Genomic DNA, 922746 nt, shown 5'->3' on the forward strand with positions numbered 1-922746 from the left:
ATAAAGGCGTGTTTTACCCGCAGGCGAAACAAGCTCTCAGGCTCGCCGTTGAAGCGCGTGACGTCGCGCTGCCAGGCCCACAGTTCCAGGATGGACAGGTGGCAGGTGTCAGCGTCGAACTGCAGGTAAGGCCAGCGCAGCCACTCGGCGGCCTGTTCCCACCAGAGCTGGGCGGTGGCCACCAGCTTGCTCAGCTCCAGCCCTTCGAGCCAAAACGGCAGTTTGAGTTTGATCATTGCAGGACCACCGCCAGGGTGCTGATCCGAGGAATGTTCAAGGCCGACACGATGTCGCTATTGGAGAACTGCAACGAGCTGATATTCGGAAACTGGGCGTGCAACTCTTCGGTCAGCCGGCTGAAACTGAAGCGCGACTGAGGAAACGTGCGAGTCGGTGCATAGTCGCTCTGCGTGCTTTCGCGGAAGGCAGCACGGATGAACAGCCCGACCTCCGTCTGCAGCGTCTGCAGCTGGAGGACGGTTAGGTTGGACACTGGCCAGACTTTGAGGCTGATCGCGTGCAACGTCTCGGGCATGGCCATCGCCAGCAGATCATCGCCGTGGCCGTGGTTACCGCCGTCACGGATGTGCGTATTGATCTGCTCCAGAAACGTCGCGGCGGGCACGCCGGCGTCGAACAGCACGAAGGCATTGGCACTGCCTGGCCCACGCGGCGCGCCGTGTTCAAAGTACACGCCGTCCGCCGCAACCCCCGGAAACCCGGTGATGATTGCCCGGTACACCGCATCGGTATGCCACTGATTCACCGCTGAGAACTGGTTGCGCACGCGCAGGCGCAACTGGTCGTCATGCTCGGAATCCGCCCCGGGCGTCTGCAGCCAGTCGGTATTGTTCACCACCTGGACGATGCCCGGTACCGACTGGGGCAGCACGGCGTAATAACCCGGCGCCAGGTTGTAGCCGCTGCCGGCGCCCACGGCCTTGACCGGCACCACCAGCTGGCTCTGGCCCTCTTGAAAGCTGCGCGGCTCGGTGGTGACCAACTGATAAATATGACCATTGAGGGTCGGCGACTGGACGACAGTGTCAATCGGGACTTCCAGTTCGCCACCGGTGTTGGCCCGGGTGAACAGCAATTCTCCGCTCGCCACCGTGGCCGCCTTGCGCTCGATGTTCACCGCCCAGGCCAGCATGTCCAGCCACTGTTTGCCGGCAGTCTTGACGAAGAAGTTCGGCAGCACCGTGCCGCTGACGAACTCCAGCAGCCACAACACTGGCTTGGTAACCAGAGCCGTGATGATCCGCCAGAACGGGCTGTAAGTGCTGGTGTTGCTCAGCGTACTGCCTTGCTCGACGGCCAACTTTTCCCAGGCCTGTTTGAGCTGCGCCTCAGTGGTTGGCACGCCGGAATCACTGAGTGCCTTTTTGAAGTCGACGGTCACAGGGTGATCTCCAGCAGGCCGAATTTCACGGTCGTGGCGGTGACCAGGAACACACCTGGGGCGCTCTGAACGATCTGCGCAGTGCCTGGCACCAGGCGTTCGTCCGCTTCCACCAGCAGCTCCATTTGCTGAATGCAGTCGCGTTGACGTAGCCGGTCACGCTCGGCCACCAACGTGATCAACAAACCGCTTTCCCGGATCAGATGGGCGATGTCCTGTGCGATCGAGGCGCGGTCAGTCACCAGGAGCGGCTGCCGGGCTGGGTCGAGTACCAGGTCGTTATTCATGATCAACAGATCCACGTACTCGCTCATCAGCCGCCCACCGACATGGCGACCATGTTTTCCAGCTCCAGCGGGGTCATAGACTTGGAGGTATTGATATTCAATGTCTCGACGTGGGTGCCGGGGCGCTGGTTGGGGTTCATCGCGTTGCTCTGGTTCTGGAAGCTTTGCATCAGTCCTCCTTTCGGGACGGCCTCGGGCTTGGTGGGGCTGATCGACGTATTGGCGTTGATCGCCTTGCGGGCTTCGATGCCTTTGTCCGTCTTGGCGGGCAGCTCGATGACCTTCTCGACGCGCTCCGGCAGTACGTTTTTGGGCTGCTTTGAAAACGCCAGGTCAGCGGATGCCGGCGGCAGAATGATCGGAGCGGCATGGTTTATCTGAGGGGCAGGCATTTGCAACGGCTTGAAGGGCAGCACGTTGGGTTGCGGCATCTGCGCCTGGGGCGCCATGGCGTTCAGCATCGGCGTGACCGGTGCCGATGCCTTCGGTGCTGCAGCCATCACCAGTGGCGGCGCCTGGATCGGCGGCTGGGCTGCGCTCACCAGTTGCGGCAGCAGCGGCGCCTCGACCAGCGGAGCCGTGATAGAGGGCAGTTCCGGCGCCACCGGCATGTCGCCAAAAGCCGCGTCGATCTGCACACCGGGAATCTTGTTCAGCATTTCAATCAAGCCATTGATGGCCTGTTTAAAGATGTTGATGATGCCGTCCCACGCGGCCTTGGCCATGCCAGACCAGCCGCCCATAGAACTGAACCAGTCAGACAGGGAGGTCAGCTGTTCGCTGATCCACTGAAACGCAGCGGTGTTCATCAGCGCCGCGCAAAGCTCATCCCAGTACACGACAGCCGCGACCACGGCGGCGGCCAGCAGAACGATACCGGCCACGATCAGCAGCACCGGGTTGGCCAGCATGGCGGCGTTGACCAGCCAGATCGCGCCCTGCCACAACAACATGCCGACCCGAACCAGACCCATCCAGGTGTAAAGCACCACCAGACCGGCAGCGAAGGCCGCGACCAGAACGGTGTGGAACAGGAACATGGCGATGGACTTAAAGCCCTGCCAGTTGAGCAGCTTCCACACCGTGAGCATGCCCAGCCAGACCATCTTGCTGCCCCCGACAACAAGGGTCAGCAACGACATGGCGGCGATGAAACCAAAGACGATCAGCGTGGTGATGCCGATGATCCGCGTTATGTTCGGGAACAGCTGCGTCCAGCGGGTCAAGGTCCTGGCGATGCCCACCAGACGTTCCATCAACGGGGTCAAGGTCGGAATCAGGGATTGGCCGAACGCGATGCGCAGCGCTTCGACGGCTTTGCCGAACTGCTGCCACGGGTCGACCATCGCCTTGGCCATCTTTTCGGCGTTCTCCAGACCTCGGACCTTGCCCAGCTCGCTGATACCGTTGCGCAGCCGATCGGTGTCCTTGGCCAGCGCGCCGATCACCTGGGCACCTTCACCGCCGAACACTTCCGTTAGCTTGGTGCCGGCGGCAGCGGTGGTAAGGTCGCCATACTTGGCGGTCAGCTGGTCCAGGATCTGGATCATCGGCAGCGCATTGCCAGCGGCATCGGTGAACGTGAGGCCGGTTTTCTCAGCGGCTGCGCCCATATTTTCGAAGAACGCCTTGTAGCGCCCGCCGGCGTCGCCGCCTTCCATGGTGCTAGACAGCGTACCGATCACGGCCATCTGCTCGGCCACGCTCACACCGGCCTGAGTGGCAATCGCGCCTACTTCCTTGAACGCGTCCTTGAGCTGGGCCCCGTCAGTGCGGAACAGCTTCACCGCAAGCGCCGTTTGCCCGGTCAACTGCTCGACCCATTCGACTTTGCCCATCTTGTCGGCTTCGGTCTTGAACAGGTTGTACATGGTGCCCAGGTAGGCGCCGGTGGTTTCCGCGTCCGCCTTAGTGACCTTGGCCAGCAGGTTGCTGGAACTGGTGATGGCGGCCAACTGACCGCCGACCAGGCCCTTGATGGCCCCATCGATGACGCGTGACGAGGACACAAATTCGGCGGCACTGGCCGCGTAGTCGATCGAGAATTCCAGGGCGCTCCGGTTCAGCGACGACAGTGCGTCCTCGGCAGTCCCGAGGGCGCGCATGTCACCCAGCGCCCGATTGACTTCCAGCGCCGGTTCCAAAGATTCGGTGATGGCCACACCTGCACCCACCAGACCGGCCAGGCCTGCACCCATCTGAATGATGTTCTGCTGACTCTGGGCGGCAAGGTCGCTAAAGCTGGTTTTCACCTTGCCCAGGGGGGCGCTGACCTTGTCGGTCAGATTGAGGATGAAAGCCAGGCGGGCGGATCGGTCAGCCATCAGGGTTATCCGTTAAAGGCAGTAGAAATGCCGTTGGCGACGGCAATTTCCATGCGTCTCCAGTGTTCGTCTTCCAGCCACTTGGCGGTGCCCATGCTCTCGATGGTGGGTTCAGCGCCAGGCAGCCAGCGTTGGGTCAGGGCCAGCAGCTGGCCCAGCCCGTCTTCGGTCAGTCCTTCGGCGTGGTCGAGGGCTTTTTTACGATCACTTCAACGTCCGGCGAATACTCTTCCAGCAACGCACCGGCGAGGGTAATGGTGGTGATCGGGTTTTCCAGCAGCACTTTAAGTGCGGCCTTGTCTTCATCCTTCACCGTGCCCATCAGCAGGTTGTGGGCCGGGGCGACCTTGTTGGCCTGGGTGGTGGCGTTGAAGTACTTGGTGATGACCTGAGGGGTCAGGGAGAACGTGAACTCCTTGTCGCCACGTTCCAGAGTGATGCTGCGGTTTACTTCGCTCATGTCTGTATTTCCGTAAGGTTGGGTTGCAAAGGGTCAGGGTTGTGCCGGCGTGCGTTGCACGACCTGGCGGATGTAGTCCTGCAGGCCGAGGATCATTTGCCGGCTTAAGGCGAGCTGATCTCGGAGGGTGAAATAATCAGGTCGAGCATCTGCTGCGAGTTCGGCGCGTCCTGCATCAGCCACGCGGGTGGTGCCGGCGGTGGCGGGCACTGACTCAGAGGCGGGACAGGTGGCACGGATCCACAGCCGGCCAGAGCCATCGCCAACAGCACGGCGCAGGCGTTCGTTTTCAGTAAGTGCATGGCTCAATTCCGTGGTGTTTCGTTGATCAATCGCATCTCGCTCGGCGAGCATCTCACCACTGAGACGGGCCGCTTCGCGCAGACCTGCAGCTTCGGACTGAGCGCTATCACGCTCGCGACGGGCGGTGTCGCGCTGATCCTCCAGCAGGTCGAAACCAATCCAGCCCGCCAGGCACAGCACCAGGACAAACAACGCGTCACGCAGCATCACAAGCCCGCCCTGCACAGATCCGCTTCGGCCAACCGCCGCGCATGCAGGCCACGGACCAGCACCTTTTTGCCCTGCGCATTGGTGACAAAGGCCCAGACGGGAGTTTTGCCATCTGCCGCCCATGCCAGGGCCTGGCACCCGTCCGCGATGCGGCCGGCGTTGATCAGGCCGACGGCCCGACTCGCGCAGGTGCCCGGCACGCCGACGTTGTGCGCATGGCTACTCAGCGCGTCGAAGGTGTTCTGGCCCACTTGCTGATTGGTGATGCAATCAGCCAGCTGCAGTTGCCCTTTCTGGATCACCATTTGTTCCACCTGGTCGCATCGAGCAGCGGACCAGTAGTCACCGACCACGACCGGATCCGGGCTGGTATGGCGGGTGATGCCTTTGCAGACCGTAGGCAATCCACCGGCCAGTTTGTCGGCATACACCACGTTCTGGCCGTTGCCTTCCCAGTCGCCCAGGAACGCGGTCAACGTGCCGCTGCAGAGCACCAAAACGCCGGCGACGATTTTGTTGCGCAGGCTCATACCTTGGCCTTCCAATCACGCAGCATCTGGCGGTACTTAGGGACCAGCAGCAGGATCTGCAGCACCATGTAAAAAGCGGTCAGCATGTAGGCCACTGCCGACCAGTCGACAGCACCTGTCGCACCAGTAGCGGCGACGCCGATGGCAGGCGACGCCTTTACCAGGGCAATGGCGGTGTCCTGAGCAGCCTGATTCGTGCTCATCAGCGAAGTCCTTTTTCGGTCAGGGTTTGGCAAGGTACGCAACGGGTCATGCCGCCCAGCGCCTGGCGCGCTGGCGGGATCTCCTTATCGCAATCCTCGCAATGGGTGAGGCTTGGCCCGCTCGCTCGCGACTTGGCCAACTGGGCTGCAATGGCTTGGTCGCGTTGTCGCTGCTCCAGAGCCTGCGCACGATCGAACGGGCAGACCATTACGTCAGGCCTTCGATTTCAGCAGCGGCCAGGTACGGCACACCGTTGATCTTGATGAAGTCCGGACTGGTGACGTCGAAAGGCACCTTGTGGGTGTTCTTCGCGCCGCCCTTGGGATCGATACTCAGCAGGCTGGAGACGCGAACCTTGCAACCGAACGCCTCGATGCGCAGTTCCTCATCGCCGGCCTTGGCGAAAAACACGATGTCGAACGGTTCCAGCTCACGGAAACTGCCGGATGTCTTCGCCTGCTCGACCAGCAGATTGAAGTTGGTGGTGTCCAGCTCCAGCTCGCCCGCTGCAGCGACATCGCCATCAACGTGGCCGTTGGGCACGCCCTTGGTCTGGGCCACGGTGCTGTTGTCCGTGATGTCCAGAGTGCCGGCCTCTACGTGAACGAGCAGATCGCCCAGGTTCACGTCGAAGTTCTTACCGCCAATTTTTGCGGCCATGGGGTTACTCCGAATCCGTTACGGAAAGATCGAGCGCGATGTTTGCGGTCAGGTCTTTCGGGCAGTTGAGGGGGCGCAGCTTGAGGTAGGCCACGACAGAGGTTTTGCTTGTCCAGGTCAGCACGATGTCGCCGTCCTTGGGCTGCTCGATCTCGCCCGGGAACACCTGACCGGCGAACTTGGTGGACTTGGCCATCGCACGCAGCGGGGCCATGAGCTTGGAGGTGGTGGTCGCCATGCTGTTGGCCGAACTGTTCAGGCTCCGATCGCCCACATAGCGAATCAGCAGGATCCGCACGCGACGGGCAGCCTTGTCCACGACACGCAGGTTTTCGATCACCTGGAAGTCACTGCCCGGGGCGTCCAGCAGATTGCCGTCGCCCCAGTAGGTGCCGGGATAGTCCGGGTAGGTCTGCGGCACCGACAGGCGCGCTGCGTCCAGTTGGGTCAGTACGGCGGACGTCAGTGCTACGCCGTCCAGATCCTTGGGCTCAGGGCCCAGGCCCACTAATGCGCCAGTTGCTACGCGCATCGGCGTGTCGGCCACGCTCACGGAAGCGTTGGCCAGACGACCGGCCAGAACCCCCAGGTTGTTGCCGTGCAGTTGCGGTACCGGCAGAACCCGAGGCGCAGCCAGGCCGTCGAGAATGGCTTTCTGCTCGATGACGTAGGCGCTCCAGGTCAACTGCTGGGCAATGCCGGCTGTGGCAGCCATCACAAAGATGCGGCGGCCCAGTTTGTTGCTCAGCTCAGTGGCCGCAACGTGCATTGCTGACAGCTCGGCCTGGGTGGTCGACGGCTTGACGACTACCACCGCTTCGAAGGAATAGGTGCGGGTCGCGCTTTCCAGAGCCTGTTGCCAGGTGATGTCATCCGCGATCGGAGCGGCCACGCAAGCCCAGCGATCGCCGCCGTTAGCACGCGCCGCCAGGATTTGGGTTTTCAGGTCGCTGACCGGAACGCCCAGCTGGACGTCCAGATCGCTATTGGTATCCAGCGGGAGCAACTTGCCGACGTTCTTGGCGGCGGGACCGATGAACAGGAAATAGCGTTCGATCTCGGTCACGGCACCCTGGCCGAGGTTGAGATTGTTAACGCTGACTTTGCCGAGTGCCATAAAGCGGTGCCTCGTTAGCGGGGGGAATTAAGGATTTGTTGCAGCACCAGATTCACCAGTTGGCTGGTTTCACTGTCGCTTGCACCGAGGAACTGACGTGCGGGTAGCCGGATGTCCCAGCTTTGCGCGCCGGCAGATTCGGCTCGTTGGTCGTCCAGGACGCGGATCAACAATCCCGCCCGGGCGTAGTTCAGGTGTTGCTGAATCCACGCCACGGATGGGCGTGTCAGGGTCTTTTTGCCGGTCTGGCGGGTTTTAAAGCCCAACCGACGCAGGCTCTTGGCCTGCTTTTCAGTGGCTGCGGTGCCCGGAGGGACCTTGTTCCACGCACGCATCTGCGCGGCGGTGCGCCGTTCGGACACGCCGTTGTGTTGCTGCGAGGCAACCCAGCGGGTCAGGGTGTTACGCCAGCCCAGTTCGGCCTCGGTTCCGCTCAGGCGGGTGACATCGAGCAGCTTGCCCAGTCCCGCCTCCATCTTTTTCTTGCCCTTGGACGTGTCCTTGCGGGCTTCAAACGGTGTGCCGTCCAGGTTCTGCTGGTTGCGGATTCGCTGGCGGCTCAGGCTGCGCACGCGCTTGGCCACGTTGTTCAGCAGGCGCTTGCGCTTGGGCGTCGGCAACTCCATCAAAGCCAGCAGATCCTGGGCTTCGAGCATGCCGCGAATGTCCAGATCAAAGGCCATGGCCGGTCACCTCGCCGGTTTCCGCAACCCACAGTTCGAATGGCACGAATGACCAGGTCTTTCCGAAGGCTTCGATCTCGCCTTCCAGATCCTCGGCCAGGTACTGGGCTTCGGTGAACTGAAGCTTGATGTCGACGTCGGCCAGGTCGTTGTCGAGCATGACCACGTCGAACACGACATTGGGCAGACCGTCACGGTCCTGGTCGTGGGTTTCCAGCCAACTGCCCACCAAGGCAAACAGGCGCGCCGGGTGATCCGCGAACCGCTCGATCGCGATTGTCGCGCCATAGTTCATGTCACCCATGTGCATGCCCTGGGTGTCGGACTTCCAAACCAGTTCGACCTGGACCTGGTCGGTCCAGCTGTCGAGCTGTTCAGGGGCCACCAGGCGGCGATCAATGAGGTAGGCCGTCAAAGCCTGCAGCTTGATCACAGCAATGCCGCCGTGATGCGTCCACGGCCCTGCATCGATCGGACGGCTTGCTGACTGAACCCCAGGAATGTCTCGCCACGCTCGGGCAATTCTTTGCCGACGTTTTCAGCGCTTTCACGGCGGTTTACGGTGGCGAACTGCGTGAGAAGGCTAGATTTGGCGCGTGTGTAAACGGCACGCTTGTACAGCATCACCTTGTAGGCGTAGGCCCACTCAACAGGGGTAGCCGCGCCGGCTACAGCCTCTAGGTTCGATACTCCAGCAACAAGTAGGACGGATTTCACGGTTGCCAGATCAGCGTTGACCTCGATCATCGCCGTGGTCAATTCAGTGACCAGCATGTCTACCAGGTACTCCGCCGGCAGGCGGTAGCCTTTCTGCAACTCGGCCACGGAGAGGTTCGGCCAAAAGCCGTCGTTCTCGATCGCCTGTTCCACAAAGGTCGTGGGTTTCCCGGAAAAGCTCATCGCTGGCCGCTCAAATGGGGCGGGGAGACTGTTTTTCGTGGGGCTGGCCATAAATGGTCGACACACGTCCACAGTTCCCCGCTGGGGGGGGGTAGTCGGTTATTGGGCGCCGCTGGTGGCGGCTACTTGTTTGGCGAGAGCCTTGCGGCACTTCTCAATGCGGGTGTCATTGCCGGCTTTGGGATACAACTCAGTGGAGCGTTCAAGATGCTTGAGCGCGGTTTCCCACTGCTCGGCCTCCATGGCGCGCATGCCAATCAACTTGTGGTACTTGCTGGGGATCTGCTCCGTCAGATTCCATTCACCGTCCACACGGGGCAGCAAGTCAGACAAGTACGGCTCCGGGCTGCGGTTGGCGCTGTACTCGGCATAGGCCCACTCGATTAAGGCATCCGCGACAAAGGTCTGGACGTCGCGGCGCTTGAAGCGCTCCGGCATTTGCTGACCCTGAGCGATGGCAAATTCCGCCAGCTCCAACCCGTCTTCGAACTGATCGGTGTCAAACAGCCAGACCATCACCTGCACCAGGACGCGGTTCGGAAAATTCAAGCCGGACTCGATGTAGCGCTGGATGTAGTCCTGGTACTTGGGCAGCAATTCGTCGCGCTTGAGCAACTGGCGACCGGCCAGCGCTCCTTTCATTGCACTCAGGCGCTCCAAGTCCTGATCCAGAGCCGCTTCCTGCAGCAGCAGGTGTTTGCGCGCATTGGCCGGACTGCTCAGCGCATCGCCTGGGGTGTAGGCCACCGGCAACGCTGCAGCAGCGGCTAAGGCAGCGCCGCCCGAGGCGAGAATGCGGCGCTTGTGCGCCAGGGCCAGGCTCACTTCACCAGCTCCACGTTCTCGGTCATCGCGAATTTCTCCAGCTGCTCGATCACATAGCCCTCGTTACGGCTGTTGTAATCCTCGACGCGGGAGCGCTTCGGGTTGTCCACGGTTTGCTTGCGCCAGCTGGAATCCTGGAAGTAGATCGACAGGTTGTCCCAGCTGGTAACCACCACGCCGTTGACCGGGAAGAACGGCACGCTGAAGCTCGGCAGACCGCCGTAGGTGGCGATCACCTGGGCATCTTCAATGCGCTCTTTTTCGGTCGGTACGTCGCCTTGTTTGGCGTACAGCTTCGCCTTGTCGGCGGCCAGCAGATCGGTGCCGATGATCGCGATCAGGTCGCCGGCATCACGCACACGCTCGTCCACCATTTGCTTAGTGTCATGCACCAGAGCGTCCAGGTTGGCGTAATCGCCGCCCTCGCCCATCAGCACCTTGCCGGCGGTTTTGCCTTCTTTCAGCACTTGGGCCGGGATCTGCTCACGCGCCTGCTGCAGCCAGCCTTTGTTCACGTCCTGCAGCATTGGATAAGCGGCGATATCGGTCTGCGCAGCAGCATGCGTGCCGTGGAAGCCGACCATGATGCGGTCCAGGGCGATCTGCTTTTGCACGGCAGCGGAATAACGCTGATGGAAGTCCGGGAACTTGGCCCAGGCATCGATTTTCGCGTATGGCAGGCCGACGTCGGATTCGGTCGAGGACAGTTCGTAGTGAGTGTCATCGAGCGCCGAGGCGTCCTTGGCTTCACGGTCGGTGGTCTTGGTGTTGGTGCGGCCAGTGACCGGGCCAGAAACGCCAATGAAGACCTTCTGACCTTTGATCTCGGTCACCGGAATGACGTTGATGCGCTGCAGGAAATCCGACTTGGCGGTAATCGCGTCGTTCAGCTCCTGGGCAACGGTCGGCTCTACACTGAACTGCTTGCTGGACAGCTCCACACCGTAGGTTTCGGCGATGGCGAGCTGCAGCTCTGCGTACATTTTCGCGCCGTAGGCGCTCAAAGACTGGGCCATGTCAGAGCACCCGCGCTTTGGTTTTGTCGGCGGCGCCGGTGGTGCGCGGCAACTGACGACCCGTGGTGGTGTTTTGCAGTGTGCTGAACTGTTTGGACAGGCTCGACAAGGCAGCCAGCACAGCTTTGTTCGTTGCTCCGCCGTTGCGACTGAATTCGCGCTCTTCTTCTGCAGTGGTGACGATCGCGTCCACTGCAGCGCTCACATCATCAATCGGGGCTTGCTCGGGTTCGGGTGCTTCTGCAGCAGCAGGCTCAATCACGGCCTGGATGCCGGCAGCGACGACCAGCAGTTGCGCCAGCAGGGCTTTTAAAGCCGTTGCGGTAGCTTCATCCATTGGGGGTTTGCTCTCGGTAGGGGTTTGCGGGGTGGTGTCGGTGGGGCTGTCTTCGGCGCTGAAACGCTTGAAGAAGCCAGTGAGCAATGCGGTCAGCTTGCCCAGCTCGCCTTTGGGCTCGTTTTCGCTAAAGGCGCCCAGCTCAACAGAAGACGCGAAGTACGAATTCCGGCTGGTACGGCTGGAAAAGTAGAGTTCCTGAGTGCCGATGCTGGCGGGCTCGTCAGTAACTGCGATACCGGTCATGTAGGCTTTGCCACGGCCACGAAAATTCGGGCGAATCTCGATGCTGGTGAAGACCTTTTCCCCGGCATCGTTCAGGCGCAGCAGCTTGTCGTTAGGCTTCAACTGCGCTTCAAGGGCGACTTGACCAGGTTCCAGATCCTCGGTGTCCTCGATCAGGCGGACAGCGAAAACCGTCCCGTGAGATCCGAACCAGCGGTCGTGTTCACACCAGATAACGGCGGTGTACAACGTCGGGTTGTAGGTTTCCGCGATGTCGCGCAGTTCCTGGGGCAGGATCTCGCGGCCATCAACGGTCGGGCCGCTGGTGGCAACACGTTTCCAGTAGGAGACAAGGGAACGGGGCATGAGTGATAACTGCGCTCAATCGTTGAATGAGCCGCCACGATAGGGAGCCGTTTGCCCCCAAACAAACGCTTTGCTGCGGAGCCATTCGTAGAACTTTCTTTCACGAACAACACCGCTTTTAACCCCGCGTTTCCAACGTTTTCGCCGCATAGACTGCGGCCCATGAACTATCCAACCGAAGTCAAAGAAGCTGCAAAACGCCTCTACCTACGCCGCTGCTCGGTGAAGGAAATCCAGGCGCATTTGAAGCTGCCCAATATCCGCATCGTCTATTACTGGATCCGCCAAGGGTGCTGGGACGAGATGCTGACGGACGAGGAGCCGCTATCCGCCATCAGCCGGCGGATCACCCTGATCCTGGAGAAAGTCGACACGCTCACAAAGGGCGAACTCGACGAACTGGAGCGCCTGACCACCCTGCGCGAACGTCTGATTAAACAGTCGTCGAAACCCGCGCCGGCGGCGCAGTCCGACAGTCCGGACGAGCCCCGGGATCGCCCGTCAGGCCAGCGCCGCGATCGGAGCGACGGCGGCGGCAAGAAGCGCGAAAAAAAGGTCAAGAACGACATCAGCGGCCTGACCGAAGTGGACTTCCTGGATAAGTTCATCTCCAAGATGTATGGCTACCAAAAGGAGCTGTTTGAAGCGAAACAAAACCCGCTGACGCGCCGGGTTCGGAACATCCTGAAAAGTCGTCAGGTTGGCCTGACCTACTACTTTGCCGGCGAAGCGTTCATGGACGCGGTGCTAAGCGGTGACAACCAGGTGTTCCTGTCGGCCAGCCGCTCGCAGTCGGAAATCTTCCGCAGTTACATCATCCAGTTCGCCCAACAGTGGTTCGGCATCGAGCTAACCGGCAATCCGATCACGCTCAGCAACGGCGCCGAACTGCGCTTCCTTAGCACCAACAGCAGCACCGCCCAGGGCTACCACGGCCACGTCTACGTGGATGAATACTTCTGGATCCGCGACTTCGAAAAACTAAGCACCGTGGCCAGCGCCATGGGTACCCACAAGAAATGGCGCAAGACTTACTTTTCGACGCCCAGTGCGGTGTCGCACCAGGCCTACCCGTTCTGGTCGGGCGAAGAATTTCGCAACAGCAAACGCGGCAAAAAGGCCGGCGGTGTCTGGCCCACGGAAGCGGCCTATACGCAGGGGGCGCTGTGTCCGGACGGTCAGTGGCGCAAGACCATAACCCTTGATGATGCCATCGCCGGCGGCTGCAATTTGTTCGACCTGGAACAGCTCCAGCTGGAGTACGACGAGGACAAATTTCAGCAACTGTTCTACTGCAAATTCATCGACAGCACCCAAAGCGCATTCAGTCTCAAGGATCTGGAGCGCTGCTACTCGGACCTGTCGTTGTGGGAAGACTACAACCCGGAACTTGATCGACCATTCGGCAACAGCCCGGTCTGGTTGGGCTACGACCCGAGCCGAACCCGCGACGATTCCACCTGTGTGGTCATCGCGCCACCGCTCGAACCCGGGGCGAAGTTCCGCATCCTGGAAAAGCACAGCTGGCGTGGGCACTCGTTCACCCACCAAGCCGCCCAGGTCAAAAAGCTGACCGAACGTTTCAACGTGCAGCACATCGGCATCGACGTCACCGGCGTGGGCCACGGCGTGTTCGACCTGGTGCGCGACTTCTACGCCAAAGCAACGCCGATTCACTACAGCCTTGAGGCCAAAAACACGTTGGTGTTGAAAGCCCAAGACACGATTCAAGGCAGCCGCATCGAGTGGGACGCGGGCTGGACAGACATCGCCCAGGCGTTCCTGACGATCAAGCGTGGTGCCACCACCAGCGGCCAGATCACCTACAGCGCTTCGCGCACCGATGCCACCGGCCACGCCGACATCGCCTGGGCGATCATGCACGCCCTGGCCAACGAACCCCTAAACACCAACAAGCGGCGCCGCAGCCGCTACGTGACGAGCACCCACAGCAGCCATGGCCAACAAACGCAGAAAACCACCGCAAGTTCCAAGACCACAGCAGCCAATGCGGTCCTTTACGTTCGGGGAGCCCGAGCAAGTACTGTCCGGCAACATTGGCGAGTACGTGGGGGTGTTTCCCAGCGACGACGGCAAGATCTACAAGCCGCCGGTGTCGCGTGTCGGCCTGGCCAAGCTGTTGCGCGCCAACGCGCACCACGGCGCCATTCCCAAGTTCAAACGCAACCTGCTACTGCGTGAATTCATCGCCTCGGCCGGCTGCACCACCGAGACGATGGGCCGCGCCGCACTGGACTACATGGTGTTCGGCGAGGCGTACCTCTACAACGACACTAACGCCTTTGGCCAGGTGCTCCAGTTGCAGCACTTGCCGGCCATCAACATGCGGGTAAAGGTCGACGGCGGCTTCGTGATGCTGCTGCCCGACAACAAAGAAATGGAGTTCGACCAGGACGAGATCTCGCATGTCCTGGACTACGACGTGGAACAGAACATCTACGGCGTTCCGGACTACCTGGGCGGCCTGCAGGCGCTGCTACTCAACGAAGCGGCGACCCTCTTCCGCCGCCGGTATTACAGCAACGGCGCGCACGCGGGCTACATCTTCTACACCAATGACCCGGACCTGACCGAGGACGACGAAGAGGAGCTGCGCGCACAGATCAGTGCCAGCAAGGGTGTGGGTAACTTCCGCTCGATGTTTGTCAACATTCCCAACGGCAAGGAAAACGCGATTCAGATCATCCCCGTGGGGGACTTCCAGGCCAAAGACGAGCTGGAGAAGGTGAAAAACATCACACGTAACGACGTTATCGCGGCGTGGCGAATGAACCCTGCCCTGGCCGGCATCATTCCGGAAAACAACGGCGGATTTGGCGACATCGAGAAGATCGATCGCGTGTACACCAGCAACGAAATCCGCCCGATCTGCCAGCTGTTCAGCCAACTGAATAACAAGCTTCGCGATGACAGGCGATTCACCTGGAAAGAGCAACAACTACCAGTCGATACCACTGCTTGATCTCTTACTAGAAGAGATAACCACTAAATATTGTGGCAACATGGTGGCGATTAGCGGCCCTGGGGAGGGACATATGCGAGTGACATGTAAGTGCGGGAACAAGGGGTTAATCCGGGATAGCAAGCCACAGTCGCCGGACTTTGTGACGCTTTACTGCCAGTGCCTGGACGTCCTGTGCGGGCACACATGGGTGGCCCACTTGACGTTCTCCCACACGCTGAGCCCATCGGCGCAGACATTCGACCGGTTGTTGTTTGATCGACTGAGGGAAATGCCCAGGGCGAAACAGCGGGAGTTGTTCGAACAACTCGGCGCGCAGGCGGTGGCGTGACGCGCAAACCGCCGACTCTGATGCGTCGGCGATCGGTTACACCAAATCGAGATTAAGCGATCGGGAATCAGCTGTTGACTGACTCTTTAGGATTGGTGGCAAGAACCTCGAAAAGCCGGTGAAGCTGACCTCGCTCCTGTTCACCCAATGACCGGTAAAGGCCAATGAAACGGCGTTCCGCTATGGTCAGGTCGAGCCGTTCAAAATCGGCGTACCCACCACACACGGGTTCTTTTTTGATGCGATCCAACATGCGTACGACTCCATAAAGTGCATTGCTGAATCGGCGTTATCGGGGGCGGGGGCTGGCTTTGAAACGAGGGGGTTAACGATTTCTGCACAAGCTTTGTTACAAGTTAATTCTGCTGACGAGCAGCATCATCGGCCATCGCTTTCAGAAATCGACGGATCGCTTCTTGATCGAACGGCGTAATGCTTCTGAACTGATTTATCAGTTCCTCTTCTTCCGCTGTAAACAGCTGACCGATCGGCGTGGAACGGCGGCCAGTCAGAACATAAGCCGCATCAATACCTTGTTCTTCAAGCGCAGAGACATAGCGAAGGTCAAGCGAATTCGCTCCCAGCTCATAGTTCTTTTGTGTCCCCCGACTGACTCCTAAAAGCACTCCAAACTCTGTTTGATTCAACCCTAGGCGGTCGCGCTCTTCCCTTAGGCGTTCACCTACTCGATCAGCTATGAGCATTTTTTTAGTCACCACCATTGACTTGATCATTTTTTTGACCAAGAATCACCACAGACAAACACAAGTAAACACAACTGAACAGAGTGCGCACTATGCCCGCCACCGTTACAACCGAGCAAGCCCGTGAGGCGTTAGATCGCAGAGGAATGAGTATCGCGGAGTTCAGTCGAAAGCACGGACTGAACAAAAATTTAGTCAGCGACCTGTTGAACGGAAGGATCAAAGGTCGCCGTGGGGAGGCACATCGCGCCGCCGTACTACTCGGCATCAAAGACGGCGTTATCGAACAGTAACGGCACTGACCAACAGGGAAAAGTAGAAGATGAAAAGCCCCGTTCTAGAGACGCGCAAAGCAGCTATGCGCGAGATCATTCGCAGCTACCCCGATGGACGTGAAGGCGCTGCGGCTCGCTTGGGAATGAAAGTCAAAAAGTTCGATAACCACGCCTATGAGAATGCCGGTTGCAGTCCGCTGAGTGATGCTCAGGTCTACGTGCTGGAACAAGAGCGCGGCACCTGTCACTTCCCGAACTATGTGGCGCAGATGTACGGCGGGTTATTCGTACCGGTCGCCGACCCTGAAACACTGGATAACGTTGAACTGTATGCCCGGTCGGTGCAGGTTTCTGCGAAGCGCGGCTGTGTTGACCAGGCCATTGCCCGCGCGCTGGAAGACGGCTCGATCAACGCAGAGGAAGCCGAAAGCATCCTCAACGCTCACAACCTCCACATGGCCGCACGTCACGCTGAAGTGCTGGCAGCCATCGACCTGTATCGCGCCAAACCAGGGAAAGGCAAATGAACAATCTGCCTGCAGTACAGGAGTATCAAGACATGCTCAAAGCCGTGGCTTTTGCGTTCCTCGAGCGGCATCAGTGCGAACACCTTGGCGACGATCAGCAACTGTTCCAACGTGCGGTGCAGCACCTAGTCGCGGATTACAACGCCGTAGCTCAGCACGCCGAACGATTGGTTCACCTGGCCAGCAGCGAAATGTTAGCTGTGAGCGATCGGCAGCGGTTGGACATTGTCAGCAGCACGTCCACCCACACCGTCATCATCGACACCGCCACGGGCAACGCCTGGGCAATCCCGGTCAGCCTGATCTACGAACGAATTCTGATCGCACCGGACAACGGGCGTTTCCGCGTCACCGCTTCGTAATACCCACCCAATAAATCGCCTGTCCCACCGTCGTGGGTTTGGGTGAGCTGCGCCCGAAATTGAGGTTTGACGATGGAAAACGCCATGAACATCAACGCAAAACTGACGCCTGACCAGGCTCAAGCGCTCTTGGCCAACTTGCGCGAGCAGTACCGTCTCAGCCTCAACGAACTCTGGTACGCAGACCAGTACCGCCTGATTCCCGATGGCTTGCGCCACGGATCGATCCTCGCCAACAGCCCTGTGATGGCCGCTCAGAAACACCTGATCGGTGCCCTCACCCTCTGCCTCAAGAAAGCGAAGTAACCCATGAAAGACGACCTGCGCGGCGACGTAATCGAGCGCCTAAAACGAGATTACGGGCTTAAGCATCGGGCAAACACCGACTACATGCGCGGAGGCACCTGTCCGAAGTGCCGTCAGAAAACCTTGTACACGCGTCACTCGGCGCCGTGGCTGGTGATCTGCGGCAGGCCTGAAAAGTGCGCTCACTCCCTGCATGTGAAGGAGCTGTACGACGACCTGTTTGAAGACTGGAGCAAGCGAGCGCCGGCAACCGATCAACACCCGAATGCAACCGCCCGCGCCTATCTGGAGTTTGCCCGGGGCTTTCGGATCGAGCTGATTCAAGGCTGGTTCACCCAGGAGAGCTTCTACTCCGGCGAACACAATGCCGGCAGCGCCACCGTTCGCTTTGCCCTGGAGAAAGGAGGCTGGTGGGAACGCCTGATCGATAAGCCGTATCGCTTCGGAAAGATGAAGGCCCGGTTCAAATCGAAGGACAGCTATCGCGGCGTCTGGTGGTGCCCGCCCTGTGTGGATCTGCTGGAAGCTAAAGAGATCTGGATTGTCGAGGGCATTTTTGACGCCATCGCCCTGGTCCACAACGACATCGTCGCCGTATCGGCCATGTCCTCCAATGCCTTCCCCGAGGAGTCGCTGCGAGCGCTCGCCCGTAACCGAGACGGGAAGCTGCCCAAGCTGGTTTGGGCGCTCGATAACGAATCTGGTGCCCACGCCTACACCAAGCGATGGGCGAAGCAGGCGCGAGCTCTGGGGTTCGTCTGCGAGGCTGCACAGATCCCACTCCGTGACGGCCGGAAGACCGACTGGAACGACCTGCATCAGCGCTGGGGTTTCATCGAAGACGAAAGCGAACGAGCCGACCAGGTCACTGCTGATCTTAAACAAGCACGCCACCAGGGCGCCCTGCTGCTGGCTGAGAGCGCGGCCGAGAAAGCGCTGCTGATGTACGACTGGAACAAGCGCGGGGAATTCCACCTGGGCTTCGGTAGCCGCCTGTACTGGTTCAAGTTGGACATGGAGAAATTCAATCGGGCGATGCAGGACATCGAGGACAGCGAAAACCACGACGACCAGCTGCTCAATCAATCACAGCAGCGCGAGAAAGCGCTGCAGCAGTCGGGCAGCGTCGTCGAGATCGCCAACTGCTACCCACAAGCTTTGTATTTCCAGCGCAACGAAGTCACGGACGAGTCCTGGTACTACCTGCGCGTTGATTTCCCGCACGACTCCGAAAGCGTGAAGAACACCTTCACCAGCGGTCAGCTTTCTGCTGCCAGCGAATTCAAAAAACGACTACTCGGTATGGCCGCTGGCGCCATGTACACCGGGAGCGGTCAACAACTGGACAAGCTTATGAAGGATCAACTGTTCGGCATCAAAACCGTCTCGACGATCGATTACGTGGGCTACAGCAAGGAATACGGCTGCTATGTCTATGGCGATATCGCAATCAAAGATGGCGTCTCCTACAAGGTCAACAGCGAGGACTATTTCGAGTTCGGGAAACTCCGTCTGAAGACGCTGCAGAAAGGCGTGCCTATCAAGCTGCAGCGCGATGGAAAAGACTTCAGCGAAGAATGGCTGCCGTTGCTGTGGACGTGTTTCGGCGCTCAGGGTCTGGTGGCGTTGGTGTTCTTTTTTGGTTCGCTGTTCTGCGAGCAGATCCGCGGACGTTACCAGTCGTTTCCTTTTCTGGAGGCCACTGGCGAGGCCGGCGCCGGCAAGACAACCCTGCTGAACCTGCTATGGAAACTGCTCGGCCGCGAAGGTTATGAAGGCTTCGATCCGATGAAGTCCACGAAAGCTGGCCGATCACGACTGATGGGGCAGGTGTCCGGGATGCCGGTCGTTTTCCTTGAGGCTGATCGTCACGGCGACGATCGATCCCACGCCAAGACGTTCGAGTGGGACGAGCTCAAAGACTTCTACGGCGGCGGCACCCTGGCCACCAAAGGTGTGAAGACTGCCGGCAACGAAACCTATGAACCCCCTTTTCGCGGGACGATCGCTATCAGCCAGAACGCGGCGGTTGTCGCTCATGAGGCGATCATGACCCGGATCGTGAAACTGCATTTCATCCGGCCGACCGTCACCCCGAAAAGCCGTGTTGCGGCGGATAAGCTGAACGCCCTGGACGGAAGCACGCTGAGCCACTTTCTGATTCGAGCGGTTGGCAAAGAGTCCGCCGTCCTTGAGCTTTTCGCCCAACGCATGCCCGAACACGAAGCCAAGCTACGTCGCCTGCATACCCACTGCTTTGCTTGCGGTACAGAGTATCCCAACGAACAAGGCAACTGCAGCAGCTGCGGCTATGACCTGCGCGGGTACATCCGCGTAGAGCGGATCAGCAAGAACCACGCACAGCTCCTTTCCCTGCTCGATGCCTTGCGATTGATCCTGAAACTGGACGAACCGCAAGTGGCAGCGACCCAACGTCAGATCGTCCGCATGGCGATCGAGCGCCAGGCCTCAATCAGCTCTGACCACCCGGCTGTTGCTGAATTTTGGGAGGTCTACGACTACCTCGAATCGCTTAGTGAAGATCCTGTAGTCGACCACAGCAGCGATCCAAGCGTCATCGCGATCAACCTCAACGAATTCAGCGAGCGCGCCGCCGAGCACAAACAGAAGCTGGCCGATGTGGCCACCCTGCGCGACCTGCTGAGGGAATCTCGATCCCACAAATTCCAGGAAGCAAACAAGGCGGTACACAGCGCAGTCCGCGCTGCGATGAACAGCAAAACACCACTGGCACCAGGTCGTCCCACGACGGTCAAGTGCTGGGTTTTCAAAGCGTAAGGGAGGCTATTCCGATGCAAATCCAAGTCTTTATGGGCAATGCCAGCGATGGCAAAACGAGCAAGCTGCAGGAGATCCAGGACCGTTTGGAATGGATGGGCGAAAGCCATCCGATCATTCAGGCAGGTGCATATGGTGGGAATGGTTTGCTGCAGATTCTGGAAGTTCGTGCCGCAGCTGGCCAGCGTGAAATCCTGGTAGACGAGTGCAACCCACAACAGATTTTGAGCGTACTGGAGTGGCAAGCGTGCACTGAGGAAAATCCTGATTTCGTTGACCTGGTTATCCACCTCGCCCGCCAGGACTGACAGAAAAAGAAGCGATGTCGAGGAGTTGGCCCTCCCCGACATCAACCACCACTGAGGGCAACACCATGCAAGCACAGCACCTAAGCAGCAGTGATTCGAAGGCTAACACATTGACCAACATCGACGCCCAGTCCGCCCGGCATCTAATGGCTGTTCGGATCGTCGGCACGGCTTTGTTCGAATACCAGATACGGAAAACCGACGATGCGCGGATCCGCCTTGAATGCCTCACCGGCTTTGCCAAGGAGCTTGGCGACATTGATGCGGCCGAATGCGCCGTTGTAGCTCAACTGTTGGCAGGCCATTCATCGACTAAGCAGGACACGACTGTTCAGACTTTTCCACTTGTAGGAGCAACACTATGAAAACGTTATTTGTCCTCATGGCCCAATACAACGGTCAAGTGGTTATTCCCTTAGAGCGAGTCTGTCAGGATTACTTCACTCATCTCACCACGGACATGTTTCAGCGCAAGGTGGGGGCTGGACAAATCAAAATTCCCATTACGCGTATGGAATCAAGTCAGAAGAGCGCAAAGGGCATTCACATTACAGACCTTTCCGAATACCTGGATGCTCAGCGCGCTGCCGCCGTCAAAGAAAACAATCAGCTAAACAGCGCGCCACGCAGTAGCTAATTCACCTCAGTGTCCTGGCGCCCAACTTTACGGGCGCCTGTAGGATTTTCTCGAACCATTTCCAGTTTTCGTAGGCGTCACCGCGTCCGCGTAGGTGGGTGTAACGCCGCATCGAGTTCCAATCGCGATGCCCCGATACACTCGCTACCCGAGGAATGTCCCAGTCCATTTCGAACAACCGGCTCACGCCGTCGTGGCGCAGATCATGAAAGTGCAGATTCTCGATATCAAGTATCTGACAAGCCCTGGTCCATGACGTGGATACCGACTCGGCACTGTAAGGAAATATCTCCGGCAGCACTTTCGGCATGGTTTGAAGAATGGCCCAGGCCTCCGGTGGTAAATGGCACCAAACGTCGTTGCCGATCTTCTGGCCAGGGTTTTTCATGTCACGCACCAGTATCCGCTGGCCCACCTCATCGAGATCCGTCCACTGGATTCGCGTAATTTCCTCCTGGCGGCGTGTTGAGAACAACGCGAATCCAGTCATCTTGAGCATGTTGATCGACGTGGGGCGACGCTTTTGGATGCCCTCGAAGTGCGTGAGTAGCTTGTCGAGTTCATCCAAAGTGGGTCGCCGGTCGCGCTCGCGACTTTTCATGTTGTACCCCAGCTTTTTCAAGACCCGTCGGGCATCCGTCATTGCGTGCGGATCGACCGCATAACCCCAGGCGGGCCGAGCGATCGACAGCACCGCACCCAGGTGCGCCAGATCATTACCTGCCGTCTGCGCCTGTACGCTCCCGCCCTCTTCACCCATGCGCCACAGCGCGTACTCCACCAGCACCTGGCTGTTGATGTCCTGGTCATTCAATTTGCCCAGGTACGATTCGCTGATAGCCTTAAGCGTGGCGAGCTTGGTCTTACCCAAAGGTCGGACCTTCTCCATCTCAGTCAAATAACGCTCGATCATCTCCTTGACCGTCGCGCCCTTGCGGTTTGCCCGTTCAATCGCGCCGGGCTCAGCCAGCTCCGTTTCGCGTTTTCGAGCCCATGCCAGGGCAGCCTGTTTCCGGGCGAAGGTCTGGCACTCTTGGTAGACTATTGCCCCTTTGTTTTTAAGGCGGATCTGGACCGTATAACTGACCGATCCGTCGGCCTTCTTTCTTGCTCTAATGGTTGCCATCGTTCCAGTGGTACAAATGAGAAAGTGAGTGGTACATTTTACCACCGGCCTTTAAAAAACGTCTGAAAACGCCCAAAAACGGCCCAGAATGCGCAGAGAAAAATGCTAGCTAAAACAGTCATTAACCCACAGAACACAAGCTCTGCACTGTCTCGGCGGTTTAGCGTTGCGCCCATGATGGATTGGACCGACCGCCACTGCCGTTTCTTCCTACGCCTCCTATCCAAACACGCCCTCCTCTACACCGAGATGGTCACCACTGGCGCACTGCTCAACGGTGATCACGACCGCTTCCTACGCCACAACGAAGCCGAACACCCGCTCGCCCTGCAACTCGGTGGCAGTGTTCCGCTCGACCTGGCCGCCTGCGCCCGCATGGCGCAGGAGCACGGTTACGACGAGGTGAACCTCAACGTCGGCTGCCCGAGCGATCGTGTTCAGAACAATATGATCGGTGCGGTGTTGATGGGGCATCCGCAGTTGGTGGCGGATTGTGTGAAGGCGATGCGCGATGCGGTGTCGATTCCGGTGACGGTGAAGCATCGGATCGGGATTAACGGGCGGGACAGTTACGAGCAGTTGTGTGATTTCGTCGGTACGGTTCGGGATGCGGGGTGCACGAGTTTTACGGTGCATGCGCGGATTGCGATTTTGGAGGGGTTGTCGCCGAAGGAGAATCGGGACATTCCGCCTTTGCGGTATGACGTGGCGGCGCAGTTGAAGAAGGATTTTCCGGAGCTGGAGATTATTCTCAACGGCGGGATCAAGACGCTCGAAGCTTGCCACGAGCATTTGCAGACGTTCGACGGTGTGATGTTGGGTCGCGAGGCGTATCACAATCCTTATGTGATGGCTGAGGTGGATCAGCAGTTGTTCGGCAGCACGGCGCCGGTGATTACTCGGGCCGAGGCGCTGGCGCAGTTGCGGCCTTATATTGCGGCGCACATTGATGCCGGCGGTTCGATGCACCATATCACCCGGCATGTGCTGGGGCTGGGCACCGGGTTTCCGGGGGCGCGCAAGTTTCGGCAGTTGTTGTCGGTGGATATCCACAAGGCGAAAGAGCCTTTGGTGCTACTGGATCAGGCAGCGGAGTTGCTTGAGGGGCGCTAACCCCTCTCTTCTATTAAGGACGGTCAGGCCGCTGTGGCTGCCGTCCAGTTCACCCAGCCGAATAGCCAGGTCGCCAGAATCAATAAGCCGAAGCCAATCCGGTACCAGGCGAAGACCGCGTAGCTGTGGCTGGCGATGAACTTGAGCAAACCGCGCACGGCGATCATCGCGAAGATGAACGCGGTGACAAAACCCAAGGCAAATACCGGCAGGTCGCTAGCCTGGAACAGGTCGCGGTACTTGTAGCCGGAATACACAGCGGCGCCGACCATCGTGGGCATCGCCAGAAAAAACGAGTACTCGGTCGCGGCCTTGCGCGACAGCCCAAACAGCAATCCGCCGATGATGGTCGAGCCTGATCGGGACGTGCCCGGGATCATCGCCAGGCACTGCGCGAAACCTACCTTCAACGCATCCGGCCAGCGCATGTCATCCACATGCTCGACGTGCACCACGTGCTCCCGCTGCTCCGCCCACAACATGACGACTCCGCCCACTACCAGAGCGACAGCGACGGTAATTGGATTGAACAAGTACTCATGAATGTTATCGGCAAACAGTACGCCCAGAATAACCGCTGGAAGAAAACCGATTAACAGGTTCAACGTAAAACGTTGCGCCTTAAGTTGGGTTGGCAGGCCTTTGACAATCTCGAATATTTTTGGACGAAACTCCCAGACCACGGCCAAAATGGCGCCCAGTTGAATAATGATGTTAAACGCCATGGCGCGTTCACCACCAAAGCCCAACAAGTCTGCAACAATAATCTGGTGGCCCGTACTGGAAATAGGCAAGAACTCTGTCAGCCCTTCTACTGCGCCCAACACCAGTACTTGTATAAACGTCAAAAACTCCATAAATCCTCCGCTAGGCTATTCTTATTGAACGCCCATTAACCGTATCTAGTTATTAAATAACTAAGCAGCAGACTCGCACTTAACGCCTACTAAATAATTAAAAGCTTGGGCGAATAGTAGGTCTTATCAAACCACCGCCTCAAGTATTGTTAGTAATCGTCCGGCTAACGGACTATCGGAACCGTCGGTATAGAGAGAAGAATCCCACCCGAGCAAAACGTGATGCAGCACACATATTCATCTTATTTAAGGGCTAATTCCCCGTAATCACCACTCAAGACCGTGATGGCCTTTTAGAGGCAAAAACGAATCGCCATCGGCTAAAAATAGTGGCACTATTGCATATGGCCATCACGCTGAGACGCCATTTCGTTAGTTCAGCTGATCACAAGAAGCAATTAAAAGATTGTTTATGTTAGAAAACTCGCTCGCAACGCCTGAAAATGCGTTTTGAATGTTACCAATTGTCAGTCACAGATGAGAACCGGTGCTTTAACATCCTGATGTCAGCACCCATTCGAGTCAAAAAGCATGATGCTTACAGGGAAATTAGCGACTAGAAGCCAGCGCGCGACAAATGAGGAACCCGGTGTTCTCACCTTGGGTCGTACCCGCAGCGTGGCTGAAAATTTTAGAGCGTTAGTCGCAAGGCACGTGCAATCCGATATAGCTCTTGATGCTAGCGCTTACACTAATTTACATAAGAAGAATGAACACCCGGATTTGTATCGGGCTATCTTCATCATTATTGACAGCCCTCATGCACTCGATGAGAGCCTGGCATTGGTGGAAAATCTTCGTTCTACCAACTTGAACCCACTCATATGTGCCGTTATCACGGGACGCGGCACCTATAACAAGATGAAGTTTTATCTTGCTGGCGCCGACTGCTGTATCAAGATCAATACATTGTCGGACGAAAGCACTGCGTTTTTGTCCGAATTCTTCAACAGTGAAGAGTGGCAACGGGACGTCAATCTGGTGTTGGACCCGACGCGTATATGCCTGATGGGCACACGCAAGAAGCTGGAGATTTCGTTTGCAGAAATGAAAATTCTGGAGGCATTTGCGCAAACCAGTAACCACATATTAAGTCACGATGAAATCGCCCGAATCATGGGGCTGAACACCAATTTTTACGACCCCAGGGCTTTGGAGAAGTCCATCAGTCGTCTTCGCGGAAAAATCAAAAGCATGTATGGCACCAATGCGATTCAAAGCATTCGCGGGTATGGATACCGTTTGATGAGGGGTCTGATCTCGACCGCCTGATTTACCTATGGAAAGGAGTTGTTGCATGAATGCGACTGGAGGTATTTCCCCCGCAAAGGCCCCGTATCGCTATCTCACCCGGCAACTGATCCTGTCACGTGATGATCGCCCGTTTGCCAGTGAGATAAGCACCGGCCCTCTTCCCGCTACGTCGTCGTGGACGACGCAGGCGGGCCAATTGTGTGAGCGCTGCAATGAACCATCGGTGCACCTGCGCCGGGAGCCCTGCTCCCTGAAGGATCGCCGCTCGCACAGACCGGAAAAATATCTGAACCGGACACTCCTCAGTCTGTCTGAACCGGGCCTTGCCAGCTTTGCGCTGACCAACGAGCTGATCCAGTTCGGCAACAACCTGCGCGATTTCGGCCACACACTGGTCGTGTCACTCAAGGGGCGTGCATTCTGGGAAGTGGATTCCAAATATAAAAAAAACATTATTTATCATATGTATCACTTGAAAGATCATGGTATAGAAATCGCGTTGGATGACTACAACATCCAAAGGGAAGCACTAACACGCTTCAATACTCTGAACCTGTTCAACTACATCAAGGTATCGATTTCATCCTTGGGCCAGTGTTTGAAACTCAATAGTGATCCTGAGTTTTTCAATCGACTCCATGACCACATGGTGACACTGACCCACCACAACAAGATTTCGTTTATTGCCGATCGAGTAGAGCATATCGAGAGCCATTCATTGGCCCGGGCGCTGCCCTTTGATTACTTTCAAGGGAGCTATTACTCCCCTGCCGATCATCTTTAACAAAACTTTGGCGACTACTTTAGGAGAGCGACGTGGAAATAAGTACAACCCTCCCCAGAAAATATTTTGTTGTCGTGACTCACAGCATAAGTTCCCAGCGTGAGCTCGAGACCATACTGTCCAGCGAGCGTTTCAACTCGTTTGGTACATCCCAGGCACAAATGTTTATCGAAGGTGTTGCCCCGCCCTCTTCCGCACCTGTGCTGATGGAGTTCACCTACCCCAGTGGGACAAGGAAAAATGTCGCCCACACGATCGAACATGAAACCCAGAACATACTCGCTACCCTCGAGGCGGAATGGCTGGCGGCACAATCCGGGGCGCGTCCCGTTGTGCTGCCCAATCAAGCTGAACGCGGCGAAACACCCCGGGAAACAGAGGACACCGACGCTTACAGCGAAGCCTGGCAACTCGACGATGATCAAAGTGTGTTGGTCAAAGAGAACGTCGAGATCGCCCTTACTGGACTCGAAGCTGCTCTCGTCAAGAAGATGCTCCATCATGAAGATCGTGTCGTCAGCCGGGATGATCTGATCCTAAGTATCGGCCGGGAACCAGAGCAATATCGCGGCCTGGAAATGTGCTTGAGTCGATTGCAGGACAAGTTCAAAAGCGCCAGCAAAGGTGAGCGATTATTTCGGGCAGTGAGAAATCGAGGTTATTGCCTTATCCAGGAAGTTGTCTCGGAGGCGCACCACGCCTGACCCACTTTGTACAAACATGTGACAGTGCTATTACAATAATAAAAAGTGCACTTTGTTTGTGACTCCCTCGCTCCAGATACCCCTTCCTAAATTTCGACCTTTTCTAACACTCCGCACTTTCCCGCTCAAAAGTTGGCACTTTGCCATCTTGTTATAACTCGTCAGACAGCCCTCCCCATCAATAACTTAATCTATTGACTGACGACAGTTCGACCTCTCGGCGTTGTTAGTCTCAGGGCATTAGTTAAAACAATAACAATCCTGCTTAAACAACTCGCGGTGCGACTGTCGATACCTGAATGGACGTATTTTGGGGATATCGCATGGATCTTACACTTCGTATCAATCGAAATACCGGCCTCAAGGGACTTACCTTTTGGGGCCAATGGGCGCTGGCGCAGGGCTTTGTCGTTACATTGCTGTTTGTACTCGCCGAACAGCATACCGGAGCGGTGGAGTTCTATTACCGAGTGTGCGCGGCATTGAGCGTACTGGCCTCGGTGCCGGCCTACACGTTCAGCGGCGTTTACCGCAAAAGAGACAGCTATCTGACGGGGTTGGGCCGCCTGTTCATGGGCTGGTCCATGACCATGGCGGCACTGGCCTGCATGGCTTTTATCTGCAAGGCCGATGAGCTGTTTTCGCGGCAGGTGATTCTCAGTTGGGCGGTGTACGGTTTCCTCGGGCAGGCTCTGCTGTACGCGCCGTTGCACGGGTTCTCCAAGTACTATCAGCGCTCACGTAAAAGCGAGCATCGGACCCTGATCGTCGGCACTGGCGAACTGGCGTTGGGCCTGGCCAAGAAGTTGAGCAGCGTCGAAAACCTGCCGTTGGTAGGTCTGGTCAGCAACGGCGCCGTTGCCCCGTTGGAGCCGGATGCCCCGCACATCGTCGGTGTGCAGGAGGATCTTCTGGAGCTGATCAGCTTCCATGACATCCGACGCTTGTACATCACCCTGCCGCTGAGCGAAGCGGCGAAAATCGAAGCCATGTATGTCGATTTGCTGGGTGCCAATGTCGATGTGGTCTGGGTGCCGGACTTGAACAGCCTGACGCTGCTTAATCACTCGGTGCGGGTCGTGGACGGTCTGCCGGCAATCTATTTGAATGAAAGCCCATTGACCAGCCAGCCCACCGCCGCGCTGAGCAAGAGCCTGGTGGAAAAAGCCGTGGCGCTGCTGGCGATCATTCTGCTGAGTCCGGTTCTGGCGGCGCTTGCCTTGGCCGTGAAGCTCAGTTCGCCCGGCCCAGTGTTCTTCAAGCAGGACCGCCATGGCTGGAACGGCAAGGTGATTCAGGTCTGGAAGTTTCGCTCGATGCGCGTCCACGACGACCATGAAGTGAAACAGGCCAGCCGCAACGATTCGCGCATCACCGCCGTCGGCCGCTTTATCCGCCGCACTTCGCTGGATGAGTTGCCGCAACTGTTCAACGTGCTGCAAGGGCACATGGCCCTGGTCGGTCCACGGCCTCACGCGGTCGCCCACAACAACTACTATTCGGGGAAGATTCTGGCCTACATGGCTCGTCACCGAATCAAGCCAGGGATTACCGGGCTCGCGCAAATCAATGGTTGCCGTGGCGAGACTGACACCATCGACAAGATGCAGAAACGCGTAGAGATCGACCTCAAGTACATCAATAACTGGTCGTTGTGGCTGGACCTGAAGATCCTGGTGAAGACACCCTTTACCTTGCTCTCGAAGGACATCTATTGATGGCGTAACGGTCGAAAACAGCAGCACCACAAGGGGACGAAAGTCCCCTTTTTTGTGGCTGGGATTAATCGGTGGCAGTTATTCATCATAACCGTCCATACACAAATCCCCATGTGGGAGCGGGCTTGCTCGCGAAGTGGCCGTGTCAGTCAACATACAAATTGACTGACAAGCCGCCTTCGCGAGCAAGCCCGCTCCCACAGGGGTTTTGGGTCGTTCAGAAAGACCGGGCCCAACCCGAACGAATGTGGGAGCGGGCTTGCTCGCGAAGAGGCCGTGTCAGTCAACATACAAACTGACTGACACACCGCCTTCGCGAGCAAGCCCGCTCCCACAGGGTCCGGTGAAGATCGTTACTCGGTGATCTTCTCGAAGTTGCGGTAGAACATGTCGTTGTCGCGACTGTCGGTCATCGAGTGCAACTGGAAGCTGCGATTGAGCCGCGCGCCGCCGTCACGGGTCAGTGGCGACCAGACCAGATTGGCGCGGCGCATGGTCGACATGCTCATCAATTCATCGAACGGAATGGAGAGGTACAGGCCCTTATCGAAACTACCTTCGCCATATTCGGCACCGGTGGCAGTGGTGATCGTCGCCCAGGCACCAAAGCGCACGCCGTTGGAGAATTCCCGCGAGAGATCGATCGTGGTGCCCCAATCCCCCGCCAGATATCGTCCGACACTGACCGCCGCCAGTGTGTCGTAGGGCAAATCGGTGTAGCCGGTGATATGCCCGGTGACAACCGAGTAGTCCCGCAGGCCGAAGCCTTGGTCGAATTCGCGCTGACGCACGTAGTTCAAATCCGCACCGACGGACCAGCGCTGGCCCGTCGGGCGAAACAGCACTTCGCCGCCAACACCGGCAAACATTGACTCCAGATAACCGCCGTAGACCATGCCATACAGGTCTTTGTCCAGTTGCTCGGCGTGGCTGACCTGAAACAGCGGCATGGTGACTTCAGACGTGGTCAGGTACTGGCGCAAGTCCGTACGAACTCGTGGCAAACCACTGGGTGCGTCGTATTTGAAGCCGTCGAAGTTGTTCAGCAGATTGGCGCTGATCAGGCCGCTCCACCAGGTGTTGCGGTTGAAACGATATTCGGCGTCCGCATCGGCACTGAACTGATAGAAAAAGCCGTCAGGGCCGCCGACGTTCTGCTTGAAGCCCAGCCCGGCGCCGTAGCTGAAGGGGTCGCGGGCTTCGGTGTAGAGGGTCTTTTCGTTGTGCGGCATCGCCGGGTTGATCTCGGTGGTGCGGTGCAACGCTTGCAGCGGCTCCTCGTTGTTGAGCACTTCGCGAAAGGTCTGCCGAGGTACGCTGGTTTCTTCCAGCGGCAGGTCGTAGCGCTTGTTCACCAGGGTGAACCAGTCGATATCGGCGTTGACGCTGTTGTCCAGAATCCGGCTGGCACGCCCGACCGCTTTGGCCGAATGGAAATAGCGGCCCTGCTCGCCGTAGACGATCAACTCGGAACCGCGCTGGCTGATGCGCTCGACCTTGTAGCCGGCATTTTGCTGCAGGCGCCGCGACACTTCAGGCCAGTTGACCTGATCCATCGCAACGGTCGGAGCCTTCGCCGGCAAGGGCTCTGCCGGCGGATCGAAGCTCTTGGCCGGGGCCTTGCGGCTGACGAAGTTGGTATGAAAAGTCAGGCCGAACATTGCGGTGTTGCCCCGCTCCCACGCCGCACTCACGTCCAGCGAATCAGTCACCTTGAACACGGCACCGAGGTTGATCGGTGAGTCCTGCTGGATCACGTTGTCCTTGGGCTCGTGTTTGTAGTCGTTGCCTTCGTACTCGAGCTTCAGGCTGAGCCGATCCCAAGGTGTCTGGTAGGTCACGCCGCCAAACAGCGAAGGCTTGCCGCGAAAATAGGCGCCCGCGTTGACGTCGCCAGTGCCTTCCATGTTCGGCCGGGTCTTGAAACGATCATCGAGCCAGCCTGCCGGGTTATCGAAGTCGCCGCGATTGCCCAGGTAACCCCAGGCAATCCCGGCACTGAAATCAAAATTGTCATAGCGCTTGTTGGCCACCAGAAATTCACTGGAGAACAGGCCGGTACCGCCGATGTCCCGGAAGCCCAGCGCCACGTCGGGCGCCCAGTGGGTTTCCTGCCATAGCCGGACTTTGAGATCGACCGCCTTATCCTTATAGCTCTGGTTGCCGCTCAACGATTCGGGGCCGTAAGGACGGTTGGTGATGGCGGTATAGCGGAACGCGCCTTCTAGCCAATCGAACGGCTGCAGCGCCACGCTATAACGGCTATAGGGCTCGGTGCGGTTGGCGTTCACGCTCAACTCACCAGCAGGGGACATCCGCGCGGTGGGTGTCTGCCACAAGCCAACGCCGCCGAAATCATTCTGGGTCAGGCGCGGTTCGGCATGCACCAGGCCACAAGGCAATAACAACACAGCTGCAAAACGTAAATTCAATGAACCACCTCAGCCAATTGCGTGGCAAGAAATTCGGCCAACTGCTGATTCAGTTCAGGGATAGGCGGATCGAGATCATCGTTCTTGACCGGCACCAGGATCTTGCTACCAGCGGCAGGCACCTGCCCGCTCTCACGATTCCACGGCGCGATGCCGACCTGGCGGGTGACGCCATTCGGCTGGATCAGCCACAGGTAATCGGCCTCGGCATCGTCCAGGGCTGCGCAGGATTGCAGGTAATCCCGCGCCTCCTGCCCGACGACATGCGGTAACCGGCAGGGCTCGACGACGGCGCCGAGCACTTCAACTTCATCGACGCGCAACGGATAGATCAGGCGATCGCCGTCGCCCAGACGGACGTTAGGCGCGAACCCGACTTCGATCGCCACCGGGTCCAACACCGTGACCTGGCGCCCGGTGACCGGCATGGCGCTGACTTGCTCGTACAGATGTGTCGCCAGTTCGGCTCGGCCGGATCTGTCGAAGATCAAGGCTTCACGCTGCAACACCTGCAAGTCGAACAGCACGCCGGTCTTGAGCCGGGCCTGTTCTTCCAGCAACGACTGACGCAGCAACGCCGCCGCCAGCCAGTAGCTCTCGGCATTGGGCACGGCGACGCTGATCACGTCCGACAATCGTCCACCTGGCGGCAGGTCCACCGGCCCGGGGATTTGCACATCACCGGTAACGGTGACCGCCGCCTGACTCACGCTGGAAATCAACAGCAGGCACGCCGACAAAAACCGCAGCCGCTTCAACGGGCAAACCTGCGTTCTGGGGTCAGTTGCACGATCTTGACCCGCAGGCGCGTGGTCAGTTGTTGCTCACTCTTCAAGATGAAACCGTCAACCGGATCGACCCAATAACGATTTGTCGCACGCAGGCCTATGGCCGGGGCGTCAATCTGTTCATCGACACGTAGCACGGCGTATTCCTTGTTGAGGATGTCGAGGGTTTCCATGGATTTTCGCGAGAAGCGGCTGTTCAGGATCACGCCCGTTTCGCTGCCTCGATACAGATCGATCCAGCGCTGGCTGGTGTAGCCATCCGGCAGCGTGTGCAGGCCTTGCTTGAACGGCGAAGTGGCAGACAGCCGCGTGCCGTCGAGATCGCCTTCGACGCCCAGGCCGATGCTGCGCACCGCGAGTCCGTCGCGCAGCAGCAACACCTGTTTGCCGGACGCGACCCAGAACTGCAGATCGCCGCGCTCACGCACCATCGCCAACACCCCGGAGCCGGACGGCGTGGTCAAAGTGAGCTGGGGAAACTCGACCCGGGCCACTTCGGCTTGCGTGACTTCCAACTCATCGGGGCCGACCACCGCTGCCTTGAAGTTGCTCAAGGACGCGGTCATCAGCGGGTTACAGCCACACAACAACACGGCCGCTATCAAGCCGACGCCAACATTCAACGTTTTCACAGACCTGACCTTATTTGCCGTTATCGCGGACTTCACTCAGGTTCTTCGCCGAGGAAGCGCCCACGCCGAGAATGGCCGCCGATGGCACCAATTGGCTGATGAAGCGGTTCCAGCGCGTCACGTTGGCAGGGCCCACGTAGACGATGTCCTGGGGCCGAACATTGAAGTGCGTGGCGAGCGCCATGGCGGTCGGCGACTCGGCTTGCAACTGATAGATTTTCGCCGGTTCCACATCGAGGTTTTCCACCCCGCGAATCACGTACACGGCGTTGCCGTTGGAGGTGGTCTGGCTCAAGCCGCCGACCGAGCCGAGGACATCGGACAGGTTCATGGTGCCGGTCTTGAAGGTCAGCGCGCGCGGCTGATTGACTTCGCCCATGACGTAGATGCGCTTGTTGTCGTTGTACGGCAGGTACAGCTGATCGCCCCCCTTGAGGTAGACGTTCTGCAGCTCGGAATCCTGCTGATTGAGTGCATCGAGATTCAGAGGATAGACCCGCCCGTTACGCGTCAGCAGCAGGCCGGACAAATCCGCATTCTGCGGGTCGATGCCGGCGGTGCCGAGGGCTTCGACAACATTCAGCGGGTTGGTGGAAATCGGTTGCGGACCGGCCTTCGAAACCGCCCCCGACACCACGACTTTCTGGCTGGCGAAGCGCAACACCGCGACGTCCACTTGCGGATCGGCAATGAACGCCGACAGGCGTTCGGAGATATCCGCGCGCAGTTGCTGGATGGTCCGACCGGCAGCTTGGACTTCCTTGATATAGGGGTAATACAGCGTGCCGTCGGAGCGCACCAGGCGACCATTGGCATCGATCTGCTGTTGCGCGCCGGAAGGTGCGGTCAGCTCGGGATGGTCCCAGACCGTGATGTACAGGACATCGTTGTTGCCGATGCGGTATTCGCCAGGCGTCGCCAACAATTCCGCCGGCAGCGACGTGTGTTTCTGCGTGGCCCGGTCCATCGCAATGAGCTTGGGCGTGATCGGAATCAGCTCCACGCGGCTGCTTTCACTGGCGCCCTGGCGCGTGATATCGCTGGTGCTCAGGTATTGCCCCGGGGAAAACATACAACCTTGCAAAGCGATACTGGCCAACAACAAAAAAGGAAAACTACGATTCATAATGGCACTACGCTATTCAAGGGCAAATCCAACAAGGTCACCCGACTTGCATCGGGCGACCTTGTATTACACCTGCAGAGAGACTCAGTTACTGGTGCCGGTTGTCCCGGTAGTCCCTGTGGTCCCGGTGGTTCCGCCATTGGCGTTGCCACCACTGTTGGAAGCGGCCACTGCACCCGCAACCATCGCCGTACTGGCCGCAGGCGCTGTGGAAGCGGCTACGTTACCGGCGACATTAGTTGCTTGTGTCAGCGGTGCTTCCGCCGCGGACGCCCAGTTGCCAAACATCGACAACAGGGCAATTGCCATGACTTTCTTCATATCAACTCCTTTCTAACGTTCTGCTATGTTAGGAAACACAGCATTCAGTTAGAGGTGGAAAGATCAAGCCGCAAAAGTGCGAACAAGATCCGTTGCTCATCCACAATCAAACTTGATTGATAGATGTCGAACGGCAGGGCTTATATCTACGGATTTGCCGGAAGTAACTCCAGCCTAATTTCCCGACGTTACTTAACATTCCTGTCGGTTTATAACATTCGGCACAATCACTACTTATCCGAGGTAACCCTTCGGATGATTCGATTGCCAACGCCAAGTGTCAGTCATCATTTGCTGCAAACTGCGCGTCGCCTTCCAGCCCAGTTCACGGGCAGCCTTGGACGGGTCGGCCAGGCTTTCGGCAACATCACCCGAGCGGCGCGGCAATATCCGATACGGCACCGGCCGCCCCGACGCCTGCTCAAACGCATGCAATACCTGCATCACGCTGTAGCCGTCACCGGTGCCGAGGTTCCAGATGTTGATGCCGGTGGTTTGGGAAATCGACTGCAAGGCCTTGAGATGCCCGTCCGCCAGGTCCACGACGTGGATGTAGTCGCGTACGCCGGTGCCATCCGCCGTGGGGTAATCGTCGCCGAAAATCGACAACTCTTTCAGGCTGCCCACCGCCACTTGGCTGATGTAGGGCACCAGGTTATTCGGGATGCCATTCGGGTCTTCGCCCAAGTGGCCGCTGGCATGGGCGCCGACCGGATTGAAGTAGCGCAACAGCGCAATGCTCCAGCGCGGCTCGGCCACACACAGATCGCGCAAAACGTTCTCGACGATCAGCTTGGATTGGCCGTAGGGATTGGTCGGATTGCCCGTAGGGAAATCCTCGCGGATCGGCATCTGCTCCGGCGCGCCATACACCGTGGCCGATGAGCTGAACACCAGGCGAAACACCCCGGCAGCGGCCATCGCCTGGCACAGCGTGATGCTGCCGCCGACATTGGCTTCGTAATACTCCAGCGGCTTGCGCACGCTTTCGCCGACAGCCTTGAGCCCGGCGAAGTGCAGGACCGCATCAATCGTGTGTTGCTGGAAAATCCGGTCGAGCAAGGCTCGGTCGCAGACATCCCCGTGAATCATCAGCGCACTTCTGCCGCAGATGGCTTCCACGGCATGCAGCGCAGCGTCGGAACTGTTGGAAAGATTGTCCAGCACCACCACCTCAAAACCCGCTTCAAGCAGCGCAAGTGTAGTGTGCGAACCGATATACCCGGTGCCACCCGTTACCAGAATCTTCATAGAGCGGTCCATAGTGGGGTCGTGAAGTACGCAATAACGTGTGCCGATCAATAATTACTTCGACCAGACAGTCATACCGGGTACTTATTTAGCACTCTGAAACGCTCACCACTATCAACAGATACCGACGAAAAATAACTAACGAACCGTCGACCGACAACTCATAACATTACGCTGTTATACACCTGACAATAATTGCCATTAACAACCTATGTCAGGTATTAAAGTAGCCGCTTAATTGTGAAACATACAATGACTGTTTAGCTGCGCCCATGACTTCCAGGATATTTTTATGATTCGTAAATGTTTATTCCCCGCCGCGGGTTATGGCACGCGCTTCTTGCCGGCCACCAAAGCCATGCCCAAGGAAATGCTGCCAATCGTCAACAAACCGCTGATCCAGTACGCGGTAGAAGAAGCACGGGACGCCGGCCTGCAACACATGGCCCTCGTCACTGGTCGGGGCAAGCGCGCATTGGAAGATCATTTCGATATCAGCTATGAGCTGGAGCATCAGATTCGCGGCACCGACAAAGAGAAATTCCTCGCCGGCACCCGCGAACTGATCGAAAACTGCACCTTCTCCTACACCCGCCAAGTCGAAATGAAGGGCCTGGGCCACGCGATTCTCAGCGGTCGCCCGTTGATCGGTGATGAACCCTTCGCCGTGTCGCTGGCGGATGACCTGTGCCTGAACCTGAACGGCCCTAGCGTGCTGGCCCAGATGATCCAGCTCTACAAGAAATACCGCTGCTCGATCGTCGCCATTCAGGAAGTGCCCCGTGACCAGACGCACAAGTACGGTGTGATCGCTGGCGAGTTGATCGCCGATAACGTTTACCGCGTCAGCAGCATGGTGGAAAAGCCCAACCCGGAAGATGCACCGTCCAACCTGGCGATCATCGGCCGCTACATCCTGACGCCTGACATCTTTGATCTGCTCGCCGATACCCAGCCAGGCAAAGGTGGGGAGATCCAGATCACCGACGCGCTGATGAAGCAGGCGCAAAACGGTTGCGTGCTGGCCTACAAGTTCGACGGCCTGCGCTTCGATTGCGGCGGTGCCGAGGGTTATCTCGACGCGACCAACTTCTGCTACGAGCACTTGTACCTCAAGGGTCTCTGAGCAAGCTCTCAACCGTCGCTCACTCTTCAATCAGGCAGGCCATTATGAACATTGCAAAAAACTCGGCAGACATTGAACAGGGCAACGTCGGGGTGATGGCCTGGTTGTCACTGAATCCGTCTTTGCCCTCCCCGGCCGAGACCTGGCTGGGCTCGCTGCTGATGGTGGAACGCATCGGGGTGTTTCCTTCGTCAGGGGAAATCCGCCGTCCCATTCGCGATCCTGACGCCCTCCTCGCCTACCTGAAAAACCTTTACGGCGAGCAGGCGCTGGATATCGACGAACGCGCCGGGCTGAAAGTGATTTTCAGCGACTGGCGATTTCGGGCGCGTGTTGTTGGCAGCGATCCTGCGATCGTGATTACGGTAGAAACCCGCTGTGATCCGCAGCTGATGCCACTCAAGACAGCGGAGTTGTTGAGTCAGTTGGAGCGCTTCGAGAAAGGCATGCTCTGAAGACTGATGCCTGACACCGAACCTGTGGGAGCGGGCTTGCTCGCGAAGAGGCCGTGTCAGTCACCATCAATGTTGGCTGACACGCCGCCTTCGCGAGCAAGCCCGCTCCCACAGGTGTCCTGCGGCGAGACCGCTTTATTCCCGCCAACGATCAGACGATAGAGATAATCCGCAATCACCCGCCCTCCCGCTCCCGGGATCGGGTGAATCCGGTCCGGGCCGATCATCGGCGCAGGTCCGCCCAAGGCATAGCGTTTGACGTCGGCACCGAACGCACATTGCATATTGGCGTAACCCAGATGTTCCTTGTGCGCCCAAGGCTCCAGCACCTGCGCATAAGCCGACATCGGATAGGCACTTGAGCGTGTGGTGTCCTGGCGCAGGATCAGGTTGATGCTCGCGGCCGGATGAATCTCGCGCACCATCCGCACCAGCCCTTGAATGTTTGCCAGATACTGTTCGGGTTTCACGCCGAAGCCCTGGTCATTACCGCCCAGCATGATCAGGTAAATGTCCGCCGGAATCTTCGACACCACGGCTTTCCATTGCGTCTGCCACTGGGCATCGCTGTGATAAAAATCTGCGGAGGCCGCGCCGGAAGCTGCGAGTTTGGAGACCCTGACGCCGCCCTCGCGATTGCTCAGCCACAAGCCGAACAGGGTGGGCGCGCCTTTGACCACTTCGAGTCGAAACGCCCAATCAGCCGTGTCAGCCGCACCAGGCAGCGGCACCTCCTGGACACCCGAACCGCCAAGCTGCAATGAATGCCACGAGTCTGAAGCCGTCCAGCGGTAGCGCACCTCACTGGCTTTCCCATCCCCGAGATACAGCAACTTCGCCTGGGCGATGGACGTGTCAACGCTGGCTGTCGGGCGCGCATCGATCTCCAGATAAGCGCCGGGCTGGCCGGTAATCGTGCGGCTGTCAGGACTGGCCTGGCCAAGACCGGACACGTCCCAGTCACCGCCGAAAAACTTTTCACTGCCACGGGTGTATTTGTAGTGAGTGCCGCCAAGCGCCGCGCCATGGTTGAAACCGACATAACCCGGCCCGGCGAAACCCGCCTCGTGGGTGAGCCGCTGGACGAGCTTGTTCAGGTAAAAATCCTGCCCGGCGCTGTAGCTGTCGCCAATCACCGAGATGGCCAACACCTTCCCCGCCTTGCCTTCGCGCCATTGCGCAAAGCGTTCGCGAGCGTCACCCACTTCGATCACCGAAGCCGGTGCGGGACGCACTTCATCAACTGCAAACATGCGTCACTTCCTTATCCGTCACCACGGCGACAGCCAATTGTTGGTTAAACACCCTTCTCGTAGCAGCTGCCGAGCACCGCGAGGCTGCGTTCGGCGGCGAAGCCGTCGTGAGATCGAGCGACGCGGTGTTTCAGGAAAACCGCGCGCTCAGGTTTTACGACGGCTTCGCCGCCGAACGCAGCCTCGCGGTGCTCGGCAGCTGCTACGGGGAGCATTACGGGTTAGCCATTGCGATGATCGGTGGTTTTTTGCGGGTGGCGCGCTCACCCAGGAATAGCACGGAGGTGAAGTTGAACCGACTGAAAAGGCTCGACAACAGCACCGGCCCCAGCAAGCCACAGGTCACGCCGCCGAGCACCAGCACACTGTCAGCCGTCACGCCCAGACGCGCCAGCACGAGGCGCGAAGCTGCGGCAAACAGCACATGAAACAGGAAAATCCCGTAGGAATAACCACCGAGCCAGATCAACCATCGCGCCTGCAGGTTACTCGACAGCAGCGCCACGCAAGACACACACCCTACCAGCAAACCCACCAGGCTACGGCGATCCACGATCAGCCCGCGATCCACCGTCGCCACATACAGCAGCACCAGCGAGATCAACACGAACACCAACGGCCCGATCACCCGGAACGTTTGCCTGATCTCGCTAACCTTTTCATGGCCAATCATCCCCAGCACAAAAAACGGCAACAAATAGACCGCGCCATTGATGCCGAACGCGTCCACCGCAAACGGCGGCAGCAGAAAAACCGCCGCCGCGAACGCCAGCAACAGGTACTGACGCGTCACCGTCTGCAACAGTCCGCGCCACTCCAGCAGCCCTACAAACATGAAGATGATGAACACCGCCTGCAAAAACCAGAAGTGGTTGACCGGCACATAGAACGACAACAGCGCATCAATCACGCCCACCTCTTTGTTCACTCCGGGACCGACCGCTTGCAGCACCGAGAACGGCACACCCACGCAAAACAACGGCACGATCAGCCGCCGAACCTTGCCGGCCACGTAGGCCTGGAAGTCATTGCCACGAATTTTGTAGAGGGAGTAGATGTAGCCCGAGATGAAGGTGAACAGCGGCATGCGCACGTAGACCATCGAGTCGGCGATCACCCGGAACGGCGATCCGACGTCTATTTTCAGGCCGCCTCCCAGCGGCCCGATCACGTGATACAGCACCAGCAACAGGCAGGCCAGGCCGCGCAGGGTTTCGATCTCCAGCGACTTTTTCTTGCTCGACATAACGCACAACCTCAGCTCAGGATTCTTGCTTCAACCGGCACAGGTTTCTTCGCGCGCAGCTGCAAACCCAGGCCCATGAACAGCACCGGCACCACCATGGAAAAATGCCGCGCGAAGGAACCGAAGTCCGGTTCGAACAGCCCCTGCACCAGCAAAAAGGACAGGGGAATGGCGATCAGCTCTCTGACCTTGGTGTCGATGCGCACGCCCTTGTAGTCGCTGGACGTGATCATTTTGAACATCAGCAAAGACGTCATCATCATCAACACCACGAAGATGATCTGGCCCAGGCCGGACAGCAAAATCAGCTCCACGGGAAACGACAGGCGAAAGAAAATGATCATCGAGTCCAGCGCTTGCGACACGAAGTCGCCGCCGCTGAGCCAGGACACGATCAACGACTTCGAGCCCTCCTCGCCCGCCGTGCGCAGCTCATTGTTGCTGGCGCGAATCGACGACACCGAATAACCGACTACCAGTTGAATCGCGGTGGCGATGGCCAGGTAGAACAGGAACAGCATCAGGAAAAACGTGAGCCGCGACACGTACTTCTTCATCACACACACGCCGAACCACGCCAGGGAAAACAGAATCCAGTAGGGCCGGATCAACACGCCGTAAATCACTGCCGAGCAGAAAAATCCGCCGCGATACCGCCGGGAAAACGAGAACAGCAGAATCGAAATCATCGCCACCGAAACGATGATTTCCTTGGTCAGGTTTTCGAGGAAAAACGAGCGCACCACGCCCCACAAACACAGGGTAAAAAAGATCGTCAGCGGCATGCGCCGGAACATCAGCACCGGCACTGCCGTCAGGAACAAATTGCACGCCATCCCGTAGGCCCAGGCATTGGTCAGGTTGATGCCGGTGGGTCGCAGCAGGTACGCCGAGCATTCGTAGGAGGAGCGATCCGGCGAGAACGGATTCCAGAAGTTGCAGTTGTCGGCGCGGGCGTAGGACGACCACAACGTCATGGCATCGGGGCCCGGATCGCGGTGCATCAGCAGCGGCATGGCTACCGACAAAAACAAGCCACTGAACAGAATCAGGAACGAGATAGACGAGTCGAGTTTTCTGCCGCGAAACTCGATGGAAGGCAGTTTCAGCGCCATTACGCGGCCACCTTCACGCGAGCAAACCGCGTCAGCAAAGCAATGACGCCGAGCTGCACGCTGATCGAAAACACATTGCCCCAGGCCGCACCATAAATCGAATAGTGCTTGATCAGCAGGTAACTGACCGGCAGCGAAACCAACAGGCAAATCGCCGCGCTGGCGAGTGATACCCGACTGTTTTTAGACGCGATCAAACCGCCCCAGACGATGTCGCCAACCGCGCGCAGGGCGAAGGAAAAAATCAGCACCGCGAGCAGGTCGTTATCCGGACGCGGCACCGTCGTCGCCACGTAATCCAGCACGACGTTGAAGAACACAACAATCATCAGCGCCACGGCGCCGGACAGCAGCAGCGCGCGCGTCACCCACTGATTGACGAACAACTGGCGGACGCTCAGCGGTTGCTGATCGTTCTGATAACGCTTGGCGAGCACCGGGATGCCCACCACCGCCACCACCGCGTAGGACAGCGCTTGCAAGGTGTTGGCCGCCGACCAGGCGTAGACGTACTTGCCGAGGCTGGCGTAGGGCTCAAGGTCGATAATCAGAAAGCGCTCGGCGTACTGACTCAACGCGATCAGCCCGGTGCCCAGGTAAAACGGTAACCCGGCTTTCCACACCGAAGCGGTGGTCAGCGCAGCAGTCACTCGTCCACGGTGAACGTTCACCACAATCAAGTAGCCGGCTACCATCACCGACACATTGGCCGCCACCCACAACCACAGCACACTGGCGATGTCGGTCACCCAGCCGAGCATCATCCCGCCCAGGGCCAACAGCGCCCAGAGGCCGGTTTTGATGAAGAACAGCAGCGCGCCCAAGGTGGCTTTCTGCGCAGAAAACACGAAGGAATTGATTTCGAACGACAGGTGCTCAGTGAGCAGCAACAGCGCTACACATACGATCAGCGCGGCGCTCGCTTCGATCCCCTGGAACAGCGAATACACCGTGACCGTCGCCAGCGACAACACGATGCCCACGGCCAGGTACAACAGCAGGACCTTATCCACCACCCAGCGCGAACTGCGACCGACGCTGATCAGCCGATTGATTTCGGAACTGAAACCGACGCTGTAGAACTTCGACGCAATCAACGAGGCAGCCACCACCACGCCGTAAAAACCCAGCGCGTCGTAGCCCAGGTAATTGGTGATGGCCAACACCAGCAGAAACTTCGCGCCTAACGCTCCGCCCCGGAGCAGTAGCCGAAATATCATCGAACGATGCCCTTGATGATCCCATCCATGACCAGGGTCTTGGCTTCGATTTCCCGGCAGGTGTCGGTCAGCTTCTGGCCAAATCGCGACAAGGCATTCGGTGCGTAAACCGTGTCGATAATGCGGTCGACATTGATGTCGCCGCCATTGATCACCCAGTCCTCCACGCCCATGTCCTGATAGGCGCCAAAGCCCTTGCGCTCATAGCTGATATGGAACGCCGGAACGCCCGCCAGCAGCGATTCGATGGCGCCGTGCAAGCGCACAGAAATCACCAAATCCGGCTGGTGTTTGGCCAGCGTTGCCTTCAACGGCAGCAGGTCTTCGGTGATGCCCAACTCGCGATAGAACGCGCCGTCATCGTTGCCGCGCACCGCGCTCTGCACCGCGCACACCACTTTGCTTTTGTTCTTCAATCGCTGCAGCAACAGCTTCAGGTTGGCCACGTAACCGGCCTTCTTTTCCTTGCTCCACGCCGGCGGTTTACGCAGCACTACGCAGACCACCGCCGGGGTTTGTGCGCAACGGGTGAACTTGGGTTGCTGCAGAATCTTGCTTGCCAGCGCCTGCACGGCCAGGTCCGGCGCGCGGTAGACATTTTCATAGGTGCCGAACAGCTCCGAGGAGCGGTTGTCGCGCACGAACACCGCGTCGGCCTGGGCGTAATGCTCGACGATTTTGCCGCCGTCACCGTGGAACGGACCGATGCTTTGCGGCAGGTACACCGACGGCACTTTGCTCAGGATCGCGGTTTCCAGTTGCTTGGCGTGCCCGAGTTTCAACTTGATATGTTCGAAAGCGCTTTTGGAACGCATGTAACCGCCGCCGACCCCGACGATCAGGTCGCTCGACTTCAATACATCCGCAAGCCCTGCGTAGGACTGATTCAGGAACAGCGCCTGCTTGACCCGTCCCAAACCCTTGGCCGCCATCACCGGCGCGTCATGGCGCTGGTACGGCAAATAATGGAAGGATTTCGGGTCCGAGGCCACGACGCTGATCGAGGTGTCGGCACCAAAGTTTCGCAGCACCAGGGCGATGGCCAGGTCCACGAGCAGGCCATCACCGGAGTTGGAGGCGCTGTAGCCATGCAAAATCGTTACGTTCATAAGCTGATATCTACTTAATAAGAGGAAGCGGAATAGGCGTCGTAGGTCTGCTTGATCATCAACGTGGCACTGAAGCGCTCACGGACCTTTTCGCGCCCCTGAACGCCGAGCGCCAGCAAGCCGGGCTTCTGGATGTTCACCAGCAGCCTGGTGAGTGCCTGATGATCGCCGGAGGGAAACACGTAGCCCGTCACGCCGTGGGTGACCAGTTCGGGCAAGGACGTGCAGTCACTGGCAATCACCGGCAGCCCCATGGCCATGCCTTCGAGCGGCACCATGGCAAAGCCTTCCCAGCGACTCGGCACGATCAGCGCGTCAGCCGCCTGATACAGCGCATTCACCTCGGCCGGTGTCACCCACGGCACGTACTCGACTCCGTCCATTTCCGGGCAATCGACGCTGTCCTCGTTGACCGCACTCCCGACCACAGTGAGTTTCAGATCGGTGCGCTTTACGCCGGCAAACGCCTTGAGCAACACATCGAAGCCCTTCTGATAGTCGAGCCGCCCGACAAACAGCAGATGGATCGGCGCCTGACCGGAGGTCTTCGGCTCATCGTCTTTGTAGGGAATGCCGTTGTAGATCAGTTTCATGCGCCGCCGCTCGATACCGAATCGCGCTGCTTTATCCAGTTCGTACTGGCTGACGCAAATGATCACGTCCGTGACCTTCTGCAACAGCCGCTCGATCAGCGAATAGACCTTCTGCTTGGCCGGCGAACTCTCCATCAAAAATGAAAAGGCATGCGGGCAGTAGACAATTTTCGGTGACCGCCACGGCCGTAAAAGTACGCACACGCAACGGCCAATCACCCCGGAAAAGGTGCTGTGCAAATGCACCACATCGGGTTTTTCCTTGAAGATCAAACGGCCCAGTTGCCAGGCGAATCGCAGCAGCGAGCGCACATCACGCTTGGTCCGGTCGAAGGTGCGGATCTGTTTTTCTTCAATGCCGTGCAGCTCTTTTCGCTGATCGAACGGGATCAGATACACCAGCTCATAGTTCGCAGCCTGGCCCTCGGGGGGCGCCGATATCGTGCGAATAACGGTCGCCACGCCACCCTTAATCGTTTCGGCCACATGCAGTATTTTTTTCACAATCCACCCATTTCCATTCAGGTAACGCCAATGCCGAATCAAGCCTTGTCGGACGCATACTCGTAGTTGTAATTGCCGTAGCCGCCGTTGCCGTAATAGCTCGACGCACGCTTCTCGACGCCGTTGAACACAGCGCCTTTCAACTGGATGCCGTTCTGGGAAAATCGACGAATCGTCAGTTCGATTTCTTTGGCGGGGTTCACGCCGAAGCGGGTGACGATCAGGCTGATCGCGGCTTCACGCCCGACGATCGCGGCGTCGGTCACCGCCAGCAGCGGTGGCGTATCGATGATCACCACGTCATACAGCTCGCTGAGTTGTGCCAGCAGCTCGCGGAAGTTCGCGTGCATCAACAGCTCTGAAGGGTTAGGCGGGACCTGTCCGCGGCTGATGAAGTGCAGGTTCTCGACCTCGGTTTCGTGGATGCCCTGCTCCAGGCTGCAACGCTTGACCAGCAGGTCCGACAAGCCATTGCTGATCGGCGTGTTGAGCGTCTTGTGCAGATGCCCCTTGCGCATGTCGGCATCGATCAGCACAACTTTTTGACCGCTTTGCGCCATGACGGCGGCGAGGTTGGACGAGACGAAAGTTTTGCCGACCTGCGGGCTCGGACCGGAAATCATGATGCGGTTATTGGTCGAGTCCAGCCCGGCGAAGTGCAGGCAAGTGCGCAAGCTGCGGATCGACTCGATCGACAGGTCGGTCGGATTGCGCAGGGCCAACAGGAATGCCTGGCGCCGCGACTCGTCACTCAGGCGCAGCTTTTTACTGTCCTCTTCCTGTTGCAACGCGCTGTAGGGAATCGATGCATACACCGGCAGCCCGAGTTGCTCAATGGCTTCCGGCCCTTCCAGGCCGCGACTCAGGGATTTGCGCACCAGCACCAGCGCCACACCGACAAATGCCCCGAGGAAGGTCGCGATCAGCACGATCAGTGCCTTACGCGGTTTCACCGGAGTGGTCTTGTCGACATCCGCCGCATCGATCAGCCGCGCATTGCCCACTGCGCCGGCCCGAACGATGTCGAGCTCCTGGGATTTGTTCAGCAGTTGCGTGTAGATCTGCGACGCGACTTCCACGTCGCGGGTCAGGTTTAGCAACTCCTGCTGGGTGGCGGGCAGGTCCTGGACTTTGCTCTCCAGACTCTTCTGCTGACGAGTCAATTCGCCGATCTGCGCCATCAGGGCGCGATAGACCGGATGCTGTTTGGTGAACTTGCGATCAAGCTCCGCCTGTTGCAGCTTCAACTCGGAAATGCGCGTGTCGAGGGTGACGATCTGTTCCAGCACCGATTGGGTTTCGAGGGAAATGTTGACCGTCTTGCCACGGGTTTGGTAACCGTTGAGCGCATCGCTGGCCTTGATCAGGTCGTTCTTGACCTGCGGCAGTTGAGCTTGCAGAAAGTCCAGGCTTTGCGCCGCTTCGGCCGAGGTGCGCTCGACGTTTTGCTGTACATACAACGAGGCGACTTTATTGAGGATCTTCACCGCTTGGGCGTAGTCAGGGCTGGCCAGGGCCAGGCGAATTATGCCCGACTCCTTGCCTTGCTCGGACACGTCCAGGTCATCCTGATAATCGAGGATGGTGACGATTCTTGGGCTGCGCACCACTTGGAAACGCGTGCCGGGATTGGCTGCCAGATCGGCGATCCGCCCCTCGATGCCGTTTTGCGCGAAGGCTTCGCCGACGACACCGTTCACCAACAGATTGTCGTTGTCATCGAACAGCTGGAATCGTTGCTGCTCGCCGGCCACCAGCGTCAGCTTCTTGCCCAACAGTTCTTCCGGCAAGTTGAGCTGTGCGATGTCCAGGCGCTCACCGCCCCAGGCGTAACTGTTCAGGCCGAAACGCGGTGGCGCAACAGCGTCGCCCTTGTAGCGTCGGGCCAGAAAACCGCCAATGACCGGGAAGGTGTTGGGCGTGACGTCGATATCCAGGTGCAGGTCGTCGACGGTTTTGCCGATCACCGCGCGGGACTTGATGATGCCGATCTCGGTCACCGACGGCGATTGCCCATTGAGCATGCTGTTGAGGTCGGAGAAACCGAGCATGTCGTTCTTTTTCGGTTCGACCTGGACCACGGCGTTCGCCAGGTACACCGGCGTCGCCAAAATCGCATAGGCCACGCCGGTCAGCATAAATGCTCCGGTGAGCGCGCCGATTAACCATTTCTGGTCAATTAAACTGCCGAATATACCGAGAAGATCAATATCATCTCGTTCGTTGTCCCGGGTGCCGACTACTGACGGTAACTGCATAAGTGAGTTCTTACCATTTACTGATCTGAAAATTATTCATCAATGCCCAAGGCGCTGCGCCCATGAGCAAACAGCATCTTCAATCAATGCATGGGCATGAATAAAAGCTGCTCTTCCTTGACGATACGGGTCCTGTATTTCTCGCTCACTCTGCCACTTGCCGAGAAGAAACACTTTGCCCCTGGCGTGCGATGCAATCTTCAGCACTTGGTTTACATGCTGTTTTTCCATGACCAGAATCAGGTCTGATTCATTGACGATGTCCGGGGTGATTTGCCGCGCCTTGAAGCCTTCGGCGCAATGCCCGTGGGCTTCCAGCACCTGGCGCGCCGCGGGTTCCATGGCTTCGCCAACGCGCGCGCTCAGGCCCGCCGAGGTGACGGCGATGGTTGAAGACGCCAGCGCATTACGCAGCAGCAGTTCTGCGGTGGGGCTTCGGCAAATATTGCCCACGCAGACGACAAGGATCTTTCTGAACAAGGCAACGCTTCCCGTGTAATGTCGAATCAACCAATGCGTAGTGGGGATTCAAATGAACCCACGGGTTCATCCCGCACTCAGAAACGGATCAACCTTGTAAATACAAGCGTATTAAGTACCACGGCAGCCAAACGCCGCCCAACCACAATAGCCGGACCAAAAATAACGAACGTTTTCTAACAATGCTTATCCGACAAAACATAACAGTCGTGCACTTAGCAGCCTTTTCGCCATCGAACTAATAGCGTCGAAAAACCAATAAACAATGTTATTTCCAGCCCGACGTGAGGAAACCCGCCATGAGCTCAGCACCTTTCAAATGTCTTGCCGCTTCGACGCTGCTGATACTCAGTAGTCAGGTTCACGCCAGCACACTGTTTCCCGTCCTGAACGCCGACAAGACTTTCGGCGTCCAGGTGAAGATCCAGACATTCACCCCCGCCGACGCCGCGCAGATCAAAACAGCGGGCTTCGGCTTTGTGCGTTTTGGCGTGTGGACGGACAGCCTCGGCGGCGCGGCGTATCAAAAACAGATCAGCGACGCGTTCGCCGTCGCCAAAGCCGCCGGATTACCGGTGCTGATGACCATTCGCTCAACCGAAGCCCTGACGGACGCGCCCGGTAATGCCGGCGAACTGGCGGCGGCCGGAACGCAGTTCGCCCAGTCGGTAGTCGCCCTGGAACAGTCCTACCGCACGCAATTGGTGGCGATTGAAATCTGGAATGAGCCGGACCTGGAAAAGTATTGGCCGACCGGCAGCTTCGAGACGACGTTCGTGCCGTTCATGAGCGCGATGTGCCAATCCCTCGGATCGAAAGCCCACACCACACCGCTGATCGGCTTCGGTTTCTCGAAAGCGCCGAGTGCGGGCTCCGCGTCGACAGTGGCGCTGAACCGGATTGTCAGTGAATACCCCAAATGCCTGAGCGCGATTTCCTATCATCCCTATGGCCTGACCGGCACGCAGATCAGTACCGCCCAGGCGTTTATTCAGCAGAATTTCCATTTGCCCGGGGTTATCAGCGAGTGGGGCGTGTCGGCGCTCAGCTCCAACGGCGGGGTCGATGGGCAAGCCAGCAAGGTCAGCACCTTCATTTCCGATGTCGAAAAACTGAAAATCCCGCTGACGTCGGTTTATGAATGGAAAAACAGTGAATCGGGCGGGAATGACCGAGAGAGAAACTTCGGCCTGCAGACGTCAGATGGTCAGCCAAAGCCGGCACAGTTGGCGGTCCAGACCCTGCTTAATGCGCAGTAGGCCACGTTAACGGTCAGTTGCTTTGAACCTGTGCCCCGATTTGGCATCGTATTTACCGATACCACGCCCCGCCATTCAAACGCCTGTTTTCAGGTTGTTGCCATTGGGGCCATCGATACGCACACCCGCCCTTGAGTGGCTGTCAGCGCTCGGGTAATGTCATCAGACCCATAGGACAGAGCACGCCCATGACTTCCAAGCTGGAACAACTCAAACAAATCACCACCGTCGTTGCCGATACCGGCGACTTCGAAGCTATCGCTCGCGTTAAACCCGTGGACGCTACCACCAACCCTTCCCTGCTGCTCAAAGCGGCGGCCATTTCCGGTTACGCCGAGCTGCTGAACGCTTGCGTTCATGACTGCAAGGGCGACGTCGGCCTGGCCAGCGACCGTTTTGGCGTCGCGGTAGGGCAAGAAATCCTGAAAGTGGTCCCAGGCCGTATTTCCACCGAAGTGGATGCACGTCTTTCGTTCGACACTGACGCCGTATTGAAGCGCGCGCACCGTCTGATCGAGCTGTACGACAAGGCCGGCATCGGCCGTGACCGCGTACTGATCAAGATCGCCTCCACCTGGGAAGGCATCCGTGCCGCCGAGATCCTGGAAAAGGAAGGCATCCAGACCAACCTGACCCTGCTGTTCTCCTTCGCTCAGGCCGCCGCTTGCGCTGACGCGGGCGTGTTCCTGATTTCGCCGTTCGTGGGCCGCATCTACGACTGGTACAAGAAGGCCAACGGCAACGACTACACCGGCGCGGATGATCCGGGCGTGCAGTCGGTAACCCGCATCTACAACTACTACAAGGCCAATGACTACAAAACCGTGGTCATGGGCGCAAGCTTCCGCAATCTGAATCAGATCGAGCAACTGGCAGGTTGCGATCGCCTGACCATCAGCCCGGATCTGCTGGAGAAACTGGCGGCGGACAACGGCAAGCTGGAGCGCAAACTGGCGCCAGGGCATGCCGGCGAAGCACGTCTGAGCCTGAATGAAGCGCAGTTCCGTTGGTTGTCCAACGAAGATGCGATGGCGACCGAGAAACTGGCCGAAGGTATTCGTCAGTTCGCCCGTGACCAGGAAAAGCTTGAGGCGTTGCTGCAAGCCAAGCTGTGATCTAGTTTCGACGCAATGCAAAAAGGGCGAACCCTCACGGGCTCGCCCTTTTTTGTATTTGGCTGGTTATGTCGCGATGAGGACCTGTGGTGAGGGAGCTTGCTCCCGCTCGGCTGCGTAGCAGTCGTAATCCGGTTGACTGGGGTCTGACTGACACCACCAGGTGAATGGTTTTAGGGCCGCTTCGCAGCCCAGCGGGAGCAAGCTCCCTCGCCACAGGCCAGCGGATGGCTTGGGATCAATGCCGCTCCAGCGCATTTACCAGATCATGAAACGCTTCACGATTGGAGTCGTTCAGGCCCATGAGGATCTTGTGTGCTTCGAGCACTTTGATCCGCACCACTTCTTCGGACTGATCCTGGTCTGGCAGGTCGGTCAGGCACTCAGGGCATGGGATCGGGCGGTCAACGATGTTGAACACTTGCTCGAAGCCCATGGACTGCAGCAGACGGGTGATGTCTTCGTGGGTGGTGACGACGGTCGGCAGCAAGCCGACCTTCTGCCGCGACAGGATCGACAGTTTGGCCAGCAGGCCCAACGTGGTGCTGTCGATGCTACGGGTTTCGGTCAGGTCGATCACGATCGCGTTGAAGTTCAACGCCGTGAAGATCCGCTCAATAGTCGCATCCAACGCCGAACACAGGGTCAGGCGAACTTCACCGACGAACTTCAGGACGAAGGTGCCGTCCTGCTCGGCGAACTGGATTCTACCGGTACTCATTAAAGATTCCTGCTCAACACCAACAGGGCGATATCATCCGGCATCTCCCCTAGCGTGGCCAATCCAAAAACCTGCCGCAGCCCATCCAGGGTGCCGCCCGCAGCCTTGACCCGTTGGGGCAACGCCGCTTCTTTCTCTTTGAGTGTGGGTTCTGGCAAAAGGTCCAGAATGCCATCAGACATCAGCGTCAGGCTGAACGTCGGAGGCAATTCCATCACGTGGTCTTCGTAGGTGGCTTCATTGAAGAGGCCCACCGGCAGACCACGCCCTTCCAGATAACGAACACTGTCTGGCGTGTACAACACAGGCAACGGCAGATGACCGCCGATGCTATAGGTCAACAAACCTGTCTCCTCGTCGATGACACCACCGACCATTGTGACGTGTTTACCCAGCTTACAACTGATCAGGCCTCGGTTGATATGACCAAGTACCTCTGAAGGCTTGAATTCTGGCAACGTGCCATTGCGCTTGGATTCGAACAGCAGGCGCGTGGTCATGAATTTCAACAGCACGGTGACGAAGGCTGAAGAGGCGCCATGACCGGAAACATCCGCCAGGTAGAAAGCTACCCGACGCTCGTCGACCCGAAAGTAGTCAACGAAATCACCCGACAGGTACAGCGACGGGATGATCTGGTGGGCAAACTGGAACTCGTCGATGGTCCAAGGACTGACCGGCAGCATGTTCATCTGCACCTGGCGACCGGCGTTCTGGTCTTCCTGGAGCAGGTTCAGGCTGGCTTCGAGTTCGCGGTTGGCCTTTTCAAGCTTGTCGCGGTAGCGCTGGTTTTCCAGCAGCAGGCGCGCACGATCCAGGGCCCGGCGCACGGAGTGCTCGAGCACGGCCAGATCTTCGAGAGGCTTGATCAGGTAGTCCGCCGCGCCCAGGCGCAGGGCCTCGACCGCATCGTTCATCACGCCGGCACCCGACACCACGATAACCGGGGTTTGCGGCGACAGCTCGGTGACCTGGCGAATGAGTTCGAGCCCGCCCATCTGCGGCATGCGCAGATCGCAGATGACCAAGTCGGACTTGTCTTGCTCGAATACCTGAAGACCCTGCTGGCCATTGCTGGCTTGCAGGACACTGAAACCACTGTCTTCCAAATAGGCGGCGAGGCTCGCGCGCACTACTTCGTCATCATCGATTATCAGCAGCGTGGCACTGGTTTTTGGCATGTGGGCAAACGGCGCCAGAATTAGGTTGGCGTAGCAGGCAGGGGTTTAATCCCGGCTCACACTACTGGATTCGCTTTCTAGCCTCTCTGTTGCACTGTTTTCGAGCGTTTGCCCGACACACAGGTCCACCAGAGGTGCCCTTCTAAGGCGCAGACGGTACTCCCATCCGCGGGGCGTTTCAAGCTCACGCCGATGGTCGCTTGACGTCTTTACTTCTCAAATCACCGGGAGTTATAAGAACAGGTAAAACCGGAACCTAATGGAAGGATCGAACCCATGAGTCAAACCGATCGGGACTACAGCGAAAAGCGCGATTTCATTCGCATGCGGGTCGATGCCGATGTCTCGCTGATTCATGAGGGCGATGAGGTGCCAGCCGTCTGCATCGACCTTTCCAGCAGTGGCATGCAGGTGGAGGCGCCGCGCCTGTTCAAGGTCGGAGACCGTCTGAGCGTGCGGATCGACTCCGATCACGCGGCCCTCAAGGGGCTTGAGGCCGACACCGAAGTGGTGTGGGTGAAGGAACAGGACGGCAGCAGCCAGAAACTCGGGCTTACAATCTTGAAGATGAAATAATCAGGATCCGAAAATAAAGAAGGCGGCCAATGGCCGCCTTCTTCGTTTTACCGGGCTGAATCAGAAATCGTCTTCGACGTGGCCGTCTTTGACTTTGAATTCGCGGTTCTGCAGGTAAGCGTTGCGGATGAAGATGTACTTGTCGCCATTGATCAGCTTCTCGGCCGACAGCAGGCTGGCGCGGGTATCGACGATGTTCAAGCCGAATACCGAGTTACGCACTGGCACGTCGTTGATGTAACGGTACGGGCCGGTGTAGCTGTCGACGAGCTTGGACGGCGCATCACGCAAAGTGCTTGGGCCGAGCAATGGCAGCATCACGTACGGACCACTGCCGACGCCCCAGTAGCCGAGGGTCTGGCCGAAATCTTCATCGCTGCGTTGCAGGCCCATCTTGGTGCCCACATCGAAGAAGCCCAACACGCCGAAGGTGGTGTTGAAGATCAGTCGTGCGGTGTCGACGCCAGCGGCGGCCGGTTTGGCCTGCAGGATATTGTTCGCAAGGTTGGTCACATCACCGACGTTGCGGAACATGTTGTGGATGCCGTCTTCCACGAACTGCGGCGTCACGAACTCATAGCCCTGGGCAATGGGCTTCAGCGCGTAGGTATCGACGAAATCGTTGAACTGGTAAATCGGGCGGTTGACGCTTTCCCAAGGATCATCTTCCGAAGCCGCCTGGGCGGCAAACGGAACCAGCAACACGCTGGCACACACACATAGCTGAGCGAGTTGATTGCTCCAGCGCATAGAAAACTCCTTGGATTGTACAAGCGCGGGCGCGCGGCCCAAGCGTAAAGGTGGCTAGTATAAGACGGAAACTCAGGTTTAGGCAGCACTGTGCGAACCTGCCTTCGCAAGTTGCAAATCGACTGTGAGCGATTCACATCAATGTCACTCAACTGTCACCGTCCTCCCATAGCCTTGTCGCTATTTCAGGGACGTTGATATGCCGCATGCCGAAGCCTTGCCCGATGCCGCACCCAGCCTGACCGCCGTGCTGTTCGGCCTCAGTGGTTGCCTGGTGGATTTCGGTGCCCGCACGCGCCAGCCCGGCGCGCCTTCTGCCGAACATGCCGAAGTCACCCCCGGTGCCCTGGATAGCTTGCGCAGTTTGCAGCGCCTGCAGATTCCTTGCGCATGGCTCGATGAGCTTCCCGCTGCCCTCAGCCACACGCTTGCCGCGAGCCTGCCGGCGTGGATCAAGCCATCGCAACATCCCGCAACAATCAATCCATGGCCGGCCCCGAATGCCTGTTGGCAAGCCTTGATGGCGTTGAATGTCGAGCGTCTCGACGGTTGTGTGCTGGTCAGCGGCGAGCCGCGATTGCTGCAAGCCGGGCTCAATGCTGGACTGTGGACCATAGGCCTGGCGTCCTGCGGCTCACTGTGCGGATTGGCACCGAATGAATGGCAAGCATTGAGTCAAAACGAGCGTGAACACCTGCGTGGCAAGGCAACGGTGCAGCTGTTTGGCCTGGGCGTGCATTCGGTGATCGATCACCTTGGCGAGCTCGACACTTGCCTGGCAGACATCAGCCTGCGCCGGCTCAAGGGCGAAAAGCCCTGACAGAGATCATGCAGGCTGCCCGTGAGTGGATTAATCTAAAGGTCAGCCATAGACCTTTGGCGTGCTGCTGCGGTCTATGCCAGTGCCTATCGATAAAAGGAAGAACGCCATGCCTGCCCGCGAACTGCAAGACCAGCTCAATACCCTGCGCGAGCAATTGGAACAGAATCCGCCGCTCTCCGAAGCCGAGCGCGAAGACCTGCACGCGCTGATGCAACAGATCGAACTCGAGCTTGAGCTGGAAACCAAAACCAAGGACTCCAACCTCGCCGACGGCGTGAACCTGGCCGTCGAACGCTTTGAACTCGAACACCCCGCCATTGCCGGCACCTTGCGCAACATCGTGCAAACGCTGGGCAACATCGGGATCTGAACCCGCCAGATGCAAAAAAGCCCTGCTAGCGATAGCAGGGCTTTTTCATATCCGGAGTTTGCAATGCAGTCCCCTTGTGGGAGCGGGCTTGCTCGCGAAAGCGGTGTATCAGTCAACATTTATGCCGGCTGACACACCGCTTTCGCGAGCAAGCCCGCTCCCACAGGGGTTCTTTATTGACGGGCCAAACGGTGGTTCGGCAGTTGGACCGTTTCAGTGCTGCGATACGGGTTGATATCCAGCCCGCCCCGCCGCACGTACCGTGCATACACGGTCAATTTCTCCGGCTTCAACAAGCGTTGCAGGTCGAGAAAGATCCGCTCCACGCACTGCTCATGGAAGTCCGAGTGCTGGCGGAAGCTGACGATGTATTCCAGCAGACTCGCGTGATCCAGCGCCGCACCACGGTATTCCACCGCCACGCTGCCCCAGTCCGGCTGACTGGTGACCGGGCAATTGGATTTGAGCAAATGGCTGTGCACAGCCTCTTCGACAATCCGCGAATCATCGCAACGCAACAGCTCTGGACGCGGGTGCTCGTAGTTGCTGACGCTGATGTCCAGCTCATCAATGCACACGCCCGGCAAGGCAACGACGCCTTCCGCTTCAACGTCCTTCAGGCTGCGAATCCGTACGCCAACCGGTTTGCCGGCCGCCGCCGACAGGTCTTTCACCAGCGTGGCTTCAAGGCTCGCGGTGTCGGCAAACGGCGTCTGGTTCAGGGAATTGAGGTACAGCTTGAATGACTTGGATTCGATGATGTTCGGCGAATCCGCCGGGATGCTGAATTCACCGATCGCCACCACAGGCTTGCCCGATGGCAGCAGCCACGACAGCTCGAAGCAGTTCCAGAAATCCACGCCTTTATACGGCAGGGTGTCCGCCGTCAGGCCCAGCTCGGCCCACTTCGCGGTGCGCGGGATCGGGAACAGCAAGGACGGCGTGTAGGTGGCGATGTATTCGCTGGATTTGCCCAGCGGCGAATGTTCGGCTGCGGGATGCATGGCGGAAACCTGACTGAAGAATCAGCGGATTCTATCAGCCTTTGCGCCCGCCTTTGAGTGCTTACTGACTGACAGTCAGTTTGCCGACCATCCCCGCCTGATAGTGACCCGGAATATTGCAGGCAAATTCCAGCTGCGTGGCTTTGGAGAACGTCCAGGTCAGCTCGGCGGTTTTGCCCGGCGGCACCAGCACGCTATTGGGGTCGTCGTGTTTCATTCCATGGTCCATTCCGGCCATCGAACCGTGGTCCATTTCCTTCATTGCTGTAGGCGTCAGCATGCCGCTCTGCTGCATCTTCAACATTTCCTGCTGGTGCGCGGCGTGCATCGCCGCGTCACCGAGGTTGAATTCGTGCAGCAACTGGCCTTTATTCACCAACACAAAACGAATCGTCTCACCGGCCTTGATACCGATAGCCTTCGGATCGAACGACATATCGCCCATCACTACTTCCACGCTGCGGCTGGCCTTGGCCGCCGGGGCCGGCTGACCGAAGTCGTAAGTCTGCGCAGGCGATGCCCACACGGGCGAACTCAACGCCAGCAAACACGCGGCCAGCACCAGACGATTGCGCAAAAACATAGCCGTACTCCAACAAGATAAGGTTCAGCCTATGGAAAACTCTAAACTGACACGCCTGCCCGCAACCTGACAGGCAGATTACAACTTTGTCAGGTTGGCCCGCATCGGCAGGCCCCACGGTATAAAGCGTCCGCTCCATTTGCCCAGAGCTATTTATTAAACAGAGCTTTTTATTAAACAGAGCTACCCATGAAACTGCTGATCGTCGAAGACCAAGCGAAAACCGGCCACTACTTGCGCCAGGGCCTGACCGAGGCCGGGTTCAATACCGAACTGGTGGCCGACGGCAGCAGCGGCCAGCAACTGGCGCTGACCGGTGAATACGCCTTGCTGATCCTCGACGTGATGCTGCCCGGCCGCGATGGTTGGCAGATTCTGCAAGCGGTGCGCGGCGCCGGCCTCGACACGCCGGTGCTGTTTCTGACCGCCCGCGACGCGGTGGAGGACCGGGTTCACGGCCTGGAACTGGGCGCCGACGATTATCTGGTCAAACCTTTCGCGTTTTCTGAATTGCTGGCCCGGGTCCGCAGCCTGTTACGGCGTGGCAGCGCCACACCTCAGGAAACCACCCTGCAACTGGCCGACTTGCGCCTGGACCTGATCCGCCGCCGGGCTGAACGCAACGGTCAACGCATAGACCTGACCGCCAAGGAATTCTCCCTGTTGGAAATGCTCCTGCGCCGGCAAGGTGAAGTGCTGCCCAAATCGCTGATCGCTTCCCAGGTGTGGGACATGAATTTCGACAGCGACACCAATGTCATCGAGGTGGCGATCCGGCGCCTGCGCTTGAAGATCGACGACGACTTTCCCAACAAACTGATCCACACCGTGCGCGGCATGGGCTACGTGCTCGAAGAGCGTGACGCCTGATGCGCCGACTGTCCTTGAGCAATCGCCTGGCGCTGCTGTTTGCAGCCTGCACTGCGGTGGTGTCGTTGTTTGCCGGGGTGCTGTTCAGCCGCGCCAGCGAAGCGCATTTCGTTGAACTCGATCAGCAGTTGCTGGACGGCAAGTTGATCGGCTTGCGCCGGGCGCTGCATGACCTTGAATCCAGTGAAAGTGAAGTCAAACTGCAAGACGAGTTGAGCCGACAGGCCGATTTGTCGCTGCGCATTACCGGCGGCGATGGTCTGCGCTGGTACGACAGCTCGATTCGACTGCCCAAGGACCTCCCGCAAACGCCGGGTTTATCGACCCTGAGCAGCGAGGGCACTGACTATCGCGTCCTCAACGCCCCGCTGTTTCCCGACAAGCCCGACTCGCCGCGACTGACGCTGTTGCTGGACATCACCCACCACCAACACTTCTTGCAACGCATGCAACACCTGATCTGGCTGACCGTCGGCCTCTCGGCCCTGGCCACTGCCCTGCTCGGTGCCTGGGCGGCACGTAGCGGTCTGCGCCCGTTGCGGCGCATGAGCGCGGTGGCCAGCGGGGTGTCTGCACATTCGCTCAACGCACGCTTGCCGGAAGCGAACATGCCGCCAGAACTTGCGGAAATGGCCCACAACTTCAACGCCATGCTCGGACGCCTCGACGACTCTTTTCAACGACTCTCGGCCTTCTCCGCCGACATCGCGCATGAATTGCGCACGCCCTTGTCGAACCTGCTGACTCACACCCAGGTCACCCTCACCCGCCCGCGCCCGATCGAGGATTATCGCGAGGCACTGCACAGCAACCTCGAAGAACTGCAATGGATGGCGCAACTGGTCAACGACATGTTGTACCTGGCCAAGGCTGACCACGGTTTGCTGATGCCCAAGCGCGAACCGCTGGAACTGGCGGAGGAAGTGGATCTGTTGCTGGAGTTCTTTGCACCGCTGGCCGAGGACGCGCAGGTGAAACTGAGCCGTGATGGCAGCGCACAGATGGAGGGCGACCGCAGCATGTTGCGCCGGGCGCTTTCCAACCTGCTGGATAACGCGCTGCGGTTTACGCCGGCCGAGGGTGAGGTTCGGGTACGGATTGTCGATCAGGCCAAAGGGTTGAGCCTGACGGTCGAGAACAGTGGGGACGGGATTGCTGAGGCGTTGCTACCGCGTTTGTTCGACCGGTTCTATCGGGCTGATCCGGCGCGCCAAGAAGGCAGTAGCGAGCATGCGGGGTTGGGGTTGGCGATTACCCAGTCGATCATTCGTGCCCATGGCGGGTTGATTCGTTGCGAATCGGCGAATGGGTGGACGCGATTTGTGATTGAGTTGCCCAAGAAGGATTGAGGCCAGCAGGGCCGGCCTCTTCGCGGGCAAGCCTCGCTCCTACACAGGGCGATGTAAACCTGTAGGAGCGAGGCTTGCCCGCGAAGACAATTTCAGGGCTTACGAATACCGCAACGCATGCGCCGGCTCGATCTTCGCCGCACGCCATGCCGGATAAACCGTCGCCAAAAAGCTCAGGATGAAACCCGCCGAGCAGATCAACAACACATCCCCGCCCTGCAATTCCGACGGCAAGTTGCTGACGAAGTACACGTCCGAACTGAAGATGTGCTGCCCGGTGACCCGCTCCAGCCAACCCACCAGCTCACTGACGTTCAGTGCCGCAATCACGCCCAGCACACCGCCGATCAAGGTGCCGACAATCCCGATCACCGTGCCCTGCACCATGAAGATCGCCATGATCTGGCGTGGCGTGGCGCCGATGGTGCGCAGGATCGCGATGTCCGCGCCCTTGTCGTTCACCACCATGATCAAGGTGGCGATGATGTTGAACGCCGCCACCGCGACGATCATCAGCAACAACAGGCCGATCATGGTTTTTTCCATTTTCATCGCGCTGAAGAGGCTGCCCTGGGTGTGGGTCCAGTCGTCAGCCTTGTAAGCGGTGCCGAGGCCATTGGCGATGTCGTTCGACACCTTCGGCGCTGCGTACAAATCCTTCACCGCCAGGCGCACGCTCTGCACCTGGTTCGGCTGCCAATGCTGCATCTGCGCGGCGTCGGCCATGTGGATCAACGCCATCGAACCGTCCAGTTCGGCGCCAACCTTGAACACGCCGACCACGTTCAGTCGCTGCATGCGCGGGGTGATGCCACCCGGTGCGCTGCTGACTTCCGGCACGATCAGGGTGATTTTGTCGCCGACGTTCAAGCGAAAGCGCCGCGCGGTGATTTCACCGACTACCACGCCGAACTCGCCGGGTTTCAAGTCATCGAGACGGCCCTGGACGATGTGCTGCGCAACGATGGAAACCTTGCCTTCCTGCGCCGGATCGATGCCGCTGACCTGAATCGGCTGCATCGAGCCTTTATAAGAGAGCATGCCTTCCATTTCGGTGAACGGCACGGCGGCGGTCACTTCAGGATTTTTCATCGCGGCGGCGGCCACGGGCTGCCAATCGTCGATCGGGTTTACGCCGACGATGGTCGCGTGGGGCACCATACCGAGGATGCGCGAGCTCATTTCGCGCTGGAAACCGTTCATCACCGACAACACCACGATCATTGCCAACACGCCCAGGGCGAGGCCGATCATCGAGGTCATCGAGATGAAAGATACGAAGCGATTGCGGCGCTTTGCGCGGGTATAGCGCGCGCCGATAAAGATCGATAACGGTCTGAACATTCGCTGGGGCACCGTATAAAAATAAAAGACCCGACGGACTATTCAGTCACGCCGGGTTTGGGCCGATCAGATGGGCGTCAGGCAACCTTCCTGCAAATGCAGGACGCGATCCATCTGGCGAGCCAGGTTCATGTCATGAGTCACCACCAGGAACGCCGTGCGCATCGAGGTGCTGAGTTCCAGCATCAAATCCTGAATGCCTTGCGCGGTGTGGGAGTCGAGGTTGCCGGTCGGCTCGTCGAGCATCACCAGCCCAGGGTTGTTCACCAGGGCGCGGGCGATGGCCACACGTTGACGCTCGCCGCCGGACAACTCCGAAGGTTTGTGTTGCAGGCGATGCCCCAGCCCTACCCGCTCCAGCAATGTGGTGGCACGCTGACGTGCTTCCGGGATCGCGGTCTTGCCGATCAGCAGCGGCATGCAGACGTTTTCCAGCGCGGTGAATTCCGGCAGCAAGTGGTGGAACTGGTACACGAACCCGAGGGAACGGTTACGCAGCAAACCACGATTTTTCTCGCTCAGGGCCGAAAGCTCTTCGCCGTCGAGCCAGACGCTGCCCTTGGTTGGCGTATCGAGGCCGCCCAGCAGGTTGAGCAAAGTACTTTTACCCGAACCCGAGGTGCCGACAATCGCCACACGCTCACCCGGGTGCAGCTCCAGTTGCAGACCGGCCAACACTTCTACCGACTCCGGGCCTTCCTCGTAGGATTTGCCCAGGTTGCGGCAGCTCAAGATTGCTTTTTCACTCATGCCCGACTCACTCATAACGTAGCGCCTCCGCAGGCTGGGTGCGCGCGGCACGCCAGGCTGGATACAGGGTGGCGAGGAAACTCAGGACCAACGCGGCGGCGCAGACCATCAACACGTCCTGGCTCTGCACTTGCGACGGCAGGTAATCGATGAAATACACGTCGGCGTTCAGGAATTTATGCCCGATCAGCCCTTCGAGCGCCGAGATCGCGGCGCTGACGTTCAGCGCGGCGAAGATCCCGACCACGGCGCCGATCAGCGTACCGACCACACCAATGACCGTGCCCTGGACCATGAAGATCGCCATGATCGAACCCGGCGTCGCGCCAAGGGTGCGCAGAATCGCGATGTCGCCCTTCTTGTCGTTCACCACCATCACCAGCGTGGAGATGATGTTGAACGCCGCCACGGCGACGATCAGCAGCAACAGCAGACCGATCATGGCTTTTTCCATGCGGATCGCCTGATACAGGTTGCCGTGGGTACGGGTCCAGTCGCGGGCGTAGTAATGGTCTTCGCCGAGTTGCTGGGCGAGGGTCCATGCTACGCGCGGTGCCTGGAACAGGTCGTCGAACTTCAAGCGGATGCCCTGGACCTGATCCGGTTTCCAGCGATGCAGCCGGGCCAGATCCTGCAGGTTGGTCACGCCCAGGTAGCCGTCCAGCTCACCGGCGCCGACATGGAAGATGCCGACCACGGTAAAGCGTTTCATGCGCGGGAACATCCCGGCCGGGGTCACGGTGACTTCCGGCGCGACGAACGTCAGCTTGTCACCAATCGATGCGCCGAGTTTGGCCGCAGCCTTGTCGCCGATGACGATGCCGAAGCTGCCGGGGGTCAGGTCGTCGAGTTTGCCCTGCTGCATGAAGTTATCAATGATCGAGACCTGGCGCTCCAGCGTCGGGTCGATGGCATTGAGCAACACCTTGGAGACCTTGCCGTTGTTGGTCAGCAGCCCCTGCATCTGGGTGAACGGCGCAACGGCCGTCACCTGCGGGTTCTGCTTGACCTTGGCGGCCAGGCTTTGCCAGTCGCTGATGGGTTCACCGGACTCGATGGTCGCGTGGGGCACCATGCCCAGCACGCGGGTGCGCATCTCATGATCGAAGCCGTTCATGACCGACAGCACGACGATCATCACGACCACGCCAAGGGCGAGCCCGATCATTGAAGTCAGGGAAATGAACGACACAAAATGATTGCGACGCTTTGCACGGGTATAACGCGTGCCAATAAATACGAAGAGAGGTCTGAACATGTCGGGGCTTGTTCGGAGGGAAAAGGAACGTCCTTGTGGCGGGGGTCGATAACCAGCTTTACACTCAGACCACCGCCGCTACCATGGGTTCGCCATGTCGACATTAGATGAAGAAGATCGCCGCGAATACTACCGTATCGAGGACTCGATCGCACTGGAAATTCGGCCCCTGTCTGCTCCCGAAGCCGCAGGCCAGGAAGTGTTGCAGGATGCTTCGCCACTATTCAACCTGCTCAGCGAACTGCACCTGAGTGAATTCGAGTCGCAGCACCTGTTGCGCCAGATCAGTGAGCGCGACCGGGCGATTGCGGCATTCTTGAAATCCCAGAACAAACGCATCGACCTGCTGAGCCAAGTGGTCGCCTTGACCGTGCTCGGGCAGATCGGCGAACCGCAACCGGTGATCATCTCCGAAGGCGGCATCGACTTTCAGCACCCGACGCCGATTGCGGTCGGCGCGCACCTGTCGGTCAAACTGGTGCTGATGCCGCAAGCGCTGGGCCTGTTGCTGCGCGCCAAGGTCACCCACTGCGACCGCAAGGGTGACGGCTACGATGTCGGCACCGAGTTCGAATACCCGACCGATGCCCAGCGCCAGTTGCTCGCCCGCTACATCTTGCAAAAGCAGGCCCAGGAACGACGCCTGGCCCGCGAACAAAACGAATCAGGCATTTAATTAAGGAAGAACCGTGACCCTCATCTACGGCCATCGCGGCGCCAAAGGCGAAGCACCGGAAAACACCCTGACCAGTTTTCAGGAATGTCTCAAGCACGGCGTGCGCCGTTGCGAACTGGACCTGCACCTGTCCATGGACGGCGAGTTGATGGTCATCCATGACCCGACACTCAAGCGCACCACGGATCGGCGCGGCAAAGTGGTCGAGCACTCCGCCAAGGATCTGGTGACCTACGACGCGCGCAAGGGCGGCCCGGGCTGGATCAAGCCGTGCCCGATTCCGACGCTGGAAGAACTGTTCGAGAAATGCGATTTCGAGCACTGGCAACTCGAAGTCAAAAGCGCTTCACGCACCCGTGCCGCAACCACCGTGCTGGCGATTCGTGAGATGGCGGTGCGTCATGGCCTGCTGGACAAGGTGACGATCACCTCGAGTTCCCGCGAAGTATTGAAAGCTGCGCTGGATCTGGTGCCGGACGTGTCCCGGGGATTGGTGGCCGAATACGCCTGGCTCGACCCGTTGAAGGTCGCGCAAAGCTATGGCTGTGAGATTCTGGCGCTGAACTGGACCCTGTGTACGCCGGAACGCCTGCAAAAGGCGCAACGTCAGGGGCTGCATGTGTCGGTATGGACAGTCAACGAGCCCGCGCTAATGCGCAGACTCGCCGACTTCGGCGTTGACAGCCTGATTACAGACTTTCCCGGTTTGGCCACTGCCACGCTCGAGAATTGCTGAAATCGGTCTCCCCGGCCGGCTCAGGCCACCGGCCGGAGCCGCTCAAAAAAGCCGGTTGAGGCCATCGTACGCCGCTACCCGATAGGCTTCGGCCATGGTCGGGTAGTTGAACGTCGTGTTGACGAAGTATTTCAGGGTGTTCAGTTCACCCGGCTGGCTCATGATCGCCTGGCCGATGTGAACAATCTCCGACGCCTGATAGCCGAAGCAGTGAACGCCCAGCACTTCCAGGGTTTCACGGTGGAACAGGATCTTCAGCATGCCCTGGGGCTCGCCGGCGATCTGTGCACGCGCCATGCTCTTGAAGAACGCCTTGCCCACTTCGTACGGCACCTTGGCCTGAGTCAGCTCCTGCTCGTTCTTGCCGATCGAGCTGATCTCCGGAATGGTGTAGATGCCGGTCGGCACATCATTCACGAAGCGCCAGCTGTTGTTATCCACGATGCTGCCAGCGGCCGAACGGCCCTGGTCGTGGGCGGCACTGGCCAGGCTTGGCCAGCCGATCACGTCGCCGGCACCGTAAATGTTCGGTACGCAGGTGCGATAGGCTTCATCGACTTCGATCTGGCCACGGCTGTTGACCTTCACGCCGATGTTTTCCAGACCCAATGCGTCGGTGTTACCGGTACGACCGTTGCACCAGAGCAAGGCGTCGGCCTTGATCTTCTTGCCGGACTTGAGGTGCAGGATCACACCGTTGTCCACGCCTTCGACGCGGTCGTAGTCTTCGTTGTGGCGGACCGTGATGTTGTTGTTGCTGAAGTGATAGCTCAGGGCCTGGGAAATTTCCGAGTCCAGGAAGCTCAGCAACTGACCACGGTTATCCACCAGCTCAACCAGCACACCCAGGCCACTGAAGATCGAGGCGTATTCGCAACCGATCACGCCAGCGCCGTAAACGATGAGTTTGCGCGGGGTGTGGTTGAGGCTGAGGATGGTGTCGCTATCGTAGATACGCGGGTGATGGAAATCGATGTCCGCCGGGCGATAAGGACGCGAGCCGGTGGCGATGATGATGTGCTTGGCCACCAGTTTCTCGACCACGCCGTTGGCGCACACCACTTCGATGGTTTGCTCGTCGGCGAAGCTGCCGGTGCCAAAGAACACGTCGACGCGGTTACGGGCGTAGTAGCCGGTGCGCGAGGCGACTTGTTTGGAAATGACTTTTTCAGCGCTTTTCAGCACGTCCGGGAACGAGAACCAACGCGGCTCACCAATGGCCCGGAACATCGGGTTGGTGTTGAACTGCATGATCTGCCGGACCGAGTGACGCAATGCCTTGGACGGGATGGTGCCCAGGTGGGTGCAGTTGCCGCCGACCTGGCGACGGCTGTCGACCATCGCCACCTTGCGCCCTGCTTTGGCGGCGTTCATTGCCGCGCCTTCTCCCGCCGGGCCGGAACCCAGCACCACCACGTCGTAGTTGTAGACAGCCATGCGTACTCCTCAGAACAGGCCGCGGCGCCATCGGCACCTGCGGCTAAATCACGCCGATCTGCGGCGTGAAGGAACAATTTGGGGCCAGTGCAGAACCCGGACACAGTCTATAGAAGCGTCAACGCCGCGCACATTAACCCTTGGTCGCGTCGTAGGCTACTTTTGCCTGCGCTACAACGCCAGTCTTCAATGCTCGGATCGCCGTAATCATTCGGTTTTGCCGCCACTGAGCCGTTCAAAAGCCTGATTGGTCCGTGTGACGAAACCTGTATCGGCACGAATCACAAAGAATGCACCGATGTTGTGTTTTTCCGCGTAGTCCCATCCACGTACCGGGCCGAGAATCAGCAACAGCGTCGATAAGCCATCGGCCATCAGGGCTGAAGGATTTATTACCGTGACCGACGCGAGGTTGTGGGTAATCGGCGCACCGGTGCGGGCATCGAAGGTGTGGGAATAGCGCCGACCGTCCTGCTCGAAATAGTTGCGGTAGTCGCCGGAGGTGGAGACGCCGTAGCCGTCCACGTTAATGATGCGCTCGGCCACTTGTTGGTCGTCCCGAGGCTCTTCCAAGGCAACTTTCCACGGGGAGCCGTCGAGTTTTTTACCGGCAGCCTTGAGTTCGCCCGTGGCTTCGGCGAGGTAGTTGTGGATGCCCATGCTGTCGAGTGTGGCGGCGATGCTGTCGACCGAATAGCCGGCGGCGATGCTGTTGAAGTCCACCTCGACCGCGGCGTCCTTGCACAGTTGATCGCCGTCGATGCGCAGGTGCGTGTAGCCGATTCGCTGCATCGCGGTGGCCAGAGCTTCGGGACTGGGGATTTTTTCCTCGCGGGCTTGTGGGCCAAAACCCCAAAGGTTCATCAAGGGTTCGACGGTCAGGTCGTAGGAGCCTTCGCTTTGCAGTGACAGTTGTTCGCCGACACGGACCAATTCGAGGATCGGCGCGCGCATGGTCTGACAGCGATTGGCCGGCAGATCGTTAAAGCGTTCGATGTCCGAGTCGCTGCGGTAGGTGGACATTTGCCGGTCAACGTCAGCGAGGATTTTTTCGACTTCGGCTTGCACCACCTTCGGCGCGGGCAAACCCTGAGTTCGCACGTACTTGATCGAATAGGTGCTGCCCATGGTCGGGCCGCCGAAGCTTTCCATGGAATCGCCGTTGCCGCAGCCGGACAGCGCAATGAACAACAACGGGAAAAACCCCTTCCGCTTCAACAATCTCAATCCCTCTGAATACCCCCGACACAGCGCCAGTGCCGACCATTATGCAACACCCCTGTAGGAGCGAGGCTTGCCCGCGAAAGCGATCAACCTGACACACCGCCTTCGCGGGCAAGCCTCGCTCCTACAGGTTTCTAAGTCGTTCAACCTCTATATCCGTGCCGGCTAATGGCTATAACGTTTAAGCAGCAGCCTAACTAGTGGTTGCCTATCCATCTTCATACACATATCGTTACAAAACTGTTCGGTGTGTGCCTGCGTGCTTGAGGCCGACAGCCAGGAAGCGTCAAGACCAGGGATTTCCAATAAGACAGCCAAAGTGAGAGCGTTAAAATGTCCTCGAATACGGGCAAAGGCAAAGCGATCTTTCGCGTTGTCAGCGGTAATTTTCTTGAGATGTTCGACTTTATGGTCTATGGCTTTTACGCCACGGCCATTGCGAAGACCTTCTTCCCTGCCGACAGCGCATTCGCCTCCCTGATGCTGTCCCTGGCCACTTTCGGCGCCGGTTTCCTGATGCGTCCGCTGGGTGCGATTTTCCTCGGCGCCTACATCGACCGCCATGGCCGCCGCAAAGGCCTGATCATCACCCTCGCCCTGATGGCCGCCGGCACAGTGCTGATTGCCTGCGTGCCGGGTTACGCCACACTGGGCGTCGCTGCGCCGCTGATCGTGCTGTTCGGTCGCCTGTTGCAAGGTTTCTCGGCGGGCGTGGAACTGGGCGGTGTGTCGGTGTACCTGGCCGAAATTTCCACCCCGGGCCGCAAAGGCTTCTTCGTCAGTTGGCAATCCGCCAGCCAACAAGCGGCCGTGGTATTCGCTGGTTTGCTGGGTGTGGGCTTGAACCACTGGCTCAGCCCGGAACAAATGGGTGACTGGGGCTGGCGCGTACCGTTCCTGATTGGCTGCATGATCGTGCCGGTGATCTTCGTGATTCGTCGCTCGCTGGAAGAAACTCCGGAATTCCAGGCACGCAAACATCGCCCTACCCTGCAGGAAATCATCCGTTCGGTCGGTCAGAACTTCGGCATTGTCATCGCCGGCATGGCGCTGGTGGTCATGACCACCGTGTCGTTCTACCTGATCACCGCGTACACGCCGACCTTCGGTAAAGCCGAACTGCACTTGTCCGATCTGGATGCGCTGCTGGTCACCGTGTGCATCGGCCTGTCGAACTTCTTCTGGCTGCCGGTGATGGGGGCTGTGTCCGACAAGATCGGGCGTAAACCCCTACTGTTGGCGGCGACCATTCTGGCGATCCTGACCGCCTACCCTGCCCTGTCGTGGCTGGTGGCGAACCCGAGCTTCAGTCATCTGCTGATCGTCGAGTTGTGGTTGTCGTTCCTGTATGGCTCGTACAACGGCGCCATGGTGGTAGCCCTGACCGAAATCATGCCGGTAGAAGTTCGTACAACCGGTTTCTCCCTGGCCTACAGCCTGGCGACTGCAACCTTCGGTGGTTTTACACCGGCGGCGTGCACCTACCTGATCCATGTGCTGGACAATAAGGCTGCGCCAGGGATCTGGCTCAGCGGTGCGGCGGTGCTGGGGTTGATTGCGACGCTGGTGTTGTTCCGTGGCAACAAACATGAACTGCGGACTGCGCAGGCGGCTGTGGTTGGTGGCGCTCGATAGATCGCATTCGCGGGCAAACCTCGCTCCTACAGGTAGCGTGCAATATCACAATTCGCGCATAACCCGTAGGAGCGAGGCTTGCCCGCGAAGAGGCCCGCCCAGACAACACATCCACAACGAGCAAAGAACGCACAAACAAAAACGCCCCGACCAAAGTCGGGGCGTTTTCATGTGCGGCTAAAGCTTAGCGCGGGAATGCAGGCGGGTTGACCCCGGCCATGTCTTCCATCACGCGAACCACTTGGCAGCTGTAACCGAATTCGTTGTCGTACCAAACGTACAGAACAACGCGGTTGTCTTGGCTGATGGTTGCTTCAGCGTCCACAACACCGGCGTGGCGCGAGCCAACGAAGTCGGTGGACACTACTTCCTGCGAGTTGACGTAGTCGATTTGCTTATGCAGATCGGAGTGCAGCGCCATGTAGCGCAGGTACTCGTTCATCTCTTCACGGGTGGCGGCTTTCTCAAGGTTCAGGTTGAGAATGGCCATCGACACGTTAGGCGTCGGAACGCGGATCGCGTTACCGGTCAGCTTGCCGGCCAGTTCAGGCAGAGCCTTGGCAGCAGCGGTGGCAGCACCGGTCTCGGTGATTACCATGTTCAGCGCGGCGCTACGGCCACGGCGATCGCCCTTGTGGAAGTTGTCGATCAGGTTCTGGTCGTTGGTGTACGAGTGAACCGTTTCAACGTGACCGTTGATGATGCCGAACTTGTCGTTGACTGCCTTCAGCACCGGCACGATGGCGTTGGTGGTGCAGGACGCCGCGGAAACGATCTTGTCGTCAGCGGTGATTTCGCCGTGGTTGATGCCGTGAACGATGTTCTTCAGCTTGCCTTTGCCAGGCGCGGTCAGCACAACGCGGTCGATACCCGGGCAAGCCAGGTGTTGGCCCAGGCCCTCGGCGTCACGCCATACACCGGTGTTGTCCACCAGCAGTGCGTCTTTGATGCCGTACTGGGTGTAATCCACTTCAGTCGGGTTCTTCGCGTAGATAACCTGGATCAGGTTGCCGTTAGCGGTGATGGTGTTGTTTTCTTCATCGATGGTGATGGTGCCGTTGAAGGAACCATGCACCGAATCGCGACGCAGCAAGCTGGCGCGCTTGACCAGATCGTTCTCGGCGCCCTTGCGGACCACGATGGCGCGCAGACGCAGGCCGTCGCCGCCACCGGTTTTCTCGATCAGGATGCGCGCCAGCAGACGGCCAATGCGACCGAAGCCGTACAGGACAACGTCGGTGCCTTTGCGCGCCGTAGCGTTTTGCTGGCCAACAACGTCAGCCATTTCTTCACGGACGAACTGCTCGGCGGTGCGGCCATTGCCTTCGTTACGGAATTTGAACGCCAACTTGCCCAAGTCTACCGAAGCCGCGCCGAGCTTAAGCTCGCTCATGGCTTTAAGCAGAGGGAATGTTTCGTGGACGGAGAGTTCGCTGTCGTCGGTGGAGCGATGGCGAGCAAAGCGGTGAGCTTTGAGAATCGCGATGACAGACTGGTTGATCAGGCTGCGGCCATAGATCGAGCTCACCACGTTGTTATTGCGGTAGAGCTGACCGATAAGCGGAATCATCGCTTCTGCGAGTGCTTCACGGTCGATCCATTCACCAAGACACTGGTCGGGCTTCTGAGTCACGGGAACCTTCCACATATGTAGGGGCAGAAAAAAGGGGCTACATTATGCCGCCGAGTGCCTCTCGTAGCAATGCGCGCCTGTCGTGCGAGTCGTAACAAATTCCGCTCCAAAAAAATTACGCCCCGCTGGAGCCCAGTAAACACGGGGCTTTCAGCGCAGTCAAATTTTTGGAGGTAGCGCTGCCTTGTCCGTAACCATCCGTAACACTGGTTGTTTTTGCCACTACATAATCGGCAATTTTCACTGAAAAACGGCCGGATTTTGTCTTTACCACTACATTTTGCCCAACCCGCGTAATAGACATATCTGCAACTGACAGCCGGCACCCGAGGCCGCTACAATTACCGACTTTGTCGCAACGCTTGGAGCTCAACCTTCCGTGCCCGTTCTGCGTCTACCGCTTCTCCCTGCCGCGGCAGGTAAACAGCACTGGGGCAACCTGCCCGGTGCCGCCCTGAGCCTGGCCATTGCCGAGGCCGCCAGCGCTGCCAAGCGCTTTACCCTGCTGCTGACCGCCGACAGCCAAAGTGCTGAACGGCTGGAACAGGAGCTGAGTTTCTTCGCCCCGGATTTGCCCGTGCTGCATTTTCCCGACTGGGAAACCCTGCCTTACGATCTGTTCTCGCCGCACCAGGACATCATCTCCCAGCGCATTGCCAGCTTATATAGGCTGCCGGAGCTGACCCACGGCGTGCTCGTGGTGCCGATCACCACGGCATTGCATCGCCTGGCGCCGACCAAGTTCCTGCTCGGCAGCAGCCTGGTGCTGGACGTCGGCCAGAAGCTCGACGTCGAGCAAATGCGTACCCGGCTAGAGGCCAGTGGCTATCGCTACGTCGATACGGTGTACGAGCACGGTGAATTTACCGTGCGTGGTTCGCTGATCGACCTGTTCCCGATGGGCAGCAAACTGCCGTTCCGGATCGACCTGTTCGACGACGAAATCGAGACCCTGCGCACCTTCGATCCGGACAACCAGCGCTCCATCGACAAGGTCGACACCGTTCGCCTGTTGCCGGCGCGGGAATTCCCCCTGCAAAAGGATGCGGTCACGCGCTTCAAGGCGCGCTTCCGCGAACGTTTCGACGTGGACTTCCGCCGCTGCCCGATCTTTCAGGATTTGAGCAGCGGGATTACGCCGGCCGGTATCGAGTACTACCTGCCGCTGTTCTTCGATGAAACCTCGACCCTGTTCGATTACCTGCCGCAAGACACCCAGGTGTTTTCCCTGCCGGGCATCGAACAGGCCGCCGAGAACTTCTGGAACGACGTGCGCAATCGCTATGAAGAGCGCCGCGTCGATCCTTCTCGTCCTTTATTACCGCCGACCGAGCTATTCCTGCCGGTGGAAGACTGTTTCGCACGCCTGAAAAACTGGCCGCGCGTCGTGGCCAGTCAACAAGACGTGGAAACCGGTGTCGGCCGCGAACGCTTCCCGGCGCAGCTGTTGCCGAACCTGGCCATCGAAGCGAAGGCCACCCAGCCACTCGCCGCGCTGGCTGGTTTCCTCGACGAATTCCCCGGTCGCGTGCTGTTTACCGCCGAGTCGGCGGGCCGTCGTGAAGTGCTGCTGGAATTGCTCGAACGCCTGAAGCTGCGGCCGAAAACCGTCGACAGCTGGCCAGACTTTGTCGCGGGCAAGGATCGTCTGGCGATCACCATTGCGCCGCTGGACGAAGGCTTGATGCTGGACGATCCGGCCCTGGCGCTGATCGCCGAAAGCCCGTTGTTCGGGCAACGGGTGATGCAACGTCGTCGTCGGGAAAAACGCGCCGACGGCAATAACGATGCAGTGATCAAGAACCTCACCGAGCTGCGCGAAGGTGCGCCGGTGGTGCACATCGATCACGGCGTCGGCCGTTACCTTGGACTCGCGACCCTGGAAATCGATGACCAGGCTGCCGAGTTCCTGACTCTGCAATACGCTGAAGGCGCCAAGCTGTATGTGCCGGTGGCCAACCTGCACCTGATCGCTCGTTACACCGGCAGCGACGATGCACTTGCCCCGCTGCATCGTCTCGGCTCCGAGACCTGGCAGAAAGCCAAACGCAAAGCCGCCGAGCAGGTGCGCGACGTCGCCGCCGAGTTACTCGACATCTATGCCCGCCGCGCCGCTCGCGAAGGTTATGCCTTTGCCGATCCGAAAGCCGATTACGCAACGTTCAGCGCCGGCTTCCCGTTCGAAGAAACCCCGGACCAGCAGACCACCATCGACGCCGTACGCGCCGACATGCTCGCACCCAAACCGATGGACCGGCTGGTCTGCGGCGACGTGGGTTTCGGCAAGACCGAAGTGGCGATGCGTGCCGCATTCATCGCGGTGCACGGCGGTCGCCAAGTGGCGATCCTGGTGCCGACCACCCTGCTCGCCCAGCAACACTACAACAGCTTCCGCGACCGCTTCGCCGACTGGCCGGTGAGCGTGGAAGTGATGAGCCGCTTCAAGTCGACCAAGGAAGTGAACGCCGCCATCGCCGAGCTGGCCGAAGGCAAGATCGACATCGTGATCGGCACGCACAAGCTGCTGTCCGACGATGTGAAAATCAAAAACCTCGGGCTGGTGATCATCGACGAGGAGCACCGTTTTGGTGTGCGTCAGAAGGAACAGCTCAAGGCGTTGCGCAGTGAAGTCGACATCCTGACGCTGACCGCCACGCCGATTCCGCGCACGCTGAACATGGCGGTGTCGGGCATGCGCGACCTGTCGATCATCGCCACACCGCCGGCCCGTCGCCTGTCGGTGCGGACCTTCGTCATGGAGCAGAACAAAAGCACGGTCAAGGAAGCCCTGCTGCGTGAGTTGCTGCGTGGCGGTCAGGTCTACTACCTGCACAACGATGTGAAGACCATCGAGAAATGCGCCGCCGACCTCGCCGAACTGGTGCCGGAAGCGCGGATCGGCATCGGCCACGGGCAGATGCGCGAGCGCGAACTCGAACAGGTGATGAGCGACTTCTATCACAAGCGCTTCAACGTGCTGATCGCCTCGACCATCATCGAGACCGGCATCGACGTGCCGAGCGCCAACACCATCATCATCGAGCGTGCGGACAAGTTCGGCCTGGCGCAGTTGCACCAATTGCGCGGCCGGGTTGGTCGCAGCCACCACCAGGCTTACGCGTACCTGCTGACGCCGCCGCGCCAGCAAATCACTGGCGACGCGGAAAAGCGTCTGGAAGCAATCGCCAACACCCAGGACCTCGGCGCGGGCTTCGTGCTCGCCACCAACGACCTGGAAATCCGTGGCGCCGGCGAGCTGCTGGGCGACGGTCAGAGCGGGCAAATCCAGGCTGTCGGCTTCACGCTGTACATGGAAATGCTCGAGCGCGCGGTGAAGTCGATCCGCAAGGGCGAACAACCGAACCTCGACCAGCCGCTCGGCGGCGGCCCGGAAGTCAACTTGCGCGTTCCGGCGTTGATTCCCGAGGACTACTTGCCGGACGTTCACGCCCGTTTGATCTTGTACAAACGCATCGCCTCGGCCACCGACGAGGAAGGTCTCAAGGACCTGCAAGTGGAGATGATCGACCGTTTCGGCCTGTTGCCGGAGCCGACCAAGAATCTGGTACGCATCACCCTGCTGAAGTTGCAGGCCGAACAACTGGGCATCAAGAAAGTCGATGGAGGCCCGCAAGGTGGCCGAATCGAGTTCGCCGCCCAGACGCCGGTCGACCCGTTGACCCTGATCAAACTGATCCAGAGCCAACCCAAACGCTACAAATTCGAAGGCGCCACGATGTTCAAGTTCATGGTGCCAATGGAGCGCCCAGAAGAGCGCTTTAATACTGTAGAGGCGCTGTTTGAGCGCCTTCTCCCGAAAACTGCTTGAAGGACGCCGTATGCGCCTGTTTCGCTCGCTGACCTTGTTGATGACGCTGATTGCTCCCTCGGCGTTTGCCGATGATCTGTATCAGGTCGAAATGATTCTGGTCCGGCAGAACGCCGTGCCTGCCATCGTCAGCCGCGCCGCGCCGGAAGACTGGGCTGCCGGCGCACAACGCCTCAGCCCCGACAGCCAGCGCACGCCAAGCCTCAATGGCGAAGTGGAGAAACTCACCGCCAGCAATGATTACACCGTGTTGCTGCACAAGGCCTGGCAACAGACCCTGGGTGAAACCGAAAGCAAAGTTGCAATCAGTGACGGTACAGAACAGTTCGGTCAGTTCCCGATCGAGGGCACGCTGAACCTCAAACTGGGGCGCTTCACCGATGTTGACGCGGACTTTTGGGTCAACCAGATCGACGGTAACGGTATGGTCACCGCCAGCGAACGCCTGAAGCAGGAAAGCCACACCAAGAACGGTCAACTGAACTTCCTCGACAACGGCCACCTCGGCCTGTTGATCAAGATCACGTCGCTGACCGCCCCTGCGCCTCGGCCAGTCCCCGATGAAATTCCGGACTGATTGACCTCCTTATGTCTGCGACCCTGAGCAAACCCCTGGGACCTTCCTGGGTCAGCCGATTCAAGGAACAGAGCCTGGAGCGCGGCCGTCGCTACGCTTTGGAAAACCGCGTCAGGATCGTCGAAGCCGGCGACGCAACGATCATCGCTGCCTGCGAAGGCTCGGGCGGTAACGTTTACCGTCAGACCATTCGCCTGCGCGAGTCAGCCAAAGGCACGCTGCTGATGATCGACGCCAGTTGCACGTGCCCGGTCCACAGCAACTGCAAACACTGTGCGGCGGTACTGCTCAAAGTCCAGGAAACCCTGGCCTATCCCGCGGCTGCGCAAGATGCCGAACTGCTGGAAAAACTCCAGACCGTACTGGAAAACCGCAGCCCGAAGGCGCCGCCACAAGTGCTGGTGGATAACGTGCAACCGGTGCCGCGCCTGTGGCTGGCGAGCATTGAGTTCAGCGCTTTTGAACCGCGTAACGGCAAGATGCAGCGCTATATCCAGCATCGCGCGGCACTGTCCTTCAGTTATCTGGATGAATACGTGTCCGGGCAGAAAAATGCCGACGTGTTGATTCGCCAGGAAACACAAACATTACGGATAAAACGTCACCCGGAAGTCGAACAGGCCTACAGGGAACAGCTACGAATCCTCGGCTTCAAGATCGCCACCCGACAAAGCAAGGCCTTGCCGGAAAGCGCCGGCGAGCTGTTCGAGATGGTCAACGACAGCGCCTGGCTGACGTTCACCCTCAATGAACTGCCAAAGCTGCGCACCCAGGGCTGGGAGTTGCAGATCGACGAGGAATTCGGTTTCGACCTGACCGCCGTAGACGATTGGTACGCCACCGTCGAACAGGCGCCGGAGCGTGACTGGTTTGACCTGGAGCTGGGGATCATCGTCAACGGTGAGCGGCTGAGCTTGCTGCCGATCCTGTTGAACCTGATGCGCTCGCACACCGAGATTCTCAACCCGGAACGCCTGGCCCGACGTCGCGACGACGAGTTGATCCTGGTGAACATCCCGAACCGCCCGAACTCCGAGTACGGTCCGCTGCAGGTTGCCCTGCCTTTCGGACGCTTGAAACCGGTGCTGGCGACCCTGGGCGAGTTCTATCTGCAAGAGCCCGGCGAAACCACGCTGCGCCTGAGCAAGGCCGACGCCACGCGACTGAATCCGCTGGAAGGCATGCCGTTGCTGTGGGAAGGCGGCGAGCAGATCCGCACCTTTGCCCAGCGCCTGCGGGACATCAAGGACTTCACTACGGTCGCGCCGGAGGGCTTGAACGCGACGTTACGGCCGTATCAGCTTGAAGGCTTGAGCTGGATGCAATCGTTGCGGCAATTGGAAGTCGGCGGGATTCTCGCGGATGACATGGGCCTGGGTAAAACCCTACAGACCCTGGCGCATATTCTCAGCGAGAAAATCGCCGGACGCCTCGATCGCCCGTGCATGGTGGTGATGCCCACCAGCCTGGTCCCCAACTGGCTCGACGAAGCGGCGCACTTCACGCCGAAACTCAAAGTGCTGGCGCTGTACGGCGCCAGCCGTAAAAAGCACTTCGAGAACCTGACCGATTACGACCTGATCCTGACCACCTATGCGTTGCTGCCCAAGGATGTTGAAACCCTGGCCGCCGTGCCGCTGCACGTGTTGGTCCTGGATGAAGCGCAGTACATCAAGAACCCCAACAGCAAGGCTGCCCAGGCTGCCCGTGAACTGAATGCACGGCAACGCCTGTGCCTGAGCGGCACACCGCTGGAAAACCACTTGGGCGAGCTGTGGTCGCTGTTCCACTTCCTGCTGCCCGGCTGGCTCGGCGATGTAAAAAGCTTCAATCGCGATTACCGGGTGCCGATTGAAAAGCGCGGCAGCGAAGTCAGGCTTCAGCACCTGAACGGTCGGATCAAACCGTTTCTGCTGCGCAGGACCAAAGAGCAAGTCGCGACCGAATTGCCGCCGAAAACCGAGATCATCCACTGGGTGGACCTCAACGAAGCCCAGCGCGACGTGTACGAAACCATGCGCCTGGCCATGGACAAGAAAGTCCGCGACGAGATCACCCGCAAAGGCGTGGCGCGCAGTCAGATCATCATTCTTGAGGCTTTGTTGAAGTTACGTCAGGTCTGCTGCGATCTGCGCCTGGTCAATGACGCCGTCCTGCCCACTCGTGGCAGCACTTCTGGCAAGCTCGACAGTTTGATGGAAATGCTGGAGGAGCTGTTCGAAGAAGGTCGGCGGATTTTGCTGTTCTCGCAGTTCACGTCGATGCTGGCGTTGATCGAGGACGAACTGAAGAAACGCGGTGTTGAGTACGCAATCCTGACCGGACAAACCCGCGACCGCCGCGCACCGGTGAAGGATTTCCAGAGCGGCAAGCGTCAGATCTTTCTAATCAGCTTGAAGGCTGGCGGCGTGGGCTTGAACCTGACCGAAGCCGATACGGTGATTCACTACGACCCGTGGTGGAACCCGGCGACAGAAAACCAGGCGACCGACCGCGCGTATCGCATCGGCCAGGAAAAACCGGTGTTCGTCTACAAGCTAATTGCCCGGGGCACGGTGGAAGAGAAGATTCAGCACCTGCAAAAGGAAAAATCCGACCTGGCGGCGGGTGTGCTGGACGGGCGTTCGGCTGGGGACTGGAAGTTGCAGAATGATGATATCGAGGCGTTGTTTGCGCCGTTGCCGGATAAGTTGGAGAAGCGTTGAGATCAGCGGTGTCTGGCCGATAGCCTTCGCGGGCAAGCCTCGCTCCTACGGGATTTGAGGGTGTTCGCAATATTGCGGCTGACCCAAAACCTGTAGGAGCGAGGCTTGCCCGCGAAGAGGCCCTCACTGACGACAACATCTATCAAGATTTGAGATGGGGCAACGGCGCAAACAGCGCCTCAATATCACTCTGTTCAAGCTTCAACCCACCCGTTGCCCCGCCTTCAAGCACCGCCCCGGCCAACGCGGCCTTCTCCTGCTGCAGCGCCTGGATTTTTTCTTCCACTGTGCCTCGGGCAATCAGCTTGTAAACGAACACCGGCTTGTTTTGCCCAATCCGGTAGGCCCGGTCGGTCGCCTGGTTTTCCACCGCCGGGTTCCACCATGGATCGAAATGGATCACGGTGTCTGCAGCGGTCAGGTTCAGACCTGTGCCGCCAGCCTTCAGGCTGATCAGAAACAGCGGGACTTTACCGCTCTGGAAATCCTTCACCGGCGTACGTCGATCCGTGGTTTCACCAGTCAGCAACGAATAGCCAACACCACGCTGCTGCAACTCTTCTTCAATCAAGGCCAGCATCGAAGTGAACTGCGAAAACAGCAGAATCTTGCGGCCTTCACTGAGCAACTCTTCCAGCATCTCCATCAAGCTGACCAGTTTCCCGCTGCCCGAGCGCAGGGCTTTGGCCGTGAGCGTCATCTTGATCAGGCGCAGATCGCAACAGACCTGACGCAGCTTGAGCAGCGCGTCGAGGATGATGATTTGACTGCGGCCCACGCCGCTGCGAGCGATTTCGTCACGCACCTTCTTGTCCATCGCCACGCGCACGGTTTCATACACATCCCGTTGCCCATCGCTAAGATCAACCCAATGCACGATTTCGGTTTTCGGCGGCAATTCGGTGGCGACCTGGTCTTTCTTGCGGCGTAGCAGAAACGGTTTGATCCGGGCTGTCAGATGCTGCATTCGCTCGCTGTTGCCGTGCTTCTCGATGGGAGTGCGGTAGTCGCGATTGAACGTTTTGCTGTCGCCCAGCCAACCGGGCAGCAAAAAGTGAAACTGCGACCACAACTCGCCGAGGTGGTTTTCCAGCGGCGTACCGGACAGACACAATCGCTGACGGGCCTGTAGATCACGGGCAGCTTGAGCGGCTTTACTGATCGGGTTCTTGATGTTCTGCGCTTCATCGAGAATCAGCACACTCCAGACCTGCGCCTGCAAAACCTCCAAGTCCCGAGGTAGCAGCGCGTAAGTGGTCAACACCAGGTCGTATTCGGCCAGGCTGGTGAAGTCTTTCTGCCGTGCCGAGCCATGCAGTGCCAGGACCTTCAATTGCGGGGTAAAGCGCAGTGACTCGTCGAGCCAGTTGGGGATCAGGCTGGTGGGCATTACCGCCAGCGCCGGACAATCGAGGCGCCCGGCCTGCTTTTCCGTCAGCAGATGTGCCAGGGTTTGCAGGGTTTTACCCAGCCCCATGTCGTCGCCGAGGATGCCGCCGACCCCCAGCTCGCGCAGGGTTTGCATCCAGTTCAGGCCTTCAAGCTGATACGGGCGCAGCGTTGCGTTCAAGCCCTCTGGCGCAGGGACATGCGCATGAGTCGACTCCCGTAGACGCTTGGCAAAACTGCGCAGCCGTTCACCGCCCTGCCAAACCAGCGGCACGCCTTCCAGCGCACTCAACCGCGCGGCATCCGGGGCAGTCAAACGCAACGAGTCGCCCTCATGTGAGCCCAGGTACAACTCGCCGAGCGTGGCCATCAGCGGTTTGATGCGGCCATAGGGCAGCGCAACTTTCACATGCGCCTTGGCACCGCCAAGCTCGATCAACAGTTGTTCGTCATCGTTGCGCTTGGCCAGACTGGCAGGATCGAGCAACTGTGGCTGGCTGCGCAGCAAATGCAGCAAGATCGGCAGCAGGCTGTGACGCTCGCCGTTAACCACGATGCCCAGTTGCAGATCAAACCACTGGTGCGCCGACTCTTCCTCAACATCGGCATACCACTGCTCTACCGGCTGCACATTGAAGTGAAAGGCATGGCTGATATCGACGTGCCAATTTGCCTTACGCAGCAGCGGGATTCCTTCCTGCACAAAGGCAAGCCAGGCTGAATCATCCGGCAACGCGAACATTTCGCCCGGGCGGTCCACGCTGCTTTTGATCGTAGCCTTCTTGAAACCGTGTTTTTGCAGGGCCTGGCGCAGGGCTTTTTCGGCGGCGGGTTTGCGCTGGATACGCTGGGTTTCGGTGCCGGAAAGGATCAACACTTCGGGGTTTCGGTCCGTGGCCGGGTGCCCGTCGTAGGTGAACACCAGCGCGGCACGGTGCTCCGCCTCATACTTCCAGTTCTTATAGCGTTTACCGCTGTTGAGCGTCAGGTGCGCCTTGGGAAAAATGTCATCGACCACCCGTTCCGTCAGTTGGTGCGGCGGGGCCACTTGCGTCGCAGAACTCATCCGATGGCTGAACTGCATCGCCTGGCGCGCCGGAATATCCGGCGCCAAGGTCAAGTGACACGCCAGTTTTTCATCCTGCTCGGTGAACAAGGTTCCGACTTGCAGTCGCTCGCGGTCAAGGTAGTACAAGGGTTCAATGGCCAGTACCGTTTCCGGTTCGACTTCGCCGCTGCTCCATTGAGGGCGGAAACTGCCGTTGGATTGTTCGGCCCAGGCAAACCGACCTGCCCTCTTCGCTCCCGAAGACAGAGGCGGCTGCTCGAAATCGAGGAACAGCCGCGCGGTACGCAGCAACATCTCCAGGAGTTCGGCGCCACTGCTGCCTTCCAAGGGGTAGCCGCCGTAATAAGCGTGATGGGAGTGAATGGCCACCAGCAGCCTGGCGATCCGAAGGTCCAGTTCGGCCAGATAGCCGGGTTGGCGCAGCAGCATTTCCGATAACGAGTACACCGGCTTGAGGTCTTGCAAGACGCCGCCCTTGAGTTGGCGGGCCTTGAAAATTTCCAGCGTCCACTTCCCCGCAACGGGAGTGGCCTTGAGCCGATAGACCAGGCGCGTGTTTGTCCCCAGCGCTGGCTCATCGAGCGTTTTGCCCGTAGCGGGAATAGCGTCGAGCCAGCGCTCCAGCTCGCGACTCAGATGGACCTGGGCGGTGCTTTCGGATGGTTTATCGCGATGATCCAGCAGGTGATAAATAACTGCGGCGCAGTGTTTGCAGTTGTATGAAACAGGACAGGTACAAATGCATCCGAACCGGAAGCCCCCATCCCGATCTTTGACGAGCTCGATGTTCTGCTCGTATTCCTGTCTTTCGGAGCCGACGCACGTTGCAACAATCATCAAGCCGTCGTTCTGTTGGATCGTTACACGATCCTCATCCGCGTACCTGCGGGCCTTTTCCAGAGCGCGATGACTGAACACCTCTGCCCAAGGTAGCGCATGAAGTTGCTCGGTTATTGTTGTCATGAAATCTACGCCGCTTGATTCAATGAATCGGCCAGACACTTTATCTGGCCGCAGAAACTCAACCCGCCAACACTCGCGCCAACGTCGACTTCACCTTGCCCATCCCGTCATGCAACGCCTGTTCGATCTCGGCCATGGTGATCACCGATGTGGACTTGCCCGCCGCCGGGTTCACCACCAGCGCGAGGCAGGCGTAATCCAGTTCCAGCTCACGGGCCAGTGCCGCTTCCGGCATCCCGGTCATGCCGACGATGTCGCAGCCGTCGCGTTCCAGCCGCGCAATTTCAGCGACGGTTTCCAGGCGTGGCCCTTGGGTGCAGGCGTACACGCCATGACTGCTGTAGCCGACGCCTTCTGCCGCCAATGCGGCGATCAACTGCTGACGCAACGGCTCGCTGTAGGGGTAGCTGAAATCGATGTGGGTGACCTGCTCCAGGTCACCGGCAAAATAGGTGTGTTCGCGACCGCTGGTGTAGTCGATCAGTTGATGCGGCACGCAGAAATGTCCGGTGCCCATCGCGGCATGAATCCCGCCTACAGCGTTGACCGCAAGAATCGCTTCGGCCCCGGCCTGCTTCAGCGCCCAGATGTTGGCGCGGTAGTTCACCTGATGCGGTGGTAAACGGTGCGGGTGACCGTGACGCGCAAGGAACAGGACTTCCTTGCCGGCGTATACGCCGATCTGCACTTCGGCCGAAGGTGGGCCGTAAGGCGTGTCCACCGCCAGTGATTGACGAATATTCAGGCCTTCCAGTTGAGTCAGGCCGGTACCACCGATGATCGCGTAAACCGTCATAACGAAAAGTCCTTATTCAATCAGTTGAGCTTCTTTGAGTGCGCCGACAGCCGTGAGCCAGCGCGGATCCTGGCGGTATTCGGTGCCAGCGAACGACTGCCCGCGCATCCGCGCAATACGCGGCGATGGCGTGACCTTCATGCGCTGGGCGGCAGTCAGGGCCAGTTCCGCAGCGGCGCGGTCGTTGCACACCAGGCCCATGTCACAACCGGCGGTCAGCGCGGCTTCGATGCGGCTGGCAGCATCGCCGACTACATGGGCGCCGGCCATGGAAAGATCGTCACTAAAGATGACGCCGTCGAACTGCAACTCGCCGCGCAGGATGTCCTGCAACCAGCGCCGGGAGAAACCGGCCGGCTGGGCATCGACCTGTGGATAAATAACGTGGGCCGGCATGACCGCGGCCAATTGCTTGCTCAATCGAGCGAAAGGTACAAGGTCATTGGCGCGGATTTCGTCGAGGCTGCGCTCGTCATTGGGAATCGCGATGTGTGAATCCGCCTCTGCCCAACCGTGGCCCGGAAAATGTTTCCCGGTAGCGGCCATGCCAGCGCTGTTCATGCCGCGAATGAAGGCACCGGCGAGCAAGGCTGCGCGCTCCGGATCGCCTTCGAACGAGCGGGTACCGACCACGGCGCTGCGCTGGTAATCCAGGTCCAGCACCGGGGCGAAGCTCAGGTCGAGGCCGACAGCGAGGACTTCGGTGGCCATGATCCAGCCGCACTGCTCGGCCAGGTATTCGGCATTCGGGTTGTCGGCGATGGCGCGCATGGCCGGCAGGCGTACGAAGCCCTGGCGCAGACGCTGAACCCGCCCGCCCTCCTGGTCTACCGCCAGCAGCAGATCAGGACGAATGGCGCGAATCGCGGCGCTCAGCTCACGCACTTGGCGCGGGTGCTCGATGTTGCGGGCAAAAATGATCAGGCCGCCCACTTCGGGCTGACGCAACAATTGGCGATCTTCGGCCGTCAGCCAGGTACCGGCGACGTCCACCATCAACGAGCCTTGCAGGCCAGCAGTCATAGGGATTCCTTGAAAACGATAAACCCGGCTCGCACCTGTTCGCCGCCGTGGGCTGTGCCCGGCAGGTCGGCGAATTCAGTGGGAAGCGGGTTCAGAACGAGAGTCGGCATGGGCGGCTAGCTTAGCGGATGTCAGCTGCCGCGCCCACCCGTGTGCGGTTAAACCTTGGCGGCAACCGGAGTCGATTTACTGCGCGGACGCAATTGCGCAGTGGCCATGGCGGTATCAGTGACGCCGGTTTCGGCACGCATGCCGGCGGCCAGGAACGGCACCATCAAGCGCATCACTTGCTCGATGGAAGTGCTGACGCCGAAATCGGTCTCGGCAATCGCCCGCAAGGCCTTGATCCCCGACATGCTGAACGCGGCGGCGCCGAGCATGAAGTGCACGCGCCAGAACAGCTCGATCGGTGGAATGCGCGGCGCGGCTTCGTTGACCAGCGTCATGTAGCGACGGAATACCTTGCCGTACATGTCTTCCAGATAACGACGCAAGTGCCCTTGGCTCTGACTGAAAGCCAGGCCCAGCAATCGCATGAATATAGAGAGATCGTTGCCGCTTCGTGGCTGAACCACCAGGGCTTGCTCGACGAGGATTTCCAGCAGCTCTTCAAGCGTCGGCTTGTTTTCCGGCTTGGCCTGACGCCGCTCCAGCTCTTTATCGAGGCTGATGCAGAACGGCCCGAGAAAACGCGAGAACACCGCCTGGATCAGCGCCTTCTTGGAGCCGAAATGATAGTTCACCGCCGCCAGATTGACCCCGGCCTTACTGGTGATCAAACGCAACGAGGTTTCGGCGAAACCTTTTTCCGCGAACAACTGCTCGGCAGCATCGAGAATGCGTTCAACGGTTTCCGACTGGGCCATGGCTACTCCGCCTGACAAACACTTGTTTGAAACATACGTTTCAGCTTGTGCATTGTCAAGCCTGCCGGTTCGTTTTGGGAATGGTCGGTCAGCTATTTAACCATACAACTCTGCGTCGTTAATCAGCGAGCTGATTGACCGTCCAGCGGCGAGCGAAAAAAGGGGCATTGCCAAGACGCTTTCACTGTATATAATCCCAGTCACTGTATAAAAAGACAGAGCGATCAATATGCTAAAGCTGACGCCACGCCAAGCAGAGATTCTGGCCTTCATCAAACGTTGCCTCGAAGACAACGGCTATCCGCCGACCCGTGCGGAAATCGCCCAGGAACTGGGGTTCAAATCGCCGAACGCGGCGGAAGAACACCTCAAGGCGCTGGCCCGCAAGGGTGCTATCGAGATGACGCCGGGCGCCTCCCGAGGCATCCGCATTCCCGGTTTCGAAGCCAAGGCCGACGAATCCACCCTGCCGATCATCGGCCGCGTGGCTGCCGGCGCGCCCATCCTGGCCCAGCAACACATCGAAGAATCCTGCAACATCAACCCGACGTTCTTCCATCCACGCGCCGACTATCTGCTGCGGGTGCATGGCATGAGCATGAAGGACGTGGGCATTTTCGACGGTGACCTGCTGGCCGTCCACACCACCCGCGAGGCCCGCAATGGTCAGATCGTGGTGGCGCGGATCGGCGATGAAGTGACCGTCAAGCGCTTCAAGCGCGATGGCAGCAAGGTCTGGCTGATTGCCGAAAACCCTGAGTTCGCCCCCATCGAAGTCAACCTGAAAGATCAGGAACTGGTGATCGAAGGCTTGAGTGTCGGCGTGATTCGCCGCTAAAGGAGGCTTTATGCAGTTCCCACATACACCACAGCAAGCCCAACTGCCGTTGTTCGAGGCGTTCATGGCGCAACCGCTGGCGCCGATCCTGAAAGACGTGGTCGAGTCGCCCTGGAGCGCAGAGCCTGAGTTCTTCAGTGAGCTGTCACTGCGTGGTGCAGCAGGGAGCTGCCTGAGCCTTCTGGCGCCGATCCTGCGGGAATTGAGCCAGGACCAGGACGCACGCTGGCTGACTCTGATCGCGCCACCTGCCAGCCTAACCCAGGCCTGGTTGCGGGACGCTGGGCTGAACCGCGAACGCATCCTGCTGCTGCAACCGCGCGGCACCCAGAGCGCTCAACAGCTGACCTGCGAAGCCTTGCGACTGGGCCGCAGCCACACAGTCGTCAGCTGGCTAAACCCGCTGAACGCTGCATCGCGGCAACAACTGATCAGCGCCGCCCGCACCGGGGACGCTCAGAGCCTGAATATTCGACTGGGCTAACTGACTTTCAATGCGCGCTTCAAACAGCGCCGGGCTTCTCCAGGGATAGAGAAGCCGATCTGTAGCGGTATCAGCAGAAACCGACGGACGGAATCAATGAAGGATGCGCGGCTCTTCATCTTTATTGAATTCGCCTTCAACCATGCGCCCTGCCATCTGCACACCGACGCTCAACATCGCCTTGGCGACTTCCACGTGGTTGCCTTGCAGGAACGCTTTGGCGTCCTCGGAGAAATCCAAAGTAACCAGAGAACCCTCGTCCTCGGCTCTGCGCAGCTCGATTCGGCCGTCTGGTAACTCAACAATTTCTAGAAAGGACGTTGGCATAAAGGTCTGTTCTCCACGAAAGGCGGGGATTATATAGGCATCGGCCAGGCTTCGCTCGGGATCTTGACCAGAAGTCATTTCGAAGAAATATCTGCTGGCACTCACCCCTGAACGGACAACCCAACGGGTCGTCCGCGACATCGGTCAATCCTTTAGCACTCGTTCAACCCTTCACGGAAGCGGATCGCCAAACCTTTAAGGTTCTGACGCCAGCTCTCCAGCTCCTCTCGACTCAGCTCTTGAGGCGCCTCTTCTTCGTCCAGGTTAACCGCCATGATCAATGGCTGCGTCACGTCACCCTTCGGTTTGTGCGGAACCCGTGGCGGCTGAAACAGTGCAGCATGGGCCGCGAGCAGCTTGGCCAACCAGGTTTCCGAATTACCTGCCAGCTCGACCATCTCGGCCATTTCAGGAATGGCGATAGCGTCCAGCACCTCACGGGTCAGCAACATCTCTGCACGCGGCGCATTGGCCTGAGGCAAACGATAGAAACCGGCGATTTCATGGCACAGGCCCAGCAACGCACCGTAAAGGTGAAACAGCGCCGATTCGCGCCCAGCCTGAATCAACGCCAGGGAGTTCATCGCCCGCCCCTCTTCGGCCCTGGCGAGTGCTTCGAGCGACAGGCCGGCGAAATAAATCTTCTGATTGGTACGGGTATAGAGTTCGTGGGCCATGACGGCAGCCTCCACAGCGAAATAATTGCGTCACACAGACCCGACAGTGTCGTGGATCACCCAAGCCGACCGCAAGCCCAAAACAAAAGGCCGCATGAAAATCCGAGGATTGTCATGCGGCCTTTTGTGTACAGCTTCTTTTAAGCTTTAGCGGCTGGACGCTTGTCTTCAACCGTCCACTTACCGCCGTCGTAGTACGCCTTCCAGCCTGTCGGCTTACCATCGACTTCAGTCTGCACGTACTGCTCTTTGGTTTTGCGACTGTAGCGGATCACGGAAGGCAGGCCATCCGGATCCTTCTTCGGTGCTTCGCACAGGAAGTGGTACTTCGGATCGATCTCATCCTTGTGCGGCACGATCTCGATCACCAGCGGAGCACGGGTCTCGCGGTTTTTCGGGAACTGGCTCGCCGCCAGGAACAGGCCGGAAGCCCCGTCGCGCAGGATGTAGGTGTCGTTGACCTTTTCGCATTTCAGCTCAGGCATCTTCACCGGATCCATCTTCGGCGGCGCCGCGTCACCGCTTTTCAGTAGTTTGCGGGTGTTCTTGCAGGTTGCATTGGTGCAGCCGAAGAACTTGCCGAAACGGCCGGTCTTGAGCTGCATTTCACTGCCGCACTTGTCGCATTCCAGGCTCGGACCTTCATAGCCTTTGATGCGATAACTGCCTTCTTCGATTTCGTAGCCGTCGCAATCCGGGTTGTTACCGCAGATGTGCAGCTTGCGCTTCTCATCCAGCAGGTAAGCGTCCATCGCCGTGCTGCAGATCGGGCAGCGGTGCTTGCCGCGCAGCACCAGGGATTCCGATTCACCCTCGTCGTCCGCGGCGATTTCGTCGCCCGGCACCAGGTTGACAGTGGCCTTGCAGCGCTCTTTCGGCGGCAGGCTGTAGCCCGAGCAGCCGAGGAACACGCCCGTCGATGCGGTACGAATCTGCATCGGACGACCGCACACCACGCATGGAATGTCAGTCATCACTGGCTGGTTGGCACGCATGCCGCCTTCAGCGCTTTCGGCTACTTCGAGTTTCTTCTTGAAGTCGCCGTAGAACTCGTCGAGCACGTTTTTCCAGTCACGTTCGCCCTGAGCCACGTCATCGAGGTTCTCTTCCATGCCGGCGGTGAAGCCATAGTCCATGAGATTGGAGAAGCTCTCGGCCAGACGCTCAGTGACGATGTCACCCATCTTTTCCGAATAGAAACGACGGTTGTGCAGCGCAACGTACCCACGGTCCTGGATGGTCGAAATGATCGCTGCGTAGGTCGAAGGACGACCGATGCCGCGTTTTTCCATTTCTTTTACCAGGCTCGCTTCCGAGTAACGGGCCGGCGGCTTGGTGAAGTGCTGGGTCGGATCAAGCTTGATCAGCTTCATCGCATCGCCCTGGGCCATGTCTGGCAGCACATCGTCATCGCCCGGCTTGGCGATTTGCGGCATGACGCGGGTATAACCGTCGAACTTCAGGATGCGGCCCTTGGCACGCAGCTCGAAATCACCGGCACCCACGGTTACCGTGGTCGACAGGTACTGCGCTGGCAGCATCTGGCAAGCGAGGAACTGGCGCCAGATCAGCTCGTAGAGCCGCTCGGCATCACGCTCCATGCCCGACAGCTTGCTTGGCTCGGTATTGGCGTCGGAGGGACGAATCGCTTCGTGAGCCTCTTGTGCGCCTTCCTTGCTGCTGTAGACGTTAGGGTTTTCCGGCAGGTACTTCTTGCCGAACTCGCCTTCAATATAAGTACGCGCCATCGTCACCGCATCAACCGAGAGGTTGGTGGAGTCGGTACGCATATACGTGATGTAGCCCGCTTCGTACAAACGCTGGGCCATCATCATGGTTTTCTTCACCCCGAAGCCCAGGCGGTTACTCGCGGCCTGCTGCAGGGTGGAGGTGATGAACGGTGCCGACGGCTTGCTGCTGGTCGGTTTGTCTTCGCGCTTGGCGATGCTGTAGCTGGAAGCCTTGAGCTTCTCCAGCGCGGCCATGGCCTGGGCTTCGTTGAGCGGCTTGAAGGCTTCGCCTTTCTCGCGGGCCACGTCGAAGCGCACGGTAGCGCCCTTGGCGGTGCCGAGATCAGCGTGGACTTCCCAGTACTCTTCCGGGTTGAACGCGCGGATTTCACGCTCACGCTCAACAACCAGTTTGACCGCAACCGACTGCACGCGACCGGCGGACAGGCCGCGAGCGACCTTGGCCCACAGCAGCGGCGAAACCATGTAACCCACCACGCGGTCGAGGAAACGACGCGCCTGCTGGGCGTTTACACGGTCGATGTCCAGCTCGCCCGGCTTGGAGAAGGCTTCCTGAATCGCCTTCTTGGTGATTTCGTTGAACACCACGCGCTTGTAGCGGCTGTCATCACCACCGATGGCTTCGCGCAGGTGCCAGGCAATGGCTTCCCCCTCGCGATCCAAGTCGGTTGCGAGATAGATGGTGTCAGCATCTTTGGCGAGCCGGCGCAGCTCTTCGATGACCTTTTCCTTGCCCGGGAGGATCTCGTACTTGGCTTTCCAGCCATGATCGGGATCGACACCCATACGCGAGACAAGCTGCTTGCGCGCTTTCTCTTTCGGCGTGAGCACCGGACCTTCACCCGCGGCGGCCTTGCCGCGCTTGGCGGCTGGCTCTTTGCTGGCGCTAGCCGAACCGCTGGTGGGCAGGTCTCGGATATGGCCGATACTCGACTTCACCACGTATTGGTTACCCAGATACTTGTTGATGGTCTTGGCCTTAGCCGGGGATTCCACAATGACCAGCGATTTGCCCATGGATCAGAAAATTCCTGAATTCTAGAAGTGAAAGGCGGTTGGCGCCTGACGCGGCACCGCTATATATAGTGGCTACAAGGTGAGGTCAAGCGCAGGGTCTTGCGCGAACTCAGCTTATGGCTTCGAAAAAAGGCTCGGTTCGGCTTGCACCAAAGCAAAGCGTGGGACCTGTTCGCCGTCAACCTCGACCGACTCCAGGAACATGCTCAAGGGACGTACCCAAAAGCCGTAATCGCCATACAGGGCTTGGTAGAAGACCACTTCTTCTTCGGTCTCGGAATGCCGCGCAATACTGAATACGCGGTACTGCGGACCTTTGTAATGTTGGTAGAGCCCAGGTTGTATCGGCATGGTTTGGCCCTCACTCAAATCTTTTCAAAATAAAAACAAAAATAAATTCAGAAAAACAAAAACCGGGGCACTTGGCCCCGGCTTCCATCAACGAGACGCTTAAACGCGTTCGAAGACGGTGGAGATGCCTTGGCCGAGACCAATGCACATGGTGGCTACCCCGAAGGTGCCGCCATTTTGCTTCATCACGTTCAGCAAAGTGCCGGAGATACGCGCACCGGAGCAACCGAACGGGTGACCCAAGGCGATCGCGCCGCCGTGCAGGTTAACCTTCTCGTTCATCTTGTCGAGCACTTTCAAATCTTTCAGCACTGGCAGGGCCTGTGCGGCGAAAGCTTCGTTGAGCTCGAAGAAGTCGATATCGTTGATCCCAAGGCCCGCACGTTTCAGTGCTTTCTGTGTAGCCGGTACTGGACCATAGCCCATGATTGCCGGATCCACACCTGCCACTGCCATCGAACGAATCACCGCCAGAGGCTGGATGCCCAGGTCCTGGGCACGCTGCGCCGACATCACGATCATGCACGAAGCACCATCGGTGATTTGCGACGAAGTACCGGCTGTCACGGTGCCGCCCTTTGGATTGAAAGCAGGCTTGAGAGCCGCCAGGCTTTCCAGGGTGGTTTCCGGACGAATGGTTTCGTCGTAGTCGAACAGTTTCAGGAAACCGTTCTCGTCGTAGCCCTGCATCGGGATGATTTCGTCTTTGAACTTGCCTTCCACAGTCGCCTTGTGAGCGAGCTGGTGGGAGCGCACGCCGAAAGCGTCCTGTTGTTCGCGAGTGATGCCGTGCATTTTGCCCAGCATTTCAGCGGTCAGGCCCATCATGCCCGAGGCTTTCGCCGCGTACAGGGACATGTGCGGGTTCGGATCGACACCGTGCATCATGCTCACGTGGCCCATATGCTCGACGCCGCCAACCACGAACACGTCACCGTTGCCGGTCATGATCGCTTGTGCCGCGGTGTGCAAAGCGCTCATCGACGAACCACACAGACGGCTGACGGTCTGGCCGGCAGCAGTGTGCGGGATCTGCGTCATCAACGATGCCATGCGAGCGATGTTCCAGCCCTGTTCCAGGGTCTGGTTAACGCAGCCCCAGATCACGTCTTCGACTTCGTTCGGATCAACCTTGACGTTGCGTTCCAGCAGTTTGCTGATCAGGTGCGCCGACATATCTTCGGCGCGGGTGTTGCGGTGCATGCCGCCCTTGGAGCGGCCCATCGGAGTACGACCGAAGTCGACAATCACGACGTCTCTTGGATTCAAGCTCATAAAATTTCACTCTCGCTCAAGTGTTGGGACGCTTAACCGAAGAACCGTTGGCCAGTCTTGGCCATTTCACGCAGCTTCGCGGTCGGGTGGTACAGCGCGCCCAAATCAGCGTACTGGTCAGCCAGGGCAACGAACTCGGCAACACCGATCGAATCGATGTAGCGCAGCGCACCGCCACGGAATGGAGGGAAACCAATACCGTAGACCAGACCCATGTCGGCTTCGGCGGCGGTTTCGACAATGCCGTCTTCCAGGCAACGCACGGTTTCCAGGCACAGCGGGATCATCATCCAGTTGATGATGTCTTCGTCAGTGACTTCGCGCTGCTCGTAAACGATCGGCTTGAGCACTTCCAGCACCGACGGGTCGGCGACTTTCTTCTGCTTGCCCTTCTTGTCGGTCTCGTAAGCGTAGAACCCCTTGCCGTTCTTCTGGCCCAGGCGCTTGGCTTCGTAGAGCACGTCGATAGCCGAACGGCGATCGTCTTTCATGCGGTCCGGGAAGCCTTCAGCCATCACGTCACGACCGTGGTGACCGGTGTCGATGCCGACCACGTCCATCAGGTATGCCGGGCCCATTGGCCAGCCGAATTTTTCCATGATCTTGTCGATACGGACGAAGTCCACACCGGCGCTGACCAGCTTGGCGAAACCGCCGAAGTACGGGAACAGCACGCGGTTGACCAGGAAGCCCGGGCAGTCGTTGACGACGATCGGGTTCTTGCCCATTTTCTTGGCGTAGGCAACGGTGGTGGCAACCGCCAGTTCGCTGGACTTCTCGCCACGGATCACTTCAACCAGCGGCATCATGTGCACCGGGTTGAAGAAGTGCATGCCGACGAAGTTTTCCGGACGCTTGAGGGCTTTGGCCAGCAAGGTGATGGAAATGGTCGAAGTGTTGGACGCGAGGATGGTGTCCTCTTTGACGTGACCTTCGACTTCGGCCAGTACGGCTTGCTTGACCTTAGGGTTCTCGACGACCGCTTCGACCACCAGATCCACGTGACCGAAGTCACCGTAGGACAGGGTTGGACGAATGCCGTTGAGCACTTCAGCCATTTTCGCCGGGGTCATGCGACCTTTATCAACGCGACCGACCAGCAGCTTGGCGGCTTCAGCCAGGCCTTGCTCGATGCCGTGCTCGTTGATGTCCTTCATCAGGATCGGCGTACCTTTGGAAGCCGACTGATAAGCGATACCGCCACCCATGATACCGGCGCCCAATACGGCAGCCTGCTTCACGTCGCGAGCGATTTCGTCGTAGGCCTTGGCCTTTTTCTTCAGTTCCTGATCGTTCAGGAACAGACCGATCAAGCTCTGCGCGGCAGAGGTCTTGGCCAGTTTGACGAAACCGGCGGCTTCGACTTCCAGTGCCTTGTCACGACCGAAGTTCGCGGCTTTCTGGATGGTCTTGATCGCTTCAACCGGCGCCGGGTAGTTCGGGCCAGCCTGACCGGCCACGAAACCTTTGGCGGTTTCGAAAGCCATCATTTGTTCGATGGCGTTCAGTTTCAGCTTTTCCAGCTTCGGCTGACGCTTGGCCTTGTAGTCAAACTCACCGGAGATGGCGCGCTTGATCAGTTCCAGGGCGGCTTCCTGCAGTTTCTCAGGTGCAACCACTGCGTCCACTGCGCCGACTTTCAGCGCGTCTTCAGGACGGTTTTCCTTGCCGGCGGCAATCCACTCGATGGCGTTGTCGGCACCGATGATGCGCGGCAGGCGCACGGTGCCGCCGAAGCCCGGGTAGATGCCCAGTTTGACTTCCGGCAGACCGATCTTGGCCTTGGTGGACATGACGCGGTAGTCCGCCGCCAGGCACATTTCCAGACCGCCGCCCAGGGCGATACCGTTGATCGCGGCGACCGTCGGGACATTGAGGTCTTCGAAATCGCTGAAAATCTTGTTGGCTTCGAGGTTGCCAGCGACAAGCTCTGCATCAGGCAGCTTGAAGTTCTCGACAAATTCGGTGATGTCGGCGCCGACGATGAACACGTCCTTGCCACTGCTGACGATCACACCCTTGATCGAAGCATCTGCCTTGATGGTGTCTACGGCCTGACGCAGTTCGTTCAGGGTTAGACGGTTGAACTTGTTGACGGACTCACCCTTGAGATCGAACTTCAGTTCGACGATGCCACTTTCAAGAGCCTTAACCGTGATGGCTTTACCTTCGTAAATCATCAACTGATCTCCACGATATGGAAGCTGAACAGTACACGTCGGACGCAGGCGAATGGCTCGGCAGGACGCTTTTCGTCGATGCTAACGCCAATCCACCCGGCACACCCGCCAACGCGATAGTCGGGATTCTGTAGGAGCGTTCTGGAATACAAACGCTCAATTCATACGCCCGTTTGATTTGGGTACGCCACCTTCACGGAATTTCCGGCAATTGTCAATCGCCCAAAATGCTGGTTGAAACGCGACTTTGCAGTCATTTCCGTAAGACGAAGGCTCACAACACGCGGATGCATGTGAGGCCATTCATAGAATCAATAGTTAGAAAAGTCGCCCTAATTCACGGCAACCTGCGTTTAAGCAGCTACGCTGGCGGGACATTGAGGAAAAAATTTGAACACTTTTGGCGAATACCCGGCGTAAGATCAGCGCCACAAAGATTTCCGGCCTGCCTGGCCAACCCCAGCCCGATGATGATGTCGGGCTTTTTATTGCTTACACAAACGCACAAATCCATGTAGCAGCTGCCGAGCCTGCGAGGCTGCGTTCGACTGCGTAGCAGTCGCCATTGTGATCGCCAAGTACTTCAGGGTTATCGTGCTGGCCGGGATTACGACGACTTCGTCGCCGAACGCAGCCTCGCAGGCTCGACAGCTGCTACGGGTTGCGCTCATATCTGACATTACGGGTTTAGGCGAGAGCTTTCAGTGTGGCGTCGATCTGTTGCAAAACTTCGGACTCACCCTTCTCGCCCCAATACAAAAAGATCATCTGCTTGTCCGCTTCGATCTTGTAGACGTTGGCCGGCAATTTTTCGAAATGATTGAGCAGCGTCCGATCCTCACAGACCTCCTGCCACTGATTGACCCACACGCCCGGCGCTTTTTGCCAATAACTCCAGCACTTCGGCTGATTGCCACGACGCGGTCGATGGTACTGCGCACACGGACTCGGCGGCTCCTGGCTCAGCCAGTGCGGCCACTCCTGCGGCGCCAGTTGCATGGCCAGACCGATGCGTCGCGCTTCCATTCGCAGAGCCATGCGGCCGCTCTGGTGGCGCGACGGCCGCAACCATGCCAATGGACTCAGTACCACCAGCAGGATTGACACCACTATCCAGACCGTCATATCTGTACTCCCGATTCTTGATGAGCGCTTTGAGTCACTTTGGAACCATCGCGCTTGAAACCAGCCATACTTACCAATATCGCAATCCTCAGGAGGAGCACCTCATGCCCTACCACCATATTCTGGTCGCTGTAGATCTAACCGAAGAGTGCGATCCTGTTATCCACCGCGCTCGCGAGCTGTCGGTGAGCAACGGCGCGAAGCTGTCCCTGGTGCACATTGTCGAGCCGATGGCCATGGCCTTTGGCGGCGACGTGCCGATGGACCTGTCCCAGTTGCAGCAGCAACAGTTCGATCAAGCCAAGGAGCGCCTGGACCGACTGATCCTGAAGTACCCGGAGCTCACCAAGGAATACAGCCACCTGACTTACGGCCAGCCGCGTCAGGAGATTCACCATCTAGCCAAGGAACAGACCTGCGACCTGATCGTGGTAGGCAGTCATGGCCGGCACGGTCTGGCGCTGTTGCTCGGTTCGACCGCCAACGATGTGTTGCACGGTGCGCCTTGCGATGTGCTTGCGGTGCGCCTGGTCAAAAGCTGACAACCCGGAACAATGTGGGAGCGGGCTTGCTCGCGAAGGCGGCTTAACATTCAACAAATGTGCTGACTGATACAGCGCTTTCGCGAGCAAGCCCGCTCCCACATTGGATCTATGGCAGCCCAGTAGATCGCATTCCATACGAAAAGCCCGGCGTTCATCTCTGAACGCCGGGCTTTTTTATTGCAGGATCATTCAGGCATCCAGCTCGGCCCAACGCTCGACCATCACGTCGAGTTCAGCCTGCAATTGCTCAAGCTGAGCAATCACCGCAGCCGTCTCGGCAGCCGGACGCTGATAGAACGCCGGATCCGCCATTTGCGCTTCAACTGCCGCAATCTGCGTTTCCATGGCTTCGATCTGGCCCGGCAGCATTTCCAGCTCGCGCTGATGCTTGTAGCTGAGCTTTTTCTTCGCCACTGGTGCTTCGACTACAGCAGCGACTGGCGCCGCTTCGGCCGTCACTACAGCGGAGGTCAGGTCGGCTTTGCCGGACTTGCTCTCGGTCACGCCCAACAGGCGCGGCGAACCGCCCTGACGCAGCCAGTCCTGATAACCACCGACGTACTCGCGAACCTTGCCTTCACCTTCGAAGACCAGGGTGCTGGTGACCACGTTGTCGAGGAATGCCCGGTCGTGACTGACCATCAGCACGGTGCCGTTGAAGGTCAGCAAGACCTCTTCCAGCAACTCGAGGGTTTCGACGTCGAGGTCGTTGGTTGGCTCATCGAGCACCAGCAGGTTCGCCGGTTTGCTGAACAGCTTGGCCAGCAACAGACGGGCACGCTCACCACCGGACAGCGCCTTCACCGGCGTGCGAGCACGCTGCGGGCTGAACAGGAAGTCGCCGAGGTAGCTCAGCACGTGACGGCTCTGACCATCGATGTCGATGAAGTCGCGACCTTCGGCCACGTTGTCGATCACGGTTTTTTCCAGGTCCAGCTGATGGCGCAATTGGTCGAAGTACGCCACGTCGATGCGCGTCCCCTCTTCCACGGTGCCACTGGTTGGCTGCAAGCCGTTGAGCATCAGTTTCAGCAAGGTAGTCTTGCCGGTACCGTTGGCGCCGAGCAGGCCGATACGGTCGCCGCGCTGCAGGACCATCGAGAAGTCCTTGATCAGGAACGGGCCGCCCGGGTGAGCGAAACTCACGTTCTCGAGGACCATCACCTGCTTGCCGGACTTGTCAGCGGTGTCCAGCTGAATGTTGGCCTTGCCGGTGCGCTCACGACGCTCGCTGCGCTCGTTGCGCAAAGCTTTGAGGGCACGCACGCGGCCTTCGTTACGGGTGCGGCGCGCCTTGATGCCCTGGCGGATCCAGACTTCTTCCTGGGCCAGTTTTTTGTCGAACAGCGCGTTAGCCGTGTCTTCAGCCGCCAGCGAGGCTTCTTTGTGCACGAGGAAACTGGCGTAGTCGCCGTTCCAGTCGATCAGGCCGCCGCGATCCAGTTCGAGGATGCGGGTTGCAAGGTTCTGCAGGAAGGAACGGTCGTGCGTGATAAACAGCACGGCGCCCTGGAAATCCTTCAGCGCTTCTTCGAGCCAGGCAATCGCACCGATGTCCAGGTGGTTGGTCGGTTCGTCGAGCAGCAGCAGGTCCGGTTCGGAAACCAGGGCCTGAGCCAACAGGACGCGGCGACGCCAGCCGCCGGACAATTCGGCAAGGGTCTTGTCGGCGGGCAACTGCAGACGGCTCAACGTGCTGTCTACCAATTGCTGCAAACGCCAGCCGTCGCGGGCTTCGAGGTCGTGCTGGACGTGCATCAGCTTGTCCAGGTCGGCGTCGGTGACGATGTTCTGGCTCAGGTGGTGATACTGCGCAAGCAGCTCGCCCACACCGTCCAGACCCTCAGCCACAACGTCGAACACGGTCCGCTCGTCGGCTACCGGCAATTCTTGCGGCAATTCGCCAATCTTGAGCCCGGGTGCGCGCCAAACGGAGCCGTCATCGGGCTTCTGGTCGCCCTTGACGAGCTTCATCATGCTGGACTTGCCAGTGCCATTGCGGCCGATGATGCACACCCGCTCACCACGGGCGATCTGCCAGGACACCTTGTCCAACAACGGCGTAGAGCCGAAAGCAAGGGACACATCGCTGAATTTGAGCAGGGTCATGAGCTTCTCCAAAAACCGGGCGCGCATTCTACCTGACTTGAGGCTTCAGAAGGCCGGCAATTTCACCTCTGTAGCACTCTGCATGACAATTGTTGCGATCTTGCACCGGCAGGCCGGCAAAGCTTTCGCCCGTTGCTGGCAAAAGGCTAAGCTACAGATTATTCAGTGCTGATCCTGTCAGCGCTTGTCATGATTTTTCTGCCCGGATGTCTCATGCGCAGTCGCCTTTTCAGTCTTTTATCGTGTTTGCTTCTTTCTGCCACTGCCGCTCAATCAGTCCAGGCGGTGGACTTGTCCACCCAACGCCAGTATTACGATGAAGCCAAGCGCGCCTTGGCCAAGGGTGATTCCGAGCCCTATTTCCGCTATAGCCAGGCACTCAGCGATTATCCGCTGGAGCCGTATCTGGCCTATGACGAACTGACCGCGCGCCTTAAAACCGCCAGCAATGCCGAGATCGAGAAATTTCTCGCCGAACACGGTGACCTGCCCCAGGCCAACTGGATGAAATTGCGCTGGTTGCGCTGGCTCGCCGATCGCGGTGACTGGGCGACCTTCGTCAAGTACTACGACCCCAAGCTGAATTTCACCGAGCTGGACTGCCTGAACGCGCAGTATCAGATCGGCCATAACCTCAAGCCCCAAGGCTACGCCAACGCCGAAAAGCTCTGGCTGACCGGCAAATCGCAACCTGCCGCCTGTGATGGCCTGTTCGGGATCTGGGCCGCCGAAGGTCAACTGACCGAACAGAAACGCTGGGAACGCACCAAACTCGCGGCCCAGGCACGCAACTACCCACTCGCCAACAGTCTGGTCAGCGGCCTGACCACCCTCGCCCCGCGCGGTCGTTTGTTGGTGGATGTGGCGCAGAAGCCCGAGCTGCTCAATCAGCCGTCACGGTTTGCTCCGGCCGATGAGCCAATGTCCGACATCGTCAGCCTCGGCCTGCGTCGCCTGGCCAAACAGGACCCGGACAAGGCCATGGACCTGCTCGACGGTTACGCCACCAGCATGCACTTCTCCCGTGATGAGAAAGTCGCCATTGCCCGGGAAATCGGCCTGACCCTCGCCCGACGTTTCGACCCGCGCGCGCTGGACGTCATGACCAAGTACGACCCGGAACTGCGCGACAACACCGTGTCCGAATGGCGCCTGCGCCTGCTGCTGCGCCTGGCACGTTGGGATGATGCCTATCAGTTGACCCGGCGCTTGCCGCAGGACCTGGCAACCACCAACCGCTGGCGCTACTGGCAGGCCCGCAGTCTGGAACTGGCGCAGCCGCAGAATCCGGAAGCGCAGACGCTGTACAAGGGCCTCGCCCGCGAACGGGATTTCTACGGTTTCCTCGCAGCTGATCGCTCGCAACTGCCCTATTCGCTGCTCAACAAACCGTTGGTGCTCAGCCAGGCGTTGATCAATAAGGTGCGCAACACACCGGGTGTGCGTCGCGCCCTGGAATTCCACGCCCGTGGCCAGATCGTCGACGGTCGTCGCGAGTGGTATCACGTCAGCCGTCATTTCAACCGCGACGAAATGGTTGCCCAGGCGAAACTGGCCTACGACCTGAAATGGTATTTCCCGGCGATCCGCACCATCAGTCAGGCGCAGTACTGGGACGACCTGGACATCCGCTTCCCGATGGCCCACCGCGACACTCTGGTGCGTGAAGCCAAGGTCCGTGGCTTGCATTCGAGCTGGGTGTTCGCCATCACTCGCCAGGAAAGTGCTTTCATGGACGACGCCCGCTCCGGCGTCGGCGCCAGCGGCCTGATGCAACTGATGCCCGGCACCGCCAAGGAAACCGCGCGCAAGTTCAGCATTCCCCTGGCCTCGCCGCAGCAAGTGCTCGACCCGGACAAGAACATCCAGCTCGGCGCCGCCTACCTGAGCCAGGTTCACAGCCAGTTCAACGGCAACCGCGTCCTCGCCTCCGCCGCCTACAACGCAGGCCCCGGTCGCGTGCGCCAGTGGCTGCGCGGTGCCGATCACCTGAGCTTCGACGTGTGGGTGGAAAGCATCCCGTTCGACGAAACCCGCCAGTACGTGCAGAACGTATTGTCGTACTCGGTGATCTACGGCCAGAAACTCAACTCGCCGCAGCCGCTGGTGGATTGGCATGAACGGTATTTTGATGATCAATGACCGGTAATGCCGGTCGCGCAGGAGCTGCCGCAGGCTGCGATCTTTTGATCTGCTCCTGAAAAAATGCCCGCATCGAGTGATGCGGGCATTTTTGTTTGTGGTTCAAAGGAAGATCAAAAGATCGCAGCCTCGTTTCACTCGACAGCTCCTACGCGGGTCTCGACGGTATTGATGCCTTGCCGTGCGCAGTCAAACGGTATCGTTGAGCAGGGCTTTTAGGTGAGTCGGGATCGGTCATTTCGATCAAACCAGCGACCAATGCCGGCTTAAGGTAATTGGCTCGGAAGGTCGCCTTATGCGCCAGACCGACCTCTACCATCAACTCATTAACCTTGAGTGGACCACCGCCATTTAGCGCCAAAAGCAGCCTTGCTACTTGGTCGGTTACTTGGTCGGTTACTTGGTCGGTCTGGGGTTCACTCCGAGCCGCTTCCGCCAGCGCAAGACTCAACGCCTTAAGCATGAACTCAACAAAAGGCGTCGATTCCGCCAACTGGTCAGCAGCAGACAACGCCGCGTAATACGCATCCTGCTGCTCACGAATCACCGCTTCGACCGGCAGATAAGCCAGCACAGGACGCCACTGACTGAGTATCAAGGTCTGCCAGAGACGCCCCATCCGCCCATTGCCATCGGCGAAAGGATGGATGAATTCGAACTCGTAGTGGAACACACAACTGATGATCAACGGATGCCAGTCAGACGCTCCCAGCCACGCCAGCAAGTCATCCATCAGATGCGCAACGCGACTCGGTGGCGGAGCCATATGCACCAATTGCTCGCCACGGTAAATGCCCACACCCGCCTGACGAAACCGCCCGCAATCATCAATCAATCCGTGCATAAGCAGTTCATGAGCGCGGAGCAAATCGGCTCGACTGCCAGGCTTCCAGTGCGGCATCGCTTCATAGGCTGTAAAAGCGTTGCGTACTTCCTGAATTTCCCGTGGCAAACCCAGTACACGCTGCCCGGCCAAGACAGCCGTTACCTGCTTGATGCTGAGGGTGTTGTTTTCGATCGCCAACGAAGCCTGAATCGTACGAATACGATTACTGCGGCGTAGCTGAGGCGTCTGTTGACTATCACTTACTGCCGACAGCTGACCGATCTGTTCACTGATCTCAGCGATCAACGCCAGTATTTTCGTGGTCAGGGTCAACGGTGGTTGGTAGCGACTCATAGCCTCATCCGGGCAACTTGATCAAGGCGACATGATGCCCGAACAAAGGGGTTCAGGCAGCCATCATTCAGAGTCAAAAGATCGCAGCCTCGTTTCACTCGACAGCTCCTACACAGCCCCTACACAGCCCCTACACAGCTCCTACGCGTGCAGGTCGAGTTCGGCTTTGCCATCACTAAACTGCAACGCCGCCAACCGCGCATACAGCGCATTGCTTGCCACCAACTCCTGATGCGTCCCCACTGCCACCAGTTTCCCTTGGTCCATCACCGCGATGCGGTCGGCGTTTTTCACGGTGGCCAGGCGGTGGGCGATGACCAGGGTGGTGCGGTTTTTCATCAGGCTGGGCAGGGCTTGTTGGATCAGGTGTTCGCTTTGGGCGTCGAGGGCGCTGGTGGCTTCGTCGAGCAGCAGGATCGGTGCGTCCACCAGCAGCGCCCGGGCGATGGCCAGACGTTGGCGTTGGCCACCGGACAAGCCGAGGCCGCCGTCGCCGAGGTGGGTCTGGTAGCCGTGGGGCATTTGCTCGATGAAGTCGTGGGCGTAGGCAATCTTTGCCGCTTCCTGGACTTGGGCCAGGGTCGCGCCCGGATTGCCATAGCGGATGTTTTCTTCGATGCTGCCGAAGAACAGCGCCGGGTTTTGCGAGACCAGCGCGAAGCAGCGGCGCAGGTCGAGCGGATCAAGCTGCGTCAGCGGCACGCCGTCAAGCAGGATGCGGCCTTCGGCGGGGTCGTAAAACCGCAGGAGCAAGTCATACACGGTGGATTTACCCGCGCCGGACGGCCCGACCAGCGCCAGGGTTTCGCCCGCGTTGATGGTCAGATTCAAGCCATCGACGGCGAAGCTTTCGGGACGTGAAGGGTAGGAAAAGCGCACATCCTGCAGCTGCAGGTTGCCCTTCACCCTTTCAGGCAAGGTCACCAGTCCGCTGGTCGGCGGCCGGATGATGTTTTCCGAACGCAGCAACTCGGCGATCCGCTCCGCCGCCCCCGCCGCTCGCTGCAATTCGCCGATGACTTCGCTCAACGTGCCGAAGGCGCTGCCCACGATCAGGCTGTAGAAGACAAATGCCGCCAGTTCCCCACCTGAAATCCGTCCGGCAATCACGTCCATGCCACCGACCCAAAGCATGACACCCACCGCACCCAGCACCAGCACGATCACCAGCGTGATCAGCCACGAACGCTGGACGATGCGTTTGCGCGCGGTATCGAAAGCCTGTTCCACGGTCACGGCAAAGCGTTTTTCGTCCTGGACCTGATGGTTGTAGGCCTGCACGGTTTTGATCTGGCCGAGAGTTTCGGACACGTAGCTGCCGACATCGGCAATCCGGTCCTGGCTCTCGCGCGACAGGCTGCGCACCCGGCGACCGAAGATCAGGATCGGCGCGATCACCAGCGGCAAGGCGATCACCACGATGCTGGTGAGTTTGGGGTTGGTGATAAACAGCAGCACGATCCCGCCAATGACCATCAGCAGATTGCGCAAAAACAGCGACAGCGACGAGCCGATCACCGATTGCAGCAGTGTGGTGTCAGCAGTCAGCCGCGACTGGATTTCGGAGCTGCGGTTGTCTTCGTAGAAGCCCGGATGCAGGTACACCAGATGATTGAACACCTGGCGCCGAATATCCGCGACGACCCGCTCACCGATCCACGACACCAGATAGAAGCGCGCAAAAGTACCGACTGCCAGGGCGAGCACCAGCACCATGAACAGACCGATGGTCTGGTTGAGCAAATGCGGCGATTGGGTCATGAAACCCTGATCCACCAACAGACGAATGCCCTGCCCCATGGACAATGTAATGCCAGCGGTAACGATCAACGCCAGCAAGGCGCCCAGTGCCTGTAAGCGATATGGCACGAGAAAACGACTAGCCAGACGAATGGCGCGACGGTGACGGGAAGAGAGCATCGGGTTCATCCAGGTTCGCGGTAGAAGCGATTGATGGGGCCAGCCTACACACTCAATGGGGTGGAACTCTGTAAATCACAATGAGTCAGGTTAATTATGTCCGCCAAGACTAGCGGCTAGACGCTATTGGTCTAAAGTCCGGGTGGCAACAATGCGGGATTTCTGGTGGACTGGAGTTGCCGCTCGGGAGAGACCGCAGGGAGTTGTCACAGCCCGGTCACCTGGCGGTTTTAGAGTAAGCACACAACCTGATGAGGAGACAGGCCATGTCCTTGCAAAACAGCAGCGAAGACAAGATTCAAGTGATCCGCACACAGCCAGACCAGTCTCTGGGTTGCTCGATTATCGATGAGGACGGGCACGAAGTACCGATCACTGAAGGCATGATCCAGGACGCCTGCCGCGAACTGGAGAAGCGATTGGTCAAGCCTGCCGAACAAGAGTGATATAGCCACCGTCTTCTTGACCCGGCCCAGGTTGGCCGGGTTTTTTATGGGTGATTATCCAGACATTGCGGTGCGGCTATTCGCGAGCAAGCCCGCTCCCACAGGGGATTTTTGGTGAACACAAATGTGGTGTTCAACCGAGATCCAGTGTGGGAGCGGGCTTGCTCGCGAAGGGGCCGACTCGATTCCTAGACGGCCACTGCACCGAGGGCCGCCACGATCTTCTGCAACACCGCCGACTCCCCCTCAATCCGCACCTGCAACCCATCAATTTCCCTGCGCGGCGGATAGTTCTTGCGCAGCGCATCAAACGCCGCACGCTGCTCGCTCACATTGCCCACAAGACTGCGGCGGAAATCCGCATCGTCGCGGCGCGGGTCATACACGCCTCGGCACAACATCGCCAGCGCCCAGGCCGGATCGCTGTCAGCGTGCAAGGTCACTTGCTTCAACCACGGCGCGGGCAGCAAATCGCTCAGGCTGACTTCGGCCGGCTGGCCGAGGAAGTCGCAATACGCCTGATAGATCTGCGCCGTGCCGCGCTGTTTGCCGTCGAGGCTGTAGCCGGCGATATGCGGTGTCGCCAGCACGCAAAGGTCAGCCAGTGCCACGTCGACCTCGGGCTCGCCTTCCCAGACGTCCAGCACCGCTTGCAGGTCTTCACGCTGCAGCAACACCTGACGCAGGGCCGCGTTGTCCACCACCGGGCCACGGCTGGCGTTGATCAGCCAGGCGCCGGGCTTGAGTCGGTTCAAACGGGGCTTGTCGAACAGGTGCCAGGTCGCCTGAGCGCCGTGCTTCTTCAACGGCGTGTGCAGGCTGATGACGTCGCATTGCTCGATGATCTGCTCCAGGCTGACAAAATCGCCGCCCTCCGCCGCTTGCCGGGGCGGGTCGCACACCAGCACGTTCCAGCCCAGACCTTGCAGAACCTTGACCAACCGCCCGCCCACTTCGCCGGCACCGACTACGCCATAGGTGCGTTGAGTCAGGTCGGCGCCTTCGATTTCAGCCAGGGTCAGCAGGCTGCCAAGCACATAGTCGACCACGCCCCGGGCATTGCAGCCGGGTGCGCTGGACCAGGTGATGCCGGCCTGTTGAAAGTAATCCAGGTCTAGGTGATCGGTGCCGATAGTGCAGGTACCGACAAACCGCACCTTGCTGCCTTCGAGCAACGAACGATTGACGTTGGTCACCGAGCGCACCAGCAATACATCGGCCTGCTCGACCATGGCGCGGTCGATGGAACGTCCCGGCACCCGGCGGATTTCGCCGAAACCCTGGAAAAAGGCATCGAGCAGCGGGATATTTTCGTCGGCAACAATCAGCATGGCGAGGCTCCTTTGGCGGATCGGCAGTGTAGTTGCAGATGACCCGTCACGCCTAGCACGCATCCCCTGTAGGAGCCATGTAGGAGCTGTCGAGTGAAACGAGGCTGCGATCTTTTGACTTTGCTTTTTAAAAAACAAGATCAAAAGATCGCAGCCTCGTTTCACTCGTCAGCTCCTACGGGGGATGTGCAGTAGGTGGGAAGAATTACAAATCCACAACACAGCGCTTTTCCTGACCAGTGCGTCAACGGGGTAGAATGCGCCGCCTTGCGCCTCAAGTACCCTGGACGTTTCGCTCGTGAATTCCGTGACTGATCACCCCGCTGCAACTCCCCTCACCCGCCCGGCCCGGATTCGCCTGGAGCTGAAGACCTTGCTCGCACTGGCGTTGCCGATCATGATCGCGCAACTGGCGACCACCGCCATGGGCTTCGTCGATGCGGTGATGGCCGGCCGTGTCGGTCCCCGTGACCTGGCCGCCGTAGCGCTGGGCAACTCGATCTGGGTCCCGGTGTTTTTGTTGATGACCGGTACGTTGCTCGCCACAACACCGAAAGTCGCCCAGCGTTTCGGCGCTGGCACCCACAACGAGATCGGCCCGATCGTGCGCCAGGCGTTGTGGCTGGCCCTGGTGGTGGGCTTGATGGCGACCGGCATGCTGATTGCCGCCGAGCCGATCCTGCACATCATGAAGGTCGACCCCGAACTGATCGGCCCGTGCATGCAATACCTGCACGGCATCGCCGCCGGTTTGCCAGCGGTTGCGCTTTACCACGTGCTGCGCTGCTACAGCGACGGCATGGGCCGCACGCGTCCGGCGATGATCCTGGGTTTGTGCGCCCTGGCGCTGAACATCCCGCTGAACTACGTGTTCATTTATGGCCACCTGGGCGTGCCCGCCATGGGCGGCGCCGGCTGCGGCTGGGCGACAGGGATTGTGATGTGGTTCATGGCCCTCGGCATGATCGTCTATACACGCTGGGCGCCGGCCTACCAGAAAAGCGAGCTGTTCAGCCGCTTCGACTGGCCACAATGGTCGGTGATCAAACGCCTGCTGAGCATCGGCCTGCCGATCGGCATCGCAGTGTTCGCCGAATCGAGCATCTTCGCGGTGATTGCCCTGTTGATCGGCAGCCTCGGTGCAACCGTCGTGGCCGGGCACCAGATCGCGCTGAACGTCAGCTCCCTGGTGTTCATGATCCCCTACTCGCTGGGCATGGCCGTCACCGTGCGCGTCGGCCAGGCACTGGGCCGCAATGAACCCCGTGAAGCACGCTTTGCCGCAGGTGTCGGCATGGGCACCGCGCTGGCTTATGCGTGTCTGTCGGCGAGCATGATGTTGTTGCTGCGAGAACACATCGCCACGATCTACACCGCCGACCCGACGGTGATTCATGTGGCGGCGATGCTGATTGTGTATTCGGCGCTGTTTCAGTTTTCCGATGCGATCCAGGTCACGGCGGCCGGTGCATTGCGCGGTTATCAGGACACGCGGGTGACGATGATCCTGACCTTGTTCGCGTATTGGGGGATTGGCTTGCCGGTGGGTTACGCCTTGGGCCTGACCGACTGGTTCGGCGCGCCGAGCGGCCCGAGCGGGCTGTGGCAGGGTTTGATCGTGGGCTTGAGTTGCGCGGCGCTGATGCTGTCGATCCGCCTGACGCGCAGTGCACGCAAGCGGATTCGTATCAGCCAGTCGATGGGTTAAGCGAGTTTCTTGCGGATCCAGTAGAGGTAGGTGCCTGCCTCTTCGTGCTGCGCCACCAGCTCGTGGTCGAGAAACACGCAGAACTTGGGAATGTCGCGCCGGGTCGACGGGTCGGTGGCGATCACCTTGAGCAAGCCGCCGGGCGCCAGGTCACGGATGTGCTGGTGCAACATCATCACCGGCTCCGGGCAGTTGAGGCCGGTGGCGTCGAGGGTGCCGTCTACCGGCGTATCAAGCATTTCACTCATGATTCACTCCTGAAACTGGCCGGCATTGTCGCGCATTGCCGGGTGTTCGGTCATCTGTGGCATGACGCCATCCCCCCTGTGGGAGCGGGCTTGCTCGCGAAAGCGGTGTGTCAGTCGACATCAATGTTGAATGTCAGCCCGCCTTCGCGAGCAAGCCCGCTCCCACAGGGGATCGCTGGTCTCAGCGGGATTTGGGTTTCTTCACATCAATCCGGCGCAAATGGCAGGTCACTTCTTCGCGGTCGTGGTACAGCTGTTTGCAGCCGATTTCGACCTTGATCCCGCGTTCCTTGAAGCCCTCGGCGATACGTTCGAGCAAGCGCTTCACTTCCGCGTAACGCTGTTTCATCGGCAGCTTGAGGTTGACCACCGCTTCGCGGCAATGGCCTTCGCCAATCCACTCTTCCAGCATTGCGGCGTTGCGCGCCGGTTTCTCGACGATGTCGCAGACCATCCAGTCCACCGGTTGGCGTGGCTTGAAGGTGAAACCGTCGGCCATCAAGTGCTGCACCAGGCCGGTGTCCATCAGACTTTCGGCCATCGGACCGTTGTCGATGGCGGTCACCAGCATGCCACGGTTGACCAGTTGCCAGGTCCAGCCGCCTGGCGCAGCGCCGAGGTCAACGCCGGTCATGTCGCTGTGCAGGCGCTCATCCCACTGGTCCCGCGGGATAAAGTGGTGCCAGGCCTCTTCCAGCTTCAGGGTTGAACGACTTGGTGCGTCGCGCGGAAACTTCAGGCGTGGAATACCCATCGGCCACATCGCCGAGTTATTCGACTCAGCCAGGCCGACGAACACTTCACGACCGCTTTTGAAGGTCAGCAGCAGGCGCGGCTTGCTGGCGTCTTCCACCAGTTTGCCGGCGGCCATCAGTGCCTTGCGCAGATGACCTTCGAATTTCTTGCAGAAGTTCGACAGTTCCTTGCCATCGTTGGTGTCGACCATTTCCAGCCACAGGCTGCCGCACACCGGGAAATCGACGATGTGCGCGAGGATCACGCTGATACGGTCGGTTTCCGGCAAATCGATGAAAATCCCGCGCGCCCATTGGCGCGGGAAGATCAGCTCGGCAAAACGCTGGCCGCGCATCAGGCGCTCGGCGCCGTCTTCTTCGGTGCAGATGAATTCGGCGCAGGCGCTGGCGGTCTTGGCCTTGGCATAACCGGCCACGTTCAAGCGTGCGGCGTGTTCGGCAATCTCGGAACAGACTTCGCCTTCGAAGCCCGGCCGGCAATGCATAAATAGGGTGTTCATTCTTACTCCTGGGCAGATGGCGAGGAATTCAGCCACTGCGCGATGCCCAGGCTTGCGGTGAAGCAAAGCCTGTAACGAAAACCGGCGCATGATAGCCGAGTTCGGAACCTTGGACTTGTCGATAGAGTCCAGTTATTAGCCAGCTACTTAAAACAGGGCTAGGTTTAATGCTCTGTTTGTCCCGTCAGTCCGTAGCCGTGCGGACCCAAAGGAGTCATTTCAAATGCCGTCCCTCGATAGCCTGAAAACCCTTAAAACCTTACAAATAGACGACAAGACCTACCATTATTTCAGTCTGCCCGACGCTGCCAAGAGCCTCGGTGATCTCGACAAGCTGCCGATGTCGTTGAAAGTCCTGCTGGAAAACCTGCTGCGCTGGGAGGACGAAAAAACCGTCACCGGCGCCGACCTCAAGGCCATCGCGGCCTGGCTCAAGGAGCGTCGCTCCGACCGCGAAATCCAATACCGCCCTGCCCGTGTATTAATGCAGGACTTTACCGGCGTGCCCGCCGTGGTCGATCTGGCCGCCATGCGCGCCGCGATGGCCAAGGCTGGCGGCGACCCGCAGCGCATCAATCCGCTGTCGCCGGTGGATCTGGTGATCGACCACTCGGTGATGGTCGACAAATTCGCCAGCTCCAGCGCTTTCGAACAAAACGTCGACATCGAAATGCAGCGCAACGGTGAACGTTACGCGTTCCTGCGCTGGGGCCAGAGTGCCTTCGACAACTTCAGCGTGGTGCCGCCGGGCACCGGGATCTGCCACCAGGTGAACCTGGAATATCTGGGTCGCACGGTCTGGACCAAGGATGAGGACGGCCGCACTTACGCGTTCCCCGACACCCTGGTCGGCACCGACTCCCACACCACCATGATCAACGGCCTCGGCGTACTCGGCTGGGGCGTGGGCGGGATCGAAGCCGAAGCGGCGATGCTCGGCCAACCGGTGTCGATGCTGATTCCGGAAGTGATCGGTTTCAAACTCACCGGCAAGCTCAAGGAAGGCATCACCGCCACCGACCTGGTGCTGACCGTCACGCAGATGCTGCGCAAAAAAGGCGTGGTCGGCAAATTCGTCGAGTTCTACGGCGACGGCCTCGCTGACCTGCCGCTGGCCGACCGCGCGACCATCGCCAACATGGCCCCGGAATACGGCGCGACTTGCGGTTTCTTCCCGGTGGACGACGTGACCCTGGAATACCTGCGCCTGTCCGGGCGTCCGCCGGAAGTGGTGAAACTGGTCGAGGCCTACTCCAAGGCCCAGGGCCTGTGGCGCCTGCCAGGCAAGGAACCGATCTTTACCGACAGCCTGGAACTCGACATGGGCTCTGTCGAAGCCAGTCTCGCCGGGCCAAAACGCCCGCAAGATCGTGTTTCGCTGCCGAATGTCGCCCAGGCTTTCAGTGACTTCCTCGGCCTGCAAATCAAACCCACCAGCAAGGAAGAAGGACGCCTGGAAAGTGAAGGTGGCGGCGGTGTTGCGGTGGGTAACGCGGACATGGTCGGCGAGGCGGACTACGAGTCTGACGGCCATACCTACCGGCTGAAAAACGGTGCAGTGGTGATCGCTGCGATCACGTCCTGCACCAACACCTCCAACCCGAGCGTGATGATGGCGGCCGGGTTGGTGGCGAAGAAGGCAGTCGAGAAAGGCCTGAAGCGCAAACCGTGGGTCAAGAGTTCATTGGCGCCGGGGTCGAAAGTGGTCACCGATTACTACAAGGCTGCGGGTTTGACGCAGTACCTCGATGAACTGGGTTTTGCCCTGGTCGGTTATGGCTGCACCACTTGCATCGGCAACTCCGGACCGTTGCCGGAGCCGATCGAGAAAGCCATCCAGAAAGCCGATCTGGCGGTAGCGTCGGTGTTGTCCGGCAACCGCAACTTCGAGGGCCGGGTGCATCCGCTGGTGAAAACCAACTGGCTGGCCTCCCCGCCGCTGGTCGTCGCTTATGCGCTGGCGGGTACGGTGCGGATCGACATCAGCAGCGAATCCCTGGGTGATGACAAGGACGGCAACCCGGTTTTCCTGCGGGACATCTGGCCGAGCACCAAAGAGATCGCCGACGCGGTGAATCAGGTCAACACCGCGATGTTCCACAAGGAATACGCCGAAGTGTTTGCCGGCGACGAGCAGTGGCAGGCGATTGAAGTGCCGCAGGCCGCGACTTATGTCTGGCAGGAAGATTCGACGTACATCCAGCATCCGCCGTTCTTCGATGACATCGGCGGGCCGTTGCCGGTGATTCAGGACGTGAAAAAAGCCAACGTGCTGGCGCTGCTCGGCGACTCGGTGACCACCGACCACATCTCCCCCGCTGGCAACATCAAGGCCGACAGCCCGGCCGGTCGTTACTTGCGCGAGAAAGGCGTGGAGCCGCGCGACTTCAACTCCTACGGTTCGCGGCGCGGCAACCATGAAGTGATGATGCGCGGCACCTTCGCCAACATCCGCATTCGCAATGAAATGCTCGGTGGTGAAGAGGGTGGCAACACGATCTACATTCCGACCGGCGAGCGACTGCCGATCTACGACGCCGCCATGCGCTATCAAGCGTCGGGCACGCCACTGGTGGTGATTGCCGGGCAAGAATACGGTACCGGGTCGAGCCGCGATTGGGCGGCGAAGGGCACCAATCTGCTGGGGGTGAAAGCGGTTATCGCTGAAAGCTTCGAACGGATTCACCGCTCCAACCTGGTGGGCATGGGCGTATTGCCGCTGCAGTTCAAGTTAGATCAGAACCGCAAGAGCCTGAACCTGACCGGCAAGGAAACTGTGGATATTCTTGGTTTGACCGGCGTCGAGGTCACACCGCGAATGAACCTGACGCTGGTGATCACCCGTGAAAACGGGACCACTGAGAAGGTCGAGGTGTTGTGCCGGATTGATACGCTGAACGAAGTCGAATACTTCAAGGCCGGGGGGATTTTGCATTACGTGTTGCGACAGCTGATTGCCTCATAAACACCGCTGCTGACAGAGACACCGCCTTCGGGCGGTGTTTTTGTTTGTGCTGAGAAGTGAACAAAAATACCCTGCACACCAGCGATCAATTGTGGGAGCGGGCTTGCTCGCGAAGGCGGAGCATCAGGCGACATTGATGCTGGATTTGATGGCCCCTTCGCGAGCAGGCTCGCTCCCACAGGGGTTATGCGTCGAACAAAAATTCCCTGAACAACACCAATCCATTGTGGGAGCGAGCTTGCTCGCGATGGCGTACTGACAGGCGGCATCGATGTTGGATGTAATGGCCTCATCGCGAGCAAGCTCGCTCCCACAGGGGTTATGTGTCGAACAAAAATTCCCTGAACAACACCAATCCATTGTGGGAGCGAGCTTGCTCGCGATGGCGTACTGACAGACGACATTGATGTTGGATGTAATGGCCTCATCGCGAGCAAGCTCGCTCCCACAGGGGTTATGTGTCGAACAAAAATTCCCTGAACAACACCGATCTACTGTGGGAGTGAGCCTGCTCGCGAAAGCGTACTGACAGTCAGCGTCAATGTTTATGCTATGCCCCCTTCGCGAGCAGGCTCGCTCCCACAAGGGGTCATGTGTCGAACACCAATCTCCTGAACAACACCAATCCATTGTGGGAGCGAGCTTGCTCGCGATGGCGTACTGACAGACGACATTGATGTTGGATGTAATGGCCTCATCGCGAGCAAGCTCGCTCCCACAGGGGCCGAGGCGCCCACAAATTTTCGGACACAAGGATTTCACATGCCCGCTCTGCCATGGCTCTACCTGGCACTCCTCTGCATCGGTTATGCCCTGGCCTTGATCTATGGCCATCTCGGCTGGCTGGCGGCTATCTCTGTCGCCCTGCTGCTATTCGCCGGATTCGCCGTGCGCCAGCAAAAGGTTCCAGTCGCCCGTTACCTCGGCCATGGTTTGTTTATCGTTCTGGCGTTGGCGCTGGCGATGCACTGGCTGCCGGGTTTCTACAATGGTCGCGGTATCGACCCACAGCGTTTCACCGACGATGCCGTGCCGTTTTCCATGTATTTGAACCAGGACAAACCGCTGATTGGTTTCTGGTTGTTGCTGGTGTGCCCATGGATTGTTGGTCGGCGCTCGCTACGGTTGTCCATCTATGCCACGGCGTTGGCGCTGACCTTGAGCGTCGTCCTGGCGTTGGGTGGCGCGCTGTTGCTCGGCGTGATCAGTTGGGCGCCGAAGTGGCCAGACCAAGCCTGGCTCTGGGTCTTGAACAACCTGCTGCTGGTGACACTGGTAGAGGAAGCGCTGTTTCGCGGCTATATCCAGGGCGGTCTGAGCCGGCGTTTCAAACATCTACCCTACGGTGAAAACCTCGCCCTGTTGCTGGCCTCGCTATTGTTCGGCCTGGCGCATTTGGGCGCGGGCTGGCAATGGGTGTTACTGGCGAGCCTGGCGGGTGTCGGCTATGGTCTGGCCTACCGATTTGGCGGGTTGGGTGCGGCCATCGCTACCCATTTCGGCTTGAACCTGCTGCATTTCGGCCTCTTCACCTACCCGATGCTTGCCGGCTGACGCAACGGTCGTTTTGCGACGCGCCGCTGATTATTGAAATTTAATTTCAATAAATCCCTGACCACGCCGACAACCTCTCAAAGCCTCACGGATTGAAATAGCCATGCGTAACAACCAACCCATTACACAACGCGAACGGACCTTCCCGGCTCAGCAACGGTTGATTTCCACGACCGACGCCAAAGGCGTGATCACTTACTGCAACGACGCCTTCGTCGAAATCAGTGGGTTTTCCCGTGAAGAGCTGATCCGTGCGCCGCACAACCTGGTTCGTCACCCTGACGTGCCGGCGGCGGTGTTCGCGCATATGTGGGGTACTTTGAAACAAGGCTTGCCATGGATGGGCATTGTCAAGAATCGCTGCAAGACCGGTGATCACTACTGGGTTAACGCCTATGTCACACCGGTTTTCGAAGGCAATCAGGTGGTCGGCTACGAGTCGGTGCGGATCAAACCCACCGCCGAACAGATCGGCCGGGCCGAAGCGCTCTACCAGCGCATCAACCAGGGCAAGTCGGCGATTCCTTCGTCAGACAAATGGCTGCCGGTCCTTCAGGACTGGGTACCGTTCATTCTGGTCAGCCAATTGAGCTTCATGATTGGTGCGTCGCTGAACTCCCACTGGGGTTTTGCCCTGGCTGCCGGTCTTTCGGTGCCACTGGGCCTGCTGGGTCTGAGCTGGCAACAGCGCGGCCTCAAGCGCCTGCTGGTCCTGGCCGGGCAAACCACTTCCGACCCGCTGATCGCGCAGATGTACACCGACAGCCGTGGCGCCCAGGCGCGTCTGGAAATGTCGATCCTCAGCCAGGAAGCACGCCTGAAAACCTGCCTGACTCGTCTGCAGGACACCGCCGAGCACCTGACCGAGCAAGCGAAGCAGTCCGACACCCTGGCGCACAACAGCTCCAGCGGCCTGGAACGTCAGCGCGTCGAAACCGAACAAGTCGCCACCGCCGTCAACCAGATGGCCGCTACTACCCAGGAAGTCGCCAGCCACGTGCAACGCACCGCTGACGCCACCCAGGAAGCCAATCGCCTGACCAGTCGCGGTCGCGACATCGCCGGGGAAACCCGCGAAGCCATCCAGCGCCTGTCGGTGGTGGTCGGTGAAACCGGTCTGACCGTGACGCAACTGGCCAAGGACAGCGACGAAATCGGTGGCGTGGTCGACGTGATCAAAGGCATCGCCGACCAGACCAACCTGCTGGCACTCAACGCCGCTATTGAAGCAGCGCGCGCCGGTGAAATGGGTCGTGGTTTCGCGGTCGTCGCGGACGAAGTGCGCCAACTGGCGCAACGCACCAGCGAATCCACCGGGCAGATCCATGCGCTGATCGCCAAGCTGCAACAGACCGCCAACACCGCCGTACAAACCATGGACGCCGGGCATCGCCAGGCCGAAGAAGGTGTGGCGCGGGTTCTGGAAGCGGATAAGGCCCTGATCGGCATCAGCGAAGCGGTGGCTCATATCACCGACATGACCACGCAGATTGCCGCTGCGACTGAAGAGCAAAGCTCGGTGGCCGAAGAAATCAGCCGCAACATCAGCAACATCTCGCAACTGGCGGACCAGACCTCGGAGCAGGCTCAACACTCGGCGTTGCTGAGTGAAGAACTGACCAAGACGGCGAGTACCCAGTACTCGTTGGTGGAGCGGTTTAACCGCTGATTGGTGCTGGAAAGACAAAAACCCGGATAGCGAAAGCTTCCGGGTTTTTTATTGCCAGCTTGAAAGAGAGGGTGCCTGTGCGGGCCTCTTCGCGGGCAAGCCTCGCTCCTACGGGTTGGGCGCCGTTCATGCGGACACCAATAACCTGTAGGAGCGAGGCTTGCCCGCGAAGAGGCCATTCGCTACACCGCAAAAATCACTGAAGAAAAGACGCCACTTTCCCCGCCGCAGCCGCCAAATGCTGCTCATGACTAAACCCGGACGCCTTCAACGGCTTCAAATCATGATCCCCCGCCACCAGCCAGAACACCTCGATGCTCGGCGACAACGAATAAGCCTCGACAGCCTCTCGATTACCCAACGCATCCCGCTCGCCCTGCACAATCAAGGTCCGGGTCTTCAGCCCGGCCAAATTTTCGACTCGCGGCTTCTCCGGTTTCCCCACCGCATAGAACGGATAACCCAGGCATACCAGCGCATCCGCACCCAATTCATCTGCCAGCAGACTCGCCATCCGCCCGCCCATGGACTTGCCGCCAATCGCCAAACGCCCAGTGACATGGCGTCGCACCTCGGCATACACCTCACGCCAGCATTCCAGCAGTTTCGGTGCCGGATTCGGCGGACGTTTGCCGCCATCGAGGCGCCGCTGCGCCATGTACGGAAACTCGAAGCGCAGCACGTTGACGCCAAGTGCAGCAAGGCGCGCAGCCATGTCGTTCATCCAGCCGCTGTCCATCGGCGCACCGGCACCGTGGGCGAGGATCAGCGTGGTCGATGACGGCGCCGAAGCCGCATCCCACAACCAGCCATGTTCGGCCACGCACCGCCCCCATTGATCCCCGTCAATACTGGCCTTGTGCTCTTTGTCCATGCTTGCCTCGCTTTTAGTCTGCCTATAACTCCAGGCGAAGGGAGCGCTTGTCTTGCGGCTTACTCGCAAAGACACGCCTCTACTTCGGCTGAACCGTGGATGGGGAACCATGAACACTTCTATCAGTACCGCCTACAACTACAAGGTGGTCCGCCAATTCGCCATTATGACGGTGGTGTGGGGCATCGTCGGCATGGGCCTCGGGGTTTTTCTCGCGGCCCAATTGGTCTGGCCCGAACTCAACTTCAATTTGCCGTGGACCAGTTTCGGCCGCCTGCGCCCGTTGCACACCAACGCGGTGATCTTCGCCTTCGGCGGCTGCGCCCTGTTCGCCAGTTCGTTCTACTCGGTGCAACGCACCTGCCAGACCCAACTGTTTGCACCAAAAATCGCCCAGTTCTGTTTCTGGGGCTGGCAACTGGTGATTGTCCTCGCGGCCATCAGCCTGCCGCTGGGGTACACCAGTTCCAAGGAATACGCCGAGCTGGAATGGCCGATCGACATTCTGATCACCATCGTCTGGGTCGCCTACGCCATCGTGTTCTTCGGCACACTGGCCAAGCGCAAGACCAAGCACATCTACGTCGGCAACTGGTTCTTCGGTGCGTTCATCATCACCGTGGCGATCCTGCACATCGTAAACAACCTGGAAATCCCGGTGAGCTGGACCAAGTCCTACTCGCTGTACGGCGGCGCGACTGACGCCATGGTGCAGTGGTGGTACGGCCACAACGCGGTGGGTTTCTTCCTGACCGCCGGTTTCCTCGGGATGATGTACTACTTCGTGCCGAAACAGGCCGAGCGCCCGGTGTACTCGTATCGTCTGTCGATCGTGCACTTCTGGGCCCTGATCACCCTGTACATCTGGGCCGGCCCGCACCACTTGCACTACACCGCGCTGCCGGACTGGGCGCAGTCGCTGGGCATGGTGATGTCGCTGATCCTGCTCGCGCCGAGCTGGGGCGGGATGATCAACGGCATGATGACGCTCTCTGGGGCCTGGCATAAGTTGCGCAGCGATCCGATCCTGCGCTTCCTAGTGGTTTCCCTGGCGTTCTACGGCATGTCGACCTTCGAAGGGCCGATGATGGCGATCAAAACCGTCAACGCCCTCTCCCACTACACCGACTGGACCATCGGCCACGTTCACGCCGGCGCGCTCGGCTGGGTGGCGATGATTTCCATCGGCGCGCTGTACCACATGATCCCGAAAATCTTCGGCCGCCAGCAGATGCACAGCATCGGCTTGATCAACGCGCACTTCTGGCTCGCGACCATCGGCACCGTGCTCTACATCGCCTCGATGTGGGTCAACGGCATCGCCCAGGGCCTCATGTGGCGCGCAGTCAACGAAGACGGCACGCTGACCTACTCCTTCGTCGAAACCCTGGTGGCCAGCCACCCAGGCTTCGTCGTGCGGTTGGTGGGCGGCGCGATCTTCTTCAGCGGCATGTTGCTGATGGCCTACAACACCTGGCGCACCGTGCGGGCCTCGCAGCCTGCCGAAGCCGCCGCTGCCGCGCAGATGGCCTGAGGAGTCCGCCATGAAACACGAAACAATCGAGAAAAACGTCGGCCTGCTGCTGTTGCTGATGGTCCTGGCCGTGAGCATCGGCGGTCTGACCCAGATCGTCCCGCTGTTCTTCCAGGACGTGACCAATAAACCGGTGGAAGGCATGAAGCCCTACACCGCGCTGCAACTGGAAGGTCGCGACATTTACATCCGTGAAGGCTGTGTCGGTTGCCACTCGCAGATGATCCGGCCATTTCGCGCAGAGACCGAACGCTACGGGCACTACTCGGTGGCCGGTGAAAGCGTCTGGGATCACCCGTTCCTGTGGGGCTCCAAGCGCACCGGGCCGGACCTGGCGCGGGTCGGCGGCCGCTACTCCGAAGACTGGCACCGCGCGCACTTGTACAACCCGCGCAACGTGGTGCCGGAATCGAAAATGCCGGCCTACCCATGGCTGGTCGCCAATCAACTCGACAGCAGCCACACCGAAACCAAGATCAAGGCCATGCGCACCCTCGGCGTGCCGTACAGCGACGACGACATCAGCGGTGCCGTCGCCTCGCTCAAGGGCAAGACCGAGATGGACGCGCTGGTCGCCTACCTGCAAGTGCTCGGCACTGCCATCAAGAGCAAGAGGTGAGCCAAATGGTCTTTGAAATGAGCAGTGGAATGATTCGCGGCCTCGGCACGGTCGTGGTGTTCGTGGCCTTCGTCGGCCTCGCGTTGTGGGTGTTCAACGGCAAGCGCAGCCCGGAATTCGCCGAAGCACGTTTGCTGCCGTTCGCCGACGAACCGCTTCCCGACGACGCCACCCAAGAAACTGAAACAAGGAGTACCCGGCCATGACCACCTTCTGGAGTACGTGGATCTGCGTACTGACCATCGGCAGCCTGATCGGCCTGACCTGGCTGCTGGTCGGCACCCGCAAGGGCGAGACCAAGGGCAGCGTCGACCAGACCATGGGCCACAGCTTCGACGGCATCGAGGAGTACGACAACCCGCTGCCGCAATGGTGGTTCATGCTGTTCGCCGGCACGCTGGTGTTTGCCGTGGGTTATCTGGTGCTGTATCCGGGCCTGGGTAACTGGAAAGGCATCCTGCCGGGTTACGAGGACGGCTGGACCGGTGTCCATGAATGGGAAAAGGAGATGAACAAGGCCGACGCCAGGTTCGGCCCGATCTTCGCCAAATTCGCCGCCATGCCGGTGGAAGAAGTCGCCAAGGACCCGCAAGCGCTGAAAATGGGCGGTCGCCTGTTTGCCTCCAATTGCGCGGTGTGCCACGGCTCGGATGCCAAGGGCGCCTTCGGATTCCCGAACCTGGTCGACAGTGATTGGCGCTGGGGCGGCGATGCCGACATGATCAAAACCACAATCATGGGTGGACGCATGGCGGCGATGCCGGCCTGGGGTGAAATCCTCGGCGAGGCGGGCGTGAAGAACGTCGCCGCGTATGTGCGTCACGAACTGGCCGGCCTGCCGCTGCCCGCCGACAGCAATGCAGACGTGCAAGCCGGACAGCAATTGTTCAGCACGACTTGCGTAGCCTGTCATGGGGCAAATGGCCACGGCACTGAAGCCATGGGCGCGCCGAACCTGACGCACCCGGCCGGATTTATCTACGGTTCAAGCCTGGCGCAACTGCAACAAACCATACGTCATGGCCGCCAGGGCCATATGCCGGCGCAGAACGAATTGCTCGGCAACGATAAGGTGCAATTGCTGGCGGCTTACGTTTTCAGCTTGTCGCAGGGTGTCAGCACCGAGCGTTTGCAGGCTGAAGGCAAAAGCGAATAATTCTTGACCGCTCTACTGCCGCATTCTCCCGGATGCGGCAGTTCCCTGCTTCTTTGCGACCCATTGTCGCACCCTCCTTCAGTCTCCCTTTCGGTTCCCCGGAATCGGGTCTACGCTTGCTCGATGCGGACTGGCAAAGTACCGGTTCCAGGTCGACCTTAGCCGATGTGTTCGACGAATCTGCTCAATGACAGGCCGCAAAGGCTGGTAGATACCGGCTGTCGTGCAAATTGCCTTCTGTCACCTGAACCTTGCGTTTGAACACACCCCGTTACAACTGACTTGAACCCCTCGCCTTTTTCTTCCGCTGCGACATTTTGTCCGGGGGCAATTTTGTCCTTACGCGGCGCATGGAAAGGCCGCAGAATCAGCTTCTGAAAGCATTGACCCAGGTCATGGTGCGTTGCAATGCCCCCCTGCTTTCTACATACTTGCGGCCGATTTTTATCCTAATAAAACACCCAAACCGTGGAACCTTAGAATGAGCACAGCAATCAGTCCGACTGCTTATAACTATAAGGTAGTCCGCCAGTTCGCCATCATGACGGTGGTCTGGGGGATCCTTGGCATGGGGCTTGGTGTCTTCATCGCCTCACAGCTTGTATGGCCGGAATTGAACTTCGGTCTGCCGTGGACGACTTTTGGACGCTTACGCCCGTTGCACACCAACCTGGTGATTTTCGCCTTCGGTGGTTGTGCACTGTTTGCCACTTCTTATTACGTCGTGCAGCGAACCTGCCAAACGCGACTGATTTCCGACAGCCTCGCTGCCTTCCACTTCTGGGGTTGGCAAGCGGTGATCATCGGCGCGATCGTGACCTTGCCGCTGGGTTACACCACCACCAAGGAATACGCCGAACTGGAATGGCCGCTGGCTATTCTGCTGGCCATTGTCTGGGTCGTTTACGGTCTGGTGTTCTTCGGCACCATCGTCAAGCGCAAGACCAAGCACATCTATGTGGGTAACTGGTTCTACGGCGCGTTCATCGTCGTGACCGCGATGCTGCACATCGTCAACCACATGTCGCTGCCGGTCAGCCTGTTCAAGTCCTACTCGGCTTACTCGGGTGCGACGGACGCGATGATCCAGTGGTGGTACGGCCACAACGCGGTGGGCTTCTTCCTGACCACCGGTTTCCTCGGGATGATGTACTACTTCGTTCCGAAGCAGGCCGAGCGTCCGATTTACTCCTATCGCCTGTCCATCGTGCACTTCTGGGCACTGATCACCCTCTACATCTGGGCCGGCCCGCACCACTTGCACTACACCGCACTGCCGGACTGGGCTCAGTCCCTGGGTATGGCGATGTCGATCATCCTGCTGGCGCCAAGCTGGGGCGGCATGATCAACGGCATGATGACCCTGTCGGGCGCCTGGCATAAGCTGCGCACCGACCCGATCCTGCGCTTCCTCGTGGTATCGCTGGCGTTCTACGGCATGTCGACCTTCGAAGGTCCGATGATGGCGATCAAGACCGTCAACTCGCTCTCGCACTACACCGACTGGACCATCGGCCACGTACACGCCGGCGCGCTCGGCTGGGTAGCGATGATCTCGATCGGCGCGATCTACCACATGATCCCGAAACTGTTCGGTCGCGTGCAGATGCACAGCATCGGCCTGATCAACACGCACTTCTGGCTCGCGACCATCGGTACCGTCCTGTACATCGCTTCGATGTGGGTCAACGGCATCACCCAGGGTCTGATGTGGCGTGCAATCAACGACGACGGCACCCTCACCTACTCGTTCGTCGAAGCGCTGCAAGCCAGCCACCCTGGCTACATCGTTCGCGCCCTGGGCGGTGCGTTCTTTGCCAGCGGCATGCTGTTCATGGCCTACAACGTATGGCGTACCGTACGTGCCTCGAACCCGGCTGAAGCCGAAGCCGCCGCTCAGATTGCTGTAGTTGGAGCTCACTGATGAAGCATGAAGCAGTCGAGAAGAACATTGGCCTGCTGGCCTTCTTCATGGTCATCGCCGTCAGCATCGGCGGCCTGACCCAGATCGTCCCGCTGTTTTTCCAGGACGTTACCAACAAGCCGGTCGAAGGCATGAAGCCTCGCCCGGCGCTTGAAGTCGAAGGACGCGACGTCTTTATCGCCAACGGTTGTGTCGGCTGCCACTCGCAGATGATCCGCCCGTTCCGTGCTGAAACCGAACGTTACGGCCACTACTCGGTCGCCGGTGAAAGCGTCTGGGACCACCCGTTCCTGTGGGGTTCCAAGCGTACCGGTCCGGACCTGGCCCGCGTCGGCGGTCGTTACTCCGATGACTGGCAGCGTGCGCACTTGTATAACCCGCGCAACGTGGTGCCTGAGTCGAAAATGCCGGCTTACCCGTTCCTCGTGGAAAACAAGCTCGACGGCAAAGACACCGCCAAGAAACTCGAAGTCTTGCGCACGCTCGGCGTCCCTTACACCGACGAAGACATCGCCGGCGCCAAGGATGCCGTGAAGGGCAAAACCGAAATGGACGCGCTGGTGGCCTATCTGCAAGGCCTGGGCACCATCATCAAAAGCAAACGGTGATTTAGATGGATATCGGGATGATTCGTGGCCTGGGCACCGTTGTCGTGATGGTTGCCTTTATCGGTCTGGCGTTGTGGGTGTTCAGCCCCAAGCGCAAGTCGGAGTTTGAAGACGCGACCTTGCTGCCTTTCGCGGATGATCCCGAAGCCATCAAGCACGTCGAGCAAGCTTCTAGGAGTAACAAAGAATGACTACGTTCTGGAGTCTGTACGTCACAGTCCTCAGTCTGGGTACGATCTTCGCCCTGACCTGGCTGCTGCTGTCCACCCGCAAGGGCCAGCGCAGCGAAGCCACCGAAGAGACTGTTGGCCACTCCTTCGACGGGATCGAGGAGTACGACAACCCACTGCCGAAATGGTGGTTCATGCTGTTCGTGGGCACCATCATCTTCGCCCTGGGCTACCTGGTGCTGTATCCAGGCCTGGGTAACTGGAAAGGCCTGCTGCCAGGCTACAACTACCTCGATAACGACAAGCAGACTGCGTTCGCCAACGGCCAGACCGGCTGGACCGGCGTTCACGAGTGGGAAAAGGAAATGGCCAAGTCGGACGCCAAGTTCGGCCCGATCTTCGCCAAGTTCGCGTCCATGCCAATCGAAGAAGTCGCCAAGGACCCGCAAGCCCTGAAGATGGGTGGCCGTCTGTTCGCCTCCAACTGCTCGGTCTGCCATGGTTCCGACGCCAAGGGTGCTTATGGCTTCCCTAACCTGACCGACGCCGACTGGCGCTGGGGTGGCGAGCCGGAAACCATCAAGACCACCATCATGGGTGGCCGTCATGCGGTCATGCCGGCGTGGGCTGAAGTGATCGGCGAGCAAGGCGTGGCAGACGTTGCCTCGTTCGTGCTGACCAACCTCGATGGACGCAAACTGCCGGAAGGCACCAAGGCCGACCCGGCTGCCGGGCAGAAACTGTTCGCCGCCAACTGCGCCGTATGCCACGGCCCGGAAGGCAAAGGTACGCCAGCGATGGGCGCGCCCAACCTGACCCACCCAGCGGCATTCATCTACGGTTCGAGCTTCGCTCAACTGCAGCAGACCATCCGTTACGGCCGTCAGGGCCAGATGCCTGCGCAAGAACAGCTGCAAGGCAACGACAAGGTTCACCTGCTGGCCGCTTACGTCTACAGCTTGTCTCACGGCGAGAAAGCTCCGGCGGCGGATGCCCAATAAGGCAAACGCTTGAAGCAACAAAAAACGGCCCCGCCAGTTCACTGGCGGGGCCTTTTTCATGGGCGCTGGGCAAAGATCGATTTCACTGGCACCGTGCGCAACAGCTCGCGTTTGCGCCACTGGTTGTCTTCCACGAAATTGATATGCAACAGTTTGCGATCCTCGGAGAAACTGGCGATCAGGTACGTCTGCTGGGATGCGCTGCCGCTGAGGAAGGTCGGCACGTTGCCCAGGTACAACAGCGCACCGCCGTCTTCATGGTAATGACCGGCAAAGATCGCCGTGACCTCGTACTTCGTGACCATGTCCTTGAAACGCTTGAGCTGGTCCCAGTTGCCTTTCCATTGGTCAGGGCTGTGCATGTTGACGATGATGGCGTAGCCCTGGGTTCGAGCCATCAGCAGGTCATTCTCCAGCCAATCCAGCGCATGGGTGATGTTGAACGTGGTCGGGTTCAACGGATGGGAAATTTTCACCTCATAGGTCGGCTCAAAGTTGAGTTGAACCAGATGCACTTCACCAATGTTCTTCGAATAGGCCAGACTGCCTGAATACAATCTGTTCAAGGGCCCGCCAGTCACTTTCAAATCAAACTCATCGACTGTTCCTTCATGATGTTCTTTATAGTCAACAATACTTCCTGCAGCACAACTATTGGTAAAACAGTCATCGACATTATTGGCGTAATCGTGATTACCCAGCCCGTACAGGAAGTCTTTATCGAAGTATTTCTTCAACGTCGAATTGATATAGGAGCGCTGCCATCCGTGACCAAACGCGGTCATGTCGCCGTTGATCATCAAGGGCACCTCCGACTGTCCCCCCGACTGCTTCCGGAAATCGGCAATACTCGCGAACTGGCTTTCCACCAGCCATTTCGCGCGCTTTTCAAACTCGACGTCCAACTCGTCGTCCCGACGATCGGTCTTGTCCGTCCACGGATATTGGGGGTCGGATGCAAACACCATATGGCGAGGTGTATTTTCAATCGAATGCGCGAGAGAAGCGATCGACAATAAACCCAGGCCAGCAAGCAGGCTCGTCACTGTATTGATATTCATAGAATTCCATTTCCTTTATTCTTTAATAAGCGCACAACCCGTTTGCGCTGCACCACTGCAAACTATTCGAGAACCCAATAAATTACAAACATCAGATCGCAACTAATTAATATGAATATATGTCCGCAACTTCCAAAGTAAAGTTATCAAGAAGAGCGATTCATTCACAGGTAATCACCAAAGAAGAAATGACCTGTCCTATTCTGGAATCAGCTATCTCAGCCACTTCAAGCAATCCTTTAATTCCGGCGCTGGCGCCTGGAAACTGCACGGGCGGCCTGGGTGGTGGTCGCCTCCCTTGAACGTGACCGCGCCTTCGCACAGTGCAGCGCCAACGCGCTTCTCTCGAAGCACATCGTGGATCGTCTATAGTCAATTGATCTGGATCATGCTTTGTTACATCTGCTACACCATCCAGGCTTTTCCCCCAACGCGACCAAAGGTCGCACCCTTGAGCTAGAGCGACAGGCGTATCATTGCGCCACTGCAACACCTCTTTTTGACCGCGGTCGGCACGTACTGACCGAGGCATTTTTCCACTGCCGTGGGATGCAATGATGAGCAATCAGATTCCGGTACACGACGTTACCCCGCCTGCCAAGAACGCGAACAACAGCGTTGACCTCTACGCCTCTCGAGAAAAGATCTACACCCGCGCCTTCACCGGTCTGTTCCGCAACTTGCGGATGATGGGCGGGGCCGGTTTGTTCCTGCTGTATTTCGGTACGGTGTGGTTGAACTGGGGCGGCCACCAGGCCGTCTGGTGGAACCTGCCGGAACGTAAATTTTTCATTTTTGGCGCGACCTTCTGGCCCCAGGATTTCATCCTGCTCTCGGGCCTGCTGATCATCAGCGCCTTCGGTCTGTTCTTCATTACGGTGTACGCCGGGCGTGTCTGGTGCGGCTATACCTGCCCGCAAAGCGTCTGGACCTGGATTTTCATGTGGTGCGAGAAGGTCACCGAAGGCGACCGCAACCAACGCATCAAGCTCGACAAGGCGCCGATGAGCGCCAACAAATTCCTGCGCAAATTCAGCAAACACTCGATGTGGCTGTTGATCGGTTTTGTCACCGGCATGACCTTCGTCGGGTACTTCTCGCCGATCCGCGAACTGACCATCGACTTCTTCACCGGCGAGGCGGATGGCTGGTCGTACTTCTGGGTCGGTTTCTTCACCCTCGCCACCTACGGCAATGCCGGCTGGTTGCGCGAGCAAGTGTGCATCTACATGTGCCCGTACGCGCGCTTCCAGAGCGTGATGTTCGACAAGGACACCCTGATCGTCTCCTACGACCCGCGTCGCGGCGAATCCCGTGGCCCGCGCAAAAAAGGCGTGGACTACAAGGCTCAGGGCCTGGGCGATTGCATCGACTGCACCATGTGCGTCCAGGTCTGCCCGACCGGTATCGACATCCGCGACGGCCTGCAGATCGAGTGCATCGGTTGCGCCGCGTGCATCGATGCCTGCGACAGCATCATGGACAAGATGGAGTACCCGCGCGGCCTGATCAGCTACACCACCGAGCACAACCTGTCCGGGCAGAAAACCCATAAACTGCGCCCGCGCCTGATCGGCTATGCGGTAGTGCTGCTGACCATGATCGGCTTGCTGGTGACTGCATTCGTCATGCGTTCGCTGGTGGGCTTCGACGTCAGCAAGGACCGCGTGCTGTACCGCGAGAACGCCGAAGGCCGGATCGAAAACGTCTACAGCCTGAAGATCATGAACAAGGACCAGCGCGACCACACTTACCTGCTGGAAGCCAGCGGCCTGCCGGACCTCAAGCTGCAAGGCAAGCGCGAGATCAAAGTCGCCGCCGGGGAAATTTTCAGCCAGCCGGTGGAATTGTCCAGCGCGCCGGAGCAATTGCCATCGAGCACCAATGAGGTGAAATTCACCCTCAAGGATGCCGATGACGACAGCGTCCACGTTGAAGCCAAGAGCCGATTCATCGGCCCACAAATTCGTTGAGAGAAGTGATCATGCCCGCAGCAACTGCCGCAAGCCCTTGGTACAAGCATCTTTGGCCGTGGATCATCATCGGGATTCTGGCCTGCTCGGTGACCCTGACCCTGTCGATGGTGACCATCGCCGTGAACAACCCGGACAACCTGGTCAACGACAATTACTACGAGGCGGGCAAAGGCATCAATCGTTCGCTGGACCGCGAACTGCTGGCCCAGACCCTGCAACTGCGCGCCAAGGTGCATCTGGATGAGCTGACCGGTGAAGTCGACCTGCGCCTGAGCGGCAACAGCCAGCCCAAGACCGTCGAACTGAACCTGATCTCGCCGACCCAGCCGGAGAAGGATCGCAAGATCACCCTGACCCGCAGTGAAACCGAACAGGGCCGCTACATCGGCCAGATGAGCGACCAGGTCGAAGGTCGTCGCTTTGTCGAATTGCTGGGCGTGCAGGACGACAAGACCTGGCGCATGTTCGAAGAAGAACAGGTCAGCCACGATAAAGACCTGCTGCTGGGCGATGAACCGCTGCAAGGCGCGGAAGACCTGAAGAGACCGTAAATCCTGCAAAACCTGTAAAACCTGCAAAACCTGTAGGAGCTGTCGAGTGAAACGAGGCTGCGATCTCTTGATCTTGCTTTTGAAAACAACATCAAAAGATCGCAGCCTCGTTTCACTCGACAGCTCCTACGGGGATGAGGCCATCCCGGAAGACATAGATCCACATCATGACCACCCCAACCCCCTGCTACCACTGCGCCCTGCCCGTCCCGGCCGGCAGCCGCTTCACCGCCGTTGTCCTCGGTGAAACCCGCGAGCTCTGCTGCCCGGGTTGCCAGGCCGTGGCTGAGGCCATCGTGGCCGGAGGTCTGGAAAGTTATTACCAGCATCGCAGCGAAGCCTCGGCCAACCCCGAATCCCTTCCCGTGCAACTGGTGGACGAACTGGCGCTGTACGACCGCGCCGACGTCCAACAACCCTTCGTTCGTCACGAAGGCGAACTCGCTGAAACCACACTGTTGATGGAAGGCATCAGCTGCGCTGCCTGCGGCTGGTTGATCGAGAAACACCTGCGCAGCTTGCCGGCGGTGGCCGAGGCGCGGCTGAACCTGTCCAACCATCGCCTGCATGTGCGCTGGGCCGACGCCCAATTGCCGCTTAGCCAGGTGCTCGGCGAACTGCGCCACATCGGTTACGTCGCCCACCCTTATCAGGCCGACCGCGCCAGCGAACAACTGGCCAGCGAAAACCGTCTGGCCCTGCGCCAACTCGGTGTCGCCGGGCTGCTGTGGTTCCAGGCGATGATGGCGACCATGGCCACCTGGCCGGAATTCAATATCGACCTCAGCCCGGAACTGCACACCATCCTGCGCTGGGTCGCGCTGTTCCTGACCACACCCATCGTGTTCTACAGCTGCGCGCCGTTCTTCAAAGGCGCGATGCGCGACCTGCGCACCCGTCACCTGACCATGGACGTCTCGGTGTCGCTGGCAATCGGCAGCGCGTATCTCGCCGGGATCTGGACCTCGATCACCGGAGTCGGCGAGCTGTACTTTGACGCTGTCGGCATGTTCGCGCTATTCCTGCTGGCCGGACGATACCTGGAACGTCGCGCCCGGGAACGCACCGCCGCAGCCACCGCGCAACTCGTCAATCTGCTGCCCGCTTCTTGCCTGCGTCTGAGTGCCGACGGCCAGAGCGAGCGAATCCTGCTCAGCGAATTGCGCGTCGGCGATCACGTGCTGGTGCATCCCGGTGCAGTCCTGCCGGCCGATGGCAAGATCCTCGACGGCCAGTCGAGCATCGACGAATCCCTGCTCACCGGCGAATACCTGCCGCAACCGCGCACCCTCGGCGATGCGGTTACCGCCGGGACCCTGAACGTTGAAGGCGCGTTGACCGTTGAAGTATTAGCGCTGGGTCATGACACGCGACTTTCCGCCATCGTTCGCCTGCTCGACCGCGCCCAAGCCGAAAAACCGCGCCTGGCGGAAATCGCCGACCGCGCCGCCCAATGGTTCCTGCTGCTGTCGCTGATCGCCGCCGCCGCCATCGGCCTGTTGTGGTGGGAACTGGATTCGTCGCGAGCGTTCTGGATCGTGCTGGCGATGCTGGTGGCGACTTGCCCGTGCGCCTTGTCGCTGGCCACGCCGACCGCGCTGACCGCCGCCACCGGCACGCTGCACAAACTTGGCTTATTGCTGACCCGTGGTCATGTGCTGGAAGGCCTGAATCAGATCGACACGGTGATTTTCGACAAGACCGGCACGCTGACTGAAGGTCGGCTGGCGCTGCGTTCGATTCGCCCGCTCGGCTCACTCGGCAGCGATGAGTGCCTGAGCCTCGCGGCAGCCTTGGAAAACCGTTCCGAACACCCGATCGCCCGGGCATTTGGTCGCGCCCCTTTGGCCGCCGAAGAAGTCCTCAGCACGCCAGGGCTCGGCCTTGAAGGCTTGGTCGGTGAGCAACGTCTACGCATCGGCCAGCCGGGCTTTGTCTGCGAACTTAGTGGCGCCAGCGTGCCGCTGATGCCGAATGAAGCCGGGCAATGGCTGCTGCTCGGTGACAGCTTCGGGCCGCTAGCGTGGTTTGTCCTCGACGACCGTTTGCGCGCCGACGCCCCGGCCCTGCTCGCGGCGTGCAAAGCGCGCGGCTGGCGCACATTGTTGCTGTCCGGCGACAGTTCGCCAATGGTCGCCAGCGTCGCCGCTGAATTGGGTATCGACGAGGCCCGTGGCGGCTTGCGTCCCGATGACAAGTTGCAAGTGCTGCAACAGCTGCACAAGGAAGGTCGCAAGGTGTTGATGCTCGGTGACGGGGTCAACGATGTGCCGGTACTGGCGGCGGCTGATATCAGCGTGGCCATGGGCTCGGCCACCGACCTGGCGAAAACCAGCGCCGATGCGGTGCTGCTGTCCAACCGCCTCGACGCCTTGGTGCAAGCCTTCAGCCTGGCGCGGCGCACCCGTCGGGTAATCATCGAGAACCTGCTGTGGGCCGGGCTGTACAATGGCCTCATGTTGCCGTTCGCCGCCCTCGGCTGGATCACTCCGGTGTGGGCCGCGGTCGGCATGTCGATCAGTTCGTTGACCGTGGTGCTCAACGCCTTGCGCCTGACTCGGATGCCGAGCACGCCCAAGGCCAGCGCCACGCCAGAAACCCGCCCGCTGCCGGCCTGAGCCGCGCGGGCATGGAGCGTTCTCATGCCAGCTCTTTACGTGATGATCCCGGCAGCGCTGCTGATCGTGGCCATCGCCGTCTACATCTTCTTCTGGGCGGTCGACAGCGGTCAGTACGACGACCTCGACGGCCCGGCCCACAGCATTCTGTTCGACGACCAAGACCCGAACCATACCGCGGCGGTCGATGAGGCCAGCGGCCATCCGGCCAAACCGGACGACAAGGCGCCACCCCATGCTTGAACTGGCGCCACTGCTGGTGTCTGCGGTGATCCTGGGCCTGCTCGGTGGCGGACATTGCCTGGGCATGTGCGGCGGCTTGATGGGCGCGCTGACCCTGGCGATTCCCAAGGAGCAACGCAGCCGGCGCTTCCGCTTGCTGCTGGCCTACAACCTCGGGCGAATTCTCAGCTACGCCACCGCCGGCCTGCTGATCGGCCTGGCCGGCTGGGCGGTGGCCAACAGCCCGGCGGCGATGTTTATGCGCGTCATCGCCGGGTTGCTGCTGATCAGCATGGGCCTGTACCTGGCCGGCTGGTGGAGCGGTCTGACCCGCATCGAAAGCCTCGGTCGCGGCCTGTGGCGGCATATCCAGCCGATTGCCAACAAACTGTTGCCGGTGTCGAGCCTGCCTCGCGCGTTGTTGCTGGGCGCGCTCTGGGGCTGGTTGCCGTGCGGGCTGGTTTACAGCACGTTGTTGTGGGCGGCGAGCCAGGGTAATGCGCTCGATAGTGGGCTGTTGATGTTGGCATTCGGGTTGGGGACGTGGCCGGTGTTGCTCGCGACAGGACTGGCGGCCGAGCGCGTTACGGCGCTGTTGCGCAAGCGCAGTGTGCGGATGAGTGGCGGGTTGCTGGTGATACTGTTCGGGATCTGGACATTGCCGGGGCCGCATCAGCATTGGTTGATGGGGCATTAGATCGCAGCCCTGTAGCAGCTGACGAGCCTGCGAGGCTGCGTTCGGCGGCGAAGCCGTCGTGAAATCAGGCAGTGCGGTGTATCTGGATGATCTGGTACTCAGGGTTTACGACGGCTTCGCCGCCGAACGCAGCCTCGCGGGCTCGGCAGCTGCTACAGGGCGATGGTTGGCAATGACACCGTTGATGCAAATCAAGATGCCCCAACGCCGCACCCCATAGACTCGCAGCCACTGCAAGCCTATCCGGGGGAATGCCCGCATGCTCGACGCCATTCGTTGGGACACCGATCTGATTCGCCGTTACGACCTGTCGGGGCCGCGCTATACCTCGTACCCGACCGCCGTTCAATTCACCAGCCAGGTCGGCACGTTCGACCTGTTTCATGCCTTGCGTGACAGCCGCAAAGCGCTACGGCCGCTGTCGTTGTATGTGCACGTGCCGTTCTGCGCGAACATTTGCTACTACTGCGCCTGCAACAAAGTCATCACCAAGGACCGCGGTCGCGCACTTCCCTACTTGCAGCGCCTGGAGCAGGAGATCCAGTTGATCGCCTGCCACCTGGACCCCGCGCAAAAAGTCGAGCAACTGCATTTCGGCGGCGGCACCCCGACTTTTCTCAGTCACGACGAACTGCGCCAGTTGATGGCTCAGTTGCGCAAGCATTTCAATCTGCTGGACGACGATTCCGGCGACTACGGCATCGAAATCGACCCGCGTGAGGCCGACTGGTCAACCATGGGTCTGCTGCGGGAATTGGGTTTCAACCGGGTCAGTATCGGCCTGCAAGACCTCGACCCGGCTGTGCAACGCGCGGTCAATCGCCTGCAAAGCCTGGAAGAAACCCGCGCCGTGATCGACGCCGCGCGAACCTTGCAGTTTCGTTCGATCAACATCGACCTGATCTACGGCTTGCCGCGCCAGACGCCCGAAAACTTCGCCCGCACGGTGGATGAAGTCATCGCCCTGCAACCGGACCGGCTCTCGGTATTCAACTACGCGCACCTGCCGGAACGCTTCATGCCGCAGCGGCGGATCAACACTGCCGAACTGCCAACCCCGGCGCAGAAACTGGAGATGCTCCAGGGCACCATCGAACAACTGACCAAGGCTGGTTATCGCTACATCGGCATGGACCACTTCGCCCTGCCCGACGATGAACTGGCGATTGCCCAGGAAGAATCGACCCTGCAACGCAACTTCCAGGGCTACACCACTCACGGGCATTGCGATTTGATTGGGCTTGGGGTGTCGGCGATCAGCCAGATCGGCGACCTGTACTGCCAGAACACCAGTGATTTGAACCTGTACCAAAACACCCTGGCTTCGGCGCAACTGGCGACCAACCGTGGCCTGCTGTGCAACGCCGACGACCGCTTGCGACGAGCCGTGATTCAGCAGTTGATCTGCCATTTCAGCCTGGAATTCGCCGGGATCGAACAGGCCTTCAATATCGATTTCCGTGGCTACTTCGCCGAACTCTGGCCGCAATTGCAGGCGATGGCCAAGGACGGCCTGATCGAACTGGACAGCGAGCGGATCACCGTTCTTCCCGCCGGACGTTTGCTGGTGCGTTCGGTGTGCATGGTGTTCGATGCCTACCTGGAACAGCAGAATCGTCAGCGCTTTTCCCGGGTGATTTAAGACTTCATGGCCAGCGACGCCGCCTTGAGGACTTGCTCCGGCGTCAGGCCTGCTTGCTTCATCGCTTTACTGAGCGCGTTGTTGGCGACGATCAAACCTCCGTTGAGGTTGTTGATAAACGCTTGCAAGGCACCGAGCTTGGCTTTTCTTTCTTCGGGGCTCAGCCGTTTATCTTTCATCACCGCCTGCATTTCGGCGAGTTTTTCGGCGATCTGCTGCTGCAATTTACGAATCATCTTCAGGATCTGCTGAATGTTGTCCGGCAAACCGCTTTGTTCGATGTCGCTGTTTTCACCCTTGGCCTCGGCGGCTTTTTCAATGCCGGCACCGGACAGCGAGACCTTGATGCCTTCGACTTTAGTCGGGGTGTCGACACTCTGCGCCGTGACATCCGAGTCATTGACCGCAGGAAGTCTGGAGGTGTCGAGCAACGACGATAAGCCGCTGCTACCGGGGTTCAACGTGCCAATGGCGGACATGAATGCGGTTCCTTGCAGGCGATCAGTTGACAGGTTATCGGCCACCCGAGCCGTGGCTTTACACGCCTGCGGCAAAATTGCCGTGCGCTGGCCTGAATGTCCTCCCGTGAGTTACCCTTACGGCTTATGTGTGTTTTCCCACAAGGATTAAAGAAATGTCCGAGCCAGTTAAACTGCGCGCTCACAGCCAGGCCCATTGCAAGGATTGCAGCCTGGCCCCCCTCTGCCTGCCACTTTCTCTGAATCTGGAAGACATGGATGCGCTGGACGAAATCGTCAAACGTGGTCGCCCGCTGAAAAAAGGCGAGTTCCTGTTCCGCCAGGGCGACACGTTCGATTCCGTTTATGCAGTACGCTCCGGCGCCCTGAAGACCTTCAGCCTAAGCGATGGCGGCGAAGAACAGCTCACCGGCTTCCACTTGCCGAGCGAGCTGGTCGGCCTGTCGGGCATGGACACTGAAAAGCACCCGGTCTCGGCGCAAGCGCTGGAAACCACATCGGTCTGCGAAATTCCTTTCGAACGTCTCGACGAACTGTCCATTCAACTGCCGCAACTGCGTCGTCAGTTGATGCGGGTGATGAGTCGCGAGATTCGTGACGATCAGCAAATGATGTTGCTGCTGTCGAAGAAAACCGCCGACGAGCGTATCGCGACGTTTCTGGTCAACCTGTCCGCGCGCTTCCGCGCCCGCGGCTTCTCGGCCAACCAGTTCCGCCTGAGCATGTCGCGCAACGAAATCGGCAACTATCTCGGCCTGGCGGTGGAAACCGTGTCCCGGGTGTTCACCCGCTTCCAGCAAAACGAACTGATCGCCGCCGAGGGTAAGGAAATTCATATCCTCGACCCGATCCAGCTCTGCGCCCTGGCTGGCGGTTCTCTCGACTGACTAGTGCAATTGCGGCTGAGCGAAACGGTTCAGCCGCCGTTATACTGCGACGTTTGCAGCCTGCCAGGACAACTCGACGATGGTCTTCGACTCCTTCGACATCAAATCCCTGATCCGCCCCGTGATCGACTTCCCCAAGCCGGGCGTGATCTTTCGCGACATCACTCCGCTGTTCCAATCGCCGACGGCCCTGCGCCTGGTGATGGACACCTTCGCCCACCGCTACGTTGAGGCCGACTTCACCCACATCGGCGCGATGGACGCTCGTGGCTTCCTGATCGGCTCGGTGTTGGCGTATCAGTTGAACAAGCCGCTGGTGCTGTTCCGCAAGCAAGGCAAACTGCCAGCGGACGTGCTGGCCGAAGGCTACGCGACCGAGTACGGCGAAGCCTTCCTCGAAGTGCATGCCGACAGCCTGTGCGAGGGCGATTCGGTGGTGATGTTCGATGACCTGATTGCCACTGGCGGAACGCTGATCGCGGCGGCGAACCTGATTCGACGCATGGGTGCGCGGGTGCATGAAGCGGCGGCGATCATTGACTTGCCGGAGCTGCTTGGGTCGCAACGGCTGGAAGATATGGGGATTCCTACCTTCTGCCTGACGCAGTTTGCGTTGTCGGAAAAGTAAGCGGCGTTTGTGAGGACGCCTTCGCGGGCAAGCCTCGCTCCTACAAGGACAGCGCAAATCCTGTAGGAGCGAGGCTCGCCCGCGAAGACGTCAGCCGCCACACCACAAAATCACAGCCCCATCTGCTTGCTGATAATCTCGTTCATCACTTCCCGCGTCCCACCGCCAATCGACAGAATCCGGTTATCCCGATACAAGCGCTCCACCAAACTCTCGCGCATATAGCCCAAACCGCCCAGAATCTGCACCGCATCCGTGGTGATGCGATCCGCCGTGTCAGTCGCAAAATTCTTGGCCATGGAAATCTCCTTGATCACACTCTGTCCCGCCGCCATTTTCGCGGCCTGGCGGTAGGTAAATTCCCGTGATACTTCCAGTGCCGTGGCCATTTCAGCGAGGCGATGCTTGAGCACCTGGAATTTGCCGATCGGTTTACCGAAGGCCTCACGCTGACGCGCCCATTTCAGGCTTTCCTCCAGCGCAAGCTGCGCGGTCATATTGGCCATCAGCGCCAGGGCCAGGCGTTCGCTCTGGAAGTTGCCCATGATGCAGGCGAAGCCCATGTTCTCGGCGCCGATCAGATTGCCTACAGGCACCAGGCAATTGTCGAAGAACAACTCGGCGGTGTCCGACGCCCACCAACCCATTTTCTTCAATTGCCGGCCGACGGTGAAGCCAGGGGTGCCCTTCTCGATCAACAACAGGCTGATGCCGCCAAAACCCGGCTCGCCAGTGCGCACCGCAACAGTGTAGAAATCCGCACGCACGCCACTGGTGATAAAGGTTTTGCTGCCACTGACCCGATAGAAGTCGCCGTCACGCACGGCACGGGTTTGCAGGTTGGCCACGTCGGAACCCCCGCTGGGTTCGGTGATGGCCAGGGCGCTGATTTTCTCGCCGGACAACACTAGCGGCACCACTCGGTCGCGGACTTCGGGCCGCGCCCACTTGAGGATCGGCGGCAAGCCAATGTCCAGGGAACCGAGGCCCGCGACCAGGCCACCGGAGCCGCAACGCATCAGTTCTTCGCTGGCCGCGACCTTGGCGAACAGATCACCTTCGTGGCTGCCGCCCAGGGATTCGGGGTAACCGATCCCCAGGATGCCGGCGGCACCAGCCTTGAGGTAGAGCTCGCGGGGGAAGCTTTCAGACTCTTCCCACTGATCGATGTCCGGCAGAATCTCGCGCTCGACGAAACGCCTGACGCTGTCGCGGACCAATTGGTGGCTGGGGTCGAAGTATTCCTGAAAGGCAGGCATCGGCGAACTCCACTGAAGGGTTCAGCGACGTTAACCGAGCGCTTGCTTGGTTTTCAACAGGATTGTGTGAATCAGGTGGACCGTAGTGCGGCCATTCGCGAGCAAGCCCGCTCCCACAGGGGATCTGCGGTGCACACAAATCCAATGTGGGAGCGGGCTTGCTCGCGAAGGCGTCGGTTCAAACGCTACAAAGCGATCGGCTTACGCCCCGCAAACGAATGCGCCAACGTCCCGCCATCCACCAACTCCAGCTCGCCACCCAACGGCACGCCATGGGCGATACGCGAGGCGACCAAGCCTTTGTTGCTCAGCAACTGGGCGATGTAATGCGCGGTGGCTTCACCTTCCACGGTCGGGTTGGTCGCCAGGATAACTTCGGTAAACGTGCCGGCTTCTTCAATCCGCGCGAGCAATTGCGGAATGCCGATAGCCTCTGGCCCAAGGCCGTCGAGTGGCGACAAATGGCCCTTGAGCACGAAGTAGCGACCACGGAAACCGGTCTGCTCCACGGCGTACACGTCCATCGGCCCTTCCACCACGCACAGCAAGGTGTCGTCACGCCGGGTGTCGGAACATTGCGGGCAGAGGTCGTCTTCGGTCAGTGTGCGGCACAAACGGCAGTGACCGACCCCTTCCATCGCCTGGCTCAGGGCCAGGGCCAGGCGCGAGCCGCCGCTGCGATCGCGCTCGAGCAGTTGCAACGCCATGCGCTGGGCGGTTTTCTGACCCACGCCCGGCAACGTTCGCAGGGCATCGATCAGTTGGCGAATCAGAGGGCTGAAGCTCATGGGGAAAAGTCCGACAAAACAACGAGACGCGGTTTATACCCGCGCCTCTGGCCAGCGTCAAATACTCAGTCCTGGGCGACCCGCACCACCAGTTTGCCGAAGTTGCGTCCTTCCAGCAGACCGATGAACGCCTCGGGCGCCTGCTCCAGGCCATCGACGATGTCTTCTCGGAACTTGACCTTGCCGTCGCGCACCCACGGCGCCATGGCACTGACGAATTCCGGCTGACGATCACCGTAGTCATCGAACACGATAAAGCCCTGGATGCGTACGCGTTTGGTCAGCAAGGTGCGCTGCAATTGCGGCAGGCGATCCGGCCCGCTCGGCGCTTCATGCGCGTTATAACCGGCTATCAGGCCACACAGCGGAATCCGCGCCTTCGGGTTGAGCAGCGGGATGATCGCGTCAAAGACCTTGCCGCCGACGTTCTCGTAATAGATGTCGACGCCTTTGGGGCAGGCCAGCGCCAGATCATTGGCAAAGTCCGGGCTCCTATGGTCGATGCAGGCGTCGAAGCCCAGCTCCTCAACCACGTAGCGGCACTTCTCGGCGCCACCCGCCACGCCAACCACCCGCAGGCCTTTGATCTTGGCTACCTGGCCGACCACCGAACCCACAGCACCGGACGCAGCGGCAACCACCAGGGTTTCACCGGACTTGGGTTGACCGATGTCCATCAGGCCCATATAGGCCGTCATACCCGGCATGCCGAGCACGCCCAACGCCATCGACGGGCTCGGCAGCCCGGACGGGATCGGGATGATGTTGCGACCATCGCTGATGCTGTGGCTCTGCCAGCCCGTTGAGCCGACCACCAGATCACCTTCGTGAAACTTGGGATTCAGTGAGCGCTCGACGCGACTGACGGCGCCACCGGTCATCACTTCGTCGATTTCTACCGGCGCGGCGTAGGACGGCGCGTCACTCATGCGACCGCGCATGTAGGGATCGAGCGACAGGTAAAGGGTCTTGAGTAACACCTGGCCGTCGGCCAGATCCGGCAGCGCGACGCGCTCCAGGCGGAAATTCTCCGGGGTCGGCGCGCCCACCGGGCGGGACACCAGGACGATACGTTGGTTGAGGGTCAATGCTTGTGGCATGTGAGCGTCTCCTTTGATCGGTGAATTCAGCGGTATAGGGAGCAGACCTTCGTGGGCCAGGCGCGTTCGATGTTTCTGTCGCATCCTGTGGCGAGGGGGCTTGCCCCCGTCGGAGTGCGAAGCGCTCCCAAAACCTGCCACCGCGGTGTATCAGGAAAATCCTGGCCGTAAGTTTAGCGCCTGCTTCGCAGCCGAACGGGGGCAAGCCCCCTCGCCACAAAAGCCGACCAACTCCATCGTCCAGAAACAAAAATGCCAGGCGCAATGCCTGGCATTTTTTTGTAGCCCATCCAACGCGCCTTGGCGAATCAGAATGGCATTTTCATACCCGGCGGCAGTTGCATGCCAGCGGTTACGCTGCCCATTTTGTCCTGACTGTTGGCTTCGATCTTGCGCACGGCATCGTTGACGGCGGCGGCGAATACGGCCTCCAGCATCTCTTTGTCGTCTTCGCTCAGGCCTTCCACCAGGCTTGGGTCGATGGTCACGCGCTTGACGTCGTGACGACCGGTCATTACCACGGTGACCATATCGCCGCCGGCCTTACCGGTGACTTCGGCGTTGGCCAGTTCTTCCTGCATCTTGGCCATTTTTTCCTGCATCTGCTGCGCCTGCTTCATCAGGCCGGCCATGCCACCTTTCATCATGGTAATCACCTCAAAGTACTTGGATAAAAACAGTGTCCGGCGACGGTCGCCGAACGCCTTCAGTTATTAGCCCTGACTGACCAGGGCTTCGACAGGTTCAATAGTATCGTTACGGATCACTGCGCCGAACTGCTCCATCATCTGCTGGATGAACGGATCACCGTGGATCGACTCCTCGGCCTCGCGCTGGCGGTTCACACGACGGCGGGACGCAGCCTGAGCCGGGGTTTCCTGCTCGGGCTTGATCAGCTCCATGCTCAAGTTCAGCGTACGACCGTGGAACTGGTTCAACGCATCGTTGAGACGACGTTGCTGGGTCGCGTTGAACAAGGCGCTGTGGGCCGGGTCCAGGTGCAACAGCCAATTGTCGCCATCGACCGCGATCAGCGTGCAGTTGGCGGCGATGCTGCCGGTCATGCCGGAAATCGGCAGTTTCGGGAACAGCTCCAGCCATTGCAGCGCCAGACCGGTGGCCGGCATGGCGGCTGGCTCTGGCTCGGGTTCCGGCGTCGGCTCGGCGGTGTGCTCGCTGGCCAGTTCGTCGAGGTAGCTGTAGGCCGAGTCGATGTCCGGCTCGATGTAATCCTCGTCCAGCGGCGGCTCGTCATCCAGATCGATGCCCGGCGTGGCGGCGTCGACTTCGGCCACGGACGGCTCGGGAATCGGCGCAGCGGCCCATTCCGGCGCGTCCGGCACCACGCTGTCAGGCGTGGGCATCGGCATCGGTGGCAATTCAGGTTGCTCGCTGGCAGTTTCCAGTACGGGCTCGACCACGGGCTGCTGGACGACCTCGGGTTCAACCGGGTCATTCCACGGCAGGTCGACGACGGCTTCGACCGCCACCGCTTCCACCACAGGCTCTGGCGCGACCACTGGCGCAACCGGCTCAGGTTCAGGCTCGGGCTCAGGGGCCGGCGCAACAACCGGTGCAGGCACAATCGGGGCAACTGCCGCAGGGGCTACCGGCGCGACTTTAGGCGCGGTAGCCACTGAATTTGCGGAATCAACTGTGGCCTGGCTGATCCCCACTGGCTTTAGCGGTTGCCTCGGGGCGTCCGCCGTGTCCGCCGGCCGGAACGCCAGCATGCGCAGCAGGACCATTTCGAAACCACCGCGCGGGTCGGGTGCCAGCGGCAAATCGCGGCGCCCGATCAGGCCCATCTGGTAATAAAACTGCACGTCCTCAGCCGGCAATGCCTGGGCCAGCGCCAGCACCCGATCACGGTCGCCGTGACCGTTGTCGACGCCTTCAGGCAAGGCCTGGGCGATGGCGACACGGTGCAATACGTTGAGAATTTCCGAAAGCACGCCGTTCCAGTCCGGACCTTGTTCGGCCAGATGACGGACGGCTTCGAGCAACGCCTTGGCGTCGCCTTCGATCAGCGAATGCAGGACATCAAACACCTGGCCATGATCCAGCGTGCCGAGCATTGCCCGCACGTCAGCGGCCATGACCTTGCCTTCACCGAAGGCGATGGCCTGATCGGTGAGGCTCATGGCGTCACGCATCGAACCATCGGCGGCGCGACCGAGCAACCACAGTGCGTCGTCTTCGAACGGCACCTGCTCGACACCCAGTACGTGGGTCAAATGCTCGACCACACGTTCCGGCGTCATGTTCTTCAGGGAGAACTGCAGGCACCGGGAAAGAATCGTTGCCGGAAGTTTCTGCGGATCGGTGGTCGCCAGGATGAACTTGACGTAGGGCGGCGGCTCTTCGAGGGTTTTCAACAGCGCATTGAAGGAATGGCTGGAGAGCATGTGCACTTCGTCGATCAGGTAGACCTTGAAGCGCCCACGGCTCGGGGCGTACTGCACGTTGTCGAGCAGCTCGCGGGTATCTTCGACCTTGGTCCGGCTCGCGGCGTCGATTTCGATCAGGTCGACAAAGCGCCCTTCATCGATCTCGCGGCACACCGAACACTCGCCACACGGCGTTGAAGTGATACCTGTTTCACAGTTCAGGCATTTGGCGATGATTCGTGCGATGGTGGTCTTGCCAACGCCACGGGTCCCGGTAAACAGGTAGGCATGGTGCAGCCGCTGGCTGTCCAAGGCATTGATCAGAGCCTTGAGCACATGGGTCTGGCCGACCATTTCGCGGAACGAGCGCGGACGCCATTTACGTGCAAGAACCTGATAACTCATCGAAAACCGTCGCAACTAAGGAACAGAAGCGGCTAATGCTAGCGGAGCAGGCCCGAAATTGCATCCGGTGTGCTCGTCTAATCTGACTAAGCTGCAGTTTGGGGGCTATTTTCGGCTCGGGGTTCATCAGTACCGGAGCGTTTATGCGGTTGGCCGTGGGGGCATTGTTGTGGATAAGTCTGAACGTCGCAGCCGCCGACGCGCCTGTGCGCTTCGTCATGGCCGACAGTTGGGCCATGCCGATGGTGCAACTGGATCGCGGCCGGCCGACCCAAGGCATCCTTTACGACATCATGCTCAGCCTCGCCACCCAGGTCGGGGTGCCAGCCGAATTTCATGTGCTGCCCCGCGCGCGGGTGCAGGGCGCCATGGAACACGGCGAAGTCGATGTGCGCTGCTATGCGGCGCAGTCGTGGCTGCCGAACCAGTCCGGGGATTACATCTGGAGCATTCCACTGTTTCTGCAACGCGACCTGCTGGTCAGCCGGCAAGGCCCGCCCGCGTCGATTGTCCCGGCCAGCCTGAAACATGAATCCATTGGCACGGTGCTCGGCTATGTCTATCCGACGCTGCAACCACTGTTCGATAACGGCCAGTTGCAACGCGAAGACGCGCGTAATCAGGAACAGGTGCTGGATAAACTTCTGGTCGGACGCTACCGCTACGCCGTCACCAATCAATGGACCCTGGACTGGTTCAACCAGCGCCTGATGCCGGGCCGGCAGTTGCAGGCGGTCGCGGTGTTGCAGGAGCAGAATGTCGGTTGCTACGTGCGCAACGACCCGAAGGTGCCGGTGCAACGGATTTTGCGCACGTTGCTGCGGATGAAAATGTCTGGGGAGATTGATGACATTATTGGGCTCTATACGGGGGCGGAACCTCGTACACCTTGAACAACACCGAAACCCTGTGGGAGCGGGCTTGCTCGCGAAGGCGGTGTGTCAGTCACATCATTGCTGAATGACCCACCGCTTTCGCGAGCAAGCCCGCTCCCACAAGGGGATTGGGGGCAGGCACAAAATATCAGCCAACTTGATCCAGCACTTGCCATTCCACCGGCGCAACAAACCCCGCAACCCAGGCCGGCACCTCGGCGGGCGGCATCGGTTTGGCAATGAAATAGCCCTGCGCCACTTCGCAGCCGAGTTCCAGCAACAATCGACCATGTTCGATACTCTCCAATCCTTCGGCAATCACTTGCCGGCCAAACGCCCGGGCCAGGCCGATCACGGCAGTAGTCAGGGCCAGATCGTCACGATCGTGGAGAATGTCGCGTACAAAGGATTTATCGATCTTGATGGTTTGCGTGCGCAGGCGCTTGAGGTAGCTCAGCGACGAATAACCCGTACCGAAATCCCCTAGCGAAAACTGCACCCCCAGCGCCTGGCAAGCCTGTAAACAGGCACTGACGTGCTGGATGTTTTCCACGGCCACCGACTCGACGATTTCCAGGTCCAGCAGTTGCGGCGCGACTTGATTATGTCGGGCAAGCACCTGCCTGAGCCGTTCAACGAAATCCGCGCGCTGAAAATGTCGCGCCGCGATATTAATGCTGATCGGCCAGCCCTGCCCCGCCTGCTGCCAGTGGTGCAACTGTGACAAGACCTGATCCATCACCCATTCACCGATGTCGATGATCAGATCCGTTTCTTCCACCAACGGCAGAAACTCGCGCGGTAGCACCAGGCCGTTTTGCGGATGCTCCCAACGCAACAACGCCTCGAAACCGACCACCTCTCCGCGACGCATGTTCACCTTGGGCTGGAAATGCAGGCGCAACTCGCCGCCCACCAAGGCCTGACGAACCCGCTCGACGGTCTGGTGCGTGGCTTTGACTTCCTGGTCGCGGGACACATCGAACAGATGAAAACGGTTACGCCCGCGCTGCTTGGCCACATACATCGCCTGATCGGCGTGGCGCAACAGGGTTTCGGCATCTTCGTTGTCGTACGGAAACAGGGTCACGCCAATGCTGGCGAACACATTGACGTCCTTGCCATGCAGCGAATACGGCGCCGAGATCGCCCCCAGCACCCGATTCAGTGCCGAGCGCAGTTCCGGCATGTCCCGCACGTAACGCAACACCAGCACAAACTCGTCACCGGCCAGCCGCGCCACCACATCTTCGCCGCGCACAATCGTGCGCAAACGCTTGGCCACTTCCACCAGCAATAGATCGCCGCTGGCATGCCCGTAGCCGTCGTTGACGGCCTTGAAGCCATCGAGGTCGAGCATGCACACCGCCAGCGGGATGTTTTCCTGGCGGGAGAACTCCAGCGCCTGATCCAGCAAATCCGAAAGGAACGCGCGATTGGGCAGGCCGGTCAATACATCATGTCCGACCCGCCATTGCAGAGAATGCAGCAATTGACGTTTTTCGCTGATGTCGAAGCGAATCGACAAGTAGCGGTCAACCCGCCCGGTGGTGTCGTTGAGCACCGGCACCATGGTGCTTTCGACCCAATACAGGCTGCCATCCTTGGCGCGATTGCAGATTTCGCCCTTCCAGATCTCACCCAAGGCAATGGTGCGCCAAAGCGTGGCGAAGAAATCGGCGGAGTGCAGGCCGGAATTCAACAGGCGATGGTTTTGTCCGATCAATTCCTCGCGGCTGTAGCCGGAGATGGCGCAGAACTGATCGTTGACGTAAGTGATCCGGCCGCTCAGATCCGTTTCGGAAAAAATGGCGGCGGCGTCCACGGCCCTGCGGTATTTCTCATCCATGAGTCAGGCTCGCCTGTCGCTAGCGGTGGTACCGCTCGACCAGCACACAATGCCCGGAAGAGATGTTTTGAAACGGTCTGCGCAGAGACACGTGCTTACTCCATGACAGCATTTGATGGCCCCGGGACAGCCGAAGATCAACTAGGCTCAAAAGCCTCGGCGAAATTGGAAACGGCGATCCAGACAACATTTTGCAAGGCATCTGGTCACTCGCGGCAACCCCACACACCTGGCAATGGAACGCAACGCTGGCAGCTCCATGTCGCCTTAACTTCTGAAAGCAGGTCACCAAATGCCCCCTTTGAGCGGCGATTCTACGAAATGCATCACATTTTGCAAAGCAAGGTGATGGATCATGCAGTTGCCTAATGCAAAAATCTATCGTTAAGTTCTTGATTCTAAATGGGAATTGAGCGATGCAAATTTCAAGTTTGGGTCCAGCCATACGACGCTATCGCAAGGTCGCGGGGCTTACTCAGGCTGAACTCGGCGAAAAAACCGGTTTTGACCCCAAAACCATCAGCCGCTTCGAAACCGGCACCTATACCCCCAGCGTGGAAGCATTGTTCCTGCTTGCCGATGTGCTGGGCGTGAAGCTGAAAGCGTTTTTCGCAGATATGGGCGATGAAGACGAACAGCGGGCGTACCTGTTCAGCGTCATACACAAAGCCACCTCAAAGGATCTGGGAAAGCTGATCGCTGCGGTTGACCAGGCCTTGTCCAAGCCTTAGTGCCAGTAATAAAAAGGCAGATCTGTCGACTCGACCGATCTGCCTTTTGTTTATTCAGGCGCCAGCAATCGCCTCGAAGAACGTGCACCGGTAATGGCCATCCGATATCCTTGCGTGAAATTAATTCAAAATGTAAGGGAATACGATGAAACGCCTCCGTCCGTTCTTGATGGCCGCAATGCTGTGCGCACTGCATAACCCCGCACAAGCGGCCACCACGCCCCCGCCAGAAACCGTCGAAGCTGCCCAAGTGGAGCAAACGCCCGAGCAGTTTCTGGCCTCCCTGAAGAAACAGCACGGCACCATCACCCTGCCCAACGGCATTGCGACGATGAAGCTCAACGACGAGTTTTATTACCTCAACCCCAAAGACACCGAGCGCTTGCTGACCGAAGGCTGGGGCAACCCACCGGGCACCGAGACGCTGGGCATGATCATCCCGGCCGGCGTGAACCCGCTGACCGCCAGCGGCTGGGGCGTGATCGTCAGCTACAGCGAAGACGGGCACGTTTCCGACGAGGATGCGGCAAAAATCGACTACGCCGACCTGCTCAAGCAAATGCAGGAAGAGGACGAGGAAGACAATAAGGAACGTCAGAAACAAGGCTATGCCGGCCTGCACCTGCTTGGCTGGGCTGAGCAACCGCATTACGACGGCGCCAGCCACAAAATGTATTGGGCACGGGAACTGAAATCCGACGATGCCAAAGACAGCACCCTGAACTACAGCATTCGGGTACTGGGCCGTAAAGGCGTACTGGAACTGAACGCGGTGGCCGCTATGGCGGACCTGCCGATGGTCAAGAAAGAACTGCCGAAAGTCATCGCCTTCACCAACTTCACCGACGGCAACCTTTATACCGACTACAGCCCAGCCACCGACAAACTGGCGTCTTATGGTCTGGCGGCATTGGTGGGTGGTGGCCTGGCGGCGAAGGCCGGGTTGTTTGCCAAGATCGGCATCTTCCTGCTGGCGGCGAAGAAATTCCTGATTGTCGGGCTGGTGGTCATCGCGGGCTTCTTGCGCAAACTGTTCAGCCGTAAAAAGACTTAAGGGCTTGCCCTTCTGCGCTGCCAGATGATCCTGGCAGCGCAGGATTCGCAAACGGCAGGCACAACAAAGCCGCCGCATGACAACGCAGCAGACAAACTAAACATTGGGAATTTTAAAACGAGGCGTATCGAAGGATGTTGCGCGCGCAAACCTCGAAACTGAGGACTTGGCGTTATGGAGGCAACCCCACCAGCCACACCCCGGCACACAATGTTCCCGCTGTGGCTGCTTCCTTCCGGATCATGCCTAGGTCGCATGCAAGCATGCTCGGGTATCGTTGCAGACGTTATAGGGTAAGGGTTTCAGGCGTTTGGGGTTGCGAGAAATCTACCGTGCGAACTCACAGCACGAGCAGTCAAAAATCCGAGGTGTAGCCGGCATTGTTCCACTCTGCTGTTCCACTTTGGTGTTCCACTCATGACCTATATAGTCCGCCGCCAGTCCGGTTACTACCTGAACATTCGATTGCCAAAGCATCTGTTTCCGAACCGCCACACCCTGCGTATGTGCTTGAACTTACGAGAGCGTCAGGCTGCATTATTTCTTGCTGCCTCACTGGCTCAGCGAGTGATCAACCACCTTTTTGAACACCCGATGACAGACCTCCAGACGCTGCGTGCGTTGTGTTCGCAGTGGCGAAACTCTACCCCCTTGCCAACAATCCAACTTACTGCACGGAAGACCACAACAAGCGCTCCGAAGATCACCAACCACAGCCCCACCCTCGCCTCCCTGTCCAAGCTCTATATAGATGAGGGCAAACGTGGTGGTACGTGGCGCGAAGTCAGTACACACGAAGTCGAACGCTCGTTACGAGATTTATTTGAGCTGATGGGCGACATGCCCGCTTCTGCATTCGATGTGAATCAAGCCCGGTTGTTGAAAGATCGTCTGAGTCGGTGTCCCCAATACTTTGCACTGTTGCCACAGTTCAAAAATAAGACGTTGATGCAAGTGATTGAGTCCGGTGGTACGTACAAAACCATCACCGCTGTGACCGTGAACAACCGCCTACGCAAGCTTTCGGCGTTTATGAACTGGTGCAAGTCCAATGGTTACGTTGCCGAGAACCCATTGATAGGACTAAAGGTGATGACGGGGCCAGCGAAGGAAGCACGCCTGTCGTTTGAGCAACACGATCTGAGCACCCTGCTCAATCTGGAAGCACTCAAGGCGGAAGCCCTCAAACATCCTTGGCGGTACTGGTTGCCGCTACTTGGAAGGTTTACCGGCGCCAGATTGGAAGAACTCTGTCAGTTGCACGTTGCTGATTTCATCACATTACAAGGAGTCGATTGCATACGGATAGACGACGGTCACGAATCTCAAAAGCTGAAGAACAGTAGTAGTCGCCGAACCTTGCCAATCCACCCCGCGCTGATCCAGCTCGGGTTGCTCGAATATGTGCAAATTCAGCGCACTCCAAACTCAGATCGTTTATTCCCTGAGCTGGAACCTGTACGTGGAAAACTAGGGCACGCACCGTCGAAATGGTTTAGTCGGTATCGGACCAAAATGGGTATCACCGATCCCAAGAAAACCTTTCACAGCTTCCGTCACACAATGATTGATGACCTTAGAGAAGCCGGGGTGCAAGACTCCCTGATCAAGCGTATTGCAGGCCATGAAGACTCTGCCGTAACCTTCGGTGTTTACGGTAGTCGCATCCCTATTAAAGCAATGGCCGAAGCAATCCTACACCTCAACTTTTGCTTTGAAAAAGTTGATGTAACTGTCTAATAAAGTTTGGACACATCTTGACAAATGCAAATGATTCGTGTTATCATGATCTTATGTGGAGTTGACGGCAACACTCTGACTAATTCAGTGTAGCCCTCCCGCTGAAGTGCTCTTACGAATCTTTTGCCATTCCTTCTTAAGGTTCGTCGTTTGTTGTTGTCCTCCCGCTAATTCATCTAAAGCCACTCCTTAACCGGTTTGGCTTTTTCTTTTCCTGCTGTAAACACTTACAGACACTTTTTAATTATCAGAGGTAAATTCTATGACGTACTGCCGTGCGTGTAATTCCCCATTGTTAAACCGACGGGCACACGCAACTACATGTAATTCCGTTTGCCGTAATCGAGCGTGGCGACAATCACGCATTACTATGTTGCCAGTACAACTGATGCTCAGTATTGCCAATCATTCATTCTTTACCAAAGCTGCTGATGCTGCTGGCGTTTCAATTAATGATCATCTACATGATCGCTTAACTAAAACCATGGAGTGTGTATAAATGCGAGTACAACTGAACGACCGAGCAGTGTTTCAACTTGAAGAGTTAATGCGTCGTGCTGGTCACACAAGTTACCAGCATTGTCTTCAAGTTTTGCTGACCACGGTTACGAACAACCTACGTCAGCAAGACGCGAAGAAAGCTTCAAACATCTAACCACCCATTCGTCCTAAAATACTTTAACCACAAGTCAGAGGGAGCAACGACCAAACAAGGAAAACCAGTGCCTAATTATATCATCGTAAACAAACCATCTCAGTTGATCCTGAAAGTAATAACAACATCTCATCAGCCAACACCTGATCACGACCATGTATTTCATCCAGTTTCAACCGCTGTGCTTAATAAATATTACAAGCTAGCTACTAAAGCGCGTCGTGCTGGCATGTTGGTCAATGTGGGTGACCTTGTTGCTGTAAGCCCAAGTTTCTTGGAATCACTTGCAAATTCAAAGCATTAACACTAAGCCATTTCATTGACCGAAATCGAATAAATATGCGTACTCCTGACTACCCTACAGGGTACGGTGTTTTGCATGTCTACACCCCTTGTAAACCGGGCATCTAAAACGCCCAAAACACCTTATTTCAGGTGTCGTCCAGCACAAACAAAAAAAAGGAATATAACAATGAACACAGTTAATGAAGTCACAACACCTATGCTTGAACGTCACCTTGCCGTTGCTCAGATAAAACACTACTTCCATCTGCAACAATCTGCTATTGCCGTCAGCGACCATCGCGAATGTCGTCGTGTCACTACACAGCTTGACCGAATGGTTAACGAATATGGTGTCAGTGCTTTGCATGAAGCTATGGAGGAATTGCGATGAGTACTACTAGTCTAGATTATTTCACGGCTGGCCTCGCAAAAGCATTCGAACGTCGAGCCAAGAAACAACCTACAAATCAACATACGCAGAAGGTTGCTGGCAATGTAGTTACCAGTAATAAAAATACCACTACTAAACTCAGTGATGAAGCATACAAATCATCTCTATTGTGCAAGATGAGAGTACGACTTGCACAAATGAAAGCAAATGATAACAGCCAATAAAACCAACATAAGGAATAATGCAATGACAAATACAGTTACCAACCCACACGCCCACATTTCGATCAGGGGTGTACCACGCAAGTATGACGCCAATGAACTACTTCAACGTCAAAAGGGCTTTCACGCTATGTATCGATCAACTGACCAAAATTGTGAGATGGTAAGGGGAGAACTTCCATATCTCTTTCTTGCCAAGGTGATCGAGAAACATACGCAAGGGTTCACCTTGACTGATCGATACCCGATGTCTATGAGTAACATGAAATATCATGCCCATATGGTTAAGCCTGAGCAACTACAGCAAGCTGATTTGGCAATCATTGATGAGCGTGTAAAAGCAGAGTACATCAGTGAACTTGAAGCTGAGCGAGAACATTACCGTCAACAGCTTACCCAGCAATTATTGCAGGCAGCCGAAACGAAAGAAGCCAAGAAGGTTGCAGACCAAAAGGCGAAACTTCTTGCTAGCATTCAGGCTGAAGTTGACCGCGTGTTCACTGATCTCGTAGTGCCTGAGTAACACAGCAACAAACGCTTCAAGCGACACCAGACAGGACCTCGTATAACGCGATACAGGCCGTTTCCCAATGCAACCCTACCCATCATGGCCCCGACAGCTTACCAAGGCTGTGCGGGGCTTTTGTTTGTTGAGATTTACCACTACGGCTCCACCGCAAGTCCACTTTCCGCTCATCTATGACGCGCCTAAGGAAAAATCTTTAGACAAGTCATTTTGTCAAGCCTTTCTTGACGAGTGGTGTGTATTCCTGTATAAGTCTCCGCTCAATCAGAACACCCAACACCTCGATGTGATCATGAGTCGATCCCGGCTTAGGCATCATGCGGAGTTTTACGTGCCTGTGATTTACCCACAACATCCGGCAGCTACCGAGAGGAATTGCCTAATGAACTGAACTAGCTAAGGAGAACATTCCCATGTCGCACCCGCTCGCCACTAATTCGCCTGCCACCAGTAAGTCCCTCCCCTTTTCCGAACTGCTCTCATCAGCACGATTGGAAGCATTGAACGCACGCTTCGCCGCTAACGCCGATCAGTGGCTGGCAGACAATGCACCGAAGACCAAAACCAAGCTTCCTCGAAAGCCGAAGAGCACACGCGGACCAAAGCCCAAGATGATTGAGAATCCCTTTTATGGGTTCATCGGCTGCACAACTTACTGGGGGCGCTATCCAGTGTTTGCAGCAAGCATTATCGAAGGAGCTGCGCGACTGGACTGGCATGATCGTCCAATCAAAAAGGGTGGGAAATCCATGCCATTGTCTGTACGCAACCTTGCCATGATTCTGGAAAGCCAGCCCTTCATCACCAACGAAACCGTTGAAGATTTGCTGCAACTAGAAGACAGGCACGCCCGGCGCTATTTCAAAGCGGTTCAGTTGATCATCCCTAGCATGATGGAAAGTCGTCCACGATCCCTGATCAATGAGATGGTTGGCATCGAGCCTGAGCCAAAAATTTGTGAGTGGGAGGACGGGGATGATCTGAGCAAGCCAAGTGCCGAAGAACTGGTCAAGCTGCACCATGACTTACGTACCCTGACCGAGTACAAGACGGCGAAAGAGTACGAAGCAGAGTATCCAATGCATCCTCATGAATCATGCGTCATAGCGTTCCCGGCCCGTCAACAGCACTTAAAGAAAGCTGAGGTGATGAGAATGCTGATACAAGGTATGGCGGTTAAGGCTATTGAGCGAGCCACCGGCGTATCGCCGAAGACGATCAGAAAATGGCGTGATGAGATGCATATTGTACAAGGCGAGTTGAACGCAGCGTGAGCAACGTTACTGGTGGGGGGGGGGGACTAATTCGGCCGCATGTATAAGAGAGCGAAGCGAACGACTGTTAAAGCGTAAGCTTTGAATAGAATATTCTCCGGTAGTTACCGGAGGCAAAGTGTTAGTGAGACAAGAAAGAAGAGAGGGGATAAAACCCCTCAAAACAAAAAGCATGATCTTTAAGGAGAATTATCCTGTCGTAACGACAGAGAATATACTCTGAGTAAACTCAAAAGAAGATCAACAGCGGGTGGACTTCGTTATCCACCTCTTTAAAAGCATTCGCCTATCGGCTCACTTGCGCACACTGATTGTATTGGAGATTCACGCATCTCTAGAGTTTACTTCTGATTGACAATCAGAACATGTCAGCAATCTCCTGTGTGAAAACACACAAAAACAAGTTTGAACAATCATCAGGGAAACAGGATGGTTATCAGAACCAGTATCAGGAGTGATAGACAGTCACAACACACCTTAATTTATGCACCAACACGTCTGGGCACCTGATTTTACATCGGCTCACATTAATTTCTGTTAAGCACGATCGCCACTTTCTCCCTGATTCCATTTCTCACGTTAGCAATTCGATTGAAATCAGGAAGAAACAGCCTCGTTTCAAGTCAATACGAAGATGCACGAATATCTAGCATAGGTTGAAATGAAATTCTAAATGTCTGGCGATCACCGGATTGCACCCACGTCGCTACCTCTCTTCTGAAGGTGCTGTTACCAGAACAGTTTGCCGCACCTTGTGGGTCTGATCCCACGCCGATCAACCTTCTACCCGGCTTCAGATAGAAGCTCGCTTTTTCGTTGTTGTCCACTCTCGCAACTAGCTTCCCATCGACGTAGACCCCAAAGAAGCACTGACCGGCTTGGAATGCTCCTTCCCTCACCACCGTGACGGAAGCGTCTTTTCCCTTGTCTTCTACTTGATAAGCCAACAGTCGGTTACTAGGAGCGGGTACAGCCACACCTCCGGTTGGTGGTGAAGCACAACCGCTCAACATGGTGACAGCGGCTATGACGAGCAATGTGCGCATATTAGATTCCTTTCCTGATTGAAGGCATAAAGCTATCACCATGGCAGCTCCAGTGCACAAAGCTTATCTCCGCCCTATCATTTGACTTGTTTCGAAATTCTCTCCCCACATCACTCAAGGACGACCCCCCCATGACCACCAATAAAGAAACCATTGCCGACGTGCTGGAACTGCTCACGTTGAATCAGGAAGCCATGAGCGCCTGTATCGAGGAGCTGGCCCTGCATCTGCTGGGGACAGGAGCAACGGAGTTGCACACTAATATTCAAGGCGCGCTCACCACGCTGGATACAAACGCCCAAGGGATCACCAGTGCAATCAGGATTCTACGTGGTCATTGAGCCCTGTACCGATACGGGTATAGATCAAGCGATACCGTTAATCGGCCTGTCTGCCCGTACCGAAAATACCCCTATCTACACCCTAATGAGCACACGTATAATCGGTACATCCAAAACGGTATAGGAGCGGTTTGAAATGTTCGTACGCGCTTACCTGAGAGCATCCACAGATTCACAGGATGCCAGTCGTGCAAAAGATTCATTGATTCAATTTGCCGCTGACCACGGCCACAAGGTCGCAGCTTTTTACACAGAGAACGAGTCAGGTGCCAAGTTCGACCGGCCTGTGTTGTTCCGCTTGCTTGATGACAGTCACGAAGGTGACGTGATACTGGTGGAAGGCATCGACAGGCTGTCTCGACTGACCCCGGACGATTGGGCGAAGTTGAAAGCCATCATTGCAGCCAAGAGGGTGACAGTAGTATCCATGGACCTCACCACCAGTCACGGTGCATTAAAAGCCAGCGACGGTATGGATGAATTCACAAAGGGTATGATTGCCGCCGTCAATGGTATGTTGCTCGACATGTTGGCCGTGATTGCTCGCAAGGATTACGAAGACCGTCGCCGTCGTCAGGCTCAAGGGATCAGGACAGGGAAGGAAGCCGGCGTTTACACAGGCCGTCCAGTTGACGAGAAACTGCACAAACGCATCAAGGAATGTCTTGCTGCTGGCATGAGCCTACGCAAGACCGCAACGTCTGTGGGTTGTGCGTTGAGTACAGTGCAACGAGTCGCCAAGTAACGCAGTTTCAGACAGTCCGTGAGCCCGCCTTGAGTGGGCTCTGTCATATCTGATGCAATGAATCAGGTGAGTTGCACACGCGATCCTGTGAAGGCTCACAGCCACTCACCCGACCCCACATTCACTCACGGATTCCTATATTGCTGAACGGGGGGATCAACCAGAGCTGGTCCCGGTTAAACACTGGCGACCTATATCCGACATTCCCTACGGATTTCAACACCGTGAGCATTCGGGTTCGACTTGAAGTCGAGACTCAAAAATCATGGGGTTGGACTTTACTCAAGGTCATCCGGTCCAACCAGCTGCGCCCGTCAAATGCACAAGATGAATATCTGACGGGGCTACAGTCCATCGCAAAGTTCTAATTGAATTTAACCCAAAAGCTACGAAAAAATATTGACCGCCGTTATTATGACTCGTCAACCTGCCGTACGAGATTAATCTTATGATCGTACATTGGCTGGTAATCCATAAACTTGTTCATTCTCAACGCCATCAATGGCGATTCATCATGCATACGTTTCAGTGCCTCAAATACTTTTAGGAACACAACTGCATAGTGGCTTTGAATATCAGCAAGCTCAGTTCGGGAGCCTAGATCGACTAACGATTGTGCATAGCTCTTAAACTTTGGCGAACCTAACAACTTAAAGTAAGTATAAAACTGGTCGGCAGTGAACGCACTTAATGACTCGAGAGCTTCGCCCGAGAATTGCTTTCCAAGATAGTTATCAACGAGTTCATCGATACTCCAAGCTTTTCTTACATCGCCAAAATACTGTTCAAGCTTCTCAGCTATATACGGATTTTTAGGCAGTCTGTACATTTCATTTCGATTAGTAAGAGAGCGGCTTTCGAAAAGAACCTTAAAATATTCGTCAACAATTGACCTGCCACGCTCTTCTAAACCAGCAGCAGTGAAGATTTCAAGAACACCATCAATCTCATAAGGATTTGCGGCACCACCTGATTCAATTACGGCTTTTTCGAACAGGTCCAATAGGTCTGCATCAGTAATCGACATATCATTATGAAATACGAACCAAGCGTCAGTGAATATTTTACGTCTCTTGCTTTTTTCGCTAACGGCAGTAATTGAGTCAATAAGTGGTACTAAAGAATTAGAATCGGCATAACCATTCTTGACTAGCTTTATGATCTCCATCGTGAAGTTGTCGGCTTCATCATACCCGTACTCGCGAAAAAAATTAACCTTTGCAATTTTTTTGTCTTCAATCGCTTTCTGCTCGACAGTCAGTTCTTTTTTGTCCGGCGGAAACAGAGACAGTCCGCCCTTATACTTTTCCAAATCTTCAATACTAACGACTTTTTCAGCACCTGAATATTTTGCATAGATTGCTAGCGGAATAAGTTTCGTTGATTCATCAAGAATTTCATCAAATTTGCCATCTACAAACGGCTTTATCAAGTTGGCGAAATATCTAACTTTACGCAACAATCTAATGTTGTTCATTTCTAGCTTCTTAACGTTCTCTACAATTTTCTTTTCGTACAGGTCAGTGGTGCTGAAAACTACGCTCGCAGCTTCATCCAAGGTCGGTGCATATCTGACCTCGTAGTCGAATACTTTTTCACTGAACGTGAAGAATTCATCGTCTTTCTGCAATGATCCTTCATTTAAAATCAGGATGACTGAACAATCTTTTGACTCGATTAGATTAGAGATTAGACCAAGGACATCCCGAGCCGACAAGGCAATGCCACGGCGTTCAAAATCATCAATACAGATTATGGTATCTTTAACCATTGCATATTGAATCGAATCAATTACCCCTCCAAAACTCCCAACGAATGGAATTTTAGCTTCTTTTCCATAGCCGAACATTTTTCGCAACCCGGTAGTTGCATCACTGAATTCAAGTTTTTTTAAGTTTTCAAAAACAGATTCCTTTGTGGTCACGCTTCCCGCCTTTTCGGTAGGAACGGAGTTTTCAAAAATAGAACGCTTTAGGTCAGGTAAAGAATTCAGACCAAACAATGAGACGTAGGAATATGTCTTACGATCAAATGATCCACGGTGTTTTTTGATAACCTTATTCCAGAGATGGGTTTTTCCAGTGCCCCACTCCCCTTTAAGAACTATTGCAGAACCTGTTTTGTGAACAGCGAAATCAGTAAGAGCCTTTTCAACTTGAACAATAGACATTTAGAGCCTCAGTACGAATCAAATTTAGGCGTCAGGCCAACATTCATTGTTGTCTTCACCGATGTCGCCACGCGATTGAACAGATAAATTCAACTAAGATTCAGGCATATGGAGAAAAAAGCATACCTGAACATACAGGAATAAAATTGTGCATTGCAATATTGATAACATAGTCACCAAGTTGGGATATTGAATAGCCTTCCAGAAGGACCATCATCATGAAGAACCCTTACAACTTCATTATCTGAAAATTTGAATCCCGCTGGCAAGTCTGACTCTATGACAGTCAAAAAATACTGAAACCCATGAATATTTGACGCAGTTCTGGCGAACTCAATGAATTCTAGCTTCTTTCGATCATCCAATGTCTCCAGTCCCCCATCATGATAAATAAATCTAATAAATTTCTCATGAGAGTACGCAGAAACGACAGCCAAATCGAAACCTATGCACAGCATTTTTTTATAGCTATGACCATCACACTCCCCCGTTATGGTTCCATCAGCGCCTATTATTCCAGCAAAGTAATCTAGATTGCCCTCACCATTTTGCTCAGTAGTTATAATCCCACTTTTATCTAATACATCCGATACAAAACTTATAAAGTAATCTTTTATCGCCTTATAAATACCATGAGGCGCGCTTACTACAGAATCACGATTCTCACGTATCAAATCAACTATATTAGTTTTTGTCCTCGCGAGATCACGATACGCATCCTCCATACCCTTTAATTCAATAGTTGCTAGCAATCTCTTTTCAATATCAGAAATCAACAGCTTAACTTCTGAAAGATTATTAGACACCTCTTTATACTTCGAAAAAACACCATGCGAATTCAGGTATGAAAGTTTTTTAGATTTTTCGGCATGCAAATGTATCGCCTTACCGTTTATCTCATGTATGCTATCTTCGAGTTCTTTAACTTGCTGCTCAATAAATTCTCGCCGCTCGTAGGTAATCCTTCTATTAAACTCGACCAACTCGTCATATGAGCGTTTGATCTGATCACCAAAAACAACTCCTGCCTCTTTGAACAACTGTGCAACTGAATCAACATCTAGTTTTCCATCGCCAAGATGGTACGTTTTCTGAAGCTTTCTTAGCCTCGCTGACAGATAGTATTTAGCCTTATTAAGCTCCTCTAACTCACCATCTATTTCGCCGGCCACTTGTTCAATATAAATACTATCTGTGCTGTTGAAATTCAGATTATCCAGTTGCCAACTCAACTTTTCAGCCAAGTTTTTCTGTGCTGTTAGGTGACCATTCAACACCTCCTCCTGATCGCCCTGAGCCGCTCCGATAGTTTGTTTTACTTCATCTATTTTATCAGAAAGCGAATCTAACTCGCTTTTTAGCTCATAGTTCTTTATCAATGGTTCAGGATTAAATCCAAGCATGTGACCCAGATATGGTTTCCAACTGATATGTCGCCCGCGAAACTGATCTAATTTGAATATTTCTGAATAGTCTTCCTGAGAGCGCAAACAGTACGCAATAGCATCGCGATAATCCCAAACCTTCAATGCGCTTAAGTCAAGGTAAGCATCAAGTATAACTTTCGCTTTGCTTATTGGAATCTCAAAGTGGTCCCACTGCGACTTATGAAGCCCGTGAAAATTTTGCATACGCTCTGAATGGCGTTTCAGTGAAATTTTGGAGTTATTTGACACGGCTCGTTTGATCGTAACAAACCCGCCAGTTTTCAACGAGACTTCCAAGTAAAATTCGAAGCTTTCGAATACTTCAAGGAATTTGAATAGAAAAAACTCCTTACTCCTACCTTTAAGCAAACAAAAATCTATCAACTCTGCGAGCTTGGATTTCCCAAGATTATGTGCGTCTTTGTTTAGATCGGTAGGATTATGAATTTGCCCAACAATTACATTAAATCCACTATTGAAATCTATGGGCAAAAACTTATCATCAACATTTGAGTATATTCTAGATAGTTTCATTTACCGATATACTCTAAAGTATCGTTTTTGATATGGTACTGAAGCAACCCAAGTAAAAAAAGCAGCTCCAAAGAAGACGTAAACAGATAAATTGCACGTTTATCGTAACTTGAAAGCTTTGAAAGCAAATCGGAGTAATTATGTACGCGATCCTTGCGCATAATCGACAGCAGAAATGAAGACACTGAAATTATGGTCAAATCCGGATGCGCGTTTTTATTCGGCAACAGCAACATCTTCTTCCCCAATATCGCAATGATAATACATATAGTAGATCATTAATCTTGTTAGAGACTTACTGACTCGTAAGTCGCTATCTCTTTCAATCAGCAACTCAATAACTTTCTCAAGAACCTGATCGAAGTCATGATTTTCCTTTCTGTATATCGCAATTTTCGCGCTCAACTCTTCCGCACTTTCCATATACAGCATCTGCAAACTGCCATTTTCTGGCATAGACAAAAAATCCTGTATTTGGAACATTTCACTGATGCGTTTCTTTATCGTTTCGCCGTAGCTTCTGTTCAACCCGTTTATTATGTTTTTTCTATCAAAGCCTACTCTCACAATTCTTTTTGTTAAATCAACCGTTGAGATAGATGCTAAATTTTTCTTCAAGGCAACGATAATCAGCGCTAGCTCATCCGGCTCAATATTCAAAGGCATATCAAATGGGTTTAGCCCAACATCCCCCGGAATGTGGCTATATTTTTTTAAAAGACTCTCCAACTGCTCCAGTCCGATCAACCCAATATTAGACTCATGAAGTCCCGTATGGCTTGATAAATGACTTTTTATAGAAGCACTTGCCGCTGCTGGTAATTTCCTGTTAGAAAACAGCATATAGTTTGAAAGACGCTCATCTTTTATTAGGCGCAATATTTTAGGTATTTCACCGTTAACTTCCGATGATGCATTATCAAAAAAATCCCCATCCGAGAATTTTTTATTATAGGCCGTAGTGTGTTTCGCTTGAATTACTGTAACACCACGCCAAGGTTCAGACTGACTAGGATAAGAATTTGCAACTCCTTCGAATCGCGAATCTTTACCACCATCTTTCCCTTCCGAAAAAGTTTCGGTACCAATGCCCAGCAACTCAAAGCATATATGAATAACTAGCGACTCAAACTGATTTGGAGATAAATGACTGTACTGAAACCTCACGTTGGCGCTCCTTGCAGATACCGGCTAAGCGCAAGGCGGTGCCGCCACATATAGTAAAATCTCAATTGTGGGTTTGCCGGCGGAATTGAATGGCCTTCGTCGTAGCACAAATTCATGATCACGGGGGAATCCTTTCTGTTTCGTGCACGAATAAATATATAGCAAAAGGCTAAAAGCCACTACAAGAAAACTAGGCTGGTCATCTCCATGCGCTTCTGCTTCTTATTGAATGAGGATACGTGCTCAAACTACTTCTAGCGGTGCATCACATTTTTTCTTGAACCTACCAGATAGGTTGCTGGTAAAAATCAGAGGGTGAGTGAGCGGGTACTTCGTTGATTTCAGTGCAAACTGAATGCATGAAAAATGCAGCGAAAGTGACGGGCGCAGCGATCAATAGTCACTGAGCACTGAGAACGTATGGCTATGAGAGAAAACGCGAGATAATATAACGCTCATGGCGACACCACTTTGGTGCACCTAAACGCTGTTCTACTTCGAATTTTTTTGCTGATAAATCCTTGTAGAATCAAGGACTTAGAGATAGGAGGCAACCCCACCAGCCACACCCCGGCACACAATGTTCCCGCTGTGGCTGCTTCCTTCCGGATCTGACCAGGTTCACGGGTAATCGTTGCGGGGGGACCGATGGGGTCACCATAACGACGTTCACCTGACGGCGAACGGCGCCATTGTACCTATCTGAGTCGAAGTTACAACCGTTCGATCCAGATTAAAAATATGAATCAGGTCAAGGACATGCGCCGCGCCCGAAAACCCGCTTCGTAGCAGCTGGCGAAGCCTGCGTTCGGCTGCGCAGCAGTCGCTTATAAGGCGCATGCAGTTTGCCTGGAGACTGCGGAGCCGGATTTTACGACTGCTTCGCAGCCGAACGCAGGCTGCGCCAGCTGCTACACAGGCTTGCATTGCTCCTATTGCGCCAACACCTCATCCGCCCTGCCGCCCTCCTGCTGGATCACCAGGTGGATAAAGTGCAGCTTGGCGATCACCGCTGGCGGCAGGACGAACGGATAGAAATCCGGCTGACCCATGCTGCGCGACAACTCGTTGAGCATACCGGCCAGTTCGATCCACGCATTGACGAACGACAGGAACGCCGCACCGCCGGGATGCTGCGGATCGTAGAGCGTGCTGGACGGGAATGGCTGGTAATCGAAATCCATTTCCCGAGCGCTCATGCCGAAGCCCAGGGCGGTGTCCACCGCGTCCATCATGTGCAGGTAGTGCGCCCAGGTTTCGGCCCAGTCTTCCCATGGGTGCATCGTCGCGTAGGCGCTGACGTACTGTTGCTGCCAGTCCAGCGGCGCGCCTTGCTGGTAGTGGCGCTCAAGGGATTCGGCGTAGCTCGCGCGCTCGTCACCGAACAGGCCACGAAACGGTTCCAGCCATTGGCTGTTGGCGATCAAGCGATCCCAGTAGTAATGCCCGACCTCATGACGGAAATGCCCGAGCAGCGTGCGATACGGCTCGTGCATCTGCACCCGGATCTGTTCACGGTGAGCGTCGTCGGCTTCCTTGATGTCGAGGGTGATCAGGCCGTTGGCGTGACCGGTGGTGGGCGGCTTGCCTTCCAGATCGACGCCGATGAAATCGAAGGCCAGGCCGGTTTCTTCGTCCACGGTTTTCGGGATCACCTGCAACCCGAGGCTGACCAGTTGCGCAACCAGACGCCGCTTGGCCGTTTCGACCTTGCGCCAGCGTTCAGGGTTTTCGGGAATCGATAGATCAGGGATGGTGTGATTCAGGCTACACGCGATGCATAACGCGTCGTGATCGTTGGCCGGCAGTAGCCAGTTACAGGCGGCCGGAGAATCGAGATTGGCGCAGCGGCGGAACACACCGGCCTCGGGATCGGCGTCGAGTAGCCAGGTGTCCGTTTGCGGGCCGGGCTGCAGGGACGACAGGCGACTCTGTTCCGGCTGATAGCCCAGCGCCGCCGAACAGGCCAGGCACTGACTGTTGCGAAAGAACAGCGACTGGCCGCAGCGGCACTGCCAGACCTTGCTGTTGCGCGAACTCTCACCGATGAAAGGCGCGGCGATGCGGGAACTGAGCTGTTCGAAGAAACGGTACATGGCGAACTCTCCCTGAGGGGTGCCAAGACTAGATCATTTCAGCTCGCTGATCGTTCCCATAATTGTGCCGGAGAGCGTTTGTCTGTGGCGAGGGAGCTTGCTCCCGCTCGACTGCGCAGCAGGCGCCAGCATCGAGGGGGACCACTTCGCGCTCCAGCGGGAGCAAGCTCCCTCGCCACAGGTCAGGTGTCAGATCGCAATGCCGTGTTTTTTCAGGAAGTCGACAAACGCTTCCTCATCCAGCACCTTCAGCCCAAGCTCATTGGCCTTGGCCAACTTCGATCCGGCGCCCGGCCCCGCAACCACGCAATGCGTCTTGGCCGACACCGAGCCCGCCACTTTGGCGCCAAGGCCTTCGAGTTTGTCCTTGGCCACATCGCGGCTCATCAATTCCAGCGAACCGGTCAGCACCCAGGTCTGCCCAGCCAGCGGCAGGCCTTCGACGACTTTCTTCTCGCTCTGCCAGTGCATGCCGAAATCACGCAATTGCTTCTCGGCTGCTTCAGCAATCTGGCGATTCTCTGCCACCGCAAAAAAATCCCGAACCGAATTCGCCTGCTTCTCCGGCAACGCCTGGCGCATATCCAGCCAGTCAGCGTCAAACACACCTTTGAGCGAACCAAACTTGTCCGCCAGTTTCTGCGCCCCGCCCGGCCCCACCGATGGAATGTGCAGCTTGTCGAGGAACCCGCCGAGGGTAGTGCTCGCAGAAAACTCGGCACCTAACTCGCCCTGATCCTGAATCTGCAAACCGTGTTTGAGCAGCTCCTCGATCACTTGCTGGTTGTGCGCATCTTCGAAGAAGCTGTGAATCTCATACGCCACTTCCAGGCCGACGTCCGGCAAGTACGTCAACACTTGCGGCAACGCCTGTTGAACCCGCTCCAGCGAGCCCAGGGAGCGCGCCAACACCTTGGCCGTCTCTTCGCCGACATCGGGGATCCCGAGGGCGTAGATGAAACGCGCCAGGCTCGGTCGCTTGCTGTCTTCGATAGCGCCGAGGAGTTTTTTGCTCGACAGCTCGGCAAAGCCTTCCAGGTCGACAATGTCTTCGAACTTCAGCGCATACAGATCAGCCGGCGAACTCACCAGGCCTTCATCGACCAATTGCTCGACGCTCTTGTCGCCCAGGCCTTCGATGTCCATGGCACGACGGGAGACGAAATGGATGATCGCCTGCTTCAGTTGCGCGCCGCAGGCCAGACGCCCGACGCAACGATACACCGCGCCTTCGCTGACGGTCTCGCGACCTTTGCTGCGCTTGACCAGTTGCGTGCGCTCCACGTGCGAGCCGCACACCGGGCACTGTTCGGGAATCTGCACCGCCCGGGCATTTTCCGGACGACGCTCAAGGATCACTTGCACCACTTGCGGAATCACATCGCCTGCGCGACGGATGATCACGGTGTCGCCGATCATCAAGCCCAGGCGCGCCACTTCATCCATGTTGTGCAACGTCGCGTTAGCCACGGTCACGCCGGCAACCTTGACTGGTTTCAAGCGTGCGACCGGCGTGACGGCGCCGGTGCGGCCAACCTGGAATTCCACATCGAGCAACTCGGTGAGTTCTTCCATCGCCGGGAATTTGTGGGCGATCGCCCAACGCGGCTCGCGGGCGCGGAACCCCAATTCACGCTGCGAGGCAATGCTGTTGACCTTGAACACCACGCCATCGATTTCATAGCCCAGCGCATTGCGGCGCTCGCCGATGTCGCGGTAGTAATCCAGGCATTCGCCGATGCCGTGCGCCAGTTTCAGCTCATGACTGATCGGCATGCCCCACACCTGCAACTGCTTGAGATTGCCAATGTGAGTGTCGGCAATGTCCGCCGAAATCTGGCCGATGCCGTAGCAGCAGAATTCCAGCGGACGGTTAGCGGTGATCTTCGAATCCAGTTGACGCAAGCTGCCGGCCGCGGCGTTTCGCGGGTTGGCGAAAGTCTTGCCACCGACTTCCAGTTGCGTGGCGTTGAGCCGTTCGAAACCGGCCTTGGACATGAACACTTCGCCGCGCACTTCCAGGGTCGCCGGCCAGCCGTTGCCGTGCAGTTTGAGCGGGATGTTGCGCACGGTGCGCACGTTGACGCTGATGTCTTCGCCGGTGGTGCCGTCGCCGCGTGTGGCGCCGCGTACCAGCACACCGTCCTGATACAACAGGCTGACCGCCAGGCCATCGAGTTTCGGTTCGCAGCTGTATTCCACCGCCGCGCCGCCGCCGAACAAGTCGCCGGCCGGCAGGTCCAGACCTTCGGTGACACGCCGATCGAACTCGCGCATGTCGGTTTCTTCGAAGGCGTTGCCGAGGCTGAGCATCGGCACTTCATGACGCACCTGAGTGAACGCCGACAGCGCTGCGCTGCCGACGCGCTGGGTCGGCGAGTCGCTGGTGATCAGTTCGGGATTGGCCGCTTCGAGGGCCTTGAGCTCATGGAACAACCGGTCGTACTCGGCGTCCGGAATGCTCGGCTCGTCCATCACGTGATAGCGATAGTTGTGCTGATCCAGCTCAGCGCGCAGCTCTAGAATGCGGGTTTTGGCGGCGGTCATGGGTGTTCTCTCATAAAGCAAAAGAGCAGCCAAGGCTGCTCAATCTCATCAAGATCAAGAGATCGCAGCCTCGTTTCACTCGACAGCTCCTACGGAAATTCGATCCCTGTAGGAGTTGTCGAGTGAAACGAGGCTACGATCTTTTGCCTTTATCGTTTCTGGGTCAGTGCGCGACGTTCGAACTCAACGATGCGCTGACGGTAGTGCTCAATCGTCTGGGCAGTCAGCACGCTGCGCTGGTCGTCTTTCAGTTCGCCGTTCAGCTCCTGGGACAGTTTGCGCGCTGCAGCCACCATCACGTCGAAGGCTTGCTTCGGATGACGCGGGCCTGGCAGGCCGAGGAAGAAGCTCACCGCCGGGGTGCTGAAATGGTCGATGTCGTCCAGATCAAAGATGCCCGGCTTGACCGCATTGGCCATGGAGAACAGCACTTCACCGTTGCCAGCCATGCTTTCGTGGCGGTGGAAAATATCCATCTCGCCGAAACGCAGACCGCTTTCCAGAATGTTCTGCAACAGCGCCGGGCCTTTGAAGCCGGCGGCGTCGCGGCAGATCACGCTGATCACCAGCACTTCTTCGGCTTGCGGTTGTTCTTTATCGCTGACAGCAGGCGAAGCCTTGGTGTCATCCGGGAAATCGTCATCACGGCTGCTGAAGCTCGGGCCGCCGTCCAGGTCCAGGCTGAGGTTCATGTCACCCTGGGAAGGCTCGGCATGGCCACGCTTGCCGCGCTTGGAACCCGACTCACGGGGTTCCCGGGCCGGCATGCTCACCGATGGCAAATCATGCTCGTCGAGCTGCGGCTCTTTATGTGTATCCAGCACCCGTGGCGGGCCCAACAGCTCGGCGCTGGTGTCCTCGTCCGGCAGGTTGGACAGACTTCGATCAAGACGGAACTTCAGTTTTCCCTTGCCGCCGCGCATACGGCGCCAGCCATCGAAAAGAATACCGGCAATGACAATAATGCCGATGACGATCAGCCACTCGCGCAGACCGATTTCCATGTAATCCCGTGCCTCTATAAAAAATGCTGAAAAATAAGGGGTTTACAACGTGCAAACCGCTTTAAAACGTGGCGCCAACTCTATGTTCTGACAGGCGTTTTGCCCACGTATACGAAAAATTGACATTAAACTAGCACGACCAAAGGCAACTTTACACCGTCTGTCAAAATCGCTGCGCAAATTGTGTCGATTTGCCATCTTCATTCAACAACCAGCGCAGACGCATGGCACGCGCAGCTCAAGCTACAAGTCGCAAGCTTCAAGCCTCAAGCTATTCCTCTTGCAGCTTAAGGCTTATGGCTTGTAGCTGCGCCGCTAGGCGTCCACCATCGCCATCGCCTCCTCGACATCCACTGCCACCAAGCGTGAACAACCCGGCTCGTGCATCGTCACCCCCATCAGTTGATCAGCCATTTCCATGGCGATCTTGTTGTGGGTGATATAGATGAACTGCACCGTCTGCGACATCTCTTTGACCAGCCGTGCGTAGCGTCCAACGTTAGCGTCATCCAGTGGCGCGTCAACTTCATCGAGCATGCAGAACGGCGCCGGGTTCAACTTGAAGATCGCAAAAACCAGGGCCAATGCGGTCAGGGCTTTTTCGCCACCGGAGAGCAAATGGATGGTGCTGTTCTTCTTTCCTGGCGGCCGCGCCATGATCGTTACCCCTGTATCGAGTAGATCTTCGCCCGTCAGTTCCAAATACGCGCTGCCGCCACCGAAAACTTTTGGGAAAAGTGCCTGAATTCCGGCATTGATCTGATCAAAGGTATCTTTGAAGCGGTTGCGCGTCTCTTTGTCGATCTTGCGAATCACGTTTTCCAACGTATCCAGCGCTTCCACCAGATCGTCGTTCTGCGCATCCAGATAACGTTTACGCTCGGATTGTTGCGTGTATTCGTCGATGGCCGCGAGGTTGATCGCACCGAGACGCGCAATGCGCGCGGCAATGCGTTCCAGCTCTTCCTCGGCCTCTTTCTCATTGGCCTCGGCCACCAGGGTTGCGATCACGCCGTGAAGGTCGTAGCCGTCTTCCAGCAATTGATCTTCGAGGGTCTTGCGCCGCACGGTCAGGGCTTGCCATTCCATGCGCTGGTGTTCGAGTTGGCCACGGATCAATTGCGATTGCTGCTCGGCCTGATTGCGGCGTTTCTCGGCGTCGCGCAATTCGCGGTCGGCATCTTCCATGGCGGTTTGCGCGGTCTTGAGTTCTTCGTCGACGGTCATGCGCTTGTCGAGCAACTCTTCGAGTTTCAGACGCAGCTCTTCCAGCGGCGCCTCGCCCTCCTCCAGGTTCAGACTGAGCTGCTCGCGCTTCTCGGTCAGGCGCTCGGACTGCATCTCCAGACGCTCAAGGGCCTGGCGCGTGGAATCGTGTTGCGCCTTGAGCGAACCCAGACGCACCGCCAATTGATGCGCGTGATCCTTGTGCTGCCGGGCTTCCTGACGCACGCGATCGAGGCGTTCACGCAAGCTGTCGCGCTGGGCCAGCAGCAGCTCGCGCTGCTCGGTGTCCAGCGCCATGCTGTCGAGGGCTTCCTGCAATTGCAGGCGCGCTTCGCCGATGTTTTCGTGTTCCAGTGAGCGCTGTTCGCCAAGCTCGGTGAGTTCTTCGTCGAGACGCGTTCGGCGCAGGGTCAGTTGTTCAGCCTTGGCTTTGCCGGCGGACAACTGCGCTTTCAATTCACCTTGCTGACGGGCTTCGTCTTGCAGCAGACGGCGCAGATGTTCGCGACCGTTTTCCTGCTGACGCTGTTGTGCCCGAAAGTTTTGCAGCTGGGTTTCCAGGGTTTCGACCGAGGCTTCGCGCTCTTCGCGCTCAAGGCCCAGTTGCTGGATTTCCTGGCCACGGGCGAGCACGCCGCTTTCCGCTTCACTGGCGCGACGCACACGTAAAAAGTGTCGTCCTACCCAGTAACCGTCTCGGCTGATCAGGCTTTCGCCAGGCTTCAATTGAGCGCGCGAGGCCAGAGCCTGCTCGAGGCTGTCCACCGGTTTGACCTGCCCCAGCCACGGCGACAGATCGATCTGCGCCTCGACCTTGTCGAGCAAACTGCCGGCCACGCGCACGCCATCGCTGGCAGGGCTGAGCAAGCGCAGATCGCCCTGGGAAAACCCGGCCAGATCGAAATCGCCGAAGTCGTCCACCAGCACCGCTTGCAGGTCGGCACCGAGCACGGTTTCCACCGCCAGCTCCCAACCGGCCTCGACCTTCAGGCCTTCGGCCAGGCGCGGACGCTCTGCCAGATTCTGTTCACGCAACCATTCGGCCGTGCCGGTGCCCGGATCAAGCGCGGCCTGCTGCAAGGCTTCAAGGGACGCAAGCCGACCATTGAGGCGCTGCAAATCGCCCTGCGCCTGTTGCTGCGCGGTCAATGCGTGCTGCAATTCCTGACGCAGTTGTTCAAGCTTTTCGACCTGAGCTTGTTCACTGGTCTGCAAATCCTCAAGCGTCGCTTCGGATTCAGCGAGCTGCTCGCTGAGTTCCATGATCGCAGCATCTTCCGGATCCGCCGAAAGCAACGCACGCTCTTCGCCCAGACGCTTCTGGCGATCAGCCAGGCGCTCCATGCTGGTTTCCAGCTGCTGGATTCGCGACTGCTGCACTTCAGACTGGCGACGCGGTTCGGCGGCGGTGAGGTTGAACGTGTCCCACTGCTCTTGCCACGCATGCATGGTGGTTTCGGATTCTTCCAGCGCGGCGGCGGCCTCTTCGGCGGCTGCGCTGGTGACTTCCTGCTCCGGCGTGAGCATGTCTAGCTCTTCGCCGAGGGTCAGCAGCAAGGTGCGGTCGTGACCCAGGTGCGACTCGGTTTCCAGACGCGCGCGCTCGGCTTCCTTCAAATCGTCCTGCAACTGGCGCAAGCGCTGCTGGCCGTGCTGGATGCTCTGCTCGACCCGGGCGATGTCGCCACCGACCGAATAGAAACGCCCCTGCACCAGATTGAAGCGCTCGGACAGGTCATGGTGACCGTCACGCAGGCGTTCAATCGCCGCATCGGCGTTGCGCTGTTCGGCGACCAAAGCTTCGAAAGTGATTTCCTGGTTGCCGATGATTGCTTCGCGCTGTCCGACTTGTTCGTTCAACGCCTGCCAGCGCAGGGCCGACAATTGGGCCTTGAGCTGACGCTCCTCGCCCTTGTATTCCTGATACTTCTTCGCCGACTCGGCCTGGCGATGCAAGCGTTCGAGTTGACGCTCAAGCTCTTCGCGCAAGTCGGTCAGGCGTGCGAGGTTTTCGTGGGTGCGGCGAATGCGGTTTTCAGTCTCGCGCCGGCGCTCCTTGTACTTGGAGATCCCCGCCGCTTCTTCAATAAAGTTACGCAGGTCTTCGGGCTTGGCTTCGATCAGCTTGGAGATCATGCCCTGCTCGATGATCGAGTAGCTGCGCGGGCCCAGGCCGGTGCCGAGGAAGATGTCGGTGATGTCGCGACGACGGCATTTGGTGCCGTTCAGGTAGTAGCTGTTCTGGCTGTCGCGGGTGACTTTGCGGCGAATCGAGATTTCCGCGTAGGCCGCGTATTCGCCGACCAGGGTGCCGTCGGAGTTGTCGAACACCAGTTCGATACTCGCCTGGCTCACCGGTTTGCGGCTGGTCGAGCCGTTGAAGATGACGTCGGTCATCGACTCGCCGCGCAGGTTCTTGGCCGAGCTCTCGCCCATCACCCAACGCACGGCGTCGATGATGTTCGACTTGCCGCAACCATTGGGCCCGACCACCGCCGCCATGTTACTGGGGAAGTTCACCGTGGTCGGGTCGACGAAGGATTTGAACCCCGCCAGTTTGATGCACTTGAGCCGCACGCTTAAGCGCCCGTCAGGGCGGAAACCACCAGATCACAGCTGCGCTGGGCGTAAGCCGTCAGCACCACGCGGATCTGCGGGAAGTCACGGGCGATCACGGCCGCGAGCAAGCGCTCGAACAGCTCCAGGAATTCGCTCATCTCGGCTTTGCGCTGTTCCAGGGCGAGGAAATACGCGCGGCTCATGGCCGGTTGCAGGTTCTCGACAGTTTCCTGCAAGTACGGATTGTTGGCGAACGGATACGCCGCGCGCATCACGCTGAAGCTGTCGTCGACGAACGTGCGGATGTCCTGACGCTCGTAGCTGGCGGTCAGGCGCTGCTGAATCTGCACGAACGGCGCCAGGTCGGCCTGGACTTGCCAGCCAGTGGCCACGGCGTTGCCGAGCAAGATGTACAACTCGCTCATCAGCGTGCACAGGCTCTGGACCTTGTGCGCGGTAAGTTCGGTCACGTGGGCGCCACGTCGCGGCAGGATCGCGATCAGGTGGCGGCGCTCAAGGATCAGCAAGGCCTCACGGACCGAACCGCGGCTGACATTGAGGGCCAGCGTGACCTTCTGTTCCTGGATGCGCTCTCCCGGCTTCATTTCGCCGCGAATGATACGTTCGGCGAGGTGGTGAGCGATTTGCTCGGCGAGGCTGTCCGGCGCCTTGAACGTCATGGTTGTCCTTCAAACTCTTCGATCTGCACAAGCGGCGCAGTGTAGCGCAATTGGTACGTCATGGCGGAGTGCCCACCCGGCGGTTTTTGGCACGAATTAAGCAAAAAGCAAGCTTTCGAGTCAGGGTCAATACTGATGAAACGTACTGTTGATCGCCAAAACGGGTTTTCCTGACCTTTAAGTCAGAAAATCATTGACCGAAAAGTCAGACCTGATAAATTCGGCTCAATCGGTTAACAACAATAATGAGTCTGCGAGGCCTTCCGTGATCCAGTTTTTACTAAACCAGGAACTCCGTAGCGAGCACGCCCTGGACCCGAACCTGACCGTGCTCAATTACTTGCGCGACCATGTGGGCAAACCCGGCACCAAAGAAGGCTGCGCCAGCGGTGACTGTGGCGCGTGCACCGTGGTGGTTGGCGAGTTGCAAACGGATGACGACGGCCGCGAACACATTCGCTATCGCAGCCTCAACTCGTGCCTGACGTTCGTTTCGTCGCTGCACGGCAAACAACTGATCAGCGTCGAAGACCTCAAGCACAAAGGCGAACTGCACAGCGTGCAGAAAGCCATGGTCGAGTGCCACGGTTCGCAGTGCGGCTTCTGCACCCCGGGCTTCGTGATGTCGCTGTTCGCGTTGCAGAAGAACAGCGACGAACCGGATTCCCATAAAGCCCACGAAGCGCTGGCCGGCAACCTCTGCCGTTGCACCGGCTATCGGCCGATCCTGCAAGCGGCCGAACAGTCCTGCTGCGGCAAGCAACCGGACCAGTTTGACGCGCGCGAGGCCGATACCATCGCCCGCCTGAAAGCCATCGCACCTACCGACATCGGCGAACTCAACAGTGGCGACAAACGCTGCCTGGTGCCGCTGACCGTCGCCGACCTGGCCGACCTCTACGACGCTTATCCACAGGCCCGGTTGCTGGCCGGCGGCACCGATCTGGCGCTGGAAGTCACGCAGTTCCACCGCACCTTGCCGGTGATGATCTACGTCGGCAACGTCGCCGAGATGAAGCGCATCGAAACCTTTGACGACCGCATCGAAATCGGCGCGGCCACCGCACTGTCCGACTGCTACGAAGCGCTGAACGCCGAGTACCCGGATTTCGGCGAACTGCTGCACCGTTTCGCGTCGCTGCAAATCCGCAATCAGGGCACCCTGGGCGGCAACATCGGCAACGCTTCGCCGATTGGTGACTCACCACCGCTGCTGATCGCGCTCGGCGCGCAGGTTGTGTTGTGCAAGGGTGAAACCCGACGCACGCTGAACCTCGACGATTACTTCATCGATTACAAAGTGACGGCGCGTCAGGAAAGCGAATTCATCGAAAAGATCATCGTGCCGCGTGCCAGCGCTGAACAACTGTTCCGTGCGTACAAGGTTTCCAAGCGTCTGGACGATGACATTTCTGCGGTCTGCGCCGCGTTCAATCTGCGCGTGGAGAACGGTGTCATCACCGACGCCCGCATCGCTTTCGGCGGCATGGCCGCAATCCCGAAACGCGCTGCCCATTGCGAAACCGTGCTGATCGGCGCGCCGTTCAATAGCACGTTGGTCGAACGCGCCTGCGCCGCCCTGGCCGATGATTTCACGCCGCTCTCGGACTTCCGCGCCAGCAAGGAATATCGCCTGCTCAGCGCGCAAAACCTGCTGCGCAAATACTTCATCGAACTGCAAACGCCGCACATCGAGACTCGGGTGACCGCTTATGTCTAATCATCACGCTGTAGAGAAGACCCAAGCCGAACTGGCTGAACTGTTCGCCAAGGACCTGACCACCGGTGTCGGCCGCAGCGTCAAGCACGACAGCGCCGCCAAGCACGTGTCCGGCGAAGCGCAGTACATTGACGACCGGTTGGAGTTCCCGAATCAACTGCACGTTTACGCACGCCTGTCGGACCGCGCCCACGCGAAGATCATCAGCATCGACACCAAGCCGTGCTATGCCTTCGAAGGTGTGCGCATCGCCATCACCCACGAAGACGTGCCGGGCCTGAAAGACATCGGCCCGCTGCTGCCGGGCGATCCGCTGCTGGCCATCGATGATGTGCAATTCGTCGGGCAACCGGTGCTCGCCGTCGCCGCGAAAGATCTGGAAACTGCACGCAAAGCCGCCATGGCCGCGATCATCGAATATGAAGATCTGGAGCCGGTGCTGGACGTGGTCGAAGCCTTGCGCAAACGCCACTTCGTGCTCGACAGCCACACCCACCAGCGCGGCGATTCCGCCGGTGCTTTGGCGACTGCCGAACACCGCATTCAAGGCACGCTGCACATCGGCGGCCAGGAACACTTCTACCTCGAAACCCAGATCTCTTCGGTGATGCCGACTGAAGACGGCGGGATGATCGTCTACTGCTCCACGCAAAACCCGACCGAAGTGCAGAAGTTGGTCGCTGAAGTGCTCGACGTGTCGATGAATAAAATCGTCGTCGACATGCGCCGCATGGGCGGTGGTTTCGGTGGCAAGGAAACCCAGGCCGCGAGCCCTGCCTGTCTCTGCGCAGTGGTTGCGCACCTCACCGGTCAGCCGACCAAGATGCGCCTGCCACGGGTCGAAGACATGCTGATGACCGGCAAGCGTCACCCGTTTTACGTCGAATATGACGTGGGCTTCGACAGCACCGGTCGCCTGCACGGTATCGCGTTGGAACTGGCCGGCAACTGCGGCTGCTCGCCGGACTTGTCGGCGTCGATTGTCGACCGTGCGATGTTCCACGCCGACAACTCGTACTACCTGGGCGACGCGACCATCAACGGTCACCGCTGCAAAACCAACACCGCGTCGAACACCGCTTACCGTGGTTTCGGTGGCCCGCAAGGCATGGTCGCGATCGAAGAAGTGATGGACGCGATTGCCCGGCATCTGGCCCTCGATCCGCTGGCCGTGCGCAAGGCCAACTACTACGGCAAGACCGAGCGCAACGTCACCCATTACTACCAGACCGTCGAGCACAACATGCTCGAGGAAATGACCGCCGAACTGGAAGAAAGCAGCCAGTACGCCGAGCGCCGCGAAGCGATCCGTCGCTACAACGCCAACAGCCCGATCCTGAAAAAAGGCCTGGCGCTGACCCCGGTGAAATTCGGTATTTCGTTCACCGCGAGTTTCCTCAATCAGGCCGGTGCGCTGGTGCACGTCTACACCGACGGCAGCATCCATTTGAACCACGGCGGCACCGAGATGGGCCAGGGCCTGAACACCAAAGTTGCGCAGGTGGTGGCCGAAGTGTTCCAGGTGGAAATGGACCGCGTGCAGATCACCGCGACCAACACCGACAAGGTGCCAAACACCTCGCCGACCGCCGCGTCCAGTGGCGCCGACCTGAACGGTAAAGCCGCGCAGAACGCTGCGGAAATCATCAAGCAACGCCTGGTGGAATTCGCTGCGCGCCACTACAAGGTCAGCGAAGAAGACGTGGAATTCCACAACGGCCACGTGCGGGTTCGCGATCACATCCTGACCTTTGAAGCGTTGATCCAGCAGGCGTATTTCAATCAGGTTTCGTTGTCGAGCACCGGGTTCTACAAGACCCCGAAAATCTTCTACGACCGCAGCCAGGCACGGGGGCGTCCGTTCTACTACTACGCCTTCGGCGCGGCGTGCTGCGAAGTGATCGTCGACACCCTTACCGGCGAATACAAAATGCTGCGTACCGACATCCTCCACGACGTCGGCGCCTCGCTGAACCCGGCCATCGACATCGGCCAGGTCGAGGGCGGTTTCATCCAGGGCATGGGGTGGCTGACCATGGAAGAGCTGGTGTGGAACAACAAAGGCAAACTGATGACCAACGGCCCGGCGAGCTACAAGATCCCGGCCGTGGCGGACATGCCGCTGGACCTGCGGGTGAAGCTGGTGGAAAACCGCAAGAACCCGGAAGACACGGTGTTCCATTCCAAGGCTGTGGGCGAGCCGCCGTTCATGCTCGGCATCGCTTCGTGGTGTGCGATCAAGGACGCCGTGGCGAGTCTCGGGGACTACAAGCATCAACCGAAAATCGATGCGCCGGCGACCCCGGAGCGGGTGTTGTGGGGTTGTGAGCAGATGCGCCAGTTGAAGGTGGCGAAGGCTGTTGAGGCTGAGCCGGAGTTGGCTTCGCTTTAAGGACCGAGGCGTGGCCATTCGCGAGCAAGCCCGCTCCCACAGGGAAATGCATTCCAAATGTGGGAGCGGGCTTGCCCGCGAAGAGGCCCGAACAGACAACACAGATGTCGAGGTGAAACATGTACAACTGGATCGACGCCCTCGCCGACCTGCAATCCCAGGGTGAACCCTGCGTGTTGGTGACCATCATCGAAGAGCTCGGCTCGACGCCGCGCAATGCCGGTTCGAAAATGGTCATCAGCGCCCACCAGACCTTCGACACCATCGGTGGCGGGCATCTGGAATACAAGGCCATGCAGATCGGCCGCGAGATGCTCGCCAGCGGCAAGCAGGACACCCATCTGGAGCGCTTCAGCCTCGGCGCCAGCCTCGGTCAGTGCTGCGGCGGCGTGACCGTGTTGCTGTTCGAACCGATGGGCCAGGTCCAGGCGCAAATCGCCGTGTTCGGTGCCGGCCATGTCGGCCGCGCGCTGGTACCACTGCTCGCCAGCCTGCCCTGCCGGGTGCGCTGGATCGATTCCCGGGAAGCGGAATTCCCGGAACAGATCCCCCACGGCGTGCGGAAAATCGTCGCAGAAGAACCGGTGGATGAAATCGATAATCTGCCCGCCGGCAGCTACTGCATCGTCATGACCCACAACCACCAGCTCGACCTCGAACTCACCGCCGCGATCCTCAAGCGCAACGATTTCACCTACTTCGGCCTGATCGGTTCGAAGACCAAACGGGTGAAGTTCGAACATCGCCTGCGTGATCGCGGTTTCGACAGCGACGTGCTGCAACGCATGCGCTGCCCGATGGGCATCGGCGAAGTCAAAGGCAAGTTGCCTGTGGAAATCGCCGTCTCCATCGCCGGCGAAATCATCGCCACCTATAACGCGAATTTCGGCCAGCAGACCGCCAGCGCCGGATCATCGATTGCCAAACTGCTGCCTGCTTCACGCCGCAGCCAAGCCTCTAATTGATAAGCCTAGAAACCGGGAACCCACATGCCTTTCACTCGCAAAGCCTACCGCGCCGCCATCCTGCACAGCATCGCCGACCCTGCCGAAGTGGGAATCGAAGCGTCCTATGAGTATTTCGAGGACGGCCTGCTGGTAGTCGAGAACGGCCAGATCAGCGCCATCGGTCACGCCACCGAACTGTTGTCGACGCTGCCGGCAGACATCGAGATCACGCATTACCAGGACGCGCTGATCACCCCAGGCTTGATCGACACCCACATCCACTTGCCACAAACCGGGATGGTCGGGGCTTATGGCGAGCAACTGCTGGACTGGCTCAACACCTACACGTTCCCGTGCGAAAGCCAGTTCGCCGACAAGGCCCACGCCGATGAAGTGGCGGACATTTTCATCAAGGAACTGCTGCGCAACGGCACCACCACCGCGCTGGTGTTCGGCAGTGTGCATCCGCAATCGGTGAACTCGTTCTTCGAAGCCGCCCAGCAGCTGGACCTGCGGATGATCGCCGGCAAGGTGATGATGGACCGCAACGCGCCGGACTACCTGACTGACACCGCTGAATCCAGCTACGTGGAAAGCAAGGCGCTGATCGAGCGCTGGCACGGCAAGGGCCGCTTGCACTACGCGGTCACCCCGCGTTTCGCCCCGACCAGCACCCCGGAACAACTGACCCTCGCCGGCCAGTTGCTCGGCGAATACCCTGACTTGTACATGCAGACCCACATCAGCGAAAACCTGAAAGAAGTCGAGTGGGTCAAGGAACTGTTCCCGGAGCGCAAGGGCTACCTCGACGTCTACGATCACTACCAGTTGCTGGGCGAGCGCTCGGTGTTCGCCCACGGCGTGCACCTGTGCGACGACGAGTGCGCGCGACTGGCGGAAACCGGCTCGGCGATTGCCTTCTGCCCGACCTCGAACTTCTTCCTTGGCAGCGGCTTGTTCAACTTGCCGATGGCCGAGAAGCACAAACTGAATGTCGGTCTGGGCACGGACGTGGGTGGCGGCACCAGTTTCTCGCTGCTGCAAACGTTGAACGAAGCGTACAAGGTCATGCAGCTGCAAGGCGCGCGGCTGAGCCCGTTCAAATCGCTGTACCTGGCAACCCTCGGTGGCGCGCGGGCGCTACGTCTTGAAGACAAGATCGGTACGCTGCATCCGGGCACCGATGCGGACTTCCTGGTGCTGGATTACAACGCCACGCCGCTGCTGAGCTATCGCTTGAAGCAGGCGAATAACATTGCCGAGACGTTGTTTGTGTTGATGACGCTGGGGGATGACCGGACGGTGTTGCAGACGTATGCGGCGGGGACATTGGTGCATCAGCGCTGAGGTTTCTTCGGGCATAAAAAATCCCCCGCGGCGGTATAGCCCCGGGGGATTTTTATTGCCTGTTGGCAAGATCAAAAGATCGCAGCCTCGTTTCACTCGACAGCTCCTACAGGATTACGAATTCCAATGTAGGAGCTGTCGAGTGAAACGAGGCTGCGATCTTTTCAGCTGCACTCGACAATCAGAGTTTGGCGGTCGAACGCCCAGGCTTTTTGGTCTGCAACAAATGCGAGAACACCGCATGCAAATCATCCGACGCGCTTTCTTCGTCGAGGTTGAGTTTGCTGTCGATGTGATCCATGTGATGCATCATCAGGTCCACCGCCAGCTCACCGTTGCGCGCTTCGATCGCGTCGATCAACTGGGTGTGTTCATCATAAGAACAGTGCGAGCGGTTGCCGCTTTCGTATTGGGCGATGATCAACGAAGTCTGGGACACCAGACTGCGCTGGAAGCTGATCAGCGGCGCGTTCTTCGCTGCTTCGGCGAGTTTCAGGTGAAACTCACCCGACAGACGGATGCCGGCACCGCGATCGCCACGGGAAAAGCTGTCGCGTTCGTCGTTGACCATTTGGCGCAACTCGGCAATCTGCTCGGCAGTAGCGTGCTGCACCGCCAGTTCAGTGATCGCGCGCTCCACCAGACGGCGTGCCAGGAACACCTGGCGAGCCTCTTCGACGCTCGGGCTGGCGACGACTGCGCCACGGTTCGGCCGCAGCAATACCACGCCTTCATGCGCCAGGCGCGACAGTGCGCGGCGAATGATGGTGCGGCTGACCCCGAAAATTTCCCCCAGCGCTTCTTCGCTCAACTTGGTGCCGGGCGCCAGGCGCTGTTCGAGGATGGCCTCGAAGATATGCGCGTAGACAATATCGTCCTGGGTACCGCTGCGGCCGGCTTTGCCTGCTCGCGGTTGTTTCTTTAGGGGCTGCAACTGTTCGTTCATGGGCACTCGAGTCGGGAGAACTGCGGCGAATAGACCGTGACTGTAATACGGCACAGTGGGTCGCTGGCAAGTATCGCGTAAAAAACACCGCGATTGTACACAATGGATGGTGGCAACACGACTGTATGGCTGATTGCGGCCACGGCTGTATTGCAACGGTCCGTTACATTTGAGTTTAGGCTTGAACCCGGAATCCGCCGCTGAAATGCAATATCCCCCTGTGGGAGCGGGCTTGCTCGCGAAGACGGCGTGTCAGTCGACATTGATGTTGGATGTGCCGACGCCTTCGCGAGCAAGCCCGCTCCCACAGGGGTTCAGTGTTGTTACAGCATCTTCACCAGAACAAGGAACACCGCTGTCATGAACGACGCCACGCAAACGCAATTGCGCCCCTTGGCCGACACGTCGCCTTCGGCCATCGTCGCCGGTTTCATCGCCATGATGACCGGCTACACCAGTTCTCTGGTCCTGATGTTCCAGGCCGGGCAAGCGGCGGGCCTGACCAGCGGGCAGATTTCCTCGTGGATCTGGGCGATCTCGATCGGCATGGCGATCTGCTCTATCGGCTTGTCGTTGCGTTATCGCACGCCGATCACCATTGCCTGGTCCACACCCGGCGCGGCGTTGTTGATCACCAGCCTGGGCGGTGTGAGCTACGGCGAAGCCATCGGCGCGTACATCACCTGCGCGGTGCTGGTGACGATTTGTGGCCTGACCGGCAGCTTCGAACGGCTGGTGAAGAAGATTCCGGCGTCGCTGGCGGCGGCGCTGCTGGCGGGGATTCTGTTCAAGATCGGCAGCGAGATTTTCGTCGCAGCCCAGCATCGCACGGCGCTGGTGTTGGCCATGTTTTTCACCTACCTGGTGGTCAAGCGCCTGTCGCCGCGCTATGCGGTGCTCGCCGCGCTGTTGATCGGCACGGCGCTGTCGGGGTTCATGGGGCTGCTGGATTTCAGCGGTTTCCATCTGGAACTGGCGACACCGGTCTGGACCACGCCGCACTTTTCCCTGGCCGCGACCATCAGCATCGGCATCCCGTTGTTCGTGGTGGCGATGACCTCGCAGAACATGCCCGGTATCGCCGTGTTGCGCGCCGATGGCTACAACGTGCCGGCCTCGCCACTGATCACCACCACCGGCATCGCTTCGTTGCTGCTGGCACCGTTCGGCTCTCACGGCATCAACCTTGCGGCAATCAGCGCCGCCATCTGCACCGGGCCGCATGCCCATGAAGATCGCAACAAGCGCTACACCGCGGCGGTCTGGTGCGGGATTTTCTACGGGATTGCCGGAGTGTTCGGCGCGACGCTGGCAGCGTTGTTTGCCGCGTTGCCGAAAGAGTTGGTGCTGTCGATTGCGGCGCTGGCGCTGTTCGGTTCGATCATCAACGGCCTGAGCATTGCCATGAGCGAAGTGAAGGAACGGGAAGCGGCGTTGGTGACCTTTATGGTCACGGCGTCGGGGCTGACGCTGTTTTCCATCGGGTCGGCGTTCTGGGGGATTGTCGCGGGGGTGTTGACGTTGTTGATTTTGAATTGGCGCAAGGCCTGAAAAGCAAAAGATCGCAGCCTCGTTGCACTCGACAGCTCCTACAGGATAAACGCATTCCAATGCAGGAGCTGTCGAGTGAAACGAGGCTGCGATCTTTCGAACTTAAAAAAACGGCGACCTTAAGGTCGCCGTTTTTTATGACATCAAGCTACCGGATTGATCGGCTTTTCCGGGTACCAGACGTCGATCAGCGGGCTGACGGTTGCTTCGGTCAGTTCGCTGCGGCCTTTGAGCCAGGCTTCAACAGCTGCACGCTGCTCTTCGGACACCGAGCCGCGTTTCTGCAGGCAAACCAGACCGAAGTCGTCGCCGCCAACATAACCCAGACCGTTGGCTTCCATGGCTTCTTTCAGGAACGCGTCGAGGAAAGCATCAATGGCTTCATCAGCCAAATCTTCTTTGAAATCCAGGTTCAGTTCGAAACCCAGCTCTTGAAATTCATCGACGCACAGTTTTTTGCGCAGACGCTGGGAACGGTTAGTCGCCATTGGAACAATCCTCATAAGTAATAACGGGCGGCACTTTAGCAGTTTAAGGCGCCAATTGCCCGTTTCACGGCGGGCACCTGCCTACCGTCGGTAAAAAAATAGCGAATTAGAGGGCCGGGGCTTGGCACACGCCGCGTCACCTTGGGGCATAATGCCGACACTTTCATGACCACTGAGGGATTTTATCTTCATGCCCTCGCCTTTTTTCCCCTCGCCCGTAGGGTTTTACTTCATATGATCAAATCTTTGCGTCCACTGTTACTCGCCAGTCTTCTTCTGCCCCTGGCCCTCCCGGTTTCCGCTGCTCAGATCAATACCTCGCTGACGCCCAACGTTGAAAAAGCCCTCAAGGCCAGCAAGTTGCAGGACAGCGCCCTGTCCCTGGTGATGCTCCCGCTCGACGGCCCCGGCACCCCGACCATTTTCAACGCAGACGTCTCAGTCAACCCGGCCTCGACCATGAAACTGGTCACCACGTATGCAGCCCTGGAAATGCTCGGCCCGAATCATCAGTGGAAAACCGAGTTCTACACCGACGGCACCCTCAGCGGCGGCATCCTCAATGGCAACCTCTACCTCAAGGGTGGCGGCGATCCGAAGCTGAACATGGAAAAACTCTGGCTGCTGATGCGCGACCTGCGGGCCAACGGCGTGACGCAAGTCACCGGCAACCTGGTGCTCGATCGCAGCTTCTTCGTGCAGCCGCAACTGCCGGAATTCAATGACGACGGCAATGACGAGAACAAACCGTTCCTGGTCAAACCCGACTCGCTGATGGTCAACCTCAAGGCTTTGCGCTTCGTGGCGCGCAACGACAACGGCAAGGTGCTGGTGTCGGTGGAGCCGCCGATTGCGACGATCAACATCGACAATCAGGTCAAGGCGATCAATTCCAAGCAATGCACCGGTGGCGTGCGCTACAACCCGGTGACCCAGGCCGATGGCAGCGTGACCGTGACGGTCGGCGGCCAATTGGGCGACGGTTGCAGCTCGCAGACCTACCTGTCGCTGCTCGACCACGCGACCTACACCGCCGGCGCCGTGCGGGCGATCTGGAAAGAACTGGGTGGCAGCATCCAGGGCAAGGATGTGCTGGGAGCGACGCCAAAAGACGCCAAGGTGCTGGCGCGAGCGTTCTCGCCGGACCTGGCGGAAATCATTCGCGACATCAACAAATACAGTAACAACACCATGGCTCAGCAGTTGTTCCTGAGCCTGGGCCAGAAGTTTCGCAATGATGCCGATGGCGATGATGCCAAGGCTGCCCAACGCATCGTGCGTCAGTGGCTGGCCCAGAAAGGCATCACCGCGCCGCACCTGGTGATGGAGAACGGTTCCGGCCTGTCCCGCGCCGAACGGGTGAGCGCGCGTGAAATGGCCGGCATGCTGCAAGCCGCATGGCACAGCCCGTACGCCGCCGAGTTCATCAGCTCGCTGCCGATCGCCGGCACCGACGGCACCATGCGCAAACGCCTGAAGACCACCGCCATGCGCGGCGAAGCGCACATCAAGACCGGCACCCTGAACACCGTGCGCGCGATCTCCGGCTTCAGCCGCGACGTCAATGGCAACACCTGGGCGGTGGTGGCGATCCTCAACGACAAGGCACCGTTTGGCGCTTCTTCTGTGTTGGATCAGGTGCTGCTGGACCTGTATCGCCAGCCTAAGGTGGCGGCAACGGCTTCGGTGTTGTAACCCTTTAAGATCAAGAGATCGCAGCCTCGTTTCACTCGACAGCTCCTACACAGCTCCTGCAGGGGGATGCAAAACCCTTGTAGGAGCTGTCGAGTGAAACGAGGCTGCGATCTTTTCAGTGAAGCTGCACCTCAACCCGATCCCTGCCCGCCTGTTTCGCCGCATACACCCCCGAATCCGCCCGCAGTAACAGCGCATCCGCGCCTTCGCCGACTTGCCAACTGGCGATCCCGAAACTCGCGGTCACCGTGCCGACGCCTTCGATCGGCGAGCTGCGCAGCGCTTGCCACAGCTGCAAGGCCAGGACATGCGCGTGTTCGCCGTTGATGTCCGGGCACAGCACCATGAACTCCTCGCCGCCCAGTCGACAGAACACGTCGGTGCGGCGCAGGCGATGGCCGATGCGCTCGCACACCGCTTGCAACACCCGGTCGCCCACCGCGTGGCCATGCTGGTCGTTGATGCGCTTGAAGTGGTCAATGTCGAGCATGATCACCGACAACTCGCCGCCGCCGCGTTCGACCCGGGCCATTTCAGTGGTCAGGCGTTCCTGGAAATAGCGGCGGTTATGAATGCCGGTCAGGGAGTCGGTCACCGATAGCGCCCGCAACTCCTCTTCAACCCGCTTCAGGTCGGAGATGTCCGAGATGTAGCCGTGCCAGAGCACACCGCCACCGGGCAATTCCTCGGGTGTCGCCTCGCCACGCACCCAACGCAGGCCACCCACCGGCAGTTGCACGCGGTATTCCTCGCGCCACGGGCTGAGGGTGTCCGCCGAGGCGCGGATCGAGGCGCGGACCCGGGTCGAATCCTGTGGATGAATCCGCGTGAAGATCGCTTCGGCGTTGAGCAACAGCACTTCCGGCTCAAGTTCATAGATGTCGCGGATGCCGTCACTGGCGTAGATCACACTGAAGCGCCCGTCGAACTCCATCTTGAACTGGTAGATGCCGCCCGGCACATGGGCGCTGAGTTTCTTCAGCAGCAAGTCCCGCGCCGCCAGGGCTTCGTGGACACGCTTGCGCTCGGTGATGTCGATGCAGATCGCCAGGTGACCGACCCACAGCCCCTGCTCATCCAGCACCGGGGTAGCCAGCATATTCACCGCCAGGTGACTGCCATCCTGGCGCACCAGGGTCCACTCGCGGGCTTCGTGACCTCCCTCCTCGCCGCCCTCGACCAGCATCGCCTGACAGGTCGGGATCAGCTTGCCGTAACGCGCGCTCAGCTCCGCCGAACGGGCAACCAGTTCCCGAGGGAAATGCAGGTTTTCCAGGGTCATGCGCCCGACCACGTCGGCGGCGCTATAACCGAGCATCTGTTCAGCGCCGGCGTTGAAGGTGCTGATGACCCCGCGCAGGTCGGTGGCGATAATCGCCACTTGGGTCGCGGCGTTCAGCACCCCGCGCAACTGCCCGTGGGTGCCGCGCAATTCCTGCTCGCGGGCGCGCAACTCCTCGGTACGCTGCTCGACCATTTTCAACGCCCGTTGCCGCTGACTGACCAACACGTAGAGCAAGGCGCTGAGCAACAGGCTAAGCAGGCCACCGAGCACCACCAGGCTGCTCACCGAAGAATGGTTGGCCGCCAGAAAGGCCTCGCTGGGCTGAATGTCCACTTGATAGTCATGGTCGGCCAGGCGCAGCAGACGACTCGCGGTCAGCTCACTGGCGGCCGGCGGATTGGTTGATTCAAACAGCACTTCATGTTGATCGCTGGTGGACAGGTCGAGAATGCGCACCGACAGATAATCGCGTCCGGCCTCCGGCAGTCCGTCGGCCAGCAACTGACGCATGCTGATCACCGCCATGACGTAGCCGAAGGGCTTGTCCGTCGCCGCTTCTGTACTTTGCCGACGATTGACCGGTGCAACCAGCAGCACGCCTCGAGCGTAAGTCGGCTCGACATGCACCAAATGCATCGGTTGCGACACCGCCATGCTGCCCCGATCCGCCCTTTCCAGGGTGGCGCGGCGCAACGGCTGGGCCAGCAGGTCGTAGCCCAGCGGCGAACCAAGACGACTTTGCGTCTGGCTATAAAGCACCACCACATACTCATCACGCTCGGCCGCGAGTTGCAGCTCGCCGGCGGGATTGAGTTCACAAATGGAAAAGTCGCTCAACCCTTCGTCGCGAACCTCACGCTCAAACGCCGGGCGCTCTTCACGCGTCACGCGCTTGGCGAACGAATACGCTTGGGTACGGTGCAATAAAGGTTCGGTGTAACCGTCGAACTCGGTGCGGGACACCGAATCGGAATTGGCAAAGAACCGGCGCAGGCCGTCGAGGCGCTGCTCCTGATCTTCGAAACGTTCTTCGATACGGCTGTAACGCTCACTGGCCAGCAGTTGGAAGCGTTGCCGCAATTGATGGTGAAACAGATTCAGCGTCGCCCAGGCCAGCAATCCCGTGAGAATCCCGCCAGCGAGCAATACCAGCATCGCGACCAGCCAGGCCGAGACGTCTTCGCTGATAAAACCCAGGATCTTGGGGCGCACGGCGTGCAACGACATAAAACGCAACTCAAAACGCCAGGTGCCGGAAAAGCCCATTGGCCATGGGTTGAGTTATAGCTATTAGCCACTAATTTGGCCAGCCCTGAAAGAATCCAAGAGCCTTTAAAAATCAAGGCTCTGTGGATCCAATCAAACCAAGTGTCAGCGGGCCGTGATTTTCCAGGCACTATGGATCTTGCCGTTGCGGGCAAAGTCCGGATCAATGGTCTTGTCGGTGATTTCCTCGACCGCGTAACGGGTGGTGAGGTTCTCCTCCAGCACGAACTTGCGGAAGTTGTTGGAGAAGTACAACACGCCGCCCGGCGCCAGACGCGCCATGGCCAGGTCAATCAACTGCACCTGGTCACGCTGCACGTCGAAGATCCCTTCCATACGCTTGGAGTTGGAGAAGGTCGGAGGATCGATGAAGATCAGGTCGTACTCGTCACGGCAGGCATCCAGCCAAGCCATCACATCGCCCTGCTCCAGACGGTTCTTGTCGGAGAAACCGTTCAGCGACAGGTTGCGACGCGCCCAGTCCAGGTAGGTTTTCGACAAGTCGACGCTGGTGGTGCTGCGCGCGCCACCCTTGGCTGCGTGGACACTGGCGGTCGCGGTGTAGCAATACAGATTGAGGAAGCGTTTGCCCTCGGCCTCTTTCTGGATGCGCATGCGCATTGGCCGGTGATCGAGGAACAGCCCGGTGTCGAGGTAGTCGGTGAGGTTGACCAGCAGCTTCACGCCGCCTTCATTGACCTCGACGAACTTGCCTTGCGCAGCCTGGCGTTCGTACTGCTTGGTGCCGCTCTGACGTTCGCGACGCTTGACCACCACGCGGCTCTTGTCGATGTTCAACGCCTGCGGAATGGCCGCCAGGGCATCGAACATCCGCGCCGAGGCTTTTTCTGGGTCGATGGACTTCGGCGCAGCGTATTCCTGAACGTGGACCCAATCCTGATACAGATCGATGGCCATCGAGTATTCCGGCATGTCGGCGTCATACACGCGATAGCAGTCGATGCCTTCACGCTTGACCCACTTGCCCAGGGCCTTGAGGTTCTTTTGCAGGCGGTTGGCGAACATCTGCCCGCCTTCGCTCAAGCGCGGTTGCTCGATCACCACCGGGGCCGGTTTGATCGGGTTGCCGTTCTTGTTGTACTTCTCGTACTTGCCTGGCGCGACGTCGTTGTCGGTGACTTCGACTTCAGCCTGCTCACGCTCGACCTGACGCTGTTCCGGGGTGCGACGCTCGCCGGTGACGAACTGGTCCGGGGTAACCTTGATCAGCAGCAGCTTGCACGGCAACGCGCCGTTCCAGAACGAATACTGTTTGTGGCTGCGGATGCCCATGCGCTTGCCCAGGTCCGGCGCACCGGTGAACACTGCGGCTTCCCAGTTCAGGCAAGCCTGACGCAGGCGCTCGCCGAGGTTCTGGTAGAGATAGAGCAAGCTCGCCTCGTCACCCAGACGCTCGCCGTACGGCGGGTTGCAGATGACCAGGCCTTTCTGGTTCTGGTCTGGACGCGGCTCAAATGTGCCGACTTCGCCCTGGTAGATCTTGATCCACTCGCTGAGGCCTGCACGCTCGACGTTATTGCGGCCCGGTTGAATCAGGCGCGGGTCAGCCTCGTAACCGCGAATCCACAGCGGTGGCTTGGCCAAACCAGCAGCGCAACGCTCGGTGGCTTCTTCGTGGAGCTTTTTCCACAGGGCCGGGACGTGGCCCAGCCAAGCGGTGAAACCCCACTGTTCGCGACGCAGGTTCGGTGCCATATCGGCGGCGATCATTGCCGCTTCGACGAGGAACGTACCCACACCGCACATCGGGTCAGCCAGCGCGCCGCCTTCGGCCGCAATGCGAGGCCAGCCGGAACGGATCAGGATCGCCGCCGCGAGGTTTTCCTTCAGCGGTGCCGCGCCCTGCTGCAAGCGATAGCCGCGCTGGTGCAGGCTGTGGCCGGACAGGTCGAGGGAGAGGATCGCTTCGCCACGGTCCAGGCGCAGGTGAATGCGCAAATCCGGGTTGAGCTTGTCGATCGACGGACGGTCGCCTTGCGGGGTACGCAGTTTGTCGACGATGGCGTCTTTTACTTTCAAGGCGCCGAAGTGAGTGTTGTCGATGCCCGAGCCGTGGCCGCTGAACTCAACGGCAAGGGTGCCGTCGTTGAGCATGTGGTCTTGCCACTCGATGTCGAGCACGCCGTGGTACAGGTCTTCGGCGTCCTTCATCGGGAAACGCTTGAGCACCAGCAGCACCCGGTTCGCCAGACGCGACCACAGGCACAGGCGATAAGCGGTTTCCATGGTGGCCATGCCGCGCACGGCAGAAGTGTGTTCACGCGCTTCTTCAAGGCCAAGCCCGACGGCTTCCTCGATGAGCAGGCCTTCAAGGCCTTTAGGGCAAGTGAGGAAGATTTCGAATTGATCGGACATTGGAATTTCAGAGCCTTTGGCTAAGTGAACCGACAACGCATTGCCGGTCCGGTTTTCAATCAGGCGCTTTTCTAAAAGAGCGCCCGCGTGGCACGAAGGTGTGCCGTCCCACCCTGACTGCTCGGTTAAAAGAGCTTAGATGCCAGGGCAGATAAAATAGTTGAAGCAACAAAATGTCATAAAGCGACCCTTCGTCGAATAGTACCCCAGCGCAAACGTGGGTCATTCTCACTAAAGGATTAACCTCGTCATACAGCGCGGAGCTGATCATACCGGGGTTTGGCCAATCAACACGGGTCAAACATCGTGTTACTTATGGCCATAGCATCTTTCTGGTTACGTCCTTATGACAAAACGATCATTCCATCAATGTGACGCATTGGTTAGAACTCAACACAGGTTGACGTCGCAACGGCGTCAACACCTTGGCTCGTGACGCCGGCAGCGAGCCGCCAACGGCAGAATTTTTCTGCCAGACCTCGATTGAGGTCAACGCGATAAATACAGTCAACAAGTGAGGGCAACACCCTATGAGAAGACTTAAGCGTGATCCGTTGGAAAGAGCATTTTTACGCGGATATCAATATGGCGTTGGTGGCAAATCCCGTGAGCTTTGCCCATTTACTCTACCGTCGGTACGCCAAGCCTGGATTAACGGCTGGCGCGAAGGACGCGGCGACAACTGGGACGGTATGACCGGCACTGCGGGAATCCATAGACTCAACGAACTTCACGCCGTTGGCTAACAAAGGGCCTGACACTGCAACACAATCATCTGAATACGTAACACATTAACCACGCACGTCCCATCCGGACGGCGGGCTCCGGCCCAGGGGCACCTTCGAGGTGCCCTTTTTTATGTCTGCTCTCCGGCCACCACTCCTGTAGCAGCTGCCGAGCCCCGCGAGGCTGCGTTCGGCGGCGAAGCCGTCGTAAGATCAGATACGCCGTCTCACAGTTACACAGTGGATGCAGGTTTTACGACGGCTTCGCCGCCGAACGCAGCCTCGCAGGCTCGGCAGCTGCTACATCAGCGCAAGGCCGCTATAGCGTCGACCGATTCACGAATCAGCGCCGGGCCTTTATAGATGAAGCCCGAGTAGAGCTGCACCAGACTCGCACCCGCAGCGATTTTCTCAGCCGCGTGCTTGCCTTCAGTGATGCCACCCACCGCGATGATAGGCAACCGGCCGGCCAATTCTGCCGCCAGGACCTTCACGGTGTTGGTGCTCTTGTCGCGAACCGGCGCGCCGGACAGACCGCCCGCCTCGTCACCATGTTCCAGGCCTTCGACGCCGACACGGCTCAGGGTGGTGTTGGTGGCGATCACCGCGTCCATCCCGGTTTCGATCAGCGCTTGTGCGACCTGTGCAGTTTCTTCGTCGGTCATGTCCGGGGCGATCTTGATCGCCAACGGTACGTGCTTGCCGTGACGCAATGCGAGTTCAGCCCGGCGCTGGGCCAGATCGGCGAGCAACTGCTTGAGCGAATCACCGAACTGCAGGCTGCGCAGGCCCGGGGTGTTCGGCGAGCTGACGTTGACCGTCACGTAGCTGGCGTGGGCGTAGACCTTGTCCAGGCAGATCAGGTAATCATCCACCGCCCGTTCAACCGGGGTGTCGAAGTTCTTGCCGATGTTGATGCCGAGCACGCCCTTGTACTTGGCGGCTGCGACGCGAGCCAGAAGGTGATCGACGCCAAGGTTGTTGAACCCCATGCGATTGATGATCGCCTCGGCTTCCGGCAAGCGGAAAATCCGTGGTTTCGGGTTACCTGGTTGCGGACGCGGGGTGATGGTGCCGATTTCGACGAAGCCAAAACCCAACTGGGCAAAACCGTCGATGGCCGCGCCGTTCTTGTCCAGACCAGCCGCCAAACCTACAGGGTTCGGAAACTCCAGGCCCATGACCTTCACCGGCACTTTCGCCGGCGCCTTGCACAGCAAGCCGTTGAGGCCCAAACGCCCGCCCGCGCCGATCAGGTCCAGGGACAGATCGTGGGAGGTTTCCGGGGAAAGTTTGAACAACAGCTGACGGGCCAGGGTGTACATGGGCGGGTTTGACTCCGATGGCGGCGAAATGAGGCGGCGATTATAGCCGGGCATCGGGGTCGCAAGCGAGGCGCACACACAAATCAGCGTTCGATGGCATATGCCTTGCACCAGCATAGGCATCAGCACTCATGCCAACGACGGGATGAGTCGACGGACAATGGCGTCGTCATCCGGTTCTGCTCGCGCGGGGATCTGGGACGACGCTTTTTTTTGCAAGGTGTTAACGATGAATGAAACCACAGCCGGCCCGCTGGCCTGGGTCAACGGCAGCGATGCCCCGGAAAAGTCCGCGATCAATATCGGCTTCATGGCCCTGAGCGACTGCGCCTCGGTGGTGGTCGCCGCCACCCAGGGCTTCGCCCAACCCTATGGCCTGACCATGAACCTCAAGCGCCAGTCGTCTTGGGCCAACCTGCGGGACAAACTGGTCAGCGGCGAACTCGACGCCGCCCACAGCCTCTACGGGCTGATTTACGCGGTACACCTGGGCATCGGCGGCGTCGCGCCCACGGACATGGCGGTGTTGATGGGTCTGAACCAGAACGGGCAGAGCATCAACCTGTCCCACGGCTTGCAAGCGCAGGGGGTGATCAGTCCTGAAGCACTGCACCTTCGCGTGCACCAAACTCGCCCAAAACTGACCTTCGCCCAGACCTTTCCCACCGGCACCCACGCCATGTGGCTGTATTACTGGCTGGCGAGCCAGGGCATTCATCCGTTGCAGGATGTCAACAGCGTGGTGGTGCCGCCGCCGCAAATGGTCGCGCACTTGCAGGCCGGGCGTATCGACGGTTTTTGCGTCGGTGAGCCATGGTGCGCCAGCGCGGTCGATCAGAATCTCGGTTTCACCTTGGCGACGACCCAAAGCATCTGGCCCGATCACCCGGAAAAAGTCCTCGGCTGCACCCGCGCCTTTGTCGAGCAATACCCCAACACCGCCCGGGCGTTGGTGATGGCGATCATCGAAGCCAGCCGTTTTATCGAAGACAGCCAGGAAAACCGTCGCAGCACCGCGCAGTTGTTGAGTGCGCCCGAATATCTCGACGCACCTGTGGAGAGCATCGAACCGCGCCTGCTGGGCGATTACGCCGATGGACTGGGCAATCGCTGGCAAGACCCGCACGCCTTGCGTTTCCATGGCGGCGGCGAGGTCAATCTTCCGTATCTGTCCGATGGCATGTGGTTCATGACCCAATTCCGCCGCTGGGGTTTGCTGCGCGAGGACCCGGATTACCTCGGCGTGGCGCGCAAGGTCCAGCAACTAGACTTGTACCGTGAGGCCGCAACAGCGGTGGGCGTTGCCGCCTGGGGTCAGGAAATGCGCAGCAGCCAGTTGATCGACGGCAAAGTCTGGGATGGTTCGGACCCGGCCGGTTACGCCCGGGGCTTCAAGCTCCACGCCATGAGCGACAGCTCGCCCCTTCTCGCCAGCCGCTGACAGGAGACCGCCCACATGTTGCGAATCCTGCTGATCAACGACACAGCGAAGAAAGTCGGGCGCCTCAAAGCCGCCCTGACCGAGGCCGGGTTCGAGGTAATCGACGAATCCGGCCTGACCATCGACCTGCCCGCACGCGTCGAAACGGTGCGTCCGGACGTGATTCTGATCGATACCGAGTCACCCAGCCGCGATGTGATGGAGCAAGTGGTGCTGGTGACCCGCGACCAACCACGGCCAATCGTGATGTTTACCGATGAGCACGACCCCGGCGTCATGCGCCAGGCGATCAAGTCCGGGGTCAGTGCCTACATCGTCGAAGGCATTCACGCACAGCGTTTACAGCCAATTCTCGACGTGGCCATGGCGCGCTTTGAAAGCGACCAGGCCCTGCGTGCGCAACTGCATGCGCGAGATCAGCAACTGGCCGAGCGCAAGCGCATCGAGCTGGCCAAAGGGCTGTTGATGAAGATGAAGGACTGCAACGAAGAAGAGGCCTACACCCTGATGCGCCGCCAAGCCATGAGCCGCCAGCAGAAGCTGATCCAGGTGGCAGAGCAGATTATTGCCATGGGTGAGTTGTTGGGCTGACGTCCTGCGGAGTCTGTGAGGCCGCCTTCGCGAGCAAGCCCGCTCCCACAGGGGAATGCATTTCAAGTGTGGGAGCGGGCTTGCTCGCGAATGGCCTCGACTCGGACTCCCTGGTTGGCACAAATCTCGCTACGTAATCCACACAGGTAACCAACGGCGGTTGCCCCACCTACGACAAAGACGTCGCTCACCTCATTCGCCCCATGGCGGATCAGGTGGCGGCGTTTTTTTGTTTTGGCCCCTGAGACCGGGGCCGGTGGTGCGGCCGTTGCGGCGCCCCACTTGCAAGCTCATGACTCCTTCTCGAGACGCTTAACAGCTGAGGTGCGCGATGAATTCAAGCTTCTGGAAATCCGGCCATGCCCCGACCCTGTTCGCGGCCTTCCTCTATTTCGACCTGAGCTTCATGGTCTGGTACCTGCTCGGCCCTCTAGCGGTGCAAATCGCCGCCGACCTGCACCTGACCACGCAACAGCGCGGGATGGTGGTGGCCACGCCGATTCTGGCTGGCGCGGTATTGCGCTTTGCGATGGGCCTGCTGGCCGATCGCCTGTCGCCAAAAACCGCCGGGCTGATTGGCCAGGTGATCGTCATCTGCGCACTGTTCGGCGCCTGGAAACTCGGGATCCACAGCTACGAACAGGCGCTGGTGCTGGGGCTGTTCCTCGGCATGGCCGGCGCGTCCTTCGCCGTCGCCCTGCCGCTGGCGTCGCAATGGTATCCGCCAGAGCATCAAGGCAAGGCCATGGGCATCGCCGGTGCCGGTAACTCGGGCACTGTCCTCGCAGCGCTGATCGCCCCGGTATTGGCCGCATCGTTTGGCTGGAGCAATGTGTTCGGCTTCGCCCTGATCCCGCTGATCCTGACCATCATCGTCTTCGCCTGGCTGGCCAAAAACGCCCCGGAACGGCCGAAAGCCAAGTCCATGGCCGACTACCTCAAGGCCTTGGGTGACCGCGACAGCTGGTGGTTCATGTTTTTCTACAGCGTGACCTTCGGTGGTTTCATCGGCCTCGCTAGCGCCCTGCCCGGCTACTTCAACGACCAATATGGCTTGAGCCCGGTCACCGCCGGTTACTACACCGCCGCCTGCGTGTTCGGTGGCAGCCTGATGCGTCCGTTGGGCGGCGCCCTGGCGGATCGTTTTGGTGGCATTCGCACGTTGCTCGGAATGTACACAGTGGCAGCGATCTGCATCGCGGCGGTGGGTTTCAACTTGCCGAGTTCCTACGCGGCGCTGGCTCTTTTCGTCTGCACCATGCTCGGTCTGGGTGCGGGCAACGGCGCGGTGTTCCAACTGGTGCCGCAGCGTTTTCGTCGGGAGATCGGCGTGATGACCGGGCTGATCGGCATGGCCGGCGGCATCGGTGGCTTCGCCCTTGCGGCGGGCATGGGCGCGATCAAGCAAAGCACCGGCAGCTATCAAATGGCCCTGTGGTTGTTCGCCAGCCTGGGCGTGCTCGCCTGGTTCGGCTTGCATGGCGTGAAACGTCGCTGGAGAACGACTTGGGGTTCGGCCGCGATGACGGCTGCTCGGGTCTGAGGCGTCATCAATGAGCCTGCAACTGAGTTTCGCCGAAGCCAGTGCCATTGGCCCGCGCGAGGAAAATCAGGACGCCTTGCGCCTGGTGACCCCGGCCCCGGCGCTGGCGGCGAGCAAGGGTTACCTGTTCGCCATCGCCGACGGCGTCAGCCAATGCGCCGATGGTGGCCTCGCCGCCCGTTCGACCTTGCAGGCACTGGCGCTGGATTACTACGCAACCCCGGAAACCTGGGGCGTGGCCCAGGCGCTGGATCGCTTGCTGTCGGCGCAAAATCGCTGGTTGCAGGCGAATGGCGGTGGCCAGCCACTGCTGACCACGGTCAGTGCTCTGGTCATTCGCGGCAGGCGTTTTACCCTGGCGCATGTCGGCGATTGCCGAGTGTATCGCTGGCACGCCGACCAGTTGCAGCGGGTCAGCGAGGATCACGTCTGGGATCAGCCGGGCATGCAACATGTGCTGAAACGCGCGTTGGGGCTCGATCAGCATCTGGTGCTGGATTTCCTCGATGGCGAACTGCTGCTCGATGAGAGCTTCGTTTTGCTCAGCGACGGGGTTTGGGCGGTGTTGGGCGATACCGCAATTGCCGGAATCTTGCGCGATCAGCCTGATCTGCAAAGCGCCGCGCAGACCCTGGTCAACGCCGCGCATCTGGCCGGTAGCCAGGACAACGCCAGCGCCCTGTTGGTGCGAGTCGACGCCTTGGGTGAAACCAGCATCGGCGATGCACTGATCCATTTGCAGCAATGGCCGCTGCCGCCCGCACTGAAACCGGGGCAGTTCTTCGAAGGCTGGCAGGTCGAGGGGGTTCTTGCCCAGAGTCAGCAATCGCTGCTTTACCGAGTACGAGATGCGCAGCAACAACCCTGGCTGCTGAAAACCTTGCCCGGGCATCTGCACGACGATCATCTTGCCGGGCAGGCCTTGTTGTCGGAGGAATGGTTTCTCAAACGCGTGGCCGGCCGGCACTTTCCTGAAGTGCATGCCGCCAGCCAGCGTCAGCATTTGTACTACGTGATGCGTGAATATTCCGGATCGACCCTGGCGCAATTGCAGGACCGAACCGGGCCGCTGCCCTTGGCGCAGTGGCAAGAACTCGCCGAGCGCCTGCTGCGGGCGGTGGGCATGCTGCATCGGCGGCAGATCCTGCACCGCGACATCAAACCGGAGAACCTGCTGCTGGGGGACGACGGCGAGCTGCGGCTGCTGGACTTCGGTCTTGCCTACTGCCCGGGCCTGTCCGAGGACCAACCAAGCGCCCTGCCCGGCACACCCAGCTATATCGCGCCAGAAGCCTTTCGCGGCGAAGCACCGACGCCGCAGCAGGATTTGTATGCGGTCGGCGTGACCCTGTTTTTCCTGCTGACCGGGCAGTATCCCTACGGCGAAATCGAAGCCTTTCAGCGGCCACGGTTTGGCGTGCCGGTCAGCGCCAGCCGCTATCGTCCCGACTTGCCGGAATGGCTGGCGCAAAGCCTGGAGCGCGCGGTCGCGGTTGATCCGCTGCAGCGCTTCGAAACGGCTGAAGAATGGTTGTTGCTGCTGGAGCAAGGCGAGCGCCGGAGTTTGAGTGTGAGACCCAGGCCACTGCTGGATCGCGAGCCACTGAAGGTGTGGCGGACGCTGGCCCTGGGCTCGCTGGTGGTGAATCTGCTGCTGTTGTTTCTGCTGTTTCATAACTGATTGTTGGCACAGCCGACGCCGTTATCCTGTGAGGAAAATTCGATGAGCGCAAAAGTCTGGCTGGTGGGTGCAGGTCCCGGCGATCCTGAATTACTGACCCTGAAGGCTGTTCGGGCCTTGCGGGAAGCGGATGTGGTGCTGATCGACGATCTGGTCAACGAAGCGGTGCTGGAGCATTGCCCGGGAGCGCGGATTATTCCCGTCGGCAAGCGCGGCGGCTGTCGCTCCACGCCGCAAGCGTTCATTCATCGGCTGATGCTGCGTTATGCCCGCCATGGCAAATGCGTGGTGCGGCTCAAGGGCGGCGATCCGTGCATTTTCGGGCGTGGTGGTGAAGAGGCGCAGTGGCTGCGCGAGCGTGGCGTTGATGTGGAGCTGGTGAATGGCATCACCGCCGGACTGGCTGGCGCGACGCAATGTGATATTCCGCTGACCCTGCGCGGCGTGGCGCGGGGCGTGACGCTGGTCACCGCGCACACGCAGGATGATAGCAGCCTGAATTGGCAGGCCTTGGCCCAAAGTGGGACGACGCTGGTGATTTATATGGGCGTAGCGAAACTGAGCGAGATCCGCGAGCAATTGCTGGCAGGCGGCATGGCAACGGATACACCGGTGGCGATGATCGAAAACGCCTCACTGCCGCATCAGCGCGAATGTCGCAGCGTTCTGACAGCCATGGAAGACGATGCCCACAGCTTCGAGCTCAAGAGCCCGGCAATCCTGGTGATTGGTGCTGTAGCGGCTTGTGAGGAGATCAAAAGATCGCAGCCTCGCTTCACTCGTCAGCTCCTACAGGAGGATGCGTTCCAATGTAGGAGCTGACTCGCGGAGCGAGGCTGCGATCTTTAAGGGCGCCGCCAAACCTTCGCCGAAACCCAAATCGCAGACAAAGAAAAGCCCGGCCTAAGCCGGGCTTTTCAGAGCTGCAAGATAATTACTTACCTTGGGCTTCAACCTGCGCTTCTACGCGACGGTTTACAGCGCGGCCAGCTTCAGTTTTGTTGTCAGCAACTGGGCGGGATTCGCCGTAGCCAACAGACTGAACGCGGGACGATTCAACACCGTACTGGTTGGTCAGAACTTGTTTAACGGCGTTTGCACGACGCTCGGACAGTTTCTGGTTGTAAGCGTCAGGACCGACGGAGTCAGTGTGACCTTCAACAGTAGTGGTGGTGGATGGGTACTGTTTCATGAAATCAGCGAGGTTTTTGATGTCGCCGTAGCTGTTAGGCTTGACTACCGACTTGTCGAAGTCGAATTTCACGTCCAGCTCAACACGAACAACTTCAGCAACTGCTGGGCAGCCATCAGCGTCAACAGTTACGTTGGCTGGGGTGTCCGGGCACTTGTCAACGTTGTCGCAAACGCCATCGTTGTCGCTGTCGGAGCAGACTTCAGCTGGTGCTGGAACTGGAGCAGCAGCAGGCTTGGAGCCGCCACCGAAGTTCACACCGATACCGACGCTTGGAGCCCACTCGGTGTCGCCCTGGTCGATGTTGTACTGAGCTTCAACGCCGGCACGGGCGTAGAAGTTCTCGGTGAAGTACAGCTTGGCACCGCCGCCAACGTTGGCGAAGGTGGAGCGGTTACGACCGGATTCGTTCTGACCGATGCTCTGATCGGAGAAACCAGCCGAAACGTACGGACGCAGCATGTCGCCCGGGTTGTTGAAGTGGTACAGAGCGTCCAGAGCGGTGTTGGCGCCCTTGATGTTACGGCCGTTGTCTGCACGTACGTTGTGCACTTCGTCGTAGCCCAGACGCAGTTCAACGTCGTCGGTCAGGAAGTAACCAACCGAACCACCGAACAGGTTGCCGTTGTTCTTGAAGTTACGAGCGCTGTCGAATTGTTCTTTCTTAGCGAAGCCTTCGATTTCAACTGCGCCTTGGCCTTGTGCCAGAGCGCCGAACGAAGTGGCAGCAATAAGAGAACCAATGGCAAAGCCCAAGGTGTTTTTCAGTTTCATCCGTTAAATCCCCATCTGGTGATTGTGAAGCAGTCCCGCAAACCGGGGGACAACTCGGCGGCAAGTCTATCAGAACTTGCCTACACGTAAGAGATATTTGCTCTGAACTAAGTTTCAGCAACGCCTGCAAATTTCTCACGCAATTTGTCTAGAGCACGTTTGTAACGCATTTTTGTTGCACTCAAACCCATGTGCATGATGTCTGCGATCTCCTGAAACTCCAGCTCTGCGACAAATCGTAGCACCAGAATTTCACGGTCAATCGGGTTCACATACACCAACCAGCGATCAAGTCCACCCTTATCCTCGGGTTTCGGCGCCTTTTCTTCTGACGCTTCCTCGAGGGGGTCCAGACTCAAAGCGTCCATCAAGCGACGCTTTCGCCGTTCTTTTCGATACTGCGTGATGCACTCGTTGTACGTGATGCTGTAGAGCCATGTCTTGAACTTCGATTTCCCCTCGAAGTTCTTCAACCCGTACAACACCTTCAACATCACTTCCTGACAGACATCGTCTGCGTCGCGATCGTTCCCAAGATATCGCGCACAGACGTTAAATAATGTTCGTTGGTAACGCCGCATCAGTTCTTCATAGGCGCGTGTTACGTGAAACAGCTCGGTATGCGAGCGCGCGACCAACTCCTCATCAGAGAGCTCGCGGGGGTCGTAGCGCGTGGAGAGCGATTGAGCTTTATTCAAAACAAGTCGGGCCGACAGTCAGGTCAATGTCCGCCGCAGTCCCTTCAGGGCAGTTTGCGGCGGCATACATTAGCAGGGTTTGCCGGATTAGCGGCTACTCACATGCTGCTCCAGGAGGATCCGATTGGAGAGAGAGACTAGCTCACCCTCGTCGGTCAGCAATGTGGTTTTAACTGTGCCGATCTCTTCGATCTGACCTTCGACCTCGCCAACACGCACTTGTTGCCCAACCTGATACAACTCACGCACATAGATTCCCGCAAGAATCTGACCGGCAATTTCCCGGCTTCCCAACCCCATGGCCAGCGCAACTGCCAGACCAACGGTAATCAATACGATCACAATCACATGGTTAAGCAGGTCAGTCTTGACCTCCAACTGGCTGATCGCAACCGACAAACTGATGATAATCACCAGGCCCTGGGCAATCCGCCCCAGGCCAGAGGCGTAATCCAGCCCTACGCCTTCTGCCGCCCCGCGCACCAGCCCATTGGCCAATTGCGCCAGCAACACACCCACCAACAACACCAGCGCGGCGCCAAATACTTTCGGCAAATACAGCGCAAGCATATCAAGCGTAGCTGAAACTCGTTCAAGTCCAAGGGATTCTGCTGCCGACACAAGAAAAATCAGCAAAACAAACCAGTAGACGATCTTGCCGATCAGGGTCGAGATGGGCACCTGAAGACCGGCACGGGACAACAATTTGGTCAGGCCGGTGCCGCCCATCAGGCGATCAAGACCCAATTTGGCGAGCAGCTTGGACAACAAGGTGTCCAGAAGCTTGGCCACGACAAATCCCAGGAGTAGGACAACCAACGCACCGAAGAGGTTCGGAATAAAATTCGCAACCTTGGTCCACAACGCAGTCATTGCAGTGACGAGGCTCTGAGTCCAGAGATCAAGTTCCATATTCAATCAGCCTTATCAGCAGTGCGAACGGTAGGTTTACGGTGACGGGAAACCGGCGCGACGTGGGCCGATCCATTGTTCAACGCGATCATCAGCGCGGGCAGCCAACGGCCCAGCAGACTGAACAGATCGCCGGCGCCGACCTGGCGGTTAGCGGTTTTCAGGACACGGCCAAGGCACGCATCGTCGTCCCGGGTGGACGGAGATGCCTTGAGCATGTCACGCAAAGACTGTTCAAACGGATCGTGCATACGCACCTCTCGTAATGTCAGTGAAAGACGCGATCAAATTTGCCCGGGTCACATGGCTCATCATCACACCCAACGCAAACGTCGGAATAACCACCACTGCCCGAGGGCCACCGACACCATCATCAGGCAGGCGATCAGGAAGCCATACGGGCTCGCCGAGAACGGAATGCCGCCGACATTGATGCCCAGCAGACCGGTCAGAAAACTCATCGGCAAAAAGATCCCGGTGATGATCCCGAAGCGGTACATCGTGCGGTTCATGCGCACGCTCAAACGCCGGTCTTCGGCCTCAAGGACCAGCCCCACCCGCTCCCGAGTCAATTCCAGTTCCTCGAGATAACGGGTCAGGCTGTTGTTCAACTCGTTCCAGTAATCGCCGTCATCTTCGACAAACCAGGGCAGTTTTATCCGCGTCAGTTGTCCGAAAATATCCCGCTGCGGAGCCAGGAAACGTTTCAGCCCGGCTGCCCTGCGACGGATCTGCAAAATGGAGCCATGCTCGGGTGTATACCGTTCGTCGGCATCCAGTTTTTCTTCTTCCTCATCGACCACTTCCGAGAGGCAAGTGACCAGATCCTGCACCTTGTTGGTGAGGTACTGAGCCATATAAAGGATGAGTTCGGAGGCGGTTTTCGGCCCCTTGCCTTCGGCGAGCTGCACCAGCAACTCATCGGTGGCGCGCAACGGACGCAACCGCAGGGAAATCACCCGCGGGGCCGAAGCGAAGATACGCACGGAAACCATGTCCTCTGGCTCGGCGCCAGGATTCAGGTTTACCCCACGCAAAAATAGCAGCAGTTCGCTGTCGGAAAGCTGTAAAAGCCGCGGACGGGTGTTTTCTTCGAGCAGCAAATCGCAGCTGAACTCACTCAGACCACTGGATTTACGCAGCCAGGTCTGGGTTTGCGGGTGACTGCGATCCCAATGCAGCCACAGACTTTCATGGTCCTGCAGCTGCAAGTCATCGAGATCAGTCCGGGCTATCGAACGCGCACCGCCTTTACCGTCCAGCACCAGGGCATGCACCAGCCCCCACTGCGCGTTTTCTTCCTCGAACATCCTCACCCCATGGCTACTACGAAAATTGGCATCGACGCTTATTCAGGCATCGTCAGCGGGCTTGGCGAGATGATCACGCCGTTGTTGTCCGCATAAATGTAATGGCCGGGATGGAACGTCACGCCCGCGAAGGTCACGGCGACGTTGAGATCACCGATACCGCGCTTGTCGGTTTTCATCGGGTGACTGGCCAGGGCCTGCACCCCCAGGTCGGTTTGCGCGATGACATCGACGTCACGGATACAACCGTAGATCACCAGCCCTTCCCAGCCGTTCTTGGCGGCTTTCTCGGCCAACATGTCGCCGAGCAAGGCGCGACGCAAGGAACCGCCACCGTCGACCACCAGGACCTTGCCGTCACCCTTGAGCTCGACTTGCTCTTTGACCAGCGAGTTATCTTCGAAACATTTGATGGTCACGATCTCGCCGCCGAAGGAATCACGGCCGCCGAAATTGCTGAACATCGGTTCCAGCACCTGCACCAGCTCCGGGTAGGCGTCGCACAGGTCAGGCGTAAGGTAATGGTTCATCGAGAAACTCCTGTGAAGAGGAAGACAATCGAGGATGTCGCAAAGTGACCAGAAAAGCTCAGTGCGTCATATCTTAGCCGCAAGCCGACGGGAGCGAAATGCCCTTGTTAGAGCAGTGCGCTCAGACCGCCGTGGCCAAATCCGGCTTTTCACCCAGCAACGGCGTCTGTTGATCGACTAGCCAGCGCGCCACCAACGGCCAGACTTCAACCTGCGCGGCTTTGCTCACCAGCATTTCAACATGACCGAAATTATCGGCGAAACCCTGCTCACGCCCCAGGTTGATGAACTGCTTGTGCTCCGAGCCGAGTTGGTCGAACAGCTTGCGACAGGCCCAGGCCGGATCCTGATGGTCACCCGCCGCGCTCACCGCGAGCACGGGCAGTTGCACCTCGGCCAAACCGGCCCACCAGTCCTTATCGGCATCGCCAAAGCGCCCGAACAGGCCGTACCAGCGCATGCTTTCCAAGGCCAGGCCAATCGGCTCGTCCTCCGGACCGCGCTTGAGCCGTGAACCGGACAGCTGGGCAAAACGCTTGAGAATAAAGCGCCCGCTCCACTCCACCGGCGGAATCTTCAGCGGCCAATAGGTACGGCTGACCTGCGTACCGAAAAACGCCGCCGACGCCACCACCGGCTCACCGATGTACTGACCACCGAGCGCGGCCGCCAGGGTGATGCCGCCCAGCGAATGACCGATCCAGTGCGGGACCTGGCCACTTTGCTCGCGCACGAACGCACCGATGGCCGGCAGATCGTAGCGGGCGTAGTCGGAAACGCGGTTCTTGCGATAGTTCTGGTTGCGCTGGGACAGACCGTGACCGCGCATTTCCGGGATCCACACATCAAACCCCAAGCGCGTCAGGTAAGCGCCCAACCCCAGGCCCTTGGGGGAAAACCAGAATCGGCGATTGGAAAAACTGCCGTGCAGCAAAATCACCGGAACGCCACGGGCGTCCGAGCCATCCGCCATACCCAGGCGCGTCACCGCCAGCTCGACGGTGCCGTCGGGGCTGTTGCCGGGTTTCAATCGATACACGTCTTCGCTCAGATCGCCGCGCCGCTCGGCGCTGATCAGGGCGACAGGAAATAGGTTGCTGCTGCTTTGCATAATGCTCTTGCACAAAAAAGGGCGGCGTCCAGAGGAGCCCGCCCTACTTGAATCTCAAAAAACGGCTACCCCCTGTAGGAGCACAGCTTGCTGGCGATGGCGGTTTTGAAGACGCCATCGCGGGCAAGCCTTGCTCCTACAGTGAGCGGTCGTTCTCACACCATCAGACCGCTGCCTGACCTTCAGCCAGGAAGAACCAGGTTTCCAGTACGGAATCGGGGTTCAGCGAAACGCTTTCAATGCCCTGCTCCATCAGCCATTTGGCCAGGTCCGGGTGATCCGAAGGACCCTGACCGCAAATACCGATGTACTTGCCCGCCTTGTTACAGGCCTGGATGGCATTGGCCAGCAGCTTCTTGACCGCCGGATTACGCTCGTCGAACAGGTGAGCGATGATCCCGGAGTCACGGTCCAGGCCCAGGGTCAGCTGGGTCAGGTCGTTGGAGCCGATCGAGAAACCGTCGAAGAATTCGAGGAACTCTTCAGCCAGGATCGCGTTGGACGGCAGTTCGCACATCATGATGATGCGCAGGCCGTTTTCGCCACGAGCCAGGCCATTTTCGGCCAGCAGGTCGATAACCTGGCTGGCTTCGCCCAGGGTACGGACGAACGGCACCATGATTTCAACGTTGGTCAGGCCCATCTCGTTACGCACGCGCTTGAGGGCGCGGCATTCGAGTTCGAAGCAATCGCGGAACGATTCGCTGATGTAACGCGAAGCACCACGGAAGCCCAGCATCGGGTTTTCTTCTTCCGGCTCGTAGAGTTTGCCGCCGATCAGGTTCGCGTATTCGTTGGACTTGAAGTCCGACAGACGCACGATCACCTTTTTCGGGGTGAACGCTGCAGCCAGGGTGCTGATGCCTTCGACCAGTTTGTCGACGTAGAAGCCGACCGGATCGTCGTAACCGGCGATGCGCTTGTCGACGCTGTCCTTGATGTCCTGCGGCAGGCCGTCGTAGTTCAACAGCGCTTTGGGGTGGACACCGATCATGCGGTTGATGATGAATTCCAGGCGGGCCAGTCCCACACCGGCGTTCGGCAGTTGCGCGAAGTCGAAGGCGCGGTCCGGGTTGCCGACGTTCATCATGATCTTGAACGGCAGATCAGGCATGGCGTCCACGGAGTTCTTCTTGATGTCGAAGCCCAGTTCGCCTTCGAAGATGTAACCGGTGTCGCCTTCAGCGCAGGAAACAGTCACGCCCTGGCCGTCTTTCAACAGCTGGGTGGCGTTGCCGCAACCGACCACGGCCGGGATGCCCAGCTCGCGAGCGATGATCGCCGCGTGGCAGGTACGGCCGCCACGGTTGGTGACGATGGCGCTAGCGCGCTTCATGACCGGTTCCCAGTCCGGGTCGGTCATGTCGGACACCAGTACGTCGCCTGGCTGGACTTTGTCCATCTCGGACACGTCCTTGATGATGCGGACCTTGCCGGCGCCGATGCGCTGGCCGATGGCGCGACCTTCAACCAGCACGGTGCCGGTTTCTTTCAGCAGGTAACGCTCCATGACGTTGGCCTGGGTGCGGCTCTTCACGGTTTCAGGACGGGCCTGAACGATGTAGAGCTTGCCGTCGTCGCCGTCTTTGGCCCACTCGATGTCCATCGGGCACTTGTAGTGCTTCTCGATGATCATCGCTTGCTTGGCCAGCTCGCTGACTTCGGCGTCGGTCAGGCAGAAGCGTGCGCGATCGGCCTTGTCCACGTCGATGGTCTTGACCGACTTGCCGGCCGTGGCCACTTCGCCGTAGATCATCTTGATGGCTTTGCTGCCCAGGTTACGGCGCAGGATCGCCGGGCGACCGGCTTCAAGCGTTTGTTTGTGGACGTAGAATTCGTCCGGGTTCACCGCGCCTTGTACGACGGTCTCGCCGAGGCCGTAAGCGCCGGTGATGAACACCACGTCACGGAAGCCCGATTCGGTATCGAGGGTGAACATCACGCCGGCAGTGCCGGTTTCGGAGCGGACCATGCGCTGCACACCAGCCGACAGAGCCACCAGCTTGTGATCGAAGCCCTGGTGAACGCGGTAGGAAATGGCGCGGTCGTTGAACAGTGAAGCGAACACCTCTTTGGCGGCGCGAATGACGTTTTCGACACCACGGATGTTCAGGAAGGTTTCCTGCTGACCGGCGAAGGAAGCGTCCGGCAAGTCTTCGGCGGTAGCGGAAGAGCGCACGGCCACGGCCATGTCAGGGTTGCCGGCCGACAGCGTGGCGAACGCGGTGCGGATCTCGGCGTTGAGCTTCTCGGGGAATTCGGCTTCCATGATCCACTTGCGGATCTGGGCGCCGGTCTTGGCCAGGGCGTTGACGTCGTCGACGTCCAGGGCGTCGAGGGCCGCATGGATCTGATCGTTCAGGCCGCTCAGTTCCAGAAAATCACGATAAGCCTGAGCTGTCGTGGCGAAGCCACCGGGCACCGATACACCGGCACCTGCAAGGTTACTGATCATCTCGCCCAGGGATGCGTTCTTGCCCCCTACGTGCTCTACATCATGGACGCCGAGCTTATCGAGGGAAACTACGTACTCTACCAAGGTGATCTCTCCACTAACTGTGTTGGAAAAGCTCAGAAGCCGGCGGCTCGGGGGAGCCTTTGCCGACTGTATGGCCTGGACCTGGAAAATAAGTGAGAATGCGGGCCAACTGGCGGCCTACAAATCGCGTCTATCATATCCAGAAATCTTCACTAGCTTAAGGCCCAAGGTGCAAATGAAACGATCTGCTTTCTTCATCTCCGATGGCACGGGTATTACCGCCGAGACCCTCGGGCAAAGCCTGTTGGCGCAGTTCGAAAACATTACCTTCAGCAAATTCACGCGACCCTACATCGACAACGTGGATAAAGCGCGGGCCATGGTACAACAAATCAACAAGGCCGCCGAAACCGACGGCTTCCGGCCGATCATCTTCGACACCATCGTCAATCAGGACATTCGTGAGATCCTCGCTACGTCCAATGGTTTCATGATCGACATTTTCTCGACCTTCCTGGCACCGCTTGAACAGGAACTGACCGAGCATTCTTCCTACACCGTCGGCAAGTCCCACTCCATCGGCACCAACTCCAATTACATGGAACGGATCGAGGCGGTGAACTTCGCCCTGGACAACGACGACGGGGCCCGCACGCATTATTACGACAAGGCCGACCTGATCCTAGTGGGCGTGTCGCGGTGTGGTAAGACGCCGACGTGCCTGTACATGGCCATGCAATTCGGCATCCGCGCCGCCAACTATCCGCTGACCGAAGATGACATGGAGCGCCTGACCCTGCCAGCCGCCCTGCGCGCCCACCAGCACAAGCTGTTCGGCCTGACCATCGACCCGGACCGCCTCACCGCGATCCGCAACGAACGCAAGCCCAACAGCCGCTATTCCAGCTATGCCCAGTGCGAATTCGAAGTGCGCGAGGTGGAGAATCTGTTTCGCCGGGAGAACATCGCGCACATCAACTCCACGCATTTTTCCGTGGAAGAGATTTCGGCGAAGATTCTTGTGGAGAAAGGCGTGGAGCGGCGGTTCAAGTAGATCGTTGTTGCCTGACACAACGCCTTCGCGAGCAAGCCCGCTCCCACATTGGATATGCGGCGTGCACAAATCCCCTGTGGGAGCGGGCTTGATCGCGAAGAACGATTACACGATCTCGGATAATGCCCCCACCAACGCCCCAAACCCATCCAGCAACAACCGATCATCCCCCACCGAATTACACACACTCGCCCGAATAAACTGCGGCACCGCCCCATGCCCCACCGCAAACGCCTCGGCGGTCGCCACCCAATAATTTTTCTCCTTGAGCTCCGCCGCAATCTGCGAAGCGCGCCACGGTTCGGGTACTTCGATCCAGAAGTGTGGGCTATGGGGATGCGTCTTGTAGCCGACTTCTTCTAACACGGTGCTGACCAACCGCTTGCGGCGGCTGATTTCGGCGATCTGCTGCCCCAGCAACTGTTCGGCGACACCGTTTTCGATCCACGCGGTCGCCAGCTCCATGGACAGCGGACTGGCCATCCAGCAGGTCCCGCGCACCGCTGCACTTAAGCGTCCGATCAACGGTTGCGGCGCGTGCAGATAACCCACGCGCAAACCCGCCGAAACCGCTTTGCTCAGACTGCCGATCAACACCGAGCGCTCCGGGGCAAAGTGGCTCAAAGGCAACGGACGCTGCTGCGCCAGCACGGCATGGGCTTCGTCTTCGATGATCAGCAGGTTGTGTTGACGACAGACCTCGGCGATTGCTTCACGACGTGGGACAGACATCACCGCCGCCGTAGGATTCTGGATGGTCGGCGTGCAGTACAACGCCGATACCCGATGCTGCTGGCAAACGTCCGACAGCGCATCGGGCAGTAATCCTTCGTCATCCATCCCTACGCCAATCAGTTTTATCCCGAGCATGCGTGCGACGCTGATCAAACCGGGGTAGGTCAAATGCTCGGTCACCAGCGTGTCGCCCGTTTTGAGCAGTGCCATCAAGACGCAGAGCAAGCCATGCTGGCCGCCGTTGACGCAAATCACCTGTTCGGCGTTAGGCACAAATGTCTGGTGTCGCAGCCAATGGGCGCCCGCCGCACGATGACGGGGTATTCCGCTGTCCGCCGTATAGCCGCTGAGCACCTGCAAAGTCTGCGGATCAATCGCCAAGGCTTGCAGGCTTTGACTGAGGAAGGCTGGTTCCTGCCCGGGAATCGGCTGATTCCGACTCATGTCGAAAAATGCCCGGGGCTCGTCGCTGACATTGCGAAAGCCTACATCCCGCGCACGTTCCATCCCGCGCTGACGCACATAAGTGCCATCTCCTACACGGGCCACCACCAGCCCGACTCGCTCCAGTTCCCCGTAAGCGCGACTAATAGTCCCGATGGTCACGCCGAGGCTGTCCGCCAACAGTCGATGGGGCGGCAATTTGCTGCCCGGCTCGATCAAGCCTTCGCCGATGCTTTTTTCCAGGGCCTCGGCCAGGCGTTTGTACTTCACGCCGCGCCCATGAGCCAAGCCTTCGCGCAGGATTGACACCGTGGCAATACTTACTTTGACAGTCATTTCCATCCCGAATAGCGTGCTGAAAACAGGTTCAATCAGGGATAGACCCTTTCCGTTATCAGGTCAATTCCGACGACTCACACAGGAGCTCGAACATGTCGATTGCCATCAGCACGCCGTCCATCACGGGAAAACCCTGGCTGGCGGGATTGATCACCAGCATCTTGTTCCTGATCGTCTGCCTGAGTTGGGGCACCACATGGCTGGGGATCAAAATCGCCGTCGAAAGCGTGCCGCCCCTGACCGCCGCCGGCCTACGTTTTCTGATCGCCTTTCCGCTGTTCTTGAGCTTCGCCCTGCTGCGTCGCGAGCCGCTGCTGTTTCCACGCAAAAGTCGCTGGTTTTTCGTGTTCGTTACGCTCTCGTATTTCAGCCTGCCGTATTACTTGCTCAACTACGGCGAGATGCACGTCTCGTCTGGCCTGACCGCGTTGCTGTTCAGCTGCATGCCGGTGTTCATCCTGATTTTTTCCGCGGTGTTTTTGCGGGAGAAAATCTATCCCTCGCAGGTGATTGGCATCGCCATCGGGTTTGGCAGTTTGTTCATGATTATCCGCAGCCAGGGCCTGCACCTGGACCACGCCGAGTTCTTCGGTGTACTGGCGATTCTGGCGGCAGCGCTGATGCATGCGCTGTGTTACGTGATCACCAAGAAACAAGGCAGTGCGATCAGCGTGATTACCTACAACACGCTGCCCATTGGTCTGGCGGGGTTGATGCTGTTTGTCGCGGGATTGAGTTTTGAGGCGCCGGTGTTCGATGACATCAGCGCACGGTCGTGGGGCGCCCTGCTCTATCTGGGGCTGGTGGCGTCGGTGGGTGGGTTTATCGTTTACTTTTTGCTGCTCAAACGGCTGAGCCCGATCATTTTGTCGTTCGTGTTTATTATTTTTCCGGTGTTCGCGGTGGTGATTGGCGCCTGGTACGAGGGACAGAGTATTTCGCGGGAGCTGATGATTTACTCGGCGGTGTTGCTGGCGGGGTTTGCCATCACCAAATTACCGGTCGAGAAATGGCTCAAAACCTGAACACGCCCCCTGTAGGAGCCAGGCTTGCCGGCGAAGGCGCCATTAAGTACGCCTTCGCCGGCAAGCCTGGCTCCTACAGGATTTAGGTCAGATCACGAACAGGTCGACAAACCGGTTAACCGGCGTTGCTTCCAGCGCAGCCTGATCCTTGCACAAGGCAAAAATTTCGGCGCTGCGCTGACCGGTGAAGCGTGTCGCCAGGTTGGCCTTGAACTTGTCTTCCAGCAGCGGAATGCCATCGGCACGGCGACGGCGATGGCCGATCGGGTACTCGACCACCACGTTCTCGGTGCTGGAGCCGTCCTTGAAAAACACCTGGATCGCATTGGCGATGGAACGCTTGTCGGCTTCCAGGTATTCGCGAGTGAAACGCGGCTCCTCGACGATGACCATTTTTTCCCGCAGCACGTCGATGATCGGATGGGCGGTATGGAAATCGTCTTCGTATTGCTCGGCCACCAGATTGCCGAAGGCCAGCGGCACGGCGGTCATGTATTGGATGCAGTGATCGCGGTCGGCGGCATTGGCCAAGGGTCCGACCTTGGAAATGATACGGATCGCCGATTCGTGGGTGGTGATGACGATCCTGTCAATTTCGTGCAGGCGATTGCGGACCTGCGGGTGCAGGGTCACAGCCGCTTCACACGCGGTCTGCGCGTGGAACTCGGCGGGGAAGCTGATTTTGAACAGCACGTTTTCCATCACGTAGCTGCCGTACTGGCGAGAGAAGCTGAACGCGCGTTTGTCGTCGGGCTTGAGCGCCAGATCGTTATTGGTATGGCTGAACAACACGTCATAGAAGCCCCACTGCTTGGCGGTCAGTACGCCGGGGATGCCCATCTCGCCACGCATCGCAATGTCCGCCAGACGCACGCCTCGGCTGGAGGCATCACCGGCGGCCCAGGATTTGCGCGACCCGGCGTTCGGCGCATGACGATAAGTGCGCAGCGCCTGGCCATCGGCAAAGGCATGGGACAGCGCCGACAGCAACTGCTCACGATTGGCGCCCATGAGTTTGGCGGTGACGGCGGTCGAGGCGACTTTCACCAGCAGCACGTGATCGAGGCCTACACGGTTGAAGGAGTTTTCCAGCGCGATCACGCCCTGAATCTCGTGGGCCATGATCATTGCTTCGAGCACCGCACGGATCGTCAGCGGCGCATCGCCATTGGCCAGGCGCTTTTGCGACAGGTGATCCGCCACCGCGAGAATCCCGCCGAGGTTATCCGACGGATGACCCCACTCGGCGGCGAGCCAGGTGTCGTTGTAGTCGAGCCAGCGCACGATGCAGCCGATGTCCCACGCAGCCTTGACCGGGTCGAGACGGAAACTGGTGCCAGGCACACGGGCGCCGAACGGGACGACGGTGCCTTCGACGATCGGGCCCAGGTGTTTGGTGCATTCGGGAAAGCGCAGGGCCAGCAGGCCACAGCCGAGGGTGTCCATCAGGCAGTTGCGGGCGGTATCGAGTGCTTCGGTGGACTCGATCTTGAAGTTGAGGACGTAGTCAGCGATGTCCTGCAGGACCGTGTCGTAGTCGGGGCGGTTGTTCAGATCGACGTTGGCGCTCATGTTCGATTCACTCGGTTAGTGCTTCGTTGATGGGACCTCGGTTCAGGGCAATGTAGGAGCTGCCGAAGGCTGCGATCTTTTGATCTTGATCCTAAAAAAGCAAAATCAAAAGATCGCAGCCTTCGGCAGCTCCTACAGGGGTTGTGTTGGTTAGAAAGAATCGCCAGGAATACGCACGAACCCTTCCATCAACACCCGCGCACTGCGGCTCATGATGGCCTTGTTCACGGTCCACTCACCGTTCACCTGACTGGCCTCGGCACCCACGCGCAACGTCCCGGACGGATGCCCGAAACGCACCGCATTGCGTTCCACACCACCCGCCGCCAGGTTCACCAACGTTCCGGAAATCGCCGCTGCGGTGCCAATCGCCACCGCCGCCGTGCCCATCATCGCGTGGTGCAATTTGCCCATCGACAGCGCACGCACCAGCAGGTCCACATCACCTGCCGCAATCGGCTTGCCGCTGGACGCGACGTAGTCCGCAGGCTTGGCCACGAACGCCACTTTCGGTGTGTGCTGCCGCTTGGCCGCTTCGTCCAAGTCCTTGATCAGGCCCATGCGCAACGCGCCGTAGGCACGGATGGTTTCGAACATCGCCAGGGCTTTCGGGTCGCTGTTGATTGCGCCCTGCAACTCGGTGCCTGTGTAGCCGATGTCTTCAGCGTTGATAAAAATCGTCGGGATGCCGGCATTGATCATGGTCGCCTTGAAGGTGCCGACGCCGGGCACTTCGAGGTCGTCCACCAGGTTGCCGGTAGGGAACATCGAACCGCCGCCACCCTCTTCTTCCGCCGCCGGGTCCATGAATTCGACCTGCACTTCAGCAGCCGGAAAGGTCACGCCGTCGAGTTCGAAATCACCGGTTTCCTGCACTTCACCGTTGGTGATCGGCACATGCGCGATGATGGTCTTGCCGATGTTGGCTTGCCACACGCGCACCACGGCAACGCCGTTGTGCGGAATGCGGCTGGCGTCCACCAGACCGTTGCTGATGGCGAACGAACCGACTGCCGCCGAGAGGTTGCCGCAATTGCCGCTCCAGTCCACGAAAGGCTTGTCGATGGACACCTGACCGAATAGGTAATCGACGTCGTGATCAGCCTTGATGCTTTTCGACAGGATCACGGTTTTGCTGGTGCTGGACGTCGCGCCGCCCATGCCGTCGATTTGCTTGTCGTACGGGTCCGGGCTGCCGATGACGCGCAGCAACAAGGCATCGCGCGCCGGGCCCGGAATCTGTGCCGCTTCGGGCAGGTCTTTCAGGCTGAAGAACACGCCTTTGCTGGTGCCGCCGCGCATGTAGGTGGCGGGGATTTTGATCTGGGGTGCGTGAGCCATGGTGCTCCTCTATGGCAAGCAAGGGACTTAAAATCCCCTGCTCGCACGTCATGATTAAACGGCGACGGCCGATTCAAGGAAGTCCTGGGCAAAGCGCTGCAACACGCCGCCCGCTTCGTAAATCGAGACTTCTTCAGCGGTGTCGAGGCGGCAAGTCACCGGCACTTCAATGCGCTCGCCATTCAGACGATTGATCACCAACGTCAACTGCGCACGCGGCGTGCGGTCGCCGATCACGTCATAAGTTTCGCTGCCATCGATGCCTAACGTGTGACGGTCGGTGCCCGGCAAAAACTCCAGTGGCAACACGCCCATGCCCACCAGGTTGGTGCGGTGAATGCGCTCGAAACCTTCGGCGGCAATCGCTTCAACACCGGCCAGGCGCACGCCTTTCGCCGCCCAGTCCCGCGACGAACCCTGACCGTAGTCGGCGCCGGCAATGATGATCAGCGGCTGCTTGCGTTCCATGTAGGTTTCGATGGCTTCCCACATGCGCATGACCTGACCTTCCGGCTCGACGCGGGCCAGCGAACCCTGCTTGACCTTGCCGTTTTCCCGGACCATTTCATTGAACAGTTTCGGGTTGGCAAAGGTCGCGCGCTGCGCGGTCAAGTGGTCGCCACGGTGGGTTGCGTAAGAGTTGAAGTCCTCTTCCGGCAAGCCCATTTTCGCCAGGTATTCACCGGCGGCGCTGTCGAGCATGATCGCGTTGGATGGCGACAGGTGATCGGTGGTGATGTTGTCCGGCAGCACCGCCAGCGGGCGCATGCCCTTGAGCGGACGCGCGCCGGCCAGCGCGCCTTCCCAGTACGGCGGACGGCGGATGTAGGTGCTCATCTCGCGCCAGTCGTACAGCGGCGTGACTTTCGGGCCGGTATCTTCGTGGATGGCGAACATCGGAATGTAGACCTGACGGAACTGCTCCGGCTTCACCGAGACTTTCACCACGGCGTCGATTTCTTCGTCGCTCGGCCAGATGTCTTTCAGGCGAATTTCTTTGCCATCGACCACGCCCAGCACGTCTTTTTCGATGTCGAAACGGATGGTCCCGGCGATGGCGTAAGCCACCACCAGCGGCGGTGAAGCGAGGAACGCATTCTTGGCGTACGGGTGAATCCGCCCGTCGAAGTTACGGTTGCCGGAAAGCACAGCGGTCGCATACAAATCGCGGTCGATGATCTCTTGCTGGATCACCGGATCCAGTGCGCCAGACATGCCGTTGCAGGTGGTGCAAGCGAACGCGACGATGCCGAAGCCGAGCTGTTCGAGTTCGCTGGTCAGCCCCGCTTCGTCAAGGTACAGCGCGACGGTTTTCGAGCCCGGCGCCAGGGACGATTTGACCCAAGGCTTACGGGTCAATCCGAGCTTGTTGGCATTGCGCGCCAGCAGGCCGGCGGCGATGACGTTGCGCGGGTTGCTGGTGTTGGTGCAACTGGTGATGGCGGCGATGATCACCGCGCCGTCCGGCATCTGGCCAGGCACTTCGGTCCACTGGCCGGAGATGCCTTGGGCGGCAAGGTCCGACGTCGCGACGCGAGCGTGCGGGTTGCTCGGGCCGGCCATGTTGCGCACCACAGAGGACAGGTCGAAGCTCAAGCCGCGCTCGTATTGCGCGCCCTTCAGGCTGTCAGCCCACAGGCCGGTGGTCTTGGCGTAGTTCTCGACAAGCGCTACCTGCTCGTCTTCACGGCCGGTGAGTTTGAGGTAGTCGATGGTCTGCTGATCAATGTAGAACATCGCGGCAGTGGCGCCGTATTCCGGGGCCATGTTGGAGATGGTTGCGCGGTCGCCGAGGGTCAGCGCCGAAGCGCCTTCACCGAAGAATTCAAGCCACGCGCCGACGACTTTCTGTTTACGCAAAAACTCGGTCAGCGCCAGCACCATGTCGGTGGCGGTGATGCCCGGTTGCAGCTTGCCGGTCAGTTCAACGCCGACACTTTCTGGCAGGCGCATCCACGACGCGCGACCGAGCATCACGCTCTCGGCTTCCAGACCACCAACGCCGATGGCGATCACGCCCAGGGCATCGACGTGCGGGGTGTGGCTGTCGGTGCCGACGCAGGTATCGGGGAACGCAACGCCGTCACGCACCTGGATCACCGGAGACATTTTCTCCAGGTTGATCTGGTGCATGATCCCGTTGCCCGGCGGAATCACATCAACGTTCTTGAAGGCTTTTTTGGTCCAGTTGATGAAGTGGAAACGGTCTTCGTTGCGACGGTCTTCGATGGCGCGGTTCTTCTCGAACGCCTCCGGATCAAAGCCACCGCGCTCGACGGCCAGGGAGTGATCGACGATCAACTGCGTCGGCACCACCGGATTCACTTGCGCCGGGTCGCCACCTTGCAGGGCGATGGCGTCGCGCAGGCCGGCGAGGTCGACCAGGGCGGTCTGGCCAAGAATGTCATGGCAGACCACGCGGGCCGGGAACCACGGGAAGTCGAGGTCGCGCTTGCGCTCGATGAATTGCTTCAGGGAATCGGTGAGCGTGGCCGGGTCGCAGCGACGCACCAGGTTTTCCGCGAGCACGCGGGAGGTGTACGGCAGGGTGTCATAGGCGCCAGGCTGGATCGCTTCGACCGCCGCACGGACGTCGAAATAATCCAGATGGCTGCCGGGCAGCGGTTTGCGGAATTCTGTGTTCATCGGTCAGGACTCGGTCACGGTAGTTGCAAAAGGGTGGGGCCTGGCTTCGGGACTGAATTGAAACCGGATCAAATGTGGGAGCGGGCTTGCTCGCGAAAGCGGTGTATCAGTCGACATCAATGTTGGATGTCAGTCCGTCTTCGCGAGCAAGCCCGCTCCCACAGGGGTTTGCGGTTTATTCAGCAACCCGCGCTGGCCGCCACCGGTCAGCGTTGTTCGATTGGCACGAACTTGCGCTGTTCGACGCCGACGTATTCGGCGCTCGGGCGGATGATGCGGTTGTTGGCACGTTGTTCGAACACATGCGCGGCCCAGCCGGTCAGGCGCGAGCAGACGAAAATCGGTGTGAACAATTTGGTCGGAATGCCCATGAAGTGGTACGTCGACGCATGGTAGAAGTCGGCGTTCGGGAACAGTTTCTTTTGCTCCCACATGGTTTTGTCGATGGCTTCGGAAACCGGGAACAACACGGTGTCTCCGACTTCGTCCGCGAGTTTTTTCGACCAGCCCTTGATCACCTCGTTGCGCGGATCGTTGTCCTTATAGATCGCGTGACCGAAGCCCATGATCTTGTCCTTGCGCTCGAGCATGCCGAGGGTGCCTTTGATCGCCTCTTCCGGCGACTTGAAGCGCTCGATCATTTCCATCGCTGCTTCGTTGGCGCCGCCGTGCAACGGACCGCGCAGGGAACCGATGGCGGCGGTGATGCAGGAGAACATGTCCGACAGGGTCGACGCGCAGACACGGGCGGTGAAGGTCGAAGCGTTGAACTCGTGTTCCGCATAGAGGATCAGCGACACGTTCATCACTTTGACGTGCAGGTCGCTCGGCTTCTTGTCGTGCAGCAAGTGCAGGAAGTGGCCGCCAATTGTCTGTTCGTCGGTCACGCAATTGATGCGTTTACCGTCGTGGCTGAAGCGATACCAGTAACACATGATCGCCGGGAAGGCGGCCAGCAGGCGGTCGGTGACATCGTGTTGTGCGCCGAAGTCTTTTTCCGGCTCGATGTTGCCCAGGAACGAGCAACCGGTGCGCATCACGTCCATCGGGTGGGCATCGGCGGGGATGCGTTCCAGCACTTCTTTGAGCGCTTGCGGCAGGTCGCGCAGCTTGCTCAGTTTGTCGATGTAGCCTGCCAATTGCGTTTTGGTCGGCAGTTCGCCGTACAGCAGCAGGTAGGCGACTTCTTCGAACTGCGCGTCAGCCGCCAGTTCGCGAACGTCATAGCCACGATAGGTCAGGCCTGCGCCGGACTGGCCCACGGTGGACAGTGCGGTTTGCCCGGCAACCTGGCCACGGAGCCCGGCGCCACTGAGTACTTTTGCTTCGGCCATTGCTGTCTCCAATCTTGAAATTTTTAGGGAATCGGCAAGTTGTGATTCATCAGGACTTTTGGGTGTTGCCGAAAAGATCGCAGCCTCGTTTCACTCGACAGCTCCTACATTGACCTCGTTCGGCAACAACCTGTAGGAGCTGTCGAGCGGAGCGAGGCTGCGATCTTTTGATCTTCATTTTTTCGCGGCAAACAACGCATCGAGCTTCTGCTCGAAGGTGTGGTAGTCGATGCGATCGTAAAGCTCCATGCGGGTTTGCATGGTGTCGATCACGTTCTGTTGCGTGCCGTCGCGGCGGATCGCGGTGTAGACGTTTTCCGCTGCCTTGTTCATCGCGCGGAACGCCGACAATGGGTATAGCACCAGCGACACGTCGGCCGCGGCGAGTTGCTCGGTGGTGAACAACGGCGTCGCACCGAACTCGGTGATGTTGGCCAGGATCGGCGCTTTCACGCGGTTGGCGAACAGCTTGTACATGTCCAGTTCGGTGATGGCTTCCGGAAAGACCATGTCGGCGCCGGCCTCGATACACGCGGCAGCGCGGTCCAAGGCAGATTCCAGACCTTCAACGGCCAACGCATCGGTGCGCGCCATGATCACGAAGCTGTCATCGGTACGGGCATCGACGGCGGCTTTGATGCGGTCGACCATTTCCTGCAGCGACACGATCTCTTTATTAGGACGGTGACCGCAGCGCTTGGCGCCGACCTGGTCTTCGATATGAATCGCCGCCGCGCCGAACTTGCTCATCGACTTGACGGTGCGCGCGACGTTGAACGCCGAGGAACCGAAACCGGTGTCCACGTCCACCAGCAGCGGCAGGTCGCAGACGTCGGTGATGCGGCGCACGTCGGTCAGCACGTCATCCAGGCCGGTGATCCCTAAGTCCGGTACGCCGAGAGAGCCGGCAGCCACCCCGCCACCCGACAGGTAGATCGCCTTGAAACCGGCGCGCTTGGCCAGCAGCGCGTGGTTGGCGTTGATCGCGCCGACCACCTGCAAAGGATGCTCGCTGGCGACCGCATCGCGGAAACGCTGGCCTGGAGTGCTCTTGTTGGAACTCATGACTCACCTCGTTCAGTGGCTGTCTTAGTGGCGCCGTCCTGGTAGTGACGGGCGATATTGCGTTTGGAGGCGCCAATGTGACGGCGCATCAACAACTCGGCCAGCTCACCGTCACGGTCGGCGATGGCGTCGAGAATCCGGTGGTGCTCGGCAAAAGCCTGGCGCGGGCGATTGGGTGTGGTGGAAAACTGGATGCGGTACATGCGCACCAGTTGATACAGCTCGCCGCAGAGCATCTGGGTCAGGGTGCGGTTACCGCTGCCCTGGATGATCCGGTAGTGAAAGTCGAAATCGCCTTCCTGCTGGTAGTAACCGACACCGGCCTGGAATGCCGCATCGCGCTCATGGGTTTCAAGGACCCGGCGCAGTTCGTCGATTTCTTCGAGGGTCATGCGCTCGGCGGCCAGGCGACACGCCATGCCTTCCAGGGATTCGCGGATTTCGTAGAGTTCCAGCAACTCGGCGTGGCTCAGGGAAACGACGCGCGCCCCGACGTGCGGTATGCGCACCAGCAAGCGCTGGCCTTCGAGACGGTGGATTGCTTCGCGCAACGGTCCGCGGCTGATGCCATAGGTGCGGGCCAGCTCCGGCTCGGAGATCTTGCTGCCCGGGGCGATCTCGCCCTTGACGATGGCCGCCTGGATGCGCCGGAAGACGTTCTCGGAAAGTGTTTCCGAATCATCCTGCGCAATGACCGGGGGATCGAGTTGATCCAGCATATTGTCGACACCTTGTTAGCCAATGCGGCAAAAACTAGCGAATACAGGCCGTAGAGTCAAAGGATAAATAGGCATTGTCGACAATCGTCTAATAACCGCCTGCACCATAACGACGCAGCACCCTTGTTTATAGCCCCCTGCCAGCGGTGGCGCCATAAAACCACCGTGCTAGAATGCTGCCCGCATTTGTTTGTCATTTGCATCTGCACGGCTTGTCATAAATAGCTGATAGGCATACGAGGGAGCTTGCGCAGCGATGCCAGGGCCTTGAATCGAAGTACGGACCGCTGCGCACCCAGGATTTATGAGACTCAAGCCCTTCCCCACCTTTCTTTATTTCTTGTTCCTGCCCGGTGTCGCCGCCGCGGGGGAAAAAACCGTGTACGGCCTCAACGAGTACGCCTCGCTGAACGGCATTGACCTGGAAGTCGCCGCCAAACTCGACACCGGGGCAAAAACCGCGTCCTTGAGTGCTCGCGACATCAAACGTTTCAAACGCAATGGCGAATCCTGGGTGCGCTTTTATCTGGCGATCGATGCCGCGCACTCGCACCCGATCGAACGGCCACTGGCCCGGGTCAGCAAAATCAAGCGCCGGGCCGGTGACTACGACCCGGAAGAAGGCAAGAAGTACACGGCCCGCCCGGTGATCGAGCTGGATATCTGCATGGGTTCGGCGTTGCGCAGCATCGAAGTGAACCTGACCGACCGCAGCGCCTTCCAATACCCGCTCCTGATCGGCTCCGAAGCCCTCAAACGCTTCGATGCGCTGGTCGACCCCAGTCTTAAATACGCTGCTGGCAAACCCGCCTGCGCCACCGACGCTCATACCGCAGAGTAATTCCAATGCGCTCTATTAACCTCCACCTGAAAATCCTGATCGCCATTCTGGTGGTGCTGGGCATTTCAGTTACGGCCTACCAGATCTTCGTGCTCGGGATTCCCGTCACCGAAGACGCCACGGACGACTTGTGGAACATCGACGCCAAGGTCGAGTTCGTCGCCAGTGCCAAGGACCCGGTCAAGATCCAGATGTTCGTGCCGCCCCTGAGCCGCGACTATGTGAGCCTGAACGAAAGCTTCATCTCCAATAACTACGGCGTGGCCGTGAACCGGGTCGATGGCAACCGCAAAGTCACCTGGTCGGCGCGTCGGGCCAAAGGTAACCAGACGCTTTATTACCGCTTGGTGCTGACCAAGCGCTACAGCGGCGAAAAATCCAAGATCAAAGGCCCGACGTTCCGCGACAGCATCGCCGTCGAAGGCGCGGAAAAAGTCGCTGCCGAAGCCCTGCTCGCGCCGATCCGCCAACACTCGGCCGACGTCGAAACCTTCGTCGGCGAAGCGATCAAGCGTGTCAACAATCTCAACGACGACAACGTGAAGCTGCTGCTCGGCGGCGATCCGTCCACCGCGAACAAGGCCCGGATCGTCGAGCTGGTCCTGTCCATCGCCCACGTGCCGGTGGAGAAGGTCCACACCATCCGTCTGGTGGCCGACCAACCGCAAACCCCTGAACTGTGGCTGCGCAGCTTCAATGGCACCGACTGGCTGTACTTCAACCCGGAAACCGGCGAACAGGGCATGCCGACCGACCGCCTGCTGTGGTGGACCGGCGACGAAAACCTGATCACCGTCGATGGCGGCAAGAAAGCCAACGTCACCTTCAGTCTGAACAACAGCGAAATGAACGCCATTCGCCTGGCCAAGCTGACCGACGAAAACACCGACGCCAACTTCCTCGAATACTCGCTGTACGGCCTGCCGCTGCAAACCCAGCAGACCTTCATGATCATGGTGATGATCCCGATTGGCGTGCTGGTGATCCTGATCCTGCGCAACCTGATCGGCCTGCAGACCCTCGGCACCTTTACTCCGGTGCTGATCGCCCTGGCCTTCCGCGAGACGCAACTGGGCTTCGGGATTGTGCTGTTTACCATCATCACCGCGTTGGGGCTGTCGCTGCGTTCCTACCTTGAACACTTGAAGCTGCAAATGCTGCCAAGGCTTTCGGTGGTGCTGACCTTTGTCGTGGTGCTGATCGCGGCAATCAGCTTGTTCAGCCACAAACTCGGCCTGGAGCGCGGGTTGTCGGTGGCGCTGTTCCCGATGGTGATTCTGACCATGACCATCGAACGCCTGTCGATCACCTGGGAAGAACGCGGTGCCGGGCACGCCTTGAAAGTGGCGATTGGTACGCTGTTCGCCGCGTCGCTGGCGCACCTGATCATGAGCGTGCCGGAACTGGTCTACTTCGTGTTCACCTTCCCGGCGATCCTGTTGATCCTGGTGGGTTTCATGCTGGCCATGGGTCGCTATCGCGGCTACCGCCTGACCGAGCTGGTCCGCTTCAAAGCGTTCCTCAAGGCTGACTCGTAATGTTCGGTTTCTGGAAGACCTGGAAGGCCCTGGAAGCCCGGGGCATCATGGGGATCAATCGGCGCAACGCGGACTACGTGCTCAAGTACAACAAGCGCAGCCTGTACCCGATTGTCGATGACAAGATCATCACCAAGGAACGCGCGATTGCCGCCGGCATTAACGTGCCGGAGTTGTACGGGATCATTTCCACCGAGAAGGAAATCGACAACCTCGACAAGATCATTGGCGGGCGCAGCGACTTCGTGATCAAACCAGCCCAGGGCGCGGGCGGTGACGGCATTATTGTGGTGGCCGACCGTTTCGAGGGCCGTTATCGCACGGTGTCCGGCAAGATCATCAGCCATGAGGAAATCGAGCACCATGCCTCCAGTATCCTCACGGGCCTGTATTCCCTGGGTGGCCACCGGGATCGCGCGCTGATCGAATACCGCGTGACGCCGGACCAGATCTTCAAGAGCATCAGCTACGAAGGCGTGCCGGATATCCGCATCATCGTGTTAATGGGTTATCCGGTCATGGCCATGTTGCGCCTGCCGACCCGCCAGTCCGGCGGCAAGGCCAACCTGCACCAAGGCGCGATTGGCGTCGGTGTGGACCTGGCCACCGGCCTGACCCTGCGCGGCACCTGGCTGAACAACATCATCACCAAACACCCGGACACCACCAACGCGGTGGATGGCGTGCAACTGCCCTACTGGGACGGTTTCATGAAACTCGCCGCAGGCTGCTATGAGTTGTGCGGCCTGGGTTATATCGGCGTGGACATGGTGCTCGACCAGGAGAAAGGTCCGCTGATTCTTGAACTGAACGCCCGGCCTGGGTTGAACATCCAGATTGCCAATGATTGTGGGCTGACGTTGCGTACCCATGCGGTCGAGGCGCGGCTGGAAGAGTTGAAGGCTCGCGGAGTGATCGAGACCGTGCAGGAGCGGGTGGAGTTTGTTCAGGAGATGTTTGGGCATATTCCGCCGGTTGAGGGTTGATCCGGGATTGAGGCGCGGCCTTCGCGGGCAAGCCTCGCTCCTACAGGTGTCCGCGCTCCTTTGTAGGAGCGAGGCTTGCCCGCGAAGACCGACTGACAGCCAACAAAGCACTCAACCTGCCAATCCCCGACATCCCCTCTAGGAGCAATTCCTGCAGAGGACTACAATCGCCACCCCGCCTCGATGGCTGATCCGCAACGCTCATGTTGACTTGTTCCGTACACCCGCTCCCCTATCGCACCAACCCCGCCGACTACTTCGCGGCGATTCGTCATGCCCCCGGCGCCGTGCTGCTCGACAGTGGCCGCCCAAGTGCCGATCGCGGGCGCTTTGACTTGCTCAGCGCATGGCCGCTGGAGCAGTTGGCCGTGCTCGCGGAGGAAAGCGGTGCCGATTTCCTGCAACGCCTTCGGGACAATCTGACACAACTGGGCGAAGCGTCCGTCCCGGATGAGTTGCCCTTCGCCGGCGGCCTGATCGGTTACCTGAGTTACGACTTCGGCCGTCATCTGGAAAACCTGCCGAGCCAGGCCCGGGACGACCTGCATCTGCCGGATGCGCGTTTCGGTTTGTATGGCTGGGCGTTGATCAGCGATCACCAGCGGATGACCAGTCAGTTAGTGTTCCACCCGACGCTGGCCGATGACGAGCGGCAACGCCTGATCACGCTGTTCGCTCAGCCTGAGGTTGATGCAGTCGAGCCGTTCAAACTGAACAGCCCAATGCATGCCGACCTCAGCGCCGGCCAATATCGCCAGGCCCTTGAGCGGATCCAGCAGTACATTCAGGCCGGTGACTGCTATCAGGTCAATTTCGCCCAGCGCTTTCGCGCGCCATGCGAGGGCGATCCATGGGCCGCCTATTGTGCGCTGCGTGCGGCTTGCCCGACGCCGTTTTCCGGGTTCCAGAGCCTGCCCGATGGTGGCGCAGTGCTGAGTTTGTCACCGGAACGCTTCGTCAAAGTCAGTGAGCGCCAAGTCGAAACCCGTCCAATCAAAGGCACCCGCCCTCGCGGCCTGACCCCGGCCGAAGACGCCGCGAATGCCGCCGAACTGCTGGCCAGCCCCAAGGACCGCGCGGAAAACCTGATGATCGTCGACCTGCTGCGCAACGACCTCGGTCGCACCTGCCGCATCGGTTCGGTGCGGGTGCCGGAGTTGTTCAGCCTGGAAAGTTATCCGAACGTGCATCACCTGGTGAGCAGCGTCACCGGTGAATTGGCGGATGACAAAGATGCCTTGGACCTGATCGCCGGCAGTTTCCCGGGCGGCTCGATTACCGGTGCGCCGAAAATCCGCGCGATGCAGATCATTGATGAACTGGAACCGACCCGTCGTGGTTTGTACTGCGGCTCGTTGGTGTACCTGGACGTGCGCGGCGAGATGGACAGCTCCATCGCAATTCGCAGTCTGCTGGTCAAGGATGGGCAGGTGTGTTGCTGGGGTGGTGGCGGGATTGTTGCGGATTCGGAATGGCAGGCCGAGTATCAGGAATCGATTACCAAGGTGAAGGTGTTGCTGGATACGCTGCAAGGCCTTTAAGAGCTTCGCGGGCAAGCCTCGCTCCTACACGGATTGTGTCGAGTCGTGATCGACACAGAACCTGTAGGAGCGAGGCTTGCCCGCGAAGGCGCCTTCGAAAACGCCTACAAACTCAAAGCGCGATTCGAAGCCTTGATAAATTCCTGCTTCAAATCCTCAAAGCTGTGCACCGCCGGGAACTGCGGGAATTCGCGAATCACGTTGTCCGGCGCATGGAACAGAATCCCGGCATCCGCCTCGCCCAGCATCGTCGTGTCGTTGTAGGAATCCCCCGCCGCAATCACCCGGTAATAAAGGCTCTTGAAGGCCAAAACCGACTGACGCTTGGGATCTTTCTGACGCAACTGATAGCTGGTCACCCGTCCGGCATCGTCGGTAATCAGGCGATGGCACAGCAAGGTCGGGAAGCCGAGTTGACGCATCAGCGGCTGGGAAAACTCATAGAACGTGTCCGACAGGATCACCACCTGGAAGCGTTCACGCAGCCAGTTGACGAACTCGATGGCGCCGTCCAGCGGTTGCAGCGTGGCGATTACTTCCTGAATGTCCGAGAGCTTCAGGCCATGCTCATCAAGGATCCGCAGGCGCTGCTTCATCAGCACGTCGTAGTCGGGAATGTCCCGGGTGGTGGCCCTGAGGGATTCGATTCCGGTTTTTTCGGCGAAGGCGATCCAGATTTCCGGGACCAGCACACCTTCAAGATCCAGACAGGCAATTTCCACAAGACACTCCCATTTGTATTGATTATTGAGTCGAGCGAGTAAAAGGACTGCCGAACTCTAGCGACTCGGGCCAGCCTGCGCAACGCAGAGGGCGCGCCAGCAGCCGTGGGATTTTGTTACCATCGGCCCCATATAGAGCGCCCAGCGCCACCGACCTGTAGGAAGCCGCCCTGATGAGCCCATCGTTCGATGTCGTGGAACTCGCCACGACCTATGCCAACAAATCCGCCCAGGACATCCTGAAACTCGCGTTCGCCGAGTTTGGCGATGACCTGTGGATATCTTTCAGCGGCGCCGAGGACGTGGTGCTGGTGGACATGGCCTGGAAGCTGAACAAGAACGTCAAGGTGTTCAGCCTCGACACTGGCCGCTTGCACCCCGAGACCTACCGTTTCATCGATCAGGTGCGCGAGCACTACAAGATCGACATTGAGCTGGTGTCGCCGGACTACACGAAACTTGAACCGTTCGTGAAGGAAAAAGGCCTGTTCAGTTTCTACAAGGACGGCCATGGCGAATGCTGCGGTATCCGCAAGATCGAGCCGCTGCGGCGCAAACTGTCCGACGTCCCCGCATGGGCCACCGGCCAGCGCCGCGACCAGAGCCCGGGCACCCGCAGCGCCGTTGCCGTGCTGGAAATCGACACCGCGTTCTCCACCCCGGAGCGCACGCTGTACAAGTTCAACCCGCTGGCGCAGATGACCAGCGAAGAGGTCTGGGGTTACATCCGCATGCTGGAGCTGCCTTACAACAGCCTGCACGAACGTGGCTTCATCAGCATCGGCTGCGAGCCGTGCACCCGTCCGGTGTTACCGAACCAGCATGAGCGTGAAGGCCGCTGGTGGTGGGAAGAAGCGACGCAGAAAGAATGCGGGTTGCATGCGGGCAACATCATTAGCAAATCCAAGGCATAACCCCAGTCTTGCGAAGATCCAAATGTGGGAGCGGGCTTGCTCGCGAAAGCGGTGAGTCAGTCGAAATTGAAGTCGACTGACACGACGCCTTCGCGAGCAAGCCCGCTCCCACAGGTTCGATTCTCGGCTTAATAAATGTGTACACACGAATGTCACCATAAGTGCCATTTATGTGTGCACTTTTTGTTTCTTCGCCCCAAAAAGTTACATACCCCTTTCCTGACTTCCTCAGTCGACGTTTCCCACATACCCCACTGATAAATAAATACCTGTTCAATCGGTCAATATATAGCGTTTTATTTTCAGTTAGTTAGCGCCTACCAATAACAAAACGAAATTAATGCCGAATTACATAGATCCAGAGATGGCATAGATCTGGCTTAAGTGCATATATGTTTTGTATACAATCCTATTCAAAACATACACACACTTTCGATCCGCAAGCCTGAAGCGCCCTATCCCGTACAGGCTGCAGATGCCCCGTAACCAGTGATTCTCGCCACCCCGCGACGAAGATTTGTCGAGCCAATGCTCATGCACAGTCATCGCGGCGTTCGAGGATCAGGAGCCTGCCGGAATGCGTACTAGCCTATCCAATAACAACATCGCGCTGGATCTGCCCTCCTCTCAACCTGCCCTCAATGTTCACGATCAGCCCCTTCAAACGCCGGTGGTACTCAGCTCGCGTCTGCACAACAAAGACCTGGCGCCGACCAAGGCTGAAGGCCGGCGTTGGGGGCGCTATAGCATCTTCGCCCTGTGGACCAACGACGTTCACAACATCGCCAACTACTCGTTCGCCATCGGCCTGTATGCCCTGGGTCTGGGCGGCTGGCAGATTTTGTTGTCGCTGGGAATCGGCGCGGCGCTGGTGTATTTCTTCATGAACCTCTCCGGCTACATGGGCCAGAAAACCGGGGTGCCGTTCCCGGTGATCAGCCGGATCAGTTTCGGCATCCACGGGGCGCAAATTCCTGCACTGATCCGCGCCGTTATCGCCATCGCCTGGTTCGGAATTCAGACGTACCTTGCCTCGGTGGTCTTTCGCGTATTGCTGACGGCGGTGCACCCCGGCTTCGCCGATTACGACCACGACTCGATCCTCGGCCTGTCGACTCTGGGCTGGATCTGTTTCGTGGCGATCTGGTTCGTGCAGTTGGCGATCCTGGCATATGGCATGGAAATGGTGCGGCGCTACGAGGCATTTGCCGGGCCGGTGATCCTGCTGACCGTCGCGTCCCTCGCCGGATGGATGTACTTCCAGGCCGATGCGACCATCGCATGGTCGATCCGCGAACCGCTGACCGGTGGTGAGATGTGGCGCAATATCTTCGCCGGTGGTGCGTTGTGGCTGTCGATCTACGGCACGCTGATTCTCAACTTCTGCGACTTCGCCCGTTCCTCGCCGTGCCGCAAAACCATCAAGGTCGGAAATTTCTGGGGCCTGCCGGTAAATATTCTGGTGTTCGCCAGCATCACCGTCCTGCTTTGCGGTGCGCAATTTCAGATCAATGGCCGGATCATTGAAAGCCCGACAGAAATCATCGCCTCAATTCCCAACACCTTCTTCCTGGTGCTCGGTTGCCTGGCCTTCCTGATCGTCACCGTGGCGGTGAACATCATGGCCAACTTCGTCGCCCCGGCCTTCGTGCTCAGCAACCTGGCGCCGAAATACCTGACCTTCCGCCGCGCCGGATTGATCAGCGCGACCATCGCCGTGCTGATCCTGCCGTGGAACCTCTACAACAGCCCATTAGTGATCGTGTATTTCCTGTCCGGCCTCGGCGCCCTGCTCGGCCCGTTGTATGGAGTGATCATGGTCGACTACTGGCTTGTACGAAAAGGTCAGATCAACGTGCCGCAGTTGTACAGCGAAGACCCCAACGGCGCTTATTACTACAGCCGTGGCGTCAATCTCCGCGCCGTGGCGGCGTTCATTCCTGCAGCCTTGATCGCCATCGTCCTGGCGCTGATGCCGGGTTTCCATCTCGTATCGCCGTTCTCCTGGCTGATTGGCGCCGGGATTGCAGGGATGCTCTACCTGATCATCGCCAAACGGCAGCCGCATTACGACGATGTCAGCGGTGAAAGCATCGCGGTCGATAACGTCAGCCATTAATCCCCTGGCGGCCCGGCAACGTCGGGCCGCAGAACCACCCCGCTATAAGGATTTCCCATGCGAATTCTCGTGGTCAACGTCAACACCACCGAATCCATCACCCAGGCCATCGCCCGCCAGGCCCAGTCCGTGGCTGCGCCCGGCACTGAAATCGTCGGCCTGACGCCGTATTTTGGTGCCGATTCCATCGAAGGCAATTTCGAAAGTTACCTGGCGGCCATCGCGGTGATGGACCGGGTCATGTCCTACGACCAACCCTTCGACGCGGTGATCCAGGCTGGTTATGGCGAACACGGTCGCGAAGGTTTGCAGGAATTGCTCAACGTGCCCGTGGTGGATATCACCGATGCTGGCGCCAGCACCGCGATGTTCCTCGGCCACGCCTACTCGGTCGTCACCACTCTGGACCGCACCGTGCCGCTGATCGAGGATCGCCTGAAGTTGTCGGGGTTGTGGGATCGTTGTGCGTCAGTGCGCGCCAGTGGTTTAGCGGTGCTGGAGCTGGAATCCGATCCGCAGCGCGCGCTGGAGGCGATTGTTCGCCAGGCGGAATTGGCCGTGCTGGAAGATAAAGCCGAGGTGATTTGCCTGGGTTGCGGCGGCATGGCCGGGCTCGATGAGCAGATCCGCCAACGCACCGGCGTGCCGGTGGTGGATGGCGTGACGGCGGCGGTGACCATTGCTGAATCGCTGGTGCGGTTGGGGTTGTCGACGTCGAAGGTGCGGACTTATGCGACACCGCGGCCGAAGACGATTATTGGGTGGCCGGGGCGGTTTGGCCGGTAGACCGCGTCATCGTTCTTCGCGGGCAAGCCTCGCTCCTACAGGGATTTGCGCAGGTCCTGTAGGAGCGAGGCTTGCCCGCGAAGGCCTCAACACGGTCAAGAACCGAATTCAAATCGCACTGAACCGCTCCCCCAACCCCCGCTCCGCAAACTGCTCAATAATGAAATCCACAAACGCCCGGGTCTTGCCCGGCAACAATTTGTGCTCCGCGTAATAGATCGAAATATTGCCATCGTCGACGTACCAGTCCGGCAAAACCCGTTGCAACGTCCCGGCCTCCAGATAACCCACGGCAAACGGCATGCTCACCAGCGCAATCCCCAAACCCTGAGCCGCCGTGGCACATGCCGCCTCCGAATCACTCATGGTCATCCGCGCCTTGAGCATCAACGGGCTGTGTTGCTGAGCGCGACTGGTCAGTTGCCAGGAGCGCACGCGACCGGTTTGCGGTGAACGGATCAGAATCCCGTCGCACGATTTGAGGTCGTCAGGTTCGACGATCGCCTCTCGCCCTGCCAGATACTCGGCAGATGCCACCAGCACCCGATGCGCCGGTGTCAACTTGCGCGCCACCACGCCCTGAGGCAGTTCGAATCCGCCGCCAATCGCCGCATCAAAACCCTGTGCAATCAGATCGACCTGGCGATTATCGAAATGCCAGTCCGGGTTGATCGCCGGAAAGCGTTTTAGAAACTCCCCCAGTAACGGCACGATATATAACCGCCCGAACACCGTGCCCATGCTGACTTTCAGCGTGCCTGCCGGGCGCCCTTCGGCACTCGCGAGGTTGGCCACGGCGTTTTGAATGGTGTGCAGGCTGGCGCTGACTTCGCTCAAAAATAACTGACCGGCTTCGGTCAACGTCAGGCTACGGGTGCTGCGTTGAAACAACCGCACACCCAGTCTCGCTTCCAGTTTGGCGACGCTCTTGCCCACGGCCGCCGGGGTCAGGCTCAGGCGCCGGGCGGCTTCGGCGAAGCTGCCAACCTCGGCGCTGCGCACGAAGCATTCGATACTGCTGAAGGTTTCCATGATCGCCACTATAAACTTTTGGTTTACACAGACTATCGCAATTACCCTCTACACAGCAGGTAATCCCGAATCGATACTAGGCTCCATCAACCGAGACATCTCGCCTCGGGACTTTGGAGATCGATATGACTACTCAGAACCTCAGCGGCAAAGTGGCTTTGATTCAAGGCGGGTCCCGCGGTATCGGCGCAGCCATTGTTAAACGTCTGGCTGCTGAAGGCGCCGCGGTTGCCTTCACCTACGTCAGCTCCACCGCCAAGGCTGAAGAATTGCAGAACAGCATCACCGGCAACGGCGGCAAGGCACTCGCCATCAAGGCTGACAGCGCCGACGCCGATGCCATTCGCAACGCCGTGACCGCCACCGTAGAAGCCTTCGGTCGCCTGGACATCCTGGTCAACAACGCCGGCGTGCTGGCCGTCGCGCCACTGGAAGATTTCAAACTCGAAGACTTCGACCAGACCCTGGCCATCAACGTGCGCAGCGTGTTCATTGCCACCCAGGCCGCGGCCAAACACATGACTGAAGGTGGTCGTATCATCAACATCGGCAGCACCAACGCCGACCGCATGCCCTTCGCCGGTGGCGGCCCGTACGCCATGAGCAAAGCGGCGCTGGTCGGCCTGACCAAAGGCCTGTCCCGCGACCTCGGTCCGCGCGGCATCACCATCAACAACGTGCAACCGGGCCCGGTCGACACTGACATGAACCCGGCCAGCGGTGACTTCGCCGAGAGCCTGATCCCGTTGATGGCGGTAGGTCGTTATGGCAAAGCAGAAGAGATCGCCAGCTTCGTTGCTTACCTGGTCGGCCCGGAAGCGGGTTACATCACCGGTGCGAGCCTGACGATCGATGGTGGTTTCGGCGCCTGATACAGGTCTGCCAACGCCAATCAATGTGGGAGCGAGCCTGCTCGCGAAGACGGTTTAACATTCAACGACAATGTTGATTGTTAGTCCGCTTTCGCGAGCAGGCTCGCTCCCACATTTTCTGCATCACGCCCATTCAAGCGCTGGCAAACCACATTCACTCGGCGTGAACGCCTTCAACGTACGAAGAATCCCATCCGCGTGTGCGTACTTTTCGTCCGCCATGGCCGCATCCGGGATCGCAATCGCAGTCATCCCCGCCGCTTTCGCCGCCGTGACGCCAAACGGCGAATCCTCGAATACCAGGCAATCCTCAGGTGCGACACCCAGGCGCCGCGCAGCCGTCAGGAAGATATCCGGTGCCGGTTTGGCTGCACCCACTTCCGGATCATCCGCAGTAACAACGAAGTCAAACAGCGCAAACCAGTCACGGTGCAACGTGGTTTTCTGGCCGAACGATTGACGGGAGGAACTGGTGCCCACCGCAATCGGAATATTGTTGGCCTTCAAGTGCCGAACCAGCTCCTCTGCACCCGGCATCGCCAGGGCCTTGGGGAAACGCTCGCGCATCAGCGGCTCACGGATCACCAGGAACTCCTCGGCGGTGATCGGCAAATCCAGCGCCTCGACCACATAACGCGCAAGGTCACCCGCGCCACGGCCGATGATGTTCTGTTTGATGCTCCAGTCGAAGGTCCGGCCATAACGTTCGACAATCATCGACGTGACCTCGGTGTAAATGCCCTCGGTGTCCAACAGCAAGCCATCCATGTCGAAAATCACGGCCTTGATCGGGCCGAACGCTTTCAGTGGTGCATTCATCGCATCTGATCCGTTCTTAAAGACATCCCAGGCGGCTCAGGTACGGCCAGTACTCGGATCGATTAAAGGGTTCAGCAGCATAACGAGCGCGGCTGGCTGAGGGCAACGTGCAATGACCGACGGGTGAAAAAACCTGTATTCCTGTGCCGCCGATGATTTAGCGATTATCCCTACAGCAATCACCTCCTTTCCCGACTTCTTTCCTCGCGCATCCCCCGCAAAGTCTCGCGCTCCTTATTCAAGCGCGCGAGTGACTGCGAATGTTCGACCCCGATGAACTCCTGGCCCTGAACAACACCATCGGCCTGATGGTGGTCGCCGCCATGAACCCGGAGCAACCCGATGTCGAAGCGGTACTCGGTGAGTTTCGCCTCTGCCTGAATGACTACGAGCGCTGGGCGGAAAACTTCTGGACCGGCTGGACACTGGATGTCGAGCAGGTGTTCAAGGTCGGCAACGATGTTCGTCTTCGCGCTCCGCTGAATACCACCACGCCAGTCAGCTCCGTGGTAACCCAATGCCCCGCCGAAGGCCCGTTGACCCTGGTGCATATGTTCGAGGCGGCGCGTTTCGTGCCGATCGGCAACACACCGGTGACACTCGAACCAGTGATCGCAGATCACAACGGTGAGCTGACATTCGGTAAACCTGTCCACAAGACCATCGGCCCGAGCGGCATTCTCGAAGTTTCCGATTGCAGTCGGGGCCAGCGTTATCGCATCACCTTCTTTCCCGATGTTTCAGCCGAGCACATCAAGGTGCTCTACGCCTCTTATCAAGGCCTGATCGGCGAACTCGAAGGCTGGCTGCGCGCGGAATGGACCAACGAGTTCGAGCCGCTGTGGACAGAGTTCGGCAGCGCCGGGTTTCGTGAGCGCTACGGCCTGCTGCAAGAAGCGGACTGGCTGGGTGTCAGAAATTCGTTGCAGGGTGTTTGGGATGACGTGAAACAGGTCTACGACCTGCTCGCGGACCTGCAAGCCAATAGCGAAAAGTTGCTGGAGTACCTGACCCAGGCCGAGCTGGACGCGCTGCTCGCGGCCTCCGCTGACGCCATCGCCAATGGCTTGTTGCTGCTGAGTGATGAGCCGCTGCTATTTATTCACCTCGCCGCGTTTACCAGTTGGCTGAGGATGCTGCCTCCACAATTCGTCGCCGAGGTGGTGGCGGAAATTCGTACAGAACTGCTGATCGCTTTCCTACTGATGGCGGTGACCCGCGGACAAGGCGTGAAGATCGCTTTAAGTGCCAAGGTGCTGGGTAAAGTCAAATCACCACGGGCACGGCAATGGCTGGCGGCCGCCACATTACGCCTGAGCGAGTTGACCGCCGAATCCAGGCTGACGACCCACGCAGATGCGTTCAAACCGCTGGCGGTCAATGCGCGCCAAGCACCCGTGAGGCCAACGCCGACAGTGCCGTTGGAGATTCGTAACGGCGAGTCACCGGTTCTGGTGGTGAGAAACCCGGCGGCCATCGCTCGGGACAAAACCGACGCACAAACGCGATTGGTCCCACACGAACCTCAGTACGACGCGCCGGACCAGGCGACAAATCCTAACGGCGACAGCGCCGATTGCGCGCCATTGACCTGCACCAATGGCTGCCCGGTGTCGATGGTCACTGGCGAAGAACTGCTGACCCTGACCGACGGTTCACTGGACGGAATCCTGCCGTTCGAGTTCACCCGGCTCTATCGCACCAGTGCGGTCGAACTCGACTGTGGCCTGGGCTGGGGCTGGACTCATTCCCTCGCCCACCGTCTGGAGCGGGACGGTCAGCGGGTCATCTGGATCGACCATGAAAACCGCCGTACGACGTTTCCGCTGCCGAGTGCCGAGCGCCCGACGATTCATAACAGCCTGTCGCGGGCGGCGATTTATTCAGGGGATGAACCGCAGGAATTGATTGTCGCGCTGGCGGGCGAGACGCCGAGGTTTTACCACTTCCGCAACGGGAAGTTGACGGCGATCAGCGATTCCTATGGCAACCGGCTACACATCACCCGCGATCGCGAGGATCGCATTCAACGCCTCGACAACGGGGCCGGGCGTTCGCTGCTGTTGTGTTACGAGCGCCGACACCTCATCGCTATCCAGTATCAGACTTTTCATCCTGCCGACTCCCTGAGTGACGCCTGGCGTACAGAACAGACGCTGGTTTCCTACCGCTACAACGCCCGTCATCACCTGATCGAAGCGACCAATGCCGCGGGAGAAAGCGAACGGTACGACTACGACGACCAGCACGTGATCCTTCAACGGCAACTGACGGGTGGGGCGAGTTTTTTCTGGGAGTGGGAAAAATCCGGCAAGGCTGCGCGATGCGTCCGCCACCGGGCGAGTTTTTCGCAGATGGACACCGCTTACATCTGGGATGACCAGGGTGGCGTTGTGGTTAAGAACGTCGACGGCAGTGAAGAAACTTACGTCCATGACGATAAGGCGCGCTTGGTACGCCGGGTTGAACCGAATGGCGGTGAGCATCGCAAGGCCTATGACAACAAGGGCCGATTGATTGCCGAGCAGGATCCGCTCGGGGCGGTGACGGAATACCGCTATGACGAAGTCGGACGTCTCGTGGCACAAATTCCGCCAGAAGGCGAGCCGACTTCCTACGAGTATCGCAACGGTTTCCTGCATGCCCGGCGTCGCGGCAAAGCGGTGTGGATGTATCGGCGTGATGCTCGGGGGGATGTCACCGAAGCTGTCGACCCGGATGGACAGGTCACCCATTACCACTACGGCGCGCAGGGGCAGTTGCTGTCGATCCGCTATCCCGACACCAGTCGGCACATGTTCGTCAGGAACGGTCTGGGACAATTGGTCGAAGAGACGTTGCCGGACGGCGGGCAACGGCGGTTTTCCTACGATGCACTGGGGCGACGGATTACCCGCCAGGACGAACACGGTGCCGTCACCCATTACCAATGGGATGCCGTCGGCCGACTGGTGCAGACGACTTTACCTACAGGCGCCACCCGCGCTTTCAGCTACAACGCCTACGGCCAGATCACCGCCGAGCAGGACGAACTGGGCCGCGTCACTCGCTACGAATATGCCGACGACCTGCATCTGGTCAGCCGCCGCATCAACCCTGACGGCACTCAGCTGAAGTATCGCTACGACAATTCGCAGCTGCTTCTGACGGAAATCGAAAACGAATCCGGCGAAAAATATCAGCTGGACTACACGCCCAATGGATTGATTCGACAGGAAACCGGATTCGACGGGCAACGCACGGCGTACGCCTACGACCTCAATGGGCAACTGCTGGAGAAAACCGAGTTCGGCGATGACGGTTCGACGCTCATCACCGGTTACCAGCGGGACTCGGCCGGGCGCTTGCTGGTCAAGACCCTGCCCGACGGCATCAAGGTCGAATACCGCTATGACAGCCTCGGGCGGCTGGTCAGCGTTGATGATGGTCACGACCATCCATTGGAATTTGCCTACGACCTGCAAGACCGTCTCATCACCGAACACCAAGGCTGGGGCACCTTGCGTTATGGCTACGACGCCTGCGGCCAGCTCAATCACATTCGCCTGCCGGACAACAGCAAACTCGATTACCACCATGCCAAGGGCGGCGCGCTGACGGCCATCGACCTTAATGGCGCACGACTGACGTCCCACACCTTCGCCACGGGTCGCGAACAACACCGCCAGCAAGGCTTGTTGCTCAGCGATTATCAATACGACGACCAAGGTCGCCTGAAAGCCCACTCCGTCAGCCAACAGCGACGACCGCTGTACCGCCGCGATTATGCCTACAGCGCCAACGGCAATCTCGACCACATCGCCGACACCCGCCATGGTCAACGCAGCTACCAATACGATCCGCTCGACCGTCTGATCCGCGTCCGTCATTCCCGTGATCACGTGCCGGAAAGCTTCGCCCACGACCCGGCGGGCAATTTGCTGATGCAGGATCGTCCCGGTTTGGCGAGCGTTAAGGGCAATCGCCTGTTGATGCAGGGTGACCGGCATTACGACTACGACGCCTTCGGCAATCTCATCCGCGAACGGCGCGGCACTGCGCAAAAACTCGTCACCGAGTATCGCTACGACTGCCAGCACCGGTTAATTAGCGTCACCTTGCCGAATGGAAGTTGTGCGAATTATCGCTACGACGCCTTCGGCCGCCGCATCGCCAAAACCGTCGATGCCAAGACCACCGAGTTCTTCTGGCAAGGCGACAAGGTTGTCGCCGAAAGCAGCCCCGAGCATTACCGCAGCTACATCTACGAACCCGGCACCTTCCGCCCGCTGGCGATGCTCGACGGCAAAGGCCCGCTACAGGCCTGCCCGTTCTACTACCAACTCGACCACCTCGGCACACCGCAGGAACTGACCGACTACAGCGGCGAAATTGTCTGGGCCGCGCAATACACCGCCTACGGCCGACTGACCCGCCTAAACCGCGATACCCATCAAGTGCTGGACCAGCCTTTGCGGTTTCAGGGGCAGTACTTCGACGCGGAGACGGGGCTGCACTACAACCGGCATCGGTATTACAACCCGGATGTTGGACGGTACCTGACGCCGGATCCTGCGAAATTGGCGGGTGGGTTGAACGGGTACCAGTACACGCCGAATCCAACGGGGTGGGTTGATCCGTTGGGGTTGAATACTTGTCCTGGAGGGGATGGGTGCAAGCGGCCGGAGATCGGGGAAGAGGATCCGGCTGGGAAGGTTGGGGTTGATGAGGGGGAGCCGCAGTTACCTGATGTGGTTCATGGCGTTGACCCAAATAGTCTAAGGCGGGCACATGCTATTGAAGGTAAAAGCTCAACAAAGCGAGTTGAAGGTCTCGCTACTCAGATGCAGAAAAACGGGTATGACGAAGATTGGCCTATTGATGTAGTTGAGCATAATGGCGAACGATATATAGTTGATGGCCACCATAGAGCATCGGCAGCAAGACGTACTCACACACCAGTTACAATCCAGTTAATCACGGACATTGCCAACCATAAAAATAGTGTTTTCACAACTATAGAAGAAGTCAAAGCATCCGCGGAATCTGTTGGACATGACAGATTGAACAGGCCAAGAAGATGAAAAATGAAGAACTGGAATATTTGATCGATGACTTCTTAGCCCAAGTCGAAAAGGCTACAGCCCTGCTGGAGGAGAAATTCGGAAAAAGGTGCATTTTAAGGCTATGGGGAACGAAGCAAATCGCCCAGCGAGGGAGTGTGAACGACGAAGTTACCTATGAACTACATGGAGTAGGTTGTCGCGTTTATTTGCCGGATGCCTGTGTCGACTTCGATTATGGACCAGATGAAAGAATCGATGGGTTTGACTCATGGAGGCTATACATATATGCAAATGAAGTCCCGAAAAAACATCCAAAATACACAGAGTTGGACCATGTAAAACGAGATCTGGATGAATATATAGCAGCAGGAAAAGTCGAGAGGATAAAAAACTCCATGTCACGACTATATTTCAAGAACAAGACTCTTTGGTAACGAACAATCCATTTTTATGCGGCTAAGGCCCGACAAATGTACGGGCCTCAATACTCAAAAAGCCAGTTTAAATAACTGCAAGGATCTCAACTCGGCTCCCCCGACCCATCCTCCCCGGCAATATCCGGATCATCGGGACTCGCCTCCACATCCCCACGCGTAACATCACTCTCCGGAACCTGCTCCACACCTGCGTCATCCTCATCATCAGGCGGACGCTGATCACGGCTCAGTGAATCAGTGGGTGAAGGCAGCGGATATTCAGGGGTTTCGTCGCCGTCAGCGACTTTCGGATCAGCGTTCATAAGCACCTCTCGAAGGACCTGAAGGGCAGGCCCTGATATTTCGAGGATAGGGCTATGCAGGCGTTCGATCCGAGGGACGATCGGTCAGTCTTCGTCCGAGTCTTCCTCTTCATACTCGGTGTTGCCCACATCCCCTGCATCGTCAGAGTCGTTAAGCGGTACGGTTGCATCGTCCATTAAGGAACCTGGATCTTCATTACCAGGATCGTTCAAATACGGCACGCCGCTGGAGTCCTCTTGCTTATCTTTGTCTTCGGTTTCAAGGGTCATGGCGCGCCTCACAGTTTCAGCGAGTTGATGAAGTTCGGGGCGTCTTACAACCAAGCATTGCAGAGCCCCTACTCACAGAAGTCCTGTCGCTAGACAGTCAAACTAGCGATGTTTGTTTCTGTGTTTGTTCTTGTGCTTGTGGCCGCCACCGGAATGGGAGCTGCCGCTGTCGCTACCCAGGTTGTTACCGACTGCACCACCCGCCGCACCACCCAGGCCTGCGCCAATGGTCGAACCGGTAGAGCCGCCCAGACTATGGCCGACCACCGAGCCGCCCGCCGCCCCGATACCGCCGCCGACGGCCGCTTCTGTGCGGCTGCCTTTGCGCGCGCCGACCGCGCTGCCTGCGGCGCCGCCCACACCCGCGCCGATCGCTGCGCCGGTGCTGCCGCCCATTTGCTGGCCGACCACATTACCCAGCGCACCGCCAAGACCACCGCCAACTGCTGCGGTACCATCGCCGGCCGCCATGGCGCCCTGAGCGACCAAAAGACCTAGAACCAACGTGGACAATGTCAAACGCATGATATGAACCTCAATTCCGTATTGGAGGAGCGCAAGTGTCTCAACCTGCTCCCACAGTACTCTGCTAGTCGAGAGGGTTGTAAGAGTTTGGAGACCCGTTGAATAAAAACGTTCAGAAACGAAAAAGCCCGGCATTACGCCGGGCTTCTTGAGCTGACCTTCAGGATCAGTGGCGCTTGTGGCCTTTCGACAGGTTGGTACCTACCGCGCCGCCAGCAGCACCGCCCAGGCCGGCGCCGATGGTTGCACCGGTCTTGCCGCCCAGGCTGTGGCCGATCACCGAACCGCCCGCCGCGCCGACACCGCCGCCGATAGCCGCTTTGGTGCGACTGCCCTTCGGAGCGGCAATCGCACTGCCTGCCGCGCCCGCTACGCCAGCACCAATCGCTGCGCCGGTGCTGCCGCCCATGTTCTGGCCGACGACATTACCCAGCGCGCCACCCAGACCACCACCGAGCGCGGCAGTGCCTTGACCGGCAGCCATCGCACCTTGAGTAACCAAAAGGCCCAGAACCAGAGCAGGCAGTGTTAAACGCATGACGAAAACCTCAAAAAAGGGGGAAACGAAAAGGCGGAGATTGAATGCTTTAGTGACGGCAAAGTCCAGACACAAACCGGCTCAACATCGCTATAGGCGACGGTTGGACAGCGTTTATGGAAAAGGTTTTATGACAGGCAAAAAAAAGCCCGCTGGGGAGACGGGCTGGAGTACTGCTTTCTAACGGATGAGCTGAGACTACGTAGGTCGTTGTGAAAAGTTTGTGAAAGAAAACCAGCAAATGTCTGCAGAAAACTCTCGAGTACCCCGCACACCAAAAATGAAAAACCCCGCTCAATGGCGGGGTCGTTTTTGCTGACGATTATTTCCTGGAAGGTGCTGCAACCTTGGGCAGAAATTTTGACTTCGGCCCTCGAGGCGCCATCGATTTGATCTTGCCAGTCTTGACCTGATCCTCGCCAAAGCCAGCCACATATTCAGTCTGGCCGCACTGCACGCAATTGTTGATTGGAAACTCAGCCCCGTCGTCTTCGATATACGGATCAGCCATCTCTTCGCCCCTTTCAAAAATGGGTCGATACCGGCAAGCCTGTTCTGCCTGAAAAATATCGACCACCAAGGCTTTTGAGACTAGCCGGTCATTACTGGACTTGTGGTTCAGATCACCCTAAGCCCGACGAATGGCCGATGCCGACGTCCTACAAATCGATCACGTAACAAACAGAAACATGTCGTACGTCCGTTCCGCCCTCAAGATTTCCAGAGACAAGCCGTTGCCCTTATTCCTACGCTAAAAACTCAGGGAGAGAACATGGAAATCAAGGGAATGCCGTCACTGATCAACACAACGCCTATCACGCTCACCCCCGAGCAGATCGCGGCGGGTAAAGCAGGTGGCGAAAAAATAAAGGAGATGATCGACTCCGGCGCGATCGACATGAAAAACCCGACGGGCACGCAGCTGACCCCGGGCGTCATCTATCACCCGAGCAATCCGTCGCCCTCCCAGCCCTCCGAGCCGGGAACGCCCATGGTCGCCATTGACGTCTACGTTGGCCGCACCGAGCCCACCAAAGACTTTCCCGCCGCTCATGACCGCTTGATGGCAGCTCATGAATACCTCAAGACTACGTACATGCAGTTTCTGGACGATTTGAAAAACATCGATCCGACACTTGAGGAAAAAGACTTCGGCTTTACCGTCGACCCGCAAGGGCAACTCAAGGCCACATCCCCTACCGGCTCGGTCAGCGCCGAAGACCTCGCTCGTCTTACCGAGTACATGAATCAATCCGACGCCTTGAAAGACGCCGCCAACGAATATGCGAGCAGCTCTTTCGAGTATGTGAAGGAAGATCGGGAATACCTGGGCACCGGCGGTTTTATTCTGAACAAGGACAACTTCGAAAAAACCATCGACCTTGGCCAATTGTTTACATATCAAAAGTCGGGCAACACCAAAATGAGCAACTATTTTTTCCTTCAGGTCTCCACCAAGGGCGAACGCGCTACGCTCACCGCCTGATCAACCTGACGATGCCCGTGCGCTAACCGCCACGGGCCGCTTCATCTCAATTTGACCGCCGTCCCGGTCACAAACACCACCACCATCCCGCCCTTGCCGGCCGGCATGCTGATCTCGAAATCAAGCCCCACCACCGCATCGGCCTGCAACGCCCGCGCCCGCTCCTTGATCTCGTCCGTCGCCTGAATGCGTGCCTCCTTCAGCGCTCGCTCGAGCGTCTGCGAACGCCCACCAAAAAAATCCCGCATTCCTGCAAACATGTCGCGGATCACGTTAACGCCCTGCACCGACTCGGCGCTGACGATGTCCAGGTAGGCTGTGATTTGCCGGCCTTCGATGGTGTGGGTTGTGGTGGTGATCATGGGGTTCCCGTGTTTGTCCTGGCGCACGTTAGCGTCAGGTAACTGGATGAAAAAATAAAAAAGCCCAGCAAGTGGCTGGGCTTTGGAATTGAAGAGACGCTTATTTTCAGGCGCCTTTTTCCGCTGAGGCATTCGCCTTCTTGATCGTCTCAGCCTTCTCAAGAACAGCTCGTTGAGAAGCAATAGCTTTGCTGATCACGGCGTTGTAGACGTCCCGTTTGGTTTCCGCCGACGCCTTGGTGAAAAAGTCAGCCAAGGGACTGGATGCTCCGTCTTTAGCCGCGCTCATGATTATGTACTCCGGTTAATAGCTCTACGAGCTCGGATTGATCATAGGTCTGGGGAATGAGAGCGTCAATTCGCTCCGCACTGACATCCCCTCAAAAAACGAAGCCGTACCATCCGTGTTCTTGATGATCAGATCTACAAAAAATCGCTCGTCGTAACATTTTCGTAGCTCAATCACGTTTCTTCTGGCTGCGAGATATTGCAAGACAAATACCTCCAAAGGAATATTGCGCCCTTCGGTGATCTCGCGAGCCTGAACAAACTGCCAAGCGAGGCTTGGTTCCTGATAGACGTATATCACCTGAGCAATTCGTTGATTAGCTAACACTCTATTAATATTTCGCTTTGCCACATCAATGTTAGCCAGTGTTCCATCAAGCAGGAATGAAATCCGCTTTTCAAAAACTCGATCTAAAACCCTTTCAAGTATCCTTGTCACACCGCGTTGATAGAGATACGAGTTGCTACCGGCGTAACCTGGAATCAGACATCTAAAGTCATCAGGATCAATCCGCAGAATTTTCTTTGCCTCAACACTGACGGTCCCCTGCTCAAGTACATCCACCATAGCTTTTGAAATCTCGGTCTTGCCTGCTCCGGGTGACCCGGCCATAAAAACGGTTAGAGGGGATACTTCCGAAGGAAATACCTTCGTATCTGCAACCCCCCTAGCCAATCTGGCTCGATGTTCCTTAGCAAACTGGAGGGCCGCCTCTTCAATGGCTTTTTCTTCAGGTGTCATATCAGCTCTCTGTTCCACTTACGCCGTCACCATCACAAGCACAGGAAGCTATCAAGCGATAGAAAGTATCTCTTCGGAATGTCCCAGGATGTGAACCGAGTTTTTCTTCCATCGGGTCAGCTGCCGTTCACTCACCTGACCTTTACTGTCCCTGTAAGAAAAAGACAGTAGCCGCACTGTTCCTGCGCCTTCCATTGCAGACATACAAACTCCTTTTTCAGTAAAAGCTCCAAATTGATATGACGAGACGCAAATTAAACAAACTTGATCAAAACCGCCGTAACCGTCGCCACCGACCCTATGAGCCCTGTCGCAACCGCCACCGGATACCAAAAAGTCTCACGGGTCATCTTCCCCGCTTCAGCATTCAACTTGCGCTGCTCCGCCATCAGCTTGACGATTTCGACATGGACCTTTTCCAGCTCGGCCTGCTCCATGGTGAGTTCCTGCATAGGGAGCGTCTTTCCATCCATCCGGGTAGAGGGGCAATCCGTGTGCGCTGCCCGCTGATTCATTCTGTACCCGGTCGGTGCAAAACGAAAAGCCCCACCCACAGACTGCTAATTTAAGGTGCCAACCTCATCAAAGCCCCGCAGCACCTGGCGCTCCAGAACCACGTCCTACGCCACCTACGTTTTTCCTACACCAGTTTCAGAAGCGTCTTTAAGCGCCCTACCCAAAACCCGGACGCCAGAAACCACAAAACCCCTGATTTCTCTCGAAATCAGGGGTTCTGGTTACATCGAATTTGGCGGTGAAGGAGAGATTCGAACTCTCGATACAATTTCTTGTATACACACTTTCCAGGCGTGCTCCTTAAGCCACTCGGACACTTCACCGTATCTCTTCAAACATGTTCTGTCTGTCGAGGCGCGCTAATGTAGTCGAAAGCTTTTCCGATGGCAAATATTTTTTTCAGAATTTTCATGCGCTTAGCGATTCAGGCGCTGCGGCGGGTTCGGGGCCATGGCAAACCGGCCAATCTCCGGCGTCGTCCCCTCTTCTATATAGAGGGGAATGCACGGCTGGTGCGGCCGGCTACGCTTGCTGGACCGGTAAAGCATGACCGGCGGGTCAGTCACGGCGCTTTACCTGGCCTGCGGCGGTGGGTAACGTCTGCCTCAACTTTCATACAAGGAATAGCGTCATGAGTGAGTTGATTTCCTACCACCTCGAAGACGGTATCGCGACCCTGACGTTGAGCAATGGCAAGGTCAACGCCATTTCGCCGGATGTGATTGCGGCGTTTAATGCTGCGCTGGATCAGGCGGTGACTGATCGTGCGGTGGTGATTATTACTGGTCAACCGGGGATTCTGTCCGGCGGTTATGACTTGAAGGTGATGACGGCCGGTCCCAAGGAAGCAGTTGCGCTGGTGACAGCGGGTTCGACGCTGGCTCGCCGTCTGTTGTCGCACCCGTTCCCGGTGATCGTTGCGTGCCCTGGGCATGCCGTGGCCAAGGGTGCGTTCCTGTTGTTGTCGGCGGATTACCGCATCGGTGTCGACGGCCCGTTCAGCATTGGCCTGAATGAAGTGCAGATCGGCATGACCATGCACCACGCCGGGATCGAGCTGGCGCGGGATCGCCTGAGCAACTCGGCGTTGCATCGCTCGGTGATCAATGGCGAGATGTTCAACCCGCAAAGCGCAATCGCGGCCGGCTTCCTGGATGTGGTGGTGTCGGCCGAGGAGCTGCAAGGTGCAGCGCTGGCAGCGGCGCGTCAGTTGAAGAAGATCAACATGACCGCGCACAAGGCCACCAAACTGAAGGTGCGCAAGGCGCTGCTGGAGACGCTGGACAACGCGATCATCCAGGATCAGGAACACTTGGGTTAAAGCCCACGCCTGCTGCAACAAAAGCCCGACCGTCGTGTCGGGCTTTTTCGTACGTGCACTGTTGAAAATCCTGCAACCGCTCTAGGCCGCGTCTGACCTACAAGTCGGAAACATGCGCTTAAACATCGCCTATCTCCCTCCTCTATAGCGGCAATTGCCGAAAACAGTGCACATCCGTACACTGCGCCACCTTTTGTCCCGGTGGGGCCTGTAAATGCTCTTTGTGTTTCGTATGTTATTGATGGGCCTGCACTTTATTCTGGCCGGTGTGCTGGGGGTGATCCTGGGTCTGTGCCGGCCATTCAACCCGGACAATAGCCGTTTGTGCGCCCGCCTGTATGCCTGGCCGGCGATGTGTATTTTGCGTTTGCGGGTGAAGACCGAGGTCGGTCCGTTGATGGACAAACCCGAGAGCTGCGTGATCATTGCCAACCATCAGTCCAACTACGATCTGTTTGTGTTCGGCAACGTGGTGCCCCGCCGCACCGTGTGTATCGGCAAGAAGAGCCTGAAGTGGGTGCCGCTGTTCGGCCAGTTGTTCTGGCTGGCCGGCAATGTATTGATCGACCGGGGCAACGCGCACAAGGCGCGCCAGTCGATGCTCACCACCACCCACACCTTGCAGCATGAAGACACGTCGATCTGGGTATTCCCGGAAGGCACGCGCAACCTCGGCGAAGACCTGCTGCCGTTCAAGAAAGGCGCGTTCCAGATGGCCATCGCTGCCGGTGTGCCGATCGTCCCGGTGTGTGTCAGCAGTTACGTCAAACACATGCGATTGAACCGCTGGCGCAGTGGGAAAATTCTGATTCGTTCGCTGCCGGCAATTCCTACCGCCGGGTTGAGCATGGACGACATGCCCCTGCTGATCGCCCAGTGCCGCGAGCAGATGCGCGAGTGCATCGCCTCGATGGATCGGCAACTGCAAGCCGCTTGAAAACCCTGTAGCAGCTGCCGAGTCTGCGAGGCTGCGTTCGGCTGCGAAGCAGTCGTCAAACCTGAGCATTCGGTCTTCCTGTAACACCGCGCTGGCTGATATTACGACTGCTTCGCAGCCGAACGCAGCCTCGCAGGCTCGGCAGCTGCTACGGGGCCTGACACAATTGCGCGCTGTCGGTGAACTCTGCAGATTTCACTGAATCTCTACAAGCAGAAGGCTAAGCTGGTCACTGCCTTGCCACTGCCAATAAGAAGCGAACCACCATCATGGGTAGAGTTGTTGCTGCTGCGGTTTATAGCGCCGGTAAAAAAATCACCAATATCACCCTCGATGAAGGCGCGGCCTGGGCGGCCAAGACCGGCCACTTTGTGTGGATCGGCCTCGAAGAGCCCAACGCCCAGGAGCTGACCAACCTGCAACGCCAGTTCAACCTGCACGAACTGGCCATCGAAGACGCCTTGGAAAAACACAGCCGACCGAAGCTGGAAACCTTCGGCGATGCGTTGTTTATCGTCACGTACTCGCCAATCCGCCACGAAGGCAAACTGGAGTTCATCGAGACTCACATTTTTGCCGGCAAGGGCTACATCATCACCGCGCGCAACGGTCACTCGGCGTCCTACGCCCATGTTCGCCAACGCTGTGAGGCACGTCCGTTGTTATTGGAGCACGGGGAAGATTTCGTACTCTATGCCATCCTCGATTTCGTGATCGAAAACTACCAGCCAGTGGGCGAAGCGATCCACGCCGAGATCGATGAGCTGGAACGCAACGTGCTGTGCAGCGCGTTGAATGAACGCGACATTCAGAACCTCCACAGCCTGCGCCGAGACGTGCTGCGCTTGCGTCGCTACGCCGCGCCGATGGTAGAGATCGGTGAAGAACTGCAAAAGCTGAGTTTCCCGTTTATCGACAAGAACATGCGCCCGTACTTCCGTGATGTGCAGATCCACGTGACGCGGCAGATGGAAGACCTGACGACCCTGGCGGACATTGCCAGCCAAACGATTGAGGTCGGGGTGTTGCTGGAGGCGTCACGCCAAAGCGTAGTGCAGCGCAAGTTTGCTGCGTGGGCGGCGATTCTGGCGTTCCCGACGGCGGTGGCCGGGATTTACGGGATGAATTTCCAGAACATGCCGGAGTTGAGTTGGCACTACGGGTATTTCGCGGTGTTGGGGTTTATAGCGGTGGGGTGTGTGGGGTTGTGGGCGAGTTTCAAGCGGTCTGGGTGGTTGTAGAAAATCATTGTGGCGAGGGGGCTTGCCCCCGTTGGGTTGCGTAGCGGCCCCCGACATTTTCGGCGGACCACATCGACGACTGCTGCGCAGCCGAACGGGGGCAAGCCCCCTCGCCACAGGTTTGTGTCAGACCGCCGCTGGCTTATGCGCCACAAACCGCATCATCCACTCCGCAACGGTAGCGCCGTGGTGCTCATGCTCAAGGCTCGCCACGCCTTTGGTATAAATCTGTTCGCCCAACGCTTCCTGACGAATGTCCAGCAGCGCCCGTGAGTAGTCGTGAATAAATTCCGGGTGCCCCTGGAAGCACAGCACCTGGTCGTTGATGTGGTAAGCGGCGAACGGGCAGAAATCGCTCGAGGCGATCACCGTGGCGTTTTCCGGCAGTGCGGTCACCTGATCCTGGTGACTGATCAACAACGTCAGCTCTTCCCGCACCGGGCTCATCCACGGCGCCTTGGCGGCGAGTTTGTAGTTGTGGATGCCCACGCCCCAGCCCTGGGTCGCCCGCTCGCTCTTGCCGCCCAGCAGCAGCGCCAGCAGTTGGTGACCGAAGCAGACGCCCAGCAGTTTGTCGCCGCGTTCGTAGCGGTTCAGCAGGTAGGCTCTGAGGGTTTCGATCCAAGGGTCGGTGCCGAAGGAATCGGCCTTGCTGCCGGTGATCAGGTACGCGTCGAACGTCAGCTCATCGCTGGGATATTCGCCCTGCATCACGTTGTAGACGGTGAACTCGGCAGCGATGGGTTGCTGCGAAAACAGACGCTGGAACATCTGCCCGTAACCCTGATATTGATCGACCAGTTCCGGACGCAGGATGTCGGTTTCCAGAATGCAGATGCGTAACGACATAAAAAATACCTGACACGTGATGGGAATAATGCACACCCCAGAGCCTGCCTTGAAACACGGTGGCAAGGCAAGCCCCGAAATGCGTCATCGGTCCCTTAGAACGCCTGCCCTTTTGCGGCTTTTTCCAGCAGCAGCGCGGGCGGCATGAACCGTTCGCCATACTGCTCGGCCAGGTACTGGGCGCGGGCGACGAAGTCTTTCACGCCATATTGGTTGATGAATTGCAGCGCGCCGCCGGTCCATGCCGCGAAGCCGATGCCGAAGATCGAGCCGACGTTCGCGTCCGCCGTCGAAGTCAGCACGCCCTCCTCCACGCAGCGCACGGTTTCGATGGCTTGCACGAACAACAGGCGATCACGCACGTCCTTCGGCGAAATCTGCCCGTCAGCCTTTTCGAAACGGGTTTTCAGCTCTGGCCATAGATGTTTCTGCCCTCCGGCCGGGTAATCGTAGAAACCACCGCCAGCAGCCTTGCCCGGACGTTTGTATTCGTTGAGCAGCAAGTCAATCACGGCGAACGCCGGGTGTTCTATCAGCGGTTTCCCTTCTGCTTGCAGGTCTTTGGCCGTTTGTTGACGGATATGGCTCATCAGGCTGAGGGAAACTTCGTCGGAGATCGCCAGAGGCCCGACAGGCATGCCAGCCTTGCGCGCTTCGGTCTCAATCATCGGCGCGCTCACGCCTTCGCCGAGCATGGCGATGCCTTCATTGGTGAAGGTGCCGAACACTCGCGAGGTAAAGAAGCCGCGACTGTCGTTGACCACAATCGGGGTTTTCTTGATTTGCAGGACGAAATCGAAACCACGGGCCAGGGTTTCGTCGCTGGTGTTCGTGCCCTTGATGATTTCCACCAACGGCATTTTCTCCACTGGACTGAAGAAATGCAGGCCGATGAACTTGCTCTGGTCCGGCACGGCAGTCGCCAGGCCGCTAATTGGCAGGGTTGAAGTGTTGGAAGCAATCACCGCGTCCGCGCCGACGACTTTCTGTGCCGCCGCCGAGACTTTGGCTTTCAGATCGCGATCTTCGAACACCGCTTCAATGATCAGGTCGCAGCCGGCCAGGTCCGCATCGTTTTCGGTGGTGTGAATCCGCGCCAGCACCGCATCGCGTTGCTCGGGGCTCAATTGGCCACGGGAGACTTTCTTGTCCAGCAGCGTCGCCGAATGCGCCTTGCCCTTCTGCGCCGCAGCAAGATTGATGTCCTTGAGCACGACGTCGATGCCCGCCGAGGCACTGACAAAGGCAATCCCGGCGCCCATCATTCCTGCGCCCAACACACCTACTCGGCGCGTCACATAAGGCGCAAATCCCTGCGGCCGCGAACCGCCGGCATTGATTTCGTTGAGCTGGAACCAGAAGGTGCCGATCAGGTTCTTCGACACCTGGCCGGTGGTCAATTCAGTGAAGTAACGAGTTTCGATCAGGTGCGCGGTGTCGAAATCCACTTGGGCGCCTTCCACCGCCGCGCAGAGGATTTTCTCCGGCGCCGGCAGCGTGCCCTGGGTTTTAGTGCGCAGGATCGATGGCGCGATAGCCAACATCTGCGCGACTTTCGGGCTCGACGGCGTGCCGCCCGGGATCTGATAACCCTTCACGTCCCAACGCTGCACAGCCGCAGGATTGGCGAGAATCCACGCCCGCGACTTCGCCAACAGTTCATCGTGATCCGCTGCCAGCTCATCGATCAAACCGGCCTGCAACGCCTGCTGCGGCCGGACTTTTTTACCTTCGAGCAAATACGGCAGGGCTTTCTCAATCCCCAACATGCGCACCATGCGCACCACTCCACCGCCGCCCGGCAACAAGCCGAGGGTCACTTCCGGCAGGCCGAGTTGCACCGACGAATTATCCAGCGCCACGCGGTGATGGCAGGCGAGGCAGATTTCCCACCCGCCGCCCAATGCCGCGCCGTTGATTGCGGCGACAACCGGTTTGCCGAGGGTTTCCAGAGTGCGCAGTTGCCCCTTCAACGTCAGCACCATGTCGTAGAAGGCTTTGGCTTCAGGCTTGCCGACCTTGATCAGCTCATTGAGATCGCCGCCGGCGAAGAAGGTTTTCTTGGCCGAGGTGATGATGACCCCGGCGATGCTGTCCTTTTCCGCGACCAATTGAGTGACGCGGGCGGCCATGGCCACGCGGTACACCGCGTTCATGGTGTTGGCGCTCTGGCCCGGCATGTCGATGGTCAGGACGACGATCTGGTCCTGGCCCTTTTCGTAACGAATGGCTTCAGTCATTTCACAGTTCCTTGAAATCGGGGCTCAGAGGCGTTCGATGATGGTGGCAATGCCCATGCCGCCGCCGACACACAGGGTCGCGAGGCCATAGCGCAGGCGCCGGGTTTCCAGTTCATCGAGCAAGGTGCCGAGGATCGCGCAACCGGTGGCGCCCAGCGGGTGGCCCATGGCGATCGAGCCGCCGTTGACGTTGACCTTGTCCGGGTCGATGGCCATGTCCTTGATGAATTTCAACACCACCGAGGCGAACGCTTCGTTGACTTCGAACAGATCGATGTCTTCAACCCGCAACCCGGCCTTGGCCAATGCCTTGCGGGTAGCCGGCGCGGGGCCGGTGAGCATGATGGTCGGGTCGGTGCTGGTGACCGCCGTCGCCACGATTCGCGCCCGCGGCTGCAAACCCAGCGCCCGGCCCTTGGCTTCGGAGCCGATCAGCATCAGTGCCGCGCCATCGACGATCCCGGAACTGTTGCCCGGCGTGTGTACGTGATTGATCCGCTCGATGTGGCTGTAGACCCGCAACGCCGTGGCGTCGAAACCCATTTGCCCCATCATTTCAAAACTCGGCTTGAGCTTGCCCAAGCCCTCCAGGGTCGATTCGGCGCGGATGAATTCATCATGATCGAGCAGGATGATGCCGTTCTGGTCCTGCACCGGCACCAGGGATTTGCTGAACGAACCGTCCGCCCGAGCCCGCGCAGCTTTTTGCTGGGAGTGCAGTGCGTAGGCATCGACGTCCTGGCGGCTGAAGCCTTCAATCGTGGCGATCAGGTCAGCGCCAACGCCTTGGGGCGTGAAGTGGCTGTGCAGGTTGGTTTCCGGGTCCAGCGCCCAGGCGCCGCCGTCGCTGCCCATGGGTACGCGAGACATGGACTCGACCCCGCCCACAACAACGAGGTCTTCGAAACCGGAACGGACTTTCATCGCGCCAAGGTTTACCGCCTCCAGCCCCGAGGCGCAGAAGCGGTTGATCTGCAGACCCGCCACGCTGACATCCCAATCGGCGACCTGCGCCGCCGTCTTGGCGATGTCGGAGCCCTGATCGCCGATGGGCGTGACACAGCCGAGCACCACGTCATCGACCTGGCTGGTATCCAGCGACGTGCGCTGCTGCAACGCCGTCAGCAACCCGGCCACCAGGTTCACCGGTTTGACGCTGTGCAGCGCGCCATCGGCCTTGCCTTTGCCGCGTGGCGTGCGCAGCGCGTCGAAAATCAGAGCTTCGGTCATGTGGTCCTCGAACCTGTGCGGGGAATAAAAGCTGAGTTCTCACCTTAAGCCCAGCAGCGCCGGATTCAATGACCGCAATGCTCACGGACGTTGACGGTCACGCTCAGACGGACGGTAGTCAGCTATCGGATTAACCGATTCAGGTGACGAAGCTGTCTAGCAAACGGGCGCCCAAGAAGCTGGCAATAGGCCTCATGCCTTTTTAAGAGCTTTTAACGTCAGGACCATACTAAATGGATCTAAACCAAGTGTGACGCGGGCTCTAAGGTGAAGATGTACGAAGTTGTCGTCGGGTTTTGCCGAGGCACTCGTCCTACAGGAAGTGCAGCGCTTTGCCGTCATGGAGATATGCAGGCAGGCATCAGGAAATAACAAAAAAAGGCGGTCAGCCATGTTCAAACATTCGAAAGTACGTCAAGCCGGACTCATCCTATTCGCCACTACGCTGTTGTTGATTTTGCCGAACCTGACCAAGGTGATCGGCTAGTCGCTGGTAAAAAAATAGCGTCAGGATTTGCTATCGCCTCATAAAAATGTGACTGGCTCGCTACCCGGGCCAGCGTGGCTGTGCCAACCTTCACGGCACTTCCACGACATGGACGGCGATCACTTGAAAGCACTTTTTCTATTGGGGGCCATGCTGGTCGGCTCGCCCCTGTATGCCGCACAGCTGAACCTGGAGCTGGGCGCGAGCAGTCGCACCTGGCAGACCGAGGAGTTGCTCAAGCATCCTCAGGCCCAAACCATCAGCATCAGCAACGACGTTTCCTACAAGCGCGACATGAGTTATCGCGCCGTGCCGTTGGCCGCGTTGTTGACCGGCATCAAGCCTGACGACCACTTGCAAGCCGTGGCGCTGGACGGTTTTGCCGCTGAACTGGCGGCGGCGCCGTTGCTCAATACGAAAGGCGCGCAGGCCTGGCTGGCGATTGAAGACCCGGCCAAGCCGTGGCCGCCACTGTCTGAAGGCAAGCACAGTGCCGGGCCGTTTTATCTGGTCTGGACCAATCCGCAGGCCGGCAATATCAGCCCGGAACAATGGCCATTCGAAGTCGCCAGCATCAAGCGCATGGCGCCAGTGGCCCAACGCTTTCCTGCCCTGCTACCTGATCCTGCGTTGAAGGCGGACGATCCGGTGAATCAAGGCTTTGCCTTGTTCCAGAAGAATTGCCTGGCCTGCCATCGACTCAACGGCGCGGGCGATGCGCAGTTCGGGCCGGATTTGAATATCCCGTTCAACCCCACCGAGTACTTCGGCGCGGATTTCCTCAAGCGCTACATTCGTGATCCACAGAGTTTGAGGCAGTGGCCGCAAGCGAAGATGCCGGCGTTTTCCGAGCAGGTGTTGCCGGCGGGGGATCTGGATTTGTTGGTGGGGTATTTGAAGCATATGGCGGGGCGTAAGGTTAAGCCTTAGCTTTGCGCTGGCCGGGCTGGCCTCTTCGCGGGCAAGCCTCGCTCCTACAGGGGATTTGTGCGGTTCACAGATCCCCTGTAAGAGCGAAGCTTGCTCGCGAAGCGGTATCCCCGATTACTGCTGCTGGACGGAGATTACCGGCGCAAAAACCGGCGTCGGCGACACGAACACCTTCGCATGCATCTGCTCGCACCCACCGCCCCGGCGCATCCCGCGCACCGGGCAGGCATCCAGGTAATCCAGGCCCACCGCCAGCTTCAGATGGCGCTCCGGTCGGGCCAATTGGTTAGTCACGTCGAAGCTGTACCACGCGTCATCCAGCCAGGCTTCGGCCCAGGCGTGACTGGCCAGGTGTTCGCTGTTCTCGCTGTACAAATACCCCGACACATAACGCGCTGGAATCCCCAGGCTGCGGGCGCAGGCGAGAAACGCATGGGTGTGATCCTGGCAGACACCGGAACGCCCGGCGAAGGCCTGGGCAGCGCTGGTATCCACTTCGGTGGAGCCCGGCGTGTAGGTCATGTGCTGGTTCAGGCCCTGCATCAAGTCGATCAGCGCGGTGCGATCCCGACGCTTCTTGCATTCCTTTTCCGCGAACGCCCGCAAGGCTTCGTCGGCTTCGGTCAATCGGGTGAAACGCAGGAACGGCAGCGCCGATTGGCTCTCATGTTCGGCTTCGCGCAGTTCATCGATATCGACCTGGCCGCGAGCGCCAATAATGATCGCCTCGTGAGGCTCGTCCATGGTCAGCACGTGCAGGATGTTGCCGAACGGATCGAGCTGCGCGCGCACCGGGCGCGGCAGGTCGAGTTGCCAGCTGAGTACGTGCTGGCGCTCGCTGTCGTGGGGTGTCAGCCGCAGGTACTGGATGCTCGCCCGCACCTGATCTTCGTAGTGATAGGTGGTCTCGTGGCTAATGGAAAGTCTCATGCAGCCTCCAGGTAGGAACTGTGAATGGCGTTGCCCAACTGGCGCACCAGCGGGATGAACTCGGTCAGCCAGGCGTGCAGGCCTTCGTCGAGAATTTCGGAGATGCCGGTGTAGCGCAGGCGCGAATCCATCTCTGCCGCCAACCGTTGCGCAGGACGGCCGTTGGCCCCCGGTAATTGCGCGAGGATCTGGTCGATTTCTTCGGTGCAAGCCCTCAGCGAGCGCGGAACATCAGCCCGCAGCAGCAACAATTCGGCCACCTGCCGGGCGCCAGGTGCATCGCGGTAGATCTCGGTGTAGGCCTCGAACGAGGACAACGCCCGCAGCAACGCACTCCACTGGTAGTAGGCGTGCGCCGTGCCATCGCTGACCGCTTCGGCCTGATCGCCGGCCATTTCGTAACGCGCGTCGAGCAGGCGCAACGTGTTGTCGGCCCGTTCGATAAACGTGCCCAGACGAATAAAACGAAACGCATCGTTACGCATGATCGTGCCGTAGGACGCGCCGCGAAACAGGTGCGAACGTTCCTTGATCCACTCGCAGAAACGGCTCATGCCGTAACGACTCAGGCCCTGCTCCGCGATCCCGCGAATTTCCAGCCAGGTGGCGTTGATGTTTTCCCACATGTCGGCGGTGATTCGCCCACGCACCGCATGGGCACTGGCCCGCGCCGAACCGAGGCAGCTATAGATGCTCGCCGGGTTGGCCGCGTCCAGGGCGAAGAAATGCAACAGCCGTTCGGCATGCAACTCGCCGTGGCGCTCCAGGTAATCGTCCAGCGTGCCGGTGATCAGCAGCGGCATGGCGAGTTCGTGCAGACCGTCACCACGGCCGTCCTGCGGCATCAGCGACAGCGAATAACTGATGTCGAGCATCCGTGCGAGGTTTTCCGCCCGCTCCAGGTAACGCGACATCCAATACAAATCCGAGGCAGTTCTACTTAGCATGGCAAGCTTCCTTCAATCCTCGACCACCCAAGTGTCCTTGGTTCCGCCGCCCTGGGAGGAATTCACCACCAGGGAGCCTTCACGCAGGGCAACACGGGTCAAACCGCCGGGTACGACCCGGGTTTCGCGGCCAGACAATACAAACGGACGCAGGTCGATGTGGCGTGGCGCGATGCCGTTTTCGACAAAGGTCGGACAGGTCGACAGGGACAACGTCGGTTGCGCGATGTACGCGTGGGGCTTGGCTTTGATCCGTGCGCGGAACGACTCGATTTCCGCCGCCGTTGCCGCCGGCCCCACCAGCATTCCGTAACCGCCGGAGCCTTGGGTTTCCTTGACCACCAGGTCGGGAAGATTGGCCAGGACGTGGGACAGTTCCGAAGGGTTGCGGCACTGGAACGTCGGCACGTTCTTCAGGATCGGTTCTTCATCCAGGTAGAAACGGATCATGTCGGTCACGAACGGATACACCGACTTGTCATCCGCGACCCCGGTGCCGATGGCATTCGCCAGCACCACGTTGCCGGAGCGATAGGACGACAGCAGCCCTGGCACGCCGAGCATCGAGTCCGGGTTGAACGCCAGCGGATCAAGGAACGCATCGTCGAGGCGACGATAAATCACGTCGACGGCTTTCGGTCCGTCCGTGGTGCGCATGAACACCTTGTCGTCGCGCACGAACAGGTCCGCGCCTTCCACCAGTTCCACACCCATTTCCCGCGCCAGAAAGGCATGCTCGAAGAACGCGCTGTTGAAGCGCCCAGGAGTCAGCACTACCACGCTCGGATTATCGATCGGGCTGGAGCTTTTCAGGGTGTCGAGCAACAGGTTCGGGTAGTGGTCGATGGGAGCAATGCGCTGCGCCGCGAACAACTCGGGGAACAGGCGCATCATCATCTTGCGGTCTTCGAGCATGTAGCTCACGCCGCTCGGTGTACGCAGGTTGTCTTCGAGCACGTAGTACGTGCCGTCGCCATCGCGCACCAGATCGACGCCGGAGATGTGGGAATAGATATCCCGGTGCAAATCCAGGCCTTGCATCGCCAACTGGTATTGCTCGTTGGCCAGCACTTGCTCGGCCGGGATGATGCCGGCCTTGATGATGCGCTGCTCGTGATAGAGGTCGGCGAGGAACATGTTCAACGCCTTGACCCGCTGGATGCAGCCGCGCTCGACGATCCGCCATTCGCTGGCGGGGATACTGCGAGGAATGGTGTCGAAGGGAATCAGGCGCTCTGTCCCCTGCTCATCACCGTAGAGCGTGAAGGTTATGCCGGCACGATGAAACAACAGATCGGCCTCGCGTCGCCGTTGTGCCAGAAGCTCGTCAGGCGTCTCGGCCAGCCAACGGGCAAACTCCCGATAATGCGGGCGGACCAGGCCGCCGGCATCGTACATCTCATCAAAATAGGTGCGGATCATGCCGTACTCCTTGTCACCCGGACATCTAGGCTTCGCAAGGCCCGTGCCATCGGCATAAACGCTTTAATTTCAATCAGTTGGATAATCGCCCCAAAAGCGCCGCACCAATCCTGTGCGGCAAACGCCCCAACCTGATCGCCCCCGCTTCATTGCGAAGCAATGTTGTCGCCTATCACCAGCATAGTCAGAGTTGATTTCACTGCCCGGGAGTTGCTGCGGATAATCGGCGCATTCGTTTCAAAACCTCTCCAACTTCCCTTTGGCCGCCTGTTTAGGCGGCTTTTTTTTGGGTTTTTGAAATGTTGTGAATCAAAAGCGAAGATCAAAAGATCGCAGCCTCGTTGCACTCGACAGCTCCTACAGGGAATGGGTAAACCGCACAAACAAAAACGGCCAACCCGAAGGTCAGCCGTTGCTGGATGTTGTCGCTGTTCATAGTGTTATGCGAGTAGCCCTCGTACCTCTTGCTTGACGCCCCATCCTTCGATGATCCCGCCCAGAGGTTCAACCACGGCCTCGAAGTCCTGCTCAAAGTCGCCGATGCCATCGTAGGTGGCGTACATCACTTTGCTCAGTTCCAGATGCCACGCGCCGTCGTCGCGCACGCTGATCTGGGCATTCAAGGATTCACCACAAAAATGACCTGCCGCCCTGCGTGCCCGCTCCTCGTCCGGGAAAATCGCGTAGAACTCGATGGGATGGAATCTTGAAAAGTCGAACCCGCCTTCCTTCATGCGGCGCAGTACGCTGGTACTGATGTCTTCTTGATAGGCTGTGCTCATGAATCGTCCTCCTAAAACCATATGGATAGACTTTCCGTACTCCCGACGCCCGCAACCGATTGGTGGAGACGATACGGCAACCAGGTTGCCGTCGGGGTTTAAGCATGTAGCTGACAAGACCAGACCTTAGCGATCCGTTCGCTGATCTCGCTTGCAGAGTAGCCCCAAGTCGGAGCCGCTGCCAAGGTCTGGATGTGAATGAGACAGGTGAGGTTCAGACAGGAGTAATGCCGAGGATTTGAATGCTGTTCTGGGTCTTGAGACTTTTTACGCTGGCGTCGTCGGTTCGCCCTTCCAGATCGTTCAGATCCAGTTCGGCAGCGACGGGCAGGAGCCGGGCCTTGATGAGTTTGGCCGCGTGCTCGTTATCCGGGCACTCGTCGCACTCAAAGACTTCATCGAGCGTTTCGCCGTGATCATCCACGAAAGTGATCTTCCACTTTTGCATCAGTGCCTCCTCGATCAAACCCGCAAATGGGCTTACAACCATCTGGACTTTTGGCCTGACTGATCGTTCAAACGAATTACCTGATACACCCTCTAAAAAACACCACAACCCATTGTGGGAGCGGGCTTGCTCGCGAAGGCGTCATGTCAGTCGGCATTAATATTGACTGACACACCGCTTTCGCGAGCAAGCCCGCTCCCACATTGGGATTGTGGATAACTTTTTAATCGTTACTTGGCTTGTTGATCGCGTTCAGCACGTATTGCGGCATCGCGAAAGCGCCGATGTGGATTTCCGGGTTGTAGTAGCGGGTGATGATGCCGCTGCCGGCGAAGCGCTGTTGCAGGGTTTCGCGGGACAATTTGCGATACGCGGTGTTGGTCGCGCCCCAGGCGAAGGTCATCGCGCCGCCGATGTAGGTCGGCACGGCCGCTTGATAGAAGTGCCAGTCCGGGAACAGGCTGCGCAGGCGGCCAGCGGTGGTCTGCACTTCGCCCAGTTGCATGAACGGTGTGCCGTTCTGGGTCACCAGGATGCCGCCTTCGTTCAGGCAACGGTGGCAAGCCTGGTAGAAGTTTTCCGAGAACAGCACTTCACCCGGACCGATCGGGTCGGTGGAGTCGGAAATGATCACGTCGAATTTTTCGGTGGTGGTGGCGACGAAACGCATGCCGTCGTCGATCACCAGGTTCAGCCGTGGGTCTTCGTACGCGCCCTTGGAGTGGTTCGGCAGGAACTCTTTGCACATGTCGACCACGGTGCCGTCGATCTCGACCATGGTGATGTGTTCGACGCTGCCGTGCTTGGCCACTTCACGCAACATGCCGCCGTCGCCACCGCCGATGATCAGCACGCGCTTGGCGGAGCCATGGGCGAGGATCGGCACGTGGGTGAGCATTTCGTGGTAGATGAATTCGTCGGCTTCGGTGGTCTGGATCACACCGTCCAGCGCCATGACCCGGCCCATGCGCGGGTTTTCGAAGATCACCAGGTGCTGGTGTTCGGTGCGCACTTCGTGCAGCAGTTTTTCCATGCGAAAACGCTGGCCGTAGCCTTCGTACAGGGTTTCCAGGTATTCGCTGGTCTTGGTGGTGCTCATGGGAAGTGCTCCGATGAATGCGGCGGCAACGGACGGTTACCCGCCCATGATGGCCAATCGAAAGGCTCGATTGCCCGGGAAAGGCGCGCATTCTACGTTGCGGAACATGACAGGTCGAACGTCAGTTGCTGACGCGGACGCAATCCCATGTGGGAGCGGGTTTGCTCGCGAAGGCGGTGTGGCAGTCAATGTTGATGTCGACTGACATTCCGCCTTCGCGAGCAAGCCCGCTCCCACAGGTCCTGTGTTCCTACAGGTAAACAGGATTCACCCGTTAGATGCGGACGTTGCCTCGTGGCCCGGCGATGGCCCAGATGATCAGGCCCAGTACCGGCAGCAGCAGGATCAGCAGCACCCAGATGATTTTCATCCCGGTTTCGGCGCCACTTTTCAGCACGTTGATGATGGCCCAGATGTCCAGGGCAAGAATGATCAGGCCAACCAGACCGTTGAACGTGGAACCCATGGTGTCGCTCCCAAGATAGTGGCATGCAGTCTTAGGATAGTCGGCCCTTGCAAGGGTTCCGTTTTATTCCATTAAACGTGGATCGCCACTTTCAGGGCTTCCAGGGAAGGCGCGGCGGCGATGCCGACCTGTGCGCACAGTTCGAGCACGCGCGGCACGTCGTTACCGTAGACCAGCACCACTTGCAGTTCATCGTCGAGCAACTGGCTGAAGTTCAGCAGCGTGTAACCGCCGTTGTCCTTGTTCATGCTGCCCATCTGCACCTGGATGCGATTGAGCGCGGTCAGGGCTTCGGTCTTGGCCAGTTGCTTGGGCTTGATGTTGAAGTCGACGCCGGGGCCGAACGAGGCAACGATTTGCGCGAACAGGTCCACGTAGGTGTCGGCCTGGAACAGCACGGTTTCCGGCAGGCTGCCCACCACGACCCATTCGCCCAACGGCATCGGGAAGGTGTCGTCGTAGTTGATGTCCGGGTTGGCTGTCAGAAAAGCCTGCGGATCGGCGTAGGCCTGGGCCGCTTCGTCAGCGATCTTCAGGATTTCGTCATCGCCCATGCACCCGGAGCTGATTTTGCTGATGAGTTCGACGAGTGCGGCTTTCATGGGGATGGATCCTGTAGCGAGGGAAATTTTAGGGCGCGAAGGATACCGCATTAACAGGCATTTTGGCGGGAACCTGTGGCGAGGGGGCTTGCCCCCGTTGGGGCGCGTAGCGGCCCTGAAATCAGACAATGCGATCTTTCAGGTAAACCGTATTCGCCGGGTTTACGACTGCTACGCAGCCGAGCGGGAGCAAGCCCCCTCGCCACAAGAGCCCCGCAGCCACAGGGGAGCGCGTCGGATCAACCGAGCAGCTTCTCAAGCTGAGCAGTGGTATCCGTCGCACCCATAGTCTTCGCCGCGTCCAGCGCGGTCACGCCATTGGCGTCCTTGGCTTTCGGGTCGGCGCCTTTGCTGATCAGGTAGTCGATGATTTCCACGCGGTTGAACATCGCCGCCATCATCAGCGCCGTGCGGCCGTCGAACGACGAACCTTCCACTTGCGCTCCGCCGTCTACCAGCGCCTTGACCACCGCCAGGTCGCCCTTGAACGCGGCGCCGGCAATCGGGCTCTGGCCGTTGTCGTTGCGGATTTCCGGGTCGGCCTTGTGTTCCAGCAACACTTTCACGGTGTCCACGTGGCCGTGGTACGCGGCCAGCATCAGCAAGGTGTCGCCCTTGTGGTTGCGCAGGTTCGGCGGCAGGCCTTTGCTCAGCAGCGCAGCCATCATGGCGGCATCGCCTTCGCGCGCTTTGTTGAACACCTGTTCGGCGAATTCGGCAGCTTCTTCGGGCGTCATCTGGCGGCTTTGGTCTGACATGGAGGACTCTCTATTCGGTCAATCGGAAAGCCGACAGTTTCCCGAGCGCTCCGGCGCCTGTCACTCCTTTTTTCTCATGACCCGCCATAGCCAGATTCAATAGCGGTACTTGCCCGCATGAATATCCGCCAACACTTCCCCCGTGACTTGCACGTAGGTCTGGGTGCCCGGCAGCCACGCATAGATGGGGTCATCGCCGGTCTTGCCGGGGTCGAAAGCTTCGTCCTTGAGTCGGGTCTTCTGGTATTTGAAGGTCCCGGTGGTTTCCATTTTCACCTTCACCCGCAGGAATAAAGGCACCGCGTAGGCAGGCATTTGCTGGCGGGCAAAACTCAGCAATTCGCTGAAATCCAAAGTGGCCAGGGACTCGGCAGGCGTAATCGCTGCCATCCCGGCGCGGCCATTGGTGTTGCGGATTTCTACACCGTAGGCCACCGCCTCGCAGATATTCGGGTGCTTCAACAGGATGTTTTCGACTTCGGTGGTCGAGACGTTCTCGCCCTTCCAGCGGTAGGTATCGCCCAAGCGATCAACAAACTGCGCGTGACCGAAGCCGATATTGCGCAGCAGGTCGCCGGTATTGAAGTAGCGGTCGCCCTTGGCGAAAACGTCGTGGAGCACGACTTTCTCGGTTTTCTGCGGATCGGTGTAGCCGTCCAGCGGCGCCTTGTCGTCGATTTTCGCCAGTAACAAGCCCTGCCCGCCCTTGGCGACTTTGCTCATCAAACCCTTGGCGTTGCGAATCGGCGCGCCGCTGTCGTGGTCATACGCCACCAGCTCCCAGGACATCAGGGAGAAACCGATGGTGTTGTCGAAGTTGAGGATATTGGTGAAACCGATGTTGCCGTCGCTGGCCGCGTACAGCTCGCAAATGTGGCTCACCCCGAAGCGCGTCTTGAACTCGCGCCAGGCGCCGGGGCGCAAGCCATTGCCGATCATCTTGGTCACGCCGTGTTTGTCGTCGTCGGCGCTGACCGGTTGATCGACCAGATAGCGACACAGCTCGCCGACATAACCGAGGGTGGTCGCCTGGTACTTGCGCACGTCGTTCCAGAACTGACTGGCGCTGAATTTGCGGCGGATGGCGAACCCCGAGGCGCCGCTGATGGCCGAGCCCCAGCACACACAAAGCCCGGTGGCGTGGTAGAGCGGCAAGGTGCAATAGACGACGTCTTGCGGCTGCATATCCAGGGCGATCATGCCGAAACTCGCGGCGCTGCGCATCCAGCGCCCGTGTTTGAACACGCCGGCCTTGGGCAACCCAGTGGTGCCGGAGGTGTAGATATAGAAGCAGGTGTCGTCGAAAAACACCTGCTGGCTGCTGGCCGGGTTGTCGTCGGGGGCGTCGGCGCAGGCCATCATCAGGTTGACGAAACGATCGGGCGAAATGCCCGGATAGCTGAAAGTATCACGGTCGGCTACGAACCAGGTGTGCGTCGCCGGGATCGATACCCGCTCGCGAACCGCCGAAAACGCCAGCACCAGCTCTTCGCCGACAATGATCGCCACCGGCGCCACCAGGTTCAGGCTGTGGGCCAGGGTGTCGCGGGTTTGCGAGGTATTAAGCAAGGCGCTGATCGCACCGACCTTGGCCACCGCGAGGATCGTGACCAGCAATTCCGGGCGATTCTCGATGAACACCGCCACCACATCGCCCTTGCCGATGCCTTGGCTGATCAGGTGATGGGCGATGCGATTGGCCCACTGATTGACCTGTGTATAAGTCAGCAGCACCTCGTCTTGCAGCAAGGCGAAGCCATCGGGATTGCGCAAAGTCGCCTGCTCGAAGCTCCAGCCGAGGCCACACGGTTGGGTCGGGTCCTTGACGTTGGCGACCTTCATGCCCTTCACCACCCGGGGAATGGCTTTGGCGATGGTCGGCAATTTGCGGAGCATCATGCCCCAGGTAATCGTGTCGCTCATGGTGGCTCCCGTTGATTTTCTTATTGTCGGGCGGCGTTGATTGAGCCCGAAAATACGTCAGCGGTTCTGAAGCTGTACACGCGGTTTTTGCAATGTTTTGTATCCGCAGTCGATACCTGTGAAAACGCGAACCCTGGCCGTGTGATTCGTTCCATCGAATTGCGCGCGACCACGCAAAATGCAGGATGCACGATGGCCATTCATGCAGTTTGCACGAAAGCAAAAAATCGACATATAAATAACTTATTGATTTATAACGACTTTTAAAAATTCAGGTGCTGGCACAATCGCTGCAACTACCTCTCCATGCTTGCTAATTAAGCGCTAACGGAGCTGATAGACATGAGCCTGATCCAAGAAAAATTTACCTCGCTGTTCTCCAACTTCGATGTGACCACCCAGGCACGACCTGACGGCGGCATCCTGCTGACACTGCGCAGCACCGAAGGCAAAGTCTTCAAGCGTTCGATTTCCTACCAGCAATTGCATGCTGGCGATCAACTGTCGTGGGTGATCAGCGCGATCCGCCGTGACCTGGCTGAACAAGCCAGTGAATTGCCGCAGATCTCCATGCTGCAAAGCCAGCAACGGTTTGCACTGCCGACTTATCATTCGGCGTAAATCGTTAGACGCTGTAAACAGACAGGCCGTGAGAGCTTTCGCTTCACGGCCTGAGTTGTATCTGGGATCGCACAATCACTGTGGAACCCTGTGGGAGCGAGCTTGCTCGCGATGGGGGCGTATCAGTCGACATGCGTATTGACTGACAGGACGCCATCGCGAGCAAGCTCGCTCCCACAGGTTGTATGTGTTGAAGGTTAGAACGTCGAAGGATCAATCCGCGCGAAGCTGTCGACGGTCACATGCCCCGCCAGCTCACCATCCTCTCGCGCCAACCCGCAAGTCGCCATGCCCGCCGTGCGCGCTGCATCCAGCTCTTCGACGATGTCGGACAGGAACAGAATCTGCCCCGGCTCCGAGCCAATCGCCTGAGTAATACGCGCGTAAGACTGCGCCTCACGCTTGGGCCCCGAGGTCGTGTCGAAATAACCGCTGAACAGCGGCGACAAATCCCCCGCCTCCGAGCAGCCGAAAATCAGCTTCTGCGCCTGGATCGAGCCCGAGGAATACACGAACAGTTGATAACCGTCCTGATGCCAGCGCTTGAGCGCTTCAACGGCGTCCGGGTAAACGTGGCCTTTCAACTGCCCGGCCTGATAGCCCTGCTCCCAGACCATGCCTTGCAACGCCTTGAGCGGCGTGGCTTTGCGGTCTTCGGCGATCCAGCCCAGCAGGATCTCGATCACCCGCTCGATGTTGGCCTCGGGTTCATTGCTGTCCCGGCGCACGGCGTCCAGTTGCTCGGCAACGTCCGCCCGCGCAGCGTGCTGGCGAACGAAGTCCGGCAGGTGTTTCGCCGCATACGGAAACAACACGTCGAACACAAAACTCACCGCGCTGGTGGTGCCTTCGATGTCGGTGAGAATCGCTTTGATCGGCATCGGCTCAGTCCTCCAGGCGCGGGAAGCGGCTGGCAATGTCTTCGCCGGTGAACTTGGCGACCCAGCCTTCCGGGTTGTTGAACAGGCGGATCGCGACGAAATGCGGATGCTCGCCCATGTCGAACCAGTGCGGCGTGCCGGCCGGGACCGAGATCAGGTCGTTTTTCTCGCACAGCACCGCGTAGACGTAATCGTCGATGTGCAGGGTAAACAACCCGCGACCGGCGACGAAAAATCGTACTTCGTCTTCGCCATGCCGATGCTCATCAAGGAACTTGGCGCGCAGTTCGGCTTTTTGCGGGTGGTCGCTGTTCAAGCTGATGACATCGACGGTGACGTAGCCACGCTCGGTCATCAGCTTGTCGATTTGTTCCTGGTACGCGGCGATCACTTCTTCCTGGCTGGCGCCGGGCTGGATTTTCGCGGTGGCTTGCCAGCGGTCGAAGCGCACACCCTGTTCGGCCAGGGTCGAGGCGATGTCTTCGAAATGGGTCAAGACCTTGTTCGGGATTTCCGGGCTTGAGACGTGATAAACGGACAGGCTGCTCATGGGGCAATTCCTCGGTATCGGCCGCGCCTTCCGGTTCTTTCAGACCGGTCAGGCCAGGCGCTTCATCAGGCAAATGGGCTACTTCTGGTGAAGTCAGCCTTGGCGGTTCATGACGCTGCGGGTCTTCAACTCGCACTCGAACAAAAATTCAAAGGCCTCGATCTGGCGTAACGCGTCGCTCATGCGTGCGCCCCAGGTGTAGAGGCCGTGGCCGCGAATCAGGTAGCCGACACAATCGGGATGGGCGTCCAGCCAAGGCTGCACCTTGGCGGCCAGGCGCGCAATATCCTGGTCATTGTCGAAAATCGGCACCCGAACGCGCGACTCGTGGGTAGATACGCCGCTGAAGGCTTTTTGCAGTTCGTAGTCTTCGAACTCGATGAAGTCTTGCGGGGTCAAGCGCGACAACACCGTGGCGTTCACCGAATGGGTGTGCAACACCGCGCCGATCTCCGGGCGCCAGCTATACAGCTGGGTGTGCAGCAGGGTTTCGGCAGACGGCTTTTTGCCCGGCTCCAGGCTGTTGCCCGACAGGTCGGTGGCCAGCACATCGTCGAGGCCCAACTGGCCTTTGTGCTTGCCGGACACGGTCAGCAGCGCTTCGGTCGGCGACAGGCGCGTCGAATAGTTGCTGCTGGTGGCCGGCGACCAGCCGCGACCATACAAAAAACGCCCGGCGTCGATGATTTCCTGGGCGAGGTGTTCTCGGGTAAGGCTCATGGCCGGTCCTCTTGCATACGTGTGGCAATGATAACGGCAGCCGCGAAGGCCGCGAGGCTGGCAATACTAAAGGTCAATGTGGCGCCGAGGGCATTCCAGCTGTAGCCGGAATACAACGCGCCGAGTGCGCCGCCGGTGCCGGCGAGTGCCGCGTACAACGCCTGGCCCTGACCTTGCTGGCGCGCGCCGAAACTACGTTGCACGAACTGGATGGCAGCCGCGTGAAAGCTGCCGAAAGTGGCCGCGTGCAACACCTGCGCAAACAACAGCACCGACAAAAATTCAGCGAATGAACCTAGCAGCAACCAGCGCAGGGCCGCCAGCAGAAAACTCGCCAGTAACACCCGGCGTACCGAGAAGCGCGCGAGAATCCGGCTCATGGCCAGGAACATCAGGACTTCAGCCACCACACCGACGGCCCAGAGCATGCCGATCACGCCACGGCTGTAACCGAGACGTTCAAGGTGCAAGGTCAGGAAGGTGTAATACGGGCCGTGGCTCATCTGCATCAGCGCCACACAACCGTAAAACGCCAACACGCCGGGGCTGCGCAGTTGCTTGAGGAAGCCCTCCCCCGTCACCCGTTCGCTCTGCACCGGTTGTGCGTTCGGCACCCACACGCTGCTGACGACGATCCCGGCCATGATCAGCACCAACGCAACGGGATAGACATCCAGGCTCAGCCATTCAAAGACCCGCCCGAGCGCGACCACGGTAATGATGAAACCGATGGAGCCCCACAAACGAATCTGACTGTAACGGGAGGTCTGGCCCTTCAGGTGCGCCAGGGTGATGACTTCGAATTGCGGCAGCACCGCATGCCAGAAGAATGCATGCAGGGCCATGACCATCGCCAGCCAGGCGTAGGTTTTGCTGACGAAGATCAGCGAGAACGTCAGCAGCGTACAGACCGCGCCGAAGCGCACGATGGCCAGGCGTCGGCCGGTGTAGTCGCCGAGCCAGCCCCAGATGTTCGGCGCCACGCAGCGCATCAGCATCGGGATCGCCACCAGTTCGCCGATGCGCGCGCTGGAAAAGCCCAGGTGATCGAAGTACAGCGCCAGGAATGGCGCTGTCGATCCGAGCAAGGCGAAATAGAACAGGTAGAAGCTGGAAAGCCGCCAGTACGGGAGCGCCGCCAACGTCGTCAGACCCCGGCGGCTTTAAAGTCAGCCATTAAAGCTGACCCAACACCGGCGTGCTCACACGCACATCGGCGTTCTGCCCACGATGACGCAGCAGGTGATCCATCAGCACGATGGCCATCATCGCTTCGGCAATCGGCGTGGCACGGATGCCGACGCACGGGTCATGACGACCCTTGGTGATCACGTCCACCGGGTTGCCATGGATGTCGATGGACCGGCCCGGCGTGGTGATGCTCGACGTCGGCTTCAATGCCAGATGCGCGACGATTGGCTGACCCGAAGAGATCCCGCCAAGAATGCCGCCGGCATTGTTGCTGAGGAAACCGTCCGGGGTCATTTCATCGCGGTGTTCGGTGCCGCGCTGGGCGACGCTGGCGAAACCGGCGCCGATTTCCACGCCTTTCACCGCGTTGATGCTCATCAGCGCGTGGGCCAGTTCGGCATCGAGACGGTCGAAGATCGGCTCGCCGAGGCCCGGCATCACGCCTTCAGCGACCACGGTGATCTTCGCGCCGACCGAATCCTGGTCGCGACGCAACTGGTCCATATAGGCTTCCAGTTCCGGCACCTTGTCCGGGTCGGGGCTGAAGAACGCGTTTTCTTCCACCGAATCCCAGGTCTTGAACGGGATTTCAATCGGGCCGAGCTGGCTCATGTAGCCACGAATGACGATGCCCTGGCTGGCCAGGTATTTCTTCGCAATCGCTCCCGCCGCCACGCGCATCGCGGTTTCCCGCGCCGAGCTGCGACCGCCGCCACGGTAATCGCGCTCGCCGTATTTGTGGTGGTAGGTGTAGTCGGCGTGCGCCGGACGGAACAGATCCTTGATCGCCGAGTAGTCCTTGGACTTCTGGTCGGTGTTGCGGATCAACAGGCCAATGGCGCAACCGGTGGTGCGGCCTTCGAACACACCGCTGAGGATTTCGACTTCGTCGGCTTCCTGGCGCTGGGTGGTGTGGCGGCTGGTGCCGGGTTTGCGGCGGTCAAGGTCACGCTGCAGATCCTCCAGGGAAATCTCCAGACCCGGCGGGCAGCCGTCGACAATGGCGACCAACGCCGGACCATGGCTTTCGCCTGCGGTGGTGACAGTGAACAGCTTGCCGTAGGTATTGCCGGACATGCGGGACGCTCCGTGAAATCGAACCTGAATACGTAATGCGCGCCAGTATACGCAGGCTATCCAAGTAGTTCATCCTCGAACCTTATGGGTGCCCGCGAGTCCAACCGGCACCTTATTGATGATGGCGTGATGATGCTGCGAGTTCTAGCCTTGAGCCTTACCCTGTTTACCGGCTTCGTTCAGGCAACTGTCCTACAACGACCGATCAGTTTGGATACCGGCACCGGAGAACTTTTCGGTTCCTTGTTGCTGCCTAAATCCGACGCGCCAGTGCCGGTTGTCCTGATCATTTCCGGCTCCGGTCCTACGGATCGCGACGGAAACAACCCCGACGGCGGACGCAACGACAGCCTCAAGCGCCTGGCCTGGGTGTTGGCCAAACACAACATCGCCAGCGTGCGCTACGACAAGCGCGGCGTGGCGGCGAGCCTGGCCGCGACCCCGGACGAGCGCAATCTGTCGGTGGAAGCCTACGTCGCCGACGCCGAAGCCTGGAGCCAGAAGCTCAAGGCCGACCCGCGTTTCGGCAAACTGATTTTGCTGGGTCACAGCGAAGGCGCGCTGATTGCCACGCTGGCGGCGCCGAGCGTCGATGCGGCGGCAGTGATTTCCATGTCCGGCAGCGCCCGGCCGGTCGATCAAGTGCTGCGCCAGCAACTGAGCAACCGCCTGCCACCGCCGTTGATGCTGCGCAGCAATGAACTGCTCGACAGCCTCAAGGCCGGCCACACCGATGACAACGTGCCGCCGCAGTTGCAGGTGATTTTCCGTCCGAGCGTGCAGCCGTACCTGATTTCGCTGTTCCGCCAGGATCCGGCGGCCGCTTTCGCCAAACTGAAGATGCCGGCGCTGATCATCCAGGGCACCAGCGATATCCAGGTCGGCGTCGGCGACGCCAAGCTGCTGAAAGCCGCCAAACCGGACGCCGAACTGGCGGTGATCGAAGGCATGAACCACGTGATGCGCATCGTGCCCAACGATGTGAAGCGGCAATTGGCCTCCTACAAGGACCCGAATTTGCCACTGGCCGCCGAACTCGGCACGCGGATCCTCGGGTTTATTGACGGACTTCGCTCCAGTTAAGCGCTGTTTAAGCGCTGTTTGCCCTCCAGTCTTGAAAAAAACGGCCGATAAGCCTTTGTCGCCAGCGCTATGACTGGCGGCAAGCAGCGCTTGGACAGGACCTCGCCGTTATGACTGATACCCCGACTTCACCCGACACCACCGCTGAAAAAGACACACCGCCAGCGGTCGAGCTGCCGTGGGCGGACGTCCACGTCGAGCACCACAAGATGCTCCGTCTGGCGCCGCTGCAGACCGACCGCAACACCGGCGGACGGCCATTGCGTTTTGTCGAGTTCGGTTACGCCGAGCGCAACGACAAGCAGCGCAGCCTGATGCGCATGACCATTTCGCTGCCCGGCCAGCGGGTGCGCAAGGAACAGAATCATCTGGACGTCTGGGTCGATCACGAAACCCGACGCGTGCATTTCGGCCCTGCCAGCGGTTTGCAGATTGAACCGATGAACCGTGGCATTGGGCGCTTCCTGGCCGCTCAAGGCATTACCTGGGCGAAAAAGCGCTGGCCCGCTTACACCGTCGACGGCAGCGACCTGAACAACAAGGATGCGCTGAACGAAGACACACGCCTGCGTCGCGATCACTTTTTGCGCATGCATGGTTTTGATGTGGTGTACGCCGACGCCCAGCATTTGAAGGGCAGCGTCAAAGAGGTACAGGTCGGCGACCTGTTGGCGGACTGGAATCGCGAAAAATTGCAACAGGTGGAAATTCTCGAAGCCGCGCAGATGTTGCAGCAGGCCGAGCAGAACCTGGCCGAGCAGGAAGTGAAGCTCAAGAAGCACGAAGAAAAGGTCAGCAAGTACAAGCGTGAAGACGCTGGGCTGCGCTTTACGATTACGTGCCTGGTGGCGTTTGCGGTGTTTCAGGCGGGGTTGTTGATCTGGATTGCTACACACCGGTAGATCAAAAGATCGCAGCCTCGTTTCACTCGACAGCTCCTACAGGGAATGTGGAAATCCTGTAGGAGCTGTCGAGTGAAACGAGGCTGCGATCTTTTGCTTTCGGGGGTCAGACGCGGGAAGCGAACAGCGCCTGATGATCGCGGCACTGCTCCGCCGTCAACATGAACACCCCATGCCCACCGCGCTCGAAATCGAGCCAGGCGAAGTCGACTTCCGGGTACAGCGACTCAACGTGAACCTGGCTGTTGCCCACTTCGACAATCAGCAAACCCTTCTCGGTCAGGTGATTCGCCGCTTCGGCGAGCATCCGGCGCACCAGGTTCAAACCATCGTCACCGCAAGCCAGGCCCAGTTCCGGTTCGTGCTGGTATTCGTCCGGCATGTCGGCGAAATCTTCCGCATCGACGTAGGGCGGGTTCGACACGATCAAGTCGAAACGTTGACCCGGCAAGCCATCAAAGCCATCGCCCTGAACCGTGTACACCCGCTCATCAACGCCATGGCGCTCGATGTTCTGGTTGGCCACCTCCAGCGCTTCGAACGACAGATCGGCCAGCACCACTTCGGCGTTCTGGAACTCATAGGCACAGGCGATGCCGATGCAGCCGGAACCGGTGCACAGGTCGAGAATCCGCGCAGGATCGTTGCCCAGCCACGGCGCAAAGCGCTTTTCGATCAACTCGCCAATCGGCGAACGCGGGATCAGCACGCGCTCATCGACAATGAACGACATGCCGCAGAACCACGCCTCGCCCAACAGGTAAGCGGTAGGAATGCGTTCCTCGATGCGACGCTTGAGCAGGCGTTGCAGATTGACCAGCTCATCCTCTTCCAGATTGCAGTCCAGATAGCTGTCGGCAATTTCCCACGGCAGGTGCAGCGCACCCAATACCAGTTGACGGGCTTCATCCCAGGCGTTGTCGGTCCCATGGCCGAAAAACAGATCCTCCCCATGGAAACGGCTGACGGCCCAACGGATATGGTCACGCAGGGTACGAAGGCGGGAAGTGATCACAGCGGCGACTCCAAATAAAACGACGGGCAGAAAAACGACTGGCAATTCTAACAGCCAAAACGCGCCACGACGACGCAGGAAAAACACCGGATCAGATGTAGGACTTATCCATTTTTCTGCCTGGCTATTGAACAGAATGACCATCTTGACAAGGCTGCAAGCCAGCAACGACGGTGCCTACGATGGTAGCGATTCACAGAACCGCTCAGCCAGAGGACAATGTCGCAAAAGCCCCACTCCAAGGAGCCCCAGAATGTCCGTTCCAAAAACGATGTTTCAACTCAGCGGTCGCGGTTACGCGGCGGCCAATCTGAGCCATGCGACCGTGGTCATCATCGATGCCCAGAAAGAATACCTCAGCGGCCCGCTGGCCCTGAGCGGCATGGATGCTGCCGTCGCGAACATCAAACAAGTGGTGGCCGCTGCCCGTGCAGCCGGTCGGCCGATTGTGCATGTGCGTCACCTCGGCACCGTCGGCGGGCTGTTCGATCCACAGGGCGAGCGCGGGGAATTCATCCCGGGCCTGGAGCCACAGGGCGACGAAACCATTATCGGCAAGCTGCTGCCCAGCGCGTTCCACGGCACCACGCTGTATGATCGCTTGCAGGAACTCGGCTCCCTGGACCTGATCGTCTGCGGTTTCATGAGTCACTCCAGCGTCAGCACCACCGTGCGCGCCGCGAAGAACCTGGGTTTTCGTTGCACCCTGGTGGAAGATGCCTGTGCGACCCGCGACCTGCCTTACAAGGGCGGCGTGCTCAGCGCCGAGCATGTTCAGCAGACCGAAATGGCGATTATGGCGGACAACTTCGCCACCCTCGCCCTGACCCACGATCTGATCTGATCGACTTCAGATGAGCGGTTGATGCCGCCGCTCATCCGCAAAAGCCTATCATTTGCTGCAATTGCCTTAGCCTCAGGAACATCCCGGTCAACTCCCGGTCGAAGGGCCGATACCCATTGAGGAAGGTCGGAATGAAGTTATCCGATGGTTTTGATGCACGCCGCTTGCGGCCCAAAGGCCAAAGCAACTGGCGTTTTCGAATCGGCGCAGCCATTGCAGCCCTGCTGGCGATGCTCGGCGTATTGATGACGCTGGCCGGTGTCGGCAGCCTGCTCGGCCACGCGCCCGCCATGGGCGAGCTGAATACCAACAAGGTCGGTTCGGCAGTGATTCTGGTGATTGGCCTGTTCGTTCTGTACATCGGTGTGTGGCTGTGGCGTCGCTGCCGTCGCCGTTCGCGCCAATCGCAAGCGCTGAACATGGCCCCGCATTTGATGAAAAAACACGACTGAATCCAGGGCCCGGCGTTGCGCCGGGCGCCAATTGTTATGGATAGCGTCTCGACTTGGGTAAACTGGCCGCCCTTCGCGGAGGCTGACATGCAAGACGACGATTTTTCCCTGTTCAAAAGTGCGATCCAAGGCGTCAAGCCGATCAAGCACGATCGCGCCGAAACCGGCAAACCCAAAGCTGACCGCGCGCAGATCGCCAAGCTGCGTCAAGCCGCCACCGTGCGCACCGATGCCACCACCGTTGACGGGTTGTCCGATCAGTTTGTGATTGATGTCGGCCCGGAAGACGAGTTGATGTGGGCCCGCGACGGCGTCCAGGAAAGCCAGATCCGCAAACTCAAGATTGGTCAGATCCCGTTCGAAGGCAGCCTCGACCTGCACGGCATGAACGTGGAAAAGGCTCGGGAAACCCTCTGGGCGTTTCTCGCCGAAGCGACCAAATTCGAAATCCGCTGCGTGCGCGTCACCCACGGCAAGGCAGTACGCCTGGACGGCAAGCGGCCGATGATCAAAAGTCATGTCAACACCTGGCTGCGCCAACATTCACAGGTGCTCGGTTTTACCTCCTGCCAACCGAAACACGGCGGCGCCGGAGCGGTTTATGTGATGCTCAAACGCACCATGATGGAAGGTCGCGACGACTAAAGCTGTCGCGCCACGCTTGCAGCGCCGTGTCCGCCACCGTACCCTTGCCCTTTGCGAAAAATCCCACAGGTAGTTTCATGTCCCTGGAACAGAATTACACCGCGATTCTCGGCCAATTGGGCGAGGACGTCTCCCGCGAGGGCCTGCTCGACACGCCAAAACGTGCCGCCAAAGCCATGCAGTACCTCTGCCGCGGTTATGAACAGACGCTGGAAGAAGTCACCAACGGTGCCTTGTTCAGCTCCGACAACAGCGAAATGGTGCTGGTCAAGGACATCGAGCTCTACTCGTTGTGCGAACACCACCTGCTGCCGTTCATCGGCAAGGCCCACGTCGCCTACATCCCGAGCGGCAAGGTATTGGGGCTGTCGAAAGTCGCGCGGATCGTCGATATGTACGCCCGCCGCCTGCAGATCCAGGAAAACCTCAGCCGCCAGATCGCCGATGCGGTCCAGCAAGTCACCGGCGCCCTGGGCGTTGCGGTGGTGATCGAGGCCAAGCACATGTGCATGATGATGCGCGGTGTCGAGAAGCAGAATTCGTCGATGATCACTTCGGTGATGCTCGGTGAGTTCCGCGAAAACGCAGCGACTCGCAGCGAGTTTCTCAGCCTGATCAAGTAATTCGCGTCACGAAGAAAACCGGCATTCATCGCCGGTTTTTTTTCGCCTGTGAAAAATCAGGTAAGCTGCGCGCCTTTCACAATTCCCACCGTGAGGCTTTCAACGTGTTCGTAAAAGCGCTTCGTGTCGGCCTTGGCCAACTGATCATCTTCATCGACTTCATCACCCGCCCGGGCAAGAAACAGCGCCCGGCCGAGGCTCAGGCTCAGGTCAACTCCGCCGCCAAGGACCTGACCCTGTATCAGTTCCACGCCTGCCCGTTCTGCGTGAAAACCCGCCGGACCCTGCGCCGCTTGAACGTGCCGGTGGCGTTGCGCGATGCGAAGAACAATGAACAGGATCGCCAGACCCTGCTGGACCAGGGCGGCAAGATCAAAGTGCCGTGCCTGCGGATTGAAGAGAATGGCCAGACCACGTGGATGTATGAGTCCAAGGTGATTATTGATTATCTGGATAAGCGGTTTGCGGCGGTTTGATGGGTTTGCGGTGCTCTGACTGACGCCTTCGCGAGCAAGCCCGCTCCCACAGGTGACCGAGTTCCTTCAGGTGAAACGCGGTCGAATGTGGGAGCGGGCTTGCTCGCGAAGAGGTACGCCACAACATCCAGACAAAAATAAACCGGCCCTCGCGCCGGTTTATTCATTTCTACCCTCCCCTCAAGCCGCTTCCGCCACCAGCGCCTGCCTGACCACCGCCGCCAACCGCTTCAACCCTTCATCCAACCGCGCCGGATCAATGTGACTGAAATTCAGCCGCAGATGCCCAGGATGATTGTCCGGGTCCGGAAAGAATGGCTCCCCCGGCATAAACGCCACATCCGCCGCCAACGCAGCCTTGAGCAAGGTTCGAGTATCCAGCGGTTGCTTGAGTGTCAGCCAGAAAAACAGCCCGCCTTGCGGCACGTTCCAGTCCGCCAGATCGGAGAAATGGGTTTCCAGTGCTGACTGGAAAGCATCCCGGCGCACCCGATAGAAGTCCCGCAATTCGCTGAGGTGCTGCTGGAATTTCTCGGTGCCGATCCATTGCAGCGCCTGCCACTGCCCTACTCGATTGGTGTGCAGATCCGCCGATTGCTTGAGTTTCAACAAGTGTGGGAACAGGTCCGGGCTGGCGATCAGGTAACCGACCCGCAGCCCTGGCAACAGGGTTTTGGACACGGTGCCGGTGTAGATCCAACTGGCCTTTTTCAAGCGACTGACAATCGGTGTGGCACTGCCGCCGTCGAAGGTTAGCTCGCGGTACGGTTCGTCTTCGATCAGCGTGACACCGAATTCGTCCAGCAACGCCGCCACCGCATCGCGCTTGGCTTCGCTGTAGCGCACTGCCGACGGGTTCTGGAAGGTCGGGATCAGGTAGATGAAGGCGGGTTTGTGCTGTTCCAGGCGCGCCCGCAACTGAGGCAGGTTCGGGCCGTCGGCTTCCTGCGGGACGGTGATGCAGTCGGCGCCGAACAGCTGGAAAATCTGCAACGCCGCCAGATAGGTCGGCGCTTCGAGCAGGATCTCGGTGCCTTTGTCGATGTAGAGCTTGGCCGCCAGATCGAGAGTTTGCTGGGAGCCGCTGACCACCAGCACCTGACTTGCCTCGCACGGCACACCTAACGCTCGCGCTTCGGCAGCGAGGGCTTCGCGCAACGCAGGCTCACCTTCGCTCATGCCGTATTGGCCCATGGACAACGGCATGTCGGCCCATTCGACTTTCGGCAGCATGGCTTCGGCCGGCAAGCCGCCAGCGAACGACATCACCTCCGGGCGCTGGGCTGCGGCGAGGATTTCACGGATCAAAGAACTTTTAAGGCGCGAGACACGTTCGGAAAAAGCCATGGGGTCACCGGTAGCGAGGCCTGAGGAAAATGAGTCAAACTGGTTGACCGAAATTACGACAGCTTGAGCGGATACGTCAATATGCTTGACCTTAAAAACCCAACGACCCAGCAACACGCCATGGAAGCGTTTTTCTTCGGCTACCAGGCGTTCACCGCCAAGGCTGACGAAATGCTTGAACGTCGAGGCTTGAGTCGGGTGCATCAACGCATCGTGTTTTTCATCGCCCGCTACCCGAACCTGAGCGTGAAGGAATTGCTCGCGCTGCTAGGCGTGACCAAGCAGGCGCTGAACATGCCGTTGCGGCAATTGGTGGAAATGCATCTGGTGGAGAGCGTGGCGTCCGAGGCCGACAAGCGTAAGCGGCTGCTGGAGTTGACCGAGGATGGCGCGCGGTTCGAGCAGTCATTGCGGCGTGAGCAGGTGAAATTGCTGGAGCGGGTGTTTGCCGAGGCTGGGGAAGCGGCGGTGGATGGGTGGTTGGCGGTGAATCTGGCGTTGGGGAAAAGCCAAGTGACCGCGGACTAAGCGGACTGTCTGTTGGATTTTTATGAATTGATCTGGCGCCTTCGCGAGCAAGCCCGCTCCCACAGGTGATCGGGTTCCTTCAGGGGAATGCGGTCGAGTGTGGGAGCGGGCTTGCTCGCGAAGGCGTCCCTCCAGGCGATATATCCCTATCGCCAGACTTTTCGTCGACAAAATCAAAAACATTATTTGCTTTATTTGTATACAAAAGCATAATCCACTTCGTGCGAGTTCCTGACCAAGAGGTCAACAAATTCGCAAGTGCCTCAAAGGGCCGCTGCCACCCTCATGGGTCCGGCCCTGGAAATAAAAATAAAACTCTTGAGGAGTACTCGCTGTGGAAAGCCGCAAATCCGAAGCCCCGTCGCTGGATCTCTCGCCGCCGTTACGCAATGGCTGGCTGGAGCGCATCTTCAAACTCTCCTTGCACGGCACCACGGTGAAGACCGAGCTGATTGCCGGTCTGACAACCTTCATCACCATGGCTTACATCATCTTCGTCAACCCGAACATCATGGCCGACGCCGGCATTGATCACGGCGCCGCGTTCGTCGCCACGTGCATCGCCGCTGCGCTGGGTTGCCTGTTGATGGGCCTGTACGCCAACTGGCCGGTCGGCCTCGCGCCGGGTATGGGCCTCAACGCATTCTTCACCTACACCGTGGTCGGCACCATGGGCTACAACTGGGAAACCGCCCTCGGCGCGGTGTTTGTCTCCGGTGTGTTGTTCATGATCCTGACCTTCTCCAAGATTCGCGAATGGCTGCTCAACAGCATTCCGGTCAGTCTGCGCTACGCCATGGGCGCCGGTGTCGGGCTGTTTTTGGGGATCATCGGCCTGAAAACCGCCGGCATCGTCGTCGACAGCCCGGCGACCCTGATCAAGCTCGGCTCCTTGCGCGAACCCGGCCCGCTGCTGGCCGCCATCTGCTTCCTGATGATTGCGGTGCTCAGCTACCACAAAGTCTTCGGCGCGATTCTCATCAGCATCATCACCGTGACCCTCGCCGGTTGGGGACTGGGCCTGGTCCACTACGAGGGCATCATGTCTGCCCCGCCAAGCCTGGCGCCGACCTGGATGGCCATGAACGTGGCCGGCGTGTTCAACGTCAGCATGATCAGCGTAGTGCTGGCCTTCCTTTTCGTGCACATGTTTGACACCGCCGGCACCTTGATGGGCGTCGCCCAGCGCGCCAATCTGGTGAATGCTGAAGGCCGCATCGAAAACCTGTCCCGCGCCATGAAAGCCGATAGCGCCTCCAGCGTTTTCGGGGCGATGGTCGGTGTTCCGCCAGTAACAAGCTATGTAGAAAGTGCCGCGGGTGTAGCCGCTGGTGGTCGGACTGGTCTTACCGCAGTGACCGTAGGTGTGCTATTTATTGCCGCGATGTTCTTCGCACCGCTGGCTGGCATGATTCCCGCTTACGCAACCGCCGGTGCGCTGATTTATGTAGCGATGCTGATGATGAGCGGCATGGCGCACATCGAATGGGATGAAGCGACTGACAGCATTCCGGCGATTGTCACCGCGATCATGATGCCGTTGACCTTCTCGGTCGCCGATGGCATCGCGCTGGGCTTCATCACTTATGTGGTGCTGAAGGCCGGCACCGGTAAGTACAAGGAAATTTCCGTCAGCTTGTGGGTGCTCTGCGCGATCTTTATCGCCAAGTTCGTTTTCTTGTAAGCGGTCATAGCTTCAAACAGCCTCACCCCGTCGGGTGGGGCTTTTGCATATTTGGAGGAAAGTGATGAGTCTGGAAACCTGGCTGCTGTTCAGCGGCGCTGCGCTGGTGGTGATCCTGATCCCGGGGCCATTGTCTTTGCTGATGATCAGCAACAGTTTGAACTACGGTTTGCGCCGTTCCTACCCGGCGTTTCTCGGTGGAGTGATTGCCTCGATTTGCTTGCTCAGTGCCTCGGCATTGGGTCTGGGCGCTCTGCTGCTGGCGTCGGAACAGCTGTTCAGCGCGCTGAAGATCGTCGGCGCGCTGTACCTGTTCTACCTCGCCTGGCAGAGCTGGCAGCAATCGCGTCAGCCATCAGTCGGTGCCGAAGTGCCCCAGGCTGCGCCAGTGCCGCGTTTTCGTGCGCTGTTTGGTCGCGCGTTCGTGCTGGGTGCGAGCAATCCGAAAGACATCCTGTTCTTCGCCGCTTTCCTGCCGCAATTCTTGAGCGCCGAGCAACCGTTCCTGCCGCAATTGTTGGTGATGATCGCTACCTGGACCGTGCTCGATCTGTTGTGCAAGTTGGCCTATGGGCTGGGCGCGCATGGCGCGGCGCGGTATCTGCGCACGGGCAAAGGGCAGAGTTGGTTTAACCGGATCAGTGCCGGGTTGTTCAGTGGTGCGGGGGCGGCGTCGTTGTTGAGCCGTTAAGCGCAAAAGATCGCAGCCTCGTTGCACTCGACAGCTCCTACAGGGGAATGCGTTTCCATGTAGGAGCTGCCGAAGGCTGCGATCTTTTGACTTTCCCAAGGACAAAAAAAAGCCCGCAGTGTGGGCGGGCAAAAGACCAAAGAAGCTTTATGCGCAGATTCTTGGGGGAGTCTAGCTTCCTCTGTAGGTCGAATAGCTATAGGGCGAAATCAGCAACGGCACATGGTAGTGATCCTGCTCGGCAGAGATGCCGAACCGCAGCACCACCACATCCAGGAACGCCGGCTCCGGCAGCTGAACGCCACGGGCGCGGTAGTAATCGCCCGCATGAAACTGAACCTGATAGACCCCGGAACGGTAGTCATCGCCTTGCAGCAACGGTGCATCGACACGGCCATCGCTGTTGGTGATCGCACTGGCGACCAATTCCAGTTGCGAGCCTTCAACGCGGTACAACTCGACCTTGATCGAGCTGCCCGGGCAACCGTGTGCAGCGTCCAAAACGTGTGTAGTCAAACGTCCCATTGATTCTGCGCGTCTGGCTGCATGCTGCAGTCAGGCCTCGCGCCTCCCGAAGTCAGTTGAAAGGAGACCGCACCGTTTCGGAGCACGAAAAGCTGCGGCGAGCGACTGATTAAGACACTTTTCAAAAAAATTGTACACAATAAAAACGACATTTTTATCCTGACCACCGCCATTCCACGATTCACGGCGAATCTGACCACAAACCATGCGTGCAGCGGACCTTCTATCCATTAGCTGACCAGTCAGGCAGGTTTCTTGCAGTAGCATCCTTTCATGACAGTCAATGAAAAATGCAAAAATTCAGGCTTACAAAGTGGATATAAAGTTGTATACAATCAGCCCATCGCTGTGACGCCAGCCTTGCGTCTGATCGCCAGGCCGCCACACAAACCTGTCAACGAATAAGAAGGAAGACTGCAGTGAGCGCTGACTACCCACGCGACCTGGTCGGTTACGGCAGTAACCCTCCGCACCCACACTGGCCGGGCAATGCCCGCATCGCCCTGTCCTTCGTGCTCAATTACGAGGAAGGTGGCGAGCGCAATATCCTGCACGGCGATAAAGAATCCGAAGCCTTCCTCTCGGAAATGGTCTCGGCGCAGCCGCTGCAAGGCGCGCGCAACATGAGTATGGAATCCCTTTACGAGTATGGCAGCCGCGCCGGCGTGTGGCGGGTGCTGAAGCTGTTCAAGGAATTCGACATCCCGTTGACCATCTTCGCCGTCGCGATGGCCGCCCAGCGCCACCCGGACGTGATCCGCGCGATGGTAGATGCTGGCCACGAGATCTGCAGCCACGGCTACCGCTGGATCGACTATCAGTACATGGACGAAGCGCAGGAACGCGAGCACATGCTCGAAGCGATCCGCATCCTCACCGAACTCACCGGCGAACGCCCATTGGGCTGGTACACCGGCCGCACCGGCCCGAACACCCGTCGGCTGGTGATGGAAGAAGGCGGTTTCCTCTACGACTGCGACACCTACGACGACGACCTGCCCTACTGGGAACCGAACAACCCGACCGGCAAGCCGCACCTGGTGATCCCGTACACCCTGGACACCAACGACATGCGCTTCACTCAGGTCCAGGGTTTCAACAAGGGCGACGATTTCTTCGAATACCTCAAAGACGCGTTCGATGTGCTGTACGCCGAAGGTGCCGAAGCGCCGAAGATGCTCTCGATTGGTCTGCACTGCCGCTTGATCGGCCGTCCGGCGCGTCTCGCCTCGCTCAAGCGCTTTATCGAATACGCTAAAAGTCATGAACAGGTGTGGTTCAGCCGCCGTGTCGACATCGCTCGCCACTGGCACGACACCCACCCGTACCAAGGGGCTGCCAAATGAGCACCTTTCAAACCCTGAAACCGTCGAGCCTGAACCGCGATGCATTCGTCGCCGCGTTCGCTGACATCTACGAACATTCGCCATGGGTGGCCGAGAAGGCCTTCGACCTGGGCCAGGACGCTTCGATCGACCAGATCGAAACCCTGCACCAGCGCATGAGCGACATCCTGTTGAGCGCTGATCACGCAAGCCAACTGGCCCTGATCAACGCTCACCCGGACCTGGCCGGCAAAGCCGCCGTCCAGGGCCAACTGACCGAAGCCAGCACCAATGAACAAGCGGGCGCCGGTATTCACCAATGCACGGCCGAAGAGTTCCAGCGCTTCACCGAGCTGAACGACGCCTACAAGGCCAAGTTCAAGTTTCCCTTCATCATGGCGGTAAAAGGCAGCAACCGGCATCAGATCCTCGCGGCGTTCGAAACGCGCATTCACAACTCGGCAGATACCGAATTCAAATGCGCGCTGGCAGAGATCAACAAGATCGCCCTGTTCCGTTTACTGACCCTATAGCGAGCCTGGCCCGAGAAACCTCATGAACGCTTGCGTTTCCCAGGGCCCTGCAAGCATCCCAAGCCAACTTATTAAAGGCAGACAAGAAGAATGAAAGCTTACGCCGTACCTTTCGAGAAGTTCGTCAACCTGGCCGACGCCCGCCTGGGCACCAAAATCATCTCGGTCACCGATGACTGGTTCGCTGATGCCAACCGCCTGTTCCAGCCAACCCCGGCTGTGTGGAAAGAAGGCGTGTTCGATGACAACGGCAAGTGGATGGACGGCTGGGAATCGCGCCGCAAGCGCTTCGAAGGCTATGACAGCGCCGTGATCCGCCTGGGTGTAGCAGGCTCGATCAAAGGCGTGGACATCGACACTTCATTCTTCACCGGCAACTACCCGCCGTCGGCCTCCCTGGAAGCCTGTTTCCTGGCTGAAGGCGAGCCAACCGAAAACACCCAGTGGGTTGAAGTGCTGTCGGCCGTCGAGCTGCAAGGCAACAGCCACCACTACCACGAAATCAATAACGACCAGGCCTTCAGCCACCTGCGCTTCAACATCTACCCGGATGGCGGCGTGGCGCGTCTGCGCGTGTACGGCGTGCCGCACCGCGACTGGTCGGCCGTTGGCGACAACGAGCAGATCGACCTCGCTGCAGCCTTGAACGGTGGCCGCGCCCTCGCCTGCTCCGACGAACACTTCGGTCGCATGAGCAACATCCTCAACCCGGGCCGTGGCATCAACATGGGCGACGGCTGGGAAACTGCACGTCGTCGCACGCCGGGCAATGACTGGGTAATCGTCGCCTTGGGTCATGCCGGCGAAGTCGAGAAAGTCATCGTCGACACCCTGCACTTCAAGGGCAACTACCCGGACACGTGCTCGATCCAGGGCGCTTTCGTGAAGGGCGGCACCGACAGCCAGATCGAAACCCAATCGCTGTTCTGGCGCGAACTGCTGCCAGCGCAGAAACTGGAAATGCACGCCGAACACACCTTCGCCGAGCAGATCAAGGCCCTGGGCCCGATCACCCACATCCGCCTGAACGTGTTCCCGGATGGTGGTGTGAGTCGCCTGCGCGTATTGGGCAAGGTCGCTAAATAAGCGCTGAACCTGTGGCGAGGGAGCTTGCTCCCGCTGGGCTGCGAAGCGGCCCCAAAAGCTTGGGAGCGCTTCGCACTCCAGCGGGAGCAAGCTCCCTCGCCACAAGAGCGGAACCAACAACACAGAACTCGGAAAAGAAGACCAGCATGCGCACACTGACGATTGAACCGCTGACCAAAGAAGCCTTCGCCCCTTTCGGTGACGTGATCGAAACCGACGGCAGCGATCACTTCATGATCAACAACGGTTCGACCATGCGCTTCCATAAACTGGCGACGGTGGAAACCGCCACGCCAGAGGACAACGCGATCATCAGCATCTTCCGCGCCGACGCGCAGGACATGCCGCTGACCGTCAGCATGCTGGAGCGTCACCCGCTGGGCAGCCAGGCTTTCATTCCGCTGCTCGGCAACCCCTTTCTGATCGTGGTCGCGCCACTTGGCGATGAACCTGTATCAGGCTTGGTCCGCGCCTTCGTTACCAACGGCAGGCAGGGCATTAATTACCATCGCGGCGTTTGGCACCATCCGGTGCTGACGATCGAAAAGCGGGATGACTTCCTGGTGGTTGATCGCAGTGGCACAGGCAATAACTGCGATGAGCATTTTTTCAAAGAGGATGAGCGTTTGATCCTCGCCCCCCACCAATAAGAGAAGGTCTGATCACTCGACAACAGAGTGACAGGCGAGAGGTAAAGACTGTGGAAGCACATCTGTTGGAATGGCTGAACCTGAGCGTGCGCTGGGTTCACATGATTACTGGCGTGGCCTGGATCGGTGCGTCGTTCTATTTCGTCTGGCTGGAAAACAACCTCAATCGGGTCAACCCGAAAAGTGGTCTGGCAGGCGATCTGTGGGCGATCCATGGCGGCGGTATCTATCACCTGGAAAAATACAAACTGGCTCCACCGACCATGCCGGACAACCTGCACTGGTTCAAATGGGAAGCCTACTTCACCTGGATGTCAGGGATCGCGCTGCTGTGCGTGGTGTTCTACTCCAACCCGACGTTGTACCTGCTGGCACCGGGCAGCACCCTGAGCGGTCCTGAAGGCGTGGCCATCGGTATCGGCTCGCTGTTCATCGGCTGGTTCATCTACTCCTTCCTGTGCGACTCGGCCCTGGGCAAACGCCCTGCCCTGCTGGGTTTCATCCTGTTCGTGCTGATCATTGGCGCCGCTTACGGCTTCAGCAAAGTGTTCAGCGGTCGGGGTGCGTACCTGCACGTCGGCGCGATCATCGGCACCATCATGGTCGGCAACGTGTTCCGCATCATCATGCCGGCGCAACGCGCACTGGTCGCGGCAATTGCCGAGAACCGCACACCGGATCCGGCGCTGCCGGCCAAAGGTTTGCTGCGTTCACGGCACAACAACTACTTCACCTTGCCGGTGCTGTTCATCATGATCAGCAACCACTTCCCGAGCACCTACGGCAGCCAATACAACTGGCTGATCCTGGCCGGGATCGCGGTGCTGGCGGTGTTGGTGCGTCACTACTTCAACACCCGTCACGACAGCCACAAGTTTGCCTGGACCCTGCCGGTCGCCGCTGTCGGCATGATCAGCCTGGCCTACGTGACCGGCCCGGCACAGATGCCGAGCGCACCGGAAGTGGCCAAGGCCCCTGGCACCATCGAGTACCAGCCGTTGCCGGAAACCGCCCTGGGCGGTGGCGCCAAACCTGCTGAAGCCAAGCCTGCCGCGCCTGCCGCTGCACCGGCCCAAGCTTCGAACCAGGGCCCGGCGTTCGACAAGGTGCACAGCGTGATTCAGGAACGCTGCGCCGTGTGCCACTCGGCCAAACCGACCAGCCCGCTGTTCAGTGCAGCCCCGGCCGGCGTGATGTTCGACACCCCGCAACAAATCCAGCAATTGGCCCCGCGGATCCAGGCGCAAGCCGTCGCCAGCCAGATCATGCCACTGGGCAACATCACACAGATGACCCAGCAAGAGCGTGACCTGATTGGTGCCTGGATCAACCAGGGAGCCCAGACCAATTAAGTAAAAAGCCATTGTGGCAGTAGGGCTTGTGTGGCGAGGGGGCTTGCCCCCGTTCGAGCGCGAAGCGGTCGTAAAACCTGCGGATGCGGTCCTCCAGAAGGCACGCAATTGCTGAGTTTAGGGCTGCTTCGCGGCCCAACGGGGGCAAGCCCCCTCGCCACAGGCCCGCTCCCACAGGTTTGCCTGTTGCACAAAATCACAAGAATAAAAAAGATCCGAGGTGTTGCATGTCCGAGCTATCCGAAGCGCGCATCCCCGACGCACCCGCCATTCAGCGTTTGCCCCTTTTGCAACTGATCCTGGTCGGTCTGCAACATGTTCTGCTGATGTACGGTGGCGCCATCGCGGTGCCGCTGATCATCGGACAGGCCGCTGGCCTGAATCGTGAAGAAATCGCCTTCCTGATCAACGCCGACCTGCTCGTCGCCGGCATCGCCACCATCGTGCAATCCTTAGGGATAGGCCCGATGGGCATTCGCATGCCGGTGATGATGGGCGCGAGTTTCGCCGCGGTCGGCAGCATGGTGGCCATGGCTGGCATGCCCGGTATCGGCCTGCAGGGGATCTTCGGCGCGACCATCGCCGCCGGATTCTTCGGCATGCTGATCGCGCCGTTCATGTCCAAAGTCGTGCGCTTCTTTCCGCCATTGGTGACTGGCACGGTCATCACCTCGATCGGTTTATCGCTGTTCCCCGTCGCCGTGAACTGGGCTGGCGGCGGTGCGGGCGCGACGCAATTCGGCTCCCCGATCTACCTGGCCATCGCCGCGCTGGTGCTGGCGACCATTCTGTTGGTCCATCGCTTTATGCGCGGTTTCTGGGTCAATATTTCCGTGCTGATCGGCATGTGCCTGGGCTACGTCGTCTGCGGGCTGATCGGCATGGTCGACCTCAGCGGCATGGCGCAAGCGCCGTGGCTGCAGATCGTCACCCCGCTGCATTTCGGCATGCCGAAGTTTGAACTCGCGCCGATTCTTTCCATGTGCCTGGTGGTGGTGATCATCTTCGTCGAGTCCACTGGGATGTTCCTCGCCCTCGGCAAAATCACCGACCGCGAAGTCTGCCCACGCATGCTGCGTCGTGGCCTGCTGTGTGATGCCGCCGCCTCGTTCTTCGCCGGTTTTTTCAACACCTTCACCCACTCCTCCTTCGCGCAGAACATCGGCCTGGTGCAGATGACCGGCGTGCGCTGCCGCTCGGTGACCATCGTCGCCGGTGGCTTGCTGGTGGTGCTGAGCCTGCTGCCGAAAGCGGCGTTTTTGGTGGCGTCGATTCCGCCGGCGGTACTCGGTGGTGCGGCGATTGCGATGTTCGGCATGGTCGCCGCCACCGGCATCAAAATCCTGCAAGAAGCCGACATTGGTGACCGTCGCAATCAGTTGCTGGTGGCGGTGAGCATCGGCATGGGCCTGATCCCGGTGGTGCGTCCGGAGTTCTTCGCGCACCTGCCGATGTGGATGAGCCCGATCACCCACAGCGGCATCGCCATGGCGACGCTGAGTGCACTGGCGTTGAACCTGCTGTTCAACATTCTCGGTGGACGTGACCGCGCAGCCATCAACGACTGCCACGCCCACACGCACTAACTGGAAAAACACAAACCCCCTTGTGGGAGCGGGCTTGCTCGCGAAAGCGTCGGATCAGTCGACTCATGTGTTTCTGACACACCGCCTTCGCGAGCAAGCCCGCTCCCACACAGGGGTCTGCACTGCCTGCGCCTCAACAATAAAAACAAGAGGAAGCAACAGATGATTTCTACCCTCTCAAGCCTGTCGTTCAACGACGCCAGGCCCACTTCCGCCAACCGTGCCCCAAACCTGTCGTCGGTGCGCTGTTGCGGGGCACTTGAGACCTGGCCAAGGAGTCAGTATTCTCCGCGGCCGCCCGAATCTGGTCTAAAAAAAAGCCCGGATTTAATTCCTGACCAAAAAGCCAACTTATCCCGGCTCTGGCCAGTACCAAGGCACCCCCGAATCGCTCTCAATCGACTGTTTTCGAACAGCCGAACGGGAGTTTTTTTGCTTTTCGAAAGCCTTGGCTCAGCTCTTGCTAACAGCATCAAAGCTGACCGATTGGATGAATTTTTACAGCAGCAACAAAAGGCGCCACACCAGAGCGCCGACCTAAGAAAAAAAACGTGGAACCACCTACTTTTTGGGAGCAACCGAATGAAACGTACGTGCACCAGCCTGATGCTCGCGGGATCTTTGCTGGCCGGGGGCCAGGCAATGGCCGGCGACCTGCTGCAATGGCAAAACAACAGCCTGACCTACCTGTATGGCAAGGACTTCAAGGTCAACCCGCACATTCAGCAGACAGTCACCTTCGAGCACGCCGATGGCTGGAAGTACGGGGATAACTTCTTCTTCGTCGACAAGATCTTCTACAACGGCGACAAGGATTTCAACGTCGGCCCGAACACCTATTACGGTGAGTTCAGCCCACGTATTTCCCTGGGCAAAGTCCTCGACCAGAAGATCGAGTTCGGCCCGATCAAAGACGTCCTGCTGGCGATGACCTACGAGTTCGGTGAAGGCGATACCGAGTCTTACCTGATCGGCCCAGGCTTCGACCTGGCGATTCCAGGCTTCGACTACTTCCAGCTGAACTTCTACCAGCGTCACACCGAAGGCTCGCGCGCGGGTGACAACGTCTGGCAGATCACTCCAGTGTGGTCCTACACCATTCCAGTGGGCGACTCGAACATCCTGATCGACGGTTTCATGGACTGGGTGGTCGACAACGATTCGAACTCCCACGGCGACTACCACGCCAACCTGCACTTCAACCCACAGGTCAAATACGACTTGGGCAAGGCGCTGAATTTCGGCGAGAAGCAGTTGTACGTCGGTGTGGAATACGACTACTGGAAAGACAAGTACGGGATCGACGACACCCGTGCGTTCACCACCAATCAGAACACCACGAGCTTCCTGGTGAAGTTCCACTTCTGATGAGTTGAAGACAAGAGACCGCAAGCATCACCTGCCACGTGCGCATCCGGGGTGGGGGGTGGTTGCGGTCTTTTGTTTATGGGTGTCTGGAAGGGCGCCATCGCGAGCAAGCTCGCTCCCACAGTAGATCTTCGTCGCGCTGAAGATCCCCTGTGGGAGCGAGCTTGCTCGCGATGGCCGCACCGCTTATCTCACGCAGGAACCACAGGCTCCGCCAACCCAAGAAACCGACACAACTCATCCCGCTTGGCCAACGCATCTCGTCGCCCGAGATCAATCAACTCGCTGCAATACCCCGCCTCGAACAGCAGATAACTCAACACCCCCGCCCCACTCGTCTTGGTCGCCCCCGGTCCGCGCAGGAACAGGCGCAGCGCCGCCGGTAATTCCTGGCGATGTCGCGCGGCAATTTCGTCGATTGGCTGGCTCGGTGAAATCACCAACACTTCTACCGGCGCCACGCCCAACGCACGGGTCGGCGTACCGTCCGGCATCAAGTGGCTGAACTGGTTGAGTCGTTGCAGCAGCTCGATATCGCTTTCCAGGCTGTCAATGAACGTGCTGTTGAGCATGTGCCCGCCGATCTGCGCCAAGGTCGGCTGCTGGCCGGTGTAGGCCCGTTGCAGCGGTTGTTCCGGATCAACCCCGCGCGGGTTGCCGCTGACGCCCACCACCAGCACCCTGCTCGCGCCCAAGTGCAGCGCCGGGCTGATCGGTGCCGACTGACGCACCGCGCCATCGCCGAAAAATTCTTCGCCGATTTTCACCGGAGCGAACAACAGCGGAATCGCCGAACTGGCGAGCAAGTGGTCAACGGTCAATTGGGTCGGCACGCCGATCCGGCGATGGCGCAACCAGGCGTCGATGGTGCCGCCGCCCTGATAAAAAGTGACGGCCTGGCCGGACTCGTAGCCGAACGCAGTCACCGCAACCGCTTGCAACTGCTTCTGCGCGATGGCCTCGGCGATGCCGTGCATTTGCAGCTTGTCATTGAGCAGGTCACGCAGCGGCGAACTGTTGAGCAACGCCACCGGCACTTGCGCGCCGATGCCGAGCAAACTGTGGCTGACGAAGCGGCTGGCCTGATGGATCACCCCCGGCCAGTCGCTGCGCAGCACCAGATGACTGCGAAAGCCCTGCCAGAACGCGGTCAGGCGCTCGATGGCGCTGCGGAAGTCCAGCGCGCCACTGGCGAGGCTGACGGCGTTGATCGCCCCGGCCGAGGTGCCCACAATCACCGGAAACGGATTGTCCGCGCCCACCGGCAGCAATTCGGCGATCGCCGCCAGCACCCCCACCTGATACGCCGCCCGAGCCCCGCCGCCGGAAAGAATCAACCCTGTAACCGGTTCAGCTGGGCTCATCGCAACACTCCATGGTGCCTAAAGGGATCGCTGGTTCAACCGCGTTTTGCGTACAACTTGGGCTCGCCCGGTGGACGGCTCTTGAAGCGGCGATGGGCCCAGAGGTATTGCTCCGGACATTCGCGCAAGGCGCCTTCGACCCACTGGTTGATGCGAATGCAATCCGCCTCGTCGGTCTCGCCGGGGAAGTTATCCAGTGGCGCATGAATCACCAGCCGATAACCGCTGCCGTCCGCCAGTCGTTCCTGGGTGAACGGCACCACCAGCGCCTTGCCCAAACGGGCGAATTTGCTGGTAGCGGTGACTGTCGCAGCCTGAATCCCGAACAACGGCACGAAGATACTTTGCTTGGCGCCGTAGTCCTGATCCGGTGCGTACCAGATTGCCCGACCGGCACGCAGCAACTTGAGCATGCCGCGCACGTCGTCGCGTTCCACCGCCAGCGAATCGAGGTTGTGCCGCTCACGGCCGCGACGCTGGACAAAGTCGAACAACGGGTTTTTGTGTTCGCGGTACATGCCGTCAATCGTGTGCTGCTGCCCGAGCAGCGCCGCGCCGATTTCCAGGGTGGTGAAATGCAGGGCCATCAGAATCACGCCCTTGCCGTCGCGCTGGGCCCTTTTCAGATGCTCCAGGCCTTCGACATGCGCCAATTTGGCCAGGCGCTTGCGCGACCACCACCAACTCATGGCCATTTCGAAGAAAGCGATGCCGGTGGAGGCGAAGTTTTCCTTGAGCAGGCGCTTGCGCTCGGCAGCGGTTTTTTCAGGAAAACACAGTTCGAGATTGCGCTTGGCAATGCGCCGTCGGTCGCCGGCCACTCGATACATCAGCGAGCCCAGGACACGACCGATAAACAGCAATGCCGGATACGGCAACTGGACAATCAGCCACAACAGCCCCAGCCCGCACCACAGCGGCCAGAAACGCGGAGAAAGAAATGCTGTACGAAAACGCGGGCGATCCATTAAAGGTTCCGGAAAGACAATGGCCGCGCATTCTACATCGTTCGACCCGGCTTGCGGCTCGCGGGCGTTCTCGTTATAAGTCTCGGCACTTTTAGTGACAAGCCGTTGTATGCCGACCATGAGCCAAACCGAACCGCTAGACCAAGATCCCGTGTTCCAGTTGAAGGGCAGCATGCTCGCCATTACGGTGCTGGAGCTGGCCCGCAACGACCTCGAGACCCTCGATCGGCAATTGGCCGCCAAGGTCGCCCAGGCGCCGAATTTCTTCAGCAATGCGCCGCTGGTGCTGGCCCTGGACAAACTTCCGGCCAGTGAAGGCGCCGTTGATCTGCCGGGCCTGATGCGTGTTTGCCGTCAGCACGGCCTGCGCACCCTGGCGATCCGTGCCAGCCGCATCGAAGACATCGCCGCCGCCATCGCCGTCGACCTGCCGGTGCTGCCGCCGTCCGGCGCCCGTGAGCGTCCGCTGGACCCGAACGAAGGCGTGGTGGTGAAAAAACCGGAAAAACCACCGGAGCCAACCGTCAAACCGACGAAGATCATCACGTCGCCAGTACGTGGTGGCCAGCAGATCTATGCCCAGGGTGGCGATTTGGTAGTGATTTCCTCGGTCAGTCCGGGGGCGGAACTTCTCGCCGATGGGAACATCCATGTATACGGCCCGATGCGCGGTCGTGCACTGGCCGGGGTCAAAGGCGACTGGAAAGCCAGGATTTTCTGTCAGCAAATGAGCGCTGAACTGCTGTCCATCGCCGGCCATTACAAGGTTTCCGAGGACCTGCGACGCGATCCGTTGTGGGGCTCGGGCGTACAAGTCAGCCTGTCGGGCGACGTGTTGAACATCATTCGGCTTTAACGGATACTGCCGCATTTTCCAAGCATCTCTAAAACGTAGCGAAAACGGCTCAAACGAAGTAGGAAAAAGGCCGAAAGCAGTGTTTACCTCAGGTACGCGCCGCCCAGGACCGGATTCCAGCCAAGGCTGTCCGACTGCAGTAGTTTTTCAAGAGATGTTTTTCAGGGGCTAAAAGTCCTTTTTCCTTAGGGGTGAAACACCTTGGCCAAGATTCTCGTGGTTACATCCGGCAAGGGTGGTGTGGGTAAGACCACCACCAGCGCCGCTATCGGTACCGGCCTCGCACTGCGCGGTCACAAAACAGTTATCGTCGACTTCGACGTCGGTTTGCGTAACCTCGACCTGATCATGGGTTGCGAGCGCCGCGTGGTGTATGACTTCGTCAACGTGGTCAACGGCGAAGCCAACCTGCAACAAGCCCTGATCAAAGACAAGCGCCTGGAAAACCTCTACGTTCTGGCCGCCAGTCAGACTCGCGACAAAGACGCGCTGACCGTCGAAGGCGTGGAAAAAGTCCTGATGGCGTTGAAAGAAGATTTCGACTTCGTGGTCTGCGACTCCCCGGCCGGCATCGAGAAAGGTGCTCACCTGGCCATGTACTTCGCTGATGAAGCGATTATCGTGACCAACCCGGAAGTCTCCTCGGTACGTGACTCGGACCGCATGCTGGGCCTGCTGGCCAGCAAGTCGCGTCGCGCCGAACGCGGTGAAGACCCGATCAAGGAACACCTGCTGTTGACCCGCTACAACCCGCAACGCGTCAGCGACGGCGAAATGCTCGGCGTTGAAGACGTGAAAGAGATTCTGGCCGTGACCCTGCTGGGCGTCATTCCAGAGTCCCAGGCGGTGCTGAAAGCCTCCAACTCAGGCGTGCCTGTGATTCTCGACGACCAGAGCGATGCCGGTCAGGCATACGGCGATGCGGTCGACCGCCTCCTTGGCAAAGAAAAGGAACATCGTTTCCTCGATGTGACGAAGAAGGGCTTCTTCGAGCGCCTGTTTGGAGGTAAATAATGAATCTTTTTGACTTCTTTCGTGCCAGTAAAAAGGTTAGTACCGCGTCGGTAGCGAAAGAGCGTCTACAGATCATCGTGGCGCATGAACGCGGCCAGCGCAGTACCCCGGACTACCTGCCAGCCTTGCAGAAGGAACTGGTGGAAGTGATCCGCAAGTACGTCAATATCGGGTCCGATGACGTGCACGTCGCCCTGGAAAACCAGGGTAGCTGCTCGATTCTGGAACTCAATATCACCCTGCCAGATCGCTAGTCGATCCAGCGGGAGCCACGGCGGCTCAGGGCCCTTCGGGCCTTTGTAGGAGCTGCCGAAGGCTGCGATCTTTTGATCTTGTTCTTAAAAGCAAAATCAAAAGATCGCAGCCTTCGGCAGCTCCTACATTGGACATGTAGGGTTCTGAGCCGCCGTTGGCGTTTGTTACGAGGCTGTTTTAATGCCGTTGTCCAATGTCCACATCCTCCATCAAGACGATGCCGTCCTGGTGGTGAACAAACCGACCCTGTTGCTCTCCGTCCCTGGCCGGGCCGATGACAACAAGGACTGCCTGATTACCCGTCTGCAGGAAAACGGCTACCCGGAAGCGCGAATCGTCCATCGGCTGGACTGGGAAACCTCCGGCATCATCCTGTTGGCCCGTGACCCGGATACCCATCGCGAACTGTCTCGGCAATTTCACGACCGCGAAACCGAAAAGGCCTACACCGCCCTGTGCTGGGGTCAGCCGGAACTGGACAGCGGCAGCATCGACTTGCCCCTGCGCTACGATCCGCCGACCAAGCCACGCCATGTGGTGGACCACGAATTCGGCAAGAACGCCCTGACCTTCTGGCGCGTACTGGAACGTTGCGGCGACTGGTGCCGCGTGGAACTGACGCCGATCACCGGCCGCTCCCACCAGTTACGCGTGCACATGCTGTCCATCGGTCACCCGCTGCTGGGCGACGGGCTGTACGCCCACGAACAAGCCCTGGCGGCCTGGCCACGCCTGTGCCTGCACGCCAGCATGTTAAGTTTCACCCATCCTCAAACCGGCGAACGCTTGCGCTTCGAATGTCCGGCCCCGTTTTAAGCGCTGCCTGAGCAGTTGCCCGCTTTAAAAGGATCCCCATCCGGATGAGTTTTAGCGATTTTCTTGAAACACCCGTCAAAAAAACCCGTCACCAACTGCTTTACCTGATCTACGGCGATCAGGATGTTTACCGGCGCGAAGCCAAGTTCAGCATCCTGACCGCACTGTCCCATGTGAAAAATGCGAAATTCCCGCGCATCAGGATCCTCACGGATCGCCCTCAGGATTATGCCGGCTGGCCGGTTGAAACCGTGTTCCTGAGCCAGGACATCCTGACCCGCTGGCAAGGCGAAAACGGCTACCACCATCGGCGCAAGGCCTGCGCCATTGCCGCGGGCCTGACGCTCGCGGAAAAGACCCTGTTCGTCGATACCGACACGCTGTTCACCAGTGACCCGAACCGGGCCTTTCGCCAGATCAAGCCTGGCCAGTACCTGATGGATCGCTTCGAGTACGACTGGCAACACGTCTGCGAGCGCCCCGAATATCAGAAACTCGGTAAGTGCCTGGACGTTTACGGCGTCACCCCGGACAACGGCTTCAAGTTGTACAACAGCGGTTTGTGCGGCGTGACCCAGCGCGATGGCCCCCTCCTCGACGAATCCATCCGGTTGATCGACGAATGGACCCGGGACGGTTTCGATATCCACACCATCGAACAGATTGCTTTGTCGTTCGCCATGCACGGCAAACCCGTGGGGGAAGCGAAAAAGTACATTTATCACTACTTCGCGGAGAAGCGTTTCTTCCACGCGATGCTGGCTTATTTCTTCGATCGGCATGGCGAACAGTTCAACCTTGAGCTGATCGAACTGTGCCGCGATGTGCCACGAATCAAACCGTTTCCATCGTCCTGGCAACGGCTGAAAATCAAATGGAAGTTGCGCAACCAGAGTGGCGCCCTGCGCAAGGTCGGTCGCGACCTGTTGTATGGCAGCGCCGCACCCGAGGGCCCGTACTATTCGGCCTGTCGCCATGAATGGTGGGAATGCGCCACACGGGAGATTCTGCGTTGGGACCAGAGCCGTCAGAAAAAGCTGCTGAGCACCCGCAGTCTCTGGCCGGAGCAACTGCCCAAACCGGAAAAACCCGAAGACGAACGGGTGATCATGCAATACCTGAAAAAACGCGTCGCGGCCGCCGGTTGATACCGGCGGCACATGTCGTGCCCAAAGCCCCAGGCCAATACGTTAAACTGCCGCCCATTGCTGTCTGGAGTTTCTTATGCGCGAAGAGTTGAACCAAGGCCTGATCGACTTCCTCAAGGCCTCCCCTACCCCGTTTCATGCCACTGCCAGCCTTGTTCAGCGCCTGGAAGCGGCGGGTTTTTCGCGTCTCGACGAGCGCGAGCCGTGGACCATTGAAAACAGCGGTCGTTACTACGTCACCCGTAACGACTCATCGATTGTCGCGTTCAAGATGGGCCGTCATTCGCCCCTGCACGGCGGCATCCGCCTGGTCGGTGCCCACACTGACAGCCCGTGCCTGAGGGTCAAGCCGCAACCGGAACTGCAACGCCAGGGTTTCTGGCAACTGGGCGTTGAAGTCTATGGCGGTGCGTTGCTGGCGCCGTGGTTCGACCGCGACTTGTCCCTCGCTGGCCGCGTGACCTTCCGCCGCGACGGCAAGGTCGAGAGCCAATTGATCGACTTCAAGGCCCCGATCGCCACCATCCCCAATCTGGCGATTCACCTCAACCGCGAAGCCAACATGGGTTGGGCGATCAATGCCCAGACCGAATTGCCGCCGATCCTCGCGCAATTTGCCGGTGACGAGCGCGTGGATTTCCGCGCCGTGCTCACCGACCAGCTCGCCCGCGAACACGGCCTCAACGCCGACGTGGTGCTCGACTACGAGTTGAGCTTCTACGACACCCAAAGCGCGGCGGTCATCGGCTTGCATGGCGACTTTATCGCCGGCGCACGCCTGGACAACCTGCTGTCGTGCTACGCCGGTCTGCAAGCGTTGCTGACCACCGAAACCGACGAAACCTGCGTGTTCGTGGCCAACGATCACGAAGAAGTCGGTTCCTGCTCAGCGTGCGGTGCTGACGGCCCGATGCTTGAGCAGACGTTGCGTCGTGTGCTGCCTGAAGGTGATGAATTCGTACGCACCATTCAGAAATCCCTGCTGGTCTCGGCGGACAACGCCCACGGCGTGCACCCGAACTACGCGGAAAAGCACGACGCCAACCACGGCCCGAAACTCAACGCCGGCCCGGTGATCAAGGTCAACAGCAACCAGCGCTACGCCACCAACAGCGAAACCGCCGGGTTCTTCCGCCATCTGTGCATGGCCGAAGAAGTCCCGGTGCAGAGCTTTGTGGTGCGCAGCGACATGGGCTGTGGCTCGACCATCGGCCCGATCACCGCCAGTCACCTGGGCGTGCGCACCGTGGACATCGGCCTGCCGACCTTCGCCATGCACTCGATCCGCGAACTGTGCGGCAGCCACGACCTGGCACACCTGGTCAAAGTGCTGAGCGCGTTCTACGCCTGCCTCGAGTTGCCGTAACCGCTTTAGGGGCTGGGTAGGACTGGTGGGAGCTGGTAGGAGCTGTCGAGTGAAACGAGGCTGCGATCTTTTGATCTTGATTTTTTAAAAGCTAAAGTCAAAAGATCGCAGCCTCGTTTCACTCGACAGCTCCTACACAGCTCCTACACAGCCCCTACAAGCTCCTACAAGTTCATACCATCTCCTACAATTTGATTATCCATTCCGACAAGGCAGTCACCCATGATCTCGATGTCTTCGTTCCACGCCATGCTGATCCCCATTCTCACCGGGATGATCATGCTGGCCATCGGCTTTAACTTCCGTGACAAGAATGCCGGCGTCTTCGCCATGTGGCTCGGCATGCTGTTGATCCTCGCCACGGTTGTTTACAAGATCCTGGCCAAACTCAACGAATAAATCCGCGCGCCCGCTCGCATTGATTTTGACGGGCTCGTACACTCGGCCGATCCGCTCTTCCCGAGGTTGACCGCCTAGTGTTCGCTCGTCTTTTCGCCCTGCCGTATTTCCTCCTAGTCTGCCTCATGACGCTGCTGCCGATGGCGCCTGCCCAGGCGGTCAGTCTGCCGGGGCTGCTCAACAACTCGGCGAAAACCCAGCCCGAAGCCCAGGAACCCCTGGGGCAATCCCTCGACGAAGTCATCAAGTCCCTGGAAAACGACCAGCAACGCAGCAAATTGCTGGCCGATCTGAAGAAACTGCGCGACGTCACCAAAAAGGCCCAACCGGCCACCGAAGAAGGCGTACTCGGCTTGATCGGCGGCACCCTGGCCAGTTTCGAAAAGCAGTTTTCCGGGGCTGACAGCCCAATTACGCGCTGGTCCGACGAGTTCGATCTGGCCAAGGAAGAACTGTCAGCACTGATGCTGCCAGCCAACGAATGGCTGCCGATCATCTTTGCCTTCGCCATGATCCTGATGGTCTGGAGCCTGCTCGCCGCCGCGCTGATCTGGGTCAGCCATCGGGTGCGCATGCGCTTCGGCCTGACCGAAGAACTGCCGCAACACCCCAAGGCCCTCGACATGCTGCGCTTCGCCTTGCGCAAGCTCGGGCCGTGGCTGATTGCGCTGGTGATGACGGTCTACATGACCTACGCGCTGCCCTCGTCCCTGGGCAAAAGCCTGGCGATGGTGCTGGCTTATGCGCTGGTGGTCGGCACCTGTTTCTCGGCAATCTGCGTAATTGCGTTCTCTGTGCTCGACGGGCCGCACCGCCATCGCGCCTTGTACATCCTGCGCCACCAGGCCTTCCGGCCGCTGTGGCTGATCGGCAGTTTCGCCGCGTTCGGTGAAGCCCTGAGCGATCCGCGCCTGGTGACCAGCCTCGGCAGCCACCTCGCGCACACCGCCGCGACCATCGCCAATGTGCTGGCGGCGCTGTCCACCGGGTTGTTCATCCTGCGTTTCCGCCGGCCGATCGCGCACTTGATCCGCAACCAGCCCTTGTCCCGGCGCCTGACCCGCCGCGCCTTGAGCGACACCATCGATATCCTCGGGACCTACTGGTACGTGCCGGCGCTGCTGCTGGTGTGTATTTCGCTGTTCGCTACATTCATTTCGGCGGGCGACACCAGCACCGCGTTGCGCCAGTCGCTGATCTGCACCGTGCTTTTGGTGTTGTGCATGGTCATCAACGGATTGGTGCGCCGCCACTCGCTCAAACCGCAGCGCGGGGTGAAGCGCCACGCGTTGTATTCCGATCGCCTGAAAAGCTTCTGCTACACCCTCGCCCATCTGTTTGTGTGGCTGGTATTCATCGAGCTCGGCCTGCGGGTCTGGGGCATGTCGCTGATTGCCTTCACCGAAGGCGAAGGGCATGAAGTCAGCGTCAAGTTGTTCAGCCTCGCCGGCACGCTGATTTTCGCCTGGCTGATCTGGATCCTCAGCGACACCGCCGTGCACCACGCCCTCACCCGCTCACGCAAAGGCCTGGCGAATGCCCGGGCGCAGACGATGATGCCGCTGATCCGCAACGTGCTGTTCGTGGCGATTTTCATCATTGCGCTGATCGTCGCACTGGCGAACATGGGCATGAACGTCACGCCACTGCTGGCGGGTGCCGGTGTGATCGGTCTGGCCATCGGTTTCGGTGCGCAGTCGCTGGTTGCCGACTTGATCACTGGCCTGTTCATCATCATCGAAGACTCCTTGGCCATCGACGACTACGTGGACGTCGGCGGCCACCTCGGCACCGTCGAAGGCCTGACCATCCGCACCGTGCGCCTGCGGGACATCGACGGCATCGTCCACACCATCCCGTTCAGCGAAATCAAAAGCATCAAGAACTACTCCCGGGAATTCGGCTACGCGATCTTCCGGGTGGCGGTGCCCTACAACATGGAAATCGACGACGCGATCAAGTTGATGCGCGAAGTCGGCCAGAAGATGCGTACCGACCCGCTGCAACGGCGCAACATCTGGTCACCGCTGGAGATTCAGGGTGTGGAGAGTTTCGAGTCTGGCAGCGCGATCCTGCGCGCCCGGTTCAAGACCGCGCCGATCAAGCAGTGGGAAGTGTCGCGGGCGTTCAACTTGTCGCTGAAGCGGCATCTGGATGAGGCGGGGTTGGATCTGGCGACGCCTAGGATGAGTATTCAGGTGGTGACGGCCGGCGGTGGCCCTCAGAAAGAACAGGAGTGACTGGGCGGGCCTCTTCGCGAGCAAGCCCGCTCCCACATTTTTGACCGCATTCCCATGGGAGTACTCGGTCACCTGTGGGAGCGGGCTTGCTCGCGAAGGAGTCGACACGGTCCCGCAGCCAATCCACCCAAGTCAAACCACATCCACCCCCACATGAATCGCATCATGCCGCCAAAACTCCAGATCACAATCGATCAACCGCTCATGCTGATCGTAGTTAACCCGGGCAATCCGCAACCCCGGGCTGCCCACCGACACCCGTAAAGCCGCCGCCGCATCCACCGACAACGACGTCGGCACGATCTCGAAGCGCACCCGCCCGTAGTGCAAATCGTAGTGCCGTGCATACAGCTCAGTAATCGACTGATTCAAATCAAAGTCCAGAATCCCCGGGAAAAACTGCGGGTTCAGGTAGTGCTCCACGTACAACACCAGTCGTCCATCGATGCGCCGGGCCCGGCATATCTGGATCACGCTCGACAACGCCGGCAACTGCAACCACTCACACACCGCCGCCGACGCCGGTTGCAGGCGCGCGGAAATCACTTCGGTGGACGGCACACGGCCCTGGGCACTGACCATCGCGTGGAAGTGGCTGCGCTGCATCAAGTTGTAGGCCAGGCGCGGCGGCGAGACGAACCAGCCACGGCGCTCCTCGCGATAAATCTGGCCCTGTGCTTCCAACTGCAACAGCGCCTCACGCACGGTAATCCGCGTGGTACCGAACAACTCACTGAGCTTGCGCTCGGCCGGCAACTTGCTGCCCGCCGCCAACAAGCCGTGGTCGAGCTGCTCTTGCAGCACCTGGCCAATCGCTGTCACCGCTTTTGTTGCCTCGTCGCGCATCAACGTTACCTATCTGGACTAGACCAGCACTGTTTCGGGGCAGAACCGCACGGTAAAACCCGCTTATCCAACATTCTGCAAGCCTAGGCAGTGCAGATGACTGAGAGATGACAGCTGCCAAACGGTCATCCCGAATCTGCCTGCAAACCTTGCAATACATCGGCCAAGTCCCTTGCCCTGCGGGCGTTTAACCATGGTCTACGCTTACCGGGCACCCGCCAATTCCGGGCAAATAAAAGTCCTGTTCGGCGACGATCGACATGAAAGTGTCATGCAGCCCCCTTAAATTGGCTCAGGTATTGCTGACCTAGACCAACACAACCGCAATCGCAGCGTTGAAAACGCCCAAAGGAGCTTCGGATGAAACAGCTTTTCCTGGCATCACTGTTAGGCTCGACCATTGCCATGTGCACCGCCGCCATGGCTGCTGATACGGATTTGAAAACCCTCGAAGCCGCTGCGAAAGCGGAAGGCGCCGTCAACAGCGTCGGCATGCCCGATGACTGGGCCAACTGGAAAGGCACCTGGGATGACCTGGCCAAGAACTACGGCCTGAAACACATCGACACCGACATGAGCTCGGCCCAGGAAATCGCCAAGTTCGCCGCTGAAAAAGACAACGCCAGTGCCGACATCGGCGACGTCGGTGCCGCCTTCGGCCCGATCGCGGTCAAGCAAGGCGTGGTGCAACCGTACAAGCCAAGCACCTGGGCACAGGTCCCGGACTGGGCCAAGGACAAGGACGGCAACTGGGCGTTGGCCTACACCGGCACCATCGCATTTATCGTCAACAAGAAGCTGCTGCACGGTTCCGAAGCACCAACCAAATGGGCTGACCTCAAGACCGGCAAATACAAAGTCTCCATCGGTGACGTGAGCACCGCCGCCCAGGCCGCCAACGGTGTACTGGCTGCAGCGCTGGCCAATGGTGGCGACGAGAAGAACCTGCAACCTGCCCTGCTGCTGTTCGCAGACATCGCCAAGCAAGGTCGTCTGTCGATGGCCAACCCGACCATCGCCACCATGGAAAAAGGCGAGATCGAAGTCGGCGTGGTCTGGGACTTCAACGGCCTGAGCTACAAAGCCAAGATGGCCAACCCGGATGACTACATCGTGCTGATCCCGTCCGACGGCTCGGTGATTTCCGGCTACACCACCATCATCAACAAATACGCGAAGAACCCGAACGCCGCCAAGCTGACCCGCGAATACATCTTCAGTGACGCCGGCCAGATCAACCTGGCGCGCGGCAACGCTCGTCCGATCCGCGCCGAACACCTGCAACTGCCGGCCGAAGTCAAAGCCAAGCTGCTGCCGAACGAGCAGTACAAAGGCGTGACCCCGATCAAGGACGCGGATGCGTGGGAGAAAACCTCCAAAGCCCTGCCGCAGAAGTGGAACGAAGAAGTCATCGTCGAAATGAAATGATGCGGTAGCCCGTCAATTGACGGGCTAATGGAGATCCCTGTGGGAGCGGGCTTGCTCGCGAAGACGGTGTGTCAGTCAACACATGTGTTGGATGTGAAACCGCCTTCGCGAGCAAGCCCGCTCCCACATTGGACCGAGTGAAATCCGGGTTTTCGAATTACTGTTTTGCGGAGTCATCGCCCCTATGAAGCACAACGTCATCCTTGTCGTGCTCGACGGTCTCAACTACGAGGTCGCGCGCCACGCCATGGGGCACCTGCAGGCTTACGTTGGCGCAGGACGCGCGGCGCTCTACAAACTGGAATGCGAACTGCCGGCCCTGTCCCGACCGCTGTATGAATGCATCCTGACCGGTGTTGCGCCGATCGACAGTGGCATCGTCCACAACGGCGTCTCGCGCCTGTCCAACCAGCGCAGCATCTACCACTACGCCACCGACGCCGGCCTGACCACCGCCGCCGCGGCCTATCACTGGGTCAGCGAGTTGTACAACCGCTCGCCGTTCGTGGCGGCCCGGGATCGCCACACCAACGACCCGACATTGCCGATCCAGCACGGACACTTCTACTGGAGCGATCACTACCCCGATTCGCACCTGTTCGCCGACGCGGAAAACCTGCGCCTGCGGCATGCACCAAACTTTCTGTTGATCCACCCCATGAACATCGACGACGCCGGGCACAAGCACGGCCTCGACACCCCGCAATACCGCAACAGCGCGCGCTTCGCCGACATTTACCTCGCGGATTACCTGCAAGGCTGGCTCGACGCCGGTTACCAGGTGCTTGTGACCGCCGACCACGGCATGAACAACGACCGCTCGCATAACGGCCTGTTGCCGGAAGAACGCGAAGTGCCGCTGTTCGTCCTCGGCGACGCCTTCAGTTTCAACGCCGGCGCCACGCCGAAACAGACCGAAATCTGCGGCACCGTCTGCGAACTGCTGGGTGTGGCCCACGACAAACCTGTGTGCCGGGAGCTGCTCAAGTGAATTCCATCTCTCGCGGCAAATGGTTGGCAGCCTTATGCCTGGTGCCCTTCGCACTGTTCTTTATAGTGTTCGAAATCGCCCCGCTGGTCTGGGTGATGATCAACAGCCTGCAATCCGAAGAGTTCGGTTGGGGCGTCGAAAACTTCACCAAGATCTTCAGTTCGAAGTTCTATTTGCAGGCGATTCAGTACAGCCTGGAGATCAGTTTCTGGTCCAGCGTGTTCGGGATCATCATCGCGGTGCTCGGCGCCTACTCCCTGCGCCGGGTCGACTCGAAACTGCGCAACTTCGTGAATGCTTTCGCCAACATGACCAGCAACTTTGCCGGCGTGCCGTTGGCCTTCGCCTTCATCATTCTGCTGGGCTTCAACGGCAGCTTCACGATCATGCTGAAACAGGCCGGGATCATTCAGGATTTCAACCTGTACTCGAAAACCGGGCTGATCATTCTCTACACCTACTTCCAGATTCCTTTGGGCGTGCTGCTGCTCTACCCGGCCTTCGATGCATTGCGTGAAGACTGGCGCGAGTCCGCCGAACTGCTCGGCGCCAACGGCTGGCAGTTCTGGCGGCACATCGGTTTGCCGGTGTTGACCCCGGCGCTGCTCGGCACCTTCGTGATCCTGCTGGCCAACGCCCTCGGCGCCTACGCCACGGTCTACGCCCTGACCACCGGCAATTTCAACGTGCTGCCAATCCGCATCGCGGCAATGGTGTCCGGCGATATTTCTCTCGATCCGAACCTGGCCAGTGCGCTGGCCGTGGTGTTGGTGGCGTTGATGACCCTGGTGACCATCGTGCATCAGCTGCTGTTGAAGAGGAGCTACCATGTCTCGCGCTGAATTAGGGCCGGTCGGTGTCTACCACCGGGTCGTGGTGTATTTGCTGTTCGCCATTCTGTTGCTGCCGCTGGCCGGGACGCTGATCTACTCGATCGCCAGCAGTTGGTCGGCGACGATTCTGCCCAGCGGCTTTACCTTCAAATGGTACGTGCAACTGTGGAGCGATCCGCGCTTTCTGCATGCGTTCGGGCAGTCATTGCTGGTGTGTGTCGGCGCGCTGATTCTGTCGGTGGTGCTGATTCTGCCGCTGCTGTTTGTGGTGCATTACCACTTCCCGAAACTCGATGCGCTGATGAACATCCTGATCCTGCTGCCCTTCGCGGTGCCGCCGGTGGTGTCGTCGGTGGGGCTGCTGCAACTCTACGGTTCCGGGCCGTTTGCGATGGTCGGCACGCCGTGGATCCTGATCGGTTGCTACTTCACCGTGGCGCTGCCGTTCATGTACCGGGCGATCACCAACAACCTGCAAGCGATCAACCTGCGCGACCTGATGGACGCCGCCCAACTGCTCGGTGCCAGCACCTTTCAAGCGGCGTTCCTGGTGGTGCTGCCGAACCTGCGCAAGGGCTTGATGGTGGCGTTGCTGCTGTCGTTCTCGTTCCTGTTCGGCGAGTTCGTATTCGCCAACATCCTGGTTGGCACGCGCTACGAAACCTTGCAGGTCTACCTCAACAACATGCGTAACAGCAGCGGCCATTTCACCAGTGCGCTGGTGATTTCCTACTTCTTCTTTGTGCTGGTTCTGACCTGGGCGGCCAATATCTTGAACAAGGACAAAAGCGAATGAGCTATGTCAGCGTCCAACACCTGCAAAAAAACTACGCAGGCACCACGGTGTTCAGCGACATCAACTGCGAAATCCAGAAGGGCGAATTCGTCACCCTCCTCGGCCCGTCCGGTTGCGGCAAGTCCACGCTGCTGCGCTGCATTGCCGGGCTGACTTCGGTGGATGGCGGCAAGATCCTGCTCGATGGCGTCGATATCGTGCCATTGAGCCCGCAGAAACGCGGGATCGGCATGGTGTTCCAGAGCTACGCGCTGTTCCCGAACATGACCGTGGAGCAGAACGTCGCCTTCGGTTTGCGCATGCAGAAGGTCAACGCCGACGACAGCCAGAAGCGCGTCGCAGAAGTGTTGAAACTGGTGGAGCTGAACGACTTCGCTGGCCGCTATCCGCATCAAATGTCCGGTGGCCAATGCCAGCGTGTGGCTTTGGCCCGCTCGCTGGTCACCCGCCCACGCTTGTTGCTGCTGGATGAGCCGTTGTCGGCCCTGGACGCACGGATTCGCAAGCACCTGCGCGAACAGATCCGTGCGATCCAGCGCGAACTCGGCCTGACCACGATCTTCGTCACACACGATCAGGAAGAAGCCCTGACCATGTCTGATCGCATTTTCCTGATGAATCAGGGAAAGATCGTACAAAGCGGCGATGCTGAAACCCTCTACACCGCGCCGGTGGATGTGTTCGCCGCCGGTTTCATCGGCAACTACAACCTGCTGGACGCCGACGCCGCCTCGAAGCTGCTGCAACGGCCGATCACTCATCGCATTGCGATTCGCCCGGAAGCCATCGAACTGAGTCTCAACGGCGAACTCGACGCGCAGATCCGCAGCCACAGCCTGTTGGGCAACGTGATTCGCTATCGGGTCGAGGCCCGTGGCGTGGAATTGGTGGTGGATGTGCTCAACCGCTCGGCGGCCGATCTGCACCCCGATGGTCAGCGTCTGGCGCTTTCCATCGATCCGACGGCCCTGTGTGAAGTAGCTTGAAAGCAGCGGCAAGCTACAAGCCGCAAGCTTCAAGTTGTAGACTGCTGACCACCTCAATTCACTCTTGCAGCTTCAGGCTTGGAGCTTGAAGCTGTTCTCGAAGAGAACCCACTGATGGCTTTGGCAATTTTTGATCTGGACGAAACCCTGATCCACGGCGACTGCGCCACCCTCTGGAGCGAACAGATGGGCCGGCTGGGTTGGGTCGATCCCGAGTCGTTCATGCGGCAGAACAACGAACTGATGGACGCCTACAGCCACGGCAAGCTGCGGATGGAGGATTACATGACCTTCAGCCTGGAGCCGATGATCGGGCGCACGCCGGAAGAGGTCGATCACCTGGTCGGCCCGTGGGTGGAAGATTTCATTGAGCCGATAATCTTCAGCGACGCCACCAAAACCATCGCCGCCCATCGCAAGGCTGGGGATCGAATTCTGGTGATTTCAGCGTCGGGCACGCACCTGGTGCGGCCGATTGCCGATCGTCTGGGCATCGACGAGATCCTCGGCATCGAACTGGAAGTGGCGCATGGGGTTTATAGCGGGCACACGGTCGGCACCCTGACCTACCGCGAAGGCAAGATCACCCGGTTGCTGGAATGGCTGGATGCGGAAGAGGAAAACCTCGAAGGCGCGAGCTTCTATTCGGATTCACGCAACGACTTGCCGTTGTTGCTGAAAGTGGATTTCCCGCACGTAGTGAACCCGGATCCGGTGTTGCTGGAGCACGCCCAGAAGGCCGGCTGGCCGATCCACCTCTGGAAATAACACATAACCCATGTGGGAGCGGGCTTGCTCGCGAAGAGGCCGTGTCAGTCGCTATCAATATTGACTGACACACCGCCTTCGCGAGCAAGCCCGCTCCCACAGGGATTGCGCTGAACCTGTGGGAGCGAGCTTGCTCGCGATGCTTTTAAAGCCTCAAACCAGACTCTCGTCGATCACCAACACCAACTTCCCCGCCACCGTATTACTCGCCAACTCCGCAAACGCCGCTTCGGCATCCTTGATCTTGAACGTCTTGGCCAATTGCGGCTTCAACCGCCCTTCCGCAAACAACGGCCACACATGCTGGCTCAGATCACTGAACACATCCGCCTTGAACTGATCATCACGGCTGCGCAACGTCGAGCCCAGCAGTTGCACACGCTTGCCCAACACCTGCGCCAGATCCAGCTTCGCCTCACGGCCGCCCATCAAACCGATCAGCACCCAGCGACCATCCAGCGCCGTCAACTTGAGATTCAGCGCGGCGTAATTACCGCCCACCGGATCCAGGATCACATCGAACGGCCCCAGATCGCTCAAGCTCTCCACATCCCCGGTGCGCACCACCCCGCCCTGGGCTCCCAGAGCTTCACAGTAGGCCAAACGCTCGGCAGACCCGACGCTCACCCAGCACGGGTTGCCGAACGCCTTGCACAACTGAATGGCGGCTGAACCGATTCCACTTGCCCCGGCGTGCAGCAGAACTTTCTCACCGGGTTTGAGGCCGGCCAGATGAAATAAATTTAACCAAACAGTCGCATACACTTCGGGCAACGCTGCCGCCTCGGCCAGCGACAAACCTTCGGGCACCGGCAGCACATGCCGTCCGTCGACAACCACTTCTTCGGCCATCCCGCCCCCGGCCAGCAAGGCGCAAACCCGGTCTCCCACCTGCCAGGACGAGCCCGCGCCGACCTCGCTGATCACCCCCGAACACTCTAGACCGAGCACCTGACTGGCTCCCGGCGGGGGCGGATAAAGGCCCGCCTTCTGTAACAAATCCGCGCGATTGAGACCCGCTGCCGCCACTCGAATGCGAACTTGTCCTACATCACAGGTAGGACTCGGCTCTTCAACCCACTCCACTTGACCGTCAACGCCTTGCAATGCTTTCACAGTGCCTCCATAGTGAGTCTGGACTGAGCCCGTAGCGGTAGCGCCGGGCTTTCTTGCATTATGTGACCGGCCCTTTGTGGAACCGGCGACTTCAAAGACGGCCTAATATGCGTGATCAATTGTCCCCGCGTCGAATCAGCATGAAGCAACTGTTTCCCAGCACCGCCCTAGCCCTATTTATTGGTATCGGCCTTTTGCCGATGTCGAGCAATTCGTTTGCAGCCAATAGCTGGGACAACCTTCAGCCTGATCGTGACGAAGTTATCGCCAGCCTGAACGTCGTCGAGCTGCTCAAGCGCCACCACTACAGCAAGCCGCCGCTCGATGATGCGCGCTCCGTGATCATCTACGACAGCTACCTCAAGCTGCTGGATCCATCGCGCAGCTACTTCATGGCCAGCGACATTGCCGAATTCGACAAGTGGAAAACCCAGTTTGACGACTTCCTCAAAAGCGGCGACCTGAACGCCGGGTTCACCATCTACAAGCGCTACCTGGACCGCGTCAAAGCGCGTCTGGACTTCGCCCTTGCAGAGCTGAACAAAGGCGTCGACAAGATCGACTTCACCACCAAGGAAACCTTGCTGATCGATCGCAAGGATGCCCCGTGGCTCAAGTCCACCGCCGAACTCGACGACCTGTGGCGCAAACGCGTCAAGGACGAAGTCTTGCGGATGAAGATCGCCGGCAAGGATTCCAAGCAGATCCAGGAAACCCTGACCAAGCGCTACAAGAATCAGTTGTCGCGTCTGGACCAGACCCGTCCGGAAGATATCTTCCAGGCGTACATCAACACCTTCGCCATGTCCTACGACCCGCACACCAACTATCTGTCGCCGGATAACGCGGAAAACTTCGACATCAACATGAGCCTGTCCCTCGAGGGCATCGGCGCTGTGTTGCAGAGCGATAACGATCAAGTGAAAGTCGTGCGTCTGGTGCCTGCTGGCCCGGCCGACAAGACCAAAATGGTGGCCCCGGCCGACAAGATCATCGGCGTGGCCCAGGCCAACAAAGAGATGGTCGACGTGGTCGGCTGGCGTCTGGACGAAGTGGTCAAGCTGATCCGTGGGCCGAAAGGCACCGTGGTGCGCCTGGAAGTGATTCCGGCCAGCAATGCGCCAAACGACCAGACCAGCAAAATCGTGCCGATCACCCGTGAAGCGGTGAAGCTTGAAGATCAGGCTGTGAAAAAGTCGGTCCTCAACCTGAAACAGGACGGCAAGGACTACAAGCTCGGCGTCATCGAGATCCCGGCCTTCTACCTGGACTTCAAGGCATTCCGTGCTGGCGATCCGGACTACAAGAGCACCACTCGCGACGTCAAGAAACTGCTGACCGAGTTGCAGAAAGACAAAGTTGACGGCGTGGTCATCGACTTGCGTAACAACGGTGGCGGTTCCTTGCAGGAAGCCACCGAGCTGACCAGTCTGTTCATCGACAAAGGTCCGACCGTACTCGTGCGTAACGCCGATGGCCGGGTCGATGTGCTGGAAGATGAAAACCCGGGCGCGTTCTACAAAGGCCCGATGGCGTTGCTGGTCAACCGCTTGTCCGCCTCGGCTTCGGAGATCTTCGCCGGCGCCATGCAGGACTATCACCGCGCACTGATCATCGGCGGCCAGACCTTCGGTAAAGGCACCGTGCAGACCATTCAGCCGCTGAACCATGGCGAACTGAAACTGACCCTGGCCAAGTTCTACCGGGTTTCCGGCCAGAGCACCCAGCATCAGGGCGTACTGCCGGATGTGGATTTCCCGTCGATCATCGACACCAAGGAAATCGGCGAAAGTGCCCTGCCGGAAGCCATGCCGTGGGACACCATCAAGGCCTCGATCAAACCGGCGACCGACCCGTTCAAGCCGTACATCGCCGAGCTCAAATCCGAGCACGACGTACGTTCGGCCAAAGACGCGGAGTTCGTGTTCATCCGCGACAAGCTGGCGCTGGCCCAGAAGCTGATGGAAGAAAAAACCGTCAGCCTCAACGAAGCCGATCGTCGCAAGCAACATGCCGACATCGAAGCCAAGCAACTGGTCATGGAAAACATCCGTCGCAAAGCCAAGGGCGAAGAACCGCTCAAAGAGCTGAAGAAAGAAGACGAAGATGCTATCGCGGCCGAGCCGGACAAAATCAAACCGGAAGACGATGCCTACCTGAGCGAAACCGGGCGGGTGTTGCTGGATTACCTGAAACTGAGTAACCAGGTAGCCAAGCACTAAGATGATGGCAATTTAATGCTGACGCTCTCCGGAGCGTCATCAAACAGTCATCATTCTGTCGTGAAATACAGGACTGGGAGCGCCTCTTGAATCAAGAGTCCGCTCCCAGTCCTTTTTTTATCGCCAGAGAACGCCATGACCACGACCGAACAGCTGAGTGCCTTGAGTTCAATACTGGCTCAAAGCGGTTTGCACAGTCTGTTCCAGCCGATCATCTCCCTCTCTGAACGACGAATCGTCGGCTACGAAGCCCTCAGCCGTGGCCCCTCCAACAGCCCACTGCACTCCCCCATCGCCCTGTTCGCCGTGGCCCGTCAGGCCGGGCGCCTCAGCGAACTAGAAATCGCCTGCCGCCAAAGCGCCTGCCGCCGATTTAATGAACAGCAACTGCCGGGCAAGTTGTTCCTTAACGTATCGCCGGAATCCCTGCTCGAAACCTCGCACCAACCGGGCCGCACCCTGCAACTGCTACAGGACTTCGGCATCCCGCCAAGTCAGGTGGTGATCGAACTCACCGAACAAACCCCGACCGATGATTTCCAACTCCTGCAAAACGCCCTGCATCACTACCGGGCGATGGGGTTTTCGATTGCACTGGACGACCTCGGCGCGGGCTATTCGAGTTTGCGGCTGTGGTCCGAACTACGGCCGGACTACGTCAAAATTGATCGGCACTTTATCGACGGCATCCACCAGGACGCGCTAAAACGCGAATTCGTCGGCTCGATCCTGCAAATAGCCAAAGCCTCACGCGCGCTAGTGATCGCCGAAGGCATCGAACTGCCGGAAGAACTCGCGATACTCACGGAAATGGGCGTCGACCTGGTGCAAGGCTATCTGCTCTGCCGCCCCCAGGAACATCCGCCACGGGATGCACGGGCGCTGATGCCCAAACAGGAAAGCACCGTGGTGGCGCTGAACGACGAAGGCAGCGACCTCAGCGCCCTGCTCAACGACCAACCCGCCGTGGCCCGCGACACCCCGACCGCGACCGTACTCGAAGCCTTCCGCCGCCAAGCCAACCTGAACTCCCTGGCGGTGCTCGACGAACAAGGCCAACCGTGCGGCATCGTCCACCGCCACTCGCTCTCCGACGCCCTGCTCAAGCCCTTCGCCACCGACCTCTTCGCCCGCAAACCCATCAGCCGCCTGATGAACGACGACTTCCTCGCCGTCGAAATGAGCCAGTCCCTGCAACAAGTCAGCCGCCTCATCACCAGCCGCGCCCGACAACGCATCGAAGAAGACTTCATCATCACCCTCAACGGCAGCTACCTCGGGCTCGGCCGCGTCATCGACGTCCTCAAACTGATCACCGAACTGAAAATCCAACAAGCCCGCTACGCCAACCCGCTCACCCTGCTCCCCGGCAACGTCCCCATCCAGCAATGCCTGACCCGCCTGCTACAACAAGCGCGGGAATCAGTGATCTGCTACGTCGACATCGACAGCTTCAAACCCTTTAACGATATCTATGGATATGGCCGTGGGGATGAAGTCCTACTGTGCTTGGCGCAGTGTCTGAATGACCGCGTAGATCCATCCCGCGACTTCGTAGGACATATCGGTGGGGATGACTTTTTGCTGGTGCTTGGGCCGGAGGATTGGCGCAAACGTTTGAACCAGTTGCTGGATGATTTTCATAGCCAGTGCCGACGGTTCTATCGCGCTGAACATCTTGAGGCGGGGTGCTTCATCGCGCCGAATCGCCAGGGCGTAAGGCAGGAATTTCCACTGCTTTCACTGTCCATCGGCGTGGTGCATCTGCACCCCGAGGCCTGTGGACAACTCGATGCAAGCCAGTTGGCAGAGATGGCGTCACAAGCCAAACATCACGCGAAGAACGTGCCGGGGTATAGCGTGCATGTGATTGATAGCCTTGCGGTGCCGGCGACAGAAAACACACTAATCGCCGGCCATCGCTGATCGCTACAAAACCCTCAGCCACCCCAAACTTCTGTGGCGAGGGAGCTTGCTCCCGCTGGGCTGCGCAGCAGACCCAAAACCTCGCAGCAAACCCAAAACCCTGAGGCAAACCCCAAACCCCGTGGCGAGGGGGCTTGCCCCCGTTCGACTGCGAAGCAGTCGCCAACCCACACTCCGCGATGCACCTGAAAAACCCGGATTGCAGGTTTCGGGGCCGCTCCGCAGCCCAACGGGGGCAAGCCCCCTCGCCACACATCAACGCCAGCCGCTACTCCGAAGGCATCGCCCGCAACCGCCGCCCCAACACACCCAACACATCACACCCATCCCGCAACGGAATGGCACACAGCAACGCAAAGTCACTGAGGATGAAGGACTCACACTCAATCGACCCACGCATGGACATATTCTCCAGCACCTGAGTTACCGCGCGAATTCGATAATTGGCAGCGTCATACAAAACATCAAGCGGCGCATGGGTATCGACGAACAAGGTCGGCATGTCATCGCAATTGCTGGTGAGCGCCATGAAGCGGCTTTTGGGATAGGGAGTTGGTTTTTCGTAGGGTGGGTCGGGGTGAAGTGTTGGCATTTTTAGAACTCCAGGAAAAATAGGAGCTGCCAGATGCCTTCCTACAGGCATGGGTGGCAGCCATACGCGGGGTAGGAATATCGAGCCCCAGAGACACTCGACCACACCGAAGCGTGCCCGCGCACAGCCGCCGCGACGGATTTTACGGATGCAATTCAGCAGCCGCAAATCAGAAGGCGACACTAATGCAGTCTTTGGGAGATTGAAGGGTTCCTACACCCTGTCACTGACTATGCAGCGACCACCAAAGCCTACCGATTGAACCCAACGCGCACCAGTTCACCAAAACCGCCGCGACGTGAAGGAAATTTCCGAAGACCTTGCCCAGAAATTTCGTTCACCAAAGCAAACGCCGAGGAAGGTTGCTTGAAGCCTAGCCTGATTTAAACAATCACCGGGTGACCACTTTCAACCCTGAAGTGGTCCTTGGTTAAATCGCCTGCTTCGCATCGAAAACGCTTTATTGGTTAAATCGAAGGAGGGCGAACAAGTATTAGTAAATTTTCGTCCAGATCATCCTGCAGGTAGAGCTCAGGGATGTCTTCCTCTCCAGGCACTTCCATAGACACCAACGCTTTGGCTTGCTGAAAAGCCTTTGGTATGGACAGTCCAAATCCAATCGCTGAATAGAACTGTGCAGAGAAGACGCGGGCGGGCAAATCGCCAACATCCCTGTTCATGCCGATAGTTGCAGGAACATGCTTTAGGCAGCCCTGAGCCTGATTGAACGAAAAACACGTATTGAAAAATACTAGTTTCACGCTTTCGGCTCCGAGAGCCATGGCACTAACAATGGCTTCCTTCGTGACATGCTTTTCCATCCCTTGATCATCCTGCAACACAAGCATGTCGGCATCAGTGCCATGACCGCTAAAATGTACGATGCTTGGTTGGAGTTCGTTAATAGCCTGAAGCACGTCCCTTGGTCTAACTGCCCAGCGAGTATGAAAGACTACTGAGTCTCGGTGCTCGGACGCTCGAATACGCTCACCTATTAGACGGGCCTCTTCATCAAGAGCTAACTTGGTTACAGAGTTGCTGCCCGGATCCGCAGCAAAAAATACTACTGTGATTGTTTCTGGAAGAGCTTTCAGGCGCCCAATCTCAATAGCCGTCTGAGCGTGGAGGCTTTCGTGTCTAGATAAACCTGCCCCCAAATTCTGCATCCTCCGATCCTGTTCCCGCGCAGTGCGTTGTTGATCGGCCAAAAGCTTCTTCTCTTCTTTCATGCGCTTGGTTTGAGCAGCGTCCAACCGCTTGCGTTCTTTCGCCACTTCATCGTCGAGACGACGCTGGGCAGTGACAATCTTGTTTTGTTCATCGGCAATTTTCTTCTCGATCTTGCCAACTTCGATCTGAGCTTTAGCTTGCTCGTCTGCATAGCGGACTGCCTCTTTCTGTTTCGAAATTGCTGTCGAAACTGAAGATGCTCGAGCGGCAGAGGCCACGGCATCTGAACTTCGCTTACCGGCTTTCGCAGCCGCTTCGACCTTCTTAGATTTATCGCCTTGGAGTTTGGCGATGTTCTTCTGGATGCTTGCCACTTGGTTGCGATACTGATCGACGCTCAAGATAAATCCCTTTTTGGCAATAGTGCGAAATGGCTACTATACCCCGATCCACTCAGGAGTAGGATGTCGACTCCTGCAAACCACTTTGGACGAGATTGCACCTCACAATGGACGAAACCATTTCATATTTGAAAGACCGCTTTAAGGAAGAGCAAGCTCGCTTTGATCAGATCGAAAATAAAAGCGCCAAATTTTTCACCGCAGTGTCTATCCTGATTGCGGGGCTAAGCGCATTGGCTAGCATGAAGAATGGAGTTCTTTTCCAGCTCCGCTCTCCCCTTTCGGTCATCACTTTTTTAGCATTTGCTATAGCCGCAGCGGCCATAGCGTGTGCATGGGCACACGCTTTAAGCTCACTGAGCATTAAGGCCTATCCTAACCTTCCCTCAAATCGAGAAACAGCAGAGTATCTAAAGGCAGTGGACGAAGAAGGTTACCAAGTACATCTGTACAACTGCTACACCGACACGCTTGAGCTACTTAAGGCGTCGATCGATGAAAAATCCAAACCGCTGAGCCTCGCTTATGGAGAGATTACTATCGCAGCAGGTGCCTTCGCGCTGCTTGTTGTATTCATTATCATCAGGGAGTTAACCGCATGACAGATGAGCAGAAACCGAAGAGCAGTGAGCAGACCCGAACACCGCCACCGCCTCCCACCACTGAGTACCAACGACGATCCAAGGAGCCTCCGCTTAGCCAGCAAGATCGAACTGAGAGGCGGTGATATTTGAGCGAAAAGGTGGCGGATTTATTTCCCCTCCTTTTTTGAAATCAAATCCGTCTCCTTTTTCCTACTTTCAATCGAAAGGATTCAAATGACATTAACAACTGCTCAATGGACGGCAATTATTGCGGCATGCGGCGTCGCAGCACAGTTCCTTATTGCCTATCTGGGTCGACGCCAGATCATGAAGCAACTTGATCTTCAGCATTTGGTCTCCCATCGCACAACGGCGTCTTTCATTGCGGACAAACGCCAGAAGTGGATCGATGAACTGCGCACAGATATGGCATTTCATCTGGCCCTTTCGCAGGAGATCGTCTGGAAATGGGACGGTATGCGTGACCGAGCGGCAATCCGAATTCAGAAGGAAGCCACAGACGCGGCTGGGAAAACCAACCAAACGAAGGCTAATCAAATTTTGCAGAATGCTGCCGATGCCTTCTCGCCAGAGAACGGTGCACGCGACCGCGAACATCAAGAACGACATATCCGGATCATGTTCCGGCTCAATCCAAATAAAGACTTACACATAAAGCTTCGCAAGTGCCTTTATGCTATCCGTACCGCGCTGAATAATACCCAAAGTGCAAACACCGTGGCCGAAACAAAGACGCTGCTTGAAGAAACGATTCGCTTGGTTAGCGAAGCTCAGGGCTACACAGAAGCTATACTTAAGGCCGAGTGGCAACGACTGAAGCAGGAGGTTGCCTATCCTGAGACGCTAATGGCGACGATCCCTAAGCCCGAGCCGAAAAAGTAACGGGAGTTCGTTTGTGGAGGCTCAGCACGAATGATTCTGACTGCATACGAGATCTCCGGAGATCGGAGGGGTCGCTTGAGAAGGGGCGTAGCACCTAAGTAAAGGTTACTGAGGCGAGGTACATGGCTGCATCAGATAAATAAGCCAATGATTCGCTTTCTTAGAGATTAATTCTACGAATAGTTTCGTTATGATCAGGGTACCCTACAGGCAGGCCTGAGGCGCTTAGCGCCTCAGGCGCTTGGAGCTGAAGTTGTTCCTACCCTGATCTTTGACCCCGTCAATCTTTATATTGCAGATACAAAAACCGGCCAAGAATGACCGGTTTATTAATGAACATTCTACCGCTCAAGCCAGATGCATTTGTCTCTGGGTGGCTTCGAAATGCCTCGTCTGATAAGGCATCAATGCCTGAACCTTCAGGCCCAAACCCTTTTCAAGCCCCCAAGATAGTGCTAGACGGTCAACACGACCTTTCGCAACGACATCATTCTGCTTGTGAAAAACAACAAGATTTAACGCACGATTAGCCTCAGAAACTCGAGAGTCTGTAGCGCAGGTAAATTGGGTCAAACGCTCAAACAGATACCCTGCACGCCTAACCTCAACATCGCTACGGTGCTTACGTAAAAACGAATTCAATGCAGTTTCAAGGTTAGCAGTCGAATACCAAAACGCACGAGCAACTCGCACCAAGACAGCGTCATCCGCTTGATCGAGGGGTTGCTTCGCCAGTCGTTCCAATTCAGTCGAGAGGACGGTGGCGCTATGGCGCTTCGTCATCATCGTTAGTCTCCAGATAATCCGCAATAATGCGCTTGAGGATTGAGTATGGTGGTTCCTTGTTGCCAACGTACACATCAATAGCTTGTAAAGCCAGTCGATTCAGATCTGTGGTCAAGATTAGCCCCATCCGTAGCAGCTTTTCAATATCTTCGATGTCTTGATCGGTAGCGCGCCCGAGCTTTGAGATAGCCAAATCCAATGGGGCAGCAATCCAAATGTGAATTGGAGAGGCTTCGTCAAATTCTTCAAGACGAATCGCACGTTCGAGATAATCCTCATGCAACGGCCCAAGCGTCGTGTTGAAGGTAAGATCATAGTTCAAGGCTAGAGTTCGCCCTGTAGGATCGATGAACGACTCTGGTGTCGCCCCCAGGCTTTCAATGAGTTCAGCCTTGCTCAGAGAGCGATCACAATGAAAAATTTCGCCGTCAATATCCACTGAAACACGGTGATGGGTATACAGGTGTACCGCGACACCGCCAAAGATAATGATTTTCACTGACCCTGACGGGTACCCGTCAAGCTCCTCCTGGACGCCTTTGAACATTGCCACGACTGCCTGTCCGAGCGGCTTGCTGGTATCAACGATGGCGGGAAGCACATCTGGAACTTCTACGGGCATAGGGTCCCCTCCCTGGAGGTACCAATTGAGCTTCATACGAGGACTGACATTGCAAATCAGTGACTCGTGTACTGATGTGGAACGACAGTAACTGAATAGACGCAGGCTTCATAGACACTATGAGCATGGACTATTAGTCATTCGACCTTTACCACCAGCGCCAGCTTTTGGCCGATTGCTGCCGGTCCTAAATGGCCTCAATCAGTCCAAAGCGTCATCCCAAGCAGCTGAACCAACAAGCTTCACTTGGCGCGACAGCGATTCCGGCGACAACCTTGGTGTCCACCGGCAATACCTAAATGCTAACCGTAAATAAAATAGTTCTTTTAGTTGCGGAGTGCCCCCACCAAAAACTCCGCAATCAACGACGTAACCTGCTCCTGAATCACCTCCCGCGCTCTCCCACCCTCCCCATCCCCACAAATAATCCCATCCCCAGGCACATCCTCCTCAAGCATCGCCACCGCCCCAGGCTTACACACCGCCATAAAACTAAAATGACTAGCATCACTAATCTCAACATAACGCTTCAACGCTTGCGGCAAACGCTTAACCAAGTCAGCAGACTCCAACTCAGCAGGAAGCTCTTCAGACGGCACCCCCGCCGCAATCACCAACGTAGGAACCGGCAACTTAGCAAGACTTTCATCAGTCATCCCACGCGACAACCCCAAGTCCAATGAAACAACGGCTGTAACGCGTTTATCGCGCAGATCGGCGGATAGCCGCGCCTTCGATTCCGGAGTGCTTGCGGGGTTCATCGCTTGGTAGGCGGTACAACTGGCCAACTTCGAATGGTCAATGCAGTCCTTGGCAAACCGATCAGGATCAAACCGCGCCCCGGCGATTTCCATAACGGTCCAGCCGCCGAGTGAATGCCCCACAGCCGCAATTCGATCCTTCGCAACCACACCAAATTTTTCCGGCTGAGCCGTGACTGCGTCGATAGCTCGACTGAGGTCAGCAGGTCGTTGCCATAGTTGTGCGGCGGCTTGGGGGTTGCGGTCTCGGCTGGTGGTGCCGGGGTGGTTGACTGCCGCGACGATGTAACCCTTGTGGGCGAGTGCGCTGGCCAGCCATGTCTGGTTGATCCAACTACCGCCGTTACCGTGGGAGATCACCACTAATGGGTGTTCGCCGGCAGTCGGTGGTGCGTTGGGCACGGCGAGGGCGCCGACGAATACGGGGTTGTCGCCGAACAGTTGCGGGGCGGCGGTGCTTGCGGTGGGGTACCAGACGACCATCTCCACCGGCCGCTGGTTTTGCGGGTCTGGCAGCGTGGAGGCTTGGAAGCCGACGGAGTGAGCGAGTGCGCTGGTGGTCAGGCCTATCAATAACAGGGCGCAGAAAGCTGTTTTCACTGTTTTATCTTCCTTGATTGGATTTAACTCATTAACACCTGACATCCGCTGTCAGGTGCATCAATGACTCTGCGGGTTAAAGGATGCCCAACGCCTTGAGTATCACCAGCGATTTCCCGGCAAACGCTTCAGCCTGTTCGGTCAGTTCGGCAATATTTTCTTCAGCCGTGGTCAGCGCGTTACCATCCTTGAGCAGACCTTCGCCTTGGTCGCTGATGATGCTCCAAGCCAGTTGCGCCCATTCCGCCGGGTGTTTTTTGCCTTGTTTGATCGATATCAGGAACAGCTGCTGGAAGCGGCTGACCGGCACGCCGCCACCCGTTACCGGGCTGGCCAGGACCTGGATTTTATTGCTGAGCAGCGAGCGTTTGCAGAGCTGCAAGTTGAGGGTGCTGCAGCGTGCCTGTACCAGCTTCTCGGCCGCTTCGCTCTGGCACGGTGCCGCTACGTTCATCCCTACCAGTACGGTGATGGCCTGCACCAGATCGTCGTAAGACATCGAGGGCACGGCCCCTGATAACTGGCGCAACGTCTTGGGCATATAGCCGCTGGCCGCCAGCGCTTCGAGTACGGGGCCATATACTTCTGCCTGTAGCGACGCTTCGCCTGCTGGCCCCTTGACGGTATCGGAGACACTGTCTGCCGCCTGCAGCAGGACAAAACGTGTATTGAACATGCCTTGGCGCTGTTCCGAAGCGGACAGTCGGTTGGCACCGCGCACGTACACATCTCGACGGAAATTCTGATTGACGAAGTAGTCACGCGCTTGTTCGCGCACGATCGGATGATCGATGCCCTCCAGAAAGTCCATGCCTTCCGCACTCAAGTTGAGCGGATCGACCGTATCCAGTGGCACGGCCGTCGTGGCGAAGTCGAGTTTGGCCGGGGCCAGGGCTTCGACCACGTCGGTGAAGTACATGCAGTTCCAGTCGCGGTTGAAGTATTCGTGGGCGACGTACTGCCGATCCTGGCCTTTGATGCTCTGCAGCTTGGCGTTCAGGTTCGGGGCCGAGGCGGCGTAATTAGGGTTGGCCGCCAGCAGCGCTTCGGAGAATTGCAATGCGGCGTCTATACGCTGGTCCGGGCTTTCGGAACGGTTTGTCCCAAAGCGGTCGTGCAGGCTGAACAGATGACGCAATGGCGCCAAAGGCGACCAGCCGGGGAAGCAGTTGTAGCTGATGTACAGCAGACCACCAGGCTTGAGGTGACGACGGGCGAATTCGACGATCAATTTCTGGTTGTCGCGACTGACCCACGTCCAGATGCCGTGCAGACTGATGCTGTCGAATTGCGGCAAATCATGCCGGGCCAGCAGTTGCTCGAAGCTGTCGTCATACAGTTGCGCATCGCTGCCCCAGGCAGTCGCAAGCGCATTGGCATGAGCCGCCTGGCCCGGATGGAAGTCAGTGCCTACCCAGGACCCTGGATTGGCTGCGGCATGGATATTGATCGAGACGCCCTGCCCGAAGCCCAACTCGCAGTGATAGCCCTCGGTTGTCTCCAGGCTGGCAAAACCACGCAACAACAAGCAATAGCGCAGGAAGACTGGATTGATTTCACGGCTGTAGCTGTAGGTGTAGCCTTCGTCGGTGAAATACCCTTCATTCCAGGCATTGCTCATGCTCGTATCCTTTTACTTCGAGAGAGAAAGTTTGCCTTTATAAGGGGTAGTCATTGCGTGCGACAAGCGTAAAGACGCGTGCGGGTATTTTTCGTGGACGATCGTAGGATTCATCCCGCAACGTCTGCTTATTGAACAATCGGCGGATCACTGCGAATCGCTATCGCTCGGCAACCCTTTCAATTTGATCTCCGCCAACGGATGCCCAGCCTTCAACGCAATTCGCCAAAACCGCGCCGCTTCCACCGGGTCCGGCGCTTTGCTCGGCGTGCCTGCCAAACTGATCACGCCAATCTGATACGCCGCTTTGCCATCCCCCGCCAACGCCGCCAGGCGCAGCAATCGCACGCCTTCCTCGCGGGCGCCAAGGCCAACGCCGCGAAAGGTCAGGATGTGGCCGTAGAAGCTTTGCGCGCCGACGTCGCCGAGGTTGGCCATGCGGGCGAATTGGCCTTCGAGCCATTTCCAGCCTCGGGGCTGTCGCACGAACCATGACCAGTGAAACAGCCTACGGGCCAGTCGGTAACCGGCCCACGCCTTGAGTCGTAAAAACACTCAGGCCTCCGCGGATTCGGGGTACTCGTATTCGAACACCCGCACCACTTCCGAGGCGTGCCACGAAGCAGCGGCGACACCGTCGGAGGGGCCGGAGAAGCGTCCCAGGCGTTCGACGCATTCAAAGAAGCCGGTGCGCGGCAGGCGGCTGGCGCCCTGGCTGATCACCAGTGAGCTGCGCAGGGGCTGCTCGGCTTTGGCGTCGAGTGCGGCGAGATGTTCAAGGGCAGCGGTGAGGGTTTGCATGGCCGGTGTGGGCAATTGCAAACGCTCGAGCAGTGCTCGGTAGGTCAGTAGATGGCGCTGGCGGCGCGCCTGGTCCAACTCGCCCAATAACCCGTCCCAATGTTGACGACTGATGCGTACGCTCACGATTCATCCCTCCACCCTGGCACCGTCAATTCCCAGGCCAGGCTGCGGCGAATCGCAGCGTCGGGTAGACGCTCGCCACTTTCGATCAAGGCCAGATAAGACGGGCTGATGCCTACCGTGCGGGCGAGCGCCTCAATGGCGATGCCCTTCCCTTCGCGCAAACTGCGGAGTTGATCCAGACCCGGAAGAATCTGGTCTGGTGTTGCCGTCGGGCGCTCTGGAGCGGCCTGCGGCGGTTGTGGATCGATGCCTGCTGCTTTCAGTAGAGCCTGATACTGAGCCCATGGCAAAACCGCATATTCGGGCTCGCCTTCGCGTGTGATTATCTGAATATCCATGACTTCCCCGTAGGACAACGACACTTAGCGAGTCGGCACTTTTCCCTTGAAGTGTAATCCTAACAGCGGCCAAGGTCGCGGGGGCATCAATCTATGGACGAAACTCAATCAATCCGGTCTTTTTTTGGCGCTTGGAGCTGAAGTTGTTCCGGGGTATCGGGCAGTCGTTCGACCACCGCGAGCTTCTCCGGCAACTGCCGATTGCGCCAGGCGCGGAAGGCGTTGAGTTCGTCGTCGAGGGTTTTCATCACCCAGGCCAGCACGGCGATGTCGTCGAGCATGCCGAACACGGGGATAAAATCCGGGATGGCGTCGAGTGGACTGAGGAAGTACATCAGGCCAGCCACGACGGTCAGGATCGATTTGCGGCTGATGGCCCGGTACTCGCCACGCCAGTAGGCCAGGCACAGGGCCTGCAACAGGCGCAGGTCGTCCTTGAGTTTGCCTAGGCGACCACCTTCGCTGGCGCCTTTGCTGGCCACGGCGAACAGCAGGGTCGGCAGGCGACCCCGGGCGAGAAGGCGTCCGGCCAATGGCAGGAAACGAGCGAAATTCCAGGGTGCTTTCATCTTTTCCTCCCGCTGAAATGTTATCCACACAAATTGTGGATAACCTTGTGAACAGAGCTGCATTTCACGGCTGAGAGCCCCGTTTTATAAGGGCTCAACTCAGATCGGGCGTTTTTTACTCACATAAAAAAACCCAAGATTTCATTGACTTGGCGGTCCGGTGCGGCTAGCCCAAGCGCTCACACTGGCTATGACTCCAGCCTACAGCATCCGTTCGCTTTCTTTGCGCTTTGCCAAATGCCAGATACAACAACGCCCCGCTTAATGCGAGGCGTTGTTTTTGTCGCAGACGTCGATTACTTGGCGGCGTCTTGTTTCGCTGGATCTTTGATTGCCAGCAGTTCCAGGTCGAATACCAGCACCGAGTTGGCCGGGATTGCCGGGCTTGGGCTTTGCGCGCCGTAAGCCAGGTCGCTAGGAATGTACAGCTTGTACTTCTCGCCGACGTGCATCAGTTGCAGGCCTTCGACCCAACCCGGGATCACACCGCTGACCGGCAGATCAATCGGGCTACCGCGATCAACCGAGCTGTCAAAGGTAGTGCCGTTGGTCAGCTTGCCGGTGTAATGAACAGTCACTACGTCGGTCGGCTTAGGCTGAGGGCCGTCGGCTTTTTTCACGACTTCATATTGCAGACCGGATGCAGTGGTCACTACACCGGCTTTCTTGGCGTTGTCTTCGAGGAATTTCTTGCCAGCGGCTGCCGACTCTTCGCTCATTTTCGCCATGCGTTCTTCTGCACGCTTTTGCAGTGCTGCGAAGGCCTCGACCAGTTCGTCGTCCTTCAGCTTTTGTTCTTTCTTGCCGACGGCATCTTCGATGCCTTGGGCTACGGCCTTGGAATCCAGATCATCCATGCCTTCCTGAGCCAGGCTCTTGCCCATGTTCAGGCCAATCCCGTAGGAAGCTTTTTGCGCCGGGGTTTTCAGCTCTACGCTGGTCTGCGAATCACAACCCGCAAGTACCAGGCTTACCAGGGCCACCGCCGCCGCCAACCGATGCTGTTTCATGCTATTTCCTTGTTCATGCGCCTAAAGGGCAATCGAATAAAGCCGCGAGCTTATCAGGCGGCCACGACCAATGGCTACCGGCATGAGAGCAGGATACTGCTGATAAGTTCAGGTCTTTTAAAGCATTTCGGGAATGAGCTGGATGAAGTTTCTGTCATCTTCTTCTTATAGACGTCGATGCCGGATCCCACAACATCTGGCGTAATGGCCACTTGCCGCCACCCATGGAGCTGAGGCATAAGAGAGCTAAAAATCGACAAGGATGTTTATCTTGCGCCTCTTATCCCGCTTGCTGGTTCTGACCGTTGTGCTGCTGGTGCTCGGGTTGGCCGTGGTTCTGTACTACATGGCCAATCCGAAGCTGCCTGACTACTCCCCCGCGCAACAGGTGCATTACCTGGAGCAGTGGAGCGCGGCTGATCGTCAGACTTACTACTTCACCCCCCAGGGCACCCAGGTCAAAGGCCTGCGTTACGACTGGTTCGAGGCGCTGGAACTGCCGTTCTCGCAGCAGCGATTCGCCGCCCCGGAATACCTCGCGCGCTTCGGTTTTCTGATCGATCCCGCGCAGAAAGCCACGCAGAACAACCCTGGCAACTTGCCCGTGGGTTTTGCCCGGCACCAGAATCCTGGCAGCCAGGAGCAATTCCTCGACATCACCTGTGCCGCTTGCCACACCGGCGAATTGCGCTTCAAAGGCCAAGCCGTGCGGATCGATGGCGGCACGGCGCAGCATGTGCTGCCGTCCAGCGTGCCGACCTTGCGCGGCGGCAGTTTCGGTCAGGCATTGGTCGCCAGTCTTGTGTCGACGTATTACAACCCGTGGAAATTCGAACGTTTCGCACGCAACGTGTTGGGCGCGGACTACGACGCCGGGCATCAAGCCCTACGCGAAAACTTCAAAAGTTCACTCGATACCTTTGTGAAAGTCGCGTGGAATGACACCCATCGCGGACTCTATCCGACCGAAGAAGGCCCCGGCCGCGCCGATGCGTTCGGACGCATCGCCAACGCCACGTTCGGCGATGCGATTTCCCCCGCCAACTACCGCGTGGCCAACGCTCCGGTGGATTATCCACAGCTGTGGGATATCTGGACGTTCGACTGGGTGCAGTGGAACGGTTCGGCGCAGCAACCGATGGCGCGCAATATCGGCGAAGCATTGGGTGTCGGCGCGACATTGAATTTCTTCGACGCCAACGGCCAGCCGCTGCAAGGCAATGCTCGCTACCCTTCGAGCGTGCGCGTGCGCGACCTGAATCTGATCGAAGAAACCCTGCAACGCCTCAAGCCGCCTGCCTGGCCGGAGGATGTGCTGGGCAGCATCGATAAACCCTTGGCCGCTCAAGGTCGCGCGTTGTTCGCCGAAAACTGCGCCGGTTGCCATGTGCCACGAGTGAAGCCCGTCGACGGACGCGAGGTGCAACAACTCAAACTGATTCCGGTCGCCGCGATCGGCACCGATCCTACCGCTGCAGACAATATCGCCAACCATCGCTTCGACCTGACGTCGCTGCAATGGGACCCGGCGGAGCTTGGGCAACTGGACGTGCAATTGCACCCCAAACCCACCGAGCCGTTGGACTTGAGCAAGCTCTCAGTGGCCAAGGGGCTCGCCTACGTCACGGCGTTCGTCGAGAACCGGGCGTACCGCGAGGCCGATGTCACGCCAGCAGAGCGACCGAAACTGGATGGTTTCGGCTTGCCGATCGGTGTTCAGGAGCTGCACGCCTATAAGGCCAGACCATTGGCCGGCGTGTGGGCCACGGCGCCGTTCCTGCACAACGGTTCGGTGCCGAGCATTTATCAGTTGCTCTCGCCTCAGGACGAGCGCGCGACCACTTTCTATAAAGGCAGCTTCGAGTACGACCCTCAACATCTCGGTTATCGCACCGAGGCCTTTAACAACGGCTTTGTGTTCGATACGCGCATCACTGGCAATCACAACAGCGGCCACGAGTTCCGCGCCGGTGAGCGTGGCAACGGCGTCATCGGCCGCTTGCTGCAACCGCAGGAACGCTGGGCGCTGCTGGAATACTTGAAAGTCCTGGGTGGTCCGTTGGAGGCGCAATTGCCATGAACCCTGTCTCCGTCAAAAGGATTTGCTCATGCTGATTACGCTTTGGCTGCGCCTCGGCGCCTTCCTCGGAAAACTCCTGCTTTGGCTGCTGGGCCTGGGCCTATTGGGTTGGGCATTGGCCACTGCGTGGTTTGCCTGGCAGCACAGTGGCGCGGTGTCCGCTGACGAGCAGATCCCGGCCGGTGAAGCGGCGATGACTCAGGACATCATCCAGACCGCCGTGCGCATCGTCGATCAACACCGTGAAAACACCCGCTATCTGCGCGATGCCCATGCCAAGGCGCATGGCTGTGTGAAGGCTGAGGTTCAGGTGCTGCCGGATCTGGCGGCGGAACTGCGTCAAGGTGTGTTCAGCGAACCGGGTAAAACCTGGCAAGCCACCGTGCGCCTGTCGAATGGCAACGCCTATCCGCAGTTCGACAGCATGCGCGATGCCCGGGGCATGGCGATCAAGTTGCTCGATGTGCCCGGCAAACCGTTGCTGGCCGATCAGGCGAATCGTCACGAGCAGGACTTCGTGATGTTCAGCCATCCGAATTTCTTTGTCAGCGATGTCGCCGAGTACCGTCAGAATGTGGCCGCGCAGGCTGACGGCAAATCGGTGATGGCGTTCTTTCCGGGTTGGGATCCGCGCACGTGGCAGGTGCGTCATTTGTTTATTGCCCTGGCGACGCTCTCCCCCGCCCCGGACAGTCCGACGCAGACTACGTACTTTTCGGTTTCGCCCTACAAGTTCGGGGAAGCCAATGCCAAATTTCGGGTGATGCCGGATCCAGGAAGCTGCCCGGCCTATAACCTGCCGAAGCAGAATCAGGACCTGCCGAACTTTCTGCGCAGTGCGCTGAATCAACAGTTATCCACAGATCGCGTGCCGGCGTGCTTCGTCCTGCAGATCCAGCGCCAGGATGCGAACAAGTACATGCCGATCGAGGACACGAGCATTGAATGGCGCGAGAGTGATGCGCCGTTCGAGACGGTCGCGAAGATCAACGTGCCGGCGCAGGATTTCGATACCCCGGCGCTGAATCTGCAATGCGATAACCAGTCGTTCAACCCGTGGTTTGGGCTGGAAGCGCATCGGCCGATTGGCGGGATTAATCGTCTGCGCAAAGCGGTGTATGAAGCGGTGAGCGATTACCGCCATAGCCGCAACGCCGAGCAATAACCCACAAATATGCACAACCCCTTGTGGGAGCGGGCTTGCTCGCGAAGGCGGTCTGTCAGCCAACATCTTCGGCGACTGACACACCGCTTTCGCGAGCAAGCCCGCTCCCACAGGGGAATCGCGGCAGTCAGTCAAATCCCAGACGACAAAAAGCCCGCATTAAGCGGGCGTTCTGTGTGGTGACCTGGCGTTCAGCGTTCCAGGTTACCGAATATGGCGCAGCGGACGGGACTCGAACCCGCGACCCCCGGCGTGACAGGCCGGTATTCTAACCGACTGAACTACCGCTGCGCGTAGCGTGAAAGTGGTGGGTGATGACGGGATCGAACCGCCGACATTCTGCTTGTAAGGCAGACGCTCTCCCAGCTGAGCTAATCACCCTTTACCTTCGTTGCGGGGCGCATTGTGCCACAGATTTTCATAAAGTGTTGATTTAATTGAATATTTTTTCAAATAAATCTGAAAACCGGTGAAACGACACGACCTGCGGGAACAACGTACAAACTTGAGGCAGAAAAAAACCCGCGTGAGCGGGCTTTTCCGTGGTGACCTGGCGTTCAGCATTCCAGGTTACCGAATATGGCGCAGCGGACGGGACTCGAACCCGCGACCCCCGGCGTGACAGGCCGGTATTCTAACCGACTGAACTACCGCTGCGCGTAACACTAAGAACGAATGGTGGGTGATGACGGGATCGAACCGCCGACATTCTGCTTGTAAGGCAGACGCTCTCCCAGCTGAGCTAATCACCCTTCGCTTCGGTGTGGCGCGCATTCTACGGAGCACCCTAACCTCTGGCAAGCACTTTTTTAATTAATTTTCTCAGGCCTTCCAAAGGCTTAGAGAAGGGTTGGCCTATGGCGCCGCGAAGAGAATAATGCCCCCCTTTGTATAAAGGAGAGACTCGCCCCATGTGGTTCAAAAACCTGCTTATCTATCGCCTGACCCAAGATCTGCCTTTTGATGCCGAGGCGTTGGAAACTGCACTGGCGACCAAACTGGCGCGTCCTTGTGCAAGCCAGGAGTTGACCACCTACGGTTTCGTCGCGCCATTCGGCAAGGGCGAAGATGCTCCGTTGGCCCACGTCAGCGGCGACTTCCTGCTGATCGCCGCCCGTAAAGAAGAACGCATTCTGCCGGGCAGCGTCGTGCGTGACGCGGTGAAGGAAAAGGTCGAAGAGATCGAAGCCACGCAAATGCGCAAGGTCTATAAGAAGGAGCGTGATCAGATCAAGGATGAAATCATCCTGGCTTTCCTGCCGCGCGCCTTTATCCGTCGCTCGTCGACTTTCGCCGCCATCGCGCCGAAACAAGGCCTGATCCTGGTCAACTCGGCCAGCCCGAAACGCGCCGAAGACCTGCTGTCGACCCTGCGTGAAGTAGTCGGCACGCTGCCGGTACGTCCGCTGACCGTGAAAATGGCCCCGACCGCCACCATGACCGACTGGGTCAAAACCCAGAAAGCCGCGGACGACTTCTTTGTACTGGACGAGTGCGAACTGCGCGACACCCACGAAGACGGCGGCATTGTGCGCTGCAAGCGTCAGGACCTGACCAGCGAAGAAATCCAGCTGCACCTGAGCACCGGCAAAGTGGTGACCCAGTTGTCCCTGGCCTGGCAGGACAAGTTGTCGTTCATGCTCGACGACAAAATGACCGTCAAGCGCCTGAAGTTCGAAGACTTGCTGCAGGATCAGGCGGAACAGGACGGCGGCGAAGAAGCCCTCGGCCAACTCGACGCCAGCTTCACCCTGATGATGCTGACCTTCGGCGACTTCCTGCCGGCGCTGGTTGAAGCGTTGGGTGGCGAAGAGACCCCACAAGGCATCTAAAGCCTGGTGATTAACCCTGTGGGAGCGGGCTTGCTCGCGAAAGCGTTGTGTCAGTCAACATCCATGTCGACTGACACTCCCTCTTCGCGAGCAAGCCCGCTCCCACATGGGTTCCGTGTGATGTTCATAATCGAATAATAAGGATCAGGCCATGCGCGCCCTCGCCGCTTTAAGCCGCTTCGTCGGCAACACCTTCGCCTACTGGGTGCTGATTTTCGCCGTCGTGGCGTTCTTGCAGCCTGCGTGGTTCATTGGCCTGAAAGGCGCCATCGTGCCGCTGCTGGGGCTGGTGATGTTCGGCATGGGCCTGACCCTCAAGCTCGAAGACTTCGCCGAAGTCGCTCGCCATCCATGGCGTGTGGCTCTGGGCGTGGTCGCTCATTTCGTGATCATGCCGGGTATGGCGTGGTTACTTTGCCAGGTGTTTCACCTGCCGCCGGAAATCGCGGTCGGCGTGATTCTGGTCGGTTGCTGCCCAAGCGGCACGTCGTCGAATGTGATGACCTGGCTGGCTCGCGGGGATCTGGCGCTGTCGGTGGCAATCGCCGCCGTCACCACCCTCCTCGCCCCGCTGCTGACCCCGGCGCTGATCTGGCTGCTGGCTTCGGCGTGGTTGCCGGTGTCGTTCATGGAGTTGTTCTGGTCGATCCTGCAAGTGGTGCTGCTGCCGATCGTGCTCGGTGTAATTGCTCAACGGGTGCTCGGCAACAAGGTGCGTCACGCGGTAGAAGTGTTGCCGCTGGTGTCGGTGGTGAGCATCGTGATCATCGTCGCGGCGGTGGTGGCGGCCAGTCAGGCGAAGATTGCCGAATCCGGCCTGCTGATCATGGCGGTGGTGATGCTGCACAACAGCTTTGGCTACTTGCTGGGTTACTTCACCGGGCGCCTGTTCAAGCTGCCGCTGGCCCAGCGCAAGTCGTTGGCACTGGAAGTCGGCATGCAGAACTCCGGTTTGGGCGCCGCGTTGGCCAGTGCGCACTTCTCGCCGCTGGCGGCAGTGCCGAGCGCGTTGTTCAGTGTGTGGCACAACATTTCCGGGGCGCTGCTCTCGACGTATTTCCGCCGGATGAGCGAGAAAGAAGACCGGGAAATCGCAGCGCGGGAAGCAACGGAGTAAGCGCCAAACTTGATCCCCGGGTTAAGGATTGGCACTCTATGGCGCAACGCGAGGACGACCTCGCGGCTCGATCGAGTCATTAATCTGGGGACGACCCCGTCAATCGATGGAGGTCTTTCATGTCCTGGATCATTCTGTTTTTCGCCGGACTGTTCGAAGTTGGCTGGGCCGTCGGCCTGAAATACACCGACGGCTTCAGCCGCCCGCTCCCCACTGCATTCACCGTCGCCGCCATGGCCATCAGCCTGGGTTTGCTCGGCCTTGCCATGAAGGAATTGCCGCTGGGCACGGCCTATGCGATCTGGACGGGTGTGGGTGCGGTGGGCACGGTGATCGCCGGGATTATTCTGTTTGGGGAATCGATGGCGTTGTTTCGGCTGGCGAGTGTGGCGTTGATTATCGCCGGGCTCATTGGGCTCAAGGTTAGCGCTTAGGCGGCTACCGCTTTCGCGAGCAAGCCCGCTCCCACAGTGAATGGGTGGCGTGTCCACCATTTGTGACACAACACATATCCACTGTGGGAGCGGGCTTGCTCGCGAAGAGGCCCTCAATCACACCCACTACCTAACGGCCCCGCGCAACTCTCCCACCATCGCCTGCAACTTCGCCGGTTCCGCCACTTCAACCGCCACCGCCGGCCCTGCCACGATGGTCACCCGCGACCACAACCGGCGGAACAAACCCTTGCCCGGATCGCGGCTGAAGAAACTCCCCCACAACCCTTGCAACGCCAGCGGAATCACCGGCACCGGTGTCTCTTCGAGAATCCGCGTCAGCCCGCCCCGGAATTCATTGATCTCACCGTCAGCGGTCAGTTTTCCTTCAGGGAAGATGCACACCAACTCGCCGTCCTTCAGGTACTGGGCAATCCGCTTGAAGGCCTTTTCGTAGATCTGGATGTCTTCCTGACGCCCCGCGATCGGAATCGTCCCCGCCGTGCGGAAGATAAAGTTCAGCACCGGCAGGTTGTAGATTTTGTAGTACATCACAAAGCGAATCGGCCTACGCACCGCGCCGCCAATCAGCAAGGCATCGACAAACGAAACGTGGTTGCACACCAGCAACGCCGCGCCTTCGTCGGGAATCAGGTCGAGGTTGCGATGCTCCACGCGATACATGGAATGGCTGAGCAGCCAGATCATGAAACGCATGCTGAACTCAGGAACGATGCTGAAGATGTAGGCGTTGACGCCGATGTTCAGCAGCGACACCACCAGGAACAATTGCGGGATCGACAGTTTCACCATGCTCAGCAGCACGATCGAGACAATCGCCGACACCACCATAAACAATGCGTTGAGAATGTTGTTGGCCGCGATCACCCGCGCCCGCTCGTTCTCGGCCGTGCGCGATTGAATCAGCGCGTACAGCGGCACGATGTAGAAACCACCGAAAATCCCCAGCCCGAGGATGTCGATCAACACCAGCCAGGTATGGCCAAAACCAAGGACTTCGATCCAGCCATGGCCGGTCACGCTGTCTGGAATACCGCCGGAATGCCACCACAGCAGCAAACCAAACACCGTCAGGCCAAACGAGCCGAATGGCACCAGGCCGATCTCGACTTTGCGCCCGGAAAGTTTCTCGCAGAGCATCGAACCGAGGGCGATACCCACCGAGAACACGGTCAGGATCAACGTCACCACGGTTTCGTCGCCGTGCATCCATTCCTTGGCGTAGGCCGGGATCTGCGTCAGATAAATCGCCCCGACAAACCAGAACCACGAGTTGCCGACAATCGAACGCGACACCGCTGGCGTCTGCCCCAGGCCCAGCTTCAAAGTGGCCCAGGACTGAGTGAAAATATTCCAGTTCAGGCGCATCTCGGGGGATGCGGCTGCCGCGCGGGGAATACTGCGGCTGGCCAGGTAACCGAGCACCGCGACACCGACAATCGCGGTGGAGACGATGGGCGCGTAGTGACCGGACGACATCATGATCCCGGCGCCAATGGTCCCGGCGAGGATCGCGAGGAACGTGCCCATTTCCACCAGGCCGTTGCCGCCCACCAGTTCCTCTTCACGCAAGGCTTGCGGCAGGATCGAATACTTCACCGGCCCGAACAGCGCCGAGTGGGTGCCCATGGCGAACAGCGCCACCAGCATCAGCGACAGGTGATCGAACATAAATCCGACCGCGCCGACCGCCATGATGGCGATTTCGCCAAGCTTGATCAGACGAATCAGCGCGTCCTTGGCGAATTTTTCCCCGAACTGCCCGGCCAGCGCCGAGAACAGGAAAAACGGCAGGATGAACAACAGCGCGCACAGGTTGACCCAGATCGAGCGGTCACCGTCGATGGTCAACTTGTACAGAATGGCGAGGATCAACGACTGCTTGAAGATGTTGTCGTTGAAGGCCCCGAGGGACTGTGTCACGAAAAACGGCAGGAAACGCCGGGTGCGAAGCAAGGTGAACTGTGAGGGGTGACTCATCTTCCGTGTTTCCCTGATGTTGGGTAGCTGATGTTAGGTAGAGAGCGGCGTGGAATTTGTTATTCGAATATCGAACGCCGATCCAGGCCACACATTACCTAATCTTTGCAGGTTATTTCTTTAATCCTGCAATGCACGGCGAGACAAACAGCTCGCCACGCCACGCGCCCTGCACGGTGCGCTTGCCGACGATCAGCCACATCACCGCCAGCAACGCCACCAGCACACAGCCGAAGACACTGAAAAAGGTGAGGTTCAAGGTGCTGGCCAGTTTCAACGTTGCCAGAGAATAGACGCCCAGCGGGAAAGTGAAACCCCACCAGCCAAGGTTGAACGGGATGCCGGCGCGCATATAACGCACGGTGATCAGCACCGCGATCAGCATCCACCACAGCCCGAAGCCCCACAACGTGATCCCGGCCACCAGCCCAAGCCCGGCGGCGATTTCGCCCATGCCCGGCAAGCCATTGGCGGCGAAGATTGCCGGGGCATCGGCGCCCAGCAGCAACATGCCGAGCGCGCCGGTGCCGATTGGGCCGAGCGCCAGCCAGCTCGAAGCGGCCATGTTTTCGTGGGGCAGTTTATGCAGCGCCATGCGTAGCAACAGAATCGTCAGAATGCTGAACGCCACCGGTAGGGAAAATGCCCACAGCACGTAGCTGGTCACCAGCACCACCAGTTGCGAGTGAGCCTCGGCCAGATGCGGCGCCAACAGGCCACCGCTGGCGGCCGCCACTTCTGCGGCGACCACGGGCAACAACCAGACAGCGGTCATTTGGTCGATGCTGTGTTCCTGGCGGGTGAACATCATGTACGGAATCAGCACCCCGCACGCCAGGGACATCGCCACATCCAGCCACCACAGCACTTCGGCTACATGAATGACCCCGTCGCCCCAACGCGGCAAACCGAACACCAGGAAGCCGTTGATGATGGTCGCCAGGCCCATGGGAATGGTGCCGAAAAACATCGAAACCGTTGAGTGACCGAAAATCCGTCGCGCCTCATCGAAGAACAACACCCAGCGCGCCGCGTACAACCCGGTAAACAACACGAACAGAAAGATGTTGAACAGCCACAAGCCCTCGGCCACCGCGTGCAAACCTGGGATGGCGACGGGCACTTGCGCCAGCGCCAACGCGAGCACGCCCGTGCCCATGGTCGCGGCGAACCAGTTCGGGGTGAACTGGCGAATCGCTTCCAGCGGACGCGGAAGAAGACTTAAAGGTTTGTAACCGGGCTTGGCAGCATTGGGGCAGATCATGGCGAACTCCTGTCCTCTGATGAGGTAGAGCCCATGGTAGATCCGGATCGAATATCTATATAACGGGTAATATCTCTAACTGTTATCTGTTTTGCAGATATACAGTCAGACGCTGCCTTCTGACTCGATCACCAAAATTCGCGCCGCGCCGATGGGATGCGCCACATGCGCGGTGCCCACCGATGCATAAAAAATATCGCCGACCTCAAGCAAGGTTTGCTGCTCGACGCCCTCTTCGCGGTAATGCATTTGCACTTGTCCATCGAGCACCACAAACACTTCCTGACCATCATTGACGTGCCATTTGTACGGCTGATCGGTCCAGTGCAAACGCGTGGTGATGCCGTTCATGTTGGCAATGTCCAGCGCGCCCCAGGCACGTTCGGCGGTAAAGGATTTGCTGCGGATGATTTTCATGCGGCGGTCCGTCGAATGAGTGGCGAGGCCAAGGCTAACTCAAACCGGCGAACAACTGCGCCAGCCAATCGATAAATACCCGCACCCGGTTGCTCAGGTGGCGGTTCGGCGGGTACAGCACATGAAACGGATAACGCGGCGGGCGCCAGTCTTCAAGGATTGGCACCAGCTCGCCGCGCTCGATGTGCGCCTGCACGCTGTAGGCGAAGGTGTGAATGACGCCGAGCCCGGCCAGCCCTGCGGCCAGATGTGCATTGCTTTCGTTGACACTGAATCGCCTCTGGCCGCGGATCTCCAGTTTTTCGCCATGGCGCTCGAACCGCGCCGGCATCACGCGCCCGGTGCGGGCCGAGTGGTAGGTGATTATGTGGTGGTTTTTTTCCAGGTCGCGCGGGTCGGACGGTATGCCGAAACGTTCGAGATAGCCCGGCGTCGCACAGGTGACCCATGACGCCGTCCCCAACGGACGCGCCGCCATGGAAAGCTCATCCAGCGGCCCGCCGCGAATCACGCAGTCGACGTTTTCGCTGATCAAGTCGACTTGCCGATCGCTGACGCCCATTTCAATCTGGATATTCGGATAACGCGCATAGAAATCCGGCAGTGCGGGAATGATCAGGAGCGTCGCCACCGAACCACCGACGTCTACGCGAACCTTGCCCCGGGATTGGCCTTGGGCGCAGGCGAAGCTGTTGTCCAGATCATCCAGCTCCACCATCAACTGCATGGCGCGCTCGTAATAAGCCATGCCATCGGCCGTGACGGTGAGCCGGCGCGTGGTGCGCTGCAGCAGCCGCACACCGAGATGTTCCTCCAACTCGGCGACCAATTTGCTGACGGAGGTTTTCGGCAAACTCAGGGAGTCAGCGGCTTTGGTAAACGACCCTGCCTGCACGACGCGGGCAAACACGCGCATGGCCAACAATTGATTCATGACGAACACCTCGGGTGACAGGCCCTGAGTATTGTCCACAACCATGTACAAACAAACCCGATTCTGGTGATTTTTCTGCTGAATCTTGAGGCATACAGTGGGTTCAACGACGCAAACCCTTGCCGACCAATTCCTACATGACTCAGCGGAGATTCACACCATGAGCAGCACCCTCAAAGGCAAAATCGCATTGATCACCGGCGGTACCACCGGCATCGGCCTGGCCTCGGCGCAAGCCTTCGTGGACCAAGGCGCCACCGTCTTCATCACCGGTCGCCGTCAGGCGGAACTGGACGCGGCGGTGGCCTCCATCGGCCACAACATCACCGGGATTCAGGGCGACGTGTCGAACCTGGCCGATCTGGACCGGATCTTTGCCGTGATCAAAGACCAGGCCGGCGCTCTGGATATTGTGTTCGCCAACGCCGGCGGCGGCGACATGTTGCCACTCGGCGCAATCACCGAAGAACACTTCGACCGGATCTTCGGCACCAACGTCAAAGGCCTGCTGTTTACCGTGCAGAAATCCCTGCCCCTGTTGAAGGACGGCGGTTCGGTGATCCTCACTGCGTCCACCACTGCCACCAAAGGCACGGAAAACTTCAGCGTCTACAGCGCCAGCAAAGCTGCGGTGCGCAACTTCGCCCGCTCCTGGTTGCTGGATTTGAAAGCACGCAAGATTCGCGTCAACGTCATCAGCCCCGGCCCGATCCACACGCCCGGCTTGACCGGAATTGCGCCGCCGGACCAGCAGCAAGGCCTGCTGGACTTCCTGACCAGCCAGGTTCCGATCGGTCGCCTTGGCGAGCCGGGCGAAGTGGGGAAAGCGGCGGTCTTCCTGGCGTCGGACGACAGCAGCTTCATCAACGGGATCGAGCTGTTTGTGGATGGCGGGTTCGCGCAGATTTGATCGGCGCCATAAAAAACGCGGCGCCTTGATGGGCGCCGCGTTTTTTTATGATTGGCAGACTTTCAATGATCGTTGGCGCAGCAATGCCGCCAACGCACCCACGGCCAGGACGATTAACACCGCGCCATAACCATCGGTGGTCGCGATCAATCCAAAGGTGCGGGTCAGGTTCCCGGCCAGCAATGACGGCAAGCAGAACGCCAAGTAACTAAGTACATAAAACGACGACATCAAACCGGCCCGTTCATGGGGCAAGGCCAGCGATACGAGGCTGCGCACCGCGCCGAGGAAACCGGCACCGAAACCGCAACCGGCCACCAGGGTGCCGATGAAAAACAGCGACAGACTGGCACTGTGGACGGCCGTCAAGATCAGCACAATGCCAATCGGCAGCAGACTGGCGCCCAAACGCAGGACCTTGTCCGCTGGCCGATTGCGCAAGGTGTAGATCATCAACGCGCCGGTCACCGTTAAGGCCGCGACGGTCGCGCCGCCGATCAGGTTCGAAGTCGAGCCAGTGGCGGTGCGAACCAGTGATGGCGCCAACGAAGCGAAGAAACCACCCAGCGCCCATACGGCGGTGTTGATTGGCAGCACCGACCACAAGGTCCGCCGTGCCTGGACCGGCACATGCAAGGTCGGCCGCAGCGAAGCCCATACGCCAGGCTGCGGGCTGACGCTTTCTGGCAGGCGCCAAACGTACAGCGCCTGCATCGCAAACAGCGCCAGCAATAGCCAAAAGGTCAATTGCAACGGCAGTGGCGCGTACTCGGCCAACAAACCACAGCCCATCGCGCCAACGGCCATGCCCAGCAACGGCGCAACACTGTTGATCAGCGGCCCTTGCTGGCGATCGGTGTCCAGCAATGCGGCGCTCAATACGGCCGTGGCCATCCCCGTCGCGAAGCCCTGAAGCACCCGGGCACTGATCAACCAGGCGACGCCGTCGGCGTTGATAAACAGCAGCATCGCCAGCATGTTGAGAAGGATCGCAGTAAAAATCACCGGTTTACGCCCAAGGAAATCCGAGAGTGAACCGACGGTCAGCAGCGCCACCAGCAAGCTGAGGGCATACACACCGAAGATCAGGGTCAGGGTCGCGGCGGAAAACTGCAGTTGATCCTGATACAGGTGATACAACGGCGTCGGCGCCGTGGAAGCGGCGAGAAAACTGAGTAAAGTGATCGCCAGAAACCACAGGCTGGAACGATTTGATGCTGGATGAGACATGGGCACACTCCGCAAAAGCTAAGTTTTTGCTTTTGCGGAGTGTGCTACTGACCAGCGCTTAAAGCAAATTCTTTGTGTTAAGGTCCGATCCATGGCTATTAAAGAAGGTTTACGCCCGGGCGGCAGAAGCGCCCGAGTGCAAGAGTCGATTCATTCGGCGGTCCGCGCGCTCCTCGAAGAGCAGGACCGCGCGTCCGTGACCGTGCCGCAAATCGCCGCGCGCGCGGGGGTGACGCCGTCGACTATTTATCGGCGCTGGGGCGATTTGTCGGTGTTGCTGGCGGATGTCGCTCTCGCCCGCATGCGCCCCGACAGCGAGCCGGCCAACACCGGCAGCCTGCGCGGCGATCTGCGCGCGTGGGGCGAGCAGTATCTGGATGAGATGAGTTCGGAACTGGGTCGCAATCTGTTGCGCGACATACAGTGCAGCACTACGCCGGGTTTGTGCACAGTGATCATTGGCGGGCAGTTGCAGACCATTCTGGATCGCTATCCGGATCAGCCGCAGCCGAGCGTTGATCGCCTGATCAACCTGATCTCGGCACCGACGGTGTTTCGCGTGCTGTTTTCGGCAGCGCCGCTGGAGGTTGAGGAATTGCATCGGTTGATTGAGATTGCGTTGAATCAGTACTGACGCCTTCGCGGGCAAGCCTCACTCCTACGGATTTTCACCGTCTGTAGGAGCGAGGCTTGCCCGCGAAAGCGTCCGGTAGATCACCTGCGACACCCCGCCACGCCACGACCTTGGTCGACACTGACGAACCCGTGCCATCGTGCGAGACTGTCTGTCCGGGCCTGAACCCCGGTGTCTTTTGTCTGGAGTTTCCATGTCGCTGTCCAGCGGGCTGATCGCCGCCGTTGCCCTGGCCTATATGGCCATCATGTTCGCCATCGCCTTCTACGGTGACCGTCGCAGCGCGCCGTTGCCGCCGCGTGTGCGTGCCTGGGTCTACAGCCTGTCGCTGGCCGTCTATTGCACCAGTTGGACCTTCTTTGGCGCCGTGGGCCAGGCCGCCGAACAGCTCTGGTCATTCCTGCCGATCTACCTCGGGCCGATCCTGCTGCTGGTGTGCGCGCCGTGGGTTTTGCAAAAAATGGTGATGATCAGCAAGCAGGAGAACATCACCTCCATCGCTGACTTTATCGCCGCGCGCTACGGCAAATCGCAATCGCTGGCGGTGGTGGTGGCGCTGATCTGCCTGGTCGGCGTGTTGCCCTACATCGCTTTGCAGCTCAAGGGCATCGTCCTTGGGGTGAACCTGTTGATCGGCGCCGGTGCTGACGCCATGGGCACCCGCGCCCAGGACACGGCGCTGATCGTCTCGCTGGTATTGGCGCTGTTCACCATCGTGTTCGGCACGCGCAACCTCGACGCCACCGAGCACCACCGCGGCATGGTGCTGGCGATTGCCTTTGAATCGCTGGTCAAGCTGTTCGCTTTTCTGGCGGTCGGCGCGTTCGTGACCTACGGCTTGTACGACGGTTTCGACGATCTGTTCGACCAGGCCATGCTCGCCCCGCGCCTGGAGGAATACTGGAAAGAAACCATCAACTGGCCGTCAATGGTGGTGCAGACCGGCGTCGCGATGATGGCGATTATCTGCCTGCCCCGGCAGTTCCACGTCACAGTGGTGGAGAACATCGAGCCTCAGGATTTGCGTCTGGCCAAGTGGGTGTTCCCGGCCTACCTGGCATTGGCGGCATTGTTTGTAGTCCCGATCGCCCTCGCCGGTCAGATGATGCTGCCGAGTTCGGTACTGCCGGATTCTTTCGTGATCAGCCTGCCCCTCGCCCAAGCCCACCCGGCGCTGGCGTTGCTCGCATTTATCGGCGGCGCTTCGGCGGCCACCGGCATGGTGATCGTGGCCAGCGTGGCGCTGTCGACCATGGTCTCCAACGACATGTTGCTGCCGTGGTTGCTGCGCCGCAATAACGCCGAGCGCCCGTTCGAAGTGTTCCGCCAGTGGATGCTTTCGGTGCGCCGGGTCACCATCGTGGTGATTTTGCTGCTGGCGTACGTCAGCTATCGCCTGCTCGGCTCGACCGCGAGCCTGGCGACCATCGGCCAGATTGCCTTTGCCGCCGTGACTCAATTGGCCCCGGCCATGCTTGGCGCGCTGTACTGGAAACAGGCGAATCGTCGCGGTGTTTTTGCCGGCCTCGCCGCCGGGACATTCCTGTGGTTCTACACCTTGATCCTGCCAATTGCCGCCCACAGCCTGGGCTGGTCGCTGAGCACTTTCCCGGGGCTGGCGTGGTTGCACAGCAATCCGCTGCACCTGCCGCTCACCCCGCTGACCCAAGGCGTGGTGCTGTCCCTGGCCGCCAACTTTACGCTGTTCGCCTGGGTCTCGGTGCTGTCGCGCACACGGGTATCGGAGCATTGGCAGGCTGGGCGCTTCATTGGTCAAGAAATCAGTGCCCGGCCCAGCGCCCGCTCGATGCTGGCGGTGCAGATCGAAGATTTGCTGCAACTCGCCGCGCGGTTTGTCGGTGAAGAACGTGCGCGCCAGAGCTTTATCCGCTTCGCCTATCGCCAAGGCAAAGGCTTCAACCCGAACCAGAACGCCGACGGTGAATGGATCGCTCATACCGAACGCTTGCTGGCCGGTGTCCTTGGCGCTTCTTCGACCCGCGCGGTAGTAAAAGCCGCCATCGAAGGTCGGGAAATGCAGCTGGAGGACGTAGTCCGCATCGCCGACGAGGCGTCGGAAGTGTTGCAGTTCAACCGTGCGCTGCTGCAAGGCGCGATCGAGAACATCACCCAAGGCATCAGCGTGGTCGACCAATCGCTGAAACTGGTGGCTTGGAACCGGCGCTATCTGGAGCTGTTCAACTACCCGGACGGCTTGATCAGCGTCGGCCGGCCGATTGCCGACATCATTCGCTACAACGCCGAGCGTGGGCTGTGCGGTCCCGGCGAAGCGGAAGTGCATGTCGCCCGGCGCCTGCACTGGATGCGTCAGGGTCGTGCCCACACCTCCGAGCGACTGTTCCCCAACGGCCGTGTGATCGAGCTGATCGGTAACCCGATGCCCGGCGGCGGTTTCGTCATGAGTTTCACCGACATCACCGCGTTCCGCGAGGCCGAGCAGGCGTTGACCGAGGCCAATGAAGGGCTGGAACAAAGGGTGACCGCGCGGACTCACGAACTCTCGCAACTCAATGTTGCCCTGACCGAAGCCAAAGGCACCGCCGAGTCGGCCAACCAGTCGAAAACACGTTTCCTGGCAGCGGTCAGCCATGACTTGATGCAACCGTTGAATGCAGCGCGCCTGTTCTCCGCCGCCCTGACACATCAGGACGACGGCTTGTCCAGCGAGGCGCAGAAACTGATCCATCATCTGGACAGTTCGTTGCGCTCGGCCGAGGACTTGATCAGTGATTTGCTGGACATTTCCCGCCTGGAAAACGGCAAGATCAACCCCGATCCCAAGCCGTTCGTGCTCAATGAGTTGTTCGATATCCTCGGCGCCGAATTCAAGGCGCAGGCGCAGGAACAAGGGCTGAAATTCCGCCTGCGCGGCAGCACGTTGCGCATCGACAGCGACATCAAGTTACTACGACGGATCCTGCAAAACTTCCTCACCAACGCCTTTCGTTACGCCAAAGGCCCGGTGCTGCTGGGCGTTCGCCGGCGCAAGGGCGAACTGAGCCTGGAGGTCTGGGACCGTGGGCCGGGAATTCCGGAAGACAAGCAGCAAGTGATTTTCGAAGAATTCAAACGCCTCGACAGCCACCAGACTCGCGCCGAGAAAGGCCTGGGTCTGGGCCTGGCGATTGCCGACGGCTTGTGTCGGGTGTTGGGCCACACCTTGCGCGTGCGCTCTTGGCCGGGACACGGCAGCGTATTCAGCGTCAGCGTGCCATTGGCCCGGGCGCAGACGCTGGCACCGAGCAACGTGGTCGAACTCAACGGCAAATTGCCGAGCGGCGCACAGGTGCTGTGCATCGATAACGAAGACAGCATTTTGATTGGCATGAACAGCCTGCTGACGCGCTGGGGTTGCCAGGTCTGGACTGCGCGCAATCGTGAGGAATGTGCCGCGTTGCTCAGTGACGGGATGCATCCGCAGTTGGCGTTGGTGGACTATCACTTGGATGACGGCGAAACCGGCACCGAGCTGATGGCGTGGCTGCGCACGCGATTGGGCGAGCCGGTGCCGGGGGTGGTGATCAGTGCGGATGGGCGACCGGAGACGGTGGCGCAGGTGCATGCGGCGGGGCTGGATTATCTGGCGAAACCGGTTAAGCCGGCGGCGTTAAGGGCGTTGTTGAGTCGGCATTTGCCGTTGTAATTCAGCAGGTTTGAATTCGCTGGTGGCTGTGCTGACGCCTTCGCGAGCAAGCCCGCTCCCACATTGGATCTATGTGGCACTGAAGATCCCCTGTGGGAGCGGGCTTGCTCGCGAAGCTTTTGACTTACTCAGGCAACTCCGCCAACCCATCCACATCGGTCATCGCCCGTTCGAGCAAATCCGCCGGCAGGCTCTTGCTTGCCCGGGCACCGAGCAGCTTCAGTTGCTCGCTGCGGCTGACCAGGTTGCCGCGCCCTTCTGTCAGTTTGTTGCGCGCCGAGCTGTAGGCTTTATCCAGTTGCTGCAAGCGATTGCCGACTTCGTCCAGGTCCTGGATGAACAACACGAACTTGTCGTACAGCCACCCGGCCCGCTCGGCGATTTCCCGGGCGTTCTGGGTCTGGCGTTCCTGTTTCCACAGGCTGTCGATAACCCGCAACGTCGCGAGCAACGTGGTCGGGCTGACGATCACGATGTTGCGATCAAAGGCCTCTTGGAACAGCGTCGGCTCAGCCTGCAACGCTGCGGAAAATGCCGCTTCGATCGGCACAAACAACAAAACGAAATCCAGGCTGTGCAGACCGTCGAGTCGCTTGTAATCCTTGCCGGACAAGCCTTTGACGTGATTGCGCAGGGACAGCACGTGCTGCTTGATCGCAATCTGGCCGATGGCATCGTCATCGGCGGCGACGTATTGCTGATACGCCGTGAGGCTGACCTTGGAGTCGACCACCACTTGCTTGTCGCCGGGCAGATAAATGATCACGTCCGGCTGGAAACGCTCGCCGTCCGGACCTTTGAGGGTGACTTGAGTCTGGTACTCGCGGCCCTTCTCCAGGCCGGCGTGTTCGAGCACGCGTTCGAGAATCAGCTCGCCCCAGTTGCCCTGGGTTTTCTGGCCTTTCAAGGCACGGGTCAGGTTGGTGGCTTCGTCGCTCAGACGCAGGTTGAGCTGTTGCAGGCGCTCCAGTTCCTTGGCCAGGGAAAAGCGTTCACGGGCTTCGGCCTGATAGCTTTCTTCAACGCGTTTTTCGAAGGACTGGATGCGCTCCTTCAGCGGATCAAGCAACTGTCCGAGGCGCTGCTGGCTGGTTTCGGCGAAACGCTGCTCGCGCTCATCGAAGATCTTGCCCGCCAACTCGGCGAACTGTGCCCGCAATTCATCCCGGGAGCCCTGAAGGTCGTTGAGACGCTGCTGATGGCTTTCCTGCTGTTCGCGCAGCTCGGCGTTGAGGGAAGCGCTCTGCGCGTCCAGGCGACGCAACTCAGCCTCTTTGCCGGCGCGTTCGATGTTCCAGGCGTGGGCCGCGTCGCGAGCGTCATCGCGTTCGATTTGCAGCAGTTCGACTTCACGGCGCAGCGCGGCCAGCTCAGCTTGCTTGGTGGAGTTGGCCTGGCTCAGGTCACCGATTTCGTCGCGGCACGCATCGAGCTGGGCATTCAGGCCGTCCTGGGCCAGTTGGGCCATGGCCAGTCGCTCTTCCAGCAGCGCCATGCCGGCCTGCCCTGCACTCGCGCGGCGCTGGATGTGCCAGGCCAGCGCCAACAATGGCACTGCTGCGCCCGCCAGACCGAGCAATATGCTGGTCAAGTCCATAGCCATAGCGACTCCTGCCGATGAGATAAAGCCTGAAGGTTAACCAAGGCGTCAGGTCTTGGACAGCTCAGTCTTCGATCAGCCCCAGTTCCTGCTGGGCGCGGCGGTCACCGGCGCGGGCGGCTTGGCGCAGCAACTCGTGGCCGATGCGCCGATCCCGGGCGTTGCCACATTCGCGGCACATCAACTGGCCCAGACGACTTTGCGCGGCCACCACGCCTTCGCGGGCCGGTTGCTTGAGCAAACGTCCGGCAAAGTGTTTGACGTTGTGGTTATCGCCCAGGCGCGGACTGTCCAGTAGCCACTCGGCCACACGCATGGAAAAGCGCTTGGGTGGGGTAACAGTCGGGGGCGTTGCGGTAACAGCGGTTGATACTGAGCGAAACTTCATAAAGCACTGTAGGGCAGATCGGAAGGCGCGCCACTCTACTCTTTTTTTCTTACAGGTAAAGTCGAAAAAAACCCGGCACGCCCGTCCTAGAGCAAGCGCTTGGGACAATCCACAGAAGCTGTGGATAACTCAGTGGACAACCGCCCTTGAACTCTCGCAAAGCCCTGTGGAATGGGGCTCGCAGTCAAACTGACGATTTTTTCACCAGTAAAAAAAAGCGATGTTTTTCATTGACTTAAATTTTCATTACAGGCACCCACTGCGATTGAAGCGAAGGTGACAGTGGCGTGACAAGCTGCGCAACTTATGTGCACAAGTACCTTTGCGACGGTTATATCAATGCGCTTTTTCGGCGCGTTTTGCAGTCAAGGCCTGGGGATAAGCCTGACTGGCGCAGGGCTCCTGTAGCAACTGCCGAGCAGCGCGAGGCCGCGTTCGGCTGCTAAGCAGTCGTAATTCAAGAGGACGCGATGCATCAAAAAGAGACCGCATGCTTAGGTCTGGCGGCTGCTTCACAACCGGAACGCAGGCTTCGCCAGCTGCTACAGGGCCCTGGCAGAGGCTTGAGCAATCTTTTTTTGCTAACACACTTCCTTTCTCAAATTCAATCCGTTAGTATCCGCGGCGTTAGTACCAAGCTGAAAGTCAATTCTGGTCGAACAAATCCCCCCGGTCAGCCTTCCCTTGAGAAGCCTCCACCGACAAAGCGGGATCGACCACCTCGATGGTTTCCAGGTAAACCTTGTGTCAACACTGCCTTTGAAATGAATGCAAAGGGTGTTGCGAAGCTCACTTACTCTGACCGAACCAGCCTGCAAATTGATCAGGATCTTCACCCCGGGCCCCGAACCTTTGCCCTTGATGTGTTGCCTGCCCTCCTAAGTACCTACCTGCCAGCCCAAGCGCGCCAATTATCAGCGCTTCAAACTGGCTGCTTTGTTCCAGTCGGGTTCTTCGTTCGACCAATGGTGGTCGTCGTCACTGGAACGTTTTAATTTTGCACGGTTCTTATCCGTGTCGCTTGTAGGAACACCTAATAATGTCTACTCAAATCCACACTCAGGATGCCATTCGCACCCTAACTAACGCTTTTGCCCCAATGAACTGCCTGATCATGGCCGCTCGCAAAGGCTGCTTCAGCTTCACTCTGGTCAACGAACACGGCATCGCCCGTCACAGCGAACGCCTGTACCCCGATCAATACTCCAGCGCTGAACCGCTGCAGGCCGTGATCGATCGTACTCGCCAGGCACTGGTTGCCTGAGACGCCAGAAAGACTGAAAACCTCAAAAGCCCTGCTCAAAAAGCAGGGCTTTTTATTGCCTGATATTTCTCATTCTCCGCTCAATGCTTAAGCACTAACCGATATAACGGTTATAACTGGCTGCCGGAAATATTTTAAAAACAGTCCTTTACGGCGCGAATATGACACTACACTTCAACTCAAGCGGCTTGATCCGCTTCCGGCGAGCCTGATTCGATTCACTGCTGCCAAGCCCCTTCAGGTATCGCCGCTCATTTCATGTTTCGAGGGCTTTATGGGTATCGCTGCCAGCGAACTGTGCCGTTATGTGATCCGCCCGACCTTGATATACCTCGGGCGCCATAGCGCAACTGCCGAATCCCTGTTGCTGGGCATCGCCGCCAGCCAGTCAGCCCTTGGCTCCGCCCTGCATGACCGCCGTGGACATGGCCTGTATCGAATTGCCGAGCCCCGTCACCGGGCATTGTGGGATCACTACCTGGCCCTCGACCCTGAGCGAGCGAGCCTGGTGCGTGGCCTCGCCAGCCAGCATGCCTTTTTAAGCAGTCCGCACCTGGAATTGACCGTTAACCTGCGTTACGCCACCGCCATCGCCTGGCTGTTGGTAGAAGAACAAAACACTCCCCTCCCCGATCCCGATGATTTGCTGGGCATGGCCCGAATCTGGCGCCAGACCTTCCAGCCTCAGGGACGCCTGCGCGACTTCACCTGCGCCTGGCAAACTTGTGTTTCATCGATGAATCAAGTCGCTTGCTGACCTCCCCGTTTCACAAGATCTCGCAACAGGACGCGAATCTGGTCTGATTGTCCTACAAAACCGCTCTAACTCAACCCATACAGGCTATAGCGCTGGAACGAAAATGTTGGTAATTTTCGCCCCGGTGATCACCAGGAGTTCTAATAATGAAAAAAGTCATGCTCAAAACCACCCTTAGCCTCGCCGTTACCTTGGCATCCACCCAGCTCTTCGCAAGTGGCTTCGCCATCAACGAACAAAGTATTAGCGGGATGGGTACAGGTTTTGCTGGGCGATCTTCCTCTGCCGATGACGCAAGCACCATTTTTGGCAACCCTGCCGGCATGTCCCGCATCAAGCGCGAACAAGTCACCGGCGGCGCTGCAATGCTCGACGCACACACCGATATCAGCAACGCCAGTTCCAGCCCGAACAGCGGCAGCAACCACGGCGACATGGTGCCGTTCATCGCCGTGCCGATGGGCTACTACGTCAAGCCTATCGATGATCAATGGGCAGTCGGTGTAGGCGTATACGCACCGTTCGGCCTGGTGACCGACTACGAGCACGGCTTCGCCGGCCGTTACTTCGGCAGCACCAGCGACGTGAAAGTCGTGACCCTGCAACCAACCGTGAGCTACGCCTTCAACGACAAGGTGTCGATCGGTTTCGGCCCGACCATCAACCGTATCGACGGCAAGCTGGAGTCGAACATCTCGGCTACCCAGGCCGCTCCGGATGGCGAAGTCAAAATCAAGGGCGACGATACCGCGCTGGGTTACAACATCGGGATCCTGGCTCAGTTGACCGACAGCACCCGTGCCGGCCTGACCTACCACTCGAAAGTGAAGTACAAGCTCGAAGGCAACACCAAGGTCAACTACGGCGTACTGGGCCTGCTGGGCCAGAACCCGAGCCAGAAGTACGACGCTTCGCTGGACCTGACCACGCCTGAATCGGTGGATTTCTCGGTCACTCACCAGCTTGATGACAAGTGGACCCTGTACGCAGGCAGCACCTGGACTCGCTGGAGCCGCCTGAAAGAAATCACCGTGGAAAACAAAGGTGTTCCGACCATTCTGAACGGTCAATTCGGCTCCATCACCGAAGAACAGAACTGGCACGACACTTGGGCTCACGCCATCGGCGCGTCCTACCAGCTGAACAAGCAATGGGTCCTGCGTACCGGTCTGTCCTTTGACCAGGCGCCGACCAACAACGTCGACCGCTCCCCACGCATCCCGACTGGCGATCGCAAGATTTTCAGCCTGGGCGCCGGCTGGAGCCCGACCGAAGACCTGACCATCGACGTCGCGTATTCGTACCTGCGCGAAGAGGCGGTGACCGTCAACAACACCAACGACCGTGGCCAGAGCTACAACGCCAAGTATGAAAACTCGGCGAACGGTTTCGGTGTTGGCGCAACCTACCGCTTCTGATGACTCACAGCGAGGCTGAACCGCTCGCTGCCTGAATCAAAAAAGCCCCGCTCTCTTGTACAGAGGCGGGGCTTTTTAGTGGGTGTCGATCAGGGTTTCGAGGCCAGGGCTTTCTCTACAGCCTCGATGAATTCAGGGTTGTCGGGCTTGGTCAGGCTGGAGAAATTGGCGATCACCTTGCCTTGGCGATCGACCACATATTTGTAGAAATTCCACTTCGGCGCACTGCTTTGCTCGGCGAGGACCTTGAACAGATGGGTCGCATCATCACCACGGACTTTCTGCGGCTCGGTCATGGTAAACGTCACGCCGTAGTTCACGTAGCAGACCTTGGCGGTCTCCTCGCCATCCTTCGATTCCTGCTTGAAGTCATTCGACGGAACGCCGATCACCTCCAGCCCTTGGTCCTTGTAGCGCTGATACAGCGCCTCAAGGCCTTTGAATTGCGGAGCGAAACCACAGAAGCTGGCGGTATTGACCACCACCAGCGGCTTGCCGGCGAAGCGCTGGCACAGATCGATGGATTCCTTGGCCCGCAACTTGGGCAACGAGCCCTGCAACAGCTCGGGACAGTCGGCCGCCTGGGCCAATCCGGTAAACGCCATCAGTAACGCGGGGACTGCAAGCCAGCGTTTCAGCATGTCGGTGGATCCTTGAAAAGTCGTCAGAAAACGAAGTTACTCGCCCTCCCATATGGCTAGCAAGCACCCATGCCCAACTGCATCAGCGCCAGCCCGCCCTGATGCCAGCCCCACCACGCCAGGGCCAGCAGCAGCGCGCCGCCAGCGACTGCAACGATTCGCGGCCAAAGACTGTTCATATCGCACTCATTTGGGTTTGCAGGCGCGCCACCGGGCGCTCGCGCACCGGCCAGTTCAAGGCTGCTGCCAACAGGCTCAAAAGAATCGCCACTTGCCAGATCAAGTCGTAGCTCCCAGTCCGGTCATACACCACACCGCCCAACCAGCCGCCGAGGAAAGAACCGAGCTGGTGAAACAGGAAAACTATCCCACCGAGCATGGACAGGTTTCGTACACCGAACAAGGTCGCTACGGTGCCGTTGGTCAATGGCACCGTGGACAACCACAAAAACCCCATCGCCATGCCGAACAGATACGCCGTGGTCGTGGTGACCGGCGCCCACAGGAACAGGCCGATCACCACCGCTCGCAACAGGTACAAACCGGTCAGCAAACGCGGCTTCGACATCCGCCCGCCGAGCCAGCCTGCGGTGTAGGTGCCGAAGATATTGAACAGCCCGATCAGCGCCAGCACCGTGGTGCCAACCGACGCCGGCAAATGTTGATCCACCAGATAGGCCGGCAAGTGCACACCGATAAACACCACTTGGAAACCGCAAACAAAAAAGCCGAACGCCAGCAGCCAGAAACCAGAGTGGGAACAGGCTTCGCGCAGCGCTTCGGACAAGGTTTGCTCATGGCCGAGGGTCGGCAGTGGCTTGTCCTTGAGCATGCTCACCAGCGGCACGATCAGCGCCACCAGCAGGCCCAGCACCAGCAACGCGGCGGACCAGCCGAGCCAGCCGATCAGCCCTAGCGTGCCGGGCAACATGGCGAACTGGCCGAACGAACCGGCGGCGCTGGCAATGCCCATGCCCATGCTGCGTTTTTCTGGCGGCACCGCACGGCCGACGACGCCGAGGATCACCGAGAACGACGTGCCCGACAGGCCGATGCCGATCAACAGGCCGGCGCTCAGGGACAAGGTCATTCCCGAGTCGGCAAAGCCCATGCAGATCAGGCCCACCGCATATAACACGCCGCCGACCAGCACCACTTTTGCCGCACCGAAGCGATCAGCCAAAGCGCCGGTGAACGGCTGCGCCAGGCCCCAGATCAGGTTTTGCAGGGCGATGGCAAACGCAAACGTCTCACGGCCCCAGCCGAACTCGGCACTCATCGGCGCCAGGAACAGACCGAAGCCGTGTCGCACGCCCAATGACAACGCCAGAATCAGCGCACTCCCCACCAAAACCCAACCGCACGTACGCCACATCGATGTCATTCTTATTCTCCGGTAGCGGGTATATACCCGCTTAAGGTCGGACTAACCGGCGTCAAGCCAGTTCGTCCAGCAATCTCAGTAAGGTTTCACGTTTTTCGGCGCCCAGACGGTCAATCAACCGCTGCTGCGCCGCTTCCCAGGCCGGCAAGGCGGCTGCCAGACGTTCTGCGCCGGCGTCGGTGAGTTTGACGATGCGGTTACGCATGTCCTCGCCCTCGACCAGCATCACCAGCCCTTCGCCTTCCAGCACGCGCAAATTGCGCCCCAACGTGCTGCGGTCCAGGCCCATGGCTTCGGCCAGGGTGGAAATACTCGGTTGATCCAGACGCTGCAAATTGCACAGCAAAGAATACTGGGCAACGTTGATCCCGAAGCCATCAAGAGCGCCGTCGTAATGCCTGCTGACGCCACGGGCGGCGCGACGCAGGTTGATACATAAACATTGGGAATCGAGCATGGTGCGTGTATATACCCGCGGTTAAATGAAAGCAAGGTTCAAAAATTGTTTAAGCCGGCAGGACGCCTTCGCGAGCAGGCTCGCTCCCACAGGTGGCCGCATTACCATGTGGGAGCGAGCCTGCTCGCGAAAGGGCCAGCACATCCAACCAATATCCATCAGAGCAGCGCCAGCCCTACGAGCACCGCCATCTCCAGCAACTCCAGCAACGCCCCCGCCGTATCGCCCGTGGTCCCGCCCAACCGCCGCACCATCACCTGGCGCAACCAGACAAACCCCACCGCCGCCAGCACGAGCGCAACCAGACCTTTGAAAACACCCGCGATCAACACACAGGCTAGCGCACTGAGTATCAGCACCTGCCATCCAGCCTTGCGCGGCAGATGATCCGCCAACGCCTGCCCCAACCCACCGGCCCGCACATACCGCGTGGTGAGGAACAATCCCAACAACGCCGCACGTCCGATCAACGGCACGATGATCAAGACAACGCCGTGCCCCTGCTCGATCAACGCCAGCAACGCGGCGAACTTCAGCAGCAACACCAACACCAGCGTGACCACCGCAATCGGTCCGCTGCGCGGGTCTTTCATGATGGTCAGGGTGCGTTCACGGTCGCCAAACCCGCCAAGCCAGGCATCGGCGCTGTCGGCGAGTCCGTCCAGATGCAGTGCGCCGCTGAGCAGCACCCAAACCGTCAGCAGCAGCGCGGCGTGCAGCATCAATGGCGCGCCCGATAACAGTCCGTTCAGCCCCCACAGCAGACCGCCGAACAGCAGCCCCACCAGCGGATAAAACAGCAGCGAGCGCCCCAATTCCTGAGGCGCCGGCATGCCCGGCAGACGAATCGGCAGACTGCTCAAGAATTGCAGGGCGATCCAGAACGGCAACATGATCAGGACGCTTCCCGTAACAACGGGCCGGCGCCGACCGACAGTGAATGCAACGACGCATGGGCGACTTCAACGTTGAGCAATTGCTCACGGGGCAAGCCACGGGCCTGGGCCAGCAGCAACTTCATGACCCCGCCGTGGGTGATCAGCAACACCCGCTCGCCTGCATAAGTCCCGTGCAGCCGTTCGACCGCCGCCAGCACCCGCGCGGAAAAGTCTGCCACCGGCTCGCCCTCGGGCGGCGTAAACGAATACGGATCGGTCCAGAACAATCCTAACGCCTCGGCACTGGTTTCCATCAGCGCCGCCGTGCTCTGTCCTTCCCAGGCGCCGAAATGCAGTTCTTGCAGGTCTTTTTCCAGTTGCACCGGCAAACCGAGCTGCCCGCCGAGTTCTTCGGCAAATCGCGCACAGCGCTGCAACGGCGAGCTGACCAGACGATCCCAAGGCCCCTGCCCGATCACCGCCGCACGCAGTTGCGCCCAGCCCTTTTCAGTCAGTGCATCGTCGAGGCTGCCGCGTAAGCCGCCGCCGAGTTCGGTTTCGCCGTGGCGCAGCAAATCCAGGCGCAAAGTCATGCCGGACGATCCGCCACCGCAGCTTCAGCGAAGGTCGCCATCTGCCCATGAAGATCGCAAGCCAGACGCAACAACGGCACCGCCAACGCCGCACCGCTGCCCTCGCCCAGGCGCAGACCGAGATCGAGCAAAGGCTCGGCGTTCAGGGTTTCCAGCACATGACGATGACCCGGCTCGGCGCCGCGATGGCCGAACAGCAACCACTCACGGCACTCGGGGTTCAAACGCACCGCGACCAACGCGGCGACGCTGCAAATAAAGCCGTCCACCAGCACCGCAACGCCTTCCTGGGCGCAGGCGAGATAGGCACCGACCAACGCCGCGATTTCAAAACCGCCGAGGTTGAACAGGGTGTGCAACGCATCGCCACGCTGGGCGCTGTGCAGCACGAGCGCGCGCTCGATCACTTGCGCTTTATGGCTGACACCCGCCGCGTTCAAACCCGTGCCCGGCCCGGTCAGATGCACCACCGGGCAATCCAGCAAGGCGCAGGCCAACGCACTGGCCGCCGTGGTGTTGCCGATGCCCATTTCGCCACCGATGAACAACTGCGCGCCCGCCGCAACGGCGCGCAATACGCTGTCGCGACCGGCCTGCAACGCCAGTTCACCTTGGGCCACGGTCATCGCCGGGCCATTCACAAAGTTCGCGGTGCCGGGGCCGACATTCAGGTGACGCACGCCGGGCAGGTTCAGCGACGGCGTGACGGTGCCGAGATCGACCACTTCCAGGGAAGCACCCAATTGCCGCGCCAACACGCTGATCGCCGCGCCGCCGGTGACAAAGTTGTGCAACATCTGCCCGGTGACTTCCTGGGGAAACGCCGATACGCCTTCAGCGACCACGCCATGGTCACCCGCGAAGATCGCGATCCAGAGTTGATCGAGACTCGGTTTGACCTGTCCCTGCAACCCGGCCAATTGCACCGCTACCGCTTCCAGCCGGCCGAGGGAACCGGCGGGTTTGGTCAGCTGCTGCTGCCGGGCTTCGGCCTGTTCGACGACGGCCGCATCGATCGGTTTGCACGGGTTCAGCCACCAGGTTTGAGTCATAACGCAGTACCTTTCAGAGTCAGGGGCAGGCCGGCGACGGTCAGGACAACACGCTGACAGCGCTCAGCCAGGGCTTGATGCAGCCAACCGGCTTCATCGACATAGCGGCGAGTCAATTCGCCCAGCGGCACGACACCCATTCCGGTCTCGTTGCTGACAAAAATGATTTCACCCGGCAGCGAAGCCAGGCAATCCAGCAAGGCGTCGCGCTCGGCGGTCAGGCGCTCGAGGTTGTCGAGCATCAGCAGATTGGTCAGCCACAAGGTCAGGCAATCCACCAGCAGGCAACGCTCGGAGCTGGCGTTTTCGCGCAGGACGCGGGCCAGTTCCAGCGGTTCTTCGATCAGCGCCCATTCGGCGGGGCGACGGGCGCGGTGATGGGCGACCCGTTCGTTCATCTCGCCGTCCAGGGGTTGGCTGGTGGCGATGTAGGTGACCTGGAGTTGACTGCCTGCCGCGAGTTTTTCCGCCAGGCGACTTTTGCCGGAGCGGGCGCCGCCGAGGATGAGTTGGAGCATGGTTTATTCCTTAACGTGTGCGGTGGGGTGACGGGCCTCTTCGCGGGCAAGCCTCGCTCCTACAGGTAACGCGGTGTTCGCAATTGGATGGCACGACGCTAACCCTGTAGGAGCGAGGCTTGCCCGCGAAGGCGCCCTCAAACCCACCTCAAAACCCACAGAGCTCACGCAGCAGCGCGGTATCCAAATGCTTCTCCACCAAATCCGCCAACCGCTCGATATCCCGCTCGCGCAAGGCGTGGTAATCCACCGTCTGCACGTTCTGCAAACCCGCCCAGCGCAACAACGCACTGCTCGCCGCTGGTGATTCAAACAACCCATGCAAATAGGTGCCAAAAATCTGCCCATCGAGGCTTTGCGCGCCATCGCAGCGACCATCGTCCAACTGCACCGCAGCGTTTTCCAGCGCCGGCCCAGTGGTTACACCAGCATGGATTTCATAGCCACTGACCTCGGCGTTTTCCAACGCCAGTCGCCCACGCACATTGCGCAATTGCTTCTCTTCTTCAAGCAACGTTTCGAACGCCAGCAAACCCAATCCGGCGCTGGAACCCGGCGCGCCTTCAAGGCCCAGCGGATCGTGAACCTGTTCACCCAGCATTTGCAGACCACCGCAAATCCCCAGCACTTTGCCGCCGTAGCGCAGGTGCCGGGAGATCGCCGTGTCCCAGCCATTCGCCCGCAGGTACGCGAGATCGTGGCGCACGCTTTTCGAGCCGGGAAGAATGATCAGGTCGGCAGACGGAATCGCCTGGCCGGGGCCGATGAATTGCAAGTCGACTTGCGGGTGCAGGCGCAGCGGATCGAAATCGGTGTGGTTACTGATGCGCGGCAGTACCGGCACCACGACGTTGAGCACTTGATCGGCCTTGTCGGTCTGGCGCTGATCGATGCCATCCTCGGCTTCCAGGTGCAGGTCCATCACATACGGCAGGACGCCGATCACCGGTTTGCCGGTGCGCTGTTCCAGCCAGTCGAGGCCCGGTTGCAGCAACGCTATGTCACCGCGAAAACGGTTGATGATGAAGCCTTTGACCCGCGCCTGTTCGCTGGTCGACAGCAGCTCCAGCGTGCCGACCAGATGGGCAAAAACCCCGCCGCGATTGATGTCGGCGATCAGCACCACCGGGCAATCCACCGCCTCGGCAAAGCCCATGTTGGCGATGTCGCCAGCACGCAGATTGATCTCCGCCGGCGAGCCCGCGCCTTCGACCATCACCACCGGATACGCTGCGCTCAGCCGTTCGTGGGAGGCCAGCACCGCTTGCATGGCGATGGCTTTGTAGTCGTGATACGCGACCGCGTTCATCGTAGTGACGGCGCGACCATGAATGATCACTTGGGCGCCGGTGTCACTGTTGGGCTTGAGCAGCACCGGGTTCATGTCGGTGTGCGGCTCCAGATTCGCAGCCTGGGCCTGCACCGCTTGGGCGCGACCGATCTCGCCACCGTCGGCGGTCACGGCGCTGTTCAACGCCATGTTCTGCGGCTTGAAAGGCACCACGCTGACGCCATGGCGCGTGACCCAACGACACAACGCCGTCACCAAGGTGCTTTTACCGGCGTCGGACGTGGTGCCCTGCACCATCAACGTAGTCATTGGATTTCCTTGGCGAAGGCTTGCAGGGCTTGTTCGAGGCGGGCCTCTTCGGCGGTATCGGCGGGCAAGCCGAAACGCAGGCTGCTGTTGTGGGTGAACAACCGCAGCAGGATGCCGCGCCGGGCCATGAACTCATGCAGTTCTTCGGCGCGCTCGGTGATCAACCATTGAAACAAGGCGCAACCGCCCTGGGGTTTGAGATCGTAGCGTTCCAGCAGCGCGGCCAAACGTTGGCTGGCCTCCTCACTGCGCAATCGTTGCCTAGAGTGGCCTGCGGTGTCCTGCAAACAGGCTTGGCCGAGTACGCGGGTCGGACCACTGACCGCCCAAGGCCCGACTTGCTCGGCGAGCAATCTGAGCAACTTGCGCTCGGCCAGGACGAAGCCCAAACGCACGCCGGCAAGACCGAAAAACTTGCCGAACGAGCGCAGCACGATCAAGCCGACCTGATTGGCAAACGGCGCCACGCTCAGTTGCGGCGTGTTGTCCATGAACGCTTCGTCGACCACCAGCCAGCCGCCGCGCTGGGCCAGTCGCGAGTGCCAATCGAGCAGGCGACTCGGACTCAGGCTCAGGCCCGTGGGATTGTTCGGGTTGACCACCACCAGCACGTCGAGGCTGTCGAGAAAGAAGTCGACTTCCTGCTCCAGCACTTCGCGCACGATATAGCCGTTACGCCGCCACGCTTCCGCGTGTTCGGCATAACACGGCGAGAGCACGCCGACCTTGCCGGACCGACGCAAACGCGGCAGCAACTGGATCGCCATCTGCGAACCGGCCACCGGCAGTACTTGGGCCGCGCCGTAATAATCGCAAGCGGCCTGCTCCAGACCGTCGTCGGTTTCCGGCAAACGTGCCCAGGCCCGCAACGGAATCTCCGGGATCGGAAACGGCCATGGCGCCAGGCCGCTGGACAGGTCGAGCCAATCGGCTTCGGCGATGCCATAACTGAGCGCCGCCTTACGCAGCCGGCCACCGTGCTCAAGCATAGAATTCAGCTCCCACGCAGAGAATCAGCAGCCATAACCATACGCCGCGCTGGACCAATTGCCAGCCACGGTCGATGGAGTCGGCATCCGCCGCCGGGCCTTCGCCGAGTTGCGGACGCTGATGCAATTCACCGTGATAAATCGCCGCCCCGCCCAACTCGACGCCCAGCGCGCCGGCACCGGCCGCCATCACCGGCCCGGCGTTCGGGCTGTCCCAGGTCGGGCCTTGAGTGCGCCAGCATTTCAATGCGAGTCGGGTTTTGCCTAGCAGCGCGTAGGTCAACGCCACCAGGCGTGCAGGAATGTAGTTGAGGACGTCGTCGATTTTCGCCGCCGCCCAGCCGAACCGTTCGAAGCGTTCGTTGCGATAACCCCACATGGCGTCGAGGGTGTTGCTCAGTCGATAGAGGACCACGCCCGGCGCACCGGCCACGGCAAACCAGAACAGTGCAGCGAATACCGCGTCGCTGCCGTTTTCCAGTACCGATTCGGTGGCGGCACGGGCGACTTCGGTTTTATCCAGTTCGCTGGTCTGGCGGCTCACCAGATAACCCACGCGTTTGCGCGCCTCATCCAGATCATCGCTGCGCAGGGCCTTGGCCACCGGCTCGACGTGCTCGCCAAGGCTGCGCATGCCGAGGGCGCAATACAGCGCCAGAATCTCGACCAGCCAGCCGACATAAGGCGCCCATGAAAGCGCCGTGGCCAGCAAGGTCAGTGGAATCACCGCGATCACCCACGCGGTGACGCCATGACTGCGCCAGCCACGGCCACCGGAATTGAATCGTTGCTCGATGCGATCGGCAAAACCACCGAACGCCACCAGCGGATGCCAGCGTTTGGGTTCACCCAGCAGCGCATCCAGCGCAACCGCGGCGACACTCAACAACGCCACACTCATTGACTCACTCCCCAAAAATTTTCATACAACATTTCACTGAGCGGACGCGCCTGCGCCCAGCCTTCGAGTACCAGCATCGGCGCCGGATAGAATTCCTTGACCGGGCCGAGGCAAAGGATTGCCAACGGCTTGGCACCGACGGGCAAACCCAACAGGTCCGCCAGGGCTTGCGGTTCGAACAGCGAGACCCAGCCCATTCCCAAGCCTTCAGCGCGAGACGCCAGCCACAGGTTCTGGATTGCGCAAGACAGCGACGCCATGTCCATTTCCGGCAAGGTGCGACGACCGAAGATGTGGCGTTCGCGATCATCCATCAGCGCGGCGACCAGTACTTCGGCGCAATCGTTGATGCCTTCGACCTTGAGCTTCATGAACTCGTCGGTGCGCTCGCCGAGGGCCTCGGCGGTGCGGATGCGTTCTTCTTCCACCAGTTGCTGGATCTGGCCGCGCAGGGCTTTATCGCTGATGCGGATGAAGCGCCAGGGCTGCATCAGGCCTACGCTGGGGGCCTGGTGTGCGGCTTCTAGCAGACGGCGCAGCAATTCGGGCTCGACGGTGCCGCCGCTGAAGTGGCGCATGTCGCGGCGTTCGGCGATGGCTCGGTAGACGGCCGCGCGTTCGTCCTCGGAGAAGGCGTTGTCGGTCATGGCCTCTTCGCGAGCAGGCTCGCTCCCACAGTGGACTGCGTTTCTTCAGGCATCCCACCTTCTAATGTGGGAGCGAGCCTGCTCGCGAAGGCGGCCTCAAGATCAGGCGCAAACAGCGCGGCAATCGCCGACGGATTCGACGGAAAATAAAAATGCACATAAGAGGCCGTCATCCGCCCCTCACGATAAACCGCCTCCGCCCCGCGCCCGCCGTTAGGGCTCAAGCCCCGAGCAATCGGCTCCAGCTCCGTGCTGGTCAACGAATGGTGATAGGTGTGCCCACGCAACAGGCCTTCCGGCAACTCGACCGCTTGCAACGCCAATGCCGCCAGACGCTTTTGCATCACCGCATCCCCGGCCAGCAACCCGACCAGTTCAGCGCGAGTACCTTCAACGTCAGTCAACGAATCGAGCAGATAAAGCATCCCGCCACATTCCGCCAGCAACGGTTTACCTGCGGCGTGATGCGCGCGAATCGCGGTCAGCATCGAGGTGTTTTGCGACAGCGCCACATGGTGCAGTTCGGGGTAACCACCGGGCAGATACAGGCTGTCAGCTTCGGGCAATTCGGTATCGCGAATCGGCGAGAAGAATGACAACTCGGCGCCCATCGCTCGCAGCAAATCGAGGCTGGCGCCGTAGGTGAAAGCGAACGCTTCGTCACGCGCCACGGCAATACGCACGCCCGCCAGCAACGGCTCGGCTTCGAGCACATCCGGAGCTGCGAATTCGACGGCCGGTGGCAACGCTACCTCGCAGCTGCTGGCCAACGCATCGGCTGCGGCGTCGAGGCGCAGATCGAGGTCGTTCAACTCGCTGGCCTGCACCAAGCCAAGGTGACGGCTCGGCAATTCGATCCCGGTTTCCCGGGACAGTGCGCCGTACCAGCGCAAGCCTTCAGTCAGGCTGCCTTCGAGCAATTGCGCGTGACGCAAAGTGCCGACGCGGTTGGCGAGGACGCCGGCAAACGGCAGGTCCGGCTGATACTTCGCCAATCCCAATGCCAACGCACCAAAGGTCTGGGCCATGGCGGTGCCGTCGATTACACCGAGTACCGGCACACCGAAGTGCCGCGCCAGGTCAGCGCTGGACGGCGTGCCGTCGAACAGGCCCATGACGCCTTCGATCAGAATCAGATCGGCTTCACCGGCGGCTTCCCACAACAGCCGACGACTTTCCTGCTCGCCGACCATCCACATGTCCAATTGATAAACCGGCGCACCGCTGGCGCGCTCGAGGATCATCGGGTCGAGGAAGTCCGGGCCGCATTTGAACACGCGCACCTTGCGCCCCTGATTGCGATGCAACCGGGCCAGCGCGGCGGTGACGGTGGTCTTGCCCTGACCGGAGGCCGGCGCGGCAATCAGTACCGCCGGGCAATGACGTATGCTTTTCATAAAATAGTATTCACAGCTCGACGCCTTTTTGCGCTTTGATCCCAGCCTGGAAAGCGTGCTTGATCACGTTCATTTCGGTGACGGTGTCGGCCAGTTCGATCATTTCCGGCTTGGCGCCGCGACCGGTGACGACGACATGTTGCATCGGCGGACGGGCCTGCAAATCGCTGAGCACTTGATCGAGATCGAGGTAACCGTGCTTGAGGGCGATGTTCAGCTCATCCAGCACCACCAGGCCGATCGACGGATCGCGCAGCAGTTCACGGGATACTTCCCAAGCGGCTTCGGCGGCAGCGATGTCGCGCTGACGGTCCTGGGTTTCCCAGGTGAAGCCCTCGCCCATCACATGAAAACGCACTTGCTCCGGGAAGCGCCGGAAGAACAGTTCCTCGCCAGTGCTGTTACGGCCCTTGATGAACTGCACCACACCGCACTGCATGCCATGGCCCATGGAGCGGGCGAGCATGCCGAAGGCCGAGCTGCTTTTGCCTTTGCCATTGCCGGTCAGCACCAACAGCAGGCCGCATTCGTTCGGCGAATTGGCGATGCGCTCGTCAATCACGGCTTTTTTTCGCAGCATGCGCGCCAGGTGGCGTTCGTCACGATCGGGGGTATCAGTCATGGGGGAGCTCTCCGTTGAGGCTGGATAACGGCGGGCAGGCACAAGAATAGACGGCAAAAAGCCTGGCATCGCCCACCGTGATGCCGCTGGATGGATCAGGCCGGTCTCCGGGCTCATGAGCGGTTTGCACCGGACTGCGCGCCTTCCCATGTCAGTCGACACAGTGGCTCAAGACGCAGCTTTCACTCATTTACCGTTGCGGGGGCAGCGCCGGGATCGTGGTTGTTCATCAATGAACAACGTCACTCACCGGCTTCCCTGTTTCACTCTGTCGACCACGGCCACAGAGCACCTGAAACAAGCCGCGAAGGTTAGAGGGTTGGGGGTGGAGCGTCAATTAAAGCCGGGACGCCACCGGGCGAATTTCTGCCGTCGATCAATTATCCGACGTCATTCTTGTGCCACACTCTGAGCAGTGATATCAAAGAGCCACAATCTCACAACACAATAATAAGGGTGAGCCACATGCAAGGCATGATCATCAGCAATCCGAAGCTGGAATTCCTGCGCCCGCTGCTGGAACGCTGGTTTGACTGTATCGACCGCTATAACGCTGTGCGCGGCGATAATGATGCACCGTACTGGTTCGACGAAAAAGCCAATATCAGCCTGCTTTCGGCCGCGGCCTGGATGGCGGAAATGGTCACGCTGCAACAGACGCCGACCCGCAAACAGACCGAAGAAGGCGAACGCAATGCTCGCGCCGATCTGTTGATCGCCGCCAGCGAAGCACGCGCTTACCTTCAGGCCACCCAGCGCTGGCCCAAGGTCAACAGCCTGAACCTGACACAAGCCTTGGTCGATATCACCGGCGACGCCAAGCGGATCAGCTACGCCAGCGACCTGAAACTCGGCTGCCTGTTCGTGGCTCCGCAAAAAGCCCAGCAAAGTGCCACCCCCGAAGAACTCCAGGACATGGTCGACGACTTGCAGAAGGAACACTCCTGCGCCGTGGCCTGGTATTTTCCCTACGCCTATCGCAAGTTGCGCAACGAATCCGGCCAGTATCACCCGGGCATTGCGGTGCTGTTCAAAGAGGCCCGTGGCTGATCGGTTGAACCATCGCGGCTGTTTGCTTCTCTAGATTAGATCAGTGCATTCATAGGGAAGATCAGCATGCGCAAACCCCAGCTCGTTCTCGTTATCGCACTCGCCGGAGGGCTTGTTGCCTGCGGCGAGACCTCCAGCCTGCAAGTCACGGACGGCACCGGTCCATCGCCCAAACTGCCAGAACCGAACAAAACCCTGATCCCGACGGTGAATATCGCCCCGGCGATCGGCTGGCCGGCTGGCGCCAAACCGACCCCGGCGGCGGGAACCCAAGTGGCGGCATTTGCTGAAAACCTCGATCACCCGCGCTGGCTCTACGTGCTGCCTAACGGTGATGTGCTGGTGGCGGAAACCAATGCTCCGCCCAAGCCTGACGACTCCACCGGCATTCGCGGCTGGGTGATGAAGAAAGTCATGGGCCGCGCCGGCGCCGGTGTTCCAAGCCCGAACCGGATTACACTGCTGCGGGACAAGGACCACGACGGTGTGGCCGAAACGCGTACGGTGTTCCTGGAAAATCTCAGCTCGCCCTTCGGCATGGCACTGGTCGGCAACGATCTGTACGTGGCCGACTCCGACAAGTTGATCCGTTTTCCGTACAAGGACGGCGAAACCTCCATCACCGCGCCAGCCACCAAAGTTGTCGATCTACCGGGCGGCACGCTGAATCACCATTGGACCAAAAACGTCATCGCCAGCAAGGACGGCAGCAAGCTGTACGTGACGGTGGGCTCCAACAGCAACGTCGGCGAAAACGGCCTGGATAAAGAAGAAGGTCGCGCGGCGATCTGGGAAGTGGACCGAGCCACCGGCAATCACCGGATCTTCGCCTCGGGCTTGCGCAACCCCAACGGCATGGGCTGGGAACCGAGCAGCGGCGCGTTGTGGACCTCGGTCAACGAGCGGGATGAGATCGGCAGCGACCTGGTGCCGGACTACATCACCTCAGTCAAAGACGGCGCGTTCTACGGCTGGCCGTTCAGCTATTACGGGCAGCACGTCGATGTGCGCGTCGAGCCGCAAAATCCGGAAATGGTCGCCAAGGCCATCGCCCCGGATTACGCCGTCGGCCCGCACACCGCTTCGCTGGGCTTCACCTTTGCCGAAGGCAGTAAACTGCCGGCACCGTTCACCAACGGCGCCTTCGTCGGCCAGCACGGCTCATGGAACCGCAAACCGCACAGCGGCTATAAAGTGATTTTCGTGCCGTTCACCGCAGGCAAGCCGACCGGGCAGCCCGTCGATGTGCTGACCGGGTTCCTGGATAAAGATGAAAACGCTTTGGGTCGGCCGGTGGGTGTGGTGATCGATCAGCAGGGAGGCTTGCTGGTGGCGGATGATGTGGGGAACAAGGTTTGGCGGGTTTCGGCGGCTAAATAAAACTCTTCCTGCCAACACCAAACCCAATGTGGGAGCGGGCTTGCTCGCGAAGAGGGTGTGTCATTCAACAATAATGTCGACTGACACATCGCTTTCGCGAGCAAGCCCGCTCCCACATTTATAAGCGTCAGCGTTTGCGGCAAAGCGTTAATCCATCGCCAATCGGCAGCAACGATAAATCCACTCTCGCATCATCCTTCAACGCTCGATTGAGCTTCTGAATCGCCCGCGTGTCGACGCTCTCGGGATTGCTCTCCAGCACCCGTCCGCTCCACAACGTGTTGTCGAATATCGCCAGACCACCCACCCGCAGCAAACGCAGGGCGTGCTCCAGATAACTCGGGTAGTTAGCCTTGTCAGCATCGATAAAGATCAGATCAAACACGCCCGGTTGTTCCAGCTGAGCGAGGGTTTCCAGCGCCGGCGCCAGACGCAAATCGATACGTTCGGCGAGCCCCGCTTCCTGCCAGTAACGCCACGCGATGGCGTTGTAGTCGCCGGGGATATCGCAACAGATCAACGAGCCGTCCTCCGGCAACGCCGCCGCCATGCACAAGGCGCTATAACCGGTGAAGGTGCCGATTTCCAGCAGACGCGTGGCGCCGGTGAGTTTGACCAGCAAGGCGAGGAACTGCCCCTGCTCAGGCGCCACTTGCCAGCGGGCCATGGGCAGCGTCTGGGTTTCATCGCGCAAGCGCTTGAGCAGCGACGTTTCCCTGAGGGAAACGTCGAGCAGGTATTGATACAGGGAATCGTCGAGATTGAGCGTGCGATTGGTCATCACAACCTCCGCGTAAAAACCTACTGATTACGCGCCAGATGCTCTGGTTGCAAGACGCGTTTGGCGCTCAGGTAGGCTTTCTGCCAATAGGCTTTGGAAAGGCTGTCGAGCTTCACCGTGCCGCCGGTGGCAGGCGCGTGAACAAAGCGGCCTTCACCGACGTAGATACCGGCATGGCTGACCTGGGAGCCGCCATTGGTGGCGAAGAAAATCAGGTCACCGGTTTGCAGGCCTTCCTTGCCGACATTGGCCGCTTGCATGCTGATCATTTCGCGGGTGGTGCGCGGCAGGGAAATGCCGGTGACGTCACGGTAGACGTAACCGATCAGGCCACTGCAATCGAATCCGGAATCTGGCGTATTGCCGCCCCAGCGATAGGGCGTGCCCACCAGGCCGAGGGCGCGAAACAACACGTCTTCCGCTTCAGGGGAGAATGCTTGGGCAGGGCCAAAAATAATCGGCGCTCGAACCACTGGCGCGGGCTGCGGCGGTGGCGTGCGGCTGGCGCAAGCGCTGAGCAGCGCTGCAAAGAGCATCAGGGTGAGGCGGGCCGACATCGTCATAAGCAGAGCATCCTGATCTGGCTGCGGCTTTTTTCTGCCGGAAAGACAGAAAAGAAAACCGCCTGCGCAGAGCACAGGCGGTTTGCCATCAATAATAGACAGGATTCTAGCGCTTATGCGCCAAACTTCAAGTAAGACTTTAAGTTCGCCTTACATAAAGTGTGCTTACTTGCGAGCGGTGACCACAGTCGGGGCCATCGCAAGTGCGCGCTTGGCTTCGATGAAGGTTTTGCTCCAGTAGCTGTCGCCCAGGCTATCGACTCGCACGCCACCGCTTTTGCGGCTGCTGGAGTGGATGAACTGGTCATCACCGAGGTAAATCCCGGCGTGACTGACACGACCGCGACGACCATTGGTGGCGAAGAACAGCAGATCACCGGGCTTGAGATTGTTGCGCGAAACCAGCGGGGCGTCCACGTTGATCATTTCGCGAGTGGAGCGCGGCAGGTTCATGCCGGCCTCTTCGCGGAACAGGTAGCCGATGAAGCCGCTGCAGTCGAAACCGGCTTCAGAGGTACCGCCGAAACGGTAACGAGTACCGATCAGGGACATGCCGCGTTCGAGGATGCTGTCAGCAAGGACCGGAAGCTGGTAAGACTTGCCGTCGGCGAAGCTGGCCAGTTCTTTTTCGGTGGCCGTTTCTTCCTGGAAAAGAGTGTCCTGATACAGGACGGAAGATTGGGCGGTAACAGAGTTTTTAACCTGCTGTTGTTGCTCTTGCTGAGTCACTGGGGAGTGAGCAGCGCAACCGAACAACAGGGTGACGAGTGCGAGAGGCACGAGGGGTGCGAAGCGATTTAGCATGGGCACGACCGTGGCTGATAGTTGTAAAGAAGCCGAGACTATGCCCGCTATCAACCTCATTTGCAAATTCAATCGAACTTAATGTGACTTCCCGGTTTCTCGTTTACATCTAAGCGCTTAAACCCGTTCTGAATCTTGACGCAGCCTGCAGCCATGCAGGAAAGCGGATTTTCTGGCGCCTGGAATATGCCAAAAGCCGCTAAAAGCCTTGGTTTACCAGCCTAAAGTCTCTTTCAGAAATGGGATCGTCAGCTTGCGCTGAGCTTGCAGCGAAGCCTGATCGAGACGTTCAAGCAGCTCGAAAAGCGCACTCATGCTGCGGGTGCCACGGGTCAAAATAAAATGCCCGACTTCGTCCGTCAGGTGCAATCCGCGACGGGAGGCGCGCAATTGCAGCGCGCGCAATTTATCTTCGTCCGAAAGTGGGCGCATCTGGAAGATCAGCGCCAGGGTCAAACGTGATTTGAGATCCGCCAGCTTCACCGGCAGTTCACGCGGCGAGGTCGAAGCGGCGATCAGCAAGCGTCGACCGCTGTCACGTAGCCGATTGAACAGGTGGAACAGCGCCTCTTCCCAATCCGCGCGACCGGCGACGGCCTGCAAGTCATCGAGGCAGACCAGTTCGTATTGTTCGAGGTTGTCGAGAATCTCGATGCCGCGATCCAGCAACTCGGCGAGCGGCAAGTACACCGCCGGTTCGCCCATCTGCTCGAACCGCAGGCAAGCGGCCTGCAACAAGTGCGTGCGCCCTACCCCGTCCTTGCCCCAGAGGTAAATCAGGCTTTCGGTCCAGCCGGCGTCGGCTTCGCATAGCCGCTCGACATAGCCGAGTGCAGCGGCATTGGCGCCTGGGTAGTAATTGATAAAGGTAGCGTCATCACGCAGACGCACACCTAGGGGCAGCTGAATCGGTTTCATGCTGACTGAACAGTTCCAAAGGAACCGTTAGTGGCCTCTATGTAAAGTTTGCGAAGTTTATACCCGTGGGGCAGCCCGCACAATGCGGCAGACCACAAGCAAAATCAAAGGTTTGCGTTAACGCACTGGTTTTGTGACAGATTCTTTGGCGGTGCATGTGACAGCCAATAGAAAGAAGCGGGCCAGCCTGGCACGTAACCAGGCCGCCCGTTAAGGGATATCAGACAGTTTTACAGCTCGGGCTCATCCATCCCACTGTACACATCTGAATCTTTATACAAATCATGCAGATGGCGCACAAGTACCATGATCACCGCCGCCACCGGCAAGGCCAGAAGCACACCGGTGAAACCGAACAGCTCGCCACCGGCCAGAATGGCGAAAATCACCGCCACCGGGTGCAGGCCGATTCGGTCCCCGACCAGCAATGGCGTCAGCACCATGCCTTCCAGCGCCTGACCGACCATGAATACCGCCACGATACCGAGCATGGGATACAGATCGCCATGGAACTGGAACAGACCGGCAATCAATGCCGCGCCAATCCCGATCACGAAACCCATGTACGGCACGATCGCCGCCAGACCGGCAATCAGGCCGATCAACAGGCCCAGTTCCAACCCGACCAGCATCAGGCCTGCGGCATAGATCACGCCCAGCGCCAGCATCACCAGCAATTGCCCGCGCACAAATGCGCCGAGCACTTCATGGCATTCACCGGCCAGCGACACCACGTGCTCTTCTCGATCACGGGGCAACAGGCTGCGGATCTTCGCCATCATCAGGTCCCAGTCGCGCAGCAGGTAGAAACTCACCACCGGGATCAGCACCAGGTTGGCCAGCCAGCCGATCAACGCCAGCCCGGAAGCCGTCGCCTGGCTCAGCACCACGCCGACAATGTCGGTGGTCTGGCCCATGTGCTCGCTGATGGCAGCCTTGAGCTTGTCGAACTTCCAGAAGTTATCCGACAGGCCGAATTTCGACTGCGCCCATGGCAGCGCCGTGTGCTGCAACCAGTCGAGCATCTGCGGCGCCAGTTCGTACAAGCGGAACAACTGCTTGGCGAGCATTGGCACCAGCACCAACAGCAAGGTCGTGAAGATCAGGGTAAACAGCGCAAACACCGCCACCACACCCCAGGTTCGCGACAGGCCGGCCTTCTCCAGGCGATCCACCAAAGGATCGAACAGATAGGCCAACAACAGCGCCACCAGAAATGGCGTCAGGATCGGATGCAATAGCCAGACAAACGCGCAGAGCAGGACCACCCCACCCAACCAGAACCAACGCCGCGTATCGGCCATGTACAACTCCCTATGCTTCTATATAAAGAAAGAAAACCTTACCAACGGAATCGCAGCTGCGGCACGGGTGCCGGAGCGGGCGCTACAACCGGTGCCGAACCTTCGGCCGGTTGAACCGGTGCGACAGGCGCCGACGCTTCACCGGCCGGAACCTCCTGCAACTTCGCCAACGACAACTGCGAGCGCAATTGCTCGGCGCTGCCATTGACCCGATAAACAATACGATCGCCATCGACGCTGACCAGTCGCCCGCCAAACGGATCCAGCAAACGCCCCAGCGACGCGTAGCGCTCCAGATTCATGCCCTGCACTTCGAGCAACTGTTCGCTCGAAGCACCGGCCTTGACCACAAAGCGCGGCGCCATGCGCTCAGCAACCGCCAGCATCACCGCATCGGCCACAGCGGCCTGATCCGCGCCCTGCACCGTGCCGGCTTCCTTCTGGTCGCCGAGCCACAAATGCCACTTGGCCTGCCATTGGCCACCCTCTTCCCGGGCATGCACCGCGAGCAAGGCGTCAGCGTTATAACGTTCAGATGCGCCACGCAATGGCGCCGCATCCGTCCCTTCAAGATTCGGCGCTGTAGCGACCAGTTGCTCACTCAAGTCCGCCAGCGGCAAGCGCAACGGCAAACCACGGTGTTGGGCCGCGCGACGCAATGGCGCGGCAGTGGCCTGACCGTCGCCGACCAGGCTTGAACCCTCGGCGGAGTCGTTCAGCCACCAACCCAAGATCGACGGCCGATTCGCGCCCCACAATGACAGCCCGGCACGACGCAGCGCCTGCTCGGTGGTGGCCGGGTCGAAATCGACCTTCAGCACTTCCGGCGGCCCGGCGTCAAAACCGTACTGACTGATGATTTGTTGCGGGTCCTTGCGGATCGCCGCCAGCCCCGGGTTTTGCGCAGCCTTGGGATCGCCGGTCAAGCGCAACACCAGCGTATCCAGTGCCTCCTGGGTCGCTTGGTCGCGCACCTCGGGACTCTGACTGCTGACAGGCTGACGCACCTGATAAAGGCCTTTCACGGTTTCGGCATGACTTGCCAGGCTGAAAAGCGACAAACAACCGGCAACTAAATATTTGGAGAAAAAACGCATGGAAGATTCCTGACGACAAGAGCGGCTGGAACTGGCCGCGTGAACGTGTTGAGCAAGGCTGTGACCACCGCCCTGGGCAAAACATTCACCCGACCCCGATAAGTTTTTGGCACTGTCCTAACGATAGACGGTTAATGGCGATACCTTATACAGGCATGAGGGAGGCGACCAACACGGGCAATAACGGTTTTTTTCGGCCGATATGCCCCTGCCGTCGGCGCGAGGATGGCCGCTGCCTCTCAAGCCTGATAAAATCGCGCGCCTTCGCAGACCGGCAACAGCCGGGCACCCTGGAACTCACGCAAGGCACTCGCCTTCGTTTGTTTCGGCGGTCCCACTGGACTCGGTCGTTACCCCTGAATCCCCCCTAAAGGCCTGGATCATGAGCAAGCAACCCTCCCTGAGCTACAAGGACGCCGGTGTAGACATCGACGCCGGTGAAGCATTGGTCGAACGCATCAAGAGCGTCGCCAAGCGCACTGCGCGCCCGGAAGTCATGGGCGGCCTGGGCGGTTTCGGCGCCCTCTGCGAAATCCCGGCCGGCTACAAGCAGCCAGTGCTGGTTTCCGGTACTGACGGCGTCGGCACCAAGCTGCGCCTGGCGCTGAACCTGAACAAACACGACAGCATCGGCATCGACCTGGTCGCCATGTGCGTCAACGACCTGGTGGTATGCGGCGCCGAGCCGCTGTTCTTCCTCGACTACTATGCCACCGGCAAACTCAACGTCGAAACCGCGACTCAGGTCGTGACCGGCATCGGTGCAGGCTGCGAACTGTCCGGCTGCTCCCTGGTCGGCGGCGAAACCGCTGAAATGCCTGGCATGTACGAAGGCGAAGACTACGACCTGGCCGGCTTCTGCGTTGGCGTCGTGGAAAAATCCGAAATCATCGACGGTTCCAAAGTCGCTGCCGGCGATGCCCTGCTCGCCCTGCCGTCTTCCGGTCCGCACTCCAACGGCTACTCGCTGATCCGCAAGATCATCGAAGTGTCGGGTGCCGACATCGAAAACATCCAGCTCGACGGCAAACCGCTGACCGACCTGCTGATGGCTCCGACCCGTATCTACGTGAAGCCGCTGCTCAAGCTGATCAAGGAAACCGGCGCGGTCAAAGCCATGGCCCACATCACCGGTGGCGGCCTGCTGGACAACATCCCGCGCGTTCTGCCAAAAGGCGCTCAAGCCGTGGTTGACGTCGCGAGCTGGACCCGCCCTGCGGTGTTCGACTGGCTGCAAGAAAAAGGCAACGTCGACGAAAACGAAATGCACCGCGTGCTGAACTGCGGCGTCGGCATGGTCATCTGCGTGGCTCAAGAGCACGTTGAAACCGCGCTGAACGTGTTGCGTGAAGCCGGCGAGCAGCCTTGGGTCATCGGCCAGATCTCCACCGCTGCCGAAGGCGCGGCTCAGGTCGAACTGAAGAACCTTAAGGCGCACTAATGTCCGCCACCTGTGATGTCGTGGTGCTGCTCTCCGGCACCGGCAGTAACTTGCAGGCCTTGATCGACAGCACGCGGACCGGCGACAGCCCGGTCCGCATCGCTGCGGTGATTTCCAACCGCGCCGACGCCTTCGGCCTGCAACGCGCCAGGGATGCGGGTATCGACACCCGCTCCCTGGATCACAAGGCTTTCGAAGGCCGCGAAGCCTTCGATGCCGCGCTGATCGAACTGATCGACGCCTTCAACCCCAAACTCGTGGTACTCGCCGGCTTCATGCGCATTCTCAGCGCAGGTTTCGTGCGTCACTACCAGGGTCGCCTGCTTAATATCCATCCCTCGCTGCTACCCAAATACAAAGGGTTACACACTCATCAGCGCGCTTTGGAGGCCGGCGACACCGAGCACGGCTGCTCCGTGCACTTCGTCACCGAGGAACTCGATGGCGGACCACTGGTCGTACAGGCAGTAATACCGGTAGAGTTGCACGATTCGCCGCAGAGTCTGGCGCAGCGGGTCCACGTTCAGGAACACCTGATCTACCCGATGGCCGTACGCTGGTTTGCCGAAGGTCGTCTGTCCCTCGGCGAACACGGTGCTTTACTGGATGACACGTTACTCGCGGCCAGCGGCCACTTGATTCGAACCTAGGAGATATTATGCGTCGCGCCTTGCTCTTCGCTTGCGCTCTGCTCGCCCTGCCCTTCGCACAGGCCGCAGACCTTCAACCTTTCTCCGCCAGCTACACCGCCGACTGGAAACAGCTGCCCATGAGTGGCACTGCCGAGCGCAGTCTGACCAAGGGCGCCAACGGCGTTTGGACTCTCAGCTTCAAGGCGTCGATGATGATCGCCAGCCTGTCCGAACAAAGCACCCTGACCCTGGACAAAGACACGTTGCTGCCGCAGTCCTACCACTTCGAACGTGGCGGCCTGGGTAAAGCCAAGAAGGCTGACCTGGACTTCGACTGGTCCACCAAAATGGTCACCGGCACCGATCGTGGTGACGCGGTCAAGATCCCGCTCAACCGCGGCATGGTCGACAAATCCACTTATCAGTTGGCCCTGCAACACGATGTGGCCGCTGGCAAGAAGAGCATGAGCTACCAGGTCGTCGATGACGGCGAAGTCGATACCTATGACTTCCGCGTGCTGGGTTCGGAAAAAGTCGACACCAAAGCTGGCCAGATCGATGCGATCAAGGTCGAGCGCGTGCGCGACCCGACACAAAGCAAGCGCATCACCGTGATGTGGTTCGCCAAGGATTGGGATTACCTGCTGGTCCGTCTGCAACAGGTTGAAACCGACGGCAAGGAGTACAACATCATGCTCCTGGACGGTACGGTCAACGGCAAGGCTGTCAAAGGCAGCTGATCCGGCTCGACACGAAAAGCCCCGCGATTGCGGGGCTTTTTTTGCCTTGGAAAAAGATGCAGTACCTTGTGGGAGCGGGCTTGCTCGCGAATGCGGTGTGACATTAAGCATTGATGTTGTCTGACACACCGCTTTCGCGAGCAAGCCCGCTCCCACAGGGTTCAGTGGTGTTCTTTACTGACAAACTAGACCGAAAACCGCGCCACCATGCTGTTCAAGTCCACCGCCAACCGCGACAACTCCTGGCTCGCCGCACTGGTCTGGTTCGCCCCCGCCGAGGTCTGCAACGCCAGGTCGCGGATGTTCATCAAATTGCGATCCACCTCCCGCGCCACCGCCGCCTGTTCCTCCGAGGCACTGGCGATCACGATGTTGCGCTCGTTGATCAAGGTGAACGCCGAGGCAATCTCCTCCAGCGCCACGCCCGCGGCTTTCGCCACTTCCAGGGTCGAACGCGCGCGGCTATTGCTCTGCTGCATCGAGCTGACGGCAGAATCGGTACCTTGCTGGATGCCACTGATCATCTGCTCGATTTCCTGAGTCGATTGCTGCGTCCGGTGCGCCAGCGCTCGCACCTCATCCGCTACCACGGCAAAACCGCGCCCGGCATCGCCAGCACGTGCCGCTTCAATCGCCGCGTTCAGGGCCAGCAGATTGGTCTGCTCGGCAATCGATCGAATCACATCCAGCACCTTGCTGATCCCGTAGACCTTCTGCGCCAAATCCTCAACCTGACTGGCATTGGCCGTCACATCGTCCGCCAGGGACTCAATGGACTGCACGGTCTGATGCACCTGCGCGCGGCCATGCTGGGCGATCCGGTCAGATTCCCGGGACGCTTCGGAAGTGGCCACCGCGTTGCTCGCCACTTCCTCCACCGCTGCGGTCATCTGATTCACCGCTGTGGCGGCCTGCTCGATTTCCAGGCTCTGCTGATGCAGGCCACGGGTCGCGTCTTCCGTGACGCAACTGAGCTCTTCCGAGGCCGAGGCCAATTGGCTGGACGAGTCGGAGATACGCCGAATGGTGTCGCGCAGGCTTTGCTGCATGCTCTTGAGCGCGTGCAACAGCCGCGCCGGTTCGTCCTTGCCGCTGATGCAGATGTCGCCGGTCAGATCACCGCCCGCCACCACTTCGGCCACCCGCAACGACTGAGACAACGGCAACACAATGCTGCGCGTCAGCAGCAAGGCCAGGCCAATGGTCATCAACGCGGCCAGCGCGACCATCACCCCAACCCACACCCGCGAGTTGCTGAACACCAGACGCGCCGCCTCGGTGGCCAGGTTGGCGTTGCGTTTGTTCAGTTCCACCAGGGATTTGAGGGTGACCGCGATTTCGTCGGCCAACGGGCTCATCTCGCCATTGACGATAGCCGCCGCGTCTTCGATCCGGCCCTGGGCAGACAGGATCATCACCTGCCCCTGAAATTGCAGGTACTTTTGCTCCGAGGCCTTGAAGCGATCGAACAGCGAACGCTCCTCGGGCAGCACGATCAACGCGTTGTAGCGCTGTTGCGCATCGCCGAGCACGCCTTTGAGTTCATTCAGTTTGCCGACGTTCTGCGCCAGCGCCGCCGGGTCGCGGTTGATCAGCAGACGCATGGTCAGGGCACGCAGCCGCAGCATGTCCTGACTCATCTCCCCGACCGCCATCACGCTGGGCAGCCAGTTGTTATCGACCTGATCGGACTGGGCGCGCATGTTCGACATTTGCGCCAGAGCAAACGCGCCCAAGCCAAATACCATCAACGCCAACAGGCCAAAACCCAGGCTCGCGCGCGGGGCAATATTGAGACTGCGGATGCTCATCGCTCTGGTTCCTTCCAAAAATGCACTGCATATCCCTGCAGCGGGTTGCTTTAGAAGGTATCGGCCTGGAGAAAATTTGCGTAAGACCAAAACGTGATATCAAAACGCCTTGCTACTTCTATCGTCCGGCGGGAACGATTCAGCGCGCAGATTTCGGCAGCACGGCTAGAAAATTATCTCGCGCGACTTTTCTCGCAACATCTTCCGGCAACGCATCGAGAAACGGGTCGAAGCTGCGCATTTCCTTACCCAACTTATCGAAGCGTCCTACGACATCCGACCCCAGCATGAAACGTTCGGGATAGCGTTCTACCAGTTTCAGCCATTCGTCCCGTGGCTTGCCCTGCTCATCCAGCAGATAGGGCGTGAGCATGCTCCAGGACAGGTCGATGAACAGATTCGGGTACGCCTCAAGCATCCGGGTCAACGTCGGCAACAGAAAATCCAGCTGCGTCTGGTGCCGATGGATTTCTACGCTGGTGCCGGCATGCGCCCAGATAAATCGGGTGTGCGGGTGATTACGCAACGGCTCTTCCATTTCAGCCAGGTACAGCGGATTTTTCTCACGCTTGGAGGTGATGTTCGAATGCAGCATCACCGGCAGGTCGTTTTCGGCGGCGAGGTGATAGATCCGCGTCATCGCCTCGTTATTGGCCCGCGGCGTATCACCCGACGTCAGCGCCGTCAGGTCATCGTGCCGGGTGAAGACTTCGCCGATGCCCTGCCACAACCCCGGATTGAGATCGAGCATGCGCTGGATGTGCGCCTCGGAGTTTTTATCGTTGGGGTTGAAGCCTGACAGAAACGGGTGAAAACGCTGACGCTGCTCCGGCGTGAGCTTGTTCACCGCAGCGGCGACAATCACGTCGGTCGCGCTGTACCAATAGGCATCGGCGTCGTCACCGGCGTAGTAACGCGGGCGTTTGGGTTCGTCTTCGTGCCATTTCTTCGCTACCGGGATGCCGGAAATCATCACGTGATCGATGGAGCTGTCAGCCATCGACTTGAGCAAGGCAGGCATTCCCGCGGTTTCCTGGAAGAAGTCCACGTAATGCAGGTGCGCATCGCTGTAGGCATAGTCGCGGGCGTCCGCGTATGAACTGCAAAGCACCAACCACCAGGCGAGACTCAAGCGGATCCGAGGCACGGGCATTCTCCAATGACATGAGCCCCATAGACCTCGCCGCGCCAATCAGGGTTCATCCCGCAAGAAAGTGGAACGCAGCACAGCACGAATGCTCTATACCTTCAGGGTCCGTTTTTGCTCGAATGACTTTTCCTACTGCCGAAGAGGTTTCCCATGACTGTTACCGTCAATACCGTTTCCAGTGAAGGCTTTCGTCACACTGTCCAGATCGATGACCACGAATTGTTTGCCGATGTACCGAAGTCCGCCGGCGGCGAAGGCTCGGCGCCGGAACCCCATGATTACTTCGACGCCGCCCTCGGTGCCTGTAAGGCGCTGACGCTGAAAATGTATGCCAAGAAGAAAGACATCCCGTTGACCGGCGTGGGTGTCGAGGTCAAACGCGACAACAGCGAAGAGCAGAAAGGCAAATATGCCCTGCACGTGACCCTCACGCTCAAGGGTGTGCTCACCGACGACCAGCGCGCGGAGCTGTTGCGAGTCGCTGACCGTTGCCCGATTCATAAACTGATGACCACTACCGACGTCACCATCGAAACCCATGCGCCACAGGGCTTCGACAGCCAGTAATTACGACGATGCCAGCGGCGGGTTATGCTCCACGCATTACCCGCCCAGCCTGGAATGCAGCATGAACACGCCCCTCGTGATCCGCCCCCGCGCCGAAGATGTCGAAGGCCAGCCAATTCTTCGCCCGTTGCCGTCAGCCAAATGCCGTAGCGTCGGGCCTTTCGTGTTTTTCGACCACATGCTCGAAACCCGTTATCCGGCGGGCAAAGGCATGAACATCCGCCAACATCCGCACATCGGTCTGTCGACCCTGACTTATTTGTTCAAGGGGCAGATCCAGCACAAGGACAGCCTCGGTTCCGATCAGGTGGTGGACACCGGTGACGTCAGCTGGATGACGGCGGGCAGCGCAATTGCCCACGTTGAACGCACGCCTGAAGCGCTGAAAGACAGCGGCTTCACGATGCATGGCTTGCAGATCTGGCTGGCGTCGCCCAAGGAGCATGAGCAAGGCCCGGGGCATTACAGCCATCATCCGGCTGCCACGCTGCCGGTCAGCGATAACCTCGGCGTGAAGATCCGCATGATCGCCGGGTCAGGCTTTTGCCTGGAATCGCCGGTGCCAGTGCTTTCTCCTACGTTGTACGCCGAACTGAACCTGCAAACCGCGACGACACTGCTGATTCCTACCGAGCATGAAGAGCGGGCACTGTATGTGCTGGACGGCGAGGTGCAACTCGATGGCGAGTTGATAGAACCGCATTCGCTTGTGGTGTTGCCGGTCGGGGAAGAGATGACGTTGTTTGCCGAGAGCGACTGTCACGCCGTGCTGTTCGGCGGCGCGCCGCTGGATGGACCACGGCGGATCAACTGGAATTTTGTCGCGAGCGATCCGGCGGCCATCGATGAAGCGCGTCGACGCTGGGCGGCCGGGGATTGGCCGACGGTGCCGGGGGAAAGTGAGCGGATTGAATTGCCCTAGGATTTTTTGCGCCTGTGACACCGCTTTCGCGAGCAAGCCCGCTCCCACAGGGAAATTCATTCCAAATGTGGGAGCGGGCTTGCTCGCGAAGAGGCCAGCCCTGACACCACCAATGTCAGAGAACGATCATCAGCCGCTAAACACTTCATCCAGCAAGTTATGCATCGACACAAACGCCCGCCCTGCGGTTTTCGCGTCATACATCATCTTGCCCGGCACATTCGCGTGCGGATCGGTAAACGAGTGCACCGCCCCGCCGTAGCTCAGCAGTTGCCAATCCACGCCCGCTGCGTTCATTTCTTCTTCAAACGCTGGCAGTTGCTCTTTCGGCACCAATGGATCGGACGCACCGTGCAGCACCAGCACCGAGCCCTTGATGTTTTTCGCATCGTCCACATTCGGCGTATCCAGCGAGCCATGGAACGACACCGCCGCTTTCACTGGCGCACCGCTGCGAGCCAGTTCCAGCGCGCAGCAACCACCAAAACAGAAACCGAAGGTCGCCAGTTTCGAGGTTTCGACCGCGACGTCGGCCTGCCCTTGCAACTGCTCGAAAGCCGCCTGCATACGCTGGCGCAGCAAACCGCGATCATTCTTCAACGGCATCATCGCCGCGCCTGCTTCTTCACCGTTCTGCGGACGCACCGACTGACCGTAAAGGTCCGCGATCAGGACTACATAGCCTTTAGCCGCCACTGACTTGGCGATCTCTTCGGCACCGGCGCTGATGCCCATCCAGTTCGGCGCCATCAGCAAACCCGGGCGCGGGCCTTTATGGTCGGCATCGAAAGCCAGACGGCTTTCATAGGACTGGCCATCTAGCTGATAGACCACGGAACGCACAGTGACTTGGCTCATCTCAAACTCCTAAGACTCAAGAATAAAAAAACCCGCCGAAGCGGGTTTTTGTACAGCTCAGTTAAACCGACAGTTCAACCAGCAACTTGTTGAGACGGCGCACGTAGGCTGCCGGGTCTTTCAAGCTGTCGCCGGCCGCCAGGGCTGCCTGATCGAACAGGATGTGCGACAGGTCGCCGAAGCGCTCGTCGCTCTGTTCGTTGTCGAGTTTCTCGATCAGCGGGTGAGCCGGGTTGAATTCGAAGATCGGCTTCGAATCCGGAACCTTCTGCCCGCTGGCTTCGAGGATCTGACGCATCTGCAAGCCCAGGTCCTGCTCACCGATGGCCAGGATCGCCGGAGAATCGGTCAGACGGTGGGAAACCCGTACTTCAGCGACGGAATCGCCCAGTGCGGTTTTCAGACGCTCAACCAGACCTTCTTTGGACTTGGCGACTTCTTCCGCGGCTTTCTTGTCCTCTTCCGAGTCCAGGTTGCCGAGGTCCAGGTCACCGCGTGCCACGTCGACAAAGCTCTTGCCGTCGAAGTCGCTGAGGTAGCTCATCAGCCACTCGTCGATGCGGTCGGTCAGCAGCAGCACTTCGATGCCTTTCTTGCGGAAGACTTCCAGGTGCGGGCTGTTTTTGACTTGGGCGTAGGTTTCGCCGGTCAGGTAGTAAATCTTGTCCTGACCTTCCTTGGCGCGAGCCAGGTAGTCAGCCAAGCCAACAACCTGCTCGCCTTCTTCGCCCTGAGTGGATGCGAAACGCAGCAGGCCAGCGATTTTCTCTTTGTTGGCGAAATCTTCAGCCGGGCCTTCTTTCATCACTTGGCCGAAGTTTTTCCAGAAGCCTTTGTATTGCTCAGGCTCGTTCTTCGCCAGTTTTTCCAGCATGTCGAGTACACGCTTGGTCAGCGCCGACTTCATGGAGTCGATGATCGGGTCTTTCTGCAGGATTTCCCGCGACACGTTCAGCGACAGGTCGTTGGAATCGACCACGCCTTTGATGAAGCGCAGGTACAGCGGCAGGAACGACTCGGCCTGATCCATTACGAATACGCGCTGCACGTACAACTTCAGGCCTTTCGGCGCTTCACGCTGATACAGATCGAACGGAGCACGGGTCGGTACATAAAGCAGCGAGCTGTATTCCAGCTTGCCTTCGACTTTGTTGTGGCTCCAGCTCAGCGGGTTTTCGAAGTCATGCGCGATGTGCTTGTAGAACTCCTGGTATTCCTCGTCCTTGATCTCGGTGCGAGGACGGGTCCACAGGGCGCTGGCGCGGTTGACGGTTTCCCACTCAACGGCTGGCTTCTCTTCACCCTCAGCGGCGGCCACTTCTTTCGGCAACTCGATCGGCAAAGCGATGTGATCGGAGTACTTCTTGATGATGTTACGCAGACGGTAGCCATCGGCGAACTCGTCTTCACCGGACTTCAGGTGCAGGACGATACGGGTGCCGCGCTCGGCTTTGTCGACAGTGGCAACTTCAAAATCGCCTTCGCCCTTGGACGACCAATGCACGCCTTCGGAAGCGGCAGCACCGGCGCGACGGCTGAACACGTCGACTTTGTCAGCGACGATGAATGCCGAGTAGAAGCCCACACCGAACTGACCGATCAGGTGCGAATCTTTCTTCTGATCGCCGGACAGGTGTTTCATGAAATCAGCGGTGCCGGACTTGGCGATCGTGCCCAGGTGGGTGATCGCGTCTTCGCGGCTCATGCCGATACCGTTGTCTTCGAGGGTGACGGTTTTCGCGTCCTTGTCGAAGCTCACACGGATTTTCAGCTCGGCGCCACCTTCCAGCAACTCAGGCTTGGACAGGGCTTCGAAACGTAATTTGTCGACAGCGTCAGAGGCGTTCGAGATCAACTCGCGAAGGAAAATTTCCTTGTTGGAATACAGCGAATGGATCATGAGGTGCAGCAGTTGCTTCACCTCGGTCTGGAAGCCCAGGGTTTCCTTTTGAGTTTCCACACTCATGGTCATCAAACTCCAATCAGATGGCAGTGGCCGCGACCTTCAGGGTCGACGGCGGGTTGTCATCAGAGTTTGGGGCTGAGTTCAGGATTTCAAGGGCTCTTCGATTTTGAAATGGCCTCGGGCCGTGGCAATCGGCTCGGATTCGGTGCTTTGCCAGGCCGTCACCGCCACGTTGGCCACCCGCCGCCCCTGCCGACACACCTGGCAGCGAGCCCAGGTATCGCGAAATTGCCCGGCGCGCAGGTAATCGAGGGAGAAGTCGATGATCTTCGGCACACCCGGCGAGCCGGTGAAGATCAACAGGTGCAACGCCGCAGACAGCTCCATGAACCCGGCAATCACGCCGCCATGAATCGCCGGCAATAAAGGGTTACCAATGTTGTCCTTGTTGGCCGGCAGGCGAAACAGCAGTTCATCACCGACCCGCGAACATTCGACGCCGATCAACTTGGCGTAGGGAATCAGGTGCAGCAGCGAGGCGTAGTCCCCTTGCGCATGGGCCTGCTGGAGTTGTTCCTTGAAGGAGTCAGTCATTTCGCACCTCCGGCGATAGTGCCACCAAAGCCTTTGGTGCCCTTGATGCCCTTGCCCATGCGCATAAAGGTGCCGACGACATGGGCGATGGGCTGCTCCGGGTCGTCCTGATACGCGAAGCCTCGGGCGAAGATCACGTCGGTGGTGACCCGGTAGCATTGGGCGAAACCGTAGACATCCTTATGAGGTTCGGCGGCGTGCATGTAGTCGATGCGCAAATCGAGGGTCGGGCAGACTTCGAATTCCGGCAAAACGCACAGGGTGGACATGCCGCACGCGGTGTCCATCAACGACGTCAGGGCGCCGCCGTGAATGACACCGGTTTGCGGGTTACCGACGATTTGCGGGCTGTAAGGCAGGACGACCGTTAGTCCGTCAGTACTCGCGCTGTGAACGCGCAAGCCCAGCACCTGGCAATGCCGCAACGCCGACAGGAATCGTGTTGCGCGCTCAAAAACGGGGTTTTCGGCCATTTGTTAAATCCCTTCTTAGTATCCCGACAAAGCCTCAGATGAATCAGGCAAAAGTTCCATCGCGTTTAAAACTTATATATCTGTATGAAATGAGGAACTTATCGATGACGGCTGTGCTCGAAAGGCCAGTAGATATATTCCATAAGGAGAAACACCCCATGCGTAAGACTTTAGCTATTGCCTTGATGTTGACCGCTTCCCTCGGTCTCGCTGCCTGCGATAAAAAATCCGAGGACAAAGCTCAAGATGCCAACCAACATGCTGAGCAAGCTCAGCAAGACATGAACAAAGCTCAGGATAAAGTGAACGACGCTGCGAAAGAAAACGCCGAAGCTGCCAAAGCTCAGGCTGAATCGAACAAAGCCGCTGTTCAAGAGTCGGCTCCAGCCGCTCCTGCTGAAGCACCTAAAAACTAAAACAGTTTTTAGCGTGACAAAAGAAAACCCGCCATGTGCGGGTTTTCTTTTGCCTGTTAGTTGGTGATTTAGAGCAACACGGTTCTAAAAGTCGGACTAATCATCAGCAATAACGAGCAGACTAATCCGATCAACCACACCAGACTGCGCTGCCAGGCAAGATCCGCCCAATAACACAATAAATAGAGGATGCGCGTGATTACAAAGATGATCGCCAGCGAATCGATCAGCCACCCTGCCGTCTGCGTGGTGTGCGCCATCAACACCCCCACCGCAAATAATATGAACGCTTCAAAACAATTCTGATGGGCCGCCACGGCGCGGGCACCGAAGCCGGTCAGTTGCGCCTGTTGCTGGCGCGGCAAGTGGTTGTTGTAGCCACCCTGCTCTTTCATGGCCCTGGCCACGGGCATGCGGGCCACGTAGATCAGCAATGCACTGATAAACACACACCAGAACGGAATACTCATCAAGCGGCCTCTTTGTTGGCTTCGGGCAATGGCGCCTCTGTAGGGGTATAGACCATCACGTCGAGAACGTCGGAATGAAACTCCCGGCGATACAACACCAGCACGACGCCAGCACTCATCAACATGAACAACCAGGGGCTGACGAACCACGCGAGCATGGTCATGCCGAAGTAGTAGGAGCGCAGGCCGAAGTTGAACTGGTTGGCCGCCATCGAAATCACCCGCGCCGCCCTTGCCGCAAAGGCTTTGCGCTCCTGCTCGGAAACGTGTCGCTCACCGATCATCGGTGCCGAACCGACCAGGATTGCCGCGAAGTTGTACTGACGCATGCACCAACTAAAGGTGAAGAACGCATAGACAAACACCAGCGCCAGGCACAGCAACTTGATCTCCGACATGCCCTGGGACGCCTGCTGCACCATGGGAATATCCGCGAGCAACGACACCGCCCGTTCAGATGCGCCGAGCACCGTGAGAATGCCTGCCAGGATAATCAGCGTGCTGGAGGCGAAGAACGAGGCGTTGCGCTCCAGGTTGCCGATTACGCTGGCGTCGGCGATGCGGTTGTCCCGCAGCAGCATGCGGCGCATCCAGTCTTCGCGGTACAGGTGCAGCACGCTGGCCAGGCACGCGGTGTCGCGGCCCTTCCACGTCGCATAACGGGTGTAACCGCCCCAGCAGATGACGAACCAGAGCGCGGCGATGAAGTGGATCAAGTTGGCGTGGATGAACGACATGCAGGTCCTTGTGAGACGTTGGTGGAGTCTGTAGGAGCGAGGCTTGCCCGCGAAGGCGGTATCACATGCGATGCATCCGTCGACTGACACACCGCCTTCGCGGGCAAGCCTCGCTCCTACAAGGTAGTGATTCGACGTTAGCCCGCGGAAAAAGACACTGCCTCATCCCCATAAAAAATGCCCCGTATCGATTGATACGGGGCATTTCTGTTTAACCGACTGCCCGCTTGTGACGGGCGATCAGGTTTACGCCAGGGCTTCGTCGCGCTTGCCCAGCATACGGTCGCACGCGGCGGCGACGACCAGGGTCATCACCGACGGCACCAGCCACGCCAGGCCTTGCTCGCTCAGCGGCAGGTGCGACAGCTGCGTCGGCATCCAGTCCGCCAGGCCGGCCCCCTTGAGCGCGTCGATCAGGCCGAAGATGAACGACACCAGCATCACCGGGCCGACAATGCGGCTCTGCTCACGCCAGAAGTCCTTGCAGAAGCTCAGCGCCACCAGTGCGATGCACGGCGGATAGATCGCGGTCAGCACCGGGATCGAGAACGCGATCAGCTTGGTCAGGCCCAGGTTGGACACAAACAGCGAGAACACGGCCAGGATGATCACCAGTGTCTTGTAGGACAGTGGCAACACGCGGCTGAAGTATTCGGCGCAGGCGCAGGTCAGGCCGACCGCCGTCACCAGACAGGCCAACGAGATCAGCACCGCGAGGAAACCGCTGCCCAGCGAACCGAAGGTGTGTTGCACGTAGGCATGCAGGACGGCCGCGCCGTTTGCAGCGCCGGCGGCCACTTCATGGCTGCCCGAACCGAGACGGAACAGGCTGACATACACCAGCGCCAGACCGACGCCGGCAATCATCCCGGCAATGATCGCGTAACGGGTGATCAGTGCAGGCGATTCGACGCCACGGGAGCGGATCGCATTAACGATAACGATGCCGAACACCAGCGCGCCCAGGGTATCCATGGTCAGGTAACCATTGATGAAGCCTTGGGAGAACGGTGCCGCCACGTATTCCGGGGTGGCCACGCCGATATCACCGGCCGGCAAGGCGAACGCGGCGATGCCGAGCACGGCCAGGGCGATGATCTTCAGCGGCGCGAGGAAACGTCCTACGGTATCCAGCAGACGGCCCGGATACAGCGAGATGAAGAATACCAGCAGGAAGTACACCGAGCTGTAGAGGAACAGCGCCAGCGGGCTCTCGCCGGTCAACGGCGCCAGGCCCACTTCGAAGGACACGGTGGCAGTGCGCGGCGTCGCGAACAACGGGCCGACGGCCAGGTAGCACGCAGCGGCCAACAGACCACCGGCGACTTTACCGATCGGGCTGCTCAAGGCATCCATGGCACCGCCGACCTTGGCCAGCGCGACCACGGTGATCACTGGCAAACCGACCGCCGTGATCAGGAAACCCAGCGCCGCCATCCAGACATGAGGCCCGGACTGCAAACCGACGATAGGCGGGAAGATGATGTTGCCAGCCCCGACAAACAGGGCGAATGTCATAAAACCAAGTGCCAGGATGTCCTGGCCTTTCAACACTTTCATTAAGGAAATACCACACTACTGAATCGGAATTTAGAGAGGGATTTCCCTGTTGGGTGAGGGAAATGCTGTCGATCCGTATAGGACCAACCCGTTTAGCGCGTAGCGGCCTTGTGGGCTGCGGACGCAAAAATGGCTGCTAGCCTAACGAATTTGCCCGACGAACGCACTGTTAGAGGGCGAACTATCCGATACGCGACATTTCTGTGTCGCGTTTACATATCTAATTTACCTGCCCAGCCCCTTGTGGCGAGGGAGCTTGCTCCCGCTCGACTGCGAAGCAGTCGTAAAACCATGACACACGGTGTACCTGACGCACCGCGACCGCCCGTCTTGGGGCCGCTTCGCAGCCTAGCGGGAGCAAGCTCCCTCGCCACAAAGGCTCTGCGATATCTCAAATCCCGGAAACGACAAAGGCCACCCGAAGGTGGCCTTTGTTTGGTGAAGCGTCAGCTAAGCGCGAGGCTTACTTGATCGCCCAACCGGTCAGCTCGGACAAAGCCTTGCCGATGTCTGCCAGCGAACGCACGGTTTTAACGCCTGCGTCTTCCAGGGCAGCAAACTTCTCGTCTGCAGTGCCTTTGCCGCCAGAGATGATTGCGCCAGCATGGCCCATGCGCTTGCCCGCAGGGGCAGTCACACCAGCGATGTAGGAAACAACCGGCTTGGTCACGTGTGCCTTGATGTAGGCAGCCGCTTCTTCTTCAGCCGAACCGCCGATCTCGCCGATCATAACGATCGCTTCGGTCTTCGGGTCTTCCTGGAACAGCTTCAGGATGTCGATGAAGTTCGAACCCGGGATCGGGTCACCGCCGATGCCGACGCAAGTCGACTGACCGAAACCGGCGTCAGTAGTTTGCTTCACAGCTTCGTAGGTCAGGGTGCCGGAACGGGAAACGATACCGACCTTGCCTGGCAAGTGAATGTGACCTGGCATGATGCCGATCTTGCATTCGCCCGGAGTGATCACGCCTGGGCAGTTAGGACCGATCAGGACTACGCCCAGTTCGTCGCACTTGACCTTGGCATCCAGCATATCCAGGGTAGGAATGCCTTCAGTGATGCAAACGATCAGCTTGATGCCGCCGAATGCTGCCTCCAGGATGGAGTCTTTGCAGAAAGGAGCTGGAACGTAGATAACGCTGGCGGTGGCGCCAGTGGCAGCTACAGCATCTTTCACGGTGTTGAACACTGGCAGACCCAGGTGCTCGGTGCCGCCTTTACCAGGAGTAACGCCACCAACCATCTTGGTGCCGTATTCGATGGCTTGCTGGGTGTGGAAACTACCTTGCGAACCGGTAATACCCTGGCAGATAACTTTGGTGTCTTTATTGATCAGGACGCTCATTATTTGCCCTCCGCAGCTTTGACAACTTGTTGAGCAGCGTCGGTCAGGCTGGTAGCAGCGATGATGTTCAAACCGCTTTCTGCCAGTACTTTAGCGCCCAGCTCAGCGTTGTTGCCTTCAAGGCGAACAACAACCGGGATTTTCACGCCGACTTCTTTCACTGCACCGATGATGCCTTCGGCAATCATGTCGCAACGAACGATGCCGCCGAAGATGTTGACCAGTACTGCAGCGACGTTAGTGTCGGACAGGATGATCTTGAACGCTTCGGTAACGCGTTCTTTGGTAGCACCGCCGCCCACGTCGAGGAAGTTGGCTGGTTTGCCGCCATGCAGGTTGACGATGTCCATGGTACCCATGGCCAGGCCAGCACCGTTGACCATGCAACCGATGTTGCCTTCCAGTGCTACGTAGTTCAGTTCGAACTTGGCAGCGTGCGCTTCGCGCGGATCGTCTTGCGACGGATCGTGGAAAGTCTTCAGCTTAGGCTGACGGTACATGGCGTTGGCGTCGATGTTGATCTTGGCGTCGAGGCAATGCAGATCGCCGTCAGCCTTGATCACCAGCGGGTTCACTTCCAGCAGAGCCAGGTCGTGATCCTTGAACAGCTTGGCCAGACCTACGAAGATCTTGGCGAACTGAGCAACTTGCTTGCCTTCCAGACCCAGCTGGAATGCCAGCTCGCGACCCTGGAATGGCTGAGCGCCAACCAGTGGATCGATAGTGGCTTTCAGGATTTTTTCTGGAGTGTCGTGAGCGATTTTCTCGATGTCCACGCCACCTTCGGTGGAAGCCATGAACACGATGCGACGGCTCGAACGGTCAACGACAGCGCCCAGGTACAGCTCTTTAGCGATATCAGTGCACGATTCAACCAGGATCTTGGTGACTGGCTGACCATTGGCATCAGTCTGGTAAGTCACCAGACGCTTGCCCAACCACTGTTGAGCGAATGCTTTGGCGTCTTCTTTGCTGCGAACCAGCTTAACGCCGCCCGCTTTACCGCGACCACCTGCGTGAACCTGGGCTTTGACAACCCATTCGGTCCCGCCGATTTTGTCGCACGCTTCTGCTGCTGCTTCCGGGGTGTCTACGGCGAAACCCTGGGATACTGGCAGGCCGTATTCAGCGAACAGCTGCTTACCCTGATACTCGTGAAGATTCATGCTTATTACCGTCTTCGTTAGGTACTGCGCATTCGGTGCTGCACTTATTCAAGTGCCGCACCACCTGTGACTGCTGCTTGCGTAGGTGTTCCGGATAACCGGTGAGACTACGCAAGGCTGCGTCCGGCGGACATTCCGCGGTGAGTCTTGCACGCAAGGCTCACGACGGGCCTTCCGCCGTGGTTTCTTATTGTCTTGTCTTAACGCTTCTTGCGGTTGGCGATGTGAATGGCGCCGCCATTCACTGCCAGAGCAGCTTCGTGCAAGGCTTCGGACAGGGTCGGATGGGAGAAAACCATCATGCCCAGGTCTTCGGCACTGGTGCCGAATTCCATACCGATTGCGCCCTGCTGAACCAGTTCTGCAGCGCTCGGGCCAATCACGTGGACGCCCAGTACGCGGTCAGTCTTGGCATCAGCAATGACTTTCACGAAACCGCCGGTGTCGTTGGCTGCCATGGCACGGCCACTGGCTGCGAACGGGAAAGTGCCGACGTTAACTTCAACGCCTTCAGCTTTCAAGGTTTGCTCGGTTTTACCGACCCACGCGATTTCCGGGTGAGTATAAATAACAGACGGGATCAGGTCATAGTTGATCTGGGCTTTGTGGCCCTTGATGCGTTCTACAACCATGATGCCTTCTTCGGACGCCTTGTGCGCCAGCATCATGCCGCGAACCACGTCACCGATTGCGTAAACGCCCGGAACGCTGGTAGCGCACTGGTCGTCAACGAAAACGAAACCACGTTCGTCGATGTTCACACCGCTGTCAGCTGCCAGCAGCTCGGTGGTCACTGGACGGCGACCAACGGCAACAATCAGCTTGTCGAACGTGATGTTCTGTTCGCCATTGGCATCGGTGTAGTTCACAACGACTTCGTCGCCGTTCACTTTGGAACCGGTGACGCGAGCGCCCAGCTTGATGTCCAGACCTTGTTTGGTCAGGGTCTTGAAGGCTTCTTTCGAAACGGCTTCGTCAGCGGCTGGCAGGAACTTCTCCAGCGCTTCCAGAACCACGACCTCGGAGCCCAGACGGGACCAGACCGAACCCAGTTCCAGACCGATCACGCCAGCGCCGATCACGCCCAGACGCTTAGGTACGGTTTGGAATTCCAGCGCGCCGGTCGAATCGACGATCACGTTCTGGTCAACCGGAGCCGGTGGAATGTCGATCGGACGCGAACCGGAAGCCAGGATCACGTTCTCGGCTTCGATGATTTCGACGGTGCCGTCTGGCTTGGTCAGTTCGACTTTCTTGCCGGCCAGCAGTTTGCCGTGGCCTTGCAGGGAAGTAACGCCGTTAGCCTTGAACAGGGTAGCAACGCCAGAGGTCAGGCCTTTGACGATGTTGGCTTTACGGCCAACCATTGCTGCCACGTCCATGGTCACGCCAGCGTGATTGATACCGTGGATCGCGAAGCCTTCTTTGGCTTCCTTGTATTTCCAGGAGCTGTCCAGCAGCGCCTTGGATGGAATGCAGCCGACGTTCAGGCAAGTACCGCCCAGAGCCAGTTTGCCTTCCTTGTCGGTGTATTTCTCGATGCAGGCAGTGCTGAGACCCAGTTGCGCTGCTTTGATGGCAGCCACGTAGCCGCCAGGGCCCGCACCGATCACTACTACGTCAAATTTCTGCGACATTCAAAAAATCCTCTTTTGGCAACAAGCTTGAAGCCGCAAGCCTCAAGCCAAGCTGCAATTGCTTGCAGCTTGAAGCTTGAAACCTGCAGCCGCTTCTATCAGATATCCAGCAGCAAACGAGCCGGGTCTTCCAGCAGGTTCTTGATGGTAACCAGGAAGGTCACAGCTTCTTTGCCATCGATCAGACGGTGATCGTAGGACAGAGCCAGGTACATCATCGGACGGATAACGACCTGACCGTTGATCGCCATAGGACGCTGCAGAATGTTGTGCATGCCCAGGATGGCCGCTTGCGGCGGGTTGACGATCGGGGTCGACATCATCGAACCGAAGGTACCACCGTTGGTGATGGTGAACGTACCACCGGTCATTTCGTCCATCGACAGCTTGCCGTCACGCGCCTTTTTGCCGAAAGCAGCAATGCCGCCTTCGATTTCAGCCAGGCTCATCAGTTCGGCGTTACGCAGGACCGGTACAACCAGGCCGCGGTCGCTGGAAACAGCCACGCCGACGTCGGCATAACCGTGGTAAACGATGTCAGCACCGTCGATCGACGCGTTGACAGCCGGGAAGCGTTTCAGCGCTTCGGTGGCAGCCTTGACGAAGAACGACATGAAGCCCAGGCGTACGCCGTTGTGGGACTTCTCGAACAGGTCCTTGTACTTCGAACGCAGGGCCATGACTTCGGTCATGTCGACTTCGTTGAAAGTAGTCAGCATCGCCATGTTCGACTGAGCTTCTACCAGACGCTTGGCAACGGTGGCCCGCACGCGGGTCATCGGTACGCGCTTCTCGATGCGGTCGCCAGCAGCGAACACAGGAGCAGCGGCGGCCGGAGCAGCAGCCTTGGCAGGTGCGGCAGCCGGTGCGGCTTTCTTGGCAGCAACAGCGGCTACGACGTCTTCCTTGGTCACACGACCGCCTTTGCCGGTGCCGGCAACGGAAGCGATGTTGATGCCGTTTTCTTCAGCCAGTTTGCGAGCAGCCGGTGCAGCAACAGGATCGTCTTCGCCTTCGGCAGCCGGGGCAGCAGCTTGTGCAGCGGCCGGAGCAGCGGCAGCAGCTGGAGCGGCAGCAGCAGCGCCGCCCTCTTCGATCGAGCCCAGGACTTCGTCGGACAGAACGGTGTCGCCTTCGTTCTTGACGATTGCGCCCAGCACGCCGTCGGCGGTAGCCAACACTTCCAGTACCACTTTGTCGGTTTCGATATCGACGATCAGGTCATCACGCTTGACGGCGTCGCCTGGTTTTTTGTGCCAGGTGGCAACGGTGCCATCGGCAACCGATTCCGGGAAAGTGGGGGCTTTGATTTCGATAGCCATTATCTGTGGGTCCTTAAATTCGGTTTCAGGTGCGCGAAGGCGTTAAACAGTAAAGGCGTCTTGCAACAGTTTTTCCTGCTGCTCAGCGTGCATCGATGCATAACCACAAGCAGGTGCAGCAGAAGCATCACGGCCGGCGTACTCGAGAACGAGTGCCTTGTTGTGATTGCCAATAATGCGGCGCATGTGGTGTTGGCTGCAGTACCAGGCACCCTGGTTCATCGGCTCTTCCTGACACCAAACGATATGTTTGAGGTTGGTGTACGGAGCCAGGACTTCGTTCAAGTCGTCCTCAGGGAATGGGTACAGCTGCTCGATACGCACGATGGCGATGTCATCACGACCTTCGGCACGGCGTTTTTCCAGCAGGTCGTAGTAGACCTTGCCGCTACACAGAACAATGCGCTCGACCTTTTTCGGGTCTTGAACATCGATTTCCGGGATAACGGTCTGGAACGAACCTTCGGCCAGATCTTCCAGGGTCGAAACGGCCAGTTTGTGACGCAGCAGCGACTTCGGTGTCAGCACGATCAACGGCTTGCGCAGCGGGCGAATCACCTGACGACGCAGCAAGTGGTAGATCTGGGCCGGTGTAGTCGGCACGGCAACCTGAATGTTGTGCTCGGCGCACAGCTGCAGGTAACGCTCCAGACGAGCCGAAGAGTGCTCCGGACCCTGACCTTCATAACCGTGCGGCAGCAGCATGGTCAGACCGCAAAGACGGCCCCACTTGTGCTCGCCACTGGTGATGAACTGGTCGATAACCACCTGGGCACCGTTGGCGAAATCGCCGAACTGGGCTTCCCAGATCACCAGCGCCTCAGGCGTGGTGGTCGAGTAACCGTATTCGAACGCCAGTACGGCTTCTTCGGACAGGAACGAATCGAACAGGTCGAAACGTGGCTGGCCCTTGTACAGGTTCTGCAACGGGATGTAGCTGCCCGCGTCTTTCTGGTTGTGCAAGACAGCGTGACGGTGCGAGAACGTACCGCGACCGATGTCCTGACCCGTCATGCGGATCGGGTGACCTTCGAACGCCAGGGTCGCGTACGCCATGGTTTCGGCGTAACCCCAGTTGATCGGCAGGCCGCCGACTTGCATTTTCTGACGGTCTTCGTAGATTTTCGAAACCTGGCGTTGAACCACGAAGCCTTCTGGAATTTCCAGCAGCTTGGCGGACAGTTCCTGCAAGGTTTTCAAGTCGAAACGCGTGTCGTGACGTGCAGTCCAGGCGTGGCCCAGGTACGGACGCCAGTCCACGAACAACTCTTTGTTCGGCTCTTTGACCAGGCTTTTCACAACATGCAGACCGTTGTCCAGCGCGTTGCGGTATTCGTCGATCTTGGCCTGTACACGCGCATCATCCACCACACCGGACTGAGTCAGGCGTTCGGCGTACAGCTCACGGGTGGTGCGCTGCTTGGTGATTTGCTGGTACATCAGAGGCTGGGTGCCGCTTGGCTCGTCAGCTTCGTTGTGGCCGCGACGACGGTAGCAGACCAGGTCGATTACCACGTCACGTTTGAACTGCATGCGGTAGTCAATGGCCAACTGGGTCACGAACAATACGGCTTCCGGATCATCACCATTCACATGGAGGATCGGCGCCTGGATCATTTTCGCGACGTCGGTTGCGTACTCGGTGGAACGCGAGTCCAGCGGGTTGCTGATGGTGAAACCAACCTGGTTGTTGATCACGATGTGCACGGTGCCGCCGGTTTTGAAACCGCGGGTCTGCGACATCTGGAAGGTTTCCATCACCACGCCCTGACCGGCGAATGCCGCGTCACCGTGGATGGAGATCGGCAAAACCTTCTCGCCGGTAGGGTCGTTACGACGATCCTGACGGGCGCGAACCGAACCCTCGACCACTGGAGAAACGATTTCCAGGTGGGACGGGTTGAAGGCCATGGCCAGGTGAACTTCACCGCCGGCGGTCATGACGTTGGACGAGAAGCCCTGGTGATATTTAACGTCACCGGAACCCAGCTCGACCTTCTTCTTGCCTTCGAACTCGTCGAACAGCTCGCGCGGGTTCTTGCCGAAGGTGTTGACCAGCACGTTGAGACGGCCACGGTGGGCCATGCCGATCACGATTTCCTTGGTGCCGTAGGAACCGGAACGCTGGATCAGCTCATCGAGCATCGGAATCAGGCTCTCGCCGCCTTCCAGACCGAAACGCTTGGTACCCGGGTATTTGGTGCCCAGGTATTTTTCCAGACCTTCGCCCGCAGTAACACGTTCGAGCAGGTGGCTCTTGATGTCGGCGGAGTACGTCGGACGGCCGCGCACGCTTTCCAGACGCTGCTGGAACCACTGGCGCTGCTCGGAATCGGTGATGTGCGTGAATTCAGCGCCGATGGTGCGGCAATATGTCTGCTGCAACGCTTCGTGAATTTCGCGTAGGCTCGCCTCCTCTTTGCCGATGAACAGGTCGCCGGCACGGAAGGTCGTATCAAGATCGGCATTGGTCAAGCCGTAATGATTGATCGACAGGTCTGCAGGTGCAGGACGCTGCCACAGCCCCAGCGGGTCAAGCTGGGCTGCCTGGTGGCCACGCATACGGTAGGCCTGGATCAATCGCAGCACTTCAACTTGCTTCTTCTCGTGCTCACTGCTCACGCTGCCGGCGGAAACCGGTTGTGCGCGGCGCTGGTTCTTTGCCAGCAAGACGAAATGATCGCGAATTGTGGAGTGCGAAACATCGGTGGCAGTGTTGCCGTCAGCAGGCAACTTCTGAAAGTAGGTGCGCCACTCTTCTGGCACAGCGTTAGGGTCGTGCAGGTAGAGCTCATAGAGCTCTTCCACATAGGCAGCGTTACTACCGGATAGGTAGGCGCTGTTCCACATGCGCTGCATCACGCTTTCTTGCATGCTTGGTCACCCTCGGTTAGGGGAACACCACCGGCGTCGACACCGAGCAAACTTGCAGAAGTCCGAATGCAGCGACTAAAACAAGCCACTTAGGATCACGCTGATAGTCCGGGTACCAGCCCGGATGCCCCTGCTTGTCTCATTTCTTCAAAATACGAGCGGCAGCTTTATGGGCTACTGCTCAGGTTAAAACTACGGCGCCGGTTGAAGCCTGCGCCGTAGCATCTACGGGTACAGCGGTCCTGCAATTACAGCCTGAATCACACGCCGCTTTGCAGCAGCATGTTACGTACGTGTCCGATGGCCTTAGTCGGGTTCAGGCCTTTCGGGCAGACGTTGACGCAGTTCATGATCCCGCGGCAGCGGAATACGCTGAACGGGTCATCCAGCGAAGACAGACGCTCGGCAGTCTTGGTGTCACGGCTGTCTGCCAGGAAGCGGTACGCTTGCAGCAGGGCAGCTGGACCCAGGAACTTGTCCGGGTTCCACCAGAAGGACGGGCAAGAGGTCGAGCAGCAAGCGCACAGGATGCACTCGTACAGACCGTCGAGCTTTTCACGCTCTTCAGGGGACTGCAGACGCTCGATGGCCGGAGCCGGCGTGTCGTTCTGCAGGAATGGCTTCACCTTCTCGTATTGCTTGTAGAAGATGCTCATATCGACGACCAGGTCACGGATAACCGGCAAACCTGGCAGAGGACGAACGATCAGCTTGTTACCTTTTACGACAGCGGACAGCGGCGTGACGCATGCCAGGCCGTTTTTGCCGTTGATGTTCATGCCGTCGGAACCGCAAACGCCTTCACGGCAAGAGCGACGATAGGAGAAACCTTCGTCCTGCTCTTTGATCAGGGCCAGCACGTCCAGCACCATCAGGTCTTTACCACCGGTATCGACCTGGAATTCCTGCATGAACGGCGCGGCGTCCTGATCAGGGTTGTAGCGATAAACACTGACTTTCAACATGGCAGCCACCCTTAATAAGTCCGAATCTTAGGTTCAAAAGTCGGAACAGTCTTCGGCGAGAAGTTCACGGCACGCTTGGTTACGCGCTTGTCACCCGGGAAGTACAGGGTGTGGCACAGCCAGTTTTCGTCGTCGCGATCTTCGTAGTCTTCACGGGCGTGAGCGCCGCGGGACTCTTTGCGGATTTCTGCAGCGATGGCAGTGGCTTCGGCCACTTCCAGCAGGTTTTGCAGTTCCAGCGCTTCGATACGAGCGGTGTTGAACGCCTGGCTCTTGTCGTTGATCTTGACGTTGGCGATACGGCCACGCAGGTCAGCGAGCTGGGCGATACCCTTCTGCATGTATTCGCCGGTACGGAACACACCGAAGTAGTTCTGCATGCAGCTTTGCAGTTCTTTACGCAGGGTAGCGACGTCTTCGCCTTCAGTCCGCGCGTTCAGGCCGTCGAGACGTGCCAGGGCAGCGTCGATGTCGGACTGGCGTGGGCGAGCGTAGTCGACGCCTTCTTTCAAAGTCTGTTCCAGGAACAGGCCGGCAGCACGACCGAATACCACCAGGTCGAGCAGCGAGTTACCGCCCAGACGGTTGGCACCGTGAACCGATACGCAAGCCACTTCGCCTACTGCGAACAGGCCAGGAATGATCTGGTCAACGCCTTCAGCGTCCTGGGTGATTGCCTGACCATGAATGTTGGTCGGCACGCCGCCCATCATATAGTGGCAGGTTGGAACGACCGGGATCGGCGACACGGCTGGATCGACGTGGGCGAAGGTCTTGGACAGTTCCATGATGCCTGGCAGACGGCTGTGCAGAACTTCTTCACCGAGGTGATCGAGTTTCAGCATTACGTGGTCGCCATCCGGACCGCAACCGTTGCCGGCGATGATTTCTTTAACCATCGAGCGAGCAACCACGTCACGACCAGCCAGGTCTTTGGCGTTCGGAGCATAACGCTCCATGAAACGCTCGCCGTGCTTGTTGATCAGGTAACCGCCTTCACCGCGGCAACCTTCAGTAACCAGTACACCAGCGCCGGCGATACCGGTCGGGTGGAACTGCCACATTTCAATGTCTTGTACCGGCACGCCAGCACGCAGAGCCATGCCGACGCCGTCACCGGTGTTGATCAGGGCATTGGTGGTGGACGAGTAGATACGACCTGCACCGCCGGTCGCCAACACAGTAGCGTTCGCACGGACGTAGGAGGTTTCGCCGGTTTCGATGCAGATGACGATCATGCCGACAAAGGCGCCGTCTTCGTTCTTCACCAGGTCGACGCCATAGTATTCGTTGAGGAATACGGTGCCGGCCTTCAGGTTGGCCTGGTACAGGGTGTGCAGCAGTGCGTGACCGGTACGGTCGGCAGCGGCGCAAGTACGGGCAGCCTGGCCACCTTTACCGAAGTCTTTCGACTGACCGCCGAACGGACGCTGATAAATGCGGCCCTGTTCGGTACGGGAGAACGGCAACCCCATGTGCTCGAGCTCGAAAACCGCTTCCGGGCCTACGGAACACATGTATTCGATAGCATCCTGGTCACCGATATAGTCGGAACCCTTGACGGTATCGTACATGTGCCAGCGCCAGTCATCGTTCGGATCAGCGGAAGCGATGGCGCAGGTGATGCCACCCTGGGCGGATACGGTGTGCGAGCGAGTCGGGAAAACCTTGGTTACCACGGCAGTCTTGTGACCACCTTGTGCCAGCTGCAGGGCAGCGCGCATGCCGGCACCGCCGCCGCCAACGATAATGGCGTCGAACGAAAGCGTATTAACTGTAGTAGACATGAATCAGATACCCCAAAGAATCTGCACACCCCAGACGAAGTAGGCGAACATCGCAACGCCGCATACTGCCTGGAAGAGGAAACGTATCGCAGTGGCGGACTTGCCGAACGCCATTGGCGTCAGGTAGTCGGTCGCGATGGTCCACATGCCGACCCAGGCGTGAGCGCCAAGGGCAACGAGGGCCAGGAGACTGAAGATACGCATCCAGTTGCTTGCGAACAGTTCATGCCATTGGGCGTAGCCGATGCCTGGGTGGGCAACGACGTATCCGATCAGGAAAATGAAATAAGCCGCGAGAACGACCGCAGACACACGTTGTGCCATCCAGTCATAGAGGCCCGAACGGGACAGGTTCGTGACGTTAGTTACCATATCCAAACTCCTGCCAGAACGATTACCACCACGGAAACGGCGATAACGATTTTCGAGCCCAGTTTGCCGCCTTCAAGCGTCTCACCGATGCCCATGTCCATGATCAAGTGGCGCACACCGGCAACCAAGTGATACAGCAAGGCGGACAGGATGCCCCAAATCACTAGCTTGGCTAGCGGACTGGTCAGACACGCTTTCACCTGACCGAAGCCTTCTTCTGAGCTCAGCGATTTGTCCAATGCATAAAGCATGATGGCCAGGCTGACAAAGAGAATGACACCGGAGATTCGGTGAAGAATGGACGTGTAAGCAGTGACTGGGAGTTTGATGGTCCTTAGGTCTAGGTTTACAGGTCGTTGGCTATTCACGGCTTTTTTTCACACTGAAGAGCCCCTAACAATCAGGGCAAAGTTGTTGGGGAGTGCACTGGTCAGGTACCCACCACCCAGGGAGTGCGACCCCCAGCAAAGCAGGCCCAAAAGCCCCTGGCGGTCGGAGGCCGAGTATAGACAGTTAGGCTACTAATGACAACGCAATCACCTTCCCCTAATAGCTCATTGCACAAGTCGGATAAAAGGCGTAAATGGCAGGTAATTTCGAGGAAAAAGTCCGGTTAAAGCCTTCTGGAGCAAGACTTTAGGCAAATTGACATTCGAATTTATCTCACTATAGTGGTGCGGGCCCTGCGTGGGGGGTCTGTCTGATGATTTCAAGCATAAATAGGAGGCCACATGGCTGACAAAAAAGCGCAGTTGATCATCGAGGGCGCAGCCCCCGTCGAGCTGCCCATTTTAACCGGCACCGTTGGTCCCGATGTAATTGATGTTCGGGGCCTGACGGCCACGGGCCGTTTCACCTTTGACCCTGGCTTCATGTCGACCGCCTCTTGCGAGTCGAAGATCACCTATATCGACGGCGACAACGGCATCCTGCTGCACCGCGGCTACCCGATCGAACAGTTGGCTGAAAAGTCGGACTACCTGGAAACCTGCTATCTGCTGCTCAACGGCGAACTGCCGACCGCAGAACAGAAGGCCCAGTTCGTCAGCACCGTGAAGAACCACACCATGGTTCACGAGCAGTTGAAGACTTTCTTCAACGGCTTCCGTCGCGACGCCCACCCAATGGCCGTCATGTGCGGTGTAGTCGGCGCCCTCTCGGCCTTCTACCACGACTCCCTCGACATCAATAACCCGCAGCATCGCGAAATTTCCGCGATCCGCCTGGTTGCCAAGATGCCGACCCTGGCAGCGATGGTTTACAAGTACTCCATGGGTCAACCCATGATGTACCCGCGCAACGACCTGACGTACGCGGAAAACTTCCTGCACATGATGTTCAACACCCCGTGCGAGATCAAACCGATCAGCCCGGTACTCGCCAAGGCAATGGACCGGATCTTCATCCTCCATGCCGACCACGAGCAAAACGCTTCGACTTCGACCGTACGCCTGGCAGGTTCTTCGGGTGCCAACCCGTTCGCCTGTATCGCCGCTGGTATCGCTGCACTGTGGGGCCCTGCCCACGGCGGCGCGAACGAAGCTGTCCTGACCATGCTGGACGAGATTGGCGATGTGTCGAACATCGACAAGTTCATCGCCAAGGCCAAGGACAAGAACGATCCGTTCAAACTGATGGGCTTCGGTCACCGGGTTTACAAAAACCGCGACCCACGCGCCACCGTCATGAAGCAGACCTGCGACGAAGTACTGAAGGAACTGGGGATCAACAACGATCCGCAACTCGAACTGGCCATGCGCCTGGAAGAGATCGCCCTGACCGATCCGTACTTCATCGAGCGTTCGCTGTATCCGAACGTCGACTTCTACTCGGGGATTATCCTCAAGGCGATCGGCATTCCGACCAGCATGTTCACCGTAATCTTCGCCTTGGCGCGGACTGTCGGCTGGATCTCCCACTGGAAAGAGATGCTCTCCAGCCCGTACAAGATTGGCCGTCCGCGCCAGTTGTACACTGGCTATGAGTCGCGTGACATTACCAAGCTGGAAGACCGCAAATAAGACCTGTCTTGCGATAAAGTCTTAAAGTTGTACCGGGAACGGCCTCTATTTATATAGGGGCCGTTTTTGTTTGTGCTGGCTCAGCGGCCTGTGGGCCGACTGGGTTTTGGTTTTGGGTTGGGTGTATATCCGTTGCTGCGGTGATGGCGGCTGGCGGTTTCGCTCTTACAGCGAGTCACTTTTGACAAACGCCTCAAAAGTAACCAAAAAGTCTTCGCCCCGGCGTACGGCACCTCGCTACGCTCGATGTACCCTCGCTACGGTGTCCATCAGGGGGCATCGCCTACGGTCTGCTTCGCGACGACCTCCTCTCGATGTGTGCGGCTTCGCCGCACGGCGCTACGCGCCTAACCCCCTGATGGACACCTTCGCTCGGCCTGCCGAAGGGGCGAGAGATCAAGGTCAAGGTCAAGATCAACATCAAAATCAAAATCAACGTCAAAAGCCACAGCCACAGCCACAGCCACAGCCACAGCCACAGCAAGATCTGGAGTTTCGGCCCGAATCAAAAGATCGTAGCCTCCGGCAACTCCGGCATCAGTACATCAGAAAGAGATGAATCGACCATCAGGCCGTCTTCGCGGGCAAGCCTCGCTCCTACAGGGGGTACGCCACCCGCCCCTCACCACTCAACAGGCCGAGCGTTAGCTCGCCTGCAGCTTTTGATCTTGCTGTGCCCGCCCCTTCGGGAGGCTGAGTGGAGGTGTTCATCTGGGGGGTGGGCGCGTAGCGCCGTGCGGCGAAGCCGCACACATCGAGAGGAGGTCGAAGCGAAGCCGACCGTAGGCGATGCCCCCAGATGAATACCGGAACGAAGGAACGCCGAGCCTCAGCGAGGGGCCGGACGCTCGGGGCGAGCCTTTTTTTGCTTACTTTTTTTTGGCGTTTGAAAAAAAAGTGAGTCGCCGTAAGGGCGAAACCCTAAGCCGCCGTTACCGCAGAAATGGATATGTACCCAATCAACAAATAATTAGGTCGGCTATCAGGCCGCCTTCGCGAGCAAGCCCGCTCCCACAATGTCCGATAACCGCCCACAAAAAAATGCCCCGATCTCTCGACCGGGGCATTTCCATTCAACGCAGCTTATATATAAAAGCCAGAAGCCTTAGTGCGAAACCGCCCCACTCGCCCCCAACCCAGTCTGCGAACGCACAAATTGCGGGAAAAACAACGCCCGCTCATTGTCAGCCGCAGCAGACTTATCAGTAATCGAGAAAAACCAAATCCCGACAAACGCAATCGCCATCGAAAACAGCGCCGGATACTCATACGGGAAGATCGCCTTCTCGTGATGCAGAATCTGCACCCAAATGGTCGGCCCAAGCACCATCAAGCCAACAGCACTGATCAGCCCCAACCAACCACCGATCATCGCCCCACGAGTAGTCAGCTTCTTCCAATACATCGAAAGCAACAGCACCGGGAAGTTACAGCTCGCCGCAATGGAAAACGCCAAACCAACCATGAACGCAATGTTCTGGCTTTCGAACAAAATACCCAAGCCAATCGCCAACACGCCCAGGGCGATGGTGGTGATTTTCGAAACGCGGATCTCGTCCTTGTCGTTGGCCTTGCCCTTCTTGATCACACTGGCATACAGGTCGTGAGACACCGCCGTAGCACCTGCGAGCGTCAAACCAGCCACAACCGCCAGAATGGTCGCGAACGCTACCGCCGAGATAAAGCCGAGGAAAATACTGCCACCCACCGCGTTGGCCAAGTGCACCGCCGCCATGTTATTGCCGCCCAACAGCGCGCCAGCAGCATCCTTGAAGGCCGGATTGGTGCTGACCAGCAGGATCGCGCCGAAGCCGATGATGAAAGTCAGGATATAGAAGTAGCCGATGAAGCCAGTGGCATACAGCACGCTTTTACGCGCTTCTTTAGCGTCACTCACAGTGAAGAAGCGCATCAGGATGTGCGGCAGGCCAGCGGTACCGAACATCAGTGCCAGGCCCAGGGAGAACGCCGAAACCGGATCTTTCACCAGCCCGCCCGGGCTCATGATCGCCTCACCTTTAGGGTGAACCTTGATCGCCTCGGAGAACAGCAGGCTGAAGTCGAAGTTGACGTGCTTCATCACCATCAGCGCCATGAACGAGGCACCGGACAGCAGCAACACGGCCTTGATGATCTGCACCCAAGTGGTCGCCAGCATGCCGCCGAACAGCACGTACATGCACATCAGGATACCGACCAGGATCACCGCCACGTAGTAGTCGAGGCCGAACAGCAGCTGGATCAGCTTGCCGGCACCAACCATTTGCGCGATCAGGTAGAACGCCACTACCACCAGCGAACCACAGGCAGACAGCGTGCGGATCTGGGTTTGCCCGAGGCGGTAGGACGCCACGTCGGCAAAGGTGTATTTACCCAGGTTACGCAGGCGCTCGGCGATCAGGAACAGGATGATCGGCCAGCCCACCAGGAAGCCGATCGAGTAGATCAAGCCGTCGTAGCCAGAGGTGAACACCAGGGCGGAAATACCCAGGAAGGACGCCGCGGACATGTAGTCACCGGCAATCGCCAGACCGTTCTGGAAACCGGTGATCTTGCCGCCAGCTGCGTAATAGTCAGCCGCCGAGTTGTTGCGCTTGGAGGCCCAGTAGGTGATGCACAGGGTCAAGCCAACGAACGCGACGAACATCAGGATCGCGGAAACGTTGAGGGGTTGTTTGTGCACTTCGCCGGTCAGGGCTTCAGCCGCCCAGGCGCCAGGTGCAAAGGCTGCGATGCTCAATAGAGCCATTAGACGCCGGATCATTGCTGAGCCTCCTTGAGAATCGCATTGTTCAGGTCGTCGAATTCGCCATTGGCGCGTCGTACATAGATTGCAGTCAGGACAAAGGCCGAAAGAATCAGCCCGACACCAATCGGTATCCCCCAGGTAATCGAAGACTCAGGACTGATTTTCGCCCCGAGAATATGCGGCCCGTAAGCAATCAAAAGGATGAATCCGGAATAGAGTCCAAGCATGATCGCCGAAAGAATCCAGGCGAACTTTTCTCGCTTTCTGACCAGCTCCTTGAAGCGCGGGCTGTTTTGAATCGAGAGGTAAATGCTGTCGTTCATTGTTTTTATCCTCGCAGCACAGATTATTGTTAGAACGTAGCCACTTTATGCGGCTGCGGGATGGGTTCCAGACGACCTTAGTATTAGAACGACATGACAGAATCGCCATTTTTCAGCATGCATCAAACATTGTGAGAGCGGGCTTGCTCGCGAAGGCGGCGTGACAGTCAACGAATAGGTTGAATGTTACGGCCTCTTCGCGAGCAAGCCCGCTCCCACAGGGAAAAACAAAAGGCCCCTTGGCAGTTATGCCAAGGGGCCTTGAGAGGTACTGACTAGACGCTTGCGATCAAATCACTTGGTCCATTCGGCAACGCGGTCCGGGTGTTTAGCCACCCAATCCTTGGCAGCGGCTTCAGGTTTGGCACCATCCTGGATGGCCAGCATGACTTCGCCGATTTCGTCTTTCGACGCCCACTGGAAGTTTTTCAGGAACTTGGCCACTTCCGGTGCTTTGGTCGCCAGTTCTTTGCTGCCGATGCTGTTTACGGTTTCAGCAGCGCCATATACGCCTTTCGGGTCGTCGAGGAAGCGCAGTTTCCACTTGGCGAACATCCAGTGCGGCACCCAACCGGTGACGGCGATGGATTCGTTTTTCTTCTCGGCGCGGGTCAGCTCGGCAATCATGCCGGCGCCGGAACTGGCCTTGAGGGTGTAGTTGCTCAGGCCGTAATCCTTGATCGCCTGATCAGTCTTGAGCATCACGCCCGAACCGGCGTCGATGCCCACGATGCGGCCCTTGAAGCTGTCATCAGTTTTCAGATCGTCGATGGTCTTGGCTTTCACGTATTCCGGCACGATCAGGCCGATTTTCGCGTCCTTGAAGTTCGGGCCGTAATCGACGACCTGATCCTTGTTCTTGGTCCAGTATTCGCCGTGGGTCACGGGCAGCCACGCGGAGAGCATGGCGTCGAGTTTGCCGGTGGCCACGCCCTGCCACATGATCCCGGTGGCGACGGCTTGCAGCTTCACGTCATAACCGAGTTTCTGCTTGATCACTTCGGCGGCCACGTGAGTGGTCGCAACGCTGTCGGACCAACCGTCAACGTAACCGATGCTCAGGGTTTTGCTCTCGGCATTGGCGAATGTGGAGCCAATCGCAAGTACCAGAGCGGCACTCGCGCCTAAAAGTCGTCGCATCTTCATCGTTACTTCCCCGAAAGTGCTGCGCCCGACGGATGCCGAGCGGCGTCAACGTATTGTTATGGTGCGAAGCGCCCCATCACGCCTCACCGCAAACTCGTTCGATCGTCAGCGTGATTTAGCAATGAGAACACTGACGCCTCGATAATCAACCTCACGACATCAGCGACCTGTGCTGCCAGCGACCTCAAGGCATCGAGAAACGACATCAGAACGCCATTAATCGTGAGCACCCTAAACAACCCGTCCGATCCGCCCGAACTTTGCATGTCAAAATCATGCAGGCCACCAAGCCCGGGGCAAATGCAGGTAACATGCGCGCCTTTGCTCCCAGACGGCCTGACCATGCCCGCGACATCACGCTTTCCTTTTTTGGCTTATCTTTTCGCCTGCCTGCTCGGGCTGTTTGCCCTCGGTGGTTTCTGGTACGGCCTCGGTAAACCGGTGATCCTGCCGGACGTCGCCAGCGCCACGCACAAGTTGCAATGCGCCTCCTACACCCCGTTCGACAAGGACCAATCGCCGTTCGACCAGCCGTTCAAGTTGCGCCCGGAGCGCATGGACGCCGACCTCGCGCTGCTGTCCAAAAGCTTCGAATGCATCCGCACCTATTCCATGACCGGCCTCGAGGCCCTGCCCGATCTGGCGCGCAAGCACGGGTTGAAGCTGATGATCGGTGCCTGGGTCAACAGCAATCCGGTGGACACCGCCAAGGAAGTCGAGCTGCTGATTGCCTCGGCCAACGCCAACCCGGACGTGGTGACCTCAGTGATCGTCGGCAACGAAGCGTTGCTGCGCAAGGAAGTCACTGGCGCACAACTGGCCAAGCTGATTAATCAGGTCAAAAGCCAGATCAAACAGCCCGTCACCTATGCCGACGTGTGGGAGTTCTGGCTCAAGCACCCGGAAGTCGCCCCGGCGGTGGATTTCCTGACTATTCACTTGCTGCCGTACTGGGAAGATGATCCGTCGAACATCGACGCCGCCCTGCAACACGTGGCCGAAGTGCGTCAGGTGTTCGGCAACAAATTTGCGCCCAAGGATGTGTTGATCGGTGAAACCGGCTGGCCGAGCGAAGGCCGCCAACGTGAAACCGCGCTGCCGAGCCGGGTCAACGAAGCCAAGTTCATCCGTGGTTTTGTCGCCATGGCCGAAGAGCAAAACTGGCATTACAACCTGATCGAGGCTTTTGACCAGCCGTGGAAACGTGCCAGTGAAGGTGCGGTCGGCGGCTATTGGGGGCTGTTCGATGCCGATCGCCAAGACAAAGGCGTGTTGGCCGGTCCGGTATCGAACGTTCCTTATTGGTCGCAATGGCTGGCGGTGGGCGGCTTGATCTTCCTCGGCACGCTGCTGCTGGGCGGTCGGGTTCGCAGCACCCGCGCCGCGTTGGTGCTGCCGCTATTGGGCGCACTGGCGGCCTGCTCGATCGGGGCTTGGGGCGATCTGGCGCGGGTGACTACCCGTTTCGCCAGTGAATGGTTGTGGGTCGGTTTGCTGACGGCGTTGAATCTGCTGGTGCTGGCGCATGCCGCGCTGACGCTGAGCGCTCGCACCGGTTGGCGTGAACGCGCCTTCAATGTGCTGGAACGTCGGGCGGGTTGGCTGGTGGCAGCCGCAGGCTTTGCGGCGGCGGTGATGATGCTGGAACTGGTGTTCGACCCGCGTTATCGCAGTTTCCCTAGCGTCGCGTTTATCCTGCCGGCGCTGGTGTACCTGTGCCGTCCGGTGAATGTGCCGCGTCGGGAGATTGCCTTGCTGACCTTCATCATCGGTGCCGGCATTGCGCCGCAGCTGTTTCGTGAAGGGCTGCAGAATCAGCAGGCCTGGGGTTGGGCGCTGGTGAGTGTGTTGATGGTGGCTGCGTTGTGGCGTTGTTTGCGGGTTCGTAAAGGCTGATCTTTAGCGCTGCTGGCGGCCTCTTCGCGGGCAAGCCTCGCTCCTACAGGGTTACCCGTTCACAAATGATGTGTACGACAAAAATCTGTAGGAGCGAGGCTTGCCCGCGAAGACTGACTGTCAGGCGCTACGCGACGCCCGGACCAACCGCAATGCCGCAATCACCACCGCAAACACCGCCAGCGTCGTGTTGTACAACGCCAACGCCGGGAACCCCAGCACCAGCGCCAACACCGCCAGCCACCACCCTGCCCGGCCCGGTACGACAAAACCGATCACTGCTGCGGCCACTGCGCCCCAGCCCAAGACCTTGAAGTGGATCATCAGCCCGAGGTTCGACCGAACCTGGCATTCCCAGCGACTCGCCTCGTCCACGCAGAGGCCGACCCATTGCGCATCCTCCATGAAGCCATAACGCGCGCCATAACTGGCGGCCAGCCATAAAGGCAGCAAAACAAGCAGCAGAATCACGGGCAGACGGCGGGACATGAAGCACTCCAATAGACGAAAACGGCCGCCAGCTTAATCCCCCGGCGGCCTTGTGCAAGCGTTAACAACAGTTAACTGGGCAACGAATCGCTGCAAAGTGTATCGTCCAGCTACTATTACTCCGAATTTAGCCCTGATTGGTGCCGATCCATGGCACTTTGGCGCAAACCCCGTGGTCATAGCCTGCGAACTTCATTCGGCACCTTTCTCTAAGGGATCTAGTCATGCTCCGTTCCTTGCGCTTCGCCGCCCTGTTTGGCGGCCTTATTTTGAGTGCGTCCGCACTGGCGGTCGATATCGACGCCGCCAGCTATGGCTACCCCTTGACCAACCCGTTCGAGGCAACAATTGCCACGACTCCACCGGAGTTGCGCCCGGAGTTGCCGGCCAACGAAGACATCAATCAGCAGGACCGCAGCGTGCGGTTGCGCCCGGAGCGTGAATTCAGCCTGCCAGACAACTTCTGGCCGGTGAAAAAACTCACCTACCGCATTGCGACCCAGGATCACGCCGCCCCGCTGATTTTCCTGATCGCCGGCACCGGCGCGCGCTATGACAGCAGCCTCAACGAATACCTGAAAAAGCTCTACTACAAGGCTGGCTACCACGTCGTGCAGCTCTCATCGCCCACCAGCTTTGACTTCATGAGCGCCGCTTCACGTTTCGCGACACCCGGTATCACCAAGGAAGACGCCGAAGACATGTACCGGGTGATGCAGGCCGTACGGGCGCAAAACCCGAAAACGCCAGTCACCGAGTACTACCTGACCGGCTATAGCCTGGGCGCCCTGGATGCCGCGTTCGTCGCGCACCTGGACGAAACCCGTCGCAGCTTCAACTTCAAGAAAGTCTTGTTGCTGAACCCGCCGGTCAACCTCTACACCTCGATCACCAACCTCGACAAGCTGGTACAAACCGAGGTCAAGGGCATCAACAACAGCACCACTTTCTATGAGCTGGTGCTGAACAAACTGACCCGTTACTTCCAGCAAAAAGGCTACATCGACCTCAACGATGCCCTGCTCTATGACTTCCAGCAGTCCAAGCAGCACCTGACCAACGAACAGATGGCCATGCTGATCGGCACCTCGTTCCGCTTCTCGGCGGCCGACATTGCCTTTACCTCCGACCTGATCAACCGCCGTGGCCTGATCACGCCGCCGAAGTACCCGATTACCGAAGGCACCAGCCTCACGCCGTTCCTCAAGCGCGCGCTGCAATGCGACTTCGACTGCTACATCACTGAACAAGTCATCCCGATGTGGCGCGCCCGCACCGACGGCGGCAGCCTGCTGCAACTGATCGACCAGGTGAGTTTGTATGCGCTGAAGGATTACCTGCACGACAGCCCGAAAATCTCGGTCATGCACAATGCCGACGACGTGATTCTCGGCCCTGGCGACCTGGGCTTCCTGCGCCGGACCTTCGGCGATCGCCTGACCGTTTACCCATTGGGCGGCCATTGCGGCAACCTTAACTATCGCGTCAACAGCGACGCCATGCTGGAGTTCTTCCGTGGCTAAATATCTCCTGCTTATCGCAGCGTTACTCTGTGCAGGCGTCGCCAATGCCGACAACAGCAAAGCCAACGCGCCGGTCGTGATCGACAATGACGGTTTCAAGGAACCGTTGAGCAAACTCAAGTTCAACCCGGGGCTGGATCAGCGCGAGTTCGAACGTTCGACGCTCAACGCACTGGCCGTCTACGACCCGCTGGAAGAGTGGAACCGCCGGGTCTACCACTTCAACTACCGCTTCGACCAATGGGTGTTCCTGCCGGTGGTCGATGGCTATCGTTACATCACCCCGAGCTTTCTGCGTACCGGTGTGAGTAACTTCTTCAACAACCTGGGTGACGTGCCAAACCTGCTCAACAGCATGTTGCAGCTGAAGGGCCACCGCTCGCTGGAAACCACCGCGCGCCTGCTGCTCAACACCACCATCGGCGTTGCCGGCCTGTGGGACCCGGCCACCGCCATGGGCCTGCCGCGCCAGAGCGAAGACTTCGGTCAGACCCTGGGTTTCTACGGCGTACCGAGCGGTGCCTACTTCGTGCTGCCAATCCTCGGCCCGTCCAACCTGCGTGATACCGCAGGCCTGGTGGTCGATTACACCGGCGAGGCGGCGGTCAACTTCCTGAACGTCTCCGAAGTCAGCTCCAACCACCCGGAAATCTGGGTCCTGCGCGGCGTCGACAAGCGCTACCAGACCAGCTTCCGCTACGGTCAGCTGAACTCGCCGTTCGAGTATGAAAAGGTGCGTTACGTGTACACCGAGTCGCGCAAGTTGCAGATCGCCGAGTGACAACCCGTGCCGCCGCCGAGTGCATTTGATGCCTCGGCGGCGGCAACTTTTCAGGCATCGACTACCAGCACCTGACCGGTGATGAAACCGTCTACCGATCGCTCGAACGCCTTGCCAACCAGACTGCCCGGTACTGGCTGGAAACCCGGCATCATCTCGCCATAAACATCCCACGCCTCGGTCAGCACGGTCGGATTGACCACGTTGATGCGGATGCCTCTCGGCAATTCATTGGCAACGCATTTGACGAAGGTATCAATCGCACCGCTGGTGGTGGCGTCTGCAATGGCCCAAGGGATAGGTTTCAAGTTCAGGATCCCGGAGATCAAGGTGAATGATCCGCCGTCAGCAATGTACTCAGCGCCTATTTTGACCAGATTGATCTGGCCGATCAGTTTGCTGCCAATGGTGGTGTCCCACTGCTCTGCGGTCATGTCCATAAACGGCGCGTACTCACAAACACCTACTGTATTAACGACTGCATCAAACTTGCCAATCGTTTTGAATAGCTGAACGATGGACGCCGGATCAGTGATATCGACTTTATAATCACACCCTCCCCCAGAGCGACTTGCGGTAATTACGCGATGTTTGCTCATGCCCGATATTGCCGCCCGGCCCATTTTCCCCTGTGCACCAATCACAATTACAGTCTTCATAAATCACTCATCATTAGAAAAAGTATTTTGTTGAAACCGCTGGCAGTCTAAAAAACCGGCGATACAATAAAAAACAATCTTTCCTTGTAAGTGATACAAGCAATCATGGTAGACCGCATCGAAATCAAGCATATGCGCGTGTTTATGCACTTGATGAAAGAAAAAAACGCGTCGCGGGTGGGCCTGCAAATCGGCCTGTCTCAGCAGGCAATCAGCGAATACCTGAAAAAACTCCGTGAAGAATTCAACGACGTCCTGTTCGTCAGAAACAGTAATGGCCTCACGCCAACTGACTTTGCGTTCGAACTGGCGATCAAGTTTGAGCGAGTACTGGCCGAAGTCGACAAGCTGAACGACGATACGCCTTATGACCTCAAGAGTTTGAAACGCGAATACACGATCATCGCCAATGAACATGCGCAACAAGCGATCATTCCGGTATTGGTGTCGAAAGTCATAGCCAGTGCACCCAACATAAGTTTCAAGATTCTTGATTTTTACCCAGAACAATACAAAGACATGTTGTTGTCGGGGGAAGCGGATCTTTTAATTGGATTCAAGGCGTTTATTGATCAAGGGCTCAATCAGATCGAGTTGAAAAAAGATCACTACGCCTGCGCGGTGGGCAATCGTTCCGACTTGATCAACCAGATTCACAGCCTGAAAGACCTCGAAAAATTCCCGCATGTCTCGGTCAGCAACCGGAAGGACCAGCTCAACGACACGGTGGACAGCTTTCTCAAAAAGCACGACATCTCAAGAAAGGTCATCGCGATATTGCCTTGCTACACCTCTTTGCAGCGTTTCCTGGACGCCAACGACGTTATTACGTTCCTGCCCTCGGCGCTGGCCCCGGGGGCCAATCTCAAGCTACTCGATCTTGATGACCAACCCGAGAGCTTCGACATTGTTGCCGCGTGGCATGGCAGATCGTCACACAATCAGTTTCACAAGTGGATGATTGAAATGCTGTTGGGTTTGAATTGAGACAACCAGTTTTCAGAACACCACTAATCCAATGTGGGAGCGGGCTTGCTCGCGAAAGCGGGGTCACATTCAACAGAGATGTTGACTGAAACACCGCTTTCGCGAGCAAGCCCGCTCCCACATTGGGTTGTGGTTATCTCTGGAGATAACCAGGTTTCAGCCTTTCACCGATTTCCAGATTTTGCTCACCAGCATCACACCGGCCAACACAATGGCACCCGCCACAATCCCAGCCACCGCATTCAACAACGTCGGCACGATGAACCCGGCCCCGCCGGCACTCGCGCTAACGCCTTCAATCCAGTGATGCACCACCGGCACGCCATGGGTCAGGATTCCGCCACCGACCAGAAACATCGCCGCGGTACCAATCACCGACAGGCTTTTCATCATGTACGGTGCTGCACGCAGGATCGCCCCGCCGATACTTTTGGCCATCTGCCCTGGCTTCTGGGTCAGCCACAGGCCGAGGTCGTCGAGCTTGACGATGCCTGCCACCAGGCCATAGACGCCGATGGTCATGACGATGGCGATGCCCGACAGCACGATCACTTGCTGGGTCAGCGAGGCGTCGGCCACGGTGCCGAGGGTGATGGCGATGATTTCCGCCGAAAGAATGAAGTCAGTGCGAATCGCGCCTTTGATTTTGTCCTGTTCGAAGGCCACCAGATCGGTCGCCGGGTCAGCCACGGCCTCGACCAGTTGCGCGTGTTCGGCGTCGTCTTCAGCCTTGCTGTGCAGGAATTTGTGCGCCAGTTTCTCGAAACCTTCGAAACACAGGTAGGCACCACCGATCATCAACAACGGCGTGACCAGCCACGGAATGAACGCACTGATGGCCAATGCCGACGGCACCAGGATCAGTTTGTTGCGAAACGAACCCTTGGCCACGGCCCAGACCACCGGGATTTCCCGTTCGGCGCGTACACCACTGACTTGCTGGGCGTTGAGCGCCAGGTCATCACCGAGCACGCCGGCGGTTTTCTTGGCGGCCATTTTGGTCATCAACGCGACGTCGTCGAGGACGGCGGCAATGTCGTCGATCAGAACCAGCAAACTGCTTCCTGCCATGAATCAGGTTTCCTTCGAATAGTGAATGCCGCGCAGCATAGCGCGAGCCGATGCGCTGCGGGGCATTCTTGAGCGCCGCGCGAGGCCGGTGCTACCATGCGCAACCGCCAGAACAGGCAAGGAACCACCTGGTTTATGAGCACTATCCGCGAGCGCAACAAAGAACTGATCCTGCGTGCCGCCAGTGAAGAATTTGCCGACAAGGGCTTCGCTGCGACCAAAACCAGTGATATCGCGGCCAAGGCGGGACTGCCCAAGCCCAACGTCTACTACTATTTCAAATCCAAGGAAAACCTCTACCGCGAGGTCCTGGAAAGCATCATCGAGCCGATCCTGCAGGCCTCGACGCCGTTCAACGCCGACGGCGTGCCCAGCGAAGTGCTGAGCGGCTACATCCGCTCCAAGATCCGCATCTCCCGCGACCTGCCCTTCGCCTCCAAGGTGTTCGCCAGCGAAATCATGCACGGCGCCCCACACCTGAGCGCCGACCTGGTGGAGCGCCTCAACGGCCAAGCCAAACACAACATCGACTGCATCCAGACCTGGATCGACCGCGACCAAATCGCCCCCATCGACCCCAACCACCTGATGTTCAGCATCTGGGCCGCAACCCAGACCTACGCCGACTTCGACTGGCAGATCTCGGCGGTGACGGGGAAGGCGAAGCTGGATGAAGCGGATTATGAGGCGGCGGCGCAGACGATAATTCGGTTGGTGTTGAAGGGGTGTGAGCCGGATTGATGGACCGAGCACACCCATTCGCGAGCAGGCTCGCTCCCACACTCGATCTTCGGTGTTCAATAATCCCCTGTGGGAGCGAGCCTGCTCGCGAATGAAGGCAACCCGGTTTCAGTTCAAACCCAAATCGCATCCCACAGCGGATAGTCACCATACTTGACAACCAGCCCTGCCCTCACTGGGTTGGTGACAACATATCGAGCAATATTCACCAAATTTTCCTCACGGCGCAGTGCTCGATCATGAAAGCCTCTCTGCCATAGACCAGTCTTGCGACCGGTGGCCAGTTTCACCGCTTTGGTACTCAGAGATTTGGTCCTTTGCATCAGCTCGCTCAGTGAGCCCCGCTGCAACTCAATCAGCCAATGAATATGATCAGGCATAACAACCCAGGCCAATGAGTTGGCACAACCTTGGTTCTGAGCAGCTCGGAATTGTTCGACCACTAGTCGGCCCAAGAAAAAGTCTTTGAAGACTGGCTCTCTGCCGAAAGTGTTGGTGGTTAAAAGATAAATTCGGTTCTGTTCGGCATAGCGCCCAATGCGCAGGCGATGTGAAGCAGCTAGATCCGGCATTCCTTTGCCCTTTCATGATTAAGTCATGAAGAAGGCTAGACCTGTAAATGCCAAAGGGTGGGGCAGACTTTTAGCAGGATGTGTCTAGGAAATTGCCTTCGCGAGCAGGCTCGCTCCCACAGGGAATTTTTGAACAATGAAGATCCAATGTGGGAGCGAGCTTGCTCGCGATGGCGGCGGTTCAGTCACCACAAATCAAGCAGTAACCCCCGCATCCGCCCGCAACCCCTGCGCTTCAATCGCGCTGATCGCACATTGCTCATCCACATCGGACAGATCCCCGCTAATTCCCACCGCTCCCAGCACATTCCCATCCTGATCCCGGATCAACACACCACCCGGTGCCGGCACCACGCTGCCCTGCCCCAGGCTGTTCAGCGCTGCAATAAACGCCGGCCGTTGCTGAGCGTCCAGCGCCAGCAAGCGGGAGCCTTTGCCTAGCGCAATGGCGCCCCAGGCTTTGCCGATGGCGATTTGCGGGCGTAGCAGGCTGGCGCCGTCTTCGCGCTGCAAAGAGATCAAGTGGCCGCCGGCATCGAGTACCGCGATGGTCAGTGGTGCTGCGGATATCGCACGCGCTGCGGCGATGGCCTGGGTGGTCAGGCTGACTGCGTCTTTCAAGGTTAAAGCGCTCATGGTGCCGTCCTCATTTTGTTATTGGAAAACGGTGGGACTGCGGTTTTGTGCCGCAGTCCGATGCAACAAATAGAACACAATAGATTATTTATTTGTATACAATAATTCTCGAAAAGCGCCACATGCGACGAAAAGCCACAGCAGAACAGGCTTCCGACGAATGAAACAGTCGCTTGAGAAAATGGATTGACCTGCGCCGTCCGCCGTGAATAAACTCTGCGCAAAGCCACTTGTATACAATTACAAAACGTAAGAGGCACCAAAACCATGAGCAAAATGAGAGCAATCGAAGCCGCCGTTCTGGTGATGCGCCGTGAAGGGGTTGATACCGCTTTTGGCATCCCGGGCGCCGCGATCAACCCGCTGTACTCCGCCCTGCAGAAGGTCGGTGGCATCGATCACGTGCTCGCTCGCCACGTTGAAGGCGCTTCGCACATGGCCGAGGGCTACACCCGCACCAAGGCCGGCAACATCGGCGTGTGCATCGGTACTTCCGGCCCGGCCGGCACCGACATGGTCACCGGCCTGTACAGCGCCTCGGCCGATTCGATCCCGATCCTGTGCATCACCGGCCAGGCACCACGGGCGCGCATGCATAAAGAAGACTTCCAGGCCGTCGACATCACCGCCATCGTCAAGCCAGTGACCAAGTGGTCCACCACGGTCATGGAACCGGGCCAAGTGCCGTACGCGTTCCAGAAAGCTTTCTACGAAATGCGCTCCGGCCGTCCAGGTCCAGTGTTGATCGACCTGCCGTTCGACGTGCAGATGGCCGAAATCGAATTCGACATCGATGCCTACGAACCACTGCCGCTGGCCAAGCCCACCGCTAACCGCGTGCAAATCGAGAAGGCCCTGGCCATGCTCGACCAGGCCGAGCGTCCATTGCTGGTAGCCGGTGGTGGCATCATCAACGCCGACGCCAGCGAATTGCTGGTGGAGTTCGCCGAGCTGACCGGCATCCCGGTCGTCCCGACCCTGATGGGCTGGGGCACGATTCCGGACGATCACCCATTGATGGTCGGCATGGTTGGCCTGCAAACCTCGCACCGCTACGGCAACGCGACCATGCTGAAATCGGACATGGTGCTGGGCGTCGGTAACCGTTGGGCCAACCGTCACACCGGCTCGATCGACGTCTACACCGAAGGCCGCAAGTTCATTCACGTTGACATCGAACCGACCCAGATCGGCCGCGTGTTCACCCCGGACCTGGGCATCGTGTCCGACGCCGCTGCCGCGCTGACCGTGTTCATCGAAGTCGCTCGCGAATGGCAAGCCGCTGGCAAGCTGAAAAACCGCAGCGCCTGGTTGCAAGACTGCCAGCAGCGCAAGGCCAGCCTGCACCGCAAGACACACTTCGACAACGTGCCGGTCAAGCCGCAGCGTGTGTACGAAGAGATGAACCAAGTGTTCGGCAAAGACACGTGCTACGTCAGCACCATTGGCCTGTCGCAGATTGCCGGCGCGCAGTTCCTGCACGTCTACAAACCGCGTCACTGGATCAACTGCGGCCAGGCCGGCCCGTTGGGTTGGACCATTCCGGCGGCGCTGGGCGTGGTCAAGGCTGATCCGACCCGCAAGGTCGTGGCTCTGTCGGGCGACTATGACTTCCAGTTCATGATCGAAGAATTGGCGGTGGGCGCGCAGTTCAAGCTGCCGTACATCCACGTTGTGGTAAACAATTCGTACCTGGGGCTGATCCGTCAGGCCCAGCGCGGTTTCGACATGGACTACTGCGTGCAGTTGTCCTTCGATAACCTGAACGCTCCGGAACTCAACGGTTACGGTGTCGATCACGTCGCCGTCGCCGAAGGCCTCGGTTGCAAGGCGCTGCGTGTGTTCGAACCGGGTCAGATCCAGCCTGCCCTGCGCAAGGCCCAGGAGCTGATCGAAGAGTTCAAGGTGCCGGTGATCGTCGAGATTATCCTGGAGCGCGTGACCAACATTTCCATGGGCACCGAGATCAACGCCGTCAACGAATTCGAAGACCTGGCGCTGGTCGGCAACGATGCGCCAACGGCGATTTCGTTGCTCGATTAAGTTGAACTGATACCTGTAGCAGCTGCCGAGGCACGAGGCTGCGTTGCGTGTCCGCAGGACCGCCATCGAAGGGCTGCCATCGGGGGCCGCTTCGCAGCCCAACGCAGCCTCGTGCCTCGGCAGCTGCTACAGGTCCTATATTTTACGGGAGACCACCATGCCGCGTTTCGCAGCCAACCTGTCCATGCTGTTCACCGAACAGGATTTTCTTGCCCGTTTTGAAGCGGCCGCCAAGGCCGGTTTCAGTGGTGTCGAATACCTGTTCCCTTACGACTTCAGCTCCGCCGAGATCAAGGCCAAGCTCGACGCCAACGGTCTGACCCAGGTGCTGTTCAACCTGCCGGCCGGTGACTGGGCCAAGGGCGAACGCGGTATCGCGTGCCTGCCGGATCGGGTCGAAGAGTTCCGCGCTGGGGTCGATCTGGCCATCGCTTACGCCAAGGTGCTGGGCAATACCCAGATCAACTGCCTGGCCGGTATCCGTCCACAAAACGTCGATGACGCCACCGTGGAAAAAACCTTCGTCAGCAACCTCAAGTACGCCGCCGACAAGCTGCAAGCGGCGGGCATCAAACTGGTGATGGAAGCGATCAACACCCGCGACATCCCGGGTTTCTACCTGAACAACACGGCGCAAGCCCTGTCGATTCGCGAACAGGTCGGCAGCGCCAACCTGTTCCTGCAATACGACATCTATCACATGCAAATCATGGAAGGCGACCTGGCCCGCACCCTGCAATCGCACCTGGGCGAGATCAACCATGTGCAGTTGGCGGACAACCCTGGCCGCAACGAACCGGGCACCGGTGAAATCAACTACCGCTTCCTGTTCGAACACCTCGATCGCATTGGTTATCAGGGTTGGGTCGGTTGCGAATACAAGCCGCTGACCACCACAGAAGCGGGCCTCGGCTGGCTGAAAACCCATAACGCGATCTGACATAGATCCCTGTGGGAGCGGGCTTGCTCGCGAATGCGGTGGTTCAGTCAACACGGATATTGAATGTTCCACCGCATTCGCGAGCAAGCCCGCTCCCACCCAGAGCAGCACTCCCCTATTTGCTTGAAGCAGCATAAAAACAAGAGGATTTTCTCATGGCTAAAATCGGATTTATCGGCACCGGCATCATGGGCCACCCAATGGCGTTGAACCTGCAGAAAGCCGGTCACAGCCTGTTCCTGTCGGCGCACCACGACGCTGCCCCGGCTGATCTGATTGCCGGTGGCGCTATCGCCCTGGCCAACCCGAAAGAAGTCGCGCAAGAAGCCGAATTCATCATCATCATGGTGCCGGATACCCCGCAGGTCGAAGACGTGCTGTTCCGCGCCGACGGCATCGCTGCCGGTGTCGGCAAGGGCAAAGTCGTGATCGACATGAGCTCGATCTCGCCGACCGCCACCAAAGCTTTCGCCGCCAAGGTCAACGAAAAAGGCGCCCAATACCTCGACGCGCCAGTGTCCGGCGGTGAAGTCGGCGCCAAGGCTGCGAGCCTGAGCATCATGATCGGCGGCGATGCCGATGCCTTCGAACGCGCCCTGCCGCTGTTCCAGGCCATGGGCAAGAACATCACCCTGGTCGGCGGTAACGGCGACGGTCAAACCGCGAAAGTGGCGAACCAGATCATCGTTGCGCTGAACATCCAGGCTGTGGCCGAAGCCCTGCTGTTCGCTTCGAAAAACGGTGCCGATCCAGCCAAGGTACGTGAAGCGCTGATGGGCGGCTTCGCTTCGTCGAAGATCCTCGAAGTGCACGGCGAGCGCATGATCAAAGGCACCTTCGACCCGGGTTTCCGTATCAGCCTGCACCAGAAGGACCTGAACCTGGCCCTGCAAGGCGCCAAAGAACTGAACATCAACCTGCCGAACACCGCCAACGCCCAGCAAGTGTTCAGCACCTGCGCGGCCATCGGTGGCAGCAACTGGGACCACTCGGCGCTGATCAAGGGCCTGGAACACATGGCGAATTTCTCGATTCGCGATAAGAAGTAAGCCCTGCACAAACCCCTGTGGGAGCGGGCTTGCTCGCGAAGGCGCCGGCACAGTCAATATTGATGTCGCCTGACACACCGCTTTCGCGAGCAAGCCCGCTCCCACAAGGAACCGAGTTGCCCTCCAAATAACAAGAAATTCCGGGAGCCCGCCATGTCGGTCGATCCGCAACACCTGCTGCGCGAACTGTTTGCCACAGCCATCGACGCGGCCCATCCGCAGCAAGTCCTCGAAGCCTATTTGCCCAAAGATCGCAGCGGTCGCGTGATCGTGATCGGCGCCGGCAAAGCCGCAGCCGCCATGGCCCAAGTGGTCGAGCGTTGCTGGCAGGGCGAAGTCTCCGGCCTGGTAGTCACCCGCTACGGCCACGGCGCTCCGTGCGAAAAAATCGAAGTGGTCGAAGCCGCCCATCCTGTACCGGACGCCGCTGGATTGGCCGTGGCCAAACGCGTGCTGGATCTGGTCAGCAACCTGAGCGAAGACGACCGCGTGATCTTCCTGCTCTCCGGCGGTGGCTCGGCGCTGCTCGCCCTTCCAGCCGAAGGCATCACCCTCGCCGACAAGCAGTCGATCAACAAAGCCCTGCTCAAATCCGGCGCGACCATCGGCGAGATGAACTGCGTGCGCAAGCACCTCTCGGCGATCAAGGGCGGCCGTCTCGGCAAGGCCTGCTGGCCGGCAACTGTGTATACCTACGCGATTTCCGATGTGCCCGGCGACCTCGCGACGGTCATCGCTTCCGGCCCGACCGTGGCCGACCCGAGCACGTCCGCCGAAGCCCTGGCGATCCTCAAGCGCTACAGCATCGAAGTCCCGGCTTCGGTGCGTACCTGGCTGCAAAGTCCGGAATCGGAAACCGTCAAACCCGGCGACCCGAGCCTGGCCCGCAGTCATTTCCAATTGATCGCCCGCCCACAACAATCTTTGGAAGCGGCGGCAGTGAAATGCCGTCAGGCCGGTTTCAGTCCGCTGATCCTCGGAGACCTGGAAGGCGAATCCCGGGAAGTGGCGAAGGTCCACGCCGGCATCGCCCGACAGATCGTCCTGCATGGCCAGCCATTGGCGGCGCCGTGCGTGATTCTGTCCGGCGGCGAAACCACGGTCACCGTGCGCGGCAATGGGCGCGGCGGGCGCAACGCCGAATTCCTGTTGAGCCTGACCGACAGCCTCAAAGGCCTGCCCGGCGTCTACGCCCTGGCCGGCGACACCGATGGCATCGACGGCTCCGAAGACAACGCCGGAGCGATCATGACCCCGGACAGCTACGCCCGCGCCGTGGCCCTGGGTCTGAGCGCCAGCGACGAGTTGGATAACAACAACGGCTACGGCTATTTCGAAGCGCTCGACGCGCTGATCGTCACCGAGCCGACCCGCACCAACGTCAACGACTTCCGCGCCATCCTGATCCTCGAGAGCACAAAAAATGACGCCTGATAAAAAGGTCAAAATCCTCGCCACCCTCGGCCCGGCCACGGACGGGATCGATGACATCCGCGAATTGGTCGAGGCCGGGGTCAACATCTTCCGCCTGAATTTCAGCCACGGCGATCATGCCGACCATGCCCAGCGCTATCAGTGGATTCGTGAAGTCGAGCGCCAATTGAATTACCCGCTCGGGATCCTGATGGACCTGCAAGGCCCGAAACTTCGGGTCGGCAAGTTCGCCGAGGGCAAGGTGCAACTGCATCGCGGCCAGGCCCTGCGCCTGGACCTCGACCCGACGCCGGGGGATGAGCGCCGGGTCAACCTGCCGCACCCGGAAATCATCGCCGCCTTGGAGCCAGGTATGGACCTGCTGCTGGACGACGGCAAGCTGCGCCTGCGGGTAATCACCAAGTACGCCGACGCGATCGACACCACGGTGTTGAATGGCGGCGAATTGTCGGATCGCAAAGGCGTGAACGTGCCGCAAGCGGTGCTCGACCTGAGTCCGCTGACCGCCAAGGATCGCCGCGATCTGAGCTTCGGCCTTGAGCTGGGTGTGGATTGGGTCGCGCTGTCATTTGTGCAGCGTCCGGAAGACATCCGCGAGGCCCGCGCGCTGATCGGCGACAAGGCGTTTTTGATGGCGAAGATCGAGAAGCCGTCGGCGGTCACGCAGCTACGGGAAATCGCTGAGTTGAGCGACGCGATCATGGTCGCTCGCGGCGATCTGGGCGTGGAAGTGCCGGCCGAGAGCGTGCCGCAGATCCAGAAAAACATCATCACCGTTTGCCGTGAACTTGGTAAGCCGGTGGTGGTGGCGACGCAGATGCTGGAGTCGATGCGCTTCTCCCCGGCTCCGACTCGTGCCGAAGTGACTGACGTTGCCAACGCCGTGGCCGAAGGTGCGGATGCAGTAATGCTGTCGGCGGAAACCGCGTCCGGCGAGTACCCGCTGGAAGCCGTGCAGATGATGAGCAAGATCATTCGCCAGGTGGAGAACGGTCCGGATTATCAGACGCAACTGGACGTGAGCCGGCCGAAGGCTGAAGCCACGGTTTCCGATGCAATCAGCTGTGCGATTCGCCGCATCAGCAATGTGCTGCCGGTGGCGGTGCTGGTGAATTACAGCGAGTCCGGCACCTCGAGTTTGCGTGCGGCGCGGGAGCGGCCGACGGTGCCGATCCTGAACCTGACGCCGAACTTGCAAACCGCTCGCCGCCTGACCGTGGCGTGGGGCGTGCACTCGGTGGTGAATGATCGGCTGCGGCAGGTAGATGAAGTGTGCTCGACGGCGCTGGAGATTGCCCAGGCGCAAGGCATGGCGCAGCGCGGCGATACGTTGTTGATCACTGCGGGTGTGCCGTTTGGGCAGCCGGGGTCGACTAACTCGTTGCGTATCGAGACGTTGATTTAGCGCCTGCACCGGCCTCTTCGCGGGCAAGCCTCGCTCCTACAGATTTTGTGTCGGCCGTGATGATTGGGAACGACTCAAACCTGTAGGAGCGAGGCTTGCCCGCGAAGAACGATGACGCGATCCACCTGACAAACAAAAAATAAAATGCCTGCCAACCACTTCAACACCCACTGCCCCGACTGGGCCACTGCCCTGCTCAACGGTTTCAGTCAGATCTTCCTCCAGCGCCATCCGCTGTGCGGTCTGCTGTGCCTGTTGGCGATCCTTTTTACCGCGCCGGCGCTGCTCGGCGGTGCGCTGCTGGGCGGAGTCGCCGGATTGCTCACCGCGCAACGTCGCGGCTATGCCAAGGCTGATCGACAGGCCGGGCTGTTCAGCTATAACGGTGTCTTGCTTGGCCTGCTGCTGAGTCTGTATTTCCCGTGGTCCGCCCTGTTGCCTCTGATGATCATCGCCTGCGGCGGCCTGAGCGCGATGCTGACTCAACAGTGGCTCAGACGCGCTCGACTCAGCCAATACCTGCCGGCCTACACCATGCCTTTCGTTGGGATGAGCTGGTTGCTGCTGTGCTTCGCCACACCGTCGACCACGGCGCATCTGATCGAAATCAACACGCTGAACATGCTCGCTGCCCCGCTCAAAGGCCTTGGCCAAGTGATGTTCCTGGGACATCCACTGGCCGGAGCGATGATTGCCGCCGGTTTGCTGATCGCTGATCGCCGCGCTTTCTGCTGGGCGTTGTTCGCGTCCGTCGCAGGCATGGGCTGGAGCCTGCTGCACCACGACTTCTACAGTGCATTGCTGGGGCTCGGCAGCTATAACGCCGTACTCGCCGCCCTCGCCTTCAGCTCGCAGCGCCAGAAGTCATGGCTGCCGTTGCTCGGCATTGCGGCGGCGTTGTTGCTGACGCCGGTGTTTGCCACCATCGGTCTGCCCACGCTGACCGCGCCGTTCATCCTCGCCTGCTGGCTGGTCCGTGCCGCCACTCAAAAGCCCGGTAACGCCACAGTCGTCCGTGAGCCTTGCGCTCCTGGGGAGAATCAACCTAGGCTTCGCTGATTCTCGGTTCAGGCGGTATCCATGGACAGCAGCAAAAACTGGCGTGAAGAGCTTTACGTCATGGTTTTCCAAAGCGACACCAAGGCGGGACGGCGCTTCGACGGCATCCTGCTGTTGATCATCCTCGCCAGCATCATCATCGTGATGCTCGACAGCATCGACTCGATCCACCAGAACTACGCCAACGTGCTGGCGTACATCGAGTGGGGCTTCACGGTCATCTTCGCCATCGAATACGGCCTGCGCCTGTACTGCTCGCCCAAGCCGTTGCGCTATGCGTTCAGCTTTTACGGGTTGGTGGATTTGCTCGCGATCGTGCCCGGCATCCTCGCGCTGTATTACGCCGATGCGCAGTACTTGCTGATTATCCGGATCATCCGGATGCTGCGGATTTTCCGCGTGCTCAAGCTCAGCCCGTACCTCAAGCAAGCCAACTATCTGATGTCGGCGCTGCGCGGCAGCAAGCAGAAGATCGTGGTGTTCCTGGTCAGCGTCTGCACCCTGGTGACGGTATTCGGCACCTTGATGTATGTGATCGAGGGTCCTGAACACGGTTTCACCAGCATTCCCAAAGGTATCTATTGGGCTATCGTGACGCTGACCACCGTGGGCTTCGGCGACATCGTGCCGAAGACGCCGTTGGGTCAGGTGATTTCGTCGTTGGTGATGATCACCGGCTACTCGATCATCGCCGTGCCGACCGGGATTTTCACCGCCGAACTGGCCAACGCCATGCGCGGCGAACAGCTGCAACACGACTGCCCGGTGTGCAAGAAAAACAGCCATGAACATGGCGCGGCGTTTTGCTCGCGGTGTGGCAATGCGTTGTTTAAGAAACTGGAATAAGCAAAGTGCTTTTTAATCTTTAAAGGACTATGCGAGCCCGGCTATAGTCGCTGGCAAATTGCCTCACTTTTAATAAAAACACTTATTTCGAACAAGGAATGCGCAGTGAAAAAACTCTTTGGCGCCTCACTTCTGGCCGCTGGCCTGGCACTGACCAGCGTGGCTCAGGCCGCACCGACCCTGCTAAACGTTTCCTACGACGTGATGCGAGATTTCTACAAGGATTACAACACTGCGTTCCAGAAACACTGGCAAGCCGAGCACAACGAAAACATCACCCTGCAGATGTCCTTCGGCGGCTCCAGCAAACAAGCGCGTTCGGTGATCGACGGCCTGCCGGCTGACGTGATCACCATGAACATGGCCACCGACATCAACGCCCTGGCGGACAACGGCAAACTGGTCCCGGACAACTGGGTGACCCGCCTGCCGAACAACAGCGCGCCGTTCACCTCGGCTACGGTGTTCATCGTGCGCAAAGGCAACCCGAAAGCCCTGAAAGACTGGCCCGACCTGCTCAAGGACGGCGTGCAGGTGATCGTGCCTAACCCGAAAACTTCGGGTAATGGCCGCTACACTTACCTCTCGGCCTGGGGCTACGTGCTGAAGAATGGCGGCGACGAAAACAAGGCCAAGGCCTTCGTCGGCAAACTGTTCAAACAAGCACCTGTGCTGGACACCGGCGGCCGCGCAGCCACCACGACTTTCATGACCAACCAGATCGGCGACGTGCTGGTGACCTTCGAAAACGAAGCGGAAATGATTGCCCGCGAGTTTGGTCGCGATCAGTTTGAAGTGATCTACCCAAGTGTTTCCGCCGAGGCCGAGCCGCCAGTGTCGGTCGTCGATAAAGTCGTCGACAAAAAAGGCACCCGCGCCGCTGCTGACGAATACCTGAAATACCTGTGGTCGCCAGAAGGTCAGGAAATTGCTGCGGCAAACTACCTGCGTCCGCGTGATCCAGCGGTGTTGGCCAAGTACACCGATCGTTTCCCGAAAGTTGATTTCCTCTCGGTAGAAAAGACCTTTGGTGACTGGCGCACGGTGCAAAAGACCCACTTCAATGATGGCGGGGTTTTTGATCAGATTTATGCGCAGTAACCGCTAAGCAGCCATGAAAAAGGCGACCTGCAGAGGTCGCCTTTTTTGTGTCTGAACAGCAAATTTATATTCACTGAAGATCCCTGTGGGAGCGGGCTTGCTCGCGAAGAGGCCGTGTCAGTCGACATCAATGTTGCCTGACGCGCCCTCTTCGCGAGCAAGCCCGCTCCCACAGGGGATTGTGACTCGGCGTCTACATCGGCGGCGTCACGCCATCCTTGCCTGCCGAAATCGATTGCGCCGTCAGCGTGCCATCCGCGCTCTGGGTCACGAACGTCACGATCTTCACCCCGACCTTGAGCAAGCTGCGATCCCCCGGCATCAGGTTGACGATCGGCACATCCTCCGGCACCAGAATCTTCTGCTGGCCACCCTTGTAGTTGACGGTCAATGTGCGGCCATTGCTGACCACCAGATCACCGACGCTGCCATTGGTCATGCTGCTGCCCTTGGCCAGATCAAAGGGCCGATGGCCGTCGCCGCTGCCAGCCAGTTCTGGCGGGAAGACGTGGACTTCCAGGGCCTTGAGGGTGCCGTCATCCTGAGGAATGGCCGCCGAGCCGATGTAGCTACCAGGCTTGATGTCTTCGATATTGGCCAGTGTGACAGCGCGGACCTTGGTGTCATTGGTCAGTTTGATGACCACGTTTTCGCCACTGTTGGCGTGGACTTTCAAGCTGTCGGCGCTGACGCCAGTGATCTCGCCGCGCACGCCGATGCGCATGCCCGGCGCTTCGGCCGCCTGGGCGGCGCCCGCCGTGAACAAGCTGATCAAGGTAACCACTGACGCACCGCGAATCAGGTGACGAAACATCGCATTCATGGAAGTGCCTTCCTGTTATGAAACGTGAAGAGAGAACATAAGCACGCTATCGAACAAGATGTAAGTGAATGTATCATCGGACTTCAATGTTTTGACGCCAGGCTCATCGGTGGACATCACGCGCGTCCGTCACTCATTCCGCAATGGAATGATTACTATCACTCCAACCTCTCTTCCGCCGTACCAGTCAGCCAATTAGCCTGCGCGCATCCTCTTTTGCTCAGCGAGACACGTTATGAACCCAGCGACCCAGGCGCCCCACGGCGCCACGACAATGACCAAAGGCATGGTCCTGCTGTTTGCCTTCTGCTGCGGCGCCATCGTTGCCAACATCTATTACGCCCAACCGATCATTGGTTTGATCGCGCCGGACATCGGCCTGACCAGCACCATGGCCAGTTTCATCGTGTCGCTGACCCAGATTGGTTATGCGCTGGGCCTGTTTTTCCTGGTGCCGCTGGGTGACCTGCTGGAAAACCGCAAGCTGATGATCATCACCACGCTGGTAGCGATTGCCAGCCTGCTGGGCGCGGCGTTTACCGATCAGCCGAATGTGTTTCTGTTGATCTCGTTGCTGGTGGGTTTCAGTTCGGTGTCGGTGCAGATCCTCATTCCTTTGGCCGCACATCTGGCGCCGGAAGAGTCTCGCGGCCGCGTGGTCGGCGGGATCATGGGCGGTTTGCTGCTGGGGATTCTGCTGGCGCGGCCGGTGTCCAGCGTGGTGGCTGACCACTTCGGCTGGCGGGCGATGTTCATCATCGCGGCGGCGTTGATGGCGGCGATCAGCATCGTGCTCGCGTTGACGATTCCCAAGCGCCAACCTGATCACAATGCTTCATATGGTCAGTTGCTCGGTTCGCTGTGGACCTTACTGCGCCAACAACCGGTGTTGCGCCAGCGAGCGTTTTACCAGGGTTGCATGTTCGCCACGTTCAGCCTGTTCTGGACCGCCGTGCCGCTGGAACTCGCACGCAATCATGGCCTGAGCCAGACCCAGATCGCGATCTTCGCCCTGGTCGGCGCCATCGGTGCCATCGCCGCGCCGATTGCCGGACGCCTGGCCGATGCCGGCCACACCCGCATCGCCTCACTGCTGGCCCTGGTGTTCGCCAGCCTGAGCTTCCTGCCCGCGTTTATCCACCCGCTCTACAGCGTCATCGGCCTGGCCGTCACCGGCGTGGTACTCGACTTCTGCGTGCAAATGAACATGGTCCTCGGCCAACGCGCGGTCTATGCCCTCGACGCCAAAAGCCGCAGCCGTTTGAACGCGCTCTACATGACCAGCATCTTCATCGGCGGCGCGTTTGGTTCGTCGGTGGCCAGTGCGGTGTATGAACACGGCGGCTGGTTGTGGATCGTGATTGTGGGTAGCGCATTTCCGTTGTTGGCGTTGTTGCGGTTTTTGAGTGTTTCGGAAAAGCGTTCGCTGGCGACGGCGTAAAGCCTTAAAAGCTTCGCGGGCAAGCCTCGCTCCTACAGGATCTGTGTAAAACCTGTAGAAGCGAGCGGGCGGCGATCCGACTTGCCCGCGAAGGCGATTTATCAGGCGCCTCATTCTTCCCAAGAATGAATCCTATGCCCCCCACCCACGTTCCCCGCTCCCCCCGCCCAAGGTCACCATTGATCGCAGCCAACCGGCCTCCTCTTCAAGGATTACGATCATGACCCTGCAAGCAAAACTCGATGCGTTCAAAGCTGACTTCAAGGCCGGTAAACCGCCCTACAACGCTCCGGCTGAAATCCACCCGGTCATGGAGCGCGCCACCGCTGAGTTGATTGCGTCCGCCGCGGCCGGCAAAGCCCTAAAGGTCGGGGACAAGGCGCCGTTGTTTACGCTCAAGGATCCCGACGGCAACCTTGTGTCCTCCGCCGATCTGCTGGCCAAGGGTCCGTTGGTGCTGACGTTCTATCGCGGTGTCTGGTGTCCGTACTGCAACATGGAGCTGCAAGCCTTGCAGGCGTTCCTGCCGACGTTGCAGGAAGTCGGGGCGAACCTGGTGGCGATCTCGCCGCAGATCGCCGCCAACAGCCGCAAATCGGTGCGCACCAATGGTTTGGAGTTCCCGATCCTGAGCGACACTCACAATGATGTGGCGCAGGCTTTCGGTCTGCGTTTCGCGTTGCCGGATTACCTGGTCGAGTTGTACAAAAACCTGCGCAACGACCTGCCCACCTTCAACGATGACCCGTCCTGGACCCTGCCGATGCCGGCGCGGTATGTGATCGGTCAGGATGGCGTCATCCGTTACGCCGAGGTCAACCCGGATTACACTCAGCGACCAGAGCCTGAAGCGATGCTGGATGCGCTTCGCGGCTGAACCGATCAAGTGCCGCGTTACCCGCGGCACATCCTGATAGGAGTTGTCATGACCCGACGTACGTTTCTCATCACCGGCGCCAGCAAAGGCATTGGCCGTGCCGTGGCCGAGCACCTGGACCGTGCCGGTCATCGCGTGGTCGGGATTGCCCGGACACCGGACCTGACGTTCCCCGGCACGTTGTTTCCACTCGACCTGAGCGACCGGGCGCTGACCCGGGAAGTATTGGCGGATCTGGCCAGCCAGTACGAGTTCGATGGGCTGGTGAACAACGTCGGCTTGGTCCGACCGCAGGTGTTGGGCGAAATCGACCTCGACACCTTTGACGACGTGATGCGGGTCAACCTGCACTCGGCCCTGCAAGCAACCCAGACGCTGCTGCCGAACATGCGCGCCAAAGGCTGGGGCCGGGTGGTGAATATTTCCAGCCTGACGGTGCTCGGGATCACCCAGCGCACGGCGTATGCGGCGGCGAAAGCGGCGCTGGTCAGCTTCACCCGATCCTGGGCGCTGGAACTGGCGCAAACCGGGATCACGGTCAACGCCGTGGCCCCCGGCCCGACGGAAACGGAGCTGTTTCGCGAGAACAATCCGATCGGCAGCGAAGGTGAAGCGCGTTATCTGGCCAGCGTACCGATGGGTCGGTTGGGGCAACCGGAAGAAATCGCTTCGGCGATTGCCTTTCTGTTGTCCGAGCAGAGCGGGTTCATTACCGGGCAGACGCTGTTTGTCGATGGTGGTGCTTCGGTGGGAAAAGCGGCGTTCTAACGACTTTTTTCAGACCACATAAATCCCCTGTGGGAGCGGGCTTGCTCGCGAAGGCGGTATGTCAGCAACATTGATATTGACTGATACACCGCTTTCGCGAGCAAGCCCGCTCCCACAGGGGATCTCGGCAAGTCACCACATTTGCACAAGGACTCAAGATGGACCGCCTCGGCGCAATGGAAACCTTCGTCTACGTGGTGGAAACCGGTTCGTTTTCCGCCGCAGCCCGGCGCCTGAATATCGGCCAGCCCGCCGTGTCGAAAACCATCGCGCAACTGGAAGCCCGTCTCGCCGTGCGATTGCTGTTGCGCTCGACCCGTGGCCTGACCCCCACCGAAGCCGGGCTGGCGTTCTTTGACCGGGCCAAGCGCGCCATCGAAGAAGCCAACGAGGCCGACAACGCCGCTCGCTGTGCCGCCAGCGGGCTGACCGGCAACTTGCGGATCTGTGCCGCCGTGACCTTCGGCCGGTTGCACATCGTCCCGCACCTGGGGCCGTTTCTCGAACAGAACCCCGAACTGAACATCGACTTGATGCTCGATGACCGCAATATCAATCTGGTGGAAGAAGGCGTCGACGTGGCCCTGCGCATGGGCGCCCTGAGCGACTCCGGCCTCACCGCCCGCAAGATCGCCGAGTGCCGGCGCGTGGTGCTGGGCACACCGCAGTATTTCGAAAAACACGGCGAACCGGCCTGCCCTGCCGATCTGACTAAACATCAAGCCGTTGTTTACAGTTTGGGCGGCGGCGCGAATTGGCCGTTCAAGCAAGGCGACGAAGAACACCCGGTGATCATCAGCGGTCGCCTCCGCGTCAACGCCGCCGAAGGCCTGCGTGAATCAGTGCTGGCTCATCTGGGCCTGACCATGGCATCCGAGTGGATGTTTGCGCCGGAACTCGCCAGTGGTGCAGTGGTGGAGGTGATGAGTAATTGGGAGTTGCCGAATCAGGACCTGTGGGCGGTGTTTCCGACGGGAAGGATGGCCAGTGCGAAGGCGCGGGCGTTTGTGGATTACGTTCAGACGTTATTGGCGAAAGAGTCTTAAACACGCTTCAGTTTCGTTTATTGCGATTTTCGTTTGATTCGAATAGCCTTCCCAACATCGATACTCAGAATGTTGGAAACCATCATGTCTTTAGTCATCCATCCACCGATCAATCTGCCCATAGCCCGCGAAGTTCAAGCTGCCATCGAAGGTCAACGTGCGCTCTCTGCGTATCTCGCGACGCAATTCGAAACTCAACGCATCCAGATTTTCGACGAACAAAATGAAGCTCACAACGTCGAGCTACCGACTTCAGCCCTGCGATTGCTGGTTGACATCTTGGCCGCATTGGCAGAAGGCAATGCCGTCAAAGTCGTCCCGGTTCACGCGGAATTGACCACCCAGGAAGCAGCGGACCTGCTCAACGTCTCACGCCCGCATCTCATCAAACTGCTGGAATCCGGCGAGTTGTCCTACCACAAAACAGGCAAGCACCGACGTGTGCGCTTTGCCGATTTGATGGATTATAAAAACCGGCGCGACACCGCCAGCGAGCAAGCAATGACGCTTCTCGCCGAGCAAGCACAAGCGTTAAGGACAGGATACGAGTGAGGCACTCCCCGTTTACCGCTGTATATGACGCATGTGTTTTGTACCCAGCCCCTTTGAGAGACTTCCTGATGTGGCTCGCGCTCTCAGGACGTTTCCGGGCGCGATGGTCACTGGAGATACACAACGAATGGAAGCGCAATCTATTAAAGAACCGTCCAGACCTGACCACGGAACAACTGGATCGAACCTCCGAGTTGATGGATCAAGCCATCCCCGACGCCAATGTCTCTGGATACGAAGACCTGATTCAAGGACTAACGCTGCCGGACATGAATGACCGCCATGTCCTGGCGGCTGCCATTCGCTGCAACGCCAGCGTCATCGTGACCTTCAACCAGAAAGACTTCCCCTGCACATCGCTGGAACCTTTTGGAGTGGAGGCGCAGCACCCTGACAAGTTCGTCGACAACCTCTTTGATCTGGACCCGGCAGCCGTTGTCGGTGCGGCCCAACGGCAACGCAAGCAATTGAAGATGCCGTCGATGGATGTCAGTACCTATCTCGATCTGCTGTCACGACAAGGCTTGGTTCGGTCAGTCGAGGCGCTGACCAACTACCGCACCATTCTTTGATGTCTCAGTGCGCTGAATCAAAATCAAAAGATCGCAGGCTTCGCCAGCTCCTACATAAATCCGGTACATCTTCATACGCGGTCCCGTAGCTGCCGAAGGCTGCGATCTTTTCGAACTCCAGACAGCAAAACGGCGATCCGAAGATCGCCGTTTTCATTCATTCCCCAAACTGTCTGCCCAACCCACCTGGCACGCCGTGGATGTCGGTGTCTTCCCACGGGCCGTTCGGGCTGATGGAGCGGCTCCAGCCGTTGTTCCAGCGGTAGTAGGTGCGCTGGCGGTAGAAGGTGTTGGGTTGGTCGTCGAGGACGTAGACGCCCATCTTCGCATCCCAATGGCTGTTGCCACCCGGTGGCGGGGCGAAGCTGGCGGAGGTGCGGGGCAGCGGTTTGGCGGGTTTGGCCGGGATGCTTGGCTTGCTCGGGCTTGGAGTCGTGGACGGCGTTGGGCGGGGTTGCGACGGCGGGATCGGCGGCAGGGTCTGTTGCGGTGGCCGTTGGACCGCACAAGCGCTTAACCCCAGGACGAGACTGAGCAGGGTGATACGAGCGATGGCGGTCATGTAGGCGCTTCCTGTTATTTATCCGGGCTGTCGATGGTCAGTTGCTGCTGCGCGGTGGTGCTGCTGGCCAGGGGCTGGCTGCGACCGATCCATTCGCCGGTAGTCGGTTGGCCGGCGCGGGAGATGCGTGCAACCAGTTGGACTTCAGGGAAGTTCGACAGTTTCAACTGCGGCATCATTGCATCGGCATCGCCCAGTTCGACGGTGGCCGGCAGGTCAGCCACGGTCATGCGTTTGGCCGCCAATGGCGCCGGAGGACCTGAGGTGGCGCGGGCGAAGATGAATACGCTGTCGCCCGGTTGCACCTTGCCTTTCAGGTCGGCTGCGAGGTCCACACGCACCTTGAGCAACGCGCCTTTAGTGGCCGGCGCTTGGACAACCTTGCCGCCGCTGGCTTCGAGTTTCTCGGTGGCCCGGGCAATCCCGCCCTGCAGTGCGCCACGGGAATTGTCGTCCGGCGGCAATTGCGCCAGCAGACGATTCCAGTAGTCGATGGCGTCCTGATAGCGCTGGGCTTCAAACGCGGCGATGCCGAGCAGGCCAAGGCTGGTGACTTCTTTCGGATCGGCTTTCAGCGCTTCGTCGGTCAGGGCCTGGATCTTGTCCGACCACTTCTTGCCATCGGCGAAGTACTGGGCCTGAGCCCATTGGCCGAGCAGTTCCGGTTGGCGACCGGCAAGGTTCACCGTGCGCTCGAAAATCTTCGCCGCGTCGGCCGGACGATCCTGAGCCATGTAGGTGCGACCGAGGAAGTACAAGCCTTCCGCCGAGTCCGGTTGAGCCGCAACCGCACGCTCCAGGCGATGGGTCATTTCTTCCATCGACTGCGGTGCCTGGGAGAATTCCCGGGTCAGTTCGACTTTATCGCTGGCACCGAAATGCAGGTACAGGCCAAGGCCCAACACCGGCACCAGGATCGCGGCCAGTAACGGCAACGATTTGCCCAGGCGAGACACACGCGGCGCGGCAACGCCTTCGGTGTCGGCCAGCAACTCACGCGCTGCTTCCGCGCGACCGCTGTCCATTTGCGCGGCGTCGAGCACGCCCTCTTCCTGCTGAGTCTGCAACTCAGCCACGCGCTCTTGATACAGCGCGACGTTCAGGGCAGTACGATCCTCTTCGAGTTGAGCGCGACGAACGCGCAAAACCGGGATCAACAGAAAACTCAGGGCAACCAGAAGTAGCAGACCTGCAGCGAGCCAGAAATCAATCATTCTTGGTTTTTTTCCAACAGGTGGTCGAGGCGCTCACGCTCCTCGGCAGAAAGCGTGTCCGGGGTGTCAGCGCGTTGCACGCGACGACGGCGGACGATCACGGCGATAACCACGAAGCCGCCCAGCAACAGGCCGGCGGGGCCGAACCAGAGCAAGGCTGTCTTGGCGTTCAGAGCGGGTTTGTAGCGGACGAAATCACCGTAGCGATCCACCATGAAATCGATGATCTGCTGGTTGTCCTTGCCCTCGCCGAGCATGCGAAAAATCTCTTTGCGCAGGTCGGCAGCGATCGGGGCGTTGGAATCGGCAATGTCCTGATTCTGGCACTTGGGGCAACGCAGCTCTTTGGTCAGCTCGCGGAAACGCTCACGGTCGCCTTCTTTGGCGAACTCGTAGGTATCGATGGCCGCGTGCGCCACGCCGGCCATGCTCAAGCCCAATACAGCGGCAGCGATCCAGCGCTTCATGGCTTGGCCTCATCGACCAGCGCCTGATACTTGGCCGCCAGTTTTTCGCGCCAGACCTGTTCGTCAATCACGCCGACGTACTTGTCGCGGATGATGCCCTTGGCGTCGATGAAGAAGGTTTCCGGCGCGCCGTACACACCGAGGTTCAGGCCCAGGGTGCCTTCGTCGTCGCGGATATCGAGTTGGTACGGGTTGTGGAATTCCACCAGCCACTTCAAGGCATCGGCGTTGACGTCCTTGTAGTTGATGCCGTAGATCACCACGCCCTTCTCGGCCAGTTTGTTCAACACAGGGTGCTCGACCCGGCAGGAAATGCACCAAGTGCCCCAGACGTTGACCAGCGCCGGTTTACCAAGGATGTCAGCCTTCGTCAGAGTCTTGTCGCCTTGGACCGCTGGCAGGGAAAACTCCGGGAACGGCTTGCCGATCATCGCCGAAGGCAACTCGGCCGGGTCCAGGTACAGACCGCGATACAGGAAAACAGCCACCACCAGAAAAATCGCCAGTGGCAACAGCATCAACCAACGTCTCATGCAGTGGCTCCCGTCATGCCGAGCGCTTCACGCACGCGGCTTTTCACCTTGACCCGATAACGCCGATCCAATGCTGCCAGCAACCCGCCGAAACCGGTGAGCAAACCGCCGAACCAGATCCAGCGCACGAACGGCTTGACGTGCACGCGCACAGCCCAGGCGCCATCGCCCAGCGGTTCGCCGAGGGCGACGTAGATATCACGGGTGAAACCAGCGTCGATCCCGGCTTCGGTCATCACCGAGTTCTGCACGGTGTAGAGACGTTTTTCCGGGTGCAACACGCTGACTTCCTTGCCGTCGCGGATGACCCGCACGGTGCCCTTGTCGGACGTGAAGTTCGGCCCTTCGAAGTGCTTGGCGCCTTCGAAGATGAAGTGGTAACCGGCCAGGTCCATGGACTCGCCCGGCGCCAGGCGCAAGTCGCGCTCGGCACTGTTCTGGCTCGACAACACGACCCCGAGGGCGCACACGGCGATGCCCAAATGCGCAACCTGCATGCCCCAATAGCTGCGGGTCAGGCTCGGCAGGCCTTTGATCAGGCCTTTGTGGCGGGTCTTGTCGAGAATGTCGCGCACGCCGGCCAGCAACACCCACGCGGCGAGCATGAACGTCGCTATCACTGCCCAGTTGAAATCGCCGTATGCAACGCCAGCCACCACGGCCAGCGCGGCGCTGCCGAGCAATACCGGGGTCAGCATGCCCACCAGCCATTTGACCGGCGTGTCTTTCCAGCGCACCAGCATGCCGACCGCCATCACCACCATCAGCAACGCCATCAACGGAATGAACAGCGCGTTGAAGTACGGCGGGCCGACGGACAGCTTGGCGCCGGTCATTGCATCGAGGATCAGCGGATACAAGGTGCCGAGCAGGATCATCGATGCCGCCACCACCAGCACCAGGTTGTTACCCAGCAACAGGGTTTCCCGGGACCAGAGGTTGAAGCCGACATGGCTCTTGACCACCGGCGCGCGCAGGGCGAACAGCGTCAGCGAACCGCCGACCACAAACAGTAGGAAGATCAGGATGAAAACGCCGCGCTCAGGATCGGAGGCAAACGCGTGCACCGAGGTCAGTACGCCGGAACGCACGAGGAAGGTCCCGAGCAGGCTCAACGAGAACGCCGCGATGGCCAGCAACACGGTCCAGCTCTTGAACACGCCACGTTTTTCCGTAACGGCCAACGAGTGAATCAACGCCGTACCGACCAGCCAAGGCATGAAGGATGCGTTTTCCACCGGGTCCCAGAACCACCAGCCGCCCCAGCCGAGTTCGTAGTACGCCCACCACGAACCGAGCGTGATGCCGATACCGAGGAAGGCCCAGGCGACGATGGTCCACGGACGCGACCAGCGCGCCCACGCTGCATCAAGTCGACCGCCCAGCAGCGCGGCGATGGCGAAGGCGAAAGCCACGGAGAAACCGACATAACCCATGTACAGCATCGGCGGATGCACGATCAGGCCGATGTCTTGCAGCAATGGATTGAGGTCACGACCGTCCGCCGGGATCTGCGGCAGGATCCGCGCGAACGGGTTCGAGGTCAGGATCAGGAACATCAGGAAACCGGTGCTGATCATGCCCATCACTGCGAGTACGCGGGCGAGCATGACTTGCGGCAACTGCCGGGAGAACACCGACACCGCAAAGGTCCAGCCGCCGAGGATCAAGGCCCACAGCAGCAACGAACCTTCGTGGGCGCCCCACACTGCGCTGAACTTGTAGTACCACGGCAAGGCGCTGTTGGAGTTGCTGGCCACATAAGCGACGGAGAAATCGTCGGTCATGAAAGCGTAAGTCAGGCAACCGAACGCAAACACCAGAAACGCGAACTGACCCCAGGCCGCCGGTTGCGCCAGGCTCATCCACAAGCGGTCGCCACGCCAGGCGCCCATTAGCGGGACCACGGCCTGAACCAGCGCGAAACACAGCGCCAGGATCATGGCCAACTGGCCTAATTCGGGAATAAACAGTGCAGAGGTCATCATCAACCCTCCTTGGCTTGGGTAGGCGCCGACTGACCGCTGTCTTTCAGGGCCTTGGTCACTTCGGGCGGCATGTATTTCTCGTCGTGCTTGGCCAGCACCTCGTCAGCCACCACCACGCCGTCAGCGTTGAGTTTGCCCAGGGCGACGATGCCCTGCCCTTCACGGAACAGGTCCGGGAGGATGCCGCGATAGCTGATGGTCACGGATTTATTGAAGTCGGTGACGATGAATTTCACGTCCAGGGAATCACCGGAGCGTTGCAGCGAGCCCTTCTCGACCATGCCGCCGGCGCGGATGCGCGTGTCTTGCGGCGCTTCGCCGTTGGCGATCTGGGTCGGTGTGTAAAACAGGTTGATGTTCTGCTGCAGGGCGCTCAGGGCCAGGCCGACGGCGGCGCCGACACCGACCAGGATCGCGAGAATGATGATAAGACGCTTTTTGCGCAGCGGATTCACTTGCCGTTCTCCCGGCGCAAACGACGCGCCTCTTGTTGCAGATACCGCTTGCGGGCCAGGATCGGCGCCGCCACGTTGAGGACCAGCACCGCCAGGCAAATGCCGTAGGCTGACCAGACATACAGGGCATGATGGCCCATGGCGAGGAAGTCGCCGAATGAAGCAAAACTCATCGAACGGCCTCCAGACTGTTCTGCACTTCAGCTTTCACCCAGCTCGCCCGGGCTTCGCGCTTGAGCACTTCAAGACGCATGCGCAGCAACAGCACCGCGCCGAAGAAACAGTAGAAACCCAGCACCGTCAGCAACAGCGGTAGCCACATCTCGGCGGGCATCGCCGGTTTTTCAGTGAGGGTGAACGTCGCGCCCTGGTGCAGGGTGTTCCACCACTCCACCGAGTATTTGATGATCGGAATGTTGATCACGCCGACAATTGCCAGCACCGCACAGGCCTTGGCCGCACTGTCACGATTGCTGATGGCGTTGCCCAGCGCAATGAGACCGAAGTACAGAAACAGCAGAATAAGCATGGACGTAAGTCGCGCATCCCAGACCCACCAAGAGCCCCAGGTCGGTTTGCCCCAAATCGCGCCGGTGACCAGCGCCACGGCGGTCATCCAGGCGCCAATCGGCGCCGCGCATTGCAAGGCGACGTCGGCCAGTTTCATCTTCCACACCAGCCCGACCACACCGCACACCGCCAGCATCACATAGCAGGACTGAGCCAGCATGGCGGCCGGAACGTGGATATAGATGATGCGAAAGCTGTTGCCTTGTTGGTAGTCCGGTGGCGCGAAGGCCAGGCCCCAGACCACGCCGACGCTAATCAGCAGCAACGCCGCGACGCTCAGCCACGGCAGCAGTTTGCCACTGATGCCATAAAACCATTTGGGCGAGCCGAGCTTATGAAACCAGGTCCAGTTCATTACTGTTTCCATCACGGGTGCTCTTCGCTATTGAAGAGCCAAGGGTCTTTACTGGTTAAATTTTAACCAGACCTCATTATTCGCCGACGCTGATCTTCAGGCCAGCAGCTATTGCAAAAGGTGTCAGGGTTATCGCCAGGGCGGTCAGGCTACCAAGCCACAAGAGATAACCGGTCGCCGGCATGCCCTGCAAGGCTGCCTGCAAGGCGCCACTGCCAAGAATCAACACCGGGATGTACAGCGGCAGAATCAGCAGCGCCAGCAACAGGCCGCCACGCTTCAATCCGACCGTCAGTGCTGCGCCCACCGCACCGAGCAGGCTCAGCACCGGTGTACCCAGCAATAACGAAAGCAGCAACACCGGCAGACAAGCGGCAGGCAAACCGAGCATCAACGCCAGTAGTGGAGCGAGCAAAACCAGTGCCAGGCCGGAGAAGGCCCAGTGTGCCAGTACCTTGGCCAAAACCAGAAGAGCCAGGGGGTGCGGCGAAAGGACCCACTGTTCAAGCGATCCGTCTTCGAAATCACTGCGGAAGAGCCCGTCCAGCGAGAGCAGGACCGATAAAAGCGCCGCCACCCAGACCAGTCCCGGAGACAAGGTTTGCAACAATTGAGACTCGGGTCCGACCGCCAACGGGAACAACGACACCACGATGGCGAAGAATACCAGCGGATTGGCCAGCTCTGCCGGACGGCGAAACAACAAGCGAGCCTCACGGGCGACCAACAGGCCGAAAACACTCATACGGCCCAGTTCCCCAGATCAATGTCGCGATAGCCGGCCGGCATGCGAGTCAGCGTGTGGTGGGTGGTCAGAATCACCATGCCGCCCCGCTCGCAGTGGCCGGCCAGGTGTTCTTCGAGTTGCGCCACGCCCTGCTTATCGAGCGCGGTGAAGGGTTCGTCGAGAATCCACAGCGGTGGACTGTCGAGGTAAAGCCGTGCCAGCGCCACGCGGCGTTGCTGACCGGCGGACAAGGTGTGGCAAGGCACATCCTCGAAACCGCGCAGCCCGACAGCCGCCAGCGCTTGCCAGATCGCTTCGTGGCTCGCCGGTTGGTGCAAGGCGCAAAGCCAGCTAAGGTTTTCTTCCGGGGTCAGCAAATCCTTGATCCCGGCGGCATGTCCGATCCACAACAGGTTGCGGGCCAGTTCGCTGCGTTGCTCGTGCAACGGCTGGCCATTGAGCAAGACTTGACCGGCGGTCGGTTGCATCAGCCCGGACAACAAGCGCAATAAACTGGTCTTGCCACTGCCATTAGGGCCGCTGATCTGCACCATTTCGCCACTGGACAGTCTCAATTCGAGATTTTCGAAGAGCAGCCGAAGGTCTCGCTCACAGGCGAGATCGACGGTTTGAAGGACTGGACTGGTCAAGAGATCACTGGGCCTTTACGTTTCAAGTCGGCGGTTCAAGTCGGCAGTGGCGCGGCCGCTAAAGAGATGCAGCATAGATGCATTGGCGGCCGGTTTTAGAGAGCTGCGTCAAAACAATTGCAATGTTTTCACCGCTCTCTCAAAGACGGGCGGCATTATACATGCCATGCCTTACTCTAAAGAGCGCATTTTCCGAAGGTTGTGACCGCGTATGACAGGCGAAATGAACATCCTCCCGGTCCCCCAGACCACACCGACGGCCACGCGCCCGATGGTGGTCAGTGGCGACTTGCTCAAGCTGCTGACGCCGATGGAGGGCCTGATCAGCGCCGGCCAGACCGCCAGCGCCGAGGTGCTGTCGCTGAAGCAGGCCGATCAGACTTTTCAACTGTTGCTCAAGGTCACCGTCGACGGCGGCCGCCAGACCACGGTCCAGGCCACCAGCACGCAACCGCTGCCCACCGGCACCAACCTGGCGATTACCCAGCCGTCCGCCAGCAACCTGGCGATTACGGTGCAACAGGCGATTGCCTCCAGCGTCGCCACCCTCACCCGCATCGACACCGCGCAACTGCCGGTCGGCACGTTGCTGCAAGGCAAAGTGCTGACCTCGCAGGTATTGCCGCAGACGCCGGGGCAACCGAGCGTTTTTCGTTCAATGGTGAGCCTGCTCAACACCGCGCTGAGCGGCAGCACGTTGACCATCGACAGCCCGCAACCGCTGCGCATCGGCACCTTGCTGAGCGCCCTGGTGCAGGACACGCAGACATTGAAATTCCTGCCGCTGAGCAATCGCCAGGACCAGTTGGCGGTCTCGCAGCAACTGACCACCCAGCAGAGCCGCCAGGGTTCGCTGGACGGCTTGCTCAGCGCCTTGCAGAACCTGCCGCAGTCCGACGAAACCTCCGCCGACCTGCAAGCCGCAGTGAACAAATTGCTCGCTGGTCTGCCGGACGTGCAGCAACTGAGCACGCCCAAGGGCCTCGCCTTGGCGTTGGCCAACAGCGGCCTGTTCCTCGAAACGAAATTGCTGACCGGCCAGACCCCAACGCTGGCCCCGGACATGAAGGCCGACCTGCTCAAGCTGATCGCGCAACTGACCCCGCCCAACACCAATCTCGGCGCCGTCATCGCCGCCAACACCCTGGCCCAGGCGATGCCGAGTTTTGTGCGCAGCGCGTTGGGCATGCTCGGTCAGGTCAGCGCCAAGCCATCCCCCACCAGTTTTCCGCTGCCCGACCGGTTGTTGCAGAGCCAGGACGGTGAAGGCGATCTTGAGCATCTATTACGCTTGGCCGCTGCGGCGGTTTCGCGCCTGCAAAGCCATCAACTGTCGAGCCTGGAACAAACCGGCGTCACCGACGATGGCCGGCTGATGAGCACTTGGCAGCTGGAAATCCCGATGCGCAACATGCAGGACATCGTGCCGTTGCAGGTCAAGTTCCAGCGCGAAGAGGCTCCGGAAAAACAGCAGCAAAACGAACGCCGCGAAGAACGCGAACCGAAACAGCAACTGTGGCGGGTCGAGTTGGCGTTCGACATGGAGCCGCTTGGCCCGCTGCAAGTTCAGGCGCAGTTGATCCAGGGCAGCCTATCCAGCCAGCTATGGGCCGAGCGGCCGTACACCGCGAGCCTGATTGAAAGCAATCTGGCAGCCCTGCGCGAGCGCTTGTTGGCTTCCGGCCTGAACGTCGGCGATCTGGATTGCCACCTCGGCACACCTCCCCAAGGCGCGCAAACCCGCCTCGAACAACGCTGGGTCGACGAAACCGCATGAGAAACCCCAACGCCCCACGCCAGGCCATCGCCCTCAAATACGACGGCAGCCACGCCCCGACCCTCACCGCCAAGGGCGACGAAGAACTGGCCGAAGCCATTCTGAAGATTGCTCGTGAATGCGAAGTGCCGATCTACGAAAACCCCGAGCTGGTGAGGCTGCTGGCGAAGATGGAGTTGGGGGACAGTATTCCGGAAGAGTTGTACCGCACGATTGCGGAGATTATTGCGTTTGCGTGGAACCTGAAGGGCAAGTTTCCTGAGGGACAGGATCCGAATGCGCCAATGGTCGAGAAGGATATTACTGATCGCGGGGATGATTATTGATGTGTGTTGAATGCAAAAGATCGCAGCCTCGTTTTACTCGACAGCTCCTACATTGGGATTGCGTACACCCTGTAGGAGCTGTCGAGTAAAACGAGGCTGCGATCTTTTGATCTTTCTCAGTTCTTGTGCAACTTGCGCATCAACTCCGCCTCAGCCTGGGTCAACCCGCAAGACTGAGTCAGTTCATCAACGGTGGCGCCCATGCCCACCAATCGCGCCGCCTGGGCAAACGACAGGCTCGACGGGTCGCGTTGTTCCAGCTGCGCCAGTTTGTCCGGCAACGGCGAAACCACCGCGCGCAGTTCGTGCAGGTCTTCACCCATGCGCACATTGCCGCTCTGGTAATTGTCGACGCGCTTGGCCAGGTCTTTGATGCGCTGATCGCGCAGCGCATCACCCTCGGCCTGTTGCGCCGCGATCAGTCGCTGACTGCGGATGTACGCCAGGAACATCGCCAGCGTGCCTGCCCAAAACAGGAACAGGACAATGACAGCAACCTCAAGAATCAATCAGATGTTCTCCAGATCCGACCATTCTTCTTCGCTCATCATCTTGTCGAGTTCGACCAGGATGAGGAGTTCGTTGTTCTTGTTGCATACGCCCTGAATGAACTTGGCGGATTCTTCGTTACCGACGTTCGGCGCGGTCTCGATTTCCGACTGACGCAGGTAAACCACTTCGGCGACGCTATCGACCATGATCCCGACGACTTGTTTGTCGGCTTCGATGATGACGATACGGGTGTTGTCGCTGATCTCGGCGTTCATCAGGCCGAAGCGCTGACGGGTGTCGATCACGGTGACCACGTTGCCACGCAGGTTGATGATGCCCAGCACGTAGCTCGGGGCACCCGGGACCGGGGCGATTTCGGTGTAACGCAGGACTTCCTGAACGCGCATCACGTTGATGCCGTAGGTTTCATTGTCCAGTTTGAAGGTTACCCATTGCAGGATCGGATCTTCAGAACCTTTTGCATTCGTCGCTTGATTACTCATACCCTGACCCCTCGAAAAACCGCTTCTGGCGGTGTGTGTTCTGTTGGCGGCGTTCAACAACGCCGTCGCATACTTGTTATGTCGGCAGCTATGTCGGTTTGTGTAGCGGCTTGCTGCTGCCCATGTGCTTTGCTCCGCCGCTGGCGATCAGCTCGGCCAGTGCGGAAACGTCCAGCAATGCACACATGTGCTCAATCACCGTGCCGGCGAGCCATGGCCGCTGACCTCGGTGACTTCTCCATTTGATTTCGTTCGGGTCCAGGCGCAACGAGCGGCTGACCTGATGCACCGCCAGCCCCCACTCGTAGCCCTGCACCGAAATAACGTATTGCAGGCCCTGGCGGAAGTCATCGCGATAACGATCCGGCATGACCCAGCGCGCGGTATCCAGCACCTTCAGATTGCCGGCCTGGCTCGGCAGGATCCCGAGGAACCATTCCGGCTGACCGAACAACGGCGTCAGCTCGTGACCGGCCAGGGAATAAATCGAACCCAGGCACACCAGCGGCACGGCCAGGGTCAGCCCAGCAACGTCGAACAACAGGCATTCGAACGGCTCGGCGGCCCAGGACGGACGACCATCGGTTTCCACCGGTGGCGGCGTGTTGCTCGGCGGCAAGTGGACTTCAACCACCGGAGGGACCAAGGCTTGCAGCAATGGCGCGATGGTCGAGACTGGCGCGAGGATCGGTGCCGGGGCTTCGATCACAGCGAGCGGTGCTTTCTCAACGACCGGCGCAACCACTGGCGCCGCAATGGCAGGCGCCGGGCGTGCATCACGCGCCTGTTCTTCGAGCACGGCCAACTGGAACTCGTCCAGCGCGGCCTCGACCTCGACCGTTTCAACGACCTCGATGACTTGCGCCACCGCTTCGACTTCCTGCGGCAACTCTTCAGTCGCCTCCATCAACAGGTTGTCCAGATAAGACTGGAGCGCCAATTGTGGACGCGAAGTGGTTTTTACCGGGCGGTTCATGCAAACACCGCCCGTGTAGGAGCGAGGCTTGCCCGCGAAGAACGATAACGCGGATTATTGGTTAAGACCGAGGTGTTGCCTTCGCGGGCAAGCCTCGCTCCTACAGGTAATGGGTTCATCAGGCCACCGCCGGGACAAGTTGTGCGGTCAGCAGATGCTTGAGCAGCGCGCGATAGGCGAGAACACCGCGACTCTTGCCGTCGAATTGCGAAGGCGTGACACCGGCGCGGCTCGCATCACGCAGGCGAGTATCCACCGGGATGTAGCCTTGCCAGATTTCTTCCGGGTACTTGTCGCGCAATACGCGCAACGTCCCGAGGGACGCTTGAGTGCGGCGGTCGAACAGAGTCGGGACGATAGTGAATGGCAACGCCTGTTTGCGTGAGCGGTTGATCATCGCCAGGGTGTTGACCATGCGTTCCAGGCCTTTGACGGCCAGGTGCTCGGTCTGCACCGGGATCACCAACTGCTGGCTCGCGGCCAGGGCGTTGACCATCAACAAGCCAAGCAACGGCGGGCTGTCGATCACCGCGTAATCGAAGTCTTGCCACAATTGCGCCAGACTCTTGGCGATCACCAGGCCAAGGCCACTCTGGCCCGGCGACTGACGCTCAAGGGTCGCCAGCGCGGTGCTCGACGGCAGCAGGGAAATATTCTCGTGACTGGTGGGCATCAACAACTGGCCGGGCAAGCCCTGGGGCACGCTGCCCTTGTGCAGGAACAGGTCGTAGCTGCTGTGTTCCAGGCTGTCGGGGTCGTAGCCGAAATAGCTGGTCATCGAGCCGTGCGGGTCAAGGTCCACCATGACCACGCGCTTGCCCGCCTCGGCCAGTAACCCGGCTAAAGCGATAGAGGAAGTGGTTTTACCAACACCACCCTTTTGATTGGCAACTGCCCAGACTCTCATTCGGATTGTTCCTCCCGGTCGATCAGCTCGACCGAGAAATAGCTCAATGTGTTAATGCGGGTGACGGAGAATTGACGGCGCTCTCTCGTCCCGGCGACTTGACCGGGGTCGGTGCAGTTTGTGTGCCAGCACGCTTCAACGCGGCATCCGGTTTCGCATTCGCGGTTCCGGTGCCCGTCAGGCTGCGGCGTACATCGAGATTTCGCGAAACAACCAGTACCACCCGACGGTTGCGCGCACGGCCTTCAGCGGTGGCGTTATTGGCCACTGGCTGGAATTCACCGTAGCCCACCGACGCCAGGCGCCCGGGGTTCACACCCTGCATCGCCAGCATGCGCACGATGCTCGCCGAACGGGCCGAAGACAGTTCCCAGTTGGTCGGGTACTGCGAAGTGCGGATCGGTTGATCGTCGGTAAAGCCTTCGACGTGGATCGGGTTGTCGAACGGCTTCAGGATCCCCGCAACCTTGTCGATGATGTTGAACGCCATGTCGCTGGGCATCGCATCGCCGCTGGTGAATAACAGGCTGGAGTTAAGTTCGATCTCGACCCACAACTCGTTGCCGCGCACGGTCATCTGATTGGATTTGATCAAGTCGCCGAACGCGGCGCTGATGTCATCGGCGATGCTTTTCAAAGGATCGCTGGCACCGGAGATACCGGCGTCAACCTGCTCACTGTCCTTGACCAGCGGCTTGGCCGGGGTCACGGTCACCGGCCGTTCTTCACCGATGGGGATCGGCTTGAGCGCGCGGTCCGAGTCCGTGAACACGCCGATCAACGCTTCCGAGATGACTTTGTACTTGCCCTCGTTGATCGAGGAGATCGAGTACATGACCACGAAGAACGCAAACAGCAGAGTAATGAAGTCCGCGTAGGACACCAGCCAGCGTTCGTGATTGACGTGTTCTTCAGGTTGCCGGCGACGAGCCATATTCCGTTACTCCCATCAATCCATGAAGCCCTGAAGCTTCAACTCAATAGAGCGAGGGTTTTCACCTTCGGCGATCGACAGAATCCCTTCCAACAACATTTCGCGATAACGCGACTGGCGCAACGCGATGGACTTGAGCTTGGCCGCGACCGGCAGCAACACCAGGTTGGCACTGGCCACACCGTAGATGGTCGCGACGAATGCCACGGCAATGCCGCTGCCCAGTTGCGATGGATCGGCGAGGTTACCCATGACATGGATCAGGCCCATGACCGCACCGATGATGCCGATGGTCGGCGCGTAGCCGCCCATGCTTTCAAAGACTTTCGCCGCTTCGATGTCGCGGCTCTCCTGGGTGTAGAAATCCACTTCCAGGATGCTGCGAATCGCTTCCGGCTCGGCGCCGTCCACCAGCAATTGCAGGCCTTTGCGCGAGTAGTTGTCCGGTTCGGCGTCAGCCACCCCTTCCAGACCGAGCAGGCCTTCCTTGCGAGCGGTAAGGCTCCAGTTCACTACACGATCGACGCCACCGGCCAGATCCACACGCGGTGGAAACAGAATCCAGGCAAGGATCTGCATGGCGCGCTTGAATGCGCTCATCGGCGATTGCAACAGCGCCGCACCGACGGTCCCACCGATCACGATCAACGCCGCCGGGCCGTTAGCCAATGCGCCGAGGTGACCGCCTTCAAGGTAGTTGCCGCCAATGATGGCGACAAACGCCATGATGATCCCGATAAGGCTCAGTACATCCATCAGATACAAGCCTCGACCAGGTGCTTGCCAATGTCGTCCAGGCTGTAAATCGCGTCCGCGAGGTCAGCTTTGACGATGGCCATCGGCATGCCGTAGATCACGCAACTGGCTTCATCCTGGGCCCAGATCGCACTGCCGCCCTGCTTGAGCAGGCGCGCGCCTTCACGACCGTCGGCGCCCATGCCGGTCAACACGACCGCCAGAACTTTGTCACCGTAGGATTTGGCCGCCGAACCGAACGTGATGTCCACGCACGGTTTGTAGTTCAGACGCTCGTCGCCCGGCAGGATTTTCACCGCGCCACGGCCATCGATCATCATTTGCTTGCCACCCGGAGCCAGCAGCGCCAGGCCAGGACGCAGGATGTCGCCATCCTCGGCTTCCTTGACGTTGATGCGGCACAGCTTGTCGAGGCGTTCGGCGAAGGCCTTGGTGAAGGCTGCCGGCATGTGCTGGATCAGCACGATCGGCGCCGGGAAGTTGGCCGGCAATTGGGTCAAGACCCGTTGCAGCGCAACCGGGCCGCCGGTGGACGTACCGATGGCCACCAGTTTGTAGGCTTTGCGTTTCGGTGCGGGCGACGACGGGCCGGTAGACGCTGGCGCACGGGTCGGCAAAGGTGCCGGTGCCGGACGCGCAGGCGCGCTGCTGCCATACGTGCTGCCGTAGCTGCTGGTGCTCGAAGGCGCCGGTGCAGGCGCGGCCACCGGGGCCGGGGCCGGGGCCGGGGCACTGTAGGTATTGGCGCGACGGTTACTGCGCGAAATGCTCAGGATCTTTTCGCACAGCAGTTGCTTGACCTTCTCCGGGTTGCGGGAGATGTCTTCGAAATTCTTCGGCAGGAAATCCACCGCACCGGCATCCAGCGCATCCAGGGTGACCCGGGCGCCTTCGTGCGTCAGCGAGGAGAACATCAAGACCGGAGTCGGGCAGCGCTGCATGATGTGCCGCACCGCCGTGATGCCATCCATCATCGGCATCTCGTAGTCCATGGTGATCACGTCTGGCTTGAGGGCCAGCGCCTGATCAATCGCCTCTTTTCCGTTGGTTGCCGTACCGACAACCTGGATGTTCGGATCCGCTGAAAGAATTTCCGAGACGCGGCGGCGGAAAAACCCCGAATCGTCCACCACCAGGACTTTGACTACCATAAACACTCCGTTAGACGCAGCGGGGCGTTGTCGCCCCGCTGCGGCAGAATCAAATACGCCGTGCGGCGTAACGCTTGAGCATGCTCGGGACATCGAGAATCAGCGCGATGCGGCCGTCACCCGTGATGGTGGCGCCGGACATGCCCGGGGTTCCCTGGAGCATTTTGCCCAATGGCTTGATGACCACTTCTTCCTGGCCCACCAGTTGATCGACGACAAAGCCGATCCGCTGGGTGCCCACCGAAAGGATCACCACATGGCCCTCGCGCTGCTCTTCATGAGCGGCGGAGCTGACCAGCCAGCGTTTGAGGTAGAACAAGGGCAGTGCCTTGTCCCGCACGATCACCACTTCCTGGCCGTCCACCACGTTGGTGCGCGACAGGTCGAGGTGGAAGATCTCGTTGACGTTCACCAGCGGGAACGCAAACGCCTGGTTGCCAAGCATGACCATCAGCGTCGGCATGATCGCCAGGGTCAATGGCACCTTGATGACGATCTTCGAGCCTTTGCCCTTGGTCGAGTAGATATTGATGGTGCCGTTGAGCTGGGCGATTTTGGTTTTCACCACGTCCATGCCCACGCCACGACCCGACACATCGGAGATCTCGGTTTTGGTCGAGAAACCCGGTGCGAAGATCAGGTTGAAGCAGTCCGACTCGCTGAGACGGTCCGCCGCATCCTTGTCCATCAAACCTTTCTTGACTGCGATACCGCGCAGGACATCGGCATCCATGCCCTTGCCGTCATCAGAGATGGACAGCAGGATGTGGTCGCCTTCCTGTTCGGCAGACAGAATCACCTTGCCGCTGCGAGGCTTGCCCATCGCTTCGCGTTCGCTCGGCTCTTCGATACCGTGGTCGACCGAGTTGCGCACCAAGTGGACCAGCGGGTCGGCCAGGGCCTCGACGAGGTTCTTGTCGAGGTCGGTTTCTTCGCCGACCAGTTCCAGGTTGATCTCTTTCTTGAGCTGGCGAGCCAGGTCGCGAACCAGGCGCGGGAAGCGCCCGAAGACTTTCTTGATCGGTTGCATCCGGGTCTTCATGACCGCGGTTTGCAGGTCGGCCGTGACCACGTCGAGGTTCGACACAGCCTTGGACATGGCTTCGTCGCCGCTGTTGAGGCCCAGACGGACCAAGCGGTTACGCACCAGAACCAGTTCGCCGACCATGTTCATGATTTCGTCGAGACGCGCGGTATCAACCCGCACGGTGGTCTCGGCTTCACTGGCCGGTTTTTCCGCTGGCGGCGCAGAAGGCGCGGCGCGAGCAGGTACCGGTGCAGGCGCTGCGGTCGGTTTCGGCGCTTCAGCTTTAGGCTCGGGCGCTTTGGCCGCCGGTTTCGCGGCAGCAGCAGGTGCCTTGGCGGCAGGCGCTGTAACCACGGTGCCGGTGCCGACTTCGGTGAACTTGCCTTTGCCGTGCAATTCGTCGAGCAGCGATTCGAATTCGTGATCGGAGATCAGATCACCGCCGGCCGCTTTAGCGGTAGGCGCAGCCGGGACCGGTGCCGAAGCAATCGCCGATTCCAGCGCATCCACGGCAAAGTTGCCCTTGCCGTGCAATTGATCGAGCAGTGCTTCGAATTCGTCGTCGGTAATGTCCGAGCTGTCGCCGGCCGCTTTCGGGGCTGCTGGAGCTGCTGGTGCAGCAGGCGCTGCCACCGCATCGACCGCGAACTGGCCTTTGCCGTGCAACTGATCGAGCAACGACTCGAACTCTGCGTCGGTGATTTCGTCGCTGGCCGCAGCATTGCTGCTCGGCGCTGGCGCAGCTACCGGGGCTTCGGCCTGGGCCTTGACGGCGTTCAGCGAGTCCAGCAGTTGTTCGAATTCGTTATCGGTAATGTCGCCCGACTCGCTTTCAGCGGCCGGTTCTTCCACCGCTTCGGCAACCGGGGCTGCTTCATCGGCGGTTTGCGGCTCGGCCAGACGGGCCAGTGCCGCAAGCAATTCTGGAGTGGCAGCCGTGATCGGGCTGCGTTCGCGGACTTCGGTGAACATGCCGTTCACCGCATCCAGCGCTTCGAGAACCACGTCCATCAATTCCGAGTCGACGCGTCGTTCACCCTTGCGCAGGATGTCGAACACGTTCTCGGCGATGTGACAGCACTCCACCAGCTCGTTGAGCTGGAGGAAGCCGGCGCCCCCTTTTACAGTGTGAAAACCGCGAAAAATTGCATTGAGCAAGTCCGCATCATCTGGTCGGCTTTCCAGCTCGACCAGCTGTTCGGACAGTTGCTCTAGAATCTCGCCGGCCTCAACCAGGAAATCCTGAAGGATCTCTTCATCGGCGCCGAAGCTCATTAAGGGGGTGCTCCCAAGGTCTAAAAACCTAAAAAACCTAAAATGCTAAAACTCTAAAATCCTAGGCTGGATAACAAATCGTCCACATCGTCCTGACCGGACACAACGTCTTCTCTTTTATCGGCATGAATCTGCGGACCTTCACCCTGAGAGAGATGTTTTTGCGGATCTTTTTCAGCAAGCATCGCTTCACGGTCATGTTCGATACCCGCAAAGCGGTCTACCTGGCTGGCCATGAGCACGAGCTTGAGCAGGTTGCTTTCAACTTCGGTGACCAATTGGGTCACGCGCTTGATCACTTGACCGGTGAGGTCCTGGTAATCCTGAGCCAGCAGAATGTCGTTCAGGTTGCTCGACACCACGCGATTTTCTTCGCTGCTGCGCGTCAGGAAACCGTCGACCCGCCGGGCCAACTCACGGAACTCTTCAGCCCCGACTTCGCGACGCATAAAGCGTCCCCAGTCAGTGCTCAAGGCCTGGGCTTCCTGGCTCAGGCCATTGACCAGCGGCGTGGCGTTTTCCACCAGGTCCATGGTGCGGTTGGCAGCGGCCTCGGTCAGCTTGACCACATAACCCAGACGCTCAGTGGCATCCGTGATCTGCGAGACTTCCTCGGCTTGCGGCATGTTCGGGTCAATCTGGAAATTGACGATCGCGCTATGCAGCTCACGAGTGAGCTTGCCCACTTCCTGATACAGGCCGCGGTCACGGGTCTGGTTGAGCTCATGGATCAGTTGCACAGCGTCGCCGAACCTGCCTTTTTCAAGGCTTTCGACCAGTTCGACCGCATGTTTTTTCAGGGTCGATTCAAAATCGCCCTGTGAAGATTCGTTATGCTCCATAGCTCCCCCGTGGCGCAGTTGCTCAACCGATGCGTTCGAAAATCTTTTCGATTTTTTCTTTCAACGCCTGGGCCGTGAAGGGTTTGACCACATAGCCGTTAACACCGGCCTGGGCCGCTTCGATGATCTGCTCGCGCTTGGCTTCGGCGGTCACCATCAGCACTGGCAAGTGCTTGAGTTTTTCATCGGCGCGCACGTGGCGCAGCAGGTCGATGCCGGTCATGCCAGGCATGTTCCAGTCTGTTACCAGAAAGTCGATGCTGCCGCTGTTGAGAACCGGAATGGCAGTGGTGCCATCGTCAGCCTCGACCGTGTTGGTGAACCCAAGGTCACGCAACAGGTTTTTAATGATCCGCCGCATCGTTGAGAAGTCATCAACGATGAGGATTTTCATGTTCTTGTCCAATTCGACCTCCAAGCAGTCTTAAACGCGCCCAGCACCTGGACGCGCCATTTCAATCAATCCGGCAAAGCACTCAAATGACTGTCTGGAGCACAACAGATCGAGACCGCTGCAGTTCAACACCACACCAGCCTCGTTCGCAGTGTCCCCACACTGCCTTCAGCGCGCTCGCCACTCCCCCAAACGCCCCCGCAAACGGGCCGCGCACTGGCTGTGTAACTGGCTGACACGCGATTCGCTGACACCCAGGACCTCACCGATTTCCTTGAGGTTCAGCTCTTCGTCGTAGTACAGCGCCAACACCAGTCGCTCACGCTCCGGCAAATTGGCAATCGCGTCCGCCAATGCAGCCTGGAAACGTTCATCTTCCAGATCGCGCGACGGCTCCATATGAGCACTGGCGCCATCCTCGTGCAGCCCTTCGTGTTCGCCGTCCTGCAACAGGTCGTCGAAACTGAACAGGCGGCTGCCCAAGGTATCGTTCAAAATCCCGTAATAATCGTCGAGACTCAATTGGAGTTCGGCCGCAACCTCGTGATCTTTAGCGTCACGGCCGGTTTTAGCTTCAATCGAGCGAATTGCGTCGCTGACCATACGGGTATTGCGGTGGACCGAACGTGGTGCCCAGTCCCCCTTGCGTACTTCATCGAGCATCGCGCCACGGATTCGAATGCCCGCGTACGTTTCGAAACTCGCGCCTTTGCTGGCGTCATATTTGGTCGACACTTCAAGCAGGCCAATCATCCCGGCCTGGATCAGGTCTTCCACCTGGACACTGGCCGGCAAACGCGCCAGCAAGTGGTAAGCAATGCGTTTAACCAGTGGCGCATAACGCTCGATCAGCTCGTATTGCGAATCACGCGCCGATTTCTTGTAGAGGTTGTAGCCACTGGCTGTCATAGGACGGGTCCTGCGGTCTGTTGCACGAGACGCTCGACGAAAAATTCCAGGTGCCCGCGCGGGTTGGCCGGCAGCGGCCAGGTGTCGACTTTCTGGGCAATCGCCTTGAAGGCCAGGGCGCACTTGGAGCGCGGGAAGGCTTCGTAGACAGCACGTTGCTTCTGCACGGCCTTGCGCACGCTTTCGTCGTAAGGCACAGCACCGACGTATTGTAAGGCGACGTCGAGGAAGCGGTCCGTGACCTTGGTCAACTTGGCGAACAGGTTGCGACCTTCTTGCGGGCTCTGGGCCATGTTGGCCAGGACGCGGAAGCGGTTCATGCCGTAGTCGCGGTTGAGCAATTTGATCAGGGCGTAGGCATCGGTAATCGACGTCGGCTCGTCACACACCACCAGCAACACTTCCTGGGCTGCGCGAACAAAACTGACTACCGAGTCACCAATACCCGCAGCAGTGTCGATCACCAATACGTCGAGGTTGTCGCCGATATCGCTGAAAGCCTGGATCAGGCCGGCGTGTTGGGCCGGGCTCAGATGCACCATGCTCTGAGTGCCGGACGCGGCCGGCACGATGCGGATACCGCCGGGGCCTTGCAACAGAACGTCGCGCAGCTCGCAGCGGCCTTCGATCACGTCGGCCAGGGTACGTTTGGGCGTCAGTCCCAGCAGAACGTCGACGTTCGCCAGACCCAGATCGGCGTCCAGCAGCATGACGCGCCGGCCAAGCTCTGCTAGAGCCAGGGACAAGTTCACTGACACGTTAGTCTTCCCGACGCCACCTTTGCCGCCGGTCACCGCGATCACCTGTACGGGATGCATGCTGCCCATGTTATTTCTTTACCTTGTCTTGCATAGACGGAGGCCACATTACTGGCTGCGCGTTCATCAACTGAACAATGCATGGCAGACCATCGATGTAGGTACAAAAACTGTTCATTAGTACCTCAGCCAACCTGCTTGGTCGGGCTGTGGTAAATATCAGCGAACATGTCAGCCATGGCTTCTTCGCTGGGTTCTTCCTGCATTTGCACGCTGACCGCGCGACTGACCAACTGGTGACGCCGCGGCAGATGCAAATCATCTGGAATCCGTGGGCCATCGGTGAGGTAAGCCACCGGCAATTCATGACTGATGGCCAGGCTCAACACCTCGCCCAGACTCGCCGTCTCATCCAGTTTAGTCAGGATGCAGCCGGCCAGCCCACACCGCTTGTAGCTGTGATAAGCAGCGGTTAGAACCTGTTTCTGGCTGGTGGTTGCCAAGACCAGATAATTTTTCGATTTGATCCCGCGACCGGCCAGGCTTTCGAGCTGCATGCGCAGTGCCGGATCGCTGGCTTGAAGGCCGGCGGTATCGATCAGGATCACGCGTTTACGCAGCAATGGATCCAGCGCCTGCACCAGGGACTGGCCCGGATCGACGTGGGTCACCGACACATTAAGAATGCGGCCCAACGTCTTGAGTTGTTCCTGGGCGCCGATGCGGTAGCTGTCCATGCTCACCAGCGCGATGCTCTGCGCGCCGTACTTGAGCACATAACGGGCCGCAAGCTTGGCCAGTGTGGTGGTCTTGCCCATGCCGGCAGGGCCGACCATGGCAATCACACCGCCCTCTTCCAGTGGCTCGACTTCCGGTGTGGCGATCATCCGCGCCAGGTGCGCCAGCAACATGCGCCAAGCCTGACGAGGTTCTTCAATATCGGTAATCAGTGCAAGCAGGTCGCGGGACAACGGGCCGGACAAGCCGATGCGTTGCAGGCGACGCCACAGGTTGGCCTGGGCCGGACGGCTGCCTTGCAGCTGATTCCAGGCCAGCGAGCCGAGTTGCACTTCCATCAATTCGCGCAGGCTGTTGAGCTCGAAACGCATCGAGTCGAAAGCCCGTGGGTCGACACCGCCGGCGGCTGGCGCAGGGGCCGGCGCTGCACGACGAGGTTCGGAATACGTTGGTTCGATCAGCGGCTCGGCAGCGGTCAACGGCAGGCCGGCGAACAACTGGCGATTGGTGGTCTTGTCGCCGTTGGTCTCGCCTTCGCCACGCAGGCTCAGTTCGGCCTGGGCGGTAACGATGCGCGACTGGGTCTTGCGCAGCTCATCCTCGAGTTCCATGTTCGGAACACGCGGGGCCAGCGCCGACAGTTTGTAATCCAGGGCAGCCGTCAGCTCCACACCGCCGGCGATCCGGCGGTTGCCAATAATGGCCGCATCAGCGCCCAGCTCATCACGAACCAGTTTCATGGCCTGACGCATATCGGCGGCGAAAAAACGCTTAACTTGCATAAACCACTACCTCAGCCGTTGGGCCCTACTGTCGCAACGATGGTCACTTGCTTGTTGTCAGGGATTTCCTGATACGCCAACACGTGCAAACCCGGGACTGCCAGCCTGCCGAAACGCGACAACATCGCACGAACCGGACCGGCTACCAGCAGAATCACCGGTTGACCTTGCATCTCTTGACGCTGTGCCGCATCGATCAACGAGCGTTGCAGCTTCTCTGCCATGCTTGGCTCCAGCAGAACGCCCTCTTCCGAGCCTTGTCCTGCCTTCTGAAGACTATTGAGCAATATTTGTTCCAACCTTGGCTCAAGGGTGATAACTGGCAGCTCCGACTCAGTCCCTACAATGCTTTGGACGATTGCGCGGCTTACGCCGACGCGCACCGCGGCCACCAGCGCGGCAGTATCTTGACTCTTGCTGGCGTTGTTGGCGATGGCCTCGGCGATGCTGCGAATGTCGCGAACCGGCACTTGTTCGGCGAGCAACGCCTGCAAGACCTTGAGCAGTTGCGACAACGACACCACGCCCGGTACCAGCTCTTCAGCCAGTTTCGGCGAGCTTTTGGCCAGCAATTGCATGAGTTGCTGCACTTCTTCGTGGCCAATCAGCTCACTCGAATGCTTGTACAGAATCTGGTTCAAATGGGTTGCCACCACCGTACTGGCATCCACCACGGTGTAGCCGAGGGACTGCGCCTGGGCGCGCTGGCTGATTTCGATCCAGACCGCCTCCAGGCCAAAAGCCGGATCTTTGGCGGTAATGCCGTTCAACGTGCCGTAGACCTGGCCAGGGTTGATCGCCAGCTCGCGATCCGGGTAAATCTCGGCTTCAGCGAGAATCACGCCCATCAGGGTCAAGCGATAGGCGCTGGGTGCCAGGTCGAGGTTGTCACGAATGTGCACAGTCGGCATCAGGAAGCCCAAGTCCTGGGACAGCTTCTTGCGCACGCCCTTGATGCGCGCCAGCAACTGACCACCCTGGTTGCGATCCACCAGCGGAATCAGGCGATAGCCGACTTCCAGGCCGATCATGTCGATCGGAGTCACGTCATCCCAGCCAAGCTCCTTGGTTTCCTGGGCGCGGGCCGGGGATGGCAGCAGCTCTTGTTGACGCTTGACCTCTTGCAGGGCCTGGACCTTGACCACGCTCTGCTTCTTCCAGAACAGGTACGCGCCGCCGCCCGCCAGGGCCGCCATGCTGAGAAAGGAGAAGTGCGGCATGCCCGGCACCAGGCCCATGACTGCCATCAAACCTGCCGCCACCGCCAACGCTTTGGGCGAGGCGAACATCTGGCGACCGATCTGCTTGCCCATGTCTTCCGAGCCGGAAGCACGGGTCACCATGATCGCCGCTGCTGTGGATAACAACAGTGATGGCAATTGCGCCACCAAACCGTCACCGATGGTCAGCAACGCGTAAACCCGACCGGCATCGCCGAAGGTCATGCCGTGCTGGAAGATACCGACCGCCATGCCGCCGATCAGGTTGATGAACAGAATCAGCAAGCCGGCGATGGCGTCACCGCGCACGAACTTGCTGGCACCGTCCATGGAACCGTAGAACTCGGCTTCCTGGGCGACTTCCATGCGGCGCAATTTGGCTTGGTTCTGATCGATCAGGCCGGCGTTGAGGTCGGCGTCGATGGCCATTTGTTTGCCGGGCATCGCATCGAGGGTGAAGCGCGCGCTCACCTCGGAAATCCGCCCGGCGCCCTTGGTCACAACGACGAAGTTGATGATCATCAAAATCGCGAAGACCACGATACCGACCACGTAGTTACCGCCGATCACCACCTCACCGAAGGCCTGGATCACCTTACCCGCTGCGGCGTGACCTTCCTGACCGTGGAGCATTACCACCCGCGTGGACGCCACGTTCAGCGCCAGGCGCATCAGTGTCGCCACCAGCAGGATGGTCGGGAAAACCGCGAAATCCAGTGGCCGCAAGGCGTAGACGCAGACCAGCAGCACGACGATCGACAAGGCGATGTTGAACGTGAAGAACACGTCCAGCAGGAACGGCGGCACCGGCAACATCATCATGGCCAGCATGACCAGCAGCAACAGCGGCACACCCAGATTGCCCCGACTCAAGTCGGCGACGTTTGTGCGAGCACTGTTGATTAACTGAGAGCGATCCACCGGTTTTCCCCGTTCCTTTAAAGCAAACTTTTGACGCCTGAAGCAGACGCAGAGCGGCTACTGCAAGAAGCCTTCCAACTTTTGCGGGGCTCGGAAATAGAGGTTGATCGTTCCCACGCTCTGCCTGGGAATGCAGCCTGGGACGCTTTGCGTCCCTTCAAAATCCGAACGCGGAGCGTCCGAAGAGGCATTCCCACGCAGAGCGTGGGAACGATCTTAAACAGCGGTATTCAAGCGAAATTTCCAGACACTTGCTCGCCCTACCCAATCCCTGTGGGAGCGAGCCTGCTCGCGAAGAGGCCCTCAGCTTCAATTTCAATGTTGACTGACACAGGGTTTTCGCGAGCAGGCTCGCTCCCACAGGTTAATGCCGGCCAATCACCCCGCAGTCAGAATCTGCCCGGACGAGATAGGCCCAAAACCGAGCTCCCGACCCTTCATGTACCGCATACCCCTGAACAGTTGCAGGCCATCGACCTCAACCAAATCCTCATGGGCATACATAAGAATCACCACGCTTGAGGGCGCCAACACATCACCCGCCTTCGTGTGCCCCCCCATCAGATTGAGCGCCCATTGAAAGCTGACGGTCGGCAGATCAGCGATTTCAATCTGACGCGCCGGGTCTTCCCATCGAAAGTACGCCCGCGCGGTTATTCGCAACGCTCCGTTTACGAAAGCAAATTCGGGCTTTCCATAACGCTGATCCATTTCGCCGCTTGACCAGACATCCAAGTAGTTTCTGTCCTTCGTGAAGACGGCAGAAAGCGCCTCGCTGCTATGAATGGGCCCCGGCGCCTCAGAGAAATAGTTATAGCTGTCGTGATAGGCCAATCCCAACAAATCGGGTCGAATAGCATTGATCGGGCTGTTCAGGTATCCCGGAATGTACACATTCGCCATCTGCACAAAGTGCGTGAAGTCCAGGGTCATGTCGAAGGTGACTGAATAGCCAATGGCTCGCTCTGCGCGATTTTCCTCCAACCGACCCGCAACAAACTTCAGCTCCATGCCCTGAAGTTTTCTGTATTCAACTGCTGCCATGATCAATCTCCCAGCCCTGATGGATGTCGATTCATGACATCCCTCGAGAGGAGAGCCGTCTACTGTCAGAACTAACAGGTGCGGGGGCTTTTCGGATAGACGGGAGGTTGTTGGAAGGTCAAAAGATCGCAGCCTCGTTGTACTCGACAGCTCCTACGGGGGACCGTAATTCATGGGGGTTGTGTAGGAGCTGTCGAGTGCAACGAGGCTGCGATCTTTAAGAATCGCGACGCAGATCCGGCGGGATCGGCAGGTCGTCCTTGAGCGGATCCGGGCGCTTGCCCTTGCCGGCGCGATGCTGGCGGATCTGGTAGACGTAGGCCAACACCTGGGCAACGGCCAGGTACAGGCCGCCAGGGATTTCCTGGTCGAGTTCGGTGGAGTAATAGATCGAACGCGCCAAGGCCGGCGATTCGAGCAGCAGCACTTCGTTGGCCACGGCGATTTCGCGGATCTTCAGGGCCAGGAAATCGCTGCCTTTGGCGAGCAACATCGGCGCCCCGCCCTTCTCCGGGTCGTACTTGAGCGCCACGGCGTAGTGAGTCGGGTTGGTGATGACCACGTCGGCATCCGGGATCGCCGCCATCATCCGGCGCTGGGACATCTCGCGCTGCAGCTGACGAATTCGCTGTTTGACCTCCGGCCGCCCTTCCTGATCCTTGTGCTCGTCGCGCACTTCCTGCTTGGTCATCAGCAGTTTCTTGTGGCTTTCCCACAACTGCACCGGCACATCGACCGCTGCGATGATGATCAACCCGCAGGCCATCCACAACGTGCTCCAACCCACCACTTGCAGGCTGTGAATGATCGCCAGTTCCAGCGGTTCGTGGGCGATGCGCTGCAAGTCATCGATGTCCGAGGACAACACCGCCAAGGCCACGAACAGCACAATGATGAACTTGGCAAATGCCTTGAGCAGTTCCACCAGGGCCTTGGTGGAAAACATCCGCTTGAGGCCGCTGAGCGGGTTCATGCGGCTGAACTTCGGCGCCAGGGAGCCGAACGCAAACAACCAGCCGCCCAGGGAAATTGGACCGATGATCGCCGCCAGCACCAGCGAGATCATGATCGGCTGAATCGCCCACAAGCCGATTTGCCCCGAGTGCAGCAAGTAATTGGCCATGGACTTCTGGTCCATGATCACTTCTCGGGGCAGGGTGAAGTTGATGCGCATCAACTCCATCATGTCCTGGGCCAGGGCCCCGCCGAAAATCAGCAGCGCAGCGGAACCGACCAGCATGATCGCCAGGGTGTTGAGTTCCTTGGAACGCGCAACCTCGCCTTTGTCGCGGGATTCTTTCTTGCGCTTGTCCGTGGGGTCTTCTGTTTTGTCTTGACCGCTTTCGCTCTCAGCCATGACTCAGCGCGCCTGTGCCAGTTCGCGTAAAAACTGCAAGGCCTCGACGGCCATGGGTTGATACTGGTTGAGAATGTCGCCCAGGCTGACCCAGAGAATGAACATCCCGAGCACCAGGGTCAGTGGAAAACCGATGGAAAAGATGTTCAGTTGCGGCGCCGCCCGGGTCATCACGCCAAATGCGATGTTGACCACCAGCAACGCAGTGATCGCCGGCAGCACCAGCACCAGCGCCGCGCCAAGGACCCAGCCGAGCTTGCCGGCCAATTCCCAGAAATGATTGACCATGAAACCACTGCCGACCGGCAGCGTGGTGAAGCTTTCGGTGAGGACTTCGAAGACCACCAGGTGGCCGTTCATCCCGAGGAACATCAGCGTCACCAACATGGTGAAGAACTGCCCGATCACCGCCACCGACACGCCGTTGGTAGGGTCGACCATGGACGCGAAGCCCATGCCCATCTGGATCGCGACAATCTGCCCCGCCACCACGAACGCCTGGAAAAACAGCTGCAAGGAGAAACCGAGCACCGCGCCGATGATGATCTGCTCGCCAATCAGCAGCAGCCCGCTGAGGTCCAGCGGGTTGACCGGCGGCATCGGCGGCAGCGCCGGCGTGATGACCACCGTAATCGCCAGGGCCAGATACGCCCGCACGCGCCGGGGCACCAGGGTCGTGCCGAAAATCGGCATGACCATCAGCAATGTGCCGACGCGAAACAGCGGCAACATGAACGTCGCCACCCAAGTGCTGATCTGGGTATCGGTCAGTTGCAGCAGCGACATGACTTAGCCGATGACCATAGGAATACTGCCGTACAACCGCTGGATGTATTCCATGAAGGTCTGCACCAGCCACGGGCCGGCGACGATCAGCGTCACCAGCATCACCAACAGGCGCGGCAGGAAGCTCAAGGTCTGTTCGTTGATCTGGGTCGCCGCCTGGAACATGGCGACCAACAGCCCCACCAGCAGGCTCGGAATCACCAGCACCGCGACCATCATCGTGGTCAACCACAGCGCATCCCGGAAGATGTCTACGGCGACTTCTGGCGTCATGGCGAAACACCTCCGAAACTGCTGGCCAATGTACCGATGATCAACGCCCAGCCATCCACCAGCACAAACAGCATGATCTTGAACGGCAGGGAAATGATCAGTGGCGAGAGCATCATCATGCCCATGGCCATCAGCACACTGGCCACGACCAGGTCGATGATCAGGAACGGAATGAAGATCATGAAGCCGATCTGGAACGCGGTCTTAAGCTCCGAGGTCACGAACGCCGGCACGAGGATGGTCAGCGGCGCCTGATCCGGCGTGGCAATGTCCGTGCGCTTGGACAGGCGCATGAACAGCTCCAGATCGCTGGTGCGGGTCTGGGCGAGCATGAAGTCCTTGATCGGCACTTGCGCCTTGAGCACGGCGTCCTGGGCGGTCATTTTCTCCGCGAGGTACGGCTGCAAGGCATCGTTATTCACTCGGTCGAAAACCGGCGCCATGATGAACATGGTCAGGAACAGCGCCATGCCGGTGAGGATCTGGTTCGACGGCGTCTGCTGCAAGCCCAGGGCCTGACGCAGGATCGAGAAGACGATGATGATCCGGGTGAAACTGGTCATCAGCATGACGAACGCTGGAATGAAGCTCAGCGCGGTCATGATCAGCAGGATTTGCAGGCTGACCGAATATTCCTGCGCACCCTGTGCGTTGGTGCCCAGGGTGATGGCCGGAATCGACAACGGATCGGCGGCAAATGCCAGCGGCGCCGCCAGCATCAGGGCCAGGGTCAAGACGATGCGGAGCGCACCCATTACTTCTTATCCTTCTGATCCTTGCCCAACAGTTCCATCAGGCGCTGGGCAAATTCCGGGGTCGATTTTTCCGTCGCGCTCGGCACGTGCACCGGCTCTTTGAGCACGTGCAATGCGGTGATGGTGCCAGGGCTCAGGCCGAGCAGAATCTGCTCGTTGCCGACCTGCACCAGCATCAACCGGTCACGCGGGCCCAAGGCGCGGGAACCGATGATATCGATCACCTGGCCCTTGCCGGCGGGCCCTGCTTGCTGCACCCGGCGCAGCAGCCAGGCGAGGAAGAAGATCAACCCCAACACCAGCAGCAGGCCGAAGACCAATTGCGTCAATTGCCCGGCCATGCCGCTGCTGGCTACCGGTGCGGCGGCTGCCGTCGCAGTGGCCACCGGCTCGGCAGCCAAAGCGCTGAACGGCAATGCCAGCACAAACCCCAGAACCTTGTTCACTTAGCGCAGCTTCTTGATACGTTCGCTTGGGCTGATCACGTCCGTCAGGCGGATGCCGAACTTCTCGTTGACCACAACCACTTCGCCGTGAGCGATGAGGGTGCCGTTGACCAGCACGTCCAGCGGCTCACCGGCCAGGCGATCAAGCTCGATCACCGAACCCTGGTTGAGTTGCAGCAGGTTACGGATGTTGATGTCGGTGCTGCCGACTTCCATGGAGATCGACACCGGGATGTCGAGGATCACATCCAGGTTCGGGCCGTCCAGGGTGACTTGCTCGTGGTTCTTCGGCACGCTGCCGAACTCTTCCATCTGCAGACGGTTGGAGGCCGAGCCACCAGTGTCGGCGGCCAACAGGGCATCGATATCGTCCTGGCCGGCATCACCGGTTTCTTCCAGTGCGGCAGCCCATTCATCAGCCAGTGCCTGGTCGTCCTGGGCGTTCATATCGTCGTTCATCGTGTGTCCTCGGTAACTCTTCGATCAGAAGCAGTCATGTGGCAAATAGGGATTGGAGCGCCGGTCAGCGGCGCTCGATCGGCTCGATCACCTGCAACGCGAGGTTGCCTTTGTGCGAGCCCATCTTGACCTTGAACGCAGGCACGCCGTTGGCGCGCATGATCATTTCGTCCGGCATCTCGACCGGGATGATGTCCCCCGGCTGCATGTGCAGGATGTCGCGCAAGCGCAACTGGCGACGGGCCACGGTAGCGCCAATCGGCACATCCACGTCCAGCACGTCCTGGCGCAGGGCGTTGACCCAGCGCTCGTCCTGGTCATCGAGGTCCGACTGGAAGCCGGCATCGAGCATTTCGCGCACCGGCTCGATCATCGAGTACGGCATGGTCACGTGCAGGTCGCCGCCACCGCCATCGAGTTCGATGTGGAACGTGGACACCACAATCGCTTCGCTCGGGCCGACGATGTTGGCCATGGCCGGGTTCACTTCCGAGTTGATGTACTCGAAGTTGACTTCCATGATCGCCTGCCAGGCTTCTTTCAAATCGATGAAGGCCTGCTCCAGCACCATGCGCACCACACGCAGCTCGGTCGGGGTGAATTCACGCCCTTCGATCTTCGCGTGACGGCCATCGCCGCCGAAGAAGTTGTCCACCAGTTTGAACACCAGTTTGGCGTCAAGGATGAACAACGCGGTGCCGCGCAACGGCTTGATCTTGACCAGATTGAGGCTGGTCGGCACGTACAGCGAGTGCACGTATTCGCCAAACTTCATCACCTGCACACCACCGACGGCAACGTCCGCCGAGCGGCGCAGCATGTTGAACATGCTGATGCGGGTGTAGCGGGCGAAACGCTCGTTGATCATTTCCAGGGTCGGCATGCGTCCGCGGACGATCCGATCCTGGCTGGTCAGGTCGTAACTTTTGACGCTGCCGGGTTCGGAAGCGGTATCGGTCTGTACCAGACCATCGTCGACGCCATGCAACAGCGCATCGATCTCATCCTGGGACAGCAGGTCCTGCACGGCCATGTCGTGTTCCTACTGCAGTACGAAATTAGTGAAAAGCAACTGTTCGATCACCACTTTGCCGAGTTCTTTCTGCGCCACTTCCTGGACGCTGGCGGTGGCCTTCTGACGCAACATTTCCTGGCCGACCGGGGTCGCGAGGGTGGCGAAATCCTGGCCGGAGAACAGCATGACGAGGTTATTGCGAATGACCGGCATGTGCACTTTCAGCGCCTCCAGATCCGCCTGGTTGCGACCCTGCATGGTGATACTCACCTGCATGTAGCGCTGGCGGCCGTTCTGGTTGTAGTTGGCGACGAAGGCTGGCGCCATCGGCTCGAAAACTGCGGGTTGCTTGCCGGCCGGTGCGGTTTCAGCCGCCACCGCAGGTTTGCTCTGGGCACTGTGCATGAAGTACCAGGTGGCCCCCACGGACAAACCGATCGCCAGCAGCACCGCCACTACGATCGCAATGATCAGCTTGAGTTTGCCTTTGGTTGCAGGGTCTTTAACCACTGCTGCTGCTTCGCTCTTCGCCATGCCAATAATCCGTCACTATTCAGGTTTTCACAGTTGCACGGCAAGGCAAGAGCAAGTGTTATGCCAGAAGTTGCGGGGAGAGCGTGGAGGCATCGGAGAAACACTGTAGGAGCGAGGCTTGCCCGCGAAGAACGATGATGTGGTTTAACTGATAAACCGCAGCGCCTTCTTCGCGGGCAAGCCTCGCTCCTACAGGGGGTCAGGCGTAGTAGTCGACGGCGCTGGAGCCGATGACGCTGGTGGTGCTGGCGGCGACTTCGGCAATGTTCGGCACAATCTCGTCATCCATGCCATCCACCCGACCGCCACTGGCGCTGGTGCGACCGCTCTGCCCCTGCTGTGCCTGTTGATCCTGCCCCTGGCCCTGCCAGCCACGGGACTGGTCGGAGACGTTGACATCGACCTGGCCCATGCCCTGTTGCGCGAACATGTCACGCAGGCGATGCATTTGCCCGTCCAGCGCTTCGCGCACGCTCGGGTGAGCACTCATGAAGGTCACTTGGGTCTGCTGGTCCGGCACCATGCTCACCCGAATATCCAGGCGTCCCAATTCAGCCGGTTGCAATTGAATGTCGGCGGCCTTGAGGTTGGTGCTGGACAGGTACATGACCCGGTTCACCACTTCCTCGGTCCAGCCACTCTGATGCATGGCAATCGGCTGGTTGACCGGCAGCGCATTGGCGGTTTTCGGCGTGGCGGCCTGGGTCAATGCCGCGAGACGGCTGGCGAAATCATCGACCCGGGTATCGCTGCTGGAAGACGTCAGGTCCTTGAGCCCTTCATTAAGCAAGCCACTGAAGGCCTTTTCGCCGCCCTGGCTGGTGCTGTCCTTGTCGCCTTTCACATCGAGCATGGTCGCCATGCCGGCGGCGAAGTTCTGCGCCGAGGTCAGGTCGCCGTCAGCAGAGGCCTGGGCCGGTGTCGCTTTGGATTGAGACTGGCTGGAAGCGGAGACATGACCACTCTGCTCCATAGCCATGCGCAGGGCTGGCAGCGCATCGAGAGGATCGGCCTCCGGATCGAAATCCGTGTCGGTGGTCGCGGCAGCTTGCGCCGGAACGGCAGTCACAGGGGCAGCAACAGCCGGCAATCCGTCCTGCGGTTGTTCGGTCGTGACCACGGCAGGCGTCTGCGCCACTGGCGCGGGAGTTACTGGCGCAGCCGCTTGCATCACGGCAGGATCCAGCGCCGGGTCAACCGGCGGAGTATCGACCGCGACCGGCGTATCGGTAGCATCGGTAGCATCGGTGTCACTGTCGCTGGCGCTCTTGTCATCCGTGGATGTCGGCGCCGGTTTATCGGCGGGCAAGGATTTGCCGCTATCGGCAACAGTCGGCTTCGAGGCGGCAGACTTATCGTTGCTGACGTCCTTTTTTGCCGGGCTGTCCGGGGTTTTATCCTTGCCCGGTTTGACTGGCGTATCAGCCACCACGGAGGGCTTTTTTGGGGCCTGATTGGCGAAGACGTTGGCGAAGCTGGATGCTTTATCCCCAGGCTCAGCGGCCACTGCCGGCGTATTGGCGGTGGCGGTTTGAGGCTTGGCCTTGGCAGCGGCCTGAAGAAGCGAATTGGGGGTAACGGGCATGACGCGGTCTCCGCTGCACTGGGATCGTATGTACAGTTGAGAGAGATAACTGCAAAGGTCGAGCCAGGCCAGCCAAATAAAGTCTAAAAACGCCGGACGGTCGCATTGTCGGCCAGTGAGCGTTGACGCTCGGCTTCATAAAGCGGGCGAACGATGGCGAATTCGCCGTCGATTTCCCCGACCAGTTGTTCGATGCCGGCGAGGCTTTTTTGCCTGGCGCGTTGCTCCAGCTCATTGCACAGCTCGGCCAGGCGAATGGCGCCCATGTTGCTGCTGCTGCCTTTGAAGCTATGGGCAGCGTTCATCAGTTGCGCAGCATCTTCAGCTTGTCGCAGGACGCGCAAGCGCTCTTCGGAGTCGGCGATGAAGGTATCCAGCAAGGTCGGATACTCGTCCTCCATCACTTCCTGCAACGCGCTCAGTACGTCGCGATCCAGATGTGTGTCAGCCACTTGTTCACTCCTTGATCAAGAATTCGCGGATTATGACAGAGCCTCCCAGTAAAACTCCACGTGTGCACTACGACCATCGTCGGACCAGCTCGCCTTGCGGCTCAACTGGCGGATCAGACTGACACCACGCCCCGACAGGCGGACGCCATCCACGGGCCGCTCCATCACTCGCGCCACATCGAAACCTTTGCCACTGTCATCGACCCGAATGCTCAGGCGACCACCCTCACCTTCGGGCGTCACCTGCAAATGCAAGCGCACATAACCGTCCTGCAGCTGGTCCAGACGAGTATTACGCTCCTGGTAATAACGCGCAAAACCCGAGGCATCGCGTTTGAGCGTGGAGTCCAGCCCGAGTACTCCGTGCTCCAGGGCATTGGAATACAGCTCGGCCAGAACACTGTACAACGCGCCGCTTTGCGCCCGCAGCCCGTGGACTTCAAGCAATAATTGCAACAGATACGGCAGCGGATTGAAGCGTTTAAGGGTGGTGGCGCGGAACTCGAAACTCACTGACCAATCCAGCGGGCAGGACTGGCCACTGTCGGAATACACCAGCGCCGGCGGGTTCAGTTGTGCCGCCTCCAGCAGACTGACTTCGACCATGCTCACATCGTCCCGGGCTTCACCCCGGAAGTCGTGCAGGGCTTGTTCAATCTCTTCGAACAACGCTTCGGGTCGGCGGTTGGCGGTAAACACCTGCTCCAGGCGCTCCACGCCAAACAGTTGCTCGTTGGCATCGCAGGTATCGATCACCCCGTCGGACAACAGGAACACCCGATCGCCGACCGCCATCGGAAACACTTCCGTGCGGTCGTTGAAGGTTTGCGGGCTCAATACGCCCAATGGCAAGTGCCGCGCGGTCAGCGGCGTACGCTCGCCAGTGGTGTTGCTGTGCAGATAACCGTCCGGCATCCCGCCATTCCAGACTTCCACCGAACGACGCTGAAAGCTCAGGCACAACAGGGTCGCGCAACAGAACATGTCCACCGGCAGGATGCGCTTGAGCTTGGCGTTCATCTCCCGGAGCATTTCGGACAAGCCGTAGCCCTTGGCGGTCATGCCATAGAACACTTCCGCCAACGGCATGGCGCCGACGGCGGCCGGCAAGCCATGGCCGGTGAAATCGCCGAGCAGCACGTGCATGTCGCCAGCCGGGTTAAACGACGCCAGCAGCAGATCGCCGTTGAACAGCGCATAGGGTGATTGCAGGTAACGGATATTCGGTGCGTTGAGGCAGCCGGAGTGGGCGACTTTATCGAAAACCGCCTTGGCCACCCGTTGCTCGTTGAGCAAGTATTCGTGGTGCCTGGCGATCTGGTCACGCTGCTCGAGCACTGTGGCTTGCAAGCGCCGCAAGCGGTCCATCGCCTTGATCTTGGCGGCGAGGATCACCTGGTTGTAGGGCTTCGCCAGAAAGTCGTCGCCGCCAGCCTCCAGGCAACGCGCCAGGGCTTCGCTTTCGGTCAGTGAGGTCAGGAAGATGATCGGCACCAGGGTTTCCCCCGCCAGCGCCTTGATCTGCCGCGCCGCCTCGAAACCGTCCATCACCGGCATCATGGCGTCCATCAACACCAGTTGCGGTCGTTGCTCACGAAACGCGTCGACCGCCTCGGCACCGTTGGCCGCCGTCAGCACCTCATGGCCCTGGCGCCGGACGATACTCGACAGCAGCATTCGATCGGCCGCACTGTCTTCAGCGATCAGGATCGTCAGCGGTTCGAACAACGACTGCACGGCGTTCACGCCACGTCGAAGATTTGTTCGAAGTTGGAGATCGCGAGGATCTTGCGCACGTCTGCGTTCGCGTGGGTCAACGAGATCTCGGCGTTCTCGCCTCCGGCGTGATCACGCAACAGCAACAACATGCCGAGGGCCGAACTGTCGAGGTAAGTGGCGTCCTTCAGGTTAACTTCGAAGGACTCGGGTTTTGGCTGGAGGTTTTCGTAAGACTCACGAAATTCCTGATGCTTGGCAAAATCGAATCGTCCCTTGATCGAAATCGTCAGCTTTTGCCCATCTTGGGAGACTTCTGTAACGACTGACATTTAACGGCTTCCTTGTCATTGAACAACGTGTGTACAAGGTTTAGCACTTGGCGGGGACGGCGGCAAGGCGGGAAGTGTCTGTAAATCTGGACATTCTCGGTGAATGTGAGGGCCTCTTCGCGAGCAAGCCCGCTCCCACATTGGATTTCTGCCATTGCGAAGACCCTTGTGGGAGCGGGCTTGCTCGCGAAGAACGATGACGCGGTGAACCTGCTTTAATACGGATCCTGCCGCGGCAACCGTTGGGACAATTCATCCAGCAGCTTCTGCTCGCGCCGGTCTTCGAGCTTGCGCGCCTCGTCCATGTAGCGCTGGACCAGTTTGCGCAAGCCTTCAACCCGGGCAAACGCCTGCTGCCAGGAGTCCCGCGCCTTGGTCAGGTTGTTTTGGTGCCACACAAGGCTCTGGCGCTGCTGATCGATGGCCGTGCCCAGTTGCGCCAGAAAGCCTTGATAACCCAGCAGCCACTGGCCGGAAACGCCACTGCTGCCACGGATGATCCACTGTTCCTGGTAATCGAGGCGAAAGGCTTCAAGGTCGGCGAGTTTGCTTTCGGCCAGACGCACCTGGCCCTGGAAGTGCCCCAGACGCTGGACCGCGGCTTTCTCGGCCTTCTCGGCCATTTCAACCACGGGTGCCAGGCGCCCTGCGCGACTCTGGGCCATGACCGGTTAACCGCCGGCCGCAGGGGCGAAGATCGTGCCGAGGTAGGCTTCGCTCTCGCCCAGGCTGATGCTGTCGTTCAAGCCTTGGCGCAGGTAGCGGACCAATTGTGGCTGCAATGAGATCGCCAGGTCGGTTTCCCGATCGCCACCGGCCACATAGGCGCCGACGCTGATCAAGTCGCGACTCTGCTGATAACGCGACCACAGCTGCTTGAAATACTGGGCGCGCATCATGTGTTCCGGGGTGACCACCGACGGCATGACCCGGCTGATGGACGCTTCGATGTCGATGGCCGGGTAATGCCCTTCCTCGGCCAGACGCCGGGACAGCACGATGTGGCCGTCGAGCACGCCTCGTGCGGCGTCGGCGATCGGGTCCTGCTGGTCATCGCCTTCGGACAAAACCGTGTAGAACGCGGTGATCGAACCGCCGCCCTTCTCCGCGTTACCAGCCCGCTCCACCAGTTTCGGCAACTTGGCGAACACCGACGGCGGATAACCCTTGGTCGCTGGCGGCTCACCGATGGCCAAGGCGATTTCCCGCTGGGCCTGGGCGAAACGAGTCAGCGAATCCATGAGCAACAGGACGTTCTTGCCCTTGTCGCGGAAATATTCGGCGATGCGCGTGCAGTACATCGCGGCGCGCAGGCGCATCAGCGGCGCATCGTCCGCCGGCGAGGCGACGACGACCGAACGCTTGAGCCCTTCTTCACCGAGGATGTGCTCGATGAACTCTTTAACTTCACGACCCCGCTCACCGATCAGCCCGACCACGATAATGTCGGCCTCGGTAAAGCGGGTCATCATGCCCAGCAACACCGATTTACCGACACCGGTACCGGCGAACAGGCCCAGACGCTGGCCGCGACCGACCGTCAATAAACCATTGATGCAACGAATCCCCACGTCCAGCGGTTCGCTGATGGGGTGGCGCTTGAGCGGGTTGATCGTCGGGCCGTCCATCGGCACCCAGTCTTCGGCTTTCATCCCGCCCTTGCCGTCGAGTGCGCGACCGGCACCGTCGAGCACCCGGCCGAGCATGCTCATGCCCATCGGCAAACGACCGGTATCGGCCAGCGGCACCACGCGTGCGCCGGGTGCAATGCCGGCGACGCTGCCGACCGGCATCAGAAAAACTTTGGCGCCGGAGAAGCCCATGACTTCGGCTTCGACCTGCACCGGGTGATAGCTGTCGTCGTTGATGACCATGCAGCGACTGCCCATGGCGGCGCGCAAGCCTTCAGCTTCGAGGGTCAGGCCGACCATGCGCAGCAGGCGACCTTCAAGGATCGGCGCGCCTTCCAGTTCCGTGGCCTCGGCGTAGCCGCTCAGGCGCTTGGCGAAACTGGTGCGTTCAAGGCGCATCGGGGGTGTCCGGTTCTGGCGGCAGTTCGGCTTCTGGCTCAACCGCAGGTTTTGCCTCAACCGGCAGGTCCAGGCTCAAGTCCGGCGCTGCCGGGTGCAAGGCTTGTTCATGCAGTTGATCGAACAACTTGTCCATGATCCGCGCGACACGGGTTTCGACGGTGGCGTCGATGCGGCTGTGCTCGGTTTCAACCCGGCAACCACCGGGCAACAGCGCCTCGTCCTCTACGATTCGCCAGGTTTCTTCATGGCGCTCGCGCAGGGCTTTGACCTGTTCGAAATCCTGGGGATTGATGTACAGCCGCACATTGCCCACGCCCAGCGGCAACAGCTTGAGGGCTTCACGCATGACGCTTTCGATCTGCGTGGAGTCGATGGCGAGTTCGCGCTGAATCACCTGCTTGGTGATGTGCTGCACGAGATCAACCAGCGATTTTTCGATCTGCGAATCCTGCTCGGCGATGGGCTCGAACAGATGGCCCATCAGCTGTTCCAGGCTCGCAATCTTGGCGGTCAGGGCCACTTCGGCTTCCTGACGGACCTTGAGCGTGGTGCTGTGGAAACCTTCTTTTTCGCCCGTGGCGAAGCCTTCGTTGTAAGCCTCCTGACGGATGCTTTCGAGTTCTTCGAGGGTCAGTGGCTGGACTTCTTCCAGCGGCACTTCTTCCATTTCCGGCGGTTCTGGCTCGGGTTCCGGCTCGGGCTCCGGCACATGCGGGTCGAAGCTGGGCAGCGACCAGACGTCGAACCCACTGACCCCGGTGCCACGGATCAGGTCAGTGTTGGACTCATCATGTTTGGACGACATAGTGACCTTAGATCATCTCTTCGCCACCCTTACCACCGAGAACGATTTCTCCGGCTTCGGCCATACGGCGGGCAATGGTGAGGATTTCTTTCTGTGCGGTTTCCACGTCGCTGACACGTACCGGGCCTTTGGCCTCGAGGTCGTCGCGCAACAGTTCGGCCGCTCGTTTGGACATGTTCTTGAAGATCTTTTCCTTGACGCCTTCGTCCGAACCCTTGAGGGCGAGCACCAGTACGTCGGAAGACACTTCGCGCAGCAATGCCTGGATGCCACGGTCGTCGACATCGGAGAGGTTGTTGAACACGAACATGAGGTCTTCGATCTGACCGGACAGGTCTTCGTCGACTTCGCGGATCGAGTCCATGAGCTGGCCTTCGATCGAGCTGTCGAGGAAGTTCATGATGTCGGCCGCACGCTTGATACCACCCAGGGTGGTGCGCGAGGCATTCGAGTTGCCGGAGAACTGCTTCTCGAGAATCTGATTGAGTTCTTTCAGGGCCGCTGGCTGCACGGTGTTCAACGACGAGACGCGCAGGATGATGTCCAGGCGCACCTTGTGGTCGAAGTTGCCGAGCACTTCACCAGCCTGATCCGGGTCGAGGTACGCCACGACGATCGCCTGGATCTGTGGGTGCTCGTAACGGATCACGTCGGCGACGGCGCGCGGTTCCATCCACTTCAGGCTGTCGAGGCCGCTGGTGTTGCCACCCAGCAGGATGCGGTCGATCAGGCCGTTGGCCTTGTCTTCGCCCAGAGCCTGGGTGAGCATTTTGCGCACGTAGTCGTCGGAGCCGACGCCCAGGCTGGTCTGATCGCCGACGATTTCGACGAACTCGCTCATCACCTGCTCGACCTGCTCGCGGTGCACGTTACCCATTTGCGCCATGGCCACGCCCACACGCTGGACCTCTTTAGGCCCCATGTGGCGCAGCACTTGGGCGGCGTCAGTCGAACCGAGGGACAGCAGCAGAATCGCGGCTTTATCGACCCGGGACAGTTTGGCGACAGCGGCTCGGTTATCACTCATCTGCGTTAATCCACTCTTTCACGACCTGGGCCACACGACCCGGATCTTCTGCCACCAAACTTTTGATTGCATTCAACTGTGCGTCATAGCCTTCGCTCGGGCTCGGCAGCAGGATGCTTTGCGGGCCGCCGAGGCTGACGCGGTCGTTGGCCAGTTCGCCGTCCAGGCCGCCCATGCCACCCAACTCGACGTCGCTGCCCAGACCGGCCAGTTGTTTGCCTTTGCCGCCACCGGTGATGTTGTTGAGCACCGGACGCAGCACGCCGAACACCAGCACCAAGATGAACAACACACCCAGCACTTGTTTGACGATGTCCCAGAACCAAGGCTGGGAGTAGAACGGAATATCGGCAATCACTTCGCCGCGCTCGGCGGAGAACGGCATGTTGATCACGCTGACGCTGTCACCACGGCTGGCGTCGAAACCGACCGCGTCCTGGACCAGGCGAGTGAAGCGCGCCAATTCGTCGGCGCTCCACGGCGCACGAGTGGTTTCACCGTTGGCCGCGTTGATCTTGACCTGATCATCCACCACCACCGACACCGACAGGCGATTCAAACGGCCCTGTTGCTGTTTGGTGTGGCTGATGGAGCGATCAAGCTCGAAGTTCTTGGTGGATTGTTGACGCTTGTCCGCCGGGTAAGGTGCAAGCATAGGCTGCCCGGTGGCCGGGTCCATGATTTGCTGACCATTGGCATCGAGCAATGGCTGACCTGGCTGCACCATGCCAGCCGACGCGGTAGCGCCACCGGTGGTTTGCGGCGCCGAAGCAGGCGATGGCGGCTGGTTGCTCAAGGCACCCGGCACACCTTGCGGGCCATTGCTGGCGGTACGTTGTTCAGAGGTCGATTGCTCGCTGCGCAACGCCGGTTGATCCGGGTTGAACTGCTCGGAGGTCGATTCGACAGCGCTGAAATCCACGTCAGCCGAGACTTCGGCTTTATAGCGGTCGTTGCCCAGCACCGGTTGCAGGATGTTGTGCACACGCTGGGTCAGCATGCTTTCCATACGACGGCTGTAGTCGAATTGCTTACCGGCCATGGTCAGTTCGGAGTTCTCCGCCTGATCCGACAGCAGGTTGCCCTTCTGGTCGACGACGGTGATCTGCGACTTGCTCAGTTCTGGAACGCTGGTGGCGACCAGATTGATGATCGCCAGCACCTGGCCTGGCTCCAGGGAGCGGCCGGAATACAGTTCAACCAGAATCGACGCACTCGGCTTGCGCTCATCGCGCACGAACACCGAACTTTTCGGAATTGCCAGGTGCACGCGGGCACCCTTGACGTTGTTCAGGCTGGAGATGGTCCGCGCCAGTTCACCTTCGAGGCCGCGACGATAACGGGTCGCTTCCATGAACTGGCTGGTGCCCAGGCCCTGGTCCTTGTCGAGGATTTCAAAACCGACGTTGCCGTCGCTGGGAGTGACACCAGCGGCCGCGAGCTTGAGTCGCGCACGGGACACATCATCGGCCTTGACCAGCAAGGCACCGGAGTTCGGTTCAACGGTGTAAGGAATGTCAGCGGCGGCCAGGGTTTCCATGACCTGCTTGGCGTCCATACCGGCAAGGCTGCCGTACAGAGGCCGGTAGTCCGGCTGCTGCGACCACAGCACCACGGCAAAGCCAATCGCCACGCTCGCAGCCAGGCCGACCAACAGGCCTACCTGACGCAACATGGTCATCTCTGAGAGGTTTTCCAGGAAGGACAACCCGAACAGCGGCGGTTTGCCGTCTATTGGAGTGGCCTTGGCCGGAACATTATCGACGGCTGCTTCTGCCATGACTCAATCTCGTCCTTAAACCGGCATCTGCATGATGTCTTGGTAAGCCTGAACCAGCTTGTTACGCACTTGGGTCAACGCCTGGAAAGACACGCTGGCCTTCTGCGAAGAAATCATCACATCCGTCAGATCAACGCCGCTCTTGCCAATTTCAAAGGCACTGGACAGCTGATTGGACGCCTGTTGGGTGTCGTTCACTTTATTGACGGCCTGACCGAGCATGTCGGCAAAGCTGCTGCCACCCAGTTCGGGAACAGCCGCAGTCGATTTCGGTGCCGACATCGCGTCCATTTGCATGGAGCGCATGTCCAACATCAATCGATTAAATTCAATACCTTGGCTCATGGTCTACTCTCTCTGGCGACCCGCAATTTTTTGACACTCACTCGGCGGGTACTGAGGTGTTAGCAACAAGGGTGCCAGCTCGACAGTCTTGCTTCACAAAAGCCACCCGCAGCAAAAACCACTGTGAGAGCGGGCTTGCTCGCGAAGGCGGTGTGTCAGGTACACAAATGTCGACTGACACTCCCTCTTCGCGAGCAAGCCCGCTCCCACAGTTGGATCAAGTGGCAAACAAATAGGCTTCTACATCCATCCCCGCATCACGCATTTGCGCCAGCTTGTAGCGCAAGGTGCGCGGGCTGATGCCCAGGCGTTCGGCGGCTTCTTTGCGCCGGCCGCGCTCGGAACGCAAGGTGTCGATGATCATCTGAAACTCATGGCGGCGCAGGTCATCGCCCAGGGCGCTGGCCGATTCAGCCTCGACTTCCACGACTCGCACAGCTGCCAACGCGGGCAACGGCGCACAAGCGACCGGCCCTGACAGACAGAAATCCTGCGGCTGAATCAACCCACCCTGCTGCAGAATCAGCGCACGCTGGATGGCGTTATCCAGTTCCCGGACATTGCCCGGCCACGGATAAGCGATCAGGCACGCCTGGGCCTCCGGCGACAGTCTCGCCGCCGCGTGCTTCATTTTATTGACGTGTTTGGCCAACAGGCGCTCGGCCAGCGGCAGGATGTCGGCGGTGCGCTCGCGCAGCGGGCGCCAGGCCAGCGGAAAAACCGACAGCCGATAGTAAAGGTCTTCACGAAAACGCCCCGCCGCCACTTCACCGGCCAGATCACGGTTGGTGGTGGCGACCACACGAATGTCCAGGCTGATTGGCTTGCGCGCGCCAACCCGCTCGACCTCACGCTCCTGCAACACGCGCAGCAACTTGGCCTGAAGGCCCATGGGCATTTCGGAAATTTCGTCGAGCAGGATGGTCCCGCCGTCAGCCTGTTCAAACTTGCCGGCCTGGGCGGCGATGGCGCCGGTGAACGAGCCTTTCTCATGGCCGAACAACGTGGCCTCGAGCATGTTGTCGGGGATCGCCGCGCAGTTGATTGCAATGAACGGCTGGCTGGCGCGATGGGAATGCTGGTGGATATAGCGCGCCAGCACTTCCTTGCCGGTGCCGGACTCGCCGGAGATCAACACGGTCGAATCGCTGCGCGCCACACGGGCGGCCAGTTCCAGCAGTTGCGCACTGGCCGGCTCGAAAGCAATCGGGCCTTCGCCGTCGCTGGCGCCGAGATTGCCCAGTGCATGCCGCGCCACCAGATCGAGCAAAGCCTTGGGCTCGAACGGCTTGACCAGATAATCCGCCGCGCCCTGGCGCATCGCATCGACGGCGCGCTCCACCGCGCCGTGCGCCGTCATCAGCAGCACCGGTAATTGCGGCTGTCGAGCCCGCAACAAACCAAGCAGTTGGTGGCCGTCCATGCCCGGCATGTTGACGTCGCTCACGACCAGATTGAACGCCTCGACACCGACCGCGGCCAAAGCTTCTTCAGCCGAACCGACCGCCTTGTAATCGTGCCCCGCGAGCAGCAGCGTATCCGCCAGTGCCTCCCGGAGCGCGCGGTCATCCTCGACCAGCAGAACCTTGATTGCCATTTCCTTCACTCCGCATCCGATGCGCTGGAAAACAACGGCAGAGACACCAGCGCACAGGTGCCGCGACCGAGCCGCGAGCGCAACTGCAATTCTCCCTGATGAGCGCGAGCCACTGCCTTGACCACGGTCAGGCCCAGGCCGGTTCCGGTGGTCTTGGTGGTAAAAAATGGCTCACCGAGGCGCGCCAGCACGGCCTCATCAATTCCGCTGCCGCTGTCGCTGACACACAAGCGCAGGTTGTTGCCACGGGTATACAGATGAACCTTGAGGCGCACCGCACCTCCACTGGCTTGAATAGCATTCTCGATCAAATTCAGAATCGCCCCGACCAGGGTGTCGCGATTGCACAGCAACTCCCCGGCATGACTGTCGCACTGCCAGCGGATCGGCAATTCCTGGACATGGGTCAGCGCCGCCGCTTGCAGCGACTGCATCAGTTCCTTGGGGGTAACGCGATTGGTCAGCGGCAGTTCGCCGCGAGCAAATACCAGCATGTCGCGCACTTGGTGCTCCAGCTCGTGCAGACGCTCTTTCAAGCGGCCGGCGAAGCGCTGCTGGGTGGCGACCGGCAATTCCTGTTCAGTCAAATGACTGGCGTAAAGCAAAGCAGCGGAAAGCGGCGTGCGGATCTGATGGGCCAGTGAGGCAACCATGCGCCCCAGAGATGACAGGCGTTCATGGCGCGCCAGTTGACCTTGCAGTTGGCGGGTTTCGGTCAGGTCATTGAGCAACACCAACTGACCGGGCTCGGCATCCAGCGAACGCGTGGCGATCGACAGGCGTCGACCGTCCTTGAGGGAGATTTCATGACCGTCGTCTTCACGGGGCGCAAAGCAGCGGGCAATCACTTGGCGCCACAGCTCGCCTTCCAGAGGCAGCCCGAGCAACTCGCACGCCGCCGGGTTGGCTTCGCGCACCATGCCCTGGGCGTCGATGACGATGACGCCGCCCGGTAACAGATCAAGGAGATTTTGCAGACGGTTGGCCAGACGTTCTTTTTCCGCCAGTTCCTGCATGCGCTGGGCACTGACGACCGCCAGTTCACCCTTGAGCTCGGTGACCCGGGCTTCGAGCATGCTGTAGGAGTCAGTCAATTGGCTCGACATCTGGTTGAACAGGGCGAATGCCTGCTCAAGGCCCAGCCTGCTTGCCTGTTCTACGGACGACGGTTGCCCCGAAGCGTCAGGGACAGAAGACATCTGGGCGGCTTGGGGCATCGTGCTCTCTCGCTTGGCTGACCGTCAGTGAAACGGAACGTTGCGAGAGCTGTAGCAATACCCGTGCCTAAAAAAAACCGCCTATAAATGAAGGACTTGAAAAACAGGCGTCAATCATCCGCCTGTTCATCACCATCACGACGACTCATACCGTACTTGCGCATCTTCTCCACCAGGGTGGTGCGACGAATACGCAGGCGTTCGGCGGCGCGTGCGACGATGCCATTGGCATCATCCAGCGCCTGCTGAATCAGGCCTTGTTCCAGACCACCGAGGTAGTCCTTCAAGTCCAGGCCTTCGGGCGGCAGCAGTGCGTTGGCGCTGAAGTCCGGGGTATGCCCGTTGATGGCCACCCGCTCTTCCAGATCGCTGCGCAAACTGTCGACCAGTTGCTCGTCTTCGTCATCGACGTAGCGGAATTTCTTCGGCAACTCGACCACGCCGATCACCCCGTACGGGTGCATGATCGCCATGCGCTCCACCAGGTTGGCCAGCTCGCGGACGTTGCCCGGCCAGCCGTGACGGCACAGGGACATGATCGCCGCCGAGTTGAAACGGATCGAACCACGCTTCTCGTGCTCCATGCGCGAGATCAACTCGTTCATCAGCAGCGGGATGTCCTCGACGCGTTCGCGCAGCGGGGCCATCTCGATCGGGAATACATTCAGGCGGTAGTAGAGGTCTTCGCGGAAGGCGCCGATCTCGATCATGCTTTCGAGATTCTTGTGGGTCGCCGCGATGATGCGCACATCGGCGCTCTGGGTCTTGTTGCTACCCACGCGTTCGAACGTGCGCTCCTGCAGAACCCGCAGCAGCTTGACCTGCATCGGCAACGGCATGTCGCCGATTTCGTCGAGGAACAACGTGCCGCCGTTGGCCAGCTCGAAACGCCCGGCACGGCTGGTGATCGCCCCGGTAAAGGCGCCCTTCTCGTGGCCGAACAGTTCGCTTTCCAGCAACTCCGCCGGGATCGCCCCGCAGTTGACCGGAACGAATGGCGCGTCACGACGCTTGGAGTGGTAATGCAGGTTGCGCGCAACCACTTCCTTGCCGGTGCCGGACTCGCCGAGGATCAGCACGCTGGCATCGGTGTCGGCCACTTGCTGCATCATCTGGCGCACGTGCTGGATCGCACGGCTGGTGCCGACGAGGCTGCGGAACAGATTGGGTTCACGGTGACGACCGCGCTCGCGGGCCTGGTCGTACATCTCGCGATAGACCTGGGCACGGTGCAGGGAATCGAGCAGCTTGCTGTAGCTGGGCGGCATTTCGAGAGTCGAAAGCACCCGGCGACGCTGGTCTTCAGGCAGGTCAACGGAAGAATTATCGCCCATTAACAAAACCGGAAGGAACTCATCCCAGGTTGAGAGTGTCTTTAACAGGCCCAAAAGCGCACCAGGAGCACTTACCGTCCCGATCAGTACGCAAATGACTTCACGACTTGACGACAAAGAGCCGACCGCCTGCTGCCAGTCATGGCTGCCGCAGGGTAAATTTTCTTCACCGAGAAAATTTAAAATCACCGCTAAATCGCGGCGACGGACGCTATCGTCATCAATCAGCAGAATTTTGGTTTCACGCCACATGCAATAGCAACTTCCCTAGTCAACTCAATGCCCGAAATGAGGGGGCAAGCTAGACGCTTGCAGACACGTTATGCCTGTAGACGCCTGAAATCTGGAACCAGCCACTAGTTAAGTCAAAAAACCGTGCACAGTCAAATTTATGGCGCACTATGTTTGGATTAACCCGGGATTAATTAACCAAACAGATGGTAAACCTTTGCGGCGTTTTGCGCTTGGTGGATCTGAGACATCTCGTCGACTATCGCTTGTCTCTCCCCCATTGCCACCTCAAGAAGCTCCTTGTAAACCCCAAGCAACTCCTCAAGATTGGCGCGCAACGCCACCTCGTCCAGCGAAGCTTCACTCAAGACGTCTTCCATGCAGGAACGGCAATCCAGGTCCAATTGACCGATAGCCTCCCAGTTGCGTTCGGCCAAAGCACCGACCAACGCTTCACGGGTTTGTTCGATTCGCTGCAATACAAGACTCATGGTGATCTCCTTAAAACTGCGGACCAGGCGCGGCGATGGCATCCCATCCTTCTTTTACCGTGCGCAGCAGACCGGCGACTTCATCGAGAATCCGCGGGTCACTCTTGATGTTCGCCTCGGCGAGACGCTTCATCATGTAGGCATAGAGACGGTCGAGCTCACCGACGGTATCGGCGGCTTTTTCAAGATCCAGGCCTTCACGCAAGCCACCGATGATCCCGATAGCCTTGCTGATCGACGTTCCCTTGCCGGGAATGTCCTTGCGCTCCATCGCGCCTTTGGCCTGAGCAATGCGATCCAGGCCGCCTTCCATCAGCATTTGCACCAAACGGTGCGGACTGGCTTCGGACGTCTGGGCTTGCGCCCCAACCTTCTGATATTGCCGCAGGGCTAACATCGGATTCATGTTCTACCTCATTGCCACTCAATGACTCGTATGACCAGTGTATCGTCTGCGAGCCTGGAAACTTTAGATCAGAAGACAAAAACCCGGCGCACGCCGAAAAGCGTAGCCGGGTTTTTGTCGTCAGCCCATGACTACTTGGCGGACTGCTGAGCGTTCAACGACGCGAAGAAGCCAGTGATGTTGCTGGCGGTAGCCTTCATCTGGCCGACCAAAAGGTCCATCGCGTTGTATTTGGCGGTCAGGGATGCCGTCAGGTTGGTCACCCGCAGGTCCAGCGCCGTCTGCTGAGTGCTCAGGTCCTTCTGGACCTTGCTCAGACTGGTGTTGCGCTGATCGAGGATGCCACCGGTCTGGGAGTACGGCGTGATGGCCGCCGACATACGAGCAAGCAAGCCATTTTTGGTGTCAGTGCCGGAGAACAGGGTTTGTACCGAACTGCTCATCCCCGGGGTCGCCATCGCCTTGGCGTACTTGGTCGCATCGATGGTCAACGTACCGGTCTTCTGATCGGTCTGGATACCCAACTGCGACAACACCGACAATTGACCGCCCGCCCCTGGCGCCACCAGCTCATTGCGCACGGCAGTGATCAGGTTACGTGGCAGGGAGTCACCGGTCATGGCCGCGCCGATGGTCGGGTTGCCCTCATCATCCAGGCTTGGCTTGGTGAGAGTGGTCAGGGTGTTGATCACGGTGTTATAGGCGTCGACGAACGTCTGCAACGAAGTCTTCAGGCCGTCGGTGTTGGTGCCTACGGTGACCGTAACCGGAGTCGCACTGGCAGCTACCAGGGTCATGTTGAGACCACCGACCGCGCCTGTGATTGTGTTGCTTTTGCTGGTGATGCTCAGACCATCGATCGTGACCAGTGCATCCTTGGCCAAGCCACCGATGTTGCCTGACGCGCCAGCGGCCGGAGTGGTCCCCAGACTGGTGGAACCGTCGATTTCCAGGCCGGCAATACCGCTGACCTTGAGGTCCGAGCCCGCACCCGTCACCGTCGAACCGATGACCAGACGCGAACCATTGGAGTCGGTGACAATGTTGGCGCTGATGCCCTTGCCTTGCAGCGTGGAGTTGATCGCGTCGCGGGTCGACTGCAAGGTCGCGCCACTGGCAATGGTTACCGGGTAATCAATACCATTTTGACTGATTTTCAACGTACCAGTCGGAATGGCACTGGTGGCTCCGCCGGCAAACGCCGCGCTGGCCACTTTCGAACTGGTTGCCAGGTTATTCACGACAACGCTGTAGCTACCGTTGACCGCGGTGTTATCCGAGGTGACGGTCAATGTCGCCGGAACACTCGACGTCGCGGTAAAACCGGAAAACGCAGGCGCGTCTTTTTTGCCCAGGTTAGTCATTGCGGTCTGGAACGCAGCCAGCGCCGACTTCAACGAACCGGTAGCGGAAATCTTGGCCGTGTTGATCGTCGTCTGATTGGTGATCAGCGTCTGTTTGGCCGATTTGTCGGAGTTGACCAGCGCGGTCACGATCGCACCGATGTCGAGACCGGACCCTAGACCCGAACCCGGTAGAATTGGACTTGCCATGTGCATCTCCCTATCTGAGTGTCGCCGGTCTTTTGACCACTACGCGCGGACAATGATCGTACAAACACGTTTCATGCCAGTGTCAGGCTTTGGCATCGAACAAAACATTACTGGCGTTGTGCAGGCTTTCAGCCAGTTTCATGGCCTCGGCCGACGGAATCTGTCGAATCACTTCACCGGATTCGCTGGCAATCACCTTGACGATGACCTTGCCGGACGTTTCATCGATGGAAAATTCGAGGTTACGCTTGACCGACTGAACGAACTTTTCGATCTCCTGAACGGCCATTTTCAACTTATCCGAGTTGTCCGAAGTGTCCGAGTTGTCTGAATTCGAGCTTTTTGCAGTTGCAGCGACAGCCTGGGGAATTTCGGCGCGAGGCGCATCCACCGGCTTATCGGTAGTGCTGACCGCCGGTTTCGGGGCCGGGTAAGACAGGTTCAGCTTCACGCTCATGTCCATGACCATCACCTCTTAACCTATTAACCTCTTAAACGGAAAAAGCGAGAGAGCACGCAAGCGCACTCCCCCGCCAAAACACTATCCGATATTACTGAAGCAGTTTCAGTACAGCGGATGGCAGCTGGTTAGCCTGGGCCAGAACAGCGGTGGAAGCTTGTTGCAGAGTTTGCTGTTTGGTCAGGTTAGCGGTTTCTGCGGCGAAGTCGGTATCTTGTACGCGACCTTGAGCAGCAGTAACGTTTTCAGTGATGTTTTGCAGGTTGGAGATGGTGCTGGTCAGACGGTTTTGCGAAGCACCCAGGTTTGCACGGGTTGCACCGATGGCAGCGATTGCAGCGTCGATCGCGGTGATCGCGTTGTCGATGTTGGCAGCAGCCGAGCTTACGCCAGTACCGGTAGTACCGGTCAGAACTACAGTACCGCTACCTACGGACAGGCTGACGGCGTCGAACTTGGAGCTCAGAACCAGGTCGATGTGGTTGGCAGTACCAGTGTTGGAACCCACTTGCAGGGTCATGGTGCCAGCCGAACCGTCCAGCAGTTGCTTGCCGTTCAGGTTGGTCGAAGCCGCGATACGAGTCAGTTCGTCAGACATCTGAGCGAATTCGGCGTTGGTTGCGGTCTGGTCAGCAGTGCCGTTGGTGCCGTTACGTGCTTGTACAGCCAGTTCACGCATACGTTGCAGAATGTTGGTGGATTCTTGCAGAGCGCCTTCAGCGGTCTGAGCCATCGAGATACCGTCGTTGGCGTTTTTTACCGCAACGTTCTGGCCACGGATCTGGGAGGACATACGGTTGGAGATCTGCAGGCCGGCAGCATCGTCTTTAGCGCTGTTGATTTTCAGGCCGGAAGAAAGACGAGACATCGAAGTCGACAGAGCGTCGGAAGCGCGGTTCAGGTTTTTCTGAACGTTCAACGACGTGGTGTTGGTGTTTACTGTTAAAGCCATGACGAATTCCTCGTTGGTTGGGTACTGCGGCTTCCGGCCCTGGCAACCGCCGGGTATGGCCTAGAGAACCTTCGTAATAGTTATCGTCGGAAATGCAGGTTGCTTGAGGGCTTTTTTGAAAAATATTGCCATCACACTGCCACCCCCTAGAAAACAAAGGCTTAGCAGCCTCTCACCACCCGAAAAATGACGCCATAAATCCGTCCGACACCCAAACATCCCAACCAGAGCCGTTGGTCGACTTTCAAAGCTGAACGCTTTCCAGCAAATCCACCAGTTCGTATTCCATGAAGTCGGCCAGTCCCAACCAATCCTGGCGCTCCTGGCACGCGAGCATTTGTGTGAGTACCTGCGTCCATTTCAGCTGAATGTCCCGAGGCGCCGTCGACAACAAGCGCTGCGCCTCATCGAACACATCGACCATGGCCAGTGCCGCTTCGACATCCCGGCCCAGGCGGAACAGCCCGGCGCACTGCCGGCACTCGTCAACGCATTGCTCCAGCGCACTCATTGCACGAACTCCTGATTGAAGCGCGTGCCGGCAATCATCGCGCCCGCCCGACTGCTGTTATAGAAGCGCACCTCGGGGTGTCCGGCGATGTATCGCTCCAGCTCACACAGGTAACTACGGAAATTCAGCTGTGTGCGGACCCGCTCGCCGTGCCCGTCGCGCACCCAGTGACGGGCCAGATTCACCCCGGGCCCCAGATCACCATCACTCCAGCCGGCATGGGTCTTGTTCATCGGGAAGGCAAAGTCGGCACCAAACAACGTAATGCGTTCGGCGCCCATCTTCACGGCCAGGTCCACGGCCGGATGAATCACGCTGCCGCCCACATACAACTCGGCCCTGGCGTACTGGCGTCGCAACGAGGCATAGACCGGGCTGGCCGAGTAACCGCCATAGCGCTTGCCCCTCCAGGCCTTCAACACCTCGGGATCGCTCATGGGCAGGTACACCAGCGGAATGCCGTCGGAGTCCTCAAAAGGCAAATGCCGGAAACTGATGCGCTGATCGATGCTCACCACCAGATCAGGTTTGATCCCGTGCTCACGCAACGGTCGATAGGCGGTGTCGACGCAGACGAACAGCGGCCGTTGCGCCTGCTCGCGAATCGCCGCCAACTGTTCGAAATGACTTTCGAGACTCGGTCCGGTGCCGATCACGTAGATTTCCTGACCGGCGCATGTTCCGAACAGTTGCGCAACATCATCGTCGGCAAGCAGCACTTCAAGGCCGTCCTGCAAACGCTGGAGAATCACCGGGGATTGCGGATCGAAATCACGGTTGTTGAAGCTCAGGTGCACTTCACTGACCAAACGATCGCGAATTTTCGCGTTGAAGTCGTCCGCCAGCACCATCTCGGAGGGCAGCGCAAAGAACGGCGTGTAGATATCCGCTTGATCACCGGCGTACAGCAACTCCACGCGGGGGTCGTCGAGCCATTGCCGCTGGTCGAGCAGTTGCAGGACCAAGGCAAACAAGGCACCGTTGAGAATGTGCACATACAGCCGCTCAAGGTTGTCACGCTCAAGCAGCACAGCGGGCAAATCCCCCAGGCCGGTGCCATAGACATGCAACCGCGCCTTGTCCGCTGGCAGGCTGACCGCCTGCACCCGGGCTTCATGCACACGGTCATGCCGGCTGGTGAGCTGGATGCCGCCGATACTCAGCGTCGAACCCAACCCTTCGGACAACTCGGCCTGGATGGCCGTGCTGTCTTCCAGCATCAACCGCGTATAGAGCGTCGGCCAGCGCCGCTCGATCACCCGGGCATTGTCGTCAAAGCTGTCGCTCATGCTGCCTCGCTGTACTTACAGGCAAAAAAATAGCGTTCAAGGTTAACCCTTGAACGCTATTTTTGTATCAGGGATTGCGGTTCAAGGACGATAGATGATCGCCGAACCCCACGACAGCCCTACACCAAAACCGCTCAACGCAACGCGCTTCCAGTCCGAGTCCAGAACGTGTTTTTCCAGCAACAACGGAATGCTCGACGACACGGTATTCCCGGTCTCGACCATGTCCTTGATGAACTTCTCCGGCTCGCCTTCGAAACGCCGGGCCACCGCATCGACAATCGCCGCGCTGCCCTGGTGAATGCAGAAGGCATCGATGTCGTCAGCCTTGAGGCCCGACTCATCGAGCAACTCATGCAAATGCGCCGGGACCTTGAGCAGCGCGAAGTTGAAGACCTGGCGGCCGTTCATATAGAACACGCCATCGGTGACCTTCAAATGCGGTGCGCCGGAACCGTCGGTGCCGAACTTGGCCTTGCCCAGTTGCCATGGCGCGCCCTCGCCCATCCAGGTCGCGGTGGCGGCATCGCCGAACAGCATGGTGGTGTTGCGGTCTTCCGGGTCGACAATCTTGGAATACGGATCGGCGGTGATCAGCAGGCCGTTTTTCAGGCCCGTGGCTTCCATGAAGCCCTTGATCGCATAAATGCCGTAGACGTAGCCCGAGCAGCCCAAGGAAATATCGAACGCTGCCACGTTAGTCGACAAGCCCAGCTTGTCCTGCACGATGGCAGCGGTGTGTGGCAGGCCTTCTTCGTCACCGTTCTGGGTGACAACGATCAGCACGTCGATGTCTTCACGTTTGAAATCAGGGTTGTTGGCGAACAGCGCATTGGCTGCTTCGACACACAGGTCCGAGGTTTCTTGCTCAGCGTCTTTGCGCGGCAGGAAGGCCGAACCGATCTTGCCCAGGATGAACTCTTCATCCTTCTCGAATTTTGCACCTTGTGCGTAATTGTCCACGCCGGCTACAGGAACGTAGCTCGCAATGCTTTTTATGCCAATCATTACGGCTTCCCAATAATAAACAGCCCAATACCACCGCTCGCAAGGATTCGAGGGGCGCCGACATACAAAGATTTTCAGCCGCCCGCAACGGGCGACAGCGGGGAGCGTCAAGGGCTATCACTGGACCCGATAAAGGGCCAGGCGCCATCTCCCCGGTCAATACAATACAGTGAAGATGCGCGTTATGACTCACAGGTCACGCTATTTTGCCGAATCAACCCGACAAGGGTTATTCGACCAAGGACCAGTCCAGCGCGGTTCCGCGCTTGATTGCCTGGCGAGCGCGGCGGCCCAGAAGGCTTTCAGCGTGTTTGGGCGCCAGCCCCAGGCCCGGGCGGATGGCCCGCAGATTGGCGACGGTGAAGGCTTCACCGGCGGCCATGTCCTGAGTGACGTACAGCGAGCGACGGTACACCAGCGATTTGCGCTCGGCTTCGGTCACGCCGTAATGCACCTGACCCATGGCCTGCCAGGCGCGCTCGGTTTCGATCACCAGGCTGGCCAGTTCGGCAGGCTCCAGGGAGAAACTGGCGTCCACCCCGCCAGCGGCACGGTCGAGGGTAAAGTGTTTTTCCACCACCGTCGCCCCGAGCGCCACCGCCGCGACAGAAACGCCGACGCCCATGGAGTGATCCGACAACCCGACTTCGCAACCAAACAATTCGCGCAGATGTGGAATCGTTCGCACATTGCTGTTGGCCGGGGTCGCCGGGTAGGTGCTGGTGCATTTGAGCAGCACCAGGTCCTTGCAACCGGCCTCACGGGCGGCACGCACGGTTTCGTCGAGCTCGGCGATGCTGGCCATGCCGGTGGAGATGATCAGCGGTTTGCCGGTGGCGGCGACCCGGCGGATCAGCGGCAAGTCAGTGTTTTCGAAACTGGCGATCTTGTAGGCCGGCACGTCGAGGCTTTCGAGGAAGTCCACGGCCGTATCGTCGAACGGCGTCGAGAAGGCGAGCATGCCGAGTTCTTTGGCCCGGGCGAAAATCGGCGCGTGCCATTCCCACGGCGTATGAGCCTTCTCGTATAACGCGTACAGCGAAGTGCCGGTCCACAGGCTGTTCGGGTCCTTGATGAAGAACTCGCCTTCATCGAGGTCCAGGGTCATGGTCTCGGCGGTATAGGTTTGCAGTTTCAAGGCATGGGCGCCGGCCTTGGCCGCAGCCTCGACGATTTGCAGGGCTACCTCCAGCGACTGGTTATGGTTGCCACTCATCTCGGCAATGATGAACGGCGGCGCGTCGGCACCGATCAAGCGCTCGCCAATCTTGAAGCTAGTCATTGCGGTGATCCTTTAAAACGCGGGTGAACGCGCAAGCATGCTGAGTGAAACCGGCTTCGCGAAACAGACTCAGCGACGGCTGGTTGGCAGGTAATACTTGAGCAGTGATGGTGTGCAGTTGCGGCCAACGGGCCTTCACGAACGCTTCGCCGCGAGCCAGCAGCGCCCTGCCCCAGCCCAGCCCAAAGCGCCCTTCGAACAGATAAATCGAGACTTCGGCGCTGGCACCGTGAAGGTCATAACGCAGCGCACCGACCGGACCGTCACCCGCTTCGGCGATCAACAGCAACCGTTGCGGATTGTCCAGGCTTGCGGCCAGCCAGGCCTGATGCGCAGGCCAGTCAATGACGCGGCTGTCCAGCGACCAGCGCCGCACGGTGTCGGCATTGCGACCCTCGAACAACAATTGCGCATCGTCCAAAGTCGCCTCTCGTACCGGCAGCACCGCACCGACCAGCGCGGCCGCCACCCGTTGCGCACCACGGCCATCGACCAACCGGTGGGAACGCTCGGCCAGGCTCTGGCGCAAACCCTGATTACCGGCGACAAAACCGATGGCCTGGCGCAGTTGCTCGACACTGACCTGCTCACGCGCCCCGAGGAATACATGGGCGCCCGAAGTGGCCATGACCTCGCCATTGGCCTGCTGGTTATTCGACACGGCAATGCAGATCGTCGGCAGCCCCATGGCCGCCCGCTCCCAACTGGTGCCGCCACCGGCGCCGACAAACAGGTCGGCCTCGGTCATCAAGCGATAAAAGTCGCTGACAAAACTGTGCAGGCGCCAGTTCGGACGATCAGCCGCCAGCGCTTGCATTGCATCCCAGGCCGGGTTGTCAGCACCGGCGACGAAGTCGACTTCCAGTTGATGAAAGTCCGCCAGCGCCAACATCGCGTGATGAGTTTGCCGCGCCGCATCGAAGCCGCCGAAGTTCACCAATACGCGCCTGGCCCGGGGTTTGATTTCTATCGCCGGGCAGCAGAATTCTTCGCGCAGCATGGCGAAGCGAGGCCCGAACAAGGTTCGGCAATCGGCGCCAATCAACCCGACATAAGCTTCGGGAGCGCCCGACAGATTCTGGTTGAGCAGCAAATCGACGTCATAAGTGCGCGTCGCCAGATCAACTACCGCCGCGATCCGAGGCGCCCAGCGCCGCGCGGCGGTTTGCCAGTGATGATCGAGGCCGTAGTGGTCGACGATGATCCAGTCGAAGGGCGCGTGGTTTTCCAGTGCGAGGCCCAGCGCAACAATATCCGCCTGCCACGGCAGCATGGATTCGATGGCCTGCTGCGGGTCTTCATCGGGATAGTGATCGGGCAAACGCAACGTTTCAAAGCCTTCGGCCGCCAGACTGTCCAGCCGATGGCCCGGCAACTCACGACAGGCGAACGCGACGTGCGCGCCTTGTCTGCGTAAGGTCCTGGCCAAGGGCAGCAAACGGGCGATATGCCCGCTACCAATGGTTGGCGAAGCGTCGGAACGAATCAGCACCCTCATTGCAATTCACCGCCCGCCTTCAAAGCGGCATACAGGTATTCGGCGCGCTTCCAGTCTTCAGGCGTGTCGATGTCCTGCACCAGATAGCGCGGCAGGATCACCGGAAGGCTTTGCGGTGAATACAGCACGTCGCCGCGCAACCACGCATCGGTGCGCCCCCAGTAAAACTGCCCGGCATCCTGATAGGCCGGCGGCAAGTCCTGGGAGCGCGTCTCACGAAACTCTGGGTACAGCGCGGTCAAGGCGCCCTGATCATCAAGAGTCAGGGCGCGCTGCACCGGAAAACCGAAGTCGCAGACCGAGAACGCGAAGGATTTGTCCGGGTGCTGCTCCAGCAACTGCATGCCCTGTTGCAGAAATCGAGTTTGCAGCAGTGGCGCCGTGGCGTAGATGCAACAGGCAAGATCAAAATCCTGGTCCTGCAACGCTTGCAGCGCATGAACAATCACCGCCGCCGTGCCGGTGAAATCATCTGCCAGTGCCGCCGGCCGCATGAACGGCACTTGCGCACCGCAAGCCCGGGCCAGGTCAGCGATTTCTTCGTCGTCGGTGCTGACGACCACTTGGGCGAACAACCCCGAATCGAGAGCGGTTTTAATCGAACGGGCAATCATCGGCACGCCGTCGAACGGCTTGAGGTTCTTGCGCGGTATGCGTTTGCTGCCACCGCGGGCCGGGAAGATTGCGACGTTGTTCAAGGGCGTTTTTCCAGAAGGAACCAGGTGATGTCATCCGCCGGGAATTGCGGATCGCGGTGGTAACCGAAACCGTAATCCACCAGTTGCAAGTCATCATAACGATCGAGCATCTCACCGGCAAAATCACGCTTGAACAACTTGCCGCTGTTGCCGCGATACGAGACTTCGACCGGCGCCGGGTTGTAGTACTCGGCGATCAGGATGTAACGCTGGCTCAATTCATACAGCTGCGCATAGGCCGCCGAGAGCAACTCCGGCGCCAAGTGGATCAGCACGCCTTTGCTCAGGGTCAGGTCAAAGCGGCGCTTGCGGGGGAAATCGAACAGCGAGCCGTGCCAGATCTGCGCGATCCCCAATGCCTGGGCCTGGGCATGGGCGCTGGCATTGATCTCCACACCGAACAGCTCGCACTGTGGCAACAACTGATGCAACGCCTGCAAATTGTTGCCGGCGTTGGTGCCCAGTTCCACCAGGCTTTCAATCCGCCCGGCCCGGGTCAACGCCTTGGCAAACAACGCCAGGTTGGCGGCCACCAGCGGTTGGCCGACGTTGCGGTCGACGTATTGATTGCCGAAGTCACCCTGCCAGAACTTTTCCTGCTCACTCAGTTCACGCATTGCACACTCTCATTTAAAACGCTGAACCCTGTGGGAGCGGGCTTGCTCGCGAAAGCGGTGTATCAGCGACATTAATGTTGGCTGACAGGACGCTTTCGCGAGCAAGCCCGCTCCCACATTGGGCGCTGCGGCGGTTATTCGGTCAGTCGTCGCAGTTGCTCAACCACATAATCCTGCTGCTCATCACTGAGCAACGGAAACAGCGGCAGGCTGATGGCTTCGGCGTAGTAGCGCTCGGCCTGTGGGAAGTCCCCTTCGGCAAAACCCAGGTCACGGTAGTACGGCTGCAAATGCACCGGAATGTAGTGCAGGTTCACCCCCACTCCGGCCGCTCGCAACCCTTCGAACACCTGGCGATGGCTGAGGCTGATGCGATCCAGCTGCAAGCGCACCACGTACAGATGCCACGCCGATTCGGCCTCGGGCTGAGGGCTGGGCAAGGTCAGCGGCAAGTACGCGAGCAAGCGGTCATAACGCGCCGCCAGTTCACGTCGGCGCGCGATGAAGTCATCCAGTTTGTTCAACTGTGACAGCCCGAGCGCTGCTTGCAGGTCGGTGATGCGGTAGTTGAAGCCCAGTTCCACTTGCTGGTAATACCAGGGGCCGTGGCTGGGTTCGGTCATCTGCGCGGGATCGCGGGTCATGCCGTGGCTGCGCAGGCGTTGCAGGCGCTCGGCCAAGTCCTGGCGATTGGTCAGGACCATGCCACCTTCGGCGCTGGTGATGATTTTCACCGGGTGAAAGCTGAACACCGTCATCGCGGCGAAATCACCGCAACCCACAGGACGCCCGGCATAGGACGCGCCGACCGCATGGGAGGCGTCCTCAATGATCGTGAAGCCATAACGCTCGGCCAGTTCGGCGAGCATGCGCATGTCGCAGCTCTGCCCGGAGAACGCCACCGCCACCAACACTTTGGGCAGCGTGCCGCTGTCTTCCGCCGCTTCGAGTCTGGCTTTCAGGGCGTAGGCATCGAGGTTCCAGGTCAGCGGGTCGATGTCGACAAAGTCCACCTCGGCGCCGCAGTAACGTGCGCAATTGGCCGAGGCCAGAAAGGTATTCGGTGTAGTCCACAACCGATCACCCGGCCCGAGACCGACGGCCAAGCAAGCGATGTGCAGCGCCGCCGTGGCGTTACACACCGCCACCGCGAAATCGGCCTGGCAACGTTCGGCCATGGCCTGTTCGAAACGCTCGATGGTCGGGCCCTGGGTCAGCCAGTCGGACTGCAACACGGCGACTACCGCATCGATGTCGGCCTGATCGAGACTTTGCCGACCGTAGGGAATCATGCCGACAGGTCCGCGTGCAGATCGGCGATCTGGCCGACCGACAGGTAGTGCGGATTGGTGTCGGAGCGGTACTCGAAATCTTCGCTGACCGGTTTGCCCTGCTCGCCCAATTTGTCCACGGCAAAATCCACGTCGACGCTGGTGAAGCGGATCGACGGCTGGATGGTGTAGTGATCGGCGAACTCAAGCGTCATGCGCGCATCGTCCAGCGGCACCATCAGCTCATGCAGCTTTTCACCCGGACGAATCCCCACGTGTTTGTGCGGCAAGTGTTCGGCCATGCCTCGCGCCAGATCGACGATGCGAATCGACGGAATCTTCGGCACGAACACTTCACCGCCGTGCATCCGGGCGAAGCTGTCGAGCACAAATTGCACGCCGTGATCGAGGGTGATCCAGAACCGCGTCATGCGTTCATCGGTAATCGGCAATTCGGTGGCGCCTTCGTTGATCAGCTTGCTGAAAAACGGCACCACCGAGCCGCGCGAGCCGGCCACGTTGCCGTAGCGCACCACGGCAAAACGGGTCTGCTGTTCGCCGGCGATGTTGTTGGCGGCCACGAACAGTTTGTCCGACAGCAACTTGGTCGCGCCGTACAGGTTGATCGGGCTGGCGGCCTTGTCAGTGGACAGCGCGACCACTTGCTTGACGCCATTGTCGATGGCGGCAGCGATGATGTTTTCCGCGCCGTTGACGTTGGTGCGGATGCATTCGGTCGGGTTGTACTCAGCGGCCGGCACTTGCTTCAGGGCTGCGGCATGCACCACGTAATCGATGCCGCGCATGGCCTGGCGCAAACGCTCGGCGTCGCGCACGTCACCAAGGAAGTAACGCATGCACGGGGCGTTGAACGTCTGCTGCATCTCGTACTGCTTGAGTTCGTCCCGGGAGAACACCACCACGCGCTTGGGCTGGTATTGCTCCAGCAAGCGGCGGATGAAGTTGCGCCCGAACGACCCCGTGCCGCCCGAGATGAAAATCGATTTACCGTTGAACATGCCGTGAATCCTTTTAGGCGATCAACTGTGCCCAGTTGATCGAAGTGCTTTCACCCAAGGCGAAACCTTTGCCGGTCAGTGCCAGGTTGGCGTTGTAGGCCTGATCCTGAGCAAACGCAGCGGCCCATTTGTCACGCAAGGCGTCGAGTACCTGTGGCGCCTGAGGCACCACACCCGGATGAACGACTTGCACCAGCGGCGTCCACACCGTGAGGTAACCGGCCTGACCGGCCTTGAGGCACAGATCGACGTCGCTCAAGCCTTCGGCGAACGTCACGTCATCCAGGCCACCCAAGGCGTCGAACAGTTCTTTGCGCACCATCAGGCACACCTGCGACACCGCCGAGTAGTTCTGCTCCAGCACCAGTCGTTGCAGGTAGCTGCTGCCGGCGTCATAGCGCTGGCCGATAAAGGCCGAACCGACACCGCCATTCAACCCCAGGATCAAGCCCGCTTGCGTGACCTTGCCTTCACGATCGACCAGTTTGGCACCGACGATACCCACTTCCGGACGCTGGGCATGGTTGAGCAGCGACTCGATCCAGTTCGGGTTAACCACTTCACTGTCCGCTGCCAGCAGCACCAGGTATTCACCCTGGGCCTGCTGACTGGCGGCGTTGTACAGCGCCACGTCGTTCAGCGGTCGATCGGCGCACAGCACGCGAACTTTGGCGTGCTGGTGAGCACCAAGCCAATCGTTGACCTCGGAAGACTGATTCGGGTTGACCGCGATCAGCACTTCGTAGCGGGTGTAGCGGGTGCGCAACAACACACCTTGCAGACACTGTTGCAGCACTGCCAAATCGTCCCCGGCCGGAATGATGACCGACACCAATGGACGCTCGGTATGGCGGTAATCGATCTGGTAGGTGCCCGGCGTCGCCGAGGTGACCTTGGCCTTGTAGCCACGGTTGCCCAGATGGCGCAACAACGCCAGGCGTTCGTGGGCGTTTTCTTCGAGCACCGGGGCTTGGGCGATCAGCAGCGGCTCGTCCAGGTGGGCCAAGCCATTCAGGCCACCCTCCTCGATGATGCGCAGCAGCAAGTCGAATTCCAGCGCTTTGCTGAAGTCAGCCTGATAACCACCGGCGGCGACCAATACGTCGCGACGGATCAGCCAATGCCGCGCCATCAAGGCCGGCACGCTTTGCAGCAGGTCGAGGTTGAAGCCGGGACGGAACACATCCACCAGTGCGCCGTTGTCGTTACGCTGGATTTCATCGGTGGCCACGGCGCGCACGTCGGTGGCAGACATTAGCTCCAGGCTGGCGCGCAACAGGCCACCGGCGGTGAACTCATCGCCAGCCTCGGCCAGCAGCAGCCAGTCGCAAGGCGACTGACGGGCGCTGAGGTTCAGCTTGTCGACAAAGTTGCTCGGCGTGACCCGGACAAAGTGCAGCGTGTTGTGCGCCGTAGTCGCCGCCGGGGCTTCGCCCGTAGTGAAGACCACGACTTTGAACGCCTTGCTGTGGCCTTCGAGCAAGCTGTCGAGGGTGACTTGCAGTTTGTCGATGTCGTTATCGAGGTCGAGCAAAAAGATGCCGAACTGCGGGCCACCGTCGTTGGCCGCCAAGTGCCCGGCAATCGCTTCGGCCTGTTCAGCGTCGGGCTGACGCGGTTCCAGCCACTTGAGCAGACGACCCGACAACAGGGTGTCGAATGTAGGGTAGTGGTCGTTGGCCGACACCGCTTCCAGGCGCGCAATCCAGTCGCGCATCCCTTGTGCATCGTCGTCTTCACCCAGAAGCTCCAGCTGTGCGGCCAGACGCCTGACCACGGTCAGGTTGAACGCATTGCTGTCGTGGGCCTGCCACAAACGGTCGACCACACTTTCCGGCGTATCGTTGTTACGCGGGCTCAGCAAGTGTTCCTGGCGAGTCCACACACCTTCCAGGGCTTCGAGCTGAACGCGACCGGCCGGCATGGCATGAAGCATGAATTCGAACTGAGTCAGCTTGTCGAAAAATGCTTGATTGTAGAAAGGCATTTCCATGTATTGCAGAGGCCCGAAACGACGCTGAGGCTCTTTGAGGGTGTTGTTCCAGTTGGACTGGAAAATCAACTCCGCCGTCAGGGCCCGACCGCTCTCCAGGCTGTCGATCATCGCCGCAAAACTTTCCATCGCGAACGCTTTGCCCTGCACCGGATCAAGGTCCTTGATCCCGGTGGGCAATGTGGCCAGGAATTCAGCAAAGGCTTCACGCTCGGCCACCGATTTGGCATCGGTGTAGGTCAGCGAGTGATACACCTCGGTGTTGTGTTCGGAGTTACCGTAGTTGATCTCGCGCACCACATAAGCGGTCGGCAGGATCCGCGCCTTGGCGCACGCCAGCATGTAGTACACGTGACCGATTTCCTGCCATTGGAAACTGGTGCCCGGCGGCAACAGCGCGTACCAGGATTTCATCAGCGAAGTGCGGGTCACTGCGTAGAACGGCGGCAGGTACTGGCGCATGTACTCGACCACGCGATCCTGCGGCCGCTCCGACGAATAGTCCTCGCAGACTTTTTTGTCACGACGGTAGTAGCTGACGCTGGCGCCCAGGGTCAGGTACATCAGGCAATAGCCGTGGCACATCCCGTAGTCGTCGTTGGCTTCCAGGAAGTCCACCGACTCGGCCAGCGCCTCGTGCACGATAAAGTCATCGTCGGCCGCCAGTACCATGTACGGCGTGGTCACTTGCTCCACGCCATAGGCAATCTTGGCCTGGAAGCCGCTGTAGGCAAACTGCGGCACATGCTGGTATTCGACGTCGGGGAGCTCGCCCTGGTAATGCTCGGTGGCGGAATCGAGCACCAGCACTTTGCAAGGCAAGTCGCCGTAGTACTGCATCGCCCTGCGCAAAAAGGCTGGACGGTTGTGGGAAATCAACACCACCGTCAGCAGCTCATTCAACGGCAACATGTGCTCAGAAACGGACTTGCCTTGCATAACCTCTCCCACAACCGGCGAAACGCCTGATTAACGCTTAAATAATGTGCTGGATTAACGAACGCGACGCAGGTAACCGTCCGGTGCCACGGTGAGCAGCAGTTTGTTTTGCATCTGCTGGTCGATCTCGAAATCCTTGTTCTCTTCGAGGTATTTCCACACGGCGGTTTTCGGGTTATCGCCCGGGCCCCATGGACGGTCCGGGAAGAAATCGGCCGGCATGTCCTCAACCACGGTGTCCATTACCACGCAGTAGCTGTCGACGGAAACCAGTGGCGCGTAGAGACGCAGCTCTTCCAGCACGTGGTCGTGGGTGTGGTTGGAGTCGAGCACCAAGATGACTTTCTTGCCTTCGGCGGCAGCACGCACCTGAGCGGCGATTGCCGGGTCGATGCTCGAGCCTTCGATCATTTTGATGCGCTTGCTCATCGGGTGGCTTTCGATGGCTTCGCGGTTGTGCGGACGGATGTCCAGGTCGATGCCCAGCACTTCGCCGTGGCCTTGCAGTTCCAGCAGAGACGCGTAGTAGATGATCGAGCCACCGTGGGCGATGCCGCATTCAATCACCAGGTCCGGTTTGACGTTCCAGATGATCTCTTGCATCGCCAGCATGTCTTGCGGCAACTGGATGATCGGACGGCCCATCCACGAGAAGTGGTAGCTGTACTTGTGCTTGGCCGATTCGTTGAAGAAATCCCGGGCCAGGCCGGTGAGTTTCTGGTCGTCGCCCTGACGCGCGATTTCTGCCTGGCACTCGGCTTCGAAAGCTTTATTGATGGTGTTGTCGGTCATTTTAAAAGTCTCAATAGTCACTGGAACGAAGCGCTGTCTACGGCGTGATAGACGTAGCGTCCACCGGTCATCCGCTTGATTTCTTCGAGGTAGTTAGAGTTCATCACAAACAGGTTGGCGCCTTCAGGCAACGCATCCATGGCCTCTTGGGGCGAGGACACCCGCACGCCACTCAGGGGCAGGTAACGTCCCTGCTTGGCCGGGTTGATGTCCACCACGCGATCCACTGCTACCCCGGCGCGTTGCAGGAACAGCGAATAGATCACGCCTTTGGACGACGCACCCCAGATAGCCGAACCCTGCTGTGGATTGGCCTGGATGATCTGCACCGCACGCTCAAGGCTGCTGGTGAAGTTCTCAGGCAAGTCCAGACGCGGGACCGGTTGTTCAGGGGTCAGGCGCAGGGTCGACAGGTCGGCGACGATGTACAGGTATTGGCCACCGAACAGGTGCCCGGCCTCGTGCACGGTGCCGAACATCCGGCGCAGGTCATCGAGGCGGAAATAATTGACGTGCTCGTAGAACAGGTCGAACCAGGCGCGGTGCTCCAGAATCCAGTCGAAGCACGGCACTTCGATGTAGATCTGCCCGCCCTGATTGGCCTCGGCCATTTGCGCGAGGAAATTCACCGGGTCCTGGATATGTTCCAGCACATGGCGCAACACGATGGCGTCTGCCGCCAGGCCCAAACCACGGGTGAACGGGGCCTTGATCACGTCGGCATTGTTGCCTTCATAGGCCGGGTCGATGCCGGTGATGGCGTAGCCCAGGCCCTTGAGGAGTTCGAGAAAATAACCTTTGCCGCAGCCGACTTCGATCAGCTCCTGGCCCTTGAAGTGGCGGGCAATAATCCCTTCCACATCGCTCAGGTGCTGCTGGAACTGGCCGGAATGCGCCTGTTCGTTCTGGTAGTCGGCGTCGTAGCTGAGCTTGTCGGCATCGAAGGCGTCGTTGAAGATCAACCCGCTCTGTTCATCCTGCACCAGTACCATGTCGGCGCAGGCAGAGGCCCGGGCCGATTGCGGGTCGGCGAAGGTGCGATTCTGCAACACCGGCAGGTCAGCGACCCGATACAACTCATGCTTCATGATTGCCTCCCAACAGTTGTTGCAGACGCTCAGCCACGCCCCAGAACGCCATCGGCTCATGCGTCGGGTATGGGTAGTGGCCGAGGTTCAAACTGATGGATGCGCCGCGTTCACGCAGCCGCTGTTCCACCAGTGTCCTGACCGATATCGGCTGGCCGCTGGAACAATTGACCAGCCCATTGAAATCCCGGCGTTGCAGGATCGCCGCCAGGTAATCGGCGGCGGTGTCGATGGCCAGGTAATCGCGCAGCTGTTCGCCGGCCGACATATTGAAAGTGGCATCGCCGGCATCGATTGCCCGGTCCAGCGCCGCCAGCAAACTGTTGGGGTTCTGGCCTTCGCCGTGCAGGTAAAACAGCCGCGCCCATTGCAGGGTGAATGGCTGAACCTTCTGCAAGTTTTCCAGAAACAGACGCAGGGTGTTTTTCGCCAACCCGTAAGGATTACTCGGCTGCGGCGCGGATTGCTCGGTGAGCGGCCCGCTCTGCATGCCGTATTCGAAACAGGTGCCGGTGACCAACACCTGCGACACGCCCGCCTCGACCGCGCTTTTGATAAACCGGTAGTCGGCCATCAGGTTGTGCTCGAAATGGAACAGCGCCTGATAGTTCGGCAAACCGGGCCAGGCCAGATGTGCCAGGGCATCGACGCCCCCGGTCAACGCCGGGATATCCAGGTCGGCGGCGTGAATATCCGCCGCGATGAATTCCACGTCATTGATCCACGGCAAAGTTGCAGCGGTCTCGGCATTGCGCGCCACGGCGCGCACCTCACAACCCCGGGCGAGCAACGCCGCGACCAGATGCCGGCCGACGAACCCGGTAGCGCCGGTGACCAGCACCTTCACAGGACGGTCAACTCAGGCACGGCGATCACGAAGCGGCCGTCCCACTCACGCACCTGGGCCAGTTGCTGGCTGACTTCGTGCAACAGGTTCCATGGCAGGACCAACACGTAATCCGGTTTTTCGAGGCCGATCCGGGCCGGCGACACAATCGGAATGCGGCTCCCCGGCAGGTACTTGCCCTGCTTGTGCGGGTTGGCATCGGCGACCCACGCGAGCAGGTCCGGCTTGACCCCGGCGTAGTTGAGCAAGGTGTTGCCCTTGGCTGCCGCGCCGTAACCGACCACGCGTTTGCCCTCGGCCTTGGCCTGCAACAGGAAGCGCAGCAGTTCGTGCTTGATGCGTTCGGCAGCCGGGGCCAGGGTCGCGTAGTACTCGGGGGTTTTCACGCCCGCCGCGAGTTCGGCTTGCAACTGTTGCTGCACCGCCGGTTGCACGTCACGACGCTGGCCATCGAGGCGCTGCACAAATACCCGCAGCGAACCGCCATGGGTCGACAACTGACTGACGTCGAAGACTTCCAGGCCATTGCGCGCGCACAGGGTTTGCACGGCGGTCAGGGACAGGTAGGAATAGTGCTCGTGATACAGCGTGTCGAACTGCTGGCCAGCCATCAGCGTCAGCAGTTGCGGAAACTCGAAGGTCGCCACGCCGGTCGGTTTGAGCAAAGTCGCAAAACCGCCGAGGAAATCATTGATGTCCGGGACATGGGCCAGCACGTTGTTGGCGGCCATCAGGTCGGCGGACCAGCCTTCACTGACCAATTGCGCGGCGGTGTCGCGACCGAAAAACAGTTCGCGAATCTCCAGGCCTTTCTCCCGCGCCGCTTGCGCAGTGCTGCGGGTCGGCTCGACGCCCAGGCACGGAATGCCGCGCTTGGCGACGTACTGCAACAGGTAACCGTCATTCGCGGCGATTTCCACCACGCGGCTGTCTGCGCTCAAGCCAAAGCGCTCGACCATCTCGCTCACGTAGCGCTCGGCATGGGCCAGCCAGGTGCTGGAGAACGAACTGAAATACGCATACTCGGCGTCGAACAGGCTGTCGGCGCTGGTGTAATCCTCGGTCTGCACCAGCCAGCAGTGCTGGCACACCGCGACTTTCAACGGCACCCACTGCTCGGCTTGCTCGAGTTGATCGGCACGCACGTAGGCGTTGGACGGCGGCGAGGTGCCGAGGTCGATCAGCGGCAAGGCCAGCGGCGTAGCGCAACCACGGCAATTCATACACGCACTCCGGCGAAGTGTTCATCGAGCACGGGATGGCTGGCGTCCCGGGCTGACAGATTATTGACAGGCAGCGGCCAGGCGATCGCCAACCGTGGATCATTCACCGACAACCCGCCCTCGTGGGCCGGCGCGTAATCGGCGCTGTGCAGGTAGAGCAATTCGGCGTCATCGGTGAGGGTCTGGAAACCGTGGGCAAACCCGGCCGGGATCAGCAAGCTGCGGCCGTCACCGGCCCGCAAGTGCTCGGCGTGCCAGTGCAGGAAGGTCTCGGAGTCGGGGCGCAAATCCACCGCCACGTCCCAGACTTCACCGCGCAGGCAGGTGATCAATTTGGCTTCTGGTGCATCGGCATTCTGATAATGCAAACCCCGCACACTGCCCCTCGCGCGGGTGCAGGAATGGTTGATCTGACGAATATGAAACGCCTGGCCGAACGCGCTCAGGCTGCCTTCGCAGAACAGCCGCGCGAAGTGCCCGCGATCGTCTTCGAAGCGCTTGTGCTGCACGCTGAACAAGCCGTCCAGCGGCAACGCGTTCAAGAGAAATTCGCTCACAGCGCGCCTCGGTAAACGTTCAACTGGGCCAGCGTCACGGCGCGCATGTCGTCGCCGTTTTGCCACGCCAAGTGCCAGTCGAGGGTTTGCGTCAGGCACTGCTGCAACGACCAACGCGGTTGCCAACCGAGCAATTGACGGGCGCGGCTGCTGTCCAGGCGCAGCAGGCCGGCCTCGTGCAAATCACTCGGTTCGATGCGCAAGCCTCGGGCTTGCGGCCAGCGACTGGCGAGCAGCTCGACCACTTCGCCGACGCTGCACATGTCCGCTTCGCTCGGGCCGAAATTCCACGCACCGGCGTATTCCGGGCCTTGTTGGTAGAGGCCGGCGGCCAGTTGCAGATAACCGGCCAACGGCTCCAGCGCGTGCTGCCAGGGGCGCACGGCTTGCGGGTAGCGCAAGGTCACGGGTTCGTCGGCGGACCAGGCTTTCAGCACGTCCGGGATCAGACGCTCCGGGGCAAAATCACCGCCGCCCAGCACGTTGCCTGCGCGGGCCGTGGCCAGGGCCAGACCGTGTTCGTCATGCTTGTCGGCCGGGAAGAACGACGCCGCATAAGACTGCGCCAACAATTCGCAGCACGCCTTGCTGCTGCTGTAAGGATCGTGACCGCCAAGGGCTTCGTCTTCGCGGTACGGCCACAGCCATTCCTTGTTGGCGTAGACCTTGTCGGTGGTCACCAGCACGCAGGCGCGCACGCAACCGACCTGGCGGATCGCTTCCAGCAGATTGAGCGTGCCCATGACGTTGCTGGAATAGGTGCCCAACGGATCGCGATAACCTTCACGCACCAACGGCTGCGCCGCCAAGTGCAAAACGATTTCCGGCTCGGTGTCGGCGATCACTTCAAGCAAGGCGCCCAAGTCACGCAGGTCACCACGCTGATCGTTGATGCCTTCGTGCACCCGCGCCAGTTCAAACAGGCTTGGCTCGGTGGACGGGTCAAGGGCGAACCCGCTGACCTCGGCACCCAGACTTTGCAGCCACAGCGTCAGCCAACTGCCCTTGAAACCGGTGTGCCCGGTGACCAGAACCCGCTTGCCGCGCCAGAATTCCGGGCTCAGTCCCATTGTTTCCATGGGGCCTCCCCGCTCAGCCACAACGCTTCGAGGTGGTTCTTGTCGCGCAGGGTGTCCATCGGATGCCAGAAGCCGTCGTGCTGGAAGGCCTGCAATTGTTCTTCGCTGGCCAGTGCCGCGAGGGGCTCGGCCTCCCAGGACGTCTGGTCGTCGGCGATGTATGGCAAGACCTTCGGCGACAGGACAAAGAAGCCGCCATTGATCCAGCCGCCATCACCGCGCGGCTTCTCGATGAAGCCTTTGACGCTGTCACCGTCGCGCTCCAGGGCGCCGTAACGGCCTGGCGGTTGCACGGCGGTCACCGTTGCGAGCTTGCCGTGGGCCAAGTGAAAGTCCACCAGCGCGCCGATGTTCAAGTCCGAGACGCCATCGCCGTAGGTAAAGCAGAAGGCTTGTTCGCCTTCCAGGTAACGCGAGGCGCGGCGCAGACGGCCACCGGTCATGGTGTCTTCGCCGGTGTCGATCAGGGTCACGCGCCACGGCTCGCTGTAATTCTGGTGAACGTCCATGCGGTTGTTGCACATGTCGAAGGTGACGTCGGAGGTGTGCAGGAAGTAGTTGGCGAAGAAGTCCTTGATCGCGTAGCCCTTGTAGCCAAGGCAAATCACGAAATCGTGGATTCCGTGCGCGGAGTACTGCTTCATGATGTGCCAGAGAATTGGCTTGCCGCCGATCTCGATCATCGGCTTGGGCTTGAGGTGCGACTCTTCGCTGATTCGCGTGCCCAGGCCACCCGCCAAAATAACTGCCTTCATCCTCTTCCCCTCTTGTTCGTCACAGGGCCCGGCCAAGCTGTATCAAGCTTTTGCCGGCCTTCTGGATAAAACGCTCAACGCCGCTGTATGCACTGCCCGCCGAGGCGCGAGTGCTCGTTTTATGGCGATATGAAGGGGGACTTGCAGGAAACGCGCCAGCTCTGTGGGCTGGAAGCCACCCAAAGGGAAGAGAACCTGTGGGAGCGGGCTTGCTCGCGAAGGCGGGGTGTCAGGGACGTAAGTGTTGCCTGACATACCGCATTCGCGAGCAAGCCCGCTCCCACAGGGGATGGTGGTGGGGTTTAGATCAGGTTGTTAGCCGAGCATGGCGAAAGCATCGGCGCTGGTCGGCAAATTGAAGGCCTGGCCGTCAGCGGTCTGGATGTGTTCGATGCTGGCGAAACCGGCGAACCAATCCTGAAGCTTCACGCCGTTATCCGGAACTGCTCCGGACGCAGGGCTGGTGTTGCTGAGGTAAAGATCATCACCCACCCGCATGACATTCAGGTCAGCGGCGGTGGCGACGTTGTTCAGGATCAGGGTGTCGCCTGTGTTATTGCTGCGGCCGTCATCCAGGATCGTCACCAGGTTGCTGGTGTTGATGATGTAGGTGTCGTCACCTTCGCCGCCCTGGAAAGTGACGCCGCCGATGGAGGTGGTGAAGGTGTCGGCCCCGAGCGAACCGATGATTTTTTCCACATGGGTCAAGTTATCGGCCCCGGCGTCAGCGCCGGTACCCGGCTCGCGAAGGTTGATGTTCAGCGCGTCGCTGGACCAGGAATAATCCACGGTATCGAAACCGTCCCCGCCATCGATGCCGATCAGCATGTCAATCGCCCGGAAATGGTCGTCGTAGTTCGAGCCAAGCACCCGCTCGATACCGACGTAGGTGTCACCCAGCGCTGCGCCGGTGCTCAGTTGCCCGGCGATCAGTGGTCCGGCGGTCAGGTCGACCGTCAAACCCTCGGTACTCTCGGCATAGCTCGCGGTGTCCAGGCCAGCGCCGCCGATCAAGTGGTCCGCCCCTTCGCCGCCCGACAGCACGTCGTTACCCGCGCCGCCGGTGAGGGTGTTGTCGCCAGCATTGCCGTAACCGGTGAACGAGCCTTTTCCGGTGTAGGTCAGCGACTCGACATTTGTGTCCAGGGTGTAGGACGCCAGGCCGGTACGAATTTCGTCGATGCCCTCTCCGAAGCCCCGCTCGGTAATCGTGACACCCTGGGTGTTGATCACGTAGGTGTCACCCCACATGGTGCCGATGACGTGCTCGATGTTTTTCAAGGTAACGCCTTCAGCATCCCCGCCAATGCCCGGCTTGCCCACACCGTTGCGCAAATCCAGGGTGATTGCCTGTTCCGAACCCCAAAAGTCCACGGTGTCGAAACCACCCGCACCGTCCAGCGCCTTGAACCCGGCACCAATGGTAAACACGTCGTCGTGATTCGAGCCGCGGATCGCTTCGATGTCGGTGTAGGTATCGCCAATGGCAATCCCGGAGGTGGAGTTAGCGTACTTCAGATCAAAGGTGAGACCCTCGGCGCTGTCGGTGTAGCTCGCGGTGTCCCACCCTGCACCGCCGATAAAATGGTCGGCGCCGCCGCCACCCAACAGCACGTCGTTGCTGGCACCGCCAGTGATCACGTTATCGCTGGCATTGCCGTAACCGGTAAATTTGCCGGTGCCGGTATAGGTCAGACGCTCGATGTTATCGTCCAGGCGATAGTGAGCCAGGCTGGTCTGGACTTGATCGTCAAAACCACCCGCCCAACCGCTCTGTTCAATGATTTTGCCGCCGGCGGCATTGACGATGTAGGTGTCGTTGCCTCTGCCGCCTTCAAGCGTTCGGCCGGACAACGTGGTGGTGAAGGTGTCATCGTAATCACTGCCAATGACCTTCTCGATGCTCTTCAGCGTATCGCCTTCGGCATCGCCGCCGACACCAGGCAGGCTGACGCCGCTGCGCAGGTCGATGCTGATCCCGGCGGAGGACCAAGAGTAATCCGCCGTATCGAACCCCGCACCGCCGTCGAGCGCGTCCGCGCCGGCGCCGCCGATCAGTACGTCATCGCCGCCCCGTCCATGGATAACGTCATCCTGGTTGGTTCCGATCAGCGTATCCGTGCCGTTTGTTCCATTGATCACTGACATTTCTTCTTCCTTGCCTTGTGTTGAAAAAACCAAATCCCTGGTCAGCTATCGACAGCCGGAACCTGAAGCTTGAACCTGCAGGCAAAAAAAAGGCGACTCAAAGTCGCCTGTTTTTTTTGAAGGTGCGTGAACGATCAGTCTTCCAGCCAGCCGTTCTCCCAGTACCGCAGGTTATCGCCACGCAACACGTAATCGCGCAGGACGATTTCACGCAACTGATCGCCCATGCGGTAGCTGGCGTCCGGGTCGGCCAGGTGCATGCGGATGGCTTGCAGCCACTCATCTGTGGAGTTGCTCTTGACCCGCGTGCACGGCAAATAGCCGCGATAGGCTTCGGTGTCGGAGCAGATCACCGGAAAACCGCACGCACCGTACTCCAGCAGACGCAGGTTGCTCTTGCAGTCGTTGAAGATGTGGAACTCCAGCGGCGCCAGCGCCAGGTCGAGATTCAGGCTGGCGAGTTTCGCCGGGTAGTTGTCCAGCGGGATTACGCCATGGAACTCATGCATGTACGGAAGCAGATCATCCGGGCACATGCCGAAGAAGACCCAATCGACTTCGTTGGCCAGTTCGCGAACCACATCGGCAATCACCGCCAAATCGCCATGGTGACTGGTGCCGCCGCCCCAGCCGACCCGAGGTTTTTTCGAGGTGCGGCGCTGGCTGCGCATGTCGCTCCACAGGTGTTTGGCCAACATGTTCGGCACCACGCGAATGTCGTGATGCATGTCCGACAAGACGTTCGCCAGCGGTTCGGTCGACACCACGACGCGATCGCACATCGCGATGGCGCGCCGCACCAGGCGCTCCATCTCGTCCCTGTTCGGCATGTTGCGGATATGCGCATTGCGATGGGGAACGTCGATGACATAGTCATCCAGCTCGTAGATCCGCCGGGCATTGGAGAAGAGTTGCAACGGCGCCACTTCATTGATCGAGCCTTCGGAGTAGCGCCCCTGCAGGATGATCACGTCCGGTGACTGTCGCTCGATTTCGATGATCGTCGGCATATTGTAGTGAATGCGGCCCTCGGCCCTGCCTGCCTCTTCCAGCTCGATCATCGGCTGTGTCACGCGGTAGTGACCGATGGCCGAGGCATTGAGCGGCAAGGCCAGCACGTTCGGCAGCTGCGCTTTGGAAAACGGATTCCACCCGGTGCGCAGGCCCGGCTCAAGGCTGAAACTTGAACCGCCCACCCCGTGCAGCGACAGGTTGACGTTGTAGGCGGGATCACGGGCTACGATCGGCAACCAGCGCTTGTAGAACACGTCCTGTTCCTGGCCACGCAACACCTGTTCACTTTCCACGGCTACGGCGGCCGGTCGCGCGCCCAGCGCCAGCCGGGCGAAAGGTGTCCAGACGATCAGATAGCCGTCCTGGCCGATGCGCAGGCACAGGTCGACTTCGTTCAGCGTCAGGGCAAGGTTTTGCTCATCCAGCCCGCCCACTGCCTGGAACACCGATTTGCGAACCATCAGGCAATCGCCGCCGACAGCACTCAAGTCATGGGCCACCTGCAACCGGAACATATAGCCTGCGGCTTGCAAGGACTCACCATAAAACGGTACGCCGGCCGGGCCTTGCAAGCCGAGGATCAGGCCCGCATGCAGCACACAACCATCCGGGTTGAACAGTTTGGCACCGACCACGCCGACTTCCGGGCGCTGGGCGTGATTGAGCATTTCATCCAGCCAATCGCCCTGGGTGATCACACTGTAGGGGTTGAGCATCAGGACATAGTCGCCACTGGCCTCGCCCACAGCGAAGTTTCGTACCGCCGCAGCATTGCCTTGTTGCGGATACGCCAGCACACGAATGCGCTCGCTGCCCAACTGCTCCATGCCGGCCAGCCAGGCACGGGCTTCGGCGCTCTCGCTGCCGTTATCGACCAGCAACAGTTCGTATTCGGTGTAGACGGTTTTTTCCAGCAGGCTCTCGACGCAGCGCTGCATCGCGAGGTGTTGATCCTTGGTGACGATGATGATCGACACCAGCGGCCGATTTGCGTGGCGGTAATCGACACGGTTGAGCAGATCGGAACTGCCGCTGCGAATCTCATGGGCAATGCCCAGGCGCTGCAGGTGTGCCTCCAGCAGCCGGGGATTGGTCTCGACCACCTCAGGCAGGGACAACCATTTGGACAGGTCAAACGCCGATTCCAGCAACACCTCGGCAATGTGCCCGACCACTTGCGGACCGTCGCTCTCGACCATGCGCCAGAGCACATCGTGAGGGGCCAGCTCCGCGAATGTCGAATCGAAGCCGCCCTGCGCAAGGAAGCGTTCACGCTCAAACGCCAAGGCGCGCCCTACGTACGGGTAGCTGCGCATCAGGTCCAGGTTGAAGTCAGGTTTGAACGCCGGCTCGGCCGACTCGCCCTGACGCAAGCTGCCTTCATCGCTGTACAGGCAGGTCAGCGAACGCGAGAGTGCAATCCGATCAGCCATGGCCAGCAAGGCTGGCGCCACCAGTCGATCACCGGCACGCAGCAAGTAGAACCAGTCGGCGCCATCCAGCTGCGGCAACAGTTCGTTGATCTGCGCCAGGCTGTCATCCTGAAGGGGCAAGTGGAACACCCGCTCCTCCAGCTCAGCCTCGGTACACGAGACGGACAGCACCAGGGTCAATTCCGGCGCGTAGTCTTGCGCCGCCAGCGACTGCAAGGTCAGCTCCAGGGCTGAGCGGCTGCCGTGCTCATCGATGATGATCGGCACAATCCTGGGTGTGCGCGGCCAGCTCGCCAGTGTGTCCGGCAGCAGCTTGCGCTGCCCCTCGGTCAGTGCACGACACGCCAGCCATTGCGCATAGAGATCGGCAAAACTCACGCTGTCGATGCCGACGCGCCATGCCAGGTTGCTTTGCTTGGTGCCCAGGGTCCGGCTCAAGGGCAACTCTTCCCAGACCCGGGGTGATTCGTCCGCACGGGCCAACGGCATGTAACGAATCCAGCCAGGCGCCGGCGCGGATTCGCCGTTGCGCGCCTTGAGCATCTGCGTGACCCATTCGCGCTCGACTTCCACCGCATCTTTCATCGACTGCTGGGCGCTCAAGCGCTCCGGATACAGACGCTCGACACTGAGCACGTTGTTGGACATGACCAGGTTGCCGCGCCGCAGCAGACACACGTACAACGCGAAATCGAGGGTCGCTACAAAGCAATGGCCCGCCTGGGACAGTGCAGGCAACAACTCAACCACGTCGCTGCGACGGAACAGGGCATTGCTGAACCCGCCAAGTATATTGACCGGGAAGCGCTCGAAAATGCCCAGCAGGTCATCACCCTTGAACAGACCGCTCACCGGAGACAACGAAGTGTTTTCCAGGCGCTCCGGCAAGATCATGTCATCGGCGTCCCAGAACAGGCGCTGGGCCAGCACCAGGCTGACCTCTTCACGCGCCATCAGCTCATGGGCCTGCTGCTCGATGCAGGCGGCGAACAAATGATCGTCATCGCACAGGAACTTGATGAACTCGCCCTGCGCTTCTGCCAGGCAGGCCTGCAGGTTACCGACCATCCCCAGGGTCCGTGGATTGCGTACGTAGTGCACGGCAACCCCAGTTTGTCCGGACACCGAGATCACCGCCTCTTCGATTTCAGTGCCGCGACTGTCGTCGCACACAATGATTTCGAGATTGCCATAGCTCTGAGTCACGGCACTGTACAACGCCCGACTGAAAAAGCGCGGATTGAAGGCAGGAATGACAAGGCTGACAAGAGGGAGTGAATTCACGGCGGACTCGCAGGCGGCGCGAGCTCGCCCTGGAAAAGCGAGCCCTTTGAACCGCGGAAAAAGACGGTAGATATTCGAGGGTCAGCGGCCCGGGCGCCAGGGCGCCCGGCCAGCATCAGATCTTGTTGAACAGGCCCAGCGACGTGATCTTGCTGAACGCCAGTTGCGCGGCTTGCAGCATGGTCTGTTGCAGGGTCAGGCGCGTCATCACTTCGGCAGGATCGGAGTCGCGAATCGAGCCCTGGGTGGCGGTGTTCGCCAGGCTCAGGCTCTGGTTGGTCGTGGACTGATCGTCCAGCGTCTGACCGCGCGCACCAATCGAAGTAACGGCCGAGCCCACTTGGTTGCTCGCGCTGTCCAGATTCGCAATGCCCGAATCCATGGCGGCCTGGAATTGCTGCTTGGCCACGGTGTTGCCGTCGACCGGCGAGTTCATCGCGTTGATCATCTTGCCCAGGGTGTCGAGCACGTTCTGGGTCTGGTGATCATTGGCCTGCACGGCGAACTGGTCGCCGGCGGCCGGTGTGCCGCCGCCCAGGGCGAAGGTCACGCCGGCTGCGGTGGCGGTGGCAGGAGGCCCGGCCACGACGGCACCCGACGATACCGGACGGCTGTCGGCCGTCACTGGCGCCGCGTACAAATCAAACGCGGTGGCGCTGGTGAACTTGAGGACCGCCCCGCCCGACGGGAACGCCGCGTTGTAGGCCGTCGGGTTGGTCACGGTGGCGCCGGTGATGACGGCAGTAGACGGGTTACCGGCGCTGCGCACCGCCCCGATGGAGTCAGGATTAGCCGTCAGCTGGAAGGTGTGGCCAGCAATGACCGTGTCCGCTACGTCGCCCGCCTTGAGGTTGATGTTCAGGTTCAGGTCAACGCCACGGAAGTTGACCACCTGGTTGGCGCCGTTGCTGTTGCTGAACGCGCCGTTCTGGCTGGCCTCGGTCGTGACGTCGTTGCCCAGCCCGTCGGTGATCTTCAACTGAGTGCTGCTCAGGAAGGTGACCGTGTACGGCTGGCCGCTGGCGAACTTGGCGTCGTAGGTGGCGCTGTTGGTCACCTGGCCGTTGGACAGGACCACGCGACCATCATCCACCGCCGGCGCGGTCATGGCCGCCTGGGTGCGGCTGGTGTTGATGGTTTGCTGGAACGCGTCCCAGCCGGTGGTGTTGCTGGCCACGGTCAAGCCGTCGCCGATGCCCAGGTTGATGCTGGTCTGGTCACCGTTGTAGGTGTAGGTGCCGTCGGAATTCTGCGAGTACGGCGGGGTGTCGGTTTTCGAACCGGAGAACAGATAATTGCCGGATGAATCCTTGGAGTTCATCAGGCCCAGCACTTGTTGCTGGATCTGGCCCAATTCCGCTGCATAGGCTTTACGGTCATCGTCGGTGGCAATGCCGTTGTTGGCACTGAGGGCGATTTCCTTGGCGCGCTGCAACGCAGTGCCGATGGAGTCCAGGGTGGTCTCTTGCAGACTCAGCGAACTCTTTGTCGAACTGATGTTGCTGGTGTACTGATCCAGCATTGCACTCTGCTGACCCAACTGCAGCAAACGACCGGCACCAAGCGGATCATCGGCGGCGGTGTTGACGCGGGTCAGGCTGCTGGCTTCGTTGCTGGTCGCGATCGCCTTGTTGAAGTTGCGCTGATAGTTGGCAGCGGTTGTCTCGTAATACTGGGCGGTGGAAATGCGCATGAATTACGACTCCTTAAAGGCTGTTGATCAGCGTGCTGAAAGTTTCCTGCGCAGCCTTGATGATCTGCGAAGAGGCGGTGTAGTACTGCTGGTATTTGACCAGGTTGCCGGTTTCTTCATCCAGGTCGACCCCGGACAGCGAATCACGGGCGCCCTTGGCCTGAGTCAGGATCGCCGTGGTGGCGGCACTGTCGGACTTGCCCTGTGCAGCCTTGCTGCCGACGTTGGTCACCAGCGTGTTGTAGGCGTCGGTCAGGCTGATGCCCTTGCTCGCCGAACCGGTGTCCACGGTCTGCTTGGTTTGCAGGCCGACCAATGCCTGGGCGTTGCGGTTGTCCGAGGACGCCGCACCGGTCAGCGACATGGAGAAGCTCTCGCCAGTGCCTGGCGAACCACCCACGGTGGTCTGCACAGTGAACGTCTTCTGCACCGCCGGCGTACCGCCGTCGGTGATCGGATTGCCGCTGGCATCGACCATCGGTACTTTCAGGCTCAGGGTGTTGTCCTGGCCCGGAACAATGGTGCCGCTGCCTATTGAGGTGCCCTTGGCGTCGGTCATGGTGTAAGTCTGGCTGCCACCGCTTGGGGCACCAAAGGTGATCTTGACCGGCGTCGAGTACTTGAGCGCGGTCTGCATCTCGGCCTGGTTCGCCGAGTTGTAGATATCGAGGGTGCTGCTGAGCGCCGGCTGGGTGTAGGTGCCGGTCGCCTTGGAGCTGGCCAAACCGGTCAACGGAGCGGCCGCTGCGATTTTTTTCGGGTCGGTCAGGACGGTCTGGATGCTTGCTGCCGCGCCGCGAGTCGGGGTCACCTTGAAGCTGTCGCCAGCGCTCAGCGCACCGCCGTTCAGCGACAGGCTGAAACCGTCGATCACCGGTGGCGGCGTGGTCGTGGTGCTGAAGGTGCCCATGTCGGTGCCATCGGAACGCTTGACGCTGTAGTCCGTGGCGCTGCTGAAGGTCACCTGATAATCACTGGTGGTCAGCTTGCCGGTGTCCTTGATGGTGACATCCAGGTTGCCGGAACCGGCGCTGTTGCTCGCATTGCCGATGCTGCGCTGACTGATCAGCGCGGCGCTGTTGATGTTGTTGAAGATCGCCGCGCCGAACTCGCCGTTCTTGTCGATGCCTTGCGCTTGCTGACTGTTGATCTGGTCAGCCACGACCAGGGCCACACGCCCCAGTTCATTGAGCGACGGATCCAGCACTTCCTTGCGGTAACTGAGCAGACCGCCGATTTCGCCGCCGCTAACCACCGACGTGATGTCGATGGTGCTGGAACCACGGTTCATCTGCAGCGCCATGCGCGACGGATCGTCCTTGCTCGGTACGGTTTCCAGGGTATTGGTGGTGTTGCCCATCACCAATGGCTGGCCGCTGCCGACGTAGATGTCGTAGCTGGTGCCGCGCTCGACGACTTGCGCACCGACCATCTCGGACAGTTGGCGCACGGCTTCGTTACGGGTGTCGAGCAGGTCGTTCGGCTGGCCACCGCTGGTGGAGATTTCGCCGATCTTCTGGTTCAGGTTGGCAATCGAGGTCGCCAGTTTATTCACCTGGGCCGCCATGTCAGCCAGGCTGCCATTGATGGTGGTGTTCTGGTCATTCAACTGTTTGGCGATGCTGTTGAAACGCGCGCTCAACGCCTGGGCGCCGGTCAGTACCGACTGGCGCGAGGTATCGTCGGTCGCCGAGGTCGAGACGCCCTGCATCGATGTGAAGAACTTCTGCAACACGCCGGTCAGGCCGGTGTTGGTGTCGGACAGCGAGGCGTCGAGTGGCGTGGCCTGGTCCAGGTACGAGGCGGCTTCGCTGTTCAGCGAAGTGGCCGTGCGCAATTGCGAATCGAGGTAAGAGTTGTACACCCGGCGCACATCCGCCAGGGTCGTACCGGTGCCGATGAAGACGTTCCCGTACTGCTGCGAGGCCTTGGTGCCCTGCACGGTTTGCTGACGTGAATAACCGGCGGTGTCGACGTTGGCAATGTTGTTGCCTGTGACAGCCAGGGAGGATTGGCTAGCCGCCAGACCCGACATCCCGATATTGAGCAAACTCATGGTTCAGACCTTATGCCTTGTGCCTATAAAGGCGTGGTGGTAGCGCCCGCCGCAGCGTAGTTTTGGTAACTCGTCATCTGCTTGGCTATCTGCGAAATCTTGCTGGCGTAGTTCGGGTCGGTTGCATAACCGGCCTTTTGCAACTCACGCACAAACTGTTCTGGGTTATCGGCCGACTTCACGACATCTTGATAGCGATTATTGGATTGCAGCAACGTCACAAGGTCATGGAAGCTGTCCTTGTAAGAGGCGTAGGAACGGAACTCGGCCGTCTCCTTGACCATCGCGCCATCCCTGAATTCGCTGGTGATCGCCCGCGCCGAATCACCCTTCCAACTGCTGCCGGTCTTGATCCCGAACAGGTTGTGACTGCTGCTGCCATCCTGGGCGCGCATGACCGATTTGCCCCAACCGGTTTCGAGCGCGGCCTGGGCCACCAGGTAACGCGGATCGACGCCAATCCGGTCGGCAGCTTCCTTGGCCATCGGCAGCATGGTGTTGACGAATTCGTCGGCGGAACTGAACGCTTTCTTGGCCGGTGCGAGAGGAATCTGCGCCATCGCGCGACCGTAAATCTGCATCTGCCCGCTCGACGCCGATGACGTTGGCGACGGCAGCCAGTCGCCGTTGTACAACGGACCAGTACCGGTCGCCGTAGCGGTGGCGCGCTCAGGCAACAGGTTTTTCAGGGAGGTGGCGGCGGTTGTGGTGCTGGTCGCGGTGGACGGCACCAGGCCGGCGAGCAAACGGTCGGCCAGTCTCGGCGGCAAGGCCAGGCGCCGCTGGTTGAGCAGCGCCACGTCATTGCTGTGAGCGGCCGTCGCTGTCGGCGCCTTGACCCCACGCGAAGCCCACAATGGACGCTCGCCGTTAAGGCGCGACAACGGGCCGTTCGTGGCGACCGTACCGGCGGCTACCGGCGTGGTGACTGCCTCGACCTTGGCTTTCGCTGCTTCCTGCTTGGCTGCGGAGTTCGCCGCTGCCTCACCCGGAGCCAGCGGTTTGTTCTTCGACATCTGACGCATCAACACGTCCGCCAGGCCAATACCGCCGCCTTCGCGAGACATGGACACGGCCATCTGCTGGTCAGACATTTCCTGGTATTGCTTGGCAGCCGGCGTGTTGAGCGGATTGTCCTTGCCCAGTTCGTCGGTGGCCGAGCGCATGGACTTGAGCATTTCACCGAGGAACAGCGATTCGAATTCCTGCGCTACTTTGCGCATGTTGCCGTCGCTGTTTTTGTCGCCGATCTTGAGCTGGTTCAGACGATTGAGGTCGGAGTAAGAACCCGAGTCGCTGGTGCTGAGCGTGCCGCTCTTGCGCATGTCCATGGGTGCGGTCCTCAGATCACGATCAGGTCGGCTTGCAGCGCGCCGGCCTGTTTCAGTGCTTCAAGGATGGCCATCAAGTCACCTGGCGCCGCGCCGACCTGGTTCACCGCACGAACGATTTCGTCGAGGGTGGTGCCCGGACCGAACTTGAACATTGGCTTGGCTTCTTGCTGGGCGTTGACCCGCGAGCGCGGCACGACCGCCGTCTGCCCATTGGACAGAGGACCGGGCTGGCTGACGATCGGGTCTTCGGTGATGGTCACGGTCAGGCTGCCGTGGGTCACGGCGGCCGGGGACACTTTCACGTTCTGGCCGATCACGATGGTGCCGGTCCGCGAGTTGATGATGACTTTCGCCACCGCCTGACCCGGATCGACTTCAAGGTTTTCGAGGATCGACAGGTAGTCGACGCGCTGGCTCGGATCGAGTGGCGCGGTGACGCGGATCGAACCGCCGTCGATAGCTTGGGCAACACCAGGACCGAGCAGGTCGTTGATCTTGTCGACCACGCGCTTGGCGGTGGTGAAGTCGGAACGGTTGAGGTTCAGGGTCAGGCTGTTGCCCTGGTTGAAACCGCTCGGCACCGAACGCTCGACCGACGCACCGCCAGGGATACGACCGGCCGACGGAACGTTGACAGTGATCTTCGAACCGTCACGACCTTCGGCATCGAAACCGCCGACCACCAGGTTGCCCTGGGCGATGGCGTAGACGTTGCCGTCGATACCTTTAAGTGGCGTCAGCAGCAAGGTGCCGCCGCGCAGGCTCTTGGAGTTACCGATGGAGGACACGGTGATATCGACCTGCTGACCCGGCTTGGCAAACGCCGGCAAGTCCGCACTGATCGACACCGCCGCGACGTTCTTCAACTGCACGTTGCCCGAACCCGGCGGTACCTTGATCCCGAACTGCGAGAGCATGTTGTTGAAGGTCTGCAGGGTGAACGGGGTCTGGGTCGTCTGGTCGCCGGTGCCGTTAAGCCCGACCACCAGGCCGTAACCGATCAATTGGTTGGACCGCACGCCGGAAATGCTGGCGATGTCCTTCAACCGCTCGGCTTGAGCGGTGAAGGCTGCGGACATCAACAAGGCAGCGACCATGAGACTTCTGAAGTTCAACGTAGCCACCTAGAAAGGGAACAGCGGGCTGAGGAAGAAACGGTCGAACCAGCCTGGCTGACTCGCATCGGCAAACGCACCGGTGCCCGAATAGGTGATACGTGCATCGGCGACGCGGGTCGACGACACGGTGTTATCGGTGGCGATGTCATCGGCGCGCACCAGGCCGGCAATCCGCACCAGCTCATCGCCCGAGTTGAGGGTCATCCACTTCTCGCCGCGCACGGCAATAATGCCGTTGGGCAAGACGTCGGCGACGGTCACGGTGATCGAGCCGGTCAGGCTGTTGCTCTGGCCGGACTTGCTGGCGCCGTTGGTGGCACGGTCGCCGCTGTAGCCGACGTCCAGGCTCAGGTCGCCGCTGCCCACCGGATTATTGGTGCTCAAGCCACCGCCAAACAGCGAAGACAGGCCGATGCCGGTCTTGCTGGTCTTGTCGATCTGCGAGTTGGCGCCTTTGCTGGCCTGGGTCCTTTCGTTCAGGGTGATGGTGATGATGTCACCAACCCGGAAAGCCTTGCGGTCGCTGTACAGGTTCTGTTCAAAACCGGCCTGATAGATCGAGCCATTGTTGGCGGCAGCCGGCAACGGCGTGCGCGGCAACACCGGGGCGTAATACGGGTCATTGGGCTTGGGCGTCGGCGCGACGCAGCCCGCGAGTGCGACTACCCCACTCAGTGCCAGAACAGATACAAAGCGATTCATGACCCTACCTCACGGTGTTGCTGGCGACCGATGGCCGCCCCATAGACTTGATTACAGATTCTGCGTTACGAACGAGAGCATCTGGTCGGCGGTGGAGATCACCTTGGAGTTCATCTCGTAGGCGCGCTGAGTGGTGATCATGTTGACCATCTCTTCAACGGTGCTGACGTTGGAACCTTCCAGGGTGTTCTGCAGCGTGGTACCGAAACCGTTCAGGCCCGGCGTGCCGACTTGCGGCGCGCCACTGGCAGCGGTTTCCAGGAACAGGTTGTTACCCACGGCTTGCAGGCCGGCCGGGTTGATGAAGTCGGCGGTTTGCAAGTTGCCGATCACCTGGGAAGCCGGGTTGCCAGGAACAGTGATGGACACCGTGCCGTCAGTACCGACCGTGAAGGTCTGGGCGTTGTTCGGGATGACAATCGCTGGTTCCAGGGCGAAACCGCTGGCGTTCACAATCTGGCCGTTGGAGTCGAGGTGGAACGTGCCGTCACGGGTGTAGGACGTGGTGCCGTCCGGTTGCAGAATCTGGAAGAAACCGCGACCGTCGACCGCCAAATCCAGCGGCTGCTCGGTGGTTTGCAGGCTGCCGGCCGAGAAGTTTTTCTGGGTGCCGACGATGCGCACACCGGTACCCAATTGCAGACCGGACGGCAGTTCGCTGTCCTGGGTCGACTGGGCGCCTGGCTGGCGTTTGATCTGGTACAGCAAGTCCTGGAACTCGGCGCGATCACGTTTGAAACCCGTGGTCGATACGTTCGCCAGGTTGTTGGAAATGGTGGTCAGGTTAGTGTCCTGGGCGGACAGACCTGTTTTGGCAACCCATAGAGCCGGAAGCATTTCGATTCTCCTCGTGCGCCTGTTTTACGGCGCGACGTTCTGGTAATTAGCTGATCTGCAAGACCCGAGCCATGGCCTGGTCATCGTCTTTGGCGGTGTTCATCATCTTGATGTGCAGCTCGAACTGCTTCGACAAGGCCAGCACCGAGGTCATTTCTTCCACGGCGTTGACGTTGCTCGACTCCAGGAACCCGGACACCAGCTTGACGCCTGCATCGGCTTGCGCCGGTTTGCCGTCCTTGGTGTGGATCGAACCATCCAGGCCTTTGGTCATGTTCTTCAGGTCTGGGTTGACCAGTTTGATGCGGTCGATTTCGGCCATCACGCGCGGGCCTTCGCCCATCGAACGAATGCTGATGGTGCCGTCTTCGCCCACTTCGATTTTCTGCTCGGGCGGCACGGCAATCGGCCCGCCATTGCCCATCACCGGCATGCCGTTGCCGGCACGCAGCACGCCGAGGGCGTCAATGTTCAGGCTGCCGGTGCGCACGTAGCTTTCGCTGCCATCGGGGCTCTGCACCGCGATCCAGCCGTTGCCGGTCACGGCCACGTCGAGGTCACGACCAGTCTCCACCATCGAACCTGGCGAGAAGTCAGTGGCCGGACGTTCGCTCATGGCAAAGGCACGCGCCGGAAAGCTGTCACCAAACACCGGCATCGAACGGGCCTGTTCCAGGTCCTTTTGAAAACCGTTGGTGGAGATGTTCGCCAGGTTGTTCGCGTGAGCCTTCTGCGCCAGTGCATTCTGGCTGGCGCCGGTCATTGCCACATAAAGGTACTTATCCACACTTAATCCTCTGCATGCCGGACGTTTGCCGCCCACTGCTGTACTGATGAGCCTTAAGCAATTTGCAGACCAACTTTTTTCTGACGGCCCGGGGCCCGGCAAACAAAGGACTTGAGGGGTTTGGAGGGGATGAAGGGATTGTGTCGAAGTCGAAAAACCGGCGGTGTTATGCCGTTTGGTGGCAAGGCTCAGCCTCACGAGCCCCGTAGCAGCTGTCGAGCACCGCGAGGCTGCGTTCGGCGACGAAGTCGTCGTAAACCCTAGGCACGCGGTCGACATGACACAACGCTCGGTCTGATTTCACGACGACTTTGTCGCCGAACGCTGCCTCGCGGTGCTCGACAGCTGCTACAAAGCGCTAAGCGCCGGGCTCTTTGCCGACGTCATACTCACGCAACTTATTGGCAATGGTCGTATGCGAAACCCCCAACCGCTTGCCCAACTGCCGACTGCTCGGATGCTCGGAATACAACCGCTCCAGCACCGCTTTCTCGAAGCGCCCGACAATCGCATCCAGCCCGCCTTCCAGCGAGAAGTCGCCAAGCGGCTGACGCACGCCGTAGTCCGGCAAGCGAATGTGTTCGGCCTTGACGGTCCCGCCTTCGCACAACGAAACCGCCTGGAACAACACGTTTTCCAACTGCCGCACATTGCCCGGCCAATGGTAATGACTGAGCCGCTCCATGGCCGTCGGCGCCAGTTTCGGCAGCGGGCAACCGATCTGCCGACTGGCCTGGTCGAGGAAGTGCTCCACCAGCGGCGTCAAACCGTCGAGGCATTCGCGCAGTGGCGGGATGTGCAACGACAGCACGTTCAAGCGGTGATACAAATCCTGGCGAAACTCGCCGCGGGCGCACAACTCGGACAAGTCCACCTGGGTCGCACAGATCACCCGCACGTCCAGGTAAACCTCTTCATCACTGCCTACACGGCGGAAGCAACCGTCCTGCAAGAAGCGCAGTAATTTCACCTGCAAGCGCGGACTCATTTCCCCAACGCCATCGAGAAACAACGTACCGCCCGCCGTCAGCTCCAGCAGCCCGAGCTTGCCTTCGGCCCGCGCCCCTTCGAAGGCGCCAGGGCCGTAACCGAACAACTCGGTCTCGGCCATGGATTCCGGCAGACCAGCGCAATTAAGCGCCATCAACGGTGACTGCCCTCGCGGACTCGCCAGGTGACAGGCCCGCGCCAGCAGTTCTTTGCCGGTGCCGGTTTCGCCTTCTATCAATAGAGGCGCATCCAGCGGCGCCATGCGCCGGGCCTCGCGCACCACTGCGGCCATGACTTTCGAACTCTGGAAGATGCTGTCGAAACCGCGCAGCTCTTGTTTGCGCACGTTGTAGATGCGCTCGCCGACCCGATCCGCCCGGTGCAACGTCAACACCGCGCCGGCCATGGCCTCGCTGTCGTCATGCTCCGATTGCAGCGGGGCGATGTCGGCGAGAAACACGTCACCCTTGACCTTCACCCGCAGTCCGTTGATCCGCGACTTGTTGGCGCGCACCAGTTCCGGCAAATCGAAATCTTCGGCGTAACGGGACAAGGGAATCCCCGGCACCTCGTCCACCCGCACTCCGAGCAACTGCGCCGCCGCGCGGTTGGCCGCGACGATCGAGCCGCCCATGTCGATCGACAACACCGGGAATTCCAGAGCGCCGAGCAACGCGTTGAGCTCCATGTGCCGACGTTCACTGGGCATCAGCCCTACACGCTTGACGCCGAATACCCCGCCAATCGCCTCGAATTTCGGACGCAACGCCTGGAACTGGATGTTGATCAGGTTCGGGCAGTGCAGGTAGATCGCGTTGCCATGCTCACCGCCGACCTCGCCGCGCGCGACGTTGATCCCGTATTCCACCAGCAGGTTGAGAATGTCGCGCAGGATGCCGATACGGTTTTGGCAGTGGACTTTGATACGCATATAAAAGGCCTGAAAAAGCGGTGAGTGAATTGGATGCCAAACACTTCACCCTGTGGGAGCGGGCTTGCTCGCGAAGGCGCCGGCACATCCAACATTAATGTGCCAGACAGACCGCTTTCGCGAGCAAGCCCGCTCCCACAAGGGGGATTGCGGTGTCCTCGGGGGTATTTTTCTGCGAGGACACTCAGATAGTCGTCAAGATTATGTGACACCCAGAGCGCTTTTCAAACCCGGAAAACTCAATACCTGCGCCACAACCGCCAATCCGTAACGAAAACTTTACGAAAAATACGGATTTCTCCTACACGCGACCCGAACCACTTGCTGCATCACCGCACGCCTTGGGGTATCTCTAAGTCCATAGCTGTACATAACAAGAACGACTTCCCCCTAGCAGGAGAGCAGCATGAAGCAGACGCAATACGTGGCTCGCGAGCCCGATGCGCAAGGTTTTATCGACTACCCCGCCGAAGAACATGCGGTGTGGAACACGCTGATCACTCGCCAACTGAAAGTGATTGAAGGGCGTGCGTGCCAGGAGTACCTGGACGGTATCGAAAAACTCGGTCTGCCCCACGACCGCATTCCGCAACTGGGTGAGATCAACAAAGTCCTCGGTGAAACCACCGGTTGGCAAGTGGCCCGGGTTCCGGCGCTGATCCCCTTCCAGACCTTTTTCGAATTGCTCGCCAACAAGCAGTTTCCGGTGGCGACGTTTATCCGCACCCGCGAAGAGCTGGATTACCTGCAAGAGCCGGACATTTTCCACGAGATCTTTGGTCACTGCCCGCTGCTGACCAACCCGTGGTTTGCTGAATTTACCCACACCTACGGCAAACTCGGCCTACAGGCCACCAAGGAAGAACGCGTGTACCTGGCGCGCCTGTACTGGATGACCATCGAGTTCGGCATGGTCGATACCCCAGAGGGCCTGCGCATCTACGGCGGCGGCATTCTGTCCTCGCCTAAAGAAACTGTTTACTGCATGTCGGACGAACCGGAGCATCAAGCCTTCGATCCGCTGGAATGCATGCGCACGCCGTATCGCATCGACATCCTGCAGCCGCTGTACTTTGTGCTGCCCAACCTCAAGCGCCTGTTCGACGTGGCCCACGAAGACATCATGGCCATGGTCAAGCAAGGCATGCAGTTGGGCTTGCACGCACCGAAATTCCCACCGAAACCCAAGGCCGCGTGAACCGCGACTTTTACTGACAAGTGAGCCTGTCAGTCGGCGCGGCTTTGGTTTAGCGTGTCGGCATTGACGGCCGATAAAGCCCATATAAAAAAACATTCGATACAGGAAACAGACCATGTCCGCTTTGAACCAAGCCCACTGCGAAGCCTGCCAAGCCGGCGCCCCTCAGGTCAGCGACGAAGAACTGCCGGTACTGATCAAGCAGATCCCGGACTGGAACATCGAAGTTCGCGACAGCGTGATGCAGCTGGAAAAGGTTTTCCTGTTCAAGAATTTCAAGCACGCCCTGGCGTTCACCAACGCGGTCGGTGAAATCTCCGAGGCCGAAGGTCACCACCCGGGCCTGCTGACCGAGTGGGGCAAAGTCACCGTGACCTGGTGGAGCCACTCCATCAAGGGCCTGCACCGCAACGACTTCATCATGGCCGCGCGCACTGATGACGTGGCCAAGGACGCCGAGGGCCGCAAATAATGCATTTCGACGCCATCGGCCGAGTACCCGGCGACCCGATTCTCGGCCTGATGGAGGCCTATGCGCAGGACCCCAACCCGCGCAAATTCGACCTTGGCGTGGGCGTCTATAAAGATTCCCAGGGCCTGACGCCGATTCCGCAATCGGTGAAACTCGCCGAGGCGCGCCTGGTGGATCGCCAGACCACCAAGACCTACATCGGTGGTCACGGCGAGCCGGCGTTTGGCAAAGTCATGAACGAGCTGGTGCTCGGTGCCGATTCGGCGCTGATCGCCGAGCAACGTGCCGGCGTCACCCAGACGCCGGGCGGCACTGGCGCGCTGCGTTTGAGCGCGGATTTCATCGCGCAAATGCTGCCGGGCCGTGGCGTCTGGTTGAGCAACCCGACCTGGCCGATCCACGAAACGATTTTCGCCACGGCCGGGGTCAAGGTCAGTCACTACCCGTACGTGGGTAGCGACAATCGTCTCGACGTTGACGCGATGCTTGCTGTGCTCAATGAAGCACCCAAGGGCGACGTGGTGCTGCTGCACGCCTGCTGCCACAACCCGACCGGTTTCGATCTGTCCCATGACGATTGGCGCCGGGTGCTCGACGTGGTGCGCCGCCGCGACCTGCTGCCGCTGATCGACTTCGCTTACCAAGGCTTTGGTGATGGTTTGGAACAGGACGCCTGGTCTACCCGGTTGTTCGTCGACGCATTGCCGGAAGTGCTGATCACCAGCTCCTGCTCGAAGAACTTTGGCCTGTACCGCGACCGCACCGGTGCGCTGATCGTCTGCGCGAAGACCGCTGAGAAACTGGTGGATATTCGCAGCCAACTGGCCAACATCGCCCGCAACCTGTGGTCGACGCCGCCGGATCACGGTGCTGCCGTGGTCGCGACCATCCTCGGCGACCCGGAGCTGAAAAGCCTCTGGGCCGACGAAGTGGAAGCCATGCGTTTGCGTATCGCGCAACTGCGCAGCGGCTTGCTCGACGCCCTTGAGCCGCACGGCTTGCGCGAGCGCTTCGCGCACATCGGCGTGCAACGCGGGATGTTCTCCTACACCGGGCTGACGGCGGACCAGGTTAAACAGCTGCGCGATCATCACAGCGTGTACATGGTCAACTCCGGCCGGGCCAACGTGGCGGGCATCGATGCAACACGCCTGGCGCTGCTGGCCGAGGCGATTGCTGAAGTCTGCAAGTAATCCAGGCCATTACACATCCCCCTGTGGGAGCGGGCTTGCTCGCGAATGCGGAGTGTCAGTCGACATAAACATTGACTGCCACACCGCATTCGCGAGCAAGCCCGCTCCCACATTTGATTTGCGTAATTGCTATTGACCTGTCTAGACAATCCCATCCGTCGAAACAAATGGATATAAAAGTCTATTTGTCATTTGTCCTGCTGTATCCTGCCCAAGCTTTGTAAAAGCGCGGATCTACCAGATCTATCAACAGACTTTGCGAGGAGCGCGAACATGCACGAGATCCCTAATCTCCCCTTCCCAAGCCTGCACGAAACTGAGCAGACAACCCCGCAACAAGCCAGTGCCCAACAGCCTGAGCCGAAAGAAGCCACTGACAGTCGAAAGGCTGACAGCGAAGACTGAAACACCTGCAATGCCAGACCGTGTGGAAAGCGCTAACATGCGCTTTCCACACCGCCTGAACCCCGAGCACCCCGCCATGACCGATGATTTTTCTGAAACACAGGCCAGCGTTCTGATCGGCACCGCCGAGAAAATGATCGAGATCTGGAATCGCCTCTCCCCGGAAAAACAAGCCGCCCTGCTGGCCCGTTTCGGCAGCGAAGAAAACGCCCTCGCCGCTCTGGTCACCACGCAACTGGTCGCTCCCGCCAAATCCTGATACATCCCCGTCCGGCAAATAGTTTTACTTTTCCACGACCGCCCGCCCTTCGCGCCGCTATCATAAGCAGCCTATCTATCCTGCTGCCCCGTGGACTTTTACCCATGTCAGAAAACCAGCGCCCCCTGGCGGTCACGCTGCAAGTCGTTTCCATCGTCCTGTTCACCTTCATCGGCTACCTCAACATCGGCATTCCCCTCGCCGTATTACCGGGCTACGTCCACAGCGACCTGGGTTTCGGCGCGGTGATCGCCGGGCTGGTGATCAGCGTGCAATACCTGGCCACCCTGCTCAGCCGGCCTTACGCCGGGCGCATCATCGACAACAAGGGCAGCAAACTGGCGGTGATGTACGGCCTCGCCGGTTGCGGTTTGAGTGGTGTGTTCATGCTGATTTCGGCCTGGACCCAAAGCCTGCCGATGCTCAGCCTGATCAGCCTGTTGATCGGCCGACTGGTGCTGGGCAGCGCGGAAAGCCTCGTAGGCTCGGGCTCGATCGGCTGGGGCATCGGCCGGGTCGGCGCGGCGAACACTGCCAAAGTTATTTCCTGGAACGGCATCGCCAGTTACGGCGCCATCGCCATTGGCGCGCCGTTGGGGGTGCTGCTGGTCGACCAAATGGGTTTGTGGAGCATGGGCGTGAGCATCGTGCTGCTGGCCGTGTTGGGACTGGCGCTGGCTTGGCCGAAAACTGCCGCGCCGATTGTGGTCGGTGAACGCTTGCCGTTTATGCATGTGCTGGGTCGGGTGTTGCCGCACGGCTGCGGCCTGGCGCTGGGCTCGATCGGTTTCGGCACCATCGCCACCTTCATCACTCTGTATTACGCCACGCAGCATTGGTCGAACGCGGTGCTCTGTTTGAGCCTGTTCGGTGCCAGCTTCATTGGTGCGCGGCTGCTGTTCGGCAACCTGATCAACCGTCTTGGCGGCTTTCGCGTGGCGATTGCCTGCCTGTCGGTGGAAACCTTGGGGCTGTTGCTGCTGTGGCTCGCACCGGATGCGCATTGGGCATTGGCGGGAGCGGCGTTGAGCGGTTTTGGCTTCTCGCTGGTGTTCCCGGCGCTGGGTGTGGAAGCGGTCAACCTGGTGCCGGCGTCCAGTCGAGGCGCGGCGGTTGGGGCCTATTCATTGTTTATCGATTTGTCGCTGGGGATCACCGGGCCCCTGGCCGGTGCAATTGCGGCGGGATTCGGCTTTGCGTCGATCTTCCTGTTCGCCGCTCTCGCTGCGTTGAGCGGTCTGGCACTGAGCGTCTACTTGTATCGGCAAGCGCCAAAGTATCGCGAAGAACGAGACGCCCGTTAGAAATCGACCTTGCCGCGCCCAGCCTTGATGCTGCCGCGCTTGGTCTTCGATTCCAGCCGACGCTTCTTCGAACCGAGGGTCGGCTTGGTCGGGCGGCGCTTCTTTTCGACTTTGGTGGCGCTGAGGATCAACTCGACCAACCGCTCCAGCGCATCCGCGCGATTGGCTTCCTGCGTGCGGTATTGCTGGGCCTTGATGATCAACACGCCGTCGCTGGTGATGCGACTATCGCGCAGCGCCAGCAAGCGTTCTTTGTAGAACTCAGGCAATGACGAAGCCGGAATGTCGAAGCGCAGGTGCATGGCGCTGGAGACCTTGTTGACGTTCTGCCCACCCGCGCCCTGGGCACGAATAGCAGTCAACTCGATCTCGGCATCCGGCAGATGCACGTTGTTGGAGATTACCAGCATGGAAAAAAGCGTCCGTATTCAGAGTCGCCAGAATACCCTGTAGGAGCGAGGCTTGCCCGCGAAGGCTTCGGCACATCCAACATCAATGCTGAATGTGCCGGCCCCTTCGCGGGCAAGCCTCGCTGCTACAGGGGTTGGGTGGTGTTCGCGGATGCTGTGTTCGACACAAATCCACTGTGGGAGCGGGCTTGCTCGCGAAGAGGTCGGCACATCCAACATCAATGCTGAATGTGCCGGCCTCTTCGCGGGCAAGCCTCGCTCCTACAGGGGTTGGGTGGTGTTCGCGGGCAGTGTGTTTGGCGCAGATCCACTGTGGGAGCGAGCCTGCTCGCGAAAGCGGTGGGTCAGTCGACATCAATGTTGAATGTGCTGACGCCTTCGCGGGCAAGCCTCGCTCCTACAGGGTTTCGTGTAAGCGCCGCGCTTCGTAGTGCCTGGCCTTCTGGCAGTTGGGTTCTACGCTAAAGAGTCCGGATCACGCCGATCAGGCCTTTTTAACGGAGAGACCTATGCCTCATCGCTTGCTTGCTGCTTTCTACCTGCTGCTGTCATTCAACGCGGCTCACGCCGTCGAACGGTGGGAAACACTGCCGGCCACCCCTGCCCCGATCACCAGCGCCAAAACCGGTCGCGCCGACGTCAACGGCATCAAGCTCTATTACTCAATCTCCGGCCATGGCTCTCCCGTCGTGCTGCTGCACGGCGGTCTGGCCAACTCCGATTACTGGGGCAATCAGGTCAAGGCTCTTTCGGCGAAGCACACCGTCATCACACTCGATAGCCGTGGCCATGGTCGCAGCTCCCGAGATGCGCGACCTTACGGTTATGACTTGATGGCGGACGACGTCATCGCGGTGCTCGACAAACTGAAGATCGAGCGTGCCGACTTCGTGGGCTGGAGTGACGGCGCGATTCTCGGGTTGGATCTGGCGATGCGCTATCCGCAGCGCGTCGGCAAAGTGTTCGCCTTCGCCGCCAACACCCAGACCTCGGGGGTTAAGGAAGGCGTCGAGAAAAACCCGACCTTCGCCGCCTACATCGAACGCGCCGGCAAGGAATACGCGAAGCTGTCGCCGACGCCCAAGGAATACGATGCGTTCGTAGAGCAAATCAGCCACATGTGGGCGAGCCAACCAAACTGGACCAGCGAAGACCTGGCGAAAATCAAAAGCCCGGTACTGATCGTTGACGGCGACCACGACGAGGCGATCAAACGCGAACACACCGAGTACATGGCATCGGCCATCCCCGGCGCCGGCCTGCTGATCCTGCCGAATGTCAGCCATTTCGCGTTTATCCAGGACCCGGCGTTTTTCAATGCGTCGGTGCAGAGCTTCCTGGATGAAAAGTAATTGCTGCCACCACAGATTCCACTGTAAACATTGAAATCAACAAACCCGGCACATGGCCGGGTTTGTTGTTTCTGAGATTCGCGTTATGCGACTGATAGGCCCAGCTCTGATAGCAACATCGAAGCCTGCGCGCGAGAAATCACCGCTCCTTTGAACAGTTTGGCGTCGTTGAGGCGAAAACCGCTTAAATCGGCCCCACGCAAATCCGCCCCAGCGAACGTCGCACCATTGATACGTGCGTGGGCCAGGCTGCAATCGACAAACTCGGCTTTGCGAAAATCCGCATCACTCAAGTCTGCTTCTGAAAAGTCCAGGTTGTTCAGTATGCTTCTGGCGAAGGACATTCCCGGCAAAAAAGCGCTGTTGAGCCGGGTTTCACTGAACGTCAGGCCCAGACTCGAACAATGACTGAAGTTGGCACCCGTCAGCTTGCAGCCGCTGAAAACGACTTGCGCCAGTTTGGCTCGCTGCCACCGCGTATTGTTCAAATCGCAATTGTTGAACGATGCTTCGAGCAAGTGCGTCGCTTCGAAAATCGCATGCGCCCCTCGGCAACCCTTCCACTGAGTGCCCTCAAGACGCGCGCCGAGAAACTGACTGCGCAGCAAGGTACAGCGCTGAAACTCGCAACGATCCAGCACCAGCCTCGACAGATCAGCATCAGTGAAGTCAACGCCAATGAAGCGCAACGGACCGGCGTGTTGGTCGATCAACGCTTGGACGTCTTCACGCCCGAGCGTTGCGTTTTCGATCTCAAAATGTGTTTGCCCTTCGCCCATGCCTGGCTCCCGACTGATTGGATTGGCGAGGCAGTCTATCGTCACCACGCGTAGGACCGCAGACAAAAAAACCGGCAGAAGCCGGCTTTTTCGTTGTCATCCTTTTCTCACTTGGTCGCGGAAACGACCACAGCAGCACCATCACGACGCTTGTTCTTGATGCCATAGCAGATCCACATGAACGCGACCCACACCGGGATCGCGTACACCGAGATCTGGATCCCTGGAATCAACAGCATCACGCACAGGATGAACGCCACGAACGCCAGGCAGATGTAGTTCCCGTATGGGTACCACAGGGCCTTGAACAGCGGCGTTTGGTTGGTCTTGTTCATGTGCTGGCGGAACTTGAAGTGCGAGAAGCTGATCATCGCCCAGTTGATCACCAGGGTAGCCACCACCAGCGACATCAACAGTTCCAGCGCGTTTTGCGGGATCAGGTAGTTCAGCAGCACGGCAATCAACGTCACCGCTGCCGACGCCAGGATTGAACGCACCGGCACGCCGCGCTTGTCGATCTTCGCCAGCGCTTTTGGCGCATCGCCCTGTTCGGCCATGCCCAGCAGCATGCGGCTGTTGCAGTAAGTGCCGCTGTTGTACACCGACAACGCTGCGGTCAGGACCACAAAGTTGAGGATGTGCGCGGCGGTGCTGCTGCCGAGCATCGAGAACACTTGCACGAACGGGCTGCCGCTGTAGGAATCACCCGACGCGTTGAGGGTCGCCAGCAGGCTGTCCCATGGCGTCAGCGACAGCAGAATGACCAGGGCGCCGATGTAGAAAATCAGGATCCGGTAGATCACCTGGTTGATGGCTTTCGGGATCACGGTTTTCGGCTTGTCGGCTTCCGCCGCAGTGAAACCGAGCATTTCCAGGCCACCGAAGGAGAACATGATGATCGCCATGGCCATCACCAGACCGCTGACACCGTTCGGAAAGAAGCCACCGTGGGACCACAGGTTGCTCACCGACGCTTGCGGGCCGCCATTACCGCTGACCAGCAAATAGCTGCCCAGAGCAATCATGCCGACGATCGCCACGACCTTGATGATCGCGAACCAGAACTCGGCTTCGCCGAAGACTTTGACGTTGGCCAGGTTGATCAGGTTGATCAGCACGAAGAAACCGGCGGCCGAAACCCAGGTCGGAATGTCCGGCGCCCAGTAGTGGATGTACTTGCCGACCGCCGTCAGCTCCGACATGCCCACCAGGATGTACAGAATCCAGCAGTTCCAGCCCGACAGGAAACCGGCGAAACCGCCCCAGTATTTGTGCGCGAAGTGGCTGAACGAACCGGCGACCGGCTCTTCAACAATCATTTCGCCGAGCTGGCGCATGATCATGAACGCAATGAAGCCGCAGATGGCATAGCCGAGGATCATCGACGGGCCGGCGGATTTGAGGACGCCCGCCGAGCCGAGGAACAGCCCGGTACCGATCGCGCCACCGAGGGCGATCAGTTGAATATGGCGATTTTTCAGGCCGCGTTTCAGCTCGCCTGAATGCGAGTTTTGTCCACTCATGAAAAGGGTCTCACGCAAGGTTTGATGATGTTCAGTAGACGTTGCTGCTCGGTTGCAATTTCAAGCAGCGCCGATCAAACCCCAGCGCAAGCACCAGGAGTTCAGCGTATTAACAACGGTCATGCGTCACCTGTTTGTTTTTATCTGTGACGAAATCGAACCCGACACGCTTGTGGCGCGGCGGAGTGAACAAGACGGGTAGCCTTGAAATTTGCGCAGATGCGCAGGAGGTCACAGTTAAAACGCGGCGCATTGTACACCGCTAACCCCCTGCTGCCAGACACCGCTGAATCAGCGCGTCGGTTGCCGGGATTGCCTGTGTCCGCCTCGGGGGTGCCGGGCGGCTGCAAATAAGAAGTCAGACCTTTGCAGGTCATCGACGCAGGCGAGTAAAAAACCGGCCCACGGGGAGAGATGGAGATGAGTCACGGCGTTCATTGCGCCTCCTTCTTGTTATGCACCTGCACGGCAGGCATGGGGCGCATCTCACCCTTCATACGTTGCCGAAACAAGCGCGCCAGAGCCTTTCGCGATCATCCGAGAACGGCAATGCGGAAGGTTTTCCTTACAACCTTAAAAATTGGCTTAATCCATGAATGTTGACGGTGGATTTCGTAAATTACCCGTTACACGCCGTAACGAAAACTTGCCAAATCAGATCTTTCCGAAGGCTGACTGCAAATTGACGTTAGGAAGCTTCCTAAGGAAAAGGTTGAGTCAGTTTTCTGTTTTTTATAAAGAAATTCGCGGTTAAAAAATGGAATAAAAAATTCAAACAAATCTTATTTAATTATTTTTTTGCATTCCAAAACCCTGTGAACTAGGTTTTCAGCGACTTGCCGGACCGCATCAATCGACAAGTTGGCGAGTTATTCACTGATTGAAAAACACGCCGCTGTTTCTATTCAACAGTCGTAAAAGTCATCTGGGAGATTCACTTATGCAACTGGACAAAGACTTGGAAACTGAACTGCAATTGGACGATTGGTTTGAAGCACCGACCCATGAAGCCGCCGTTGAAATGATGCAAGCCGACGCGGTTGTTCCGTTCGGCACGGCGATGTGGCCTCTGTAAGCCACTCCGGCGGGCACGATCCGGCCGGTTGTGCCTGCCACATTTGCTCGGTTTGTCAGGGAGGACTACATGGATAAGCAACGCGCTATCTCGCATTTCCTTTACTACCTCGAACAACACCCGGCCCTTGTCGGCATCAATCCGGCGAAGGTCCTGCTCGGCCACACCGCCGATTACGAGGCACTGACCGGCGCCATCGCCGAACAGGCCGGTAACAGCTCACTGTTCAGTTTCAGCGCCATGCGCCTGGATCTGGAACCCACGGATTTTCTGGCCCAGGCGATTGCCGACAGCGATCTGTACATTTTCTTCTACGACTCTTCCACCCTGCCCAACCCGCGCCCCGAAGGCCCGGAATTCCTCCGCGCGCTGCAAGGGGTGATGGCGCAAAACTGGAAAAAGTCGCTGCTGTTCAAGGATTACGGCGATTACTTCTACGACACCTTCAGTGTCACCCCGCAACGCATTGCCGGGTTGAACAGCCACTTGATCCAGCGCATGTCCCACGCGACGACCCTCAGTTTCAAAGATGACCACGGCTCGTGGTTTGAAACACCGCTGAGCAGTATCAAGAAGTGGACGGACATCAACGGCGTCGGCAACTTTGATCTGGCGCCCGGTGAGATTGCTACCCACAGCGAGGAGATTAATGGGCGGGTGAAGTTCATGGGGACGTTCCTCAGCACGATTCCGTTTGCGCGCAAGTACGGGGTGCTGGAATCGCCGCTGGAGTTGTGGATCGAGAACTCGACCATCAGCAGAATCGCCACGGACGTGCCGGGGCTTGAACATGATTTCAACAAGTACCTGGATGCCAATCCGTCGAACCGGCGGATCGAAGAGTTGGGCATTGGCACCAACGAGGGCGTGAAGGATCTGTATGCGCGCAACGCCGGGTTCGAGGAGCGCCATTGCGGCTTGCACCTGGGGTTGGGTGGCGGGGCCAAGGGCAGCCATCACCTGGACCTGATTTTCTCCGGTGGCGTGTTGGCGCTCGATGATGAGCCGGTGTTTGATGGGCGGTTTGTGTTTTAGGGTTTAACCCGGCCGACGCCTTCGCGGGCAAGCTTCGCGCCTACAAAGGCGACGCAATACCTGCGTAGGAGCGAGGCTCGCCCGCGAAGAGGCCCTAATATTCACCCCGTCACTAAAGCCAGACCCAAAAAAAACGCCAACCCTAAGGTTGGCGTTTTTCACTTGCAGCTTGCAGCTCGAAACTTACCGCTGCTTCATTCCGGCTTGCGACGACCAAAGCCCGGACGCTGGCCCGAACCGGCTGGCGCGCCACGGCGTTTGCCCGATGGCGTGTCCTTGTCGACCAAAACGATGCCTGGGCGTTTCTTGCCGACCGGCTTGGCCGGGCGCTTGGTGTCGGCCGGACGATCCGCCACTGGCGTACCGCGACTCGAATCACCACGAGGAGCACCGCGATCGCTACGACCACCGCTTGGCGCACCACGGCCTTCACCGCGCTCGGTGCGACCATTGGCCGGACGTGGCGTGCGTGGACCGCGCTCGCCATCAGCGCGTGGCGCTGCTGGTTTGCGGGCTGGACGCTCGCCTTCGATTTGCGGTTCACGGGAGTCACGCGGCGTAGCAGCGGTCTGGTTGCCGATGGCAGGACGCAACGAACGCACGCGCTCAGTCTTGCCCATCGGACGCGACGATTTACGCTGCATGCGATCGAGCTTGTCTTTGCTCTTGGCGTTCATCTGCGGCATGGCCACAGGCGTCAGGCCCACTTCAGCACTCAGAATGTCGACTTCGTACTGGCTCATTTCGCGCCAGCGACCCATCGGCAGGTCGGAGTTGAGGAACACCGGACCGAAACGCACACGCTTCAGACGGCTGACCACCAGGCCCTGGGATTCCCACAAGCGACGAACTTCGCGGTTGCGACCTTCCATCACCACGCAGTGGTACCAGTGGTTGAAACCTTCGCCACCTGGAGCTTGCTTGATGTCGGTGAACTTGGCCGGACCGTCTTCTAGGACGACGCCTGCTTTCAAGCGCTCGATCATCTCGTCATCGACTTCGCCACGCACACGTACCGCGTATTCACGGTCCATCTCGTAGGAAGGGTGCATCAGGCGGTTAGCCAGTTCGCCGTCAGTGGTGAACATCAGCAGACCGGTGGTGTTGATGTCCAGACGACCGATGTTGATCCAGCGACCTTCCTTTGGTTTCGGCATCTTGTCGAAAACGGTTGGACGGCCTTCCGGGTCGAGGCGGGTGCAGATTTCGCCGTCGGGCTTGTTGTACATGATCACGCGGCGTACCGACTCGGCGGCTTCTTCGCGCTTGATCACCTTGCCATCAATGGTGATGGCGTCGTGCATGTCGACGCGCTGCCCGAGGGTGGCGTCTTTGCCATTGACCTTGATGCGGCCGTGGCTGATCCAGGCTTCCACGTCACGGCGCGAGCCGACGCCGATACGGGCGAGGACTTTCTGCAGTTTTTCGCCTGCTGGGCCGATTTCCTGGTCGTCTTTCTGGTCGTTGATACTCATCTGGGCACCTCCCGGTGTGGTCTGTTCAGGCCTGGCCTGAAGCGATGTAAAACTGGTTCTCGGGCGAAGGGATCGCCGGAGGGTCGCGAATCATACGCTCATGCAAGCGTTCGCGCATCAGAGACTAGCTGATGAATGGTGATTTACTTGTGTTTCCGCCGACCGGTGGCACCGAGTTTGATCAGCCGCAGCGCTGCTTCGGCCAGCACAGTGCGCTTGTCGTCCTTGTCGAGCTTCTTCCAGGCCTTGATCTCGCGCTTGCTGCGGCCGCAGCCGAGGCAGATGTCGTCGGTGAATTTGCAGACGCTGATGCAGGGGTCTTTGGTAGAGCTCATACCAACTCCAGGAAACGCCACAAACCCTTGTGGGAGCGAGCTTGCTCGCGATGAGGGCGGCACATTCAGCTTCTAAGTGACTGAGAGACCGCCATCGCGAGCAAGCTCGCTCCCACAGGGTTCGGTGGTGTTCAAACGATTTGTGGGTGGCTCGGGTCCATTGTGGGAGCGGGCTTGCTCGCGAATGCGCAGTGTCAGGCGACATCTATGTTGAATGATAAGCCGCCTTCGCGAGCAAGCCCGCTCCCACAAGGGGATCTGCGTTGACCGTAGGTTTTGGGTCAGTCGTCGAATTCGCGGCGTTCGGCTTCGATTGCTTCGGCCAGGGCGCGGGCTTCGGCTTCTTCGTCGCTCAGCTCGGGCTCGGGCTCGGGTTTGTGCTGTTCGAGCGCGGCGACGGCGGCCAGGAGTTTTTCGCGCGCTTCGGCGACACCGAGCACATCGTCCTCCAGCTCTGCTTCCGGCCCTTCTTCGATTGTGGCTTCAGGCTCAGGCTGAAGTTCAACTTCGATCTCTGGCGCAGGCTGCTCCAAAACCTCTTCAGTCTCAGTCACCGCCCCATCGCGCAACAAATCGTCGAAGTCGGTCTTGATCCCCTGCTCCATGTCATCCAGTTCCAGCAACAGCGTGTGGAAACTGGTTTCTTCCTTGGGCTCTTCCGGGTCGGCGCTGGCGTCGGCCAGTTCCTGCAACCCGGCCGGGACCGGCGCGTCGTCGAAGTCGAGCACCGGGTCAGGTTCCATCTCCCGCAGTTCGGCCAGCGGCGGCAGGTCGTCGAGGTTCTTCAGGTTGAAGTGATCGAGAAACACCTTGGTAGTGGCGAACATCGCCGGTTTGCCCGGCACATCGCGGTAGCCGACGATGCGAATCCACTCGCGCTCCAGCAAGGTCTTGACGATGTGGCTGTTGACCGCCACGCCCCGCACGTCCTCGATCTCGCCTCGGGTGATCGGCTGGCGATAGGCGATCAACGCCATGGTTTCGAGCATGGCGCGGGAATAACGCTGCGGGCGTTCTTCCCACAAACGGCCGACCCACGGCGAAAACTTCTCGCGAATCTGCAAGCGATAGCCGGAGGCGACTTCCTTTAGTTCGAAGGCACGGCCGTCGCAGGACTTGGCCAGGATCGTCAGGGCTTTCTTGAAGACCGGTGGCTCTGGCCGCTCGCCCTCTTCGAAGAGTTCGAACAGGCGTTCAAGCGATTGCGGTTTTCCCGAGGCCAACAGAAAGGCTTCAAGCAGTGGCGCCAGCTCGCGGGGTTCAGTCAGGTTCATGATTCAACTCGTTATTCGGCTCGGGCCCGCACATGGATCGGCGCGAACGCCTCATTCTGCACCAGCTCGACCAAGGATTCCTTGACCAGTTCGAGGATCGCCATGAAGGTCACCACCACCCCCAGCCGCCCCTCTTCAGCGGTGAACAGCTCGACAAAGGGCACGAAACCGCCGCCCTTGAGCCGTTCCAGCACATCGCTCATGCGCTCGCGGGTAGACAACGCCTCGCGGCTGACCTGGTGACTTTCGAACATGTCGCCACGGCGCAGGACCTCGGCCATGGACATCAGCAATTCTTCCAGGCTCACGTCCGGCAACAGCTTGCGCGCCCGGGCTTCCGGGGCGTCGAGCTTGGGCACCACCACATCACGGCCAACCCGGCTCAGGCCATCGATGCCCTCGGCGGCAGCCTTGAAGCGTTCGTATTCCTGCAAGCGTCGGATCAGTTCGGCGCGCGGATCGTCTTCTTCAGCCTCGATGGTTTCCGCGCGCGGCAGCAGCATCCGCGACTTGATCTCGGCCAGCATCGCGGCCATTACCAAATACTCGGCGGCCAGCTCCAGGCGCACCGACTGCATCAACTCGACATACCCCATGTATTGGCGGGTGATTTCCGCCACCGGGATGTCGAGGATGTTGATGTTCTGTTTGCGAATCAGGTACAGCAGCAGGTCGAGGGGGCCTTCGAAGGCTTCGAGGAACACCTCGAGCGCGTCCGGCGGAATGTACAGGTCCAGCGGCATTTCCATGACCGCCTGGCCATAGACCATGGCGAAGGGCAGCTCTTGCTGGGCTCCGGCCTGACTGTCGACGGGTTCTACTGCAGACATCTACGCCTCGGCCATAAACGGCGTCGGGTCACCGCAACCGACGCGGATCACTTCAGGTTCGCCGTCGGCCAGGTTGATCACCGTGGACGCCTTGATCCCGCCGAAACCGCCGTCGATGATCAGGTCCACCTGATGCTCCAGCAACTGGCGCATTTCGTGGGGATCGCTTAGCGGATCGGTGTCACCGGGCATGATCAGGGTCACGCTCATCAGCGGCTCACCCAGCTCGGCCAGCAACGCCAGGGCGATTGGATGGCTCGGCACCCGCAGGCCGATGGTGCGTTTCTTGGCGTGCAGCAACAGGCGTGGCACTTCACGCGTGGCGTTGAGGATAAACGTATAAGGCCCAGGTAAATGAGCCTTGAGGATGCGGAAAGTGCCGGTGTCGATCTTGGCGAACAACCCCAGTTGCGACAGATCACTGCAGATCAGCGCGAAGTTGTGCTTGTCGTCGAGCTGACGCAAGCGGCGCACGCGCTCCACGGCGTTCTTGTCGCCAATCTGGCAACCAATGGCGTAGGACGAGTCTGTGGGATAAATCACCACCCCGCCTTTGCGGATGATCTCGACTGCCTGTTTGATCAGGCGCGCTTGCGGGTTTTCCGGATGAATCTGGAAAAATTGACTCACATTCTCTACCTGTTCAGACGGCGGCAATAATTGGGTCATGTTTGAATCGACACCATAACGGTGGCAGATCCTCCGGAACCGGGCGGTATTCACCGATTTCCGACCAGCCTTCAGGGCCATGAAAATCACTGCCGGCGCTGACCAGCAGACCGAACTCGCGGGCAAGAATGGCCAGACTGCCAACCTGTTCGGCGGGCTGATGGCCATTGACCACTTCGATAGCGTGGCCCCCTGCTTGAATATAGTCGGCAATCAGGCGACGACGCTTGCTGCGAGTGAAATCGTAGTGCCACGGATGCGCCAGGCTGACCCAGGCACCGGCGGCACGCAGGGTGGCGACGGTGTCTTCGAGGGTCGGCCAGTGTTGCTTGACGTCACCCAGCTTGCCGGCGCCCAGCCATTTGCGGAACGCTTCGGCGCGATCCTTGACGAAACCTTCGCGCACCATCCAGTCGGCAAAGTGCGGACGGGCCGGCGCGTTACCGCTGTCGCCGAGGGCCTGCTGCATCTCGCGGGCACCGTCCATCGCGCCGGGCATACCTTTGAGCGCCAGTTTGCGGCTTATTTCTTCGGACCGTAGCCAACGGCCATCGTGCAATTTGGCGATTGCCTCGACCAACGGTACGGCATTCACATCGAAACCATAGCCCAGCACATGAATAGTCGCGCCGCCCCAGGTGCAGGACAATTCGACGCCGTTGACCAGTTGCATTCCCAACGCCGTCGCGGCGCTGCGGGCCTCATCGAGGCCTTCGAGGGTGTCGTGATCGGTCAAGGCCAAGACTCGCACGCCTTTCTCGAACGCACGCGCAACCAGTACCGCAGGCGCCAGGGCGCCATCGGAGGCCGTGCTATGGCAGTGCAAATCAACATTCACAGGGCTTTGTAACCTCAAATCAGCTGGCGCTATCGCGCGCCAATATGTTTGTTATTATGCCGACACATCCTGCTTCTGGCTGCCACTGTGAAACAATTCATCGACTTCATCCCGCTTCTGCTGTTTTTCATTGTCTTCAAAATCGATCCACGGGTCGTCGACATTGCCGGTCATGAGGTCACTGTAGGCGGTATTTACAGCGCCACTGCCATGCTGATCATCAGCTCCCTGGTGGTTTACGGCACCTTGTTCATCAAGCAGCGCAAGCTAGAGAAGAGCCAGTGGCTGACCCTCATCGCCTGCCTGGTCTTCGGCAGCCTGACCCTGGCGTTCCACAGCGAGACCTTCCTGAAATGGAAAGCCCCGGTGGTCAACTGGCTGTTTGCCCTGGCCTTCATTGGCAGCCACTTCATCGGCGACCAACTGCTGATCAAGCGCATCATGGGCCACGCGCTGAGCCTGCCGGACCCAGTCTGGACCCGCCTGAACATCGCCTGGATCGGTTTTTTCCTGTTCTGCGGCGCCGCCAACCTGTTTGTCGCGTTCACCTTCCAGGACTACTGGGTCGACTTCAAAGTCTTCGGCAGTCTTGGCATGACGCTGCTGTTCCTGGTCGCACAGGGCATCTACCTGTCCCGCCACCTGCATGACGCCGATACCACTACGCCAAAAACCGAGGACTGACATGCTTTATGCAATCGTTGCTACAGACGTCGCCAACTCCCTGGAAGCTCGCCTGGCCGCACGCCCGGCGCACCTTGAGCGCCTGCAAGTGCTCAAGGGTGAAGGCCGCATCGTATTGGCCGGCCCTAACCCTGCCGTTGACAGCAATGACCCGGGCGCCGCTGGTTTTACTGGCAGCCTGATTGTTGCCGAATTCGAATCCTTGACCGCCGCGCAGGCCTGGGCCGATTCTGACCCGTATATCGCCGCAGGTGTCTACGCCAACGTTTCCGTGAAGCCGTTCAAGCAAGTCCTGCCGTAAATTTCCCCTACGCGATGAACCTTGTCGGTTCATCGCGCTCTCAATCGCTCATTATTCTCGTTTGCCTGCCGACAACTTGCCCAATAACTCGATTGGAATCAGGAGTCGTGATGCGCAAGGGTCCGTTGTGTCTGATGTTGGTGACGTTGTCGATCGTGGCTCCCGCACACGGTGAAGAGGCTGCCACTGGCAGCAGTTCCACGCCGCTGTCCTTGAGCGCCGGCAGCCAGATAGCCGAGTTGCAGCAACGCTTGAAAGTCAGCGAGCAGCAACGAGAAGAACTGAACAAACAACTGCAAAATGCCGATGCCGAGCGCGAAAGCGCCCAACTGGCCCGGTTGCGCCAAGAGAACCAGCGCCTGAAGCTGCAACTCAAGGAAGCCCTGGCCAATGGTCCGTTGCCACGCTTGCTGACCGATCAGCAACAATGGTTCGTCACCGGTGGCGGAGTAGCGCTATTGGCCCTGCTCTGCGGTATCTTTGCCAGTGGAGCAAGTCGAAAACGTCGGCAATGGCTAAATTGAGTGAGTCATGAGCGAGCTGTTATTAATTGATGATGACCAGGAGCTGTGCGAGCTCCTGAGCAGTTGGTTGAGCCAGGAAGGTTTTGTGGTCCGTGCCTGTCACGACGGCCAGAGTGCCCGCCGTGCGCTGGCCGAAACCTCCCCCGCCGCCGTAGTGCTGGACGTAATGCTGCCCGACGGCAGTGGCCTGGAATTGCTCAAGCAATTGCGCAACGACCATCCGGATTTGCCCGTGCTGATGCTCTCGGCCCGCGGCGAACCGCTGGACCGCATCCTCGGTCTGGAACTCGGCGCCGACGATTACCTGGCCAAGCCCTGCGACCCACGGGAACTGACAGCACGGCTGCGCGCCGTTTTGCGCCGCAGTCATCCGACGGCGGTGTCCAGCCAGCTCGAACTCGGCGACCTGTGCTTCAGCCCGGTGCGCGGCGTGGTCAGCATCGATGAACAGGAATTCACCCTCACCGTCTCCGAAAGCCGCCTGCTCGAAGCCCTGATCAAGCAACCCGGCGAGCCCCTGGATAAACAGGAACTGGCGCAGATTGCCCTCGGTCGCAAACTGACCCTGTACGACCGCAGCCTGGACATGCACGTCAGCAACCTGCGCAAGAAGATCGGCCCGCACCCTGATGGCCGCCCGCGCATCGTGGCGCTGCGTAGTCGCGGTTACTACTACAGCCTCTGACACGGTCCCCTGTAGCAGCTGTCGAGCACCGCGAGGCAGCGTTCGGCGGCGAAGCCGTCGCAAAACCAGGCAACGCGGAGTGTCAGTAAAACCTCGCGTACAGGATTGACGACGGCTTCGCCGCCGAACGCTGCCTCGCGGTGCTCGACAGCTGCTACGGTGCTCGCTTCGTCTGCAAAGTGGCAGATTTGTCAGGAACGCCGAAACTCGTCTTTACCCAAGCTTTACGCTCCGCTGACCGCCGCTGACCTTGATCTCCGTAATCTGAACTCATCCGGAACGTACCGGGAACGAGACAAGGAGATTCACCATGCGCAAGACTCTTATCGCTCTGATGTTCGCCGCCGCCCTGCCAACCGTTGCCATGGCCATGCCTGAAGGTGCCGGCCCGATGGGTGGCCCGCTGGACGGTCCGCGCCACGGCGGTCAGATGCATGACATGCACGGCAAAGGCCCGTACAGCCAGCTGGACCTGAGCCGCGAACAGCGTGAGCAAATCCGCAAAATCATGGGCGAGCAGATGCATGATCGCAAACAACTGGTCGAGAAATACCTGGAGAAACTCTCCCCGGCTGACCAGAAAGCCATGAAAGACGAAATCGCCACCAAGCATCAGAAAGCCCAGGCCGATGTGCGCGCCGTGCTGAAACCGGATCAACAGAAGAAATTCGACGAGATCCAGAAAAAACAAGCCGAGCGCCGCGCCGAGTGGGCCGAGTTCAAGGCCTGGAAAGCGCAACAGCCGCAAAAAGCGCAATAATGCGATGACCCCGGACCCAACGGCCAACACCGTTGGGTCTTTTGCCATTGTAGGAGCGAGCGGTGCGGCGATCCGACTTGCCCGCGAATGCGATTTAACATTCAACAAATTTGTTGATCATGAAATCGCATTCGCGGGCAAGCCTCGCTCCTACATGGGATTTGTATCTGTTTGAGGATTTTCTGTGCGCTCATTGTTCTGGCGTATTCTGGCCAGCTTCTGGCTGGCCATCGCTCTGGTTGCAGGGCTTTCGATTCTGCTGGGGCACATGCTCAACCAGGATGCGTGGATCCTCAGCCGTCATCCGGGCCTCAACACCCTGGCCGAAGAGTGGACGCAAACCTACGAAGCCCAGGGCGAAGAAGCGGCTCAGGACATCCTCGAACAACGCAAACGCCAATATCACATCGACGTCCAGGTGCTCAACGAGAGCGGCGATCCGGTGGTGCGTGGCACTTTCCCGCGTCGCGCCGCCGCATTTGAAGCACGGCAGAACGACGATGATCGCCGCTTGCCGTGGCGCCGCCTGACCGCTGAATACACCAGCGACAAAACCGGAAACACCTACCTGCTGATCTACCGCATCCCGCACCCGGAACTGGATTCCTGGCACCGCGAAAGCCTGCTCTGGCCGTTGAGTGCGCTTGGCATCGCGTTGGTGGTGCTGACCTTGTTCAGCCTGCTGGTGACGCTCTCGATCACTCGCCCACTCAGCCGTTTGCGCGGCGCGGTGCATGATCTGGGGCAAACCACTTATCAGCAGAACAGCCTGGTGAAACTGGCCAACCGCCGCGATGAGTTCGGCGTGCTCGCCAACGATTTCAACCGCATGGGCGCACGCCTGCAAAGCCTGATCGGTAGCCAGCGACAATTGCTGCGGGACGTATCCCATGAATTGCGCTCGCCGCTGGCCCGATTGCGCATTGCTCTGGCCTTGGCCGAGCGGGCCAATCCTGAGGAACGAGAAAAACTCTGGCCGCGCCTGACGCGCGAATGCGACCGACTGGAAGCGCTGATCAGCGAAATCCTGGTCCTGGCGCGGGTCGACGCGGATAACGCCAGTGCCGAGGACGTTGATCTCAACGCCTTGCTGCAAACCCTGCAGAAGGACGCGCAACTGGGCTTCCCGGAACAAACCGTGCGCCTGGAAGCCGAGCCGCAGTTGAACCTCAAAGGCTGGCCGACCATGATCGAGCGCGCCGTGGACAACCTGTTGCGCAATGCCCAGCGCTTTAACCCGGTGGGTCAACCGATTGAAATGCAGGCCTCACGCCAGGGTGAACGAATGGTGGTGAGCGTGCGTGACCATGGGCCGGGAGTCGAGGCCGAGCACTTGAACCTGCTGGGCGAACCGTTTTACCGCGCGCCGGGGCAAACAGCGGCCGGGCATGGCCTGGGGCTGGCCATTGCACGCCGAGCCGCAGAACGGCATGGCGGCAGCCTGGTGCTGGCCAATCACCCGGACGGCGGGTTTATCGCCAGCCTGGAATTACCGTTGGTACCGGGGGCTGTGGTCCAGCCGTAAAAATGGGTGATGCGAAAAGATCGCAGCCTCGTTGCACTCGACAGCTCCTACAGGTGTTATGTGAACGCCCGTAGGAGCTGTCGAGTGCAACGAGGCTGCGATCTCTTGATCTTTAAGCTTTACCAGGCCAAGCGCTGACGAATTCGGCCAGATCAACCTTCTCTGCCACCCGTGGCTCTTTCTGCGGCGTGCCGAGATAAAGGAATGCAATCACCTCTTCCCCATCCGCCAACCCCAACCCCTTGGCCACATGCGCCGAGTAAGCCAGCTCACCGGTACGCCACACTGCGCCAATCCCCTGGGCATACGCCGCCAGCAAAATCCCGTGCGCCGCACACCCCGCCGCCAACAGTTGCTCGGACTTCGGGTATTTGACGTGATCCTGCAACCGCGCAATCACCACCACCACCAACGGCGCGCGCAGCGGGCCATTGCGGGCCTTGTCCAGCGCTGCTTCGGACACTTCACCGTCCTGCAACTTCGCCGCTTCAGCCAGCAACTCGCCCATTTGCTCGCGTGCCGCGCCTTCGACGGTCAGGAAGCGCCAAGGCTGCAAATGGCCGTGGTCCGGCGCACGCAATGCAGCGCCAAACAGCACTTCCCGCTGCTCGGCGGTAGGGGCCGGTTCGACCAGTCGGGGAACGGAAACACGGTTGAGCAAAGCGTCGAGAGCCTGCATCGGCCACCTCCTGTAAAAAATGTTTGGCTATTCTAGCTGCAACCCTGCGGGAGTGCCGGTTTACATGGCAGGCCTCGCAGGTAGAATGGCGCCCTCCCCACTTTCAGCCCGAGCGGACTTCATGGCGTTGCCGACCTTACGGACTATTGGTTTCATCATCGGCATCTTCCTGATCACGCTGGCCATCGCCATGGTCGTGCCCATGGCCACGCTGGTGATTTTCGACCGCACCGGCGACCTGCCATCGTTCCTCTGGGCCAGCATGATCACCTTCGTCGCCGGCTTGGCGCTGGTCATTCCCGGACGCCCCGAACACGTACACCTGCGCCCAAGGGACATGTACTTGCTGACCGTCAGCAGTTGGCTGGTGGTGTGTATTTTCGCCGCGCTGCCGTTCCTGCTGACCCAGCACATCAGCTACACCGACTCGTTCTTCGAAAGCATGTCTGGCATCACCGCCACCGGGTCGACCGTGCTCACGGGCCTGGACAACATGTCTCCCGGCATCCTGATGTGGCGCTCGCTGTTGCACTGGATCGGCGGCATCGGCTTTATCGGCATGGCGGTGGCGATTCTGCCGCTGCTGCGCATCGGCGGCATGCGGCTGTTCCAGACCGAGTCGTCGGACCGCTCCGAAAAGGTCATGCCCCGCTCACACATGGTGGCGCGCCTGATCGTGGCGGCCTACGTCGGCATCACCATCATCGGCAGCCTGGCGTTCTGGTGGGCCGGGATGAGCCTGTTCGATGCGATCAACCACGCGATGTCAGCGATTTCCACCGGCGGGTTCTCCACCTCCGACGAATCCCTCGCCCACTGGAAACAACCGGCGGTGCACTGGGTCGCGGTGGTGATCATGATTCTCGGTAGCCTGCCGTTCACCCTGTATGTGGCGACTTTGCGCGGTAACCGCCGGGCGCTGATCAAGGATCAGCAGGTCCAGGGTTTGCTCGGCATGTTGCTGGTGACCTGGCTGGTGCTCGGCACCTGGTATTGGTGGACCACCAACCTGCATTGGCTGGAGGCGTTGCGGCATGTGGCCCTGAACGTGACGTCGGTGGTCACGACCACGGGGTTTGCACTCGGGGACTACAGCCTGTGGGGCAACTTCTCGCTGATGCTGTTCTTTTATCTGGGTTTTGTCGGCGGCTGTTCAGGTTCGACGGCGGGCGGGATCAAGATTTTCCGTTTCCAGGTTGCCTACATCCTGCTCAAGGCCAACCTTAACCAGTTGATTCACCCGCGAGCGGTGATCAAGCAGAAGTACAACGGTCACCGACTCGACGAAGAAATCGTGCGTTCGATCCTGACCTTTTCGTTCTTCTTCGCCATCACCATTTGCGTGATTGCACTGCTGCTGTCGCTGCTCGGTGTGGACTGGATGACCGCGCTGACCGGCGCCGCGAGCACCGTGTCCGGCGTCGGTCCCGGCCTTGGCGAGACCATTGGCCCGGCGGGCAACTTCGCCACCCTGCCGGACGCTGCCAAGTGGATTCTCTCGTTCGGCATGCTGCTGGGCCGACTGGAAATTATTACGGTGTTCGTTCTGTGTATTCCGGCGTTCTGGCGTCACTGACCTGCTTCGGCGCATCCATCAAACGCGCCCGGTACTCGCCGGGCGTCGCGTCGAACCAGCGGCGGAAGGCGCGGAAGAAGTTGCTCGGGTCGGCAAATCCCAACAGGTAGGCAATTTCCAGCAGGGTCATGCTGGGCTGCGCCAGGTATTGCTCGGCCAGTTCGCGGCGGGTGTCGTCGAGCAAAGTCTGGAAACTCGTGCCCTCTTCCTGCAAGCGGCGCTGCAAGGTGCGTTGCGACAGGTGCAACGTCTGCGCCACCGTATCGCGCTTGGGTTCGCCTTGGGGCAGCAAACGGCATAGCACTTGCCGGGCCTTGTGGGTCACGCGACTTTCAGAAAATCGCGCCAGGTATTCACCGGCAAACCGGTCATGCAGCAGCGCCATCGCCTCGTTCGCTGTGGGCAGCGGCGCCTCCATGTCAGCACGCTCGAAGATCAACGCATCGTAAGGCGCGTTGAACACCAGTGGCGCGTGGAAGGCTTGTTTATAGGGTTGAAGATCGGCGGGCTCATCGCCCTGCACCAACACTTTGCGCGGCTGCAGGGTGCGGCCGGTCAACCAGCCGCACAGCGCCAGGGCGCAAGCCAATGAGGCTTCGGCGCTTTGCCGGGTCGGCGGCAGGTGGTCGCCATGCACCGTCAGAATCAGCGCATAGCCTTCGTCCAGCAATCGAAAACTCAGGTCTGCGCTTTCGGCAATGATCCGCTGATAGCGCACCAGCCGCTGGAAACCTTCGGCCAGCGTCTGACTGGACATCAACGCGTAGCCGGCGACATGAAAGGATGCCGGTCGCACCACTTTGCCCATGTTCAGGCCGATTGCCGGGTTACCGGACAGCTCGACCGCGCGCTGCCAGAGCCGCGTCATGGAATCTTGCGGGAAGCGTGCATCCGGATCATCCAGTGCCGCGTAGTCGAGCCCCAGCTGTTTGAACAGAACCCGGCAATCCAGGCCGTCCATTTCCAGTGCTTTGACAATCCCCATCGCCCAGCTTGCAGAAGTCGTTCGTTCGCTCATGGCGTTTACTTACATGATGAGCCGCATCTCACGGCCAATTACCGAAGGATACTAAAGTGGCGCCTATTGTCACTGGCTGATGCCAATGATCACTCTAGACTCAAATAAGCTACCCGCAGAACAACTTGCCATCAGAACAATAACCACAGAGATCGCAGTCGTGGAAAACACCAAGCGTTTCAATAGCTTCGCTGAGTTCTACCCGCATTACCTCAGCGAACACAGCAACAGTACGTGCCGACGATTGCACTTTATTGGCACCACGCTGGTTATTTTCATCCTGGCGATGACCATCGGCAAAGGCGCATGGCTGTTGCTGATCGCCCTGCCGCTGGCCGGTTACAGCTTCGCCTGGGTCGGGCATTTCTTCTTCGAGAAGAATCGTCCTGCCACCTTCCAGCACCCGTTCTACAGCCTGCTCGGCGATTTCGTCATGTACCGCGACATGATTCTGGGCCGCGTGCCGTTCTAGGCTTGCCGGGCCAGCAAAGCGTCCCATGCAGACAGTGCGCCAGTGGATCCAAGTTCTACACTCAATCCGTCACTTCGCAAATAAGAAGATCGCCGATGAACGCCAATGCCCGTTTCACCCACATGCAGGACGGCACGCAGGAAGACTGGGCGATCATCGCCGCAGACTTCAGTGCCTACGCCCGACAATTGCCGACACGGATTGTGGCGCACCTGAAGTTGCTTGAGGGTGATTTTGGCGGGTTCCCGGTGGATCGCCTGACCCATTCGCTGCAAACCGCCACCCGCGCCTGGCGCGATGGCCGCGACGAAGAATACGTGGTGTGCGCCCTGCTGCATGACATCGGCGACACCCTAGGTTCCTACAACCACCCGGACATCGCCGCAGCGATTCTCAAGCCGTTCGTCAGCGCCGAGAATTTGTGGATGGTGGAGAAACACGGGATTTTCCAGGGTTACTACTTCTTCCATCACCTGGGCATGGATCGGCATCTGCGCGAGCAATTCAGCGGGCATCCGCAGTATCAGGCGACGATTGAGTTCTGCGCCAAATACGATGCGGCGGCGTTTGATCCGGCGTATGAGACGCTGCCGCTGAGCTTCTTCGAGCCGATGATGGAACGGTTGTTTGCGCAGCCGAAGAATTCGATCTACAAGGCGGCGATGGAAGAGCACGCGCCGGCCTGAAGACACACCACAACCCAATGTGGGAGCGGGCTTGCTCGCGAAAGCGGTATCACATTCAACATCTACGTTGACTGACACACCGCTTTCGCGAGCAAGCCCGCTCCCACAGGTGATCTGTGGTGACCACCAATGTGTTACGCCGGTTCGGCGACCTTCACTACTTTCAACTCCGCCTCTCGCGCCTGGGCATCCGCCAGTCGATACAGCTCGATTGTGCCGTCCCAGTGCTCGATCAGCGCCGTGCACGATTCCACCCAGTCCCCGCAATTGAGGTAGTCCACCCCGCCAACCTTGCGAATCTCGGCATGGTGGATGTGCCCGCACACCACGCCATGCAGCTCGCGCTTGACGCATTCGTGGGCGATGGCTTCTTCGAAGTCGCTGATGAAACTGACCGCGGTTTTCACCTTGTGCTTGAGGTACGCCGACAACGACCAGTAACCGTAGCCATACCGGGCGCGCCAGTGATTGAGCCAGCGGTTGAGGGTCAGGGTGAATTCGTAGGCCGAGTCGCCGAGAAAGGCCAGCCAGCGGTGATAGCGAGTGATGACGTCGAACTGATCGCCGTGGATCACCAGCAAATGCCGGCCATCGGCGGTCACGTGCACTGCCTCGTCCACCAACTGGATGTTGCCCAGGATCAGCTTCGAATAACGACGCAGGAATTCGTCGTGGTTGCCGGTGACGTAGATCACCTCGGTGCCGCGCTTGCTCATGGTCAGCAAGCGGCGGATCACGTTGGTGTGGGCCTGGGGCCAATACATGCCGCTGCGCAGTTTCCAGCCATCGATGATGTCGCCCACCAGGTAGATCTTGTCGGTGTGGTAGCCCTTGAGAAATTGCGACAGGTGCTCGGCCTGGCAATCCCGGGTGCCCAAATGCACATCGGATATCCATAAGGTGCGGACACGTTGTTTACGGCTGGGTTTGGCGAGCTCGGCGCTGGTCATGGGCAACCCTCTGGGATGTTTTTACAAGCTTGCGCCGGTCGGGTTAATTGCCCATGACAGTGACGAGTCAATCCTGTGACAGCGCCCGGCCGGTGTAGACTGGCCGCATCTTGCCAGGAGACCTGCGATGAGACCGATCCTCACGCTTCGCCAATACAGCCACGACCTGATCGTCCACAGCCACGACCACGCGCAACTGGTGTTCGGCTTGTCGGGCGCGCTGGACTTCGAGGTCGATGGCCAGGGCAGCCAGGTGGTGCAGCAGAGTTTCGTGGTGATCCCGGCCGGCATGCATCATGCCTGTGGCAGTCCCCATGGCAGTCGTTGCCTGGTGCTGGATGTGCCCGATGATCAATGGATTGCCCAGTCGTTGGGGGAGCACGCCGACGCCAGCCGCCGCTTGCTCGACAACGCCGGACGCCTGCCGCTGGATGCTGGGCAAAGCCAATTGGTCAGTTGGTTGGCGGGCAGTCCGGTAAGCGATCCGCTGATTGCCCAGCAAGGCGCGGTGCTGTTATTGGCCAGCCTCAACCACATCAAACCGGACGTCATTGGCGGACGACGCCTGCCGTATGCGGCGCTGAATGCGCACATTGATCAGCATGCAGCCTATCCGCTGCAAGTGGCCGATCTGGCGCGCATTGCCGACCTCTCCAGCGCGCGCCTGCATGCGCGGTTCGTGGCCGAATGCGGGCAGACGCCGATGGATTACATTCGCAGTCGGCGGCTGCACATAGCGGTGAGCTTGTTGCGCGACTCGGCGCTGCCGATTGGCGAGATCGCCAGCCGGGTCGGTTACAGTTCCCAGAGTGCCTTTGCGGCGGCGGTGTTGCGCGAATTTGGCGCTTCACCTGGCAAATTGCGCCGCGAGGCTGGCGACAAAAGTCGATAGTTTGCCGACAGACCTGGCCCGCCTGAACGCGATTAAATGTAGCAGCTGGCGAAGCCTGCGTTCGGCTGCGAAGCAGTCGTGAAATGCAGAGAACGCGGTGCATCAGGAAGACCGTGCGCTCAGGTTTACGACTGCTTCGCAGCCGAACGCAGGCTTCGCCAGCTGCTACAAAGATCGACGGTGTCGTCGCTCTGACTCAATTGATCAAGGACTCCAATGACTCCCCGTACCGCCCTTGGCGCCCTGCATATCGGCGCACTGATGTTTGGCCTGACCGGTGTGTTCGGCAAACTCGCGGCCGCCACCCCGGCGGTCATCGTCTTCGGTCGTGCGGCGTTCGCGGTGCTGGCGCTGGCGTTTTTTGCGCGGTTCGCCAGCAACACTCGCTGGCAGAAACTCGAAGCCGTGGACTGGCGTCGCCTGCTGCTCAGCGGCTTGCTGCTGGCCGGGCACTGGGTGAGTTTCTTCATTGCGGTAAAAGTCGCCGGAGTGGCGATTGCGACCCTGGGTTTTGCCAGCTTCCCGGCGTTTACCGTGATCCTCGAAGGGCTGATCTTCCGCGAGAAAATCCGCGCCAATGAAATCCTGCTGGTGGTGCTGGTCAGCGTGGGCCTGGTGCTGGTAACGCCGTCCTTCGACCTCGGCACCGGCGCGACCGTCGGCCTGCTCTGGGCGGTGGCTTCCGGTTTGCTGTTCGCCCTGCTGTCCCTGACCAACCGCGCCAGTTCCGCACGCATCCCGGCGGTGCAGGCTGCGCTGTGCCAGAACGTGGTGGTCGCGTTGTGCCTGCTGCCGGTCGCCGCGCCACAGCTGAGCGAAGTGCGCGCCCTCGACTGGTTGTGGATCGGCTTGCTCGGGGTGTTCTGCACCGGCGTTGCCCACAGCTTGTTTGTCGCCAGCCTGGCGGTGATCAAGGCGCGGACCGCCGCAGTGGTGTTTGCCCTGGAACCGGTCTATGGCATCACCATGGCCTGGCTGCTGTTCGATGAAAACCCGACGCTGCGCATGCTGCTCGGCGGCGCGTTGATCATCATCGCCATCGTGGTCTCCAGTCGCTTATCCGGCAGTTCGAGCAAAAAAGCCGTGGCCGCTGAAGCCGCCTCTCACTGAGTGCGATCGTTGTGGCCGAGGTCGCGGTCCGGGTCGATCTGATCCCGGACTCGCTGCTTGAGCACCTTGGCTTCCGGGAAACCGCCGTCAGCCTTGCGCTCCCAGATCTGCACCTCGTTACAAAAAATATGAAAGACCCCACCCGTGCCAGGCACAAGGGAGACTTTGCCCAAGTCATCGCCAAAGGTGCTGAGCAGTTCCTGGGCCAGCCAGGCCGCGCGCAACAGCCACTGGCATTGCGTGCAATAGGTGATGACGATTTCCGGTTTTTGCATGGTCATGATCGCTGAAACTCCTGAGCCAGAGGGGCGCCGCTATAATAGCCGCCTTTATCGCTTGCCCCGAGATTCACGATGCGCCGTTTACTGTGTTGTCTGTTGCTTTGCCTCTTCCCTCTGATTGTCCACGCCACTGAAGCTGCCCGACCGAAAATCGGCCTGGTACTGTCCGGCGGCGCGGCCCGTGGCCTGGCGCACATCGGTGTGCTCAAAGCCCTGGAAGAACAAGGCATCAAGATCGATGCGATTGCCGGCACCAGCATGGGCGCGGTGGTCGGCGGTTTGTACGCCTCGGGTTACAAGATCGATGAACTGGAAAAACTCGCCCTCAACATCGACTGGCAACAAGCCCTGTCTGACGCCCCGCCGCGCGAGGACGTGCCGTTCCGTCGCAAGCAGGATGACCGCGACTTTCTAGTCAAACAGAAACTGAGCTTTCGCGACGACGGTAGCCTCGGTCTGCCACTGGGCGTGATCCAGGGCCAGAACCTGGCGCTGCTGCTCGAAAGTTTGCTGGCCCACGCCAGTGATACCCGCGACTTCGACAAACTGCCGATCCCGTTCCGCGCGGTCGCCACTGATATTTCCACCGGCGAAAAAGTCGTGTTCCGCAAAGGCCACTTGCCCCAGGTGATCCGCGCCAGCATGTCGATCCCGGCGGTGTTCGCACCGGTCGAACTCGGCGGTCGTCTGCTGGTGGACGGCGGCATGACTGACAACATCCCGCTGGATGTGGCGCGTGAGATGGGCGTCGACATCGCCATCGTGGTCGACATCGGCACCCCGCTGCGCAACCGCAAACAACTGACCACCGTGGTCGATGTGCTGAACCAGTCGATCACCCTGATGACCCGGCGCAACTCCGAAGAACAACTCGCCGCCCTGCACAAGGACGATGTGCTAATCCAGCCGTCACTGGCGAGTTTCGGCGTGACCGACTTCGGCCGCGCCCAGGACATGATCGACGCCGGTTACCGCGCGACCAAAGCCCTCGACGCGCGCCTGGCGCAACTCAAACCCGCGCAACCGCTGGACGCCGAACTGTCCGCCGCCCGGGCTCCGAGCCAGCGCACGCCGATCATTACCGGGATCAAGGTGGAAAACGACTCGAAAGTCAGTGACGACGTGATCCGCTACTACATCCGCCAACACGTCGGCGAACCGCTGGACATCGGCCGGCTGCACACCGATATGGGCACCCTGTACGGCCTCGATTACTTCGAGCAAGTGCAATACCGCGTGGTGCACAAGGGCGAGGATCACACCCTGGTGATCAGCGCCCGGGGCAAACGCAGCGGCACCGATTACCTGCGGGTCGGCTTGAACCTGTCGGACGATATGCGTGGCGACAGCGCGTTCAATCTCGGCGCCAGTTACCGGGTCAACGGCATCAACCGCCTCGGTGCCGAATGGCTGACCCGGGCGCAGATCGGCGACAAACAGGAACTCTACAGTGAGTTCTATCAACCGCTGGATGTCGGTTCACGCTACTTCATCGCGCCTTACGCAGCCTTTGAAGCGCAGAACGTCGACGCGGTCCTGGACAACGACCCGATCGCCCAATACCGCGTCGAACGTTATGGTTTTGGCCTGAATGTCGGCCGGCAGATTGGTAACAGCGGCGAGATTCGCTTTGGCGTCGGCGAGGCCTGGGGCAAGGCTGACGTGCGCATCGGCGATCAGGATCTGCCAAGTGAAAGCTTCAATGAGGGCTTTTATGAGCTGAAGTACTCGTTCGATTCGTTCGACAACGTCTACTTCCCCCACGAAGGCAAAGAGATCGGCCTGGCGTTCCGGCAGTTCGAACCGGGCCTGGGCTCGGACAAGCGTTACCGCCAGTGGGAGTTCAAACTGGACAAGGCCATGAGCAGCGGGCCGGACACGTTCATTCTGGGCGGGCGTTATGGCCGGACGCTGGATGATGCGAACGTCGTGACTTCAAGTTTCCTGCTCGGCGGCGCGCGGCAGTTGTCGGGGTTTCGCGAGGATGCGATTTCCGGGCAGAACGTCAGCCTGATGCGCGGGGTTTATTACCGCCGCCTGACACCACGTTCGTACCTGCCGCTGGATTTCCCGCTGTACATCGGTGGCTCGCTTGAACGGGGTCGGGCGTGGAACAACGATAATGAGTTCGACAGCGGCTACATCAATGCGGCCAGTGTGTTCATCGGTTTTGATACGCCGTTGGGGCCGCTGAACTTCAGTTATGGCTTTAATGATGCGGATGAACAGGCGGTTTATCTGAATCTGGGGCAAACGTTTTAGCCCGAGCACCACTGTGCCAATTTGGGGCTTGTGTGGCGAGGGGGCTTGCCCCCGTTGGGGCGCGAAGCGCACCTCTTTACGACTGCTTCGCAGTCGAACGGGGGCAAGCCCCCTCGCCACACAAGCCCGCTCCCACATTAGAGATGTAGTGACCGTGCTAGCGGATTCCGGCCAACAACGTCCGGGCGGTTTGCTTGAGCGGCTCATCACCCTCCTTGAGCAATTCGTTGAGCAACTCGATGGCGCTGTCCAGATCGCCGTCATCAATGCAGGTCTGGGCTTGTTCCAGTTTGCCGGCGCCCGTTGGCACGGGTTCAGGCAGTGGTTCCAGTTCCAGCAACTGGCCGGGCTCGTTGAATGCGTCGAGAAAGTCGTCGTCCAGCGATTGCGCTTCAGGTTCGGCGTCCCACTCCAGCTCCGGCTCGCCCAACGCCGGTTCATCGGGCATTTCATAAACATCGGGCATCACGTGCAGGTTTGACGTGAATGCAGGTTCATCCGGCACCGACGGTTTGGCCTTCGGTGAGGGTGAATCTTCGAAAGGGCTGACCAGATCCCAATTGGAATCCATCGACAAGTCGTCAAGATTCAACTGGAAGTCATCGCCAGATAGCGCTTCGGGGGCCACCGCCGCGACGGTCGCAATGACCGGCACAATCGGCGCAGCCGGTGCGACACTCGCCAGTTTAGGGAATCGGGCCCGGAGATCCGCCAACTGCTGCGGGTCAACCCCGGCGTCAAGCAGGCTGTTTTCCTGCGTGTCATAAGCCGGCGCGTCGCCCTGCTTGCCCAGCACTTCCAACAGATGCAACGCCAGATCGGTGCGCTGCGGCTCCTTAGCCAATGCCTCACGCAACAGACCCGCCGCTTCGGAGAATCGGCCATAGGCCATGTAGATGCCGACGCCTTCCAGCACATCGCCGGCCGGTGTTTCTTCGCGGTGATCTGGAAGCGGCGCGGCGGCACGGGCAGCCTCTGGCGGGATCTCACGCTCAGGTTCATCGTGCAGCGGCGCTGTCGATAACGGTTCGGTCAACGCTTGCTGGCGTTGACGGCGAACGAACAGCCCGAGCACCACCAACAGCACCAGCGCCAGCACTCCTGCAATCAACAACCAATTGCTGCTTTCGGGTTCTTCAACCACAACCGGCGTAGGTGCCACGGCGGCGACAGGTGCGGCAGCAGGTTTCTGCGCGACCTCGGACAAGCGGGTTTGCAAATCGCTGACTTGCTTGCGCTCATCGGCGATTTGCTCGTCCTGAGTTTTGATCCGGGCATTCAATTCATCGATGGTTTTTTGCAGCTGCTGGTTTTGCAGCACGCTGGCGGCCAGTTGTTCGGCGACCTCGTCATTCGCGGGCGCGACCGGTGGTGGAGCGCTTGCGGTGGGCGCAGGGGCCTTGCTCTTGGATAGCGCTTTCGGCGCCGGGGTCGGCTCGACGCTCGGGAACCCGGAAGTCGGTTCTTTGGCCGAGGGTTCGTCCGTCGCGGGAACAATTCCAGGGGAACCCGGCGGGTCGATCAACACGGTGTATTCGCGCAGCAAACGACCGTTGGGCTGATTGAGCTGCACGAGGAAATTCAGAAAGGGTTCATTGACCGGTTTGCTGGAGGTCACCCGGATCAGTGTGCGGTTGCCCCGCAGGATCGGTGAGAATTTCAGGTTATTGAGGAAAAACACCCGTTCGACGCCAGCACGGCCGAACTCGTCGGCCGTGGCCAGGCTGACCGACAGATCGCTTTCTGCCAGGCCCGCCGCATCTACCAGAGCGATATCGGCGCTGAACGGTTGGTTCAGCGCCGAATGCACGGTGATGTCGCCCAAGCCCAGTGCCGGAGCCAATGTCGAGTAAGTGACCGCACCACCAACCAGAAGAAGTTGGGTGCAATACCGCAAAACCACGTGCCAACTCTCGAGCATGAGCATCCCTTAGATTAAGCAGAACCAACCTGTACGCGTTCGCACATCCGGTACGAACACGATATTGCCTAGTAGTTCTTTATAGTCTGCCCAACGGGGTATCTCAAAAACACGGCGTAATGTTCTGCCTCAAGACTTTTCGAGGTTGGCCAGAATGTGACCGTGAACACGCATGCAGACCTTCAGATCGGCCTCATCAACGCCTTCGAACAGCTCGTGGCGCAGCTGAGTCGCAATGGTTTCAATCTGTTCGATCAATGGCCGGGCAGGAGCACAGAGAACGATTTTTTTCGCCCGACGGTCTTCCAGCACTGATTGGCGTTGCACCAGGCCCTGGGTTTCCAGGCTGTCGAGCAGCCGGGCCAGGGTCGGCCCTTCGACGCCGACGCTCTGTGCCAGTTCGCGCTGGGTCGGGGCTTCCTCGAAACGCGCCAGATGCAGCAGCACCAGCCAACGGGCCTGAGAAAGTCCCAGACCGGCCAGACGGCGATCCAGCTCGGCACGCCAGCCACGAGACATCTGGGCCAATTGCATGCCAAAGCGGTGTTGATCGGTTAACGGCATAGAAAACTCATGATTAGACTGAAATAGAGAAAAACTAATTATTAGTCAGCTAAGCATGACCTTTCGCTATAGGCAAGGCTTGCTCTGTACTGAATCGTTACATCTATGCGCCCGGTCACTTAAATCTCGAATTCGGATTGCAGCGCCGCCCGGACACAGTACAAAACCCCTTCCGGCACACGACCGGCAAACAACGCGGCAATTTCCGCGACCGGCGGCAACTCGCCTTCGCCGTCGAGGAACGCATCCTGGATTTCGCCCATCAGCTCTTCCGGCAGATCCAGCGCCTGCTCAAGCGACAATTGCTGCTTGCCGATGGCTTCGGCGAGCATGGTGTAGACGTTCTTTTCCGTGCATTGCAACTGCCCGGCGATTTGCAGCGGCGTCATGCCGGCACGGGCCAGGGTGATCAGTTCGTGGCGCACGTCGGCCACCACTTTCGGCGCCTCGACCTGGCCGCCGAGCACTTCGAGGAAGGCCTCGCCGTAACGCTCCAGCTTGCGTGCGCCGACGCCGCTGACCGTGGCCATTTCCGCCAGCGAGGTCGGTTGGCTGCGGAGCATTTCCAGCAACGTCGAGTCGGGGAAGATGACGTACGGTGGCACGCCGTGTTCTTCGGCAAGCTTGCGACGCAGGGCACGCAAGGCTTCCCACTGTTCGCGCTCTTCGCCACGAACCAGTTGGCTCGCCTGGCTCTTGCTGCTTTTGGCAGTGGTTTGCGGCTTGAGGTCGCGGCGCAGTTCCAGAGTCACTTCACCCTTGAGCAGCGGCCGGCAGGTGTCGCTCAGGCGCAGGCCGCCGTAGCCTTCGAGGTCGATGTCCGCGAGGCCACGGGCAACCAGCTGGCGGAACAGCGAACGCCATTCGCTCTCGCCCATCGCCTTGCCGACGCCATAAACCGACAGATGTTGATGGCCGAAGCTGCGGACCTTTTCGTTGTCCTTGCCCAGCAACACATCCACCAGATGGCCGACGCCGTAGCGCTGCCCGGTGCGGTAGATCGCCGAGAGCGCCTGACGGGCCGGCTCGGTGGCGTCCCAGGTCTGCACGCCATCGACACAGTTGTCGCAGTGGCCGCACGGCTCGGGCATGTCTTCGTCGAAGTAGGCCAGCAGCGTCTGGCGCCGGCAGCGGGTTTCTTCGCAGAGCGAGAGCATCGCGTCGAGCTTGTGCTGCTCCAGACGCTTGTGGCGCTCGTCGCCTTCGGAGTTCTGCAGCATCTGCTTGAGCATCACCACGTCTTGCAGGCCGTAGGCCATCCACGCATCTGCCGGCAGACCGTCACGGCCGCCGCGACCGGTTTCCTGGTAATACGCCTCCAGGGATTTCGGCAAATCGAGGTGAGCGACAAAACGTACGTTGGGTTTGTCGATGCCCATGCCGAACGCCACGGTGGCGACCATGATCAGGCCTTCCTCGTTGAGGAAGCGTTTCTGGTGATGGGCCCGCGTCTCGTTGGGCAGACCGGCGTGGTACGGCAGCGCCGGGAATCCCTGTTCGCTGAGGAACACCGCCACTTCGTCGACTTTTTTGCGCGACAGGCAGTAAACGATGCCGGCATCGCTGCGCCGCTCGGCGAGGAACGCCAACAATTGCTTGCGCGGCTGCTCCTTGGGGACGATGCGGTAGAAAATGTTGGGACGGTCGAAACTCGACAGGAAGCGCTCGGCGTCCTGCAAATGCAGACGATCAACGATTTCTTCGCGGGTGCGCTTGTCGGCGGTGGCGGTCAGGGCAATGCGCGGAACGTTGGGGAACAGTTCCGCCAACTGACCCAGTTGCAAATATTCGCGACGGAAATCGTGGCCCCATTGCGACACGCAATGCGCTTCGTCGATGGCGAACAGGGCAATTTCGAGGCTTTGCAGGAAGGCCAGCATGCGCGGCTGCACCAGGCGTTCGGGCGCCAGATAGAGCATTTTCACTTCGCCACGCTTGATCCGTGCGGCCAGGTCGCGTTGCTGTTCGGCACTTAGGGTCGAGTTCAACGCAGCGGCGGCCACGCCCAGTTCTTCGAGGGTCGCGACCTGGTCGTCCATCAACGCGATCAGCGGCGACACCACCACCGCCAGACCTTCGCGCAGCAGCGCCGGGACCTGGAAGCACAGGGACTTGCCGCCACCGGTAGGCATCAATACCAAAGCGTCGCCGCCATTGGCCACGCGCTCAATGATTGCACCCTGGCGGCCACGGAAACTGTCGTAGCCGAAGATGTCCTTGAGGACGCGTTGAGCCTGTTCGAGCATAAAAACTCCAAAAATCACCGAAACATCCCTGCAAGGCTGGTTCAGAACCACGCAGGCTGCACTGACAAATAGTAAGTGCGCATTGCATGACGCTTCACATCTCAGCCGCGACGCCGGCAGGGCATCACAAAACGCGGGAGTATACCCGACCCCTCCGCTGCAAAGGGTGCCGCTGAGAAGACACACAATGACAAACACCGGGTAACCCCTGTGGGAGCGGGCTTGCTCGCGAAGGCGGCTTAACATTCAACAGTTACATTGACTGACCCACCGCTTTCGCGAGCAAGCCCGCTCCCACAGGGAATGAGGCGCAAATATCCCGCGCGGCTGGCCTGGGGGCTCAAGAAGGCCTAGAATTCCCGCATCTGTTTAATTCCCCAAGGTAGCTTTTAATGTCCTTCGCTGAGCAACTAACCCGCCTGCAAGTCTTCCTCGACGCCGATGAACTGCATGACGAGGCGCTGGACTACGTGGCCGCCCACGGCTACCTCACTGCGCTGTCGATCTGTTCCGAAAGCGTTCCCGACCGTGAATGGATCGACGCCCTCTTCGCCGAAGAGCCGCATTACGCCGACGACACCGAGCGTGAAGCGATCGAATCCACTCTGTTGGCCCTCAAGGCTCACATCGCACGCCAACTGGCGTCCGACGAAGAGTTCGAGCTGCCATGCGACCTGGACCTGGGCGAAGAGCCGGATGACTCCGACCTGCGCGGCTGGTGCATCGGTTTCATGGAAGGCGTGTTCCTGCGCGAAGCGGCCTGGTTCGAAACCGCCGAAGACGAAGTCAGCGAAATGCTGCTGCCGATCATGGTCGGTTCGGGTCTGTTCGACGAACAGCCTGAGTTCGAAGACATCGCCAAAGACGCGAACCTGATGGACGACATGATCGTGCAGATCCCGGAAGCCCTGACCGCGCTGTACCTGCTGTGCCAGGCTCCCGACGAAAAACCGGCGATCCTCAAGCCACGTCACCACTAAGGTCTTGCCTATGGACAAACCCATAGGCAACCGCTCCCTGATGTTGCGCTACCTGCTGCTGGCCATCGGCTGGCTCAGCGTAGCGTTGGGGGTGATCGGGATTTTCCTGCCGGTATTGCCCACCACGCCGTTCCTGCTGCTGGCCGCTGCCTGCTTCGCCCGCAGTTCGCCGCGCTTCTATCAGTGGCTGGTCGAACATCCGCGGCTTGGGCCGTGGATTCGCGACTACCTGGACGGCAACGGCATCCCGCTCAAGGGCAAGGTCTACGCCATCGGCCTGATGTGGGTGAGCATCCTGTTCTCCTGCTACCTGGTGCCGCTGCCGTGGGCGCGAGGGTTTATGTTGACCAGTGCGGTGCTGGTGACGATCTACATCCTCAAACAGAAAACCCTGCACAAATCCTGAAACACGCCCTGTAGCAGCTGGCGAAGCCTGCGTTCGGCGGCGAAGCCGTCGCAAACTCTACATGCAAGGTTTTACTGACATGCCGCGTTGCCTGGTTTTGCGACGGCTTCGCCGCCGAACGCTGCCTCGCGGTGCTCGACAGCTGCTACCCATGCGCGTACCAACCGACGATCTACCCTGCCTTTCAAAAAACACCACCTAAACTCCAGTCATCTGCACCCGAGCAGCCAGACATGTCCAGCAGTCGGCGTCGTCCAGGATGGCCAACGCTCCGACTTCGGTTCGGCGGCTGGCTGCTGGCGATGTTTTTGCTGGCCGGGCTGGGCAGTGTGTGCGCCGACTGGAATTTCGGGCAGATCCTGCAAACCGCCGAAAAACGCTACGGTCCCCTCGGCCCGGCACAGGGGCGAATCGAGGCCTGGAACCAGATGCTGCAAGGCGAACGCAACCAGCCAGAACGCGAGCAACTGAACGCGGTCAATCGCTTCTTCAATCAGCAATTGAGTTTTCAGGACGACACGCGCATCTGGCAGCAGATCGATTACTGGGCCACGCCAGAAGAATCCTTGATCAAGGGCGCTGGCGACTGCGAGGACTACGCCCTGGCGAAATATTTCAGCCTGCGCCAGCTCGGGGTGCCCAGCGAGAAACTGCGCATCACCTACGTCAAGGCCCTGACCCAGAATCAGGCGCACATGGTCCTGACCTTCTACAGCAGCCCTACGGCCGATCCGCTGGTGCTGGACAACCTGATCGGCGAGATCCGCCCCGCCTCCCAACGCAAAGACCTGCTGCCGGTGTACGCCTTCAACGCCGAAGGCCTGTACCTGCCGGGTGCCAATGGCGGCAAGCGCAGCAGCGACTCGAAAAAGCTGTCGCGCTGGCAAGACGTTTTGAAAAAGATGCAGGCCGAAGGGTTCGCCGTGGGCGACGGCTAGCCGCCACAGCAAGGAGCGTTTTATGTCACTGCGCAAACAATTGTTTCTCGCCATTTGCCTGTTTCTGCTGGTGGCGTTCAGCGGCAGTTTTTTCGTCAGCCTGGAAAGCTCCCGCGAGCAAATGCTCGGCCAGTTGCGCTCCCACGCCCAGGACGCCGCCACGGCGTTGGGACTGTCGCTGACCACGCAGATCGACGACACGGCGATGATCGAATTGATGGTCAGCTCGATTTTCGACAGCGGTTATTTCAGCAGCATCCGGATCGTCAACATCGCCGATGAACAGGTGCTGGTGGAGCGCGACGCACCGGCGCGAATCGAAGGCGTGCCCGACTGGTTCGTGCGCCTGGTGAACCTGCACGCGCAAGGCGGCGACGCGTTGATCATGCGCGGCTGGGAGCAAGTGGCGCGGGTCGAAGTGTTGAGCAATCCGCAGTTCGCCCTGGCCAAACTTTGGGACAGTACTCTTGGCAGCCTCGTGTGGTTACTACTGTGCGGGTTGCTCAGTGCAATGTTCGGCGGCTGGCTGCTGCGTCGGCAATTGCGCCCGCTGGACAAAATGGTCAAGCAGGCCGAGGCCATCAGCAAACGCGAGTTTCTCAGCCTGCCGAAACTGCCGCGCACTCCGGAGCTGAGACGGGTGGTGCTGGCGATGAACCAGATGGTCGAGAAGCTCAAGGCGTTATTCGCCGAAGAAGCGGCGCGCAGTGAAAAGCTGCGGGCGGATTCATATCAGGACAGCCTCACCGGGTTGGCGAATCGGCGCTTGCTGGATGAGCAACTGGCCGACCATTTGCTGGTCAGCGAACAGAGCAGCGACGGCCACTTGCTGATGCTGCGGATCAACGACCTCGCGGGCCTCAACCAGCGCCTGGGCGGCCAGCGCACCGATGCCTTGATCGGTGCCGTCGGCGAGTTGCTCAAACGCCTGACGCAACTCCCGGAGCGGCGCACCTGGCTGGCGGCACGCAATCGCGGCGGCGAGTTCAGCTTGCTGACCCCGGGCCTCGACGACAAGGACGCCGCGCGCCTGTGCGCCGAAATCAGCGCCACCCTGGAGAACCTGCGCCTGACCGGCGCCAGCGACAGCATGCCGGTGGCGCATCTAGGTATCGTCGCCTACCAACCGGGCGAGCCGGCGGGCGACGTGCTGCTACGCCTCGATCAGGCCTTGACCCAGGCGCAGCAGCATCCCGAGCGACCCTGGGTGCACCTCGATCACGCCAACACCGCGCCGAACCAATCCCAGCACGACTGGCGCAACTGGATCGACGACGCCCTGACCCACGGCAAACTGCAGCTGTATTTCCAACCGGTGGTGCAATGCGCCGACACCAGCCAGGTGCTGCATCACAAAATCCTCGCACGCCTGCTCGACCCGCACGGTGAAGCGATTGCCGCCGGGCACTTCCTGCCCTGGATCGAACGCCTCGGCTGGTCGGCCCGCTTCGACCTGGCCATGCTCGACGCCACCCTCGACTACCTCGCCGTCAACCGCTGGCCCCTGGCGCTGAGCCTGTCCGGCACCACCTTGCGCGACCCGCAGTCGTTGCAACTGATCCTGCAGACACTCGACTCCCTGCCGGAACTCGCACCATTGCTGGTCCTGGAAATCGACGAACGCCAACTGCCACCGCCAGACGAATTACAGCGCCTGAGCCACAGCTTGCTCAGCACCGGTTACCGCATCGGCTTGCAGCATTTTGGCGGGAGCTTCAGCCAGATCGGCAACCTCACTCAGTTGGGGTTGGCGTATTTGAAGATTGATGGGAGTTACATTCGGGGCATTGATGAGCACAGTGATAAACGACTGTTCATCGAGGCGATTTTCCGCGCCACCAACAGCATCGATTTACCGTTGATTGCGGAAAGAGTCGAGACACAGGGAGAGCTGGAGGCGATCAAAGAGCTGGGCTTGTTCGGGGTCATGGGGCGGTTGATCGGGCCGCCGGAGCCGATGTAGTTTTGCAAGGCCGTATGTCCGTGGTGTTCACGTGTTTTTATTCACAGTAGAATTCGCGCCATTATCTGTTCCCCGGGCACATCACCTCTGCCGCAGCCTGGCATCGGTCCACATGGAGGAAAGTCTGTGAAACTGATCAGGCTGGAGCTGGAAAACTATCGCTGCTTCCCGAAGCTTACGCTTGAGCTTGATGAACAATTGACGTTGTTGGTTGCGCGCAATGGTCAGGGCAAGACCAGTTTGCTGGATGCAATCAAAGTTGTGTTATGGCCGTATGTTCGTGGTTTTGATTTGGGTAGTTCTACAAACGACCTTACTGGTATACATCCTGACGACGTTTTTCTGCGACCAATCAAAGCTCATCAAATGGAGCCGTCTCTACCTGCCAGCCTCACTGCTCATGCGTTATTCCAGGACGAAAAATGGCAATGGACGCGTCGTCGAGAAAGTATCCGAAAAGCAACAAAGACTCGCGGGGATATCCATGCCAGAAAACTAGAGGGTACGGCTCAAATTCTTGAAGCAGATGTGTTTCATAGTGCTTCTCGGGATCATTTGAAACCGTTCGATCTACCCATTTTGGCTTACTACGGCACTGGACGACTCTGGAGTCAGAAAAAACTGACGGCGGCGCTTGAACACACTGAGAGCGCTGAGTTGTCCAGAACTTACGCCTATCGTGATTGCCTCGACCCTGCATCCAGCTATAAACACTTTGCCAAGTGGTACACACGCATCTTTCGTAGCTATCGCGAAGAGCAAATTCGCAACATTGAACGAGGAAAGCTCAGCATTGATGTAAAGGATGAGTTTGCACATCCGGTCTTAGCGGTACAGAGAGCGGTGAATGCTGTCCTGGCAACTCAAACGGGATGGCGAGACTTGGCTTACAGCAGTGAGTTCGGCGACTTGGTGCTTGAGCATCCCGATAACGGTACTTTGAAAGTCAGCCAACTCAGCGATGGCATTCGCAACATCGTCGCTTTGGCGGCTGATATCGCCTATCGCTGCGTTAAGCTCAACCCTCACTTGGGCATCCTCGCCCCTAGCGAGAGCATTGGAGTCGTGCTGATCGATGAGATTGACATGCATCTTCACCCGGGTTGGCAACAAAGCGTCATACCTGACTTGCTCGGAGCTTTTCCGGGCATACAGTTCATAGCAACGACACATAGTGCGCAGGTACTAACTTCAGTCCCCGCGGACAGTATCCGTGTTCTGCATACCATAACCGATGAGTATGGGCCGCGGGTCATTGTTAGCAATGTCGATCAACAAACCCAGGGCGTCACCGCCTCACAGGCACTTGCCTACGTCATGGGTGTCGACCCAACGCCCGAAAATGAGCCCGCTCATAAACTGAGTGCGTACATAGCGCTTATTCAGCAAGACATGCATGAGTCAACGGAAGGCCAGACATTACGGAATTATCTGGACATACACTTCGGCCCTGACCACCCCAACATGCTTGACTGCCATCGGCTGATCCGATTGGAAACGTTCAAACGAAAACAGCTGAAATAACAGTAAGAAGGGGAATCGGGTAGATGCGAAAGCTTGTTCGGGGAGAAGGACCACGCTCCCTAACCCGCTACAAACATGGTGTTGATAAATGGTCACTGGATTCGCCCACGCGGGAAGAACGCGGGCAAATCTGGGAGTACCTTCAGGCAGTGCATGACACTCGTTGCGCCTATTGCGAGGCCGATATCAGCAATGGCAACGCGCATCTGGAACACTTCCGACAACGGGACCGATTTCCGCCAGGAACCTTTGCCTGGAGCAACCTGTTCGGCTCCTGCAATCGCGAAGCGTCATGCGGAAAATTCAAAGACAGCTGCGGTGCCTATGATCACGCCGTTTTAATCAAACCAGACGACGAGGATCCGGACGATTACTTTGTCTTTGTCAGCGACGGAACCATTTCCGTGCGTGCTGACATCGATAACGCCTCTCGCCATAGAGCGAAGGAAACCTTGCGCATCTTCAATTTGAATGCTGAAAACGGTGCGCTTCGTCAAATCAGGCGAGAAGCCGTACGTCCTCATCTGGACACTGCCCAGGCCCTTATGGAGATACTTTTGGAAAATCCTGAAATCGAAGGTTTGCAGGCCTTCATTGACGAAGAAATCCAGAAAACTGCGTGCCTGCCTTTCGCAACCGCGATCCGTCATTCATTGTCTGCCCGTCCCTGAAAACGTTCGACCGAGTGTCGATTAAACACTTTTGTTTAACCGACACCTCCAGATACTCTCTCACCCTACACAGCCTTGCGCCGTTACCTACAGCTACGCCAGAATCCGCCGGCTTGTGCGCCATGGGGTCCGACTTTATCGTTTCCGGGTCGCTGAATATCAGCGATCGGACTTGACCGTCCGACTCAATCAAGGCGCATCAGCGTCCAAGACCGGGTTCAGGTGTTCTTCCTGAACTGTCGTGTTGCGGTGGCTGTGCGTGGGACACCTTCGGGTGTGCCGGATCCCTTGATTTCCGGTCGGTCAACCCGCGTACAGCTGCCACCCTGACTCGTTTGACCGCGAACGGTGGCGGCTCCAGCAATCAAGGAGCTTCACCATGTTCAAAGCCACACCTAATCCCCCGCGCAAACCTAGCCCATTCTTCATCGTCTCCCCCGACATCAAAACCGAATCCCTGTTGGCCCACGCCTGCGAATCACTGGCCTCGGCCAATGTCATGGCCAGCGACCTGGCTGGATTCCTGGAAGGCCCGCACCGCAACACACTGCTTGGCATCACGCAGATCATCATGTTGGGTGAGCTGGCGGTGAATCGGGCACTGGATAACCTCGACCCGCAAGGCTAGCGCGTTCCAGTGGTTTACCAGCGACACCGCGTTATCGTTCTTCGCGAGCAGGCTCGCTCCCACAGGGGAATGAGATCAACTGTGGGAGCGAGCCTGCTCGCGAAGGTGGTGGGTCAGCCGACATCTCTATCAACTGACATGGCCTCTTCGCGAGCAAGCCCGCTCCCACAGGGAAATGAGATCCACTGTGGGAGCGAGCCTGCTCGCGAAGGCATTCCTGCAGCCACCGCATGACTAAAAGCCAGACCACAAAAAACCCGCCACTCCCTTTCGGAAATGGCGGGTTTTGTCGTTTCCGCCCTACCGCATCAAACCGTGTCCACCTTCAACGAATGGTCATTGAGCATGCCGGTGATGATGGTCGCCGTGTCATGCCCACCCGCAACCACCCCGCCCGCTCCCGGCGTGACGCCGTAGTGGCTGGCCAGGTTGACGCCGGCCAGGTCGATGGTCTGGGTCGGTGTGGCGCCGGCCATGGCGCTGACGTCGATGCTGGTGACCAGGCTTGCACCGCTGCCGGTGACGGTGAAGTGCAGGTAGTCATCCAGCGAAGCGGTGGTGCCGTTTTCGCCTTGCAGCAGTTGTGACAGGTCGAGTTTGTCGGTGCCGGGGGTGAAGTCGGTGACCACGTCGTGGCCGCTGTTGCCCGCCAGCCACTGGAAGGTGTCGGCACCCGGACCACCGGTAAGGGTGTTGTTGCCCAGACCGCCGATCAGCAGGTCGTCGCCGCCACCGCCGTTGAGCGTGTCGTTGCCCAGGCCGCCGTTGATCACGTTGTTGTTACTGTCTCCGGTCAAGGTGTCGTTGAAGTTAGAGCCCACCAGGTTTTCGATGCCCGTGAGGGTGTCGGTGCCCGCACCAATCGTATTTTGCGCAGTGAGCAGGCCCAGGTTGACAGTGACGCCCGCCGTTGCATGCGCGTAGCTCGCGGTGTCGATGCCAGTGCCGCCGTCGAGCAGGTCGTTGCCCGGTCCGCTGTACAGCAAGTCGTTGCCGGCGCCGCCGTGCAATTCGTTGTTGCCGCTGCCGGCGGTGAGCACGTCATTGCCGTCGCCCGCGTTGATGACGTTGTTGCCGGTGCCAGCCACCAACACGTCATCGCCCGAGGTGCCGGTGAGGGTGTGGCCATCCTGGTAGCTGATGGTCACGTTCGCCGTGTCGCTGCCGCCATGGTTGTCGTTGGCGGTGTAGGTGCCGTGGTAATCCGGGGTCAGGTCGTGGGCCCCGGCGTAGTTGACGGTCATGGTCAGCTGATAATTCTCGGACCCCGTGGTGTTGCTGCCACTGGTGTTGGTGATGTTGGTGACGTGGATCTGGTAGGTGCCATCGGAAGTCGCCGTGATGGTCCCGCCGTCGGCGATGCTCACGAACGCACCGCCATTGAGCGAGTACTCCATGGTGACGTGACCGGCCGCCAGGTTGTGGTCCAGGTTAAGGGTCTCACCCTGTTTCAGCTTGACGGTGATGAGGTCTTCATCGTTGGCGTTGGACGTCGTCACCGCGCCCAGGTAGCCGCTGATCACCAGCACGGCGGTCATCGCTGCCGAGTTCGCCGCGAATAAATTACGCACATCCGCCAGCGCCTGGTTGGCGGCGTTGTTGCCGGTGCCAGTGAAGCTGATGGCGCCCGTGCCGGTGAAGTCCGCGCCCTTGGCCACCCAACCAGTGTTGAAGGTGGTCGGGGTTGCCGTCATCGGGTCGCCATTGGCGTCGGTGTCGTTGGCCAGCAGCAGCTCGCCTGGCACCACGATATTGCTCGACAGCACGTTGGTGATGATGTGGTCATCGACCGCCACCGGTGGCGCGTTCGGGATGACTTTGACGGTCAGCGTCGAGCTGGCCAGGTCGCCGTCGTTGTCGCTGACGGTGAAGCCGATGTTTTCGGTGATCACCACTGCAGTGGTTTTCTGCGAAGTGTAGGTGTACTCGCCGGTGTCCAGATTCACTACCAGCGTGCCGCTGTTGTTGGTGGCGATGCTGATGGTGTTGTTCACCGTATTGAACGTGCCGTGGTTGGTGCCACTGAACGTCAGCGCTCCCTGATTGCTGTTGCCTCTTGGGTCATAGGTGTAGGTGGTGCCATCGACCACCAGGGTTTTGATGAAGCCGCCATCGGCGCCGAACGTACCGCCCTCCAGCAGCGTGCCGGTGACTGGTGCGCCCTGCACGGTGCCCGAGAGCACCGAGTTGAGTTGATTGAGATCGGTCACCACCACCGCGTTGGTGTTGGTGTGGGTGCTGCCGTCATAGGCCAGCGGGTCGAGGTTGGCATTGCTGACGCCGCTGCCCAGGCCAATCGCGTAGTTCTTGATGCCATTGGCGTCGAGGAAGCTTTTCAGCGCCGTTTCGTCCGCCGTACCGGTTTCCTGCCCGGAAGTCGGTTTGCCGTCAGAGAAGAAATACCCGACGTTCTGCGCCCCGGTCAGTTTGCCATCCGTGTTGAACGCGGTTTGCAGGGCCGCCACAGCCGCATCGTAGTTGGTGCCACCGCCAGCGGTGAGGCCGGCGATGATCGACTTGGCCGTCGCCACATCGACCCACACAGAGGTTTTGTCGGTGGCGCTGCTGCTGAAGGTGACGATCTGTACTTTCACATCGCCCAGGTCGTCGTATTTGTCGAGCAAGGCACTGATCGCCTGCTTCGCCAACGCCAGCCGCGACAGGCCTGGCACCCCGGAGGCGTCGGCCATACTGCCGGAGACGTCGATCACCAGCAGCAGGTTGGAATCGACTTCCACTGCGGTTACCGAACGGTCCGACGCCACGGCTTTTGGCACGTCATCGACGATGTTCACCACGATGGTGCTGGTGGTGCTGTTGCCCAGCGCGTCGGTGGCTTTGTAGGTGAAACTTTCGCTTAGGGTGTTCGGCCCGTCGTTGGCACCCGGCGAGGTTTTCGGCGCCGAGGTCAGGGTGTAGGTGTAGCTGCCGTCCGGGTTGATCAGGATTTGCCCGTAAGTCCCGGTGGCGCTGCCAACCAGGCTGTAGGTGAACGTGCCAGTACCGCCAGTGACCGAACCGACCAGCGTACCGGTGGCGGTTTCGCCGGTACTTGTAGGGTCGCTGCCGGTGACCGTGCCGGGCGCCAGGTCCAGGCCATCCTTGCTCAGGTCGAGGGCTTTTTCGAAGACCGTCACGTCCTGATCGACCACTGCTTTGAGGGCGCTGTCGGTGACATTGATGGTGATAGTGGTGGTGCTTTCATCGCCGTCGGAATCACGCACGGTGTAGACGAACGTATCGGTGGCCCCCGCCACGCCAACCGAGTTCGGGTTGCTGTGGTAGACGGCGTTGCCCGCCGCATCCAGGGTCAAGTAGCCGTAGGTGCCGTTGATATTGGTGCCCAGGCCGCCCACCGCCGAAGTGGCGGTGTTGCTGCCGGCGCGCACGCCGATCACTGCCCCGCCGGCTGCCGCGCCGTCGGCACCGAGCACGTCGTTGCCGAGCACGCTGATGTTGATGGTCGAGCCTTCAATGGCGGTGCCGGTGTCGGGCGCCGCCGTCGGCAAGTCATCGACGATATTGACGTTGATCTGCCCCGACGCGGTGCTGCCGTCGGTGTCCGTCGCCACCACGTTGAAGTTCTCGGTGAGGCTGTTGGCGCCGTTGGCGGTCGGATGGGTTTCGTTGTCCACCAGGGTGTAGCTGTAGCTGATCACGCCAGTGCTCGCGTTGTAACCGGTGATGGTCAGCGTACTGCCCAACGGCGTCACGATCGATTGCGGGAAGCCAGCCGCTACACCGCCCGCGACCACATGAATGCCGCCGACATCGAGGGTTTGCAGACCGTCCAGCGCGGTGACGGTGAAGGTGCCGCTCTGGGTCAGCGCCGGGGTGTTGGGGCTGGTGCCGTCACTGAGGTTTTTCTCGTAGACAGTCAGCTCGCCGCCATTGACGTTGAGGCCGTTGAGGACGACCGGGTCGTCGTTGTTGTGGATGTTCAGCACCAGGTTGGCGGTGCTGGTGTCGCCGTCCGAATCGGTGATGGTGTAGGCAAAGGTTTCCGTGCCGTTGCCGCCGCCGTGCAGGTTTTTGAAGTCGGCATCATTGGCGTTGAGGGTGTAGGTGTAGGTGCCGTTGGCATTCAGGACCAGCGTGCCGTACGTCCCGGTGAAGGTGCCGGGGGTCACAGGACCAGCGTTCGGCCCGGTGGCGACAAGGTCCGCGCCCTGAATATCGTTGGTCAGCACATTGCCATTGAGCGTCAACGCGGTCTCCGACGCCGCACCGACGTTGCTGTCGTTCACCGCTTTTGGCACGTCATCGACGATCTGCACGACGATGGTGCTGGTGCTGATGTTGCCCAGCGAATCGGTGGCCTGGTAGGTGAAGCTTTCAGTCAGCGAGTTGGCGCCGTCATCGGCATGCGGCGTGGTACTCGCCGGCGATGTCAGGGTGTAGGTGTAGGTGCCGTTCGGGTTGAGCTGAATCTGACCGTAGTTGCCAGTGGCGCTGCCCACCAGGGTGTAAGTGATCGCGCCGATGGCCCCGGTGACCGAGCCGACCAGCGTGCCACTGGCGGTTTCGCCGGTGCTGGTCGGGTCGCTGCCGACCACGGTGCCGGCCGCCAGGTCCTGGCCATCTTTGCTCAGGTCCAAAGCTTTTTCGTAGACAGTGACGTCGGTATCGCTGACCGCCTTGATGCAGCTGTTCGAGACGTCGATGGTGATGGTGGTGGTGCTTTCATCGCCATCGGCATCGCGCACGGTGTAGACGAACGTATCGGTGGCACCCGGAGCGTTCACTGCGTTGGGATTGCTGTGATAAACCGCGTTGCCGTTGGCATCCAGCGTCAGGTAACCGTAGGTGCCATTGATGTTCGAGCCCAGGCCACCGATGGCCGAGGTCGAGGTGTCGCTGCCGGCGCGAACGCCCACTACTGCACCGGTGACCGCCGGACCGTCGGCCCCGCCGATGTCGTTATCCAGCACGTTACCCGACACCGTCCCGCCCTCGGCCACCGATGCGCTGTCCGCGTGAGCAGTGGGCAAATCGTCGACGATGTTGACGTTGATCTGATTGGTTGCCGTGCTGCCATCGGTGTCCGTGGCCACCACGTTGAAGTTTTCAGTGATGCTGTTCGCACCGTTGGCGTTCGGGTGGGTTTCCGTGCCCACCAGGGTGTAGCTGTAGCTGACCACGCCGGTAGTTGTGTCGTAACCGGTGACGGTCAGCGTACTGCCCAGCGGCGTCACGATTGATTGCGGGAAGCCGGCAGCCACGCCACCGACCACCACATGAATCCCGCCCACATCCAGGGTTTGTAAACCGTCCAGCGCGGTGACGGTGAAGCTGCCGCTCTGGGTCAGGGCTGGCGTGTTGGGACTGGTGCCGTCGCTGAGGTTTTTCTCGTAGACAGTCAGCTCGCCGCCGTTGATGTCGAGGCCGTTAAGGGTCACCGGGTCGTCATTGTTGTGGATGTTCAGCACCAGATTGGCGGTGCTGGTATCGCCGTCGGCATCGGTAATCGTGTAGGTGAAGGTTTCCGTGCCGTTGCCATTGCCGTGCAGGTTTTTGAAGTCGGCATCGCTGGTGTTCAGGGTGTAGGTGTAGGTGCCGTTGGCATTCAGCACCAAGGTGCCGTAATTCCCGGTGAAGGTGCCCGCGGTGATCGGGCCAGTGGTTGGTCCGGTGGTTACGCGGTCGGCACCTTGCACGTCGTTGGTCAGCACGTTGCCATTGAGGGTCAACAGGCTTTCCGAGGCGGTACCGGCGTTGCTGTCGTCCAGCGCTTTTGGCAGGTCGTCGATGATGTTGACGTCCAGGGTCGCGTTGGCGGTGGTGCCGTTGTCATCGACCACGGTGACGGCGAATTGCTCAGGCAGGTTGTTTGCACCGGCTGCGGTTGGATGCGCTTCGGTGCCGTTCAACGTGTAGCTGTAGCTGACGACGCCGGTGGTCGCATCGAACCCGGTGATGGTTAGGGTGTTGCCCAAACCGGTCGGAATCGATTGTGGAAAACCGGCGGCCACGCCGCCACTGACGACAGTAATGCCGCCGACGGTGAGGGTCTGCACGCCATCCAGCGCGGTGATGGTAAAGGTGCCGCTTTGGGTCAGCTGAGTGCTGTCCGGGGCACTGCCCAGGCTCAGGTTTTTCTCGAAAACGGTGAGTTCACCACCCTCGACGTTCAGGCCATTGATGATGACCGGATCGTCGTTGTTGTGGATCTGCAGGACAAGGTTGGCGGTGCTGGTATCGCCGTCGGCATCGGTGATCGTGTAGGTGAAGTTTTCAGTGCCATTGCCGCCGCCGTGCAGGGCTTTGAAGTCTGCGTCGGTGGTGTTCAGCGTGTAGGTGTAAGTGCCGTTGGCGTTGAGCACCAGAGTCCCGTAAGTACCGGCGAAAGTACCCGGTGTAACCGGACCACTGGCTGGGCCAGTCACGACGCGATCCGCGCCTTGCACATCGTTGGTCAGAACATTGCCGTTCAGCGTCAGCAGGGTTTCCGAAGCGGTGCTCGCATTGCTGTCGTCGATAGCTTTTGGCACGTCGTCGATGATGTTGACGTCCAGCGAACCGTTCGCCGTGGTGCCGTTGTCATCGACCACGGTTACAGCGAATTGCTCAGGCAGATTGTTTGCACCGCCAGCGGTTGGGTGCGCGTCATTGCCGTTCAAGGTGTAGCTGTAGCTGACCACGCCAGTGGTTGCGTCGAACCCGGTGATGGTCAGGGTGTTACCCAAACCGGTCGGAATCGATTGTGGGAAACCTGCCGCTACGCCGCCGCTAACGACGGTAATCCCGCCGACAGTGAGGGTTTGCACGCCATCCAGCGCCGTGATGGTGAACGTGCCGTTTTGGGTCAACGCCGTGGCATCGGGCGCACTCCCCAGGCTCAGGTTTTTCTCGAAAACGGTGAGCTCGCCGCCCTCGACGTTCAGGCCGCCAATCGTCACCGGATCATCGTTGTTATGGATCTGCAGGACGAGGGTTGCAGTGCTCGCATCGCCATCAGAATCGGTGATCGTGTAGGTGAAGTTTTCCGTGCCGTTGCCGCCGCCGTGCAACGCTTTGAAGTCCGCGTCAGTGGTGTTCAGCGTGTAGGTGTAAGTGCCGTTGGCATTCAACACCAACGTGCCATAAGTACCGGCGAAGGTGCCCGGAGTCACCGGCCCGGTGGCCACGCGATCCGCGCCTTGCACATCGTTGGTCAGAACATTGCCGTTCAGCGTCAGCAGGGTTTCCGAAGCCGTGTTGGCATTGCTGTCGTCGAGCGCTTTTGGCACGTCGTCGATGATGTTGACGTCCAGCGAACCATTGGCCGTAGTGCCGTTGTCATCGACCACGGTCACTGCAAATTGCTCAGGCAGATTGTTTGCGCCGCCCGCAGTTGGGTGCGCGTCATTGCCGTTCAAGGTGTAGCTGTAACTGACCACGCCCGTGGCGCTGTCATACCCGGTGATGGTCAGCGTATTGCCCAACCCGGTCGAAATCGATTGCGGGAAACCTGCCGCCACGCCACCGCTGACAACGGTGATCCCGCCGACACTTAACGTCTGCACGCCATCCAGCGCCGTGATAGTGAACGTGCCGTTTTGGGTCAACGCAGTGGCATCGGGCGCACTGCCCAGGCTCAGGTTTTTCTCGAAGACAGTGAGTTCGCCACCCTCGACGTTCAGGCCGCCAATCGTCACCGGATCATCGTTGTTGTGGATTTGCAGCACCAGGTTGGCGGTGCTGGAATCGCCGTCAGCGTCGGTGAGGGTGTAGGCGAACGTTTCCGTGCCGTTGCCGCCGCCGTGCAGCGCTTTGAAATCTGCATCGTTGGTATTGAGCGTGTAGGTGTAGGTGCCGTTCGCGTTGAGCACCAGGGTGCCGTAAGTCCCCACGAAAGTGCCGGGGGTGATCGGGCCGCTGGTTGGGCCAGTCGGGACGCGATCCGCACCTTGCACATCGTTGGTCAGCACGTTGCCGGTCAACGTCAGCAGCGTTTCAGACGCGATGCCGTTGTTGTCGTCCACAGCCTTGGGCACGTCATCGGTGATGTTGATGTCCAGCGAACCGGTGGCGGTATCGCCATTGGTGTCCCCGGCGACCACGGTGAATTGTTCACTGAGGTTATTGGCGCCATCGCCGGCCGAATGGGTTTCGTTGCCGTTGAGGGTGTAGCTGTAACTCACCACGCCAGTGGCCGGGTTGTAGCCAGTGATGGTCAGGGTGTTGCCGAGTTGGGTGGTGATCGATTGCGGGAAGCCCGAAGCCGCCCCGCCGCTGATCACGCTGATGCCGCCGATGTTGAGACTCAGCAAACCGTCAGGCGCGCTCACGGTGAAGGTGCCGGTCTGAGTCAGGGCCGCCGGATTGGCTGCCGAGCCGTCGGGCAGATTGGCTTCGTTGAAGGTCAGTTCACCGCCCACGGCATTCAGGCCGCCGAGGGTGACAAGATTGTTCACCGGCGGCACGACCACCGGGGTGTTGTCATCTTGCTGAACGTCGGCGTTGTGCCGTTCTTCAGGAATCTCCGGGATGCCGCCGAAACCGGCAGTCGGGAAACCGATGGTCGGATCGACCCGTCCGCCGACTTCTTCCAGCAGTACGAAATTGTGACCGCCGCCCAAGGCACCACCCGGGGCACCTGTGGAGGTGGGGCCGGCCGCGGTGGCTTCACCGGTTTGGGTCGGGTCAGCGCCGGCCGCAATGGCTTTTTGCAGCTGTTCGACATCGGTCAGTTGCGCCTGGCTCGGCGTCACGGCTTCAGCCGTGTCCACGTGGGGCGCCTGATGCGCGAGCAGTTGCGAAGTCATTTGCAGACTGCTGCCACGCCCCAGTGTCAGTTCCTGGCCATTTTGCAGATGCACCGCCACCGCGCCTTCGGCCCCGGTGATCAGTTGATCGCCGGCAAACAACCGGTCTCCTTCGACCAACGCACGTCGAGTACCGTCGGCTGCAACCGCGAACACCTGACCAATAACCTTACTGACGATTCCGATGAGCGTAGCCATGTGCATCTCCTCCGCTGCCAACACCTGTCGGCACCTGTTTGCGCGAAGAGCGTGCTCATGGCGAAAAGCGGGCTGCCCGGCGGATCGTCTACCGGAATGCGTGTTTACCGAAGTAAACCGCATCCCTGGCGACGTTCACGCCAAGCATGTCACTCGCGGGCCATGTGTCCGGCTCGGCATAAAACCCTCTGCAATCAATGGCATCGGGCCTCTACTGCGGAACAATCTCCCTGCGAGCGATGCGTAACGGTTCTGAACCAACCGAGTGACAAAAAAATGTCGCTCTAAAACCGTCCCACTTCCCTCCCCTCCAGCACTTCTCCGCCCTATGTCGCTAAGTGGATGGAACTTTCCTCAAACCCTCTGGAGCTCCCTAAGGCTCATGAATCAAGGGCTTTCGCATTGAACAATGTGCTGGATTTTTCAGAGCGCATAAGTTTTTTTTGGCATAAACCTTATGAGAAATAGTTCTTAGGTTTTTCCTAGAATGTTCTTAGCTCTGTTGTTACAAGAGTGAAACGGTTTTACCTACAAATAGCGTCAAGTATTTGACGACAAGTAAGCACCATCAGGAAACAGGGAGAAGTACCCATGCGCCTTTTAACCCCCCTCTGCAGCGCGGTTTTGCTGGCCATGGCCTGCACTTCTCAGGCTCAGGCCATGTCGTTGACCGACGCGATCCAAAGCACCATCGCGACGCACCCCGAACTTGCGTCGCGCGTGGACGCGCGGCTGTCGGCGGATGAGCAAGTGAAAGTTGCCAAAGGGGGCTTCTATCCATCAGTCGATTTGAACGCCGCTTACGGGCGCGGCTACAGCGATAACACCAACACTCGGGCCTTCGGCAACCACCACACCGAAATCCTCAATTACACCCAGTCGGAACTGCGCCTGCGGCAGATGCTGTTTGACGGTTTCAACACCTCCAACGAGGTCGAGCGCACCAAAGGCGTGTCCAACTCCCGGGCCTATTACGCCCAGGGCACCGCCCAGGATCTGGCCTTGCGCACCATCGAGGTCTACCTCGAAGTGCTCAAACGCCGTGAACTGGTGACGCTGGCCACCAACAACCTGCAAGCGCACATGCGGGTCAACGACCAGATCGGCCTGCGCACCCAGCGCGGTGTCGGCAGCAACGCCGACTCCGATCAGTCCACCGCTCGCCGGGCACTGGCGCAGAACAACCTGGACACTGCAGAAGTGGATCTGGCGGACGCCGAGTCGAACTTCTACAGCGTCGTCGGGCGCATCCCCGATGAACTCGAAGCACCGCCGTCGACCCGTGGCGAGTTGCCGACCAGCCTGCCGGAAGCCCAGCAGAGCATGGTCGAAAACAACCCGTACCTGAAATCCGCCCAGGCTGACGTGCAATCGGCCGAGAGCCAGTACGAAGTCGCCAAGTCGCCGTTCTACCCACGCTTCGACGCTGAAGCCGCGGTGGGCGCGAACAACAACGTGCAGGGCGATGAAGGTCACGACAACGAATGGCGTGTCGGCGTGATCATGAACTACAACCTGTTCCGTGGCGGCAGCGACAAGGCGCGCCTGGCCTCCGATGCGCACCAGATCAACCAGGCGATGGACATCCGCAACAACGCCCTGCGCCAGCTCAACGAGAACATTCATTTGGCCTGGAACGCCATGATCAACGCGAAGAAACAAACCCCGACGGCGCGTGAATACGCGGAAACCACCAAACGCGTGCGCGCGGCCTATCAGGATCAGTTCGGCCTTGGCCAACGGACCCTGCTCGACTTGCTCGACAGTGAAAACGAGCTCTACAACGCCAACCGCCGCTACACCGAAGTGCGCTACACCGAGGAATACTCGATGTACCGCGTGCTGGCGAACATGGGTCAGTTGCTGAGCAAACAACGGGTGGTGCTGCCCGCCGATGCGATCGCCTCCTCGGAAGTGAAAAACGAAGCACGTTTGCCTGAACTGAAGTAACCCCCCGTAGGAGCTGCCGCAGGCTGCGATCTTTTGACTCTGGTTTTTTTCAAGATCAAAAGATCGCAGCCTGCGGCAGCTCCTACGCCGGGTGATGTGTAGTGACCTATGCCGACAGGAGCGATCAATTTGACTAGCATGGAACCCGGCAACACGGGTGTCGATCCGCGCCTTAGCTTCGATGACCCGCTTCTGGACGGTCTGTTGATCCTCTGCAAACTCCACGGTGCGGCGGTCAGCCGCGCCAGCCTGAGTGCCGGCCTGCCCCTGAACAAACAACGCATGAGCCTGGACCTGCTGCCCCGCGCAGCGGCCCGGGCGAGTTTGCAGGCGCGTTTGCTGCGTCGGGACCTGGCGGATATTTCTGCCCTCAACCTGCCGGTGCTACTGATCCTCAACGATGGCCGCACTGCCGTGCTGCGGCGTTTTGGCGATGACGGCCAGTTGCTGATTCTGCCTTGCGAAGCCGAGGGCGGTGAACAATGGGTCAGCCGTGAAGAGCTGACCGCCAATTACAGCGGCCAGGCATTATTCGCCCGGCCGCGCCATGAACTCGAAGACTTGCGCTCGCCGCTCGTGCCGCGCGTCGAAGCGTGGTTTCGCGACACGCTGAAGCTGTCGAAATGGCTGTACAGCGATGCGATCCTCGCGAGTTTCCTGATCAACCTGCTGGGGCTGATGGTGCCCCTGTTCGTGATGCAGACCTACGACCGGGTGGTGCCGAACCAGGCCACTTCGACCCTGTGGGTGTTGGCCATCGGTTTGCTGATCGGCACCGGGTTCGAACTGGTGCTGCGAGTAGTCCGCGCGCACTTGCTGGACACCGCCGGCAAGAAAACCGACGTGATCCTTTCCGCCACCCTGTTCGAACGCATCACCGGCATGGCGATGAAAGCCCGGCCAGCGACCATTGGCGGTTTCGCCCAGAGCATCCATGACTTCCAGGGCCTGCGGGAATTTCTCACCGCCGTGACCCTGACCAGCCTGATCGACCTGCCGTTCGCCGTGCTGATGCTGGTGGTGATCGGCCTGCTCGGCGGCTGGCTGGTGGTGATTCCGTTGCTGGCGTTTCCGATCACGATCATTTTCGCGATGGTGATCCAGGTACGTCTGCGCGACACCGTGCAAAAAAGTCTGAGCCTCGGCGCCGAACGCCAGGCGCTGCTGATCGAAACCCTCGGCGGCCTGGAAACTCTCAAGGCGTGCAGCGCTGAAAGCGAGCGCCAGCACAAATGGGAGAGCACCCACGGCGCCCTCACCCGCCTCGACAGCCATGCGCGCAACCTCTCGGCCCTGGCGACCAACGGCACGTTGTTCATCCAGCAATTTTCCGGCATGGCGACCATCGTCGCCGGGGTCTACAGCATCATCGCCGGCAACCTCAGCGTCGGCGCGCTGGTGGCGACCTACATGCTCGGCAGCCGTGTGTTGGCACCGCTGGGGCAGATCGCCGGTTTGATCACCCGTTACCAGCAAGCGCAATTAACCATGCGCAGCACCGATGCGCTGATGTCATTGCCGCAAGAACGCGACGCGAAACAACGGCCACTGGAGCGCACGCAACTGCAAGGCGCGATGGACGTCAGCGGTGTGACCTTCCACTACAACGGGCAGAACGCACCCGCGCTGGCCAACATCAGTTTCAGCGTCAAACCCGGCGAACGGATCGGCATCATCGGCCGCAGCGGTTCGGGCAAAAGCACCCTCGCCCGTTTGGTGATGGGTTTCTACGCACCGGAAGAAGGCCAATTGCTGCTCGATGGCCTGGACCTGCGGCAACTCGACGTCGCCGACCTGCGCCAACAGATTGGTTATGTCGCCCATGACCTGCCGCTGTTGGCCGGCAGCCTGCGCGACAACCTGACCCTCGGCGCCCGCTACGTCAGCGACTCGCGGATGCTCGAAGTCGCGGAATTGACCGGCGTCACCGAGCTCGCGCGCCAACACCCACAGGGCTTCGACCGGCCCGTGGGTGAGCGCGGGCAGTTACTTTCGGGCGGTCAACGCCAAGCCGTATTGCTCGCTCGGGCGCTGTTACTCGACCCGCCGATCATGCTGCTCGACGAACCCACCAGCGCCATGGACAACAGCAGCGAAGACGTCCTGCGGCAAAAACTCCACAGCTGGGTCCAGGGCAAAACCTTGCTGCTGGTGACCCACCGCACCTCGATGCTCAGCCTGGTGGATCGGCTGGTGGTGCTGGACAACGGACGGATCGTCGCCGACGGTCCGAAAGAAGCGGTCATCGATGCACTGCGCAAGGGCCGTGTCGGCTCTGCGGCTGTCTAGGAGTTGCCCATGGCTCGTTCATCGTCCGATGTCTCAAAGGATCGCGGCTACTTCGGCAGCTTCAGCAAAAGTGCGGAGAGCGAATACATGCCGGAAACCGCCGGCGCCGCGTTGCAGGACTCCCCGCGCCTGTCGCGGATCACCGTTTGGCTGGCGGCGGGGCTGCTGATTTCCGGGCTGGTCTGGGCCAAATTCGCAGTACTACAGGAAGTGACCATGGGCGAAGGCAAGGCGATTCCGTCGAGCAAGGTCCAGGTGATCCAGAACCTCGAAGGCGGCATCGTCTCCGAGATTTTCGTCCGCGAAGGGCAAATGGTGAACAAGGGCGACACCCTGCTGCGCCTGGATGACACGCGGTTTCTGTCGAACAAGGGCGAAAGCGAGGCGGATCGCTATTCGTTGACCGCGAAGGTCGAGCGCTTGTCGGCGGAGGCTGAGGGGCGGCCGTTCAAGCTGTCGGACGAAGTGATCGCCAAGGCGCCTCAAGTGGCCGAAGACGAACGCTCGCTGTACGAACAACGGCAACGGCGACTGGCCAGTGAACAACGCACCTTGAGTGAACAACTTCGGCAAAAAACCCAGGAACTGGCAGAGTTCCGCTCGAAACAGGGGCAATTCAGTTCCAGCCTGGCGTTGTTGCAACAAGAGATGAACATGTCCGCGCCGCTGGTGGGCACCGGGGCGGTGTCGCCGGTGGAAATCCTGCGGCTCAAGCGCAGCGCGGTGGAAATTCGCGGTTCGTTGAACGCGACCACACTGGCGATTCCTCGGGCGGAATCGGCGATCAATGAGATAAAAAGCAAGATCGACGAATCGGAACAATCATTCCGTTCCGACGCGGCCAAAGAGCTGAATGAGAAACGCACCGACCTGTCGAAAATCACTGCTTCGAGCATTGCCATCGACGATCGCGTGACTCGTACAACTGTGGTGTCGCCGGTGCACGGGATTATCAAGGTGCTGAAGGTCAACACTATTGGCGGCGTGGTTCAGCCCGGCAGCGACATGGTGGAAATCGTGCCGCTGGAAGACAACCTGCTGATCGAAGCCAAGGTCCGACCACAGGACGTGGCGTTCCTGCACCCGGGTCAGAAAGCCATGGTCAAGTTCAGTGCCTATGACTACACGATTTATGGTGGGCTGAGCGCCAAACTGGAGTTGATCGGCGCGGACACGATTACCGATGACAAGGGCAACAGCTTCTATTTGATTCAGGTGCGCACCGATAAGAACCACTTGGGCGGGGATGTAAAACCGTTGCTGATTATTCCGGGGATGGTGGCGACGGTGGACATTATTACCGGGGAGAAAAGTGTGCTGGATTATCTGCTGAAACCGGTGCTGAAGGCGCGGACAGAGGCGATGCGCGAAAGGTAGCCAGCATCTTGGATCTTTAGGGATTGTTCCACCGCCTTCGCGAGCAAGCCCGCTCCCACATTTTGATCGCGTTCCTCCTGGAAAAATGCGATCCCCTGTGGGAGCGGGCTTGCTCGCGAAGAGGGCCTCATTGCCAGCGACTATTTCGGCCCATGGTTACGCTGGAAGGTTTCCTCACCCATCGCCGCAATCTGCCCTTCTATCAACGCCTCGAAGGGCTTTAACAACGGCTCAAACGTGGTCGGCGGTTCCAGGGTCTGTAACGCCTGCACAATCGCCTCCACCGTCGATAACGCCCCTGGCCCCGGCGCTTTGCGCAATCGATAGCGCGACACGCCGCCCTCCGCCAACGTCACCCGAGGCAACGCCGCCAGCAGCGGATTGAGGTGCAACATTTTTCGCGCCTTGCGCCAGGTGCCGTCCGGGACCACCAGCAGCAAGGGTTCATCGGTTGAGGTGTAAGCCTGTAACGGCTGCGCCTCTTCAGCGGGAAACAGTAATCGCGCCTGATACCCCGGTCGATTCAACAACACCGGCAAATCCTCAAACACTTCACCGACGATCAACTCGGCATTCTTCAGCCCCAACGCCGCCAGCCGCGCGGTGTTCAGCGCATGGTTCACTTCGCTGGGATGCTGCAACAGCAACACCCGAGTGCGGCTGTCGAGGCTCGGGATCAGTGGACACAGGCAATGGGTTTGCGGGCGCAGGCAGCGTGGGCATTGAATTCTGGACATGCTTCTTTTCCTTTACGCAGCCTGATTGAGCTGTGCTTTAAGCAAATCACGGAAGGTCTGGATCAGCGGCTCGCGGCTGCGGCCCCGGCGCACGATCATTGAGAACGGCGCCTGATAACCGAAGGTCGCCGGCAATAGCACCCGCAAATCACCCTTGTCGGCCCAGGCCTGGGCGTAGTGCTCCGGCAGGTAGCCGATGTAGGCGCCGGACAGCACCAGGATCAGTTGCGCTTCCATACTTTCCACAGTGGCGGCGCTGTGTTTGAAACCGTGGCGCGCCAATTCCGCCTGGCTCCAGTAGCCGCGCCCGACCATGCGTTGCTGGGTGATGACTTGCTCGGGAATGCGCCGTTCGGTGAACAGCGGATGGCGGCTGCTGCAATACAACCAATGTTGCTCGCGGTACAGCGGCATGTAGACCAACCCGCTCATGCGCGTGGAAAACGCACCGATGGCCAGGTCGAGGCGGTTGTCCTGCACGCCGAGTTGCAGTTCGTAGGGGCTCATCACCGACAGGTGCAAATGCACGGCCGGGTGTTCCTGACTGTAGGCGCCGATGGCTTCGGCGAAGGGCAAGGCCTTGTCGCTGACAGTGGAGTCGATGACCCCGAGGTTCAGCGTTCCGCGCAGTTCGCCTTTGAGCGCTGCCGCGTATTGCTCGAAGCCTTCGAGTTCGCCGAGCAGCCGCAAGGTTTCCTGATGGAACAACTCACCCTTGCTGGTCAGGCTGAAACCGCCGCGCCCGCGATGGCAGAGCACCAGGCCCAACGCCGCTTCGAGCTGGCTCATGTAAGTGCTGATGGCCGACGTCGAGAGGTTGAGTTCTTGCTGGGCGTTGGCGAACCCCTGATGGCGGACCACGCTGACGAAAATGCGCAATAGTTTCAGGTCGGGTAAAGCGTTGGCCATGGGGTTCTCCAAAAACCAGCGAAGTCGTCGTTTCGTTCCGTACGAGCCCCTTGTAGGAGCTGTCGAGTGAAACGAGGCTGCGATCTTTTGACTTTGATTCTTTAAAAACCAAGATCAAAAGATCGCAGCCTCGTTTCACTCGACAGCTCCTACAGGCAATCGCCTCAGGCGGAGAAGTCTATCGCCCCTTCCCCCATTAGTTTAGAAAAATCTGAACTAAGTATTTGCCCGTAGCGATTCTTCTCGCCCACTACATTTCGCATGATCGGCCCACAGCGGTGCCCGTATCTTCCGTGAACGGCGTGCCGACATAAATAAAACAACGACGATGAGGCCTTACCCGTGGACAAGATTCTTCACCAACCACTGGGCGGCAATGAAATGCCGCGCTTCGGCGGCATCGCCACCATGATGCGACTCCCCCATTTGACTACCGCTGCCGGCCTGGACGCTGCCTTTATTGGCGTGCCGCTGGACATCGGTACTTCCCTGCGCCCCGGGACCCGTTTCGGACCTCGCGAAATCCGCGCTGAATCGGTAATGATCCGCCCGTACAACATGGCCACCGGCGCTGCACCGTTCGATTCGCTGTCGGTTGCCGACATCGGCGACGTGGCGATCAACACCTTCAACCTGCTCGACGCCGTGCGGATCATCGAAGAGTCCTATCACAGCATCCTCGAACACGACGTGATCCCGCTGACCTTGGGCGGCGACCACACCATCACCCTGCCGATCCTGCGTGCCATCCATAAAAAGCACGGCAAGGTCGGCCTGGTGCACATCGACGCTCACGCCGATGTGAACGATCACATGTTTGGCGAGAAAATCGCCCACGGCACCACGTTCCGTCGCGCCGTCGAAGAAGGTCTTCTGGACCCCGACCGCGTGGTGCAAATCGGCCTGCGCGCCCAGGGCTACACCTCCGAAGACTTCAACTGGAGCCGTAAACAAGGCTTCCGTGTGGTTCAAGCCGAAGAGTGCTGGCACAAATCCCTGGCGCCGCTGATGGCTGAAGTTCGCGAGAAAGTCGGCGGCGGTCCGGTGTACCTGAGTTTTGACATCGACGGCATCGACCCGGCGTGGGCTCCTGGCACCGGCACCCCGGAAATCGGTGGTCTGACGACCATTCAGGCGATTGAAATCGTGCGTGGCTGCCAAGGCCTCGACCTGGTCGGTTGCGATCTGGTAGAAGTCTCGCCCGCTTATGACACCACCGGTAATACCTCGCTGCTGGCCGCCAACCTGCTGTACGAAATGCTCTGCGTACTGCCTGGCGTGGCCCACCGCTGAGGATTGGTCATGAACGAACGCGATCAGGTTTTAAAAGCCGCCGCCGATCTGGTGACTGCTTTCGCCCGTAACGATCGCGAAGCCTACTTCGGCGCCTTCAGCGCCGATGCCAGCTTCGTGTTCTACACCCTCGAACAGCCCCTGCTGTCGCGCGATGCCTATCAGGCATTGTGGGACAACTGGCGCGCCGAGGACGGCTTCGAAGTGCTCTCGTGCACTTCAAGCAACGCCTTTGTCAGCCTGCAAGGTGACGTGGCGATTTTCATCCATGACGTGGCCACCGAGCTGCGCATGCAAGGGGAGCAACACTTCAGCCAGGAGCGCGAGACGATTGTTTTCAAGAAACAAGCGTCTGGCCAAGAACAACAAGGCCTATGGCTGGCCTGTCATGAACATTTGTCCGCAATGCCGGAAGGGCTGCCATCCCCTTAGCCAAACAGGTGACGCTCACACACGATGAGCGCGCCTTTATGATCGGAGCTGATCATGAATAACAACAACAAAGACAAAGACCAAAGCCTTACGCAAATTGAAACCTACGGGGTCGAACAGATCCCGGACAGCGAACGCACCGCAGGCCCGACGGACTTGTTCCGGATGATCTTCGGCGGTTCCAACACCTTTGCCACCGCCGTGCTCGGCAGTTTCCCGGTGCTGTTCGGCCTCTCGTTCCAGGCCGGTGTCTGGGCGATCGTGCTGGGCGTGTTGCTGGGTTCGCTGATCCTCGCGCCGATGGGCCTGTTCGGCCCGATCAACGGCACCAACAACGCCGTGTCTTCCGGTGCACACTTCGGCGTGCACGGGCGGATTGTCGGTTCGTTCCTGTCGCTGTTGACCGCCATCGCCTTCTTCTCGCTCTCGGTGTGGAGTTCAGGGGATGCGCTGATCGGTGGCGCCAAACGCCTGATCGGCCTGCCGGAAACCGACCTGACCCTGGGCCTGGCCTACGGTCTGTTCGCGATTCTGGTGCTGACCGTGTGCATCTACGGCTTCCGCTTCCTGCTGTGGGTCAACAAGATCGCGGTGTGGAGCGCCAGCCTGCTGTTCTTGCTGGGCATCTTCGCGTTCGCCGGTCCCTTCGATGTGAACTTCGCCGGCACCGTCAGCATGGGTCAACCAGGGTTCTGGGCCGCGTTCATCGGCGCTGCGCTGGTGGCGATGAGCAACCCGATTTCCTTCGGTGCGTTCCTCGGTGACTGGTCGCGCTACATCCCGCGCGACACGCCAAAAGGCCGGATCATGGCGGCGGTGGTGATCTCGCAGATCGCGACCTTCATCCCGTTCCTGTTCGGCCTGGCCACCGCGACCATCGTGGCGATCAAGGCACCGGACTACATCGCAGCCAACAACTACGTCGGCGGTCTGCTGGCGGTGTCGCCGAGCTGGTTCTTCCTGCCGGTGTGCCTGATCGCGGTGATCGGCGGCATGTCCACCGGCACCACGTCGCTGTATGGCACCGGGCTGGACATGTCCAGCGTGTTCCCTCGGGTGCTGTCGCGGGTCAAGGCGACGTTGCTGATCGGCGTGATGTCGATTGCCTTCATCTTCATCGGGCGCTTCGCGGCGAACCTGGTGCAGAGCGTGTCGACCTTCGCCGTACTGATCATCACCTGCACCACCCCATGGATGGTGATCATGATCATCGGCCTGGTAGTGCGTCGCGGCTTCTACTGCCCGGATGACCTGCAAGTGTTCACCCGTGGCGAGAAAGGTGGCCGCTACTGGTTCACCCACGGCTGGAACTGGCGCGGCCTGGGTGCGTGGATCCCGAGCGCACTGGTCGGCCTGTGCTTCGTGAACCTGCCGGGGCAGTTTGTCGGCGTGCTGGGCGACCTGGCCGGCGGCATCGACATCAGCCTGCCGGTGACCCTGGGCCTGGCTTCGCTGGTGTACCTGACATTGCTCAGCCTGTTCCCGGAACCACGGGAAGTGTTCGGGCCGCAGGATGCGCGAAGCAAAGGCACCAACACCGTCGCAAAGCCTGAACTCCGTCAGCCCGCCTGACACAGATCCACCTGTGGGAGCGGGCTTGCTCGAGAAGACGGCGGCACATCCAACATCGATGTGACTGAAAAACCGCATTCGCGAGCAAGCCCGCTCCCACAGAGAAGCGCCCCACAGAAACACCTTTGTTTCACCATAAAAAAGACAATCGGAGACACGCCATCATGGCATTGGATTTATTCGTCGTACTCATCTACGCCGCCGCGATGCTGATACTCGGCTATTACGGCATGCGCAAAGCCAAGACCAACGAAGACTTTTTGGTCGCCGGTCGTAACCTCGGCCCGAGCCTGTACATGGGTACCATGGCTGCCACCGTACTGGGTGGCGCTTCCACCGTCGGCACCGTGCGTTTGGGCTACGTGCATGGCATCTCTGGTTTCTGGCTGTGTGCCGCACTCGGTTGCGGGATCGTGGCGCTGAACCTGTTCCTCGCCAAACCGCTGCTGAAACTGAAGATCTACACCGTTACCCAGGTCCTGGAAAAACGCTACAACCCGATGGCCCGCTCGGCGAGCGCGGTGATCATGCTGGCGTATGCATTGATGATCGGCGTGGTTTCGATCCTGGCCATCGGCACCGTGCTGCAAGTGCTGTTCGACCTGCCGTTCTGGCTGTCGATCTTGCTCGGCGGTGGCGTGGTGGTGATCTACTCCGCGATCGGCGGCATGTGGTCGCTGACCCTGACCGACATCGTCCAGTTCGTGATCAAGACCGTGGGCCTGATGTTCATCCTGTTGCCGATCTGCCTGTACCGCGTCGGCGGCTGGGATGAATTGGTGTTGAAACTGCCGGCAAGCGCCTTCAGCTTCACTACGATCGGTTGGGACACCATCATCACCTACTTCATGATCTACTTCTTCGGGATCCTGATCGGTCAGGACATCTGGCAACGGGTGTTCACCGTCAAGAGCGCCAAAGTGGCGCAGGTCGCCGGTACATTCGCAGGCTTCTACTGCATCCTTTACGGACTGGCCTGCGCGCTGATCGGCATGGCCGCGCATGTGCTGATCCCGGATCTGGACAACGTCAACAACGCCTTTGCCGCCATCGTCAAACTGTCCCTGCCGGACGGTATCCGTGGCCTGGTGATCGCCGCGGCACTGGCTGCGATGATGTCCACCGCCAGCGCCGGCCTGCTCGCCGCTGCCACCACCCTGACCGAAGACCTGCTGCCGAAACTGCGCGGTGGTAAACAGTCGAGCCTGGGCATGAACCGCCTGTTCACGCTGTTGACCGGCCTCGTCGTACTCGGCATCGCTCTGGTCGTGAATGACGTAATCAGCGCCCTGACCCTGGCCTATAACCTGTTGGTGGGTGGCATGCTGATCCCGTTGATCGGTGCGATTTTCTGGAAACGCGCGACCACCGCCGGCGCTATCGCCAGCATGGGCATGGGCTTCGCCACGGCGCTGTTGTTCATGTTCAAGGACGGTCTGGACTCCAACACGCCGATCTACTACAGCCTGGGTGTGGGTCTGGTGAGTTTTGTGCTGGTGAGCCTGATGTCGCGTCGCCCCGCTGTTGTGGCGAGTGCGATCTAAGCTTCTATAAAGAGCTGATGCTTTCTTCGACGGGTGTGGCGTCGGTTGCCCCACCCGTTTTTTTTCGTCTGGAGAAAACCTTTGATGAAGATTGTTTCTCGCGACCAGTGGTTCGAGGTCAAACAACTCAGTGATGGCATTCGCCTGATTCACGAGCCTTACATCCGGCCGTTCTACCGCTGCAACCTCTGGCACATCCAGGGCCGCGACAAGGACCTGCTGCTGGACAGCGGCTCGGGGCTGGTGAGCCTGCGCGAGCAACTGCCGTGGATCACCGAACGGCCGTTAGTGGCGGTGGCCAGCCATTGCCATTTCGACCACATCGCCGGACATCACGAATTCCCCGAACGGCTGGTGCACCCGGCCGAAGCACAGATCCTCGCCGAGCCCGATGGCGAGAACACCTTGAGCACGGCGTTTGTCGGCGACGAGATGTTCGAGGCGCATCCCGACTGCCCGTTGTGCTACGCCGAATACCGGGTCAAAGCCGCGCCGGCCACCGGGATGATTGAAGAAGGCGATGTGCTGGACCTGGGTGATCGCGTGCTGCAAGTGCTGCACACGCCGGGGCATTCACCGGGTGGCATCAGCCTGTATGAAGCGGCCACCGAGACCTTGTTCAGCGGCGACATCATCTACGACGGGCCGCTGATCGAAGACGCCTACCATTCCAACCTCGACGACTACGCCCGCAGTTTGCAGCGCTTGCACGCATTGCCGATCCGCACCGTGCATGGCGGGCATTTCGGCAGTTTCTCCGGGGAACATTTGCGCACGATGATTGACGAGTGGCAGCGCTCCCACGGCTGAAGCCTGCTGTACTCAGCCAGGGACAACAACAATAACGCCCTCGAAGAACGACCATGAAAAGAGCCGCCGTGCGTGCTGCCGTGCACCGTTTCATCAGCCGCTTGCTGGAACGTCAGGATGACTTCGACGACAACGCCAGCCTGGCGCAGTTGGGCCTGGATAAAGAAGATATCGAGGAATTGATCTTCCATCTGGAAGATGAGTTGGGATTGACGGCATTTACGGCGGAGGAAGACCGGATGCTCAAGGACGCCAGGACGGCGGAGGATTTGAGTCGGTTTTTAGTGAGGATTGGGCGACATTGAATTAGCACAGTCCTCGTAGCAGCTGCCGAGCCTGCGAGGCTGCGTTCGGCGACGAAGTCGTCGTGAGATCAGGCGGTGCGGTGTGTCAGGGAAATAATGCATACAGGTTTTACGACTGCTTCGCAGCCCAACGCTGCCTCGCGGTGCTCGACAGCTGCTACAGGCAGCGCTCGGCAGTTGCGACACGCATTGCTCGGCAGTTGCGACACGCGTTGCTCGGCAGACTTTACCGGCGGCGCTGCTGGCGTCGGCGCTGTTCGTCGTCAGTGCGAATAGGCACAGGTTGCAGAGGCGGTTCGATCAAACCGAGTGCGACACCCAGGTCGTGCAGCCAGTTTTGGATTTTCTCTTTCATGGTGCCCCCTTCAGGGTAGTGCCGAGTGGCCGGAATTCTGTAGCCACTTCGCACTGATAATAGTCCGAAGTCCTACGCAATGCTCGCCCAAGATCGCAATGATCTGTTACTGAATTGATCAAAATAGCTGACCAATAGTTCAAGCCGTCGCCAACACCTGGCTCGGCACTGTCGGATAGACCTGTTGTTGCTGCTCAAGCCAGGCATTCAGATTCGCCCCGACCATGCCTTTGCGCCACATCAGCCACGTGGTCGCGCTGGCAAACGGCTCGGCCAACGGGTGCACCGCCACACTTTCGCGGCCCGGCAGACTGGCGAGCATCGACTCCGACATCAGCGCCACGCCAGAGCCAGCGACCACGCAGGCGAGCATTCCCGGATAAGACTCGATCTCTATCGCCCGCCCCATCGCCGCGTGGTAATGGGCGAACCAGGCTTCCAGGCGCATCCGGTACGAACAGCCTTGGCGAAAGGTGAACACCGAGCGCCCTTGCACATCCATCGCGCTGTGGATCGGCGGGTGATCGGCCTCGCTGATCAGCACCAGCCGTTCGTCGCAAAACGGCACGCCATCGAGGCCCGCCAGTTCCAGCGGACCGTCCACCAGCGCCGCATCGAGCCGCCCGGTGAGCAAACCTTCGAGCAATTCGCCGCTGGGACCGGACTGCACTTGCAGGTTCACCGCCGGATAAGTGCGGTGATAACGCGCCAACAGCCCCGGAAGGTGGATGGCGGCCGTGCTGTACATGGTGCCGAGCACGAAGTCACCGGCCGGTTGCCCGCCCTGCACCGCCGCACTGGCTTCGTCGTGCAGGGCAAACAGCTTGGCGGTGTAGTCCAGCAGGACTTTTCCTGCAGGTGATAACTGCAAGCGCTGACGTTCACGCAGGAAAAGTTCGACGCCCAGTTGCTCTTCCAGTTGTTTAAGCCGGGTCGACAGGTTCGACGGCACCCGGTGCAGACGTTCAGCAGCGCGGGTGATGGAACCTTCCTGCGCGACTGCCTGGAAAATCCGCAATTGGCTGAACTCCACGACCTTCTCCAAATCAGAACAAGTTACTAACTATTATTCATTTTAAAAGAAAGTCAATCAGTCCTAGCCTGACGGTCATTGATCCATTGCAGGAATTCAGACCATGTCCCCTCTGATTCGCTTAACCGCCAGCTTCATCGCCTTGATGATGGCCATGGGCATCGGGCGTTTCGCCCTGACGCCGCAACTGCCGCACTTGCTCAGCGAAGGTCAGATCGACCTGACCGCCGCCGGTCTGATTGCGGCGGCCAACTACCTCGGCTACTTCGTCGGCGCGGTGGACGCGATGTTCGCTCGCCGCCATCACCACATTCGACTGCGGCTACTGGGTGGTCTGTGGCTGTGCGTGCTGCTGACCCTGGCATCGTTCTGGGCCAACGGCTTTTGGTCCCATCTGCTGCTGCGTTTCGGCACCGGCGTCGCCAGCGCCTGGGTGTTGGTGATGATCACCGCGCTGAGCCAACCATTGGCTGCGGCGGCTGGTCGCCCACGGTTGGGCGCCCTGGTATTTGCCGGACCGGGTTTGGGGATTTTTCTGACGGGGTTGTTGGCCTTGGGCTCACACCTGTTGGGACAAACTTCCGCAACCTTGTGGCTGGTGTATGCCGCCGTCGCGTTGGTGATGTTGCTGGGGATTCTGCCGTTCCTGCCGCAACCGACCACCGCAGTCGTTGCACCGACCGTTAATACCTCAGGCAACCAGGGCATCGGTCGCTTAGGGCTGATCTACGGTTTATACGGCTTGGGCTACATCATCCCGGCCACGTTCCTCTCGCAGATGGCCAACGCGCAGTTCCACGGGCAATGGATGGCGGATCTGTTCTGGCCGTGCTTCGGCCTCGCGGCAGCGATTGGTGTGGTGTTGGTGAGTTTGCGTCGGCACAACCCGAACGCCACGCGGCATTGGCTGATGGCGACGTTGTGGCTGCAAGCCGCCGGGGTCTTCGCCTGCTTGCTGGGCAGCGGCCCGGGGCTGGCGCTTGGCGTCATCCTCTGCGGCACGCCGTTCCTGGCCTGTATGCAATTGGTGATGCAACGCTCCCGGGAACTGGCGCCCCACGCCACCCAACGCAACGCCGGATTGCTGACCGCGTGCTTTGCCGTGGGACAACTCGCCGGGCCGTTGCTGGCCGCAACCAGCAGCCATTTCAGCGGTGGTTTGCAACCCGCGCTGATAGTCGCCGGCAGCGGCTTGCTGATCGCCGGCGGTTTGCTGCTGGGCTCACTCAGTGCTGGCCGAGGGCTCTGCGCAAACGACGGCGCACCCACTGTTCAGCGCTGACAAAAGTGATGCCGAGCAGCACCAGCACCGCGCCGATCACGAAGTTGAGGCTCAGGTCTTCACCCAACAACACCACGCCGAACGTGACGCCGAACAACGGCGTCATGAACGAAAACACCGCCAGGTTCGCCGCCAGATAGCGGCGCAACAGCCAGAACCAGGTCAGGTAACTGAAAAACGACACCACCAAACCCTGGAACAACACGCTGGCCACTGCCACGGTGGTCAGGCTGACGTGGGTGACTTGGCCGCTGAGGACCGCGATCAGCAACAGGCCGACAAAACCGACGATCAATTGATAGAACAACGTCAGGGTCACCGGAGCTTCCGACAGGCGTGAGGCGCGCACCACCACCGTGGTCGCGCCCCACGAGGCGCCGGCCAGCACGCCCAACGCATCGCCCATCAACATCCGATGATCGAGGTTGTCCCAAGACACGCCACCGGCAAACGCGACGGCGATCCCGACAAACGCGAGAAAAATCCCCAGCCATTGCACCGGTCTCAAACGCTCGCTCGGCAACAACCAATGAACGCCCAACGCGGTGAAGATTGGCGCGGTGTAGAGGAATACCGACATGTGCGCGGCGGTGGTCAGTTGCAGGCCTTCGGAAATGAAGAAGAACTCCAGGCCAAACAGCGCACCGGCCAGTAGTCCACCGCGCCAAGTATGGCTGACCTGATCCCAACCACCCTTCCAGCAGATGAGAAGTCCTACAAGCAAAGCAGAAATGCCCGAGCGCCCGGCGGCTTGCATGACTGGCGCGATATCGGGCGCAGCCCATTTGATCATCACCTGCTGCACGCCCCAGATCAGGCACAGCCCGAGCATCACTTGCAGGGCAAACCCATCGGCGCTACGCCGGGTGGCGCTCACCGGAACACCTCGAAAATACAATCCATGGCAGTGACTCGACAGTAAAAAGCAAAGCCCCGGCGTGCTTGTTTAAAAAGCATCGCCGGGGCGAAAAATTATGCTGTCGATTATTAACCAGATGGCCAGAAAATGCCGCCTGCCAGAGACCTTTAAATTCCCGGTTGCGTCATCAGCGTCGTCGGTTGCTGGGCCTGTTCACGCTTGGCCAGGATGAAGAACAATGCGCCGCCGAGGAAGCACCCCGTAAACCAGGCAAAGTTGGCCATCGGTTGCAGCACTGGCGTGAAGGTGATCGCCACGCCCATCAGCGTTGCAGGAATCAGCGCCTTGACCGCCGTCCAGTTGACTCCGCCGCTGTAGTAATACTTACCGTCCGGCCCGTCATTGAATAGCGCATCTACATCAATCTGCTGCTTTTTGATCAGGTAGTAATCCACCAGCAGAATGCCGAACAACGGACCGATAAACGCCGCGAGTACATCGAGTGTGTAATGGATCACTTCGGGGTTGTTAAACAGGTTCCACGGCGTGATGAAGATCGACGCCACGGCGGCAATCATGCCTCCGGCACGCCAGCTGATTTTGCTCGGGGCGACGTTGGCGAAGTCGAACGCCGGGGACACGAAGTTGGCGACGATGTTGATGCCGATGGTCGCCGTAACGAAGGCGAAAGCACCGAGCAGCACCGCCACGCTGTTATCGATGCGCGCCACGGTGGCGATCGGGTCGTGGAGCATTTCACCGAACACCGGCAAGGTGCCGGAGACGATCACCACCGTGACCAGGGAGAAGGCCAGAAAATTTACCGGCAAGCCCCAGAAATTGCCCCGGCGCACGTCAGCCATGCTGCGACAGTAGCGACTGAAATCGCCGAAATTCAGGGTCGGCCCGGAAAAGTACGACACCACCAGCGCCGTTGCGACGATCACTTGTCCGAAAGCTTCCCAGCCAGAGAGGGATTTTTCCGCGAGGGTGAAGCTGATATTGCTCCAGCCGGCCTGCCACACGATCCAGCCGGCGAGCACGAACATCACGCCATACACCACGGGACCGGCCCAATCGATGAAACGGCGGATCGACTCCATGCCAGTCCAGAACACCAGCGCCTGGACGAACCACAGACTAAGAAAACCGAACCAGCCCAAGTAGGACAAACCGGCGAAATGCGGTTCGGCGTAGGCCGCCATCGTAGGAAAAAACCGCAGCACCACGATGATCAGCGCACTGGACGCCAGGTACGTCTGAATCCCGTACCAAGCAACTGCGATAAGGCCGCGAATGACCGCAGGAATATTCGCTCCGAATACGCCGAACGCCAATCGGCAGATCACCGGGTAAGGCACCGCCGCTTGCTGGCTCGGCTTGGCCACCAGATTGGCGATCAACTGCACGATGCAGATCCCGCCGAGCAAAGCGATCAACACCTGCCAACTTGCCAGCCCGAGAGCGAACAGACTGGCGGCAAACACGTAACCGCCGACGCTGTGCACGTCGCTCATCCAGAAAGCGAAAATGTTGTACCAATTCCATTTTTGCGGCAGCGGCCCCAAGTCCTGGTTATACAGGCGGGGGCTATAGCCGTTGGGCACTTGCTCGGTCATCGCGGGCTCCTCGTTAGAACCGGAGCGCCGCACTGCGTACGGGTCCCGGCATCGTTTGTATACGAGTTGCTACGCAGAATGCGTGCCATGCGGGTGAAAGGTGTGACAGTTCAGGCTTTCAGGCTTGAACAGACCTAAGCGAGAACATCATTAAGGAAGGGATATTGCCCACGAACAGGGCATCTGCGCCTGCAAATAGTGCAGGCTTATCTGTATACAACTGGGATATGGGACTGCTGCGCAGTCAATCGCGAGCAAGCTCGCTCCCACAGGGGACTCGCGTGAAATGAAGATTTTCAGCCAAACATAAAACCACTGTGGGAGCGAGCTTGCTCGCGATGGCATTCGCCCAAGCAACGAAAATTACCGCTTGGTCCCAGCCACTCTGTTCGCCACAAAAAAGCCAACCGAACAAGCCACACAAGTCGCAAAAGCCCCCCACGCCATATCCATCACCGCCAACTGCGCCGACCACCCATTCAGCGTCGCCCAGTTACTCAGGTCATAAGTGCCATAAGCCACCAACCCCAACAACGCGCCCAGGCGTGCGGCCCGTTGCCAGCTCTGCGCCGGCAACACCACAAACACCACACAACCGAAGACATAAAGGAGATAAAACACCGCTGCCGGGGCCAGCAGCGGTTGGTCGAGCATCAGCGAGCCGAGCAGCGCGCGGTAGGTTGGCGCCATCAGCACGCCGAGCCAGAGGCCGTCGAGCACAAGAAACGCCAGCAAGGTGCCGACGTAAGCCAGGAGAGCCTTTTTCATCGCAGTCCAACCCCATGTCATCGATTTACATGGGGCCGGCGCGAGGTCAGCTTAGTTCAATGCGATCCGCATGAATGACGATCTGGCCGTTCTTGTACAACGCGCCGATGGCCTTCTTGAAGTTGCCTTTGCTGACGCCGAACATGCTGCTGATCAGGGTCGGATCGCTCTTGTCGCTGATCGGCAGAGTGCCGTTGTTGTCGCGCAACTTGGCGAGGATCTTCGAGTTCAGGCTGGTGGCCGCTTCTTCGCCGACTGGTTGCAGGCTCAGGCTGATCTTGCCGTCGGTACGGACTTCTTTGATAAAGCCCTTCTCTTCCTTACCGGCGCGCATGAACTTGAAAATCTCGTTCTTGTGGATCAAACCCCAATGCTTGTTGTTGATGATTGCCTTGAAGCCCATATCGGTCGCTTCGGCCACCAGCAGATCAACTTCCTGGCCCGGGGTGTAGTTGGCCGGGGTCTTGTCCAGGTAACGGTCCAGGCGCGCGGTCGCGGTGATGCGGCGGGTGTGCTTGTCGAGGTAGACGTGCACCACTACATACTCGCCGGCAGTCATCTGGCGTTTTTCTTCGGAGTACGGCAGCAACAGGTCCTTCGGCAGACCCCAATCCAGGAACACGCCGATGCTGTTGACTTCAACGACTTTCAAACTGGCGAATTCACCGACCTGAACTTTCGGCGTTTCGGTAGTTGCGATGAGTTTGTCATCGCTGTCCAGATAAACAAAAACGTTGAGCCAATCTTCATCTTCGCTGGGAATATCTTTAGGGATATAACGATTAGGCAGAAGGATTTCACCGTCCGCGCCACCGTCAAGATATAAACCGAAGTTAGTGTGTTTAACCACTTGCAAACTGTTGTAACGCCCGACTAAAGCCATTTCCAATACCCTCATTGCGTGGGCGGCATTCTACCCGGTTTTGCGGGCCGCGTTCGCCGGCCGGCCCGGTGGCGCGAGAAATTCCTCTGGAAGCCTTAATTTTCCTGGGCTCGTGGACGGGCCTGAGGCCGCTCGTCTGACGGATCCTGCGCCGTCGTCCAGTCCCAGCCGAGACGAATGCGCTTTTTGACAGCCTGTCTTCTTATTTAAAACAGCAGCTTAGCCGGACAATTCGCACAATAACTTGTGAATAATCGAGTGATGCCCTTGGTTATTTCAGGGGGATATTTACCAAGCAATTGTCAAGTATTTCCTGTACGATGCCTGGCCAAGTTAATTTTCTACAGGTTAATGGCCGCCATGCGTGTAAAAGCATCCAATAGCAAAGCAAAGCCAGCTCCAGCCGTTGAAACCAGCGAATCTATCAACAACCAGATTGCTGCTTTCCTCAAGTCCGGTGGCGAGATCCAGCAAATTGCCAAAGGCGTCAGCGGCCAGACATTCGGCCCGTCGAAGCAAATCACGCTCGGCAAAAAGTAACACCCTGCTTTAACTGGTCCGTAAGCGCTTTGAGCTTCGAAGCGCTTGGACTGGAACCTGCGCAACACCCCGCAAAATCCAATCAATATTCCAGAAATCGACGAACGGCCCTCAATGCCGAGCATTCGCCGGTATGCTTGCACACGTCTAGATTAAGCGTTTCAGCAGATTCGGTTACTGCTCCTCGCGGTCATGGAGTGACGCATGCTCAAACCCTCCTATCTATTGCTCGGCACCCTCCTCTTGTCGTGCTCGAGTGCCAACGCGCAAATTTTCCAGCGTGAATTGGGTGACTTCGACCTCAAGCTCGGCACCACCCCCAGCCGCAGCATGGCTCAAGGTCTGGTCAAGCCCGCCAGCACCGGCTCGTTCCACGGTGGTCTCGACCTGAGTCATGACAGCGGCTTCTACCTCGGCCAATGGTCGCCGAGCATGGGTTTGAGTCCAGGCAGCAACCTTGAAGTCGATTCCTACATGGGCTTCAAACAACCCTTCGATAAAACCCTCGGCTACGAAGTCGGCATGATCCATTACAGCTATCCGAAAGTGGACACCCTCGACAGCCAGGAGCTGTTCGGTGGCCTGACCTTTCTCGGCAGTCGTTTCGGCGCCGCCTTCAGCAACGACCCGGATAAACAGAACAGCACCGTGTTCGCGGACCTGGGTGGCAATCAGCCGTTCGGCATCGGCATCAGCATGAAATACACCACCCACCAGCTCAACACCCCGGTGTCCGTCGACGGCGGCGCGATCGGCAGTTTCACCGACTGGTCGCTGCAACTGTCCCGAGCGTTCATGGGCGTCGACCTGGACCTGATCTACAGCGACTCCAACCTCAGCGGCAGCGATTGCTCTGCGTACTCCGGGCACAACAGCCAGTGCGACGGGCTGGTCACGCTGAAGGCCGAACGCTCCTTCTATTGATCGGCTTGAACTGCCGGGCTTATCTTGCGTTCACATAGAGACACCTTCAAAGAAGCCAGGCTTCGCAAGGACTCGCCCATGTCGCGCTGGTTTAAACGCATTGCACTCCTCGTCACCATCACCTTGGCCTTCGGCGCTTGCAGCCGCGTGGGATTGGCTTACCGCAATCTCGACGTGATCATCCCGTGGACGCTCAGCGACTACCTGGACATGAACGGCGAGCAAAAAGGCTGGTTCAACGAACGCCTCAAGGAACACCTGAGCTGGCACTGCACCACCCAACTGCCGGGTTACCTGGACTGGCTGGACCGGTTGCAGGCGATGGTCGAGACCAATCAGGTCACCGATGAAGCGCTCAAGGCCCGCACCCAGGAAGCCAAGCAAGCCATCGCCCAGACCGCCAAGGAAATCACCCCGTCGGCCATTGAGTTGCTGCAAGGGCTGAATGACCAGCAAGTGGCGGAGATGAACGACGCCTTCGCCAAGGACCAGCGTAAACGTCAGGAGGATTACCTCAAGCCGTCCCTTGATCAGCAAATCAAGGACCGTGGCGAGCGCATGGACAAACGCCTGAATGACTGGCTCGGCCCGCTCAGCCCCACTCAGCAGCAACGAGTGACAACTTGGTCGAAGGCCTTGGGCGACCAGAATCAACAGTGGATCGCCAACCGCGTGCATTGGCAGAAGCAATTCAGCGCGGCAGTGGCGCAGCGCCAGAGCGCAGAATTCCCACAGCGGATCGAGATGCTTCTGGTCAATCGCGAGAGTTTATGGACACCGGCTTACCGCCAGGCCTACGCCAACACCGAGGATCAGGCCCGAGGGTTGCTCGTGGATTTGATGGCCGAAAGCACGCCGGAGCAACGGCAGCGGTTGTTAAAAAAGATTGATGGGGTGAGGAAGGACTTCAATGATTTGAAGTGCCTGAAAGCAGTGAAGCAAGGCTAAGCCAAACACAAAACCCACTGTGGGAGCGGGCTTGCTCGCGAAGGCGTCATGTCAGTCAACATTAATATCGACTAAGACGACGCCTTCGCGAGCAAGCCCGCTCCCACATTAGTTTTGCAGTGTTCTTCAGGCGATCTGCGCTTTCGACGCGACTTGATCAAACGTCACTTCATCCAGCGCATCCTGCTGCTCATCCAACACCTGCCGAGGATGATCATTGCCCGGAATGCTGCTGTCGATCAGGCTCAATAAACTCGAGCCACGCGGCGTCAAGATGTAGTTCGAACCGCTGCCGCCCTGCTCTTCCGGCCGAGGCTCGATATAACCGCGCTCCAGCAGTAACTTTTCGTACTCGCCGGCCACCGCTTTCAGGTGATCCAGGTTTTCAGTCTGCTCGCCTTCGGAAGCTTTCTCCGCCGCGTACTGCTCGGCATAGGCCCGAGGCGTGTAACTGCCTTCACCGTGCTGCACTTCGTGCAGTAAGCGTTCAATCAAATCCCAGTTATAAGTCGTCATCCTTTCAACCTCCAAGCCAGAGTGTGTGATGGCCTTCATAGGTTGTGACAGGCAGGTTGGGTAGCCGTTCAGCCGGGGTTTTGAACGGCACCGACCGGTGGTATGTCGAATTTCCCACAGACCAAACGACTAGGCTGTGTAAGCCAACTCCCAGCATCGCGCAGGAGAAAACCCATGAACATTCAGAATCATCCCGTCGTCTCGCGAGAAGAATGGCTCGCCGCCCGCAAGCAACACCTGGCCCACGAAAAAGCCTTCACCAAGGAACGCGACAGACTCAGCGCCGAACGCCGCGCCCTGCCTTGGGTGAATATCGACAAGGATTACCGCTTCCAGGGCCCGAATGGCGAATTGAAACTGGCCGATCTGTTCGGCGACAACAGCCAACTGATCATCTATCACTTCATGTTCGCCAAAGGCTGGGACGCAGGCTGCACCGGCTGCTCGTTCCTGTCCGATCATATCGACGGCGCCAATCTGCATCTGGCTCACCATGACGTGGCGGTGGTGGCGGTTTCCCACGCTCCATTCGCCGAATTCCAGGCCTTCAAGCGGCGCATGGGCTGGAAATTCGACTGGGTGTCGTCGGAAGGTTGCGATTTCAACTACGACTTTGGCGTCTCCGCCCGCGCCGAAGATGTCGCGGCGGGAACCGCGACCTACAACTACGAAAAAAACCCCTGGACCGAAGAAGAACTCCCCGGCCTCAGTGTGTTTTATCGCAACGCAGCCGGCGATATCTTCCACACCTATTCCAGCTATGAACGGGGCCTGGACCTGCTGGTCGGCGCCTACAATTACCTCGACCTGACGCCCAAGGGGCGCAATGAAGAGGAAATCATGGAGTGGGTGAAGCACCACGACCAATACGACGACAAGGGGTCGTCCAGTTGCTGTCATGGGGGGTAGTTCCGGGGAGTCCGGGGCGCGGCAGCCATTCGCGAGCAGGCTCGCTCCCACATTGGGATGCACTCTCCTGTGGGAGCGGGCTTGCTCGCAAAAGCGGTGTGTCAAACAACATCGATGGTGACTGACACGACGCCTTCGCGAGCAAGCCCGCTCCCACACTAGGATCAAGAATCCGGTGGCATTGGCTTCTTCACAAAATCCACAAACGCTCGCAACGCCGGGGCGATCTGTCGCTGACTCGGGTAGTACAGGTAAAAACCGGGAAAGGCCGGCGTCCACTCTGGCAACAGATGCACCAGCCGCCCGGACGTGATGTGCTCGCGAACCTGATGCTCAAACAGGTACGCAATCCCCGCCCCTTCAAGCGCCACGCGGGTGAGCATTTCCGGCTCGGTAACCACCAGCGGACCATTCACCGAAATCGCCAGCCGTTCACCGGCACGCTCAAACTCCCAGCGATACAGACTGCCGTCCGTGGGCCAGCGGTAGGACAGGCATTGATGCTCGCTCAAATCATGCGGCGTGTGTGGCGTACCGAACTGCTCGATGTACGCCGGTGAAGCCACGACCATCATTTCCAGATGCCCGCTCAGCTCCACGGCGATCATGTCCTGATCGAGGCTTTCACCGAGTCGGATCCCGACATCAAAACCACCCGCGACCATGTCCACCAAACGCTCATCAGTCACGATGTCGAGACTCACGCCGGGATAAGTGTTCAGGAACGGACCAATCAAAGGCGCCAGATAATGAATCGCCGCAATCCGTGGCGCATTGATGCGCAGTCGACCACTGGGCGGCGTGCCCGGTGTTTGCGTGACCCCGGCCAACGCCGCGTCGACCTCGTTGAGCGCCGGTTGCAAGCGCAACAACAACCGCGCGCCGGCATCGCTGGGCGAGACGCTGCGAGTGGTGCGGTTGAGCAGACGCACGTCCAGCCGTTCTTCCAGCTGGCGGATGGTCTGGCTCAGCGCGGAGGCCGACATGCCCAGATGAGCCGCCGCCCGCACGAAACTGCCATGCTCGACCACTGCGACAAAGGCCCTTAGCTGGGCGTATTCACTGCCTCGCATTATGTATGGTTTCCTTAATAAGTCGGACCGATACTAACGCATTATTAAAGCAATGCCCCTTCGTGATTTTCAACCCACATACCGCCAGGGGCTCGACAGGCTGAACTTTTGACGCGATTGAACCCTCAACCGGGTAACCCGCCTTAACCGGAACTGAGGCCTGTCCTATGAAAACCCTGATGAAGCTGACCCTCGCCGCTGCTCTAGTCTGTGCCCTGCCTGCGTGGGCGTGTACCCCCGAAGAAGCCACCGCCAAGCGCGAGCAACTGGCCAAGGAAGTAACCAGGCTCACGCAACAGAATCCGCAGAAGGCCAAGGAAATAAACGACGAACTGCAGAAGATGGATCTGGGCACAGCCAGCGCGGATCTGCCGGATAAATGTCAGTTGATTGATCAGCGGTTGAAGGAACTGGATACGGCGGATAAGAAAGCCGAAGGTTAAAAAGCTAGATCAAAAGATCGCAGCCTTCGGCAGGTCCTACGCGCCTGTGGGCGCCGCCGAAGGCTGCGATCTTTTGATCTTTATTTTGCACAAACGCATTAATTATTTGCATAAACGCATATCCACACCTAAGGTTACCTCGAGCCCGGATCGGAGCGGCCATCAAACATGGCAAAACGCATACGCCGATCGCTCGGCAACACCGCTACACCCCACTAGCTGGACGCTAGTTTTCATTCATGGAGGATTGAAAAATGTTAACCACTGAAGCAACACGATTCACCGGCGAAACACTGCCAAGGTGCCTGGCAAATCATCTGCTCGACCCGCATCTGGTCGAGGTCGAATCGGCTGCACCACTCAGCGCACTCGCCGCTGGCAGCCTCAATTTCACGATGCAGCCACAAACCCAGACCAACTGGTGCTGGGCGGCGGCCTCCGCCTCGGTCGGCAACTATTACGGCACCGGGTCCTGGACCCAATGCGGTGTGGCCAGCGCTGCGCTGGACCGTAACTGCTGCAATCAGGCGGGGCCGTGCAACGTGTACGGCTATCTGGATAACGCCCTGCGGATCACCCGCAGTTTCAACGGGATGAATCAGGGTTCGCTGCAAATGTCGGCGATTCAGAACCAGATCAACATGGGCCGCCCGGTCTGTCTGCGTTGCGCCTGGTACGGCGGCGGTGCGCACTTCCTGGCGATCTATGGCACCAACGGCAACTACGTGCTGGTCGCGGATTCGATCTACGGCTATTCGACCCGCGCGTTGAATTCGTTCCCCGGCTCGTACAACGGCGGCGGCAACTGGACCAACACTTACTTCACCGTGAAAAACTAGGAGGGCGACATCATGCAACTGACTTATCCAAAGGCGCCTTCCAACGGCGTGCAAACCTTGCGTCCGGCGCTGCAAGCGGCACTGCAAACCCAGGGTTTTGGCATCAACCGGCAGTTCGCCAACGCCACCCCGAGCAAGATCAGCCTCAGCGAGGCCTATCGCGGTTACTCGCTCAGCCTGGATGACTTGAGCCAGGGCAAAGGCCTGAAGGCCGCTAAGGTTGGAGACTGGCATTACCTGGTGTTTGCCGATGGCGTGACGATTGCCGATGCGCAATTGGCCGATGTGCGCGGGCATGTCGAGTTTTCCTCGCTGAACCACGGGGCCATGGCGGCCGCCACGGTCGGTGCGTTGAAACTGGCGGAACAGTCGCCGCAACTGCAGGGTAAAACCGTTGAACTGCGGGTGCTGTTTGTCTCGGCCATTCACTTGGTCGCGATCTGGCTGCACGCCGACACTGAAGACGTGCTGATCCCGATCGAGCCGACGCCCAAGGAATTGGCGCTCACTCAGCTATACAGCGAAGCCACCCTGCTCGCCTTGCTGAAGCCGGCGGCTGATCAGGCCAAGCAACGCTTTGATGCGGACACCAGTGGGCTGTTGGGGAGCTGACAAACGCTGGACATAAAAAACCCGGACATTGTCCGGGTTTTTTATTGGGTGATTCAGGTGCAACACTGAACCTGTGGCGAGGGAGCTTGCTCCCGCTGGAGTGCGCAGCAGTCCCTTTTTTGGGGTCGCTTCGCGACCCAGCGGGAGCAAGCTCCCTCGCCACAATTAGTGTTCGCCGTACTTTCCCTGGCCAACTGACAACGCTTTATTCAGCAGCCGGCGCTTCCGGCTTGCGGCGCTTGAGCGGCGCCATGCCGTCCTTGCTGACCAGCGACAGGGCGTCGGTCTTCGGGCGGTTGGCGATTTTGCGCTTGGTCGGTGCCTTGGCCCCGGTTTTCTTCTTGTCGCCTTTGGCGTCGACTTTTTTCTTCTTCACGCCAACGGCTTTCCCCGAGGCCTTGACCTTTTTCGGTCCGCCGTAGGTGCCTTTGACTTCCTTGATGGTGCGGCGCTCGAAGCTCTGCTTGAGGTAGCGCTCGACGCTCGACATCAGGTTCCAGTCGCCGTGGCAGATCAGCGAGATGGCCAGGCCATCGTTGCCGGCACGCCCGGTACGACCGATGCGGTGAACATATTCGTCGCCGCTGCGCGGCATGTCGAAGTTGATCACCAGGTCCAGGCCTTCCACGTCAAGACCGCGAGCGGCAACGTCGGTAGCAACCAGGATTTTCACGCCGCCCTGCTTCAGACGGTCGATCGCCAGTTTACGATCCTTCTGGTCCTTGTCACCGTGCAGCACGAACGCTTTGTATTCCTGCGCCACCAGGCGGCCGTAGATACGGTCGGCCATGGCCCGGGTGTTGGTGAACACGATGGCCTTCTGGTAGGTCTCGTTGGCCAGCAGCCAGTTCACGATCTGTTCTTTGTGCTGGTTGTGGTCAGCGGTAATGATCTGCTGACGGGTGGTCGCGTTCAGGTCGCTGACGTTGTTGAGCTGCAAGTGCTCAGGATTGTTCAGGACTTTGGCGACCATCTCGCGCAGGCCCGAACCACCGGTGGTGGCGGAGAACAGCATGGTCTGCTGGCGGTTGGTGCACTCTTCCACCAGACGCTGCACGTCTTCGGCAAAACCCATGTCGAGCATGCGGTCGGCTTCGTCGAGCACCAGCACTTCGACTTCTTTCAAGTCGAGGTTGCCGGCGTTCAGTTGCTCGATCATCCGGCCCGGCGTACCGATCAGGATGTCCGGCACTTTGCGCAGCATAGCGGCCTGGACCTTGAAGTCTTCACCGCCGGTGATCAGGCCGGACTTGATGAACGTGAACTGGGCGAAGCGCTCGACTTCCTTGATGGTCTGCTGGGCCAACTCGCGGGTTGGCAGCAGGATCAGGGTCTTGATGCTGACGCGGACTTTGGCCGGGCCGATCAGACGGTTGAGGATCGGCAAAACGAACGCAGCGGTTTTACCGCTGCCGGTTTGCGCAGTCACCCGCAGGTCACGCCCTTGGAGCGCCAGCGGAATAGCCGCTGCTTGCACTGGCGTTGGCTCGACAAATTTAAGCTCGGCCACGGCTTTGAGCAGGCGTTCGTGCAGGGCGAATTGGGAAAACACGGGTGCTACCTCGAAGAAATACAAAAAAACAGCTGCATAGGGTAACGGTTTCGAGCGCGAAGGCCGAGTTTCTTTATGCAAACGACAGTAAACAGTGGCTTTTTTGTTGCCTGATTTGTCTCCAAACGTCATCCGCAGCGTCTTAAATGCTCTAATCGCCCCGACGCAACCTACAGAAGAATCGTTTTCGCCCATGGATATCAAACAGCTCTGGCTCAATGCCCAAGACCTTTGGGGCGCCCTCGACCAACATCCGCTCCTGCATTCCAGCCTGGCGCTGATCCTGCTATTAGTCGTGGCGCTGGTCCTCGGACGAGTGGCGCGCTACTTGATTCTGCACGCCACCAAGATGCTCGGCCGCCAACCAGCGCTGCACTGGGTCAACGACCTGCGGCACAACAAGGTCTTCCACCGGCTGGCGCAAATGACGCCGTCGCTGGTGATCCAGTTTGGCCTGTACCTGGTGCCGGAACTGAGCAAGACCAGCCGGATCTTCCTCGGCAACGTGGCCCTGTCGTTCACCATTCTGTTCCTGCTGCTGGCGGCCAGCGCCCTGCTCAGTGCCCTGCTGGACATCTACGCCCGCACCGAACACGCCCGCACGCGCTCGATCAAAGGCTACGTACAGCTGACGAAAATGGTCTTGTACGTGCTCGGCGCGATCATCATCGTCGCCACGTTGATCGACCGTTCGCCGTTGTTGCTGCTCTCGGGTCTGGGCGCGATGTCGGCAGTGATTCTGTTGGTCTACAAGGACACCCTGCTGTCGTTCGTCGCCAGCGTGCAACTGACCAGCAACGACATGCTGCGGGTCGGCGACTGGATCGAAATGCCACAAGTCGGTGCCGACGGTGACGTGGTCGACATCACCCTGCACACGGTCAAAGTGCAGAATTTCGACAAGACCATTGTGTCGATCCCGACCTGGCGCCTGATGTCCGAATCATTCAAGAACTGGCGCGGCATGCAACAATCCGGTGGACGTCGGATCAAGCGCAGCCTGTTTATCGACGCCAGCGGCGTGCGGTTTGTGCGCGATGACGAAGAATCGAAACTGGCCCAGGTGCACTTGCTGACCGACTACATCAGCCGCAAACAAGCCGAACTCAAAGCCTGGAACGAAGCCCAGGGTAACGTCGCGGCAATGTCGGCCAACCGCCGGCGCATGACCAACATCGGCACCTTCCGCGCCTATGCGCTGGCGTATCTGAAGAGCCACCCGGAGATCCAGCCGAACATGACCTGCATGGTCCGCCAGATGCAGACCACCGCCCAGGGCATCCCGCTGGAAATCTACTGCTTCACCCGCACCACCGCATGGGCGGATTACGAGCGGATCCAGGGGGATATTTTTGACTATTTACTGGCGGTGCTGCCGGAGTTTGGCTTGAGCCTGTATCAGCAGCCGAGTGGCGGGGATTTGCGCGCTGGGTTGCTGCCGGCGGTGTTGGGCGCGAGCCATATTCCCGAGCCCGAAAAACACGTCATGTAACCCCACATCTCCCCTGTAGGAGCGAGGCTTGCCCGCGAAGGCGGTGTGCCAGTCAGCATTGATGTCAGCTGACACTCCGCCTTCGCGGGCAAGCCTCGCTCCTACGAAGAGCGGATGGCGGTGGGCCTGATGCCCAACCGACTAATCCACACCGCCATCAAAATCACCGCCCCACCGAGAAACAGGCGCCCCAGTTCTTCATGCTGATTCCAGATCAGCAAATTGATCAGCAACCCCACCGGCACATGCAGGTTGTTCATCACCGCCAGCGTGCCGCCATTCACCAGGCATGCGCCTTTGTTCCACCAGTACAACCCCAGCGCCGTCGAGACCAGGCCGAGGAATACCAGCACGCCCCACTGCAGCGGCGCTTCGGGCAGGAAGTTCTGTTTGCCGAACAGCAGAAACGCCGGTAATGCGATCGCCAGTGCGCCGAGGTAGAAGTAGCCGAAACGCCGATAGTGCGGCAGATCACTTGGGTGCCGCGCCACCAGATGCTTATAAAGCACTTGCCCCGCGGCGTAGGTGAAGTTGGCCAGTTGCAGCAACAGGAAGCCCATGAAGAAGTCCGGGTTGATCCGGTCGTAGCGAATCACTGCCGCGCCCGCCACCGCCACCAAAGCGGCCACCAACGCCCACGGATTGAAACGCCGGTTCAACGCATCCTCGATCAGCGTGACGTGCAGCGGTGTGAGGATGGTGAACAGCAAGACTTCCGGCACCGTCAGCACCCGGAAGCTCAGGTACAGGCAGACGTAGGTCACGCCGAACTGCAACGCGCCGATCAGCAACATGCCGCGCATGAATGCGGGCTCCACCGAACGCCAGCGCGTGAGCGGAATAAACACCAGTCCCGCCAGCAGTACGCGCACCAGCACCGCGAAGTAACTGTCGACATGCCCGGCCAGGTATTCGCCGATCAAACTGAAGGAAAACGCCTGGATCAGCGTGACAAAAAGTAGATAGCCCATGCTCGCCTCGTTTTGAATGGCGGCGACGATAGCGGGTTTTGCTCTTCGCTGCGAATCATCAGATAACACACAAATCCCCTGTGGGAGCGGGCTTGCTCGCGAAGAGGCCGTGTCAGTCGACATCTCTGCTGGATGACACACCGCTTTCGCGAGCAAGCCCGCTCCCACAGGGATGGGTGTTCGGGCAGTAAATCGCAGGCAAAAAAAAGCCCGATCTCGCTAATGCGTTCAATCGGGCTACAGCACTCAGGAGCAACAAGTGCAAAGGGAGGTTCGATGCGCATGCAAACTTGAAGGGTTGCGCCAGGTCACTTGAACATCAAGGGATTATCTGGCGATTAAAGCCTCAAGCCACTTGGGAAAGCTTGGCGTTGGCCTGGTTCAGGCCCTTCTCCTGGAAGTCACCGCCCAGGTTCATGCCTTCGGCGTGGATGAAGGTCACGTCGTGGATGCCGATGAAGGCCATCACCTGGCGCAGGTACGGTTCCTGATGATCCGCCGGGCCACCGGCGTAGATCCCGCCGCGAGCGGTCAGCACGTAGGCACGCTTGCCGCTGAGCAGGCCTTGCGGGCCGGTATCGGTGTACTTGAAGGTCACGCCGGCACGCAGCACATGGTCGAGCCAGGCCTTGAGGGTGCTCGGGATCGCGAAGTTGTACATCGGCGCGGCCATGACCAGTACATCGGCGGCGAGCAATTCATCGGTCAATTGGTTGGAGCGGTCCAGGGAAGCCTGTTCGATGTCGTTGCGTTGTTCGGCAGGTTTCATCCAGCCGCCCAGCAAGTTGATGTCCAGGTGCGGCACCGGGTTGACGGCGAGGTCACGGACGGTGATCTGGTCGGCCGGGTGTGCGGTTTTCCATTGGCTGATGAAGGTCTGGGTCAGCTGACGGGATACCGAGTCTTGCTGACGGGCGCTGCTTTCGATGATCAGAACGCGGGACATGAGATGTAGCCTCCATCTGAGAATGCTGTAAGTCGATGGAGTGGAGATTAAACAGAGTTATATCGATGAAAAAGCGCAAATAACTGCTATAAAGCATCGATAAATTCGTTTATAAGCTGAGCGATCGCTGTATTTGTGGGAGCGGGCTTGCTCGCGAAAGCGGTGTGTCATTCAACATTTGTGTCGACTGGCATACCGCTTTCGCGAGCAAGCCCGCTCCCACAGGTTTATTTAGGCGAGCAGCTCAAGTTGATACGCATCTTGATAATGGTACGGGTGAATTTGGCCGTGGCGTTTTTGTGTTTGCCGGCGGGCACTTCGATGGTGCGTGTACGCGGCGATTCCGGACCATTGTTGAATACCACCTTGCAGACCGCATCCGTGGCGCCGTAGTTGTTCACCTGAATAGACGCGATGTCGTTATCCGTGTCGTAGGCGTTGTAGTCGATGCTCAGGCCATTGAGCTGTTTTTGAACATCGATCGGATAGGCAAACGCAGTCAGCGGCAGCATCGCCAACACTACACAACAGAATTTTCTCATTCGGCAGTCTCCAATATGGACCGCCAGCTTAGGACAAGAGGAGCTCATCATGAAAGCGCCCCGCGTGACCCTTGATCAATGGCGAACGTTGCAGGCCGTGGTCGACCACGGCGGTTTCGCCCAGGCCGCCGAAGCGCTGCATCGCTCGCAATCGTCGGTCAGCTACACCGTGGCCCGCATGCAGGACCAGCTCGGCGTGCCGTTATTGCGCATCGATGGTCGCAAAGCGGTGCTGACCGAGGCCGGCGGCGTGTTGCTGCGCCGCTCGCGGCAACTGGTCAAACAGGCCAGCCAACTGGAAGACCTGGCCCACCACATGGAACAAGGCTGGGAGGCGGAGGTGCGGTTGGTGGTCGATGCCGCCTACCCAAGCGCCCGCCTCGTGCGCGCCTTGACCGCGTTCATGCCGCAAAGCCGTGGCTGCCGGGTGCGGCTGCGCGAAGAAGTGTTGTCGGGTGTCGAAGAGGTCCTGCTTGAAGGTGTAGCCGACCTGGCCATCACCGGTTTCAGCATTCCCGGCTACCTTGGCGCGGAATTGAGCGACGTCGAATTTGTCGCCGTCGCCCACCCCGATCACGCGCTGCACCGCATGAACCGCGAACTGAATTTCCAGGACCTGGAAACCCAGATGCAAGTGGTGATCCGCGACTCCGGCCGCCAGCAGCCACGGGACGTCGGCTGGCTCGGCGCCGAACAGCGCTGGACCGTCGGCAGCCTGGCCACCGCCGCGACATTCGTCAGCAGCGGCCTGGGTTTCGCCTGGTTGCCCCGGCACATGATCGAACGGGAATTGAAGGAAGGTACGCTCAAGCTGCTACCGTTGGACCAGGGTGGCAGTCGCAACCCGAGCTTCTATCTGTACTCGAACAAGGACAAACCCTTGGGCCCGGCGACGCAAATCCTCATCGAACTGCTGCGCACCTTCGACACCGCGCCGCTGGATGCGCCCTTTGCCGCCCCAGAACAAGCCTGACACGGAGTAACTGCATGGCCTATTTCGAACATGAAGGTTGCAACCTGCACTATGAGGAATATGGCCACGGCGCTCCCTTGCTGCTGGTCCACGGGCTGGGTTCCAGCACCCTGGACTGGGAAATGCAGATCCCGGCGTTATCCGCCCGCTACCGGGTGATCGTGCCGGACGTACGCGGTCACGGCCGCTCGGACAAACCCCGCGAGCGCTACAGCATCGCCGGGTTCAGCGCCGACCTGATCGCCTTGATGGAACACCTGAACCTGGGCCCGACCCATTACGTGGGCCTGTCCATGGGCGGCATGATCGGTTTTCAACTGGCCACCGATCAGCCGCAATTGCTCAAGAGTTTGTGCATCATCAACAGCGCGCCCGAGGTCAAGTTGCGCAGCCGCGACGACTACTGGCAGTGGTTCAAGCGCTGGAGCCTGATGCGTGTGCTCAGCCTCGGCACAATCGGCAAGGCCCTGGGCGCCAAGCTGTTCCCCAAACCGGAACAGGCTGATTTGCGACAAAAAATGGCCGAGCGCTGGGCAAAAAACGACAAACATGCTTATCTCGCCAGCTTCGATGCCATCGTTGGCTGGGGTGTTCAGGAACGACTTTCCAAGGTCACCTGTCCAACCCTCATCATCAGCGCCGACCGTGACTACACACCGGTCGCACTGAAAGAAACCTATGTAAAACTGCTGCCCGATGCGCGGCTGGTGGTGATCGCCGATTCGCGCCACGCCACCCCGCTGGATCAACCCGAACGCTTTAACCAAACCCTGCTCGAGTTTCTCACCGCAGTCGACACCACTACTCAGGATCACTGACCCATGCTGAAAAAAATCGCCCTCGTCGCCGGCTCCGTACTGTTTGCCGCCAACCTGATGGCCGCCACGCCCGCCAAGGCGCCGCATGTGCTGCTGGACACCACCAATGGCCAGATCGAAATCGAACTGGACCCGGTCAAGGCGCCGATCAGTACCAAGAACTTTCTGGACTACGTCAACAGCGGCTTCTACAACAACACGATTTTCCACCGTGTGATCCCCGGGTTCATGATCCAGGGCGGTGGTTTCACGCAACAGATGCAGCAGAAAGAAACCAAGGCACCGATCAAGAACGAATCCAAAAACGGCCTGCATAACGTGCGTGGCACGCTGTCCATGGCCCGCACCTCTGTGCCGGATTCGGCCACCAGCCAATTCTTCGTCAACGTCAAGGACAACGACTTCCTCGACCAGGGCGACGGTTACGCGGTGTTTGGCAAAGTCGTCAAAGGCATGGACGTAGTTGATGTCATCGTCAACTCGCAGACCACCACCAAAAGCGGCATGAAAGACGTGCCTGCCGATCCTGTGTTCATCAAGTCGGCCAAAGTCATCGACTAAGCTGCACAAGGAATGTTGAGCGGTCGCCGGTGCTTTACGGCGCCGCTCATCGTGCTCAAAGGAAAGCCCCTGCGCGGGCGGAGAACCAATGCTTTATCGCCGTTTTGAAAAACTGATCGACATCTTCCGCGACGCACCGACGGCAGCTCCGCCGGATCGGGTTCTCCCCTTCTATACCTATTACTTGAAGCAGGTCTGGCCGAGTTTCGCCGCCCTGCTGATCGTCGGCCTGTGTGCCTCGTTGATCGAAGTCGCGCTGTTCAATTATTTGAGCCGCATCATCGACCTGGCCCAAGGTACGCCGAACCCGAACTTCTTCCAGGATCACGCCCTCGAACTGACCTGGATGGTGGTGGTCACCCTGATCCTGCGCCCGATATTCTTCGCGCTGCACGATCTGCTGGTGCACCAGACCCTGACCCCTGGCATGACCAGCCTGATCCTCTGGCAGAACCATCGCTACGTGCTCAAACAGAGCCTGAATTTCTTCCAGAATGACTTCGCCGGGCGCATCGCCCAACGCATCATGCAGACCGGCAACGCCCTGCGCGATTCCGCCGTGCAAGCCGTGGACGCGCTGTGGCATGTGCTGATCTACGCGATCAGCGCGCTGGTGTTGTTTGCCGAAGCCGACTGGCGCCTGATGATCCCGCTGATGACCTGGATCGCAGGCTTTATTGGCGCGCTGTATTACTTCGTGCCACGGGTCAAGGATCGCTCGGTGCAGTCTTCCGATGCGCGCTCAAAACTCATGGGGCGGATCGTCGACGGCTACACCAACATCACCACCCTGAAACTGTTCGCCCACACCAATTTCGAACAGCATTACGCCAAGGAAGCGATCAAGGAACAGACCGAAAAAGCCCAGATGGCCGGCCGCGTGGTCACCAGCATGGACGTGGCCATCACCAGCATGAACGGCCTGCTAATCGTCACCACCACCGGCCTGGCCCTGTGGCTGTGGACCCAGTCGCTGATCTCGGTGGGCGCGATTGCCTTGGCCACCGGCCTGGTGATCCGCATCGTCAACATGTCCGGCTGGATCATGTGGGTGGTCACCGGCATCTTCGAAAACATTGGCATGGTCCAGGATGGTTTGCGCACCATCGCTCAACCGGTCAGCGTCACCGACCGCGAGCACGCCAAGCCACTGGCGGTGGCCAACGGCGAAGTGCGCTTCGAGCACGTCGATTTCCACTACGGCAAGAAGAGCGGCATCATCGGCGGCCTCAACCTGACCATCAAACCCGGCGAGAAAATAGGCCTGATCGGCCCGTCGGGCGCCGGCAAATCGACCCTGGTCAACCTGCTGCTGCGCCTCTACGACGTGGAAGGCGGACGCATCCTGATCGATGGCCAGAACATCGCCGAAGTCGGCCAGGAAAGCTTGCGCGAGCGCATCGGCATGATCACCCAGGACACGTCGCTGCTGCACCGTTCGATCCGCGACAATCTGCTTTACGGCCGGCCCGACGCCACCGACGCCGAACTCTGGGAAGCGGTGCACAAAGCCCGGGCCGACGAGTTCATCCCGTTGCTCTCGGACGCCGAAGGCCGCACGGGTTTCGATGCGCACGTGGGTGAGCGTGGGGTGAAGCTCTCTGGCGGCCAGCGTCAGCGGATCGCTATCGCGCGGGTGCTGCTCAAGGACGCGCCGATCCTGATCATGGACGAAGCCACCTCGGCGCTGGACTCGGAAGTCGAAGCGGCGATCCAGGAAAGCCTGGAAACCCTGATGCAAGGCAAAACCGTGATCGCCATCGCCCACCGGCTCTCGACCATCGCCCGCATGGATCGGTTGGTGGTGCTGGAAAACGGCAAGATCGCCGAGACCGGCAGCCACGCTGAACTGCTGGCCCATGGCGGGCTGTATGCAAGGCTGTGGGCGCACCAGACAGGTGGGTTTGTCGGGATCGACTAGGTTGCGGATCCCTTGTAGCAGCTGGCGAAGCCTGCGTTCGGCTGCGCAGCAGTCGTGATCGGTCGACCTGAAACACTGCGCTGCCTGATTTACGACTGCTTCGCAGCCGAACGCAGCCTTCGGCAGCTGCTACACAAACGTCGCTGACTCAACAAAAAACCGCCACAGCCCTCTAACCATGGGCCCTGGCGGTTTTTTTATGTGCGCTGGAATTCCTCTAAAACCCTGCTGTACTCAGCCAAGGTTCTGGAGATGAACCTGTCGTAAATCTGCAGGAAGCATCACGCGATACAGTCTCGATAGGTCACCTATCAAGGACGCTCTCATGTCTCTGTTCAAACGTTCAGTCACTGAGTTGTTAGGTACGTTCTGGCTGGTGTTGGGTGGGTGCGGCAGTGCGGTGTTGGCCGCGTCTTCGCCGTTGGGTATCGGCGTGTTGGGGGTGGCCCTGGCATTTGGTCTTACCGTGCTGACCATGGCGTTCGCCATAGGCCATATTTCTGGATGTCACCTCAACCCTGCCGTGTCGGTGGGATTGTTCGTCGGCGGTCGATTCCCTGCCAAAGAGTTACCCGCCTACATCATCGCCCAGGTGATCGGCGGGATCATCGCGGCGGCGCTGCTCTACTACATCGCCAGCGGCAAGGAAGGCTTCGATCTGTCGGCAGGGCTGGCCTCCAATGGCTACGCCGAGCACTCCCCCGGCAAATACTCGATGGCCGCAGGCTTTGTCTGTGAGCTGGTGATGACGGCGATGTTCGTGCTGATCATCCTCGGCGCCACCGACAAACGCGCCCCGGCGGGACTCGCACCGATCGCCATCGGCCTGGCCCTGACGCTGATCCACCTGATCTCGATTCCAGTGACCAACACCTCGGTCAACCCGGCCCGCAGCACGGGGCCGGCGCTGATGGTTGGCGGTTGGGCCATCGCGCAGTTGTGGATGTTCTGGGTCGCGCCGTTGTTGGGCGCGGTGGTTGGCGGGGTGACTTATCGCTGGCTGGGTAAGGAAGGCACCTGAACGCTTGGACGAGGATTTGTCATGTCTCCGGGCATGGCAATCCTCGCTTCCTCGACATGTTTCATTAACTCGGCGCAACTACTAAGTGCGCGGAACTTTATCAATCAACCTTAATTCAACAAACACAACTTGCAAAGCCCTCACACAAGCAGAAGCAAATATCTCTTAGGCCTTATTTAAAGTCGTTGCTAATATCCCGCCCCTTGAACCATTGTTCAATCCATCAGATAAACAACCGGAAAATATTTATGATCAAAAAGATTTTGGCCTTCAGCGTATTACTGAACATCGGGCTGTTTCAAAGTGCGGCCTTCGCTGATTCCATTGCTACCGCTATTGAGCCCGGCCCGCTGCATCATATGGCCATTGCGTTTCCCATAAAGTGCCCGCCTGGATATGACGAGACTTTTTACCAACACATCTGCATCAAGTGAAAGAATGTTTACATTCTTTCTAAAGCTAAACCCCAACACACCCGCAACCTAAAACATCTTAAATAAAGCCAGCAAATCTATAACCTTAAAACACCGCCCCCTATCAATAGAGGGGCGGTGCGTTTATATGACGACCCAAACAATCTCAGAGATGAATTAAAACGCATTTTAATGGCTCAAACCTGCCGATAAGGCAACGCCGTTCTCGCCTCTTCCGCATACGCCAAGACCCCAACACGCTCCTGCTGCAAAAAGTCTTTAACCGCCGCTTTCAACCCCGGATGACGCAAGTAGTGCCAGGAATGAGTAATCACCGGTTCAAACCCGCGAATCAATTTGTGCTCGCCCTGGGCGCCGGCGTCAAAGCGCTGGAAGCCGTTGGCAATCGCATAGTCCATGCCTTGGTAGAAACACGTCTCGAAATGCAAACGGTCGTACTCCGCCAGGCAGCCCCAGTAACGTCCATAAAAGCTGTCGCCGCCCACCAGGCTGAAGGCCATGGCCACCGGCCGTGAGCCTTGCTTGGCCAGCACCACGCGAATCGATTCCGGCATGCGTTCGGCCAACAGGCTGAAAAATTCCCGCGTCAGGTACGGCGTTTGCCGACGCACCGCGTAGGTATTGGCGTAGCACGCGTAGACGAAATCCCACTGCGCCTGGGTCAGTTGCGCACCCTCAAGCCATTCAAATTCGATGCCCTGCCCCGCCACTTGCTCGCGCTCCTTGCGCATCTGCTTGCGCTTGCGCGAACTGAGCGCGTCAAGGAAGTCCTGAAAGTCCCGATAACCACGGTTCTGCCAGTGGTACTGACAACCGATGCGCTGCAACCAGCCGGGCTGTTCAGCCAACGCGGCATCGGTGAAAGGATCGGTGAAATTGATGTGCGCGCTGGAAAGTTCTTCGATTTCCAGATAGCCCGGCAGGCTGTTCAGCAACTCAAAACCATCCTCCACATTGGCCGCCAACAAGCGCGGGCCGCTGACCGGGCTGAACGGCACGGCGGTCAACAACTTGGGGTAATACTCGATGCCCGCACGGGCGCATGCGTCGGCCCAGCCGTGATCGAACACGTACTCGCCGTAGGAATGCCATTTGCGGTAGCTGGGTAACGCCGCGATCAAACGATCGCCTTCGATGTGCAGCAGATGCTCGGGCTGCCAGCCGGAATGCGGGCCGACGCTGCCGCTGTCTTCCAGCGCGCTGAGGAAAGCGTGGCGCAGAAACGGCTGACTTTCGGGTACCAGCGCGTCCCACGTATGGGGCGCGATTTCGGACAGATTTTCCAGACATTGCAGCGGCATCGGCATTCTCACAGTTCGTTGCGTGACAGCTTCGCGAGTATCGCCTATCGCCGCGCATCCCACACCTTTCATCCGCCGACAGCGCTCTAGAACGAAGGTTCATGAAAGATTTGTATCGTCATCGAGACGCCATCACTTTGCCACTGCACTGTCATAAACCATCGCGATACTGGCGCCTGTTTTTAGAGCGCCGGGTTCTTACCCGGTCACTGTTTTCCGTCCGACAACGGTCGGTTGTGTCCTGGATGGCTCAGTCATCCCTTTCATCTTCGGAGATTGATATGCGTCTTGCTTCCACGAAAACTGCGGCGGCCCTGTGTGGCGGCCTGCTGCTGGCCATGAGTGTTCCAGCGAGCGCCGCAGTCGACGCCAAACTGCTCGACATGCTCAAGGCAAATGGCTCGATTTCCCAGGCGCAATACGCCGAACTGCAAGCCGAACTGGCACGGGATCAGAAAGACCAGCAAATCGCCCGCCAGGCTCAACAAGAGACCAACGAACAGATCGCGGCAACCGCGAAGAAAACCAATGAACTGAGCACCTTCGACCAGAAACTGGCATGGGCCGCCAAGACCCAGTTCAAGGGTGACGTGCGCTTCCGTGAAGAAACCGTGCACAACGATGGTGTTTCGAACAACAAGGACCAGGATCGCCAGCGCATTCGTGTACGCCTGGGTGCCTACAGCGAAATCAACCCGCAAGTCGACACCGGTATCCGTATCGCCACTGGCAACAACGACGACGCTCGCTCCACCAACCAGAGCCTGGACGGTTACTTCGACAAGAAGTCGATCTGGCTGGACCAGGGCTACGTGGACTACCACCCCGACTTCCTGAAGAACCTGCACGTGGTTGGCGGCAAGATGCCGCAACAATGGGTGAGCATGGGCGACATCATCTGGGATAGCGACATCAGCCCTGAAGGTCTGGCACTCACTTATAAATACCCTCTGGGCGGCAGCACCGAGCTGTTCGGCAGCGCCGGTCACTACACCCTCAAGGACAACGTCGACGGCGACGGCGTGCAGTTCAAGCACGACCTGCGTCTGTACGCCGGCCAGTTGGGCGCGCGTTTCGCCATCACCGACAACCTGAAACTGACCCTGGGTGGCAGCGTCTACGGCTACGACAACGACGACGACATCACCGCTGGCGGCACCACCACGCCATCCATCCTGGCCACCAACGGCAACACCCCGAACGAACAATTCAAACTGTACGAAGGCTTCGGTCAGTTGGACGTCGCCGGCCTGCCACTGCCGCTCTCGGTATACGGTCAGTACGTCACCAACAAAGACGCCAGCAACGATCAGGACGCAGCCTGGTTGGCCGGTGTGAAGACCAAGCTTTACGGCTTCGCCGTGGACTACAACTATCGCGACGTTCAGCGTAACGCGGTGGTCGGTGCCTTCACCGACTCCGACTTCGCCAACGGTTTCACCGGTTCGCGCGGCAGCAAGTTGAAAGTCAGCTATGAAATCGACAAGAACTTCGCCCTTGGCGCGACGTACTTCCTGGCCAAATCCGACTTCACCAACGCCACCATCCGCGATTCGGACATCAAAACCCTGCAACTGGATGCCGAAGCCAAGTTCTAATACCCCGCAATACGACCCGGGCAAGGAAGCCCGGGCGCTTCTTTACAGCCTCGCGTTGGTCTATCGGTCCCCATCATCCGTCCGATAGACCAACGCGGGCTGTTTTCATTTCCCCGTAACACACCGCCCATTGTGGCGAGCGAGCTTGCTCGCGCTGGGGTGCGAAGCGGCCCCCTGCATTCCTTCAGCCAGACCGCATTCGCTGGTTTTGCGACTGCTTCGCAGCCGAGCGGGAGCAAGCTCCCTCGCCACAAGTAATTCCCTGGCCACAAAAAATCCGGCACAAAAAAAGATCGCAGCCTGCGGCAGCTCCTACAGGATCGGGTTCAACTCAATATTGAAGTTGAACCCGATCGGCGTAGGAGCTGCCGCAGGCTGCGATCTTTTATGCGTTAACTCAGCGCTTGCGCAGAATCACGCTACCAATCGAATACCCGGCGCCGAACGAGCTGAGCACCGCTAGCGAGCCGGCGGCCAGATCATCCTGGTTCTTATGAAACGAAATCACCGAACCCGCAGAGCTGGTGTTGGCGTAGGTGTCGAGGATCACCGGCGCTTCTTCTTCGGTGGCTTCGCGGCCCAGCAGTTTCTTGACGATCAAGTGGTTCATGCTGAGGTTGGCCTGGTGCAGCCAGAAGCGCTTCACGTCGCTGATGTTCAGCTTGTTCTCTTCAAGGTGCGTGGCGATCAGTTCGGCGACCATTGGGCACACATCGCGGAACACCTTGCGGCCTTCCTGCACGAACAGTTTGTCCTTGGTGCCGATGCCCTCTTCCGCCGCGCGGTTGAGGAAACCGAAGTTGTTGCGGATGTTGTTGGAGAACTTGGTCAGCAGTTTGGTGCTGACGATGTCGAACTGGTACTCGGACGTCGCCAGGTCGGCACGTTCGATGATCACTGCGGTGGCAGCATCGCCGAAGATGAAGTGGCTGTCGCGGTCGCGGAAGTTCAGGTGACCGGTGCAGACTTCCGGGTTGACCATCAGGATCGCCCGGGCCTGGCCCAGTTGCACGCTGTTGGCGGCGGCCTGGATGCCGAAGGTCGCCGAGGAGCACGCGACGTTCATGTCGAAACCGAAACCTTGAATGCCCAGGGCTTCCTGGACTTCGATGGCGATGGCCGGGTAGGCGCGTTGCAGGTTGGAACAGGCGACGATCACACCGTCGATGTCCGCGGCAGTCTTGCCGGCACGCTGCAAGGCTTGCTCGGCAGCGCCGATGGCCATCTGGCAGAGCACCGACCATTCGTCGTTGGAACGCTCCGGCAGGCGTGGCGCCATGCGTTGCGGGTCGAGGATGCCTTCCTTGTCCATGACAAAACGGCTTTTGATGCCGGAGGCTTTTTCGATAAACGCTGCACTGGACTCGGTCAACGCTTCGATCTCGCCGCGCGCGATGGCATCGGCATTGTCGGCGTTGAATTGCGCGACGTAAGCGTTGAAAGACTGCACCAGCTCTTCGTTGGAGATGCTGTTGGCCGGGGTGTACAGGCCGGTGCCGCTGATGACGACGTTATGCATGGTCGTTTCTCTAATCTGTTCAGGCAGAAAGTGCTGGCACCGACGTACCAACACACAAAGGGTCTTTTCCCATTCCGTGGAGTCCAACCTGGCATCGCTTTATTCCGATCCGCGGCGCCTGCGAAGGCTCAAAATCGCGGTGACGGCGTTTATAGGCGCGAAGTTTGCCATAAACGCTGGGGTTTGGCCCTATTTGAGAGATCAAACGCCTGCCAATGTGGGAGCGGGCTTGTGTGGCGAGGGAGCTTGCTCCCGCTTGAGTGCGCAGCGCTCACAAAATTTTGGGGCCGCTTCGCAACCCAGCGCGAGCAAGCTCGCTCGCCACAAGCTCGCTCCAACAGGGGTTATGGTTCGACCTGCGTCCACTGTTTGTTCAGGCGCTTATCGGAGATCGGCACCTTGGTCCCCAGTTGCTGGGCGAACAGCGACACCCGGTATTCCTCCAGCCACCAGCGATACAGTTCCAGCTGCGGATCGCGCTTGCCTTCCTGGGCGTGTTTGTTGGCGCGGGTCTGGTATTGCGTCCACAAACCGGACAACTCGCCGGCCCAGACCCGATCCCGCTGCACTTGCGCGCCGATCTTCTCAAAACGTTGCTCGACCGCTTTCAGGTAACGCGGCAGCTCCTTGAGCCATTGCATCGGGGTTTCCCGAACAAACCCCGGATACACCAGATGACTGAGCTGCTGCTTGATGTCATTCAACGCCACGGCTTGGGCCAGGTCGATCTTGCCCTTGAAACGCTTTTGCAGAGCGTGCCAGAGCTTCAGAATCTCCAACGTTAACTTGGCCAGACGCTCGGCGTGTTCGGTCCAGCCGCCGCGCTTGCGCTCCGCCAGTGAGGCCAACCCGGCGCCATCGCGTGGCAACGGGTCTTCGCCGTCGAGAATGCAGCTGTCGAGGCTCGCCAGCAGAATGTCTTCGACCAAGGCATCGATGCGCCCCAGTTCGCGGTACATCAAGCCCAGTTCAGTCAGCCCCGGCAACTTGCCCCGCAGGAACTTCGCCGGCTCGGCCAATTGCTGCATCAACAAACGCTGCAACGCACGGCGATGCTGGAACTCAGCCTCGGCCGGGGTCGAGAAACGCCCTTCCTTGACCGTGCCGCTCTCTTCCACCAGCGCCGGGTACACCGTCATCGACAGCCCGGCGATCTTCTGCTGGGTTTTTTCGGCCACTGCGGCGAAGACTTTCGGCTCCACCGGTTGCTGGTTTTTCGCGGTTTGCGGCACCGCCAACGCGGCTTGGCTGGCTTCGGCGAAACGTGCGGTCAGCTCGGCCAGATCCCGCCCTTCGCCAAGGAACTTGCCCTGACCGTCGACGATTTCCAGGTTCATCCGCAAATGACTGTCGACCTGTTGCGAGGCCTCCGCCCAGGCTTCATCGCTGACCCGCGCACCGGTCATGCGCAACAGTTCGCGGCCCAACGCCAGGGGCAACGAGCCCTCGGCGAAGGTCATGCGCTGCAACGCGGCTTTGACGAAGTCCGGCACCGGCACGAAATTCTTGCGCAGGGCCTTGGGCAGGTTGCGCACCAACGCCACGCACTTGGCCTCGATGACGCCGGGCACCAACCATTCCAGGCGTTCCGGCGGCAGCATCGGCAACAGCGGCGCCGGCACGCGCAGGGTCACGCCGTCACGCGGGTGGTTCGGTTCGAAGTGATAACTCAGGGCCAGTTCCAGATCACCGATGTGCAAAGTGTCCGGGTAATGCAGCGCGGTGACTTCACTGGCCTCGCGGGCCAGCACGTCTTCTTCGCGCATGATCAGCAGTTGCGGGTCTTTCTGGCTGTTGACCCGATACCAACTGTCGAATGTGGCGGTCTGATGAATCTCCGCCGGCAGGCGCGCGTCGTAGAAAGCGAACAGGGTTTCCTCGTCGGCCAGGATATCGCGCCGACGAGCCTTGGCTTCCAGTTCGTCGAGCTGTTCCAGCAACTGCGCATTGGCCGTCAGGCATTTGGCCTTGGACTGGATTTCCCCACGTACCAAACCTTCGCGAATGAAAAACTCTCGGGACACCACCGGGTCGATCGGCCCGTAATGCACCGGCCGGCGACCAACAATGATCAGCCCGAACAAGGTGATCTGTTCGAACGCCACGACCTGGCCGCGCTTCTTCTCCCAATGGGGTTCGAAGTGGTTTTTCTTGATCAGGTGCCCGGCCAACGGCTCGATCCAGTCGGCGTCGATCTTGGCGACCATCCGCGCATAGAGCTTGGTGGTTTCCACCAGTTCGGCGGTCATCAGCCACTGCGGACGCTTCTTGCCCAGGCCCGACGACGGGTGAATCCAAAAACGCCGCTGACGCGCGCCGAGGTAGTCGCCGTCCTCGGTTTTCTGGCCGATCTGACTGAGCAGCCCCGAAAGCACGGCTTTGTGCAGTTTCGGGTAATCCGCCGGTTCTTTATTGAGGCTGAGCTGCATGTCGCGGCAGATCAGGCTCAACTGGCGATGGGAGTCGCGCCACTCGCGCAGGCGCAAGTAGTTGAGGAAATTCTTGCGGCACCAGTTCCGCAACGGACTGGCGGTCAGCGCCTGGCGCTGTTCTTCAAAACCGCGCCACAGATTGACCAGCCCGGCGAAGTCCGAGTCCACGTCTTTCCATTGCGCGTGAGCCTGATCCGCCGCTTGCTGGCGTTCCGGCGGACGCTCGCGCGGGTCCTGGATCGACATGGCGCTGGCGACGATCAACACTTCCTGCAAGCTGCCGAGTTTCGCCGCTTCCAGCAGCATCCGGCCCATGCGCGGGTCCACCGGCAAGCGCGCCAGATTGCGCCCTAGCGGCGTCAGTTGGCTGTTGCGGTCGACTGCCGAGAGTTCTTGCAGCAGGTTGAAACCGTCGCTGATGGCTTTGCCATCTGGCGGTTCGATAAACGGGAAATCGGTGATCTCGCCGAGGCGCAGATGCAGCATCTGCAGAATCACGGCGGCAAGGTTGGTGCGCAGGATTTCCGGATCGGTGAATTCCGGCCGGCCCATGAAATCTTCTTCGCTGAAGAGACGAATACAAATACCCGGCTCGACCCGCCCGCATCGACCTTTACGCTGATTGGCGCTGGCCTGGGAAATCGCTTCGATGGGCAGGCGCTGGACCTTGGCGCGGTAGCTGTAACGACTGATGCGCGCGGTGCCGCTGTCGATCACGTAACGAATACCCGGCACGGTCAGCGAAGTTTCCGCGACGTTGGTCGCCAGCACCACGCGTCGGCCTGGGTGCGACTGGAAAATCCGCTGCTGCTCGGCCGGCGATAACCGCGCGTACAGCGGCAGGATTTCAGTGTGCTTGAGCTGGGCTTTGCGCAGCATGTCGGCGGCGTCACGAATCTCGCGCTCGCCGGGCAGGAACACCAACACATCGCCGGGACTCTTGCGCTCGCTGCGTTCAAACGCGGCGATTTCGTCGAGGGTGGCGAGGATCGCCTGGTCCACGGTCAAGTCGTCCTCGACGCGGTTGCCCTCTTCGTCCTGCTCAAGCGTCAGCGGGCGATACCAGGTTTCCACCGGGAAGGTGCGGCCCGAGACTTCAACAATCGGCGCGTCATCGAAATGCTTGGAGAAGCGCTCCAGGTCGATGGTCGCCGAAGTGATGATGACTTTCAGGTCCGGGCGTCGTGGCAGCAGGGTTTTCAGGTAGCCGAGCAGGAAGTCGATGTTGAGGCTGCGTTCGTGGGCTTCGTCGACGATGATCGTGTCGTAGCGTTCGAGGTAGCGGTCGTTCTGGGTTTCCGCCAGCAGAATGCCGTCGGTCATCAGCTTGATCAGGGTGTTGGAATCGCTCTGGTCCTCGAACCGCACCTGATAGCCGACCAGCGCGCCCAGCGGCGTCGCCAGTTCTTCGGCCACCCGGCTCGCCACACTGCGCGCCGCAATCCGGCGCGGCTGGGTGTGGCCGATCAGACCATGCTGACCACGGCCGATTTCCAGGCAAATTTTCGGTAACTGGGTGGTTTTGCCCGACCCGGTTTCGCCGGCAATGATCAGCACCTGATGCTTGAGCAGCGCCTCTTTGATTTCGTCGCGCTTGGCGGCAATCGGCAAACTGTCGTCGTAACGAATCACCGGCAGGCTGGCACGCCGCGCCAACACCTGATCACAAGACGCCTGCATGCGCGTCACCCACTGGGCCAGCTTGGCCTCATCAGGTTTCTTGCGCAGCTCAAGCAACTGCCGCCGCAGCCGGTGGCGGTCGGCGAGCATGGCGTGATCGAGGTTTTTCAGCAGTTTGTCGATGGAAGGCGATTCGTCAGTCATCAGGTACGCAATAAGTCGTCTAGTGGCGCAGGGGGGCGATTGTCGCAGATTTAGCGGACGAACGAGATCCCTTGTAGGAGCTGACGAGTGAAACGAGGCTGCGATCTTTTGACTTTGATTTTCAAGATCAAGATCAAAAGATCGCAGCCTCGTTTCACTCGACAGCTCCTACAGGGGGCATGGCATTGGGTTATTCGTTGTCCATGCCCTTGCGCCGATAGGGGAACACGTCGATGACTTTGCCGGCGCGAATGGCTTCTTGCAGGCTCTTCCAGTAATCGGCGTTATAAAGCTCGCCATGCAACTGATCGAACAACTTGCGCTGCCCGGAATCGGCGAACAAAAACGGCGGAAACTCCTCGGGAAACACATCCAGCGGCCCGATCGAGTACCACGGCTCGGACGCCATCTCATCCTCCGGCGTGCGCGGTTGCGGGATATGCCGGAAATTTGCCTCAGTCAAAAAGCAAATCTCGTCGTAGTCATAAAACACCACACGCCCGTGCCGGGTGACGCCGAAGTTTTTCAGCAGCATGTCGCCGGGAAAGATGTTCGCCGCCGCCAGTTGTTTGATCGCCAAGCCGTAATCCTCCAGCGCCTCGCGGACTTGAGCGTCGTTGGCGTGTTCCAGGTACAGGTTCAGCGGGGTCATGCGCCGTTCGGTCCAGCAGTGACGGATCAGCACCGTGTCGCCCTCCACAGACACCGTGGACGCCGCCACGTCGAGCAATTCTTCCAGGCACGCCGGTTCGAACTTGCTCAGCGGGAAACGGAAGTCGGCGAATTCCTGGGTATCGGCCATGCGCCCGACGCGGTCGACGCTTTTCACCAGGCGGTACTTCTCGATCACCGTGGCGCGGTCGACGTTTTTTGACGGCGAGAAGCGGTCCTTGATGATTTTGAATACGGTGTTGAACCCCGGCAGGGTGAACACGCTCATGACCATGCCGCGCACACCGGGGGCCATGATGAACTGGTCGTCGGTGTTGGCCAGGTGGTTGATCAGCGCCCGGTAGAACTCGGACTTGCCGTGTTTGTAGAAACCGATCGAGGTGTACAGCTCGGCGATGTGCTTGCCCGGCAGGATGCGCTTGAGGAAGCCGATGAACTCCGCCGGCACCGGCACATCCACCATGAAATACGAGCGTGTGAACGAGAAGATGATCGACACGTCTGCCTCATCGGTGATCAGCGCGTCGATCTGGATGCCGCGCCCTTCGCGGTGCAGCAACGGAATCACCAGCGGCCATTGTTCGTCCTGGGTGTAAATCCGTCCGACCAGATACGCGCCCTTGTTGCGGTAAAGCACCGAGGAGAACAGTTCGACGGACAGTTCCGGATCCTTGCAGACCCAGTCCGGCAGGTTCTCGCGCAGTTGCGCTTCGAGGCGGCGCAGGTCGCCGGACAGGTCGGCGTAATCCTCGCTGAAGCGGTAGTCGGCAAAGATACTCGCCAACATTTCCGACAAATGTCCCTGGGGCTTGTAGGTGCGGGTTTGCGCGGCCCGGGCCCGGCGCAGGCTCGGCCGGGTGGTGTGGATGAACATGCAGCCGTCGCTGATCAGGTCGTGGCTGAACAGCCCGCAGAAGATCGAGTTGTACCAGGTCTCGGACAGCTCATCGTCGAAACGCAGGTCGATCAACGTGATGTAGGCGCTCTTGACCAGCGGCCAGCAGCTCACATCCATCAGCGTATCGGTCTCGAAGGCGCCCCGCAGCCGCTCGACCGTTTCGCCGACTTTTTCTTCGTACAGATTGATCCGCGCTGCCGACGCCGATTGCGTCTCCTGCCACTGGGCCTGCTCGAAACGGGCCCGGGCACCGTCGGTGATCTGCCGGAAATGCTCGCGGTAGTCATCAAAGCCATCGAGGATCAATCGGGCGATATCGGCGGCGGGCCATTGCTGCGGCATGGTGAGACCTCTGCGAAAGTGCGGAAGCCTGAGCTTAGCCAGTGAACCGGGTGCAGGAGAAGCGTAATTTTTGCCATTGATGTCGAGAGTCGAGCGAACCTCATGCTGGATTTTTTTCAGGTTTTTTAATCGACCGATTGGTCAATAAACACTCCATTCGGTCATACCGACCGCGCTTAATCGATTCCGCTGAACACCCCCAATCCTCTGCGTTACGCACGCAAACAGCCTTGCGAAATAACCTTCTGAATTAGCGTTTTGGCTTCTTCTGCCCTGCATCGCCCGGAACAGAGCCTCCAAGATTGGTCTTACCAAAATGATGGCACTTTGATATATAGCCCGCCATCACCCGCCTAAAAACAAGATCCTCGGTCCACGAGGGCTCCCTCCCAAAACGCCCAAGGAGCACATTCGATGTCTATCAGAAACATGCGTATAGGTTTGCGTGCCGGTCTGAGTTTTGCCGTTTTGGCCAGTCTGCTGGTAGTGGTTGGTCTGTTCGGTCTGGTGCAAATGGCGACCCTTCGCCAAAGCGCCACAGTGATTGAGGAGTCGTGGATGCCGAGCATCGAAAGCATTCATGACAGCGCGGCCAACATTGCGACCATTCGCCTGGAATCCCTGCGGTTGATCGCCAACAGCCAACCGGCCGTGCGGGAAAAGAGCAAAGGCATCCTCATCAACCAGCGTCAGGAATTGCTCAAGCGCCTGAACGATCACAAGACATTGATCTCCAGTGACCAGGAACGGGCCATGCTCGCCAGCCTGAACGCGGACGTGGCCAAGTACATGGCGATTCTCGACCAGATCATCGCCCAGATCGACGCCGGCCAGTCGGAGCAGGCCTACGCCCGCCTCAATACGGAACTGGCACCTCAGGGTGGCGTGCTGGACAAGACATTGGAGAGCATGATCAGTTTCAACCAGCAAGGCGCCGATGCAGCGTCCGACGATGCCGCGCGGATGTATCAGCGGGCGCAGTGGATTGTCGGCACGATCATCGTCACAGCCCTGCTCGCCACCCTGCTGTTGGCATGGCTGCTGACGCGCAGTATCACCACGCCGATCAATCAGGCCCTGAACGTGGCCCGGCGGATCGCTTCGGGTGACTTGAGCGGTAAAGTGCTGAGCGAGGGCGACGACGAAGCGGCACACCTGCTCGATGCCTTGGCCGACATGCAAAGCAATTTGCGCACGACCATTCGTGGCATCAGCGACTCGGCGCAGCAGCTCGCTTCCGCGGCCGAGGAAATGAGTTCGGTGATGGAAGAAAGCACCCGTGGCCTGCAACAGCAGAATGATCAGATCGAACAGGCCGCGACTGCCGTTACCGAGATGAGCACGGCGGTGGATGAAGTGGCCGCGAATGCGGTGTCCAGCGCCGAAGCGTCCCAGGCGTCGAACGAGGACAGCAAACACGGGCATGTTCAAGTCAGCGAAACCATTACTTCGATTCAAGGGCTGGTGAGCGAAGTGCTCGGCGCCTCGCAACAGGCTGAAGGCCTGGCAACTCAGGCCCAGGACATCAGCAAGGTGCTGGAAGTGATTCGCGGGATTGCCGGGCAAACCAACCTGCTGGCACTCAACGCCGCCATCGAAGCGGCCCGTGCCGGTGAGGCCGGGCGCGGGTTTGCCGTGGTGGCCGACGAGGTGCGTTCGCTGGCTCAACGCACGCAGAATTCCACCGAAGAAATCGAGTTGATGATCAGCAATATCCAGCACGGCACCGGGGCTACGGTCAGCGCGTTGCAAAGCAGCGCCGAGCAAGCCAGCCAGACCTTGCGCCGGGCCAACAGCGCCGGGCATGCGCTGGAAAAAATCACTGCATCGATCTCGCAAATTAACCAGCGCAACCTGGTGATCGCCAGTGCTGCCGAACAGCAAGCGCTGGTGGCGCGTGAGGTCGATCAAAATCTGGTGAACATCCGCGACCTCTCGACCCAAACCGCCGCCGGCGCCACCCAGACCTCCGCCGCCAGCCAGGAACTGTCGCGCTTGGCTGTGGACCTGAATGGGCTGGTGACGCGCTTCATTATTTAAACCTGTGTAGGCATTCACCTGTGGCGAGGGAGCTTGCTCCCGCTTGAGTGCGCAGCGCTCACAAAATAGTGGGGCCGCTGCGCAGCCCGGCGCGAGCAAGCTCGCTCGCCACAAATAAGCTCCCCATCCCAGGCAAGCTCGCGCGCCACAGAAATTTAATGCCCGATTTACGGTTGCGATCCTCAGGGCTCTCGGCAACACTTCCGTCCCCATAAAGGAAGGAGTGCACCGTGAGCCCTGTCGATATTTTCCGTTTACTGTCGCTGGCGGCGATCTGGGGCGCGAGTTTCCTGTTTATGCGCGTGATCGCCCCGGTGATCGGGACCATTCCCACGGCGTTTTTCCGGGTATCGATTGCCGCTGTCGGCTTGCTGGTGATCCTCGGGCTGATGCGCATCAGCTGGGATTTCAAAGGCAAACTCAAGACCGTGATGCTGCTCGGGGTGATCAACTCCGGAATCCCGGCGACCCTGTATTCCGTAGCCGCGCAAGTGCTGCCGGCCGGATACTCGGCGATCTTCAACGCCACCACGCCGTTGATGGGCGTGCTGATCGGCGGGCTGTTCTTCCATGAAAAACTCACCGCCGCCAAACTCGGCGGGGTATTCCTCGGCCTGTTTGGCGTCGGCGTACTGACCCGCGCCGGCCCGGTGGCGTTCGACATGCAATTGCTGATGGGCGCCCTCGCCTGCCTGCTCGCGACCACCTGCTACGGCTTCGCCGGATTCCTCGCCCGCCGCTGGCTCGATCATGCCGGTGGTCTCGACAGTCGTTTGTCGGCGCTGGGCAGCATGCTCGGCGCGACCTTGTTCCTGTTGCCACTGTTCGGCTACAGCGTGATCAGCAATCCACCGGCGAGCTGGGGCGGCTGGAGTGTCTGGTTGTCGCTGCTGGGTCTGGGCCTGGTGTGCACCGCGTTTGCCTACATCGTTTACTTCCGCCTGCTCAGCTCGATCGGCCCGGTGAAGTCGATGACCGTGACCTTCATGATCCCGCCGTTCGGCGTGTTGTGGGGCGCGTTGCTGCTGGATGAGCCGTTGTCGATGGCGCACATCTATGGCGGGGTGTTGATTGCGGCGGCGTTGTGGCTGGTGTTGAAGCCAGCGGCGGTGAAGGTGCCAGAGCTGGCCAAGCCGTAATCGATCTGTAGCCAAGTGATAACCCTGTGGGAGCGGGCTTGCTCGCGAAGAGGCCGTGTCAGTCGACATTAATATTGACTGACACACCGCTTTCGCGAGCAAGCCCGCTCCCACAGGTTTTTGTGTTTGTCGTTATACCGTCGCTTTGTAGCCGTCTTCGCGCTGCCGCGCCCGGGCCTGGACCACATTGAGCATCGCGCAGCCTTCGCGCGCCAGCAGGTGGACGGCGCTGGTGACACGGGTCAGGTCGCAGTCGGAAATGCCGGTAAGGTTGAGGCTGGTCAGGGTGTCGGTCAGGTCGCGGATCACGCTGAAGCGGTGCATCGCGCAAGCGGCGATGTCGCTGAGTTCTCGGTGAGTATTGATATAGAGGACTGGATTGTCGGCGTCGTAGGTGTCGATGGGGAGGTAACGCGGCATGATTTGGTCGTGCATTGGTAGAATTCCCTACAAAAGATAGTTGGAGCTTCCACCGTTCGCGGCCAAGCGAAAGAGGTGGCAGCTGTACGCAGGTTGGCCGACCGGGGTAGGGACACCGGCACACCCGCAGGTGTCCCACGCACAGCCGCCATAAAAACACCCTCTCAGACAAAAACGCCTGAAAGGGTGTTATGGACAGTGTTGCGTCCCTCCTCGACCGGCCAAGGTCAGTCGCGGTGTTTTCCGCGAGCCCAAACTATAGAGGTCGATACCGAAACGCGGCAACAGGGTACGTCGTAGGAAACGTCTTGGAAAGTTGTACGCTGCCGCGTCATCCCCCACACCCGCTGTAGGAGCGCTCTTTCCCTCCCGCACAAACGCCGCCAAGGACTACAACGCCTGCGCACTTATCTCCCCGTCCACCAACCGGCGAATCCCCAACGGATTAGCGTTCTGCAGCGCCTCGGGCAGCAGCGCGTCCGGATAATTCTGGAAACACACCGGCCGCAGGAAACGATTGATCGCCAGTGTCCCGACCGAGGTTCCGCGCGAATCCGACGTCGCCGGATACGGCCCGCCATGCACCATCGCGTCGCAAACCTCCACGCCGGTCGGATAGCCATTGAGCAGAATCCGACCGACTTTTTCCTGAAGCATTTCCGCCAACCAGCGGTACTCCAGAAGTTCGTCCGCCTCGCCAATCAACGTCGCTGTGAGCTGTCCGCGCAAGCCCTGTAGCGCTGCCGCCAACTGCGCCTGATCCTCGACTTCGATGACGATGGTGGTCGGGCCGAAGACTTCTTCCTGAAGCAGCTCATCACCCTTGAGCAACAGGCTGACATCAGCCTTGAACACTTGCGGCTGAGCCTGTCCGCCCTGCTGCGGTTGGCCCGCCAGGTGCGTCAGCCCCGGATGCTCGTGCAACGCGCCGAGGCCCAGGCCATAGCTGATCAACGCGCCGGCATTGAGCATGGTTTGTGCCGGTTGCTCATTCATATGCGCGCAAAACTGCTGCAGGAACGCGCTGAACTGCGGCGAGCGCAGGCCGATCACCAGGCCAGGATTGGTGCAGAACTGGCCACACCCCAGCGTGACCGAACCCGCCAGTTGCGCGGCAATCTGCTCGCCACGCACCGCCAGTGCCTCGGGCAGCAGGAACACCGGGTTGATGCTCGACATCTCGGCAAATACCGGGATCGGCTGCGGCCGGGTCGCGGCCATGTGGCTCAGGGCATTGCCGCCCTTGAGCGAACCGGTGAAGCCCACCGCCTGGATCGCCGGGTGCTTGACCAGCCATTCGCCGACACCCCCGCCATAAATCATGTTGAACACTCCGGCCGGCATGCCGGTGCGCTCGGCGGCGCGCAGGATCGCGTCCGCCACCCATTCGGCGGTTGCCATATGGCCGCTGTGAGCCTTGAACACCACCGGGCACCCGGCGGCCAGTGCCGACGCGGTATCGCCGCCCGCCGTGGAAAATGCGAGTGGAAAGTTGCTGGCGCCAAACACGGCGACTGGCCCGAGCGCGATCTGGTACTGACGCAGGTCCGGGCGCGGCAAGGGCTGGCGCTCGGGCAAGGCGCGGTCGATGCGCGCGCCATAGAAATCACCGCGACGCAGGACTTTGGCGAACAGTCGCAGCTGACCGCTGGTGCGCCCGCGCTCACCCTGGATGCGCCCGGCGGGCAATGCGGTTTCGCGGCACACAGTGGCGACGAACTCGTCGCCCAGGCCATCGATTTCATCGGCGATGGCGTCGAGGAAGGTCGCACGTTTTTCTGCGCTCAGGTTGCGGTAGATCGGGTAGGCGGAGGCGGCAGATTTGGCGGCGGCATCCACTTCGGCTTCGGTGGCCTGAAAGAAGGTGCCCGGCAGTGGTTCGCCGGTGGTGGCGTCGAGGCTTTGCAGTTGCACGGTGCCGTTGGCGCTGCGGTGGGGGCCGATGTAGTTGTGTCCGAGTAGCGTGGTCATTGGGGGTTCCTTCACCGGCTGACTGCGCCAGTGGTTGAAGATGTTGGAGGATTTAAGATCCACCCCTCACCCCAGCCCTCTCCCCAGGGGGGAGAGGGGGAAAGGGAGCCGATTTTCATGCGGTTCAATATTTGAGTTCGGCTGGGTGTTTCGGGCTCAAAGCGCTCGAACCTGTCCGATGGCCAGCGGCTGGGCGCTTTCGCCGATGCCGTTTTCCAAGGGGGCGCCGAACTCGGCGAGGCTGATCTGGAAGCGGTCGCCGGGCTGGGTTTTGACGCCGTCGGCAAACGACAGCGTGGCGGTGCCGAAGTAGTGCACGTGGACATCGCCGGGACGCAGAAACTGTGCGTATTTGAAGTGGTGGAATTCGAGGTTGGCGAGGCTGTGGCACATGTTGTCTTCGCCGCTGAGAAATTCTTTTTCCCAAAGGGTTTCGCCGTTGCGCACGATGCGGCTGGTGCCGGCCAGGTGCTTGGGCAGTTCACCGACGCGTAGCTCCGGGCCGTAGGCGCAGAAGCGCAGTTTGGAGTGCGCGAGGTATAGGTAATTGCGCCGCTCCATCACATGGTCAGAGAACTCGTTGCCCAGCGCATAACCGAGGCGATACGGCTGGCCGTCGTCGCCGATCACATACAGGCCAGTCAGCTCCGGTTCTTCGCCGGCGTCTTCGGCAAACGGTGGCACCGGAAAATCTGCGCCAGGGCGCACGACGATATTGCCGTCACCTTTATAGAACCATTCCGGCTGAGCACCGACCTGCCCTGCCAACGGTTTGCCACCCTCCAGGCCCCACTTGAAAATGCGCATGGTGTCGGTCATGCCGGCTTCAATGGCGCCGTCCTGCTGATGCATTTTGTCCCGGGCCGAGGCGCTGCCCAAATGGGTCAGGCCGGTGCCGCTGATCAGGCAATGCGCCGGGTCTTCGTGGTCCAGCGGCGGCAACACCCGCCCCTGTTGCAGCAGTTGCAGGTAATCCGGGCCCGGCTCGGTGCCGCGCCAGCTGACTTCATCTTGCAGGCTGCGTTGCCCGCGAATCGCGGCGAGCGCCAGTTCACGGGTGCTGCGGGTACCGTTCAGCACCTGGACCTGTGAACCCTCGACGAGGCCGACCTGGCGTTCGCCGGCTGTGTTTTCAAATTGAATCAGGCGCATGTCCGGCCCTCCAGAAAATCGTGGATAGCGCCGCTGACTGCGGCGCTTGAAAGATCACTCGATGATGTTGAAGTCGCTCAAGTACTCATCGGAGATTTCCAGTCCCAGACCCGGCGTGTTGTCGTCGAGTTGGATGTAGCCGTTGACCGGTTGCGGCTCGCCCTTGAACACGTAGTAGAAGAGTTCGTTGCCGACTTCGACGTCGAACACCGGGAAGAACTCGGCCATCGGCGAGGCGGTGGTGGACATGGTCAGGTGATAGTTGTGCATCTGCCCGGCGTGAGGGATGACCGGTACCGACCAGGCTTCGGCCATAGCGTTGATCTTGCGCGCCGCGGTGATGCCGCCGACGCGGTTGGTGTCGTACTGGATCACGTCCACGGCGCGACGTTCCAGCAGGTCTTTGAAGCCGTAAGAGGTGAACTCATGCTCGCCGCCGGAGATCGGCATGATCCCCATTTTCTTCAGCTCGATGTAGCCTTCGATGTCGTCGGCGATCACCGGTTCTTCCAGCCAGCGCGGTTCGAATTCAGCGAGTTTGGGCAACATGCGGCGTGCATATTCCAGGGTCCAGCCCATGTAGCATTCGAGCATGATGTCAATGTCGGGGCCGGCGAGGTTACGCAGGGCGCGCACTTGTTCGATGTTCTTGCGCATACCCGCCGGGCCGTCTTTCGGGCCATAGCCGAAACGCATTTTCAGCGCGGTGAAGCCCTGGTTCAGATAACCCTGGGCTTCTTCGAGGAACAGGTCGAGGTTGTCGTTGGCGTAGAGTTTGGACGCGTAGGTCCAGATCTTTTCCTTGGTGCGGCCACCGAGCAGTTTGAACACCGGCTTGTTGACGGCTTTGCCCATGATGTCCCAGATCGCGATGTCGATTGCCGAGATCGCCGCCATGCCGATGCCTTTGCGGCCCCAGGCGTGGCTCTGGCGGTACATCTTCTGCCAAATATATTCGTTGTCGAACGGGTCTTCGCCGATGGCGATCGGCGCCAGGTAGGTGTCGATGATTTCCTTGGCCACACGCGGCGCCAGGGCGCAGTTACCGATGCCGACAAGACCGGTGTCGGTCTCGACTTCAACCACCAGCCAGCCGTGGAAACGGAACGAGCCCATGGCATCGCCGCGCTCGAACAGGATGTCGCTGGCGTTGGTGCAGAAGTGCGCTTGCGGTGGGACGACTTTGCCTTTCCACTCGAAAACGCGGGTACGGATTGCTTTGATTTTCATGAATACAGTTCCTTGCGCTGCCGGCTTTTTGTAGTTGTTGAGTCGCTGCGCAGAACCGCTCGGGCGGCCGGTTCTGGTCATTCGATGGGCCGACTTTAGCCAGCGCTTGGGGGTGGCGGATAATCACTTATGCGTATCCGGCGATAACCTGGGGTGATCGCAGCAAGCGGTTATCCGGTAGATCGGGTTATCAGCCCTCACACAAAAAAAATGTGGGAGCGGGCTTGCTCGCGAAAGGGCCGTATCAGTCGACATTGATGTCGCCTGACTCACCGCATTCGCGAGCAAGCCCGCTCCCACATTGGAGGCTGGTGGTGTTGCTTGATTGTGTGATCAATGCAAAACCCTGTGGGAGCGGGCTTGCTCGCGAAGAGGCCGTGTCAGTCGACATTGATGCCGCCTGACCCACCGCATTCGCGAGCAAGCCCGCTCCCACAGGGGGTGGGGGGATTGCGTGGTTTTCAGTAGTTGTTGGTGCCCATCCGGCAGGCAATCTCGAATGCCTGGCGGATCGCGCCGACGTTCGCCTTGCCCTGCCCCGCGATGTCAAACGCGGTGCCGTGGGCCGGGGTGGTGATCGGGATCGGCAAGCCGCCCTGCACCGTCACGCCACGGGAGAAGCCCATCAACTTGATCGCGATCTGCCCCTGGTCGTGGTACATCGTCACTACCGCGTCGAAGGCACTCGCATCGCCCTGGACCTTGAGGAAAATCGTGTCCCCCGGATACGGCCCTTCAGCCGCAATCCCCAACGCCTGGGCCGAACGCACCGCAGGACCAATGATGTCCAGTTCTTCACGACCGAACGAGCCGTTGTCGCCGTTATGCGGGTTCAAGCCGCACACGCCGATGCGCGGTTTTTCCAGGCCGTTACGCTTGAGGGCGGTATCGATCAATTGAATCGCTTCCACCACCCGTGCCTGGCTGAGCATCCCCGGCACTTCGGCCAGGGCCACGTGGGAGGTCACTCGCGATGTCCAGAGATTGTCGAGCACGTTGAATTCGCAGAACGGACCGTGGAAGTCCAGCAACTCGGCGAACCAGTGCAGCTCATCGTTGTGCGCCATGCCGGCCATGTGCAGCGAGGTCTTGTTCAACGGCCCGAACAGCACCGCATTGGTGGTGCCGGCCTCGGTCAGGCGCAGGGCTTTTTCCAGGGTGTCGAGGCTGTAGCGACCGCCAATCACACTGGCCTCACTGCGCGGAAATTCACCGAGGGTGTCGCCGCGAAAATCGTAGAACAGCGGCGTGTCATCGACGAACGACAGCGACTCCAGCGACTCCACGCGCCGATAAGGAAAGGTCACGCCGGCAATGCGCATGCCGCGCTGCATTTCAGCCTCGTCGGCAATCAGGATCACGTTCGCCTGACTGCGTACAGCAGGCTCGCCGAGCAGGCGTGCGATCAGTTCCGGGCCGATGCCCGCCGGGTCCCCCAGGACCATGGCGATGGTGGTTTTGTTCATGCTTCACTCCTCAAGGCGTCAGGCCATGTCCGGTCGATGGCGCAAGGTTCGCAGCGATAAACCCGCTGCGCGTTGCTGTAGAAAAGTCGCTCCTGATCGGCGCGTGGCCGGTCAGCAACGATGGATTTGAAACCGCTGTAAATGGCGTCGAACGAGCCGCACAAACTGTCCACCGGAAAGTTGCTGGCGAACATCGCCCGCTCGCTGCCGAACATCGCAATCACTTCGCGCACGATCCACGCATTGTCTTTAGCGCGCCACGCCTGACCACCCTGGCCTAGGCCGGAAATCTTCACCTGCACGTTCGGCCACTGGGCCAGCCGCGCCATCGCCAGGCGCCAACCGGCCAGGCCTTCGGCACTGCGATCGCTGGGCAAACCGGCGTGGTTGAGAATCAGCGTGGTGCCGGGAAAATCCCGGGCCAGGCGTTCGGCCTCATGCAGGTTCCACCAAGGTGTTTGCAAGTCGAAATGCAGACCCAGCCCCTGCAGCGCGGCGTAACTGCGGCGCCAGTGTTCGTCGCTCATCAGGCTGCGCACATGGCCAACCTGCGACGGCGCGGTCGGGCCACCGGGTTTGTGGCGAACGCTGCGCACGCACTTGAAACTCGCTTGCTCGCTGAGCACCGCGATGGCGTCCGGGTGATCGAGCCAGGCTTGCGCAACAATCGCGTTGGGCACGCCATAACGAGCGGCCAAGCCTTCGATGAAACGGGTTTCGCCAATCGGGTCCTGCGGGTTCCATTCGGTCTCGATGTACACCGTTTGTACGACGTTGTGAGCGCCTGCATCGGCGAAATAATCTTCGGGAAAATAGCGACGCTTGATCGCGCTGTAGTCACCGTAGCGAAACGGAATATTGGCCTCCGGCGCCAGCCACGGATGATCATTGATCGACGGGTCCCAAAAGTGATGATGGGCGTCGATGATCGGGCCGTTCCAATGCTCACCCATAACGCACCTCATCCAGACTGATGAACAACGTGGCCAAAACGAAGATCGCCGAGCACACCGCAAAGAACCCCAGCACCGGCGCAAAACCACCGGCCATTTGCAGGATGACGCCCACCAGAATCGGCACCGCGATCCCGCCGGTACTGCCGGCCATGTTCATCACGCCGCCGATCAACCCGACCCGCGCCGGCGCCGCCAGCAACGCCGGGAAGCTCCAGTAGAGGCTGCCCCACATAAGAAAAAACGCGGTCATGGCCAACAACGCCACGGCCGCAAAAGGATTGCTCAGGGTTGGCAACAGCAGGAACGCGCCGAGGGCCACCAAACCGGAAAACGCCAGCAGGCTCTTGACCGCCACGCCACGGCTGACGCCTTTGCGGATCAGCCCGTCGCAGAGGAAACCGCCAGTCAACGAACCCAACGCGCCGCACACGAAGATCACAAACGTCGCTGCGCCTATGCCTTTGATATCAAACCCGCGGGCCTGCGCCAGATAACTCGGTCCCCAGGTCAGCAGCCCGAAATACACCATCGCCCAACTGGCGCGACCGATCAGCAAACCACTCAGCGAACGGGCAGCAATGCCCAGCCCTTTGACCGGCACCCGCGCCGCTTCGGCAGCCGGGGTTGCGCGGCCTGCGTTGATTTTCTCGAGTTCCTCGGCATTCACCTGCGGGTGAGTCGCCGGGTCATCGCGCAGATAACGCCGAGCCAGCCAGGCCAGTACCAGTGTCGCGATGCCGGCGATCACAAACGCCAGGCGCCACGAATCCAGCGAAGCAATCAGGTAAGCAATGATCAACCCGCCCAACGCCACGCCCAACGGGCTGCCACTGTCCATCAGCACCGCACCGCGACTGCGCTCGCTCGGTGCCAGCCACAGGGAAATCAGCTTGCCGCCCGAAGGGAACAACGGCGCTTCCGCTGCACCAAGCGCGACACGGGCAAACAGCAACGACAAGCCGCCCGTAGCGAATGCGGCGATGACCTGGAACGTGCCCCACAACCCGGTGGACCAGCTGATCACCCGGTGCGGCCCGAAACGATCGATCATCCAGCCGCCCGGAATCTGCAACAACGCATACGCCCAGAAGAAGCTGCTGAGGATCAGCCCTTGCATGCTTGGCAAGAGCGAAAACTCGTGGGCAATGGTCGGCATCGCAATCGACAGCGAGACCCGGTCGATCAGATTAACCATGGTCAACGCGAAGATGATCGCGAAGATCCTCCAGCGAACACTGCTGGCCTTGCTGGTTACGGCCAACGGCGTCGAGGCTGCTGTGATCGGTTGGGCAACTGCGCCAGGCAGATGCAGGGAAGCACTGGGACGAGCCATGGTGCGTACCTCGATTTATTATTTTTGTGTGATACCGCATTGCCGCTTCAGGGCGGCGCTGATGAGCACTATCGAAGGCTGGCTGATAACCGTCTAATCAATGATTGAGATACGGCGATAGCCTCGGGTTATGGCAAAGCCTGTTTTCAGGCCACTTTCAGCTTAGGCCGCCTATACCGACTTTCCCCTCAAACCGCTCTGGCGCAAAGCCTTCAGCGCGAATCACCGATTTTCCCGCCCAGACCTATAACCCCAGGCTATCGGTGTATGTATTGTTTTGACTAGACGCCGGCCCCGGTCCTTCACACACTCAGGCCAGGCTTGCAGCTTCCAAGCATCGACAAGCCACTTATAACAACTACAAAAAAACGAGGCCCTTCCATGCGAAATGCATTCGTCCGTCGCACATCCCGTCTGTTTCTTGGCTGCACGCTGGTCGCCGCCGGCGCCCTTCCCGCTCTCGCTCACGCCTGGCAACCGGACAAGAATGTCGAAATCGTCGTGGCCGGCGGCCCCGGTGGCGGTACCGATCAACTCGGCCGGCTGATCCAGTCGATCATCACCACACACAAGTTCCTCGAGGTGAACACCATCGTCCTCAACAAGGGCGGCGGCAATGGCGCCGAAGCCTTCCTCGACCTGAAAATGAACAAGGGCGATCCGGAAAAACTGGTGATCGGCACTAACAACATCTACCTGTTGCCGCTGGTGTCCAAGCTCGGCTACCAATGGCAGGAACTGACCCCTGTCGCAGCCCTGGCCGAAGATGACTTCATTCTCTGGAGCTACAAAGACGCGCCGTGGAAGGATGCCAAAGGCTTCTACGAAGCGGTCAAGGCTGACCCTTCGAACCTGCGCATGGGCGGCAGTCAGTCCAAGGATGTCGATCAGACCCTGACCTTGCTGCTGAACCAGACCACAAATAGCAAACTGGTGTACATCCCGTTCAAGAGCGGCAGCGAAGCCGCGACCCAACTGGCCGGCAAACACATCGCCGCCAACGTCAACAACCCCAGCGAAAGCATCAGTCAATGGCGCGGCGACCAGGTCGAACCCCTCTGCGTATTCAGCAAGGAACGCATGGCCTACACCGAGAAGGTTGCCGGCGACAAATCCTGGGCCGACGTTCCGACGTGCCACGAACAGGGCCTGGGGATCGATCAGTACCGCTTCCCGCGCACCGTGTTCATGCCCGGCGACGTCACCGCCGAACAACGGGCGTTCTATGTCGACCTGATGCGCAAAGTCACCGAGACCCCGGAGTTCAAGGCCTACGTCAAACAGAACGCGCTGGTGCCGACCTTCCTCGAAGGCGAGCCGCTGACCGCCTACATTGAAAAGGACACAGCCCGGGTCACGCCGGTCTTCAAAGAAGCCGGCTGGCTGAAAAACTGAGTTGTCCACGGCCGCCCGCCTGCGCACGGCCGTCACCTCTGGAGGTGCTTTCATGTCCCATTCTTCGGATTCACCGGCGCTGGTCGGCACCCGCTGGGTCGAGCTCGGCCTGGCACTCTTCACCGCGCTGATCGGCGCGGTGGTGATGTTCGGCAGCATCGAACAAGGTATCGGCTGGGGCGATTCCGGCCCCGAGCCGGGTTACTTTCCCTTCTACATCGGCCTGATGCTGAGCGCCGCCAGCGTGGCCAACGGCGTACTGACCGTGGTGCGCTGGCAAGCCCTGAGCATTGCGTTTGTCAGCCGTAGTGCGTTCAAGCAAGTGTTGTCGGTGTTCATCCCGATTGCGCTGTTCGTCGGCGCGATGCCGTTCACCGGTATCTATGTGGCCTCGGCCTGTTTCATCGCCTGGTTCATGTGGCGCGACAAGGTGCGGGTCAAACCGTATGGCAAATGGATGATCGGCACGGTGTCACTCGGTGCAGTGCTCGCCAGTTACCTGATCTTCGCGCTGTGGTTCAAGGTCCCGCTGGATGCCGGCCCGATGGGCGACTGGATTGCCCTGGCCGGGAGAAATTTCAAATGAGCGAGTTCGATTCCCTGCTGCAAGGCATGAACCTGATCCTGACCCCGGGCCACATCGGCCTGATGGTGATCGGCGTGCTGCTGGGCATTCTGGTCGGCGTATTGCCCGGCCTCGGCGCCCCGAATGGCGTGGCATTGCTGTTGCCGCTGACCTTCACCATGTCGCCAGTCTCGGCGATCATCCTGTTGTCGTGCATGTATTGGGGCGCGCTGTTCGGCGGCTCGATCACCTCGATCCTGTTTAATATCCCCGGTGAGCCCTCATCGGTGGCGACCACGTTCGACGGCTACCCGATGGCCCGCGAAGGTCGCGCCGCCGAAGCACTGACCGCCGCCTTCAGCTCGGCGCTGATCGGCGCGCTGGCCGGGGTGTTGTTGCTGACGTTTCTGTCGACCCGCATCGCGGCGTTCGCCATGTCATTCAGTTCGCCGGAGTTCTTTGCGGTGTACCTGTTGGCGTTCTGCACCTTCATCGGCATGAGCAAGAACCCGCCGCTGAAAACCGTGGTGGCGATGATGATCGGTTTCGCCATGGCCGCCGTCGGCATGGACACCGTGTCCGGCAACCTGCGCCTGACCTTCGATCAACCGGTTTTGATGACCGGCATCAGCTTCGAAGTGGCGGTAATCGGCTTGTTCGGCATCGGCGAAATCCTTTGCACCGTCGAAGAAGGACTGGTGTTTCGCGGCGAGCATGCGCGGATCACGCCGATGATCATCCTGCGCACCTGGGCCAAGTTACCGCGTTACTGGTGGACGATTGTGCGCAGCACGCTGGTCGGTTGCTGGATGGGCATTACCCCCGGCGGCCCAACCGCCGCCTCGTTCATAAGCTACAGCCTGGCCCGGCGTTTCTCGAAGAACCGCGATAACTTCGGCAAGGGCGAACTCGAAGGCGTGATTGCCCCGGAAACCGCCGACCACGCCGCTGGCACCAGCGCCCTGCTGCCGATGCTGACCCTGGGCATTCCAGGCTCGGCGACCGCTGCAGTGATGCTCGGTGGCTTGATGATCTGGGGCCTGCACCCTGGCCCGACGTTGTTCGTCGAGCAGCATGATTTTGTTTGGGGCCTGATCGCCAGCATGTACCTCGGTAACGTGGTGAGCCTGATCGTGGTGTTGGCCACCGTGCCGTTGTTCGCTTCGATCCTGCGCATTCCGTTCTCGATCATTGCGCCGATCATCATCATGGTCTGCGCCATCGGTGCTTACTCGGTGCACAACTCGTTCTTCGACGTGGTGCTGATGCTCGGCTTCGGCGCGCTAGGTTATTTGTTCAAGAAACTCGGCTACCCGATTGCACCGCTGGTGCTCGCTGCTGTGTTGGGCGACAAAGCTGAAGATGCGTTCCGCCAATCGATGCTGTTCTCCGACGGGCACCTGGGGATTTTCTGGTCCAATGGGCTGGTGGGCAGCCTGACCACGGCGGCCCTGCTGATGCTGTTCTGGCCGTTGATTTCCAAAGTGCTGGGGGCGCTGACGGGCCTGCGCAAACCACCGGTCAGCAAAACCAAATCGGTGCTGTGACACAGCAATGCTGGCAACGCCTGACATTTGTTGTCAGGCTTGCCGCAGTCTTTTTTACGAGCACGGCCCATGACCCGAATTCCAGAAGCTAACGTGATCCACAGTCGACTGCGTCTGCGCCAACTGCGGCTGATGCTGGCGTTGCAGGAATTCGGCTCGTTGCGCCGTGCCGCCGATCACATCGGCATGACCCAACCGGCGGCGACCAAGATGCTGCACGAAGCCGAGGATTTGCTCGGCGTCGAGCTCTTCGAACGCCTGCCTCGGGGCATGCGCTCCACCCCGTTCGGGGAAACCGTCATCTATTACGCACGCATGGTGTTTGCCGAACTCAGCGGCATGCGCGAAGAATTGGTCGCGCTGGAATCCGGCAACCTCGGCCGGGTCGCGGTCGGCGCGATCCCGGCGCTGGCCTCGGGGCTGTTGACCCGGACCATCGCGACCTTGAAACAAAGCCATCCACGCTTGTCCATGAGCATCCAGGTCGATACCAGCGACGTTCTGGTGCAGGCGCTGTTGCAGGATCAACTGGATATTGTTTTGGGGCGGATTCCCGCCGGTGCGCGGGCCGAAGAATTGCTGTTCGACAGCCTTGGCGAAGAAGCCTTGTGCGTAATTGCCGGCGCGCAGAATCCACTGGCGCAAGAGAAAAACCTGAGCTGGGCGGAGTTGCAGAACATGACCTGGGTGCTGCAACAGCATCCAAGCCCGATGCGCGCGATCATCAATCAGGTGTTCCACAATGCGCGGGTCGACATCCCCAACAGCATCGTCGAAACCACCTCGATCATGACCCTGCTGTCGTTGATCCAGCAGACTGACATGCTCGGCGTCACGCCTGTTTCAGTGGTCGAGGACTATGCCGGGCGCGATTTGCTCGCCGTGTTGCCGATCAAGTTTGAAGCGCGGTTGCCGCCTTATGGGTTGATCACCCGGCGGCATCGAATTCAATCGTCGGCCATGCAGGCGTTCATGAATTCGGTGCGGGCCGAACAGGCGCTGAGCAAATAAAAAAGGCCCGGAACTCGGTTCCGGGCCTTTGTGTTTTCAAGCGGTTTTTCGGAAGACGAAGACCAGTCCGACAATGATCAGCAGCATGCCCAACACGCTCAACAGCGCCAGTCGATTACCGAAAATCAGATAATCCATCACCGCCGTCACCGCTGGCACCAGGTAAAACAAACTGGTGACGTTCACCAGATTGCCCCGCGCAATCAACCGATACAGCAGCAGCGTCGCCAGCACCGACACCACCAATCCCATCCACAACACCGGCACGACAAAACCCGCGCTGTGTTCAAAATGGAATGGCTGGAACGGTACAAAGATCCCGCAGACCAGCAAACCGGCCAGGTACTGCACCGGCAGCGTGCCGAGTGGATTGTCGGTGATTTGCTTCTGCATGATCGAACCGAAGGTCATGCTCGCCAGCGCCAGCAGCCCGAACAGCATCCCGGCCAGCGACATCCCGGCCAAGCCGATGCCCTGGTAAACCACCATGATCAACCCGGCCAGCCCCAGCGCCAGGCCGAACATCCGGCTGAGCGAGCGCTGCCGTTCCATGATCACCACGGTGAGGATCGGCTGCACGCCCATGATCGTCGCCATGACGCCGGGCGTGACCTTCAGGTCCAGGGCCAGCAGATAGAAAATCTGATAAGCCCCCAGCAACACCACACCCGTGGCCATCGCATACAACATCGGCTTGCCGCCCTTGGGCAGTTTCAGCTTGAGCAACGGCACCAGCAGCACCAACCCGCACAGGGCAATGACAAAGCGAAACAGCAGAAAGGCAAAGGGTGACGCATGGGCCAGGCCCCATTTGGAGAAGATCGCCCCGCTGCTCCACAGCAGGACGAACAGGCTCGTGGACGCCGCCGCGAGCGCGGATTTTTTCGAAAGGACAAACATGAATACCACCTGTCATCAGGCAAAAAAGCCAACTCAGCCAAAGCTGAAGTTCAGTAGTTTTTTTTCAGACGAAGACTTTTCAGACGAGCAGGGAACAGCAGAAAAAGCTGATCAGCCCGAAATGCCGACGCCTGGCGGTGATACGACTGCGCACACCGGCGTGCTACTGACAGGAGGGGGGTAATGACTGATCTGCGCAGGCTGCTGAATCCCGCACGGCACGACGCCAGCGTTGACCGCTGAATCGACTACCGCGTTGATGTGGGATGCAGGCATGGGCTGATCTTTTTTGAGGGCCGTGCTGGGGGAAGCAGGCGAGCGCCGACTATAACCAACGCTCGACATGGATTGCAATGACTTGCCGCGAAGGCCCGCCAAGCCTGAACTGCGTACCTCTGGCGCGTGACAACTCAAGGAGTGCCACGCGCCAGTCACACGGACTCAGACGTAACGTTTGTTGCCGCTGTTTTCCGGCGGATAGCCTTTGAATACAGCGGGGCCATCCATGGTGATCTCCAGTTTGTCACCCTTGCGCGACAGCCAAGGGGTCGCTTCACTGGTGCTCTTGGAGGTCTTGCCGGACGGGCTCAGCTCAATGTGATCCAGATCGATTTCGATCAGACCGATCACGTAGGTGTAAATCGCGCTGCTGAAAAAACCGTCCTTGAACTCGAAAGCGCACTCGACGATCTGGTCGCCGTATTCCATGCGCATTTTCGGTTTCAGCGAAGCCACCGAGACTGCCCCGTTGTCCACGGCGGAGTAAACGCTGCAGACCAGCGCAACCTTCCCGCCCATGCGCTGGGAGATGGCCGGGTTGATGTCGACCGTTTCTATGCCCGGCGCAGACTCGCTGGCGCTGACCACGTCGCCAGTGTGGAAAACGAACGGATCGACGTCAAACGCACCGCTCTTGTCGGGCGCCTGAATGATGGACATCCGGCCATCCGGCCGAAGGATGCCGATCCTCAGGTCGAGATCGTCATTGTCCTCGCCATCGCCGTTATCAATCCAAGTCGCGCTGACCCGAATGACCTTTGGTGCGGACGGGCCTTTTTCCAATGACACCTTGTGGCTAGTGCCAGGCTTGTCCAGGGTGATAACGGACTTGGCGATATTGACGGGTTTCGGCGCGGGCGTTGCCGAAACCGGCGGAGCAGATGGCGCTTCGTCGTCCACTTCAATCCCGTAGAGACCGCAGAGCCCGGCCAGGCCCGAAGCGAACCCCTGCCATACCGAACGTGCCTTGAGCTGGCCGTTTCGAACGTATAACTCAAGCACGATAATCCCGGTCTCTTGAGAGAACGAACCGGGCGCGAGCTCCAGGACCTGGTCGCCGACAATCACTTGCGCGCGCAGATCCTTCACCGCAGCAAAACCACCGGCGCTGCCATCTTGCGTCAGGGTAATGGCGATCTTGGTGATACTGGCCGGAAGGCGGGACAGATCAAAGCCGATGCGGTGGCTGACGGTGCCACTTTGTGTGACCGGTGCGATAAACATGGCGGCACCGGACGCGTGTTCCGGCGCGTTGAAGAAAACCATACCGCTGTCATCCGTCACCTTGCCGGTCTCGGTGACGAGGAAGGCCGTGAGGTTAACGTCCAGGTTGTCGCCAGCAGCATGGGTGACCACGACGTGCCCTTTGGGCAGATCGAGGGTGGTGTTTTCGCCGGGCTTGAGGGATTGATTCAATGGGAGTCGCCTATTCCATGGGGTGTATGGCAGCACACTGCATGTGTGCTGCGCCTTCATTGAGCAAGTGCGCGAGCCAGCCAAAGGGAAAGCCAGGCTTTCAGGGCGGTATGCGGGGAGGGAGTTTAATCGCTTGCGTCGGTCTGTGGCGCTTTGCGAGTTTTCTGGCTCGCATAAAAAAACCGCTCATACAGAGCGGTTTTTTGTTCAGTTGCCGGTTTAACCAAACAACCAATACCCCAACAACGTCAACACCACCACCGCCAACACTGGCCGCAGCACGCGGTAAGCCTTGGGGTGCCGACGCTTCCACTGTTTCACCACACCGCTAAACTTGTCGCTGAAGTTCTTGCTCCAGGCGTAAGCCTGGTTGATCCCGCCAACGCGCTCATCATCCAGGTTTTGCGGGGCGGTGGCGCGCCCCAGCAGGCCGCTGACCCAGCGGTTGATGAGGGTCATGATGCGGTTGCTCAGTGGTCGTTCGATGTCGCAGAACAGGATGACCCGGGTCTTTTCGGTTTCGTTCTTGACCCAGTGCACGTAGGTCTCGTCGAACATCACGTCTTCGCCGTCACGCCAGGCGTAGACCTGGCCGTCGACAAAGATGCGGCAATCGTCGGAGTTAGGTGTCGACAGCCCGAGGTGATAACGCAGGGAGCCGGCGAACGGGTCGCGGTGCGGGTTGAGATGGCTGCCGCCCGGCAACAGGGCAAACATGGCGCCTTTGACATTGGGGATGCTGCTAACCAGTGCCACGGTTTTCGGGCACAAGGCTTCAGCCGATGGCAAGGGTTTGTCGTACCACTTGAGGTAGAAACGCTTCCAGCCCTTCTTGAAGAACGAGCCGAAACCGGCGTCGTTGTTCTTTTCGGCGGCGCGAATATAGCCTTCGTCGAACAGGTGCATGGCTTCGTCGCGGATGACTTCCCAGTTGTCCCGAAGCACGTCCAGTTCCGGGAACTTGCTGCGGTCCAGGTACGGTTTGGACGGAACGCCGGAGAACAGGTACATCAACGCGTTATAGGGCGCGAACAGCGCCGAATGGTTGACGAACTGCCGCAGGACCGGCAGGCGTGCCTTGCCGCGCAAATGCACATAGAGCGTACTGCCGAGGAATAACAGCAACACCGACGCTTTCGCGGCCAGGGAAAAGGTCATCAACGACTCCTTGAGAATAAGCAACTTTGCACCGCGCCATCTACCCGACGTGGCAGCCGGCCATGATAACCACTACCGGCCCGGGGAAAAACCCACATAACTGAAGATTCAGTGTTAAGGATTGCGCAACAAAGCACTTATTAACATAAGGTTCCTGAACGAAGGCTGACCCGCGTCAACCTTCATACCTGTGGCGAGGGGGCTTGCCCCCGTTCGGCTGCGAAGCAGTCGCAAAATCGGTAAGCGCAAATTTACCTGATATACCGAAGTGCCTGACTTGGGGCCGCTCCGCGACCCAACGGGGGCAAGCCCCCTCGCCACAATGGTCATCTAGTTACTGCTGGTTTTCTGCCTCCGTAAACAGATCACTGAACAACATGCTCGACAGATAACGTTCGCCGGAGTCCGGCAGAATCACAACTATAGTCTTGCCCTGCATTTCCGGGGTTTCGGCCAGACGCACCGCCACTGCCATCGCGGCACCACACGAGATACCGCACAAAATCCCTTCTTCCTGCATCAGGCGCAGGGCCATGGCCTTGGATTCGTCATCGGTCACCAGTTCAACCCGGTCGACGATCGACAAATCGAGGTTTTTCGGCACAAAACCGGCACCGATGCCCTGGATCTTGTGCGGGCTCGGCTTGATCTCTTCACCGGCCAGCTTCTGGGTAATCACCGGCGACGACACCGGCTCCACCGCTACCGAGAGAATCGGTTTGCCCTGGGTATTCTTGATATACCGCGACACACCGGTAATGGTTCCACCGGTTCCAACGCCTGCTACCAACACATCAACCGCGCCGTCGGTGTCGTTCCAGATTTCCGGGCCGGTGGTTTTTTCGTGGATGGCCGGGTTGGCCGGGTTGTCGAACTGCGCCGGCATGAAGTACTTGGATGGATCACTGGCGAGAATTTCCGCAGCCTTTTCAATCGCGCCCTTCATGCCCTTGGCCGGCTCGGTCAGCACCAATTCAGCCCCCAGGGCCTTGAGCACCTTGCGCCGTTCGATACTCATGGACGCCGGCATGGTCAGCATCAGCTTGTAACCACGGGCGGCGGCGACAAACGCCAGGCCGATGCCGGTGTTGCCCGAAGTCGGCTCCACAATGGTCATGCCAGGCTTGAGTTTGCCGGTGCTTTCGGCGTCCCAGATCATGTTCGCGCCGATCCGGCATTTGACCGAATAACCAGGGTTGCGCCCCTCGATCTTGGCCAGAATGGTCACGCCGCGCGGCGCAATACGGTTGATCTGTACCAGCGGCGTATTGCCGATGGAATGGGCGTTGTCAGCAAAAATACGACTCATGGCTGGGTCCTTATGCAGCGTTGAATGAGCGTTCCAAGGTATGCCTGTTGCCGATGGTCGTCCAGTCAGGTCGAACGTCCGGTAACGCCCGTAGTCAATGGCTGTACACCGCCAAGGAATTGCCATCATGAAGCGTCGATACAGTTGGCCCCTATGGACCGTTGCCGGCCTCGTTGTATTGCTGGTTGCCCTGGACATTGCCCTGCCCTACCTGGTGCGCAATTATCTCAACGACAAGCTGGCCGACATGGGTGATTACCGTGGCCAGGTCACCGACGTGGACCTCGCCCTGTGGCGCGGCGCCTACAAAATCAACGGACTGAAGATCGTCAAGGTCGACGGCAAAGTCCCCGTCCCCTTCGTTACCGCGCCGCTGATCGACCTTTCGGTCAGTTGGCATTCGCTCTGGTACGACCATGCCGTGGTGGCCGAGGTCCAGTTCATCCAGCCCGAAGTGAACTTCGTCGATGGCGGTGCCAACAAGCAGAATTCCCAGACCGGTCGCGGCACCGACTGGCGCGCTCAATTGAGCAAACTGCTGCCGATCACCCTGAACGAAGTACGGATCGACGACGGCAAAATCAGTTTTCGAAACTTCAGTTCCAGCCCACCGGTAAACATGAACGCCACCCAGGTCAACGCCACCCTCTATAACCTGACTAACGTGGTCGACACCGAAGGCAAGCGCGACGCCCGCTTCGATGGCAAAGCCCTGCTGCTGGGCCACGCGCCGCTGGAAGCCACCGCCACCTTCGATCCCTTGAGCAATTTCGAAGACTTCGAATTCCGCCTGCGGGCCAAGGACATCGAACTAAAACGCATGAACGACTTCGCCTCGGCCTACGGCAAATTCGACTTCAACGCCGGCCACGGCGATGTGGTGATCGAAGCCGAAGCCAACAAAGGCCAGCTCAAGGGCTACATCAAACCGCTGCTGCGCGACGTCGAAGTGTTCAATTGGCAGCAGGACGTCGAGAACAAGAACAAAGGCATCTTGCGCTCGGTCTGGGAAGCCATCGTCGGCAGCACCGAAACCGTATTGAAAAACCAGCGCAAGAACCAGTTCGCCACAAAAGTCGAACTCAGCGGCAACGTACATCAGCAAGATATCAGCGCGTTCCAGGCGTTTTTGCAGATTTTGCGCAATGGTTTTGTCCAGGCGTTCAATGCGCGGTATGAACAGCCGAAGCCGGATGCGGGCTGAGTCAAGATGTGACGTCCCATTCAGAGACTGAATAACCCGTCTGCGTTCACAGTCGACCGGGCAGCGCGTTATAGTCGGATATCACATTTATTCCGTCCCGCCCTGCCCGTTCAGGTCGGCGCTACCGTTCGAGGATTAGCAGATGAAGTTCGAAGGCACCCAGGCCTACGTCGCCACCGATGACCTGAAGCTGGCGGTCAACGCCGCCATCACCCTGGAGCGTCCGCTGCTGGTCAAGGGCGAGCCGGGCACTGGCAAGACGATGCTGGCCGAGCAACTGGCCGAGTCCTTTGGCGCCAGGTTGATTACCTGGCACATCAAGTCCACGACCAAGGCGCATCAAGGCCTGTACGAGTACGACGCGGTCAGCCGTCTGCGCGACTCGCAGCTGGGCACGGAAAAGGTCCACGACGTTCGCAACTACCTGAAAAAGGGCAAGCTGTGGGAAGCCTTCGAGGCTGACGAGCGGGTGATCCTGCTGATCGACGAAATCGACAAGGCTGACATCGAGTTCCCGAACGACTTGCTGCAAGAACTCGACAAGATGGAGTTCTACGTTTACGAGATCGACGAGACCATCAAGGCGAAGAAACGCCCGATCATCATCATTACTTCCAACAACGAGAAAGAGCTGCCGGACGCGTTCCTGCGCCGCTGCTTCTTCCACTACATCGCCTTCCCGGATCGCGTGACGATGCAGCGGATCGTCGATGTGCACTACCCGGACATCAAGAAAGACCTGGTCAGCGAAGCGCTGGACGTGTTCTTCGACGTGCGCAAAGTGCCGGGCCTGAAGAAGAAGCCTTCGACCTCCGAGCTGGTGGACTGGCTGAAACTGCTGATGGCCGACAACATCGGCGAAGCGGTGCTGCGCGAACGTGATCCGACCAAGGCTATCCCGCCGCTGGCCGGGGCCCTGGTGAAGAACGAACAGGACGTGCAACTGCTTGAGCGTCTGGCATTCATGAGCCGTCGCGGCTCTCGCTAAGTATCGCTTTTTTTAACAAAAGCGGAGGCGATTGCCATGCTGCTCAACCTGTTCAATGAAATGCGCGCCGCCAAGGTGCCGGTCTCGGTGCGCGAGCTGCTGGACCTGATCAACGCGCTGAAACAGCGCGTGGTCTTCGCCGACATGGACGAGTTTTATTACTTGGCCCGTGCGATCCTGGTGAAGGACGAAAAGCATTTCGACAAGTTCGACCGAGCCTTCGGTGCCTACTTCAATGGCCTGGAAAAACTCGACGACCACCTTCAGGCGTTGATTCCCGAAGACTGGCTGCGCAAGGAATTCGAGCGTTCACTGAGTGATGAAGAGCGGGCGCAGATCCAGTCCCTCGGCGGCCTCGACAAGCTGATCGAAGAATTCAAGAAACGCCTGGAAGAACAGAAGGAACGCCACGCCGGCGGCAACAAATGGATCGGCACCGGCGGCACCAGTCCGTTCGGCTCCGGCGGTTTCAACCCGGAAGGTATTCGCGTCGGTGATGCCGGCAAGCGCCAGGGCAAAGCGGTCAAGGTCTGGGATCAGCGCGAGTACAAGAACCTCGACGATTCGGTGGAACTCGGTACGCGCAACATCAAGGTCGCCCTGCGCCGTCTGCGCAAGTTTGCTCGCCAGGGTGCGGCGGAAGAGTTGGATATCGACGGCACCATCGACCACACCGCCCGCGATGCCGGCCTGCTGAACATCCAGATGCGCCCGGAACGACGCAACACCGTCAAGTTGCTGCTGCTGTTCGACATCGGCGGTTCGATGGACGCCCACGTGAAGATCTGCGAAGAACTGTTCTCGGCCTGCAAGACCGAGTTCAAGCATCTGGAGTACTTCTACTTCCACAACTTCGTGTATGAGTCGGTGTGGAAGAACAACATGCGCCGCACCTCCGAGCGTTTTTCGACCCAGGATCTGCTGCACAAGTACGGCGCCGACTACAAAGTGATCTTCATCGGCGACGCCGCCATGGCGCCCTACGAAATCACCCAGGCTGGCGGCAGCGTCGAGCACTGGAATGAAGAGCCGGGCTATCTGTGGATGCAGCGTTTCATGGAGAAGTACAAGAAGCTCATCTGGATTAACCCGTATCCGAAAGATACCTGGGGCTATACCTCGTCAACCAACATCGTGCGGGATTTGATTGAAGACCGGATGTATCCGCTGACGTTGCGGGGGTTGGAGGAAGGGATGCGGTTTTTGTCCAAGTAGAGCGAGGACCTTGTGGCGAGGGGGCTTGCGCCCGTTCGGCTGCGCAGCAGTCGCAAAACCAGTGCATGCGGTATTTCTGAAATACCGCGGCTGCGGATTTTGGGGCTGCTGCGCAACCCAACGGGGGCAAGCCCCCTCGCCACATTAAAACCGCTGCAAATACCCGACCTGCCTGCTCTGTTCAGGAGCCGTTTTACAAAACATTGAAGGATGCCTCGCCTCTTCAACCTTTCGTTGGTATCAATCCGATGTTTTCGCCCAAACTCTCCGTTCAGGGGCGCACCGTTGCAATTTGTCTGGATGAAAGTGATTCACCTTCGACCTTCATCGAGCAACACCTGATGGAAGCAGGTATGAAAGTAAAGCGAATGACGCCTGCCGCCCATGACGAATTGATGGCGCTTTGTCAGGCATTGCCTCATGCAGCAATTCTCGGGTTTGGCCTGGCATTAGCAAGGTCTTCACTTGATTTGGAAAGTGCACTTGAGGTGATGCCTCCACCGATGCGCACGATGATGGCATTACTGTCCCGGGTTCTAGTTAATCCACCCGAAGTCTACTGGGACATACAGCTTGAAAATGACCAAGCCAACCACCAGCGCTCTGCGCTCGCTGAGGGAATGGAGCGGTTGATGAAAAATGTTCGCGATAAGGATTACGATGAATTCAGAAACGACCTACAGGGCATTTCAAATACATTGGGTACTCGTTTGAGTTCTGGCGCTGTCGATTGTCAGCACGTTTTTTCATTACTGAACTGACGACATCGTCGTCCGGGAAGTGCACAGGGACTCTTTCGCGGGAGTCTCGCAAATCTCCCGTGAATGTTTTGTGGGTGATAAGGGGTTTGGCGAATGGCGTTAGTAAGTAAGGCGGCACAACGCGGATTAAAATCAAAACGGTGGTCAAGCCTCTGCATGCTGATGCTGCCTGTATTGCTGGTGACAGTTGACAATACTGTGCTGGGGTTTGCGTTACCAAAGATTGCGGAAGCCCTGCGTCCAAGCGCTAGCCAACAATTGTGGATGATCGATGCCTATTCGCTGGTATTGGCGGGATTGCTGGTGTCTATGGGTAGCCTGGGAGATCGAATCGGACATCGCAAGTTGTTACTCACTGGGTCTTTGGGCTTTGTCATCGTATCGGTGCTGACCGCCTACTCTCATACAGCAGCGCAACTGATTACCGGGCGCGCTTGCATGGGGATTTTCGGTGCGATGCTTATGCCCTCAACACTGGCATTGATACGTTCGGTGTTCGAGGATCGAGAAGAACGAAGAATTGCGGTCGCGATCTGGGCAACGACTTTGACTGTTGGATCAGCGCTCGGTCCTTTAGTGGGCGGGGTGTTGTTGGAGTTTTTCGATTGGGGGTCAATTTTCTTACTCGCGGTCCCCGTTTTGGTGCCACTACTGATACTGGGACCACTGCTATTGCCTGAATCGGAGCGAGACTCTACAGGCCCTTTGGACGCAACAAGCATCCTGCAATCGATGGTAGCTCTCAGCGCCATCGTTTATGGCATCAAACATAGCGCCAGTGATGGTGCTGACTGGATGGCGCTGACAGCATTTGTTGTTGGCGCTGTGGCTGGGTGGATGTTTGTCCAGCGACAGTTACGTCTGCCGGTACCGCTGATGGACTTGAATCTGTTCCGCAACAGTACCTTCAGCGGCTCCGTCGTGATCAATCTAATGAGCCTTGCGTTCCTCGTCGGCTTCGTATTTTTCACCACCCAGTTCTTACAAATCGTCCTTCAGATGTCCCCCTTGAACGCTAGCCTCGCGTTAGTACCGGGTCAAATCATGGCTATCGTAGTGGGGATGGCGATCGTACCTGTAGCACAGCGAGTACAGACGCATGTTCTGGTACCCATTCTTATGGCGTTTGCTGCAGCGGCGTTTTTGCTGGTCGCCGGCATAGGTAGTAACTTGGTAGTTCTGGTGGTGGCTTTTGCCTTGTTGAATATCGGTGTGGGCGCGATTGCGACGGTATCCAACGATGTAATTTTGTCGGCTGCGCCGCCGGCGAAAGCGGGTGCGGCTTCGGCTATTAGCGAAACGGCCTATGAGGTTGGCGTAGTGTTGGGGACGACAGTGCTCGGTGGTCTCGTCACCGCCTACTATCGTGGAATACTGCAGCTTCCGGGTTTTCTCAGTGAAGCGCAGGCGATGCTGGCGAGTGAGACGCTGTCGGGTGCCCATAATGTGACAGTAGATTTGTCTGGTGATCAGGCGAGCGAGTTAATGAGGCAGGCGGGAAGCGCATTTGAGGGTGGTATCGGGCTGGTTTCGTGGGTGACATTCGTCCTGGCACTTATAGCGATATTGATCGCATGGCGCACTCTGCGGATACCGAATGGTAGGGTCGAGTAAAGCGGCGTTTGTGATTACGCCTTCGCGGGCAAGCCTCGCTCCTACAGGGGTAACACCGAAACCTGTAGGAGCGAGGCTTGCCCGCGAAGCTTTTAGCGGTTAACAAATCGCTGCAAATACCCGACCTGCTCCCGATGCGCCACATCCTGCACCACCGGCCGCAACCTGACCTTCGCCCCCGGCAAACACTGCGCCAGCCGTGCCAGCGCCAACGGCGTCAACGCGCCCAATCGCGGATAACCGCCAATGGTCTGCCGATCATTGAGCAACACAATCGGCTGCCCGTCCGGCGGCACCTGCACCGCGCCGAGCGGGATGCCTTCGGAGATCATCGGTTTGCCCTGATATTCCAGCGCCGTGCCCAGCAGGCGAATGCCCATGCGGTCGGCGCGGCTGTCCAGCGCCCAGACACTGTTGAACGCGTCGAACAGGCTTTGCCCGCTGAACGCGCCGATCTGCGCACCGAGCACCAGGTCCAGCGGCGTATCGAGTTTGAAGTCCGGAATGTGTTCCTGCGGTAAATCCCGCAGCAGGATTAACCCACTGCCGGAATAGCTCAACTGCGCATCCTTGGCCAACGGCCGACCCATGCCATCGAGCCCGCCAAGTTCCTCACGGACCACCGTCGCGCTGCTGCCTAACACTTTCGGCGCATCAAACCCGCCCGGCGCGGCGAGATAGGCCCGCGCGCCCAGCAACGGCTGAGTGAACTGCAAGCGCTGACCTTTTTGCAGTCGGAAACTGCGCCACGGCGCCAACACCTCGCCATTCACTTGCGCGCCCAGGTCCGCCCCGGCCAGCGCCAGCACGCAATCTTCCTCAGCCACCACGCTGAACCCGCCGAGGGTGATTTCGATCACCGGCGCATCCAGCCCATTGCCCAGCAGCCAATTGGCCCACGACATCGAGCGCCAATCCAGCCCGCCGCCCTGGGTCACGCCCAGATGCCGCACGCCGAAACGTCCCGCATCCTGCAACAGGCACAGCGGCGTACTAGCTTCAATTCTCAGTCGGCTCATGCCTGGGCCTCCAGTGGCGTGTCGTCGCCGCCCAGGTTGATGAACTCGGCGTGACTGACGGCTTCGAAGCGCACAGTATCGCCGGGCTGCATGAGGCTGTAGCCGTCGCGTTCGCGGTCGAACAGTTTGGCCGGGGTGCGGCCGATCAGGTTCCAGCCGCCGGGGGACACCACCGGGTAAGCGGCGGTTTGCCGCTCGGCAATGCCCACACTCCCCGCTGCCACTTTCTTGCGCGGCGTGTTCAGTCGTGGCGCGGCGAGAATTTCTTCTACCAGGCCCATGAAGGCAAATCCCGGCGCGAAGCCCAATGCGAACACCTGATACTCGCGCTCGCTGTGACGACGGATCACCTCGTCCAGCGCCAACCCACTGCGTTGCGACAACAGGCTCAATTCCGGACCGACGCTCAAGTCATACCAGACCGGCAGCACATGGCATTTGCCCGTGGTGCTGGCGTTGGGCGACAGATCGATCAACGCCTCGGCAATCAATTCGCGAGCCTGGGCCGGACTCAGCGCCGTCAGGTCGTAATGCACCATCAACGTGGTGTAAGACGGCACTAGATCGATCAAATGCCCGGCAAACGCGGCACGCAGACTTTCGCTGGCGGCGAGCATCCACGGCATGTTGGCTTCGGCGATTTCATCGAACAGACGCACCATCAGGCAGTCCAGCGCCACCACTTCTACCCGTGGTTTCATGATTCGCTCTGCTGATTCAAGGCCTGGCGAATACGCTGCACGGCGGCCACCGAACTGGCGTTGTCGCCATGCACGCACAGGGTGTTGGCCTGCAAATGCAAGGCGCTGCCGTCATTGGCCGTGAGGTGATCGCTACGGGCAATGATCAGTGCCTGCTCGATGATTTTTTCCGGATCGTGATGCACCGCGCCCGGCAATTGCCGTGAAACCAGCATCCCGGCGCTGTCGTAAGCACGGTCGGCGAAGGCTTCGAACCACAAGTTCACGCCATACTCATCGCCCAACTGCTGCGCGGCGCTGTTGTCGCGGGTGGCCATCAACATCAGCGGCAACGTGCGGTCGTAGGCCGCCACGGCCTGGATCACCGCACGCAATTGCGCCGGGTTGGCCATCATGTCGTTGTACATCGCGCCGTGGGGTTTGACGTAGCTGACTTTGCCGCCCTGGGCCCGGCAGATGCCGTCGAGGGCGCCGATCTGGTAATGCAAGATGTCTTGCAGTTCCTGGGCGGTGTACGCCATGGAACGCCGGCCGAAGCCGACCAGATCCTGATAGGCCGGGTGCGCGCCGATCTGGACGCCGTGGCTCAGGGCCAGGCTGACGGTCTTGCGCATGATGCTCGGGTCGCCGGCATGGAAGCCGCAGGCGATGTTGGCGCAATCAATGAAGGGCATGACCTCGGCGTCCAGACCCATGGTCCAGTTGCCGAAGCTCTCGCCGATGTCGCAGTTCAATAGCAGGCGGCTCACGGTGAACACTCCTGTAGGCATATTCTTTTTTTACTGCCGGATAGATACGCAGCAGATTATCAGTTACTCGGCGTCCAGTTGCTTGCCACGGGTTTCCGGCAGGCTCAAGGCGGCGAGGATCACCACCCCGTAGGACACTGCCGCAAACGCCCCGATGCCGACACTCAGCGGTACTTTTTGGCTGAGCAAGCCGATTAACAGTGGAAACAATGCCGCTAGCGCCCGACCAATGTTGTAGCAAAAACCCTGGCCCGAACCGCGAATCCGCGTTGGGAACAACTCAGTCAGGAATGCGCCCATGCCGCTGAAAATCCCCGAGGCAAAGAAGCCCAGCGGGAAGCCCAGCCACAGCATCACCGCGTTACTGACCGGCAATTGGGTGTAGAGCAAAACGATGGTGAACGAACCGACGGCGAACAGGATGAAGTTCTTCTTGCGGCCGAGGATGTCGGTCAAATAGGCGCTGATCACGTAGCCGATGTAGGAACCGACGATCACCATCGCCAGATAACCGCTGGTGTTGAGGACGCTCAAACCTCGCTCGTTCTTCAGGAAGGTCGGCAGCCACGAGGTAATCGCGTAGTAACCGCCGAGTGCGCCGGTGGTCAGCACCGAAGCGCGGATCGTGGTGAAGAGGATGCCGGGGGCGAAGATCTCGTAGAACTTCGCCGGGTTGCTCGGTTCTTGCTTGGCCTTGGCTTCGCGATAGATTTCCGGGTCCTTGACCAGGCGGCGGACGAAGATCACGAAAATCGCCGGGACGATGCCGAGGATAAACAGCGCGCGCCAGGCGTCTTCCGGCGGCAACACAGAAAACAACAGCGCATACAGAATCGCCGTCAGCCCCCAACCCAGCGCCCAGCCTGATTGCACCATGCCCACCGCTTTACCACGGTCCTTGGCGCGAATCACTTCACCCATCAGCACCGCGCCGGCGGTCCATTCGCCGCCGAAACCGAAGCCCATCAAAGTGCGGCTGATCAGCAGCTGTTCGTAGTTTTGCGCGAAGCCGCAGAGGAAGGTGAAGAAGGCGAACCACAGCACGGTCAGTTGCAAGGTGCGCACGCGACCGATGCGGTCGGAGAGAATCCCCGCCACCCAGCCGCCGATGGCCGAGGCGATCAGGGTGCTGGTGTGAATCAGCCCCGCTTCACCGGTGGTAATGCCCCACATGGCAATCAGGGTTGGCACCACGAAGCTGAGCATCTGGGTGTCCATGCCGTCCAGGCCATAGCCGATCTTGCAGCTCCAGAAGGTGCGGCGTTCCTGTTTGTTGATGTTGCGATACCAGTCGAAAGGTCCCGGGCGAGTCGTAGCCTTGGGGATGTCGAGGGTGTCGGGCGCACTCATGGCAAGTCTCCGTACATATTTTATTGGTATTGTTCTGAGCCCCGACGACGCCTATCGTGGGAACCGGATGGCCTGATTTTTGGGCGCCCGGGCCTGCGGCGTCCAACTAATAAAAACCCGCCCTAGACATAAGAATTCTTTATCCCCGAGCAGATCCTATGAATTTGAAGTTCCTCGAGACCTTTGTCTGGGTCGCCCGACTCAAGAGTTTTCGCCTGACTGCGGACAAGCTCTTCACCACCCAGGCGTCGATTTCCAGTCGCATCGCGGTGCTCGAAAGCGAGCTCGGGGTGAAGCTGTTCCTGCGCGATTCACGCGGTGTGAGCCTGACGCCGGAAGGCCTGAAAGTGCTCGAATACGCCGAGCAGATGATGGACACCATGCAGGCGCTCAAGCAGTCGATCGAGACCCGATCAAGCAAGGTCGGGCGGGTGCGCATCGGCGTGATGGACACGGTGATTCATACTTGGCTGAGCCCGTTGGTGGCGCAGATGATGGATCACTATCCGCTGGTGGAAATCGAGCTGGTGGCGGATACGTCGCTTAACCTCTGCGATCAGCTGCAAAAAGGCTTTCTCGACCTGATCCTGCAAACCGACTTGCTGCGCCAGGAATCCGTGCGCAGCCTAGAACTGGCCAGCCACCCGATGGGCTGGATCGTCGCCAGCAATTCCATCTACAACCGCGAGTATTCCGGGGTGGCCGACCTGGCCCGCGAGCGGATCATCACCTACTCGAAAAACTCCCATCCGCATCAGGACGTCCTGGCGCTGATGCAGGCCAACGGCGTGATGACGCCACGGCTGAACTGCGTTAACTCGGTGTCGGCGATTACCCGGTTGCTGCGGGACGGCTTTGGCATTGGCGCGTTACCGCCGGTTTTGGTGGCTGAAGAGTTGGCGCGGGGGGAATTGACCTTGCTGGCGATCGACCAACGGCCACCGAATTTGCAGGTGGTGGTGTCGTGGCGGGTCGGCGTGGAATGGGTCGAGGAGATTGTGACGCTGTGCCAGCAGGTGTTGGAGGGGTATGCGCGGAAGGTGGGTGAAAGCTACATCGTTTTGGCCGGCTGACCCTTTGATCGTTTTGGCCGGCTAACCCCTTGTAGCAGCTGCCGAGCCTGCGAGGCTGCGTTCGGCTGCGAAGCAGCCGCAAAATCAAGCGACTCAGTTTTTCAGGTAAACCCGGTTGGCAGAATTGACGACTGCTCCGCAGCCGAACGCAGCCTCGCAGGCTCGGCAGCTGCTACTTAGGTCTGTGGTTTGGCTTACAACCCCCGCACATCCCGATCTTCGATCGGCCGGCTCTGGCGCAGGCGTTTGCCGCCCAGCACCACCCAGTCGATCAGCCGGAACAGGCATTCAATGCCGAACGACAGCAGCAACGCGCCGCTCATGCCCCAGATCATCGCTTCCGGGGTCAGCAAAATCTGATAGCTGTAGCCATTCCAGGTTTCCTTGCGGATGTCCGGATCAGCGGCCAGCGCCACTTGCAGGAAGCGGATGTACCACGGGCCTTGCATCGCCTGAAACTGTTTATCGAGGGCGATCTGGCGGGTCAGCAGGTTGCTCAGGCTGTCGGCATCGCTGCGAAAGATCGGGTCTTCACTCGCTCGGTAATGCGCGACCAAGGCCTGCATATCACCCTTGAAGAATTGATTGGCGGTGCCCTGAAACCCGCTCAAACCGGTCTGCGCCTCAATCAGGTGCGCTTCGACCCGCTTGGCGTAATCGCTGATGAACCCCGGCACCTGGACACCGATCAACAGGCCCGCCGCAAACAACACCAGCCGTAGATAACTGAGCAACATGGGGGTAAGTCCTTATTCGGTCTTGCCCTGGCTGACGCATTCACCGCGTCGCCAGAGGCTCCATTGGCCCGGTTCGTAGCGGGTCCAGGTTTCGTTTTCGGTCAAAGGCTCGGTGGCGATCACCGTGACCACGTCGTTGGGCGTGGTTTCGGCCTGGAAGTCGACGATCACATCGACGTCCTTCAAGCGCGCCGGGCCGAACGGTGCGCGACGGGTGATCTGCGCCAGTTTGGTCGAGCAATAGCAGAACAGCCAGTCGCCGTCGCTGAGCAGGCAATTGAACACGCCTTTGCTGCGGTATTCGGCGCAGGCGGCCACCAGGTCCGGCAGCAGTTCTTCGATTTCCACCGGTTCCGGGAACGCCGCGCGCACGCGGTTGAGCAAGTCGCAGAACGCCGCTTCGCTGTCGGTATCGCCGACCGGGCGGTAAAAACTCTTGATCGGTTCGAAGTCCGCGAGTTGACCGTTGTGGGCGAAACACCAGTTGCGCCCCCACAATTCGCGCACGAACGGGTGGGTGTTGGACAGGCAGACCTTGCCGACGTTGGCCTGGCGGATATGCCCGATCACCACTTCGCTCTTGATCGGGTAACGCTGCACCAGATTCGCGACTTCGGACTCGCAGCTCGCCGCCGGGTCCTGGAACAGGCGCAGGCCACGGCCTTCATAGAAGGCGATGCCCCAACCGTCACGGTGCGGCCCGGTACGCCCGCCGCGCTGCATCAGCCCGGTGAAGCTGAACACGATATCGGTCGGGACATTGGCGCTCATGCCCAATAACTCACACATGCTCGGACTCTCGCTGAAAGGCAGGGGCAAAGTTACAAACGCGGTTCGATTCGCGAACGCTGGGGGTTGTTCGGGATCGGTGGACGGCCATAGCGATCATCGCCGGCCACGCCGAACGGTTGCTCGTCTTCATAGTCGTCAGGCTTGATCGCGGCCTTGGCGGCGGCAGCCTGTTCCTTGCGGGCGTTGGCGGCGCGCTCGATGGGAAAGCGGATCAGCACGAAAACCAGGTACAGGCCGAAGGCGATCATGCCGTACATGAACAGGTCGGAAATCGCCCGCCAGGCGTTGTTGCCCACTTTGAACGCCAGGTCCAGCGCGGTAATAGCGATGGCCGGGGCGACTTTTTCCTTCACCGGGTCGATGATGGTCGGGCTGAACAGCAACACCGCCATCAGCAAACGCAGCGGCTCACGCAGGTAGCGCCACATCCAGCGGGTCAGGCGCATCCACACCAACAGGCAGCCTAAAGCGGCAAAGGCGTAGAGGCCCCAAGCGATCAGATAGTCGTTCTCGGTCATGGTGTCCATGGCAAGGCAGGCAAAGAGGCGCTTATAGTAACGACTTTTCGCCTGTCCGGCTTGTCCCAATACCAGTCGGCTACGCGCAGCCCCTGTGGGAGCGGGCTTGTGTGGCGAGGGGGCTTGCCCCCGTTGGGTTGCGAAGCGGCCCTAAAACCGGACACCGCAGTCTTTTGTCAGAACCGCGGTGTCTGGTTTACGACTGCTTCGCAGCCGAACGGGGTGATGCGGCATTCCGACGAGCCCCCTCGCCACAGCCCGCTCCCACAAGGATCTGCAGCGGCATCAAGACCCGCGAAACCCTTTTTCCGACCATCGTCCGAGAGCCATTCATGCCCTTATCCGCCAACGTCACCAGCGCCCCGATTGCCCGCAAGGCCGATGGGGTTGACCCGTATGCCTGGCTCCAGGAGCGCGACACCGACGCGGTGCTCGACTACCTGAAGGCTGAAAACAGCTACCAAGAGGCGCAAACCGCCGATCAGGCCGGGTTGCGCGAAACCCTGTTCGAAGAGATCAAGGGCCGGATCCTCGAAACCGACCTGTCCCTCCCCTCCCCATGGGGCCCATACCTGTATTACACGCGCACCACGGCGGGCGACGAATACGCCCGCCACTACCGCTGCCCGCGCCCGACGGATGACAGCCTGGTCATCGACGAAAGCCAGGAACAACTGCTGCTGGACCCGAACGAGCTGGCCAATGGCGGCTTTTTCTCCCTCGGTGCGTTCAGCATCAGCCCGGACCACCAGCGCCTGGCCTACAGCCTCGACACCACGGGCGACGAGATTTACACGCTGTTCGTGAAGGAATTGTCTAACGGTCGTGTCAGCGAACTGGAGTTCCAGGACTGCGACGGCAGCATGACCTGGGCCAACGACAGCGTGACGCTGTTCTTCGGCGAATTGGACGACACTCATCGCCCACACAAGCTGATGCGCTATCGCCTTGACGGCACGGCGGCCGAAGAAGTGTTCCATGAGCCGGACGGCCGCTTCTTCCTGCATTGCTACCGTTCCAGTTCCGAACAGCAATTGCTGCTGTCCCTGGGCAGCAAGACCACCAGTGAAGTCTGGGTGCTCGATGCCTTCCAGCCGCATCTGGCCTTTACCTGCCTGGCGCCACGGGTCGAGGATCACGAATACGACGTCGATCACGGCGCCCTCAATGGCGAATGGACCTGGTTCATCCGCACCAACCGCGACGGCATCAACTTCGCCTTGTACACCGCCCTCGATACCGGCGTGGCGCCGACCGAGGCCGACTGGCAGAACCTGATCCCGCACAGCGACACGGTGATGATCGAGGGCCTGAGCCTGAACGTCGAAGCCGTGACCCTGAGCCTGCGCGAAGGTGGCTTGCCGATCATCGAGGTTCGCCCTCAAGGCCTGGCGCCTTATCGCGTGCAATTGCCGGACGCGGCCTACAGCCTGCATGTGCAAAACAGTCTTGAATTTGTCAGCGACAGGATTCGCCTGCGCTACGAGGCGTTGAACCGTCCGGCGCAGGTTCGTCAGCTGGAGCTGGCCACCGGCGAGCAGAAAGTCCTCAAGGAAACCCCGGTGCTCGGCCCGTTCGACGCCGATGCCTACGTCAGCCAACGTCTGTGGGCCACGGCACCGGACGGTACGCAAGTGCCGATCAGCCTTGTGGTTAAGCGCGAAGCAATGCTCGAAAACGGAAAGCCAAGGCCGACGCCACTGTATCTGTATGGCTACGGCGCTTATGGCGAAAGCCTCGACCCGTGGTTCTCTCACGCGCGCCTGAGTTTGCTGGATCGCGGCGTGGCGTTTGCCATCGCCCACGTGCGCGGCGGCGGTGAACTGGGGGAAGCCTGGTACCGCGCCGGCAAGCAGGAACACAAGCACAACACCTTTAGCGACTTCATCGCCTGCGCCGAGCATTTGATCGCCAACGATTTCACCACCCCGCAGCAATTGGCGATCAGCGGCGGCAGCGCCGGGGGTTTGCTGATCGGCGCGGTGCTCAATCAGCGTCCGGAGCTGTTCGCGGCGGCGATTGCCGAGGTGCCGTTCGTCGACGTACTCAACACCATGCTCGACCCGGATCTGCCGCTGACCGTCACCGAATACGACGAATGGGGCAATCCTGAAGAGCCGGACGTCTATGATCGGATCAAGGCCTACGCCCCGTACGAAAACGTGACTGCCCAGGCGTATCCGGCGACTCTGGTGATCGCCGGCTACAACGACAGTCGCGTGCAGTACTGGGAAGCGGCCAAGTGGGTGGCGAAATTGCGCGCGACCAAAACCGACGACAACCTCCTGCTGCTCAAGACCGAACTGGGCGCCGGGCATGGCGGGATGAGCGGGCGTTACCAGGGATTACGTGACGTAGCCCTCGAATACGCATTTGTTTTCCAGGTTTTGCGCATTGCGTGAGGAACTTGGCTTGGCGTACCGGTCTTAATCTCGTACGCCGACCTACCCTTGTAGGAGCGAGGCTTGCCCGCGAAGAGGCCATAAGATCCAACATCAATGTTGGCTGATACATTGCCTTCGCGGGCAAGCCTCGCTCCTACAGGAGGATGAGCATCAATCAGCAAAAAACAAAAAAGACCGTGACGACATGTCAGAACCGACCTTACTGAACAACGAAATCCGCGACTGGCTGATGGACTGCGGCCTGTTCGATCAACTGCTGCCGGTCGACTTTGCCGCCGCTTCCGGTTATTTCAGCATCAGCACCATCGCCCAGGGCGAAGAGATTTTCCACGAGGGCGATGCCGGCAGCTTCATGTGCATCATCCACACCGGCCAGGTGTCGGTGCAGAAGACCAACAGCGACGGGCAAACGGTGGTCATGGCCACCCTGCGCAGCGGTCGGGCGTTCGGCGAGATGGCCGTTCTCGATGGCGAGCGACGTTCCGCCAGTTGCGTGGCGGCGAGCAATTGCCAGTTGCTCAACCTGGGCAAGGACTCGCTGGAAAAGATGCTCAACGACGCACCGAAGATCGCCGCCAAGATCATCCGCGCCCTCGCCGTCTCCCTGTCCAAACGCCTGCGCATGGCCGACGGGCAGCTACTGTCGCAACAGGTTTAACCCCCGGGCGATTTGTTTTTCGTGCTGTTCGGCTCAAGGCCCGGCAACGGCTGGTCCTTGGTCGGCGGGCTGGGCATTTCGATCGGCACAAGGGGCGGGCCGCCACTGCCAACCCCGGTCCGGGGCACGCTGGTCGGGGTGATCTGCGGGTACGGCGTGGGCGTCGCGGTGCCGGGTGAACCGGACATCGGCGCCGGGCTGGTAGGGATGGTTTGCTGCTCCTGGGCCTGCACTGCAGTTATCGAGAGCGCGGCCAAGGCAATGACCGTTAGAATGGTGCGCTTCATCAATGGCTCCGTTGGCCTTGTTGTCTGCTTGCAGGCTACTCCCAACCGCGTCCGTTTGCCTTATGCCAATTTTTTCCAAGAGCCCGCCATGAAACGTTTCGTACTGCTCGACACCGCCCCCATCCCTGAAAACGGCGGTGCCCTGTGCCTGTTCGAATACGGTGAGGATTTCGTCATCAAGATCCAGGGTGGTGACGGCGGGCAATTGATGAACACCCGCATGCACGGTTCCGAAGACGCCCTGGCCGAGATCCCGTGCCGCAAGGTCGCCGGCCGGCCGAACTCGCGCGTGTTGATCGGCGGTTTGGGCATGGGTTTCACCCTCGCCTCCGCCCTCAAGCACCTGGGCAAGACCGCCGAAGTCGTGGTCGCCGAACTGGTGCCGGGCGTGGTCGAGTGGAATCGCGGGCCGCTGGGCGAAAAGTCCGGTAACCCATTGCTCGACCCGCGCACCGTGATCCGCATGGAAGACGTGGCCAAAGTGCTGCAAGCCGAGCCCCAGGGTTTCGACGCGATCATGCTTGATGTCGACAACGGCCCCGAAGGCCTGACCCAGCGCGCCAACAGCTGGCTCTACTCATCCGGCGGCCTCAGCGCCTGTGCCAAGGCCCTGCGGCCAAAAGGCGTGCTGGCGGTGTGGTCGGCCAGCGCTGACAAGCAGTTTTCCGACAAGTTGAAAAAGGCCGGTTTCAGGGCTGAAGAAGTCCAGGTCTTCGCTCACGGCAACAAAGGCACGCGCCACACGATCTGGATTGCCGAGAAGCTCAAGGGCTGAGCTAAACTCTGTTCATAACCGTCATTAGTCTTCTACAAAGGTGAACCCATGAGTTCGTCCACCCCGACCAATACCTCGAAGCTGGATCGCATCCTCGCCGACAACCAGCGCGACAAGGAAATGGGTTACCGCGACAAAGCCCTGAAGATGTACCCGCACGTGTGCGGCCGCTGCGCCCGTGAATTCTCCGGCAAACGCCTGAGCGAACTGACCGTGCACCACCGCGACCACAACCACGACAACAACCCGCAAGACGGCTCGAACTGGGAACTGTTGTGCCTGTATTGCCACGACAACGAACACTCGCGCTACACCGACCAGCAGTACTTCGACGAAGGCTCCCTCAGCAGCCCGAAAATCGCCAAGGCCACCCACAACCCGTTCGCGGCGCTGGCCGGGCTGATGAAAAAAGAAGACTGACCGTTTCCACTATCCCCTGTGGGAGCGAACTGTGGCGAGGGGGCTTGCCCCCGTTCGGCTGCGCAGCAGTCGTAAACCAGACACCGCGGATCTGACAAAAGACTGCGGTGTTTGGTTTTAGGGCCGCTCCGCAGCCCAACGGGGTGATGCGGCATTCCGACAAGCCCCCTCGCCACAACCCGCTCCCACAGGGAGATTTGTGTTCCCAGCGGCAAATGCTTGCCGCTTCCGGCAAGCTTGCCGCATCACAAACATGTCAAAACCACTACAAACCCTTCATCTAACGCCCCCTCCCCCCGCTGGCACTGTTCTTGCGATGTATCAGCATCAATACACGCCAGGCAATGAATGCGATGAACGTCACTTCAACCTTCAACAGCCCCGCCATGGTGGCTTATCAGGCTGCGGCCCAGGCCAAGGCTAAAACCAGCGCCACCGAGCAGGCCGCCAAAGACGACAAGACCGATGACGCGGTCAGCCTCTCGAAAAAATCCACCGACTACAGCGGTTCGATCGGCAACAACGCGCCGTACTTTCCGGTGCGTGCGGGCATGAACGCCGACGCGCTGGTGCTGGGCGTCACGCAACCCGGCGCGGTGTCCAGTTCCAAGGACAAGTCCTTCGCGGAAGTAGCCGTGGATGCGCGCAAACGCATGGACGACAAGTACGCGCAGATGAAGGCCGGCGAAAAGCCTTACAGCGGCAGCGTTGAAGACAAGAATGCGTTGATGGGCGATCTGGATCGTCGTTCGCTGAACGCCATAGCCACCAATGAAGGCGGCAAGTTTTCCAGCGAAGAGCAGGAAGCGGCCAAGGCGCTGATGCAGCAACAGGCGCGGTTGGCGTCGGGTCACTACAGCGGCCCGGAAGATCAAAAGAAAAACTGGAAAGACCCGTTCGCCAATGACCCGATCGGTCGCGCCAAGGCTGCGCTGAACTTCCTCGACAACATGAGCCCGGAGGAAAAGACCAAACCCGAATGGTTGTCCCAGCACCAGACCCTGCAGGACGCGCTGGCTCAGTACGACAAAGGCGATGTGGCCGCCGGCGGCAAGAAGAAAGACGGACACTTCAACAATCTGGCGGAAATCCTCGCGGGTGTAGACACCAGTGGCTCGGGGAGCAAAGACCCGGAGGGCAACAAGATCACCAACGCGGCCAGCGCGATGATGGACAAGCTAAAAGCCATGCTCCCTGCAACCAAGTAATCCCAGGCCGAATGCAAAACCTGTGGGAGCGGGCTTGCTCGCGAAGGGGCCGTGTCAGACAGCATTAATATCGACTGACCCACCGCCTTCGCGAGCAAGCTCGCTCCCACAGGGAACTGAGGCAGGCTTTAAAAAGTGTTGGCGGTATAGCGCATTTCCTTTGTATCGCACATGAAACTTTCCTCAGCAAACCGCTAACCGTTTGTTGGCAAAATCGTGACATCCGGAACTCTGAACAGGTAACCGACATGTCCCGAATCTTGACCATCGAAGACGATGCCGTGACCGCCAAGGAAATCGTCACCGAGCTGCAAAGCCACGGCTTTGAAGTGGATTGGGTGAGCAATGGCCGCGAAGGCCTGGTGAGCGCGGTCAGTGGCAATTACGACTTGATCACCCTCGACCGCATGCTCCCCGAGCTGGATGGCCTGGCGATTGTCACCACATTGCGCGCGATTGGCGTGGCCACACCGATCCTGATGATCAGCGCCCTCTCCGACGTCGATGAACGTGTGCGCGGCTTGCGTGCCGGTGGCGATGACTACCTGGCCAAGCCGTTCGCCACCGACGAGATGGCGGCGCGGGTCGAGGTGCTGCTGCGACGTAAAAGCCCGGCCAAGACCTTCGAAACCACCCTGCGCATCGCTGACCTGGAACTCGACTTGATCAGCCACGAGGCCAACCGCGCGAATCAGCCGCTGAGCCTGTTGCCCACCGAATACAAATTGCTGGAATTCATGATGCGCAATCCAGGGCAGATTCTGTCGCGGATGATGATTTTCGAAGAGGTCTGGGGTTATCACTTTGACCCGGGCACCAACCTGATCGACGTGCACATTGGCCGGTTGCGCAAGAAAATCGACCCGCCGGGTTTGCCGCCATTGATCCGCACGATGCGCGGGTCGGGGTATGTGATTGCTGATCCGCTGTAGGCAAACCACAACCCCTGTAGCAGCTGGCGAAGCCTGCGTTCGGCTGCGAAGCAGTCGTAAAATCAGACGGCGCGGTGTGTCAGTTAAACCGCGTTATCCGTATTTACGACTGCTTCGCAGCCGAACGCAGGCTTCGCCAGCTGCTACAAGGGTTTCGTCGCCAACAATGCTAGCCGGGCATGCACTGGAAATCGTCAGTCTGCGCCACTTCCTTACCGTGCGAATCCTCAAGCCGCGCGCTCACGGCCTGGCCCAGGCTCGACTCCACCAACTGATAGTGCTCGCCCGCCTTGAACTGCGTGTAATGGACCCTGCCTTGGCAGTCTTCCTGATTCGAATCACCACTCGGGATCTCGAACAGCGTCACCGCCAGATCATGCGCACCGGGCGTCACTTCAAAAAAGCGCCCGTCATCGATGCGTTGGCCATCCACCCGTTCGGCCAGCATGTCATTCGGCGACTCTTCCTGAAGCCCGATCCAGGCCAACCCCGGATCAGGTTTTGGCATCGGGCCGGCGCAGGCGGACAGCAGACAAACTACGCTCAGGCCGGGAATCAATAGCAGCTGTTTAAGTGTCATTGGAATGTCCTTCCTAAAATCTTGAAAACACCGCAATCCCCCCTGTGGGAGCGGGCTTGCTCGCGAAAGCGGTGGGTCAGTCAACATTTACGGCGACTGACACGCCCTCTTCGCGAGCAAGCCCGCTCCCACAGGGCTTGTTTTTGCATCCGGCTCAGGAGCACCTAAAGCCTCTGCTCTGCGCCAACTGATTACCGTGGGAATCCATCAGGCTGACACCCGCCTTCAATCCCTCGCTCGATGCATTGACCTGGTAGTGCTCGCCAGCCTTGAACTCGCTGTAGCTCAGGTGCCCGGTGCAACTGAGGTCCAGCGAATTGCCGTCCGCGCCGCTGATCAACGTCATGTCCAGACGATGAGCCCCCGGCTTGACCTCGAAATAGCGCCCGTCATTCACCTGCCGGCCATCGATCCGCTGCGCCAGCAAATCGGCACTTCCCGGTTGCTCCAGACCAATAAAGGCTTCGCTCGGATCAGCCTTGGGCATCGGTCCCGCGCACGCCGACAACAAACACACCAGGCTCAGGCCCGGCAGCATTAACAGGGGTTTGAAAGTCATGGAAAAACACCTCGTAAAATGGACGCCGATACCGCCGCCAGGTGTGGCGGTGGGCACTCGGCTTGAGGTGAAGAGTGGCGGGCTAGAGCGCTGCGGACAAATGAATCCGCATGAAAGGATATTCAGCAAATGCTTAAAAATTTCTTCATCCCCATGAAGGCAAATCTTTAAGTAACAACCGCAAGACTGCCCGGCAATTGCACTTCAAGACCTCGGAGGTTTACGGCATGCTCGGGCTGGTAAAGACTGCACTGCTCAAGCCCTACACGTTTATCGTGCTGGCGATTTTCATCTGCATCATCGGGCCCATGGCGGCCCTGCGCACACCCACCGATGTGTTTCCCGACATCGGTATTCCGGTGATCGCGGTGGTCTGGCAATACAACGGCCTGGCGCCGCAGGACATGGCCGGGCGAGTGATTTACACCTATGAGCGTTCCCTGAGCACCACGGTCAACGACATCGAACACATCGAGTCGCAATCACTGCCGGGCATGGGCATCGTGAAGATTTTCTTCCAGCCCGGCGTGGATATCCGCACCGCCAACGCCCAGGTCACGGCGGTGTCGCAGACCGTGCTCAAACAAATGCCACCGGGCATCACGCCGCCGCTGATCCTCAACTACAGCGCCTCGACCGTGCCAATTTTGCAGATGGCGTTCTCCAGCCCGACCCTGTCGGAAGCGAAGATCCGCGACCTGGTGCAGAACAACATCCGCCTGCCGCTAACCTCAGTGCCAGGCCTCGCAATCCCGACGCCAATGGGCGGCAAACAACGGCAGATCACCCTCGACCTCGACCCTCAAGCGCTGGCCGCCAAAGGCCTCTCGGCGCAGGACGTCGGCAACGCGCTGGCGGCGCAAAACCAGATCATCCCGGTGGGCACCGCCAAGCTCGGGCCCAACGAATACACGGTGCTGCTGAACAACAGCCCGAAAGCCATCGACGAACTCAACGACCTGCCGATCAAAACCGTCGACGGCGCGTTGATCACCATCGGCCAAGTGGCCCATGTGCGCGACGGCTCGCCGCCGCAGACCAACATCGTGCGGGTCGACGGCCGTCGCGCGGTGCTGATGCCGGCGCTGAAGAACGGCAATATTTCCACGCTGTCGATCATCGACGGCATTCGCCAGATGCTGCCGCGCATCAACGAAACCGTGCCGCCGTCGCTCAAGACTTCATTGCTGGGCGACGCCTCGGTGTTCGTCAAACAGTCGGTGGGCAGCGTGGCCAAGGAAGGCATCATCGCGGCGTTGCTGACCAGCGCGATGATCCTGCTGTTTCTCGGCAGTTGGCGTTCTACGCTGATCATCGCCGCGTCGATTCCGCTCGCGGTGCTGTCGGCCATCGCCCTGCTCGCCGCCAGCGGCCAGACCCTCAACGTGATGACCCTCGGTGGCCTTGCGTTGGCGGTGGGGATTCTGGTGGACGACGCCACGGTGACCATCGAGAACATCAACTGGCACCTGGAACAAGGCAAAGCGGTGAAGACCGCGATTCTCGACGGCGCGAAACAGATCGTCGGCCCGGCTTTCGTTTCGCTGCTGTGCATCTGCATCGTATTCGTGCCGATGTTCCTGCTGCAAGGCATCGCCGGTTACCTGTTCCGGCCGATGGCGCTGGCGGTGATTTTTGCCATGGCCAGCTCCTTCATTCTGTCGCGCACGTTGGTGCCGACCCTTGCGATGTTTTTGCTGAAACCGCACAGGCCGGAACAAGGTCCGGGACATCACCCGGAAGATGAATTCATCAACCATCATGAAGGCGAGCAGCACCGCAAAACCCATCATCCATTGCTGCAACGGGTGCTGAATTTCCAGCAGGGTTTCGAGCGGCATTTCTCCAACCTGCGGGACACCTACTTCGGTTTGCTGGAGCTGGCGCTGGAATACCGCAAGCGATTCCTGATCGGCTTCCTCGCTTGTGTGCTCGCCTCTTTTGCGCTGCTGCCGAGTCTGGGCGAGGACTTCTTCCCCGCTACCGACGCCGGCGCACTGTCGCTGCATGTGCGCTTGCCGCTGGGTACGCGGATCGAAGAAAGCGCGGCGGCGTTCGACCGCATCGAAGCGCGGATTCGCGAGATCATTCCGGCGGAACAGCTAGACACCATCGTCGACAACATCGGCATCCCGCTGAGCGGCATCGACATGGCCTACAGCAACAGCGGCACCATCGGCCCGCAGGACGGTGACATCCAAGTCAGCCTCAAGGCCGATCACAGCCCCACCGCCGATTACGTGAAGCGTCTGCGTGAAGCCTTGCCGGAAAGTTTTCCCGGCAGCCACTTTGCGTTCCTGCCAGCGGACATCAGCAGCCAGATCCTCAACTTCGGCGCACCGGCACCGCTGGACGTGAAAATTTCCGGACCCAACGACGAGGCGAACCGCGCCTACGCCGTGGAACTGGAGCGGCGCCTGCAACATGTGGCCGGGGTCGCTGACCTGCGCATCCAGCAGTCCACCGGTTATCCGTCGTTGCAGGTCAACGTTGATCGACTGCGCGCCAATGGCCTGGGCATCACCGAGCGCGATGTGACTAACAGCATGGTCGCGTCGCTGGCCGGCAGCTCGCAGACCGCGCCGACCTTCTGGCTCAACCCGGCCAACGGCGTGTCCTACGGCGTAGTCGCTGCCACCCCGCAATATCGCCTCGACAGCCTGCCGTCGCTGGAGGCCTTACCGGTGACTGGCAGTGACGGGCAATCGCAGATCCTCGGTGGTTTGGCGAGCATTTCCCGGGTGCAGAGCCCGGCGGTGGTCAGCCACTACAACATCATGCCGACCCTGGATTTGTACGCCAACGTGCAGGGCCGCGACCTCGGCGGCGTGGCCAAGGACATCCAGAAAGTGCTGGATGACACGGCCTCGATGCGGCCCAAAGGCGCGGTGATCAGCCTGCACGGGCAGATCGATGCGCTGCATGAAGCGTTCAGCGGTTTGAGCTTCGGCCTGCTCGGCGCGGTGGTGCTGATCTACTTGCTGATCGTGGTGAATTTCCAGTCCTGGGTTGATCCGTTCGTGATCATCACCGCCCTGCCCGCTGCGCTGGCCGGGATTGTCTGGATGCTGTTTCTCAGCGGCACCTCGCTGTCGGTGCCGGCCCTGACCGGGGCGATCCTGTGCATGGGCGTGGCCACGGCCAACTCGATTCTGGTGGTGAGTTTCTGTCGTGAACGCCTGGCCGAACACGGCGATGCGCTCAAGGCTGCGCTCGAAGGAGGCTACACGCGGTTTCGGCCGGTGTGCATGACCGCCCTGGCGATGATCATCGGCATGTTGCCGCTGGCCCTGTCCGAGGAACAGAACGCGCCGTTGGGCCGGGCAGTGATCGGCGGCCTGATCCTCGCCACCACCGCCACTTTGTTGTTCGTCCCGGTGGTGTTCAGCCTGGTTCACGGACGCCAATCATCTCGTACTGTTGTTGGAGAAAGCTCTCATGTCGCCTGATCAAAAACCGTCGCGCAAACGCCTGATGTGGGTGGGGGTCGGCGGCCTGACCCTGGCCGCGTTGCTGGTGGCCAACGGTCTGGCCGCCCGCACCCGCCACGAGAAAGCCGTGGCGGCCTGGACCGAAACCGCCGCCATGCCGTTGGTCAGCGTGTTCCAGCCGCAACAGAATGTGCACGGCGACAACCTGCGCCTGCCGGCTCATCTGGAAGCGTGGAGCAAGGCGCCGATTCATGCGCGGGTCAGCGGTTATTTGAAGGACTGGAAAACCGACATCGGCAGCCAGGTGAAGGCCGGGCAGATTCTGGCCGAGATCGACAGCCCGGACCTCGATCAGAAAGTGGCGCAAACCCATGCGCGGCTGATCCAGGAACAGGCCAATGCACGCCTGGCCGAAACCACCGCCAGCCGTTGGCAAAACCTGTTGGCGACGCATTCGGTGTCGCGTCAGGAGGCCGATGAAAAACGCTCCAACGCTGCCGCCGCCAAGGCCAACGCGGATGCGGCCGCCGCCGATTACGCGCGGCTCTCGGCGTTGGAAGATTACAAAACTATTCGCGCGCCGTTCGCCGGGACCATCACCGCTCGCAACACCGATATCGGCCAGTTGATCAAGGCTGATAACGACAGCGACCCAGAGCTGTTCGACATCGCCGACACCCATCAACTACGCCTTTACGTGCCGGTGCCGCAGAACTACGCCAGCGTGATCCGCCCCGGCATGCAGGCCGAGCTGATCGTTCCGGAACATCCCGGCGAGCATTTCAGTGCGCGGTTGATTGGTGACTCCACAGCGGTTGACCGACGCTCCGGCACTTTGCTCGCGCAGTTCGTCGCGGATAACCCGGATGGCGCGTTGTTGCCCGGCGACTATGCCGAGGCGACTTTGCAGATTCCGGCAGACACCCATGGCGTGAGCATTCCGGCGAGTTCGCTGATCTTCCGCGCTCAAGGCACACAAGTGGCGGTGCTTGATCCGGATAACCACGTGCATTTGCGTGACATTCATATCGGCCTGGATCTGGGTGAGCGGCTGGTGATCGATCAGGGTTTGAAGCCTGCGGACCGGGTCGTCGATAACCCGCCGGATGCCCTGCGTGAAGGCGATACCGTGCAACTGGCCGACGCTGGAGGTGTGCATGCGCCCAAGGCTTGAGCTGCTGATCATGGCGCTGGCGTTGCAGGGGTGTTCAATGGCGCCGGCGTACAAGGCGCCGGTTATCGACTTGCCGGCGCAGTATCGCGAGCAGACCAGCGATGGGCCGTGGCACCTGGCCAAAGCTCAGGAGTCGAGCCCGGACTGGTGGCAGATTTATCAGGACTCGCGGCTGAACGACCTGCAACAGCGACTGCTCAAGGCCAACCCGGACCTGGCGGCAGCCCTCGCGCACTTTGATGCGGCGCAAGCGTATGCCGGTCAATTGCATGCCGGGTTGTTCCCGCAAATCACCGCCAGCGCCCAGCCGTTGCGCCAACGGCAGTCGGACGGCAAACCGTTGCGCGGCAGTAATCAGCCGTCGGTGTACAACAGCGACACTGCGGGGTTTGCGCTGAGTTTCGACCTCGATTTGTGGGGGCGAATTCGCAATCAGGTGGCGGCCGGCGATGCCCAGGCCCAGGCTTCGGCGGACGACTTGGCCGCCGCGCGGTTGAGCCTGCAACAGCAGCTCGCGACGCTGTACATCCAGCTGAATGGGTTGGATGCACAAAACAAAATCCTCAGCAGTTCCCTCGATGATTACACCCAGGCGCTGCAACTGACCCGCGACCGCTATGAAGGCGCCATCGCCTCCGAACTGGACCTGACCCGCGCGCAAAGTCAATTGGCCGAGGCCCGGGCGCAACTCGACGATGTGCGCGCGCAACGGGATCTGGCCGAGCATGCGATGGGGGAACTAGTGGGTGAGCCTGCGAGTGTTTTCCGGCTCCAGGCCAGCGATCAGCCATTGGCGTTGCCCTCGGTCCCCAGCGCACTGCCGAGCACGTTGCTGCAACGCCGCCCGGACATCGCCGCCGCCGAACGTCGGGTGTTCGCCGCCAACGCCAATATCGGCGTCGCCCGTGCCGCGTGGTACCCGGATTTCAGCCTGACCGGCCTGCTCGGCGGTCAAACCGCTGGCAGCGGCAATCTATTGGCCGCCGGCAATCGCTATTGGGCGCTGGGGCCGCTGGTCAACCTGCCGATTTTTGATGGCGGCCGCCTCGACGCCAACGAACGCCAGGCCAAGGCCGAATTCGAAGAAGCCGCCGCGCATTACCGCAGTCAGGTGCTGCGGGCGGTGCGGGAGGTTGAGGACAACCTCGGGCAACTGCGGGATCTGCAACGGGAGGCAGAGGATGAGCAGGCGGCGGTCGATGCGGCGCAACGGACCCAGACGCTGGCGATGAACAGCTATGAGGCCGGGGCGGTGAATTATCTGGATGTGGTGACCGCGCAGACCTCGGCGTTGCAGGCGCAGCGGCGGTTGCAGACGTTGCAGACGCGGCAGTTGCAGGCGAGTGTCGGGTTGGTGGTGGCGTTGGGTGGGGGTTGGAGCGGCGACATCTGAATACAAAACATCCCCTGTAGCAGCTGGCGAAGCCTGCGTTCGGCTGCGCAGCAGTCGTAAACCCGGATAACGCGGTTTAACTGGAATAACGCGCCGTCTGATTTTGCGACTGCTTCGCAGCCGAACGCAGGCTTCGCCAGCTGCTACAAGGAAAGCGTCGCACTGGCACCATCAATCTACAAACTGACCACCCTGCGGCAATCCCCGTATAATCGCCCTCTTTTTCCCGAAGGCACCCCGCTCGTGGCAGACAAACGGTACAGCTGCATTGGTTTGTATAACCCCAAATCACCGGAGAACGTCGGTTCGGTGATGCGCGCCGCTGGCTGTTATGGCGTGGCGTCGGTGTTCTACACCGGCAAGCGCTATGATCGCGCCGCCGACTTCGTCACCGACACCAAGCGTGTGCACTACGACATCCCGCTGATCGGCATCGACGACCTGAAAAAGATCCTGCCCCTGGGCTGCGTGCCGGTGGCCGTGGAACTGGTCGAAGGCGCGCGCTCGCTGCCGGAATACACCCACCCGGATCGCGCCCTCTATATCTTCGGCCCGGAAGACGGCTCGCTGGATAAAGAGATCCGCGACTGGTGCGAAGACGTGGTCTACATCCCGACCACCGGTTGCATGAACCTGGCGGCCACGGTCAACGTCGTGCTCTACGACCGCATGGCCAAAGGGCTGAACACCCGATCCGGTCCGAAATTCCGCTGAATCGCCGCACATCCGATGGAACAAGCGGCCCGCTTCGGCAGTCAGCTTTACTATCCTTCCCTGCCTGGAGATAGATCATGAGCGAACTCAAACGCGTAGAACGCATCGAATCCACCCCGTTCCAGACTCGTCACGAACAGAATGTCGAGGGCTGGGAGCGCATTGGTTCCCTGGCCGGCGGCGTGGTGATGATGGGCAAAGGCCTGCGTCGCGGCGGCGTGTTCGGTTTGATTCAAGTGGCGATCGGCGGCGTGGCCCTGGCCCGTGGCATTACCGGGCACAGCTCGGTGAAAAGCCTGCTGGAGAAAAGCCGTCAGGACATGAACACCGTGCGGGCGAAGATTCAGCGGGCGGGTGATGAGTTGAATCAGTTGAAGGCGGCTGCGGAAGCGGCGACCAAGACAGCGACCGTTACCGGGAATGATTCGTTGAAGTCGCCGAAAACCGGGGTTTGATCCGGATATTGCGGCGTGGCTTAGGGCCCCATCGCGAGCAAGCTCGCTCCCACATTTGAAATGCAACCCAATGTAGGAGCGAGGCTTGCCCGCGAAGGCGATCTCACTGAAGCAACTCGGTATCGAGGACTTTGGAGGGCTCGCCAATCACGCTTTCGGCGAGCTGGACAAACTCCTTGGTATCCACGCTTTCCAGATGCATCGCCCCGCGCTGAACATCATCCAGCGACCGCTTGTTGCGGGTCTTGATGCGAATCTCCTGATCGAGCTCCTGTAGCAACAACACTGCCCTGGCAATCTGCGCCGGGTTGACCTGCGAACCGCGCAGCGTCGTCACTTTCTGGCTGTCCTTGGCCAATTTCTTCTGCAAACTCTCATAGCGCTCATCGCTCATGCCGCCAGCACGCCGCACCAGTTCGATGGCGTAATACTCGGCCAGGCCTTCGCTGATCCATTCGCTATGTTGTTTGTCGTTGACCCGGCCAAACACCTGAGCCAGTTCGCGCACCAGCACACTGGTGCCGCTTTCGCTGACCAGTGGCAAACGGCTGTTGAGGTAGATCGATTCCCGCGCCGCCAGGCTGCCGCGCCACATCGGGTCGTTGGCACCGACGATCAGCAGTTTGCCTGGATGGCGTGGGAATACGGCCTGGGCTTGCGGCCAGACAAAGGTCAGCAGCGTCAACACGTCCATGCGATGCATGCCCTGCCCCACTGGCGAGGCGACGGTGACTTCGGTTTCGCCCAAGCGTGTGCGGCGGCTGCCGAGGTGGCCGGCGAGCATCCAGCCGGTGGGCCGGTCGAACAGTCGGGAGACGTTGTTGATGCGGAACGTGTTTTTGCCGATACGCGGCCAGGCGGTCTCGACGCTTTTCCAGCCGCTGGGCAATTCGAATTCCAGGCGCGATGCCAGTTCGATGCCGTCCTGCTGATCGAGTTTGGCCGCCGGCACCAGGTCGTCGCCGCGCATCAGCGCCCAGTTTGGCGTCATCCGCGTGTCGAAGCTGCCGTTCTTGCGCCCGTGGCTAATGCGTACGCGGTAAGTCAGGCTGGCCTTGTCGGCGGCCGGGCGCCAGACGCCACGGGCGGTTTTGCCCGGCGTGAGTTGCCATTCGCCGTCGGCCTTGAAGTCGCTGTAGTGGCTGCCATCGCCCAGGTCGAAGTCGAGGCTGCGCACCGCAGAGCCCTGGGCCAGCGTCAGTCGCACTTCGGCCTGATCGCTTTGCGGCAACAGGCGCACGTGGTAATCCAGATCGACCTTCTTCGCCGCCCACACCGACGAACTCAGGGCCAACGCCCCGACGGCCAATGCCAGCCGCAATCCCCCAGCCATACACACTCCTTGTGGCAATAATCACTGCCTATTTATTGGGTGAGTGCTGCGCACTCAAGCGGGAGCAAGCTCCCTCGCCACAAAAGCCACCACCACAATAGCGGTGGACCTTTAGCCCGCCCGGAAAATCAGGTGATCTTCCCAATCGTCTTCCGGCACGCTGCCTTCGGCAAGCATGCGCCCGGACTGGGAAATGCGTTCGTGGTGCACCGCATCGCGGTCGCCGCACACCAGGTGATGCCACAGCGGCAGGTCCTTGCCCTCGCTGACCAGCCGATAACCGCAGGTCGGCGGCAGCCACTGGAACTCCTCGGCCTTGCCCGGCGTGAGCTGGATGCAGTCCGGGACGAAGTCGCGACGGTTCGGGTAATCGGTGCACTGGCAGGTGTTCAGGTCCAGCAGTTTGCAGGCGATGCGCGTGTAGTAGACGCTGTTGTCTTCTTCATCTTCGAGCTTTTGCAGGCAGCACAGGCCACAGCCGTCGCACAGCGATTCCCATTCCTGCGGATCGAGTTGATCGAGGGTTTTGCGTTTCCAGAACGGTTCGACTGTGGCGGCCATGGCTCAAGCATCAACATCAGGTGGTGAAAAGGCCGCCAGTCTAGTGCCCAAGGCCTTGCGGGCCAAGCGCTGGCGACTGTCGGTAGAACTTCACTTGTCAGTTTTGGCGCCACGAAGTAGCTTTGCCAGTCGCAACGAGCCAAACCTGAAGGCCATTAACGCGCAACCGCGTTGCATTCCGGTGAACTGCCACGGCTCGAAAAACCTCATCGCTCAGCTCAACTGTGGCCGCTGGTTTTTATTTCGACTCCCTGACCCAAACGTAGCAAGGAACCTCTGCATGAGTGCCAATCCACGCGTTGCCGAATATGCCATCCACCCACAGTTCACTGATCGCTGGTCGCCACGGGCCTTCACCGGCGAAGCCATTCCGGAAGAAACGCTGCTGAGCTTCTTCGAAGCCGCGCGCTGGGCGCCGTCCGCCTACAACTCGCAGCCTTGGCGGTTTCTCTACGCGCGCCGCGACACGCCGAACTGGGAGCGTTTCCTGGGTCTGCTGAATGAGTTCAACCGCGGCTGGGCGCAACACGCCTCGGCGCTGGTGATCGTGATCTCGAAAACCACCTTCACCGCGCCTGGCGCCACCGAAGAAACACCGGCGCTGTGGCACACCTTCGACACCGGCTCGGCCTGGGGCCACTTGGCGCTGCAAGCCAGTATCAGCGGCTGGCACACCCACGGCATGGCCGGTTTCGACCAGGAACTGACCCGCAAGGAGCTGAACATTCCCGAAGGTTATGCGCTGCACGCGGCGGTTGCCGTGGGCAAACTGGGCGATAAAGCGACCCTGGCGGAATACCTGCAAGCCCGCGAAGAACCAAGCCCGCGCCGTCCGCTGAGCGAACTCGCGGCTGAAGGCGACTTCACCCTCTAAACCACACCGCAAAAACAATTGTGGGAGCGGGCTTGCTCGCGAAGGGGCCGGCACATTCAACATTGATGTTGACTGACAGACCGCTTTCGCGAGCAAGCCCGCTCCCACATTTTGGTTTCGGTGGGTTCAGTAACCGCGGTTGAAGTCCACTTCGCCGCGCAGCGCTTCGCCCGCCTGATACGCCCGCAGGTTTTCGACGAACAGGTCCACCATCATCGTTGGCGAGGTGGGAGCCGAGCTGTGGCCGGTCAGGAGTAGGCCCCAGGCAGTCCAGAATGGATGCCGCTGCGGCAGAGGTTCCTGACGGCAGACGTCGATTACCGCGCCCGCCAGATGCCCTTCTTTCAAGGCTTCCACCAGGTCTGCATCGACCACTGCCACGCCGCGTCCGACGTTGATGAACACGCCGGTTGGCTTGAATTGCTTGAACAGCGCCGCGTCGTACAGATCGTGAGTGTTAGGCGTGTTCGGCAGCAGGTTGATCACGTAATCGACTTCACCGACCAGTCGCGGCAGGTCGGCCAGCGCGGCCACTTCAACAAACGGTGCCTGCTCGCGGGCTTCGCTGGCGATGCCATACAACTCGACGCCAAACGGCACGAGGAAATTCGCTACGGTCTGGCCGATGTCGCCAGTGCCGACGATCAGCACTTTGCGTCCCGCCAGGCTTTGGCCCTGGCGACTGTCCCACTTGCGCTCGACCTGGCTGACCAATCGCGCCAGCACCTCGCGTTCGTGGCCGAGCATGTAGGTCAACACGTATTCAGCCATGACCTGGCCGAAAATCCCCACCGCCCGGGTCAGGCGATAGTGGCGTGGCAAGCCGTCGGCTAGCAGCGGCGTGATGCCGGCCCAGGTCGATTGCAGCCATTGTGGCTGGTGGCCCTGACGCAGCAGGTTGGCCAACAAGTCGGGCTGGCCGAGCCAGATCGGGCAATCGGCGGCCTGACGCGCCAGTTCGGCGGAGTCGCCGCTGGTCAGTACTTCCAGCTCGGGCGCTGCCTGACGCAGCAGTTGGGCGTACACAGGGTGGTCGTGTTCAGCAATCAGAACGCGCATGGCTCAAACCTTTCAAAACAGTGCAGACGACCGCGGACGGAGTATCGCTCCATCGCCGCGGCCATCATAAAAATCATTCCAGTCTTTCACACAGGTTCTGAACAGAACCTGTCTGCCGATCACATCGGGTCGTTGCGACGCAGCAGTTCTTCGGGCAAGTGTTCGATGTACTCGTCCTCGGCCGGCGGCATTTGCAAGTGATAACCCTGTTTTTCAAGGTTTGCCAGGACCACGGTGATGTCCTCGCGCGACAGTTTGCGCTCGGGGCTCAGCACCAGGTCAAAGGCGTGATGCGGCTTGCCGAACGCCGCCATCAGCGATTCCGGGACGCGCTCCAGTGCATCGCTTTTGAGCACATAGAGGTACATCTCGTTTTTCTTCAGGCTGCGGTAAATGGAGCAAATACGTTTCAAGGCTGTTCTCCGGCGGTGGCCAGGCTGTCGAGCAGCGCCTGGCCCATCAATTCGCGGCGCCAGCCACGCAGCGAATCAGGCAATTGGTAAGGACCGTTGGGATAGCCGCTCTTGAGCAGCGCTTCCAGGGTTTTCTTGCGCAGCATCAGTTCTGGCGCAATGTTCAGGCGTTCGGCTTCGGCCTGGCCGAGGGCCCGCAGTTGCTTGACCAGCACCGCGGCGTCCACGGGCAATGGCTCCGGGACAGCGGGCGGCCATTGATCCGGCGACACACTGGCCGAGCGCTTGATCAGGTCCAGCAGGAATTCGCCGTCCTGGCGCACGGTACGCGGGTGCATGTCTTCGATTTTCGCCAGCGCACCGAGGTTGTCCGGTTGCGTGCGGGCCAGCGGCCACAAGGAATGCTCACGCACGATGCGGTTACGCGGCAGATCCCGGGCGCGGGCTTCGTGTTCACGCCAGGCGCAGAGCTCACGCAGTACTGCGAGTTGGGCACGGGACAGTTTCCAGGCGAGCTTGGCTTCGCGGTAGACCTCGTACGGATCGACCTCGCGGCGCAAGTTGGCCACCAGTTCGGCGCCGTCCTCCAGCACCCAGTTGTATTTGTCCTCGGACAGTTTTGGTTGCAGGCGTACGTACACCTCCGCCAGATGCAGCGCATCTTCGGCGGCGTAGCTGATCTGGGTGTCGGACAGCGGGCGTTGCAGCCAGTCGGAACGGGTCTCGCCCTTGGGCAGGTCGATGCCGAGCACTTCCTGGACCAGTCGCGAGTAACCCATGGAGAAACCCAGGTTCAGGTAAGCGGCAGCCAGTTGCGTGTCGAACAGCGGCGCCGGCAGGCTGCCGGTCAGGCGCAACAGGACTTCGAGGTCTTCGCTGCACGCGTGGACGACTTTGACCACGGCCGGGTTTTCCAGCAACGCGGCCAATGGCTGCCAGTTGTCGATGGTCAGCGGATCAATCAGGTAAGCGCGTACGCCATCGCCAATCTGCAGCAGGCCTGCGATCGGGTAAAAGGTGTCGACCCGCATGAATTCGGTGTCGAGGGCAACGAACGGCAGCTGCTGCCACTCGGCGCAAAACTGACCGAGGCTATCGTTGTCGCGAATCCAGTGAATATCGATGGCCACACGGCTCTCCCTTGAAGAATGGCGCGCAGTATATATCGCCCCCGGCGATTTCCGCGCATCCACTGAACAAGAGCTTTAGCGAAAAGACCTGCTTAAAGGCAAGAAATGTCTGACGAAGGGAGGTTAACCGGTCTTACGCAACACGTAGACCCGCATCCGCGCGCAACCGGGAAAGAAGTCCTGATGACTGAGCAGGCTGAAACCCGCCTGTCTGAACTCGGCTTCCAGCAACAGCTTGCCCGGCAGCGGCTGGGGCTCAAAGCCATCAGCGGCGGATGGCCGGCGCCCGAAGCGGCTTTGCAGGCGCACCGCGACAATCACCGTGTCACGGCTGACGCGGTGGAATTCCCCGAGCATGGCCAAGCGGTGGTCGGGGCTGGCGATATGTTGAAACAATTGCATGCAAATCATGCAATCCACCGCGTTCGCCGACAAATCGAGGGTGAACGCCGAGCTCTGAAAGGTCTTGATTCGCTTGAGCAACTGCTGCGGGTGATGGGTACGGGCGTGATCGAGCATGTCCTGGGACGGATCCGACGCGAGGATCACTCGATTGCCGTGCTCCGCCAGCACCGGCCAGAAACGCCCGGCGCCACAAGCCACATCCAGCAACAATCCAGGCTCGCCGGCGACCTTGAGGGCGTTGCGCACCAATTGCTCGGCGCGCCAGAACGCCAGGCGTCCGGCCAGGCCACGGGGCTGCGGCTGCAAGCAGACGCGAGCGTGTTCCTGATCGTAGCGCCGGGCGAACTCTAGCTCGACGGCGGATGGGGGCAACGCGGACATATACGGGCTCTTATTAAAATATCTACCGGCCGCAGGTTAGCGACTGGTCCGTGAAAAATAAGTCGAAGCACTCACTTTTTTGCCAGCACGCCATCGATGATCGGTGCGCGGCAGCCGGCGAACATGTCGAGTTCAGGGTTGTAGACCTTGCTGTCGACCTCCAGCAGACCAAGCATCGAATGGAACAGATTGTCCTGGCTCAAGGGTTGGTCGCGGCTCATTTGCAGGCAATGGGTGTCTACCGCGAACGACTTTTGATAGCTGTCGGAGAACCACGCCAGCATGGCCACATGTTTCTGTTGTTCCGGCGCCATCATGTAAGGCGTGCCGTGGAGGAACAGGTTGTACTCGCCCAGGGATTCCCCATGGTCGGACAGGTAGAGCATCGCGGTATCAACTTTGTCCTGGTTGCTGCGCAGCAAATCAATCAGGGTCGACAGCACGTGGTCGGTGTACACCAGCGTGTTGTCGTAGCCGTTAACGATACTGTCGCGGCTGCAATTGTTCAGTGCATTACTTTCACAAACCGGAGTGAAGTGTTCGTACTCTTTGGGGTAACGCTTGAAGTATTCCGGGCCATGGCTGCCCATCTGATGCAGGACCAGCACGGTGTCTTTATCCAGGGTGTCGATAAAGTGCTGCAAACCTTGCAGGAGAATTTCATCGCGGCATTCGCTGCTGGAGCACAACACCGGATCCTTCAAGTTGCTGACATCATCGATGGTGACCCGGTCGCAGGTGCCTTTGCAGCCCGACTGGTTATCGCGCCAGATTACGTCCAGGCCGGCACGCTTGAGCACATCCAGCAGGCCTTCTTCGTTCTTCGCCTTGCTAGCGTTGTAATCCTTGCGCCCCATGTTGGAGAACATGCACGGCACCGACACCGCCGTTTCCGTGCCGCAGGAGTGCACGTCAGTGAAGGCAATCAGCCCGGCTTCTTTACTGAGTTTAGGCGTGGTGTCGCGCTCATAACCGAGGACCCCGAAGTTCTCGGCCCGGGCACTTTCGCCAACCACCAGCACCGTCAGGGATTTGCGTCCGTGGGTCTGCCAGCTCAGGTCTTTGCGCGCATCTTCACCGATCTTGACGAAGGGCTGTTGCGCCGAGGCGACTTGCTCTCGCAGATAACCGATCGAGGCGCCGATGTAGTTGCTCGGCACCACCATCAAATGCAATTCATGGTGATTTCGAAACAACGACGACAGGCCCTGATAGTTCACCAGCGCTACACCACCGATGACGGCCACGGAAGCAACACTCACCAATACTTTACTTAATAGGTCACGGTGCCAGGCGCGATAACTGATCGGTGTTTTCCACAATAACCACGTTGGCAAAACACCCAGCACGACAATATAAGCCAACAACTTTATCGAGAGTAAGTCGCGAACTTCCGTGGCATTGGTTTCGGCAAAGTTACGGAACATACCGGCGTCGATCAGCACGCCATATTGGCTCATGAAGTAAGCCACGCCGGCGCTGACCATGAAGATCAACGTCAGCACTGGCTTGAGCACGGGCCGGAACGCCAGCAGGGTCAGGACAATGTTGAAGGCGCCGAGCACCATCACGCCAAACGCCACGCGCATGGCAATGCCCTGGGCGTTGGTGGCGGTGATTTCGAACAGGTGCTGCCAGAGCACCAGATTGAATCCGGCCAATAAAAAGGCGCTGGCAATCAGTGTCACCCACTCGGGGCGCACGGCTTTTAATTTCAACATGCGGATGGACTGTTCCTGAAAAGAAGTGCCGCCGGCAAATGTGAAAATTTCATTTTCCGCGACAGCACAAACTTTAAGCAGCCAACCATCAATTTTTCGTGAAAAAGAAGCCAACGATTAGTTGGCTCCCGACATAGACGTAAAACTTTTAATGTATTTGAGAAACTGTCAGGCCTGGTTCAGGTACCAGCGCCAATCCTGCTCCCCGACCTCGCCCATGAACTGCCGATATTCGGCACGCTTCACCGCCAGGTAAACGCCGAGGAACTCACCGCCGAACGCTTCCCGCGCCCAACTCGAACCTTCCAGCGCGCGCAACGTGGTCAGCCAGTCGGTGGGCAGCAGTTCGGTGGCCTGCGCGTAACCGTTGCCTTCTACCGGCGCACCCGGGTCGAGTTGTTCGCGAATGCCACGGTGAATGCCGGCCAGGATCGCCGCCGCTGCCAGATAAGGATTGGCGTCGGCCCCGCAGATGCGGTGTTCGATGTGCCGGGAGAACGCCGGCCCGCCGGGAACCCGCAGGCTTACGGTGCGATTGTCCACGCCCCAGGTGGCGGCCAGTGGCGCGTAGCTGTTGGTCTGGAAACGGCGATACGAGTTGGCGTTCGGGCAGAACAGCAGCAACGAATCGAGCAAGGTGCTGAGCATGCCGCCCACCGCGTGCCGGAGCAGCGGCGTGCCGTCCGGCGCTTCGCTGGCGAACAGGTTGTTGCCGTCCTTGTCCGCCAGGCTGACGTGCATGTGCATCCCGGTGCCGGCCAAGTCATCGAAAGGTTTGGCCATAAAGCACGCCGCCATCCCGTGCTTGTGAGCCACGCCTTTGACCAAGCGTTTGTAGCGCACCGCTTCGTCCATGGCCTGCAAGGCATCGGTGCGGTGTTCGAGGGTTATTTCCACCTGGCCCGGCGCGTATTCGGAAATCGCCGTGCGCGCCGGAATGCCCTGGAGTTTGCAGGCGCTGTAGAGGTCGGCGAGGAACGGTTCGATCTGCTCCAGTTCACGCAAACCGTAGACTTGCGTGGCCCGTGGCCGCCCGCCATCGACGTCCCGGGCCGGTTGTGGCCGACCGTTGCTGTCGCGTTGTTGATCCAGCAAGTAGAACTCCAGCTCCGCCGCCATCACCGGGTAATAACCGTCGGCCTGCAAGCCCTCGATGACCTTCGCCAGCAGGTGACGTGGATCGGCAATCGTCGCCGGCAGGCCTTCTTTGGGATGCATGCTGACCTGCACCGCCGCCGTGGGAATCAAACGCCACGGCATGCGCTGCAAACTGCCGCTGACGGGATAGGCGCGGCAATCGATATCGCCGACGTCCCACACCAGACCGGAATTTTCCACGTCATCGCCATTGATCGTCAGGCCGAGAATGGTGCTCGGCAAGGGCCGGCCGCTCTCATACACCGCCAACAGTTCATCGCGATGCAGCAACTTGCCCCGGGGCACGCCGTTGTTGTCGAGGATGAACAACTCGAACATCTCGATATCCGGGTTCTGTTCCAGAAAGGTCAGGGCTTCTTGCTTGGTCGCGAAGGAGGTCGTGGCACAACTCATGGGAATTCTCGTTTTTCCGTGTCAGGCAGACGCGCAGGCGTTGCCGGTTTGATCCCGCCGCATGGCGCGGGACCTGTAGGAACAATCAACGGGAAACGCAGGAATCCGGCGGGCGCGCGTGGCGGCAATGCCACAGCGCCCAAAAGGCCAGTTCGGAGGGAAGTGCTGAGAGGGTTGGCGCGGTGGCAGGCAGGAATCGACGACCGAGGCTGGATGCTTGGTGGTGGAATGCGACTGGCCAACCGTCCATAGAAGAAACCGCAGAAAACTGATGAGCAGCAGCGTCACATGGCGAGATGGGTCGTTAAATCGGGAATTGAAGAACCTTGGTTGCGAACTGGCTAAACATTCACCCGGCCGACTGCAAAGTGACTTGTAGCAGCTGGCGAAGCCTGCGTTCGGCTGCGAAGCAGTCGTGAAATCAGGTGACTCGGTGTTTCAGGAAAAACGTTTGCTCAGGTCGGACGACTGCTTCGCAGCCGAACGCAGCCTCGTACCTCGGCAGCTGCTACAGGTCGCGTTCCGGATTAAAGCCCGGTTGATGGCAGTTTATTTAATTTCTAGATACCGCCCCAGACTTTCTGATTTGCCGCTGCCCGGCCCCTCGCGCCTAATCAAGACCTTGTTCTTGAAGGCTTGCTTATGGAAAACGTTCGCGCAACTACCCGCCCTGCCCTCTGGTTGATCGCCAGCATCATTCTCGTCGCACTGAATCTGCGCCCGTCCATGGCCGCCGTCGGCCCCTTGCTGTCAGCGATTCGCGGGGATATCCCGCTGAGTTTCAGTACCGCTTCGCTGCTGACCATGCTGCCCGTCATGGCCATGGGCCTGGCGATGTTCCTCGGCATGCGCGTCGCGCAGCGCTTCGGCGAACACCGCACCATCGTCCTGTCGCTGGTGATCATCGGCGTGGCCACGGTCTCGCGGCTGTACCTGGACAGCACCCTTGAATTGATCCTCAGCGCGGTACTGGCCGGGGTCGGGATCGCCCTCATTCAAGCGGTGATGCCGGCGCTGATCAAGTCGCGCTTCAGCGACAACGTCTCGCTGTTCATGGGTTTGTATGTCACTTCGATCATGGGCGGCGCGGCTATCGCAGCTTCGTTCTCGCCGTTCGTGCTGGCGCAGACCGGCAGCTGGCGCATGGGCCTGGCGATCTGGGCGCTGCTCGCGTTGCTGGCCCTGGGTTTCTGGTTTGCCCAACGCTCAGCCATCCCGCAACTACCCGCTGCACCGCAAGGTCGCCAGGAATCGTTTGTCGGTAACTCGCGAGCCTGGTTGTTGGCGATTTTCTTTGGTTTGGGCACGGCGTCCTACACCTGCGTACTCGCCTGGCTCGCGCCGTACTACGTGGAGAAAGGCTGGAGCGAACAGAACGCCGGTTTGCTGCTCGGGTTTCTGACGGCCATGGAAGTGATCTCCGGTCTGGTCACTCCGGCAATAGCCAATCGCAGCCAGGACAAACGCCTGGTGCTGGCGGTGCTGCTGGCGTTGATCATGGCCGGTTTCTGCGGCCTGATCCTCAGCCCGGAACGCTTCAGCCTGCTGTGGCCGTGCTTGCTGGGCTTGGGCATTGGCGGTCTGTTCCCGATGAGCCTGATCGTGTCCCTCGATCACCTGGATAACCCTCGCCGTGCCGGCGGGTTGACCGCTTTCGTGCAGGGCATCGGCTACCTGATCGCCGGGCTCTCGCCGCTGATCGCCGGGATGATCCGCGACCAGTTGGGCAGCTTCGAATGGGCCTGGTGGTCGCTCACCGCAGTGATGGCGGTGATGATTGTGATGGTGCTGCGCTTCAACCCGAAACGTTACGCGCAACACATCCAATAAGCCTCGACGGTCCTTTCAAGGCCTGCCTCCTGGCTGATCAGCCGTTTCCTTGAAAGGATCTCTGCAGGTTATTGCAGTCATGTATTTAAAAACTCGCCCGTGCCCGCAGGCCGGCCTACCTATCATTGGCGTCTTGCACTTAAACGCTGGGGAGCACTCATGAAACAAGTCGGTTTTGCAGCAGCTCATTGGGGCATGTTGATCTGGGCGATGCTGATCGCCGCGTCTTTTTTTGCAGCGGCGGAGGTCAGCCAGGCGATTGATCCGATCCTGTTGACCGGCCTGCGCCTGTTGTTTTCAGCCTTGATGTTCCTGCCGCTGCTGCTGTTGAAAAACCACTCGCCGATATCGGTCAAAGGCTTGCTCGCGCATGCGGTGCTCGGGCTGTTGCTGGCGACGTATTTTGGTTCGCTGTTCGAAGCGCTGCGCTACACCACGGCGGTCAACACCGCGACGCTGTACACGCTGGTGCCGCTGATGACGCTGTTCTTTGAAGTGTTCCTGTTGCCGAGCCCGAGTTTGAAAACTCGCCTGTTGCCTATGCTGATTGCGGCGGTCGGCGCGGTGTTGCTGATCCTCAAAGGGTCGGCGCCAGGAGAATTGCCGGCGCTGTATCCGGTCGTGGTGTTCGGGATTGGTTGCCTGGCGATGGCGCTGTACTCGCCCCTGAGCCAGCGCTTCAAGGCCAAGACCTTGAAGGGTCGTGACCCGGTGGCAATGACCTTCTGGAACATGCTGTTTGGTTCGTTGTTTCTGCTGGTGTTCTGCCTGTTCAGCGGCGGCTGGCGCAGCGGTGCGCAACTGGCGGTCAGCGATATGTTGTGGCTGGTGTACCTGGCGCTGTTTGGCACTCTGGCGACGTTCTGGTTGCTGCACCGGGCGATCGGGGTGATCTCGCCTTCGACGGTGATTTCGTATGTCTATCTGAATACGTTGTTTGTCACGCTGTTCCACTGGTTCTGGCTGCGCCAGCAACCGGCGTTGATCGAAGTGTGCGGGGCGGTGTTGGTGGGGGTCGGGATGTTGGCGCTGGTGATCAGCAGCCGGAATGTGAAAGCGGTTACAGCCTGATATCCAGCCCGCTCCCACAGGAGGACCTTCGGCGGACGCAGAATCTATGTTCGGCACCAGTCCTCTGTAGGAGCGAAGCTTGCTCGCGAAGGCGGCAGATCAGTCAATATTGACATCGACTAACCCACCGCCTACCACTCGTCCTAAACCACCCCTCACCTGTTATTTCTGACAGTAGCCGCCCCAACGCGGTCGGTATTTCATAAGCCATGCCCCCACCGAACCCACAGGTGCACCATGGCCACTGAACAACCGAACGCTGAAATCCTGGTCAACTATCCGCCCATGATCCTCGGCGCCACCCAGCCGGTGTTCCCTGACCCGGCGGTGCCGCCGGGCGAGCCGGTGGTGGGGTTGCCGTTGTACATGTTCAGGTTGGTGCTCAATGAACAAGGCGTACTGGCGGGCGCCGTGAAAGTCGCAGTCGCCCCACCCCCGCGCGATGGCACCGGTGCTGACAAAATCTCCATCGAACTCATACTCAACGGTGATTCACTGGAAAACCGGCCCATCCCAGACGCCGAGCGAGATGATCGCACGGAGTTCGACCTGTTCCAGGCATCGTTACGGGATGGCAGCAACAACAAAGTGGAATACAAAGTCCATCGCTACGGTGGCAATGTCGGCGACTCGATACCACTCTGGGTGCTCTACAGCGCCCATTTGCCCGGCGGCAATGACGTCCCCGGCAACGACGACCACCCTTACCTTCAAATCAGCCTGCCGCCCGAACTGGGCAACCCGGCATTCATCGGCAAGGACGACATCGATCAAGGGGTGAAACTCAGAATCACCTACCCGTTTTGCAAAAAGTACGACAAGGGCACTGTGGAAATGCGGCGCCCTCGCTTCGACATCGCGCTGCCACCCCCTGGGCCGGATTGCACGTACGAAGTCACCCTCACCCGCGAGATGTTCGAGCAGGCCGGGGGCAGTCATCCGGCGTTTCCGTTTTCCTACACCATCGTCGATCAACTGAACAACGCGACGGATAAGTTTCGCTGGTCGGCCATCATCACGGCAGACGTGGACATGGACGTGGTGACGGTGCCGCTGCCGTTCTTCCGCGAAGACCTGGCCGACGGTTCAGACGACCCCACGAAGGTTGATCGCAAACTGCTCGAGGGTGGGCCGTTGTCGGTAGTGGTGATGCCCGAGGCGCCGAAATTCGAGGCGGGCGACCGGGTTGAAGGCCTCTACACCGGGAGCCCGTCCGGGGTGAGCGTGCCGTTCAGCGGCACCATCGGCAAAGACAGTTTTAACCGACTCGATCCCTGCGTGATGGAGATCCCGAACGACAGGGTTGTGCTCAACGACAACGTGAAGGCCGAGTATTCCCTGTTCAGAGCCGGCGTGAAAGTAGGCCGGTCGAGTGTCGCCGACGCGCTGGTAATCGATTCCACAACCGCCATTCCCTTGAACCCACCGACCTTAATGCCTCCAGCATCCAATCCGATTAACGTGCTGGAGTACGATTTGGGCGTGACCGTGCGTGTGACGTTTGCCGGCAATCCCGGTGACCAGGCCCGACTGAAAGAGCTCAACCCCGCGCCGGGCGCCGGGCCGTTTCCGGTGCAGGACATCGTCGGCGGGCGGTCCGATTTCACCCTCAGCCAAGCGAATCTGGCAGCCCGCCAGAACAGTGTTATTGAGCTGACCTGGGAATTGATTCGCGGCGGGATGCCGGCCGGAGAGTCGGCGGCGTTGCGGTTGAGCGTGAACCGGATGATCGATGGCGACCCTCGGTTAACAACCCCCACTGCTCCCCCCGGAAACATTACCTCTACGCTGGATTTGAGCAGTTTCACTGGCAATACCACCGCTCAGCTCAAGGCTTGGCGCGGGATTGCACTTGGACAATCGCTTTGGCAGTCGTGCGAAGGTACCAACAGCAGTGGCGCGCCAGTCACGCTGCCCCTCTATCGGGGCGTGCCCATCGGCTCGGTGGGTGATCAGAGCGGTGTGGTGACGCGGGCGTTTCTGGAGCAGTTGGCGGATGGTTCGCAGATCAGGGTGTTGGCGGCGGTGAATTTTGATGGGGTGGCGAATGAAACGACGGCGGTGAAGTTTCCGCTGCGGACTTACCAAGTCAAGGTAGCCCCACCCTTTATTTTCAATACGTCACCAGTGACCCTGAGCGGCAGGTGCTACATCCTCCCCGGGAACCCAAATATTTTGCCTGTATTTGGTGCGGGAACTACAGTTCATCACCGTGCCAGCGGAGGCACAGCGCCTTACACGTATATCTCCAGTAATTCTGCCATTGCAGTTGTAAATACCGACGGGCTGGTAACGGTACGAAAAAACGGGCAGACAACAATCAGTGCACAAGACGACACCGGACAATCCAAAGCTTATATCGTGACGGTAACGGGTGTGATGCAGTGCTATGGTTTGGGACGTGCCCAATGGGGAGCCGCCAACAACTCCGCGAATGGCTCAGGAGGTCGCTTGCCGAGCATTGCTGAAATACGCCAAGTACTCGCGCAGTATGAAAGCCGCTGGCCTATGGGCGCGGACTTTTACTGGTCATCAGAGCAAGTGAGTGGCAGGACGGATCACTATGTTGTCCATATCCCCGGCGACGGCCAGGCAATCGGCCGCTGGGATGCAGGGACGGCATTAGCCTATGGCATCAAAGCCTACTGAATGAAAAACCGGACAGGGGCGTATCCGCAGCCCCTTTACGAACAAACGAAAGCTGCGATCGTTTGATCGTATTTTTTAGACGACAGATTAAAAGATCGTCGCCTTTGGGTGCTCCGACAATGAGATCTGATGCCGGAATATACCTACACGCGAACCAGCCTTTTCAGGCCTTGCCCCGGTTGACTGCCCTGCCCTCACTCCCTATCCTCCCGCCTGTCACGACTCATTCGTGATCGGGTTTGACGGCTCGGCGTTTACCAGGACCTTGTGCAGCGCTATGGCAGCTGTGCGTGGGGCACTTTCGAGTGCGCCGGGTTCCTGGACCGGTCCGTCAACCTGCGTACAGTTGCCACCTGATTCGTTTGACGGCGATGACGTGGCGACTCCATTTTTCAGGAGATGCACATGATCAACCCAACCACAAAATCCACCCCCTTCGCCCCCTGCGATCACATCGACCATCACCTCTTCGCCGTACAACCCGGCATTCCCCTCCTCGACGCCCTGGAACACGCCTCGGTCTACCTCAGTTGCGCCGAAGCCCTCGCCCATCAAGCCCCTCACGCCACCCGCCCGGAACACATCGCGACGTTACGCTGGGCGAGCAAACAAATGCTCGGCACTGCAAGTTCGCTGCTTCAGGCGTCCATCGACGGCATGCACGCGGCGCAAGCGGGAGGCGAGGCATGAATGCGCACATGCCGATGACCAACAACAAGTACGACATTCCGGTGTTGCTGGTGGCTACGCAAGCGCCGTTGGAGGTGTTGCATAGCAATGCCGCGACGCGGTTTCTGGCGGGGACGCAGATGTCTGGATATCACCCAGGCCAAGGGCGCGGATGTGCAGCAACTGGCGCACACGGTGTTTGCTAAAGGTGTGAAAGACACCAATCCCTGTGGGAGTGAGCCTGCTCGCGAATGGCCGTTTCAGCCACATTGATGTTGCCTGACACACCGCTTTCGCGAGCAGGCTCGCTCCCACATTGGGTCCCGGGTGCACTCGATATTTGCATCATCTTCGATCCCCTGTGGGAGCGAGCTTGCTCGCGATGGCGCAGTGTCAGTCAACATCAATGTGACTGACACGACCCCTTCGCGAGCAAGCCCGCTCCCACAGGTTTTGAGTTCGACTCAAGATTTTCAAACAGCGACAGATCCATAAATCCGCCCCCATCAGCCGCACCTACCATTCGTCCTAAACCCCCACCCACCTGTAATTTCTGACAGTAGCCGCCCCGTCACCTTCGGTATTTCATAAGCCATGCCCCCACCGAATCTGCAGGTGCACCATGGCCACTGATCAACCGAACGCTGACATCCAGCTCAACTACCCGCCCATAATCCTCGGAGCCACCGAGGACGTGATTCCCGACCCGCTGGTGCCGCAACCGGTGCGGGGGTTGCCGCTGTCGCTGTTCAGAATGGTGTTCAATCAGAAACTGGGTGTGCTGGCTAACGCGGTAACCGTCCTGGTGCCCCCACCGGCTCGTGAAGGCACCGGCAACGACCCCATTTCCATCGGCCTCGTGCTCAATGGTAATCCGTTGGAAGAGGAGCAAATACCGGACGACGATCGAGACAAAACCACCTCGTTCTATCTGTTTGAATCGACGTTGCGGGATGGCAGCAACAACAAGCTGGAATACAAAGTCCGTCGTCCCACCGGCAATGTGGGCGACTCGACCCCGTTGTACCTGCTCTACCGATCCCACTTGCCCGGTGGCAACAGCGTACCCGGCGACGACGATCACCCCTATCTGGACATCAGCCTGCCCGCAGAACTGGGCGACCCCGCCATGATCGGCAAGGATGAGATGGACGCTGGCGTTCCCCTGACCGTGTTCTACCCGTTCATGTATGACTACGATGTTATTCATTACAAGCTTCAAAGCGAACGCTTTACCTACATAGTGCAGCCCCGCGAGGCTGGCAGCCCCGTGGTCATCCCCCTCACCCGAGCGATGTTCGAGTTGGCCGGCAACAGCGCGAATTTTGAGATTTCCTACACCGTCATCAGCCAATTGAACAACCCCACAGACAAACGGCGCGAGTCGAAAACGCTCTTGGCGGAGGTGGACAAGGACCTGCACTTTTTCGCTAAGCCGATCCTGCGTGAGGTGCAGTCCGAAAGTGGCGATAACCCTGCGATCATCAATCGCGGAAAACTCGCGGGCAACCCACTGCTGGCAGTGGTGGTGCCCTCGGCGCCCAAATTCAAGCCAGGTGACACCGTTGAGGGGCGCTATACCGCGACACCATCCGGCACTAACCAGCCGTTCACCGGTACCATTGAAGAAGACGGCTTCGGCGGATTCAAACCGTGCATCATGTACATCCCGAACGACAAAGTGGTGGCAAACGATGACGTCGTGGCGACCTATTCACTGCTCAGAGGCGGCACCGTCGTAGGCAAGTCGGACAAAGCCGAAGCGCATGTGAAGGGCGAAGATTCGATCGCCTTGGACCCACCGACGCTAAAGTCTCCGGCAACCAACCCGATTAACGTGCTGGAGTACGATTTGGGCGTGACCGTGCAGGTAACGTTTGCCGGCAACCCCGGTGACCAGGCCCGACTGAAAGAACTCAACCCCGCACCGGGCGCCGTGCCGTTTCCCACGCAGGACATCATCGCAGGGCAATCGGATTTCAACCTCAACCAGACGTATCTGGCGGTGCGCCAGAACAGTGTTATCGAACTGACCTGGGAACTGATTCGCGGCGGGGTGAGAGCCGGAGAGTCAGCAGCCTTGCGGCTGAACGTGAACCGGATGATCGATGGCGACCCTCGGTTAACGACCCCCACTGCTCCCCCCGGAAACATTACCTCTACGCTGGATCTGAGCAGTTTCACTGGCAATACCACCGCTCAGCTCAAGGCTTGGCGCGGGATTGCACTTGGACAATCGCTTTGGCAGTCGTGCGAAGGTACCAACAGCAGTGGCGCCCCGGTCACGTTGCCCATCTACCAAGGGCTGCCCATTGGCTCGGTGGGTGATCAGAGCAGTGTCGTGACGCGGGCGTTTCTGGAGCAGTTGGCGGATGGTTCGCAGATCAGGGTGTTGGCGGCGGTGAATTTTGATGGGGTGGCGAATGAAACGACGGCGGTGAAGTTTCCGGTGCGGACTTATACGGTCAAGGCTGTTGCGTTGGAGAACCCAATCATTACCTCGGTGAAAGGTTCACCAAGCAACGTCGAAATTCCCAATGACGGCACCACCGTCGAAACCAGCGTCATCCTCACCGGCACCGCCAGCAAAAGTCAGAAGGTGCAGATCCTCGACGGGACCACCTCCAAAGGGGAAGCCACGGCCAATGCAACCACCGGCATCTGGACCCTGACGGTGTCGTCGTTGACCGTGGCGGCGCACAGTTTTACTGCGAAAGCCTTGTATGGCAGCGGCGCCACTTCGGCGGCGCGGATGTTGACCGTCACCGCCGTGGTCACGCCCACCATCACCTCGGTGAAAGGCTCGCCCAGCGGGGTCGAGATTCCCGACAATACCACTACTGTCGAAACCACCGTTACCCTGACCGGTACCGCCAGCAAAGGTCAACAAGTCGAAATTTTTGACGGTTCCGGTTCAAGCGCGGTTTCCAAAGGAACCGTGACGGCTAATGCCACCACAGGGGTTTGGGAACTCCGAAACATCCCCGTAGGACAAGGCGCACACCGCTTGTATGCGCAGTCGAAATATCACAGCACTCCAATCTATTCCAACGTACGTAACTTGACCGTAACGGCGTCGAGCGCGCCTACCATCACCTCGGTCAAAGGTTCACCAAGCAACGTCGAGATTCCCAATGACGGCACCACCGTCGAAACCAGCGTCATCCTCACCGGCACCGCCAGCAAAGGTCAGAAGGTGCAGATCCTCGACGGGACCACCTCCAAAGGGGAAGCCACGGCCAATGCAACCACCGGCATCTGGACCCTGACGGTGTCGTCGTTGACCGTGGCGGCGCACAGTTTTACCGCAAAAGCCTTGTATGGCAGCGGCGCCACGTCAGCGGCGCGGACCTTGACCGTAACCGCCGTTGTGGTGCCCACCCTCACCTCCGTGAAGGGTTCGCCGAGTGGCGTGGAGATTCCCGACAATACCACTACTGTCGAAACCACCGTCACCCTGACCGGCACCGCCAGCCGGGGTCAGACGGTTGAAGTTTTCGACGGCTTCGATTCAAGCGCAGTGTCCAAAGGAACCGCAACGGCGAATGCCACCACCGGGATCTGGACACTGAACATCCCCGTCGTGGCAGGCGCACATCGCTTCGCTGCGCAATCGAAGTATCACAGCGCCCCTACCTACTCAAATGTGCGGCTCTTGACGGTGGTGGCCGTGGTTGCCCCGACCATCACCTCGGTCCGGGACTCCAAAGGCGAACTCGATAACCCTGGCACCACCGTCGAAACCAGCGTCACACTGAGCGGCAAAGCCAGCGCCAAAATGACGCTGCAGTTGTACGACGGTGCCACCGCCATCGGGGAAGTTATCACCGTTACCGACAGTGGTGACTGGAATACGACCCTGACCGGGTTAAGCATCAACACCACTTACAGCATCAAGGCCCGAGCGTTGTACGGTGCAGGGCAAGAGTCCGAAGTGAGAACCTTTAGCGTCGTGACGCTCGCTAAACCTAGCATTCTCTCGGTTCGTAATCGCAGGAATTACGAGATCCCAGATGGTGGCACCACAACCGCTCCTAACCTCACAATCAGCGGTAAAGCAGAGCCAGAACAATACGTCGATATTTTGCGAGATGGCCAACCTATGAGTACGGCAAAGGCCAATATTAGCGGTGACTGGGAGCTTCCTTCGATGCTGGTAAATTTAGGCACCTATAACTTAACGGCCAGAGGAAATTACGGCGATAGGCCCGTATCCCCCCCTCAGCGCTTCAGTGTTTTAAAAGGTACAGATTTTGATGACATCAATGCTCAAAACTTCTCAGCTGGAGGGGGAGGTATAAATTTACCTTCTATGATCATTGAGAATCACGTCGGTGGGTCTTCGATACGCAAATCAACCAGACCGACAATTGGAGATTTTAAGGAGCACATACTAAGAATCGGCACCACTAATGGCACAAGCAAATCACTTGAAATAGGCTTTTACACCCCATGCCTAAAAGTGTCTTTTACATATGCCGCCGACGCAGCAAATCAATGCAAAGTGCAGATACACACCACTAAAAACAACTTGGCACCGATAAATATCAATGCCACATCTCCGACACGACTGGAGTTCAGCAACAATGACTACATAACAAGAATATCTTTCTATACCGGATTTTCAGCAATAGAAGTAGACAACATCATCGAGGACTAGAATAAAAACAACCAATATCAATCATACATAAAGAAAGCGTATATATTTCGAATTGTAAAATATAAATACTTTCTGACAGTATGAATTGGCGAGCAAAGCCCATCCAAAAAAGGGGCTGCAAATAGTGCAGTAGCTGAATATGACTACGCGCAAACCAGCCATTTCTGGTCCTGCGTCGGTTGACTGCCCTGCCCTCTCTCCCTATCCTCGCGCCTGTCACGACTCATTCGTGATCGGGTTTGACGGCTCGGCTGTATTCACGACGCGCATAGCCTTTCTTTGCTCGAGCACCTCCGTGCCCGTTCATTGCTTATGGCGACTGTGCGTGGGGCATCTTCGGGTGCGCCGGGTTCGTGAGACCGGTCCGTCAACCTGCGCACAGTTGCCACCCATTCGTTTGACGGCGATTCGTGGCAGCTCCTTTGAAACTCACGGAGCTACAAGAATGACAAACGCAACCACAAAATCCACCCCCTTCGCCCCCTGCGATCACGTCGATCATCACCTCTTCGCCGTACAACCCGGCATTCCGCTGCTCGACGCCCTGGAACACGCCTCGGTCTACCTCAGCTGCGCCGAAGCCCTCGCCCATCAAGCCCCCAATGCCACCCGCCCGGAACACATCGCGACGTTACGCTGGGCCAGCAAACAAATGCTCGGCACCGCAAGTTCGTTGCTTCAGGCGTCCATCGACGGAATGCACGCGGCGCAAGCGGGAGGTGAGGTATGAATCTGCATATGCTGATGACCAACAATGAGTGCGACATTCCGGTGTTGCTGGTGGCCACGCAAGCGCCGTTGGAGGTGTTGCACAGCAATGCCGCGACGCGGTTTCTGGCGGGGACGCAGATGTCTGGATATCACCCAGGCCATGGGTGCTGATGTGCAGCAACTGGCGCAAGCGGCGGTGATGTTGTTGCGTGATGGGTGTGATGTGATGGATGTGTTGGGGCGGCAGATTCGGGCTCGGGTTTGATCGCATGATTTGATGTTGGATCGGCTGGCCTCTTCGCGAGCAAGCTCGCTCCCACAGGGGATCAGCGGCGCTTGCGAAATGTGTGAAAGACACCAATCCCTGTGGGAGTGAGCCTGCTCGCGAAGGCGGTTTCACATTCAACATTGATAGTGGCTGACACGACGTCTTCGCGAGCAGGCTCGCTCCCACATTTGGTCCTGGGTGAACTCGATATTTGATTCAACTTCGACCTCCTGTGGGAGCGAGCTTGCTCGCGATGGCGGTGTGCTAGTCGATATGAATGTGACTGACATGGCCCCTTCGCGAACAAGCCCGCTCCCACATTGAGATCACTGTGTGACTGGGATCACCGGGCTCCAGCGGGTCATTTCCCGCTCAAGGAAGTTGGCTACGGCCAGCAGTCGTTCTTCTTGCCAGTGCGGGCCGATGATCTGGATGCCGATCGGCATGCCGCTGACCGGGTCGTGCCCGGCGCGGATGACCACCGCCGGCGAACCGGACAGGCTGAACGGGAACACAAAGGCGTAGCGATCGCGGTCCAGCAGCGACTCGCCATGGGCGAACGCCACGTCCGGGAACACCGGGCAGATGAACAGGTCGTGCTGATTGAAGAATTTCGCCAGTTGATAGCGAAACGTGTCGATCATGATCCAGTCGCGCTTCATCTCATCAACGCTCAGCTCAACCTCTTCGCTCAAGCGAATCAGTTCCGAGGTGGCTGGCGTGTAGGTCTGTTTGTTCATCGACGCAAACAGTTTCTTCCAGCTACGCCCGGCATCCGCGCCGGTGATGAACACCCTCCACAACACATCGCTGGCGTCATCGAGCATCGGTGGCGTGGTCGAAGTAACGTCCGCGACCACACTGCCCAGGCACGCTTCGACCTGTTGCAAAACCTGCTTCACCGCCGGGCTGACTTCGGTCCGCGCCGACTCCCAGGACAATGCGACACGCAGTTCAGACAAGGGTTTGCTGTCATTGAACGGCACGTCGACAGTGTCCGGGTCATGCCCATCGGCGCCGCTGATCAATTGCCCGAGCAGTGCCAGGTCGTCGACATAACGCCCCATCACGCCAAACGCCGAGGTCAGGTGGAACAGCCCCGAACGGTCGTTGGGAAACTGCCCGGTCAATGGCACGCGACCCTGGGTCAACTTGAGGCCGCAGATGCCGTTAAAGTGCGCCGGAATCCGCACACTGCCGCACGCATCCGAAGCCAGCCCGGCCGGCGAGCAACCGGCCGCGATGGCCGCCGCTTCACCACCGCTGCTGCCACCGGCGGAGCGCTGCGGGTCACACGGATTGAGCGTGCGGCCATACAACAGATTGTCGGTTTCGAACGCCATGCACAGCTCGGGCACGTTGGTGATGCCTAGGATAATTGCGCCGGCTTCGCGCAACCGCGCCACCACCGTGGCGTCCTGTTGGCTGGCTTCGCCGAGCAACTCCTCCAGCCCACGGGACATGCGGAAACCGCGCACATGGCAGACGTCCTTGATGGTCATCGGGATGCCGTGCAACGGGCCACGAATATTGCCGATGCGCGCCATCTCATCAGCCTCCCGGGCCTGCCGACGCAATTCGTCGGCGGACTCCAGTTGGATCAGCGCATTGATCTGCGGGTTACGCTCGGCAATCCGTTGCAGATAGAACTCCAGCAGGCTTACGCTGGTCAGCACGCCACGTCGCAGCAGGCCGGCCATTTCGCGCAGGGTCAGGGTGTCCGGATTGAAAATGCTCATCAGCGCTCCGCTTTGCTGCGTAGCAGCTTGTTGGGGATGTGGTACATGTTGCGGACCACCAGGGAAAACGCCTTGACCGCGAGTTTCGGCCGACGGGCGATGGCTTCCAGGGCTTCTTCGGTCATGGTCAGAACATGCCGCAGGGCTTCGGGGGTTATGTTCAGCGGCGGGTAAAAACGCAGCACCGGGTGCTCGGCTTTTTCATTCATCGAATGCCCGGCGTGCACGCCACGCTTGCCCAACTCCATGCTCATCAGCGCTTCGTAGACCGAGCCGCGCAAGCGCAGGCCAGTCATCAGGCCGACACCAGGCACGTCTTCAACAATTTGCGGATAACGCTGGGCCAGCCGTTGCAGACCATGACGCAGCAAGCCGCCATTGATCCGCGACGCCTCAACCAGGTTGTGCTTGTCGATGAAGTCGATCGCGGCCAGCGCCGAGGCGCAGCCGACCGGATGCCCGCCGTTGGTACGCTGGTCCGGCTCGATCTCGCGCAACGGGTATTGCGTGCTCAGGCGCTGGCTGTACATCGCGCAGGCAAACGAGGTGTATCCGCCGGTCAGGCCTTTGGAGAGGATCATGATGTCCGGCACGATGTCGTCGTACTGCACGGCGAACCATTTGCCGCAGCGGCCGAAACCGGTCTGGATTTCGTCGGCGATCAGCAACGTATCGGTGGCATCGCACAGGGCGCGGATGTTCGCCATGTAGCCCACCGGCGGCACCTGCAAATGTGCGCCACCGAGGATCGGCTCGACATACACCGCGCACACGCCCTCGCCCACCGCTTTCTGCAACGCGGCGAAATCGCCGTACGGCACGTAGGTCACTTCCGAAGCGGCGGTGCCGTAACTGCGATGGTGCTGTTGCTGGCCGAGGATGCTCATCGCCGCCAAGGTTTTGCCGTGGTAGGAATCGCTCATGACCACGATCCCGCGCCGGTGCTTCTGCACCTTGAGCACATAACGCATGCTCTGCTCGATGGCTTCGGCGCCCGAGACCATGTACTGCACATCGCCCCACTCACCCGGCACCAGATCGCGCAACCGTTCGGTCAGTTGTTCTTGCACCGGGTGCACGCGACCTTCAGGGACCCAGGCCATCTGGTGCAACTGGGTCTGCACGGCCTCACGCACCGACGGGTTGCGATGGCCGACGATAAACACGCCGTAACTGCAGGCACAGTCAATAAAGCGCTTGCCGGTATGGTCCGTGACATAGATGCCATCGGTTTCCTGCTCGACGCTGGTCTTGCCCATGCGATACAGCTTGGTCGCCGAAGCACTCCAATGCCGCTGGCAATCATCCAGCAGTTGTTCATGCGGCATGGTTAAGGACATGGCTGAAAGTCTCCTTGATGATAGTGGCGGCACGCTGGATATATTCGGCACGCGCGGTGACCGGGCAACGCAGAATCAACTCGCGGCCACGGGGCGGGCTGACATAGACGCCACGCTGATAAAGTTCTTCGCATAAACGGCCCGGATTGACGTCACTGGCCAGCGGCAGGCTGACCCAACCGCCACACGCCACCGCACCGAAGGCGAAGAGCGTTTGCGCGAGAATCTGGCCGTTGTTGAAGGACTGTTTGGCCGAGTCGTGAGCCAACACATAATCGAGTGCCGCCATGGCGGCGATGCACGCCATCGGGTTGCCGGCGGTGGTGCTGCCATGTTTGGCCGGGCTGCTGCGACCATAAACCTGATAGGCCATTTGTTCGCTGCAGGTATACGTGCCGATGGGAATCGCGCTGCCGCCCAACGCGCCGCCCAACACCACGATGTCCGGCGTGTTGTGGTAGCGCTGGAAACCAAACAGCGTGCCCAGGCTACCCAGGCAACTTTGCACATCGACCGCAATGACCGGCGCCGAGACCTTGGCCGCCGAGTCATAGAGCTGATCGAGCAGCGTCTGGTCGATCAGGCGCAGGCGACCGTCTGCATCAATCACGGTGCTGGTGTGGCACACGGCAAAGCAATCGTCCCAGTTCACCTTGGCAAGGTCGCGAGGTTCACTGACCGCCACCAAATCGAAGCCGAGGAAACGCTGGATCTCCAGATATTCCTGCGGCGCGCCGAGGCAACGTCCGTAACTCAGGGAGCCGTAGTCGCCGCCCTGAACAAACACGATGGTGTTGCCCTTGGGCTTGAGACCCTTGCACAGTTTCAAGGCCCCTTCGAACGCTTCATCGCCTGAGCTGCAGATATACGAGCTGACCAGCGGCGCCGGCAGCAACTCGGCCAAACGCCGGCAGAACGCGATCAACGGCTCGGACATCAACACGCGATTGGACAGGCCCATGCGGTCGGCCTGCTGACTGACCGCGGCAATCACCGACGGCACCTGAAAGCCGAAGCCGCCGGACAGGTCGACGATCTGGCGGCCGTCGCCATCGGTGTACGTCTCGTACTGACCCGAAATGATCTGTTTGTTATTGGTTTTCATAAGTAGGTCTCAGCGGTAGCTCAAGGCGTTGAAAATCCGACGACGCTCGTCAACGATGGCTTCGCGGCCATGCATCACCCGACGGTTGTCGATCATCACCATGTCGTGGTCGCGCCAGCCGACCGGGTAGGTGTATTGCGCAGATACCGTGGCGATTTCTGCCAGGAACTCCGCAGGAATCGGCTGCCCGGATACGGTGTCGATCACCGGCACTTCGTAGTTGAAGGACGGCCCGAGGATGCTGTTGGCGAAGGCCGGGCGCTGGCTGAATTCGGAGACCAGGATCGCCGACGTGCTGAAGGCGTAGTGGATCGAATCGTCATCAGGGTTGAAGGTGATCACGGTCTGCGGGTCATTGCCGACGATCTGCATCAAGTCGTTGATGCTGACCGCCGCCGGGTCCGACAGCGTCGATGAATAGTGACAAACCAGCCGACGCCATTTGTCGCCGGCCACGGTGCGGCTGTAGCGAATCGGGTTTTGCTCGAAGAAGGTGCGGCAGGCCGGAGACAGTTTCGCCAGGACTTTTTCACCGTCGCACAGGGTGGTTTGCGAACCTTTGCGCGGCGCTTCCTGGCAATAGAACCAGGTGATGTCCGGCCAGAACGGCGAGTTGCCGTTCTCACAATGCAGGCCGATTTCCTGACGGCCCGCGTCCACCAACTGCGCCGCGCCACCGACCATGATCCGCGCAGGATCGAGGCTCAGGCGCGAACTGTTTTGCCGCACATAGCTGCTGAAATCCTCAGGGTTGTGGATGCAGTTGCGCAGCAACACGACACCGTAGTGCCCGAGCAATTCGTACAGCTCGGACTTGCCCAGACTGGCGAAATGGTGGGCTTCGATAATTGAGATGTCAGAACTTTCACAGCGATAGGCAGGCGTGTTCATCAGCAGCATTCCCTTGCAGGTCGGCGAAAACAGTGGCGATATCGGCGCGTTTCGGGCGGCCGGTGACGGTATAGAGTTGTTCCAGCAGTGGGTCGTCCTTGGTCAGCAACCAGAGACGGCTCGGGCGCTCGATGTCGGAAAAGCGTCGGGTTGACCAGGAAGCCAACTCGGCGCGGTCCGGCACCGACTCGACACAGAGCAGCGCCACCAGGCCGTGGGTCTCATCGAAGAATACGGCGGCATCGCGCACGCCGGGAAACTCGCGGTATTCCAGCTCGACTTGCTCCGGGCTGACGTTGCGGCCATTCGGCAGGCAGATCACATTCTTCTTGCGGCCACGGACGTAGAGATAGCCGTCGGCATCCAGTTCGCCCAGATCGCCGGTGTCCATCCAGCCATCATCGGACATCGAACAGGCGCTCGGGTCCTTGCCCGAGTAACCGCTGAACAGCGAACTGCTCTTGACCTCGATGGTCTGGTCGGCGCCGATGCGCACCTGCACATGCGGCAAGGGTTTGCCGACGCTACCCAGACGCTGGTGCTGCGCGGTGTTCATGCTGACCACCGAGGCGTTTTCGGACAGCCCGTAACCCTGGAACACCGGGATGCCGTCCTCGGCGAGGGCGTTGAGGATGTCGATGCTGACCGCCGCGCCGCCGCAAGTGATATGCACGCCCGAATGCAGATATCGAGACAGCTGATCGCTTTGCGCATCGCCTTGGGCCAGTTGCTCGTAGAAGCGATTGAGCATCACTGGCGGGACGGTCAGGGCCGTCGGTTCGACTCGCAGAATCCACGCGATCAACCGTTGCGGCGAAGTGCCCGGTTCGCCGAGCAGTGGTTCGCCCTCAGGCAGAAAGTACACAGTCCCGCCGGCCAGCAGCGGCAAGTACGCGGCGGTGACTTGTTCCAGCAACAGGCTCAACGGCACCAGCGACAGGTAACGGCGATGGGCATCGACCGGCATTCCTTGACGCAGGGAATTCAACACGGCGCCGACTGCCGCCGTGCTCAGGCGCACGCCTTTAGGCCGGCTGGTCGTGCCCGAGGTGTGAATGATTTTGCAGATCCAGTCGCTGACGCCATCCGGCTCACGCAGTAATGGCTGCTCGAGAGCTGGTTCGCTGAGGCGCCTCAAGCGGCTCTCGGGAAAATCGAGCATCCAGCGTTCGGCCAGGGTGCGCTCACCGGCGGCATCCACCAGGAATCCGTCGCAGCGCTCGGCCAAATGTTCGGCCTGGGCCTGGCTGAATGCCAGCGGCAAAGGCAGTGCGGTAATCCCGGCAAACAGGCACGCCAGATCAGCCACCAGCCAGTCGCTGCTGTTGCGCGTGGCAATCCCCAGCACGACGTGGTCGCCATGGGCCGGGGTGTCGAAACGCCGTTGCAATTCAGCCGCCAGGTTCAGCGCCCGGGACTCCAGTTCGCCGAAGGTCATGACCGTGGCGTGTTCCAGCCCGGACGCGGCGCAATCGACGGCACAGACTTTCTCGCGATTGGCCTGTAGCGCCTGGCGCAGGTCCGCAATAAAGCGGCCACTCATGATTGCGCCCTCTCCGGCAGATCCGTCGGCAATTGGGTAAACAATGTACCGAGGGTCATGGCGGCGAATCGCGAACGTTTCGGGTCCACCCGGATAAAACCGGTGACCGGCATTTTCGAGTAATAAGAGCCCCAGTTCTTCCCGCCATCATTGGCCAGGCGCTCTGGATCAGCGGTCAGCAGCGGTTCGAAATCGATCTGGCAGCTTTCCATCATTTCCCGGACCCGGGGTGTGACGGTGCACAGTAGATAGTGGCCGCCCATGCACCAGGCCAACAACGGGATCATGTTGACCATGATCATTCCGGCCGTCAGGTGATGGGAAATCAAACTACCGATTTCAACGATAGTTGACCGATCGATCGGCTTTTCAAAGCGCTCGGAGAGTATCGTTTCTATCGGTTGCGACAGATATTGTTCAGAGAAGAGTGTGCGGTGATCAGCAAACGTTATACCGGCACAAGAAAGAATGCGCTCCTCATTATCCAGAGTTACCGCAAAATACTGCGGACTGGGCTCTACTGTCGCCTTATAAGAACTGCGAAATTTTTCCTTCACAACTTCAGTGGCTTGCACCCATAACGGTGTCTGACTTTCCGTGACACGTACCAACACTTCGACCTCCCTGTCCCTGTTCAGGACGCCTCTTAAAGTGAGCGAGAATATATTGAGGAAATGTCCGACAGACTATTTAAAAAACCAATTGCTTCCGCTAATATATAAATAAATAACCTTGTCACAAAAATAAAAGATAGTGACGCGCATGGATTTTCACCGAGACGGATTTTATGCTTAATAGTAATTTGCTCAGAAAACTCGATATGCAGGATCTGATGGTGTTCGTTGCCGTATACGAACAAAGCAGCGTCACCGAGGTCTCTGAAACCCTTTGCGTCAGCCAGTCCACCGTCAGTTACTGCTTGAAAAAGCTGCGCACGAGCTTCGACGATGAGCTGTTCATCAACACTCGTAATGGCATGTGGCCGACTAACAAGGCCACCACCATGTATGGCCATGTGTTGAAAATCCTGAAAAGCATAAACATATGCCATTCCGGCTTACACGCATTCGACCCCACGCAAAAAGAGATTACGTTTAATATCTGCGCACCGGAGTACTTTGAGCTTCTGATACTCCCAAACTTGCTGAAGCGTTTTATCGGCAGTAGTTTTCCGGTCATTGTGAACATCCAGAAGTTTCACAGAGACATTCCAATCGAAGAACTTATCGACGGCCGCTTCGATCTGGTTATTTGTTTCGGCCCCAACTTCCATCGCAGTTCCAAAAGTTTAAAGTCACAAGTTCTGCTGGAAGATGATCTTGTCTGTGTCGTTGATAAAAACTCTGCCCCGGCGGAGGGTGAATTCAGCCTGGACAGCTTTGTCGCGCGCCAGCACATCTTCCCGACCCCGTGGACTTCAGACACCAACATGGTGGATGGCTGGCTCAGCAAATGGGCTTACAGCCGCCAGATAGTGGCGCGGGCCAACAGTTACGTGGCGGCACTGAACATGATTCCCGGAACCGATTTCGTGCTGACGTTGCCTCGGCGTATCCAGATGCTGATCAGTAACGAAGATAAATTCGCACATTGCCAACCGCCCACCGGTTTACCCAACTTTACGCTGGACATGTTGTGGAACGAAAAGCCTGGGCAGGACAGCGCGAATAACTGGTTTCGCGAACAAATTGTCAGCGTCTGCGCACAAGACGGCCTGCTGTAATAAGAACTATTAACAGACAACTTCAGATTGAATGACCCACCGAAGCCAAATTCGGCGTATCACCCCAGCACTTGGCGGGTGGGTCATTATCGCGACAGTCTGGCGCTGATCGCTTTCTGCCAGCAGGTCGTGTTACCTACACGATGTGTCCCACATCTGACACTGAAGTCTCCTACAGGCCATTCTCCTGGCACCATCGTTCCGTTACGATCGTTCGCACACGTTTGCGCATCGTCAGCGCAAGGAGCACAGCGAGACAGAACGGATGCTAAACAGTAACTTGCTTAGAAAGCTCGATATGCAGGACCTCATGGTGTTTACCGCCGTGTATGAGCAAAGCAGCGTCACCGGTGTGTCGGAGGCACTCTTCGTCAGTCAGTCCACCGTGAGTTACTGCCTGAAAAAACTGCGCACCAGTTTTGAAGACGAGTTGTTTATCAACACCCGCACCGGAATGCGCCCCACCCACAAAGCCAGCATCATGTACAACCATGTGCTGAAGATTCTTGAAAGCATTAACCTCTGTCACGCCAGCGGCCAGGCGTTCGACCCGACTTCACAGCCCGTCACCTTCAATATTTGCGCACCGGAATACTTCGAGCACTTGATTCTGCCGCGCCTGTTGAAGCGCTTCGATTTCGCCGACCTGCCGGTAGCGGTCAACCTGCACAAATTCGAAACCGATATCCCGGCCGATGAATTGCGCGATGGCAGCCTCGACCTGCTGATCTGTTTTGGTCCGAATGCTCATCCGGGTCAAACCGACTTCAGGTCACTGATGTTGCTGGAGGACGATCTGGTCTGCGTCTTCGACAAACGCGCCACGCCACTGGAACCACGCTTGAGTCTGCAAGCCTTCACCGAACGCCAGCACGTGTTCTCGACACCGTGGTCAGCCGCCACCGACAAGGTCGATGGCTGGCTGGCGCGGCAGGCGCAAAAGCGCGAGATCGTCAAACGCTCGAACAGCTACAGTGCGGCGCTGAAGATGATCACCGGCACTGATTTCATCCTGACCCTGCCCCGGCGTATCCAGCGTCTGCTGGCCAACGAAGCGGTGTTCAATCATTGCGAAGCGCCTAACGGCCTGCCGGGTTTCACCCTCGACATGCAATGGAGCCAAACCGTGGATCAGGACAGCGCCAACACTTGGCTGCGTGAGCAAGTGCTAGAGGTCTGCGCCGAGCAGCAAGCCGCCTGAAACTCAGAAGCCGATGGCGGTCTTGGTGTAGGACTCACGATCGATGTCGAGGATTTCCACGCACAACTGGACTTCGACATCCGTCGGCCATTCACACAAATCCTGCACCACGGCCAACAGGCTGTCGGACAGCTGTTTCTTGATTTGCGGCGAGCGACCGCTGAGCAACGCCAGCTTCACATGCACGAACGCCCGCTCGCCCAAGCCAGTGCCGACCTTGAAGGTTTCGACCTTCAGGGCACGGCTCTTGATATCGTGCTCCGCCGCAAACTGACCGGAACCCACCAACGTATTGTTGAGCCGGATCAACGCGACATCGGCGTTCAACCCGGGCAGGTTGGCGGTGTATTCCATGTGCAGGTGAGGCATGACGATGCTCCTGAGGATTGGCAGAAAGGGTCTACATATATCACAGAGCCGCCCGGCTTCCGGCGGACTTTTAGTGTTGCGCCGCTGCCAGTCAGAGTGAACCGGCGCTGTGCATGTCGGCCAGACCGCGTTCACTCATGAACGCTTCGAGGCGCGAACGCAGCCAGCGTTCGGCCGGGTCGGTGTCGACGTGGCTGAGCCAGACCATGGACAAGTCCAGGGTTGGCGTCTTGAACGGGAACGGTTCCTGGAACAAATGGCCGGACGCCGCCATGGCGCTGGCGGTGTAGTCCGGCAGGCTGGCGATCAGGTCAGTCCCCGCTAGCAGGGCTGGCAATGAGCTGTATTGCGGCACGGAAAGGACGACATGGCGCTTGCGGCCAATCTCCGCCAGCCACTCATCGGCGTAGCCACTAACGTTGGCGGTGTGGGAAACCAGCACGTGCGGGCGTGAGCAATATTCATCGAGGGTCAACGGCGTGTCGGAAGCATCGGCGCGCAAAAGGCTCGGCTGGATATGCCGCAGCAATTTGCGCTTGGCGTTGGCCGGCAAGCCGCGGGTCTGGCTGATGCCGACAGTGATGTCGCCGGAGGCCAACAGGTCGGGAATCCGCCAATAATCGACATGCTGGACCACAAACACCACCTTCGGTGCTTCCTGGCGCAAGGCCCGCAGTAACGGGGGCAACAGGCCGAATTCGACATCGTCCGAGAGCCCGATCCGAAAGGTCATGGTGCTGCTGGCCGGGTCGAAATCGTGGGTCAGGCTCAAGGCCACCGACAGCGAATCCAGCGCGGGCGACAGGTGCTGGATGATTTCTTCGGCCCGAGCCGTCGGCTCCATGCGATGGCCGACGCGAATGAACAGCGGATCATTGAACATCGTGCGCAGACGGTTGAGCGCAGCGCTGATGGTTGGCTGGCCGAGAAACAGCTTTTCCGCCACCCGCGTCACGTTACGTTCGAGCATCAACGTCTCGAACACCACCATCAGGTTGATGTCGGCCTTGCGTAGTTCATTACGATTCATCCACTGCACCCCGTCCCCAAGACTTGCGCCAGTTTAGAAAGGCCGTGGGGTGGCGTCTATCGGCATGATCGCCGCCATACGCAGGATCACTGCACCGTCAGCGACTTCATGCCCAGCCCCATGACACGCTGATCCTCCCCAAGCCCCAATTGTTTCGGGCTGATCGCATCGGGCAACTGCACTTGAATCCGCATCAGCCTGTCGCCGGCAATAGCTTCGCGCATAGCCGGGGTTATCGGGATTTCGATGCGATTGCCTTGAACCGTTGTCAGACGCGTCGTCAACGCCTGTACGCCGTTGACGCTGAAAACCATTGTCTGACCGGCGTGCATCGGCAGGACGAAGGCCAGCGCATCAATGACGATGGAGCTTGCCTGTGGCGGAACCCGAAGCTGGATCTCAGCCTGCGCGCCGTCAGACCAGGTGCCCCAGGCTTCCGGAGTTCCCCAGCCCTGAACCAAGTGAAGGGTCGTATGGTTGAACAGTTGCTGCTGCCCGACCTTGATCAGTGGCATTGACTGCATCGCGCGTCCTTCGTCCTCGACCGCGAGGCATCGCGCGCATTGCTTCCAGCCCGGCGCCAGCACCACCATGCCATCGATGCGGGTGAGCAGATCCGTGGCACTGTTCACGGTTTTCACCGCCTCAAGCCTGGCATTTTCATCGAGGATATACAGCGAGTCCGGGTCGTATTGCCCCGTTTGCAGCATGCGCGTGGCTTTTTCTTCAGCCTGTTCCAACGCCGTCGTGCTCATTCGGCCCAGATAAGCAGCGTCGGTTTTCATCCCATGAGTCGCCGCAAAGTCGGCCAGTGGCTGCCAGGTGTCTGGCTGATTCTTGGGCGATAACGAACGAATGTTGGCGTAGTGCAACGCTGCACTTTTCCAGAACGGGTCTTGAAGGGGTGTCGCCCATTCGCTGGCCGGCTCCATCATTCTGCTTTGCCGCAGCCCTGCCCAACCGTTGCGGGTATCGACAACCTGGACACACAGCGCCACCGCCAACAGGCATACCGCCGTGCGTGGCCGGTTGCTGCGCACCACGAGGTAAATGATGGCAAACACAATGACGTAGAACACCGGCCAGAACATCCGGCCCGATGCCCGGAAGATATTCGCCAATTTGACGAACGCCTTGGGCAACGGATAGTGAGCATTGAGCAGGCCGAGGCCGATGTCGTTGGACAGTGCAAACAGCAGCAGGCCAACCAGCGCCAGCATCAGGACCGGCAGGCTGCGCACCGCCCTGCCGAAGTCGGTATTACGGCGCAGCAGCGCGACGGCGGCGAAGATCGCCGCCAACAACGTCCCCGCGCCGAGGAAGTTGAAACCCTCATAGTCGCCGGGACCTTCCGGCAAGTCCGGCACGATCGAGGACCAGCCGCTGGCGTCGATCAGCGACAACACATTCATGCGATACAAGCCAAAGCCACCCGCCACAGTGCCTTTGCCGATACTGAAATAACCGGCCTGCCAGCAACACAGGGCTACCAGCAAAAACAGCACCAGCAGTTCGATCAGTGCGGTACGTCGGGTCAACTGACCTTTGCGGGTTCTCCCCGCCAGATCCGCAATCCAGATCAATGCCACCATCGCCAGCAGATATGCGTGTACCAGCGCCGTCGCCGCCAATAGCGCGCCCCAGGCCAAGCGCCGCCTCTGCACGCCAGGGTGCAGCGTCAGATAAAGTGCCGCCAGAATCAGAAAGTGCCCGGCGAGCGATAAATGCCCGCCCATGCGCAAAAACATCGGCGGCGAAAACAGGAACAGGCCAGCCCCCAGCAACTTCAGCGCGACATTGGGCGTCACCAACCCCACCAGCTTCCAGGCAAACCAGGCTTGCAGGACGAAACACGCCATCAACCAGATACCGAAGTATTGGAATGTCTCGGGCAACCACGCGTTGAACGGTTTGAACAGCAGGGCCAGCAGCGGATTCGAATCAGAAAAAATGATCGAGCTACCCAGTTCCAACCCATAGGACGGGTTAAGTCCGAGCGGAAAAGTCCAAGGCGAGTGTCGGAAAAATACCCAGCCCAGGTAATGAGTCGCCGGATCGCCACTGTCCAGCCAGGCGATGTTTTGCGGGTCCAGGGCCCGCGGCCCGATCACGATGAAAAACGCCAACACGCCCATCAATAAGGGCAACAACTCCAGCGCCCAATGTTTGCCTGAATCCTTCATCGATACGTCCAGAAATTGTGCAATACAAAGGTGAAGGCCGGAATGGTCAATGCCACCGCGCCGATCCCCATCAAGTAATTGAGCCCGGCAATCTGTGCCGCCCAAGCCACGAACATCGCCAGCAGGAAACCTGCACCGGACACCATCATGAAGCGCAACAACGTGCGGCCATGCAGTCGGGCGGAGAAGCTCCAGGTCGTGTTGATCAGGTAAGACACCACCGTCGCCACGGCGAATGCGACGCCATTGGCCAGAGGCGGCAAGGGCATCACGAAATTGATGAACAGAACCGCAACGACCGCGTGAAGCGCCGTGACAAGCAAGCCCGTCACGGCAAACCTCAATGCTCTTTTGATCAATGCGGTTTTTTCGGCTGACGTCACGGCTTCTGCGCCAGCACGAACACCGTCAGGCCGGCCAGGCGGTTTGCCCCCATGAACGGCAGCTCAATGCTGCACAAGGTCTTGAGGATCGAATTCACCACGGGATGATGCTGCTTGAGCTGCGAACGCGGCGGCGACGGTTGTGTACCTTTGGGCAACAGCCGCAGCGTCGCCGCAATCGGGAACACCGCGCCGAAATAGTAGGCCCCCTGCTTCACCGTCAAACCGGCGTCACGGGCTACTGTTTCAAATTGCGCCAGGGTGTAACGGCGTTTGTGTTCCAGGAAGTCATCGTGACCGCTCCAGAGAAACTGGAACGCCGGCACCGTCATCAAAAAGCGGCTGCCGGAAGGGACCTTATCGACGTAGGCCTTGAGCAATCCGACGTCATCATCCACATGCTCCAGTACGTCCATCAGCAGCACCAGATCGGCGTCCACCGAATCGATGCCGCGCCGATAATGCACCGGTTTTCCAGAGGTGCTGGCGTCCGAGTCGATGTCGTAACTGATGTCGACACACCAGGCTTCGTTCGCGGCGGTGTGGGTCAGCAGGTGATGGGTAAAAAACCCGGAACCGGCACCGACGTCGAGAATCTTTTTGATCGGCGTATCGCCCAGCAGACGCTTGGTCGCCGCGGCTTTCGACGAGTAATACCAATGCTGGTCAATGCTTGAACCGAGGATGTCGGTTTCCTTGAGATCCATGGTTCAGTCCTTGGGGTTATAGACACGCCGCACCAGATAAACCGGCCGGCGTTTAGATTCGATGTAGGTGCGGCCCAGGTATTCGCCGAGCACCCCGATGCCGATCAGTTGCAGGCCACCCAGAAAAGTCACGGCGACCATCAGCGAGGCATAACCCGGCAAATCGATCCCGGAAATCAACGTGCGCAAAATAATGAAAATGGCGAAGGAGAAAGACACCACGGACACGAACAGCCCCAGATACGTCCAGACCTTGAGCGGGTCGGTACTGAAACTGGTGATGCCTTCCAGCGCGAAATTCCACAGGCGCCAACCATTGAATTTGGTCTCACCCGCCACCCGTTCCGGACGCTCGTAATCGACGCGCGTGGTGCGAAATCCGACCCAGGCAAACAGACCTTTCATGAAACGCCGGGACTCAGGCAACGACTCCAGCGCCTCGACCACACAGCGATCCATCAACCGGAAATCACCGACATCCTTGGGCAGCGGTTGATCCGAGATTCTGTTGTGCAGGCGGTAGAACCAGTTGGCCGAGGTTTTCTTGGCCCAGGAGTCGGACTTGCGACTCACACGATGGCCCAGCACCACTTCATAGCCTTGTCGCCACAGAGCAATCATCTGCAGGATGACTTCCGGCGGATCCTGCAAATCGGCGTCAATCGGCACTACCACTTGGCCGGTGGTGGCCTGCAAGCCAGCGGTCAATGCCGCTTCCTTGCCGAAGTTGCGGCTCAGGTCGATGACCCGGATACGCGGATCAGACTGCTGGCGCTCCAGAAGCAAATCCAGCGTTGCGTCGGTGCTGCCGTCATTGACGAACACCATCTCCAACCCCACCAGCGCCTCAGCCTTGAAGACGTCAGTAATCCGCGCGATGAACATATCAATGGTCGCCGCTTCATTGAATACCGGGATGACGAGCGAAAGCTCCACATGCCCGGCCAGTTGCGTTCCTTGCTGATGAGTCAATTGATTGCTCTTTTTTATAGTGTTTTTTCAACAATCTTCGGTCGCCGAGGTATTTCCGGCGCCATGAGCTGCCCCGTATTAAGCAGGAGCAAGAGAGGTGATGCAAGGGCGAAACTGCGGCGGTTTTGGCCATTCTTCCGAGGCGCGGTCAACTGTAGGAAAAGCCCTCAAATCATTGGAAACAAATGCCCGATGGCCAAAAAAACCAGCTCCGCTAGGCTTGCTGACATGCGGCACACAGGTTGTCGAAATTAACCAATCGCATGGAGCGAGCTGAATGTATTTTGAGATTTACAGGCAATCGAAAGGCACCCCGAGTACTGGAAAAGGGCAATGGCGCTGGCGGCTACGGGCGGGGAATCATGAGACGGTTGCGAGCGGGGAATCGTACGTGAACAAGTCGGATTGTTTGCATGTGATTGAGTTGATCAAAGGGGTGCATGGGGAGACTCCGGTCAAGGAAATTTAAGGGCGCGGTGCCCCCCCACTCCCTCAAAATGAAAAGCCTTGCGACGTAATGGCGGCGAGGCTTTTCGATACTTTGCGCGCATCCAGCGGCCGCCCCCAGCCTTGATCCAGACGCTTCCCATGCTGTATACCTAAAAAGACCTGTCGTCACACCGAAGGAAATAACACCGCCTTATGCATGGAATCACACGTATCGATCGCCTTGTCGGCCCACTCTCCGCAGCCCTGATTGCGCACTGTGGGCCTAACGTCAAACGCTGCGCTGGCGCAGCCACAGGGCTTGTTTCCCGTCTCGTTGCACTCCTCGCTCTACACCGCTTGCGACCTCGTTTGTCGGACTGGTGCGCCCATCGGCGCCATTGCTCAGTCCCTCCGCCCTCTAGTTTCTGATCGTTAGCCACTGAACCGGCGCATCTATCTCCCGTTTTTTCGCGGGGCTCGTGCTCGGCTGGCTTTTCTATCTGACCTCATCACGTCCTGAGCGAGACAGCGCCCGGTCGGCCTTTGCGCCTTGAACCGTGCCCGTCAGCTCCAGGCCGCCGCATTTTTTGCCGGCGCGGCGCCCCTATTCAGGCGGCTTTGCGTTGAGCCTCTTCACGGTACAAGGAGTATCAATCGATGATTTATTTCCAGGGAAAAAGAATTCTCAGCGCCATCTTCGACATGGATGGCACCATGTTTGACACCGAACGCCTGCGTTTCAAAACCCTCAAGCAGGCGTCCAGCGAGATTTTCGGCAAGCCGTTGAGCGAGGAAACCCTGATCGGCTCGCTCGGCCTGAGCGCCAAGAAGGCCGAGGCGCTGGCCAAGGCCCACAACGGTGACGACTTCCCCTACGCCGAGATCCGCCAGCGCGCCGATGAGCTTGAGCTGGCGTATGTGCGCAATGAAGGCGTGCCGATCAAGCCAGGTTTGCTGGAAGTGCTGGAGCGCTTGCGCAAGTACGGCCTGACCATGGCGGTCGCGACTTCAAGCCGTCGAGCGATTGCCGAGGAGTACTTGATCAATGCCAATGTGCTCAAGTATTTCGACATTACCGTGTGTGGCGACGAAGTCACCCAGGGCAAGCCCCATCCCGAGATCTTCCTGCGGGCGGCCAGCGCACTCAATTGTGAGCCGGGCCACTGTTTCATGGTCGAGGATTCGGAGAACGGCCTGCTCTCGGCAATCCGCGCCGAGGGGCAGCCGATCCTGATCGAGGACATCAAGCCACCCGCGCCCGAGGTCAAGGCCGGCGCACTCAAGGCTTACGGCAACATGCAGGAATTTCTCGGCGACCTGACCGAATGCATGCCCGACCTCGGCACGCCCGAGCTGACCGAAACCTTTCCCCAGGCACTCAACCAGTTTCGTGTAGGCATCCACGGCTTCGGTGCGATGGGTGGCGGTTACCTGACGCAGATTTTCTCCCACTGGGACGGCTACACCCGGCCCTGTGAAATCATCGGCGCCACCCGCTCGCGCATGCTGCGTGAAACGGTCGAGGCCTTCGGCCGATTCAGCGTGCGCTACAGCGCGACGTCCTTCGACCAGACCATCGAAAACCTGCGGATGATCGACATGGACGACGCCGAAGCGGTGATCGATATGTACGACGTCGCGGAAATTGTCGGCCTGAGCCTGCCCGAACCGGCCATCCGCAAACAGGCTGATGTGATCGCCAAGGGCTTGATCCGCCGCTTCGAACGCCGCAAGCGCGAGCTGACCATCCTGATCGTGCTGAACAAGGTCGGTGGCGCCGCCTTCGTGCGTCGCCATGTCGAAACGCAGTTGCTGCTCCTGGTGTCACCCGAGATCTGCCAGCAGATCCTCGACAAGACTCACTTTGCTGAAACGGTGGTCAGTCGCATTGTCTCGAAGATTTCCAACGAGGCACTGCTTCGGCAATTGCGGATCAAATCGAAGATTTTCCAGAACAGCCTGAGCGATGAACCGACCACTCACTCACCATCGACGGCCGTCAAAGCCCCCGAATACGAACGGCTGATCGGCCGCTTTCGACCCTTCGCCCAGTCCAGCAACGCCCTCAGCCAGATGCACCTGATCCTGTTCAACAGCGAACCGGACATGCCTCTTTACGTCGAGCGCGGTAGCAACTTGCTCGAGCGACTGCGCCAGGTGAAAACCGTGGACGACATCACTCAGACCCAGGTCATCAAGAACCTCCTGTGGAACGGCCCACACGCGATCATCGCCTGGTACGCCAGCCTGCTGGGTTATTCGTGGCTGGGCCAAGGCATGGGCGACCCTCGCGTCAGCGCCCTGGCCGACCGCCTGATCCGCCAGGAAGTCGGCCCGGCCCTGATCGCCGAAACCCCGCACATGAGCGAAGCCGTCGCCGGCTTCGCCAAGACCTTTCTTGAACGCTGCAACACATCCTTCAAAGACCCCTGCGCCCGCGTCGGCCGCGACCCGCTACGCAAACTGCAACGCAACGAACGCATCCTGCGCAGCATCGACCTAGCCAAGAAACACGGGATTGATTCAACCGGCCTGGAGTTCGGCACGGCGTTAGCCCTGCACTACGCCCTGCGTTCAACGGACGCCAAGGATCAGGAAAGTCAGTTGATGCGCACGCTCTATGAAGAGAACGGGAGTGTCGAGGCGATGTTGACGTATACGGGGAGTTACAACGGCAAGCCGTATCCGGGACTGGACCCGGTCAGGGATGCGGGGTTGGTTGAGGGGATTGGTGGGCATTTTGAACGGCTGGTGAAGCCGGATGCTGGGCATTGGGGGTGGCCGGTACCAGAAAAACTGGCAGCGGTTTAGTCGTAGCGATGTGCTTCGTCCTGATATTGGTGAAAATCAATTTCAGGACGAATCACCAGAAACGAAAAAGCCCCGTAGCTTATTCAGCTACGGGGCTTTTTCTATGTAATGGCGGAGAGATAGGGATTCGAACCCTAGGTACCGGTGAAGGTACAACGGATTTCGAATCCGTCCCATTCGGCCACTCTGGCATCTCTCCAACGGCGCGCATCATAACAACACTTTTGCCGGAAGCGAACCCCCTTAAGCAAATTTTTTCCGTGCTATCAGATGCTTGCGTCGGTTAAAGCGGTACGCCCAGACGATTGGCGACTTCTTCGTAGGCTTCGATGACGTCACCCAGGCCCTGGCGGAAGCGATCCTTGTCCATTTTCTTGCCGGTGGCCTTGTCCCACAGGCGGCAGCCGTCCGGGCTGAATTCGTCACCCAGGACGATGGAGCCGTCGGAGAACACGCCGAATTCGAGTTTGAAGTCGACCAGCAGCAGGCCGGCGTCGTCGAACAGTTTGCTCAGGACTTCGTTGACCTTGAGCGACAGTTCTTTCATGCGAACCAGTTGCTCGGCGGTACCCCAACCGAACGCCACGACGTGGGATTCGTTGATGAACGGGTCGCCCTTGGCGTCGTCCTTCAGGAACAGTTCGAAGGTGTAAGGGTTGAGCTTCATGCCTTCTTCGACGCCCAGGCGCTTGACCAGGCTGCCGGCAGCGTAGTTACGCACGACGCACTCGACCGGGATCATGTCGAGTTTTTTCACCAGGCATTCGTTGTCGCCCAGCAGTTTGTCGAATTGGGTCGGCACGCCGGCGGCTTCGAGTTTCTGCATGATGAAGGCGTTGAACTTGTTGTTCACCATGCCTTTGCGGTCGAGCTGCTCGATGCGCTTGCCGTCGAACGCCGAGGTGTCGTTGCGAAACAGCAGGATCAAGCGGTCAGCGTCGTCGGTCTTGAAAACCGATTTGGCTTTGCCGCGGTAGAGTTCTTCACGTTTTTCCATGATGGGCTCCGCTTGCTAAGTAGGTGGGCTAGGCGATGTGTCGCCAGTCGAGCCCTGAATCTTGATCGGCCAGTTGCAGCCAGTCCGGGTCGCACCCGAGGGTGTCGACAAAACATTGCCGGGCCAGCTGCGGCAGGTTGTTCTTGCTGCTCAGATGGGCCAGGACCAGGTGTTGCAGGCCTTGCCAGCCCAACTCAGACACCAGGAATGCCGCCTGGTGGTTGTTCAAATGTCCCAGTTCACCGCCCACCCGCTGCTTCAGGAAGTAGGGGTAGTGACCGCGAGCCAGCATGTCACGGCAATGGTTGGACTCGATCATCAACGCATCGAGATCCCGATAGCCGTCCAGCACCTTGTTGCAATACGAGCCCAGGTCGGTCAACAGGCCGAAGCGCCGCTCACCGTCATTGAAAACGTACTGGGTCGGTTCCTGCGCATCGTGGGCCACGGCAATGACTTCGATGTTCAGGGCGCCGACTTGCAATTGCTCGCCACCGGCCAGGAAGCCCGCGGGTTCGATCGGTTTGCGCATCCCGCGCAGGGTCCCGCGACTGAGGTAGACAGGCAGATTGTAGCGCCGAGACAGCAAACCCACGCCATGCACGTGGTCGGCATGTTCGTGGGTCACGAGTATCGCGCTCAGCTGCGCCGGGTTTACCCCAAGGCGCAACAGGCGTTTTTCGGTTTCCCGCAGGGAGAAACCACAATCCACCAGCACATACGTATCAGCGCTGGCTATCAGCGTGCCGTTCCCTTGGCTACCGCTGCCGAGAACGGCAAAACGCATGTGATATCAGCCCAGGTTGTCCTGAATCACGCTCAACACTTTGCGGGCCACTTCAGCTGGCGCAACGGTATTGATGTTTTTCTCGACGGTGACCTGGACGTTCTCGCCAACCTTGCTCAGGCGAACCTGATAACGCTCGGCACGGGCTTCAACCTCTTCCTTGTTCGGCTTGCTGCCGAACAGGCTGCTGAAGAAACCAGGCTTCTCGTCTTTCTTCTCGGCTTTTTCAGCCAGGTTGATGTAGTACAGGCCCAGGCTGCGGTTGATGTCTTCAACGCGCCATTCGCCTTGTTCCAGTGCGCGACCGACGCTCGACCAGGCGCGATCCAGGTCAGGACCGACGTTCAGGACCGGGTTGCCGCTGCCGTCTTCGCTCAGGCTGACGCGATTTGGCGTATCGAAATCACGCGAAGCCAGCATGGAGACCGAACCGCCCTTCTCTGCCGTGCGGCTCATGCTCGCGAGCAGGTCGTCCACCAGTGCCGCGTCCAGGCCAGTGTTGACCGAACGGTTGGTGAAATCGACGTCGGCGGTGCTGCCCGAAGGACGCTGGGCGCTGACCACGTAGATTTCACTGGTGTTGCGCTGCACGCCTGGCTCGATGCGGACCCGCACGCGGGTTTCGCTGTCGGCGCTGATGCCGGCCGCGCTCAGGCGCTTGGCCATGGCTGCGGACAGTTCGTCGGAATGCTGCCAGGTCGTGGTGAATTCGCCGGTTTGCGGGCGTTGCTCATCCAAACGGAAACCGTTGTCCTGGAAGAACTGTACCGCCACTGGCCAGACTTCGGCCGGTGGGTGCTGGCCCATGACCCAGCTCGAATCACCGCTTTTTTGCAGGGTGTAATCGCTGGCGTCAGCAATGGCCGACAGCGGCTGCGGACGCGGCACGATGTACTCGCCCTTCGCGGTGTCATCGGCCACGTTACGCGGAATCGGCAACAGCGGATCCAGACGTTTGGCGGTGCTGACGTTCGGTGGCAGTTGCATCGGTGCAGTCTGTTGCGCTTCCAGGTAATCGCTACCACGGTCACGGAAGTAACCTTCCGGGCCCCAGACCCATCCGCAGCCACTGGTGCTGGAGATAATCAAGGCAAGTGCGGAAAGTCCGGCCATTCGCTTCATGCGTTGTACTTCCTCAATTAAACCAGGACGCCGGACTGGCGCATGGCCTGCCGCAGCGGTTCGTGACAGGCAGCGCTGAGCCAGGTGAGCGGCAGACGGATACCGTCCGGCATCAAGCCCATTTCATGCAGTGCCCATTTCACGGGAATAGGGTTGGATTCGATGAACAGTGTCTTGTTCAGCGGCATCAGTTTTTCGTGGAGGGCGCGAGCGGTCACGGCGTCGCCTTTAAGCGCGGCGTTGCACAGGTCGGCCATGTCACGCGGGGCGACGTTGGCGGTTACCGAGATGTTGCCTTTACCGCCCAGCAGGATCAGTTCAACGGCGGTGGCGTCGTCACCGGAGATCACCAGGAAGTCTTTGCTGACACCGTCGATGATTGCCTTGGCACGGCCCAGGTCGCCGGTAGCTTCCTTGATGCCGATGATATTTTTTACGGTCGACAGGCGGATAACGGTGTCGGCCAGCATGTCGCACGCGGTGCGGCCAGGCACGTTATAAAGGATCTGCGGGATATCGACGGCTTCGGCGATGGCCTTGAAGTGCTGGTACAAGCCTTCCTGAGTCGGCTTGTTGTAATAAGGTGTGACCAGCAGGCAGGCGTCGGCGCCGGCGCTCTTGGCGTTGGTGGTCAGCTCGATGGCTTCGCGCGTCGAGTTCGCACCGGTACCGGCGATAACCGGGATGCGCCCTGCAACCTGCTTGACCACGTAGCGAATCACTTCGATGTGCTCGTTCACGTCTAGCGTGGCCGATTCACCTGTCGTGCCGACCGCCACGATGGCGTGGGTGCCGTTTTGCAGGTGAAAGTCCACCAGTTTGCTCAGGCTGTCCCAGTCAAGACGACCTTGTGCATCCATAGGTGTGACCAGTGCCACCATACTGCCCGCAATCATGCAACCGCTCCTGCCGGAAAAAGAGAGCCGTAATGGTACTGGCGCCAAGATGCTTGTACAAGCGAAGTACTGCGCTGCTGCCATTCCCCTTGGCGCTGCTTTTCGCTACCCTTCAGACTTTGATCGGTACTGATAAGCTCGTACGCCGGGTTCCAGCCTCCATTTTCGGCATCACAAGCCCCGATCCAGCGTTGCCACCCCTCGCTCCCGCCACTCTGGAGCACGTTGCAACCTTCGGCTCGGGTTTTTTGAATTCGTCTGCGCAGGGTCGCCCCCGGTAAAAAAGCCCGTAGAAGTATCGACCGCTCATCGCTTTAGGAATGCTGCATGTCCACCCCCACAGTTCGCGAACAATTCCTTGTCATCAGTGCCCTCGGCGCCAACCCCATGGAGCTGACTAACGTCCTGTGCCGCGCCAGCCATGAAAACCGCTGCGCCGTGGTCACCTCTCGCCTGACCCGTCATGGCGAGTGCAGTGCCCTGATCCTCGAGATCTCCGGCAGCTGGGACGCCCTGGCCCGCCTGGAAGGCAGCCTGCCGATCCTCGCCAAGAAACACGCTTTCACGGTCAATGTGGTGCGTAGCGCGGCCCTGGAGAATCGTCCCCAGGCCCTGCCGTACGTCGCCTATGTCAGCTCGGCCTATCGCTCGGACATCATCAACGAGCTGTGCCAGTTCTTCATGGACCACAACGTCGAGCTGGAAAACCTGACCTGCGACACGTATCAGGCACCTCAGACCGGCGGCACCATGCTCAACGCCACGTTTACCGTGACGCTGCCGGCCGGCGTGCAAATCAGCTGGCTGCGCGATCAGTTCCTGGATTTCGCCGACGCGCTGAACCTGGACGCCCTGATCGAACCGTGGCGCCCACAAAACCCAATGTAAGGAAGCTTTCATGGCCGTTGCTATCGACCAACCGGTTACCGACTTCGAAGCACCCGCCACCAGCGGGCAGACCGTCAGCCTCGCGAGCCTCAAGGGCAAGCAAGTGGTGATTTACTTCTATCCGAAGGACAGCACGCCGGGCTGCACGACCCAGGGCCAGGGCTTTCGCGATCAACTGGAGGCTTTCAAAACCGCCAACACCGAAGTCTTCGGCGTGTCCCGCGACAGCCTGAAATCCCACGAGAACTTCAAAGCCAAGCAGGCATTCACCTTCGAGCTGATCAGCGACAAGGAAGAAGCGCTCTGCCAGCTGTTCGATGTGATCAAGCTGAAAAAGCTCTACGGCAAGGAATACATGGGCGTTGATCGCAGCACTTTCCTGATCGACAAGAACGGTGTGTTGCGTCAGGAATGGCGTGGCGTGAAGGTGCCGGGGCATGTGGATGCGGTTTTGGCTGCGGCTCAGGCGCTGAACAAGGCCTGATTTTTTGGGGCGTCTATTCGGACGTCTTCGCGAGCAAGCCCGCTCCCACATTGGATCTGTGGCGAACACAGAATTAATGTGGGAGCGGGCTTGCTCGCGAAGAGGGCCTTGAATTCACTTAAAAACCAGAGCTGACAGTTAAAGCAACGGCGCCACCACCGGCTCCTTGCGCGGCCACGCATCCAGCACGGCCTTGAACAGCGTAGCCAGGGGAATCGCAAAGAACACTCCCCAAAAGCCCCACAACCCGCCAAACAACAGCACTGCGCAGATGATCGCCACCGGGTGCAGGTTGACTGCTTCCGAGAACAGCAGCGGCACCAGCACGTTGCCGTCCAGGGTCTGGATGATCCCGTAGACCGCCATCAGGTAGATGAACTGATCACTCCAGCCCCACTGGAACAACGCGATCAACATCACCGGCACGGTCACCACCACGGCGCCGACATAAGGCACCACCACCGACACGCCCACCAGCAACGCCAGCAGTGCCGCGTAGTTGAGCCCCAGCACGACGAAACCGATGTACGTCACACCACCGCAGATGAAAATCTCGATGACCTTGCCGCGAATGTAGTTGGCGATCTGCCGGTTCATTTCATGCGCGACACGGGTAATCAGCGCCCGCTCACGCGGCAAGTAGCCGCGAACCCACTGCCCGATCATTTCCCGGTCTTTCAGGAAGAAGAACACCAGGATCGGCACCAGCACCAGGTAGATCATGATGTTGACCAGCAGCGGCAGGCTCGACAACGAAAAGGTCAGCGCCCACTGACCGAACTTGCCGATCTCGCCCCGGGCCACTTCGATGGCTTGCAGCACCTGCTCGTCGGACACCAGATGCGGGTAGCGCTCAGGCAGCAGCAACAGCAGCGACTGCCACTTGGCGAGCATGCCGGGCAACTCGTTGAACAATGTGATCAGTTGATGCCAGAGCAACGGCACCACGACCACGATGAACACCAGCAACACCCCCATGAACAACGCGAACACCAGCCCCACGGCCACGCCACCGGGCACACGCAAGCGTTCGAGGGTGACAACCAGCCCCTGCATCAGATACGCCAGCACCATCCCCGCCAGAACCGGCGCGAGCATGCCGCCCAAGGTGAGCACGGCGGCAAACCCCAGAAACAGCAGCACCGCCAACACCACGGCTTCTTCATCGGAGAAGTAGCGCTGAATCCAGTCGCGTAACACTTTGAACATCAATAATCCTTAGTAACGAACGCAGCAGGTTTCAGGCTTTTTTCAACCAATAGCGGTAAACGCCTGACTCGTCTTCTTCAAGCAGCAGCGTATGACCGGCCAATCGGGCAAAGGTGCGGAAGTCGCGCTGGGAACCGGCGTCCGTGGCGATTACCTTGAGTACCGCGCCGCTGGCCATCCGGTTGAGCTCCAGCTTGGCCTTGAGCAATGGCAACGGACAATTCAGGCCACTGGCGTCCAGTTCAACGTCATGGGCTACAGCATCGGTCATTGCATCACTCCGGATCAGGTGGTTGAGCGGCCTAGAATATCTGGTCCCAAGCCCACTGTCCGGCTACAGTAAGGTCTTTGTCGACTAAGGCTTTGTGCATGACTTTTTTGCGCCCCACCCTGCTGACGCTCGCTTGCCTGCTCGCCTCACCAGGCTTCGCCGACGACCTGCCGTCACTCGGTGATGCCAGTTCTGCCATTGTCTCGCCACAACAGGAATACCAGTTGGGCCGCGCGTGGCTGGCGATGTTGCGCAGCCAGGTCCAGCAGTTGAGCGACCCGCAGCTCAAGGATTACGTCGAATCCAGCGTCTACAAGCTGGTGGAGACCAGCCAGGTCAGTGACCGACGCCTGGAATTCATCCTGATCAACAGCCCGGAGCTGAACGCCTTTGCCGCGCCAGGCGGGATTGTCGGGGTCAACGGCGGCTTGTTCCTCAATGCGCAGACCGAGGGCGAATACGCGTCGGTACTCGCCCACGAATTGGCTCACTTGTCGCAACGCCACTTCGCCCGCGGCGTTGAAGCCTCGCAACGCATGCAGGTGCCGATGATGGCCGCCCTCCTCGCCGGGATCGTGATTGCCGCTGCTGGCGCCGGTGATGCCGGGATCGCCACCATTGCCGGTACACAAGCGGCAGCGATCCAGGAACAACGGCGCTTCTCGCGCCAGAATGAGCAGGAAGCCGACCGGATCGGCATCATCAATCTGGAAAAGGCTGGTTACGATCCGCGCTCGATGCCGAATATGTTCGAACGTCTGATGCGCCAGTACCGCTACGACGCCAAGCCGCCGGAATTCCTGCTGACTCACCCGGTAACCGAATCGCGGATCGCCGATACCCGCAACCGTGCCGAGCAAGCCAAACAGGGTGGCATCGAAGACAGCATGCGTTACCAGCTGATTCGCGCACGGGTGCAGCTGATTTATGAAGAAACCCCAGGCCTGGGCGCCAAACGCTTCCGCGCCCAACTCGATGAAAACCCGAAAAACGATGTCGCCCGATATGGCCTGGCCATTGCCCAGATCAAGGGTGGCCAGCTGAATGAAGCGCGGGAGAATCTCAAGCTTCTGCTGACCACGGCACCAAACGAAATCATCTACAACCTGGCCCAGGTTGATCTGGACATCACCAACAATCGGCTGCCGGACGCCCAGACTCGGGTCGACCGATTGCTAACCCAGTTTCCGGGCAACTATCCGTTGAACCAGGTACGGGTTGATCTGTTGCTGAAACAGAACCGCACTGCCGATGCGGAAAAAGCCTTGGAGAACTTGCTCAAGTCCCGTCCTGACGATCCGGACGTCTGGTACATGGTGGCGGAAACTCGCGGGCTGTCGGGCAACATCATCGGCCTGCATCAGGCGCGCGCCGAATACTTCGCGCTGGTCGGCGACTACCGCCAGGCCATTCAGCAGCTGGACTTCGCCAAGCGCAAGGCCGGCGGCAACTTCCCCTTGTCATCGCGGATCGATGCACGACAACGGGAGCTGATGGAGCAGGAACGGATGATCAAGGACATGATGGGCTGATGCTTGTTTAATAAAATCCGGACACAAAAAAACCGCCTCTTTCGAGGCGGTTTTTTATTCAGCCAACAACCGGTTTATTCAGCCAGTTTGAAGGTGATGAAGCTGGCACGACCTTGACGCAGAACCCGCATCGACACCGAGCGGTTCTTAGGCAATGCCTTGGCGATCTCGGAGAACTCCTTGGAGGAGCCAATCGCCTGGTTGTTCAGATGAGTAATGACGTCGCCAGGCTGCAAGCCAATCAGCGAAGCAGGACCGTCCTGAACATCCTTGATCACCACACCACCCTTGAGGTCGTAGGTTTTCTTCTGTTCATCAGTCAGCTCGGTCACGGAAACACCCAAGCGGTTGCTGCTGCCCTCGACACCGGATTTCGGCGCGCCGTCCAGCTCCTTGCCTTCTTCCGGGATCGCACCGACGGTCAGCTCGACATTCTTGCGCTTGCCCTCGCGGATCACTTCAAGATTGGCCTTGGAGCCTGCCTTGAGCGCGCCGACCAGATGCGGCAGATCAGCAGACATGACGATCGGTTGACCGTTCATGCTCAGGATCACGTCACCAACCTGCAGGCCACCCTTGGCTGCCGGGCCGTCATCCTGGATCTGAGCCACCAGCGCACCGGCCGGTTTATCCAGGCCGAACGATTCAGCCAGGTCCTTGTTCACTTCCTGAATCACCACGCCCAGCCAGCCACGGCTGACTTTGCCGCCACTTTTCAGCTGATTGGAGACGTCCATGGCCACGTCAATCGGGATCGCGAACGACACGCCCATGAAGCCGCCGGAACGGGTGTAGATCTGCGAGTTGATCCCGACCACTTCACCGTTCAGGTTGAACAGCGGACCACCGGAGTTGCCCGGGTTGATCGGCACGTCGGTCTGGATGAACGGGACATAGTTTTCGTTTGGCAGGCTGCGACCGATGGCGCTGACGATGCCTTGGGTCACGGTGTGGTCAAAGCCGAACGGCGAACCGATGGCAACAACCCATTGGCCGGCCTTCAGGTCCTGGGATTTGCCGAGTTTCAGAACCGGCAGGTCCTTGCCTTCGATTTTCAGCAGCGCCACGTCGGAACGCGGGTCAGTGCCGATCAGTTTGGCTTTCAATTCACTGCGGTCAGCCAGACGGACAAGAATTTCGTCGGCGTCGGCGATGACGTGGTTGTTGGTCAGGATGTAGCCATCAGGCGAGATGATGAAACCCGAGCCCAGGGATGTGGCTTCGCGCTGACGATCACCACGGGGAGACCGCTGTTGCGGCATGCCGCGTTCGAAGAACTCGCGTAGCGCTGGCGGCAAGCCTTCAAGATCCGGCATCTGGCCCGACACTTTGCGATCCGGAAGTTTTTGCGTGGTGCTGATGTTCACCACCGCAGGCGAAGCCTGTTCGACCAATTGCGTAAAGTCAGGCAATTCGGCCGCTTGGGCAGGGACCGCCTGACCGAGCACTAGCACGGTGGCAAAAATGGAAAGATAAGACTTCAAGCGTGGTATCGACATACGGCTCCCGTTACGACGAGCATGGTTAAGCGATATGGAGCAAGGAACACCGGGAACGATACGCCGGTATTTTTGTTCCGGGAACAACAAACAAGGCCAGAGCCGAGAGGCTCTGACCTATAGAAAAATTCAGGGGTATTTGCAAATGAAAATGCTCACCAAACATTTCGACATCTCAACGGCGGGATAGGCATTACTGACCTCTCGCACAATCAAATCGCCGATCCATGAGCATCGTAATTCAGCTCACTGTTTGGCCGTAGCAGCATTGTTGCGCATGGACAGCGCAATCCGTTCGGCGGTACCGATGGGAATTTCACCGACTACGGTGACCATCATCTCGCCTTGGGGTGTGGTCAAGCGTCGGGAAACGGCAACGGTCGGACCCAACTGGGTACGCGTATCGGTGACCGTAGCGCCATTCAGCGGCTCAAGGAACACCGAGAAGCGAGCCAGGCCGTCGTCGTACATCAAACTGCTGACTTGGGTTTTAGTCTCGGGGTCTTTGCGCGAGGAGCTGCTACTGAGTTCGAAACCTGGCGGCAGCCAGTCCGAATGCCAGACCTCGGCGGTTTTCACAGCCGTAGCCTTGTCAGTGTCGAGAGTGAGCGCCTTGCAATCAGGACCTGCCTGCAAATCTCTGTCCGACGGGACATCGGCGGTATCCAGTTGCGTGAACTGGAAGCGCTCGAGCAACTGCCCTTTGTCATTGAGCAGCAATGACTTCAGGGGCAAGCCCGTTTCTTTGTCCAGATGTAATTCAAAACCGTAACGATGCTGATCGCGTGGCGTCAGTGACACGATCACTGCCGCACGCCCAGCCACACGCGACTTGCCGATGACGGCAAGGTCGTACCAATTCTTGAGCTTTTGTGGATCGAGTGCACGAGCGGCAGAGTTGGGAGAGTCCCCCAGCCCTGCGATCAGGGTGCCGCTAACGCATTGAGTATGTCCATCAATGCGCACGACTTCCTGTGCCGAGCCGTCGAGCTGGAGTAAACGCTCGCGGACTTTGCCATCCTGGACGCGGTGCCAGATGTTATGGGTAGAAAAACTACCGTTACGCTCGTAAACAAAAGTGCCGTTAAAGCTTTGCTGTTGCTCGGCCTGGCCCAGACGTGTCAACCAGTCCTGGGCTTCGTCGGCGTGGGCTGGAACAATGAACCAGCCACCGAGCAGAAGCGTAAGTAAAGGTATGGCGCGCATGATCCTCCTTAGCGGTTTTCCAGGCTTGCTGCACGAGCGTAAGGCAGAGCGCTTTCAGTGCCTTTCAGTGCAGCCTGTTGAGCATGTTGGCGCAAGTAGCTTGGCAGACGCTGATCGTGCCAGCCCGGCTGACCTTGCAATACGCCGTTGGCCATAGGACCAGTGGCTTCCGAACTCTCACTATAGCCTGCTAATACAGCTGGACCCTTGACCTGTGGAGCGGCCAGAGTGGACTGCGTGGATTGCTGAGCCAGTTCGACCCCGGCAATTTCGTCCTGGTTGTAAAGACGAACACCCGCCAGTACAGCGACGGTTACCGAAGCAGCGACGGCCAAACGACCCAGGCTGCGCCATGGACCACGAGATGCCTTGGCCGGGACGGCTTCATCTTCCAGCGCAGCAGAGACTGCCGCAGCGATGTCCAGACGTGGAAGCAACAGATCCTTATGCATGACTGCCCGAGCGATCTGGTAACGAGCCCAGGTTTCGCGGGTTTCAACATCGTCAAAGGCATTCAGTACCCGACGCAATTCCAGCTCGTCCGCTTCGTTATCCATCACTGCGGACAGCGATTCCTGCAGGGCTTCACGACTCATGGCGTTCCTCTCTTGGCTGTCGCCGCTGTCTCAGTTTTCCTGCAACAACGGCTGCAGGGCTTTATCGATGGCTTCCCGAGCCCGGAAAATCCGGGAGCGCACGGTACCCACCGGGCATTGCATGACGGCTGCAATGTCCTCGTAACTCAGACCATCGAATTCACGTAAAGTTAAGGCCGTACGCAAATCTTCTGGAAGTTGCTGGATGGTTCGATGGACGGTGCCTTCGATCTCATCCCGCAGCAATGCGCGTTCTGGCGACTCGAGATCCTTGAGGCCATGATCGCCGTCGTAGAACTCTGCGTCTTCGGAACTGACATCACTATCCGGCGGCCGACGGCCGCGTGAAACCAGATAGTTTTTCGCCGTGTTAATGGCGATGCGGTAAAGCCACGTGTAAAACGCGCTGTCTCCGCGGAAATTACCAAGTGCACGGTACGCCTTGATAAAGGCTTCCTGTGCGACATCCTGGGCTTCATGGGTGTCGTGCACGAAACGCACGATCAACCCGAGAATTTTGTGCTGATATTTCAGCACTAGCAGATCGAAAGCTCGCTTGTCGCCGCGTTGAACGCGCTCAACCAGCTGCTGATCCTCTTCCTGGGTTAGCATGAACACTCCTCGATAAGCTCGAAGGAGGCTTGCATAACTAAACGACCAGACTTGCAAACATAGACTCGGGCTTTTCGCAAAAGTTCTCCCCCTCCAAGCAAGTTTCCTGCGGGCTCTGATTTGGCACGCACGAAAAGCGCAGCTCGGGTTAACCCGGCTGCGCGAATAATCTTGTCATCGGATTCGCCGGCAAGGACCAAACCGCAGATCCCGCTCCGAAGCCGACACTGTCCCCTTGATTCGGGCAACCAGCTATTGATCTTGGGCCTTTGGCAAAAGTTCCAAATATTTATAGCCGGGTGCAACCGACATTGTGCAACCGTGGAGCGAAAAAGACTGTTAAATCCACGATACAGTCGTCTTGTCGCCGAACCGGCGAAAAAAACATCCGACGAAGCGTGCGGTCTATTCCGTCACAGTAGTTTCACAATGCCATGTAGGCCCGGCTATTGTGCCGATCCCCCCCTCTATATACTAGTGGGCTGTGTGGCTGCCTGACTCGCCGATCCAGGTGTCTTGCGCCAACCCCGACCCGGGTCGCTTTGAGCGGAATCCTGAAATGAGCCAACAGTTTCAACATGATGTCCTGGTGATTGGCAGCGGCGCTGCCGGCTTGAGCCTTGCGCTGACCCTGCCCGGTCACCTGCGCATCGCCGTATTGAGCAAAGGCGACCTCGCCAATGGCTCGACGTTCTGGGCCCAGGGCGGTGTCGCCGCTGTGCTGGATGACACCGATACCGTTGAGTCCCACGTTGATGACACCCTCAATGCCGGCGGCGGGCTGTGCCATGAAGACGCCGTGCGCTTCACCGTTGAGCACAGTAAAGAAGCCATCCAGTGGCTGATCGACCAAGGCGTCCCGTTTACCCGCGATGAACAGTCCGGCACTGAAGACGGCGGTTTCGAATTCCACCTGACCCGCGAAGGCGGCCACAGCCATCGGCGCATCATCCACGCCGCCGATGCCACCGGTGCGGCAATCTTCAGAACCTTGCTCGATCAGGCCAAGAAGCGCCCGAATATCGAACTGCTGGAACAGCGGGTCGCAGTCGACCTGATCACCGAAAAGCGCCTGGGCCTGCAAGGCGATCGCTGCCTCGGCGCCTACGTGCTCAATCGCGCCAGCGGCGAAGTCGACACCTACGGCGCGCGCTTTGTGATTCTCGCGTCCGGCGGTGCCGCCAAGGTCTACCTCTATACCAGCAACCCCGATGGCGCCTGCGGTGATGGCATCGCCATGGCCTGGCGTTCGGGTTGCCGGGTGGCGAACCTGGAGTTCAACCAGTTCCACCCCACCTGCCTGTATCACCCGCAGGCCAAGAGCTTCCTGATCACCGAAGCCCTGCGCGGCGAAGGCGCGCACTTGAAGCTGCCGAATGGCGAACGCTTCATGCAGCGCTTCGACCCACGAGCCGAACTGGCGCCACGGGACATCGTCGCCCGGGCTATCGACCACGAGATGAAGCGCCTGGGTATCGATTGCGTCTACCTGGACATCAGCCACAAGCCCGAAGCGTTTATCAAGACCCACTTCCCGACGGTGTATGAACGCTGCCTCGAGTTTTCCATCGACATCACCAAGCAACCGATCCCGGTGGTTCCCGCAGCGCACTACACTTGCGGCGGAGTGATGGTCGACCAGCAGGGCCGCACCGATGTGCCGGGGCTGTACGCCATTGGCGAAACCAGCTTCACCGGCTTGCACGGCGCCAACCGCATGGCCAGCAACTCGCTGCTGGAATGTTTCGTCTATGCGCGCTCGGCAGCGGCGGACATTCTCCAGCAGTTGCCGCAGGTGTCGATCCCGATCGCCCTGCCCGTCTGGGATGCGAGTCAGGTCACCGACTCTGACGAAGACGTGATCATTGCGCACAACTGGGATGAACTGCGGCGCTTTATGTGGGACTACGTCGGCATCGTACGCACCAACAAGCGCCTGCAACGGGCTCAGCACCGGGTGCGCCTGCTGCTGGACGAAATCGATGAGTTCTACAGCAACTATAAAGTCAGCCGGGACTTGATCGAATTGCGCAACCTGGCCCAGGTGGCCGAGTTGATGATCCAGTCAGCGATGGAACGCAAGGAAAGTCGCGGCCTGCATTACACCCTCGACTACCCGAACCTGTTGCCAGAAGCCCTGGACACTATTCTGGTGCCGCCCACCTACGTCGACTGAACGTCAAACGGACCCGCAGGCGTCGGTGCAGATCCGCCGCCTGCGAATCCCGAGGCACGCAAATCGTACTGACCCGCCGCTCGCCGCGCCGACGAAAGCGCAGCACCACGACCAACGGTAGCGCCAGGCTGTCCGGCCGCAACTGCACCGCTTGCCAACCCTGGGCCTGACTCCACAATTGCCAGCCATCGGCATCGCGGCGCAGGCCGCGAATTGCCTGAGGATGTGTCAGCAGAATCTGGCGCGGCAATGCCCAAAAACCGTGGGCCACGCACAGCAACATGCCGAGCGCGTAAGCCCAGGCCGGTATAGAAAGAAGAAACAACGAGCCCAGCGCGAACAGCTGGGCCAAACCGTAAGCCGCCAGCAACTGCCGCGAGGCATGCCAGCGGCATTCGAACGTGTTACTTGGGCTGGACACGATCCAGGATCATGCGAACCATGCGCTGAAGCTCCGGATCTTCGGATTCGGCGCGCTCCATGAACCAGCCGAACATGTCCTGATCTTCGCATTCGAGCAGCTTGCGGTAGCAGTCGCGGTCGACATCATTGAGGTGCGGATAGACCTCTTTCACGAACGGCACCAGCAACACGTCAAGCTCAAGCATGCCGCGGCGGCTGTGCCAGTAGAGGCGATTCAGTTCAACATCTTCGACCATGGAGCGCTCCTCAAATAGGCGGCAAGTATACAGCCCAAAGCCTGAGCGAACAGTCGGCTTTGGTCGGGCCTCCTGTCCTTTTGTGAACTACCCATTTCATGGGCGCCCCCTTATGATGTCCTCCAGACTCTTTACCCTGCGATGACCCATGGCCGATTCTGCTTTTTTCTGCACCCTGTCACACGAAGGCGTTCTCGCGGTTCGCGGCGCGGATGCCGGCAAATTCCTGCAGGGCCAATTGACCTGCAACCTCAACTACCTGAGCGACACCCAGGCCAGCCTCGGCGCCCGCTGCACCCAGAAGGGCCGGATGCAGTCGAGTTTCCGTATTTTGCTGCAAGGCGACGGCGTGCTCCTGGCCATGGCCAGCGAACTGCTGGAGCCGCAACTGGCGGACCTGAAAAAGTACGCGGTGTTCTCCAAATCCAAACTGACCGATGAAAGCGCCGCCTGGGTTCGCTTCGGCCTCGAGCATGGCGATGCGGCACTGCGCAGCCTCGGTCTTGAGTTGCCGGCAGACACCGACAGCGTTGCACGCAATGACGACCTGATCGCCATTCGCCTCTCGCCTGACCGCGCCGAACTGTGGGTCGCCGCCGAACAGGCCGACGCCATCAAGGGCAAGCTGTCCGCCCTGCTGGCCGAAGGCGACCTGAATCAATGGCTGCTGGGCCAGATCCGCGCAGGCATCGGCCAGGTCATGCCGAGCACCCGTGAGCTGTTCATCCCGCAGATGCTCAACCTGCAAGCGGTCGGCGGCGTGAGTTTCAAGAAGGGCTGCTACACCGGCCAGGAAATCGTCGCGCGGATGCAATACCTGGGCAAACTCAAGCGTCGCTTATACCGCTTGAAGCTGGACGGTAGTGAATTGCCGGAGCCCGGCACCCAGCTGTTTGCCCCGAGCCACAACAGTTCGATTGGCGAAGTGGTGATTGCCGCTCGCGGCGAGCAAAACATTGAACTCCTGGCCGTGCTGCAAGCCGAAGCAGCAGAGTCAGGCGACATCCACTTGGCGGCGCTCGAAGGCCCTGCCTTGCACTTGCTCGACCTGCCCTACGCACTGGATCGCGATAAAGAAATCCAGCGCTGAGCGCAGTATTTTTATGCAAGACCCTAGAGAACAGAAATGAGTGAGCTGGCGGATAAGGTCCAACAGGATTTGGTTGAGGCCATCGATAACGATGACCTGGTTCTGCCAACATTGCCGGAAGTGGCCCTGCAGATTCGCAAGGCCGCTGAAGATCCGGAAATCAGCGTTAGCACCCTGAGCAAAGTGATCGGTCGCGATACCGCGTTGTCGGCGCGCCTGATCAAAGTGGTCAACAGCCCGTTGCTGCGTGCGACTCAGGAAGTCACCGACCTGCACACCGCCATCACCCGGTTGGGCGTGAACTACAGCAGTAACCTGGCCATTGGTCTGGTGATGGAGCAGATTTTCCACGCCCGCTCCGAGGTGGTGGAACAGAAAATGCGCGATGTCTGGCGGAAAAGCCTCGAAATCGCCGGGATCAGCTACTCGCTGTGCCGCAGCTACACCCAACTCAAACCTGATCAGGCAGCGCTGGGCGGACTGGTGCATCAGATTGGTGTGTTGCCGATCCTGACCTACGCCGAAGATCACTATGAGCTGCTCTCGGACCCGGTCAGCCTCAATCATGTGATCGACCGCATTCATCCGCTGCTCGGCGATAAACTGCTCAGCGTCTGGGAGTTCCCAGAAATGCTGGTGAAACTGCCGGGGCAGTACCTCGATTTCAAGCGTGATTCCGCACGGGTCGATTATGTCGACGTGGTGCAGGTCGCCTGCCTGTATTGCCACAAAGACACTGACCATCCGCTGGCGCGTATCGACGCGTTCAATGTGCCGGCGTTCAAGAAGCTCGGGATTGATCCTGAGAACGAAGCGATGTGCAGGGATCTGGAAGAGTCGCGGTCGATGTTTTATTGATTGTGAACACAAGCAATTGTGGCGAGGGAGCTTGCTCCCGCTCGGCTGCGCAGCAGTCGTAATCGGATAACTCGGTTTGACAGAAATACAGTTGCGCATGGTTTTGGGGCTGCTTCGCAGCCCAGCGGGAGCAAGCTCCCTCGCCACAGGTCCTGTGTTCACTCCCCCGCAATAAAACTCACCCGAACCTTCAATCCCGCCCGCTCCCCGTCATGCAAACTGATCTGCGCCAAATGCGCGCGACAGATCTCGCCAACAATCGCCAACCCCAAACCTGATCCAGCCACCTGCTGATTACGCCGATAAAAGCGCTCGAACACCCGATCGCGCTCTTCCAAGGGAATGCCCGGCCCATCGTCCTCGACCTCCAGCACCGCCGGTGCCGTCACGCGCAGGATCACATTGCCCCCCGGCGGCGTGTGCGCCAAAGCGTTGTCCACCAGATTGCTCAGCAATTCGTTCAACAACGTCGGCTCGCCGCGCAGCCACACCGGTTCCTCGGCCTCCAGCGCCAGCGCCACGCCGCGAGCGTGAGCCAACGGCGCCATGGCCATGCCCAACTCCCGGGCCAATTGACTCAAGTCCAGCAACTGCGCGCCGCCCTCGGCAATCGCCCGCGCGCCGTTTTCGACCCGGGCCAGCGACAGCAGCTGATTGGCCAGGTGCGTCAGGCGATCCGTGCCCTGGGCGGCGGTTTCCAGGGTGCTGCGCCAGGTTTGTGGCTCGCTGGAGCGCAAGCCCAATTCGAGGCGCGCCTTGAGCGCCGCCAGCGGCGTGCGCAATTCATGCGCGGCATCGGCAATGAACTGCGCCTGACGCTCGAACTGCCCGCGCAAACGCTCGGTAAAGTGATTGAGCGCCCGCACCAGCGGCCACAATTCATGCTGCACTTCCACCAGTGGCAAAGGACGCAAGTCGTCCGATTGCCGCTCCTCCACCGCCGTGCGCAGACGCTCCAGCGGACGCAGCGCCGCACTGACCGCGAACCAGACCAACAGCAACGCGCCAATCGCCAACATGCCCAGTCGCAGCAACGTATCCGCCGCCAGACTGCGGGCCATGCTGACCCGCGCCTCATCGGTCTCCGCGACACGGATTTCCGCCATGCCATTCATGTTCGGTTCGCTCACCGGTTTGAGCAGACTCACCACGCGCACGTTCTGCCCGCGATAAACGGCGTTGTAGAAACGCGCCAGCGCCGGATAGTCATCGGTGCGCGGCGTGCCCGGCGGTGGCGGCGGAAGATTTTCGTAACCGGAGATCAGGTTCTGGTGGATGTCGTTGACCAGATAAAAGATGCGCCCGGCGCTGTCGTAGGCAAAGGTGTCGAGCGCCACGTAAGGCACGTCGGCGCTGAGGGTACCGTCGCGCTGGGAAACCCCGGCGGCAATGGTCCGCGCCGAGGCCAGCAAGGTGCGGTCGTAAGCGGTGTCGGCGGCTTCGCGACCGTTCCAGTACGCGCTCAAACCACTGGCCAACATCAACACCACCAGCAACGACGCCAGGTTCCACAGCAACCGCCATCGCAGGCTGCTGGGCTTATGCATCGCGGCTTTCCAGCAAATAACCGAGGCCGCGGAAGGTCACGATCGCCACCGGTTGGCCGTCGAGTTTTTTGCGCAGGCGGTGGACGTAGATTTCGATGGCGTCGGGGCTGGCTTCTTCATCCAGACCAAACACCTGGGAAGCCAGTTGCTCCTTGCTCATCACCCGACCGGGACGCGCGATCAGTGCTTCAAGCACCGCTTGCTCGCGAGAAGTCAGCGTCAGTAATTCTTCGCCGAGGGTGAAGCGCCGGGTGTCCAGGTCATAGGCCAGCACGCCGCAACGTTGCTGACGCTCGCCACCCAACACGCTGCGCCGCAGCAAGGCTTTGACCCGGGCTTCAAGTTCGGTCAGTTCAAACGGTTTCGCCAGGTAATCATCGGCGCCCAGATTCAGGCCATGAACCCGGTCCTTGACGTCGCTGCGGGCGGTCAGCATCAACACCGGCAGGTTCTTGCCCCGGGCCCGCAGGCGCGCCAGCACTTCGAAACCATCCATGCGCGGCAGGCCGACGTCGAGGATCGCCATGGCGTATTCCTCGCTGCTCAAGGCCAGGTCGGCCGCCACGCCGTCGTGCAAAACATCCACGGTCAACCCGGTGCTCTTGAGCGCCTGGGCGACACTTTCGGCGAGCTGCAGATGGTCTTCGACGAGCAGGACACGCATGGATATTCACCTCATTCAGGGATGGTCGACGCCATTCTTTGGCGCGGAGTTTACATCCGCATCCGCCGCTGTGAAGCCCGATAACCGTGAAAGTCAGCTGAAAGGTTAGTGAAAGGTTCGACCGTTAGAGTCGGCCACGGATGGTTTCGACTGCCGGCCATCGAATCGTGCTTTGAAATGTAGCTCCCGAAAAACGCCTTGATGCGTTTTCGCCAATAAGAACAATAACGAGGTACTGCACCATGCTGTCCATACAGCTCCAGATTTGCCCGCCCCACCCCTTTTCCCGATCCCTATCGTTTACGCTTGCCCGCGCGCTGACCGGCTGCGCGACGCGGAACTGCCGCTTCTGAAACATCCCCAAAAACAATAACTCCCGTGGAGACACTTATGAATCGATCACTGCGCCGTTTCGCCCTTGCCGCCAGTTGCATGCTGTTCGCCGGCCACCTCATGGCCGAGCCCAAGCGCCCGGAATGCATCGCCCCGGCCTCCCCCGGCGGCGGTTTCGACCTGACCTGCAAACTGGCGCAAAGCGCGTTGGTGAATGAAAAGCTGCTGACCAAACCGATGCGCGTGACCTACATGCCCGGCGGTGTCGGCGCGGTGGCGTATAACGCGGTAGTCGCCCAGCGTCCGGCCGATGCCGGCACGTTGGTGGCGTGGTCCAGCGGTTCGCTGTTGAACCTGGCCCAGGGCAAGTTCGGGCGTTTCGATGAGACCAACGTGCGTTGGTTGGCAGCGGTCGGTACCAGCTACGGCGCAATCGCGGTGAAAAGCGATTCGCCTTACAAGACCCTCGACGATCTCGTTCAAGCATTGAAGAAAGATCCGAGCAAAGTGGTGATCGGTTCCGGCGGCACCGTCGGCAGCCAGGACTGGATGCAAACCGCGCTGATCGCCAAGGCTGCCGGGATCAACCCGCGTGACCTGCGTTACGTCGCCCTCGAAGGCGGCGGTGAAATCGCCACCGCCCTGCTCGGCGGTCACATCCAGGTCGGCAGCACGGATATTTCCGACTCCATGCCGCACATCCAGAGTGGCGACATGCGTCTGTTGGCGGTGTTCTCCGAGAAGCGTCTGGACGAGCCGGAAATGAAGGACATCCCGACCGCGAAAGAGCAAGGCTACGACATCGTCTGGCCAGTGGTTCGCGGCTTCTACCTCGGGCCAAAAGTCAGCGACGAAGACTACGCCTGGTGGAAAGACGCTTTCGACAAACTGCTGGCGTCCGACGAGTTCGCCAAGCTGCGCGATCAGCGTGAGCTGTTCCCGTTCGCCATGACCGGCCCCGAGCTGGACACCTACGTGAAGAAGCAAGTCGCGGATTACAAAGTGCTGGCCAAAGAGTTCGGCCTGATCCAGTGATCGTCTCTGTCTAGCGGCTGCGGCCTCGCTTGCGCGGGGTCGCGGCCCAGGAGTTCCTCATGCTCTTACAACGCATCTTTGCTTCGGTGCTGCTGGCGATCTGTGTCGGCCTGGCGCTGATGGCATGGCCGTATCAAGCGGCTTTTTCCTACGAACCCGTGGGGCCTCGGGCCTTTCCGCTGTTGATGCTCGGGCTGATGGGCCTGGGGTTGCTGTACATGCTGTTTCGCCCGACGCCGATCGTGCACAGCGATGACGACCCGAAACTCGACCGCGAAACCCTGAACAAAATCGGCATCTGCATCGTCTTGCTGCTGATCTTCGCCGGACTGTTCGAACCGTTGGGCTTCATTCTCAGCAGCATCCTGATCGGCATCCCGATGGCGCGCCTGTACGGCGGTCGCTGGGTGCCCAGCATCGTCGTTACCACGCTGATGAGCATTGGTCTCTACCTGCTGTTCGACAAGTTGATGGACGTGCCGCTGCCCCTGGGCCTGCTCGACGTTCTGGAGAACTGATATGGATACTTTTGGCTATTTGGGCCAGGGTTTCGGCGTCGCGCTGAGCCCGTACAACCTGGTGACCGCACTCTGCGGCACGCTGATCGGCACCGTCGTCGGCCTGCTGCCGGGCCTGGGCCCGATCAACGGCGTGGCGCTGTTGATCCCGATTGCCTTCGCTCTGGGTCTGCCGCCGGAATCGGCGCTGATCCTGCTGGCGGCGGTGTACCTGGGTTGCGAATATGGCGGGCGGATCAGCTCGATCCTGCTGAACATTCCGGGCGAAGCTTCCACTGTAATGACCACCCTCGACGGTTACCCGATGGCCCGCAAAGGCCTGGCCGGTGTGGCGTTGTCGCTGTCGGCATGGAGTTCGTTTATCGGCGCGTTCATCGCCACTTGCGGCATGGTGCTGTTCGCCCCGCTGCTGGCGAAATGGGCGATTGCCTTCGGACCCGCGGAATATTTCGTGTTGATGGTGTTCGCGATTGTCTGCCTCGGCGGCATGGCCGGTGATCGTCCGCTGAAGACCTTTATCGCAGCGCTGATCGGCCTGTTCCTGTCGAGCGTCGGGATCGATGCCAACAGCGGCGTGTATCGATTCACCGGGGACAACATCCACCTGACTGACGGCATTCAGTTCGTCGTGTTGGTACTGGGCCTGTTCTCCATCAGCGAAATCCTCCTGCTGCTGGAGAAAACCCATCGCGGCCAGGAAGCGGTGAAAGCCACCGGCCGGATGATGTTCAACTTCAAGGAAGCGTCTTCGGTGTTCGTGGTGAACATCCGTTGCGGCCTGTTGGGCTTCATCATGGGCGTGTTGCCAGGTGCCGGCGCAACCCTCGCCAGCGCCGTGGCGTACATGACCGAGAAACGCATCGCGGGTGCCAAAGGTACGTTCGGCCAAGGTGATATGCGCGGCCTCGCGGCACCGGAAACCGCGATCGGCGCGTCGGCCTGTGGCGCACTGGTGCCGATGCTGACCCTCGGCGTTCCGGGTTCGGGCACCACGGCGGTGATGATCGGCGCGCTGTCGCTGTACAACATCACGCCGGGCCCGCTGCTCTTCCAACAGCAGCCGGACATCGTCTGGGGCCTGATCGCCTCGTTGTTCGTCGCCAACATCATGCTGGTGATCCTCAACATCCCGATGATCCGCATCTTCACCCGCATCCTCGCCGTGCCGAACTGGGCGCTGGTGCCGGTGATCGCGATCATTACCGGGATCGGCGTCTACGCCGTGCACGCCACCACCTTCGACCTGTTCCTGATGGTCGGCATCGGTATCTTCGGCTACATCCTGCGCAAACTGGACTTCCCGTTGTCGCCGGTATTGCTCGGGTTCATCCTCGGTGGCTTGATGGAGCAGAACCTGCGGCGCGCCCTGTCGATTTCCAACGGTGCACTGGAAATCCTCTGGTCGAGCCCGATCACGTTTGGTGTCTGGGTGCTGACTGCGCTTATGCTTCTGATGCCGATCCTGCGGATCTGGCGTAAACGTTCGGTTGCGAGGCGCGCTATTGCCGATGTCTGATCGTCCCTTCAAAACCTGGTGGGGAACACCGCTGGTCGGCCTGCTCGGCGGTTACCTCGCCAGCCAGGTCGGCTGGCCGCTGCCGTGGATGGTCGGCTCGTTGCTGGCGATCATCCTGGTACGCTGCCTGACGCCATGGCAATTGGCGGAAATCCCTGGCGGGCGCAAATGCGGCCAGTGGATCGTCGGCATCGGCATCGGCCTGCACTTCACCCCGGTGGTGATGGAGCAGGTGTTGAGCCACTTCGGTTTGATCTTCTTCGGCGCGTTGGTCACCAGCCTGTCCAGTGTGGTCGGCGTCTGGTTGATGCGGCGCACCGGGGAGGACCGCGCCACCGCATTCTTCTCCAGCATGCCGGGCGGTTCCGGCGAGATGGTCAACCTCGGCGCGCGTAATGGCGCGGTGCTCAGCCGGGTCGCGGCGGGGCAAAGTCTGCGGGTGCTGGTGGTGGTGTTGTGCGTGCCGGCAGCGTTCAAGTATTTGCTGGGGGACGGCACGCCGATCTCGCATGCCACGGCGGTTGATTGGCGTTGGCTGGCGATTCTATTCCCGGCGGGCGCCCTGCTCGCCTGGGTCTGGCAGCGCTTGCGTCAGCCCAATCCGTGGCTGTTCGGGCCGTTGCTGGTGAGCGCGGCGGTGAGTATCGGTTGGGATTTGCACATCGGTTTGCCCAACGGCGGCAGCCAGATTGGCCAATGGCTGATCGGCAGTGGCTTGGGCTGTCACTTCAATCGGCAGTTCTTCCGGCGTGCACCGTCCTTTATGGGGCGGACATTGATTGGCACAGTTCTGACCATGTTGATCGCCACGGCGGCGGCGCTGGGGTTGAGTGCGCTGACCCATCTGGATTTGCGTTCGCTGACATTGGGCATGATGCCCGGCGGGATTGCGGAGATGAGTTTGACGGCGGAGACCCTGCAATTGTCGGTTCCGCTGGTGACGGCAATGCAGGTGATGCGGCTGTTGTTTGTGTTGTTTCTGGCGGAGCCGTTGTTCAAGTATTGGAACAAAATGCCGGAATAAGACCGAGGCGCCTGCTTCGCGAGCAAGCCGGCTCCCACATTGGATTTGTGAACACCACAAATCCAATGTGGGAGCGGGCTTGCTCGCGAAGGGGCCCTGACGGTCAGCGCATCAAACCGGCGGCAACCGCCACTCGATCGGCGTCTCGCCATTCTGTTCCAGAAACTTGTTGGTCCGACTGAAGTGCCCGCAACCGAGGAAGCCGCGATAGGCGGACAACGGCGACGGGTGCACCGAGGTCAACACCAGATGCTTGGTCGCATCGATCAGCTTCTGTTTGCTCTGGGCATGCGCGCCCCACAGCATGAACACCAAGTGCGGCTGATGCGCGCTGACCACCTCGATGATCCGATCAGTAAAGAACTGCCAGCCCTTGTCCTTGTGCGCATTGGCATTCGCGCGCTCGACGGTCATGGTGGTGTTGATCATCAGCACGCCCTGGTCGGCCCAACTTTGCAGGTAGCCGTGGCTCGGGATGTCGATGTTCAGGTCGCGCTTCAACTCTTTATAGATGTTCACCAGCGACGGCGGCGCCGGCACGCCCGGCTGCACCGAGAAGCACAAGCCATGCGCCTGTCCCGGGCCGTGATACGGGTCCTGGCCAAGAATCACGACTTTGACCTTGTCCAGCGGCGTCGAGTTGAGCGCGTTGAAAATCATCGGACCTGGCGGATAGATTTCCTTGCCGGCCGCGCGCTCCTGTTGCAGGAATGAACGCAACTCTGCCATGTAGGGCTGGTCGAATTCGTCACGCAGCGCTTCCTTCCAGCTCGGTTCGAGTTTGATACGGTCGTCAGCAGTCATGGTCATACCCGGCAAAAACAATGGGGCGAACCCTAGGAAAGCTGGGCAGGCTTGTCAATTGATCTGACACAGAACCGGCACTTTCCTGCAATGCGATCATACTGAACGCTCAAATTCCCGATCGAGGTCACGATGAATCTGCACTTCGAAGAACTCACCGGCACCGACGGCGCCCGCATCGGCATCGCCAGCCTGGATGCCGAAAAGTCGTTGAATGCCCTCTCCTTGCCGATGATCAACGCCCTGCGCGACCAGATGGACGCCTGGGCCAAGGATCCGCAAATCGTCTGCGTTTTGTTGCGCGGCAACGGCGCCAAGGCCTTCTGCGCCGGTGGCGAAGTGCGCAGCCTGGTGGAAGCCTGTCGCCAACATCCCGGGGAAGTGCCGCCCCTGGCCGCGCAGTTCTTCGCGGCGGAATATCGCCTGGACTTCAAGTTGCACACCTACCCCAAACCGCTGATCTGCTGGGGCCACGGTTACGTCCTCGGCGGCGGCATGGGCCTGCTGCAAGGCGCGAGCATCCGGATTGTCACGCCAAGCAGCCGTCTGGCGATGCCGGAGATCAGCATCGGTTTGTACCCGGACGTCGGCGCCAGCTGGTTCCTGTCGCGGCTGCCCGGCAAGCTCGGGTTGTTCCTCGGCCTGACCGGCGCGCACATGAATGCCCGGGATGCGATCGATCTGGACCTGGCTGATCGCTTCCTGCTCGAAGAACAGCAGGAAGAACTGATCGAAGGCCTGCTGCAACTGAACTGGCAGGAACAGACCTCGATGCAGCTCAACAGCCTGCTCAAGGCCTTGCAGCAAGAAGCCGTCGCACAGATGCCCGAAGCGCAATGGTTGCCGCGCCGCCAGCAGATCGACGAATTGCTTGATGTCAGCGACGTGCGTTGCGCCTGGAAAGCCATCAGCCATTTGCGCGATTCCACTGATCCGCTGCTCAGCCGCGCCGCGAAAACCATGACTGAGGGTTCGCCGGTGACCGCTCATCTGGTCTGGGAGCAAATCGCCCGGGCCCGGCATTTGTCGCTGGCCGAGGTTTTTCAGATGGAATACACCCTGAGCCTTAACTGCTGCCGTCACCCGGAATTCAGCGAAGGCGTGCGGGCGCGGTTGATCGACAAGGATCAAAAACCGCACTGGCACTGGCCGGACATCAATAATGTGCCGGATGCAGTGGTGGAGGCGCATTTCCATAAGGTCTGGGAAGGACGGCATCCGTTGGCGGATTTGTCGGATTACTGAAATCCGGGCACAAAAAAAGCGGCGCTTAATGCGCCGCTTTTTTGTTGCTGGCTGTTGGAAATATCAGCGGTGACCACCCCGGCCTCCGCGACCGTCGCTACCATCGCCACGTCCACCCCGATGATCGCGTCCATCGTGACCACGGGAGTTGTCCCAGTTGCCCCGATTGCGGCCATCCCAACCGCCTCGGTCATGTCCTTGCCAGCCACGGTTGTGGGACTGGTAGTAGCGCGGTTGCGCCTGGTAATAACGCGGCGCCGAGTAATAACGTGGAGCCGGCTGATAGTAACGCGGTGCTGGTTGGTAATAGCGTGGAGCCGAGTAGTAGCTGCCACCGCCCGAGTAGTAAGCCGGCGCGGGGGACGAGTAGACCTCAGAACTGTAGTAGCTGCCTCCATCTCCGTAGGAATAGGGAACGCATGCACCAAGGGAAAAACTCAACACGACCAGCAGTAGAATTCGGCGATACATGGCGGCCTCCTGGACCGCGAGTAGCCACACCAGCGACGCTGGCAGGCGACAGCCAATTGTTGGCGACTGTCGAAAGATCAGACATCGATTTCGGAATCTGGTGCGTTCTTGAAACACATTGATACAAGTCGCCGATGAAAGGTTTTTCATCTTCGCCCTAAAAAAAACGGCGCTTCCTTTCAGTGGAAGCGCCGTCGTGATTTTAATGGCGACCGTAACGGCCACCACCGTGGTAATAACACGGTCCGTGACCGCCGTAATAGCCGTGGCCACCGTAGTAATAGTAGCGATAGCGCCCGTAATACCGGGGGTAGGAATAGCCGTAGTAATAAGGCGAGTAGTAATAACCGGGGTAGTAATACGGCGTTGCGTAGATGTCGGCGGTGCCAGCGTAGTAGTAGCAACCCGACAGACCCAAGCCCAGCACCCCGCCCAGCAATAATCGACGAAGCCATTTTTGATAAACCATGGCGGCCTCCTGAAAGACCCGCGACAGCAGTCGGCACTGGCCGACTCACACCTGGTTTGACTGTGAAACCTTGATCAAGTGCGCGATGGCAAAAACCTTCGGATCAGCGGCCCATTGCGGTGCGCCGGCGCACCATGACAAGGCAATCACACGCCCTAATCCACTAGCCAGTCGGCGTCATCCCCCAGCCCAGACGCCTCGCAGCGACTTGGCACGGCTCTCGCTTTAGTAAAGGCGTGCAGGAGTCATCACAGGTTCGCGGCACCACAATTTGCAATGGCTGACTAGGGTTCCGGCTCGCTTAGGCGAGTGGCTGGTCCGAGAGTTGGCGACCTCCAGTTGAGGTTACACGGCGGGACAAAAGCCCGGGAGACAAGCCACCGTTCGCGGTGCCGCGTTGACTCCTGCCCGCCCTTGATCAACTGGAGAACCATCCCATGACCCGACTTCGTTTACCCGCCCTGCTTGCCGCCGCATTCGCCGCCCTCGTCAGCGTCTCGTCCCACGCCGCCCAGAAAGATCACTTCAGTGTGTGCTGGACTATCTACGCCGGTTGGATGCCCTGGGAATACGCCGGCAGCCAAGGCATCGTCGACAAATGGGCGAAGAAGTACGGCATCAAGATCGATGTGGTGCAGCTCAACGACTACGTCGAATCCATCAACCAGTACACCGCCGGCCAGTTCGACGGTTGCACCATGACCAACATGGATGCGCTGACCATTCCGGCGGCCGGTGGCGTCGACAGCACCGCGCTGATCGTCAGCGACTTCTCCAACGGCAACGACGGCATCGTGCTCAAAGGCGAAGGCAAGAAAGTCGCCGACCTCAAGGGCATGGACGTCAATCTCGTCGAACTCTCGGTTTCCCACTACCTGCTGGCCCGCGCGCTCGATTCGGTCGATCTCACCGAGAAAGACCTGAAAGTGGTCAACACCTCCGACGCCGACATCTCGGCCGCTTTCAACACCGATCAGGTCAACGCCGTCACCACCTGGAACCCGATGCTCTCGGACATCAAGGCCAAACCCGGCGTGACTGAAGTCTTCAACTCCAGCCAGGTGCCCGGCGAAATCATGGACATGATGGTGGTCAACAGCGCCACCCTCAAAGACAACCCGGCGCTGGGCAAAGCGCTGACCGGCGCCTGGTTTGAAGTGGTCGAGTTGATGAACGCCAAGAACGCCGCGAGCAAAGCCGCCCTCGAACACATGGCCAAAGCCTCGGGCACCGACCTGGCCGGGTTCCAGTCGCAACTCGACACCACCAAGTTGTTCGCCACGCCTAAAGAAGCCTTGGCATTTTCCACCAGCAAGCAATTGCCGGAAACCATGCGCAAAGTCGCCGAGTTTTCCTTCCAGCACGGTTTGCTGGGTGAAGGCGCCAAGGACACCAGCGCCGTCGGCATGGCGTTCGCCAATGGCGTGACCAGTGGCGACAAAGGCAACCTCAAGCTGCGCTTCGATCCGAGTTACGTGCAGATGGCCGCCGACGCCAAGCTGTAAACAGGAGGACCTGGCCATGCGCCTGATCAATCGCCACCCGGATCGCCCGAGTCGCTTGCTGTTGGTGATCTTGCCGTTCGCCCTGGTGCTGCTCGCCTACTTCCTGGGCTCGGCCGAGCGGCTGACGGACAACCCTAACGACAAGTTGCTGCCCAGCGCCGTGCAAATGACCGACGCGGTGAAACGCCTGGCTTTCGTTGCCGACAGCCGCACCGGCGATTACCTGCTCTGGCAAGACAGCGCCTCCAGCCTGCGTCGGCTGGCCATCGGTCTCGGCATCAGCGCGCTGGCCGGGTTGTGCCTGGGCATGGCGGCCGGCACCTTGCCGCTGTTTGGCGCGCCGTTGTCGCCTCTGCTGACGGTGTTGTCGATGGTGCCGCCGCTGGCGATCCTGCCGATTCTGTTCATCGTCTTCGGCCTGGGCGAGTTGTCGAAAGTGATGCTGATCGTGATCGGCATCACCCCGGCGCTGGCCCGTGACCTGGAACAACGCGCCCGGGAAATCCCCGTCGAGTTGCTGATCAAGGCCCAGACGTTGGGCGCTTCGACCTGGACCTTGATGCTGCGGGTGGTGCTGCCGCAATTGCTGCCACGGCTGTTGATCTCGTTGCGGCTGATGCTCGGTTCGGCGTGGCTGTTCCTGATCGCCGCCGAAGCCATCGCGTCCACCGACGGCCTCGGCTACCGGATTTTCCTGGTGCGCCGCTATTTGGCGATGGATGTGATTTTGCCTTACGTGGTCTGGATCACCCTGCTCGCCTGGCTGATGGATTGGGGTTTGAAGCGTCTGACTCAGCGTGCGTTCCCTTGGTATGAAGGAGCCCGCGCATGAGCTTTATCACGGTGAAAAACGTCTGGCAGCAGTACGCCGATCAAGTGGTGCTCGAAGGCTTGAATCTGAACGTCAATGAAGGTGAGTTTTGTACCTTGGTCGGCGCTTCAGGTTGTGGCAAATCGACCTTCCTGCGCTTGCTGCTGGGTCAGGAAAAAGCCAGTCGCGGCGAGATCCTGCTCGACGGCCAGGCCCTGGCCGGCGAACCGGATTCGAGCCGTGGCGTGGTGTTCCAGCGCTACTCGGTGTTCCCTCATTTAACCGTGCTGGACAACGTCGCTCTCGGCCTCGAACTGCCGCGCTCGCCACTGCTTGGACGCCTGTTCGGCAACGCGAAAAAAGACGCCCGCGAACAGGCCTCGTTGCTGCTGCACAAAGTCGGCCTCGGCCACTCGCTGGACAAGTACCCGGCGCAGCTCTCCGGCGGCATGCAGCAACGATTGGCCATCGCCCAGGCGCTGATCATGAAGCCGCGCGTGTTGCTGCTCGACGAACCGTTCGGCGCCCTCGATCCGGGCATCCGCAAAGACATGCACGTCCTGCTGCTGGAGCTGTGGCGCGAGACGCAACTGACGGTGTTCATGGTCACCCATGACTTGTCCGAAGGTTTCAGCCTCGGCACCCGTTTGCTGGTGTTCGACAAGGTCCGCGTCGACCCGCACGCCCCCGGCGCCTATGGCGCACGCATCACCTACGACATCCCTTTGAACAGCGACCGCCGCGCCACTCGCGCCGCCGTCGATGCCTTGCCGGCTGAGCTGGCAGGCACGCTTCGTACCGCTTAAGAGGACTTTGCACATGACTGATTCGACCCAACTGTTCCCGCCCTTCGCCGAAGAAATGCTCCCCGGCGGCGGCCATCGCTCCTTCGTATTGAAACGCGGCCAATTGCTGCGCCTGACCGACCTGCGCGGCGGCGCCAACGTCAGCCTGACGCTGCTCAACGCCAACGAAAAAACCGAACGCCTGAACCTGCCCGACAGCCTCAAATGCCAACACACCGCCAAGCTCACCGCCGGCCATTGTTTGTACTCGGACATGGGCCGCGTATTGGCTGCGATCACCGCCGACACCTGCGGCTGGAGCGACAGCCTCGGCGGTGTGTTGTGCGCTGAAGAAGTCGCGGAAAAATACGGCGCCGGCCGCTATCAGGAACTGCGCAACGGCTTCTTCCGCAACGGCACCGACAACCTGTTGGTGGAGCTGGGCAAGCGGGGTCTGGGACTTTCGGATTTGCTGATGACGCTCAATTTGTTCAGCCGCGTGAATGTCGATGAGGCCGGGCGTTTCCACTTCGTCGAGGGCAACTCCAAGGCGGGCGACTACATCGAATTGTACGCACCGATGGACACTTTGGTGGTGCTCACCGCGTTGCAACATCCGATGGATCCGTCGCCGGAGTACGCACCGAAACCGCTGAAGCTGAGCTGGATGAACGCCGACGCCAGCGTCGCCGAACACTGCCGCACCTCGCGCCCGGAAAACGAGCGCGGCTTTATCAACACCGACCGTTTGTTCGCCTGAGGATCGCTGCCATGTCACTTGCCATCGCTACTGCAACCCAGCAGCCAGAAACCGCGATCTACCGCGCCACCATCCCCGCCGGCGAACCCTGGCTGATGGAGGTCAAGGCCGGCCAGACCTTGCGCATCCTCGACCTGGAAGGCAACCAAGCCATCGACACCTTGTTCTACAGCGTCGCCAACCCGAAGGAACGCTACGACGTGCAACGCACCCTGCGCCGGCAGAACAGCGTCTACCTGAGCACCGGCAGCGTGCTGTATTCCAACCTCGGCAAACCGATGCTGACCATCGTCGCCGACACTTGCGGGCGCCACGACACCCTCGGCGGCGCCTGCGCGCAAGAGAGCAACACCGTGCGTTACGCGCTGGAAAAACGCTACATGCACAGCTGCCGCGACAACTACCTGCGGGCCTGTGTGCATGACGGGCGATTGGGTAAAGGAGACATCGGGCCGAACATCAATTTCTTCATGAATGTGCCGGTTACCGCTGATGGTGGGCTGACCTTTGAAGACGGAATTTCGGCGCCGGGGAAATACGTGGATCTGCGGGCGGAGATGGATGTGATCGTGTTGATTTCCAACTGCCCGCAACTGAACAACCCGTGCAATGCATACAACCCGACACCTGCGGAGTTGCTGGTATGGAACTGACAATAGCGCGGTTGCGTAAGTGGTTGTTTGCCCTGTGCCAGGCGCGTTCCGGGCAGTGCCTCAAAAAGTAAGAACACCCTAAATCCAATGTGGGAGCGAGCCTGCTCGCGAAAGCGGTGCATCAGACGACATCAATGGTGGATGTGCTGACGCTTTCGCGAGCAGGCTCGCTCCCACAGGGGTTCGATGGTGTTTTTAAAGAGAAGTGATTTTGCCGTCGGGGACGACCCCGGCGCCTATCGAAAAACTGCGGGACGGCCCGCATCCCAGGTCGAGGCTGATGCGTTATCGCCTCCGGGGGTTTTGCCATGTTCGAAAAAGTCCTGATTGCCAACCGTGGCGCGATAGCCTGCCGCATCCTGCGCACCCTCGGTGAATTGCAGGTCCAGGGTGTCGCCGTCTATTCCGAAGCCGATGCCGCGAGCCTGCACATTCTGCAAGCCGATGAAGCCCACAGCCTCGGTGAAGGTGCCGCTGCCGGCACCTATCTGGCGGTGGATAAAATCCTCGCCATCGCCCAAGCCACCGGCGCCACGGCGATCCATCCCGGCTACGGTTTTCTCTCGGAAAACGCTGCCTTCGCTGAAGCTTGCGAAGCGGCCAACATTGCCTTTATCGGCCCGACGCCAGAGCAACTGCGGGTGTTCGGCCTCAAGCACACCGCCCGCGCCTTGGCTAAACAACACGGCGTGCCGATGCTCGAAGGCACCGAGCTGCTCGACAGCCTCGAGGCGGCGCTGATTGCCGGTGAACAAGTCGGCTATCCGGTAATGTTGAAAAGCACCGCCGGCGGTGGCGGCATCGGCATGCGCGTGTGCCGCAGCGCTGCCGAGTTGAGCGAGTCCTTTGAGGCGGTCAAACGCCTGGGCCAGAACAATTTCAGCGACGCCGGGGTGTTCATCGAGAAGTACATCCAGCGCGCGCGGCATCTGGAAGTGCAGGTGTTCGGCGACGGTCGCGGCGAGGTGATTGCCCTCGGCGTGCGCGACTGCTCAGTGCAGCGGCGCAACCAGAAAGTCCTCGAAGAAACCCCGGCGCCGAACCTGCCCGAGGGCATGGCGGAGGAGCTGTGCCTGGCAGCGATCAAACTCGCCAAAGCGGTGAATTACCGCAGCGCAGGGACTGTGGAATTTGTCTTCGACAGCGCAGACCAGCGCTTCTATTTCCTGGAAGTGAACACGCGTTTGCAGGTGGAGCACGGCGTCACCGAACAGGTGTGGAGCGTGGATCTGGTGCGCTGGATGATCGAGCTGGCGGCGGGTGATTTGCCGCCGCTGCATGAATTGAGTAGAGGTTTGAAAGCGCACGGTCATGCGATTCAGGCGCGGCTGTATGCCGAAGATCCAGGCCGGGATTTTCAACCAAGTCCGGGCCTGCTGACGGCGGTGAACTTCCCCGCCGCCGACGGCAAAAAACTGCGCATCGATACGTGGGTTGAAGCCGGTTGCGAGATCCCGCCGTACTTCGATCCGATGATTGCCAAGGTCATCAGTTGGGCGCCAACCCGCGATGAAGCGGCTGCCGATCTGCACCGGGTGTTGGGCGACAGCCTGCTCTACGGGGTGGAAACCAACCGCAATTATCTGCGGCAGATTGTGCTCGATGCGCCCTTCGCCAGCGGTCAGCCGTGGACGCGGTGCCTGGAAGGTCTGGTGTATCAGGCCAATACGTTTGAAGTGCTCAGCGCCGGTACGCAGACCAGCGTTCAGGATTATCCGGGGCGCGTCGGTTACTGGGCGGTCGGCGTGCCGCCATCGGGGCCGATGGACAGTCGGGCGTTGCGGTTGGGCAATCGCCTGCTCGGTAATGACGAAGGTTTGGCCGCGCTGGAAATCACCATGAGCGGGCCGTTGCTGCGCTTCAATTGCGAAGCGGTTGTGGCGGTGACCGGTGCTGTGATTCCGCTGACGTTGAATGGCGAAGCTGTGCCGATGAACACTGCGCTGTTGATTCCGGCAGCTTCTACGCTAAGCCTCGGCACCATCGCAGGCGCTGGCGCCCGCAGTTATTTGTGCCTGCGCGGCGGGTTGCAGGTGCCGGATTATCTGGGCAGCAAAAGTACCTTCACCCTTGGCCAGTTTGGCGGGCACGGCGGGCGGGCGCTGCGGGCCGGGGATGTGTTGCATGTGCCGGCGTTGAGTGATCGCAGCGTCGGGGCGCAACTATCTGAAGTCGCTGAGTTGCCTGCCGTGCGGCAGATTCGGGTGATCTACGGCCCGCATGGCGCGCCTGAGTACTTCACCGAAAACTACATCGGCACTTTCTTTGCGACGCAGTGGGAAGTGCATTTCAACTCCAGCCGCACCGGTGTGCGATTGATCGGGCCGAAGCCGGAATGGGTGCGGGCGGATGGTGGTGAGGCGGGTCTGCATCCGTCGAATATTCATGACAATCCGTATGCGATTGGGGCGGTGGATTTCACTGGGGATATGCCGGTGATCCTTGGGCCGGATGGTCCGAGCCTGGGTGGGTTTGTGTGTCCGGTGACGGTGATCGAGGCGGATCTTTGGCAGTTGGGGCAGCTTAAGGCTGGGGATAAGGTGCAGTTCCAACCGGTTGATCTCAAGACCGCCCGAACTCTCGCCCTGAAATGGGATGCCCCCTGTGGGAGCGGGCTTGCTCGCGAAAGCGGTGTATCAGACACATTAATATCGACTGACATGACGCCTTCGCGAGCAAGCCCGCTCCCACAGGGGGTTCAGTCGCCTGTGGTTTTGGATATTGGGCAGGACGATACGCGGCTGGTCGCGAGGTTGTCGGGGGACACTCATCTGCTGCTGGAAATCGGCGCCCCTGAGCTTGATCTTGTCCTGCGCTTCCGCGCCCACGCCCTGATGCAAGCCCTGGAAACCAAACACCTGCACGGCGTCATCGACCTGACGCCCGGCATCCGCTCCCTGCAGGTGCACTACCAACCCGAGCAACTGCCACTCACCGATCTACTCGGCATCATCGCCGGTGAATGGGACGCCGTGTGCGCCGCCAAGGACTTGCAAGTGCCGTCGCGCATCGTGCATCTGCCGCTGTCCTGGGACGACCCGGCGTGTCAGTTGGCGATCGAAAAATACATGACCACCGTGCGCAAGGACGCACCGTGGTGCCCGAGTAACCTGGAGTTCATCCGCCGCATCAACGACCTGCCGAACCTCGACGAAGTGCAGCGCACGGTGTTCGACGCCAGTTATCTGGTGATGGGTTTGGGCGACGTTTACCTCGGCGCACCGGTCGCCACCCCACTCGATCCGCGCCATCGCTTGGTGACAACCAAATACAACCCGGCGCGCACCTGGACCGCCGAGAATTCGGTGGGCATCGGTGGCGCGTACATGTGCGTGTACGGCATGGAAGGCCCCGGCGGTTATCAGTTCGTTGGCCGCACGTTGCAGATGTGGAATCGCTACCGCGAGGTCGCCGCGTTTGACGGCAAACCGTGGCTGCTAAGGTTCTTTGATCAGATTCGCTTCTACCCGGTGAGCGCCGATGAATTGCTGCGCATTCGCCGGGATTTTCCTCTCGGGCGCTTCGAGCTGAACATCGAGCACAGCCAGTTGAACCTGGCGGATTACCAAGGGTTTCTGGCCAAAGAAGCCGAGAGCATTGCCGCGTTTCGGGATCAGCAGAAAGGCGCGTTCAACGCCGAACGCGAACGCTGGATCGCCAGCGGCCAGGCGCATTTCGACAGCGAGGATCTGGTCCCCGAAACCACCGAAGACGCGCCGCTGGCCAGTGGTCAACAGAGTGTCGATAGCCACATCGCCGGCAACCTCTGGCAGGTGCAGGTTGAGACCGGCGCGCGGGTCGAGACCGGGGATGTGTTGGTGATTCTGGAGTCGATGAAGATGGAAATCCCGTTGCTCGCGCCGATGGCCGGAGTGGTGCGGGAGATTCGTGTGCAACCGGGTTCGGCGGTGCGCGCCGGGCAGCGGGTCGTGGTGCTGGACCTCGACTGAACTCATTTTGAAAAGGATCGAATCATGAATTTCAATCTGCAACTCGACGCCCTGCGCAGCGCTTATCGCGACGGTCAAATCACGCCTCGGCAACTGCTGCTGAGCCTGCGCGACAAAGCCGCGGCGCTGAACCCGGATTATCACCTGTTCATCCATTTGCTTAGCGTCGAGGAACTGGAACCGTACCTCGCCGCGCTCGATGGCCGCGACCTCAACAGCCTGCCGCTGTACGGCGTGCCGTTTGCGATCAAGGACAACATCGACCTCGCAGGCATTCCCACCACTGCCGCGTGTCCCGCGTTCGCTTATGTGCCAGAGCGTTCGGCGACCATCGTCGAGCAGTTGCTGGCGCTGGGGGCGATTCCGCTGGGCAAGACCAATCTCGACCAGTTCGCCACCGGCCTGAACGGCAGTCGCTCGCCGTATGGCGCGTGCCCGAACAGCGTGTTGCCGGAGTATCCATCGGGTGGCTCCAGTGCCGGGTCTTCGTTGGCGGTAGCGTTGGGCGTGGCGAGTTTTTCTCTTGGGACCGACACGGCGGGCTCCGGTCGGGTGCCGGCGGCGCTGAATAATCTGGTGGGGTTGAAAGCTACCAAAGGGCTGATCTCAACCGGCGGCGTGGTGCCGGCCTGTCGCACGCTGGATTGCGTCACGACCTTCACTGCGACCGCTCGCGAAGCCAGTCAGTTGCTGGCGCTGACCGCGCGTCTTGATCCACGGGACGCCTACAGCCGCAGCAATCCACTGTGGAATGACGGCTCGGCATTCGGTGCACCGCGCCCCTTCCGTTTCGGCGTGCCCCGCGCCAAGGATCTGGAGTTTTTCGGCTGCCCGGAAGGCCCGTTGCTGTTCGGTGATGCCATCGACCAGCTCAAAGCCATGGGCGGCGAAGCGGTGGAGCTGGATCTGTCGCCGTTCCTCGAAGCCGCGCAGTTGCTTTACGAAGGCCCGTGGGTGGCCGAACGCTACAGCGTGGCCGGCGAGTTGATGGAGCAAAACCCGCAAGCGGTGCTGCCGGTGATTCGCGCGGTACTGGCCAAGGCCCCGGCAGTAACCGGCGTGCAAACCTTCCGCGCGCAGTATCGACTCCAAACCTTGAAAGCCCTGTGCGACCAAGCGCTGGAAGGTCTGGATTGCGTGCTTACACCGACCATCGGCCGCCCCGTGACCTTGGCGGAACTGGCAGCAGAACCGGTGCTGCGCAATTCGGAACTGGGTTACTACACCAACTTCATGAACCTGCTCGACTACGCCGCCGTCGCCGTGCCCAGCGGGTTCATGGGCAACGGCTTGCCGTGGGGCGTGACGTTGTTTGGCCGGGCGTTTACCGATCAATATTTGTTGAGCGTGGCGGATGGGTTGCAGCGTCAGCAAGGCTTGGCTTCGCTTGCACCGACCACGGTTGCGCGGCATGACTACGCACGACTGGTGGTATGTGGTGCGCATCTGGAGGGGTTGGCGTTGAACTGGCAACTCAAGCAGCGTGGAGCGCGGTTGGTCGAATCGACGTTGAGTTCGCCGGATTATCAGTTGTACGCGCTGGCCGGTGGCCCGCCGTTTCGTCCGGGGATGGTGCGGGTGAAGGACGGTGGCGTGGCGATTGCGGTGGAAGTCTGGGAATTGCCGAGCAGTGAATTGGGCTCGTTCCTGACCGGGATTCCAGCGCCGCTGGGGTTGGGCAAGGTGCAACTGGCGGATGGGCGCTGGGAGAGCGGGTTCATTTGTGAGGCGTATGGGCTTGAAGGCGCAGTGGATATCAGTCATCTCGGCGGGTGGCGGGCTTATCTGACAGATCGGCGTTGATCTTTCGATTCGCGGGCAAGCCTCGCTCCTACAGGATTACGCGCCCCCTGTAGGAGCGAGGCTTGCCCGCGAGGGCGCCAGTCCAGGCAATACCGCCTCTGATCCTTGCCGATTCACCCCACAAATCCCGCAGTTATTTCCCCGCCATCCCACTAGAATGCATGCCATCGGGTTATTGCCAACGGAACCACCATGCCGCTTCGCTCGCCGCTGTATTCCCAACGTTCGTTGGTCCTCACGCTGATTGCGTTATTGGGCGCCGGTTTCCTCGCCACTTCGTTTCTCAGCTACTACGCCTCGCGAGCGTCGATCCGCGACAACATCGTCAATACCGAACTGCCGCTGACTTCCGACACGGTGTATTCGGAAATCCAGAAAGACCTTGTCAGACCGATCCTGATTTCCTCGATGATGTCCCGCGACACCTTCATGCGCGACTGGGTGGTCAACGGCGAGCACGACCCCGACCAGATGACTCGCTACCTCAATGAGGTCATGACCCATTACGGCGCCTACACCGCGTTTTTCATTTCCAACAGCAGCCTGACCTACTACCACGCCAAAGGTGTGCTCAAACAGGTCAAGATCGATGAACCCCGGGACGCCTGGTATTTCCGCGTTCGCGACATGAAAGAACCCTACGAGATCAACGTCGACCCGGACCTGGCCAACAAGGACAACCTGACGTTTTTCATCAACTACAAAGTCTACGACTACGACGGACGCTTCATCGGCGCGGCCGGCGTCGGCCTGACGGTGGATGCGGTGATCAAGCTGATCGACAAGTACCAGCAGCGTTATCAACGCAGCGTGTACTTCGTCGATACCTTTGGCCGACTGGTGCTCACCGGCGCCGAGGGCGGTCCCGAAGGTGCGCGGGCCGGCCGGAGCCTGGGCGATCTCGACAGCATGAAAGGCCTGGTCAGCCAGTTGCCCAAACCCCACAGCGGCAGCTACGAATATTCTGTCCACGGCCAGGGACATTTCCTCAACGTGCGGTTTATTCCGGAGCTGAACTGGTACTTGTTCGTCGATAAACGCGAAGACGGCGCCCTCAGTGAAATCCGCCAGTCGCTGTACCTCAACTTGCTGATCTGCCTGCTCGTCACCTCGATTGTGCTGGTGCTGCTGAACCGGGTCATCAAACGCTATCAGGGCAAGATCCAGGCCCAGGCCATCCTCGACAGCCTGACCGAACTGCCCAATCGCCGGGGCTTCGACCTGTTGGCGGCGCAAGCCATGCACGAAGCCCAGCGCGAACCGAAACCGCTGACGGCGCTGCTGCTGGACCTTGATCATTTCAAAGTGTTGAACGACACCCACGGCCACCTCGCAGGTGATCAGGTGCTGATCGGTTTCGCCCGGGACCTGGAAAGCTGCCTGCGGCATTCCGACATCGTCTGCCGTTGGGGCGGTGAGGAATTTATCGTGCTGCTCAAGGACACCGACGGTGAGACCGGTCAGAAAATCGCTGAGAAAATTCGCCAGCATGTGGAAAAACAGCGTTATGCCTACAACGGCAAGGAGCTACGTCTGACCGTCAGCATCGGTCTGACCACCCTGCAACCGGATGAGACCTTGCATACGTTGCTGTCCCGGGCCGATCATGCGATGTACCGGGCCAAACAAGCTGGCCGCAATCGCACCTGCGTGGAAATGCCTCACTCCGTTTATGACTGATTATTGATGAACCAGCCTGACCACTGCCCGGCCTGCGGCGCTCCCAACGACTGCAGCCTGGCCGACCCACGAACCGCCGACCGCGCCTGCTGGTGCTACGGCGTCAGCATCGACCCGGCGGTCCTTGAAGCACTGCCGGCGGAACTGCGCGACCTCTCCTGCCTGTGCCCGCGTTGCGCCCAAGTCGAAGCGCAGCTGCAAGCAGCCTCCCGGCCGATCACGTAAGATGCGCGTCCCTTCTCCGTCCGATTTCTGACCGATGCGTGTAGACCGTTTCCTCAGCAACCTGCCGCGCTTCAACCGTAAGCAGGTTCGTCTGTTGCTGGTGGAAAAACGCGTGCGCATCGACGGAAAAGTCGTCAGCGATCCTCATAGCGAAGTGCTCGAATTCAGTTGCGTCGAAGTCGACGACGAAGTGCTGCAAGTCGGCAAACCGGCGCGCTACTTCATGCTGAACAAGCCGCCCGGCTGCGTCAGCGCAACCCGCGATCCGCAACACCCGACCGTGCTCGACCTGATCCACGAACCGGACAAGGATGACCTGCACATCGCCGGTCGCCTGGACTTCAACACCACCGGCCTGATGATCATCACCAACGATGGCAGCTGGTCGCGACGCCTGACCCAACCGCAAACCAAGCTGCCCAAGGTCTATTACGTCGAGACCGAACAAGACATCGGCCCGGAGTATGCAATCACCTTCAACGAAGGGTTGTACTTCGCTTTCGAGGATCTCACCACGCAACCCGCCGTACTGGTCTTGCTCGGAACAAAGTCGGCGCGGTTGAGCATCGTCGAGGGACGTTATCACCAGGTGAAGCGCATGTTCGGCCATTTCGACAACAAGGTGCTGCGCCTGCACCGCGAAAGCATGGGCCCGCTGCTGCTTGATAACGCGCTAAAACCGGGCGAGTACCGCCCTTTGCGCACCGAAGAGATTCAAATGATCTAAGCAGGCGACCGCTCAGCAGAAGTTGTCTAACAATTTACGAATGACACTTGCGCGATGCCGTCGCCCCTGCTTGAATCAGGACGTCGGCCAGATTGTGACCGATGAGTCACAATATACTTCTAAGAAACTTTTTGCCGGTCAGGAACCCTCAGGTTCCGCATTCCACCGGCAGACTGCCCGCCAATAACAATACCCGTCGACCTGCCTTACCGGATCGACATGGGCCTCCAAATTCCAGGCGTATGCCTACCTGTCACAAAGCTCGTGCAATCTCATTTGCGCGCATACCCGCTTGCTCAGGAGTCTTATGACATGAGGCCAGAAATCGCTGTGCTGGATATACAGGGTCAGTATCGGGTTTACACGGAGTTCTATCGCGCAGACGCCGCAGAGAAGACCATTATTCTGGTCAACGGCTCGATGGCCACGACTGCGTCGTTTGCTCAGACCGTAAAAAACCTTCATCCGCAGTTCAATGTGGTGTGCTACGACCAGCCCTACGCGGGCAAGTCAAAAGCCCACAACCTGCACGAGAAACTGCTTACGAAGGAAGTCGAAGGACAGATCCTCCTTGAGCTGATCGACCACTTCGCCGCCGAACACGTGCTGTCGTTTTCCTGGGGTGGCGCCGCGACCCTGGTCGCCCTCGCCCAACGGCCACGGCGCATCGAAAAAGCCGTGATCAGCTCGTTCTCCCCGGAGATCAACGAGCACATGCGCGACTACCTGGAACGTGGCGTCGACTACCTCGGCAGCCGCGACGGCGACCGGGTCGGCAACCTGGTGAACAGCACCATCGGCAAACACCTGCCGTCGCTGTTCAAACGCTTCAACTATCGCCACGTCAGCAACCTGGCCGAGCACGAATACGGGCAGATGCACTTCCACATCAGCGACCTGCTGCACAGCGATCGCCAGTGCTTCCTCAAGGCTGCCGAGAAAATCGACGTGCCGGTGCTGTTCATGAACGGCGAATGGGACGAATACACCGCCGCCGACGGCGCCCGGCTCTTCGCCAACCATGTGCAACACGCCACCTTCAGCACTCTGCAAGCCACCGGGCACTTTCTCGACATGGAACACAAAGCCGCCTGCCGAGACAGCCAAAACGCATTGCTGGGCTTCCTGAAACCCGAGCAATACGCCAGCCGACCGCGTTACCACTACGTCCAGGACCACCATGCACTGGCAATCTGAAACAGAGTCATCGCGAGCAAGCCCACTCCCCAGCGCATCTGTAGGAGCAAGGCTTGCCCGCGAATGGCCATCACGCGATCCATGCCTTCGTGTCACCCCGTGCTAAATGCAGCGCGCATAAAGAAAAACTTCAAATCCACGCGCACATCTGGTACAAAGTCAGCCGCTCTGAGCGGGTGTCGTATAATGGCATTACTCCAGCTTCCCAAGCTGATAACGAGGGTTCGATTCCCTTCACCCGCTCCAATCGAATTGTGGTCTCACGTTGAGGTTTTTTGACGGGGGATGTAGAGATAGAAAAAAACCGGTCCTGGTGGCCGGTTTTTTTGTGGGCGGGATTTAATCCTTCCCCTTTGAGCAGCCTACAAACACCCGTTCAATGGAGAGCCAACGGCCCATAATTCGGGGCTCTGCTGAGGCCAACTCTCGAAATAGCAACGTCCTACACTACTCTAGGAATTGTCCGTAGACTTGCGGATTGCAGTGTCTTTGTCATGAGTCCTATAGTCCGATCCACGCCTAAATGGCGTATCGGGTTTGGCGACTCGATGACAACGACCCAGAAAACTCCGGAATTTCGGAGCTTTTTCTGACTGCATTTTGCCGCGCTTTTTTTGGTGGCTGTGCGTGGGAGATCTTCGGGTCTGCCGGTTTTACCGTTGTCCGGTTCGCCAACCCGCGTACAGCTACCACCCTTTTGTTTGGCGACGATTGAGTGGTAGGTCTTTAACCTACAACCGGTAATCACTCATGAACGAATACATGGCTTTAACCAGCAACGCCGACGATCTACCTTCACTGTTCGTCAACACGACACAACCGCTGCATTCGCTGCTCAGTACGGCCAGTTACAGAATCCGGGCCGTGACACAGCTGCTTGAAAACCTCGCGATGCGCGGTGACATCACGTCTGATTCGGTGGTCCTCAGCGATTTCGCATTGCTCTGCTGCGTGCCTTTGCGCGATGGTTGCGATGTGCTGGACGTGATTGCTCGACGCTTGGATGCGGAATAGTTCTGACGGTTAGATTGGGCGCCTTTCGGGGCGCCCTTTTTCGTTTGCCTGGATGGCCAATCTCGATCAGCAAACGCGCAATCCTGTGGGAGCGAGCTTGCTCGCGATAGCGGACTGGCTGGCAGTTCATCCGTTGAATGTTAAACCGTCATCGCGAGCAAGCTCGCTCCCACAGGGATTTTGCTGCTCATGCCTTAATTGATCAGCATTAACCGGCGCAGTGCTTACAAATCCCCAACGCACACGCCATTTCCCTTCCGTGCTCGTCCCGCTAGCATCTCTCCCATCTCTAATCCCCTCCCCCTGCGCGGCCATCAACGAATACGCGCTATCACTCTTCGAGGGAAACCAATCGGCGGCAACTCGTGCCGCTCGTGACGAACTCAATAGAGCAACCCGAACATGACGCAAAACATTTACGACGATCCGGAGTTTTTCCAGGGTTATAGCCAGATGGGCCGCTCCATCGGTGGACTGGATGCCGCGCCTGAATGGCCGGCGCTGCAGTCCATGTTGCCGCCGATGAAAGGTTTGAAGGTAGTGGACCTCGGCTGCGGTTACGGCTGGTTTAGCCGTTGGGCGAGTGAGCAAGGTGCTGACAGCGTGCTTGGTCTTGATGTGTCGGAGAAGATGCTGGAGCAGGCGCGTAAAACGACCTCCGCCGCCAACATCCAATATGCGCGCGCCGATCTGGAGCAGCTTGATCTGCCCGCTGGCAGCTTCGACCTGGCTTACAGTTCGCTGGCATTGCACTACATCAAGGATCTGTCCGGCCTGTTCAAAAATATCCACGCAGCCTTGAAACCCGGTTCGCGCTTTGTGTTTTCCATCGAGCATCCAATCTTCATGGCGCCGCGTAATCCGGGTTGGTTGATTGATGGCGAAGGTCGCAAGCGTTGGCCACTGGACAGTTATCAGTTCGAAGGCGAGCGGGTGACTCATTGGCTGGCTGAGGGTGTGATCAAGCAGCACCGCACGGTTGGGACTTTGTTGAATGCCTTGATTGCGGCGGGGTTCACGATTCAGCATGTCAACGAATGGGGGCCGACGGATGCGCAGGTGGCGGCGCAACCGGCGTTGGCGGAGGAGCGTGAGCGGCCGATGATGATGTTGGTTGGGGTTGGGTGTTGATACTCAGTTAAACCGAACACTGATTACTCTGTGGCGAGGGGGCTTGCCCCCGCTGGGTTGCGAAGCGACCCCAAAAGAGGGCCTGCTGCGCAGGCCAGCGGGGGCAAGCCCCCTCGCCACAAGATCAGTGCTCGCCGCATGATTGATTCACTCAGCTTTCACCGCGTTGCGACGATGAACAACCGCGGAAACGGCAACAACACCGTCCCGTCCTCAAGCGCCGGATAAGCCTGCTCAATCGCCGCCAGATACTGCTTCAGATACTCCGCCCGCTCGCCTTCATCCAGCGGATCAAGAAACGGCCGCAACCCACTCCCCTTGAACCACTCCACCACTCCCGAAGCCCCACCTGCCAGCGGATGATGGTAGGTCGTGCGCCACACATCGACCCGCTTGCAGTGCGGCCGCAGCATCGAGTAGTAAGCACTGGCACTGGCCATTTCCGTGCGCTGCCCGGCAGCGTCCGCCAATTTGCCGGCCCACGGGCCATTGGCGGCGACTTCGCGCATTAAACGGTGGGAAGGTTCATTGAGATTGTCTGGCATCTGGATCGCGAGGCTGCCGCCCTTGGTCAGTCGGGATGCCAACGAAGGCAACAGCGCCGCGTGATCAGGCAACCACTGCAACACCGCGTTGGCGAATATCACGTCGAACGGGCCGCTATCGTTCCAGGTTCCGATGTCAACGGTGTCGAACTGCACGTCAGGCAAACGCTTGCGGGCGGCGTCGATCATGTCGGTCGAACTGTCTACGCCACGCACCAAGGCATTGTCGAAACGCTCTACCAACAACTCGGTGGAGTTGCCGGGGCCGCAGCCGATGTCGACGGCTGTGCGCGCGTCCACGGGCGGTATCGCTGCGAGCAGGTCGCGGGCCGGGCGTGTGCGCTCATCTTCAAAAGCGACGTATTGTTTGGCGGACCAACTCATTGCGTTCTCCTGTCGAGGGATTGTCCTGGCCTGGGCCGACAACCGGTTCGCTACGATAACTCGACCCGCGTGCCAGCCCTATTCGACTTATGTAACACGGTGGATCTGAAGCGGGATTTTCTTATCGCCAAATCATCGGAAATCATAACCAAATTGACCGTTCGTCGAGCGAACCGCCAAGCAATTTTGACAGCCTATGTTTCGCATCTATAGTCCTAATCGCGGCCAATCGGAAGGAACCCGACCTGTCAATTTGCACGCATGGAGCAAGGCCTGTTCAAGCCTCGTGCATGGTGGGTTCCGCCCGTAGTGTTTCAGCAACGGCCGTAAGGCAAGCAAGCGTTGTCATGCCTGGAAAGTTGCCGGGCAATCACTATGAACAAGGAGCTTTACTATGTCTCGAGTCACGGATGTGCTGGTCTCAATCGACACCGAAACCATTCTGAAAAACTACCCGAACATCAGCAAGAATCCCGCGTCGCCAACGATGATCGACGTCAATCATGTGTACATGGTGACCAACCGGGACAACGTGATCAATGGTCAGGCCGGCGGCGAACTCAACTTGAAAGCCCAGGTAGGCGACTTGATTCGCTGGCGTGAAACCAGCCTGTCGCAGAGCTTCGAGACCGCGGTGATTTTCTACAAATTCATCGGTAACGTTGGCAACGAGTTGATCTCCACGCCAACGCCACGCAAGGCTACGGCCTGCGTCGCCGTCCCTAACACCAGCAACCCATCCGTGCCGAGCTGCCAGAAAGTCGACAACCATTACTGGTCTTCGGAAACCCTGTCGTGCGGCAGCGTGACCTACCACTTCCACTTCCTGATCGTCGATCGCGACTGCAAAGTCGTCGGCTGCTGCTCGTGGGATCCGTTCATCACCATCCGCAACTGACGAAGGCTGGCCCCTTGGCGACAAGGGGCTTACCCCGTTCGTTGCCGTTTCGGCAGGAACAGGATGTCTTGCATGAACCGAAGCGGCTGCCGTCTTGTGCCAACATCATGAAAGGAATCCATGATGACTTCCGAACCGATCAAATCGCCTTCATCCAGTGTCGCTACAGCCAACAATGTATTGCTGGTGGTTGATGCTGAGTCGCTGCTTGCAAAGTATCCAACCCCCAGCCTAGACGCGGAAAACCCGACGACTATCAGCGATGAGTTTATCTACATCGCCAGCGGGACAGATACCGTTAAAAATGACAGCAAACTGACATTAACCACTAGTAACGGAAAAACCTTCCATATTCGTGGCAGGACCGTAAGCCTGATCGCCGAACACAACGTGGTTTTCTACAACATGACCGTGGGCGACTCCCAGGTGCTGTCGCCGCCAAAACTGCAAGTCAGCAGCGGCCTCACCGTACCTGCCCCTGATCCGGAAAACCCGACCCAACCCGGCAGCCACCTGGCCGATGATCACTATTGGGAATGCACGCACCTGAACCCGGGCGTTGCAGCCTGCGAATTGAGTTTCATGCTGGTGAATCAAAGCTGCGAAGTGGTGGGGTATTTCAGTTGGGAGGTTCAGGTGACGCTTTCTGCTGGATTACCCGGCCTTAAAAGTTAAGCGCAGACCCTGTGGGAGCGGGCTTGCTCGCGAAGAGGCCATCCCATCCAACATCCATGTTGGCTGACCCACCGCTTTCGCGAGCAAGCCCGCTCCCACAGGATCGCGGAGTCACTAGATCAATAGAATTTTCAGCAAGCCGTCGCTGTCTGAATTTCAGGCGCATCCCTATAAGGAACACGGCAATGAAATTCGCAAAGATCTCCCAGAGGCTTGCCTTGTGGGCCGGCAGTCCCACGACGTTTATGATCGCGATCATTCTGATTGTCGTGTGGGGTTTGACCGGGCCGATCTTCGGCTACAACGACACCTGGCAGCTGATCATCAACACCTCGACCACCATCATCACGTTCCTGATGGTGTTCCTGATCCAGAACACCCAGAACCGCGATACGGATATCTTGCACTTGAAGATCGATGAGTTGCTGCGGGTAACGAAGGACGCGCAGAACGCGATGCTGGGGCTTGAGGCGCTGGATTTGAAGCAACTGGAAGAGTTGCGCAAGCAATATCGCAAGATCGGCGAAGGCGAAACGATTGCCATGGACGTCGCCCCGGGCGGCGACAAGCCGAAACCAAAGTTCGACCAATGCTGAGACGCCTGTCGCGGGTGACTTCCGTCACCCGCGCCGCGTAAGGGTTAGCGGCTGGCTTGCAGGGCCTTGGCCATCTGCAGGTGATTTTGCAGTTTGGGCAAGGTTTCTTCGGCAAACGCTTTGATTTCCGGAACGTCGGTGGTGTGCGCTTCTTGCTCGATCTGTGCGATGGCTTCCTGGGTGGTTTTCACCTGACTGGCCGCGTAGGCCTGGTCGAAGGTCGGGCCATCCTTCACTTCCGGGATCATCGTCTTGGACTTGTCGATCACTTCTTCCCGAGGCGCCACCGGCAAGTCGAGCTTCTTGGCGATTTTAGCTAGGTGCTGGTTGGCGGTGGTCAGGTCGTTAATGACCACGACGGTGTAGTCCTTGACCTCTTTGGATTCGGTTTTCTGGTGTGCCAGACGACTGGCTTCGATGTCGGCCATGCCTTTGGCGGACGCATCGTTGATGAAGTCGGCAGGCGACTGAGCAAAGGCGCTGCTGGCAAACAGGCTCAGCAACGTGAAAAAACTGGCATTGCGTAAACGGGTGGCCATCCGGCTCATGGTCGCGCCCTCCTCGAAATAAAATTCAAACGGGAGCTTGCGCCCCCGTCTCTCAATCAAAACTACTTACGCCACTACCGAGATTTTTGACCACCTTTGCGGCCCATATCGGTTTTCGCAGGGTCTTTCTCGACAGTCGTAGTGGTAGTTTTCCCACCTTTGCGACCGGCTTCAGACGCCTTCGTTCGATCGTTGGCGAAGTTTCCCGAGTTAGAGTTTCTTGAAGTAGGCATGATTCTCATCCTCTTGGTGTTGATCGCGGCGAGCAAACGCCCGCATAGGGTCAGAATTCTTATCCGGCCAAAGGTTTAGAAAAACTGCGGATGCTGCGACGAACGGCAGCGAAGGTTCAGACTTCAAGCGGCCGATGGCGCAGGCGTTTGACGGCGTACATCGCCTCGTCGGCGTGGCGGAACAATTGCTTTTCCTCCAGGCCGTGCTCGGGGTAAAGCGCGGCACCGATGCTCGGTTCGATGTTCAGGCTGTGGCCGTCCAGGCGTAGGGGTTGCTCCAGGACCTGACGGATTTTTCCGGCGACGCTTTCGGCATCTTCTGCGGCATGAATGCTGTGCAGCAGCACCACGAACTCATCACCACCGATGCGCGCCACCGTGTCGGTGTCCCGCACACAACCCTTGATGCGATTGGCCACCGCTTGCAGCAGCATGTCGCCGACCGCATGGCCGTGGGTGTCGTTGACCTGTTTGAAGCGGTCGAGATCGACATACAGCAACGCCATTCGTCCGCCTTCGGAACGCGCCAGCGCCAGCGACGCCTTGAGCCGATCACGCAATAACTCGCGGTTGGGCAACTGGGTGAGTTGATCGTACTGGGCCATGCGCTGCAGCCGCGCGTGCAATTGTTTGCGCTCGATGGCGGTAGCCACTTGGGCGCAGACGAATTGCAGCAGTTCTTTGTCCTGCTCGGTGTAGCGTTCACCGCCCGCCTCGCTTTTGACGATCAGCGCGCCGATGGTGCCATTTTGCGAGTTCAGCGGCACGCCGAGCCAGCAGGGTGAATCATGCCCCGCCACCAGCACTTCGAAGCCCTCGGGCAGTTCGCTCTGGTCCGGGGTCAGCAGGATTGGCTGCCCGCTGCGGATGACCTCAGCGCACAAACGTCCGGTGACTGTGCCGGGCAACTCGGGCTGATGCTCGCGATCATCGACGTGATAGGGGAAGTTCAGCTGCGCGCAGTGTTCGTCGTACAGCGCGACGGAAAAATTAAGCGCCGGCAGCCATTCGCCGATGATTGTGTGGATGCGTTTGAACAGCGCCAGCAAGTCTTCCGCCGCGTGGGCCGCTTCGGAAATCGCGTACAACGCCGCTTGTCGCGACTCGGCCTGCTTGCGCTCGGTGATGTCCCGCGCGACAGCGATACGCAGTTGATCGACTTCTGACCAGCGCGCCGACCAGAGGATGTGCACCACCCCACCGTCCTTGCGCAGGTAGCGGTTTTCGAAGTTGAGCTTGGGTTCGCCGCCCATGATTTCCCGCGCGGCGTCGAGGGTGCGCTGGCGGTCGCCGGGGTGCACCAGGTCGATCATCGGCCGGCCGATCAATTCGTCCGGGGTGTAGCCGAAAATACGCTCGCAGGCCGCACTGACAAATACAAAGCGCCCCTGTTTATCCACCGCACAAACGGCGTCCAGCAACAGGTCGATGTAGCTCGCCAAAGGCGCGGAATTTCGGGTTGCCATGGTGCAGGGCGCGTGTCCGGACAATGCAGCGATAAAAAACCGTCCCTGACCGGTCAACGCCTGAGCGCTGACTGTGCGACTGACGCCTCCCTGCGTTCAGTCTCAAGCCTTGTTCGACACCAACCCCGGCAGCGCATGCGCCAGGGCGTTGATGGCGAAACCGATAAACATCACCCCGCACAACCGCGTGATCAACAACTCATGGCGTTGATACACGGTGCGCACTCGCCGCGCACCGACAATGCCTATGAGAATAGCGTACGCCAGCAATCCGCCCACGAAGCTCAGGGCAATCAGCCACGGCAACATCGACCAATGCAGCAATTCGGCGCGACTGGACAGCAGCGCGGTAAATGTCGCCACCGCCACCGGATAGGCTTTCGGGTTGGTCAGACCGAACAGAATGCCGTGCCAGAACGGCTGCCGCGCCGGCCCTTGCGGCGTATCGGCGCTGCTGCGGCGAGCACGAATTGCGCGCAAACCGAGCCAGAACAGATACAGCCCGCTGAGCACGCCCAGCACATCAAACGCCGTACTGCCGATTTCCCGGGCGCCTACAATCGCGATCAACGCCGTGCTGCACCAGACCACGTCCCCGAGCAAATGCCCGCACAAGAACCCCGCCCCCGCGCGCCGACCGCGCGCCGCGCCAATCCCGAATACCGCCAACACGCCCGGGCCGGGGGTGATGCCGTAGATGAAGCCGGAAGCGAGAACGGCCATTAGCAGCGATGGAGTCATGGGAAAGTCCTGTTTGTGGCGATTGGTCGCAAGTCTATCTCAGGTCCTGGGGTTCAACTGACTGATCGTCGAAGAGCTTCATTCCTGCGTAGGGCTTTTGCCGACAGGCGTTTAGCCGAGAGGCAAGATCACCGACGTGGACTTCGAGCTTGTGGCCATCCGGGTCGAGGAAGTAGAACGACGCGCCCTCGCTACGGTTGTCGCGCCATTCCTTCACGCCGGCAGATTGCAGGCGTTCGACGAACGGCAGGAAATCCGCTGCACTGAGGGTGAAGGCGTAATGGGTGTAGTCGGCGGCGGGTTCTGCGTTGCGCAGTGGGTCGAGGGACAGGCACAACCACAGGCCCGGTAGCGAGAGGTAGGCGCCGGTGTCCCAGGTTGCGTCGAGGCGCAGTTGCAGCAGGTTTTGATAGAACGCCACGCTGCGATTCAGGTTGGTGACGGCGAGGGTCAGGTGGTTGAGGCCGCTGAGCATGGGTGATTAACCTTTGAGGGCTTCTGGCACGACGTATTGTTTACCGTCGTAGCTCAGGGTGACCTGAGTTGTCTTCAACTTCTTGGACTTGCTTTCGCACTTTTCACCGACGACGAAGTTTTTTGTTTCCGTCACCGTGGAACTGACCACCAGATCAGCAAAGCCGTTATGCACTGTTTTGCCAATATCGACGGTTCTTTGAGTTCGATCGCCCTGCCCCGCGCAGTTGCCGTCCCATTCACCCCGGCCCATGACAATGACCAGCCCTTCCAGCACAGGGCGCAATGCGTCGCCATCCTTGAGATATAGGGCCAGTTCGGTTTTGTGGTACGGACTCACGCTTGAGCCGTGTTCAAACTTCGATCGAATACCAAATGCGCGATCATCCGGCGTCAGTTTGTACCGCGCCGTATCAATGGCCAGCCCTTCATACGCCACGGCATCCGAATAATAGGCGTATGTCTTGCGGTAAGTGGCCAGGGGTTTCGAGCTTGCCGAATGAATAACCGATAATTCCAGATCGATGTTTCCGCCATCATTGTTGCCGTCTGCGGAATCCGGCTTGTATATCGATGTGGCGACGATGTTCTGGTCATCGTACGCCGGCCAGACTTTGCAAATAGTGAACGATAGCGTGCTGAAGGGGGGTTCTTCGCAACTGGCTTGTGCCTGACTGGCAGCAGTCATCAAGCCGAGTATGGCGAATGAGTTCAGCAGTTTCTTTGTGGTCATTTTGTTCTTCCTTGATCAGTGCGCCGTCGTTAGACGCCTTTGAAGTCGCCTGGCAGGACGTAGGTTTTTCCGTCATAGCGAAGTGTGGTCACGACAGGTTTGCTGGTGGTCGATTTGACGTCACAGGCCTCACCTTCTCCTTCCCCGACCATGCCGGTCGTTACCGACTTGACGATCAAATCCGCGTAGCCATGGGAGCTGGTTTTACCGATTTCGATGGTTCGAACAGTGTTTGATCGTTCACCGGCGCAGCGGGTATCCCATTCGCCGCCGTATGCATACACAACCAGGCGCTCTAATACCGGACGCAGTTTGTTGCCTTCTTTTACATAGAGCGACAGCCAGGATTCGTCCATAGGATTGGCGCTGGATGATCCTTTGAACCTGACTCGCACACCAAAGGCCCGCAGCTCAGGCGTGAGCTTGTAGCGCGCGGTATCGAGTTCCAGGTCTTCAAAAACTATGGCATCAGACTCAAAAGCATCCGACTTGTGATACGTCGCCAACGGCTTCGAATCACCCGCCGAAACTACGGCCAGATCGAGATCATATTTCCCCTCAGGCCCGGAGCCGCTTGCCGAAAATCCCGATTCAAACTGCGACATCGCCGTAATCGACAGCCCCGGATATGCCGGCCAATCTTTGCACGTCGAATGACCGAAATCGCCATACAACGTTGGTTTCTCACACTCGGCAAACGCCTGCGTCGCCATCACCAAACCGCACAGCGCCGCACACCCCATCAACCCAGACTTCAATGTCATTCCCTGTTCCTTGTGTGTATCAATAAATATCAGATGAATTCAGCCGCGCACTATCCTCGGCAAGAAGCGTCCGTTCAACCAATTGTTACGACAAAGCCGCAACGCCCTGTAGCAGCTGGCGAAGCCTGCGTTCGGCTGCGAAGCAGTCGTGAAATCAGCCAGCGCGGTGTTTCAGGAAGACCGCGCGATCAGGTTTCACGACTGCTGCGCAGCCGAACGCAGGCTTCGCCAGCTGCTACAGGGCGTGTGTTTTCTGAAATTAATCAGCGACTGGCTTTATTCCCTGCTCAATCCGTCCATTCAACCAATTCAACGCCTGATCCCCTCCCCTCCGCTTATGCCAGACCAACACGAAGCTGAACGACGGAATATGAAACGGCGGCGCTACGACGATCAACGACTGCTCATCAATCCCGCGCAACCCACGGGAAGCCACGGTCAGGATCAAATCCGTGCCGCTGATAAACTCCGGCGCAACGCTCCAGTGCGGCAGGCTGATGGCCACGCGGCGGCGCTCTCTTAATGCAGTCAGTGCCCGTTCGATTTCCGGGGTGCCGCTGCCGCGCATTTCCAGCAGGACGTGGGGGCGGGAAAGGTAGGTTGGGAGGTCGAGCGTGCCGTCGGCGGGCAGGCTGTGGCGGTCGACGAGGCAGGCGTAGTGCTCGTCGAACAGCGGCGTGCTGCGCAGTTCGTTGGGCAGTTCGGGAAACACGCCCGCTGCCACGTCGATGTCACCGTTGAGCACGCCATCTAGCATGCCTTCGCGGCTGGCATGGCTGATTTGCAGGTCGATGCCCGTGCTTCCCGGCGCAAGGTGCGGATCAGGCCCGGCAGGACGATGGCGGCGCCGTAGTAGGACATCGCGAGTCGAAAAGTGCGCTTGGCGGTGGCCGGATCGAAGGTGTTGGGCGCCAGCAGCGATTGCACCTGGGCCAGGGCTTCGGCCAATGGAGCGATCAACTCCAGCGCGCGAGGGGTCGGCACCAGACTGGCACCCGCGCGCACCAGCAACGGATCGCCGAGCAGATCGCGCAAACGTCCCAACGCATGGCTGACCGCCGGTTGACTCAGGTGCAATCGCTCGGCGGCGCGGGTTACGTGCTGTTCACTGAGCAAGGCGTCGAGGATGACCAGCAGGTTCAAATCGATGCGCCGAAGATCATTCATCTGATGCATGTTCCAGATAGCAAAACGGAATTTAAATCTGCGCGACGAATACCCTACAGTCCAGCAAAACCTGTTGGAGACATGATCATGAGTACGTTGCAGTGGGCCGGTCTGTTGTTGCTGGCGGTGATTGCCGGGGCGGTGGTGCCGTTTCAGAGTGCGATCAACGCCAACCTGAGTCGCGGCCTCGGGCATCCGCTATGGGCGACACTGGCCTCGTTGCTGGTGAGTTTGCTGGTGCTGTTGCCGATCATCCTGGCGCTGCGTTTGCCGCTGCCGTCGGTGGGGTTTATCAGCAAGGCGCCGCTGTGGATGTGGGCAGGTGGCGTGTTCGGGGTGTGCTTTGTGGCGCTGGCGGTGATGTTGCTGCCGAAACTCGGTGCGTCGGGCTTTGTGGTGCTGGCGCTGACCGGGCAAGTGATTGCCTCGATGGTGCTCGACCATTTCGGGTTGTTCGGGTTGCTGGAGCGGCAGTTGACCTTGCCTCGGGTGTTTGGCGCTGTGTTGCTGGTAGCGGGGGTGGTGTTGATTCAGTTCAGCGGGGCGCCGGGTAAGGTTTTGGTGAATGCTGGATGAATGGTCGAGCGGAAGATATTCATTGGATGTCAGTCCGTCTTCGCGAGCAAGCCCGCTCCCACAGGAGATTTGTGAATGCCACAGATCCAATGTGGGAGCGGGCTTGCTCGCGAAAGCGGTCGGCCTGACGCCGCAAATTTCAGAACTTGTCGAGCGTGCGCAGTTTCTGCGGCAACCCCCACAACAGCAGCGCAGCAGCAATCAGCGCGGCAACGCCGATGACGTACAGCGCCGGTGTGGTGCTGCCGGTCAGGTCCTTGATTCGCCCTACCATCACCGGGCTGACGATGCCGCCAAATTGCCCGAGGGTGTTGATCACCGCGATCCCGCCCGCCGCACCGGCACCTGCACCGGCCAGCAATTTCGGCGGCAGGGTCCAGAAGCTCGGGATGCAGGCAATGATCCCGGCACCGAGCAAGCCCAGCGCGACAATCAGGAAAGTCGTGTGGTTGGCGAAGATCCCGGCGCAGAAGAATCCGACCGCGCCCAGCGTCACCAGGCCGGCGACAAACTTGCGCCGTTCGCCGGTCGCATCGGACAACCGCCCGATCACCACCATGCTGATCGCGCCGCAGATATAAGGGATCGCCGTGAGCAAACCGATCATCACCGGGCTTTCAGTACCGGCGCTGCGAATCAATTGCGGGGCCCAGAAATTCAAGCCGTAGGACGCGACTTGGATCAGGAAGTAGATCAGCCCCAAGGTCAGGAACCCCGGAATTTTCAACGCTGCGAGCAACGAACCGCCGCCCTTGTGTGGCTCATGGTGGGCAATGCGGCTGGCCAGCAACGTCTTCTCCGAAGGCGTCAGCCAGTGCGCGTCTTCAATGCGGTCCTTGAGCAACTTCAGCACCAGGAAACCGAGCACGATGCAAGGCACGCCGCCGAGCAGGAACAGCCAATGCCAGCCGCGCATGTCCATCACGCCGTCGAGGTGTTGCAACACCAGACCGGAGAACGGAGCGCCGACCAGACCGGCAAACGCCGAGGACAGAAACAGCATCGAGGTGATACGCCCGCGATAGTGCTGCGGGAACCACAGCGTCAGGTAATACAGAACGCCTGGCGCAAAACCGGCCTCCATCGCGCCGATCACAAAGCGCAGCGCGTAGAACTGCCATTCGCTGTTGACGAAGACCATGGCGGCGGTAGCGACGCCCCAGGACATCATGATCCGGGCGATCCAGCGCCGGGCGCCGACCTTGTACAGCATCATGTTGCTCGGCACTTCGAACAGCACGTAACCGACCACAAACAGCCCGGCGCCGAGGCCGTAGGCGGTGTCGCTGAGGCTCAGGTCGGTCTGTAGCTGGAACTTGGCGAAGCTGATGTTGATGCGGTCGAAAAACGCGAACAGGTAGCAGACCATGATCAGCGGCATCAGGCGCCAGGCGACTTTGCTGACCAGGGCTTTTTCGACATCGTGGCTAACGGACGGGCTCGCGCCCGCCTCCAGTACATTGAGGCTCATGGGGGTTTCTCCAGGCGGACTTCCCGTGGGTGTCCGATTGTTTTTGTTGTCTGGTTGAGGTGCTTGGAATGCTTTTTCACTGTGGGAGCGGGCTTGCTCGCGAAAGCGGTGTGTCAGTCAATATGGATGGCGACTGACACGACGCCTTCGCGAGCAAGCCCGCTCCCACAGGGGATTTTTGGTGTCTGTCAGGACGGGGTCGGGTGCAAATCGCAATTGCGTCCGGCCTTGGCCAGTTGACCGGGCACTTCATGGCCCAGCAGCGTCGGCAAACCTCTGGACAGTTTCAGCAGCAACGGCAAATCGATGCCGGTGTGGATGCCGATTTCATCGCACAGGTTGACCAGGTCTTCAGTGCAGATATTGCCCGACGCCCCCGGTGCAAACGGGCAACCGCCAAGTCCGCCGAGTGCCGCGTCGAAGCGTCGGGCGCCGGCCTCGTAGGCAGCGAGGACGTTGCACAGGCCCAGGCCACGGGTGTTGTGGAAATGCAGGGTCAGGTCCGCCGGAGCAACCCGTTGCAACACCCGGCGCACCAGTCGATCCACTTGCCGTGGATTGGCCATGCCGGTGGTGTCAGCCAGGGTGATGCCTTGAATGCCGAGTTCCTGATAGGCCTCGACGATCTGCAACACGCGATCCTCATCGATCTTGCCCTCGAACGGGCACCCAAATGTAGTGGCGACGCTGCCGTTAAGCCGCACCTGCGTGCCGCCGACGTATTGAACGATCTCGCCGAACGCCGCCAACGAGTCTTCGCAACGCATGCGCATGTTGGCGAGGTTGTGGGTCTGGCTGGCGGACATCACCAGGTTCAGCTCATCCGCCTGTGTCGCCAGCGCCCGTTGCGCGCCTTTGAGGTTGGGGATCAGCGCGACATAGATCACGTTGGGCTGCCGGGTGATGCCCTTGAACACCAGCTCACCGTCACGCAGCGCCGGAATGGCTTTCGGCGAGACGAACGAACCGGCCTCGATACGGCTGAACCCGGCCAGCGACAGTTGATCGATCAGCGCAATCTTGTCGACGGTTTCCACCCAGGTCGGCTCGATCTGCAAGCCGTCGCGCGGCGAGACTTCCTGGACGATCAGCGTCTCGGAAAAGTCAGTGATCATTGCACCACCCCTTCGGCTTTCAGCCGTTCGATGTCAGCACCGGTCAGGCCCAACCCGGCGAGGATGCCGTCGGTGTGCTGGCCCAATTGCGGCCCGGACCAGTTCACACCGCCGGGGGTTTCCGAGAGTTTCGGCACGATGCCCGGCATTTTCACCGTGGCGCCACCGGGCAAGTCGGCGTTGAGCAGCATGTCCCGCGCCTGGTAGTGCGGATCGGCGACGATGTCGGCCACGGAATAGATGCGCCCGGCCGGGACTTCGGCCGCTTCGAGGGCCGACAGCACGTCGTTGATCGGCAGGCTGCTGGTCCAGTGGGTGATCGCCGCGTCGAGTACATTGCTTTTCAAGGCGCGCCCGTCGTTGTGGGCGAATTCCGGCGCGTCAGCCAGATCGCTGCGACCGATAACATTCATCAAGCGCTTGTAGATCGGATCGCTGTTGCCGGCGATCACCACATAAGCACCATCCGCCGTCAGGTAAGTGTTGGACGGTGCGATGCCCGGCAGCGCGCCGCCGCTGCGTTCGCGGATATGGCCCTGCATGTCGTATTCCGGCACCAGGCTTTCCATCACGTTGAACACACTTTCGGCCAGGGAGACATCGACCACTTGCCCGCCGCCCTGCCCGGTCTTGACCCGCAGCAACGACATCAGCGCGCCGATCACCGCGTGCAGCGAAGCCAGGGAATCGCCGAGGCTGACACCGACCCGGGCCGGTGGCGAACCGGGGGTGCCGGTGGTGTAGCGAATCCCGCCCATGGCCTCGCCGATGGCGCCGAACCCTGGACGGTCGCGGTAAGGGCCGGTCTGGCCGTAGCCGGAGATGCGCACCAGGGTCAGGTTGGGGTTGAGGGCGTGCAGCACGTCCCAGCCCAGGCCGAGTTTTTCCAGGGCTCCGGGGCGCAGGTTTTCGATGAGCACGTCGGCGCTGGTCGCCAGTTGCTTGACCAGTTCGATGCCTTCAGGGGATTTCAGGTTCAGTGCCAGGGACTTCTTGTTACGCGATTGCAGGTACCACCACAGCGAGGTGCCCTCGTGCAGCTTGCGCCATTTGCGCAGGGGATCGCCCTGGCCCATGGCTTCGATCTTGATCACCTCTGCACCGAACTCGGCCAGCATGCGCGCGGCAAACGGCGCAGCGATCAGCGTGCCGATCTCGATTACTTTGATTGCACTCAAGGGGGCAGTCATCGCGGGGTACCTCTTGTTCTTGGAATATGTGCCAAGGCTAGAGGACCGGGGGGGCGGGAATCCAACCTTCAGTTGGCAAGGGGTGTTCGTGAAACGCGAACGCTCTTGGGGATTGTCGTCACCTTAAGTCCGCCTTCGCGAGCAAGCCCGCTCCCACAGGGGATCTCTTGCGTACACAAAATTTATGTTCACTGGAGATCTAATGTGGGAGCGGGCTTGCTCGCGAAGAGGCCAGCCCATTCAATACAAATTTGTCAGGACTCTCCACGCAACTGCTCAAACAACATCCGACTCACCGGCGACAACCCCGCCTCATCCCGCACCACCAGAATCAGCGCCCGGTCCGACCAATCATCGGTCAACGGCACCGCATGTAACCCCAGCGCGCGCCCGAACAATTCATAGGCTTTCTGCGGCAAAATCCCGATGCCCATGTTCGCCTGGACCATCCGGCACATTGCATCGAACCCCGGCACATGAATCCGCAACCGCAGCACTTTGCCCGCCTTGCGCGCCGCCGCGTGGGTGCGCATGTTGATCGAACTGGCGGCATGCAAACCGACATAGTCGCTGCCCAGCGTGTCGGCAAACGCCAGGGTTTCGCGGCTGGCCAGGGGATGCTCCGCTGGCATCAACACCACCAGTTTGTCCTGGCGATACAGCACGCTGTGCAACCCCTTGACGTCGCTGTCGCTGGAACAAATCCCCAGGTCCGCCACGCCGTCGAGCACGCCTTGAATCACCCCGCTGCTGGGCCGCTCTTCAAGGTCGGTTTTCACTTGCGGATGACGCTCGGAAAAGTCCCGCAGGTCTTCCGGCAGGAACTGAATGATCGCCGACAAATTCGCCAGCATCCGCACATAACCGCGAATCCCGTGGCTGTGCTCGCCCAGCTCAAGGCCCATTTTCTCGACATTGAACAGCATCTGCCGGGCATGGTGCAGCAAGGTTTCCCCGGCCGGTGTCAGGGTCATGCCCTTGGCCTGACGCACGAACAGACTGATGCCGAATGCTTCCTCCAACTCCATCAAACGCTTGCTGGCCGCCGACACCGCGATGGCTTCACGGGTGGCGGCACGGGTCAACGTGCCCTCTTCGTGGACCGCGACGAACAGCTGGAGGGTGATCAGGTCGAGACGGCGGATCAGGCTTTTTTGCAGCATGGGAGGCTCGATGACTTGGGTTCGGCTGAGTCGGCAGGATAGCCCCATTTTGGCCTACAGCCTCACAACACACCTTCCTACACATAAATCTCTTGAAACACTCAACCCTGCCGGAATCGGCCGATTCAATGGCCCCGCCGCTCTCTGTAAAGTCTGGAAACACACACGGACCGCTTCATCACCCAAGGAAAGGCACGTTCACATGGACCAGACAACACACACGCAAAACACCTTCACCAACTATCGAAAACTGATCGCGCTGGCGGATCACGACTGGGAAACCGCCGAAGCCGGGAAAGTCGCCGGACTCAACGTCGACATCCGCAGCGCCAATCGCATGGTGGATCAATACGGGCGGGTATTTCATCACTTCTGCACCACCTCTTACCTGGGCCTGGACCATCATCCCGATCTGCTCAAGGGCGCCATGAGCACGTTGTGGGAAACCGGCACCCTGCGCGTCGCCAATTCGAAAAATCGCTGCAAACTGGCGATTCTGGAACAGTACGAAACCGAGCTGTCCGAGCTGTTCGGCACCCGTTGCCTCAGCACCCTGTCGTGCAGCGCGGCGAGCGCCGGAATCCTGCCGTTGCTGGCCAGCGGCGTGTTTACCGAAAACCGGCCACCGTTGATGGTGTTCGACCGTTTGGCGCATTACTCGATGAATCACCTGAAAGCTGCGTGTGCGGACGAAACCAGAGTTGTGACGTGTCCGCATAACGACATGGATTTCCTGGAACAACAGTGTCAGCAAAACACCACGGTCGCGTACGTGGCCGATAGCGCCTACAGCATGGGTGGGGTGGCGGACATGGACAGTCTGTTGTACCTGAAGGATCGCTACGGGCTGTTTCTCTATCTGGACGATTCCCACGCCCTTTCCGCTGTCGGAAAACTCGGCGCCGGTCTGGCACGCCCACGGTTGCAGGCCCTTGATGATGACTGCCTGATCGTCGCGTCACTGGGCAAATCGTTCGGTGCCAGTGGCGGCGTGGTCATGCTCGGCAGCGAACGCCAGAAGAAGCTGATTCAACGTTACGGTGGCCCGAGCAATTGGTCGCAGAGCCTCAACAGCGCAGCCATCGGTGCCGGCCGGGCTTCGATCAAGCTGCACCGCACCGCTGAATTCGCCGCGTTGCAGGAAAAACTTCAGGTTAATATCCAGCTCTTTGACAGCCTGATCCGCACCGAACAGCACGGCAGCAACATGGCGATTCGTCTGATCCGCTGCGGCGAAGCAGGGCTGGCCAACAGCCTGGCGACCGAACTGGCCAATCTCGGTTTTTTCACCTCGGCGGTGTTTTTCCCGGTGGTTGCGCAAGGTCAGGCGGCCATCCGGATTACGTTGCGCGCCGATATGGATGCCACGTTGATTCGCCACTTTTGTGAACTCATCACCGAGCTTTTGCGCACTCACGGCCGGGACGTCAACTGCTGAACCCAGGGAAGATTCCATGAAAAGCACCACCACCCTCCTCGTCACCTGCAGCACGGTTTTTCTCGCGCAATTGGGCATGAGCATTTACCTGCCGGCGCTGCCAGAGATTGCCCGGCATTTGTCCGCCGAGGCATCGCAGGTGTCCTGGGGGTTGGCGGTGTACCTGATCGGCATGGCGCTGCCGATGTTGTTCTGGGGCAGCCTTGGCCAGCGAATCGGGCGTAAACCGGTTTTGCTCGCGGCACTCGGCATTTATGGCCTGGGCAACCTGGCCTTGCCCTTGAGTCAGACGCTGGAGTCCTTCCTGTGTTTTCGACTGATTCAGGGCATTGGCGCCAGCGGAATTTCGGTGATGGCCCGGGTGTTGATCCGAGACAGTTTTCGCGGTGATCTGCTGGCCAAGGCGTTGTCCTGGATTTCGATTTCCTTCGTCGTGGCGTTGGGGATTGGCCAGTATTTGGGGTCGATCATTCAAGTGACGCTGGGCTGGCCGGGGATCTTTTATCTGCTGGGAGGCGTGAGCCTGGCAATGGCGCTGATCGTGTCACGGGTCGCCTTCCCGGTGCTGACAGAAGAAAATGCGCAGTCCTCCGCATGGCCAAGTTACTGGCGCATCCTTCGTCATAAAGCGTTCCTGCTGCCGGCCCTCGCAGGCGGCCTCGGTTACGGGGTGATCATCGCGTTCAACACTGCGGCGCCGTTGATCCTGCAAGGGCCGTTCAACTGGTCCGCCGTGGATTACGGATTGCTGGGCTGGCCAATCAGCGCAGCGTATTTCCTCGGAGCGCTGGGCGTGAATCGCTTCGTGCTGCGAACCGGTCAGCATTGGCTGATGACCCTGGGTGTGGGACTGGTGCTGGCCGGCTGCGGAGTGATGTTGCTGGGGAGTCTGGCGGGGACGTCGGTGGCCTTGCTGTTCTGGCTGCCCTACTGCGTTGCTGTGCTCGGCCAGTCGTTGAACTATCCGATCAGCCTGTCGCTGGCCAACGACGGTTCACCGGTCGGCGGTGCCTATGCGATGGCGTTGAGCGGTTTCATTCATCAACTGATGGCCGCCGTCATTGGCGGCATCGCCAGCCTGATCGCCAGTCAGCAGGCGTGGCCGTTGTCGTTGCTGTGCACCTTGCTGGCCCTGGGCGCGATGCTCTGCGTGAAGCTCGCGCCGGGTCGCAAAACCGTTTAGAACGCGCTGCGGAAAATCTCCTCGATCTGCCGTTGATCCGCCGCGCGCGGGTTGGTCAGGCCACACGCGTCTTTCAGGGCGTTGGTAGCGAGGATCGGGATGTCGTTGAGCTTGGCACCAAGGTCACGCAAGCCGCCGGGGATTTCCACGTCCCGGGCCAAACTGCGAATCGCCGCGATGGCTGCTTGCGCGCCTTCTTCCGGGCTGAAACCACGAATGTCGGCGCCCATGGCGTGGGCCACATCGGTCAGGCGATTGGCGCAGACCAGCGCGTTGAAGCTTTGCACATGCGGCAGCAGCACCGCGTTACACACGCCGTGGGGCAAGTCGTAGAAACCGCCCAACTGGTGGGCCATGGCGTGGACATATCCCAGCGAAGCGTTGTTAAACGCCATGCCGGCGAGGAACTGCGCGTATGCCATGTTTTCCCGGGCCGCCATGTCGCTGCCGTCGCGCACGGCCAGACGCAGGTTGTTGCTGATCAGGGTGATGGCCTTCAGCGCGCAGGCGTCGGTGATCGGGTTGGCGGCGGTGGAAACGTAGGCTTCGATGGCGTGGGTCAGCGCATCCATGCCGGTGGCGGCGGTCAGGCTTTTGGGCATCGCGACCATCAGCGCCGGGTCGTTGACCGACAGCAACGGTGTAACGTTGCGATCGACGATGGCCATTTTCACGTGGCGCGATTCGTCGGTGATGATGCAGAAACGCGTCATCTCGCTGGCGGTGCCGGCCGTGGTGTTGATCGCGATCAGCGGCAGTTGCGGCTTCTCGGATTGATCGACGCCTTCGTAGTCGCGGATCTGCCCGCCGTTGGTCGCGCACAGGGCGATGCCTTTGGCGCAGTCGTGGGGCGAACCGCCGCCCAGCGACACCACGAAATCACAGCGACTTTCCTTGAGCAGGCCCAGGCCGCGCTCGACGTTGGCGATGCTCGGGTTGGGCCTGGCGCCGTCGAAAATCACCGAGTCGATGTCCAGCTGCGCCAGTTTCTCGGCAATCATCGCCGCCACGCCGGCCTTGGCCAACCCGGCGTCGGTGACGATCAGCGCCTTGCGAAAACCGTACTTGCGAATGGCGTCCATGGCTTCGTCGAGGCACCCGGTGCCCATGATGTTCACGGCGGGGATGAAGAACGTGCTGCTCATGGCGAATCTCCTGCGAGGGGCCGAATCGATAGCTCCAATTCAGCGGATGAGCACAGGATCGACCGATCAGTCTCGGCGCATGTTGATCTGGCTCAATCCCCGGTCGTGATAAAGTCGCCGCCCATCAGACCTTTTGCTTTTTGAGACGACCAACGCAATGACCGATTTCCAGGATGTCGACGCCCAACTTGAAGACTGGAACGCCTTGCGCACCACCGCTTCGTTCAGCGGCCTGCTGCTGGGCAACGGCGCCAGCCGCGCGGTGTGGGATGACTTTGGCTACGACTCGCTGTTCGAAAATGCGCGTACCGTCGAAGAAAAACCCCTGAGCCAGTCCGAGCTGAGTGTGTTCGACGCCTTGCAGACCCGCAGTTTCGAGCAGGTCCTCAGCGCGCTGAAAATCACCAGCCGCGTCAACAAAGCCCTGGCCGTCAGCTCCGCCGCGCCGCGCAATCGCTACTACGCGATCAAGGAAGCGCTGATCAACACCGTGCACGCGGTGCACATTCCTTGGCGACTGGTGGTGCCGTCGACGTTGGCGACGATCAACCGGGAACTGGCCAACTATCAGACGGTGTTCACCACCAATTACGATTTGCTCGGTAACTGGGCGATCCAGCACCAGCCTGATGCGATCACCGACCTTTTTCACGGCGCGGAGCCAAGTTTTGACTTGAGCGCCAGCGCGACCGACAAGCCGCGTTTGCTGTACCTGCACGGTGGCCTGCACCTGGTGCGCAATCAGGACGGCACCGCACGCAAATTGATGTCGACCGAGGGCACATTGCTCGGCAGTTTCGCGATCAACAACACCATCAAGACGCTGGATGACGTGCCGCTGTTCGTCAACGAAGGCCCGGCCCAGGACAAGCTCAAGACCATCCGCAGTTCGGATTATTTGTCGTTTTGCTATGACCAGTTATTGGGGCATGGCGAGGGGTTGTGCATCTTCGGGCATGCGCTGGGCGAGCAGGACAGCCACATCATCCACGCGTTGCGCCAGGCGAAACCGAAGGTGGTGGCGGTGTCGATTTACCCGCGAACCAAGGCGTTTATCCAGCACCAGAAGCGGCATTACGCGAAGGTGTTTGAGGGGACGGGGGTTGAGTTGCGGTTTTTTGATTCCAAGACACATGCGCTTGGTAACCCGAAGTTGACGGTTCCGGTTGAAGTCTGAAGTGAACACCAAACCTGTGGCGAGGGGGCTTGCCCCCGTTGGGTCGCGAAGCGGCCCCAAGCGATCCTTCAGTTACAACGTGCCAGCAGGTTTTACGACTGCTTCGCAGCCGAACGGGGGCAAGCCCCCTCGCCACAAAAGCGTTCATCATTCTTCCGAGCTATGCACCACCACCAACAACTGCGCCTGAACCTCCCCCACTGACCGGATCCGATGCGGCTTCTGCGCATTGAAGTGCAGCGCATCCCCGCGATTGAGCAGCACCCGCTCGTTCATGAAGTCCACTTCCACCTGCCCTTCGTGGACGAACAAAAACTCTTCCCCAAGGTGTTCCTTGAAGGTCTTGTCGGTGAATTCGTTCGGCGGGTAGATGATGAACGGCAGCAGGCTGCGTTCACTGACCTGATGCGCCAGCACCGCGTAACCGGGGCTGTGGTCGTTGGCGGCCAGGGATTGGCGCTCGTCGCTGCGCACCAGGCTGTAGCTGTCGAGGCTGATGTTGTCTTCGGAGAACAACTCCTCGACCTTCACGTTCAGCGCCTTGGCCAGTTTAAGCGCAGCCGCGATCGACGGGGTGTTCAGCCCGCGCTCGACTTTCGACAGATAACTCTTGGTCATGCCGGACTTTTCGGCCAGGGCCTCCAAGGTCACGCCAAGTTTTTTCCTGAGTAATTTCAAACGGATAGACATGCGAAGCGATTAATCCATCAAGGAGCCGACGATTTGTGCTTGCCAATGACACAAAGTGTCATATAGCCTCTTTAGTGTCATTTGCGCTCACCCACGACCTTGCAAGCAACGGGTAAAACGCAAACCCGACGTCCGTTGAACCAGCCAAAGGACACCGATATGGCCAAGACCTTAGCACTCCCCAAAGACCAACTGGTCAAGCAAGCGCTGATCCAGATGCAAAACACCCTGGCGGATAATACGTGGACCGACCGGCAAAAGCTGGCCCTGACCTGCCGCATCCTGTTCGAGAATGGTCACGACTCCGGCCTGGCCGGGCAGATTACCGCCCGCGGCCCGCAACCTGGCACCTATTACACTCAGCAATTGGGCCTGGGTTTCGATGAAATCACCGCCGGCAATCTGCTGCTGGTCAATGAAGACCTGGAAGTGCTTGAAGGCCACGGCATGCCGAACCCGGCCAACCGTTTCCACAGTTGGGTGTACCGCGCCCGGCCGGACGTGAACTGCATCATTCACACGCACCCGACCCACGTGGCTGCGTTGTCGATGCTCGAAGTGCCGCTGCAGGTTTCGCACATGGACCTGTGCCCGCTCTACGAAGATTGCGCGTTTCTCGAAGCCTGGCCGGGGGTTCCGGTGGGCAATGAAGAAGGCGAAATCATTGCCGGCGCGCTCGGCGACAAACGCGCGATCCTGCTTTCCCACCACGGCCAGTTGTCCACTGGCGCGAGCATCGAGGAAGCCTGCGTGATTGCGCAACTGATCGAACGCGCGGCGAAGTTGCAGCTGCTGGCGATGAGCGCCGGGACAATCAAACCGATCTTGCCGGAGCTGGGTCGCGAAGCCCATGACTGGATTTCCAAGCCTAAACGCCACGCCGCCGCATTCAACTATTACGCTCGGCAGAACCTGCGCCAACACGCCGATTGCCTGAACTGATCTCATTCATTTTCAAAAGGAGCGACCCCATGTCGACCCCAAACATTCACGGCATCATCGGCTACACCATCACCCCGTTTACCGCTAATGGCGAAGGCGTCGATCTGAAGGCGCTCGGGCGTTCCATCGACCGACTGATCGACAGCGGCGTCCACGCTATCGCGCCGCTGGGCAGCACCGGCGAAGGCGCGTACCTGAGCGACGCGGAGTGGGATCAGGTCAGCGAATTCAGTATCCAGCATGTGGCAAAACGCGTACCGACCATCGTCAGCGTGTCCGACCTGACCACTGCCAAAGCGGTGCGCCGCGCGCGTTTCGCCGAAGCCCATGGCGCCGATGTGGTGATGGTGCTGCCAGCGTCCTACTGGAAACTCAGCGAAGCGGAAATCCTCGCCCACTACCGCGCCATCGGCGAGAGCATCGGCGTGCCGATCATGCTCTACAACAACCCGGCCACCAGCGGCACGGACATGTCGGTGGAACTGATCCTGCAGATTTTCAACGCCGTGGAAAACGTCACGATGGTCAAGGAAAGCACCGGCGACATCCAGCGCATGCACAAGCTGCAACTGCTCGGCGAAGGTCAGGTGCCGTTCTACAACGGTTGCAACCCACTCGCGCTGGAAGCGTTTGCCGCCGGGGCGAAAGGCTGGTGCACAGCGGCGCCGAACCTGATTCCGCAACTCAATCTTGATTTGTATGAAGCGGTGCTGGCCAATGATTTGGGCAAGGCGCGTGAGTTGTTCTATCGCCAGTTGCCGCTGCTGGACTTCATCCTCAAGGGCGGTTTGCCGGCGACGATCAAGGCCGGGTTGCGCATGACCGGGCTGGAAGTGGGTGATCCACGGTTGCCGGTGTTTCCGTTGAGCGAGGCGGGTTGCGGGCAGCTTCAAGGATTGCTGAAAGCACTGCGCTGATCTCCAAAAACACACAATCCCCATGTGGGAGCGGGCTTGCTCGCGAAGGCGGAGTGTCAGTCGACAAAGATGTTGTCTGATACACCGCTTTCGCGAGCAAGCCCGCTTGTATGTTTAGACTTGAAGGGGTGGGCGGGACTAAAAGCTCGATTCTGACTCTGACCAGTACAGACCGTGGGAGACTTCTCATCCCGCCCCTTCTACCCAAAGCGCCGATAAGGAATTCATCGGTAAAACCGACGATAGAGGCAAGCCAGCGCAAGGGTAAACCCCGACAAGCACCTAAACCCTAGCTCCGAGGATTCGTCATGACAATCCTTACTTTGCAGACCGTGGTTGGCATCGATATCGCCAAGGCTGAAATCGTTGCTTATCGTACCGATCGTCAAATCACTGACACCATCAAAAACGATCGAACAGCCCTCAAACGCTGGCTTAAAACACTGCCCGCGCAAAGTGCTATCGCCGTTGAAGCTACCAACATCTATCACCTGGACACCGTCGAGCTCGCTCATGCAATGGGCCATCAGGTCTATGTCGTGGACGCTTATCGGGTGAGCAACTATCGCCGTGGTATCGGTCAGCGAGCCAAGAACGATCCCTGCGATGCTCGTCTGCTGGCGCGCTATTTGACGAATGAACAAGACGGGCTGCGGATCTGGAGCCCGCCACCCAAGGCCTACACTTCGCTGAAAAGCCTGCTCCACAGGCGTGCGACGCTGATCCAGAACCACGCTGGTCTGATGCTGAGCTGGGCCAATGAGCCCTTACTGAAGAAAGTGCAGGCCGCCCAGCAAAAGGCCTTCAAGCAAGCGGATCAGGCCATTCAGAAACTGCTGCGCAAGGTCAGCAAAGAGGCAGGTATTGACGACAATATCGACCGTTGCAAAGCCATCGAAGGGGTTGGCGAACTGACCGCCACTGGGTTGGCGACGACCTTTATGCGCGGTGATTTTGCCAATGGTGATGCGTTTATCGCGTTTCTGGGGATGGACCTTACGGTCGATGACTCCGGGAAGAAAAACGGGCCCCGGTATCTGACCAAAAAAGGGGATCCGGAAGTACGCCGGCTGGCTTACAACGCAGCCATGGCGGCCTGCCGCTCGGCTAAATGGAAGCCGTTTTACGAGGCGTATTTGGCAAGAGGCTTCTCAAAAACCCAAGCCTTGGTAGCCCTTGCCCGGAAACTCTGCCGGGTGGCATTTGCCCTGATGAAAAATCAGAGCGAATACCGACCGGCTTGAAGTTACAGGGTTGCCCTGCAACATAGAATCTCCCACATTAGATTTTCGATGTAGCTAGAGCACCGGCAACGTCTTGTCCTTGATCACCGTCGTCGGCCCGTTCGCCTTGACGCTGGCGATGCCCTTCTCCCGCGCAGCGTCCGAGGAATATGCCTCGCTGCTGCCAATCACCTCGTGATTACCCGCCTTGAGGTTGAAGTAAGGATGACCATCCTTGGTGGTCTTTTTCTCGTAGCGTTCATCCTGCGGGCTGTTTTTCTGCACGGCGGCAATCCCGCCCTCGGCAGCGGCGCGGGTGGTGTAGTGCTCGCTGTTCAGAATGGTTTCGGCATTCGCCGCTTTCAGCACAAAACGAAACTGCCCGATGCTGGTTTTGCTCAGTTCATACCATCCAGACATGGTGCTTCTCCTGTCGATTGATCCAGTCAAAGTTGCCTGACAGTAAAGACCCTCCACACGGTTTAGCCACTTCTTGAAATTAGCCCTCACGCGCCAGAAGACAAATAGCAATAATTCTCGATATCATCCGCGACTTTCTGCACCGCGCTTCGTCAAGAAGGATATCCATGCCTCGCCTCACGCCCGACCCGTTGTCGGCTGACTCCTTTCGCCGGTTCTACGGGGACATCCTGCATTACCTGCGCAAACGCACGGATAACCCCAGCGACGCGGCGGACATGACCCAGGATGTGTTCACCCAATGGCTCGACTACGGCGACCGCGCCAAGGTCGAACAACCACGGGCATTTCTGTTCCAGATGGCACGTAACCTGCTGCGCGATCACTGGCGTCGGCAGAAGGTGCGACACATCGTGCAGGCCCATCACGAGGAAGACCCGGAACCCGTTTCCGAAGACCAGCATGACCCGTTGGCCGGCGCCCAACGCCTGCAACGTCTGGAGCAACTTAAAGGTGTTCTCGCCGAACTCTCGCCGCGCCGTCGAGAAGCCCTTATGCTGCACCGCTTTGAAGGCCTGAGTCAGGCACAGATTGCCGAGCGCATGGGCATTTCCCTGAGCATGGTGGAAAAGCACATCGCCTTTGCCCTGTTGCATTGCAAGCAACGCCTGGACCACAACAACGGCACGGAGCAGCCAGAATGAATCCCCGACACGAGATCGACAGCGATCTGCCGGATGACGGCATCGACGCCCAGGCCGCGAGCTGGTTTGTGCGTAATCGCCAGGAAGACGGCAACGCCGATCGCCAGGCCTTCGAGCTGTGGATGAACGAGCCTGAACACGCCAAGGCCTACCGGGCGTTCGAAGAATTGTGGGCTGACCTCGCTGAACTCCAGCAACAGAACAAACCGGTGCCGCTGATTGTGCAGCGCAAACCGAATGCCTGGCGCCCGGCCCTGGCCATTGCGGCGGCGTTGGTGTGTGCGGTGCTGGCGCTCAACCTCGGCACGCCCCATGGCGTTTATCAAGAACAGATTGCGGCCCAGGCCAAAGGCGCACGCACCTTCAATCTGCCCGACGGCAGCACCTTGTCGGTCAACGCCAATACCCGGCTGCGTATCGCGTTCGACGGCCAGCAGCGGCAGATTTATCTGGATCAAGGCCAGATCTACCTCGAAGTGGCGCCCGACAAGGAGCGCCCTCTGTGGGTGCATACCGGCGAATCGACGGTGCGGGTGGTCGGCACCGGTTTTGATGTGCGGCGCACCGACAAACAAGTTGTGGTGAGCGTCGCCCATGGCCAAGTCGCGTTTGCCCCCGACAGCAAGACGCAAACCCTGCTCGGCGCGCAGCAGCAAGCCTCGCTTGACCTGGCCAGCGGCACCCTGCAACAACAATCCCTGACTGACGGGCAAGTCGCCGACTGGCGCAGCGGCCACCTGTCGTTTCGCAATCGCGAACTCGCCAGCCTGATCGACGAGCTGAACCTTTATCGTGCGCGCCCGGTGCTGTTGGCCGAGGGAAAACTGGGGCGTTTCAAAGTCTCCGGCAACCTCGACGTGAATGATCCCGATGCCTTGCTTAATGCACTCCCGGCGCTGCTCCCGGTGAAAACCGTCGCCCTGGCCAACGGCCAGGTCCGGATCGAAGCGCGCTGAAAAAACTCACATGAGAATATTTTGCATTCGCATGTGAGGTTTTTTTTGCCTGCCGCGTCTTCCTCCGGTCTGCGTTGTGTACGCAGACCTTTTTGGCCTTTTCGCCGCCTGGGGGATTCAATGTTTCGCGTGTCTTCGTCCTATCCGCTCGTCTGCCTTCGCCCGACCCTGCTCGCCGCCTGCCTGTCGTTGAACCTGCAAGCCCACGCCGAGTCGATCAGTCTGCATCTGCCGGCGCAGTCGCTGGCCACGTCGTTGAGCCAGATTGCCAGGCAGGCGAACATCCAGTTGCTGTTCGACGAAGCGCAATTGCGCAACCTCAAGGCCCCGGCCATTGATGGCGATTACAGTGCCGAAGCGGCAATCCGGCAGTTGCTCGACAACAGTCAATTCGGCCTGATCAAGATCAATCAGACCTATGTCGTGCGTCCAGAAGAACCGGTGACCAGCAGCAGCGACGGGATTCAGCTCGACGCCTTGAGCGTGATCGGCAGCGGCACCGAAGTCGATTCCAGCACCGTCGGCCGTTCGACACTGACCCAGGCCGACATCGACCGCCACCAGCCGAGCAACATCCCCAGCCTGCTGGCGACCCTGCCCGGCGTGAGCATGGGTGGCTCGATGAAACCCGGCGGCCAGACCATCAATATCTGGGGCCTGGGCGACGCCGAGGACGTGCCGCTGACCGTGGACGGCGCGACCAAAAGTGGCTTCGAGCGCTACCAGCAAGGCACGATTTTCATCGAGCCGGAGCTGATCAAACGCATCGAAGTGGAGAAAGGCCCGCACTCGATGCTCACCGGCAACGGCGGTTTCGGCGGCACCGTGCATATGGAAACCAAGGACGCCCCGGACCTGTTGCAAGCGGGCCGCAACAGCGGCGCGATGATCAAGTACGGCTACGCCAGCAACGATCATCAACAGACTTACAGTGGCGCGGTGTTTGGCCGTACCGACGATGGTCGCGCCGATGCGCTGGTGTACCTGACCAAGCGCGATGGCGACGACATGAAACTCGCCGGCACCCCGCCGGACCCTGACCACAGCTACCCGATCAATCCCAAGCGCCTGCCCAACAGCGCCCAGGATCTGGACGGTCAGTTGCTCAAATTCAATCTGCACCTCAATGATGAACACAGCGTCGGCCTGTCGTATTCGCGCTCCCAAAGCGAGCGCTGGACGCCCTTCTCGTCCGCCAGCTACCCGACGCCGCCAACCCAGTCGAATATCAAACAGTACGGTTACGAAAATGCCTTGCGGCGTTTTCTGGCCAACCGCGAAACCATCGACACCACCTGGTCCACCAAGTACCAGTACCAGCCGCTGGACAACCGCTTGATCGACTTCAAGCTCAGCTACTCGGAGTCCAACACCGACCAGACCGACGAGCGCGATGCCACGGCGTTTTTCCAGACCGCAACCGGTGGGCGCAAGATGGACACCGCCTATAAGGACCGGATTGTCGAGGCGAGCAACATCAGCCTGTTCGACACCGGCGTCCTGGCGCACGCGGTGACCAGCGGCATCCAGATCCGCAAGCACAGCCGCGACACCGAGATGTGGATGCCGGGCAAGACCTACGACGTGCCGAAGTACAACTACGGCTATTTCCAGCCGAGCTTCATGCCCCAGGGCAAAGTCGATACCCACAGTGCTTACCTGCAAGACGCGATCACGTTGGGCGACTTCACCCTCACGCCGTCCGTGCGCTATGACCATGTGCGTAACCGTGGCGAGGCCAACGATGCGCCGTATTACAACAACCCGGACCCATCGTTCGGCCATGATTACAGCGACCGCACCTACACCGGCTGGTCGCCACGGCTATCGGCGTTCTGGCGGGTCACGCCGGACGTCGGGTTCTTCGTCGACTACAGCAAGACCTGGCGCGCGCCGGTGATCGACGAGCAGTACGAAGTCCAGGGACTCGGCAGCCGCACCGCCACCAGCGTCGACCTTGATCCGGAACGCATCACTGGTTGGCGCGCCGGTAACATCAGCAACTTCGTCAACGTGTTCCAGGACCACGACAACGTACAAATCCGCACCACGTTGTTCCGCAATAAGATCGACGACGAGATCTTCAAGGCTACTGGCGTCGGCTGCGAAAACCAGGCGATCAAGGGCGGCACCATCGCCTCTGACTGCCAGGGCTCGGGGCCGATGGGCAACTACCGCAATATCGGCGGGTTGACGATCAAGGGCTTCGAAGTGGAAAGTTTCTACGACTCGACGTACCTGTTCGGCTCGCTGTCCTACTCGTGGATGACCGGCAAACACGAAGGCGCCTACACCAATCCTTGGGGCCCGGACGTTTGGGTGCGCGACGTACCGCCGCCGAAGTGGATCGCCGTAGTAGGCGTGAAGATTCCGAGTTGGGATGCGCAGGTTGGTTGGCAGGGTGAGTTTGTGCGCAAGTCCGACCGCTTGCCGAGTGACAACTATGGGTCGGGCAAAAATACGGTGGGTGATGTGTTTTACGACCAGTACGCCAACGATCGCTACAACGTGCAGGGGTTGTTTGCGAATTGGAAACCGCAGCAGGCTTACCTGAAAGGGACTGAAGTGAATCTGACTGTCGATAACCTGTTCAATGAGGATTATCGACCGGCGTTGAGTGGGGATCGGGCGTATAGCCAGGGGAGGAATGCCAAGGTGAGTGTGACGCGGTTCTTCTGATCCAGAATAGATGTCGCCTGGCCTGGCGCCTTCGCGAGCAAGCCCGCTCCCACAGTGGATCTCAGTGTGATCACAATTTTGTGTACACCAAAGAAACCCTGTGGGAGCGGGCTTGCTCGCGAATGGGTCACCACGGTCGAACCTATTTCACCGCCGTGCGCACCACCGACAATTCCGGCGCAACCACCCGCCGCTGACTCAAATACCGCATACAACTCACCCGCAGGAACGAAGCGAAATTCACCACTTCCCCACGGTAGTCCATCACCTCTTCATACAGCTTGGCGATCAACTGGTTGGTGGTCATGCCGTCAACTTCGGCGATTTCGCTGAGGATGTCCCAGAACTGATTTTCCAGCCGCAGGGTGGTGACCACCCCGCAGATGCGCAGCGAGCGGGAGCGCGATTCGTAGAGGATCGGATCGGCTTTGACGTAGAGCTCGCACATGGAAACGTCCCTCGTTACAGCGTGATTTTGGTGCCCAGCAAACCGAGGAAACCGGCGAGCCAGCTCGGGTGCGCCGGCCAGGCTGGAGCAGTGGCCAGATTGCCTTGAACGTGGCCTTCCGTCACCGGGATATCGATGAACGTACCACCGGCCAGGCGAACTTCCGGCGCGCAGGCCGGGTAGGCGCTGCATTCGCGACCTTCGAGAATCCCCGCCGCAGCGAGCAATTGCGCACCGTGGCACACAGCGGCGATCGGCTTGCCGGCCTTGTCGAAATCTCGCACCAGCTCCAGGACTTTTTCGTTCAGGCGCAGGTACTCCGGCGCACGGCCACCGGGCACCAGCAGCGCGTCGTAGTCGGCGGCTTTTACCTTGGCGAAGTCGAAGTTCAGGGCAAACAGGTGACCGGGTTTTTCGCTGTAAGTCTGGTCGCCTTCGAAGTCATGGATCGCGGTGCGCACAGTCTGGCCGGCGCTCTTGTCCGGGCACACGGCGTGCACGGTGTGCCCGACCATCAGCAGCGCCTGGAACGGCACCATTACTTCGTAGTCTTCGACGTAATCGCCGACCAGCATCAGAATTTTCTTGGCAGCCATGGGGAGGACTCCTCTGGGAATACGTGGGCGTGCAGGAGTATTCAAGGTAGTCCTTATCCGCGGGGTCGGGTAATAACCAGCTACTACGGCGTTATCGTTCTTCGCGAGCAAGCCCGCTCCCACAGTTGACCGTATTCCCACGGGCGACTCGGTCAACTGTGGGAGCGGGCTTGCTCGCGAAGGCGTCCTCAAACTGTACGGATAACTCTGCGCCTAGCTGTAACAGCGGCAAACCCAATGTTTATGGCTAGATGAACACTCTTCCCGCCACCCTGAATCTGGTTAACCCTCATGTCCTCGCGCGAAAACACCGGCATGGCCCTCGGCCTGCTTGGCGTCGTCATCTTCAGCCTCACCCTGCCCTTCACACGGATCGTCGTGCAGGAAATCCATCCGCTGCTCAACGGTCTGGGCCGTGCGTTGTTTGCGGCGGTGCCGGCGGCGTTGTTGTTGCTGTGGCGACGCGAGAAGTGGCCGACCTGGAAACAGGTCAAAGGCCTGACGCTGGTGATCGCCGGGGTGATTCTCGGTTTCCCGGTTTTATCAGCCTGGGCCATGCAAACGTTGCCGGCGTCCCACGGTGCGCTGGTCAACGGCCTGCAACCGCTGTGCGTGGCGCTGTACGCCGCGTGGCTGTCCCATGAGCGTCCGTCGAAAGCCTTCTGGGCCTGCGCCGCGTTGGGCAGTGCGTTGGTGCTCGGTTATGCGTTGATCAGCGGCGCCGGCAGCATTCAGGCCGGCGATTTGCTGATGCTCGGGGCGATTGCCGTGGGTGGCCTGGGTTACGCCGAGGGCGGCCGGTTGGCCAAGGAAATGGGCGGTTGGCAGGTGATCTGCTGGGCGCTGGTGCTGTCGACGCCGTTGCTTATCGGCCCGGTGACGTACCTGGCGTTGCAGCATCAGGGCGAGATCTCGGCCAAGACCTGGTGGGCGTTTGGCTACGTCTCGCTGTTTTCGCAGTTCATCGGTTTTTTTGCCTGGTACGCCGGGTTGGCGATGGGCGGGATTGCACGGGTCAGTCAGATTCAGTTGCTGCAGATCTTCTTCACGATTGCGTTTTCGGCGCTGTTCTTCGGGGAACACATCGAGCCGATTACCTGGCTGTTTGCGGCCGGGGTGATTGTGACGGTGATGTTGGGGCGCAAGACGGCCATAAAACCCAATGTGGGAGCGGGCTTGCTCGCGAAGGCGGACTGACAGTCAACGAAGATGTTGAATGTGATGGCCCCTTCGCGAGCAAGTCGAATCGTCGCACCGCCGCTCCCACAGGTTCAGAGTAGGCCGTCAGCCCGCAGCAATGTTTCCAGGCAATGCTCGGTGATCTGATAGAAATCCTTCAGTTCCTGAATCTTCACCAACAACTGCGCCGGGTCCACCGGTTCGGCGCGTTTTACCGCCAGGATCATTTTGTTCTTGTTGGTGTGGTCCAGTGAGATGAACTCGAACACCTTGGTCTCGTAGCCGCAGGCCTCAAGGAACAACGCGCGCAGGCTGTCGGTGACCATTTCCGCCTGCTGGCCAAGGTGCAGACCGTATTGCAACATCGGCTTGAGCAGCGCCGGGCTCTGGATTTGCAGGCGGATCTGTTTGTGGCAGCAAGGCGAGCACATGATGATCGAGGCGCCGGAGCGAATGCCGGTGTGAATCGCGTAATCGGTGGCGATGTCACAGGCATGCAGGGCGATCATCACGTCCAGCTCGCTCGGTGCGACGCTGCGCACGTCGCCGCACTTGAACACCAACCCCGGATGTTCCAGTTTCGCCGCAGCGGCGTTGCACAGGTTGACCATCTCTTCGCGCAGCTCGACGCCAGTGACTTCGCCTTCAGCGTTCAGGGTGTTGCGCAAGTAGTCGTGGATCGCGAACGTCAGGTAGCCCTTGCCCGAACCGAAATCCGCCACCCGCACCGGTTTGTCCAGCGCCAGCGGCGAAGTGGTCAGGGCATGGCTGAAGACTTCGATGAACTTGTTGATCTGCTTCCACTTGCGCGACATCGCCGGGATCAGCTCGTGCTTGCTGTTGGTCACACCCAAGTCAGCGAGAAACGGCCGGTTCAGGTCGAGGAAGCGGTTTTTCTCGCGGTTATGCTCGGCGGACGGCACTTCGCGCAATTGCTGAGGTTTGCTCTTGAACAGCGAAGATTTGCCCTTTTTGCTGTATTCGAGCTGGGCTTCGTCAGTCAAGGACAGCAAATGCGCATTTTTAAACGACTCGGGCAGCAGCGCGGCGATGGTCGCCACGCCTTCGGTCAGCGGGAAGTTCTTGGTGATGTCGCGGGTTTTGTAGCGATAGACGAAGGACAGACAAGGCTGATCCTTGACCGTGAGCTGCTTGATGATCAGCCGCTGCAAATCCACTTCGGCGCCGACGTACTTGGCCAGCACCAGTTTGATGAAGGCGTTGGCGTCGAGGCTGGTTTGCAGCAGGTCGATGAACTGGGCGTGGTGATCCGGCGCGAGGCTGGCGGGAGTGGCGGTAACGGACATGGGCAAAACGGCCTCGGGCGGTGCAAATCGGGGAATGGCGGGTATTTTAGGGGGGATGCGGGTTTGGGACACGCTGTTATTTACCGAACGGCGCGATCTGTAGCAGCTGCCGAGCCTGCGAGGCTGCGTTCGGCTGCACAGCAGCCGTGATTCCTGCTATCTCGGCCCGTCTGAAACACCGCGTTGTCTGATTTTACGACTGCTGCGCAGCCGAACGCAGCCTCGCAGGCTCGGCAGCTGCTACAACGACTGAGCGCTGCCAAGACTCCGGTGGTCAGCCCAACACCACCAACCGATTCGGCAACTCATTCCTCACCTGCGTCACCGGCACATGCACCTTGAGCAACTCGCCGCACGCTTCGATACAGGTCACAAAGCCCTGCAACGTCTGCCCCTGCTTCACCTGCTGGGTGAACGCCGCGACGATCGCCTCCCAGTTCTTATTATCCAGGCGCTTGGAAATCCCTTCATCCACCAGAATTTCCACATAGCGCTCAGCCTCGCAGACAAAAATCAGCATGCCCGTACTGCCCACGGTGTGGTGCAGGTTCTGCTCCAGAAATTGTCGGCGCGCCAGGTTCGACGCACGCCAATGGCGAACCCGGCGCGGGACCAGATGGGTGGTGACTTTGGGAATGCGGAACACCAGGCACAGCACGATAAAACTGGCCCACTGCACCAGCAACAGGCTGTGCATGGTCAGCACGCCGGTCAGGTAATGCACGACACCCGGCACCACCAGCGCCAGCAAACTGGCCCACAGCAGTGGAATGTACGCGTAGTCGTCGGCGCGGGCCGCGAGCACGGTGACCAGTTCGGCATCGGTATCGCGCTCGACCCGGGCAATCGCCTCGGCGACTTTGCGTTGTTCGTGTTCAGTCAGTAATGCCATGTTTAGAAATGCCTGCTCGTTATTATTGTCATCACCAGCCGCCCGACGAACCGCCGCCCCCGAAACTGCCCCCGCCGCCGCTGAAGCCACCACCGCCTCCACCGCCGCCAAACCCTCCACCGCCGAAACCGCCGCTTGAACCACCGGAACCGCCTCGGCCGGTCGGCAGGATACCGAGCATCTGGCAGATGAAAATAGTCAGGATGAACAGCATCACCAGAAAGATGAACACGCCGGGATGCCGCGAAACGAAATCGCTGTCCTCATCACCTCGCGGCTCATAGACAGTCGACGGTTCGTCCAGCGGACTGCCGCCCAACACCACCAGCATCGCCGCGACCCCGTCGCTGATGCCCTTGCTGAAATTGCCGGTCTTGAACGCCGGGGTGATCACCTGGTTGATGATTACCGAACTCTGGGCATCGGTCAGGCGATCTTCCAGGCCATAACCGACTTCGATGCGCAGCTTGCGCTCATCCCGAGCGACGATCAGCAGCGCGCCGTTGTTCTTGTCTTTCTGGCCGATACCCCAGGCGCGCCCGAGTTGGTAACCGAAATCGGCGATGTCGGTGCCCTGCAAGTCTGGCAACGTGACCACTACCAATTGCTCACCGGTCGCGGTTTCATGGGCCTGGAGCTGTTGCGTCAACTGCTCGCGCACCGCCGGCTCGATCATCTGGGCGTTGTCCACCACCCGCCCGGTCAGCGGCGGGAACTTCAACTCTGCCTGGGCCGTGACCGCAACGACCCAGAGCAACAGCACCAGGCCCATCTTCAACACGCGCATTGGAATCCCTCCGGGACAGCTGCAAGTTTCAAGCGGCAAGCTGCAAGTAGAAGCGGTACGAGTTGCCCTCGCTTGCAGCTTGTCGCTTACAACTTGTAGCTATTCGTCAGAATTTCACTTGCGGTGCTTTTTCAGCATCCGGGCTAGTCGCTTCAAAGGTCTCGCGGATCGGCAAATCGCTGTACATCACGCTGTGCCACAGGCGACCGGGGAAGGTGCGGATTTCGGTGTTGTATTTCTGCACGGCGAGGATGAAGTCGCGGCGGGCCACGGCGATGCGGTTTTCGGTGCCTTCAAGTTGCGATTGCAGGGCCAGGAAGTTCTGGTTGGCCTTGAGGTCCGGGTAGCGTTCGGACACCACCATCAAACGGCTCAGGGCACCGGTCAGTTGATCCTGGGCTTGCTGGAACTGTTTGAGTTTTTCCGGGTTATCCAGCGTGTTGGCATCGACCTGGATCGACGTTGCCTTGGCCCGGGCTTCGATCACCGCAGTCAGGGTGTCTTCTTCGTGCTTGGCGTAGCCCTTGACGGTTTCCACCAGGTTGGGGATCAGGTCGGCGCGGCGCTGGTACTGGTTCTGCACCTGGCCCCAGGCGGCTTTGGCCTGTTCGTCGAGGGTAGGAATCTTGTTGATGCCGCAGCCGGCCAGCAGTGTGGTCAGCAGCATCAGGGCGGCGACTTGCAGGCTCGAGCGATAGTTGAGTCGTACATTCATGTAGTGGGTGCTCCCGTGCATTCCGTTGAAAAACAACCTGCGGCCTTCAAACCCGGCGGATGAGGCATAATCTGCCGCCACCACTGGATTGCATCGGGCCAATGGGCTAAAAGATGCCCTGCGCGAAAAAGAGTTCAGAAGTGTGCTGCATTTTCCTGAACAACGCCCGAACAACAATAGTCGCTCCCTAAATTTTGGCTGACCGGCGCGTATTCACTGCCGTTTAGGCCTTTGAGAAAACTATTCATGAAGAAACTGTGTTTGCTGGGCCTGTTCGTCAGTCTGGCCAGTCATAACGTACTGGCCGCCACGACCCCCGCACCCCTGGAGAACAAGGACGCCTTCATCAGCAACCTGATGAAGCAAATGACCCTCGATGAAAAAATCGGCCAGTTGCGCCTGATCAGCATCGGCCCGGAAATGCCGCGTGAGCTGATCCGCAAGGAAATCGCCGCCGGCAACATCGGGGGCACGTTCAACTCGATTACCCGTCCGGAAAACCGTCCAATGCAGGACGCGGCCATGCGCAGCCGGTTGAAGATCCCGATGTTCTTCGCCTATGACGTGATCCACGGCCACCGCACCATTTTCCCGATCCCGATTGCCCTGGCGTCGAGCTGGGACATGGACGCGATCGGGCGTTCCGGGCGCATCGCCGCCAAGGAAGCCGCGGCGGACAGCCTCGATATCACCTTTGCACCGATGGTCGACATTTCCCGCGACCCGCGTTGGGGTCGCACGTCTGAAGGTTTTGGCGAAGACACCTATCTCGTCTCGCGGATTGCCGGCGTAATGGTCAAGGCCTTCCAGGGCCAGGGCGCCAACGCGGCCGACAGCATCATGGCCAGCGTCAAGCACTTCGCCTTGTACGGCGCGGTCGAGGGCGGTCGCGACTACAACGTGGTCGACATGAGCCCGGTCAAGATGTACCAGGACTACCTGCCGCCGTACCGCGCCGCGATTGATGCCGGCGCTGGCGGGGTGATGGTTGCGCTGAACTCGATCAACGGCGTGCCGGCCACCGCCAATACCTGGCTGATGAACGACCTGTTGCGCAAGGAATGGGGCTTCAAGGGCCTGGCGGTCAGTGACCACGGGGCGATTTTCGAGCTGATCAAGCACGGCGTCGCAGCGGACGGTCGTGAAGCGGCGAAGCTGGCGATCAAGGCCGGCATCGATATGAGCATGAACGACACCCTTTACGGCAAAGAGCTGCCGGGGCTGTTGAAGGCCGGCGAGATCGAGCAGAAAGATATCGATAACGCCGTGCGTGAAGTGCTGGCCGCCAAGTACGACATGGGCCTGTTCAAGGACCCGTACCTGCGCATCGGCAAGGCTGAAGATGACCCGGCCGACACGTATGCCGAAAACCGCCTCCACCGTCCGGAGGCTCGTGACGTTGCACGCCGCAGCCTGGTGTTGCTGAAAAACCAGAATGACACCCTGCCGCTGAAGAAGACCGCGAAGATTGCCTTGGTCGGTCCGCTGGCCAAAGCGCCAATCGACATGATGGGTAGCTGGGCCGCCGCCGGTAAGCCGGCGCAATCGGTAACCTTGTTCGACGGCATGAACGCCGCCGTGGCCGACAAGGCGACGCTGATCTATGCGCGTGGCGCCAACATCACCAGCGACAAGAAAGTCCTCGATTACCTCAACTTCCTCAACTTCGATGCCCCAGAAGTGGTGGATGATCCGCGTTCGGCCCAGGTGCTGATCGACGAAGCGGTGAAAGCCGCCAAGGATGCTGATGTGGTGGTAGCAGCGGTGGGCGAATCCCGTGGCATGTCCCACGAATCGTCGAGCCGTACCGACCTGAACATCCCGGCCAACCAGCGCGAGCTGATCAAGGCCCTGAAAGCCACCGGTAAACCGCTGGTGTTGGTGTTGATGAACGGTCGTCCACTGTCGATTCTCGAAGAGAAAGACCAGGCTGACGCGATTCTGGAAACCTGGTTCAGCGGCACCGAAGGTGGCAACGCCATCGCCGATGTGCTGTTTGGCGACTACAACCCGTCGGGCAAACTGCCGATCACCTTCCCGCGTTCGGTGGGCCAGATTCCGACCTACTACAACCACCTGAGCATTGGCCGGCCGTTCACGCCGGGCAAACCGGGCAACTACACCTCGCAGTATTTCGATGACACCACCGGGCCGCTGTTCCCGTTCGGTTTCGGCTTGAGCTACACCACGTTCAGCGTGGACGACATGGCGCTGTCGTCGACCACTCTGAACAAGACCGGCAAGCTCGACGCCAGCGTCATGCTGAAAAACACCGGCAAGCGTGACGGCGAAACCGTGGTGCAGTTGTACATCCAGGACGTGACCGGCTCGATGATCCGCCCGGTCAAAGAACTGAAGAACTTCCAGAAAGTAATGCTCAAGGCCGGCGAAAAGAAAGTCGTGCACTTCACCATTACCGAAGACGACCTGAAGTTCTACAACGCCCAGCTCAAGTACGGCGCCGAACCGGGCAAGTTCAACGTGCAGATCGGTTTGGATTCCCAGGACGTGACACAGCAGAGCTTCGAATTGCTGTAATTATCCAAACGCAACAAAACCTGTGGGAGCGAGCTTGCTCTCGATGAGGCCTTCACAGTCAGCATCCCTGTTGACTGTCAGGCCACCATCGCGAGCAGGCTCGCTCCCACAGTTGTTTCGGGTTGCCATCAAATTCTGCGCCCGACACCAATCCCCTGTGGGAGCGGGCTTGCTCGCGAAGACGGTGTATCAGTCGCCATCCATTTTGAATGGCAGACCGCCTTCGCGAGCAAGCCCGCTCCCACATTGGTATGGGGTGTTAGCGATTAGCCGCGTCGATCCAGCAGGTTGACCACAAGCCGATCCACCCATCCCCAAATCCTTTGCTTGACCCGCCGCCACAGCGGTCGGCGTTGCCAGGCCTCAAGGCTGACTTCCTGGCTCAGGGCAAAGTCTTTCTCGAAACTCGTCACCACTGCCGCCGTCAGCTTGGGGTCCAGCGCTTCGAGGTTGGCTTCCAGATTAAAGCGCAGGTTCCAGTGGTCGAAGTTGCACGATCCGATGCTCACCCAGTCGTCCACCAGCACCATTTTCAGGTGCAGGAAACACGGCTGGTACTCGAAGATTTTCACTCCGGCCTTGAGCAGCCGCGGGTAGTAACGATGCCCGGCGTAACGCACTGACGGGTGATCGGTGCGCGGCCCGGTCAGCAGCAGGCGCACGTCGATGCCGCGCGCGGCAGCCTTGCGCAGTGAGCGGCGGACGTTCCAAGTCGGCAGGAAATACGGGGTGGCCAGCCAGATGCGTTTCTGGCCGCTGTTCAACGCGCGGAACAGCGACTGCAAGATGTCCCGGTGCTGGCGCGCATCGGCATACGCGACTCGGCCCATGCCCTCGCCCATGGACGGCACGCGAGGTAAACGAGGCAGGCCAAAATGCGAGGCAGGTTTCCAGGCGCGACGGTGGCGGTTGGCGATCCATTGGCGGTCGAACAGCAATTGCCAGTCGAGCACCAGCGGGCCGCTGATTTCCACCATCACTTCGTGCCATTCGCTGGTGTCTTTGCCCGGCGTCCAGAATTCATCGGTGACACCGGTGCCACCGACCACCGCCAGACTCTGGTCCACCAACAGCAACTTGCGGTGATCACGATAGAAGTTGCCAACCCAACGCCGCCAGCTCAGGCGATTGTAGAAACGCAGCTCCACACCCGCCGCCATCAAGCGCTGACGCAAATTCAGCGTAAACGCCAGACTGCCATAGTCATCGAACAGGCAGCGCACCCGCACACCACGTTCGGCGGCTTGCACCAGCGCCTGGACCATCGCCTCTGCGCAGGCCCCCGCCTCCACCAGATACAGCTCCAGCTCGACCTGTTCTTCTGCGCGGGCAATCGCTACCAACATGCGCGGAAAGAACTGCGGACCATCGATCAGCAATTCGAAATGGTTACCTTCACGCCACGGAAATACGGCACCGGCCATGTCAGCGGGCCGTGAAAATCAGCACCGCACTCACCGGCACCGACAGACTGATGGCCGACAAACCGGCGACCTTGCGCAAACCTTCCAGCCCTGGGGCCAGGTCGAAATCTTCAGCGTTGATCACCAGCGGCTCCAACGTCACCACTTGAAAGCGCCGGTCATCGAGACGGGTCGCCAACAGTTCGGCGGTGTATTCGTGTTGTTTGCCGTGGAGGCTGACGGTCAGCGGCAAACGCAATTCCAGCTGCGCGCCAGGGGCCAGGTCGTTGATCGGACGCAGGTCGATCTGTGCGGTGATCAGCGCTTCGGGGAAGGTCTGGATCTCGAACAGGTCCTTGCGCATCCGCTCATCACGCAACGGGATGCCGCTGTTCACCGAGTCCATCTCGACTTCCACGCGCGCCAAGCCTGTCGGCTCGACCTTGCCGTGCAGCACAAGAAAGCGCTGCACTTCGGACATGTTGGCGTTTTTTGTGCTGATGAATGACAGCCGCGAAGACTCGCCGTCGAGGTACCAATCGGCGTGGGCCGACAGCGTGGCACCGGCCAGCAGCAGGAAGGCGAGGGTTTTGCAGAGGACGCGGTTGAACATAGACACTCGTGGGGCAGATAAACCTGAGCGAACCTTAACTGGCCTGAGGCGGGTTGCAAACTATCTATGCCTGACACCCTGATTATTGTGGCGAGGGAGCTTGCTCCCGCTCGGCTGCGCAGCAGTCGCAAAACCTGTACACGTGACCTTTCCGAGAGAAATCATTGCCTGGTTTTGGGAGCGCTTCGCACTCCAGCGGGAGCAAGCTCCCTCGCCACAAAAGCATTATCGCCATCAAGGTTGCAGGCGGCAGCCTTGGCGCTCGCCAATCCACTGCGCGCTATTGCTACGCCCCATGCCGCTGACCGTCACGCGCTTGCTTGCTTCGTCATCGGTAAACCCGCTGAAGGGCAACCACTGCTTCACGTAGCCACGGCAATAACCGGCGTCATTGTTCATCACGTAACGACACGAGCAATATTCCTTGGCGGTGTAGGCGCTGATGATGTCCGGGAACGCCCACAGCGCCACCCGCTCCTGCCAGATCCAGCCGAATAGCAAAATCAGTAGCAACAGGAAAACGCTGGTAAAGGGCCGGCGACGAACGAAACCGCTCATGGCTGCACCTTCCCGGCAAAAGCCTTCAGTGCGAGCTTAAGCAATTCGTTGTGCCGGTAGCTGCCGTCACGATCATCGCCATAACGCACGATCACCAGGCTCTCACTGGGAATCACATACAACGCCTGCCCCCAATGGCCCAGCGCCGCAAAGGTATCGGCGGGCGCATCCGGCCAGGGTTGCGCCGCGCCGTCCACCGCACGATTGAGCCACCACTGGCCGCCGGGCACCGCCTCGTCCTGATGGGCGCGATACCCGGCAAACGGTTCGCGATTGAACGCGACCCAGTCCTTGGGCAGCAATTGCCGATCACCCCAACGACCGTCGCGGGCCATCAACAAGCCGACCCGCGCCAGATCCTGGGCGGTGAGGTAGGCATAGGACGAAGCGACAAATGTGCCGGTGGCGTCGGTTTCCCAGACCGCATGACGAATCCCCAAGGGATCGAACAACGCGGTCCACGGATAGTCCGGGTAACGACTCGGGCCAACGATATTTTTCAGTGCTGCCGCCAGCAGGTTGCTGTCGCCACTGGAATAACGAAACGCCTGGCCCGGCGCTGCATATTCATCATGCCCGGCGGTGAACGCCGCCATGTTCGAATGCCCACGGGTGTAGAGCATGGCCACCACCGAGGATTTCAGCGGCGCGTATTCGTAGTCTTCCTGCCAGTCCAGGCCGGACGCCCAGTGCAGCAGGTCGGCCAGGGTGATCGCCGGATGATTTTCCAGCGCCGGGTAAAACTTCACCGCAGGGTCCTGCAACGTGAACAAACCTTCGCCATAGGCCACGCCGAGGACTGCCGCCATCAGGCTTTTGCTGATGGACCACGTCAGGTGCGGGGTGTCGGCAGTGGTCGCGCCGGCGTAGCGTTCGTAGATCAGTTGGCCGTCGCGAATCACCAGCAAGGCGTCGGTGCGGATGCCGGTTCGGGTGGCGTCATCGCGGGTTGGAAAGGCGTAGGTTTCCAGGGATTCGAGGGCCGGGCCGGTGATTTTGGGGCCTAGCGGCCATTGTTCGGCGGGCCAGTTTTCGGCGTGGGCCGTCAGGCTGAGCAGGAGCATGAAAAGCAGGGACACGCCTTTGAACATGGTGAGGGCTCGGGGGGATGGGCCTGCTGAGATTAGTTGAGGTTGGTTACAGTTTTGGGGTTTGTGTCGGCCATGATGGCGCCTTCGCGGGCAAGCCTCGCTCCTACAGGTTCAGCGCAATCCTCTGTAGGAGCGAGGCTTGCCCGCGAAGAGGCCCGTCAGTCAGACAAAGATCCCGCCAACGCCTTGGCCAACCGCTTCCCCCGCGCCCCCGTCGCCAGATCCATCACCGCTTGATCGCGCTGCCACATCGCCGCCCACAACGGCGGCCCACCCGCCAACGCCTGATTCACCTCCGCCTTGAGTCCCTCAAACTGCGCAAATAACCCTCCGAGCACCACATGCCCGGCCGCGCTACTCGGGGCCTGACGACTGACCTCAGCACACCCGGCCAACAGCGCCAGCAAGCGCAGCTGCAGGGTTTGCGGCCAGTCACTGTCCTGACCGACGCCATACAGCCACGCAGTCATGGCGCTCAGCACATAGATGTCTTCCAGGGTGCGAAACGGTTTGACGTAGGCATCCCAACCATCCCCCGCCAGCAACTCGCAGAAGGCGTTATCGAGAAACACCCGACCATGGCTGATGTCCGGCATCAACGGTATGGCCGGGAGTTTTTCCAGGCGCACACCCGGTTCGCCGGGATACACCACCGCCAGGCTCAGTCGTGGTTTTTCACCGAGTTCCTCGCTGCGAGCGGCGATCAGTAGCCAGTCGGCGGCATCGCCAGCGGTGACGAAATCCTTGCGTCCGTTCAGGCGCAGGTCCTTGAGTCGGGTCTGCATGTCCGCCGGACGCAGGCTGCGTTGTTCGGTCGCACACAGGGCGCCGAGGCTCTGCGGCGCACTCGGCCAGAGCACGCGCAACGCCGCCTGATAACCCACCAGAAACGCCAGCCCCGGCGTCGCCATCAAGCGTGCGCCAGCCACCGCCAGTTCGAACGGCGTGACCGTGCCCAACTGATGCAACAAGGTCGCAAAGCCTTCGGCCAAGTCGACATTGGCGGGCAGGCGTTCGCGGCGATTGAGCAGGGTTTGCCAGGGCATAAGAGGCTCCTTGTGGGCTGTCATATAAGCATCACCAAAGCTTCATGGCGATGACACCGGGGCTACATAGCCTGACTTTGCACAACACGGCTGCATAAAGAAAGTCGATCGGCTGCAACCCACGACGGGTGCCCGGCCCGTACGGAGATTCACAATGACTCAGATCGCCCGCATCAGCGACACCGGCAATGAACGCCGCCTGCAAGCCGAACGCCTGATCGGCAGCGAGGCATTGCAAGAAGCCCAGGCCTTGCGCTTCAACGTGTTCAGCGGCGAATTCAACGCCAAGCTGAAAGGCGCGGAACGCGGTCTGGACATGGATGACTATGATGTTCACTGCGCCCACATCGGCGTGCGTGACTTGAACACCGGCCGTTTAGTGGCGACCACCCGTTTGCTCGACCACACCGCCGCCAGCAGCCTGGGCAAGTTCTACAGCGAAGAAGAATTCAGCCTTCACGGTTTGGTTTCTCTGAAAGGCCCGATCCTGGAAATCGGTCGCACTTGCGTCGACCCGGCCTACCGCAACGGCGGCACCATCGCCGTGCTCTGGGGTGAATTGGCCGAAGTCCTGAATCAGGGCGGCTACAGTTATTTGATGGGCTGCGCGAGCATCCCGATGCAGGACGGCGGCATTCAGGCCCACGCGATCATGCAGCGTCTGCGCGAACGTTACCTGTGCACCGAACACCTGCGCGCCGAGCCGAAAAAGCCGCTGCCGACCCTGGATATTCCTTCGAACGTGATCGCGGAAATGCCGCCACTGCTCAAGGCCTACATGCGCCTGGGCGCGAAGATTTGCGGCGAGCCGTGCTGGGACGAAGACTTCCAGGTCGCCGACGTGTTCATCCTGCTCAAGCGCGACGAACTCTGCCCGCGCTACGCCAAACACTTCAAGGCGGCCATGTAATGAGCCGTCTTCGGGTGTACGCGCGAATTGCGCGAGTGCTTTTTGTGGTCGCGTTGGGATTGACCATGGCCAGTGTGTTCGGCTTGTTCGAGCGCGCGGGGATTGCCCATTCGATGGTTCGTCGTCAACGCTGGTCGCGGTTTTTCATGGCGCGACTGAGCAACGCCCTGCCCTTTCGCGTGACGGTTCACGGTGATCTGCCGAAGACGCCGATGCTCTGGGTCAGCAATCACGTTTCCTGGACCGACATTCCGCTGTTGGGCATGGTTACGCCGCTGTCGTTCCTGTCCAAGGCCGAAGTGCGCACTTGGCCGGTGGCCGGCTGGTTGGCGGCCAAAGCGGGTAGCCTGTTTATCCGCCGGGGTTCGGGCGACAGTCAGTTGATCCGCAAGCAGATGACCCGTCACTTGGAGCAACAACATCCGCTGCTGATGTTCCCGGAAGGCACCACCACCGATGGCCGTTCGCTGCGTACTTTCCACGGTCGCCTGTTGTCAGCAGCGATTGATTCCGAAGTGAAGCTGCAACCGGTGGCGATTCGCTATTTGCGTGACGGGCAAATCGATTCGCTGGCACCGTTCATTGGTGACGATGATTTGCTCTCGCACCTGATGCGGTTGTTTGCCAATGATCGGGGGGATGTGGAAATTCATTTGCTCAAGCCGATTGCGTGTGAAGGTCGCGAGCGTGCGGCGCTGGCGTTCGAAGCGCAGCAGGCGGTGCAGAAGGTGTTGTTTGGGGCGATTCCAGAAAAACAGCAGGTGCCGATGCGTCCCGCCATTGCAGCTTAAACACGCATCTACCTGACCAACCAAAATCCCCTGTGGGAGCGGGCTTGCTCGCGAAAGCGGTGTATCCGTCGACATCATCATTGACTGACCCACCGCTTTCGCGAGCAAGCCCGCTCCCACATTAGATCTGCTTCGTTTGGGCGAATGCCTGAAGCTGCGGATAGAACACTCTGAAGTCATTACTCAACGGCTCATACAACACCCGCAATTCCTGCATCGCGCCCGCCAACTCCTCAGGCTTGGTCAAGCGCCGGGAAATCCCCCGCAGCACCTGCGCCAGCACTTCGAAATCTTCGTAAGAACCCAACCAGTCATTCGCCACCATGTGCGGCGCAATCTGCGCCAGGCGTTCCGGCAGTTGCGGCTCGCTGGACAGCACCCGATACACATCCGAAGTGAACAGCGCCAGCGGCTGATCCGCGTAAAGCGTCCAGTCCCGAGCCAGGCAATGATCGAAAAACACGTCGAGAACGATCCCGGCATAACGCCGACGGGTGACGGAAAACCGCGACAACGCGATGTCCACCAACGGATGGCGGTCGGTAAACACGTCGATGCTGCGATGCAGCTGGATGGCGGCTTCGATCTCCGGGTCAAACTGCCCTTGCAGCCGTCCCTTGACGAAATCGCCATACAGGCTGCCGAGCAATTGGCCGGGGCGCTGGCCACCGAGGTGCAGATGTGCGAGATAATTCATGGGCGCAGCTTAGCACTGCGCATTCGTATCGACACCCAACGTATCGTTATAACCCGATATACCGATTTACTCGGTCGTCAGACCAAAATCATATTGGTATATCGGGATATACCGATTTAAAGTTCGCCCCATCGCGATATAGCGTTTTACTCATCACGAGCCCACACCATGACCCTAGACCTCGACGAAATAATAAAAGCCCTGGCACACCCAGTACGCCGAGACATTCTCATCTGGCTGAAAGACCCCAAGGTCCAGTTTCCGGAACAGATCCACAACCACGAGTACGGCATTTGCGCCGGGCAGATCGATCAACGCTGCGGCCTGTCGCAGTCGACCGTGTCCGCGCATTTGGCAACGTTGCAACGTGCGGGTCTGATCAGCAGCCAGAAAGCCGGTCAATGGCACTTCTTCAAACGCAACGAGGACGTGATCCAGGCAGCCCTCGACGCCATCGTCAAAGAGCTCAGCGCTCCGACAAGGAATTAATCAATGCCCCTCTCGCTACTCATTCTGGCCCTGAGCGCCTTCGCCATCGGCACCACCGAGTTCGTCATCATGGGCCTGCTGCCCGATGTGGCCGCCGACCTCGGCGTGTCGATCCCTGGCGCCGGCTGGCTGGTGACCGGTTACGCCTTGGGCGTGGCCATCGGTGCGCCGTTCATGGCGCTGGCCACCGCCCGCTTGCCGCGCAAAGCCGCACTGGTAGCGTTGATGGGGATTTTCATCATTGGCAATCTGCTGTGCGCCCTGGCCAGTGATTACGACGTGCTGATGTTTGCCCGGGTGGTCACCGCCCTGTGCCACGGTGCGTTCTTCGGTATCGGTTCGGTAGTAGCGGCAGGCCTGGTGCCCGCCAACAAACGCGCTTCAGCCGTGGCCCTGATGTTCACCGGTTTGACCCTGGCCAACGTCCTCGGCGTGCCGTTGGGCACTGCGCTCGGTCAGCAATATGGCTGGCGGTCGACGTTCTGGGCGGTGACCGTGATCGGCGTGATCGCACTGATCGGCCTGATCCGCTTCCTGCCGGCCAAGCGCGATGAAGAAAAACTCGATATGCGCGCCGAACTGCGCGCCCTCAAAGGCGCCGGGATCTGGCTGTCATTGAGCATGACCGCGTTGTTCGCCGCCTCGGTCTTCACCCTGTTCACCTATGTGGCACCGCTGTTGGGCGAAGTCACCGGTGTCTCGCCACGCGGCGTGACCTGGACCCTGATGCTCATCGGTCTGGGCCTGACAGTCGGCAACATCATCGGCGGCAAGCTCGCGGACAAAGGCATGGCGGCCACGCTGATTGGTGTGTTCATCACCATGGCAGTGGTTTCCACCGTGCTGACCTGGACCAGCGTTGCCGTGATCCCTACCGAAATCACCCTGTTCCTCTGGGCCACCGCATGTTTCGCCGCCGTACCGGCCCTGCAAGTGAACGTGGTGACCTTCGGCAAAGCGGCACCCAACCTGGTGTCGACCCTGAACATCGGCGCGTTCAACGTCGGCAACGCACTCGGTGCCTGGGTCGGCGGCAGCGTCATCGCCCACGGCTTCGGCCTGACCAGCGTGCCACTCGCGGCTGCCGCACTGGCGGTACTCGCCCTGCTGGTAACCCTGATTACTTTCCGTCAGAGCGGCGATCCCGAACTGGCCCCTGCAACTACTAATTGATCTTCAAAAGAGAGCTATTTCAATGACGACTATTTTCGATCCGATCAAACTGGGCGACCTCGAGTTGGCCAACCGCATCATCATGGCTCCGCTGACCCGCTGCCGCGCCGACGAAGGCCGTGTGCCGAACGCGCTGATGGCCGAATACTACGTACAACGTGCCTCGGCCGGCCTGATCCTCAGCGAAGCCACTTCGGTCACGCCAATGGGCGTCGGCTACCCGGATACCCCGGGCATCTGGTCCAACGATCAGGTGCGTGGCTGGGCCAACGTGACCAAAGCGGTCCACGCGGCCGGCGGCAAGATCGTCCTGCAACTGTGGCACGTTGGTCGGGTTTCCCACCCGTCGTACCTGAACGGCGAAGCACCGGTTGCACCGAGCGCCATTCAGCCAAAAGGTCACGTCAGCCTGGTTCGTCCGTTGGCCGACTACCCAACTCCACGCGCCCTGGAAATCGAAGAAATCGCTGACGTCGTCGACGCTTACCGCGTCGGTGCGGAAAACGCCAAGGCTGCCGGTTTTGACGGCGTGGAAATCCACGGCGCGAACGGTTACCTGCTCGACCAGTTCCTGCAAAGCAGCACCAACCAGCGCACCGACAACTACGGCGGCTCCCTGGAAAACCGTGCACGCCTGCTGCTGGAAGTGACGGATGCCGCGATCGAAGTCTGGGGCGCCGGCCGTGTCGGTGTGCACCTGGCACCGCGTGCTGACTCGCATGACATGGGCGACGACAATCTGTCCGAGACGTTCACTTATGTGGCTCGCGAACTGGGCAAACGTGGGATCGCCTTCATTTGCTCCCGCGAGAAAGAAGCCGGCGACAGCCTGGGCCCACAATTGAAAGAAGCCTTCGGCGGCCCGTACATCGCCAACGAGCGCTTTACCAAGGACAGCGCCAACGCCTGGCTGGCCGAAGGCAAGGCCGATGCGGTCGCGTTCGGCGTACCGTTCATTGCCAACCCGGACCTGCCTGCGCGTTTGAAGGCAGACGCACCGCTTAACGAAGCGCGCCCGGAACTGTTCTACGCCAAGGGTCCGGTCGGCTATATCGACTATCCAACGCTGTAACTATCGCTTAAATAAAAAAGCCCCGACTCGAAAGAGCCGGGGCTTTTCTATTTGCACTTTTACAGGCCTGTTTAATATTTGGAAAAACACATCCGCTACTCAACATCACTTCCAACACCGATACTCGCCCTGCCGCAGCAAAAACCAAACATTCACCCCTGACGTTTATCAAATGGAATTGAAATGAACGACGACTACATGAACTACTTCTCCAGCTCTTCCGGCGATTATCACGAAAACTCCAGACCTGTATACAGTTACGCCGAGGAAGACCAACGCCAGCGCCTCGAGAGAGAGCGCAAGGAAAAAGAACTCAAAGACAAGTTGGCCAAAGAGGAAAGAGAGCGCCTGTACAACCAACTACACGGCCCCGTGGACGCCCAGATCAACCTCTGGAAAGGCTACAACAATCCTGACTACACGCGCATCATCTTTAAAATCGTCAATAACACCTCCCATGCATTCAAACTAACGCAAACCAGTCGAAGAATGACACGAGCGCAAATGGATGAACTCAGCATTCAACCCCATACGCCGAAAGCATTTTTCCTGCTGACTAAATATGAAGAGCCCGACGGCGGTTATGGAGAGCATCTTAAAACCAAATTCCGCGACTTCTTTGACTACAACAGTGAAACCGCAGGATTTCAATTCAATTTCGGATTGACCGCAATAGGAGGATTTTCAAGGTTGCGCGGTAACTGGGACGAGGCAAACCATACACACAAAATCGTCTCTTCCGGTAAAACCCACATTCGGTGCACATCGGAAATAATCGAGGCCTATGAGGATCCGCCGTTCGAATTCGAAGTTCTGATTACGCTGGGTTGATCCCGACCCTGTTTCGGTAAAATGAACACCTCTCGCCAGGTGTTCACTGTCGGTACCAGGCCAAGTCGTTTCGCATCGATGCGAGAGCGTCGCACATCAGGCCAGCCTGCTTGCAGTCATTCACGCCATCGCAACAATTTCCCTACAAAATACGTAGTTCACTACCTATCAACTCGCGTCGCCAGCCTATATAAAGGCACTCCACAGTCGCGCAGCGAACGGAACGCTGCTTGCCTGCGGACCTGAGCATTGACACAACCTGTTCCAATTACGCATTTTGTTTCATTTGCGCAGACTGGGGCTCAAGCGCAGCATATCCAACCCTGTATCGACCCATCGCTCGGCTTCGACGTGCAGCTCAAAGCTGTCCGGCGCCAGCAACCACTGATACAGGATGCCGTCGATGTAAGCATGCAGGCTGATCGCCGCGCGGGCAGTGTCGAGATCTTCCGGCAACTGTCCCCGGTTCACGGCATTGGTCAGGGCCAGGGCGATTCGCACATTGCAGTCGAGGCTGACCGCCCGGCGCTGCTGGCGCAGGTCACACATTTCATCGGTGAATTCGCACTTATGAAAAAGAATCTCGTTGATGCGTCGGGTCTTCGGGTCCAGGGCAACTTGATGAAACAAATGAGTCAGCAGTTTGCGCATGCAACCCAGCGGATCGAGTTCGTGCTCGCTCTCGCTGGCCTTGGCCATTTCATCCAGTGGCTCATGCAGGCTATCAAGCATCGCCTGCACCAGGTCCGCCTTGTTGCTGAAATGCCAGTAGATAGCCCCGCGAGTGACGCCCGCCAGGGTGGCGATGTCCGACAGCGTCGTGCGCGCCACGCCCCTTTCATAAAAGGCTTTCTCTGCCGCTTCGAGTATCTGGCTACGGGTTTCTTGAGCTTCCTCTTTGGTACGACGGACCATGGCAGTACAACCTCAATCAGGATGCTTCAGCGATGTCTGAACAACCGCTGAATAAAAGTGGGGCGAACGCTCTTGGGAGTCGTCCCCGGCCTACAATTCAAACCTTCGAACGGCTTTTGTAACGGTGTGGGTACGCAGCCAAGGTATTTACAAACAACCATGAACGTAAGTATATTCCTTAGCAAGCTACTTATCCACTCAGCGCACATTTTTTACCCTTCCACATTTCTAGTGCGCATCTTGCGCGCCTGACCCGAGGATTTTCATGCAATTCAAGCCAGCTGTTACCGCTCTGGTCACCGCCGTCGCCCTCGCATCGCTGCTCAGCGGATGTAAAAAGGAAGAGGCACCTCCTGCCGCTCCCACCCCTCAGGTCGGCGTCGTAACCCTGCAACCCCAAGCCTTTACCCTGACATCCGAACTTCCGGGCCGTACCAGCGCGTACCGCATTGCCGAAGTCCGCCCTCAGGTCAACGGCATCATTCTCAAGCGCCTGTTCAAGGAAGGCGGCGACGTCAAGGCTGGCCAGCAGCTCTATCAGATCGATCCGTCGGTCTATGAGGCCACCCTGAAAAGCGCCGAAGCCAACCTGCAACAGACCAAGTCGATCTCTGATCGCTACAAGCAACTGGTCCAGGAGCAAGCCGTCAGCCGTCAGGAATACGACACTGCCACGGCTAATCGCCTGCAATCGGAAGCGTCCCTGCAATCGGCTCAGATCAACGTGCGCTACACCAAGGTCTACGCACCGATCACCGGTCGTATCGGCCGTTCTTCGGTGACTGAAGGTGCGCTGGTCACCAGCGGCCAGACCGATGCGATGGCCGTGATTCAGCAACTGGACCCGATCTACGTCGACGTGACCCAGTCTTCGGTCGAGCTGCTTGAACTGCGTCGCGAACTGGAAAGCGGTCGCCTGCAAAAGGCTGGCGACAACTCGGCCGCGGTCAAGCTGACCCTGGAAGATGGCAGCCAGTACAAGCAGGACGGCAAACTGGAGTTCTCCGAAGTCTCGGTTGACCAGACCACCGGTTCCGTCACCCTGCGCGCCGTGTTCCCCAACCCTGATCACACCCTGCTGCCTGGCATGTTCGTACACGCCCAGCTGCAATCCGGTGTGAACAGCGCAGCGATCCTGGCCCCGCAACAAGGCGTGACCCGCGACCTCAAAGGCACCCCGACCGCTCTGGTCGTCGGTCCCGATAACAAGGTCGAGCTGCGTCAGCTCAAGGCCAGCCGTACCGTTGGCAGCCAATGGTTGATCGAAGACGGTCTCAAGGCAGGCGATCGCCTGATTACCGAAGGGCTGCAATTCGTCAAACCTGGCGTTGAAGTCAAGGCCACGGAAGCAACCAACGTTGGCAAGAACCCGGCCCCCGCTCAGACAGCTGACAAGGCTTACAGCGGCAAAGGGGAGTAAACCATGTCGAAATTTTTTATCGACCGTCCGATTTTCGCCTGGGTAATTGCCCTGGTGATCATGCTGGTCGGGGCTCTATCGATCCTCAAACTGCCGATCAACCAATACCCGAGCATTGCGCCTCCGGCCATTGCGATCCAGGTAACCTACCCAGGCGCGTCCGCACAAACCGTGCAGGACACCGTGGTGCAGGTCATCGAGCAACAGCTCAACGGTATCGATAACCTGCGTTATGTCTCGTCGGAAAGTAACTCCGACGGCAGCATGACCATTACCGCGACCTTCGAGCAGGGCACCAACTCCGATACCGCACAGGTTCAGGTCCAGAACAAACTGAACCTGGCCACCCCGCTGCTGCCGCAAGAAGTGCAGCAACAGGGGATCCGCGTGACCAAGGCAGTGAAAAACTTCCTGTTGGTCATCGGCGTAGTGTCGCAAGACGGCAGCATGTCCAAGGACGACTTGTCCAACTACATCGTGTCGAACATGCAGGATCCGATCTCCCGGACCGCCGGTGTCGGTGACTTCCAGGTCTTCGGTGCCCAGTACGCAATGCGCATCTGGCTCGATCCGGCCAAGCTGAACAACTTCAACCTGACCCCGGGCGATGTCAGTGCCGCGATCTCGGCGCAGAACGTTCAGATTTCCTCCGGTCAACTCGGTGGCTTGCCGGCCATGCCTGGCCAGCAACTGAACGCCACGATTATCGGCAAGACCCGCCTGCAGACTGCCGAGCAGTTCAAGGCGATCCTGCTGAAGGTCAACAAGGATGGTTCGCAAGTTCGCGTCGGTGATGTCGCCGATGTCGGTCTGGGTGGCGAAAACTCCAGCATCGCGGCGCAGTTCAACGGCAAACCGGCTTCCGGTCTGGCAGTGAAACTGGCCAACGGTGCCAACGCCCTCGATACGGCCAAGGCGCTGCGTAAAACCATCGACGATTTGAAGCCGTTCTTCCCGCAAGGGATGGAAGTGGTATTCCCGTACGACACCACGCCGGTGGTGACCGAATCGATCAAGGGTGTGGTTGAAACCCTGGTCGAAGCGATCGTGCTGGTGTTCCTGGTGATGTTCCTGTTCCTGCAAAACTTCCGCGCCACCGTTATCACCACGATGACCGTGCCAGTGGTATTGCTGGGTACATTCGGGATCCTCGCGGCCTTCGGTTTCAGCATCAACACCCTGACCATGTTCGGTATGGTGTTGGCGATCGGATTGCTGGTGGACGATGCCATCGTCGTGGTGGAAAACGTCGAACGGGTGATGAGCGAGGAAGGCCTGTCACCCAAGGAAGCCACCAAAAAATCCATGGGGCAGATCCAGGGCGCGCTGGTCGGTATCGCGTTGGTGCTGTCGGCGGTACTGCTGCCGATGGCGTTCTTCAGCGGTTCCACCGGCGTGATCTACAAGCAGTTCTCGATCACCATCGTCTCGGCCATGGCCCTGTCGGTATTGGTTGCCCTGATCTTCACCCCGGCGCTCTGCGCCACCATGCTCAAGGCGATTCCGAAAGGCGAGCACGGCACACCGAAACGCGGCTTCTTCGGCTGGTTCAACCGCAACTTCGACCGTGGGCTCAGAAGCTACGAGCGCGGTGTCGGCAACATGCTCAAGCACAAGATCCCGTACCTGCTGGCGTACCTGCTGATAATCGTCGGCATGATCTGGCTGTTCACCCGCATCCCGACCGCGTTCCTGCCGGAAGAAGACCAGGGCGTACTGTTCGCCCAGGTGCAAACCCCGGCCGGTTCCAGTGCCGAACGCACCCAGGTGGTGATCGACGAGATGCGTTCCTACCTGCTGGAGAAAGAATCCGGCTCGGTAGCTTCGGTGTTCACCGTGAACGGCTTCAACTTCGCCGGTCGCGGCCAGAGCTCTGGCCTGGCGTTCATCATGCTCAAGCCATGGGGCGAGCGTAACGCTGACAACAGCGTGTTTGCCCTGGCAGGCCGTGCCCAGCAGCACTTCTTTACCTTCCGCGATGCGATGGTGTTTGCCTTCGCACCGCCGGCGGTACTGGAGTTGGGTAACGCCACCGGTTTCGACGTGTTCCTGCAAGACCGCGCCGGTATCGGTCACGAAAAGCTGATGGCTGCGCGTAACCAGTTCCTCGGCATGGCGGCACAAAGCAAAGTCCTGTATCAGGTGCGTCCGAACGGCCTGAACGATGAACCGCAATACCAGCTGGAAATCGACGACGAGAAAGCCAGCGCCCTGGGCCTGACCCTCTCCGACATCAACAGCACGCTGTCGATCTCCTTCGGTAGTAGCTACGTGAACGACTTTATCGACCGTGGTCGGGTGAAGAAGGTTTACGTGCAAGGTAAGCCAGGTTCGCGGATGAGCCCGGAAGACTTGAAGAAGTGGTATGTGCGCAACAGCGCGGGCACCATGGTGCCGTTCTCCGCGTTCGCCAAGGGTGAGTGGGTCTACGGTTCGCCGAAACTGGCCCGTTACAACGGCGTAGAAGCGATGGAAATCCTCGGGGCTCCGGCGCCGGGCTATTCCACCGGTGAAGCCATGGCCGAAGTCGAAGCGATTGCCAAGAAACTGCCGGCGGGTGTGGGCATTTCGTGGACCGGTCTGTCGTACGAGGAACGCTTGTCCGGCTCCCAGGCGCCAGCGCTGTACGCCCTGTCGTTGCTGATGGTGTTCCTGTGTCTGGCGGCCCTGTATGAAAGCTGGTCGATTCCGATCGCGGTCATGCTGGTGGTGCCGTTGGGGATCATCGGTGCGCTGATGGCGACCAGCCTGCGCGGGTTGTCCAACGACGTTTACTTCCAGGTGGGTCTGTTGACAACCATCGGTCTGGCATCGAAAAACGCCATTCTGATCGTCGAGTTCGCCAAGGCGCTGCACGAACAAGGCAAGTCCCTGCGCGAGGCTGCCATCGAGGCCTGCCGCATGCGTCTGCGACCGATCATCATGACGTCGCTGGCCTTCGTGCTTGGTGTGGTTCCACTGGCGATCTCCACTGGCGCCGGTTCGGGCAGCCAGCATGCGATTGGCACCGGGGTAATTGGCGGTATGATCACCGCCACGATCCTGGCGATCTTCTGGGTCCCACTGTTCTTCGTCACCGTGTCGTCCATCGGCCAGCGTAATAAGGCTGATGAGGATGACGCCAATGAAACTCCTAAAGAGGCTGGCCAATGAGCAAGTCGCTACTCTCCCTAGCTGTTGCCGCTTTCGTGCTCGGTGGCTGCTCGCTGATTCCTGACTATCAGCAGCCCGCGGCACCGGTGGCGAACCAGTTCCCGCAAGGTCCGGCGTATTCGCCGGCCCAGGCGCCGAGCCAGGCTGCGGCCGAGCAAGGCTGGAAGCAGTTTTTCCATGACCCGGCATTGCAGCAGATGATCCAGGTCGCCCTGGAAAACAACCGCGACCTGCGTGTCGCGGCCCTGAACATCGACGCTTTCGCGGCGCAGTACCGCATCCAGCGTGCCGATCTGTACCCGGCGGTTTCGGCCACTGGTAGCGGCAGTCGTCAGCGTGTGCCGGCGGACATGTCGCAAACCGGTCAGGCTGGCATCACCAGTTCCTACTCGGCCACGGTCGGCATCAGCGCTTATGAACTCGACCTGTTCGGTCGGGTTCGCAGCCTGAGCGAAGAAGCCCTGCAGAAATACTTCGCCACAGAAGAAGCACGCCGCAGTACTCAGATCAGCCTGGTGGCCAGTGTGGCCAACGCCTACCTGACCTGGCAGGCCGACAAGGAACTGCTGAAGCTGACCCAGGACACCCTCGGCGCGTTCGAGGAGAGCTTCAAGCTCACCTCGCGCAGCAACGAAGTCGGTGTCGCCTCGGCGCTGGACCTGGCGCAGTCGCGTACCTCGGTGGAAAACGCCCGGGCGCAACTGGCCAGGTACACCCGTCAGGTCGCCCAGGATGAAAACAGCCTGGTGCTGCTGCTCGGCACTGGCGTCCCGGCCAACCTGCAAGCGGCCAAGCCTTTGTCGGACGACCTGCTGAGCGATGTACCGCCGGGCCTGCCGTCGGACTTGCTGCAACGTCGTCCGGACATCCTCCAGGCCGAATACAACCTGAAGGCTGCCAACGCCAACATCGGCGCGGCGCGGGCTGCGTTCTTCCCGAGCATCAGCCTGACCGCCAATGCCGGGACCCTGAGCCCGGACCTGTCCGGTCTGTTCAAGGGTGGTTCGGGAACCTGGCTGTTCTCGCCGCAGATCAACCTGCCGATCTTCAACGCCGGCAGCCTGCGCGCCAGCCTGGATTACTCGAAAATCCAGAAAGACATCGGCGTGGCGAACTACGAGAAGTCCATTCAAACGGCCTTCCAGGAAGTCGCCGACGGCCTGGCCGCGCGCCAGACCTACACCGAGCAGTTGCAAGCCCAGCGCGATTTCGTCGCCGCCAACCAGGACTACTACCGTCTGGCCGAGCGTCGCTATCGCATTGGTGTCGACAGCAACCTGACCTTCCTCGATGCCCAGCGTCAGCTGTTCAGTGCCCAACAGACACTGATCACCGACCGTCTGGCGCAACTGAACAGTGCCGTGAATCTGTACAAGGCGCTGGGTGGTGGCTGGAACGAACAAACGGCGAAGAACGAGCCGTTGAAAGAAGAAGCGCCGAAGTTGAAGTTGTTCTGATAGCGCTTTGAATACAAGAAGCCCACCGATTGGTGGGCTTTTTGTTGGCTGCGGGAAAAGGTGTGTTGCCTGGTCTGGCGCCATCGCGAGCAAGCTCGCTCCCACAGGGGATCTGCTGTGCGCATGCGATCTATAGCAAATGGAGATCCACTGTGGGAGCGAGCTTGCTCGCGATGAGGCCCGCCCATACACCTCAAAAATTCAAGCCAATCTTGCGTTCGATAATCGCCCAAAACCCGCTTCCCCCAATTGAATCCGCCCGCCCATCCCCCGCACCATTCGCCCCACAAAACCAATAACAACAGGTTCGACACCATGCCCCCGCGCCCTGCCCTGTCCGGCTGATCTCGCCCGTTTCGCCCCCGGTTCCAACCCCTTGTGTCTGCACCCCTCAGGTTGCGGCAGCGCCCCGTTTCACCCCTAACAATTAGAGAGACCCGAGCCCATGAAACCTTCCACCGCGCAGTACATGTTTCCCAGCCTCATCGCCGCCGCATTGGCGGCCAACGCCCTGCCGGCTGTCGCCGAGGAAGCGGGTTTTGTCGAAGGGGCCAAGGTCAACCTCAACCTGCGCAACTTCTACATCAACCGCAACTTCACCAACCCGACCAAGGCCCAGGGCAAGGCTGAGGAGTGGACACAAAACTTCATCCTCGACGCCAAGTCCGGTTTCACCCAAGGCACGGTCGGGTTCGGCATGGACGTGTTGGGGCTGTACTCGGTGAAACTCGATGGCGGTAAAGGCACCGGCGGGACGCAGTTGTTGCCGCTGGATCACGACGGGCGCCCGGCGGACAACTTTGGCCGCACCAACGTGGCGTTCAAGGCCAAGCTGTCACAGACCGAAGTGAAGGTCGGCGAGTGGATGCCGGTGCTGCCGATCCTGCGTTCGGATGACGGCCGCTCCCTGCCGCAAACCTTCCGTGGCGGGCAGATCACCTCGAAGGAAATCGATGGCCTGACGCTCTACGGCGGCCAGTTCCGCGCCAACAGCCCACGGGACGACAGCAGCATGAGCGACATGTCGATGGTCGGCAAAGCGGCGTTCACCTCCGACCGTTTCAACTTCCAGGGCGGCGAGTACGTGTTCAACGACAAGCACACTCAGATTGGCCTGTGGAACGCTGAACTCAAGGACATCTACAGTCAGCAATTCATCAACCTGATCCACACGCAGCCCCTCGGCGACTGGACCCTGGGCGCCAACCTCGGTTTCTTCTACAGCAAGGACGACGGCAGTGCCCGGGCCGGCGAGCTGGACAACAAGACCTGGTCCGGGATGTTCTCGGCCAGGTACGGCGGCAACACCTTCTACGTCGGCCTGCAAAAACTCACCGGCGACAGCGCCTGGATGCGAGTCAACGGTACCAGCGGCGGGACCCTGGCCAACGACAGTTACAACAGCAGCTACGACAACGCCCAGGAACGCTCCTGGCAACTGCGCCACGACTACAACTTCGTCGCCCTCGGCATTCCCGGCCTGACCCTGATGAACCGCTACATCAACGGTGACAACGTGCACACCGGCACCATCACCAACGGCAAGGAATGGGGCCGCGAGAGCGAACTCGGCTACACCGTGCAAAGCGGCACGCTCAAGGACCTGAACTTCAAATGGCGCAACTCGACCATGCGCCGGGACTTCAGCAATAACGAGTTCGATGAAAACCGCTTGATCGTCAGCTATCCGATCAGCTTGCTGTAAGTCAAAGACGCCTTCGCGGGCAAGCCTCGCTCCTACAGGAAGTCGCGTTCCATTGTAGGAGCGAGGCTTGCCCGCGAAGGCGTCAGCTCAGACACCGCAAACTTCAAAGATCACTCCCGCGACTCAACCCCCAACTCATCCCACACCGACTCCGCCAGGTGGAACGTGGCGTTCGCTGCCGGGATTCCGCAGTAGATCGCGCTTTGCATGATCACTTCCTTGATCTCGCCACGGGTCACGCCGTTGTTGGCGGCGGCGCGCAGGTGCAGTTTGAGTTCTTCGCTGCGGTTCATGCCGATCAGCATGGCGATGGTGATCAGGCTACGGGTGTGGCGCGGCAGGCCCGGGCGGGTCCAGATGTCGCCCCAGGCGTGGCGGGTGATCATTTCCTGGAACTCAGAGTTGAACTCGGTCAGGGCATTCAGGCTGCGATCGACATGCGCGTCGCCAAGCACTGCGCGGCGAACTTCCAGGCCTTCGTCGTAACGTTGTTTCTCGTCCACAAAAATCCCCTCAATGATTCGCCAAAAACGCCAAGACTCGCTCGCTGAACGCGGCGCCGGCCTGGACGTTGGACAGGTGCGCGGCATAGAACTCGGCGTATTCGGCGCCCTGCACGTGTGCCTGAATAAAGTGCCCACCGGACGGCGGCGTAACCGCGTCGTCGCTGCCGGCGATCACCAGCAGCGGCACTTTGATCGAGGACAACTGATCGCGGAAATCGGCATCGCGCACGGCGGCGCAATTGGCCGCGTAACCTTCAGGCGAAGTAGACGCGAGCATGTCGGTGATCTTCTTCGCCGCCGCCGGATTGGCTTCGGCAAAGTCCGGGGTAAACCAGCGCGCAATCGACGCATCACGCAAGGCAATCATCGCCGCCGGACCGTCACGCAACACGGTTTCGATCCGCGGGTTCCACACCGACGGATCGCCGATTTTCGCTGCGGTGTTGCACACGATCAGCTTGTTCAGCCGCTCACCAGCGTTGATCCCCAGCCACTGCCCAATCAAGCCGCCCATGGACAGACCACAGAAATGCGCACGCTCGATGTGCAACGCATCCAGCAGCGCCAGCACGTCGTGGCCCAGTTGTTCGATGGTGTAAGGCCCCGGTGTCACCAGCGACTGGCCATGGCCACGGGTGTCAAAACGCAGCACCCGGAAATGCTTGGTGAACGCCGCCATCTGCGCGTCCCACATGCGCAGGTCGGTGCCCAGCGAGTTGGACAGCACCAGCACCGGCGCATCCTCCGGCCCTTGAATTTGATAGTGCAGTTCGCCCTCGGCGAGTTGTACGAATGCCACAGCAGCCTCCTTCAGGCAGTCAACGCAAAATGTTCAGCCACCGCGCGCTCGACCCAGGTATGGGCCTGGCCGAGGTAATGGGCAGGGTCCAGCAATTGATCCAGTTCAGCGTCCGACAGTTGCGCCGTCACTTGCGGCTCGTCACCGAGGACCGCACGCAGATGACGCTGTTCGGCCACCGCACGTTTGCAGCAGTGTTCCAGCAGATGATGCGCGGTATCGCGGCCGACCCGTTGCGCGAGGACGATGCTCACCGCTTCGGCCAGCACCAGGCCCTGAGTCAGGTCGAGGTTGCGCGCCATGCGGGTCGCGTCGACTTCCAGGCCGTCGGCCAGCAGCAGCGCTTGTTGCAGGCTGCCGGACACCAGGCAGCAAATCTCCGGCAGGGTTTCCCACTCGGCATGCCACAAGCCCAGGCTGCGCTCGTGTTCTTGCGGCATGGCGCTGAACAATGTCGAGAGCAAACCCGGCACTCGAGTCGCCGCGCCGATCAACACCGCCGCGCCCACCGGGTTACGCTTGTGCGGCATGGTCGAGGAACCGCCCTTGCCCGGCGCCGCAGGTTCAAAGACTTCAGCAGCTTCGGTCTGCATCAACAGGCTGATGTCGCGGCCAAATTTGCCGAGGCTGCCGGCGATCAGGCCAAGCACCGCGCCAAACTCCACCAGTCGATCGCGCTGGGTGTGCCAGGGTTGTTCCGGCAACGCCAGTTGCAGCTCTTCGGCCAAGGCGTTGGCAATCGGCATGGCCTGCTCGCCGAGGGCAGCAAGAGTCCCGGAAGCGCCGCCGAATTGCAGCACCAGCAGGCGCGGCTTGAGCTCGCGCAGACGCTGGCGACTGCGGGTCACCGCGCCCAACCAACCGGCGATCTTCATGCCGAGGGTCACCGGCGTCGCGTGTTGCAACCAGGTGCGTCCGGCCAGCGGCGTAGCCACGTAGCGCCAGGCCTGGGTCGCCAGGGTTTCCCCCAGTTGCGCCAGATCGCTTTCGATCAGCTCCAGTGCCCGGCGCAGTTGCAGCACCAGACCGGAATCCATCACGTCCTGACTGGTCGCGCCCAGGTGCACATAACGCTCGGCCTCGACATCGTTCGCCGCGATCTGTTTGCCCAAGGCCTTGACCAGTGGAATCGCCGAATTGCCCGCCGTGGCAATCGCTTCACCGAGGGCGGCGAAATCGTAATGCCCGGCCTGACACGCGGCCTCGATGGACGCGACAGCGCTGTGCGGAATCAACCCGACCCGCGCTTCGGCCCGGGCCAGCGCCGCTTCGAAATCGAGCATGGCCTGGACCCGGCCCTGATCGCAGAACACGTCGCGCATATCACGGGCAGTGAAATAGGCATCGAACAATTGATTGTTCGGTCGCTGGTTCATAAACAATCCTTGAGGGCGTGGGCCGCTGGGGCCCACGGGTAAAGATCAAAGGTCGTGGTGCAAATACTTCGCTTGCTTGGGCAGACGCAGGCTGAACAGGAACGCCACCGCCATCATCACCGTGACGTACCAGTAGAAGGAGTTTTCCATGCCCACGGCTTTGAGGCTCAGGGCGACGTATTCCGCCGAACCACCGAAGATCGCATTCGCTACCGCATACGCCAGGCCAACGCCCAGAGCGCGTACTTCCGGCGGGAACATTTCGGCTTTTACCAGGCCGCTGATCGAGGTGTAGAAACTGACGATCGCCAGCGCCACGGTGATCAGCACAAACGCCAGGAACGGACTGCTGACGCTTTTCAGACTGAGCAGGATCGGCACGGTGAACAGCGTCCCCAAGGCACCGAACCAGAGCATCGAGTTACGCCGGCCAATCTTGTCCGCGAGCATGCCGAACAACGGCTGCATGCACATATAAAGGAACAGCGCGCCGGTCATGATGTAACTGGCGGTCTTGGCGTGCATCCCGGCGGTGTTCACCAGGTATTTCTGCATGTACGTGGTGAAGGTGTAGAAAATCAGCGAGCCGCCGGCGGTGTAGCCAAGCACGGTGATGAACGCGGCTTTATGGTCGCGGAATAGCGCCATGATGCTGCCGGCGTCCTTGTTTTCGCGCATTTCCTTGCTGGTGGTTTCCTTGAGCGAGCGACGCAGGAACAGCGAGATCACCGCCGCCACCGCACCGACCACGAACGGGATTCGCCAGCCGTAGGCCCGCAGGTCATCTTCGGTGAGGAACTGTTGCAGGATCACCACCAGCGACACCGCCAGCAGTTGCCCGCCGATCAGCGTCACGTACTGGAACGAGGCAAAGAAACCGCGCTGGCCCTTGAGGGCGACTTCGCTCATGTAGGTCGCGGTGGTGCCGTACTCGCCGCCCACCGACAAGCCCTGGAGCAGGCGCGCGAACAGCAACAGGATTGGCGCCCACACGCCGATGTCTTTGTAGGTCGGCAGGCACGCGATAAGCAACGAGCCAAAGCACATCATCAGAATCGAAATCAGCATCGAATTTTTGCGCCCGTGCTTGTCCGCCACACGGCCGAAAATCCAGCCACCGATGGGCCGCATCAGGAACCCGGCAGCGAACACACCGGCGGTGTTAACCAACTGCACCGTGGGGTTATCGGAGGGGAAAAAAGCAGGCGCGAAGTAGATGGCGCAAAAGGCGTAAACGTAAAAGTCGAACCATTCGACCAGGTTGCCGGACGAAGCGCCGACAATGGCGAAGATGCGCTTGCTGCGCTCTTCCCCGGTGTAGTGCTCTGTAGAAGCAGTGGTAGTTGTCATTGTTTTTCACTCAATGGGGACAGTGAGAGTCTAGACACACTTCGCAACAGTCCCGTTCCGCAGTTTCATAAGGCAACGCAATCCCCCCTGTGGGAGCGGGCTTGCTCGCGAAAGCGGTGGGTCAGTCAATGTTGATGTCGACTGACACGACGCCTTCGCGAGCAAGCCCGCTCCCACAGGGGTTGTGGTGTTTACTCAATAATCGAAGAACACCGTCTCGGCATCGGTGCCTTGCAAAATCACATTCCACTGATAAACACCGGACGCATCAGCCTTTGCCAGCAAGGTATCGCGACGATCTGTCGGCACGCACTCCAACAACGGATCCGCCACGTTCGCCGGCTCCCCGTCAAAGTAAATCCGCGTCAGCAGGTGCTTCACCAACCCACGTGCAAACACCAATACCACCAAGTGCGGCGCCTGGGTCGTGCCGTTCAAACCCTCAACCGTACCGGGTTTGATCGTGGTGAAACGAAAGCGCCCTTCGGCATCCACCGGCACCCGGCCAAAGCCTTCGAAGTTCGGGTCCAGGGGTTTGTCCTGTTCGTCTTCGGGGTGGTCGTACTTGCCGGCGGCGTTGGCCTGCCAGACTTCCAGCATCGCGTCGTTGACGAAATCGCCATTGCCATCGACGACTTGCCCGGTGATCGCCACGCGCTGGCCCAGGGTTTGTTCGACGGTCAGATCTTCGCGGTTCAGCCAGGTCAGGCCGATGTGGTAATACGGCCCGACGGTGTGGGACGTGGTCGCGTTCAGCGTCATCTTATTTCTCCATCGGCGTGGCTTCACGGCCGCGCAAGACGATGTCCCAGCGATAACCGAGGGCATAGGAAGGAATGGTTTTTTCCAGGTCGAAACTGGCAATCAAACGCTCTTTGGCGCTGGTATCGGGTACACAGTTGTAGATCGGGTCATAGGCCAGCAACGGGTCACCCGGGAAATACATCTGGGTCACCAGCCGCGTCAGGATGCTAGGCCCGAACAACGAAAAATGGATGTGCGCCGGGCGCCAGGCGTTGTGGTGGTTGCCCCAAGGATAGGCGCCGGGCTTGATGGTCTGGAACTGATACCAGCCATCGGCGTCGGTCACGGTGCGACCGGTGCCGGTAAAGTTCGGGTCCAGCGGCGCGTCATGCAGGTCGCGGGCATGGTTGTAGCGACCGGCGGCGTTAGCCTGCCAGATCTCCACCAGAATCCCCGGCACCGGCAAGCCGTCTTCATCCAGCACGCGACCGTGAATGATGATGCGCTCGCCCAATGGCTCGCCGTTGTGCTGGGCGGTCAGGTCGTTGTCCTGCTCATTGATGCGCTCGGCGCCAATGGTCGGGCCGGTGATTTCCGACAGCGAATGCGGCAAAAACACCAATGGCTTGGACGGCGCGCGACGGTTGGTGGATTGATAGGTCGGGTGCAGGTATTCCGGCTGGGTGCCTTCCTTCGGACGACGGTAACCAGGCTTGTCAGTCATTTCGCTTTTCCTCTGTTCTTATTAGTCGGCGGCGGTCAGACGCGTTCGATCGCGAGTGCCAGACCTTGGCCGACGCCGACGCACATGGTTGCCAGACCTTTCTTGCCACCGGTCTTTTCCAGCTGATGCAGCGCGGTCAGCACCAGACGCGCACCGCTCATGCCCAGTGGATGACCCAAGGCAATCGCGCCGCCGTTCGGGTTGACCTGGGCTGCATCGTCGGCGATCCCCAGTTCACGCAACACCGCCAAACCTTGGCTGGCGAAGGCTTCGTTGAGTTCGATCACGTCGAAATCGCTAACGGCCAGACCGAGGCGTTCGGTGAGTTTGCGCACTGCGGGCACCGGGCCGATGCCCATGATCCGAGGAGCCACACCGGCGCTCGCCATGCCCAGCACTTTGGCGCGGGCAGTGAGTCCGTGTTTCTTCACCGCTTCGGCTGACGCCAGAATCAGCGCCGCCGCGCCGTCATTCACACCGGAAGCATTACCGGCAGTGACGGTTTTGTCCGGGCCGTTGACCGGTTTGAGTTTGGCCAGGGTTTCCAGGGTGGTGTCGGCGCGTGGATGTTCATCCTGCGTCACCACGGATTCGCCCTTCTTGTGGGCAATCCGCACTTCAACGATTTCTTCAGCGAAAAATCCTGCGGCTTGCGCGGCGGCGGTGCGCTGCTGACTGCGCAGGGCGAAAGCGTCCTGATCCTCGCGCGACACTTCGTAGTCGTCCGCCACGTTGTCGGCGGTTTGCGGCATCGCATCGACGCCGTACTGGGCTTTCATCAACGGGTTGATAAAACGCCAGCCGATGGTGGTGTCTTCCAGCTTCATGTTGCGCGAAAACGCGGCATCGGCCTTGCCCATCACGAACGGCGCGCGGGACATCGACTCGACGCCGCCGGCAATCGCCAGCTCCATTTCGCCGCTGGCAATCGCGCGGAACGCGGTGCCGATGGCGTCCATGCCCGACGCGCAGAGGCGATTGAGCGTGACGCCGGGAATGCTTTCCGGCAGACCCGCCAGCAGCAGCGCCATACGCGCTACGTTGCGGTTGTCTTCGCCGGCCTGGTTGGCGCAGCCGAGGAACACCTCGTCCACTGCATTCCAGTCAACCGACGGGTTGCGTTCCATCAAGGCCTTGATCGGCACGGCGGCCAGGTCATCGGCGCGAACCGCTGACAGGCCACCGCCGAAACGGCCGATGGGCGTGCGAATCGCGTCGCAGATGTAAACGTCACGCATCACGCTTCTCCGGGTGCTTGGCCGTGGGCCGCAGCGGTGCGGGCTTCAAGATCCCGCAGCGCCTTGAGTTCTATCTCGCTGGGCTCGGCAGTGTTTTCAACGTGCTCGGCAAAACGAATCGCCCAACCGGTGGCCGCGACCACTTGCTCGCGGGTCACGCCCGGATGCAGCGCGGTGACCACGAACTCATGGGTTTCGGCTTCCGGCTCCATGATGCACAGGTCGGTGATGATGCCGACCGGACCGGCGCCCGGCAGGCCCAGACGCTTGCGCGAATCGCCGCCCTCGCCGTGGCCGACCGAGGTAATGAAGTCGAGCTTGTCGACAAACGAACGCGCCGACTGTTTAAGGATGATCAACACACTCTTGGCCGAACCGGCAATCTCCGGCGCGCCACCGGCACCCGGCAGACGGACTTTCGGCTGGTGATAATCGCCCACGACCGTGGTGTTGATATTGCCGAAGCGGTCAACCTGCGCCGCGCCGAGAAAACCGACGTCGATGCGTCCGCCCTGCAACCAATAGCGAAAAATCTCACCGGTCGGCACCACGGTGTCAGCGGTTTCCGCCAGCTCGCCGTCACCAATCGACAGCGGCAATACACTCGGCTTGGCACCGATCGGACCCGATTCGTAGATCAGGACGACATCCGGCGAAGACGTCAGCCGCGCCAGGTTGGCGGCTTTCGACGGCAGGCCGATGCCGACGAAGCACACCGAACCGTTCTTCAGACGGCGGGCGGCGGCGACGGTCATCATTTCATTCGTGGTGTAAGTCATTACTTGGCCTCCGAAGCAGCGGCCAGCTTGGCCTGGAACTCGCTGAAGTCAGCGCAGCCGTGGATGTATTCGTTGATCCACGCGGTGAAGGTGTCACGGTCCCGGGCAATCGGGTCCCAGGCCTGGTAGAAACGGTTGTCGCGCTCGTTGTAACCGTGGGCGTAGGACGGATGCGCGCCGCCAGGCACATGGCAGACCGCGCTCAAGGCCCAGGTTGGCAGCACGCAGGAGTTCATTGGTGCATTGAGGTCATCGACGATTTCTTCGACGGTGACGATGCAGCGCTTGGCGGCCAGCGCCGCTTCCTTCTGCACACCGAGAATGCCCCACAGCAGCACGTTGCCTTTACGGTCGGCTTTCTGCGCGTGAATCACGGTGATGTCCGGGCGCACCGAAGGCACGGCGGCCAGCACTTCGCCGGTGAACGGGCAGGTGACGGTTTTGATCAGCGGGTTAACCTTCGGCAGATCGGAACCGGCGTAGGCACGCAGCACCGCGAACGGCAGGCCGGAGGCACCGGCGACGTAGGCATTCGCCAGGTCGGCGTGGCTGTGTTCTTCGATTTCCAGAGGATGCGGCCACTGTTTCTCGACCGCGTCACGCAGACGGTGCAGCGAACCCACGCCAGGGTTACCGCCCCAGGAGAAAATCAGCTTGCGAGCACAACCGGCACCGATCAACTGGTCGTAGATCAAGTCAGGCGTCATCCGCACCAGCGTCAGATCTTTCTTGCCCTGGCGAATGATTTCATGACCCGCCGCCGTCGGAATCAGGTGAGTGAAGCCTTCGAGCGCGACGGTATCGCCGTCGTTGACGAATTGCTTCACCGCGTCATGCAGCGAAAGGATTTCAGCCATGGGGCAGGCTCCCGTTTTGTTGTTTACCGACAGTGGAAGAAAAAGGCGCGAGGTTCAGCGCCGAAGTCACTGAAGAGTAAGCCGCAGAAAATGGCCAAACAATCCGATAATCGACTGAGTGTTCGTTTATCGAACAGATTGTTGTTTGGCTATCGACCTTTAAAAGCTTCGCGGGCAAGCCTCGCTCCTACAGGGTTATGCATATTCCTGTAGGAGCGTGGCTTGCCCGCGAAGAGGCCCTCACATTCAACGAAGAATCAGAAACCTGCTTCAGGTCGCATCCGCATGACTGACCATGCCCTTGATCACCACCGCCGTGGTCGCCAATGCCGCCGGGATCACCAGCGCCGTCAGCACCTGCTCAAAATTCCAGCCCAACCCCAACAACGTCGCGCCCATCCACGCCCCGAGAATCGCGCCAAAGCGACCAATCCCGAGCATCCACGAGACGCCGGTCGCCCGGCCCTGGGTCGGATAGAACCGTGCCGCCAGCGAAGGCATCGCCGATTGCGCACCGTTGACGCACATCCCCGCCACCAGCACCAACGTCGCCAACAGCGTGATGTGTCCCAGGCTCTGCCCGACCGCGTAGGCAAACACCCCGGCCAACAGGTAGAAACTGCCGATGACCTTGTGCGGATTGAACCGGTCCATCGCCCAACCTACGCCGACCGCGCTCAATACCCCGCCGAACTGGAACAACGCACCGATGAACGCGGCCTGCTCCATGCTCGCGCCGCTGTCACGCATCAGCGTCGGCAACCAACTGGTCAACAGGTAAACGATCACCAGGCCCATGAAGTAGGTCAGCCACAGCAGCAAGGTGCCAGTGCTGTAAGTGCCGGAGAAAATCACCGCGAACACATTGCGGGCCTTCACGGTTTTCTGTTCCGGCACACTAAAACTGGAGGCCTGGGCCACCACCACCGGATCAATCGGCGCCAGGGTTTTGCGTACTTTGTCGGTGCCGCGGTTACGGACTACAAGGAAACGCGCCGATTCCGGCAGCCAGAACAGCAATACGACGGTAAGGATCAGCGGCAGAATCCCACCGATCAACAGCAGGCTGTGCCAGCCAAACGCAGGGATCAGCTTGGCGGAAATGAATCCGCCGCCGGCCATGCCGAGGTTGAAGCCGCAGAACATGCTGGTCACCAGCAGGGATTTCTTGCGCTCCGGGGTGTATTCCGACAGCAGCGTGGTGGCGTTTGGCATGCCCGCGCCCAAGCCCAGGCCGGTGAGGAAACGCAGCACCAGCAATTGATCGACGTTGCTGCTGTAGGCCGAGGCCAGGCTGAAGATGCCGAACAGGAAGACCGCGCCCACCAGGACGACTTTTCGCCCGAAACGGTCAGCCAATGGCCCGGAACCGAGTGCGCCGAAGACCATGCCGATCAGCGCGGCACTCATCACCGGGCCGAGGCTGGCGCGGTCGATGCCCCAGTCCTGGGACAGGGCCGGCGCAATGAAACCCATGGCCGCGGTGTCGAGGCCATCGAGGAAGACAATCAGGAAACACAGGATCACCACTCGCCACTGGTAGCGCGAGATGGGTTGGGCGTTGATGAAGGACTGCACATCAAGGCAGTTACCTACAGCAGACTGAGGCTGGTTCATTATTTTTATTCCACGCCAGGAGCGCGTGGCCTCTTCTCATTATTATTGGGGGGTCGTCGTCCAGCGTGACCGAGGGCCAACAGCGCCGGATGACGCTGCCGCGACATTAATGATCCGAGGGAAACAGCGTCAATTCGATAAACGCGACTCTGTGCGTTTATCGAACAGCTTAGGTGAAGACTGCTTAGGCAAACAGTTGCGCACTGAGATCGCGGCTGGCGCTCAGCAAGCCAGGGAGGAAGCGTTGCTCCAGTTCGTTGCGGCTGACGCGCCCGGCGTGAGTACTGACATTCAGCGCCGCCACCACTTGGCCAGACGCGTCGTACACCGGTACCGCAATCGAGCGCAGGCCCTGTTCCAGTTCCTGATCGACGATGCACCAGCCTTGTTGCCGCACCTCTTGCAGGCATTCGAGCAACGCCTCAGGGGTGTGCAAGGTGCGACTGGTCTTGGCTTGAAACTCCGCATGATCGAGATATTCGCCCAGCGTCGTGTCATCCAGCGCCGCGAGCAGAATCCGCCCCATGGACGTGCAATAAGCCGGCAGGCGCCCGCCCACCGACAGGTCCACGGAAATCAGGCGCTGGGTCGTTGCCGAACGGGCGATGTACAGAATGTCATCGCCTTCCAGGGTCGCCATGTTGCACGCCTCATGCAGTTGCTCGCTCATACGGTCGAGGTACGGCTGAGCAGACACCGCCAATGGCGTCGACGACACGTAGGCATGACCCAGGGTCAGGACTTTGGGCAGCAACGAATAGGTACGTCCGTCGGTGGTGGCGTAGCCGAGTTTGATCAGGGTGTGCAGGCAACGTCGCACGGCAGCGCGGGGAATTTCCGTGCGGTGGCTGATCTGGGCGATGGTCAGGTGGCGCTTGCGTTCCTGAAACGCTTGCACCACCGCCAGGCCACGGGCCAGTGAGGTCATAAAGTCCGGGTCGCCGGTCATGGCCTGGATTCGCTTGGCCGGCGAGGCCACGATCGGCGGCGCCACTGAAGCGAAGGAGTTGCGCAGTTGATCGTTCATATCAGGTCCTTTCCCTACGGATCAGTGGCTATTACAAGCGGCTCCCGGCCGGGACACAAGCCGCCGGCAGCAAGATTGGGCGATTATCGAACCATCGACCGATAATCGCAATCGACGACCGAGGTGCGCGAGGCGGTTGTTCTTACTCATGAGCGCTGCAGACTTAGAGATAACTGTAACGGTTAGAACTTGTCCGACTTGTTGGCGCCAGAAACAGATCGCTGAAAAGTGGCACCCGGGAATACTCTAATTACCCGTAAAAGTTGCGAGTAACAAAATCATCACACACCAGGAACCACTTTTAACTCTTCGGAGATAGTGTTCTTCGAATCGACCGCTATAATGCACCTCAGTGGCCAGCCGGTTTCTTACTTGCCGATTACGCCACCCGGAGCGCGATGTCCCATCGCCGCCGCCCGCAGCAAGCGCCTGACGCTCATTTGATATGCACCGCCAACGCGCGCGCTGAAACTGGATACTGAAGCTACGTCAGCTGTTTTTCTCTGGTGCCGTGGCCGCCTGCAACATGGAAGTGTTGATTATTGTGTCGTTAAAAAGTCGATGCCCTTTCAGGTATTGTCCTTTCGACGAACGTGGTCAATAAATTCGATGCAGCGCGTTTCACCAGAATTTATCTCAACTCAAACAGGTAGCACTGTGACGAAAGACGAACTGCGCGCGGAACTTGAGCGCCAGGAACAACGTTACAAGGAAGTTTACGGCGGGGAAGTCACCACCTACGCCGCTCAGCCCGAACCGGAGCGCAAGCCCTGGCGTAAACGCGCCACCGTTCAGGATCAGGCATTCAGCCAAGAACTGCAGAAGATGGAAAAGGAACTCAAAGCCGAAGAGCCTTGACCGGTCCGGCCTGAATCCTTCAAGGGTCTGCGTCTGCATCCGCTAAAAGCGCGGTGTAGCGACCATGCCTTTCGCGCCCGCTACAAGCGGGCAGCGGCCACCTCATCCACCGGATGAGGCAAATGGCGCATGTCCGACCCTCTTCTCAGATATTTCACACAAGCGTTTTCGCCTCTCGTGTCCTCGAGAGAAATCCTTGTGGCCAGTCACTTTTCAAATAAAATCAACGAGTTGCAAAACCCAGTAAAAACCTGGGGCTTAGGGCTTTGCTACAAACTAATTCGTTGAAGAATGTTACCGATGAGCAGCTAGTGCATCGATTTCCAGTCTTTTCTGGCATAATCGCGCCCCCTTACGACCGGGTCAGAAAACCTTCATGATCGATTTATTCAGCGGACTAGATGCTTGGGTGCTTGTGAGCCTCTTGCTCGCCCTGGCCTTTGTCCTCGCCTTCGAGTTCATCAACGGCTTTCATGACACTGCAAACGCGGTGGCCACTGTTATCTACACCAAAGCCATGCCGCCTCATCTGGCGGTGTTCTTTTCCGGTGTGTTCAACTTTCTCGGCGTTCTGCTGGGCGGTGTGGGTGTGGCGTATGCCATCGTCCATTTGCTGCCGGTAGAGCTGCTGATCAATGTGAACACCGGACACGGACTGGCCATGGTGTTCTCGTTGCTCGCCGCCGCCATCACCTGGAACCTGGGCACCTGGTACTTCGGTATCCCTGCCTCCAGCTCCCACACGCTGATCGGTTCGATCCTCGGTGTCGGCCTGGCAAACGCCCTGATCAACGATATTCCGTTGGCCGACGGCGTGAACTGGCAGAAGGCGATCGATATCGGCGCGTCCCTGGTGTTCTCGCCAATGGCCGGCTTCATCGTGGCCGCACTGGTGTTGATCGGCCTTAAATGGTGGCGTCCGCTGTCGAAGATGCACAAGACGCCGGACCAGCGCCGCAAGCTCGATGACAAGAAGCACCCGCCGTTCTGGAATCGCCTGGTGCTGGTGATTTCGGCCATGGCCGTGAGCTTCGTGCACGGTTCCAACGATGGCCAGAAAGGCATCGGCCTGATCATGCTGGTGTTGATCGGTATTGTGCCGGCGCAGTTCGTTCTCGACCTGAGCAGCACTACTTACCAGATCGAACGCACCCGCGATGCGACCCTGCACTTGAGCCAGTTCTACAAGCGCAACGCTGACACCCTGGGTGAGTTCCTGGCCCTGGGCAAAAGCGTTGAAGGCGATCTGCCGGAGAAATTCCGTTGCAACCCGCAACAGACCGAACCGACCATCAGCGCCCTGCTCGACACCCTCAAAGGTGTAGCCGACTACCATTCGCTGCCGGCAGAAAGCCGCATCGAAGTGCGTCGCTACCTGCTCTGCCTGGACGACACAGCCCGTAAAGTCGCCAAGTTGCCTGGCCTGCAAGCCCGTGAAAAGGCTGACCTGGACAAGCTGCGCAAAGACCTGACCACCACCACTGAATACGCCCCGTTCTGGGTGATTCTGGCGGTCGCCCTGGCCTTGGGCCTGGGCACCATGGTCGGCTGGAAACGCGTGGTGTTGACGATCGGCGAGAAGATCGGCAAGCAAGGCATGACTTACGCACAAGGCATGTCGGCGCAAATCACCACCGCTTGTATGATCGGCCTGGCCAACATCTTCAGCCTGCCGGTGTCCACCACCCACGTCCTGTCTTCGGGCGTGGCTGGCACCATGGTCGCCAACAAAAGCGGCCTGCAAGGTGGCACGGTCAAAACCATCCTGCTGGCCTGGGTCCTGACCCTGCCCGCTACAGTGGCCCTGTCGGCTGGCCTGTTCTGGCTGGCGTCGAAGGCGCTGGGTAGCTGATCCATCGCTGCAACGAAAAAGGCGCGTTCCGTAAGGTTCGCGCCTTTTTCATGTCTGCTGCTTTCCTCCAGATACCACAAATCCCCTGTGGGAGCGGGCTTGCTCGCGAAGGCGTCGTGTCAGTCCCCATTAATATTGCCTGACACACCGCTTTCGCGAGCAAGCCCGCTCCCACAGGGGATTTGTGTAGGGAGAGAGATTTTTACAGGCAAAAAAAAGGGCAACCGAAGTTGCCCAAAATGCCTTGCGTGCTCATTGCTCTGGAAAGAACTACGGTTTGCGCTTATGCGAATCCTTCCAGATGAAATATCCAAACCCTGCAAAAAACAGAACCATGAGGCCGACTGTCAGCACTCCGGCGATCACCACGTTGTCGAAAAACATGACTGGCCTCCTGCACTTGCCCTGTTGCGATGGGGCTAAGTTAACCAATCGGGCTGGAGAGAAAATTGACCGGGATCAATGTCGCCCGAGACTGGGCGTAAAGGAGGGGAAATAACTGACCTGCATCAAACGATGCAGGGGGTTTCAACGCTTTTTCGGTTTGTTCTTCGGCTTTTTCTTCGCTTTACCCAACGGCATGGCCTGTTCGAAGGCCTGGCGCACTTCGTTCAGGCGCTTGTCGTTGAGGTCATGAACGCGCTTGGCACGTTCGGCATTCAGGTCGATCAGTTTGTCGTCTTGGCTCATGGCGCTCAGTGCATCGCTGGAAAAGGACGTTCAGTCGGGATTGCGCCAATAATGCGGTCTGGCGCCCGCGCTGACCAGTCACCGCACAACGGGGCATTAACAAAATATGTGCTCACGCCGGTTTTTCACCGCACAATCGGCGCTTTGCTACAGACAGCCTTTAAGGACCGACCGTGGAATTGCATCAGGATCTGCCGCCCTTGATGGCCCTGCGCGCCTTCGAGGCCGTGGCCCGCCACTTGAGCTTTATCAAGGCTGCCGATGAGTTGTCGGTAACCCAAAGTGCGATCAGCCATCAGGTCCAAAAACTTGAGCAATTCCTCAACCAGCGACTGTTTATCCGGCGTACCCGGGCCATCGATCTGACGCCGGCCGGCGAAACCTATTACCGCAAGATCCAACCCGCGCTGGAATCCATTGCCTCGGCCACCCGCGACCTGCGAGGCAATGAACACCAGGAAACCAGCCTGCGCATCGGCCTGCTCGCGTCGTTCGCGACCTTATGGCTGGCGCCGCGACTGGCCGGGTTCAATGCGCGCCACCCGCACATTCATGTGGAGTTGCTGCCTTCGGTGCAACTGGCCGACGTCAATGGCGGCGAAGTGGACCTCGCCATCCGTTACGGCAAGGGCGGCTGGCCCAAGGTTCGGGCCCGGCGCTTCATGGGAGAAACACTCACGCCGGTATGCAGCCCGGCGTTCAAGGCCCAAGGTGTCGACAAAGGTCCGCTGCTGATGGCCAAATCTCTGCAGCCCTTCGAGTGGATCGACTGGAGCGCGCAAAACGGCATCGACCTCGCCCCCTACCCCAGCGTGATGCTGCACGATTACAACATCGTGGTCGAAGCCGCTGTGGCCGGCCAGGGTATCGCGATGGGTCGCAAGCGCTTGATCGAGCGCCGACTCAAGGAAGGAGCGCTGGTGTCAGCCTTCGACACCCCGCCATTCAGCAGCGAGATCGGCTATTGGCTGGTCACCCCGGATCGCCCGCCGAGCCATGCCGCCGAATGTTTCGGCGAATGGCTGAACGACATCGCCGACACATGAGCCATTTGAATACGTCGGATTAAATCTATCCGTTTGTTTCACCTGTGCGGCGCCACCATGCTGAACCCCTCATTCAGGAGGATTCAACATGACCGACTCACTCGCCCAACGTGTCCAAAAACTCGGCCTGGCCCTGCCAACCCCGAGCCTGCCGGTCGCCAACTACGTCAGCCATGTCGTCAGTCAGAACCAGCTATTCATTTCCGGGCAGATTCCCTTGCTCGACGGCAAGCCAGCGTTCATCGGACGCCTGGGTGAGTCGATCAGCGACGAAGAAGGCGTCAACGCCGCCGAACTTGCGACCCTCGGTCTGCTGGCGCAATTAAGCGACGCATTGGGCGATGACCTGAGCAAACTGGTGCGCATCATCCGCCTCGGCGTGTTCATCGCCAGCGCCGGTGATTTCAAGAACCAGAGCGCGGTAGCCAACGGCGCGTCCAACCTGCTGGTCAACGCCCTCGGCGAGAAAGGTAAACACGTACGCACAGCGGTCGGCGTGTCCAGCCTGCCCGCTGGTGTGGCGGTTGAAGTTGACGCGATATTCGAGCTGCGTCCATGAATCGCGCCGAAGTGGAGCGTTTGCGGGCTGCCACTCCAGGTTGCGCCAGCGTGATTCACTTCAACCACGCTGGCGCTTCATTGCCCAGCCAGGCGACCCTCGACGCCATTCTTGAGCAATTACAGCGCGAAGCCCTCGGCGGCCCGATGGAGGCCGCCGATCAAACCATCCAGGCCCGCGCCCGAACAGCGGCGGCCAAACTGCTGAATAGCGTGCCCGAGGCCATTGCTTTCGCCAGCAGCGGCTCGGCGGCCTGGGGCATGGCGTTCAATGCGCTAGGACCGTGGCAGGCCGGCGACCGAATTCTGATCGGTCGCCACGAATGGGGCGGCAATCTGGCGTGCATCGCCCAGGCTGTCGGCGCCGGGGCGCAACTGGAAGTGATTCCTTGCGATGAGGCGGGCGCCGTGTCGGTGACCGCTCTTCAACAAATGATTGACCCGAAGGTGAAGCTGATTGCCCTGACCTGGCTCCCCGCCAACAGTGGCCTGATCAACCCCGCCGAGGCGATTGGTGCTGTGGCGCGAGAGCACGGCATCGCTTATTTCATCGACGCCGGCCAGGCGCTGGGGCAACTGCCTTGCGATGTGCAGGCGCTGAACTGCGATGTGCTCAAGGGTGCCGGGCGCAAATTCCTGCGTGGGCCGCGAGGTACGGCGCTGCTGTATATAAGGCCGGGATTTATGCAGCGGCTGAAACCCACGCAACTTGATGTGCTTTCCGCCCCTTGGGACGGCGATGGCTTCGCCCTGCGTGGCGATGCGCGGCGCTTTGAAACCAGCGAAGTCTCCGTGGCGTTACTGGCCGGGTTGGCCAATGCACTGGAGGAATGCAACGGTTTGGGATTGGCACAGATTCGCCAGCGGATTGATTCGCTCAGCCGAGATTTGCGCGAACGCCTGATGACGATCCCCGGCCTGACGCTGCACAACCTCGGCCCGGCGGATCATCAATCCGGGCTGATCGCGTTTACGCTCAAGGGTTGGGACAGTGTCGAACTGAAGCAACGGCTGGCACAAGGCGGGGTCAATATCGGCGCCAATGGCGTGGCGTATACGCCGCTGGACATGCAGGCTCGCGGATTGGAGAGCATTGCGCGGATTGCGCTGAGTTATTTGAATACTGAGGAGGAGATTGAGGTGTTGCTCGGGAGTTTGCGGGAACTGGCAGGCGTGGGCGGCGATTGAAAAGATCGCAGCCTCCGGCAGCTCACGGGCGGGGTCGTTCTTCAGATCTGGATATCGACCCAGAGGCCCTGACGCGGTTCGTCTTCGATCAGCGGCACGACCGGCACGGTGTTGTCGGCATTGAGCTCGTCACCGGGGATCGCGAGGTGGACTTCCGGGTCTGCGTCGGCTTCATGGCGACGGCGATCCTGTTCCTGGCGGCGGCGTTGTTCCTCGCGCAGTTGCAGGGCGGCCTCTTCCGGGTCGCGCTTTTGCAGGTCGATCGTGCTTTCGCTGGAGCTTTCCTGCACAGGCACGACCGGCGGAATGTCCGGGCGCTGGCGGATCGGGTCCTGCTGAGAGGTGATCGGCACGGCACTCAAGGGGAGCATCGGTTGCAGCATAATTATTAGTCTCCTGTCATCAGGCTGTCGGCTGCTGCTGCGGCGACTTGAGCCATCGGTCGCAAAGTTGTGAACCAGCGCACGCGCGAGCAGCGATGTTTTATCCGACAACACAGAACTCAGGTGTTCCCGAACATCGAAAAATCGCGGCCTTCACCCGCACCGACGCGAGTTATCCTTTGGCCCTGAAGGCTCATTCCGTTAAGATAGCCCGCTTTTTCAAGGTGGGAGTCAGGCAGCATGGCGCAGCAGTATCAACCGGGGCAACGCTGGATTAGTGACAGCGAAGCCGAGCTGGGTTTGGGCACCGTTCTGGCACAGGACGGCCGCTTGTTGACCGTGCTCTATCCGGCCACTGGCGACACTCGTCAGTACGCGCTACGGAATGCGCCCCTCACACGTGTGCGGTTTTCCCCGGGTGACTCGATCACTCACTTCGAAGGCTGGAAACTGACCGTACAGGAAGTCGACGATGTCGATGGCCTGCTGGTCTACCACGGCCTCAACGCGCAAAACGAAGTGGTGACCCTGCCGGAAACCCAACTCTCGAACTTCATTCAGTTCCGTCTGGCCAGCGACCGTCTGTTCGCCGGGCAGATCGATCCGCTGGCTTGGTTCTCCCTGCGTTATCACACCCTGGAACACACCAGCCGTCAGCTGCAATCTTCCCTTTGGGGCCTGGGCGGCGTACGTGCGCAACCAATCGCGCACCAATTGCACATCGCCCGTGAAGTCGCTGACCGTATCGCGCCACGGGTTTTGCTGGCGGACGAAGTGGGCCTGGGTAAAACCATCGAAGCCGGTCTGGTGATCCATCGCCAACTGCTGTCGGGCCGCGCCAACCGCGTACTGATCCTGGTTCCAGAGAACCTGCAGCATCAGTGGCTGGTGGAGATGCGCCGCCGCTTCAACCTGCAAGTCGCGCTGTTCGACGAAGAACGCTTTATCGAAAGCGATGCCGCCAACCCGTTCGAAGACACCCAGCTCGCACTGGTTGCACTGGAATGGCTGGTGGACGACGAGAAGGCCCAGGACGCGCTGTTCGCCGCCGGTTGGGACTTGATGGTGGTCGACGAAGCCCACCACCTGGTCTGGCACGAAGAAAAGGCCAGCGCGGAATACTCGCTGGTCGAACAACTGGCCGAAGTCATTCCTGGCGTGTTGCTGCTGACCGCGACCCCGGAACAACTGGGTCAGGACAGCCACTTCGCGCGTCTGCGCCTGCTCGACCCGAACCGCTTCCATGACCTGCACGCCTTCCGCGCCGAAAGCGAAAACTATCGCCCGGTGGCCGAAGCCGTTCAGGAGTTGCTGGATAAAGGTCGCCTGTCGCCAGAAGCGCACAAGACCATCCACGGTTTCCTCGGTAACGAAGGCGAAGCGCTGCTGACCGCCGTCAACGATGGCGACGTCGAAGCCAGCGCCCGTCTGGTGCGTGAACTGCTCGACCGCCACGGCACCGGCCGCGTGCTGTTCCGCAACACCCGCGCCGCCGTGCAGGGTTTCCCGGAGCGCAAACTGCACCCGTACCCGCTGCCATGCCCGGACGAATACCTCGAACTGCCGCTGGGCGATCACGCCGAGCTGTACCCGGAAGTCAGCTTCCAGGCCCAGCCGGACGCCAACGAAGAAGAACGCTGGTGGAAATTCGACCCGCGCGTCGAGTGGCTGATCGATCAGCTGAAAATGCTCAAGCGCACCAAAGTGCTGGTGATCTGCGCCCACGCCGAAACCGCCATGGACCTGGAAGACGCCCTGCGCGTGCGTTCCGGCATCCCGGCCACGGTGTTCCACGAAGGCATGAACATCCTCGAACGTGACCGCGCCGCCGCTTACTTCGCCGATGAAGAGTTTGGCGCGCAAGTGCTGATCTGCTCGGAAATCGGCAGTGAAGGTCGCAACTTCCAGTTCTCGCACCACTTGGTGCTGTTCGATCTGCCGTCGCACCCGGACCTGCTGGAGCAGCGTATCGGTCGCCTCGACCGGATCGGCCAGAAGCACATCATCGAGCTGCACGTGCCGTACCTGGAAACCAGCCCGCAAGAGCGCCTGTTCCAGTGGTATCACGAAGCGCTGAATGCGTTCCTCAATACCTGCCCGACCGGCAACGCCTTGCAGCATCAGTTCGGCTCGCGCCTGCTGCCGCTGCTGGAAAACGCTGACGATGGCGAGTGGCAAGCACTGATCGACGAAGCGCGCAGCGAGCGTGAACGTCTGGAAGCCGAGCTGCACACCGGTCGTGACCGTTTGCTGGAACTCAACTCCGGTGGTTCGGGCGAAGGCGATCAGTTGGTCGAGGACATCCTTGAGCAAGACGATCAGTTCGCCCTGCCGATCTACATGGAAACCCTGTTCGATGCGTTCGGCATCGACAGCGAAGACCATTCGGAAAACGCCCTGATCCTCAAGCCGAGCGAAAAAATGCTCGACGCCAGCTTCCCGCTGGGCGACGACGAAGGCGTGACCATCACTTACGACCGCAACCAGGCGCTGTCTCGCGAAGACATGCAGTTCATCACCTGGGAACACCCGATGGTGCAGGGCGGCATGGACCTGGTGCTGTCCGGTTCGATGGGCAACACCGCCGTGGCGCTGATCAAGAACAAGGCGCTGAAACCTGGCACCGTGTTGCTGGAACTGCTCTACGTCAGCGAAGTGGTCGCCCCGCGTTCGCTGCAACTGGGCCGTTACCTGCCGCCGGCCGCCCTGCGCTGCCTGCTCGATGCCAATGGCAATGACTTGTCGGGCCGGGTGTCGTTCGAGACCCTGAACGATCAACTCGAAAGCGTACCGCGTGCTAGCGCCAACAAGTTCATCCAGGCCCAGCGCGATCAGTTGACGCCACGGATCAACGCCGGCGAAGAGAAGATCGCCCCGCGTCACGCCGAGCGTGTGGCTGAGGCGCAACGTCGCCTGGCCGCCGACACCGACGAAGAACTGGCGCGCCTGACCGCGTTGCAAGCGGTCAACCCGACCGTGCGCGACAGCGAATTGGTGGCCCTGCGCAATCAACGCGAGCAAGGCCTAGCCATGCTCGACAAGGCTGCGCTGCGACTGGAAGCGATTCGGGTGTTGGTGGCGGGCTAATCGCCCTCCTCGACTCCGTAGAAACAAAGAAGGCCCGCAGCGATGCGGGCCTTTTTTTATGCTTTGCCTTTGTGGTGTGGCTGATGGCGCCTTCGCGAGCAAGCCCGCTCCCACAGGGGAATGCATTCCAAATGTGGGGGCGGGCTTGCTCGCGAAGGCGGTTATGCAGTCACCGCAGTAACTTCTGGTTCAACCACCGCCACCAAGCCTTCCTTCATCCGCTTCGCATCCCGCACAAAACACCGCGACGCCATAAACAGAAACACCATGGTGAGAAACAGCGCCACCGGGATCAAATACATCGCGTCATGCAGCCCGACTGCCTTGAACGCCTCGGTCATCTCAGCGGCGCCCGCCGCCAGCATCGCCGTGTGGGCAAAGTGATCGGACAAACCGCCCACCACCACCGGCCCCAAACCACCGCCCAGCAAATACAACCCGGCAAAGAACAGCGCCATCGCCGTGGCCCGCAGGCGCGGTTCGACCACGTCCTGAATCGCCGTGTACACGCAGGTGTAGAAGTTGTACGCAAACAGCCAACCCAGGCTGAACACCGCGACAAACATCCCGATATCGATACGCCCGGCATGCAGCGCCCAAGCGGTGCACACGGTCGAGATGATCAAACTGAACGCGGCAAACAACAGGCGCCCATTGGCCACGCGCTGGTGGATCTTGTCCGCCACCCAACCGCCCAGCGTCAGGCCGAACAGCCCGGTCACGCCGACGATCACGCCAGTCGCCACCGCCGCTTCATGCAACGGCATCAGGAAATAGCGCTGCAGCATCGGCACCAGGAAGGAGTTGCAGGCGTAGGTCGCGAAGTTGAAACACAGCCCCGCCATCACCAGCCACAGGAAAGTCGGCACCGCCAGCACCCGGCGAATCGGCCGGTCCACTCGTTCCTGGGAGACTTGCACACTTTCCGCCGCGCCGCGTTTCGGTTCCTTGATGAAGAACATGAAGATCGCCAGGATCAGCCCCGGCACCGCTGCGATGAAAAACGGCGCACGCCAGCTGTCGAAGGACTTGACCATCGCGCCGATGGTGAAGAACGCCAGCAACAAGCCCAATGGCAGGCCCAGCATGAAAATGCCCATCGCACGCGCACGGCGGTGGGCCGGGAAGAGGTCGCCGATCAGCGAGTTGGCGGCGGGTGCATAACTGGCTTCACCGATACCGATGCCCATCCGCACAATCAGGAAACTCCAGAAACTGCCGACCAGCCCGTTAACGGCGGTGAGCCCGCTCCAGACCGCCAGGCCCCAGCCCATCAATTTGGCCCGGGAACCGGTATCGGCCATACGCCCCAGCGGCAAACCGGCAATCGCATAAACAATGGTGAAAGCCGTACCGATGATCCCCAGCTGAAAGTCGCTGAGATGCCATTCCATGCGGATTGGCTCAATGATGATGGCCGGGATGGTGCGATCGAAGAAATTGAACAGGTTGGCCAGGAACAGCAGGAACAGAATGCGCCAGGCATTCGCCGCTTGGGTCGAGTTCTGCATGGGTCCGTCTCTTTTATTGTTATGAAGGCGTCGCGGCCCCCGGAATCTGCAATCTAGTCAGGCGCGCCAGAGCTGTCTGTAATTATTCGTAATGCTGATACCTGCCCATGGCAACCTCCCCCTCCAAACACCACAAAATCCTGTGGGAGCGGGCTTGCTCGCGAAGGCGTCGTGTCAGTCGATATCAATGTTGGCTGACACACCGCCTTCGCGAGCAAGCCCGCTCCCACAGGGGAATTGTGGTGTTTTCAATGTTCCGACCGGGTGCTTAAAAATACCTCCTCGCCCCCCTTCCAAACCCCAAGCCGAAGCCTAGAATAGCGACCTGTTCCGCCCCACCGTTGCCCCCATCCCTCTTTGACTATCGCCCATGTCCGAAGCCAGTCCGTGTCTGAATTGCGGTGCCTGCTGTTCTCATTTTCGCGTGTCTTTTTTCTGGGGTGAATGCACCTCGGCGGGGGGCACGGTGCCCGACGAGCTGGTCGCGCCGATCAGCCCCAGCCGGGTCGCCATGCTCGGCACAGACTGCAAACCCACGCGCTGCATCGGGTTGGTGGGCGAAGTTGGCAGCCAGGTGCAGTGCTCGATTTATGATCAACGCTCCAGCACCTGTCGGGAGTTCGACGCCTCCTGGGCCAATGGCGAAGCAAACGTGGATTGCGATGCGGCGCGCGCCGCATTCGGGCTACCAGCGCTGCAACCAGAGTTCGAAATACCTTATGAGCAGAGCGCTTGAGGCTTAGCGCCAATCGCTATTAGTCTCATACCGAAATCATTGGCGTCACCGTGCCACTACGCCTTGCGCTCTGTACATGACCTCTATACTCCAAAGCATTCGCCGGTGCTCAGGGCACCGGCCAGGATGACTCAGAGACGGGGCGTGCTATGGAGTGGCTTGGTTTGCAGTTCCTTACCGAGCTGCCGGAAGGCGGACAGGTCGTACTCAACTGCACCCACAACCCTTTTTTGGTGCTGCTGGCCTATGTGGTGGCGTGTGCGGCTGGCTTTGCCACGCTGGACATGACCGAACGGGTCGGCCATGTGGAAAAGGCCGGTACTCAGCGACTTTGGCGATGGGTAGGCGCCGGGTGCCTGGCGGGCGGTATCTGGGCCATGCATTTCATCAGCATGCTGGCGTTCCAGGCACCGGTCGAAATTCACTACCAATTGCCCGTCACCCTGCTTTCGCTGGTATTCGCCCTGACGGCGTCTTTTCTTGCTATGCACACGCTCAGCCATCCTCATGTGACGTTCTGGCAATACCTGCGCGCCGCCGTCTGGATCGGCCTGGGCATCGCGACCATGCACTATGTGGGCATGGCCGCCATGCATTCGATTGCGACGGCCTACTACAACCCCACCCTGTTCGCCCTCTCCATTGTCATCGCGATTGGCGCCAGCCTCGCCGCCCTGTTGATTTCCAGCCACCTGCGCAATGGCACCGGGCTGTTTCATCAAATGCGCAAATTGACCGCCAGCCTGGTGCTCGGAGCCGGCATCGTCAGCATGCATTTCACCGGCATGGCGGCGCTCACCCTGGTGCTACCAATTGGCAGCCTGCCGATCCTGCCCAGCGAAAATAACCACCTGCAATTGGGGCTGACGGTCGCAGTCATGACGCTGTTGATCATCGGCAGTTGCATCAGCGCGGCACTGGCCGACAAGAAACTGCAAAACAAGGAACACGACCTGCGCCGGGTCAACACCTTGCTCAGTCAACTGGACCAGGCACGCATGTCGCTGCAACAGGTGGCGCACTACGACGCCCTGACCAACCTGATCAACCGTCGTGGCTTCAATCAGATCTTCGCCGAGAAACTGATCGAGAAAACCAACGAGGGCGGAATGCTAGCGGTGATGTTCCTCGACATCGACCACTTCAAACGCATCAACGACAGCCTGGGCCACGATGCCGGCGATGAGTTGCTCAAGGTGCTGGCAGCCCATATCAAAGGCGCGGTGCGCAGCCACGACGATGTGGTCGCGCGCTTCGGTGGCGACGAGTTCTGCATCCTCATCGGCCTGCACGATCGCGAAGAAGCCCGTCACATGGCCCAGCGCATCATGTTCAAAATGAAAGAGCCCATCGAGTTGTCCGGACGGCGCATGGTGATGACCACCAGCATCGGCATCAGCCTGTTCCCCGAGGACGGCAAGACTTGCGAAGAACTGCTGAAAAACGCCGACCTGGCGCTGTATCAGTCCAAGGGCAGCGGTCGCAACAGCCTGCATTTCTTCAGTGCGAACCTGCGCACCCGGGCCACGATGGAACTGCAACTGGAAGAGGAATTGCGCCACGCCCTGCGCGAAGACACCGGGCTGAAGCTGTACTACCAACCGATCTATGAGCTGAAATCCGGCCAGGTCACCAAGCTCGAAGCGCTGGTTCGCTGGCAACACCCGGTTCATGGTTTGCTCACACCGGACCGTTTCATCGCCATCGCCGAGGCCAACGGGCTGATCGCCGAACTGGACAATTGGGTGCTGTGCAAAGCCTGCGAAGACTTGGGCGAGTTGTCGCGTAATGGCTGTGAGGCGCTGAAAATCGCAGTGAACTGTTCGCCGCTGAACCTGGCTCGGGAAGAACTGGCCGATGAAATCGAAGAAGTCCTGCGCGTTACCGGCGTTGCGCCCGAGCGCCTGGAGCTGGAAGTCACGGAAAATGCGCTGATGGGCAACATCGCCAACACGCTGGTGCTGCTGCGGCAGATCCGTGCTCTCGGGGTGTCGCTGTCGATCGATGATTTCGGCACCGGTTATTCATCCCTGGCCTACCTCAAGCGCCTGCCGTTGAATACGCTAAAGATCGATCGCTCGTTTATCCAGGACATCCCCAAGGCCACTGCGGACATGGAGATCGTCCAGGCCATTATCGTCATGGCGCATACCCTGCATTTACAGGTGGTCACCGAAGGCGTCGAAACCCTCGAGCAATACGAGTTTCTCGAACGCCACGGCTGCGATTTCGTTCAGGGCTACCTGCTCAGCCGCCCGGTGCCGCTGGAGGAACTGCGCCCGGTGTTGAACGAAATCAACCAGCGCAAACACGCGCACACGGTCAGTCCGTTGAGTCTGGCTCGCGGTATAACCGGACTAACGTTGACGGATCCTTTTCCAAAAAGCCCTGGCCCCCATGCAGGCGCATCAATTGTGCGGCCAATCCGCTGATCGGCGTGGCCGAGCCCTGTTCGCGAGAAAACTTTACTGCGGTGTCCAGATCCTTGAGCAGCGTGCGCACGTGCCATTTCACTGGTTCGAAACGGCTCTCGGCCATTTGCGGGGCAAGAATCTGCAACGGTTTGGAGTCAGCGAAACCGCCGGCCAGCGCTTCGGCGATCAGGCTCGCATCGACGCCTGAACGTTCGGCCAACGCCACCACTTCAGCAATGACCAGGGCATTGCAGGCGACGATCATCTGATTGCAGGCCTTGGTCACCTGGCCAGCGCCAACGGCGCCCATATGAGTGACCCGCTGCCCCAGACACAGCAACACCGGCCGCACACGTTCAAGGTCTGCCGCTTCGCCACCGACCATGATCGCCAGGCTGCCCGCCTCGGCACCGACCACCCCGCCCGACACCGGCGCATCCAGCCAGGTCATGCCGGATTGGCTGGCCAGTGCGGCGGCCATTTCCCGCGTGGCGGTAGGCTCCAGGCTGGAAAAATCCACCAGCAACTGGCCACTTTTCCCACCCTCGGCGACACCTGCCGGACCAAACACCACCTCGCGCACCACCGCCGTGTCCGCCAGACACAGCATCACCACGTCCGCGTGCTGGCATAGTTCGGCGGGCGTCGCGACCTGCCGCGCGCCCGCCTCTACCAAGGGCGCGCACTTGGCCGCATTACGGTTCCACACCGTCAGCGGATAACCCGCAGCCAACAGGCGCTGGCACATCGGCAGGCCCATCAAACCAATTCCGGCGAATCCGAGGGAAGGTAAAGCGGCCATCATTTTGCCTCCTTTTGATTAAAGATCGCCGAATACTGGCCGATCCATCATAAATCAGGAAGGGACTCCCCTGAGCGACGAACGGGCAAGCCCAATCGCTCGGGATATCTACGCGCGCAAAAAGACGCGAGAACCCATTCCGTGAAGTTCGATGACAGCTTGTCAATGAACCAACCCGTCCAGGCACATGGCGCACCATGACTTCTAAAAATAATCCAGCCACTGCGGTATCCGATTTGACGTTGAGCCCGGCGGCCAACAGCCCTTCAGCGTCGAAGCCATTGATCCCGTCGCGCCCGCTGGCGACTCAGCAGTACCTGTATTTCACCGAAACCAATACCGACCGCATCCTCGACAACCTCGACGGCCTGCGCGACATGGTGTTCCCACGCCCACCGCATCTGGAAGGCGACAGCGAACAGCACAACGAGCAAGAATTCCCCTCGGTGTGCCTGATCGGTCTGGGCCGTTGCGGTTCGAACATCGCGCTGGATGTCGCCGAACTGGTGTACAACGCGCGCAAGTTCTACCTCAACGAATTCAACAACGAAGATCGCCTGTCGCCGGACAAACGCTACGCCGAAAAAGGCTACAGCCCGGCGCAGTGGATTCGTAACAACCTGCGCCTGGGGTCGAACAAGGCCACCAAACCGGTGTTCCTGGTCGAGCCGCTGGTGATGCTCGGCGACCTGGACAAAGACATCGCCGGTCGCATCCGTTTCTCGCGCAAAGGCGAAAAAAGCGGCTTCCTGCGCGACTACAGCAAAATGAAAATCATGGACTTGTCGGAAGTCCACGCCGGTGGCGCCGGTAACGCACCGATCCTCGGTCAGTACCTGGCCAAGATCATCCTGAACAAGGACACCCAGCGTTTCTCCAGCCCGGACTGGAAGATGATTCACTCGTACCTGATCGACAGTTGCGGGATCAAAGCCAACCAGTCGCGCCTGTATTTCTCGATTTTCAGCGCCGGCGGCGGCACCGGTTCGGGCATGGCCTCGGAATTCGGCCTGGCCCAGCAGCACTCGTACATGAACAAGACGTTCGACACCAAGCCGATGGACGAGCACGACAGCAAAAGCGGCCACGCGTTTGTCTTCGAGCCGATCTTCACCAGCGGCATTTGCGTGCTGCCGAACATTTCCGACCACCGCAGCGAAATGTCCGAGGCGCTGCACATCAACGCCGGTCGCCTGCTGTGCAAATACCTGTCGGAGGAATGGGACTTTTCGTACAACTTCGACAATGAAGACAGCAGCGAAGCCAGCGTCATGGGGCGTATCCGCCCATGGAACGCGATGATGCTGATCTCCAACGACATCATGCGTTACGCCGAAGAAAGCGATGACGGCAACATCCAGAACATTGATGTCAATGCGATGGAAAAGCACGCCAACCAATACATCTCGCAGCAGATCTTCAACATTCTGACGGCGCAGGCGGTGACGACTGACTACGACCAGAACTATTTCCGACGCGCCGGCATCGACATCGGCGAAACCATTCGCCTGGATGCCAACGACCTGTTCATGAGTCTGGCCGGCCCGGTGGCGATTGCCTACGCCGAGTCCGTGGTGCCGGAAACCCCGGCGCCGAGCAGCGACAAGTTCAAGGTGTTCGATAAAGAGCCGCAACGCCTGAACATCGATGACCTGTTCTTCCGCTCCATCGACTTGCCGCACTTCAACAAAGTCACCCAGGCGATCGAAGGCATCAGCTTGTTGCCGATCGAGTCCAAGCGCTATCGCGCATCTTTGGAGCAATACAAGAATTCCGGCTACGACGCGGCCGCGTTGCACGACCTGCACTTCTTCAAGAACTGTTCGTCGGTGGTGTCGATCGTGTCGTTGCCGAAAGACTACAAGCTGTCCTACATGGACCTGAACCGGTTGAAGACTCACCTCAACAGCCTGTTCCCAAACACCACGCTCAAGCGTTACGCACTGGTGATCGGCGCCTCGGCCAACCTGTCGCTGACCACGCTGATCGCCAAGAGCCCGTGCCTGTCGGACGACTTCCTGACGCTGATCGTGGCCTTCATCAAGCGCTGCTTCGCGAAGAATCCGTACCGCTTCGACGAAACCCTGGACAACTCGATCCTCGACTTCATCATCCATGAAGACTTCGACGAAGACCTGATCGACGACTTGCTCAACGAATTCGAAAACCCGGCGAAGATCCTCGACACCAACTGGTACGCGATCAAACCGATGTACGAGAAGAAGTACCGCGAGCTGATCAACGACAAGGACAAGTTTGTGTCGATCAACGACATTCGTTTGTCACGGGATTGCGTGAAGAAAGCGATCAAGTACCTGCGCGAGATTTATCGTCACCGGATTGGCAAGACCAAGGTTATTTCGTTGAATAACCATACTGGCAAGACTTTCTAATACCGCGGTGCCGCCATTCGCGAGCAAGCCCGCTCCCACATTCGACCGCACTCCTTCAGGGAGAACGCGGTCACCTGTGGGAGCGGGCTTGCTCGCGAAAGGGGCCTGACATTCACCGCACCCATCACTTTTTACTCACACTCAGAAACAATTAATCAGCCCGCAGGCTGCTCACAAAACTGTTCCCGTTACGTGCACGTCACCCTCTTCAAGACCCTTCTGTGGCCTTTCTCTACGGCAACATGCCATCACGCTACTCGGCTACACACTTTTAGCCGATCAAGCTGCGCACCATTTTAGTGCCACTCGTCAGCTCGTCGCCCTTTCCTGGATCAGAATCCACGGCGAAACCACCACCGCCCACAACTGCGGATCACGCTCGAAAAGATCCAGCGCCCGCGTTTCAGAGAGCTTGGCGAGGGTGTCGGCGGCCAGCCAGGCAGCCACTTTCTCGCCTTCGTCCGTGGCCACGGCTTCGGCGGCGGCGATCAAATCCAGGCTTGGGTCGACCCACAATAGGGCACCCTTGGCGAAGAACGGTTCCAGTTCCTTCCAGGTAATAGATGCGGTCTCACCAAGCAGCTTGGCATAGAGGGTGCTAGGTTCTTGAGTCATGGGTCCTGTCCGGAAAAGAAATCGACGTGAATGATAACGTCGGTGGTCTGGCAGAAAAACCCGGATGCAATTGAGTCACCGATCGAAAAGCGCAGGAAAGCCAAGGAATGCTGCTGAATCAAGCGATTAGCCAGCTAACAACCCGCCGCAATTCTGTATTTTTCTTTCAAAAAAGCGACACCCTTTGGTTTTGCCCCTCGGCGCCAGCTTCCCAGGCTGACAATCGGCGCTCTACACTGTACCGGTACAGTTGCCGGGGGCATTTTCCGGAGGATATCCAAGATATCTGACCCGGTTCTGCTGCTACGGCGCCAGGACTATAAAAACTACAACAGTAAGAGTGGAGCACTATGACTAAGGCTACTAAGCAGATTTCCAAACTGTTTGCCGCTATGGTTCTGGCCGGGGTTGCCAGCCATTCGTTCGCAGCTGACACCATCAAGATCGGCATCGCCGGCCCTAAGACCGGTCCTGTAGCCCAATACGGCGACATGCAGTTCAGTGGCGCCAAAATGGCCATCGAACAAATCAACGCCAAGGGCGGCGTCGACGGCAAGAAACTCGAAGCCGTTGAATACGACGATGCCTGCGATCCGAAACAAGCGGTTGCTGTAGCGAACAAAGTCGTCAACGACGGCGTCAAGTTCGTGGTCGGTCACCTGTGCTCCAGCTCCACCCAACCCGCTTCGGACATCTACGAAGACGAAGGCGTGATCATGATCACCCCGGCTGCCACCAGCCCGGACATCACCGCCCGTGGTTACAAAATGATCTTCCGTACTATCGGTCTCGACAGCGCCCAGGGCCCTGCCGCCGGTAACTACATTGCCGATCACGTCAAACCGAAAATCGTTGCTGTGCTGCACGACAAACAGCAATACGGTGAAGGCATCGCCACCGCCGTCAAGAAAACCCTCGAAGGCAAAAACGTAAAAGTTGCCGTATTCGAAGGTATCAACGCTGGCGACAAAGACTTCTCCTCGATGATCTCCAAGCTCAAGCAAGCCAACGTCGACTTCGTCTACTACGGCGGCTACCACCCGGAGCTGGGCCTGATCCTGCGTCAAGCACAGGAAAAAGGCCTGAAAGCCAAGTTCATGGGTCCGGAAGGCGTGGGTAACGACTCCATTTCGCAGATCGCCAAAGACGCTTCCGAAGGCCTGCTGGTGACCCTGCCGAAATCCTTCGACCAGGATCCGGCCAACATCGCCCTGGCTGATGCGTTCAAAGCCAAGAAAGAAGACCCGAGCGGTCCGTTCGTGTTCCCGGCCTACTCGGCTGTTGAAGTCATCGCCGGTGGTATCACTGCCGCCAAGAGCGAAGACACTGCCAAAGTGGCTGCTGCTATCCACGCTGGCACCTTCAAGACCCCGACTGGCGACCTGAGCTTCGACGCCAAGGGCGACTTGAAAGACTTCAAATTCGTGGTTTACGAGTGGCACTTCGGCAAACCTAAAACTGAAGTTTCGCCTCAGTAAGGCGTTGCCTGACTGACTGCCAATAAAGCCCACGGCGTGCCGTGGGCTTTGTTTTACGAACGTATTGGGCCGCGCTGGCGTGATCCGCCAGTCTCCCCACCTGAAAATCTCAAAACCGTCATCAGCGGTTCGCTGGCAAACCTCGAATTCGAAGTGGATGCAGATCCACGGGGCTCGAGCGGGAAAATGACTCCACCAGTGAAATGCGTATCAGGTTTTTAGGAGCGCTGTAATGCCTGACATCTATCACTTCTTCCAGCAGCTGGTTAACGGCCTGACCGTTGGCAGCACGTATGCCTTGATCGCCATCGGCTATACGATGGTTTACGGCATCATTGGAATGATCAACTTCGCCCACGGCGAGGTGTACATGATCGGTTCCTACGTGGCGTTCATCGCCATCGCAGGTCTGGCCATGATGGGACTCGACAGTGTCCCGCTCTTGATGACCGCCGGTTTTATCGCGAGCATCGTCGTCTGCAGTGCCTACGGCTACAGCATCGAACGGATTGCCTATCGCCCCTTGCGCGGCAGCAACCGTCTGATCCCGCTGATTTCCGCCATCGGCATGTCGATTTTCCTGCAGAACACCGTTCTGCTGGCGCAAGACTCCAAGGACAAATCCATCCCCAACCTGATCCCCGGTAATCTCTCATTCGGGCCAGGTGGCGCACATGAAGTGCTGATTTCCTACATGCAAATCGTGGTGTTCGTGGTGACCCTGGTCGCCATGCTCGGCCTGACACTGTTCATCTCCCGCTCTCGCCTGGGTCGCGCCTGCCGCGCCTGCGCCGAAGACATCAAGATGGCCAACCTGCTGGGTATCAACACCAACAACATCATCGCCCTGACCTTCGTCATCGGTGCTGCGCTGGCGGCCATCGCGGCCGTGCTGCTGAGCATGCAATACGGCGTGATCAACCCGAACGCCGGTTTCCTCGTCGGCCTCAAGGCCTTCACCGCCGCAGTACTGGGCGGTATCGGCAGCATCCCCGGCGCCATGCTCGGCGGGTTGGTGCTTGGGGTGGCGGAAGCCTTTGGTGCCGACATTTTCGGCGACCAATACAAGGACGTCGTGGCTTTCGGCTTGTTGGTTCTGGTGCTGTTGTTCCGGCCGACCGGCATTCTGGGCCGTCCGGAGGTTGAGAAGGTATGACTAAGAATCTTAAGCAAGCGCTTTTCAGCGCGCTCCTGGTCTGGGCGGTTGCGTATCCGGTACTCGGCCTGAAACTGACCATCGTCGGCATCAACCTGGAAGTTCACGGCACCAGCAACATGACCCTGGCGATCATTGCGATCTGCTCGGTCCTCATGTTCCTGCGCGTCATGTTCAACGATCCGATCAGCAAGGCCTGGAAATCCTCGCCGAACATGCCGTTGATTCCGGCCAAGGCGAGCAATTTCCTGACCCTGCCGACCACCCAGCGCTGGATCATCATCGCGTTGATCATCGGCGCATTGGTGTGGCCGTTCTTCGGCTCACGCGGCGCGGTGGACATCGCGACCCTGATCCTGATCTACGTGATGCTGGGCCTGGGCCTGAACATCGTGGTCGGTCTGGCGGGCCTGCTCGACTTGGGTTATGTCGGTTTCTATGCCGTCGGCGCCTACAGCTATGCGCTGTTGTCGCATTATCTGGGCTGGAGTTTCTGGGTCTGCCTGCCGATTGCCGGCCTGATGTCCGCCACGTTCGGCTTCCTGCTCGGCTTCCCGGTCCTGCGCTTGCGCGGCGACTACCTGGCGATCGTGACCCTGGGCTTCGGTGAAATCATCCGTCTGTTCCTGCGTAACCTGACCGACATCACCGGCGGCCCGAACGGCATCAGCAACATCGAAAAGCCGACGTTCTTCGGCCTGACTTTCGAGCGTAAAGCCGCTGAAGGGATGCAGACGTTCCACGAGTACTTCGGCCTGGAATACAACTCGATCAACAAGGTGATTTTCCTGTACCTGGTTGCCCTGTTGCTGGCCCTCGGTGCGCTGTTCGTCATCAACCGCTTGCTGCGCATGCCGATCGGTCGTGCCTGGGAAGCGCTGCGTGAAGACGAAATTGCCTGCCGTGCGCTGGGTCTCAATCCGACCGTGATCAAGCTGTCGGCCTTCACCCTGGGCGCGAGCTTCGCGGGTTTTGCCGGTAGCTTCTTCGCCGCCCGCCAAGGCCTGGTGACACCGGAATCCTTCACCTTCATCGAGTCGGCGATCATTCTCGCCATCGTGGTATTGGGTGGCATGGGCTCGCAACTGGGCGTGATCCTCGCGGCCGTGGTGATGATCCTGTTGCCGGAAATGATGCGCGAGTTCAGTGAATACCGCATGTTGATGTTTGGCGCCTTGATGGTGCTGATGATGATCTGGCGCCCTCAGGGTCTGCTGCCCATGCAACGTCCTCACATGGAGCTGCGCAAATGAGCCGCGAGATCCTTAAAGTCGAAAATCTGAGCATGCGCTTCGGCGGCTTGCTGGCGGTCAACGGCGTGGCCCTGACCGTGCACGAAAAACAGGTTGTGGCGCTGATCGGCCCTAACGGCGCCGGCAAGACCACGGTGTTCAACTGCCTGACCGGTTTCTACAAGCCGAGCGGCGGCAGCATCCTGCTCGATGGCCAGGCGATTGAAGGCCTGCCGGGCCACGAGATCGCCCGCAAAGGCGTGGTGCGCACTTTCCAGAACGTGCGGCTGTTCAAGGACATGACCGCGGTCGAGAACCTCTTGATCGCCCAGCACCGTCACTTGAACACCAACTTCCTGGCCGGCCTGTTCAAGACCCCGTCGTTTCGCAAAAGCGAGCGCGAAGCCATGGAATTCGCCGAGTACTGGCTGGACAAGGTCAACCTCACGGCCTTCGCCAACCGTCCGGCGGGCACCTTGGCCTACGGTCAGCAACGTCGCCTGGAAATCGCTCGCTGCATGATGACCCGCCCGCGGATCCTCATGCTCGACGAACCGGCCGCCGGCCTGAACCCGAAGGAAACCGAAGACCTCAAGGCGCTGATCAGCGTGCTCCGCGAAGAGCACAACGTGACCGTGCTGCTGATCGAACACGACATGAAACTGGTCATGAGCATTTCCGACCACATCGTCGTGATCAACCAGGGCACGCCCCTGGCGGACGGCACGCCGGAACAGATCCGCGACAATCCTGAAGTGATCAAAGCCTACCTGGGGGAAGCGTAAATGCTGCAATTCGAAAACGTTTCCACCTTCTACGGCAAGATCCAGGCCCTGCACAGCGTCAACGTGGAAATCCGCCAGGGCGAAATCGTCACCCTGATCGGTGCCAACGGCGCGGGCAAATCCACCCTGCTGATGACGCTGTGCGGTTCGCCGCAAGCCCACAGCGGCAGCATCAAGTACATGGGTGAAGAACTCGTGGGGCAATCCTCGGCGCAGATCATGCGCAAGAGCATCGCCGTGGTGCCGGAAGGTCGTCGGGTGTTTGCCCGTCTGACCGTGGAAGAAAACCTCGCCATGGGCGGCTTCTTCACCGACAAGGGCGACTATCAGGAACAGATGGACAAGGTTCTCGGACTTTTCCCACGCCTGAAAGAGCGTTTTGCCCAACGCGGCGGCACCATGTCCGGCGGCGAACAGCAAATGCTCGCCATCGGCCGTGCGCTGATGAGCAAGCCCAAGTTGTTGCTGCTCGACGAGCCTTCACTGGGTCTGGCACCGATCATCATCCAGCAGATCTTCGACATCATCGAACAGCTGCGCAAGGACGGTGTGACGGTGTTCCTGGTGGAACAGAACGCCAACCAGGCGCTGAAAATTGCTGACCGCGCGTACGTTCTGGAGAACGGCCGCGTGGTGATGCAAGGCACCGGCGAAGCGCTGCTGACTGATCCGAAAGTGCGTGAAGCCTACCTCGGTGGTTGAGGTTTTGCGGTGAACAAAAAACGGCCTTCGGGCCGTTTTTTTGTGCGCCGAAAACTGCATGGATTAATGTGAAACACGCTGTTTCAGAAAGTCTATTCCCTCTTGTACAGTTCTGATCATTTCGGTTTCTCCGTCGAGGATTTTTATATCAAACGAGTCCTCGAGATCCATGACTAGTTCAACGCCATCCAGGGAGTTAGCGCCCAGGTCTTCAACAAAATTGGCTTCGTTCGTTACAGCTGCCTCGGGCACGCCCAGTTGTTGAGCAACCATTTGTTTAAACCGTTCTTCAATGTCGTCCATTTTCTTGCTCCCGGATCGCAGTTATCCATCTCTGAATTTATTTAATGAGCGGGTGGTTTTCTACTGTCAGAAATAACAGGTCCCGATAACTAATCACGATCAGCCGTGGCTGTTTATGCCGAACACTTCCATCGAAATTGTTCGCCATCTCTTGTGGGAGCGGGCTTGCTCGCGAATGCAATTTCACATTCAACAGAAATGTTGACTGGTCCACCGCTTTCGCGAGCAAGCCCGCTCCCACAGAATCTGTGCAAGACCGGACATTAGCGCTGGAGTCGGTCCAACGCCTCGCCACTGCGCTTGAACCAGCCAATCAAATAATCCGCCAGCACTTGGGTGCGCTTCGGCAACCCGCCCTGATAGGGATGCACCAGGTACATCGGCATGCGACGGGTCTGATAATCGCGCAGGAGCCAGCGCAATCGGCCGTCAGCCAATTCCGCTTGCAGCAGGTACGAGGGCAAACGTGCGATGCCGGCGCCGGCCAGTGCCGCTTTCTTTAGCAGGCTGTAATGGTTGCTGGCGAACGGTCCCGAGACGCGAACCCGCAGCAATTCGTGTTGCTGGTGATAGAGCCATTCTTCGCGGCCACTGTAATGACTGTTGAGCAGGCAGCGGTGCTCAGCCAACGACTGCGGCGTCAGCGGTTCACCGTATTGCTCAAGGTAAGCCGGGCTGGCGCAAGTCATTTCGTTCCAGGCCAGCAGCGGTCGGGCCACCAGGCGTTCGTCGTTACCCACTTCGGAGCGAACCGCCAGGTCAAAACCGTCACGGGACAGATCTCGATAGTTGTTGCTCAGGTCGAGCTCGATCTGCACTTCGGGGTATTTACTGGAGAACTCCAGCAATAAACCATCGAAGAAGGTTTCCCCTAGCGACACCGGAACGGTCATACGTACCGGGCCGGCCATGTCGTCCTTCAATCGCGCCAATGCCTGACGTGCTCGTTCCACTTGGACTACAAGCGCCTGCGCCTGCGGTAACAATGCCGCGCCCGCTGCCGTGAGACTCAAGCGCCTAGTGGTGCGTTGCAGCAGGACCACAGAGAACCGCGTCTCCAGAAGACTGATGCGCTTGGAGAGTTGGCCCTTGCTGCAACCCAATTGCTGGGCCGCCAGGGTAAAACTCCCGGCCTCGATCAACACCGCGAACGCCGCCAGGTCATCCATTTCGCTCATGGATTGTTTCCATTTGAAAACCAAAGGTTGCCTATTAGTGCGCTTATCCACAGAAAAAACCACTCTAGACTGATCCCTCGTTCAACCACTTCGAGGAACAGCACGATGAAGATTCTTTTGATAGGCGCAGGCGGCACCATCGGTTCGGCGGTCGACAAAGAGTTGTCGCAACGCCACGAAGTCATCCGCATTGGCCGCAACAGCGGTGATTTGCATGTGGATATCAGCGACAGCGCCTCGATCCGCGCCCTGTTCGAAAAAACCGGCAAGTTCGATGCGCTGGTCTGCGCCGCCGGCAACGTGACCTTCGCCCCGCTGGATGAAATGACCGCAGACAGCTTCGCCCTGGGCCTGAAAGACAAGCTGATGGGCCAGGTCAATCTGCTGCTGATCGGCCGCGAATTCGCCAACGACGGCGCCTCGTTCACCTTCACCACCGGCGTGCTCAGCCACGACCCGATTCGCAGCGGTGCCTCGGCAGCGTTGGTCAACGGCGCGCTGGACAGCTTCGTTCGTGCTGCCGCCATCGAATTGCCACGTGGCCTGCGGGTGAACTCGATCAGCCCGACTGTGTTGCTGGAAGCCATGGGCAGTTACGCGCCTTATTTCCGGGGCTATAAGCCGGTTCCTGCAGCGGATGTGGCGTTGGCCTACGCCAAAAGTGTCGAAGGCTTGCAGACCGGTCAGACTTTCCACGTCGGTTAAACCCGACACGATCCCTGTAGGAGCGAAGCTTGCTCGCGAAGGCGGCTGAACATTCAATAGGGATGTTGGCTGACACACCGCCTTCGCGAGCAAGCTTCGCTCCTACAGGAGATTGGGAATCGTCTGGGGTTGTGATGAACGGTCAGGCTGCGTAACGTGGCGGCACTTGTCTGGAGAACCAAAGATGCGTGTTGCCCGTTCCCTTGTCCTCGTTGCCCTGCTTCCGTTGTTCGCCGCATGCCAGTTGTTCGATGGCCCGCGAGAAAGTGCTTCTCACGTGGGCCAGACCCGCATGCAGGGTCAGTTGACGGCGGCGGACGGCAAGCTGATGTTCCAGCCATGCAATGAACAGCGCAGCCTGGTGGTCAACGACACCGGCGGCACCAGCGTGCTGCAAGAGGCCGCGAGCCTGGCCGATGATCAGGGCAAGTTGTTCGCCGACGTGCGTGGCCGGATCAATGGGAGCAGCCTTGATCTGGAACAGTTGTACCGTGTCGAGCGTTCGGGCACGGCGTGCGACGATCCCAATTTCAAACTGCTGATCCTGCGGGCTGCCGGCCATGGGCCGGAATGGAACGTCAAGGTCAGCGGCAAAGGCATGGCCATTGACCGTGCCGGCGAGCCACCGCTGGCGGTGCCCTACGTTGAAGAGCAATTGGGCGATGGCCGTTTCAATCTCAGCAGCGAAGCCAATGGCAAGCACATCGAACTGTGGGTCGCGCCGAATCGCTGCGTCGACAGCAGCACCGGCAGCATCCAGCACATGAGCGCCGAACTGCGGATCGACGGCCAGGTGCAGCGCGGCTGCGGGTATTTCGGCGGCTCGCGTAACGACTGATCGTTTTTGCCTCACGGGACCGGCGTTTGGGGCTTATAATCGCCGCCTTCAAACGCCTTGGCGCAGTTGTGCGCCCCGCGAACCGGATCCTGTCATGTTACGAATCACCGAACTCAAGCTGCCAATCGACCATCCCGAAGAAGACCTGCGCCCTGCCATCGTGCAGCGCCTGGGCATCGCCAGTGATGACCTGCTCGATTTCACCTTGTTCAAGCGCAGCTACGATGCGCGCAAAAAATCCTCCGAACTGTGCTTCATCTACACCATCGACCTCACCGCCAAGGATGAGGCCGCGTTACTGCACAAGTTCGCCGATGACCGTAACGTCAACGTGGCGCCGGATGTCAGCTACAAAGTGGTCGGCCAGGCGCCGGCCGATCTGCAGCAACGCCCGATCGTGGTCGGTTTCGGCCCGTGCGGGATCTTCGCCGGGCTGCTGCTCGCGCAAATGGGCTTCAAGCCGATCATCCTCGAACGCGGCACCGAAGTGCGCCAGCGCACCAAGGACACCTGGGGCCTGTGGCGCAAAAGCGTGCTCAACCCCGAATCCAACGTGCAGTTCGGTGAAGGCGGCGCGGGGACATTCTCCGACGGCAAGCTCTACAGCCAGATCAAGGACCCGAAATTCATCGGCCGCAAAGTCCTGCATGAGTTCGTGAAGGCCGGCGCGCCGGAAGAAATTCTCTACGTCAGCAAACCGCACATCGGTACGTTCCGTCTGACCGGCGTGGTGGAAAACATGCGTGAGCAGATCCGTGCACTGGGCGGCGAAGTGCGCTTCCAGCAGCGCGTCACCGACGTGTTGATCGAAGACGGCCAACTGGTAGGCGTCGAGCTCAATGGCGGCGAGCAGATTCATTCGAAACACGTGATTCTGGCCCTCGGCCACAGTGCCCGCGACACCTTCCGCATGCTCCACGGCCGTGGCGTGTTCATGGAAGCCAAGCCGTTCTCGGTGGGTTTCCGCATCGAACACCCGCAGTCGCTGATCGACCGCGCGCGCCTGGGCAAATACGCCGGCCACCCGAAACTAGGGGCGGCCGATTACAAACTGGTGCACCACGCCAAAAACGGTCGCTCGGTCTACAGCTTCTGCATGTGCCCGGGCGGCACCGTGGTCGCCGCGACGTCCGAGCCGGGCCGCGTGGTCACCAACGGCATGAGCCAGTACTCGCGTAACGAGCGCAACGCCAACTCAGGGATCGTCGTCGGCATTACCCCGGAAGTCGATTATCCGGGCGGTCCGCTGGCCGGCATCGAATTGCAGGAACGCCTGGAATCCCACGCCTTTGTGCTCGGCGGCAGCAACTACGAAGCGCCGGCGCAATTGGTCGGCGACTTTATTGCCGGCAAGCCTTCCACCGAGCTGGGCAGTGTCGAGCCGTCCTACAAACCGGGGGTTGCCTTGGGTGATCTGGCGCTGGCTCTGCCGGCGTTCGCCATCGAAGCAATTCGCGAAGCCTTGCCGGCGTTCGAGAAACAGATTCGCGGTTACTCGCTGCATGACGCGGTGTTGACCGGGATCGAGACGCGCACCTCGTCGCCGTTGCGGATTACCCGGAACGAGTCGATGCAGAGCTTGAACGTGAAAGGCCTGTTCCCGGCCGGTGAAGGCGCGGGTTATGCGGGCGGGATCTTGTCGGCGGGTGTCGATGGGATTCGGATTGCTGAAGCCGTGGCTCGCGATATCCTCGGCCTCGAGGCCTGATCGGCAATCCCTGAACCACTGCAAAACCCTGTGGGAGCGAGCTTGCTCGCGATAGCGGTCATTCATGCAACGGAAATGTTGTCTGATCCACCGTATTCGCGAGCAAGCCCGCTCCCACATTGGTTTCTGGGTGTGCCTGCAATTCGTGTCAGTCCATAAATCCCCTGTGGGAGCGGGCTTGCTCGCGAAAGCGGCCTTTCATTCAACAGAAATGTTGGCTGATCCACCGTATTCGCGAGCAAGCCCGCTCCCACATTTTTGATCTTCGGTGTGTCAGATATTGGCGCGCAGCACAGTCGTTGGCAGCGGATTGCCGCGTTCGACACTGGCCGCCACGGCATCGATCAAGCCACTCAATTCATAACCCTGGCTCTTGAGCCAATCCTGGTCGTAATAGGTGGTGGCGTAACGTTCGCCGCCGTCGCACAGGATCGCCACGATCGACCCCGACTCCCCCGCCGCAACCATCTGCTGGGCCGCGATCAACGCGCCGATCAGGTTGGTGCCGCTCGACCCGCCCACGCGCCGACCCAAACGCTGCGCCAGATAATGCATGGCCGCCAGCGACAGAGCATCCGGCACTTTGACCATTGCATCGATCACCTTGGGCAGGAATGACGCTTCCACCCTCGGCCGGCCAATCCCTTCGATCCGCGAACCGCAGTCCAGGCGCAACGTCGCATCGCCAGTCTGGTAGTAGTCGAAAAACACCGAGCGCTCCGCATCGGCACACAGCACGCGGGTGCAATGCTGACGATAACGCACGTAACGGCCGAGGGTCGCGGTGGTGCCGCCGGTGCCGGGGCTGGAGATCAGCCAGCTCGGCTCCGGGTGCTTTTCAAAACGCATCTGCTGGAATATCGACTCGGCAATGTTGTTGTTCGCCCTCCAGTCAGTGGCGCGCTCGGCGAAGGTGAACTGGTCGATAAAGTGGCCGTCATGCTCGCGAGCAAGGCGCTCGGACTCGGCGTAGATCTGGGTCGGATCATCCACCAAATGACTCTTGCCACCATAAAACGCAATCTGCGCGATCTTCTCTTTGGAAGTGGTCGCCGGCATCACCGCAATAAACGGCAAGCCCAGCAAACGGGCGAAGTACGCCTCGGAAATCGCCGTCGAACCGCTGGACGCCTCGATCACCGGCGCGCCGGGCTTGAGCCAGCCGTTACATAGCGCATAGAGGAACAACGAACGGGCCAATCGATGTTTCAGGCTACCAGTGGGATGGCTGGACTCATCCTTGAAATACAACTCGATGCCCGGCAAGCCCGGTAGCGGCAAGGGAATCAGATGGGTGTCGGCGCTGCGCTGGAAGTCGGCTTCAATGATCCGGATGGCTTCGCGGGCCCACTGTCGGTTGTCGCTCATGGTGGTGATCTCGTTGAATCAGGCAAGAGTCGGCCTTGTTTCAAGGCTCAGCCCACAAGCTTAGGAAAATTCCTGCATCACGCACAGATACAGCTGAGGTCCAATACGCCCGGTAACTGCTAGGCTCAGTCCTCGTTGGGTGTTGCTGGCGTCCGCGTCGCAATGCCATATAACAAAAAAGAATATAACTTTTGTTTTAACAACTAACGGTACGGGTTAGGGTGTGCCACCTTTTGAATTCATCGATGGAGAGCGACCTTGCCTCTGCGTAGCACTTTCACGCGTTTCTTTCAGTTGGAAGCTGCCAGCGGTCTGTTACTGATCGCCGCTGCAGCCCTGGCTTTAATCATCAACAACTCTTCGTTGTCGTGGCTGTATAACGGCCTGCTGGACACCCCCGTGGTGGCCCAGATCGGCGCGTTGAAAATCGCCAAGCCCCTGCTGCTGTGGATCAACGACGGCCTGATGGCCATGTTCTTCCTGCTGATCGGCCTGGAAGTGAAGCGCGAAGTCCTCGATGGCCAGTTGTCCAAGCCTTCGCAAATCGTCCTGCCCGGGGCGGCGGCGATTGGCGGCATGGTGGTGCCGGCGCTCGTCTACTGGTTTCTCAACCGTGATGACCCGACGGCGCTGGGTGGCTGGGCGATTCCAATGGCTACCGACATTGCCTTCGCCCTCGGCGTACTGGCCTTGCTAGGCAAACGTGTGCCGGTGTCGCTCAAGCTGTTCCTGATGACCCTGGCAATCATTGATGACCTGGGCGCCATCATCGTTATCGCGATTTTCTATTCCGGCACACTGTCGACCTTGTCCCTGGCATTGGCGGGGGCCTGCATCGTCGCGTTGATTGCGATGAACCGGCTCGGCGTGGTCAAGCTCGGGCCGTACATGATCATCGGTTTGATCCTGTGGGTGTGCGTGCTCAAGAGCGGTGTCCACGCGACACTGGCCGGCGTGACCCTCGCGTTCTGCATTCCACTGCGCACCAAGAACGCTGAACCTTCACCGCTGATGACCCTGGAACACGCCCTGCATCCGTGGGTGGCTTACGGCATCCTGCCGCTGTTTGCCTTCGCCAACGCCGGCCTGTCCCTGAGCGGCGTGACCCTGGAAAGCTTCACCCACCACGTGCCGATGGGCATCGCCATCGGCCTGCTGCTGGGCAAAACCGTCGGCGTCTTCGGCCTGACCTGGCTGGCCGTAAAGGTCGGCATCGCCGCCCTGCCCCAAGGCGCCAATTGGGGCCAGGTGCTGGGCGTCGCGATCCTCTGCGGCATCGGTTTCACCATGAGCCTGTTTGTCGGTTCCCTGGCATTCGTGCCGGGTGCCAGTGAATACGCCGGGATGGACCGAATGGGGATCTTGACCGGTTCGATTCTGGCGGCGTTGATCGGTTATGCGGTGACGGCGGCGGCGAGTCGCAAGAGCGCCGCGCTGCAATCCTGAGTGACAGAGAACACTCCTAGGGATATCAGAGACTCGTCCTACAGCCACGCTTAGCCACATTCGTTAACGTCGTGCAGCCTCCTTTCGAGGCTGTCGACGGACGAATTTCAAGGACGATCAGTGGCTGGCAACAAGGACATTCCCCGGGTTAAGAACCCGCCGTCAGGTGACGGACATCGCGTCACCTACCGCTTCATGACCGCCGCCGAACTGGCCGAGCGAGACGCCCGGCAGCAAGCCTACGACGACATGCTCGCGAGGCAAGCAGCCTTCGAACGCAATCTTCCAGTCACTTCTTCTAAAGACGAAATCCCTCGCGCGGGATGCGTCTTCGCCAAGTCCTGCAAGTTGCCGGACGCCATCATCGACTACGCCAATCCTTCTGGGATGGTGCCCACCGACAGCCTCAACGATTACGGGGAAGTTACCTGGCTCGGTGCTCGCGAGGCAGACGATGCAGGGCTGCTGAATCTGCAAACGATCAGCGCCAATACCCTCCCGCTGGGCATCGGACATATCGCTTTACGCGCCTCGGCCATTTCTGCCTTGCCATCCATAGGCGCAGCAGGCGCCACCGTATTGGCCGGTTTGGTGGCGCTGTTCTGGACGCCGAGCCTGGGCGATAGCGCGCTTTATACCGAAGACCAACTGCGCGCCCTGAAACAGGCTCGCACGCGTGTTCGGTTAAGGGTCGAGCAACAGGCTGACGGCAGTCTCAAGGGTTACGCCTTTTACACCGGCAAGAACCGCGATTGGGAAATGGTTGATGTCGCGCAGTTCGAGTTACTCGGCAGTCAGCAGGTGGCGGACCTCGGGGACGGCATTGAACTGATCTGGACGCCGGCGGTGGATGGGTCCGACATTCTCGGCATTCCGGCTTTGGAAGCTGCGCCGCAGGCGCCACATATCTGGGTTTACCCGCCGACGGAAGCGGCAGATAGCATCATCGTGAACCCGGTTTACCCGCCTGAGTACAAGGATTTCATTCTTGTGTTTCCGGTGGGGTCGGGGGTTAAGCCGGTTTATATAGTGGTGAGTGTTTCCGACCACAAATATCATCAGGCGCCAAAGGGCCTTACTGCTTTTCCGGATGCAGTGAAAGACAAAGCAAGGAGCAACGTTCAAGGTGGGGGCAGCCTGCGCAAACGCTGGAAAGACCGCAAAGGACGTATTTACGAGTGGGATAGCCAACATGGGGCGGTTGAAATGTACGACAAGCAAGGAAAGCATCTAGGCGAATTCGACCCTGAAACAGGGGAACAGACTAAGCCCGCGAAACCCGGAAGAACCACTCCTAAATAGACAGAGAGGCAGTTATGTATTTGTGTATCACCGGATTTTTGCCTGACACATTTGAGGACAGCTCCCTGAAATATGAGCTTGATGTAGATACTGCATTTACCGACCAGATTGTGCAGTTCCTCGGCCATAAAAGCTTAAACGCAATGGCAAGCGGGGAATGGCGATTAACAGTTGAGCAGGCACAGAAAATTGGTGCTTTGATCAATATATCCCTCCCCCGAGACCTTGAAATATTTATTGGGGTTGAGGAATAGCACCACAGGCACACAAAAAACCCCGACCAGTCACCTGATCAGGGTTTCGTTTGTAACTCGCTCGCGCTTAGTGCGAAACGCGACTAGTCCCGCCAACAGTGGAAATCCGCACCCGCTCGCCAACACGGAACACTTCATTCTCCTGAACCTGCTGCACATAGGCACGCATGCTGCCGTCGTCTTCACGCACGGTAATCTCTACGCCCTGAGTACGCGTCAGACCTTCTTCAGTGGCCGAACCGATCAAACCACCCGCAACAGCACCGATCACTGCGGCAACGATACTACCGCGACCGCCACCGATGGCGCTGCCGCCAACCCCACCGACCACGGCACCGGCGACGCCGCCGACAGGGGTCTTGGTGCCTTCGATTTTCACCGGACGCAGGGATTCGATGGTACCCATGCGAATCGTCTGCACGCGACGCGCTTCGTCACGGGAGTAGGAGTCACCGGTCAGGCTGGATTGGCAGCCGGTGAGCAACATCGCCATCGTGGAAAAGGAAGCAACCAGCAGAACAGACTTACGCATAGCATCAACTCCAAAGGACAGGTATTCATTAAACTCCGCAGCTTGACGCGTGTCACGGCATCGCCCGGATAAAATTGGTTTCATTCAGGCCCGGTACAGGCGCCTCTGAACTCACAACACAGTAGCGTCAAATCCACAAAACTGCGTCGCTGACCCAAGGATTTTCATGGATTACTTCATCATTGTCGTCACGACGGTGGCCGGTTTGTACTTCCACTGGTGGCTGTACGTTCGGATCAAACGCTGGATGGACCGCGATCTGGCGTTAGCATTGGCCGGGAAAGACGAGCATAAAAAAGTCTTTATGCTCCAGCAATTGGCGAACGCTCAAACGCAGAAAATCAAGCGTCGGGACCTGCCGCAGTGGCTTGAGGCCGCTGCGGCGGGCTATCCCGGTCGGTAGACTGCTTAGGGTGCCAGACGTTCAAGAATCCAGTCGGCGTCATGCAAGCGGTAGTTGAGGCGGTCGTGCAGGCGGCTCGGACGGCCTTGCCAGAACTCGATGCGCTCGGGGAGCAAACGGTAACCGCCCCAATGTTCCGGGCAGTGTGGCTGGGTGTCGCTGAAGCGCTGCTCGGTAATCTTGAGCAACTCTTCCAATTCGCCACGATCAGCAATCACCCGGCTCTGCGGCGAAGCCCAGGCACCGAGGCGGCTGCCCAGAGGCCGGACCTGAAAGTAGGCGTCGGACTCTTCAGGCGAAACCTTGACCACCCGACCTTCGATCCGCACCTGGCGCTCCAGGGTCGGCCAGAAGAACGTCATGGCGGCGAACGGGTTCACCGCCAGATGCTGGCCCTTGGCGCTGTCGTAATTGGTGAAGAAGGTAAAACCCTGAGCATCCAGGCCCTTGAGTAGCAGAATGCGGCAATGGGGCCGACCGTCCAGATCGACGGTGGCCAAGGTCATTGCATTCGCCTCGACCGGCACCTGTTCGGTTTTCACCGCGTCGGCGAACCACTGATGGAACAGCGCGAACGGCTCGGCCGGGGCTTGCGCCTCGGTCAGGCCATCACGGGTGTAGTCGCGACGCATATCAGCCAGGGCCTGGGTCATGGCACGTTCCTTCTGGTTAACGATCAGTTCTTCGCAGCATCCGCCGCTACGACTTTCTTATCAGCAGCGGCTTTGGCCGGCGCAGCTTTTTTCGCCGGGGTCGCGGCTTTGGCGGGGGCTTTCTTGGCCGGAGCCTTGGCTGCGGCTTTCTTGGCTGGGGCCTTTTTCGCGGCAGGCACAGCGGCTTTCTTGGCGGCCGGTGCAGGCGCTACGGGTGCAACCACTGGTTTGGCGGCCTGGGCAGCGACCATGGTCACCGGCGCCGGGGCTGGCATGTTGTACTTGCTCAGCAACGCCACCATGGTGTTTTGCGGGGTCACCAGCAATTCCACGCGACGGTTCAGGGCACGGCCTTCATTGCTGTCGTTGGCGGCACGCGGTGCTTCACCGCCCATGCCACGCAACATCAGGCGATCACGCTGCAAACCGCTGAGACGGAAGATCGCGGCCACGGCCTGAGCACGTTCCTGGCTAAGTTTGACGTTGGCTGGAACGGCGCCCGAGGTGTCGCTGTGACCGAGGACCAGCACGGCGGTTTTTGGGTCGAGTTCGAGAATTTTCGCAACGCGGCTGAACGGGCCCAAGGTGACAGGCAACAGCATGGCCGGGCGATCCGGGTTGAACGAGCTGTCTGCCGGCGCGATGACCACCAGCACGTTTTCACGGCGCTCGAGTTGCAGGTTGCTGTCCTTGATCGCGTCACGCAGGCGCGGTTCGTAATCGTCGAGCCAGGCCTGGGTCACTTTCGGATCGGGCATCGGCACGGCTTTGGCGGTGCTCTGCTCTTTGCCGCCGAACGGCCACCACCACTTGCCACCCGCATCGGCGTCAGCCTTGGCAACGTCGGCTGGCTTGGCTTCGGGTTTGGCTTCAGGTTTGACGTCTGCCTTGGCAACAGGTTTGTCGGTGCTGTCATCGGAACCGAACGGCCAGTACCAACGGCTGCTGCTTTCAGCCTTGACCACTGGCGCGGTGATCGCTGCTTTCACAGGTGCGGGCGCTGGGGCCGGGGCCGGATCTTTTGCGGCGACGGTGTCAGAAGAAGAACCGTACTGCCACCAGTGGCTACCGCCCTCGGCGTCATTTTGCGGAGTTTGCGCGCAACCGGTGATGGCGAAGCACAGTGCCAAAGCGAGAGTTTTATTGGATGACATTGGATATCCACAAAATGAAGTAATAAACACAGGCCCACATCGGGACCGCATAAACAGACGCTTTGAAACGAAAAAGGTTACGAGGTTCCTGCGCAGGAACGTTCAGCAAAGTTTTACAGACAAGTGGCAAGCACCCGTACGAGCTTCTGCGCACGTGGATCCATCAAGACATACGGTCCCAAGGTATTTGTCACAAAACCAAAGGCCACATCGTGCTCTGGGTCAGCAAAGCCGATGGAACCGCCTGCGCCCGGATGGCCGAATGCGCGTGGGCCGAGGCCATACGTGGCGTTCGGAACGTCCGGTTGATCGAGCATGCAACCCAGGCCGAAACGGGTCCGGGTCAGCAAAGTCTTGTCCTCACCGAGGCTGTGTTCGCGGGTCAGCTCGTCGAGCATTTCGCTTTCCAGCAAGCTGCCGTCCAGCAGACCGGCGTAGAACCCGGCCAGGCTGCGGGCATTGCCGTGGCCATTGGCGGCGGGTTGTTGCATGCGCCGCCACTCCGGTTTGTTGGTGCTGGTCATGATCGACGGCGGATTGGTGAACGCCCGGGTGGTCATGGCCGTCGGTTCGCGCATCGTCACTTGCAGCAGGCGTTGGGCTGCGGCATCGCCGACGTTGCCCTTGCCCCGGGCGATGTGCGCCACGCGGTGAAACTCTTCGTCCGCCAGGCCGACATGGAAGTCCAGGCCCAACGGCTTGGCGACCCGCGCGACGATGGATTCGCCCGGCCCACGACCGTCGGCACGGCGCAGCAACTCGCCCACCAGCCAGCCGTAAGTGATCGCGGCATAGCCGTGGCCGTCGCCCGGCGTCCACCACGGCGTTTCGGCGGCCAGCGCGTCGACCATGGTTTGCCAGTCATACAGCGCTTCGGGGGCCAGCAATTCACGCAGGGCCGGCAGACCAGCCTGATGGCAGAGCAATTGGCGCAGGGTTACGGATTCTTTGCCGGCGGCAGCGAATTCAGGCCAGTAGCGGGCCACCGGGGCATCGAGTTGCAACTTGCCTTCGGCGACCAGTTGCAGCGCGGTGACGGCGGTAAAGGTCTTGGTGCAGGAGAACAGATTGGCGATGGTGTCGCTGTGCCAGGCTTCAAGGCCATCCTTGTCGGAAGTACCGGCCCAGAGATCGAGAACGGTTTCACCGCCGACCTGGATGCACAACGCCGCGCCACGTTCCTGGGGATCGTCGAACAGCGCGGCGAAGGCTTCGCGCACCGCTTCGAACTTAAGCTCGTAATGACCCTGAATCTGCAAACGTAACTCCCCCGGATAAACGCTCTACAAAGTGGTCCGCATTGTTCCAGCCCTAGAGGGTTTTGGGAACAGGGGCGGGCTGGGCGGTGTAGCCGCCCATAGATTTGTTTTGAAGATGTATGCCGTATGTGTGGCGAGGGGGCTCGCCCCCGTTGGGCTGCGAAGCGGCCCCAAAACCTGCAACCGAGGTGTATCAGATACACCGCATGCATTGGTTTCACGACTGCTTCGCAGCCGAACGGGGGGCAAGCCCCCTCGCAACAGGCGGTCTTAAGCCTTAATGCCCATTCCCGGAATGCCCGCCCGCATGCCCGGCGCCCTGCCCCGGGCCTTTACCGGCGTCGGCTTTCCTGCCGCCCTCGGCTGCATGGCTGGCTTTATCCGCTTCGGCCTTGGCCTTCTCGGCCTCTTTACCCAGTTGATCGACTGTCGTCAGGTTGCTTTTACGCACGCTGTCAACGAAGCCCTGGAACGGCACATCGGTAATGCCCACCAGGCCGAAGTGGCCGTTCTCGCCATCCAGCAAGCGACCGGTCACCGGTTGATCGAGGTACTGGAACCAGTGCACGCCGACAATCGACGGTTCGCTCAGCGCCTGTTTGAGGAAGTTGGCGTAAGCCGGGCCACGGTCTTCTTCCTTGGCCAATTGCGTCACGCCGCCCCAGAACGGACCGCGATCCGCCGAGCCGAAATTGAACTCGGTGATCAGCACCGGTTTGTCCAGGCTACGTAGTTTTTCGAAGTCGTAACCGTCCTGGGGTTGCAGGGTGTACATGTTGAAACTCAACACATCGCAATACTGCGCGCAGGACTCGACGGCTTCCGGGGTGCTGATGGCGAAACGGCCGCCGAGCAGCAACTGGTTCGGCGCGTGCCACTTGAGCGAGTCGGAAATAGTCTTGAAGTAGGTGTCTGCAAAGACCTTCTGGAAGTATTTGTAGTCAGCTTCGATTTCCGGGTGTTCGGCGCTTGGCAGCGGCGCCACGAAGCCCGGATCCTCCATCAGTTCCCAGGCCGGCAGGTCAATGCCCCAGGCTTTCGATAGGCCCGCCTGGTTGCGGTACTTGTCGCGCAATTGCTTGAGGAACGCGCGTTTGGCCGGCACATCGGTGGTCATCTTCAAAGTGCCGTAAGCCAGGGCATAACGGGATTTCGGGTCATCACCGGGACCGGCCCAAGCCAACTCGTTGTCGGCGAAGTAACCGATCAGCCATGGATCATCACGGTGATCCCGGGCCGCGATGGCCACGGCACGCTCGGTGGCCATGGCGAAACGCGGGTCGAACGGGTCAGGCATGCCGCCCCACCAGTCAATGCCGGTGCTGATGCTGGCGTAATCGCCGACGATCGACAGCGGCAAGGTGTACGGCACACGGTCCGCGTTGCCCAGCGCCGGATCGCTCCAGTTGCCGACGGTGTTGAAGCCCCAGGCTTGCAGGCGATTCAGGGTGTGGTCGGTCCAGCGTTGCTCATCAACCACTGCCTTGCAGGGCTCCGCCGCTTTGGCGACGGTGGCTTCGGCGGCGTTGGTCTTGGCGGCTTCGGCGATGCCGGACTCGGCCGTCGAAGGCGCGACGGGTTGCTCGGCGGCTTTTTCCTCAGTCTGTGCCACCGCATCAGCCTTGGCTGCTTCGGCCACACCGGCCTTGGTCTCGCTGGTCACCGCGCAGGGCTGACCATAGATGCGCTGCAAGTTGGCGCCATAAAAGTCGTACCAGCGCCCGACGTTGTAAGCCCGGCCCTGATCGGCGCCGTTGCCGCCACGGTTGTCGCCTTCGCCATAGTGGTTGGCCAGCGGCTCGTCAGGCTTGGGCAGGGATTCGAACATCCACTCGCGACCGGCGATGTAGGTTTGATCGACGTCCGGGGCAACGGTGTTCACGCCCAGGGAATAGAACGGATGGCCTTCCGGGGTCACCAAGTACCAGCGACCGTCACGCTTCTCGGTGCGGAAAAAACCGCTGGCCTTGAACGCCGGGCCTTTGTTCAAGCCACCGAACTTGTCCAGGGATGACTTCTCGCGCTCGGCCAGCCAGGTTTTCAGTTGTTGCTGTTCTTTTGCGGCAGCGGACTTCAGTTGCTCGTCGCTGCTGACTTTCTCCGGCCATTTGGCCCGGGTCGATTGGCCGTAAGCGTCCACCAGAGCGCCATACACCGCTTTGCTCACGTCCTCGCCGTCCTGTACGCCGAAGCGTTCCAGCAAGATGCTCTGGGCGACTTTCGGCTGGTCCATCGACAAGCTCACCGACACCACCTGGCTGCGATCCAGTTCACCGCTACTGCTGCTGAGCAGCACGCGCTGACCGTCGACCGTCATGGGCATCGGCGGGCCGGCCTTCATGCCCTGGCTCAGCGGCGAACTGGCCACCAACGGCACCAGCAGAGTTTGCGCCGGGCCGGCCGGCAGATCGACGCGGCTGACCAGGGTCTTGCCGTCGTTGCTCTGGATGGTCACGTAGAGGGTCAAGGCCCAGTTCATCGCGCTCTGGACCCGCAGGCTCATGACACCCGACTGCGACCAGTCCCAGGCGCCGGTCTGCGGGGTCAGGCGCAAAGTAGGCTTGGCCACCGGGTTGAAGGTCACCCGGCGCAGCACTTCGCCTTCGGCCGTTTGCTCGGCGTTGGATTGCGGCAGGCTGGCGTCCTGGGTCGCCACCTGGACCACGTCGGCGGGGCGAACAAAGTTGAACAGCGTCTGCTGGCCGGCGGGTGCGGCGAGCAAGGGCGTTGCGAACAACAGGGCAAATACAGCAGGCAACGAACGACGAATCATGAGAACGAGATTCTCCCTAACGACCAACAATGGCCAATGGAAAAGCGATGACAGAGAGATAGACAACGCGGTGGGCAAAACTGCCCACGCGTGTATCAGGAAATTTCACGTCGGAAGGGAGGCAACGCATTCAGGATCGCTTTGCCGTAACGCTGGGTGACCAAGCGTCGATCGAGCAACGTGATGGTGCCGCGATCTTCTTCGGTACGCAGCAAGCGACCGCAGGCCTGGACCAGTTTCAGCGAGGCGTCCGGCACGGAGATTTCCATGAACGGATTGCCGCCCCGGGCTTCGATCCACTCGGCCAACGCAGCTTCGACCGGATCGTCGGGCACCGAGAATGGAATCTTGGCGATCACCACGTGTTCGCAATAGGCGCCGGGCAAGTCCACGCCTTCGGCGAAACTCGCCAGGCCGAACAGCACGCTGGAATCCCCGCCATCGACCCGCGCCTTGTGCTTGTTCAGGGTTTCCTGTTTCGACAGGTTGCCTTGAATGAACACTTGCTTGCGCCAGTCGCGGTCCAGCCCGTCGAACACGTCCTGCATCTGTTTGCGCGAAGAGAACAGCACCAAAGTGCCCCGCGAGCCTTCCACCAGCGACGGCAAATCACGAATGATTGCGGCGGTGTGGGCCGGAGCATCACGCGGATCGGCCTTCAGGTCCGGCACTCGCAGCACGCCAGCGTCGGCGTGATGGAACGGGCTCGGGACCACGGCGGTCACGGCTTTTTTCGGCAAACCTGCACGCATGCGGAAGCGGTCGAACGTACCGAGGGCGGTCAGGGTCGCCGAGGTCACCAGCGCGCCGTAGGCCACATTCCACAAATTGCGACGGAGCATTTCCGCCGCGAGGATCGGGCTGGCGTTGACCTCGATGTCGAACAGCGAACCACTTTCCGCCAAGGTCAACCAACGGGCCATCGGCGGGTTGTCTTCCGGGTCTTCGGCGGTGAATGCTGTCCACAACTCCCAATTGCCCGAAGAACGGGACAACAGGCTGCCGAACAGTGGATACCACTCTTCGGCCTGGTTGCTGGCGATGCCGATGTTAACCTCGCCGTCCATGCCTTCCTTGAGCAGTTCGGTGAGGCGGGTGAACAAATCAGTCAGGCGAGCGAAGGCTTTCTTCAGCTCGACGCCCATCTCGCGCATGTGCTCGGGAATCACCCCGCCGACGAAACGGTGACGCGGGCGCTCACGGCCTTCGACGTCTTCGCCGGGTTTGAAATCGGCAACCTGCTCGCACGCGGTGAACATGAACTGCTGCTGGGTCTTGATCTCCCGCGCCAGCTCCGGCACTTGTTCGATCAACTTGCCCAGATCGCCCGGCAACGGGTGCTGGGCCAGCAATTTGGTGAGGTTCTTGGCGGTGGTTTCCAGCCAGTCTGCAGTGGACCGCAGGCGCGTGTAGTGCGCGAAGTGACCGATTGCCTTGTCTGGCAGGTGGTGGCCTTCGTCGAACACGTAGATGGTGTCGCGCGGGTCAGGCAACACGGCACCGCCGCCCAGGGCCAAGTCGGCCAGAACCATGTCGTGGTTGGTGACGATCACGTCAACCTTGCCCATGCCTTCGCGGGCCTTGTAGAAGGCGCACTGGCCGAAGTTCGGGCAATGACGGTTGGTGCACTGGCTGTGATCGGTGGTCAGGCGCGCCCAGTCGGCATCTTCGAGGGCGGTGGACCAACTGTCGCGGTCGCCGTCCCATTTATTGCCGGCGAGCTTCTCGATCATGCTGGTGAAGAGCTTTTGGCTGGCCTCATCCACTTCGATCTTGAAGCCTTCTTCTTCGAACAACTGCGCGGTAGCGGTTTGTGCGTGACCTTCCTGGAGCAACATGTCGAGCTTGGACAGGCACATGTAGCGCCCACGGCCCTTGGCCAAGGCAAATGTGAAATTCAGCCCGCTGTTGCGCATCAGGTCGGGCAAATCCTTGTAGACGATCTGCTCTTGCAGGGCCACGGTGGCCGTGGCGATCACCAGGCGTTTGCCCGCAGCCTTGGCCGTCGGGATCGCCGCCAGGCTGTAGGCCACGGTTTTACCGGTACCGGTGCCGGCTTCCACCGCGACAATCGCGGGGTCGCCACTGCGCCGGCCTTCGTCGTCGGTGTCGATGTCACCGAGGACTTTGGCAATTTCGGCGATCATCAGGCGTTGGCCGTAGCGCGGCTTGAGGCTCTTGGCTTCAAGAAAACGCGTGTAGGCGCCCTGGATCGTAGTTTTGAGTTCGGTGCTGATCATGGATTGTCGGGCGCAAAAAACGCTGGATAAATTTTCAGTGGTTCGGATCGGCGGCTATCATACCGCGCTAATTAATCCCGCGCAGAACGGAGTACCCCAATGACCGCTTTTAGCCTCGTTTATACCCTGCATGTGCTGTCCGCCCTGGTGTGGGTCGGCGGCATGTTTTTCGCCTGGATGGTCCTGCGCCCGGCGGCGATGAAGGCCCTGGAAGGTCCCGGCCGGTTGAAGCTGTGGGTAGAAGTGTTTCAAGGTTTTTTTCGCTGGGTCTGGGTCGCGGTGGTGGTTTTGCCGATCAGCGGCGTGGGCATGATTCATCTGCAATACGCCGGGTTTGAAGCGGCGCCGCGTTATGTGCAGGTGATGATGGGCTTGTACGTGGTGATGACCGCGCTGTTTATCCGGATCCAGGCGTTGTTGCTGCCGGAATTGCGCACAGCGGTGGACGCCCAGGACTGGCCGGCGGGTGCGGCAGCGCTTGGGAAGATTCGCAAGTTGGTGGGGATTAATTTGATTGTGGGGTTGGTGCTGGTGGCGATTGCGGCGGCTCGGCCGATGTTCTAGAAGCTTCGCGGGCAAGCCTCGCTCCTACAGGATTTATGTCGTTCGCGAATATCGCAGACGACTCAAAAATTGTAGGAGCGAGGCTTGCCCGCGAAGACTATCGATCAGACGACACACATTTCAGAAACGGCTTACAACCGCTGAACCGTCACCGATCCCGCCACACCCGCAGGCCCTGGCTGGCCATCAACGCCCGGACGGCCGCTCTTGCCACCATCAGCCTTGTACACCAGGCAACCCTTGGCCTTGCCACCGGCACCCGGTTTACCGCCAGGCCCGGCCAGACCGCCAGCACCGCCAGCGACTTGAACCTTGATCTGTTCGGACGGGTAATCGCGCGGCACTTCCAGGCGCACCAGTGCACCGGCCGCCCCAGGCTGGCCGTCGCTGCCATTGCTGCCGTCGAAACCACGCCCGGCCTGACCCCAGGTGCAACCCGGCTCTTCGCCGTTGGCGCCATCCAGACCGACAAACCCCGGCGCACCCGCACCACCGCGCGCGTCCACGGTCAGCTTCGGCGCGTTCAATGATTTGATCTGCAAATTCAGGTTACGCCCCGAGCGCGCAGCCTTGAGATACGTCCCCGGCGCACCGCGAGCGGTGATCAGGCTGCCTTCGGACAAATCGGCACGGCTGACTTTCAGCTCCAGCGCCTGTTCGCCGGGCACGATGGCGATCCGCGCATCACGCCCCAGGTGCAATTCGCCGATCGTCACTTCCGTCACGTTCGAGGGAATCAGCAAAGTGCCGTAGTCAGCGACTTCGAGTTTTTCCAGCTGCAAGGTGCTGGCCGTGTTGGGCAAGCGCATCAGGGAATTGGTTTCGACGCTCACGACCTGGGCGCAGGCGAGTGGGCTGATAAGTGCAGCGAGCAGACAGAGTTTACGCATGGGAAGCCCCTGGTACGGCCGGGGCCGGAATGGTTTGCAGGTGGAAAACGCCAAAGAACAGAATCTTCAAGCGATCACGCCAAGGATGGGCGCGACCTTTGAGGCTGCGGTTACACAGCAGCACTTCAAGAAAATGGATAATCGCCAGCAGGGCGCCGGCCATACTGACCAGCAGGTGCAGCGGATTGATAAACGGAATCAGCAGATTGACCAGTACCACCAGCCAGAACAGTAGGGTCAACAGCTTCCCCAGCCCCCAAAACACCTTCATACGCTCCCCCGTTGAGAATTATTCTTTGAGCGCACAGTAACGGCTTCCGCAAGGGATAAGCCAGAGGGCAAGAGAAAATTCTTCAACGTGGCCGCCGGATAGCCGGGTTTCGGCACCCGGCGGCTCTAGATCAAGGTTATGCGTCATGTGTCAGCGGTTGATGTGCAATTCCACACGTCGGTTTTTCGCGCGCCCCTCTTCTGTTTCGTTGTCGGCCACCGGTTGGCTTTCACCCTTACCTTCGCTGGTGAGTTTGTTTGGCGCCAGGCCCTGGCTCAACAGATAAGCCGCCACGCTGCTGGCGCGACGTTCCGACAAAGCCTGGTTGTAGGCATCCGAACCTTTGCTATCGGTATGGCCCACAACTTTGATGCTGACCACGTCCGCGTTCTGCAACTTGGCCATCAATGCATCCAGTTGGCTGCGGGCCGCAGGGGTCAGGTCGGACTTGTCGAACGCGAACAGCACGTTGCCGGCATCGCTCAGGGTGATGACTTCGGAGACCGGTGCAGGCTCGACAGGTTTCACGCTGGCCGGGTATTGCGGCAACGGGCAACCACGATGATCGACCGGGGTATTTTCCGGCGTATCGGGGCAACGGTCGCGTCGGTCGAAGACGCCGTCGCTGTCTTCGTCGCCATCCTGGGCGTAGCAGATCAAACCACCGGTCAAGATACCGAGCGCCGCACCACCGGCCGCCCAACCGCCACTTTCGATAGCACCCAGGCCACCGCCGACCAGTCCGCCAATGACGCTGCAGATCGGCCAGGTACGTTGATTCAAGGGGGCAGTGCCATCGCTGTGAGTAGCGCAACCGGTCAACAGGCTGCCAAGCAGCAGAACCGGTAAGACGGTCCGTGTTAGAACGCTCATTTGTGAATGCTCCTGTGTTACCGGCCCATACCGGTTACACAGGAGTAAAGACCCGCATCCGCGACTGCACAAGCTGCGGAGCGGAAGGGACTTTTAACGCTCGATTTTGATTTCGGTGCGACGGTTCAACGCGCGGCCATCCGCAGTTTTGTTATCGGCCACTGGCTGGCTTTCGCCTTTACCGGTTACCGACACGAAACTGCTGCGTGGTACGCCATCGTGGATCAGGTATTCCACCACCGAATGCGCACGTTTATCCGACAGTTTCTGGTTGTAGGCATCGCTGCCCACGCTGTCGGTGTGACCAGTCACAGTCAGGCGCGCGGTAGACGATTCCTGTTTCAGGCGAGTAGCGACTTTGTCGAGCACCTCTTTATCGGATGGAGTCAGTGTGGCTTTGTCGAACTGGAAGTGAACGTCGCGGATGACGATGGTTTCTTCCTTGACCACCACGGCCTCTTCAACCACTGGTGCAGGGACTGGCGGAGGGCAACCGTCGGCATCGACCTGCACGCCTTTAGGCGTATGCGGGCACTTGTCGCGGCTATCCGGCACGCCATCGCCATCTTCGTCGCCATCACCGTGCACCCAACAATAAGCGGCTGCCGTGCCGCCGACCAGCAGCGCACCATACCCCGCCCATGCTGAACTCTCGGTGGCACCGAGACCGGCACCCACGACGCCGCCGACCGCCGCACAGGTCGGCCAGTCGGTTTTCTGCAAACCTGCGCAACCAGTCAACACACTGGTTAGCAGAACCAAGGGTAATGCTGTCCGAACTATGCTCATCTAGTTTTCTCCTGAGGGATCGGCTTAAAACCGATTCAGGGAGTAAAGACCGGAGTTTTAATCTCCGCCAGCAATAGGCCATTGCCGTTTTGCCCAATGTTCACGGCAGATCGGAACTTTTGCCACTCGGTGGCTCTAGGCCCGGACGTTGGGGCAGGCTAGTCTTGGCAGTTCTGATTGAGGATCTTCGATGATTGCAGGTATTTCTTCACGCACGCCCCAGCAGGCATTGGCCGCTTTGCTTGACCGTTATGCCCCGGCGCGCCTGTTGCTGATTGGCGCCAGCCAGTTCCCGGCGCTGGAAGCGTTCAAGCTCGCGCACCCGGACAGTTGCGTCGCTCATGCGGAACCCGGGCCATTGCCGCCAGAGCTGGCGGCGCGGCGCTTTGACCTGGCGCTGGTGGTCGATTGCCTGGAGCACTTGCCCAAACGCGATGGCCTGAATCTGCTGGGCGGGATCCGCAACCTGAACGCCAGTCGCATCGCGGTATTGGCAGATTTGCCCGCCAGCGGCTGGCAGGAAACCGATTTCTTCTCCCTGGCCTTGCAAGCCAGCGAACGTTTCCAGCGCGATGAGCAGGTGTTGACGCTGTTCACCTATGATCTTCTTGACTATAAACAGGTGCCCGACTGGCTCAATTCACGGTTCTGGGCCAATCCGGAAAACTTCGGGAAATACTGGTGGTAACGCAATGAGTACATCCATTTGCCCTTGCGGCAGCGGCACCCTGCTCGATGCCTGCTGCGGCCATTACCATGCAGGCCATCCGGCCCCGTGCGCCGAGGCCTTGATGCGCTCGCGCTACAGCGCCTACGTGCTGGGGCTGATCGACTATCTGGTGGCGACCACCCTGCCCGCCCAACAGTCCGGCCTGGATCGTCAGTCCATCAGCGACTGGAGCGCCCAGAGCACCTGGCTGGGTCTTGAAGTGGAAAGCTCCGAGGTGTTTGGCGGTCAACCGGAACACGCCTTCGTGACCTTCACGGCCCGTTGGCACGATGGCGGCGGTGAACACAGTCACCGCGAGCGTTCCTCGTTTGTGCAGAACAACGGCCACTGGTACTTCATCGACCCGAACGTACAGCTCAAGGCAGGGCGCAATGACGCCTGCCCGTGCGCGAGTGGGCAGAAATTCAAGAAGTGTTGCGCAGGATATTTCGGCGCTTGAAGCTCTTCGTAGGAGCAAGGCTTGCCCGCGAAGAACGATAACGCGGACCTCAGAAAGACCCCATTAGCTTCTTCGCGGGCAAGCCTCGCTCCTACAGGGGCTAGAATGGTTCTCAAGGGAGAACCACCACCATGATCCGTCAACGCCACGCCTTACATCTGCTCACCCTGCTCATCCTCTTGAGCCTGGGCGGTTGCGCCTCCTGGTTCAGCAGCGACGAACCCGATCCCCAGGTGCATCTGGTCAAGGTCGAAGTGGTGCGGGCCAAGCTGCTGGAACAGAAATTCATCCTGCACTTTCGCGTCGACAATCCCAACGACAGTGACTTGACCGTCCGCAGCCTCGAATACCGCATTCATCTGGGCGACATGCTGCTGACTGAAGGCGAGCACGAACACTGGTTCACGGTCAGCCCCAAGCACAGCGCGTATTTCAAAGTGCCGATCCGCACCAACCTGTGGCCCAAGGTGCGCGACCTGGTGAAAATGCTCAAAAGCCCCAAGCAACCCGTCCCCTATCGTCTGGAAGGTGAACTGGAAACCGGTTTATTCATCGCGCACTACGTGCACCTGGCGCGTAATGGCGTGATAATCCCCGCCGATTTAATTCCGGAGTAACCCCGATGACCCAGCAACCCCATGTTCATGGCCCTGACTGCAATCACGATCACGACGATCATGCCCATGACCACCATGATCACGACCATGGCCATGTCCACGGCCCGAACTGCGGCCACGCTCACCAGGAACCGGTGCGCAACGCCCTGAAAGATGTCGGCCGCAACGATCCTTGCCCATGCGGCAACGGCAAGAAATTCAAGAAGTGCCACGGCGCTTGATGCTTCGGGCGAAGATTTGCTTCGCCGGTTGAATCGCCTTCGCGAGCAGGCTCGCTCCCACATTTTGATCGGCGCCGTACACAGTCTTCGTGTACACAGCAGATCCCCTGTGGGAGCGGGCTTGCTCGCGAAAGCGGCGGCAAATTCAACATCACCGTTTCAGACAGACCGCTTTCGCGAGCAAGCCCGCTCCCACAAGGGATTTCATTCAGGCTTCAGGATTTGCGCGGTGCTGGTGACCGTCGCGTATTCGCCATGCAGATTGCCCAGCGACATGGCATGCACTTCTTCAGCGGAATACGCATTGCCGAAAAAATCGGCCTTGTCGAAGGTAAAGCACGCGTCCTCCGCCACCCAGGTATCAAACCCCAGATTCCCGGCCGTGCGCGCCGTGGACTCGACCGAGTTGTTAGTCGCCACGCCAACGATGATCAACTGATCAATCCCCGCTTCGCACAACCGCGCCTCCAGCCCTGTCGCACAAAACGCATCCGGCACCTGTTTCTGAATCAGTTGCTCGCCCGCCATCGGCTGGAACCGTTCCTGAAACTCCACACCCGATTGCTCGGGCCAGAACACCGAATCCGCTGAGCGGGACAGGTGTTGCACGTGGATCACCGGCCGCGACGTGCGCCGCCAAAACACCAGTAAATCGAGAATGCGCTCCTCGGCCTGAGGATTATTTCGACGCCCGAGTCTGGGCTGCAGGATGCCTTTTTGCTGGTCGATGATGATCAGCGCTGCGTTGGTCTTGAGCTCCATGCTGACTTTTCTCATGTCGGGTCATTGAATTTCACGCACTTCAGCATCACCTCTTCCTACAGGCAAGCTCTCCAGTGCAAACAGGACGACCTAATGCGAGCGGTTGCTGTCCGTACCTTATGACGTCTATTTTTTGGAGTACTCCATGATCGACCTGTATTACTGGACCACCCCCAACGGCCACAAAATCTCGATTTTCCTCGAAGAGGCCGGCCTCAAGTACGACGTGCACCCGATCAACATCAGCCAGAACGACCAGTTCAAGCCTGAATTCCTGAAAATCTCCCCGAACAACAAAATCCCGGCCATCGTCGATCACGAGCCTGCGGATGGCGGCGAGCCGTTGCCGCTGTTCGAGTCAGGGGCGATCTTGCTGTACCTGGCGGAGAAAACCGGCCAGTTCCTGCCCAAGGACCTGCGCGGGCGCCAGCAAGCACTGCAATGGCTGTTCTGGCAGATGGGCGGTCTGGGGCCGATGGCCGGGCAGAATCATCACTTCAGTCAGTTCGCGCCAGAGAAAATCCCTTACGCGATCAAACGCTACATCGACGAAACCGCCCGCCTCTACGGCGTGCTCGACAAGCAACTGGCGAGCAATGAGTTTGTCGCCGGGGACGAGTACAGCATTGCCGACATGGCGATTTACCCGTGGATCGTTTCCCACAAATGGCAGAGCCAGAACCTCGAAGACTTCCCGAATGTGCTGCGCTGGTTCACCCACATCCAGAACCGTCCGGCGACAGTGAAGGCGTATGCGATTGCGGCGAAGGTGAATCCGCCTAAGTCTTGAGGCTTACACAAACCCTGTGGCGAGGGAGCTTGCTCCCGCTCGACTGCGCAGCAGTCGCCAACCAGACACCGCGTTCCGTCGGATATAACGCGGCGTCCGGATTGGGAGCGCTGCGCACTCCAGCGGGAGCAAGCTCCCTAGCCACAGGGGTACACCGCTGCCCGAGGATTTGCGTTTTGTCAGGCAAATCCTGAAATAACCCCATGCCCCGCTTGCGCGGCCACCTCCTGCTCACTAACGTAGCGCCTTTATTGCGTTACTACCCCCGCAGGAGCTTTGCCATGGCCTCGCCAGCCCTCACACATTTTCTTCCCCGGTTCGGCGTTGCCGCAGCAGTGGCCGGTGTTTTGAGCCTGACCGGTTGTCAGACCTGGAACACTCAGGACACCCTCCCGCCAACTTCCGGCGTGCAGCCGCTCAAGGGCCTGGCGCAGAACGTTTCGGTTCGGCGCAATGCCATGGGCATGCCGTTGATCGAAAGCAACAGCTTCCACGACGCGCTGTTCGCCCTCGGTTACGTCCACGCCAGCGACCGCCTCACGCAAATGGTGACCATGCGCCTGCTGGCCGAGGGCCGTCTGTCAGAAATGTCCGGTGCGGACCTGCTCGACGCCGACCGCTACATGCGCGCGGTCAACCTGAAGAAAAGCGCCGGCGAGCTGTACAAAGCTTCTTCGCCACGGCTCAAGCGCTTCTTTGAAGTGTATGCCCGGGGCGTCAACGCCTACCTGTTCCGCTACCGCGACAAGCTGCCGGCCGATCTCGCCGCCAGCGGCTACAAGCCTGAATACTGGAAGCCGGAAGATTCAGCGCTGATTTTCTGCCTGTTGAATTTCAGCCAGTCGGCCAACCTGCCGGAAGAAATTTCCTCGCTGGTCCTCGCCCAAACCGTCAACACCGACAAGCTCCCATGGCTGACGCCGTCCGCGCCCGACGAAAAGCTGCCAACGGGCGAAGCCGACAAGCTCCAGGGCATCAAGCTCAACGGCGCGATCCCGGGCCTGGCGGAAATCACCAAGGCCACCGGGCAACTGTCCGATCTGAATCTGCTCGGCGCCACCTCGTCGAACAACTGGGCCATCGGCCGGCAACGCAGCCGCAGCGGCAAAAGCCTGCTGGCCAGCGACAGTCACGGGCCGATGGGCGTGCCGTCGTTGTTCAGCTACGTGCAGATCCGCGCGCCGAAATATCAGGCGGCGGGCGTCAGCATTGCCGGCCTGCCAATGGTGCTCGGTGGTTTCAACGGCAAAGTGGCGTGGAGCATGACCACGGTTATGGGCGACAACCAGGACCTGTTCCTGGAAAAAATCAAACGCCAGGGCAACGGCCTGACCTACGAAGCCAATGGCAAATGGCAGCCGGTGGTGGTGCGTAACGAAACTTACTTCGTCAAAGGTCAACGACCGCTTCGCGAAGCGGTGTACGAAACCCGTCACGGGCCGCTGCTCAACAGCGCCCAGGGTCTGACCATGGCCAACGGTTTCGGCCTGGCGCTGCAAACCCCGAGCTTCACCGACGACAAGACCCTGGACGCGTTCTTCGACCTGTCCCGCGCGCAAACCGTCGAGAAAGCCTCGGACGCGAGCCGTGAAATCCGCGCCATCGCCCTGAACCTGGTATTTGCCGACGCCAGCAACATCGGCTGGCAAGTCACCGGTCGCTACCCGAACCGTCGCGAAGGCGAAGGCCTGTTGCCGTCGCCGGGCTGGGACGGTCGCTACGATTGGGATGGTTACGCCGACCCGATGCTGCATCCGTATGACCAGGACCCGGCCCAAGGCTGGCTCGGCACCGCCAACCAGCGGGTCATTCCGCATGGCTACGGCATGCAGCTGTCCAATTCCTGGTCCGCCCCGGAACGTGGCGAGCGCATGGCCGAACTGGCGGGCGCGGGCAAGCATGACAGCCGCAGCCTGATCGCCATGCAGTACGACCAGACCACCACCTTCGCCGCTAAGTTGAAGAAAATGTTTGAGGCGCCGGGCATGGCCCAACCGCTGAAACAGGCGATCGAAGCGTTGCCGGAAGCTGATCGCGGCAAGGCTCGCGAGGCGTTGACGCGCTTGATGGCGTTCGACGGCAAGCTCAGCCCGACCTCTGCCGATGCGGCGATTTACGAGTTGTTCCTGCAGGAAAGCGCCAAGCAGATTTTCCTCGACGAACTGGGTCCAGAAACCAGTCCCGCTTGGAAGGCGTTTATCGCCAACGGCAAGTTGTCCTACGCGGCCCAGGCCGATCACCTGCTCGGTCGCGAAGACAGCCCGTTCTGGGATGACGCGCGCACCCCGCAGAAAGAAGACAAACCGGCGATCCTCGCCCGTAGCCTGGCGGCGGCCATCAGTGCCGGCGACAGTCAGTTGGGCGGCGATCACAAAGCCTGGCAGTGGGGCAAACTGCACCGCTATGAGTGGAAGAATGCCAGTGGGCAGACCGTGCGTGGTCCGTTGGCGGCTGGTGGCGATCACACCACGTTGAACACCGCGGCGTTCGCCTGGGGCCAGGACTTCAACACCACGCTGGTGCCGTCGATGCGCTTTATCGTCGACTTCGGCCAGTCCGAACCGCTGATGGGCCAGAACGGCACCGGCCAGTCCGGCAACCCGGCGAGCCCGAACTACCTCGACAGCATCGACCCGTGGCTCAAGGGCCAGTACATGAGCCTGCCGATGCAGCCGCAGAACTTCGACAAGGCGTATGGCAAGGCGCGGTTGACCCTGACACCTGGGAAATAACGCTTAACACCGACCCAATGTGGGAGCGGGCTTGCTCGCGAAGGCGTCGTATCAGTCAATATCTTCGTTGCCTGACACACCGCCTTCGCGAGCAAGCCCGCTCCCACAATGGGAATGTCGCCGGTCCCGAAAAACTCGATAGAACTTCTCGCCTCGCAAAAACCTCCTAGCTAACAAGCCCCCCCATATTGGCAACAACATGGACCTTGTTATCGCGCGTCCCGAAGGTTTGTACTGCCCCGCCGGCGATTTTTACATCGACCCTTGGCGCCCGGTGGAGCGCGCGGTGATTACCCACGCCCATGGCGACCACGCCCGCACCGGTAATCAACATTACCTGGCAGCCGCCCCCGGCGAAGGGATCTTGCGCTCACGCCTGGGCCAGGACATCAATCTGCAAACCCTGCCCTACGGCCAACGCCTGCTGCACCACGGCGTCACCCTGAGTTTTCATCCGGCTGGCCATGTACTCGGCTCGGCGCAAGTGCGCCTGGAATACGGCGGTGAAGTCTGGGTTGCCTCGGGGGATTACAAGATCGAGCCCGATGGCACCTGCGCGCCGTTCGAACCGGTGCGTTGCCACACTTTCATCACTGAATCGACCTTCGGCCTGCCGATTTATCGCTGGCAGCCCCAGTCGCAGATCTTTGCCGAAATCAATCAGTGGTGGCAGGCCAACATCGCAGCCGAGAAGGCCAGCGTGCTGTTTTGCTACTCCTTCGGTAAGGCCCAGCGCATTCTCCACGGCATCGACGCCAGCCTCGGCCCCATTCTGGTGCATGGCGCGGTGGAACCGCTCAATCAGGTTTATCGCGACAGCGGTATTTACCTGCCGCCCACAATTTATGCCGGCGACGTGAAAAAGAGCGACCCGATCATGCGCCAGGCCTTGGTCATCGCCCCACCGTCGGCCGGTGGCAGCACTTGGATGCGCCGGTTCGGCGACTACAGCGACAGTTTCGCCAGCGGCTGGATGCGCTTGCGCGGTACGCGGCGGCGGCGCGGCGTGGACCGGGGTTTCGTGCTGTCGGACCATGCCGACTGGCCCGGCCTGCTCTGGGCCATCGAACAGACGGGGGCCGAACGGGTGATGGTCACCCACGGTTCGGTCGCGGTGCTGGTGCGGCATCTGTGCGAACAAGGGCTGGATGCCCAAGGGTTCAGCACGGAATACGGCGATGACGAGGAAGACCAAGGTGTCGTCGCGGAAACCGCCGAGGTGCAAGCATGAAAGCCTTCGCCGAGTTGTACGCCGAACTCGACGCCACCACTTCGAGCAACGCCAAACTCGCAGCCATGCAGGCTTACTTCGCCCAAGCCGCACCGGAAGATGCCGCGTGGGCGGTGTACTTTCTCTCAGGTGGCCGGCCTCGGCAGCTAGTGCCGGTGCGCGCGCTGCGGGAACTGGCGGTGGAAATTTCCGGGCTCTCGACGTGGCTGTTCGAAGAGAGTTATCAAGCGGTCGGTGATCTGGCGGAAACCATCTCGCTGGTGTTACCCGAAGCCACCCACAGTTCTACCGACGGCTTGGCAGTGTGGATCGAAGACAAACTGCTGCCGCTTCGCGGTGAAACCCTGGAGTTCCTGGCCCGGCGCCTGCCAGCCCTGTGGGCGCAACTCGACCGCTCCAGCCTGATGCTGTGCATCAAATTGATCACCGGCAGTTTTCGCGTCGGCGTGTCCAAATTGCTGGTCACCCGGGCGCTGGCGGCAATGGCCGGGCTCGACAGCAAACGCGTGGCCCAGCGCCTGGTGGGTTACACCGACCTGTCCAACCGACCGACCGCTGCGCATTACCTCAAACTGATTGCCCCGCCCTCCGACGACGAACATGCGCAACGGGGCGGCCAGCCGTATCCGTTTTTCCTCGCCCACGCTTTGTCACAACCGGTGGAACAATTCGAAACACTGCTCGGCCCGGCCAGCCAATGGCAAGTGGAATGGAAGTGGGACGGCATCCGTGCCCAAGTGGTCAAGCGTGAAGGCCGATTGTGGATCTGGTCCCGTGGCGAAGAACTGGTCAGCGAACGTTTCCCTGAACTGGAGGCGCTGACCCATGGTTTGCCGGACGGCACGGTGATCGACGGGGAAATCGTGGTCTGGAAATCCACCCATCCAACCACCGAAGACGCCTTCGATCCGCAATCGACAGCGCCACCGGCGGTGCAACCCTTTGCCTTGCTGCAACAACGGATTGGCCGTAAAACCCTGGGCAAGAAAATCCTCGAAGAAGTGCCGGTGGTGTTACTCGCCTACGATTTGCTGGAATGGCAAGGCGAAGACTGGCGCAACCACACCCAGGCCGAACGGCGCACTCAATTGGATACGGTCATCGCCACCTGCAATAGCCCGGTGCTCCTGGCCTCGCCGGTGCTGAGCGGTGAAGACTGGTTCGACCTCGCCCGGCAACGGGAAGCGTCGCGACAGCTTGGCGTCGAGGGCATGATGCTCAAGGCCCGGGATGCGATGTATGGCGTCGGCCGGACCAAGGACATGGGCGTGTGGTGGAAATGGAAAGTCGAGCCGTTCAGCGTCGATGCGGTGCTGATCTATGCCCAACGAGGTCATGGCCGCCGGGCGAGCCTGTTCAGCGACTACACCTTCGCCGTCTGGGACGGCCCGCCCGACGCCAGCGAGCGGTCGCTGGTGCCGTTCGCCAAGGCGTATTCGGGGCTGACCGACGAGGAAATGCGCAAGGTCGACAGCATCGTGCGCAAAACCACCGTGGAGAAGTTCGGGCCGGTGAGCAGCGTGAAACCGAGCCTGGTGTTTGAGCTGGGCTTTGAAGGGATCGCCTTGTCCAAGCGCCACAAGAGCGGAATCGCGGTGCGCTTTCCGAGAATGTTGCGGTGGAGGCAGGATAAGTCGGTGGAAGACGCCGATAGCCTCGCAACCCTGCAGGACCTTCTGACCTAACCCCAATCAAAACTGTGGGAGCGGGCTTGCTCGCGAAAGCGGTGTGTCAGTTAACGATATTTTGACTGACATACCGCTTTCGCGACCAAGCTCGCTCCCACAGGTTTTTGTGTCGATCTGATCTATATTGGTGCATGAAATTTCCAACGCCCGTTTCCGTGCACAAATCCGCCCCGGCTACTTCTTGAATCACTTTTAAAACACTTGTTCGGGACTCTGGTTCGGAAATTGCTACTTTCATTAGGTCTTACGCTTTCCAGTAACAATAATTCTGCGCCACAAGCGCTCATATTGGTTCTTAGGGATTGAATAATGAAAAAAGCATTGCTGACCCTTTCTGCACTGGCGTTGTGCATGGCTGCCGGCTCCGCGCTGGCCAAGGAGTACAAAGAACTGCGTTTTGGCGTTGACCCTTCCTACGCACCCTTCGAGTCCAAAGCGGCCGACGGCAGCCTGGTGGGCTTCGATATCGATCTGGGCAATGCGATCTGCGCCGAGCTGAAGGTCAAGTGCAAATGGGTCGAAAGCGATTTCGACGGCATGATTCCGGGCCTCAAGGCCAACAAATTCGACGGTGTGATCTCTTCGATGACCGTCACCGAAGCGCGCGAAAAAGTCATCGACTTCTCCAGCGAGCTGTTCTCCGGCCCTACCGCCTACGTGTTCAAGAAAGGTTCCGGGGTCACCGCAGACGTCGCTTCGCTCAAGGGCAAAACCGTCGGCTACGAACAAGGCACCATCCAGGAAGCCTACGCAAAAGCCGTTCTGGACAAGGCTGGCGTTAAAACCCAGGCCTACGCCAACCAGGATCAGGTGTATGCCGACTTGACTTCCGGTCGTCTCGACGCAGGTATTCAGGACATGCTGCAAGCCGAACTGGGCTTCCTGAAGTCGCCACAAGGTGCCGATTACGATGTCAGCAAGCCAGTCGACAACGCTTTGCTCCCGGCTAAAACGGCTGTCGGTATTAAGAAAGGTAACACCGAGCTGAAAGCGCTTTTGGATAAAGGTATCAAAGCGTTACACGACGATGGCAAATACGCCGAGATTCAAAAGAAACACTTTGGCGATCTGAGTCTGTACAGCGGCAAATAATGCCCGGCGCCCATCTCGCGATGGGCGCTTTTTTCATCCGATCAGGTTGCTGATTTATGTTCGAAAACCTATTACAAAACCTGGGGCTCTCAGCCTTCAGCTTGAAGGGCTTCGGTCCTTTGCTGATGGAAGGCACCTGGATGACCATCAAATTATCGGCATTGTCGCTGCTGGTGGCCGTATTGCTCGGCCTGCTCGGCGCCACCGCCAAGCTGTCAAAAGTCAAACTGGTGCGGGTTCCGGCCCAGATCTACACCACGCTGATTCGCGGCGTGCCGGACCTGGTGTTGATGCTGCTGATTTTCTACAGCCTGCAAACCTGGTTGACGTCGTTTACCGATTTCATGGAATGGGAATACATCGAGATCAACCCGTTCAGCGCCGGGGTCATTACCCTGGGCTTCATTTATGGTGCGTATTTCACCGAAACCTTCCGTGGGGCGATCCTCGCCGTGCCTCGGGGCCAGGTCGAAGCCGCTACCGCTTATGGCCTCAAACGCGGCCAGCGTTTTCGAATCGTGGTATTCCCGCAAATGATGCGTTTCGCCCTGCCGGGTATCGGCAACAACTGGATGGTAATGCTCAAGGCCACCGCACTGGTGTCAATCATCGGCCTCGCCGATTTGGTCAAAGCCGCGCAGGACGCTGGTAAAAGCACCTATCAACTGTTTTATTTCCTGGTGCTTGCCGCGCTGATCTACCTGGTCATCACCAGCGCTTCCAACTTCGTCTTGCGCTGGCTCGAACGCCGTTACGCCGCCGGTTCCCGGGAGGCCGTACGATGATCGAACTCTTGCAGGAATACTGGAAACCCTTCCTTTATAGCGACGGCAACAACATCACCGGTCTGGCCATGACCCTGTGGCTGCTCAGTGCCTCGATTTTCATCGGTTTCCTGGTGTCGATCCCGCTGTCCATCGCCCGGGTGTCGCCGCATTTCTACATTCGCTGGCCGGTGCAGTTCTACACCTACCTGTTTCGTGGTACGCCGTTGTATATCCAGTTGCTGATTTGCTACACCGGGATCTACAGCCTGGCGGCCATTCGTGCGCAACCGGTGCTGGATGCGTTCTTTCGCGATGCGATGAACTGCACCATCCTCGCCTTCGCCCTGAACACCTGCGCCTACACCACGGAGATTTTCGCCGGGGCAATCCGCAGCATGAACCACGGTGAAGTCGAAGCGGCCAAGGCCTACGGTCTGACTGGCTGGAAGTTGTATGCCTACGTGATCATGCCCTCGGCCCTGCGTCGCTCGTTGCCTTATTACAGCAACGAAGTGATCCTGATGCTGCACTCGACTACCGTGGCGTTCACCGCGACCATCCCCGACATCCTGAAAGTCGCGCGGGACGCCAACTCGGCGACCTTCCTGACCTTTCAGTCGTTCGGCATCGCTGCGCTGATCTACCTGACCGTGACCTTTGCGCTGGTCGGCCTGTTCCGTCTCGCCGAACGCCGATGGCTGGCCTTCCTCGGGCCGACTCACTAGGACCCGTTTTCAGGAATAAAGAGACGAACATGCGCCACCAGATACATGACTTGCTGGCCCCGCTGCCGGGGACCGCACGACAGATTCACAGCTTTCACTTCGGCCCCGCGTCGGCCAAAGGCAAGATCTACATCCAGTCGTCCCTGCACGCCGATGAAATTCCCGGCATGCTGGTGGCCTGGCACCTCAAGCAACGCCTGGCGGAGCTGGAAGCCGCCGGCCGCCTGCGCAGCGAAATCGTGCTGGTGCCAATCGCCAATCCGGTGGGCCTGGAACAGGTGCTGATGGATGTGCCGCTGGGCCGCTATGAGCTGGAGAGCGGGCAGAACTTCAATCGCTGGTTTGTCGACTTGAGCGAAGAGGTCGGCAACGAGATCGAAGGTCAGCTCGGCGACGATTCGCGGCACAACCTCGAACTGATCCGCACCAGCCTGCGCAACGCCCTCGCCCGCCAGACCGCTGGCACGCAACTGCAATCCCAGCGCCTGACCCTGCAACGGCTGGCCTGCGATGCGGACATGGTGCTGGACCTGCATTGCGATTTCGAAGCCGTCGCGCACCTTTACACCACGCCCGAAGCCTGGCCGCAAGTCGAGCCGCTGGCACGCTACATCGGTGCCGAGGCGAGTCTGCTGGCCACTGATTCCGGTGGGCAGTCGTTCGATGAATGTTTCACGCTGCTCTGGTGGCAGTTGAAGGAGCGCTTCGGCGAGCACTTCGATATTCCGCTGGGCAGCTTTTCCGTCACCGTCGAATTGCGTGGCCAGGGCGATGTGTATCACCCGCTGGCCAGCCGCGATTGCCAGGCGCTGATCGACTACCTGATTCACTTCGGCGCCATCGCCGGCGAAGCGGCGCCGCTGCCCGAACTGCCCTACCCGGCCACGCCGCTGGCTGGCGTTGAACCGGTGACCACGCCAGTCGGCGGGTTGTTGGTGTTCACCGCGCTGCCGGGGCAATACCTGGAAGCCGGGCAACTGATCGCCGAAATCATCGACCCGATCAATGATCGCGTCACCCCTATCCATTGCACCGCCGCCGGGCTGATGTACGCCCGCTCGCTGCGCCGCATGGCCACTGCCGGCATGGTGATCGCCCACGTCGCGGGCACCGAAGCCTATCGCAGCGGCTACCTACTTTCGCCTTGAGGATGCATGCCCCATGTATAAATTGACCATCGACGGCCTGCATAAAAGCTATGGCGACCATCATGTGCTCAAAGGTGTTTCGCTCAAGGCCAACACCGGCGACGTCATCAGCCTGATCGGCGCCAGCGGCTCGGGGAAAAGTACCTTCCTGCGTTGCATCAACTTCCTCGAACAACCCAACGACGGCGCCATGAGCCTGGATGGCAAAGACATCCGCATGGTCAAGGACCGTCACGGCATGCACGTGGCCGATCCCGATGAACTGCAACGGATCCGCACCCGTTTGGCGATGGTGTTCCAGCACTTCAACCTGTGGAGCCACATGACCGTGCTGGAAAACATCACCATGGCTCCGCGCCGGGTGCTGGGTTGCAGCAAGGAAGAAGCCGAAGACCGCGCTCGACGCTACCTCGACAAAGTGGGTCTGGCAGCACGTGTTGCCGACCAATACCCGGCGTTTCTTTCCGGTGGCCAGCAGCAACGGGTGGCGATTGCCCGTGCACTGGCGATGGAGCCGGAAGTCATGCTGTTCGACGAACCGACCTCAGCCCTCGACCCGGAACTGGTGGGTGAAGTGCTGCGCGTGATCCAGGGCCTGGCCGAAGAAGGCCGGACCATGATCATGGTCACCCACGAAATGAGCTTCGCGCGCAAAGTGTCGAGCCAGGTGTTGTTTCTGCACCAGGGTCTGGTGGAGGAACAAGGCGCGCCGGAGGATGTGCTGGGCAATCCGAAGAGTGAGCGGCTGCAACAGTTCCTCAGCGGTAACCTCAAGTAACGCATTGCACGATCCCCTGTGGGAGCGGGCTTGCTCGCGAAGGCGTTGTGTCAGGCACCGATGATGTTGACTGATACGACGCCTTCGCGAGCAAGCCCGCTCCCACAAAAAACAAAGCAATTCAAACTTGTCGCATCCCGCCGCGGTCACTGAAAGAACACTTTCAGAGCGCACGCCGCCGGCATGGGAACCTCCCCCGACTTCGCAAAAAAATGGTTCGCCGCCCGTGGCTGGAAGCCGTTCGCCTTTCAGAAACAGGTATGGGCGGCGGTCAAACGGGGTGAATCCGGGTTGCTGCATGCCAGCACCGGTGCCGGTAAAACCTACGCGGTATGGTTTGGAGCGATCAACCGCTTCGCCTCTTGCGTCGCGCCGGTTGAAACACCGCGTAAACGCAAACCGCCCGCCGAACCGCTGACCGTGCTGTGGATAACTCCGATGCGCGCCTTGGCCGCCGACACCGCGCGCGCCCTGGAAGCGCCGCTGGCGGATTTGCAGATTCCGTGGAGCGTCGGTCTGCGTACCGGCGACACCAGCAGCAGCGAACGCGCCCGCCAGAGCCGGCGCCTGCCGACCACGCTGATCACTACCCCGGAAAGCCTGACCCTGATGCTCGCCCGCGCCGATGCGCAAACTGCGCTGTCGACCTTGCGCATGGTGGTGGTCGACGAATGGCACGAACTGCTCGGCAACAAACGCGGCGTGCAACTGCAATTGGCCCTCGCCCGCCTGCGTGGTTGGCATCCCGAACTGATCGTCTGGGGTGTTTCCGCAACGCTGGGTAATCAATCCCACGCCGAACAGGTCTTGATCCCGCAGGGTGGCGGCATCAGCGTCCAGGGCCAGAGCAGCAAAGACCTGCGCGTCGATACCTTGTTGCCGCCGGCCATCGAACGTTTCCCCTGGGCCGGGCACATTGGTTTGAAAATGTTGCCGCAGGTTGTTGCCGAGATTGAATCGAGTCCCAGCAGCCTGGTGTTCACCAACACTCGCGCTCAATCGGAGATCTGGTATCAGGCCTTGCTGGAGGCGCGCCCGGACTGGGCCGGGTTGATTGCCTTGCATCACAGTTCGCTGTCACGCGATACCCGTGACTGGGTTGAGCGCGCCCTCAAGGACGGGCAACTCAAAGCCGTGGTCTGCACGTCGAGCCTGGACTTGGGCGTGGACTTCCTGCCGGTAGAACGCGTGCTGCAAATTGGTTCGGCCAAAGGCGTGGCGCGGCTGATGCAGCGTGCGGGGCGCTCCGGACATGCGCCAGGGCGCGTCTCACGGGTGACGTTGGTGCCGACCCACAGCCTGGAACTGATCGAAGCCGCCGCCGCGCAAGATGCCGTGGCGCAACGTCGGATCGAACCCCGCGAATCACCGTATAAGCCGCTGGATGTGCTGGTGCAGCATCTGGTCAGCATCGCGCTGGGCGGCGGGTTTATGCCCGATGAGTTGTACGAAGAAGTGCGCAGCGCGTGGGCTTATCGCGACCTTACGCCAGCGGATTGGGCCTGGGCGCTGGCCTTCGTACGCCACGGCGGACTTTCTCTGACGGCCTATCCGGATTATCGCCGGGTCGAGCCCGATGATCAGGGCATCTGGCGTGTGCCGGATGCTCGCTTGGCGCGCCGGCATCGCATGAGCATCGGCACCATCGTCAGCGATGCGAGCATTCAGTTGAAGTTCTGGAGCAAGGGCGGCGGTGGTAAACAACTGGGCAGTGTCGAGGAAGGGTTTATCGCCCGGCTCAAGCCCGGCGACGGTTTTCTGTTCGCGGGACGCTTGCTGGAACTGGTCCGAGTGGAAAACATGACCGCGTACGTGCGGCGCAGTAACGTGAAAAAAGCCGCGGTGCCACGCTGGAATGGCGGGCGTATGCCGCTGTCCAGCGAGTTGGCCCAAGCGGTTGTCGCGCGTTTCAGTGCAGCGGCATCGGGGCATTTTGACGGCCCGGAAATGACCGCGTTGCGTCCGCTGCTGGAGGTGCAGCAACGCTGGTCCGGGCTGCCGACCGAAAATTCGCTGCTGGCCGAGGCGCTTAAATCGCGCGAGGGGTGGCACTTATTTCTTTATCCCTTCGCCGGGCGCCAGGTGCATCTGGGGTTGGCGAGCCTATTGGCATGGCGGGTCAGTCAGCGCCAACCGGTTACCTTTTCCATCGCGGTCAACGACTACGGACTGGAATTGCTCAGTGCAACGCCGATTGACTGGTCCGTTCATCTGAACCCCGACTTGTTCAACGCCGAGCAGCTGTTGCCCGACGTGCTCGCCAGCCTGAACGCCGGTGAACTGGCATTGCGGCGTTTTCGCGAGATCGCGCGGATTGCCGGCCTGGTGTTCGCCGGTTATCCCGGCGCGCCCAAGAGCACGCGACAGGTCCAGGCATCCAGCGGCTTGTTTTTCGAAGTGTTCAAGCAGTACGACGCCGACAACCTGTTGCTGGATCAGGCTGGGAAAGAAGTCCTACGGGAAGAACTGGATATTCGGCGACTGGAGCAGACCTTGGCCCGCATCAACAGTCTGAGATTCGACCTGCATCAGATCAAACGTCCGACGCCTCTGGGCTTTCCGCTATTGGTGGAACGGATGCGCGAAAGTATGAGTTCCGAAAAACTGGCGGATCGAATCAGACGCATGGTCGGCGATCTCGAGAAAACCGCACAGACCGGGAAAGCCTGATGAGTACGCCTTATCCTGTGCGCCTGGCCGGCGAAGAATTGTGGTTATTGCCCGAAAAAGCGATTTACTGGCCTGCCCAGCAAGCGCTATTGATCGCCGATGTGCATTTCGGCAAGGCTGCGGCCTATCGCAGCCTCGGCCAGCCAGTGCCTCGGGGCACGACTGCGCAAAACATCGCGGTGCTGGATGGGTTGCTGGCGGCCCTGCTCTGTCGCCAGCTGATTTTCCTCGGTGACTTTCTCCACGGGCCCGGCTCACACGCCGTGGACACCTTGACAGCGCTGGCAGCCTGGCGCGAACGCCATCGCGATCTGCCGATGACGCTGATTCGCGGCAACCATGACAAGCGGGCGGGTGATCCACCGGCTTCGCTGAACATCCGCGTGGTGCCCGAGCCTTTCTTGCTGGGGCCGTTTTCCTTGCAGCATGAACCGGATCCGCACCCGAGCCGTCATGTCCTGGCCGGGCATGTACATCCGGTTTATCGGCTGAACGGCAGAGGTCGGCAAAGTTTGCGACTGGCGTGTTTCAGGCTGGGGACGGAAATCAGTCTATTGCCCGCGTTCGGCGCATTTACCGGCGGGTATCAAGTCGAAGCGGACGAGAGTTGCAGGATTTTCGTTATCGGCGACAACGAAATATGGCCGATTAGCTGACGCTAACCCTGTAGGAGCGAGCTTGCTCGCGAAGGCGGTGTGCCAGTCGACATCATTTTTGACTGGTACACCGCCTTCGCGAGCAAGCTTCGCTCCTACAGGATGATGCGTCGTGCGGTGAGCGCAGATAGCGGCATCAAGCGACAGGGGCTGGAGGCGGCTCATCCGGCAGGGTTGGCTCACCGGGTTCTGTCGGTTGTTCGTTGGGGGTGTCGGGATCAGGCTGGCCGGGGATGCCCCCTGCCATATTGATTGGCGGATGCGCCAACAAGGACCAGGCCAAAACACCGACCTGATTGGGCTCAAGCCTGGCCAGTTCGGCGCTGATTTGCGGATCGATCTTCATGGAGCACTCCTGAGCAGTGGCCCGGTCCGCTGTGCGCAAACCGGGCAGTACACCCAATAGAGTGTCTACCTGCTGAAGAATTCCCGGGAACTGTCAGATGGGCGGATCAAGTGCGCGGCAGGGTGACGCCGCGCTGGCCCTGATACTTGCCGCCACGGTCCTTGTAGGAGACTTCGCACTCTTCGTCGGATTCGAAGAACAGCATCTGTGCGACACCCTCATTGGCGTAGATTTTCGCCGGCAATGTGGTGGTGTTGGAGAATTCCAGGGTCACGTGACCTTCCCACTCAGGCTCGAGCGGCGTCACGTTGACGATAATGCCGCAGCGGGCGTAGGTGCTTTTACCGAGGCAGATGGTCAGCACATTGCGCGGGATGCGGAAGAATTCCACGGTGCGGGCCAGGGCGAACGAGTTCGGCGGGATGATGCAGACATCGCTGGTTACGTCGACAAAGCTCTTCTCGTCGAAGTTCTTCGGATCGACGATTGCCGAGTTGATGTTGGTGAACACCTTGAATTCACCGGCGCAGCGCACGTCGTAGCCATAGCTCGACACGCCGTAGGAAATCAGCCGCTCGGCACCTTCGCCGCGCATCTGGCGCTCGACGAACGGTTCGATCATGCCGTGCTCTTGCGCCATGCGGCGAATCCACTTGTCCGATTTGATGCTCATGGCGGGTGTCCTGAATAGCGAGGTGGAAAAATTCTGTCCGGCATCTTACTAGGCGCGCGCTCCGGGTTCAAAGCGCAGGTATTAATTCTCGCCAATCCCCCCTGATTGCCGGGCCTTGGCGCCAATAAGATGCACCGTCAGTCACGAAAACAGAGAAACCTTCGCAAGAAACATTGGCACGTTCCTGAAAAAGGGTTAAGGTGGCGCCACTGTGCTGCTTGTGTCACTGAGAATCTCTACACGATATGTTGAATTTCGATCCAACCATCTACAAGAATTTTTCCTGCTCTTTGCACTCAGTCTCGGCCAGGGTTCTTCCTGCGTCGCAGTTATCTTTGTTCAAGGAGTTACACCATGTCTAATCGCCAAACCGGTACCGTTAAGTGGTTCAACGATGAAAAAGGCTTCGGCTTCATCACTCCACAATCCGGTGACGACCTGTTCGTTCACTTCAAAGCTATCCAATCCGACGGCTTCAAAAGCCTGAAAGAAGGCCAACAGGTTTCTTTCATCGCTACCCGCGGTCAGAAAGGCATGCAAGCTGAAGAAGTTCAAGTTATCTAACTTGTACTTGCTTTAGTAAAAAGCCCCGCCCTTAAAAGCGGGGCTTTTTTGTGGGCGTCTGTTTTTGCTTTACGCCATCCTCTCGTCCTTCTATATGATTCGCCACCTGGAAAATCACATGGAAACAGCAGGATGCCGTTCAATCAATGGAAAGCGCTAGGCGCAGCGCTGATCACACTCGCACTCCCCCTCTCGACTCACGCCAATCCTCGCCCCGATCACCCGACCATCATCGTCGGCATGGATACTCGCGCTACTTACCTCGCCAAGGCCCCTGACGCCCAAGGTGCTGCGCAGCTCCAGTTAATGCCCGCAGTACGACTGAAACTCTCCACCGCAAATACTTGCGGCAGCGATGAGGCTTACCTCACCCCGGAGTCATCGGGCATCCCCGCAGAGTCATTCAATCGAGCCCTGGACGAAATCCAGGAGCTGATCGATAACGAAACACCTGTCTTGATGACGCTTTCCGCCTGCGACGGCAAACGCGCGTTTTTCGAAAAGATCCGCGGATGCACACCCGAAGAGTGCGGCAAGCTCACCGCCTCCCTGGTAGACGGAAAGCTGTATCTGGACGAGGACTATGCGCCGACCAGCAAAGGCCAGGCGTCTTACTTCCTGAAAATGCCGATGCCCTATGACAGCAAGCGCAAGGCCTGGAAAGCAAAAGTCTACTATGCCGATTCCAAGACGCTGCGCCGCGACTACTTCGTCAACGCCAAGGACTTTGCCTCAGGCAGACCGGTCCTCGCCTCAAAAACCTACTACCCAAGCGGAAAACTCGGACAAAGCTATCAGGACGATGCCAATGGCCAACGCCAGGGCGAGGCGATAACGTATTCCGAAGACGGAATTATCATCAAGCGCGCGAACTATTTGAACGATGAACTGGAAGGCTGGCAAACCACCTACCACGAGAACGGCAAAGAAGCTGACGCCTACAAATGGCATCAAGGTAAACGTGTCGACGGTGAATACCTGGAGCATGACGAAAACGGTGCACTGGTTGGCCGCATCAGCTATCGCAATGACGAACCCGATGGCCCGGCCATGAGCTATTACCCAAGTGGCAAACTGAAGGACAGCAGCAGCTTCGTTGCGGGCAAGGCGCAAGGCCCAAGCACTTCATATTTCGAAAACGGCGCGGTACGCAGCACCCGCAACAACGTGGACAGCAGCCCGGATGGCTGGGTCATCAGCTATTACGCCGACGGCAAAGTGGAAGAAAAACAGTTTTTCGAACAGCAAGTGCAGCGCAGCTATGCCACCTGGAATGCCCAGGGCATCCAGACCGTGCAATGGCAGTGGGATGAGCAGCATCGCGAACAGGGTGATTTCAAGAAGTGGTACGAAAACGGCCAGTTGCAGGATCACAGGATCTACAAGGACGGAAAACTGCAGGGGCCAGCCATCACCTGGTATGAAAACGGCCAGATGAATACGTCCGTCGATTATGTCGATGGCCGCGAGCAGGGCGTGATGCGTATGTGGAAACAGGACGGAAGCCCGAACGGCGAATGCCGATACGAGGCTGGCGAGCGTCAAGGTGAATGCACCTGACCCGCATTGTTGGTAAAAACAGCTAGCTGACCGCCACCAAAGAAAAAGCCCCGCAACCTTTCGGTTACGGGGCCTTTTTTTGCGATCCGATTGTTACCAAGCCACGCCAAACCCTGCGGTATATCGAGTCTTGTTCAAATCAGCATCATCGGTCCCGCTGATGACATCCCGCTCGGCCTTGAGGTTAAGTGAAGCCCAGTCGGTGACTTTGTAGCGCAAGCCCATTTCCGCATCGAGGGAGTAATCAGCCACGCCGGAAAGCGGCTTGCCCACTTCGCCGTTGGTGAAGAACTCCACCTTCTTGCCAATCAGGTAACGGTTGTAGTCCCACTTCATGGCAACGGAATAGAAGTTGTCCTTGCCGCCGTCCTTGTATTCAAAATCGGTACGGTTGAACAACGAGCCGAGCGAGAACGCGCCGAGTTCGTCATCCCAGAACTGATAGCCCGGACCGGTACCGACCACGCGCTGACGGGACAAGTCTTCAACCTTGTCGCGCTTGTAGTTCACGCGACCATCCCAGTACCAGTGCTCGGTCAGGAATCGGTCGAGGGAGTATTCGGCGCGCCAGTTGTCGGTGGTGACCACGTCATCCTGGAATTCGCGGTTGTACTCACCTTCCGCCGTATGGCGCCAGCGACCATGACGGGCCGAGGTCTTGAAGCCGACATCGTAGTCGTCGGTGTCCTTCTCGGCGCGCTGGTAATCCAGCGCCATGTCGACATTACCTTTCCATACCAGGTCTTCGACGATCGGCTTGGGCTTGAGGATCTGCTGGATGCTCGCCAGTTCGACGGTTTTCGGCGCCTCGCCGTTGGCCAGGGTGACCTTGCCATCCTCGGCCGCCTTCAATGACTTGGCCTTCTCACCGTTGTAAGCATCCTGCTTGACCAGCAACTCCTGATCGCTTTCCAGGGTTTTGACCTGTTTCCAGTCGATCGGGATCGCACCGGCGTATTCGGTCTGGATCAACAGCTTGCCGCCATCGAACACGGTGATCTTGCCGCTCAATTTGTCACCGTTTTTCAACCACACGGTGTCGGCGAGCAAAGGCGTGGATGCACTGAAGACAGCGAGGCACAGCAAGGTTCTGGGCAACATAAGCAGATCGAAGGCTCTGGTTTGCGAAAAAAAGTCGGCATTATCCGTAGGAATAAGGCGCTAGCAAGGACTGACCCGACTATTTCTATTGAGTTCATTTCTCAATTGTCACTTCAGGACTTAATCTACGGGCAGCAAAACCAATTTCTTCAGGAACTGCGGACGTGACAGACGCGACCACCGAAACCGAAAGCCCGGCGCAAATCCGACGCACGGCGCTCTACCTGACCCTGGCCCAGGTGCCGGAGGGTAAAGTCGTGAGCTACGGACAATTGGCCGAGTTGGCGGGCCTGGGCCGCGCTGCTCGGTGGGTCGGACGCACGCTGAGTCAGTTGCCCGGCGACACCAAGCTGCCCTGGCACCGGGTGCTCGGCGCCGGCGGTCGGATCAGCCTGCCGGTCGGCAGCCCATCGGGGGACGAACAACGCGCGCGATTGCGCACCGAGGGCATCAGTATCCTGAACAATCGTGTTGATATTCAGCGTCATGGCTGGCGCCCGGTAGAGCACAGCGGTTAGAGTGCGCGCTTTGTTTCCGTAATCTTGAGGCAGACTTCAGCCCATGCCCCGTAAAACCTGGCGCGCCGCGCTCGCCGCCTATGCCAGCCCATCAACGCTCGTGCTGTTGCTGCTTGGTTTCGCCGCCGGCTTGCCGTACATGCTGGTGTTCTCGACGCTGTCGGTCTGGTTGCGTGAGGCCGGTGTGGCCCGCGAAACCATTGGCTATGCAAGCCTGATCGGTCTGGCCTACGCCTTTAAATGGGTGTGGTCACCGCTGCTCGACCAATGGCGCCTGCCATTTCTCGGCAAACTCGGCCGCCGCCGCTCCTGGCTGGTGCTGGCCCAATCGCTGGTGATCCTCGGTCTGATCGGCATGGGTTTCTGCGACCCGCAAAAACACCTTTCCTGGCTGATCGCCATTGCCGTGATCGTCGCATTCGCCTCGGCGACCCAAGACATTGCCGTAGACGCCTATCGCCTGGAAATCGCTGACGACAGTCGCCAGGCCGCGCTGGCCGCCAGCTATATGTCCGGCTATCGGATCGCAGCCCTGCTGGCTACCGCCGGCGCGCTGTTTTTCGCCGAAGGGTTCGGCTCCACCGGTTTCAACTACCAGCATTCCGCGTGGACCGGCACCTACGTGCTGTTCGGCGCCTTGATGATCCCCGCCCTGCTGACCACCCTGTTCATGCGCGAGCCGCCGGTGCCGTTGCGCACTCAGTTGCAGGCCGGGCGCTACAGTTTTGTGCATCAACTGGCATCGGTGTTTGTATTGATCGTACTGCTGGTGTCCGTGCCGGCCATGTTCACCCAGCTCTACAACACTGATTTTGCCAGCGTGCTGTTCGGCGGCGTCAGCCTGCTCGACCTGCTGCTGGAAGACCGCGCGTTCCTGCGCGCAATCCTCTACATCACGCTGACCGCCCTGTGCCTGTCGTCCATGGGCCGGCGCGGCCTGGCGCCGGTGCTGACGCCGGTCAACGACTTCATCCTGCGTTACCGCTGGCAGGCGTTCCTGCTGTTGGGACTGATCGCCACTTACCGCATGTCCGATACGGTCATGGGCGTGATGGCCAACGTGTTCTATATCGACCAGGGCTTCACCAAGGACCAGATTGCCAGCGTCAGCAAGATCTTCGGCCTGATCATGACCCTGGTCGGCGCCGGCATGGGCGGCCTGCTGATCGTGCGCTTCGGCATTCTGCCGATCCTGCTGATTGGCGGCATCACTTCGGCTGCGACCAACCTGCTGTTCCTGATGCTCGCCGACATGGGCGCCAACCTGAACATGCTGATCCTGACCATTTCCCTGGATAACTTCAGCTCGGGCCTGGCGACCTCGGCGTTCGTCGCTTACTTGTCGAGCCTGACCAACCTCAAGTTCTCCGCCACCCAATACGCCCTGCTCAGCTCGATCATGCTGTTGCTGCCGCGCCTGATCGGCGGCTATTCAGGGGTCATGGTGGAGAAGTTCGGCTATCACAACTTCTTCCTGATCACCGCTCTGCTCGGCGTTCCGACGCTGCTGCTGATCGCCCTGCACTGGTTCCAGGAGAGCCGCCGGGCCGGCCCGACGCCGACACCTGAACCGGTGCAGACTCCGGCGGTGGAAGAGCTGTAGGAAACGTCCCGATTGGCGGGAAGTTTCCCGCCATCAAGCCTCACCGCCGGCCGCACTTCTGTACGTCAGCAGATCTCGCCCGTACAATGCCCCGTCATTTCTCGTCATCAGCAACCGACAACGGCCAACCATGCGCACCAGTCAATTTTTGCTCGCCACACAGAAAGAAACGCCTTCCGACGCGGTCGTGATCAGCCACCAGCTGATGCTGCGCGCCGGCATGATCCGCAAACTCGCCTCGGGCCTGTACACCTGGCTGCCGATGGGCTTGCGGGTAATGCGCAAGGTCGAAGCCGTCGTTCGTGAAGAAATGAACGCCGCCGGCTCGCTTGAAGTGTTGATGCCGAGCACTCAACCGGCTGAGCTGTGGCAGGAATCCGGTCGTTGGGAAGAATACGGCCCTGAATTGCTGCGCTTCAAGGATCGTCACGGTCGCGACTTCTGCGCCGGCCCGACCCATGAAGAAGTGATCACCGACCTGATGCGCAACGAGTTGAGCAGCTACAAACAGCTGCCAATCAACCTGTATCAGATCCAGACCAAATTCCGTGACGAAATCCGTCCACGCTTCGGTTTGATGCGCGGTCGTGAATTCATCATGAAGGACGCCTACTCCTTCCACGCGGACCAGCCTTCGCTGCAGATCACTTACGATCGCATGCACCAGGCCTACTGCAACGTGTTCACTCGCCTGGGCCTGAAATTCCGCCCTGTTGAAGCCGACAACGGCTCCATCGGTGGTGCCGGCTCCCACGAATTCCACGTACTGGCCGAATCCGGCGAAGACGATATCGTCTTCAGCAACGGTTCCGACTACGCCGCGAACATCGAGAAAGCCGAAGCCGTGCCGCGCGAAACCTCCCGCGCCGCGCCGGCTGAAGAGCTGCGCCTGGTCGACACGCCGAACGCCAAGACCATTGCGCAACTGGTCGAAGGCTTCAATCTGCCGATCGAAAAAACCATCAAGACCCTCGTGGTTCACGCTGAAGAGAAAGGCAAGCTGATTGCCCTGATCATCCGTGGCGACCACGAGCTGAACGAAATCAAGGCGTCCAACCAGCCAGGCGTTGCCAGCCCGCTGGTAATGGCCTCCGAAGCTGAACTGCGCGACGCCATTGGCGCCGGTGCCGGCTCGCTCGGTCCGTTGAACCTGCCGCTGCCGATCATCATCGACCGTTCGGTCGAGCTGATGAGCGACTTCGGGATTGGCGCCAACATCGACGACAAGCACTACTTCGGCGTGAACTGGGAACGCGACCTGCCGGTTCCAGCCGTGGCCGACCTGCGCAACGTCGTGGCCGGCGACCCAAGCCCTGATGGCAAGGGCACCCTGGAAATCAAGCGCGGCATCGAAGTCGGGCATATCTTCCAGCTGGGCAACAAGTACAGCAAAGCGATGAAGTGCGAAGTGCTGGGCGAAAACGGCAAGCCAGTTACCCTGGAAATGGGTTGCTACGGCATTGGCGTTTCCCGCGTGGTGGCTGCGGCCATCGAGCAGAACAACGATGCCAACGGGATCATCTGGAGCGACACATTGGCGCCATTCCAGGTTGCCCTGGTACCGCTGCGCTACGACAACGAGCAGGTTCGCGAAGCCACCGACAAGCTGTACGCAGAATTGACTGCGGCCGGTTTCGAAGTGCTGCTGGACGACCGCGACAAGAAAACCAGCCCGGGCATCAAGTTCGCGGACATGGAGCTGATCGGCATTCCTCACCGGATCGTGGTCAGTGACCGCGGCCTCGCCGATGGCAATCTGGAATACAAGAGCCGCACCGAGGCCGAGGCGCAAGCGCTGCCGGTCGCTGACGTGCTGTCCTTCCTCCAGGCCCGTATCCGCCGCTGACACCAGATAGAGAAGTCATGTTCAAGCGAAACACCTTAGGCCTCGGTGGTGCCGCCCTGTGCGGCACCCTGCTGGTCAGCGGCTGTGCCAATCACATGTCACAACGCAGCGAGCACGAGGAACGGGTCGAGCGCAAATTGCTCGATCACAGCCTGCAGATCGATGTCGGTGAGCCCAAGGTCCTTGAGCTGCCGCAACGGCGGGTGAAAATCCACGAGCAAAAGACCTTCGAAGTCACCGAATTCGAAGTCACGCGTCACTACGACCGCTACACGCCGTACCAACCCTGGCGGGAGGCCTACGAGATTCCGCTGGGCATGGTGGCTATCGTGGCCGGTGTCGGCGCGAATGTGGTCAACGTGTTCGCCCTCGGCAACCTGCCGGACAGCGTGACCAAGGATTGGCTGAGCTACGGTTTCGCCGGGATCAACCCGTTCATGAACGTGCAGTCCCACGGTCGCGCCCAGCAAAACCTGGCCGGTATCGATGAAGTCCAGCGTGACAAACGCACGGAATACTCGAGCCTGCCGTGGAGTGAGCGCCCGGTACAAGTCAAGGCTGGCAAGGAAACGTTCGACCTGAATACCGACAAAAACGGCGTACTGCGCCTGAACCTGTTGGACAGCCCGTTCGCTGAACATGACATCAATCATCTGAGCCGACTGCTGATTACCGTCGAAGATGCCCAGGACGACGTGCACACTGACTCGTCCCTGGCAGTCAGTAGCGGCTTGCGTGGCAAGTTGCTCGAAGCCCACGGGTTAATTTATGACGACCTCGAAGACGACGAAGTGAGCCAGTGGGTACACCGGGTCAAACGTTTGTCGGAACTAGGTCTGGAAGAAGAAGCCAGCGAGCTGGAACAGAGCTTGATCGAACTGACGCGTAACGATCCTGAGCTGCAGACCGAATTCCTCAAGTCGTTGACCAAGGATGCCGGGCGACTGGTGGCGGATCCAAATCCGAATTAAAAGCTAGAAGCCTCGCGGGCAAGCCTCGCTCCTACAAGGGATAAGCGGTCCCCTGTAGGAGCGAGGCTTGCCCGCGAAGACGCCCGAACATTCAACGCCAAACTACCGCTCAAACAACTCCATCTGCTCAAACCCGCCGCGCAAATCCTCCAGCCTCACCCCGATCCCCAACAACCGCACCGGCTTGCCGCCGCGATTGAATGCCTGGGTCAACAACAGCTGATAACTCCCCAGATCCCGCCCTGCCCCGGCCTGCTCTAAAGTGGTCTGGGTAAAGTCATGGAATTTAACTTTGACGAACGGCTTGCCCGGCCGATAGCTGCTGTCGATGCGCGCCATGCGCCCGGCGAGGGTTTCCAGCAATTCGGGCAGTTTATCCAGACAGCTCACCAGATCCGGCAGATCCACGTCGTAGGTGTTTTCAACACTGATCGATTGCCGGCGGTTGTCGTTATGCACCAGTCGCTCATCGATCCCACGCGCCAGACTCCAGAGTCGTTCACCGAAACTGCCGAATTCGCGCACCAGCGCCAACTTGTTCCACTCGCGTAGCTGCGCGCAATCATTGATGCCGAGCCTGGCGAGCTTGTCGGCAGTTACTTTTCCCACGCCGTGCAACTTGTTCACCGGCAGTCCACTGACAAAGTCTTCCACTTGATCCGGCGTGATCACGAACAAACCGTTGGGCTTCTTCCAGTCACTGGCGATCTTGGCCAGGAATTTGTTCGGCGCCACGCCCGCCGAGACGGTGATGTGCAACTGATTGGAGACCCGACGACGGATGTCCTGGGCGATGCGCGTGGCGCTGCCGCCAAAATGCGCACTGTCCGACACGTCCAGGTAGGCCTCATCCAGGGAAAGCGGCTCGATCAGGTCGGTGTAATCGCTGAAGATCGTATGAATTTCTTTCGACGCTTCTCTATAGGCGTCCATGCGCGGCTTGACGATGGTCAGGTCCGGGCACAGCTTCAAGGCGTGCCCGGAGGACATCGCCGAGCGCACGCCATAGGCCCGCGCTTCATAATTACAGGTGGCGATCACCCCGCGCCGGTCCGCCGAGCCGCCCACCGCGAGAGGCTTGCCAGCCAGGCGCGGGTCATCACGCATCTCGATGGCGGCGTAAAAACAGTCACAGTCGACGTGGATGATTTTGCGTTGAGTCATATAAAAGCGGTGTTCATGGCAAGGAAATGACGTAATGACGAGCCGGATCGGCAGTATCTCACTGACACCTGTATATAGCACCAGTACTCTGAATCTTCTTCATACCCTGTAGGAAAAGGCTGTATGAATTTATTTTCTCAATCGAATTCCCCCTGTCGATAGAGCTGCAAGCCTTGCCACGCCTGCCTTCCAGCGCGACCGCCCTGCTCTTTTTGTAGCTAAGCGATTGAACAGGAACAGGTTTTCTCTGGATTGAAGGTTGACACACCCGCGTTCCTCTGTAGAATGCCGACACACAGACGCGGGATGGAGCAGTCTGGTAGCTCGTCGGGCTCATAACCCGAAGGTCGTCGGTTCAAATCCGGCTCCCGCAACCAAACATCAAGAAAGGCTACTCGAAAGAGTGGCCTTTTTTGTGCGCGTCTGTTTTGTGCAAAACATCGCTCAACCGCGCACCGGGTAGAAATAAGAAATCGTTCTGATTCCGAAACTTACCTCTCCCCCATCACCGCTCGACACTAATTCACGCTTATTTGACCTGATTCAGGATTAACCGTTGACACCTCGGCGTTCCGCTGTAGAATGCCGCCACACAGACGCGGGATGGAGCAGTCTGGTAGCTCGTCGGGCTCATAACCCGAAGGTCGTCGGTTCAAATCCGGCTCCCGCAACCAAACATCAAAAAAGGCTGCTCGAAAGAGTGGCCTTTTTTGTATCTGTTGAAAAAGTCCTTTCGCAACAATGATCTGTCACTGTGTAGTGAACCGTTCGGGATCACCAAGGCTCTGAGTTCAGACTATGCTCTGTGCCAGGCAGGCCCTCTACGACCGATGACGTGTCATCGCCGGAATCCGGTGATAGGCGTTAATATTTGTGATTATTTTTTTCTACAGGGATTGGTAACTTGGCTCGATACCTCCATCCTGTCGCGCACAATCCAAGAGGTGATTGATGCGCGCCAACTCGTCTGATCCACAAGACACCGTCACAGCGACACAACCTATCAAGGCCGAGCGTTTGCGCCTGCTTGATCTGGTCAGCAAATACCGTCAGCCCATTGGTCTTGCGGTCACGCTGTTGTTGTTCGCTATCGCGCTGATTGCCTGTCGCCATCTATTAAGCGAACTCGATCTGTATGCGCTTCACGACTCGATCCTGGAAGTCCCGAAACCGGCATTGATCGGCGCACTGGGCGCGACCATCGTCGGCTTCATCATCCTGCTGGGCTACGAATGGTCCGCCAGTCGTTATGCTGGCGTCACACTGGCGCCACGCACACTGGCCCTGGGTGGTTTCACCGCATTCGCGATCGGCAACGCCATCGGCTTGTCGATGCTGTCGGGTGGTTCGGTTCGCTACCGTTTATATGCACGTCATGGATTGGGGGCTTCCGATGTTGCCCACATGACGCTGTTTGCTAGTCTTTCCCTCGGCTGCGCCCTGCCCCCGCTGGCAGCACTCGCGACGTTGAGCAACCTGCCTGCCGCTTCCGCCGCTTTGGGCCTCTCCGAGACCTTGCTGGGCGTTATCGCCGCTGCAGTGCTGTTGCTCACGACGGTGCTGGCGATCGGCATCTATCGCCGTCGCCTGCCCGACCAGCCTTACCCGGATAACCTCCTGGTCAAGGCCGGACGTCGCACACTGCGCCTGCCAGGCCGTCGCCTGACGTTCCTGCAACTGGTGATCACCGCCCTCGACGTGGCCGCCGCCGCGACCGTGCTCTATCTGTTGCTACCGGAAGCCCCACCCTTTGGCGCCTTCCTGCTGATCTATCTATTGGCGTTGGCCGCAGGTGTGCTCAGCCATGTGCCCGGCGGTGTCGGGGTATTCGAAGCGATTCTGCTGGCCGCGTTCGCCGACACCCTCGGTGCCGCGCCACTGGCCGCTGCCCTGCTGCTGTATCGACTGATTTATGTGGTGCTGCCGCTGCTGGTGGCCTGCGTATTCCTGCTGATCAACGAAGGCCAGCGCCTGTTCCAGTCCCGTCAGTCGCTACGGGCGGCCTCGGGTCTGGCGGCGCCGATTCTGGCGTTGCTGGTGTTCATGTCCGGCGTGGTGCTGCTGTTCTCCGGGGCGACCCCGGAAATCGACACACGTCTGGAACACATCGGTTTTCTGATTCCGCACCGTCTGGTTGACGCCTCGCACTTCGGCGCCAGCTTGATCGGCGTGCTGTGCCTGTTGCTGGCCCAAGGTCTGCGTCGTCGCCTCTCCGCCGCGTGGATGCTGACCACCATTCTGTTGCTGGTCGGCGCCCTGCTGTCGCTGCTCAAGGGTTTCGACTGGGAAGAAGCCTGCCTGATGACTCTGACGGCGAGCCTGCTCGGGGTGTTCCGGCGTTCGTTCTATCGCGCCAGTCGCCTGACCGAACTGCCGTTCTCGCCGCTGTACCTGGTCGCCAGCCTGTGTGTCCTCGGCGCTTCGATCTGGCTGCTTCTATTTGCCTATCAGGACGTTCCGTACAGCCATCAACTCTGGTGGCAGTTCACCCTCGACGCGGATGCGCCGCGTGGCCTGCGTTCATTGCTGGGTGCCGCCGTGTTGCTGGTGGTGGTTTCCCTGACCTGGTTGCTGCGTACCGCGCGCCCGATCATCCATTTGCCGACGCCGGATGAACTGGACCGCGCCGTAAAGATCCTGATGGCGTCGTCACAACCCGACGGCGGCCTCGCGCTGACCGGTGACAAGGCGTTGCTGTTTCACCCCAACGACGAGGCGTTCCTGATGTACGCCCGCCGTGGCCGCAGTCTGGTGGCGTTATACGACCCGATCGGCCCGACCCAGCAACGGGCGGAAATGATCTGGCAGTTCCGCGACCTTTGCGACATTCACCACGCCCGTCCGGTCTTCTATCAAGTGCGTGCCGAGAACCTGCCGTACTACATGGACATCGGCCTGACCGCGATCAAACTTGGCGAAGAAGCCCGGGTCGATCTGCATCGCTTTGATCTCGAAGCCAAGGGCAAAGAGATGAAAGACCTGCGCTACACCTGGAATCGCGGCACCCGTGACGGTCTGTCCCTGGAGATCTTCGAGCCGGGGCAAGCGCCGATGGACGAGCTCAAGGTGATTTCCGATGCCTGGCTGACCGGCAAGAACGTGCGCGAGAAAGGCTTCTCCCTCGGCCGCTTCAGCGACGATTACCTCAAGCATTTTCGCGTGGCGGTGATTCGTTTCGAAGGGCGCCCGGTGGCGTTCGCCAACCTGCTCGAGACCTACGGCCATGACCTGGCCAGCCTCGACCTGATGCGCGCGCACCCGGAAGCCCCCAAGTTGACCATGGAGTTCATGATGGTCGGCCTGATTCAACATTATAAAAATCATGGATACGCGCGTTTCAGCCTGGGCATGGTGCCACTGTCGGGTCTTCAACCCCGTCGTGGTGCACCACTGACCCAGCGCCTGGGCTCGATGGTTTTCCGCCGTGGTGAGCAGCTCTACAACTTCCAAGGCTTGCGCCGCTTCAAAGACAAATTCCAGCCTGACTGGGAACCCCGTTATATGGCCGTGCCCGCCGGACTCGATCCGCTGGTTGCCCTGGCCGATACTGCTGCCCTGATTGCGGGCGGCTTGACTGGATTGGTGAAACGCTGATGATTCAACGCTCCTTGCGGTACGTACTGGCCACACTGGTAGTGCTGGCCCTGATTGTCGGTGGCGGTTACTGGTACATGAAACGCCCGGCACCAGAACCGACCCTCGAACTGCTGACGCCCGCCGACGGCGCCGCCATGACCCGAGTGATTCCCGGCACCACGCCCAAAGCTCAGGTGCTGGTGGCGGTGACTGACGAACAGAAACTCAATGACCAGCAACTGAAGACCCTGAGCCGCAGCGGTTCGGCGCAGATCGTCCAAGTGATCCTGCCCAAAGACTGCCTGCTGCAAAGCCGCGCTTTGCAATCCGGTCTGCGCGAGCTGAAAGGCCCGGCAACCCTGGTCAGCGGCATCGGCCCTGGCGCGGTGCTGGCCTGGCGCTGGTTGTCCGAGCAGAAGAACGACAAGGCCCAGGCCGTGTCGGTAGACCTGGCGCTGGAAAAGGGTGGCTGCACGCACCTGCTACCGAAAAGCGCCGCCCACGGTCACTGGCTGGTGGCCTGGAACGACAACCCGGACGACGCCAGCGCAGGCTTCGTGCGCGACCAACCCAACGCCGAAACCAGCATCAGCGACTACGACATCAACCTGCCGCAAGTGCTGAACAACGAACTGCGCAAGATTCTGGTCGGTGGCGACAAAGCCGCTGGCGGCCTGCAGATCCCCGTGGTTGAAGTGCCTGCCGGCCAAGCCAAAGACACCGTCACCCTGTTCCTGTCCGGTGACGGCGGCTGGCGTGACCTCGACCGCGACGTCGCGGGCGAGATGGCGAAGATCGGCTACCCGGTGGTCGGCATCGACACCCTGCGCTACTACTGGCAGCACAAGAGCCCGGAGCAAAGCGCCCTGGACCTCGCCGAACTGATGCAGCACTACCGCCAGAAATGGGGCACCAAGCGCTTCATCCTGACCGGTTACTCGTTCGGCGCCGATGTACTGCCGGCGATCTACAACCGCTTGGCGGAATCGGAACAGCAACGCGTCGACGCAATCATCCTCCTGGCCTTCGCCCGCACCGGCAGCTTCGAAATCGAAGTCGAAGGCTGGCTCGGCAACGCCGGCAAAGAAGCCGCCACTGGCCCGGAAATGGCCAAGCTGCCTGCCGATAAAGTGGTGTGCATCTACGGCGAAGAAGAAGTCGACGAGAGCGGCTGCACCGACAAGACCGCTGTAGGCGAAGCGATCAAACTGCCGGGTGGTCACCACTTCGACGAGAACTACCCTGCCCTTGCACAGCGCCTGGTAGACATCATCGTCAAGCGTCAGGCCAAGGAAGAGGCGACGGCTCAAGAGTGATCTGAGCCCCGCCCCACAAAAAGCCCCCGCAGCCCGAAGGTTGCGGGGGCTTTTTCATTTCGGCCAGCACCACAAATCCCCTGTGGGAGCGGGCTTGCTCGCGAAAGCGGTGGGTCATTCAACATAGAGGTCGACTGGCACGGCCTCTTCGCGAGCAAGCCCGCTCCACACATTGAATCTCATTGCCTGCAAGTTATGCGATCGGACAAAAAACCCTCGCTACCACAAGATCACGAGGACTCTTTATTTAGAGACGGCGCTCTGCAGCGTCGTATACCTCTTCGTCACGCCGGGCACCGACTGCGACGATTAACACCTGGATCGCCTTGCCATCGACCCGATAAACGATACGCGTGTCGCCTGTTCGAATCCTTCTACACCCTGCAAGGCTGGCTCTTAGAGGCTTGCCGCTCTTGTCCGGCTCGCCATTGATAATCCGCTCTTCGATGACATCAAGAATACGGTTTGCTGCTACGTTCCCCAGTAGGTCCAGGTCCTTCTGGACCTCTGGATGATAGATAACGCCCCAAACCATCCAAAGCTCCTTTAGTCTTTCTTCGCGTACCGAGCCCGCATATCGTCGTGACTGACTGCCTTCGACTGATCAAAACCGCTCAGTCGCTCTCGGGCCGCAGCTTCAATTCGCAAGTCATCAAGCTCGTCGAGCATTTCCTGGTACGCATCAACGTTGATAATGACTGCTGCCGGTTGATTGTCCTTGAAGATGACCAGCCTCTCGGTGGCCCGACTGGAGATTTCTTTGAGCCTTGCACTGAATCCCCTGACCATCGCAGTTACCGATATCGCTTGATCAGCACGATCTAGTAATGCCGTCATACTTACCTCTCTACACATCATGCAAATTCGACACACCTTTGTACGCAGAGTATTGCGTCGAATTCGACATACAGCAAGCTACAAAAAATGCGAATTTATTGACCCACGTACTCATGCAAAAAAATAGCCTCACAGCCTTACGACTGAGCCAATTGACACGCACCATGCAAAATGCTGCAACTGTCCTCAGTCCCAGGACAAAGGACAGTTGTTAACCAAGGCCCGATTGAAGAATCAAGCGGTACTTCTTCTGATCAAACTGATCCATCTGGAACAGGACAAGCTCAACTGCTTAAGAGCCCACCAGCCTATAAACCCTCTCGCCATTCAGTTTCATTCGCCGAACGGTCTCGCAATATCAGATGACGCCCTTGTAGGTTGTAGGCAAACTCCGAGAATTGCGTAGTGGGAGCGTTTGAGTGCTCTGCCGCGTTGCTGGCTTCGATTTCGACGGAACATTCTCCGGACGACGCTACGCATGTATTTATCAGGCGTGTAATCCGGTGAAACCAGAGCAACAGCGCGCTCAATACGAATAGAGGAAGTTTTTATGCTTGTCATCGATATATGGCGGCTGCGCGTGGGACGTCGCTTGCGCCAGTGATTCCGACAGTCACGCGAGGGGCCCCGCATTATCCCTGACTGCCATGGGCAAAGCCGGGATTGATGATGTGTTAGGTGCTTATGGCGAATGGCACACAGCCTTCGCGAGCAAGCCCTCTTCCACAGGATCTTCCCCCATAAAAACTATGCGCCCAGACACAAAAAAACCCCCGCTACCTTCACGGCAACGGGGGCTTTTTGCTGTGGCTTACATCTCCACTTGCGTGCCCAACTCAATCACCCGGTTCAGCGGCAGATTGAAGAAGCGCAGATTACCGTTGGCGTTCTGCAACATGAAGGCGAACAGCGCCTCGCGCCAGCGGGCCATGCCTTCGAGTTTGGAGGCGATGACGGTTTCGCGGCTGAGGAAGTAGGTGGTGCGCATCGGGCTGAAGTCCAGGTCGTCGAGATGACACAGTTTCAGCGCTTGCGGCACGTCCGGTTCGTCGACGAAGCCGAAGTGCAGGATCACCCGGAAGAAGCCTTCGCCGTAGGAATCGACCTCGAAACGCCGGGAGGCCGGGACCCGCGGGATGTCTTCGTAGACCACGGTCAGCAGCACCACTTGTTCATGCAGCACCTGGTTGTGCAGCAGGTTGTGCAACAGCGCGTGGGGCACGGCGTCCGGACGCGCGGTGAGGAACACGGCGGTGCCCTGGACGCGGTGCGGCGGTTGTACGCGGATACTGCTGATGAAGATCGGCAGCGGCAAGCCACCCTCGTCGAGACGGTCGACCAGCAACTGCTTACCGCGTTTCCAGGTGGTCATCAGTACGAACAGCACGATACCGGCGATCACCGGGAATGCGCCGCCCTGCACGATTTTCGGCACGTTGGCGGCGAAGTACAGCCCGTCGACCAACAGGAAACCAATCGACAACGGCACGGCGAAGATCGGCGGCCATTTCCACAGCAGCAACATCACCGCCGACACCAGCACAGTGGTCATCAGCATGGTGCCAGTCACCGCCACGCCGTAGGCCGAGGCCAGGGCGCCGGAGGATTCGAAGCCCAGCACCAACAGGATCACACCAACCATCAGCGACCAGTTGACCGCGCCAATGTAGATCTGGCCCTGTTCAGCACTGGAGGTGTGGCGGATGTGCATACGCGGAATGTAGCCGAGCTGGATCGCCTGACGGGTCAGGGAGAACGCACCGGAAATCACCGCTTGGGACGCAATCACCGTGGCCATCGTCGACAGGCCGACCAGCGGGATCAACGCCCAGCTCGGCGCCAACAGGTAGAACGGGTTACGCGCGGCCTCCGGATCGCCGAGCAGCAACGCGCCCTGGCCAAAGTAGTTGAGCACCAGCGCCGGCAGCACGAGGATGAACCACGCACGGGCAATCGGCTTGCGGCCGAAGTGGCCCATGTCGGCGTACAGCGCTTCGGCGCCGGTCAATGCCAGCACCACCGCGCCGAGAATCGCCACGCCCATGCCCGGGTGCACGATGAAGAATCGCACGCCCCACACCGGGTTCATCGCTTGCAACACTTCCGGGTGCTGAAGGATGCCGTAGACGCCCAGGGCGCCGAGCACCACAAACCACGTCACCATGATCGGACCGAACAGAATGCCGATGCGCGCAGTGCCGTGGCTCTGGATCAGGAACAACGCCACCAGCACGACCAACGACAGCGGCACCACCCAATGATCGATGCCATCAAATGCCAGCCCCAGGCCTTCAATCGCCGAAAGCACGGAAATCGCCGGGGTGATCATGCTGTCGCCGTAGAACAGCGCCGCACCGATCAGCCCGCAGACCACCAGAAAACCCCGCAACTTCGGATGCCCCGCCGCCGCTCGCCGCGCCAGTGCGGTCAAGGCCATGATCCCGCCTTCGCCCTGGTTGTCGGCGCGCAGCACGAACATCATGTATTTGAACGACACGACCCAGATCAGCGACCAGAAGATCAACGCCAGGATGCCCAACACGCCGTCATGGTTGACCGGTACACCATAGCCACCGGAGAACACTTCTTTGAGGGTGTACAACGGACTCGTGCCGATATCGCCGTAAACCACCCCGACCGCCGCAACCAGCATGCCGATCGGTTTTGCTGCCGAATGCTCGGCGCCCGCCGCCTGACTACTTGCCTGCCCCATCCAAAACTCCTACTACTCAGACCCGGACTTCTTATAAGAAGCACTATGCTTTGCCGTGCAGCATGCGCTGATTTACTTAAGGTTACAGACGATTTGTTGACTGTAAAAATTCGGTAAAGCGTAAAGGCGCGAAGCATAGCGCAGCACTCGTCGTATTTCCCTGCATAAAGCTGGTCAAGTGAGCGTGTCATCGCTAGAATTGCGCACTTTTTGACCAGAGGCGCAACATAGCGCCCGTCTGTCGCCTTGCCGTCTTCGGCTGGAGGCGCCACAAATACCGAGGTTAGACATGTCCACCACTCCCGCCACGGCCAATCCAAAGGTTGGCTTCGTATCCCTGGGTTGCCCCAAAGCACTGGTCGACTCCGAGCGCATCCTTACCCAGCTGCGCATGGAAGGCTATGACGTCGTGTCCACTTACGAGGACGCCGATGTCGTGGTGGTCAACACCTGCGGTTTCATCGACTCGGCCAAGGCTGAATCGCTGGAAGTGATCGGCGAAGCCATCAAGGAAAACGGCAAGGTCATCGTGACCGGCTGCATGGGCGTCGAAGAAGGCAACATTCGCAAGGTGCACCCGAGCGTGCTGGCCGTGACCGGTCCGCAGCAGTACGAGCAAGTGGTCAACGCCGTGCACGACGCCGTGCCGCCGCGCCAGGATCACAACCCGCTGATCGACCTGGTGCCGCCGCAAGGCATCAAGCTGACCCCGCGCCACTACGCATACCTGAAGATTTCCGAAGGCTGCAACCACAGCTGCAGCTTCTGCATCATCCCGTCGATGCGCGGCAAACTGGTCAGCCGTCCGGTCGGTGACGTGCTCGACGAGGCCCAGCGCCTGGTCAAGGCCGGCGTCAAAGAGCTGTTGGTGATCTCGCAAGACACCAGCGCCTACGGCGTCGATGTGAAATACCGCACCGGTTTCTGGAACGGCGCGCCGGTGAAAACCCGCATGACCGAACTCTGCGAAGCGCTGAGCAGCCTCGGTGTCTGGGTCCGCCTGCACTACGTTTACCCGTACCCGCACGTCGACGAGCTGATCCCGCTGATGGCCGCCGGCAAGATCCTGCCGTACCTGGACATTCCGTTCCAGCACGCCAGCCCGAAAGTCCTGAAAGCCATGAAACGCCCGGCCTTCGAAGACAAAACCCTGGCGCGGATCAAGAACTGGCGCGAAATCTGCCCGGACCTGATCATCCGCTCGACCTTCATCGTCGGCTTCCCAGGCGAAACCGAAGAAGACTTCCAGTACCTGCTGAACTGGCTGACCGAAGCGCAACTCGATCGCGTCGGCTGCTTCCAGTACTCGCCGGTCGAAGGCGCCCCGGCCAACCTGCTGGACGCGGCCATCGTGCCGGACGACGTCAAGCAAGACCGTTGGGACCGCTTCATGGCCCACCAACAGGCCATCAGCTCGGCTCGCCTGCAAATGCGCGTCGGCCGTGAAATCGAAGTGCTGGTCGATGAAGTCGACGAGCAAGGCGCGGTCGGCCGCTGCTTCTTCGATGCCCCGGAAATCGACGGCAACGTGTTCATCGACAACGGCAGCAACCTGAAGCCAGGCGACAAAGTCTGGTGCAAAGTGACCGACGCCGACGAATACGACCTGTGGGCTGAACAGATCTAAACGCAAAAAATACAAAAAGCCCCGCTCTCTTGACGAGATGCGGGGCTTTTTTACGTCTATCGTTTTGTGGAGAACGGATTCGCATCATTCATCCCATGAGAGGCTAGGCGGGCATGCGCCACCATTCGGTCATCCACACACCGAAACAAAGTGACTACAAAGAACTCACCCGGGTCTGGGAGGCCTCGGTGCGCGCCACCCATGACTTTCTGCCGGACAGCTACATCGACCTGCTGAAGAACCTCGTGCTGACCCGCTACCTCGACGCGGTGATGCTGATCTGCACCAAAGACTCGCGCCAGCGCATCACTGGATTCGCCGGCGTCGCGGCGGGCAAGGTCGAAATGCTGTTTATCGACCCGGCCCATCGCGGCCAGGGCCTGGGCAAGCAATTGCTTCGCTATGCCCTGGAACACCTGAACGCCGATGAACTGGACGTCAACGAACAGAACCCGCAAGCGTTGGGGTTTTACTTCAAGCAGGGGTTCGAGGTGATTGGTCGCTCGGAAGTCGACGGCATGGGCCAGCCTTATCCGCTGTTGCATATGCGCTTGCGCCAGGCGCAACAATTGACGCGCAATGGCTGACACAACATAGAACCACTGTGGGAGCGGGCTTGCTCGCGAATGCGGTGTGTCATTCAAGAGATAAATTGACTGATCCACCGCATTCGCGAGCAAGCCCGCTCCCACATTAAAAACACATGCGGCAAATGGAGCCGGGATTAACCGGCGCCCAGCAGGTACAATGCCCACCCCTTTTTTGTTACGGCCCTGTCATGACTGACCCGATTCGTCTCTCCAAACGCCTCATCGAACTCGTCGGCTGTTCCCGTCGGGAGGCTGAGCTGTTCATCGAGGGCGGCTGGGTCACCGTGGACGGCGAAGTCATCGACGAGCCGCAGTTCAAGGTCGAGAACCAGAAAGTCGAGCTCGACCCGGAGGCCAAGGCCACCGCGCCAGAGCCGGTGACCATTCTGTTCAACGTCGCGGCGGGCATGGCCGCGGAAACGGCCATGGCCAGCATCAGCGCTGAAACCCTGAGCGAGGAACACCGCTTCAGCAAACGTCCGCTCAAGGGCCATTTCCTGCGCCTGACCGCCAGCACCGACCTGCAGGCCAACGCCAGCGGTCTGCTGGTGTTCACCCAGGACTGGAAGATCCTGCGCAAGCTCACCGCCGATTCGGCGAAAATCGAGCAGGAGTATGTGGTCGAGGTTGAAGGCGACATGGTTGCTCACGGCCTCAACCGGCTGAATCATGGCCTGACTTACAAGGGTAAGGAACTGCCGGCGGTGAAGGCCAGCTGGCAGAACGAAAACCGTCTGCGCTTTGCGATGAAGAACCCACAACCGGGCGTGATTGCCCTGTTCTGCCAGGCCGTGGGCCTGAAGGTCGTTGCCATCCGTCGCATCCGCATCGGCGGCGTGTCCATCGGCAAAGTGCCGCTGGGGCAATGGCGCTACCTGTCCGGCAAAGAGAAGTTCTAAGACTTTTCACGCCGCCCTACATTTCGGCGTCGCTGCTTATGCGGCGCCCACTGCTGAATATCAGGATTGCACACCATGATTCATAACGACGTACTGCGCAGCGTGCGCTACATGCTCGACATCAGCGACAAGAAAGTCATCGAGATCATCAAGACCGGCGGCATGGACGTGTCCATGGAAGACCTGCTGACCTACCTCGACAAGAAAGAAGAAGACGAAGAAGGCTTCGTACGCTGCCCGGACGAAGTCATGGCGCACTTCCTCGATGGCCTGGTGATCTTCAAGCGTGGCAAGGACGAAAGTCGTCCGCCACAGCCGATCGAAACCCCGGTGACCAACAACATCATCCTGAAGAAACTGCGCGTGGCCTTCGAACTGAAAGAAGACGACATGCACGCGATTCTCAAGGCCTCCGAGTTCCCGGTGTCCAAGCCTGAGCTGAGCGCATTGTTCCGCAAGTTCGGCCACACCAACTACCGCACCTGTGGCGACCAGTTGCTGCGCAACTTCCTCAAGGGCCTGACCCTGCGCGTTCGTCCGCAGTAACGTACGCAGCGGATGTACTTTGTAGGAGCTGTCGAGAGAAACGAGGCTGCGATCTTTTGATGTTGTTTTTAGGAGCAAGATCAAAAGATCGCAGCCTCGTTTCTCTCGACAGCTCCTACAAGGCCGTATGGCCGCTCATTCCTCGCAAAAATAGTGGCTCCGCTTCTCGCGGCTGACGACTAGGGTGTATTGACCCTCAGCTCTCAGGATTCGCCATGCACCCGTACTTTTCCCTGCAAGGCCGCACCGCTCTGGTGACCGGCGGCACCCGTGGTATCGGCAAAATGATCGCCAAGGCTTATGTCGAGGCCGGCGCGACCGTGTACGTCTGCGCCCGGGATGCCGAGGCCTGCCTGCAAACCGCCGAGGAATTGAGTGCGTTCGGCCTCTGCCACGGCATCGCGGCGAATCTGGCCACCGAAGAAGGCGTGCTGCAACTGGCGACACGCCTGGGCGAAAAGCTCGATCAGCTGGACATTCTGGTCAACAACGCCGGCACCACCTGGGGCGCGCCGCTGGAAAGCTACCCGATCAAGGGCTGGGAAAAGGTCATGCAACTCAACGTGACGTCAGTGTTCAACTGCATCCAGCAGTTCTTGCCGCTGCTGCGCAAAGCAGGTTCTGAAGCCAATCCGGCGCGGATCATCAACATCGGCTCGGTGGCCGGGATTTCGTCCTTCGGTGAACAGGCCTATGCCTACGGGCCGAGTAAAGCCGCCCTGCATCAACTGTCGCGGATTCTGGCGCGAGAACTGGTGAGCCAGCACATCAACGTCAACGTGATCGCACCCGGGCGCTTCCCGAGCAAGATGACCCAGCACATCGGCAATGATGAGCAGGCGCTAGCGGAGGATACGGCGCTGATTCCGATGAAGCGCTGGGGCCGGGAGGAAGAGATGGCGGCGCTGGCGATCAGTCTGGCGAGTACGGCGGGGGCGTACATGACCGGGAATATTATTCCGCTGGATGGTGGGTTTAGTCTCTGAGATTGGCGGTGCGGCCTTCGCGGGCAAGCCACGCTCCCACAGGTTTTATGCCGTGCACAAAAGTTGTGTTCGCTCAAGAACCCTGTGGGAGCGTGGCTTGCCCGCGAAGGGGCCCTACCTGTCACCGCCGATTCCGAGGTCGATCGGGTTATCATGCCCGCCCCTCCCCCGCCTCGACCCCAAACCATGACCTACAGCGTTTCCCCCATCGGCTTCGTGCGCTCCTGTTTCAAGGAGAAATTCGCCATCCCGCGCCAACCGCAACTGGCCCCGGCCGCTCGCGGTGTGCTGGAACTGGTGGCGCCGTTCGATCAGGGCGATGCGGTGCAAGGCCTGGAACAGGTCAGTCACGTCTGGCTGCTGTTCCTGTTTCATCAGGCCCTGGAAGAAAAGCCACGCCTCAAAGTCCGCCCGCCTCGCCTGGGCGGCAATAAATCCATGGGCGTGTTCGCCACCCGCGCGACGCACCGGCCCAATGGCATCGGCCAGTCCGTGGTGAAGCTGGACAAGGTCGAGGCGAATCGCCTGTTCATCTCCGGCATCGACCTGCTGGACGGCACGCCGATTCTCGACATCAAACCTTACGTGCCTTACGCCGACATCATCGATAACGCCTCCAACAGCATCGCCAGCGCCGCGCCGCAGTTGATTCCCGTGCGGTGGGCGGAGGCAGCGCTGCAACAGGCTCACGAGCACGCTCAGCGCCTTGGCGAGCCTTTGGTGGCGCTGATCGATCAATGCCTGGCACAAGACCCGCGTCCGGCGTACCAGATTCCTACACCGGAGCGCGAATATGGCGCGCAGTTCTGGGATCTGGACGTGCGCTGGCATTATCCCGAGGCCGGGGTTATACGCGTCCTCGAGGTCATCCCCGCCTCCAACTGATGTAGGAGCTGTGTAGGAGCTGTGTAGGAGCTGTCGAGTGGAACGAGGCTGCGATCTTTTGATGTTGTTTTTTAAGAGCAAGATCAAAGGATCGCAGCCTCGTTTCACTCGACAGCTCCTACACAGCCCCTACACAGTTCCTACACCGCTTCTACGGGGATTGTGTCGGGCATAAAAAAGCCCCCATTGCCTGCATTGGCAATGGGGGCTTTTCAGTGAGGCGGTGTTCTTACTTCTCGACGAACGCACGCTCGATCAGGTAATCACCCGGCTCGCGCATCCGCGGCGAAACTTTCAGGCCGAAGCTGTTCAACACTTCGCTGGTTTCATCGAGCATGCTCGGGCTGCCGCACAGCATGGCGCGGTCGTCCTGCGGGTTGATCGGTGGCAGACCGATGTCGCTGAACAGCTTGCCGCTGCGCATCAGGTCGGTCAGGCGACCTTCGTTCTCGAACGGCTCGCGGGTCACGGTCGGGTAGTAGATCAACTTGTCACGCAGGGCCTCGCCGAAGAATTCGTTCTGCGGCAGGTGCTCGGTGATGAATTCGCGGTAAGCGACTTCGTTGACGTAGCGTACGCCATGGCACAGGATCACTTTTTCGAAACGCTCGTAGGTTTCCGGGTCCTGGATGACGCTCATGAACGGCGCCAGACCGGTACCGGTGCTGAGCAGGTACAAATGTTTGCCAGGCTTCAAGTCATCCAGCACCAGAGTGCCGGTAGGCTTCTTGCTGATGATGATCTCGTCGCCTTCCTTCAGATGCTGCAACTGGGAAGTCAGCGGGCCATCAGGCACCTTGATGCTGAAGAACTCGAGATGCTCTTCCCAATTCGGGCTGGCAATCGAGTAAGCACGCATAAGCGGGCGGCCGTTGGGCTGTTGCAGGCCGATCATCACGAACTGACCGTTCTCGAAGCGCAGGCCCGGATCGCGGGTGCACTTGAAGCTGAACAGAGTGTCGTTCCAGTGATGAACACTGAGGACACGCTCGTGGTTCATGTTGCTCATGTACGTGGGACTCCTGGAGATTGGGTCTGCGCTGCTCTGCTAGAGAACCAGCCGTGCGCAATTGCATCGCATTCTAATGGCAGCCACAATATCTGTTAACTGGATTATTAAGATAAGGGTTATCGGTTATATAGATATGCGATTTACTCTACGTCAACTTCAAGTCTTCGTCGCCGTCGCTCAGCAGGAAAGCGTATCCCGTGCTGCGGGTCTGCTCAACCTCTCGCAATCGGCGGCCAGCACCTCGATCACCGAGCTAGAGCGTCAGTCCAGCTGCCAGCTGTTCGACCGCGCCGGTAAACGGCTGAGCCTCAACGCCCTCGGAAAACAGCTATTGCCCCAAGCAGTGGCGCTGCTTGACCAGTCCAAGGAAATCGAAGACCTGCTCAATGGCAAGTCCGGTTTCGGTTCGCTGGCGGTCGGGGCGACCCTGACCATCGGCAATTACCTGGCGACGCTGCTGATCGGCAGCTTCATGCAGCGTCACCCGGAAAGCCAGGTCAAGCTGCATGTGCAGAACACCGCCAACATCGTGCAACAAGTCGCCCACTATGAAATTGATCTGGGTCTAATCGAAGGCGACTGCAGCCACCCGGACATCGAAGTGCAGAGCTGGGTCGAGGATGAACTGGTGGTGTTCTGCGCTCCGCAGCATCCGCTGGCCAAACGCGGCATCGCGAGCATGGAAGAGCTGAGTCATGAGGCGTGGATCCTGCGCGAGCAAGGCTCGGGCACGCGGCTGACCTTTGACCAGGCCATGCGTCACCATCGCAGTTCGTTGAACATTCGCCTGGAGTTGGAACACACTGAAGCGATCAAACGCGCAGTGGAATCAGGCTTGGGGATTGGCTGCATTTCGCGGCTGGCACTGCGCGATGCGTTCCGCCGCGGCAGCCTGGTGGCGGTGGAGACGCCGGATCTGGACCTGGCGCGGCAGTTCTATTTCATCTGGCACAAACAGAAATTTCAGACGCCAGCGATGCGCGAATTCCTCGATCTGTGCCGCGCCTTCACCGCCGGGGTTCAGCGCAGCGACGAGATCGTGCTGCCGACTATCGCTTAAAGCAGGATCACCGCCCACACCAGCGCAATCATGGTCAACGCCACGAATTGCGCAGCGCTGCCCATGTCCTTGGCATTCTTGGACAACGGATGCAATTCAAGGGAAATGCGGTCGATGGCCGCTTCTACCGCCGAATTGAGCAATTCGACGATCAACGCCAACAGGCAGACCGCGATCAGCAGCGCTTGCTCGACGCGGCTGACGTTCAGGAAGAACGAAATCGGAATCAAGATAACGTTGAGCAACACCAGTTGCCGAAAAGCCGCTTCACCGGTGAAGGCTGCGCGCAGGCCATCCAGCGAGTAGCCGGAGGCGTTGAGGATGCGTTTTAGGCCGGTCTGGCCTTTAAAAGGTGACATAGAGTAGGCAACTGAACCAAAAAGGAGTGGGAAAGCTAGAGTAAAGAAAGTCAAAAAAGCGTGAATCTGCCGCGCTTTAGTGGCTCGAAATTGACTCAAGTTGTTGCAAGAGCAACGCGGCCTGGGTTCGGGTCCGCACATTCAGCTTGCGGAAGATCGCCGTCACGTGGGCCTTGATCGTCGCTTCGGACACGCTGAGCTCATAGGCAATCTGCTTGTTCAGCAACCCCTCGCACACCATAGTCAGCACCCGGAACTGCTGGGGCGTCAAGCTCGCAAGCCCCTCACTGGCAGCCTTGGCTTCGGCGGAAACACTGACTGCTTCAAACGCTTGGGGTGGCCAGAACACGTCGCCATCGAGCACCGCACGTACGGCTTTCTGAATGACGCTCAAGTCGCTCGACTTGGGAATGAAACCGCTGGCGCCGAATTCCCGGGACTTGACCATGATCGAAGCTTCTTCCTGGGCCGAGATCATGACCACCGGAATCTGCGGGTACTGACCACGCAACAGCACCAGCCCGGAAAAACCGTAGGCCCCTGGCATGTTCAGGTCCAGCAGCACCAGGTCCCAGTCAGACTTTTCGTCGAGGCGGGTTTCCAGTTCGGCAATACTCGCCACTTCCACCAGACGCACATCCGGGCCCAGGCCCAGGGTCAACGCTTGGTGCAGCGCACTACGAAAAAGAGGGTGGTCATCGGCAATCAGGATTTCGTATGTGGCCATTTTTCAAATGATCCTGTTTTTCAAACAACTCAAGGTGCAGCCACGGAGCTGCACCAACAGGGCGCGTTCAACGCCAATTACGTGGCAATCACGTAAAGAAGTCGGCGTATCAAACTTTGGCCGCGCCCTAATCGGCGCCAAGCATGCCCAGCGAAGTCAGGGTGGTCAAGGTGCGTGGCCGCTACAGTTCTTTGCAGTATGGGCGACAATCAGCCGATAGCCGGCGCCGTGTTCTGCACAAAAGGCATCAGCTCGGCGTGGGCCGGCGTTTCGACATTCATATCCAACTGGTGCTTGGCGTCCAGGTAATGCTGGCTGAACACATCGAAGTAAGCATCAAGAGCCGATGCCGCGTCGGTATCGCCCGCCAGATCCAGGCACAAAGCGGCCACTTCGGCGGTGCACAGGTGCTCGCTGCGGGTCGAGCGGCGCAAGCGATAACGCGAGAGTTTCTCCGGGAGCAGGCTGAGGATTGGCAACCGGTCAAAATAAGGGCTTTTGCGGAAAATCTTCCGGGCTTCGGTCCAAGTGGCGTCCAGCAGGATGAACAACGGGCGCTTGGCGCTATCGGCGGCGACGCTGTTGGTCACGCGTTCGGGCTCGACGTACTCGCCCGGAAACACCAGATACGGTTGCCATTGCGGGTCGGCCAACAGATCCAGCAGTTGCTGATCGACTTCGGTACGCGACCAAATGAACGCATGGTTATCGCGGACCACATCGGCGATCAGCCAGCCGGTGTTACTCGGCTTGAACACTTCCTTGTTGGTCATGATCAGGCACACGCCGGAGCGGGTCTCGACCTGCGGGCGCCAGGCGCACAGGCAATGGCTCTCGATCACCCGGCAGGCACGGCAACGCGGCGCCCGCCAGCCACGAGCCTGAATCGGCTTGATGCCTTCCTCTTCGCGCTGATCGCGCAAGCGGGCCACGGCGTTGACCGCAAAGTGGGCAGGAACGGAATTCATCGCAGGCAACGCCGACAGGCAAGGAAAATCGACACAAAAAACACTCGGAAAGGCAGAAAGTGCCGGCAGTTTATCAGAGCGGCCGGCGCAAGCCTGTACCGTCCGGGCCCGCTCCCCTATAATTCGCCGCCACTGAACGCACAGTCATGTGACGGGTCGAAACCACCAGTCACTGAACCAGGAGAGTTTCATGCTGCGCCTTATCGTTCCCACCGCTGCCATTTTGCTGGCGTCGTCCTTCAGCGCTCAGGCTGCTTCCTTGAGTGAGCAGAACCTCAACAGAGAGCTGCGAAACGTCGCCGTACAAAGCAGCGTCGGCACGCCTCGGGCGATCAACGAGGACATTCTCGATCAGGGCTACACCGTTGAAGGCAATACGCTGATCAACCACCTGAGCGTACAAAGCAGCCACGCCGACAAGATGCGCGCCGATCCGAAAGCCGTGTATTTCCAGTTGGGTGCCTCGGTCTGCAACAACCCATCGTTCCGCAAACTGATGGCCAAGGGCGCCGTCATGCGTTACGACTTCACTGAAGTGAAGACCAACCGCTCCGTCGGCTCCGCCAGCTATCAGGAATCGGATTGCCCGAAAGCCACCCCGGCCAAGAAGAAGTAATCATCTGGAATTGGCGCGCCGCTGTTCATCCTCGGCGCGCAGTTCTGCCAGCAAGGCCTGCAAATATCGCGAACGGCGCTCGCCACCGCCCAGACGCCGGCAGCACTCCTCTTCAAGACTCAAATGATTGGTCTCTGCTGACGATTTCAATAATCGATACAGTTGCGCATCGATCTCCAGAATCAATCTGGCCATGATTTCCCGCCTCCCTGCACACCCAAATCCCTGAATAGCTTGAACGTTGCGTACTGCCTTTGACGCAAAGTTGTCGTGTCACGCCTGTAACTTAGTAAATCAGAGCCACGGCCTCCGGGCTTGCGTTCTGACGAGCGGTGAAACCACCTTGCAAATCGTCAATAAGCGGTTGCCATGAAAGACTTTGCGGCGCAATGATCAAGTCAGCGCAAATCACCGCGAAGGTCTAGATTCAGAGTAGTCGTGTTCACTTTTGAGGGTGGGAAAGGGGCCGCCCGTTACGCGTCCTGTTGTGCGAATGTTTCTTTCATCCAAGGGAAAAACAGAGCCTGTATGGATGACCCGATTGCAATTCGGGTCAGGTGGATCGCCCAAGCAAGGGCTTGGGCAGACAGCGACACAAGGGGTGTCGCGGCACTGACGACTGTTTTGTCGGGGCCAAGGGTTCTGTGCATAAGGAGAAGTTGAATGCCTTACCAACCGAATGACCTCCTCAGCCGTCATTTCGAAGAAAGCGGCCACGACCTCACCAGCAAGGTCGAAGAGCAACTCAACCTGGTTTCACCCAACAGCCCTAACATTCCGATTTACCGCGACATGATCCTGACCGTGCTGCGCATGGCCCAGGAAGATCACAACCGCTGGAATGCCAAGATTACCCTGCAGGCCTTGCGTGAACTGGAGCATGCGTTTCGTGTGCTGGAACAGTTCAAGGGCCGACGCAAAGTCACTGTATTCGGATCGGCTCGCACGCCGATTGAACATCCGCTGTATGGCATGGCCCGGGAACTCGGCGCCGCGTTGGCGCGTTCGGACCTGATGGTCATCACCGGTGCCGGTGGCGGCATCATGGCAGCGGCCCACGAAGGCGCCGGCCTGGAACACAGCCTGGGGTTCAATATCACCCTGCCCTTCGAGCAGCATGCCAACCCTACCGTCCAGGGCACCACCAACCTGCTGTCCTTCCACTTCTTCTTTACCCGCAAGCTTTTCTTCGTCAAGGAAGCCGATGCGCTGGTCTTGTGCCCGGGCGGTTTCGGTACGCTGGACGAAGCGCTGGAAGTGCTGACCCTGATCCAGACCGGGAAAAGCCCACTGGTGCCGGTGGTGTTGCTGGATACGCCGGGTGGTACGTTCTGGCAAGGTGCGCTGGATTTCATCCACCATCAACTGGAGGAAAACCGCTACATCCTGCCCACCGACATGAAGCTGGTAAGCCTGGTCTACAGCGCCGAAGAGGCAGTGGCGCAGATCAACCAGTTCTACAACAACTTCCATTCCAGCCGCTGGCTCAAGCATCAGTTCGTGATTCGCATGAATCACCCACTCAGCGACGGAGCGCTCGAACACATGCAAACGGCTTTCGCCGATTTGTGCCTGAGCGACCACTTCCATCAGCATGTCTATAACGGCGAGGAGCACGATGAGCCGCAGTTCAGCCATCTGGCGCGCTTGGCCTTCACCTTTAATGCCCGTGATCATGGGCGCCTGCGAGAGTTGGTGGACTACATCAACCTCCCGGAAAACTGGGCGCAGCCCAAACCCCAGGCGCAGCAACGCACACGGGAACCGTCAAAAGTGACGTAAATAACAGGCAAAAAAAAACGGCCCGCTATCGAAATAGCGGGCCGTTTTTATTTAATCGTCCATCCCTCGACCGCTGAACAAGCGGTTGATCATCTCCATGGAAAACCCCCGATAAGCCAGGAAACGCCCTTGTTTGGCACGTTCGCGCATGTCTATCGGTAAATGCCCGGCAAATTTGCGCCGCCAGGTGTCTTCCAGTTGTTCGTGCCAGTTGATACCGCTCTCGCGCAAGGCGAGCTCGATATCGTTACGTTGCAGGCCGCGCTGGCTCAGTTCTTCGCGAATACGCAAAGGCCCGTAGCCGGAGCGGGCACGGTAGGAAACGAAGCTTTCGAGGTAACGGGATTCGGACAGCAGGCCCTCTTCCGTCAACCGGTCGAGTGCTGTGTCGATCATTTCAGGGAGGGCGCCGCGCTGACGCAGTTTACGCGTCAGCTCGACTCGACCGTGCTCGCGTCGTGCGAGCAGGTCCATTGCGGTTCGCCGCACCGCGACGAGTGTATCGAGTACGGCGGTCATCGGATCAATCAGATATCAGCGTCAGCCAGGTCATCAGCAGTCTCTTTGACTGGCGATGCTTTGACGTCCGGTGCTGGAGTCAGCAGCTTGTCGCGCAGTTGCTTCTCGAGCTTCGCGGCGATTTCCGGATTGTCCGCCAGGAACTTGGCCGAGTTGGCCTTGCCCTGACCGATCTTGGTGCCTTCATAGGCATACCAGGCACCGGACTTCTCGACGAAACCGTGCAGCACACCCAGGTCGATCATCTCGCCGTTGAGGTAGATGCCCTTGCCGTAAAGAATCTGGAACTCGGCCTGACGGAACGGCGAAGCAACCTTGTTCTTCACAACCTTGACGCGGGTTTCGCTACCGACAACCTCGTCACCTTCTTTCACCGCGCCAGTACGGCGGATATCCAAACGAACCGAAGCGTAGAACTTCAGCGCGTTACCACCGGTGGTGGTTTCCGGGCTGCCGAACATCACGCCGATTTTCATACGGATCTGGTTGATGAAGATAACCAGGCAGTTGGCGTTCTTGATGTTACCGGTGATTTTACGCAGCGCCTGGGACATCAGACGGGCTTGCAGGCCCACGTGCATGTCACCCATTTCGCCTTCGATCTCGGCCTTTGGCACCAAGGCGGCTACGGAGTCGACGATGATCACGTCAACCGCGTTGGAACGCACCAGCATGTCGGTGATTTCCAGAGCCTGCTCGCCGGTGTCTGGCTGGGAAACCAGCAGGTCGTCGACGTTGACGCCCAGTTTGCCGGCGTACTCAGGGTCGAGGGCGTGTTCGGCGTCGACGAATGCGCAGGTCGCGCCGGCTTTTTGGGCCTGGGCGATCACGGACAGTGTCAGCGTGGTTTTACCGGAGGATTCAGGACCGTAGATTTCAACGATACGACCTTTTGGCAGACCGCCAATGCCGAGCGCGATGTCCAGACCCAGAGAGCCAGTGGAGATAGCCGGGATCGCCTGACGGTCCTGATCGCCCATACGCATTACGGCACCCTTGCCGAATTGACGTTCGATCTGACCCAGGGCCGCAGCCAAGGCTTTCTTCTTGTTGTCGTCCATTAAAGTCCTCACGTAATCAATAAGGCCTGACGGCCAACACCTGTATAAGTAGCCAGTATTATTCCACAGCGATTCAGGATCGCCTACCCCTGATTTGAGATTTCTCCAGCGGCATGGCGCAGCAGCCCCTCTAGCGCGGCCTTCACCGTTTGTCGGCGGACCTCATCGCGGTTGCCGGGGAAGTGCTGGACCTCGCTGAACAGCTGCTCGCCGACGCCCCAGGCCAGCCACACCGTGCCTACCGGCTTGCTCGGGGAACCGCCATCCGGCCCCGCGACGCCGCTGACCGCCACGGCAAACCGCGCATGACTTTTGTCCTGCGCGCCACGCACCATGGTCTCGACCACCTCGCGACTGACCGCCCCCACCGACTCGAACAAGCCCTCGGGCACATTCAGTTGCAAGGTTTTCTGGCGGTTGGAGTACGTCACGTAGCCGGCCTCGAACCATGCCGAACTCCCGGGAATACGAGTAATCGCCTCGGCAATCCCGCCGCCGGTGCAAGACTCGGCGGTGGTGACATGGGCATTCAGAACCTGCAGGCGTCTGCCAAGTTCAGCGGCCAGCTGGGTGATTTCTTTCACGGGCGCTCTCCTGATCGTGCGGAATGGAACCACCGTACACGAGCCAATCGCGCTGGCAAGACACAGGTTCGATCAAAATGTTAGCGGGCCAAAGCGCGGATATAAGCCTGACAGGCCTGCAAGGCAATCAATCCGCTGTCGCCGGCGTCGGTGATGGCGATAATTCGTTGAGCATGCGCCGGGTCAAGTCGGGCTCGCGGGGCGCCATGATCCACGCCGCCGGTGCCGGAGGCGGCTGGCATTGCACAGGTTGCGGCAGCGTCATTGGCATCGAGGAGGACTGACAGGCGCACATCAGCAGTGGCAAGACGATCGCGCAGGCGACCTTGATCACGTTGGGCATCGCTTAGCGCTCGATAATGGGATTGTTCACTGGCTGATAGCCGTTGTTCCAGGGCTTGGCGTTTTTCTTGCTGAATGCGCACTTGTGAGGCCGCTGCGTTACTGATCGCGATAAGGTCGTCCTTGTGGAGTCCAGCCTCCTTGGAGATCTTTGTGCCGTAGCGCCAATCTTGGATTTGCCAACTGAGCGCAGCGCTTCCTCCCATCAGCGTCAGGATCAGCACCAACATGCCTCCCAGCTTCTGCGTCAAGGTTAGAATCATGGCACGTCCCTGAAAAAGACATGACCACCGAGCATCAACGTTTGCTTGGCCTTCGTTGCCCAGGCTGGCGCCTCGGGCATGGCGATTGCGTAGTAGTGCGTGGCGCCATCGGTGGGATCTGGCACGTTGCCAGCTATCACTTCGTCCGCCGCAATCTGCGCCAGCGCAAACTCGCGGGTCGGGATCGGCTTCGCGCCACTCAAGTAGTCAAAGTTCGGGTCGCCGTTGTTCCAACAACTAAACTGATACGGAGCCTGGCACACACCGGCGTAGCCCTCCCCCCACCAAGATTTCGTCCTCCCGTCGTCCACTCGATTACGAATGGCCCAGGCCACGGCGATCTGGCCAGCCAAACCCTCGCCACGGGCCTCGCCCCACAACGTGCGCGCGAAGATATCGCGGTCTTTATCGGTTGTAGTCATCAGTTTCCTCCAGACAATAAAAAACCACCCGCAGGTGGTTTGGTTGATGTGGTGGATATCAATTACGCATGCCTAGCCTATGACCTGAAATAAACTTTTTAATTGGTGCATGGAATGGCTGCTCAATCAGGTGAAACAGAGCCGCTGCACATATCAACGACAAAGACCAATATGAGATATAGAAAACGAGCCAGTCGGCTTCAAAGCTTCCTCCATTCCATTTGTACATGCATCGGATTACCAACTGATGAACCATATATAGAGAAAAACTTATTTTCCCAAGGTAGACCAATGGTGTCCACGTTAGAAAGCTGGATAAGGCTCCTCGCTGAACACTAAATACAGAAATCAGAATAGAGAACGATATGAACGAGCCTGCGACCAACACCCAAACACCTGCTTGTGGAGCAATGTTCACAAGAACATTTTTAGATAACCAGGCAAAAGTGGACATTGATAAAACAACAAAAAACAAAGACAAAAACTCAAACCACGTGGCTTTTGAACTCGACCAAGGATTAGAGCCTGCTTGTATCTTAAGAGCTGCCTGATACGCCACCATGCCCGCCATAAACTCGGCCAGCCTCGTGACGGGTGAAATATACAATATCCCCCAAGCCGTTACACCTCCTGCGGCTTCGATGGTTGAAAGATTGAACAGGCTGGCTGCCGCTATCATCACAACAACAATTAAAACTGACGAAAGCGCCAACAATCTGGGTCTTTTCTTTGCTATCGGTAAAATAAACGGGAACAGGGCATAAAAGAAAAATTCAGTTGAGATACTCCAAGACACTGCATTCAATGAGTAATGCCAAGGCAGCAAAGGAACGAGAGACTGTAGCATCAAGATATTTACGCCAGCCCTCGCAAAATCATAAAGCGAATCAATTGGCGATAACAAAAGCACTGCAAGTATCGCAGTAAAAATATGCGACGGATAAAGTCTTGAAACTCTTGCGGCAAAAAATGAACGCACCCCATGATTCAAGTCAAGATTGCGATATGCATGACTAAGTATAAAACCTGACAATACAAAGAAAAACGAAACAGCATTTCTCACATCAACAAAATTTATACTGTATGAAAAATAGCTATTGGAGCCACCATGACCAACCACTATCATCGCCGCTGCAAAAAATCTTAACGATGTTAATGAATCTATCTGCCCTTTGAGATTCACGAGACACTTCTTTTAAAGTAAATGGCGCATTTTACACGCCATTCCAAGTAAAACCACAACGATTTTTTAGTTTTCAAACTAGGATGGGCCCGTTATCTGCAAATCTGAAGAAATGATCCATCTTGTGACTGCAGTTGTAAATTGTATCTGCCCCCCCATTCACCTGAATCATGTTTGATGAACCCATGCCAGTCATGTTGAAAATCAACTCGGTCGCGCGGCCGTTGATCGCAATGTAATAGTCAACCCAGGGCAACGCTGAACACTGGCGGTAACGGCTGTGTTGTCTCGGCGACGTTCACGACGAACATTTGCCCGGCAGTCGAAATAGCCAAGGATGAAAGGCACGACATCAAACCGAAGGCTGGCATAGCACCGCCCTCGCCCGCGCCCAGAGTTGCAGGCGATCCTCGAGTCCGTTCAGGTCACCGTTGATCCGCCGGGTGATGCTGTTGAACTGGTCGCGATCGGCCAGCTCATTCAGGCCGTTCTGCTCCCAGAACCACGCGGCGGACTCGGCGGCCCATTGCGGTTGTTCCAGCAGTTCAGGCAGCGACAGCAGACGCTCATCGCCAAACAGGCCGAGGCTGCACTGGCGGTAGTTGTTGTGCCCGGTGATCTGGATCAGGCCCCGGCCACGGTACTTCTGGCCGTCGCCATCGGCTTCTGGCGTGTTACCCAATCGCAACGCCAGGGTGCCAGTGTCGTATTTGCTCAGGTATTGGTTGTTGCCCAGTTCACGCACGTACTGCAATTGCCCGGATTCATGGCCGACTTGGGCGAGGAACGCGGCGATGCGTTTCGGGGTGTTGATGTTGCGGTGGGTCATGGCGGTGTTAAGGGCGGAAATAAAAACGCCCGCTTGGGAGCGGGCGTTGGGCAATATTTGTTGTAGCTGAGATGAAGTGAGGGGCATGGGTCATGTTCCATTGGCCGATGTTTTTAGCCAAACCGGCGCCAGGGGTTTGCTGAAGTCGTTTGGAAAATTGGCCATCGAGGGCCAGTCGCGCAGATCCTGCCGGTAATCCAGCAGTTCATGATATTCATCGCTGCTCAAGGTCATCGGCGTTCCGGCTGCTTGCTCATCGCGATCACGGTCGACCAGCCATTGGCTGGCGGCCAATTCTTGATCCCGCCAGTTTCGGGCAACTTTCGCGACCTGCGGTGCGCCCTCCTGCACGGCAGGTAGCGGCACGCCACCGTTCGCCAGCCATTGCTGGTATTCATCCCAGAAACGGTGATGAAGAGGTACGGTCGCGCCATCAGGCAGACGGATGACAGTGTCCGGGTCTTTAGTCAGTTGATAGCTCATAAGAAAACCTCCTTAAAGTTCGGCGTCGGCGGTGGCGTGGATGTAGTAAGTCTGAGTAATCAGACCGGTATCGGAGTTATCCACCCAGACGCCGCGAGTCGAAGCACCGAGTGTTCGAGCATTCCCTGACGACACTTCATCGCTTCCTGAACGCCATTGCCCTGCGCTTCCTTTCGGCGTGGTGGCGTACAAACTGAAACTTGGAATAGCTCTCTTCTCGACCTTGAAAGTCCACTGAGCCAAGGGCTGCGAGGCGAACCCCGTTTGCCCCTGTTTCACTGTGGATAACAGTGCACCGTAAGGACCTGCCATGTTTCCCGGAGGCAGATCCTGACTGTAGGTTTTTTCAAAGTAACGCTGGCACATCATCAACTCGTCGCCAGGACTACGCAGTTCGAACGGCGTCGACACTCGCCCCTCTTCCAACTGGATTTGCGCCAGGTCGATAACCTGCAAAACACTCAAAGGCAGATCGAAAGACAGCCGCAGAAAGTCATTGCCACTGCTTCCCAATGTCTTACCCGCCAAGGACGGTATTTGAATCGTGGCACTGTATCGGGACCACGTCGTCTTGAGCTGAAAGCTGCCCACCGGCGTCACCGTATCTGCACTACCACCCACACCGAAATACTGTGCGATCGTCACATTGAGCTGACGCGCCGTGTCGGCCTTGGCCCAGAACGTCAACGTCGCGGTTTTTCCCGCCAGGGTCCTAACCGACTCAATGGCCTGGGAGATTTTATGCACGTTGGCGCCAACCCCCGCGGTGATTTGCTGCCAACGCATGAAGTAACGGGGTTCATTGGGGACATCGGTCTGACCCAATGCAAAGTTCTGCCGGGAAATATTCACCCCGGCATTCCCGTTCCAGTCACAACGAAAACGGTCAGCGATATAGGCCCCGGTGTAAGGCCCCAGGTTGGCGGTCCCGCGCTGCCAGATATCGAAGTTGCCGTTAATCACCAGGTTCTTGCGATACACCTGCACGGGGAAGTTCTGTTGCGGGTCGAGTTTCGCCAACTCCTTGATAGCCAGGCTCAACTGATCATTTTGATTTTCGGAAGGCGTCAGACCGGCAGCGTTGATGGCATTGACGATTTCCTTGGTGACGGCGTTACCCCACGAGGCAGGAATCAGGGAACCGGGAGTTCCGGCGACCGGGTTTTCATCGACAAATTGGCCGTTGACCAGCCCCGCGCTGGTGACGCTTCTTGGATAGTCCATTTTAGTTACTCTGGTTATTGAGCTTCATGCCGTCACTGGCTCGATCCTGGAACTTGCGGCCAGTCGATCGCTGTCGGAAAGTTGGTTTGCTGTTCAAGACGATTCAACTCAACGCTGTAGAGCTTCCACTCCATCAGTGCCAACTGCTCGATATGGGTCGTATCGCCGATATCTTCGGCGTATTGAAGCGGGGCGATACGCAAAATGGCCTCGCGCAGAAGCGCATCTCGCTTCGCCAGTGCCTGGCTATTGAGGTCCACCAGCCTGGCCGTCTCATCAAACGCCCAAGAACCATTGATCCAACGATGGCAAGCACCGGGCCAGGCCTGGGTCGTATACCCGTCAGGCAAATCCCCCAGTTTCATCCAGGTTTCTCTAAAGCCAGTGTCTGTGCGATAGACATCACCACGACAATCGGCTTGAAGTTGCAGCGCCCCGTCTACAAATGCCCACGTGTGGGCAGCGGGTGCTGGAGACAGTTCGATCCCCAACGTGACGGCGTTACTGGGTAGCTGTGTGCCGATCCCCGGAACAACCGGAAACTCCACAGGGCCAAACAAGGCGCCGCTTTCATCTATCAAATAATTAAACATACACACCTCAAATCAATTTGATTCGGCCCGGATAGGCAATGTTTCGGGGACGGGTTTCCGCAGAGAAGGTGCCGATACTGCCTATGCCGGCGTCGACGCCGGCATCGAATGCGGGATTGGGGTAAGTAGTGGCGGATGTCGTATTGGTAGGGCTGGCGTTAACGTCGTGTGCGACATCCCACATGCCGTCAGGAATACTTGAGGCAGGACTGATTGCACTGCCCGTGCCGGTGGGGAGGTAATGGTTATGCTTCTGAAGTGTGTGGAGTTGACTGCTCCCGGGCATACGCGCCGCATCCACGCCTCGAGACTCGTCCAGTACTCGAAGAAACTCCCCGCGCGCCTCCGGGATTCGGAAGTTCAGCGCGCCGTCTGCGGAGGTCCACCCCCCTTCCTTGCCACCCCTCGCAGCTTCAGTCGTCAATGCACCCGATGATTGGGCGTGGTCCCAGAGCCACGGCCATTCGCTGCGCGACAGGACATTCCCATTGAGGGCGCCATAACCGCCGGGGTTCATTTGCAGGGTTGTTTCAAACACCTGCCGCCCCAACGCCGATCCGTCCAGGCGCCCGACTGGCCACCAAATACCGGCACTGTCACTGCGTAGATGCCACCAGTCACCGCTCCCCATCAGCACCAGAAATGGATAGCCGGTCGCCGACAGATGAGTGTGAAACCGGATTCGATCAGTGCCGGCAGCCTGGATAACCAGGCGGTTGCCGCTGTTGTCCACGCGTCGAACAATCACGTCGCGAACGCCCATGGCGACGTTGGCCGGTGGCAGCGTAATGGTGGCCGCGCCGGGGCTGGCGTCAATCAACACCAGACCGAGTTCTTCTGGCGCCAGCAACTTCGATGCAGCCAGCCGAGTGACCACCGAACGCATCGGGCTGGTCACGCCGATGATCGCCTGGATCGCTTTGAGCAACTGACCGTTGTCTGCTTCCGATGGCGCCATTCCTGCGCCAGCAACCACACTCAAAATCTCTTGCGTAACCGAGTTACCCCAGATCGCCGGAATCAACGATCCTGGCGTACCAGCCACCGGGTTTTCATCGACGAACCGGCCATTCACCAGTCCGACACTGGGGATGCTTTTTGGATAATCCATGGTTCTGCTCCCTGTAAAAAACACCTGCGTGGCCATTGGCACTAAGGCAATGCAGGTCATGTTTGAATAAAAACAAAAACGCCCACGGTGAGTGGGCGTTGGGTTCGGCGGATATTTCGGATGAACTAGCCTGCGAAGTCGCTCACCACGGCACGTATGGCGGCAATCGCGTCATCACTGACTTGGTTGGCGAGTTCGGTTTTACCTTTGGCGATATGAACTTTGACTTGTTGTTTCGCCTTCAAGCGCAGGGTTCGAAGTGTCAGCAAGCTCTCGTTGAATTGAGCTGCTTTGGCAACGATCTGATCCGCAGCCTGTCTGGCAGTGCGACCCTTTGCGACCCAGGCTGACACCGCTAGCGGAACAACTTTTTTCGGGTAGCCTTCGTCGATATAAGCCTGAGCCTCGGCGGCGGCTTGTGCGTATTCCATCGCTCGCAACGGATCGCCTGCAATGACGTTTCGCGCATCGTCTGCCGCCGCATCAATCCTGGTGCTCAGGCGTTCGCCTTCCCGTTGTTGGGAGACCGCAACATTCAAGGCGTCGACAACCCACTGTTCACCGTTCCATTCATGATCTGGCGAGGGTTTGGCCGGACGAAGTTCATCTTCGTACTGATGAAGTTCCTGGATAACGATCATCGAATGAGCTCCCACGAGAGATGTACATTGATCGCAGCGGAAAAGTTAATGGCGATGCCGCTTGTGTAATCAGGTTGAGAAAAGGTTTTGATCCCCATCGAAAGCAGCAATTCATCACTGTTCCCGTTAGTAGCGTTGAACGTGTGTTCGGCTTGATAACTCTGCCAGAGCGAACGCGACTCCGAATGATCAAAACTGGCGACCAAGGTTGAAACCGTCGTGTCGTAAACAACGTTGTTGGTGAAAATACAAACGGCAAAGCCAGGCGTTGACCAGCCATCGGCACTAATAACGGCGCTACTGGGCGGTGTCATTAGCGAGTAATTGCCCCCCATCCAACCTCCGGGAGCAAAGGACACGCCGGTGATCAAGGTGGGGTGAGGCGTCGGATTACCCACCACTAGCCGCGCAGCCCGAGCATGGGGATCCAGAGGAAGGTAAACCACACCGTTTCCATTCACGGTCTGGGTCCACGACAGCCGGTTGCGGTTGTAAATCAGCCTGACGATTGGCGTGGTACCAGGACCTGCGGTGACGACCCAGGCGATGCACATATCCAGCGGCGTGGATTGAAAGCCACCGCCCGCAGCACCATTCACAGTGCCTTTCAAATTATCCGGGACTGCGTCGTACAAGGTGCCGCGCTGCATGTAAAACGTCAGCGCACCGCCGATCACCTGCGCCCGCAGGAAGTAGCCGGAGCTTGGCAACAATTCCGCGCTGCTCCAGGCTTGCGTCGTGAACGTGCGCGACCGCCCCAACTGCCCCGCCACCACTTCCTGGCCGATGCTGACAAACACCCCGGCCGGAATCGACACCTTCCCACCGCTGGTAGACGCCGCAATCGGCGTCACCGACAGACGCCCGTCCGCTGTCGCCACCGTGGGCGCCGGCAGCGAGCCAATCGGCAACGCCGAATCCAGATTCCAGCCCTTGGCCGAAACGCTCTGAATGGCTTGCAGCAACTGGTCAAACTTCGTCTCGTCCGGGGTCAGGTCACCCGCCTTGATGACGTTCACAATTTCCTGCGTCACCCCATTGCCCCACGCCGCTGGAATCAACGACCCCGGCGTCCCGGTCAGCGGGTTCTCATCGACAAACTTGCCGTTGACCAATCCGGCGCTGGGCACTTTCGTTGGAAAATCCATCTCTCTACTCCCTATTCATAATTGATGTGCACCTTGGTGTGCGCCGGGGCGCTACGGTGGATCAGGCATTCCAGGGCCGAGCCTGGATTGACGCCGAAACGTTCGCCCCAATAGCTCGCGCCGAAACGCCGACCCAGCAGCAATCGGCCGCCGGTGTTGAGCGTCCACATGAACTGCGCTTCCCAGGTGCCCCAGTGCGCCGCACCAAAACGCGAGCGGCCCATGCGCGGGGCTTCGAGTTCGGTGATGGTGGCGTTCGGGTAGCCCTGGCTTTTGGCGATCTCAAGGTAGTAACCGACCGCCTGGCTGCCGACCGCGAGCAAGCGACGGCGCACCGCGAGACGGCGGTCATCGAACAGCGGCGTGGCGCCCAGGCACGGGTCAGGCAGGTTCATCACCCGCTCCCAATCGGGCACCAGTTCGCTGACGCCGGCCGGGTCCATTTCGTTGAGCAGGTCGGCGGCGCGGGCGTCGAGTCGAGCCAGTTCCTGGGCGATGCTGTCCAGCACCTCTTCCAGTTCCGGAACCCGCTCGGGATCCCACGCCGGGCCGCTGGGCAGCAGGCTGCGCAGTTGCGCGTGATATTGCGCGGCGGTTCTTAGCCCCCCCATATGCAACCTCCGAAGATCAGCAATTGATTGAAGTCAGCTTCGACATTGGCAATGGGCGCGGTCAGTGTGTGGTCGCTTTCGCCTGTGGCGCTGCTGATCGCTTCGCGGATATGACTGATCAATAAGGTGTCGCCCAGGCCGGCCTCGCGGTTATGTAAGTCACGCAGTTGCGCTTCGACGGCGGCTCGCACGGCGGTCGTGTCAGGGGTCAGGGTCAGTTTGTAGGTGACCGGCACCTGCACCGGCGGCAACACATGCAACTCGGCGGTGACCGGGCGCAACGGTTCGATATAGGCCTGGACTTCAGCCAGTTGTGCGGCGTTCGGCACGGGTTGCGGATCGTCGTCGCGCATGATGTACAGGTTGACGATGCCGAGTTTCGCGAGGGTGCTGCGACACCAGGCCCGGGTCACGCCGGGGCATTCCAGCGCCCAGGTTTCGTAGTCTTGCGCCGAGCCGCCATGGGGAATGATCCGATAGGAGCTGATCACCCGCGAGCGCAGGGACTCCAGGCTTTCCCGGGCCACTCCGCCGATCAGGCCCGGTGCCAACACCGTGAAGCTGTTACCGACAATCCCAAGGATCGGCTGCACCGGAATCAGGCTCATGCCGGCGTCGGCATTGCCCAGGCTGCCGGCGTCGAGCGCGGCGATGCTAGTGGTGTTGAGGCCGTTGCTGGTGGTGCGCGACGCGGTCACTTTGTAGGTGCGGCCGTCGCTCGATTGCAGCAGGGTGTCGACATCCAGCACGGCACCGGCGCTGGCGGTAAAACTGACGCTGCCGCTGGCGGCTTGCGCGGCTTTGCGTGGCTGGTTCAGGCGCAATGCGGCGATCCGTTCCAGGGTCGATTCATCGGCCTTGTCCGGGAGGATCTGCTCGGCGATCCAGTCGAGGTAGCCATACAAACCATAAGCGGCACCACCGAGGGTACGCGCCAGTACTTGCGCATCGGACTGGCGCAGCGAATCGCTGGCCAGGTCGCTTTGGGTGCGCTTGATCAGCACCGGCAGCGAAGGGGTTTCAAACGGCATAGATCACCTGCCAACTGTTATCAGGGTTGATGTCCAGGCGCTCGCCATCGGCCAGGGTCAGGACCGTGCGCAGGTTCAGGCGCTGGGCGTCGAGGCGTTCGCTGATGATGTCGATGGCGCTGCAATGGCCGTCATCGATCAGCCATTGCAGGGCTTCGCGGGCATAAAACTCGGCGTCCATCTGTGTTTGCCGGGTCAGCTTGACCCGGCGCAGCAGCCACAGCCGCGAGCCGATTCGGTCATCGGCGACGGTGGGAAAAGTGTCGCCCCACCAGCCGAAGCGTTCCTCGTCATCAAGGGCATCGTCATCGGCAGCGCGGCGCCAGGTGAACAGGCTGATCAGCACCGCGCGGGTGAGTGCGGCGTGGAGGTTCTGGCTGATGAGCATTACTGACCTCCCGCCGGCACGCCGGTCTGGCCGCTGCCCGCTTGAACGCCGACGTGCACGTGTTTGATCTGGCTGATGCCGCCGGCGATTTGATCGCCCGTGGAAACGATTTTTCCGGTCTGGTTGATGACGGGCGTATCGATGTTCACGGCGGTGCTGGCGCGGATGTTCAGGGTCGCGGTCTGGATGTCGATAATCCGCCCGCGCTTGAAGTGGATCTTGTCGCCTTCGTCGGTGTAGATCGCCACTTCGCCGGCGGCCAGGGACTGGAGGCGATAGCGGCGGTCGGCGACCACCAGGACGATGGCGTGGGAACGGTCACCGCCCAGAAACGTGGCAATGCCCTCGGCGCCGGCCAGTGGGTTACTGGTGAAACCGTAGGGCTCGAAGTGTTCCATGTCGTCATTCACTTCGCCGGCGGTGAGGCGCATTTGCAGCGATTGCAGCTTGGATGCCGAGTTGGCGAGCACGACAGTGCCGCGCGCCAGGAGGCGGGTCAGTAGGCTCATTGGGTTTCCTTCAAGGATCAGGCTGAATGCGATCAAGCTCGCTCCCACATTTGGACGGCGTCGTTCACGTTCCTTGCGTACACAGGAGATTCCCTGTGGGAGCGGGCTTGCTCGCGAAGGCGGTGGGTCAGGTGACATCGTTGGTGAATGTGAAACCGTCTTCGCGAGCAAGCCCGCTCCCACATTTGATCGGGGTTGTTCACGGAATTGGCGTACACAGGAAATTCCCTGTGGGAGCGAGCTTGCTCGCGAAGGCGGTGGGTCAGGCGACATCGTTGGTGAATGTGCTGCCGTCATCGCGAGCAAGCTCGCTCCCACAATTGATCGGGGTTGTCGCGGCATTGGTGTGTGCAGGAGATTCCCTGTGGGAGCGGGCTTGCTCGCGAAAGCGGTGGGTCAGGTGACATCGTTGGTGAATGTGAAGCCGTCTTCGCGAGCAAGCCCGCTCCCACAGGTTTCGGTGTCGGGCTCAGGTTTTTTTGGGTGGTGTAGGGTTGGCGTCGAAGGTGTGTGGCGGGGCCACTTGCAGGGTGGTGGTCGAGCCTTGCGCCGACAGCGAATACGTCACTTTGGAAATCAGCATGTCGCCATCCACTTCCAGCACCGGGTCCTTGACCCTGACCAGTGTGTTGTGGCGCCACAAATCGCCATTGGCCTGGCGCCAGCCTTGCACCTGGTACGTGGTGGCCGAGGCCTTGCCGACGCGGGTGGCGGCTTCCCAGTTGGCGCGTTGCAGCGCCAGTTCCGGGGTGATCTGCATGCCTTCATTGATCACCGTGACCCGTTTGCGCTTGAAGCCCAGGTCAGTAGACACCGCCTCGACCTCGCTGGCCGCCGCACCACTTTTCTGGTCATTGCCCTTCTGCTGGCCGATCACTCGATACTCAGAAAACACCTGGCTGAAATCCATCGGTGCACTGGCCGACAGAATGTTCTTGCCCAGTTCCAGCACATCGCTCGCACGTCCGCCGCTGCCCGGGCGGGCCAGGATGATCCGGCCCTGGGCATCATCGGTCGAAAACACCCGGAACAGTGTCAGCAACCGGTCGATGGACTGGAACACCGTTTCCCCCGGCACAATCGTGTGACTGCCCAAACGAGCGGTTTCCGGAATTTCACTGACCACAGCGACGCCATAGGACGACGCCAGCGCTTCGACGATGCTCAGCAAAGATTGCTGATGCCATTGGTTGGGACGGTTGGTCGCCGCGCAGTCCACCAGGTCCTGAGTTTTCGAACTGCCTTCGATACTCAGGCCGATTTGCCGCCCGTCATAACTGATCGGCGCCTTGAACACGTACCCGGTGAGTACCAGATCGTTGCCGATGCGCACCTCGCACGGCGCCCCCGGCTGAATCCGTCGCACCGTGGTCTGCCCCGGCCATTGCCAGGTGACGTCGAGCTTGAAGGTGCGGAATTGACGCTCCAGGTCCGCGGTGATTTGCACGCTTTTCCAGCCGCCATACTCCAGACCGTCAACGGTCAGGGTGACTTTGTTATCCAGTTCGCTCATGGCTTACTCCCCGGAGAGTTTCAGGTCATTCGGCGGAGAGAAAACGGGATGAACAATGCCGTTACGCTGGATCACTTCCTCCACCCGCGTTGCGTCGCCCAATTGCTTGTAAGCGATGACGAGGGCCGGAAAACTCTCCTGGAACGACTTGCTGACCAGCCTGACACCCGACGACGCAACGGCCGTCAGATGCGCATTGAGTTTATGCCGCAGGTCCGTCATTGCCTGGTAGTGCGCCGGATCAGCCTTGTTCGATGCTTGCTGGATCGCCTCATCCAGCGCCGCACGCAACGCCAGCACATCATCGGCCACCGGCACGGCTTGTCGCTGGACCGGTTGCTCGGCCTGTTGTTCGAGGGACGGCGTGGAACCCAACTTGACCACTTTCGACGCCACCGGCATCGCCGCGACCCATTGGGCCGCCTGCACCAGCAACGTGTCTTGCACCAGATTCGCCAGGGCCTGGGCCGCAGCGGTGGTGTCCTTGCCGGTGGTGATCTTCGGTGCGTCCGCCTTGCGGATGGCTTCGACCTGTTGGGAGACGTTGGCAATCACGCCACGATAACCGTCACGGGCGAAGTCCTTGAGCTCCTTGATGTCGCCGACCAAGCCCTTGAATTCGGCTGCCACTTCCTTGGGCAACTCCTTGACCGCTTTGACCAACTCGCTGATCTGCTTGTATTGATCGATCAGCGGTTGCAGCTGAGTCTGAATCACCCCGTAGATGTCCTTGATGCTGTTGCGCAGGTCGGCGATGCCGATTCGCGCAGCCTTGATCAAGGTCATCGCGTCTTCGAAACGCGCCACCGCCGAACCTAAAAAACTGTCCGCCGATACCAGCAACACTTTCTGTGTACTGACCGTCGCCGTCGGAAACGGCAGTGGTTCATCGGGATAAAACTTCAGCGTGAACGTCACCAACCCGCCGTCCTGGCGGGTGTGGGTCATGTCGCATTCGCCGACCTTGACCTGCAGGCGTCCCAGCCACGGATGCACCAGCTCACCATTGCCCTGCTCCAGCGCCTTGAGCAGTTTGTCGCGCTGCTCCAGGCAATCGGGGCCGACGATGAATGCCGTCAGATCGTGGATCTTCGCCTGCTGGCCAAGGTTCTCGAAAAACGGCAGATCCCGCTGCGGGTACTCGTGCAACTGGCCCTTTTTGCCGACCGGGGTTTTCGCCTGATCGACCCAGAAACCGACACCGCGAAAGGACGCCGGCAATAAACGGTCACGCCAGCTCATTGGAACCTCCAAGCGAAAGTGAGCGGTAGCCAATACGCGAGTTGAGCGCCAGCCCCGGCTGATTGGTTTGTGGTTGATCGGTACGCAAACCGGCTGGCGCGTTGTCGAAGCGCACGGTCAGGCCGCCTTCGAGTTGCGTGCGGTTGTTAGCGGCGGTTTGCTGGATCAGGGCACTGGAGTTTTGCGTCAGGGAGCCCGTCAGCATCGACGGTTTTTGCGCCAGGCCGCCGGGCGTCAAGTCTGTCGTAGACGAGGGTTCGGTACTGGCGCCAAAGAACGCCGGCGCCAGTTCACCTTTGCCTTCGGCATTGGTTTTCTTCTGCGCCTCGGCCAAGCCTTCGACCTTGCCGGTGACGCTGGCGATCACCCCGGCGAAGCCACCTTCGAACAATTCCTTGATCGGCGCGATGACGTCCTGGAGCTTTTTCCACAGACCGCTGAACCACTCGGTGATCGGTTCCCAGTTCTTGATGATTTGCCCCAGCGGCGACCATTCGAACATCCCGTGCAGGAACTCCAGCGCCGGCGCGGCCAATGCTTGCACCACGCCCCACAGCGCCGAAAACACTTCGCTGATCGGCTGCCAGTTGGCCGCAATCTGCGCCATCGGCGACCACTCGAACACGCTGCTGAAGAAATCCTTGACCACTTGCGCCGCGCTTTGCAAAGCGGCCCACAGCGGATCGAAGAACGCGCTGATGGCTCCCCAGTTGTTGATGATCATCCCCAGGGGAGAGTAATCGAACAGCGTGCCGAAGAAGTCCTTGATGGCCTGGGCCGCCGGTTGCAGCGCAGTCCAGATCGACCTGAAGAAACCGGTGATGGCGCCCCAGTTGTTGATGATCATGCCCAGAGGCGTCCAGTCGAACAGGCCTTTGAGGAAGTCGATCACCGGCACCGTCAGGGCCTTGAGCAATTCCCAGATCGCCGAGAACAGACCGGTCAACCCGGCCCAGTTGTCGATGATCATCCCGTAGGGCGTCCACGAAAAAGCTGTTTTCAGGAAACCTGTCACCGTCGCGGTCACGGCTTTGATGCCATCCCAGAGACCGGAGAAGAACCCGGTAATCGGCCCCCAATTGGCAATCAGCATGCCGAGCGGTGTCCAGTTGAAGACGGTACTCAACACCGCCATGGCCTTCGCGGCGACATTCTTGATGCCGTCCCAGAGGTTGACGAAGAACGCGGAAATCGGCGTCCAGTTGGCAATGATCAAACCGGCGGCCAGCGCTACGCCCATGGCAATCAGCATGATCGGATTGACCTTGAGCACCGAGCCCATCAGGTCAATAACCTGGGTCGCCCCGGTGACCGCCGTTTGCATCGCCGAGAACGCGATGGCGGCCGTCGCCAGCGTCTCGACCAGTTTCGGGTTGTCGGCGACAAAGCGCCCTACTCCCGCCAGCAACGGCTCCAGATTTACCACCAGAGTAGCGACCGCCGGAGCCAGCGCGGCGTCGATGGAGGTCGATACCTTGGCCATCGACTGGCTGAAAATATTCATGCTTTGCGCGGCACTTTCGGGCGCGCCCGGCAGATCGACAGCCTTGGCCGATTCACTGACCTCGGCCAATTTGCCTTTGAACGCGTCGGACGCCTTGATCCCGTCCACGAACGGCGTGATCACGCTACCGCCCTTGAACAGGCCACTGATATCCAGCTTGCCGAGGCCGGCCTGTTCGAGGTTTTTCTTGAAGCTGTCGACCTTCGAAACAAGGGCCGCCAGCTTGGGTGACAGTTCATCGATGCCGGTCAACAGCACCGATTTCTTTAGCGTTTCTGTGTCTGCCATCACTGCACCTGCTGCATCGCATTGATCCGTTGCGCGTGCTCCAGGGATTCCCGGAGCACATCCAGTGGCCTGGCCATCATCTGTTCGGGGTCAACCTTCCAGAACCAGGCCAGGTCATAGGCGACTGCGATCAGGTCGGTGATGGCTCCGACGCCGCACTCATGAAAAAACTCGCGACAGCCCAGCTCAGCGCGTTGAGGTCAGCCAGGTCCAACTGGTTGACCGACGACGGTGGAATGCCGGCGCAGACCGCGATGTATTTCGCCGCGACGTCCATGTCCAGGCTGACTTCTTCGCTCTTGTCGATCTTGTACGGCAGTGCCTTGATCGCCCGCACTTCCTGCACCGTCGGACGGCGCAGGTTGAGTTCGGTCAAAGGCTCGCCGTGGGCTTCAATCGCAACCTGAAGCTTCACGGCGCCGCTCATTGCCAGGTCCCCTTGACGCCGTTGAACACCAGCGAGATCGAGGCGTCATCGCCCTTGGACGCTGGTTCATCGACCAGGTAGGCGCCGGCCAGCACGTAGACTTTGCCGTTGCTGAATTCGCAGGTGACGGTCATGTCGACGCCCGCCACCAGTTGCTTGAGCGGGAAGTCCGGGGTGTGCAGCGCCGTCACTTTGAACGATGGCGGGATGTCGGTTTCCTTGTAGAAACCCGGTACGACGGTTTCGCGTTTGGTGGACATCAGTGGCGCTTCGCAGCCGCCATTGATGGTCAGTTGAGCGCCGTCCACTTTGACGTAGCAGGTGCCCGCAATCAGTTGACCCATGGTGTTTCTCCCTTCAAATAAAAAGCCCACGCGAGGTGGGCTGAAATCGCACGTTCAACCGCGGTTTTTAAGCGGCGTCGTCGTACTGCAGACGGAATTGGTTGAGCAGTGCGAACACGCGCAGACCGTTGATGTAATCAGGCGGGAACAGCACGTTGACCCGGCTCGGGTCCTGCACGTCGCGCTCGACAATCAGGTGCTCGGCGAACAGCTCGGCGTTTTCCACGTGGCCTTCCAGTTCGAGCTTGGCGTACTGGGCAATCAGCTCACCGCGAATGGTGCTCGGGGTGATGATCGGCTGGCCGGCGCCGAAACGGGTGCCGTCGGAGGCCAGTTTGTGGCGCCCGTATTTGCTGGTGATCACACTTTGCAGACGACGCACGATGAACGCCGACTGGTGCATGGTTTCGCTGTCCAGGTAGGAGTTGTCAGCCTGGCCGTAAGCGTTTTTCTGGTAGGTGGTGATCGAACGCTGGATGCGCACGTAACCGCCTTCGTAGTACGCGGTGGCGATGCCGTAGTTGAGCAGCGACTGACGCTCGGTCAGGGTGAAGCGCTCGCTGGCCGGCGCCGGGTCGAGACCTGGCAGGCTGCCGCTTTGGGTCGGACGGCTGGCGTCGGCGGAGATGAACACCGAGGTGCGTGCAGCCAGTGCAGCGGCCTGAACCCAGAACGGTTGCGGAACACCCGGTTCCAGCGCCTGGATGGTCATGTGCTGATCGTTACGCGCCTGACCGGCGGCAACCAAAGTGCCGATGGTGCCGCGCTTGGCGCTGTAGACGTGACCGAACAATTGCTTGGCCCAGGACCAACGACCGGTGCTGTCATCCATGACGGCTTGCCAGGTGTTGAGGGTGCTCAGGTCCGAGAACGGCATGCAGATGAACTCGAACGGCTCATCGCCGAGTGCTGCCACGGCAGCCACTTGATCCGGCACACCGGCGCCTCCGGTCATGGCGGTGGCGACCGAAGTCAGGCCCGCCGGGGTTTCTTCGCCGTTGCTCTTGCCCAGGCGATTGAATTGCAGGCTGATGTCGTTACCGCTGTCGCCCGTCCACTTGGCGCTCAGGGTCACGATGCCTTCGGCCGCAGCAGCGCTGACCGGCAGATCCGCAGCGGCATTGATTTTCAGTGCCAGCGCGGTGGCGGCTTGAGCGGCGGTAGCGCCGTTGACGATGGCCGCTTGAACGCGAACGCCGCCGACGTACAGGTTGAGCACGCCGCTCTGGGTCGCTGCGCCGGTCAGGGTCAGCACGCCTTTGGCGATACTGCCTTCTGTGTTGTGCAGCGGCAGGCACCAGATCTCGCCGATCGGGTCGGTCTTGCGCCAGGTTTCGTACATCGAGGCCAGCATCGAACCTTGACCACCAATGCTTTTGGCCAGCGCAACGCTGGACACCAGCACCAGTTTGCCGGCGTCGGCCGGGGCGATGTTGTCGTTGACCTGGGCGACGATCAAACGGCGCATGGCCGACGACGCGCTATTGGCCGCCGAATTGTCCATCTCGGCATAGAACAGCGGAACACGAATGTCCGCGGGGATGTTGCTGAATCCGATCGCCATTATTTGGCTCCCTGTGGTTTGACCGCTTTCACGGCTTTGGTAGTGATATCGCCATCGGCCAGACGCCGGCGCCACCAGGCGTTGTCTGGCACTTCACGGCCCTCGAGGGGCAACAGATCGCCCGCTTCCGGGTCCGGCACGACACGGCCTGGGGCCGGCAGCACGGTGATGCGTTTGCTCATGGGGTTACATCTCCAGAGAAAGTCATTTCCAGGCGCCCGTCGGGGCCTGGGCGTTGCAGATTGGGGTCCGCCGGATCGATGGCATCGACCCGCACGGTGACCCCGGTAAAGGACGACAAACCGTCCAGTTCACGCTCGTGCCAGCTCTCCGCCGGTTGGTTTGGCAGATTGCGGCCGAGCTGGAATTCGGCGTAAAAGCGCAGGCGATACAACGCGCGGCTGGCGTTGATGGAAAGCAGTTCACCACCGTCGTATTCGATGGCGTCGTAGTCAGTGCCAGGCTTGAAACCCACCAGTGCGCGCCACAGTTCGGCACGCAGGTCGTGCAACAGATCCAGCGCTTTTGTCGCGTCGGTGGTGTCGAGCACCAGCGTCACTTCGAAGGTGTCGCGGATCGGTTGCAGCGCGAGGTTTTGCGCGAGGCTTTTGCTCGCCACATCGGCGAGCGGGACGACGTATGCGCAGGGGGTGGTGAGTGGGGTGTTGGCTTGCAAGGTGGTGAGGTCGATGCCCGCACCGATGCGATTGGCCAGGGTTGGGCATTGCTCACGCAACTGCGTGAGGATCGGAGTGATCTTCATCAGGGCGCTCCATCTGTATGAAAGGTACGGTCGAAACCTGTGGGAGCGGGCTTGCTCGCGAAAGCGGTGGGTCAGGCGGTTTCGATGTCGGATGTGAAGCCGTCTTCGCGGGCAAGCCCGCTCCCACAGGGAATCTCGGTTGTGCGCAAGTGCTGTGCATGACGCAGAGCAAAATGTGGGAGCGGGCTTGCTCGCGAAGGCGGTGGGTCAGGCGACATTGATGGTGAATGTGTTGCCGTCTTCGCGAGCAAGCCCGCTCCCACAGGGGGGTTGTGTGTTGGCGACTGGTTTTGATCAGACGATGGCTTCAGCGCCGGGGTCGATGCAAGTCGCGTCGATCATGCAGCGATAGCTGGCGGCGCGGTCGCCGCTGGCGGTGACTTTGTCGATCGACCAGCGCCCGCGCATGAAGTCCGGCCAGGTGTCGTCCAGCACGACCAGCCCTTCAGCAGAGAAGTCAGGATTGCCCGGGCAGCTGATTTTCACCTTGAGCTTTTCACGGCCCATCTTGCGCACTTCACCTTCGCCGATCGCTTGCGCTTCTTCCGCGTTCTGGCAGCTCAAGCGCAGGGTCTTGAACGGTGCGAACCCGGCTTCAATCATCTGCAGCAAACCGGTTGCAGCGTCACACCAAGTGATCTGGCAGCCCTGAGTCTTGGCTCGGGCGGAATCATCAAGGGTCGCGGTGATGAACGCATGGTCGCCGGGGCGATTGTTGTGGGTGACCGACAGTCTCACGTCCGCCAATACCTTGCCCGACAACGATTTGAGCTGCCCCGGCCGCGCCAGCACATACAGCTCATTAAAGGGTTTGGCGATGGCGCGGTACCTGGTCGCCAAGCGTGAGATAAAACCCATGTCGGTTTCATTCGACTGATCGATGTGCGCGATCTTTATCAACGACAGTGACGGGTCCACCCTCGGCGAAAAACCGTATTTGGACGTCAGTTCGCGAAACAATGCCCCCAGGGTCGTCGGACCATGACTGACCGAGCGGCGCTGCTGGAATCCGCTCTCGTCCGCCGCACTGAACGGCGCGGCTGTCGCCACCAATGACACGCGGAACGGGAACAGCGTCGGCGTCCGCCGCGCCACCACAAACTGGCCCTTATCCACCAGCCCGGACTCCCGATACCCCACGAGCAAGCCGATTTTCCCACCCAGGCTCGGCAGCCCTTCAAGACCTTCCAGGTCGAGCACCAACGTCAGTTGATCCGACTCGATACCGGCGGTATCGATGTGCTCCCAACTGATCAGGCGCTGATTGATCAGGGTCGCGTTGGCCCCATAGATTTCTATCGCCGGCGTGAATCCGATTGCCATGTCGCCTCCTTAATCCCAAGCCGTCGCCGGCGTTTTCGCTGCGGGCCTGGATTCAAGTTCCGGCAGCACCACCCAGACGCCTGCCGGCAGTACCGGGCCTTGCTCGGCCAGCGTCGGGTTAAGGCGCCACAGCGCTTCTTCGGCTGTGTCGTCACAACGCTCGGTTTCGCGGTAGAGCAACAGATTCACCGAATCACCGGCAATCGTTCGAACCTTACGCATTGACGTATTCCCCCAAGCTAATCGACCAACTGATTAACATCGCCGTGCCGTCATCAATCACGCAGCTTTGGGTTTCCGTCACATCGTCGATCCGCCACAGACCCCAGTTGCGACCAATGCCATCTACCAGCGGCAGCGGTACTCGCAGTGCTTGTAAGGCGCGCAACTCATCGAGCCGGTCCATGGCCACCGCGTACATCGCCTTGCCGTTGATCGTCAGGGTTTGCAGGCCTTGGCCGGTCTGGCTGGACTTGGGCTTGCTGGTCAGGATATCGATCTTCACCCAGCCACCGTCCGACTTGCGCACCAGGCCGTCATAGGCGAAGTTGCTCGACAAGCCAAAAATGAACGTGCCGAGTGCCATTTGCTGCCTCATCAAGCCACCCCATCGGTCAGGGCCGTGTCACGTCGCACGGCGAGTTGATTGGTCGTTGTCATCATTCCGAACTGGCTGGAAATGTGTTGCACGACCAGGTTGGCCAGTTGCGTGGCGCTGGTTTGATCCTGACCGTTGATGTAGATGTTGGCGGTCAGTGCGTTTTGCTGGCTGGTTGTCTGGGTGTTGGTCAGGTCTTTGCTGACCTGCTCCGGTGACAAGAGTCGATCAGCCCCGGTGTAAACAGACTCTCCCAGCGCTTCACCGCCCTTGCTGCCGAAGTAGGAACCGACGAGGCCACCCACCAAAGCCCCCACCGCAGGGCCCAGGATTGGCACGGGAATGAAGCTGCCAATCAAGGCGCCAGTTGCAGCGCCGGCATAACCTGCGGCGACTCCGCCAACACCCGAACCCACAGCGCCGGCAGCGGCTTTGTAATCGCCGGCCATCAGAGCTTTAACCCCGTCATAACCTGCATTGGCCAACACCAGAGGCGCGCCTAACCGGCCGGTGAAGGTCTTGGCCCTGGCCATGGTCGTGGCCAGTCGATTACGTATCGTAGGACTCGGAGGTGGCGGACCAGAAGCCCCTGGCGGCAGAAAGCCGGGGTCCGGTTTGAACAGTTCTGTGGCGGTGGAAGAGACCACCGATGTCAGTTTGTTCAGGATGGGCCCGCGCAACGGCGTTGCGACCGCAACACCCAACAAGGTCAACGCGGCCGTGACTTTCGGAAAGGTTTCCACCACGGAACTCACGCCGCTGACCACCATGTCGGCGCTGAGCATCGCCAGGTCAGTAAAAGGCGCCACTGCGTTTCCGATCGCGGTATCAAGTCGGGTCAAACTCGCGTCCAGCGCATTCGAGCGCCCTTGCGAGGTGTTCCCTCGGGCCTCGGCGGTCTGCGCCATCGAGCCCTTGTCACCGTCGCCCTTGTCGGATGCCACCGACAACGCAGTCTTCAGATCCTGAGGCGACTTCAGTAATTTGCCGATGCCCTCGTCACCCTCAAACAGCGTCTTGATCAACGAAGTCTGTTGCTCGGCCGGCTTGCTCTTTAAGACCTCCAGCACATCGCTGATCGCCCCCGGTGCATCCTTGCGCATTCTGCTGGCAAGGGCTCCTGGTTCGATATCAAGTTGCACCCAGGCGGCTCGCTGCTCTGGCGTGGCGTTGTCACCTCTGCCGAACGCGGTGCCAAGGGTTTTCAACGAGGCGCCGGCTTCTTCCTTGCCCACGGAAGCACTCAGCAGGGCCGCTGCGATGGCCGCCGCTTGCTCGGGCGCCATGCCGGCGGCCAAACCTGGTTCGCCACCGCTCAATACGACCGAACCAATATCTGCCGCTGACGCTTTCAAATCGAGACTGGCGCCGAGACGGTTTGCCGCATCGCCCAAGTCGAGACTTTTCGCTCGATCAAGGTGTAACGATGTGCGCCAGCCAGTCATGAGCGCGCCGGCGTCCTTGACATCGATCTTGTACGCCGAGGCCATGATGGCGCTGTCGCGTGTGAGATCCGTCAGCGTCTGTTTACGGTCCTGCGGTTGTACGTCCTTGAGGACACGGGCATCAACCGCCGCCTGCTGCACCTGCACCAGCTGCACACCTGTTGCGCCGCTGGGGGCGGTGCGCTTTTCACCCGCTATCTTCTGGGTCTCATTGCCCAGTTCCTGAAGCTGATCCGGGGGCAACTGCAATTTTTGATTCAGGTCGACGAGGGCCGACTGCGCCGCCATTGCGGGTCTCAACTCCTCTGGCGGCGCACGCTGGTCAACCTCAGCCTTGAGCTTTGACTTGGCCTCACTGGCTGGCGCTGGTGCAGGCGCCGATGCATTGGCCTTGAGCGACGCCTGCTGCGACGTCAGTGCACCGTTCAACGTCGCCAGGGTTTCACGGAGCTTTTCCTGCTCCACCACCAACAAACGGATATCGAGGCTGGCCGTGGTCAGTGCCTGGTTCAGCACCGACAACGGGTCTTCGAAACCGACAAGTCCCGGCGTTTCAGATGCGCTGCCGAGTTGCGGCAGCTCGATGCGGTTGATGTCCGCACCGTGCAGCGAATAGTCACTCTCTGCCATCCCGCTCTACTCCTTTTTCACGCCAAGGCGAGTGATCGCGATGTCGTAGCGGCGCAATGCCTTGCCGGCGTCCCATTCCAGAATTTCCGCTTCACTTACCGGGTAAATGAGCGGCACCACATCGAGGATTACTTCGATGTCGCGCTCCGAAAGAAGTCCGCCGGTTTGTTTAAAAAATCGTCGATGCGTACCTGAAGCTGTGTCCAGTCGGGCACGGTCAGCAGGTCCAGATCGGGAATCATCAGCCCGGTGCAATGGGCAGTGATGAACTCGGCGCGTTCCTTGGCGGTTTTCAGTTTTTTCATCGCCTTGGTGGCGCGCAGGACCGGCATTTCCAGGGTCAGCGCGGCCAAGCTGCGGCCTCCAGCGTTGAGCGGTTGCAGCAGTTGCACTTGATCGGGGTCTGCCGAGGCTTCGCCCTGCCCTTCCTGTTCCAGGAAGTAAGCAGCCGGGCGGGTCGACATTTCGTGTACGTACTGGGCGATGCTCACGTAGTCCGGGCGTTTGAGCTGATCCAGTTCCTTGACCGACAGGCCAGTGGCCAATTTCGCCAGTTCGAAAAACTGATCGTCCTCATCATCACCGGCACGGGCCAAGGCCTCTTTTTGCGCGGCGTAAAACAATGGCTTGAGCTGAATCTGCTCGATCTGCGACTGGTTGTCGGCGGTGATCGGCGACAACAAGACGTGAACAGGAGGCGTCCAGGACATGAATGAATTCCTTGGTGGATCATGGGGAGGTGTTGCGTGATGCAAGCCAGTTGAGGTGTGCAACCTGTGGGAGCGGGCTTGCTCGCGAAAGCGGTGTGTCAGATACATTGATGTTGGATGTACCGCCGCTTTCGCGAGCAAGCCCGCTCCCACAGGGTTTGCGTTTAACTGGGGGGTGTTGCGGGGTTTACGGCAGCAGCACCGCGCGGCGGGCATCACCAAGGATGTCGACGCCGTTGAGCATGAACTTCTGGGTGCGCACGTCGATGTCGATCACCGGGATACCGTTTTCGAGGCGGTTGTAGGTGCGGCAGGTGAACTCAAGCACGGTAGTCGGCTTGTCCGCCATTTTGAGCGTTGTTTCGGTCAGGGACTTCAGCTTGCCGCCGATCGTGTGATAGGTGAACCAAGTGTTGCCGTCCTGATCCTGACCGGCTTCACGCACGTTCAGCAGAATGTCCTCACCCAGCGTCACACCGAGGGCCAGCATGACTTCAGGGCCCATCCCTTGCAGGGTCAACTTGGCCGTCAGCACGGTGGCGCTTTTGGCCATGTCCTCACCGATAAAGCGCCCGCCCGTCATCGTTTCCATTGCAAAATCGATCTTCGGTGGTTCGAAACTTTCAACAGTCGCCGACAACGGCAGGCCTTGCAGGGTGGCCGCCATGGCCTGTCTTACGCGGTTGGTAAACATTAGAGAACATCCTCCAGGAACTGCTCGATGATTTCATCGCGGGCGTTGAGTTGATAAACCATGTGTTCGTTCGGCGCGTAGCGGCCGTAGTCGATGACGATGAACCAGGTGCCGTTCTTGTACTTCTCGACGCTGTTCAATTCCGGGTGCAGATACACGCTGCCGCCAGGGATGGTTTCGTCGGCGACCAGGGTTTGCAGCCAGTCGTTGATGCGTTTGACTTCCTGATCCATGAACGACTTGGTCAGGTTCTTCGCCATGGCTTTCTGGCCGGCTTTCACCAGCTTGCGGCTGATGGCGTCTTCCAGGCCGACGTAGCTGATGAACTTGCCGGTGATCGAGCGGTTACCCAGCAGCGAGAAGCCGCCGAGGACGGTGCGGGCGTAGTAGCTGATGCCATAACGGTTGAGCAGATCGCCTTCGGTGGAGGTGTCGAGGATGTTGTATTCAACGACCCGCGACACGTCTTCGGCGTAGGTCACCTGGTTGCCCGGGCTTTCCCATTGCTTGACCTTGGCCAGTGCGGCAATCGCCAGGCTGGAAGGCGAGAGAAACACGTTCTTCTTCGCTGCTTTGGAGTAAACCGCCGGCATGTTGTGCACCACCAGGCAACGGTCGAAACCGAGGTCGGCGCCGCCCAATTCCTGGCTGTAAGTCACTTGATCAGCGACCGCGGCATCCTTGCCGTCGAGCACTACACGGGCCTTGATACGTTTGCCGAACGAGGCAAACTCGCTGGCCACCGCTTTAGTGCCGGTGAAGCCTGGCGCACCAATGATGGTCAGGTCTTCCGGCACACCGCTCAGCGCGGCGAGGCCAAGTTTGCGACCGGTCACTGGCTCGATGCCGCCGATCACATTGTTGATGGTATCGGCCGGGGCGGTGCCCTCTTCGACGATGACCACGTAGACCGGCACCTTCACCACTTTGAGGATCTGGAACACCGCTTGAAACAGCGTGCCCGACTCGGTGCCGGTCGGATCGAGCAGCGCCTGAGTGGTGAAGCTGTTGATGCGAAACGGAGAGTTACGCGGAATCAGCGGATCGGCTTTCGGCGCGGTGCCGACCAGGCCAATAACGTTGTCACCCAGGCCACCCATGGCCTCGGGGGATTCAGTGGCATTGACGGTAATGCCGTTGTGCTCGAAGTTCAAAACCTCAGCCATGGTTATTCAGCCTTCTTGGCAGCGGCCTGTTGGCCTTGGGTGGATGTTTTCAGTTCCAGGCGACCGGCGCTGAGCAGGGCGTTGGCTTCGACGTCGAGCAGGTCGAGTTCCTGGCCAGCGGCGGACCAGTGACCACGCCCGACAGGGAACGGGACGAGCACGGTGTAGGTTTGGCGTTCTGCCATTTGGGTTTCTCCAGATACGAAAAAGCCCCTTGGTTTTAGGAAGGGGCTGTTGGGTGTTGATTAGCGGATAAGAAAACGCCCCGACGGTGCGGGGCGTTTATTGGGTGAGAGTTGAGAGCCATTCCGGCGCGGGTGGCCGGTGTTGGAGCAAAGGGAATTCGCCAGATTCTGGCCAGTTGCGAAGCAAGCGGCGATACGCCTGCAACTCGATGTATTGGCTTTTGGTCAGCGTTGTTGGCGAACCTTCTTCCGCCTCGTCTCGGTGACGAGCTACAACGTTGTCAGTCCCTGCAAGTTGGCCATCTCGCCAAATGCGCTCAACAAACGCAACTTCGGCAGTGGATGGCAGAGGCGGATCAATAAGAAGCGGATAACCGTCATCGCCCCAGCTAATAACCTGACCCTCACCTTGTCCCGCCAACAATTCAGCATGGTACTCGGCAGAGATTTCAATCACGTCATCCGGCATTGATGTATGAACGGACGTATCGTAAAAACCGCGAGCAGATTTTGAAGCAAACATAAAATCTCCCTTAGAAGCCGACAACTCGATACCCACCAGCCTGCGTGGCTACTGTGGTGGATTGATTCCAGAACCGAACTTGACTGTTTGAGATGTTGTAGCAGTTGACCCCAGGTATCCCCGGACCAGACGCTCCGCCGGCTATTGAGAAACCAGCGGCGGCGACAGGAAAGATGATGGGGAAGTTGACTAAAATCGAACCGTTGGCAGGGATCGCTGGAATGATTCCCCATTGCTCGATCAATCCCGATGGGTTTTTCTGATAACCATTCGCGGACAGTAACGCCGAGAATTCGTTGGAGTACTTCAGTGAAGCAACGCCTTCCTCTACGACGTAGTAGACATCACCACATGCTACAACTGCGTTAGAGCCACTTGGAATCGTGACACTTGTTAGCGACTTGGCCAGTGCCGCGATGGTGTCAGCGCCTTGGCGAGTTACCGTGATATCACCGGGTCCACTATTGAGAATGTAAAATCGGGACCCGGCCGGGCTTGCCGTCAGTGGGGGCAGGGTTAGCGTTCCCGGCACGTTGATAACAATCCTGCGCCCAGCCATAGCAGGAGTCAGCGAGGCCGGAAGAGTAAAGATGTTTGTCTGCCCGCCGAAATTCCCTTGGGCGCGTTGCACAAACTCCGTCGTTGCCAATGCCTTGCCATTGTCAAACTGTGGCGGCGTATTTGCCGTAGGGCTGATCAGCACCGGAGCATTGAGCGGCGCAAAGCCTTGCGTCACGTTCTGAAACGTCAGCGCCGTAGTACCCAAGATAATCGCCCCGTCAGTGATCAACTGCCAACGAGTGTCCGCCAGCGTTGCCCCCTGCTCTACGGAAACAATCAGGCCCGACGTTACATCGGCACTGACATCCGCATCTTTCGACCGTACCCAGCCAGCCACCGCCGCCACATAGATGCCGTTATCTTTCGCAGCCGTCTGGTTTTTAACCAGCACGCGATCCCCCGCAACGACCGCCACGCCATCAATCGTTTGAGGCGCAGCCAACGTGATGTTGGCGGTAGTCGCCACGCACACCGATTGCTTGCTGTCGAGTTTGGCGAGTTCGTCAGCGACATAGGAAGTCACCCACGCACGCGTCGCTTTAACCACAGTGTCGTCAATCAACAACGTCACCAACGCCGCATTGCTGGTCTCGAAAATCGAGCGAATGTAGAACTCTTTGCCCGAGCCCGACGTCGCCAATACCGGTTTGAACGACTCCGGGTACTTGACGATGGCGTAGAGGATGCCGGTATCGGTCCAGATCCCGGCCTCGCGCACATACCAGCCGCCAACCTCGGGCGGGATGGTGACTTCAGCGAGCAGCCAGCTCGGGTTTTTCTCATCCTGGAACAGTGCATTGAGCGGCCCGCGCCAGACTTCGCGCCGGAGCGCTGTGTCGGTGGCGGCCGGGTTGTAAACCGCGCCACCGCCGTCGCCGACGGACAGTTGAGACAACTTGATCGGCAGGCCCGCCGCTTTGCAGGCAGTTTCGTAGGCGATCCCCGCGTTGGTAAGCAGGGTGTAATAGTCGGCCATTTAGGACCCCTGAGGATAAATAGTGGAGGTTTCGACGGCGTAGAGCCCGGCGGCCATAAAGACCTGGCCCGAGGCTTCGAGCCCTTCGATGACAATCGGATAAACCGTGGTCAGCTCGCCGCACACGGTGGCGGCGGCGATGACGTGATTGCCGAAGGCACTCAGGCCGACGGAGACCTTTAAGGTGTCGCGCTCGCTTTTGGCGTCCGCCAGGCGTCGATCGAGGCGTGCATCGATTTCTTCGCTGTAAGGCTGTTCGGTAAAGGCCCTGACGGAAAAACTGTAGGGCTGGCCGGGCGGCGATTGCTCGTACCAGGCGCGCACTTCGGGTTGCAACTGCAAGCCTTTGGCGGCATTTTCCAGCGCTTTTCGAGTACCGGCCTGGCGTGCGGTGGGCCAGGCGAGTTCGACCGTCAAACGCTTTTCCGCTTCGGGCGCTGCGGAGCTCCACTCGCTGACCCCGCGATCCGCGCCGAGGTACGGCAAGAACGCCAGCGGTGTTTCGGTGGGGTTCATCAACTCGGGAAACGGCGGCGTAATGCGTTCAAGCAAGCGGCCAAAACCGAGGTCGAGAGCCCTTTCCAGCGGTGAACTGTTGGCCGGTAACAGGCTCGGCCGTGGTATGTCATCACTCATAGCGTGTCCACCTCGACCTCGACACCCGTGCAATACGGGGCCTGGAACGCCGTGGTCACGATCGGCGCCAGCGGTTCAAGGATTTGCAGTTGAACCGCGCCGGCGCTGTGCAGCGTGTAGTCGATCCAGCTCGGGTCGACTCGCCCTTCGAGGCGATGACAAGAGTCGGCATACGCCTGCAACTGCTGTTGCGCAGCGACCTTGGTCAGCCCCGAATCGGGACCGGCGTTGATCTTCGCCACGACACGGATTTTGTAGGTCTTGATTTGCGCGCCCTGCACCGTCACGAGGTCCGTTTCCGGCCGCACATCTGGCCGGGCAAAGTGTTGGCGAACGCCGGTAAGCAGCGCAGCGGACGGTGTGCCATCACCCTCTCGGGCCAGCACAGTGACCATCACTTCTCCGGGAGCCGTACGGCGTCCATTGCCGTCCTTGACCTGCGCGGCAAAGCCATCCGGGTTGAAGGTGTAAGTGACCGTCACCACACCCGCCGCCGCAGTTTCCACTTTCACCGAGGGCCGTTCGCCGAGGGTGAACACCTCGCGGCGATACTGCATTCGCGACCCCGCTGCCGGAGCGTGGGGTGACAGGTAATAACGCAACCGGGCGTCGTCGTCGCTTTCAAAAACCGGCGGGATGGGCGGGAATGCCGCCGGGTCGCCCGGGTCCAGCAACTGACGCTCAAGGCCCATGTCCGCCAGGCGTGCATCGAGGTTGCTACCCGTCGCCCACCACGCCAGCATCTGCTTGATCCTGGCGTTGTATTTGCGCTCGTGAGTTTGCACCCGCACACAAAAGGCCTCGAGGGCCAGGGTCAGCAATTCGCTTTCATTTTCCAGGCTGACTTTCAGCTTCGCCGCGCTCTCGGGAGAGCGGGCACCGACGTATTCAACGACAAAGGTCTTGAACTCTGCGAGCAGGTCCTCAAACGCTTCGACGGTGACGATGGCCGGCTCGGCCAACTGGTTTTGGCCGGGGATCAACATGCTCATGTCACCACCTCGAAGGTCTGTTGACGGTTTTTCCAGGTACCGGCGAACCGCAGCAACAACCCCGCACCGTGCCGGCTGGCCACAATGACCTGCGGCTCAAAATCGTCGATGCCGTTCTGCTTGTTGTAGAACGCCTGCGCCGCATGGCTCTGGGCAAGGATCAGCACGTCGTCGCCGAGGTTCTGCCCCAGCAATTCAGGCAGCGTGCTGCCATACAAAGGACGCTTCTGGCGGGTGCCCAACGGTGTGGTCAGTGCTCGGGTTGCGCGCTGCACAAACTGCAGCCAGTCGTCGACGGTGGCTCCGGTGTTTCTATCGATTCCGATCATGGGAAACCTTTCATTTGGGGCTGATGACACGCCCCTGGTGATCCACCACCGGGCCGCTCAGGTGCACACCGGCAGCGTCGATCAGCAAACCGACCGCGCCCAGTTGCAAAGTGATTGCCTGGGGTGTCATCGCCAATCGGGCTGGGCCGATGCTCAATTCGAGCGATTCACGAGAACCGGTGAAGGCCGCCGGACCGTTGTTCCAGTGCAGGACATGACTGGCATCGTCGTAGCCGCTTTCCGTGCCGTCCTGATAGAGGCGACGGGTCAGCGAAGCCAGTGTCGAGGCCGGAGGAAACCGGTCGCCGTTAAGGCCGAATAACGCGACCGACTGGCTGCCACCCTCGCCGCCGCCGTGATTCAGCAGCAGGCATTGCTCGCCGACAGAGGGGATCCGCGATTCGCTCTGAGCACCGGCACTCGGGTTGAAAAAGCGGATGGCCGGGGTCAGCAATTCACCGTGGCGGACCTTGCAGGTATTGCTGGCAGCATCGACCTCCTGGCACACGCCGATCCGACAGAAGCTGTCGGCGCGTCGATACAAGTCTTCAAGCTCGGTCTCCATCTGCGCCAGTCGCTCGATGATCGGGCCCAGTTGCATCCGTAGCAGCGCATCAAACATGGGCTAGTCCTCGAGTGCGGTGTATTGATCCGGGTCGTCGATGTTCGATACCTCCCAGGTCCGGGCGAATTTCGGGATGCCGGTCGGGTCTTCGAGCAACAGCGGTCCGAGGTACAGCGTCTGGGTGAATGAAACGGTCCAGGCGTTGTATTCCCGTGCACCGCTGAGGGAAATGGCCGGAAGGCCATCGATGTCCTGCGGCAAATCGCATTGATCGGCTGGCAGTTTCCAGCGATTGTCAGTGACGAGATTCTTCAGCTCGCTGACCAGATCGCACACTTCAGGCCCCGGCGTCGGCAACACGACTTGCAATGAAATCGACAGGACATGCGCGATGCGTCCGTTATTGGCGCGAGTGCCCGGCGCATCGTGGTCGATGGCGATCAGCACCCAGGTCGAATCGATGCTGCTGTCGAAATCTTGATGGCTACCGACCCTTACGCCAGGCAAGGCGATGCGTAACGCATCAGCAATGGCGGTAACCATCTGCGAAGGTTTTTCGATGACAACGGGCATTAACGGCCTCCTGTGCCTTCGTTTTAGGGTTGATCCGTGTGGGAATCGCGGGTCGGGACGTCGCAGACACCAATCCGCTTCGCCGCCCAGCGCTCATACAGCCCGATGGCCACGTCCGCGCCGGCCATCGCTGTCAGGCAGCCGAACGCACACGCGGTCCAGATCGACACGCCAGCGGCGTACAGCAACATGATCGCGGAGACCCCGCAGATCACGCAGGCCCCGGAGCGCAACGCCAGGCGCCGCAACAGCGCCCAGCCTCGAGCGCCTTCCTTGTCGGCGCGCCACATTTCGCCGGACACCCCGCCCACCAGGGCAAGGACGATGACAAGCCAGATCGGCATGTCCAGCAACGCTTGTTGCTCGTTTGTCATGTCACGCCTCCCGGGGGTGATTGATGAAGGATCGGGCTGCGTGTTGTGGACGCGGCCCTGGTGATGTCAGGCGATGCGGCTTTAAAGACGTTCAACGATCACGTTGTCGATAAAGGCGAAGTTGTTGTAAGGGTTCTGTTCGTTGAAAAACGCCAACGTGGTTTGCGCTGTGGTGGCGGTAAAGTCGTAGGTGATGGTGCTCCACTCGACCGTGACGCCTTTGGCGACCGGGGTGTTGAAGGAGACCGTTTGCCCGGCCACTTTCACCTGGATGACACCGTCGCCGGAGCGGCTGGCGAATCGCGAGTTACCAGCACTGAAGGTCAAGCGATACTTGGCGCCAGCCGTGGTGGCAAAGTTCTGCTGAATGCCGCCGCCGTTGCCGTAGACGTAGTTGGCCAGGTCGACAATTACCACGCCGTCCGCAGCGACCGAGCCGCCGATCGAGGCCGGCATGTTGAAATACTCGGCACCGGACAGAAACGTCGTCCAGCCCGTAATGAAGTTGGTTTTTGCGGTGGTATCCAGAATGCAGCTACCGCTGCAGCCCGGCTCTTCGAAGCTGCCGTTGACCAAAAGGTTGGCCGCAACAGCGTTGCCTCCGGCGCTGAGCAGCGCAACGGACAGCAAGAGCCGGGTAATGTGTTTTTTGAAGACGTCCATGAGTTCACCTGGTGAGTTGAAAGGTTGGCTTGATGCCTGACGGTAGGTAGGCATTCCAAAAAGCCCGGTGTTGGCCGGGCTTTTCAGTAATGCGGTCCTTCGCCTTCCTTTAATCCTGTGTGCAAAAAAGGAAGCTGACTTTTCGGCGCTACTGGCGCGGTACGAGTCCATTCAAATTGTTTTTCCGACCGCGGTCCCTGCCCGCCGGATAACTGCTTCTGGTGCTTTACGCTGCACACCCGGGTCAGTTGCCAACCCTCTGAACCGTTGAGGCCGGTTCATCGCTGCCTTTGTGGTGGAACTAAAGAGCTTCGTTTCGAGCCGCTTTGTTGAGCGGCTTGAGACAAAGAATATGCATGGATGCATATCCAGTCAATGCGTAAATGCATTTATTTATGCATGACAAATGCACGAACGCATGAAACCCCCACCAGCAAAGGCTTTGGCCATTTTCTGCAGGCGAAAAAAAACCCACCGGGTGGCGGGTTTTATCTGACAGCGTTGAGGTTAACGGGCGTACATGCCCCACCAGAAGACGTGACCGAGGATGACGATCTGCTCTTCCTGGATTTCCTGGAAGGTGTAGTCCTCGTCCGGATGCTCATCACGGTTGAAGCTGCGCAGGCGGATACCGGTCGGCAGGCGATAAAGCTGTTTCACCCGCAGCTGGCCATTATGGTTGATCGCGTACAGGTCGCCATCGACGATGTCGCCGATTCCGCATTTACCGGCATTCACGCCGACGGTGGCACCATCGCGCAGGACCGGCAACATGCTGTTGCCCCGTACCGTCACGCACTTGGCCTGGTCGAACTGCACGCCGTTGTGACGCAGACTGCGCTTGCCGAAGCGCAAGCTGGAGCGCTCGCTTTCTTCGATGACGAATCTTCCTGATCCAGCAGCCAATTCAACCTCGCGAAGAAAGGGGACCGACACCTCGTCGTCATCGACAGGGGTATCGTCGTCCCACAAGCTTATGTCCTTGAGTTCGGAATGTAGGGGCTCGCGCCCGGCACCCGCGACTGGCGCAACATCCACGCGCCCGCGCAGTTGATCGGTGCTCACGGCGAAGTACTCGGCGATCTTCGAGATGTGTTTATCCGAGGGATCGACGATCTTCCCGCTGAGAATTCGCGAGAGTGTGGATTGCGGCACGCCGGTGCGACGGTGAAGCTCCGTGGGGGAGATCCCGTGCTGGTCGAGCAGCGCTCTTAAGACTGAGGAAACGTTGCGTTTTTGCATAACGCGAATAGTGCTTGATCTTTTTCCGGAAAACAAATGCAGATATGCATAAAAAGCAAAAATAGTCGTAATAAGCCACAAGGCCCGGGCCTGCGTCCGGCAGACCGCTCATGTTAACCTTGCGCCCATCGCGGAAAAGCCGGGCCGATGCCCCTCCTTTGCCCTACACCTTTCAACGAGTTTTCCTGATTTCCGATGAATAAAGCTATCTCCGATCTGTCCTCGCACACGCCGATGATGCAGCAATACTGGCGCCTGAAGAATCAGCACCCTGACCAGCTGATGTTCTACCGCATGGGTGACTTCTACGAGATCTTCTATGAAGACGCGAAGAAGGCTGCCAAGTTGCTGGACATCACCCTGACCGCCCGTGGGCAGTCGGCGGGTCAGGCGATTCCGATGTGTGGGATTCCTTACCACGCCGCGGAAGGTTACCTGGCGAAACTGGTCAAGCTCGGCGAGTCGGTGGTGATCTGTGAGCAGGTCGGCGACCCGGCCACCAGCAAAGGGCCGGTGGATCGTCAGGTGGTGCGGATCATCACGCCGGGGACGGTCAGTGATGAAGCGCTGCTGGATGAGCGTCGAGACAACCTGATCGCGGCGGTGCTGGGTGACGAGCGCTTGTTCGGTCTGGCAGTGCTGGACATCACCAGCGGCAACTTCAGCGTGCTGGAAATCAAAGGCTGGGAAAACCTGCTGGCGGAATTGGAGCGGGTCAATCCGGTAGAGCTGATGATCCCGGACGATTGGCCAAAAGACCTGCCGGCGGAGAAACGTCGTGGGGTTCGTCGTCGTGCACCGTGGGATTTTGAACGCGATACGGCCCTGAAAAGTCTCTGCCAGCAATTTTCGACCCAAGACCTTAAAGGTTTCGGTTGCGAGAACCTGACCCTGGCCATCGGCGCCGCCGGTTGCCTGCTCAGTTACGCCAAGGAAACCCAGCGCACCGCCCTGCCACACTTGCGCAGCCTGCGTCATGAACGCCTGGACGACACCGTGGTGCTGGATGGCGCGAGCCGTCGCAACCTGGAACTCGATACCAACCTGGCGGGCGGCCGCGAGAACACCCTGCAATCAGTGGTCGATCGCTGCCAGACCGCAATGGGCAGCCGCTTGCTGACCCGTTGGTTGAACCGTCCGTTGCGGGATTTGACCGTGCTGCTGGCGCGTCAATCCTCGATCACTTGCCTGCTCGACGCCTACCGTTTCGAAAAGCTGCAACCGCAGCTCAAGGAAATCGGCGACATCGAGCGGATTCTGGCGCGGATCGGCTTGCGTAACGCTCGTCCTCGCGACTTGGCCCGCCTGCGCGACGCTCTCGGCGCACTGCCCGAGCTGCAAGTGGCGATGACCGAGCTGGAAGCCCCGCACATTATTCAACTGGCCGCGACCACCAGTACCTACCCGGAACTGGCGGCGTTGCTGGAAAAAGCCATTATCGACAACCCACCGGCGGTCATCCGTGACGGCGGTGTGTTGAAGACCGGTTACGACGCCGAACTCGACGACCTGCAATCGCTCAGCGAAAACGCCGGGCAGTTCCTGATCGACCTCGAGGCCCGGGAAAAGGCACGCACTGGTCTGTCGCACCTGAAAGTCGGTTACAACCGCATTCACGGTTACTTCATTGAGTTGCCAAGCAAACAGGCCGAGTCGGCACCGGCAGATTACATCCGCCGCCAGACGCTCAAAGGCGCCGAGCGCTTCATCACGCCGGAGCTAAAGGCGTTCGAAGACAAGGCGTTGTCGGCCAAGAGCCGTGCCTTGGCCCGCGAGAAAATGCTCTACGAAGCGCTGCTCGAAGACTTGATTTCGCAACTGCCGCCGCTGCAAGACACCGCAGCAGCACTGGCCGAGCTGGACGTGTTGAGCAACCTCGCGGAACGCGCGCTGAACCTCGATCTGAACTGCCCACGTTTCGTCAGTGAGCCGTGCATGCGCATCAGCCAGGGTCGTCACCCGGTGGTCGAGCAAGTGCTGAGCACGCCGTTCGTGGCCAACGACCTGAGCCTCGACGACAACACGCGCATGCTGGTAATCACCGGTCCGAACATGGGTGGTAAATCCACCTACATGCGCCAGACCGCGTTGATTGTGTTGCTGGCGCATATCGGCAGTTTCGTGCCGGCGGCCAGTTGCGAATTGTCCCTGGTGGATCGCATCTTCACCCGGATCGGTTCCAGCGATGACTTGGCGGGCGGTCGTTCGACCTTCATGGTCGAGATGAGCGAAACCGCGAACATCCTGCACAACGCCACCGAACGCAGCCTGGTGCTGATGGACGAAGTCGGGCGCGGCACCAGCACCTTCGACGGTCTGTCCCTGGCTTGGGCGGCGGCCGAGCGTCTGGCGCATCTGCGCGCGTACACGCTGTTCGCCACCCACTACTTCGAACTGACCGTGTTGCCGGAAGCCCAGCCGCTGGTGGCCAACGTGCACCTCAACGCCACCGAGCACAACGAACGCATTGTGTTCCTGCACCACGTGCTGCCAGGGCCGGCCAGCCAGAGCTATGGCCTGGCGGTTGCGCAGTTGGCCGGTGTGCCAAGCGAAGTGATCGTGCGTGCCCGTGAGCACTTGGGCCGACTGGAAGCCACCGCCCTGCCGCATGAAGTTCCCAAGCCCGTCAAAGGCAAACCGGCCACGCCGCAGCAGAGCGACATGTTCGCCAGCCTGCCGCATCCGGTACTGGATGAGCTGGCCAAACTTGATCTGGACGATATGAGTCCGCGTCGTGCACTGGAAATGCTCTATACACTAAAGACACGGATCTAACGCCTTTGCCTGCAAGCTGTTAGAATCTCGCGCGGTTTGGGATGCTGCTGGCTCATAGCCTGGCCAGCAGACTATCGCTCCCGAACCTGGCGACCCCAACGTGAAGGGGCTCCGCTGCCGCCGCCTGAGGAGAAAATTAGAAATGACCTTCGTCGTCACCGACAACTGCATCAAGTGCAAGTACACCGACTGCGTAGAAGTCTGTCCGGTGGACTGCTTTTACGAAGGCCCGAACTTCCTGGTGATTCACCCGGATGAGTGCATCGACTGCGCACTGTGCGAACCAGAATGCCCGGCCGTGGCCATCTTCTCCGAAGATGAAGTCCCGGAAGAGATGCAGGAATTCATTCAGCTGAACGTTGAGCTGGCAGAAATCTGGCCAAACATCACCGAGAAGAAAGAATCGATGCCCGATGCCGAAGAGTGGGATGGCGTCAAAGGCAAGATCAAAGACCTCGAACGCTGATTTACCGCGCGTTCTCGAAAAGGCCCCTTGCGGGCCTTTTTGCTTTTCTGCAGGCAAAAAAAAGGGGCGGTTTGACCCGCCCACATTTTTTCCCTATTCCCTGTATTCCTTTTCATCGTCCTGATGAACCGCGTCCTGCGATGTCCTTTCCCCTCTTCCTTGAAGGGCGTGTCTATCCGTCGACACAACCCAGATACTAGAGAATTCCTCGGCATGAGCAACCGCACTTGCCTGGCGAAACGCTCTGTCATATGCACTTCATAAAACAAAATATCTATATTAGTCAGCCAGTTAACATGACGACTCTGTGAAAATGGCCAACTGCCAACCTGTAAAGATAACGAACACTTACGAAAGAGTAAGCGAAGACTTACAACGCGAGACTACGAACCCGAGATTTCTCCCAGGCAACAAAAAGCCCCGAACCAGTCGGGGCTTTTTGGTGGCATTGCATGAGCGCTTTATTGGAACAGCGACTCACTCGACAGGCCATTCTTCTCGAGAATCTCTCGAAGGCGTTTGAGCCCTTCCACCTGGATTTGCCTGACCCGCTCCCGGGTAAGACCGATTTCCAGGCCTACATCTTCAAGCGTGCTGCTCTCATGACCGCGCAGGCCGAAGCGGCGTATGACCACCTCGCGTTGCTTGTCGGTCAGCTCCGAGAGCCACTGATCGATGCTCTGGGACAGGTCATCGTCCTGCAGCAGTTCGCATGGATCGGTTGGACGATCGTCGGTAAGGGTGTCCAGCAGGGTTTTATCCGAATCCGGACCCAGCGAGACGTCGACCGAAGAAACCCGTTCATTCAGGCCCAGCATGCGCTTGACCTCACCTACCGGTTTTTCCAGCAGGTTGGCGATTTCTTCGGGTGAAGGTTCGTGATCGAGCTTTTGCGTCAGCTCCCGTGCAGCCCGCAGGTACACGTTAAGCTCTTTGACCACATGGATCGGCAACCGGATGGTCCGGGTCTGATTCATGATCGCGCGCTCGATGGTCTGACGAATCCACCAGGTTGCGTAGGTCGAAAAGCGGAAGCCGCGCTCGGGGTCGAACTTTTCCACTGCCCGGATCAGCCCGAGGTTGCCCTCTTCGATCAGGTCCAGCAGCGACAAGCCACGATTGACGTAACGCCGGGCGATTTTCACCACCAGTCGCAGGTTACTTTCGATCATGCGCTTGCGCCCGGCAGGATCGCCACTTTGCGACAAGCGCGCAAAATGAACTTCTTCTTCCGGGGAGAGCAGCGGGGAAAAGCCGATTTCATTGAGATACAACTGCGTGGCATCGAGTGCCCGCGTGTAGTCGATGTACTTGTGTTGCTTTAACGAAGCGGAGTGTTTGGATTTGGCGCGAACGGAAGGCGGTGCAGCCCCTTCATCATTCGACATCGAATCCGTAGCGATGCCGGTCTCCATAAGGAGAACCTCATCGTCGATGTCAAACTCCGGCACTTCTTTACTGAGAGCCATTGTTATAGTCCTTTGGTGAGTTCGACCTCAAGCTCAAGCGGCGCCTTTATCCTTGGCAACGCTGGAGCCTGTTCCCTCTACGCGACGGAACAGGCTGACAACAAATCAACGACGTGGCAGGAATTGCAGCGGATCTACAGGCTTACCTTGTCGGCGAATCTCAAAATGCAGTTTCACCCGGTCTGTACCCGTTGACCCCATTTCGGCAATTGTCTGTCCGACTTTGACCTGCTGCCCCTCCCGAACCAAAAGCCTGCGGTTATGTCCGTAGGCACTGACGTAGGTATCGCTGTGTTTGATGATGACTAATTCGCCGTAGCCCCTTAAGCCACTCCCGGCGTATACCACCGTCCCATCAGACGCAGCTAAAACAGGCTGTCCCAAATCCCCGGCGATATCAATTCCTTTATTCAAACTACCGTTTGAAGAGAATTTTCCAATTAATATGCCATTAGAAGGCCATCCCCAGCCGGTCGGGGCCGGGCCTGCCGGAGGCAGTGGCGCGAGTGCTGGCTTGTTGGCGACGGACGGTGCAACCACCGCTGTGGTCGTGGTTGCGCCATTCGGCTGGCGTCGAATTACCGTTGTTTTCAGCGACGATGAAGGCGTTGAATCCGATGTGCTGGCGGCTGCTGTAGACGTTGAACCGGTACGACCATCGAAGCGAATTGTCTGACCCGGATGGATCGTATACGGCGTAGGAATATTGTTCCGTGCCGCGAGGGCTTTGTAGTCCCAACCGTAGCGAAAAGCGATCGAGAACAGGGTGTCTTTAGGTCGAACGACGTATTGACCCGTCGTCACTGCCGGACGCTGGGCGACCGCCTTGTTGCGATCCACCACACCTACGGTGCTCGACTTGGTGCTGGAGCAACCGACCAGCAACGTGCTCAAGACAAGGCCAGTCACCAGGCGCTGAAAGCTTGTTGTAACCATACGCTGCGCAATGACTGTGAGACTCACCCGCCGCTCCCTTTGTGGTGGCTGAAAATGTGGATTGCCGTGTTTCGGCACGAGATGTCGCAAGTATAACGGGCCGTACAGGCTTTACCCTTAATGAAGCGAAATCGCTTCGCGCACACGTTTGCTGCCTGCCGATGAATCCCGTTTAACTGATCGACGCCGCTGTAAGACATGGGCAATCGAAGAGAATTCAGCGCGCAAAAACAAATGCTCAGGCGAGTGGCCCGTTGAGCAATGGCACGAAGCGCACCGCCCCCAGAACGCGTCGGGAAAAGCCCTGTTCTTCACGGATGATCAGCATCAATTGCTGGACCTCTCCGGAGCCGACTGGAATCACCAGACGCCCACCCGGTGCCAACTGATCGAGCAGTGCCTGGGGCACGTCGGTGGCGACGGCGGTAACAATAATGCCATTGTACGGCGCCAATGCAGGCCAGCCTTCCCAGCCATCGCCCCAGCGGAAGACCACGTTGCGCAGGTTCAACTCGACCAGGCGTTCCTTGGCCCGGTCCTGCAACACCTTGATGCGCTCCACGGAGAACACCCGCTCCACCAGTTGCGACAGCACGGCGGTCTGATAGCCCGAGCCAGTGCCAATCTCCATCACCTTGTCCAGCGGACCCGCCTCCAGCAGCAACTCGCTCATGCGAGCCACCATATAAGGCTGGGAGATGGTCTGGTTGTTGCCGATCGGCAGCGCGGTGTCTTCATAGGCGCGATGCGCCAGCGCCTCGTCGACAAACAGATGGCGAGGTGTGCGGCGGATCACTTCCAACACCTTGGCGTTGGAAATCCCCTCTTCATATAGCCGCTGAATGAGCCGCTCACGGGTTCGTTGAGAGGTCATCCCGATGCCGCGACGCAGCATATCGTCTTGTTCACGAGACATTAACGCAGCCCCTCCAGCCAGCCATCGAGACTTCTGAAGGCATCATTGAACGTGCGATCCAGTTGTAGTGGCGTGATCGAAACAAAGCCCTGCATCACCGCATGGAAATCGGTGCCCGGGCCGCCGTCCTCGGCGTCCCCGGCGGCGGCAATCCAGTAACCGGACTTGCCGCGCGGATCGACGACTTTCATTGGTGCCGCGGCGCGGGCGCGATGCCCGAGTCGGGTCAACTGAATTCCACGGATATGGTCCAGCGGCAGGTTGGGAATATTCACGTTCAGCACCGTGCGCGGTGGCAGCTGGAGGTCAGCATGGGCTTCGACCAGTTTGCGCGCAAAGTAGGCGGCTGTGGGAAGGTTCTCTACTTGTCGTGAGACCAACGAAAAGGCAAACGAAGGACGCTCCAGGAAGCGACCTTCAAGGGCCGCCGCCACGGTGCCGGAATACAGCACATCGTCCCCCAGGTTCGCCCCCAGGTTGATACCGGAAACCACCATGTCCGGCTGGCGCTCCAGCAAGCCGTTAAGGCCCAGGTGCACACAATCGGTGGGTGTGCCATTGAGGCTGATAAAGCCGTTGGCCAGGGTTTGCGGGTGCAACGGACGGTCGAGCGTCAGCGAACTGCTGGCGCCGCTTTTGTCCTGGTCCGGGGCGATAACCACGCACTCGGTGTAATCCGCCAGCGCAGCATAAAGCGCGGCGAGACCGGGTGCGGTTACCCCATCGTCGTTAGATATCAGAATACGCATGGGCTGTCCGTCTGCCCCACCGGCACCAGATCGACGAGTTCGCGCACCAATACAGTGGCGAAGCATCCGGCCGGGAGGACGAATTCCAGTTGCAGAATGTCAGGCTCGGGATAATGCCACGTCAACCCACCAATGGGCAGCCGCAGGATGCGACGTTCGTGGCTCATACCGGCGTTAATCAACCAATCGCGCAAGTCTGCTTCGCGGCTGGCGATTTCCTGCTCCAGTTCATGGACAGCGCCCGTGGCCGGCGAGTCACCTTCGCCCCACTGTGGGCCGGTCGGATGCAGGTCGAGAATCGCCAGGCGCGGGTCGCTGCACTCTGCTTC

At 59.3% G+C, this 922746-nt stretch carries 866 protein-coding genes, 9 tRNA genes, 1 other RNA gene, 2 pseudogenes and 2 riboswitches (2 of these 880 running past the window's edge); of the genes and pseudogenes, 372 read left to right on the top strand and 506 right to left on the bottom strand.

Annotated elements, in window-relative coordinates; all coding sequences use genetic code 11:
* The 18 genes from NK667_RS17120 to NK667_RS17200 form a co-directional block, all read right to left on the bottom strand.
* A protein-coding gene (locus tag NK667_RS17120; protein WP_054615556.1) for a phage tail protein crosses the window boundary here: on the bottom strand, positions 1-236 show its beginning. 289 nt of this gene lie to the left of the window's left edge; the window shows 236 of its 525 coding nt (coding positions 1-236); it begins with the start codon at positions 234-236; its stop codon lies beyond the left edge, outside the window.
* Entirely contained in the window at positions 233-1402 is a 1170-nt protein-coding gene (locus NK667_RS17125; RefSeq protein WP_054615557.1) for a baseplate J/gp47 family protein, read from the bottom strand. Before NK667_RS17125 ends, NK667_RS17120 begins: the two co-directional genes overlap by 4 nt.
* Positions 1399-1716, bottom strand: coding sequence for a DUF2590 family protein (locus NK667_RS17130; protein ID WP_054615558.1), 318 nt, complete (start codon positions 1714-1716; stop codon positions 1399-1401). The genes NK667_RS17125 and NK667_RS17130 overlap by 4 nt, the downstream gene beginning before the upstream one ends.
* Positions 1716-4013 (bottom strand): phage tail tape measure protein, encoded by a 2298-nt coding sequence (locus tag NK667_RS17135; protein WP_054615559.1) that lies wholly within the window; start codon positions 4011-4013, stop codon positions 1716-1718. Before NK667_RS17135 ends, NK667_RS17130 begins: the two co-directional genes overlap by 1 nt.
* A 5-nt stretch (positions 4014-4018) precedes the next feature.
* The gene (locus NK667_RS32860) at positions 4019-4162 is read right to left on the bottom strand and encodes a DUF6890 family protein (protein WP_003342293.1); all 144 of its coding nucleotides are present in this window, start codon (positions 4160-4162) and stop codon (positions 4019-4021) included.
* 20 nt (positions 4163-4182) lie between these two features.
* Positions 4183-4473, bottom strand: coding sequence for a putative phage tail assembly chaperone (locus NK667_RS17140; RefSeq protein WP_054615560.1), 291 nt, complete (start codon positions 4471-4473; stop codon positions 4183-4185).
* 33 nt (positions 4474-4506) lie between these two features.
* The gene (locus NK667_RS17145; protein WP_054615561.1) at positions 4507-4983 is read right to left on the bottom strand and encodes a lysis system i-spanin subunit Rz; all 477 of its coding nucleotides are present in this window, start codon (positions 4981-4983) and stop codon (positions 4507-4509) included.
* The gene (locus NK667_RS17150; protein WP_054615562.1) at positions 4983-5516 is read right to left on the bottom strand and encodes a lysozyme; all 534 of its coding nucleotides are present in this window, start codon (positions 5514-5516) and stop codon (positions 4983-4985) included. Before NK667_RS17150 ends, NK667_RS17145 begins: the two co-directional genes overlap by 1 nt.
* Complete coding sequence (locus NK667_RS17155) at positions 5513-5719, bottom strand: hypothetical protein (RefSeq protein WP_054615563.1); 207 nt, start codon at positions 5717-5719, stop codon at positions 5513-5515. Before NK667_RS17155 ends, NK667_RS17150 begins: the two co-directional genes overlap by 4 nt.
* Complete coding sequence (locus NK667_RS17160; protein WP_054615564.1) at positions 5719-5928, bottom strand: TraR/DksA family transcriptional regulator; 210 nt, start codon at positions 5926-5928, stop codon at positions 5719-5721. Before NK667_RS17160 ends, NK667_RS17155 begins: the two co-directional genes overlap by 1 nt.
* Positions 5928-6380: a phage protein gene (locus NK667_RS17165; protein WP_054615565.1), complete on the bottom strand. Its 453-nt coding sequence runs from the start codon at positions 6378-6380 to the stop codon at positions 5928-5930. Before NK667_RS17165 ends, NK667_RS17160 begins: the two co-directional genes overlap by 1 nt.
* 4 nt (positions 6381-6384) lie before the next feature.
* Positions 6385-7497 carry a DUF2586 domain-containing protein gene (locus tag NK667_RS17170; RefSeq protein ID WP_054615566.1) on the bottom strand — a complete coding sequence of 371 codons (1113 nt, stop codon included), beginning with the start codon at positions 7495-7497 and terminating at the stop codon, positions 6385-6387.
* Positions 7498-7511: 14 nt separating this feature from the next.
* Positions 7512-8180 carry a phage virion morphogenesis family protein gene (locus NK667_RS17175; RefSeq protein WP_054615567.1) on the bottom strand — a complete coding sequence of 223 codons (669 nt, stop codon included), beginning with the start codon at positions 8178-8180 and terminating at the stop codon, positions 7512-7514.
* The gene (locus NK667_RS17180; RefSeq protein ID WP_054615568.1) at positions 8170-8613 is read right to left on the bottom strand and encodes a phage tail protein; all 444 of its coding nucleotides are present in this window, start codon (positions 8611-8613) and stop codon (positions 8170-8172) included. The genes NK667_RS17175 and NK667_RS17180 overlap by 11 nt, the downstream gene beginning before the upstream one ends.
* Entirely contained in the window at positions 8610-9080 is a 471-nt protein-coding gene (locus NK667_RS17185; protein WP_054615569.1) for a head completion/stabilization protein, read from the bottom strand. The genes NK667_RS17180 and NK667_RS17185 overlap by 4 nt, the downstream gene beginning before the upstream one ends.
* A 99-nt stretch (positions 9081-9179) precedes the next feature.
* Entirely contained in the window at positions 9180-9905 is a 726-nt protein-coding gene (gene gpM / locus NK667_RS17190) for a phage terminase small subunit (RefSeq protein WP_054615570.1), read from the bottom strand.
* Positions 9902-10921, bottom strand: coding sequence for a phage major capsid protein, P2 family (locus tag NK667_RS17195; protein WP_054615571.1), 1020 nt, complete (start codon positions 10919-10921; stop codon positions 9902-9904). Before NK667_RS17195 ends, gpM begins: the two co-directional genes overlap by 4 nt.
* A 1-nt stretch (position 10922) precedes the next feature.
* Positions 10923-11849 carry a GPO family capsid scaffolding protein gene (locus tag NK667_RS17200; protein ID WP_054615572.1) on the bottom strand — a complete coding sequence of 309 codons (927 nt, stop codon included), beginning with the start codon at positions 11847-11849 and terminating at the stop codon, positions 10923-10925.
* A 162-nt stretch (positions 11850-12011) separates the two neighbouring features.
* Here NK667_RS17200 and NK667_RS17205 point away from each other — a divergent pair, with 162 nt between their 5' ends.
* The 3 genes from NK667_RS17205 to NK667_RS17215 all read left to right on the top strand — a co-directional run bounded on the left by NK667_RS17205 (position 12012) and on the right by NK667_RS17215 (position 15163).
* Positions 12012-14051: a terminase large subunit domain-containing protein gene (locus tag NK667_RS17205; protein ID WP_054615573.1), complete on the top strand. Its 2040-nt coding sequence runs from the start codon at positions 12012-12014 to the stop codon at positions 14049-14051.
* A complete protein-coding gene (locus NK667_RS17210) occupies positions 13963-14832 on the top strand; it encodes a phage portal protein (protein ID WP_054615574.1) in 870 nt (289 codons plus the stop codon). The genes NK667_RS17205 and NK667_RS17210 overlap by 89 nt, the downstream gene beginning before the upstream one ends.
* 73 nt (positions 14833-14905) lie before the next feature.
* On the top strand, positions 14906-15163 hold the full coding sequence (locus tag NK667_RS17215; RefSeq protein WP_054615575.1) for an ogr/Delta-like zinc finger family protein: 258 nt from the start codon (positions 14906-14908) through the stop codon (positions 15161-15163).
* A 67-nt stretch (positions 15164-15230) separates the two neighbouring features.
* Here the strand turns inward: NK667_RS17215 and NK667_RS17220 are convergent, their stop codons facing one another.
* Both NK667_RS17220 and NK667_RS17225 read right to left on the bottom strand, forming a co-directional pair.
* Complete coding sequence (locus NK667_RS17220) at positions 15231-15416, bottom strand: hypothetical protein (RefSeq protein WP_054615576.1); 186 nt, start codon at positions 15414-15416, stop codon at positions 15231-15233.
* A gap of 103 nt (positions 15417-15519) precedes the next feature.
* Positions 15520-15867, bottom strand: a complete 348-nt coding sequence (locus NK667_RS17225) for a helix-turn-helix domain-containing protein (RefSeq protein WP_054616291.1) — start codon at positions 15865-15867, stop codon at positions 15520-15522.
* Positions 15868-15959: 92 nt separating this feature from the next.
* On the opposite strand from NK667_RS17225, the gene NK667_RS17230 reads away from it, so the two are divergent.
* From NK667_RS17230 to NK667_RS17255, 6 genes are all read left to right on the top strand, one after another.
* Complete coding sequence (locus NK667_RS17230; protein WP_054615577.1) at positions 15960-16160, top strand: DNA-binding protein; 201 nt, start codon at positions 15960-15962, stop codon at positions 16158-16160.
* Positions 16161-16189: 29 nt separating this feature from the next.
* Complete coding sequence (locus tag NK667_RS17235) at positions 16190-16669, top strand: YmfL family putative regulatory protein (protein WP_054615578.1); 480 nt, start codon at positions 16190-16192, stop codon at positions 16667-16669.
* On the top strand, positions 16666-17031 hold the full coding sequence (locus NK667_RS17240) for a hypothetical protein (RefSeq protein ID WP_054615579.1): 366 nt from the start codon (positions 16666-16668) through the stop codon (positions 17029-17031). The genes NK667_RS17235 and NK667_RS17240 overlap by 4 nt, the downstream gene beginning before the upstream one ends.
* 72 nt (positions 17032-17103) lie before the next feature.
* Complete coding sequence (locus NK667_RS17245) at positions 17104-17337, top strand: hypothetical protein (RefSeq protein WP_054615580.1); 234 nt, start codon at positions 17104-17106, stop codon at positions 17335-17337.
* A gap of 3 nt (positions 17338-17340) precedes the next feature.
* Complete coding sequence (locus NK667_RS17250) at positions 17341-20136, top strand: toprim domain-containing protein (RefSeq protein WP_054615581.1); 2796 nt, start codon at positions 17341-17343, stop codon at positions 20134-20136.
* Between the two features lie 14 nt (positions 20137-20150).
* Positions 20151-20444, top strand: a complete 294-nt coding sequence (locus NK667_RS17255) for a hypothetical protein (RefSeq protein WP_054615582.1) — start codon at positions 20151-20153, stop codon at positions 20442-20444.
* 143 nt (positions 20445-20587) lie between these two features.
* On the opposite strand, the gene NK667_RS17260 is transcribed toward NK667_RS17255, so the two are convergent.
* A complete protein-coding gene (locus NK667_RS17260; RefSeq protein WP_236708607.1) occupies positions 20588-20749 on the bottom strand; it encodes a hypothetical protein in 162 nt (53 codons plus the stop codon).
* A 56-nt stretch (positions 20750-20805) separates the two neighbouring features.
* Here NK667_RS17260 and NK667_RS17265 point away from each other — a divergent pair, with 56 nt between their 5' ends.
* A complete protein-coding gene (locus NK667_RS17265) occupies positions 20806-21081 on the top strand; it encodes a pyocin activator PrtN family protein (RefSeq protein ID WP_054615583.1) in 276 nt (91 codons plus the stop codon).
* Position 21082: 1 nt separating this feature from the next.
* On the opposite strand, the gene NK667_RS17270 is transcribed toward NK667_RS17265, so the two are convergent.
* Entirely contained in the window at positions 21083-22207 is a 1125-nt protein-coding gene (locus tag NK667_RS17270) for a tyrosine-type recombinase/integrase (RefSeq protein WP_054615584.1), read from the bottom strand.
* Between the two features lie 102 nt (positions 22208-22309).
* Between NK667_RS17270 and dusA the strand changes: the two genes are divergently transcribed.
* Complete coding sequence (dusA, locus tag NK667_RS17275; protein WP_083471347.1) at positions 22310-23320, top strand: tRNA dihydrouridine(20/20a) synthase DusA; 1011 nt, start codon at positions 22310-22312, stop codon at positions 23318-23320.
* 23 nt (positions 23321-23343) lie between these two features.
* Here dusA and NK667_RS17280 read toward each other — a convergent pair whose 3' ends face one another.
* The gene (locus NK667_RS17280) at positions 23344-24177 is read right to left on the bottom strand and encodes an undecaprenyl-diphosphate phosphatase (protein ID WP_054615585.1); all 834 of its coding nucleotides are present in this window, start codon (positions 24175-24177) and stop codon (positions 23344-23346) included.
* Positions 24178-24708: 531 nt separating this feature from the next.
* Here NK667_RS17280 and NK667_RS17285 point away from each other — a divergent pair.
* From NK667_RS17285 to NK667_RS17300, 4 genes are all read left to right on the top strand, one after another.
* Positions 24709-25449, top strand: coding sequence for a winged helix-turn-helix domain-containing protein (locus NK667_RS17285; protein WP_054054198.1), 741 nt, complete (start codon positions 24709-24711; stop codon positions 25447-25449).
* A gap of 25 nt (positions 25450-25474) precedes the next feature.
* Positions 25475-26215 carry an EAL domain-containing protein gene (locus NK667_RS17290; protein ID WP_054615586.1) on the top strand — a complete coding sequence of 247 codons (741 nt, stop codon included), beginning with the start codon at positions 25475-25477 and terminating at the stop codon, positions 26213-26215.
* 32 nt (positions 26216-26247) lie between these two features.
* On the top strand, positions 26248-26919 hold the full coding sequence (locus NK667_RS17295) for a winged helix-turn-helix domain-containing protein (RefSeq protein WP_054615587.1): 672 nt from the start codon (positions 26248-26250) through the stop codon (positions 26917-26919).
* 323 nt (positions 26920-27242) lie between these two features.
* A complete protein-coding gene (locus NK667_RS17300; protein WP_054615588.1) occupies positions 27243-28637 on the top strand; it encodes an undecaprenyl-phosphate glucose phosphotransferase in 1395 nt (464 codons plus the stop codon).
* Positions 28638-28990: 353 nt separating this feature from the next.
* Here NK667_RS17300 and NK667_RS17305 read toward each other — a convergent pair whose 3' ends face one another.
* From NK667_RS17305 to galE, 6 genes are all read right to left on the bottom strand, one after another.
* Positions 28991-31069 carry a YjbH domain-containing protein gene (locus tag NK667_RS17305; protein WP_054615589.1) on the bottom strand — a complete coding sequence of 693 codons (2079 nt, stop codon included), beginning with the start codon at positions 31067-31069 and terminating at the stop codon, positions 28991-28993.
* Positions 31066-31827 (bottom strand): capsule biosynthesis GfcC family protein, encoded by a 762-nt coding sequence (locus NK667_RS17310; RefSeq protein ID WP_054615590.1) that lies wholly within the window; start codon positions 31825-31827, stop codon positions 31066-31068. The genes NK667_RS17305 and NK667_RS17310 overlap by 4 nt, the downstream gene beginning before the upstream one ends.
* Complete coding sequence (locus tag NK667_RS17315) at positions 31824-32489, bottom strand: YjbF family lipoprotein (protein ID WP_054054209.1); 666 nt, start codon at positions 32487-32489, stop codon at positions 31824-31826. The genes NK667_RS17310 and NK667_RS17315 overlap by 4 nt, the downstream gene beginning before the upstream one ends.
* Before the next feature lie 10 nt (positions 32490-32499).
* Entirely contained in the window at positions 32500-33615 is a 1116-nt protein-coding gene (locus NK667_RS17320; protein ID WP_413786147.1) for a polysaccharide biosynthesis/export family protein, read from the bottom strand.
* Between the two features lie 84 nt (positions 33616-33699).
* On the bottom strand, positions 33700-33936 hold the full coding sequence (locus NK667_RS17325; protein ID WP_054054211.1) for a hypothetical protein: 237 nt from the start codon (positions 33934-33936) through the stop codon (positions 33700-33702).
* 234 nt (positions 33937-34170) lie between these two features.
* The gene (galE, locus tag NK667_RS17330; RefSeq protein ID WP_054054212.1) at positions 34171-35187 is read right to left on the bottom strand and encodes a UDP-glucose 4-epimerase GalE; all 1017 of its coding nucleotides are present in this window, start codon (positions 35185-35187) and stop codon (positions 34171-34173) included.
* 292 nt (positions 35188-35479) lie between these two features.
* Here galE and galU point away from each other — a divergent pair, with 292 nt between their 5' ends.
* A complete protein-coding gene (gene galU / locus NK667_RS17335) occupies positions 35480-36313 on the top strand; it encodes a UTP--glucose-1-phosphate uridylyltransferase GalU (protein WP_054615591.1) in 834 nt (277 codons plus the stop codon).
* 44 nt (positions 36314-36357) lie between these two features.
* On the top strand, positions 36358-36768 hold the full coding sequence (locus tag NK667_RS17340) for a phosphohexomutase domain-containing protein (RefSeq protein WP_054615592.1): 411 nt from the start codon (positions 36358-36360) through the stop codon (positions 36766-36768).
* A gap of 56 nt (positions 36769-36824) precedes the next feature.
* Here the strand turns inward: NK667_RS17340 and NK667_RS17345 are convergent, their stop codons facing one another.
* The 9 genes from NK667_RS17345 to NK667_RS17385 are packed head-to-tail and all read right to left on the bottom strand — an operon-like array spanning position 36825 to position 46546.
* Positions 36825-38021 carry an SGNH/GDSL hydrolase family protein gene (locus NK667_RS17345; RefSeq protein WP_054615593.1) on the bottom strand — a complete coding sequence of 399 codons (1197 nt, stop codon included), beginning with the start codon at positions 38019-38021 and terminating at the stop codon, positions 36825-36827.
* Between the two features lie 44 nt (positions 38022-38065).
* Positions 38066-38236 (bottom strand): hypothetical protein, encoded by a 171-nt coding sequence (locus NK667_RS17350; RefSeq protein ID WP_161807669.1) that lies wholly within the window; start codon positions 38234-38236, stop codon positions 38066-38068.
* Positions 38236-39267, bottom strand: coding sequence for an acyltransferase family protein (locus NK667_RS17355; protein WP_054615594.1), 1032 nt, complete (start codon positions 39265-39267; stop codon positions 38236-38238). The genes NK667_RS17350 and NK667_RS17355 overlap by 1 nt, the downstream gene beginning before the upstream one ends.
* 11 nt (positions 39268-39278) lie before the next feature.
* Positions 39279-40382 carry a hypothetical protein gene (locus NK667_RS17360; protein WP_054615595.1) on the bottom strand — a complete coding sequence of 368 codons (1104 nt, stop codon included), beginning with the start codon at positions 40380-40382 and terminating at the stop codon, positions 39279-39281.
* On the bottom strand, positions 40382-41602 hold the full coding sequence (locus tag NK667_RS17365) for an MATE family efflux transporter (RefSeq protein ID WP_054615596.1): 1221 nt from the start codon (positions 41600-41602) through the stop codon (positions 40382-40384). Before NK667_RS17365 ends, NK667_RS17360 begins: the two co-directional genes overlap by 1 nt.
* Positions 41599-42711 (bottom strand): polysaccharide pyruvyl transferase family protein, encoded by a 1113-nt coding sequence (locus NK667_RS17370; RefSeq protein ID WP_054615597.1) that lies wholly within the window; start codon positions 42709-42711, stop codon positions 41599-41601. The genes NK667_RS17365 and NK667_RS17370 overlap by 4 nt, the downstream gene beginning before the upstream one ends.
* Before the next feature lie 14 nt (positions 42712-42725).
* Positions 42726-43808, bottom strand: coding sequence for a glycosyltransferase (locus tag NK667_RS17375; RefSeq protein WP_054615598.1), 1083 nt, complete (start codon positions 43806-43808; stop codon positions 42726-42728).
* Between the two features lie 38 nt (positions 43809-43846).
* A complete protein-coding gene (locus NK667_RS17380; RefSeq protein WP_054615599.1) occupies positions 43847-46066 on the bottom strand; it encodes a polysaccharide biosynthesis tyrosine autokinase in 2220 nt (739 codons plus the stop codon).
* A gap of 39 nt (positions 46067-46105) precedes the next feature.
* The gene (locus NK667_RS17385) at positions 46106-46546 is read right to left on the bottom strand and encodes a low molecular weight protein-tyrosine-phosphatase (RefSeq protein WP_054054233.1); all 441 of its coding nucleotides are present in this window, start codon (positions 46544-46546) and stop codon (positions 46106-46108) included.
* Between the two features lie 299 nt (positions 46547-46845).
* Here NK667_RS17385 and NK667_RS17390 point away from each other — a divergent pair, with 299 nt between their 5' ends.
* Both NK667_RS17390 and tal read left to right on the top strand, forming a co-directional pair.
* Positions 46846-47805 carry a hypothetical protein gene (locus NK667_RS17390; protein ID WP_054615600.1) on the top strand — a complete coding sequence of 320 codons (960 nt, stop codon included), beginning with the start codon at positions 46846-46848 and terminating at the stop codon, positions 47803-47805.
* Between the two features lie 188 nt (positions 47806-47993).
* Complete coding sequence (tal, locus tag NK667_RS17395; RefSeq protein WP_054054237.1) at positions 47994-48920, top strand: transaldolase; 927 nt, start codon at positions 47994-47996, stop codon at positions 48918-48920.
* Positions 48921-49158: 238 nt separating this feature from the next.
* Here tal and rssC read toward each other — a convergent pair whose 3' ends face one another.
* Both rssC and rssB read right to left on the bottom strand, forming a co-directional pair.
* Positions 49159-49641 carry an anti-sigma factor antagonist RssC gene (gene rssC / locus NK667_RS17400; RefSeq protein WP_007935262.1) on the bottom strand — a complete coding sequence of 161 codons (483 nt, stop codon included), beginning with the start codon at positions 49639-49641 and terminating at the stop codon, positions 49159-49161.
* A complete protein-coding gene (gene rssB / locus NK667_RS17405; RefSeq protein ID WP_054615601.1) occupies positions 49641-50822 on the bottom strand; it encodes a two-component system response regulator RssB in 1182 nt (393 codons plus the stop codon). Before rssB ends, rssC begins: the two co-directional genes overlap by 1 nt.
* A gap of 276 nt (positions 50823-51098) precedes the next feature.
* On the opposite strand from rssB, the gene NK667_RS17410 reads away from it, so the two are divergent.
* Positions 51099-51398 (top strand): PilZ domain-containing protein, encoded by a 300-nt coding sequence (locus NK667_RS17410; protein ID WP_054054242.1) that lies wholly within the window; start codon positions 51099-51101, stop codon positions 51396-51398.
* A gap of 60 nt (positions 51399-51458) precedes the next feature.
* Here NK667_RS17410 and NK667_RS17415 read toward each other — a convergent pair whose 3' ends face one another.
* Entirely contained in the window at positions 51459-52148 is a 690-nt protein-coding gene (locus NK667_RS17415; protein WP_054615602.1) for an MlaA family lipoprotein, read from the bottom strand.
* A 199-nt stretch (positions 52149-52347) separates the two neighbouring features.
* Here NK667_RS17415 and NK667_RS17420 point away from each other — a divergent pair, with 199 nt between their 5' ends.
* Positions 52348-52968, top strand: a complete 621-nt coding sequence (locus tag NK667_RS17420; RefSeq protein WP_054054246.1) for an HAD superfamily inactivated hydrolase PcrP — start codon at positions 52348-52350, stop codon at positions 52966-52968.
* Between the two features lie 109 nt (positions 52969-53077).
* A complete protein-coding gene (locus NK667_RS17425; RefSeq protein WP_054054248.1) occupies positions 53078-53341 on the top strand; it encodes a DUF4404 family protein in 264 nt (87 codons plus the stop codon).
* Positions 53342-53514: 173 nt separating this feature from the next.
* Here the strand turns inward: NK667_RS17425 and queF are convergent, their stop codons facing one another.
* Positions 53515-54345 (bottom strand): NADPH-dependent 7-cyano-7-deazaguanine reductase QueF, encoded by an 831-nt coding sequence (queF, locus tag NK667_RS17430; protein WP_054054250.1) that lies wholly within the window; start codon positions 54343-54345, stop codon positions 53515-53517.
* 61 nt (positions 54346-54406) lie between these two features.
* Positions 54407-54928: a copper-resistant cuproprotein CopI gene (gene copI, locus NK667_RS17435; RefSeq protein WP_054615603.1), complete on the bottom strand. Its 522-nt coding sequence runs from the start codon at positions 54926-54928 to the stop codon at positions 54407-54409.
* Positions 54929-55117: 189 nt separating this feature from the next.
* Between copI and NK667_RS17440 the strand changes: the two genes are divergently transcribed.
* Positions 55118-55798 (top strand): heavy metal response regulator transcription factor, encoded by a 681-nt coding sequence (locus tag NK667_RS17440; RefSeq protein ID WP_054615604.1) that lies wholly within the window; start codon positions 55118-55120, stop codon positions 55796-55798.
* The gene (locus NK667_RS17445; RefSeq protein WP_054615605.1) at positions 55798-57147 is read left to right on the top strand and encodes a heavy metal sensor histidine kinase; all 1350 of its coding nucleotides are present in this window, start codon (positions 55798-55800) and stop codon (positions 57145-57147) included. The genes NK667_RS17440 and NK667_RS17445 overlap by 1 nt, the downstream gene beginning before the upstream one ends.
* A 99-nt stretch (positions 57148-57246) precedes the next feature.
* Here the strand turns inward: NK667_RS17445 and NK667_RS17450 are convergent, their stop codons facing one another.
* The 3 genes from NK667_RS17450 to NK667_RS17460 all read right to left on the bottom strand — a co-directional run bounded on the left by NK667_RS17450 (position 57247) and on the right by NK667_RS17460 (position 60499).
* Positions 57247-58491: a lipoprotein-releasing ABC transporter permease subunit gene (locus NK667_RS17450; RefSeq protein WP_054054257.1), complete on the bottom strand. Its 1245-nt coding sequence runs from the start codon at positions 58489-58491 to the stop codon at positions 57247-57249.
* A gap of 66 nt (positions 58492-58557) precedes the next feature.
* Positions 58558-59241 carry a lipoprotein-releasing ABC transporter ATP-binding protein LolD gene (gene lolD, locus NK667_RS17455; RefSeq protein WP_177331443.1) on the bottom strand — a complete coding sequence of 228 codons (684 nt, stop codon included), beginning with the start codon at positions 59239-59241 and terminating at the stop codon, positions 58558-58560.
* 7 nt (positions 59242-59248) lie between these two features.
* Positions 59249-60499, bottom strand: a complete 1251-nt coding sequence (locus NK667_RS17460; protein ID WP_054054260.1) for a lipoprotein-releasing ABC transporter permease subunit — start codon at positions 60497-60499, stop codon at positions 59249-59251.
* 94 nt (positions 60500-60593) lie between these two features.
* On the opposite strand from NK667_RS17460, the gene NK667_RS17465 reads away from it, so the two are divergent.
* Positions 60594-61175 (top strand): PilZ domain-containing protein, encoded by a 582-nt coding sequence (locus NK667_RS17465; RefSeq protein ID WP_054054262.1) that lies wholly within the window; start codon positions 60594-60596, stop codon positions 61173-61175.
* A 13-nt stretch (positions 61176-61188) separates the two neighbouring features.
* A complete protein-coding gene (locus NK667_RS17470) occupies positions 61189-61911 on the top strand; it encodes a glycerophosphodiester phosphodiesterase (protein ID WP_054054264.1) in 723 nt (240 codons plus the stop codon).
* A 42-nt stretch (positions 61912-61953) separates the two neighbouring features.
* Here NK667_RS17470 and sthA read toward each other — a convergent pair whose 3' ends face one another.
* Positions 61954-63348 (bottom strand): Si-specific NAD(P)(+) transhydrogenase, encoded by a 1395-nt coding sequence (gene sthA / locus NK667_RS17475; protein ID WP_054054267.1) that lies wholly within the window; start codon positions 63346-63348, stop codon positions 61954-61956.
* A 207-nt stretch (positions 63349-63555) separates the two neighbouring features.
* Positions 63556-64500: an FAD:protein FMN transferase gene (locus NK667_RS17480; RefSeq protein WP_413786155.1), complete on the bottom strand. Its 945-nt coding sequence runs from the start codon at positions 64498-64500 to the stop codon at positions 63556-63558.
* A gap of 405 nt (positions 64501-64905) precedes the next feature.
* Between NK667_RS17480 and tcuC the strand changes: the two genes are divergently transcribed.
* Complete coding sequence (tcuC, locus tag NK667_RS17485; protein ID WP_054054270.1) at positions 64906-66207, top strand: MFS transporter; 1302 nt, start codon at positions 64906-64908, stop codon at positions 66205-66207.
* A gap of 184 nt (positions 66208-66391) precedes the next feature.
* Here the strand turns inward: tcuC and NK667_RS17490 are convergent, their stop codons facing one another.
* Positions 66392-67855, bottom strand: a complete 1464-nt coding sequence (locus NK667_RS17490; protein ID WP_054054272.1) for a glyceraldehyde-3-phosphate dehydrogenase — start codon at positions 67853-67855, stop codon at positions 66392-66394.
* Between the two features lie 364 nt (positions 67856-68219).
* Here NK667_RS17490 and mfd point away from each other — a divergent pair, with 364 nt between their 5' ends.
* From mfd to NK667_RS17505, 3 genes are read left to right on the top strand one after another with little or no spacing between them, the layout of a single operon-like run.
* Entirely contained in the window at positions 68220-71669 is a 3450-nt protein-coding gene (gene mfd / locus NK667_RS17495; protein WP_054615607.1) for a transcription-repair coupling factor, read from the top strand.
* A gap of 10 nt (positions 71670-71679) precedes the next feature.
* On the top strand, positions 71680-72246 hold the full coding sequence (locus NK667_RS17500; protein WP_054615608.1) for a CsiV family protein: 567 nt from the start codon (positions 71680-71682) through the stop codon (positions 72244-72246).
* A gap of 11 nt (positions 72247-72257) precedes the next feature.
* Entirely contained in the window at positions 72258-74951 is a 2694-nt protein-coding gene (locus NK667_RS17505) for a DEAD/DEAH box helicase (protein WP_054615609.1), read from the top strand.
* Between the two features lie 142 nt (positions 74952-75093).
* On the opposite strand, the gene NK667_RS17510 is transcribed toward NK667_RS17505, so the two are convergent.
* The 4 genes from NK667_RS17510 to NK667_RS17525 form a co-directional block, all read right to left on the bottom strand.
* Entirely contained in the window at positions 75094-78372 is a 3279-nt protein-coding gene (locus NK667_RS17510) for a DEAD/DEAH box helicase (RefSeq protein WP_083471348.1), read from the bottom strand.
* Positions 78373-78430: 58 nt separating this feature from the next.
* The gene (locus NK667_RS17515) at positions 78431-79168 is read right to left on the bottom strand and encodes an S-methyl-5'-thioinosine phosphorylase (RefSeq protein WP_054054283.1); all 738 of its coding nucleotides are present in this window, start codon (positions 79166-79168) and stop codon (positions 78431-78433) included.
* 12 nt (positions 79169-79180) lie between these two features.
* Positions 79181-80179 (bottom strand): beta-N-acetylhexosaminidase, encoded by a 999-nt coding sequence (gene nagZ, locus NK667_RS17520; protein ID WP_177331460.1) that lies wholly within the window; start codon positions 80177-80179, stop codon positions 79181-79183.
* 170 nt (positions 80180-80349) lie between these two features.
* On the bottom strand, positions 80350-81057 hold the full coding sequence (locus tag NK667_RS17525) for a TetR/AcrR family transcriptional regulator (RefSeq protein ID WP_054054287.1): 708 nt from the start codon (positions 81055-81057) through the stop codon (positions 80350-80352).
* Positions 81058-81286: 229 nt separating this feature from the next.
* Between NK667_RS17525 and lexA the strand changes: the two genes are divergently transcribed.
* Complete coding sequence (lexA, locus tag NK667_RS17530) at positions 81287-81895, top strand: transcriptional repressor LexA (RefSeq protein ID WP_054054288.1); 609 nt, start codon at positions 81287-81289, stop codon at positions 81893-81895.
* A 10-nt stretch (positions 81896-81905) separates the two neighbouring features.
* Positions 81906-82379 (top strand): SOS-induced cell division inhibitor SulA, encoded by a 474-nt coding sequence (gene sulA / locus NK667_RS17535; protein WP_054054290.1) that lies wholly within the window; start codon positions 81906-81908, stop codon positions 82377-82379.
* Between the two features lie 93 nt (positions 82380-82472).
* Here the strand turns inward: sulA and NK667_RS17540 are convergent, their stop codons facing one another.
* The 7 genes from NK667_RS17540 to NK667_RS17570 form a co-directional block, all read right to left on the bottom strand.
* Positions 82473-82706 (bottom strand): hypothetical protein, encoded by a 234-nt coding sequence (locus NK667_RS17540; RefSeq protein WP_054054325.1) that lies wholly within the window; start codon positions 82704-82706, stop codon positions 82473-82475.
* A 152-nt stretch (positions 82707-82858) separates the two neighbouring features.
* On the bottom strand, positions 82859-83383 hold the full coding sequence (locus NK667_RS17545; RefSeq protein WP_054054292.1) for a DUF6586 family protein: 525 nt from the start codon (positions 83381-83383) through the stop codon (positions 82859-82861).
* Positions 83384-83523: 140 nt separating this feature from the next.
* Positions 83524-86151: a type I DNA topoisomerase gene (gene topA / locus NK667_RS17550; protein WP_054615612.1), complete on the bottom strand. Its 2628-nt coding sequence runs from the start codon at positions 86149-86151 to the stop codon at positions 83524-83526.
* A 114-nt stretch (positions 86152-86265) separates the two neighbouring features.
* Positions 86266-86502 (bottom strand): DUF1653 domain-containing protein, encoded by a 237-nt coding sequence (locus NK667_RS17555; protein ID WP_046047845.1) that lies wholly within the window; start codon positions 86500-86502, stop codon positions 86266-86268.
* A 99-nt stretch (positions 86503-86601) separates the two neighbouring features.
* Complete coding sequence (gene fadA, locus NK667_RS17560; protein ID WP_008028488.1) at positions 86602-87777, bottom strand: acetyl-CoA C-acyltransferase FadA; 1176 nt, start codon at positions 87775-87777, stop codon at positions 86602-86604.
* Between the two features lie 32 nt (positions 87778-87809).
* Positions 87810-89957: a fatty acid oxidation complex subunit alpha FadB gene (fadB, locus tag NK667_RS17565; protein ID WP_054054295.1), complete on the bottom strand. Its 2148-nt coding sequence runs from the start codon at positions 89955-89957 to the stop codon at positions 87810-87812.
* Between the two features lie 687 nt (positions 89958-90644).
* Positions 90645-91082: a hypothetical protein gene (locus tag NK667_RS17570; RefSeq protein ID WP_054615613.1), complete on the bottom strand. Its 438-nt coding sequence runs from the start codon at positions 91080-91082 to the stop codon at positions 90645-90647.
* Between the two features lie 104 nt (positions 91083-91186).
* Between NK667_RS17570 and NK667_RS17575 the strand changes: the two genes are divergently transcribed.
* Complete coding sequence (locus tag NK667_RS17575) at positions 91187-91624, top strand: universal stress protein (protein ID WP_054054300.1); 438 nt, start codon at positions 91187-91189, stop codon at positions 91622-91624.
* A gap of 192 nt (positions 91625-91816) precedes the next feature.
* Here NK667_RS17575 and NK667_RS17580 read toward each other — a convergent pair whose 3' ends face one another.
* Positions 91817-93736, bottom strand: coding sequence for an ATP-binding cassette domain-containing protein (locus NK667_RS17580; RefSeq protein ID WP_054054301.1), 1920 nt, complete (start codon positions 93734-93736; stop codon positions 91817-91819).
* A 213-nt stretch (positions 93737-93949) separates the two neighbouring features.
* Between NK667_RS17580 and NK667_RS17585 the strand changes: the two genes are divergently transcribed.
* Positions 93950-95878 (top strand): transglycosylase SLT domain-containing protein, encoded by a 1929-nt coding sequence (locus NK667_RS17585; protein WP_054615614.1) that lies wholly within the window; start codon positions 93950-93952, stop codon positions 95876-95878.
* Positions 95879-96026: 148 nt separating this feature from the next.
* On the opposite strand, the gene NK667_RS17590 is transcribed toward NK667_RS17585, so the two are convergent.
* The gene (locus NK667_RS17590) at positions 96027-97058 is read right to left on the bottom strand and encodes a Fic family protein (RefSeq protein WP_054615615.1); all 1032 of its coding nucleotides are present in this window, start codon (positions 97056-97058) and stop codon (positions 96027-96029) included.
* 141 nt (positions 97059-97199) lie between these two features.
* Entirely contained in the window at positions 97200-98987 is a 1788-nt protein-coding gene (locus NK667_RS17595; RefSeq protein WP_161807670.1) for an ABC transporter transmembrane domain-containing protein, read from the bottom strand.
* A 257-nt stretch (positions 98988-99244) separates the two neighbouring features.
* Between NK667_RS17595 and NK667_RS17600 the strand changes: the two genes are divergently transcribed.
* Positions 99245-99424 carry a PA1571 family protein gene (locus NK667_RS17600; RefSeq protein WP_054054311.1) on the top strand — a complete coding sequence of 60 codons (180 nt, stop codon included), beginning with the start codon at positions 99245-99247 and terminating at the stop codon, positions 99422-99424.
* A gap of 188 nt (positions 99425-99612) precedes the next feature.
* Here NK667_RS17600 and pdxB read toward each other — a convergent pair whose 3' ends face one another.
* Positions 99613-100755 carry a 4-phosphoerythronate dehydrogenase PdxB gene (pdxB, locus tag NK667_RS17605; RefSeq protein ID WP_054615617.1) on the bottom strand — a complete coding sequence of 381 codons (1143 nt, stop codon included), beginning with the start codon at positions 100753-100755 and terminating at the stop codon, positions 99613-99615.
* 298 nt (positions 100756-101053) lie between these two features.
* On the opposite strand from pdxB, the gene NK667_RS17610 reads away from it, so the two are divergent.
* The gene (locus tag NK667_RS17610) at positions 101054-102463 is read left to right on the top strand and encodes an MATE family efflux transporter (protein WP_054615618.1); all 1410 of its coding nucleotides are present in this window, start codon (positions 101054-101056) and stop codon (positions 102461-102463) included.
* On the opposite strand, the gene tusA is transcribed toward NK667_RS17610, so the two are convergent.
* Together tusA and rlmM are read right to left on the bottom strand one after the other, a co-directional pair.
* Positions 102460-102711 carry a sulfurtransferase TusA gene (gene tusA, locus NK667_RS17615; protein WP_054054315.1) on the bottom strand — a complete coding sequence of 84 codons (252 nt, stop codon included), beginning with the start codon at positions 102709-102711 and terminating at the stop codon, positions 102460-102462. The two genes, NK667_RS17610 and tusA, sit on opposite strands and share 4 nt — an antisense overlap.
* A gap of 181 nt (positions 102712-102892) precedes the next feature.
* A complete protein-coding gene (rlmM, locus tag NK667_RS17620; protein ID WP_054615619.1) occupies positions 102893-103966 on the bottom strand; it encodes a 23S rRNA (cytidine(2498)-2'-O)-methyltransferase RlmM in 1074 nt (357 codons plus the stop codon).
* 223 nt (positions 103967-104189) lie between these two features.
* On the opposite strand from rlmM, the gene acnA reads away from it, so the two are divergent.
* The 3 genes from acnA to NK667_RS17635 all read left to right on the top strand — a co-directional run bounded on the left by acnA (position 104190) and on the right by NK667_RS17635 (position 110154).
* On the top strand, positions 104190-106931 hold the full coding sequence (gene acnA, locus NK667_RS17625) for an aconitate hydratase AcnA (RefSeq protein WP_054615620.1): 2742 nt from the start codon (positions 104190-104192) through the stop codon (positions 106929-106931).
* 762 nt (positions 106932-107693) lie between these two features.
* Positions 107694-108485 carry a CPBP family intramembrane glutamic endopeptidase gene (locus NK667_RS17630; RefSeq protein ID WP_054615621.1) on the top strand — a complete coding sequence of 264 codons (792 nt, stop codon included), beginning with the start codon at positions 107694-107696 and terminating at the stop codon, positions 108483-108485.
* A 103-nt stretch (positions 108486-108588) separates the two neighbouring features.
* Positions 108589-110154 carry a methyl-accepting chemotaxis protein gene (locus NK667_RS17635; RefSeq protein WP_054615622.1) on the top strand — a complete coding sequence of 522 codons (1566 nt, stop codon included), beginning with the start codon at positions 108589-108591 and terminating at the stop codon, positions 110152-110154.
* Positions 110155-110350: 196 nt separating this feature from the next.
* On the opposite strand, the gene NK667_RS17640 is transcribed toward NK667_RS17635, so the two are convergent.
* Positions 110351-111028: an alpha/beta family hydrolase gene (locus tag NK667_RS17640; RefSeq protein ID WP_054615623.1), complete on the bottom strand. Its 678-nt coding sequence runs from the start codon at positions 111026-111028 to the stop codon at positions 110351-110353.
* A gap of 109 nt (positions 111029-111137) precedes the next feature.
* Between NK667_RS17640 and ccoN (NK667_RS17645) the strand changes: the two genes are divergently transcribed.
* The 8 genes from ccoN (NK667_RS17645) (at position 111138) to ccoP (NK667_RS17680) (ending at position 118040) form a co-directional block, all read left to right on the top strand.
* On the top strand, positions 111138-112562 hold the full coding sequence (gene ccoN, locus NK667_RS17645; protein ID WP_054615624.1) for a cytochrome-c oxidase, cbb3-type subunit I: 1425 nt from the start codon (positions 111138-111140) through the stop codon (positions 112560-112562).
* Positions 112563-112572: 10 nt separating this feature from the next.
* Positions 112573-113181: a cytochrome-c oxidase, cbb3-type subunit II gene (gene ccoO, locus NK667_RS17650; RefSeq protein ID WP_054054093.1), complete on the top strand. Its 609-nt coding sequence runs from the start codon at positions 112573-112575 to the stop codon at positions 113179-113181.
* 5 nt (positions 113182-113186) lie between these two features.
* Complete coding sequence (locus tag NK667_RS17655) at positions 113187-113387, top strand: cbb3-type cytochrome oxidase subunit 3 (protein WP_054054091.1); 201 nt, start codon at positions 113187-113189, stop codon at positions 113385-113387.
* Positions 113384-114337 carry a cytochrome-c oxidase, cbb3-type subunit III gene (ccoP, locus tag NK667_RS17660; protein WP_054054089.1) on the top strand — a complete coding sequence of 318 codons (954 nt, stop codon included), beginning with the start codon at positions 113384-113386 and terminating at the stop codon, positions 114335-114337. The genes NK667_RS17655 and ccoP (NK667_RS17660) overlap by 4 nt, the downstream gene beginning before the upstream one ends.
* A gap of 481 nt (positions 114338-114818) precedes the next feature.
* Positions 114819-116261, top strand: a complete 1443-nt coding sequence (gene ccoN, locus NK667_RS17665) for a cytochrome-c oxidase, cbb3-type subunit I (protein WP_054054087.1) — start codon at positions 114819-114821, stop codon at positions 116259-116261.
* Positions 116261-116869 (top strand): cytochrome-c oxidase, cbb3-type subunit II, encoded by a 609-nt coding sequence (ccoO, locus tag NK667_RS17670; RefSeq protein ID WP_054054085.1) that lies wholly within the window; start codon positions 116261-116263, stop codon positions 116867-116869. The genes ccoN (NK667_RS17665) and ccoO (NK667_RS17670) overlap by 1 nt, the downstream gene beginning before the upstream one ends.
* A 5-nt stretch (positions 116870-116874) precedes the next feature.
* Positions 116875-117060 (top strand): CcoQ/FixQ family Cbb3-type cytochrome c oxidase assembly chaperone, encoded by a 186-nt coding sequence (locus NK667_RS17675; RefSeq protein ID WP_003175465.1) that lies wholly within the window; start codon positions 116875-116877, stop codon positions 117058-117060.
* On the top strand, positions 117057-118040 hold the full coding sequence (gene ccoP / locus NK667_RS17680; RefSeq protein ID WP_054054083.1) for a cytochrome-c oxidase, cbb3-type subunit III: 984 nt from the start codon (positions 117057-117059) through the stop codon (positions 118038-118040). The genes NK667_RS17675 and ccoP (NK667_RS17680) overlap by 4 nt, the downstream gene beginning before the upstream one ends.
* Positions 118041-118096: 56 nt before the next feature.
* Here the strand turns inward: ccoP (NK667_RS17680) and NK667_RS17685 are convergent, their stop codons facing one another.
* The gene (locus tag NK667_RS17685) at positions 118097-119101 is read right to left on the bottom strand and encodes a metallophosphoesterase family protein (protein WP_054054081.1); all 1005 of its coding nucleotides are present in this window, start codon (positions 119099-119101) and stop codon (positions 118097-118099) included.
* Positions 119102-119658: 557 nt separating this feature from the next.
* Here NK667_RS17685 and ccoG point away from each other — a divergent pair.
* From ccoG to hemN, 7 genes are all read left to right on the top strand, one after another.
* A complete protein-coding gene (gene ccoG / locus NK667_RS17690) occupies positions 119659-121074 on the top strand; it encodes a cytochrome c oxidase accessory protein CcoG (RefSeq protein WP_054054079.1) in 1416 nt (471 codons plus the stop codon).
* A gap of 11 nt (positions 121075-121085) precedes the next feature.
* Entirely contained in the window at positions 121086-121628 is a 543-nt protein-coding gene (locus tag NK667_RS17695; RefSeq protein WP_054054076.1) for a FixH family protein, read from the top strand.
* Positions 121629-121795: 167 nt separating this feature from the next.
* Positions 121796-124246 carry a heavy metal translocating P-type ATPase gene (locus NK667_RS17700; protein ID WP_054615625.1) on the top strand — a complete coding sequence of 817 codons (2451 nt, stop codon included), beginning with the start codon at positions 121796-121798 and terminating at the stop codon, positions 124244-124246.
* Positions 124247-124270: 24 nt separating this feature from the next.
* On the top strand, positions 124271-124489 hold the full coding sequence (gene ccoS / locus NK667_RS17705; RefSeq protein ID WP_047531427.1) for a cbb3-type cytochrome oxidase assembly protein CcoS: 219 nt from the start codon (positions 124271-124273) through the stop codon (positions 124487-124489).
* Entirely contained in the window at positions 124482-125165 is a 684-nt protein-coding gene (locus NK667_RS17710; protein ID WP_054615626.1) for a sulfite exporter TauE/SafE family protein, read from the top strand. Before ccoS ends, NK667_RS17710 begins: the two co-directional genes overlap by 8 nt.
* 58 nt (positions 125166-125223) lie before the next feature.
* The gene (locus NK667_RS17715) at positions 125224-125385 is read left to right on the top strand and encodes a hypothetical protein (protein ID WP_161807671.1); all 162 of its coding nucleotides are present in this window, start codon (positions 125224-125226) and stop codon (positions 125383-125385) included.
* Positions 125386-125424: 39 nt separating this feature from the next.
* Entirely contained in the window at positions 125425-126807 is a 1383-nt protein-coding gene (gene hemN / locus NK667_RS17720) for an oxygen-independent coproporphyrinogen III oxidase (RefSeq protein WP_054615627.1), read from the top strand.
* Here hemN and NK667_RS17725 read toward each other — a convergent pair.
* On the bottom strand, positions 126804-127286 hold the full coding sequence (locus NK667_RS17725) for a hypothetical protein (protein ID WP_054054069.1): 483 nt from the start codon (positions 127284-127286) through the stop codon (positions 126804-126806). The genes hemN and NK667_RS17725 overlap by 4 nt on opposite strands.
* A 155-nt stretch (positions 127287-127441) precedes the next feature.
* On the opposite strand from NK667_RS17725, the gene fnr reads away from it, so the two are divergent.
* Together fnr and NK667_RS17735 are read left to right on the top strand one after the other, a co-directional pair.
* The gene (gene fnr / locus NK667_RS17730) at positions 127442-128173 is read left to right on the top strand and encodes a fumarate/nitrate reduction transcriptional regulator Fnr (protein ID WP_054615628.1); all 732 of its coding nucleotides are present in this window, start codon (positions 127442-127444) and stop codon (positions 128171-128173) included.
* Between the two features lie 79 nt (positions 128174-128252).
* A complete protein-coding gene (locus NK667_RS17735; RefSeq protein ID WP_054054065.1) occupies positions 128253-128801 on the top strand; it encodes an adenine phosphoribosyltransferase in 549 nt (182 codons plus the stop codon).
* 110 nt (positions 128802-128911) lie between these two features.
* Here the strand turns inward: NK667_RS17735 and NK667_RS17740 are convergent, their stop codons facing one another.
* The 5 genes from NK667_RS17740 to dnaX all read right to left on the bottom strand — a co-directional run bounded on the left by NK667_RS17740 (position 128912) and on the right by dnaX (position 134743).
* Positions 128912-130060 carry an acyl-CoA dehydrogenase family protein gene (locus NK667_RS17740; protein WP_054615629.1) on the bottom strand — a complete coding sequence of 383 codons (1149 nt, stop codon included), beginning with the start codon at positions 130058-130060 and terminating at the stop codon, positions 128912-128914.
* A gap of 185 nt (positions 130061-130245) precedes the next feature.
* Positions 130246-130848 (bottom strand): recombination mediator RecR, encoded by a 603-nt coding sequence (recR, locus tag NK667_RS17745; RefSeq protein ID WP_054054061.1) that lies wholly within the window; start codon positions 130846-130848, stop codon positions 130246-130248.
* A 65-nt stretch (positions 130849-130913) separates the two neighbouring features.
* On the bottom strand, positions 130914-131948 hold the full coding sequence (locus tag NK667_RS17750; RefSeq protein WP_054615630.1) for an NADP-dependent oxidoreductase: 1035 nt from the start codon (positions 131946-131948) through the stop codon (positions 130914-130916).
* Positions 131949-132256: 308 nt separating this feature from the next.
* Positions 132257-132595 carry a YbaB/EbfC family nucleoid-associated protein gene (locus NK667_RS17755; protein ID WP_054054057.1) on the bottom strand — a complete coding sequence of 113 codons (339 nt, stop codon included), beginning with the start codon at positions 132593-132595 and terminating at the stop codon, positions 132257-132259.
* Positions 132596-132661: 66 nt separating this feature from the next.
* Positions 132662-134743, bottom strand: a complete 2082-nt coding sequence (gene dnaX / locus NK667_RS17760; RefSeq protein ID WP_054615631.1) for a DNA polymerase III subunit gamma/tau — start codon at positions 134741-134743, stop codon at positions 132662-132664.
* Between the two features lie 143 nt (positions 134744-134886).
* On the opposite strand from dnaX, the gene NK667_RS17765 reads away from it, so the two are divergent.
* Positions 134887-135636, top strand: a complete 750-nt coding sequence (locus tag NK667_RS17765) for a substrate-binding periplasmic protein (RefSeq protein ID WP_054054053.1) — start codon at positions 134887-134889, stop codon at positions 135634-135636.
* A 130-nt stretch (positions 135637-135766) separates the two neighbouring features.
* Here the strand turns inward: NK667_RS17765 and NK667_RS17770 are convergent, their stop codons facing one another.
* On the bottom strand, positions 135767-137467 hold the full coding sequence (locus tag NK667_RS17770; RefSeq protein WP_054615632.1) for a putative bifunctional diguanylate cyclase/phosphodiesterase: 1701 nt from the start codon (positions 137465-137467) through the stop codon (positions 135767-135769).
* Between the two features lie 102 nt (positions 137468-137569).
* Here NK667_RS17770 and NK667_RS17775 point away from each other — a divergent pair, with 102 nt between their 5' ends.
* From NK667_RS17775 to NK667_RS17815, 9 genes are all read left to right on the top strand, one after another.
* Positions 137570-137836 carry a hypothetical protein gene (locus NK667_RS17775; protein ID WP_083471349.1) on the top strand — a complete coding sequence of 89 codons (267 nt, stop codon included), beginning with the start codon at positions 137570-137572 and terminating at the stop codon, positions 137834-137836.
* A 47-nt stretch (positions 137837-137883) separates the two neighbouring features.
* The gene (locus tag NK667_RS17780) at positions 137884-138198 is read left to right on the top strand and encodes a helix-turn-helix domain-containing protein (protein WP_054054050.1); all 315 of its coding nucleotides are present in this window, start codon (positions 137884-137886) and stop codon (positions 138196-138198) included.
* A gap of 145 nt (positions 138199-138343) precedes the next feature.
* On the top strand, positions 138344-139252 hold the full coding sequence (locus NK667_RS17785) for a DUF2167 domain-containing protein (RefSeq protein WP_054615633.1): 909 nt from the start codon (positions 138344-138346) through the stop codon (positions 139250-139252).
* 417 nt (positions 139253-139669) lie between these two features.
* Complete coding sequence (locus NK667_RS17790; RefSeq protein WP_054615634.1) at positions 139670-140992, top strand: site-specific integrase; 1323 nt, start codon at positions 139670-139672, stop codon at positions 140990-140992.
* 722 nt (positions 140993-141714) lie between these two features.
* Entirely contained in the window at positions 141715-141951 is a 237-nt protein-coding gene (locus tag NK667_RS17795) for a hypothetical protein (protein ID WP_152980993.1), read from the top strand.
* 168 nt (positions 141952-142119) lie between these two features.
* The gene (locus tag NK667_RS17800) at positions 142120-142323 is read left to right on the top strand and encodes a hypothetical protein (protein WP_152980995.1); all 204 of its coding nucleotides are present in this window, start codon (positions 142120-142122) and stop codon (positions 142321-142323) included.
* Positions 142320-142547: a hypothetical protein gene (locus NK667_RS17805; protein WP_152980997.1), complete on the top strand. Its 228-nt coding sequence runs from the start codon at positions 142320-142322 to the stop codon at positions 142545-142547. The genes NK667_RS17800 and NK667_RS17805 overlap by 4 nt, the downstream gene beginning before the upstream one ends.
* 22 nt (positions 142548-142569) lie before the next feature.
* On the top strand, positions 142570-143067 hold the full coding sequence (locus tag NK667_RS17810; RefSeq protein ID WP_054615635.1) for a hypothetical protein: 498 nt from the start codon (positions 142570-142572) through the stop codon (positions 143065-143067).
* Positions 143068-143483: 416 nt separating this feature from the next.
* Positions 143484-144344, top strand: a complete 861-nt coding sequence (locus NK667_RS17815) for a helix-turn-helix domain-containing protein (protein ID WP_054615636.1) — start codon at positions 143484-143486, stop codon at positions 144342-144344.
* 623 nt (positions 144345-144967) lie between these two features.
* Here NK667_RS17815 and NK667_RS17820 read toward each other — a convergent pair.
* On the bottom strand, positions 144968-145390 hold the full coding sequence (locus NK667_RS17820; RefSeq protein ID WP_152980999.1) for a hypothetical protein: 423 nt from the start codon (positions 145388-145390) through the stop codon (positions 144968-144970).
* Between the two features lie 131 nt (positions 145391-145521).
* On the opposite strand from NK667_RS17820, the gene NK667_RS17825 reads away from it, so the two are divergent.
* Positions 145522-145731 carry a hypothetical protein gene (locus tag NK667_RS17825; protein ID WP_054615637.1) on the top strand — a complete coding sequence of 70 codons (210 nt, stop codon included), beginning with the start codon at positions 145522-145524 and terminating at the stop codon, positions 145729-145731.
* Between the two features lie 136 nt (positions 145732-145867).
* On the top strand, positions 145868-146476 hold the full coding sequence (locus NK667_RS17830) for a recombinase family protein (protein ID WP_054615638.1): 609 nt from the start codon (positions 145868-145870) through the stop codon (positions 146474-146476).
* Between the two features lie 412 nt (positions 146477-146888).
* On the opposite strand, the gene NK667_RS17835 is transcribed toward NK667_RS17830, so the two are convergent.
* From NK667_RS17835 to NK667_RS17875, 10 genes are all read right to left on the bottom strand, one after another.
* Positions 146889-148646, bottom strand: a complete 1758-nt coding sequence (locus tag NK667_RS17835) for a P-loop NTPase fold protein (RefSeq protein ID WP_054615639.1) — start codon at positions 148644-148646, stop codon at positions 146889-146891.
* Positions 148647-148819: 173 nt separating this feature from the next.
* A complete protein-coding gene (locus tag NK667_RS17840) occupies positions 148820-150607 on the bottom strand; it encodes a DUF2326 domain-containing protein (RefSeq protein ID WP_054615640.1) in 1788 nt (595 codons plus the stop codon).
* A complete protein-coding gene (locus NK667_RS32865; protein WP_083471350.1) occupies positions 150604-150843 on the bottom strand; it encodes an ABC-three component system middle component 8 in 240 nt (79 codons plus the stop codon). Before NK667_RS32865 ends, NK667_RS17840 begins: the two co-directional genes overlap by 4 nt.
* Positions 150824-151774, bottom strand: a complete 951-nt coding sequence (locus NK667_RS17845) for an ABC-three component system protein (protein WP_054615641.1) — start codon at positions 151772-151774, stop codon at positions 150824-150826. Before NK667_RS17845 ends, NK667_RS32865 begins: the two co-directional genes overlap by 20 nt.
* A gap of 554 nt (positions 151775-152328) precedes the next feature.
* Positions 152329-152425: signal recognition particle sRNA small type (ffs, locus tag NK667_RS17850), an RNA gene on the bottom strand.
* 281 nt (positions 152426-152706) lie between these two features.
* Positions 152707-153870, bottom strand: a complete 1164-nt coding sequence (locus NK667_RS17855; protein WP_054054047.1) for a zinc-binding metallopeptidase family protein — start codon at positions 153868-153870, stop codon at positions 152707-152709.
* A 189-nt stretch (positions 153871-154059) separates the two neighbouring features.
* A complete protein-coding gene (gene ligA, locus NK667_RS17860; protein WP_054615642.1) occupies positions 154060-156417 on the bottom strand; it encodes an NAD-dependent DNA ligase LigA in 2358 nt (785 codons plus the stop codon).
* Between the two features lie 149 nt (positions 156418-156566).
* The gene (gene zipA, locus NK667_RS17865; RefSeq protein ID WP_054054043.1) at positions 156567-157421 is read right to left on the bottom strand and encodes a cell division protein ZipA; all 855 of its coding nucleotides are present in this window, start codon (positions 157419-157421) and stop codon (positions 156567-156569) included.
* 315 nt (positions 157422-157736) lie between these two features.
* Complete coding sequence (smc, locus tag NK667_RS17870) at positions 157737-161225, bottom strand: chromosome segregation protein SMC (protein ID WP_054615643.1); 3489 nt, start codon at positions 161223-161225, stop codon at positions 157737-157739.
* A 2-nt stretch (positions 161226-161227) separates the two neighbouring features.
* Positions 161228-161887, bottom strand: a complete 660-nt coding sequence (locus NK667_RS17875) for a GntR family transcriptional regulator (protein WP_054054039.1) — start codon at positions 161885-161887, stop codon at positions 161228-161230.
* 265 nt (positions 161888-162152) lie between these two features.
* Between NK667_RS17875 and xdhA the strand changes: the two genes are divergently transcribed.
* From xdhA to guaD, 4 genes are all read left to right on the top strand, one after another.
* Positions 162153-163607, top strand: coding sequence for a xanthine dehydrogenase small subunit (gene xdhA / locus NK667_RS17880; protein WP_054615644.1), 1455 nt, complete (start codon positions 162153-162155; stop codon positions 163605-163607).
* Positions 163600-165999 carry a xanthine dehydrogenase molybdopterin binding subunit gene (gene xdhB / locus NK667_RS17885; protein ID WP_054615645.1) on the top strand — a complete coding sequence of 800 codons (2400 nt, stop codon included), beginning with the start codon at positions 163600-163602 and terminating at the stop codon, positions 165997-165999. Before xdhA ends, xdhB begins: the two co-directional genes overlap by 8 nt.
* 119 nt (positions 166000-166118) lie before the next feature.
* Positions 166119-166964, top strand: a complete 846-nt coding sequence (gene xdhC, locus NK667_RS17890) for a xanthine dehydrogenase accessory protein XdhC (protein ID WP_054615646.1) — start codon at positions 166119-166121, stop codon at positions 166962-166964.
* 24 nt (positions 166965-166988) lie between these two features.
* A complete protein-coding gene (gene guaD / locus NK667_RS17895) occupies positions 166989-168293 on the top strand; it encodes a guanine deaminase (RefSeq protein WP_054054030.1) in 1305 nt (434 codons plus the stop codon).
* 181 nt (positions 168294-168474) lie between these two features.
* Here guaD and NK667_RS17900 read toward each other — a convergent pair whose 3' ends face one another.
* The gene (locus NK667_RS17900) at positions 168475-169239 is read right to left on the bottom strand and encodes a GntR family transcriptional regulator (RefSeq protein ID WP_054054029.1); all 765 of its coding nucleotides are present in this window, start codon (positions 169237-169239) and stop codon (positions 168475-168477) included.
* Between the two features lie 360 nt (positions 169240-169599).
* On the opposite strand from NK667_RS17900, the gene NK667_RS17905 reads away from it, so the two are divergent.
* Entirely contained in the window at positions 169600-170790 is a 1191-nt protein-coding gene (locus NK667_RS17905; RefSeq protein ID WP_054054028.1) for a benzoate/H(+) symporter BenE family transporter, read from the top strand.
* 143 nt (positions 170791-170933) lie between these two features.
* Here the strand turns inward: NK667_RS17905 and NK667_RS17910 are convergent, their stop codons facing one another.
* Positions 170934-171278 carry a YggL family protein gene (locus NK667_RS17910; RefSeq protein WP_007896965.1) on the bottom strand — a complete coding sequence of 115 codons (345 nt, stop codon included), beginning with the start codon at positions 171276-171278 and terminating at the stop codon, positions 170934-170936.
* Between the two features lie 234 nt (positions 171279-171512).
* Here NK667_RS17910 and dacB point away from each other — a divergent pair, with 234 nt between their 5' ends.
* Positions 171513-172973, top strand: a complete 1461-nt coding sequence (gene dacB / locus NK667_RS17915) for a D-alanyl-D-alanine carboxypeptidase/D-alanyl-D-alanine endopeptidase (RefSeq protein WP_054054027.1) — start codon at positions 171513-171515, stop codon at positions 172971-172973.
* Positions 172974-173088: 115 nt separating this feature from the next.
* Here the strand turns inward: dacB and NK667_RS17920 are convergent, their stop codons facing one another.
* Positions 173089-175485: a sensor domain-containing diguanylate cyclase gene (locus NK667_RS17920; protein ID WP_054616293.1), complete on the bottom strand. Its 2397-nt coding sequence runs from the start codon at positions 175483-175485 to the stop codon at positions 173089-173091.
* A gap of 144 nt (positions 175486-175629) precedes the next feature.
* Positions 175630-177900, bottom strand: a complete 2271-nt coding sequence (rlmKL, locus tag NK667_RS17925; RefSeq protein WP_054615647.1) for a bifunctional 23S rRNA (guanine(2069)-N(7))-methyltransferase RlmK/23S rRNA (guanine(2445)-N(2))-methyltransferase RlmL — start codon at positions 177898-177900, stop codon at positions 175630-175632.
* 530 nt (positions 177901-178430) lie between these two features.
* Here rlmKL and rmf point away from each other — a divergent pair.
* Complete coding sequence (gene rmf / locus NK667_RS17930; protein WP_003223300.1) at positions 178431-178646, top strand: ribosome modulation factor; 216 nt, start codon at positions 178431-178433, stop codon at positions 178644-178646.
* A 284-nt stretch (positions 178647-178930) separates the two neighbouring features.
* Here the strand turns inward: rmf and NK667_RS17935 are convergent, their stop codons facing one another.
* Positions 178931-179950 (bottom strand): quinone-dependent dihydroorotate dehydrogenase, encoded by a 1020-nt coding sequence (locus NK667_RS17935; protein WP_054054022.1) that lies wholly within the window; start codon positions 179948-179950, stop codon positions 178931-178933.
* Positions 179951-180179: 229 nt separating this feature from the next.
* On the opposite strand from NK667_RS17935, the gene NK667_RS17940 reads away from it, so the two are divergent.
* From NK667_RS17940 to cobA, 5 genes are all read left to right on the top strand, one after another.
* Positions 180180-181391: a CmpA/NrtA family ABC transporter substrate-binding protein gene (locus NK667_RS17940; protein WP_054615648.1), complete on the top strand. Its 1212-nt coding sequence runs from the start codon at positions 180180-180182 to the stop codon at positions 181389-181391.
* Positions 181392-181406: 15 nt separating this feature from the next.
* Positions 181407-181982 carry an ANTAR domain-containing response regulator gene (locus NK667_RS17945; protein ID WP_054054018.1) on the top strand — a complete coding sequence of 192 codons (576 nt, stop codon included), beginning with the start codon at positions 181407-181409 and terminating at the stop codon, positions 181980-181982.
* Between the two features lie 331 nt (positions 181983-182313).
* Entirely contained in the window at positions 182314-183525 is a 1212-nt protein-coding gene (locus NK667_RS17950; RefSeq protein ID WP_054054016.1) for a nitrate/nitrite transporter, read from the top strand.
* A 10-nt stretch (positions 183526-183535) separates the two neighbouring features.
* Positions 183536-185206, top strand: coding sequence for a bifunctional protein-serine/threonine kinase/phosphatase (locus NK667_RS17955; RefSeq protein ID WP_054054014.1), 1671 nt, complete (start codon positions 183536-183538; stop codon positions 185204-185206).
* Between the two features lie 42 nt (positions 185207-185248).
* Positions 185249-186028: a uroporphyrinogen-III C-methyltransferase gene (cobA, locus tag NK667_RS17960; protein ID WP_054615649.1), complete on the top strand. Its 780-nt coding sequence runs from the start codon at positions 185249-185251 to the stop codon at positions 186026-186028.
* Positions 186029-186140: 112 nt separating this feature from the next.
* Here the strand turns inward: cobA and NK667_RS17965 are convergent, their stop codons facing one another.
* From NK667_RS17965 to ppsA, 8 genes are all read right to left on the bottom strand, one after another.
* A complete protein-coding gene (locus tag NK667_RS17965) occupies positions 186141-187172 on the bottom strand; it encodes an OmpA family protein (protein ID WP_054054009.1) in 1032 nt (343 codons plus the stop codon).
* Between the two features lie 107 nt (positions 187173-187279).
* Positions 187280-187870 (bottom strand): RNA polymerase sigma factor SigX, encoded by a 591-nt coding sequence (sigX, locus tag NK667_RS17970; protein ID WP_054054007.1) that lies wholly within the window; start codon positions 187868-187870, stop codon positions 187280-187282.
* A gap of 87 nt (positions 187871-187957) precedes the next feature.
* A complete protein-coding gene (locus NK667_RS17975) occupies positions 187958-188782 on the bottom strand; it encodes a mechanosensitive ion channel family protein (RefSeq protein ID WP_054054005.1) in 825 nt (274 codons plus the stop codon).
* 2 nt (positions 188783-188784) lie between these two features.
* On the bottom strand, positions 188785-189033 hold the full coding sequence (locus NK667_RS17980; protein ID WP_008146303.1) for a hypothetical protein: 249 nt from the start codon (positions 189031-189033) through the stop codon (positions 188785-188787).
* Between the two features lie 63 nt (positions 189034-189096).
* Positions 189097-190092 carry a zinc transporter ZntB gene (locus tag NK667_RS17985; protein WP_054054003.1) on the bottom strand — a complete coding sequence of 332 codons (996 nt, stop codon included), beginning with the start codon at positions 190090-190092 and terminating at the stop codon, positions 189097-189099.
* A gap of 38 nt (positions 190093-190130) precedes the next feature.
* Entirely contained in the window at positions 190131-190622 is a 492-nt protein-coding gene (rraA, locus tag NK667_RS17990; RefSeq protein WP_054054001.1) for a ribonuclease E activity regulator RraA, read from the bottom strand.
* 121 nt (positions 190623-190743) lie between these two features.
* On the bottom strand, positions 190744-191733 hold the full coding sequence (locus NK667_RS17995; protein ID WP_054053999.1) for an alpha/beta fold hydrolase: 990 nt from the start codon (positions 191731-191733) through the stop codon (positions 190744-190746).
* Positions 191734-191896: 163 nt separating this feature from the next.
* On the bottom strand, positions 191897-194272 hold the full coding sequence (ppsA, locus tag NK667_RS18000) for a phosphoenolpyruvate synthase (RefSeq protein ID WP_054053998.1): 2376 nt from the start codon (positions 194270-194272) through the stop codon (positions 191897-191899).
* Between the two features lie 175 nt (positions 194273-194447).
* Here ppsA and ppsR point away from each other — a divergent pair, with 175 nt between their 5' ends.
* Positions 194448-195266 carry a posphoenolpyruvate synthetase regulatory kinase/phosphorylase PpsR gene (gene ppsR / locus NK667_RS18005; RefSeq protein WP_054053996.1) on the top strand — a complete coding sequence of 273 codons (819 nt, stop codon included), beginning with the start codon at positions 194448-194450 and terminating at the stop codon, positions 195264-195266.
* 105 nt (positions 195267-195371) lie between these two features.
* Here ppsR and NK667_RS18010 read toward each other — a convergent pair whose 3' ends face one another.
* The gene (locus NK667_RS18010) at positions 195372-196781 is read right to left on the bottom strand and encodes an aminotransferase-like domain-containing protein (protein WP_054616294.1); all 1410 of its coding nucleotides are present in this window, start codon (positions 196779-196781) and stop codon (positions 195372-195374) included.
* A gap of 140 nt (positions 196782-196921) precedes the next feature.
* On the opposite strand from NK667_RS18010, the gene NK667_RS18015 reads away from it, so the two are divergent.
* Positions 196922-197809 carry a DMT family transporter gene (locus tag NK667_RS18015; protein ID WP_161807676.1) on the top strand — a complete coding sequence of 296 codons (888 nt, stop codon included), beginning with the start codon at positions 196922-196924 and terminating at the stop codon, positions 197807-197809.
* A gap of 87 nt (positions 197810-197896) precedes the next feature.
* Here the strand turns inward: NK667_RS18015 and prpD are convergent, their stop codons facing one another.
* From prpD to NK667_RS18045, 6 genes are all read right to left on the bottom strand, one after another.
* Positions 197897-199381, bottom strand: a complete 1485-nt coding sequence (gene prpD / locus NK667_RS18020; protein ID WP_054053992.1) for a 2-methylcitrate dehydratase — start codon at positions 199379-199381, stop codon at positions 197897-197899.
* 150 nt (positions 199382-199531) lie between these two features.
* Complete coding sequence (gene prpF, locus NK667_RS18025) at positions 199532-200722, bottom strand: 2-methylaconitate cis-trans isomerase PrpF (protein ID WP_054615651.1); 1191 nt, start codon at positions 200720-200722, stop codon at positions 199532-199534.
* A 54-nt stretch (positions 200723-200776) separates the two neighbouring features.
* A complete protein-coding gene (gene acnD, locus NK667_RS18030; RefSeq protein WP_054615652.1) occupies positions 200777-203368 on the bottom strand; it encodes a Fe/S-dependent 2-methylisocitrate dehydratase AcnD in 2592 nt (863 codons plus the stop codon).
* Between the two features lie 206 nt (positions 203369-203574).
* Entirely contained in the window at positions 203575-204702 is a 1128-nt protein-coding gene (gene prpC / locus NK667_RS18035) for a bifunctional 2-methylcitrate synthase/citrate synthase (protein WP_054615653.1), read from the bottom strand.
* Positions 204703-204876: 174 nt separating this feature from the next.
* Positions 204877-205767 (bottom strand): methylisocitrate lyase, encoded by an 891-nt coding sequence (gene prpB, locus NK667_RS18040; RefSeq protein WP_054615654.1) that lies wholly within the window; start codon positions 205765-205767, stop codon positions 204877-204879.
* Complete coding sequence (locus NK667_RS18045; protein WP_177331461.1) at positions 205764-206483, bottom strand: GntR family transcriptional regulator; 720 nt, start codon at positions 206481-206483, stop codon at positions 205764-205766. The genes prpB and NK667_RS18045 overlap by 4 nt, the downstream gene beginning before the upstream one ends.
* Positions 206484-206790: 307 nt before the next feature.
* Between NK667_RS18045 and rloA the strand changes: the two genes are divergently transcribed.
* The 4 genes from rloA (at position 206791) to pabB (ending at position 211392) form a co-directional block, all read left to right on the top strand.
* The gene (gene rloA, locus NK667_RS18050) at positions 206791-207327 is read left to right on the top strand and encodes a retropepsin-like aspartic peptidase RloA (RefSeq protein WP_054053979.1); all 537 of its coding nucleotides are present in this window, start codon (positions 206791-206793) and stop codon (positions 207325-207327) included.
* Positions 207328-207332: 5 nt separating this feature from the next.
* Entirely contained in the window at positions 207333-208865 is a 1533-nt protein-coding gene (rloB, locus tag NK667_RS18055) for an osmotic stress tolerance membrane protein RloB (RefSeq protein WP_054053977.1), read from the top strand.
* Complete coding sequence (locus tag NK667_RS18060) at positions 208865-209851, top strand: alpha-L-glutamate ligase-like protein (RefSeq protein WP_054615655.1); 987 nt, start codon at positions 208865-208867, stop codon at positions 209849-209851. The genes rloB and NK667_RS18060 overlap by 1 nt, the downstream gene beginning before the upstream one ends.
* 203 nt (positions 209852-210054) lie before the next feature.
* The gene (gene pabB, locus NK667_RS18065) at positions 210055-211392 is read left to right on the top strand and encodes an aminodeoxychorismate synthase component I (RefSeq protein ID WP_054615656.1); all 1338 of its coding nucleotides are present in this window, start codon (positions 210055-210057) and stop codon (positions 211390-211392) included.
* A gap of 104 nt (positions 211393-211496) precedes the next feature.
* Here the strand turns inward: pabB and thrH are convergent, their stop codons facing one another.
* The gene (gene thrH, locus NK667_RS18070; protein WP_054615657.1) at positions 211497-212114 is read right to left on the bottom strand and encodes a bifunctional phosphoserine phosphatase/homoserine phosphotransferase ThrH; all 618 of its coding nucleotides are present in this window, start codon (positions 212112-212114) and stop codon (positions 211497-211499) included.
* A gap of 173 nt (positions 212115-212287) precedes the next feature.
* On the opposite strand from thrH, the gene NK667_RS18075 reads away from it, so the two are divergent.
* From NK667_RS18075 to NK667_RS18085, 3 genes are all read left to right on the top strand, one after another.
* Positions 212288-213028 (top strand): phosphoadenylyl-sulfate reductase, encoded by a 741-nt coding sequence (locus NK667_RS18075; RefSeq protein WP_054615658.1) that lies wholly within the window; start codon positions 212288-212290, stop codon positions 213026-213028.
* Between the two features lie 577 nt (positions 213029-213605).
* Positions 213606-215147: an NCS1 family nucleobase:cation symporter-1 gene (locus NK667_RS18080; RefSeq protein ID WP_054615659.1), complete on the top strand. Its 1542-nt coding sequence runs from the start codon at positions 213606-213608 to the stop codon at positions 215145-215147.
* Positions 215148-215204: 57 nt separating this feature from the next.
* Entirely contained in the window at positions 215205-215933 is a 729-nt protein-coding gene (locus NK667_RS18085; protein WP_054053967.1) for an aspartate/glutamate racemase family protein, read from the top strand.
* A gap of 108 nt (positions 215934-216041) precedes the next feature.
* Here NK667_RS18085 and NK667_RS18090 read toward each other — a convergent pair whose 3' ends face one another.
* A complete protein-coding gene (locus tag NK667_RS18090; RefSeq protein ID WP_054615660.1) occupies positions 216042-216965 on the bottom strand; it encodes a LysR family transcriptional regulator in 924 nt (307 codons plus the stop codon).
* 125 nt (positions 216966-217090) lie between these two features.
* Here NK667_RS18090 and NK667_RS18095 point away from each other — a divergent pair, with 125 nt between their 5' ends.
* Positions 217091-217837: a 3-oxoacyl-ACP reductase family protein gene (locus NK667_RS18095; protein WP_054053963.1), complete on the top strand. Its 747-nt coding sequence runs from the start codon at positions 217091-217093 to the stop codon at positions 217835-217837.
* 123 nt (positions 217838-217960) lie between these two features.
* On the opposite strand, the gene NK667_RS18100 is transcribed toward NK667_RS18095, so the two are convergent.
* Positions 217961-218656, bottom strand: coding sequence for an HAD-IA family hydrolase (locus NK667_RS18100; RefSeq protein WP_054053961.1), 696 nt, complete (start codon positions 218654-218656; stop codon positions 217961-217963).
* 260 nt (positions 218657-218916) lie between these two features.
* Here NK667_RS18100 and NK667_RS18105 point away from each other — a divergent pair, with 260 nt between their 5' ends.
* On the top strand, positions 218917-223719 hold the full coding sequence (locus NK667_RS18105; protein ID WP_083471351.1) for an RHS repeat-associated core domain-containing protein: 4803 nt from the start codon (positions 218917-218919) through the stop codon (positions 223717-223719).
* Positions 223716-224135: a DUF6896 domain-containing protein gene (locus tag NK667_RS18110; RefSeq protein WP_054615661.1), complete on the top strand. Its 420-nt coding sequence runs from the start codon at positions 223716-223718 to the stop codon at positions 224133-224135. The genes NK667_RS18105 and NK667_RS18110 overlap by 4 nt, the downstream gene beginning before the upstream one ends.
* Positions 224136-224221: 86 nt before the next feature.
* On the opposite strand, the gene NK667_RS18115 is transcribed toward NK667_RS18110, so the two are convergent.
* From NK667_RS18115 to NK667_RS18135, 5 genes are all read right to left on the bottom strand, one after another.
* On the bottom strand, positions 224222-224440 hold the full coding sequence (locus NK667_RS18115) for a hypothetical protein (RefSeq protein WP_054053959.1): 219 nt from the start codon (positions 224438-224440) through the stop codon (positions 224222-224224).
* An 84-nt stretch (positions 224441-224524) separates the two neighbouring features.
* A complete protein-coding gene (locus NK667_RS18120; protein ID WP_054053957.1) occupies positions 224525-224710 on the bottom strand; it encodes a hypothetical protein in 186 nt (61 codons plus the stop codon).
* Between the two features lie 102 nt (positions 224711-224812).
* The gene (locus NK667_RS18125; RefSeq protein ID WP_054053956.1) at positions 224813-225235 is read right to left on the bottom strand and encodes a hypothetical protein; all 423 of its coding nucleotides are present in this window, start codon (positions 225233-225235) and stop codon (positions 224813-224815) included.
* A gap of 166 nt (positions 225236-225401) precedes the next feature.
* Positions 225402-225773, bottom strand: coding sequence for a hypothetical protein (locus NK667_RS18130; RefSeq protein WP_054053953.1), 372 nt, complete (start codon positions 225771-225773; stop codon positions 225402-225404).
* A 322-nt stretch (positions 225774-226095) separates the two neighbouring features.
* Positions 226096-226284, bottom strand: coding sequence for a hypothetical protein (locus NK667_RS18135; RefSeq protein ID WP_054053951.1), 189 nt, complete (start codon positions 226282-226284; stop codon positions 226096-226098).
* A 261-nt stretch (positions 226285-226545) separates the two neighbouring features.
* Between NK667_RS18135 and NK667_RS18140 the strand changes: the two genes are divergently transcribed.
* A complete protein-coding gene (locus tag NK667_RS18140) occupies positions 226546-227259 on the top strand; it encodes a hypothetical protein (RefSeq protein ID WP_063869683.1) in 714 nt (237 codons plus the stop codon).
* Between the two features lie 41 nt (positions 227260-227300).
* Here NK667_RS18140 and NK667_RS18145 read toward each other — a convergent pair whose 3' ends face one another.
* From NK667_RS18145 to NK667_RS18170, 6 genes are all read right to left on the bottom strand, one after another.
* Positions 227301-227621, bottom strand: coding sequence for a YbjQ family protein (locus NK667_RS18145; RefSeq protein ID WP_054054102.1), 321 nt, complete (start codon positions 227619-227621; stop codon positions 227301-227303).
* Between the two features lie 106 nt (positions 227622-227727).
* The gene (locus NK667_RS18150; protein WP_054053949.1) at positions 227728-227910 is read right to left on the bottom strand and encodes a hypothetical protein; all 183 of its coding nucleotides are present in this window, start codon (positions 227908-227910) and stop codon (positions 227728-227730) included.
* 24 nt (positions 227911-227934) lie between these two features.
* Complete coding sequence (locus tag NK667_RS18155; RefSeq protein WP_236708608.1) at positions 227935-228651, bottom strand: zeta toxin family protein; 717 nt, start codon at positions 228649-228651, stop codon at positions 227935-227937.
* Positions 228652-228702: 51 nt separating this feature from the next.
* On the bottom strand, positions 228703-228855 hold the full coding sequence (locus NK667_RS18160) for a hypothetical protein (protein ID WP_156339494.1): 153 nt from the start codon (positions 228853-228855) through the stop codon (positions 228703-228705).
* A 50-nt stretch (positions 228856-228905) separates the two neighbouring features.
* Positions 228906-229088: a hypothetical protein gene (locus NK667_RS18165; RefSeq protein WP_082356773.1), complete on the bottom strand. Its 183-nt coding sequence runs from the start codon at positions 229086-229088 to the stop codon at positions 228906-228908.
* Positions 229089-229400: 312 nt separating this feature from the next.
* Positions 229401-229490, bottom strand: a tRNA-Ser gene (locus tag NK667_RS18170).
* Positions 229491-229798: 308 nt separating this feature from the next.
* Between NK667_RS18170 and NK667_RS18175 the strand changes: the two genes are divergently transcribed.
* The 3 genes from NK667_RS18175 to NK667_RS18185 all read left to right on the top strand — a co-directional run bounded on the left by NK667_RS18175 (position 229799) and on the right by NK667_RS18185 (position 232666).
* Positions 229799-230488, top strand: a complete 690-nt coding sequence (locus NK667_RS18175; RefSeq protein ID WP_054053945.1) for a crotonase/enoyl-CoA hydratase family protein — start codon at positions 229799-229801, stop codon at positions 230486-230488.
* 214 nt (positions 230489-230702) lie between these two features.
* On the top strand, positions 230703-231425 hold the full coding sequence (locus NK667_RS18180) for a 1-acylglycerol-3-phosphate O-acyltransferase (RefSeq protein ID WP_054615662.1): 723 nt from the start codon (positions 230703-230705) through the stop codon (positions 231423-231425).
* A 269-nt stretch (positions 231426-231694) separates the two neighbouring features.
* Positions 231695-232666, top strand: a complete 972-nt coding sequence (locus NK667_RS18185; protein WP_054048547.1) for a magnesium and cobalt transport protein CorA — start codon at positions 231695-231697, stop codon at positions 232664-232666.
* A 126-nt stretch (positions 232667-232792) separates the two neighbouring features.
* On the opposite strand, the gene NK667_RS18190 is transcribed toward NK667_RS18185, so the two are convergent.
* The 3 genes from NK667_RS18190 to NK667_RS18200 all read right to left on the bottom strand — a co-directional run bounded on the left by NK667_RS18190 (position 232793) and on the right by NK667_RS18200 (position 236985).
* Positions 232793-233515: an amidotransferase gene (locus NK667_RS18190; protein WP_054048550.1), complete on the bottom strand. Its 723-nt coding sequence runs from the start codon at positions 233513-233515 to the stop codon at positions 232793-232795.
* 95 nt (positions 233516-233610) lie between these two features.
* Positions 233611-235755: a 3-hydroxyacyl-CoA dehydrogenase NAD-binding domain-containing protein gene (locus NK667_RS18195; protein WP_054615663.1), complete on the bottom strand. Its 2145-nt coding sequence runs from the start codon at positions 235753-235755 to the stop codon at positions 233611-233613.
* A 24-nt stretch (positions 235756-235779) separates the two neighbouring features.
* On the bottom strand, positions 235780-236985 hold the full coding sequence (locus NK667_RS18200) for an acetyl-CoA C-acetyltransferase (RefSeq protein ID WP_054615664.1): 1206 nt from the start codon (positions 236983-236985) through the stop codon (positions 235780-235782).
* Between the two features lie 595 nt (positions 236986-237580).
* Between NK667_RS18200 and NK667_RS18205 the strand changes: the two genes are divergently transcribed.
* On the top strand, positions 237581-238402 hold the full coding sequence (locus NK667_RS18205; protein WP_054048555.1) for a c-type cytochrome: 822 nt from the start codon (positions 237581-237583) through the stop codon (positions 238400-238402).
* Positions 238403-238516: 114 nt separating this feature from the next.
* On the opposite strand, the gene NK667_RS18210 is transcribed toward NK667_RS18205, so the two are convergent.
* The 10 genes from NK667_RS18210 to NK667_RS18255 all read right to left on the bottom strand — a co-directional run bounded on the left by NK667_RS18210 (position 238517) and on the right by NK667_RS18255 (position 247779).
* Complete coding sequence (locus tag NK667_RS18210; protein ID WP_054048557.1) at positions 238517-239332, bottom strand: transglutaminase family protein; 816 nt, start codon at positions 239330-239332, stop codon at positions 238517-238519.
* Positions 239329-240279 carry an alpha-E domain-containing protein gene (locus tag NK667_RS18215; protein WP_054048559.1) on the bottom strand — a complete coding sequence of 317 codons (951 nt, stop codon included), beginning with the start codon at positions 240277-240279 and terminating at the stop codon, positions 239329-239331. The genes NK667_RS18210 and NK667_RS18215 overlap by 4 nt, the downstream gene beginning before the upstream one ends.
* A 12-nt stretch (positions 240280-240291) precedes the next feature.
* Positions 240292-241701, bottom strand: coding sequence for a circularly permuted type 2 ATP-grasp protein (locus NK667_RS18220; protein ID WP_054048561.1), 1410 nt, complete (start codon positions 241699-241701; stop codon positions 240292-240294).
* A 440-nt stretch (positions 241702-242141) separates the two neighbouring features.
* Positions 242142-242483 (bottom strand): ribonuclease E inhibitor RraB, encoded by a 342-nt coding sequence (locus NK667_RS18225; RefSeq protein ID WP_054048564.1) that lies wholly within the window; start codon positions 242481-242483, stop codon positions 242142-242144.
* A 214-nt stretch (positions 242484-242697) separates the two neighbouring features.
* Positions 242698-242931 carry a hypothetical protein gene (locus NK667_RS18230; protein ID WP_054048566.1) on the bottom strand — a complete coding sequence of 78 codons (234 nt, stop codon included), beginning with the start codon at positions 242929-242931 and terminating at the stop codon, positions 242698-242700.
* Between the two features lie 223 nt (positions 242932-243154).
* Positions 243155-244030, bottom strand: coding sequence for a polyamine aminopropyltransferase (speE, locus tag NK667_RS18235; protein WP_054615665.1), 876 nt, complete (start codon positions 244028-244030; stop codon positions 243155-243157).
* A gap of 274 nt (positions 244031-244304) precedes the next feature.
* Positions 244305-244496, bottom strand: coding sequence for a PLDc N-terminal domain-containing protein (locus NK667_RS18240; protein ID WP_054048570.1), 192 nt, complete (start codon positions 244494-244496; stop codon positions 244305-244307).
* 71 nt (positions 244497-244567) lie between these two features.
* On the bottom strand, positions 244568-245098 hold the full coding sequence (locus NK667_RS18245) for a hypothetical protein (RefSeq protein WP_054048571.1): 531 nt from the start codon (positions 245096-245098) through the stop codon (positions 244568-244570).
* A 239-nt stretch (positions 245099-245337) separates the two neighbouring features.
* Complete coding sequence (locus NK667_RS18250) at positions 245338-245856, bottom strand: ankyrin repeat domain-containing protein (protein WP_054615666.1); 519 nt, start codon at positions 245854-245856, stop codon at positions 245338-245340.
* A gap of 96 nt (positions 245857-245952) precedes the next feature.
* On the bottom strand, positions 245953-247779 hold the full coding sequence (locus NK667_RS18255; RefSeq protein ID WP_054615667.1) for a long-chain-acyl-CoA synthetase: 1827 nt from the start codon (positions 247777-247779) through the stop codon (positions 245953-245955).
* 342 nt (positions 247780-248121) lie between these two features.
* On the opposite strand from NK667_RS18255, the gene NK667_RS18260 reads away from it, so the two are divergent.
* Positions 248122-248400 (top strand): DUF3509 domain-containing protein, encoded by a 279-nt coding sequence (locus tag NK667_RS18260; protein WP_054048577.1) that lies wholly within the window; start codon positions 248122-248124, stop codon positions 248398-248400.
* 197 nt (positions 248401-248597) lie between these two features.
* Here NK667_RS18260 and mtnC read toward each other — a convergent pair whose 3' ends face one another.
* From mtnC to aroC, 5 genes are all read right to left on the bottom strand, one after another.
* Positions 248598-249281, bottom strand: coding sequence for an acireductone synthase (mtnC, locus tag NK667_RS18265; RefSeq protein WP_054615668.1), 684 nt, complete (start codon positions 249279-249281; stop codon positions 248598-248600).
* A 4-nt stretch (positions 249282-249285) separates the two neighbouring features.
* The gene (locus NK667_RS18270) at positions 249286-249831 is read right to left on the bottom strand and encodes a 1,2-dihydroxy-3-keto-5-methylthiopentene dioxygenase (RefSeq protein ID WP_054048581.1); all 546 of its coding nucleotides are present in this window, start codon (positions 249829-249831) and stop codon (positions 249286-249288) included.
* Between the two features lie 93 nt (positions 249832-249924).
* On the bottom strand, positions 249925-250551 hold the full coding sequence (locus NK667_RS18275) for a methylthioribulose 1-phosphate dehydratase (protein ID WP_054048583.1): 627 nt from the start codon (positions 250549-250551) through the stop codon (positions 249925-249927).
* Complete coding sequence (locus NK667_RS18280; RefSeq protein ID WP_054615669.1) at positions 250548-251693, bottom strand: MFS transporter; 1146 nt, start codon at positions 251691-251693, stop codon at positions 250548-250550. The genes NK667_RS18275 and NK667_RS18280 overlap by 4 nt, the downstream gene beginning before the upstream one ends.
* A 34-nt stretch (positions 251694-251727) precedes the next feature.
* Entirely contained in the window at positions 251728-252819 is a 1092-nt protein-coding gene (gene aroC / locus NK667_RS18285) for a chorismate synthase (RefSeq protein WP_054615670.1), read from the bottom strand.
* Between the two features lie 84 nt (positions 252820-252903).
* Between aroC and NK667_RS18290 the strand changes: the two genes are divergently transcribed.
* A complete protein-coding gene (locus tag NK667_RS18290; RefSeq protein ID WP_054048591.1) occupies positions 252904-253902 on the top strand; it encodes an alpha/beta hydrolase in 999 nt (332 codons plus the stop codon).
* A gap of 110 nt (positions 253903-254012) precedes the next feature.
* Complete coding sequence (locus NK667_RS18295) at positions 254013-254804, top strand: hypothetical protein (protein ID WP_054615671.1); 792 nt, start codon at positions 254013-254015, stop codon at positions 254802-254804.
* Between the two features lie 106 nt (positions 254805-254910).
* On the opposite strand, the gene prmB is transcribed toward NK667_RS18295, so the two are convergent.
* A complete protein-coding gene (gene prmB, locus NK667_RS18300; RefSeq protein WP_054048595.1) occupies positions 254911-255819 on the bottom strand; it encodes a 50S ribosomal protein L3 N(5)-glutamine methyltransferase in 909 nt (302 codons plus the stop codon).
* A gap of 253 nt (positions 255820-256072) precedes the next feature.
* Here prmB and NK667_RS18305 point away from each other — a divergent pair, with 253 nt between their 5' ends.
* The 5 genes from NK667_RS18305 to NK667_RS18325 all read left to right on the top strand — a co-directional run bounded on the left by NK667_RS18305 (position 256073) and on the right by NK667_RS18325 (position 258859).
* On the top strand, positions 256073-256663 hold the full coding sequence (locus NK667_RS18305) for a cysteine hydrolase family protein (protein ID WP_054048597.1): 591 nt from the start codon (positions 256073-256075) through the stop codon (positions 256661-256663).
* A 131-nt stretch (positions 256664-256794) separates the two neighbouring features.
* Positions 256795-257115, top strand: coding sequence for a hypothetical protein (locus NK667_RS18310; RefSeq protein WP_054048599.1), 321 nt, complete (start codon positions 256795-256797; stop codon positions 257113-257115).
* Between the two features lie 87 nt (positions 257116-257202).
* Positions 257203-257760: a Smr/MutS family protein gene (locus NK667_RS18315; protein ID WP_054615672.1), complete on the top strand. Its 558-nt coding sequence runs from the start codon at positions 257203-257205 to the stop codon at positions 257758-257760.
* Positions 257761-257837: 77 nt separating this feature from the next.
* The gene (folE, locus tag NK667_RS18320; RefSeq protein ID WP_003204506.1) at positions 257838-258383 is read left to right on the top strand and encodes a GTP cyclohydrolase I FolE; all 546 of its coding nucleotides are present in this window, start codon (positions 257838-257840) and stop codon (positions 258381-258383) included.
* A gap of 104 nt (positions 258384-258487) precedes the next feature.
* Entirely contained in the window at positions 258488-258859 is a 372-nt protein-coding gene (locus tag NK667_RS18325) for a glutathione S-transferase N-terminal domain-containing protein (protein ID WP_054048702.1), read from the top strand.
* A 180-nt stretch (positions 258860-259039) separates the two neighbouring features.
* Here NK667_RS18325 and NK667_RS18330 read toward each other — a convergent pair whose 3' ends face one another.
* Complete coding sequence (locus NK667_RS18330) at positions 259040-260206, bottom strand: aminotransferase-like domain-containing protein (protein ID WP_054615673.1); 1167 nt, start codon at positions 260204-260206, stop codon at positions 259040-259042.
* Positions 260207-260287: 81 nt separating this feature from the next.
* On the opposite strand from NK667_RS18330, the gene NK667_RS18335 reads away from it, so the two are divergent.
* From NK667_RS18335 to NK667_RS18345, 3 genes are all read left to right on the top strand, one after another.
* Positions 260288-260734, top strand: coding sequence for a MarR family winged helix-turn-helix transcriptional regulator (locus NK667_RS18335; RefSeq protein ID WP_054615674.1), 447 nt, complete (start codon positions 260288-260290; stop codon positions 260732-260734).
* Between the two features lie 334 nt (positions 260735-261068).
* The gene (locus tag NK667_RS18340; RefSeq protein WP_054048708.1) at positions 261069-262418 is read left to right on the top strand and encodes an NCS2 family permease; all 1350 of its coding nucleotides are present in this window, start codon (positions 261069-261071) and stop codon (positions 262416-262418) included.
* Positions 262419-262482: 64 nt separating this feature from the next.
* Entirely contained in the window at positions 262483-263109 is a 627-nt protein-coding gene (locus tag NK667_RS18345) for a LysE family translocator (RefSeq protein WP_054048710.1), read from the top strand.
* A gap of 171 nt (positions 263110-263280) precedes the next feature.
* Here NK667_RS18345 and uraH read toward each other — a convergent pair whose 3' ends face one another.
* On the bottom strand, positions 263281-263634 hold the full coding sequence (gene uraH / locus NK667_RS18350; RefSeq protein WP_010456673.1) for a hydroxyisourate hydrolase: 354 nt from the start codon (positions 263632-263634) through the stop codon (positions 263281-263283).
* Positions 263635-264053: 419 nt separating this feature from the next.
* Here uraH and puuE point away from each other — a divergent pair, with 419 nt between their 5' ends.
* From puuE to NK667_RS18385, 7 genes are all read left to right on the top strand, one after another.
* Positions 264054-264980 (top strand): allantoinase PuuE, encoded by a 927-nt coding sequence (gene puuE, locus NK667_RS18355; RefSeq protein ID WP_054615675.1) that lies wholly within the window; start codon positions 264054-264056, stop codon positions 264978-264980.
* Positions 264977-265492 carry a 2-oxo-4-hydroxy-4-carboxy-5-ureidoimidazoline decarboxylase gene (gene uraD / locus NK667_RS18360; RefSeq protein ID WP_054048714.1) on the top strand — a complete coding sequence of 172 codons (516 nt, stop codon included), beginning with the start codon at positions 264977-264979 and terminating at the stop codon, positions 265490-265492. The genes puuE and uraD overlap by 4 nt, the downstream gene beginning before the upstream one ends.
* A 90-nt stretch (positions 265493-265582) precedes the next feature.
* Positions 265583-266578, top strand: a complete 996-nt coding sequence (gene alc, locus NK667_RS18365) for an allantoicase (protein WP_054048716.1) — start codon at positions 265583-265585, stop codon at positions 266576-266578.
* Between the two features lie 146 nt (positions 266579-266724).
* Entirely contained in the window at positions 266725-267228 is a 504-nt protein-coding gene (locus NK667_RS18370) for an ureidoglycolate lyase (RefSeq protein WP_007960046.1), read from the top strand.
* A 50-nt stretch (positions 267229-267278) separates the two neighbouring features.
* Complete coding sequence (locus NK667_RS18375) at positions 267279-268580, top strand: urate hydroxylase PuuD (RefSeq protein WP_054615676.1); 1302 nt, start codon at positions 267279-267281, stop codon at positions 268578-268580.
* Positions 268581-268807: 227 nt separating this feature from the next.
* Positions 268808-270166: a nucleobase:cation symporter-2 family protein gene (locus NK667_RS18380; protein WP_054615677.1), complete on the top strand. Its 1359-nt coding sequence runs from the start codon at positions 268808-268810 to the stop codon at positions 270164-270166.
* Positions 270167-270748: 582 nt separating this feature from the next.
* Positions 270749-271534: an outer membrane protein OmpK gene (locus NK667_RS18385; protein WP_054048722.1), complete on the top strand. Its 786-nt coding sequence runs from the start codon at positions 270749-270751 to the stop codon at positions 271532-271534.
* Positions 271535-271725: 191 nt separating this feature from the next.
* Here the strand turns inward: NK667_RS18385 and NK667_RS18390 are convergent, their stop codons facing one another.
* Together NK667_RS18390 and NK667_RS18395 are read right to left on the bottom strand one after the other, a co-directional pair.
* Positions 271726-272898: a patatin-like phospholipase family protein gene (locus NK667_RS18390; RefSeq protein ID WP_054049610.1), complete on the bottom strand. Its 1173-nt coding sequence runs from the start codon at positions 272896-272898 to the stop codon at positions 271726-271728.
* Positions 272899-272933: 35 nt separating this feature from the next.
* Positions 272934-273866 (bottom strand): lipid A biosynthesis lauroyl acyltransferase, encoded by a 933-nt coding sequence (locus NK667_RS18395; protein ID WP_054615678.1) that lies wholly within the window; start codon positions 273864-273866, stop codon positions 272934-272936.
* 118 nt (positions 273867-273984) lie between these two features.
* On the opposite strand from NK667_RS18395, the gene minC reads away from it, so the two are divergent.
* From minC to NK667_RS18435, 8 genes are all read left to right on the top strand, one after another.
* Positions 273985-274722, top strand: a complete 738-nt coding sequence (minC, locus tag NK667_RS18400; protein ID WP_054616295.1) for a septum site-determining protein MinC — start codon at positions 273985-273987, stop codon at positions 274720-274722.
* Between the two features lie 201 nt (positions 274723-274923).
* Positions 274924-275736 (top strand): septum site-determining protein MinD, encoded by an 813-nt coding sequence (minD, locus tag NK667_RS18405; protein WP_054049606.1) that lies wholly within the window; start codon positions 274924-274926, stop codon positions 275734-275736.
* Positions 275736-275990: a cell division topological specificity factor MinE gene (gene minE / locus NK667_RS18410; protein ID WP_007898843.1), complete on the top strand. Its 255-nt coding sequence runs from the start codon at positions 275736-275738 to the stop codon at positions 275988-275990. The genes minD and minE overlap by 1 nt, the downstream gene beginning before the upstream one ends.
* A 181-nt stretch (positions 275991-276171) precedes the next feature.
* Entirely contained in the window at positions 276172-276807 is a 636-nt protein-coding gene (locus NK667_RS18415) for an RluA family pseudouridine synthase (protein WP_054615679.1), read from the top strand.
* Between the two features lie 44 nt (positions 276808-276851).
* Entirely contained in the window at positions 276852-277955 is a 1104-nt protein-coding gene (locus NK667_RS18420; RefSeq protein ID WP_054615680.1) for a hypothetical protein, read from the top strand.
* 76 nt (positions 277956-278031) lie between these two features.
* The gene (locus tag NK667_RS18425; protein WP_054049601.1) at positions 278032-279321 is read left to right on the top strand and encodes a M18 family aminopeptidase; all 1290 of its coding nucleotides are present in this window, start codon (positions 278032-278034) and stop codon (positions 279319-279321) included.
* Between the two features lie 222 nt (positions 279322-279543).
* Entirely contained in the window at positions 279544-279720 is a 177-nt protein-coding gene (locus NK667_RS18430) for a hypothetical protein (protein WP_177331444.1), read from the top strand.
* Positions 279721-279797: 77 nt separating this feature from the next.
* A complete protein-coding gene (locus NK667_RS18435; protein ID WP_054615681.1) occupies positions 279798-281960 on the top strand; it encodes a mechanosensitive ion channel family protein in 2163 nt (720 codons plus the stop codon).
* Positions 281961-282092: 132 nt separating this feature from the next.
* Here NK667_RS18435 and NK667_RS18440 read toward each other — a convergent pair whose 3' ends face one another.
* Positions 282093-282806 carry a UTRA domain-containing protein gene (locus NK667_RS18440; protein ID WP_054615682.1) on the bottom strand — a complete coding sequence of 238 codons (714 nt, stop codon included), beginning with the start codon at positions 282804-282806 and terminating at the stop codon, positions 282093-282095.
* A 360-nt stretch (positions 282807-283166) separates the two neighbouring features.
* On the opposite strand from NK667_RS18440, the gene NK667_RS18445 reads away from it, so the two are divergent.
* The 6 genes from NK667_RS18445 to NK667_RS18470 all read left to right on the top strand — a co-directional run bounded on the left by NK667_RS18445 (position 283167) and on the right by NK667_RS18470 (position 288608).
* Positions 283167-284234 carry an ABC transporter substrate-binding protein gene (locus tag NK667_RS18445; RefSeq protein WP_054049595.1) on the top strand — a complete coding sequence of 356 codons (1068 nt, stop codon included), beginning with the start codon at positions 283167-283169 and terminating at the stop codon, positions 284232-284234.
* A 184-nt stretch (positions 284235-284418) separates the two neighbouring features.
* Positions 284419-285225, top strand: coding sequence for an alkaline phosphatase family protein (locus NK667_RS18450; RefSeq protein WP_054615683.1), 807 nt, complete (start codon positions 284419-284421; stop codon positions 285223-285225).
* Positions 285222-286067: an ABC transporter permease gene (locus tag NK667_RS18455; RefSeq protein ID WP_054049591.1), complete on the top strand. Its 846-nt coding sequence runs from the start codon at positions 285222-285224 to the stop codon at positions 286065-286067. Before NK667_RS18450 ends, NK667_RS18455 begins: the two co-directional genes overlap by 4 nt.
* Positions 286054-286854 (top strand): ABC transporter permease, encoded by an 801-nt coding sequence (locus NK667_RS18460; RefSeq protein WP_054049589.1) that lies wholly within the window; start codon positions 286054-286056, stop codon positions 286852-286854. Before NK667_RS18455 ends, NK667_RS18460 begins: the two co-directional genes overlap by 14 nt.
* Complete coding sequence (locus tag NK667_RS18465) at positions 286851-287840, top strand: ABC transporter ATP-binding protein (protein ID WP_054049587.1); 990 nt, start codon at positions 286851-286853, stop codon at positions 287838-287840. The genes NK667_RS18460 and NK667_RS18465 overlap by 4 nt, the downstream gene beginning before the upstream one ends.
* Positions 287841-287954: 114 nt before the next feature.
* Complete coding sequence (locus NK667_RS18470; RefSeq protein WP_054049585.1) at positions 287955-288608, top strand: HAD family hydrolase; 654 nt, start codon at positions 287955-287957, stop codon at positions 288606-288608.
* A gap of 153 nt (positions 288609-288761) precedes the next feature.
* Here NK667_RS18470 and NK667_RS18475 read toward each other — a convergent pair whose 3' ends face one another.
* Complete coding sequence (locus NK667_RS18475) at positions 288762-289724, bottom strand: zinc-binding dehydrogenase (RefSeq protein ID WP_054615684.1); 963 nt, start codon at positions 289722-289724, stop codon at positions 288762-288764.
* Positions 289725-289864: 140 nt separating this feature from the next.
* On the opposite strand from NK667_RS18475, the gene NK667_RS18480 reads away from it, so the two are divergent.
* Together NK667_RS18480 and NK667_RS18485 are read left to right on the top strand one after the other, a co-directional pair.
* Entirely contained in the window at positions 289865-291946 is a 2082-nt protein-coding gene (locus NK667_RS18480) for a carboxy terminal-processing peptidase (RefSeq protein ID WP_177331462.1), read from the top strand.
* 135 nt (positions 291947-292081) lie between these two features.
* The gene (locus tag NK667_RS18485; RefSeq protein WP_054615686.1) at positions 292082-293872 is read left to right on the top strand and encodes a bifunctional diguanylate cyclase/phosphodiesterase; all 1791 of its coding nucleotides are present in this window, start codon (positions 292082-292084) and stop codon (positions 293870-293872) included.
* 268 nt (positions 293873-294140) lie between these two features.
* On the opposite strand, the gene NK667_RS18490 is transcribed toward NK667_RS18485, so the two are convergent.
* Entirely contained in the window at positions 294141-294464 is a 324-nt protein-coding gene (locus tag NK667_RS18490) for a hypothetical protein (RefSeq protein ID WP_054615687.1), read from the bottom strand.
* 467 nt (positions 294465-294931) lie between these two features.
* Positions 294932-296035: a CHAT domain-containing protein gene (locus tag NK667_RS18495; RefSeq protein ID WP_054615688.1), complete on the bottom strand. Its 1104-nt coding sequence runs from the start codon at positions 296033-296035 to the stop codon at positions 294932-294934.
* 107 nt (positions 296036-296142) lie between these two features.
* Between NK667_RS18495 and NK667_RS18500 the strand changes: the two genes are divergently transcribed.
* Positions 296143-296637, top strand: coding sequence for a hypothetical protein (locus NK667_RS18500; protein WP_054615689.1), 495 nt, complete (start codon positions 296143-296145; stop codon positions 296635-296637).
* 216 nt (positions 296638-296853) lie between these two features.
* Positions 296854-297522 carry a hypothetical protein gene (locus NK667_RS18505; protein ID WP_054615690.1) on the top strand — a complete coding sequence of 223 codons (669 nt, stop codon included), beginning with the start codon at positions 296854-296856 and terminating at the stop codon, positions 297520-297522.
* Between the two features lie 348 nt (positions 297523-297870).
* Here NK667_RS18505 and NK667_RS18510 read toward each other — a convergent pair whose 3' ends face one another.
* The 9 genes from NK667_RS18510 to NK667_RS18550 form a co-directional block, all read right to left on the bottom strand.
* Entirely contained in the window at positions 297871-298308 is a 438-nt protein-coding gene (locus tag NK667_RS18510; RefSeq protein WP_330220019.1) for a hypothetical protein, read from the bottom strand.
* Positions 298289-298930 carry a DUF6036 family nucleotidyltransferase gene (locus tag NK667_RS18515; RefSeq protein ID WP_063869697.1) on the bottom strand — a complete coding sequence of 214 codons (642 nt, stop codon included), beginning with the start codon at positions 298928-298930 and terminating at the stop codon, positions 298289-298291. Before NK667_RS18515 ends, NK667_RS18510 begins: the two co-directional genes overlap by 20 nt.
* A 326-nt stretch (positions 298931-299256) precedes the next feature.
* The gene (locus NK667_RS18520; protein ID WP_054615691.1) at positions 299257-300291 is read right to left on the bottom strand and encodes an alpha/beta hydrolase family protein; all 1035 of its coding nucleotides are present in this window, start codon (positions 300289-300291) and stop codon (positions 299257-299259) included.
* Positions 300292-300367: 76 nt separating this feature from the next.
* Positions 300368-301912 (bottom strand): class I SAM-dependent methyltransferase, encoded by a 1545-nt coding sequence (locus NK667_RS18525; protein WP_054615692.1) that lies wholly within the window; start codon positions 301910-301912, stop codon positions 300368-300370.
* Positions 301913-302059: 147 nt separating this feature from the next.
* Positions 302060-302467: an SEL1-like repeat protein gene (locus NK667_RS18530; protein WP_054049564.1), complete on the bottom strand. Its 408-nt coding sequence runs from the start codon at positions 302465-302467 to the stop codon at positions 302060-302062.
* Entirely contained in the window at positions 302468-302839 is a 372-nt protein-coding gene (locus NK667_RS18535) for a hypothetical protein (protein ID WP_003223109.1), read from the bottom strand. It lies immediately after the preceding gene.
* The gene (locus tag NK667_RS18540) at positions 302836-303177 is read right to left on the bottom strand and encodes a helix-turn-helix domain-containing protein (protein WP_054616298.1); all 342 of its coding nucleotides are present in this window, start codon (positions 303175-303177) and stop codon (positions 302836-302838) included. The genes NK667_RS18535 and NK667_RS18540 overlap by 4 nt, the downstream gene beginning before the upstream one ends.
* A gap of 104 nt (positions 303178-303281) precedes the next feature.
* A complete protein-coding gene (locus NK667_RS18545) occupies positions 303282-303746 on the bottom strand; it encodes a YkvA family protein (protein ID WP_054049560.1) in 465 nt (154 codons plus the stop codon).
* Positions 303747-304042: 296 nt separating this feature from the next.
* Positions 304043-304756 carry a BamJ family beta-barrel-assembly machinery protein gene (locus tag NK667_RS18550; protein ID WP_054615693.1) on the bottom strand — a complete coding sequence of 238 codons (714 nt, stop codon included), beginning with the start codon at positions 304754-304756 and terminating at the stop codon, positions 304043-304045.
* Between the two features lie 271 nt (positions 304757-305027).
* Here NK667_RS18550 and NK667_RS18555 point away from each other — a divergent pair, with 271 nt between their 5' ends.
* Complete coding sequence (locus NK667_RS18555; protein ID WP_054616299.1) at positions 305028-306836, top strand: di-heme-cytochrome C peroxidase; 1809 nt, start codon at positions 305028-305030, stop codon at positions 306834-306836.
* 28 nt (positions 306837-306864) lie between these two features.
* Positions 306865-308001, top strand: a complete 1137-nt coding sequence (locus NK667_RS18560) for a catalase family protein (RefSeq protein ID WP_054615694.1) — start codon at positions 306865-306867, stop codon at positions 307999-308001.
* Positions 308002-308215: 214 nt separating this feature from the next.
* On the opposite strand, the gene NK667_RS18565 is transcribed toward NK667_RS18560, so the two are convergent.
* The 4 genes from NK667_RS18565 to NK667_RS18580 form a co-directional block, all read right to left on the bottom strand.
* Positions 308216-308292: transfer RNA gene (locus tag NK667_RS18565), tRNA-Asp, on the bottom strand.
* 14 nt (positions 308293-308306) lie between these two features.
* A tRNA-Val gene (locus NK667_RS18570) sits at positions 308307-308382 on the bottom strand.
* A 199-nt stretch (positions 308383-308581) separates the two neighbouring features.
* Positions 308582-308658: transfer RNA gene (locus NK667_RS18575), tRNA-Asp, on the bottom strand.
* Positions 308659-308677: 19 nt separating this feature from the next.
* Positions 308678-308753: transfer RNA gene (locus NK667_RS18580), tRNA-Val, on the bottom strand.
* A gap of 159 nt (positions 308754-308912) precedes the next feature.
* Between NK667_RS18580 and rdgC the strand changes: the two genes are divergently transcribed.
* From rdgC to sugE, 3 genes are all read left to right on the top strand, one after another.
* The gene (rdgC, locus tag NK667_RS18585; protein ID WP_054049554.1) at positions 308913-309833 is read left to right on the top strand and encodes a recombination-associated protein RdgC; all 921 of its coding nucleotides are present in this window, start codon (positions 308913-308915) and stop codon (positions 309831-309833) included.
* A 151-nt stretch (positions 309834-309984) separates the two neighbouring features.
* Positions 309985-310950, top strand: a complete 966-nt coding sequence (locus NK667_RS18590) for a bile acid:sodium symporter family protein (RefSeq protein ID WP_054049553.1) — start codon at positions 309985-309987, stop codon at positions 310948-310950.
* A 119-nt stretch (positions 310951-311069) separates the two neighbouring features.
* On the top strand, positions 311070-311384 hold the full coding sequence (sugE, locus tag NK667_RS18595) for a quaternary ammonium compound efflux SMR transporter SugE (RefSeq protein WP_054049551.1): 315 nt from the start codon (positions 311070-311072) through the stop codon (positions 311382-311384).
* Between the two features lie 126 nt (positions 311385-311510).
* Here the strand turns inward: sugE and NK667_RS18600 are convergent, their stop codons facing one another.
* The 4 genes from NK667_RS18600 to NK667_RS18615 form a co-directional block, all read right to left on the bottom strand.
* Complete coding sequence (locus NK667_RS18600) at positions 311511-313385, bottom strand: MFS transporter (protein WP_054615695.1); 1875 nt, start codon at positions 313383-313385, stop codon at positions 311511-311513.
* Positions 313386-313497: 112 nt separating this feature from the next.
* Positions 313498-314649, bottom strand: coding sequence for a TDT family transporter (locus NK667_RS18605; RefSeq protein ID WP_054615696.1), 1152 nt, complete (start codon positions 314647-314649; stop codon positions 313498-313500).
* Positions 314650-314754: 105 nt separating this feature from the next.
* Complete coding sequence (locus NK667_RS18610) at positions 314755-315066, bottom strand: cupin domain-containing protein (protein ID WP_054615697.1); 312 nt, start codon at positions 315064-315066, stop codon at positions 314755-314757.
* A 34-nt stretch (positions 315067-315100) separates the two neighbouring features.
* Positions 315101-316000, bottom strand: a complete 900-nt coding sequence (locus NK667_RS18615) for a LysR family transcriptional regulator (RefSeq protein ID WP_054615698.1) — start codon at positions 315998-316000, stop codon at positions 315101-315103.
* A gap of 160 nt (positions 316001-316160) precedes the next feature.
* On the opposite strand from NK667_RS18615, the gene NK667_RS18620 reads away from it, so the two are divergent.
* A complete protein-coding gene (locus NK667_RS18620; RefSeq protein WP_054615699.1) occupies positions 316161-316910 on the top strand; it encodes an SDR family NAD(P)-dependent oxidoreductase in 750 nt (249 codons plus the stop codon).
* Positions 316911-316955: 45 nt separating this feature from the next.
* On the opposite strand, the gene NK667_RS18625 is transcribed toward NK667_RS18620, so the two are convergent.
* Positions 316956-318140, bottom strand: a complete 1185-nt coding sequence (locus tag NK667_RS18625) for an MFS transporter (protein ID WP_054615700.1) — start codon at positions 318138-318140, stop codon at positions 316956-316958.
* Between the two features lie 91 nt (positions 318141-318231).
* Between NK667_RS18625 and NK667_RS18630 the strand changes: the two genes are divergently transcribed.
* The gene (locus NK667_RS18630) at positions 318232-318774 is read left to right on the top strand and encodes a TetR/AcrR family transcriptional regulator (RefSeq protein WP_054615701.1); all 543 of its coding nucleotides are present in this window, start codon (positions 318232-318234) and stop codon (positions 318772-318774) included.
* A 193-nt stretch (positions 318775-318967) separates the two neighbouring features.
* Positions 318968-322438, top strand: coding sequence for a hybrid sensor histidine kinase/response regulator (locus tag NK667_RS18635; protein ID WP_054615702.1), 3471 nt, complete (start codon positions 318968-318970; stop codon positions 322436-322438).
* 124 nt (positions 322439-322562) lie between these two features.
* Here the strand turns inward: NK667_RS18635 and NK667_RS18640 are convergent, their stop codons facing one another.
* Entirely contained in the window at positions 322563-323927 is a 1365-nt protein-coding gene (locus NK667_RS18640) for a DNA recombination protein RmuC (RefSeq protein WP_161807677.1), read from the bottom strand.
* A gap of 175 nt (positions 323928-324102) precedes the next feature.
* Complete coding sequence (locus NK667_RS18645) at positions 324103-324426, bottom strand: SEL1-like repeat protein (protein ID WP_054615704.1); 324 nt, start codon at positions 324424-324426, stop codon at positions 324103-324105.
* A gap of 1039 nt (positions 324427-325465) precedes the next feature.
* Here NK667_RS18645 and NK667_RS18650 point away from each other — a divergent pair.
* The 3 genes from NK667_RS18650 (at position 325466) to NK667_RS18660 (ending at position 327865) form a co-directional block, all read left to right on the top strand.
* Positions 325466-325690 carry a hypothetical protein gene (locus NK667_RS18650; RefSeq protein WP_003214941.1) on the top strand — a complete coding sequence of 75 codons (225 nt, stop codon included), beginning with the start codon at positions 325466-325468 and terminating at the stop codon, positions 325688-325690.
* 274 nt (positions 325691-325964) lie between these two features.
* Entirely contained in the window at positions 325965-326447 is a 483-nt protein-coding gene (locus NK667_RS18655) for a hypothetical protein (protein WP_054049533.1), read from the top strand.
* A gap of 146 nt (positions 326448-326593) precedes the next feature.
* Positions 326594-327865: an OmpP1/FadL family transporter gene (locus NK667_RS18660; protein ID WP_054615705.1), complete on the top strand. Its 1272-nt coding sequence runs from the start codon at positions 326594-326596 to the stop codon at positions 327863-327865.
* Positions 327866-327954: 89 nt separating this feature from the next.
* Here NK667_RS18660 and NK667_RS18665 read toward each other — a convergent pair whose 3' ends face one another.
* The 14 genes from NK667_RS18665 to cobO all read right to left on the bottom strand — a co-directional run bounded on the left by NK667_RS18665 (position 327955) and on the right by cobO (position 339544).
* Positions 327955-328506: a glutathione peroxidase gene (locus NK667_RS18665; protein ID WP_054049529.1), complete on the bottom strand. Its 552-nt coding sequence runs from the start codon at positions 328504-328506 to the stop codon at positions 327955-327957.
* Positions 328507-328562: 56 nt separating this feature from the next.
* A complete protein-coding gene (locus tag NK667_RS32570) occupies positions 328563-328685 on the bottom strand; it encodes a hypothetical protein (RefSeq protein WP_256207536.1) in 123 nt (40 codons plus the stop codon).
* Positions 328682-329890: an MFS transporter gene (locus tag NK667_RS18670; RefSeq protein ID WP_054049527.1), complete on the bottom strand. Its 1209-nt coding sequence runs from the start codon at positions 329888-329890 to the stop codon at positions 328682-328684. The genes NK667_RS32570 and NK667_RS18670 overlap by 4 nt, the downstream gene beginning before the upstream one ends.
* Before the next feature lie 52 nt (positions 329891-329942).
* A complete protein-coding gene (locus NK667_RS18675; protein WP_054615706.1) occupies positions 329943-330347 on the bottom strand; it encodes a MarR family winged helix-turn-helix transcriptional regulator in 405 nt (134 codons plus the stop codon).
* A 158-nt stretch (positions 330348-330505) separates the two neighbouring features.
* Positions 330506-331240: an adenosylcobinamide-GDP ribazoletransferase gene (locus NK667_RS18680; protein ID WP_054615707.1), complete on the bottom strand. Its 735-nt coding sequence runs from the start codon at positions 331238-331240 to the stop codon at positions 330506-330508.
* 2 nt (positions 331241-331242) lie between these two features.
* A complete protein-coding gene (cobC, locus tag NK667_RS18685) occupies positions 331243-331818 on the bottom strand; it encodes an alpha-ribazole phosphatase family protein (RefSeq protein ID WP_054615708.1) in 576 nt (191 codons plus the stop codon).
* Positions 331815-332870 (bottom strand): nicotinate-nucleotide--dimethylbenzimidazole phosphoribosyltransferase, encoded by a 1056-nt coding sequence (cobT, locus tag NK667_RS18690; protein WP_054615709.1) that lies wholly within the window; start codon positions 332868-332870, stop codon positions 331815-331817. Before cobT ends, cobC begins: the two co-directional genes overlap by 4 nt.
* A complete protein-coding gene (cobU, locus tag NK667_RS18695; protein WP_054615710.1) occupies positions 332867-333388 on the bottom strand; it encodes a bifunctional adenosylcobinamide kinase/adenosylcobinamide-phosphate guanylyltransferase in 522 nt (173 codons plus the stop codon). The genes cobT and cobU overlap by 4 nt, the downstream gene beginning before the upstream one ends.
* Positions 333389-333536: 148 nt before the next feature.
* On the bottom strand, positions 333537-334988 hold the full coding sequence (locus NK667_RS18700) for a cobyric acid synthase (protein ID WP_054615711.1): 1452 nt from the start codon (positions 334986-334988) through the stop codon (positions 333537-333539).
* Positions 334985-335977: a threonine-phosphate decarboxylase CobD gene (cobD, locus tag NK667_RS18705; RefSeq protein WP_054615712.1), complete on the bottom strand. Its 993-nt coding sequence runs from the start codon at positions 335975-335977 to the stop codon at positions 334985-334987. The genes NK667_RS18700 and cobD overlap by 4 nt, the downstream gene beginning before the upstream one ends.
* On the bottom strand, positions 335970-336878 hold the full coding sequence (gene cbiB, locus NK667_RS18710) for an adenosylcobinamide-phosphate synthase CbiB (protein WP_054615713.1): 909 nt from the start codon (positions 336876-336878) through the stop codon (positions 335970-335972). Before cbiB ends, cobD begins: the two co-directional genes overlap by 8 nt.
* Complete coding sequence (gene bluB / locus NK667_RS18715; protein ID WP_054615714.1) at positions 336875-337525, bottom strand: 5,6-dimethylbenzimidazole synthase; 651 nt, start codon at positions 337523-337525, stop codon at positions 336875-336877. Before bluB ends, cbiB begins: the two co-directional genes overlap by 4 nt.
* Entirely contained in the window at positions 337522-338922 is a 1401-nt protein-coding gene (locus NK667_RS18720; protein ID WP_054615715.1) for a cobyrinic acid a,c-diamide synthase CobB, read from the bottom strand. The genes bluB and NK667_RS18720 overlap by 4 nt, the downstream gene beginning before the upstream one ends.
* Positions 338923-338932: 10 nt before the next feature.
* Positions 338933-339544: a cob(I)yrinic acid a,c-diamide adenosyltransferase gene (gene cobO, locus NK667_RS18725; protein ID WP_054615716.1), complete on the bottom strand. Its 612-nt coding sequence runs from the start codon at positions 339542-339544 to the stop codon at positions 338933-338935.
* An 81-nt stretch (positions 339545-339625) separates the two neighbouring features.
* Positions 339626-339855, bottom strand: a riboswitch (cobalamin riboswitch).
* Between the two features lie 154 nt (positions 339856-340009).
* On the opposite strand from cobO, the gene NK667_RS18730 reads away from it, so the two are divergent.
* Together NK667_RS18730 and NK667_RS18735 are read left to right on the top strand one after the other, a co-directional pair.
* Positions 340010-340594 carry a hypothetical protein gene (locus NK667_RS18730; RefSeq protein WP_054615717.1) on the top strand — a complete coding sequence of 195 codons (585 nt, stop codon included), beginning with the start codon at positions 340010-340012 and terminating at the stop codon, positions 340592-340594.
* A 66-nt stretch (positions 340595-340660) separates the two neighbouring features.
* Positions 340661-341974 carry a PQQ-dependent sugar dehydrogenase gene (locus NK667_RS18735; RefSeq protein WP_054049500.1) on the top strand — a complete coding sequence of 438 codons (1314 nt, stop codon included), beginning with the start codon at positions 340661-340663 and terminating at the stop codon, positions 341972-341974.
* A 127-nt stretch (positions 341975-342101) separates the two neighbouring features.
* Here the strand turns inward: NK667_RS18735 and NK667_RS18740 are convergent, their stop codons facing one another.
* The 6 genes from NK667_RS18740 to NK667_RS18765 all read right to left on the bottom strand — a co-directional run bounded on the left by NK667_RS18740 (position 342102) and on the right by NK667_RS18765 (position 347441).
* Positions 342102-342755: an O-methyltransferase gene (locus NK667_RS18740; RefSeq protein WP_054615718.1), complete on the bottom strand. Its 654-nt coding sequence runs from the start codon at positions 342753-342755 to the stop codon at positions 342102-342104.
* A gap of 20 nt (positions 342756-342775) precedes the next feature.
* On the bottom strand, positions 342776-343318 hold the full coding sequence (locus tag NK667_RS18745; protein WP_054615719.1) for a C40 family peptidase: 543 nt from the start codon (positions 343316-343318) through the stop codon (positions 342776-342778).
* A gap of 165 nt (positions 343319-343483) precedes the next feature.
* On the bottom strand, positions 343484-344122 hold the full coding sequence (locus NK667_RS18750; RefSeq protein ID WP_054049494.1) for a C40 family peptidase: 639 nt from the start codon (positions 344120-344122) through the stop codon (positions 343484-343486).
* 213 nt (positions 344123-344335) lie between these two features.
* Positions 344336-345040 carry a DnaA regulatory inactivator Hda gene (hda, locus tag NK667_RS18755; protein WP_054049492.1) on the bottom strand — a complete coding sequence of 235 codons (705 nt, stop codon included), beginning with the start codon at positions 345038-345040 and terminating at the stop codon, positions 344336-344338.
* A 230-nt stretch (positions 345041-345270) separates the two neighbouring features.
* Positions 345271-346344, bottom strand: coding sequence for an AI-2E family transporter (locus NK667_RS18760; RefSeq protein WP_054049491.1), 1074 nt, complete (start codon positions 346342-346344; stop codon positions 345271-345273).
* 38 nt (positions 346345-346382) lie between these two features.
* Entirely contained in the window at positions 346383-347441 is a 1059-nt protein-coding gene (locus NK667_RS18765) for a DUF2066 domain-containing protein (protein WP_054615720.1), read from the bottom strand.
* 382 nt (positions 347442-347823) lie between these two features.
* Between NK667_RS18765 and purM the strand changes: the two genes are divergently transcribed.
* The 3 genes from purM to NK667_RS18780 are packed head-to-tail and all read left to right on the top strand — an operon-like array spanning position 347824 to position 350254.
* Positions 347824-348882 (top strand): phosphoribosylformylglycinamidine cyclo-ligase, encoded by a 1059-nt coding sequence (gene purM, locus NK667_RS18770; protein WP_008148639.1) that lies wholly within the window; start codon positions 347824-347826, stop codon positions 348880-348882.
* Positions 348882-349532: a phosphoribosylglycinamide formyltransferase gene (gene purN / locus NK667_RS18775; RefSeq protein ID WP_054049487.1), complete on the top strand. Its 651-nt coding sequence runs from the start codon at positions 348882-348884 to the stop codon at positions 349530-349532. The genes purM and purN overlap by 1 nt, the downstream gene beginning before the upstream one ends.
* Positions 349533-349540: 8 nt before the next feature.
* Positions 349541-350254, top strand: coding sequence for a DUF3108 domain-containing protein (locus NK667_RS18780; protein WP_054049485.1), 714 nt, complete (start codon positions 349541-349543; stop codon positions 350252-350254).
* A gap of 185 nt (positions 350255-350439) precedes the next feature.
* On the opposite strand, the gene NK667_RS18785 is transcribed toward NK667_RS18780, so the two are convergent.
* Together NK667_RS18785 and NK667_RS18790 are read right to left on the bottom strand one after the other, a co-directional pair.
* Positions 350440-352065, bottom strand: a complete 1626-nt coding sequence (locus NK667_RS18785) for a methyl-accepting chemotaxis protein (RefSeq protein WP_054049483.1) — start codon at positions 352063-352065, stop codon at positions 350440-350442.
* Positions 352066-352204: 139 nt separating this feature from the next.
* Positions 352205-353218 (bottom strand): amidohydrolase family protein, encoded by a 1014-nt coding sequence (locus NK667_RS18790; RefSeq protein ID WP_283777322.1) that lies wholly within the window; start codon positions 353216-353218, stop codon positions 352205-352207.
* 147 nt (positions 353219-353365) lie between these two features.
* On the opposite strand from NK667_RS18790, the gene NK667_RS18795 reads away from it, so the two are divergent.
* Together NK667_RS18795 and NK667_RS18800 are read left to right on the top strand one after the other, a co-directional pair.
* Positions 353366-353782, top strand: coding sequence for an OsmC family protein (locus NK667_RS18795; protein ID WP_054049480.1), 417 nt, complete (start codon positions 353366-353368; stop codon positions 353780-353782).
* A gap of 61 nt (positions 353783-353843) precedes the next feature.
* Complete coding sequence (locus NK667_RS18800) at positions 353844-354704, top strand: pirin family protein (RefSeq protein ID WP_054615721.1); 861 nt, start codon at positions 353844-353846, stop codon at positions 354702-354704.
* 129 nt (positions 354705-354833) lie between these two features.
* On the opposite strand, the gene NK667_RS18805 is transcribed toward NK667_RS18800, so the two are convergent.
* From NK667_RS18805 to NK667_RS18820, 4 genes are all read right to left on the bottom strand, one after another.
* Positions 354834-355562: a dienelactone hydrolase family protein gene (locus NK667_RS18805; protein WP_054615722.1), complete on the bottom strand. Its 729-nt coding sequence runs from the start codon at positions 355560-355562 to the stop codon at positions 354834-354836.
* A gap of 61 nt (positions 355563-355623) precedes the next feature.
* Positions 355624-357528 (bottom strand): molecular chaperone HtpG, encoded by a 1905-nt coding sequence (gene htpG / locus NK667_RS18810; protein WP_054616301.1) that lies wholly within the window; start codon positions 357526-357528, stop codon positions 355624-355626.
* Between the two features lie 81 nt (positions 357529-357609).
* On the bottom strand, positions 357610-358062 hold the full coding sequence (locus NK667_RS18815) for a PaaI family thioesterase (RefSeq protein WP_054615723.1): 453 nt from the start codon (positions 358060-358062) through the stop codon (positions 357610-357612).
* On the bottom strand, positions 358059-358535 hold the full coding sequence (locus NK667_RS18820; protein ID WP_054049472.1) for a PaaI family thioesterase: 477 nt from the start codon (positions 358533-358535) through the stop codon (positions 358059-358061). The genes NK667_RS18815 and NK667_RS18820 overlap by 4 nt, the downstream gene beginning before the upstream one ends.
* 158 nt (positions 358536-358693) lie before the next feature.
* On the opposite strand from NK667_RS18820, the gene NK667_RS18825 reads away from it, so the two are divergent.
* Positions 358694-358951: a hypothetical protein gene (locus NK667_RS18825; RefSeq protein WP_054049624.1), complete on the top strand. Its 258-nt coding sequence runs from the start codon at positions 358694-358696 to the stop codon at positions 358949-358951.
* A gap of 68 nt (positions 358952-359019) precedes the next feature.
* On the opposite strand, the gene NK667_RS18830 is transcribed toward NK667_RS18825, so the two are convergent.
* The 12 genes from NK667_RS18830 to sdhC form a co-directional block, all read right to left on the bottom strand.
* Positions 359020-359421: an MAPEG family protein gene (locus NK667_RS18830; protein WP_054049470.1), complete on the bottom strand. Its 402-nt coding sequence runs from the start codon at positions 359419-359421 to the stop codon at positions 359020-359022.
* Entirely contained in the window at positions 359421-360158 is a 738-nt protein-coding gene (locus NK667_RS18835) for a DUF599 domain-containing protein (RefSeq protein WP_054615724.1), read from the bottom strand. The genes NK667_RS18830 and NK667_RS18835 overlap by 1 nt, the downstream gene beginning before the upstream one ends.
* Positions 360159-360404: 246 nt before the next feature.
* On the bottom strand, positions 360405-361718 hold the full coding sequence (gene brnQ / locus NK667_RS18840) for a branched-chain amino acid transport system II carrier protein (RefSeq protein WP_054049466.1): 1314 nt from the start codon (positions 361716-361718) through the stop codon (positions 360405-360407).
* 463 nt (positions 361719-362181) lie between these two features.
* Positions 362182-363063, bottom strand: coding sequence for a succinate--CoA ligase subunit alpha (gene sucD / locus NK667_RS18845; RefSeq protein WP_008148605.1), 882 nt, complete (start codon positions 363061-363063; stop codon positions 362182-362184).
* Positions 363063-364229 (bottom strand): ADP-forming succinate--CoA ligase subunit beta, encoded by a 1167-nt coding sequence (sucC, locus tag NK667_RS18850; protein WP_008148602.1) that lies wholly within the window; start codon positions 364227-364229, stop codon positions 363063-363065. Before sucC ends, sucD begins: the two co-directional genes overlap by 1 nt.
* Before the next feature lie 200 nt (positions 364230-364429).
* On the bottom strand, positions 364430-365866 hold the full coding sequence (gene lpdA / locus NK667_RS18855; RefSeq protein WP_054049464.1) for a dihydrolipoyl dehydrogenase: 1437 nt from the start codon (positions 365864-365866) through the stop codon (positions 364430-364432).
* A gap of 98 nt (positions 365867-365964) precedes the next feature.
* Positions 365965-367188 (bottom strand): 2-oxoglutarate dehydrogenase complex dihydrolipoyllysine-residue succinyltransferase, encoded by a 1224-nt coding sequence (gene odhB, locus NK667_RS18860; protein ID WP_054049461.1) that lies wholly within the window; start codon positions 367186-367188, stop codon positions 365965-365967.
* A 42-nt stretch (positions 367189-367230) separates the two neighbouring features.
* Entirely contained in the window at positions 367231-370062 is a 2832-nt protein-coding gene (locus NK667_RS18865; protein WP_054615725.1) for a 2-oxoglutarate dehydrogenase E1 component, read from the bottom strand.
* Positions 370063-370322: 260 nt separating this feature from the next.
* Positions 370323-371027, bottom strand: coding sequence for a succinate dehydrogenase iron-sulfur subunit (locus tag NK667_RS18870; protein ID WP_054049457.1), 705 nt, complete (start codon positions 371025-371027; stop codon positions 370323-370325).
* Positions 371028-371038: 11 nt separating this feature from the next.
* Complete coding sequence (gene sdhA / locus NK667_RS18875) at positions 371039-372814, bottom strand: succinate dehydrogenase flavoprotein subunit (protein ID WP_054049455.1); 1776 nt, start codon at positions 372812-372814, stop codon at positions 371039-371041.
* A 3-nt stretch (positions 372815-372817) separates the two neighbouring features.
* Positions 372818-373186, bottom strand: coding sequence for a succinate dehydrogenase, hydrophobic membrane anchor protein (sdhD, locus tag NK667_RS18880; RefSeq protein ID WP_027922414.1), 369 nt, complete (start codon positions 373184-373186; stop codon positions 372818-372820).
* Entirely contained in the window at positions 373180-373554 is a 375-nt protein-coding gene (sdhC, locus tag NK667_RS18885; protein WP_054615726.1) for a succinate dehydrogenase, cytochrome b556 subunit, read from the bottom strand. The genes sdhD and sdhC overlap by 7 nt, the downstream gene beginning before the upstream one ends.
* Positions 373555-373917: 363 nt before the next feature.
* On the opposite strand from sdhC, the gene gltA reads away from it, so the two are divergent.
* Positions 373918-375207, top strand: a complete 1290-nt coding sequence (gltA, locus tag NK667_RS18890; RefSeq protein WP_003222994.1) for a citrate synthase — start codon at positions 373918-373920, stop codon at positions 375205-375207.
* Positions 375208-376312: 1105 nt separating this feature from the next.
* Here the strand turns inward: gltA and NK667_RS18895 are convergent.
* The 3 genes from NK667_RS18895 to NK667_RS18905 form a co-directional block, all read right to left on the bottom strand.
* Entirely contained in the window at positions 376313-377971 is a 1659-nt protein-coding gene (locus tag NK667_RS18895) for a cation acetate symporter (RefSeq protein WP_054049449.1), read from the bottom strand.
* Positions 377968-378279, bottom strand: a complete 312-nt coding sequence (locus tag NK667_RS18900) for a DUF485 domain-containing protein (protein WP_054049447.1) — start codon at positions 378277-378279, stop codon at positions 377968-377970. Before NK667_RS18900 ends, NK667_RS18895 begins: the two co-directional genes overlap by 4 nt.
* Positions 378280-378573: 294 nt before the next feature.
* On the bottom strand, positions 378574-379425 hold the full coding sequence (locus tag NK667_RS18905; RefSeq protein WP_054049444.1) for a glycine betaine ABC transporter substrate-binding protein: 852 nt from the start codon (positions 379423-379425) through the stop codon (positions 378574-378576).
* 300 nt (positions 379426-379725) lie between these two features.
* Between NK667_RS18905 and NK667_RS18910 the strand changes: the two genes are divergently transcribed.
* On the top strand, positions 379726-381321 hold the full coding sequence (locus tag NK667_RS18910) for a glycoside hydrolase family 17 protein (protein WP_054615727.1): 1596 nt from the start codon (positions 379726-379728) through the stop codon (positions 381319-381321).
* A 120-nt stretch (positions 381322-381441) separates the two neighbouring features.
* Here NK667_RS18910 and NK667_RS18915 read toward each other — a convergent pair whose 3' ends face one another.
* Positions 381442-381810, bottom strand: coding sequence for a hypothetical protein (locus NK667_RS18915; protein ID WP_054615728.1), 369 nt, complete (start codon positions 381808-381810; stop codon positions 381442-381444).
* A gap of 224 nt (positions 381811-382034) precedes the next feature.
* On the opposite strand from NK667_RS18915, the gene NK667_RS18920 reads away from it, so the two are divergent.
* Complete coding sequence (locus tag NK667_RS18920) at positions 382035-383333, top strand: serine/threonine protein kinase (RefSeq protein WP_054049439.1); 1299 nt, start codon at positions 382035-382037, stop codon at positions 383331-383333.
* Entirely contained in the window at positions 383326-384114 is a 789-nt protein-coding gene (locus NK667_RS18925; RefSeq protein ID WP_054615729.1) for an MlaA family lipoprotein, read from the top strand. The genes NK667_RS18920 and NK667_RS18925 overlap by 8 nt, the downstream gene beginning before the upstream one ends.
* A gap of 50 nt (positions 384115-384164) precedes the next feature.
* Here the strand turns inward: NK667_RS18925 and NK667_RS18930 are convergent, their stop codons facing one another.
* On the bottom strand, positions 384165-384773 hold the full coding sequence (locus tag NK667_RS18930) for a short chain dehydrogenase (protein WP_054615730.1): 609 nt from the start codon (positions 384771-384773) through the stop codon (positions 384165-384167).
* A 105-nt stretch (positions 384774-384878) separates the two neighbouring features.
* On the opposite strand from NK667_RS18930, the gene NK667_RS18935 reads away from it, so the two are divergent.
* Positions 384879-385760, top strand: a complete 882-nt coding sequence (locus tag NK667_RS18935) for a LysR family transcriptional regulator (RefSeq protein ID WP_054615731.1) — start codon at positions 384879-384881, stop codon at positions 385758-385760.
* A 156-nt stretch (positions 385761-385916) separates the two neighbouring features.
* Here the strand turns inward: NK667_RS18935 and NK667_RS18940 are convergent, their stop codons facing one another.
* On the bottom strand, positions 385917-386831 hold the full coding sequence (locus tag NK667_RS18940; RefSeq protein ID WP_054615732.1) for a DUF808 domain-containing protein: 915 nt from the start codon (positions 386829-386831) through the stop codon (positions 385917-385919).
* 135 nt (positions 386832-386966) lie between these two features.
* Between NK667_RS18940 and NK667_RS18945 the strand changes: the two genes are divergently transcribed.
* Positions 386967-387572, top strand: a complete 606-nt coding sequence (locus NK667_RS18945) for a TetR/AcrR family transcriptional regulator (RefSeq protein ID WP_054615733.1) — start codon at positions 386967-386969, stop codon at positions 387570-387572.
* Positions 387573-387685: 113 nt separating this feature from the next.
* On the opposite strand, the gene NK667_RS18950 is transcribed toward NK667_RS18945, so the two are convergent.
* The gene (locus tag NK667_RS18950; protein ID WP_054049428.1) at positions 387686-388144 is read right to left on the bottom strand and encodes an REP-associated tyrosine transposase; all 459 of its coding nucleotides are present in this window, start codon (positions 388142-388144) and stop codon (positions 387686-387688) included.
* 195 nt (positions 388145-388339) lie between these two features.
* Positions 388340-388780 (bottom strand): GlcG/HbpS family heme-binding protein, encoded by a 441-nt coding sequence (locus NK667_RS18955; protein ID WP_054615734.1) that lies wholly within the window; start codon positions 388778-388780, stop codon positions 388340-388342.
* 267 nt (positions 388781-389047) lie between these two features.
* On the opposite strand from NK667_RS18955, the gene gcl reads away from it, so the two are divergent.
* The 8 genes from gcl (at position 389048) to NK667_RS18995 (ending at position 398657) form a co-directional block, all read left to right on the top strand.
* Entirely contained in the window at positions 389048-390823 is a 1776-nt protein-coding gene (gcl, locus tag NK667_RS18960) for a glyoxylate carboligase (RefSeq protein ID WP_054615735.1), read from the top strand.
* Between the two features lie 157 nt (positions 390824-390980).
* Positions 390981-391763: a hydroxypyruvate isomerase gene (gene hyi / locus NK667_RS18965; RefSeq protein ID WP_054049422.1), complete on the top strand. Its 783-nt coding sequence runs from the start codon at positions 390981-390983 to the stop codon at positions 391761-391763.
* A 155-nt stretch (positions 391764-391918) separates the two neighbouring features.
* Entirely contained in the window at positions 391919-392812 is an 894-nt protein-coding gene (locus tag NK667_RS18970) for a 2-hydroxy-3-oxopropionate reductase (RefSeq protein ID WP_054049420.1), read from the top strand.
* A 153-nt stretch (positions 392813-392965) separates the two neighbouring features.
* On the top strand, positions 392966-394246 hold the full coding sequence (locus NK667_RS18975) for a glycerate kinase type-2 family protein (RefSeq protein WP_054615736.1): 1281 nt from the start codon (positions 392966-392968) through the stop codon (positions 394244-394246).
* Positions 394236-395651: a pyruvate kinase gene (gene pyk, locus NK667_RS18980; protein WP_054049416.1), complete on the top strand. Its 1416-nt coding sequence runs from the start codon at positions 394236-394238 to the stop codon at positions 395649-395651. Before NK667_RS18975 ends, pyk begins: the two co-directional genes overlap by 11 nt.
* Before the next feature lie 144 nt (positions 395652-395795).
* Entirely contained in the window at positions 395796-396710 is a 915-nt protein-coding gene (locus tag NK667_RS18985) for an urea transporter (protein WP_054615737.1), read from the top strand.
* Between the two features lie 21 nt (positions 396711-396731).
* On the top strand, positions 396732-397556 hold the full coding sequence (locus tag NK667_RS18990; protein ID WP_054049413.1) for an ion transporter: 825 nt from the start codon (positions 396732-396734) through the stop codon (positions 397554-397556).
* Positions 397557-397661: 105 nt separating this feature from the next.
* On the top strand, positions 397662-398657 hold the full coding sequence (locus NK667_RS18995) for a sulfate ABC transporter substrate-binding protein (protein WP_054049411.1): 996 nt from the start codon (positions 397662-397664) through the stop codon (positions 398655-398657).
* Positions 398658-398850: 193 nt separating this feature from the next.
* Here the strand turns inward: NK667_RS18995 and NK667_RS19000 are convergent, their stop codons facing one another.
* Positions 398851-399480, bottom strand: a complete 630-nt coding sequence (locus NK667_RS19000; protein WP_177331445.1) for a DUF5666 domain-containing protein — start codon at positions 399478-399480, stop codon at positions 398851-398853.
* A 235-nt stretch (positions 399481-399715) separates the two neighbouring features.
* Between NK667_RS19000 and NK667_RS19005 the strand changes: the two genes are divergently transcribed.
* The 6 genes from NK667_RS19005 to NK667_RS19030 all read left to right on the top strand — a co-directional run bounded on the left by NK667_RS19005 (position 399716) and on the right by NK667_RS19030 (position 404736).
* Positions 399716-400921 (top strand): MFS transporter, encoded by a 1206-nt coding sequence (locus NK667_RS19005; RefSeq protein ID WP_054615738.1) that lies wholly within the window; start codon positions 399716-399718, stop codon positions 400919-400921.
* A 220-nt stretch (positions 400922-401141) separates the two neighbouring features.
* Positions 401142-401798, top strand: a complete 657-nt coding sequence (locus tag NK667_RS19010; protein WP_054615739.1) for a peroxiredoxin-like family protein — start codon at positions 401142-401144, stop codon at positions 401796-401798.
* 48 nt (positions 401799-401846) lie between these two features.
* Entirely contained in the window at positions 401847-402566 is a 720-nt protein-coding gene (locus NK667_RS19015; RefSeq protein ID WP_054049404.1) for an SDR family oxidoreductase, read from the top strand.
* A 158-nt stretch (positions 402567-402724) separates the two neighbouring features.
* Positions 402725-403612: a LysR family transcriptional regulator gene (locus NK667_RS19020; protein WP_054615740.1), complete on the top strand. Its 888-nt coding sequence runs from the start codon at positions 402725-402727 to the stop codon at positions 403610-403612.
* 84 nt (positions 403613-403696) lie between these two features.
* Complete coding sequence (locus NK667_RS19025; RefSeq protein WP_054049618.1) at positions 403697-404164, top strand: helix-turn-helix domain-containing protein; 468 nt, start codon at positions 403697-403699, stop codon at positions 404162-404164.
* On the top strand, positions 404161-404736 hold the full coding sequence (locus NK667_RS19030; protein WP_054615741.1) for a PIN domain-containing protein: 576 nt from the start codon (positions 404161-404163) through the stop codon (positions 404734-404736). The genes NK667_RS19025 and NK667_RS19030 overlap by 4 nt, the downstream gene beginning before the upstream one ends.
* 157 nt (positions 404737-404893) lie before the next feature.
* Here NK667_RS19030 and NK667_RS19035 read toward each other — a convergent pair whose 3' ends face one another.
* The 10 genes from NK667_RS19035 to ccmA form a co-directional block, all read right to left on the bottom strand.
* Positions 404894-405298 carry a hypothetical protein gene (locus tag NK667_RS19035; protein ID WP_054049397.1) on the bottom strand — a complete coding sequence of 135 codons (405 nt, stop codon included), beginning with the start codon at positions 405296-405298 and terminating at the stop codon, positions 404894-404896.
* 14 nt (positions 405299-405312) lie between these two features.
* Positions 405313-406512: a c-type cytochrome biogenesis protein CcmI gene (ccmI, locus tag NK667_RS19040; RefSeq protein ID WP_054615742.1), complete on the bottom strand. Its 1200-nt coding sequence runs from the start codon at positions 406510-406512 to the stop codon at positions 405313-405315.
* Entirely contained in the window at positions 406509-406979 is a 471-nt protein-coding gene (locus NK667_RS19045) for a cytochrome c-type biogenesis protein (RefSeq protein WP_054049393.1), read from the bottom strand. Before NK667_RS19045 ends, ccmI begins: the two co-directional genes overlap by 4 nt.
* A complete protein-coding gene (locus NK667_RS19050; protein ID WP_054615743.1) occupies positions 406976-407512 on the bottom strand; it encodes a DsbE family thiol:disulfide interchange protein in 537 nt (178 codons plus the stop codon). Before NK667_RS19050 ends, NK667_RS19045 begins: the two co-directional genes overlap by 4 nt.
* A complete protein-coding gene (locus NK667_RS19055; RefSeq protein ID WP_054049389.1) occupies positions 407509-409497 on the bottom strand; it encodes a heme lyase CcmF/NrfE family subunit in 1989 nt (662 codons plus the stop codon). Before NK667_RS19055 ends, NK667_RS19050 begins: the two co-directional genes overlap by 4 nt.
* A gap of 2 nt (positions 409498-409499) precedes the next feature.
* On the bottom strand, positions 409500-409955 hold the full coding sequence (ccmE, locus tag NK667_RS19060) for a cytochrome c maturation protein CcmE (RefSeq protein ID WP_054615744.1): 456 nt from the start codon (positions 409953-409955) through the stop codon (positions 409500-409502).
* Entirely contained in the window at positions 409952-410128 is a 177-nt protein-coding gene (gene ccmD, locus NK667_RS19065) for a heme exporter protein CcmD (RefSeq protein WP_027922383.1), read from the bottom strand. Before ccmD ends, ccmE begins: the two co-directional genes overlap by 4 nt.
* Positions 410125-410880, bottom strand: coding sequence for a heme ABC transporter permease (locus NK667_RS19070; RefSeq protein ID WP_054049385.1), 756 nt, complete (start codon positions 410878-410880; stop codon positions 410125-410127). Before NK667_RS19070 ends, ccmD begins: the two co-directional genes overlap by 4 nt.
* A gap of 76 nt (positions 410881-410956) precedes the next feature.
* Positions 410957-411625: a heme exporter protein CcmB gene (ccmB, locus tag NK667_RS19075; RefSeq protein ID WP_007980754.1), complete on the bottom strand. Its 669-nt coding sequence runs from the start codon at positions 411623-411625 to the stop codon at positions 410957-410959.
* Positions 411622-412257, bottom strand: a complete 636-nt coding sequence (ccmA, locus tag NK667_RS19080; protein WP_054615745.1) for a cytochrome c biogenesis heme-transporting ATPase CcmA — start codon at positions 412255-412257, stop codon at positions 411622-411624. Before ccmA ends, ccmB begins: the two co-directional genes overlap by 4 nt.
* 211 nt (positions 412258-412468) lie before the next feature.
* On the opposite strand from ccmA, the gene fliK reads away from it, so the two are divergent.
* Complete coding sequence (fliK, locus tag NK667_RS19085) at positions 412469-414034, top strand: flagellar hook-length control protein FliK (RefSeq protein ID WP_054615746.1); 1566 nt, start codon at positions 412469-412471, stop codon at positions 414032-414034.
* Positions 414031-414360: an EscU/YscU/HrcU family type III secretion system export apparatus switch protein gene (locus NK667_RS19090; RefSeq protein ID WP_054049380.1), complete on the top strand. Its 330-nt coding sequence runs from the start codon at positions 414031-414033 to the stop codon at positions 414358-414360. Before fliK ends, NK667_RS19090 begins: the two co-directional genes overlap by 4 nt.
* Before the next feature lie 116 nt (positions 414361-414476).
* Here NK667_RS19090 and NK667_RS19095 read toward each other — a convergent pair whose 3' ends face one another.
* From NK667_RS19095 to NK667_RS19430, 68 genes are all read right to left on the bottom strand, one after another.
* On the bottom strand, positions 414477-414869 hold the full coding sequence (locus tag NK667_RS19095) for a DUF2802 domain-containing protein (protein ID WP_054049377.1): 393 nt from the start codon (positions 414867-414869) through the stop codon (positions 414477-414479).
* Positions 414870-415355 carry a chemotaxis protein CheW gene (locus NK667_RS19100; RefSeq protein ID WP_008155806.1) on the bottom strand — a complete coding sequence of 162 codons (486 nt, stop codon included), beginning with the start codon at positions 415353-415355 and terminating at the stop codon, positions 414870-414872. It lies immediately after the preceding gene.
* 88 nt (positions 415356-415443) lie between these two features.
* Positions 415444-416331 carry a CheW domain-containing protein gene (locus tag NK667_RS19105; protein ID WP_054615747.1) on the bottom strand — a complete coding sequence of 296 codons (888 nt, stop codon included), beginning with the start codon at positions 416329-416331 and terminating at the stop codon, positions 415444-415446.
* 118 nt (positions 416332-416449) lie between these two features.
* Positions 416450-417238 (bottom strand): ParA family protein, encoded by a 789-nt coding sequence (locus tag NK667_RS19110; RefSeq protein ID WP_054049373.1) that lies wholly within the window; start codon positions 417236-417238, stop codon positions 416450-416452.
* 43 nt (positions 417239-417281) lie between these two features.
* Complete coding sequence (gene motD / locus NK667_RS19115; RefSeq protein WP_054049371.1) at positions 417282-418172, bottom strand: flagellar motor protein MotD; 891 nt, start codon at positions 418170-418172, stop codon at positions 417282-417284.
* A gap of 15 nt (positions 418173-418187) precedes the next feature.
* On the bottom strand, positions 418188-418928 hold the full coding sequence (locus NK667_RS19120; protein WP_054049369.1) for a flagellar motor protein: 741 nt from the start codon (positions 418926-418928) through the stop codon (positions 418188-418190).
* Entirely contained in the window at positions 418928-420079 is a 1152-nt protein-coding gene (locus NK667_RS19125) for a protein-glutamate methylesterase/protein-glutamine glutaminase (RefSeq protein ID WP_054615748.1), read from the bottom strand. Before NK667_RS19125 ends, NK667_RS19120 begins: the two co-directional genes overlap by 1 nt.
* A 49-nt stretch (positions 420080-420128) precedes the next feature.
* Positions 420129-422381, bottom strand: a complete 2253-nt coding sequence (locus NK667_RS19130) for a chemotaxis protein CheA (RefSeq protein WP_054615749.1) — start codon at positions 422379-422381, stop codon at positions 420129-420131.
* 53 nt (positions 422382-422434) lie between these two features.
* Entirely contained in the window at positions 422435-423223 is a 789-nt protein-coding gene (locus NK667_RS19135; protein ID WP_054049363.1) for a protein phosphatase CheZ, read from the bottom strand.
* Positions 423224-423245: 22 nt separating this feature from the next.
* The gene (locus NK667_RS19140) at positions 423246-423617 is read right to left on the bottom strand and encodes a chemotaxis response regulator CheY (RefSeq protein ID WP_003183998.1); all 372 of its coding nucleotides are present in this window, start codon (positions 423615-423617) and stop codon (positions 423246-423248) included.
* 168 nt (positions 423618-423785) lie between these two features.
* Positions 423786-424526 (bottom strand): RNA polymerase sigma factor FliA, encoded by a 741-nt coding sequence (gene fliA, locus NK667_RS19145; protein WP_054049361.1) that lies wholly within the window; start codon positions 424524-424526, stop codon positions 423786-423788.
* The gene (gene fleN / locus NK667_RS19150) at positions 424523-425353 is read right to left on the bottom strand and encodes a flagellar synthesis regulator FleN (protein WP_003222917.1); all 831 of its coding nucleotides are present in this window, start codon (positions 425351-425353) and stop codon (positions 424523-424525) included. Before fleN ends, fliA begins: the two co-directional genes overlap by 4 nt.
* 116 nt (positions 425354-425469) lie before the next feature.
* Positions 425470-426804: a flagellar biosynthesis GTPase FlhF gene (gene flhF / locus NK667_RS19155; RefSeq protein ID WP_054049359.1), complete on the bottom strand. Its 1335-nt coding sequence runs from the start codon at positions 426802-426804 to the stop codon at positions 425470-425472.
* An 11-nt stretch (positions 426805-426815) separates the two neighbouring features.
* A complete protein-coding gene (flhA, locus tag NK667_RS19160) occupies positions 426816-428945 on the bottom strand; it encodes a flagellar biosynthesis protein FlhA (RefSeq protein WP_054049358.1) in 2130 nt (709 codons plus the stop codon).
* Between the two features lie 378 nt (positions 428946-429323).
* On the bottom strand, positions 429324-429989 hold the full coding sequence (locus NK667_RS19165) for a hypothetical protein (protein ID WP_054615750.1): 666 nt from the start codon (positions 429987-429989) through the stop codon (positions 429324-429326).
* 217 nt (positions 429990-430206) lie between these two features.
* Complete coding sequence (gene flhB / locus NK667_RS19170) at positions 430207-431346, bottom strand: flagellar biosynthesis protein FlhB (protein ID WP_054049354.1); 1140 nt, start codon at positions 431344-431346, stop codon at positions 430207-430209.
* A gap of 3 nt (positions 431347-431349) precedes the next feature.
* Positions 431350-432132, bottom strand: a complete 783-nt coding sequence (fliR, locus tag NK667_RS19175) for a flagellar biosynthetic protein FliR (RefSeq protein WP_054049352.1) — start codon at positions 432130-432132, stop codon at positions 431350-431352.
* Positions 432133-432135: 3 nt separating this feature from the next.
* Positions 432136-432405 carry a flagellar biosynthesis protein FliQ gene (gene fliQ / locus NK667_RS19180; protein ID WP_054049350.1) on the bottom strand — a complete coding sequence of 90 codons (270 nt, stop codon included), beginning with the start codon at positions 432403-432405 and terminating at the stop codon, positions 432136-432138.
* Positions 432402-433160 carry a flagellar type III secretion system pore protein FliP gene (fliP, locus tag NK667_RS19185; RefSeq protein ID WP_054049348.1) on the bottom strand — a complete coding sequence of 253 codons (759 nt, stop codon included), beginning with the start codon at positions 433158-433160 and terminating at the stop codon, positions 432402-432404. The genes fliQ and fliP overlap by 4 nt, the downstream gene beginning before the upstream one ends.
* Positions 433160-433606 (bottom strand): flagellar biosynthetic protein FliO, encoded by a 447-nt coding sequence (gene fliO / locus NK667_RS19190; protein WP_054615751.1) that lies wholly within the window; start codon positions 433604-433606, stop codon positions 433160-433162. Before fliO ends, fliP begins: the two co-directional genes overlap by 1 nt.
* Positions 433607-434065: a flagellar motor switch protein FliN gene (fliN, locus tag NK667_RS19195; RefSeq protein WP_054049344.1), complete on the bottom strand. Its 459-nt coding sequence runs from the start codon at positions 434063-434065 to the stop codon at positions 433607-433609.
* 64 nt (positions 434066-434129) lie between these two features.
* Complete coding sequence (gene fliM / locus NK667_RS19200; protein ID WP_054049342.1) at positions 434130-435098, bottom strand: flagellar motor switch protein FliM; 969 nt, start codon at positions 435096-435098, stop codon at positions 434130-434132.
* 9 nt (positions 435099-435107) lie between these two features.
* On the bottom strand, positions 435108-435614 hold the full coding sequence (gene fliL, locus NK667_RS19205) for a flagellar basal body-associated protein FliL (RefSeq protein WP_054049339.1): 507 nt from the start codon (positions 435612-435614) through the stop codon (positions 435108-435110).
* Between the two features lie 199 nt (positions 435615-435813).
* Positions 435814-437199: a flagellar hook-length control protein FliK gene (locus tag NK667_RS19210; RefSeq protein ID WP_054615752.1), complete on the bottom strand. Its 1386-nt coding sequence runs from the start codon at positions 437197-437199 to the stop codon at positions 435814-435816.
* 83 nt (positions 437200-437282) lie between these two features.
* Entirely contained in the window at positions 437283-437651 is a 369-nt protein-coding gene (locus NK667_RS19215; RefSeq protein ID WP_054049336.1) for an Hpt domain-containing protein, read from the bottom strand.
* 30 nt (positions 437652-437681) lie between these two features.
* Positions 437682-439388: a fused response regulator/phosphatase gene (locus NK667_RS19220; RefSeq protein WP_054049616.1), complete on the bottom strand. Its 1707-nt coding sequence runs from the start codon at positions 439386-439388 to the stop codon at positions 437682-437684.
* Between the two features lie 5 nt (positions 439389-439393).
* Positions 439394-439699, bottom strand: a complete 306-nt coding sequence (locus NK667_RS19225; RefSeq protein ID WP_054049335.1) for an STAS domain-containing protein — start codon at positions 439697-439699, stop codon at positions 439394-439396.
* A 215-nt stretch (positions 439700-439914) separates the two neighbouring features.
* A complete protein-coding gene (gene fliJ / locus NK667_RS19230) occupies positions 439915-440364 on the bottom strand; it encodes a flagellar export protein FliJ (protein ID WP_054049333.1) in 450 nt (149 codons plus the stop codon).
* 6 nt (positions 440365-440370) lie between these two features.
* A complete protein-coding gene (gene fliI, locus NK667_RS19235; RefSeq protein ID WP_054049331.1) occupies positions 440371-441729 on the bottom strand; it encodes a flagellar protein export ATPase FliI in 1359 nt (452 codons plus the stop codon).
* Positions 441719-442537 (bottom strand): flagellar assembly protein FliH, encoded by an 819-nt coding sequence (fliH, locus tag NK667_RS19240; RefSeq protein ID WP_054615753.1) that lies wholly within the window; start codon positions 442535-442537, stop codon positions 441719-441721. The genes fliI and fliH overlap by 11 nt, the downstream gene beginning before the upstream one ends.
* 7 nt (positions 442538-442544) lie before the next feature.
* Positions 442545-443564, bottom strand: coding sequence for a flagellar motor switch protein FliG (gene fliG, locus NK667_RS19245; RefSeq protein WP_054049327.1), 1020 nt, complete (start codon positions 443562-443564; stop codon positions 442545-442547).
* Entirely contained in the window at positions 443557-445344 is a 1788-nt protein-coding gene (gene fliF / locus NK667_RS19250) for a flagellar basal-body MS-ring/collar protein FliF (protein WP_054049325.1), read from the bottom strand. Before fliF ends, fliG begins: the two co-directional genes overlap by 8 nt.
* 15 nt (positions 445345-445359) lie before the next feature.
* Positions 445360-445689 carry a flagellar hook-basal body complex protein FliE gene (gene fliE, locus NK667_RS19255; RefSeq protein ID WP_054049322.1) on the bottom strand — a complete coding sequence of 110 codons (330 nt, stop codon included), beginning with the start codon at positions 445687-445689 and terminating at the stop codon, positions 445360-445362.
* Between the two features lie 217 nt (positions 445690-445906).
* Complete coding sequence (locus NK667_RS19260; protein WP_054615754.1) at positions 445907-447286, bottom strand: sigma-54-dependent transcriptional regulator; 1380 nt, start codon at positions 447284-447286, stop codon at positions 445907-445909.
* Between the two features lie 5 nt (positions 447287-447291).
* Positions 447292-448485: a sensor histidine kinase gene (locus NK667_RS19265; protein ID WP_161807678.1), complete on the bottom strand. Its 1194-nt coding sequence runs from the start codon at positions 448483-448485 to the stop codon at positions 447292-447294.
* A 128-nt stretch (positions 448486-448613) separates the two neighbouring features.
* A complete protein-coding gene (locus NK667_RS19270; RefSeq protein ID WP_054049316.1) occupies positions 448614-450089 on the bottom strand; it encodes a sigma-54 dependent transcriptional regulator in 1476 nt (491 codons plus the stop codon).
* A 173-nt stretch (positions 450090-450262) separates the two neighbouring features.
* Positions 450263-450559 carry a flagellar protein FliT gene (fliT, locus tag NK667_RS19275; protein WP_054049314.1) on the bottom strand — a complete coding sequence of 99 codons (297 nt, stop codon included), beginning with the start codon at positions 450557-450559 and terminating at the stop codon, positions 450263-450265.
* A gap of 10 nt (positions 450560-450569) precedes the next feature.
* Positions 450570-450965 carry a flagellar export chaperone FliS gene (fliS, locus tag NK667_RS19280; RefSeq protein WP_054049312.1) on the bottom strand — a complete coding sequence of 132 codons (396 nt, stop codon included), beginning with the start codon at positions 450963-450965 and terminating at the stop codon, positions 450570-450572.
* A gap of 131 nt (positions 450966-451096) precedes the next feature.
* Positions 451097-452518: a flagellar filament capping protein FliD gene (gene fliD, locus NK667_RS19285; RefSeq protein WP_054615755.1), complete on the bottom strand. Its 1422-nt coding sequence runs from the start codon at positions 452516-452518 to the stop codon at positions 451097-451099.
* Between the two features lie 82 nt (positions 452519-452600).
* A complete protein-coding gene (locus NK667_RS19290) occupies positions 452601-452981 on the bottom strand; it encodes a flagellar protein FlaG (RefSeq protein ID WP_054049308.1) in 381 nt (126 codons plus the stop codon).
* 88 nt (positions 452982-453069) lie between these two features.
* Positions 453070-453930, bottom strand: a complete 861-nt coding sequence (locus NK667_RS19295; protein WP_054049306.1) for a flagellin domain-containing protein — start codon at positions 453928-453930, stop codon at positions 453070-453072.
* 244 nt (positions 453931-454174) lie between these two features.
* Positions 454175-454441, bottom strand: a complete 267-nt coding sequence (locus NK667_RS19300; protein ID WP_054615756.1) for a hypothetical protein — start codon at positions 454439-454441, stop codon at positions 454175-454177.
* Entirely contained in the window at positions 454438-455730 is a 1293-nt protein-coding gene (locus tag NK667_RS19305; protein WP_054615757.1) for a motility associated factor glycosyltransferase family protein, read from the bottom strand. Before NK667_RS19305 ends, NK667_RS19300 begins: the two co-directional genes overlap by 4 nt.
* A gap of 81 nt (positions 455731-455811) precedes the next feature.
* Positions 455812-456738: a ketoacyl-ACP synthase III gene (locus NK667_RS19310; protein WP_054615758.1), complete on the bottom strand. Its 927-nt coding sequence runs from the start codon at positions 456736-456738 to the stop codon at positions 455812-455814.
* A gap of 229 nt (positions 456739-456967) precedes the next feature.
* Positions 456968-458020, bottom strand: a complete 1053-nt coding sequence (gene pseI / locus NK667_RS19315) for a pseudaminic acid synthase (RefSeq protein ID WP_054049298.1) — start codon at positions 458018-458020, stop codon at positions 456968-456970.
* Positions 458013-459518 carry a UDP-2,4-diacetamido-2,4,6-trideoxy-beta-L-altropyranose hydrolase gene (gene pseG, locus NK667_RS19320; protein WP_054615759.1) on the bottom strand — a complete coding sequence of 502 codons (1506 nt, stop codon included), beginning with the start codon at positions 459516-459518 and terminating at the stop codon, positions 458013-458015. Before pseG ends, pseI begins: the two co-directional genes overlap by 8 nt.
* A complete protein-coding gene (gene pseF, locus NK667_RS19325; RefSeq protein ID WP_054615760.1) occupies positions 459515-460216 on the bottom strand; it encodes a pseudaminic acid cytidylyltransferase in 702 nt (233 codons plus the stop codon). The genes pseG and pseF overlap by 4 nt, the downstream gene beginning before the upstream one ends.
* On the bottom strand, positions 460213-460833 hold the full coding sequence (locus NK667_RS19330; protein WP_054615761.1) for a pseudaminic acid biosynthesis-associated methylase: 621 nt from the start codon (positions 460831-460833) through the stop codon (positions 460213-460215). Before NK667_RS19330 ends, pseF begins: the two co-directional genes overlap by 4 nt.
* A gap of 134 nt (positions 460834-460967) precedes the next feature.
* Positions 460968-462125: a UDP-4-amino-4,6-dideoxy-N-acetyl-beta-L-altrosamine transaminase gene (gene pseC / locus NK667_RS19335; protein ID WP_054615762.1), complete on the bottom strand. Its 1158-nt coding sequence runs from the start codon at positions 462123-462125 to the stop codon at positions 460968-460970.
* The gene (gene pseB, locus NK667_RS19340; RefSeq protein WP_054049288.1) at positions 462122-463123 is read right to left on the bottom strand and encodes a UDP-N-acetylglucosamine 4,6-dehydratase (inverting); all 1002 of its coding nucleotides are present in this window, start codon (positions 463121-463123) and stop codon (positions 462122-462124) included. The genes pseC and pseB overlap by 4 nt, the downstream gene beginning before the upstream one ends.
* A 13-nt stretch (positions 463124-463136) precedes the next feature.
* Positions 463137-466055, bottom strand: a complete 2919-nt coding sequence (locus tag NK667_RS19345) for a TIGR00180 family glycosyltransferase (RefSeq protein WP_054615763.1) — start codon at positions 466053-466055, stop codon at positions 463137-463139.
* Between the two features lie 54 nt (positions 466056-466109).
* The gene (locus tag NK667_RS19350) at positions 466110-466847 is read right to left on the bottom strand and encodes a cephalosporin hydroxylase family protein (RefSeq protein ID WP_054049284.1); all 738 of its coding nucleotides are present in this window, start codon (positions 466845-466847) and stop codon (positions 466110-466112) included.
* 17 nt (positions 466848-466864) lie between these two features.
* Complete coding sequence (locus NK667_RS19355; RefSeq protein ID WP_054049282.1) at positions 466865-467935, bottom strand: class I SAM-dependent methyltransferase; 1071 nt, start codon at positions 467933-467935, stop codon at positions 466865-466867.
* Positions 467925-468782 (bottom strand): NAD-dependent epimerase/dehydratase family protein, encoded by an 858-nt coding sequence (locus NK667_RS19360; RefSeq protein WP_054615764.1) that lies wholly within the window; start codon positions 468780-468782, stop codon positions 467925-467927. The genes NK667_RS19355 and NK667_RS19360 overlap by 11 nt, the downstream gene beginning before the upstream one ends.
* Positions 468779-470005: a class I SAM-dependent methyltransferase gene (locus NK667_RS19365; RefSeq protein ID WP_054615765.1), complete on the bottom strand. Its 1227-nt coding sequence runs from the start codon at positions 470003-470005 to the stop codon at positions 468779-468781. Before NK667_RS19365 ends, NK667_RS19360 begins: the two co-directional genes overlap by 4 nt.
* Positions 470002-470562 (bottom strand): dTDP-4-dehydrorhamnose 3,5-epimerase family protein, encoded by a 561-nt coding sequence (locus NK667_RS19370; protein ID WP_054615766.1) that lies wholly within the window; start codon positions 470560-470562, stop codon positions 470002-470004. The genes NK667_RS19365 and NK667_RS19370 overlap by 4 nt, the downstream gene beginning before the upstream one ends.
* On the bottom strand, positions 470559-471641 hold the full coding sequence (gene rfbG, locus NK667_RS19375) for a CDP-glucose 4,6-dehydratase (protein ID WP_054615767.1): 1083 nt from the start codon (positions 471639-471641) through the stop codon (positions 470559-470561). Before rfbG ends, NK667_RS19370 begins: the two co-directional genes overlap by 4 nt.
* Positions 471623-472396, bottom strand: a complete 774-nt coding sequence (gene rfbF / locus NK667_RS19380; protein WP_054615768.1) for a glucose-1-phosphate cytidylyltransferase — start codon at positions 472394-472396, stop codon at positions 471623-471625. The genes rfbG and rfbF overlap by 19 nt, the downstream gene beginning before the upstream one ends.
* Before the next feature lie 315 nt (positions 472397-472711).
* The gene (locus tag NK667_RS32575; protein ID WP_054615769.1) at positions 472712-474544 is read right to left on the bottom strand and encodes a calcium-binding protein; all 1833 of its coding nucleotides are present in this window, start codon (positions 474542-474544) and stop codon (positions 472712-472714) included.
* Positions 474545-474678: 134 nt separating this feature from the next.
* Positions 474679-478275 (bottom strand): glycosyltransferase, encoded by a 3597-nt coding sequence (locus NK667_RS19390; RefSeq protein ID WP_054615770.1) that lies wholly within the window; start codon positions 478273-478275, stop codon positions 474679-474681.
* A gap of 115 nt (positions 478276-478390) precedes the next feature.
* Positions 478391-479968, bottom strand: coding sequence for a flagellar hook-associated protein 3 (locus tag NK667_RS19395; RefSeq protein WP_054049265.1), 1578 nt, complete (start codon positions 479966-479968; stop codon positions 478391-478393).
* Positions 479969-479981: 13 nt separating this feature from the next.
* The gene (flgK, locus tag NK667_RS19400) at positions 479982-482024 is read right to left on the bottom strand and encodes a flagellar hook-associated protein FlgK (RefSeq protein ID WP_054049263.1); all 2043 of its coding nucleotides are present in this window, start codon (positions 482022-482024) and stop codon (positions 479982-479984) included.
* 23 nt (positions 482025-482047) lie between these two features.
* The gene (flgJ, locus tag NK667_RS19405; RefSeq protein WP_054615771.1) at positions 482048-483355 is read right to left on the bottom strand and encodes a flagellar assembly peptidoglycan hydrolase FlgJ; all 1308 of its coding nucleotides are present in this window, start codon (positions 483353-483355) and stop codon (positions 482048-482050) included.
* Between the two features lie 11 nt (positions 483356-483366).
* Positions 483367-484455: a flagellar basal body P-ring protein FlgI gene (locus tag NK667_RS19410; RefSeq protein ID WP_054049260.1), complete on the bottom strand. Its 1089-nt coding sequence runs from the start codon at positions 484453-484455 to the stop codon at positions 483367-483369.
* A 27-nt stretch (positions 484456-484482) separates the two neighbouring features.
* Complete coding sequence (gene flgH / locus NK667_RS19415) at positions 484483-485178, bottom strand: flagellar basal body L-ring protein FlgH (RefSeq protein WP_054049258.1); 696 nt, start codon at positions 485176-485178, stop codon at positions 484483-484485.
* Positions 485179-485229: 51 nt separating this feature from the next.
* Complete coding sequence (gene flgG, locus NK667_RS19420) at positions 485230-486015, bottom strand: flagellar basal-body rod protein FlgG (protein WP_054049256.1); 786 nt, start codon at positions 486013-486015, stop codon at positions 485230-485232.
* A 46-nt stretch (positions 486016-486061) separates the two neighbouring features.
* Positions 486062-486802, bottom strand: coding sequence for a flagellar basal body rod protein FlgF (locus tag NK667_RS19425; RefSeq protein ID WP_054615772.1), 741 nt, complete (start codon positions 486800-486802; stop codon positions 486062-486064).
* Positions 486803-487160: 358 nt separating this feature from the next.
* The gene (locus tag NK667_RS19430) at positions 487161-488723 is read right to left on the bottom strand and encodes a sigma-54-dependent transcriptional regulator (RefSeq protein WP_054615773.1); all 1563 of its coding nucleotides are present in this window, start codon (positions 488721-488723) and stop codon (positions 487161-487163) included.
* Positions 488724-489129: 406 nt separating this feature from the next.
* Here NK667_RS19430 and phhA point away from each other — a divergent pair, with 406 nt between their 5' ends.
* The 6 genes from phhA to NK667_RS19455 all read left to right on the top strand — a co-directional run bounded on the left by phhA (position 489130) and on the right by NK667_RS19455 (position 493554).
* Entirely contained in the window at positions 489130-489921 is a 792-nt protein-coding gene (phhA, locus tag NK667_RS19435; RefSeq protein WP_054049250.1) for a phenylalanine 4-monooxygenase, read from the top strand.
* A gap of 115 nt (positions 489922-490036) precedes the next feature.
* Complete coding sequence (locus tag NK667_RS19440) at positions 490037-490393, top strand: 4a-hydroxytetrahydrobiopterin dehydratase (RefSeq protein WP_054049248.1); 357 nt, start codon at positions 490037-490039, stop codon at positions 490391-490393.
* Positions 490393-491586, top strand: a complete 1194-nt coding sequence (locus NK667_RS19445; protein WP_054615774.1) for an amino acid aminotransferase — start codon at positions 490393-490395, stop codon at positions 491584-491586. The genes NK667_RS19440 and NK667_RS19445 overlap by 1 nt, the downstream gene beginning before the upstream one ends.
* 273 nt (positions 491587-491859) lie before the next feature.
* Positions 491860-491991 (top strand): hypothetical protein, encoded by a 132-nt coding sequence (locus NK667_RS32580; protein ID WP_256207532.1) that lies wholly within the window; start codon positions 491860-491862, stop codon positions 491989-491991.
* A gap of 76 nt (positions 491992-492067) precedes the next feature.
* The gene (locus tag NK667_RS19450) at positions 492068-492250 is read left to right on the top strand and encodes a hypothetical protein (protein WP_054049614.1); all 183 of its coding nucleotides are present in this window, start codon (positions 492068-492070) and stop codon (positions 492248-492250) included.
* A gap of 104 nt (positions 492251-492354) precedes the next feature.
* Positions 492355-493554 carry an MFS transporter gene (locus NK667_RS19455; protein ID WP_054049244.1) on the top strand — a complete coding sequence of 400 codons (1200 nt, stop codon included), beginning with the start codon at positions 492355-492357 and terminating at the stop codon, positions 493552-493554.
* Here the strand turns inward: NK667_RS19455 and arfB are convergent.
* Entirely contained in the window at positions 493551-493964 is a 414-nt protein-coding gene (arfB, locus tag NK667_RS19460) for an alternative ribosome rescue aminoacyl-tRNA hydrolase ArfB (RefSeq protein ID WP_007920134.1), read from the bottom strand. The two genes, NK667_RS19455 and arfB, sit on opposite strands and share 4 nt — an antisense overlap.
* 509 nt (positions 493965-494473) lie before the next feature.
* On the opposite strand from arfB, the gene NK667_RS19465 reads away from it, so the two are divergent.
* The gene (locus tag NK667_RS19465; RefSeq protein ID WP_054615775.1) at positions 494474-495316 is read left to right on the top strand and encodes an alpha/beta fold hydrolase; all 843 of its coding nucleotides are present in this window, start codon (positions 494474-494476) and stop codon (positions 495314-495316) included.
* Positions 495317-495399: 83 nt separating this feature from the next.
* On the opposite strand, the gene NK667_RS19470 is transcribed toward NK667_RS19465, so the two are convergent.
* Together NK667_RS19470 and NK667_RS19475 are read right to left on the bottom strand one after the other, a co-directional pair.
* Positions 495400-496095 (bottom strand): pentapeptide repeat-containing protein, encoded by a 696-nt coding sequence (locus tag NK667_RS19470; protein ID WP_054615776.1) that lies wholly within the window; start codon positions 496093-496095, stop codon positions 495400-495402.
* Between the two features lie 107 nt (positions 496096-496202).
* The gene (locus NK667_RS19475) at positions 496203-497618 is read right to left on the bottom strand and encodes an amino acid permease (protein WP_054049239.1); all 1416 of its coding nucleotides are present in this window, start codon (positions 497616-497618) and stop codon (positions 496203-496205) included.
* A 940-nt stretch (positions 497619-498558) separates the two neighbouring features.
* Between NK667_RS19475 and NK667_RS32585 the strand changes: the two genes are divergently transcribed.
* Together NK667_RS32585 and NK667_RS19480 are read left to right on the top strand one after the other, a co-directional pair.
* Complete coding sequence (locus NK667_RS32585; protein WP_054049237.1) at positions 498559-498693, top strand: hypothetical protein; 135 nt, start codon at positions 498559-498561, stop codon at positions 498691-498693.
* 69 nt (positions 498694-498762) lie between these two features.
* A complete protein-coding gene (locus NK667_RS19480; protein ID WP_054049234.1) occupies positions 498763-499728 on the top strand; it encodes a M29 family metallopeptidase in 966 nt (321 codons plus the stop codon).
* A gap of 194 nt (positions 499729-499922) precedes the next feature.
* Here the strand turns inward: NK667_RS19480 and rluB are convergent, their stop codons facing one another.
* The 6 genes from rluB to NK667_RS19510 form a co-directional block, all read right to left on the bottom strand.
* Positions 499923-501203 (bottom strand): 23S rRNA pseudouridine(2605) synthase RluB, encoded by a 1281-nt coding sequence (rluB, locus tag NK667_RS19485; RefSeq protein ID WP_054049232.1) that lies wholly within the window; start codon positions 501201-501203, stop codon positions 499923-499925.
* 143 nt (positions 501204-501346) lie between these two features.
* On the bottom strand, positions 501347-501538 hold the full coding sequence (locus NK667_RS19490; RefSeq protein WP_054049230.1) for a DUF1289 domain-containing protein: 192 nt from the start codon (positions 501536-501538) through the stop codon (positions 501347-501349).
* A gap of 281 nt (positions 501539-501819) precedes the next feature.
* Positions 501820-502812, bottom strand: a complete 993-nt coding sequence (gene scpB, locus NK667_RS19495) for an SMC-Scp complex subunit ScpB (protein WP_054615777.1) — start codon at positions 502810-502812, stop codon at positions 501820-501822.
* A gap of 11 nt (positions 502813-502823) precedes the next feature.
* Positions 502824-503582, bottom strand: coding sequence for a segregation and condensation protein A (locus NK667_RS19500; protein ID WP_177331463.1), 759 nt, complete (start codon positions 503580-503582; stop codon positions 502824-502826).
* A 60-nt stretch (positions 503583-503642) separates the two neighbouring features.
* Positions 503643-504272: an L-threonylcarbamoyladenylate synthase gene (locus NK667_RS19505; protein WP_054049612.1), complete on the bottom strand. Its 630-nt coding sequence runs from the start codon at positions 504270-504272 to the stop codon at positions 503643-503645.
* Positions 504273-504285: 13 nt separating this feature from the next.
* Positions 504286-505149, bottom strand: a complete 864-nt coding sequence (locus NK667_RS19510; RefSeq protein WP_054615778.1) for a PHP domain-containing protein — start codon at positions 505147-505149, stop codon at positions 504286-504288.
* Between the two features lie 87 nt (positions 505150-505236).
* On the opposite strand from NK667_RS19510, the gene NK667_RS19515 reads away from it, so the two are divergent.
* The 6 genes from NK667_RS19515 (at position 505237) to NK667_RS19540 (ending at position 509628) form a co-directional block, all read left to right on the top strand.
* The gene (locus NK667_RS19515) at positions 505237-505833 is read left to right on the top strand and encodes a septation protein A (protein WP_054615779.1); all 597 of its coding nucleotides are present in this window, start codon (positions 505237-505239) and stop codon (positions 505831-505833) included.
* A 1-nt stretch (position 505834) separates the two neighbouring features.
* A complete protein-coding gene (locus NK667_RS19520; protein WP_054615780.1) occupies positions 505835-506134 on the top strand; it encodes a YciI family protein in 300 nt (99 codons plus the stop codon).
* A gap of 110 nt (positions 506135-506244) precedes the next feature.
* Positions 506245-506658, top strand: a complete 414-nt coding sequence (locus tag NK667_RS19525) for an SH3 domain-containing protein (protein WP_054049217.1) — start codon at positions 506245-506247, stop codon at positions 506656-506658.
* 7 nt (positions 506659-506665) lie between these two features.
* Entirely contained in the window at positions 506666-507343 is a 678-nt protein-coding gene (locus tag NK667_RS19530) for a response regulator transcription factor (protein WP_054049215.1), read from the top strand.
* Between the two features lie 310 nt (positions 507344-507653).
* Complete coding sequence (locus NK667_RS19535; RefSeq protein WP_054049213.1) at positions 507654-508103, top strand: Spy/CpxP family protein refolding chaperone; 450 nt, start codon at positions 507654-507656, stop codon at positions 508101-508103.
* Between the two features lie 184 nt (positions 508104-508287).
* Positions 508288-509628 (top strand): sensor histidine kinase, encoded by a 1341-nt coding sequence (locus NK667_RS19540; RefSeq protein WP_054049211.1) that lies wholly within the window; start codon positions 508288-508290, stop codon positions 509626-509628.
* Positions 509629-509740: 112 nt separating this feature from the next.
* Here NK667_RS19540 and NK667_RS19545 read toward each other — a convergent pair whose 3' ends face one another.
* Positions 509741-510307: a nitroreductase family protein gene (locus NK667_RS19545; RefSeq protein WP_054615781.1), complete on the bottom strand. Its 567-nt coding sequence runs from the start codon at positions 510305-510307 to the stop codon at positions 509741-509743.
* A 121-nt stretch (positions 510308-510428) separates the two neighbouring features.
* Between NK667_RS19545 and NK667_RS19550 the strand changes: the two genes are divergently transcribed.
* Positions 510429-511883, top strand: coding sequence for a TrkH family potassium uptake protein (locus tag NK667_RS19550; RefSeq protein WP_054049207.1), 1455 nt, complete (start codon positions 510429-510431; stop codon positions 511881-511883).
* Here the strand turns inward: NK667_RS19550 and NK667_RS19555 are convergent.
* Positions 511840-512901, bottom strand: a complete 1062-nt coding sequence (locus NK667_RS19555; RefSeq protein ID WP_201783193.1) for an AraC family transcriptional regulator — start codon at positions 512899-512901, stop codon at positions 511840-511842. The genes NK667_RS19550 and NK667_RS19555 overlap by 44 nt on opposite strands.
* Positions 512902-513061: 160 nt before the next feature.
* Here NK667_RS19555 and NK667_RS19560 point away from each other — a divergent pair, with 160 nt between their 5' ends.
* Both NK667_RS19560 and NK667_RS19565 read left to right on the top strand, forming a co-directional pair.
* Positions 513062-513373: an Mpo1-like protein gene (locus tag NK667_RS19560; RefSeq protein WP_054615783.1), complete on the top strand. Its 312-nt coding sequence runs from the start codon at positions 513062-513064 to the stop codon at positions 513371-513373.
* A 95-nt stretch (positions 513374-513468) separates the two neighbouring features.
* Entirely contained in the window at positions 513469-514059 is a 591-nt protein-coding gene (locus NK667_RS19565) for an HD domain-containing protein (protein ID WP_054615784.1), read from the top strand.
* Positions 514060-514193: 134 nt separating this feature from the next.
* On the opposite strand, the gene NK667_RS19575 is transcribed toward NK667_RS19565, so the two are convergent.
* Complete coding sequence (locus NK667_RS19575; RefSeq protein WP_054615785.1) at positions 514194-515009, bottom strand: UDP-2,3-diacylglucosamine diphosphatase; 816 nt, start codon at positions 515007-515009, stop codon at positions 514194-514196.
* 127 nt (positions 515010-515136) lie between these two features.
* Here NK667_RS19575 and NK667_RS19580 point away from each other — a divergent pair, with 127 nt between their 5' ends.
* The gene (locus NK667_RS19580; protein WP_054049197.1) at positions 515137-515901 is read left to right on the top strand and encodes a helix-turn-helix transcriptional regulator; all 765 of its coding nucleotides are present in this window, start codon (positions 515137-515139) and stop codon (positions 515899-515901) included.
* Between the two features lie 216 nt (positions 515902-516117).
* Positions 516118-517011, top strand: a complete 894-nt coding sequence (locus NK667_RS19585; protein WP_054049195.1) for a DMT family transporter — start codon at positions 516118-516120, stop codon at positions 517009-517011.
* Here NK667_RS19585 and NK667_RS19590 read toward each other — a convergent pair.
* Positions 517005-517292: an Rdx family protein gene (locus NK667_RS19590; RefSeq protein ID WP_054049193.1), complete on the bottom strand. Its 288-nt coding sequence runs from the start codon at positions 517290-517292 to the stop codon at positions 517005-517007. The genes NK667_RS19585 and NK667_RS19590 overlap by 7 nt on opposite strands.
* A gap of 72 nt (positions 517293-517364) precedes the next feature.
* On the opposite strand from NK667_RS19590, the gene NK667_RS19595 reads away from it, so the two are divergent.
* On the top strand, positions 517365-519554 hold the full coding sequence (locus NK667_RS19595; RefSeq protein WP_054615786.1) for a patatin-like phospholipase family protein: 2190 nt from the start codon (positions 517365-517367) through the stop codon (positions 519552-519554).
* Positions 519555-519711: 157 nt separating this feature from the next.
* Here NK667_RS19595 and NK667_RS19600 read toward each other — a convergent pair whose 3' ends face one another.
* The 3 genes from NK667_RS19600 to recQ all read right to left on the bottom strand — a co-directional run bounded on the left by NK667_RS19600 (position 519712) and on the right by recQ (position 524285).
* Positions 519712-521475 (bottom strand): motility hub landmark protein FimV, encoded by a 1764-nt coding sequence (locus NK667_RS19600; RefSeq protein ID WP_054615787.1) that lies wholly within the window; start codon positions 521473-521475, stop codon positions 519712-519714.
* 129 nt (positions 521476-521604) lie between these two features.
* Complete coding sequence (locus NK667_RS19605) at positions 521605-522039, bottom strand: MarR family transcriptional regulator (RefSeq protein WP_054049187.1); 435 nt, start codon at positions 522037-522039, stop codon at positions 521605-521607.
* A 119-nt stretch (positions 522040-522158) separates the two neighbouring features.
* On the bottom strand, positions 522159-524285 hold the full coding sequence (gene recQ / locus NK667_RS19610) for a DNA helicase RecQ (protein WP_054615788.1): 2127 nt from the start codon (positions 524283-524285) through the stop codon (positions 522159-522161).
* A 392-nt stretch (positions 524286-524677) separates the two neighbouring features.
* Between recQ and NK667_RS19615 the strand changes: the two genes are divergently transcribed.
* The 7 genes from NK667_RS19615 (at position 524678) to NK667_RS19645 (ending at position 531395) form a co-directional block, all read left to right on the top strand.
* Positions 524678-525265, top strand: coding sequence for a UPF0149 family protein (locus NK667_RS19615; RefSeq protein WP_030130067.1), 588 nt, complete (start codon positions 524678-524680; stop codon positions 525263-525265).
* Positions 525266-525275: 10 nt separating this feature from the next.
* Complete coding sequence (locus NK667_RS19620) at positions 525276-525671, top strand: YbaN family protein (protein WP_054049183.1); 396 nt, start codon at positions 525276-525278, stop codon at positions 525669-525671.
* 233 nt (positions 525672-525904) lie between these two features.
* Positions 525905-526609: a cysteine protease LapG gene (lapG, locus tag NK667_RS19625; protein ID WP_054615789.1), complete on the top strand. Its 705-nt coding sequence runs from the start codon at positions 525905-525907 to the stop codon at positions 526607-526609.
* Positions 526610-526631: 22 nt separating this feature from the next.
* Entirely contained in the window at positions 526632-528572 is a 1941-nt protein-coding gene (gene lapD, locus NK667_RS19630; RefSeq protein WP_054615790.1) for a cyclic di-GMP receptor LapD, read from the top strand.
* Between the two features lie 126 nt (positions 528573-528698).
* Positions 528699-530096 carry an AAA family ATPase gene (locus NK667_RS19635; protein ID WP_054615791.1) on the top strand — a complete coding sequence of 466 codons (1398 nt, stop codon included), beginning with the start codon at positions 528699-528701 and terminating at the stop codon, positions 530094-530096.
* Between the two features lie 23 nt (positions 530097-530119).
* Positions 530120-530767 carry a retron Ec78 anti-phage system effector HNH endonuclease PtuB gene (gene ptuB, locus NK667_RS19640; protein WP_083471352.1) on the top strand — a complete coding sequence of 216 codons (648 nt, stop codon included), beginning with the start codon at positions 530120-530122 and terminating at the stop codon, positions 530765-530767.
* Between the two features lie 379 nt (positions 530768-531146).
* Entirely contained in the window at positions 531147-531395 is a 249-nt protein-coding gene (locus NK667_RS19645; RefSeq protein WP_054615792.1) for a DUF6124 family protein, read from the top strand.
* A 308-nt stretch (positions 531396-531703) separates the two neighbouring features.
* Here the strand turns inward: NK667_RS19645 and NK667_RS19650 are convergent, their stop codons facing one another.
* Complete coding sequence (locus NK667_RS19650) at positions 531704-540340, bottom strand: retention module-containing protein (protein WP_054615793.1); 8637 nt, start codon at positions 540338-540340, stop codon at positions 531704-531706.
* A 591-nt stretch (positions 540341-540931) separates the two neighbouring features.
* On the opposite strand from NK667_RS19650, the gene NK667_RS19655 reads away from it, so the two are divergent.
* The 3 genes from NK667_RS19655 (at position 540932) to NK667_RS19665 (ending at position 545956) form a co-directional block, all read left to right on the top strand.
* Positions 540932-542290, top strand: a complete 1359-nt coding sequence (locus tag NK667_RS19655; protein WP_054049170.1) for a TolC family outer membrane protein — start codon at positions 540932-540934, stop codon at positions 542288-542290.
* A gap of 129 nt (positions 542291-542419) precedes the next feature.
* Positions 542420-544579, top strand: a complete 2160-nt coding sequence (locus NK667_RS19660; RefSeq protein ID WP_054049168.1) for a type I secretion system permease/ATPase — start codon at positions 542420-542422, stop codon at positions 544577-544579.
* Between the two features lie 9 nt (positions 544580-544588).
* A complete protein-coding gene (locus NK667_RS19665; protein ID WP_054049166.1) occupies positions 544589-545956 on the top strand; it encodes an HlyD family type I secretion periplasmic adaptor subunit in 1368 nt (455 codons plus the stop codon).
* Positions 545957-546096: 140 nt separating this feature from the next.
* On the opposite strand, the gene NK667_RS19670 is transcribed toward NK667_RS19665, so the two are convergent.
* Positions 546097-546693 (bottom strand): tRNA-uridine aminocarboxypropyltransferase, encoded by a 597-nt coding sequence (locus NK667_RS19670; RefSeq protein ID WP_054615794.1) that lies wholly within the window; start codon positions 546691-546693, stop codon positions 546097-546099.
* A gap of 12 nt (positions 546694-546705) precedes the next feature.
* Entirely contained in the window at positions 546706-547602 is an 897-nt protein-coding gene (locus tag NK667_RS19675; RefSeq protein ID WP_008153227.1) for a LysR family transcriptional regulator, read from the bottom strand.
* 342 nt (positions 547603-547944) lie between these two features.
* Between NK667_RS19675 and speB the strand changes: the two genes are divergently transcribed.
* The 6 genes from speB (at position 547945) to NK667_RS19705 (ending at position 553558) form a co-directional block, all read left to right on the top strand.
* Positions 547945-548895: an agmatinase gene (speB, locus tag NK667_RS19680; protein WP_054049162.1), complete on the top strand. Its 951-nt coding sequence runs from the start codon at positions 547945-547947 to the stop codon at positions 548893-548895.
* A 9-nt stretch (positions 548896-548904) separates the two neighbouring features.
* Complete coding sequence (locus NK667_RS19685; protein ID WP_054049160.1) at positions 548905-549327, top strand: YybH family protein; 423 nt, start codon at positions 548905-548907, stop codon at positions 549325-549327.
* 54 nt (positions 549328-549381) lie between these two features.
* Positions 549382-550899, top strand: a complete 1518-nt coding sequence (locus NK667_RS19690; RefSeq protein WP_054615795.1) for a purine-cytosine permease family protein — start codon at positions 549382-549384, stop codon at positions 550897-550899.
* Positions 550900-551063: 164 nt separating this feature from the next.
* Positions 551064-552443 carry a sodium:solute symporter family protein gene (locus tag NK667_RS19695; RefSeq protein WP_054049155.1) on the top strand — a complete coding sequence of 460 codons (1380 nt, stop codon included), beginning with the start codon at positions 551064-551066 and terminating at the stop codon, positions 552441-552443.
* A gap of 84 nt (positions 552444-552527) precedes the next feature.
* Positions 552528-553253 carry an MBL fold metallo-hydrolase gene (locus NK667_RS19700; RefSeq protein ID WP_054049153.1) on the top strand — a complete coding sequence of 242 codons (726 nt, stop codon included), beginning with the start codon at positions 552528-552530 and terminating at the stop codon, positions 553251-553253.
* Positions 553254-553306: 53 nt separating this feature from the next.
* Entirely contained in the window at positions 553307-553558 is a 252-nt protein-coding gene (locus tag NK667_RS19705; RefSeq protein ID WP_054049151.1) for a phosphopantetheine-containing protein, read from the top strand.
* A gap of 226 nt (positions 553559-553784) precedes the next feature.
* Here NK667_RS19705 and NK667_RS32590 read toward each other — a convergent pair whose 3' ends face one another.
* Positions 553785-553913, bottom strand: a complete 129-nt coding sequence (locus NK667_RS32590; protein WP_007914492.1) for a PA1414 family protein — start codon at positions 553911-553913, stop codon at positions 553785-553787.
* 139 nt (positions 553914-554052) lie between these two features.
* Entirely contained in the window at positions 554053-554946 is an 894-nt protein-coding gene (ptrR, locus tag NK667_RS19710) for a putrescine utilization regulator PtrR (RefSeq protein WP_054049149.1), read from the bottom strand.
* A 103-nt stretch (positions 554947-555049) separates the two neighbouring features.
* Between ptrR and NK667_RS19715 the strand changes: the two genes are divergently transcribed.
* On the top strand, positions 555050-556228 hold the full coding sequence (locus NK667_RS19715) for an MFS transporter (protein WP_054615796.1): 1179 nt from the start codon (positions 555050-555052) through the stop codon (positions 556226-556228).
* On the opposite strand, the gene NK667_RS19720 is transcribed toward NK667_RS19715, so the two are convergent.
* The 4 genes from NK667_RS19720 to NK667_RS19735 all read right to left on the bottom strand — a co-directional run bounded on the left by NK667_RS19720 (position 556173) and on the right by NK667_RS19735 (position 560357).
* Positions 556173-557105, bottom strand: coding sequence for a DMT family transporter (locus NK667_RS19720; RefSeq protein ID WP_054615797.1), 933 nt, complete (start codon positions 557103-557105; stop codon positions 556173-556175). The two genes, NK667_RS19715 and NK667_RS19720, sit on opposite strands and share 56 nt — an antisense overlap.
* Positions 557106-557254: 149 nt before the next feature.
* Complete coding sequence (locus NK667_RS19725) at positions 557255-558706, bottom strand: NCS1 family nucleobase:cation symporter-1 (protein ID WP_054615798.1); 1452 nt, start codon at positions 558704-558706, stop codon at positions 557255-557257.
* A 363-nt stretch (positions 558707-559069) separates the two neighbouring features.
* On the bottom strand, positions 559070-559474 hold the full coding sequence (locus NK667_RS19730; RefSeq protein ID WP_054615799.1) for a DUF2177 family protein: 405 nt from the start codon (positions 559472-559474) through the stop codon (positions 559070-559072).
* Between the two features lie 46 nt (positions 559475-559520).
* Positions 559521-560357, bottom strand: a complete 837-nt coding sequence (locus tag NK667_RS19735) for a CvfB family protein (RefSeq protein WP_054049140.1) — start codon at positions 560355-560357, stop codon at positions 559521-559523.
* 351 nt (positions 560358-560708) lie between these two features.
* Between NK667_RS19735 and NK667_RS19740 the strand changes: the two genes are divergently transcribed.
* From NK667_RS19740 to NK667_RS19750, 3 genes are all read left to right on the top strand, one after another.
* Positions 560709-560897, top strand: a complete 189-nt coding sequence (locus NK667_RS19740) for a hypothetical protein (protein ID WP_017337097.1) — start codon at positions 560709-560711, stop codon at positions 560895-560897.
* A 204-nt stretch (positions 560898-561101) separates the two neighbouring features.
* The gene (locus NK667_RS19745; protein WP_054615800.1) at positions 561102-561821 is read left to right on the top strand and encodes a TorF family putative porin; all 720 of its coding nucleotides are present in this window, start codon (positions 561102-561104) and stop codon (positions 561819-561821) included.
* A gap of 78 nt (positions 561822-561899) precedes the next feature.
* Positions 561900-562769, top strand: a complete 870-nt coding sequence (locus NK667_RS19750) for a DUF6279 family lipoprotein (RefSeq protein ID WP_054615801.1) — start codon at positions 561900-561902, stop codon at positions 562767-562769.
* A 126-nt stretch (positions 562770-562895) separates the two neighbouring features.
* Here the strand turns inward: NK667_RS19750 and NK667_RS19755 are convergent, their stop codons facing one another.
* On the bottom strand, positions 562896-563285 hold the full coding sequence (locus tag NK667_RS19755) for a hypothetical protein (RefSeq protein ID WP_054049134.1): 390 nt from the start codon (positions 563283-563285) through the stop codon (positions 562896-562898).
* A 174-nt stretch (positions 563286-563459) separates the two neighbouring features.
* Here NK667_RS19755 and NK667_RS19760 point away from each other — a divergent pair, with 174 nt between their 5' ends.
* Positions 563460-564194, top strand: coding sequence for a DUF899 domain-containing protein (locus NK667_RS19760; protein WP_054615802.1), 735 nt, complete (start codon positions 563460-563462; stop codon positions 564192-564194).
* Positions 564195-564358: 164 nt separating this feature from the next.
* Here the strand turns inward: NK667_RS19760 and NK667_RS19765 are convergent, their stop codons facing one another.
* Positions 564359-565267, bottom strand: coding sequence for a LysR family transcriptional regulator (locus NK667_RS19765; protein WP_054615803.1), 909 nt, complete (start codon positions 565265-565267; stop codon positions 564359-564361).
* A gap of 167 nt (positions 565268-565434) precedes the next feature.
* Here NK667_RS19765 and NK667_RS19770 point away from each other — a divergent pair, with 167 nt between their 5' ends.
* From NK667_RS19770 to NK667_RS19780, 3 genes are all read left to right on the top strand, one after another.
* Entirely contained in the window at positions 565435-565710 is a 276-nt protein-coding gene (locus NK667_RS19770) for a hypothetical protein (RefSeq protein WP_054049128.1), read from the top strand.
* Between the two features lie 254 nt (positions 565711-565964).
* A complete protein-coding gene (locus NK667_RS19775) occupies positions 565965-566549 on the top strand; it encodes a papain-like cysteine protease family protein (RefSeq protein WP_054615804.1) in 585 nt (194 codons plus the stop codon).
* Positions 566550-566561: 12 nt separating this feature from the next.
* On the top strand, positions 566562-567161 hold the full coding sequence (locus tag NK667_RS19780) for a hypothetical protein (protein WP_054615805.1): 600 nt from the start codon (positions 566562-566564) through the stop codon (positions 567159-567161).
* 205 nt (positions 567162-567366) lie between these two features.
* Here NK667_RS19780 and NK667_RS19785 read toward each other — a convergent pair whose 3' ends face one another.
* On the bottom strand, positions 567367-568713 hold the full coding sequence (locus tag NK667_RS19785; protein WP_008153197.1) for a DEAD/DEAH box helicase: 1347 nt from the start codon (positions 568711-568713) through the stop codon (positions 567367-567369).
* 193 nt (positions 568714-568906) lie between these two features.
* On the opposite strand from NK667_RS19785, the gene NK667_RS19790 reads away from it, so the two are divergent.
* The gene (locus NK667_RS19790; protein WP_054049120.1) at positions 568907-570205 is read left to right on the top strand and encodes a mechanosensitive ion channel family protein; all 1299 of its coding nucleotides are present in this window, start codon (positions 568907-568909) and stop codon (positions 570203-570205) included.
* A gap of 101 nt (positions 570206-570306) precedes the next feature.
* On the opposite strand, the gene NK667_RS19795 is transcribed toward NK667_RS19790, so the two are convergent.
* The 3 genes from NK667_RS19795 to NK667_RS19810 all read right to left on the bottom strand — a co-directional run bounded on the left by NK667_RS19795 (position 570307) and on the right by NK667_RS19810 (position 572664).
* Positions 570307-571176, bottom strand: coding sequence for a carboxylate/amino acid/amine transporter (locus NK667_RS19795; protein WP_054615806.1), 870 nt, complete (start codon positions 571174-571176; stop codon positions 570307-570309).
* A gap of 346 nt (positions 571177-571522) precedes the next feature.
* Positions 571523-572122: an FMN-dependent NADH-azoreductase gene (locus NK667_RS19800; RefSeq protein ID WP_054049113.1), complete on the bottom strand. Its 600-nt coding sequence runs from the start codon at positions 572120-572122 to the stop codon at positions 571523-571525.
* Positions 572123-572349: 227 nt separating this feature from the next.
* Positions 572350-572664 (bottom strand): hypothetical protein, encoded by a 315-nt coding sequence (locus NK667_RS19810; RefSeq protein ID WP_054049111.1) that lies wholly within the window; start codon positions 572662-572664, stop codon positions 572350-572352.
* Positions 572665-572713: 49 nt separating this feature from the next.
* Between NK667_RS19810 and NK667_RS19815 the strand changes: the two genes are divergently transcribed.
* The 6 genes from NK667_RS19815 (at position 572714) to NK667_RS19840 (ending at position 578392) form a co-directional block, all read left to right on the top strand.
* Positions 572714-573637 (top strand): PA3225 family LysR-type transcriptional regulator, encoded by a 924-nt coding sequence (locus NK667_RS19815; protein WP_054049109.1) that lies wholly within the window; start codon positions 572714-572716, stop codon positions 573635-573637.
* 14 nt (positions 573638-573651) lie between these two features.
* On the top strand, positions 573652-574455 hold the full coding sequence (locus NK667_RS19820; protein ID WP_054615807.1) for an alpha/beta fold hydrolase: 804 nt from the start codon (positions 573652-573654) through the stop codon (positions 574453-574455).
* Positions 574456-574458: 3 nt separating this feature from the next.
* Entirely contained in the window at positions 574459-575016 is a 558-nt protein-coding gene (locus NK667_RS19825; protein WP_054049104.1) for a peptidylprolyl isomerase, read from the top strand.
* A gap of 88 nt (positions 575017-575104) precedes the next feature.
* On the top strand, positions 575105-576937 hold the full coding sequence (locus NK667_RS19830) for an ABC transporter ATP-binding protein (protein ID WP_054049102.1): 1833 nt from the start codon (positions 575105-575107) through the stop codon (positions 576935-576937).
* Between the two features lie 325 nt (positions 576938-577262).
* Positions 577263-577958, top strand: a complete 696-nt coding sequence (gene aqpZ, locus NK667_RS19835; protein ID WP_054615808.1) for an aquaporin Z — start codon at positions 577263-577265, stop codon at positions 577956-577958.
* A 248-nt stretch (positions 577959-578206) separates the two neighbouring features.
* Positions 578207-578392 (top strand): hypothetical protein, encoded by a 186-nt coding sequence (locus NK667_RS19840; RefSeq protein ID WP_054615809.1) that lies wholly within the window; start codon positions 578207-578209, stop codon positions 578390-578392.
* Between the two features lie 176 nt (positions 578393-578568).
* Here the strand turns inward: NK667_RS19840 and NK667_RS19845 are convergent, their stop codons facing one another.
* Positions 578569-579693, bottom strand: coding sequence for a GNAT family N-acetyltransferase (locus tag NK667_RS19845; protein WP_054616302.1), 1125 nt, complete (start codon positions 579691-579693; stop codon positions 578569-578571).
* Between the two features lie 281 nt (positions 579694-579974).
* Here NK667_RS19845 and NK667_RS19850 point away from each other — a divergent pair, with 281 nt between their 5' ends.
* Positions 579975-581291 (top strand): putative porin, encoded by a 1317-nt coding sequence (locus NK667_RS19850; protein ID WP_054049092.1) that lies wholly within the window; start codon positions 579975-579977, stop codon positions 581289-581291.
* A 397-nt stretch (positions 581292-581688) separates the two neighbouring features.
* On the opposite strand, the gene NK667_RS19855 is transcribed toward NK667_RS19850, so the two are convergent.
* The 3 genes from NK667_RS19855 to aceK form a co-directional block, all read right to left on the bottom strand.
* Positions 581689-582810, bottom strand: coding sequence for a beta-ketoacyl-ACP synthase III (locus NK667_RS19855; protein ID WP_054615810.1), 1122 nt, complete (start codon positions 582808-582810; stop codon positions 581689-581691).
* Between the two features lie 344 nt (positions 582811-583154).
* On the bottom strand, positions 583155-587066 hold the full coding sequence (gene hrpA / locus NK667_RS19860) for an ATP-dependent RNA helicase HrpA (protein ID WP_054615811.1): 3912 nt from the start codon (positions 587064-587066) through the stop codon (positions 583155-583157).
* Between the two features lie 190 nt (positions 587067-587256).
* A complete protein-coding gene (gene aceK / locus NK667_RS19865; protein ID WP_054615812.1) occupies positions 587257-588978 on the bottom strand; it encodes a bifunctional isocitrate dehydrogenase kinase/phosphatase in 1722 nt (573 codons plus the stop codon).
* Positions 588979-589407: 429 nt separating this feature from the next.
* Between aceK and NK667_RS19870 the strand changes: the two genes are divergently transcribed.
* Positions 589408-591018, top strand: coding sequence for a methyl-accepting chemotaxis protein (locus NK667_RS19870; protein ID WP_413786156.1), 1611 nt, complete (start codon positions 589408-589410; stop codon positions 591016-591018).
* Between the two features lie 230 nt (positions 591019-591248).
* The gene (locus NK667_RS19875; RefSeq protein WP_054615814.1) at positions 591249-592157 is read left to right on the top strand and encodes a DMT family transporter; all 909 of its coding nucleotides are present in this window, start codon (positions 591249-591251) and stop codon (positions 592155-592157) included.
* A gap of 132 nt (positions 592158-592289) precedes the next feature.
* Here the strand turns inward: NK667_RS19875 and NK667_RS19880 are convergent, their stop codons facing one another.
* The 7 genes from NK667_RS19880 to NK667_RS19910 all read right to left on the bottom strand — a co-directional run bounded on the left by NK667_RS19880 (position 592290) and on the right by NK667_RS19910 (position 600685).
* On the bottom strand, positions 592290-592592 hold the full coding sequence (locus NK667_RS19880; RefSeq protein ID WP_054615815.1) for a hypothetical protein: 303 nt from the start codon (positions 592590-592592) through the stop codon (positions 592290-592292).
* A gap of 375 nt (positions 592593-592967) precedes the next feature.
* Positions 592968-594548: an aldehyde dehydrogenase (NADP(+)) gene (locus tag NK667_RS19885; protein ID WP_054615816.1), complete on the bottom strand. Its 1581-nt coding sequence runs from the start codon at positions 594546-594548 to the stop codon at positions 592968-592970.
* A 156-nt stretch (positions 594549-594704) separates the two neighbouring features.
* On the bottom strand, positions 594705-595700 hold the full coding sequence (araD1, locus tag NK667_RS19890) for an AraD1 family protein (protein ID WP_054615817.1): 996 nt from the start codon (positions 595698-595700) through the stop codon (positions 594705-594707).
* 54 nt (positions 595701-595754) lie between these two features.
* Positions 595755-596930 carry an L-rhamnonate dehydratase gene (locus NK667_RS19895; protein WP_007943924.1) on the bottom strand — a complete coding sequence of 392 codons (1176 nt, stop codon included), beginning with the start codon at positions 596928-596930 and terminating at the stop codon, positions 595755-595757.
* Positions 596931-597391: 461 nt separating this feature from the next.
* Entirely contained in the window at positions 597392-598396 is a 1005-nt protein-coding gene (locus tag NK667_RS19900; RefSeq protein ID WP_054615818.1) for a 4-hydroxythreonine-4-phosphate dehydrogenase PdxA, read from the bottom strand.
* Entirely contained in the window at positions 598393-599349 is a 957-nt protein-coding gene (locus NK667_RS19905) for an amidohydrolase family protein (RefSeq protein ID WP_054615819.1), read from the bottom strand. The genes NK667_RS19900 and NK667_RS19905 overlap by 4 nt, the downstream gene beginning before the upstream one ends.
* Positions 599342-600685 carry an MFS transporter gene (locus NK667_RS19910; RefSeq protein WP_054615820.1) on the bottom strand — a complete coding sequence of 448 codons (1344 nt, stop codon included), beginning with the start codon at positions 600683-600685 and terminating at the stop codon, positions 599342-599344. The genes NK667_RS19905 and NK667_RS19910 overlap by 8 nt, the downstream gene beginning before the upstream one ends.
* A gap of 381 nt (positions 600686-601066) precedes the next feature.
* On the opposite strand from NK667_RS19910, the gene NK667_RS19915 reads away from it, so the two are divergent.
* From NK667_RS19915 to NK667_RS19930, 4 genes are all read left to right on the top strand, one after another.
* Positions 601067-602080 (top strand): Bug family tripartite tricarboxylate transporter substrate binding protein, encoded by a 1014-nt coding sequence (locus tag NK667_RS19915; RefSeq protein WP_054049063.1) that lies wholly within the window; start codon positions 601067-601069, stop codon positions 602078-602080.
* A gap of 52 nt (positions 602081-602132) precedes the next feature.
* On the top strand, positions 602133-602666 hold the full coding sequence (locus tag NK667_RS19920) for a tripartite tricarboxylate transporter TctB family protein (protein ID WP_054615821.1): 534 nt from the start codon (positions 602133-602135) through the stop codon (positions 602664-602666).
* Positions 602663-604192: a tripartite tricarboxylate transporter permease gene (locus NK667_RS19925; RefSeq protein WP_054615822.1), complete on the top strand. Its 1530-nt coding sequence runs from the start codon at positions 602663-602665 to the stop codon at positions 604190-604192. Before NK667_RS19920 ends, NK667_RS19925 begins: the two co-directional genes overlap by 4 nt.
* A gap of 69 nt (positions 604193-604261) precedes the next feature.
* Positions 604262-605203 carry a LysR family transcriptional regulator gene (locus tag NK667_RS19930; RefSeq protein ID WP_054615823.1) on the top strand — a complete coding sequence of 314 codons (942 nt, stop codon included), beginning with the start codon at positions 604262-604264 and terminating at the stop codon, positions 605201-605203.
* Between the two features lie 36 nt (positions 605204-605239).
* Here NK667_RS19930 and NK667_RS19935 read toward each other — a convergent pair whose 3' ends face one another.
* Positions 605240-606103: a DMT family transporter gene (locus NK667_RS19935; RefSeq protein WP_054615824.1), complete on the bottom strand. Its 864-nt coding sequence runs from the start codon at positions 606101-606103 to the stop codon at positions 605240-605242.
* Here NK667_RS19935 and NK667_RS19940 point away from each other — a divergent pair.
* Positions 606102-606287, top strand: a complete 186-nt coding sequence (locus tag NK667_RS19940; RefSeq protein WP_054615825.1) for a hypothetical protein — start codon at positions 606102-606104, stop codon at positions 606285-606287. The two genes, NK667_RS19935 and NK667_RS19940, sit on opposite strands and share 2 nt — an antisense overlap.
* Positions 606288-606544: 257 nt before the next feature.
* On the opposite strand, the gene NK667_RS19945 is transcribed toward NK667_RS19940, so the two are convergent.
* The 3 genes from NK667_RS19945 to cysK form a co-directional block, all read right to left on the bottom strand.
* Positions 606545-607798 (bottom strand): TerD family protein, encoded by a 1254-nt coding sequence (locus NK667_RS19945; protein WP_054615826.1) that lies wholly within the window; start codon positions 607796-607798, stop codon positions 606545-606547.
* A 219-nt stretch (positions 607799-608017) separates the two neighbouring features.
* Positions 608018-608956 carry an aspartyl/asparaginyl beta-hydroxylase domain-containing protein gene (locus NK667_RS19950; RefSeq protein ID WP_054615827.1) on the bottom strand — a complete coding sequence of 313 codons (939 nt, stop codon included), beginning with the start codon at positions 608954-608956 and terminating at the stop codon, positions 608018-608020.
* Positions 608957-609290: 334 nt separating this feature from the next.
* Positions 609291-610265 (bottom strand): cysteine synthase A, encoded by a 975-nt coding sequence (gene cysK, locus NK667_RS19955; RefSeq protein WP_054615828.1) that lies wholly within the window; start codon positions 610263-610265, stop codon positions 609291-609293.
* A 127-nt stretch (positions 610266-610392) separates the two neighbouring features.
* On the opposite strand from cysK, the gene NK667_RS19960 reads away from it, so the two are divergent.
* The 5 genes from NK667_RS19960 to NK667_RS19980 all read left to right on the top strand — a co-directional run bounded on the left by NK667_RS19960 (position 610393) and on the right by NK667_RS19980 (position 616047).
* Positions 610393-611469 (top strand): DUF748 domain-containing protein, encoded by a 1077-nt coding sequence (locus NK667_RS19960; protein WP_054615829.1) that lies wholly within the window; start codon positions 610393-610395, stop codon positions 611467-611469.
* A 142-nt stretch (positions 611470-611611) separates the two neighbouring features.
* The gene (locus NK667_RS19965; protein WP_054049047.1) at positions 611612-612457 is read left to right on the top strand and encodes an AAA family ATPase; all 846 of its coding nucleotides are present in this window, start codon (positions 611612-611614) and stop codon (positions 612455-612457) included.
* Between the two features lie 36 nt (positions 612458-612493).
* Entirely contained in the window at positions 612494-613672 is a 1179-nt protein-coding gene (locus tag NK667_RS19970; protein WP_054049045.1) for a vWA domain-containing protein, read from the top strand.
* 248 nt (positions 613673-613920) lie between these two features.
* On the top strand, positions 613921-614433 hold the full coding sequence (locus NK667_RS19975; RefSeq protein WP_330220020.1) for a prephenate dehydrogenase dimerization domain-containing protein: 513 nt from the start codon (positions 613921-613923) through the stop codon (positions 614431-614433).
* A gap of 156 nt (positions 614434-614589) precedes the next feature.
* Positions 614590-616047 (top strand): MFS transporter, encoded by a 1458-nt coding sequence (locus tag NK667_RS19980; protein ID WP_236708610.1) that lies wholly within the window; start codon positions 614590-614592, stop codon positions 616045-616047.
* 92 nt (positions 616048-616139) lie between these two features.
* Here the strand turns inward: NK667_RS19980 and NK667_RS19985 are convergent, their stop codons facing one another.
* The 4 genes from NK667_RS19985 to NK667_RS20000 all read right to left on the bottom strand — a co-directional run bounded on the left by NK667_RS19985 (position 616140) and on the right by NK667_RS20000 (position 619866).
* Positions 616140-617066, bottom strand: a complete 927-nt coding sequence (locus NK667_RS19985) for a 5-oxoprolinase subunit C family protein (RefSeq protein ID WP_054615831.1) — start codon at positions 617064-617066, stop codon at positions 616140-616142.
* Positions 617063-617767: a 5-oxoprolinase subunit B family protein gene (locus NK667_RS19990; protein WP_054615832.1), complete on the bottom strand. Its 705-nt coding sequence runs from the start codon at positions 617765-617767 to the stop codon at positions 617063-617065. Before NK667_RS19990 ends, NK667_RS19985 begins: the two co-directional genes overlap by 4 nt.
* Positions 617764-618516 carry a 5-oxoprolinase subunit PxpA gene (locus NK667_RS19995; RefSeq protein WP_054049038.1) on the bottom strand — a complete coding sequence of 251 codons (753 nt, stop codon included), beginning with the start codon at positions 618514-618516 and terminating at the stop codon, positions 617764-617766. The genes NK667_RS19990 and NK667_RS19995 overlap by 4 nt, the downstream gene beginning before the upstream one ends.
* 63 nt (positions 618517-618579) lie before the next feature.
* Positions 618580-619866, bottom strand: coding sequence for an MFS transporter (locus tag NK667_RS20000; RefSeq protein ID WP_054049036.1), 1287 nt, complete (start codon positions 619864-619866; stop codon positions 618580-618582).
* Between the two features lie 158 nt (positions 619867-620024).
* Here NK667_RS20000 and NK667_RS20005 point away from each other — a divergent pair, with 158 nt between their 5' ends.
* A complete protein-coding gene (locus tag NK667_RS20005; RefSeq protein WP_054049034.1) occupies positions 620025-620939 on the top strand; it encodes a LysR family transcriptional regulator in 915 nt (304 codons plus the stop codon).
* Positions 620940-621133: 194 nt separating this feature from the next.
* Here the strand turns inward: NK667_RS20005 and NK667_RS20010 are convergent, their stop codons facing one another.
* Genes NK667_RS20010 through NK667_RS20020 form a run of 3 tightly spaced genes read right to left on the bottom strand, consistent with a single transcriptional unit; the run spans position 621134 to position 622995 of the window.
* Positions 621134-621676, bottom strand: a complete 543-nt coding sequence (locus NK667_RS20010; protein ID WP_054049029.1) for a DUF2937 family protein — start codon at positions 621674-621676, stop codon at positions 621134-621136.
* A 12-nt stretch (positions 621677-621688) separates the two neighbouring features.
* Positions 621689-622465: a class II glutamine amidotransferase gene (locus tag NK667_RS20015; RefSeq protein ID WP_054049027.1), complete on the bottom strand. Its 777-nt coding sequence runs from the start codon at positions 622463-622465 to the stop codon at positions 621689-621691.
* A gap of 32 nt (positions 622466-622497) precedes the next feature.
* Positions 622498-622995, bottom strand: a complete 498-nt coding sequence (locus NK667_RS20020) for a hypothetical protein (RefSeq protein ID WP_054615833.1) — start codon at positions 622993-622995, stop codon at positions 622498-622500.
* Between the two features lie 323 nt (positions 622996-623318).
* Between NK667_RS20020 and NK667_RS20025 the strand changes: the two genes are divergently transcribed.
* Both NK667_RS20025 and NK667_RS20030 read left to right on the top strand, forming a co-directional pair.
* Complete coding sequence (locus NK667_RS20025; RefSeq protein WP_054615834.1) at positions 623319-625388, top strand: S9 family peptidase; 2070 nt, start codon at positions 623319-623321, stop codon at positions 625386-625388.
* A 187-nt stretch (positions 625389-625575) separates the two neighbouring features.
* Positions 625576-626049: a cyclic nucleotide-binding domain-containing protein gene (locus NK667_RS20030; RefSeq protein WP_054049022.1), complete on the top strand. Its 474-nt coding sequence runs from the start codon at positions 625576-625578 to the stop codon at positions 626047-626049.
* Here the strand turns inward: NK667_RS20030 and NK667_RS20035 are convergent.
* Positions 626046-626336: a hypothetical protein gene (locus NK667_RS20035; RefSeq protein ID WP_054615835.1), complete on the bottom strand. Its 291-nt coding sequence runs from the start codon at positions 626334-626336 to the stop codon at positions 626046-626048. The two genes, NK667_RS20030 and NK667_RS20035, sit on opposite strands and share 4 nt — an antisense overlap.
* An 88-nt stretch (positions 626337-626424) precedes the next feature.
* Between NK667_RS20035 and NK667_RS20040 the strand changes: the two genes are divergently transcribed.
* The 4 genes from NK667_RS20040 to NK667_RS20055 all read left to right on the top strand — a co-directional run bounded on the left by NK667_RS20040 (position 626425) and on the right by NK667_RS20055 (position 629671).
* On the top strand, positions 626425-627111 hold the full coding sequence (locus tag NK667_RS20040; protein WP_054616303.1) for a spermidine synthase: 687 nt from the start codon (positions 626425-626427) through the stop codon (positions 627109-627111).
* 48 nt (positions 627112-627159) lie between these two features.
* Positions 627160-627531, top strand: a complete 372-nt coding sequence (locus NK667_RS20045; protein WP_008153129.1) for a YajD family HNH nuclease — start codon at positions 627160-627162, stop codon at positions 627529-627531.
* Between the two features lie 353 nt (positions 627532-627884).
* The gene (locus NK667_RS20050; protein WP_054615836.1) at positions 627885-628739 is read left to right on the top strand and encodes a hypothetical protein; all 855 of its coding nucleotides are present in this window, start codon (positions 627885-627887) and stop codon (positions 628737-628739) included.
* Positions 628740-628987: 248 nt separating this feature from the next.
* The gene (locus tag NK667_RS20055) at positions 628988-629671 is read left to right on the top strand and encodes a response regulator transcription factor (protein ID WP_054049014.1); all 684 of its coding nucleotides are present in this window, start codon (positions 628988-628990) and stop codon (positions 629669-629671) included.
* A gap of 169 nt (positions 629672-629840) precedes the next feature.
* Here the strand turns inward: NK667_RS20055 and NK667_RS20060 are convergent, their stop codons facing one another.
* Positions 629841-630251 carry a PA0061/PA0062 family lipoprotein gene (locus NK667_RS20060; RefSeq protein ID WP_054615837.1) on the bottom strand — a complete coding sequence of 137 codons (411 nt, stop codon included), beginning with the start codon at positions 630249-630251 and terminating at the stop codon, positions 629841-629843.
* Positions 630252-630405: 154 nt separating this feature from the next.
* Positions 630406-630810, bottom strand: coding sequence for a PA0061/PA0062 family lipoprotein (locus tag NK667_RS20065; RefSeq protein ID WP_054615838.1), 405 nt, complete (start codon positions 630808-630810; stop codon positions 630406-630408).
* Between the two features lie 227 nt (positions 630811-631037).
* Between NK667_RS20065 and NK667_RS20070 the strand changes: the two genes are divergently transcribed.
* The 5 genes from NK667_RS20070 (at position 631038) to NK667_RS20090 (ending at position 637977) form a co-directional block, all read left to right on the top strand.
* Positions 631038-634259, top strand: coding sequence for an efflux RND transporter permease subunit (locus tag NK667_RS20070; RefSeq protein ID WP_054615839.1), 3222 nt, complete (start codon positions 631038-631040; stop codon positions 634257-634259).
* Positions 634249-635415, top strand: a complete 1167-nt coding sequence (locus NK667_RS20075) for an efflux RND transporter periplasmic adaptor subunit (protein WP_054615840.1) — start codon at positions 634249-634251, stop codon at positions 635413-635415. Before NK667_RS20070 ends, NK667_RS20075 begins: the two co-directional genes overlap by 11 nt.
* Positions 635399-636808 carry an efflux transporter outer membrane subunit gene (locus NK667_RS20080; protein ID WP_054615841.1) on the top strand — a complete coding sequence of 470 codons (1410 nt, stop codon included), beginning with the start codon at positions 635399-635401 and terminating at the stop codon, positions 636806-636808. The genes NK667_RS20075 and NK667_RS20080 overlap by 17 nt, the downstream gene beginning before the upstream one ends.
* A 243-nt stretch (positions 636809-637051) precedes the next feature.
* On the top strand, positions 637052-637522 hold the full coding sequence (locus tag NK667_RS20085; RefSeq protein WP_054055178.1) for an RNA methyltransferase: 471 nt from the start codon (positions 637052-637054) through the stop codon (positions 637520-637522).
* Positions 637523-637599: 77 nt separating this feature from the next.
* A complete protein-coding gene (locus NK667_RS20090) occupies positions 637600-637977 on the top strand; it encodes a YgaP family membrane protein (RefSeq protein ID WP_054615842.1) in 378 nt (125 codons plus the stop codon).
* A gap of 103 nt (positions 637978-638080) precedes the next feature.
* Here NK667_RS20090 and NK667_RS20095 read toward each other — a convergent pair whose 3' ends face one another.
* Both NK667_RS20095 and NK667_RS20100 read right to left on the bottom strand, forming a co-directional pair.
* Entirely contained in the window at positions 638081-639310 is a 1230-nt protein-coding gene (locus tag NK667_RS20095) for a hypothetical protein (RefSeq protein WP_054615843.1), read from the bottom strand.
* Between the two features lie 111 nt (positions 639311-639421).
* Positions 639422-639871 (bottom strand): YcgN family cysteine cluster protein, encoded by a 450-nt coding sequence (locus tag NK667_RS20100; protein WP_054055155.1) that lies wholly within the window; start codon positions 639869-639871, stop codon positions 639422-639424.
* 280 nt (positions 639872-640151) lie between these two features.
* On the opposite strand from NK667_RS20100, the gene NK667_RS20105 reads away from it, so the two are divergent.
* Complete coding sequence (locus NK667_RS20105; RefSeq protein ID WP_054055158.1) at positions 640152-640745, top strand: nitroreductase family protein; 594 nt, start codon at positions 640152-640154, stop codon at positions 640743-640745.
* A 126-nt stretch (positions 640746-640871) separates the two neighbouring features.
* Here NK667_RS20105 and NK667_RS20110 read toward each other — a convergent pair whose 3' ends face one another.
* The 6 genes from NK667_RS20110 to NK667_RS20135 all read right to left on the bottom strand — a co-directional run bounded on the left by NK667_RS20110 (position 640872) and on the right by NK667_RS20135 (position 647405).
* Complete coding sequence (locus NK667_RS20110; protein ID WP_054615844.1) at positions 640872-641804, bottom strand: D-2-hydroxyacid dehydrogenase; 933 nt, start codon at positions 641802-641804, stop codon at positions 640872-640874.
* A gap of 119 nt (positions 641805-641923) precedes the next feature.
* Entirely contained in the window at positions 641924-642217 is a 294-nt protein-coding gene (locus NK667_RS20115; protein ID WP_054055162.1) for a YcgL domain-containing protein, read from the bottom strand.
* A complete protein-coding gene (gene rnd / locus NK667_RS20120; RefSeq protein ID WP_054055164.1) occupies positions 642214-643347 on the bottom strand; it encodes a ribonuclease D in 1134 nt (377 codons plus the stop codon). The genes NK667_RS20115 and rnd overlap by 4 nt, the downstream gene beginning before the upstream one ends.
* 123 nt (positions 643348-643470) lie before the next feature.
* Positions 643471-644133, bottom strand: coding sequence for a class I SAM-dependent methyltransferase (locus tag NK667_RS20125; protein WP_054615845.1), 663 nt, complete (start codon positions 644131-644133; stop codon positions 643471-643473).
* Between the two features lie 71 nt (positions 644134-644204).
* The gene (locus tag NK667_RS20130; RefSeq protein ID WP_054615846.1) at positions 644205-645854 is read right to left on the bottom strand and encodes a phosphoethanolamine transferase; all 1650 of its coding nucleotides are present in this window, start codon (positions 645852-645854) and stop codon (positions 644205-644207) included.
* Between the two features lie 168 nt (positions 645855-646022).
* Positions 646023-647405, bottom strand: a complete 1383-nt coding sequence (locus NK667_RS20135) for a glutamine synthetase family protein (RefSeq protein WP_054615847.1) — start codon at positions 647403-647405, stop codon at positions 646023-646025.
* A gap of 642 nt (positions 647406-648047) precedes the next feature.
* Here NK667_RS20135 and NK667_RS20140 point away from each other — a divergent pair.
* The 8 genes from NK667_RS20140 to NK667_RS20175 all read left to right on the top strand — a co-directional run bounded on the left by NK667_RS20140 (position 648048) and on the right by NK667_RS20175 (position 659166).
* Complete coding sequence (locus NK667_RS20140) at positions 648048-649235, top strand: cyanate transporter (RefSeq protein ID WP_054615848.1); 1188 nt, start codon at positions 648048-648050, stop codon at positions 649233-649235.
* Positions 649236-649394: 159 nt separating this feature from the next.
* On the top strand, positions 649395-650306 hold the full coding sequence (locus NK667_RS20145) for a DMT family transporter (RefSeq protein WP_054615849.1): 912 nt from the start codon (positions 649395-649397) through the stop codon (positions 650304-650306).
* A 237-nt stretch (positions 650307-650543) separates the two neighbouring features.
* Positions 650544-652955 carry an Ig-like domain-containing protein gene (locus NK667_RS20150; RefSeq protein WP_054615850.1) on the top strand — a complete coding sequence of 804 codons (2412 nt, stop codon included), beginning with the start codon at positions 650544-650546 and terminating at the stop codon, positions 652953-652955.
* Positions 652956-653360: 405 nt separating this feature from the next.
* Positions 653361-653645: a DUF3077 domain-containing protein gene (locus NK667_RS20155; protein WP_054615851.1), complete on the top strand. Its 285-nt coding sequence runs from the start codon at positions 653361-653363 to the stop codon at positions 653643-653645.
* Entirely contained in the window at positions 653642-653830 is a 189-nt protein-coding gene (locus NK667_RS20160) for a hypothetical protein (protein ID WP_152981011.1), read from the top strand. The genes NK667_RS20155 and NK667_RS20160 overlap by 4 nt, the downstream gene beginning before the upstream one ends.
* Positions 653831-654246: 416 nt before the next feature.
* Positions 654247-658284 carry an Ig-like domain-containing protein gene (locus NK667_RS20165; protein ID WP_054615852.1) on the top strand — a complete coding sequence of 1346 codons (4038 nt, stop codon included), beginning with the start codon at positions 654247-654249 and terminating at the stop codon, positions 658282-658284.
* A gap of 445 nt (positions 658285-658729) precedes the next feature.
* On the top strand, positions 658730-659014 hold the full coding sequence (locus tag NK667_RS20170) for a DUF3077 domain-containing protein (protein WP_054615853.1): 285 nt from the start codon (positions 658730-658732) through the stop codon (positions 659012-659014).
* Complete coding sequence (locus tag NK667_RS20175; protein WP_236708611.1) at positions 659011-659166, top strand: hypothetical protein; 156 nt, start codon at positions 659011-659013, stop codon at positions 659164-659166. The genes NK667_RS20170 and NK667_RS20175 overlap by 4 nt, the downstream gene beginning before the upstream one ends.
* Positions 659167-659589: 423 nt before the next feature.
* Here NK667_RS20175 and NK667_RS20180 read toward each other — a convergent pair whose 3' ends face one another.
* From NK667_RS20180 to NK667_RS20205, 6 genes are read right to left on the bottom strand one after another with little or no spacing between them, the layout of a single operon-like run.
* Positions 659590-661002, bottom strand: coding sequence for an amidase (locus NK667_RS20180; protein ID WP_177331446.1), 1413 nt, complete (start codon positions 661000-661002; stop codon positions 659590-659592).
* Positions 661002-662342, bottom strand: coding sequence for an aspartate aminotransferase family protein (locus NK667_RS20185; RefSeq protein WP_054615854.1), 1341 nt, complete (start codon positions 662340-662342; stop codon positions 661002-661004). Before NK667_RS20185 ends, NK667_RS20180 begins: the two co-directional genes overlap by 1 nt.
* Positions 662320-663447 carry an aminotransferase class III-fold pyridoxal phosphate-dependent enzyme gene (locus NK667_RS20190; protein WP_054615855.1) on the bottom strand — a complete coding sequence of 376 codons (1128 nt, stop codon included), beginning with the start codon at positions 663445-663447 and terminating at the stop codon, positions 662320-662322. Before NK667_RS20190 ends, NK667_RS20185 begins: the two co-directional genes overlap by 23 nt.
* Positions 663448-663456: 9 nt before the next feature.
* The gene (locus NK667_RS20195) at positions 663457-664338 is read right to left on the bottom strand and encodes a TauD/TfdA family dioxygenase (RefSeq protein ID WP_054615856.1); all 882 of its coding nucleotides are present in this window, start codon (positions 664336-664338) and stop codon (positions 663457-663459) included.
* Entirely contained in the window at positions 664313-665881 is a 1569-nt protein-coding gene (locus tag NK667_RS20200) for an AMP-binding protein (RefSeq protein ID WP_054615857.1), read from the bottom strand. The genes NK667_RS20195 and NK667_RS20200 overlap by 26 nt, the downstream gene beginning before the upstream one ends.
* On the bottom strand, positions 665878-666495 hold the full coding sequence (locus tag NK667_RS20205) for a thermostable hemolysin (RefSeq protein WP_054046676.1): 618 nt from the start codon (positions 666493-666495) through the stop codon (positions 665878-665880). Before NK667_RS20205 ends, NK667_RS20200 begins: the two co-directional genes overlap by 4 nt.
* A 173-nt stretch (positions 666496-666668) precedes the next feature.
* Here NK667_RS20205 and NK667_RS20210 point away from each other — a divergent pair, with 173 nt between their 5' ends.
* Both NK667_RS20210 and NK667_RS20215 read left to right on the top strand, forming a co-directional pair.
* Positions 666669-667604, top strand: a complete 936-nt coding sequence (locus NK667_RS20210; protein WP_054046678.1) for a LysR family transcriptional regulator — start codon at positions 666669-666671, stop codon at positions 667602-667604.
* Positions 667605-667869: 265 nt separating this feature from the next.
* Positions 667870-668805, top strand: coding sequence for a LysR family transcriptional regulator (locus tag NK667_RS20215; protein WP_054615858.1), 936 nt, complete (start codon positions 667870-667872; stop codon positions 668803-668805).
* A 3-nt stretch (positions 668806-668808) separates the two neighbouring features.
* On the opposite strand, the gene NK667_RS20220 is transcribed toward NK667_RS20215, so the two are convergent.
* From NK667_RS20220 to NK667_RS20245, 6 genes are all read right to left on the bottom strand, one after another.
* Positions 668809-669174: a 5-carboxymethyl-2-hydroxymuconate Delta-isomerase gene (locus NK667_RS20220; protein ID WP_054046682.1), complete on the bottom strand. Its 366-nt coding sequence runs from the start codon at positions 669172-669174 to the stop codon at positions 668809-668811.
* A 91-nt stretch (positions 669175-669265) separates the two neighbouring features.
* Positions 669266-670204 (bottom strand): LysR substrate-binding domain-containing protein, encoded by a 939-nt coding sequence (locus NK667_RS20225; protein WP_054615859.1) that lies wholly within the window; start codon positions 670202-670204, stop codon positions 669266-669268.
* 86 nt (positions 670205-670290) lie between these two features.
* The gene (locus tag NK667_RS20230) at positions 670291-672387 is read right to left on the bottom strand and encodes a DUF6311 domain-containing protein (RefSeq protein WP_054615860.1); all 2097 of its coding nucleotides are present in this window, start codon (positions 672385-672387) and stop codon (positions 670291-670293) included.
* On the bottom strand, positions 672384-672770 hold the full coding sequence (locus NK667_RS20235; protein WP_054046688.1) for a GtrA family protein: 387 nt from the start codon (positions 672768-672770) through the stop codon (positions 672384-672386). The genes NK667_RS20230 and NK667_RS20235 overlap by 4 nt, the downstream gene beginning before the upstream one ends.
* A complete protein-coding gene (locus NK667_RS20240) occupies positions 672767-673477 on the bottom strand; it encodes a class I SAM-dependent methyltransferase (RefSeq protein WP_054046690.1) in 711 nt (236 codons plus the stop codon). The genes NK667_RS20235 and NK667_RS20240 overlap by 4 nt, the downstream gene beginning before the upstream one ends.
* Before the next feature lie 3 nt (positions 673478-673480).
* The gene (locus tag NK667_RS20245; RefSeq protein ID WP_054615861.1) at positions 673481-674449 is read right to left on the bottom strand and encodes a glycosyltransferase family 2 protein; all 969 of its coding nucleotides are present in this window, start codon (positions 674447-674449) and stop codon (positions 673481-673483) included.
* Positions 674450-674726: 277 nt separating this feature from the next.
* Here NK667_RS20245 and NK667_RS20250 point away from each other — a divergent pair, with 277 nt between their 5' ends.
* Together NK667_RS20250 and mtlD are read left to right on the top strand one after the other, a co-directional pair.
* On the top strand, positions 674727-674918 hold the full coding sequence (locus NK667_RS20250; RefSeq protein ID WP_054046694.1) for a YegP family protein: 192 nt from the start codon (positions 674727-674729) through the stop codon (positions 674916-674918).
* A gap of 617 nt (positions 674919-675535) precedes the next feature.
* Positions 675536-677689, top strand: a complete 2154-nt coding sequence (gene mtlD / locus NK667_RS20255; RefSeq protein ID WP_054615862.1) for a bifunctional mannitol-1-phosphate dehydrogenase/phosphatase — start codon at positions 675536-675538, stop codon at positions 677687-677689.
* Between the two features lie 109 nt (positions 677690-677798).
* Here mtlD and NK667_RS20260 read toward each other — a convergent pair.
* The 5 genes from NK667_RS20260 to dapA all read right to left on the bottom strand — a co-directional run bounded on the left by NK667_RS20260 (position 677799) and on the right by dapA (position 681491).
* Positions 677799-677888, bottom strand: a tRNA-Ser gene (locus tag NK667_RS20260).
* An 84-nt stretch (positions 677889-677972) separates the two neighbouring features.
* Entirely contained in the window at positions 677973-678686 is a 714-nt protein-coding gene (gene purC, locus NK667_RS20265) for a phosphoribosylaminoimidazolesuccinocarboxamide synthase (protein WP_008034929.1), read from the bottom strand.
* 28 nt (positions 678687-678714) lie between these two features.
* Complete coding sequence (locus NK667_RS20270; RefSeq protein ID WP_054046697.1) at positions 678715-679473, bottom strand: MBL fold metallo-hydrolase; 759 nt, start codon at positions 679471-679473, stop codon at positions 678715-678717.
* Positions 679474-679479: 6 nt separating this feature from the next.
* Positions 679480-680595 carry an outer membrane protein assembly factor BamC gene (gene bamC, locus NK667_RS20275; protein ID WP_054046699.1) on the bottom strand — a complete coding sequence of 372 codons (1116 nt, stop codon included), beginning with the start codon at positions 680593-680595 and terminating at the stop codon, positions 679480-679482.
* Between the two features lie 17 nt (positions 680596-680612).
* On the bottom strand, positions 680613-681491 hold the full coding sequence (gene dapA / locus NK667_RS20280) for a 4-hydroxy-tetrahydrodipicolinate synthase (protein WP_054046701.1): 879 nt from the start codon (positions 681489-681491) through the stop codon (positions 680613-680615).
* Between the two features lie 327 nt (positions 681492-681818).
* Here dapA and NK667_RS20285 point away from each other — a divergent pair, with 327 nt between their 5' ends.
* Both NK667_RS20285 and NK667_RS20290 read left to right on the top strand, forming a co-directional pair.
* Positions 681819-682379 (top strand): glycine cleavage system transcriptional repressor, encoded by a 561-nt coding sequence (locus NK667_RS20285; protein ID WP_054046705.1) that lies wholly within the window; start codon positions 681819-681821, stop codon positions 682377-682379.
* Positions 682380-682389: 10 nt separating this feature from the next.
* Positions 682390-682863 carry a peroxiredoxin gene (locus NK667_RS20290; RefSeq protein ID WP_054615863.1) on the top strand — a complete coding sequence of 158 codons (474 nt, stop codon included), beginning with the start codon at positions 682390-682392 and terminating at the stop codon, positions 682861-682863.
* 138 nt (positions 682864-683001) lie between these two features.
* Here NK667_RS20290 and NK667_RS20295 read toward each other — a convergent pair whose 3' ends face one another.
* On the bottom strand, positions 683002-684072 hold the full coding sequence (locus NK667_RS20295) for an AI-2E family transporter (protein ID WP_054046709.1): 1071 nt from the start codon (positions 684070-684072) through the stop codon (positions 683002-683004).
* 31 nt (positions 684073-684103) lie between these two features.
* Positions 684104-684343 carry a sulfurtransferase TusA family protein gene (locus NK667_RS20300; RefSeq protein WP_054046711.1) on the bottom strand — a complete coding sequence of 80 codons (240 nt, stop codon included), beginning with the start codon at positions 684341-684343 and terminating at the stop codon, positions 684104-684106.
* A 98-nt stretch (positions 684344-684441) separates the two neighbouring features.
* Here NK667_RS20300 and NK667_RS20305 point away from each other — a divergent pair, with 98 nt between their 5' ends.
* On the top strand, positions 684442-685875 hold the full coding sequence (locus NK667_RS20305; RefSeq protein ID WP_054615864.1) for a M48 family metalloprotease: 1434 nt from the start codon (positions 684442-684444) through the stop codon (positions 685873-685875).
* A gap of 74 nt (positions 685876-685949) precedes the next feature.
* Here the strand turns inward: NK667_RS20305 and NK667_RS20310 are convergent, their stop codons facing one another.
* The 4 genes from NK667_RS20310 to rpoE form a co-directional block, all read right to left on the bottom strand.
* Entirely contained in the window at positions 685950-687374 is a 1425-nt protein-coding gene (locus NK667_RS20310; protein WP_054615865.1) for a DegQ family serine endoprotease, read from the bottom strand.
* A 246-nt stretch (positions 687375-687620) separates the two neighbouring features.
* On the bottom strand, positions 687621-688580 hold the full coding sequence (locus NK667_RS20315) for a MucB/RseB C-terminal domain-containing protein (RefSeq protein ID WP_054046717.1): 960 nt from the start codon (positions 688578-688580) through the stop codon (positions 687621-687623).
* Positions 688581-688588: 8 nt separating this feature from the next.
* Entirely contained in the window at positions 688589-689176 is a 588-nt protein-coding gene (locus tag NK667_RS20320) for a sigma-E factor negative regulatory protein (protein ID WP_054046719.1), read from the bottom strand.
* A gap of 30 nt (positions 689177-689206) precedes the next feature.
* The gene (gene rpoE / locus NK667_RS20325) at positions 689207-689788 is read right to left on the bottom strand and encodes an RNA polymerase sigma factor RpoE/AlgU (protein ID WP_007944079.1); all 582 of its coding nucleotides are present in this window, start codon (positions 689786-689788) and stop codon (positions 689207-689209) included.
* Between the two features lie 559 nt (positions 689789-690347).
* Between rpoE and nadB the strand changes: the two genes are divergently transcribed.
* The gene (nadB, locus tag NK667_RS20330; RefSeq protein WP_054615866.1) at positions 690348-691964 is read left to right on the top strand and encodes an L-aspartate oxidase; all 1617 of its coding nucleotides are present in this window, start codon (positions 690348-690350) and stop codon (positions 691962-691964) included.
* Here the strand turns inward: nadB and NK667_RS20335 are convergent.
* Both NK667_RS20335 and NK667_RS20340 read right to left on the bottom strand, forming a co-directional pair.
* Positions 691933-692385, bottom strand: a complete 453-nt coding sequence (locus NK667_RS20335; protein WP_054615867.1) for a protein YgfX — start codon at positions 692383-692385, stop codon at positions 691933-691935. The two genes, nadB and NK667_RS20335, sit on opposite strands and share 32 nt — an antisense overlap.
* Complete coding sequence (locus NK667_RS20340) at positions 692369-692623, bottom strand: FAD assembly factor SdhE (protein WP_007944081.1); 255 nt, start codon at positions 692621-692623, stop codon at positions 692369-692371. The genes NK667_RS20335 and NK667_RS20340 overlap by 17 nt, the downstream gene beginning before the upstream one ends.
* Before the next feature lie 148 nt (positions 692624-692771).
* On the opposite strand from NK667_RS20340, the gene ygfZ reads away from it, so the two are divergent.
* Together ygfZ and NK667_RS20350 are read left to right on the top strand one after the other, a co-directional pair.
* Positions 692772-693713, top strand: coding sequence for a CAF17-like 4Fe-4S cluster assembly/insertion protein YgfZ (gene ygfZ, locus NK667_RS20345; protein WP_054615868.1), 942 nt, complete (start codon positions 692772-692774; stop codon positions 693711-693713).
* 36 nt (positions 693714-693749) lie between these two features.
* Entirely contained in the window at positions 693750-694571 is an 822-nt protein-coding gene (locus tag NK667_RS20350) for an HDOD domain-containing protein (RefSeq protein WP_054046727.1), read from the top strand.
* A 158-nt stretch (positions 694572-694729) separates the two neighbouring features.
* Here NK667_RS20350 and NK667_RS20355 read toward each other — a convergent pair whose 3' ends face one another.
* Together NK667_RS20355 and NK667_RS20360 are read right to left on the bottom strand one after the other, a co-directional pair.
* Positions 694730-696118 carry a sensor histidine kinase gene (locus tag NK667_RS20355; RefSeq protein ID WP_054046729.1) on the bottom strand — a complete coding sequence of 463 codons (1389 nt, stop codon included), beginning with the start codon at positions 696116-696118 and terminating at the stop codon, positions 694730-694732.
* Positions 696111-696782: a response regulator gene (locus NK667_RS20360; protein WP_054046730.1), complete on the bottom strand. Its 672-nt coding sequence runs from the start codon at positions 696780-696782 to the stop codon at positions 696111-696113. The genes NK667_RS20355 and NK667_RS20360 overlap by 8 nt, the downstream gene beginning before the upstream one ends.
* Positions 696783-697172: 390 nt before the next feature.
* Between NK667_RS20360 and NK667_RS20365 the strand changes: the two genes are divergently transcribed.
* The 4 genes from NK667_RS20365 to NK667_RS20380 are packed head-to-tail and all read left to right on the top strand — an operon-like array spanning position 697173 to position 701208.
* Positions 697173-698150 carry a Bug family tripartite tricarboxylate transporter substrate binding protein gene (locus tag NK667_RS20365; protein ID WP_054615870.1) on the top strand — a complete coding sequence of 326 codons (978 nt, stop codon included), beginning with the start codon at positions 697173-697175 and terminating at the stop codon, positions 698148-698150.
* A gap of 59 nt (positions 698151-698209) precedes the next feature.
* Positions 698210-698668: a tripartite tricarboxylate transporter TctB family protein gene (locus tag NK667_RS20370; RefSeq protein WP_054615871.1), complete on the top strand. Its 459-nt coding sequence runs from the start codon at positions 698210-698212 to the stop codon at positions 698666-698668.
* 1 nt (position 698669) lies between these two features.
* Entirely contained in the window at positions 698670-700184 is a 1515-nt protein-coding gene (locus NK667_RS20375) for a tripartite tricarboxylate transporter permease (RefSeq protein WP_054046736.1), read from the top strand.
* On the top strand, positions 700177-701208 hold the full coding sequence (locus NK667_RS20380) for an AbrB family transcriptional regulator (RefSeq protein ID WP_054615872.1): 1032 nt from the start codon (positions 700177-700179) through the stop codon (positions 701206-701208). Before NK667_RS20375 ends, NK667_RS20380 begins: the two co-directional genes overlap by 8 nt.
* 111 nt (positions 701209-701319) lie before the next feature.
* Here NK667_RS20380 and ung read toward each other — a convergent pair whose 3' ends face one another.
* Entirely contained in the window at positions 701320-702012 is a 693-nt protein-coding gene (gene ung, locus NK667_RS20385; protein ID WP_054047698.1) for a uracil-DNA glycosylase, read from the bottom strand.
* 132 nt (positions 702013-702144) lie between these two features.
* Between ung and NK667_RS20390 the strand changes: the two genes are divergently transcribed.
* On the top strand, positions 702145-703257 hold the full coding sequence (locus NK667_RS20390; protein ID WP_054615873.1) for an enoyl-CoA hydratase/isomerase family protein: 1113 nt from the start codon (positions 702145-702147) through the stop codon (positions 703255-703257).
* A gap of 63 nt (positions 703258-703320) precedes the next feature.
* On the opposite strand, the gene NK667_RS20395 is transcribed toward NK667_RS20390, so the two are convergent.
* Positions 703321-703728, bottom strand: a complete 408-nt coding sequence (locus NK667_RS20395; RefSeq protein ID WP_083471354.1) for a hypothetical protein — start codon at positions 703726-703728, stop codon at positions 703321-703323.
* Positions 703729-703930: 202 nt separating this feature from the next.
* Positions 703931-704197 (bottom strand): hypothetical protein, encoded by a 267-nt coding sequence (locus NK667_RS20400; protein WP_054615875.1) that lies wholly within the window; start codon positions 704195-704197, stop codon positions 703931-703933.
* Between the two features lie 273 nt (positions 704198-704470).
* A riboswitch (guanidine-I (ykkC/yxkD leader) is annotated at positions 704471-704571 on the top strand.
* Between the two features lie 63 nt (positions 704572-704634).
* Here NK667_RS20400 and NK667_RS20405 point away from each other — a divergent pair.
* From NK667_RS20405 to NK667_RS20470, 14 genes are all read left to right on the top strand, one after another.
* On the top strand, positions 704635-705702 hold the full coding sequence (locus NK667_RS20405) for a putative urea ABC transporter substrate-binding protein (RefSeq protein WP_054615876.1): 1068 nt from the start codon (positions 704635-704637) through the stop codon (positions 705700-705702).
* A gap of 16 nt (positions 705703-705718) precedes the next feature.
* Positions 705719-706534 (top strand): ABC transporter permease, encoded by an 816-nt coding sequence (locus NK667_RS20410; protein ID WP_054615877.1) that lies wholly within the window; start codon positions 705719-705721, stop codon positions 706532-706534.
* Positions 706531-707319: an ABC transporter ATP-binding protein gene (locus tag NK667_RS20415; protein WP_054615878.1), complete on the top strand. Its 789-nt coding sequence runs from the start codon at positions 706531-706533 to the stop codon at positions 707317-707319. The genes NK667_RS20410 and NK667_RS20415 overlap by 4 nt, the downstream gene beginning before the upstream one ends.
* A gap of 13 nt (positions 707320-707332) precedes the next feature.
* A complete protein-coding gene (locus NK667_RS20420; protein WP_054615879.1) occupies positions 707333-708058 on the top strand; it encodes an urea amidolyase associated protein UAAP1 in 726 nt (241 codons plus the stop codon).
* 11 nt (positions 708059-708069) lie between these two features.
* Positions 708070-708711 (top strand): urea amidolyase associated protein UAAP2, encoded by a 642-nt coding sequence (locus NK667_RS20425; RefSeq protein WP_054615880.1) that lies wholly within the window; start codon positions 708070-708072, stop codon positions 708709-708711.
* Positions 708712-709019: 308 nt separating this feature from the next.
* Positions 709020-712661 (top strand): urea carboxylase, encoded by a 3642-nt coding sequence (uca, locus tag NK667_RS20430; protein ID WP_054615881.1) that lies wholly within the window; start codon positions 709020-709022, stop codon positions 712659-712661.
* A 24-nt stretch (positions 712662-712685) separates the two neighbouring features.
* A complete protein-coding gene (atzF, locus tag NK667_RS20435) occupies positions 712686-714464 on the top strand; it encodes an allophanate hydrolase (RefSeq protein ID WP_054615882.1) in 1779 nt (592 codons plus the stop codon).
* Between the two features lie 192 nt (positions 714465-714656).
* Positions 714657-716144: a sensor domain-containing diguanylate cyclase gene (locus tag NK667_RS20440; protein WP_054046758.1), complete on the top strand. Its 1488-nt coding sequence runs from the start codon at positions 714657-714659 to the stop codon at positions 716142-716144.
* A gap of 6 nt (positions 716145-716150) precedes the next feature.
* Positions 716151-716369: a cysteine-rich CWC family protein gene (locus NK667_RS20445; RefSeq protein WP_054046760.1), complete on the top strand. Its 219-nt coding sequence runs from the start codon at positions 716151-716153 to the stop codon at positions 716367-716369.
* A gap of 34 nt (positions 716370-716403) precedes the next feature.
* Positions 716404-717096, top strand: coding sequence for a pseudouridine synthase (locus NK667_RS20450; RefSeq protein WP_054615883.1), 693 nt, complete (start codon positions 716404-716406; stop codon positions 717094-717096).
* A 312-nt stretch (positions 717097-717408) separates the two neighbouring features.
* Positions 717409-718293 (top strand): alpha/beta fold hydrolase, encoded by an 885-nt coding sequence (locus NK667_RS20455; protein WP_054046765.1) that lies wholly within the window; start codon positions 717409-717411, stop codon positions 718291-718293.
* Positions 718294-718465: 172 nt separating this feature from the next.
* Positions 718466-718539, top strand: a tRNA-Gly gene (locus NK667_RS20460).
* A 504-nt stretch (positions 718540-719043) separates the two neighbouring features.
* On the top strand, positions 719044-719307 hold the full coding sequence (locus NK667_RS20465) for a hypothetical protein (RefSeq protein ID WP_054615884.1): 264 nt from the start codon (positions 719044-719046) through the stop codon (positions 719305-719307).
* Between the two features lie 402 nt (positions 719308-719709).
* A complete protein-coding gene (locus NK667_RS20470) occupies positions 719710-720438 on the top strand; it encodes a class I SAM-dependent methyltransferase (protein ID WP_054615885.1) in 729 nt (242 codons plus the stop codon).
* A 158-nt stretch (positions 720439-720596) separates the two neighbouring features.
* Here the strand turns inward: NK667_RS20470 and tam are convergent, their stop codons facing one another.
* The gene (gene tam, locus NK667_RS20475) at positions 720597-721367 is read right to left on the bottom strand and encodes a trans-aconitate 2-methyltransferase (RefSeq protein ID WP_054615886.1); all 771 of its coding nucleotides are present in this window, start codon (positions 721365-721367) and stop codon (positions 720597-720599) included.
* A 394-nt stretch (positions 721368-721761) separates the two neighbouring features.
* On the opposite strand from tam, the gene NK667_RS20480 reads away from it, so the two are divergent.
* From NK667_RS20480 to NK667_RS20490, 3 genes are all read left to right on the top strand, one after another.
* Positions 721762-722265 carry an inclusion body family protein gene (locus NK667_RS20480; RefSeq protein WP_054046773.1) on the top strand — a complete coding sequence of 168 codons (504 nt, stop codon included), beginning with the start codon at positions 721762-721764 and terminating at the stop codon, positions 722263-722265.
* A gap of 123 nt (positions 722266-722388) precedes the next feature.
* Positions 722389-722940: an AidA/PixA family protein gene (locus tag NK667_RS20485; protein ID WP_054615887.1), complete on the top strand. Its 552-nt coding sequence runs from the start codon at positions 722389-722391 to the stop codon at positions 722938-722940.
* Between the two features lie 185 nt (positions 722941-723125).
* Positions 723126-723536, top strand: coding sequence for a low affinity iron permease family protein (locus tag NK667_RS20490; RefSeq protein WP_054615888.1), 411 nt, complete (start codon positions 723126-723128; stop codon positions 723534-723536).
* 44 nt (positions 723537-723580) lie between these two features.
* Here the strand turns inward: NK667_RS20490 and NK667_RS20495 are convergent, their stop codons facing one another.
* The 8 genes and pseudogenes from NK667_RS20495 to NK667_RS20530 all read right to left on the bottom strand — a co-directional run bounded on the left by NK667_RS20495 (position 723581) and on the right by NK667_RS20530 (position 729671).
* On the bottom strand, positions 723581-724084 hold the full coding sequence (locus NK667_RS20495; protein ID WP_054615889.1) for a DUF4142 domain-containing protein: 504 nt from the start codon (positions 724082-724084) through the stop codon (positions 723581-723583).
* Positions 724085-724158: 74 nt separating this feature from the next.
* The gene (locus NK667_RS20500) at positions 724159-724317 is read right to left on the bottom strand and encodes a KGG domain-containing protein (RefSeq protein WP_082356627.1); all 159 of its coding nucleotides are present in this window, start codon (positions 724315-724317) and stop codon (positions 724159-724161) included.
* Between the two features lie 116 nt (positions 724318-724433).
* Complete coding sequence (locus tag NK667_RS20505) at positions 724434-725783, bottom strand: sensor domain-containing protein (protein WP_054615890.1); 1350 nt, start codon at positions 725781-725783, stop codon at positions 724434-724436.
* Positions 725784-725885: 102 nt separating this feature from the next.
* On the bottom strand, positions 725886-726524 hold the full coding sequence (locus NK667_RS20510; RefSeq protein WP_054615891.1) for a LysE family translocator: 639 nt from the start codon (positions 726522-726524) through the stop codon (positions 725886-725888).
* Between the two features lie 34 nt (positions 726525-726558).
* Entirely contained in the window at positions 726559-726999 is a 441-nt protein-coding gene (gene fos, locus NK667_RS20515; RefSeq protein ID WP_054615892.1) for a fosfomycin resistance glutathione transferase, read from the bottom strand.
* 6 nt (positions 727000-727005) lie between these two features.
* Positions 727006-727731: a PA3715 family protein gene (locus NK667_RS20520; RefSeq protein ID WP_054615893.1), complete on the bottom strand. Its 726-nt coding sequence runs from the start codon at positions 727729-727731 to the stop codon at positions 727006-727008.
* Positions 727732-727760: 29 nt separating this feature from the next.
* Positions 727761-728495: a PA3715 family protein gene (locus tag NK667_RS20525; RefSeq protein ID WP_054615894.1), complete on the bottom strand. Its 735-nt coding sequence runs from the start codon at positions 728493-728495 to the stop codon at positions 727761-727763.
* Positions 728496-728754: 259 nt separating this feature from the next.
* Positions 728755-729671: pseudogene (locus NK667_RS20530) on the bottom strand (LysR substrate-binding domain-containing protein).
* Positions 729672-729749: 78 nt separating this feature from the next.
* Between NK667_RS20530 and NK667_RS20535 the strand changes: the two are divergent.
* The gene (locus NK667_RS20535) at positions 729750-730238 is read left to right on the top strand and encodes a DMT family transporter (RefSeq protein WP_054615895.1); all 489 of its coding nucleotides are present in this window, start codon (positions 729750-729752) and stop codon (positions 730236-730238) included.
* Between the two features lie 139 nt (positions 730239-730377).
* On the opposite strand, the gene NK667_RS20540 is transcribed toward NK667_RS20535, so the two are convergent.
* The 4 genes from NK667_RS20540 to NK667_RS20555 form a co-directional block, all read right to left on the bottom strand.
* Positions 730378-731709, bottom strand: coding sequence for an MFS transporter (locus NK667_RS20540; RefSeq protein ID WP_054615896.1), 1332 nt, complete (start codon positions 731707-731709; stop codon positions 730378-730380).
* 188 nt (positions 731710-731897) lie between these two features.
* Entirely contained in the window at positions 731898-732824 is a 927-nt protein-coding gene (locus NK667_RS20545; protein WP_054615897.1) for a hydroxymethylglutaryl-CoA lyase, read from the bottom strand.
* A complete protein-coding gene (locus tag NK667_RS20550) occupies positions 732821-734014 on the bottom strand; it encodes a CaiB/BaiF CoA transferase family protein (RefSeq protein WP_054046798.1) in 1194 nt (397 codons plus the stop codon). The genes NK667_RS20545 and NK667_RS20550 overlap by 4 nt, the downstream gene beginning before the upstream one ends.
* Before the next feature lie 254 nt (positions 734015-734268).
* On the bottom strand, positions 734269-735177 hold the full coding sequence (locus NK667_RS20555; protein WP_054615898.1) for a LysR family transcriptional regulator: 909 nt from the start codon (positions 735175-735177) through the stop codon (positions 734269-734271).
* 202 nt (positions 735178-735379) lie between these two features.
* On the opposite strand from NK667_RS20555, the gene NK667_RS20560 reads away from it, so the two are divergent.
* Positions 735380-736615 (top strand): 8-amino-7-oxononanoate synthase family protein, encoded by a 1236-nt coding sequence (locus NK667_RS20560; RefSeq protein ID WP_054615899.1) that lies wholly within the window; start codon positions 735380-735382, stop codon positions 736613-736615.
* Between the two features lie 16 nt (positions 736616-736631).
* On the top strand, positions 736632-737798 hold the full coding sequence (locus tag NK667_RS20565) for an MFS transporter (RefSeq protein WP_054615900.1): 1167 nt from the start codon (positions 736632-736634) through the stop codon (positions 737796-737798).
* On the opposite strand, the gene yiaY is transcribed toward NK667_RS20565, so the two are convergent.
* On the bottom strand, positions 737795-738943 hold the full coding sequence (gene yiaY / locus NK667_RS20570) for an L-threonine dehydrogenase (RefSeq protein ID WP_054615901.1): 1149 nt from the start codon (positions 738941-738943) through the stop codon (positions 737795-737797). The genes NK667_RS20565 and yiaY overlap by 4 nt on opposite strands.
* Positions 738944-739100: 157 nt before the next feature.
* On the opposite strand from yiaY, the gene NK667_RS20575 reads away from it, so the two are divergent.
* A complete protein-coding gene (locus NK667_RS20575; protein ID WP_054615902.1) occupies positions 739101-740120 on the top strand; it encodes a DUF4917 family protein in 1020 nt (339 codons plus the stop codon).
* Positions 740121-740267: 147 nt separating this feature from the next.
* Here the strand turns inward: NK667_RS20575 and NK667_RS20580 are convergent, their stop codons facing one another.
* On the bottom strand, positions 740268-740810 hold the full coding sequence (locus tag NK667_RS20580) for a helix-turn-helix domain-containing protein (RefSeq protein WP_054046809.1): 543 nt from the start codon (positions 740808-740810) through the stop codon (positions 740268-740270).
* A gap of 159 nt (positions 740811-740969) precedes the next feature.
* Here NK667_RS20580 and NK667_RS20585 point away from each other — a divergent pair, with 159 nt between their 5' ends.
* The 3 genes and pseudogenes from NK667_RS20585 (at position 740970) to NK667_RS20595 (ending at position 743939) form a co-directional block, all read left to right on the top strand.
* The gene (locus tag NK667_RS20585) at positions 740970-741752 is read left to right on the top strand and encodes an aldolase (protein WP_054615903.1); all 783 of its coding nucleotides are present in this window, start codon (positions 740970-740972) and stop codon (positions 741750-741752) included.
* A gap of 29 nt (positions 741753-741781) precedes the next feature.
* Complete coding sequence (locus tag NK667_RS20590) at positions 741782-742669, top strand: dihydrodipicolinate synthase family protein (protein ID WP_054615904.1); 888 nt, start codon at positions 741782-741784, stop codon at positions 742667-742669.
* A 308-nt stretch (positions 742670-742977) separates the two neighbouring features.
* A pseudogene (locus NK667_RS20595) lies at positions 742978-743939 on the top strand (IS110 family transposase).
* Positions 743940-743967: 28 nt separating this feature from the next.
* Here the strand turns inward: NK667_RS20595 and NK667_RS20600 are convergent.
* Positions 743968-744312 carry a YegP family protein gene (locus tag NK667_RS20600; protein ID WP_054615906.1) on the bottom strand — a complete coding sequence of 115 codons (345 nt, stop codon included), beginning with the start codon at positions 744310-744312 and terminating at the stop codon, positions 743968-743970.
* Between the two features lie 167 nt (positions 744313-744479).
* On the opposite strand from NK667_RS20600, the gene NK667_RS20605 reads away from it, so the two are divergent.
* From NK667_RS20605 to NK667_RS20615, 3 genes are all read left to right on the top strand, one after another.
* Positions 744480-745016, top strand: a complete 537-nt coding sequence (locus NK667_RS20605) for an RNA polymerase sigma factor (protein WP_054615907.1) — start codon at positions 744480-744482, stop codon at positions 745014-745016.
* Complete coding sequence (locus NK667_RS20610; protein ID WP_054615908.1) at positions 745013-745972, top strand: FecR family protein; 960 nt, start codon at positions 745013-745015, stop codon at positions 745970-745972. The genes NK667_RS20605 and NK667_RS20610 overlap by 4 nt, the downstream gene beginning before the upstream one ends.
* Positions 745973-746092: 120 nt before the next feature.
* Entirely contained in the window at positions 746093-748651 is a 2559-nt protein-coding gene (locus tag NK667_RS20615) for a TonB-dependent receptor (RefSeq protein WP_054615909.1), read from the top strand.
* Positions 748652-748793: 142 nt separating this feature from the next.
* Here the strand turns inward: NK667_RS20615 and NK667_RS20620 are convergent, their stop codons facing one another.
* Together NK667_RS20620 and NK667_RS20625 are read right to left on the bottom strand one after the other, a co-directional pair.
* Positions 748794-749099: a ribbon-helix-helix domain-containing protein gene (locus tag NK667_RS20620; protein ID WP_054046824.1), complete on the bottom strand. Its 306-nt coding sequence runs from the start codon at positions 749097-749099 to the stop codon at positions 748794-748796.
* A 14-nt stretch (positions 749100-749113) separates the two neighbouring features.
* Complete coding sequence (locus NK667_RS20625) at positions 749114-749695, bottom strand: DJ-1/PfpI family protein (protein ID WP_054046826.1); 582 nt, start codon at positions 749693-749695, stop codon at positions 749114-749116.
* A gap of 291 nt (positions 749696-749986) precedes the next feature.
* On the opposite strand from NK667_RS20625, the gene NK667_RS20630 reads away from it, so the two are divergent.
* Positions 749987-750892: a DMT family transporter gene (locus NK667_RS20630; RefSeq protein ID WP_054046828.1), complete on the top strand. Its 906-nt coding sequence runs from the start codon at positions 749987-749989 to the stop codon at positions 750890-750892.
* Between the two features lie 74 nt (positions 750893-750966).
* Here NK667_RS20630 and NK667_RS20635 read toward each other — a convergent pair whose 3' ends face one another.
* From NK667_RS20635 to NK667_RS20650, 4 genes are all read right to left on the bottom strand, one after another.
* The gene (locus NK667_RS20635) at positions 750967-752181 is read right to left on the bottom strand and encodes a class I SAM-dependent methyltransferase (RefSeq protein ID WP_054615910.1); all 1215 of its coding nucleotides are present in this window, start codon (positions 752179-752181) and stop codon (positions 750967-750969) included.
* Positions 752182-752455: 274 nt separating this feature from the next.
* Positions 752456-753073, bottom strand: a complete 618-nt coding sequence (locus tag NK667_RS20640; protein WP_054046832.1) for a TPM domain-containing protein — start codon at positions 753071-753073, stop codon at positions 752456-752458.
* A gap of 31 nt (positions 753074-753104) precedes the next feature.
* Complete coding sequence (locus NK667_RS20645) at positions 753105-753860, bottom strand: TPM domain-containing protein (RefSeq protein WP_054615911.1); 756 nt, start codon at positions 753858-753860, stop codon at positions 753105-753107.
* Positions 753861-753966: 106 nt separating this feature from the next.
* Positions 753967-754575, bottom strand: coding sequence for a LemA family protein (locus NK667_RS20650; protein ID WP_054615912.1), 609 nt, complete (start codon positions 754573-754575; stop codon positions 753967-753969).
* A gap of 246 nt (positions 754576-754821) precedes the next feature.
* Between NK667_RS20650 and bglX the strand changes: the two genes are divergently transcribed.
* Positions 754822-757113 (top strand): beta-glucosidase BglX, encoded by a 2292-nt coding sequence (gene bglX / locus NK667_RS20655; RefSeq protein WP_054615913.1) that lies wholly within the window; start codon positions 754822-754824, stop codon positions 757111-757113.
* A gap of 266 nt (positions 757114-757379) precedes the next feature.
* Here bglX and NK667_RS20660 read toward each other — a convergent pair whose 3' ends face one another.
* The 5 genes from NK667_RS20660 to NK667_RS20680 form a co-directional block, all read right to left on the bottom strand.
* Entirely contained in the window at positions 757380-758537 is a 1158-nt protein-coding gene (locus tag NK667_RS20660) for a phospholipase D-like domain-containing protein (protein WP_054046839.1), read from the bottom strand.
* Between the two features lies 1 nt (position 758538).
* The gene (locus tag NK667_RS20665) at positions 758539-759129 is read right to left on the bottom strand and encodes a YceI family protein (RefSeq protein WP_054615914.1); all 591 of its coding nucleotides are present in this window, start codon (positions 759127-759129) and stop codon (positions 758539-758541) included.
* 234 nt (positions 759130-759363) lie between these two features.
* Positions 759364-759687, bottom strand: a complete 324-nt coding sequence (locus NK667_RS20670; protein ID WP_054615915.1) for a hypothetical protein — start codon at positions 759685-759687, stop codon at positions 759364-759366.
* Positions 759684-760778: a serine hydrolase domain-containing protein gene (locus tag NK667_RS20675; RefSeq protein WP_054615916.1), complete on the bottom strand. Its 1095-nt coding sequence runs from the start codon at positions 760776-760778 to the stop codon at positions 759684-759686. The genes NK667_RS20670 and NK667_RS20675 overlap by 4 nt, the downstream gene beginning before the upstream one ends.
* A gap of 158 nt (positions 760779-760936) precedes the next feature.
* The gene (locus NK667_RS20680; RefSeq protein WP_054615917.1) at positions 760937-761824 is read right to left on the bottom strand and encodes an acyl-CoA dehydrogenase middle domain-containing protein; all 888 of its coding nucleotides are present in this window, start codon (positions 761822-761824) and stop codon (positions 760937-760939) included.
* Between the two features lie 154 nt (positions 761825-761978).
* Between NK667_RS20680 and olsB the strand changes: the two genes are divergently transcribed.
* Together olsB and NK667_RS20690 are read left to right on the top strand one after the other, a co-directional pair.
* Positions 761979-762734: an L-ornithine N(alpha)-acyltransferase gene (olsB, locus tag NK667_RS20685; RefSeq protein WP_054046852.1), complete on the top strand. Its 756-nt coding sequence runs from the start codon at positions 761979-761981 to the stop codon at positions 762732-762734.
* Positions 762734-763525, top strand: a complete 792-nt coding sequence (locus tag NK667_RS20690) for a lysophospholipid acyltransferase family protein (protein ID WP_054615918.1) — start codon at positions 762734-762736, stop codon at positions 763523-763525. Before olsB ends, NK667_RS20690 begins: the two co-directional genes overlap by 1 nt.
* Before the next feature lie 121 nt (positions 763526-763646).
* On the opposite strand, the gene NK667_RS20695 is transcribed toward NK667_RS20690, so the two are convergent.
* Positions 763647-764222, bottom strand: coding sequence for an acyl carrier protein phosphodiesterase (locus tag NK667_RS20695; RefSeq protein WP_054615919.1), 576 nt, complete (start codon positions 764220-764222; stop codon positions 763647-763649).
* 168 nt (positions 764223-764390) lie between these two features.
* Between NK667_RS20695 and NK667_RS20700 the strand changes: the two genes are divergently transcribed.
* The 4 genes from NK667_RS20700 (at position 764391) to NK667_RS20715 (ending at position 767787) form a co-directional block, all read left to right on the top strand.
* A complete protein-coding gene (locus NK667_RS20700; RefSeq protein ID WP_054046859.1) occupies positions 764391-764711 on the top strand; it encodes an ArsR/SmtB family transcription factor in 321 nt (106 codons plus the stop codon).
* Between the two features lie 3 nt (positions 764712-764714).
* Positions 764715-765884, top strand: a complete 1170-nt coding sequence (locus NK667_RS20705; protein ID WP_054615920.1) for an MFS transporter — start codon at positions 764715-764717, stop codon at positions 765882-765884.
* 22 nt (positions 765885-765906) lie between these two features.
* Positions 765907-766956 carry an alkene reductase gene (locus NK667_RS20710; protein WP_054046862.1) on the top strand — a complete coding sequence of 350 codons (1050 nt, stop codon included), beginning with the start codon at positions 765907-765909 and terminating at the stop codon, positions 766954-766956.
* Positions 766957-767139: 183 nt separating this feature from the next.
* Complete coding sequence (locus NK667_RS20715) at positions 767140-767787, top strand: hypothetical protein (RefSeq protein ID WP_054615921.1); 648 nt, start codon at positions 767140-767142, stop codon at positions 767785-767787.
* Between the two features lie 282 nt (positions 767788-768069).
* Here NK667_RS20715 and emhR read toward each other — a convergent pair whose 3' ends face one another.
* Positions 768070-768702 (bottom strand): efflux system transcriptional repressor EmhR, encoded by a 633-nt coding sequence (gene emhR, locus NK667_RS20720; protein ID WP_054046866.1) that lies wholly within the window; start codon positions 768700-768702, stop codon positions 768070-768072.
* Between the two features lie 265 nt (positions 768703-768967).
* Between emhR and emhA the strand changes: the two genes are divergently transcribed.
* From emhA to NK667_RS20740, 4 genes are all read left to right on the top strand, one after another.
* On the top strand, positions 768968-770122 hold the full coding sequence (gene emhA, locus NK667_RS20725) for an efflux RND transporter periplasmic adaptor subunit EmhA (protein WP_054046869.1): 1155 nt from the start codon (positions 768968-768970) through the stop codon (positions 770120-770122).
* 3 nt (positions 770123-770125) lie between these two features.
* On the top strand, positions 770126-773275 hold the full coding sequence (gene emhB / locus NK667_RS20730) for an efflux RND transporter permease subunit EmhB (RefSeq protein WP_054615922.1): 3150 nt from the start codon (positions 770126-770128) through the stop codon (positions 773273-773275).
* The gene (gene emhC, locus NK667_RS20735) at positions 773272-774732 is read left to right on the top strand and encodes an efflux RND transporter outer membrane subunit EmhC (protein WP_054615923.1); all 1461 of its coding nucleotides are present in this window, start codon (positions 773272-773274) and stop codon (positions 774730-774732) included. Before emhB ends, emhC begins: the two co-directional genes overlap by 4 nt.
* 445 nt (positions 774733-775177) lie before the next feature.
* Positions 775178-776437 carry an OprD family porin gene (locus NK667_RS20740; RefSeq protein ID WP_054615924.1) on the top strand — a complete coding sequence of 420 codons (1260 nt, stop codon included), beginning with the start codon at positions 775178-775180 and terminating at the stop codon, positions 776435-776437.
* 110 nt (positions 776438-776547) lie between these two features.
* Here the strand turns inward: NK667_RS20740 and pcaC are convergent, their stop codons facing one another.
* The 11 genes from pcaC to pcaR form a co-directional block, all read right to left on the bottom strand.
* Positions 776548-776940: a 4-carboxymuconolactone decarboxylase gene (gene pcaC / locus NK667_RS20745; RefSeq protein ID WP_054615925.1), complete on the bottom strand. Its 393-nt coding sequence runs from the start codon at positions 776938-776940 to the stop codon at positions 776548-776550.
* 10 nt (positions 776941-776950) lie between these two features.
* Positions 776951-777742 carry a 3-oxoadipate enol-lactonase gene (gene pcaD, locus NK667_RS20750; protein WP_054615926.1) on the bottom strand — a complete coding sequence of 264 codons (792 nt, stop codon included), beginning with the start codon at positions 777740-777742 and terminating at the stop codon, positions 776951-776953.
* Positions 777743-777753: 11 nt separating this feature from the next.
* Entirely contained in the window at positions 777754-779118 is a 1365-nt protein-coding gene (locus NK667_RS20755; protein ID WP_054615927.1) for a 3-carboxy-cis,cis-muconate cycloisomerase, read from the bottom strand.
* A gap of 45 nt (positions 779119-779163) precedes the next feature.
* On the bottom strand, positions 779164-780468 hold the full coding sequence (locus NK667_RS20760) for an MFS family transporter (RefSeq protein WP_054046882.1): 1305 nt from the start codon (positions 780466-780468) through the stop codon (positions 779164-779166).
* A gap of 195 nt (positions 780469-780663) precedes the next feature.
* Positions 780664-781230 carry a protocatechuate 3,4-dioxygenase subunit alpha gene (gene pcaG / locus NK667_RS20770; RefSeq protein WP_054615928.1) on the bottom strand — a complete coding sequence of 189 codons (567 nt, stop codon included), beginning with the start codon at positions 781228-781230 and terminating at the stop codon, positions 780664-780666.
* Between the two features lies 1 nt (position 781231).
* Positions 781232-781936 (bottom strand): protocatechuate 3,4-dioxygenase subunit beta, encoded by a 705-nt coding sequence (pcaH, locus tag NK667_RS20775; protein ID WP_054615929.1) that lies wholly within the window; start codon positions 781934-781936, stop codon positions 781232-781234.
* A 35-nt stretch (positions 781937-781971) separates the two neighbouring features.
* Positions 781972-783177, bottom strand: coding sequence for a 3-oxoadipyl-CoA thiolase (gene pcaF, locus NK667_RS20780; protein WP_177331447.1), 1206 nt, complete (start codon positions 783175-783177; stop codon positions 781972-781974).
* Positions 783174-783953: a CoA-transferase subunit beta gene (locus tag NK667_RS20785; protein ID WP_054046889.1), complete on the bottom strand. Its 780-nt coding sequence runs from the start codon at positions 783951-783953 to the stop codon at positions 783174-783176. The genes pcaF and NK667_RS20785 overlap by 4 nt, the downstream gene beginning before the upstream one ends.
* Complete coding sequence (locus NK667_RS20790) at positions 783953-784810, bottom strand: CoA transferase subunit A (RefSeq protein ID WP_054046891.1); 858 nt, start codon at positions 784808-784810, stop codon at positions 783953-783955. The genes NK667_RS20785 and NK667_RS20790 overlap by 1 nt, the downstream gene beginning before the upstream one ends.
* 270 nt (positions 784811-785080) lie before the next feature.
* Positions 785081-786427 (bottom strand): 4-hydroxybenzoate transporter PcaK, encoded by a 1347-nt coding sequence (gene pcaK / locus NK667_RS20795; RefSeq protein ID WP_054615931.1) that lies wholly within the window; start codon positions 786425-786427, stop codon positions 785081-785083.
* Between the two features lie 184 nt (positions 786428-786611).
* On the bottom strand, positions 786612-787454 hold the full coding sequence (pcaR, locus tag NK667_RS20800) for a pca regulon transcriptional regulator PcaR (protein ID WP_054046895.1): 843 nt from the start codon (positions 787452-787454) through the stop codon (positions 786612-786614).
* Positions 787455-788111: 657 nt separating this feature from the next.
* Between pcaR and NK667_RS20805 the strand changes: the two genes are divergently transcribed.
* A complete protein-coding gene (locus NK667_RS20805) occupies positions 788112-788312 on the top strand; it encodes a hypothetical protein (protein WP_007903846.1) in 201 nt (66 codons plus the stop codon).
* Positions 788313-788688: 376 nt separating this feature from the next.
* Entirely contained in the window at positions 788689-790164 is a 1476-nt protein-coding gene (locus NK667_RS20810; protein WP_054046896.1) for an inorganic phosphate transporter, read from the top strand.
* Between the two features lie 270 nt (positions 790165-790434).
* Here the strand turns inward: NK667_RS20810 and ccoM are convergent, their stop codons facing one another.
* Both ccoM and NK667_RS20820 read right to left on the bottom strand, forming a co-directional pair.
* Positions 790435-790548, bottom strand: coding sequence for a cytochrome c oxidase subunit CcoM (ccoM, locus tag NK667_RS32670; RefSeq protein WP_054046898.1), 114 nt, complete (start codon positions 790546-790548; stop codon positions 790435-790437).
* Between the two features lie 144 nt (positions 790549-790692).
* Positions 790693-790854 (bottom strand): hypothetical protein, encoded by a 162-nt coding sequence (locus NK667_RS20820; protein ID WP_008016476.1) that lies wholly within the window; start codon positions 790852-790854, stop codon positions 790693-790695.
* 173 nt (positions 790855-791027) lie between these two features.
* Here NK667_RS20820 and NK667_RS20825 point away from each other — a divergent pair, with 173 nt between their 5' ends.
* The 3 genes from NK667_RS20825 (at position 791028) to NK667_RS20835 (ending at position 793646) form a co-directional block, all read left to right on the top strand.
* Positions 791028-791900: a LysR substrate-binding domain-containing protein gene (locus NK667_RS20825; RefSeq protein WP_054615932.1), complete on the top strand. Its 873-nt coding sequence runs from the start codon at positions 791028-791030 to the stop codon at positions 791898-791900.
* Positions 791901-791988: 88 nt separating this feature from the next.
* A complete protein-coding gene (locus tag NK667_RS20830) occupies positions 791989-792459 on the top strand; it encodes a RidA family protein (RefSeq protein WP_054615933.1) in 471 nt (156 codons plus the stop codon).
* On the top strand, positions 792456-793646 hold the full coding sequence (locus NK667_RS20835) for an aminotransferase class V-fold PLP-dependent enzyme (RefSeq protein WP_054615934.1): 1191 nt from the start codon (positions 792456-792458) through the stop codon (positions 793644-793646). Before NK667_RS20830 ends, NK667_RS20835 begins: the two co-directional genes overlap by 4 nt.
* 41 nt (positions 793647-793687) lie before the next feature.
* On the opposite strand, the gene NK667_RS20840 is transcribed toward NK667_RS20835, so the two are convergent.
* Complete coding sequence (locus NK667_RS20840; RefSeq protein ID WP_054046905.1) at positions 793688-794029, bottom strand: hypothetical protein; 342 nt, start codon at positions 794027-794029, stop codon at positions 793688-793690.
* Positions 794030-794269: 240 nt separating this feature from the next.
* Here NK667_RS20840 and rapA point away from each other — a divergent pair, with 240 nt between their 5' ends.
* Positions 794270-797116 carry an RNA polymerase-associated protein RapA gene (gene rapA / locus NK667_RS20845; protein WP_054046907.1) on the top strand — a complete coding sequence of 949 codons (2847 nt, stop codon included), beginning with the start codon at positions 794270-794272 and terminating at the stop codon, positions 797114-797116.
* A 161-nt stretch (positions 797117-797277) separates the two neighbouring features.
* Here the strand turns inward: rapA and NK667_RS20850 are convergent, their stop codons facing one another.
* Positions 797278-798627, bottom strand: coding sequence for a spinster family MFS transporter (locus NK667_RS20850; RefSeq protein ID WP_054615935.1), 1350 nt, complete (start codon positions 798625-798627; stop codon positions 797278-797280).
* A gap of 370 nt (positions 798628-798997) precedes the next feature.
* On the opposite strand from NK667_RS20850, the gene NK667_RS20860 reads away from it, so the two are divergent.
* Both NK667_RS20860 and NK667_RS20865 read left to right on the top strand, forming a co-directional pair.
* Positions 798998-799363, top strand: a complete 366-nt coding sequence (locus NK667_RS20860; RefSeq protein ID WP_054046910.1) for a YkgJ family cysteine cluster protein — start codon at positions 798998-799000, stop codon at positions 799361-799363.
* 149 nt (positions 799364-799512) lie between these two features.
* Complete coding sequence (locus NK667_RS20865) at positions 799513-801795, top strand: putative bifunctional diguanylate cyclase/phosphodiesterase (protein ID WP_054615936.1); 2283 nt, start codon at positions 799513-799515, stop codon at positions 801793-801795.
* Here the strand turns inward: NK667_RS20865 and NK667_RS20870 are convergent.
* Positions 801686-802582, bottom strand: a complete 897-nt coding sequence (locus NK667_RS20870; RefSeq protein WP_083471358.1) for an NAD(P)-dependent oxidoreductase — start codon at positions 802580-802582, stop codon at positions 801686-801688. The genes NK667_RS20865 and NK667_RS20870 overlap by 110 nt on opposite strands.
* Before the next feature lie 194 nt (positions 802583-802776).
* Here NK667_RS20870 and NK667_RS20875 point away from each other — a divergent pair, with 194 nt between their 5' ends.
* Positions 802777-804972: a hypothetical protein gene (locus NK667_RS20875; protein WP_054046919.1), complete on the top strand. Its 2196-nt coding sequence runs from the start codon at positions 802777-802779 to the stop codon at positions 804970-804972.
* A gap of 309 nt (positions 804973-805281) precedes the next feature.
* Here the strand turns inward: NK667_RS20875 and NK667_RS20880 are convergent, their stop codons facing one another.
* Positions 805282-805587 carry a DUF2288 domain-containing protein gene (locus NK667_RS20880; RefSeq protein ID WP_054615938.1) on the bottom strand — a complete coding sequence of 102 codons (306 nt, stop codon included), beginning with the start codon at positions 805585-805587 and terminating at the stop codon, positions 805282-805284.
* A gap of 350 nt (positions 805588-805937) precedes the next feature.
* Here NK667_RS20880 and NK667_RS20885 point away from each other — a divergent pair, with 350 nt between their 5' ends.
* The 5 genes from NK667_RS20885 to NK667_RS20905 all read left to right on the top strand — a co-directional run bounded on the left by NK667_RS20885 (position 805938) and on the right by NK667_RS20905 (position 810940).
* Positions 805938-807065, top strand: a complete 1128-nt coding sequence (locus NK667_RS20885) for a branched-chain amino acid ABC transporter substrate-binding protein (RefSeq protein ID WP_054046923.1) — start codon at positions 805938-805940, stop codon at positions 807063-807065.
* A 232-nt stretch (positions 807066-807297) separates the two neighbouring features.
* On the top strand, positions 807298-808221 hold the full coding sequence (livH, locus tag NK667_RS20890; protein ID WP_054615939.1) for a high-affinity branched-chain amino acid ABC transporter permease LivH: 924 nt from the start codon (positions 807298-807300) through the stop codon (positions 808219-808221).
* A complete protein-coding gene (locus NK667_RS20895; RefSeq protein ID WP_054046927.1) occupies positions 808218-809474 on the top strand; it encodes a high-affinity branched-chain amino acid ABC transporter permease LivM in 1257 nt (418 codons plus the stop codon). Before livH ends, NK667_RS20895 begins: the two co-directional genes overlap by 4 nt.
* Complete coding sequence (gene livG / locus NK667_RS20900; RefSeq protein ID WP_054046929.1) at positions 809471-810238, top strand: high-affinity branched-chain amino acid ABC transporter ATP-binding protein LivG; 768 nt, start codon at positions 809471-809473, stop codon at positions 810236-810238. The genes NK667_RS20895 and livG overlap by 4 nt, the downstream gene beginning before the upstream one ends.
* A complete protein-coding gene (locus NK667_RS20905; protein ID WP_054046931.1) occupies positions 810239-810940 on the top strand; it encodes an ABC transporter ATP-binding protein in 702 nt (233 codons plus the stop codon).
* Between the two features lie 63 nt (positions 810941-811003).
* On the opposite strand, the gene acpP is transcribed toward NK667_RS20905, so the two are convergent.
* Both acpP and NK667_RS20915 read right to left on the bottom strand, forming a co-directional pair.
* On the bottom strand, positions 811004-811243 hold the full coding sequence (gene acpP, locus NK667_RS20910; RefSeq protein WP_054046933.1) for an acyl carrier protein: 240 nt from the start codon (positions 811241-811243) through the stop codon (positions 811004-811006).
* A gap of 263 nt (positions 811244-811506) precedes the next feature.
* On the bottom strand, positions 811507-812421 hold the full coding sequence (locus tag NK667_RS20915) for a LysR family transcriptional regulator (RefSeq protein WP_054046935.1): 915 nt from the start codon (positions 812419-812421) through the stop codon (positions 811507-811509).
* 105 nt (positions 812422-812526) lie between these two features.
* Here NK667_RS20915 and NK667_RS20920 point away from each other — a divergent pair, with 105 nt between their 5' ends.
* The 3 genes from NK667_RS20920 (at position 812527) to NK667_RS20930 (ending at position 815672) form a co-directional block, all read left to right on the top strand.
* Complete coding sequence (locus NK667_RS20920) at positions 812527-813126, top strand: short chain dehydrogenase (RefSeq protein WP_054615940.1); 600 nt, start codon at positions 812527-812529, stop codon at positions 813124-813126.
* A 184-nt stretch (positions 813127-813310) separates the two neighbouring features.
* Positions 813311-813964, top strand: coding sequence for a COG3650 family protein (locus NK667_RS20925; RefSeq protein WP_054615941.1), 654 nt, complete (start codon positions 813311-813313; stop codon positions 813962-813964).
* Between the two features lie 94 nt (positions 813965-814058).
* The gene (locus tag NK667_RS20930) at positions 814059-815672 is read left to right on the top strand and encodes an NAD(P)/FAD-dependent oxidoreductase (RefSeq protein WP_054046940.1); all 1614 of its coding nucleotides are present in this window, start codon (positions 814059-814061) and stop codon (positions 815670-815672) included.
* Between the two features lie 273 nt (positions 815673-815945).
* Here NK667_RS20930 and NK667_RS20935 read toward each other — a convergent pair whose 3' ends face one another.
* Positions 815946-817040, bottom strand: a complete 1095-nt coding sequence (locus NK667_RS20935; RefSeq protein ID WP_054615942.1) for a PLP-dependent cysteine synthase family protein — start codon at positions 817038-817040, stop codon at positions 815946-815948.
* Positions 817041-817298: 258 nt separating this feature from the next.
* Here NK667_RS20935 and nhaA point away from each other — a divergent pair, with 258 nt between their 5' ends.
* The 3 genes from nhaA to NK667_RS20950 all read left to right on the top strand — a co-directional run bounded on the left by nhaA (position 817299) and on the right by NK667_RS20950 (position 820042).
* Entirely contained in the window at positions 817299-818486 is a 1188-nt protein-coding gene (nhaA, locus tag NK667_RS20940; RefSeq protein ID WP_054046944.1) for a Na+/H+ antiporter NhaA, read from the top strand.
* Between the two features lie 120 nt (positions 818487-818606).
* Positions 818607-819788 (top strand): colicin E3/pyocin S6 family cytotoxin, encoded by a 1182-nt coding sequence (locus NK667_RS20945; RefSeq protein WP_054615943.1) that lies wholly within the window; start codon positions 818607-818609, stop codon positions 819786-819788.
* 14 nt (positions 819789-819802) lie between these two features.
* Entirely contained in the window at positions 819803-820042 is a 240-nt protein-coding gene (locus tag NK667_RS20950; RefSeq protein WP_054615944.1) for a pyocin S6 family toxin immunity protein, read from the top strand.
* Between the two features lie 67 nt (positions 820043-820109).
* On the opposite strand, the gene NK667_RS20955 is transcribed toward NK667_RS20950, so the two are convergent.
* On the bottom strand, positions 820110-820574 hold the full coding sequence (locus NK667_RS20955) for an outer membrane lipoprotein (RefSeq protein WP_054046952.1): 465 nt from the start codon (positions 820572-820574) through the stop codon (positions 820110-820112).
* 166 nt (positions 820575-820740) lie between these two features.
* Between NK667_RS20955 and NK667_RS20960 the strand changes: the two genes are divergently transcribed.
* The gene (locus NK667_RS20960) at positions 820741-820977 is read left to right on the top strand and encodes a hypothetical protein (protein ID WP_054046954.1); all 237 of its coding nucleotides are present in this window, start codon (positions 820741-820743) and stop codon (positions 820975-820977) included.
* A 5-nt stretch (positions 820978-820982) separates the two neighbouring features.
* Here the strand turns inward: NK667_RS20960 and pdxH are convergent, their stop codons facing one another.
* The 5 genes from pdxH to dinG all read right to left on the bottom strand — a co-directional run bounded on the left by pdxH (position 820983) and on the right by dinG (position 829056).
* On the bottom strand, positions 820983-821630 hold the full coding sequence (gene pdxH, locus NK667_RS20965) for a pyridoxamine 5'-phosphate oxidase (protein WP_054615945.1): 648 nt from the start codon (positions 821628-821630) through the stop codon (positions 820983-820985).
* Between the two features lie 23 nt (positions 821631-821653).
* Positions 821654-822784, bottom strand: coding sequence for an OmpA family protein (locus NK667_RS20970; protein WP_054615946.1), 1131 nt, complete (start codon positions 822782-822784; stop codon positions 821654-821656).
* 113 nt (positions 822785-822897) lie between these two features.
* Positions 822898-824043 (bottom strand): serine hydrolase domain-containing protein, encoded by a 1146-nt coding sequence (locus tag NK667_RS20975; protein WP_054615947.1) that lies wholly within the window; start codon positions 824041-824043, stop codon positions 822898-822900.
* A 277-nt stretch (positions 824044-824320) separates the two neighbouring features.
* The gene (locus tag NK667_RS20980; RefSeq protein ID WP_054615948.1) at positions 824321-826816 is read right to left on the bottom strand and encodes a beta-galactosidase; all 2496 of its coding nucleotides are present in this window, start codon (positions 826814-826816) and stop codon (positions 824321-824323) included.
* Positions 826817-826911: 95 nt separating this feature from the next.
* Positions 826912-829056 carry an ATP-dependent DNA helicase DinG gene (gene dinG, locus NK667_RS20985; protein WP_054615949.1) on the bottom strand — a complete coding sequence of 715 codons (2145 nt, stop codon included), beginning with the start codon at positions 829054-829056 and terminating at the stop codon, positions 826912-826914.
* A 99-nt stretch (positions 829057-829155) separates the two neighbouring features.
* Between dinG and NK667_RS20990 the strand changes: the two genes are divergently transcribed.
* The gene (locus tag NK667_RS20990) at positions 829156-829620 is read left to right on the top strand and encodes a CopD family protein (RefSeq protein WP_054615950.1); all 465 of its coding nucleotides are present in this window, start codon (positions 829156-829158) and stop codon (positions 829618-829620) included.
* 131 nt (positions 829621-829751) lie between these two features.
* Here NK667_RS20990 and NK667_RS20995 read toward each other — a convergent pair whose 3' ends face one another.
* From NK667_RS20995 to NK667_RS21010, 4 genes are all read right to left on the bottom strand, one after another.
* Positions 829752-830510 (bottom strand): collagen-like triple helix repeat-containing protein, encoded by a 759-nt coding sequence (locus tag NK667_RS20995; RefSeq protein WP_054046968.1) that lies wholly within the window; start codon positions 830508-830510, stop codon positions 829752-829754.
* Positions 830503-830781 carry a DUF1145 domain-containing protein gene (locus NK667_RS21000; RefSeq protein ID WP_054046970.1) on the bottom strand — a complete coding sequence of 93 codons (279 nt, stop codon included), beginning with the start codon at positions 830779-830781 and terminating at the stop codon, positions 830503-830505. The genes NK667_RS20995 and NK667_RS21000 overlap by 8 nt, the downstream gene beginning before the upstream one ends.
* A gap of 150 nt (positions 830782-830931) precedes the next feature.
* Positions 830932-831654, bottom strand: a complete 723-nt coding sequence (locus tag NK667_RS21005; RefSeq protein ID WP_054046972.1) for a PA1041 family peptidoglycan-binding anchor lipoprotein — start codon at positions 831652-831654, stop codon at positions 830932-830934.
* A 93-nt stretch (positions 831655-831747) separates the two neighbouring features.
* Complete coding sequence (locus NK667_RS21010; RefSeq protein WP_054046974.1) at positions 831748-832443, bottom strand: PA1041 family peptidoglycan-binding anchor lipoprotein; 696 nt, start codon at positions 832441-832443, stop codon at positions 831748-831750.
* A gap of 190 nt (positions 832444-832633) precedes the next feature.
* On the opposite strand from NK667_RS21010, the gene NK667_RS21015 reads away from it, so the two are divergent.
* From NK667_RS21015 to NK667_RS21030, 4 genes are all read left to right on the top strand, one after another.
* The gene (locus NK667_RS21015) at positions 832634-833131 is read left to right on the top strand and encodes a DUF6231 family protein (RefSeq protein ID WP_054615951.1); all 498 of its coding nucleotides are present in this window, start codon (positions 832634-832636) and stop codon (positions 833129-833131) included.
* Between the two features lie 4 nt (positions 833132-833135).
* Positions 833136-833612 carry a YchJ family protein gene (locus NK667_RS21020; protein WP_054615952.1) on the top strand — a complete coding sequence of 159 codons (477 nt, stop codon included), beginning with the start codon at positions 833136-833138 and terminating at the stop codon, positions 833610-833612.
* 131 nt (positions 833613-833743) lie between these two features.
* Positions 833744-834229 (top strand): LEA/WHy family protein, encoded by a 486-nt coding sequence (locus NK667_RS21025; RefSeq protein WP_054046979.1) that lies wholly within the window; start codon positions 833744-833746, stop codon positions 834227-834229.
* 5 nt (positions 834230-834234) lie between these two features.
* Positions 834235-834450, top strand: coding sequence for an SEC-C metal-binding domain-containing protein (locus NK667_RS21030; RefSeq protein ID WP_054046981.1), 216 nt, complete (start codon positions 834235-834237; stop codon positions 834448-834450).
* A gap of 204 nt (positions 834451-834654) precedes the next feature.
* Here NK667_RS21030 and NK667_RS21035 read toward each other — a convergent pair whose 3' ends face one another.
* The gene (locus NK667_RS21035; RefSeq protein ID WP_054615953.1) at positions 834655-835212 is read right to left on the bottom strand and encodes a cysteine hydrolase family protein; all 558 of its coding nucleotides are present in this window, start codon (positions 835210-835212) and stop codon (positions 834655-834657) included.
* A gap of 145 nt (positions 835213-835357) precedes the next feature.
* On the opposite strand from NK667_RS21035, the gene NK667_RS21040 reads away from it, so the two are divergent.
* From NK667_RS21040 to pdeM, 11 genes are all read left to right on the top strand, one after another.
* Positions 835358-836002 carry a glutathione binding-like protein gene (locus NK667_RS21040; RefSeq protein WP_054046986.1) on the top strand — a complete coding sequence of 215 codons (645 nt, stop codon included), beginning with the start codon at positions 835358-835360 and terminating at the stop codon, positions 836000-836002.
* Positions 836003-836283: 281 nt separating this feature from the next.
* On the top strand, positions 836284-838734 hold the full coding sequence (locus NK667_RS21045; protein WP_054615954.1) for a penicillin acylase family protein: 2451 nt from the start codon (positions 836284-836286) through the stop codon (positions 838732-838734).
* Positions 838735-838933: 199 nt separating this feature from the next.
* Entirely contained in the window at positions 838934-839965 is a 1032-nt protein-coding gene (locus NK667_RS21050) for a ligase-associated DNA damage response exonuclease (protein WP_054615955.1), read from the top strand.
* Positions 839962-841650 carry an ATP-dependent DNA ligase gene (locus NK667_RS21055; RefSeq protein ID WP_054615956.1) on the top strand — a complete coding sequence of 563 codons (1689 nt, stop codon included), beginning with the start codon at positions 839962-839964 and terminating at the stop codon, positions 841648-841650. The genes NK667_RS21050 and NK667_RS21055 overlap by 4 nt, the downstream gene beginning before the upstream one ends.
* 312 nt (positions 841651-841962) lie before the next feature.
* Positions 841963-842745: a transporter substrate-binding domain-containing protein gene (locus NK667_RS21060; RefSeq protein WP_054046995.1), complete on the top strand. Its 783-nt coding sequence runs from the start codon at positions 841963-841965 to the stop codon at positions 842743-842745.
* A 56-nt stretch (positions 842746-842801) separates the two neighbouring features.
* On the top strand, positions 842802-843530 hold the full coding sequence (locus NK667_RS21065) for an ABC transporter permease (protein WP_054046997.1): 729 nt from the start codon (positions 842802-842804) through the stop codon (positions 843528-843530).
* Positions 843527-844237, top strand: a complete 711-nt coding sequence (locus tag NK667_RS21070) for an ABC transporter permease (protein WP_054046999.1) — start codon at positions 843527-843529, stop codon at positions 844235-844237. The genes NK667_RS21065 and NK667_RS21070 overlap by 4 nt, the downstream gene beginning before the upstream one ends.
* 29 nt (positions 844238-844266) lie before the next feature.
* Entirely contained in the window at positions 844267-845385 is a 1119-nt protein-coding gene (locus tag NK667_RS21075) for a succinylglutamate desuccinylase/aspartoacylase family protein (RefSeq protein ID WP_054615957.1), read from the top strand.
* A 13-nt stretch (positions 845386-845398) separates the two neighbouring features.
* Positions 845399-846163, top strand: coding sequence for an ABC transporter ATP-binding protein (locus NK667_RS21080; RefSeq protein ID WP_054047003.1), 765 nt, complete (start codon positions 845399-845401; stop codon positions 846161-846163).
* A 183-nt stretch (positions 846164-846346) separates the two neighbouring features.
* A complete protein-coding gene (locus NK667_RS21085; RefSeq protein WP_054615958.1) occupies positions 846347-848833 on the top strand; it encodes a ligase-associated DNA damage response DEXH box helicase in 2487 nt (828 codons plus the stop codon).
* A complete protein-coding gene (gene pdeM, locus NK667_RS21090) occupies positions 848833-849489 on the top strand; it encodes a ligase-associated DNA damage response endonuclease PdeM (protein ID WP_054047007.1) in 657 nt (218 codons plus the stop codon). The genes NK667_RS21085 and pdeM overlap by 1 nt, the downstream gene beginning before the upstream one ends.
* A gap of 136 nt (positions 849490-849625) precedes the next feature.
* Here pdeM and NK667_RS21095 read toward each other — a convergent pair whose 3' ends face one another.
* Together NK667_RS21095 and dcd are read right to left on the bottom strand one after the other, a co-directional pair.
* Positions 849626-849835, bottom strand: coding sequence for a hypothetical protein (locus NK667_RS21095; protein WP_054047009.1), 210 nt, complete (start codon positions 849833-849835; stop codon positions 849626-849628).
* Positions 849836-849941: 106 nt separating this feature from the next.
* On the bottom strand, positions 849942-850508 hold the full coding sequence (gene dcd / locus NK667_RS21100) for a dCTP deaminase (RefSeq protein WP_054047011.1): 567 nt from the start codon (positions 850506-850508) through the stop codon (positions 849942-849944).
* A 354-nt stretch (positions 850509-850862) separates the two neighbouring features.
* Between dcd and NK667_RS21105 the strand changes: the two genes are divergently transcribed.
* Both NK667_RS21105 and NK667_RS21110 read left to right on the top strand, forming a co-directional pair.
* A complete protein-coding gene (locus tag NK667_RS21105; RefSeq protein ID WP_002554837.1) occupies positions 850863-851072 on the top strand; it encodes a cold-shock protein in 210 nt (69 codons plus the stop codon).
* Between the two features lie 132 nt (positions 851073-851204).
* Positions 851205-852632 (top strand): toxin-antitoxin system YwqK family antitoxin, encoded by a 1428-nt coding sequence (locus NK667_RS21110; protein WP_054615959.1) that lies wholly within the window; start codon positions 851205-851207, stop codon positions 852630-852632.
* Positions 852633-852725: 93 nt separating this feature from the next.
* Here the strand turns inward: NK667_RS21110 and NK667_RS21115 are convergent, their stop codons facing one another.
* Complete coding sequence (locus NK667_RS21115; protein ID WP_054047015.1) at positions 852726-853733, bottom strand: DUF481 domain-containing protein; 1008 nt, start codon at positions 853731-853733, stop codon at positions 852726-852728.
* Positions 853734-853897: 164 nt separating this feature from the next.
* Between NK667_RS21115 and NK667_RS21120 the strand changes: the two genes are divergently transcribed.
* From NK667_RS21120 to NK667_RS21135, 4 genes are all read left to right on the top strand, one after another.
* Positions 853898-854251, top strand: a complete 354-nt coding sequence (locus NK667_RS21120; protein WP_054047016.1) for an MGMT family protein — start codon at positions 853898-853900, stop codon at positions 854249-854251.
* 43 nt (positions 854252-854294) lie between these two features.
* Positions 854295-855854, top strand: a complete 1560-nt coding sequence (locus NK667_RS21125) for an AmpG family muropeptide MFS transporter (protein ID WP_054047019.1) — start codon at positions 854295-854297, stop codon at positions 855852-855854.
* A gap of 130 nt (positions 855855-855984) precedes the next feature.
* Positions 855985-857700 carry a proline--tRNA ligase gene (locus tag NK667_RS21130; RefSeq protein WP_054615960.1) on the top strand — a complete coding sequence of 572 codons (1716 nt, stop codon included), beginning with the start codon at positions 855985-855987 and terminating at the stop codon, positions 857698-857700.
* Positions 857701-857717: 17 nt separating this feature from the next.
* Positions 857718-858671, top strand: a complete 954-nt coding sequence (locus tag NK667_RS21135; protein WP_054047023.1) for a hypothetical protein — start codon at positions 857718-857720, stop codon at positions 858669-858671.
* A 102-nt stretch (positions 858672-858773) separates the two neighbouring features.
* Here the strand turns inward: NK667_RS21135 and dinB are convergent, their stop codons facing one another.
* Positions 858774-859835, bottom strand: coding sequence for a DNA polymerase IV (gene dinB, locus NK667_RS21140; protein WP_054615961.1), 1062 nt, complete (start codon positions 859833-859835; stop codon positions 858774-858776).
* A gap of 300 nt (positions 859836-860135) precedes the next feature.
* On the opposite strand from dinB, the gene NK667_RS21145 reads away from it, so the two are divergent.
* From NK667_RS21145 to NK667_RS21160, 4 genes are all read left to right on the top strand, one after another.
* A tRNA-Met gene (locus NK667_RS21145) sits at positions 860136-860212 on the top strand.
* Positions 860213-860432: 220 nt separating this feature from the next.
* A tRNA-Met gene (locus NK667_RS21150) sits at positions 860433-860509 on the top strand.
* A gap of 277 nt (positions 860510-860786) precedes the next feature.
* Positions 860787-863429, top strand: a complete 2643-nt coding sequence (mprF, locus tag NK667_RS21155) for a bifunctional lysylphosphatidylglycerol flippase/synthetase MprF (protein ID WP_054047026.1) — start codon at positions 860787-860789, stop codon at positions 863427-863429.
* Positions 863429-864727: a virulence factor family protein gene (locus NK667_RS21160; protein ID WP_054047028.1), complete on the top strand. Its 1299-nt coding sequence runs from the start codon at positions 863429-863431 to the stop codon at positions 864725-864727. Before mprF ends, NK667_RS21160 begins: the two co-directional genes overlap by 1 nt.
* A 247-nt stretch (positions 864728-864974) precedes the next feature.
* Here NK667_RS21160 and NK667_RS21165 read toward each other — a convergent pair whose 3' ends face one another.
* The 3 genes from NK667_RS21165 to NK667_RS21175 form a co-directional block, all read right to left on the bottom strand.
* Positions 864975-865262, bottom strand: a complete 288-nt coding sequence (locus NK667_RS21165) for a type II toxin-antitoxin system RelE family toxin (RefSeq protein ID WP_054615962.1) — start codon at positions 865260-865262, stop codon at positions 864975-864977.
* An 11-nt stretch (positions 865263-865273) separates the two neighbouring features.
* Complete coding sequence (locus NK667_RS21170) at positions 865274-865564, bottom strand: Phd-YefM (RefSeq protein WP_054615963.1); 291 nt, start codon at positions 865562-865564, stop codon at positions 865274-865276.
* Between the two features lie 811 nt (positions 865565-866375).
* Entirely contained in the window at positions 866376-868277 is a 1902-nt protein-coding gene (locus tag NK667_RS21175; RefSeq protein WP_054615964.1) for a potassium transporter Kup, read from the bottom strand.
* A gap of 289 nt (positions 868278-868566) precedes the next feature.
* Here NK667_RS21175 and rimO point away from each other — a divergent pair, with 289 nt between their 5' ends.
* From rimO to tsaA, 6 genes are all read left to right on the top strand, one after another.
* On the top strand, positions 868567-869904 hold the full coding sequence (gene rimO, locus NK667_RS21180; RefSeq protein WP_054047032.1) for a 30S ribosomal protein S12 methylthiotransferase RimO: 1338 nt from the start codon (positions 868567-868569) through the stop codon (positions 869902-869904).
* A gap of 113 nt (positions 869905-870017) precedes the next feature.
* Complete coding sequence (locus NK667_RS21185; RefSeq protein WP_054047034.1) at positions 870018-870491, top strand: GNAT family N-acetyltransferase; 474 nt, start codon at positions 870018-870020, stop codon at positions 870489-870491.
* A 191-nt stretch (positions 870492-870682) separates the two neighbouring features.
* Positions 870683-871393, top strand: a complete 711-nt coding sequence (locus NK667_RS21190; RefSeq protein WP_054615965.1) for an rRNA pseudouridine synthase — start codon at positions 870683-870685, stop codon at positions 871391-871393.
* Between the two features lie 75 nt (positions 871394-871468).
* On the top strand, positions 871469-871939 hold the full coding sequence (locus tag NK667_RS21195; RefSeq protein WP_054615966.1) for a YehS family protein: 471 nt from the start codon (positions 871469-871471) through the stop codon (positions 871937-871939).
* A 215-nt stretch (positions 871940-872154) separates the two neighbouring features.
* On the top strand, positions 872155-872925 hold the full coding sequence (locus tag NK667_RS21200) for an SDR family oxidoreductase (protein ID WP_054615967.1): 771 nt from the start codon (positions 872155-872157) through the stop codon (positions 872923-872925).
* Positions 872926-873111: 186 nt separating this feature from the next.
* Entirely contained in the window at positions 873112-873810 is a 699-nt protein-coding gene (gene tsaA, locus NK667_RS21205; RefSeq protein ID WP_054615968.1) for a tRNA (N6-threonylcarbamoyladenosine(37)-N6)-methyltransferase TrmO, read from the top strand.
* A 229-nt stretch (positions 873811-874039) separates the two neighbouring features.
* Here tsaA and fpr read toward each other — a convergent pair whose 3' ends face one another.
* The gene (gene fpr, locus NK667_RS21210; protein ID WP_003443014.1) at positions 874040-874819 is read right to left on the bottom strand and encodes a ferredoxin-NADP reductase; all 780 of its coding nucleotides are present in this window, start codon (positions 874817-874819) and stop codon (positions 874040-874042) included.
* A 136-nt stretch (positions 874820-874955) separates the two neighbouring features.
* On the opposite strand from fpr, the gene NK667_RS21215 reads away from it, so the two are divergent.
* Positions 874956-875882 carry a LysR family transcriptional regulator gene (locus NK667_RS21215; protein ID WP_054047045.1) on the top strand — a complete coding sequence of 309 codons (927 nt, stop codon included), beginning with the start codon at positions 874956-874958 and terminating at the stop codon, positions 875880-875882.
* Here NK667_RS21215 and NK667_RS21220 read toward each other — a convergent pair.
* The 3 genes from NK667_RS21220 to NK667_RS21230 all read right to left on the bottom strand — a co-directional run bounded on the left by NK667_RS21220 (position 875879) and on the right by NK667_RS21230 (position 877936).
* Entirely contained in the window at positions 875879-876241 is a 363-nt protein-coding gene (locus NK667_RS21220) for a diacylglycerol kinase (protein WP_007947182.1), read from the bottom strand. The genes NK667_RS21215 and NK667_RS21220 overlap by 4 nt on opposite strands.
* A 76-nt stretch (positions 876242-876317) precedes the next feature.
* On the bottom strand, positions 876318-876968 hold the full coding sequence (gene erdR, locus NK667_RS21225; protein WP_054047047.1) for a response regulator transcription factor ErdR: 651 nt from the start codon (positions 876966-876968) through the stop codon (positions 876318-876320).
* A gap of 209 nt (positions 876969-877177) precedes the next feature.
* Positions 877178-877936, bottom strand: coding sequence for a tRNA-uridine aminocarboxypropyltransferase (locus NK667_RS21230; protein ID WP_054615969.1), 759 nt, complete (start codon positions 877934-877936; stop codon positions 877178-877180).
* Between the two features lie 190 nt (positions 877937-878126).
* On the opposite strand from NK667_RS21230, the gene NK667_RS21235 reads away from it, so the two are divergent.
* The gene (locus tag NK667_RS21235; protein ID WP_054047051.1) at positions 878127-878552 is read left to right on the top strand and encodes a PA3611 family quorum-sensing-regulated virulence factor; all 426 of its coding nucleotides are present in this window, start codon (positions 878127-878129) and stop codon (positions 878550-878552) included.
* Here NK667_RS21235 and NK667_RS21240 read toward each other — a convergent pair whose 3' ends face one another.
* On the bottom strand, positions 878553-878747 hold the full coding sequence (locus tag NK667_RS21240; RefSeq protein WP_054047053.1) for a hypothetical protein: 195 nt from the start codon (positions 878745-878747) through the stop codon (positions 878553-878555). It abuts the gene before it with no gap.
* Between the two features lie 468 nt (positions 878748-879215).
* Here NK667_RS21240 and NK667_RS21245 point away from each other — a divergent pair, with 468 nt between their 5' ends.
* Entirely contained in the window at positions 879216-880334 is a 1119-nt protein-coding gene (locus NK667_RS21245) for an LOG family protein (protein WP_054047055.1), read from the top strand.
* Between the two features lie 51 nt (positions 880335-880385).
* Here NK667_RS21245 and recX read toward each other — a convergent pair whose 3' ends face one another.
* The 43 genes from recX to NK667_RS21460 form a co-directional block, all read right to left on the bottom strand.
* Complete coding sequence (recX, locus tag NK667_RS21250; protein WP_054047057.1) at positions 880386-880853, bottom strand: recombination regulator RecX; 468 nt, start codon at positions 880851-880853, stop codon at positions 880386-880388.
* A gap of 8 nt (positions 880854-880861) precedes the next feature.
* A complete protein-coding gene (recA, locus tag NK667_RS21255) occupies positions 880862-881914 on the bottom strand; it encodes a recombinase RecA (RefSeq protein ID WP_007907270.1) in 1053 nt (350 codons plus the stop codon).
* Positions 881915-881997: 83 nt separating this feature from the next.
* Entirely contained in the window at positions 881998-882498 is a 501-nt protein-coding gene (locus NK667_RS21260; RefSeq protein WP_054615970.1) for a CinA family protein, read from the bottom strand.
* An 80-nt stretch (positions 882499-882578) separates the two neighbouring features.
* On the bottom strand, positions 882579-883103 hold the full coding sequence (locus tag NK667_RS21265; protein ID WP_054615971.1) for a lysis system i-spanin subunit Rz: 525 nt from the start codon (positions 883101-883103) through the stop codon (positions 882579-882581).
* Positions 883100-883525, bottom strand: coding sequence for a cell wall hydrolase (locus tag NK667_RS21270; protein WP_054615972.1), 426 nt, complete (start codon positions 883523-883525; stop codon positions 883100-883102). Before NK667_RS21270 ends, NK667_RS21265 begins: the two co-directional genes overlap by 4 nt.
* A gap of 58 nt (positions 883526-883583) precedes the next feature.
* Positions 883584-884708, bottom strand: coding sequence for an acyltransferase family protein (locus NK667_RS21275; RefSeq protein ID WP_083471361.1), 1125 nt, complete (start codon positions 884706-884708; stop codon positions 883584-883586).
* 352 nt (positions 884709-885060) lie between these two features.
* Positions 885061-885624 carry a glycoside hydrolase family 19 protein gene (locus NK667_RS21280; protein WP_054615974.1) on the bottom strand — a complete coding sequence of 188 codons (564 nt, stop codon included), beginning with the start codon at positions 885622-885624 and terminating at the stop codon, positions 885061-885063.
* A gap of 3 nt (positions 885625-885627) precedes the next feature.
* Positions 885628-886020 carry a phage tail assembly chaperone gene (locus tag NK667_RS21285; protein ID WP_054615975.1) on the bottom strand — a complete coding sequence of 131 codons (393 nt, stop codon included), beginning with the start codon at positions 886018-886020 and terminating at the stop codon, positions 885628-885630.
* Between the two features lie 12 nt (positions 886021-886032).
* Positions 886033-887244: a hypothetical protein gene (locus NK667_RS21290; protein ID WP_054615976.1), complete on the bottom strand. Its 1212-nt coding sequence runs from the start codon at positions 887242-887244 to the stop codon at positions 886033-886035.
* A 32-nt stretch (positions 887245-887276) separates the two neighbouring features.
* Positions 887277-887837, bottom strand: a complete 561-nt coding sequence (locus NK667_RS21295; RefSeq protein WP_054615977.1) for a tail fiber assembly protein — start codon at positions 887835-887837, stop codon at positions 887277-887279.
* Between the two features lie 7 nt (positions 887838-887844).
* The gene (locus tag NK667_RS21300) at positions 887845-888948 is read right to left on the bottom strand and encodes a hypothetical protein (RefSeq protein ID WP_054615978.1); all 1104 of its coding nucleotides are present in this window, start codon (positions 888946-888948) and stop codon (positions 887845-887847) included.
* A gap of 125 nt (positions 888949-889073) precedes the next feature.
* On the bottom strand, positions 889074-889589 hold the full coding sequence (locus tag NK667_RS21305) for a hypothetical protein (protein WP_054615979.1): 516 nt from the start codon (positions 889587-889589) through the stop codon (positions 889074-889076).
* A complete protein-coding gene (locus NK667_RS21310; RefSeq protein ID WP_054615980.1) occupies positions 889586-890737 on the bottom strand; it encodes a hypothetical protein in 1152 nt (383 codons plus the stop codon). The genes NK667_RS21305 and NK667_RS21310 overlap by 4 nt, the downstream gene beginning before the upstream one ends.
* A gap of 11 nt (positions 890738-890748) precedes the next feature.
* The gene (locus NK667_RS21315; RefSeq protein ID WP_054615981.1) at positions 890749-891348 is read right to left on the bottom strand and encodes a YmfQ family protein; all 600 of its coding nucleotides are present in this window, start codon (positions 891346-891348) and stop codon (positions 890749-890751) included.
* A complete protein-coding gene (locus tag NK667_RS21320; RefSeq protein WP_054615982.1) occupies positions 891336-892379 on the bottom strand; it encodes a baseplate J/gp47 family protein in 1044 nt (347 codons plus the stop codon). The genes NK667_RS21315 and NK667_RS21320 overlap by 13 nt, the downstream gene beginning before the upstream one ends.
* Positions 892369-892767: a phage GP46 family protein gene (locus tag NK667_RS21325; protein WP_054047083.1), complete on the bottom strand. Its 399-nt coding sequence runs from the start codon at positions 892765-892767 to the stop codon at positions 892369-892371. Before NK667_RS21325 ends, NK667_RS21320 begins: the two co-directional genes overlap by 11 nt.
* Complete coding sequence (locus NK667_RS21330; protein ID WP_054047085.1) at positions 892767-893276, bottom strand: phage baseplate assembly protein V; 510 nt, start codon at positions 893274-893276, stop codon at positions 892767-892769. Before NK667_RS21330 ends, NK667_RS21325 begins: the two co-directional genes overlap by 1 nt.
* Positions 893277-893745: 469 nt before the next feature.
* Positions 893746-894789: a phage baseplate assembly protein gene (locus tag NK667_RS21335; protein WP_054615983.1), complete on the bottom strand. Its 1044-nt coding sequence runs from the start codon at positions 894787-894789 to the stop codon at positions 893746-893748.
* Between the two features lie 3 nt (positions 894790-894792).
* On the bottom strand, positions 894793-896031 hold the full coding sequence (locus tag NK667_RS21340; RefSeq protein WP_054615984.1) for a DNA circularization protein: 1239 nt from the start codon (positions 896029-896031) through the stop codon (positions 894793-894795).
* Positions 896018-897823: a phage tail tape measure protein gene (locus NK667_RS21345; protein WP_054615985.1), complete on the bottom strand. Its 1806-nt coding sequence runs from the start codon at positions 897821-897823 to the stop codon at positions 896018-896020. Before NK667_RS21345 ends, NK667_RS21340 begins: the two co-directional genes overlap by 14 nt.
* 130 nt (positions 897824-897953) lie before the next feature.
* The gene (locus NK667_RS21350) at positions 897954-898250 is read right to left on the bottom strand and encodes a phage tail assembly protein (protein WP_054047093.1); all 297 of its coding nucleotides are present in this window, start codon (positions 898248-898250) and stop codon (positions 897954-897956) included.
* Positions 898247-898594, bottom strand: coding sequence for a phage tail tube protein (locus NK667_RS21355; RefSeq protein WP_054047095.1), 348 nt, complete (start codon positions 898592-898594; stop codon positions 898247-898249). The genes NK667_RS21350 and NK667_RS21355 overlap by 4 nt, the downstream gene beginning before the upstream one ends.
* Before the next feature lie 67 nt (positions 898595-898661).
* The gene (locus tag NK667_RS21360; RefSeq protein ID WP_054047097.1) at positions 898662-900158 is read right to left on the bottom strand and encodes a phage tail sheath subtilisin-like domain-containing protein; all 1497 of its coding nucleotides are present in this window, start codon (positions 900156-900158) and stop codon (positions 898662-898664) included.
* A complete protein-coding gene (locus tag NK667_RS21365; RefSeq protein WP_054615986.1) occupies positions 900158-900340 on the bottom strand; it encodes a DUF2635 domain-containing protein in 183 nt (60 codons plus the stop codon). Before NK667_RS21365 ends, NK667_RS21360 begins: the two co-directional genes overlap by 1 nt.
* Entirely contained in the window at positions 900337-900921 is a 585-nt protein-coding gene (locus tag NK667_RS21370; protein WP_054615987.1) for a phage tail terminator protein, read from the bottom strand. Before NK667_RS21370 ends, NK667_RS21365 begins: the two co-directional genes overlap by 4 nt.
* A gap of 294 nt (positions 900922-901215) precedes the next feature.
* Positions 901216-902244 (bottom strand): phage tail protein, encoded by a 1029-nt coding sequence (locus tag NK667_RS21375; RefSeq protein ID WP_054615988.1) that lies wholly within the window; start codon positions 902242-902244, stop codon positions 901216-901218.
* A gap of 9 nt (positions 902245-902253) precedes the next feature.
* Positions 902254-902466, bottom strand: coding sequence for a tail protein X (locus NK667_RS21380; RefSeq protein ID WP_054615989.1), 213 nt, complete (start codon positions 902464-902466; stop codon positions 902254-902256).
* Positions 902459-902842: a phage tail protein gene (locus NK667_RS21385; protein ID WP_054615990.1), complete on the bottom strand. Its 384-nt coding sequence runs from the start codon at positions 902840-902842 to the stop codon at positions 902459-902461. Before NK667_RS21385 ends, NK667_RS21380 begins: the two co-directional genes overlap by 8 nt.
* Positions 902842-904917: a phage tail tape measure protein gene (locus NK667_RS21390; protein WP_054615991.1), complete on the bottom strand. Its 2076-nt coding sequence runs from the start codon at positions 904915-904917 to the stop codon at positions 902842-902844. Before NK667_RS21390 ends, NK667_RS21385 begins: the two co-directional genes overlap by 1 nt.
* Positions 904918-905045: 128 nt before the next feature.
* A complete protein-coding gene (locus tag NK667_RS21395) occupies positions 905046-905627 on the bottom strand; it encodes a phage tail assembly protein (RefSeq protein WP_054615992.1) in 582 nt (193 codons plus the stop codon).
* A 187-nt stretch (positions 905628-905814) separates the two neighbouring features.
* A complete protein-coding gene (locus tag NK667_RS21400) occupies positions 905815-906321 on the bottom strand; it encodes a phage major tail tube protein (RefSeq protein ID WP_054047111.1) in 507 nt (168 codons plus the stop codon).
* Positions 906321-907487 carry a phage tail sheath protein gene (locus tag NK667_RS21405; RefSeq protein ID WP_054047113.1) on the bottom strand — a complete coding sequence of 389 codons (1167 nt, stop codon included), beginning with the start codon at positions 907485-907487 and terminating at the stop codon, positions 906321-906323. Before NK667_RS21405 ends, NK667_RS21400 begins: the two co-directional genes overlap by 1 nt.
* Positions 907488-907489: 2 nt before the next feature.
* A complete protein-coding gene (locus NK667_RS21410; protein WP_054615993.1) occupies positions 907490-907672 on the bottom strand; it encodes a hypothetical protein in 183 nt (60 codons plus the stop codon).
* Positions 907673-907769: 97 nt separating this feature from the next.
* Complete coding sequence (locus NK667_RS21415; RefSeq protein ID WP_054615994.1) at positions 907770-908195, bottom strand: tail fiber assembly protein; 426 nt, start codon at positions 908193-908195, stop codon at positions 907770-907772.
* A gap of 10 nt (positions 908196-908205) precedes the next feature.
* Positions 908206-909732: a phage tail protein gene (locus NK667_RS21420; protein ID WP_054615995.1), complete on the bottom strand. Its 1527-nt coding sequence runs from the start codon at positions 909730-909732 to the stop codon at positions 908206-908208.
* Positions 909733-910368: a phage tail protein I gene (locus tag NK667_RS21425; protein ID WP_054615996.1), complete on the bottom strand. Its 636-nt coding sequence runs from the start codon at positions 910366-910368 to the stop codon at positions 909733-909735.
* Entirely contained in the window at positions 910365-911360 is a 996-nt protein-coding gene (locus tag NK667_RS21430) for a baseplate J/gp47 family protein (RefSeq protein ID WP_054047120.1), read from the bottom strand. Before NK667_RS21430 ends, NK667_RS21425 begins: the two co-directional genes overlap by 4 nt.
* Positions 911357-911689 (bottom strand): phage baseplate protein, encoded by a 333-nt coding sequence (locus NK667_RS21435; protein ID WP_054047123.1) that lies wholly within the window; start codon positions 911687-911689, stop codon positions 911357-911359. Before NK667_RS21435 ends, NK667_RS21430 begins: the two co-directional genes overlap by 4 nt.
* A gap of 10 nt (positions 911690-911699) precedes the next feature.
* Positions 911700-912311, bottom strand: coding sequence for a phage baseplate assembly protein V (locus NK667_RS21440; protein ID WP_054047124.1), 612 nt, complete (start codon positions 912309-912311; stop codon positions 911700-911702).
* A 3-nt stretch (positions 912312-912314) separates the two neighbouring features.
* Entirely contained in the window at positions 912315-912827 is a 513-nt protein-coding gene (locus NK667_RS21445; RefSeq protein ID WP_054615997.1) for a hypothetical protein, read from the bottom strand.
* 23 nt (positions 912828-912850) lie between these two features.
* Positions 912851-913201, bottom strand: a complete 351-nt coding sequence (locus tag NK667_RS21450; RefSeq protein ID WP_054615998.1) for a phage holin family protein — start codon at positions 913199-913201, stop codon at positions 912851-912853.
* Between the two features lie 81 nt (positions 913202-913282).
* Entirely contained in the window at positions 913283-913864 is a 582-nt protein-coding gene (locus tag NK667_RS21455) for a DUF642 domain-containing protein (RefSeq protein WP_054615999.1), read from the bottom strand.
* 507 nt (positions 913865-914371) lie between these two features.
* Complete coding sequence (locus tag NK667_RS21460) at positions 914372-915106, bottom strand: LexA family transcriptional regulator (protein ID WP_054616000.1); 735 nt, start codon at positions 915104-915106, stop codon at positions 914372-914374.
* Positions 915107-915313: 207 nt separating this feature from the next.
* Between NK667_RS21460 and mutS the strand changes: the two genes are divergently transcribed.
* Together mutS and fdxA are read left to right on the top strand one after the other, a co-directional pair.
* Positions 915314-917881 (top strand): DNA mismatch repair protein MutS, encoded by a 2568-nt coding sequence (mutS, locus tag NK667_RS21465; RefSeq protein WP_177331464.1) that lies wholly within the window; start codon positions 915314-915316, stop codon positions 917879-917881.
* 142 nt (positions 917882-918023) lie between these two features.
* Positions 918024-918347, top strand: a complete 324-nt coding sequence (fdxA, locus tag NK667_RS21470) for a ferredoxin FdxA (protein ID WP_054047139.1) — start codon at positions 918024-918026, stop codon at positions 918345-918347.
* A 461-nt stretch (positions 918348-918808) separates the two neighbouring features.
* On the opposite strand, the gene rpoS is transcribed toward fdxA, so the two are convergent.
* The 5 genes from rpoS to truD all read right to left on the bottom strand — a co-directional run.
* Positions 918809-919816: an RNA polymerase sigma factor RpoS gene (rpoS, locus tag NK667_RS21475; protein ID WP_054047143.1), complete on the bottom strand. Its 1008-nt coding sequence runs from the start codon at positions 919814-919816 to the stop codon at positions 918809-918811.
* Positions 919817-919921: 105 nt separating this feature from the next.
* A complete protein-coding gene (locus NK667_RS21480) occupies positions 919922-920779 on the bottom strand; it encodes a peptidoglycan DD-metalloendopeptidase family protein (protein ID WP_082356636.1) in 858 nt (285 codons plus the stop codon).
* A 211-nt stretch (positions 920780-920990) separates the two neighbouring features.
* Positions 920991-921626, bottom strand: a complete 636-nt coding sequence (locus tag NK667_RS21485) for a protein-L-isoaspartate(D-aspartate) O-methyltransferase (protein WP_173860469.1) — start codon at positions 921624-921626, stop codon at positions 920991-920993.
* A 41-nt stretch (positions 921627-921667) separates the two neighbouring features.
* Positions 921668-922417, bottom strand: coding sequence for a 5'/3'-nucleotidase SurE (gene surE / locus NK667_RS21490; protein WP_054047146.1), 750 nt, complete (start codon positions 922415-922417; stop codon positions 921668-921670).
* Positions 922405-922746, bottom strand: the 3' end of a protein-coding gene (gene truD / locus NK667_RS21495) for a tRNA pseudouridine(13) synthase TruD (RefSeq protein WP_054047148.1). The gene runs 717 nt beyond the window's last position; the window shows 342 of its 1059 coding nt (coding positions 718-1059); its start codon lies beyond the right edge, outside the window; the stop codon is at positions 922405-922407. The genes surE and truD overlap by 13 nt, the downstream gene beginning before the upstream one ends.

Source organism: Pseudomonas nunensis, assembly GCF_024296925.1.
Taxonomy (GTDB): Bacteria; Pseudomonadota; Gammaproteobacteria; order Pseudomonadales; family Pseudomonadaceae; genus Aquipseudomonas; species Aquipseudomonas nunensis.

Excerpts from the sequence above, each read along its gene's own strand:
- NK667_RS17510 (WP_083471348.1), bottom strand. The coding sequence starts at position 78,372 with ATGACAACAATAACCGAGCAACTTCATGCGCTACCTTGGGCAGAGGTG.
- ccoS (WP_047531427.1), top strand. The coding sequence starts at position 124,271 with ATGCCAGCTCTTTACGTGATGATCCCGGCAGCGCTGCTGATCGTGGCC.
- NK667_RS19530 (WP_054049215.1), top strand. The coding sequence starts at position 506,666 with ATGAGCGAGCTGTTATTAATTGATGATGACCAGGAGCTGTGCGAGCTC.
- fos (WP_054615892.1), bottom strand. The coding sequence starts at position 726,999 with ATGCTCAGCGGCCTCAACCACCTGACCCTCGCCGTCACCAACCTGAAT.
- mtnC (WP_054615668.1), bottom strand. The coding sequence starts at position 249,281 with ATGCCGATCAAAGCGATTCTCACCGACATCGAAGGCACCACCAGCGCG.
- NK667_RS21165 (WP_054615962.1), bottom strand. The coding sequence starts at position 865,262 with ATGGTTTGGGGCGTTATCTATCATCCAGAGGTCCAGAAGGACCTGGAC.
- NK667_RS20010 (WP_054049029.1), bottom strand. The coding sequence starts at position 621,676 with ATGTTGCTCAGTTATCTACGGCTGGTGTTGTTTGCGGCGGGCCTGTTG.
- NK667_RS18990 (WP_054049413.1), top strand. The coding sequence starts at position 396,732 with ATGGACAGCAGCAAAAACTGGCGTGAAGAGCTTTACGTCATGGTTTTC.
- NK667_RS17170 (WP_054615566.1), bottom strand. The coding sequence starts at position 7,497 with ATGGCACTCGGCAAAGTCAGCGTTAACAATCTCAACCTCGGCCAGGGT.
- fliM (WP_054049342.1), bottom strand. The coding sequence starts at position 435,098 with ATGGCCGTGCAGGACCTGCTGTCCCAGGATGAGATCGATGCGCTGTTG.
- NK667_RS21080 (WP_054047003.1), top strand. The coding sequence starts at position 845,399 with ATGTATAAATTGACCATCGACGGCCTGCATAAAAGCTATGGCGACCAT.
- NK667_RS17235 (WP_054615578.1), top strand. The coding sequence starts at position 16,190 with ATGAAAAGCCCCGTTCTAGAGACGCGCAAAGCAGCTATGCGCGAGATC.
- zipA (WP_054054043.1), bottom strand. The coding sequence starts at position 157,421 with ATGGAAATCGGTCTGCGCGAGTGGCTGATCGTCATCGGCATTATTGTC.
- NK667_RS20880 (WP_054615938.1), bottom strand. The coding sequence starts at position 805,587 with ATGACTCAAGAACCTAGCACCCTCTATGCCAAGCTGCTTGGTGAGACC.
- NK667_RS18295 (WP_054615671.1), top strand. The coding sequence starts at position 254,013 with ATGACTGATACCCCGACTTCACCCGACACCACCGCTGAAAAAGACACA.
- rloA (WP_054053979.1), top strand. The coding sequence starts at position 206,791 with ATGAGACTCAAGCCCTTCCCCACCTTTCTTTATTTCTTGTTCCTGCCC.
- NK667_RS21160 (WP_054047028.1), top strand. The coding sequence starts at position 863,429 with ATGATTCAACGCTCCTTGCGGTACGTACTGGCCACACTGGTAGTGCTG.
- NK667_RS18760 (WP_054049491.1), bottom strand. The coding sequence starts at position 346,344 with ATGGCCGATACGCGGCGTTGGTTCTGGTTGGGTGGGGTGGTCCTGCTC.
- NK667_RS19290 (WP_054049308.1), bottom strand. The coding sequence starts at position 452,981 with ATGGACATGAGCGTGAAGCTGAACCTGTCTTACCCGGCCCCGAAACCG.
- NK667_RS18130 (WP_054053953.1), bottom strand. The coding sequence starts at position 225,773 with ATGCGTTTAACACTGCCTGCTCTGGTTCTGGGCCTTTTGGTTACTCAA.
- NK667_RS20370 (WP_054615871.1), top strand. The coding sequence starts at position 698,210 with ATGCTCTTACAACGCATCTTTGCTTCGGTGCTGCTGGCGATCTGTGTC.
- NK667_RS18510 (WP_330220019.1), bottom strand. The coding sequence starts at position 298,308 with ATGATGACGAAGCGCCATAGCGCCACCGTCCTCTCGACTGAATTGGAA.
- dcd (WP_054047011.1), bottom strand. The coding sequence starts at position 850,508 with ATGAGCATCAAATCGGACAAGTGGATTCGCCGCATGGCGCAAGAGCAC.
- NK667_RS17905 (WP_054054028.1), top strand. The coding sequence starts at position 169,600 with ATGAACGACGCCACGCAAACGCAATTGCGCCCCTTGGCCGACACGTCG.
- NK667_RS19365 (WP_054615765.1), bottom strand. The coding sequence starts at position 470,005 with ATGAATTGCCGTGGTTGCGCTACGCCGCTGGCCTTGCCGCTGATCGAC.
- NK667_RS20615 (WP_054615909.1), top strand. The coding sequence starts at position 746,093 with ATGTTTCGCGTGTCTTCGTCCTATCCGCTCGTCTGCCTTCGCCCGACC.
- NK667_RS19045 (WP_054049393.1), bottom strand. The coding sequence starts at position 406,979 with ATGAAGCGCTGGATCGCTGCCGCTGTATTGGGCTTGAGCATGGCCGGC.
- NK667_RS21310 (WP_054615980.1), bottom strand. The coding sequence starts at position 890,737 with ATGGATTTTCCAACGAAAGTGCCCAGCGCCGGATTGGTCAACGGCAAG.
- NK667_RS20110 (WP_054615844.1), bottom strand. The coding sequence starts at position 641,804 with ATGCGCGTTCTGATTGCTGAACACGACCACCCTGTGTACGCCCAACTG.
- NK667_RS17725 (WP_054054069.1), bottom strand. The coding sequence starts at position 127,286 with ATGTCCGCCATTGGCACGTTGAACCCCGGTAGCAGCGGCTTATCGTCG.
- NK667_RS21345 (WP_054615985.1), bottom strand. The coding sequence starts at position 897,823 with ATGGCAGACACAGAAACGCTAAAGAAATCGGTGCTGTTGACCGGCATC.
- NK667_RS20930 (WP_054046940.1), top strand. The coding sequence starts at position 814,059 with ATGTTACGAATCACCGAACTCAAGCTGCCAATCGACCATCCCGAAGAA.
- prpF (WP_054615651.1), bottom strand. The coding sequence starts at position 200,722 with ATGGCTCACGCACCCCAGATCAAAATCCCCGCCACCTACATGCGCGGC.
- NK667_RS19810 (WP_054049111.1), bottom strand. The coding sequence starts at position 572,664 with ATGAGAAAATTCTGTTGTGTAGTGTTGGCGATGCTGCCGCTGACTGCG.
- NK667_RS17790 (WP_054615634.1), top strand. The coding sequence starts at position 139,670 with ATGACCTATATAGTCCGCCGCCAGTCCGGTTACTACCTGAACATTCGA.
- NK667_RS21125 (WP_054047019.1), top strand. The coding sequence starts at position 854,295 with ATGCCCCGTAAAACCTGGCGCGCCGCGCTCGCCGCCTATGCCAGCCCA.
- NK667_RS19690 (WP_054615795.1), top strand. The coding sequence starts at position 549,382 with ATGAATAACAACAACAAAGACAAAGACCAAAGCCTTACGCAAATTGAA.
- NK667_RS17220 (WP_054615576.1), bottom strand. The coding sequence starts at position 15,416 with ATGTTGGATCGCATCAAAAAAGAACCCGTGTGTGGTGGGTACGCCGAT.
- NK667_RS19430 (WP_054615773.1), bottom strand. The coding sequence starts at position 488,723 with ATGCGTATCAAAGTCCACTGCCAAAACCGTATCGGCATCCTGCGCGAC.
- pcaK (WP_054615931.1), bottom strand. The coding sequence starts at position 786,427 with ATGAACCAGCCTCAGTCTGCTGTAGGTAACTGCCTTGATGTGCAGTCC.
- NK667_RS17835 (WP_054615639.1), bottom strand. The coding sequence starts at position 148,646 with ATGTCTATTGTTCAAGTTGAAAAGGCTCTTACTGATTTCGCTGTTCAC.
- NK667_RS18090 (WP_054615660.1), bottom strand. The coding sequence starts at position 216,965 with ATGGAAACCTTCAGCAGTATCGAATGCTTCGTGCGCAGCGCCGAGGTT.
- NK667_RS18670 (WP_054049527.1), bottom strand. The coding sequence starts at position 329,890 with ATGACATCGATGTGGCGTACGTGCGGTTGGGTTTTGGTGGGGAGTGCG.
- NK667_RS19270 (WP_054049316.1), bottom strand. The coding sequence starts at position 450,089 with ATGTGGCGTGAAACCAAAATTCTGCTGATTGATGACGATAGCGTCCGT.
- NK667_RS18290 (WP_054048591.1), top strand. The coding sequence starts at position 252,904 with ATGGGTGCCCGCGAGTCCAACCGGCACCTTATTGATGATGGCGTGATG.
- NK667_RS32590 (WP_007914492.1), bottom strand. The coding sequence starts at position 553,913 with ATGAAAGAGAAAATCCAAAACTGGCTGCACGACCTGGGTGTCGCACTC.
- mtlD (WP_054615862.1), top strand. The coding sequence starts at position 675,536 with ATGATTTATTTCCAGGGAAAAAGAATTCTCAGCGCCATCTTCGACATG.
- NK667_RS20160 (WP_152981011.1), top strand. The coding sequence starts at position 653,642 with ATGAATGCGCACATGCCGATGACCAACAACAAGTACGACATTCCGGTG.
- NK667_RS17635 (WP_054615622.1), top strand. The coding sequence starts at position 108,589 with ATGCGTAACAACCAACCCATTACACAACGCGAACGGACCTTCCCGGCT.
- NK667_RS17185 (WP_054615569.1), bottom strand. The coding sequence starts at position 9,080 with ATGAGCTTTTCCGGGAAACCCACGACCTTTGTGGAACAGGCGATCGAG.
- NK667_RS20195 (WP_054615856.1), bottom strand. The coding sequence starts at position 664,338 with ATGAACACGCCTGCCTATCGCTGTGAAAGTTCTGACATCTCAATTATC.
- NK667_RS21445 (WP_054615997.1), bottom strand. The coding sequence starts at position 912,827 with ATGCCCGTTGTCATCGAAAAACCTTCGCAGATGGTTACCGCCATTGCT.
- NK667_RS17380 (WP_054615599.1), bottom strand. The coding sequence starts at position 46,066 with ATGCAGTTACCGTCAGTAGTCGGCACCCGGGACAACGAACGAGATGAT.
- NK667_RS18335 (WP_054615674.1), top strand. The coding sequence starts at position 260,288 with ATGCTTGACCTTAAAAACCCAACGACCCAGCAACACGCCATGGAAGCG.
- NK667_RS19775 (WP_054615804.1), top strand. The coding sequence starts at position 565,965 with ATGTTAACCACTGAAGCAACACGATTCACCGGCGAAACACTGCCAAGG.
- NK667_RS18485 (WP_054615686.1), top strand. The coding sequence starts at position 292,082 with ATGACCACGACCGAACAGCTGAGTGCCTTGAGTTCAATACTGGCTCAA.
- NK667_RS18625 (WP_054615700.1), bottom strand. The coding sequence starts at position 318,140 with ATGTCTCATCCAGCATCAAATCGTTCCAGCCTGTGGTTTCTGGCGATC.
- NK667_RS20505 (WP_054615890.1), bottom strand. The coding sequence starts at position 725,783 with ATGGCAACCCGAAATTCCGCGCCTTTGGCGAGCTACATCGACCTGTTG.
- NK667_RS18185 (WP_054048547.1), top strand. The coding sequence starts at position 231,695 with ATGGGTAGAGTTGTTGCTGCTGCGGTTTATAGCGCCGGTAAAAAAATC.
- NK667_RS19525 (WP_054049217.1), top strand. The coding sequence starts at position 506,245 with ATGCGCAAGGGTCCGTTGTGTCTGATGTTGGTGACGTTGTCGATCGTG.
- NK667_RS20225 (WP_054615859.1), bottom strand. The coding sequence starts at position 670,204 with ATGAATCGTAATGAACTACGCAAGGCCGACATCAACCTGATGGTGGTG.
- pcaG (WP_054615928.1), bottom strand. The coding sequence starts at position 781,230 with ATGACGCTGAACGCGACCACGTCCCACACCGTCGGGCCGTATTACCAC.
- NK667_RS18220 (WP_054048561.1), bottom strand. The coding sequence starts at position 241,701 with ATGATCCGCACCTATTTTGATGAGATGTACGATGCCGGCGGCCTGGTC.
- rlmKL (WP_054615647.1), bottom strand. The coding sequence starts at position 177,900 with ATGTCCGATCAATTCGAAATCTTCCTCACTTGCCCTAAAGGCCTTGAA.
- NK667_RS19665 (WP_054049166.1), top strand. The coding sequence starts at position 544,589 with ATGGCTCGTTCATCGTCCGATGTCTCAAAGGATCGCGGCTACTTCGGC.
- hda (WP_054049492.1), bottom strand. The coding sequence starts at position 345,040 with ATGAAACCGATTCAGCTGCCCCTAGGTGTGCGTCTGCGTGATGACGCT.
- NK667_RS20450 (WP_054615883.1), top strand. The coding sequence starts at position 716,404 with ATGCGTGTAGACCGTTTCCTCAGCAACCTGCCGCGCTTCAACCGTAAG.
- sulA (WP_054054290.1), top strand. The coding sequence starts at position 81,906 with ATGCAGTTCCCACATACACCACAGCAAGCCCAACTGCCGTTGTTCGAG.
- NK667_RS17440 (WP_054615604.1), top strand. The coding sequence starts at position 55,118 with ATGAAACTGCTGATCGTCGAAGACCAAGCGAAAACCGGCCACTACTTG.
- NK667_RS19950 (WP_054615827.1), bottom strand. The coding sequence starts at position 608,956 with ATGACCTTTTCCCTGGCCGCGAAAGCGTCGGTGTTGCTGTTATTCCTC.
- NK667_RS17465 (WP_054054262.1), top strand. The coding sequence starts at position 60,594 with ATGTCGACATTAGATGAAGAAGATCGCCGCGAATACTACCGTATCGAG.
- topA (WP_054615612.1), bottom strand. The coding sequence starts at position 86,151 with ATGGGCAAATCGCTGGTCATTGTGGAATCCCCGGCTAAGGCCAAGACC.
- NK667_RS17360 (WP_054615595.1), bottom strand. The coding sequence starts at position 40,382 with ATGGCGCTGAAACTGCCTTCCATCGAGTTTCGCGGCAGAAAACTCGAC.
- mprF (WP_054047026.1), top strand. The coding sequence starts at position 860,787 with ATGCGCGCCAACTCGTCTGATCCACAAGACACCGTCACAGCGACACAA.
- NK667_RS20905 (WP_054046931.1), top strand. The coding sequence starts at position 810,239 with ATGCTGCAATTCGAAAACGTTTCCACCTTCTACGGCAAGATCCAGGCC.
- gcl (WP_054615735.1), top strand. The coding sequence starts at position 389,048 with ATGAGCAAAATGAGAGCAATCGAAGCCGCCGTTCTGGTGATGCGCCGT.
- sugE (WP_054049551.1), top strand. The coding sequence starts at position 311,070 with ATGTCCTGGATCATTCTGTTTTTCGCCGGACTGTTCGAAGTTGGCTGG.
- NK667_RS18380 (WP_054615677.1), top strand. The coding sequence starts at position 268,808 with ATGTCCGAGCTATCCGAAGCGCGCATCCCCGACGCACCCGCCATTCAG.
- hrpA (WP_054615811.1), bottom strand. The coding sequence starts at position 587,066 with ATGACTGACGAATCGCCTTCCATCGACAAACTGCTGAAAAACCTCGAT.
- NK667_RS17995 (WP_054053999.1), bottom strand. The coding sequence starts at position 191,733 with ATGCAAAGCAGCAGCAACCTATTTCCTGTCGCCCTGATCAGCGCCGAG.
- rimO (WP_054047032.1), top strand. The coding sequence starts at position 868,567 with ATGTCCACCACTCCCGCCACGGCCAATCCAAAGGTTGGCTTCGTATCC.
- NK667_RS19015 (WP_054049404.1), top strand. The coding sequence starts at position 401,847 with ATGACCCGACGTACGTTTCTCATCACCGGCGCCAGCAAAGGCATTGGC.
- NK667_RS18735 (WP_054049500.1), top strand. The coding sequence starts at position 340,661 with ATGCGCAAACCCCAGCTCGTTCTCGTTATCGCACTCGCCGGAGGGCTT.
- cobO (WP_054615716.1), bottom strand. The coding sequence starts at position 339,544 with ATGACTGATACCCCCGATCGTGACGAACGCCACCTGGCGCGCATGCTG.
- NK667_RS18940 (WP_054615732.1), bottom strand. The coding sequence starts at position 386,831 with ATGGCAGGAAGCAGTTTGCTGGTTCTGATCGACGACATTGCCGCCGTC.
- NK667_RS17425 (WP_054054248.1), top strand. The coding sequence starts at position 53,078 with ATGCCTGCCCGCGAACTGCAAGACCAGCTCAATACCCTGCGCGAGCAA.
- NK667_RS17595 (WP_161807670.1), bottom strand. The coding sequence starts at position 98,987 with ATGAACCCGATGCTCTCTTCCCGTCACCGTCGCGCCATTCGTCTGGCT.
- NK667_RS21405 (WP_054047113.1), bottom strand. The coding sequence starts at position 907,487 with ATGGCTGAGGTTTTGAACTTCGAGCACAACGGCATTACCGTCAATGCC.
- NK667_RS19990 (WP_054615832.1), bottom strand. The coding sequence starts at position 617,767 with ATGAAACCACGGGTAGAAGTGGTGGCGCTGGACTGCCTGATGGTGCGT.
- purN (WP_054049487.1), top strand. The coding sequence starts at position 348,882 with ATGTCCGCCACCTGTGATGTCGTGGTGCTGCTCTCCGGCACCGGCAGT.
- NK667_RS18260 (WP_054048577.1), top strand. The coding sequence starts at position 248,122 with ATGAGCCTGATCCAAGAAAAATTTACCTCGCTGTTCTCCAACTTCGAT.
- NK667_RS19820 (WP_054615807.1), top strand. The coding sequence starts at position 573,652 with ATGGCCTATTTCGAACATGAAGGTTGCAACCTGCACTATGAGGAATAT.
- NK667_RS21020 (WP_054615952.1), top strand. The coding sequence starts at position 833,136 with ATGAGTACATCCATTTGCCCTTGCGGCAGCGGCACCCTGCTCGATGCC.
- NK667_RS20490 (WP_054615888.1), top strand. The coding sequence starts at position 723,126 with ATGAAATTCGCAAAGATCTCCCAGAGGCTTGCCTTGTGGGCCGGCAGT.
- NK667_RS18600 (WP_054615695.1), bottom strand. The coding sequence starts at position 313,385 with ATGAGTCACCCCTCACAGTTCACCTTGCTTCGCACCCGGCGTTTCCTG.
- NK667_RS17195 (WP_054615571.1), bottom strand. The coding sequence starts at position 10,921 with ATGGCCCAGTCTTTGAGCGCCTACGGCGCGAAAATGTACGCAGAGCTG.
- NK667_RS17175 (WP_054615567.1), bottom strand. The coding sequence starts at position 8,180 with ATGGCCTTTGATCTGGACATTCGCGGCATGCTCGAAGCCCAGGATCTG.
- NK667_RS19800 (WP_054049113.1), bottom strand. The coding sequence starts at position 572,122 with ATGTCCCGCGTTCTGATCATCGAAAGCAGCGCCCGTCAGCAAGACTCG.
- cobA (WP_054615649.1), top strand. The coding sequence starts at position 185,249 with ATGAGCGCAAAAGTCTGGCTGGTGGGTGCAGGTCCCGGCGATCCTGAA.
- NK667_RS17215 (WP_054615575.1), top strand. The coding sequence starts at position 14,906 with ATGCGAGTGACATGTAAGTGCGGGAACAAGGGGTTAATCCGGGATAGC.
- NK667_RS21220 (WP_007947182.1), bottom strand. The coding sequence starts at position 876,241 with ATGTCACCTTTTAAAGGCCAGACCGGCCTAAAACGCATCCTCAACGCC.
- NK667_RS18785 (WP_054049483.1), bottom strand. The coding sequence starts at position 352,065 with ATGAGCATCCGCAGTCTCAATATTGCCCCGCGCGCGAGCCTGGGTTTT.
- NK667_RS18870 (WP_054049457.1), bottom strand. The coding sequence starts at position 371,027 with ATGTTGAAAGTCAGTGTTTATCGCTACAACCCTGATCAGGACGCCGCG.
- NK667_RS21040 (WP_054046986.1), top strand. The coding sequence starts at position 835,358 with ATGATCGACCTGTATTACTGGACCACCCCCAACGGCCACAAAATCTCG.
- NK667_RS17955 (WP_054054014.1), top strand. The coding sequence starts at position 183,536 with ATGAGCCTGCAACTGAGTTTCGCCGAAGCCAGTGCCATTGGCCCGCGC.
- NK667_RS19470 (WP_054615776.1), bottom strand. The coding sequence starts at position 496,095 with ATGGGCGAAGGGCAAACACATTTTGAGATCGAAAACGCAACGCTCGGG.
- NK667_RS18210 (WP_054048557.1), bottom strand. The coding sequence starts at position 239,332 with ATGAGACTTTCCATTAGCCACGAGACCACCTATCACTACGAAGATCAG.
- NK667_RS18900 (WP_054049447.1), bottom strand. The coding sequence starts at position 378,279 with ATGAACGACAGCATTTACCTCTCGATTCAAAACAGCCCGCGCTTCAAG.
- NK667_RS17265 (WP_054615583.1), top strand. The coding sequence starts at position 20,806 with ATGAAAACGTTATTTGTCCTCATGGCCCAATACAACGGTCAAGTGGTT.
- NK667_RS17775 (WP_083471349.1), top strand. The coding sequence starts at position 137,570 with ATGACAGCATTTGATGGCCCCGGGACAGCCGAAGATCAACTAGGCTCA.
- sucC (WP_008148602.1), bottom strand. The coding sequence starts at position 364,229 with ATGAATCTTCACGAGTATCAGGGTAAGCAGCTGTTCGCTGAATACGGC.
- ccoP (WP_054054083.1), top strand. The coding sequence starts at position 117,057 with ATGACTACGTTCTGGAGTCTGTACGTCACAGTCCTCAGTCTGGGTACG.
- gltA (WP_003222994.1), top strand. The coding sequence starts at position 373,918 with ATGGCTGACAAAAAAGCGCAGTTGATCATCGAGGGCGCAGCCCCCGTC.
- NK667_RS21135 (WP_054047023.1), top strand. The coding sequence starts at position 857,718 with ATGTTCAAGCGAAACACCTTAGGCCTCGGTGGTGCCGCCCTGTGCGGC.
- NK667_RS19100 (WP_008155806.1), bottom strand. The coding sequence starts at position 415,355 with ATGAGTAATCAAGCGACGAATGCAAAAGGTTCTGAAGATCCGATCCTG.
- NK667_RS17155 (WP_054615563.1), bottom strand. The coding sequence starts at position 5,719 with ATGAGCACGAATCAGGCTGCTCAGGACACCGCCATTGCCCTGGTAAAG.
- NK667_RS17755 (WP_054054057.1), bottom strand. The coding sequence starts at position 132,595 with ATGATGAAAGGTGGCATGGCCGGCCTGATGAAGCAGGCGCAGCAGATG.
- NK667_RS19575 (WP_054615785.1), bottom strand. The coding sequence starts at position 515,009 with ATGACCAGCGCCGAGCTCGCCAAACCCAGCCGTAAACAACGTGTCCGC.
- NK667_RS21285 (WP_054615975.1), bottom strand. The coding sequence starts at position 886,020 with ATGAGCTATCAACTGACTAAAGACCCGGACACTGTCATCCGTCTGCCT.
- NK667_RS19265 (WP_161807678.1), bottom strand. The coding sequence starts at position 448,485 with ATGTCTTCTGTCCCTGACGCTTCGGGGCAACCGTCGTCCGTAGAACAG.
- NK667_RS21340 (WP_054615984.1), bottom strand. The coding sequence starts at position 896,031 with ATGAGCTGGCGTGACCGTTTATTGCCGGCGTCCTTTCGCGGTGTCGGT.
- minC (WP_054616295.1), top strand. The coding sequence starts at position 273,985 with ATGAGCCAAACCGAACCGCTAGACCAAGATCCCGTGTTCCAGTTGAAG.
- NK667_RS17980 (WP_008146303.1), bottom strand. The coding sequence starts at position 189,033 with ATGCACGATCCGTTTGAACAGTCTTTGCGTGACATGCTCAAGGCATCT.
- NK667_RS20060 (WP_054615837.1), bottom strand. The coding sequence starts at position 630,251 with ATGACACTTAAACAGCTGCTATTGATTCCCGGCCTGAGCGTAGTTTGT.
- NK667_RS19440 (WP_054049248.1), top strand. The coding sequence starts at position 490,037 with ATGTCCGCTTTGAACCAAGCCCACTGCGAAGCCTGCCAAGCCGGCGCC.
- NK667_RS19550 (WP_054049207.1), top strand. The coding sequence starts at position 510,429 with ATGGCGTTGCCGACCTTACGGACTATTGGTTTCATCATCGGCATCTTC.
- acnA (WP_054615620.1), top strand. The coding sequence starts at position 104,190 with ATGCCGTCCCTCGATAGCCTGAAAACCCTTAAAACCTTACAAATAGAC.
- NK667_RS17810 (WP_054615635.1), top strand. The coding sequence starts at position 142,570 with ATGACAAATACAGTTACCAACCCACACGCCCACATTTCGATCAGGGGT.
- NK667_RS20065 (WP_054615838.1), bottom strand. The coding sequence starts at position 630,810 with ATGACTTTCAAACCCCTGTTAATGCTGCCGGGCCTGAGCCTGGTGTGT.
- NK667_RS21000 (WP_054046970.1), bottom strand. The coding sequence starts at position 830,781 with ATGAAGGTGTTTTGGGGGCTGGGGAAGCTGTTGACCCTACTGTTCTGG.
- NK667_RS21235 (WP_054047051.1), top strand. The coding sequence starts at position 878,127 with ATGCTGCGCCTTATCGTTCCCACCGCTGCCATTTTGCTGGCGTCGTCC.
- NK667_RS19830 (WP_054049102.1), top strand. The coding sequence starts at position 575,105 with ATGCTTTATCGCCGTTTTGAAAAACTGATCGACATCTTCCGCGACGCA.
- NK667_RS18655 (WP_054049533.1), top strand. The coding sequence starts at position 325,965 with ATGGGTATCGCTGCCAGCGAACTGTGCCGTTATGTGATCCGCCCGACC.
- NK667_RS18470 (WP_054049585.1), top strand. The coding sequence starts at position 287,955 with ATGGCTTTGGCAATTTTTGATCTGGACGAAACCCTGATCCACGGCGAC.
- NK667_RS18905 (WP_054049444.1), bottom strand. The coding sequence starts at position 379,425 with ATGAAGATGCGACGACTTTTAGGCGCGAGTGCCGCTCTGGTACTTGCG.
- NK667_RS17460 (WP_054054260.1), bottom strand. The coding sequence starts at position 60,499 with ATGTTCAGACCTCTCTTCGTATTTATTGGCACGCGTTATACCCGTGCA.
- NK667_RS19760 (WP_054615802.1), top strand. The coding sequence starts at position 563,460 with ATGAACATTCAGAATCATCCCGTCGTCTCGCGAGAAGAATGGCTCGCC.
- NK667_RS18610 (WP_054615697.1), bottom strand. The coding sequence starts at position 315,066 with ATGAAAATCATCCGCAGCAAATCCTTTACCGCCGAACGTGCCTGGGGC.
- NK667_RS20520 (WP_054615893.1), bottom strand. The coding sequence starts at position 727,731 with ATGACCACAAAGAAACTGCTGAACTCATTCGCCATACTCGGCTTGATG.
- NK667_RS19330 (WP_054615761.1), bottom strand. The coding sequence starts at position 460,833 with ATGCGTGAACTGAGTGAGCAGGAAAAGTTCTGGCAGGGTGACTTCGGC.
- NK667_RS20645 (WP_054615911.1), bottom strand. The coding sequence starts at position 753,860 with ATGCGCGTGTTGAAGATGGGCCTGGTGCTGTTGCTCTGGGTCGTTGCG.
- NK667_RS20500 (WP_082356627.1), bottom strand. The coding sequence starts at position 724,317 with ATGCCTACTTCAAGAAACTCTAACTCGGGAAACTTCGCCAACGATCGA.
- rssC (WP_007935262.1), bottom strand. The coding sequence starts at position 49,641 with ATGAGTACCGGTAGAATCCAGTTCGCCGAGCAGGACGGCACCTTCGTC.
- NK667_RS17525 (WP_054054287.1), bottom strand. The coding sequence starts at position 81,057 with ATGGCCCAGTCGGAAACCGTTGAACGCATTCTCGATGCTGCCGAGCAG.
- NK667_RS20995 (WP_054046968.1), bottom strand. The coding sequence starts at position 830,510 with ATGCGTAAACTCTGTCTGCTCGCTGCACTTATCAGCCCACTCGCCTGC.
- NK667_RS21215 (WP_054047045.1), top strand. The coding sequence starts at position 874,956 with ATGCGATTTACTCTACGTCAACTTCAAGTCTTCGTCGCCGTCGCTCAG.
- NK667_RS20440 (WP_054046758.1), top strand. The coding sequence starts at position 714,657 with ATGCCGCTTCGCTCGCCGCTGTATTCCCAACGTTCGTTGGTCCTCACG.
- NK667_RS20915 (WP_054046935.1), bottom strand. The coding sequence starts at position 812,421 with ATGAGCGAAATGGATGACCTGGCGGCGTTCGCGGTGTTGATCGAGGCC.
- NK667_RS20865 (WP_054615936.1), top strand. The coding sequence starts at position 799,513 with ATGGAGTGGCTTGGTTTGCAGTTCCTTACCGAGCTGCCGGAAGGCGGA.
- NK667_RS17230 (WP_054615577.1), top strand. The coding sequence starts at position 15,960 with ATGCCCGCCACCGTTACAACCGAGCAAGCCCGTGAGGCGTTAGATCGC.
- NK667_RS19675 (WP_008153227.1), bottom strand. The coding sequence starts at position 547,602 with ATGGCCAACGCTTTACCCGACCTGAAACTATTGCGCATTTTCGTCAGC.
- uraH (WP_010456673.1), bottom strand. The coding sequence starts at position 263,634 with ATGGGACGTTTGACTACACACGTTTTGGACGCTGCACACGGTTGCCCG.
- NK667_RS21370 (WP_054615987.1), bottom strand. The coding sequence starts at position 900,921 with ATGAAGATCACTCCGATCCTCACGCAGTTGCGTGAGCAATGCCCAACC.
- bglX (WP_054615913.1), top strand. The coding sequence starts at position 754,822 with ATGAAGAAACTGTGTTTGCTGGGCCTGTTCGTCAGTCTGGCCAGTCAT.
- copI (WP_054615603.1), bottom strand. The coding sequence starts at position 54,928 with ATGTTTTTGCGCAATCGTCTGGTGCTGGCCGCGTGTTTGCTGGCGTTG.
- rloB (WP_054053977.1), top strand. The coding sequence starts at position 207,333 with ATGCGCTCTATTAACCTCCACCTGAAAATCCTGATCGCCATTCTGGTG.
- NK667_RS21030 (WP_054046981.1), top strand. The coding sequence starts at position 834,235 with ATGACCCAGCAACCCCATGTTCATGGCCCTGACTGCAATCACGATCAC.
- NK667_RS20375 (WP_054046736.1), top strand. The coding sequence starts at position 698,670 with ATGGATACTTTTGGCTATTTGGGCCAGGGTTTCGGCGTCGCGCTGAGC.
- NK667_RS20270 (WP_054046697.1), bottom strand. The coding sequence starts at position 679,473 with ATGCGTTTTGCCGTTCTCGGCAGCGGTAGCCAAGGGAACGGCACGCTG.
- NK667_RS20935 (WP_054615942.1), bottom strand. The coding sequence starts at position 817,040 with ATGAGCGACAACCGACAGTGGGCCCGCGAAGCCATCCGGATCATTGAA.
- NK667_RS21290 (WP_054615976.1), bottom strand. The coding sequence starts at position 887,244 with ATGGACTATCCAAGAAGCGTCACCAGCGCGGGGCTGGTCAACGGCCAA.
- NK667_RS21270 (WP_054615972.1), bottom strand. The coding sequence starts at position 883,525 with ATGACTACAACCGATAAAGACCGCGATATCTTCGCGCGCACGTTGTGG.
- NK667_RS19735 (WP_054049140.1), bottom strand. The coding sequence starts at position 560,357 with ATGGCTTTAGTCGGGCGTTACAACAGTTTGCAAGTGGTTAAACACACT.
- pdeM (WP_054047007.1), top strand. The coding sequence starts at position 848,833 with ATGAGTACGCCTTATCCTGTGCGCCTGGCCGGCGAAGAATTGTGGTTA.
- NK667_RS17815 (WP_054615636.1), top strand. The coding sequence starts at position 143,484 with ATGTCGCACCCGCTCGCCACTAATTCGCCTGCCACCAGTAAGTCCCTC.
- NK667_RS20760 (WP_054046882.1), bottom strand. The coding sequence starts at position 780,468 with ATGACAACTACCACTGCTTCTACAGAGCACTACACCGGGGAAGAGCGC.
- NK667_RS20590 (WP_054615904.1), top strand. The coding sequence starts at position 741,782 with ATGTCGACCCCAAACATTCACGGCATCATCGGCTACACCATCACCCCG.
- NK667_RS17255 (WP_054615582.1), top strand. The coding sequence starts at position 20,151 with ATGCAAATCCAAGTCTTTATGGGCAATGCCAGCGATGGCAAAACGAGC.
- NK667_RS17225 (WP_054616291.1), bottom strand. The coding sequence starts at position 15,867 with ATGCTCATAGCTGATCGAGTAGGTGAACGCCTAAGGGAAGAGCGCGAC.
- NK667_RS21170 (WP_054615963.1), bottom strand. The coding sequence starts at position 865,564 with ATGACGGCATTACTAGATCGTGCTGATCAAGCGATATCGGTAACTGCG.
- fliK (WP_054615746.1), top strand. The coding sequence starts at position 412,469 with ATGACAGGCGAAATGAACATCCTCCCGGTCCCCCAGACCACACCGACG.
- fliH (WP_054615753.1), bottom strand. The coding sequence starts at position 442,537 with ATGTCGTCCAAACATGATGAGTCCAACACTGACCTGATCCGTGGCACC.
- NK667_RS18765 (WP_054615720.1), bottom strand. The coding sequence starts at position 347,441 with ATGCGTTTTTTCTCCAAATATTTAGTTGCCGGTTGTTTGTCGCTTTTC.
- NK667_RS18665 (WP_054049529.1), bottom strand. The coding sequence starts at position 328,506 with ATGCTGAAACGCTGGCTTGCAGTCCCCGCGTTACTGATGGCGTTTACC.
- NK667_RS20785 (WP_054046889.1), bottom strand. The coding sequence starts at position 783,953 with ATGACTTACACCACGAATGAAATGATGACCGTCGCCGCCGCCCGCCGT.
- NK667_RS20575 (WP_054615902.1), top strand. The coding sequence starts at position 739,101 with ATGACCGATTTCCAGGATGTCGACGCCCAACTTGAAGACTGGAACGCC.
- NK667_RS20605 (WP_054615907.1), top strand. The coding sequence starts at position 744,480 with ATGCCTCGCCTCACGCCCGACCCGTTGTCGGCTGACTCCTTTCGCCGG.
- NK667_RS21455 (WP_054615999.1), bottom strand. The coding sequence starts at position 913,864 with ATGGACGTCTTCAAAAAACACATTACCCGGCTCTTGCTGTCCGTTGCG.
- NK667_RS19905 (WP_054615819.1), bottom strand. The coding sequence starts at position 599,349 with ATGGGTGAGCATTGGAACGGCCCGATCATCGACGCCCATCATCACTTT.
- NK667_RS19755 (WP_054049134.1), bottom strand. The coding sequence starts at position 563,285 with ATGACGACTTATAACTGGGATTTGATTGAACGCTTACTGCACGAAGTG.
- NK667_RS20040 (WP_054616303.1), top strand. The coding sequence starts at position 626,425 with ATGAAACGTTTCGTACTGCTCGACACCGCCCCCATCCCTGAAAACGGC.
- NK667_RS20990 (WP_054615950.1), top strand. The coding sequence starts at position 829,156 with ATGACCGCTTTTAGCCTCGTTTATACCCTGCATGTGCTGTCCGCCCTG.
- NK667_RS20640 (WP_054046832.1), bottom strand. The coding sequence starts at position 753,073 with ATGGCATTACTGACTGAACACGAACAACGCAAAGTCGCCGAGGCGATT.
- NK667_RS17150 (WP_054615562.1), bottom strand. The coding sequence starts at position 5,516 with ATGAGCCTGCGCAACAAAATCGTCGCCGGCGTTTTGGTGCTCTGCAGC.
- NK667_RS17140 (WP_054615560.1), bottom strand. The coding sequence starts at position 4,473 with ATGAGCGAAGTAAACCGCAGCATCACTCTGGAACGTGGCGACAAGGAG.
- NK667_RS20220 (WP_054046682.1), bottom strand. The coding sequence starts at position 669,174 with ATGCCTCACCTGCACATGGAATACACCGCCAACCTGCCCGGGTTGAAC.
- NK667_RS18205 (WP_054048555.1), top strand. The coding sequence starts at position 237,581 with ATGGACGGCGATCACTTGAAAGCACTTTTTCTATTGGGGGCCATGCTG.
- ung (WP_054047698.1), bottom strand. The coding sequence starts at position 702,012 with ATGACTGCTGACGACCGTATCAAACTCGAACCGAGCTGGAAGGAAGCG.
- NK667_RS18115 (WP_054053959.1), bottom strand. The coding sequence starts at position 224,440 with ATGAACGCTGATCCGAAAGTCGCTGACGGCGACGAAACCCCTGAATAT.
- cysK (WP_054615828.1), bottom strand. The coding sequence starts at position 610,265 with ATGAGTCGTATTTTTGCTGACAACGCCCATTCCATCGGCAATACGCCG.
- ccmB (WP_007980754.1), bottom strand. The coding sequence starts at position 411,625 with ATGAGTGTTTTCGGCCTGTTGGTCGCCCGTGAGGCTCGCTTGTTGTTT.
- dusA (WP_083471347.1), top strand. The coding sequence starts at position 22,310 with ATGCTAGCTAAAACAGTCATTAACCCACAGAACACAAGCTCTGCACTG.
- NK667_RS21195 (WP_054615966.1), top strand. The coding sequence starts at position 871,469 with ATGATTCATAACGACGTACTGCGCAGCGTGCGCTACATGCTCGACATC.
- NK667_RS17700 (WP_054615625.1), top strand. The coding sequence starts at position 121,796 with ATGACCACCCCAACCCCCTGCTACCACTGCGCCCTGCCCGTCCCGGCC.
- NK667_RS17505 (WP_054615609.1), top strand. The coding sequence starts at position 72,258 with ATGTCTGCGACCCTGAGCAAACCCCTGGGACCTTCCTGGGTCAGCCGA.
- NK667_RS19705 (WP_054049151.1), top strand. The coding sequence starts at position 553,307 with ATGAAAAGAGCCGCCGTGCGTGCTGCCGTGCACCGTTTCATCAGCCGC.
- NK667_RS21050 (WP_054615955.1), top strand. The coding sequence starts at position 838,934 with ATGGACCTTGTTATCGCGCGTCCCGAAGGTTTGTACTGCCCCGCCGGC.
- emhR (WP_054046866.1), bottom strand. The coding sequence starts at position 768,702 with ATGGTCCGTCGTACCAAAGAGGAAGCTCAAGAAACCCGTAGCCAGATA.
- purC (WP_008034929.1), bottom strand. The coding sequence starts at position 678,686 with ATGGAAAAACGTGAAGAACTCTACCGCGGCAAAGCCAAATCGGTTTTC.
- fliG (WP_054049327.1), bottom strand. The coding sequence starts at position 443,564 with ATGAGTGATAACCGAGCCGCTGTCGCCAAACTGTCCCGGGTCGATAAA.
- NK667_RS20630 (WP_054046828.1), top strand. The coding sequence starts at position 749,987 with ATGTCCTCGCGCGAAAACACCGGCATGGCCCTCGGCCTGCTTGGCGTC.
- NK667_RS21385 (WP_054615990.1), bottom strand. The coding sequence starts at position 902,842 with ATGAGGCAGCAAATGGCACTCGGCACGTTCATTTTTGGCTTGTCGAGC.
- odhB (WP_054049461.1), bottom strand. The coding sequence starts at position 367,188 with ATGGCTATCGAAATCAAAGCCCCCACTTTCCCGGAATCGGTTGCCGAT.
- NK667_RS17300 (WP_054615588.1), top strand. The coding sequence starts at position 27,243 with ATGGATCTTACACTTCGTATCAATCGAAATACCGGCCTCAAGGGACTT.
- bluB (WP_054615714.1), bottom strand. The coding sequence starts at position 337,525 with ATGACCGACAACGCCTTCTCCGAGGACGAACGCGCGGCCGTCTACCGA.
- NK667_RS20835 (WP_054615934.1), top strand. The coding sequence starts at position 792,456 with ATGAATCGCGCCGAAGTGGAGCGTTTGCGGGCTGCCACTCCAGGTTGC.
- NK667_RS19685 (WP_054049160.1), top strand. The coding sequence starts at position 548,905 with ATGAACGAACGCGATCAGGTTTTAAAAGCCGCCGCCGATCTGGTGACT.
- NK667_RS17260 (WP_236708607.1), bottom strand. The coding sequence starts at position 20,749 with ATGGCCTGCCAACAGTTGAGCTACAACGGCGCATTCGGCCGCATCAAT.
- NK667_RS18440 (WP_054615682.1), bottom strand. The coding sequence starts at position 282,806 with ATGCGCGACGAGGCAACAAAAGCGGTGACAGCGATTGGCCAGGTGCTG.
- NK667_RS20035 (WP_054615835.1), bottom strand. The coding sequence starts at position 626,336 with ATGAAGCGCACCATTCTAACGGTCATTGCCTTGGCCGCGCTCTCGATA.
- NK667_RS20470 (WP_054615885.1), top strand. The coding sequence starts at position 719,710 with ATGACGCAAAACATTTACGACGATCCGGAGTTTTTCCAGGGTTATAGC.
- galU (WP_054615591.1), top strand. The coding sequence starts at position 35,480 with ATGATTCGTAAATGTTTATTCCCCGCCGCGGGTTATGGCACGCGCTTC.
- NK667_RS17800 (WP_152980995.1), top strand. The coding sequence starts at position 142,120 with ATGAACACAGTTAATGAAGTCACAACACCTATGCTTGAACGTCACCTT.
- NK667_RS18720 (WP_054615715.1), bottom strand. The coding sequence starts at position 338,922 with ATGAAAAGCATACGTCATTGCCCGGCGGTACTGATTGCCGCGCCGGCC.
- NK667_RS17135 (WP_054615559.1), bottom strand. The coding sequence starts at position 4,013 with ATGGCTGACCGATCCGCCCGCCTGGCTTTCATCCTCAATCTGACCGAC.
- NK667_RS17280 (WP_054615585.1), bottom strand. The coding sequence starts at position 24,177 with ATGGAGTTTTTGACGTTTATACAAGTACTGGTGTTGGGCGCAGTAGAA.
- NK667_RS18395 (WP_054615678.1), bottom strand. The coding sequence starts at position 273,866 with ATGGATCGCCCGCGTTTTCGTACAGCATTTCTTTCTCCGCGTTTCTGG.
- NK667_RS18165 (WP_082356773.1), bottom strand. The coding sequence starts at position 229,088 with ATGGAGCAGGCCGAGCTGGAAAAGGTCCATGTCGAAATCGTCAAGCTG.
- NK667_RS21460 (WP_054616000.1), bottom strand. The coding sequence starts at position 915,106 with ATGCAAAAACGCAACGTTTCCTCAGTCTTAAGAGCGCTGCTCGACCAG.
- NK667_RS19620 (WP_054049183.1), top strand. The coding sequence starts at position 525,276 with ATGGACAAACCCATAGGCAACCGCTCCCTGATGTTGCGCTACCTGCTG.
- olsB (WP_054046852.1), top strand. The coding sequence starts at position 761,979 with ATGACTCAGATCGCCCGCATCAGCGACACCGGCAATGAACGCCGCCTG.
- tam (WP_054615886.1), bottom strand. The coding sequence starts at position 721,367 with ATGAGTTGGTCCGCCAAACAATACGTCGCTTTTGAAGATGAGCGCACA.
- NK667_RS19790 (WP_054049120.1), top strand. The coding sequence starts at position 568,907 with ATGGATATCAAACAGCTCTGGCTCAATGCCCAAGACCTTTGGGGCGCC.
- NK667_RS19780 (WP_054615805.1), top strand. The coding sequence starts at position 566,562 with ATGCAACTGACTTATCCAAAGGCGCCTTCCAACGGCGTGCAAACCTTG.
- NK667_RS19450 (WP_054049614.1), top strand. The coding sequence starts at position 492,068 with ATGACCGATGATTTTTCTGAAACACAGGCCAGCGTTCTGATCGGCACC.
- NK667_RS20850 (WP_054615935.1), bottom strand. The coding sequence starts at position 798,627 with ATGCAGAACTCGACCCAAGCGGCGAATGCCTGGCGCATTCTGTTCCTG.
- NK667_RS20555 (WP_054615898.1), bottom strand. The coding sequence starts at position 735,177 with ATGCTGCAAAAAAGCCTGATCCGCCGTCTCGACCTGATCACCCTCCAG.
- NK667_RS18315 (WP_054615672.1), top strand. The coding sequence starts at position 257,203 with ATGCAAGACGACGATTTTTCCCTGTTCAAAAGTGCGATCCAAGGCGTC.
- NK667_RS17285 (WP_054054198.1), top strand. The coding sequence starts at position 24,709 with ATGATGCTTACAGGGAAATTAGCGACTAGAAGCCAGCGCGCGACAAAT.
- NK667_RS17445 (WP_054615605.1), top strand. The coding sequence starts at position 55,798 with ATGCGCCGACTGTCCTTGAGCAATCGCCTGGCGCTGCTGTTTGCAGCC.
- NK667_RS19880 (WP_054615815.1), bottom strand. The coding sequence starts at position 592,592 with ATGCACGACCAAATCATGCCGCGTTACCTCCCCATCGACACCTACGAC.
- NK667_RS18620 (WP_054615699.1), top strand. The coding sequence starts at position 316,161 with ATGAGCAGCACCCTCAAAGGCAAAATCGCATTGATCACCGGCGGTACC.
- prpD (WP_054053992.1), bottom strand. The coding sequence starts at position 199,381 with ATGAGCGCCAACGTCGATCTGAACAACCGCCCCGACTACGACACGGTC.
- NK667_RS17965 (WP_054054009.1), bottom strand. The coding sequence starts at position 187,172 with ATGAAACTGAAAAACACCTTGGGCTTTGCCATTGGTTCTCTTATTGCT.
- NK667_RS19715 (WP_054615796.1), top strand. The coding sequence starts at position 555,050 with ATGTCCCCTCTGATTCGCTTAACCGCCAGCTTCATCGCCTTGATGATG.
- NK667_RS19165 (WP_054615750.1), bottom strand. The coding sequence starts at position 429,989 with ATGGCAGCAGTTGAATACAGAAAACTTCAGGGCATGGAGCTGAAGTTT.
- NK667_RS20510 (WP_054615891.1), bottom strand. The coding sequence starts at position 726,524 with ATGACTCCATCGCTGCTAATGGCCGTTCTCGCTTCCGGCTTCATCTAC.
- pdxB (WP_054615617.1), bottom strand. The coding sequence starts at position 100,755 with ATGCTGATTGTTGCCGACGAAAATATCCCGCTGCTCGATGCCTTTTTC.
- NK667_RS20020 (WP_054615833.1), bottom strand. The coding sequence starts at position 622,995 with ATGGACACCATGACCGAGAACGACTATCTGATCGCTTGGGGCCTCTAC.
- NK667_RS19730 (WP_054615799.1), bottom strand. The coding sequence starts at position 559,474 with ATGAAAAAGGCTCTCCTGGCTTACGTCGGCACCTTGCTGGCGTTTCTT.
- NK667_RS19725 (WP_054615798.1), bottom strand. The coding sequence starts at position 558,706 with ATGACCGAGCAAGTGCCCAACGGCTATAGCCCCCGCCTGTATAACCAG.
- tsaA (WP_054615968.1), top strand. The coding sequence starts at position 873,112 with ATGACCTACAGCGTTTCCCCCATCGGCTTCGTGCGCTCCTGTTTCAAG.
- flgH (WP_054049258.1), bottom strand. The coding sequence starts at position 485,178 with ATGAATCGCTTTGTATCTGTTCTGGCACTGAGTGGGGTAGTCGCACTC.
- NK667_RS21010 (WP_054046974.1), bottom strand. The coding sequence starts at position 832,443 with ATGAGCATAGTTCGGACAGCATTACCCTTGGTTCTGCTAACCAGTGTG.
- NK667_RS18790 (WP_283777322.1), bottom strand. The coding sequence starts at position 353,218 with ATGCCCGTGCCTCGGATCCGCTTGAGTCTCGCCTGGTGGTTGGTGCTT.
- NK667_RS20875 (WP_054046919.1), top strand. The coding sequence starts at position 802,777 with ATGACTTCTAAAAATAATCCAGCCACTGCGGTATCCGATTTGACGTTG.
- NK667_RS21175 (WP_054615964.1), bottom strand. The coding sequence starts at position 868,277 with ATGGGGCAGGCAAGTAGTCAGGCGGCGGGCGCCGAGCATTCGGCAGCA.
- NK667_RS17205 (WP_054615573.1), top strand. The coding sequence starts at position 12,012 with ATGAACTATCCAACCGAAGTCAAAGAAGCTGCAAAACGCCTCTACCTA.
- NK667_RS20080 (WP_054615841.1), top strand. The coding sequence starts at position 635,399 with ATGCGCCCAAGGCTTGAGCTGCTGATCATGGCGCTGGCGTTGCAGGGG.
- NK667_RS20365 (WP_054615870.1), top strand. The coding sequence starts at position 697,173 with ATGAATCGATCACTGCGCCGTTTCGCCCTTGCCGCCAGTTGCATGCTG.
- NK667_RS17290 (WP_054615586.1), top strand. The coding sequence starts at position 25,475 with ATGAATGCGACTGGAGGTATTTCCCCCGCAAAGGCCCCGTATCGCTAT.
- NK667_RS32585 (WP_054049237.1), top strand. The coding sequence starts at position 498,559 with ATGCAACTGGACAAAGACTTGGAAACTGAACTGCAATTGGACGATTGG.
- NK667_RS21190 (WP_054615965.1), top strand. The coding sequence starts at position 870,683 with ATGACTGACCCGATTCGTCTCTCCAAACGCCTCATCGAACTCGTCGGC.
- NK667_RS21200 (WP_054615967.1), top strand. The coding sequence starts at position 872,155 with ATGCACCCGTACTTTTCCCTGCAAGGCCGCACCGCTCTGGTGACCGGC.
- NK667_RS18745 (WP_054615719.1), bottom strand. The coding sequence starts at position 343,318 with ATGACGATGTCGGCCCGCCTCACCCTGATGCTCTTTGCAGCGCTGCTC.
- NK667_RS18160 (WP_156339494.1), bottom strand. The coding sequence starts at position 228,855 with ATGTCTGCAATGGAAGGCGCAGGAACAGTGCGGCTACTGTCTTTTTCT.
- NK667_RS32865 (WP_083471350.1), bottom strand. The coding sequence starts at position 150,843 with ATGTTGCTGTTGCCGAATAAAAACGCGCATCCGGATTTGACCATAATT.
- NK667_RS20560 (WP_054615899.1), top strand. The coding sequence starts at position 735,380 with ATGGACCAGACAACACACACGCAAAACACCTTCACCAACTATCGAAAA.
- NK667_RS19605 (WP_054049187.1), bottom strand. The coding sequence starts at position 522,039 with ATGCCGTTAACCGATCAACACCGCTTTGGCATGCAATTGGCCCAGATG.
- NK667_RS20175 (WP_236708611.1), top strand. The coding sequence starts at position 659,011 with ATGAATCTGCATATGCTGATGACCAACAATGAGTGCGACATTCCGGTG.
- NK667_RS20250 (WP_054046694.1), top strand. The coding sequence starts at position 674,727 with ATGTATTTTGAGATTTACAGGCAATCGAAAGGCACCCCGAGTACTGGA.
- NK667_RS18920 (WP_054049439.1), top strand. The coding sequence starts at position 382,035 with ATGCTCCGTTCCTTGCGCTTCGCCGCCCTGTTTGGCGGCCTTATTTTG.
- fliR (WP_054049352.1), bottom strand. The coding sequence starts at position 432,132 with ATGTCGCTGCTGCAACTGACCGATACCCAGATCAGCACTTGGGTGGCG.
- recA (WP_007907270.1), bottom strand. The coding sequence starts at position 881,914 with ATGGACGACAACAAGAAGAAAGCCTTGGCTGCGGCCCTGGGTCAGATC.
- NK667_RS18825 (WP_054049624.1), top strand. The coding sequence starts at position 358,694 with ATGCGTAAGACTTTAGCTATTGCCTTGATGTTGACCGCTTCCCTCGGT.
- NK667_RS17200 (WP_054615572.1), bottom strand. The coding sequence starts at position 11,849 with ATGCCCCGTTCCCTTGTCTCCTACTGGAAACGTGTTGCCACCAGCGGC.
- NK667_RS21115 (WP_054047015.1), bottom strand. The coding sequence starts at position 853,733 with ATGTTGCCCAGAACCTTGCTGTGCCTCGCTGTCTTCAGTGCATCCACG.
- NK667_RS19700 (WP_054049153.1), top strand. The coding sequence starts at position 552,528 with ATGAAGATTGTTTCTCGCGACCAGTGGTTCGAGGTCAAACAACTCAGT.
- NK667_RS18080 (WP_054615659.1), top strand. The coding sequence starts at position 213,606 with ATGCGTACTAGCCTATCCAATAACAACATCGCGCTGGATCTGCCCTCC.
- NK667_RS19870 (WP_413786156.1), top strand. The coding sequence starts at position 589,408 with ATGCGTATAGGTTTGCGTGCCGGTCTGAGTTTTGCCGTTTTGGCCAGT.
- dnaX (WP_054615631.1), bottom strand. The coding sequence starts at position 134,743 with ATGAGTTATCAGGTTCTTGCACGTAAATGGCGTCCGCGCTCGTTCCGC.
- NK667_RS18605 (WP_054615696.1), bottom strand. The coding sequence starts at position 314,649 with ATGATCTGCCCCAATGCTGCCAAGCCCGGTTACAAACCTTTAAGTCTT.
- NK667_RS17490 (WP_054054272.1), bottom strand. The coding sequence starts at position 67,855 with ATGTGGAAGGTTCCCGTGACTCAGAAGCCCGACCAGTGTCTTGGTGAA.
- NK667_RS19500 (WP_177331463.1), bottom strand. The coding sequence starts at position 503,582 with ATGGTCTATGGCCAGGCGGTCATGGAAATGCCGCTGGACCTGTACATT.
- NK667_RS18550 (WP_054615693.1), bottom strand. The coding sequence starts at position 304,756 with ATGAAACAGCATCGGTTGGCGGCGGCGGTGGCCCTGGTAAGCCTGGTA.
- NK667_RS21355 (WP_054047095.1), bottom strand. The coding sequence starts at position 898,594 with ATGGGTCAACTGATTGCGGGCACCTGCTACGTCAAAGTGGACGGCGCT.
- alc (WP_054048716.1), top strand. The coding sequence starts at position 265,583 with ATGAAAGCTTACGCCGTACCTTTCGAGAAGTTCGTCAACCTGGCCGAC.
- NK667_RS18635 (WP_054615702.1), top strand. The coding sequence starts at position 318,968 with ATGTCGCTGTCCAGCGGGCTGATCGCCGCCGTTGCCCTGGCCTATATG.
- NK667_RS20090 (WP_054615842.1), top strand. The coding sequence starts at position 637,600 with ATGAGCGAACTCAAACGCGTAGAACGCATCGAATCCACCCCGTTCCAG.
- yiaY (WP_054615901.1), bottom strand. The coding sequence starts at position 738,943 with ATGAGCAGCACGTTCTTCATCCCCGCCGTGAACATCATGGGCACCGGG.
- ptuB (WP_083471352.1), top strand. The coding sequence starts at position 530,120 with ATGCGAAAGCTTGTTCGGGGAGAAGGACCACGCTCCCTAACCCGCTAC.
- NK667_RS19695 (WP_054049155.1), top strand. The coding sequence starts at position 551,064 with ATGGCATTGGATTTATTCGTCGTACTCATCTACGCCGCCGCGATGCTG.
- flgG (WP_054049256.1), bottom strand. The coding sequence starts at position 486,015 with ATGCTTCCGGCTCTATGGGTTGCCAAAACAGGTCTGTCCGCCCAGGAC.
- sdhA (WP_054049455.1), bottom strand. The coding sequence starts at position 372,814 with ATGTCTACTACAGTTAATACGCTTTCGTTCGACGCCATTATCGTTGGC.
- NK667_RS20030 (WP_054049022.1), top strand. The coding sequence starts at position 625,576 with ATGTCAGAACCGACCTTACTGAACAACGAAATCCGCGACTGGCTGATG.
- NK667_RS21095 (WP_054047009.1), bottom strand. The coding sequence starts at position 849,835 with ATGAAGATCGATCCGCAAATCAGCGCCGAACTGGCCAGGCTTGAGCCC.
- NK667_RS18630 (WP_054615701.1), top strand. The coding sequence starts at position 318,232 with ATGGCTATTAAAGAAGGTTTACGCCCGGGCGGCAGAAGCGCCCGAGTG.
- NK667_RS21295 (WP_054615977.1), bottom strand. The coding sequence starts at position 887,837 with ATGTTTAATTATTTGATAGATGAAAGCGGCGCCTTGTTTGGCCCTGTG.
- NK667_RS32580 (WP_256207532.1), top strand. The coding sequence starts at position 491,860 with ATGCACGAGATCCCTAATCTCCCCTTCCCAAGCCTGCACGAAACTGAG.
- NK667_RS18490 (WP_054615687.1), bottom strand. The coding sequence starts at position 294,464 with ATGCCAACACTTCACCCCGACCCACCCTACGAAAAACCAACTCCCTAT.
- NK667_RS20070 (WP_054615839.1), top strand. The coding sequence starts at position 631,038 with ATGCTCGGGCTGGTAAAGACTGCACTGCTCAAGCCCTACACGTTTATC.
- NK667_RS18615 (WP_054615698.1), bottom strand. The coding sequence starts at position 316,000 with ATGAATCAATTGTTGGCCATGCGCGTGTTTGCCCGCGTCGTGCAGGCA.
- scpB (WP_054615777.1), bottom strand. The coding sequence starts at position 502,812 with ATGAACCTGACTGAACCCCGCGAGCTGGCGCCACTGCTTGAAGCCTTT.
- NK667_RS21350 (WP_054047093.1), bottom strand. The coding sequence starts at position 898,250 with ATGAGCGGCGCCGTGAAGCTTCAGGTTGCGATTGAAGCCCACGGCGAG.
- NK667_RS18835 (WP_054615724.1), bottom strand. The coding sequence starts at position 360,158 with ATGTCGTTCATCCACGCCAACTTGATCCACTTCATCGCCGCGCTCTGG.
- NK667_RS19480 (WP_054049234.1), top strand. The coding sequence starts at position 498,763 with ATGGATAAGCAACGCGCTATCTCGCATTTCCTTTACTACCTCGAACAA.
- NK667_RS19140 (WP_003183998.1), bottom strand. The coding sequence starts at position 423,617 with ATGAAAATCCTCATCGTTGATGACTTCTCAACGATGCGGCGGATCATT.
- hemN (WP_054615627.1), top strand. The coding sequence starts at position 125,425 with ATGCTCGACGCCATTCGTTGGGACACCGATCTGATTCGCCGTTACGAC.
- NK667_RS17370 (WP_054615597.1), bottom strand. The coding sequence starts at position 42,711 with ATGAACGTAACGATTTTGCATGGCTACAGCGCCTCCAACTCCGGTGAT.
- fliF (WP_054049325.1), bottom strand. The coding sequence starts at position 445,344 with ATGGCAGAAGCAGCCGTCGATAATGTTCCGGCCAAGGCCACTCCAATA.
- NK667_RS20665 (WP_054615914.1), bottom strand. The coding sequence starts at position 759,129 with ATGTTCAACCGCGTCCTCTGCAAAACCCTCGCCTTCCTGCTGCTGGCC.
- NK667_RS19850 (WP_054049092.1), top strand. The coding sequence starts at position 579,975 with ATGCGTCTTGCTTCCACGAAAACTGCGGCGGCCCTGTGTGGCGGCCTG.
- NK667_RS17770 (WP_054615632.1), bottom strand. The coding sequence starts at position 137,467 with ATGGATGAGAAATACCGCAGGGCCGTGGACGCCGCCGCCATTTTTTCC.
- livG (WP_054046929.1), top strand. The coding sequence starts at position 809,471 with ATGAGCCGCGAGATCCTTAAAGTCGAAAATCTGAGCATGCGCTTCGGC.
- hyi (WP_054049422.1), top strand. The coding sequence starts at position 390,981 with ATGCCGCGTTTCGCAGCCAACCTGTCCATGCTGTTCACCGAACAGGAT.
- NK667_RS20870 (WP_083471358.1), bottom strand. The coding sequence starts at position 802,582 with ATGATGGCCGCTTTACCTTCCCTCGGATTCGCCGGAATTGGTTTGATG.
- NK667_RS19885 (WP_054615816.1), bottom strand. The coding sequence starts at position 594,548 with ATGACCACGCTACTCGGACACAACTACATCGGCCCCCACCGCAGCGCC.
- NK667_RS19310 (WP_054615758.1), bottom strand. The coding sequence starts at position 456,738 with ATGATTGGCATAAAAAGCATTGCGAGCTACGTTCCTGTAGCCGGCGTG.
- NK667_RS17875 (WP_054054039.1), bottom strand. The coding sequence starts at position 161,887 with ATGACGTTCAAGGCGCCGGACAGCCTCGCCGAGCAAATCGCTCACCAC.
- NK667_RS17145 (WP_054615561.1), bottom strand. The coding sequence starts at position 4,983 with ATGCTGCGTGACGCGTTGTTTGTCCTGGTGCTGTGCCTGGCGGGCTGG.
- NK667_RS20495 (WP_054615889.1), bottom strand. The coding sequence starts at position 724,084 with ATGAGCCGGATGGCCACCCGTTTACGCAATGCCAGTTTTTTCACGTTG.
- NK667_RS18430 (WP_177331444.1), top strand. The coding sequence starts at position 279,544 with ATGATCTCGATGTCTTCGTTCCACGCCATGCTGATCCCCATTCTCACC.
- NK667_RS17945 (WP_054054018.1), top strand. The coding sequence starts at position 181,407 with ATGTTGCGAATCCTGCTGATCAACGACACAGCGAAGAAAGTCGGGCGC.
- rlmM (WP_054615619.1), bottom strand. The coding sequence starts at position 103,966 with ATGAACACCCTATTTATGCATTGCCGGCCGGGCTTCGAAGGCGAAGTC.
- recX (WP_054047057.1), bottom strand. The coding sequence starts at position 880,853 with ATGACCGCCGTACTCGATACACTCGTCGCGGTGCGGCGAACCGCAATG.
- NK667_RS19305 (WP_054615757.1), bottom strand. The coding sequence starts at position 455,730 with ATGAGCGACAGCTTTGACGACAATGCCCGGGTGATCGAGCGGCGCTGG.
- NK667_RS21300 (WP_054615978.1), bottom strand. The coding sequence starts at position 888,948 with ATGGATTATCCAAAAAGCATCCCCAGTGTCGGACTGGTGAATGGCCGG.
- xdhC (WP_054615646.1), top strand. The coding sequence starts at position 166,119 with ATGTACAACTGGATCGACGCCCTCGCCGACCTGCAATCCCAGGGTGAA.
- NK667_RS19985 (WP_054615831.1), bottom strand. The coding sequence starts at position 617,066 with ATGAGCCGACTGAGAATTGAAGCTAGTACGCCGCTGTGCCTGTTGCAG.
- NK667_RS18795 (WP_054049480.1), top strand. The coding sequence starts at position 353,366 with ATGACTGTTACCGTCAATACCGTTTCCAGTGAAGGCTTTCGTCACACT.
- NK667_RS20310 (WP_054615865.1), bottom strand. The coding sequence starts at position 687,374 with ATGTCGATACCACGCTTGAAGTCTTATCTTTCCATTTTTGCCACCGTG.
- NK667_RS19125 (WP_054615748.1), bottom strand. The coding sequence starts at position 420,079 with ATGGTAGTCAAAGTCCTGGTGGTGGACGATTCGGGGTTTTTCCGCCGC.
- NK667_RS20545 (WP_054615897.1), bottom strand. The coding sequence starts at position 732,824 with ATGATCACTGACTTTTCCGAGACGCTGATCGTCCAGGAAGTCTCGCCG.
- NK667_RS18125 (WP_054053956.1), bottom strand. The coding sequence starts at position 225,235 with ATGCGTTTGACATTGTCCACGTTGGTTCTAGGTCTTTTGGTCGCTCAG.
- NK667_RS21105 (WP_002554837.1), top strand. The coding sequence starts at position 850,863 with ATGTCTAATCGCCAAACCGGTACCGTTAAGTGGTTCAACGATGAAAAA.
- NK667_RS18895 (WP_054049449.1), bottom strand. The coding sequence starts at position 377,971 with ATGATCCGGCGTCTAATGGCTCTATTGAGCATCGCAGCCTTTGCACCT.
- NK667_RS20650 (WP_054615912.1), bottom strand. The coding sequence starts at position 754,575 with ATGAATGTACGACTCAACTATCGCTCGAGCCTGCAAGTCGCCGCCCTG.
- NK667_RS20025 (WP_054615834.1), top strand. The coding sequence starts at position 623,319 with ATGCCCTTATCCGCCAACGTCACCAGCGCCCCGATTGCCCGCAAGGCC.
- NK667_RS20960 (WP_054046954.1), top strand. The coding sequence starts at position 820,741 with ATGGATTACTTCATCATTGTCGTCACGACGGTGGCCGGTTTGTACTTC.
- NK667_RS17940 (WP_054615648.1), top strand. The coding sequence starts at position 180,180 with ATGAATGAAACCACAGCCGGCCCGCTGGCCTGGGTCAACGGCAGCGAT.
- NK667_RS18330 (WP_054615673.1), bottom strand. The coding sequence starts at position 260,206 with ATGGCTTTTTCCGAACGTGTCTCGCGCCTTAAAAGTTCTTTGATCCGT.
- NK667_RS18675 (WP_054615706.1), bottom strand. The coding sequence starts at position 330,347 with ATGCTCGATTCCCAATGTTTATGTATCAACCTGCGTCGCGCCGCCCGT.
- NK667_RS17600 (WP_054054311.1), top strand. The coding sequence starts at position 99,245 with ATGTCCTTGCAAAACAGCAGCGAAGACAAGATTCAAGTGATCCGCACA.
- NK667_RS20210 (WP_054046678.1), top strand. The coding sequence starts at position 666,669 with ATGCTTAATAGTAATTTGCTCAGAAAACTCGATATGCAGGATCTGATG.
- NK667_RS20315 (WP_054046717.1), bottom strand. The coding sequence starts at position 688,580 with ATGCGCGCCATACCTTTACTTACGCTTCTGCTCGGTGGCTGGTTCATT.
- sucD (WP_008148605.1), bottom strand. The coding sequence starts at position 363,063 with ATGAGCGTCCTGATCAATAAAGACACCAAAGTTATCTGCCAGGGTATT.
- NK667_RS20230 (WP_054615860.1), bottom strand. The coding sequence starts at position 672,387 with ATGAAGGATTCAGGCAAACATTGGGCGCTGGAGTTGTTGCCCTTATTG.
- NK667_RS20050 (WP_054615836.1), top strand. The coding sequence starts at position 627,885 with ATGAACGTCACTTCAACCTTCAACAGCCCCGCCATGGTGGCTTATCAG.
- dapA (WP_054046701.1), bottom strand. The coding sequence starts at position 681,491 with ATGATTGCGGGCAGTATGGTGGCACTGGTCACACCTATGGATGCACAA.
- NK667_RS17555 (WP_046047845.1), bottom strand. The coding sequence starts at position 86,502 with ATGCCGATACAACCTGGGCTCTACCAACATTACAAAGGTCCGCAGTAC.
- NK667_RS20700 (WP_054046859.1), top strand. The coding sequence starts at position 764,391 with ATGACCCTAGACCTCGACGAAATAATAAAAGCCCTGGCACACCCAGTA.
- NK667_RS17250 (WP_054615581.1), top strand. The coding sequence starts at position 17,341 with ATGAAAGACGACCTGCGCGGCGACGTAATCGAGCGCCTAAAACGAGAT.
- NK667_RS17420 (WP_054054246.1), top strand. The coding sequence starts at position 52,348 with ATGCCGCATGCCGAAGCCTTGCCCGATGCCGCACCCAGCCTGACCGCC.
- rssB (WP_054615601.1), bottom strand. The coding sequence starts at position 50,822 with ATGCCAAAAACCAGTGCCACGCTGCTGATAATCGATGATGACGAAGTA.
- NK667_RS19980 (WP_236708610.1), top strand. The coding sequence starts at position 614,590 with ATGCTGATGCTGCCTGTATTGCTGGTGACAGTTGACAATACTGTGCTG.
- NK667_RS21185 (WP_054047034.1), top strand. The coding sequence starts at position 870,018 with ATGCGCCACCATTCGGTCATCCACACACCGAAACAAAGTGACTACAAA.
- NK667_RS18560 (WP_054615694.1), top strand. The coding sequence starts at position 306,865 with ATGCTGATTACGCTTTGGCTGCGCCTCGGCGCCTTCCTCGGAAAACTC.
- NK667_RS20425 (WP_054615880.1), top strand. The coding sequence starts at position 708,070 with ATGTCACTTGCCATCGCTACTGCAACCCAGCAGCCAGAAACCGCGATC.
- NK667_RS19590 (WP_054049193.1), bottom strand. The coding sequence starts at position 517,292 with ATGACCATGCAAAAACCGGAAATCGTCATCACCTATTGCACGCAATGC.
- NK667_RS21440 (WP_054047124.1), bottom strand. The coding sequence starts at position 912,311 with ATGTTTGATGCGCTGCTACGGATGCAACTGGGCCCGATCATCGAGCGA.
- galE (WP_054054212.1), bottom strand. The coding sequence starts at position 35,187 with ATGAAGATTCTGGTAACGGGTGGCACCGGGTATATCGGTTCGCACACT.
- NK667_RS20135 (WP_054615847.1), bottom strand. The coding sequence starts at position 647,405 with ATGAGTTGTGCCACGACCTCCTTCGCGACCAAGCAAGAAGCCCTGACC.
- NK667_RS18120 (WP_054053957.1), bottom strand. The coding sequence starts at position 224,710 with ATGACCCTTGAAACCGAAGACAAAGATAAGCAAGAGGACTCCAGCGGC.
- NK667_RS19975 (WP_330220020.1), top strand. The coding sequence starts at position 613,921 with ATGTTTTCGCCCAAACTCTCCGTTCAGGGGCGCACCGTTGCAATTTGT.
- NK667_RS21325 (WP_054047083.1), bottom strand. The coding sequence starts at position 892,767 with ATGCTCATCAGCCAGAACCTCCACGCCGCACTCACCCGCGCGGTGCTG.
- cobT (WP_054615709.1), bottom strand. The coding sequence starts at position 332,870 with ATGACTCAAACCTGGTGGCTGAACCCGTGCAAACCGATCGATGCGGCC.
- NK667_RS19925 (WP_054615822.1), top strand. The coding sequence starts at position 602,663 with ATGAGCGAGTTCGATTCCCTGCTGCAAGGCATGAACCTGATCCTGACC.
- NK667_RS20830 (WP_054615933.1), top strand. The coding sequence starts at position 791,989 with ATGACCGACTCACTCGCCCAACGTGTCCAAAAACTCGGCCTGGCCCTG.
- NK667_RS18950 (WP_054049428.1), bottom strand. The coding sequence starts at position 388,144 with ATGCCGGATCTAGCTGCTTCACATCGCCTGCGCATTGGGCGCTATGCC.
- NK667_RS21425 (WP_054615996.1), bottom strand. The coding sequence starts at position 910,368 with ATGAGTGATGACATACCACGGCCGAGCCTGTTACCGGCCAACAGTTCA.
- NK667_RS17855 (WP_054054047.1), bottom strand. The coding sequence starts at position 153,870 with ATGTACCGTTTCTTCGAACAGCTCAGTTCCCGCATCGCCGCGCCTTTC.
- NK667_RS20675 (WP_054615916.1), bottom strand. The coding sequence starts at position 760,778 with ATGTTCAAAGGCGTGTCCCTGCTTTTCATGCTCCTGCTCAGCCTGACG.
- acnD (WP_054615652.1), bottom strand. The coding sequence starts at position 203,368 with ATGAACACAGAATTCCGCAAACCGCTGCCCGGCAGCCATCTGGATTAT.
- NK667_RS20690 (WP_054615918.1), top strand. The coding sequence starts at position 762,734 with ATGAGCCGTCTTCGGGTGTACGCGCGAATTGCGCGAGTGCTTTTTGTG.
- NK667_RS19670 (WP_054615794.1), bottom strand. The coding sequence starts at position 546,693 with ATGTCCAGAATTCAATGCCCACGCTGCCTGCGCCCGCAAACCCATTGC.
- NK667_RS18110 (WP_054615661.1), top strand. The coding sequence starts at position 223,716 with ATGAAAAATGAAGAACTGGAATATTTGATCGATGACTTCTTAGCCCAA.
- NK667_RS20095 (WP_054615843.1), bottom strand. The coding sequence starts at position 639,310 with ATGGCTGGGGGATTGCGGCTGGCATTGGCCGTCGGGGCGTTGGCCCTG.
- NK667_RS21390 (WP_054615991.1), bottom strand. The coding sequence starts at position 904,917 with ATGGCAGAGAGTGACTATTCGCTGCACGGTGCGGACATCAACCGCATC.
- NK667_RS20000 (WP_054049036.1), bottom strand. The coding sequence starts at position 619,866 with ATGAGTGCGCCCGACACCCTCGACATCCCCAAGGCTACGACTCGCCCG.
- atzF (WP_054615882.1), top strand. The coding sequence starts at position 712,686 with ATGAATTTCAATCTGCAACTCGACGCCCTGCGCAGCGCTTATCGCGAC.
- brnQ (WP_054049466.1), bottom strand. The coding sequence starts at position 361,718 with ATGAAAGTGTTGAAAGGCCAGGACATCCTGGCACTTGGTTTTATGACA.
- NK667_RS20740 (WP_054615924.1), top strand. The coding sequence starts at position 775,178 with ATGAAACCTTCCACCGCGCAGTACATGTTTCCCAGCCTCATCGCCGCC.
- NK667_RS32570 (WP_256207536.1), bottom strand. The coding sequence starts at position 328,685 with ATGAACAGTCTTTGGCCGCGAATCGTTGCAGTCGCTGGCGGCGCGCTG.
- araD1 (WP_054615817.1), bottom strand. The coding sequence starts at position 595,700 with ATGCGCCTGATTCAATTTGAAAACACAGCCGGCGAACGCCAGGTCGGC.
- NK667_RS20415 (WP_054615878.1), top strand. The coding sequence starts at position 706,531 with ATGAGCTTTATCACGGTGAAAAACGTCTGGCAGCAGTACGCCGATCAA.
- NK667_RS19005 (WP_054615738.1), top strand. The coding sequence starts at position 399,716 with ATGAACCCAGCGACCCAGGCGCCCCACGGCGCCACGACAATGACCAAA.
- NK667_RS21330 (WP_054047085.1), bottom strand. The coding sequence starts at position 893,276 with ATGAGCCTACTGACCCGCCTCCTGGCGCGCGGCACTGTCGTGCTCGCC.
- NK667_RS19920 (WP_054615821.1), top strand. The coding sequence starts at position 602,133 with ATGTCCCATTCTTCGGATTCACCGGCGCTGGTCGGCACCCGCTGGGTC.
- erdR (WP_054047047.1), bottom strand. The coding sequence starts at position 876,968 with ATGGCCACATACGAAATCCTGATTGCCGATGACCACCCTCTTTTTCGT.
- emhB (WP_054615922.1), top strand. The coding sequence starts at position 770,126 with ATGTCGAAATTTTTTATCGACCGTCCGATTTTCGCCTGGGTAATTGCC.
- pseG (WP_054615759.1), bottom strand. The coding sequence starts at position 459,518 with ATGAGGGTGCTGATTCGTTCCGACGCTTCGCCAACCATTGGTAGCGGG.
- NK667_RS19260 (WP_054615754.1), bottom strand. The coding sequence starts at position 447,286 with ATGGCAATCAAGGTTCTGCTGGTCGAGGATGACCGCGCGCTCCGGGAG.
- NK667_RS19795 (WP_054615806.1), bottom strand. The coding sequence starts at position 571,176 with ATGGGCTATCTACTTTTTGTCACGCTGATCCAGGCGTTTTCCTTCAGT.
- NK667_RS19545 (WP_054615781.1), bottom strand. The coding sequence starts at position 510,307 with ATGCAGGCTCTCGACGCTTTGCTCAACCGTGTTTCCGTTCCCCGACTG.
- fliI (WP_054049331.1), bottom strand. The coding sequence starts at position 441,729 with ATGCGCCTTGAACGCACCAGTTTCGCCAAGCGCCTGAGCGGCTACGCC.
- NK667_RS21305 (WP_054615979.1), bottom strand. The coding sequence starts at position 889,589 with ATGATCGTTATCCAGGAACTTCATCAGTACGAAGATGAACTTCGTCCG.
- NK667_RS20350 (WP_054046727.1), top strand. The coding sequence starts at position 693,750 with ATGAGTGAGCTGGCGGATAAGGTCCAACAGGATTTGGTTGAGGCCATC.
- NK667_RS18135 (WP_054053951.1), bottom strand. The coding sequence starts at position 226,284 with ATGGCTGATCCGTATATCGAAGACGACGGGGCTGAGTTTCCAATCAAC.
- NK667_RS21485 (WP_173860469.1), bottom strand. The coding sequence starts at position 921,626 with ATGACCTCTCAACGAACCCGTGAGCGGCTCATTCAGCGGCTATATGAA.
- NK667_RS17840 (WP_054615640.1), bottom strand. The coding sequence starts at position 150,607 with ATGAAACTATCTAGAATATACTCAAATGTTGATGATAAGTTTTTGCCC.
- livH (WP_054615939.1), top strand. The coding sequence starts at position 807,298 with ATGCCTGACATCTATCACTTCTTCCAGCAGCTGGTTAACGGCCTGACC.
- NK667_RS18215 (WP_054048559.1), bottom strand. The coding sequence starts at position 240,279 with ATGCTAAGTAGAACTGCCTCGGATTTGTATTGGATGTCGCGTTACCTG.
- fliE (WP_054049322.1), bottom strand. The coding sequence starts at position 445,689 with ATGAGCCAAGGTATTGAATTTAATCGATTGATGTTGGACATGCGCTCC.
- ccoO (WP_054054085.1), top strand. The coding sequence starts at position 116,261 with ATGAAGCATGAAGCAGTCGAGAAGAACATTGGCCTGCTGGCCTTCTTC.
- NK667_RS19740 (WP_017337097.1), top strand. The coding sequence starts at position 560,709 with ATGGCCGCCATGCGTGTAAAAGCATCCAATAGCAAAGCAAAGCCAGCT.
- pabB (WP_054615656.1), top strand. The coding sequence starts at position 210,055 with ATGTTGACTTGTTCCGTACACCCGCTCCCCTATCGCACCAACCCCGCC.
- NK667_RS21380 (WP_054615989.1), bottom strand. The coding sequence starts at position 902,466 with ATGCGTAAGGTTCGAACGATTGCCGGTGATTCGGTGAATCTGTTGCTC.
- NK667_RS18460 (WP_054049589.1), top strand. The coding sequence starts at position 286,054 with ATGTCTCGCGCTGAATTAGGGCCGGTCGGTGTCTACCACCGGGTCGTG.
- NK667_RS20390 (WP_054615873.1), top strand. The coding sequence starts at position 702,145 with ATGAATCTGCACTTCGAAGAACTCACCGGCACCGACGGCGCCCGCATC.
- NK667_RS20285 (WP_054046705.1), top strand. The coding sequence starts at position 681,819 with ATGTCCACCCCCACAGTTCGCGAACAATTCCTTGTCATCAGTGCCCTC.
- ccoN (WP_054054087.1), top strand. The coding sequence starts at position 114,819 with ATGAGCACAGCAATCAGTCCGACTGCTTATAACTATAAGGTAGTCCGC.
- NK667_RS18800 (WP_054615721.1), top strand. The coding sequence starts at position 353,844 with ATGAACACGCCCCTCGTGATCCGCCCCCGCGCCGAAGATGTCGAAGGC.
- NK667_RS18930 (WP_054615730.1), bottom strand. The coding sequence starts at position 384,773 with ATGAAGACTGTAATTGTGATTGGTGCACAGGGGAAAATGGGCCGGGCG.
- NK667_RS19110 (WP_054049373.1), bottom strand. The coding sequence starts at position 417,238 with ATGAGAGTCTGGGCAGTTGCCAATCAAAAGGGTGGTGTTGGTAAAACC.
- NK667_RS18305 (WP_054048597.1), top strand. The coding sequence starts at position 256,073 with ATGTCCGTTCCAAAAACGATGTTTCAACTCAGCGGTCGCGGTTACGCG.
- NK667_RS18820 (WP_054049472.1), bottom strand. The coding sequence starts at position 358,535 with ATGGCCGAAAACCCCGTTTTTGAGCGCGCAACACGATTCCTGTCGGCG.
- NK667_RS19120 (WP_054049369.1), bottom strand. The coding sequence starts at position 418,928 with ATGGATGTACTGAGCCTTATCGGGATCATCATGGCGTTTGTCGCCATC.
- NK667_RS20125 (WP_054615845.1), bottom strand. The coding sequence starts at position 644,133 with ATGTCCGCGTTGCCCCCATCCGCCGTCGAGCTAGAGTTCGCCCGGCGC.
- NK667_RS17780 (WP_054054050.1), top strand. The coding sequence starts at position 137,884 with ATGCAAATTTCAAGTTTGGGTCCAGCCATACGACGCTATCGCAAGGTC.
- NK667_RS18255 (WP_054615667.1), bottom strand. The coding sequence starts at position 247,779 with ATGAGCGACACGATTACCTGGGGCATGATGCTCCGCAAATTGCCGACC.
- NK667_RS20635 (WP_054615910.1), bottom strand. The coding sequence starts at position 752,181 with ATGTCCGTTACCGCCACTCCCGCCAGCCTCGCGCCGGATCACCACGCC.
- NK667_RS20295 (WP_054046709.1), bottom strand. The coding sequence starts at position 684,072 with ATGTTCAAAGTGTTACGCGACTGGATTCAGCGCTACTTCTCCGATGAA.
- NK667_RS17830 (WP_054615638.1), top strand. The coding sequence starts at position 145,868 with ATGTTCGTACGCGCTTACCTGAGAGCATCCACAGATTCACAGGATGCC.
- NK667_RS21005 (WP_054046972.1), bottom strand. The coding sequence starts at position 831,654 with ATGAGCGTTCTAACACGGACCGTCTTACCGGTTCTGCTGCTTGGCAGC.
- NK667_RS21375 (WP_054615988.1), bottom strand. The coding sequence starts at position 902,244 with ATGGCAATCGGATTCACGCCGGCGATAGAAATCTATGGGGCCAACGCG.
- NK667_RS20290 (WP_054615863.1), top strand. The coding sequence starts at position 682,390 with ATGGCCGTTGCTATCGACCAACCGGTTACCGACTTCGAAGCACCCGCC.
- NK667_RS20405 (WP_054615876.1), top strand. The coding sequence starts at position 704,635 with ATGACCCGACTTCGTTTACCCGCCCTGCTTGCCGCCGCATTCGCCGCC.
- NK667_RS18010 (WP_054616294.1), bottom strand. The coding sequence starts at position 196,781 with ATGACTGTCAAAGTAAGTATTGCCACGGTGTCAATCCTGCGCGAAGGC.
- NK667_RS17805 (WP_152980997.1), top strand. The coding sequence starts at position 142,320 with ATGAGTACTACTAGTCTAGATTATTTCACGGCTGGCCTCGCAAAAGCA.
- NK667_RS20480 (WP_054046773.1), top strand. The coding sequence starts at position 721,762 with ATGTCTCGAGTCACGGATGTGCTGGTCTCAATCGACACCGAAACCATT.
- NK667_RS17985 (WP_054054003.1), bottom strand. The coding sequence starts at position 190,092 with ATGTTCGAGGAAGAAAACGCGCAGTGGGGGCTGGTGCATGCCCTGGTG.
- NK667_RS18505 (WP_054615690.1), top strand. The coding sequence starts at position 296,854 with ATGACATTAACAACTGCTCAATGGACGGCAATTATTGCGGCATGCGGC.
- NK667_RS20105 (WP_054055158.1), top strand. The coding sequence starts at position 640,152 with ATGAGTGCCAATCCACGCGTTGCCGAATATGCCATCCACCCACAGTTC.
- NK667_RS20215 (WP_054615858.1), top strand. The coding sequence starts at position 667,870 with ATGCTAAACAGTAACTTGCTTAGAAAGCTCGATATGCAGGACCTCATG.
- rmf (WP_003223300.1), top strand. The coding sequence starts at position 178,431 with ATGAGAAGACTTAAGCGTGATCCGTTGGAAAGAGCATTTTTACGCGGA.
- NK667_RS18700 (WP_054615711.1), bottom strand. The coding sequence starts at position 334,988 with ATGACTACGTTGATGGTGCAGGGCACCACGTCCGACGCCGGTAAAAGC.
- pseC (WP_054615762.1), bottom strand. The coding sequence starts at position 462,125 with ATGATTCCCTACGGTCGGCAAAGTCTCGATCAGGCCGACATCGATGCG.
- NK667_RS19475 (WP_054049239.1), bottom strand. The coding sequence starts at position 497,618 with ATGAGTGGACAAAACTCGCATTCAGGCGAGCTGAAACGCGGCCTGAAA.
- NK667_RS20790 (WP_054046891.1), bottom strand. The coding sequence starts at position 784,810 with ATGGCTGAAATCCTTTCGCTGCATGACGCGGTGAAGCAATTCGTCAAC.
- NK667_RS19580 (WP_054049197.1), top strand. The coding sequence starts at position 515,137 with ATGAGACCGATCCTCACGCTTCGCCAATACAGCCACGACCTGATCGTC.
- NK667_RS18345 (WP_054048710.1), top strand. The coding sequence starts at position 262,483 with ATGAGTCTGGAAACCTGGCTGCTGTTCAGCGGCGCTGCGCTGGTGGTG.
- flgK (WP_054049263.1), bottom strand. The coding sequence starts at position 482,024 with ATGAGTTTGCTCAATATCGGGATGTCGGGTCTGGCGGCTAGCCAATCC.
- NK667_RS17685 (WP_054054081.1), bottom strand. The coding sequence starts at position 119,101 with ATGAATATCAATACAGTGACGAGCCTGCTTGCTGGCCTGGGTTTATTG.
- bamC (WP_054046699.1), bottom strand. The coding sequence starts at position 680,595 with ATGAAGCGAATGGCCGGACTTTCCGCACTTGCCTTGATTATCTCCAGC.
- NK667_RS21410 (WP_054615993.1), bottom strand. The coding sequence starts at position 907,672 with ATGGCAGAACGCCAAACCTACACCGTGCTCGTCCCGTTCCCTGTCGGG.
- NK667_RS17785 (WP_054615633.1), top strand. The coding sequence starts at position 138,344 with ATGAAACGCCTCCGTCCGTTCTTGATGGCCGCAATGCTGTGCGCACTG.
- NK667_RS20660 (WP_054046839.1), bottom strand. The coding sequence starts at position 758,537 with ATGGCCGGTGCCGTATTTCCGTGGCGTGAAGGTAACCATTTCGAATTG.
- NK667_RS20585 (WP_054615903.1), top strand. The coding sequence starts at position 740,970 with ATGGCCAAGACCTTAGCACTCCCCAAAGACCAACTGGTCAAGCAAGCG.
- aqpZ (WP_054615808.1), top strand. The coding sequence starts at position 577,263 with ATGTCTCTGTTCAAACGTTCAGTCACTGAGTTGTTAGGTACGTTCTGG.
- NK667_RS17900 (WP_054054029.1), bottom strand. The coding sequence starts at position 169,239 with ATGAACGAACAGTTGCAGCCCCTAAAGAAACAACCGCGAGCAGGCAAA.
- NK667_RS18645 (WP_054615704.1), bottom strand. The coding sequence starts at position 324,426 with ATGAAGTTTCGCTCAGTATCAACCGCTGTTACCGCAACGCCCCCGACT.
- NK667_RS20300 (WP_054046711.1), bottom strand. The coding sequence starts at position 684,343 with ATGACCGATGCTGTAGCCCATGACGTTGAACTGGACGCCAGTGGCCTG.
- cobC (WP_054615708.1), bottom strand. The coding sequence starts at position 331,818 with ATGACTTTGCGCCTGGATTTGCTGCGCCACGGCGAAACCGAACTCGGC.
- NK667_RS18780 (WP_054049485.1), top strand. The coding sequence starts at position 349,541 with ATGCGTCGCGCCTTGCTCTTCGCTTGCGCTCTGCTCGCCCTGCCCTTC.
- NK667_RS20395 (WP_083471354.1), bottom strand. The coding sequence starts at position 703,728 with ATGTATCGCCGAATTCTACTGCTGGTCGTGTTGAGTTTTTCCCTTGGT.
- NK667_RS18145 (WP_054054102.1), bottom strand. The coding sequence starts at position 227,621 with ATGATCACCACCACAACCCACACCATCGAAGGCCGGCAAATCACAGCC.
- NK667_RS18970 (WP_054049420.1), top strand. The coding sequence starts at position 391,919 with ATGGCTAAAATCGGATTTATCGGCACCGGCATCATGGGCCACCCAATG.
- NK667_RS18390 (WP_054049610.1), bottom strand. The coding sequence starts at position 272,898 with ATGAGCCCAGCTGAACCGGTTACAGGGTTGATTCTTTCCGGCGGCGGG.
- NK667_RS19585 (WP_054049195.1), top strand. The coding sequence starts at position 516,118 with ATGACTCCCCGTACCGCCCTTGGCGCCCTGCATATCGGCGCACTGATG.
- NK667_RS19395 (WP_054049265.1), bottom strand. The coding sequence starts at position 479,968 with ATGCGCATTTCCACCGCCCAGTATTACGAGACAACCGCTGCCAACTAT.
- NK667_RS17350 (WP_161807669.1), bottom strand. The coding sequence starts at position 38,236 with ATGCTCCCCGTAGCAGCTGCCGAGCACCGCGAGGCTGCGTTCGGCGGC.
- fdxA (WP_054047139.1), top strand. The coding sequence starts at position 918,024 with ATGACCTTCGTCGTCACCGACAACTGCATCAAGTGCAAGTACACCGAC.
- NK667_RS21070 (WP_054046999.1), top strand. The coding sequence starts at position 843,527 with ATGATCGAACTCTTGCAGGAATACTGGAAACCCTTCCTTTATAGCGAC.
- NK667_RS21035 (WP_054615953.1), bottom strand. The coding sequence starts at position 835,212 with ATGGAGCTCAAGACCAACGCAGCGCTGATCATCATCGACCAGCAAAAA.
- phhA (WP_054049250.1), top strand. The coding sequence starts at position 489,130 with ATGAAGCAGACGCAATACGTGGCTCGCGAGCCCGATGCGCAAGGTTTT.
- NK667_RS18250 (WP_054615666.1), bottom strand. The coding sequence starts at position 245,856 with ATGTCAGACCAAAGCCGCCAGATGACGCCCGAAGAAGCTGCCGAATTC.
- NK667_RS20920 (WP_054615940.1), top strand. The coding sequence starts at position 812,527 with ATGAAGATTCTTTTGATAGGCGCAGGCGGCACCATCGGTTCGGCGGTC.
- rpoS (WP_054047143.1), bottom strand. The coding sequence starts at position 919,816 with ATGGCTCTCAGTAAAGAAGTGCCGGAGTTTGACATCGACGATGAGGTT.
- cbiB (WP_054615713.1), bottom strand. The coding sequence starts at position 336,878 with ATGAGTGTGGCGTTGTTGAGTGTCGCCGCGGTTGCGCTGGATGCGCTG.
- acpP (WP_054046933.1), bottom strand. The coding sequence starts at position 811,243 with ATGGACGACATTGAAGAACGGTTTAAACAAATGGTTGCTCAACAACTG.
- NK667_RS20170 (WP_054615853.1), top strand. The coding sequence starts at position 658,730 with ATGACAAACGCAACCACAAAATCCACCCCCTTCGCCCCCTGCGATCAC.
- NK667_RS21280 (WP_054615974.1), bottom strand. The coding sequence starts at position 885,624 with ATGCCCCTCACTTCATCTCAGCTACAACAAATATTGCCCAACGCCCGC.
- lapG (WP_054615789.1), top strand. The coding sequence starts at position 525,905 with ATGTCCAGCAGTCGGCGTCGTCCAGGATGGCCAACGCTCCGACTTCGG.
- rraA (WP_054054001.1), bottom strand. The coding sequence starts at position 190,622 with ATGAACCATTACCTTACGCCTGACCTGTGCGACGCCTACCCGGAGCTG.
- sthA (WP_054054267.1), bottom strand. The coding sequence starts at position 63,348 with ATGGCTGTCTACAACTACGACGTGGTGGTGCTGGGTTCCGGCCCGGCG.
- NK667_RS20155 (WP_054615851.1), top strand. The coding sequence starts at position 653,361 with ATGATCAACCCAACCACAAAATCCACCCCCTTCGCCCCCTGCGATCAC.
- NK667_RS20410 (WP_054615877.1), top strand. The coding sequence starts at position 705,719 with ATGCGCCTGATCAATCGCCACCCGGATCGCCCGAGTCGCTTGCTGTTG.
- recR (WP_054054061.1), bottom strand. The coding sequence starts at position 130,848 with ATGAGCTTCAGCCCTCTGATTCGCCAACTGATCGATGCCCTGCGAACG.
- ccmD (WP_027922383.1), bottom strand. The coding sequence starts at position 410,128 with ATGAGTTTTGCTTCATTCGGCGACTTCCTCGCCATGGGCCATCATGCC.
- lexA (WP_054054288.1), top strand. The coding sequence starts at position 81,287 with ATGCTAAAGCTGACGCCACGCCAAGCAGAGATTCTGGCCTTCATCAAA.
- NK667_RS17765 (WP_054054053.1), top strand. The coding sequence starts at position 134,887 with ATGCGGTTGGCCGTGGGGGCATTGTTGTGGATAAGTCTGAACGTCGCA.
- NK667_RS18515 (WP_063869697.1), bottom strand. The coding sequence starts at position 298,930 with ATGCCCGTAGAAGTTCCAGATGTGCTTCCCGCCATCGTTGATACCAGC.
- NK667_RS18730 (WP_054615717.1), top strand. The coding sequence starts at position 340,010 with ATGCAAGGCATGATCATCAGCAATCCGAAGCTGGAATTCCTGCGCCCG.
- NK667_RS19935 (WP_054615824.1), bottom strand. The coding sequence starts at position 606,103 with ATGTTTGTCCTTTCGAAAAAATCCGCGCTCGCGGCGGCGTCCACGAGC.
- NK667_RS19855 (WP_054615810.1), bottom strand. The coding sequence starts at position 582,810 with ATGCATAACGTCGTCATCAGCGGCACCGGCCTGTACACCCCGGCCAAC.
- NK667_RS19490 (WP_054049230.1), bottom strand. The coding sequence starts at position 501,538 with ATGAGCTCTACCAAAGACCCCTGCATCAGCGTCTGCAAATTCACCGAC.
- tcuC (WP_054054270.1), top strand. The coding sequence starts at position 64,906 with ATGTCCTCGAATACGGGCAAAGGCAAAGCGATCTTTCGCGTTGTCAGC.
- NK667_RS18945 (WP_054615733.1), top strand. The coding sequence starts at position 386,967 with ATGAGCACTATCCGCGAGCGCAACAAAGAACTGATCCTGCGTGCCGCC.
- arfB (WP_007920134.1), bottom strand. The coding sequence starts at position 493,964 with ATGCTGGTAATCTCCAACAACGTGCATCTGCCGGATGCCGAGATCGAG.
- NK667_RS19915 (WP_054049063.1), top strand. The coding sequence starts at position 601,067 with ATGCGAAATGCATTCGTCCGTCGCACATCCCGTCTGTTTCTTGGCTGC.
- NK667_RS17345 (WP_054615593.1), bottom strand. The coding sequence starts at position 38,021 with ATGTTTGCAGTTGATGAAGTGCGTCCCGCACCGGCTTCGGTGATCGAA.
- NK667_RS19520 (WP_054615780.1), top strand. The coding sequence starts at position 505,835 with ATGCTTTATGCAATCGTTGCTACAGACGTCGCCAACTCCCTGGAAGCT.
- flhF (WP_054049359.1), bottom strand. The coding sequence starts at position 426,804 with ATGCAAGTTAAGCGTTTTTTCGCCGCCGATATGCGTCAGGCCATGAAA.
- tusA (WP_054054315.1), bottom strand. The coding sequence starts at position 102,711 with ATGAGTGAAATGCTTGATACGCCGGTAGACGGCACCCTCGACGCCACC.
- NK667_RS18190 (WP_054048550.1), bottom strand. The coding sequence starts at position 233,515 with ATGTCGTTACGCATCTGCATTCTGGAAACCGACATCCTGCGTCCGGAA.
- NK667_RS19535 (WP_054049213.1), top strand. The coding sequence starts at position 507,654 with ATGCGCAAGACTCTTATCGCTCTGATGTTCGCCGCCGCCCTGCCAACC.
- NK667_RS19350 (WP_054049284.1), bottom strand. The coding sequence starts at position 466,847 with ATGACCGACAACACCATCAATAAAGCTTTCGAAGCCGAGTGCCAGGCA.
- NK667_RS18805 (WP_054615722.1), bottom strand. The coding sequence starts at position 355,562 with ATGAGCCAAGTCACTGTGCGTTCCGTGGTCTATCAGCTAGATGGCCAG.
- NK667_RS20860 (WP_054046910.1), top strand. The coding sequence starts at position 798,998 with ATGTCCGAAGCCAGTCCGTGTCTGAATTGCGGTGCCTGCTGTTCTCAT.
- NK667_RS17975 (WP_054054005.1), bottom strand. The coding sequence starts at position 188,782 with ATGGAACTTGATCTCTGGACTCAGAGCCTCGTCACTGCAATGACTGCG.
- NK667_RS19055 (WP_054049389.1), bottom strand. The coding sequence starts at position 409,497 with ATGACCTCTGCACTGTTTATTCCCGAATTAGGCCAGTTGGCCATGATC.
- ccoN (WP_054615624.1), top strand. The coding sequence starts at position 111,138 with ATGAACACTTCTATCAGTACCGCCTACAACTACAAGGTGGTCCGCCAA.
- flgJ (WP_054615771.1), bottom strand. The coding sequence starts at position 483,355 with ATGGACATGCGCAAGAGCGGCACGCTCAGCACCAGCGACTCGGGTTCT.
- NK667_RS19090 (WP_054049380.1), top strand. The coding sequence starts at position 414,031 with ATGAGAAACCCCAACGCCCCACGCCAGGCCATCGCCCTCAAATACGAC.
- NK667_RS21365 (WP_054615986.1), bottom strand. The coding sequence starts at position 900,340 with ATGAGCAAACGCATCACCGTGCTGCCGGCCCCAGGCCGTGTCGTGCCG.
- NK667_RS18465 (WP_054049587.1), top strand. The coding sequence starts at position 286,851 with ATGAGCTATGTCAGCGTCCAACACCTGCAAAAAAACTACGCAGGCACC.
- NK667_RS17590 (WP_054615615.1), bottom strand. The coding sequence starts at position 97,058 with ATGAGTCGCTACCAACCACCGTTGACCCTGACCACGAAAATACTGGCG.
- fnr (WP_054615628.1), top strand. The coding sequence starts at position 127,442 with ATGTCCGAGCCAGTTAAACTGCGCGCTCACAGCCAGGCCCATTGCAAG.
- NK667_RS18865 (WP_054615725.1), bottom strand. The coding sequence starts at position 370,062 with ATGCAAGAAAGCGTGATGCAGCGCATGTGGAACAGCGCCTACCTATCC.
- folE (WP_003204506.1), top strand. The coding sequence starts at position 257,838 with ATGTCCCTGGAACAGAATTACACCGCGATTCTCGGCCAATTGGGCGAG.
- NK667_RS17480 (WP_413786155.1), bottom strand. The coding sequence starts at position 64,500 with ATGGAAAGCTTCGGCGGCCCGACCATGGGCAGCACCTATTCGATCAAG.
- NK667_RS21045 (WP_054615954.1), top strand. The coding sequence starts at position 836,284 with ATGGCCTCGCCAGCCCTCACACATTTTCTTCCCCGGTTCGGCGTTGCC.
- NK667_RS19465 (WP_054615775.1), top strand. The coding sequence starts at position 494,474 with ATGCCTCATCGCTTGCTTGCTGCTTTCTACCTGCTGCTGTCATTCAAC.
- NK667_RS19615 (WP_030130067.1), top strand. The coding sequence starts at position 524,678 with ATGTCCTTCGCTGAGCAACTAACCCGCCTGCAAGTCTTCCTCGACGCC.
- NK667_RS20445 (WP_054046760.1), top strand. The coding sequence starts at position 716,151 with ATGAACCAGCCTGACCACTGCCCGGCCTGCGGCGCTCCCAACGACTGC.
- NK667_RS18650 (WP_003214941.1), top strand. The coding sequence starts at position 325,466 with ATGTCTACTCAAATCCACACTCAGGATGCCATTCGCACCCTAACTAAC.
- NK667_RS17750 (WP_054615630.1), bottom strand. The coding sequence starts at position 131,948 with ATGCCACAAGCATTGACCCTCAACCAACGTATCGTCCTGGTGTCCCGC.
- NK667_RS19355 (WP_054049282.1), bottom strand. The coding sequence starts at position 467,935 with ATGAAGCATGAGTTGTATCGGGTCGCTGACCTGCCGGTGTTGCAGAAT.
- NK667_RS18985 (WP_054615737.1), top strand. The coding sequence starts at position 395,796 with ATGCCTGCCAACCACTTCAACACCCACTGCCCCGACTGGGCCACTGCC.
- NK667_RS17165 (WP_054615565.1), bottom strand. The coding sequence starts at position 6,380 with ATGGCCGCAAAAATTGGCGGTAAGAACTTCGACGTGAACCTGGGCGAT.
- NK667_RS19050 (WP_054615743.1), bottom strand. The coding sequence starts at position 407,512 with ATGAGACGTTGGTTGATGCTGTTGCCACTGGCGATTTTTCTGGTGGTG.
- NK667_RS20565 (WP_054615900.1), top strand. The coding sequence starts at position 736,632 with ATGAAAAGCACCACCACCCTCCTCGTCACCTGCAGCACGGTTTTTCTC.
- NK667_RS18500 (WP_054615689.1), top strand. The coding sequence starts at position 296,143 with ATGGACGAAACCATTTCATATTTGAAAGACCGCTTTAAGGAAGAGCAA.
- rluB (WP_054049232.1), bottom strand. The coding sequence starts at position 501,203 with ATGAGTATCAACGACCAGAAAGACGACCAGGAAATCGGCCCAGCAGGC.
- NK667_RS18975 (WP_054615736.1), top strand. The coding sequence starts at position 392,966 with ATGTCGGTCGATCCGCAACACCTGCTGCGCGAACTGTTTGCCACAGCC.
- NK667_RS20465 (WP_054615884.1), top strand. The coding sequence starts at position 719,044 with ATGAACGAATACATGGCTTTAACCAGCAACGCCGACGATCTACCTTCA.
- NK667_RS17820 (WP_152980999.1), bottom strand. The coding sequence starts at position 145,390 with ATGCGCACATTGCTCGTCATAGCCGCTGTCACCATGTTGAGCGGTTGT.
- fliT (WP_054049314.1), bottom strand. The coding sequence starts at position 450,559 with ATGAGTCTTGTATTGCAGCGAATCGAACAAACCCGTGAAGCGTTGGTC.
- sdhD (WP_027922414.1), bottom strand. The coding sequence starts at position 373,186 with ATGGTAACTAACGTCACGAACCTGTCCCGTTCGGGCCTCTATGACTGG.
- NK667_RS20190 (WP_054615855.1), bottom strand. The coding sequence starts at position 663,447 with ATGAAAACCAATAACAAACAGATCATTTCGGGTCAGTACGAGACGTAC.
- NK667_RS20625 (WP_054046826.1), bottom strand. The coding sequence starts at position 749,695 with ATGGCTGCCAAGAAAATTCTGATGCTGGTCGGCGATTACGTCGAAGAC.
- NK667_RS17365 (WP_054615596.1), bottom strand. The coding sequence starts at position 41,602 with ATGATATTTCGGCTACTGCTCCGGGGCGGAGCGTTAGGCGCGAAGTTT.
- NK667_RS20535 (WP_054615895.1), top strand. The coding sequence starts at position 729,750 with ATGAGTACGTTGCAGTGGGCCGGTCTGTTGTTGCTGGCGGTGATTGCC.
- NK667_RS20885 (WP_054046923.1), top strand. The coding sequence starts at position 805,938 with ATGACTAAGGCTACTAAGCAGATTTCCAAACTGTTTGCCGCTATGGTT.
- NK667_RS19960 (WP_054615829.1), top strand. The coding sequence starts at position 610,393 with ATGAAGCGTCGATACAGTTGGCCCCTATGGACCGTTGCCGGCCTCGTT.
- NK667_RS18540 (WP_054616298.1), bottom strand. The coding sequence starts at position 303,177 with ATGGATATTCAGATAATCACACGCGAAGGCGAGCCCGAATATGCGGTT.
- NK667_RS21015 (WP_054615951.1), top strand. The coding sequence starts at position 832,634 with ATGATTGCAGGTATTTCTTCACGCACGCCCCAGCAGGCATTGGCCGCT.
- NK667_RS21265 (WP_054615971.1), bottom strand. The coding sequence starts at position 883,103 with ATGATTCTAACCTTGACGCAGAAGCTGGGAGGCATGTTGGTGCTGATC.
- motD (WP_054049371.1), bottom strand. The coding sequence starts at position 418,172 with ATGGCTCGTCGCCGGCAACCTGAAGAACACGTCAATCACGAACGCTGG.
- NK667_RS18450 (WP_054615683.1), top strand. The coding sequence starts at position 284,419 with ATGAAGCACAACGTCATCCTTGTCGTGCTCGACGGTCTCAACTACGAG.
- cobD (WP_054615712.1), bottom strand. The coding sequence starts at position 335,977 with ATGCTTGAGCACGGTGGCCGGCTGCGTAAGGCGGCGCTCAGTTATGGC.
- NK667_RS19815 (WP_054049109.1), top strand. The coding sequence starts at position 572,714 with ATGAAAGCGCCCCGCGTGACCCTTGATCAATGGCGAACGTTGCAGGCC.
- NK667_RS20840 (WP_054046905.1), bottom strand. The coding sequence starts at position 794,029 with ATGCTGCAACCGATGCTCCCCTTGAGTGCCGTGCCGATCACCTCTCAG.
- emhA (WP_054046869.1), top strand. The coding sequence starts at position 768,968 with ATGCAATTCAAGCCAGCTGTTACCGCTCTGGTCACCGCCGTCGCCCTC.
- NK667_RS21130 (WP_054615960.1), top strand. The coding sequence starts at position 855,985 with ATGCGCACCAGTCAATTTTTGCTCGCCACACAGAAAGAAACGCCTTCC.
- NK667_RS18175 (WP_054053945.1), top strand. The coding sequence starts at position 229,799 with ATGAGTGAGTTGATTTCCTACCACCTCGAAGACGGTATCGCGACCCTG.
- ccmI (WP_054615742.1), bottom strand. The coding sequence starts at position 406,512 with ATGATTGATTTCTGGCTCGCTGCAGGTCTGCTACTTCTGGTTGCCCTG.
- NK667_RS19225 (WP_054049335.1), bottom strand. The coding sequence starts at position 439,699 with ATGTCAGTCGTTACAGAAGTCTCCCAAGATGGGCAAAAGCTGACGATT.
- NK667_RS21450 (WP_054615998.1), bottom strand. The coding sequence starts at position 913,201 with ATGACAAACGAGCAACAAGCGTTGCTGGACATGCCGATCTGGCTTGTC.
- ccoO (WP_054054093.1), top strand. The coding sequence starts at position 112,573 with ATGAAACACGAAACAATCGAGAAAAACGTCGGCCTGCTGCTGTTGCTG.
- NK667_RS20695 (WP_054615919.1), bottom strand. The coding sequence starts at position 764,222 with ATGAATTATCTCGCACATCTGCACCTCGGTGGCCAGCGCCCCGGCCAA.
- NK667_RS20580 (WP_054046809.1), bottom strand. The coding sequence starts at position 740,810 with ATGTCTATCCGTTTGAAATTACTCAGGAAAAAACTTGGCGTGACCTTG.
- NK667_RS17545 (WP_054054292.1), bottom strand. The coding sequence starts at position 83,383 with ATGGCCCACGAACTCTATACCCGTACCAATCAGAAGATTTATTTCGCC.
- pseI (WP_054049298.1), bottom strand. The coding sequence starts at position 458,020 with ATGACTAGCTTCAAGATTGGCGAGCGCTTGATCGGTGCCGACGCGCCG.
- rfbG (WP_054615767.1), bottom strand. The coding sequence starts at position 471,641 with ATGGAAACAATGGGACTGAGCCCGGAATTCTGGCGCGGCAAGCGGGTT.
- NK667_RS20755 (WP_054615927.1), bottom strand. The coding sequence starts at position 779,118 with ATGAACCAGCGACCGAACAATCAATTGTTCGATGCCTATTTCACTGCC.
- fleN (WP_003222917.1), bottom strand. The coding sequence starts at position 425,353 with ATGGGCAGCATGCATCCCGTACAGGTGATCGCGGTGACCGGCGGCAAA.
- NK667_RS20420 (WP_054615879.1), top strand. The coding sequence starts at position 707,333 with ATGACTGATTCGACCCAACTGTTCCCGCCCTTCGCCGAAGAAATGCTC.
- NK667_RS20045 (WP_008153129.1), top strand. The coding sequence starts at position 627,160 with ATGAGTTCGTCCACCCCGACCAATACCTCGAAGCTGGATCGCATCCTC.
- NK667_RS19645 (WP_054615792.1), top strand. The coding sequence starts at position 531,147 with ATGTTCAAAGCCACACCTAATCCCCCGCGCAAACCTAGCCCATTCTTC.
- NK667_RS21360 (WP_054047097.1), bottom strand. The coding sequence starts at position 900,158 with ATGGCGATCGGATTCAGCAACATCCCCGCGGACATTCGTGTTCCGCTG.
- NK667_RS17695 (WP_054054076.1), top strand. The coding sequence starts at position 121,086 with ATGCCCGCAGCAACTGCCGCAAGCCCTTGGTACAAGCATCTTTGGCCG.
- NK667_RS21065 (WP_054046997.1), top strand. The coding sequence starts at position 842,802 with ATGTTCGAAAACCTATTACAAAACCTGGGGCTCTCAGCCTTCAGCTTG.
- NK667_RS20820 (WP_008016476.1), bottom strand. The coding sequence starts at position 790,854 with ATGAGCCAAGACGACAAACTGATCGACCTGAATGCCGAACGTGCCAAG.
- NK667_RS20680 (WP_054615917.1), bottom strand. The coding sequence starts at position 761,824 with ATGCCCTGGCAAACCCTGCTCAATCGCCGCGAACGCCTGCCCGCCAAT.
- NK667_RS18275 (WP_054048583.1), bottom strand. The coding sequence starts at position 250,551 with ATGAGCCTTACCCGAGAACACCTCGCCCAGGAAATCATCGACGCCGGG.
- NK667_RS17270 (WP_054615584.1), bottom strand. The coding sequence starts at position 22,207 with ATGGCAACCATTAGAGCAAGAAAGAAGGCCGACGGATCGGTCAGTTAT.
- rdgC (WP_054049554.1), top strand. The coding sequence starts at position 308,913 with ATGTGGTTCAAAAACCTGCTTATCTATCGCCTGACCCAAGATCTGCCT.
- NK667_RS17410 (WP_054054242.1), top strand. The coding sequence starts at position 51,099 with ATGAGTCAAACCGATCGGGACTACAGCGAAAAGCGCGATTTCATTCGC.
- NK667_RS17735 (WP_054054065.1), top strand. The coding sequence starts at position 128,253 with ATGGTCTTCGACTCCTTCGACATCAAATCCCTGATCCGCCCCGTGATC.
- NK667_RS20130 (WP_054615846.1), bottom strand. The coding sequence starts at position 645,854 with ATGTTGAAATTAAAAGCCGTGCGCCCCGAGTGGGTGACACTGATTGCC.
- fliA (WP_054049361.1), bottom strand. The coding sequence starts at position 424,526 with ATGACAGCCAGTGGCTACAACCTCTACAAGAAATCGGCGCGTGATTCG.
- NK667_RS18140 (WP_063869683.1), top strand. The coding sequence starts at position 226,546 with ATGGAAATCAAGGGAATGCCGTCACTGATCAACACAACGCCTATCACG.
- NK667_RS18740 (WP_054615718.1), bottom strand. The coding sequence starts at position 342,755 with ATGACCAATCGCACGCTCAATCTCGACGATTCCCTGTATCAATACCTG.
- nadB (WP_054615866.1), top strand. The coding sequence starts at position 690,348 with ATGAGCCAACAGTTTCAACATGATGTCCTGGTGATTGGCAGCGGCGCT.
- NK667_RS19600 (WP_054615787.1), bottom strand. The coding sequence starts at position 521,475 with ATGCTCGAGAGTTGGCACGTGGTTTTGCGGTATTGCACCCAACTTCTT.
- NK667_RS17500 (WP_054615608.1), top strand. The coding sequence starts at position 71,680 with ATGCGCCTGTTTCGCTCGCTGACCTTGTTGATGACGCTGATTGCTCCC.
- NK667_RS21230 (WP_054615969.1), bottom strand. The coding sequence starts at position 877,936 with ATGAATTCCGTTCCTGCCCACTTTGCGGTCAACGCCGTGGCCCGCTTG.
- NK667_RS19765 (WP_054615803.1), bottom strand. The coding sequence starts at position 565,267 with ATGCGAGGCAGTGAATACGCCCAGCTAAGGGCCTTTGTCGCAGTGGTC.
- NK667_RS20140 (WP_054615848.1), top strand. The coding sequence starts at position 648,048 with ATGGAAAACGTTCGCGCAACTACCCGCCCTGCCCTCTGGTTGATCGCC.
- NK667_RS20980 (WP_054615948.1), bottom strand. The coding sequence starts at position 826,816 with ATGATTCGTCGTTCGTTGCCTGCTGTATTTGCCCTGTTGTTCGCAACG.
- htpG (WP_054616301.1), bottom strand. The coding sequence starts at position 357,528 with ATGAGTGTGGAAACTCAAAAGGAAACCCTGGGCTTCCAGACCGAGGTG.
- NK667_RS18525 (WP_054615692.1), bottom strand. The coding sequence starts at position 301,912 with ATGAGCAATGCCTGGAATGAAGGGTATTTCACCGACGAAGGCTACACC.
- NK667_RS18075 (WP_054615658.1), top strand. The coding sequence starts at position 212,288 with ATGAGCCCATCGTTCGATGTCGTGGAACTCGCCACGACCTATGCCAAC.
- NK667_RS21055 (WP_054615956.1), top strand. The coding sequence starts at position 839,962 with ATGAAAGCCTTCGCCGAGTTGTACGCCGAACTCGACGCCACCACTTCG.
- NK667_RS17320 (WP_413786147.1), bottom strand. The coding sequence starts at position 33,615 with ATGAATCGTAGTTTTCCTTTTTTGTTGTTGGCCAGTATCGCTTTGCAA.
- NK667_RS17575 (WP_054054300.1), top strand. The coding sequence starts at position 91,187 with ATGCCCTACCACCATATTCTGGTCGCTGTAGATCTAACCGAAGAGTGC.
- NK667_RS18935 (WP_054615731.1), top strand. The coding sequence starts at position 384,879 with ATGGTAGACCGCATCGAAATCAAGCATATGCGCGTGTTTATGCACTTG.
- flhB (WP_054049354.1), bottom strand. The coding sequence starts at position 431,346 with ATGGCTGAGAGCGAAAGCGGTCAAGACAAAACAGAAGACCCCACGGAC.
- NK667_RS19130 (WP_054615749.1), bottom strand. The coding sequence starts at position 422,381 with ATGAGCTTCGGCGCCGATGAAGAGATCCTTCAGGATTTCCTGGTTGAG.
- NK667_RS18310 (WP_054048599.1), top strand. The coding sequence starts at position 256,795 with ATGAAGTTATCCGATGGTTTTGATGCACGCCGCTTGCGGCCCAAAGGC.
- NK667_RS18060 (WP_054615655.1), top strand. The coding sequence starts at position 208,865 with ATGTTCGGTTTCTGGAAGACCTGGAAGGCCCTGGAAGCCCGGGGCATC.
- NK667_RS20355 (WP_054046729.1), bottom strand. The coding sequence starts at position 696,118 with ATGCATAAGCCCAGCAGCCTGCGATGGCGGTTGCTGTGGAACCTGGCG.
- NK667_RS20360 (WP_054046730.1), bottom strand. The coding sequence starts at position 696,782 with ATGCGTGTCCTGCTCGTCGAAGACCATCTGCAGCTCGCCGAAAGTGTC.
- NK667_RS21060 (WP_054046995.1), top strand. The coding sequence starts at position 841,963 with ATGAAAAAAGCATTGCTGACCCTTTCTGCACTGGCGTTGTGCATGGCT.
- NK667_RS21335 (WP_054615983.1), bottom strand. The coding sequence starts at position 894,789 with ATGAGCGAACTGGATAACAAAGTCACCCTGACCGTTGACGGTCTGGAG.
- NK667_RS20145 (WP_054615849.1), top strand. The coding sequence starts at position 649,395 with ATGAAACAAGTCGGTTTTGCAGCAGCTCATTGGGGCATGTTGATCTGG.
- speE (WP_054615665.1), bottom strand. The coding sequence starts at position 244,030 with ATGAGCACCACCAAGACCAGCGAATACCTGGAAACCCTGTACGAAGGC.
- NK667_RS21320 (WP_054615982.1), bottom strand. The coding sequence starts at position 892,379 with ATGCCGTTTGAAACCCCTTCGCTGCCGGTGCTGATCAAGCGCACCCAA.
- NK667_RS17245 (WP_054615580.1), top strand. The coding sequence starts at position 17,104 with ATGGAAAACGCCATGAACATCAACGCAAAACTGACGCCTGACCAGGCT.
- NK667_RS17710 (WP_054615626.1), top strand. The coding sequence starts at position 124,482 with ATGCTTGAACTGGCGCCACTGCTGGTGTCTGCGGTGATCCTGGGCCTG.
- NK667_RS17450 (WP_054054257.1), bottom strand. The coding sequence starts at position 58,491 with ATGTTCAGACCGTTATCGATCTTTATCGGCGCGCGCTATACCCGCGCA.
- NK667_RS17415 (WP_054615602.1), bottom strand. The coding sequence starts at position 52,148 with ATGCGCTGGAGCAATCAACTCGCTCAGCTATGTGTGTGTGCCAGCGTG.
- NK667_RS20710 (WP_054046862.1), top strand. The coding sequence starts at position 765,907 with ATGACGACTATTTTCGATCCGATCAAACTGGGCGACCTCGAGTTGGCC.
- NK667_RS19070 (WP_054049385.1), bottom strand. The coding sequence starts at position 410,880 with ATGAACTGGACCTGGTTTCATAAGCTCGGCTCGCCCAAATGGTTTTAT.
- NK667_RS18590 (WP_054049553.1), top strand. The coding sequence starts at position 309,985 with ATGCGCGCCCTCGCCGCTTTAAGCCGCTTCGTCGGCAACACCTTCGCC.
- NK667_RS19000 (WP_177331445.1), bottom strand. The coding sequence starts at position 399,480 with ATGAATGCGATGTTTCGTCACCTGATTCGCGGTGCGTCAGTGGTTACC.
- NK667_RS18100 (WP_054053961.1), bottom strand. The coding sequence starts at position 218,656 with ATGAATGCACCACTGAAAGCGTTCGGCCCGATCAAGGCCGTGATTTTC.
- NK667_RS21075 (WP_054615957.1), top strand. The coding sequence starts at position 844,267 with ATGCGCCACCAGATACATGACTTGCTGGCCCCGCTGCCGGGGACCGCA.
- NK667_RS21395 (WP_054615992.1), bottom strand. The coding sequence starts at position 905,627 with ATGTCCTGGACGCCTCCTGTTCACGTCTTGTTGTCGCCGATCACCGCC.
- minE (WP_007898843.1), top strand. The coding sequence starts at position 275,736 with ATGAATCTTTTTGACTTCTTTCGTGCCAGTAAAAAGGTTAGTACCGCG.
- NK667_RS20400 (WP_054615875.1), bottom strand. The coding sequence starts at position 704,197 with ATGGTTTATCAAAAATGGCTTCGTCGATTATTGCTGGGCGGGGTGCTG.
- aceK (WP_054615812.1), bottom strand. The coding sequence starts at position 588,978 with ATGCCGCAGCAATGGCCCGCCGCCGATATCGCCCGATTGATCCTCGAT.
- NK667_RS19345 (WP_054615763.1), bottom strand. The coding sequence starts at position 466,055 with ATGCAAGGCAAGTCCGTTTCTGAGCACATGTTGCCGTTGAATGAGCTG.
- NK667_RS20340 (WP_007944081.1), bottom strand. The coding sequence starts at position 692,623 with ATGGTCGAAGATGTTGAACTGAATCGCCTCTACTGGCACAGCCGCCGC.
- NK667_RS20550 (WP_054046798.1), bottom strand. The coding sequence starts at position 734,014 with ATGACTGCCCCCTTGAGTGCAATCAAAGTAATCGAGATCGGCACGCTG.
- NK667_RS20305 (WP_054615864.1), top strand. The coding sequence starts at position 684,442 with ATGACTTTTTTGCGCCCCACCCTGCTGACGCTCGCTTGCCTGCTCGCC.
- NK667_RS18225 (WP_054048564.1), bottom strand. The coding sequence starts at position 242,483 with ATGAGCACAGCCTATCAAGAAGACATCAGTACCAGCGTACTGCGCCGC.
- NK667_RS19930 (WP_054615823.1), top strand. The coding sequence starts at position 604,262 with ATGACCCGAATTCCAGAAGCTAACGTGATCCACAGTCGACTGCGTCTG.
- uraD (WP_054048714.1), top strand. The coding sequence starts at position 264,977 with ATGAGCACCTTTCAAACCCTGAAACCGTCGAGCCTGAACCGCGATGCA.
- cobU (WP_054615710.1), bottom strand. The coding sequence starts at position 333,388 with ATGCTCCAACTCATCCTCGGCGGCGCCCGCTCCGGCAAAAGTCGCCTG.
- NK667_RS19020 (WP_054615740.1), top strand. The coding sequence starts at position 402,725 with ATGGACCGCCTCGGCGCAATGGAAACCTTCGTCTACGTGGTGGAAACC.
- xdhB (WP_054615645.1), top strand. The coding sequence starts at position 163,600 with ATGTCTAATCATCACGCTGTAGAGAAGACCCAAGCCGAACTGGCTGAA.
- NK667_RS20540 (WP_054615896.1), bottom strand. The coding sequence starts at position 731,709 with ATGAGCCTCAATGTACTGGAGGCGGGCGCGAGCCCGTCCGTTAGCCAC.
- NK667_RS20810 (WP_054046896.1), top strand. The coding sequence starts at position 788,689 with ATGATCGATTTATTCAGCGGACTAGATGCTTGGGTGCTTGTGAGCCTC.
- NK667_RS19745 (WP_054615800.1), top strand. The coding sequence starts at position 561,102 with ATGCTCAAACCCTCCTATCTATTGCTCGGCACCCTCCTCTTGTCGTGC.
- NK667_RS18680 (WP_054615707.1), bottom strand. The coding sequence starts at position 331,240 with ATGTTGCCGTTCTGGATCGCCCTGCAATTCTTGAGCAGTCTGCCGATT.
- NK667_RS20165 (WP_054615852.1), top strand. The coding sequence starts at position 654,247 with ATGGCCACTGATCAACCGAACGCTGACATCCAGCTCAACTACCCGCCC.
- NK667_RS18085 (WP_054053967.1), top strand. The coding sequence starts at position 215,205 with ATGCGAATTCTCGTGGTCAACGTCAACACCACCGAATCCATCACCCAG.
- NK667_RS19895 (WP_007943924.1), bottom strand. The coding sequence starts at position 596,930 with ATGAAAATCAAAGCAATCCGTACCCGCGTTTTCGAGTGGAAAGGCAAA.
- NK667_RS20600 (WP_054615906.1), bottom strand. The coding sequence starts at position 744,312 with ATGTCTGGATGGTATGAACTGAGCAAAACCAGCATCGGGCAGTTTCGT.
- NK667_RS18370 (WP_007960046.1), top strand. The coding sequence starts at position 266,725 with ATGCGCACACTGACGATTGAACCGCTGACCAAAGAAGCCTTCGCCCCT.
- ccoG (WP_054054079.1), top strand. The coding sequence starts at position 119,659 with ATGAGCAATCAGATTCCGGTACACGACGTTACCCCGCCTGCCAAGAAC.
- NK667_RS18195 (WP_054615663.1), bottom strand. The coding sequence starts at position 235,755 with ATGACTGAAGCCATTCGTTACGAAAAGGGCCAGGACCAGATCGTCGTC.
- NK667_RS19555 (WP_201783193.1), bottom strand. The coding sequence starts at position 512,901 with ATGAGCGAACGAACGACTTCTGCAAGCTGGGCGATGGGGATTGTCAAA.
- ppsR (WP_054053996.1), top strand. The coding sequence starts at position 194,448 with ATGAAACGATCTGCTTTCTTCATCTCCGATGGCACGGGTATTACCGCC.
- fliJ (WP_054049333.1), bottom strand. The coding sequence starts at position 440,364 with ATGGCCCAGAGTCGCGCAGGGCGCCTGGCACCCGTGGTTGAAATGGCC.
- NK667_RS21435 (WP_054047123.1), bottom strand. The coding sequence starts at position 911,689 with ATGATCGGAATCGATAGAAACACCGGAGCCACCGTCGACGACTGGCTG.
- NK667_RS18425 (WP_054049601.1), top strand. The coding sequence starts at position 278,032 with ATGCGCGAAGAGTTGAACCAAGGCCTGATCGACTTCCTCAAGGCCTCC.
- emhC (WP_054615923.1), top strand. The coding sequence starts at position 773,272 with ATGAGCAAGTCGCTACTCTCCCTAGCTGTTGCCGCTTTCGTGCTCGGT.
- NK667_RS17935 (WP_054054022.1), bottom strand. The coding sequence starts at position 179,950 with ATGTACACCCTGGCCCGTCAGCTGTTGTTCAAACTTTCCCCGGAAACC.
- NK667_RS20015 (WP_054049027.1), bottom strand. The coding sequence starts at position 622,465 with ATGTGTGAGTTATTGGGCATGAGCGCCAATGTCCCGACCGATATCGTG.
- NK667_RS19845 (WP_054616302.1), bottom strand. The coding sequence starts at position 579,693 with ATGCCGCTGCAATGTCTGGAAAATCTGTCCGAAATCGCGCCCCATACG.
- fliQ (WP_054049350.1), bottom strand. The coding sequence starts at position 432,405 with ATGACGCCAGAAGTCGCCGTAGACATCTTCCGGGATGCGCTGTGGTTG.
- NK667_RS20925 (WP_054615941.1), top strand. The coding sequence starts at position 813,311 with ATGCGTGTTGCCCGTTCCCTTGTCCTCGTTGCCCTGCTTCCGTTGTTC.
- lpdA (WP_054049464.1), bottom strand. The coding sequence starts at position 365,866 with ATGTCGCAGAAATTTGACGTAGTAGTGATCGGTGCGGGCCCTGGCGGC.
- fliS (WP_054049312.1), bottom strand. The coding sequence starts at position 450,965 with ATGAATCCGATGTTAGCCCTGCGGCAATATCAGAAGGTTGGGGCGCAA.
- NK667_RS19650 (WP_054615793.1), bottom strand. The coding sequence starts at position 540,340 with ATGGCTACGCTCATCGGAATCGTCAGTAAGGTTATTGGTCAGGTGTTC.
- NK667_RS17580 (WP_054054301.1), bottom strand. The coding sequence starts at position 93,736 with ATGACCCTGCTCAAATTCAGCGATGTGTCCCTTGCTTTCGGCTCTACG.
- NK667_RS20180 (WP_177331446.1), bottom strand. The coding sequence starts at position 661,002 with ATGAGCATTTTCAATCCGGACACCCTGACCCTGCGCGAAATGGCCGGC.
- NK667_RS20525 (WP_054615894.1), bottom strand. The coding sequence starts at position 728,495 with ATGACATTGAAGTCTGGGTTGATGGGGTGTGCGGCGCTGTGCGGTTTG.
- pyk (WP_054049416.1), top strand. The coding sequence starts at position 394,236 with ATGACGCCTGATAAAAAGGTCAAAATCCTCGCCACCCTCGGCCCGGCC.
- NK667_RS18955 (WP_054615734.1), bottom strand. The coding sequence starts at position 388,780 with ATGAGCGCTTTAACCTTGAAAGACGCAGTCAGCCTGACCACCCAGGCC.
- NK667_RS17655 (WP_054054091.1), top strand. The coding sequence starts at position 113,187 with ATGGTCTTTGAAATGAGCAGTGGAATGATTCGCGGCCTCGGCACGGTC.
- pcaR (WP_054046895.1), bottom strand. The coding sequence starts at position 787,454 with ATGAACGATCAACTGCGCAACTCCTTCGCTTCAGTGGCGCCGCCGATC.
- NK667_RS21245 (WP_054047055.1), top strand. The coding sequence starts at position 879,216 with ATGCCTTACCAACCGAATGACCTCCTCAGCCGTCATTTCGAAGAAAGC.
- dinG (WP_054615949.1), bottom strand. The coding sequence starts at position 829,056 with ATGATCAGCACCGAACTCAAAACTACGATCCAGGGCGCCTACACGCGT.
- rapA (WP_054046907.1), top strand. The coding sequence starts at position 794,270 with ATGGCGCAGCAGTATCAACCGGGGCAACGCTGGATTAGTGACAGCGAA.
- NK667_RS20380 (WP_054615872.1), top strand. The coding sequence starts at position 700,177 with ATGTCTGATCGTCCCTTCAAAACCTGGTGGGGAACACCGCTGGTCGGC.
- NK667_RS19105 (WP_054615747.1), bottom strand. The coding sequence starts at position 416,331 with ATGAACCGCCCGGTAAAAACCACTTCGCGTCCACAATTGGCGCTCCAG.
- pseB (WP_054049288.1), bottom strand. The coding sequence starts at position 463,123 with ATGTTCAACGGTAAATCGATTTTCATCTCGGGCGGCACGGGGTCGTTC.
- NK667_RS20055 (WP_054049014.1), top strand. The coding sequence starts at position 628,988 with ATGTCCCGAATCTTGACCATCGAAGACGATGCCGTGACCGCCAAGGAA.
- NK667_RS19750 (WP_054615801.1), top strand. The coding sequence starts at position 561,900 with ATGTCGCGCTGGTTTAAACGCATTGCACTCCTCGTCACCATCACCTTG.
- NK667_RS19035 (WP_054049397.1), bottom strand. The coding sequence starts at position 405,298 with ATGACCGCCATCGCTCGTATCACCCTGCTCAGTCTCGTCCTGGGGTTA.
- NK667_RS19295 (WP_054049306.1), bottom strand. The coding sequence starts at position 453,930 with ATGGCTTTAACAGTAAACACCAACACCACGTCGTTGAACGTTCAGAAA.
- NK667_RS17740 (WP_054615629.1), bottom strand. The coding sequence starts at position 130,060 with ATGCCTGCCTTTCAGGAATACTTCGACCCCAGCCACCAATTGGTCCGC.
- recQ (WP_054615788.1), bottom strand. The coding sequence starts at position 524,285 with ATGCTCGAACAGGCTCAACGCGTCCTCAAGGACATCTTCGGCTACGAC.
- NK667_RS17920 (WP_054616293.1), bottom strand. The coding sequence starts at position 175,485 with ATGTCGTTGCACGCCGTGCGCCCCAAGATCCTGGGTTTTATCAGCGAA.
- NK667_RS19970 (WP_054049045.1), top strand. The coding sequence starts at position 612,494 with ATGCTGCTCAACCTGTTCAATGAAATGCGCGCCGCCAAGGTGCCGGTC.
- NK667_RS19135 (WP_054049363.1), bottom strand. The coding sequence starts at position 423,223 with ATGGAGCATAACGAATCTTCACAGGGCGATTTTGAATCGACCCTGAAA.
- fadB (WP_054054295.1), bottom strand. The coding sequence starts at position 89,957 with ATGATTTACGAAGGTAAAGCCATCACGGTTAAGGCTCTTGAAAGTGGC.
- NK667_RS20485 (WP_054615887.1), top strand. The coding sequence starts at position 722,389 with ATGACTTCCGAACCGATCAAATCGCCTTCATCCAGTGTCGCTACAGCC.
- pdxH (WP_054615945.1), bottom strand. The coding sequence starts at position 821,630 with ATGACCCAGGCCCTGGCTGATATGCGTCGCGACTACACCCGTGATGGC.
- uca (WP_054615881.1), top strand. The coding sequence starts at position 709,020 with ATGTTCGAAAAAGTCCTGATTGCCAACCGTGGCGCGATAGCCTGCCGC.
- dinB (WP_054615961.1), bottom strand. The coding sequence starts at position 859,835 with ATGACTCAACGCAAAATCATCCACGTCGACTGTGACTGTTTTTACGCC.
- purM (WP_008148639.1), top strand. The coding sequence starts at position 347,824 with ATGAGCAAGCAACCCTCCCTGAGCTACAAGGACGCCGGTGTAGACATC.
- fliP (WP_054049348.1), bottom strand. The coding sequence starts at position 433,160 with ATGGGTGCGCTCCGCATCGTCTTGACCCTGGCCCTGATGCTGGCGGCG.
- NK667_RS18245 (WP_054048571.1), bottom strand. The coding sequence starts at position 245,098 with ATGAAAGCCGCACTCGTCGAACTCATCAGCAAAATCAGCTCCGGGTGC.
- surE (WP_054047146.1), bottom strand. The coding sequence starts at position 922,417 with ATGCGTATTCTGATATCTAACGACGATGGGGTAACCGCACCCGGTCTC.
- NK667_RS20320 (WP_054046719.1), bottom strand. The coding sequence starts at position 689,176 with ATGAGTCGTGAAGCCCTGCAGGAATCGCTGTCCGCAGTGATGGATAAC.
- NK667_RS18415 (WP_054615679.1), top strand. The coding sequence starts at position 276,172 with ATGCCGTTGTCCAATGTCCACATCCTCCATCAAGACGATGCCGTCCTG.
- NK667_RS18915 (WP_054615728.1), bottom strand. The coding sequence starts at position 381,810 with ATGTCCCGCCGTCTGCCCGTGATTCTGCTGCTTGTTTTGCTGCCTTTA.
- NK667_RS20075 (WP_054615840.1), top strand. The coding sequence starts at position 634,249 with ATGTCGCCTGATCAAAAACCGTCGCGCAAACGCCTGATGTGGGTGGGG.
- NK667_RS18095 (WP_054053963.1), top strand. The coding sequence starts at position 217,091 with ATGACTACTCAGAACCTCAGCGGCAAAGTGGCTTTGATTCAAGGCGGG.
- NK667_RS17515 (WP_054054283.1), bottom strand. The coding sequence starts at position 79,168 with ATGACGGTTTACGCGATCATCGGTGGTACCGGCCTGACTCAACTGGAA.
- NK667_RS17640 (WP_054615623.1), bottom strand. The coding sequence starts at position 111,028 with ATGGACAAAGAGCACAAGGCCAGTATTGACGGGGATCAATGGGGGCGG.
- NK667_RS17540 (WP_054054325.1), bottom strand. The coding sequence starts at position 82,706 with ATGCCAACGTCCTTTCTAGAAATTGTTGAGTTACCAGACGGCCGAATC.
- NK667_RS19565 (WP_054615784.1), top strand. The coding sequence starts at position 513,469 with ATGAACGCCAATGCCCGTTTCACCCACATGCAGGACGGCACGCAGGAA.
- dacB (WP_054054027.1), top strand. The coding sequence starts at position 171,513 with ATGATCAAATCTTTGCGTCCACTGTTACTCGCCAGTCTTCTTCTGCCC.
- ccoP (WP_054054089.1), top strand. The coding sequence starts at position 113,384 with ATGACCACCTTCTGGAGTACGTGGATCTGCGTACTGACCATCGGCAGC.
- ccoM (WP_054046898.1), bottom strand. The coding sequence starts at position 790,548 with ATGTTTTTCGACAACGTGGTGATCGCCGGAGTGCTGACAGTCGGCCTC.
- NK667_RS19940 (WP_054615825.1), top strand. The coding sequence starts at position 606,102 with ATGAATACCACCTGTCATCAGGCAAAAAAGCCAACTCAGCCAAAGCTG.
- NK667_RS17325 (WP_054054211.1), bottom strand. The coding sequence starts at position 33,936 with ATGAAGAAAGTCATGGCAATTGCCCTGTTGTCGATGTTTGGCAACTGG.
- NK667_RS18750 (WP_054049494.1), bottom strand. The coding sequence starts at position 344,122 with ATGCTAAATCGCTTCGCACCCCTCGTGCCTCTCGCACTCGTCACCCTG.
- NK667_RS17240 (WP_054615579.1), top strand. The coding sequence starts at position 16,666 with ATGAACAATCTGCCTGCAGTACAGGAGTATCAAGACATGCTCAAAGCC.
- rpoE (WP_007944079.1), bottom strand. The coding sequence starts at position 689,788 with ATGCTAACCCAGGAAGAGGATCAGCAGCTGGTTGAGCGCGTTCAACGC.
- NK667_RS19840 (WP_054615809.1), top strand. The coding sequence starts at position 578,207 with ATGATCAAAAAGATTTTGGCCTTCAGCGTATTACTGAACATCGGGCTG.
- NK667_RS18910 (WP_054615727.1), top strand. The coding sequence starts at position 379,726 with ATGCAGGTAACATGCGCGCCTTTGCTCCCAGACGGCCTGACCATGCCC.
- NK667_RS18230 (WP_054048566.1), bottom strand. The coding sequence starts at position 242,931 with ATGCAAAAGTGGAAGATCACTTTCGTGGATGATCACGGCGAAACGCTC.
- lolD (WP_177331443.1), bottom strand. The coding sequence starts at position 59,241 with ATGAGTGAAAAAGCAATCTTGAGCTGCCGCAACCTGGGCAAATCCTAC.
- ygfZ (WP_054615868.1), top strand. The coding sequence starts at position 692,772 with ATGGCCGATTCTGCTTTTTTCTGCACCCTGTCACACGAAGGCGTTCTC.
- NK667_RS32575 (WP_054615769.1), bottom strand. The coding sequence starts at position 474,544 with ATGTCAGTGATCAATGGAACAAACGGCACGGATACGCTGATCGGAACC.
- queF (WP_054054250.1), bottom strand. The coding sequence starts at position 54,345 with ATGCATCCCGCAGCCGAACATTCGCCGCTGGGCAAATCCAGCGAATAC.
- NK667_RS18420 (WP_054615680.1), top strand. The coding sequence starts at position 276,852 with ATGAGTTTTAGCGATTTTCTTGAAACACCCGTCAAAAAAACCCGTCAC.
- lapD (WP_054615790.1), top strand. The coding sequence starts at position 526,632 with ATGTCACTGCGCAAACAATTGTTTCTCGCCATTTGCCTGTTTCTGCTG.
- NK667_RS17130 (WP_054615558.1), bottom strand. The coding sequence starts at position 1,716 with ATGAGCGAGTACGTGGATCTGTTGATCATGAATAACGACCTGGTACTC.
- NK667_RS17825 (WP_054615637.1), top strand. The coding sequence starts at position 145,522 with ATGACCACCAATAAAGAAACCATTGCCGACGTGCTGGAACTGCTCACG.
- NK667_RS19445 (WP_054615774.1), top strand. The coding sequence starts at position 490,393 with ATGCATTTCGACGCCATCGGCCGAGTACCCGGCGACCCGATTCTCGGC.
- NK667_RS21430 (WP_054047120.1), bottom strand. The coding sequence starts at position 911,360 with ATGAGCATGTTGATCCCCGGCCAAAACCAGTTGGCCGAGCCGGCCATC.
- NK667_RS20610 (WP_054615908.1), top strand. The coding sequence starts at position 745,013 with ATGAATCCCCGACACGAGATCGACAGCGATCTGCCGGATGACGGCATC.
- rfbF (WP_054615768.1), bottom strand. The coding sequence starts at position 472,396 with ATGAAGGCAGTTATTTTGGCGGGTGGCCTGGGCACGCGAATCAGCGAA.
- NK667_RS21110 (WP_054615959.1), top strand. The coding sequence starts at position 851,205 with ATGCCGTTCAATCAATGGAAAGCGCTAGGCGCAGCGCTGATCACACTC.
- NK667_RS20705 (WP_054615920.1), top strand. The coding sequence starts at position 764,715 with ATGCCCCTCTCGCTACTCATTCTGGCCCTGAGCGCCTTCGCCATCGGC.
- NK667_RS19965 (WP_054049047.1), top strand. The coding sequence starts at position 611,612 with ATGAAGTTCGAAGGCACCCAGGCCTACGTCGCCACCGATGACCTGAAG.
- NK667_RS20620 (WP_054046824.1), bottom strand. The coding sequence starts at position 749,099 with ATGTGCGAGCTCTACGTCAAAGCCGATCCGATCCTCTACGAATCGCGC.
- NK667_RS20455 (WP_054046765.1), top strand. The coding sequence starts at position 717,409 with ATGAGGCCAGAAATCGCTGTGCTGGATATACAGGGTCAGTATCGGGTT.
- NK667_RS21085 (WP_054615958.1), top strand. The coding sequence starts at position 846,347 with ATGGGAACCTCCCCCGACTTCGCAAAAAAATGGTTCGCCGCCCGTGGC.
- NK667_RS20240 (WP_054046690.1), bottom strand. The coding sequence starts at position 673,477 with ATGGATCTCAAGGAAACCGACATCCTCGGTTCAAGCATTGACCAGCAT.
- NK667_RS21240 (WP_054047053.1), bottom strand. The coding sequence starts at position 878,747 with ATGGCCAGATTGATTCTGGAGATCGATGCGCAACTGTATCGATTATTG.
- NK667_RS17570 (WP_054615613.1), bottom strand. The coding sequence starts at position 91,082 with ATGACGGTCTGGATAGTGGTGTCAATCCTGCTGGTGGTACTGAGTCCA.
- NK667_RS17910 (WP_007896965.1), bottom strand. The coding sequence starts at position 171,278 with ATGGCGACTAACCGTTCCCAGCGTCTGCGCAAAAAACTGTGCGTCGAT.
- NK667_RS20895 (WP_054046927.1), top strand. The coding sequence starts at position 808,218 with ATGACTAAGAATCTTAAGCAAGCGCTTTTCAGCGCGCTCCTGGTCTGG.
- NK667_RS20005 (WP_054049034.1), top strand. The coding sequence starts at position 620,025 with ATGAATTTGAAGTTCCTCGAGACCTTTGTCTGGGTCGCCCGACTCAAG.
- NK667_RS19655 (WP_054049170.1), top strand. The coding sequence starts at position 540,932 with ATGCGCCTTTTAACCCCCCTCTGCAGCGCGGTTTTGCTGGCCATGGCC.
- fliL (WP_054049339.1), bottom strand. The coding sequence starts at position 435,614 with ATGGCGAAGAGCGAAGCAGCAGCAGTGGTTAAAGACCCTGCAACCAAA.
- prpC (WP_054615653.1), bottom strand. The coding sequence starts at position 204,702 with ATGGCCGAAGCAAAAGTACTCAGTGGCGCCGGGCTCCGTGGCCAGGTT.
- NK667_RS20970 (WP_054615946.1), bottom strand. The coding sequence starts at position 822,784 with ATGTCATCCAATAAAACTCTCGCTTTGGCACTGTGCTTCGCCATCACC.
- NK667_RS19770 (WP_054049128.1), top strand. The coding sequence starts at position 565,435 with ATGAAAACCCTGATGAAGCTGACCCTCGCCGCTGCTCTAGTCTGTGCC.
- NK667_RS19010 (WP_054615739.1), top strand. The coding sequence starts at position 401,142 with ATGACCCTGCAAGCAAAACTCGATGCGTTCAAAGCTGACTTCAAGGCC.
- NK667_RS18545 (WP_054049560.1), bottom strand. The coding sequence starts at position 303,746 with ATGAAAGCACCCTGGAATTTCGCTCGTTTCCTGCCATTGGCCGGACGC.
- NK667_RS18445 (WP_054049595.1), top strand. The coding sequence starts at position 283,167 with ATGAAACAGCTTTTCCTGGCATCACTGTTAGGCTCGACCATTGCCATG.
- NK667_RS18155 (WP_236708608.1), bottom strand. The coding sequence starts at position 228,651 with ATGACACCTGAAGAAAAAGCCATTGAAGAGGCGGCCCTCCAGTTTGCT.
- NK667_RS19900 (WP_054615818.1), bottom strand. The coding sequence starts at position 598,396 with ATGAACAAAACCACCATCGCCATGGTCCTGGGGGACCCGGCGGGCATC.
- NK667_RS18150 (WP_054053949.1), bottom strand. The coding sequence starts at position 227,910 with ATGAGCGCGGCTAAAGACGGAGCATCCAGTCCCTTGGCTGACTTTTTC.
- NK667_RS17160 (WP_054615564.1), bottom strand. The coding sequence starts at position 5,928 with ATGGTCTGCCCGTTCGATCGTGCGCAGGCTCTGGAGCAGCGACAACGC.
- NK667_RS19455 (WP_054049244.1), top strand. The coding sequence starts at position 492,355 with ATGTCAGAAAACCAGCGCCCCCTGGCGGTCACGCTGCAAGTCGTTTCC.
- NK667_RS18270 (WP_054048581.1), bottom strand. The coding sequence starts at position 249,831 with ATGAGCAGCCTGTCCGTTTATCACGTCTCAAGCCCGGAAATCCCGAAC.
- NK667_RS20715 (WP_054615921.1), top strand. The coding sequence starts at position 767,140 with ATGAACGACGACTACATGAACTACTTCTCCAGCTCTTCCGGCGATTAT.
- NK667_RS18830 (WP_054049470.1), bottom strand. The coding sequence starts at position 359,421 with ATGAGTATTCCGTTCTGGTGTGTGTTTATCAGTGCATTGCTGATCTAC.
- NK667_RS21315 (WP_054615981.1), bottom strand. The coding sequence starts at position 891,348 with ATGGGGGGGCTAAGAACCGCCGCGCAATATCACGCGCAACTGCGCAGC.
- NK667_RS19300 (WP_054615756.1), bottom strand. The coding sequence starts at position 454,441 with ATGAGTGCGCTGGAGCAATGCGTTGACGAGTGCCGGCAGTGCGCCGGG.
- NK667_RS21400 (WP_054047111.1), bottom strand. The coding sequence starts at position 906,321 with ATGTTTACCAACCGCGTAAGACAGGCCATGGCGGCCACCCTGCAAGGC.
- NK667_RS20955 (WP_054046952.1), bottom strand. The coding sequence starts at position 820,574 with ATGCGTAAGTCTGTTCTGCTGGTTGCTTCCTTTTCCACGATGGCGATG.
- NK667_RS18385 (WP_054048722.1), top strand. The coding sequence starts at position 270,749 with ATGAAACGTACGTGCACCAGCCTGATGCTCGCGGGATCTTTGCTGGCC.
- NK667_RS18480 (WP_177331462.1), top strand. The coding sequence starts at position 289,865 with ATGAAGCAACTGTTTCCCAGCACCGCCCTAGCCCTATTTATTGGTATC.
- NK667_RS19595 (WP_054615786.1), top strand. The coding sequence starts at position 517,365 with ATGCGCCGTTTACTGTGTTGTCTGTTGCTTTGCCTCTTCCCTCTGATT.
- tal (WP_054054237.1), top strand. The coding sequence starts at position 47,994 with ATGACTTCCAAGCTGGAACAACTCAAACAAATCACCACCGTCGTTGCC.
- NK667_RS20100 (WP_054055155.1), bottom strand. The coding sequence starts at position 639,871 with ATGGCCGCCACAGTCGAACCGTTCTGGAAACGCAAAACCCTCGATCAA.
- NK667_RS18180 (WP_054615662.1), top strand. The coding sequence starts at position 230,703 with ATGCTCTTTGTGTTTCGTATGTTATTGATGGGCCTGCACTTTATTCTG.
- pcaH (WP_054615929.1), bottom strand. The coding sequence starts at position 781,936 with ATGACTGACAAGCCTGGTTACCGTCGTCCGAAGGAAGGCACCCAGCCG.
- NK667_RS20185 (WP_054615854.1), bottom strand. The coding sequence starts at position 662,342 with ATGTCCTTAACCATGCCGCATGAACAACTGCTGGATGATTGCCAGCGG.
- NK667_RS17585 (WP_054615614.1), top strand. The coding sequence starts at position 93,950 with ATGCGCAGTCGCCTTTTCAGTCTTTTATCGTGTTTGCTTCTTTCTGCC.
- guaD (WP_054054030.1), top strand. The coding sequence starts at position 166,989 with ATGCCTTTCACTCGCAAAGCCTACCGCGCCGCCATCCTGCACAGCATC.
- NK667_RS21025 (WP_054046979.1), top strand. The coding sequence starts at position 833,744 with ATGATCCGTCAACGCCACGCCTTACATCTGCTCACCCTGCTCATCCTC.
- ligA (WP_054615642.1), bottom strand. The coding sequence starts at position 156,417 with ATGACCGCCGCCAAAACCCGCATTCTAGAGCTGCGCGCTGAGCTGGAT.
- NK667_RS19910 (WP_054615820.1), bottom strand. The coding sequence starts at position 600,685 with ATGGCTCGTCCCAGTGCTTCCCTGCATCTGCCTGGCGCAGTTGCCCAA.
- NK667_RS18105 (WP_083471351.1), top strand. The coding sequence starts at position 218,917 with ATGTTCGACCCCGATGAACTCCTGGCCCTGAACAACACCATCGGCCTG.
- NK667_RS17630 (WP_054615621.1), top strand. The coding sequence starts at position 107,694 with ATGCCCGCTCTGCCATGGCTCTACCTGGCACTCCTCTGCATCGGTTAT.
- NK667_RS17390 (WP_054615600.1), top strand. The coding sequence starts at position 46,846 with ATGAGCTCAGCACCTTTCAAATGTCTTGCCGCTTCGACGCTGCTGATA.
- NK667_RS17340 (WP_054615592.1), top strand. The coding sequence starts at position 36,358 with ATGAACATTGCAAAAAACTCGGCAGACATTGAACAGGGCAACGTCGGG.
- NK667_RS18815 (WP_054615723.1), bottom strand. The coding sequence starts at position 358,062 with ATGACTGACTCCTTCAAGGAACAACTCCAGCAGGCCCATGCGCAAGGG.
- NK667_RS17355 (WP_054615594.1), bottom strand. The coding sequence starts at position 39,267 with ATGTCGAGCAAGAAAAAGTCGCTGGAGATCGAAACCCTGCGCGGCCTG.
- fliD (WP_054615755.1), bottom strand. The coding sequence starts at position 452,518 with ATGGCAAGTCCAATTCTACCGGGTTCGGGTCTAGGGTCCGGTCTCGAC.
- NK667_RS19825 (WP_054049104.1), top strand. The coding sequence starts at position 574,459 with ATGCTGAAAAAAATCGCCCTCGTCGCCGGCTCCGTACTGTTTGCCGCC.
- fpr (WP_003443014.1), bottom strand. The coding sequence starts at position 874,819 with ATGAGCAACATGAACCACGAGCGTGTCCTCAGTGTTCATCACTGGAAC.
- fliN (WP_054049344.1), bottom strand. The coding sequence starts at position 434,065 with ATGAACGACGATATGAACGCCCAGGACGACCAGGCACTGGCTGATGAA.
- NK667_RS21415 (WP_054615994.1), bottom strand. The coding sequence starts at position 908,195 with ATGTTTGCTTCAAAATCTGCTCGCGGTTTTTACGATACGTCCGTTCAT.
- NK667_RS18240 (WP_054048570.1), bottom strand. The coding sequence starts at position 244,496 with ATGGGTTCCACGTTCAACGGTCTGGTTGGCCTGATCATTCTTGCCCTG.
- NK667_RS20950 (WP_054615944.1), top strand. The coding sequence starts at position 819,803 with ATGTATTTGTGTATCACCGGATTTTTGCCTGACACATTTGAGGACAGC.
- NK667_RS21420 (WP_054615995.1), bottom strand. The coding sequence starts at position 909,732 with ATGGCCGACTATTACACCCTGCTTACCAACGCGGGGATCGCCTACGAA.
- NK667_RS17950 (WP_054054016.1), top strand. The coding sequence starts at position 182,314 with ATGAATTCAAGCTTCTGGAAATCCGGCCATGCCCCGACCCTGTTCGCG.
- fadA (WP_008028488.1), bottom strand. The coding sequence starts at position 87,777 with ATGAGCTTGAATCCAAGAGACGTCGTGATTGTCGACTTCGGTCGTACT.
- prpB (WP_054615654.1), bottom strand. The coding sequence starts at position 205,767 with ATGAGTTCCAACAAGAGCACTCCAGGCCAGCGTTTCCGCGATGCGGTC.
- aroC (WP_054615670.1), bottom strand. The coding sequence starts at position 252,819 with ATGTCCGGCAATACCTACGGCAAGCTGTTCACTGTCACCACCGCAGGC.
- NK667_RS20150 (WP_054615850.1), top strand. The coding sequence starts at position 650,544 with ATGGCCACTGAACAACCGAACGCTGAAATCCTGGTCAACTATCCGCCC.
- NK667_RS20200 (WP_054615857.1), bottom strand. The coding sequence starts at position 665,881 with ATGAGTGGCCGCTTTATTGCGGACCTGCGCCAGGCGCTACAGGCCAAT.
- NK667_RS18200 (WP_054615664.1), bottom strand. The coding sequence starts at position 236,985 with ATGACCGAAGCTCTGATTTTCGACGCGCTGCGCACGCCACGCGGCAAA.
- NK667_RS20670 (WP_054615915.1), bottom strand. The coding sequence starts at position 759,687 with ATGAGCGGTTTCGTTCGTCGCCGGCCCTTTACCAGCGTTTTCCTGTTG.
- NK667_RS19025 (WP_054049618.1), top strand. The coding sequence starts at position 403,697 with ATGTCTTTAGTCATCCATCCACCGATCAATCTGCCCATAGCCCGCGAA.
- NK667_RS19210 (WP_054615752.1), bottom strand. The coding sequence starts at position 437,199 with ATGCCCGTTACCCCCAATTCGCTTCTTCAGGCCGCTGCCAAGGCCAAG.
- NK667_RS19410 (WP_054049260.1), bottom strand. The coding sequence starts at position 484,455 with ATGGTCGCTGCCTTGTTGATGTCCGCAGCCTTCACCGCTCAAGCCGAG.
- NK667_RS18660 (WP_054615705.1), top strand. The coding sequence starts at position 326,594 with ATGAAAAAAGTCATGCTCAAAACCACCCTTAGCCTCGCCGTTACCTTG.
- NK667_RS17675 (WP_003175465.1), top strand. The coding sequence starts at position 116,875 with ATGGATATCGGGATGATTCGTGGCCTGGGCACCGTTGTCGTGATGGTT.